Here is a 922746-nt window from a genome sequence, read left to right on the forward strand (position 1 = left end):
GGCGTCGTCTCGGTGCCGCACCAGTAAATCGGTCGGCCGCCCGGCCTCGTTCCGGGTAGCGTCGTCGCCGTGCCGAACCAGTTCTACCTCTGAGCTTCCCCGAGCCGGCCCGCTGAGCGCATCGCGCCGCGGGTGGCTCGCCGCTGTCCATCCGCAGCCCTCAGCTCAGGGGAAGAATCGGCATGCCTGTCACCATCACTCTGCCCGCGCGCGCCCGCGCCCAACTCGTCGCCACCGGAATCCGCGCCGACCGCGCCGGTCTGTCCAATCTGGCTCTCACCGTCTCGCCCGGCTCCCGCTGGGGGATCGTCGGCGAGAACGGCCGCGGCAAGACCACCCTGCTACGGGTGCTCAGCGGCACCCTGCCCCCGGACGCCGGCGAGGTCCGGCTCACCGGCACCCTCGGTGTCGCCGACCAGGAACTCTCCTTCGCCCCGGGCGAAACGGTCGGCACCCTGATCGAGGCCGCGCTCGCTGACGCCCGTGCTGCGCTGTTCGCCCTCGACGAGGCAGCTCAGGCGCTCGCCGGCGCCTATTCCGACCCGGGCCACGATCACGTCGGGTCGTTCACCCGCGATCGGTCCGGCGCGGGCGACGGTGATGCCGGGTCGTTCACCCGCGATCGATCCGGCGCGGACGGTGGTTATGCCGGGTCGCTGGCCGGTGATCGGTCCAGTGCAACCGATGGTTATGCCGGGCCGTTCGCCGGCGGTCTCTCCGGTGCGGGTGACGATTACGCCCGGGCGCTTGACGCGGTCGAGCTGCTCGACGCCTGGGATGCCGATCGCCGGATCGACCTCGCGCTGGAGCAGCTCGGCGCGGTCACCGACCGGGACCGGCTGTTGGCCACGCTCTCGGTCGGTCAGCGCTACCGGGTCCGGCTGGCCTGCCTGCTCGGCGCCACCCACGACTTCCTGCTGCTCGACGAGCCGACCAACCACCTGGATGCCGACGGCCTCGACTTCCTCACCGCCCGGCTGCGGTCACATCCCGGCGGGGTGGTCCTGGTCAGCCACGACCGAGCGCTGCTGCGTGACGTGACCACCACGATCCTGGACCTGGACCCCACAGTGGACGGGCGCCCGGCTGTCTACGGTGGCGGCTATCCCGGCTACCAGGCCGGCCGGGCCGCCGCATTGGCCCGCTGGGAGCAAACCTACGAGCAGCAGACCGCGACGGCGAAACGTCTCGCCGAGGAGCTGACCGGCGCGCAGGACCGCCTGGTCACCGGCTGGCGCCCGGACAAGGGGACCGGCCGGCACAAGCGGGCCACCCGCGCACCGGGCCTGGTCCGCTCGGTGCACCGCCGCCAGGACGAACTGCTCCGCCACGCGGTCACCGCCCCGCAGCCCCCGGGCCGCTTCCGGATGCCTTCGCTGCCGGCGATCCCCGGCCGCGCTTTGCTGACCGCCGACCGTCTCCAGCTGACCGGCCGCCTCCGAACCCCGGTGACCCTGACCCTCAATTCCGGCTCCCGCCTGCTGATAACGGGCCCGAACGGCACCGGCAAGTCAACCCTGCTATCCCTCCTGGCAGGCCTACTGACCCCAACCGCCGGCGCCGCAACCCACCCCACCGATATCCGAATCGCCCTCCTCACCCAGGAATCTCCGTCAGACACGCCGTCCGAAAAGTCCCGATCAGCCATGCTGTCCGAGGACTCCCGGCTGGCCACGTCGGCCACGGACTCCCGGCTGGTCACGTCGGCCGAGGGCTCCTGGTTGGCCGCGTCGGCCACGGACTCCCGGCTGGTCACGTCGGCCGAGGGCTCCTGGCTGGCCGCGTCGGCCGAGGACTCCCGGCTGGTCACGTCGGCCGAGGGCTCCTGGTTGGCCGCGTCGGCCGAGGGCTCCCGGTTGGCCGCGTCGTCCGAGGACTCCCGGGTGGTCACATCGGCCGAGGACTCCCGGCTGGTCATGTCGTCCGAGAAGTCTCAGTCAGTCTCGTCGTCCGAGGCCTCTGGGCCGATCACTTCGTCCGAGGTGAACGCCACCGGGCATCGATCCGCAGGCAATTCCCACCGGGCGTCGGCGAACCGCTCCGGCGATCCGACCTCCCTGGCACCGATCGAACTCGGACTGCTGACCGCAAGTGATCTCGACCGCCCGGCCCACCGGCTGTCGATGGGCCAGCGGCGGCGGCTGGACCTGGCGTCGCTGCTCGCCGCCGAGCCCCACGTGCTGCTGCTCGACGAACCCACCAATCACTTGTCGATCACCCTGGTCGACGAACTGACCGAAGCCCTCCTGCACACCCCCGCGGCAGTCGTCGTCGCCACCCACGACCGCCAGCTGCTCAAGGACCTGAGCTCCTGGCCCCAACTGAACCTGGCCTGACCCCCGCAGCAACCAACGGCGGCCCCGCTCCGCGCCCGCCGATTCGACCGACATGTCCGCTGGCCGAGCCGAACACCGCTATGCGCCCGTCGGCCCGGCCAACGGAATGTTGGTCTGTCAGCGGGATGTCGGTCCGGTCAACGGGATGCTGGTCCGTCAGCGGGATGTTGGTCTGTCAGCGGGATGTCGGTCCGGTCAACGGGATGCTGGTCCGTCAGCGGGATGTTGGTCTGTCAGCGGGATGTCGGTCCGGTCAACGGGATGCTGGTCTGCCAGCGGGATGCTGGTCCGTCAGCGGGACATCGGTCCGGCCAACAGGATGTCGATGCAACGCCTCGACCCCAAGCAGCGCCCGCGCCACCCAATGCGGCCCGCGCCAGTCACGATGCCGAGCCAATCTCCGCGGTGCCGGGTGATCGACCGCGCCGAGCCGCGCGCTGGCTGATCACCCGGGCGGGGCCTACTTGCAGTGCCAGACGACCGGCTGGATCACCCCGTCCTTGTCGTTCGACTGGCCGCCGATGGTTCTGCCGTCGGTGCTCACGGTGTTGGCGATGTCGGCCAAGCCGTCCACGCCGCGCGGGGCCAGGCCGGGCAGTTTGACGGTGCTGGCGCCGGCGAGCAGCACGGCACCGGCCTGCTGGTCCACCCCGGTGAACCAGCCCTGCGCGTTCACCGCGTCCGGTGTGCCGCCGAAGCCCTCGAACAGCTGGGCCTCGCCGGTGCGGAGGTTCCAGCGGGCGGTCACCATTTTGGCCCGCGCCCGCACCTTCCCGGCGTCCTTGCCGGTGCCGGCCTCGTTCACCACCCCGATCACCCAGCCGCCGCTGATGTGGAAGGCCCGGCCCTCGGCCGGCTTGCCCTGGAGATCCGGCACCTTGAGAGCGTGGTGCGAGCCGTCCGGCAGCCAGACGTAGGGGGTCTTGTAGTCGATCGTGCCGATGACGGTGCCGTCCTCGTCGATGTCGCTCGCTCCGGCCGAGGTCGCGCCGGCCGGCACCGGCAGCCGTTGCGGCTGTGCGGTCGCCGAGGACCAGAGCAGCGGGTGACCGCTGCCGTCGTCCCCGACGATCGTGCCGCGGTCGTTGATCGCGTCGGCCGAGCCCTCGGCGACGCCGGCCAGCCGCGACACCTGGCCGTCGTGGTAGACGAACGGAACCTGCTTCTGCTGGACGTAGGACCAGCCGACCGCGGTGCCGCTCGCGTTGACGTCGATGAGCGACTCCTCCTCGTCGCCGGGCAGCGGCACCTCGGTCCCGGCGCCGTCGTGCCAGATGACGGCCTGATAGCCGCCCGACTTGGGGTAGGACCGGCCGACGAAGTAGCTGCCCGAGGAGTCGGCGCCGCCGATCAGGGCCATCGGCGCCTTTTTCGGCGCGGTCAATCGCTGCACGGTGCAACTCGCCGGCACCGGCACGGCGGGGGCGGCCGGAGCGGATGTCGTCGCGCCCCGGGAGGCGGCGACGCCGGTCCCGGGAGCCGGCGGGTGGGACGCGTCGTGGCGGAGCGCTCCGGCGGCGATCGTGACGCCGGTGACCGCGACGAAGGTCAACGCGGCGCCCGCATAGCCGGCGCCGCGGCGCGTCCTCTGCCGGCGGCCGTCAGCGATCGCCCGCTCGATGTCCACGGTGGACGCGGTGCGGGGCTCGGTGTCGAGGGGGCGCAGAAGATCGAAATCGGATGTCATGTCGGCTCCTCAGTTCGCGGTCAATTCGCGGCGGCGAGCTCCGGCTCGCCGAGCAGTCGTCGCAGCGTGGCCAGCCCGCGGGAGGTGTGGCTCTTGACCGTGCCGGTGGAGCAGCCGAGCGTCGTCGCGACGTCGTCGACCGGCAGGTCGTAGAAGAAGCGGAGCACCAGCACGGCCTGCTGCCGGCGGGGCAACCGGCCCAGCGCGGCCCGGACCACCTGGCGATCCTCGACGCCACCACCGCCGGACTCGACCGGTGGTGGCTCCGGTGCCTGCCGGAACAGCCGGACCCGGGCCCACGCCAGTCGTCTCTCGTCCACATAGGTGCGGACCAGCATGGTGCGCACGTAGGCGTCGAGGTTGGCGGCGGCGCTGGCCCGCCGCCACTTCAGATAGAGCGTGGTGATGGTCTGCTGGACCAGGTCGTCGGCGCGGTGCTCGTCACCGGCGAGCAGGAACGCCAGCCGTCGCAGCGCCGGGATCCGGGCAGCGACGTACTCGGTGTACTCCTCTTCGGCACCATCCCGCATGGCGTCACCCCTCCGTCGGGTCATCACCCCTCAGACGGGCGCGGCCGGACATCCGGTTGTCATCGTTCTCCACCCTCTTCGCCCACCGCGGTCCCGGTGCGTCGGCGCGTCGGCCATCCTGATCGGGTGGCCGGCGAAAAAAGCAGGAACCGGTGGGAACCCCGGCGCGGCCTGTCGCGTGTACGGGGCATGGCGGTTTCAGTGGCTGCGGTCGACGACCGTCCGCTCCCCGGCGACATGTCGCACGAGGGGGACGGATTCGAGGCGTTCTACCGTGCCAACGTCGACCGGGTCTACCGCGCGCTGGCGGTGACCCTGCGCCGCGACGAGTTGGCCGGCGAGGCCACCGCCGAGGCCATGGCGCGAGCATATACGCGCTGGTCAGTCGTGAGTCGCCTGGAGAATCCGGCCGGTTGGGTCTTCCGGGTCGGGTTGAACTACGCCACCTCCTGGTGGCGCAAGGTGCGCCGGGAGCGCCCGCCGGCCGACGACGTGGCCCATCCGGGCCCGGAGCTGAACGAGAGCGCGGTCTTCGTCCGCGAGGCCCTGGCCCAGCTGCCGACTCCGCAGCGTGCGGTGATCACCTGCCGCATCCTGCTGGATCTGACGACTGCCGAGACGGCCGCGGCACTGAGCATCAGCGAGGGCACGGTGAAGAGCCGGCTCTCCCGGGGCCTCAGCGCACTGCGGTCGGCCGTGGACGGCAAGGAGTGAGCATGGACGAGATTCCTCGCGACGTGGCCGACGCGGTCCGGGCCAGCGCGCAGACAGCCAAGGGTTACGCCGGTGACCTCGACGACGTGCGGGAGCGGGCCCGGCGCCAGCGCAAACGGCAGACGGCCGGCGCGTTCGCCGGTGTCGTCGCCGTGCTGGCCGCGGTCGGTGCCGGCGTCACCGTCTGGCGGGCGCCCGCGCCCCCGGCCACCTCGACGGCCGCGACCGGCCAGGTCGTCGCTCCCCGGTCCCAGCCGGCCCAGCGCCTGCTGCTGGACGGCGCCGCCGGCAGCTACCGGGCGGGTGGATCAGCGGTGACGCTGGGCGGCCGCGAGCGAGTCGGCGAGCTCGCCCCGGATGGGCGGCTGATCACCCACGACGTGGTCGGCGCCGATGGCTGGGACCGCGTCGTCGGCCTCCCGGGCGGGGGACTGGTCGCGCTCGGCGCACACGACACGATGCCCGGCACCGACCGTGAGGACGGCGTCGACGTGGCCGGGTTGGAGATCAACCTGGTGGTGGTCGGCGCCGACGGCAAGGTCGGGCTGAAACGGGACGTCCGGCGCACCGGCGAGGCGGTCAGCCTGCTCACCGCGACCGGTACGACCGCCTTCCTGTGGCGCCCGGCGGGCCTGGTGGCGCACGATCTCGGCTCCGGGCGTGAGCGGGTGCTGCTGTCGCCCTCGGCGCTCGGCGTCGGGAACCTGTTCGACGGTGCGGTTCAGGCGGCTGACCTGGCCGGCGACCGGCTCGTGCTGGCCCGCGAGCGCGACTCCTGCAAGCCACGCGTCTTCGACACCGCCGCGCGGGCCGCGGTCGTCAGCCTTCCGCTGCCCGGCAGCACCTGCCGCCGGGTCACCGCTCTGCGGCTGTCCCCGGACGGCACGGTTCTCGCTGCCGCCTACGAGTCGTCCGCGGCGGAGCGCGGCATCCGGATCGCCCTGATCCGGGTCGCCGACGGCACCGTGATGAGCGATCGCGCCGTCGCCGGCACGGAGCGGGCGGCACAGGCCAAGACCGGTCCGCAGGTGATCATCGCTTGGCTGGACGACCGGACCCTGCGCGCCGTGCCGGTCCCGTCCGGCGCCGGGACCCACGACGTGCGGGCACTCGCCCTCACCGTGGACTGATCCACCGAGATGACCGGATCCCGGGCGTTGCCCGTACCAAAAGCATTGATGTCTATCGATTTTAGGGGGAAGATCGTGACCTTCGACAACCCGGGTGTGCGCCGGATCCTTCCGGTCCGGCGGTGGGCCGCCGTGGCCGGTGTCGCGGTCCTCCTCTCGCTGTCGGGCTGTGGCGGCGACAAGGCGGACGCGCAGCCGGTGCCCGACTCCAACCTGCCCTCCTTCATGGCGCAGCAGACCGAGAAGGAGCCCAAGCAGGACGACGTCGACAACTACTACGTCAAGTACAACGACATCATGAAGACCTGCATGAAGGAGCAGGGCTTCGACTACCGGGACTACATCCCGACCACCGACAAGAAGATGTCCCTGGGCCTGAGCGACGAGCAGTTCGCCCAGCAGTACGGCTATGGCATCAGCACCCTGATCGACTATCTGGCGCCCGGCTCGCAGCGGGTCGACCCGAACATCACAGCGGTGCAGAAGCTCGACAAGGCGGCCCAGGCGTCCTACGGCAAGCAGTTCAACGAGTGCCAGCAGCGGGCGCAGGACAAGATCGGGCCGCCGCCGTCCGGTGGGGCGATCAAGATGAGCACCAAGGACCAGCAGGCCATGGACGGTGTGGTCGCCCGGACCAACACCGACCAGCGGGTGAAGGCGGCGCAGGCGGCACGGTCGCAGTGCCTGGAGGGCAAGGGCTTCACCGCCGGCGAGGACCTGACCCAGCCGATCTCCACGGCCGCCGACAAGTACGTCGTCAAGTTCGAGAACAAGGCGAGCGAGATGGAGGCGGCCGGGCGCAACAGCGACAAGCTGAAGATCGAGGACGTGCTCACCGCCGACGAGATGGCCGACCTCAAGAAGATTCAGAAACGGGAGATCGCGATGGCGATCGAGACGTCACCGTGCCAGTCGGCCTACGACAAGGCGTACAAAAAGGTCTTCAACGAGTATCTGCAGAAACTGCTCCGGGGTGAGAAGTAGGTGGCCGTCCGCTCCCGTCTCGGCTCCCGGCGCCGCCGGCTGGCCATCCTGCTCGCCGTGGCGGCCGGAGCGGCCGGGTCCGGCGTGTGGGCCGGGCACCGGATCGAGTCGCCGGCCGACGCCGCGCGGCGCGCCTCGGCGCCGGCCGCCAGCCCGATCACCGTGCCGGTGGAGCGCCGGGTGATCGCCACCTCGATCGTGGTCCGCGGTGACGTGCAGTATTCCGAGGAGTACGCGGTCACACCCGACCCCGACGTGGGCCAGGGCGCCGGCGTGACCGCGCCGGTGGTCACCGGGCATCTGCCGCGCGGTGGCAGCACCCTCAAGGAGGGCACGGTCGCCCTGGAGGTCTCCGGCCGGCCGATCATCGCGTTGCAGGGCGCCCTGCCGATGTACCGGGCACTACGGCCGGGTGCCAAGGGCGCCGACGTCACGCAGCTGCAGGCCGCGCTGCGCCGGCTCGGGCACCTCGCCGGCCGGCCCAGCGGGACGTTCGACGCGGCCACCACCACCGCGGTCGATCGGCTCTACGACGCGGTCGGCTACGACCCGGTGGCGCCGACCGCCGAGGAGGCGCAGCAGGTCGAGGCGGCCGAGCAGCGGGTGACCGACGCGCATCAGCAGACCGTCGCGGCGCAGCAGGCCCTGGCCTCGGCCCGGTCCGGTCCACCCCGGTCCGAGGTGCTCGCCGCCGAGGGCGCGGTCGACTCCGCCCGCCGCGCCCGCGACCTGGCCAGGACCGAGCGGGACACGGCCGAGCGCAACGGCGCCGACACCGCCACGCTGACCCGGCTGACCAACGCGCTCGCCGACGCGGAGAACGCGCTGGCCGTCGCGAGAGCGCAGCTCGCCGAGCTGACCGCGACCACGGACACCAAGGCGCTGCGCCGGGCGGTGACCACCGCGCAGGCCACCGAGCGCACTGCCCGCACCGCGCTCACCCAGGTGCGCGCCGCATCCGGTGCCCGGCTGCCGCGTGGCGAGATCGTCTTCGTGCCCACCCTGCCGCGCCGGGTGCAGAAAGTGGAGGCCAAGCTCGGCCAGCCGGTCGAGGGCGCGGCCCTGAGCCTGACCGCGACCACCTCGCGGATCGACACGTCGATCAGTGAGGAGGAGCGCAAGGTGCTCAAGGTGGGCGCCGAGGTGCGGGTCGACGACACCTCGTCGGACGTCGCGTTCACCGGCCGGGTCGCCGAGATCGCCGACACCGCGGGGACGAACGGGGCGCTGGCCGGCACGTACTACGTCCGGATCGACCCGCGCGGCGTCGACCCGAAACGGATCGAGGGGCTGAACCTGCGGGTCACCATGCCGATCGAGTCGACCGACGGGGAGGTGCTCGCGGTGCCGGTCGCCGCGCTGGTCACCGACGCGGCCGGCACCACCACGGTACGGGTCCGGCGCGGCGGGTCCGATGAGGACGTACCGGTCACCGCGGGTCTGTCGGCGGACGGGTTCGCCGAGGTCACCCCGGCCGGCGGCGCCCAGCTCGCCGAGGGTGACCTGGTCGTGGTGGGTCAGCAGTGGTGACCGTCGCGCCCGAGGCGCCGGTGATCGCGTTGGCCGGGGCGTCCCGGGTGTACCCCGGGGTCAGCCCGATCGTGGCGTTGCGCCCCACCGACCTGGCGGTGCCGCGCGGGGACGCGGTGGCCATCACCGGACGGTCCGGCTCCGGCAAGTCCACCCTGCTGCAACTGCTCGGGCTGCTCGACCGGCCGACCGAGGGGCAGTACTGGCTGAACGGGGTGGACACGGCCGCGATGACCGACCGGCAGCGCACCCGGCTGCGCGGTTCCCAGATCGGCTTCGTCTTCCAGTCGTTCCACCTGATCGCCCACCGCACCGTCGAGGAGAACGTCCGGCTCGGCCTGATGTACCGCGGGGTGCCCCGGTCGCGGCGGCGGTCGCGGGCGCTCGACGCGCTGTCCCGGGTCGGGCTCGCCGACCGCGCCGACGCCCTGCCCGGCGAGCTCTCCGGCGGTCAACGCCAGCGGGTCGCGATCGCCCGGGCACTGGCCATCGAGCCGGCCGTGCTGCTGGCGGACGAGCCGACCGGAAACCTCGACACGCACACCGCGGAGGACGTGTTGCAGCTGTTCGACGCCATCCACCGGGACGGCCAGACGCTGGTGGTGGTCACCCACGACCAGGACGTCGCGGCGCGGATGCCCCGGCGCCTGACGATCACCGACGGGCTGGTCGTCGAGGAGCTGCCGCGCGAGGCCGGTCATGTGGCGTGACCTCTGGGACGAGGCGCTGGCCGGGGTGCTGGCCCGGCCCGGCCGGACCGCGCTCACCGCGCTCGGCACGGTGCTCGGGACCGCCACCCTGGTGATCACGACCGGTCTGGCGGACACCGCCGGTGCGCAGATCGTCAGCCGGTTCGACGAGCTCGCCGCCACCACCGTCACGGTCGTCCCGACCCCGGAGGACGGGCCGCAGGCGAAGGAGAGCCCGATTCCGTGGGACGCCCCAGCCCGGCTGATCCGGCTCAACGGCGTCGAGTCGGCGGCGACCATGACCACCCTGCGGCTGCCGGATGTGAAGATCACCGCGACCACCGTGGTCGACCCGCTCGCCGCGAAAGGGACCGCGGCCGCCGTGGTCGCCGGCTCGCCCGAGCTGGCGGCGGCCGTCGAGGGCCGGGTCATCGGCCGCTTCTTCGACACCGGTCACAACGGTCGCGGGGACCGCGTCGCGGTGGTCGGCCGGAACCTGGCGAACTCGCTGCATCTCGCCGACCTGCGGCAACGGCCGGCCATCTTCGTCGGCAGCCAGTCCTTCACGGTGATCGGGGTGCTGGTCGACGCCCGCCGGTCGGCCGGCCTGCTCGACGCGATGATCCTGCCCGAGGGGACTGCCCGGAAGGTGTTCGGCTTGAAAGCGCCGGAGTCGGTGGTCATCGACACCGCGGTCGGCGCCGCGGCCCTGATCGCGTCCCAGGCGCCGATCGCGCTGGCCCCGCAGAAACCGGAACTGCTGACCGCCGAGCGGCCCGCCGAGCCGACCACCACGAAAGCGAAAGTCGCCGAGGACGTACGTGCGCTATTCGTGTTGCTCGGTGTCATCTCACTGGTCGTCGGCGGGGTCGGGATCGCTAATACGACACTTGTCTCCGTACTGGAGCGGATCGGTGAGATCGGGCTGCGCCGAAGTCTCGGCGGGACCCGTTTCTCGGTCGCCTCCCTCTTCATTCTGGAATCGAGCATGATCGGCTTGATCGGCGGGATTCTAGGATCCTCGGCGGGCATTCTCGCGGTGGTTCTGGTCGGCGCCGTCAAACAATGGACACCGGTGCTGAACATCTGGATCACGCCGGCCGCGGTGCTGGTCGGGGCGGTGGTCGGGTTGTTGGCCGGGCTGTATCCGTCGCTGCGGGCGGCGAAGATCGAACCGATCGCGGCGCTCCGTGTGCAGGCCTGAGCTCATGGAACGGGCCGCTCCCGGTGTCCGGGAGCGGCCCGTCAGTGCTCAGCGAGTGTTGCGGCCTCGCTGTGCGGGATCGGCACCGGGGCTAGAAGCCCCAGTTGTGGATCCGGCTGGTGCAGGTCGACCCGGCACAGCCGGCCCAGTAGGCGTCGGAGTTGCCCTGCTGGTCCCAGAACTGGAAGTTCACCCAGCCACCGCCGCTGCAGCCCTGCGTGGTGGTGCCCGGGTCGTAGTACTTGATGCAGTTCTGGTAGCCGTCGGTGTAGGTGTCGTTCACCTTGCCCCGGTAGTTGCTGTCCCCGTCGCAGGTGGAGGCGTACTGCACGGCCTCCTGACCACGCAGGATGCCGCCGATCCACAGGTTGAACGGCGAGAACGGGTTCCCGACGCCGCTGCAGTCGGCCATGGCCGGCGACGCCGAGACGCCGACCAGGACGGTGGCGGTGGCAGCAGCGACGCCGAAGCCGGCGGCGATGCGCTTGAGAGTGGTGGACATTGCGGTGATACCCCCGAATCTTGAATAGGGTCCGCCCCGGACGCGGGAATGGCTCAGCGAAATGTGGATGCGCGAGCCGGCGCGCCGTGATGCCACCGGCATCGCGAACGGCCGGACAGGCGTGTCGACATTTCCAGGCGCCCCCCGCTCCCGGATCGACGGAATCCAATGTGGATCCCGATGGCCTGAAGTTAGCAGCGGGAAACTATCCGTGTATGTCCGCTGTCCATAGACGTGTATGAATGTGTATATTGTCCGTATGGGCATGATGGGCAATGGCATTCCGCGATTTGGGAACGCGCAGGTGGGCGCGCTTTCCGGCGATATTTAATAAAGCTACGCCGAGATGAACCGGCATTGCGGGCGGGAGTTTCCGGACGGGGGTGGGCCCGGTTGGGTGCCGGCTTGCCGACGGCGTCATGCGGCAGCGCGGGACGAACTGGGCGAGGCCAGTCGGTTGCTGGATCACTCCGAGCAGTTCGTGTCGCGAGTCACCAATTGGGAGGGAGATGCCATGACCGACGTACGAGAGCAGTCCCTCGAAGAAGTCGAAGGCGACGCCTGGGGTGATGCGCCGGCCGACGCCACCAAGCTGATCGCCACGGTTCATGAGCTGCGCCGCAAGCCGATCGGACTGCTTGAGGTGGAAGACCTTCGAGTGCTGCTCGGTCAGCGCGAAGGCGTTCCGGTGCTGGTGCCACGAGCGCTCGACATCCTCGAGCGTGACCCGTTGGCTGAGGGTGACTATTACCCGGGCGACTTGCTGGACGTTGTGCTGAACGGCGTCCCGGCGGATTACTGGGCTGCCTGTCCTGGCGAGTCGGCCCGTCTGCGTGCCTTGGTCGACACCATCGACCTGAAGGAAGTCGACGATGACGAGCTGCGGGCCGGCATCGCCGCGTTCCGCGAAGGAGACGCCTCGCGACCTCCGGCGAAGGCACCCGGTCCGCTCTGAGACTGCCCGGAGAGTCGTACGGGATCGTGCTGCTCCGTGCGACGCCGACCGCGGCGTCGACTTCGCCGGCTTCGCGATCCCCGCCATCATCGGCGAGGTCAAGAGGCACTTCCGGGACTGCACCTGGTCCATCCGGGTGCCGCGGCGTCTGCAAGAACTGCGGCTGGCGATCACCGCGGCCAACACTGATCTGGCGCACAGCCTGGGCCGGGCCCCGACCGTCGCCGACATCGCCGAACGGCTCGAGATCAGCGAGGAAGACGTCCTCGAAGGCCTCGAAGGGGCCCTCGCGTACAACGCCACCAGACCTGTCGACCCCGGTGAGCGCCGAGGGTGACACCACGCTCGGCAGCACGACACCGGCTTCGCTCTCGCCGAGACGCGCGCCGCCCTCGGCCCGGCGCCGGGTCGGACTCCGCCACCGGATGGTGCGGGCGGGCGCAACTGCCGGTCCTGGCAGCGTCAAGGCGCGGAGGGCGGCCCACGATGGGACCGGTGCCACGGACAGGACCTCACGGACGGCGCCGCGGGCCGGCCATCGTGCGGGACGGGCCAGTGGATCGACGTCCGTCTTGCGGTGTGGGTCTTACTCGAGCAGGATGTCGACGTTATGCCAATGATCGGCTACCTGTCGTAGTCGTCCTGATAGCCGGCCAACGCCGGGAAAGGGCGGTTCATGCCCCGCCATTCCATCTCCCGTCGCGTGCTTACCAGTGTGCGGCGGGTTGTTATCGCCGCCTCAGCCGTGGTCGTGCTGCTCGCCACTGCCTGGGTCACCCCCGCGCAGGCCGTGGTCGGCGTCTACAGCCGGGCCTTCGTCAACAAGAGGTACTCGAGCTGCCTGTGGGTGTCCGACCACCGGGGTGAGTACCCGTTCCTGAGGAGCTGCGCGTCGGCCCCGAACGATCTCGCCAAGTATTGGCTACACGAGAAGGAGGCCAACTGGAACGGCACCGGCCATCCGATGTGGGTCATCCAGAGCCAGGCGATGTCGACGACCTCCTGCATCGAGGCCAAGTACAACAATCCGAACCCGGCCACGACCCTGGTCACCGGCACGTGCAACTGGGCCGCTCCGCTGTGGGTGAGCAAGCAGTTCGAGGCGTTCTGGGTCAAGGACTCGGACGGCGTCGGGTGGTGGGTCATGAAGAGCATCGACGCTTGGGTCAACGCGGGGCAGCACCTCTGCATCGGCGCCTGGAACAGCACCGTGGTCAGTCTGGTGCCATGTAATACCGGATCTGACCTGCAGCGCTGGAAGGCGAGTGCCGCCGCCCCGGTGTCGTAACGTCGGCGGGGCTGCACCTTTACCGGGCAACGCGCCGACGGCGTGTGACCGGTAGAGGTGCGCACCAACAATCGGCGGAGGGATGGCACCGCCCCAGGTCGGCGCGTGCGGCCGGCGCGACGCCCGCGCAGCAGGTCGTGGCTGCTGGGGTGGTCGTCGAAGACGCTGGCGCGCTCGTCGCCGGGCCAGCAGGACGGGTCGGTGAACGCGACGCCGAGGTAGGCCAGGCCGGCGCCGGATTGCCAGGTCGGGTCGATTGCGTGGCCGTCGGCGGTGACGCACCAGGCGTGCGGCAGGTGCCAGAGGCCGCCGTCGGCGCGGGTGGTGGCGATGCTCTCGGCGTAGAGCAGGCCGTGCGCCCGGGCGGTCGCGGCCGCGTTGCGGTAGCAGTGCTGGTCCGGCAGCTTGCAGCAGCCGCATGGTCGCGAGCGCGAACCGGCGCTACCTGCGGTGCCAGGTTCGGACGCTCGTGTACCGGACGTTGCCGAGCTTGTCGTAGACCCGGACCTGGACCTTCATGGTCTTTTTCTGCTTCTTGGTGTTGAGCTTGAGCAGGTATCCAGCGGTGGTGTCGCGGGTGACGAGCTTGCCGTTGACGAGCAGCTCGACGCGGGCCACGCCACTGGCGTCGTACGCGCTGACGTAGATCTTGACCGTGCCGCTGACCTTGGCGTTGTTCTTCGGCGCCTTGGTGATCTTGACGGTGGGCGCGGTGTTGTCGGCGACGAGGGTACGCGCCGGCAGGGTGCGCTCCTGCCCCAGCCGGTCGGTGACGCGCCAGGTCAGCTGGAAGGTGCCGGTGTAGCTGCCGGTCGGCACGGGGAGGGCGTAGGGGAGGGTGGTGTCGGCGCCGAGGTAGCGGCCGTCCGCCCACAGTTCGGCCTTGGCGATGCCGCTGGCGTCGGTCACTCCGGTGAGCGTGCTGACGAAGGTCCCGCGGACCTTGGCCCAGGAGGCCGGTGCGATGGTGCCGCCGGCGGGCGGGTCGTTGTCCACCGCGAAGGCATGGCTGAAGGTGGTGTAGTTGCCAGCCTTGTCCCAGATGTCCAGCCCGAACTGCCCCTCGGGCGACAGCGATGCCTTGCCCGTCCACCGGTCGGTGCCCGGAATGGGGTTGAGGCTGTAGGCCGGGTTGCTGCCCTGCCATTGCGCGACGATCGACTTGGTGTCGCTGGAGGCCTCGACGGTGATGTCGACGGTGGTGCCGTGCACCGTATCGGTCTGTGCGGGAGAGACCAGGGTGACAGTGGGCTGGACGGAGTCGACTTGGACGGTGGTCGTGGCTGAGGCTGTGTTGCCGGCGTAGTCGTAGGCGACGACAGTCACCGGAAGTGGACCGTTGTAACCGGTCGGCGGCTCCCAGGGAATCGAACGGCCGAGCTCGGTCCTAGTGGCGGCGACCTGGCCGCCGACGATCAGGTCGACGTGCTCGACGCCGTGATCGTCGGTGACCTGAGTGGGGACGTAGGTCCCGGCTGCACCAATGAGCTGACCGTCGGTCAGGCCTGTTTCGGTGATGGTGGGCGGAGCGGTGTCGGTGCCGCCGAGGTCGTAGACGACCTGCGCCGCATCGACCTGCGGCGGGTGGTAGTCGACATAGTTCGCTTGCCGGTCCGCGTCGCGCCGGATCAGAGCGTTCACCTCAGCGGCAGTAGCGTCAGGCCGCATCGAGAAGGCGAGCGCGGCGACGCCCGAGGCCACGGCGGTCGCTCCCGACGACCCCTTGGCGTAGCCGATCTCGCCGTCTTTGCCCAGCGCCGCGCTTCCGCCGTAGGCAGTCACGTCCACCCACTGGTCGTCCTCGGTGTTCTTCTCCGGGTAGTCGAAGTACCGGTCGTGCTCGGTGACGGCCAGGGCCGGCTCGTACGCCGCGGGGTAGCGGTGCGCGGCGGAGTACACGTTGCCTGCCGAGGCGACGACCAGCGCGCCCTTGGCGTTCGCATGTTCCACCGCGTCCAGCAACAGCCGACTGGGTGACGCGGTGCTGAAAGAGGCGTTGATGACCCGAGCGCCGTGGTCGGCCGCCCAGGCGATGCCGGCCGCGGCGTCGGCGGTGGTGCCCCGCCCGCTGCTCAGGACACGGACCGGCATGATCGAGCAGGCACTGCAGACGCCGATCGTGCCGACCCCGCCGCCACGTTGCGCAGCGATCACGTTGGCCATCATCGTGCCGTGGCCGTCGCTGTCGGCCGGGGCAGCGTCACCGTCGACGAAGTCATAGCCCGCCGCCAGGCGCGTGGCGGGCATATCGAGGTTGACGTTGACACCCGAGTCGACCACGGCGACCGTGATACCAGGCTTACCGGCGGTCCACGTCCAGGCCTGCGGCACCTCGGATACGACCAGCGCGTAGGGCAGCACCTCGCTGTCCGCCCCGACGACGGCCCCACGATCGGCGTAACGCACGCCCTCGGTCGCGGCCAGAACAGTCAGGGCCGCGTCGATGCGGTCGGCGGGCACGTCGATCGTGATCGCGTCCAGGCCTGGGACCGGCCGGGTGGTCACCACGGCATCACCGAGTGCGTCGACCACGACGGCCGGGTCGGTACCTGCGGACAGGCCGACATCTAGGCGAACCGGATCGGCTTCGGCCGCGCTGGCCGGAGCGACCAGGCCCGCAGCCAGTAGAAGGCCCAACGTGACGAAAGAGGTGACGCGCACGGTTGCCCCCGCAGCCAAGATCATGAATGCCTCGGATCGTACGGCATCCATCTCAAGATGATCTATGGGAGACGGCACATCGCGGTCTGCTAAGCGCGGGCGACGGGCCGACTACCCCGCCAAGGCTTGCGCGGCGTCGAACGGGACTTCCCGTGTCAAGCGCGGCGTCCAGCCGAACGTCTCGCACGCGGCGACCGGCCGGGCCACGCCGACGTTGGCCGCAGGGCCGTGGGACCCAGGGGTCAAACAGCGCGAGCAGACGCATCACCGCTGGATTCATGTTTGGCGGGTGCCGCTGTGACCGCCTTCCTCGAGTCGAAGACGCGTGGTCACTAATGGAGATCCGTGGTCAGCGTTGGGTACCCATGGTCACCGCCCTCGGAAACGGGATTCGTGTGCTCCTGATGTGTCCGTCGGTCGGATCGTCCCGCTCGGGGCACCGGTGGTCAGCGGTGGGTGTTATCGGGTGCGGGTGGTCACCGATGGTCGGGTAACATCACGACTTGCGCCCTCGTAGCTCAGGGGATAGAGCGACGGTTTCCTAAACCGCAGGTCGTAGGTTCGATTCCTACCGGGGGCACCATCAACTACCAGCGCAAACTCCACGGGGTGCGCAGGGAGCGGCGGGGCGGGTGAAGGCGGCTCGCAGGAATGACTCGATCGCCTCGTATGTGGGGTGCGGGGCGTCCGGGGTCAAGGGTGCGCCGACGTGGCGGACCGTGGCTCGGGCATGCGACGGGGCGACGATGTCCCGGTTGTGGCCGACGCCCGGGACTGTGTAATAGGTCGTCGGCACGGCTGCCGCGGCCAAGGCGTCGAAGAGCAGGTCACTCTGGTGCAGGGGGACCAGGCCGTCCTCGGTGCCGTGGATGATCAGGACCGGTGGGGCGGCCGGGGTGAGCCGGCCGATCGGGTTGGCCGCCGCGACCCGGGTCGGGCAGGTCAGAATCGGACAGCCGAGCAGCGATGACTCCGGGGACAGCGCCGAGGCGTGGCAGGCGTCCAGGTGGAACACCTGGTTGAGGGACGGGCACGCGCCGGGCAGCATGTGCGCGTCCATCTGACCGAAGTCGATCGGGGCGTAGAGGTCCACGACGGCGCGCACGCCGGTGCCGGTGAAACCGGCCATCAGTGCCGTCCAGCCGCCCGAGGAGTCGCCGAGCACGGCGATCCGATCCGGGTCGAACTCGTAGCGGCCGGCGTTCGCGCGCAGCCAGCGGACCGCCGCCTGCACGTCGTCCACCTGGGCCGGGAACGTCGCCTGGAGGCTGGAGCGGGTGGACACGCCGGCCACCACGAAGCCGTGCGAGGTGAAGTAGGGGACCAGCGCGGGGGCGTAGCCCTTGCCGTCGTCGGCCAGCCAGCCGCTGCCGCCCATCACGATCAGGAGGGGGCGCGGGCTGGTGACCGATTCTGCCGGTAGGTAGAGGTCGAGCAGATGGCCCCGTCCGCCGGGCGGCTGGGCGGGGGCGTAGGCGAGGTCGCGGAACACCCGTGGCGGACGGGTGGCCGCGGCGGTCGGTGGCGGTCCGGCGGCGACCAGCACCGCCAGCGTGGCGACCAGGGCCGCGGTCAGCGCAAGGAGTCGGGAAAGCGGTCGATTGATCATGAGGGCTCCCCGGCACGGATCACGGTGTCGAGCCGATGGTCACCTACGGTGACAACCCCACGATCCGCGATGCGGCCCGCGCACGGAATCCCCCGGGCCGGTTACCCATTCCGACGTACGAATGAGCACCGCCTCGTTCCACACCGAGATGTCGGCGAGCGGCTCGACCAGCGTCGACGCCGAGTCGCCGAGGGGTGGCCGGAAGGCGGATGGCAGCCCGGCGGCGATGCGCAGCGACCGCGCGACGGCGAGGTGAAGGGGGTGACGGCGATGCGGAGCTACCGAGCGGCGGCGAGGTGAAGGGGTGACAGCAATGCGCAGCGACCGCAGGACGGGGAGGTCAAGGGGTGACGGCGATGCGCAGCGACCGCGGGACGGCGAGGTGCGAAGAGGATGGGTGACGGCGGCGGGGAAGGCCGCACGCCGCATTACTGTGTGCGACATGCCAGCGAAACGCCGTGACGCCGAGGCGAACCGGGACCGGATCCTGCGGGCCGCCCAGGACCTGCTCTCCCGCAATCCGGCGGCCAGCATGGACGACCTGGCCCAGGCCGCCGGCGTGGTCCGGCGGACCGTCTACGCCCACTTCCCGACCCGGGACGCGCTGCTCGACGGCCTCTCCGACAAGGTCTCCACGCACCTGCTCGGCGCGCTCGGCGGCACCGACCGGTCCGGCCTGGAGCCGGAGGTGGCCCTGGCCGACTTCGCGCTCACCGTGTGGACGGTGGGCGCCGAGTACCGCCTGCTGATGACCCTGGCCGACGCCGACCTGGGCGCGTCCCGGCTGCACGAGTTGCTCGCCCCGATCCGGGCGCAGGGCCTGGAGCTACTGGTCCGCGGCCGGGCGAGCGGCCGGTTCGCCACCCATCTGCCGCCCGAGCTGCTCACCCTGGCGCTGCAGGGGATGACCCTGTCGATGATCCAGGCGGTGAACGAGGGCGTCTGGTCGGACGACGGGACGGCCGCCGCGACCGGGGTGCTGATCGCCGCCGGTCTGCCGGTCACCGCCGCCGAGGAGGCCGTCGCGCGGGCGAGAAACCTGAAAGTTGCACACGACTGAGCAGTAACGCTAACCTGCACGCACCTGTGCAGGTTAGGGGCTCCCCGTGTCTTCCGCACTTCACCGTCTCGCGCTCTCCGTCGTCCGGCACCGCGGCCGCACCCTGGTCATCTGGCTGCTCGCGCTGCTCGTGCTGGCCGGCGGCGGCCTGCTGATCGCCCGCGGCACCGATGACGCCTTCACCATTCCGGGTTCCGAGTCGCAGCAGGCCCTGGACACCCTCAAGCGGGTCTTTCCCGAGGTCAGCGGCTCCTCCGCGCAGATCGTGATCACCGGGGTGGATCCGGCCGGCGAGAGGGCGGCGATCACCGACGCGGTCCGGGCAGCCGAGCGGGTCGACCAGGTGATCACCGTGATCTCGCCGTTCGACGAACGGTTCAAGGGCAATCGCACCGGCCGCGCGGCGATCATCACGGTCCAGTTCGACGTCGCCTTCATGGACGTCAAGCCGGCCACCAAGGCCACCATCGACAAGATCGGCACGGACCTCCAGGGCCACATCCCGGGCGCGACGACCACAGTGGGCGGGGACGCCTATGCCGACCGGGTGCCGAAGCCCAGCCCGATCGAGGGGCTCGGCCTGGTGGTCGCGCTGATCGTTCTGCTGATCACCTTCGGCTCGCTGGTCGCCGCCGGGCTCCCGCTGCTCACCGCGATCCTCGGTGTCGGCCTCTCGGTCGGCCTGCTCTACGGGGTCACCCGGGTGGTCACCGTCCCGTCCACCGCGGTCACCCTGGCGATGATGCTCGGGCTGGCGGTCGGCATCGACTACGCGCTGTTCCTCCTCTCCCGCCACCGTGACCAGTTGCGGGACGGGCTGGCGGTGACCGACTCGATCGCCCGGGCGACCGCCACGGCCGGCTCGGCGGTGGTCTTCGCCGGCCTGACCGTGGTGATCGCCCTGGTCGGGCTGGTGGTGGCGGGCATCCCGTTCCTCACCACGATGGGACTCTGCGCCGCGGTGGCGGTGGCGATCGCCGTACTGATAGCCGTCACTTTGATGCCGGCGCTCCTCGCGCTGGCCGGCGAACGTCTGCGACCGCGCGTCCGGAAAGAGAAGAAGCCGGGCAAGCGGCGGATCGACGTCTACGCGCGCTGGGTCGCGGCGGTGACCCGGCGGCCGGTGCTCACCATCGTGGTCCTGCTGCTCGGGCTCGGCGCGCTGGCGCTGCCGGCGACCGAGCTGCGGCTGGCGCTGCCGGACGGGGCCAGCGAGGCGCCGGGCAGCGCGGCGCGGCGGACCTACGACGTGATCACCGCGGAGTTCGGTCCGGGCTACAACGGCCCGCTGCTGGTCACCGCGGACATCATCGCCTCGCATGATCCGGTCGGCCTGATGAACCGGCTCGGCGCGGAGATCGCGAAGGTGCCCGGCGTGGCGCTGGTGCCGATCGCCACGCCGAATCCGCGGGCCGAGATCGGCATCGTGCAGGTGGTCCCGGCCAGCGCGCCGGACTCGCCGGACACCGCCGACCTGGTCGCCCGGCTGCGCGCGCTGGCGCCGCACTTCCGCGCCGAGTACGGCGTGCCCACCGCGGTCACCGGGATCACCGCGGTCGGCGTGGACGTGTCGGCCCGGCTCGGCGGCGCTCTGGTGCCGTTCGGGATCCTGGTGGTCGGGCTGTCCCTGGTGCTGCTCACCATGGTGTTCCGGTCGATCGCGGTGCCGATCAAGGCGACCGTCGGCTACCTGCTCTCGGTCGGCGCCGCGTTCGGGGTGACCGCGCTGGTCTTCCAGCGCGGCTGGCTCGCCGCGGAGCTGAACGTCGCGCACACCGGCAGCGTGATCAGCTTCCTGCCGATCATCCTGATGGGTGTCCTGTTCGGACTCGCGATGGACTACGAGGTCTTCCTGGTCGCCCGGATCCGCGAGGAGTACGTGCACACCGGCGAGGCCCGGCACGCGATCGACACCGGGTTCCGGGCCTCGGCGCCGGTCGTGGTGGCCGCCGCCGCGATCATGTTCGCGGTCTTCGCCGCGTTCGTCCCGGAGAGCGCCGCGACGGTCAAACCGATCGCGTTGAGCCTGGCCGTCGGCGTCTTCGTGGACGCGTTCCTGGTCCGGATGACGCTGGTCCCGGCAGTGCTGGCGCTGCTCGGCGCGCGGGCCTGGTGGCTGCCGGCCGGGCTGGACCGGCGGCTGCCGTCCTTCGACGTGGAGGGCGAGGGCGTCACCCGGGAGCTGGCCCTGGCCGACTGGCCGGAGCCGGGCGCCACCGACGTGGTCGCCACCGACCGGCTGCGGGTCGGACCCGGCGAGATCGTCAACGTGGTCGGCGACCCCCGGTCGGCAAGCGCGTTCCTGCTCGCCGTCGGCGGCCGGGTCGCCCGGGTGCCCGGCCGGATGAAGACGCTCGGCCGGGTCCTGCCGCAGCGCGCCGCCGAGGTGCGCGACGAGGTCGTGCTGATCCGCCGCCCGGACCCGGACGCGATCCTGGCGGCCGCCGCCGGGACGCCGCCGCTGCTGCTGATCGACGGCTTCGACCGGGTGCCCGACCGGGCTGCGGTGCTGGCCGGGCTGCGGTCCGCGGCCGAGCGGGGCAGCACGGTCCTGATCACCGGTCGTGCTCATGATCCCGAAATCCCGACGAGCATCGAGGTGCCCGCATGACCAGGAAGTGGCTCGGCGCGCTGCTGGTGCCGCTGCTCGCGGCGACCGCGCTGCTGGCGGCCTTCCACGATCCGGCGGCCCGGCTGGACACGGTGACCGCCGCGATCGTCAACGACGACCAGCCGGTGCAGCGGGACGGGCAGACCATCCCGCTCGGCCGGGAGCTGGCCGCCAAGCTGGTCGCGCACACCGGCGACAACTACACCTGGGTGCTCACCGGCGCCGACGACGCCGCGGCCGGGCTGGACTCGGGGCGTTACCGGGTCGCGGTCACCATCCCGGCGAACTTCTCCCGGGCGGCGATCTCCACCGGCAACGCCGAGCCGGCCACGGCGGAGCGGGCCTGGGTGGCGGTGACCGCGTCGCGTACCTCGAACGGGGTCGACCCGGTGGTCAGCCGGACCCTGACCGACGCCGCGGTCGCCACCCTCAACCAGACCGTGGTCGAGACCTACCTGGACAACGTCTACCTGGGCTTCAACCGGATGCACGACCAGCTCGGCGAGGCCGCGGACGGCGCCGGTCAGGTGTCCGGCGGCGCCGGCCGGGTGGCCGACGGCAGCAACCGGCTGGTGATCGGGCTGGGGCAGCTCGCCACCGGCAGCGGCGCGCTGGCCGACGGCACCGACCGGCTCAGCTCCGGCGCGTCCACTCTGGCCGAAGGTGCCGGGCAGCTCCGCGACGGGGCCGGCACGCTGGCCACCGGCACCGGGCAGCTCGCCACCGGCGCGACCCGGCTGAGCAGCGGCGCCGGGCAGCTCGCGGCCGGCACGCAGGAGCTGGCCGGCGGCCTGGCCACGCTGCGCACCCGGACCGCCGCCCTGCCCGCGCAGACCCGGGAGCTGGCCGACGGCGCGCAGCGGGTCGCCGACGGCAACCAGCGGCTCGCGGACACCGTGGTGCCGATCGCCAACCAGGTGGTGACCGGCATTGATCGGCTGCCCGACCTCACCTCGGCGACCCGGCGGGCCCGGGAGCTGGCTGATCAGTGTCAGACACCGGCCGACGTGTGCGCGCAGCTGCGCGATGCCGCCGACCGGCTCGTCGAGGCCAGCGGCGACGCGGAGACCGCCAAGTCCGGCGTGCGGGCCAAGGTGATCGAGGTCCGGGACGGGATCACCGACCTGGCCGACGGCGCCCAGCAGGTCGCCGACGGCGCGGACCGGCTCGCCGATCAGACTCCGCAGCTGGTCGGCGGCATCCGGCAGGCCGCGACCGGTGCGTCCACCGTGGACAAGGCGGCCGGGCGGCTCGCCGACGGCGCCGCCGAGTTGCGGACCGGTGCCGGGAAGGCGGCGACCGGCGCGGCCGCGCTGCGCGACGGCGCGCAGCGGCTGGCCGGGGGAGCGGACCAGCTCGCCGACGGCGCCGCGGACGCCGCCTCCGGCGCCGATCAACTGACTTCTGGGGTACGCCAGGCCGGCGCCGCCGGTCGGCAACTCGCTGACGGGTCCACCCGGCTCGCCGGTGGCGCCGCCGACCTGGCCGGCGCCCTGGACGACGGCCGGGCCCAGGTGCCCAGCTACTCGGCGGCGGAACGGGAGCATCTGCGGGCCGTCGCCGCCACCCCGATCGCCGCGACCGGGCACGGCTTCAGCGACCTGGGCGCGCTGGCCGCCGGCCCGATCCTGGTGCTGGTGCTCTGGCTGGGCGTGCTGCTGCTGCCCTACCGCGGCCGGGACCCGCTCACCTGGCGCGGCCCGACCTGGCGGCTCGCGGTGACCAACCTCCGGCGCCCACTCGGGTACGCCCTCGCCCAGGCCCTGCTGGTGACCGCCGCCGCCGAGGTGTTCCTCCGGCTCGGGCCGTGGCGGGCGCTCGCGCTGCTCGCCGTGGACGGGCTGGTCGCCGTGGTGTTCGTGCTGGTGGTGCAGGCGCTGGTGGTCGGTTTCGGCGCGGCCGGGCGGCTGCTCGGGGTGCTGGTGCCGGTGATCGCGCTGGCCACCGCGGTGGTCTCCGGGGTGCCCGGTGCGCTCGCCACGGTCGCGAGCTACCTGCCGACGTACGGGCCGGTCTTCGCGGTGCGGGCGCTGACCGCGCACGGCGGGGCGGGCGGCACCGGGGTCGCGCTGACCCTGGGCTGGCTGCTGCTCGGGGTGCTCGGAGTGCTCTGCGCGTACGCCTACCGGCGGACCGTCCGGATCGGCGGACTGCTGGTGACGGCGGCGTGACGGTCCGCGGGACGGGCTGGCACGAAGCCGGGATGGAGCGCTCCCACGATCATCCATAGTGTTCTCGGTGTCCGGCGGCGCGGCCGGCGAGCTTGCTGATTCTTTTCAGACACGAGGTATCACCGATGAACTGGCGTCCCGTTCTTGCCGTCCCGGCGATGTGCGCCGCCGCGCTGCTCGCGCTGACCGCTTGCCAGCAGGACACCGCCGCGGCGCCGGCGGCCCCGGCCACGACCGTCCCGGCCACGACCGCCGCGGCCTCCGCGCCCGGGTCGGCACCGTCCTCTGCGGACGCGCCGGCCACGGTCACGACCAAGGCTCCGACCAGCGACCCCGGCGACCCGGACGCGCCGGCCTGCGCCACCGCCAACCTGAAGGTCACCATCGACGAGGCGGAGGGTGCGGGCGGCCACAGCATCGCGCCGGTGCACTTCCGCAACACCGGCCCGGCCTGCTGGATCGAGGGCTACCCGACGGTCGTCACCGGGGCCGGCGCCACCGCCGGGAAGACCCCGGCCGGTTACGGGGGCGGGCTCAGCGACGGCTCGGCTCCGTCGCCCTACCTGCTGGAGAAGGGCGACACCGCGTCCGCGGTGATCGAGGCGCTGAACGCCAACCCGGACGGCACCGCCTGCCAGTCGGTCACCACCATCCGGGTCAGCCCGCCGAAAGAGCGCGCCTCGGTGAAACTCGCCTGGTCCGGCGGCTGCGCCGGGTTCGAGGTGCACCCGGTCATCCGCGGCACGACCGGCCGGGAGGACTGAGGCGGCGGCCGGGAGGACTGAGGCGGCGGCCGGGGAGCTGGACGCTGGCCGGTGGCCTGGACGCCGGCTGGGGAACTGGACCCTGGCCGGAGGCCTGGGGAGCTGGGCCGCGGGTCAGGCGGTGACCGCGGGAAGGATCTTGCCGGTGATCGCGCGGAGCTGCTCCACCTCGGCCTCCGACAGGTTGTCGAAGATCAGGCGGCGGACCTCGGCCACGTGCCCGGGCGCGGCCGCCGCCAGCACCGCCATGCCCGCGTCGGTGAGCGAGGCGATCTGGCCGCGCCGGTCGAACGAGCAGGCCTGCCGGATCACCCAGCCGCGCTGCTCCAGGCTGGCCACCGCGTGCGACAGCCGGCTGGTGGTGGTGCCGACCATCCGGGCCAGATCGGTCATCCGCATCGAGCGGGACGGATCGTTGCTGAGCATCGCGAGAATCTGGTAGTACGCATGCGGGATGCCGGCGTCGTCCCGCAGCTGCCGGTCGAGCGCGCTCGGCAGCAGCATGAGCAGCTGCGTCAGGTTCAGCCAAGCTGCCATCTCCGGGCTGCTGAGCCACCGCGGCTCCGAGTCCGCGGTCACGACGGAGCCCGTGGAAGCGACGGAGCTGCCGGTAGCGACGGGGCCGCCGGAAGGGGCGGGGCCGCCGGAAGCGCTGGAGCATGCGGGAGCGACGGGGCGCGCGGGAACAAGGAGGTCAGCGGTCACCACGGCTTCCTGAGTCATGTCGTCTGCATCCCCATGACGTGCGCGTTGATGTCCCGGACCGCCTCACCCAGATCAGAGATCTCGATCACTTCGAGGCCGTGCGCCTGGAGTGTCTCCACCCCGGTGCAGTCGGCGAAGTGCAGCGGCTCGCGTAGCGCCAGCACCACCCGGCGGATGCCGGCGGCGAGGATCAGCTCGGTGCACGAGACCGGCCGGGACTTGCGGGTGGTGCACGGCTCCAGCGAGGTGTAGAGCGTCGCCTCGGCCAGGTCGAGGCCGCGCCCGGCCAGCTTGGCCAGCGCCTCCTCCTCGGCGTGGAAGTGCGGGTCGGTCTCCCCGGTGTATCCGGTGGCCATCGGGTTGCCGGCCGGGCCGACCACCAGAGCGCCGACCGCGTAGTGCGTCGGCGACGGCGGGGACAGCCGGGAGAGGTCGATGGCCGATCGTGTCCAGAAACGGTCAGCCTCGGTGTATGACGTCATGCGGCACCGGTCAGGTCGAGGGTGTGCGCGGTGTGGTCGCGCTTGGCAGCAAGGTACCGGGCGTTCGCTTCGGACAGATGAACGCCCGTGCGGATCTGCTCGGTCACCTCCACGCCGAGGTCGGCGAGCTGCCCGGCCTTGTCCGGGTTGTTGCTGAGCAGCCGGATCCGGTCGACGTCCAGCGCGTGCAGCATCTGCGCCGCGGCGGTGTAGTCCCGCTCGTCCTCGCCGTGGCCGAGCGCGAGGTTCGCCTGGTAGGTGTCCAGCCCGGTGTCCTGCAAAGCGTACGCGTCCAGCTTCGCGTAGAGGCCGATCCCACGGCCCTCCTGGCGCAGGTAGAGCAGGACGCCGCCGTGCTCGGTGATCCGCTCGGCGGCCTCGCGCAGCTGGGGGCCGCAGTCGCAGCGCTGGCTGCCGAAGACGTCTCCGGTGAGGCACTCACTGTGCGGGCGGACCAGGGGGTTCGTGGCGTTGCGCCAGTCACCGAGGCCGAGCGCCAGGTGCTCGCGCCCGTCGGCCAGGCCGATGAAGGTGAACACCTCGGCGGTGGTGCGGTAGCCGTCCGGGAACTCGAGCGGCACCGTGACCCGGGTGCGAACTCGTGCCGCCGGAGGCCTCACCTGCGCCGTCGCCTGACCGATCGTCACCGTCATCGCAACCCCCATGGTTGTTGAAGTTTCACCAACACTATTCGCCGGTTGCTCTTGAAACTTCAACAACGAGGGGAGTGGGTTACATCACGATCGAATCACTCAACTCACTCCGGCCGCCGAAATCCGGTACACCCAGCATCCACCGGATCGCCCGCCCGGCCACCGCCGGACACCCCGCCTCCCCGTCCACTTCCGGACCAAACCCCCTTTCCGGTACGCCCACCGCCCCCGTGGCGGCGAGGTGCTCCGCGAGCGATGGGCGGGACGGAGGCGTACGCAAAGCGTCGTGAACCGTGACCGAGCGCGGCCGTGCCCTCCGCGGCCACCTCTGTGGCATCTTGTTGTCACCCGTTCGGGTGACATGGACTCGTCTGATCGGCGTCGCCGAGCGGCCCGTTCCGTCAGTCGATCGAGGGCGGGTCCTGCACTGATGCCGTCCCGTGGCGTCGAAACCAGCCACAATAGACAGCCCTGGATGCAAGTTGCAACGCTATGCGTTCGGACGGTCACTCTCTGAAACTCTTCGGCAACGGGGAGTCGGTATCCGGGCGGCAGAGGGGCCATCATGAACGACGGTGAACGACAGCTGCAGGACCAACTCGGCACCCGGGAGCGGGCCGACGCGTTCGCCGCGCGGCAGACGCTGCACCACCTCAACGACCGGATGCGCCGCTTCATCGGCCGTCAGGAAATGATGTTCCTGGCCACCGCGGACCCGTCCGGTGGCTGCGACAGCACCTTCCGGGCCGGGCCGCCCGGGTTCGTCCGGGTGCTCGACGAGGAACACCTCAGCTGGCCGGAGTACCGCGGCAACGGGGTGATGGCGAGCCTCGGCAACATCACCGGCAACGGCCAGGTGGGCCTGCTCTTCATCGACTTCCAGGAGGTCATCGGCCTGCACGTGAACGGCACCGCGGAGATCGTCGAGGACCCGGAGGGGCCGGCCGGCACGCCACCCGGGCTGCGGGCCCGGCTGTGGGTGGTCGCCCGGGTGCAGGAGGCCTACATCCACTGCGCCAAGCACATCCCGCGGATGGTGAAGATCCCGCGGCAGCGGGGCCGGCTCCCGGAGACCGAGCAGCGGATCAAGAAGAGCGACTACTTCATCCCCGACCCGGCGAGCCGGCCGTGCGCGCCGCTGCCCACCACGGGCGGGTAGCGCGGCTCAGCGCTCGCAGCCGCGCAGGGTGTCGCGCCTCGTCGCCACGCACTGGTCGCCGGCATCGCCGTTGACGCCGCCGTCGAGCCAGTCGGCCGCCTCGGCGCCGTCGTCGTCGGAGCCGAGCAGGACGTCGTCGCCGGCGTCGCCGTAGAGCCCGTCGCGTCCGACCCCACCGCTCAGCTGATCGTCGCCGGCGCCGCCGTGGATGGTGTCGTTGCCGCCACGGCCGCCGTGGATGTAGTTGGCGGCGCCGTTGCCGGTCAGCCGATCGTTCTTCGTGCCGCCGCCGAGGTTCTCCACGTCGGCGCCGACGGTGTCGTGCTCGCCGGACCGGCCGTCGTCGCCTCGGGCGCCGTCCAGGTCGACAACCAGCGGAGCGTCGCTGTCGCTGTAGCTGACGGTGTCGACGTCGGGGCCGCCGAGCAGGACGTCCGCCGCAACGCAGGGGCCGAAGCCCGCGCCCCGCGAGCAGTCGTCGCCCTGCAGGGTGTCCGGGCCGTAACCACCCTCGAGGCGGTCCAACCCCGGACCGCCGAAGATCAGGTCGGATCCGTCGTCGCCGTAGAGCTTGTCGTTGCCGGTCTCACCGTCGATGTAGTCGTCGCCGCGGTCACCGTGGAGCACGTCGCTGCCGGAGCGCTTGCTGCTCGACTCCTCGATCGAGTCGTTGCCGTCGCCGCCGTGGACCAGGTCGTTGCCGTCCCAGCCGTTCAGATTGTCGTTGCCGCCCCGGCCGTAGAGCTTGTCGGCACCGTCGTCGCCGGCGATCCGGTCACCCCGCGACCCGCCGTAGACCCGGTCGTTCCCGGTGCCGGCCGACGCGGTCATCCGCACGTCGGTGTCGTTGACGATCGAGTCGCCGCGGTCGTAGGTGTAGACCTGGAGCCGGGTCGGCGCCTTCCTGGTGGTGCACCGGACCTTGGTCCGGTCGACCTTCTTGCAGCCCTTGCCCGGCTTGATCGCCACCACGTCGTCGATCGTGATGGTGTTGCCCGAGCGGGTCAGCACCACCTTGCTGCGAGCGCCCTTGGCGGCCGCGTAGCGCACCTTGGTGGTCGCGGTCACGGACGCCGTGCCGGCCGAGGCGGCCTGCGCGGGTGACCCGACCGCGGCGACGGAGGCGGTGGTGACCAGGGCCAGCCCGAGCGCGGCGAGCCGGGTGTGGTGTCGCAAGGGGATCTCCTGAGGGATCCGGCGGCACCGATCGCCGCGCGGCGCGACGATCATAGAACGCTACCGTTCCGACGCGCTGCCCCGGCCGCGCCGGCGAGGCGGTGCTCCGGCGTACCGGAGCCGTTTTCCGGCGTCGCGACGGGAACGTATCGTCACGCGCTGTATAGACAGCCGACAGGTAACAATCCGTAGTGGACAGACGAGGGTCTCGCCGGAGTGCTCTTGAGTGGTCGTTTAGGGGTGATTCGGGGCTGTCCTTCAAGGGCCAACCCCCTTTCTGTTACCTAATCGAGAAAGGAACGTCATCGTACGTACCTACGCTCCGGCCCACTCACTTCCATCGGAGGACCAATTTCGATGCGTCCATACATACGCAGCGTGAGCCCGCAGGCTCTCCGAACCTGGGGAGCGGCGGCCCTCGTAACCGCGCTGGGTCTCGGCTTCTCCGGTCCGGCCTTCGCGGCCGAGGCCCAGATCCCGTTCATCAGCGAGATCCACTATGACAACGCCGGCGCGGACAGCGGCGAGGCGATCGAGGTCCAGGCTCCGGCCGGCACCGATCTGTCCGGCTGGCAGATCGTCCTCTACAACGGCACCGGCGGCGCCACCTACGGCACCCCGGCCACCCTGAGCGGCGCCGTTCCGGCGGCCGGCGTGGTCGTGCAGACCTACCCCACCGACGGCCTCCAGAACGGCGCCCCGGACGGCGTGGCCCTGGTCAAGCCGGACGGCACGGTCGCCGAATTCCTCAGCTACGAGGGCAGCTTCGCCGCCACCAGCGGCCCGGCGGCCGGCCGGACCAGCACCGACATCGGCGTCGCCGAGACCACCAGCACCCCGGTCGGGTCGTCGCTGCAGAAGGTCGACGGCGTCTGGCAGGCCCCGGCCACCAGCTCGTTCGGCGCGGTGAACGGCGCCGGCACCACCGACCCGGAGCCGCCGGCGACCGGCTGCACCACCCCGGTCACCAACACGATCGCCGAGGTGCAGGGCCCGGGCGCGGCGTCGCCGCTGGCCGGCAGCAAGGTGACCGTCGAGGGCGTGGTCACCGCGGTGCACACCACCGGCGGGTTCAACGGCTACTACCTGCAGACCGAGGGCACCGGCGGCACCCACTCCGGGACCGCCTCGGACGCCGTCTTCGTCTACGGTGTGGCGGCGAACCTGCCCACCGTCAGCATCGGTGACAAGGCCCGGGCGACCGGCACGGTGACCGAGTTCAACGGGCTCACCGAGATCACCCTGGGCGCCAAGGCCGACACCCAGGTCTGCGCCACCGGGGTGACCGTGCCGACCGCCGTCCCCCTGAGCCTGCCGGCCGGCGACGACGTGCGGGAGACGCTCGAGGGCATGCTGGTCGCGCCGACCGGCAAGTACACCGTCTCGGACACGTACTCGGTGAACAACTACGGCCAGCTGGTGCTGGCCGCCGGTGACGCGGTCGCCAAGGTGCCGACCGACGTGGCCAGGCCGGGCAGCGCCGAGGCGAAGGCCCTGAAGAGCGCCAACCGGGCCGGCCGCATCCTGCTGGACGACGGCCGGACCACCAACCTGTCGACGGCCAACGTCGCGCCGCCGTACCTCACCAAGGATCAGCCGGTCCGGACCGGTGACACGGTCGCCTCCTTCGGCCCGGTGGTGCTCGACTACGCGTACGGTGACTGGCTGCTCGAGCCGACCACCCCGATCGACGCGACCACCCCGGCCGCGAACCGGACCACCTTCACCGCCACCAACCCGCGCACCGCGGCCCCGGCGGCCGTCGGCGGCGACGTCAAGGTGGCCAGCTTCAACGTGCTGAACTACTTCGTCCACTTCGGTGGCGACGCGCGCGGCGCGACCGACGCGGCGGCGGCGGCGAAGCAGCAGGCGAAGATCGTCTCGGCGATCTCCGCGCTGGGCGCCGACGTGGTCGCCCTCATGGAGATCGAGAACTCGGTCCGGTTCGAGGCGAACGACCCGCAGCTGGCGCTGAAGACCCTGGTCGGCGCGCTGAACGAGCGGGACGGCGCGGGTACCTGGGACTACGTGCGCACCCCGGCCGAGCTGCCGAGCCCGGCCGAGCAGGACCTGATCACCACGGCGATCATCTTCAAGCCGGCCAAGGTCACGCCGAAGGGCGCGTCCCGGTCGCTGAGCGACGAGACGGTGTGGTCGAACGCCCGCGAGCCGATCGCGCAGACCTTCACCGCCGGCAGCATCGACTTCACCGTGGTGGCCAACCACCTCAAGTCGAAGAGCGCGTCGACCACCCCGACCGGCGACAACGTGGACGCCGGCGACGGGCAGGGCCCGTACAACGGCGACCGGAAGCGCCAGGCGGCGTCGCTGGTCGAGTTCGTCAAGGGCGTCGAGAAGGACAGCGGCACCGACAAGGTGATCCTGCTGGGTGACTTCAACGCGTACACCCAGGAGGACCCGATGCAGGTCCTCTACGACGCCGGCTACACCGACGTGCACACCACCAAGGCGCCGGGCAAGTCGTCGTACGTGTTCGGTGGCGAGTCCGGCTCGCTGGACCACGCGCTGACCACCCCGGCACTGACCGAGCGGGTCACCGGCGTCGACATCTGGAACATCAACTCGGTCGAGTCGTACGCCTACCAGTACAACGGGTTCGCGCCGTTCTACAGCGCCACCCCGTACCGGGCCAGCGACCACGACCCGGTGGTGATCGGCCTGGACACCGGCGCGGCCAAGCCGGTCGACCTGCAGCTGCTCAACATCAACGACTTCCACGGCCGGCTCGAGGCCCCGTCCGCCGGCACCGGCGGCGCGGCCCAGCTGGTCGGGCTGGTCGACAAGCTGCGCGCGGAGAACCCGAACACGGTGTGGAGCTCGGCCGGTGACAACATCGGCGCCTCCACCTTCATCTCGGCGATCGACGGCGACAACCCGACGATCGACGCGCTGAACGCCGGTGGCCTGGCCGTCTCCGCGGTCGGCAACCACGAGTTCGACAAGGGCATCGCCGACCTGACCGGTCGCGTCGAGGACCGGGCCAAGTTCTCGTACCTGGGCGCCAACGTCTACCTGGACGGCAAGCGGGCGCTGCCGGCGTACTCGGTGCAGACCGTGAACGGCGTCAAGGTCGGCTACGTCGGTGTGGTCACCGAGCAGACCTCCACGCTGGTCGCGCCGGACGGCATCAAGAACGTCGAGTTCCACGACCCGGTGGCCGAGGCGAACAAGGTGGCCGCCGAGCTCTCCGACGGCGACGCCGCCAACGGCGAGGCCGACGTGATCGTGCTGCTCGCCCACGAGGGTGCCGCGACCGAGAACATCGCCACCCCCGAGGCGCTGCAGGCCGACAAGGTGTTCGGTGGCTTCACCCGGGTCAGCGCGGACATCGACGCGATCTTCAGCGGGCACACGCACCAGCCGTACGCCTTCCAGATCCCGGTCCCCGGCACGGACAAGACCCGTCCGGTGATCCAGGCCGAGGACTACGGCCTCAAGCTGGGCCGCGCGGTGCTCACCTACGACCCGGCCACCAAGTCGGTGACCAAGTCGACCGCCGAGCTGATCGACGTCAAGGGCTACCCGGAGAACAGCACCGTCGCCGGCATCGTGGCCACCGCCAAGACGACCGCGGCCGAGCTGGGCAAGCAGAAGCTCGGCTCGATCACCGCGGACATCAAGCGGGCGTACACCGCCGCCGGCGCCGAGGACCGCGGATCCGAGTCGGTGATGGGCAACTTCATCGCCGACGTGCAGCTCGACCAGACCAGCGACGCCGGTCGTGGTGGGGCGCAGATCGCCTTCATGAACAGCGGCGGGCTGCGGAACGACCTGCTCTACGGCGCCGACGGGACGATCACCTACTCGCAGGCGTTCGCGGTGCAGCCGTTCGCCAACGACGTGGTCACCAAGACGCTGTCCGGCGCCGAGATCAAGAAGGTGCTGGAGGAGCAGTGGCAGCCGACCGGCGCGTCCCGGCCGGTGCTGCACCTGGGCTCGTCCAAGGGCTTCACCTACTCGTACGACGTGAAGCAGCCGCAGGGCTCGCGGATCATCGCGTCGTCGATGAAGCTGAACGGGGTCACCATCGACCCGAACGGCAAGTACCGGGTGACGATGAACTCGTTCCTGGCCGGCGGCGGCGACAACTTCGCCACCCTGGGCCTGCACAACGAGACCAAGACCACCACCGGTGACAACGACCTGACCATGCTGGTCAACTACTTCGCCGAGCACAGCCCGATCACCGCGGACACCACGCCGCGCAGCACCGCGGGTGTCCTCGACACCACGGCGCCGACCGGGACGTACGCGGTGAACGCGGCCGCGATCTGGCCGGGCCAGACGGTGACCCTCACGCAGTCGGCGCTGACCGACGACGTGACCGCCGCCGCGCAGGTCAAGCAGGTGGTGAACTGGGGCGACGGCAGCGCGGCGGAGACGCTGGCGGCCGGCGCGACCAAGGCGACGCACACCTACGCGGCGGCCGGCAGCTACCCGGTCACCGTGACGCTGACCGACGAGGCCGGCAACGCCGCGACCGTCTCCGGCGGCACCGTGGTGGCGGCCGCGCAGGCCGGCAAGTACACCCTGGACAAGTGCCTGGTGTGGTCCGGCGAGACGGTCACCGTGCAGCCCAGCGGGGTCACCGGCGCCGACAGCTACCAGGTCAACTGGGGTGACGGCACGGTCGGCGGCCTGACCCACGTCTACCGCAAGGGTGGCAGCTTCACGGTCACCGCGACCCCGGTGAACGCGGCCGGCGCCGGCAAGGCCGTCAAGGTCGGCTCGGTGCTGGTGGTCCAGGACATCCTCGCCCCGGTGGCCGGCCTCAGCCTGCCCCGGGACGCGGACCGGGCGGCCTCCTGGACGACGGTCAACGGCACGGTCATCGACCTGGGCGCGGGCGTGGACAGCGTCTCGGTGAAGCTGATCGAGCAGCGGTCCGGCAAGTGGTTCGCCTACGCGGCCGGCACGTGGACCGTCGCGGCCTCGGAGAAGGACGCGTCGGCCCGGGCCGAGGCGGTGACGGCGCAGCTCGACCCGTTCTTCGGGTGGCACGCGGCGGTCTCCGGCGTCGACAAGGGCACGCTGAAGGTCTCCTACTGGGCGACTGACAAGGCGGGCAACCGGTCGTTCGTGTCGACTCACACGCAGCGCATCAGCAAGTAGTCCGGTTCCTGGAAGCCCCCGTCGCGGTCGCGGCGGGGGCTTCCGCTGTTTTCCGCGCTGGGTGCTGCTCTGACTCCGCTTGGCTTGTGCTCAGCTCTCGCCCTGGCTCGTGCTCGGCTTCCGCGCTGGCTTGTGGTCAGCTTCCGCTTGGCTTGTGGTCAGCTTCCGCGCTGGCTTGTGGTCAGCTTCCGCGCTGGCTTGTGGTCAGCCGAAGGCGGCGTCGCAGTGGCGGATGAAGGCGGACAGAGCCGGACTTGTCCGGTCCTGCCAGACCAGCGCCAGCAGGGCCGGGATGTCGATCCCGTCGATCGGGATGCTGACCAGGTCCGGGTGCGCGGCGGCCATCGACTCGCTGAGCACCGCGACGCCCAGACCGCGCCGGGCCAGGCCGGCCACGGTGTCCGGCGAGGTGGCGACGAGCGCGACCTCCGGTCGCAGTCCGGTCCGCCCGGCGAAGGCCTTGTCGAGCACGTCACGGATGCCGGTCCCGACGGGCAGACAGATTGTTTCGTACGCCGTGAGCGCGGTGACCGTGACGCTGCCTCGCATCGCCAGCTCGCTGCCCGGCGCGGTCAGCGCCACCAGGCGCTCGCTCACGATGACCCGGGATTTCAGCTGGTCCGGTGGCTCGCCGGCCAGCCCGGCCAGGGCGACGTCGAGGCTGCCGGTGCGCACCCCGGCGACCAGGTGATCCGAGTTCGCCTCGGCCAGCTCCAGCTCGATCCCCGGATGCTCGTGATGGAACGCGGCGAGCGCGTCGAACAGCGGCGCCACCTCGCACCCGGTCACCATCCCGATGGTGAGCCGGCCCCGGACCAGCCCTTTGACGTCGTCGATCGCGTCGCGCAGGTCGAGGGTGGAGTCGAGCGCGGCCCGGGCGTGCCGCAGCGCCGCGGCGCCCGCCTCGGTGAGCCGGGCGACCCGGCCGCTGCGGTCGAAGAGCTCCGCGCCCAGCTCGTGCTCCAGCGCCTTGATCTGGGCGCTCACCCCGGACTGGGTGATGTGCACCCGGGCCGCGGCGCGGGTGAAGCTGCCGGTCTCGGCGACCGCGACGAAGTACTCCAACTGCCGCAGATCCATGAGTGGCGATTGTAGCTGGTATGAAAACCATTCGTTGGACTTGTAGGCGGCGCCGGGGCAGGGTGGAGTCATGAGCGAACGAGAGAAAGCAATGCACCCGGAGGACTTGACCCGTTTGTTCGTCGAGCGCGCCAATGCGAAAGACGCCGAGGGCCTGGCCCTGCTGTATGAGGAGGATGCCGTGATGGCCTATCCGCCCGGCAGCGAAACGGTCGGCCGCGCCGCGATCCAGAAACTCTGGGCCGAGCTGCTGCCGACAATGCCGGCCTTCGAGCCCGAGACGCCGCTGCCCACGCTGATCAGCGGCGACCTGGCCCTCACCTCGACCCCGCCGAGAGACGGGGCCGGGGCTCGGGCACAGGTCGTCCGCCGACAGCCTGATGGTTCGTGGTTGCGGGTGCTCGACCACCCGGAGCTGGGCCGGGCCTGACCTCAGATGGCCAGGCGCTGACCGACCCGGAGACGGTTCGGGCTGCTCAGCCGGCTCGCGTTGGCGCGGTAAAGCGCCTTCCAGCCGCCCTTGACGTGGTAACGCGTGGCGATGCCGGAAAGGGTGTCGCCGCGCTTCACCACGTAGGTCCGGGTCGCCTTCAGCGGCGTGGTGTAAGACGCCAGTCGGTACGGGCTCGCCGAGGTGCTCTTCCGCGCCTTGGTGAGACCGCGCCGGCCGCAGGTGGGCCAGGCGCCGATGCCCTGGTTGCGGAGCACCCGCTCGGCGACCACGATCTGCTCGCTCTTGGAGGCGAGGTTGGCCGTGGAGCCGTATTTCCCGCCGCCGTGCGCCCGCCAGGTGCTGCGGCTGAACTGCAGACCGCCGTAATAGCCGTTCCCGGTGTTGATCCTCCAGTTCCCACCGGATTCGCACTTGGCCACGGCGTCCCAGTTCACGTTGGGGGCGGCGCTGGCCGGCGAGGCTTCGACGGCGAGGAGGCCGACGGCGCCGGCCAGCCCCGCCACGGCGAGGCCGAGAGTGCGCTGGAGCTTGCTGCGGGTGGTCTGCGCGGGCCGATTGTGGGCGCGCGGGGACTGGGCTCGCCGGGACAGGACACGACGAACCCGCTGGTTCAGGTGAAGCATGAAGTTTTCCTCCACGCCTGCGAGGTGAGCTGTCGGGTTCGGGCCGAGGAGCCCGGCCGCGTCAAGCGCGGCTTCACCCCGAGGCGCACTCCGGAGAGCGCGCCGAGGAACTGTGGGTCCCCCGCTCCATGCCTGTGGGTTGTTGACCGTGACCAGCAGGCAGGACTCGGCGTTCCGGCCACGGTGTCCGCGTTGTGCGGACTGCCGACGGTAGCCACCGCTTCACGGAACCGACCAGGTCCGGAAGCGGGGCCGGTGACTTTGTTCTCACAAATTAGCCGCTTTGATCTTCCTTTGTGTGAATAACACCGCGAGTTCTCGAGTCCCGCCAGGACTTGCCACCACCGTGGTCCGCCAGGCGAGGGAAAGCCGGTGAGAGGACGATTGGCAACGTCCGGAGTGGGTAAAGGAAGACTGCTTTTTGGAGTTTCGCCTTGCTGTTTTGCCTGCATGCCGCGATCTTTGTTACCGATGGGTTGCGTACGAGCCCGGCATAGGGTGCACAATCTCCGACCATGAGCGATCTCACCCGCGACTTCGACGTCGTCCTCTACGGCGCGTCCGGCTTCGTCGGCGCCCTGGTGGCGAAACACCTCGCCGGATACGCGCCGGCCGGCACCCGCATCGCCCTGGCCGGACGCTCCGCGGCGAAACTCGCCGACGTCAAGTCCCGGCTGAAGGTCGACTGGCCGGTTCTGATCGCCGACGCCGGCGACGCGGAGGCGCTGGCCGCGGTGGCCGGCCGGACCCGCGTGGTGATCACCACGGTGGGGCCGTACGCGAAGTACGGTCGTCCGCTCGCGCACGCCTGCGCCGCGGCCGGCACCGACTATGTCGATCTGACCGGTGAGGTGCTGTTCGCCCGGGACAGCATCGACGAGAACCATGAGCTCGCTCGCAGCACCGGTGCGCGGATCATCCACTCGTGCGGCTTCGACTCCATTCCGTCCGACCTCGGCGTGCACGTGCTGCACCAGCAGGTCGAGCGGGACGGCGCGGGGGAACTCACCGACACGACGCTGGTGGTGACCAGCATGTCCGGCGGCATCAGCGGCGGGACGATCGACTCGATGCGCAACCAGGTGGACGTGCTCAAACAGAAGCCGGAGCTGCGCAAGGTGGCGGGCAGTCCGTATTCGCTCAGCCCGGATCGGCACGCCGAGCCGAAACTGGGTCGGCAGAGTGACATGGACACGCTGGTCGCCTCCGAAGTGGACCCGTCGTTGCGGGGGCGGCTCGCGCCGTTCGTCATGGCGTCCTACAACACCCGGGTGGTGCGGCGGAGCAACGCGCTGCGGGGCTGGGCGTACGGTCGCGAATTCAAGTACCGCGAGGCGATGAGCGTCGGGGCGTCACCGATCGCGCCGCTCGTGGCGATCGGCACGAAACTCGGCCTCGGGGCGCTGGTCGTCGGGCTGGCGTTGCCGCCGACGCGCTACCTGCTGGACCGGGTCCTGCCGAAACCGGGGGAGGGGCCGAGCGAGAAGGTCCAGCAGAACGGGCATTTCACCATGGACATCTTCACGACCACCTCGACCGGGGCGCGGTACACGGCTCGCTTCCGGGCCAAAGGTGACCCGGGGTATGCGGCCACCGCGGTCATGCTGGGGGAGTCGGCGCTGGCGCTCGTGCTGGACCGGGATGCGCTCCCGGAGTCCGATGGTGGTGTGCTGACGCCGGCCACCGGCCTTGGCGACGCGCTGGTCACCCGGCTGCGCGCGGCCGGCTTCGAGATCTCGGCGCGGAAGGCGTAGCTTTCCTCGACCGTTCGACCGTTCGACCGTTCGGCCGTTCGGCCGTTCGACCGTTCGGCCGTTCGCCCGGTGGACGGTCCGGGCGGGGAGGGCCATGCGAAGGCCGTCAGGCTTGATACCTCCGCATGGCCCTCCCCGCCCGGACCTTGCCTGGTCACCGGGGGTGCCGCGGCTTTTGGAGATCGGCCGCTTCACTTTCCGTTGTCCCGGGCGGCACGATCAACCCATGACATCCCTTTTCGGTACGCCCTCCGCTCGCTCCGAGCGGCCGCTATGACCCCGGCTGAGGAGTTCGCGGCGTCGTCTCGCTCGGACGGCGGCGGTATCGGCTCGGGTGAGGCGGACGCGCAGTCGTCTCGCTCGGACGGCGGCGGTATCGGCTCGGGTGAGGCGGGCGCGCAGTCGTCTCACGAGGGTGGAGTGCCGGCGGATCATCCCTTGCACGGGGAGGGGCATTGGGCTGACTACAACGCTGGGCAGGGGGACCGGGAGGTTCGCGAGACGTTCCGGCTGGCGGTGGAGTTGGCGGGGGCGGGCAGCGGGCGTACCGCTGTTGACCTTGGCTGTGGGGCTGGGCGGGAGACCCGGGCGCTGCTCGAAGGTGGCTGGGAAGTGCATGCCTATGACAGCGATGCCAGCATGCTCGCGGCTGTTGATCGGGGGAACCCCCGGCTGAACGCTCACCTGCTCTCCTTCGAGCAGATCACCGAACTGCCTCGGGCTGACCTGATCTATGCCGGGTACTCGCTGCCGTACCAGAATCGCGCATCGTTCGATCGATTGTGGACGCTGGTCCGGGCGGCGCTGGCGCCGGGTGGTCTGCTGGCGGTGGATCTGTTCGGTGTGCGCGATGCCTGGGCGGGGAACTCGGACTGGACCTTTTTGACCGCTGCAGAGGCCTCCGGGCTGGCGGCCGGGCTGAAGGTTGAGCACTGGCGTGAAGAGGACGAGGTGGGGCCGGCATTCAGCGGGCCCAAGCACTGGCACGTCTTCGAGCTGATCGCTCGTCGGGTTTGAGCCGCTTGGTCGGTCGGGCGTCGGTTGCTTGCTCGTGTGGGGCTGGGCCGCTCGGTCGTTCGGGCGTGGGCTGCTTGCTCGTGGGGGCCTGGGCCGCTTGGTCGTGCCGGCGTCGCTTGCTTGCTCGCGTGGGGCTGGGCCGCTTGTTCGTTCGGGGCGCGGCTGTGGGGAGTGCGATCGGTAATCCGACGGATGGGCGGTCGAGAATTTGCGGGCCGAGGTGTCGATCGCCACTAGCCGCATACGGGTCCTTATGGGCAGGATTCGAAAGGTGACCGTCAGCCCGCTGCCGTATCCGCTGAGCTTGGCGGGCAATGGGATTGTGCTGCGCGAATGGCGGCCGGACGATCTGGAAGATCTGGTGGCATTGCTGGATGAGCCAGACATCGCTCGGTGGACGCCGATGCCGTCGCCGTTCGATGTGGAGGCGGGGCTGGCCTATCTGAAGCGGGCCCGGCAGGGGCGGCTGACCGGGCGGCGGATCCAGCTGGCGATCACCACGGACGGGGCGGCGCCGCTCGGTGAGGTGCTGCTCTTCGGGGTCAACCCGACGCTGCGCGAGGCGGAGCTGGGCTATCTGGTCGGTGCGCACTATCGGCGGCGGGGCCTGGCCGCGGCCGCCTTGTCGCTGCTGACCGACTATGCCTGCGGGACGTTGCGGCTGAGCCGGCTGCTGCTGCGGATCGACCCGGGAAACTCGGCGAGCACCGCGGTGGCGCGGCGGTGCGGATACCGGCTGACCGGTGAGCCGCCGATCCCGCAGGAGGGGCCCTATGGCCCGACCAGCCTGGACACCTGGGAGTACGTGGAGGGCCTGCCGGGCGCCCGCCGCGAACGCCTGAGAAATGTCGCATCCCGGCGGTACGGTCGTCGCACCTGACCGACGGGTGGGCGATCATCGCACCTGATCAAAGGCGGAGTGGTCGTCGCATCCGCACCCATGACGGAGGTGGGACGAGTGATCGAGGTGGATCGGGCGCAGGCGCTGGCCTTCCGGCTCGGCGCGCTGGGGCTCACCGAGCGGGTCGATGCCCGGCCGGCCGACCTGCCGGTGCTGGACCTGGGCGTGCAGGAGTACACGGCGGGTTCCACGCACGTCGCCTTGGCCGCCCGCACCAGCGCCGAGCTGGAGGACGACCGGCTGGTCGCCGTCTGGGCGGCCCGGGGCGCGCCGCACCTGCACCGGCGGACCAATGTGCTCGCACTGACCGCCCAGTTGTGGCCGTTCAGCGACGCGGACGCGGCAGCGCGGATCAAGAGCGGGCAGATTCCGGACGGGTCCCGGCTCGGCATCGAGGCGCTGCGGGTCACCGCGGAGGCGTTCCGTGCGGTGGTGCGCGAGCCGATGCCGCGTGGCGAGGCGAGCACCGAGGTGAGCAAGCGGGTGCCCGCCGAGCTGACCTTCGACTGCAAGGGCTGCCAGGCGCGACACATCGCCGGGAATATCTGGCAGCAGGCCGGGCTGGCCGGCGGGGTGCAGGTGCTGTCCCGGGGCCGGGATGCGATGCTCGGGCCGCTCGATCCGCCGGTGCCGCCGCTGCCCGAGGCGAACCAGGGCATCGCCGACCTGATCACCACCTATCTGCGGTTCCTCGGTCCGGCCGGTCCGGCCGAGGTGGCGAAATATCTGATGAGCACGACCGCCGAGATCCGGTCGCGATGGCCGGCCGACCTGGTGGAGGTTCGCGTCGACGGGCGGAAGGCATGGGTGCCGGCCGACCGGGTGTCCGCGCTGGAGTCGGCGGCGACGCCACGCGGGGTGCGGCTGCTGCCGGCGATGGACCCGCTGCTGCAGAGCCGTGACCGGGATCTGCTGGTGCCCGAGCGGGAGCGGCAGAAAGAGGTGTGGCGGACGCTCGGCAACCCGGGCGTGGTGCTGCTCGACGGGGAGATCGCCGGGGTGTGGCGGCCGCGGATGGCCGGGAAGAAGCGGGTGGAGCTGACGGTGACCGGCTTCGTGCCGTTCGGGGCGGCGCAGCGCGAGCAGATCGAGACGGAGGCCACCGTGGTCGCGCGGGCCCGGGGCGTCCCGGCGGCGACTACGGTGTTCGAGTGAGCACGATCGGTTTCCTGCACACCGCCGAGGTGCACGTCGGGACGTTCGGTGACCTGGTCGCCGAGGTGGCGCCCGGGTGGTCGGATCGGCACCTGGTCGACCCGAGCCTGCTCGCCGACGCGCGCGCCGGGCTCCCGGTTGAGGAGCGGGTGCGGGCCCGGCTGGCCGAGCTGGCCGGCACCGGGGTCGACGTGATCGTCTGCACCTGCTCGACGATCGGCCCGGAGGCGGAGCGGGCCGGCGTGGTCCGCGGCGACCGGCCGATGGCGCGGGCCGCGGTCGAGGCCGCGGGCGGCGGGCGGATCGCCGTGGCGTTCTCGGTGGCGTCCACCATGGAGCCGACGACCGCGCTGCTCCGCGACGAGGACCCGGCGGCTGAGCTGGTGCTGGTCCCGTGCCTGGAGGCGTGGCCGTTCTTCGAGGCCGGCGACCTGGACCGCTATCACGAGGTGGTCGCCGACCGGCTGCGCGAGGTCGACGCCGAGGTCATCGTGCTGGCCCAGCCCAGCCTCGCCCCGGTCGCCGAGCTGCTGCCCGGCCGGTTGGTGCTCTCCAGCCCCCGAGCCGCGGTCCTGGCCGCGACCACCTCCGGCGTCCGCTGACAGCTGCGCTGCGCCGGCGGTGCGCTGCGGTGACGGCGCGCTGCGGCGGTGCGCGTGGTGACGGTGCGCTGCGGCGGTGCGCCGTGGTGGCGGTGCGCTGCGGTGACGGTGCGCTGCGGCGGTGCGCCGTGGCGGCGGTGCGCTGCGGCGGTGGTGGTCGTGGTGGTGTGTGTTGCGCTGCGCTGGTGGTGCGCTGCGGCGACGGCGCGCAGCGGTCGTGGGACGCGGCGATGGTGGGACGCGGCGATGGTGCGGGCGCGTGGGAATTGGCGGGGGTGGACGAGATCGAGCCCGCGCCGTGCCGGGCGCGGGCTCGATGGGTGGAGTGGCTTGAGGGGCGCGGTGACCTGGGGTCAGGGACGCGCGGTGGGGCAGTGGGCGCCGGCTTTCAGTGGGGTGGGCTGTCAGCGGGTGCAGGATTTCAGCAGGGTGGGCTCTTTGCGGTCGCGGGTTTTCAGCGAGCGTGGGCTTCCAACGGTCGCGGGCTGGCAGCGGGGCGGCTTTCAGCGGGCTTGGGCTGGCAGCGGGTGGGCGGTCAGCGGGTGCGGAATTTGTGGAGGCGGTAGCTGGCGGCGATGGCGGTGACGACGCCCCAGACGGCGACGATCAGGGCGGCGATCCACCAGCCGACGGCGCCGAGGACGATCGCGGCGACGGCGATCACGGCGGCGACGATGAAGAGGGCTAACGGCGGCCTGGGGGTCGGCACGCTGAAGTTGCCGCCGCCCATCCGGGCACAGAAGTCCGGGTCGTCGCGCCGGAGCTGCCGCTCCAGCTGTGCCAGCCGTCGGCTGTCCTCTTTGCTGAGCATGTTTGCTACCTTCCGGTCCGCCGCGCCGGTGAAGCAAGGATCGAGAGTCGGCTATCCCGATCAAAGCCCATTGTTACCTCTGAGTTGCCTCGGTGATACGTCTGCGTGTGCCGAATTTTCCGGCCGAACTACCCGTGCGCGGGGGCGACCCGCCCACTGGGTGAGATGACTGGAAAGGTGGTGGTGACCGGTACAACGGCTTTGCCGCCTTTCGATGACGGCGCGAACAGTCCGAAAGCCGTCCCGCATTTCGGACCCTTCGGGTCAGATGACGATAGAAACGGCACCGATGTGGGCGGACTGAAGTGCGTGGCGCCCGTGCTTACGGAAGCCACGATCCGGTGGATGGCCGCTATCGCCCGGCACCGCGGCGGCGGCGAGCCCATCGCCCGGCACCGCGGCGGCGGCGAGCAGGGCGTGGATGCAGGCGGCGGTGATCGGCGAGGAAAGGCGGCTCGTCGGCCTACCTATTGACCGGATTTCCCAATTTTGTGGACATTCAACGGCGAGAGCCGCGGAACACCCAGATCCGCAACATCAGGAAGCGGACCGCGGTAGCCACCAGATTGGCCAGCACCAGCACGGCCAGCTCGACGAAGCGGGACGGCTGGGTGGCCGCCGCGTCGAGCACGGCCAGCGAGCCGCTGGTCAGCGCCAGCCCGATGCCGAAGACCACCAGGCCCTGCGCCTGATGCCGGAGCGCGCCGTCGCCGCCGCGTACCCCGAAGGTGAGCCGGCGGTTGGCCGCGGTGTTCGCCACCGCCGTGACCAGCAACGCCACCAGGTTGGCCGATTGCGGTCCGAGGCCGACCCGGAGCAGCGCGTAGAGCGCCAGGTAGGCGAGCGTGCTGGCGACACCGACCCCGGCGAACCGGATCAGCTGTCCGGTCAGCCCGGCCGGCACCCCGTCGACCGGCAGCGGGTTGCGCCCGAGCTGCTCGCGCAGGGCGGCCAGCGGCAGCCGGCCGGTGCTCAGCGCGCGGGTGATCCGGACGATGCCCCTCAGGTCGGCGACCGCGGTGGCCACGATGTCCACCCGGCTGTCCGGATCGTCCACCCAGTCCACCGGGACCTCGTGGATGCGCAGCCCGGCCCGCTCGGCCAGGACCAGCATCTCGGTGTCGAAGAACCAGCCGGTGTCCTCCACCATCGGCAGCAGCCGGCGCGCCACCTCGGCACGGATCGCCTTGAAGCCACACTGCGCGTCGGAGAACCGGGCGGCCATGGTCGTACGCAGAATGAGGTTGTAGCCGCGCGAGATGAACTCGCGCTTCGCGCCCCGGACCACCCGCGAACCGCGCGCCAGCCGGGATCCGATCGCCAGATCGGAGTGTCCCGAGATCAGCGGCGCGACCAGCGGCAGCAGCGCGCCGAGGTCGGTCGACAGGTCGACGTCCATGTAGGCCAGCACGGCGGCGTCGGAGTGCGTCCAGACGTGGTTCAGCGCCCGGCCGCGGCCCTTCTGGGTCAGGTGCACCGCCTCGACCTCGGGGTACGTCGCGGCGAGGTGCCGGGCCACCGCGGCGGTCCCGTCGACGCTCGCGTTGTCGGCGATGGTGATCCGGAACGGGTACGGGACATCCGCCGTGAGATGGGCGTGCAGCCGCCGGATGCAGGGCTCGAGATCAGCCTCTTCGTTGTGGACCGGTACGACCACGTCGAGCACCGGGGCGGTGACCCGGGCCGCCCCGGCGTCCGGCGAAGGCAGCGTCGAAAGGCTCATGGAGGCCAAGTTCCGCCGCCCGGCTTTGCGTGTTGTGTGGTGAAACTGTGCACGGTCTGTGAGTCCGTGTTCCGGTGACGACTGACGGCGTGACCTTGCGAGTTGCTAGGGTGATCACGTGGAGGCTCGGTTGGTCGACGTGACCGCCATTCCGTTGGACCGGCTGATCGCTGACGACGATTCCGTGCTGGGCAACGCGTTGCGCCGATTGCTCACCGATGTCGACGGAGCCGGTGACATCCTCGCCGCCTTCGACAACTTCGCGGGAGAGCCCAGCGAGCAGCCAGGGCCCGGCGTGCAGCGAGAGCCGGGCGTGCAGCCAGAGCCGGGCGTGCGGGGATAGCCTGGCGTGCCAGCTGAGCCGGAAATGCCGCCGGTCCGGAGTGGTAACACCGCTCGTTGACGGAGCTGTCCGGCGCGACCCGGCGCCAGCCGCCCGCGGTCGCCGCGAGACCGGCGATCGCCTGCAGCGTCGACTCGCCGGTGAGCCGGTCCGTCATAATCAGAATGAAGATCGTGACCAGAACCGCGATGAACGCGAACTCGTTAGCGGTGCGATCGATCAGGGCCCATTGGTGATCACGCATTGCCGTCCTCCGATGATCCGTTTCCTGATCCCATCGTCCGGCTGCCGGAATGTCGGAGAACGCAGTCTGGCAGTCATCGCCATAACTTGACGGTTGGCGTACGCGCCACCTCGTGGAATTCTGTCTGACACAACTTGACGAATTTTGTCGGCGTCAGGAGCGTGACTCGTGGCGGTACAGATGCCCGGACCCGATCAATTGTCGCCCGGCCCATTACGTGATCTGGTCTCCGCCCTGCACGAGCTCTACCGGGACGCCGGCAAACCGGGGGTGCGGGTGATCAGCACCGACATCAAGAACCGTCAGGATCTCCGGGACACGGTCAGCCACGAGACGGTCAGCGCCATGCTCCGCGGCGAGGGGCTGCCCAAGTGGATGAAGCTGGAATGCGTGGTGCGGGTGCTCGCCGCCCGGTCGGTCGAGCGGCCGGAGCCGGACGAGGTGGTCCGCCGGTTCCTGCGGCACTGGCTGACCGCCTCGGACGACCCGGACTCGGCGAACCGGGTCCGGGCGGCCGCGCCCAGCGAGGACTTCGTGGCGCCGCCCGTCCAGGAACCGTCCGAAACCGTCAAGTCGGCCGCCCAGGCGCCGAACCTGCCCGCCCGCAACACCGACTTCACCGGCCGGGACCTGCTGCTCGACGAGGTCCGCCGGCGGCTCGCGGCGGAGACCTCGTTCCCGGTGATCCTCTACGGCCTGGGCGGCACCGGGAAGACCCAGCTGGCCGCCGAGTACGTGCACCGCTGGGGCGCCGCCGAGCGGGAGGTGGTCTGGTGGGTGGGCGCCGAGGACCCGACCGTGGCCCGGATCGCGCTGGCCGCCCTGGGTGAGCGGCTCGGCCTGCCGGCCAACCGGGACCTGCGGCAGACCGTGCAGTCGGTGATCGGCGAGCTGGAGCGCGGCCGGGTCTCCTGGCTGCTGGTCTTCGACAACGCCGAGATGTCCGAGGACCTGCTCGGCCTGCTGCCCTCGCCGGCCCGGGGCCAGGTGCTGCTCACCTCCCGGGACCCGAACTGGGCGAGCATCGGCGCGGCGATCGAGGTGCCGCCGTTCGACCGGGCGGAGAGCATCCAGTTCCTGCGCCGGCGCGGCCGGGACATCGTCGGGGCGGACGCCGACCGGCTCGCCGACCGCCTCGGCGACCTGCCGCTGGCCCTGGAGCAGGTCGCCGCGGTGCAGGCCGCGACCGGGATGGCGCCGGCCGAGCTGATGCAGCTCTTCGACGAGCACATGCAGGAGCTGCTGGCCACCGGGCGGCCGCAGCACTACACCAACACGGTGGTGGCGTTCGTCCGGATCGCGGTGGACCGGCTGCGGGTACGGGCGCCGGCCGCGGCGTACCTCTTCGAGCTCTTCGCGCACCTGGGCGCCGAGCCGGTCTCCGTGTCGCTGCTGCAGAGCGGGGCCGGCGTGCAGGTGTCCGCGCCGCTGGCCCGGGCGCTCAACGACCCGATCCAGATGGGCCGCAGCGTCCAGACGCTGCGCCGGTTCGGGCTGGCGCGGCTGGAGCAGGGCACCCAGCGGATCGCGGTGCACCGGCTGGTGCAGGTGGCGCTGCGGGTGGCGCTGGACGAGGCGGCGCTGGAGCGCGGGCGGGCGAACCTGGCGTACCTGCTGGCCCAGGCGAACCCGGGTTCGCCGGACGACGTACGGACCTGGGACCTGCACGCCGAGATCGCCCCGCACGTGGTGCCGGCCGGCCTGATCGAGGCCGGCCACCCACCAGCCCGGGACCTGGTCGTCGACCAGGTCCGTTACCTCTACCGGGTCGGTGACTACGCCGGCAGCCTGCGGCTGGGTGACCTGGCGCTGGCCGCGTGGCGCGAGACGGACCGCCCGGACGTGTCCCAGGCGCTGGAGGAGCTGGCCATGCGGGTCACCTTCCAGCGCACCGAGACGCTGCGCGCGCTGGGCCGCTACGACGAGTCCCGGGCGCTGAGCGTCGAGTCGTGGAACCGGCTGCGGGACAGCCCCGACTACGGGCCGGGACACGAGTTCACCGTGCGCGCCGCCCGGACCGTCGCCGCCCACGACCGGATCTACGGCGCCTACGCCGACGCGCTGCGGGTCGACCAGGAGACGCTGGAGCACTGCCGGGCCACCACGCTGCCGGCCGGCGAGAAGGACGAGCTGATCCTGCACCAGATGAACAACGTCGCGGTGAACCTGCGGCTGCTCGGCGACTTCCGGCAGGCCTTCGCGATCGACGAGGAGGTGCTGCGCCGGCGGCGGGACCGGTTCGGCGACCGGGACAGCCGGACCCTGCTGTCGGTCAGCAACCTGGCCCGCGACCATCTCGGGCTGGGCCACTTCCAGCAGGCGCTGGAGCTGCAGCAGGAGTGGCTGCCGGCGTACCGGGCGCGGGTCGGGGCGCGGCACCACCACGTGCTGATGAGCGCCCGGACGGTCGCGGTCGCGCTGCGCAAGCTGGGGCGCTATCCGGAGGCGCTGGCCGCGGCCCGGGAGGGGTACGAGGCCAGCCAGGCCCACTTCGGGCCGGACCACGAGCACACCCTGGCCGCCATGATGACCCTGGCGAACGCCAGTTACGCCGCCGCGCTGGCCGACAACCAGCGGCCGGACGAGGCCAAGGAACTGGCCCGGCTGGCCGTCGCGCGGTACCGGCGGATCTTCGGGGCGGAGAACCCGGCGACCCTGGCGGCCGAGGTGAACCACGCGATCATCCTGCGGGCGCTGGGAGACCCGCGGGCACTCGACATGGATCGGATTACCCTGTCCGAGTTACAGGAGCGGCTCGGCGACGAGCATCCCTACACGCTGTGCGCGGCGGCCAACTACGCCCTCGACTTGTCGCTCGGCCAGGCAGACGACGCCCGTGACCTGCTGGAACGTACGCTGGAAGCGTCCCGCCGGGTGCGCGGTGAGCAGCATCCGGACACCCTCGCGTGCGCGATCAACTTGGCACACGAGTTGCGAAATACCGGGTCGTCCGGCAGCGCGCAGGAGCTTTTGGACTCTACACTTGGCACGCTCCGGAGGGTCCTCGGCAGAGACCATCCGAGCACCATCAACGCTGCTCGCGGTGCGACGGCCGAGTGTGACATCGAACCGCCCCCGACCTGAGCGGGGCGCCTGAGGAGGCGAGGATGGCCGCAGCGCCCGGGGCCGCCCACGATGACGGCATGCCGCTCCCGGCGCTGGTGGACGTCACCGACCTGTCGCTACGCACCCTCTGCCTCTCCACCGACTCGGTGCTGGCGCGCTCGCTGTCCGCGCTGGTCGCCGAGATGAGCGGGCGTGGCGAGGTGCTCGCCGCCTTCGGGAACTTCGCGCCCGATGATCCCGGTCCGATCTGACCCGCCGCTCCTGGCCGGCGCCGCCGAGCCGGCGTGGCCGCACCGCTTGCTCGACGTCCGGGCGCTGACCGCCGGTGGCTGGACCCCGCGGCCGTTCCGCGACTTCGTGATCAAGGTGCATCAGCGCTGCAATCTGGCCTGCGACTACTGCTACATGTACACGATGGCGGACCAGTCGTGGAAAGCCCGGCCGGCCACCATGCCGGCCGAGGTGGCCCGGGCCGCCGCCGACCGGATCGGCGCCCACGTGCGCACCCACGACCTGCGCCGGATCCGGTTCATCCTGCACGGCGGGGAGCCGCTGATGGCCGGCCGGGAGGGACTGCGGTCGATCGTCGGCACGCTGCGCTCCGCGCTGCCGGAGACCTGCGTCGCCGACGTCGGGCTGCAGACCAACGGGGTGCTGCTCGACGAGCCGATGCTGGACGAGTTGCAGGCGCTCGGGGCCACCGTCGGGGTGAGCCTGGACGGGCCGGCGGTGGCCAACGACCGGCACCGCCGGACGGTCAACGGGCGGGGCAGCTTCGCCGCGGTGGACCGGGCGCTCACCCTGCTCGGCCGGCCGGAGCGGCGCAGCGCGTACGCCGGCCTGCTCTGCACCGTCGACCCGCGCACCGATCCGGTGGCCTGCTACGAGACCCTGCTCGGCTACGCGCCGCCCGCCATCGACCTGCTCTTCCCGCACGCCAACTGGGCCGAGCCGCCGTGGCGACCGGCGCCGGACGCCACGCCGTACGCGGACTGGCTGATCGCCGTCTTCGACCGGTGGTACGGCGCCGAGCGGCAGGAGACCCGGATCCGCCTCTTCGAATCGATCATCAGCCTGCTGCTCGGCGGGGGCAGCCGCAGCGAACAGGTCGGGCTCAGCCCGGTCGCGGTCGCAGTGATCGAGACCGACGGCGCGGTGGAGCAGGAGGACTCGCTCAAGTCGGCGTACGAGGGAGCCTGCGCCACCGGCGTCAGCGTGCTCACCGACGACCTGGACGCGGCGCTGACCCACCCCGGCGTGGCGGCCCGCCAGATCGGCCGGGACGCGCTCGCCGACGACTGCCGGGCCTGCCCGCTGCACCCGGTCTGCGGGGCCGGCCACTACGCGCACCGGTTCCGCCCGGCCGACGGCTTCCGGAACCCGTCGGTCTACTGCGCCGACCTGACCCGGCTGATCACCCACATCCATCGCCGGGTCGGCGCCGACCTGGCCCGGCTGAACGGGGCCGCACCGCGATGATCCGGCCGCTCGACCTCGGCGCCACCCAGTTCACCGGGCTGGCCGGCGGTTACGGCGGCGCCGCCGCGGTGCGCGCCCTCGCCCACGCCCAGCTCAGCAAACACCTGCTGCTGATCAAGTTCGTGGTGGCCACCTGGACCGGCGACCCGGAGCCGCGGGACCGGGCGGTGGACGTGCTCACCCGGGCCCAGTCCGCCGCCCCCGAGGTGGTCGCCGACCTGCTCACCGATCCGCTGGTCGGCGCCTGGCTGGCCCGGACCACCCGGCGGCTGCGCGGGGCGGCCCGCTCGGCCACGCCGCTCGACGCCGAGTGCAACCACCTGAGCACGGTCGCCGCCGCGGCGGCCGCGCTCGCCGGCATCGACGCCGACCTGATCGGGCAGCCGATCGACGGCGGGCTGGCGCTGCCCCGGCTCGGCCGGGTGACGGTGGACCGGCCGGGACACCCGCCGGTCGCGGTGACCGTCCGGGCCGGGCGGGTCGACGTCGCGGGGGCGAGCGGGTGGGCGCCGGTGCGCCGGTTGACCGCCACCACGGCCGGGCAGCGGCTCGACGTGGTGCTGGACGACCTCGATCCGTACCGGGGCGGGCACCACGCTCCGCCGGCCGACCGGCTCGGCGAGGCCGACGTGCGGCGCTGGCAGGAGGTGTTCGCGGCCGGCTGGGCGCTGATCGCGGCGCACGACCCGGACCGCGCCGGTGAGCTGGCCGCCGGGCTGCGCACGCTGGTGCCGCTGGCCCGGCTGGACGCGCACTCGGCGCGCAGCGCGACGATCCGGGACGCGTTCGGCGCGTTCGGGCTGACCCGGCCGGCGACCGCGGCCGAGTTCGCGGTGATGCTGGTGCACGAGTTCCAGCACTCCAAGCTCTCCGGCGTGCTGGATCTGCGCCGGCTCACCGACCCGGGCGCGGCCGAGCTGCACTTCGCGCCGTGGCGGACCGACCCGCGCCCGGTCGGCGGGTTGTTCCAGGGCGTCTACGCGTTCCTCGGGATCGCCCAGCTCTGGGCGCGGCTCGCCGGTGTGCCGGGGCTGCCGGCGCAGCCGGAGTTCGCGCTGGCCCGGGAGCAGGTCCGCTGGGGGCTGGACAGCCTGGCCGGGTCGGCCGCGCTGACCGCCGACGGGCGACGGTTCGCCGCGGGGATGCGGGCCGCGCTCGACGAGCTGGCCGCGGTGCCGGTGCCGGCCGAGACGGCCCGCGAGGCGGAGGAGAAGGTCCGCGAGGTGCACGCCGGCTGGCAGGAGCGGCTGCGCTCCTAGCCGCGGTCCGTGACGCGCCCACGGTCCGGGCTGGGCCTCAGGGGTGTTTCACAGCGGTGGAGACACCCGTGAGAGCCAGCCGGGGCCGGGGGCGCGCTGCGGACCGTTACCGGCTTCGGTCTCGCGATGCGCGGGCGGGCCCGCACGACACGCGTCGCGGTCGTGCGCGGGCTGGGCATCGCGGGCCGACTGCCACGGGGCTGCCGGTCGTACCAGAAAAGGATCCGCGCGAGGGAAGCGGCATCGCGGCAGCGAGGAAGGGTCAGGTCGGGGACGGTTCCAGGTCGCACTCGGCTCGGCGGCCCCGGGCGCGGTCGACGGTGTCCGGATGCTCCGGGCCGAGCACCCGGGCCATCAGCGTCAGCGTGCGCTCCAGCAGCCGGCGGCCGGACTCGGCGTCGCCGGTGGCCATCCGGTCGAAGGCCACGTTGCCGGCGCAGGCCAGGGTGTGCGGGTGGTCCTCGCCGCGGCGGCGGTCCAGCTCGGCCAGGGTGCGCTCGGACAGCTCGCGGGCACCGGCCGAGTCGCCCTGCGCGGCCAGGTCGTTGGAGAGGTTGCTGGTGGCCCGCAGGGTGTAGGTGTGGTTGGGCCCGAACACCGCGCGGAACGTGGCGGTGGCGCGGTCGTCCAGCTCCCGCGCCCGGGTGTAGTCGCCGAGGCCGCGCATCAGCAGCGCCAGGTTGACCTCGGCGGCGACCGTGAACGGATGGTCCGGGCCGAAGTCGCGGCGGTAGAAGCCGAGCGCGGTGGTGGCCAGCTCCCGGGCCTCGCCGAACTCGCCGACCGTGCGCAACGCGTTGGCCAGGGTCATCGCCGCGGCCAGCGAGTATTCGTGGTGCGGGCCGAGCCGGGCCAGGGTGCCGTCGTAGGTCTCCTGGGCGTGCGTCACCGCCTCGGCGAACCGGCCCAGCCGGAGCAGCGCGATCGCCTGGGTGCGGGCGGCCAGCAGCGCGTAGAGGTGGTGCGGCCCGAAGCCTTTGCGCAGGTCCGGGACCACCTCGTCGACCAGGTCGAGAGCCTCCTGGTGGCGGCCCATGGCGAGCAGGTCGCGGGCGACGTTGGCCCGGCACTGCAGCGTCTGGTAGCGGTCCGGCCCGGTGCGGCTCCACTGCCGGACCAGGCCGCTGTCGATCTCGTACGCTTTCTCGACGTCCCCCAGCATCCGCAGGTTGACCGCGATGTTCTGCAGCACCCGCAGGGTGTAGAGGTCGTCGCTGCCGAACACCCGCCGGTGCCGTTCCAGGTTCTCCTGGTCGACCGTCAGCGCGCCCTGGTAGTCGCCGAGGATCCGCAGGTCGACCGCGATGCTGTTGGCGGTGACCAGGGTGTACTCGTGGTCCTCGCCGAAGTCCGGGCTGGTCCGCAACCCCTCGTAGGCCTCCCTGGCCAGCTCCCGGGCCCGGCGGCTCTCGCCGAGCGACCGCAACGCGTTCGCCAGGTGCCGGGTGGCCAGCAGGGTGAGCGCGCCGCGCGGGCCGATGTCCGGGGCGTCGCCCTCCCGCCAGACCGGCAGCGCCGCCTCGGCCAGCCGGCGGCTGCCCTCGAAGTCGCCGATCAGGTAGAGGTAGCGCATCTGGTCGAGCACCACCGAGCGGCCCTCGAAGAAGTCCGCGGCGATCAGCTGGGCCGGCAGGATGTGCGGGCCGATCTCGCCGTGCAGCGTCCACACCTCCTGCCCGTCCGGGTCGCCCGGGTTGGCGTGCGCCAGGATCCGCTGCACGTTGGCCCGGCTGCGGGCGCGCTGGTCCTCGTCGAGCCCCTCGCGCAGCACCAGCTGCATCAGCCGGTGCACCTGGATCTTGTTGTCCAGGTCGACCCGGGCCAGGCCGAGGCTGCGCAGGTCGCGGAAGGCGCGGCCCATCGCGATCGGCTGCCGCAGGGTGGTCCGCAGCGGCTCGGAGAGCGGCGCCTCCCGGGCGTTGCGCAGCAGGTTCGGGGAGAGCGGCTCGGCGCCCAGGAAGGCGAACAGCTCGAACAGCTGGGCGGTGCCCGGGCTGGACTCGCGCAGCCGCTCCACGGCCAGCGACAGGAAGGCCGCCACCGTGGTCGGGTAGTACGTCGGCTTGCCCTCGGAGAGCAACTCGCGCACGTGGTCGTCGAACAGCTGCAGGTACTGCGCGATCGGCATGCCGGTGCCGACGTGCCAGGTGGCCGCCTGCTCCAGGGCCAGCGGCAGGTCGCCGAGCTTCTCGGCGAGCCGTTGCGCGTCCGCCTCGGAGACGTCCGACGCGCGCTTGCGGATCAGCTCGATGCTCTCCCGGCGCTGGAAGACGTCCACCTCGACGGCGTCGCCCAGCCGGCCCCACTCCTGGTTCCGCGATGTGATGATCACGTGGCCGCCGGTCACCGGCACGAACCGGGCCAGCTCGTCCGGCTGGTCGGCGTTGTCGTAGACCAGCAGCCAGCGCAGCGGGGTGGAGGCCAGGGTGTCCAGCACGTTGCTGGCCATCTGCTGCAGGTTCGGGCTCTCCGGCAGGCCGAGCCGGGTGCTCAGCTCCCGCAGCGAGCCGAGCACCATGGTCGAGTGCTCGGCCGGGATCCACCAGATCAGGTCGTAGTTGCCCATGTAGCGGTAGGCGAACTCGACCGCCAGCTGCGTTTTCCCGACGCCGCCGAGGCCGTGCAGGGTCTGCGGGAGCACCGAGATCTTCGACTTGGTGAGCAGCGCCTCGTTGAGGTCGCGGAGCATCAGCTGGCGCCCGGTGAAGTCCGGGTTGCGGGCCGGGACACTTCCCCAGTACGCCGGGCGGCGCTCCTGCGGCTCGCCGTCGTCGCCGGCCGGGGGCGGCAGGATCGGAATCTTCACCGGCTCCGGCGGCCGCGGCGCCCGGGGCGGCTCGGCGGCCTCCTGCCGGTCGTGCAGGCTGAGGATGCACAGGCCGCGGGCGGTGGCCTGGCTCAGCCCCAGCCCACCGGCCACCAGGTCGATCCAGCGGTGCAGCTCGAGGGCCTGGCCGGCGTCCAGCTGGTGGGCCAGCCGGTCGACGAAGGCGAGCAGCACCGGCGCGCCGCCGACCGTGACCGGGACCGCCTCCAGCCGGTGCACCAGGGCGGCCGGCTTGCCGGCCAGCGTGGTCAGCTCCCGGGACCAGCGGCCGGCCACCGGGGCGGCGGCCACCAGCTCGGCCCGGTCCACCGCGGTGAGCAGGGTGAGCAGGGCGGCCCGGTCGTCCGGGGCGAGCAGCGACTCCCGCTCGAACGTCTCGACCAGGCGCTCCAGCTCGCGCACCGCCGGGTCGTCGCCGCTCAGGTCGTAGACCACCCGGACGAACGAGCGCAGGCCGCCGGTGCGGGCCAGCATCGCGCCGAGCAGGGACCAGGCGTCGTGCCGGGCGTCCGCGTGCCGCGGGGCGCGCAGCGGGCGGCCGAGCCGGGACTCCAGCTCGCTGACATAGCGATGGCGCTGGTCGGAATCGTGCATGCCGCGAATGCCGAGCATCGCGTCGAGCAGCCGCTGCCGGTCGTCCAGGGAGATTTGCCGATCAAGCACGTCTCGACCCTCATTCGCAGTCGACGAAACCTCATCGTACGGGAATCGGCGGCCCGCCCGAGTGCCGTCATATCGACACTGGCATTGACGGGTGTGATTCATTAATTGAATCTTGAAATGGTGCCGGGCGGCTCCGCCGTTCGCTCCGGTGGGTCAGGCGGTCAGGTCGTAGACGGTGGCGTTGCCGACGGTCTGTGCGGTGTAGTTGTCGGCCACCCAGGAGGCGATCTGGCTGCTGTCGCTGCCGCCGCCGCTCCCGGCCCCACCTCCGCCGCCGAAGCCGCCTCCGCCGATGAAGTAGTGGATCTTTCCGGCGGCCACGTACTCCTTGAACTGGGCCAGGGTGGGGGACGGGTCGGTGCCGTTGAAGCCGCCGACCGGCATCACCGGCTCCTCGGTGGCCAGCTGGTAGCCGGAGGCGTTCTGGGAGCCGACCGCGGCGGCGACCCAGGTGTACTTGTCGGCGTCCTTCTCCAGCAGGGCCTTCATCTCGGCGCTGACCGAGGCGGCGTTGAGCAGGCCGCCCATGCCGCCGCGCCCCTGACCCCCTGGGTTCCGGCCGCCGTCAGGGAAGCCGCCCTGGTTCTGGGGGCCGCCACCCGGTGCCTGGCCACCGGGGAAACCGCCGCGATTGCCACCAGGGAAGCCGCCTCGGTTGCCGCCACCGGGGAAACCGCCCCGGCCGCCGCCTGGGCCGCCGAAGCCGCCGGCCACCGCCGGCCCGGCCGACGGGATCGACCCGGTGTGCGGTTCGGAGGCGGTCTGCACCGCGTACGCCGCCGGCCCGGCCAGCGCCGTGACCAGCGCGACCACCCCGGCCACCAGGGCGATCCGGCGGGACAGCCGGAACGCGGCGACCACCGCGACCGCCGCCACCATCCCGCCCACCAGCACCGGCGTGCGCAGCCAGGGCAGGAAGTCGGAGCTGCGACCCAGCAACACGGACGACCACCACGCGGTCACCCCGATCGCCGCGCCCAGGGTCAGCGCGGCGACTGGGTTGCGCCGCCGCCCCCAGAGCAAGGTCACGCCCATGCCGATGACCGCGCCGACCGCCGGGGCCAGCGCCACCGTGTAGTACGCGTGGAAGATGCCCTGCATGAAGCTGAAGACCAGCCCGGTGACCAGCAGCCACGAGCCCCACAGCAGCAGTCCGGCGCGCCGCGGGTCGGTGCGCGGCCGGCGGGCGGTGATCACCAGGCCGGCGGCCAGCACGATCAGCGCGGCCGGCAGCAGCCAGGAGATCTGACCGCCCTGCGCGCTCTCGAAGAGCCGGCCCCAGCCGGTCGAGCCCCACATGCCACCGCCGTTGCCGCCCCGGCCGCCGCCGCCGACGCTGCCGGTCTCCTCGCCGTTGAGCCGGCCCAGGCCGTTGTAGCCCAGGGTGAGTTCCAGCAGGCTGTTGTTCTGCGAGCCGCCGATGTACGGCCGGGCCGAGGCGGGCACCAGCTCGACGATCGCGATGTACCACCCGGCCGAGACGATCAGCGCGCCCAGCGAGAGCAGCAACTGCCCGATCCGTTTGCCGAGCTTCGGCGGGCCGGCGATCAGGTAGGCCAGGCCGTAGGCCGGGACCACCAGCAGCGCCTGGAGCATCTTGGTGAGGAAGCCGAAGCCGACGAAGACCCCGGCCAGCACGATCCACTTCGTCGCGCCGTTCTCCACCGCGCGCAGGGTGGCGTAGGCGCCGGCCACCATCAGCAGCACGAGCAGGGCGTCCGGGTTGTTGAACCGGAACATCAGCACGGCGACCGGGGTCAGTGCCGAGACCGCGCCGGCGAGCAGGCCGGCGACCGGGCCGAAGCCGCGGCGCACGGTGGCGTAGAGCAGGCCGGTGGTGGCGACGCCGAGCAGCGCCTGCGGGACTAGGAGGCTCCACGAGCTGAGGCCGAACAGGCGTACCGAAATCGCCATGATCCATAGCGATGCCGGCGTCTTGTCCACGGTGATCGCGTTGGCGGCGTCGGACGAGCCGTAGAAGAACGCCTTCCAGCTGGCCGAGCCGGCCTGGGCCGCGGCCGAGTAGAACGCGTTGGCCCAGCCGGAGGCGCCGAGCCCCCAGAGGTAGAGGACCGCGGTGCCGATCAACAGGGCGAGCAGGGCCGGACGGACCCATCGGGGGTCTTTGCTGACCACCGGGGGCGTTTCACCGTCGATGACGGACAGTGAGGCGGGGGGTGCGACGGCTGTCATCGAGGTACTCCCAGAGCTGGCTGATGCGTACTCGATGAACTATTGACAGGGGCGCTGTCGCGTCCTTGTGCCGTCACTGTGCGCTCCCTGTGAGTCCCGCCGGGTGCCGGCGGGACTCACCACAGGAGGTTCAGAGCGACCGGCGCTTGGCGGACGCCGCGGCCAGCCGCTCCAGCGTCGCGACCGTGCTGTCCCAGCCCATGCACGCGTCGGTGACCGACTGGCCGTAGGTCATGTTCTCGCCCAGCTCCTGGCGGCCCGGCTCGAGGAAGCTCTCCAGCATCACGCCGCTGATCGCCCGCTGCCCGGCCTCCATCTGCCCGGCGATGTCCTCGGCCACGATCGGCTGCCGGTGGTGGTCCTTGTTGCTGTTGCCGTGCGAGCAGTCGATCACCAGGCGCTCCGGCAGACCGGCCTTGCGCAGCAGCTGCAGCGACGCCTCGACGTCCGCGGCGCTGTAGTTCGGCTTGCCGCCACCGCCGCGCAGCACCAGGTGGCAGTCCGGGTTGCCGGTGGTGTGCAGGATCGCCGGGGTGCCGGAGTAGTCGATGCCGGGGAAGACGTGCTGCGCCGCGGCGGCGTGGATCGCGTCGACCGCGGTGGCGACGCTGCCGTCCGGGCGGTTCTTCATCCCGATCGGCATCGACAGGCCGGACGAGAGCTGGCGGTGCACCTGCGACTCGACGGTCCGGGCGCCGATCGCGCCCCAGGCCACGGTGTCCGCGATGTACTGCGGGGTGATCGGGTCGAGGAACTCGACAGCCACCGGCAGACCCCGGCTGACCACCTCGAGCAGCAGCTTGCGGGCGATCCGCAGGCCGGTGCCGACGTCGCCGGAACCGTCCAGGGCCGGGTCCATGATCAGACCCTTCCAGCCGACCGTGGAGCGCGGCTTCTCGAAGTACACCCGCATCACGATCAGCAGGTCCTCGCTGAGCCGCTCGGCCTCCACCTTCAGGCGGTCGGCGTACTCGCCGGCGGCGACCGGGTCGTGCACCGAACACGGCCCGACCACGACCAGCAGGCGCTGATCTCGGCCGTTCAGCACGTCCTCGACCTGCTTGCGGCCGGCCAGCACGGTGTCGTGCAACTCGGCGGTCAGCGGCAGCTCGTGGTGCAGCAGCGCCGGGCTCATCAACGGGACGATCTTCTCGATCCGCTGGTCGCGGACGCGCTGCACCTCAGGGGCGGTCATGTCGATCTCTCTTTCTCGACCGGCCCTGTCGCGAGAGCCGGTTTGCTCGGGGGCAAACAAAAAGGCAGCGACGTCGTCGCTGCCTCAGCCGGCTCTGGCGGGTGTCTCAGGTCATGCGGTCATGGCCGAGGCACCGGCGTGAGCCGGCCTCGTAAACCAATAGAACGACCATCCCTGAGACATGCCCGCCAGCATAGCCGCGCTCAGCCCACCCGGGGCAGATATGGCGTGTGATGTTCAGCAGTTGGGACGGCCGGCGCGGCGGCGGCCGGCAGCATCACGGTGAAGACGGTCTGCCCGGGCCGGCTCTGCACGCCCACCTTGCCGCCGTGCGAGGTGACCACGGCGTGCACGATCGACAGGCCGAGGCCGGTGCTCCCGGCCGCCCGGGACCGCGAGCTGTCGCCGCGGGCGAACCGCTCGAAGATGTGCGGGACCAGCTCGGCCTGGATGCCCGGACCGTTGTCGATCACCTGGAGCACGGCGGCGTTCGGCACGGTGCCGACCTTGACCGTGACGGTGGACCCCTCCGGGGTGTGCGTGCGGGCGTTGGCCAGCAGGTTCGCCAGCACCTGGTGCAGCCGGGCGCCGTCGCCGATCACGGTGACCGGCTCGTCCGGCAGGTCCAGCTGCCAGAAGTGCGCCGGGCCGGCCGCGTGCGCGTCACTGGTCGCGTCGACGGCCAGCATGGTCAGGTCGACCGGGTCCTGGGCGAGCGGGCGGCCGGCGTCCAGCCGGGCCAGCAGCAGCAGGTCCTCGACCAGCGTGGTCATCCGCTTCGCCTCGGACTCGACCCGGCCCAGCACGTGGGCCAGCTCGTCCGGGATCGGCTGGCGGCTGCGCCGGCTCAGCTCGGCGTAACCGCGGATCGCGGCCAGCGGGGTGCGCAGCTCGTGGCTGGCGTCCGCGACGAACTGGCGGACCTGCATCTCGCTGTTGTGCCGGGCCTCGAGCGCGTTGCCGACGTGGTCGAGCATCCGGTTCAGCGCCGCGCCGACCTGGCCGACCTCGGTGCGCGGGTCGGTGTCGGCCTCGGGCACTCGCTGCGCGAGTTGCACCTCGCCGCGGTCCAGGCGCAATTCCGCGACCCGGCTCGCGGTGGCCGCGACCCGATCCAGAGGCTTGAGGGTACGGCGGACGATGAGCGCCCCACCCCAGCCGGCGATGAGCAGCGACCCGAGCACGACGCATCCGGTGAAGCCGGCGACCCGGATCAGCGTGGCGTTGGCGTCCTTGAGGGGCAGCCCGACCACTACGAGATAACTGCCGGCCAGCTCGCCGCTCGGGATGGTGACCTCGGTGGCCTCGGCGCGGAACGAGCCCTCGTCACCGAGATCGACGCTGACCGCGCCATCGTCGGGAGTGACCGAGGTGAGCGCGGCGAGTGCGGTCGCGCTCAGGTCGCCGTACTCGTTGCCGCCGGGTCCGGTGGAGTCCGGCTGGAACTGGACCAGGCCACCGCCGACCTGCTGCCTCGAGGTGTCCAGGAAGAGGACGACCGAACCCTTGGTGACGTTCGGCGGAGGCTTGTTGAGAGCGAGGTAGGAGCCCCGGAACGGGTCGCCCGGTTGCCGTTTGCCGCCTCCGCCGCTCAGGGCGAATCGGGCGTCGTGCAGCTTGCTGTCAACCTGCTTGTACAGCGACTGCTTGACGTAGAACGTGGCGGTGCCGCCGACGACCAGGCCCAGGACTGCGAGCAGCGCGATCATGGTGGCGGCCAGCCGGGTGCGCAGCGGCCAGCCCGCCGGGCTCCGCCAGCGGGCGGGGCGCGGGGTCTTGTCGGCGAGGCGCATCGTCAGTCGGCCGGCTTGAGCACGTAGCCGGCGCCGCGCATGGTGTGGATCATCGGGGCGCGACCGGCGTCGATCTTCTTCCGCAAGTACGAGATGTACAGCTCCACGACGTTGGCTTGCCCGCCGAAGTCGTAGTTCCACACCCGGTCCAGGATCTGCGGCTTGCTCAGCACCCGGCGCGGGTTGCGCATCAGGTAGCGGAGCAGCTCGAACTCGGTGGCGGTCAGGGTGATCAGGTCACCGGCGCGGCGCACCTCGTGCGAGTCCTCGTCGAGCGAGAGGTCACCGACGACGAGTTGCGAGTCGGTGCGCATCGGGGCGTGCCCCATCCGGCGCATCAGCCCGCGCAGCCGGGCCACCACCTCCTCCAGGCTGAACGGCTTGGTGACGTAGTCGTCGCCGCCGGCGGTGAGCCCGGTGATCCGGTCCTCCACCGAGTCCTTGGCGGTCAGGAACAACACCGGCACCTCGGGCGACTCGCCGCGCAGCCGGCGCAGCACCTCCAGCCCGTCGATGTCGGGCAGCATCATGTCCAGGATGACGGCGTCCGGGCGGAAGTCGCGCGCGGTGCGGACCGCGGAGAGCCCGTCGCCCGCGCTCCTGACCTCCCAGCCCTCGTAGCGCAGCGCCATCGAGAGGAGCTCGGCGAGCGTCGGCTCGTCGTCCACCACGAGCACCCGCACCGGGGTGCCGTCCGGCCGCCGGAGTTCGGTGCTGGAGTCTGCGTTCGCCATCGTCATGCCCCTACTGTGCTGGGCGACGCTCTGCGCCGGCTTTCCGTTTCCTGTGTAGCAACTGTGAGACGCGTACGGTGCCGTCTTCGTCGCCGGCAGGGCAGCCGGGGCCGTCTTTTTCTTCGGCACGGCAGCCGCTTTGTCTTCGGCACGGCAGCCGCTTTGTCTTCGGCACGGCAGTCGCGCGGGATGAGCCGGGGCGGTGACTTCAGCCGCTGGAACACTCGCCGTCCGCCCGATGTTGTGCAAGCGTTGGTCAGGGCACGAGCGTGGGGAGTGCACGTGGATCTTCTCGAGGAGTACCGCAGGGCCACTTTCTTCTTCGAGTCCGGTGACCCGCTCGGCGCCGCCCGGCTGCTCGAGCCGATCGTCGAGGCCGAGCCGCAGAACACCGCGGTCCGTCAGCTGCTCGCCCGGGCCTATTTCAACTCGGCCCAGCTGAACGGGGCGGAGACGCAGCTCAGGGCACTGATCGAGCATGATCCTTCGGATCACTACGCGCACCACGTGCTCGGCCGGACCCTGGAGCGGGCCGGCCGTTTCCGTGAGGCGCTGCCGCACCTGCGGCTGGCCGCCGCGATGAAGCAGCAGCCCGATTACCAGGACGCGCTGCGCCGGGTCGAGACCTGGCTCGGCAAGAACGAGTCGGCATAAGGTCATCGCCATGAAGCTGAAGCTCGACCTGCACGACATCTTCAACAAGGGCCACGAGATCGACAAGGCCCTGCGCGGGATCATCGACGAGGCCGTCCAGAAGAAGGCGGCCCTCGTCGAGATCATCCCGGGGAAGGGCAGCGGCGCGCTGAAGAAGAAGGTGATCCGCTTCCTCGACCAGAAGGAGATCAAGCAGCTGTATCACCGGGTCGAGAAGGACGGCGACAACTGGGGCCGGCTCTTCGTGCACTTCCGCCACGAGGCCCCGGCCGGGCGGCGCGGCCGGGGTCGGTGAGCGGCTAGAAGTCGTAGGTCTTGGCGACGGCGACCATCTCGCTGCTGTGCGAGCCGAGGACGCCGACGCCGGCCGGCCGGGCGTGGAAACCGGGCATCGCGGTGACGTCGTCGCTGGCGTCCATCGCCCGCAGCTTCACCGGGCCGGTGCCGCGCAGGGTCAGCGCGACCCGCACGCCCTCCGGCGGCGGGGCGTGGAAGATGAAGCCGAAGCCCCACCCGCCGCCGGCTGCCTTGTCGACCGGGACCACCTTGCCGCCGACCGTGGCGGTGAGCACCTGGCTCGCCGCGGACACGTGCAGGGTGACGAAACGGGCCGTCCGCTGCGGTTTCACCAGCAGGGTCAGGACCCGGTCGGAGGTCTTCAGGTCGGTGGTCACGGTGACCAGCGGAGCGGGCAGGTCGGCGGGCTGCGCCGGACCGGTCCGCAACTCCTCGTCGCCGAAGGCCGGCAGGATCTCGGCGACCGCTTTCGGGTCACCGGCGACGTACTGCGAGGTCCACTCCTGGGTGCTGGCCTCGGTGCTCAGCCACTGCGCGGTGCGGGTGTCGGCATCCAGCGCGTACATCAACTGGGTGAGTGCCGGGTGCTCGGCGTCGAACCGGTCGACCACCAGGCCGGCGGCGGCGCAGACCAGGACGGTGAGCGAGGCGGCCAGCGTGGGCAGCGCGCCGCGGCGGCGGGCCCGGGCGGCGGGCAGCCCCTGCACCGGCTCGGCGGACGGGTGGATCAGGTCGATCACCGGCAGCAGCGCGAGCAGGAGCAGCACGGTCAGGAACGCGCCGGCCGCGCCCATCCCCATGCCGAGTGCCGGGAACAGCATGATCACGGTGGGCAGCAGGATCACCACGGCCACCGCGGCTCCTACCGTGATCGCGGCGGTCGCGGCCCAGCCCCGTACGAAAAGAGCCACCAGTGCGCCGAGCGCACCGGCCAGGGCCGGCAGGGTCGCCAGGTAGGCGCCGCCGGGGGTGAGCGCGGCGAGCAGCACGCCGAGCCCGGCCAGCCAGCCCCGACCGGCGACTGCCAGGGCGGCCGCGCCGAGCCGGCGGCGCAGCAGCGCGAACCAGGCGAACACCACGGCCGCGGCCAGCGCGATCACCCCGGCGCGGTAGAGACCCGGACGGTACGGATCGATCGGCAGCGCGCCGTATTCCGGCCGGATCAGGGTGAGCGCCGCCCAGAAGAGCTGGGCCAGCACCACCGAGACCACGATCGGGACCACGGTGAGCGCGCCGGCCAGGGCCAGCCGCCGCCCGGTCAGCCGGCCCCGGCGCCGGGCCAGCCAGGCCAGCGCGCCGACCGCGAGCACGGCCAGCACGGCCAGCGGCCAGACCAGCGCGCCCGGGTAACGGACCAGCAGGCCGGGCACCGGGAAGTAGGTGGCGTCGCCGAGGTCGCGCAGCTCCGACGTCAGGTCCTCGCCGCCCAGCTCACGGGCGACGGCCAGCGCGTTCGCCCCGTGGTGCTGCAGGCTGTCCCGGTCCATCGCGGAGGGCAGGTCGGTGGGCGCGTGGTAGACCGCGGCCCCGTCGATGTAGGCCGAGTTCAGCCCGGTGAACTTGGCGTCCCGGAACGCGGTGAAATCGGTGTCGTTCGGCAACCGGCGGTAGATCTCCACGGCGAACGAGGTGCCCACCGGGTAGGGCGCGTGCGCGTAGGCCTCGACCAGCTTGGCGTTGCCCGCCGAGGTCTCGAACATGATCGCCGGGCCGGAGCTGCCGCGCGCCTCCAGGTTCAGCACGACGCCGCTGTCCCGGGCCAGCGGGTGCTGCCGGACGAACGCCTCGGCGCCGCACAGGCAGGCCTCCTCGGCGTCGGTGAGCACCAGCACCACGTCGTTGCGCAGCTTGCCGCCGCTGGTCAGGGCGCGGGCGGTCTCCAGGATGGTGGCGGTGCCGGCCGCGTCGTCGTTGCCACCCGGACCGGTCTGCGCCGAGTCGTAGTGCGCGACCAGGAAGATCCGCCCGGTCGAGGCGGTGCCCGGGATCACCGTCACCACGTTGCGCACCCGGGCCAGGCCGGTGCCGCCGGCGCTGGCCGACAGCTCGCCGCCCTGCGGCGAGACGGTGTCCTGCACCTCCGGGGTCAGCCCCAGGCCGCGCAGGGTCTGCACCAGGTAGTCGCGGACCTGGTCGTTGGCCGCACTGCCGGCCGGGTGCGGCCGGGTGGCGATGCTCCGCACGTGCTGGAACGCGCGCTCCGCACTGAACTCGCCGGCCGGGGCGGAGACCGGGGCCGCCGCCGGAGGCAGGATCGAGCGGACCGCGGCGAAGCCCGCCAGGGCCAGCACGGCGAGGACGGCCAGCGCGGCGAGGCCACGCCGTGCCGGCCGGAGGAGAGCGGCGTCACGCATGGGTGACATCTAACAGCCGGGGTACGACATCCGGGTACCCGGTAGATCAATTGCAACGTGCAATAGCGTTGTCCGGGTGACTGCCTCGCTCGACCCGGCCGCCGTCATCGCGGAGTTCATCGACGCGGTGGCTCCCTACGACCCGCATCCGGGCACCCCGCCGGTGGCCCTGCTCGGGGTCCGCACCGCGCACGGTGACCAGGTGTTCCCGATGAGTGATCACCTGATCCGGGCGATGTGCCGCGCCCTGGCGTCCTATCGCGACCCGGAGGACCGCGGCGAGTGCGTCGATTGTGGCGGTCGCCACCTAGACGAGAACCTGCACTGCCGGGACTGCGGACGGTTGCACGGCATCCTGGGACAGGTGATCGCTGATCATGCCCGCCGGGTGGCCCGGTCCGACGGTGGCAACGCTCCCAGCGAGTCGGCGTGAGGGCAGGTCACGAGGTGGTGACCGGTGTTGTGCCGCCGGGCCCGGTGGTACACGATTTCCGGGTCACTGATGCGTCGAGTGGGGATTCTTAGATGATGGAGCGTTCGCTCGCGCCCCGCACGTACGCGCTCAACCAGTTGGAGCGACTGCGGATCCTGCTGGTCGAGGACGACGAGGGCGACGCCTTCCTGGTCCGTGAGCTGCTGGCCGAGGCCGAGGCGCCGTTCGAGCTGACCGTCGCCAGCAGCCTGCGCGAGGCCACCTCGCTGGTCGGCGAGGCCGAGTGCGTGCTGCTCGACCTGGGCCTGCCGGACGCCGAGGGGATCGACGGGCTGCGCAAGTTGCTGGCGGTCGCCGGCAGCGCCGCGGTGTGCGTGCTCACCGGCCGCTCCGACGAGCACCTGGGTGTCCAGGCGGTCGCCGAGGGTGCCCAGGACTACCTGGTCAAAGGCCAGGTCGACGGCGTCTGGCTGGTCCGGGCGCTGCGCTACGCGGTGGAGCGCAAACGCGCCGACGAGAACGCGCGCCGGCTGCGCGAGGTGGAGCTGCGCCAGGAGGAGTCGGCCCGCCTGGAGCGCGGCCTGCTGCCCAAGCCGCTGATGCAGACCAGCGAGGTGCTGGTCGAGACGTTCTACCGGTCCGGGCGGGCGGCCGGCCTGCTCGGCGGCGACTTCTTCGACGTGGTGCAGATCGGCGAGGACCGGCTGCACGTGATCGTCGGCGACGTCTGCGGGCACGGGGTCGACGAGGCCGCGCTCGGCGTCGAGCTCCGGGTCGCCTGGCGGGCGCTGGTCCTCGCCGGGGTCCCCGAGGAGCAGGTGCTGGCGTCACTCGAACAGGTGCTGATCACCGAGCGGCGGGCCCGGGAGGTGTTCGCCACGGTCGCCTCGGCGGTGATCGACCTGCCGGGCAACCGGGCCACGGTGCGGCTGGCCGGCCATCCGCCGCCGGTGGTGCTGAGCGCGGGCCGGGCGGCGCCGGTGCGCGCGCGTACCGGGATCGTGCTCGGGGTACGTCCTACTCCCACACCCGCTACCGAGCTGGAGTTCGACGGCGATGACTGGTCCCTGCTGATGTACACCGACGGTCTGATCGAGGGACGCACCGGCGGTGGCGACGAGCGTCTGGACGTCGACGGCCTGTGCAAGCTGCTGGACGAGCCGGACTCGCGCCAGGTCCCGCTGACCGCGCTGCCGGCCTGGCTGGTCGGCCGCGCCGACCAGGACAACGGTGGCCCGCTGACCGACGACGTGGCGATGCTGCTGATCTCCCGGGGGCGCGGGCGGTGAGCTACCTCAACGTACGATCATGGACTCTGCGTGGCCGGATCGTCGCGCTCTGCGTGGTGGTCGGCCTGATCCTGACCCTCCTCGGTGCGTTCGCCGCGGTCACCGCGGCCGCGCACAACCAGCAGCTCGACGACGTGCTGGACCGGGTCAGCCCGATGCGGGCCGCCGGCGAGGGGCTGAGCACCGCGATGGTCGACCAGGAGACCGGCATCCGGGGCTTCGCGATCACCGGGCAGGACTCCAACCTGGAGCCGTACCGTCAAGGGCTGAAGGACCAGGGTGATCAGATCGCCCGGATCGAGCGGCTGCTGCGCCCCGGCGACCGGGACATCCGGGCCACGCTGGACGAGGTCAAGACCCGGATCGACGACTGGCACCGGTCGGTGTCCGAGCCGGTCATCGAGACCGTGCGGACCGACGGCGTGAAGGCCGCGCAGGCCCGGATCGAGGCCGGCAACACCACCCAGTTCGACGAGCTGCGCGCCGCGATCAGCCGGATGCAGGAGCACATCCAGGTGCTGCGGGCGAGCACCGCGAACGCCGCGAAGAGCTCCAGCCAGACCATGGTGGCCATCGAGATCGCCGCCGCCCTGATCGTCGTGCTGGCCGGGGTGTTCCTGCTGATCCTGCTGGACCGGCTGGTCAGCCGCCCGATCATCGAGCTGGCCGGGCAGGTGCGCCAGGTGGCGGCCGGCGACTACCAGCGGCACATCGAGAGCGTGCACGGCTCGCCCGACCTGGTCGCGCTGGCCGCCGACATCGACGTGATGCGCCAGCAGATCGCCTCCGAGCTGTCCGAGGTGCGCGACGCCCGGCAGCAGGTCGAGTGGGTCAACCAGCAGCTGCAGAGCCAGGCCGAGGAGCTCACCCGGTCCAACCGGGACCTGGAGCAGTTCGCCTACGTCGCCTCGCACGACCTGCAGGAGCCGCTGCGCAAGGTGGCCAGCTTCTGCCAGCTGCTGCAGCGCCGCTACGCCGGGCAGATGGACGAGCGGGCCGACCAGTACATCGGGTTCGCGGTGGACGGCGCGCAGCGGATGCAGCGGCTGATCAACGACCTGCTGGCGTTCTCCCGGATCGGCCGGCTCACCAGCGGCTTCACCGACGTCGACCTGAACCGGGTGCTGGGCGAGGTGAAATCGCAGCTGGAGGCGCGGGCCGGCGGCGAGGCGGAGATCACCTGGGGCGCGCTGCCCACTGTGGAGGGCGAGGAGCCGCTGCTCACCACCCTCTTCGTGAACCTGATCGGCAACTCGCTGAAGTTCCGCCGGCCGGACGTGCCGCCCGAGGTGCGGATCACCGCCGAGCGGGACGGCAAGGAGTGGCGGATCAACGTGCGGGACAACGGCATCGGGATCGAGGCCGAGTTCGCCGACAAGGTTTTCGTGATCTTCCAGCGGCTGCACGCGCGCGACGCCTACGAGGGGACCGGCATCGGACTGGCCATCGTCAAGAAGATCGTCGAATACCATGGCGGACGGATCTGGCTGGACGTCGACGTCTCCCCGGGGGCGTCCATCTGGTTCACGCTCCCGGTTCTGATCGGGGCCGACGATCCGGACGAGGAGCGGGAGAGCCGAGAGGTGGTGGACGCATGAGTCTTGAACGTGACAGCGGGACTCCGATCGAGGTGTTGCTGGTCGAGGACGATCCGGGCGACGTCCTGATGACCCAGGAGGCGTTCGAGGAGCACAAGGTCCGCAACCGGCTGAACGTGGTCTCCGACGGTTCCGAGGCGTTGTCCTACCTGCGCCGCGAGGGGCAGTATGCGAACGCGGTCCGCCCCGACCTGATCCTGCTGGACCTCAACCTGCCCAAGCGGGACGGCCGCGAGGTGCTCGCCGAGATCAAGAAGGACGACGAGCTGGGCCGGATCCCGGTGGTCGTGCTCACCACCTCGTCCGCCGACGAGGACATCCTGCGCAGCTACCAGCTGCACGCCAACGCCTACGTGACCAAGCCGGTCGACTTCGAGCGGTTCATCGCGGTGATCCGCCAGATCGACGAGTTCTTCGTCAGCGTCGTGAAGTTGCCGCCGCGTGCTTGATCGAGTTTCCGACCTGATCCGTGAGGTCGCGCAGACCGTCGTGCTGCCCCGCTTCCAGCGGCTGGCCGCCGACGAGGTGCACCAGAAGAGCCCAGGTGACATGGTCACCATCGCCGACCAGGAGTCCGAGCGGGCGCTGACCCGCGGCCTGACCGCGCTGCTGCCCGGCTCGGTGGTGGTCGGCGAGGAGGCGGTCGCGGCCGATCCGTCCGTGCGGGACCGGATCGGCGCCGGCGGCGCGGTCTGGATCGTCGACCCGGTCGACGGCACCAACAACTTCGCCGCCGGGCTGACCCCGTTCTGCGTGATGGTGGCCCTGGTCCGGGACGGCGTCACGACCGCGTCCTGGATCCTCGACGTGGTCGAGGACCGGCTCACCCTGGCCGAGGCGGGCTCCGGCGCGTTCCGCGACGGGGTGCGGCTGAAGACCCGCGCCGACGCGCCGGTCGCCGGCGACCTGCACGGGGTGATCTCCCGGAAGTACTTCCCGGACGACTTCCGCGACCAGGTCGACGCGCACGCGGACCAGCTCGGCGGTTACACCAACGGCCGGCACTGCGCCGGTTACGAGTACCCGGCGATCGCCACCGACCGGCAGCAGTTCGCCATGTTCTGGCGGATCCTGCCGTGGGACCACGCGCCCGGCACGCTGATCGTGCGCGAGTCCGGCGGCGTGGCCCGGCACCTGGACGGCGCCGAGTACCTGCCGACCAACCAGCGTCGCGGGCTGCTGGTGGCGGCGAACGAGGAGATCTGGCAGACCGTGCACGGCACCCTCTTCCCGGACGGATCGCCCACGATCGAGGACTGACCGGTGGGGCCGTGTCGGATCTCACAGTGCGATCCGATCCGGTCATCCGGCGTTTTACCGTGCGGGTATGACGTCGTACCTCGATGAGCTCTTCGGGTTGACCGGCCGGACCGCGGTGGTGACCGGCGGCAGTTCCGGGATCGGCCGCGAGATCGCCCTCGGCCTGGGCCGCGCCGGAGCCCGCGTGGTGCTGGTCGCCCGGCGGCCGGAGCCGCTCGCCGAGGTGGTCGCCGAGCTGGAGAAAATCGGCGCCGAGGCGGGCGCGGTCACCGCTGATCTGGCGGACCGCGGCGCGGTCCGGGAGGCCATCGCCGAGATCACTTCCCGGTACGGCGAACCGGACGTCCTGGTCAACTCGGCCGGAGTGAACCTGCGCCCGCCGCTCGGCGAGCTCACCGACGACGTCTGGGATCTCACCCTGGCCGCGAACCTCACCGCCCCGTTCCTGCTCGGGCAGGCCTTCGGGCCGGCGATGACCCGGCGCGGCTGGGGCCGGATCATCAACCTGGTCTCCCAGCAGGCGTTCCGTGCCTACGGCAACAGCGGCGCCTACGGAGCGGCCAAGGCCGGCCTGGTCGGGCTGACCCGGTCGCAGGCCGAGGCCTGGTCGCCGCACGGGGTCTGCTGCAACGCGATCGCCCCCGGGGTGGTGCACACCCCGCTCACCGAGGCGGTCTTCGCCGATCCCACGAAAGTGGCGGCGCACGCCGCTCGTACCATGATCGGCCGGAACGGGCTGCCCGAGGATTTCGTCGGTTGTGCCGTTTTTCTGGCGAGCGGCGCGAGTCAAGCGGTGACCGGACAGACACTCTTCGTCGACGGTGGATATTCGGCGACCTGATCGATCTCCCTTCCGCCAGGTCCGGCACGGTAAAGTACCCGCGCTCCCGACTTGGAGGTTTTCGTGGCGGCCATCTCCCCGCGCCGGTGCACCGCCCTGCTCGCTCTTCTCGCTGCCGCGATCATGGCGATCGTCGTCGTGCCCGGCAGGCCGGCTCTCGCCGACCCGGAGGGCGGGTCGAAGAAGCTGCGGGCCAACCTGGAGGCCGCCGCCAAGGGTTACGACCAGGCGAAGACGAAGCTGGCCGCGTCCAAGAAACGGCAGATCCAGCTGGCCGCCACGCTGAAGACCGCCCAGGCGCGCTCCGAGGCGCTGACCAAGCGGATGTCCGCGGTGGCCAGCCGGTCCTACCAGATGGGCCGGATCAGCACCGTGATGCTGCTGCTGAACAGCAACTCGCCGGACAAGTTCGTGGAGCGGGTGCAGGGCCTGGACATGCTGGCCCAGGTGGACAGCAGCGTCCTCGCCGACTACCGGGACGACATCGCCACCATCACGAAGGCCCAGGCCGCGCTGAACGCCGAGATCATCGAGCAGAAGCGTCAGGTCACCGTGATGGAGCGGAAGAAGAAGCAGGCCGAGATCGCGCTGGCCGAGGTCGGTGGCGGCTCGGCCGGTGGCTTCATCGACGCGAACTCGCCGGCCGCCGCCCCGGCGCCGCGGAACTCGGACGGCTCGTGGCCCAAGGAGTCCTGCACGATCAAGGACCCGACGTCGTCCGGCTGCCTCACGCCGCGGACGCTGCACGCCTACAACGAGGCCCGCGCCGACGGCTTCAAGCACTACACGGTCTGCTGGAGCCAGCGGTCCTCCGGCGAGCACCCCAAGGGCCGGGCCTGCGACTTCTCGTCCAACGCGAGCACCTTCAAGACCTCGGCCGCGACCGGCAGCGACAAGGCGTACGGCGACAGCCTGGCCGCCTACTTCGTGAAGAACGCCGACAAGCTGGGCGTGATGTACGTGATCTGGTATCGCCAGATCTGGATGCCGAGCACCGGCTGGCGGGCCTACAGCGCGACCGGTGACGCGGCCGCGGTGCACACCAACCACGTGCACCTCTCCATGCTCTGACGCCGCGCCACCATACTGTCGCGCCGCGCCTCCGTGCTCTGGCGCCGCGCCTCCCTGCTGTCGCGCCGCGCCTCCGTGCACTCGCGCCGCGCCGGGTAACATCCGGCGGTGGAGACCGCGCCGCCTCGCGCCCTGCCCTCGGCCCTCGCCGCCGCCCTGGCCTTCGGCGCCAGCGGCGCCGTCCTGGTCCTGGAGATCGTCGCGCTGCGCCTGGTCGGGCCGTACGTCGGCGTCACCCTCCAGGTCAGCAGCTCGGTGATCGGCATCTCGCTGGCCGCCATCGCCTACGGCGCCTGGCTGGGCGGCCGCCTCGCCGACCAGTACGACCCGCGGATGCTGCTCGCCCCGGCCCTGATTCTCGGCGCCATCGGCACCGCGGTGACCCTGCCGCTGGTCCGCTGGGGTGGCGAACTGCTGCGCGGCGGCGCCGCCCCGGCCGTGCTGCTGCTCGCCGCGCTGGCCGTCTTCCTGCCCGCCTTCGTCCTCTCCGCGATCCCGCCGATGGTGGTGAAACTCCAGCTCAGCAGCCTGCGCGAGGCCGGCACCGTGGTCGGCCGGCTGTCCAGTATCGGCACCCTGGGCGCGATCACCGCGACGCTGGGCACCGGCTTCGTCTTCGTCGCCGCGATGCCGAGCAGCGCGATCATCCTGAGCCTGGCCGCGCTGCTGGCGCTCGCCGGGCTGGTCCTGGGCTGGTGGCTGCGCCGCGACGAGACCCACCCGGACCTGCCCGGCTCGCCCCGGTTCCGGGCCATGCTGGCCACCGTCGGGCTGCTCGGCGCCGGGATGGGCGCGATCTCGCCGACCCCGTGCGACCTGGAGACGGCCTACCACTGCGCCCGGGTGGAGCCGGATCCGGACCGTCCCGGCGGCCGCACCCTGATGCTGAACTCGGCCCCGCACTCGTACGTCGACCTGGACGACCCCCGCCACCTGGAGTTCGAGTACGTCCAGTGGATCGGCGCGGTCGCCGACGTGGTCCGGCCGGCCGGCGCCCCGATCGACGCCCTGCACATCGGCGGCGGCGGCTTCACCGTGCCGAACTACCTGCGCGCCACCCGCCCGGGCAGCGACCAGCTGGTCCTGGAGCTCGACGGCGAGCTGGTCGAGCTGGACCGGCGCAAGCTCGGCCTGGTCACCGGCCCGGATCTGCGGGTCCGGGTGGGCGACGCCCGGGTCGGCGTGACCGAGCGCCCGGCGGCCGCCTACGACCTGGTGGTCGGCGACGCCTTCGGCCACCAGGTGGTGCCGTGGCACCTGGCCACCCGGGAGATGGCCGGCGAGATCTCGCGCACCCTGCGGGCGGACGGCATCTACGCGCAGAACGTGATCGACTACCCGCCGGACCGCTTCATCCGGGCCGAGATGGCGACCGTCACCGCCGCTTTCCCGCACGTCGCCCTGATCGCGCCGGCCGACGCGCTGGCCGGCGAGGTCGGCTCGAACTTCGTCATCGTGGCGTCGCGCAGCCCGCTGCCGCTGGCCGCGATCGGCGCCGGGCTGGCCCGGATCGAGGAGCCGGTCCGGCTGCTCTCCGGCGCCGAGCTGACCGAGTACGTGGCCGGCGCCCGGGTGCTGACCGACGATTACGCGCCGACGGACCAGCTGCTCCCGTCCTGAGCCCGGCTCCGCGGAGTTATCGGCCGGTTTGGGCGGTCCGGCCGGGGAATCCGCGCGGGTTTTGGTGTGCGGCAACGGTGGGTGAGCCGCTCGGGCGAGAATCGGCGCATGGGGCGTACGGAGCGAAACGGTCACTCGGGATCGCTTCGTGTCGCCGGGCGGTACCGCCTGGTCGAGAAGCTCGGCACCGGCGGGATGTCGGTGGTCTGGCGTGGTTACGACGAGACCCTGGGCCGCGAGGTGGCGGTCAAGGTGCTCTCCCCACAGCTGGCCGAGGACCGCACGTTCCGGGACCGGCTCCGGCAGGAGGCGCTGGCCGCAGCCCGGCTCTGCCATCCGCACATCACCGGGGTCTACGACTTCGGTGAGGCGCTGCTCGCCGACCAGCAGCTGACCGTCCCGTACGTGGTGATGGAGCTGAACGACGGCGAGTCGGTCGGCGCCCGGATCGGCCGGCAGGGCTCGCTGGACTGGCGTGAGGCGGTGATGGTCTGCGCCGAGGTGGCCTCCGCGCTGGCCACCGCGCACGCCCGCGGCGTCGTGCACCGCGACGTGACCCCGGCCAACGTGATGCTCACCGGAGCCGGCGCGAAAGTGGTCGACTTCGGCATCTCCGCGGTGGTCGGCCAGCGCGACGCCGGCCCGGACGGCAGCCTGCTCGGCACCCCCGCCTACCTGGCCCCGGAACGGCTGGCCGGCGCCCAGGTCTCCGCGGCCACCGACGTCTACGCGCTCGGCCTGCTCCTCTATCGCGCCCTGACCGGCCGGATGCCCTGGCCGGCGGAGAGCACCGCGGAAGCCCTGCGCGCCCACCTTTACGCCGACCCGGACCCGGTCCCGGAACTGCCCGGCATGCCCGCCGCGGTCGCCGACCTGTGCCTGCGCTGCCTGGCCAAGGACCCGGCGGACCGGCCGCCCTCGGCGGAGCTGGCCCGGGCGCTGGCGGCCACCGTCGGGGTCCGCCCGATCATCCCGCCGCTGCGCCCGGGGGAGCTGTCCTCGGTCCCGCTCGGTCCGGCCGCGGTCCCGTCCGGTGCGGCGACGGCCCCGGTCCCGCCCGGTGCGGCGGAGCGCTCGCCCGCCCCGGCCGCCCGCGGGGTGGTGCCCGCCCCGCCCGCTCCCGAGGGCAAGAGCCGGCTGGCCAGCACCCAGGTGCTCAAGTTGCGGCTCCGGGCCGGCCTCCGGATCGGCGCCGCGCTCCGGCTGGGCCGGGTGCGCGCGCTGGGCGGTGGCGTCTTCGTCGGCAACCGGCTGCGCCGCTGCCGCCCGGCGGCGGCGAGCAACCGGCTGTCGGCGGTCGCCGCGCTGGCCAGCGTGCTGCTGCTGGCCGGCAGCGCGCTCAGCTGGTCGGCCCGGCGGGAAGCCGCCGACGCCGGTCGGTCCAGCGCCTCCGCGGCCGGCCCGGCACCCGGCGGTGGCACCGTGCAACGGGTCCGGTGCGCGGTCCGTTACCAGGTGAAACGCGACTCCGGCGACACCTTCGAAGCGCGACTGACTGTGCAGACCACCGGCGGACCGGACGGCTGGCGGGTGGACTTCAGCTTCCCCGGCGGCCAGCGGCTGGCCGGGACGCCGAAAGCGGTCACCCAGCACGGCCGGCACGTCATGATCCACGGACAGGGCCGCAGCCGGGTGCTCACCCTGCGCGGCGGTTACCGGCAGCGCAATCCGCTGCCGCTCAGCTTCGCCATGAACGGGCACCCGTGCCGTGTCGAGGTGCTGGGCAGCGTCAGCGAGCCGGCGCCGGTCGAGGATGACTCGGTGAGCGCGGCCTCGGCCGAGGACCGTCCCGGGCCGGAGCAGACGATCCGCAAGCGCAAGCGCCCACCGGCCCGGCACGGCGGCAGCCCGCGCAAGCAGACCCCGCCACCGCCGCCGGCCGCGCGCACCCCGGCGCCGCCGGCCAAGCGCAGCGGCGGTTTCTCCCTCGCGCTCTGACCGAACCCGCCGGCCGGGCGCGGCCGCTACCTCGCGCTCTGACCGAACCCGCCGGCCGGGCGCGGCCGCTGCCTCGCGCTCTGAGCGCACTGCCCGGCCGGGCTCGGTTTCTCCCTCGCGCTCTGACCGAACCGCCCGCCCGGGGTCGATAGGGTCGAGTCCATGACAAGACTGGCAGTGGTCACTGGTGGCGGCACCGGAATCGGCCGGGCGACGGCCGGCATGCTCGCGGGCGAGGGCTATGACGTGATCATCGTGGGCCGGCGCCCCGAGGTGCTCGCCGACGCGGTGAAGTGGATCGGACCGCAGGCGTCGGCGGTCACCGCGGACGCCGCCGACCCGGCGCAGATCCCCGCGGTGGTCGACGCGGTGGCCGGCCGCACGGTGGACGTGCTGGTCAACAACGCCGGCGCCTTCGTGTCCGGCGACGAGAGCACCCTGGACGGGGTGGCCGCGCGCTGGCGGGCGAACCTGGACTCCAACGTGCTCACCGCCGTCCTGATGACCACCGCGCTGCTGCCGCTGCTCCGCCGCCCGGGCGGGAAGATCATCCTGACCAGCTCGATCGCGGCGCAGCGGGGCGGTGGCGGGCCCTACTCCGCAGCCAAGGCCGCCCTGCACGGATACGTGCTGGACCTGGCCACCAAGCTCGGCGCGGAGGGGATCACGGCGAACGTGATCTCGCCCGGCTACATCACCGACAGCGAGTTCTTCGACGGCCGGATGACGCCGGAGGGGCATGCCTCCCGGGTGAACGCGTCGCTGGTCAAGCGGGCCGGCGAGCCGTCCGAGATCGCCGAGGCGGTGCGCTGGCTGACTGGTCCGGGCGGTGGCTTCGTCACCGGCCAGATCATCAACGTCAACGGCGGGACCGTGCTGGGTCGCTGACCCTTCTCCGGTACGCCCCGGTGGCCGGCTCGACCGGCCGCCGGGGCGGGGCACGGGAGTCATCGGCTGGTCCCGCCGCGGGCCGGCCCGGTCATTGGCTGCCGCCGGTGAAACGGCCCTCGTCCGGACGGTTCGGCCGGAACCGCAGGCCGGACCAGCGGTCGTCGATCGCGACCTGGCCGCACGGGCGCATGTCGAAATCGGCCACGATGGGCCAGAGTGTGTCCCGGTTGATGTCCGCCTCGTTCCCCTTGGGATAGGCGATCCAGAAGGCGCCCGGCTTGTCCAGGTCACCACGGTGCTCGGTGAGCTGCTCGCGCACGCTGGCGGCGTCCTCGGCGAAGAGCACGGCGGTGCCGGCGGTGGCCAGCGTCCCGGTCTCCCGCACGCCCTCCGGCATCGGGGTGAGCAGCGGCAGACGGGCCGGCTGGTTGAGCCAGACGGTGGAGTTCGGCTTGATCAACAGCTTCTCGGCGATCGTTTTGCTCATGTGCTGAGACTTCCATTCGGGAGTGGGTCCGGGTCGGGTTTGCGGTGAAGCCAGCCGCCCGGCGGCTGGCTTCACCCCGTCGCCCGGCGCTGGTGGGGGCCGGGCTCCGTCGCCCCGATCGCCGGGTCGGAGCCGTCGTCTCGGCCGGTCTGCTGTCCGCATGACGTCCTCCTGCCGCTGGCTTCGGATGCCCCCGCAGCTTGGCTCGGATCGCCCGGGATTTCTGGCGGCCTGTGGACAACGGCGGAATGTGGATAACTCCGGTTCTGTCGGTGGTGGCTGATAGACATGCCGGGTGACCGAGACGACGCGAATGACGGCCGGAGCGGCCGAGCGGGCGAGTGTGCGGGAGCGCGCCGAGGAGGTGCTGCGCCGGCTCGCCGGCGAGCACGCGAGACTGCGTGAGGACCAGTGGCGTGCCATCGAGGCGCTCACCGTCGACCGCCGGCGGGTGCTCTGCGTGCAGCGCACCGGGTGGGGCAAGTCGGCGGTCTACTTCGTGGCCACCGCCCTGCTGCGGGCGGGCGGTTCGACCGGCCCCACGGTGATCGTGTCCCCGCTGCTCGCCCTGATGCGCAATCAGGTGGACGCGGCGGCCCGGGCCGGCATCCGGGCCCGCACCATCAACTCGGCGAACCTCGACGAGTGGTCCGAGATCGAGCAGGAGATCCGGGCCGGGTCCGTCGACGTGCTGCTGATCAGCCCGGAGCGGCTGAACAACCCCGACTTCCGGGACAACGTGCTGCCCGGCCTGGCGCACAGCACCGGCCTGCTGGTGGTCGACGAGGCGCACTGCGTCTCCGACTGGGGCCACGACTTCCGGCCGGACTATCGGCGTCTGCGCACCTTCCTGGGTGGACTGCCGGCCAGCACCCCGGTGCTCGCCACCACCGCGACGGCGAACGCGCGGGTCACCGCCGACGTCGCCGATCAGCTCGGCGACGCGCTGGTGCTGCGCGGTCCGCTCGATCGGGACTCGCTGCGTCTCGCGGTGCTCCGGCTGCCCGACCCGGCACACCGGCTGGCCTGGCTGGCCGATCACCTGGAGCGGCTGCCCGGGTCCGGCATCATCTACACGCTGACCGTGGCCGGGGCCACCGAGACCGCTGACTTCCTGCGCTCGCGCGGGTTCCCGGTCGCGTCGTACACCGGTCAGGTGGAGGACGCCGAGCGCCGCGTCGCCGAGCAGGACCTGCTGGACAACAAGATCAAGGCGCTGGTGGCGACGTCCGCGCTCGGCATGGGCTTCGACAAGCCGGACCTGGGGTTCGTCGTGCACCTGGGCGCGCCGAATTCACCGATCGCCTACTACCAGCAGGTCGGCCGGGCCGGCCGGGCCGTCGAGCACGCCGAGGTGGTGCTCCTGCCCGGCCCGGAGGATGCGGCGATCTGGCGCTATTTCGCCTCCCTGGCCTTCCCGCCGGAGGACCAGGTGCGGGCGGTGCTGGCTCAGCTCTCCGCCGACCGGCCGCTCTCCACCCAGGCCCTGGAGCCGCTGGTCGACCTGCGGCGCAACCGTCTGGAGCTGATGCTCAAGGTGCTCGACGTGGACGGCGCGGTGCGCCGCACCCGCGGTGGCTGGCTCGCCACCGGCGAGCCGTGGACCTATGACACCGCCCGGTTGCGGCGGGTCGCCGAGGCTCGCGAGACCGAGCAGCAAACCATGCTGGAGTACGCGACGACCCCCGCCTGCCGGATGGAGTTCCTCCGCCGGTGCCTCGACGACCCGGAGGCGGCACCGTGCGGCCGGTGTGACAACTGTGCCGGTCCGCTCTTCGACGCCGACGTGTCGTCCGGTTCGCTGGCCGCCGCCGAGGCGTTCCTCGGGCGGCCCGGGGTGGAGATCGCGCCGAAGAAGATGTGGCCCACCGGGATGTCCGCGGTCGGCATCTCGCTGAAAGGCCGGATCGCCCCGGCCGAGCAGATCGAGCCCGGCCGGGCCGTCGGGCGCCTCTCCGACCTGGGCTGGGGCGCGCGGCTGCGCGGCGTGGTCGGGCCGGATGCACCGGACGCGCCGATCCCCGCCGACCTGGGCGCCGCGGTGGTCGAGGTGCTCAAGGCGTGGGCGCGTGGCGAGGACGCCTGGGCCCAGCGCCCGGTCGCCGTCGTGGCCGTGCCCTCACAGCGTCATCCACAGCTTGTCCACAGCCTCGCCGAGCACATCGCGACGGTCGGCCGGCTGCCGCTGCTCGGCGCGCTGACCGCTTCCCGATCCGGCGCGGACACCTTCCGTGGGAACAGCGCGCAGCGGGTCCGAGCCCTGCACGACGCCTTCACCGTCTCCGCTGACGTGGCCGCGGGCCTGGCCGCCCGCCCCGGCCCGCTGCTCCTGGTCGACGACCTGGTCGACTCCGGCTGGACGATGGCCCTGGCCGGCCGCGCCCTCCGCCGGGCCGGCGCCGAAGCCATCCTGCCCTTGTCCCTCGCCGTGGCCGGCTGACCCGCGCGCCCGCGCGCGGATCAGGCGCGCTCCCGCGGATCAGGCGCGGCTCCGGGTGCGAGGCGTGCCTGCGGGATCAGGCCCGGCTAAGGGGGGCCAGGCGTCCCGCATGGGTCAGGCGCGCCCGCGCAGATCAGGCGCGGCTGCGGGGGTCAGGCGCGCCCGCGCGGATCAGGCCCTGCTGCGGGTGCGAGGCGTGCCCACGGGATCAGGCCCGGCTACGGGGGCCAGGCGTTCCGCGGGGAGCAGACGTGGCCGCGAGGGTCAGGCAGACTCGCGGGGCGGGCGCGGCCGCAAAGGTCAGGCGGACCTGCGGGATTAGGCGCGGCCGCGAGGGTCAGGCGCGGCCGAGAATGGCGTTTCGGGTCGGGCGGCGGTCGCGTTCCATGTAGCGGTCCGGGCCTTCGAGCGGGGTGAAGCCGGAGCGGCGGTAGACCTCGTGGGCGTCGCGGGTGGCCAGCAGCAGGCGGAGGACGCCGCGGGCGGTCATGTCCTCGACGATGGTGTCGACGAGCCAGCCGCCCAGGCCGCGGCCGCGGTGGGCCTCGTCGACGAAGACGTCACAGATCCAGGCGAAGGTGGCGCCGTCGGTGACGGCCCGGGCGAAGGCGACCTGCTCGTCGCCGGCGAAGACCGAGTACGGCACGGAGCCGGTGATCGAGCGGCTGACCAGTTCGTGCGATCGGCCGGTGGCCCAATAGGACTCGTCGGCCAGCCAGCGGTGCACGCGATCGACGTCGATCCGGGTCGCGTCGTCGGTCAGGGTGTAGCCGTTGCGCTCGCGGTCTGTCACGGGTGACTCCTTCGCCGTTCCGGGTGGCGACGGCATCGTGCCACGGGTGCTGCTCCGGCCCGCCAACCTTTTCCCACCGCTTGGCGAGGAGGACCACGCCGAAACGACCGGCCCAGTGGTGCCGGCGAAGTGACGCCGATGGTTTCCAGGTACTGGTGAAAGGCGGTGAGGGAGGAGCTGTGAGGGGAGGCGGCGTAAAGGGTGGACCTGCTCCGGCGAAGTGACGCCGCATGGTTGCCAGCCACTGGTGAGAGGCGGCGGGGGAGGAGCTGTCAGGCGAGGGAGGAGCTGTCAGGGGAGGCGGCGTAAAGGGGCGGACCTGCTCTAGGGGGAGAGGTGGGGCAGGGCGGTGGCCAGGCGGTCGAGCCAGGGCGCTGGGCCGCCGGGCAGCGAGCCGTCGATCTTCCAGGCTCGGACGGCGGCGGGAGTCAGGACGGCTCGGGGCGGAGCCGGAGTGGGCCCGGATCCGAGGTCAGCTGGACGGAATGCGGGGCCCGAGGGAACCGGAGGAGGTGCGGGTACGGGGCCAGCGGCCGGGACAGTGGTGGCCAGACGGTGTAGGCGGGGTGGGAGGCGCAGGGCGGGGAGCTCGGCGAGCAGGACGGCGTCGTAAAGGTCCTTGGCGGCGGAGACACCCTGGTCGACCTGGTCAGCGGTGAGCCAGTGCAGTTTCCAGGCCAGGGACAGCTCGGGGCCGGGGGTGAACACGGCGACCGGAGCGCGGCCCTCGGCCCGGGGAACCACGGTCAGGCGCGGCCGGGCCGGGACCGGCTCGTCCCAGGCGACGTCGAGCTGCACCTTGCCGATCTCGAAGTCCGGTGCGCTCCAGGGGATCCGCAGGCGGGTGCGGCGACCACGGATCGGGCCCATGTCCGCATACTCGTCGTCGTCGGAATAGTCCGTATAGTCGGTCTCCTCCTCGTCGTCGATCTCGGCCACGTGCAGCACGACGCCCTCCGGGGTCCACGGATCGGCCCGGATCAGGTCCAGCACGAACTCATGCGACGGACTGGTGGCGTTCAGATCGGCCACGGTCATCCAGTGCAGGCCCTCGGGTGGCAGCCGCGGACACTGGCCGCCGGTCTCGAACTCCTCGAAGGTCCAGATCTCGTTGCGCGCGCCGCCGTGCACCGCCTCCGGCCAGTGCTGCGCCGGGTCGATGCGCTCCACGAAGGGCCACGGCGCGAGATCGTCCGGCGCGGCCAAGGGCGGGTGCAGCATCACGAGATCCAGGTCGCCGGGTGGCCGGGCCCGGTCACCGACCCAGGCCGGCATCGCCATGCTGCCGCGCAGCATCAGGGAGTCGGCCCACGGCGACTCGGCGATCAGCCGCAGGACGTGGTCGAGCGCCGACCGGTGCGGGTCCATCCCCATGGTGGCGGACCCTAACGCCCGGGTACGACAGTTCGTGCATACCGGCGGGGGGTATGCTGGAGGGCATGTCCGAGGACTCGACTTCGCCGCACGGGCCGCACGGCTACTCCGGGGACAAGGCGGCCCTGCTCAGCCGCCTGCGCCGGATCGAGGGGCAGGTTCGTGGCCTGCAGCGGATGGTCGACGAGGATACGTATTGCATCGACGTCCTGACCCAGATCTCGGCGGCGAAAAGCGCGCTGCAGGCGGTCGCGGTCGGCCTGCTGGAGGACCACCTGGCCCACTGCGTGGTGGACGCGGCCCGGGCCGGCGACCCCTCGGCCAAGGTCAAAGAGGCTTCCGACGCGATCGCCCGCTTGATCAAGTCCTGAGGGGAAGCGGTCCGGCGGAGCCGGAGGGCTGCGGTCCGGAGAAGCCGAAGGACTGCGGTCCGGAGAAGCCGAAGGACTGCGGTCCGGAGGAGCCGGAGGGCTGCGGTCCGGAGGAGCCGGAGGGCTGGAAAGAAACGGGAACCGGAACGCTCCGGGAAGCGACATAACTGTCAGAGCAACAGAGCGAAAGGCTTCATCATGGCTGTGACCAGCACCTACACCGTCAAGGGCATGACCTGCTCGCACTGTGTCAACGCGGTGACCGAGGAACTCTCGGCTCTCCCGGGCGTCGCCGGCGTGCAGGTCGATCTCGGCTCCGGCGGGGTGACGGTGACCAGTGAGGCGCCGCTCAGCCAGGACGCGGTCCGCGCCGCTGTCGACGAGGCCGGCTACGAGCTCGCGGATGCCTGACCAACCCCGCAAAGCCGAGGCCGCCCCGGACGAGCGACCGGAGAAGAACGAGCAGCTCGAAGAGAACGAGCGACCGGAGAAGAACCGGCAGCTCGAAGAGAACGAGCGACCGGAGAAGAACGAGCAGCCCGAAGAGAACGAGCAGCCCGAAAAGGCAAAAGCCAAGACCAAACCCAAGTGGGTCCTGGACGTCACCGCCGAACCCGAGGACCAGGACGACACACCAGCGCCCAAGGGCAACGAGGGCTTCCGCTTCGCCGCCTTCGGCGCCCTGCTGGTCGTGGTCCTCTTCGCCGGCTACGGCCTGGGCCGCCTCAACAACGGCACCTCGGCAAGCCCCCCGGCCACCCCGGCAGCCACCGGCAGCGCCGCCCCCGCCGCGGTCAACGAGAACATGCCGCACACCCACGGCGCCGCCGGAAGCGGCCTGACCAGCACCGCCGGCGCCGCGGTCGGCGGCCTCTCGCTCAGCTCCGACGGCCTCACCCTGCACCCGGACGCCACCTCGTTCCGGGCCGGGACGAAGCAGCGGCTCAGCTTCACCGTCGACGCCCCCGGCGGCGCCCCGGTCACCTCGTACGCGATCGTCCACGACAAGCCCCTGCACCTGATCGTGCTCCGCCGCGACCTCACCGGTTTCCAGCACCTGCACCCGGCGATGGCGGCCGACGGCACCTGGAGCCTCGACCTGACCCTGGCCGAGCCGGGCGTCTACCGGATGATCGCCGACTTCACCGCCCTGGTCGGCGGCCGGCAGATCGCCACCACGCTGGGCGCCGATCTCACCGTGGCCGGTGATTACCGCCCGGTGCCGCTGCCCGCCGCGGATCGGACCGTCACCACCGACGGGCTCACCGTCAGCTACGCCGGCACCCCCGGCACCCAGGCCGTCCAGCCGCTGCTGATGACCGTGACCGGCGGCGCCGTCGAGCCCTACCTCGGCGCCTACGGCCACCTCGTGGTGGTCCGCCAGGGCGATCTCGCCTACGTGCACGTCCACCCGGAGCAGCAGCTGGTGGACGGCAAGGTGAAGTTCTGGATCACCGCGCCCAGCCCGGGCGACTACCGGATGTTCTTCGACTTCCAGGTCGCCGGGCGAGTGCACACCGCGGCGTGGACCTTGCGGGTCGGCTGAGCCGCGCGGGTGCAGACCGCGGCGTGGACCCCTGCGGGCCGGCTGAGCCGCGCGGGTGCAGACCGCGGCGTGGACCCCTGCGGGCCGGCTGAGCCGCGCGGGTGCAGACCGCGGCGTGGACCCCTGCGGGCCGGCTGAGCCGCGCGGGTGCAGACCGCGGCGTGGACCCCTGCGGGCCGGCTGAGCCGCGCGGGTGCAGACCGCGGCGTGGACCCCTGCGGGCCGGCTGAGCCGCGCGGGTGCACACCGCGCCGTGCACCCGCGGATCAGCTGAGCATCACCGCGAGTGCCGGTTTCACCTGCCACTGCTCGATCAGCGCGGAGTACTCGGCGCGCTGGTCGGCGGTGGCCGGGGCGCCGGTCCGCCGGGCGCGGAGCAGCAGGTTGCGCGGGGTGTGCGCGGAGTCGATGAACTCGACCACGTCGACCCGGTACCCGTGCTGGCGCAGCAGGCCGGCCCGCAGCGAGTCGGTGAGCACGTCGGCGAAGCGCTCGCGGAGGATCGCGTGCCGGGTGAACTCCCCGTACGGCGTCGGCGACGCACCACCCTTGAGCTGGGCGGCGATGTCGTGGTGGCAGCACGGCGCGGCCAGCACCCAGCGCGCCTCCCACCGCACCGCGCGGGCCAGCGCCTGGTCGGTCGCGGTGTCGCAGGCGTGCAGGGCGAGCACCAGGTCCGGCGTGAACGGCACCTCGGCCGCCTCGATGGTGCCGGCCACGAAGGTGACGTCGGCGGCGCAGCCCAGCCGCTCGGCGACGGCGCTGTTGCGTACCCTCTGGTCCTCGCGGACATCGACCCCGACGACCTGGACCGACACGCCGCGCCCGGCCAGATAGCGGTAGGCGGCGAAGGTCAGATAAGCGTTTCCGCAGCCCAGGTCGACGACGCGGAGCGGCGTCGGCAGCTCCTCGGGCAGCGTCGCGGCGAGCGCGCGCAGGAACGCGTCGATCTGCCGGCGCTTGGCGGCGGTACCCCCGATCACGTCGAAGAGCGGGTCGCCCGGATCGAGCAGCCACTGCTTGGCCCGGTCGTGCTGTTGCGCGGCGGGCGGCGCGGTGGTCACCGGCGCGGACCGGTGCAACTGCGCGTCACCCTTCTTGGTGATCCGCACCTGGACGGTGGCCGCGGTGGTCTCCACGTGCCAGTTCCCGAACGGCTCGGCGAGCAGCTCGTCGACCGCGGCGGCGGCCTCGTCGCCGGGCGACACGTTCCGGGTGAAGGGCCGGGCGCCGTCGTCGGTGACGATCTGCAGTCTCGGACCGCTCTTGAGAGTGACCGGGCGGATCTGGGCCCGGGTCACCGAGGGGGTCTGGCCGCGGCGCCGCCCGGCGGCGACGGCCCGGGTCAGCCCGGGAGCGAGGAGGAGTTCGCGCACCTCGGCGAGCGCTTGATCGAGCGGTTGTGGCATAACACCATTCTGCCCGCAGGCCGGGATGCCCCTGAGGGGCTGTGGACAACCCTGTGCACCGCTAGGTTGATCCGGGGACGGAGGGAGGGAAGGTCCGATGTGGCACGCGTCGGAGACCAGAGCGCCGGCCACCGGCACGCTCGCGGCCCGGGTGCAGCAGATCCTCGGCGACATGTACACGGTCGCCCGGCACAGCCGGTTCGTCCGCGACCTGACCCACGGCCGGCTGCCGGTGGCCGCCTACGCCGAGCTCACCGCCCAGCACTGGTTCGTCTACGAGTCGCTGGAGCTGGCCACCACCGCGATGGCCGACGACCCGGTGGCCGGCCGGTTCTGCTTCCCGGAGCTGTTCCGGATCCCGGCGCTCGAGTCCGACCTGCGGTTCCTGCACGGCCCGCGCTGGCAGAGCCGGATGGCCGCGCTGCCCGCGACGACCACCTACTGCACCCGGATCCGATCCGCGGCGTTCGACCGGGCGACCGGTTACGTGGCCCACCACTGCACGCGTTACCTGCACGACCTCGACGGCGGGCAGTGGCTGGGCGCGGCGGTGCTGGAGGCGTACCGATTCCGCCGTCAGGGTTATCGCTTCTTCGTCTTCGAGGGCGTCGACCCGGAGCTGTTCCGCGCGCGGTACCGCAACCGGCTCGACGTGATCCCGTGGAACCGCGCCGAGCGGGAGACCTTCCTCGCCGAGGTGGCCGCCGCCGCGCAGCTCAACCTCGACCTGCTGACCGACCTCGAGAACCGCTGGACCTGAGCAGACCCCAAGGTCAAGACCGGTTTCCGGTACGGCGTGGGACCGCGCGAACGGCCCCACGCGCACGTGCGGATCAGGCCTCGGCGGTGCCCACGCCGGCCTCGGAACCACCGGTCATCGCCTCGGTGGGCGCGTCGGTGTCAGCGGCCCGGTCGGTGGTCCGGCGACGGCGGCGACGCGGCTTGGCGTCGGCGTCCGCGTCGGAGCCGGAGGCCGCGTCGGAGGTCGAGGCAGCGGCCGAGGCGGCGGCCGAGGCGGCAGCCGGAGCGGACGCGTCGGACGCCGAGTCGGTGGCCGCGGCGGAGGAGACGGGCTCGACGGAGAGCGCCGGCGCGGCGCCCGCCTCGGAGTCCGAGAAGGCGACAGCCGTGGCCGGGCTGCGCCGACGCCGGGTCCGAGCCCGCGGCGCCGCTTCCTCTACCGGAGCGGACGAGGAGGCGGGAGCCGACGAGGAATCCGTCGGGGCGGGCGCTTCCGGCGTACCGGAAATGGTGGAATCCGCATCCTCGACGACCCGCCGCCGGCGCCGCTGCCGCTTGGGCCGCTCCCCGTCCTCGGACGAGGAGGAGGACGACGGCGAAGCCGAGTCACCCGGCGAAGCCGGCCCGGACCCGCCACGCGTGCGCCCACCGCGACCCGGGCGCTGCCGGCGACCCCGGCCACCGCCCCCGAGATCCTCCTCGACCTCGGCGGAGAGCCCGGCGCGGTTCCGCTCGGCGGTCGGCAGGGTGCCCGAGATCTCGGTCGGGATGTCCAGGTCGGCGTAGAGCGCCGGGCTGGTGTGGTAGGTCTCCGGGGGCTGCGGCATGGTGAGGCCGAGCGACTTGTCGATCAGCACCCAGCGCGGCATGTCCTCCCAGTCCACGAAGGTGACCGCGACGCCGGTGGCGCCCGCCCGGCCGGTCCGGCCGATGCGGTGCGTGTAGGTCTCCGGGTCCTCCGGGCAGTCGTAGTTGATCACGTGGGTGACGCCCGAGACGTCCAGGCCACGGGCCGCCACGTCGGTCGCGACCAGCACGTCGATCTTCCCGCTGCGGAACGCGCGCAGCGCCCGCTCCCGGGCGCCCTGGCCCAGGTCACCGTGCACCGCGGCGACCGCGAAGCCGCGGAAGTCGAGGTCCTCGGCGACCCGGTCGGCGGCCCGCTTGGTCCGCGTGAAGATCATCGTGAGGCTGCGGTCCTTGGCCTGCAGGATCCGGGCCACCATCTCGATCTTGTTGAGCGGGTGGGTGCGGTAGACCACCTGCTTGGTCAGCGGGTTCGGCCCGCTGTCGGTGGTGTGGCCGGCGTGGATCGTCATCGGGTTGCGCAGGAACCGGCGGGACAGCGCCACGATCGGGTCCGGCATGGTGGCCGAGAACAGCATGGTCTGCCGCTGCTCCGGGAGCATCGCCAGGATCTTCTCGACGTCGTCGAGGAAGCCCAGGTCGAGCATCCGGTCGGCCTCGTCGAGGACCAGCGCGCGGACCGCGTTCAGCTTGAGCTGCTTCTGCTTGGCCAGGTCGAGCAGCCGGCCGGGGGTGCCGACCAGGATCTCGACGCCCTTCTTCAGGGTGTCGACCTGCGGCTCGTAGGCCACGCCGCCGTAGATCGGCAGCACCCGGACGCCGCGCGTGCTGCCGGCGGCGGCCAGGTCACGGGCCACCTGCAGACCCAGCTCACGGGTGGGGACGACGATCAGGGCCTGGGGGAGGCCGTCGGCGCCCTCGGAGGGCGCGAGAACCCGCTCCAGCAGCGGCAGGCCGAAGCCGAGGGTCTTGCCGGTGCCGGTCGGGGCCTGGCCGATCAGGTCGGAGCCGCGCAGCGCGATCGGCAGCGCGTACTCCTGGATCGCGAAGGCGTGCGTGATGCCCGCTGCCGCCAGCGCCTCCACGGTCTCGGCGCGGACACCCAGCTCAGCGAAGGTGGGGCTGTCCGGGCGGACCGGGGCGCGGTTCGTCACGGGGACTAGGGCTTGCTCATTGTCGGTCATGAAGTTTTACGGGTGCCCTCTCGTGGTGCGCCCGTCGGAAGTCTGGGGGCGCGGTCTGGATGTGGCGCGGGCCGCACGCTCGAAAGCGGGCCACACGCGGGGCCACCGACGAATCGACGTCAGCGGCGCACCTGCCACTCTACCCGACCGTATAGCAGACGCACGCGAGAGCAGTGACGGGAGGGAACGCCGTGACCGGCGCGCCCTCCCGTTACCGCATCAACGGGTGGTGAAGCCGAACGGCCGGTGCGAGGCCTCGGCGATCTCCACGTAGGCCAGCTTGGCGACCGGGATGATCACCTTGCGGCCCTTCTCATCCGTGAGCGAAAGGACGCCGTCCTTGGCCAGAGCCTCGGACACGGCCTGCTCGACCTCCGCCGGGGTCTGAGCGCTTTCCAGCACGAGCTCCCGCGGCGAGTGTTGCACGCCGATCTTGACCTCCACGGAGTCCTCCTCTGTCAACCCGTGTACCGCTTGGAAAGGCTATCCGATTTCCGGTGCCGTTCCGGCCGTTGAACCGCCCTGCAGGGGGAAGCTGGCGATCCCGCGCCAGATCAGAGCGGCGACGAGGCTCTCGGCTTCAGCTTTGGGCGTAGGACGACCGTTCGCCAGCCAGTACTGGGCGGCCGCGCCGGAGGCGCCGGCCAGGCCGGAGGCGAGCAGCTTCGCCTGGTCCGGCCGGAGCCCGGTGTCCGAGATGATGGTCTCGGTCAGCGCCTCGATGCAGCCCTGCTCGACCCGCTCCACCCGCTGCCGGACCTGGGGGTCGTTGCGCAGGTCGGACTCGAAGACCAGGCGGAAGGCCTCGCTCTCGTGGTCCATGAAGTCGAAGTACGCCCGGACCGCGCCCTTGACGCGCTCCTTGTTGTCCGGGGTCGCCTCCAACGCGCCCCGGACCTTGGCGATTATCGCGTCGCAGTGCGTGTCCAGCAGAGCCAGGTACAGCTCCAGCTTGCCGGGGAAGTGCTGGTAGAGCACGGGCTTGGAAACGCCCGCGCGTTCCGCGATGTCGTCCATCGCGGCGGCGTGGTAGCCGTGCGCGACGAAGATCTGCTGGGCGGCGGCCAGCAGTTGCTTGCGGCGTGCCGAACGAGGCAGCCGGGTGGGGCGAGTGGTCTGAGCCCCGCCGGACGCGGCGGTCATATCTGGTGAACCTCCAGGGGGTCGGTCCCCGCGGTTTGTCGACGCGGATTGCCCGGATCGGCGCTTGTCGCGGTCGTGCGGGCAATTGTCGCGACGCTGCAACTTATCGCCACTGCAACCACACGGTAGCCTCAGCGGGGGCGAGCGAGGAGCACGCGGTGGATGAAACAGGGCATTCCGGAGACACCGGAGCCGCGGGTGGCGGCAACGGTGCCGACGCGTATGACCGCAATCGGATGAACGGCTGGGCGAGCGGGGAAACCCCGTGGTCGAACACGGGTGCGGCGCTGGAACAGGACGGTGACGTGCCGCCGTGGCGGCGTGGCCCGGCCGGGCGCCAGCCGTTCCCGGAGCGCCCCTTCGGACCCGCCCCGAGCTCGGCCGTGCCGGCCCAGGTGCCGCCTCCCCCGGGGTTCGGGGACCTGTCGCAGCCCACCGAGATTCCCCCTTCCGGGAACACCGACATTCCGCCGTCCTGGCCCGGCGATCGCAGCCGGCTCGCTGACATTCTCGGTCACCGGCCGCGCCAGGTCGATCCGGCGTCGCCCGCGCCGTCCAGCGCGCCGCCCTTCCCCTATGAGGGGGACCTCGACGATTCGTACCGTGGCGCCGTGCCACCGCCGGCGCAGCGCGCCGCCGTGCCGATGACCCGGCAAGGTCCGCCGGGTCCGACCCAGGGAGATCCACTGAGCCGTACCGACGCGCCGTCCGAACCGATCCGCTCCCGGCACGCGCTGCTCAACGACACGTTGGCGCAGGGCCTGCCCCGGGTGGAGCCCACCGCACCGGCGGGGGACCAGCGATCGGTGGACAACGAGCCCCGCCCGGGCCTGCCGACGTACGATGCCAGCAGTTTCACCCGCCGGCCCTACGAGCCGGCGCCCTCCTATCCGCCCGAGAGCCCGAGCTCCGCGCTGGACGAGCCGAGCGGGGCGCTGCCCCAGCGCGTGCCGGCCCAGCCGGACGTGCCCCGAGTCCCGGAGCCGCCGTCCGTGGAGCCATCGGCTGAGGCGCCCGCCCTGGCGCGGATCGCCACCCACCTGCGCCGTGGCGACGTGGTGCCCGCGCAGGAGCGCCAGGAGGGCTTCGACGTGCAGGCCATCCTGGCCGCGGTGCGCGAGGTGGCCGGCGTGCGCGACGCGTCGCTGAAAGCCACCCCGGCCGGCGCGCACAGCCTCCGGCTGGACCTCGCGGACGGCGCCGACGCCGCCGAGGTGAGCCGGCACGTCGCCCGCCTGCTCCAGGAGCGGATGGGCCTGGACGCGGCGATGCCCGGCGCGCTGTCCGCCCCGCCGGTGCCGCAACAGCTTCCCCGGCCGGCCCGGGCCACGGTCAAGCCGGTCTCCCCGGCCGCCGCTCCCGCTCCCGCCCCGGCCCCGGTGTCCGCGGCGCCGGTCTCGGTGCCGCCGGTCGCGCCGGTGGCCCCGGTCGCCCCGGTGACTCCCGCCGCGCCGGTCTCGCCGCCCCCGGCGCCGGCCCCGCAGGCCGTGGTCCGCCCGCGCGACCTCAACCAGCCCCGCCCGCTCGACCCGGGCGACCGCCCCGGCCCCCGCGTCCTGATCGAGAACGTGCACGTCAACACGTTCGGCGCGGACGCCACCGTCGAGGTGCGGCTGCGCGCCGGCGAGCGGACCGCCTCCGGCGTCGCCACCGGCCCGGCCGTCGACGGCTACCTGCTGCGGCTCTGCGCCACCGCCACCGCCGGCGCGGTCGACGAGCTGCTCTCCGCCTCCACCCACGCGGACGGGCCGGCCCGGTGCTTCGTCGAGCACGCGTCCGCCGTCTCGTTCGGCTCCACCCAGGTCGCCGTCGTGGTGCTGCTGCTCTCCTGCGGGGGCGGCTGGGTCGAGCAGCTGGCCGGCTCCGCCGTGGTCACCGGTGACGATCGGCACGCCATGGTCCGCGCCACACTGGCCGCGGTCAACCGGCGCGTCGAGGCACTCTTGGCTTGATGAGAGGCGCGGTTCTGGCCGGCGACACCGCGGTGCTGCCGGAGGGCGAGGTCCCGCCGCCCTGGCCCGCCCGACGGGTCCGGGTGGGCGGCGCGATGCTGCACGTCCGGGACACCCCGGCGCTGCGGCCCGACGCCGAGCCCGCGGTCTACGTGCACGGTCTCGGCGGCTCGTCGCAGAACTTCACCGACCTGGCCGGCCTGCTCGCCGACCGGTTCGACGGCCAGGCCGTCGACCTGCCCGGTTTCGGTTACAGCGACCCGAGCCCGCGCTATTCGATCCCGGCCTTCGCGGCCACCCTGATCGACTACCTGGAGGAGTCCGGCCGCGGCCCGGTCCACCTGATCGGCAACTCGCTGGGCGGCTCGATCTCGGTGCGGGTCGCCGCGCTCCGCCCCGACCTGGTGCGCACGCTCACGCTGGTCTCCCCGGCGATGCCGTTCCTCGACCCGCGCCGCACCGCGCAGGGCCCGGTGCTGCCGCTGCTCGCGCTGCCCGGCGCGGAGCGGCTGATGGCCTGGGCGCTGACCCGGATCACCGCCGAGCAGATGGCCGAGCAGGTGCTGGCCGCCTGCTTCGGCGACACCACCAAGGTCCATCCGCAGCGCCGGGCCGAGGCGATGGAGGAGATTCAGCTCCGCTACACGGTGGCCCACTATCCGCGGGCCTACCTCGGCACCCTGCGCGGCCTGGTCGGCAGCTTCCTCCGGGCGTACCTGCCGGGGGTCAACTCGCAGTGGCGGCTGGCCGCCCGGGTGCAGGCGCCCACGCTGGTGATCGGCGGGCTCAACGACAAGCTGGTCGATCCCCGGGTGCCGGTCCAGGTGGCCAAGGCGATCCCGGACAGCCGGCTGCTGATCCTGCCGGGCGTCGGGCACGTCGCGCAGATGGAGGTGCCCCGGCTGGTCGCCCGGGCCATCGCCGGGATGCTCGACGAGGCGGCATAATCCGCGTCTCACAAGATCGATTCGGGTCGGTGCGGGTCGCCCTGATGTGCGAGGCTCGACCGCAAGATGATCGCTCCTGTCGCGTCCGTGCTCGAACCGGAGACGCCGCCACCCGCGGATGACCGGTGGCGGCAGTGGTGGCTCGCCCTGTTCGCCGTCACGATGGTCCTGCTCACCGTCGTCACGATGGTGGTCCGTGCCGCCGCCTCGCCGGATCCGGCCCCGGTGGCCGCGACGCCGCCCGCCCCGTCGTCCTCCCCGTCGGTTTCGCCTTCCGCGTCCTCCCCGATCTTGGAAGCCACCTCGGCCCCGGCCTCGCCGACGCCCACGTCACCGCTGGTGGACCCCAAGATCCTGCAGATCTCCGGGGCGGTCCCGGCGCACGGTTCCGGCACTTTCCAGTACGCGGTGAAGCGCGGCCCGATCCTCGGCGGCAAGGGACCGGTCCGCCGTTTCCGGGTGGCCGTGGAGAAGGGCAGTGGCGAGGACCCGGAGGCGTTCGCCGCCCAGGTGGTGAGCACGCTCGGTGACCCGCGCAGCTGGGTCGGGAACGGCACCCTGCGCCTGCAGATGGCCGGCGCGGGCGAGAAGGCCGACTTCACCGTCTACCTGGCGACCCGGGACACGGCCGGCCGGATGTGCCAGCGGGGCGGCACCAACATCCGGATCGGCGGCGTGCCCTACACCTCCTGCCGCGCCACCGGCCAGGCCATCATCAACCTGGACCGCTACCGCAAGTCGTCCAAGCCCTACCTGAACGCCAAGGTCCCGCTCGCCACCTACCGCAACTACGTGATCAACCACGAGGTGGGTCACGAACTCGGCCACCACCACGAAGGCTGCCCCAAGCCGGGCGGCCCGGCCCCGGTGATGGTCCAGCAGACGCTGACCACGCGCGGGTGCGCCCCCTACGCCTGGCCCCGCCTCAACAACAAACCGCTGGCCGGCCCCGCCCTCTGACCCAGCCCCATTCTCAGCCCGGCCTATCTCGCTCAGCTCGGCCCCGTCTTTCTCCGAGGTCCGTTGTCGCGCGCGAGGCCGCTTCGGCGTCGAGCACGGATTCGGGTCCGCGGTCGCGCGCGAGGCCTCCTCGGCTTCGAGCACGGTGTCAGGTCCGCGGTCGAGCGCGAGGCCGCTTTCGCCTGCGGTCGCCGCTTTGTGGTACGCCCGGAGCCGTCCCGCCCCGGGCTGACGTGCCCGACCCGCTCCGCGTCGCGGCAGGCTCGCCGGGGCCGGGTCGCGCGGGGTGCCTCAGTCCCGGGCGGCCCGGCGGGCGACGTGGGTGGCGACTGGCGTGAGTGGGCGGGGCGGTGGGGTGCGGTTCTTCCGCTGGGGAATCCGATTCTCCTGTGACGGGCGGCGAGTCGTGGCAGGCTGGCCCTTGTTATGGCAAACGCGACAAATGCCTCCCCTGATCCGGCGACCGGCGCGAACCCGCCCGCCACCGGCCGGCGTGCCCGCAACGAGCCAACCCGATCGAAGACGACGTCCGCGGCGACCGCGACGTCGGCGAAGGCCGTCATCACGGCCCCGACCGACACCGCGAAGTCCACCCGGACCCGGAAGGCGGCCACCGAGCCGGCCCCATCGCCGAACGGCCGGTCGTCGACGACCCGGTCAGCGACCGGCCGATCGACCACCGCGACCAGCGCGGCCGGCTCCCGCTCGACGGTGACCGGCGCCGCCACCCGCAGTTCCGCCGCCAAATCCGCAGCCGCCGCCCGGAAGACCGCTGCCGCCACCGGCAGGTCCACGGCCGCTGCCGCCACCGGCAGGTCCACGTCGGCGGCCGTCAACGGCAGGTCCGCGGCGGCGGCTGCCGCCGGCAAGTCCGCGGCCGTGGATGGTGCCCGTAAGACAGCGGCGGCGGACACCGCCGGCCGTAAGACTGCCGCGGATGCCGCCGGCCGGAAGTCCGCGGCCACCGATGCGTCCGCCCGCCGGAGTGCCGCCGACTCCGCGGCGCGCGGAAGCGCGGCCGCCGACTCCGCCGGCCGGAAGGCGGCGGGTGCCGCGTCCAACGGCCGCAAGGTGGTCGGGGGAGCGGTCGCCGGGACGACTGGCGGCAAGACCGGAGCGGGCCGGGCCGCGAAGCGCATCGGTTCCGGGGAGTCGGCGAGCAACGGCAGGTCGGCCGCGCGGCGGCAGGCTGCCGGAGAGAGCGCGCCGGCCCGGAGCCGTGCCGTGCCGGCCGAGACCGGGACAGCCGCGCGCCCTCGCAAGACCCTCTCCACCGACGTTCCGGCCAGCACGCCGGCGACGCCGCGCAAGACCGTCATCCGGCCGGAGCGCCCGGCGCTGCACGCCGCCCCGGACCCGGACGATTCGAGCACCAGCGGAGGCCGGCACCGGCGGAGCTCCGAACCGCTCGGCCCGGTGGGCGGCCGGCACCGATCGGCCGGGGAGGAATCCTCGGCCCGGCACCGAGCCGACCAGCCACCGGCCGCCTCACCGATGTCGCCCGCCGGCCCGTCGCCCGCCGCCTCGCCGCTGTCCCCGGTCATTTCTCCGGGCGCGCTACCGGTGGAGTCCGCTGATCCGTCGGTGCTGCCGCAGCCGCCGGTGGAGGCACCGGCTCGGCACTCGGCCGCGCGGCACGCCCAGCCGCAGCCCGAGGCGATCCCGGTGGACCCGGAGACCGGCCTGCCACCCGGCATGACCCGCGGAATCCTGGAACTCGCCGCGGAACGCCTGGCCGCCGCTCGCGCCACCCCGCCCGAGGAGGAGCCGGAGCCCGAGCCGGAAGAGCCGGAACCGGTCGACGAGACGCCCCGCCCGGCCACGCGCCGGCGTTCGCTGGGCGGCTCCGCGCCGCGCGGCACCGGAATGCCGGCCGCGGGCACCCGCCCCGGTTCGGGTTCCCGGCCGCCCCTGGCGTCACGTCCGCCGGCCGGCCCACCCGAGGCGGTCCGTCCGCCGACGCCCCCGCCGCCGGCCGACCTGCACCACCCACCGGCCGCGCCCGAGGCGTACGCGTACCGACCGGCGCCCGCGCCCGAGGGGCACCGCGGCTCGGCGGTCCCCTCGGACGCTGCCGACCTGCACCGCTCGCCGCACGCGAACTCGCCGGCGGACCCGCGCCATCAGGCCACCGGTGCCGAGTCCGGCGCCGGTTGGCCGGCGTCCTCGCGGCGGACCCGGACGAATCGTCTGACCTCGGCCGATGCGTCGATGCCGGAGGTGCACGAGGCGCCTGCCGAGCCGGAGGAGACGGCGGACCGTCCGCCGGCGCGGTCCAGCCGCCGCCGTCCGGTCGTGCGCCCGTTGAAGGCCAGCCTGGTCCAGCCCGAGCAGTCCAGCCGGCCGGACCCGTCGGGGTTCTTCGCGCCTGCCCGCGCCGACCGATCGGCGGGCCGGGCGTCGAGCGCGATGCCGGACGCCGCAACCGCGGATGCCCAGGCGCGCGCGGCCCACCGGGAATCGACCGCGGACGCCGGCCTCGCGACGGATGCGGCGCACTCCGCGCCTCACCCGGCTGCGGAGTCGCCCACCGCTGCTTCGATGCCGGGCGCGGCGACCGCGTACCCCATCGTGGAAGCGGCCCGGCAGGCGGAAGCGGCCCGGCAGGCAGAAATGGCCCGGCACGGAGAAGCGGCCCGGCACGGAGAAGCGGCCCTGCAGGGCGAAGCGGCCCTGCAGGGCGAAGCGGCCCTGCAGGGCGAAGCGGCCCTGCAGGGCGAAGCGGCCCTGCAGGGCGAAGCGGCCCTGCAGGGCGAAGCGGCCCTGCAGGGCGAAGCGGCCCGGCACGGTGAGGTGGGCATGACTTCGCGGGCGGTGCTGCCGGCCGGGGGCGAGGACACCGCGCCGGACACCGCCGAGATTCCGCGGGTGACCGCCACCGGCCAGCCGTGGACTGAGCCGGAGGCCGAGGAGGCGCACGACGCCGCCTGGTTCTGGTCGACCGGCGAGCATCCGCGGCCCGGCCTGCCGGAGAGCCTCCGCCTGCCCGCGGAGATCCCGGACGGGCTCTGGCATCCGGCCGACCACCGGGCCGAGCCGCCGGTTCCTGAGCAGGCGATCCCGCACCGGGCCGACGACGCGGAGGCCGCCTACCCGGAGATCATCGACCAGGAGACCGGACTGGCAGTCCCGCGCGGCGTCGAGCACGTCGCCGGTCACGAGGGCACGTCCGCCATCGGGTCGCCCGCCGTCGCGCCGGCCGTGGGTGAGGCGCAGGAGATGCCGGCCGTGGGTGAGTCGCACGGGCCGTCGGCCGTGAGTGAGTCGCACGGGATGCCGGCCGTGGGTGAGTCGTCCGGGTCACCGGTTGTCGAGATCGACCGGAGCAGCCCGCCGCCGGATGTCGACGGCCAGCCGGAAGGCCGCGCGGAGCTGACGCCGTCCGCCCGCAAGCTGCGGCGTCGCCGCCGCCTGATCACCTCCCTGGCGTACGCGATGGTGGTGGCCCTGGTGGTGATCGTCGGCCATGAGTTGCGGGACCGGCAGCGACCCGCCGCGGTCGACCGGGAGACCGCGCAGCGCGCGGCCGAGCCGATCGGCGGCGCGCAACCGGGCAGCGTGGAGGCGGAGAAGGGAACGGATCAGATCGGTTCGGCGCAGGGTGCACCGCCGGCTGCCGGTCAGCCCGGCGATTTCCGGTACGCCAAGGGGCGCGGCCCGATCCTCGGTGACGCCGGCAAGCTGCACCGTTTCCGGGTGGCCGTGGAGGAGACGGTGACCGGGGTGGAGCCGGCCGACTTCGCCGAGTCGATCGACCGGACCCTGGGCGACGGCCGGAGCTGGATCGGGAGCGGCAAGCTCCGCCTGCGCCGGGTGCCGAAGTCGGACCGGGACGCCGAGTTCACCGTCTTCCTGGCCACGCCGAAGACGTCGGAGCAGATGTGCGCGGAAGGCGGCCTGCACACCGAGGGGTTCACCTCGTGCCGGCTGCCCGGCGAGGTGGTGATCAACGCGGAGCGCTGGGCCACCGCGATCCCGGACTACCGGGGTGAGCTGGACCAGTACCGGGAGTACGTGATCAATCACGAGGTCGGCCACCAGCTCGGGCACGGTCACGAGGGCTGCCCCGGCGAGGGCCGGCCGGCGCCGGTGATGCTGCCGCAGACGTACGGTCTGGAGGGTTGCACCCGCAACGCCTGGCCGTTCCGCGGCGGCAAGCGGTACACCGGGGAGCCGCGCCCCTGATCCGCGTGGGGCCCGGAATATTCCGGATCCCGCATGTCGGGCCCGTGTCCGACGTCATGGGCAAGTCGGCGCCGGACGAGCGAGAATGGGCGACGATCCTTACCACCGAACCCGGGGAGTGAACTGTGGCTCTGCCCCCGCTCGTCGAGCCGGCCGCCGAGCTGAGCGTCGACGAGATCCGCCGCTATTCGCGTCACCTGATCATCCCCGATGTCGGGATGGACGGGCAGAAGCGGCTGAAGAACGCCAAGGTCCTCGCCGTCGGCGCGGGCGGCCTCGGCTCGCCGGCGCTGCTCTACCTGGCCGCGGCCGGCGTGGGCACGCTCGGCATCATCGACTTCGACACGGTCGACGAGTCCAACCTGCAGCGCCAGGTGATCCACGGCGTCTCCGACGTCGGCACGCCCAAGGCGGAGTCGGCGGCGCGCAGCATCGCCGAGATCAACCCGCTGGTCAACGTGGTCATTCACAACACCGCGCTGGACCGCGACAACGTCAAAGAGATCTTCAGCCAGTACGACCTGATCGTCGACGGCACCGACAACTTCGCGACGCGGTACATGGTGAACGACGCCGCCGTGCTGCTCGGCAAGCCGTATGTGTGGGGTTCGATCTACCGCTTCGACGGCCAGGCCTCGGTCTTCTGGGAGGAGCACGGTCCCTGCTACCGCTGCCTCTACCCGGAGCCCCCGCCGCCCGGCATGGTGCCGAGCTGCGCCGAGGGCGGCGTGCTCGGCGTGCTCTGCGCGTCGATCGGTTCGATCCAGGTCAACGAGGCGATCAAGCTGATCACCGGCATCGGTGAGCCGCTGGTCGGCCGTCTGATGGTCTACGACGCCCTGGAGATGGAGTACCGCAAGATCAAGGTTCGCAAGGACCCGAACTGCGCGCTCTGCGGGGAGAACCCGACCGTCACCGACCTGCTCGAGGACTACGAGGACTTCTGCGGCGCGGTCTCGGCCGAGGCGCAGGAGGCGGTGACCGGCTCCACCATCACCGCTCGTGAGCTCAAGGACTGGCAGGACACCGGCAAGGACGTGTTCCTGGTCGACGTCCGCGAGCCCGCCGAGTGGGAGATCAACCGGATCCCGGGCGCGGTGCTGATCCCCAAGGGCGAGATCCTCTCCGGCGAGGCGCTGGCCAAGTTCCCGCAGGACCGGCAGATCGTGCTGCACTGCAAGTCGGGCGTGCGCTCGGCGGAGGCGCTGGCCGCGCTCAAGGCGGCCGGCTTCAAGGACGCGGTGCACGTCCAGGGCGGCATCGTCTCCTGGGTCAACACGGTCGACCCGTCGCTCCCGTCCTACTGATGCTCTCGGAGGCCGGCGCCCACGGCGTCGGCCTCCGAAAGTGTGACAGTCCGCCGCTGGAATCGGACCATTGCGACAGATGTCCGAACGTGACGGCGAAACACAGAATCGGCGGGTAGCGTCTCCACCGTGGTCGATATCGATGCCGCGATCGGTTACGTCGTGGCCCATGGTGACCCGGTCGAGCGTGCGCGCCTTTCCTACCTGCGGACCGGTCAGCCAGCCTCCCCGGAGATCATCGACCGGATCGCCGCCGGCCAGATGCCGGAGGGCGGGTGGCCCGCCTCCGCCGACGGCCAGGTTCCCTCGGTGGACGCGACCTGTTTCCGGCTGGGCGAGCTCGACGATCTCGGTGGCCTGCGGGCCGGCCCGGTCGCCGAGCGCGCGCTGCACTGGCTGGCCGGTGCCCAGCGCCCGGACGGCACCTGGCAGGAGCACGAGCTGCTGGCCGGCGAGGCGCCCGCGTGGGCGCTGCCCGGCGACCCGGAGGCCACCCTCTATCTGACCTCGGTGGCCGGTTTCTGGCTGACCGCGGCCACCGTCGAGGTCGATCCCTACCAGACCCGCGGGCGCTATGGCGACGTGCTCGGCTCGGCCGCCACCTTCGTCGCCGGCCAGCTGCGGCCGGACGGGACCTGGCCGTCCTTCCTGGCCGCCGGGTGGCACGCCGCCGGCCTGCTCTATCAGCAGCAGTATTTCTACGAGTCGTCCCGGGTCCAGCAGGTTCTCGGCGAGCGCCTGCCGGACATGTCGCCGGCCGACGTGGCCGCGATGGCCGCCGCGCTGCGCCGGGTCAACCTGGGTGACGACTGGCTGCTGCGGAACGCGTGGAAGAGGCTGGCCGAGACCCAGCGCACCGACGGCGGCTGGGACAGCAACGAGGGCCCGGTCTTCGACGTCAACATCACGCTGACCGCGCTCCGCGCCTGCCGCTGACTCCTCGCGAGCCCGCTGCCCGGCGGGGAGGACGCAGTGTCAAGATCGGCAACCGAACTGCACCCGGCGCCACCGGACTGCACCCGAACGGCTACCCGGTTGCCCCCGCCCGTCGTCACTCCCGGCAATAAGGGGCTATAGGGCAAAATCGGGCATTGCCCCATAGTTGGTGCAGGCCCGCAACGGGGCCTGGGCGAGACGAGGATCCGCTGGGCGATAACGATGGTCGCTCCAGTTCAGCGGGGAGTCAGTAGCGAAACCGGCGCCTGCGAAGACCCGATCTTTCTTCGAGGAGCCACTCCATGCGCAAGTCCGTGAAGACCGCTGTCGTCGCCGGTACCGCTGTCGCCGTGACCGCCGTCGCCGGCGCCGCCTACGCCGCCTGGGTCGCCTCCGGCACCGGCACCGCCGCCGCCAAGGCAACCACCGCGCAGGCGCTCACCACGGAGAACGTGACGGTCGTCGGCGACCTCTACCCGGGCGCCGACGGCGACGCCACGCTGACCATCCACAACCCGAACAACTACCCGGTCAAGGTGACCACGGTGACCGGCACCGGGATCACCGTCACCACCACCGGCGGCTCGTGCGCGCCGGCCAACGTCAGCTTCGCCAACCAGGCCGGCCTGCAGCTGAACGTCCCGAAGGGCGAGAGCAAGACCTTCACGCTGTCCAAGGTGGTCCACATGGTCGCCGACGCCGAGGACGGCTGCCAGGGCGCCACCTTCACCGTCGCGGTCACGCTGGCCGGCGTCAGCGCCGCTGCCTGATCGTCCGTCTCCGGCCGGTGGGAAGCACGTCCCACCGGCCGGTCGTCGTAGCCCGGGAGAGGGGGAGGCATGCGGTTCACGCCACTGGCCGCGGTCGCGGCCGCGGTGCTGGTGATCGGCGCCGGCGCGGCGGCCCGGCGGGACGACCCGGCGGTCTCCGTCGAGGCCACCCTGGCCGGGCAGGCCGGACCGGCCGGGCTCGGCGTCGGCGGCCTCGCGGTCGCCGGCCTCTACCCGGGCGCCGAGCGACGGATGACGGTCGTGGTGCGCAACCCGTACCGGGTCCCGATCAAGCTGATCGCGGTCTCCGGCCGGGCCACCGCGACCAGCCGCAAGGGCTGCGCGGTGGCGCCGGCCAACCTCACGATCGGCCGCTACGCCGGCACACCGGCGCTGCCGGCCCGGATCGGCGCCGGCCGGCAGGCGAGCATCGGCTACCTCCCGGTGAGCATGCCGCGCACCGTCGCCGACGCCTGCCAGGGCGCCACCTTCACCCTCCGGCTCAGCGTCACCGCGTGGAAGGACGGCCGATGAGACTGCCGCGTGCCGCCTCCGCGATCCCGGCCGCCGGCCTGGCCGCGGTCACCCTGCTCGCCGACCCCGGCGTCGCGTTCGCCGCCTGGGCCGCCCACGGCACCGGGCAGGCCCTGGCCCGGGCCACCGGACTCACCTCGGTCACCGGGGTGACCGCCACCGCGACCGGCTCGTCGGTCCGGGTGGACTGGTTGCCGGCCGGCCTGACCTCCGGTACGGCCGCCGCCGGTTACCGGGTCGTCCGGTACGCGCCCGGCAGCTCCACTCCGGAGACGATCGGCGCCGGATGCTCCGGGCTGCGCGAGTCCACCGGCTGCACCGAGACCTCCGTCCCGGACGGCACCTGGCAGTACGCCGTCCGCGCCGTCCAGGGCGGGTGGTCCGGCCGGGCCGGCGTCGCCGCCCCGGTGACCGTCGCGACCGTGGTGACCCCCGGCGCCGCCGCCGTCACCTTCCCGGCCGCCGGGAGCAAGCACGGCCCGGCGACCTGGGCGAAGAACTGCACCGGCTTCTGCGGCACGGCCACCCCGTCGAACGGCAGCTCGCTCTCCACCGTGCAGGTCAGCATCCAGCGCAGTGGCGGCGGATACTGGACCGGCAGCGCCTTCACCGGCGCCGCCGAGCAGTTCCTCAGCGCCACCGGCAGCCTGGCGACCTGGCAGATCCCGTTCCCGTTCGGGAACTTCGCGGACGGCGACTACGTGCTGCACGTGGTCACCACCGACACCGCGGGCCGGACCGCGAGCACCACCAGCACGTTCCGGGTCGACGCCACCCCACCGGCCATGGTGGACGTGCAGGCGGTCAACCGGTCCGGCGGCACGGCCGGCCGGATCGAGGCCGGCGACACGCTGGAGCTGACCTACTCCGAGCCGATCGACCCGGCTTCCGTGGTGACCGGCTGGACCGGCGTCCCGAGCCAGCCGATCGTGGCCCGGATCAGCCGCGGCACCCCGGACCGGATCACCTTCTGGACGTCCGGCGGCGCCGCGATCCCGCTCGGCACGGTCACCCTCTCCGGCGCCAACGGCTACTTCAACAAGACGCCGGTCGACCTGGCGGCGACGCTCACGGTCAGCGGCAACGGTGTCGTGGTGACCCTGGGCAACCCGATCACCAGCGGCGCCCAGACGAACCAGCCGCTGAACGCGGCCGGGACGATGTCCTGGGTCTCCGGGCCGGTCCGGGACCTGCTCGGCAACAGCCTGGCCGGCTCGACGCCGGTCAGCGAGCAGGGCCCGGCGGACGTGGAGTTCTAGCGGCTCAGCGGGTGTGCCCGTTGCCGGTCACGATGTATTTCGTCGAGGTCAGCTCGGGCAGCCCCATCGGCCCGCGGGCGTGCAGCTTCTGCGTCGAGATGCCGATCTCGGCGCCGAAGCCGAACTCGCCGCCGTCGGTGAACCGGGTCGACGCGTTCACCACCACGGCGGCCGCGTCCACGCCGGCCACGAAGCGCCGGGTCGCGCCGAGCGACTCACTGACGATCGCCTCGGTGTGCCCGGTGCCCCACTGCCGGATGTGGTCCAGCGCGTCGTCCAGCGAGTCGACCACCGCGACCGCGATGTCGGCCGACAGATATTCCCGGCCCCAGTCCTGCTCGGTCGCCGGGACCACGTCGTCGCTGTACCCGGCCACCCGCGGGTCGCCGTGCACGGTGACGCCCCGGGCGCCCAGCTCCTCCAGCACCAGCGGCAGGAACGAGTCGGCGATCTCCACGTGCACCAGCAGCGACTCGGCGGCGTTGCACACCGAGTTCCGCTGGGTCTTCGAGTTGATCGTGATGGCCAGCGCTTTCTCCAGGTCGGCGTCGGCGTCCACGTAGACGTGGCAGTTGCCCACGCCGGTCTCGATCACCGGCACCGTGGACTGCTCGACCACCGTCTTGATCAGGTCGGCGCCGCCGCGCGGGATCAGCACGTCGACCAGGCCGCGGGCGCGCATCAGCTCCTTGACCGAGTCGCGGGTGGTGGCGTCCAGCAGCTGGATGGTGTTGGTCGGCAGGCCGGCGTCGGCGACCGCCTTGCGCAGCACCGCGACGATCGCCGCGTTCGACGAGAAGGCCGAGCGGGAGCCGCGCAGCAGCGCCGCGTTGCCCGACTTGAGGCAGATGCCGGCGGCGTCGGCGGTCACGTTCGGCCGGCCCTCGTAGATCATGCCGACCACCCCGAACGGCACCCGGACCTGCCGCAGCTCCAAGCCGTTGGCCAGGGTGGAGCCGCGCACCACGTCACCGATCGGGTCCGGCAGGGCGGCGAGCTGACGCAGGCCGTCGGCCATCGCGGCGACCCGCTCCGGGCTGAGCGCGAGCCGGTCGATGATCGCCTCGGAGGTGCCGTTCTCCCGGGCGTTCGCCACGTCCACCGCGTTCGCGTGGACGATGTCGTCGGTGCGCTCGACCAGGCGGTCGGCCATCAGCAGCAGCGCCGCGTCCTTCTCCGCGCGGGTGGCCCCGGCCAGGTCGATGGCGGCGATCCGGGCCGCGGCCGCCTGCTCCAGCACGCTCATGGCAAAACCTTCCTGACAGTCAGAGGAGGACGAGGTCGTCACGGTGGACCACCTCTCGTTCATAGCCCGGACCGAGCGCCGCGGCCAGTTCCGGAGTGGACCGGCCGAGCAGCGCCGGCAGCTCCACCGCGTCGTAGTTGACCAGGCCACGGGCGACCGGGGTGCCGGAACCGGCGTCCACCAGGTCGACCGGGTCGCCGGCCGCGAACGAGCCGTCCACCGCGGTGATCCCGGCCGGCAGCAGCGACTTGCGCCGGGCCACCACGGCGGCGACCGCGCCCTCGTCCAGGTGCAGCCGGCCGCGCGGCGCGGTGGCGTGGGCCAGCCAGAACAGCCGGGCGGTGGGCCGGCTGGCGGACGCCTCGAAGAGCGTGCCGACCTCGTCACCGGCCAGTGCCGGCGCGGCCAGCGGGGCGGCGGTCAGCACCACCGGGATGCCGAAACCGGTGGCGATCCGGGCCGCCTCCACCTTGGTGACCATGCCGCCGGTGCCGACCCCGGACCTGCCGGCCGAGCCGATCGTCACCCCGGCCAGGTCGGCGTCGTCGCGGACCAGCGGGATCCGCCGGGCGGCCGGGTCGGACGGGCTGCCGGTGTAGAGGGCGTCCACATCGGAGAGCAGCACCAGCAAGTCGGCCTGAACCAGGGCGGCGACCAGGGCGGCCAGCCGGTCGTTGTCGCCGAACCGGATCTCCTCGGTGGCCACCGTGTCGTTCTCGTTGACGATCGGCAGGGCGCCCAGGTCCAGCAGCTTGCGCAGCGTCCGGTACGCGTTCCGGTAGTGCGCCCGCCGGGTCACGTCGTCCACGGTGAGCAGCACCTGCGCCACGGTCAGGCCGTGCCGGGCGAAGCCCGCGGTGTACCGCCCGATCAGCAGGCCCTGGCCGACCGCGGCGGCGGCCTGCTGGGTGGCCAGGTCCCGGGGCCGGCGGCGCAGCTGCAACGGGGCCAGCCCGGCGGCGATCGCGCCGCTGGAGACCAGGACCACCTCACGACCCTCGCCGGCCAGCCCGCCCAGGACGTCGACCAGGCTGTCCAACCGCTGCTCATCGATGCCGCCCGCCGCCGTGGTCAGCGAGGACGACCCCACCTTGACCACGATCCGGCGCGCACCGGTCACCACTTCCCGCACTCGGCCCATTCTGCTCGGCCGCCCGGTGCCGGACCGCCGCGGATCCCATATCGTGGCCGGTGATGACACCCGAGGAGTACGTCGAAGCGGTCCTCACCCTGGTCGAGAGCATCCCGGAGGGCCGGGTGATGTCGTACGGCGCGATCGCCGACGCGCTGGCCGAGCGCTCCGGCCGCAACTCGCCCCGGCAGATCGGCGGCATCATGGCCCGGCACGGTGGCGGGGTGCCCTGGCACCGGGTGGTGACCAGCGCCGGGCGGCTGCCGCCCGGCCACGAACGGGAGGCGCGGGCGCGGCTGCTGGCCGAGGGCGTACCGTTGCGCGGCGACCGGGTAAGGATCGACGAGGCCGGGTGGGCACCTGATGGAGACCGGACAGGCGAGTAGGACCGCGTACAGCGCGGCGCGGTACCGCGCCGCACACCAGGTGCTGGAGCACGGGTCGATCTTCCGCGACCCGCTCGCCCTGCGGGTGCTCGGCGCCGACGCGGAGGATCTGGCCCGGGACGCGCCGCGCCGCGGGATGCGCCTGTTCATCGCGGCCCGGCACCGCTTCGCCGAGGACCACCTGGCGGCTGCGGTGTCCCGGGGCGTCGGCCGGCTCGTGGTGCTGGGCGCCGGGCTCGACACCTTCGCCTATCGCAACCCGCACCCGGGCCTGCAGGTGACCGAGATCGATCACCCGGACACCCAGGCCTGGAAACGCGAGCGGCTGGCCCGGGCCGGCATCGCGATGCCGGCCGGCTTGCGATATGTCGGGATCGACTTCGAGAAGGAGAGCCTCGCCGACCGCCTGGACCTGGACGAGCCGGCGTTCTTCCTCTGGCTGGGCGTGGCGCCGTACCTGACGGCGGAGGCGTTTGCCGAGACGCTGGGCTGCATCGGGGGGCGAGTGGGCAACGAGGTCGCCTTCGACTACGCCCAGTCGCCGGAGCGGATGCCGGCCGAGCGGCGTGCCGCCCTGGAGGCCCGCGCCGCCCGGGTCGCCAAGCTCGGCGAACCGTGGCTGAGCTTCGCCGAGCCCGAGGAGATCGCCGCCGACCTCGACAAACTCGGCTTCGCCGAGATCGAGGACCTGGGCCCGGCCCAGCTCGCGGCCCGCTACTTCAACCGCCCGGACGTCCCCGCGGAAACCCCCGGCGGCCACGTCCTGCACGCCCGCCGCCGCTGACCCGCGCCCGCCGCCCCCGGCCCGAGCCCGAGCCCGCCGACCGAGACCCCGCTATCGTCCGGCTTCGCTCCGCGCCCGGCGGTTTTGATCTCCGGAACCACCCGCGGGCAGTAAAGGGTGCGGCGATCGCTCTGGACGCGCCAGCGGCCAGATCGCCACGCCCGGCCCGCGCTACTTAAAGAGAATTTGGTGTACGACCGCGGCCCGGCCAGGCTTGGTCGAGGTGATCGGTAGGGTGCTCAGGCCCGCGCTGCCCACTCATATGGCGGGGTGTGGCTCTCTCCCGGCTTGGACCCTGCCGGTCACCGTGGCGCGGAGTGGCTGAAGAGGGGTTTGCCCAGCTGTAAGTAGCGTTGCCCTCCCGCTGGTGTGGTTCTGCCGCGACGACGGGAAGGTCAACGGGTACATGGGTCAGCTGATCATTGGAGTCGATCCGCACAAGCGGTCCGCGACGATCGAGATCATCAACGAGCGTGAACAGGTGCTGGCCCGTGGCAGGTACGGCACCGACACCGGTGGCTACCAGCAGATGCTCGCCGCCGGCCGCCGTCACGCCGGCCGGGTGTGGGCGGTCGAGGGCTGTAACGGCATCGGCCGGCACCTGGCCCAGCGGCTGGTCGCCGACGGCGAAACCGTGCTGGACGTCCCGGCGAAACTCGCCGCGAAAGCCCGCAACTTTGACACCGGGCACGGCCGTAAAACCGACGGTCACGACGCGCACCACATCGCGGTGACCGCCCTGCGCACCCCGGGCCTGCGCCGCGTTCACGCCGACGGCGCCACCGTCGCGCTGCGGCTGCTGGCCGACCGCCGCGACCAGCTCGGCGCCACCCGCACCGAGACCATCAACCGGCTGCACCAGCTACTGCTCGAACTGATCCCCGGCGGCGCGAAGAAGAACCTGACCACCGACCAGGCCCGCACCCTGCTCGAACGCGTCAGCGTCCCGGCCGGCGACATCGTCACCGCCACCCGCTATCAGCTGGCCGGCGACCTGGCCGACGAGCTCACCACCCTGGACACCAAGATCAAAGCAGCCAACCGGCAGCTGAAGACCGTGCTGGCCGCCACCGGCACCCAGCTGACCAGCCTCAACGGCATCGGCCCCTCCGGCGCCGCCCGCCTGCTCGGCGACATCGGCGACATCAGCCGCTTCCCGACCCGCGGGCACTTCGCCACCTGGAACGGCACCGCCCCCATCGACGTGTCCTCCGGCGACAACCATCATCACCGGCTCAACCGGGCCGGGAACCGGCGCATCAACCGGGTCCTGCACATCATGGCCATCACCCAGCTCCGCTTCGACACCCCCGGCCGCGCCTACTACCAGCGCAAACGCGCCGAAGGCAAAACCGCGATGGAAGCCATGCGAGCGTTGAAACGACGCCTGTCCGACACCGTCTACCGCCAAATGATCAAAGACGACCACACGGCACAACAGACAGCGACGGGTCCGGGAGGACACACGGGGGCGACTCTGAACTCCAGCGCGGCCGACCCAAACCCCAAGATCGACACTTCGGAAAAGTCACAACCCGGACCCGCCAACCACCACCCTAAAACACCCCTCACACCAACCCCTTGACAGAGGGGTGCCGGGAGCATGCGATCCGCACCCGAGCGGACCGGCGTACCGGAAGAATGTGATCTTCAGCTGGAAAGGCCCGCGAACTTCGCCGTCGCGTGCATCTGCCACTCGAAGAAGCCGCGGCGATCGTCTTCGATCGTGTTGTTCAGCTGCCCGAAGAGCTCCGCGCTGATCGCCCCGCAGAGGTGCAGGAAGCCATACATCGTCGCCCCCACCAGGTGCGCCGGCACGTCCGGGCCGAAATGCTGGGCGACCGCGGCCATCTCCGCCCCGAACCGCCCCTTAGGCTGCTCCGGGACCCCGGTGAGCCGCCCGGCCTGCAGGGCGTCCCGCAGCGTCTCGGCGAGCAGCATGATCACCCGGATGGCCGGCTCGATGGTGTCCTGCGGCGCCTGGTAACCCGGCACCGGGCTGCCGTAGATGAGCGCCCACTGGTGCGGGTTGGCCAGCGCCCAGTCCCGCACCGCGTGTCCGATCGTGATCCAGCGCGCCCCCGGGTCGGCGACCGGCGTGGCGGCGTGCGCGGCGGCCTCGCCGACCGCCTCGTAGGCGTCGATGATCAGCGCGGTGAGCAGCTCGTCCCGGCTGGCGAAGTAGCGGTACACCGCGGACGAGGCCATCCCCAGGTCGCGCGCGACGGCCCGTAACGAGAGGTTGGCCCCGTCGGTTGCCAGGTGGCGCCGGGCCACCTGCTTGATCTCTTCGGTCATCTCGGCCCGGACCCGGGCGCGCAGGTTGGCGGCACTCATGGGGGTCAGTGTGCCACAACGAGAGCACTGCTCTTGCGAAGCCGCGGGAAAACTGGCATCGTTGTTCTCGACAGAGAGCACTGCTCGCAAAGGAGAACAGTTATGTCGCACGTGATCATCGGTTCCGGTCCGATCGGCTCCGGCGTCGCCCGGATCCTGGCCGAGCAGGGCGAGCGGGTCCGCGTGGTGACCCGCAGCGGCAGCGGCCCGGAGCACCCGCTGATCGAGCGGGTCGCCGCCGACGCCGCCGACGCCGGCCGGCTGACCGAGCTGTCCCGCGACGCCGAGGTGATCTACAACTGTGCGAACCCGAAGTACACCGAGTGGGCCGACAAGTGGTTCCCGATGAACGACGCGATGATCGCCGCGGCCAAGGCGTCCGGCGCGGTCTACGCGATCACCGGGAACCTGTACGGCTACGGCCCGCAGCCGGGCGGCCGGATGACCGAGCGCACCCCGCTCGCCGCGACCGGCCGCAAGGGCCGGATCCGGATCAAGATGTGGGAGGACGCGCTGGCCAGCGGCGTCCGTACGGTCGAGGTCCGCGCCTCGGACTACGTCGGCGCCGGCGCGGTCAGCACGCTGTCCGCGGTGCTGCTGCCGGCGATCACCAAGGGCCGCACGGCCTGGGCGCCGGGCGACGTCGACGCGCCGCACACCTTCACCTACACCGGTGACATGGCCCGCGCGCTGGTCACTCTGGCCCGCGACGAGCGGGCGTTCGGCCAGGCGTGGCACGTGCCGTCCGGCCCGGCGATCACGATGCGCGAGCTGGCCCAGCGGTACTGCGCGGTGGCCGGCGTGCCGCAGGTGACGGTGCGCAGCCTGCCGCGGTTCGTGATGCGCACGGCCGGCCTGGTGGTGCCGATCGCCCGCGAGCTGGCCGAGATGGACTACCAGTTCTACGCGCCGTTCCACATGGACAGCTCGCTCACCGAGCGGACCTTCGGCCTGGCCCCGACCGACCTGGAGGTGGCGCTGCGGGAGACCGCCGCCGCGTCCGAGGCGACCGCCGCCCGCCGGATGTGACCGGCGCCGAAGCAGGCGTTAGAGGAGCAGCCCGACGCCGCCGCGGCGTGGGTCGCCCGCGGCGCCGGCCGGGCCGACCGCGGTCACCCCGCCGAAGTAGTGGTTGAGGTCCGGCCACTCGACCACCTGCCACCCGGCCTCGCGCAGCACGGTCAGCTCGTCCACCGAGCACCCGTGCTCGGCGTGGATGGTGTCCTCCACCGCGTGGAACCGGGGCCGGGCGATCGCGTCCGCCACGTCCAGGCCGTCCACCAGCACCCCGAGCAGCGTGTCCACCAGCGCGGTACGGATCCGCGAGGCGCCCGCCGAGCCGGCCGCCACGGCGAGCGAGTCGTCCGGGCCGATCACCACCAGCGGGCACATGTAGGACGACATCCGCCGCCCGGGCACCAGCTCCTCGGTGAGCAGCTCGCCCTCGCCGAGCATCGAGTTCAGGTTGATCCCCAGCCCGGGCAGCCACACCCCGGCGCCCAGCCCGAGCGTCGTGGTGATCACGCAGGCGTTGCCCTCCGGGTCGACCACCGAGACGTTCGTGGTGTCGCCCAGCCGCTGCGCCCCGAGGTTGCGCAGCGCGGCGGCGACCCCGGCGGCGCGGCCCGGGCGGGACAGGTCGGCCGGCAGCGCGCCGATCGTGTCCACCGTCCGGTTCAGGTCGTGCCGGGCGCAGACCCGGTAATCGCCCAGCCGAGCGTTGTCCACCGGCGCCTCGGCCACCCGGTAACTGGCCAGGTCGGCCGGGCCGAGCGTGCCGCCGGCCTCGCGGACCGTGGCGACCAGCAGATCCGCGTACTCCCCGGTGTAGAACACCTCCGGCCCGTCCGCCGCGAGCGCGTCCATCGCGGTGGCCAGGCCGTGGTGGAAGAGCAGCTCGTCGCTCTCCAGCAGGCGGCCGCCCGGCTGGTAGGGCGCGGCGCCGTCGCCGTAGGCCAGCGCCGGCGCGCACGACTTCAGCGTGCGGGCGTGCGCGGCCGGCAGCAGCACGCCGGTCCGGGCCAGGCCGGCCGCCGGGGCGACCACCTCCGACCAGGGCAGCCGGCCCCAGCGCCGGTGCACCTCACCCAGCCCGGCGGGTACCCCCGGCACGGCCACGCTGGCCCCGCCGATCGAGTAGATCTGTGGCAGCCCGCCGAAGAACACGTCCACCGCGACCATCGGCTCCGGCTTCCGGTCCCCGTCCAGACCCGGCACCGCGACGAAGAAGTCCAGACAGGTGACCTCGCCGGTGCGCGCGTCGAAGTAGGTGGCGAACCCGCCACCACCGATCCCGGTATAGATCGTCTCGGCGACGCAGCAGGCCAGAACGGCGGCGACCGCCGCGTCGGCGGCGGTGCCGCCCGCTTCGAGAATCCGCACTCCGGTGCGGGCGGTCGCCGGATGGCTCGCGGCGACGCCGGCCGCAACGCTTCCCATGCGGCGAGCGTAGGCGGCAACGCCCGATCATGGTTACGATGCGCGTCGATGACGCCCACCGGTCCCTCTCCCGTGGTAATCCGGGCGAGTGTCCTGCCCAGGCCTGTTTTGGCTGGGTATGCGCTCGGTTCCCTGGTCACCGGCGCCTTCGGGACGGTGCCCGGATTGTTGCTTCTGCCGTATCTGACCGACACGCTGGGTGTTGCAGCCGGTGTATCCGGGCTCCTCGTGCTGCTGCCGAAGGCGTGGGACGTCCTGGTCAACCCGCTGGCCGGCCGGATCTCCGACCGGACCGGCTCCCGGCGGCCGTTTCTGCTGGTCGCGGGCCTGCTGCTGAGCGTGCTGTTCGCGGCGATCTTCGCGGCGCCGTTCGCCGGCGTGGCTGCCTCCGCCACCTACGTCGCGGTCGCCTTCCTCGCCGCGGCCACCGCCTACGCCTTCTTCCAGGTGCCCTACGTCGCGATGCCGGCCGAGCTGACCGACGGCTACGGCGAGCGGACCCGGCTGATGACCTGGCGGGTCGCCGTCCTGGCGCTGGCCATCCTGATCTCCGGCGCGCTGGCGCCGCTGATCGTCGAGACGACCGGCGGGGGCCGGATCGGCCACCGGTGGGCCGGGTTGTTCGTCGCCGCGCTGATCGCGGTGGGCACGGTCGGCACCTTCTTCGGTACGCGCCGAGCCGAGTCCCGCACCGCCCGGGAGGCCGAGCCGAGCCTCGTCGCCCAGCTGCGCGTCGCCTCCGGGAACGCCCCGTTCCGCGCGTTGCTGCTGTGCTGGATCGTGCAGGCGGCCGGGATCGGCACCATGCTGGCCGGGGTGCAGTACTTCGCCGACCACGTGCTGCGCCAGGAGACCGGCGGGACGTTCCTGTTCGCCGCGTTCGTCGGCCCGGCGCTGCTGGTCATGCCGCTCTGGACGGCGATCGGCAAGCGGTGGGGCAAGCTCCGCTCGCTGATCGCCGCCTCGCTGCTCTTCGCGGCCGGCGCTCTGCTGCTGCTCAGCGCCGAGGTGCTGCCCGCGGTGCCGGTCTACCTGATCGTCGCGCTGGTCGGCGCCGGATACGCCGGCCAGCAGGTGTTCGCGATGGCCATGCTGCCGGACTGCATCGCCTTCGACACCGCGCGCACCGGCCGCCGGCAGGCCGGCGTGTTCACCGGCCTGTGGACCGCGGGGGAGACCCTCGGCCTGGCCCTGGGTCCCGGCATCTACGCCCTGATGCTGCAGGTCTTCGGCTACGTCTCGTCGGCGACCGGGGAGGCGGCCGTGCAGGACGGCACCGCGCGGCTCGGCGTGCTGCTCGGCTTCACCGTGCTTCCGGCGCTGCTGGTCGGCGCCGGGGTCGTGCTGCTCCGCGGCTACCAGGAGAGGATCAACCCATGATCGACGCGCTTCCGGAGAAGGGCGTGCCGGCCGACCAGATCCTCTCGGAGCTGCGCGGGTTGCGGTCCGCCGATCTGCCCACGCACGGCGGGCGGCTTTTCGCGTACGTCTACGACCCGGCCGTGGCCGGCCTGGATGAGCTGGCGCGGCAGGCGTACGCGCTCTCCGCCTCGGTCAACGGCCTCGACCCGACCGCCTTCCCGTCCCTGCTGGCCATGGAGAACGCGCTGGTCGGCGCGGCCGCCCGGCTGCTCGGCGGGGACGACGCCACGGTCGGCAGCGTGACCAGCGGCGGCACCGAGTCGCTGATCCTGGCGGTGAAGGCGGCCCGGGACGCGCACCCGTCGATCCGCGATCCGCGCCTGGTCGTGCCGTCCACGGCGCACGCGGCGTTCGCCAAAGCGGCGCACTACCTGCGGGTCGGGCTCGACGTCGTGCCGGTGAAGGACCTCCGGGCGGACCCTTCGCTGATCTCCGCGGCGATCGGGCCGGACACCGTGCTGGTCGCCGCCTCCGCCCCGTCGTACGCACACGGCGTGGTCGACCCGATCCCCGCCATCGCCGCCGTCGCCGCCGCACATGGCGTGCGCTTCCACGTCGACGCCTGCTTCGGCGGCTGGATCCTGCCCTACCTGCGGCGGCTCGGCGCCGACCTGCCGCCGTTCGACCTGTCCGTGCCCGGCGTCACCAGCATCTCGGTCGACCTGCACAAGTACGCGTACGCGCCGAAGGGCGTCTCGATCCTGCTGCACGCCAGCGAGGAGCTGCGCCGCCCGCAGTACTTCGCCTACGCCGACTGGCCCGGCTACACCATGATCAACCCGGTCATCTCGTCCACCCGCTCCGGCGGGCCGATCGCCGCGGCCCTGGCCACCCTGCGCTCCCTCGGCGACGCCGGCTACCTGGAGCTGGCCGCCGCGACCCGGGAGGCGGTCGGCATCCTCGCCGACGCGGTCACCGCCGTCGACGGAGTCCGCCTGTACGCGCCGCCGGAGACCAGCGTGGTCTGCCTGGCCTCGGCCGGCGTCGACCTGTTCGTGCTGGCCGACGAGCTGGCCGCGCGCGGCTGGCACACCCAGCCGCAGATGGCGTACCGCGAGCTGCCCCCGACCATCCACCTCACGGTGACCGCGTCGGTCCGCGACACGGCGGCGTCGTTCGCGTCGGACCTCTCCGACGCGGTCGCGGCCGCGGAGGCGCGCGGGCCCGTCCAGGTCCCGGACCTGCCGCCGCTCTCGCCCGAGATGATCACCCCGGACTTCATCGCCGGCCTAGCCGCCGGCCTGGGCCTGGGCGGCGGCGACTTCAGCCGGATGGCCGAGGTGAACACGCTGCTGAACGCCGCCCCACCGGCGTTGCGGGAGGCTTTGCTGACCGGCTTCCTGAGCCTGCTCCAACGCCCGGCGCAAGGTGCTTGACGCTATTGATGCGTCACCGCCCCGGGACACCGGACCCGCTCCATCGCCTACACCGCGCCCAAATGCCCAGGAAGTTCCCGGGCTGATCAGCGAATTCGTCGACTGGCTGAACGCCGAGGACGGGCCTGGATCAGATTCCACCTCACCGCCTATCACCACCAGCAGGCGCAACTGGTGCAGGGCCAGGCTGAACGCGACTTGCGCGACTTGGCCGCCGCCGGGCTGCTGGAACCGGTGGGCCGCACTCGAGCCCGCTTCTACACCGAGGGGCCGAACTTTCCGGAGCGGGTCCTGGAGGTGGCGCGTCGCCCGATGACGCTGACCGAGCCGTACGCGAATGCAGTAGGTTGAGCCGATGGCCCTTCCTGGCGTGCTCGGTGAACCCATCCGGTTCGTGCTGAACTGGGGGCGCCGCTATTCGCTGTGGGTGTTCAACTTCGGGCTGGCCTGCTGCGCGATCGAGTTCATCGCGTCCAGCATGAGCCGGCACGACTTCATGCGGCTCGGGGTGATCCCGTTCGCGCACGGGCCGCGGCAGGCCGACCTGATGGTGGTCTCCGGCACGGTCACCGACAAGATGGCCCCGGCGATCAAGCGGCTCTACGACCAGATGCCGGAGCCGAAATACGTCATCTCGTTCGGCTCCTGCTCGAACTGCGGCGGACCGTACTGGGACTCCTACTCGGTCACCAAGGGCGTCGACCAGATCATCCCGGTGGACGTCTACGTCCCGGGCTGCCCGCCCCGCCCGGAGGCCCTGCTGCACGGCATCCTCCGCCTGCAGGAGAAGATCGCCGCCGAGCAGTCCGGCCCGGGTGGCGTGTCCCGCCCGGACCCGTTGCTGAAGGACGCGGCCGCGTTAACCGCTCCGGTGGTGGCTCCGCCGGTCTAGCGTGATCGGCATGAGCGACGCGTCTCGTGCTGACTTCATCGTCGACGTCCTGGCTCGTGAGTTCGGCGAGCTGATGGCGATCGACCCGGCGGCGTTCCGCCGCAAGTTCCGGAAGATGGCGGCCTCCCCGTTCGCGTTCTACCGGGGCAGCGCGTCGCTGTTCTACGCCGACCAGGTCGGTGACCACCGGGACGACAGTTTTCTCGACGAGCGGACCAGCCGGGTGTGGATCCACGGTGACCTGCACGCGGAGAACTTCGGGACGTACATGAATTCGTCCGGCCGGCTGGTCTTCAACGTCAACGACTTCGACGAGGCGTACGTCGGGCCGTTCTCCTGGGATCTGAAACGCTTCGCGGCCAGCGTGGCGCTGATCGGTTACTCCAAGGCGCTCTCCGACGACAACATCTCCGCGCTGGTCACCGCGTTCGCCGAGTCCTACCTGACCGAGCTGCGGGCGATCGCGCACGGCGGCGACGACGCGATCGGCTCGATCACCTTGGAGAACGCGACCGGGGCGCTGCGCCGGGTGCTCCAGGAGGCCCGGCTGAACACCCGGGTCGACCTGCTCAGCGCGCAGACCACGATCGACGAGTACGAGCGCCGGTTCTCCGTCGGCGAGGGCGTCTACGAGGTCGACGAGGCCACCGCCGCCCAGGTCACCGACGCCTTCCAGCAGTACCTGGGCACCCTGCCGGACGCCGGCCGGAGCATCTCGACGCACATCAAGGACATCAAGCTGCGCAAGGGCGTCGGCATCGGCTCGGCCGGCCTGCCCTCCTACAACCTGCTGCTCGAGGGTCACACCGAGGCCCTGGAGAACGACGTGGTCATCTACATGAAGCAGGCGCAGGTCCCGGCCGTCGCCCGGTGGATCGACGACGACCGGGTGCGGTCCTACTTCAAGCACCAGGGCCACCGGACCGCCGAGTCGCAGCGGGCGCTGCAGGCGCACGCCGACCCGTGGCTGGGCTTCACCGAGCTGGACGGCGTCGGCCAGCTGGTCGCCGAGGTGTCGCCCTATGCCGCCGACCTGGACTGGTCGGATGTCAACGAGCCGGAGGAGCTGTCCGGGGTGGTCACCGACCTGGGCCGCGCGGTGGCCCGGATGCACTCGGTCGCCGACGACGAGTCCAGCCACGACCTGGTGGACTTCTCCACCGAGGAGGCGATCGTCGCGGTGGTCGACCGGGACCCGGCGGGTTTCGTCGCGCACCTGGTCGATTTCGCCCACCGGTACGGCGACCAGGCCCGCGAGGACCACCAGGACTTCGTCGACGTGTTCCGCAACGGCCGCATCCCCGGCCTGTGAGCCCGCTCAGCGCGTCGTGACCCGGTAGGCCAGAGCGGCCTGCCCGAGCGCCGCGGTGGACGGCGTCATCACGATGATCATCCGTTTGGTGCCGGCCGGCACGGTGACGTCGAAGTGCCCCGCCGTCCCGTCGCACTTCCCGTCGTAGGCGGCGACCGAGGTGCTCCGCGGGTCCATCGCCGCCTCGTCGCCGATGTCCATCCGGAACGTGCCGGTGCCGGCGCAGGCCACGGTGATCCGGATGTCACCGGACGGCAGGGCGCCGTCGCCCGGGCTGGAGAGGCTGTCGAGGAAGAACGCCCGGCGCCCGGCCGGGTTCTCGCCGAGGGCCTTCTCGGCGGTCTCGGCCAGCCGCCTCATCGACACCGGGGTCATGCTGAGCGTCCACGCGACACCGACCCGGTCCAGCGCCGCCGGGTCCGGGCGGGCGTCGACGACGACCCGCTCGGTCGCTCCGGAGACGGTGAAGGTGAGCGACCTCTGGAGCGGTTCCCGGCCGCACGCCAGCGTCAGCGTCCGGCCGGCGACGTGCAGGTCGACGCTGCCCCGGTCACCCGCGCAGGCGGCGGAGAGCTGGTAGTCGCCGCGCAGCAGTCGCTTGGCGAGCAGCGGGCCGGCTGAGGCGCTCGTCCCGCCGTTCTGCAGCGCGGCGTCGTGCAGACCGATCGAGCGGGCGGCCTCCAGGGCCAGCGAGTTGCGCTGCTCCGCGGAGAGGGTGGGGGAGGGCTGGGCCGGCAGCTCCGGCGGGGACGGCAACGAGACGGCGTATCCGGCGCCCACCGCGGCCATCGCGGCCAGGCCGGCGGCCAGCGCGGTCCGCCGCACCCGCCGGCGCCGGACCGTGGCCCGGACCGCGGCCACGCCCGGCGGCGTGATCCGGGGCAGCGTCTCGGCCCGCAGGTCGGCGAAGAGGTGTTCGAGTTGGTCGGTCATCGCTCGCCTCCGGCGGTGTCGCTCATCTTCAGGCGGGCGGCCATCGCGGCCCGGCCGCGGTGCAGCCAGGACTTCACCGTGCCCTCGGCGACCCCTTCCCGGCGGGCCACCTCGCCGACCGGCATGTCCGCCAGGTAGTGCAGGACCAACGCCCGGCGCTGCGTGTCGGGCAGCTCGGCGAGCGCCGCGAGCAGCGCCACCCGGTCCGGTTCCGGCCCGTCGGCGCGCGGTTCGACGCTCGGTTGCCGGCGCAGGAAGCCGAGCGCGGTGCGGGCCCGCCGCCACCGGCTGACCGCCAGGTTCCAGGCGACCCGGCGGACCCAGGCGACCGGATCGTCGTACCGGGAAACGGTCCGCCAGCGGGCCAGGGCCCGGCAGAAAGCTTCCTGTACGACATCCTGCGCCTCCTGCCGATCGCCGAAGTAGGCGTACAACTGGACGGTCAGATCGGCGTAGTGGGCGGCGTACACCTCGTCGAACGAAGGCGGGTCGTGCGGCACGATGCTCGACGCCTCCGATCGGTGTCCGGCGATGGCTGTCACGGCGACTACACGTTCGCGCCCGGCGGCGGGTTGCAGTGCCGCCCCGGACCATAGGATGACCGCTATGACGCCCGAAGAGGTCGGAGAGCGACTGGTAGCGCTGCTGGCGACGGACGACCCGGCCCCGGGCGAGGTCACCGCGAGCGTCTCCGGCGGCGGTCCGGGCCATGCCCGCGCGGTCGTCGACGTGCCGGTCGCCCGCTGGTGGCACGCCGCCACGATCGCTCAGGACCCGGGCGCGCTGGGCTGCGACTTCTTCGACTGGCTGTCCGCGGTGGACGAGCTGGCCGACGGGTTCGACGTGGTCGCCCACCTGTGGTCGACCCGGCGCCGGCACGGCGTGCTGCTGCGGACCCGGGTGCCGCGGGCCGATCCGGAGGTGGAGTCCCTGGTGGACCTCTACCCGGGTGCGGCCTGGCACGAGCGGGAGACGCACGAGATGTTCGGCATCGTCTTCGCCCGGCACCCCGATCTGCGGCCGCTGCTGCTGCCGCCGGAGTTCGAGGGGCACCCGTTGCGCAAGGAGTTCGTGCTGGCCTCCCGGGTGGCGAAACCGTGGCCGGGCGCCAAGGAGCCGGGGGAGTCCGAGGCCGGCACGGCCAAGCGCGCCCCGATGCGCCCGCCCGGCGTCCCGGACCCGAACGAGTGGGGCCCGATGAAGGGCAAGATCCCACCGCCGGAGACCCCGGCGCGCCCGGCCCGGGGCGAGCGTCCGGCCCGAGGGGAGCGCCCGGCGCGCCCACCGAGTACCGGAAATCCGGCGGCAGCCGCGAAGCCCGCCGCGACCGACGAGGCGGCCGCAATGCCCGCCGACAAGCCCGCCGAGCAGCCGAAGACGACCGGGGAAGAGGCGAACTGATGCCGCTCTGGCTGGACCTCCTCATCCGCGTCGCCGGTGTCATGGTCGGCTTCCTGGTCCTCCCGCTGCTGGTCGGCCAGGCCGAGCACAAGGTGATGGCGCACATGCAGGGCCGGGTCGGCCCGATGTACGCCGGCGCCTTCCACGGCTGGGCCCAGCTGGTCGCCGACGGCGTCAAGTTCGTCCAGAAGGAGGACGTCCACCCGCACGGCGCCGACCGTCAGGTCTTCCGGCTGGCCCCGATCGTCGCGCTCTTCCCCTACCTGGTGGTCATCCTGACCATCCCGCTCGGCCCGCACGGCCTGGTCGCCCAGCGCCTGGACATCGGCCTCTTCCTGGTCCTGGCCGTCCTCGGGTTCGGCGTGGTCGCGGTGCTGATGTCCGCCTGGGCCTCGGCCAACAAGTACAGCCTGCTCGGCGGCCTGCGCGGCGCCGCCCAGCTGCTCGGTTACGAGCTGCCGTTGGTGCTGGCCGCGGCGAGCGTGGCGATGGCGGCCGGCACGCTGAGCCTGCCCGGCATCGTCGAGGTCTGGCGTCCGTGGTGGCTGATCTGGCAGGCCCCGGCCGCGGTGGTGTTCTTCGTGGCCGGCCTGGCCGAGATCCGCCGCCCTCCGTTCGACATGCCGATCGCCGACTCCGAGCTGGTCTTCGGCTACATGACCGAGTACACCGGCCTGCGCTTCGCGTTCTTCCTGCTCGCCGAATATGTGGGCATCATCGTGATCGCCGGCCTCACCACGGTCCTGTTCCTCGGTGGCTGGCACGGCCCGTTCAGCGATCAGCTCGGCTGGCTGTGGACCCTGCTCAAGATCGGCGCCCTGTCCTTCGTGATCATCTGGTTCCGGGTCACCTACCCGCGCCTGCGCGAGGACCAGCTGCAACGCCTCTGCTGGCTGGTCCTGGTTCCGCTGGCCCTGGCCCAGCTGGTGCTCACCGTCGCGGTGAAGTCCCTCCTTTGACAGAAGGTCGCCGGGGCGAGGTCGCGTGAGCGGGCCGGACCGGGCAGGATATGCCCTTGTGACTGATGACGGCGATCGCCCCACGCCCGGCAAGGGCCTGATCAATGGTCTTGCCGTCACGCTCAAGACGCTGACCAAGAAGACCACCACCCAGCAGTACCCGGATGTCGAGCCGGAGCTGCCGCCACGCTCCCGCGGCGTGATCGCGCTGCTCGAGGAGAACTGCACGGTCTGCATGCTGTGCGCCCGCGAGTGCCCGGACTGGTGCATCTACATCGACTCGCACAAGGAGGAGGTGGTCGTCCCCGGCGCCGCGCGCGCCCGCCAGCGCAACGTGCTGGACAAGTTCGACATCGACTTCTCCCTGTGCATGTACTGCGGGATCTGTATCGAGGTCTGCCCGTTCGACGCGCTGCACTGGACCCCCGAGTTCGAGTACGCGGAGACCGACGTGCTCTCCCTGCTGCACGACAAGACCCGGCTCGGCGAGTGGATGCGGACCGTGCCGCCGCCCCCGGCGCACGACGTGCTGGGCGAGCCCGCGAAGGAGGAGGCGACCGCGGCGCGCAAGGCCGCGGGTCCGGGTGCGGCCACCGCCGCCAAGACCGCAAGACCCGCTGGCGTACGCCCGGAGCGCCCGGAGCCCGCCTCGTGACCGTCGCCGATCTGCTCCTGCTCGCGCTCGGCGCCGTCGCGGTCGGCTCCGGCGCGCTCGTGGTGACCAGCACCCACCTGGTCCGTTCCGGCCTCTATCTGGTGATCTCGCTCGGCGCGCTGGCCGGCCTGTACCTGGTGCTCGGCGCCGAGCTGGTGGCCTGGGTGCAGATCCTGGTCTACGTCGGCGCGGTGGTGGTGCTGCTGCTGTTCGCGGTGATGCTGACCCGCGCCCCGATCGGCCCGTCCGCCGACCTGGACCGCCCGGCCGGGCCGTCCGCGCTGATCGGCGGCGGGGTCGGGCTGGGCCTGGCCGCGCTGTTCGCCGACGCGTTCCGCTGGATCGAGTACCCGGCGCCGCCGCCGGGCACCGCCGAGGTGGTCGGCAAGCAGGTCTTCGGCACCTGGGTGCTGCCCTTCGAGGTGCTGTCGATCCTGCTGCTGGCCGCGCTGGTCGGCGCGATCGTGCTGTCCCGCCCGGACATCGGGGCCCGTCCGGCGCCTCCCGCCGAGCCGGCCGAGACCGAGGAGGCCCCGGCCTAGATGCACGTGACCATTCCGTACGTGGTGGGCGCCGCCCTGTTCGGCCTCGGGGTCTACGGCGTCGTCCGGCGCCGTAACGCGATCCTGGTGCTGATGGCGGTCGAGCTGATGCTGAACGCGGTCAACCTGATCCTGGTCACCGCGGACGTCTCGCTGCGCTCGGCGCTGCGCGGCGTCCCGGGCGAGGCCTGGTCGATGCCGAACTCGCAGGCCGGCTCGGGCGGCGTGTTCGCGCTCTTCGTGATCGTGCTGGCCGCCGCCGAGGTCGGCGTCGGCCTGGCGATCATCCTGCAGTACTACCGGATGCGGAAGGCCGTCGCCCTCGACGAGGTGCGGCTGGACGCCGACGAGGAACGGGTGGACGGGTGAGCGTCGACACCGCTGCTTCGTTGCTGCCGGTCGTACCCTTGCTGGCCGGCCTGCTCGGGCTGCTCCTGCCGCCGGGCGACGGCCTCGGCCCGCGCCGGCGGATCGCCGCCGGTCTCGGCGTGGCCGGTGCCGCGCTGGCCCTGCTGACCGCGCTGCGCCTGCTGGCCAGCGACAGCGAGCCGTTCCAGACCGGCGTCGAGCTGGTCCGGTTCGGCGATCTCCCGGTCACCTTCGGCGCGGCGATCAGCCCGCCGGTGGTCTACGTGGCGATCGCGGTCAGCCTGGTCGCGCTGATGGTGCAGATCTACTCGGTCACCTACCTGCACGACGATCCGCGTTACGCGCCCTACGCCGCCCAGGTCAGCCTGTTCACCGGAGCGATGCTGCTGGTGGTGACCGCGAACGATCTGATCGTCATGCTGATCGGCTGGGAGGTGATGGGCGCCTGCTCCTACCTGCTGATCGGCCACGACCGCCGGCTGCCCGAGGCGCCGGCCGCCGCGGTGAAGGCGTTCCTGGTCACCCGGGTGGGTGACGTCGGCTTCCTGCTCGGCGTCGCGGTGCTGATCACCGGCGCCGGCACTTCGAACCTCGATCAGGTGCTGCACACCGATTACGACCCGGGCACCCTGACCGCCGCGCTGCTGCTGCTCCTGGCCGGGGTGGCGGGCAAGAGCGCGCAGTTCCCGCTGCACACCTGGCTGCCGGACGCGATGGCCGGTCCGACCCCGATCTCCGCGCTGATCCACGCCGCGACGATGGTCGCGGCCGGCGTCTACGTGGTGTTCCGCACCTACCCGCTGTTCCAGCAGTCGCCGGCGGTCCTCGCGGTGCTGGCGGTGATGGCGTCGATCACCATCCTGCTCGGCGCGCTCTCCGCGACCGCCCAGGACGACCTGAAGCGCGTGCTGGCCTGGTCCACCGTCTCGCAGATCGGTTACATGACCGGCGCGCTGGCCGTCGGCTCGCCCGCCGCGGCCCTGTTCCACCTGCTCACCCACGCCGCGTTCAAGGCGCTGCTGTTCCTCGCGGCGGGCGCGGTGATCCACGCGGTGGGCAGCAACTACCTGTCCCGGATGGGCGGCCTGCGCACCCCCATGCCGGTCACCTTCTGGTCGTTCGTGATCGGCTTGGGCGCGCTCGCCGGGCTGCCCCCGCTGTCCGGTTTCTGGTCCAAGGAGACCGTGCTGACCGCGGCCGCGCACGCCACCGACGGCGGCGAGCCGGTGCCGGTCTGGGCCGCCTGGCTGGTCTGGCTGGCCGCGCTCCTCGCGGTCGGCATCACCGCCTGGTATTCGATGCGGCTGCTGCTCCGCGCGTTCTTCGGCCCGTCCCGGGCGTACGGGCCGGCCGGTCCGGACTGGGAGATCGGCTTCGACGACGCCCGCTACCGCACCCCGGCCGTCCCGCACGACCCGCCGGCCCTGATGCGCTGGCCGATCCTGGTGCTCACGGTCCCGGCCGCGCTCCTCGGCCTGGTCGCCTTCGCGCCCGGCTTCCGGCACGCGCTGGAGCTGGAGGATCCGCACCTCGGGGTGGCCGTCGCGCTGCCGATGCTGCTGCTGGCGACCGGCGCGGGGACGGCCTGGTGGCTGTGGTGGGCGGTGCCCGGCGCCGACCCGGTGCTGGCGCTCGGCCGGGCCCGGCCGCTGTTCGCCTCCGGGTTCCATCTGGACCACCTTCAAGGCCGGATTGTCGTACGCCCGGTGAAAGCGCTCGCCAAGCTGGCCACCGCCGCCGACGAGCGGGTGGTCGACGCGGCCGTGGAGGGCACCGGGACGGCGACGCGCGGGCTCGGCGGGGTGTTCGCCGAGGCGCACCGGACCGCGCTGCCCGGCGCCGCGGTCCTGGTGCTGTTCGGCGCCCTGATTCTCGGCATCGTCGCGTGGCTGGGGGCGGTCTGATGGTTCTCACCGGAGACTCGCTGACCGGGCAGGCGCTGCTGATCGCGCTGCTCGCGGTGCCCGCGCTCGGTGCGGCGCTGGTCGCGCTCTGGCCGGGCGGCCGGGACCGGCAGGCGCGGATCGTCGCCACCGTCGTCGCCGCGGTCACCTTCGTGCTGTCGGTCGCCCCGGTCTTCGCCGGCCGGAACGACGGCTGGGTGGCGACCGGTGACCGGTACGCCGCGCCGCTGCTGCCCTGGATCGACGTGGACCTGCCGTGGGTGCCGGCGCTCGGGTTGCGCTTCCACCTCGGCGTGGACGGCGTCTCCTACCCGCTGATCGTCCTGACCGGGCTGTTGACGCTGCTGTGCTGCGTGTACACGGTGTACAAGGTGCCGCCGGGCGGGGGCTCCGGTCGTACGCTGGCCGTCCTGTTGTTGATCTTGGAAGTGGGTGTCCTGGGCACCTTCCTGGCCCTGGACCTGATCCTCTTCTTCATCTTCTTTGAGGTCGTCCTGCTGCCGATGTACGCGGTGATCGCCGGCTGGGGCGGCGAGAAGCGCCGGGCGGCGGCCCGCAAGTTCGTCCTCTACACGCTGTTCGGCTCGGTCCTGCTGCTGCTCGGCGTGGTCCTGGTGGTGGCCCGGGCGGGCACCGGCGACCTGGTCGTGCTGGCCGGCGCCAACGAGCTCACCCGGACCACCCAGTGCGTGGTGTTCGCCCTGCTCGCGGTGGCCTTCGCGGTGAAGGCGCCGCTCTGGCCGCTGCACACCTGGCTGCCCGACGCGCACACCGAGGCGCCCACGGTCGGCTCGGTGATCCTGGCCGGGGTGCTGCTCAAGATGGGCACCTACGGCCTGATCCGGGTCGGCGTCGGGGTCGCCCCGGACGGCGCGGCCTGGGCCGCCACGGTGCTCGGCGTGCTCGCGGTGGTGGCCATCCTGGCCGGTTCGCTGATCTGCCTGCGCCAGCGGGAGCTGAAACGGCTGATCGCCTACTCCAGCGTCGGGCACATGGGGTTCGTGCTGCTCGGCATCGCCACCCTGACGGTCACCGGCCTGCAGGCCGCGCTGCTCGGCAACGTGGCCCACGGGCTGATCACCGGCCTGCTGTTCTTCCTGGCCGGCACGATCAAGGACCGGGCCGGGACCGGCTCGCTGAGCCAGCTCAGCGGCCTGCGGGAGACCGCGCCGCGGCTGGCCGGGCTGTTCGGGTTCGCCGCCATCGCCTCACTCGGCCTGCCCGGGCTGGCCGGCTTCTGGGGCGAGGCGTTCGCGGTGGTCGCGGCGGTCCAGCGGGGCGGACCGGTGTGGCTGACCCTGGCCTGTGCCGCGGCCGTCGGCGGCGCGCTGACCGCGGCCTACTTCATGCGGTTGCTGCGCGGGCTCACCCACGGCCCGGCCACCCCGTCGGTCCACTCGCTGCGCCCGTCGATCGCCGGCGCGGAGTGGTTCGCCTGGGCGCCGCTGGTCGCCCTCACCCTGGCCGTCGGGATCCTTCCCGGGCTGGTCCTGGCCGAGACCGAACTGCCGCTGGCCGCCATCCTGGGACTGCCGTCGCTGGACGAGATGCACACACTGTTCGGAGGCGGCCGCTGATGAGCCAGTCGGTCAACCACGTCGCGCTGCTGCCGCTCTACGCCGCGGCCGGCACCGCGATCCTCGCCTTCCTGGCCGACCTGTTCGTCGCCAAGCGCGCCGTCACGCTGGCCGCGACCGCGCTCGGCGGCCTGGCCACCGCGGTCGCCGCCCTGGTCGTCGGCCCGGCGGCGGGCACCTTCTGCACCACCGGCGGCTGCTCCTGGGTGCCGGCCTGGCCGGCCGCGGTCACCGCAGCCCTGTTCGCCGCCCTGACCGTCGGGGTCCTCGGCCTGTCCGCCCCGGCCTTGCGCCTGTCCCTGGCCCCGGCCGGCGAGTTCTGTTTCCTGCTGGCCTGCGCGATGACCGGTGGCGTGGTGGTCGCCTACGCCGGCGACCTGATCACCCTGATCGTCGGCCTGGAGACGCTGACCCTGCCGCTCTACATCCTGGTCGGCCTGCGCCGGTTCGCCCCGGGCGAGCGGGCGACCACCGAGGGCGCCTCCGCCTCGGTCACGTTCTTCCTGATCAGCGTGGTCTCCACGGCGGTCACGCTGCTCGGCGCGGCGCTCAACTACGCCGCCACCGGCGCCCTGCACCTGGCCCTGCTGACCCCGGCCGGCGGTGTCTTCGGCCCGCTGGCCGGCGTCGGCGTGGCCCTGCTGGTGATCGGCCTGGCCTTCAAGGTGGCCGCCGTCCCGCTGCACGCCTGGGCCCCGGCCACCTACGACGGCGCGCCGATCCCGGTGGCCGCCTACCTCTCCACCGCCTCCAAGCTGGGCGGCGTCCTGGCCCTGGCGGCGGTGGTCAGCCGGCTGGACGCCCGCGCGGTGACCGCGGTCCTGGCGGTGCTCACGATGACCGTCGGCAACCTGGTCGCGCTCCGCCAGACCCGGACCGTCCGGCTGCTGGCCTGGTCCTCGGTCGCCCAGGCCGGCTACATCCTGGCCGCCCTGGCCCTGGGCGCTCCCGGCGTCCCGGCCGCCCTCGCCTACGCGGCCTTCTTCGTCACCCTGGAGCTCGTCGCCTTCGCCGTGGTCGTCGCCCTCCGCCTGCCCGGGGCCGACGGCGGCACCCTGCTCGACCTCCGCGGCGCCGGCCGCCGCCACCCGTGGCTGGGCGCGGCCCTGGTGCTGGCGCTGGCCGGGCTGGCCGGCCTGCCCCCGGGCCTGGCCGGCCTCTTCGCCAAGCTCTCCGTGGTCAACGTCCTGGTCCAGCAGAACTGGGCCTGGCTCGCCGCCGTCGTGGTGCTCAACGCGGTCATCGCACTGGCCTACTACGTCCGGGTGGCCGCGTCGCTCTACACCCTGCCGCCCCGCATCGGCCTGAGCGTCGCCGACCCGGTCCGGCTCGACGCGGCTCTGCACCCCCGCCTCCCGATCGCCCGCCCGGTCGCCGCCACCCTGGCCGTCTCGGTGCTGGTCGTGGTGGTGCTGGGCGTCGCCCCGCAGCTCCTCTTCGCGGCGCTCCGCTGACGATCGACCGGCGGCGATATGATCGTCGCGTGACGGGCGTCGACGAGTTGCACCGCTTGTTCTCGGAGCAGCAGATAACGGCCCTGGTCGACGCGCTCCGCGACCAGGCCGAGTTCCCCAAGGAGCTGGGTTACATCGCCGGCGCGGACCGCTGGCGACAGGCGGACGAGGCGCCCTCGGCCGCCTCGGCGCAGCCCGTCCGGGACTTCCACACCCTGCTCGGCGACCACCTCGACGAGGTGCTCGCCGGCCTTCCCGCCGGGCAGCCGGTGGAGGTGGTCGACCTCGGCCCCGGCACCGGGCTCCCGGTGCTCGGCCTGCTGCGGCGCCTGCTCGACGACGACCGGCTGGCCGGTTATCGCGGGATGGACGTCAGCCGGGACATGCTGGCCTTCGCGGACAGCCGGCTGCGTGGCGAGTTCCCCGCCCACGCCGGCCGATTCGAGTTCCTGGTCGGCGACTTCACCGGCCCGGAGCTGGACCGCGCGCTGCCCCGGGAGACCGCTGGCGGCCCGGCCCGGCTCGTCATCCTGGCCGGCGGCACCCTGGGCAACCTCACCGATCCGGAGCACCTGCTGCGCCGGCTCGGCGCCGCCCTGACGCCGCGCGACGTGCTGCTCGTGACCCTCCGCTTCGACACCGGGGCGCACCGTCCGCCGTTCATGGAGCGGCCGGAGGTCGGTTGCGCGATCCCGCCCCATCACCAGGCCGGCGTCGACCTGCTCGGCATCGACCCCGTCTGTTACCAGGCGGAACGTGGTTTCGACGCGGACCGCGGCGAGATCTTCATCCGGCTCCGGTTCGTCCGGCCGGTCACGCTGGAGTTCGGCGGCCGGGGCGCCGTCGGGTTCGGCCCCGGCGACACCGTGCTCCTGTACCGCTACCGCTACCTCGACCGCTCCGGGTGGGTCGAGCTCATCGGCCGTGCCGGGCTGGCCATCCGCCTGTTCCAGGTCGGCGCCAGCGGTGAGGTGGCCCTGATCGCCGCGGGCCGCCCGCTCACTTGACCCGGCGGGTGTTCCGGGCGACCAGCGACTCGTATGCCGGGTGCTTGTCCAGCCACTCCGCGACGAACGGGCACATCGGGACCACCGTGCGGGATTTCGCCCGGGCGTCGTCCATCGCCGCCGCGGCCAGCGCCGATCCGGCGCCCTGCCCCTCGAAGGCCGGGTCGACCTCGGTGTGCGTATACACGACGATCGGGCCGGTCATCTGGTAGGTCAGCACCCCGGCGAGCGCGCCGGACTCGTCCCGGGCCTCGAAACGGCCCTTCTCCGGCACGTCGGTCACCGCGAATTCCATGCCACCATCCAACCACGCGCGCTCTCCCGCTCCGACGGGGAAGGTGGCGGCTCCGGTCAGCCGAGCCGCTCCCGGACCTCGGCGAGCAGGGCCGGCGACAGCTCCGGCGCGTCCAGCAGCCGGGCCAGCCGGGACTGGTCGAACATGTAGATCCGGAACGCCTCGGTCAGGGTCAGCCCGTGCGCCGGCCGCTCGGCCACCGTGATCCGGTCACCCGGCACCAGCGAACCGGGGGTGAGCACCCGCAGGTAGGCGCCGGTCCGGTTGGCCGCCGCGAAGCGTTTCACCCAGCGCGGCTCGCCCATCCGGTTCTGGAACGTGATGCACGGGATCCGGCCGAAGGTGACCTGCAGGACCAGCCCGGAGCCGAACTCCCACTTCTCGCCGATCACCCCGCCGAGCAGGTCCAGGCCCGCGGTGGTCAGGTTCTCGCCGAACAACCCGGGCGGCAGCTCCCGCCCCAGCTCGGCCGCCCACCACGCGTAGTCCTCCACGGCGTACGCGTAAACCGCCTGGTCGTCCCCGCCGTGATTCTTGGTGTCGCCGATGTGGTCGCCGACCACCCCGCTGTGCAGCCCGGTCCGTTTCGGCCCGGGCGCGCGCACCTGCACCGGCGCCGACACCGGTTTCTTGAGGATGCCGGTGGACCGGACATCCTTGCCCATGGCGGGCTCGGCGGCGCCCACGTTGACCGACACCGCTGTACCGACACTCATCTGAACCTCACCACTGCTCGATCCTCCACCGGCCGGTAGCCCAGCCGCTGGTACAGCGCGTTGCTGGTCGGGTTGGCCAGGTCGGTGTAGAGCACCACCTGGCCGGCCCCCGCGTCCAGCGCGGCCCGGGTGGCCGCGGTGGTCGCCCCGCCGGCGTAACCCCGGCGGCGCAGCTCGGGCGGCGTCCAGACCCGCAGGATCCGGACCATGCCGGCCTGCGGACGGGACCGGACCGCCATCGCGACCGGCTCGTCGCCGTCGACCCACAGGGTCACCCCGGCGTAGGACAGGTGGTCGTCGACCACCTCGGCGACGTCCTCCGGCGGCTCCCCGATGAACCGCTCGAAGTCGCCGACCCACCTGATCAGCAGCTCCCGATCGGCCACCGTGGCCGGCCGGGCGTAGCCGCTCGGCGGCGGGTCCGGCGGGGTCAGGTCACCGAGGCGGAACAGCCGGGTGCGCATCCCGGCCCGGAACGGCCGGGATCCCGCATAGTCGGCGATGTCGCCCGCTGCCATGTTGACCGCGGTGATCGACCGGTCGGCGAGCACCGTGGCGGCCGCCGACGCCGCGCCCGCGGGCAGCGAACTGAACAGCACCGGATGCGGCGGAGTCTGCAGCAGCACCCCGCCGACCGCCCCGGACGGCGTGGTCCACCAGCCGAAGAACGGATCACCGGGCCCGTACGCGTGCCGCCCGCGCACCCGCAGATTGTCGATCAGCGTGAGGAAGACCGTGTGCCGCACCGGCGACGACCGCAGGAAGTCCCCCGCGGTCTCGGCGAACGTCTCCACATCGGACGTGAGCTCCCAAGCCATCCGGCCATGAAACCAGACTCACATCCCCCACGCCTTCGCAATCCGGGCCAGGCTGTCCCGTCGCGTCGCCGGGTCGTAGACCGTCCCGGCCAGCATCAGCTCGTTCGCCCCGGTGCGCGTGACCAGCGCGTCCAGCGCGGCCACCACCTCGTCCGCGGTGCCCGCGTACTGCGTGCCGGGCAACGCCTCCAGCATCTGGCGGTCCAGATCGGACAGCTCCCGGGCAGCCGCCTCCTCGGGCGAGACGATCGGGCCGAGCCGGCCGGTACGCAGGCTCAACGCCATGATCCGGCTGGGTCCGGCCAGGTGGTGCGCCTCCTCGGTGGTCTCCGCCGCGATCACCGAGGCGCTGACCATCACGTGCGGCTCGGGGAATCGCGGCGACGGCTGGAAGCCGGACCGGTACAGCTGGATGGCGCGGTCCACATCGGAGGAGATCGCGAAGTGATACGCGTAACAGAACGGCAGGCCCAGCGCCGCCGCCATCTGCGCGCCGTAGGTCGACGAGCCGAGGATCCACACCTCCGGATAGGTCTCCGGGGCCGGCGTGGCATGCAGCCGCGCGGTCCGCCCGGCCGCCCGCTCGTCACCGAGCAGCCCGAGCACGGTCTGCAAGTGCTCCGGGAACTGCTCCACGGTCAGCTGCGGCGAGAGCCCGCGCAGCGCCGTCGCGGTCGCCTGGTCGGTGCCCGGCGCCCGCCCGATGCCCAGGTCGATGCGCTCCGGGTAGAGCGCCTCCAGCAGCGCGAACTGCTCGGCCACCACGAACGGCATGTGGTTCGGCAGCATCACGCCGCCGGACCCCACCCGGATCCGCCGGGTCTGCGCGGCGACCGCCCCGATCAGCACCGGCGGGGTGGTGGACGCCACCGCCGGCATGTTGTGGTGCTCGGCCACCCAGAACCGGGCGTACCCCAGCTCGTCGGCCGCCTGGGCGGTCTCGACGGTGCCGCGCAGCGCGTCGGCGCTGGTGTGCCCCTCGCGGACGGTGGCCAGGTCGAGCACGGACAGCGGTACACGGGTCATCCGTGAAAGTTACCCCCGGCGCTGCTGGTGGCGGATCACCTGCACGCCGACGGTGACCGCGGCCAGGGCCGCGCCGGGCACCAGCATCCAGGCCGGCCACGGGTAGACCCAGTCGTCCACGGTCTCCCGGACCAGGGCGTAGACCACCAGGTTGACCGCGGCGAGCGAGGCCCAGACGGTCCACAGGACGAGCAGCGCGACCGGCATCCGGCGGGCCGCCCGGCGGGCGTCGGAGGCGCGCCGGGCGTGCACCTCGGCGGCGCTCACCCCGGGCCGCGGCAGGTCCTGGACCAGGACCAGCAACTCCGCGTACGTCCGGGCGCCCCACGCCGAGGCGACCCGCTCGTCGTACTCGTGCAGGGTGAGCCGGCCCTCGTCGAGCGCACCCTTGAGCTGGTCCGCGATCTGCTGACGGTCGGTGTCCGCGGCGCGCAGCGTCTCGATCTGCTCGCCGCGCCGGCCGGGGCCGGAGACCTCTCTCGCCATGGGCGGGCTCCTTCGCATGCGCCGGTCCTCGGCCGTCAGGCTATCCAAAATTCGCCACTCAGTGGTGGTGGTGATGCGCGTGCACCGCGGCGTGCCCCCGCCCGCGGGCGATCATCCAGCGGTTCACCGGGACGGTCAGCACGAAGGCCACCGCCAGCGAACCGGCCATGCTCACCCAGAACAGCCAGTCGCCGAGCCCGGCGTCCATCGCGCCGGGGATGGCCAGCAGGCCGGCGTTGTCGATCAGCTCCATCGAGGCGATCGAGACGGTGTCGGCGGCCAGCGCCACCCCGATCGCCTGGCGCAGCGGCACGCCGCCGGCCAGCACCGGGCGGATGGTCAGGGCGTAGCCGAACAGGAAGGCGAGGGCCACCGAGAGCGCGATGGTGGCGGCGTTGTGCCAGCCCAGCGCGGTGGCGATGACCATGCCGAGGACCTCGCCGATGGCGCAGCCGGTGAGGCAGTGCAGCGTCGCGGAGATGGCGGTGCGAGTCAGCTTGTCCATGCCGTCAACATACCCCTAGGGGGTATAGGCATCGACTGTTTTCATGGTGACGCCCGCCACAGTGCGTGGCGGGCGTACCGAAAAAGGGGTCTGCCGGAAGCGGTCAGGCGGCCTCGGCGGCCATCGCGCTGCTCAGGCGCTCCGCGGCGTGCCGGTCGGCGCGGGTCATCGACCCCTCCGGAACCGCGGCGACCGCCGCGGCCAGCAGCAACACCGCGGCCGCGAAGACGAACGACCACGGCAGCCCGCCCGGCTGGTCGACGATCACGCCGGCCAGTGCGCCGCCCGCGGCGCTGCCGGAGACCGAGACGGTCACCATCCAGGTGTACGCCTCGTTCAGCATCCCGGCCGGCGCGAGCCGCCCGACCAGGCTGTTCTCCACGGTCAGCGCGGGCGCGATGGTGGCGCCGCCGAGCACCAGGGCGATGCCCAGGTGCAGCGGGCCGGGCATGAACGCCAGCACCAGGAAGCTCAGCCCAACCGCGCCGAGCAGCCAGGCGAACTGCCGGGGCAGGGCCATGGCCGGCCGCCGGGTGCCGAACCAGATGCCGCCGATCGCCGAACCGACACCCCAGACGCCGAGCAGCACCCCGCCGAGCGCCTCGCCGCCGCCGTGCTGCTCGGCGTAGGCCGGCACGATCACCCCGGCCGCGCCGAACGCGACGCCGAGCGCGCCGACACAGAGCAGCAGCGCCGGGAAGCCGCCGGCCCGCAGCGGGCCGAGACCCTTCGCGGCGTGCTCGGCGTGCTGCGCCCCGCGGTGCCGCATCACCGGCAGCCGGGCGATCCAGGTGGTCCCGACCAGGGTGGCCAGCGCCGCGGTGACCAGTGCGGTGGCCGGCTCGGTGGTGAGCACCAGCAGCGCCGAGACCAGCATCGGGCCGAGCACGAAGACCAGCTCGAACAGCGACGTCTCGGCGGCCAGCGCGGCGCCCCGCAGGCCCTGCCGGCCACTGCCCGGCGCGGTCATGTCGTTCCAGGCACGGCGGATCGCCGCGGTCAGCGGCGGATAGGTCGCGCCGGCCGCGGCCGAGGCCACGAAGATCCAGGTGAGCGCGTCCTCGCCGCCCCGGCTGGCGAGCAGCAGGCCGCCCAGCGCCAGCGGGTGCAGGACCGCGGTGGCGTGCAGGATCCGGGCCGGGCCGATCCGGTCGGCGAGCCGTCCGGCGATCGGGCTCAGGGCCGCGCCGGCCAGCGCGTAGACGCCGCCGGCCAGACCGGCCGACGCGTACCGCCCGGTGGCCTGCTCGACCAGCAGGAGCAGGCCGAGCGGGGTCATCCCGATGCCGAGCCGGGCCAGGATGCCGACGACCAGCAGGGTCCGCCCGCCCGGCAGCTGCCACACGCCAAGGTACTGACGCAACGCGGTCACAGGCGGAACCTCCGGGAATTGGTGTAACGGCCAACAAGGCTTCCGACGCTAACCTCGGCCACCCCGGAACACACCTGAAACAGGCCCGCTTGTCATGCGGCTCACCATCACAGTGACGGCCGCGCCAGGGGCGCGGCCGTCGTTCGGTGCGGTGCTCGCTTTTGGTTACGGTGCTCGCTTTTCGGTGCGGAGCTAGTGCCCTGACCAAGAACGTTTACGGTGTTGGATGACACGCCGTCGGGTTCACGGGCGGGCGGCATAATGGCGTTCAGGCTGTGCTGGTGGCAGATCCAGTACGCGTGCGGCGGCTCAGTGACCAGGAAGGTCAAACGCTGCTGCGCATCACTCGCCGGGGCACCGGCTCACCGATCCGATTACGCCGGGCCATGGTCGTGCTCGCATCCGCGGGCGGGAACACAGTGCCGGCCATCGCCCGGCTCGTGCAGGCCGACGAGGACACGATCCGGCAGGTCATCCACCGGTTCAACGAGACAGGGATGGCCAGCCTGGACCCTCGGTGGGCGGGTGGCCGTCCCCGCCAGATCAGTCCTGACGATGAGCAGTTCATCGTCACGACGGCCAAGGCGCGCCCCGAGAGTCTGGGGCGGCCGTTCACCCGGTGGAGCATCCGCAAACTCGCCGACTATCTGACCTTGCAGCCCGCCCGGTCCATCGAGATCGGGCGGGAACGGCTGCGGCAGATCCTGCACCACAACGGCATCACCTTCCAGCGGACCAAGACCTGGAAGGAATCCACCGACCCCGACCGCGACGCCAAACTCGCCCGCATCGAGTACGTGAGCAGCCACATGCCGCAGCGGGTGTTCGCGTTCGACGAGTTCGGGCCCCTCGCAGTCCGCCCCCATGGCGGTGCCGGCTGGACACCTGCCGGGCATCCCGACCGGCTCCCGGCGAACTATCACAAGCTGCATGGGGTGCGGCAGTTCCACGGCTGCTACAGCGTCGGCGACGACCAGCTCTGGGGCGTCGTCCGGCGCCGCAAAGGCGCCGCGCAAACCCTCGCCGCGCTGAAATCCATTCGCCGGGCCCGGCCGGACGGGGCACCGATCTACATCATCTTGGACAATCTGTCCGCGCATAAGGGCAAACGAATCCGTGCCTGGGCGGCCCGCAACAAGGTCGAACTCTGCTTCACACCGACGTATGCGTCCTGGGCCAACCCGATCGAGGCGCAGTTCGGGCCGCTACGCACGTTCGTGATCGCCGGCTCGAACCATCCGAACCACACCGTCCTGGCCAGGAAACTGCACGCCTACCTACGCTGGCGCAACGCCCACGCCCGTCACCCCGACGTCCTGGACGCTCAACGCCGCGAACGAGCCCGCGTCCGCAGCGAACGACAACGACGCTGGGGCCAACCCGCCACCCGAGCGGCCTGACCCCAACACCCCAAACGTTCTTGGTCAGGGCACTAGCTCTCGGTACGGTCAGCGCACGTACGGCCGGGCTGCTCCGCCGGTCAGCGACGCCTGCTCGTGCAGCCGCCGGACCCGCTCCTCCATCGGCGGGTGGGTGGAGAACAGCGCCGAGATGCCACCGCCCCGGAACGGGTTGGCGATCATCAGGTGCGCGGTGCTGGTGAGCTGCCCGTCGGCCGGGAGCGGGACGCGCTGCGTACCGTAATGGATCTTCTCGAGCGCACTGGCCAGGGCCAGCGGGTCACCGGTCAGGGTGGCGCCCGAGGCGTCCGCCTGGAACTCCCGGTTCCGGCTGATCGCCAGCTGGATCACCGACGCGGCGAGCGGGCCGAGGATCAGCATCAGCAGCAGCGACGCCGGGTTCGGCGCGTCCTCGTCGTCCGAGCCGCCGAACGGCAGGAAGATCGCCAGCTGGGCGACCATCGTGATGATCCCGGCGAGCGCGCCGGCCACGCTGGAGATCAGGATGTCCCGGTTGTAGACGTGGGACAGCTCGTGACCGATCACGCCGCGCAGCTCCCGCAGATCCAGGATCCGGGTGATGCCGACCGTCACGGCGACCGCCGCGTGCTCCGGGTCCCGCCCGGTCGCGAACGCGTTCGGCTGCATCGACGGCGACACGTAGAGCCGGGGCATCGGCTGCCCGGCCTGCTGCGCCAACTCCCGCACGATCTGGTGGAGCTGCGGGAACTCGGCCTCGCTGACCGGCTGCGCGCCCATCGAGCGTAGCGCGATCCGGTCCGAGAAGAAGTAGCTGACCGCGTTGGTGACCAGCGAGAAGATCACCGCGATGACCAGGCCGGTGCTGCCGCCGAGCCAGTAACCCACGGCCAGGATCAGGCCGGTGAGCAGCCCGAGGAGGGCGGCCGTCTTGAGTCCGTTGTGATGGCTGTGCACGTTCGACTCCTTCAGCATGCGGGCTCGTGACCCGCACCTAAGAGAACGCGAGTTTCCTGCACGTTCATCCGAGAAGTCGCTGTGAGTTAGCTGGATCGGGTGGATCAGTAACGAGAACGGCCCCGGAGCCGAAGCTCCGGGGCCGTCAACCTTGCCTGTGGCGGGTAGAGGATTCGAACCTCTGTAGCTTTCGCGACGGATTTACAGTCCGCTCCCATTGGCCGCTCGGGCAACCCGCCTGGGCAGCCACCACGCTTTCGCGCGGCAGCGGAGATGAGCATAGCCGTACCGCGAGGCCGGTCCGCAACCGGGTACGGTCGGCATGTCGCGGGGCCGGGACCGGTCCGCCGGCGACATCGACACGCATCCAGCCGCAGGAGTCTGATCATGGCAGCCAACCCGTCGTTCGACATCGTCAGCAAGGTCGACCGGCAGGAGGTCGACAACGCTTTCAACCAGGCGGAGAAGGAGCTGAGCACCCGGTTCGACTTCCGGGGCACGGGCACCGAGATCGCCAAGTCGGGCGAGGCCTTCACCATCACCTCGGAGACCGAGGAGCGGGCCACCGCCGCGCTCGACGTGTTCAAGGAGAAACTGGTCAAGCGGAGCATCTCGCTGAAGTCGGTGGACGCCGGCGAGCCGCGCCAGTCCGGCAAGACCTTCAAGATCGACGTCAAGGTGATCGAGGGCATCGAGTCCGACAAGGCCAAGGCGATCAGCAAGAAGATCCGCGACGAGGGCCCGAAGGGCGTGCAGGCCCAGATCCAGGGCGACCAGCTGCGCGTCACCGGCAAGAAGCGCGACGACCTGCAGGCCGTGATCGCCCTGCTCAAGGCCGACGACTTCGGTGTCGCCCTGCAGTTCACCAATTACCGCTAACCACCTGACCGCCGCCCGGCCCGGTCGCACACTGGGGCGATGAGTACCGGAGTGCTGGGCGGCGTGCTGGGCCTGGCGCTGTTCGTCTTCGGCATGCGGATGCTCGTCCGGGACGAGGCGCCCGGGATGATCGCCCGCTCGTTCCGGTCGGTTCGCGACGCGGGCTACTACCACCTGCTGTTCGGCCTGGCCCTGCTGATCTACGTGGGCGGCCTGCACCTGCGCGCCGTCGTGGCCGGGCAGGCCGCCGCACTGATCGCCCTGCTCCTGGTCGCCGTGGCCCTGGTCCGATTCCGCCCCCGGGGCCGCGGCCCGACGCGCAAGGCCTGACCCGGGGCCGGGGCCCGACGCGCAAGGCCTGACCCGGGGCCGGGGTCCGGCGCGCAAGGCCTGACCCGGGCGCCGGGGCCCGGCGCGCAAGGCATGAACCGAGGCGGGGTCCGGCGCGCAAGGCATGACCCGGGGCGGGGCCGGACTAGTAAGGCATGAGCCGGGCAGGGCCGACTGGCCAGGCGTACCCGGACCCGGCTAGGAATGACCCCATGGACCTGACCCACGCCGTCCTCTCCTTCGCCCTGCTCGGCGCCCTACTCACGATCACCCCGGGCCTGGACACCGCGCTGGTGCTGCGCTCCGCGGTGACGATGGGCAGGGGTCCGGCCTTCGCCACCGCCCTGGGGGTCGGCGCCGGCGCGCTGATCTGGGGCGCGGCCGCCGCGGTCGGGGTGTCCGCGCTGCTCACCGCGTCCACCGTGGCCTACACCGTGCTGCGGGTGGCCGGCGCGGCGTACATGATCTTCCTGGGCGTCCGGATGATCCGGGCCGCCGTGCGCCCCGGCCCGGTCGAGGCCGCGGACACCGCTCCCGCCGCGCCCACCTGGTGGAGCACGTTCGGCCGGGGCCTGCTCACCAACCTGCTCAACCCCAAGGTGGGCGCCTTCTACGTGGCGGTCCTCCCGCAGTTCCTCCCGCCGGACAGTTCGCCGCTCGGCGTCGGTCTGCTGCTCGCCCTGGTGCACGACCTGGAGGGCCTGGTCTGGTTCGCATTGATCATTTTCGGCGCGCAGGCCGCGCGCGGTGTCCTCGCCCGGCGCGCGGTCCGGCGTAGCGTCGACGCCGGAACCGGCGCGGTCCTGCTCGGCTTCGGCCTGCGCCTGGGACTGGCCAGCCGTTGAAAAGCAGCCGTAGAAAAGCAGCCGTTGGAGAAGCAGCCGGGAAGAAGGTGGCGAGTTAGATGATCGACCCCGTGGTGGACCTGGACCGGCTGCGTGCCCTCGGTGACGACGTGGTCCTCGCCGACGTGCGGTGGTATCTGGACGGGCGGTCGGGACGGGAGGCGTACCGGAAAGGTCATCTGCCCGGCGCCGTCTTCATCGATCTGGACACCGCGCTGGCCGCTCCGGCGTCCCCGGCCGAGGGCCGGCATCCGCTGCCGGATCCGGAGGTCTTCGCCGCGGCGATGTCCGCCGCGGGTGTCGGGGACGCGTCGACCGTTGTCGCTTACGACGACGCCGGCGGCGTCATCGCCGCTCGTCTGGTCTGGTTGCTGCGCGCTCTCGGGCGCGAGGCCGCGCTGCTCGACGGAGGCCTGCTCGCGTACGACGGTGAGCTCACCACCGACGTCCCGGCCCCGCCCGAGGCCGTCTTCACCCCGGTGCCCTGGCCCCGCGAGCGGCTGGCCGGCCTGGCCGAGACGGTCGACGGCGGCCACCTGGTGCTGGACGCCCGGGACGCCGCCCGGTTCCGTGGCGACACCGAGCCGGTCGACCCGCGCCCCGGTCACATCCCGGGTGCCCGCAACCTGCCCTGCCGGGACAACGTGGCGGCGGACGGCCGTTTCCTCCCGGTCGCCCAGCTGCGGGAGCGGTTCGCCGCGGTCGGCGTGGACGGCTCGGCGGATGTCATCTCGTACTGCGGTTCCGGCGTGACGGCCTGCCACAACCTGATCGCCGTGGAGCACGCGGGCCTGGGGGCCGGCCGTCTCTACCCGGGCTCCTGGTCGCAGTACAGCCACACCGACCGCCCGGCGGCCACCGGCGACTGACCTGCTCAGCCGGCCTGCTCGTGCTGCCGGGCCTGGTCCTCGACCCAGCGCTGGTGCGCTTCCCAGGCGGCCTGCTTGCTGCTGCCGAGCGCGGCGCCGATCCGGGTCCAGGAGGCGCCGGCGGCGCGGGCGGACCGGACCATGGCCTGCCGCCCGTATCCGGCCTTGCGGATCACCACCTCGCTCAGGGCCAGCATCTCCAGCGTCTCGGCGGGGGAGAGGGCGGCGCCGCGGTCGTCCGGGTTCATCACCGCCAGGGCGTCCCGCATCCGCAGGTCGTCGTAACGCCGAGTAGCGGTGATCAGCGTGTGCTGTCGTTCCAGCTCGTCCGGAGTCGTCATGATACGCACTCTCTCGTCAAGCTTCCTTGACGTCAAGGTGCCCTGACGGACCGAGGTGAATTTGCCTCACTTCTCCTGCTAAATCGGCTATAAAGCCGCCAATTCTTCAGGGTGGACAGTCATGGTCGACTCAACCGTTCGGCCAGGTTTTGGCGCGGCGGTGCCGCGACCCGCCGATGAACACTCCCTGTCGCACAACCGGTGTGGCACCATCAGGTAACCCGTCAACCGCAACCCTCCAACGCGGGAGCCAACATGTCTTCAAGAAGGAAGCTGGGCCGCCTTGCCGGCTTGGTTTTCGTTCTCGTTGCCGCCTTTGGCGGCGTCGGTGCGGTCAGTGTTGCTGAGCATGCTTCTTCAGATACGACCGCGGTCGTCTTCTCGACCCTCGACGCTGTCTGGACGTAACGCCGGGTCTGCTGGCTAACCGGAGTCACCGTTAGGAGCGTCATGAGTGGGCCTAGGGCATCCTCACGGCGCTCCTCCGTTTATGCCTGGTTGGTCACCGCGCCCTTGGGCCTGTTCGGCACCATCTGCCTGGCCGTCTTCCTGGCCACCGAGCCCGGTTGGTACAAACCCTGGGTCGGCGGCCTGGTGATCACCGCCGGCGCGGTCGCCGCCGGTGTGGCGGTGACGCACCTGGTCATCGGCAGACAGACCTACACCGTTGTGGTGACGGAGACCCCGCTGATCCTGGGGCTCTATTTCCTCCCCCCGGCGATGGTGATCGTCGCGATGACGTGTGCGGCGTTCATCACCTACATCCGGCTCGAGCCGGCCAAGCTCGGCTTCAACGTCGCGAAACAGGCGGCGTCCACCTCGGCCGCGCTGATCGTCATCGCCCTGCTGCCGACCATCCGGGACGCCGGCCCGGGGACCTGGGCCATCCTGTTCGCCGCCGGCGCGGCCAGCGCGATCACCTCGCACGTCTCGGTCGCGGGCGTCATCGCCGTGGTGCAGAGCGCGGCGGCCGGCCGGCAGGCGCTGATCGCCGGGCTGCCGACCCTGATCACCTCCGGGATCAGCATCCTGATCGGCCTGGTCTTCGTCGTCATGCTCGACGTGACGTGGTGGACCGTGATCCTGCTGGCCGGGCTGATCGTGGCGCTGGTCGTGGTGCTCCGCTCGTTCGCCGGCGTCTTCCGCCAGCACCGGACGCTCGCCGAGGTCTACGAGCTCACCCTGGCGCTCCGCGACGAGGCCGACGCGGGCGGCCTGCCGGACGTGCTGCTGGGCCGGGTCCGCACCCTCATGCAGTCGGAGTACGCGACGTTGTGGCTGGCCGCGCAGGGCCGCCATCCCGAGGTCCTGCTGACCTCCCGGGTCGATGACAGCGTCGGGCTGTTCGACATCTCGCCGACTCCGGCCGCGGTCCGGGACCGGGTGGTGGAGACCGGCCGGGTCATCTCGGTCGGACCGCAGTTCGACGACTCCACCGATCTCCGCAGTCTGTTGCGCCGCGACGACCTGCGCGATCTCATCGCGGTGCCGCTGCGATCCGGCCAGATCACCATCGGCACGCTGGAGGTGGTCAACCGGGTCGGTTCCACCTCGACGTTCCGGGACGCGGACGTGCAGGTGCTGGAGACCATCGCCGCCCACGTGGCCGGCGCCGTGGAGAATTCCCGGCTGGTCGACCGGCTGCGCTACGACGCCTATCACGACCGGCTCACCGCGCTGCCGAACCGCCGCCGGATCATCGACGCGCTGGCCGAGTCGGTGACCGTGCGCGCCGAGGACGAGGTCGTCGCGATCCTGCTCTTCGACGTCGACGGCCAGCGCAACGTGAACGAGTCGATGGGCCACGCGGCCGGCGACAAACTGCTGGTCGAGGTCGCCGAGCGGATCCGCGGCATCGCCGACTCGGGCGCCCTGGTCGGCCGGATCGGCGGTGACGAGTTCGTGGTCACCCTGCGGGCGGCCGGCATCGAGGCGACCATCGAGCTGGCCACCCAGATGCGGGAGCGGCTGCGCGGCCCGATGGCGGTGGGCTCGCTCACCCTGGACGTGGACACCGCGGTCGGCGTCTCGGTCTACCCGGACCACGGCAGCGACCCGGAGACCCTGCTGCAGCGGGCCGAGCTGGCCGCCAACGCCGCCAAGGTCCTGCCGTACGGCGTGCAGCCCTTCCACCCGGCCCTGGAGTCCCGGGCGGTGCGCCGGCTGGGCATCGCCGCCGACCTGCGCCGGGCGATCGACAACGACCAGCTGGAGGTCTACTTCCAGCCCAAGGTGACGCTGACCGACCGGCACGTGCTCGGCGTGGAGTGCCTGGCCCGCTGGGTGCACCCGACGCACGGCGAGGTCGCCCCGGAGGACTTCGTGGCGGTGGCCGAGCACACCGGCCAGCTGGCCCGGCTCACCGAGGTGGTGCTCACCGCCGGCCTGCGGCACTGCAAGGCCTGGGCGGACGCGGACCGGCCGCTCTCCATCGCGGTCAACCTCTCGGCCCGCACCCTGCTCGACTCCCGCTTCCCGGACCTGGTCCGCGAGCTGCTGGAGGAGCACCGGATGGAGCCCGGCCAGGTGACCTTCGAGATCTCCGAGCCGGGCATGCTCAACGACATCGAGCGGGTGCTGCCCACCCTCTACCGGCTCCGCGACCTCGGCGTCCGGCTGAGCGTGGACGACTTCGGCACCGGCGCCTCGTCACTGGGCTATCTGCGCCAGTGGCCGGTCCACGAGGTGAAGATCGACGACACCTTCGTCCAGGGCATGGCGACCGATTCGGGGGATCTCGCGATCGTCCGGGCGATCGTCAGCCTGGCCCGGGAGTTCGGTCTCACCGTGGTGGCCGAGGGGGTGGAGAGCGAGCTCACCCTGGAGCTGCTGGAGGAGATGGGCTGCGAGATCGGTCAGGGCTACCTGTTCAGCCGGCCGTTGCCGTTCGAGCGGCTGGAGGCCTGGCTGAGTGCCCAGACCGAGCCGGAGTCCACTCCGACCGGTGAGGTCCGCAGGCTCCGGGCAGTCATCTGACCTGCGGTTTCGTGTTGTCGGGGGGTCGATTTCACCCCGGCGGCAAGGCCGTGTAGTCTTACTCCTGCAGCGAGCGAGAGATCGCAAGCAGCAAGCCCCCTTAGCTCAGTCGGCAGAGCGTCTCCATGGTAAGGAGAAGGTCTACGGTTCGATTCCGTAAGGGGGCTCTACCGGGTTCGTTCCCGCCCCGCCCGGCGATGGACGTGAGCCTGGCTCGGCGGTGTAGCTCAGATGGCAGAGCAAGCGGCTCATAATCGCTGTGTCGCCGGTTCAAGTCCGGCCACCGCTACTCTCTTCAGTGGGGCCTCAAAATGAGGCCCACTTTGCAGAGCGACCGACTGAGCGTCTACGCTGATTGGTCGTCAAGTTAGATCCCGTTAGCAGGAAGGCACCCCGCCGTGGCCAAGGCGACCGACGTACGTCCGAAGATCACCCTGGCGTGCACGGAGTGCAAGGACCGGAACTACATCACCAAGAAGAACCGGCGTAACGACCCCGACCGCATCGAGCTGAAGAAGTTCTGCCCGCGCGACGGGAAGCACACCCTGCACCGCGAGACCCGCTGAGCTGTCAAAAGCCAAGCAATAGCGCCGCCCGGAGTCACTCCGGGCGGCGCATTGTAGTTTGTGGGGTATGCCCCTGGATCAGACGTTTGCCGGCCGCACCTGGCCGCCCACCGAGACCTACCTCGTCGGCCGGGAGAAGATCCGCGAGTTCGCCCGCGCGATCGGCGCCACCGACGCGGAGTACCACGACCCTGAGGCGGCCCGCGCGCTCGGCTACCCGGATGTGGTGGCCCCGCCGACCTTCCCGGTCGCCATCACGATGACGGCCAGCCGTCAGGTGGTCAACGATCCCGCTCTCGGCCTGGACTACAGCCGCGTGGTGCACGGCGACCAGCGGTTCGTCTACACCCGCCCGATGGTGGCCGGTGACGCGGTGGTCTGTGTCAACACGGTCGACGAGATCACCACCCGGGGCGGCCACTGGTTCCTGACCGTCCGCACCGAGGTGCGCACCGAGGCCGGCGAGCCGGTCGTCACGGTGTGGTCGAAGTTGGTTCAGCGCGGCGAGGAGCACCCCTGATGAACGAGATCCTGGAGCCGCAGACCTTCCGGGTCACCCGGGCCGACCTGGTCCGCTACGCCGGCGCCTCGGGCGACTTCAACCCGATCCACTGGAGCGACCGGATCGCCACCGGGGTCGGCCTGCCCGGCGTCATCGCGCACGGCATGTTCACCATGGCCCTGGTCGGCCGCGCGGTGACCGGCTGGGCCGGCGCCGCCGACGCGGTCAAGGAGTTCAGCGTGCGGTTCGCCCGGCCGGTCCCGGTCCCGGACACGGACGAGGGGACCGAGGTCGTCGTCACGGCCACGGTGAAGGAAGTCACCGAGGATGGGGACACCCGGCTCGCCCTGACTGCCACGTGCAACGGAGACAAGGTACTGTCTCTGGCACAGGCGCTTGTCAGGAAGCGGTAGCCCGGGTTGGGATAACCAAGGGCGTACCCGTACACTGGTGCGCCGTGGGGCTGTGAGTCGCAAGATGACGGTCCCGCAAAGGGGTGTAGCTCAATTGGCAGAGCAGCGGTCTCCAAAACCGCAGGCTGCAGGTTCAAGTCCTGTCACCCCTGCGCAATCCTCCTCGACGTGCCCGCCCGGTGCGCGGTTTGCACAGTCCGCGTCCGGTCGAGTGCTGACGGGAACTCACCACCACCGACGACGGAAGTAGGGCGAAGTGGCCGATAAGGACCGGCCCGGTGACGACGTCCCGGGCGACGACGAGCTGCTCGCCGACTCCGCCGGCGGTGACGATGCCGATGAGGCCGACGACGCGCCGGTGACCCGCGGTGGCGGTACGGCGGTCGCCGAGCGTACGAAGGACGACGACACCCCGAAGACGAAGAAGGAGCGCAAGCGCACCGGAGTCTTCGGCCGGATCGGCGGCTTCTTCCGTGAGGTCATCAGCGAGCTCCGCAAGGTCATCTGGCCGACGCGCAAGGAGCTGCTGACCTACACCGGCGTCGTGATCGTGTTCGTCACCGTGATGACGACGATCGTGACGGTCCTGGACTACGCGTTCGGTAAGGGGATCCTCTGGGCGCTCGGCGGCTAGCCGAGTCCCGCAGATCCCGTACCGAGTGACTTATCTGGAAGTGAGCGAGCGTGCCTGAGTACGACGACGAGACCGCGCAGTTTGCTGACGAGCAGTCGTCGCCGGTCACCGAGGAGTCGGCCGAGGAGCTGGCCGACGAGACCCCGGTGGCGGTCCAGGCGCCCGAGGCCGACGAGGACTACGACCCGGTCAAGGAGCTGCGGCAGAAGCTGCGGTACGCGCCCGGCGACTGGTACGTCGTGCACTCCTACGCCGGTTACGAGAACAAGGTCAAGACCAACCTCGAGACCCGGATCACGAGCCTCGACATGGAGGAGTTCATCTTCCAGGTCGAGGTCCCGACCCGTGAAGAGGTCGAGGTCAAGAACGGCAAGCGCAACCAGGTGCAGGCCAAGGTCTTCCCCGGTTACATCCTGGTCCGGATGGACCTGACCCCGGAGTCCTACTCCTGCGTGCGCAACACGCCCGGCGTGACCGGCTTCGTGGGCGCCACCGACCGGGTCGACCGGCCGGCCCCGCTCTCCCTCGACGAGGTGCTGAAGTGGCTGGCCCCGGCCGTCCAGGCCGAGGAGAAGAAGGCCAAGCCCGAGGTCAAGGTGCTGGACTTCGAGGTGGGCGACTCGGTCACGGTCACCGACGGCGCGTTCGCCTCGCTGCCGGCGTCGATCAGCGAGATCAACGCCGACCAGCAGAAGCTCAAGGTGCTGGTGTCGATCTTCGGCCGGGAGACCCCGGTCGAGCTGAACTTCAACCAGGTCACCAAGATCTGATCGTCGGATCCCCGGCGAGATCAGTGGGAGGGGCCGCCGTCGAGCGGCCCCGCCAACAACCACAGGAGTACTGAGAAATGGCACAGCGCAGCAAGGTCTACCGCGCCGCGGCAGAGAAGATCGACTCCGGCAAGCTCTACGAGCCGAAGGACGCGGTCGCCCTCGCCAAGGAGACCAGCTCCCAGAAGTTCGACGCCACCGTCGAGGTCGCGATGCGCCTCGGTGTCGACCCGCGTAAGGCCGACCAGATGGTCCGCGGCACCGTCAACCTGCCGCACGGCACCGGTAAGACCGCCCGCGTCATCGTCTTCGCCCAGGGCGCGAAGGCGGAGGAGGCCGTCGCGGCCGGCGCCGACGAGGTCGGCACCGACGAGCTCGTCGCCCGGATCCAGGGTGGCTGGCTGGAGTTCGACGCCGCGATCGCGACGCCGGACCAGATGGCCAAGATCGGCCGGATCGCCCGGATCCTCGGCCCGCGTGGCCTGATGCCGAACCCGAAGACCGGCACCGTCACCATGGACGTGACCAAGGCGGTCAACGAGATCAAGGGCGGCAAGATCACCTTCCGGGTGGACAAGCACTCGAACCTGCACCTGATCATCGGCAAGGCGTCCTTCAGCGCCGAGCAGCTGGTGGACAACTACGCCGCCGTGCTCGACGAGGTGCTGCGGGCCAAGCCGTCCGCCGCCAAGGGCAAGTACCTGAAGAAGGTCACCGTCAGCACCACCACCGGCCCGGGCGTCCCGGTCGACCCGAACGTGCAGAAGAACCTGCGCGGCGAGGCCGGCCAGGCCTGATCGCCGACCAGTCAGACGACGAAGCCCCCGGGGACATCCCCGGGGGCTTTTTCGTGGCCTCCCGCTGCCCCCACGAGAACCACCCTCGCTGCCGCGATGCCGCCGGCACGCTTCCGGTCCTTTTCCGGTACGACCGCAAGCCCCGTGGCAGCCGGCCCGCGAGGCCCGGCCCCCGCACGGCCGCCACGCGGCTCGTGCGGGTCCGCCGGCCCGCACGGGTCCACCCACGGACCGTTGGACGGCCAGTGACCAGCAGCGGGCCCGCACGAGCCGCGCTGCGACCCGCAGTGCTCGCGGACCTCGCGCACGGATGCGGACGGGACCGGCGTCGTACCGGAAATGGGCTGGGAGAGCGGCGTTGCGGGCGGCGCGTGCCGGACCGGAACCAGGATCGGACCGGGCGATTTGGTTTTTGCGGGGTGGCCGCGTACCGTAGCTTCTCGAAGTTCCACCCATAGACCGCTGGTCGCCGCAGTGGCCGTCGTGAGACGGACGCCGCGGCCGAAGGTCCCGTCAAGAGCGGGCGACCTGCGCAGGGAGAACGGTTCGTGATGTTGCGGCGTGCGTTCGCGCGTGCCGGAGGTCCGCCCCGTGCCCTGCGCCGGGGCGTTTTGCTTTTCCGGACCCTCTCGACCAGTGGCAACGAGCACTGAGGAGAGGAGGGACATGGCGGACAAGCCGGTCCGGGCCGACAAGGCCACGGCCGTCGCCGAGCTGACGGAGAACTTCCGTGGTTCGACGGCCACCGTGTTGACCGAATACCGCGGCCTCACCGTCAAGCAGCTCACCGAGCTGCGGCGGGCGCTGGGTCAGCAGGCCAAGTACACCGTCGCCAAGAACACGCTGGCGAAGCGTGCGGCGGGTGACGCGGGCATCGAGGGCCTCGACGCGCTGTTCACCGGTCCTACCGCGCTCGCCTTCGTGAGCGGTGACGTGGTCGAGGCGGCCAAGGGCATCCGTGCCTTCGCCAAGGCCAACCCCGCTCTGGTCATCAAGGGCGGCGTCTTCGAGGGCAAGGCTCTCTCGGCGGCCGAGGTCAACAAGCTTGCTGACCTCGAGTCCCGTGAGGTTCTGCTGGCCAAGCTGGCCGGCGCCATGAAGGGCAACCTGAGCAAGGCCGCGGCCACGTTCCAGGCTCCGCTCTCCCAGGCTGTGCGCCTGGTGGACGCCCTGCGTGACAAGCGCGAGAAGGACGGTTCCGCTGAGGCTGCCTGACCGGGCCCCGCGGAACCCAAGCACGTTCTACATCAGAAGCTAGGAAAGGTTGCCATCATGGCGAAGCTCAGCACCGAGGACCTGCTCGACGCGTTCAAGGAGATGACGCTGATCGAGCTCTCCGAGTTCGTGAAGCAGTTCGAAGAGGTCTTCGACGTCAAGGCCGCCGCGCCGGTCGCCGTCGCCGCTGCCGGTGGCGCTGCTGCTCCGGCCGAGGCCGAGGCCGAGAAGGACTCGTTCGACGTTGTTCTGGAGAGCGACGGCGGCAAGAAGATCCAGGTCATCAAGGTCGTGCGTGAGCTGACCGGCCTGGGCCTGAAGGAGGCCAAGGACACCGTCGAGGGCGCGCCGAAGGCGATCCTCGAGGGCGTCAACAAGGAGAAGGCCGAGGCCGCCAAGGCCAAGCTCGAGGGCGAGGGCGCCAAGGTCACCCTCAAGTGACCTGACGCTTCCCAGCGTTTTCCTTCGATGGCGGAGATCCGACACGGGTCTCCGCCATCGGCGTTTTCTGCGGGATCGGCGCTGGTCAGGGAGCGTCGGAGAGGCTGGTCAGGGCTTGGGTGACAAAGCGTCACAAAGCTCGCCATCCATGCAGTAAGGTCCCTCTGGTGCGCTGGCCGGACGAGCGGGTGGGTCCGACCCGCGGCACAGCCCTTGACTGTGTGTCCCCTGACAGGCACGCTGATGGCAGCAAGTTTCCGCGCTTGCGACAGCCGCCCCGTGGGTATTCGGTTGACCCGATGACCACGGACCGGCACCCGAGGAAGATGCGCCGCGTTTCTTGAGCGGCCCCGGCCACGGTGTTGACCACGATCGTGCAGGTCAACGACGTCGGGGACACGTTCCGCAGGCCACTTCGTGGTGTGGGCTGGACAGCGGTTAGCCAAGCGGCTACACTGCTAGTTTGCGCTGCCTTCTGTCTTGACGCCTGTCGTTGTATCCATGTCTTTGTATCTCCGTGAGCATGGATGTCGACGGGTGTCTTTTGGAGTGCACGCAGACCAGTTGCATCAGCAACTCAGCCGCATAGCAGCACCGGTCCTCGGAAGGACGCATCTTGGCAGCTTCCCGCCCTGCGAAGACCAGCCGTACGTCGAGCGCTTACGCACCCCGCCGTGTCTCTTTCGGCCGGATCACCGAGCAGCTAGAGGTCCCCAACCTCCTCGCCCTCCAGACGGACTCCTTCGACTGGCTGGTCGGCAACGAGGCTTGGCAGGCACGGACGACGGACGACCCGCACGCCCACTCGGGCCTCGCAGAGATCCTCGAAGAGATCAGTCCCATTGAGGACTTCTCCGGCACTATGTCGCTGTCCTTCTCGTCTCCCCGATTCGACGAGGTCAAGGCCTCGATCGAGGAGTGCAAGGAGAAGGACCTGACCTACTGCGCGCCGCTGTTCGTGACCGCGGAGTTCACCAACAACACGACTGGCGAGATCAAGAGCCAGACCGTGTTCATGGGTGACTTCCCGATGATGACCCCCAAGGGGACGTTCGTCATCAACGGCACCGAGCGCGTCGTGGTGAGCCAGCTCGTCCGCTCGCCGGGCGTGTACTTCACCAAGGAGCCGGACAAGACCTCCGACCGCGACCTCACCAGCGTCAAGGTCATCCCGAGCCGGGGTGCCTGGCTGGAGTTCGACATCGACAAGCGCGACACCGTCGGTGTCCGCATCGACCGTAAGCGTCGCCAGGCCGTCACCGTCCTCCTCAAGGCGATCGGCTGGTCCGCCGACCAGATCCGTGAGCGCTTCGGCTGGTCCGAGCTGCTCATGACGACGCTGGAGAAGGACCACATCGCCGGGCAGGACGAGGCCCTGCTCGACATCTACCGCAAGCTGCGTCCGGGCGAGCCCCCCACGCGGGAGAACGCGCAGACCCTGCTCGACAACCTCTTCTTCAACCCGAAGCGGTATGACGTCGCCAAGGTCGGCCGGTACAAGTTCAACAAGAAGCTCGAGATCGACGTCCCGATCGTCCGGGGCACGCTCTCCGAGGAAGACATCGTCAAGACCGTGGAGTACCTCTGCCGGCTGCACGCCGGTGAGGAGGGCTACGAGGCCGACGACATCGACCACTTCGGTAACCGTCGTCTGCGCACCGTCGGCGAGCTCATCCAGAACCAGGTCCGCGTCGGCCTGTCCCGGATGGAGCGCGTCGTCCGCGAGCGGATGACGACCCAGGACGTCGAGGCGATCACGCCGCAGACCCTGATCAACATCCGCCCGGTGGTGGCGGCGATCAAGGAGTTCTTCGGTACGTCGCAGCTGTCCCAGTTCATGGACCAGACCAACCCGCTCGCGGGTCTGACCCACCGTCGCCGTCTGTCGGCGCTCGGCCCGGGTGGTCTGTCGCGTGAGCGGGCCGGCTTCGAGGTCCGTGACGTGCACCCGTCGCACTACGGCCGGATGTGCCCGATCGAGACCCCCGAGGGCCCGAACATCGGCCTGATCGGCGCGCTCTCCACGTTCGCGCGGGTCAACCCGTTCGGTTTCATCGAGACGCCGTACCGCAAGGTGGAGAACGGTGTCGTCACCGACGAGGTGCACTACCTCACCGCTGACGAGGAAGACCGCTTCATCAAGGCCCAGGCGAACGCGGTGCTGTCCAGCGACGGCACCTTCGCCGAGGACCGCGTCCTGGTCCGCCGGAAGGGCGGTGAGGTCGACTACGTTCCCGGTGAGCAGGTCGACTACATGGACGTGTCGCCGCGGCAGATGACCTCGGTCGCCACCGCGATGATCCCGTTCCTCGAGCACGACGACGCCAACCGTGCCCTCATGGGCGCGAACATGCAGCGTCAGGCCGTGCCGCTGGTCAAGGCCGAGGCGCCGCTGGTCGGCACCGGCATGGAGTACCGCGCCGCGGTCGACGCCGGTGACGTGGTCGTCGCCGAGGTCGCCGGTGTGGTCGAGGACCTGTGCGCCGACTACGTGACGGTGCACCAGGACGACGGCCACCGCCGGACCTACCTGCTGCACAAGTTCCGCCGCTCGAACGCCGGCTCCTGCGTCAACCAGAAGCCGGTGGTCTTCGAGGGTGACCGGGTCGAGGCCGGCCAGGTCATCGCCGACGGCCCGTGCACCGACGAGGGGGAGATGGCCCTGGGCCGCAACCTCCTGGTCGCGTTCATGTGCTGGGAGGGCCACAACTACGAGGACGCGATCATCCTGTCGCAGCGCCTCGTGCAGCAGGACGTGCTCACCTCGATCCACATCGAGGAGCACGAGGTCGACGCCCGCGACACCAAGCTGGGTCCGGAGGAGATCACCCGCGACATCCCGAACGTCAGCGAGGAGATGCTGGCGGACCTGGACGAGCGCGGCATCATCCGGATCGGCGCCGAGGTCGTGCCCGGCGACATCCTGGTCGGCAAGGTCACCCCGAAGGGCGAGACCGAGCTGACCCCGGAGGAGCGGCTGCTGCGCGCGATCTTCGGTGAGAAGGCCCGGGAGGTCCGGGACACCTCGCTGAAGGTTCCGCACGGCGAGACCGGCACCGTCATCGGTGTCCGGACGTTCTCCCGCGAGGACGGCGACGAGCTGCCCCCGGGCGTGAACGAGCTGGTCCGGGTCTACGTGGCGCAGAAGCGGAAGATCCAGGACGGTGACAAGCTCGCCGGCCGGCACGGCAACAAGGGCGTCATCTCCAAGATCCTGCCGGTCGAGGACATGCCGTTCCTCGAGGACGGCACCCCGGTCGACATCGTGCTCAACCCGCTCGGTGTCCCGTCGCGTATGAACATCGGCCAGGTTCTGGAGACCCACCTCGGGTGGATCGCCAAGACCGGTTGGTCGGTCGAGGGCGACGACGAGGACTGGAAGCGCCAGCTCCGGTCGATCGAGGCGCACGAGTCCCCCGCCGACAGCAACGTCGCGACCCCGGTCTTCGACGGTGCCCAGGAGGAGGAGATCAAGGGCCTGCTGGAGTCGACCCTGGTGAACCGGGACGGCAAGCGGCTGGTCAACGGTGACGGCAAGGCGCAGCTGTTCGACGGCCGCTCCGGTGAGCCGCTGCCGGACCCGATCTCGGTCGGCTACGTCTACATCCTGAAGCTGAACCACCTGGTCGACGACAAGATCCACGCGCGGTCGACCGGTCCGTACTCGATGATCACGCAGCAGCCGCTCGGTGGTAAGGCCCAGTTCGGTGGCCAGCGGTTCGGCGAGATGGAGTGCTGGGCGATGCAGGCCTACGGCGCTGCTTACGCGCTGCAGGAGCTGCTCACCATTAAGTCCGACGACGTTCTCGGCCGCGTGAAGGTGTACGAGGCCATCGTCAAGGGCGAGAACATCCCGGAGCCGGGAATCCCGGAGTCGTTCAAGGTGCTTCTTAAGGAGCTCCAGTCGCTGTGCCTGAACGTTGAGGTGCTCTCCAGCGACGGTGTGGCCCTGGAGATGCGTGAGACCGACGACGAGGTCTTCCGGGCCGCGGAGGAACTCGGCATCGACCTGTCGCGGCGCCCGAACGAGGGCGTCAGCAGCGTCGAAGAGATCTGACGGAGAGCGGGCCCCGGTTCTTCTGGGGCCCGCCCCCGCCGGCCTTGAATTCACCCGAGCAACGAAACACGAGGGATAGTCCAAGTGCTCGACGTCAACTTCTTCGACGAGTTGCGCATCGGCCTGGCTACCGCTGACGACATCCGGCAGTGGTCGCACGGCGAGGTCAAGAAGCCCGAGACGATCAACTACCGCACCCTCAAGCCCGAGAAGGACGGACTCTTCTGCGAGAAGATCTTCGGTCCGCAGCGGGACTGGGAGTGCTACTGCGGCAAGTACAAGCGGGTCCGGTTCAAGGGCATCATCTGTGAGCGCTGCGGCGTCGAGGTGACCCGCTCCAAGGTCCGGCGTGAGCGCATGGGCCACATCGAGCTGGCCGCCTCGGTCACCCACATCTGGTACTTCAAGGGTGTGCCGAGCCGCCTGGGTTACCTGCTCGACCTGGCGCCCAAGGACCTCGAGAAGATCATCTACTTCGCCTCGTACGTGGTCACCAGCGTGGACGCCGAGGCGCGTCACCGCGACATGTCCACCATCGAGAACGAGATCTTCGCGGAGAAGCGGCAGTCCGAGAACGGCCGCGACTCGGAGATCGAGAAGCGGGCCGCCAAGCTGGAGCAGGACCTGGCCGAGCTCGAGGCCGAGGGTGCCAAGGCCGACGTGCGCCGCAAGGTCAAGGAAGCCGGCGAGCGCGAGATGCGCCAGATCCGGGACAAGGCGCAGCGCGAGATCGACCGCCTGGACGAGGTGCTCGACACCTTCCGCAAGCTCGACTCGAAGCAGCTGGTCACCGACGAGCTGCTCTACCGCGAGCTGCGGGACCGCTTCGGTGAGTACTTCACCGGCGGGATGGGCGCCGAGGCGATCAAGGCGCTGCTCGAGAACATGGACCTGGACGCCGAGGCGGAGAACCTTCGGGAGATCATCCGCACCGGTAAGGGCCAGCGGAAGATCCGGGCGCTCAAGCGGCTCAAGGTCGTCGCGGCGTTCCTGAACACCCGCAACTCCCCGCTCGGCATGGTGCTCGACTGCGTGCCGGTCATCCCGCCGGACCTGCGCCCGATGGTGCAGCTCGACGGTGGCCGCTTCGCCACCTCCGACCTGAACGACCTGTACCGCCGGGTCATCAACCGGAACAACCGCCTCAAGCGACTGATCGACCTCGGCGCGCCCGAGATCATCGTCAACAACGAGAAGCGGATGCTGCAGGAGGCCGTCGACGCGCTGTTCGACAACGGCCGCCGCGGCCGGCCGGTCACCGGCCCGGGTAACCGCCCGCTGAAGTCGCTCTCCGACATGCTCAAGGGCAAGCAGGGCCGGTTCCGGCAGAACCTGCTCGGCAAGCGCGTCGACTACTCCGGCCGTTCGGTCATCGTGGTCGGCCCGCGGCTGAAGCTGCACCAGTGCGGTCTGCCCAAGCAGATGGCGCTGGAGCTGTTCAAGCCGTTCGTGATGAAGCGCCTGGTCGACCTGAACCACGCGCAGAACATCAAGTCCGCCAAGCGGATGGTCGAGCGGCAGCGGCCGGTCGTGTGGGACGTGCTGGAGGAGGTCATCAGCGAGCACCCGGTGCTGCTGAACCGTGCTCCGACCCTGCACCGTCTGGGCATCCAGGCCTTCGAGCCGCAGCTGGTCGAGGGCAAGGCGATCCAGATCCACCCGCTCGTCTGCACCGCGTTCAACGCGGACTTCGACGGTGACCAGATGGCGGTGCACGTGCCGCTGTCGGCCGAGGCGCAGGCCGAGGCCCGGATCCTGATGCTGTCGTCGAACAACATCCTCAAGCCGGCCGACGGCAAGCCGGTGACCATGCCCACCCAGGACATGATCATCGGGCTGTACCACCTGACCCACCTGACGCCGGGCGCGAAGGGTGAGGGCCGGGTATTCAGCTCGGACGCCGAGGCGCGGATGGCGTACGACAACGGTGAGCTGCACCTGCAGGCGCCGGTGAAGATCCGCCTGCGCGACGTCATCGGCGTCGACAACGGTGGCAAGCAGGCCGCGTGGGAGGCGCCGGAGGAGTGGGTCGAGGGCGAGCCGCTGCTCGTCGAGACCACGCTCGGCCGGGTCATCTTCAACGAGACGCTGCCCCCGGGGTACCGGTACGTCAACTACGAGATCCGCAAGGGTCAGCTGTCGGCGATCGTCAACGACCTCGCCGAGCGCTTCCCCAAGGTCGCCCTGGCGGCGACCCTGGACGCGCTCAAGGAGGCCGGCTTCCACTGGGCCACCTGGTCCGGTGTGACGATCGGCATGGGCGACGTCATCGGCCCCCCGCGCAAGCCGGAGATCCTGCAGCGCTACCAGGTCGAGGCGGACCGGATCGACAAGCAGTACCAGCGTGGTCTGATGACCGCCGAGGAGCGCCGCGGCGAGCTGATCGAGATCTGGACCAAGGCGACCAACGAGATCTCCAAGGAGATGGAGACCTCGCTGCCGCAGGAGAACCCGCTCTGGGTCATGATCAACTCGGGTGCTCGCGGTAACCTGCTGCAGCTCCGGCAGATCGCCGCGATCCGTGGCCTGGTGGCCAACCCGAAGGGTGAGATCATCCCGCGGCCGATCACCTCGTCGTACCGCGAGGGTCTGACCGTGCTGGAGTACTTCATCTCCACGCACGGTGCCCGGAAGGGTCTGGCCGACACCGCGCTGCGGACTGCCGACTCGGGTTACCTGACCCGGCGTCTGGTGGACGTCTCGCAGGACGTCATCATCCGCGAGGAGGACTGCGGCACCGACCGCGCCATCCCGATGGCGGTCGGCGAGCGGGAGGCCGACGGCACCCTGGTCGTGCACACCCACGCCGAGACCGGCGTGCACGCGCGGACCATCGCCGACGACATCACCGACGAGGCCGGCAACCTGGTCGTCGCCCGGGGCACCGACCTCAACTCGATCCTGGTCGACAAGCTGGTCGCGGCGGGCGTCGAGAACGTCCGGGTGCGCAGCGTGCTGACCTGCGAGTCGAAGCTCGGCGTGTGCGCGGCCTGCTACGGCCGTTCGCTGCCGACCGGCAAGTCGGTCGACATCGGTGAGGCGGTCGGCATCATCGCGGCCCAGTCCATCGGTGAGCCGGGTACCCAGCTGACGATGCGTACCTTCCACACCGGTGGTGTCGCGGGTGAGGACATCACCCAGGGTCTGCCGCGTGTCCAGGAGATCTTCGAGGCCCGGGTGCCGAAGGGTAAGGCGCCGATCGCCGACACCCCCGGCCGCATCCGGATCGAGGACGGCGAGCGGTCGCGCAAGATCATCGTGATCCCGGACGACGGCAGCGACGAGATCGTGTACGACAAGATCTCCAAGCGGGTCAAGCTGCGGGCGCACGACGGCGACCACGTCAACGTCGGCGAGAAGCTCACCGAGGGCACCATCGACCCGCACGAGCTGCTGCGCATCATGGGTCCGCGCGCGGTCCAGGTCCACCTGACCAGTGAGGTCCAGGAGGTCTACCGCTCGCAGGGTGTGCTCATCCACGACAAGCACATCGAGATCATCATCCGCCAGATGCTGAAGCGGGTGACGGTCATCGACTCCGGCGCGACCGAGTTCCTGCCGGGCGTGCTGGTCGACCGGGCGCTCTTCGAGTCGGAGAACCGCCGGCTCGTGGGCGAGGGTGGCGAGCCCGCCGCCGGTCGTCCGGTGCTGATGGGTATCACCAAGGCCTCGCTGGCGACCGACTCCTGGCTCTCGGCGGCCTCCTTCCAGGAGACCACCCGGGTGCTCACCGACGCTGCGATCAACTCGCGCAGCGACTCGCTGGTGGGCCTCAAGGAGAACGTCATCATCGGTAAGCTCATCCCGGCCGGTACCGGTATCTCCAAGTACCGGAACATCCGGGTCGAGCCGACCGAGGAGGCCAAGGCCAAGGTGTACTCGATGACCGGGTACCCGGAGACCGACTACGGCTTCGGGCCGGCCAGTGGCCAGGCTGTTCCGCTGGACGACTTCGACTTCGGGTCGTACCGCTGACGCCGTACCGGGAAGGCCGACGCCGCACCAGGGGCTGAGGCCGTACCGGAAGAGCTGTATCCGCCTGGGGCGGTCGCGCATCGCGCGGCCGCCCCAGCGGCGCTTCTAGGATGGACGGGTGAGCGCTGAAGCCCTGCATGCCCGCCACCCGCTGGATCCGGAGCCGGCGCCCTCGACGAAGGCGCGGGCGGTCTTCGCGCTGGGCCTGGTCGCCCTGCTGACCGGCCCGCTGGTCGGCGGGGTGATCCCGGGCACCGTCGCCCTGCTGCTGGCCCGGCAGACGACCCGGGAGGCGTTCGCCGCCGGCGGCTACCTGACCGGTGGCCGCTGGATCCGCCGGGGCCGCACACTGGCCTGGGCCGGGCTGGTGCTGGCCCTGGTCACCCTGGTGGTGGCCGGGATCGCCGGCCTGCTGCACCTGGCCGCCGCGCCGGGCCCGGATTTCGCGCCGGGTACCGACTGATCCGGCCCCGGCCCGGGCTGCGCCACGGCGCGTCCGGGTGACATGCTTCTGAACATGATGCAACCCCCGCCCCCGCCCTACGGACCGCCGCCATACGGCCCACCGCTGCCGCCCCAGTCGGCCAGCGGCTGGGAGGCGGAACGGGTGGATGTGGTGAGCGGGACGGACTTCGGCCTGCTCCAGCTCCGGGTGGTGCCGATCACCTCGGGGCTGGCGATCGGCGGCCTGGCCGCCGGGATCGGCTCGATCCTGGTCTCGATCCTGGTGATCTGTTTCGGCTTCGGCGGCGCGGGTAGTTGGGTGGCCGGTGCCTTCACCCTGCTCAGCGTGCTGGCCGGCGGGGGAGCGGTGGCCGCCTCGCTGATCGCGATGCGGCAGATCCGGCGCTCCGGCATGCCGGGCCGGGTCCGGTTCACCGGGCGCGGGCTGGCGATCGCCGGGATCTCGTGCGGCGGGGCGGGCGCGGGAATATCGCTCCTCGCGTTGGTGCTGGGATTGGTGTTACAAGGTTCATGACGGCGCCGGCGCCGGGATCCGGCACCGCGGCATGGCCGCGCCAGGCCACCCGGTACACTGGTATACGGAGATGTCCATCGTGGGAGCCCAGGTCTGATCTGACTGGTTCATTTTGACCTGGGTGCTTGGGGTGGGTACTCTTTCCCCTCGTGCCCGGGCTCGCCCGGGCAACTCGTGCGTGCACCCGAATCGGAACGTACGACGGGTAAAGCCGCACGACGGGCTGGGTTCGGCATGAACCCATGTCCTGACAAAGACTAGATCCGGGACGCGTGAATCAATCACGCGCGACGGGACCGTGAGCCGGACGACACGCCCGACCGCGGGTGCGGGACACTCCCTCCGGGAGGGCCCTACACACAAGGCAGAAAACTCGGTGCGGCCGTAAACAGGAAGCGGCCGAAGGGAGCGGAGAAACCCGGTGCCCACGATCCAGCAGCTGGTCCGCAAGGGCCGCCAGGCGAAGACGACCAAGACGAAGACGCCGGCACTGAAGGGAAGCCCTCAGCGGCGCGGCGTGTGTACCCGCGTGTACACCACCACCCCCAAGAAGCCGAACTCTGCGCTGCGCAAGGTCGCTCGCGTGAAGCTGAGCAGCCAGATCGAGGTCACGGCGTACATCCCGGGCGTCGGCCACAACTTGCAGGAGCACTCGATCGTGCTCGTGCGTGGCGGCCGCGTGAAGGACCTGCCCGGCGTCCGCTACAAGATCGTTCGCGGTTCGCTCGACACCCAGGGTGTCCGGAACCGCAAGCAGGCCCGCAGCCGTTACGGCGCGAAGAAGGAGAAGAGCTGACATGCCGCGTAAGGGCCCCGCTCCGCGTCACCCGGTGGTCGCTGACCCGGTGTACAACTCCCCGCTGGTCACCCAGCTGGTGAACAAGATCCTGATCGGCGGCAAGCGTCAGCTCGCCGAGCGCATCGTGTACGGCGCCCTCGAGGGCGCCCGCGAGAAGAGCGGCACCGACCCGGTGGTCATCCTCAAGCGCGCGATGGACAACGTGAAGCCGACCCTCGAGGTCCGCAGCCGCCGCGTCGGTGGCGCGACCTACCAGGTGCCGGTCGAGGTGCGTACCCCGCGCCAGACCACCCTCGGTCTGCGCTGGCTGGTCCAGTACTCCAAGGCTCGCCGCGAGAAGACCATGATCGAGCGGCTGCAGAACGAGCTGCTGGACGCCAGCAACGGCCTCGGTGCCGCGGTGAAGCGTCGCGAGGACACCCACAAGATGGCGGAGTCCAACAAGGCCTTCGCGCACTACCGCTGGTAAGACCCTGCTGCGGGCCCGGCATTCCGCCGGGCCACGGCAGTCGTACCGGTCCACGAGACGACGACGAAGAAAAGTAGGGATGGAAGTGGCCGCCGCAGACGCGCTCGCCAAGGTACGCAACATCGGCATCATGGCGCACATCGATGCTGGTAAGACCACGACGACCGAGCGAATCCTGTTCTACACCGGTATCACGTACAAGATCGGTGAGGTCCACGAGGGCGCTGCCGTCATGGACTGGATGGAGCAGGAGCAGGAGCGCGGTATCACCATCACTTCCGCCGCCACCAAGTGCGAGTGGAAGGGTCACACGATCCAGATCATCGACACGCCCGGCCACGTCGACTTCACGGTCGAGGTCGAGCGGTCGCTGCGGGTGCTCGACGGCGCGGTGGCGGTCTACGACGGCGTTGCCGGCGTGGAGCCGCAGACCGAGAACGTCTGGCGCCAGGCGGACAAGTACCACGTCCCCCGGATGTGCTTCGTCAACAAGCTCGACCGGACCGGCGCGGACTTCTTCCGTTGCGTGCAGATGATGATCGACCGGCTGAACGCGACGCCGCTGGTCCTGCAGATCCCGATCGGGCTCGAGGGCGACCACATCGGTGTCGTCGACCTGATCGAGATGCGCGCGCTCACCTGGCGTGGGGAGACCCAGAAGGGTGAGGACTACGCGATCGAGGAGATCCCGGCGGATCTGGCCGACTCCGCGGCCGAGTGGCGCGAGAAGCTGCTCGAGACCCTGGCGGACGTCGACGACGCCGTGATGGAGAAGTACCTCGAGGGCGAAGAGGTTTCGGTCGAGGAGATCAAGGCCGCCATCCGGCGCGCCACGATCGCCAGCAAGGCCAACCCGGTGCTCTGCGGCTCGGCGTTCAAGAACAAGGGTGTGCAGCCGATGCTGGACGCCGTCATTGAGTTCCTGCCGTCGCCGCTGGACATCCCGGCGATCGAGGGCACCGCGACCGACGGCGAGACGCCGATGGTCCGGAAGCCGTCGAACGACGAGCCCTTCTCGGCGCTGGCCTTCAAGATCCAGACCGACAAGCACCTCGGCAAGCTGACCTACGTCCGGGTCTACTCCGGCACGCTCGAGACCGGTACCCAGGTGATCAACTCCACCAAGGACCGCAAGGAGCGCATCGGCAAGATCTACCAGATGCACGCGAACAAGCGTGAGGAGCGCACCACCGCGCAGGCCGGCGACATCATCGCCGTCCAGGGTCTGAAGCAGACCACCACCGGTGACACGCTCTGCGACCCGGCCAAGCCGGTCATCCTGGAGTCGATGACCTTCCCGGAGCCGGTCATCCAGGTCGCCATCGAGCCGAAGACGAAGTCGGACCAGGAGAAGCTGGGCACCGCGATCCAGCGCCTCGCCGAGGAGGACCCGACCTTCCGGGTCTTCAACGACGAGGAGACCGGTCAGACCATCATCGCCGGCATGGGCGAGCTGCACCTCGACATCCTCGTCGACCGCATGCGGCGCGAGTTCAACGTCGAGGCGAACATCGGTAAGCCGCAGGTGGCGTACCGCGAGACGATCCGCGGCACCGTGGAGAAGCTCGACTACGTGCACAAGAAGCAGACCGGTGGCTCGGGTCAGTACGCGAAGGTCATCGTCAAGGTCGAGCCGCTGTCGCTCGAGGCTGACGGCCCGACCTACGAGTTCGTCAACGCGGTGACCGGTGGCCGTATCCCCAAGGAGTTCATCCCCTCGGTGGACGCGGGTGCGCAGGACTCCCTCCAGTACGGCGTGCTCGCCGGCTACCCGCTGGTGGGCGTCAAGTTCACGCTGCTGGACGGTCAGTACCACGAGGTCGACTCGTCCGAGATGGCGTTCAAGATCGCCGGCTCCATGGCGATGAAGGAGGCGGCCCGCAAGGCCGACCCCGCACTGCTGGAGCCGATGATGTCCGTCGAGGTCACCACCCCTGAGGACAACATGGGTGACGTGATCGGCGACCTCAACTCCCGTCGTGGCATGATCCAGTCGATGGAGGAGCGTCACGGCGCCCGCGTCGTCAAGGCTCTGGTGCCGCTCTCGGAGATGTTCGGCTACGTCGGCGACCTGCGGTCGAAGACTGCGGGCCGGGCTAGCTACAGCATGCAGTTCGACTCCTACGCCGAGGTTCCGCAGAACGTGGCGAAGGAGATCATCGCTAAGGCCACCGGCGCCTGACGCGTTGAGGCACGTGCGGCCCGTCGAGGGCCGCACGTGCACGAGCAGTCGACAGAGTCCTGAGCGCCTTATCGGCGTGCCGGGCGAAAAGTAATGATCAGTCCACAGGAGGACACCAGTGGCGAAGGCGAAGTTCGAGCGGACTAAGCCGCACGTCAACATCGGCACCATTGGTCACATCGACCACGGTAAGACGACGCTGACTGCGGCCATCACCAAGGTCCTGCACGACGAGTTCCCCGAGCTGAACCCGTACACCCCGTTCGACGAGATCGACAAGGCGCCGGAGGAGAAGGCTCGTGGTATCACGATCTCCATCGCGCACGTCGAGTACCAGACCGCGGCGCGCCACTACGCGCACGTGGACTGCCCCGGCCACGCCGACTACATCAAGAACATGATCACCGGTGCCGCCCAGATGGACGGCGCGATCCTGGTCGTGGCCGCCACCGACGGCCCGATGCCGCAGACCAAGGAGCACGTCCTCCTGGCCCGCCAGGTCGGCGTTCCGTACATCGTCGTCGCCCTGAACAAGAGCGACATGGTCGAGGACGAGGAGCTCCTGGAGCTCGTCGAGCTCGAGGTCCGCGAGCTGCTCAGCACCTACGAGTTCCCGGGCGACGACCTGCCGGTCGTGCGCGTCTCGGCGCTCAAGGCGCTCGAGGGCGACCCGGAGTGGACCGGCCGCCTCATGGAGCTGATGAACGCGGTCGACACCGCGATCCCGCAGCCCGAGCGTGAGACCGAGAAGCCGTTCCTCATGCCGATCGAGGACGTCTTCACGATCACCGGTCGTGGCACCGTGGTGACCGGTCGCGCCGAGCGCGGCATCCTCAAGCCGAACGAGGAGGTCGAGATCGTCGGTATCCGCGAGAAGTCGACCAAGACCGTCTGCACCGGCATCGAGATGTTCCGCAAGCTGCTCGACGAGGCCCGCGCGGGTGAGAACGTCGGTCTGCTGCTCCGCGGCATCAAGCGCGAGGACGTCGAGCGCGGCATGGTCGTCGTGAAGCCGGGCACCACGACTCCGCACACGGAGTTCGAGGGCCAGGTCTACATCCTCTCGAAGGAGGAGGGTGGCCGGCACACCCCGTTCTTCCAGAACTACCGGCCGCAGTTCTACTTCCGCACCACGGACGTCACCGGCGTCGTCACGCTGCCCGAGGGCACCGAGATGGTCATGCCCGGCGACTCCACCTCGATGGCCGTGAAGCTGATCCAGCCGATCGCCATGGAGCAGGGTCTGAAGTTCGCGATCCGTGAGGGTGGCCGCACCGTCGGCGCCGGCACGGTCACGAAGATCATCAAGTGATTTTGAGGGGTGTTCACTTCGGTGAACACCCCTCGTTGGTGACCCCGATTAGCAATGCCGGAGTTAATCCGGCATACTAGTCAGGTTGCGTCCGCGCGGGGTGGGTAGTCGAGCCAGGTCAACTTTGACTTTGATCAACTACCCACCCTCGCCGGGTGTCCGGGTGTGTTTCTTTGCCGCCCGGCGCCCCAGATCCCCGCGATCGCGTCCGCCCCGAGACGGGGTGGAGGCCGGAAGCTGAGTGCCCAGCACTCTGTGACGAGGCGCGACACGCCCGACCGCGGGGGTCGGACAACGCAGGATCAACGGTCCTGCGGGCATGTGGAGGCCACCGCTTCCGCACGTAGCGGCATCGAGAGAAGGAAACAGAAGCCACCATGGCGGGACAGAAGATCCGCATCCGGCTCAAGGCCTATGACCACGAGGTCGTCGACTCCTCGGCGCGGAAGATCGTCGAGACGGTGACGCGTACCGGGGCGCAGGTCGCAGGCCCGGTGCCGCTGCCCACGGAGATCAACCGTTTCTGCGTGATCCGTTCGCCGCACAAGTACAAGGACTCGCGCGAGCACTTCGAGATGCGCACGCACAAGCGTCTGATCGACATCATCGACCCGACCCCGAAGACGGTCGACTCGCTCATGCGCCTCGACCTGCCGGCTGGCGTCGACATCGAGATCAAGCTGTAGGGATCCGGACAAATGGACAGGCAAGTGAAGGGGATCCTGGGCGCCAAGCTCGGCATGACCCAGGTCTGGGACAACAACAAGGTCGTCCCGGTAACCGTGGTGCAGGCCGGCCCGTGCGTCGTGACCCAGGTCCGCACCTCTGAGAAGGACGGCTACTCGGCTGTCCAGCTGGCGTACGGCGCGATTGACCCCCGCAAGGTCAACAAGCCGGAGAGCGGCCACTACGCGAAGGCCGGTGTGTCGCCGCGGCGTCACCTCGTCGAGCTTCGCACCGTCGACGCGAGCGAGTACGAGCTCGGCCAGGAAGTCACCGTCGACGCGTTCGCCGCGGGCCAGCCGATCGACGTGACCGGCAAGACCAAGGGCAAGGGCTACGCCGGTGTCATGAAGCGGCACGGCTTCCACGGTCTGCGCGCGAGCCACGGTGTCGAGCGCAAGCACCGCTCGCCCGGCTCGATCGGCGCCTGCGCCACCCCCGGCCGCGTCTTCAAGGGCGTCCGGATGGCCGGCCGGATGGGTAGCAAGCGCTACACCGTCCAGAACCTGACGATTCAGGCGGTCGACACCGAGCGCAACCTGATCCTGGTCAAGGGCGCGGTGCCCGGCCCCAAGGGTGCGCTGATCCTGGTCCGTAGCGCGGCCAAGAAGGGCGGTGCCAAGTGAGCTCGGTCGACATCATCAACGCCGAGGGCGCCAAGGCCGGCTCGGTCGACCTGCCCGCCAGCGTCTTCGACGCCCAGGCGAACATCCCGCTGATGCACCAGGTCGTCGTGGCCCAGCTGGCCGCGGCCCGGCAGGGTACGCACAAGGCGAAGACCCGCGGCGAGGTCGCCGGCGGCGGCAAGAAGCCGTACAAGCAGAAGGGCACCGGTCGCGCCCGCCAGGGCTCGATCCGCGCGCCGCAGTTCACCGGTGGTGGCGTCGTGCACGGCCCGGTGCCGCGCGACTACAGCCAGCGGACCCCGAAGAAGATGAAGGCCGCCGCGCTCCGTGGCGCCCTCTCGGACCGGGCCCGGGACGGCCGCGTGTTCGTCGTCGAGTCCTTCGTCACCGGCGAGACGCCGTCGACCAAGGCCGCCGTCGCCACGCTGCGGAAGGTCGCGCAGACCAAGAAGATCCTCGTCGTGCTGGACAGCCAGGACGAGCTGAACTGGATCTCGCTCCGCAACGAGCCGACCGTGCACCTCATCGAGGCCGGCCAGCTGAACACGTACGACGTGCTGGTCGCCGACGAGGTCGTCTTCACCAAGGTCGCGCTCGACGAGTTCCTGGGCGGGACCGAGAAGTCCGAGGAGGGCGACAAGTGAGCACGATCGCCGACCCGCGCGACATCATCGTCGCCCCGGTGGTCTCCGAGAAGAGCTACAGCGTTCTCGACCAGAACTGGTACACGTTCCTCGTCCACCCGGACGCGAACAAGACCCAGATCAAGATCGCGATCCAGCAGATCTTCAACGTCCGCGTGCTGACGGTGAACACCGCGAACCGCGAGGGCAAGCGCAAGCGCACCCGGACCGGCTTCGGTCAGCGCAAGGCGACCAAGCGCGCGATGGTGAAGCTGGCTGACGGTGACCGTATCGAGGCCTTCGGCGGCCCGGTCAGCTAAGGGGTTTGTGAATCATGGGAATCCGTAAGTACAAGCCGACCACGCCGGGCCGCCGCGGCTCGAGCGTCGCCGACTTCGCCGAGATCACCCGGTCGACGCCGGAGAAGTCTCTGCTGGTTCCGCTGCCCAAGAAGGGTGGTCGCAACGTCCACGGCCGCATCACCACGCGGCACCAGGGCGGTGGCCACAAGCGGCAGTACCGGCTGATCGACTTCAAGCGGAACGACAAGGACGGCGTGCCGGCCAAGGTCGCTCACATCGAGTACGACCCCAACCGCACCTCGCGCATCGCGCTGCTGCACTACGCGGACGGTGAGAAGCGCTACATCCTGGCGCCGAAGGACCTGAAGCAGGGCGACCGCGTCGAGTCGGGTGTGGGCGCGGACATCAAGCCGGGCAACAACCTGCCGCTGCGCAACATCCCGGTCGGTACGACGATCCACGGTGTGGAGCTTCGTCCCGGCGGTGGCGCCAAGCTGGCCCGTTCGGCCGGCGTGGGCATCCAGCTGCTCGGCCGTGAGGGTGTGTACGCCACGCTGCGTATGCCCTCCGGTGAGATCCGTCGCGTCGACGTGCGCTGCCGCGCCACCGTCGGCGAGATCGGCAACGCCGAGCAGTCGAACATCAACTGGGGTAAGGCCGGCCGTATGCGGTGGAAGGGCAAGCGCCCGACCGTCCGTGGTGTCGCCATGAACCCCGTCGACCACCCGCACGGTGGTGGTGAGGGTAAGACCTCCGGTGGTCGTCACCCGGTCAACCCGGCTGGTAAGCCGGAGGGCCGTACCCGCCGCAAGGGCCAGGAGAGCGACAAGCTGATCGTTCGCCGCCGCTACGCCACCCGCAAGCGCGGGTAACGGGAGTTAAAAGATGCCTCGCAGCCTGAAGAAGGGCCCGTTCGTCGACGACCACCTGCTCAAGAAGGTGGAAGTCCAGAACGAGAAGAACTCGAAGAACGTCATCAAGACCTGGTCGCGGCGTTCGACCATCATCCCGGACATGCTCGGGCACACGATCGCCGTGCACGACGGGCGCAAGCACGTCCCGGTGTTCGTCACCGAGGCGATGGTCGGGCACAAGCTCGGCGAGTTCGCTCTGACCCGCACGTTCAAGGGTCACGAGAAGGACGACCGCAAGAGCCGTCGTCGCTAAGCAGATACACGGATTAGAGGATTTAGGAGCTACAGCGATGCCAGCAAAGGGCGACGCTCCGGTGCTTCCGGGCGCGCGGGCGATTGCGCGACACGTGCGCCTCTCGCCGACCAAGGCGCGCCGGGTGGTCAACCTCGTCCGCGGTCTGCCCGCGAAGGAGGCGCTGACCGTCCTGCAGTTCGCGCCGCAGGCCGCCAGCGAGCAGGTCTACAAGGTGCTTGCCAGTGCCGTGGCGAACGCGGAGAACAACGAGCGGCTCGACCCCGACGCCCTCCTCGTGAGCGAGGCGTTCGTCGACGAGGGTCCGACGCTCAAGCGGTTCCGTCCGCGGGCGCAGGGCCGGGCGTACCGGATCCGCAAGCGCACGTGTCACATCACGATCGCGGTCGAGGCGGTCCAGTCGGACCGCCCGGCGAAGAAGGCAGCGGCGAAGAAGGCTGACAAGGCCGCCGAGCCTGCTGCCGCCGAGTCCCAGAGCACGGAGGGTGCCGAGTAATGGGTCAGAAGGTTCACCCCACCGGGTTCCGCCTCGGCATCTCCACCGACTGGAAGAGCCGCTGGTTCGCGGACAAGCTCTACAAGGACTACATCGGCGAGGACGTCAAGATCCGCCGGATGATGTCCAAGGGCCTCGAGCGCGCCGGCATCTCCAAGGTGGACATCGAGCGGACCCGCGACCGGGTCCGGGTCGACATCCACACCGCCCGGCCGGGCATCGTCATCGGCCGTAAGGGCGCGGAGGCCGACCGGATCCGCGGCGAGCTCGAGAAGCTCACCGGCAAGCAGGTCCAGCTGAACATCCTCGAGGTGAAGAGCCCCGAGTCGGACGCGCAGCTGGTGGCCCAGGGCGTCGCCGAGCAGCTGTCCTCCCGGGTCAGCTTCCGCCGGGCGATGCGCAAGGCCATGCAGTCGGCCATGAAGAACCCGATCTGCAAGGGCATCCGGGTGCAGGTCTCCGGCCGCCTCGGCGGCGCGGAGATGAGCCGCACGGAGTTCTACCGTGAGGGTCGCGTTCCGCTGCACACGCTGCGGGCGAACATCGAGTACGGCTTCTTCGAGGCCCGTACCACGTTCGGCCGGATCGGCGTGAAGGTCTGGATCTACAAGGGCGACGCCGTTCCGGGCCGCGAGGCTGTGGCCGAGGCGCCGGCGCGTCCGCGCCGCGACCGTGCCGACCGTCCCGAGCGTCCGCGCCGTGGCCGTTCCGGTTCGTCCGGCACGACCGCGGGTGGCACCGAGGCCGGCCGGGCTGCGGCCCAGTCCCGGTCCACCGCCGACGGCGACAATGCGAACGACGCCGCGGTTGCCGCGGCTCCGGCTCCGGCCGAGACGCAGCAGGAGGGCTGACACATGCTGATGCCGCGTAAGCCCCCAAAGGGCTTCCGTAAGCCGCACCACCCGGACCGCCACGGCGCGTCCAAGGGCGGCAACCGGGTCGTCTTCGGCGAGTTCGGTATCCAGGCGCTGGAGCCCGCGTACGTGACGAACCGGCAGATCGAGTCGGCGCGTATCGCGATGACCCGTCACATCAAGCGTGGCGGTAAGGTCTGGATCTCGATCTTCCCGGACCAGGCTCTGACCAAGAAGCCGGCCGAGACCCGGATGGGTTCCGGTAAGGGTTCTCCCGAGTGGTGGGTGGCGAACGTCAAGCCGGGTCGCATCCTCTTCGAGATGTCGTTCCCGAACGAGACGGTCGCGCGTGAGGCGATGCGCCGCGCGATCCACAAGCTCCCGATGAAGTGCCGCATCGTGACGCGCGAAGTGGGTGAAAGCTGATGGCAGCGGGCGTTAAGGCAGCCGAGCTCCGCGAACTCTCCGAGGAGGAGCTGGTCGCGAAGCTGCGGGAGGCCAAGGCGGAGCTGTTCAACCTTCGCGTGCAGCGCGCGACCGGCCAGCTCGACAATCACCGTCGGCTGCAGGTCGTCCGCAAGGACGTCGCGAAGATCTACACGATCATGCGTGAGCGGGAGCTGGGTCTCTCGGTCGCGCCGGATGAGGTGACGGCATGAGTGAGAACACCACCGCCGCTCCGCGCGCTCAGCGCAAGGTGCGTGAGGGTCTCGTGGTCAGCGACAAGATGGACAAGACCGTCGTCGTCGAGGTCGAGGACCGGGTCAAGCACGCGCTGTACGGCAAGGTCATCCGCCGTACCCGCAAGCTGAAGGTGCACGACGAGCAGAACTCGGCGGGCATCGGCGACCGTGTCTCGATCATGGAGACTCGTCCGCTCTCCGCCACCAAGCGGTGGCGGATCGTGGAGATCCTCGAAAAGGCCAAGTGAGTACGCTGGGCCGGCTACGGCCGGCCCAGCGGACCATCGTTCCGCCAAGCTTCGGTGCGTTTCCGGAGAACTGGCAGACATAGGAGACAGACGTGATCCAGCAGGAGTCGCGACTGCGCGTCGCCGACAACACGGGTGCCCGGGAGATCCTGTGCATCCGCGTACTCGGTGGCTCCGGTCGCCGTTACGCGAGCATCGGCGACGTCATCGTGGCCACGGTCAAGGACGCCATCCCCGGCGCCGGTGTGAAGAAGGGTGACGTCGTCAAGGCGGTCATCGTCCGCACCAGCAAGGAACGGCGTCGTCCGGACGGCTCGTACATCCGCTTCGACGAGAACGCCGCCGTCATCATCAAGGACGGCGGGGACCCCCGCGGTACCCGCATCTTCGGCCCGGTCGGCCGCGAGCTGCGCGACAAGCGGTTCATGAAGATCATCAGCCTGGCGCCGGAGGTGCTCTGACCGTGAAGATCAAGAAGGGCGACACGGTCGTCGTCATCGCCGGCAAGGACAAGGGTGCCAAGGGTAAGGTCATCGCGGCCTTCCCGCGGCAGGACAAGGTCCTGGTCGAGGGCGTCAATCGGGTCAAGAAGCACGAACGCATCCGCACCACCCAGCGTGGTTCGAAGACCGGTGGCATCGTCACGCAGGAAGCCGCGATCCACATCTCCAACGTGCAGATCCTGGACGACCAGGGTAAGCCGACCCGGATCGGTTACCGGATCGACGAGAACGGCACCAAGGTCCGTATCGCGCGTACGACCGGTAAGGAACTGTGATGACTGCCGCCACTGAGACGAAGACGCAGCCGCGTCTGAAGAGCAAGTACCGGGCCGAGGTCCTCCCGGCGCTGCAGGAGCAGTACAAGTACGGCAACCCCATGCAGATCCCCGGCCTGGTCAAGGTCGTCGTGAACATGGGTGTCGGCGAGGCTGCCCGGGACGCCAAGCTGATCGACGGCGCGGTGCGTGACCTGACCACGATCACCGGCCAGAAGCCGCTGGTGCGGCGGGCGACCAAGTCGATCGCGCAGTTCAAGCTCCGTGAGGGCATGCCGATCGGCGCCAAGGTCACCCTCCGCGGCGACCGGATGTGGGAGTTCCTGGACCGGCTGCTGTCCATCTCGCTGCCGCGTATCCGTGACTTCCGTGGTCTCGACGGTCGCAAGCTGGACGGCCACGGCAACTACACCTTCGGCCTGACCGAGCAGTCGGTGTTCCACGAGATCGATCAGGACAAGATCGACCGGCCGCGGGGCATGGACATCACGATCGTCACGACGGCCACGACCGACGACGAGGGCCGGGCGCTGCTGAAGCTCCTGGGCTTCCCGTTCAAGGAGAACTGAGCATGGCTAAGAAGGCGCTGATCCTCAAGGCGGCCGCGAAGCCGAAGTTCGCCGTGCGCGCTTACACCCGCTGCCAGAAGTGCGGTCGCCCGCACTCGGTCTACCGCAAGTTCGGCCTGTGCCGGGTTTGCGTGCGGGACATGGCTCACCGTGGTGAGCTGCCCGGCGTGTCCAAGGCCTCCTGGTAACCCGACTTAGAAATACCGCTTCGCCGTAGGCCTGGCTTCAACACCGGGAACCCCGGCGAGAAAGGTTGACGAATACCCATGACGATGACGGACCCGATCGCAGACATGCTGACGCGTCTGCGCAACGCCAACCAGGCGTACCACGACAAGGTGACCATGCCGTACTCGAAGATCAAGGCGAACATCGCCGAGGTCCTCAAGGCGGAGGGCTACATCGCGTCCTGGACGTCTGAGGAGCCCGAGGAGGGCGCGGTCGGCAAGCGTCTGGTCGTTGAGCTCAAGTACGGCCAGAACCGCGAGCGCAGCCTCGCCGGCATCAAGCGCGTCTCGAAGCCGGGCCTGCGGGTTTACGCCAAGTCCGACGAGCTGCCCCGCGTGCTCGGTGGCCTCGGTGTCGCGATCATTTCGACGTCCCAGGGACTGCTGACCGACAAGCAGGCCCGCAAGCGGAGCGTTGGCGGGGAAGTCCTCGCCTTCGTCTGGTAACTGGAGACTTAGACATGTCGCGAATCGGACGTAAGTCGATCCCGGTCCCGGCCGGCGTCGACGTCACCATCACGGGCCAGACCGTCAAGGTCAAGGGCCCCAAGGGCGAGCTCTCGCACACCGTGGCCGAGCCGATCACGGTGTCCCAGGAGGGCGCCGAGCTGGTCGTCAACCGCCCGAACGACGAGCGCAAGGCCAAGGAGCTGCACGGTCTCTCGCGCACCCTGGTCGCCAACATGATCGTCGGTGTGACCGAGGGCTACAAGAAGACCCTCGAGATCAACGGCACCGGTTACCGTGTCACCGCCAAGGGCAAGGACCTGGAGTTCGCTCTCGGGTTCTCGCACCCGGTGAACATCGTGCCGCCGGCCGGCATCACCTTCTCGGTGGAGAAGCCCACCCAGTTCACCGTGGCGGGCATCGACAAGCAGCTGGTCGGCGAGGTCGCCGCCAACATCCGGAAGATCCGCCCGCCGGAGCCCTACAAGGGCAAGGGCGTCAAGTACCAGGGCGAGGTCATCCGCCGCAAGGCTGGAAAGGCAGGTAAGAAGTGACCGCCACGCTGCTCAAGCGCCGCAATGGCGGCGGTGTCGCCGCTCGGCGCGCCGTTGGCAAGGCGCGTCGGCACTTCCGGGTCCGCAAGAACGTGCGCGGCACCGCCGAGCGTCCCCGTCTGGTCGTCACCCGGTCTACGCGGAACATCACCGCGCAGATCATCGACGACCTCAAGGGCCACACGCTCGCTTCGGCCTCGACCCTCGACACCACGATCCGGGGCACCGAGGGCGACAAGAGCGCGCAGGCCGGCAAGGTCGGCACGCTCCTCGCCGAGCGGGCCAAGGCCGCGGGTATTTCCAAGGTCGTCTTCGACCGCGGTGGCAACAAGTACGCGGGGCGTATCGCCGCGCTTGCCGATGCCGCTCGCGAAGCCGGACTCGAGTTCTAGGAGGAATTGACCAATGCCTGGTCAGCAGCGCCGTGGCGGCGGGTCCGGCGGTAACAACGAGGGTGGCGGCCGCCGCGACAACCGTCGTGAGGGCGGTCGCGGCAACGCGCCCGTCGAGAAGACCCCGCACCTCGAGCGGGTCGTCGCGATCAACCGTGTCGCCAAGGTCGTCAAGGGTGGTCGGCGCTTCAGCTTCACCGCCCTGGTGATCGTCGGCGACGGTGACGGCACCGTCGGTGTCGGTTACGGAAAGGCCAAGGAGGTGCCCGCGGCGATCGCCAAGGGCGTCGAGGAGGCCAAGAAGCACTTCTTCAAGGTCCCGCGGATCGGTGCGACCATTCCGCACCCGATCACGGGTGAGGCTGCCGCGGGTGTCGTCCTGCTCAAGCCGGCGTCCGCTGGTACCGGTGTCATCGCCGGTGGCCCGGTGCGCGCCGTGCTGGAGTGCGCGGGCATCCACGACATCCTGTCGAAGAGCCTCGGCTCCTCGAACCCGATCAACATCGTCCACGCCACTGTGGCGGCGCTGAAGGGCCTCGAGTCCCCGGAGCAGGTCGCGGCTCGCCGCAGCCTCCCGGTCGAGGACGTGGCGCCGGCGGCCATGCTGGCGGCGCGTGCGGAAGCGGCGGTGCACTGATGGCTCGCTTGAAGGTCACCCAGATCCGGTCCGAGATCGGCCGTAAGCAGAACCAGCGGGACTCCCTGCGGTCGCTCGGCCTCAAGCGGATCAACGATGTGGTGGTCAAGGAGGACCGTCCCGAGATCCGGGGCATGATCTTCGCCGTGAACCACCTCGTCACTGTCGAGGAGGTCGAGTAATGGCGATCAAGATTCATGACCTGAAGCCGGCTCCCGGGGCCAAGACCAAGAAGACCCGCGTGGGTCGTGGTGAGGGCTCCAAGGGCAAGACGGCCGGTCGCGGTACCAAGGGCACCGGCGCCCGGAAGAACACTCCGGCGTCGTTCGAGGGTGGGCAGATGCCTATCCACATGCGCCTGCCGAAGCTCAAGGGCCTGAAGAACCGGCCGCGCAACAAGGTCGTCTTCCAGGTCGTCAACCTGGACCGCCTCGCCGAGCTGTTCCCGAACGGCGGCGAGGTCGGCCCGGCCGAGCTGGTCGAGGCCGGCGCGGTGCGCAAGGGCCAGCCGGTCAAGGTGCTGGGCTCCGGCGAGCTGGGTGGTGTGTCGCTGACCCTGTCGGCGCACGCGTTCAGCGAGTCGGCCAAGGAGAAGATCGCAGCCGCGGGTGGGTCCACCACCGAGCTGTGAGGCTTGCGGGGATGCTCGTCCGGACTGATGTTCGGCGAGCATCCCCTTGTGGCGTTTGACCAGCACTTATGTGATTGGTCGTGACGCAGCGCCGCGTGGACGGCTACCGTGGCTGACCACGGCTGGCCAAGACTGTTAGAGTCCGTTTCCAGCTAGGGACATCGGTCATCCGGACCGTTGCCCTCCCCCCGTACCGCCGACCGGCGGTCACCTCGCGCAGGAGGAAGAAGTTGCTCTCCGCTTTTACGAGTGCGTTGCGGACGCCTGACCTGCGCAAGAAATTGTTGTTCACGGTCGCGATGATCGCCATTTACCGGCTCGGCGCCACCTTGCCCAGCCCCGGCGTGTCGTACACCAATGTGCGGGCCTGTCTGAAGCTGACCGAGGCGTCGGGCAACCAGGTTCTGAACCTGCTGAACCTGTTCTCCGGCGGCGCTCTGCTCCAGCTCTCGGTCTTCGCGCTCGGCATCATGCCGTACATCACCGCGTCGATTATCCTGCAGCTGCTGACCGTGGTGATTCCGCGGCTCGAGCAGCTCCGCAAGGAGGGTCAGTCCGGTCAGGCGAAGATCACCCAGTACACCCGGTACCTCACCCTGGGCCTGGCGATCCTGCAGTCCTCGGCGTTCGTCGCCCTGGCCCGCACCGGCCAGCTGTTCGGCGGTCTGTGCGACCAGGACAACCCGCAGTACCAGATCATCCCCGAGGGCACCGGCATCCCGATGTGGCTGACCCTGACGGTCCTGGTGATGACGATGACCGCCGGCACCGGTGTGGTCATGTGGCTCGGCGAGCTGGTCACCGACCGTGGCGTCGGCAACGGCATGTCCGTCCTGATCTTCACCTCGATCGCGGCCCGCCTCCCCGGTGAGGGCTGGACCATCAAGCAGTCCGCCGGCACCGCCAAGTTCCTCCTGGTGATCGCGCTGGTCCTGGTGATCATCGGCCTGGTGGTCTTCATCGAGCAGGCCCAGCGGCGCATCCCGGTGCAGTACGCCAAGCGCATGATCGGCCGGCGGATGTACGGCGGCACCTCGACCTACATCCCGCTGAAGGTGAACCAGGCGGGTGTCGTCCCGGTCATCTTCGCGTCGTCGCTGCTCTACCTGCCGCAGCTGTACTTGCAGTTCTTCGACCAGAACAACCTGAAGCCCTACCAGGTGTGGATCCAGAACTGGCTGGCGTCGCCGACCAGCTGGCTGTACATCACGGTCTACTTCCTGCTGATCATCTTCTTCACGTACTTCTACGTGTCGATCACGTTCAACCCGACCGAGGTCGCGGAGAACATGAAGAAGTACGGTGGGTTCGTCCCGGGTATCCGCCCGGGCAAGCCGACCGCCGACTACCTGGACTTCATCCTCAGCCGGATCACCCTGCCGGGCGCTCTCTACCTCGGCCTGATCTCCGTCCTGCCGAACTTCTTCTTCATCTGGCTGGACCAGAAGCAGTACCAGAACTTCCCGTTCGGTGGCACCGCCGTGCTGATCATGGTGGGCGTCGGCCTGGAGACGGTGAAGCAGATCGAGAGCCAGCTCATGCAGCGGAACTACGAAGGGTTCCTCCGGTAGTGGGTACGCGGGGCCGGGGGGCTCTGGCGGCGGTTGGCGTGGCTTCTTGCGGACGAAGCGAGGCGATGTAGGTGCGGCTGGTACTGGTGGGCCCTCCGGGGGCCGGCAAGGGGACCCAGGCTGAGTTCATCGCCGCCCATCTCGCCGTACCGAAGATCTCGACCGGGGACATCTTCCGGGCCAACGTGTCGCAGGGGACCCCGCTCGGGGTCGAGGCCAAGCGGTACATGGACGCCGGGCAGCTGGTGCCGGACGAGGTGACGATCAACATGGTCCGCGACCGGCTGGCCGAGCCGGACGCCGGCGACGGCTTCCTGCTCGACGGGTTCCCGCGCACCGTGCCGCAGGCCGCCGCGCTGGACAAGCTGCTCGCCGACCTGGGCACCGCGCTGGACCTGGTGATGGAGCTCGTGGTCGACGACGACGAGGTGATCCGGCGGCTCTCCGGCCGCCGGACCTGCCGGGGCTGCGGCAAGATCTGGCACGTCGAGTTCGACCCGACCAGCAAGGAGAACATCTGCGACCGCTGCGGGTCGGAGCTGTTCCAGCGGGACGACGACAAGGCCGAGACGATCGCCAACCGCCTGGTGGAGTACGCGGACAAGACCGCGCCCCTGGTCGACTACTACGGCGCCCAGGGCAAGCTGGTGGGCATCGACGCGACCGGCCCGGTGGAGGACGTCACGGTGCGCGCGATCGACGCCCTGCGGTCGTACGGAGGCTGACGTGTCTCGTCAGGATTCCGGGATCCAGCTGAAGTCGGCGGAGCAGATCGAGAAGATGCGGGCGGCCGGTCTGGTCGTCCACGCGGCGCTGGAGGCGATGCGCGAGGCTGTCGCCCCCGGCGTTTCGACCGCCGACCTCGACGCCATCGCGGAGAAGGTGATCCGCGACCACGGGGCGATCCCGTCGTTCAAGGGCTACCACGGCTTCCCGGCCTCGATCTGCGCGTCGAACAACGAGCAGGTCGTGCACGGCATCCCGAGCCACGAGCAGATCCTCGTCGAGGGCGACCTGATCTCGCTGGACTGCGGCGCGATCCTCAACGACTGGCACGGCGACTCGGCGATCACGGTGGGCGTCGGCGAGACCGACCCGGCGCTGCTGCGGATGGCCGAGGTGGCCGAGGACGCGATGTGGGCCGGGATCGCCGCCGCCGCCCGCGGGGTGGCGAACGGGCGGGGCCGGCTCACCGACATCTCGTTCAACATCGAGAAGGTGATCCGCAAGGCCGGGCGGTACGGCATCGTCGACGGCTACGGCGGGCACGGCATCGGCACCGAGATGCACCAGGAGCCGCACGTGCTCAACCACGGCAAGCCGGGGCGGGGCCCGCGGCTGGTCGCGGGGATGGCGCTGGCCATCGAGCCGATGATCACGATGGGTTCGCCGCGGACGCTGGAGCTCTCCGACGGCTGGACCGTGGTGACCCGGGACGGGTCCCGCGCGGCGCACGTGGAGCACACCATGGCGCTGCTGGACGACGGGGTGTGGGTGACCACCGCCCTGGACGGCGGCCGGGCCCGTCTCGGCGATCTGGTGACCGCTCGGCAGCCCTAGGATCACGAGCGCGCGCCTGGCATGCTGTGACGCATGGGACGCGAGGGGATGCGCGCTGGCGACAGTGATCGGCAGCGCGTAGCGGATCAGTTGAAGACCGCGCTCGACGAGGGCCGGCTCGATCTGAACGAGTACGACGAGCGGGTCCAGCGGGCCTACAGCGCCCGGACCTACGCCGATCTGGACGGTCTCCTCGACGACCTGCCGGGCACCGTCCCGCCGCGGCAGTCGCAGGTGCAGCCGCACGCGCCGGCGGCGCACCCGGCCGCTGCGCCGGTCGGCAGGGACGCGCGGGGCCACGGCGGCCGGCACACCTTCCAGTCGGCCCTGACCGCCTTCCTGATCTGCACGGTGATCTGGGCGGTCACCTCGTTCACCGCGGGGCACGCCTACTATTTCTGGCCCGCCTGGGTGCTGATCCCGGTGATCATCACCGGCGTCGGCGCCCTGACCGAGCGCGGCCGTCGGGACCGCTGAGCGGGTTTCCGAGGGTCCTCCGGCGAGGCCGGAGAGGCCGCTGGGACCCGCGTGACACGCCCGACTCCGGGTAACGGTGACCTCGGTTTGGCGTCCCCGAAACGTGCGCGTAGACTGGCTTGCTGGCGCGCAGCGTCCACTCTTTCATGTCCTCAGCGCTTCGAGGACCGAGGGAGCCGCGGCTGGTCCGGACCCCGAGCGGTTCGGGTACGACGTTGCACAGCCTGCCCCAGAACCCGATGTCAGGTAGCGGAGGACATGCCTAAGAAAGACGGAGCCATCGAGATCGAAGGCCGAGTGATCGAGCCCCTGCCGAACGCCATGTTCCGCGTTGAGCTCGCCAATGGTCACAAGGTCCTGGCACACATCTCCGGGAAGATGCGCCAGCACTACATCCGCATCCTTCCCGAGGACAGGGTCGTCGTCGAACTCTCGCCGTACGACCTGACCCGCGGGCGAATCGTCTACCGCTACAAGTAACGGGTCACGGGGTCTCCACATCCCGTCTGACTGAGAGTTAAGGCAAACCGTGAAGGTCAAGCCGAGCGTCAAGCGGATCTGCAACAACTGCCGGATCATCCGGCGGCACGGCCGGGTCATGGTCATCTGCTCCACCGACCCGCGTCACAAGCAGCGCCAGGGCTGAGTAGACCCGCGCAGGATCCGCACCACTGAATAAGCCCGTCCCAGCCGCCATCCGGCGGCTGTACCCCCGGTCGGAGGCCGGGGCCCGCCCGGGCAGGCGGGGAGGGACGGGCACAGACCTCCGCGACAACAACGAGGAGTACGCCCACTAATGGCACGTCTCGTCGGCGTCGATCTTCCCCGCGAGAAGCGGATGGAGATCGCGCTCACCTACATCTTCGGGATCGGGCGCACCCGGTCTGTCGAAGCACTGAACGCTACGGCGATCGACCTGAACAAGCGCGCCAAGGACCTCACTGAAGAGGAGCTGCTGAAGCTCCGCGAATACATTGAGGCCAACTTCAAGGTTGAGGGCGACCTGCGCCGCGAGGTCGCCGCGGACATCCGCCGCAAGGTTGAGATCGGCTGCTACGCCGGCATCCGCCACCGCAAGGGCCTGCCCGTTCGGGGTCAGCGGACCCGGACCAACGCTCGTACCCGTAAGGGCCCGAAGCGCACGGTCGCCGGTAAGAAGAAGCCCGGTCGGAAGTAATAGGAGCGCACTGACTTATGCCACCGAAGGCACGCGCAGGGGCCGCAGTCAAGAAGGTCCGGCGCAAGGAACGCAAGAACGTCGCCCACGGGCAGGCGCACATCAAGAGCACCTTCAACAACACCATCGTGTCGATCACCGACCCGACCGGTGCGGTCATCTCCTGGGCCTCGTCCGGCCAGGTGGGCTTCAAGGGCTCCCGCAAGTCGACTCCGTTCGCCGCGCAGCTGGCCGCCGAGGCCGCCGCCCGCCGGGCCATGGAGCACGGCATGCGCAAGGTCGACGTGTTCGTCAAGGGCCCCGGCTCCGGCCGGGAGACCGCCATCCGTTCGCTGCAGGCCGCCGGTCTCGAGGTCGGTCAGATCTCCGACGTGACCCCGCAGCCGCACAACGGGTGCCGTCCGCCGAAGCGTCGCCGGGTCTAAGGGAGATATCGAAGCAATGGCTCGTTACGTTGGTGCGGACTGCAAGCGCTGCCGCCGCGAGAAGATGAAGCTGTTCCTCAAGGGCAGCAAGTGCGACGGGCCGAAGTGCCCGTTCGAGTCGCGTCCCTTCCCGCCCGGCCAGCACGGCCGTGGCCGGACCAAGGAGACCGAGTACCTGCTCCAGCACCGCGAGAAGCAGAAGGCCCGCCGCGTCTACGGCGTGCTGGAGAAGCAGTTCCGCGGGTACTACGAGGAGGCTGTCACCAAGCCCGGCAAGACCGGTGAGGTGCTGCTGCAGATCCTCGAGTCGCGTCTGGACAACGTCGTCTACCGGGCCGGCTACGCCGCGTCCCGCGACGCCGCCCGCCAGCTGGTCAAGCACGGCCACTTCCTGGTGAACGGCGTCAAGGTCGACATCCCGTCGTACCGGGTGAAGGAGCACGACATCGTCACGCTCCGGGAGAAGTCCAAGGAGATGACTCCCTTCGTCGTCGCGCAGGCCCAGGCCGGTTCCCGGCCGGTGCCGGCCTGGCTCGAGCCCATCCCGAGCGAGATGAAGATCCTGATCCACACGCTCCCGGCCCGCGCTGTCATCGACACGCAGGTCCAGGAGCAGCTGATCGTCGAGCTCTACTCCAAGTAGCAGCTCTTTCGAGGTGCCGGCCGCGAGGCCGGCACCTCGAAAACGCATCGGACGGCCATCAAATAGCGGGTGGCCCGACAGAAAGAAGAACAGCGTGCTCATCAGCCAGCGGCCGACCCTCTCGGAGGAGTCGCTCAGCGAGACCCGCTCCCGGTTCACCATCGAGCCTCTGGAGCCGGGCTTCGGCTACACCCTCGGTAACTCGCTGCGGCGGACCCTGCTCTCGTCCATCCCGGGCGCGGCGGTCACCAGCATCAAGATCGACGGCGTGCTGCACGAGTTCACCACGATCCCCGGTGTCAAGGAGGACGTGGTCGAGCTGGTCATGAACGTCAAGGAACTGACCGTCAGCTCCGAGCACGACGAGCCGGTCAGCATGTACCTGCGCAAGCAGGGCCCGGGCGACGTGACCGCCGGCGACATCCAGCCGCCGGCCGGTGTCTCGGTGCACAACCCCGATCTGAAGCTGGCGACCCTGAACAGCAAGGGCCGGCTCGACATGGAGCTGACCGTGGAGCGTGGCCGTGGCTACGTCACCGCGGCGCAGAACAAGAGCGCGGGCGCGGAGATCGGCCGGATCCCGGTCGACTCGATCTACTCGCCGGTGCTCAAGGTCACCTACCGTGTCGAGGCGACCCGTGTCGAGCAGCGCACCGACTTCGACCGTCTGATCATCGACGTCGAGTCGAAGGCGTCCATCTCGCCGCGGACCGCGCTGGCCTCGGCCGGCTCGACCCTGGTCGAGCTCTTCGGCCTGTGCCGGGAGCTGGACGAGACCGCCGAGGGCATCGACATCGGCCCGTCGCCGCAGGACGCGCAGCTCGCTGCCGACCTGGCGCTGCCGATCGAGGAGCTGGACCTCACCGTTCGTTCGTACAACTGCCTCAAGCGCGAGGGCATCAACAGCGTGGGCGAGTTGATAGGGCGTACGGAGGCCGACCTTCTGGACATCCGGAACTTCGGCCAGAAGTCCATCGACGAGGTCAAGATGAAGCTCGCCGGAATGGGCCTGGGCCTGAAGGACAGCGCGCCTTCCTTTGACCCGGCGCACGTCGTGGACTCGTTCGGCGACGTGGATTACGACACCGACGACTACCGCGAGACCGAGCAGCTCTAAGCTCTCGGGCCTGCGCCATCTTTTCAAGGAGCATCTGAAATGCCCACGCCCACCAAGGGTGCCCGCCTCGGCGGCAGCCCGGCACACGAGAAGCTCATCATGGCCAACCTGGCCACCGAGCTCTTCCGGCACGGGAAGATCAAGACCACCGAGACCAAGGCGAAGCGGCTGCGCCCGCTGGCTGAGCAGCTCATCACGAAGGCCAAGCGGGGCGACCTGCACGCCCGTCGCCGGGTGCTGACCGTCGTGAAGGACAAGGACGTCGTGTACGCCCTGTTCGAGCAGATCGCTCCGCGGTACACCGGCCGCCCCGGTGGTTACACCCGGATCACCAAGACCGGTCCCCGCAAGGGCGACGCCGCTCCGATGGCGATCATCGAGCTGGTCGAGGAGGCTCCGGTCGCGGCCACCACCGCGCCGGCCGCCAAGGCTGCCGCTCGCAAGGCCACCGCGCAGCAGGACAAGGTCGAGGCCCTGGCCCCGGAGGAGACGACCCCCGCGGCCGTCGCCGACGACCAGGACTCCGAGCCGCCGGTCAACGCCTCCGGTGACAAGGGTGCCGAGGGCCCCGGTGACCAGGCCGAGGGCGACGACACCGCCAAGGCCTGACCTCGCGTCGACGGAAACCCGGCATCCTCTTGGGGTGCCGGGTTTTCCTTTGGCCGGGTCCGTCAAGATAAAGATCATTTTCGGTACGACCGGAGCCCCGTGACAGCGGTCGCGCGAGGCGGGTCGTGGCCACGGCCGAGGAGCGCGCTGCGGAATGACCGACACCGTCCGCCTACGACTCGACGTCTCCTACGACGGCGCGGACTTCTCCGGCTGGGCGGCCCAGCCGGGACGTCGTACCGTAGCCGGGGTTCTGACCGAAGCCCTTCAGCGCATCCTGGGCGCCGGAGGCGCCGACTGGCCGCTGGGTCTGACCGTGGCCGGCCGGACCGACGCCGGGGTGCACGCCACCGGCCAGGTGTGCCACATCGAGCTGCCCGCCGAGCGCTACGCGGAGCTGTCCGGCTCGCTGCTGCGCCGGCTGAGCGCGCTGATGCCGCCGGACGCCCGGGTCAAGGGCGTGCTGCCGGTGCCGGACTCCTTCGACGCCCGGTTCTCGGCCACCTTCCGCCGCTACGAGTACCGGGTCTGTGACGACGGCTGGGGGCCGGAGCCGCTGCGCCGCTACGACACCCTCGGCTGGCTGCGCCCGCTCGACCTGGACCGGCTGAACGCCGCCGCGGCCGGGCTGCTCGGCGAGCACGACTTCGCCGCCTTCTGCAAGCGCAAGGAGCACGCCACCACGATCCGCGCGATCAACCGGCTGGACTGGCGCCGCGAGCCGGACCGCACGCTGGTCGCCACCGTGCAGGCCGACGCGTTCTGCCAGGCCATGGTGCGCAGCCTGGTCGGCGCGATGCTCGCGGTCGGCGAGGGCCGCCGGGAGCCGGACTGGCCGGCCAAGCTGCTCACCCTGCGGGAGCGGTCAAGCGAGGTGACGGTCGCCCCGGCGCACGGGCTGACCCTGGTCGCGGTCGGGTACCCGGGTGAGGCGGAGTACGGGTCGCGTGCGGATGCCACGCGTCGTCTGCGCGCCTGATTTCCACAATCACGGGTTGTCCACAGGCGGACCGCGGGATCTTGGGATCTCTCGCGATACTGGCGGGGTGGTGGCCCCCCTGGGTGGGCGGGCTGGATCAGTTGGGCCGCGAACCGGCCGGAGAGCGCCACTCACGCACGGCGGGCCAGGACCTGGTCGCTCAGGTACGTGTCGAGCAGGTGCGCGGTGATCTGCGGGAGCCGGGGGTCCTCGCCGAGCGCCGGCTCGCCGCCCGGGCCGGCGATCGCGCAGTAGATCAGGTAGTGGCCCCGGGCCCGCCAGCCGATCGGGGTGCCCGCGGCGGTCGGTGCGCCGGCCATCGAGGTGAACCCGCCGTCGCCGGTCTCGACCAGCCGGCGGACCCGGTCGGCGACCGCGGCGGCGCTCTGCGCGTCGGCCAGGTTCAGGATGCCGGCGGTGACCCGGTAGCCCCCGTCCGGCACGGTGAGGTCGGCTCGCACGGCCTGGCTGCAGCCGTACCCGGACAGCGCGGACCGCAGGTCGCCGGTGACCGCGAGCCGGCAGTCGGCCTCGGCCACCGCTCGTTCCACCCGGTAGCCGGCGGCGCCGGCCGGAAAGGTCTCCGGGACGGTGAGCGGCGCCCGGTCGGCGGCGGACGGGCCGGCCGGGTCCTGCGGATCGTCGGCGACGATCAGGAAGCCGGACGTCAGGAAGATGCCCAGCACGATCAGGGCGGCCAGGCCGCGGGTGAGCAACTGGGCGGGATACGGCTCACGCCAGGCGTGCCGTCGCGGGCGGGCCTGAGTCCGGGTGTGCTGGCGGTGCTGGCCGGCGCTGGGCCGGGGAAGGCTCCGGACCAGGAACATCAGGTCGAGTGCCGGGGTGGCGCGGTGGGCGGAGCGGTTCGGGGTGGCGTACCGCATGGGTGACAACGTAGGAGCGCACGTCGATCGATGAACGCACAGCGTGTCCGCCACCCGGTCACCGCGGCGCCGTTGTGACGCGGGAGACTGAGCGGGTGACCGCCGAGCATTACTTCAGCACCGACCCGGACGCCCCGATGCGCCGGGGTGAGATCGAGTTCAGTGTGGCCGGCCGGGACTACCGGCTCGCGGTGGCCTCCGGGGTGTTCTCGGCCGGCCGGCTCGACCCGGGGACCGCGGTGCTGCTGCGCAAGGCCGAGCTGCCCGGCGCCGGCACCGAGGGTGCGCTGCTCGACCTCGGCTGCGGCTACGGCCCGATCACCTGCGTGCTGGCCACCGAGGCGCCCGGCGCGACCGTCCACGCGATCGATGTGAACTCCCGGGCCCGTGACCTCACCACCGAGAACGCGGCCGCTCTGGGGCTGGCCGCCCGGGTCCGGGTGAGCCCGCCGGACGAGGTGCCGGCCGACGTCACGTTCACCGAGATCTGGAGCAACCCGCCCACCCACGTCGGCAAGGCCGAGCTGCACGCGCTGATGGACCGCTGGCTGCCCCGGCTGGCCCCGGGCGGCGTCGCCTGGCTGGTGATCAACCGGAACCTCGGTGGTGACTCGCTGCACACCTGGCTGACCGGCAAGGGCTGGCAGGTGGAGCGGATCGCCAGCCAGAAGGGCTTCCGGGTGCTCCGGGTGACCGGAAAACCGGCTGCTGTCTGAGACCTTCACCAGGCAGGATGCCGGGCATGGGTTACGTGGATGTGGCCGGCGCCGGGTTCGTCCTGCCGGACGGCCGGGAGTTGTTCGCCGACGTGTCGTTCCGGGTCGGTGAGGGCGCCAAGGTCGCGCTGGTCGGGCCGAACGGGGCGGGCAAGACCACCCTGCTGCGGATGGTGGCCGGCGACATCCCGATGCAGTCCGGGACCGTCGCCCGGGTCGGCGGGCTGGGCGTGATGCGCCAGTTCATCGGCATGATCGGGGACGACCGGACGCTGGAGGACCTGGCGCTGTCGCTGGTCGGGCCGCCGCTGCGGGAGGCGGGCGAGCGGCTGGCCCGGGCGACGGCGGGGCTGGACGAGACCGAGAAGAGCCAGATCGCGTACGCGAACGCGCTGGCCGCCTGGGGCGAAGCCGGCGGATACGACGCCGAGGTGGTCTTCGACACGGTGGCGGTCGCGATCCTCGGCAAGCCGTGGGAGGAGGCCAAGCACCGCGTGGTGCGCACCCTCTCCGGCGGCGAGCAGAAACGGTTCGCCCTCGACCTGCTGCTGCGCGGCACCGACGAGGTGCTGCTGCTCGACGAGCCGGACAACTTCCTCGACGTGCCCGCCAAGCGCTGGCTGGAGCAACGGATCCGGGAGTCGGCCAAGACGATCATGTACGTCTCGCACGACCGGGAGCTGCTGGCGCAGACCGCCGACCGGGTGGTCGCGGTCGAGGGCGGCAGCGCGTGGGTGCATCCGGGCGGGTTCGCCTCCTGGCACGAGGCCCGGTCGAACCGGCACGAGCGGATGGAGGAGCTGCGCCGGCGCTGGGACGAGGAGCACGAGAAGCTGCGCGAGCTGGTCTTCACGCTGAAGAACAAGGCGGCCTACAACGACGGGCTGGCCTCGCGGTACCAGGCGGCCCAGACCCGGCTGCGCAAGTTCGAGGAGGCCGGCCCGCCGCCGCTGCCGCCCAAGGAGCAGTCGGTCCGGATGAACCTGCGCGGCGGCCGGACCGGCAAGCGCGCGGTCATCTGCGAGCAGCTCGAGCTGGAGGATCTGACCTTCCCGTTCGACCTGGAGATCTGGTACGGCGACCGGGTCGCCGTGCTCGGCGCGAACGGCAGCGGCAAGTCGCACTTCCTGCGGCTGCTCGCGGCCGGCGGCAGCGAGCCCGACCTGGAGCACCGGCCGGTCGACGGCGCGCCGCTCGCGCACGTCAAGCACAACGGCGTGGCGCGGCTCGGCGCGCGGGTCCGGCCCGGCCACTTCTCGCAGACCCACGACCGGCCCGAGCTGATGGAGAAGACGCTCGTCGAGATCCTCTGGCGCGGCGACGAGCACCGGTCCGGGATGGACCGGGCCGGCGCGATGAAGCACCTCAGCCGCTACGAGCTGTCCGCGCAGGGCGACCAGCGTTTCGGCACCCTCTCCGGCGGCCAGCAGGCGCGGTTCCTGGTGCTGTTGCTGGAGCTGTCCGGGGCGACGTTGCTGCTGCTCGACGAGCCGACCGACAACCTGGACCTGGCCTCCGCGGAGGCGCTCGAGGAGGGGCTGAAGGCCTTCGACGGGACGGTGATTGCGGTCACCCACGACCGCTGGTTCACCCGGTCCTTCGATCGCTTCGTGCTGTTCAGGAGCGACAACGAGGTGACCGAGGTGCCCGAGCCAGTTTGGGACGTGCGCTAGCCAGACTCATCAACGACCGGTTAGGGTCCGGTTACAACAACACCCACGGGAGTCCGGGCACCGGGCTGAGAGGGGGGCTGATGCGGCCCCCGACCGTCGAACCTGATCCGGGTCATGCCGGCGCAGGGAGGAGCGTGTCATGGACGCCTTGTCGTTCCCCAGGCTGCACGTCATCACCGACGACCTCGACGTCGTCCGCGGGGTGGCGCAGCCCGGCGTGGCGGTGCAGATCAGGATCAAGAGCAACGACCGTTTCGCGTACGAGGTGAGCACCGCCGCCGTCGGCATCTGCCGAGCCGCCGGAGCGATGGTCCTGGTCAACGACCGGATCGGAGTCGCGCTGGCGGCCGGCGCGGACGGGGTGCACCTCGGCGCCGACGACCTGCCGGTGGACGCCGCCCGGCGGGTGCTCGGCCCGGCCGCCGTCATCGGCGCGACCTGCCGGACCCCGGAGTCGGCGCGGGCCGCCGTCGCCCAGGGCGCGACGTACCTGGGCGTCGGACCCGCCTTCGCCACGTCCACCAAGGACGGACTGCCGCCGCCGCTCGGCCCGGACCGGGTCGCCGAGGTGGCCGCCGCCGTCCCGGAGACCCCGGTGCTGGCGATCGGCGGGATCACCCTGGACCGGGTCCCGCTGCTGAAGACGCACGGCATCGCCGCGGTGGCCGCGTTCACCGCGGACCCGCACGGGTCGGCCGGGGCGTTCCTGCGGGCCCTGGCATGAGGGCCGGCATCGTCGGCGGCGGCATCATCGGGCTCAGCGTCGCCGCCGAGCTGCTGCGGCGCGGGGCGGACGTCACGGTCTACGACCCGGCGCCCGACGGGACCGGCGGCGCCTGGCACGTGGCCGCCGGGATGCTCGCCCCGGGAGGCGAGTCGGTCTTCGAGTTCCCGCAGCTGGAACGGCTGCTGGCGGCGTCCGCCGAGCTGTGGCCGGCGTTCGCCGCGGACCTCGGGGAGGTCGGCTACGACACCGCCGGGACCCTCGGCCTGGCGCTGACCGCGGACGACGTCGCGGAGATGAGCCGGGAGTGGCGGCACCAGAAGCTGGCCCCGCTCACCGGCTCGCAGGTGCGGGAGTACGAACCGGCGCTCTCCCCGCGGATCCGGGCCGGCGTCCACGCCCCGACCGAGCTGCAGGTCGACCCGCGGCGGGTGATCCGGGCGTTGCGGGCGACGCTGGACGGACGCGTACGCGAAGCGGCTGTTCTCGATCTCTCCGAAGTGGACGCGGACGTCGTCGTGGTGGCGGCCGGATGTGGCACGGCGGCGCTCACCGGGCTGCCGATCCGGCCGGTGAAAGGCCAGGTCCTCCGGCTGCGCGGCGAGCCCGGGCTGCTCCGGCACGTGATCGACGGCGCCGCCGACGGCCGGCACGTCTACCTGGTGCCGCGCGCCGACGGCGAGATCGTGGTCGGCGCCACCCAGGAGGAACGCACCGACCGGCAGCCCACCGCCGGCGGCGTCCACGACCTGCTGCGCGCCGCCCTCGACCTGGTCCCCGGCCTGGCCGACCACGAACTCGCCGAGGTCACCGTCGGGCACCGCCCCGGCACCCCGGACAACGCCCCGATCCTCGGCACGCTCCGCGACAACGTCGTCGTCGCCGCCGGGCACCACCGCAACGGCATCCTGCTCGCGCCGATCACCGCACGCCTGATCGCCGACCTGGTGCTCACCGGAGAAACCGACCCGCTCATCGACGACTTCACCCCCGGGAGGTTCGGATGCGCCTGACCGTCAACGGCCGGCCACAGACCAGGAGCGAGTCCTGCTCGGTCGCCACGCTGGTCGCCGAGATCACCGACGCGCACCGCGGCGTCGCGGTCGCCGTCAACGGCTCGGTCGTGCCGCGCTCCACCTGGGAGCGGGTCGACCTGTCCGACGGCGACGCGGTCGAGGTGCTGACCGCCGCGCAGGGCGGCTGACATGGACCTGTTGCCGGAGAACGGACTCATCCTCGGCACCGGCGGCGCGAACAGCCTCGCCGCGCTGGAGGAGGCGATCGTCGCCTCGCGGACCGACCTGGTCACCGTGGCGCTGCGGCGGGTCGAGGCGGCCGGTCCCGGGCTGCTGCCGATGCTGGACCGGCTCAAGGTGCGGATCCTGCCGAACACCGCCGGCTGCTACACCGCCGGCGACGCGATCAAGACGGCCCGGATGGCCCGCGAGGCGTTCGAGACCGACCTGATCAAGCTGGAGGTGATCGGCGACGAACGGACCCTGCTGCCCGACGGCGTGGAGCTGCTGAAAGCAGCCGAGGCGCTGGTCGTGGAGGGGTTCACCGTCCTGCCGTACACCACTGACGACCCGATCCTGGCCCGCCGCCTCGCCGACGCCGGGTGCGCCGCGGTGATGCCGGCCGGCTCGCCGATCGGCTCCGGCCTGGGCATCTCCAACCCGCACCACATCGAGCTGATCCGGCAGAGCGTCGACGTCCCGGTGGTCCTCGACGCCGGGATCGGGACCGCCTCGGACGCCACGCTGGCGATGGAGCTCGGCTGCGACGCGGTGCTGGTGGCCAGCGCGATCACCCGGGCCGACGACCCGGCCACGATGGCCGAGGCGATGCGGCACGCGGTCGCGGCCGGCCGGCTGGCCCGGCAGGCCGGGCGGATCCCGCGCCGCTTCCACGCGGTCGCGTCCACACCGGACGACGGGATCCCGGTGTGGTGACGCCGGGCGGGCTGGTGGTGCTCACCGATCGGCGGTCCGCCGCCGGGCCGCTGGTGGAGACGATCGCCGCGGCGGTACGCGGGGGAGCGTCCTGGGTCGTGCTGCGCGAACGTGACCTTCCCCGGGACGAGCGGGCGGAGCTGGCGGCGAAACTGCGGGCGGTGGTGCCGGCCGGGCGACTGATCGTCGCGGGGCCGGATCCGCTCGGCGGGAACGCGGTGCATCTGGCGGCGGCGGATCTGGTGCCGGCCGGGGTGCCGCTGGTGGGGCGGTCCTGGCATGGGACGGAGCCGCTGTCCGACGTGGACTACGTGACGCTGTCGCCGATCTACCTGACGTCCACGAAGCCGGGGTACGGGCCGGCTCTGGGGGTGGTCAGGGCGGCGGAGCTGGCCGGGGAGATGCCGTGGCTGGCGCTGGGCGGGGTGGACTCGGCGGCTCGGGCGGCGGAGTGCGCGGGGGCCGGGGCGGCGGGGATCGCGGTGTTGGGGGCGATCATGCGGGCGGCCAATCCGGAGCGGGTGGCTCGGACGTTGGCGGGATCGTTCGCCGCGGCCCAGGGACAGCCCCCGCCCTCCCTGGGGGGCGACCCCAAGTCCCAGTCTGACCCCGGCCCCATCGGCCCCGCCGACCCCCTGTGGACAGCCGAACAATGTGGACAACGCCGGGAGGTCCGGGCATGACCCCACCGGTGGTCCTCACCATCGCCGGCTCCGACTCCGGCGGCGGCGCCGGCATCCAGGCCGACCTCAAGACCTTCGCCGCTCTCGGCGCCTACGGGACGTCGGCCCTCACCGCGATCACCGCGCAGAACACCCTCGGCGTGACCGCGATCCACCCCATCCCGGCGGACATCGTGGCGGCGCAGCTGGACGCGGTGCTCAGCGACCTCCCGGTGGCCGCCGTCAAGGTCGGGATGATCGCCGATCCCGCGGTCGCCAAGGTGCTCGCCGAGCGCGCCGCCGACCTGCCCAACCTGGTCGTCGACCCGGTGCTGGTGGCCACCTCGGGGAGCAGGCTCGGGGAGGCATCGATCGTCTCGGTGCTTCTTCCGTACGCGACAGTGGTCACCCCGAACCGAGCCGAAGCCGGCGCCCTGGTCGGACAGCGAGTCGAGACCGCCTCGGAGATGGCCGCGGCGGCGGCCGCGCTGGCCGGCCTCGGACCGCGCGCGGTCGTGGTGACCGGCAGCGAACTGGCCGTTGACGTGCTCTGGCACGACGGGGCGGCGTCCGAGTTGCGCGGCGAGCCGGTGCCGACGGTGAACAACCACGGGTCGGGGTGCACCTTCTCCTCGGCGGTCGCGGTGCGGCTGGCGGCCGGTGACTCGGTGCCGGACGCGGTCGCGGCGGCGAAGCGATATGTGACCGGGGCGCTGCGCGGCGGCGCCTCCTGGCGGCTGGGCGCCGGGCCCGGACCGCTGGACCACTTCTGGGCCTAGCGCCCTGATCATCAGGCTCCGGCGGGGTGGCGTGCTGCCATCCGCCGCCGGTTTTGTACCTATCTGGGAGGAAACATGAGGCGCAAGGTCTACGTGGAGGGCTCCCGTCCGGAGATCCGGGTGCCGTTCAACGAGGTGGTGCTGACCGACGGCAGCCCGTCGGTCCGGCTCTACGACACGTCCGGTCCGGGCAGCGATCCCGAGGTCGGGCTGCCGCCGCTGCGGAAGCCGTGGTGGGACGGGCGGACCCAGCTCGCGGCCGCGCGGGCCGGTGACATCACGCCGGAGATGGAGTTCGTCGCGATCCGCGAAGGGGTCGACCCCGAGGTGGTGCGGGACGAGATCGCGGCCGGGCGGGCGGTGCTGCCGGCCAACCGGAACCACCCCGAGTCCGAGCCGATGATCATCGGGTCGAAGTTCCTGGTGAAGGTCAACGCGAACATCGGCACCTCGGCGGTCACCTCGTCGGTCGCCGAGGAGGTGGAGAAACTCACCTGGGCCACCCGGTGGGGCGCGGACACCGTGATGGACCTGTCCACCGGCCCGCGGATCCACGAGACCCGGGAGGCGATCGTCCGCAACTCGCCGGTGCCGATCGGGACCGTGCCGATCTACCAGGCACTGGAGAAGGTCAACGGCGATCCGCTCAAGCTGACCTGGGAGCTGTTCCGGGAGACCGTGATCGAGCAGGCCGAGCAGGGCGTCGACTACATGACGATCCACGCCGGCGTGCTGCTCGAATACGTGCCGCTGGCCGCCGAGAGGGTCACCGGCATCGTCTCCCGCGGCGGGTCGATCATGGCGGCCTGGTGTCTCGCCGAGCACCGGCAGAACTTCCTCTACACGCACTTCCGCGAGCTGTGCGAGATCTTCCGGGAGTACGACATCACCTTCTCGCTCGGTGACGGCCTGCGCCCCGGGTCGATCGCCGACGCCAACGACGAGGCCCAGTTCGCCGAGCTGCGCACGCTCGGCGAACTCACCCACATCGCCTGGGAGTACGACGTCCAGGTGATGGTCGAAGGCCCCGGCCACGTGCCGATGCACAAGATCAAGGAGAACGTGGACCTGCAGCAGGAGCTGTGCTCGGGAGCGCCGTTCTACACGCTCGGCCCGCTCGCCACCGACATCGCGCCGGCCTACGACCACATCACGTCCGCGATCGGCGCCGCGATGATCGGCATGTTCGGTACCGCGATGCTCTGCTACGTCACCCCGAAGGAGCACCTCGGCCTGCCGAACAAGGAGGACGTCAAGGCCGGGATGATCGCCTACAAGATCGCGGCGCACTCGGCGGACCTGGCCAAGGGCCACCCGGGCGCGCAGGCCTGGGACGACGCGCTGTCGCACGCCCGGTTCGAGTTCCGCTGGGAGGACCAGTTCGAGCTGGCCCTCGACCCGGAGACGGCGCGCGCCTACCACGACGAGACGCTGCCGGCCGCCCCGGCGAAGACCGCGCACTTCTGCTCGATGTGCGGCCCGAAGTTCTGCTCCATGAAGATCAGCCACGAGCTGCGGGCCGCCGGGATGAAGGCCAAGTCGTCCGAGTTCGTGGACGCCGGCGGCCGGGTCTACCTGCCGGTCAGCTCGGCCTAGTCGGCGGGTTTCTGATTGCGCGGCAGGAAATCGTAGGCCGGGTCCCGAGGCGCGCTGCGCGCCAGCCGCTCCTTGCGGGCCCGGTCCGCGGCCGCCTGATCCCTTTCGGCCTTGCGGGTGATGGCTTGCTCCAGGGCCTTGTTGCGCTCGGCCAGCTCTTCGGCGGCCTGTCGCTCGGCGGCGAGGTCGGCGGCGCTCTTCCCGGCTCCGGCGATACCGGTCTCTGCGGGCGGGGCGCCTGAGGCCCCGGTTTCCGCAGGCGCGGCATTGTCGGTCTGGCCCGCCGCGGTGTTGCCTTCCGGTTCGGGGTCGGCCTTCGGGGTAGCGGCCTTGCGGGCGCGGGGCTTGCGGCTCGCCGCCCGCTTCCGGGGAGCGGCCTTCTCCGGTCCGGCTTCGCCGCCCGCCGCCGGGTCCGCTGTCGGCTCGGTCAGATCCTCTTTCGGTACGTCCGGAGCCGCCGCCCGCAGCCCCTCCGTCCGGATCTCGGTTCCCGCGTTCACCGGCTGGTCGGCCGGCGGCGCCACCTTCCGGCCGCGCCGCGGCGAACGCTTCACCGGCTGCCCGGTCGCCATGGTGGCCCGGGCGGCGGCAGCGGTCGCTGTGGCATCCTCCGCGGGCGCTGCCCGCTCACGCGGTTCGGAAGCGGCGACAACCGCGGGCGGGGCTTCGGCCGCCGTGGGGGTGGCCGCTTTCCGCGCGGTCTTGGCTCGCGTGGAGGCGGTCTTCCGCGGCGCCTTGGCCGCTGTCTTCCGCGGTGCCTTGGTCTGCGGCGGAGCCGCCGCCTCCGATACAACTTGGCCCTCGGCTTCCCGTGCGGCGTCCTCGGCGATGGCCGGCTTCTCGGGGCCTTCTTGAGCGGGGCCTTCTTGAGCGGTCGCGGCTTGAGGGACCGCGACCTCATCAGCAGCCAGCGCCTCCGATTCCTCCGGAGCGACGGATCTCTCGACGTCTGCCAGCCTCACCAACTCGGTCGAGACCTTCGACTCAGCAGTTCCAGAAGCATCAGTCGCCTCTGCGACCTCATCCTTGCCGGCAGCCTCGTCCTCCACTTTGTACTCGCCGTGCTCAGCCGTCGTCTCTTCGAGCGGGGATTGCTTCTCGTCGCCCGCTGGCTCTTCAGTGAGAGCTGACTCCTCAGCCGCTTCTTTCCGAACAGCGTCAGCTTCGGGAGCGTGTTCCTCCCGCCCGGGCGCCTCCGGAGTCTGGGCCTCTGTGATCGCCGCTCTTTGGGCCGCCGCCTCGCCGATCTGGGGCTCCGCTTTTTCGTCCTTCGAATCTTCCGGTTCGACGGCTTCTGGCTCGGGGGCTTTCGGGTCGGCGATCTCTGCGCCAGGGACGTCGGGGTCGGTGGCTGCCGAGGTATCCGGTTCGGTGGCTGCCGCGATCGGCGCTTCCGGCTCGCCGGGTTCCGGCTTGTCAGGTTCGGTGGCTGCCTCGGTCGGGGCTTCCGGCTCGCCGGGTTCCGGCTTGTCAGGTTCGGTGGCTGCCGCGGTCGGGGCTTCCGGCTTGTCGGGTTCCGGCTTGTCAGGCTCCGGGGCTGCGGCGGGGGCTGCCGCAGGGGCCGGTTGCCGGGCTTCCGCCTTGTCTGCTGCGGGTTCCGTCGCGGGTTCCGGCGTTGGGGGTTCGGTCGCGGGCGCCGGCGACGGGGCGGGAGCGTTGATGACCGAGGCGATGTCGAGAGCGGCTGACTTCTGGGCGCGGCGGGCCGGGTGCGGCATGCCGGAGAGCGGCGGCTTCGCGGTAGCCGGCCGCGTCGGAGCGATCCGAAACCGATAGACGACCCCGTCGTCCCGGACCACGAAGTCATCCGCACCGTCCGGCCGGGTCCAGGTCAGGATCATCTGCCCGTACTTCTCCGCCAACTTCACCAGCGCCGGAAAGCTGGCCACGGTCACCACCGGCTCGCTCTGCTTCCCGACCGGCTCGATCGGCACGAGCAGATGCCCGTACCGCCGCTGGATCTGCGCCCGGGTAGCCAGCGGCACACTCCGCAAGGCCGCGAACCCGATGCCGATGATCCCGACGAGGGCGATGAGCAACAGCCGGATCGCATACGAGCGGGCGACCGCCGCGGTCATCAGGTCGCGCCCCAGCACACTGATCTGCCGCGGATAGATGCCGCCGCCCGTGGTCGGGCCGGATCCGCTGACCAGCAGACTGCCCGGCCCGTTGGTCAGGGACAGTTGGGCCGGGCTGAGGGTGAGGGAGAGTTCCGGCTCGAAGGCGACACCGCCGGCGTGCTGGACGTGCGCGGTGACCACGATGGTGATCTGGCCCAGGTCCACGCCGATCGCCTTGGACGCCGCCTTGACCCGCTCGTCGATGCCGGCGAGGTCGAGAAGAACCGTTCCGGTGTAGCGCTCGGCGGTGAACTGCCGGGGCTGGGAGAGCTGCATCGTCGTGTGCCAGCCGGCCGGTGACGACAACCGCGCGTCGACGCTGATCCGACCGGGATCTCCCAGGTACTGCAGTTGCAGGTTGACGAAGTCGGCCAGCTTCCGATAGATCGGGTCGGGGGAGTAGGCGACGTCTCCGTCATATGCCGCCGAGGCCTCGACCTCCGCCGAATAGGAGAACGTCAGCGATTCCCCGGCCCGGGGATCGTTCGGCGCTGACTGGGTGGCCGGCTTCATCCATCCGAGCACGCCGAGAATCAGCCCGGCGGCTGTGCAGAGAGCAGTCAGCGCCGCGAAGACTCGCAGGATCGGGTGGAGGCGAGCGACAGCCTTGATGATGGCCGTCGCCGCTGCCCAAGAGCCGCCTTTGCCAGACATGCCCTTCGCTCTCTTCTTGCGTCGCCCACGCGCCAGGTCACGACGGGTCTTCGCAGCGCCTGCCCCGCCGACGAACAGGAAGCCCAGCATCCCCAGGCCGGTCGGACTGAGCATCGGCTTGAGCCAGGTGCCGCCCTTGGGGACGTGAAGGACGGCATGGCCGATCAGCTGGTCCGCCGTGGGGTTGTCGCCGTCGACAGATTCTTTGTTGTCTCCTTTGAAGACAAACCCGGTCTCAGCGTTACCACCGATGATGCGGTGCAGTATTTGTACCTGCCCGCCGGCTCCATAATATGCGGCGATGTCGCCGACTTCGTAGGTCTTCGACTTAGCGACGATCACCAGGTCGCCGGCATGGTAGACGGGCTCCATGCTGACACCGTGGGTGATGACGTAGGAAATGCGGTGCGTACCGATTGCCCATACGCCGATGGCCGCCATCAACGAGATGGCGGCCATCGCTAAACGTCTGATCCTCGGAATGGCGGTTCCTGTCAGGCGCAGGTTTGCATCGAGTTACCTCGACGGTACTCGCTGCGGGAACGCCGTGCCGGAGATCAGGTCAGGATCACGGCTCCACGTACTTGGCCGAGATCGCGGTGATCCCGGTCCAGTCGGCGGCCGGGTCGCACACGAACGGGTTGCCCGGGGTGCACGCGAACGCGGTGGTCGTCCCGCCGGTCGCCGTCACCGTGACGGTCAGCGTCCCGGTGGTGATGGCCGTGGTTCCGTCGTCCTTGACGAGGGCCATGTTCATCGCGGTGATCGTGCCCGAGTTGGGGCTGGCGGCGTGGGTGAACGTCAGAGTGTTGATGGTTGCCCCGCTCACCGTGATCGGGGCGGCGAGCTCACCACCGACGACGACAGCAGTCGGGGTCGAAGCGAGGCCGTTGCCGGCGGTGAAGGCGGTGCTACCGGCGGCGACGGCACCGGCGACGGCGACGCCGCCAACAAGCTGCAGCATGTTACGCATATGTGATCGTTTCCCTGTTCGTTCGGTGGTAGCCCAGCCGACCTCGTGGGTCCTGTGGCTTTGCGTCCCCGGCTCGCGCCGGGTTTGCCCTTCTCGCCGAGCGGACGTCGTTATCCCCTGGCGACTGGATGATTCGGTCGGTGCCGGGGGGCGGGTGAGGGTTAGCGCGACATTTACTGGACTGACTTTTCCCATTCGGGCACCTGAGCGCCGACGCGGTGCTATCGGGTGCGCGGCGGTTGCGAAAGGCGTCCGGAAAACGGGCAGCGAGGGCGATCCGGGCGACAAAACGGCGCGGCAGCCGTCCGGAGACGATTGCCGCGCGGGTGCTCAGGGCGTACGAAAAATGGGGTCAGAGCTTGTAGAAGGTCACGTAGTGATCCGGGGTGAAGTAGGCGACCTTGGTGCTCCGGTTCACCACGATCCGGTAAGCGTCGCGCGAAGCGCCCTTCGCCCGGGAATACACGTCATATTCGTTGTAGGTGGCGGACGGCAGGTATCCCTCGCGGTTCTGGAACGTGCCGCCGGTGTAGTTGTAGTTGCCGTAGGGCCAGGAGTACCAGCCGGCGCTGAGCGGCCAGCCGAGCGACTTCCAGCCGGTGTACGCGGTGCGCGCCGCCGAGCAGCGGCTGATCGTGCAACTCGAGTAGACGGCGGCCTGGGCGGCGGCGGTGTGCGTCGGGGCGACCACGGCCGGGGCGATCAGCGCGGTGCCGGCCAGGCCGATCACCGCGGCCAGGCTGAGCAGCAGCCGGCGGACGCGGGGCAGGGGGCGGTTCATGTTCGAACTCCGATGCGGGGAGAGGGGATGAAGCCCGGACATCGGTCATCGTTTCGGCCCGAGCCGCCCGGCGGTACCTCCCGGTCCCATCATTTCATCGGAGTTTACGAATGTTTTACTGGCCGCCGAGCCCGCTCACCCAATCGACATAGTCCGTTTCCGATCCTGGCCGGCGGGCCGGTCCGCTGATCGAGGTGGGCTCGACGACCGGGCCGCGGGCGGCGCTGACCGGCTGACCGGCCGCGAACCCGTCGAACCGGTCGCCGGCCGGCGGCGGGGCCGGGGCCGGCGCTGGGGCGGCCGAGCGCCGCGACCGCCAGCCGCCCCGCCCGCCGGACGACGGCGTCGGTTGCTGGCCGGAGAAGCGCGGCGGGTTGCCCGGAGCCGGTGCCTGCGGCGGGGCCTGGGCCGGCGCGGGCGCCTGGGGCCGGGCCTGGGTCGGGGTGGGCTCGGCCGGGAACGGCGCGCCGGACCGGAACGGGCTGCCGGTGCCGGCCGAGAACGGGTTGTTCGGCGTGCCCGGCACGGCCGGCAGCACCCCGGTGTCGGACGGCCGCAGCTGCTCCTCGGGGCGCTGCGCGGCGGCCGCCGCGGCCAGCGCGATGGCCGACAGCTCCGGGGCGTCCCGCTTGGGCAGCGGCGCGGCGGCCGGCTCGGCTGCCGCCGGAGCGTCCACCGGCGCGGCGGCCGGGGCGCTGCGGACGATCGCCGACAGCACCGAGCCGAGCACGCCGGCGCCGCACGCGGTCATCGCCGCCCAGTACGGGTCGGACTGGAAGCCGGCCGAGCCGGTCTCCGGGCCGGCGATCAGGTACGCCATGGTGAGCAGCGCCGGACCGGCCAGCCCGGCCAGCCCCACGGCCAGGGTGGAGAGCTTGCGCCCGCGTGCCACCCAGCCGACCACCAGGCCGGCCAGCAGGGCGAACGTCGGCATGGTGAGGAAGGCGGTGTGCCCGGCGACGGCGGACGGGATCAGGCTGCCGTCGAGCACGCCCAGCCGGATCGCGATCGGGGTGCGGCCGGGCAGCAGCGACGGGCCGATCGAGATCAGCGCGACCAGCCAGGCCAGCACGCTCAGCGTGGCGATGCTCCAGCGGGCCACCGGCTTGGCGGCGGCGGCCCAGGCGGCGAAGATGCCGGCCGCCGCGCCGAGCCCGACGGCCGCGCCGATCACGAAGACCGGCTGCACCCCGGCGACCTGCGCGGCCCGGGCCGGCTGCGTGGTCAGCGGGAGGATGGCCAGCGAGCCGAGGCCGGCTGCGATGCCCATGGCGAGGGCGCCGCCGGGGCCGACCGGGCGGGGGCGCCAGCGCGGGCGCATGCCGGTGGCGACCAGCGCGCCGAGCGCGGCGGCGGTCATCGTGATCCAGGCGACCCAGGCGAGCTGCGCGGTCCAGTTGTTACGCGCAGTGATGTCGAGGACGCGGTCCAGTCGGACGATGCCGAGACCGTAGGCGATGCCGAGTTGGCCGGCTCCGATCACCGCTGCTGCCGTGGCGGTGGTGGCCAGCAACTTCACCCAGCTCCGAAATGCCATGCCGGGCACGTTACGGAATGCGGTGGCCGGTCCGCCAGTGGGGAGTCGGCTTCTTAAGACAGCCTAAAGTCTGACCAAGATCAGTCACTCTCGGTTAGTTCGGAGCGACCGATCGGTGAGTTGCGCCACGTACCCTCCAGAGTGGACACTGTCCGGCACGGACAACGAGTCCGTCGCGTCGTGCTGATTATTGCGAATGTGAGACCCCTGCTCAGAAGCCATGATTCGGTCAGCGAGCGGGACGGGGCTCTCACATAGTGGTTGGAATCGTGATCGTGTCCGGTGGCCGGAGGCGTTCCGGCGGTCGCCGATGAGACATTCGCGCACGTCAACGCGTTGGTGGTGGCCGGGACCGGGTTCCGCCCCGGGGTGGCACTCGGACAGCCGGGTGGTTTCCGGGAGGATCCAGGCTTCCCAAACCGGCCGGGGTTCTGATGAAATCGCCGCCGTGCCGAAATCGGCACGGAATTTTCTGCGGGCTACGGACGGGGCCGGGCCGCAGCCCTCGAACGGCATCGCGCCGGCGTCCGCGAAGGAGATGTCGTGAGCACGGGATCCTCGACCCTGGCTGTGCGACGTGGTCCTTTCTCCCGTCTGCGGGACACCGGCATCCGCACCAAGCTCGCCGCCCTGCTGATCATCCCGATCGCCGCGGTGCTGGTGCTGGCCTCGGTGCGGCTGGTGGACGTACGCGGCCGGGCCGCCGACTCCGGCCGGGTCGCCGACCTCACCGTGCTCGGCAACGACGTCGCCGAGCTGGCCCGGCTGGTGCACCGGGAACGGATGGCCGCGGCCGGTTACCTGGCCGCGCCGGACGCGTCGCCGGACGGGTACCGGCAGGCCACCGCCGCGGTCGACGCGCAGATCACCACCTTCCGCGGGCACCGCGGCGAGGCCGGCCGGATGCCGGCCCGGGTGCGCGACCGGCTGCAGCTGATCCAGGACCGGCTCGGCACGCTCGCCGGCACCCGGGACGAGGTGTCCGCCCGGGAGAAGCTGACGGTGGCCTCCGCGGTCCAGCGGTACAACATGATCCTCGACGGCCTGTCCGATTATGACGAGTCGCTCAGCCAGGTCGCCGAGCCCGGCACGGTGGCCGACGGGCTGCGTACGCTCGCCGCGTTCAACCGGATCGAGGCGGCCGCCGCCGACCAGGAGGCCGCCGCCTACACCGTCAAGATCACCGGGCTGCTCAGCGGGACCTGGCAGCAGGAGCTGATCGGCGCGCAGGCGGCCCGGCAGGAGGCGCTCGACGACCTCCGGCAGATCGCCACCGCCGACCAGGCCGGGCTGGTCGAGGCCGCCCTGGCGAACGCCGTGGTGGCCCGGGCGGACGGCCTGGTCACCCGGCTGACCGGGCCGGCGGCGGTCTCGGCGGCCGAGCTGACCACGGCGTACCGGGAGGTCCTGAGCCTGCTCCGGGCCACCGGAACCCAGCTGGAGACGGACGCGGTCCGGCTCACCCAGGACGACAGCGACCGCACCACCCGGCAGGCCACCGTCGAGTTCGTCGTGGTGCTGCTGGTCCTGCTCGCCGCGATCGCGTTCGGTGTCTACCTGGCCCGGACCCTGCACCTGTCGGTCCGCCGGCTGCGCGAGGGCGCGCTCGCCGTGGCCAACCGGGACCTGCCGGACGCGGTGCACCGGCTGCAGGACGTGGACAGCCTGGACGCCGGCGTCGTCGACCAGATCATCGCGCAGACCCGGGACCCGATCCGGCTCGCCGACCGGGACGAGTTCGGCCAGGTCGCCGAGGCGTTCAACATGGTGCACCGGGAGGCCATCCGGGTCGCCGCCGAGCAGGCCGCGCTGCGCACCAGCGTCTCCGCGATGTTCCTCAGCCTGGCCCGGCGCAGCCAGGCGCTGGTCGACCGGATGATCGGCGAGCTGGACGGGATCGAGCGCACCGAGGAGGACCCGAAGCGGCTGGCCAAGCTCTTCGACCTGGACCACCTGGCCACCCGGATGCGCCGCAACGACGAGAACCTGCTGGTGCTGGCCGGCGCCGACGTGGGCGCCCCGCGCCGCGAGGACGCGCTGCTGATCGACGCGCTGCGGGCCGCCCAGTCCGAAGTGGAGCTGTACCACCGGATCGAGTTCGGCGCGATCGACACCGACGTCTCGGTCACCGCGGCCGCGGTCAACGACGTGGTCCGGCTGGTCGCCGAGCTGCTCGACAACGCCACCCGGTTCTCCCCGCCGACCACCGTGGTGATGGCGCACGGCCGCCGCTCCGGCGACCACGCGGTGCTCCAGATCGAGGACCGCGGCCTGGGCATCACCCCGGAGCAACTGGAGCTGATCAACCGGCGGCTGGCCGAGCCGGCCGAGGTCGACGCCAGCGCCTTCCGGCTGATGGGGTTCGCGGTGATCGCCCGGCTGGCGGCCCGGCACGGCATCGGCGTACGGCTGCTGCCCAGCCGGGACGGCGGGACGGTCGCCGAGGTCACCCTGCCGGCCGACATCGTGGTGCTGCCCGGGGCGCCGTCACCGACGGCCGGGCGGGCAGCGAGCTGGACCCGGCCCGGTCCGGCGCCGCAGCCGGTCGACGGCCGCGCCCCGGAGGTCCGCGCCCCGGTGCGGTCCGCGCCGATGCCGGCGCAGACCACCCCGCGGTGGGCGCCGGCCGCCGCCGAACAGCCGGCCGAGCTGGACCTGCGGCCGACCCCGGACCGCCCGCCGCTGCCCACCCGCGTGCCGAAGCCCACAGTGGATCCCGGCTCCACTCCGCTGTTCAAGCAGCCGGTCCCGGCCCAGCCGGTCTCCGCCCAGCCGGTTTCCGCGCAGCCGGTCCCCGCGCATCCCCTGGGTGCCGCGATCCAGCTGGAGATGCAGCACACCTGGTTCACCGCCGAGACGGAGCTGCCGGAGATGCTGGGCATGCCGACCGCCGGTTACGCCCCGGAGCCGGTCCCGGCGGTGCCGGCCGGGCCGCCGCCGGAAGCGCCGCAGCAGGTCCCCAAGCCGCGGCCCGCCCTCGACGACGACGACCGCTGGCGGACCGCCGCCGACGAGGGATGGCAGCGCGCGATGGCCGCCGCCGCCCCGCGGGACGCCGGGACCACCCGTTCCGGCCTGCCGAAACGGATCCCCCAGGCGCAACTCGTCCCGGGCGGGGTGCACGACCTGCCCCGGGCACAGAATCGTCGCAGCCCCGACGACGTACGCGGGCTTCTCTCCGCATACACCCGTGGGGTGCAGCGAGGGCGGACCGACGGCTCCGCCGACCAGGTTCCTAAGGAGAACGATCAGTGATCAGGCCCACCATGCAGGACATGGGCTGGCTGCTCAACAACTTCGCCGACAGCATCGCGGGCATCGCGCACGTGGTGGCGGTCTCCGCCGACGGGTTGTTGCTGGCATGCTCGCGCGATCTGCCAGCGGACCGGGCGGACCAGCTGGCCGCCATCACCTCCGGCGTGGTCAGCCTGACCGACGGCGCGTCCCGGATGTTCACCGCCGGGAAGGTGCAACAGACCATCATCGAAATGGACAGCGGTTATCTTTTCCTGATGTCCATCAGCGACGGTTCGTCGATGGCCGTGCTGGCGGCGCGCAGCTGCGACGTCGGCCAGGTCGGCTACGAGATGGCTCTGCTGGTGGAGCGTGTCGGCGCCGCGTTGTCGCCGGCGGCACGCGAGGCCGTCAGCCACTAGGCGCCAGGGTTGCCGTACCCCGGCGGAGATGAGGTGACCGCGACATGACAGAGCCGCACGATCCCCGGGGCAACCTGGTGCGGCCATACGCGGTGACCCGCGGCCGGACCGAGCCGATCCGGGACATCCCGATCGAAGCGATCCTGGTCGCCAGCGCGGCGGCCGTTCAGGAAGCGCGTTTCGCCGGACATGACAAGTACCGCATCGCCGTGCTGTGCGAGCCGAAGGCCTTGTCGCTGGCCGAGCTGGCGGCGCTCACCCGGTTGCCCCTCGGGGTGGCCCGGGTGCTCGTCGCCGACATGGTCACCGAGGGCCTGCTCGCGTTGCACAGCGCCGCTCCCAAGAAGGGTTTCACGGAGCGGATGGACCTGCTGGGAAGGGTTTTGAGTGGACTTCGCAAGCTCTGAGCAGGCGGGGGCGCCTCCTTCGGAGATCGTCTCGGCGAAGATCGTCGTCGCCGGTGGGTTCGGCGTCGGCAAGACGACGCTGGTCGGCGCGGTCTCCGAGATCGAGCCGCTGACCACCGAGGCCGTGATGACCGCGGCCGGCGCCGGCATCGACGACGCCTCCAAGGTGCCGGAGAAGGGCACCACCACGGTGGCGATGGACTTCGGCCGGATCACCATGGCCGAGGACCTGATCCTCTACCTGTTCGGCACGCCGGGTCAGACCCGCTTCTGGTTCATGTGGGACGAGCTGATCCGGGGCGCGGTCGGCGCCGCGGTGATGGTCGACACGCGCCGGCTCACCGACGCGTTCGCGCCGCTCGACTACTTCGAGAACCGGCACCTGCCCTACCTGGTCGCGGTGAACTGCTTCGACGGCGCGCCCCGCTACGAGCCGGAGGAGGTCCGCGAGGCCCTCGCCATCCCGGAGCGCGTCCCGCTGGTGATGTGTGACGCCCGCCACCGCGAATCGGTCAAGTCGGTCCTGATCGGCGTGGTCGAACACGCCATGGCGACCCTGGTGGCCGAGCACGAACGCGGCGTCGCCGTCGGCTGATCCCCCGGCACGCCCACATCCTGAAGATCAACTTCAAGAACGGCATATATACGCAGGTCCGCCCGGGTGCGGACCGCATGCTCCCGGCACCCCTCTGTCAAGGGGTTGGTGTGAGGGGTGTTTTAGGGTGGTGGTTGGCGGGTCCGGGTTGTGACTTTTCCGAAGTGTCGATCTTGGGGTTTGGGTCGGCCGCGCTGGAGTTCAGAGTCGCCCCCGTGTGTCCTCCCGGACCCGTCGCTGTCTGTTGTGCCGTGTGGTCGTCTTTGATCATTTGGCGGTAGACGGTGTCGGACAGGCGTCGTTTCAACGCTCGCATGGCTTCCATCGCGGTTTTGCCTTCGGCGCGTTTGCGCTGGTAGTAGGCGCGGCCGGGGGTGTCGAAGCGGAGCTGGGTGATGGCCATGATGTGCAGGACCCGGTTGATGCGCCGGTTCCCGGCCCGGTTGAGCCGGTGATGATGGTTGTCGCCGGAGGACACGTCGATGGGGGCGGTGCCGTTCCAGGTGGCGAAGTGCCCGCGGGTCGGGAAGCGGCTGATGTCGCCGATGTCGCCGAGCAGGCGGGCGGCGCCGGAGGGGCCGATGCCGTTGAGGCTGGTCAGCTGGGTGCCGGTGGCGGCCAGCACGGTCTTCAGCTGCCGGTTGGCTGCTTTGATCTTGGTGTCCAGGGTGGTGAGCTCGTCGGCCAGGTCGCCGGCCAGCTGATAGCGGGTGGCGGTGACGATGTCGCCGGCCGGGACGCTGACGCGTTCGAGCAGGGTGCGGGCCTGGTCGGTGGTCAGGTTCTTCTTCGCGCCGCCGGGGATCAGTTCGAGCAGTAGCTGGTGCAGCCGGTTGATGGTCTCGGTGCGGGCGACACCGAGCTGGTCGCGGCGGTCGGCCAGCAGCCGCAGCGCGACGGTGGCGCCGTCGGCGTGAACGCGGCGCAGGCCCGGGGTGCGCAGGGCGGTCACCGCGATGTGGTGCGCGTCGTGACCGTCGGTTTTACGGCCGTGCCCGGTGTCAAAGTTGCGGGCTTTCGCGGCGAGTTTCGCCGGGACGTCCAGCACGGTTTCGCCGTCGGCGACCAGCCGCTGGGCCAGGTGCCGGCCGATGCCGTTACAGCCCTCGACCGCCCACACCCGGCCGGCGTGACGGCGGCCGGCGGCGAGCATCTGCTGGTAGCCACCGGTGTCGGTGCCGTACCTGCCACGGGCCAGCACCTGTTCACGCTCGTTGATGATCTCGATCGTCGCGGACCGCTTGTGCGGATCGACTCCAATGATCAGCTGACCCATGTACCCGTTGACCTTCCCGTCGTCGCGGCAGAACCACACCGGCGGGAGGGCAACGCTACTTACAGCTGGGCAAACCCCTCTTCAGCCACTCCGCGCCACGGTGACCGGCAGGGTCCAAGCCGGGAGAGAGCCACACCCCGCCATCTGAGTGGGCAGCGCGGGCCTGAGCACCCTACCGATCACCTCGACCAAGCCTGGCCGGGCCGCGGTCGTACACCAAATTCTCTTTAAGTAGCGCGGGCCGAGGGCGGCGATCTGGCCGCTGGCGCGTCCAGGGCGATCGCCGCCCTCTTCGCTGTCCGCTGCACTTCCGGAGATCAAGAGCACCGCCCGGTTCCAAGCGGGCCGAGTGCGTGAGTCGCGACCGGGCCTTGAGCGGCTTCGGTCTCCGGGGTTGGCGATCGGAGCCACCCTCGGGCGTCGCCCTTGCGGGCTGAGCGTTCTGGACGCGCCAGCGGCCAGCTCAGACCGGAAGGGTCCCTGGCGGGAGCGACGATCAGTGATCAGCGCGGACCCGAGTCAGCAATCTTCTGATCTTTGACCCGGGACGGGATGGACTTCTGCCGGGCGGCCGCGGGTGGATGCCGGTGTGAGGCGGCGTCTCAGGTGGGGATGCGGTAGCCGCGTTTGACGACGGTCTGGATGACGCCGGGGAGGGCCAGGCCGGCTCGGAGGCGGGCGACGGCCATCTCGACGGCGTGTTCGTCGGCGTGGCGGGGGAGGGCCTGCAGCAGGGCGGCGCGGGAGAGGACCCGGCCCGGTGAGGTGGCCAGGGCGCGCAGGACGGCCATCGGGCCGGGGGCGAGCTGGCGGAGTTCGCCGTCGACCACCGCGGCGTGCCCGCGCAGGGTGATCGAGTGGCCGTTGACCTGGATGGTGACCGCGCGCTTGGGCAGTTCGTCGACGAGGGTGCGGACCAGGGCGCTGAGCCGGGCGCGGTTCGGGGTGGAGACCGGGACGTCGTGCCGGCGCAGCGGGGCGGCGGTGACCGGGCCCACGCAGGCGGCCAGCACGTCGGTGCGGAACGCCGCCAGCAGCGGATCGGTGGCCGGGCCGGCGGCGCGCAGCAGGGCCTGGACCGCGGCGGCCGAGGTGAACGTCACGGCATCGACGAGCTTGCCGGCGATGAGATCGACCAGGCGGTGCAGCGGGGCCGGGTCGGTGGGCGGCGCCCAGCGGTGCACCGGCACCTCGACCACCCGGGCGCCGGCCGCGGTCAGCGCCTCGGTGAACTCCGGCTGACTCTCGCCGTGCAATTGGAGTGCGACGGTGAGCCCGGCGACACCCCGGCCGGTCAGATGCTCGACCACCTCCGTCGAGCCCTCGCCGTCCGGGGTCCACTGCTCGCGCAGGCCGGCGGCGCGCACCGCAGCCCGCGCCTTGGGGCCGCGAGCCACCAGGTAGGCGCGGCCGAGCACGGCGCGCAGCGGCTCGGCCAGGCCCCAGCCCTCCGCCGCCTCCAGCCAGCCGCGCATCCCGATCCCGGTGTTGACCAGCACGATGTCCGGGGGAGCGTCGAGGCAGGCGCGGGTCGCGGCGCGCAGCTCGGCGTCGTCGGCGATCGGCACGATGCGCAGCGCGGGGGCCAGCACGACGCGGGCGCCGCGGCTCTCCAGCAGGCCGGCCAGCTCGTCGCGGCGGCGGTCGGCGGTCACGCCGATGGTGTAACCGGAGAGGCTCGCGGCCGGGTCGTCCAGCGCGGGCGCGGACAGCGTGGGCCGCCGGGAACCCGGGATCCGGCCGGTCATCCGGCGGCGATCCCGGCGCGGGGAGCGGCGGAGACGAGGTCGATCGCGCCGCGGAGAGAGGCTGAGGTCTGGTCGGGAGCGCCGCGGGACGCGGTACGAGTGAGGTCGAGAAGTCGCGGCGTGGCCGGGCGGTCCACCGAAGGGCACGCTCGAGAACCGTCGTCCTCAGCGTAGACCCGCTCCCATGTCACGCTTACGGTCCTCGCCATGCCTCCGTCCGGGGCACGCCGCGACTTCTCCTCGCCACGCCGGCGAACCGGTGTGGCGAACACCGTCAGGTCCGTCCTCAACCCTGACGGTGGTCTTCCCATGGTGCGCCCTGACACGCCGGGTCGGCCAATGCCGAGCCGCGTCGTCCGGGGTTCCGCACCGTTGGGCATGTCTGGAAGCGTGCCGGTGGGGAATTTCGGCCGGGCGTCCCTTTTGTTTCGAGCCTGCTAAGAGCCGTCCTGGCGCTGTTGACGAACCCGCGGCCGGGCGAGTCCAGACACCGAGTATGCTGGATACCGTTTGAGGTCCCGCCTCGGGCCATTCACCCAGGGGCAGCCTGTTTTGACCACGCGCCGCGCGGCCGGGTATTGTTGCCTGCTGTTGTGCGATAGCTGCGAGCGCTCCCCCTGGGGTGTGCTTGAAGTTCGTGTCGACTCCCTGTTCGACATGATCAGCGCGCGCCCCCAGACCGACGACGAGACAAGGTAATTCTGTGCGTACGTACAGCCCGAAGCCGGGTGAGATCGAGCGTCAGTGGCACATTATCGACGCTTCTGACGTCGTTCTGGGCCGCCTGGCTACCCACACCGCGACCCTTCTGCGCGGCAAGCACAAGCCGACGTTCGCCCCGCACGTCGACACCGGCGACTTCGTGGTGATCATCAACGCGGGCAAGGTCGCGCTGACCGGCAACAAGCGGCAGACCAAGGTCGCCTACCGGCACTCCGGCTACCCGGGTGGTCTGAAGCAGGTCGGTTACGAGGAGCTGCTGACCAAGCGCCCCGAGAAGGCGATCGAGCTGGCCGTCAAGGGCATGCTCCCGCACAACAAGCTCGCGCGGCAGATCATCAAGAAGCTGAAGGTCTACCCGGGCGCTGAGCACCCGCACGCCGCTCAGCAGCCGCAGCCGTTCGAAATCAAGCAGATCGCGCAGTGAGCGCGGGAGAAGGCAGCAGCATGACCGACATCATCGAGCCCGAGGCCGTCGAGACCGAGGCTGTCGTCGAGACCGTCGAGGAGCCCGCTGAGACGGTCGTTGTCGTCGAGACGCCCGCTCCGGCCCCGGTCCGCGCCCCGCGCCCCGGCGACCGCCCCGTCCAGACCGTCGGCCGCCGCAAGGAGGCCATCGTCCGGGTGCGCCTCGTGCCCGGCTCCGGCAAGATCACCTGCAACGGCCGTGACCTCGAGGAGTACTTCCCGAGCAAGGTCCACCAGCAGCTGATCCGCGAGCCGCTGGGCACCGTCGAGCGTGCCGAGCAGTTCGACGTCTTCGCGAACCTGCGGGGCGGCGGCATCACCGGCCAGGCCGGTGCGCTGCGTCTCGCGATCGCCCGGGCGCTGATCTCCAGCGAGCCCGACGACCGCCCGGCCCTGAAGAAGGCCGGCTTCCTGACCCGTGACGCCCGGGTCAAGGAGAGCAAGAAGTACGGTCTCAAGAAGGCCCGCAAGGCGCCGCAGTACTCGAAGCGCTGATTTTTCACCGACGGCCGAGTGCGCCCCCGGTTTTCCGGGTGTGTGCTCGGCCGTCGTGGTTTTTCCCGGCTCCATCCCCTCCCCCCAACTAGCCGTTTCGGTACTCCTGCCCTGGCCGCCTGCTGTTGCACGCTTGAGGGCACGTGTCACCGGCGAAAGGAAGCCGCCATGGGGCGACTCTTCGGCACCGACGGCGTTCGCGGTCTCGCGAACGGCGACCTGCTCACCCCGGAACTGGCCCTCTCGGTCGCCGTCGCGGCCGCCCGGGTCCTGGTCGAGACCGACAGCAGCCACCAGCCACTCGCCATCGTGGGCCGTGACCCGCGGGCCAGCGGCGAGATGCTGGAAGCGGCGGTCGTGGCCGGCCTGACCAGCGCGGGGGCCAACGTGGTCCGGGTCGGCGTGCTGCCGACCCCGGCGGTCGCGTACCTGGTGGGGCAGACCGGCGCCGACCTGGGTGTGATGCTCTCCGCGTCGCACAACCCCATGCCGGACAACGGCATCAAGCTCTTCGCGGCCGGCGGCACCAAGCTGCCGGACGAGCTGGAGGAGCGGATCGAGAAGGCGATCGAGGACGGGCACGGCCTGGTCGGGCGGCCCACCGGCGCCAGCATCGGGCGAGTCCACGATCTGCTGGACGGCGCTGAGCACTACGTCAAGCACCTCGTCGAGTCGATCCCGCACCGGCTCGAGGGCATCAAGGTCGTGGTGGACTGCGCGAACGGCGCGGCCAGCGAGGTCGGCCCGGTGGCGTACCGGGAGGCCGGCGCCGAGGTGATCGCGATCCACGCCGAGCCGGACGGGCTGAACATCAACGAGGAGTGCGGTTCGACGCACCTCGACAAGGTTCGCGCCGCGGTCCTGGAGCACGGCGCCGACCTGGGCCTGGCGCACGACGGCGACGCCGACCGCTGCCTGGCCGTGACCGCGTCCGGCGAGGAGGTGGACGGCGACCAGATCATGGCGATCCTGGCGCTGGCCATGCGGGACGCCGGCACGCTGACCGACGACACCCTGGTCGCGACCGTGATGAGCAACCTGGGTCTGCGGATCGCGATGAAGCAGTCCGGCGTCAAGCTGGTCGAGACCAAGGTCGGCGACCGGTACGTGCTGGAGCACCTGCAGAGCAACGGGCTGGCCCTGGGCGGCGAGCAGAGCGGGCACATCGTGATGCCGGCCTTCGCCACCACCGGCGACGGCGTGCTGACCGGCCTGCACCTGATGGCGCAGCTCGCGGCGAGCGGCAAGTCGCTCGCCGACCTGGCCGCCGTGGTGCACAAGCTGCCCCAGCAGCTGATCAACGTGAAGGTCGGCGACCGGGAGGCCGGGGCGGCCGCGCCGACCGTGCAGGCCGCGGTGGCGCTGGCCGAGGCGGAGCTGGGCGAGACCGGCCGGGTGCTGCTGCGCCCGTCCGGGACCGAGCCGCTGGTCCGGGTGATGGTCGAGGCCGCCACCGAGGAGCAGGCGCGGGCCGTGGCCTCGCGCATCGCGGACGAGGTGCGGGCCGCCAGCCCGGTCTGAGCTAGGTGAGCGCCTTGAGGCGGTCGACGGCTTCGTCGATCACCTCGGGGCGCTTGCAGAACGCGAAGCGGATCAGGTGCCGGCCCGCGTCCTGGTGGTCGTAGAAGACCTGGGTCGGCACCGCGACCACGCCGCCCCGGCCGGGCAGCTCGCGGCAGAACGCGACGCCGTCGGTCCCGCCCAGCGGCCGGATGTCGGCGGTGACGAAGTACGTCCCCTCGGCGTGCAGGACGTCGAATCCGGCCGCGGTCAGGCCGGTCACCAGGCGGTCCCGGTTGGCCCTGAGGGCGGCGGCGAAGCCGGTGAAGTACTCGTCCGGGAGGCCCAGGGCGACCGCCACGGCGGGCTGCAGCGGCGACGCGTTCACGAAGGTCAGGAACTGCTTGACCCGGAGCAGCGCGGACACCAGCCGGGCCGGTCCGGTGGCCCAGCCGACCTTCCACCCGGTGCAGGAGAAGGTCTTGCCGGCCGACGAGATCCGCAGCGTGCGCTCCCGCATGCCGGGCAGGCCGGCCAGCGGGGTGTGCGTGCCCTCGAAGACCAGGTGCTCGTAGACCTCGTCGGTGACCGCGTAGGTGTCGTGCTCCTGGCACAGCTCGGCGATCAGCGCCAGCTCGGCCGGGGTGAACACCTTGCCGGTCGGGTTGTGCGGGGTGTTCAGCAGCACCAGCCGGGTCCGCGGCCCGAACGCGGCGCGCAGCTCCGCCTCGTCGAACCCGTACCGCCCGTCCGGGCCCGGCCGCAGCGTGACCGGCCGCCGGACCGCGCCGGCCAGGGTGATCGAGGCCGCGTAGGAGTCGTAGTACGGCTCGAAGCAGACCACCTCGTCGTCCCGCTCGCAGAGCGCCAGGATGGCCGCCGCGATCGCCTCGGTGGCGCCGGCGGTGACCGCCACCTCGGTGTCCGGGTCCCGGGCCAGGCCCCAGAACCGCTGCTCGTGCGCGACGATCGCGTGCCGCAGCGCCGGGATGCCGGCCAGCGGCGGGTACTGGTTGGCCCCGCCGCGCAGCGCCTCGGCGGCGGCGGCCAGCATCGCGGCCGGGCCGTCGGTGTCCGGGAAGCCCTGTCCGAGATTGACCGCGCCGGTGCGGAGCGCGAGCGCGGACATCTCGGTGAAGATCGTGGTACCGAACGGGCGCATCCGTGCGACCAGCGGGTCCGTGCTCACCTGGCTCCTCGGTCAGTCTCGGGTCGGTCTCCGGGCCGGTTCTCCGGCCGGTCCCGGCCTCAGTTGAAGATCAGCTTGTTGCAGGTGGCGGTGGCGGCCGGGCCGCTCTTGGTCTGCTCGGCGACGGTCGCGCCGTCGACGGTGACCTTGCAGCTGATGCTGCCGTCCTCCAGCGACTCGCGGATCCCGGTCACCGAGGCGAACGCCGCACCCTCCATGGAGAGCGTCATCTTCCACGGCAGTTTCGTCTGTTTGATCGTCTTGGGCAGGTCGCCCAGCTTCTCGGCGTAGAGAATCGTGGCCGGACCGCTACCGGTCACCTCGTACTTCACGGTGACCGGCTTGCCGTCGGTGAGGCCGGGCACCGCCGGGACGTCACTCGGCAGGGTGGTGGGGACCACGGTCGGCAGTGCGTCCGGGATCTTCGCGGCCGCCTCTTTCGCCTTGTCGGCGGCGCGCTGGACGAGCAGCACGCTGGTGGTCACCACGCCGCCGCAGAGCAGCAGGCCGACCGCCAGGATCAGGGCGATCAGCGGGGTGTTGCTGCGGCGCGGCGCCGGCGCGGGCGGATAGGCGCCCGGATAGCCGGGCGGCGGCGCCTGCGGGAACGGCGACTGCGGCGGGTAGCCGGGCGGTGGCCCCTGCTGATAGGCGTCCCGCGGCGGGTAGCCGGGCGGGGGCGCCTGCTGGTAGGGGTCCTGCGGCGGGTAGCCGACCGGCGGGAACGCCGAGGTGGGCGGGTACTCCGGGGGTGGCTCGTGGGGCGGCAGCGGGGCGTAGCCCGGGCTGAACTCCGGCGGCCGTGGTGGCTCGCGGTGATCGCTCATCTTTCCCTCCCGGTGACCGATTGCCGACGGTACGCCAACCCCGCACCCGAGCGGGAGCGGCCCACTAGCGGGTCTATGTTTCCGATCACGTACGATGCTCGTAACGGTGCTTCTCGCGCATGACGTTTGAGCGAAAGTCGGCTACGCTGCCCGGCATGTGTGGGATCGTGGGTTACGTAGGCAATCGTCCGGCCCTGAGCATCGTCCTCGATGGTCTTCGCCGGCTGGAGTACCGCGGGTACGACTCCGCGGGCGTCGCCGTCATCGACAATGACGTCGTTCGCACCGAGAAGCGGGCCGGCAAGCTGGCCAACCTGGAGAAGGCCCTGGCCGAGCGCACCGCCGACGGGATCGCCGCGGGCAGCACCGGCATCGGGCACACCCGGTGGGCCACGCACGGCGGGCCGACCGACCGCAACGCGCACCCGCATCTCTCCGCCGACGGCCGGGTCGCCGTCATCCACAACGGCATCATCGAGAACTTCGCCCGGCTGCGCGCCGAGCTGGAGGCCGACGGCGTCGAGTTCCGCAGCGACACCGACACCGAGTGCGCGGCGCACCTGCTCGCCGCCGAGATGCGGGCGCTGCGCGAGGCCGGCGCGGAGAGCGGCCCGGCGCTGCTCGCCGAGGGCATGCGGCGCGTGGTGCGCCGGCTGGAGGGCGCCTTCACGCTGCTCGCCGTGGACGTCGAGGTGCCCGACGCGGTGGTCGCCGCCCGGCGCAACTCGCCGCTCGTGGTGGGCCGCGGCAACGGGGAGAACTTCCTGGCCAGCGACGTCTCCGCGTTCATCGAGCACACCCGGGAAGCGGTCGAGCTGGGCCAGGACCAGGTCGTCCTGATCACCCCGGCGGGGATCGAGATCACCGACTTCGACGGCGCCCCGGCGGCCGGCCAGGAGTTCCACGTCGACTGGGACCTGTCCGCCGCCGAGAAGGGTGGCTACGAGTACTTCATGCTCAAGGAGATCGCCGAGCAGCCGCAGGCGATCGCGGACACCCTGCTCGGCCGGCTGAGCGACCGCGGCGAGATCATCCTCGACGAGGTCCGGCTCACCGACCAGGACCTGCGGGACGTGGACAAGGTGTTCATCGTGGCCTGCGGCACGTCGTACCACGCCGGGATGGTCGCCAAGTACGCCATCGAGCACTGGGTGCGGATCCCCTGCGAGGTCGAGCTGGCCAGCGAGTTCCGCTACCGCGACCCGATCCTGGACCGGTCCACCCTGGTGATCGTGATCAGCCAGTCCGGCGAGACCATGGACACCCTGATGGCGCTCCGCCACGCCAAGGAGCAGAAGGCCCGGGTGCTGGCCATCTGCAACACCAACGGCTCCACCATCCCGCGCGAGTCGGACGCGGTCCTTTACACCCACGGCGGCCCGGAGATCGCGGTCGCCTCCACCAAGGCCTTCCTCACCCAGCTGGTCGCCTGCTACCTGATCGGCCTGCACCTGGCCCAGATCCGCGGCGTGATGTACGCCGACGAGGTGGCCGCCGTGGTGGAGAAGCTGCAGGCCACCCCGGACAGCCTGCGCACCCTGCTGGACGGGATGGAGGAGGTCCGGGCGCTGGCCCGGGACCTGCGGACCGCGTCCACGCTGCTGTTCATCGGCCGGCACGTCGGGTTCCCGGTGGCCCTGGAGGGCGCGCTCAAGCTCAAGGAGCTCGCCTACATGCACGCCGAGGGCTTCGCGGCCGGCGAGCTCAAGCACGGCCCGATCTCGCTGATCGACCAGGGCACCCCGGTGGTCTGCATCGTGCCGTCGCCGGCCGGCCGCGGCGTGATGCGCGACAAGGTGGTCTCCAACATCCAGGAGGTCCGCGCCCGGGGCGCCCGGACCATCGTGATCGCCGAGGAGGGTGACGAGGGCGTCGCCGCCTTCGCCGACCACCTGATCACCGTGCCGCCGACGCCGACCCTGCTGGCCCCGCTGATGACCACGGTGCCGCTGCAGATCCTGGCCTGCGAGATCGCCGCCGCCCGCGGCAACGACGTGGACCAGCCGCGGAACCTGGCCAAGTCGGTCACCGTCGAGTAGGACGAACCACCGGGAGCCGGCCCTCATGGCGTCCCGCCCAGCGTGATCCGGGCGAGGGCGTCCAGGGCCGGCCGGCCCGGCTCCCAGTAACCCAGGTGGCCGCCGTCCCACTGGGAGCCGAAGACCCGCGCGCCGAACGCCGGATCGCTCGGGTCGTGCCCGAACCACAGCTTCTCGGTCGGCATGAGCGGCGGCCGCGGCACCCGGACCGGGTTGACCGCGAGGTGCTGGATCGGATCGCTGAGCGACGTCGAGGCGAACACCCGGTCGGCCGGGACGCCGAGCTGCCGCACCGAGTCCACGCCGACGCCGGGCGAGCCGACGAAGACCACCCGATCCGCGTCCAGCGCCCCGGTTGCTGCCTTGCCCACCACCAGCGACCCGTAGCTGTGCCCGAGCACGGTCTGCCGCGCCGCCGGGCCCTCGTGGGTGGCCCGCAGCCCCTCCTGGAAGCGCCGCAGCCCGCTCGCGCCGGCCTCGGCCTGCCGCGCCGACCACGCCTCGTGCAGGAAGTCCGGCGCGTCGTAGTCCAGCCACAGCACCGAGCTGGTCGCCGCCTCCGGCCCCAGCTCGCCGGCCCGCGCCGCGACCCGCTCGGCCCGGGTCAGCTCACCGCCCAGCCCGGCCAGGTCCGCGGTCATCCCGGGCACGTGGGTCAGCACGTTCGCCGCCCGGTCCGGGTCGCCGAGGGCGACCACCGCCCGGCCGTCGCCGGAGACGTCCAACCCGATCAGGTACGCCCGGGGACCGCGCTCGTCGGCCAGCCGGTCGGCGAGCCGGTCCAGCCCGCGCAGCGTGCCCGCGTCCGGGGCGGCGGCCGCGTGCCGCAGGCGGTCCCGCCGGTCGGCCAGCAGCAGCCGGTTGGCCAGGTCGCGGTCGGCCACCGGAACCCCGTCCAGCCCGGCCACCGCGCCTGGCTCGGTGGCCAGCAGCCACATCCGTTGGGCCGGGGACAGCCCGGCCCACCACTGCCGCACCCGCGCGGGCGTCGCGGTGCAGTCCGGCCGGTCCGGGCCGTCCGGCGCGGCCGGGGTGACGGCCAGCTCGGCCAGCCGGGCCGCGGCGCCCTGGTCGGCGGTGCCGGCCACGTGCAGCGCGGTGGCCAGCTCGGCGGCCGCCGGACCGGGCGCGACCCGGCCGGCGTCGTCGATGGTCAGGCCGGTCGCCCGCGCGGTGGCCCGGGCCCGGTCGAGCAGGGCCCGGGCCCGGGTCAGCGCCGCGGCGAACTCGCTGAGGATCTGGTCGGCCCGCCAGCAGAGCAGCCGGACCAGCACCAGCCGGCGGCGGACCGTGCCGAGCCGGGCGGCCGCGGCCTCGGCGGCGGCGCCCGACCAGGCGGCCCGCACCTTCGCCGCCAGCGGGCCGAACTCACCGGCGAGCACGCCGAGCAGCGCGGCCCAGCGCCGCCAGGCGAGGGCGGCGGCGGACCAGCGGGCCGGGTCGGTGGCCCGGAGCCGGGTGTAGGTGACCCGGGCGGGGAGGACGGTCATCGCACGGCCCGCAGGCGGGTGGCGGCGCGGTGGTCGGCGGCGGCGTACGCCGAGAGGGTCGTCTCGATCTGATCCGCCGCGGCCGTGAGATCCGCGCCGGCCGCGAGCAGGCCCTGCCCGGCCGCGTCCGCGGCGGAGGCCGCGGCGTCGCACGACGCCCAGCGTGGACCGGGCACGGGCGGTGGCGCCGAGGCCACCGACGCCCGCACCCGGGATGCCGTCCCGAGCAGGGCCGAGGCGGCGCGTCGCAACTCCACGGCATCGACGTCGAGATCGGGATTCATGGCGGCAGCCTCCTGCGCTCCGGGGGACGGGAGCGCCACGGTAGGCCGGATCGGAGCGGCCCGTGACCGCCCTGTGGACAACGCTCGCGGCCCGTCCACAGGCTCTCCGGCTCGGGCTAGGGTGTCCGTTGTGATCGTGTCTGTCGGCATCGACGTCGTCCTGGTGGACCGCTTCGCCCGCGCGCTGGACCGGACCCCGCTGCTCGGGGACCGGCTGTTCACCGAGGCCGAGCGCCTGACCGGCTCGGGCAACCCGCGGTCGCCCGAGTCGCTGGCCGCCCGGTTCGCCGCGAAGGAGGCGGTGGCCAAGGCGCTCGGCGCGCCGGTCGGGCTGCGCTGGCACGACTGCGAGATCGTCACCGACCCGGACGGCCGCCCCTGGTTGACCGTCTCCGGTACGGTCGCCGCCGCCGCGTCCGAGCGCGGGATCAATCGATGGCACCTGTCGCTGTCCCACGACGGCGGGATCGCGTCCGCGATGGTGGTCGCCGAGCAGTAACGCCGAAGGGGGAGAGATGCGGCAGGCATGGCGGGTGGCCGACGTACGGGCGGCGGAGAAGACGCTGATGGCCACGCTGCCCGAGGGCGCGCTGATGCAGCGGGCCGCGGCCGGCCTGGCCCGGCGCTGCGCGCTGCTGCTCGGCGACACCGGCGGGGTCTACGGGGCCCGGGTGCTGCTGCTGGTCGGCAGCGGCGACAACGGCGGGGACACGCTCTACGCCGGCGCCGCGCTGGCCACCCGCGGCGCGCAGGTGCGGGCGCTGCTGCTCACCCCGGAGCGGGTGCACCTGGCCGGGCTCGCCGCGCTGCGCCGGGCCGGCGGGTTCACCACCACCGACCTGCCCACCCGGGCCGACCTGGTGCTGGACGGGATCGTCGGGATCGGCGCGTCCGGCGGCCTGCGCCCGCCCGCCGCGGCGATCGTGCGGTCCCTGGGCGAGCTGCGCGGCCGGACCGGCGAGCGGGCCGTCGTGGTCGCCGTCGACGTGCCCAGCGGGGTGCGGGTGGACACCGGCGACGTGCCCGGCGAGGCGGTCACCGCGGACGTCACGGTGACCTTCGGCTGCCTGAAACCGGCGCACCTGGTCGGCCCGGCGGCGCCCCGGTGCGGGCAGGTCGAGCTGGTCGACATCGGGCTCGGCCCGGCGCTGGTCGCCGACCCGGCGGTCCGGGTGGCCGAGGCCGCCGACATCGCGGCCTGGTGGCCGGTCCCGGGCGCGACCTCGGACAAGTACTCCCGCGGCGTGGTCGGGCTGGCCACCGGCTCGGCGACCTACCCGGGCGCGGCCCTGCTCTCCACCGCCGGCGCGCTGGCCGGCCCGACCGGGATGGTGCGCTACGCGGGCAGCGCCCACCGGGAGGTGGTGCACGCCCACCCGTCGGTGGTGACCGCGCCCCGGGTGGCCGACGCCGGCCGGGTGCAGGCCTGGGTCTGCGGCTCCGGGCTGGGCACCGGCGACCAGGCCCGGACCGAGTTGCGCAGCGTGCTGGCCACCGCGCTGCCGGTGCTGCTGGACGCGGACGCGATCACCATGCTGGTCGGCGGCGAGCACGCCGAGGATCTGCGCCGGGACGCGCCGCTGGTGCTGACCCCGCACGACGGCGAGTTCAAGCGGCTGGCCGGCGAGGCGCCGGGCGCCGACCGGATGGCCGCGGCCGCCAAGCTGGCCGCCTGGACCAACGCGGTGGTGCTGCTCAAGGGCGACCGGACGATCGTGGCGACACCCGGCGGCGACTTCTGGGCGAACCCCACCGGCTCCCCGGCGCTGGCCACCGCGGGCAGCGGCGACGTGCTGGCCGGGCTGCTCGGGTCGCTGCTCGCGGCCGGGCTGCCGCCGGTCCGGGCGGCGGTGGCGGCGGCCTACGTGCACGGGCTGGCCGGGCGGCGGGCGGCGCTGGACGGGCCGGTCACCGCGCCGGACGTGGCCGCCGCGGTGCGCCCGGCGCTGGCCGATCTGCTGGGCTGAACCGGGGAATTGTCATACCCCTCAGTAGGGTGGATGGCATGTGGCAGGCCGAAGTCCGCGTCGATCTGGACGCCATCCGGGACAACGTCGCGACCCTGCGCGCCGGCACCTCCGCCGAGGTGCTGGTCGCGGTCAAGGCGGACGGTTATGGGCACGGCATGGTCCGGTCCGCGCGGGCCGCGGTGGCCGGCGGCGCGACCTGGCTCGGCGTGGCCACCTTGGACGAGGCGCTGGAGCTGCGCCGGGCCGGGATCGAGGCGCGGGTGCTGGCCTGGCTGATCGCGCCCGGCCTGCCGCTGCACGAGGCGATCGCGGCCGGCGTCGATCTCAGCGCCGCCACCCCGGCCCTGCTCGACGAGCTGGTCACCGCCGCGCGGCGGGCCGGGCAGCCGGCCCGGGTGCACCTCAAGCTGGACACCGGGCTGTCCCGGGGCGGCGCGGTGCCGGCCGAGTGGCCGGCCCTGTTCGAGGCGGCGGCCAAGGCGCAGGCCGGTGGCGACGCCGAGATCGTCGGGGTGTGGAGCCACTTCGCCTGCGCCGACGAGCCCGGCCACGAGTCGATCGACCGGCAGCTCGCCGCCTTCACCGACGGCCTGGCCCTCGCCGGGCAGTTCGGCCTGGCCCCGAGATATCGGCACATCGCCAACTCGGCGGCCACCCTGACCCGGCCGGACGCGCACTTCGACCTGGTCCGGGTCGGCATCGCGGCCTACGGGCTGTCGCCGATCGCCGGGCGGACCTTCGGCCTGCGGCCGGCGATGACCGCCCGGGCCCGGGTCACCATGACCAAGCGGGTGCCCGCGGGGCAGGGCGTTTCGTACGGGTTGACCTATCACACCGCCGCCGAGACCACCCTGGCCGTGGTGCCGCTGGGCTACGGCGACGGGGTGCCCCGGCACGCGTCCAGCGCCGGCCCGGTGCGGATCGGCGACGTCACCGCCCGGATCGCCGGCCGGGTCTGCATGGACCAGGTGGTGGTCGACGTGGGCGACGCCCCGGTGCTGCCCGGCGACGTGGCCACCCTGTTCGGCCCGGGCGACGACGGCGGGCCGACCGCCGACGACTGGGCGGCCGCCACCGGCACGATCAACTACGAGATCGTCACCCGGTTCGGCAGCAGCCGGGTGCCGCGGGTCTACACCGGGGAGGGTGCGTGAGCGGGCTGGTGCGCCGGCGGCCGGCGGGAGCGCGGGCATGAGCCGGTCCAGGGCGGCCAAGCGGGCCGGGATCGCCGGCGCCGTGGTCGGTGTGGCGGCGGCCGGGCTGGCCACCGCGTTCGCCGTCGAGCGGGTGCTGGTCCGCCGCTCGGTCAACAAGCCCGGCGATCCCTATGTGGACGAGCCGTTCGGCGACCAGCCGTTCGACGAGGAGCTGACGGTCACCGCGGCGGACGGCACCGACCTGCACGTCGAGATCGTCAACCCGCGGGTGCGGCCACCCTCTCCCGCGTCGCCGCCGGCGTCGGCATCGCCGGGGTCGTCAGCGGCCCGGAGATGGCTCGGCCGGAAAAAGGCCGGGAAATCGGATGCGGCGGCCGCCGGCCGGTCCGGCGAGGTCGCGGGCGGCAAGCCGACGATCGTCTTCGTGCACGGTTTCGCGCTCGACATGGGCACCTTCTACTTCCAGCGCAAGGCGCTCGCCGAGCTGGGCGAGCACCGCCTGGTCTTCTACGACCAGCCGGGTCACGGCCGCTCGTCGAAGCTGCAGTCCGGGACCTACGACATCGCCGCGCTCGGCCGGTCGCTGGCCGCGGTGCTCGACGCGACCGTGCCGGAGGGGCACATCATCCTGGTCGGGCACTCGATGGGTGGCATGACCATCATGGCGTTCGCCGAGCAGTTCCGGGAGTGGTTCGGCAACCGGGTGACCGGCGTGGTGCTGATGTCCACCTCGGCCGGCCTGTTCGACAAGGCCACCCTCGGCGTGACGAACGTGGTGGCCCGGGTCAGCGCGCCGTTCTTCCCGCTCTGGGACAAAGCGGCCAAGCTCGGCGGCGGCACCATCGACCGGGCCCGGGTGGCCTCCTCCGACCTGGCCTGGCTGCTCACCCGGCGGTACGGCTTCGGCGAGGCGAAACCCAGCCCGTCGCTGGTCACCTTCGTGGAGAGCATGAACTCGAAGACCTCGGTGGAGACCCTCACCAAATACCTGAACACGCTCTACCGGCACAGCCGGCTGCCCGCGCTCAGCGCGCTGCGCGGGGTGCCGGTGCTGGTGGTCGTCGGCGACCGGGACTATCTGACCCCGGTGACCCACTCCGAGGAGATCATCCAGCAGCTGCCCCAGGCCGAGCTGCTCAAGGTGGCGAACAGTGGTCACGTGGTGATGCTGGAGAAAGCCGACGAGGTCAACGCGGCCCTGATCCCGTTCCTGGAGAAGATCTCGTGAAGCTGACCACCGTCGAGCAGACCCAGGCCTTCGGCCGCCGGCTCGCCGCCGTGCTGCGCCCCGGCGACCTGGTGCTGCTCACCGGCCCGCTGGGGGCTGGCAAGACCGCGCTGGTGCAGGGCATCGGCGCCGGGCTGGGCGTGCAGGGGCCGATCACCTCGCCGACCTTCGTGATCGCCCGGGTGCACCGCGGGCCGGTGCCGCTGGTGCACGCCGACGCGTACCGGCTGGGCGACCGCCCCGACCCGCGCGCCGAGATCGACGACCTGGACCTGGACGCCGCCGCCGAGGAGGCGGTCACCGTGGTGGAGTGGGGCGCCGGTCTGGTCGAGCAGCTGAACGACGAGTATCTGCTGGTCCGCATCGACCGGCTGGACGACGACACCCGAGTGATCGAACTGGTGCCGCACGGCGGCGACTGGGCCCGACGACTGGAGACAATGTGAACCTGACCGAGCTGCTTCCCGCGCCGTGGCGCGCCGAGCTGGCCCCCTTCCTGGACGCGAAGGCGACGGCCGAGCTGGGTGAGTTCGTCGCCGCGGAGTACGCCGAGCACACCGTCTACCCGCCGGTGGAGGACCTGTTCTCGGCGTACCGGCTGTGCTCGCCGGAGCAGACCCGGGTGCTGATCCTCGGCCAGGACCCCTATCACGGGGCCGGTCAGGCGCACGGCCTGAGCTTCAGCGTGCGGGACGGCGTCCGGGTGCCGCCGTCGCTGCGCAACGTGTTCAAGGAGCTCTCCGAGGACGTCAACATCGCGCCGCCCAAGAGCGGGAACCTGACCGGCTGGGCGGAGCAGGGTGTGCTGCTGCTCAACGCGGTGCTCACGGTCCGGGCCGGCAAGGCCGCCTCGCACGCCAACAAGGGCTGGGAGACGTTCACCGACGCCACCATCCGCGCGCTGAACGAGCGGGACGAGCGGGTCGTCTTCCTGCTCTGGGGCAACTACGCGAAGAAGAAGGCGGTCCTGGTCACCAACCCGGTGCACGCGGTGATCGAGGCCGGTCACCCGAGCCCGATGAACCCGGCCGGTTTCCTCGGGTCGCGGCCGTTCAGCGCGGCCAACAAGGCGCTCGCGGACGGCGGCCGCCCGGTGATCAACTGGGATCCCCGCCCGGCGGCCTGAGGCGGCGGGGCCGCGGGGGACGCGGCCGCGGCGAGCCGGATCCGCGCAGGCGGGCGGATCCGGCCCCGGTGTGGCGGCGTCCGGCGAACGGACGCGGCTGCGGTGTGGCGGCGTCCGGGGAGCGGGCGAACGCGGCCCGGGTGTGGCGGCGCCGGGGGAGCGGGCGAGAGGTTCGGCTGGTCGGCGCCGGGCGGACGCTAAGGTTTCAGGCGTGCTCGTTCTAGCTCTGGACACCGCCACGCCGGCCTCGACCGCGGCGCTCGTCGAGGTCACCGCCGACGGCCTGTTCGGGGTGGCGGAAAGCCGCACCGTCGACCCCCGCGCGCACGGCGAGAAACTGGCGCCGGAGATCGCGGCGGTGCTCGCCGAGGCCGGCGTCCGGCCCCGCGACCTGACCGCGATCGTGGCCGGCCTGGGCCCGGGGCCGTTCACCGGCCTGCGGGTGGGACTGGCCACGGCGGCCGGCATGGGTCAGGCGCTGGGCATCCCGGCCTACGGGGTGTGCTCGCTGGACGCGCTGGGGCGGGCGGCCGGTCCGGGACGGGTGCTGATCGCCACGGACGCGCGGCGGCGCGAGGTGTATCACGCGACGTATGCGGACGGCGTACGGCAAACCGGTCCTGATGTTGCGAAGCCGGCCGATGTAGTGGTGAATGCAGACAAGGCGGCCGGTGAGGGTGCGCTGAAATACGGTGACGTCTTCGGTGTGCCGGTCGAGGAGCACCTGCTCTACCCGCCCGGCGCCGCGCTGGTGGCGATCGCCGCCGACCGGATCCGGGCCGGGGCCCCGGGCGAGATCCTCACGCCGCTCTATCTGCGTCGTCCGGACGCCGTCGAGCCGGCCGGCCGCAAGCCGGTACTGACGTGAGGATCGAGCGGTTCCGCTGGTGGCACATCGCCGAGGTGCTCCCGCTGGAGGAGGATCTGTTCGGCGCCGAGAAGTGGTCGGCGGCGATGTTCTGGAACGAGCTGGCCCAGCGCAACCACTACGTGGTCGCCCTCGAAGGTGACGCGGTGGTGGGTTATGCCGGGCTCTCCATCGTGGACCGCGAGGAGTCCTGGGTGCAGAACATCGCGGTCCGGCGGGACGCCCAGCGGCTCGGCATCGGCCGCGCCCTGCTGGAAAATCTGCTGGCCGAGGCGGAGCGGAACCGGGTCGGCCGGATGCTGCTCGAGGTGGCGGTCGACAACCATCCGGCGCAGAAGCTGTACGCCACCTACGATTTCGAGCCGGTCGGCATCCGGCGCGGCTACTACCAACCGAGCAACACGGACGCCCTGGTGATGATGCGAGATGCGTGACGACTCCCCGAAACGCGGCACGAAGGACGAGCCGCTGGTCCTCGGGATCGAGACCTCCTGCGACGAGACCGGCATCGGGATCGTGCGCGGGCACACCCTGCTCGCCGACGCGCTGGCGTCCAGTGTGGAGCAGCATGCCCGGTTCGGCGGGGTGGTGCCCGAGGTGGCCAGCCGGGCGCACCTGGAGGCGCTGGTCCCGACCATGCAGCGGGCTCTCGACCAGGCCGGCGTCACCCTGGCCGACGTCGACGCGATCGCGGTGACCAGCGGTCCCGGCCTGGCCGGCGCGCTGCTGGTCGGGGTGGCCGCGGCCAAGGGTTACGCGCTCGCCGCGGAGAAGCCGATCTACGGGGTGAACCATCTGGCCGCGCACGTCGCGGTGGACACTCTGGAGCACGGGCCGCTGCCCGAGCCGGCGATCGCCATGCTGGTCTCCGGCGGGCACTCGTCGCTGCTGCTGGTCGACGACCTGACCGCGGGGGTGACCCCGCTCGGCGCGACCATCGACGACGCGGCCGGCGAGGCCTTCGACAAGGTGGCCCGGCTGCTCGGGCTGGGCTTCCCGGGCGGCCCGATCATCGACCGGTCGGCCCGCGACGGTGACCCGGCCTCGATCGCCTTCCCGCGCGGCCTGACCGCGCCCAAGGACCAGGCCGCGCACCGCTTCGACTTCTCCTTCTCCGGGCTGAAGACCGCGGTGGCCCGCTGGGTGGAGGCGCGCGAGCGGGCCGGTGAGCCGGTGCCGGTGGCCGACGTCTCGGCCAGCTTCCAGGAGGCGGTCTGCGATGTGCTCACCGCCAAGGCGATCGACGCCTGCCGGAGCAACGGCGTGTCCACACTGGTCATCGGCGGTGGGGTGGCGGCCAACTCGCGGTTGCGGGTGCTCGCCGAGGAGCGTGCCGCAAAACACGGCATTTCGGTACGGGTGCCCCGCCCCCAGCTGTGCACCGACAACGGGGCGATGGTGGCCGCGCTCGGCTCGCATCTGGTCGCGGCCGGCGTCGCGCCGAGCCGGCTGGATCTGCCGGCCGATTCCTCGATGAGTTTGACCGCGGTCAGCGTGCCGGGGTAGGAAGCCTGCATGATCGCGCGGATGTGGGAGGTGCGGGCCTCGCGCAGCGGCTTCGACGAGCTGCTGAGCTGGGTCTGCGACACGGCGGTGCCCTCGCTGGAGGTGCTGCCACAACATGTGTCGAGTGACGTCTATTCGTCCACGGATCATCGCATCGTCGTCATCACCAAATGGCGAAACACCCCGGAGAGCCTGCCGGTGCCACCGGAGAAGCTGGTAGCACGCGCTCCGCACGTCTGGGATTTCACTCCCGTCGATCGCTGAGCGGTCGCAGCATCGCCATCCCGGCCTTACCGTCGGGATCCTGATGCGCAGACTGCCCGTGGCCGATCCCGGCCTGCCCGACGCCCGGTCCGCCACCCGATACCTCAGCTGGCTGGTCCGGCGCTCCCGTATGACGATCATCACGGCGATCGCGCTCTCCGCCGCCTGGATGGGCTGCCAGTCGCTGGTGCCCGCGATGGTCGGCCGGGCCATCGACGCGGCCGCCACGGAGAACGGGCGGGCGCTGGCCGGCTGGGGACTGGCCCTGCTGGTGATCGGCGTGCTGCAGGCGCTCATCGGGATCACCCGGCACCGCTACTCGGTGGCGAACTGGCTCGGGGCGGGATTCCGTACCGTGCAGGTCACCGTGCGCCGGGCGAACCGGCTCGGATCGGCGCTCCCCGGCCGGCTGGAGGCCGGTGAGGTGGTGGCGATCGGCACGTCCGACATCAACCACATCGGTGGCGCCGTCGACGTCGCCGCCCGCGGCACCGGCGCGCTGCTCGCCGTCACCACGGTCACCGTGCTGCTGCTGCACACCTCGGTCCCGCTCGGGCTGGTGGTGCTGGTCGGCGTGCCGGTGCTGATGGTGGTCGTGGGTGGACTGATCCGGCCGCTGCACCGGCGCCAGCAGGCCTACCGTGAACAGCAGGGTCGGCTCACCGGCCGGGCCGCCGACCTGGTCACCGGGCTGCGCGTGCTGCGCGGCGTGGGCGGCGAGGAGGTCATGGTGGCGCGCTACCGAGAACAGTCGCAGGCGCTGCGCGCGGCCGGGGTGCGCACCGCCGCGGTGGAGTCCCTTCTGGAGTCCGCGCAGGTGCTGCTGCCCGGCGCCTTCCTGGTCCTGATCACCTGGCTGGGCGCCCGGTTCGCGGCCGGCAACCGGATCACCGTGGGGCAGCTGGTCTCGTTCTACGCCTACGCGGCCTTCCTGGTGGCGCCGTTGCGGCAGCTCACCGACTCGATCGACAAACTGACCCGGGGGCACGTCTCGGCCCGCCGGGTGATCGGCATGCTGCGGCTGCCGCAGGGGCTGGCCGACCCGCCCGACCCGCTGCCGATGCCGGACGGCGACCTGGCCGACCCGGAGTCCGGGGTGCGCGTCGCGGCCGGCCGGCTGACCGCGATCGTCGCCGAGGACCCGGCCGACGCGGCCCGGATCGCCGACCGGCTCGGCCGCTACGCCGACGGCGCCACCCTGGGCGGGGTGCCGCTCGCCGAGCTGCCGCTGGCGGCGGTGCGCCGGCGGATCCTGGTGGCCGAGAACGAGGCGCGGCTCTTCTCCGGCCGGCTGCGGTCCGATCTGGACCCGCACCGCAGCGGCCTGCTCCCGGCCGCCCTGGAGGCGGCCGCCGCGCAGGACATCGTGGACGGTCTGCCGGGCGGGCTGGACAGCGTGGTCGCCGAGCGGGGCCGGTCGTTCTCCGGCGGCCAGCAGCAACGCCTGCGGCTGGCCCGGGCGCTGGTCGCCGACCCGGAGATCCTGATCCTGGTGGAGCCGACCAACGCGGTCGACGCGCACACCGAGGCCCGGATCGCCGAGCGGATCAGCGTGCTCCGGGCCGGGCGCACCACCGTCGTCTGCACGTCCAGCCCGCTCGTGCTGGGCCACGCCGACCGGGTGCTCTACCTGGAGCAGGGCCGGGTGGTGGCCGCCGGCACCCATCACGAGCTGCTGGAGACCGAGCCGCGGTACGCCCGTGTGGTGCTCCGTGAGGAGCAGTCGTGACCCAAGCGCTACCGGTCGCCAGCCGCTCCCAGGCCTGGCGGTACGCCCGATCGTTGTTCCGCGCCCACCCCGGCATGTTCCGCGCCACCGTCGGCCTGCACCTGCTCGCCGCGCTGGCCGGGCTGGCCGGCCCCCGGCTGCTCGGCGAGCTGGTCCAGGAGGTGCAGCGCGGGACGCCGACCGGCCAGCTGGACCGGCTGGCCGCCACGCTGGCCGGGTTCGTGCTGCTGCAGTCGGTGCTGATCCGCTATGCCTATCTCGCCTCGGCCCGGCTCGGTGAGCAGGTGCTGGCCCGGCTGCGCGAGGAGTTCATCGCCCGGGTGCTGAGCCTGCCGCTGGGCACCGTCGAGTCGGCCGGCACCGGGGACCTGCTGACCCGCACCACCCGGGACGTGGACGCGCTCTCCAAGTGCGTCCGGCTGGCCGTCCCGGAGACCACGATCGCGCTGCTCACCGGCGGGCTGGTGGTGGTCGCGCTGATCGCGGTGGACCCGGTGCTGGCCGCCCCGCTGCTGGTCGGCGTGCCGATCACGGTGGCCGGCACCCGGTGGTACGTGCGTCGTGCCCCGTCCGGCTACCTGCGGCAGAACGCGGCGTACTCGGAGGTGACCGACGGGCTCACCGAGACGGTCGAGGGGGCCCGGACGGTGGAGGCGCTGGGGCGGCAGGGGCAGCGGGTGGCGCGTACCGACCGGGACCTCTACCGGTCCTGGCGGGCCGAGCGGTACACGCTGTTCCTGCGCACCGTCTGGTGGCCGGTGATCGAGGTCAGCTACGTGATCCCGATGGTCCTCACGCTGCTCACCGGCGGCTGGATGTACCTGCGCGGCACGGTCACGCTGGGCGCGCTGACCGCCGCCGTGGTCTACGTCCAGCAGCTGATCCACCCGCTCGACCGGCTGCTCTCCTGGCTGGACGAGCTGCAGGTGGGCGCGGCGTCGCTGGCCCGGCTGCTCGGCGTGGCCGAGGCGCCGCAGCCGCCGCGGCGGGACGCGCCGGCGCCGGACGGCAGCCCGCTCGAGGTACGCGGTGTGCGGTTCGGCTACGTCGAAGGGCGCGAGGTGCTGCACGGCGTCGACCTGACCCTGCGGCCCGGCGAGCGGCTCGCCGTGGTCGGCCCGTCCGGCGCCGGGAAGTCCACGCTGGGCCGGCTGCTGGCCGGCCTGCACCAGCCCACCGAGGGCAGCGTCACGGTCGGCGGGGTGCCGCTGAGCGAGCTCGCCCCGGACCGGCTGCGGGCCGAGGTGGCGCTGGTCAGCCAGGAACACCACGTCTTCGTCGGGACGCTGCGGGACAACGTGGCGATGGCCCGGCCGCGGGCCCCGGAGCCGGACGTCCGGACCGCGCTGGCCGCCGTGCACGCCCTGGAGTGGGCGGACGGGCTGCCGGACGGGCTGGACACGGTGATCGGCGACGGCGGGCTGCCGCTGACCGCCGCGCAGGCGCAGCAGGTGGCGCTGGCCCGGCTGATCCTGGCCGACCCGCACACGCTGGTGCTGGACGAGGCGACCGCGCTGCTCGACCCGCGGGCGGCGCGGGACCTGGAACGCTCGCTCGCCGCGGTGGTGCACGGGCGGACCGTGGTGGCGATCGCGCACCGGCTCTTCTCGGCGCACGACGCGGACCGGGTCGCGGTGGTCGAGGACGGCCGGATCACCGAGCTCGGGTCGCACGACGAGTTGGTCGCGGCGAACGGGTCCTACGCGGCGCTGTGGCGGGAGTGGCAGGGCGAGGCCCCGGAGAAACCCCCGGACACGGCAAGGGCGCGCCCCCGGGAGGACGCGCCCTTGTGAGACAACCGGTCAGAAGCCCGGACCGTGCTGGTGGCCGTGCCCGTGGCCGCCGTGGCTGTGCCCGTGACCGCCGCCCGCCGCGGGGGCCGGCTCGGCCGGCTTCTCCACCACGAGGCTCTCGGTGGTCAGCAGCAGGCCGGCGATCGAGACGGCGTTGGAGACCGCGTTGCGGGTCACCTTCACCGGGTCGATGATGCCGGCCGCGGCCAGGTCCACGTACTCGTCGGTGGCCGCGTTGAGGCCGTGGCCCCAGCCCAGCTCGCCGACCTTGCCCACCACGACGTAACCGTCGTGGCCGGCGTTCTGAGCGATCCAGCGCAGCGGCTCGACCAGCGCCTTGCGGACGATCGAGACGCCGATCGCCTCCTCGCCGGACAGGCCCAGGCCGCCGTCGAGCTCCGTGGCGACCTGCGCGAGGGCGGCGCCGCCGCCGGGGACGGTGCCCTCCTCCACGGCCGCCTTGGTCGCCGCGATGGCGTCCTCGATGCGGTGCTTGCGCTCCTTCATCTCGACCTCGGTCGCAGCACCGACCTTGATCACCGCGATGCCGCCGGAGAGCTTCGCGAGCCGCTCGGACAGCTTCTCCCGGTCCCAGTCGGAGTCCGACGCCTCGATCTCCTTGCGGATCTGCGCGACCCGGTCGGCGACCTCGGCGGCGTTCCCGCCACCGTCGACGATGGTGGTGTTCTCCTTGTCGACCACGATGCGCCGGGCGCTGCCCAGCTGCTCCAGGCCGACCTGGTCGAGCTTGTAGCCGAGCTCGGGGGCGATCAGCTCGCCGCCGGTGGCGATCGCCAGGTCCTGCAGGATCGCCTTGCGCCGGTCACCGAAACCCGGGGCCTTCACCGCGGCGACCTTGAGGGTCTTGCGCAGCGAGTTGACCACCAGGGTGGAGAGCGCCTGGCCCTCCACGTCCTCGGCCACGATCAGCAGCGGCTTGCCGGTCTGCAGCACCTTCTCCAGCAGCGGGAGCAGCTCCTCGATGCTGGAGATCTTCTGCGTGGTGAGGAGGATGTGCGCGTCCTCCAGCACCGCCTCCTGCGACTCGGCGTCGGTCACGAAGTTCGGCGAGATGAAGCCCTTGTCGAACTGCAGACCCTCGGTGACGTCGAGCTCGGTGTGCAGCGCCGAGCCCTCCTCGACGGTGATCACGCCGTCCCGGCCGACCCGGTCCATCGCCTCGGCGATCAGCTCACCGATGGTGGCGTCCTGGGCCGAGATGGTGGCCACGTTGGCGATCGCCTTGTGGTCGGCGACCTCGACGGCCTTGCCCAGCAGCGCCTTGGAGACGGCCTCGGCGGCCTGGTCCATGCCCCGCTTGAGGCCGATCGGGTTGGCGCCCGCGGTGACGTTGCGCAGGCCCTCGCGGACCAGCGCCTGCGCCAGCACGGTGGCGGTGGTGGTCCCGTCGCCGGCGACGTCGTTGGTCTTCGTCGCCACCTCCTTGACCAGCTGCGCGCCAAGGTTCTCGTACGGGTCGGTGAGCTCGATCTCCTTGGCGATGGTGACGCCGTCGTTGGTGATCGTCGGAGCGCCGAACTTCTTGTCCAGGACGACGTTGCGGCCGCGCGGGCCGAGAGTGACCTTGACCGTGTCGGCGAGCGTGTTGACGCCGTGCTCCAGCAGGTGCCGGGCGTCGTCAGAGAAACTGAGGATCTTCGCCATGTATAGGTCCCTTCACGCGCCGACGCCCTGCCCCGATCCAGGGCTTGCCCTGCCGATCACCCGGGGCTGCGGCGTGCCCCAGGCGGCGCCTGGCGGCGTCCGCGGAAAGGCCACATACAACACCGGTATGCGACCTTTCCGCAGCCGACGCCAGCCACCACCTGAGCCGCGCCTCGCACTCGGGTGATCGGCAGGACAAGCCCTGGCGGAACAGGGCGTCTGCACAGTCGGTTTAGGTCTTACTTCTCGATGACCGCGAGGACGTCGCGGGCGGAGAGCACCAGGTACTCCTCACCGGCGTACTTGACCTCGGTGCCGCCGTACTTCGAGTAGAGGACCACGTCGCCGACCTTGACGTCGAGCGGGACGCGGTTGCCCTTGTCGTCGATCCGGCCGGGGCCGACGGCGAGGACGGTGCCCTCCTGCGGCTTCTCCTTGGCGGTGTCGGGGATCACGATGCCCGACGCCGTGGTGGTCTCGGCCTCGTTCGCCTGAACCACGATGCGGTCCTCGAGCGGCTTGATCGCAACCTTGGTCGCGGTAGTCACGGGCATACCCTCCTGGGTACAGGTTTCGCCGGCCTTGAACCAGGCCAGTCAATGCCTCATGCCACCGGGCGGGGCCGTCGTCGCGGGTGCCGGTCCGCCTGGTGCCTAACCGCCACGAGCAAGCCCGGGCGGCTGGCACCCTCATGTTGAGAGTGCTAATCGGAGATTATGCCGGAACTAGCACTCCGTCAACCAGAGTGCCAACCTGTCACGCCGGGGAGAATGCCTGGTGTGACCCCTGAACTCCTTGCTCTCCTGCAGACCCCGGAAGGGGCTCGTGCGCTGGCCGTGGCGGCCGAGGTCGGCGACGGTGAGCCGCTCGCCGCGGCCTCGGCCTTACGGGCCCGGGGCTTCGGCGCGGAGCTGGCCGCCGCCGCTCTCACCCAGGCTAGTTTGCGCCGCCGGGCAGCGATGAAGTTCGGCCCGGACGCCGCCGGAATGTTCTTCACCCGGAACGGTCTGGAGCAGGCGACCCGCGCGGTGGTCGCGGAGCGCCGGGCTGCCCGGCTGGCCGCCTCCGGCGTCGCGACCCTGGCCGATCTGGGCTGCGGGCTGGGATCCGACGCGCTGGCCGCGGCCCGGCAGGGGATCGCGGTGTACGCGGTGGACGCCGACCCGGGCACCGCCGCGCTGGCCGCCGCGAACGCCGCGGCCGCCGGCCTGGCCGAGCTGATCACCGTGACCTGCGCCGACGCCACCACGGTCGAGGTGGAGAAGTTCGACGCGGTGTTCGCCGACCCGGCCCGCCGGCAGACCGGCCGGGGCCGGGTGTTCGACCCGAAGGCGTACTCGCCGCCCTGGGACTTCGTCGCCGGGCTGGCCGGGCGGGTGCCGCGGACGGTGCTCAAACTGGCCCCCGGCATCGACCACGCGCTGCTGCCGCCGGGCGCCGAGGGGGAGTGGGTGAGCGTCGGCGGGGACCTGGTGGAGGCCGCCTTCTGGTGCGGCCCGCTGGCGTCCGCGCCGCGCCGGGCCACCCTGGTCGGCCTCGGTGAGCTGACCGGCTCGGGTGTCGAGCGGGCCCCGGTCGGGCCGGTCGGCGCCTGGTTCTACGACCCGGACCCGGCGGTGGTCCGCTCGCACCTGGTGGCCGAGTTCGCCGCCGGGATCGGCGGGCGGCTGGCCGACCCGGAGATCGCCTACGTCTACACCGACGACCCGGTGGACACGCCGTTCGCCCGGCGGCTGGCGGTGACCGACGTGCTGCCGTTCTCGCTGAAGCGGCTGCGCGCGCTGTTCCGGGAGCGCGGCGTCGGCACCCTGGAGATCCGCAAGCGCGGCTCTGCGCTGGTCCCGGACCAGCTCCGCAAGGATCTGAAGCTGTCCGGGCCGCACGCGGCCGGGCTGGTGCTGACCCGGGTGGACGGCGCGCCGACGGCGTTGGTGACCGCGCACTCCTGAGGACGGAACGGAAACGTCGTAACGGGTCCGAATCGGGCGTTCGGGAAGATCGCCCCGGGAGTACCGTGCGACCCATGCCGAAGAAGGCGGCCGGCACCCCGGCCACTGCGCTGCTGGCCGCGGAGCGGGTTCCGCACACCCTGCATCCGTACGAGGTGTCGCCGGACGCCCCGAACTACGGCGCCCTGGTCGCGGGGGCTCTGGGAGTGGCGCCGGAGCGGCTGTTCAAGACTCTGGTGGCCGAGGTGGACGGCCGGCTGGTGGTCGGCGTCGTGCCGGTCACCGGCGATCTCGACCTGAAGGCGCTCGCCCAGGCGGCCGGCGGCAAGCGGGCGGCGCTGGCCGACCGTGCCGCCGCCGAGCGCAGCAGTGGGTACGTGCGCGGCGGGATCAGCCCGCTCGGGCAGCGCAAGCGGCTGCCCACGGTGATCGACGAGTCGGCCACCGGTCTCGATTTGATGTACGTCTCGGCCGGCCGCCGCGGCCTCCAGGTCGCCTTGGCGCCCGCCGACCTGGTGCGCCTGACCAGCGCGACCGTCGCCCCGATCAGATCCTGACGAGGAGTTTCCGGGAATCTTGTGGGTTCCTGAGACCTTCGGAGTTGATCTTACTTAGCGTTACCTTGTGCCGTGGGTTTCGCGACTTTCAGGGCCGCCTCGTCCGGGTTGGGTGGCGGCCGTGTTGCGCGATTGTTATCCCTCGTTACGAGATAGATCACTGAGGTGACTTGTGTTCCAGGCCACCGCCGGAATACGTTGCCGGGCACAACAAACCGGTTCCTGATCCATCGGCGCCCAGGGGAGCGACACTCCCAGGCACGCACCAACCCCTGACAAATCCGAACGAAGGCTCCGGATTTACCCCCCGAAAGGACATACGGAATGCGTAAGGGACTGTTCGCCCTTGCCGCCGTCGGCCTCCTGGCCACCGGCAGCATGGCCGCCTGCGGCGACGACAAGAGCGACGACACCGCGACTGGCAGCGGCACCGGCGCGAAGGCCGGCAAGGTCGGCGTGATCCTGCCCGACACCAAGAGCTCGGCTCGCTGGGAGACGGCGGACACCAAGTACCTGACCGAGGCGTTCAAGGCCGCGGGCGTCGAGGCCGAGATCAAGAACGCTCAGGGCGACAAGAACTCGTTCCAGACCATCGCCGACGGCATGATCCAGAGCGGCGTCAAGGTTCTGATGATCGTCAACCTGGACTCCGGCACCGGTAAGAACGTCCTGGAGAACGCCAAGAAGGCCGGCATCGCGACGATCGACTACGACCGTCTGACGCTGAACGGTGGCGCGAACTACTACGTCTCGTTCGACAACAACGAGGTCGGCAAGCTGCAGGGCCAGGGCCTGGTGGACTGCCTCACCGCGGCCAAGGCGGTCAAGCCGGTCGTGTCGTACCTGAACGGCTCGCCGACCGACAACAACGCCACCCTGTTCAAGGAGGGCTACGACTCGGTCCTCAAGCCGAAGTTCGACTCGGGCGAGTTCGTCAAGGGCCCGGACGACGCGGTTCCGGACTGGGACAACGCCAAGGGCGGCACCATCTTCGAGCAGCAGCTCACCAAGAACCCGAAGATCGCCGGCGTGCTCGCCGCGAACGACGGTCTCGGTAACGCGGCCATCGAGGTGCTGAAGAAGAACAAGCTGAACGGCAAGGTCCCGGTGACCGGCCAGGACGCCACCGTGCAGGGTCTGCAGAACATCCTCGCGGGCGACCAGTGCATGACCGTCTACAAGGCGATCAAGAAGGAGGCCGACGCGGCCGCCGAGCTGGCCATCGCGCTGGCCAAGGGCGAGAAGCCGACCACGGCCACCGGCACCGTCACCGACCCGGAGTCCAAGGCGACCGTTCCGTCCGTGCTGCTGAAGCCGGAGGCGATCACCAAGGAGAACGTCAAGAAGGTCGTCGACGACGGCTTCGTGACCAAGGCGGAGCTCTGCACCGCTGCGTTCGCCGACGCCTGCACCAAGGCGGGCATCAGCTGATCTGCCAGCACTCCTGCTGACACCGGCGACGGCGCCGTCCACGCTCTTCGCGTGGGCGGCGCCTGAGTCGGTTCGGCAGACCCCCTGAACGGCCGGTCACCGAACGAAGGAGAAACATCCGTGGCCGCGACACCCCTCTTGGAACTGCGCGGGATCGACAAGAGTTTCGGTCCTGTCCAGGTCCTCCACGATGTCGAGCTCAGCGTGTACCCCGGCGAGGTCACCGCCCTGGTGGGCGACAACGGCGCCGGTAAGTCGACGCTGGTCAAGTGCATCAGTGGCATCTACCCGATCGACGCGGGCACGGTGACCTTCGACGGCAAGCAGGTCGCCATCCACAGCCCCCGGGACGCCTCGGAGCTGGGCATCGAGGTCGTCTACCAGGACCTCGCGCTCTGCGACAACCTGGACATCGTCCAGAACATGTTCCTCGGCCGGGAGAAGAAGCGCGGCATCGTGCTCGACGAGCCGACCATGGAGCAGATGGCCGGCGAGACGCTGGCCAGCCTCTCGGTGCGCACCGTCAAGTCGCTGCGCCAGCTCGTCGCCAGCCTCTCCGGTGGCCAGCGGCAGACCGTGGCGATCGCCAAGGCCGTGCTGTGGAACAGCAAGGTCGTGATCCTGGACGAGCCGACCGCCGCGCTGGGTGTGGCACAGACCGCCCAGGTGCTGGAGCTGGTTCGCCGGCTGGCCGACAACGGCCTCGGCGTGGTGCTCATCTCGCACAACATGAACGACGTCTTCGCGGTCTCGGACCGGATCGCCGCGCTCTACCTCGGCCGGATGGCCGCCCAGGTCAAGGCGAGCGACGTCACCCACTCGCAGGTCGTCGAGCTGATCACCGGCGGGCGCAGTGGCAACCTGGGCCTCCCGCCGGAGAAGCCCACCGACTTCGTCGAAATCATGCCGGGAGCCGAGCAGTGAGCACCTCAACCCTCGAGACCGCCGGCGGCGTCAAGGTCGTCAAGCCGACGGTGGCCAGCCACTTCCGGGACTACTGGGGCCGGGTCCGGGGCGGTGACCTCGGCGCGCTGCCCGCCGTACTGGGTCTGGTCATCCTGATCCTGATCTTCGGCACCGCGCGGACCGACACGTTCTTCAGCGCCGGCAACTTCGCCAACCTGTTCAACCAGGCGGCCGGCGTCATCATGATCGCGATGGGCCTGATCTTCGTCCTGCTGCTCGGCGAGATCGACCTGTCCGCCGGTTTCGCCGCCGGTGTGTGCGGCGCCGTGATGGCGATCCTGCTCACCGAGCACGGCGTCAACCAGGGCCTCTCGCTGCTCGCCGCGCTGGCCACCGGTGTGGTGATCGGCCTGCTGCTCGGCTACCTGGTCGCCAAGGTCGGCATCCCGTCCTTCGTCGTCACCCTGGCCGCCTTCCTGGCCTTCCAGGGCGTGCTGCTGAACCTGCTCGGCGAGGGCAAGAACATCTCGATCCCGGACGGCTTCATCAAGTCGCTGAACAAGGACAGCCTCCCGGTCACCTGGAGCTGGATCCTGGCGATCGGCGCGGTCGCGGTCTTCGCGCTGGTCCAGTTCCTGCGGTACCGGGGCCGGGCCAAGCGCGGCCTGGTCACCGAGCCGATCGGCATCATGGCGCTGCGCATCGCCGGTCTCGGCGCGCTGCTCCTGATCACCACCGCGATCCTGACCCAGGAGCGGGCGATCAACCCGGCCATCGCCTCCCTCAAGGGCGTGCCGATCGCGGCGCCGGTGATCGGCGGCTTCCTGGTGCTCTGGACGTTCGTCCTGGGCCGGACCACCTACGGCCGGCACGTCTACGCCGTCGGTGGCAACGCCGAGGCCGCCCGCCGGGCCGGTATCCCGGTCGACCTGATCCGCATCTCGGTGTTCGTGATCGGCTCGTTCATGGCCGCGGTCGGCGGCGTCATGCTGGTCAGCCGGGCCGGCTCGGTCGACCCGAACACCGGCGGCAGCACCACCCTGCTGTACGCGGTCGGCGCGGCGGTGATCGGTGGCACCAGCCTCTTCGGCGGCAAGGGCAAGGTCATCCACGCGGTGATCGGTGGCGCGGTGATCGCGGTCATCGACAACGGCATGTTCCTGATGGACGTCTCGTCCGGCAGCCGGTACATGGCCACCGGTGTCATCCTGCTGATCGCGGCGGGCGTGGACGCGCTGGCCCGGCGCCGGGCCGCCGCCACGGGCAACCGGTAACGATGCGCGCGGGCCCCAGCCAGGAAGAGGTTCGCCGGCACAATCTCGGGACACTGCTCCGGTACGTCCACGTACACGGCGCGACCTCCCGGGCGGAACTCACCAACCGGCTCGGCCTCAACCGCAGCACCATCGGGGCCCTCACCGCCGAGCTGATCAGCGCTGGGCTGGTCAGCGAGGCGGTGCCCAAGGAGACCGGCCGGGCCGGACGACCGTCACTGGTCGTCCGGCCCGAGTCGGACCGGGTCTTCGCCTACGCGCTCAGCATCGAGGTGGACCGGCTGCGCGCCGCCCGGGTCGGGCTCGGCGGGCAGATCCTGGAGCAGTACGAGACCGAACGCCCGCCCGGGATGAGCGCCGACGAGGCGGTCGAGCCGCTCGCCCGGTTCGTCCGGGCGATGCACGACCAGCTGCCGGACGACACCCGATGCGTGGGCAGCGGCCTCGCGGTGGCCGGCATGGTGCGCCGCGAGGACGGCATGGTCCGGCTCGCCCCGACGATCGGCTGGGTCGAGGAGCCGGTCGGCGCCGCGCTGCGCGCCGAGCTGGGCGACCCGGGCACACTGAGCATCGGCAACCACGCCGACGTCTGCGCGCTCGCCGAGCACGCCCGGGGCGCGGCGGTCGGCTGCGACAACGTCATCTACCTGTACGGCGACGTCGGCGTGGGAGCCGGCATCGTGGCCGGCGGCCGCCGGGTGACCGGTCACGGCGGCTACGGCGGCGAGGTCGGCCACATGGTGGTCAACCCGTACGGCCGGCCGTGCGAGTGCGGCTCGCGCGGCTGCTGGGAGACCGAGATCGGCGAGCACGCGCTGCTCCGCCTCTCCGGCCGCGCCGACAAGACCGGCCGGGACGCGGTGCTCGAGGTGGTGGACGCCGCGGTCCGCGGGGACAGCCAGGCGCAGCACGCGCTGCGGCACGTCGGCGACTGGATCGGCTTCGGCGTCGGCAACCTGGTCAACATCTTCAACCCCGAAGTGGTCATCTTCGGCGGCACTTTGCGCGACGTCTACCTGGTCTCGGCCGCCCAGATCCGCAGCCGGCTCAACTCGGTCGGGCTGCCGGCCTGCCGCGAGCACGTCCGGCTGCGCACCCCGGAGCTGGGCGCGGACGCCGCGCTGATCGGCGCCGCCGAGCTCGCCTTCGAGCACCTGCTCGACGATCCCCTGGTGAGCTGAGCCCGGCAGGCGCGGACCATTGCGGAAGATCTATGCTGCCGCGCATGTCCCCCCGCCATCCTGATTCACCGCTCGAGGTGGACGGCGTACCCGCGTTGCTCGCGCCGGTCACCGGCCCGCCGCACGCGGGCCTGGTCTTCCGGGTCGGCCTGGTGGACGAGCCACTCGCCCGGCGCGGCATCACCCACCTGCTGGAACATCTCGTGGCGCCGGGTCCGGCGCGGGCCGGGACGCACCGCGACAGCTCGACCGGGGTCGAGCACACCTACTTCCACGTGCAGGGCACCGACGAGGAGATCGCCGAGTTCCTGAGCGGGATCTGCGAGCGGCTGCGCGATCTGCCGGTCGGGCGGATCGCGCAGGAGCGGGAGACGCTGCGCGCCGAGGCGGCCACCCGGCGGGCCGACTGGATGCCGATGTGGCGGCACGGCGCCCGTGACTTCGGCATGCCCAGCTATCCCGAGCTCGGCCTCGACCAGCTCACCGCCGACCACCTGAACGACTGGGTGGCCCGCTACTTCACCAGGGAGAACGCCGCCCTCTGGGTGGGTGGCGAGGCGATCCCGGCCGGGCTCAAGCTGGACCTGCCCGCCGGGGTGCGGCGCCCGGCCCCGGCGCCGTCGTCGACGCTGCCCGCCACCCCGGCCTACTTCGTGGCCGGCGAGACCGACCTGGGCTGGGACACCGTGGTGCCCCGGGGGCCCGGCGCGGCGGTCTTCGCCAGTCTGCTGGAGCGCCGGATGACCCGGGAGCTGCCGGACGGGCCCGGCGACGCCGAGCGGATCCGGACCCGGTACGAGCCGCGCGCCGACGGCACCGCCCGGATCGTCGCCACCACCGAGGTCGAGCCGGACACCGCCGAGGCGGCGCTCGGCGCGCTGGTCGGCCTGCTCGGCGAGATGGGCGACGGGCGGATCGACGCGGACGACGTGGCGGCGGTGACCGAGCTGACCGCCGACGGCCTGCGAGCCGCCCGGCAGCGCGGCGCCCGGCTGCCCGGTCAGGCGTTCAACCTGCTCACCGGCCACCCGGTGCAGAGCCTCGGCGAGGCGGTGGCGGCGGTGCGCGAGGTGACCCGGGACGACGTGGCCGAGGTGGCGGCGGTGGCGTACCGGGCCGGGCTGCTGATGACGCCGGCCGGCACCGTGACCGAGCTGCCCGGCTACACCGCGGCGCCGGCCAGTTCCGCCGAGACGGTGCCCGGCCGGGTGCATCGCGGCCGGGGCGACCGGGAGATCCGGCTGATCGCCGGGTCCGACGGGGTGAGCGCGGACGACGGCGAGACCGTCGCGACGGTCCGGTACGACGCCTGCGCCACCCTGCTCGCCTGGCCGGACGGCGGCCGTCAGCTGATCGGCGAGGACGCCATCGTGGTGCGCGCCGAACCGACGCTCTACCGGCGGGCCGGCCGGGTGACCGCGGAGATCGACGCCCGGGTGCCGGCCGACCGGCGGATCGATCTGGCGGCCCGCGAGCCCGCCCTGATCCCGCAGCCGCCGCGCCGTCGCTGGTTCCGGTTCGGGGACTGAGGACCCGGCAGACCTTACGGAGCGAGGAAGCCCACCACCCGTGACCGCCGTCCGCGCCATCCGCGCGGCAGGATGGCAGGGTGAGAACTTCGATCCGGGCCGGGCTGGCCGGCATCGCCGCGGCCGCGGCCGCGCTCGGGATCGCCGAGCTGCTGGCGGTCTTCGCCGGGCCGCGCTCGGCGCCGCTGGTCGCGGTCGGCGGCGTGGTGGTCGACCACGTGCCGGCCCCGGTCAAGGACTTCGGCATCGCGGTGTTCGGGGTGCACGACAAGACCGCGCTGCTCACCGGGACGGCGATCCTTCTCGGCCTCTACGCGTTCGGGGTGGGCGTGCTGGCCCGGCGCCGGTGGCCGCCGGCGGTGGCCGGGATCGCGCTGTTCGGGGCGGTCGGCGTGGCCGCCGCGGTGACCCGCCCGGGCGCCGGCGTCGGAGCCGCGCTCCCGCCGCTGCTCGGCGCCGCCCTGGCCGTGCCGGTGCTCCAGCACCTGCTGCGGCTCGCGGTCCCCGGCTGGTCCCCAGGGGTGTCTCAAGGTGCCGGAGGCACCCTTGAGACCCAGCCGGCGACCGTGAGCGCGCAGCGGACCGGAGACACCGGTGAGGCCCAGCCGGCCACGGTGAGCGCGCGGCGGGCCGGGAGCGCCACCGAGGCCCAGCCGATGACCGGAGAGGACCGCAGACGGTTCCTCAAACACCTGGGCATCGTGGCCGGCGTCGCCGCCGGCGGCGGCCTGGCCGGCCGCTGGCTGACCTCGCGCGGCGCGGTGACCGACGCCCGGGCCGCGGTCGCGCTGCCACCCGCCGCCGGCCCGGCCCCGGTGGTCCCGGCCGGTGCGCAGGCCGACGGCGCGGTGCCGTACGTGACCCCGAACCGGGACTTCTACCGGATCGACACCGCGCTGATCACCCCGCAGGTGGATCCGGCCACCTGGACGCTGCGGATCCACGGGATGGTCCGCAACCCGATCACGATCACCTGGGCCGAGCTGCTGCGCCGGCCGATGGTCGAGCGGTACGTGACGCTCGCCTGCGTCTCCAACGAGGTCGGCGGCGACCTGATCGGCAACGCGCTCTGGCTGGGCACCCCGATCCAGGCGCTGCTCGACGAGGCCGATCCGCTGCCCGGCGCGGACCAGGCGGTGCAGCGCTCGGCGGACGGCTGGACCTGCGGCACGCCGACCGCGGCGCTGCGCGACGGACGGGACGCGCTGCTCGCGGTCGGGATGAACGGCGAGCCGCTGCCGGTGAAGCACGGCTTCCCGGTCCGGATGATCGTTCCCGGACTGTACGGCTACGTCTCCGCCTGCAAATGGATCACCGAGATCGAGCTGACCCGATTCGCTGACTTCGATGCCTACTGGGTGCCGCGGGGCTGGGCGGCGCAGGCCCCGATCAAGACCCAGTCACGGATCGACACGCCCCGCGACGGCGCCGCCCGGGAGGTCGGCCCGGTCGTGGTGGCCGGTGTGGCCTGGGCCCAGCACCGCGGGATCGCCAAGGTCGAGGTGCAGGTCGACGACGGTCCGTGGGAGGCGGCGTCGCTGGCGCCGGCGGTCTCCGCGGACACCTGGCGGCAGTGGTCACATGTCTGGCAGGCGTCGCCGGGCAGGCACGTGCTGCGGGTCCGGGCGACCGATCTCGACGGGTACACCCAGACCTCGGAAACCGCTGATCCGGCCCCGGACGGGGCGACCGGATGGCATCAGGTGACCGTCGCCGTCGGCTAGCCGAAAGCCGCACTTTCGGTCCGACTCGAAAACGCAAGTCGCTCATACGGTGGGTTGCATGTCCACCAATGCGGTTGAAGAACCGCTGAACCACTCGACACGGCCCCCCGGGGAGGACCGTGTCGCCAGTCGTGTGGTGATGCCGCGCGCCGGGCGGCCTCAGGCCGCCGGTGCCTGCCGCTGTGCGGGCACTGCCGATTTGTGGGGCCGGCCGAGGCGCGCCTCGAGCCGGACCAGGTCGACCCGTCCGTGACGATCGGCCAGATCCTCCCAGCCGACCGCGAGCAGCCGCAGCCGCTCCGATTCGCTGAACCCTCCCCACACCCCGTACGGCTCGCGCACCGCGAGGGCGTGGGCGGCGCACTCGGCCCGCACCGGGCACGCGCCGCACATGGTCTTGGCCTTGGCCTCGCGGCGATTGCGGGACGAACCGCGCTCGCCGTCCGGGTGGAAGAACTGCGCACTGTCCCGGCCCCGGCAGAGTCCGAGCCGCTGCCAGTCCCACAGGTCGGCAATGGGGCCGGGCAGCCTGCGAACGTTCGACATCAACACCCTCCTCACCGCGCGGCACCGCGGAGTGGTCGACATGGGGGCCTGGCGACAGGCCTCACGGCGGTGTACCCCGGCGATCGCCGGCTCACACGCAACATGTCGATGTCTCTGCGGGTGGTGTGGCAAAGAGGTGGCAAGTCATACCTTTCTTTCCCGTTTTTTCCATCTAAAGCGCGTAATGCTGCGGCCCTCGCGTGATCTCCTCTGAGAGAGAAGGAGGATCACTGTGCGTACCGTCCTCGTGTGCGTCCGAACCCCGCTGGCGGCCCAGACCGTCGCGTCGACCGCGGCCCGGCTCGGCATGACCGGCGTCGTCCGGACCGCGGTCAGCGAGACCGAGGCCATGATCCGACTGGCGGAACGGCCGGCCGAAGTGGTCCTGGCCGACACCGCCGTGACCCGACCCGACAGCGTCGGCTTCACCCGACGCGTGCTTGCCCGCTCGCCACAGGCCCAGGTGGTGCTCTTCGGCGCTGAAGATCCGCGGGTGGCGGCGGCGACCGTCGCCGCCGGGGCCCGCGGCGTGATCCGCGGTGTGGAACACGACCTGGTCAGCGTCGTCGCCAAGGCGCTGCTCCTGCTGCTGTTGCCGGTCCGCCCGCAGGGCATGCCGATCAACGGCAACGCGCAGCCGGCCGGGGTGGCCGGCGGGATGCGCAACAACAACTCGCCCGCCGCCCGCGGGCAGTACCGCGACGGGATGGGCATGGGCGTGCCGAACGCCGCGGCGGTGCCGGCCATGCTCGGGCCGAACGCGCCGATGGTGCCGGCGCAGCGCGGCGACGCCCCGATCGATCCGGCCACCGGGCGGCCGATGGTGGCCTGGCCGGGCAACGAGGCCGGTCCCGGAATGACCGACGCGCAGCCGGCCGGCCGTCGGCTCACCCTCACCGAGCGCGAGTTGCAGGTGCTCCGCGGCATGGCGGACGGCAAGAGCAACGCTGAGATCGGCCGCGAGCTGTTCGTCTCGGAGGACACCGTCAAGACCCACGCCCGCCGCCTGTTCCGCAAACTGGGCGCCCGCGACCGCGCCCACGCGGTGGCCGCCGGCTTCCGCGCCGGCCTGGTCGCCTAAACGGCAGATGCGGGGGCAGTCTCTGCCCCCGCATTCCGGTCAGCCGCGGCTTCGATCAAACCCGCTTCGGGTACGCGGTGAGCACTGCCGCTGCGGGTTGTGATCTGGCACGTCGCCACCACCCGCGGACGCCGCCCTTGCGGGTTTCGCGTTCTGGGCGCGCCCGCGCCCTGCGAAGCCCGGAAGGGTCCCCGCGGGAGCGACGATCGGTGATCAGCGCGGACCGGGGCAATACAGAATTTGATCTTCGTGAAGTTGATCTCGCGAACGCCGGCCGCGCTCAGCTCTCCTCGTCGTTGCCCTCGGTCAGGGTGTCGTGGACGCCGTCGGCGTAGCCGCGGGCATACTCCCACGTGACGTAGTGGTCCGGGTCCGGGTCGTAGGCCGGCTCGTGCACGCGGGGGCGGCCGCTGCTCAACAGGTGGCGCAGGTTGCCGCGGAGCAGGTCCCAGTCGAAGTAGTGCGGCTCGTGGCAGTCCTCGCACTCGATGACCAGACCACGGATGCCGGTCGGGCTCAGCAGGGCCTGGTAGATCTCCAGGTCGGAGAGATCCTCCAGCACGTCCTGCCGCTCGTCCTCGGACAGCGGTTCGGTCTCGGCGTCCTCGTTGAGGTCGTCGAGTTCCGCGGCCGGGTCGGCGGGGTCGCCGTTGAACGGGTCGATCGGCTCTTCTTGCACCCCCATACCGTACTCACCTCTCCCGGGGGTGTGCTGGCCCGCACGTTCTGTCCGCCGCCCGGGTGCCGCCTGTGGGATGGGTAGGATGATGAACTCCGCCTCTTCTCTAGGGATGATCTGTGGAAACTGACAGCGCTCGCACTGTTCCCCTCGGTCTGACTTTCGACGACGTGCTGTTGCAGCCCGGCGAGTCGGACGTGGTGCCCAGCCGGGTCAACACGGTGACGCGGCTGACCCGCAACGTCGAGTTGTCCATCCCGCTGCTGTCGGCCGGCATGGACACCGTCACCGAGGCGCGGATGGCGATCGCGATGGCCCGTCAGGGCGGCATCGGCGTGCTGCACCGCAACCTCTCGGTGGAGGACCAGGCCACCCAGGTCGACCTGGTGAAGCGGTCCGAGTCCGGCATGATCACCAACCCGATCACCTGCGGCCCGGACGACACCCTGCGCCAGGTCGACGCGCTCTGCGGGCGGTACCGGATCTCCGGCGCCCCGGTGGTCGACGGCCAGGGCGTGCTGGTCGGCATCGTGACCAATCGGGACATGCGCTTCGTCAGCGACCTGGACGCTCACGTGCGCGACGTGATGACCAAGGCGCCGCTGATCACCGCCCCGGTCGGGGTGACCAAGGACCAGGCGCTCGAGCTGCTGGCCAAGCACAAGGTGGAGAAACTGCCGCTGGTCGACGAGGCCGGCCACCTGCGCGGCCTGATCACGGTGAAGGACTTCACCAAGTCCGAGCAGTTCCCGAACGCGGCGAAGGACTCCCAGGGCCGCCTGCGGGTGGCCGCCGCGGTCGGCGTCGGCGACGACTCCTACAAGCGGGCCCGCGCCCTGGTCGACGCCGGCGTGGACGTGGTGATCGTGGACACCGCGCACGGCCACCAGCGCGCCGTGCTGGAGATGGTCGCCCGGCTGAAGAAGGACGTGGCGATCGACATCGTCGGTGGCAACGTGGCGACCTACGCGGGCGCCAAGGCGCTGGTCGAGGCGGGCGCCGACGCGGTCAAGGTGGGCGTCGGCCCGGGGGCGATCTGCACCACCCGGATCGTCGCGGGCGTGGGTGTGCCGCAGATAACGGCGATCATGGAGGCGGCCCGGGCCTGCGCCCCGGCCGGCGTCCCGGTGATCGGCGACGGCGGCATCCAGTACAGCGGCGACATCGCCAAGGCGATCGTGGCCGGCGCCAGCACGGTGATGCTGGGCAGCCTGCTGGCCGGCTCGGAGGAGAGCCCCGGCGAGCTGATCTTCATGAACGGCAAGCAGTTCAAGTCGTACCGGGGGATGGGGTCGCTCGGCGCGATGCAGTCGCGCGGTCAGGCCAAGTCGTACTCCAAGGACCGCTATTTCCAGCAGGATGTGAACGAGGACAAGCTGGTACCCGAGGGCGTCGAGGGTCAGGTGCCCTATCGTGGTCCTCTGTCCAGGGTGGCGCACCAGCTCATCGGCGGGTTGCGCGCGGCCATGGGCTACGTGGGCGCGGAGACCATCCCCGATCTTCAGCAGCGGGGACAGCTCATCCGGATCACCGCGGCGGGCTTGAAGGAGAGCCACCCGCACGACATCCAGATGACGGTCGAGGCCCCCAACTACCACTCCCGTTAAAAGAGGATCTGAAACCCCGATGCGTGACGTAGTGGAGATCGGCCTCGGTAAGACCGCCCAGCGCGGCTACCACCTGGATGACATCGCGATCGTGCCGAGCCGGCGGACCCGGGACGTCGACGACGTCTCGACCGAGTGGAAGCTCGACGCGTACCCGTTCAAGATCCCCTGCGTCGCGCACCCGTCGGACGCCACCCAGAGCCCGGACTCGGTGATCGCCCTGGGCCGCCTCGGCGGCCTGGGCGTGCTCAACGCCGAGGGCCTGTGGACCCGCTACGAGGACCCCACCAAGATCCTTGAGGAACTCGCCTCGCTGGACGAGGAGGCGGACGCCACCAAGCGGCTGCAGGAGGTCTACGCCGAGCCGATCAAGCCGGAGCTGATCGGGGAGCGGGTCCGCCAGATCCGCGAGGGCGGCGTGACCGTGGCGGTCCGGGTGTCCCCGCAGCACACCCTGGCGCTCGCCCCGGTGATCCTGGACGCCGGCGTCGACCTGCTGGTCATCCAGGGCACGCTGGTCTCCGCCGAGCACGTCTCGACCACCGACCAGCCGCTGAACCTCAAGGAGTTCATCGCCGACCTGGACCTGCCGGTCATCGTCGGCGGCTGCACCGACTACAAGACCGCCCTGCACCTGATGCGGACCGGCGCGGCCGGCGTGATCGTCGGGGTCGGCGCGGACGAGTGGTCGACCACCGACACCGTGCTCGGCATCCGGGTGCCGATGGCCACCGCGATCGCCGACGCGGCCGCGGCCCGCCGCGACTACCTGGACGAGACCGGCGGCCGCTACGTCCACCTGATCGCCGACGGCGGCATCGCCACCTCCGGCGACATCGCCAAGGCGATCGGCTGCGGCGCCGACGCGGTGATGCTGGGCGAGCCGCTGTCGCTGGCCGAGGGCGCGCCGGCCGGTGGCGCCTGGTGGCACTCGGCGGCCAGCCACCCGGCCCTGCCGCGCGGCGGGTTCTGCATCGCCGGCGAGCCGGACGGGTCGCTGGAGCAGCTGCTCTACGGCCCGGCGGACCGCCCGGACGGTCAGCTGAACCTGTTCGGCGGCCTGCGGCGCGCGATGGCGAAGTGCGGATACCGCGACGTGAAGGAATTCCAGAAGGTCGCTCTGGTTCTCGACCGAGCCTGACCGGGTTCGCTTCGTTCGGCGGCACAACGCCTGGTGACCGGTGACGAGGCAGGCCTCGTCACCGGCGGCGTTTCGCGGCGCGGGGCGACCGTCAGGGGACCGGCGGCATGGTGGTTCCGTAAAGCCAACTCTGGAAGAAGGCGTCGAGGTCCTTTCCGGACAGCTTCTCGGCCAGGGCGATCATGGCGGCGGTGTCGGCGTTGCCGTCGTGATGCTCGCTGGTCCAGGTCTTCAGCAGCCGGAAGAAGGCGTCGTCGCCGATCGTCCGGCGCAGCGCGTGCACGGTCAGCGCTCCGCGCTCGTAGACGGCCGCGCCGAAGATCCGTTCCGGTCCAGGGTCGCCGGCCGGCTGCCGCCAGTCGAACGAGGCGTAGGACCGTTCGAACTGCCGCTGCGCGGTCTCCCCGCCGGCGTGCTCGGTCCACAGCCACTCGGCGTAGGTGGCGAACCCCTCGTTGAGCCAGATGTCCGCCCACCGGCGCAGCGCCACGCTGTCGCCGAACCACTGGTGCGCCAGCTCGTGCGCGACCACCCCGGAATTCGTCTCGTCCCGGGCGAAGAAGGTGTGCCCGTAGACCGGCCGGGACTGGGTCTCCAGCGCGTACCCGATCCGGCTGTCGCTGACCACCACCCCGCCGTTCGCGTCGAACGGGTACGGCCCGAAGACGCTCGCCAGATAGTCGGTGATCTCCCCGGTCATCGCCAGCGACCGGGCCGCCGCGCTGGTCGCCGGCATCGACTCGGGCACCGCGATGATCATCGGCTGGCCGCCGTGGGTGCCGGTGGTGATCCGGTACTGCCCGATCACCACGGTGGACAGATAGCTGGCCATCGGCGCGTCCTCGGCCCACCGCCAGGTGGTCCAGCCGTCCTTGCTGTCCCGTTTCCCGGGCACCCCGTTGCTGATCACTTCCAGTCCGTCCGGGACGGTCATCGCCAGCTTCAGGGTGGCCTTGTCGGACGGGTGGTCGTTGACCGGGTACCAGGTGCTGGCCGACTCGGGCTGGCCGAGCGCGATGCCGCCGCCGTCGCTGGTCCGGATCCAGCCGCCGTTGCCGAGCGCCTTGTTCTCCAGCTGGTCCGGGACGCCCGCGTAGTCGACCACGACGGTGAACTCCCGGCCCGCCGGGATGCCGGCCGCCGGGGTGACCACCAGCTCGTTGCCGTCGGCCCGGCTGGTCGCCGCCGCGCCGTCCACGGTGATCCGCGACGCGGTCAGGTGGGCCAGGTCGAAGTTCAGCCGGGACAGGTCCTGCGTGGCCGTCGCGGTGATCGTGGCCCGGCCGCCGAGCTGCCCGGACCGCGGGTCGTACCGGAGATCCAGGTCGTAGCCGGCGACGTCGTAGCCGCCGTTGCCGTACCGGGGGAAGTAAGGGTCACCGGCCCCGTCCGCGCCGGGCTGGAAGCCCGGCGCGGACCCGGAGGTGCAGGCCCCGACGGTGACCAGGAGAGCGAGCGCGGCCGGCAGAACCCGTCGTGTCATACCGCCGAGATTAGGACGGCCGCGCCCTTCAGCCCTTGTTGACCAGTTTCGGGTGTGCCTTCAGGTATGGCGCGATCTTGCCCTTGGCGACCGCGGTGAGGAAGCCGCGGGCCTCCGCGTTGAGCTGCTCGCCGAGGTAGCCGCCGCCGCTGCCGACCCCGCTGCCGTCCAGCTGGACCATGGTGACGCCGGCCGGCTGCAGGTTCCGCAGGGCGTACGCGTACTCGACCGGTCGCCGCCCCCCCACCGTGATCAGCGTCTTGCCGAGCGCGGTGATCAGCGCCTCCAGCTTGGCCGGGTCGCTGAGGTCGGCGGAGAGCGCCTTGCCGAGGATCGCCTTGACCAGCTGCCGCTGGTGCCGCTGGCGGTCGTAGTCCCCGTTCGGCAGGCCGTAGCGCTGCCGGGCGTAGTCGATCGCCTGCCACCCGGTCAGGTGCCGCTTGCCGGGCAGGTAGACCGCCTGCGGTCCGATGTAGTCGCCGCCGGACAGCTTGCGCATGGTGCCGTCCGGCTTGCGGTGCTTCGACTTCACCTTCTGGTCGATGGTGAGGTCGATCCCGCCCAGCTTGTCGACCAGCTTGTCCAGGCCGCCGAAGTTGAGGATGGCGCCGGCCTGGATGGTCTTCACCCCGGTGTAGTTGCCGATCGCCTTGGCCAGCAGCTCGTACCCGTTCTGGATGTTCTTGGTCTTCTTGCCCGGCACCCGGGAGCCGTAGGCCATCGCCTCGGTGATCTTGTACTTGCCGCCGGCGAACCCGGACTTCTTGTCCGCCGGGATCTGCACCCGCAGGTCGCGGGGGAGCGAGTAGAGGTAGCCGGACTTCAAGCCCGGTTCCACGTGCAACAGCATGATCGCGTCGGCGTGCGTCTGCCAGTCCGGGATGCTGACCCGGGTGTCCACCCCGACCAGCAGCAGGTCGAGCGGGCCGGTGAGGTCCGCGCCGGGCGACGGCGCCGCTGACGCCGACGGGCTGGGCGTGGTCTCCAGCACCGGCGCCGAGGCGCTCGGCGCGGCCGGGGCCGGCGTGGCCGCCGGGCTGGTGGAGCCGCGATTGACGGCGATCGCGACGCCGACGCCGGTGAGCACGGCGATCACCACGCCGACGATCACCGCCCATGTGATCTTGCTGTTCCGCATAGCGGAACCCTAAATCACCCCCGTGACGTGCTCAATGCCTTCGCATCTCGCCAACTGGAAGAGGTATTGCCAAATCCAAGATCACCAGTACGCTGGCCGGGCGATTCGCCGGTTCGCGGTGATCGCCCACGGGGAGGCATCACTCATGAACCGTAAAGCCCGGCGGTGGGCCGTCGGACTTCTCTCCGCTGCTCTGATCACGGCCGTCGGCGGCGTCGCCGGCACGGCTGACGCGGCGGATTCCCTTCCGGTCCGGATCCTGGTCGGGCTCAAGCCCGGTTACGACGCGACCGCCCGGATGTCCACGCTCGCCGGCCTCGGCCTGCAGGGCGCCGAGGCGCAGGGCCACGCGCGCGGCAAGCTGCTGGCCCAGCTGGGGGCGAAATCCCTCAACGTGCCGAGCACCCGGGTGCAGACCACGCTGGCCGCGCTGCGCCGGGACCCGGCGGTGGCCTACGCGCAGGTCGACATCCAGCGCAAGATCACCGCGGTGACCCCGGACGACGAGCTGTACGTGCAGGGTCACCAGCCGGAGCTCGGCCAGATCAAGGTGCCGGACGCGTGGCAGACCACCACCGGCTCGAACGCGGTCACCGTCGCGGTTCTGGACAGCGGTGTGAATCCGGTCGACGAGCTGCGCGACAAGCTCCTGCCCGGGTTCGACTTCGTCACCTTCGACGACGACACCCGCGATCCGGGAGAGTATCCGCACGGCACGGTGGTGTCCTCGCTGATCGGCAGCGCGAGTAACAACGGCACCGGGATGGCCGGGGTCTGCTGGCAGTGCCAGATTCTGCCGGTTCGAGTGATCGGCGAGGACGGCACCGGGTACGACTCGGACATCGTGGCCGGCATCATCTACGCGGTAAACAACGGCGCGCAGATCATCAACATGTCGCTCGGCGGCTACCAGTACGACCAGGCCTTGGCCGACGCGGTCGCCTACGCCAACGGTCGCGGGGTGCTGGTGGTGGCCTCGGCAGGTAACGAGAACACCTCGCAGAAGTCGTACCCGGCGGCGTTCCCGGACGTGCTCTCGGTCGGTGGCACCGACACCCGAGCCGGCGGCAACGAGCGGGTGTACTTCTCGAACTACTCGACCGACTGGGTGGACGTGGCGGCTCCGGCCATCACGGCCGCCATCTGGGGAGACGGCAAGCGCTGCTACGACGGTGACGACCCGCAGGGCCCGTGCCGGTACAACGACAAGAACGGCGTCAGCAAGTACCTGGTGCAGGGCACCTCGTTCTCCTCGCCGCTGGTCGCCGGCGTGGCCGGGCTGATCAAGTCGGCGCACCCGGAGTACTCCGGCTGGTCCGTGCAGCAGGCGATCACCAGCTCGGCGGTGCAGTCCGGCACCAAGTGGACCCGGTACGGCCTGGTCGACGCGGCCGCCGCGCTGACCAAGGGCACCGACGCCGGCCAGCCCACCATCACCGGGGTCGGCCCGGCGCAGTGGACGTGGGTGCGCGGCAACGTCGCGATCACGCCGTACGGCCTCAAGGACGACTGGTCCGGCATCCGCGCGGTGCAGCTCTACGTCGACGGCAAGTACCACAACTGGTCGTACAAGGCGCCGTTCGCGCCGACGCTGAACACCGGCGGCCGGAACGGCGCGATCGCCGTCCAGCTGCGGGTCTGGGACAAGGCCGGCAACACCTCCTGGTCCGGCGTCCGCACGGTGTGGGCGGACAACACCAAGCCGAAGGTCTCGGTCACCTCGTGGCCGAAGAACAAGGCGAAGGTCAGCGGCACCGTCACGGTCAAGGCCAAGGCCAGCGACGCGGCCGGGGTCGGCAAGGTCCAGCTGCTGGTCAACGGCAAGGTGGTGGCGACCGACACGAAGGCCGGCTACAAGCTGACCTTCAAGGTCAGCAAGCAGAAGAAGACCATGAAGGTCCAGGTCCGCGCGTACGACCGGCTCGGCAACTACACGGTCACCAGCTCGCGTACGTACTACCGGCGCTGACCCAGCGCGACGACGAGGGGCCGTTCCGTACGGGGCGGCCCCTCACCGCGTTCCGGGCCGGATGGCGTCGGTAAACTCGCCGGGTGAGTACCCCGCGTCCCGTCCTCGTCGTCGACTTCGGCGCCCAGTACGCCCAGTTGATCGCCCGCCGGGTCCGTGAGGCCCGCGTCTACTCCGAGATCGTCCCGCACTCGATGCCGGTGGCCGAGATGCTGGCGAAAAATCCCGCCGCGATCATCCTGTCCGGCGGCCCGTCCAGCGTCTACGAGCCGGGTGCGCCCACGCTCGACGCCGGCCTGTTCGACAGCGACGTGCCGGTCTTCGGCATCTGCTACGGCTTCCAGGCGATGGCCCAGGCGCTCGGCGGCACCGTCGCGCACACCGGCTCCCGGGAGTACGGGCGGACCGTGCTGACCGCCCAGGGCGGCTCGCTGCTCCGCGACCTGCCGGCCGACCTGCCGGTCTGGATGAGCCACGGGGACAGCGTCTCGGTCGCCCCGGCCGGCTTCATGGTCACCGCGTCCACCCCCGGCGCCCCGGTCGCCGCCTTCGAGGACGTCACCACCAAGCGCGCCGGCGTGCAGTTCCACCCCGAGGTGGCGCACACCGAGCAGGGCCAGGAGATGCTCAAGCGCTTCCTGTACGACATCGCCGGCATCGAGCCCACCTGGACGCCCGGCAACATCATCGACGACCAGGTCGCGCTGATCCGCGAGCAGGTCGGCGACAAGCAGGTGATCTGCGGCCTCTCCGGCGGCGTCGACTCGGCGGTCGCCGCGGCCCTGGTCCACAAGGCCATCGGTGACCAGCTGACCTGCGTCTTCGTCGACCACGGCCTGCTCCGCGCGGGCGAGCGCGAGCAGGTGGAGAAGGACTACGTCGCGGCCACCGGCATCCGCCTGGTCGTCGTCGACGCCGAGGAGCAGTTCCTCGGTCACCTGGCCGGCGTCACCGACCCGGAGCAGAAGCGGAAGATCATCGGCCGGGAGTTCATCCGGACGTTCGAGGCCGCGGCCCGCGACCTGGACGCCGAGCGGCACATCGAGTTCCTGGTGCAGGGCACGCTCTACCCGGACGTGGTGGAGTCCGGCGGCGGCACCGGCACCGCCAACATCAAGTCCCACCACAACGTCGGCGGCCTCCCGGACGACCTGCAGTTCGCCCTGATCGAGCCGCTGCGCACGCTGTTCAAGGACGAGGTGCGCGCGCTCGGCGCCGCGCTCGGGCTGCCCGAGGCGATGGTCCAGCGGCACCCGTTCCCGGGTCCCGGCCTGGCCATCCGGATCATCGGCGCGGTCGACCGGGAGCGGCTGGACATCCTGCGTCAGGCCGACCTGATCGCCCGCGACGAGCTCACCGCGGCCGGCCTGGACCGGGACGTCTGGCAGTTCCCGGTGGTGCTGCTGGCCGACGTGCGCAGCGTCGGCGTGCAGGGCGACGGCCGCACCTACGGCCACCCGGTGGTGCTGCGGCCGGTCTCCTCCGAGGACGCGATGACCGCCGACTGGTCCCGCCTGCCCTACGACCTGATCGCCCGGATCTCGAACCGGATCACCAACGAGGTTCGCGAGGTCAACCGGGTGGTGCTGGACGTCACGAGCAAGCCGCCGGGCACCATCGAGTGGGAGTGACGCCCAGTAGTGGATCAATCGCCCAGGGCGGTTAAATCCGCCCTGAGCTGCGGTTACTCAGCGCGATTCAACTGTCAGGAACCCGACACTCGGTCTGGATTAGTAACATAATCCGGGCAGAATGCCGCTTCGTGACCCCCGCACTGGAACCGCTCCGCAGGATCGCCGCCTACGCCGTCGCGACCGACGACGAGGGCCGCGTCCTCCTGGTCCGGGCGTCGGCCAAATCCGGGACCCCCGGAGTCTGGTCGCTGCCCGGCGGCGCCGTCGACCACGGCGAAGACCCGAACCACACCGTCGTCCGCGAGACCGCGGCGGAGACCGGCCTCTCCGTCGCGGTGACCGGGCTGCGTGACGTCCTGGCCGACATGCGCTCGCTGCCGCACCGAGGCGTCACCATCCACACCGACCGGCTGATCTATTCCGTGTCGGTCCGCGGCGGCACCCTGATCGACCGGGTCGGCCACCCCACCGACCTGGCGCGCTGGCACACCCTGGAAGAGGCCGAGCGGCTGAAACTCCGCCCGTTCGCGGCGGCCGCGCTCGGGCTCAGCGCCGCCTCCGCCGACCTGCGCCCGGACGTGCCGCCCACCTTCCCGTCCTTCTATGCCTACGAGGGACCGGACGGGCTGCACCGGGCGCAGCGCTTCGCGGCGTACGCGATCGCCACCGACCCGCACGACAACCTGCTGCTCACCAAGATCGCCCCGGGCTATCCCGGCGGCGGCCGCTGGCACCTGCCCGGCGGTGGCACCGACTACGGCGAGCAGCCCGGCCCGGCGCTGCTGCGCGAGCTGGTCGAGGAGACCGGCCAGCGGGGCCGGATCGTCGAGCTGCTCGGGGTGGCCAGCCACCGCGACGCCGCCTCGCTCGGCCCGGAGGGCTACCCGATCGACTGGCACGGCGTCCGGGCGTTCTACCGGGTCGTCGTCGACCACCCGACCGAGGTGACCATCCACGACGTGGGCGGCTCGACCGACGACGCCCGCTGGATGCCGCTCAAGGACGTGGCGGCGCTCGCCGCCGACCAGCTCACCGAGGTGACCGCCGATGCGCTCCGGGCGGCCGGGCTAATCTAGGGCCGGTGAAGATCAGAAGGGTGGCGGCGTACGGCGTGTGCCGCGCCGCCGACGGCAGCGTCCTGCTCACCCGCGGATCCGAGCTCAGCGCCTTCCCGGGCGTCTGGTCGCTGCCCGGCGGTGGTGTGGACCACGGCGAGCACCCGGCCGACGCGGTGGTCCGGGAGTTCACCGAGGAGACCGGCCTGTCCGTCGCCGTCGGCGGCGTGCGGGCCGTGCTCGCCGACGTCGTCGCCCTGCCGGACGGGCCGCTGGAGCACACCGACCGGATCGTCTACGACGTCACGGTCACCGGCGGTGAGCTGCGCCCGGAGGCGGACGGCACCACCGACCTGGCCGAGTGGGTGTCCCCGGCCGCGGTGGCCGACCGGCCGCTGCTGCCGTTCACCGCCCGGGCCCTGGGCGTCCCGTTCGCCGCGCCGGCCGACACCCCGATCAGCGACGAGCCGGTGCACCGCGCCGGCCCGGTCCAGCGCTTCGGGGCGTACGGGCTGGTCACCGACCCGGCCGGGCGGATCCTGCTGGCCCGGATCAGCGAGGGCTACCCGGGCGGCGGCCGCTGGCACCTGCCCGGCGGCGGCACCGACTACGGCGAGACCCCGGAGCAGGCCCTGCTCCGCGAGCTGGTCGAGGAGACCTCGCAGCGCGGCCGGCTGACCGGCCTGATCGCCGTCGGGCACCGCTACGACCCGGCCGCTCTCGGCCCGGAGGGCGTCCCGATGGACTGGCACGTGATCCGGGTGGTGTACCGCGTGCGGGTGGACGATCCGGTCCCCGCGGTGGTCACCGAGGCGGCCGGCGGATCCACCGACCGGGCGTCCTGGTTCACCCCCGCTGAGGTGGCCGGACTGCCGCTGACCGAGTTGGCCCAGGAGGCGCTCGCCAACGCGGGCTAAAATCGTCACGAGGAATAACGCGGCGGCGACGTCGTTACAGGTAAGGACGCGAAGCGGCCGGTTGCACAGCGCAACCGAACGAACTCTCGCCAAGGCCGTTCCGCTGTGCGATGGTGTAACCCGCAATTTCGCCGGGCTCAGGGAAGACGCCGGTGACCACGAACTCCATGGAGGAAGCACGTGCCGAGTTCCCCTTGGCGCCGGCGTCGATCGACGGATAGCCCCCGTCCCGGCGGCCGGCGCTGGACTGGCCGCTTGCGTCGCGGCGGGACTCTCGCCCGGCAAGCCCTGCTGGTTCGGGTGGGTCGCCGCTCCGCCGAGACGAGCCGGGCCGCCACCGCGACCCGAGCCGAGGTGCTGTACACCGGGCTGGAGCCGGGGCTGACTCGTTCCATCCCCGCCCCCGGAGTTCCGCTGGACACCTCTACCACCCTCGACGACTCGGCCGTCCCGGCCACCATCCCGCTGCTCCCCGGCGAGCCGACGATGGCCCGCCGGATGCGGTTCGCCCTGGTCAACGCGTGCACCCTGAGCAGCCTCGGGCTCGGCCTGCTGGCGATCTTCCTGGCCATGGACGGCCACGCCAAGATCGCCGCCGCCTGCCTGGTGGCCTGCGTGATCTTCGACGGCCTGGACGGCGCGCTGGCCCGCAAGCTCGGCGTCGCCAGCCCGTTCGGCGCGCAGATGGACTCGCTCGCCGACATGTGCTCGTTCGGCCTGGCCGCGCCGGTCGTGGTCTACGCCTCGCTGGTCGACAAGGCGCCGCAGTCGGCCGCCGCGCTGGCCTGTGCCCTGGTGGCCGGGTGTGCCGCGATCCGGCTGGCCCGGTTCAACGTCTCGCCGAAAGACGGCCGGTTCTTCTGCGGCGTGCCGACCACGATGGCCGCCGCGGTGCTCGCCCTGGCCGTGCTGATCGGCCTGCCGCTGCCCGGCCTGGCGGTGCTGGCCGGTGTCGCGCTGATCGCCTTCGCCATGGTCTCCAGCTTCCCGTACGCGAAGCTGGCCCGGATCGTGAAGCTGCCGCCGTGGCTCTGGCTGCTCCCGGTGGTCGGCGCCCTGCTCCAGCCGAAGATGACGTTCGTCCTGGTCGTCGCGACGTACCTGGTCAGCGGCCCGATCCTGTGGGTCCGCGCCAAGCGCGCCTGATCTCCGCAGCACCGGAAAAGGCCGCCTCCCGTGGGAGGCGGCCTTTTCCGTGCGTCGTTCCTACTTCCAGCGGGCGATGACCGTGGCGCCGCCGACCACCCGCTCGTCGACGGTGACCAGCGCCTCCGCCTTGTCGGCCGGGAGGTAGACGTCGGTGCGCGAGCCGAAACGGATCAGGCCGAAGCGCTCACCCTTGGCGACCAGCGTGCCGACCGGGGTGCGCTGCACGATCCGGCGCGCGATCAGGCCGGTGCGCTGGGCCACCACGACCGTGCCGTGGTCGGTGTCCAGGACGGTGTAGGCCGCGACGTTGTGCTCGGCGGCGGCGGTCGCCGCGTTCGCGTAGCCGCCCTCCTCGACGAAGTAGTCGGCGACCCGGCCGGCCACCGGCGAGCGGTTGACGTGCACGTCGAAGACGGACAGGAAGACCGCGATCCGGAGGAACTCGCCCGGGCCGAACCGGTCGTCGTGCATCCGCTCGACCGAGAGCACCTTGCCGTCGGCGGCGGCGACCACGGCCGACGGGTCGGACGGCACGTCCCGCTCCGGGTCCCGGAAGAACGCCGCGACCGGCGCCGCGGCCAGCGCCGGGATCAGCCACAGCTTGGACTGGGGCCGTGCGCGGCGGGCCAGCGCGGCCAGGCCGAGCGCGATGCCGGCGGCGGCCACACCGTTCGAGTCGATGTGCATGCCGCGGGTCACCGGCACGCTGGACGGCCGGTACGCCGGGGCCAGGCCGGCGGCGGTGGACACGTCGGCCGGGGTGAAGCGCAGCTTGTGCACCCGCAGCGGCGGCTGGTTGCGGACCACCAGGTCGGACCCGACGCCGAAGAGCGCGCCCTGGCGGAACAGCTCGGCCGCGGCGCCCTGGGTGCGGCCCGGGCCGGCCGGGGTGGCGACGCTGAGCACGGCGCCGTCGCCCAGGTGTTTGGCCAACTTGTCGATCAGGCCGCGGGTGTCCTCGGCGGTGCCGGTCAGCGGCTCGCCGACGATCACCACGTCGGCGGACGGCGCCTCGTCCAGCGACTCGACGATCCGCACCCGGTCGGCCACCCAGCTGCCCAGGCCGGTGATGTGGCCGCGGAGCAGGTCGGCGCTGCTGTGCTCGCCGGCCACCAGGACCAGGGTGTCACCGGGGAGCAGCGCCTCGACGGCGGCGGCCACCACGGCGGAGGCGTGGTCGGCCCCGATCAGCAGGGCGGTGGTGGCCGCGTTCTGCCGGGCGAACTCGGCGGTCAGGGCACGAGCGGCCCGGGCTCCCACGGCCGGAACGGGCGTGGCGGACACGACGGGAAACTGGCTCATTCCGCGAGCATATTGCCCCGCCCGCGGGCGCTGACCCGTGGGCGGGGCTTCGGTCACTTCTCCGACTGCCGATCGGCGTCCGGATGTTCCTTCTCGAAGCGCGCTCCGGGGTTCTCCAGGAGCTCCTGAACGATCGAGGCGTGTACCTCCGGGGGGAGGTCACCGGGGGTGCTGGGCACCTTGACCGGCTCCGCGGCCGGGATCGGCGGCTGGTCGCGGCGTCCGGAATTGATCGCGCCGAGCAGGCCCACCACGCCGAACAGGATCAGGCCGCCGGCCACCGTCCAGCCCAGCGCCGGCAGGTGCAGGGTGACCACCTGGGAGACCGCCCACCAGATCGCGATCAGCAGGAAGAGCAGGCCGAAGGTCAGCGAGACGCCGTCCAGGCGGTGCGGTTTCATCGGAGGACCTCCAGGTTCCCGGTGTCGAGGCGCAGGTCGAGGTGGAGCTGGCCGCCGCCGGCGCCGTCCCGGCCGAGGTCGGTGATCGACTGCGACTGGGCCTCGTTGCCGCTGTACTCCTGCCCGAAGACCTCGGCCCGGCCGCCGACCCGGACCTGGGTGGTGGTGTCCACCTCGTCCGGCAGCAGGACCCGCAGCTGGCCGACCTTCATGGTGACCGCGGTGACCTGCTCGGCGCCGGTGAAGTCCACCCCGCGCAGGTCGAGGGTGACGTTGCCGAGGGTGAACTCGTAGGAGTCGGCGACCTCGGCCAGGTTGGCCGGCCGGTAGACGCTGTCCCGGAACTCGCTGCCCCAGCGCTCGGTACCGGTGGAGACCACCAGACCGATAGTGGTCAGGAAGGCCAGGAAGATCAACCCGCGGGCCCGGCCGAACCAGGCACCGACCAGCAGGCCGAGCGCGATGGTGACCAGGGCGGCCGCGAAGTACGCCGAGACCGCCACGCTCAGCCCGGCCATGTCCAGCGCGGCCAGCACCCCGACCACCATGATCAGCGCGAAGAAGGTGAGCCGGCCCAGGATCGAGCGCTCCTTCGGCGGCTTGGGCGGTTTCGGCGGCTTGGGCGCGGCCGGCGGGTGCGGCGGGTACGCCCCACTGCCGGCGAACGGGCCGTGCGGCGCGAACGGCGGCCGGTAGCCCGACTCGCTCGGCGGGGTCCAGCGCGGCGGCTCGTAGGGCGGCGGGGCCGGCGGGGTCACCGGTTCGCCGGCCGGTGCGGCCGGGGCCGGCGCCGTGAACGCCATCGTGGGCTCCTCGGACGCCGGGGCGGGCGGCGGACCGGCAGGTGCCGGGCCCGGCGGGGGCGGCGGAAAGGCGCCGGCCGGGGCACCTCGCTTGATCAGCAGGAACGCGCCGACCAGCACCGCGGCCGCCAGCATGCTGGCCCGGGCGCCGTCGCTGACGACGAAGGAGAAGGTGAGCAGCGCGGCGCTGCCGAGCAGCACCACGGAGAGCGGCGACATCCCGGAGTGGCCCTTGCCGAGCAGCGACTCCACCGGCGAGGCGGAGTCCCCCTCGGACGGGATGATCAGCCAGCCGATCAGGTAGAACAGCACGCCCGCGCCGCCCAGCACGCCGAGCACCGCGAGCAGCACCCGCCAGAGCACCGGGTCGGTGTTGGTGCGCCGGGCCAGCGCGCCGCAGACGCCGGCGATGTACCGGCCCTCCCGCGGGCGGATCAGCTGCTGCCGGGCGAAGGCGGCGCCGGCCGCGGAGAGCCACGGCGGCACGTTCGCCCCGGGCGGCGGCGGGGGCGGCGGGGCGGAGGCGGAAGGTGCCGGCCCGCCCTCGGGACCGGTACCCGGGGTACGGGGTTCGGCAGCTTCGTCGGTCATGCCTTCGATCCTGCGGCCCGGGCGGCCCGAGGCGCCTCAGGAGCCGACCCTGAGGCCACCCTGAGATCCGGGCACCTGGTTACCGGGGAAGTTCCCCGTGGCCCGGGCTTGCCGGACGTGTGACGATTCGAGGGTGACTACCGCCGCCGTACCGCCGCAACCGCGCCGGTTGTATCGCCCCCGCGAGCACCGGATCGTGGCCGGTGTCGCCGCCGGGCTGGCCCGCCATCTCGGCGTGCCGGTGCTGGCCGTGCGCATCAGCCTGGTGGTGCTGCTCGGCTTCAACGCGCTCGGCCTGCTGCTCTACGCCGCCTACTGGGCGGTGCTCCCGCAGGAGGCGCGCAACGACGAGCACACCGCCCGCCGCGACTTCGCCGCGCTGGTCCCGTTCGCGGCCATCGGACTGGGCGTGGTGCTGCTGCAGGCGCTGGTCTTCGGCGACCAGGTGGCCACCACGGTGGGCTGGATGATCGCGGTGGTCGCGGTCGGCGCCGGGGTGATCTGGCACCAGTCCGACCCGAGCCGCCGGGAGCAGTGGACCGACGCCAACGCGCCGTCCGGCTGGATGGCCGCGATCGTCGGGGAGACCGACCGCCGCTCGTTCATGCTCCGCTTCGTCGGCGGCGGCGTGCTGGTCGCGATCGGCGTGATCGGCGTGGTGGCGATCTACTCGCCGGCCGGCTCGCTCTCCTCGGTGCTGAACGGCATGATCTTCGCGCTGGTCGGCCTGCTCGGCGTCGGCGTGGTGGTGGCGCCGCTGGTCTGGCGTACCTTCGGCCAGCTGCGCGCCGAGCGCGAGGGCCGGATCCGGGAGCAGGAGCGGGCCGAGGTGGCCGCGATGATCCACGACCAGGTGCTGCACACGCTGGCCCTGATCCAGCGCAACTCGGCGGACATCAAGGAGGTGCAGCGGCTGGCCCGCGGCCAGGAGCGCAGCCTGCGCAACTGGCTCTACAAGCCGACCGCCTCGCCGACCGAGCGGTTCTCCGCCGCGCTCGAGCAGGCCGCCGCCGAGGTCGAGGACACCTACGCGATCAGCGTGGAGGCGGTGGTGGTCGGTGACACCCAGTGCGACGAGCGGGTGGCCGCGCTGGTCGCCGCGGCGCGCGAGGCGCTGGTCAACGCGGCCCGGCACGCCGGGGTGCAGACCGTGTCGCTCTACGCCGAGGTGGAGCCGGACGAGCTGAGCGTCTTCGTCCGGGACCGCGGCGCCGGGTTCGACCTGAGCGGCGTGGCCGAGACACGGCACGGGGTCCGTGGTTCGATCATCGGGCGCATGCAGCGCCACGGCGGGCGCGCGGAGATCCGCAGCGCCGCCGGCAACGGTACGGAAGTGCGGCTCACCCTCCCGGTGACCCGGGAGAGCGTGACCGCCGGTAAGGAGTCAGCACGATGACCGAGCCCGTGACCCAGTCGGCCGGCCGGCTGACCGTCTTCCTGGTCGACGACCACGCGATGTTCCGCGCCGGGGTGCGCGCCGAGCTGGGCCAGCACGTCGAGGTGGTCGGCGAGGCCAGCACGGTGGCCGAGGCGATCAGCCGGATCGGCACCATCCAGCCGGACGTGGTGCTGCTCGACGTGCACATGCCGGACGGCGGGGGCCGCGCGGTGCTGGAGAGCATCCGGCGCTCCCATCCGCAGGTCAAGTTCCTGGCGCTGTCCGTCTCGGACGCGGCCGAGGACGTGATCGGCCTGATCCGGGCCGGCGCCCGGGGCTACGTCACCAAGACCATCTCGCCGGACGAGCTGGCCGCCGCGGTGCGCCGGGTGGCCGACGGGGACGCGGTGTTCAGCCCCCGGCTGGCCGGGTTCGTGCTGGACGCCTTCGCCTCCCGGCCGGACGTGCCGGTCGCCGACCCGGAGCTGGACCAGCTGACCAACCGGGAGCGGGAGGTGCTGCGGCTGCTCGCCCGGGGGTACGCGTACAAGGAGATCGCCAAGGAGCTCTACATCTCGATCAAGACGGTCGAGACCCACGTCTCCAACGTGCTGCGCAAACTGCAGATGAGCAACCGCTACGAGTTGTCACGCTGGGCAGCCGACCGACGGCTCGTTTGAGCCCGCCTCCACCGAGCGTCACCGAAGTCCACACGAACGGCTGCGCTCGGTGTACGTTTGGCCACTACGTGGAGTACTCGCAGCTCAGACCCGCCGAATCAGCCGAAAGAACGATCTTTGGGAGTGCGTACGGACGTAAACGGCTAATATCGGCTTGATAACGGCGCTCTTTGGTTTCAGTGCCCCTGTGTCACAGTGGCAGCTACTCACACAACCCCTCGTGAGCGCCCCTGAAGGAGGCACTCCCATGCCTGGGAAAAGCCCATGGAAGATGGCGGTCGGTGCGACCGCCATCGCCTTGTTGGCCGCCGGTTGCGGTGGTGGCGGGTCGGAAGACTCGGACGCCACTTCGAATACGGTCGTTATCGGTATCGGTGAACCGCAGCACCTGATTCCCTCCAACGCCACCGAGTCCAACGGTGCCGAGGTGCTGAGCTCGCTGTTCTACCCGCTGGTGGACTTCGACGCGCAGAACCAGCCGGTGCCGGTCGCCGCCGAGTCGATCACCCCCGACGCGAAGAACACCGTCTGGACGATCAAGCTCAAGCCGGGCTTCACGTTCAGTAACGGTGAGCCGGTCACCTCGGACAACTACATCAACGCCTGGAACTACGGCGCCTACGGCCCGAACGGCCAGGGCGGCTCGTACTTCTTCGAGCGCATCAAGGGCTACGCGGACCTGCAGTCCAAGGACCCGGATGGCGAGGAGGGCCCGCAGAAGGCCCCCGAGCCCAAGGCGAAGAAGCTGACCGGTCTGGAGAAGGTGGATGACACCACCTTCAAGGTGACCCTGTCGGCGCCGTTCGCCGGGTGGGAGTCCGTCATGGGCTACACCTCCTTCTACCCGCTGCCGAAGGCCGCCTTCTCGTCGGACGGCGTCATCGCCGACGGCTTCGAGGACGCCATCATCGGCAACGGCCCCTTCAAGCTGAAGGGCAAGTGGGAGCACGACTCGCAGATCGTCGTGGAGAAGGTCGCCGACTTCAAGGGCACCGTCCCGAAGATCGACGGCATCACCTGGAAGATCTACCAGGACCAGCAGGCGGAGTACGCCGACCTGATCTCGGGCACCGTCGACGTGCAGACCACCATCCCGATCGAGAGCCTGTCCAAGGCTTCCGCCGACCTGGGTGACCGGTTCAAGAAGAGCCCGAACTCCGTCTTCCAGTTCGTCGGCTTCCCGACGTTCCAGAAGGAGTTCCAGAACGTCGACGTCCGCCGGGCGATCTCGATGGCGATCAACCGCCAGGAGATCACCGACCAGATCTTCCTGGGTTCGCAGTCGCCGGCCACCTCGTTCGTCTCCCCGGTCGTCGCGGGCTACCGCCCGAACACCTGTGGCGAGAACTGCGAGTACAACCCGACCAAGGCCAAGGACCTCTACACCAAGGCCAACGGTCCCAAGGAAATCAAGATCACGTACAACGTCGACGGCAACCACAAGGCGTGGGTGGACGCGACGTGCAACCAGATCAAGGCTTCCCTGGGCGTCAACTGCGTCGGTGGCGAGGAGCCCAAGTTCGCCGACCTGCTGACCAAGGTTGAGAAGAAGCAGCCGGTCGGCCTGATCCGCCTCGGCTGGATCATGGACTACCCGCTGATGGAGAACTACCTCGGCCCGCTGTACAGCACCGACGGTTCCTCCAACTACTACGGGTACAGCAACGCGACCTTCGACAACCTGGTGAAGGAGGGTTCCGCGGCGGCGACGCCGGAGGAGGCCATCGCCAAGTGGCAGGCCGCCGAGGACATCCTGGCCAAGGAGATGCCGGTCATCCCGCTGCGCGTCGGCCAGAACGTGTTCGGTTACTCCACCAAGGTCAGCAACGTGAATGTCGACCTGTTCCAGAAGGTCGACATCTACAAGATCGAAGTTGTCGGCTGATCTGACCGCACGACCAGTGGTGGCGTCACGGAGAATGTGAAACCGTGGCGCCACCGTTGCGTTACCCCAACCTCCTCGTCGCCGAGCTCACGAGGCCGGCGCTCTTCCGCGGAAGAGGCAAACCCGTATGTTCCGCTATATCGTGCGGCGCTTACTACAGATGGTCCTCACCTTCTTCGGGGCCACCTTCCTGGTATTCGCGCTGACGTTCGCCAACCAGACCGACCCGATCCAGGCGTTGGTCGGTGAACGGCCCATCTCCGAGAGTCAGCGCATCGCGCTGACCGAGCGGTACCACCTGGATGAAGGCTTCTTCATGCAGTACTGGTACTACATCAAAGGCGTCATGACCGGGGACTTCGGCACCTCGATGACCGGTCAGAAGATCGCGGACATGATGGCCAACGCCTGGCCGGTGACCGTCAAGGTCGCCCTCCTCGCCATGGTCATCGCCGTCGTCTTCTCCATCACCGTCGGCGTCTACTCCGCGCTCAAGCGGGGCGGCCTGTTCGACAACGCCTCGCTGATCCTCACCCTGGTCCTGCTGGCCATGCCGGTCGTCGTCATCGCTCCGCTGGCTCAGCTGATCTTCGGACTCCAGCTCGGCTGGTTCTCGCCCACCGCAACACGGGACGCGACTCTCTGGCAACTGCTTTTGCCGGCGATCGTGCTCGCCTGCATCGTGATCGCGCCCGAGATGCGGGTGACCCGGACCTCGGTCGTGGAGAACCTGCGCGCCGACTACGTGCGCACCGCGCGGGCCAAGGGCCTGGCCCGGATGCGCGTCATCTGGGTGCACGTCATGCGCAACTCGCTGATCCCGGTGGTCACCCTGATCGGTGTCGACCTGGGAACCCTGCTGTCCGGCGCCATCGTGACCGAGCACGTCTTCAACATCCCCGGGGTCGGCTTCAACCTCGCCCGTGCGATTCGTACCGAGGACGGCCCGCTCGTGGTCGGTTTCGTGAGCATCCTGGTGATCCTCGTTCTGGTCATCAACCTGCTCGTCGACCTGCTGTACGCCGCCCTCGACCCCAGGATCCGCTATGAGTGACTTGAACACCGTGACCGAGGCCGAGCTGCCGGGCGGTCAGCCGAACAATCTCCCGCGCGGCCCGGTCAAGAAGGACAAGCCGCGCAGCCTCGCCGGCGACGCCTGGGCCGACCTGCGCAAGCGGAAGGTCTTCTGGACGGCCGTCGTCCTGGTGATCTTCGTTCTGACGATGGCGCTCTTCCCGAAGCTGTTCACCTCGGCCGACCCGGGCGCCTGCTCGCTGTCCAACCAGTTCAAGGGTCCGGCCGGCAGCGCGCTGTTCGGCTATGACTTCCAGGGTTGTGACATCTACGCCAAGATCGTCAACGGTGCCTGGAACTCGATCAAGATCGGCGTGCTGTCCACCCTGATCTCCGGCCTGATCGGCCTGATCTTCGGGCTGGCGGCCGGTTACTTCGGCGGCGCGACCGACGCGATCCTGTCCCGGATCATCGACATCATGCTGGGCGTGCCGTTCCTGCTGGCCGGCATCGTGCTGTCCCGCCGGCTGAGCTCCGACCCGAAGTCCGACGGCGTCCTCGCGGTCACCCTCACACTGGGCCTGCTGACCTGGACCTCCGGGGCCCGCGTCATGCGGTCCGCGGTCATCTCGGCGAAGCAGCAGGACTACGTGGCGGCCGCCCGGATGCTGGGCGCCAAGCCGAGTCGCCTCATGCTGCGGCACATCCTGCCGAACTCCATCGCGTCCTACATCGTCATGCTGACCCTGCTCCTCGGCATCAACATCTCCAGCGAGGCGACCCTGTCGTTCCTCGGCGTCGGTCTCAAGAACGGCGCGATCAGCTGGGGCATCATGATCTCCGAGGGCACCCAGTTCGCCCGTACCCAACCGTGGCCGCTGGTCTGGCCGGCGATCTTCCTCGCCGTGACGGTGCTCGCGTTCATCATGCTCGGCGACGCCATCCGCGACGCCTTCGACCCGAAGTTGCGGTGACCCTGTGACTGATATCAAGGCGCAACTGGACGTCCTACCGGGCGTCGACCCGCGCGCACCTCTGCTCGAAGTGACCGACCTGCACGTCGAGTTCCGCACCCAGTACGGCGTCGCCAAGGCCGTCAACGGCGCGAACTTCCGGCTGGCCCCGGGCGAGTCCCTCGCCATCCTGGGCGAGTCCGGCTGCGGCAAGTCGGTGACCGCGCAGGCGATCATGGGCATCCTCGACACCCCGCCCGGCTACGTCACCCAGGGCGAGATCAACTACCGCGGCGTCGACCTGCTGAAGCTGAAGGAAGAGGACCGCCGCAAGGTCCGGGCCAACAAGATCGCGATGATCTTCCAGGACGCGCTCTCCGCGCTGAACCCGGTCTACACGGTCGGTTTCCAGCTCAGCGAGCTGTTCCGGAAGCACCGCGGGATGTCCCGGGCCGACGCCAAGAAGCGGTCCATCGACCTGCTGGAGCAGGTGAAGATCCCGGCGGCGCGGACCCGCGTCGACGACTACCCGCACCAGTTCTCGGGTGGTATGCGGCAGCGCGTCATGATCGCCATGGCGCTGGCGCTCGACCCCGAGGTGCTGATCGCCGACGAGCCCACCACGGCGCTCGACGTCACCGTGCAGGCGCAGATCATGGGCCTGCTCGCCGACCTGCAGCGGCAGCGCAACATGGGCCTGATCCTGATCACGCACGACATGGGCGTGGTCGCCGACGTGGCCGACCGGATCTCGGTGATGTACGCGGGCAAGGTGGTCGAGGAGGCGGGTGTCTACGACATCTACTCGCGGCCGGCGCACCCGTACACCAAGGCGCTCCTCGAGTCGATTCCCCGGCTCGACATGAAGGGTCAGCAGCTCAGCGTCATCCGGGGCCTGCCCCCGGCGCTGACCGACATCCCGCGTGGTTGCGCGTTCAACCCGCGGTGCGCGTACGCCCGGGACGCCTGCCGGCAGGATCCGCCGCCGCCGGCGTACGCCGTGGCCCCGCACCGCACGGCCCGCTGCCACTTCTTCCGGGAGGTCATCGGTGAGTGACGTCGTCCTCGAGACCAAGGGTCTGGTCAAGCACTTCCCGATCACCCAGGGCATCGTCTTCAAGAGCAAGGTCGGCGCGGTCCGGGCGGTCGACGGGGTCGACATCCACCTGCGCCGGGGCGAGACCCTGGGCGTCGTCGGCGAGTCCGGCTGTGGCAAGTCGACCCTGGCCAAGCTGCTGGTCGGCCTGGAGAAGCCGACCGCCGGCTCGATCAACGTCCGCGGTCAGGACATGGTGAAGCTGAAGGGGTCGGCGCTGCGCCGGGCCCGGCGGAACATCCAGATGGTGCTGCAGGACCCGTACACGTCGCTGAACCCGCGCATGACGGTCGGCGACATCATCGGGGAGCCGTTCACGATCCACCCCGAGGCGGTGCCGAAGAACGGCCGGCAGCGCGCGGTGCAGGACCTGCTGGACACGGTCGGTCTCAACCCCGACCACATCAACCGGTACCCGCACCAGTTCTCCGGCGGTCAGCGCCAGCGCATCGGCATCGCCCGGGCGCTCGCGCTCAAGCCCGAGATCATCGTCTGTGACGAGCCGGTGTCGGCGCTCGACGTGTCCATCCAGGCCCAGGTGATCAACCTGCTGGAGCGGCTGCAGAACGAGTTCGGCCTGTCGTACATCTTCATCGCGCACGACCTGTCGGTGGTCCGGCACATCTCCGACCGGGTCGCCGTGATGTACCTCGGCAAGGTCATCGAGACGGGCCACGACCAGGCGATCTACGAGCAGCCGACGCACCCGTACACGCAGGCGCTGCTCTCCGCGGTCCCGGTCCCGGACCCGCGCCTGCGCGGCCAGCGCGACCAGATCGTGCTGGAGGGCGACGTCCCGTCCCCGGCCAACCCGCCGTCGGGTTGCCGGTTCCGCACCCGGTGCTGGAAGGCCCAGGAGATCTGCGCCCAGCAGGAGCCCCTGCTGCAGATCCGCGACCGCTCCCCGCACCCCAGCGCGTGCCACTTCGCGGAGATCCGCGACGTGGTCCACGGCCGCTGACGTTCGCCGTAGGAAGGCCGGACCGTTCGCGGTCCGGCCTTTTTGCTGCCCCAGGCAGGTAACGAGGGTTTCAGCTACCTGCCGCTGCCGCGGACTTCGAAGATCAAATTCGTCATTCAAGATCTTCATTTACGCGCGTCCGCCGGGGTACGGACCGCATGCTCCCGGCACCCCTCTGTCAAGGGGTTGGTGTGAGGGGTGTTTTAGGGTGGTGGTTGGCGGGTCCGGGTTGTGACTTTTCCGAAGTGTCGATCTTGGGGTTTGGGTCGGCCGCGCTGGAGTTCAGAGTCGCCCCCGTGTGTCCTCCCGGACCCGTCGCTGTCTGTTGTGCCGTGTGGTCGTCTTTGATCATTTGGCGGTAGACGGTGTCGGACAGGCGTCGTTTCAACGCTCGCATGGCTTCCATCGCGGTTTTGCCTTCGGCGCGTTTGCGCTGGTAGTAGGCGCGGCCGGGGGTGTCGAAGCGGAGCTGGGTGATGGCCATGATGTGCAGGACCCGGTTGATGCGCCGGTTCCCGGCCCGGTTGAGCCGGTGATGATGGTTGTCGCCGGAGGACACGTCGATGGGGGCGGTGCCGTTCCAGGTGGCGAAGTGCCCGCGGGTCGGGAAGCGGCTGATGTCGCCGATGTCGCCGAGCAGGCGGGCGGCGCCGGAGGGGCCGATGCCGTTGAGGCTGGTCAGCTGGGTGCCGGTGGCGGCCAGCACGGTCTTCAGCTGCCGGTTGGCTGCTTTGATCTTGGTGTCCAGGGTGGTGAGCTCGTCGGCCAGGTCGCCGGCCAGCTGATAGCGGGTGGCGGTGACGATGTCGCCGGCCGGGACGCTGACGCGTTCGAGCAGGGTGCGGGCCTGGTCGGTGGTCAGGTTCTTCTTCGCGCCGCCGGGGATCAGTTCGAGCAGTAGCTGGTGCAGCCGGTTGATGGTCTCGGTGCGGGCGACACCGAGCTGGTCGCGGCGGTCGGCCAGCAGCCGCAGCGCGACGGTGGCGCCGTCGGCGTGAACGCGGCGCAGGCCCGGGGTGCGCAGGGCGGTCACCGCGATGTGGTGCGCGTCGTGACCGTCGGTTTTACGGCCGTGCCCGGTGTCAAAGTTGCGGGCTTTCGCGGCGAGTTTCGCCGGGACGTCCAGCACGGTTTCGCCGTCGGCGACCAGCCGCTGGGCCAGGTGCCGGCCGATGCCGTTACAGCCCTCGACCGCCCACACCCGGCCGGCGTGACGGCGGCCGGCGGCGAGCATCTGCTGGTAGCCACCGGTGTCGGTGCCGTACCTGCCACGGGCCAGCACCTGTTCACGCTCGTTGATGATCTCGATCGTCGCGGACCGCTTGTGCGGATCGACTCCAATGATCAGCTGACCCATGTACCCGTTGACCTTCCCGTCGTCGCGGCAGAACCACACCAGCGGGAGGGCAACGCTACTTACAGCTGGGCAAACCCCTCTTCAGCCACTCCGCGCCACGGTGACCGGCAGGGTCCAAGCCGGGAGAGAGCCACACCCCGCCATATGAGTGGGCAGCGCGGGCCTGAGCACCCTACCGATCACCTCGACCAAGCCTGGCCGGGCCGCGGTCGTACACCAAATTCTCTTTAAGTAGCGCGGGCCGGGCACGGCGATCTGGCCGCTGGCGCGTCCAGAGCGATCGCCGCACCCTTCATTCTCCGTGGGTGGTCGCTGTTCGGGGCGCTGCGTGGGCGGTCGCTGTCCGGGGCGCTGTGTGGGGGTTGCTGTTCGGGGCGCTGCGTGGGCGGTCGCTGTCCGGGCGCTGCGTGGGCGGTCGCTGTCCGGGCGCTGTGGGTGGTTGTTGTCCGGGGCGTTCCGTGGGTGGTCGCTGTCCGAGGCGTTCCGTCGTTGGTCGCTGTCCGGGCGCTCTGTGCGTGGTCGCTGTCCGAGGCGACATCGAAGCGTGGTCGCTGTCCGAGGCGACATCGAAGTCGCCCCTCGCCCGCCCACTCGTCCAGCCCGCCCACCCAAGGGGGAGCCCCCGCTGGCCAGTGTGGCGAAATTTTGGGTGGGCGAAAGGGCGGGCTGTGGATCGGCCGCCAGTGTGGACAACGCTTGCCGGCGCCGGGGGACGGTTTGGCCTGGTGGCGTGCGCAGCACGGGGTGCACGCCACTCGGCGTCGGTCCGAGGTGCCTACAGGGGGCCGCGGCCGGAGCGGAGCAGGAGGAGGGCGACCTGGGTGCCGTCCGGGCCGAGGGCGGTGCGGAAGCGCTCGACGATCTCGCGCTCGCGGGCCAGGACCAGGCGGGTGCCGCCGGAGGCCATCCGGGTCTTGCCGACCTCCTGGGAGAGGCGGGAGCGCTCCTGCCAGAGGTCGATGATGGCCTGGTCGATCTCGTCGATCCGCTCCCGCATGCCGCGGATCTCGTCGGCGGCCAGCGGCTTGGCGGCGCCGGTGGACTGGTCAAGCGCGGCGCCCGGGGAGGCAGCAGCGCCCGGGGAAGTAGCGGCGCCCGGGGAGGCAGCAGCGCCCAGGGAGGCACCAGCGCCCGGAGAAGTAGCGGCTCCCGGCGAGGCGGCGGCACCCGGGGAAGTAGCGGCGGCCGGGGAAGGCGCGGCGCCCAGGGGAATTGTGGCGGTGGGGGACTTCTCGGCGATGGCGGAGTGGTCAGCGCTGAGGGACTTCTCGGCGTTGGTGGACTGGTCCATCACGTCGGCGGTCATGTCGTGCTCCTCGGGTGCTCATCGCCCCGGACAGCCCGGCCCGGGAAGCAACAAGCCCCGGGCCTGTGGGAGCCCGGGGCTTGAAGTAGGTCTGTCGATCAGGGGCGACCTACGGCTGCCGGACTTCCGGTGCCGTAGTAAAAAAATCGCGCCTGCTGGATCACGAGCCGAGTATGCCCCCCGGCCGGACCGCCCCGCAAGGAAACCGCCCGAACGATGGGACACCGGCCGCGGCGGTGGCGGTGGAAGCGGCCGGGGCGGTGCCTGCGGCGTACCGCGAAGGGAAGAGCGGCGTACCGGAAGGGAAGAGAAACGGCCCGGCGCGAAGGCCGGGCCGCGGGGGAGAGCGGTCGAATCAGGGGATCGTGGTGATCCGGTTGGCCGGGCCCGGCGGGATGGTGCCGGTGCCGAGGTACGCGGTGAGCGCGTCCACGTCGAAGCCGGGCGCGGTCACCACCAGCGACGGGTCGACGACCAGCTTGCTGAAGCCGTCACCGCCGTTGGCCAGGAAGTTGTTCATGGTGACCTGGTAGGTGGCGGCCGGGTCGATCGGGGTGCCGTTCAGCGCCAGGTTGCTGACCTTGGCGCCGAGCGGGGCCGAGGCGCTCCAGGTGTAGGTGAAGCCCGCCGAGACCTGCAGGATCTTCGTGGTGGTCTGCCCCTGGTAGCCGGCGAACTGCTGCTCCAGGGCCTCCTTGAGCTGGGCGCCGGTGAGCGGCTCGGTGGTGACCAGGTTGTTGAACGGCTGGACGGTGAACGCCTCGCCGTAGGTGACCTGGCCGTAGGCCTCGCCGCCGGACGACTGGTCGGCGTCCAGGTCGGCGCGGATGCCGCCCGGGTTCATCAGCGCGAGCTGGGCCCCGGCGCCGGTCGTGTACCGCAGCTGGGCGTCGGCGATCACGTCGCCGAGCGGGCTCTCGCCGGCCGCGTTGTTCGTCCGCACGATGTCGCCGGTGATCGCGCCGACCAGCTTGTTGGCGATCGGGGCGACCGCGGTGCGGTACTTGTCGGCGACCTGCTTCGCGGCCGGGTCGACGGTGTCCGGGTTCTTCAGGTAGGCGCCGGACGCGTCCTTCTTCCAGCCGCCGTTGCCGTCCGGCACGCCGTTCTCCACGATCACGTTCTTCGCGGTGATCTCGGCGAACCGGCCGGTGCGCCGGTCCAGCGCGTAGTCGATGTCGGTGATCAGCTGGCCGTTGGTGCCGGCGCTGGTCACCACGGTGTCCTTGCCGGCCGAGTTCGGCAGCTTGCAGGAGTAGAACCGGTGGGTGTGCCCGGACACCACGATGCTGATCTCCGGGTTCAGCCCGGCCACGATCGGCACCACCGCGCCGGAGAAGTTCACGCAGTCGGAGACGCCCGGGGTGGGCGTGGCCGTGCCCTGCGAGCCGCCCTCGTGCAGCAGCAGCACCTGGGCCTTGACCCCGAACAGCTTGAGCACCCGGCTCCACTTGTTCGCGGTCGCCACCTCGTCGGTGAAGTGCACGTTCTTGATCCCGGCCGGGTTCACGATGCCGGCCGTGCCCTCCAGGGTCATGCCGATGAAGCCGACCGGCACGCCGCCGACGAACCGGATGTCGACCGGCGGCAGGATCGGCTTGCCGGTCTTGTTGTCGATGGTGTTCGCGGCCAGATAGCTGAACTCGGCGCCGCCGAAGCCGTCGCCGTCCTGGCAGCCGTCGACCGGGTGGCAGCCGCCGCGCTGCATCCGGATCAGCTCGTCCACGCCCTCGTCGAACTCGTGGTTGCCCACCGAGCTGACCTGCAGGCCGACCGTGTTCATCAGCTCGATCGTCGGCTCGTCGTGGAACGCCGCGCTGACCAGCGGGGTGGCCCCGATCAGGTCGCCGGCGCCGACCGTGGTGGTTACCCGGCCCTCCTGCTTCGCCTCGGCGCGCAACCTCTTCAGGTACGTCGCGAGGTATTCCACACCGCCGGCCGGGGTGCTGGTGCCGCTGGCGTTGACCACCGCGCCGCTGCCGGTCGGCGGGTCGATCGCGCCGTGGAAGTCGTTGTAGCTGAGGAACTGGCCCTTCACCAGCGAGCCGCCGGTGGTCGCGCCGTACGCGGCGGTCACCGGGGCGAACTCGGCGGGCGGCGCGGCGGCCGCGGGCCGGGCGGTGGGCAGGGCGGTGAGCGTGCCGGCGACAGCCAGCGCGACCGCTGGTACGGCGACGCGCCGCCGCAGTGCGGATGGCATGAGCTTCGATCCTCCCGATCGATGTGGACGATCAGTCAACTCGCTCAGCCTGGTGGATCCGGGAAGACGGCGCTACCACTTCGGGGTGACAAGTCGATTGCTGATCACCGATGTCGAGGCGTTCCAGGGCGATTCCGTGTCAGGGGGTCGGCATACACTGGCTCCCGCGATGCGACCTTCCTCAGATTCTCCCGATGACGCCCTGTTCCCGCTGCCCACGGCGGCCCCGCCGGCCCCGGCGCCGCCGCCGGTCCGGCTGGCCCCGCGGGCTCCGCAGGCACGCCGGTCGGTCGACCCGGAGTCGCTGCTGGAGGGGCTGAACGGCCCGCAGCGGGACGCGGTCACCCACGCCGGCGGCCCGCTGCTGATCGTGGCCGGCGCGGGCTCCGGCAAGACCCGGGTGCTCACCCACCGGATCGCCTACCTGCTGGCCAAGCGGGACGTGCACCCCGGCGAGATCATCGCGATCACGTTCACCAACAAGGCGGCCGGCGAGATGAAGGAGCGGGTGGCCCACCTGGTCGGCCCGCGCGCCCGGTTGATGTGGGTGTCGACCTTCCACTCGGCCTGTGTCCGGATCCTGCGCGCCGAGCACGAGCACGCCGGGCTGAAAAGCACCTTCTCGATCTACGACGCGGACGACTCCCGCCGGCTGATGCAGATGGTGGCCCGCGAGCTCGACCTGGACCCGAAGCGCTACACCGCCCGGGGCCTGGCCGCCCAGGTGTCGAACCTGAAGAACGAGCTGGTCGACCCGGAGGAGTTCAAGCAGCGGGCGAAAGGGCCGAACGAGCGGGCCGTCGCCGAGGCCTACGAGCTCTACCAGCGCCGGCTGAAAGAGGCGCACGCGCTGGACTTCGACGACATCATCATGGCCGTGGTGCACCTGTTCCAGTCGCACCCGCTGGTCGCCGAGGCCTACCGCCGGCGGTTCCGGCACGTCCTGGTCGACGAGTACCAGGACACCAACCACGCGCAGTACACGCTGATCCGTGAGCTGGTCGGCACCGAGGACCCGTCGGAGCTGTGCGTGGTCGGTGACGCCGACCAGTCGATCTACGCGTTCCGCGGCGCGACGATCCGCAACATCCTGGAGTTCGAGCGCGACTACCCGGACGCCCGGACCATCCTGCTGGAGCAGAACTACCGGTCCACCCAGACCATCCTCTCCGCGGCCAACGCGGTGATCGACCGGAACACCTCGCGCAAGCCCAAGCGGCTCTGGAGCGACCAGGGCGCCGGCGAGCAGATCGTCGGCTACGTGGCGGACACCGAGCACGCCGAGGCGGACTGGGTGGCCCGGGAGATCGACCGGCTCGCCGACCGGCACGAGGTGCGCCCCGGCGACGTGGCGGTCTTCTACCGCACCAACAACCAGTCCCGGGTGTTCGAGGAGGTGTTCATCCGGGTCGGCCTGCCCTACAAGGTGGTCGGCGGGGTGCGCTTCTACGAGCGCAAGGAGGTCCGCGACGCGCTGGCCTACCTGCGCGCGATCGTGAACGAGGACGACACGGTCAGCGTCCGCCGGGTGCTGAACACGCCGAAACGCGGGATCGGCGACCGGGCCGAGGCGTGCGTGGAGGCGCTGTCGACCCGGGACCGGATCTCGTTCGGCCAGGCGCTGCGGCACGCCCGGTCCGCGCCCGGCATCTCCACCCGGGCGGCCAACAGCATCGCCGACTTCGTGCAGCTGCTCGACGACCTGCGGGAGCTGTCGCTGACCGCCCCGCCGGAGGAGGTGCTGGAGTCGGTGCTGCAGCGTTCCGGCCTGCTCAGCGAGCTGGAGGAGAGCCTCGACCCGCAGGACCAGGGCCGGGTGGAGAACCTGCAGGAGCTGGTCAGCGTCGCCCGGGAGTACACCGAGCGGGTGGAGTCGCAGCAGGACGAGGAGGACCCGGAGGCCCCGTCCGCCACGCTGGCCGGCTTCCTGGAGCAGGTGGCCCTGGTCGCCGACGCCGACCAGATCCCCACCGACGACCCCGACCACCAGGGTGTGGTCACCCTGATGACCCTGCACACCGCGAAAGGCCTGGAGTTCCCGGTGGTCTTCCTGACCGGCCTGGAGGACGGCGTCTTCCCGCACATGCGGGCGATGTCGGACAACTCGGAGCTGGAGGAGGAGCGCCGGCTGGCCTATGTCGGGATCACCCGGGCCCGGCAGCGGCTCTACCTGTCCCGGGCGGTGACCCGGTCGGCGTGGGGCCAGCCGCAGTACAACCCGCCGTCCCGGTTCACCGACGAGCTGCCGGCCGAGCTGGTCCGCTGGGAGCGCACCGGCGGGTCGTACACGTCCTGGTCGGGCACCGGTGGCGGGGTGGGCGGCCGCGGCGGCGGGGACCGGCAGCGCGGCGGCGGCTTCGCCGGGGGCACGCCCAAGGCGCAGCGCATCGCCGAGCGGCTCGGCATCGACGGCAGCAAGCTGGCCACCGCCAGCGAGCTCAAGCAGACGCCGAAGGTGGCGCCCGGCGACCGGGTCAACCACCAGCGCTACGGGCTCGGCCGGGTGGTCGTGGTGGAGGGCCAGGGCCCGGGCGCTCGCGCCCAGATCGACTTCGGCGACCAGGTGATGTGGCTGATCCTGCGGCACGCCCCGATCGAGAAGATCTAGACCCTTTTCGGGTACGGGGTCAGTACCCGCCGCACCCCGGGATGTCCACGCCGTGCTCGTGCATCCACGCGGTCGGCTCGACCGGGTTCTTGTAGTGCCCCCGGTGCACCTCGAAGTGCAGGTGCGGGCCGGTGGAGTGCCCGGTCGAGCCCTCGTCGCCGATCTGCTGCCCGGCCCGCACCGTCTGGCCGACGGCCACCGCGATCCGGGACAGGTGGCCGTAATGGGTGAGCCAGCCGTCGCCGTGGTCGATCAGGATGGCGTTGCCGTATCCCTGGGCCATGCCGGCCGCGACCACCACGCCGGCGCCGGCCGCGACGATCGGGGTGCCGTCCGGGCCGGCCAGGTCGACGCCGGCGTGCAGCCGGCCCCAGCGCGGGCCGAAGCAGGAGGTGACCCGGGCGGCCGGGTTCGGGTTGACCCAGGCGGCGCCAGTCGTCGCCACCGTCTTCTCCTTCCGCTGGACCGCGGCGGGCACGATGGCGGCGCCGGTCCGGGCCGGCTGCCGGGGGTGGGTCTTGGCCGGGGCCTGGTCACCGGACGGCGGGACGATCGGCAGGGCGGCCGGGGCGTGCGCGGCGGTGTGCTGCTCGGTGGAGACCTGCCCGACTGGCGCGGCCGAGGCCGCGGCGCCGGCCACGCCGACACCGGTGGCCAGGGTGGCGGTCAGCGCGGTCACCGAGAGCGCGGAGCGGCTGCGGGTGGCGAAGAGGGCCGGGAAAGCCGGGGCGCGGTGCCGGCGGAGGCGCTCCTGCCGGTGCCGTCCGGTGCTCTCCGATGCCGAGGTCTGCGCCACGCGAGATTCCCCTTCCGACGTCCGTGATCAGTGCTGTCACGGTTCTGTCGGCCCGGGGCGGAGGGCGCTGAGGGGTGTGGCGGCCGGTTCAACCGACTCGCAACCGGGTAGAACCCGGGCAGATCAGGAAGCGGCCTCGGCGGCGGCCATGCCGGCGTAGACCGACTCCATCTGGAGCTGGATGTCGACGCCGTGCGGCTTGAGGAAGGTGATCGGGTCGACCGGCTTGCCGCCGACGTGGATCTCCAGGTGCAGGTGCGTGCCGTACGAATAACCGGTGTTGCCGACCTCGCCGATCACCTGGCCGGCCTTGACCGCGTCGCCCTTTTTCACCAGCAGGCGCCGGGAGTGGGCGTAGATGACCTCGGTGCCGTCGTCCTGCTGGACGGTGATCGAGTAGCCGTAACCGCCGTTGTACCCGGCCGCGGTGACCGTGCCGGCGTGGATCGACTTGTACGGCGTGCCGTCCGGGGCGGCCAGGTCGATGCCGGCGTGCAGCTTGCCGAACCGGACCCCGAACGCCGAGGTGAACTGGTAGTCGTCCAGCGGGAGCAGGTAGACCTCGGCGGCCGCCTGCTCGTCGGTCAGCTTGTCGTTCGCCTTGGCGGCGGTGTCCCGGCTCTCCGAGCGGGAGGCGCGGGTCTGGTCACCGGCGCGGCTCTGCAGCGCGTCCGTGGCGACCTGGGACTGGTCCAGGCTGGACAGGATGTCCGGGCTGACCGTCTTGGCGTCCGGCAGGTTCGAGGCCGCGCCGAGGGCGACCACACCGGCGCCGACGAAGGCGGAGGTGACGACTGCGGCGTAGCGGCTGCGGGGAGGGGTCGGCACACGGCGTCGGCCGCGATAGCGATCGGGCTCAGACGACAAGCGCTGGCGCACGAAGGACCCTCCGTCGGTGGCATTGCGGCGGCACGCTCATGGCCCCGCGCAAGCGGTTAACGAGTGTTGGCCGGGCGGTCGCTGGGGGGTGAACCTGTGCGACAGCCGTGGCCACGGTAACGAAACGACTGCCGGGTCACAAGTCGCAGCGCCATTTTCGTGACAGTTCCACGCCGGTATTGATCAGCTATTGTCCGAATTGGTTACCTTTCCTTAGGGGGAGATTAGCGACGGTGTGTGATCACCTATAAAACGGAAAGTAATGTGACCGGGCTAACCATTACCTGGCCGTGTCGTGGCCGGAGGCGCTGTCCGGGGCCCGGGGGCTCGGGTTACCGTTCGTTCAGGTGGGACGTCGAGGTCCCCGGTGTGGAGGGGTCAGCATGCAAGCACGGATCAGGGTCGTCGTCGCCAAGCCCGGGCTGGACGGGCACGACCGGGGAGCCAAGGTGGTCGCCCGGGCGCTCCGCGACGCCGGCATGGAAGTCGTCTACACCGGGCTGCACCAGACGCCCGAGCAGATCGTCGAGACCGCGATCCAGGAGGACGCGGACGCGGTCGGCCTGTCGATCCTCTCCGGGGCGCACATGACGTTGTTCCGCCGCGTGATGGAACTGTTGGCGGAGCGTGATGCCGCGGACATCGTGGTATTCGGCGGCGGCATCATTCCGGAGGACGACATCACGGAATTGGAATCACTCGGCGTAGCCAAGGTATTCACGCCGGGTGCGACCACGGCATCCATCATCGAATGGGTCCGCGCCAATGTGGGGACCCAGGTCGGCTGAGCCGGAGCCGGCAAACAGAAAAAGGGAGAGGCCGGACGCACCCCTCACACGTCCGGCCCCTCTATGCGCGATGCCCCGCCGCCACCCCTCGACCGACAGGGCATCGGCCGTTCTCATCCGCGGGCCCGTGTAGCACCTCGCTGACATCACACTCAACGACGCCCTTCTCGGCGGGGTTACGCGTGCATCCATGACTTTTTCCGACCAGTTGCCGGGCAGTCACTCCGGTCACTCGGCGCACGGCCGTGCCAACCGTCCCGGAGCTGCGATTTCGTCCCTCTGGTGTGTGGTCTTGCACACCGTGTACCCGCGCGGGCACAGAGCCCGTTTAGGTCGCTAGTCTGCGGATGACGGCCATTTGGGTGGCCGGACGATCCTCACGCTGGCGGCGCCGCTGCGACGCGCCGCGCACACAACAGGTCGGGACGCAATGGTGCGGCTTGCCGGCGCTTGGCGTCGCGAGCGAAAGGAGACACGTGGACCTGTTCGAGTATCAGGGGCGCGACCTGTTCGAACGGCACGGGCTGCCCGTGCTGGGCGGCGGTGTCGCCGAGACCCCGCAGGAGGCCCGGGCGATCGCCGAGCGGCTGGGCGGCAAGGTCGTCGTCAAGGCGCAGGTCAAGGTCGGCGGCCGGGGCAAGGCCGGCGGCGTCAAGCTGGCCGACGGCGCGGACGAGGCCGAGGCGCGCGCCACCGACATCCTGGGCATGGACATCAAGGGCCACACGGTCCACAAGGTGATGCTGGCCGAGACGGCCGACATCAAGGAGGAGTACTACTTCTCCTACCTGCTCGACCGCGCGAACCGGACCTTCCTCTGCATCGCCAGCGTGGCCGGCGGTATGGAGATCGAGACGGTCGCCGAGGAGGACCCGGAGCGGGTCGCCAAGATCGCGATCGACGCGAGCAAGGGCGTGGACGAGGCGACGGCGCGGGAGATCGTCACCGCCGCCAAGTTCCCGGCCGACGTCGCCGACCAGGTCGTCGACATCGCGGTGAAGCTGTGGCAGGCGTTCGTCGCCGAGGACGCCCTGCTGGTCGAGGTCAACCCGCTGGCCAAGGTGGGCGACGGCCGGGTGCTGGCGCTGGACGCCAAGGTCACGCTGGACGAGAACGCCGGCTTCCGGCACCCCGACCACGAGGCGCTCGAGGACAAGTCCGCGGTCGACCCGATCGAGCAGGCGGCCAAGGCCAAGAACCTCAACTACGTCAAGCTCGACGGCGAGGTCGGCATCATCGGCAACGGCGCGGGCCTGGTCATGTCGACCCTGGACGTGGTGGCGTACGCGGGTGAGCGGCACGGCGGCGTCAAGCCGGCCAACTTCCTCGACATCGGCGGTGGCGCGAGCGCCCAGGTGATGGCGAACGGCCTGGAGATCGTCCTCGGCGACCCGTCGGTGAAGTCGGTCTTCGTGAACGTCTTCGGCGGCATCACCGCCTGTGACGCGGTGGCCAACGGCATCATCCAGGCGCTGGCCCTGCTCGCCGAGCGCGGCGAGACGGTGACCAAGCCGCTGGTCGTGCGGCTGGACGGCAACAACGCCGAGGCCGGTCGGGCCATCCTCGACGGCGCCAACAACCCGCTCGTCACGCGGGTCGACACGATGGACGGAGCGGCAGAGAAGGCCGCCGAGCTCGCGGCTGCGGGGAAGTGAACTAATGGCTATCTGGCTCACCAAGGACTCCAAGGTCATCGTCCAGGGCATCACCGGTGGTGAGGGCTCCAAGCACACCAAGCGGATGCTCGCCGCGGGCACCCAGGTGGTCGGCGGCGTGAACCCGCGCAAGGCCGGCACCAAGGTGGACTTCGACGGCACCGAGCTGCCGGTGTTCGCCACGGTCGCCGAGGCGATCAAGGAGACCGGCGCGGACGTATCGGTGATCTTCGTGCCGCCGGCGTTCACCAAGGCCGCGGTGGTCGAGGCGATCGACGCCGAGATCCCGCTCGCCGTGGTGATCACCGAGGGCGTCCCGGTGCAGGACTCGGCGTCCTTCTGGGCGTACAACGTGGCCAAGGGGCAGAAGACCCGGATCATCGGCCCGAACTGCCCGGGCATCGCCTCGCCGGGCGCGTCGAACGCCGGCATCATCCCGGCCGACATCACCCCGCAGGGCCGGATCGGCCTGGTCAGCAAGAGCGGCACGCTGACCTACCAGCTGATGTACGAGCTCCGCGAGTTCGGCTTCTCCACGGCGGTGGGCATCGGTGGTGACCCGATCATCGGCACCACGCACATCGACGCGCTGAAGGCCTTCCAGGAGGACCCGGAGACCGACGCGATCGTCATGATCGGTGAGATCGGTGGCGACGCCGAGGAGCGGGCCGCCGAGTTCATCAAGGCGAACGTGACCAAGCCGGTGGTCGGCTACATCGCCGGCTTCACCGCCCCGCCCGGCAAGACCATGGGTCACGCCGGCGCGATCATCTCCGGCTCGGCCGGCACCGCCGACGCGAAGAAGGCGGCGCTCGAGGCGGCCGGCGTCAAGGTCGGCAAGACGCCGAGCGAGACCGCGCAGCTCATGCGCGAGGTCATGAGCTGAGCACAGCACGGACGGCGCGCCGTCGATCAGGTCGATGCGACCCGATCGGCGGCGCGCCGCTGTTTCTGCATCGCCGTGAGCGTCGCGGCGTGACAAGGTAGTCGCGATGTCCAGCACAACCGACCGTCCCGGCGGCTCGGAAGACCCGTTCGCGGTCGCCGAGGCGCTGCAATCCGTGGTGCGGGACACCGAGCCACTGGACGTCGCGCCGGACCGGGACGAGGAGAACCGGGACACCGTCGTCGTCGACGAGGCGATGCTCGGCCGCCGGGAGACCGTCCGGGTCCCCGCCCCGCGCCGTCCCGAGCCGCGCCGCGGTGCGCCGCTGCCGGTGGCGGTGCTCTTCGCCACGCTCTGGGCCGCGCTGCTCACCTACGTGCCGGTCGCCGCGGTGCTCGGGCTGGCCCGCACGCTGGAGGGCGCCGGCGGGCTGCTCGGCGCGGCCCGGGCCGGGGCGGCCGCCTGGTTGCTCGGGCACGGCGTGCCGATCGGCACCTCGCTCGGCCCGCTCGGGCTGGCCCCGCTGCTGCTCACCGGGCTGGTGGTGTGGCGGCTGAACCGGGCCGGGCTGCACGTCACCCGGGCGATCGGGGCGCGGGGTTCCGGCTCGATCGGGTCGGCGCTGCTGGTGGCCACGGGCGTCGCGGTGGCGTACGCGGGAATCGGCGCCCTGACCGCCCAGCTGACCGACGGCCGCGGCACCCAGGTCTCCACCGCGAACGCCGCGGTGCACTTCCTGCTCGTCGGCCTGTGCGGGGCGCTGATCGGCGCGCTGCGCGGCAGCGACGCGGTGACCACGCTGGCCCGCCGGGTCCCGCCGGTGCTCCGGCACGGGGTGCGCACCGGCCTGGTCGGGGCCTTCTTGATGGTCGGCGCCGGCGCCGCGGTCGGCGGCCTGTCGGTGGCGCTCGGCGGTGGCGACGCCGCGAAGATCCTCTCCGCCTATCACACCGGGGTGGCCGGCCAGGCCGGGATCACCCTGATCAGCGTGGCCTACGCGGCGAACGCGGCGATCTGGGCCACCGCCTACCTGCTGGGACCGGGTTTCGCGCTGGGCGTCGGCTCGGTGATCCGGCTGACCGAGTTCACCGTCGGTGACCTGCCCGCCGTGCCGCTGCTGGCCGGGCTGCCGGCCGGTCCGATCGGCGCGGCCGGCACGCTGCTGCTGATGCTCCCGGTGATCGCCGGCGGGGTGGCCGGCTGGGGCCTCACCCAGCGTCTGCGGTACGGCCGGGCGCACGCCTGGGGCCCGGGCCGCGGGTCCGGCGCGGACGGGCCGGAGCCGGCCTGGTCGCTGCTGGTCGGCGCGAGCCTGCTGGCCGGGCCGGTGGCCGGGCTGACCCTGGCCGCGCTGGCCTGGGCCTCCGGTGGACCGGTCGGCGGCGGCCGGCTGGCCGAGATCGGGCCGTCCGCCTCGCAGGTGGGGCTGGTGACCTCGATCGTCGCCGCGATCGCGGTGCTGGCGGGCGCTTCCGCGGCCCGCGCCTTCCACCCGCCGCGCCGCCCGAAAGGCCGCAAGTAACCGCCTCCCGCGCCGCCCCGAAGGCCGGAGATAACCGCTGCCCGGATAGGGTGCACGGGTGACTGAGCCCGCGCCCGCCCGCCTGGTCGTCCTGATCTCCGGGTCCGGCAGCAACCTGCAAGCCCTGCTCGAAGCCACCCGCGACCCGGCGTACGGCGCCGAGGTGGTCGCGGTCGGCGCGGACCGGGACGGCATCGCCGGTCTGGACATCGCCGCCGCCGCCGGGATCCCCACCTTCGTGGACTCGGTGAAGGCCTACCCGACCCGGGACGACTGGGATGCCGCGCTCACCGGGCACGTCGCCGCCCACCGCCCGGACCTGGTGATCTCGGCCGGCTTCCTGAAACTGGTCGGCAAGCAGTTCCTGGACGCGTTCGGCGACCGCTACATCAACACGCACAACGCGCTGCTGCCCGCCTTCCCCGGCATCCACGGCCCGCGCGACGCGCTCGCCTACGGCGTGAAGCTGGCCGGCGCGACCCTCTTCTTCGTCGACGCCGGTGTCGACACCGGACCGATCATCGCCCAGGTCAGCGTCCCCGTGCTCGACGACGACACGGAGGAGACGCTGACCGAGCGGATCAAGGTGGCCGAGCGGGCCCAGCTGGTCGAGTTCGTCGGCCGCCTGGTCCGGGACGGCTGGACCATTCAAGACAGGAAGGTACGGATTCCGTGAGTTCCGAAGGTCTGCGGCCGATCAAGCGGGCGCTGCTGAGCGTGTGGGACAAGGCGGGGATCGTCGAACTCGCCCAGGCCCTGCACGCCGCCGGGGTGGAGATCGTCTCGACCGGCTCCACCGCGTCGACCGTGGAGAAATCCGGTGTGCCGGTGACCCGGGTGGAGGATCTGACCGGCTTCCCGGAGATCCTCAGCGACCGGGTCAAGACCCTGCACCCGAAGGTGCACGGTGGTCTGCTCGCCGACCTGCGGCTGGAGAGCCACGTGGCGGAGCTGGCCGAGCACGGCATCGAGCCGTTCGACCTGCTGGTCAGCAGCCTCTACCCGTTCTCCGAGACGGTCGCCTCGGGGGCCGGCGAGGAGGAGTGCATCGCCAAGATCGACATTGGCGGCCCGGCCATGGTCCGCGCGGCGGCGAAGAACCACGCGTCGGTCGCGGTCGTCGTCTCCACCGAGGGTTACCCGCTGATCCGCGAGGCGATCGAGAACGGCGGCTTCACCCTGGCCCAGCGCAAGGTCCTGGCCGCCCGCGCCTTCGCCGAGATCGCTGAGTACGACGTCGCGGTCGCCGAGTGGACCGCGCAGGAGCTGGCCCCGGACGAGCAGTGGTGGCCGCGGTTCGCCGGCCTCGCCCTGCGCCGCTCGGCGGTGCTCCGCTACGGCGAGAACCCGCACCAGAAAGCGGCCCTTTACACCGACCCGTCGGCCGCGCCCGGGCTCGCCCAGGCGGAACAGTTGCACGGCAAGGAGATGTCGTACAACAACTACGTCGACGCCGACGCGGCCTGGCGCAGCGCCAACGACTTCACCGACCCGTGCGTGGCGATCATCAAGCACGCCAACCCGTGTGGCATCGCGATCGGCGCGGACGTGGCCGAGGCACACCGCAAGGCGCACGAGTGCGACCCGGTCTCCGCGTTCGGCGGCGTGATCGCGGTCAACCGCGAGGTCACCGTCGAGCTGGCGCGCCAGGTCGCGGAAATCTTCACCGAGGTGATCGTGGCGCCGTCCTACGCGCCCGAGGCACTGGAGATCCTCCGGGAGAAGAAGAACCTGCGGCTGCTGGCCGCCCCGGCCTGGAACCCGCCGCCAGTCGAGTTCAAGCAGGTCGGGGGTGGCCTGCTGGTGCAGACCCCGGACCGGATCGACGCCGACGGCGACGACCCGGCGAACTGGACCCTGGCCACCGGCCCGGCCGCCTCCGCCGAGGTGCTGAACGACCTGGTCTTCGCCTGGCGGGCGATCCGCAGCGTGAAGAGCAACGCGATCCTGCTGGCCAGCGACGGCGCCACGGTCGGCGTCGGGATGGGCCAGGTCAACCGGGTCGACTCGGCGAAGCTGGCGGTCGACCGGGCCGGCGCCGAGCGGGCGGCCGGCAGCGTGGCCGCCTCGGACGCGTTCTTCCCGTTCCCCGACGGCCTCGAGGTGCTGATCGCGGCCGGCGTCAAGGCGGTCGTCCAGCCGGGCGGCTCGATCCGCGACAACCTGGTGATCGAGGCCGCCGAAAAAGCCGGCCTGACCGTCTACCTCACCGGCACCCGGCACTTCTACCATTGAGGTTCGCTTTCCGGCGCCGGACCGCTCGCGGTCCGGCGCCGCTTGCTTTTTCGGTACGCCCTCAGCGCGCGTGGCGGCCCGGCGTCGCTTGTCTTTTCCCGGTACGCCTCAGCTCGCGTGGCGGCCGGTGACGAGCGGCGCTCGCGGCGTACCGAAAGTGTCTGATCGTGAATCAACCGGCGACCGTGACCGCCGTGACCAGCGCGCCCACGCTGAACGCCGCGCCGACCAGCACGCAGGCGAGCACCCGCCGCCGCTCGGCGGGATCGGCCGTCACCACCGGCTCGCCTCGGCGGAAGCTCGGGCCGTCCAGCGAGGCGGAGATCACTCCGATGATCGGGATGGCGATCAGCGCGAACCCGGCCCAGCGCAGCCCGTCCGCGAAGCCGGCCGCGCCCAGACCGGACAGCCCGGCCTCGATCCGCTCGCCGCGGCCGGGCAGGAACGGCGCCATCGGCACGAGCAGCAGCAACGGGGGGATGCCGAGCCAGATGCGGCGCAGGCCGAGGGCGAGGGCGGCCGCGAGCCAGATCGGCAGGTGCGTGAAAGCCCAGGCGGCGGCCGCCATGGCCGGATCCGGGCCGCCGGTCAGGTCGCGGGCCAGGCCGAGCACCATGGCCTTGAGGTGCTCGCCGGTCACCACGTAGAAGGCGACGACGGCCAGCGCCGCTGCGAACACGGCGACGAAGCGCAACACTGGGAAGAGCGTCGCGAAGCGGTCACCACCGTGTCGGGGCCGGTATCGCTGATCGGCACGCGGGCTCTTCATGGCCTGGGATGGTAGAGGCAGATCACCAGTTCGGGGCCGCCCGGCGATCTTCAGTGGGCGGGCAGTACGCTCGTACTGCTAAGCATGTGTTTCGGGAGAGGAGCGCCGGCCGATGGCGAAAATCAAGGTCAAGAACCCGGTCGTGGAGATCGACGGCGACGAGATGACCCGGATCATCTGGAAGCAGATCCGTGAGCAGCTGATCCTGCCCTACCTCGACGTCAACCTCGAGTACTACGACCTCGGGATCCAGTACCGGGACGAGACCGACGACCAGGTGACGATCGACTCGGCCAACGCCATCAAGCGGCACGGCGTCGGCGTCAAGTGCGCCACGATCACCCCGGATGAGGCGCGGGTCCAGGAGTTCGGCCTGAAGAAGATGTGGCGGTCGCCGAACGGCACCATCCGCAACATCCTCGGCGGTGTCGTCTTCCGCGAGCCGATCATTCTGAAGAACGTACCCCGGCTGGTGCCGAGCTGGACCAAGCCGATCATCATCGGCCGTCACGCGCACGGTGACCAGTACAAGGCCTCCGACTTCGTCGCGCCCAGCAAGGGCAAGATGACCGTCACCTTCACCCCGGAGGACGGGTCGGAGCCGATCGAGATGCACGTGGCCGACTTCCCGGCCGGCGGCGTCGGCATGGCGATGTACAACTTCGACGAGTCGATCCGCGACTTCGCGCGCGCCTCGTTCCGGTACGGCCTGGCCCGCAACTACCCGGTCTACCTGTCCACCAAGAACACCATCCTGAAGGCCTACGACGGCCGCTTCAAGGACCTGTTCGCGGAGATCTTCGAGACCGAGTTCGCCTCTGACTTCGCCGCCGCGGGGATCACCTACGAGCACCGGCTGATCGACGACATGGTCGCGGCCGCGCTCAAGTGGGAGGGTGGCTACGTCTGGGCCTGCAAGAACTACGACGGTGACGTGCAGTCCGACACCGTCGCGCAGGGCTTCGGCTCGCTCGGCCTGATGACGTCGGTGCTGATGACCCCGGACGGCCAGACCGTCGAGGCGGAGGCCGCGCACGGCACGGTCACCCGGCACTACCGGCAGTGGCAGAAGGGCGAGAAGACCTCGACCAACCCGATCGCGTCGATCTTCGCGTGGACGGGCGGGCTCAAGCACCGCGGCAAGCTGGATGGGACGCCGGAGGTCACCCAGTTCGCCGAGACGCTGGAGCGGGTCTGCATCGAGACCGTCGAGGGCGGTCAGATGACCAAGGACCTGGCCCTGCTGATCAGCAAGGACGCGCCGTGGCTCACCACGGACGAGTTCATGAACGCGCTCGACGAGAACCTGGCGCGCAAGCTCGCCTGATCTCGCATCGCGGAGAACGCCCGTCGGCCTGCTGGCCGGCGGGCGTTTCCCGTGCGGTCCACCGGTCCCTTCGCGATGCGCTCGCTCGGTCCGTCCCGGGTGTGCTCGCTTGGTGCCGTCCCGTGCGCTCGCTTGGTTCCTTCCGGGTGCGCTCGCTTGGTCCCTTCGGGGTGCGCTCGCTTGGTCCCGTTTCCTGCGCTTGCTTGGTCCCTTCCCGGGCGCCGACCGGTTTCCTGACGCCCGCCCGACCGTTCCGGTGTGCGCGCTGGTCCTGCGGAGTGGGGCGAGCCGATAAGCGAACGGGTGACTTCGCAAAACGGATGTTTTACCTCGTAACCGCTGGGTACAAGGGTTCGTTTGTCTCAGTGGTGCGGGTGGTGGGCTTGGGTACGCCGCTCGCCGTCCCCTTCAGCGGGGGCCTTGTCCCGGGCCCCCGCTGGTCCCTTTTCCGCCGCCCGCACCCCCCAGCGGATCCGGGTCCGCCCGTCGCTCCCGGTCCCGGGCCGGCCCTCAGGGTTTTCGAGACGGTCGAGACACCCCGAAAAGCCAGCCGACGACCATCCCCGCTGCCGCGATCTCCGCTCGCCCGTTCGCGGATCTTTTCGGGGTACGACCGGCAGCGCTGTGGCGGCCGGCCCGCGAGGTCCGCCCTGGGCACGGCCGTGGCGCGTGTCGTGCGGGTCCGCTCCGCCTGGGGTCGCTTCGCCTGGATCCGCTTTGCCCTGGGTTGCTTTGCCCGGGGTCGCTTCGGCCCCACCGCCGCAACTCTCCCAGCCCACCCACCCAGGGGGCCGCCCTGAGGACAGTCTGGCGGAAGAGCGCGGGCTTCGGCGGGCGGCCTGTGGACAGCCGCCCGCTGTGGATGAGCGGTATCGGTGGGCCGGCTCCGTGCTAGATGGCGTCGCGGAGCATCTGGGCGGCTTTTTCCGGAACCACGTCGCTGACGAAGGCGCCCATCGCGGACTCCGAGCCGGCCAGGAACTTCAGCTTGTCGGCGGCGCGGCGGATGCTGAACACCTGCAGGTGCAGGTAGCCCAGCTCGCGGCCCTCGCCGACGACCGCCTGGTGCCAGGCGGAGATGTACGGCATCGGCTTGCCGAACAGGCCGTCGAAGCGGCGCAGCACCTCCAGGTAGAGCGGGCCGAACGCGTCGCGCTCCTCGTCGGTCAGCGCGGGCAGGTCGGCGACCTGCCGGTGCGGGGCCAGCTGCACCTCGAACGGCCAGCGGGCGGCGGCCGGCACGTACGCCGTCCAGTGCTCGTTGGCGGTGATCACCCGCACCTTCGCCTCCTGCTCGGCGGCGAGCACGTCGGCGTAGAGGTTGCGGCCGCCGGTCTTCTCGGCGTGCTTGCGGGCGGCCCGCAGCATGGCCGCGGTGCGCGGCGGCACCGTCGGGTACGCGTAGATCTGCCCGTGCGGGTGGTGCAGCGTCACGCCGATCTCGACGCCCCGGTTCTCGAACGGGAAGACCTGGGCGACGCCCGGCAGCCCGGACATCTCGGCGGTCCGGTCGGCGAGCGCGTCGATCACGGTGCGCACCCGGGCCGGCGACAGCGCGCCGAACGAGCTGTTGTGGTCGCTGGTGAAGCAGACCACCTCGCAGCGGCCCAGCCCGGGGCGGACCGGCACCATGTCGGTCAGCTCGGTGATCTCCCCGCCGGGCACCTCGCGGTAGCTGAACGAGGGGAACTGGTTCTCGAAGACCACCACGTCGTAGTCCGGCGCCGGGATCTCGCTGGCGAACGACGCGGTCGTCGGGCAGAGCGGGCAGGCGTCGGACGGCGGCAGGAAGGTGCGGGTCTGCCGGTGCGCGGCGACCGCGACCCACTCGTCGACCAGCGGGTCGTAGCGCAGCTGCGAGGCCGGCGGTGGCGGCGGCAGCTCCCGGGTGTCCTGGTACTCCGCCCGGCCGGAGTCCGGTTTCTCGTCGAAGTAGATGAGTTCGCGGCCGTCGGAGAGGTTGACGGCGGAGCGGACGAGGGTCACTGCGGGTTCACCACCACGAGCTCGGGGACGGTTTCGGAGAGCAGGGAACGCGTGGCGGCGTCCACGCCGTCGTCGGTGATCAGCACGTCGGCGCGCTGCAACGGCACGATCGAGGAGATGCCGACGGTGCCCCACTTGGTGCTGTCGGCGAGCACGACCAGCCGCTCCGCCGCCTCCACCAGGGCCCGGTTGACGTCCGCCTCCATCAGGTTGGGCGTGGTGTAGCCGGCCCGCTCGCTCATCCCGTGCACGCCGAGGAAGAGCACGTCCAGGTGCAGGGTGCCGATCGCGGCCACCGCCACCGGGCCGACCAAAGCGTCGGACGGGGTGCGGGTGCCGCCGGTGAGCACCACGGTCTGGTCGGGCCGGCCGGCCCGGTAGAACACGTCGGCGACCGGGATCGAGTTGGTCACCACGGTCAGCGAGGGCACGTCGACCAGCAGCTGGGCGAGCCCGGCCGTGGTGGTGCCGGCGGACAGCGCGATGGCGTCGCCCGGGGAGACCAGGGCGGCCGCGCGGGCCGCGATCGCGGCTTTCTCGTCGCGCTGGCGCACCGACTTGGCGGCGAACCCCGGCTCGTGTGCGGATCCGGGGCTGACCGTGGTCGCGCCGCCGTGTACTTTCGCCAGCAAACCTCGGTCGGCGAGCGCCTCCAGGTCGCGGCGGATGGTCATGTCGGAGACGCCGTACTCGGCGGCCAGCTCGCTGACCCGGACGCCTCCGGTGGCGCGGACCCGGTCGAGGATCGCGGCTTGGCGTTGCTGTGCCAGCATCAGCAAACCACCATCATCAGCCGTAGATTCCGCACGAATTCAAACACACTTGAACAGTACCGCGTGATCGGGTGTGCGCGAAAGAGTGACTTCAGATACCTCGGCCACGCTTGTGCAGCGCTGAAAGGACGTTCTCCACTTTGACCGCCCCGGTCATCGCCGCGAGGGCGATCGCGGTCCGCGGCTCCTTCCAGTTCGCCCGCACCGCCTCCTTGCTGAACTGCCACGCCTGACTGCGGTTGCCGGTCGCCGCCGACCAGCAGGCGAGCTGCCCGTACACCCGGGCGGCGCCGGGCCGGCAGCCACTGATCTCCGGGTGCCGCTGCATCATCCAGCGCAGCGAGGAGATCTTGGTGGCGTACTCGTAGGCGTAGTGCGAACTGCGCCCCCAGAGCACCTGCACCAGCGGCTCGTCCAGATGCACGATCGGCGTCCGGCGGGCGGCCCTGAGCAGAAGGTCCCAATCCTCGTTCTGGCTGCCCGGGGCGTCCTCGGCGACCAGGCCCATGGCGTCCTCGGCGAGCGCCTCCCGGCGGATCAGGAACGACGACGAGTGCAGCATCGCCATCCGGGACCGGGCCAGGTCGTCGACCGTCACCCGGCTGCGCCCGGCCAGCCGGGGCGTGGTGTGCCCCTCGAACTCCACCTCGATCGCGCAGGTGGCGAACTCGGCGTCCGGCTCGGCCAGCAGTGCGGCCACCTGGCGGCGCAGCTTGTCCGGCAGCCAGCGGTCGTCGTCGTCGCAGAACGCCACCAGCTCGGTGTCCAGGGCCAGGACCCCGGTGTTCCGGGCCCCGGCCAGGCCGGCGGGCCGCCAGTTGGTCAGGACCAGCACCGGTACGTCCTCGGTGCAGGCCAGCGAGAAGTCCGGCTCGGTCTGGTCGTAGACCACGATCACCTTGAGCTCGCCCGGGTACCGCTGCTCGCGGACCGCGGCGATCGACCGGCGGACCAGTTCCGGGCGGTTCCGGGTGGGGATGACGACCCCGACCGACGGCCAGTTCATCGCGCCTCCTGTGGGTTCAGCGGGTAGCCGTACGCGCGCAGCATCGGCCCGCACACCGCGCCGACCAGGCGGCGCTGACCGGCCGGCAGCGAGCGCATCCAGGCGTCGTCGTGGCGCAGCGGCAGGCGGCCGACGGTGAAGCGCATCGGGTTGCCCGCCGCGCTGTGCCCGACCCGCAGGTCGGCGTGGCCGGGCCGGAGGAAGTCCAGGTCGGTGGGGTGCAGGGTGAGCCCGGCGAAGTCGGCCAGCCGGATCAGCGCGGCCCGCGGATCGGCCAGGAACTCCTCGTAACGGATCCGGCGGACCGGCACGCCGCGGCGGGCGAGCAGGCCGAACGCGGCGTTGTGCGCGTTCCACAGCAGCGCCGAGCGGCCGGGGGAGTAGCGGGTCATCTCCTGCGCGCCGTCGGTCTCCGGGCGGGCCACCCGCTTGGTCCACGAGTACGCCACCCCGCGCGCGTCCCGGACCACGTGCACCACCTTGAGGTCGATGTCGCCGGCCGCGCGCAGCACGTGGGCCAGGGCGGAGTGTTTCGACGAGTCGACCACCAGCCGGGCGCCGGAGATCTCGGCCGCCGCGGTGTAGATCCGCGAGTAGTAGCCGGCGTATTCCCGGACGTCGGCGGCGGGCGTGCCGGAGGCGGCCAGCCGGGGGATGTGCCGGGTCCGCTCGACCGCGTCGCGCAGCGCGTGCACCCGGTCGACATCCACGTTCGCCCAGCCGTCGAAGGCGTGCTTGCCGACCTGCTGCCAGAACGCGCAGGCCGAGAAGCGCTCGCCGCAGCCACAGCGCTCGTCGTCGCGCAGGTCGCGCTGCCAGAGGTGGACGACCTCGCCGAGCGCGCAGACGCCGGGCAGTTCGCCGAGCAGACGTTCGACGAGTGTGGTGCCGCTTCGCCCCAATCCGCCCAGAAATAGCACTTGTGCCACTTTGGCCCGCCTTCGATCGTTTCGCTCTGGTAACGAGTGAAGCAGGCAAAAGGAGGCGTCAGGTGGTTATCGAGGCTTTCGACCGCGTGCAGCTGGACGGCACGGGGATCGACCGGATCACCGAGGACGAGGTGGTCGCGGTGGTCCGGGACGCGCTGTCCCGGGGCCGTGGCGGCCGGATCATCACCCCCAACGTCGACATCCTGCGGCGCGCGTCGACCGATCCGGAGGCGCGCCGGCACTTGAACGACGCCGACCTGATCGTGGCCGACGGGATGCCGCTGATCTGGGCCAGCCGGCTGGGCGGGGCGCCGCTGCCCGAACGGGTGGCCGGCAGCAGCCTGATCTGGACCCTCTCCGAGGGGCTGGGCCGGGACGAGCGCTCGGTCTTCGTGATCGGCGGCACGCCGGCGCCCCGGGCCTGGAACGCCGAGCCGGAGCGCGCGGTGCTGAACGGGCCCACCGTCGAGGTGCCGATCGTCGGGCGGCGGCGGGGCACGGCCGGCACCGCGGTCGCCGGCGCGGTCACCGTGCGCGAGGTGCGGGCCTCCGGCGCGGTGCGCGCGGCCGTGCGGCTCGCCGCGGCCAGCCCGGGGCTGCGGATCGCCGGGGCGGTCAGCCCGCCCTTCGGTTTCGAGCGGGACGAGGCGTCTTACGCCGAGGTGTGCGAGCAGGTCGCGGATGCCCGGCCGGACCTGGTCTTCGTCGGCCTCGGATTCCCCAAGCAGGAGCTGGTCATCGAGCGGCTGCGCGGGCTGCTGCCGGCGACCTGGTTCGTCGGGTGCGGGGCGGCGGTCAATTTCGTCGCCGGCGACGTGCACCGGGCGCCGCGCTGGATGCAGCGCACCGGCCTGGAGTGGGCGCACCGGCTGGGCACCGAGCCGCGCCGGCTGGCCGGCCGCTATCTGCGGCACGACGCCCCTTATGCCCTGCGGCTGCTGGCTCGCGCACCCCGCCGCCGCACCCGGCGCGGCTGAGCCGCGGGCGGTCACCGGCTGGTCCGGCCACGCCGCCGCACCCGGCGCGGCTGAGGTGCGGGCGGTCATCGGCTGGTCCGGCCGCGCCGGCCGAGCGGGCCGGCCAGGCTGCGCGGCGCGTGGCAGCGCGGCACGGTGACCGGCGGGGCGTCGATCAGCGGCTGCCGGTACTCCTCCGCCGGGTAGGCCGGCTGCCAGGGGAAGTGGTCCGCCGGGTCGGGCCAGACCAGCTGCTGCAGGCGGACCCGGCGCTGCCCGTACCGCGCCAGGGCGGCGCCCGGCCACAGCTCGGCGGTGGGCGAGCCGGCCAGGATCACCACGTCCTGGTCGACGATCAGGTCGGCCACCCGGCGGCCGTGCCGGAACCGGGCGCCCTCCTCGTGCACCCGGCCGGCCACCTCGTTGAGCAGCTGGTGGCCGAGGTCCGGTGGCAGCCCCGCGATGATCAGCTCGGGATGGCCGTCGGCGGTCAGGCCGACCGTGTAGGCGAACGGGACGGCGTCCGGCGGGTCCTCCTCGGAGGGCAGCACGTGCACCACGGCCCAGCCGAACTGCTGGATGATCTCGGTCTGCTCGCTGAAGAAGTCGGACATGGGACCCCCCTCGAAAGACGACTGAGGCCCACTATGGAACACGTGTACGACACTTTTCGCGCGATGCAAACCGTACGTACGTACTGTTAGAATGCCGCCATGCGCATCGTCGGTCTGCATCATGTCCAACTGCTCACCCCGCCCGGCGGCGAAGCCGTCGCGCGGGCCTTCTACAGCGGCGTCCTCGGCATGGCCGAGGTGGTGAAACCGCCGGTGCTGGCGGCCCGCGGCGGCTGCTGGTTCCGGGGCGGCGGCTGGGAGGTGCACCTCAGCCCGGTGGACGGCTTCGTCCCGGCCACCAAGGCCCACCCGGGCGTACTGATCGAGGACCTGGACGACCTCGCCGAGACGCTGCGAGCCGCCGGCCACCCGGTCGAGTGGGATCCCCACTTCCCGGGTCACCGGCGGCTCTACTCGGCGGACGGCCACGGCAACCGCCTGGAGTTCCTGGAGCGGCTCAGGGGTTGAAGTAGGGATCCTTGACCAGCGAGTGGAACGCGCCGAAGGCCGCCTCGTCGCCGGTGAGCTGGAACTGCTGGTTGGGACCGTTGCCCTCGGGGTCGGACTCGAAGTAGGCGACCGCCTTGATCTGCCGGTTCGCCTTGAAGGTGCGTTCCGCGTCGCGCAGCCAGGCGGCCCGGTTCGCCGAGCCCCACGCCTTGGCCACCCCGAACTCGCCGATGATGATCGGTTTCGGGCGCTGGGCGGCCCACTGCAGGAACGGTCCCATCAGCTCGCCGATCGGCTGGAAGTCCGCTCCGGCGTAGACGTCGACGCAGGTCCAGTCGACCTGGTCGTCGCCCGGGTAGAAGTCGGGGGCCTCGCCGCGCTGGAACCCCTCGGCGGTCGGGCACCACACCCAGGAGACGTTGTCCGCGCGCTCCTTGCGGAAGATCGCCCGGACGTACTTCCAGGCCGCGATGTAGTCGGCGCCGGACCACATGGTGGCCCGCAGGTTCGGCCGGTCCATCTCCCAGCGCATCCGCAGCAGCACCGGGCGCTTGATCTTCCGGATCCGCCGGGCCTGCTGCGCGATCAGCCGGTCGTGCTCGCCGTCCAGGATGGACCGGTTGTCGCCGGTCGCCCAGCTGATCATCAGGGATTGTCCCTGTGCCAGGAACTCCTGGTCCGAGGCGGTACCGACCAGCTGGTCGAAACGCCGGTAGGTGTTCAGGATGTCCAGCCGCCGGCCCAGTGAGCTCTCCAGCGAGTCGACCGCGGCCAGCCGGCCCACGTGGGTCAGCTCGTCCGGTTTGATCCAGGCGCCGACGTACGCTCCCTTCGCCGGCGGCGCGAACGGCCCGGCGGCGAACGGGCCGTCCTGCACCGCGACCGCCGGCGGCCGCGCGGAGAGGTCCGGCGCGGGTGGTGGCGCGGGTTTCTCCCGCTCGCCGGTGCAGGCCGCGGAGAGCAGCAGCACGGCGAGGAACGTCCCGAGCAGTCCCTTACGCATGGACCCGCCGGGCGGTGTAGAGCACGTTCACCGCGTACCCGTCGGTGCCGGGCAGGCGCCGCGCCGCGGCGTCGGCGAGCCGGGCCAGCCGGTGGTCGTGCAGCGACGGGGTGAGCATCGAGAAGCCCCGCCGTTCCACGATCTCGAAGCCGTGCCGGTCGAGCAGCGCGGCCACCTCCTCGTGGGACAGCTCGGCGAACCAGCGCTCCCCGTGGTGCCGCCGGGCCCGCAGGTGCCGCACCGATCCGGCGTTGCCGTGGTTCTCCACCACCAGCACCCCGGAGCCGCGGTGCGGGAGCGCCTTCGCGGCGAACGCCAGCGCCCGGTCGCGGACCGTCTCGTCCACGTTGAGCAGCAGCCGGAACACCGTCACGATCGCCGGGAAACCGGCCGCCACCGGGGCCGGGACCGGGCCGTCGACGGCCACCCGGTGCCAGTACGCCCGGGAGCCGACCTCGGCCGCCTTCGCCATCATCTCGGCCGACGTGTCGTAGCCGTGCGCCTCGCGGACCAGCCCGTGCAGGGTCCGGATGGCCCGCCCGGTGCCGCAGGCGAAGTCGTGGTGGACCGGCGGGTGGTGGCCCTCGAACTCGCGGCGGACCAGCTCGCGCAGGTAGTCACGCTGCCGGTCGTTGATCTTCGACGCGTAACTGTCCGGCGCGTAGGTCACCGACTCGTATTTCTCCACCGCCTCGGTGTCCCGGAACACCTGCGTGTAGTCGCTGGTCAACTCGCCTCCTGAGGGTTTCGTCGGGTGAACGCGCCGAGTTCGAGCCGGTCGCGCAGCAGCCAGGCGCCGGCCGCGAAGGCCGGAGTGGCGACCGCGACGGCCAGCGCCAGGCCGGCCGGGCCGTCCCCGGCGAGGGCGGTCACCGCCCGCGGCAGCAGGCCGAAGCAGCCGATCGCGAGCAGCGCCGCGGCCCGGGTGCCCGGGCCGAACGGGTGCAGACGGGCGCCGCGGTACACCTGGACCAGCGGCAGCAGATTGTTGGCGAGCATCGCGCCGGCCAGCCCCGCGGCCGCGCCCAGCGCGCCCCACCGGGGAATCAACAGCACGTCCAGGCCGATCGTGACGGCCAGCGCGACCAGCACGTTGCCGAGGTTGACCGAGGTGCGCCCGGCCATCGCCAGCACCATGTCGACCATGCCGCAGCCGGTGGCGACCAGCATCGCGACGGCCAGCAGCCGGACCACCGGCGTGCCGGCGGTGTAGGCGTCGCCGAACAGCCGCAGGTAGGCCGGCGCGAACAGGATCACCAGCAGGCAGATCGGCCAGGTGACCAGCACCAGCCAGCCGGTGGCCACCTGGTAGAGCCGGTTCGCGGTGACCCGGTCGCCGGTGCTCAGCGCCTCGGCCAGCCGGGGCTGCACGGACTGCGAGATGCCCTGGTTGGCGAACTGGATCAGGATCACGAACCGGCCGGCGACGGCGTAGACCGCGGCCGCGCCGAGCCCGCCGAGCGCGGCGACCAGCAGCACGTCCACCCGTTGCAGGGCCAGCTGGGCCACCGCGGCCACCGCGCGCGGGCCGGTGAACAGCCAGAAGTCGCGGCGCAGGGCGCGGCGTTCGGCCCGGCGGCTGGTCGCGCCCGGGGGACGTCCGGCCAGGTAGATCCGGCGCAGGGCGAGCCCGGCGAGCACCGCGGCCGGCAGGTAGGGCAGGGCCCAGGCCAGCGCGAAACCGGGCAGCGAGGCGAACCACAGCGCCGCGGCGCCGACCGCGAGCAGCTGCAGGACGTTGCGCAGCACCCGGTCCACCAGCACGGTCGGGCGCATCGAGCGATACCCGCGGGTGGCGGTGAGCAGGGTGTCGGTGAGCACCTGCAGCGGAAGGAGGAACGCCAGCGTCCGCAGCGTGTCGTTCGGCGCGGCGAACCCCAGCACCGCCGCCAGGACCAGCGACAACCCGACCACCGGGACGAGTCCGGTGCGCAGGCAGGCGCCGAGCAGGTGGCTGCCGCCGGTGGTCCGCAGCCGGGCCGGCCAGTAGACCAGGCCGGTGCCGGTGCCCAGCTTGGCCAGGCCGCCGGCCAGCACGAACGCGGCGGTGGCGGAGAAGAACGCGCCCGCCTCGGCCTGACCGAGGCGGCGCGCGACGATCCAGGTGACCACCACGCCGACACCGCCGGCCAGCGCCGATCCGGCCATGTTGGCCAGTCCGCCGCGGGCCGCGCCGCGCGTCCCCTTGGCGGAGTCCGGCGCGAGCACCCCTCCCAGCGTCACTCGCGCCGCCAGATCGGCGCGTGTCCCAGCCACCCGGCCAGGGCCTCGTCGTGCGGCTGGTAGTAGGCGCGCAGCTCACGCCGCAGCGCCGGGTCCATGTCGGCCTGCCGGGGCCGGGCGTTGTGCCGCTCGAAGGCCGGGCGTTCCAGCTGCGGCGGCAGTCCGAGGAAGCGGCAGACCTCGTCGTAGACCGGCTCGGGGTCGGTGAAGAACCGCTCCGATTCGACCACGTGGATGCGTTCCCGGCCGACGTGCTGGGCCATCACGCTCAGGTAGCGGGCGTACTCGCCGCGTCCCCGATAGGCGTGGTGCTGGTGGGCGAAGCTGTAGTACTCCGGATCGGCGGCCAGCCGCTCCTCCTGCCGGTGCAGCCGGGCCGGCTCCAGGGCCAGCGCCGCGCCGAAGTCCCGCTCGGTGTCGAAACCCCGGGCCACCTCGTGGTGGTGCTGTGAGTAGGCCCGTTCCACCGGGTCGCGGACCAGGACCACGATCTTCGCGTACGGCAGGTCGCGCGCGATCCGGGCCACCGCCTGGGGGTGGTACATGTAGTACGGGCTGGACTCGAAGGTCTGCGCCGGGACGCCGTACCGTTCGGCCACCTTCTCCGCCGCCCGCCGGGCCGGGAAGTGCGCCCGGTACCAGTCGATCCCGCGGTGGTACGACGTGTCGAAGTAGTGCACGCCCTTGTGCAGCACCGCCTTGAGCACCACCGGGTGCGCGGCCATCGCCCGGTAGAGCGAGGTGGTGCCGCAGCGTTGGCCGCCGCAGATCAAGAAGGACGGCAGCATCCGCTGGTCGGAGGTGAGCCGGCCGTACGAGCGGGAGCCCAGGTGCACCACCGCCTTCATCGGGGCGGGCAGGTTGCGCACGTTCATCTAGAGCTCCTCCACGCGCCGGATGAGCACCGGCAGCAGCCAGGTGCCGAGCACCCCGAGGCGGGCGCCGGCCTCGGCCTGGCGATCGGTCAGGTACCGCACGGCGAGATCGACCAGGTAGAGCAACGCGGTGGTCTCGCGGGCCACCGGGGCGACGCCGAACGGGGCGAGCAGCTCGTCGGCCCGGCGTACCGTGGCCTCCACCGCCCCCCGCGCGTCGCCGCTGGTCTGGATGCGTTTCTGCAGCTCGTGGTGGACCGCGTCGAACCCGAGCGGAACCCCGGTGGCGAACCGTTCCCAGTCCCAGACGAGCAGCGCGTCGGCCAGGTTGGCCATGTTCCAGGGCGCCCAGTCGCCGTGCCACGCGCCGTAGCGCAGCGTGGTCTCGCCGCTGTGCGCGGCGAGCAGGTCGACCGCGGCGGCCAGCCCGGCGCCCTCCGGCCGCTCGGCGACCGCGGCCAGCCGGGCCCGCAGCTCGTGCCAGTACGCGCTCTGCACCAGCGGCCCGGTGGTGTACCCGCAGCACCCGGCGATGTCGACCATCGCCGCGGTGAGCCGGCGCGGGGTCAGCGGCGCGCGCGGCAGCCAGACCGGCAGCGCGGTCTGGACCAGCACCTGCAGGCCGCGCCACTGCCCGGCGTGCAGCACCCGGGGCACGGTCAGCTTGGTCAGCCCGCTGCTGCCGAGCGCGTGCAGCGCCGCGGTCTCGGCGCGGACCAGGCGCTGGGTGAGCGGCCCGGTGCCGATCTTGCCGAAGGCGAACGTCTCGCCCTCCGGGGTGAGCAGCTGGAGCACCGGCTTGCGGTTGGCCCGAGCCGGACCAATGTGGACACTTACTGACAAATCGCGCCTGAGCGCGTCGCTCAGGTAGCCGTCGATGCTGGCCGAGACCGGGCCGGTGATCCGGATCCGGTCGCGGAAGACCAGCCGGTCGGCCCGGCTGTGCACGGCGGCCACCACCGCGTTGCGTTTGAGCCGGGCCATCCGGGACTGCGGCTCGGCGTAGCGGCGGACCGCGGCGGCGGCCACCGGCCGGGACGCGTTCGGGACCAGCAGCCGGGGGCGGTGCGCGTTCGGCACCACCAGGTACTCGGCGATCAGGTTGCCCTCGCCGGCCTCGGTGCTGGCCTGGCAGGGCCGCGGGTAGAGCAGGCTCAGCACCTCGGTGAGGTATTGGGTGCGCAGCGCCGCGTCGCCGGCGGTGAGCTCCGCCGGCGCGGTTCGTACCGGACTCAAATCGTCTTCCCCTCGATCCAGTTGCGCCAGAGCAGCGCGTACGCGAGAACCATGAAGGCCAGAGGGGTGACCAGCGAGTTGTACCAGAGCATCGCGGAGAACGAGCTGACCAGCGCGGCGCTGCCGGCCACCCCGACGGCGGTGCGGTCGCGGCGGAATCGCCACAGGCCGTACCCGAAGAAGCCGAGATATCCGGCGGCGCCGACCGCGCCGTGCGCGTAGAGCAGCTGCCAGAGCTGGCCGTTGCCGCCGACGGTGAAGTTGCCGCAGCGCTCGCACTCGGAGCTCTCGCCGACCGTGATCGAGTTGCGCCCGCCGAGGGTGTTGCGGGTGCCGCCGTAACCGATCACCGGGGAGTCGGCGAACCCGTCCAGGGCCCGCTCGATCAGGAACGACCGGACCCCGTTCGACTTGCCGTTGTCCAGCCGGGCCTGCACGGTGTCGCCGAGCGGGGTGGCGGTCAGCGCGATCGCGATCGCGGCCGAGGCCAGCGCCAGCGCGCCCAGCACCCAGAGCTTGCCGGCCAGGATGTAGCGGGCCGAGACGTAGAGGACCAGCACGCCCAGGCCGATCCACAGGCCCCGGTTCAGCGAGACCACGGCCGGCGCGACCGCCACCAGCAGGCAGACCCAGGCGAGGACCTTGCGGCTGCGCCGGGCGCTGGCCGCGGCCGCCACCAGCAGCCACGGGACCAGCAGGCAGAAGTTGTTGCCCCAGGTGTTGGTGTAACCCCAGGGCGCCGCCGGGCGCGGCTTCTCGCCGCCGACGATGTCCATGATCTGCGCGGCGTAGGGGTGCACCAGCGACCGGACGAAACCCTTGCTCCGGATCCCGTGCGGCAGCAGCCACTCCACCGGCGAGGTGAACTCGAACGTCCCGGCCACCATGCCGAGCAGCCCGCCCAGCACGGTGAGCACGAACATCCCGGCGAGCAGCCGGACCAGCCGGCGCCGGGGCAGCTCCCGCTCGGTCAGGTTGCCGGTGTAGAGCAGCAGCACGGTCAGTGAGAGGTACATGGACAGCTTGTAGAGCACCGCCGGGAGCCGGCCGGCGGCCCGCTCGACCACGGTCTGCGCCGGATCCGCGCCGAGCGCCGCGATGCTCACCACCACGGCGATCAGGAAGATCGCCCACCAGGCGAAACCCGGCGGCAGGCGGAGCGGGCGGCCCGCGGCCCGCCGGCGGATCAGCAGGACCAGCATCGGTACGGCCAGCAGCGGGAAGATCAGCACGCCGAGCCCGAGCGCCCACCAGAGCGGGTACAGCAGCAGGATCCCGGTCACCGGCCAGGCCGGCAGACTCAGGTCCCGTCCGGCGCGGTGCTGGGCCGGTCCGGCGGAGGGTGCCGCCGGGACGACCGTGGTCATTTCTCGTCGCCGTCCGCGGCGCCCGTGCCGGCCAGGTCGATGATCGAGGTCTGGTCGGCGGACTCGCCGTCGGCCGGGCGCGGCCGGACCGTGGCGGACACCGGCTCGCCGCGCTCGGCGCGCGGGCCTTGCTCGCCGCGCTCCGGCAGGGCGGAGAGCTGCTGGGTGGCCTCGTCGACGAGCGGTTCGGCGCCGGGCAGCGGCAGGGTCACCGCCGGTCCGGATCCGGCATCGGTACGCCGGGCGGCCAGCCGTGGCAGCACCACCGCGCCCAGCAGCCGGGTGCCCACCCGCTGCAGCTGCTCGGCCGCGTCCACCAGCGCCGGGCGCCGGGTGCGGCGCAGCTCGACCGCGAGGATCGCCGCGTCGGCCAGGCTGGCCAGGCTCTGCGCGTCGGCGCTGCTGCTGGTCGACGGCGCCTCGACGACCACGTAGCCGCCCTGCCGGCGCAGCGTCTGCAGGGTGTCCCGGAGCCGCTGCGACTGCATCAGGCCGGCCGCGGTCGCGGTGCCCCCGGTGGTGATCACCCGCAGCGACGGGATGCGCGGGGTGCGCTGCAGCACCCGGCCCAGCGGGACCCGGCCGGCCAGCAGATCGGAGAGGCCGGGCGTGGCGGCCACGCCGAGCATCCGGGCCAGCGGCGCGGCGTCCACCACGCTGTCCGGCAGGTGCGCGCCGATCAGCACCACGTCACCGCCGGTGCGGGCCAGGGCGGCGGCCAGGTTCGCGGCCACCAGGGTGCTCGCCGAGCCCCGGCTGGTCCCGGTCACCACGATCACCCGGTCCTCCGGGCGCAGGCTGGCCAGCACCTCGTTGCGCAGCCGGTTGAACACCCGGCCGCCCGGGCCGTACGGCTGCAGCACGTCGTCGAAGTGCGGGGTGGTCCGCTCGTCCAGGGCGGCCAGCACGGTGACCCGGCCCCGGTCCCGGACGTCCACCGCGGTGACCAGCCGCCGGTCGAACCGCTCCCGCAGGTAGGCCAGCGCCAGCCCGAGCAGCAGCCCGATCATCCCGCCGGTGGCGATGTCCAGCAGCGTGTTCGGGCTGGACGGGCGGTCCGGCACCCGGGCGTCGCTGATGATGCTGCCGCCGCCGACCGTGGTGGTGGTCAGCTCGTTCAGCCGGCCGGTCAGGTTGTTCAGCTGATTCTGCGAGTTGCTCCGCAGGCTCAGCAGGTTGCTCTCGGTCGAGCTGCCGCTGCGGGCGGTGGCCAGCCGGGCGTTGATCCCGGTGAGCGCGGTGGTGAGCTGCTTGACCTTCAGGTTCAGCGAGGCGATCTGCTTGTCCAGCGCCGACCGGGCGGTCTCCTCCCGGTTGCGCAGGTACGCCTCGGCGAACGCGTGCGATCCGGCTTGCGCCTTCATTGCGGTGTCCGCCTGGAAGGTGATCACCAGAACGGTGGTGTTCGCCGGCACCTGCACCGACACCGAGTGGGCCAGCTCCAGCGGCGACACCGTGGTGCGCAGCAGCGCGGCGGCCTTCGCGGCGACCGCGCCGGAGCCGACCAGCTGGGCCTCGGTGTCCAGGTTGACCGCGCCCTTGGTCCGGCCGCCCTGGGCGTTCACGTCCTGGTCCACCGCCTGCACCAGGACCGCGGAGGAGGACTCGTAGACCCGCGGCAGCGCGTGCGTCACCAGGGTGCCCACGCCCAGGCCGGCGGCCGTCGCGACCAGGGCGATCCACCAGTGCCGGCGGACCGCGCCCAGGTAGTGCGCGACATCGGAGGACGGTGGGCGAGACGCTTCCATCGGTTTCCGCGGCCTTTCGAGGAGGAGTGTCAGCTTTGGGCGTTTCGCCCCAAGGGGCTAACGTCCCACTCCAGCCGCGAGTGATGGGTGCGGGTACCGCCTAGCTCAACTTGGGCTCCACCCAGCCGTTCTCCACCAGGTAACCGAGGACCTGCTCGACCGCCTCGGCCACCGACATCGTCGTGGTGTCCAGGGTGAGCTCGGCGTTGCCCGGCTCCTCGTACGGGTCGTCGATGCCGGTCATGCCGCGCAGCTGGCCGGCCCGGGCGCGGGCGTACAGCCCCTTGCGGTCGCGGCGCTCGCAGACCTCCAGCGGGGTGGCCACGTGCACCAGGATGAAGCCGGCGCCGGCCTCCACCGCCATCCGGCGGACCGCGGCCCGGGCCGCCTCGTACGGCGCGATCGGGCAGGCCACCGCCATCCCGCGGTGCCGGCCCACCTCGGCCGCCACCCAGCCGATCCGGCGGACGTTGCGGTCCCGGTCGGCCTTGCTGAAGCCCAGCCCGGCGGTCAGCTCCCGGCGCACCACGTCGCCGTCGAGCAGGGTGACCGTACGGTCGCCGGACTCCCGCAGCGCGTCCGCCAGGTTGCGCGCGATGGTCGACTTGCCGGAGCCGGACAGGCCGGTGAAGAAGACCACCAGGCCGCGGTGCCGCCGCGGCGGCCGGACCCGGGACAGCTCCTTGGCCACCGCCGGCGGGGTGTGCCACTCGGGCAGCGGGAAACCGCGGTCCAGCAGGTCGTCGATCTCCGCCGGGGTCATCGCCAGCCGGCGGTTGCGCGGCGGGATGTCGTCCCGCCAGCGCCACTGCCCGTCCCGGTTGTCGTAGGCCAGCTCGCGCGGGACCAGCACCCGCAGGCCGGCGCCGGGCAGCGCCTCGACGGTGGAGAGCACGTGGGTCACGCCGTAGGCGGCGGCCACCCGGGAGCGCAGCAGCGCGTCGCGCATCTCGTCGCCGCGCGGCATCAGCGGCACCGCGACCACGGTGGCCGGGGGCATCCGGTCGCGGGCCGCGAAGATCGCCCGGACCAGCGCCTCGGGCGGCAGGCCGTCCGGCCCGTGCCCGCTGATCGGGATCAGGATGAGCAGGTGCGCGGCGAGCGTCCGGGCGGCGTGCGCGATCTGCGCGAGCTGCGGCCGGTGCAGCGGCCGGTCGGCGATCACGCCGAGCACCCGGCCGGGCGGGAGCAGCGACCGGACCTCCTCCGGCGGGCGGCGCAGGCGCTGGAACGGGCCGTGCCCGCCGTCGCCCATCCGGCGGACCGGGCCGCCCAGCCCGTACCGGTTGTCGGCGATCCGCCAGACGTCGGCCGCCTCGATCGCGGCGATCGGCGCGCCCTCCAGGTCGGTGAGCACCACGGTGCGCCGGGCCGGGTCGGCCGGGTCCAGCCGCTCGGCCAGCTCGGCCGGGATCTCGCAGGTCACCGGGACCGGCCAGGGCGTCCCGTCGGCCAGCCGGCCGGTACGGGCCAGCGCGACCAGGTCGGCGCGGACCAGGAACCCGGTCAGCGGCGCGTACGCCCCGGAGAGCAGCAGTTCGAGATCTGCCAGCTCAAAGGGGCGCGGGGCGAACGACGGTGCGTCCCGCAGGACGTCTTCGGGCAGTACCGAGCCACTCACCTTGCGATCCCCTTGCCGCGGCTGACTTGGGTGACAGTTTCGCAGCCCGGCCAGATCCGGTCGAGGCGGGATCGCGATCTCGTGTTCGCGGCGACAAAATCGTCCGTTTACCCGATACCAGTTTGCGGCCGGAGCTTCCTGGACAATTACGGATGATCCTCTAATACTGGGCGATTGTGAGACAGATCCTGCACGTCACCGCGCTGGGCACCGCCTTCGCGATGGCCGTGGCGGCCACCCTGGCCTGGGCCTGGACCGGCGGTGTCGAACAGCTCGGGCTGACGCCGTACGGGGACCCGGTGGTCACCGCGGCGCCCGGCGCCAGCACGTCGTACCGGGAAATCCCGCCCGCCGGAACCACCGCGCCCACCGTGACCCGCACCGCGGACCTGGAGCGACCCGCCCGGATCCGGCCGACCGTGCTCAGCGGCGCGCAGCGGCCGCTGCGCGCCGGCCTGCCGGACGGGGCCGCCTCCGCGCGCAGGCCCTGCCGCACCGGGCACAAACTGGTACCCACCTGCGGCATCCTCTGGGGCGTCGCGCCCGGCGCGCGGACCGAGGAGCGGGGCTCCAGCGCGCTCGCCGACTTCGAGCGCAAGACCGGCCGGCACCAGGCGATCTACCACGGCTACCACCACGGGATCCGGCAGGTGTTCCCGACCGAGCAGGAGATCGCCATCGCCCGGCAGCCCGGGCGCAAGCGGATCCTGCTGCTCAACTGGAAGCCGGAGAGCACCACCTGGGCCGGCATCGCCCGCGGCGACCGGCGCACCGACGCCTTCCTCGACCGGATGGCCGAGCACCTGCGCCGCAACTTCCACGAGCCGTTCTTCTTCGCGATCCACCACGAGGCCGAGGACCAGGTGCGCGAACGGCGCGGGTCGGGGTACACGGCGCGCGACTACTCGGCGATGTTCCGGCACGTGGTGCACCGGCTGCGGGCGCGCGGGGCGAGCAACATGGTGACCGTGCTGGTGCACATGGCGTACGTCCCGCACACCACGAAGAGCTGGTTCACCGACATGTACCCGGGGGACGACGTGGTCGACTGGATCGGGTTCGACACGTACTCGTACAGCGACCCCGGATACGGCCACGGCGACTTCGCCGAACTGCTCAACCGGCGGTCCGCGCTCAAGCCGCGGTGGCCCGGCTTCTACAACTGGGTGCGCGCCCGGCACCCCGGGAAACCGCTGATGGTGGCCGAGTGGGGGGTGTGGTTCAGCAAGCGCAACCCCGGACACATGGCGGAGTTCTACCGCGAAGTGGGGCAGCAGATCGGCCGGTTCCCGGCGATCAAGGCGATGGTGCACTTCGAGACGCCGGCCAACCAGAAGGGGCAGGACTCGTCGGTGGACTGCACGCCGGCCGCCCTGCGCGAGTACCGCAGGCTGGGCCGGCTCCCAGTCTTCCAGGTGTCGCTGGGCTGATCCACCCGGTTCCCGATCCGGTCGAACCTGTGAGAACGCTGAGGGACCCTGAGGACGCCTCAGGGTCCTTCCGGATTCAGTGGCGTGCGGCGGCTTCCTAGGCTGAGGCCGTGAACATCATCGCTACTCAAGCGCTCACCAAGACGTACGGGGGCGGGGTGACCGCCCTGGCCGACCTCACCGTCGAGGTCGAGGCCGGCGTCATCGGCCTTGTCGGCGCCAACGGCGCCGGCAAGAGCACGTTCATCAAAATCATGCTCGGCCTGATCGCGCCCACCGCCGGCACCGTCCGCGTCTTCGACCTCGACCCGGTCACCGAGACCGACAAGGTGCGGGCCCGGGTCGGATACATGCCGGAGAACGACTGCCTGCCGCCCGACGTGTCGGCCGCCGAATTCGTCACCCACCTGGCCCGGATGAGTGGCCTGCCGCGCACCACCGCCCGGGAGCGGGCCTCCGAGGCGCTCCGCCACGTCGGCCTCTACGAGGAGCGGTACCGGCAGATCGGCGGCTACTCCACCGGCATGAAGCAGCGGGTCAAGCTCGCCCAGGCGCTGGTGCACGACCCGGACCTGCTGCTGCTGGACGAGCCGACCAACGGCCTCGACCCGGCCGGCCGGGACGCCATGCTGGCCCTGATCCACCGGATCGGCAACGAGTTCGGCATCTCCGTGGTGGTCTGCTCGCACCTGCTCGGCGAGGTCGAGCGGATCTGCGACTCGCTGATCGCCATCCAGGGCGGCCGCCTGCTGCGCGCCGACCGGATCTCCTCGATGACCGCCGCCTCCGACGTGCTCGCGGTCGAGGTCAGCGAGGGCACCGACGAGCTGGCCGCACACCTGACGCAGATGGGCCTGCCGGTGTCCCGGGACGGCCGGATGCTGCTCGTGCCGCTCGACTCGGACGCGGCGTACGACCGGATCCTGCGCGCGGTCACCGACCTCGACCTCAACCTGCACCGTCTGGACCAGCGCCGGCACCGGGTCGCCGAGCTCTTCACCACGAAGGAGACCGCCGATGTCTGAGACCGGCGTCATCCATGACATCGGCTATCAGCGGTACACCGGCCCCCGGCTGGGCCGCGCCGCCGCGATCAACGCGCTCTACGTGCACGGCCTGCGCGCCGCGTACGGGCTGGGCCGCTCCGCCAAGGCCAAGATCTTCCCGTGGCTGGTCGCCGGGATCACCGTGCTGGTCGCGGTGATCATCGCGGCGGTGAAGTCGCAGATCCCGGACTTCGAGTTCGGGTACGCCGAGTTCGACGACTCGCTCAGCTGGCTGATCATCTTCTTCGCCGCGATCTTGGCCCCGGCGCTGGTCTCCCGGGACATCCGCTCCGGGACGCTGCCGCTCTACTTCAGCCGCCCGCTGCGCGCCGCCGACTACGTGATCGCCAAGTTCCTGGCGATGACCACGGCGATCTTCCTGCTCCTCGGCGTCCCGCAGCTGATCATGTTCCTGGGCGCCGCGTTCACCACCAAGAAGGGCTTCTCCGGGGTCTGGGACGAGGTGCAGGACCTGGTGCCCGGGCTGGGGTACAGCGTGGTCTGGGCACTGCTGTTCACCAGCATCGGCCTGCTGATCGCGTCGCTGACCGGCAAGCAGGCGTTCGCCGCCGGTGGCATCGTCGCGGTCTTCCTGATGACCACCCCGGTGGTCGGCGTGATGAGCGTGCTGCCCTCCACCACCGCCAACCACCTGGCCGGCCTGGTCAGCCCGATGACGCTGATCAGCGGATTCGGCTCGTGGGCGTTCGGCACCGACATCGGCATCGACCTCGGGCGGTACGGCCCGATCTACGGCATCGAGGCGTTCTGCCTGATCGCCGCCTGCTTCCTGCTCCTGCTCGCCCGCTACCGGAAGGTGGCCGCGCTGTGACGACCTCCGTGGAATCCTCGGCCCCCGCCGTGCCCGACGACATCGCGCCCGGGGTGGTCGACCTGCGCAACGTCTCCCGCTGGTACGGCAACGTGGTCGCGGTCAACGACATCACCATGGCGCTCGGCACCGGGGTGACCGGCCTGCTCGGCCCGAACGGCGCCGGCAAGACCACGATCCTGCACATGATGGCCGGCTTCCTGGCCCCGTCCCGTGGCTCGGTCACCATCGAGGGCAAGCCGACCTGGCGCAACCCGGCCGTCTACCGCGACCTGGGCCTGGTCACCGAGCGCGAGGCGGTGCACGCCTTCCTCACCGCCGAGCAGTTCGTGCTGGCCTGCGCCCGGATGCAGAAACTGCACGACCCGGCCGGGGCCACCCGCCGGGCCCTCGAACTGGTCGAGATGACCGACGCGGCGAACCGGCGGATCGGCACCTTCTCCAAGGGCATGCGGCAGCGCACCCGGGTGGCCGCCGCGCTGGTCCACGAGCCGCGGGTGCTGCTGCTCGACGAGCCGTTCAACGGCATGGACCCGCGGCAGCGGATGCACATGATGGAGCTGCTGCACCGGCTCGGCGACAACGGGCACACCATCCTGTTCAGCTCGCACATCCTGGAGGAGGTCGAGCAGGTCGCCGGGCTGGTCCAGGTGATCGTCGCGGGCCGGCTCGCCGCCTCCGGCGACTACCGCAAGATCCGCCGGCTGATGACCAACCGGCCGCACGTGTTCGCCGTCCGCAGCTCCGACGACCGCCGGCTGGCGGTGGCGCTGATCGGCGAGAAATCGGTGGCCGGCATCGAGATCGAGAACGGCGGGATGACCGTCCGCGCCTCGGACTACGGCGACTTCACCCGTGCCCTGCCCCGTATCGCCCTCGACCAGGGGATCCGGCTGCACCAGCTGGTGCCGTCCGACGAGTCCCTGGAGAGCGTCTTCTCCTACCTGCTGGAGGCCTGATGTCGACCGTCGCGATGATCACGGCGCGCGGCCTCTTCGGCCGGCGCCGGGCGCTGCTGCTCCTGCCGCTGCCCCTGCTGCTGATCGGCCTGGCAGCCATCTGCAAGGCCTACGACCTGGAACCCACCCAGTGGGGCGAGGCGGTTCTGGTCGGCCTCGGTTTCGCCGTGGTGCTGCCGGTGGTGGCCCTGATCGTCGGCACCGGAGTCCTCGGCTCCGAGGTCGACGACGGCACCCTGGTGCACATCCTGACCAAGCCGCTCCCGCGCCGGGACATCATCCTGGCGAAATTCGGGGTCGCCGTGCTGGCCACCGCGGTCACCACCACGATCCCGCTCTTCGTGGCCGGCGCGCTGGCCGGCTCGGCCAAACTCGGCCTGGCCCTGGCGGTCGCCGCGCTGGTCGGCTCGTTCGCCTACACCGCCCTGTTCCTGCTGCTCAGCCTCCTCACCCGGCGGCCGGTGCTGCTCGGCCTGGTCTACATCCTGATCTGGGAAGGCCTGCTGGGCCGCTGGGTGAGCGGCACCCGGGTCCTCTCCATCGAGCAGTACGTGATCACCATCGCCCACAAGCTCCAGCCCACCACCCTGCTCGACGCCGAGGTCGGCCTGACCACGGCGGTGGTGATGAGCGCGGTCTTCGTGGTGCTCTGCACGGTCGTCGCGATCAACCGCCTGGGCTCCTTCAGCCTGGCCGGCGAGACCAGCTGACCGCAGCCGGCACCTTCACCCCGCGCGGACGGTCGTGGCCGTCCGCGCGGGGTTCTTCACGCCGCGCCGCACTCCGCTTTTCCGCGCCGCACCCCTTTCCCGCGCCGCCCGCGCTGGACCGCGCTTTCCCGCGCTTCCCGCGCTGGACCGCGCTTCCCCGCGCCGCCCGCGCCGCTCGCGCTTTCCCGCGCCGCCCGCGCCGCTCGCGCTTTCCCGCGCCGCCCGCGCCGCCCGCGCCGCCCGCGCCGCTCGCGCTTTCCCGCGCCGCCCGCGCCGCTCGCGCTTTCCCGCGCCGCCCGCGCCGCTCGCGCTTTCCCGCGCCGCCCGCGCCGCCCGCGCCGCTCGCGCTTCCCGCGTTGGACCGCGCTTTCCCGTGCCGCCGGCGCTTCCCGCGCCGGGACCGCGCTTCCCGCCCCTGGACCACGCTTTCCGCGCCTGGACCACGCCCTTCTGCCCCGGACCGCGTTTCATGCGCCCGTACCACGCCTTTCCGCGTCCGGCCGGGTACATCTCCTGCGCCCGGCCGGGCTTGTCTTGTTGGCGGTTCTTACGCGCGGCCGGCGAGGCGGGTGCCGGCGGTGGCCGTCATCGCGCCGGACGGCCGGGTGGCGGCCTGCTCCGAGCTCCACACGGACGCGCAGAGCCAGATCAGGCATCCGCCCGCGAGGACGTGGACGACACTGGTCCAGGGCGTGTCGGGCAGCGGCGCGAGCAGCGCCAGCAGCGTGAACATGACGCCGTAACCGGCGGCGGGGAGCCACGGGAACACCCGGGCCCGGAGCATCGAGACGCTGAACATGACGGTGCCGATGACGAAGACGGCGGCGCTGCCCAGCACCGCGGCGTTGGTGGGCCCGTCCAGCAGCCGCTCGACCACCGCGTCGTCGAGATAGAACAGCACTAGGTTGAGGGCGAACGCCACCCCGGCGAACAGGCCCAGGCCGATCACGTTCACCGCGAAGGCCACCGCGCCGAACCGGCCCGCGGCGGCGGCCTGCCGCAGGTGGAGAGCGGTCAGGGCGGGCGTCCCGAAGGCGGCGCCGACGCCGATGACGAAGCTCGTGGCGGTGGTCTCGCCGGTGAACGCCTCGAACAGGGCCGGCACTCCGGTGGACAGACCCAGTACCACCCCGCAGACGGCGCCGAAACGTAGCAGCCAGGACACAGACATCGGAGAACTCCTTGGTCGAACGGACCGGAATCGGAATGAGGCGACCCTAGGAGCGCGGGATCGAGCGGGATAAGTGCCGGACAGCCGGATGTCGGCGGGACGGCATGTGCCGGTCACGCCGCCGTTGGCCAACCGGCACGTGCCGGTTGGCCAGTTCTGTCATTCCGGCTGTGACGCCCGGGCCGCGACGGGCCCGAGGGTCGTAGCCTGTGGGCGGGAAACGGCGGAGGAGGGCGCAGATGGGCGGTATTCCCCAGCCTGGCCGGTGGGTGCCGTTGGTGATCTACGGCGCCGTGCTCGCCGGCGGTGTGTACTGGGAACTGACCGGGGACAGCAGCGGACAGCCGATCCGGCTGATCGGCTTCGTCGCCGTCATCGCCCTGCTCTTCGCCCTGGAGACGGTGCTGTGGCGCCGCCCACCGGCCTCGACGACGGCCGCCGCCGGGCTGCTGGTCGTCCGCGTCCTGCTCTTCGTCGCGGCGTCGGCGCTCGACGGATCGGGCACGGCCCGGGCGCTGATCGTGCTGGTGCCCTTCCTCGGCTACTTCGCCTTCGGCCGGCCGGTGGCGATCGCTCTCGCGGGCGGGTGCGTCGCGCTGGTCGTCACCGGCTACACCGTCAGGACGCCGGGGTGGTACCGCGACGCGGCGTACGTCTCCGATCTCTTGATGATCTCCATCGGCCTGGTGCTCGCGGTCGCCATGGCCGCCGTGGCCGTCGCCGAGCGGGGCGCCCGTGCCCGGCTGGAGCGGATGCTCGAGCGGGTCGCCGAGCTCTCCACGACGACCGAGCGCAACCGGCTGGCCCGGGACATCCACGACAGCCTCGGCCACCACCTCACCGCGATCAGCATCCAGCTGGAGAAGGCGTCGGCCTTCATCCATCGCGATCCGGCCCTGGCCGAGCAGGCGCTGCTCGACGCCCGGTCGTCGGCGAAACACGCGCTCAGCGAGGTCCGGCGGTCGGTCGGCGCGCTGCGCGACGAGCCGTCCGGCTTCTCGCTGCGGGCCGCTCTCACCGAGCTGTCCGACAGCGTGGACGACGGCCTGACGGTCACCGTCGACATCACCGGTGAGCCGGACCGGCACGACGCCGCGTCGCTGACCGCGCTGTACCGTGCCGCTCAGGAGGCCCTGACCAACGCCCGGCGGCACGCGCGAGCCGGCCGGGTGTCCGTCGCCGTGACGTTCGACGAGGCCGGCGCCCGGCTCGTGGTGGCCGACGACGGCTGCGGCCTGGCCGCTGCCGGGGAGCGGCAGCGGGCCGGCGGCGACCCACCCGGCTTCGGCCTGCTCGGGATGCGCGAGCGGGTGCAGCTCCTCGGGGGAGAGGTCAGCATCGACAGCCCGCGCGACGCCGGCACCGTGCTCACCGTGACGATCCCTCGACCGGCGGCCGTCGTCGGGGAGGCGAGATGAGCGACGGCGATCCGGTGCGCGTCCTCGTCGTCGACGACCAGCAGCTCATCCGGGACGGCATCGCGTCCCTGCTCGACATCCAGCCGGGCGTCACCGTGGTGGGCACCGCCCCGGACGGGAAAGCCGCGATCAGCGCGGCCGTCCAGCTCCAGCCGGACGTCGTCCTGATGGACATCCGGATGCCCCGGATGGACGGCGTGGAGGCCGCCGCGGTCCTGCGCCGGCAGGCCCCGCTGGTCAAGGTGATCATGCTGACCACCTTCGACGACGAGGACTACGTGGTGCAGGCGCTGCGCGCGGGCGCCGCCGGCTACCTCCTCAAGGACCTGCCCGCGGCCGAGCTCGCCGACGCCGTCCGGCTGGCACACGCGGGCGTCACCCCACTCGACTCCTCAGTCGCCGCCCGCCTGGCCGCCAGCCTGTCCCGGCCCGGCGACCACCCCGCCCTGTCCCGGCCCGGCGATCATTTCGACCCGTCCCGGCCCACCGATCGCGGCGACCCGTCCCGGCCCAGCGATCGCGGCGACCCGTCCCGGCCCGGCGATCGTGGCGACCCGTCCCGGCCCAGCGATCGCGGCGGCCCTTCTCGGCCCGGCGATCGCGGCGGCCTTCCCCGGCCGGGCGATCGCGGCGGCGCGGCTCGGCCGGGCGATCACGGCGGTCTGTCCCGGCCCGGCGATCGCGGCACCCCGTCCGGGCTCGGCGGTCCCGGCGGTCTGTCCCGACCCGGCGATCACCACGTGGAGCCGGCCCGGCAGCAGGCCGGCGACACGCTGACCGCCCGCGAGATCGAGGTGCTCCGGCTGGTCGCCACCGGTTCGACCAACCGTGAGATAGCCGGCCACATGTTCCTCAGCGAGGGCACCGTCAAGAACCACATCTCTCGCATCCTCACCCGCCTGGGCCTGCGCGACCGCACCCAGGCGGCGGTCTACGCCCGCGACCACGGCCTGCTCCCACGCCCCTGACCACCCGCCACCCCCGCCCGCGCCCCACTCACGGTCAGATCATTTCCGGTACGCCCGCCGCTCACCTGCCTGCCGGCCGTTCCGTCTTCCTCCGGCTCGTCCACGCCCGGACGGGATTCGCACCCTGGGGTCGGGGCGGCGGTGGGAATCCTGAGGTGTGCGAGGTGGTGGGGAGGGGCTTTTGATCTCCGGAACCACCCGCGGGCAATGAAGGGCGCGGCGATCGTTCTGGACGCGCCAGCGGCCAGATCGCCGGGCCCGGCCCGCGCGGGAGCATGCGATCCGAACCCTGGCGGACCTGCGTGAATAGCAATTTTGATCTTGGAGGAATGGCTGGGCAGGAAAGCGCCGCCCGAACAGGAAGCGGCCCGAACAGGCAGCGGCCCGCGCAAGAAAGCGGTCCGCACAAGGAAGCGGTCCGCAGCACAGGGAAGCGGTCCGGGCAAGGGAGCAGTCCGCACAGGGAGCGACCCCGGCAAGGGAGCGGTCCGCGCATGGGAGCGGGCCGGGAAAGCAAACGGCCCGGAAGCTGATCGCTTCCGGGCCGCTCGGAGAAAACCGTCAGCCGGTGTTGCGCATGCCGGCAGCGATGCCGTTGACCGTGGTGAGCAGGGCGCGCTCCAGGGCCGTCGAATCCGACGGCCCGCGGCGGACGCCCGGCGCGGTCGGCAGCTGGCGGCCGGCCTCGCCCAGGTCGCGGTACTGGCGGAGCAGCGCCACCTGCAGGTGGTGCAGCGGCTCCAGGTAGGTGTCGCGGACTCCCAGCGTGCGGGACAGCTCCGGCTGGGCCGCCAGGATCTGCGGCTCGCCGGTGATCGCCAGGACCTCGTCGACGGTCCGCTGGTACTCCGCCTCGATGGTGGCGAAGATCGGGTGCAGCTCGGCCGGGACCAGCGTCTCGACATAGCGGCGGGCGATCGACAGGTCGGTCTTGGCCAGCATCATCGCCACGTTCGACAGGAACGTGCGGAAGAACTGCCAGTTCTCGTGCATCTCGTCGAGCACGTCACCGAGGCCGGCGGCGCGGGCCGCGGCCAGGCCGGAGCCGACGCCGAACCAGCCGGGCACGATCTGCCGGGTCTGGGTCCAGCCGAACACCCACGGGATGGCCCGCAGACCGCCCAGGCCGGCGTCCGCGTTCGGCCGCTTGGCCGGGCGGGAGCCGATGTTCAGCGCGCCGAGCAGCTCGGTCGGGGTGGCCGCCCAGAAGTAGGCCGGCAGATCCGGATTTTCCACCAGCGCGCGGTACGCCCGGAACGCCGCGTCCGAGGCGGTGTCCATGGTGGCGTCCCACACCTCGAGCCGGCTCGGGTCGACCGAGAGCGTGGTGTGCAGCAGCGTGGCCTGCAGCACCGCCGCCGTGGTGAGCTCCAGGTTCTCCCGGGCCAGGGCGGGCACGGTGTACTTGTCGGAGATCACCTCGCCCTGCTCGGTCACCTTGATCGCGCCGTCCAGCGTGCCGTAGGGCTGCGCCAGGATCGCCTCGTGGGTCGGGCCGCCACCGCGGCCGACGGTGCCGCCGCGGCCGTGGAAGAGCCGCAGCCGGACCCCGTGCCGGGCGGCCACGTCCCGCAGCGAGCGCTGCGCCTTGTGGATCCGCCACTGGCTGGTGGTGATCCCGGCCTCCTTGTTGGAGTCCGAGTAGCCGAGCATGACCTCCTGCAGGTCGCCGCGCGCGCGGACGATCTCCCGGTAGGCCGGCAGGGACAGCATCTCGTCCAGCAGGTCGCCGCCCGCGTCCAGCTCGGCCGGGGTCTCCAGGAGCGGCACGATGTTGACCCGGGCCCGCCCGGTCTGGATGTCGATCAGGCCGGCCTCGCGGGCCAGCACCGCCGCGGCGAGCACGTCGTCGACGCCCAGGGTCATCGAGATGATGTAGGTCTCGATGACGTCCATGCCGAACCGGTCCTGCGCGTCCCGGATCGTGTGGAAGACGTCGAAGGTCTTCCGCGCCGAGTCGGTCAGCGGGGTGTCCGCGCTGGACAGCGGCCGGCGCCCGGTCAACTCGGTGGCGAGCAGCTTGGTCCGCTCGGTGCGGTCCAGGGTGGCGTAGTCCTCGACCTCGCCGACCTGGGTGTACATCTGCTGCAGCACCTCGTGGTGCTTCTCCGCGTGCTCGCGCACGTCGAGCGTGGCCAGCTGCAGGCCGAAGGCGGACACCTGGCGGATCGCGGTGGCCACCACGCCGACCGCGGAGAGCTGGCCGGAGTTGCGGGCCAGCGACGCGCGCATCAGCTCCAGGTCGGCGATCAGCTCGTCGCTGCCCAGGTAGTCCCGGCCGGCCACGTGCGGGGTGCCGTGCTGCAGCCGGGCCCGGGTGTTGGCCAGCTTCGCCTTGATCGCGCGGACCTTCAGCCGGTACGGCTCCTCGGCGTTGACCCGGCGGAACCGCGGCGCCACCTCGGGCAGGTTGTCCAGGTCCTGGGCCAGGCTGGCGGAGAGGTCGAGGGACACCCCGCGCAGCCGGCGGGAGACGGACAGCTCCTCGATCAGCTTGTCCATCACCTTCTCGGCGGCCTGGATGCCGTGCTCGTGCTGGATGAGCAGCACGTCCCGGGTGACCGCCGGGGTGACGAACGGGTTGCCGTCCCGGTCGCCGCCGATCCACGAGCCGAAGGTCAGCGGGCGGGACGTCGGCGCGGTCTCCACGCCCAGCCGGCGCAGCGTCTCGGCCAGGTCGTCGAGCACCTGCGGGGCGGCCTCGGCGTAGAGGTCCTTGAGGTAGTAGACCGCGTTGCGCGCCTCGTCCAGCGGGTCCGGCCGGTCCAGCCGCAGCTCGTCGGTCTGCCAGAGCAGGTCGATCAGCTCGGCGAACCGCTTGGTGGAGACCGTGGTGTCGGTGTCGCCGTAGAGCACCGCGGCGGCCGACTCGGCGTCCAGCGAGTCGGCGACCTGGCGCAGCTTGCTCAGGATCGAACGGCGGGCGGCCTCGGTCGGGTGCGCGGTGAAGACCGGGCGGACCGCGAGCCGGCGGGCGGCCGCGGCGATCTCGTCGGCCGGGACGCCCTGCTCGGCGATCCGCTTGGCCGCCTGGTCCAGCCAGCCGCCCTCCTTGGCGCGGCGGCGCCGCAGGTCCCGGGCGCGGTGCACCTGCTCGGTGATGTTGGCCAGGTGGAAGTAGGTGGAGAAGGCACGGGCCAGTTTGGTGCCGGTGGTGATGTCCATCGCGGCGAGCCGCTCGGCGGCCGCCGGCGCGTCCTGCCGGACCAGGGCGCGGATCTCCTCGACCAGGTCGAGCAGGGGACGGCCCTCCTGGCGGGCCAGGGTCTGCCCGAGCAACGTGCCGATCCGGCGGATGTCGGCACGTAGCTCCGCGTCGGGCCCCTCTCGCTCGTCGAGATGGGCAGGCTGCTCTGTCATCGGGGCGCTCCTTCACTCGGATGGCTCCAGGACGGCGCTGTCCCGACTTCGCCGATCGTATCGGCGTCCCCCGTCGCAGGGGTGAATTGAGTCAAGAGTCTCACGGTCGTTCAGGCGGTCCACGTGCTGGTCCGGCCAAGATCAGGATCAAGACCGGTTTCCGGTACGCCGGGTCAGGCGGTCACCGGCACGGCGGGCCGCACCGTCACCGGGGCACGCCGGTCGCCCGGCCCGGCGTTGCCGGTGCGGGGCCGCGTGCCGATCGCCGGTCCCAGGTTCCCGGCCAGCAGCAGCCTCCGCGGCGTGCCACCGGTCCCGGCCTTGGTCACGAACGCCCGCCGGGCCGCCGCGAAACCGGACCGGTCGGCGTAGATGTCCCGGCTCATCTCGGCCAGCTCGCGGGTCTCGTAGACGTCCAGCGGCACCCGCTCCGCGGCCAGCCGCCGGGCCTTCGCGGCCCGCCGCTTGCGGACCGTGCGCGGGTCCGCGTGCCGCTCGGCGAGCAGGCCGAGCCACTGCGCGTAGGCCTCCGGATGCCGCGGCCCGACCTCGTCGACCAGGCCGATCCGGACCGCCTGGGCGGTGCTCACCGGCAGCTTGTCGTCGATCAGCCGCTGCGCCCGGTCCGCGCCGACCCGGCGCGGCAGGGCGAAGGTGTGCAGCTCGGAGCCGAACAGCCCGATGTCGTAGTACGGGTTCAGCACGATCCCGTCCCGGGCCGCGACCACGTCCGCGCCCAGCCCGAGCATCGCCCCGCCGGCCCCGGCGCTGCCGGCGTAGGCGGCCACCACCACCTGCCGGGTGCAGCTGACGATCTCCCGGCACACCTGGTTGATCGCCCGGATGTTCGCCCACGCGGTCCCGGCCGGGTCCGGCGCCGCCTCGATCACGTTGAGGTGGATGCCGTTGCTGAACGCCTCGGTCCCGCCGCGCAGCACCAGCACCCGGGTGTCCTGGGCGGCCGCGTGCCGCAGTCCGGCCAGCAGCCGCCGGCAGTGCCCGGGCGCCATCGCGCCGTTGTAGAAGTCGAAGAAGAGCCAGCCGACCGGGCCGCTGCGCCGGTAGCGGATCTGCCGGTACGTGTGCGCCGCCTCCGGCTCCTGATCCGCCCCGAGCGGCGTGTGCGGCACCCCGCGCAGCCGCGCGCCGAGCACCATGGTGGCCGGCAGCTTGATCCCGCCCTCCGCGGTGCGCAGGTGCCCGAGCCACAGGCTCCCGTCGCCGGTGGCCACCAGCACCGCGCCCTGCCGGCGGCTGAGCAGCGTGCCGGGCCGGGCGCCGCGGGCCACCCCGGGGTGCGCGTCGTAGACGTACGCCGACCGGCCGCCCACCTCGGTGAGCACCCCGGGCGCCCCGTCCGCGGCCCGGATCCGGCGCAGGATCGCCTCGGTCGACTCGCCCCAGTCGAACGCCCGGTCGGCCTGCCGCATCGGCGGGCGGGGCCGGGCGCCGGGCGTCTGGGTCGGCGTGTTCTCCGCCGGCACCGGGCGGAACGCCGGGTCGGCGGCCTTGGCCACCACCTCCAGCGCGCACTCCAGCGCGGCGTCCGAGACCGGCCCGGCGTAGAGCGCCGACTTGCGCGGCGGGACGGCCGGCAGCGAGAAGGTCCGGGTGGCCCAGATCGGTCCGGCGTCGAACTCCTGGACCGCCTGCAGGGCGGTGACCCCCCAGGTCCGCGCGCCCTCGGTGATCGCCCAGTCCAGGGCGGACGGGCCGCGGTCGCCGACCGGGCCGGGGTGCAGGATCACCGTGCGCCGGCGCTGCCAGACCCCGGCCGGCACCCGGTGCTTGAGGTACGGGCAGAGGATCAGCTCCGGGTCGGCGGCGCGCACCCCGTCGGCGATCTGCTCCTCGTTCTCCGCGATCAGCACGCCGACCTGGTGCCCGGCGTCGCGCAGCGCGCACCAGACCCGCTGGCTCAAGCCGTTGAAAGCGCTGACCAGCAGCAGGACCCGCACGTCGCCTCCCCAAGGTTCGCCAGGAAGCTTCGGCGGCGGAGCCGCCCGCATGTCGGACATGCGGTGCGATGAGGCGCACGCCGCGGGAAGTGTCGGTGGGGCGGACTAAGCTGGTCACACAGACCCCCGCCCCACTGGGCGACCGGGGTTGTTCGTCGTGCCCTCGGGGGGTTCTTCGCCATGCAGCTCGCCGGTCTGATCCCAGCCGCCCTGCGCGACCGTGGCCTGGCCCGGGCGCGCGACCTGGCCCGCAAGGGCTTCGTCGACTCCGATGCGATGGACCTCACCGCGCCGGTCTCGCTGCGCCCGTTCGTGGTGGCCACGGTGGCCGGTCCGGCCGACGCCGGCGGCGCCCAGCGCCCGGTGCTCGCGATCACCGCGACCTCCCGGGAGGCCGACGACCTGGCCGACGCGCTGGGCTGCCTGATCACGCCGGACCGGGTGGCCGTCTACCCGTCCTGGGAGACGCTGCCGCACGAGCGGCTGTCCCCGCGCTCGGACACGGTCGGCAAGCGGCTGGCCGTGCTGCGCCGCCTGGCCCACCCGGGCGAGGAGCCGCTGCAGGTCGTCGTGGCGCCGGTCCGGTCGCTGCTCCAGCCGCAGCTCAAGGGCCTCGGCGACCTGGAGCCGGTGGAGCTGGTCACCGGCCGCGGGGCGGAGCTGGAGGAGGTCGCCCGGCGGCTGTCCGACATGGCCTACGCCCGGGTCGACCTGGTCACCAAGCGCGGCGAGTTCGCGGTCCGCGGCGGCATCCTGGACGTCTTCCCGCCCACCGACGAGCACCCGTCCCGGGTGGAGTTCTGGGGCGACGAGGTGGAGGAGATCCGCACCTTCGCGGTCGCCGACCAGCGGACCATCGACCCGGTCGAGCGGCTCTGGGCGCCGCCCTGCCGGGAGCTGCTGCTCACCCCGGCGGTCCGGGAGCGGGCCGCTCAGCTCGCCGCCCAGCACCCGGAGCTGGCCGAGATCCTGGACAAGCTCTCCGCCGGCATCCCGGTCGAGGGGATGGAGTCGCTGGCGCCGGCGCTGCTGGACGGCACCGACAGCATGGAGCTGCTGATCGACTGCATGCCGGCCGGGACGCACGTGCTGCTCTGCGACCCGGAGCGGATCCGGACCCGGGCGCACGACCTGACCCGCACCTCGGACGAGTTCCTGGAGGCGTCCTGGGCCGCGGCCGCGGTGGGCGGCCAGGCGCCGATCGACGTCGGCGCGGTCGCCTTCCGCAGCCTGGCCGATGTCCGGGCGCACGCGGCCGTCCTCAAGCAGCCGTGGTGGACGATCTCGCCGTTCGGGCTGGCCGTCGCCGACGAGCCGGCCGCTCTGCCGTGGGAGGACGCCGCGCCGGTCGAGGTCACCCCGGACACCGGTGATGCGATCGCCCTGGCGGCTCAGCCGGTCCCGCTCTATCACGGCGACACCGCGAAACTGGCGGGCGACCTGTCCGAGTGGGCGTCTGCCGGTTGGGCGATCGCCCTGGTCTTCGAGGGCAAGGGGACCGCGCAGCGGGCCACCGAGCTGCTCCGCGACGCCGGCCTCGGGGTCACCCCGGTCGAAGCGATCAGCAACCCGATCGCCGACGGCCAGCTGCTGGTCACCTGCGGGGGGCTGAACCACGGGTTCGTCGACGCCGCGTCCCGGCTCGCGGTGATCACCGGCAACGACATCTCCGGCGGCCGTGGCGCGTCCACCAAGGACATGCGCAAGATGCCGGCCCGCCGGCGCAACACGATCGACCCGCTCGAACTGAAGACCGGCGACTTCGTGGTGCACGAGCAGCACGGCATCGGGCGCTACATCGAGCTGGTCCAGCGCACCGTCAACGGCGCCGACCGGGAATACCTGGTGATCGAGTACGCCGCCGCCAAGCGCGGTCAGCCCGGCGACCGGCTCTACGTGCCCACCGACCAGCTCGACCAGCTTTCCCGCTACGTCGGCGGCGAGCAGCCCACGCTGCACAAGATGGGCGGTGCCGACTGGCAGAAGAGCAAGGCCCGAGCGAAGAAGGCGGTCAAGGAGATCGCCGCTCAGCTGATCCAGCTCTACGCCGCCCGGCAGGCCTCGAAAGGCCACGCGTTCGGACCGGACACGCCGTGGCAGCGGGAGCTGGAGGACGCGTTCCCGTACACCGAGACGCCGGACCAGCTGGCCGCCATCCACGAGGTCAAGCACGACATGGAGCTGCAGACCCCGATGGACCGGCTGATCTGCGGCGACGTCGGTTACGGCAAGACCGAGATCGCGGTGCGCGCCGCGTTCAAGGCGGTGCAGGACGGCAAGCAGGTGGCCGTGCTGGTGCCCACCACGCTGCTGGCCCAGCAGCACTTCAACACGTTCACCGAGCGGATGAGCCAGTTCCCGGTGCAGATCAAGCAGCTGTCCCGGTTCCAGACGCCGAAAGAGGCGGCGCTCACCCTGGAGCAGGCCGCCGAGGGCACCGCGGACATCGTGATCGGCACCCACCGGCTGCTGGCCAAGTCGACCCGGTTCAAGAACCTCGGCCTGATCATCGTGGACGAGGAGCAGCGGTTCGGCGTCGAGCACAAGGAGCAGCTCAAGGCGCTGCGCGCGTCGGTGGACGTGCTCACCATGTCGGCCACCCCGATCCCGCGGACCCTGGAGATGGCGATCACCGGCATCCGGGAGATGTCCACCATCGCCACCCCGCCGGAGGAGCGGCACCCGGTGCTGACCTACGTCGGGGCCTACGACGACAAGCAGGTCGCCGCCGCCATCCACCGCGAGCTGCTCCGCGACGGCCAGGTGTTCTACCTGCACAACCGGGTCGAGTCGATCGACCGGGCGGCCCGCAAGCTGCGCGAGCTGGTGCCCGAGGCCCGGGTCGCGGTGGCGCACGGCCAGATGAGCGAGGAGCAGTTGGAGAAGGTGATGGTCGGCTTCTGGGAGAAGGAGTTCGACGTCCTGGTCTGCACCACGATCGTCGAGTCCGGCATCGACATCCCGAACGCCAACACGCTGATCCTGGAGCGCGCCGACCTGCTCGGCCTGGCCCAGCTGCACCAGATCCGCGGCCGGGTCGGGCGGGGCCGGGAGCGGGCGTACGCGTACTTCCTCTACCCGCGGGACAAGCCGCTCACCGAGCACGCGCACGAGCGGCTGGCCACCATCGCCCAGCACACCGAGCTGGGCGCCGGCATGTATGTGGCGATGAAGGACCTGGAGATCCGCGGCGCCGGCAACCTGCTCGGCGGCGAGCAGTCCGGGCACATCGAGGGCGTCGGCTTCGATCTCTACGTGCGGATGGTCGGCGAGGCGGTCAGCGCGTTCAAGGGCGAGCGCCCCGAGGAGGAGCCCGAGGTCAAGATCGACCTGCCGGTCGACGCGCACCTGCCCACCGAGTACATCGCCGTCGAGCGGCTGCGCCTGGAGATGTACCGCAAGCTCGCCGAGGCCCGCGACGACGCCCGCCTGGAGGAGGTGATCGCCGAGATGACCGACCGGTACGGCGAGCCGCCCGCCCCGGTGGTCAACCTGATCGCGGTCGCCCGGTTCCGCCAGCTGGCCCGCGCCTACGGCCTGACCGACGTCTCGATGCAGGGCAAGCACCTGCGGTTCGCCCCGCTCGCCCTGCCCGACTCCAAGCAGCTGCGGCTCAAGCGCTACCACCCGGACTCCGTCTACAAGCCGGCGAACGACCAGGTCAGCGTGCCGCGCCCGAGCACCCGGCGGGTCGGCGGCGAGCCGCTGCGCGATCAGGAGCTGTTGCAGTGGTGCGCCCAGCTGCTCAAGGACGTGCTCGGCGAGGCGCCCGCCCCGGCCCGGGTGTGACGGATCACACTGAGCGTGAGACAGTGTTGACCATGCAGCGTACCCGCCGACTCGCATCCATGGCCGTCGTCGCGTCCCTGGCGATCGCCGGCCTCTCCGCGTGCCGTTCCGCCCCGGCTGTCGCCGCCTACGTGGGCGACAGCCAGATCCCGGAGAGCCGGGTCCAGGACATCTGGGACGACGCGCGGCAGGCCTTCGACGCCGAGGCCGTCGGCAAGCGCGCCGAGGCGCAGAAAGCGGTCGACGCGGCGAAGCAGCAGCTGGCGGCGGGCCAGGCGACCGAGGTGGACGTCAAGACCGCCGAGGACGCGCTGGCCCAGGTCGGCAAGCAGATGCCGATCCAGCGGGCCGATGTGGTCAGCGTGCTGGTCAGCCGGAAACTGTACGACCAGCTGGCCCAGCGGCACAGCGTGACGCTGCCGGCCGAGCTGGCCTACGACCGGGCCGGCGCCGCCGTCGGCCTGCCGGCCACCACCGAGTACGTCCGGCTCTACACCCAGAACGCGGTCCTGCAATACCTGGTGTCGCAGTCGCTCACCGGCGCCCCGGCGCTCACCGAGGCCGACCTGAAGGAGGTCTTCCGGCGCGCCGAGGAGAAGGACGCGATCCAGCCGGGCACCACCTTCGAGAAATTCCGGAGCGGGCTGAACGCGCAGTTCACCGAGGAGCTGAAGAGCGGCGTCGCGCTGCGCAACGAGCTCACCTCGGTGGCCGGGCCGCTGCACATCACGATCAACCCGCGCTACCAGCCGATGGAGATCGTCACGTACTCCTACCCGCTGCAGAACGGGACCGGCCTCGACCTGGTCGGGGCGCGCCTGGACGAGCAGTCCGGCCTGCCGGTCAAAGACGTCTCTTGAGCACTCGGATCGTTCTGCTGGTCACCTCGCCGCGGCTGCCGGCCGGGCTGCTCACCGCGGAGGCGTGGGACACCGTGCGCTCCGGCCCGGTCTTCGCCGCGGCCGAGTCCGAGCAGGCGGTGGCGCTGCGGGCAGCCGGCGTCCCGGTCACCGTGCTGGACACCGACGCGCAGGGGCTGCTCGACGCGATCGGCACCGCGCCGCTCGCGGTCTGGCTGGCCGGTCCGCACGGCGACCAGCCGTTCGCCCGGCAGCTCGGCCTGCGGCTGGCCCGTGAGCCCGGCCTGGCCGAGCTGGAGCTGATGTACGGCTCCTGGGACCCGCCCGGCGCCCGCCTGCTGGACGCGGTGGCGGTGATGGACCGGCTGCTCTCGCCCGGCGGCGACCCGTGGAAACGGGCGCAGAGCCACCGCACCCTCGCGCCCTACCTGCTGGAGGAGAGCTACGAGGCGTACGACGCGATCGAGCGCGACGACTTGGACGAGCTCCGCGAGGAACTGGGCGACGTGCTGCTGCAGATCGTGCTGCACGCCCGGCTCGCCCAGGAGCTGCCGGACGGCCGGGCCTGGACCGTCGACGACGTGGCCGCGACCCTGGTGGAGAAGATGGTCCGGCGCAACCCGCACGTCTTCGCCGGTGAGCCGGTCGAGGACATCGAGGAGATCACCGCCAACTGGGAGCGGATCAAGCGCGAGGAGAAGGCGCGGGACTCGGTCCTGGACGGGGTGGCGCTGAGCCAGCCGGCGCTGGCGCTGGCCGCGAAGATCCTGCAGCGGGTCGAGCGGGGCGCGGTGGACGTGCCGCTGCCGGCCGGTGACGACCTCGGTCCGGCGCTGTTGCGGCTGGTCGCGGAGGCCCGCGCGGCGGGCCGCGACCCGGAGGCCGAGCTGCGGCAGGCCACCTTGGAGTACGCCGAAGCCGTGCGTGCGGCGGAAATTGTCGGACCCGCCGAGTAGTTTTCTCGGCATGCCGGAGTTTGTGCCGCTCGCCGACCGCATCGCCGACGCTCTGCTGGAGAGCGACCCCGTGACGGCCCTCTACGCGGGGGACCATCGCTTCGACGACCGCCTGCCCGACCTCTCGGCCGGCGCGGTCCAGGCCCGGGTGGCCATGCTGCGCGACGCGGCCGACGCGCTCAGCGGGATCGACGCCGACGGGCTCGACGCACAGGAGCAGGTCGACCACGCCATCCTCACCGCCCAGGTGGAGCGCGGGCTGTTCGAGCTCACCGACGTGCGCGAGCACGAGTGGAACCCGTTGGAGCACAACCCCGGCCCGCTGCTGCACGGCCTGCTGTCCCGGCCGTTCGCGCCGGCCGCCGAGCGGCTGGAGAGCCTGCGCGGCCGGCTCGCCGCGCTGCCCGACGCGCTGGCCACCGCCCGGTCGGTGCTGCGCGACGTGCCCCGGATCCACGCCGAGACCGCGGCCGGCCAGTTCGCCGGCACGGCCGGGCTGATCCGCGACGAGCTGCCCGTCCTGCTGGCGCAGGAGCCCGGGCTGCGTGACTCGGTCGAGCCGGTCGCCGCGGCCGCGCTCCAGGCGCTCGGCGAGTTCGACCGCTGGCTGCACGGCCGGCTGGAGAGCGGCGAGCCCGGCCGCGACCCGCGGCTCGGCCGCCGCCTGTGGGAGGCCCGGCTGTGGCACACCCTGGACACCGAGCTGTCCGCGGCCGAGGTCCTCGCGCGGGCCCGGGAGAATGTCGAGCGGGTCGGCGCCGAGCTGCGCACGCTCGCCACCGAGCTGGTCGGCGGCCCGGCCGAGGACGCGACCGTGCGCCGGGCGCTGGACACCATCGCCGAGCGGCATCCGGACAACGCCACGATCGTCGGCCTGGCCAAGCTGACGATGGACGAGGCGACCGCGTTCGTCCGGGAGCACGACGTGGTGTCGCTGGTCGACGACCCGTGCGTGATCGAGGAGATGCCGGAGTTCGCCCGCGGCGTCGCGGTGGCCTATTGCGACCCGCCGGGCCCGCTGGAGACCGCCGACGTGCCGACGTTCTACTGCATCGCCCCGGCCCCGGCGGGCTGGCCGGCCGAGCGCGTCCGCAGCTTCTACCGGGAGTACAACAACGAGATGATCCGCAACCTCACCGTGCACGAGGCGATGCCCGGGCACTTCCTCCAGCTGGCGCACGCGCGCCGGTTCCGGGGGAGCAGCAAGGTGCGGGCGCTCGGCTGGTCCGGTCCGTTCGTCGAGGGCTGGGCGGTCTACGCCGAGGAGCTGATGACCGGCCTCGGGTTCGGCGGCCCGGCGGTTAAGTTGCAGCAGCTCAAGATGCAGCTGCGGATGAGTCTGAACGCGATCATCGATCAGCTGGTGCACTGCGAGGGGCTGGCCGAGTCCGAGGCGATGGCGCTGATGACCGGGCCCGGCTTCCAGGAGGAGGGCGAGGCGGCCGGCAAGTGGCGGCGGGCGCTGCTCACCTCGGCCCAGCTCTCCACCTATTTCGTCGGCTACACCGAGGTGTCCGCGCTGGCCGCGGCCCGGCCGTTCGGGGCGACGCCCAAGGCGTGGCACGACGCGATGCTGGCGCACGGCTCGCCGCCGCCGCGGCACCTGCGCACGCTGCTGGGCGTCTGACCCCGCCGGTCGCCCGGGCCGCGAAGTCAGCGGGCGCGCGGGGCCGGGATTCGGCGGCGCGCGGGGACCGCGAAGTCAGCGGGCGTGCGGGGCCGGAATTTGGCGGCGCATGGGGGCCGCGAAGTGAGCGGGCGTGCGGGGCCGGAATTTGGCGGCGCGCGGGGGCCGCGAAGTGAGCGGGCGTGCGGGGCCGGGATTCAGCGGACGCGCTTGGGCCGGGGCCAGCGGACGTGCTGGGGTCAGCGGGTGCGCTGGTCGAGCACCTCGACGCCCGCCGGCAGCTGGAAACCGGCCGGGTCGGCGGTCGGGGTGAGCTCGGTGAGCGTCACCTCCAGGCGGGTCCCGGCCAGCGTCCCGGTGAAGGCGGCCAGGGTCCCGTCGCCGGTCACGCACGTCTCGAAGGCGGACGGCCCGCCCCACCGGATGCAGGCGGCGTGCCGCTCGGCGATCGTGGTGTCCCGCTGGCTGATGGTCAGCGCCGGGTCGGCCTCGGCCCGGCGGAGCATCGCGGCGACCGCCTCCGGGGTGATCAGGCCGGACGCGGCCGGCAGCTCCGGGTCGGCCTTGGCGGTGATCACGCAGGTCCGGGCGGCGCAGCGGGTGGTGTCCGCCGGGGTGACGATGAGCCGGCCGGCCGGCCAGCGGTAGGCGGTGCGGGCCGGGTCCTGCGCCCGGGCCACGGTGGCGGTGCCGCCGTCGCCGAGGCGGTAGGTCGCGGTGTATGTCGCTCCGGCCGACTCGGCGAGCTGGCCGGCGATCACGGCCACCGCGTCCGCCGGGCCGACCCCGGCGGCGTCGGCCTGGTCGATGCCGGTGCAGGCCGTTCCGGCGAGCAGCGCGCCGGCGGCCAGTAATCCCTGCGTGAAACGACGGCGGGCCACGATCACCACCCTGCCCCGGGGCGGCGGGGGCGCGCAAACGATATCCGCCGATCCATCGGACCGGCGGATCTCCGGCACCCGTTTCCTCAGGCCGACTCGGCGGTCCGGGTGCGCATCTGGAGTTGATAACGCATGACATAACGGCGAAGGATCTTCGCCTGCCACTCCTCCGGGTCGTAGAGCGCCACCATCTCGACCGAGAGCGGCCCGCGTACCGGCACCTGCTGGCGCATCGCGCTGGCCTTGGTCACCGTGCCGGTCAGCTCCACCTCGTCCGCGCCGAGCTGGACCCGCAGCGTCACCTCGTGGCCGGGCCGCACCTCGACGTCGGTGAAGTGGGCGCGCACCGAGCGCTCGCTGATGTCGTGCACCCAGCCGATCGCCTCGGGCAGCTCCGGCCGGGTCATCACGATCGGTTCACCGCCGCCGCCGCGCACGTAGAGCCGGCTCTGGCTGATCTGCGGCTCGCCGATCAGCCGCAGCTCGACCCGGTTCTCGTCGACCGCGGCGACCGCGGCGGAGACGACGTACCGGCCGCGGGGCGCGGCCGACCAGCGCAGGGTCACCACGGTGCCGAGGAGCGGCACGTCGGCACGGGCGAGCGAGACGGTCACGGCCGCGGCGGAGGCGGCCACGACACGGACGCCGGTGTGGCATTCGCCCCCGGCCTCCATCTCGATGCGTGAGCCGTCCTCGGGAAACAGGCTGCTGCTCATAGTGCCCCCTGTTTCGGCAGGCGGGCCCCGGTTTTGAGGCATACCGGCGAGTGAAGTTCGCCGGGCGGGTGGCGGCGCCGGAAGACATACCAGCTAGTCAAGTTCTCCGGTTCGGCGGCGGCGCCGGAAGACATCCCGGCGAGTGGAGCCCACCGGGCGGGCGGCGGCGGCGGAAGACATACCGGCCGGTGAAGTTGACCGGCCGGGCGAACGCGCGGCGGGTGGGCTCGATACGCTCAGGAGCGTGGTCGGCCCGCAGGGTCGCGGACCGAAACGGTATTCGTACAACGCTTAGGGAGCGACACCACAAATGGCCACCATTGAAGCGATCGTCGCCCGCGAGATCCTGGACTCCCGGGGCAACCCGACCGTCGAGGTCGAGGTCGGCCTGGACGACGGCACGGTCGGCCGCGCGGCGGTCCCGTCCGGCGCCTCCACCGGCGCGTTCGAGGCGCTCGAGCTGCGCGACGGCGACAAGGGCCGCTACCTCGGGAAGGGCGTCGAGAAGGCGGTCGCCAACATCGAGGACAAGATCGCTGACGAGCTGATCGGGTACGAGGCGAGCGAGCAGCGCCTGATCGACCAGAAGATGCTCGACCTGGACGGCACCGACACCAAGTCGGAGCTGGGCGCCAACGCGATCCTGGGCGTCTCCCTCGCGGTCGCCAAGGCCGCCGCGCTCTCCGCCGAGCTGCCGCTGTTCCGCTACGTCGGCGGGCCGAACGCCGCCGTCCTGCCGGTCCCGATGATGAACATCGTCAACGGTGGCGCGCACGCCGACTCCAACGTCGACGTGCAGGAGTTCATGATCGCCCCGATCGGCGCCCCGACCTTCCGCGAGGCGCTGCGCACCGGCGCCGAGGTCTACCACGCGCTGAAGTCGGTGCTGAAGAAGAAGGGCCTCTCCACCGGCCTGGGCGACGAGGGCGGCTTCGCGCCGAACCTGCCGGCCAACGCCGCCGCCCTGGACCTGATCGCCGAGGCCGTGCAGGCCGCCGGCTTCTCCCTGGGCAGCGACATCGTGCTGGCCATGGACGTCGCCGCGACCGAGTTCTACAAGGATGGGCAGTACCACTTCGAGGGCGCCCCGAAGTCGACCGACGAGATGATCGCCTACTACGCGAAGCTCGCCGCCGACTACCCGATCGTCTCCATCGAGGACCCGCTGTCCGAGGACGACTGGGCCGGCTGGAGCGCGATGACCGAGCAGCTCGGCAACAAGATCCAGATCGTCGGCGACGACCTGTTCGTCACCAACCCGCAGCGGATCGCCCGCGGCATCGCCGAGGCGGCCGGCAACGCGGTGCTGGTCAAGGTGAACCAGATCGGCTCGCTGACCGAGACCCTGGACGCCGTGGACCTGGCCCACCGGGCCGGCTTCAAGACGATGATGTCGCACCGCTCCGGTGAGACCGAGGACACCACCATCGCCGACCTGGCGGTGGCGGTCGGCTCCGGCCAGATCAAGACCGGCGCCCCGGCCCGCTCGGACCGCGTCGCGAAGTACAACCAGCTGCTGCGCATCGAGGAGCAGCTGGAGAGCGCCGCGCGGTACGCCGGTGCGGGCGCGTTCCCGCGTTACCGGGTCGCGTAACACCGGACCGGCAGATCATGGAGGTGGCACCCACCCGTCGGTGGGTGCCACAATCCGTGACGGTCGCATCGATCGGGGGAGGGGCGGAGATGACACAGCGTCGCATGCCGAGCGGTCAGGGTCCGTCCCGCCGCACGGGTGGCGCGAGTGGTCGTCCCGGCACGTCCCGCGCCCGGGTGACCGCCCCGGTGCGGACCGAGGCCCGCCCGACGGTCCGGGTTCCCACCTCGCGCACCGCCCGCCCGGCCGGCTCCCGGCGGACGTCCCAGTCCGGCGGCCCGGCCGCCAAGCGCACCGCCGCCCCGCGCCCCCGCTCGCTGACCAGCCGGGCCACCGTGCTGCTCGCGATCTTCGTGGTGCTGGCTCTGGCCTACACCTACCCGCTGCGGGTCTACCTGCAGCAGGAGGCGCAGATCGCGGAGATGGAGCGGGCCCAGGCCGCGCAGCAGGCCAAGATCGACGCCACCCGCAAGGAGCTGGCGAAATGGAACGACGACGACTACATCCGGATTCAGGCCCGGGAGCAGAACTTCTTCGTGCGCCCCGGTGAGACGCCGTTGCGGGTCTACTCCGACCCGGACGCCGCCGCCCGTGAGTCCGACCAGAAATCGCCGGCGGCCGCACCCGACCGCTGGTACGACACGCTGTGGCACAGCGTCCAAGCCGCGAACGCGGAGCCCTCGAACTGATGGACGAACCGACCCCCGCCGACCTCGACATCGTGGCGGCCCAGCTCGGCCGCCGCCCCCGCGGCACCCGGGCGATCGCACACCGCTGCCCGTGCGGCAACCCGGACGTGGTGGAGACCTCGCCGCGGCTGGACGACGGCACGCCGTTCCCGACGATGTACTACCTCACCTGTCCACATGCCACCGCCGCGTGCTCCCGGCTGGAGTCGGCCGGCGTGATGCGGGACATGCAGGAGCGGCTGAGCACCGATCCGGAGCTGGCCGCCCACTACGCCCGGGCGCACCGGGACTACTTGGACCGTCGCCAGGCGATCGAGGACGTGCCGGAGATCCACGACGTCTCCGCCGGTGGCATGCCGGACCGGGTGAAATGCCTGCACGTCCACCTCGGGCACGCGCTGGCCGCCGGCCGCGGGGTGAACCCGTTCGGGGACGAGGTGCGCGACGCCGTCGAGCCGTGGTGGGCCGAGGGCCCCTGCGTCAAGCGCGACGAATGCTGATCCGCCGGGCCCGCACCGGGGACGTCAAGGCGATCCGCGCCCTGGTCGACACGTACACCACCGACCGGCGGCTGCTCAGCAAGGCGACGGTCACCCTCTACGAGTCCGTCCAGGAGTTCTGGGTGGCGGTCGACGAGGCGGACGACACGGTGGCCGGCTGCGGCGCCCTGCACGTGATGTGGGAGGACCTGGCCGAGATCCGCACCGTCGCGGTGCACCCGGACAAGCGTGGCCGGAAGATCGGCCACAAGATCGTCGAGGTGCTCCTCGACCAGGCGCGCGAGCTGGGCGTACGCCGAGTCTTCTGCCTCACGTTCGAGACCCGGTTCTTCGGCTCGTTCGGGTTCGCCGAGATCGACGGCGCGCCGGTCCCGCACGCCGTCTACGAGCAGCTGCTGCGCTCCTACGACGAGGGTGTCGCCGAGTTCCTGGACCTGGAACGGGTCAAGCCGAACACGTTGGGGAACAAGCGAATGCTGCTGCACCTATGAGGGTCGCCGCCATCGACTGCGGGACGAACGCGATCCGGCTGCTGATCGCCGACGTCCAGGGTGATCAGCTGACCGACGTCGTGCGCAGGATGGAGGTCGTCCGGCTCGGTGAGGGCGTGGACCGCACCGGCATGCTGTCGCCGGCCGCGATCGAGCGCACCCGGGTCGCGCTCGCCGACTACGCCGCGGAGATCGCCGCGGCCGGCGCGAAGGAGATCCGGATGTGCGCCACCTCCGCCTCCCGGGACGCCTCCAACGCGCAGGACTTCCGGGACATGGTGCGCGGCGTGCTGGGTGTCGACCCCGAGGTGATCACCGGCGAGGAGGAGGCCACGCTCTCCTTCCTGGGCGCCGTCAAGGGCCTCGACGCCGAGGGCCCCTATCTGGTCTTCGACCTGGGTGGCGGCTCCACCGAGTTCGTCACCGGCACCGACGCGGTGCACCGCGCGATCTCGGTGGACATCGGCTGCGTCCGGATGACCGAGCGGCACCTGCACGACGACCCGCCGACCGCGGCGCAGCTGGCCGCGGCGGAGCGGGACGTGACGGCCGCGGTGGACACCGCGCTGGCGGCCGTCGGCGGCCGGGCGGCGCGCACCCTGGTCGGGCTGGCCGGCACGGTCACCACCGTGGCGGCGCTGGCGCACGACCTGCCGGAGTACGACTCGGCCCGGATCCACCACAGCCGGGTCGGCCGGGACGCGGTCACCCGGGTCACCGCGGACCTGCTGCGGATGACGGTCGAGCAGCGGCGGGCGCTGCCGGTGATGCATCCTGGCCGGGCCGACGTGATCGGTGCCGGGGCCTTGATCATGCGGATCATCATGGAGCGTTCCGGCCACTCGACGGTGATCGCCTCAGAGCACGACATTCTGGACGGGATCGCCTTCGGCCTCGCCGGGAACTGATCCCGGACGCTCCGCCGACCGGCCACTTGGGGCTGTCGGTTCGGCCATATTTCGCCACCCCCGTGTCGCTGCGGCGGTACCCTGCGTCATTTTCCCAGCAAAGTCTCAGGGCGCTCCCTGTGATCGTCGATAACCGCAGGTGAAGTGGGGTCGCGCGATCCAATGGCGGGTCGTTATCCTCGCCTGCCAAGCGATCGGGCATCGATCGTGCGTGAAAGGAAACGTCAATGTCGAACCCGGTCGAGCCGAACCCGTACGGCGCGAACGTCCCGCCCGCCCCCGGCGGTCAGGCCTTCCCGCCGCCGAACGCCGGCGCTCCCGGTGCTCCCGGCTTCCCGCCGCCGAACGCCGGCGCCCCGGGCTACCCGCCGGCCGGCGGCGCCCCCGGTTACCCGCCCGCGCCCGGCGCTGCGGGCTTCCCGCCGGCGCCCGGCGCCCTGCCGCCCGCGCCGAAGAAGTCCAAGCTCAAGTCGATCCTCGGCGTGGTCGCCGTCATCGTCGTGGGTATCGCGATCAAGCTGGGCCTGGGCACCGTGCTCTCCTCGGACCCGACCGAGAAGGCCAAGGTCGGCGACTGCATCTCGGTGAACACCGCGCTGAAGGACGAGGCGTCGGACACCGACGCCAAGATCGTCGACTGCTCCTCGTCGGACGCCAAGTTCACCGTGATCGGCCGCGTCGAGGGCGTCAGCGACGTGAACAGCACCGCCTGCGACAAGTTCTTCAAGGAGGGCGACGAGGGCGCCGTGCTCTCCAGCGACAAGGGCAAGGGCTACCTGCTCTGCGTGAAGACCAAGTAACACAGCACTGAGCGGGACCCGGGGGTGGTGCGTCGTCACGGCGTACCACCCCCGGTGGCATTCTGGTCCGGTGCAACCGTCCGAGGGCTCACCGCGTACCCCAGAAGGGGTTGCCGCACAGGCGGCCGCGGCTGCCTCGCTGACCGTGCTGGACGCCCGCGTCGCGGATTGTTTCGCCTGCCCCCGGCTGGTCGCGTGGCGCACCGAAGTGGCCACGGTCAAGCGCGCGTCCTTCCGTGACCAGGACTACTGGGGGCGTCCGGTGCCCGGGATGGGCCCGGCCGACGCCTCGATCGCCATCCTCGGCCTGGCGCCGGCCGCGCACGGCGGCAACCGGACCGGCCGGATCTTCACCGGCGACCGCTCCGGCGACGTGCTCTTCGCCGCCCTGCACCGCGCCGGGCTGGCCAACCAGCCGACCAGCGTGGCCGCCGACGACGGCCTGGAGCTGCGGCACACCCGGATCTTCGCGGCGGTCCGCTGCGCCCCGCCGGACAACAAGCCGACGCCGGGCGAGCGGGACACCTGCGCCCCCTGGTTCCATCGTGAGCTGACGCTCATCAGACCCACCCTGAAGGCGGTGGTCACGCTGGGCGCGTTCGCCTGGACCGCCTGGTGGCCGGCGATGCAATCCGCGTACGGCGTACGCCCGCCCGTCCCCCGGCCGAAGTTCGGGCACGGCGCCGAGGTGCACCTGCCCGGCGTGCCCCCGCTGCTCGGCTGCTTCCACGTCAGCCAGCAGAACACCTTCACCGGCCGGCTCACCCCCGCCATGCTCGACGACGTGTTCACCCGTGCGAAGGTTCTGGCGGGCCTGGCATGATGCGAGTCCTGTCCGGTTCCCTCCTCGAGTCACGGATCTGAAACCGCCCGCATGGAACTGACGATCGTGCGCCGCTGGTGGCCGCTGGCCGCCGTCATCGGGCTGCTCTTCGTGACCTCGCTGGCCGCCACCCGGTCGGCGCCGCAGCTGGACCGGATCACCCCGCGGGCCACCGCGACACCCACCCAGGCGCCGTTGCTGCCGCCGAAACCGCAGCCGACCCTGTCGCCGACCCCGGACACCCCGGTCGAGGCGGCGCGTGGCCTGCCCGACTGGATCGGCACCGCGACCACGGTCCTGCTGGTGATCGTCGTGGTGGTGATGGTCGTGGTGCTGTCCTGGGCGCTGATCCGGGACGCCGGCCGCCGGCGGAAGGGCCGGACCGGCCGCCGGGCCCCGCGCCGCGCCGGGCAGACCGCCGAGGACCTGGTCGCCGCGCTCGACGCCGGCCTGGAGGAGCTCTCCGACACCGACCGTGACCCGCGCCGCGCGGTGATCGCCTGCTGGGTGCGCCTGGAGCAGGCGGCCGCCGAGGCGGGCACGCCGCGGCACCCCGGGGACAGCCCGACCGACCTGGTCGGCCGGCTGCTCGCCGAGCAGCGGGTGGACGCCGCCGTGCTGGCCGCGCTGATGGAGGTGTACCGGGAGGCGCGGTACGCCACGCACGCCGTCGACGACCGGATGCGCCAGCAGGCCCGTTACGCGCTGGAGCGGCTGCGCGCCGATCTGGGAGCGCTCGCATGAGCGACGGGGGGCTCGGCGGGCTCTTCGAGGGTGGTGGCGCGCCGGCCGCGGCCGAGCGCGGGCCGCGGCTGCGCCGGCGACGCTCGCCGGCCGCCCGGATCAGCGGCAACGTGGTGCTGGTCGCCGCGGCCACCGTGGTCGTGGTGGCCGCGCTGCGGGCCGGCTCGGTGCGTGCCCCGCTGCTCCTGGTGGTCGCGCTGATCACCGGGCTGCGGCTGGTCACCATCGCGGCCGCGGCGGTCCGCCCGCCGGCACGCGCGCGGGGCGGGGCCGGGGGCGGCGGCGACGCGGCCCGGGCCGCCGACTCGCTGCGGGCCAGCGTGCGCCGCTGGGAGCAGACACTCGACAAGGCGCACTCCGATCCGGACACCTATGCGCGTAACGTTCTGCCGGTGCTCGGCGAACTCGCCGACGAGCGGTTGCGGCTGCGCCACGGCCTGACCCGGTCCAGCGACCCGCGTCGCGCCCGGGAGCTGCTCGGCGACGAGGCCTGGGCGGTGCTCTCCGACCCCGGCCGGCGCGGGCTGAGGACGCGGGACCTGGAGACGTACGTACAAGCGATGGAACGACTGTGAGAAAGGTGCGCCGGTGACGCAGCAAGGCGGACAGGCTCTTCCTCCGTACGAGGTCGGGCGGCTGGCCGGCGCGGTCCTCGACGCCGTGAACAGTGTCGTGGTCGGCAAGCGGGAGGCGCTCGAGCTGGTGCTGGCCGGGATCCTGGCCGGCGGTCACGTGCTGCTCGAGGACCTGCCCGGGCTGGGCAAGACGCTGACCGCGCGCTCCTTCGCCCAGGCGCTCGGCCTCGACTTCCGGCGCCTGCAGTTCACCCCCGACCTGCTGCCCGCCGACGTCACCGGCTCGTTCCTCTACGACCAGCGCAAGGGTGACTTCGCGTTCCGGGCCGGCCCGGTCTTCACCAACATGCTGCTGGCCGATGAGATCAACCGGACGCCGCCGAAGACCCAGTCCGCCCTGCTCGAGGCGATGCAGGAGAAGCAGGTCTCGGTGGAGGGCGTGACGTACCGGCTGGACCCGCCGTTCCATGTGCTGGCCACCGCCAACCCGATCGAGTACGAGGGCACGTACCCGCTGCCCGAGGCCCAGCTCGACCGGTTCCTGCTCCGGGTGTCGTTCGGCTACCCGACCGCCGAGGAGGAGTGGGAGGTGATGCGCCGCCGGATGTCCCGCCGTCAGGAGGAGGCGCAGCTCACCCCGGTGGTCGACGCGCGGACCCTGCAGGTCATGCAGGCGGCGCTGGAGTCGGTGACGGTCGAGGACTCGATCGGGCGGTACATCGTGTCGCTGGCCGCGGCCACCCGCGAGCACAGCGCCGTGCTGGTCGGCTCGTCGCCGCGCGGCTCGCTCGCCCTGTTGCTGCTGGCCCGGGCCCGGGCGGCGATGTCCGGCCGGGACTACGTGGTGCCGGAGGACGTGAAGGACGTCGCGGTGCCGGCGCTGGCCCACCGGATCACGCTGCGCCCGGAGATGTGGCTGCGCCAGGTGAACCCGGCGTTCGTGGTGCAGGAGGTGCTCAGCGCGGTGCCGGCCCCGGCCAGCGGGGCGCTCCCCACGTACGCGCGGCATGACTGAACCGGTCGTTCCGAGCTGGGCGCCGACCCGGGCGCTCGGCCGCTCGGTGCTGCTCACCGGGCTGTTCCTGCTGCTCGGGGTGGCGCTCGGCCGGGTCGACCTGGTGCTGCTGGCCGCCCCGTTCGCGATCGGCGCGGCGCTGAACCTGCGACGCGTCCCGCAGTCGGTGCCCGAGGTGACCATCACCGCCGACGAGGGGCACCTGGTCGAGGGCGGCGCGGTGCAGGCCGGCCTGACCGTGGCGAACCCGGACGCGCTCGGCTACGACCTGGTCGTGGTCCGCACCCGGACCTCCCCGTGGCTGCGCCTGGAGCACGCCGACCGGCCGTTCGCGATCACCGTCCCGTCCGACGGCTGGGCCGCGATCGACCTGCCCGGCGAGGCGCTGCGCTGGGGCCGGCAGGACGTCGGCCCGGCGGCCGCCGCCGCGGCGGCCTGCGGCGGGCTGCTCTCCTGCCGCCCGGTGGTCACCCCGGCGCACGGCGTCCGGGTCTACCCGGTCACCGAGCCGTTCAAGGCCACCGAGGCGATGCCGGCCGCGGCCGGCCTGGTCGGCGCGCACCGCTCGCGACGGCTCGGCGAGGGCGGCGAGCTGGCCGGGGTCCGGCAGTTCGCGCCCGGGGACCGGCTGCGCCGGATCGACTGGCGGGTGTCGCTGCGCACCCGCGACCTGCACGTGGCGTCCACCCTCTCCGACCGGGACGCCGAGGTGCTGCTGCTGCTCGACCTGCTCGGCGAGGTCGGCCGGTCCGGGGGCGTGGGCGGCACCTCGTCGGTGCTGGACACCACGGTCCGGGCGGCCGCCGCGATCAGCGAGCACTACCTGCACCGCGGCGACCGGGTGTCGCTGCTGGAGTACGGCGCCACCGCCCGCCGGCTGCGCGCCGCGTCCGGCCGCCGGCAGTATTTGACCGTCCTGGAGTGGCTGCTCGACGTGCACGCCGACCCGGTCGACGAGGAGTACGAGCCGGCCCTCGGCTCGCACCAGATCTCCACCTCCGCGCTGGTCGTGGTGCTCACCCCGCTGATCGACCCGCGGGCCGCGGACATGCTGGCCCAGCTCACCCAGGCCGGCCGGTTCGTGGTCGCGGTGGACACGCTGCCCGCCGACGCCGCCCCGCCGGTCCGCAACCAGTGGAGCCCGCTGGGCACCCGGCTGTGGCGGATCGAGCGGGAGAACGTGCTGGGCCGGCTCCGCGAGCACGGCGTACCGGTGGTCTCCTGGGCCGGCGCCGGCAGTCTCGACCTGGTGCTGCGCGACGTGGCCCGGATGGCCGCCGCGCCGAGGGGGCGATGACGTGCTGACCACGCTGGTCCGGCGGCTCAGCCGGATACCCACCATGGTCCGCCGGGCCACCGTGCTGCCGTTCCTGGTCCGCTGCGGCATCGCGCTCTGCGGCCTGCTGGCGGCCGCGGTGGCCTGGCCGGCCGAGTTGCTGGCCAGCCAGTTCGTGCTGCCGCTGCTGGTGGTGGCGGTCTGGCCGGCGGTCGCGCCGCGCGGCCGGGGGGCCACCTTCGCCGCGCTGGTCACCGTGGGCGGCTGGATCGTCGACACGGCCGGCTACGACTCCCGGATCGCGCTGTGGCGGGTGCTGTCCCTGGCCACCCTGCTCTACCTCGGTCACACGCTGACCGCGCTGGCCGCGGTCCTGCCCTACGACGCGGTGGTGAACCTGGACGTGCCCGGTCTCTGGCTGGGCCGCGCCCTGATCGTCCTGCTGATCTCGGCCGTGTTGACGGTGCTCGCTCTCGGGCTCACCGAGGACCTTGGGGGAGACGCGTTCCAATTGGCCACATTGGTGGGATTGGCTGCTGCGACGGGTGTGACGATTCTTTTGGTTCGCCTTACCAGGCGGAGCTGAATTCTGGGCAGTTTATGTGGCCTTCGACACTTGACTTTCAAGGTTGCGATGGTCACAGAACGACGCATGAACTGCCTGTCGCGCGCGAGAATAGGGGCGTGAATCCGCCGCGCATAGTCGTCGTAGGTGCAGGTCATGTCGGGCTGTACACGGCCCTACGCCTGTCCAAGAAGCTGAACCGGAACCACGCCGAGGTCGTTGTCATCGACCCCGTGCCGCACATGACCTATCAGCCGTTCCTGCCCGAGGCAGCGGCCGGTAGCATCTCGCCGCGCCACGCCGTTGTGCCGCTGCGCCGTGAGCTGAAGAAGTGCCGCATCGTCTCCGGTGAGGTCACCAAGGTCGAGCACGCTCGCAAGACGGTGACCATCCAGCCGATCGACGGCCCCTCCTACGAGATGGCGTACGACCACATCATCGTGGCGCCCGGCTCGGTCTCGCGGACTCTCCCGATCCCCGGCCTCAGCGAGATCGGTATCGGTCTCAAGACCATCGGTGAGGCCATCTACCTGCGCAACCACATCCTCGACCGGCTCGACGTCGCCGCCGTGACGCCGGACCCGGAGGTGCGCAAGGCCTCGCTGAACTTCGTCTTCGTCGGTGGTGGCTTCGCCGGCATCGAGGCGCTCGCCGAGATGCAGGACGTGGTCGCCGACGCGCTGAAGTACTACCCGGAGCTGGACCCGAAGGAGGTCCACTTCATCCTGGTCGAGGCGACCAACCGGATCCTGCCGGAGGTCGGCCCGGAGATGGGCGCCTACGCCGCCCGGCAGCTCGCCGCCCGCGGCATCGACCTGCGCCTGGACACCTTCCTCAACTCGTGCGTCGACGGCCAGATCGAGCTCTCCGACGGTGACTCGTTCCGCGCCGAGACCCTGGTCTGGACGGCCGGTGTCAAGCCGTCGCCGATGCTGCAGCAGACCGACCTGCCGCTCGGCCCGCGCGGGCACGTCAACTGCCTGCCCACCCTGCAGGTCGCCACGCTGGACGGCGAGGTGCTCGAGGGCGCCTGGGCGGCCGGCGACTGCGCGCAGGTCCCCGACCTGACCAACCCGGGTGGCTGGTGCTCGCCGAGCGCCCAGCACGCGGTCCGGCAGGCCAAGGTGCTCGCCGACAACATCCGGCAGGTCGTCCTCGGCGGCGCCCCGAAGGAGTACCGGCACAAGCACGTCGGCGGCGTCGCCGGCCTGGGCATCAACAAGGGTGTCGCGCACGTCTACGGGATCAAGGTCAAGGGTTACCCGGCCTGGCTGATGCACCGCTTCTACCACGTCAGCCGGATCCCGTCGTTCAACCGCAAGGTGCGGGTGCTGGCCGACTGGGTGCTGGCCTTCGTGCTCAAGCGGGAGACCGTGGCGCTCGGCCAGCTGCACGCGCCGCGGGAGGAGTTCCTCGAGGTGACCCCGCCGGTGGCGCCGAAGCCGAAGGCCGAGGAGAAGTCCGCGGACAAGGTCGGCTCCAGCCGCTGACCGACGGCTCATCCGGGGGCCAGCAGTAAGGCCGTTCCCATCGCCCGGGCGGCACCAGCTACGGTGTTCGCAGGCCCGCCCGGGTGGTGGAATGGCAGACACGGCCGCCTTAAAAGCGGCTGCCCTAACAGGCGTGCGGGTTCGAGACCCGCCCCGGGCACAGATAACGAAGCGGTCGCGACGGTTCGTCGCGGCCGCTCCCGTTTTTGGGGGCGTTTGTGCTCGCCCGGTTACCACTGGGCGGCCCGGGGTACCCATGACACCTGTCATTTTCAGCCTGCTCACAGCTCCCGGGAGCGGCGGTCCGGCCGCACAGCGCTTACCCTGGAGCGACAGGCATTGTTGTGCCGAACCCTCAAGGGAGGCTGGACACAGTGAAGACTTCTAACCCGGTGCTCTCGCGCCTCGGCCAGGCGGCCGAGCGGGAGCGGACGGCCGGGTACGGGCCACACGGGCCGGCCGGGCACGCGGGTTACGGTCAGCCGGGTTACGGCGCGCCGGGCTACGGCCAGCCCGCCTACGGTCAGCCGGCGTACGGGCAGCCGTACCCGACCGCTGATGGCTACGCCGCCGCCCCGCCCTCCGTGCAGCCGATGACCATCGACGACGTGGTCGTCAAGACGGTCACGCTGCTCGGCATCACCGGCATCTCCGCGGTCGCCGCGTGGAACCTGATCCCGACCTCGCTGACCGGCGTCGCCTGGATCGGCGCCGCGATGGTCGGCATCGTGCTCGGCATGGTCATCTCGTTCATGCGGATGGCCAACCCGGCGCTCGTCATCACCTACGCGGTGGTCGAGGGCGTCTTCGTCGGCATGGTCAGCAAGGCGTTCGAGAGCATCCTCGGCTACGACGGCATCATCCTGCAGGCGGTGGTCGCCACCTTCGGGGTCTTCTTCCTGATGGCGGCGCTCTACCGGGCCCGGGTCATCCGCGCCACGCCGAAGTTCCAGCGCATCATGATCTCGGTGATGGCCGGCCTCTTCGGGGTCATGCTGATCAACTTCGTGCTGTACCTGTTCGGCGTCAACACCGGCCTGCGCGACAACGGCCCGCTCGGCTACATCTTCAGCCTGGTCTGCATCGTGGTCGCCTCGCTGAGCTTCATCCTCAACTTCAACGAGATCGAGGAGGGCGTCCGCGCCGGCCTCCCGCGGCGCTACTCGTGGACCGCGGCCTTCGGCATCCTGGTCGGCCTGGTCTGGCTCTACATCGAGATCCTGCGCCTGCTCAGTTACCTCCAGGGCGACGACTGACGGTTCGTCACCAGTCGCCAATCCGCAACGCCCGGCCCGACTCCCCGCGGACCGGGCGTTGCCCCGATCCACTCGACGCCCGGCCCGCCTCGCGGTCCGGGCGTCGCCCCGATCCACCTGACGCCCGGCCCGCCTCGCGGTCCGGGCGTCGCCCTTTCCCGGCGTCCGCCCGTCATCTTCTGGGCCGGTTGCCGCCCGTCGTCCGGGCCCGGCTCTGCCCTACGCGTCAGCCCCCGGCCCTCGCCCTTGTGCGTCGCCGCGGCTGCCGCATTTCTCATCGCCCCTCTTTTCTCATTCGCTGTCGATTGCTGTTCTGCGCCGATGAGGCTTTGTTCTCCGATTAGGCACCGGATATCCGTTCCCCTTTCGTTTCGCGCGGATCGCCTTTACTGCTGGTTGTCCCTTTGGTCACCCGCTGCGACATTCGGTTCGCTGACGGTTCCGCATTCCGCTTCGGTCACGGTGCGCTTTCCGACACCACTTTCCGGTACGACCGGAGCCGGGCTCCCTCCCTCGACTGTCTGGCGGGCTGGCCGTGAGGGGGTGTGTCCCGGCGGCCGAAACACCCCTGGAAGCCAGCCGGGGCCGTGACCGCGCCGCGTGCCGGAGTTCCCAGCGGACTTCGCGTCGTGGGGCGGGCTCCCGGCCGGTGGGGAGGGCGGATCGTGCGGGCTGGTAGTGAGTGGGCGGGCCGCCGACCCCACTACCGGCGCCACCGCCCGTGGGGTGCGGGGCTGCTCAGGGGCGAAGCGGCGGAGTGATCGGCGGCGACGGGTGGCGGGTAGGCTCGCCGGATGTCCGAGTTCGCGACTTCTGTCGAGCGGCTGCTGGCCCAGGTGCGGCACTGGGAGGAGACGCGCTGGGCGGCCGGCGCCGGTGCCGGGACCCGGGGGGATCTGGTCTTCGCGCTGGTGCAGCGGTTGGCCGACCTGAGCGCCGAGGCGGAAGGGCGGGCGTCCCGGCCCGTCCCGCGGGCCCACGACCTGGTGCTGCCCGACCAGCTGCGCGTCATCGCCGACGACATCATCGCCGCCGACCCCACCGTCGACCTGCTGACCAGGGCCACAGCCGCAGTCGACGAGGTCCGCCAAACCCTCTGACGCCCCGCCGGCCGCGCTCACGTGTGGCCGCCCCGCCGCTGATCACCATGAAGCCGTGCCCGAGCGCGCCAGGCGGCCCGGTGCGCCTGCGGCCCCTGCGGGGTTCAAGTGGCCGAGCGGGCCAGCGGGTCCGGTGTGCCTGCGGCCTCTGCTGGGTTCAAGTGGCCGAGCATGCCAGCGGGTTCGGTGCGCCTTTGGCCTCTGCTGGGTTCAAGTGGCGGAGCGTGCTAGGGGGTTCGGTGTGCCTGCGGCCTCTGCTGGGTTCAAGTGGCCGCGCGGGCCTGTGGGGCCGGTGTGCCTGTGGTCTGCGCTGGGTTCAGGTGGCCGAGCGTGCCAGAGGGTCCCGTGTGCCTGTGGTCTCTGCTGGGTTCAGGTGGCCGGGCGGACCAGTGGGGCCGGTGTGCCTCCGGACCGGCCGCTGGCTGGTCAGGTGGTGTGTGGGGGAGTGGGGAGAGGCAGGCTGAGGTTGGTCAGGCCGTCGACCGGGTGGAAGCCGGCTGACTTGTAGAGGGACAGGGCCGGGGTGTTGTCCGGTTCGGTCTGCAAGGAGACGCGGAGGGCGCCGGCGGCTCGGGCCTCGGTGACCACGTGGTCCAGGAGAGCCCGGGCGGTGCCGCCGCGTCGCTGGCCGGGACTCACGAAGAGGTCGCGGATCATCCAGAAGGTGGCCAGCCGCAAGGAGGCCGGCAACACGGCGGTGGTGACGAAACCGCAGGCCGCTGAGGGAGTGGGAGCGGCCGGGAAGGCCAGGAAGGCGCGCAACTCGCCGGAGCGCAACCGCTCGGACAGCCAGCCGGCGGTCCGGGCCGGTTCGGGCGTCTCGCCGTAGTGCGCCCGGTAGTCGTCGAAGAGCCGCACCAACTGGACGAAGTCCGGATCGCCGGGATGCGCCGGTTCGATGGTCACGCTCATCCGCTCAGCCTTGTCGATGCGCCCGGTCTCGTCGACCCCGGTACCCGGAATCACGGGCTGTTGACCGAGGTGCCGGAAGATAGCCGGCCGGGGGACGTCCCGGAAGGCCGCTGGCCGCGGGCTTGCCGGAAAGTGGGGCTGCGGGCGTATCGGACGGCGGCGGGCGCCGGGCGTACCGGAGAGTGGTCAGTTGCGGCGCGCCGAAAAGGTGGGCTGCGGGCGTACCGGAAAGTGGTCAGTTGCGGCGCGCCGAAAGGGGCGGGCGGCGGGCGTACCGGAAATTGTCTTGGGAATGGGGCGGGCCCGGCGCGGAGACGCCGGGCCCGGTGTGGAGCGGTCGGATCGGATCGGAAGGCGGCCGGAGGCCGGATCCGGGACCGGTCAGCTGAGGCGTTCGATGATCAGGGCCATGCCCTGGCCGCCGCCGACGCACATGGTCTCCAGGCCGATCGACTTGTCGTGCCAGTCGAGAGAGTTGATCAGGGTGCCGGTGATCCGGGCGCCGGTCATGCCGAACGGGTGGCCGACCGCGATCGCGCCGCCGTTGACGTTCAGTTTCTCCAGCGGGATGCCCAGATCCTGGTAGGACGGGATGACCTGGGCCGCGAACGCCTCGTTGATCTCGACCAGGTCGACGTCGTCGATGGTCATGCCGGCCCGCTTCAGCGCCTGCTTGGAGGCCTCCACCGGGCCGAGACCCATGATCTCCGGGGAGAGCGCGGTGACGCCGGTGGAGACGATCCGGGCGAGCGGCGTGATGCCCAGCTCCCGGGCCTTGGTGTCGCTCATGATGACCAGCGCGGCGGCGCCGTCGTTGAGCGGGCAGCAGTTGCCGGCGGTGACCCGGCCGTCCTCCCGGAAGACCGGCTTGAGCTGGGAGACCGCGTCCAGGGTGACGCCCGCGCGGGGGCCGTCGTCCTTCGACACGACGGTGCCGTCGGGCAGCGTCACCGGGGTGATCTCGCGGGCCCAGAAGCCGTTCGCGATGGCCTTCTCGGCCAGGTTCTGCGAGCGGACGCCGAACTCGTCCATCTCCTCGCGGGAGACGTTCTTCAGCTGGGCGAGGTTTTCCGCGGTGTAGCCCATCCCGATGTAGATGTCCGGGAGCTGGCCGTCCTCGCGCGGGTCGTGCCAGACCCCGCCGTTCTTCGCGGTGGCCGCGGTGCGTGCCTGGGCCTCCTCGAAGGCCGGGTTCTCCCAGCCGCCGCCGACCAGGGCCTGGGCGGCCGAGGGCAGGCCGTCGGAGCTGCCCCGGGCGAACCGGGACACGGTCTCCACACCGGCCGAGATGAAGATGTCGCCCTCACCGGCCTTGATGGCGTGGAACGCCATCCGGGTGGTCTGCAGCGACGACGAGCAGTAACGGGTGATGGTGGCGGCGGGCAGGCCGTCCAGGCCCAGCTTGGTGGCGACCACGCGGCCCATGTTGAAGCCCTGCTCACCGCCGGGCAGGCCGCAGCCGAGGTAGAGGTCCTCGATCAGGGCGCGGTCAAGCTGGGGCACCTTGTTGAGCGCGGCGTCGACGATGGTGGCGGTGAGGTCGTCGGGGCGCAGATCCTTGAGCGAGCCCTTGTGGGCGCGGCCGATCGGTGAGCGGGCAGTGGCGACGATGACAGCTTCCGGCATGGTCCCAGTTTACTTACGGGTAACATGGTCGGAAGTGTGGATTTGTCACACCCGCTTCACACACCGCTCATCGTGGCCTTGGCTACCGCCGGATAGAGCGCGTGCGCCCACACCCGATAGCCGTCCGCGGACGGGTGGAACCCGTCGTAGCAGAGCGTCCCCGCGTCGGCCCGGAACACCGTGCCGGTCTCCGCGCCCAGATCGACCACCGAGCCGCCGGCCTCGGTCACCGCCTTGGCCTGGGCCCGCGCCATCCGGCGCCCGAGCAGCCCGGCGATCTGCCGCAGCGGCGGCGCCATCGAGCGCATCGCGCCCAGGTCGGGGCAGGTGCCGACGACCACCTGCACGCCGGCCGAGCGCAGCCGCCGGACCGCCTGGGCCAGGTGGCCGGCCGCCTCCTCCGGAGCGCGCAGCGAGGTGGCGTCGTGCGAGCCGATCAGGATCACCGCCACGTCCGGCCGGGTGCCGAGCAGGGCCCGGGCCACCTGGGTGGCCAGGTCCATCGACCGCGAGCCGGCCACACCCACGCTGGACAGCAGCACGTGCCGCGGGCCGGTCTCCGGGGTGCCGTCGGCGACCAGCCGGGCCAGCTGCCCGCCGACCGTGTCGGCCAGCCACTCCACGCCGACCCCGACCGCGGCCGAGTCGCCGAGCAGCACCAGCCGCAGCGGCGGGGCGCCGGCCGGGCCCATCGACGTGCGCAGGGCCAGCCCCATGGTGGGTTTGGCGTAGCGGCGGGCCTTGGCGGCCAGCATCTCCCCGGCGAGCAGGGCGGCGCCGCCCAGCGCGCCGGCGAGCAGGCTCGTGGCCGCGGCCTTGGTCAATCGTTCCGGCAGCCCAGCCATGTCCCGCCTCCCTGCGTCCGGTCGACTTCGATGATCCTTCTTCTCTACCCTACGGCGCTGGCCGCACCCGGCTTCGATCCCGAGCCGAACCAGTGCCGCGACTCCCCGAACCACGGGTGCCGGCGCAACTGTGCCCAGCGCCCGCCGGCCCGGACCGGGCTGACCTCGGTGCCCGGCGCGCGGACCGCCTCGTCGGCCGCCTCCGGCAGGGTGCGCACCGTCTCGGCGAGCGGCACGGCGGGCCGGTCGTCCTCGCCCAGGGCAGCCATCACCGTCGGCATCATGACGGCCGCAGCTCGTGCGTACCCCTCGGCGGACGGGTGAAAACGATCCGAGCCGAACATCCGTGCGGGGTCGGCCTCGAACATCGGGCCGAGCAGGTTGCCGATCGACACGGTCCGGCCACCGGCGCGGACCACGGCGACCGTCTGCGCGGCCGCCAGCTGCCGGCTCCAGCGCCGGGCCAGCCAGCGCAGCGGCGGCTTGATCGGCTGGATGGCGCCGATGTCCGGGCAGGTGCCGACGACCACCCGGCACCCCGCCTCGCGCAGCCGGCGCACCGCGTCGCCGAGGTGGGTGACCGCGGACGCCCGCGCCGAGAAGTGCGTGACGTCATTGCCGCCGATCAGGATGATCGCCAGGTCCGGCTGGTAGTCCAGGGCGGCGTCCACCTGCCAGGGCAGGCCGGCCGAGACCGAACCGACCACGGCCAGCCGGTGCAGCCGCACCGGGCGGTGCAGGCGGCGGGAGATGCCGGTGGCGAAGAGCGCGCCGGGTGTCTCCCGCGGGCGGTGCACGCCGTAACCGGCCGCCGACGAGTCACCGAGGATCACCAGGTTGAGTGGCCGGCCGGGAAATTTCGCGCCGTAGACGCCGTCGCCCCGGGGCGGTGGCGCCTCGGCCAGCGGGATGATCCGGCGCGCGTCGGCGGCCTGGCGCATCAGGAGGCCGGCGGAGAGGGCGGTGAGGCCGGCGAGCACCCCGGCGATCTGCCCGGCTGCCTTGATCCGCTGCCGGGTGCCCGTGCTGATGACAATGGTGTTCACAGTCTCCCTCGCTGTCGTCCGAAGGGAACCATCCGGCCCGGCGTTCGCTCCCCGGGTGTGGGAGCCGTCCGGCACGGCCTAGATCGGCACCTGGCGTCGGGATTCGAGGCTAACTCGCGATGGCGAGAGGCAATCATGGCGTACCCAAGTCATGCTGGAGTTGCGGAAAGGGGAACAGACATGGCCAAAACTCTGAAACGTACGGCGGCCTTCACCGCACTCGGCCGGGCCCTGATGGCCGGCGCCCGCGGCGGACCGTCGCTGAGCAGGCGGCTCGCCGCGATCCCGCGGATGCTCAAGGCCACCGCCAAGGGTGAGTACGACGGCGGCATGCGGCTCGCCCTGATGGCCGCCGCCACCGCCTATGTGATCTCGCCCATCGACGCCGTGCCGGAGGCCGTCCTGTTCGTCTTCGGGCTGGTCGACGACGCGGTGGCGATCACCTGGCTGGCCGGCACGGTGCTCAGCGAGACCGAGCGGTTCCTGGAGTGGGAGCGGGTGACCAAGCCCGTCGTCGTACGCTGAAGCGTGCGCTATTACGACAACGTGGTCGAGATCATCGGCAACACCCCGCTGGTCCGGCTCAAAAGCGTGACCGAGGGCATCAGTGCCACCGTGCTGGCCAAGGTCGAGTACATGAATCCCGGCGGTTCGGTGAAAGACCGGATCGCCCTGCGGATGGTCGAGGACGCCGAGGCCGCGGGGCTGCTCAAGCCCGGCGGCACGATCGTCGAGCCGACCAGCGGCAACACCGGGGTGGGCCTGGCCCTGGTGGCGCAGCAGCGAGGCTACAAGTGCGTCTTCGTCTGCCCGGACAAGGTCAGCGAGGACAAGCAGAACGTGTTGCGGGCCTACGGCGCCGAGGTCGTGGTCTGCCCGACCGCGGTGGCCCCGGAGGACCCGCGTTCCTACTACAACGTCTCCGACCAGCTGACCCGGGACATCCCGGGCGCCTGGAAACCCGACCAGTACAGCAACCCGGCCAACCCGCGGTCGCACTACGAGCAGACCGGCCCGGAGCTCTGGGAGCAGACCGACGGCAAGATCACCCACTTTGTGACCGGGGTGGGCACCGGCGGGACGATCAGCGGCGTCGGGCGCTACCTCAAGGAGCAGGGCGACGTCCGGGTGATCGGCGCCGACCCGGAGGGCTCGGTGTACTCCGGCGGTACCGGCCGGCCGTACCTGGTGGAGGGCGTCGGCGAGGACTTCTGGCCGACCGCCTACGACCAGTCGGTCACCGACGAGGTGATCAAGGTGAGCGACTCGGACTCGTTCGAGATGACCCGCCGCCTGGCCCGCGAGGAGGGCCTGCTGGTCGGTGGCTCGTGCGGGATGGCCGTGGTCGCGGCGCTCGAGGTGGCCCGCAAGGCCGGCCCGGACGACGTGGTCGTGGTGCTCCTGCCGGACGGCGGCCGCGGTTACCTCTCCAAGATCTTCAACGACAAGTGGATGGCCCGGTACGGCTTCCTGCGCACCCCCGGCGACGCCCCGACGGTGGCCGACGCGCTGGCCGCCAAGGGCGCCGAGATCCCGCCGCTGGTGCACGTGCACCCGACCGAGACGGTGCGCGACGCGATCGACTACATGCGGGAGTACGGCGTCAGTCAGCTCCCCGTCCTCAAGGCCGAGCCGCCGGTGGTGACCGGAGAGGTGGCCGGGTCGATCTCGGAGAAGGCGCTGATGGACGCGCTGTTCACCGGTCAGGCGCACCTGCACGACACGATCGAGCGGCACATGGGCGAGTCGCTGCCGATGATCGGTGGCGGGGAGCCGGTGAGCGAGGCGGTGGCCCTGCTGGAGAAGGCGGACGCCGCGATGGTTTTGGTCGACGGCAAGCCGGCCGGCGTCCTGACCCGGCAGGACCTGCTGACGCATCTGAGCTGAGCTGAGCTGGCTGGCTTCGCTTCGCTCCGCGGCAATGCTGAGCTGGCTGGCTTCGCTTCGCTTCGCGGCAATGCTGAGCTGGCTGGCTTCGCTTCGCTCCGCGGCAATTCGCCTTGTAACCGGTGAGAGGGGCGCGGTTTTTCCGCCACCGCACACCCCGCGGCGTCGGAAAAACCGTGCCCCTCTCACCGGCGGCGAATTGCGGCCTGTCAGGGCAACTCCGTGGGGACGGTCAGGACGTCGGCAAGGCGTTGCGTCGCAGCAGCGTGATCGGCAGGTGGACGCCGATCGCTGGGCCCGCCGGCGGCGAATTGCGGCCTGTCAGGGCAACTCCGTGGGGACGGTGAGGACGTCCACCAAGGCGTTGCGTCGTAGCAGCGTGATCGGCAGGTCGACGCCGATCGCCGGGCCCAGCATCAGCCGCTGCAGGGCCTGCACCGACGTGGTGGGGCGGCCGCCCGCCGTGATCAGCACGTCACCCAGGTAGATCCCGGCCAGCCCGGCCGGGCTGCCCGGCACCACCTCCACCACGCGCAGGCCCTGTTTCTGGCCCAGCCGCTCGGCGAGTGGTGGCGGCAGCGGAGCGGGCACCCCGGCCACGCCCAGCCAGGCGCGCCGGACCCGGCCGGTGGCGACCAGCTCGCCGATGATCGAGCGGGTGGTGTCGTTGATCGGGACGGCCAGGCCCAGCCCGTACCCGGCAACCGCGGTGTTCACCCCGACCACCGTGCCGGTCGAATCGGCCAGCGCGCCGCCGGAATTGCCGGGGTTCAGCGCGGCGTCGGTCTGGATGACGTTGTCGATGATCCGGACCCGGCGGCCGTCCCGGGCCGGCAGCGAACGGCCCAGCCCGGAGACCACCCCGGCGGTGACCGAGCCGGCCAAACCCATCGGGTTGCCGACTGCCACCACCAGCTGACCGATCCGCAGCCGGTCCGCGTCGCCGAGCGGCGCGGCCGGCGCGCCCGGATGGTGCACCCGGACCACCGCCAGGTCGGAGAGCGGATCCGCGCCGACCACGTCGAAGGCCGTGTCGGTGCCGTCCGCGAAGGCCGCCGAACCAGTGGTGGCGCCGGCCACCACGTGCGCGTTCGTCAGCAGGAAGCCGTCGTCGGTGAAGGTGACCGCGGAGCCGGCGCCGCCGCGCGGGGAACTGATCGTGAGTGCCGCCACCGAGGGCAGGAGGCGGCTGGCCACACCGGTGACGATGCGGCTGTAGGCATCGAGCGCCTCGGATTCTTCGGTGTCCATGTCCGGGTCAACGCCGAGTCCGCCCACGTCGATGCCGATGGATCGTCCGCCGTCGGCGAACACGGCACCGCGGACACTGTGGACATCAGCGGTTACAGATAGTCGCCACAATCGCACAGACAGTCCGACCAGCGGAGGACCCCATGCGGTTGTATGTGTCGTGACGGAGCTATGAGCCACTCCCGGACGAAGGGGTAGGGGATGGTCGACGTCGACGAGGCGGCGCCTGCCGACATCGTGGATCGGCTGCTGTGGCAGGACGCGCAGCAGATGCTCGGCCGGCATCTGACAGCCGGACCGGACGGCAACTGTGTCTGGTGTGGATGGCGCTGGCCGTGCTCGGCCCGCCGGCTGGCGGAGCGCGCCGACGCGGTGTCCCGCCGCCCCTGGCGCGAGGCCTGGACCCTGCGCCACGACCGCAACAGCCTGCCGGCCTCGATGACCGATCGCGGCCGCCTGGAACACAACCACCACCATCGGAGGTACCTGGACTGAGACTTCGACGTCGTCGACGAGCTTGACCGTCCCCCGGCAAGCCTTGGCTTCCCGGCCCGGCGAACGTCTCCCGGCGGTGACGCCGGTGCGCCCCGCCAGCGCTCCGGTATTCCCGCGCCCAAGCCCGCTCCGAACCGGGCAGGGATCAGCACGCCTCCGCTGATCCCGCGCCTCCGGCCAGGCGCACCGGTTCGAGCGGGGCGGTTGGCGGGAGCGCGTGACTACAGGTTCCCCCGCATTCACTCGGTCGCGCGTTCCCGCCCAACCAGCAGCCCGCCGCCCCAAAGCGGCGGGCGCTTCCATTCGTCCCAAGCCGCGTCCGCGTCCCCGCGCCGCGTCCGCGTCCCCGCGCCGCTTTCGCTTCTGCGTGACCTCGCGCCGTGTCCGCTTCTTCGTGACCCGCGCCGCTTCCGCGTACCTCTTGGCCGCTTCTCTCCTCCGGTCCAGCTTCCCGGACCGAACCGCATGCCTCCTGGCCGCTTGCCTCCTCCGGTCCAGCTACCCACCGCCGTCCGCCCGTCGTCCGGGCCGGACCGTCTGCCTTTCCTCTGCCATCGGGCCGGCGACCGGGCGGGATGGAGAGCGAGCCATCCACCACGCCGTGAGTTTCCGCGTTGACGACCGGCCGTTGGATCGGTCTCCCGGGGCACTGGACTGCTACGGCGGGCCTACAGCGGGTGTGAGTAGCGGAGCTGGGGGACTGGGACGCCGTTGATGGGCTCGGTGCGGGTGGCGCCGTCGGGGTGCCAGCCGCCGTTCTCGTAGAAGCGGCGGGCCTGATGGTTTTCGCTCAGCACCCAGAGGACCGCACGGTCGCCGCCGAGGCTGGGCAGCTCCTTCAACGCGTGGATCATCAGCGCGCGGCCGACGCCGGTGCCGATGTGGTCCGGATCGACGTGGATGGCGTAGAGCTCGACGGCGCCCGGAGTCTCACTCGGGCCGATGTAGCTGAAGCCGGCCAGCTCGCCATCCACCTCGGCGAGCGTCATCCGGTGTGTCTCCTGCTCCCAGCGCCAGCGCTCCGCCCACCACTCGCCGAACGACTCAGCGGTGCGTGCCTCGAGGACCTCCCGGCTGATGAAGCCGGAGTAGGCAGCCACCCGGGAACGCTGATGCAGAAAACCGACCCGGATCGGATCGGTCTCGGCAGCGGGACGCAGCAGAACGCTCATGCGAACGACACTAGTGCCGCGAACCGAGCGAAAGCCGGTTGTCCACAATGCTGCTTCGTCCACAGGTCGCCCCGCACGCCCGCCCTTTCCCCGTGACACTGTCGAGCGGGGGCAACCCCCTGGGAGGGCGGGTTCTGTGGTGGTGGCGTGGCCGTGATCATGACGGGTGGAACCGGCCGATACATGCAGCCCGCAGCGCAGGGTCTGCTCGTCCTCGGCGTGCGCGGGCGGCCGGGCGCCGTCGGTCGATGATGCGTGTAGAAGCGGCGCGTGATTGGTCAGGGCGCCGTGAGTCAACGGCGTGTGGGAGCGGCGCGTGATTGGTCAGGGCGCCGTGAGTCAACGGCGTGTGGGAGCGGCGCGTGATTGGTCAGGGCGCCGTGAGTCAACGGCGTGTGGGAGCGGCGCGTGATTGGTCAGGGCGCCGTGAGTCAACGGCGTGTGGGAGCGGCGCGTGATTGGTCAGGGCGCCGTGAGTCAACGGCGTGTGGGAGCGGCGTGTGACTGGTCAGGGCGCCGTGAGCCGACTGCGTGTGGAAGCCGCGCGTGACTGGTCAGCGGCGTGTGACGAGGGTGGACGAGCGTCCCCGGTCAGTGCGAACCCCCAACACCCGATCAACGACGCCCCGGGAAGGGGACGCGCAGCAGATCCTCGGCGATGGTGATCGGGCCGTCGAATTCCTTGCGGGCTTCCTCCAGGAAACGGGACGGGTCCTGGTAGCGCTGCGAGAAGTGGGTCAGCACGACGTGCCGCACCCCGCACTCCCGGGCCACCGCCGCCGCCTGCCCGGCGGTCAGGTGACCCACCTGGGCTGCCATCCCGGCGTCCTCGGCCAGGAACGTCGACTCGATGACCAGCAGGTCCACCCCTTGGGCCAGGGCGTAGACGTTGTCGCACAGGCCGGTGTCCATCACGAAGGCCATGCTCTGGCCGGGCCGGACGGTGCTCACCTGCTCCAGGGTGACCGGGCCGGCGCGGCCGGTGCGCTGCAGCTCGCCGACGGCGGGGCCGCTGATCCCGTGGGCGCTGAGCAGGTCGGGGAGCATGCGGCGGGAGTCCGGCTCGGTGAGGCGGTAGCCGTACGTCTCGATCGAATGATGCAGCGGCAGGGCGGTGAGGCGCCCCGCGGACGTCTCCGCGACGAAGGCCGCGCCCACCGGCGACGGCACGATGTCGGCGTTGTCCCAGTAGCTCGTGGCGTGCCGGAGCCGGTCGTAGAACTCCTGGCCACCGGCCGGGTAGTGGACCGACACCGGGTGCGGCACCCGGTCCAGTGAGATCCGCTGCAGGATGCCGGGCAGGCCGAGGCTGTGGTCGCCGTGGAAGTGGGTGACGCAGATCCGTGTGATCGGGGTCACCGGGAGGCCGGCCAGCAGCAGCTGGCGCTGGGTGCCCTCGCCCGGGTCGAAGAGGATCACCTCGTCGTCGAAGCGGAGCAGGTAGCCGTTGTGGTTGCGGTGCCGGGTCGGCACCTGGCTGGCGGTGCCCAGAACGACCAGCTCACGCATCAGAGACCCCCGGCTGCGCCGATCCAGGAACAGAAATGAAGCGACCCCCGGGGACTTCCACACTCGCGAGCGAGTGAGGTCCGGTCGGACAAGGCCGGATCCCCGGGGGTCGGGTGGCTGTCTGGTACTCGCCGGGCCGCTGCCACACGGTCTCGACGCATTCAAAACGAAGCTGTCAAGGACAGCGGCTAGCGGACAGCCACCTCACGAGTCCCGTTGCTATACAACTTCGGACCACCTCCCTTCACGTGTACGGCCACGTTAACCACCCGCCGCCGTCCCCGCCAACGGTTTTGAATCACTAGAGCCGCGGGAATACGCGAGGGCCGTCCTCGGTCGTCTCGACCACCAGGGAAGCGGGGCCGACGATCAACGGGTCCGGCTTGCCGACGACCTCCTCGTCCTTGCCGTCGTAGTCGAACCGGCACAGCACGTGCCGCATGGCCTCCAGGCGGGCGCGTTTCTTGTCGTTGCTCTTCACCACGGTCCACGGCGCGTCGGCGGTGTCGGTGTAGAAGAACATCGCCTCCTTCGCCTCGGTGTAGTCGTCCCACTTGTCCAGCGACTCGAGGTCCATCGGCGAGAGCTTCCACTGCCGGACCGGGTCGACCTGGCGGATCGCGAACCGGGTGTGCTGCTCCTTCTGGGTCACCGAGAACCAGAACTTGACCAGCTTGATGCCGGAGAGGACCAGCATCCTCTCCAGCTCCGGGGTCTGCCGGAGGAACTCCAGGTACTCCTTGCGGTCGCAGAAACCCATCACCCGCTCGACGCCGGCCCGGTTGTACCAGGACCGGTCGAAGAGCACGATCTCACCGGCGGACGGCAGGTGCTTGATGTAGCGCTGGTAGTACCACTGGGTGCTCTCCCGCTGGTTAGGTTTCTCCAGCGCGACCACCGAGGCGCCCCGCGGGTTGAGGTGCTCCATGAAGCGCTTGATGGTGCCGCCCTTGCCGGCCGCGTCCCGGCCCTCGAAGAGGATGACCAGGCGCTCCCCGGTGTCCTTGCACCAGTTCTGCAGCTTCAGCAGCTCGATCTGCAGCAGCCGCTTGTGGTGGTCGTACTCGGCGCGGGACAGCCGTTCGTCGTACGGATAGTCCTCCCGCCAGGTGTCCACCGGGCTGCCGTCGGCTTTCAGCAGCCGGGGGTCGTCGTCCTCGTCGTCGACCACCCGGTAGCCGGTCAGCTCGGCGATCGGCCCCGCGTAGGGGTGGGTGATCGCCTCTTCGTATTCACGGTCGACTTCAGTGCTCATGTCTCACGCCTTCACCAGCCAACGACGGACCTTTTTACGCCGTGACGCCCGCACCAGCGCGGGGACAGCGATGAGAGTCTCCTTACCCACGGCCTCCTGCCGGCCGTAGAGAACGCCGAAATAGAAACTGTCCGGCCCGATTTCATGCAGTGTTTCCCGGGCGATCGTGGAGTCCTGGTGCGCGCCCAGGCCGTCCTGCAGGGCGGTCAGCGACTTGACCAGCCGCTTGGCCGGCTTGCCGGACTCGGGGGTGATCAGCTCGACGGCGTACCGCGCCTGCTTGTACTTCTTGCGGGCCGCGTGCAGCTCCTCGTCGACGCCGTCGGCCAGCGCGGTGTCCAGCCGCTCGTCCGCCTTGGCGAGCACCTTGCGGGCCCGCTCGGCCGGGTTGCGGGTGTCCGGCAGCGGGGTGTCGGCGAGCGCGTCGATCCGGTCCAGCAGCTCCAGGTAGCGGTCCGAGTCGAGGGCGGCGACCAGCTCCTCGCGGCCCTTGGCCACCCGGTGCTCCAGCGCCGCCCGGATCCGGTTGCCGGCGGACTGGAACTCCGGGCCGGCGTCACCCAGCCCGGCCAGCAGCTTGCCCTCCAGCACCTGCGGGTCGCGGACCGCGCCCAGCGTCCCGGCCAGCCAGCGCAGCTCGTCGCCGAGCCCGTCGGTGGCCGGCTCCGGGAACCAGCGGCGGAAACTCTTCAGCGTGCTGCGCAGCCGCCGGGTGGCGACCCGCATCTTGTGCACGGCCTCCTCGTCACCCCGCCGGGCCGCCGGATCGTGCTCGATGATCGCGTCACGTTGCTCGCGGACGTACCGGGAAACGGGGTTGATCTTGTCGTGCCGGTCCGGCTGGGACGCGGCGAGCCGGCCGGCCAGCGCGCGGGACAGCTTGGACGGGCCGGCAGCGGGCGTGGCACCGGCCTTGAGCAGCACCTTCTCCACCGCGGCGAGCAGTTTCTCGTCGCCGTCGACCAGCTCGACCTCGACCTCCTGCCAGGCGCTGTGGTCGTCGCCGGCGTCGGCCCGGACCTGGTCCTGGGCGATCAGTGCGAGGGTGCGGCCGGAGTCGTCGCGCAGCGGGGTCTCCACCCGGTGGGTCCGCAGCCGGCACACCGGCTCCAGCGGGTGGCGCCGGACATAGGTGCGGACCAGGGCGCGCAGCTCGTCCGGGACCTGCTCGCTCGCGCCGGGCATCCGGTGCTCCTTGCGGCCGCTGCCGTCGGCCGGCGTCTTCAGGTGCCAGCCCGCGTCGTGCCCCCCGGAGCGGCGGCGAAGAGTCCGACGGTTTTTCGTCAACCGGAGGTCGTGCGTGTCGAAGTAGGTGGCGTCGAGGTCGTGGGTCTCGGCGCCGTCGGACCGCGTGATGCCGGCGACACCGGTCAGGTCCGGAAGTTCGAAGGACTCGGGGACGTCGTACTTGCGTTCGGTCTCGGTCGCGGTCTCCACCCGATCAATGGTGCCCGCCCGGACCGTTTCGACACAGCGATGTCTCAGGTTGCCCTGGCATCGTGAAATTCTGCCTCGGTTGTTGGGAGTCGCTGTATGGAGAAGTCGGATCGTCGCCAGGTCCCGCTCGCGGGGTTGCGGTTGATCGGAGCCGGTGCGGTGCTCGGGCTGGCGCTCGCGGCGCCGGCGGGCCCGGCGCAGGCCGCGCCGCCGCGTCCGGACGCCGCCCCGACGGCCGAGCACGACGCCCCCAACCCGGACCGCTGACCGGTTCCCGCTCCGCTGCGGGCTGTTTCCCGGTACGCGGGTAGGCGCTTCCGGACTCCCGCTCTCAGAGGCGGGCCGAGCGGCTGGTGTGCAGGTAGAGCGCGCGGGAATAGTTGGCCGACGCCGCCCCGTAATACATGCTCGCCAAGGACACGTAGAAGTTGTTGTTGGTGATCGCGTTCTTCGCGGCCGTCGACGCCGACCAGCGGATCTCCGCGTCCGTGGTCCCGATGCCCCGGCGCTCGCAGCGCAGCCGGTTCATCTCCTTGCCGGTCTTCCACATGTTCAGCGCGTTCTCGGCCTCGCGCATCATCGCCCGAGCCTGCTCCAGCATCGCCTCGGCCTGTGCCCAGGCGTCCCGCTCGTCAGAGTCGCGGAACCGCTCGTCGTGGTGAAAAAGGCTCGCTGACATCGATCCACCTCCCGCCCGTCTCACTTCCGAGTGTGCGGCGGGAGGTCGGGACCTGTCGATTTTTGTACCTCGACGGCGTGAACACTTCCGGTCAAACGCGCCGCGCCGGAAGATCCGGCGCGGCGCCGTGCGGTCAGCCCTCGGTCTTGGCGACGCCGATCGGGCAGGACAGGCCGTTGGGGCCGTGGTTGCAGTAGCCGTTCGGGTTCTTGGTGGGGGCCAGGTACTGCTGGTGGTAGTCCTCGGCGAAGTAGTAGTCGCCGAGCGGGCGGATCTCGGTGGTGATCTCGCCGAGGCCGGCCTTGGTGACCACCGGCTGGAAGGCGGCCAGCGACGCGCGGGCGGTCTCGGCCTGCGCCTCGGTGGTGGTGTAGATCGCCGAGCGGTACTGGGTGCCGACGTCGTTGCCCTGGCGCATGCCCTGGGTGGGGTCGTGGTTCTCCCAGAACGCCTTGAGCAGCTGCTCGTAGCTGATCTTGCTGGGGTCGTAGACCACCTGGACCACCTCGGTGTGGCCGGTGGTGCCCGAGCACACCTCCTCGTAGGTCGGGTTGGCGGTGAACCCGCCGGCGTACCCGGCCGAGGTGGAGTGGACGCCCGGCAGCTGCCAGAAGATCCGCTCGGCGCCCCAGAAACAGCCCATCCCGAAGACGGCGACCTCGTAGCCGACCGGCCACGGGCCCTCCAGCGGGGTGCCCAGGACCTCGTGCTTGTCGGCGACCGGCATCGAGATCAGCCGGCCTGGCAGGGCGGTCTCGGCGGTGGGCAGGTCAAGCTTCTTGTGCCGCAGGAACACGGTCACTCCCTTCGTCCGCTGTCTGTAACGCCGAGGCGGCGGTATTCCTTACCGATGTTCTCGGCGAACTCCGCGGCCTCCTCGTCGCCGGCGTACTTGTGCCGGGGCCAGAAGAACCCGCGCAGGCCGTCGCCCTTGGTCCGGGGCACGACGTGGGTGTGCAGGTGCGGCACCGACTGGGAGACGAGGTTGTTCATCGCGACGAAGGTCCCGGTGGTGCCGAGGGCCGCGGGCACCGCCGCGCTGAGGCGCTGCACCAGCCCGAAATACCCGCCGATCAGGTCGGCGGGGAGCTCGGTGAGCTGGACGATGTGGGGGCGGGGCACCACCAGGACGTGCCCTTTGAACACCGGCCGGGTGTCGAGGAAGGCCAGCCCGGACGGCTCGTCGGCGACCTTGAACGCCGGGACATCGCCCGCCACGATTCCACAGAACACGCAGTCCGCCACGGAGTGAGACTAGCCTTGCGCTACATGACAACCGATCAGTACGGGTTCGACACCCTCGCCATCCACGCGGGCCAGGACCCGGACCCCCGCACCGGCGCGGTGGTTCCGCCGATCTACCAGACGAGCACGTACGCACAGGACGCGGTGGGCGCCCCGCGGCTCGGCTACGAGTACAGCCGGTCCGGCAACCCGACCAGGGACGCGCTGCAGGAGTGCCTCGCGGCGATCGAGGGCGGCCGGCGCGGGCTGGCCTTCGCCAGTGGCCTCGCGGCCGAGGACACCCTGCTGCGGACGATCTGCCGGCCCGGCGACCACGTGGTCATCCCGAACGACGCGTACGGCGGCACCTACCGGCTCTTCGCGAAGGTCGCCGAGCGCTGGGGCCTGGACTGGACCGCCGCCCCGCTGGACGACCCGGACGCGGTGCGCGCCGCGTTCCGCCCCGGCCACACCCGGCTGATCTGGGCCGAGACGCCGACCAACCCGCTGCTGAACATCGCCGACATCCCGGCGCTGGCCGCGCTCGCCCACGAGTACGACGCGCTGCTCGCGGTGGACAACACGTTCGCCTCGCCGTACCTGCAGCAGCCGCTCGCGCTGGGCGCCGACGTGGTGATCCACTCCACCACGAAGTACCTGGGTGGACATTCCGACGTGGTCGGCGGCGCGCTGGTGGTGGCGGACCCCGGCCTCGGCGACGAGCTGGGCTTCCACCAGAACGCGATGGGCGCGGTGAACGGTCCGTTCGACGCGTGGCTGACCCTGCGCGGGATCAAGACCCTCGGCGTACGGATGGATCGGCACTGTGACAACGCCGAGCGGATCGTCGGCTTCCTGAGCGAGCACAAGAAGGTGTCCAGCGTGCTCTACCCGGGGCTGGACACCCACCCGGGTCACGAGACCGCGGCCAAGCAGATGCGCCGGTTCGGCGGCATGGTGTCGTTCCGCGCGGCGGGTGGCGCCGAGCAGGCGATCGAGATCTGCAACCGGGCGAAGCTCTTCGTGCTCGCCGAGTCGCTGGGCGGCGTCGAGTCGCTGATCGAGCACCCGGGGCAGATGACACATCTGTCGGCTGCGGGCTCAGCGCTTGAAGTTCCCGCCGATCTCGTGCGACTGTCTGTCGGCATCGAAACCGTTGACGATCTGCTCGCCGATCTGGAGCAGGCGCTCGGCTAGGGACTTCGGGACGCGGGAGAGTTCGCGCATGGACAGCACGACCTGGGTGGGCGCCACCGCGAAGCAGATCGCCCGGGCGGTGCGGCGCGGGGATACCAACGCCACCCAGGTCGTGGCCGACCACCTGGAACAGATCGCCATCTCGGACCCGGCGCTCGGCGCGTTCCGGGTGGTCCGCGGCGGTGAGGCGATCGCCGAGGCGGAGAAGGTCGACGAGCAGGAGGACCTGGCGAACCTGCCGCTGGCCGGGGTGCCGGTGGCGGTCAAGGAGAACACCGGCGTGGCCGGCCTGCCGACCTGGCACGGCTCGGCCGCGGCCCGCACCCGCGAGGTGGCCGAGGAGGACCACGAGGTGGTCCGCCGGCTCCGCGGGGCGGGCGCGGTGGTGGTCGGCGTCACCAAGATGCCGGAGATGGGCCTCTGGGCGGTCACCGACGACGAGGACGGGGCCACCCGCAACCCCTGGGACCTGGAGCGCACCCCCGGCGGCTCGTCCGGTGGCTCGGCCGCCGCGGTGGCCGCCGGGCTGGTCCCGATGGCCCAGGGCAACGACGGGCTCGGCTCGATCCGGATCCCGGCGGCCTGCTGCGGCCTGGTCGGGCTCAAGCCGGGCCGCGGCGTGGTGCCGGTCGACTTCGGCGACATGGACTGGTTCGGCCTGGTGGAGAACGGCGTGCTGACCACCACGGTGGCGGACGCCGCGCTCGGCTTCAGCGTGCTCTCCGGGCAGGCCCCGGTGAAACTGGTCGAGCCGGCGAAACTGCGGGTCGGCGTGTCGCTGCGCTCGCCGATCTCCGGGGTGAAACCGGACGAGGCGAACGTCTCGGCGGTCGCCACCGCGTCGAAACTGCTGGTCGAGGCGGGGCACGACACGATCAAGGCGGATCCGCGCTACCCCACCGGGGTGCAGCTCGGCGTGCTGGCCACCTGGTTCGCGGGGGCGTACCGGAACTCGGAAGGTCTTGATCTGCGCAGTCTGCAGCCGCGCACCCAGCGGCACATCCGGCTGGGCAAGGCGGCGATGCGGGCCGGCCTGGTCCGGCAGTCGCAGCGCGACGGGTGGCGGGAGCGGTCCATCCGGTTCTTCGCCGACCGCAACGTGGACCTGCTGCTCACCCCGGCGCTGGCCACCGCGCCGCCGCCGGCCCTGCAGTACTCGTCGATCCCGTGGTACCGCAACATGCGGGCGAACGCGGAGTACGCGCCGTACGCCGCGCCGTGGAACTTCGCCGGGCTGCCGGCCATCGTGGTGCCGGTCGGCTTCCGGCCGGACGGGCTGCCGCTGGCCGTGCAGCTGGTCGGCCCGCCCGACTCGGAGCTGCTGCTGCTCTCCGTGGCCGGGCAGTTCGAGGTGCAGAACCCCTGGCAGCGTCACGCCCTCGTGTGACGCCGCCGGCCCGGGTGGCAGGATGGGCAGCCATGACCGACCTGCTCGCCCTGGCCGACGTCGAAGCCGCCCGGGATCTGCTCGGCGGGGTCGTGAAGACCACGCCGCTGGTGACCTCCCGCCCGCTCACTGAGATCACCGGGGTGCCGGTCTGGCTCAAGTGCGAGAACCAGCAGCGGGCCGGGTCGTACAAGGTGCGCGGGGCCTACACCCGGATCGCCCGCCTCTCCGACGCGGAGCGGGCCCGGGGCGTGGTCGCGGCCAGCGCCGGCAACCACGCGCAGGGCGTGGCGCTCGCCGCCGGGCTGCTCGGCATCAAGGCGACCGTCTTCATGCCGGAGGGCGCGCCGCTGCCCAAGGTGACCGCGACCAAGGGGTACGGCGCCTCCGTCGAGTACGCCGGGACCAGCGTCGACGACGCGCTCGCCGCGGCCGCCGACTTCGCCCGGCAGACCGGCGCGGTGCTGATCCACCCGTTCGACCACCCGGACGTGATCGCCGGCCAGGGCACGGTGGCGCTGGAGATCCTGGAGCAGTGCCCGGAGGCGGCCACCATCATCACCGCGGTCGGCGGCGGCGGGCTGATCTCCGGTCTCGCGGTCGCGGCCAAGGCGCTCCGGCCCGACCTGCGGATCGTCGGGGTGCAGGCGAGCGGGGCGGCGGCCTTCCCGCCCTCGCTGGCCGCCGGCGCGCCGCAGAAGCTGGACTCGTGCCTGACCATCGCCGACGGCATCGCGGTGATGCGGCCCGGCGAGCTGACCTTCGCGCACGTCGCGAAGCTGGTCGACGAGGTGGTCACGGTCACCGACGAGGACCTGTCGGCGGCCCTGCTGGTGCTGCTGGAGCGGCACAAGATGGTGGTCGAGCCGGCCGGCGCGGCCGCGGTGGCCGCCCTGCTCACCGGGGCGTACGTGCCGGCTCGCGACGGCGGCCCGGTGGTGGCGATCCTGTCCGGCGGCAACATCGACCCGATGCTGCTGCTCAAGGTGATCGAGCACGGGCTCGCCTCGGCCGGGCGCTACCTGCGCCTCGCGGTCCGCTGCACCGACCGGCCCGGCCAGCTGGTCGGGATGCTCCGGGAGATCGCCGACCAGCGGGCCAACATCGTCGACGTGGTGCACTCCCGGCAGAGCCCGCGGCTCGGTTTCGGCGAGGTGGAGGTGGCGCTGTCCGTCGAGACCCGCGGCCCGGCCCACTCGTCGGCGCTGATCAGCGCCCTCCGCGACGCCGGTTACCGGGTCTCCCTGCTGGCCGACGCCACCCCCTGACCCCGGGGTTGCGGGTCGCCGCCCCGCCCTGGATGATCTTGACCCGTGTCGATGGTGTCGGTGGGGGAGAGCTGCCCGAAGTGCGCGGCGGCGACGATCAGCAAGCGGTCCGCCGAGCCCTGGTGCCCGGCCTGTGAGTGGAACCTGGACCGGTTCGAGGCGGACCGGGCGCCGGAGATCGGCTGGCGCTGGGTGGACCGGCGCCTGTTCGGCACCGCGTACTGGCTGACCGAGCGGCAGTTCGCCGAGCTCAAGGGCGCGCCGCTGGCCGGCCGCCGGGCATCGGCGGCCCGGATCGCCACGATCGTCCTGTCCGTGGTGCTGCTCGCCGCGGTCGGCGCGCTGCTGGTGACCGGGGTCTGGCTGCTCACCTACGACTTCTTCACGCCGGTCAACCTGATCGGGCTGGTGCTGGTGCTGATCGCGGTGGTGCTCCGGCCGCGGCTGGGCCGATTGTCCCGGCTCGCTGCGGGCGCGCAGCAGCTGGACCGGGCCACCGCGCCAGCGCTTTTCGACGTGATCGAGCGGGTGGCGGGGGCGATCGGCGCGCCGATACCGGACGTGGTGCTGCTCTCCGCCGACCGGAACGCGTTCACCGCGACGATCGGGGTGCGCCGCCAGCGGGTGCTCTGCCTGGGCGCCCCGCTCTGGGCGGTGCTGGACCCGCAGGAACGGGTCGCGCTGCTCGGGCACGAGCTGGGTCACTTCGTGAACGGGGACGTGCGGCGCGGGGTGGTGACCCAGGCTGCGGTGACCACTCTCGGACAGGTCGCGTACCTGCTGGCGCCCCGGGGACGTCGCAGCGGCTTCGTCGAGATGGTGGTCGACTTCCTGGCCCGGACGGCGGCCAGGTTCTTCTTGTCGGTGCACCTGGTGCTGGTGTGGATCAGCATGCGTGACTCGCAGCGCGCCGAGTACCTGGCCGACGAGATGGCGGCGCGGGCGGCCGGCAGCGAGGCCGCGATCCGGCTGTGCGACCAGTTCCTGTTCGACGAGGCGATCGACACCGTGGTGCGGCGGGAGGCGCGGGCCGGGAACGGGGCGGCGGCCTGGCGGACTGCGGCGGGACAGGCGCGGACCGGGCTGTCCGCGGACGTTCCGGCGTATCGACAGCTCAGTCGGCGTACCGAAGCGTCGCTTTTCGCCTCTCATCCGCCTTTCGGCCTGCGGGCCGGGCTGATCGCCGGGCGGGAGGCGCAGCCGGCCGCGGTGGTGCTGACCGAGGCGGAGCGGGCCCGGATGGACGACGAGCTCGCGGCGCACTACGAGCGAGTGCGCCGCGAGCTCGTTGCCGCGAACTGGTGAGGGTCAGCCCTCGAAGGCGCCGAACTTGACCACGGTGACCTTGATGTCGGCGCCGCTGGGGGCCGTGTAGGTCACGGTCTGGCCGGGGCGGGCGCCGAGGATCGCCTTGCCGAGCGCCGACTCCGGGCTGTAGACGGTCAGGTCGGTGGTCGACGAGATCTCCCGCGAGCCGAGCAGGAACGTCTCGGTGTCGGCCTGGTCGTCGTCGAAGTAGATCGTCACGACCGAGCCGGGCACCACCGAGTCGGCGGCCTGGACCTCGCCGACCTCGGAGTTGCGCAGGAACTCCTTCAAGTACAGGATCCGGCCCTCCTGGCGGCTCTGCTCCTCGCGGGCCGCGTGGTAGCCGCCGTTCTCCCGGAGGTCGCCCTCCTCGCGCCGGGCGTTGATCTCCGCCGCTATCGCCGGCCGGCCTGCGATCAACTCGTCGAGCTCGGCCTGCAGCCGGTCGTATGCGTCCTGGGAGAGCCAGGTCTTCGGGGCCTGGGAACTGGACACGGTCGATCTCCTTGCTGGACAGGAAGTGCGAAAAGCTGGGACGGGCAGTGCACAACTGAGTGCGTCGGAAACGCAGCGAATCACCAACCTTACCAGCGGTACGCCGTACGCCGGCTCGGTCGATCTCCGGACCGGGTCAGCCGGCCGGGCGGCAGCTCATCACGTCGCCCACCGAGGCGCGCGCGGTGGTCGGCACGGTCTCCGCGACCACCACCTCGCCGCCGCCGTCCGGGGCGGGCACCGTCACGGTCCGGGTGCCCAGCTCGTAGCCCTGGTAGTCACGGGCGCGCAGCACGCACGAGGCGGTCTCGCCGGCCGGCACCCGGACCCGGAACTTGATCACCATGGCGGTGTCGGCCGGCTCGTTCCAGCCGATGATCTCCGGGCTGTAGTTGGTCTGCCCGAATTTCTGGTAATAGGCCCAGGTCAGCCCGAGGGCGCCGACGCCGAAGACGACAGCGGCCACGATCAGGGCCAGCGGGCGGCGCCGGCGGCCGTCCCGGCGCCGGCCATACCGCCCGGGCGGGAAAACCGGGGTTGTGGCGCGCGTCTCGCTCACCTGGCAGCCCTCTCGTGCGTTTGTCGTCGGGGGATCGGCAAGAATGGCAGTGTTTCATCATCGCAGCCGAGCTCGGCCTGCTGGCTGGCAGGCCAGGTCGAGAGGGTCTTAACAACTGTGGCTGAGCAACTGCGTCTCATGACTGTGCACGCCCACCCGGACGACGAGTCCAGCAAGGGCGCCGCCACGATGGCGAAATACGTCGCCGAGGGGGCCAAGGTGCTCGTGGCCACCTGCACCGGTGGCGAGCGCGGCAGCGTGCTGAACCCGAAGATGGACCGCCCCGAGGTGCTGGCGGACATCACCAACATCCGGCGCAAGGAGATGGACCGGGCCCGCGAGATCCTCGGGGTGGACCAGGCCTGGCTGGGCTTCGTCGACTCCGGGCTGCCCGAGGGTGACCCGCTGCCGCCGCTGCCGGAGGGTTGTTTCGGCCTGCAGGACCCGCAGGAGGCGGCGAAACCGCTGATCAAGCTGATCCGCGAGTTCCGGCCGCACGTGATGACCACCTACGACGAGAACGGCGGATATCCGCACCCCGACCACATCATGTGCCACAAGGTGGCGGTGGTCGCCTTCGAGCAGGCCGGCGACCCGGAGCTCTACCCGGAGCTGGGCGAGCCGTGGCAGCCGCTGAAGCTGTACTACAACTCCGGCTGGACCCGGGCCCGGATGCTGGCGCTGCACGAGGGCATGCTCGCGGCCGGCCTGGAGTCGCCGTACGCGGAGTGGCTGGAGAAGTGGTCGGACCGGCAGGACCGGGGCGACAAGATCACCACTCGGGTCGAGTGCGGGGAGTACTTCGCGATCCGCGACGACGCGCTGCGGGCGCACGCCACCCAGGTCGACCCGGACGGGTTCTGGTTCCACATCCCGCTGGAGATGCAGCAGAAGGTGTGGCCGACCGAGGACTTCGAGCTGGCCCGCTCGCTGGTGGACAGCCCGGTTCCGGAGTCCGACCTGTTCGCGGGCATCCGGGAGAAGGTCGAAGCGGCCTGAGCAGTACTCTTGGGGACGTGGACATTTTCGCGGCCAACAACTTCGGGGACACCCGGGACGGCGGGCTCGCCGGCCCGATGGGCCTGTTCCTGATCGTCCTGATGTGCATAGCGACGGTCGCGTTGATCCGCAACATGAACAAGCGCATTCGTCGGCTTCCCGACAGTTTCGACGACGAGGCCGAGCGCGGACGTGTGGCGGAAATCGCGCGGCTCAATGAAGATCTCGAGCGCTCCGGCGGCGACGCCGCCGGAGATGTCGAAGCGCATCGATCGGCCAAGGCCGGCGACGGTGCGGAGTCCGAGGTGGCGACGGTCGATGAGGACAAAAGCGAGTCCGCATCGGACACCGGCCGGACCACTCGATGATCGTGATGTCGCCCATCGCACCGGCCGTCCGGTTCGCGGTGGGCGACGAGTGGCGGTGGTCCGCCGCCGTCAAGCCCTGTTGCGTTCATCGGGATTGATTTAGCCTTCCGCCGGGGGCCATACGGCTCCCGGGACCCTGCGCGGAAGGGGGCGCCGAGATGAGTGCACTCCGGCGCCGAGTCTCCCCGGGCCATCTGCACGTGCATTTTCCCGTGCCGTCCCGCCGGGCCCGATCATGAGCGGTCCCTCCGCACCGTACCGTCGCGCGTGGACCGCCCTGGCCGGGCGCTCCCAGCCGGTCCGCGTCCTGACCGTCACCCTGGTCGTCGCCGCCGTCGCGGCGGTCTTCCTGGGCGCCCTGCAGACCCCGCACCTGCCGCCCGGCAGTCCGCTGTCGCCGGTCGACGGCGTGTGCGTGGCCGCCGTGCTGGCCGCCATCGCGCAGCTGGCCGGCCTGCGCTTCCGGCTCGGTCCGGACGCGGTCTCGGTGAGCTGGGCCGAGGCGGCCGTGGTGGTCGGCCTGGTGATCTGCCCGGCCGGCTGGCTGCCGACCGCCACGCTGGCCGGGGTCGGCGCCGCCTGGCTGCTGCTGGCCTGGCTGATCGGGGTGCGCAACCCGGCCGAGGTGGTCCATCTGGTCGCCTCGATGACGCTCGGGGTCTCGGCGGCCGCCCTGGTCACCTCGCTGCTGGCCGGTGACGCCGGGGTGCGCAGCGGCCGGTTGGCGCTGGCCCTGGTCGCCGGCGCGGGCACCTACCTGCTGATCACCTTCGGTCTGGTGGTGCTCACCCTCACCCTGCAGCGGGACGTCCCGCCGGCCCAGGTCGCCGCCAAGGTGCTCTACGCCAAGGCGCCGATGTCGGCGGGGAACGTGATCGTCGGCCTGGCCGCGGTCTACGCGCTGGTCCGTGAGCCGCTCTGGCTGCTCGCCTTCGGCCCGGTGCTCTGGCTGCTGCACCGCACCTACCGCTTCCACCTGCGGGCCGCCGAGGAGCGCCGGATGTGGGAGGCGTTCGCCGCGGCCACCGCGCGGCTGCCCGGGGTCAGCGAGGCCGAGGTGGCCCGGGCCGGGCTGCGCGGCGCGCTGGACGTCTTCGGCGCCCGCCGGGTGCAGCTGGAGCTGCTCTCCGAGCACGGCAACCGGAAATACACCCAGGACGGGCCGGGGGAGAGCCCGGACGCGGCGCGTTCCGGCCCGGCGGTGACCCGGAGCATGGCGGTGGCCGGGCGGCCGGTCGGCGAGCTGACCGTCTGGCTCGGCGAGCCGGCCCTGCCGGTGCGGCATGACGAGGCCGCCCTCACCGCCTACGGGGAGGCGCTGGCCGGGGCGCTCCGCGACGCGGCCGCCCACCAGCGGATCGCCGAGCTGGACGCCCGGGTCGCGCACGACCGGGTGCACGACCCGCTGACCGGTCTGATCAACCGGTCCGCGCTGGTCAGCGACGGGGACGCGGCACTGCGCGGCGGCGAGCGCGGCCGGCCGGCCGCCCTGCTGCTGCTCGACGTGGTCGACTTCCGCGAGGTGAACAGCACGCTCGGGCACCGCGGCGGCGACGAGGTGCTCCGGCTGATCGCCGAGCGGCTGGTCGAGCAGGCCCGGCCCGGCGAGCTGGTGGCGCGCACCGGCGACGACGAGTTCGCGCTGCTGCTGCCCGGGCTGACCGCGCTGGCCGGCGCGTCCGCGGCGCCGCACTCGCTGTCCCAGGCCCTGCGCCGGGCCCGGGAGCTGGTCGAGCAGCTGCGGCTGCCGATGCGGGTGGCCGGGGTGCGGCTGGCCGTCGAGGTCACGGTCGGCGCGGTGGTCGCCCCGGCCGGCCAGGTCGAGGTCGGTGAGCTGCTGCGGCGCGCCGAGCTGGCCGCCCGCCGGGCCAAGGAGCAGGGCCTGACCGTCGGCACCTACGACGCCGGGCAGGACGCCAGCAGCACCGACCGGCTGGCGCTGCTCGCCGAGCTGCAGGACGCGTTCGCCGCCGACGACCAGATCATGCTGCACCTGCAGCCCGCGGTCGACCTGATCACCGCCGAGCCGACCGGCTGTGAGGCGCTGGTCCGCTGGCGGCACCCGCGGCGCGGCCAGCTCTCGCCGGCCGAGTTCCTGCCCGCGGTGGAGCGCAGCGAGCTGCTCATCCCGTTCACCCGCCGGGTGCTCGACCTGGCCCTGGCCGCCGCCGCGGACTGGACCGCGCACGGCATCGACGTGCCGGTCTCGGTCAACGTGTCGGCTCGCAGCCTGACCGACCCGACCTTCCCGGCCCAAGTCACCGAGGCGCTGCGGCGGCACCGGACGCCGGCGTCCCGGCTGGTCCTGGAGATCACCGAGTCGGTGGCGGTCAGCGAGCAGGAGATCGTCGACGAGGTGCTGGCCCGGCTGCGGGCCGGCGGGGTGCAGGTCTCGCTGGACGACTTCGGCACCGGGTTCTCCTCGCTGGCCTCGGTCACCCGGATGCCGGTCGACGAGATCAAGATCGACCGGTCGTTCGTGGACGAGATGATCGACTCCCCGGCTGCCGGCGCGGTGGTGCGCGGCGCGGTCGAGCTGGGCGCCCGGCTCGGGGTCCGGGTGGTGGCCGAGGGGATCGAGACGATCGAGCAGCGGGCCGCGCTGATCGCGCTCGGCTGCCCGTCCGCCCAGGGCTACCACTTCTGCAAGCCGATGCCCGCCGACAAGATCGTGCAGGCGCTGTCCCAGCTGCGCGGATCCTCCTCCGCCACGATCACCCCGCTGCGCGCCGACGGCGCTTCGTGATCGTCGCCGTCCACCCGGCGTGAGAGGGTGGGGACATGGCCAACCGTCTCGCCGACGCCACTTCGCCCTACCTGCTGCAGCACCGGGACAACCCGGTCGACTGGTGGCCGTGGTGTGACGAGGCGTTCGAGGAGGCCCGCCGGCGCGACGTGCCGGTGCTGATCTCGGTGGGTTATGCCGCCTGCCACTGGTGTCACGTGATGGCGCACGAGTCCTTCGCGGACGAGGCGGTCGCTGCGCAGCTCAACGAGGGTTTCGTGGCGATCAAGGTGGATCGCGAGGAGCGGCCCGACGTGGACGCCGTCTACATGACCGCCACCCAGGCGATGACCGGGCAGGGCGGCTGGCCGATGACGGTGTTCGCCACGCCCGGCGGGGACCCGTTCTTCTGCGGCACCTACTTCCCGAAACAGCACTTCACCCGGCTGCTCACCTCGGTCAGCACGGCCTGGCGGGAGCAGCGCGACGACGTGGTCAAGCAGGGCGCCGCGGTGGTCGAGGCGGTCGGCGGCGCCCAGCTGGTCGGCGGCCCGACCGCGCCGATCTCGGCGGAGCTGCTGGCCGCGGCCGCCGAGGGACTGGCCAAGGAGCACGACCAGGCCTACGGCGGGTTCGGCGGCGCGCCCAAGTTCCCGCCGCACATGAACCTGCTCTTCCTGCTGCGCCACCATGAGCGGACCGGCTCGGCCGAGGCCCTGGAGCTGGCCCGGCACGCCGGCGAGCAGATGGCCCGCGGCGGCATCTACGACCAGCTGGCCGGTGGTTTCGCGCGCTACGCGGTGGACGCGCACTGGACCGTGCCGCACTTCGAGAAGATGCTCTACGACAACGCGCTGCTGCTGCGGGTCTACACCCAGCTCTGGCGGCTGACCGGGGACGTGCTGGCCCGGCGGGTGGCCGACGAGACCGCCGCGTTCCTGCTGCGCGACCTGGGCACGCCGGCCGGTGGGCTGGCGTCGGCGCTGGACGCGGACACCGACGGGGTGGAGGGCCTGACCTACGCGTGGACCCCGGCCCAGCTGGCCGAGGTGCTCGGCGACGACGACGGGGCCTGGGCCGCCGACCTCTTCCGGGTCACCCCGGACGGCACCTTCGAGCACGGCAGGAGCGTGCTGGTGCTGGCCCGCGACATCGACGCGGCCGATCCGGCGATCGTCAGCCGCTGGCAGGACGTCCGGGCCCGGTTGCTCGCGGCCCGCGCGCAGCGCCCGCAACCGGCCCGCGACGACAAGGTGGTCGCCTCCTGGAACGGGCTGGCGATCACCGCGCTGGCCGAGCACGCGGTGCTGACCGGCTCGGCGGACTCGCACGCCGCGGCGGTCGCGCTCGCCGAGGTGCTGGCCGACCGGCACCTGGTGGACGGCCGGCTGCGGCGGGTGTCCCGGGACGGCCGGGTCGGCGAGCCGGTCGGGGTGCTGGACGACTACGGGTGCGTCGCCGAGGGGTTCCTGGCCGTGCATCAGATCACGGCGGATCCGCGCTGGTTGCGGTTGGCGGGCGGGTTGCTAGATGTCGCTCTGGCCCATTTCGGTACGCCGTCCGGCGGCTTCTACGACACCGCGGACGACGCCGAGAAGCTGCTCACCCGCCCGGCCGACCCGACCGACAACGCCACGCCGTCCGGGCTGGCCTCGGTCTGCGCGGCGCTGGTCGGCTACGCGGCGCTGACCGGCGAGACGGCGTACCGGGAGGCGGCGGACGCGGCGCTGGCCACGGTCGGCCCGCTGATCGGCGGGCACCCGCGGTTCGCCGGCTACTCGGCGATGGTGGCCGAGGCGGCGCTGGCCGGGCCGTACGAGATCGCGATCGCCACCGCCGATCTGACGGATCCGCTGGTCACCGAGGCCTATCGGGAGGCGCCCGCCGGCACGGTGATCGTGGCCGGCGCCCCGGACCTGCCGGGGGTTCCGCTGCTGGCCGACCGTCCGATGATCGACGGCAAACCGACGGCGTATGTCTGCCGCGGTTTCGTCTGCGACCGCCCGGTCACCTCGGCCGCGGACCTGATCGCCGGCTTCCAGCGCTGACGAGGGTCAGTTCGCCGACGGCAGGTGGTCTCCCGGGGAGGACTGCAACAGCCAGGCGAGGGGCAGCTTGGCCGCCGTCTCGTAGTCGTCGCTCCCGTTGCTGCGATAAAGGGTCACCGTGTTCGCCGGGTCGCGGTCGACCACCCAGTAGTGGGGGATGCCGGCGCGAGCATATTCCTTGACCTTGTGCTCCCGATCGGTGGTCCGGGAACTGGGCGAGACGATCTCGATGGCTAGTACCAGGCGGGTTGTCTCCGGCCAGACTCCCTGCGGAGGCTCTGTCCAGAGAGTCAGATCCGGTATGCGACCACCGTCGCCCTCCGGCAGTGAAATGCGGATGCCCACGGCTTGCAGGATCTGCCGCGGCGGCCAACCGGCGGCGAGGAGCCATGCGAACAGGTCGCTGGCGATTCCGGCGTGCTCCGCGTCGGGCGGCGGCGTGATGGTGACCGCTCCCTCGGTACTCAGTTCGAACCGATGACCGAATTCATCACCCTCGATCAGCGCGGTGAGGTTTTCGAGCGTGATGACAGGTGGCAAGGACTTCGCGAATGCCTCTGCGCTCATACCGCCATGCTAGTGACCGCATCTGCCGATGTCCTGCATCGAACGGGGTCGTCCGGTGCCTGGCGGGCGGCGCTCCGGTCGTACTGGAAAAGGTTTTGATCTTGGGGTGGTGGCCGGAAGTGGGACGGGCGCCGGGTTGATTTCCGGAGGTCGGGATCGCGTCGCTAGGCTGGGCGGGCGATGGATACCCGAACCGGTCTGCCTGTGGTCGGCATGGTGGGGGGCGGGCAGCTCGCCCGGATGACCCACCAGGCCGCGATTTCTCTCGGTCAGTCACTGCGTGTGCTCAGTGAGAAGCCTGACGACTCCGCCGCGCTGGTCGCCGCGGACGTGCCGATCGGCACGCATACCGATCTTGCGGCGCTGCGTGAGTTCGCCAAGGGGTGCGACGCGGTCACGTTCGATCATGAGCATGTGCCGACGGAGCACATCCAGGCGCTCGAGGCCGAGGGTGTGAAGATCTTCCCCGGCTCGGCCGCGCTGGTCTTCGCCCAGGACAAGGGCATGATGCGGGAACGGCTGGCCGCGCTCGGCGCGCCGGTGCCGCGATGGGCCCGGGTCAGCACCGCCGAGGAGATCGAGGCGTTCGCCGGCGGCTCCTGGCCGGTGGTGGCCAAGGCCACCCGCGGCGGCTACGACGGCCGCGGTGTCTGGATGGTCGGCTCCCGGGAGGCCGCCGAGGACCTGGTGTCGACCGGCATCCCGCTGATCGTCGAGGAGCGGGTGCCGCTCCGCCGGGAGCTCGCGGCGCTCGTCGCGCGGTCGCCGTTCGGGCAGGTCGCGGCCTACCCGGTGGTGGAGACCGTGCAGCGGGACGGGATCTGCGTCGAGGTGATCGCCCCGGCGCCGGACCTGCCCGAGGAGCTCGCGCTGGAGGCCCAGCAGCTCGCCATCGACCTGGCCACCGAGCTGGGGGTGGTCGGCCTGCTGGCCGTCGAGCTGTTCGAGACCGACGCCGGCATCGTGGTGAACGAGCTGGCCATGCGCCCGCACAACTCCGGGCACTGGACCATCGAGGGGGCCCGGACCTCGCAGTTCGAGCAGCACCTGCGGGCCGTCCTGGACTACCCGATGGGCGCCACCGCGCTGACCGCCCCGGTCGTCGTGATGGCGAACGTGCTGGGTGGCGAGCCGGGCGGCATCTCGATCGACGAGCGGCTGCACCACCTGTTCGCCGAGGTCCCGGACGCCCGGGTGCACCTTTACGGCAAGCAGGTCCGCCCGGGCCGCAAGATCGGGCACGTCACGGTGCTCGGCGACGACTTGGCATCGGTGCGCGCGCGGGCCGCGCGGGCCGCCCAGTGGCTTCAGGAAGGCAAGTGATGGCTCCCTCCGTCGGCATCATCATGGGCAGCGACTCGGACTGGCCGACCATGGAGGCGGCCGCGCTGGCGCTGGCCGAGTTCGAGGTGCCGTTCGAGGTCGGTGTGGTCTCCGCACACCGGACGGTGCGCAAGATGGTGGACTACGCCGAGTCGGCGGCCGGGCGCGGGATCAAGGCGATCATCGCCGGGGCCGGCGGCGCGGCGCACCTGCCCGGCATGGTCGCGGCGCTCACCCCGCTGCCGGTGATCGGCGTCCCGGTGCCGCTGAAGCACCTGGACGGGATGGACTCGCTGCTGTCGATCGTGCAGATGCCGGCCGGGGTGCCGGTGGCCACCGTGTCGATCGGCGGCGCGCGGAACGCCGGGCTGCTCGCGGTCCGGATCCTCGGGGCGTCCGACGCGGGGCTGCGGCAGAAGATGGTCGACTTCCAGGCCGGGCTGGAGAAACTGGTCGCCGAGAAGGACGCCGCGCTCCGCGACAAACTGCTCGGTTAGGCCGCCGATCCGGCAGCATGGTGGCGGTGAGACGTCGCTGGCTGTTCGCCGATCAGCTCGGGCCGCACTTCCTGGACGCGCCCGATCAGCCGGTGCTGCTGATCGAGTCCAAGGCGGTGTTCCGGCGCCGGGCCTTCCACCGGCAGAAGGCCCACCTGGTGCTCTCCGCGCTGCGGCACCGGGCCCGGGACGGCGACGTGCGGCTGGTGCGTGCGGAGACGTACGCCGAAGCGGTGACCGAACCGCTCACCGTGTGCCATCCCACCTCCCGGGCCGCCCGCGGTCTGGTCCGGCGGTTGCCGGACGTCGAGATGCTGCCGCCGCGCGGCTTCGTCACCGCCCCGCCGGACTTCGTGCGCTGGGCGGGTGAGCGGGACCATCTGCGGCTGGAGGACTTCTACCGGTTCGCCCGGCGGCACCACGAGGTGCTGATGGACGGCGGCGAGCCGGCCGGCGGCCGGTGGAACCTGGACGAGGAGAACCGGGAGCCGCCGCCGCGCGGTGCCGGGCGGCTGGGCGTCCCGGCGCCGCCGGCGATCGTCGAGGACGAGATCGACGAGCAGGTCCGGGCGGATCTGGACCGGTGGGCGCGGGACGACGGGATCACCTTCGTCGGCCGGGACGGTCCGCGGCTGTTCCCGGCGACCCGGGCGGAGGCGCTGGCCCGGCTGCGGCACTTCGTCGAGCACCGGCTGCCGGCGTTCGGGCCGTACGAGGACGCGATGCTGGCCGGTGACCCCCGGATGGCGCACAGCATGCTCAGCCCGGCGATCAACCTGGGCCTGCTCGACCCGGTCGAGGTGATCGACGCCGCCGAGGGCGCCTACCGGGCCGGCGACGTGCCGCTGGCCAGCGCCGAAGGGTTCATCCGGCAGATTCTCGGCTGGCGCGACTTCGTCTGGCACCTCTACTGGTATTTCGAGCCGGAGTACCGGGCGGCGAACGAGCTGAACGCCCGCGGGCAGCTGCCGACAGGGTTCGCCGAGCTGAACGCCGACGCGGTGCGGGCGCGCTGCCTGGCCGACGTGCTGGCCGGGGTCCGGGACCGCGGCTGGGTCCACCACATCCCGCGGCTGATGGTGCTCGGCAACTACGCGATGCAGCGCGGCTGGCGGCCCGGGGCGGTCGCCGACTGGTTCCACCGCAGCTTCGTCGACGGGTACGAGTGGGTGATGACGGCGAACGTGGTCGGGATGAGCCAGTACGCCGACGGCGGCCGGATGAGCACGAAGCCGTACGCCGCCGGTGGCGCCTACCTGCACCGGATGAGCGACTACTGCGGCGGGTGCCGGTACGACCCGAAGGTCCGGGTGGGCGCGGACGCCTGCCCGTACACCGCCGGGTACTGGAACTTCCTGGCCCGGCACGAGCCGGAGCTGGCCGGCAACCATCGGCTGCGCCGGCCGCTGCAGGGCCTGCGCCGCCTCGCCGACCTGGAGGCGGTGCTGGAGCAGGAGCGGGCCCGCGGATCGCGGGCACCCTGAGCCGGCGCCGGGCCGGTCAGCGCATCGCTCGCCGGCTTCGGCCCCGGACCCGGCCGGTCAGCGCATCGCTCGCCAGCGCCGGGCCGGGCCGGGCCGGGCCGGTCAGCGCATCTGTGAGACGCGGGTGCGGAGCTCCTGGGTGCGGCGGCGGCTCTCGCTCGTCGCGCCCAGGAAGATCAGGATCACGCCGACCGGGACCAGGGTGACCCAGGGGCCGCCCAGGCTGAAGACGAACTTCAGCGCGGCGACCACGGTGGCGAGCGTGCCGATCACCACCGGGGCCTGCTGCCGGGTGCGCGAGCCGATGATCAGCGTGGCCACGCCGCCGAGCAGCAGCATCAGGGCACGGCCGTCCTGGTCGCCGCCGGCCAGCACGATGCCGATGGTCGGGACGAACGCGGCGAGCAGGGCCGGGCCGTACGCCGCCCAGCTGCTCAGCTCCGGGCGGTGGTGCGCCTCGACGACGCCGACCGCCAGGGCCAGCGCCGCGAACGGCAGCGTGTAGGCCTCCGGCAGGGCCACCTCGGCCAGCGCGATGAACAGCCACCAGCCGACGATCTCGAAGCCGACTGCCAGCCAGAACATCAGGCGGCGCTGGCTGGGCGTGCGGTCCGGGCGGGACGCGGTCAGGCCGAGCACCGCGCCCCAGGCGGCCAGCAGCGCGGCCAGGTGGGCCGGCGAGTCGAAGGCCAGCGCGCCGGCGATGGCCGCCGAGGCGTAACCGCTCCACTCCACGGTGACCGCCTCGGCGCGGTACTGCGCCAGGCCGAGCCGGGGGAGCAGCGACTCCAGGGCAAGCAGCCCGGCGCCCACGGCGAGCACCCCGAACGCCGCCCAGTGCCGGTCCAGGCCCAGCGACATCGCCGTGGCCAGCACGAACATCTGGCCCATCAGCGCGGCGAACAGCCAGCCCAGCAGGCGGGCGGTCGAGGTGCGCCCGGCGACCGCGGCGACCAGGCCGACGCCGACCGCGCTGCCCAGGGTGAACAGCGTCAGGTCCTCCCGGGCCAGGCTGCCGGCCAGCCCGGCGCCGCCGGCCAGCAGGCCGATCGCGAAGACCACGGTGCGGGTGCCGCGTAGCAGCGACGCGCGGCTGGCGCCCGGTGGCAGGGTGAGCGCCAGGCCGAGCATCGAGATGGTGAAGACGACCAGCGCCGCGCCGGTCGCCGCCGGGAACCCGGCGTGCAGCGCGATCGGGGTGATCAGCAGGGTGAGCGCCACGCCGGGCAGGATCACCGGGACGGTCTCCGCCGGGCGGCCGCCGAAGCCGAGCGCGGCCAGCGCGGCCGCCCCGGTGAGCAGCACCGCGGCCAGCGCGCTGGTCCCGTCGACGTTGCCGGCGGCCGGGCTGACCAGCTCCGGGACCGGGCCCTGCCAGATCGCGCCGAGCTGCCTCATCGGGTCGAGCAGCGCCGCGCGCAGGGCCGGGGCCAGTGAGAAGAGCGCCAGCACGGTGGGCAGCAGGGCGAGCATCACCGCGCCGGTCGCCGGGTCCTGCCGCCAGCGCTGGAACAGGCCGCCGCCACGGAGCCGGCGGGCCCGGTGGTAGCGGATGTCGCCGGCCGGGAACTCGTCGACCACGGCCGGCCGGACCGGCAGCGGGACCGCGCCGCGCAGCATTTCGGCGAGCACGCCGAGCAGGGCGGCGGCGGCGGCGTAGAGCGCGGTCGGGAACTCCGTCCCGACCGAGACCAGCGCGGTCACCGTCGCGCCGAGGACCAGCCCGATGGTGGACCAAGGCAGGTACTGCGGGATGTCCCGGCCGAACATGGCGAGCAGCGCCAGGCCGAGGCTCGACCCGGCCAGCGCGGCGGTCAGCACCACCTGGGCGTCGTGGCCCTGCTCGGCGGCGAAGGCGGCGAACACCCCGGGCAGGGCGAGCAGCACGGCCCCGGTGGCGGCGCCGCCGATCTGCGCCCGGTGGGCGGGCAGCAGGCCGTGCTCCGCGTCGGACGCCTGCGGCAGCCGGGCGGTCACCGCGACCAGCGCGCCGAGCAGCACCACGGTGAGCAGCGCCATCCCGGTCGACCAGGGGCGGGCCAGGCCGACCGTGGCGGCGTGCAGCAGGACCACCCCGGCCACCGTGGCCCGGGCCCGGGCGGCGCGCGGGTCGGTGGTGGCCAGGGCGGCCATCGCGTACGCCGTGGCGACCGCGGCGCCGATCAGCAACGGGGACCACCAGGGCAGCCCGAGGGCCCAGGGCGCGCCCATCGCGGCCAGCGCGGCGCACACCCCGGAGGCGTAGTGCGACCACGGCTTGGGCAGCCCGATGGCGGCCGTGATGGCGACCATGACCAGCGCGAACGGGGCCTGCCAGGCGCCCGCCGGCGGATCGGTGACGAAGCTGTCGACGTCGAACTGCCACAGCGGGCCGGGCGCGGAGAGGATCCGCAGGCTGCCGCCGATCGCCTGCCAGCCGGCCAGCCCGGCGACCACCAGGGCGGCGATCGCCAGGCCGCGGGACGGCCCGCGTTTCCAGTCGTCCATCAGCACGGTCACGCCCATGCCGACCAGCAGCACCACCACGCCGGCCACGGCCAGCGGCGCGGTCGGGAAGGCGAGCGCGGCCACCCGGGCCAGCGCGCCGCAGATCGCCACGGTGGCGGCCGCGGCGGCCAGGTCCGGGCCGTCCAGGTCCCGGTCGGTCCGGCCGCGGTTGTCGATCGTCTTGGCCAGGAACAGCAGCAGCGCCGCGCCGAGCAGCAGCGCGCCCACGCACACGTCGGGGATGGTGCGGCCGGGCGCGAACAGGGCGGCCACCGCCATCGCGACCGCGCCCACCCCGGTGCCGACGGTCAGCGGGAAGCTGATCTCCCGGCGGGCCACCTGGAACACCGCGGCGTAGCTGAGCGTGCCGGCCACCGCGAGGAAGCCGGCGGCCAGCGCCGGGACGGTGGCCGCGGCGGTGGGCGGCGGACCCTGTCCGGTGTCCGAGATGGCCAGCGCCGCGGTCACCGCGGCGCCCGGGATGGCCAGCGCGGCCGCGCCGGACGCCCAGTCGCCGACCACCCAGGCGAACAACCGGACCGGGATCGCCCGGGCCGCGATGGTCACCATCACGCCGGCGCCGGCCAGGGCGGTCAGCACCGCGGCGGTCAGCCAGGTGGCGGAGAGCGCGGCACCGGCCCCGAACAGGCCGACCACGCCGGCCGCGGCGACGTGCGTGATCGCGATCCGGTGGGTGCCCGCCCAGAGACCGGCCCCGCCCAGCCCGATCGCCGCCAGCACCAGCGGCCAGGGCGCCTCGGACCAGGCCAGGCCGAGCGAGACGGGCAGCGCCAGGGCGGTCATCGCGATGCCGATCACGGCGCCCTCGTGCCGGATGCCGGTCGGCAGCGCCAGTGCCGCCGCGATCGTCACCAGCAGTGCGCTGAACGCCAGCAGCCAGCCGGCCGGGCCGACCGCCTCGGCCATCGTCCGCGCGTAGTCGGCGGTGTCGGCGTGCCAGATCGGGCGGGCCGCGGCCACCGGGGCGATCGCGGCGCGCAGCGTGTCGATCGCCACCAGCAGGCCGATCACGGCCAGCGCGGCGGTGGAGGCGTACTGCGGGCCGGTGCGCACGGTGACCGGCAGCAGGCCGACCACGGCGCCGGTGAGCGCCACCGCGGCGGCCGCGACCACCAGCGTCCAGCGCGGGTCGATCACCGCGGCGACCCGGGCCGCGGCGCCGATCACCGCGAGGGTGAGCACGCCACCGGCGATGTTCCGGGCCAGCGGGTGGTCGAGCAGTTGGGCGGCGGCCACCACGGTGCTCGCCGCGGCGATCAGGATCAGGCCGGAGCGCAGCGCGTCCGGCACCGCCTGGGCGCTCAGCAGGGCCACCGAGGAGTAGAGCAGGGCGCCCGCCGAGGCGAAGCAGAGCAGGGCGAAGGTCAGCTCGCGCAGCCAGTCCGCGGAGGGCGGCTCGGCCGGCGGGGCGAGCGGCACCGACCCGGCCGGCTCGGCGCCCTCCGGCCGCGGGCCGGGGAAGATCCGGGTCGGCGTCCAGCGGCGGCGTTTCGGCTGCAGACCCGGGATGACCAGGTCCGGCTCCTCCGGCATCGACTCCGGCCGGGAGGTGCTCTCGACGCGGGCCTCGGCCTCCGCCTCGGCGACCCGGTCGGCGGCGGTCGGCCGGCCCAGCGGCCAGCGCGGCACCAGCCGGCCACGCCGGATCACCCGGGTGAGCAGCAGCAGATCGAGGACGGCCACCACGGTCAGCGCCATGCCCCAGCCGGCCGGGCTCTCGATCAGCGGATAGGCCAGCAGCGGGGCGACCGGCTGGGTGGCGATCACCGTGGCGTACCGCGGGATGGCCAGGCGGGTGGCGCCGGCGTAGACGAAGCTGGCGATCGCCGTGACCGCGAAGGTGATCCCCAGATAGAGCGGGGTGGCCACGTCCGGGCCGCCGGCCAGCGCGCTGCCGTGCAGCGTGTACAGCGTCATCGGCAGCAGGATCAGGCCGATCGCGGCGATCGTCTCGGCGGTCGAGGTCAGCGTGCGGCGGGCCACCCCGGGCGCCACGGTCAGCGCGATCGCGGTGAACAGGGCCAGGATCACCGCCCGGGCGACCGGGTTGGAGAAGGCCACCCCGGCGAACACCACGGCGGCCACGCCGATCAGCAGCGCGCCCAGGCCGAGCAGGAGGTTCTGCACCGACTGGCTGGACGCCTCGGGCGGGTGCTCCATCGGGGCCAGCGGCTCCCGGGGCGGGCGGCGCTCACCCCCGGTGCGGCGCGGGCCGTCGGCGGCCGGCCGGCGGGCCCGGGTCGCGGCGGCCGGGGGCGGCGGGGGCGCCTCCTCCGGGCCGACCGGCCGGGCGCCCGGCGGGGGCGGCGGCGGGAAGTCCCCGGTCGCCGGGCGACGGGTCCGGCCGGCTTTCTGCTTCTGCGCGTGCGCCAGGATGTCGCGCTGGAACTGGGCGGCCTGGATCTTGCTGGCGATCTTGGTGCGGGTGGCGGCGGCATCCATGTCCTGCACCTTGAGGGCCGCTATCGAGGCGTCGATCCGAGCCAACTCGTCCTGATAGTCGGGCTCGTCAGCCTTGGCCACGGGACCTCCTCGCCAGCGCTTCGCTCCGTAGTTAGAGCATGCCGGGTTGCGACACCATTAGAACAGTCTCAAGCGGGTGGAGATCTGTTGAAACGACCCCGAACCCGGCAGCGATATTCCGCACAGCACCAGTTCCCCTGCCCGGCCTGCGCTACGCGCCAGTAACATGACGGTCGGGTCCGTTGCTGAGGGAAGGTTAAGGCGAGCATGACTGATTTCGATGTCTACCGGCTGCCGGAGGATCACGAGACGATCCGCGCCGCCGTGCGCGAGGTCTGTGACGCCCGGGTGGCTCCGAACGCCGCCGAGGCCGACGAGACCGGGGAGTTCCCCAAGGCGTCGTACGACGCCCTGCGGTCCTCCGACTTCCACGCCCCGCACATCCCGGTCGAGTACGGCGGCGCCGGCGCGGACGCCCTGGCCACCGCGATCGTGATCGAGGAGGTGGCCCGCGCCTGCGCCTCGTCCTCGCTGATCCCGGCGGTCAACAAGCTCGGCTCGCTGCCGCTGATCCTGTCCGCCTCCGAGGAGCTCAAGCAGAAGTACCTGTCGAAGGTGGCGGCCGGCGAGGGGATGTTCTCCTACTGCCTGTCCGAGCCGGAGGCCGGTTCGGACGCCGCGTCGATGACCACCCGCGCGGTGCGCGACGGCGACTTCTGGGTGCTCAACGGCGTGAAGCGGTGGATCACCAACGCCGGGGTGTCGGAGTTCTACACGGTCTTCGCGGTCACCGACCCGGCCGCCCGGTCCCGGGGCATCTCGGCGTTCGTGGTGGAGAAGTCCGACCCGGGTGTCAGCTTCGGCGCGCCGGAGAAGAAGCTGGGCATCAAGGGCTCGCCGACCCGCGAGGTGTACTTCGACAACGTGCGGATCCCGGCGGACCGGATGATCGGCGCCGAGGGCACCGGTTTCGCGACCGCGATGAAGACCCTGGACCACACCCGGGTCACGATCGCGGCGCAGGCGATCGGCATCGCGCAGGGCGCGCTGGACTTCGCTCTGTCGTACGCCAAGGAGCGCAAGCAGTTCGGCAAGTCGATCGCCGAGTTCCAGGGTCTGCAGTTCATGCTCGCCGACATGGGCATGAAGCTGGAGGCGGCCCGGCAGCTGACCTACGCCGCGGCCGGCAAGAGCGAGCGCGGCGACGCCGACCTGACCTACTTCGGCGCGGCGGCCAAGTGCTTCGCCTCGGACGTGGCCATGGAGATCACCACCGACGCGGTGCAGATCCTCGGCGGCTACGGCTACACCCGCGACTACCCGGTCGAGCGGATGATGCGGGACGCCAAGATCACCCAGATCTACGAAGGGACCAATCAGGTCCAGCGCATCGTGATGGCACGGCAGCTCCTCAAGTAAGCCTGTGGCCTGTACTTCCGCAGGCCAGCGTCATGATAGACCCAGGTCTTGGGTGCTGTCGCCGTCCGCTGGGAGTTGGTCCGCCAGCACCCGGCGGCACGGCGCGGCACAGCCTGTGTGACGGGCTGTGTGACAGGTGATGTGACGCGGCGCGGTGTGCCGCGTGGCTGCCGTTAGGCGCTCCGGTGGCAGCGGGCGACTCACGCCATAGTCGGTCGCAAGGGCAGCGCAGGCAAGGTTGATCTGGGATACCTCTGCGCTAGTACCGCCTTGCCCTCGCGCCGGAGTGGGTGGTGCCATTCCAGGGCATCCCACGCGTTCGCGATGCGCATCACCTCGTACACGGGAATCAGCCTGGGCGGGATGTGGTCACCGCAGGTGCACGTGGATTCGATGATGTGGGCCAGGAGATCGAAGGCCGTGGCGGTCCTCAGGTTGCATGAGAAGTCGAAGTGCAAACCGTCGAGCATGTAGCCGACGATCTCCCCGATCGAAGCCTCCGACTGATCCCAATCCCGCCATGCGATGGAGGAGTGCTCGCCGCTCGACTCGATCTCTGCCGCATCACATCTCCGTTCGGGTTGAAGGTTGAGATCGGCTGCGAGGACCTCCTCGGCCAAGATCTCGACCTCTGCGGCGTTCAGGCTGACGGGCTTACCCGCGGCCCAGCGTAGGTAGATGCGTGCGACAACATGCCGGATGTCCAACTTCGCAGGGGCAGTGCTCGCGGTTTGGCAGGGAATGCAGAGCCAACCGGGATCGCCATAGCGGGCACACGTCCGGTCGATGCGTCCGATCGTCTCCCCGATCATGATCGCGCTCCGGCAAACCGGACACATGGAGTTGTAGCGCGCGACTATGCGCCGGCCCGGCTTGTTCGAAGTGGTCGCGCGGACCGTCTTGTTAACGTTCGGTGGCTTTCCGCCACTTGGAGGTAGCTCTCCTCCAGCAAGATCTGTCCGGCCGGGTGACGGCAGGATTTCAACGATCTCCACGCACATGGCATCTCCCATCGCGACGCGGCGACGCGCCGTAGCGCCCTCGCCGTAAGCCAAGAGGTGGGCGGCGTCGGCCTTGAGCATTGCCGCAACGTTCGCCGGGATGCACCTTAAACCGCATAGTGCGCTATTGTGCACTATGTGCTCGCGTGTCGTGGTTCTCTTCATCGAGAGGACGAATACGGCGGCCACAAAATGGCCGCCGGTGCTGCTGTCGGTTGCTTCAGTTGGTCTGCTTGGTGGGAAGATGCCGCCCGATGTATCCCACATAGATCAGGCCGCCGCCAGCGGTGTCATCATGGCAGTGCACTCGAGGGCTGGTCATCCCCGATTGCGTGATCTTGAAGTGCGCTCCCATGAAAACCCGCCCAGACGGATGAACCGACTCAGGCACCGTCAGTGTCCGGGCCTTTCGGAACGCGGTGTTGTTCTTGACGTCTTCGCTTTCGTCGTAGGCGTACCGGTTGACCGACCAGACGTGGCAGCCATCCGGGGTGTGCTGAAGGAACCCATGCAGGTCGCGCCCCCAGCGGCCGTCAGCCTTGGCCATCCCGTAGTCGTTCAGCGCAAGTAGGGCATCCCACGTCTTCGACGCCCACGAGCCGAGCGTGTCGATGTCATCCAAATCGATGGCGCAGTCCGGATCGCCGGTGAAGACCACGTACTTCAATCTGGGCAGCCAACGCAGCAGCTCGCCGAAGCTGCCAGGCCGGGATACGTGCTCTTCAGCCGGCTGCTCCGTCCATGCGATGTCGCCATGCCCGGTCTCTGCGAGCCGGCGTCGCAATGCGCGGACGGTCTCCTCGGAGCGGGTAAGGCCGTCGAGCGCGTCGCGGTTCTCTAACTGCTCGTCCTCCAGCCTGCGGACGAGAGCTGCGTTGACTGCTGTGACCTCGTCCAAGTCCGTCTGCAGCTGCGAGAGCCGCGAAGCGACATCAGCCTTGGCCTCCAGAGATTCCTTGCCGATACCAATCCAGTCGGCCATCTCGTCGATCGCGTCGACGTTGATCTCCGGCAACTCGAGCTTGAGTCGCAGATACTCCAGCAACAGGGCGGAGCGATCGTCAGGAGCGGCCTGCTCGGTCTGCTGAGCCTCAACCCGTGTCTGGATCGTTGCAGGTGCCTCAAGCGAGGCGATTCGGCGCGTGCCGTCACCCAATCGATGAACGAGTAGTTCGTCGGCAAGCCGCTCCAGCATCCGGTGAACCCGAGTCGCTGGCGTGGGTAAGGGCTGTTCAAGGGCCTGCGCGTGAGCACTCGATGCGAGAATGCGAGCTAAGGAGTTGTGCTCCCGGTCATCGATGATCCGTTCTGTGCTCAGTACCCGGTGCCGCAGTGCGTCGACCATGTCATGTGGCTTGACGTCAGGCCGGAAGGACCGCAGCGTGCCAGCAGGCACGGCATGCACCGGTCCGAGTCGTTCGTTGATCAGCCGAGTCGCTTCGCCGTCGAGTACATAGCAGGCGGCCACGCCGTGGGTGAACCGAGTGAGCTTGGCGATCAGGTCGGTCCAAGGAACGAGCGGAAGCGTGTCGTCGTTGCCCGCGACGAATACGAAGCCGCGTCGGTCCCGGTCGAGTAGCGCCTGGTATACCTCGTTGACCTCGCTGCCGCGGATGATGACTGGCCGAGTCGTCAGCCGGACCGAACCATCCCATGCATCAACGACGTCCAGCAGCGGCGCGATGAACCGAGGCGTTCCGGCTCGTGTACGGCGGGCGTGGCCAGTCGCAGCGTCCTGGTCCGGCGCCTCCACGTCGATCCACGCCCACGCTGTCCTGTCGCGGCTGCTCGGCGTGTGCATGGTCACCTGAGTGACCCACTGCTCCTCGGACTTACTCTCTACGATCCTGACGCGTTCCGACTCAGAACCGTCTTGGCCGGCGTGGTGAAGGAGTAAGCCACGAACACCGTCGCCGATGGTTACCCAGCGGTCAGCACGCAATGCCGCCGGATCCCAACCCTTCCAGTCGGTCATCCACCGATCGAGTTGTTCACGAGTCAGCGTGTGGAGATTGTCGCGATGATCGTGGGCAGCGAAGTACGACCGGAAACCGAGCATCGTGCCTTCCGAACGAGGAGGGGGTGCGGACCATCCAGAGGGAGTCCGTGCACCCTACGCCTGCAGGTGCCTCCGGATCGTCACCGATTCGGTGCTTCTGGGTTGCCAATCGGCTACATAAGACATCTGCCGTTGCCTTTACGAGGCCTCGGCTGCCACGGCAGTCTCGCGGATCCGGTCGAGTACGGCGACCAACGAGAACACGTCAGCATCGGGGAAGATGTCACCGGGACCACCTGGAGCGATGGCAGTGAACGGAGCCTCGTAGAGATCCGCCGCATTGACAATGCCGCGCTTGACGATGACTTCGGTCAACAGGTTTAAGAAGTGCAGCTGACTGGCGGTGAAGTTGCTGCTGGCCTGGAAGGCATCGAGCGCGGCGCTCGCCGCTTCACGTTCGAGCCCGGTCAGAGATCTCAGGAAGAGCCCGAGACCCTCGTGGGCTTCGGCGGCGGCGGCCACATCCTCCTCGGTGCCGAACCCGGAGGAGACGAACACCTCCTTGAGAGCTTCCAGATCAAGTGTCGTGATCTGCTTGTTCCGCCGCAGCTTTTGCACGGCCAGATTGTCCTCGTGGCCCCGCAGGTAGATCCGTACCTTGGCCTGGAAGCGGCTCTGGTCGGTTCCAACGACACTGCCGGGAAGGTCAACCTCGCCGAGCTCCCCGAGTTGATCCTCGAAGTCGGTGTAGACCACCGCCCGCCGAGTTCGTTCGATCAGCCTTACAAGGCCGCGGATTCTGCGACGCATCGTCTCCAGCATTGGCAGCGTGACGTCGACCCACCACTCTTCGCCAGCCAGTTCCTCGAGAAGCTGCTGCTGTGCGGCAACGGCCGGAATGGTCGTCTGATTCAGCAGCGCATTGGCGATGTCCTGCACCTGGGCGTGCAACGCATCGAAGCCCGGTTCACCGAGTACGGCCAGCTGGAGGCGAAGAGTTAGCAGGTCGAACCGCTTGGCCTCCTCACCGTTGTCGTCGTCGCCGTGGAACCCGGACGGCAACGGGGCAAGGTGCTCTACGACCTCCTGATGCCTCTCCGGCGTGACCCGGCCCCAGTGAGACCACTCGCCGTAGTACTCAACTTGGCGCCGGTGCGGCCTAACAAGAACGTTTTCAGGGTCCATGCTGCGTACTTCGACGTTCAGGTGCCGGGCGTTGAGCCATCGGATGTCAAGGTTGGAGACCGGTCCGCCAGTCTGCTCCTCGGAGGGCTGCCCGATGTCCTCAAGGATTTTGTCGAGAGCCAGTACGAGGTCGGCCCGGCGGCTGAAGATTCGTTGCTTGAGCGACGGTGTCACCTTGCCCTCGGCCGTGGCCATGCCAGCCTTGAAGAACTCGACGTTCTGGCACAGGTCGAAGACGAGGAAGCCCTGCTTGTCCCGCCCTGGCCCGAAGAGATCCGGTCGAAGGCGTGTGCCGCGGCCGATCATCTGCCAGAACTTGGTTTTGGACCGAATGAGCTTGAAGAAGACCAGGTTGACAACCTCGGGCACGTCAATGCCGGTATCCAGCATGTCGACCGAGATCGCGATGTGCGGATCCTTCTCGGGCTGCGTGAAGTTGTCGATCACGCTCTGCGCGAAGGCCGTCGAGTGCGTAATGACCTGCGCGAAGTTTCCGGCATGTTCCGGGAAGGCAGCGTCGAATCGCTGTCGAATGAACTCGGCGTGCGCCTGGTTCTTGGCGAAGACGATCGTCTTGCCGAGCCGGTCACCGCCAGCCACCTTGGCGCCGTGTGTCATCAGGGTCGCCAGCGCCTTATCAACCGTGTCGGCGTTGAAGAGGAACTTGTTCAGTTCCTCCGAGCTGATCTCGGTGGGAACGGTTCCGTCTTCATCCCACTCGAGAGCGTCCCACTCCTCCTTCTCCTCCTCCGAGAGATCGTCGTACCGGATGCCCTGTCGCTGGAACTTCAGCGGTACGTCGACCGTGCGCGGCGCGACGAGGTAGCCCTCGGAGACCGCCTCCTCCAGGCTGTAGGAGTCGGTCGGCACCCCGCTCTCGAGATGGAAGAGGCGGTACGTGTTTCGGTCGATCTCATCCTTCGGCGTCGCGGTCAGGCCAACCAACAGCGCGTCGAAGTAGTCGAAGATTGCCTTGTACTTCTGGTAGATCGACCGGTGAGCCTCATCCACGATGATCAGGTCGAAATAGCCGGGTCCGAAACGGCGCCGGTCCCCGTCCATCTCGTTGAGCAAGCCCATCATCGTCGGGTAGGTGCTGACCACGACCCGGGCGTCCGGGTTCTTCTCCGTGAGCAGGTTGACCGCCGGCATACCGGGCAGGTGGGCCTTGAACGCGTTCACCGCCTGGGTGACTAGTGCCTTGCGGTCGGCCAGGAACAGTACGCGCTTGACCCAGTTCGCCCGAGCCAGCTGATCGACCAGCGCGATCACTGTGCGGGTCTTGCCTGAGCCGGTCGCCATCACGAGCAGGGCGTGCCGCTGTTTCCTGGCGAACGTGTCGCCGACCTGGCGGATCGCGCGGGATTGATAGTGCCGGTTAACGATGTCGTCGTTGATCGTCACCCCGGCCAGAGCGTGCTTGCTGGCTCGGCGCTGGATCAGCAAGCGCAGCTCATCCTTGGTGTAGAAGCCCTGTACCGGCCGCGGCGGATAGGCCAGGTCGTCCCAGATGAAGGTCTCGTAGCCGTTGGTGTAGAAGATGACCGGCCGCTGCCCGAACATCTGCTCTAGCGCGTCCGCGTAGCACTTGGCCTGCTGCTGCCCTCGCTGCGCGTCGTAGGTGGCACGCTTGGCCTCGACCACGGCTAGGGGTTTGCCGTCGTCGTCCCACAGCACGTAGTCGACCTTGCCCTTGCCGGTCTTGCTTGCCGACGCGGGCAACCCTTCAACCGGATACTCCCGGTCCTGTGGGTTCTGGAGCGTCCAGCCAGCTTCGCGCAGCAGCAAATCGATGATGAATGTGCGAGTGTCCGCCTCGTTGTAGTCATGCTCATCAGGGCGCGACTCATTGGCCTGTTTCGCAGCCTTGATCTGCTCGCGCAATCTCGCGAGTTCGGCGTCGAGGTCCTGGCTGCGGCGACGCTCCTCGGCCAACTCCGCCTGTTGTTTGGCGAACTCTTCGGCCTGCTTCTGAAGCTCAGCGAGTTGCTGCTGACGACGCTGCGCCGGCCGCGGGATAAGGCTCGTGTCGAACTGCAGGCCGGCGTCCGGCACGTTGTCCGGGTTGCGGGCGTAGCGCCGAGCGATCCAATACGTCACCTGGAACAGTTCGCCGACCACCCGGACGGAGTCGATCTCCGGAACCTTGGTAGTGCGGTGAACCGCTCGGTTCCCGACCCGGCGGATCAGGTCCATCTTCGCGCGAATCGCCGGGCCGACGAGCGTGAGTAGCGTCGGCTCGGCGATCATCGCTGAAAGGTCATCACGGTAGGGTGTACGCAGCTTCTCATCGGCCTGGTAGAGCCAGATGAGCCCGAGTTCCAAGCAGCGTCGAGCGTAGAAGCAGGAAGCGCGTGGGTCGGCCACAGCGATGTGCTCCGCTCTTGCGGCTTCATCGAACAGCTCTGGCCACTCCGACTCAAGAAACCCGAAGTTTCCCACCCGCGCCACGCTCCCCGGTTCAAGCCGTCAATCCAGTCTTATCACTCTACAACTCACCACGAAAGGCTCGGTCACGCAATGCTTCGAAGAGAGCCTCAAGCTCAGAGAGTTGTTCCTGCTGGACTTGCCGAACCTCGCTAAGGTGAACGGCGTATCGGCTGAATGCCTCTTGCCGCTCCAACGGCGGGATTACGATCTCAATCTTCTCGAGAGCTCCCTGGTTCACCTTAAACGTTCCGTTGGTCGTCCGCGCAGACACTTCGATCTGGCGACGAACCAGTCGGGAATGCCATATCCTCTGCATAAAACTTGGGAGCAGTTTGTCTGGCCTGACGCGAGCGGCAATCGCGGTGTCGGGGAAAGTTGTATCGGGCATGCTTTCCGAAGGGAAGGCTCCCCGTCCTACTAGATCAAGATTCCCATTTCCGCGGCAGATTAGGAAATCTCGAGCATCCACGAGATGATTCTTCGATGGGGTTTCGTTAAACTTTGCCGCCTTGGTAGATCCTTGATTGAAAGCGCGACCTGTGATGGCAGAAAGTGTGAGAACCCTACCTTCGATCATTCCTGTGCTCGAAGGCGAAAGTCCGTTCCGCAGCGGTATCTGCAGAACTGTTGCTAGATTCTCCAGTGGCCACTCGCCCGGATTTCGCTCCGGGTTGCCAAAATATTCTACAAATGCGGACTCCTCCAAAGAATCAAGGGTTTGAATCGTCGACCGGCGAGCGGCGCGTAGCGCATCGGCCTCGTCTAGTATCTCGGCGATTCGCTGCTGTTCCTTCAATGCTGGTAGTGGGATTTTGAGGTGCTTCAACTTGTCGACCGGGAAGTTGTCGGCAGTGGTCGCTCGAACCCACCCGAGAATCTCGGGCGATTTATATTTTATGTAGTGAGCAAGGTAGTCGGAGTTGATGTCTGGAGAGCAGATCAAAGCCTTCATATCTTGATTTATCGCCACCGGAACTTTAGCGATCCCTACCGGTAGCGTGTGCTTTAGAACCCCAGAGCGAACCACGACGAGCACGGCGCCTTCAGGAGCCATGCGGGCAGCGCTATTTTGCAGGCCTTGCTCTGTGATCCGGACCTGGGCATCGGTGATGTCCCAGCGTTTCATATCCTTCGGGGTTACCCAAGGAATGGAGCCGCCGTAGTAATCGGCATTTTGGCGGCTCGGTGTGCCTCCGCCGATGAAGTTGACCAGTTGACCGATGGGAACCTTCGAGGAGGCGTTCACGAGAGCATTCCCTTGAGGTTGTTAAGGCGATGTTGGATGCTCGCCTCAAGGCGTTCTAGTTCGTCAAATACTTCTGAGGTTGGGCGATGCTCGATCTCCTGCTCAACCGTCTCCTTGTAGCGATTGAAGCTGAGGTCGTAGCCTTGTGTGGCAATCTCCTCACGGGAAACGCAAAAACTGTAATCTGTGCGGGAGCGATCCCGTTCCGTGCCGTTGCGGCGCGCCCACCGTGCTAGAACGTCGGGTAGGTTATTTTTCGTTTTTTCTCCGTCTAGAAGGGGTTCGGTTGGCCTGCACCCGAGCTTCGCCTCGGCTAGAAGCGGGGTGCGCTTGTCATCGAGGCTAAATCCGTCGGCAGTTACTTCGTAGAACCAGACTTCATCAGTCCCGCCGCTGTCGGTGCGAACAAAGGAGAGGATAGCAGTGGATACCCCAGCGTAAGGCTTAAATACGCCGCTAGGGAGCTTTACTACCGATTCAAGTTTGTGCTCTTCGACCAGCATGCGGCGCACGTCTCTGTGTGCCTTTGTTGACCCGAAAAGTACCCCATCGGGCACGATTACGGCGGCACGACCCCCAGGTTTGAGCAGGCGCAAAAAAAGTGCTAAGAAGAGTAGTTCAGTCTTTTTTGTCTTAACGATCTGTTGAAGGTCCTTGGCGGTAGCTTCGTAGTCAAGACTGCCAGCGAAGGGTGGATTCGCTAGGATCATGGTGTACTTGCCGGCGTCGCTAGACGCACTCTCTGCGAGGGAATCGCGATAGCGGATGTCTGGTTGCTCAACCTCGTGCAACAGCATATTCATGCTTGCGATCCGCAACATGGTGCGATCGAAGTCGAAACCATGGAACATGCTGCTGTTGAAGTGACTTCGTTGTTCAACGTCGAGTAGGGCGTCCCGATGGGTGCGACTAACATACTGCGCGCTGGCAACGAGAAAACCAGCAGTACCGCAGGCGGGGTCGCAGATCTCGTCACCTGGTCCGGGCGCCATCATCTCTACAATCAGCTCGATGATGTGCCGTGGCGTCCGAAACTGACCGTTCTGGCCCGCTGTGGCGATCTTGCCGAGCATGTACTCATAGAGGTCGCCTTTGGTATCACGCTCGCTTAACGGGAGCCCGCCGATCATGTCGACGACCTTTGCAAGCAGTGTCGAGGTCGGGATGGTGAACCGGGCGTCGCGCATGTGGAGCGAGTAGGTTGACTCGTCGCCGCCGAGCTGGCGCAGCCACGGAAAAACCTGATCTTGAACAACTTTCAGCATGTCGTCGGGATGGCCAAGCGCGGTGAACTGTGTCCAGCGCAGGTGGTTGTCCGCTTCGGTATAGATCGGATCTTTAATCGGCTGTTTGGTATGAGTGGCGATGCCCTCTTTGCGTCGCTGTAGGTCGTCCAGGCGCTTGATGAACATCAAGTAAGTGATCTGCTCGATCACTTCCAGCGGGTTGGAGATGCCGCCCGACCAGAAGGCGTCCCATACCCGGTCAATCTTGCTCTTGAGTTCGCCAGTGATCACCCGCCGCAGCCTACTCACGAAGACTCCCAGCTCAAGGACTTGGGGTCCGACATCAAGAGAAGTCGAGCTGTCGTGGGACTGGAGGCTTCGTCCGCTGACACATCGACTCGTAACGGCGACCGTGTGCTGCTCGGCCGCCGGGTCAAAGGCATGCTGACAAGCGGAGGTGCCCCCGGACGGTCCCGTGGGTGTCCTCCCCACTCACGTACGACAGTACTCACGCAGCCGCCGACTTCGCCTACCTGACGGCGGCGAGACGAGATCGCTTTCGCGTCGCCCGTACCTACGGCGGTCGGACCGCCCACGGGTACGCCGATCGGCCTTGGGCCAGTGCAACGCCTCCGACCGTTCCGTACGCCGTTTACCTAGCGGACGGCGAGTCGTTTCGTACCCTAGCCTTCGATCTTGATGCGAAGCCGGGAGCGGACCCAGAAGCTGATGCAGCACGGCTGCGCGGCTTGCTCGATGAGGCCGGGATCAAACATGTGGAAGCGATCTCGGGGCCGTCCGGTGGCCGGCACTTGATCGCAACGTTCCGTGATCCGTTGCCCGCTGACACGGTCCGGGCGCTGGCCCTTGCCTTGCGCTCTACTCTTGTTCCGTCGCTGGACCCGACGCCGCTGTGCAACCCTGGGACTGGTGCGATCCGCCCACCAGGATCGCCACACCGGTCAGGGGGTTTCTCGACCTTGATCACACCGGTTGCGGAAGCCCGCACGCTTCTCTGTGACGGTAACGCGCGATCTGCCTTTGATCATCTTCTTGGGCTTGTCGCTCACCCTTCGACGACGTTAGTCATCAGGGAAGCGGTGGAGCCTCGGCACGTACGCCCGCTTCCCGCCCATATCGTCCGCATGGAGCAGTTCGGCGATGAGGACGGCCGGTACGGCGATCGGTCATCTCTCGCCGCCGCCATCTGCCTCAGCTACGTCAATGCTGGCCGGGATTATAAGGAGTTCGAGGAAGCCGCTGTCGATCCGTCACGTCTCGGTCTCGACCATCTGCGCCGTGAACAGCTCGGTCATGGGCATGTTCGTGACCGTTCAGAGGCCCAGATCCGCATGGCCGCTGCTCGGATGTGGCAGCGCCGCATGGTCTACGCCGCGGAGCATCCGCCAGAGCGCTCCGGCGCCTTCGATGAAGATGTCGAGCGCGAACTCGATGCGCTCTGCGCTGCTATGCGAGCTGTCCCCAGGCGTTGGGGCGGGCTGGGCGGTCCCAGCGATCAAGCCGTCCTCTCGGCGATCCTCGAGACGGCGAGGCGGTGCAACAAGATGGTCATAGGCTGTGCCAACCGTACGCTTGCTGAACGGACCGGGAAGTCTCGGACCGCTGTATGGCGGTCGATCAAGTCGCTGCTGGAGGACGGCTGGCTCGTCATCGATACGCCCAGCGCGGGACCGAACGCTACGACATACCGCCTGGCGATTCCGGACGCCGTACTGTCGGGCTTGGCAGAGGCGCCGAAGGGCCAGCGCTCTGATGGTGACGTACGCGTGTCACTAGACCCGGCGCCCTGCACAGATCACACGCTGCAGACCGGCCTCGCCATCCAGGCGCACGATGCCATGTCGAACAGTAAAGGGCTGGGCCGCCATGCAGCTGTCGTCTTCGCTGCCCTCACCAAAGCAGCCGGAACAGCTGTCGACGTGGTCCGCCGTACCGGCCTCGTTCTCCGCACCGTCAACCGTCATTTGAGGCGGCTCGAGAGCTGGGGTCTGGTACGTCTCGTAGATGGGACCTGGAGTGCTCGCGACATTCGCCAACTGGACCGTGCCGCACGCGAGCATGGCGCGGTAGGTGCCGCAACGGAGCGGGCTACCGCGCATCGCCATGAGCGGGAGGCCTATCACTGGTACCTCGCCGACCACGCCGCGCGCCGGGGATGGACGCCAGAGAAGGGCTTATGGCAACCCGGGCACCATGCCCTGGTCCATGGCGACCGCCGGCCCGTACCCTCTCTCCCCTTTCCTCGGCGTGATGGTCGTGCTGTCTTTCGGGATGCACTTGACCTTGTCGTCGCTGGGCAGGGTCCAACACTGGAAAGTGTCGAAGCTGTGCTCAAGGCCTCATCCGCCGGACAGACGGCCGCGCTGCCGTCACCAGCAGCGCGGCGCGCATCGATTACTACGTCGAGCCGGTCGAAGAGTGCCCGTCGTCTCGCTGCACCAGCCAGCGACTCCTCGTCGGCGGGCTCACTTGAACCACCGGTTGTGCTGATAGGCGAAAGCGTCGGGCCCATCGAGCTCCTGCGTGGTGTTGTTGAGCCGGGCGAGGAAGACCGAGCCCTTGGTTCCAGTCTTGGTGCGGAGTGTGTACACCGGCTCCGAGGCGGGCGCGACGTCTATGCGAGCGACCGTGCGGCTGTCGATGCTGCTGAACCTGACGGTGACGTTAGCCATGGCGCCCTTGCCGAAGTCCAGGATCAGCAGCTGGGTGAGCCACTGCTCCCAGGCGTCGGTGTTCTTCTTGGTGAAGACCGTCAGGTCCTCCTCCAGGCCGAGCACGTTCCCGTCGTCCTCGACGCCGACGAGCAGCGTCCCTCCGTGGCCGTTCATGAAGCCGGCGACCGTCTTGGTCACCGCCCACTCGATCGCACGGTCCTTCTGACCGGTAGAAAGGTTCTTCCGGCCGGTCGACTTGAACTCGACGATCTTGCTCTCGCCCGCCATGATCAGCGCCTGGATGCTACGAGCCAGCGCGGCCCCGCCTTGGTACTCGGCGAACGGGCTACCGTGGTTGTCTCCGCGGTTCACGGGCCGGCCAGTCGCATCCTCAATCTGCCGGATCAGTCGTTCGTAGCGAGCATCGAAGACGGCCCGGAAGTCGTCCTGCCGCAGAGCGACCGGGTCGATGTCGTGACTGGCGATGATCGCGTCCAAGTCCTGGGAGTCCACTGGCAGGTCGGCTTCGACTGCGGCCAGGTACTTGCTCGGAGCGTTCGTGCCGATGTATCCCCAGGTCTGTCCGTCGATGGCGGTCTTGTTGACGATGCAGTTGGCGTAGCCGCTGTCGATGCCGTTCGCCGCGCACCACTTCTGCGGGAAGATGTGGCGGATGTCGATCGAGTCGGCGGCATAGGCCTTGGCGTCGATCGTGTCGCCGGTCCGGAAGTCACGACCGCCGCGTTTCATGGCGAGCGCGTAGAGACCTTTGTAGGCGGCACTGTTCCGGGTCCGAAGGCCCAGGAGCCGTTCGGCCTGGAACTGGGACTCGCGGACCGTCCGCGGTTCTTCACCGTCGTCCTGGATCCAGCTGAGAACGTCTTGCAGGTCGTTGGCGAATCGGGTGTCGGTGGTACCCCCGTACAGCTCTCCGAATACTCCGCACCAGTACCACTGGCGCAACTTCGCTCGGGGTGCAGGCTTGAAGGCGTCTTCGCCCAAGAGCGTGAGGATTGCGGTCAACGGCACCAACTGCGTGCTGTACGGAAGGTCGCGGGCACGGAAGATGCGCTCACCATGCAGAAAGCGCACGACGCGCTGAAGCGTGTCGGTGACGGCGTCGGCCCAGCCCTTGTACCCGCTCAGCGGCAACGACAACATCTCGCGACGCTTGGCGGATACTCCTGGAACGCGGTCACCACGAACCCGCTCCTGCATACGTTCTTCCCAGCGACTTCGGGTCCAGAGCAGGGTCACGATCTGGAGAAAGGTCGTGGCGTCCAGATCGGCGAGTAGCGGCTCATCGGCCCAGGTCGCCTGCCGCCGCTCCCAGTCGTCCCGCAACCTGAAGTCCTCCGCGGCGAACGTCGCCGTGAGCAGCTCGAACACCGTCAGTTCAACACCCCCGGTGTTGACCTTCTCGAAGACCTGGCAGACAGCTTCCTTGGAGGTCTTCTGGTCGAGCGCAATCCGGGGGACGCTGTAGTGCAAGAAGGGCGAGATCAGCGCCTCCTGAAATCGCTTCCAGATCTGGAGTTGCTGGTCCATCGACGGTCCTGCCTGCAGGTAGGCGTACTGCCAGTCGAGGGTGGCGTTCTGATCCAGGACGATGTCAAGGGGGAAGAGGCCGGCCTTGCCGGCTCGTACTTGGGCGTCGGTCGTAGAAGCATCGAGGAGGAGTTCGCCGCGAGAGCTCAGCCGCCGTTTGTCGGCCGGGAGCGACAGAATGGCCTCGTTCCGATCAGCGTCCGGGTCGATGCAAGCGTCGATGTCGGCGAAGTACCAGCGCTCGACCTCCTTCTTCCGGGTGTCCCGAGTCCGGACTGGTGCCCCAGAGCGAAGGGCCAGGTAAAGAGACGTAGTCCGTTGCTGGCCATCGAGCAGTAGGTACTTAGGGTTGGTGGTCGCCGTGGCGCTCGGAGCTCCCTCCAACGGCCGGGGCCGGAACCGAACCTCGGCGTTGCCAGTTTCGAGCGTCATCACGGCGCCGATTGGGAACGAGCGAGAGACCGACGCGAGCAGGCTTACGATGTGGTCGTCGTCCCAGACCCATCCCCGCTGGAAGTCGGGAAGCTGCAGCACACCTTGGCGCGCTTGGTTCAACAGGTCTGCCAGCGGAACATCGCCGCTCTCGAACGTCTTAGCCACTCCAGCCCTCCCGAGGCTCGCTCCCGAGCCACAGTAGACGTCAACTCGTCCGCATGTCCCGCCTCCGGAACTGGATCTTGCGCAAGGGGCCGGTACTCCGACAGCATCTCGAAGCGCGACGACGTTTCGATGATTGGATCGGGGAGCCGTTCATGGCGGACGGCGCTGTGGCGGCCTGATCGGTGGAGTCCGATGATTCATGTCCGGTTCGCCAGCCGGTTCGAGCGTCCGGTCTGGATCATCCAGACGATGGTGGAAGGTGCCGCGACGCTGGATAGTGGTGGGCAACCGAACAGAGGTGGGTGACCTGGTGGCTGGGGAAGTCATGGACGTGCTGGCGCTTGAGTACGCCGAACGACAGTTGATCGTCGTTCAGCGTGACGAGCAGATTCTCGCGCACCGTCGCCGGTCCGACGCCGACTCTGAATCAGGGCAGTCCATCGCCGCGGCCTTTAGCAGAGGCTTGACGAGCAGCGCCATCCTTTCCCCTCTTTTTCTGCTTCCCCGGGTAGCGCTGCGCGGTCTCCCGCGGCCTGGGCTTGGCGGCCGTGGGCCAGTAGTGGCCCTGGCTGTCGCTGGTGTGGCAGTCGCGGCTGGCGCTGCCGCTGGCGTAGCAGCCGATATGAAGCAGTCGTCGTCGGCCGAGCCTTCTGTGCGCGGAATCCTTCCTCTCCGTACAGCCGAGATTGCCAGCCTGCAACTGCCGCTCGGGCATCCGCTGTTCGACACGGTTTACGTCGGGCACCCTGCTCGGCCAGCTTCCTACTATCCACTTGCCGACTTTCATCGGCGGGCCTTCGAGCACAAGTTCAGTGAGGCCCTGCGGCTGGTGACCAGCCTTGGCGCGACGACCATCAAGGTATCCGCGGTTCAGGGGTGGGGCCGCGAGTTCTCAGCCGGCCTGCAAGTGGGGCTGCCGACCGCGAAGAGCGCGGGCGCCAAGGTGAAGTCGCGTGAGTCCCGCAGGCGGGAGTTTCTGTACTCTGCCGAACTCGCTGGGTCGACTGATCCGGTCATCCCGTCAAACCTCGTTTGGTACCCGCACGAGGATGCATGGCAGGAGATTGCCCGGCAGCGGGTGGAGCACGGACTGCGGTCGTTCGAACTGCGGGTCACCTACCAGGACGACTTTTCAGTGACCAGCGAACTGGCTGCGGAGGTAGCGCAGGCGAACTTCAAGCTCGGCGGCGAGTTCGAGCGGCAGCAGTCAACCATCTGGGCAATCACCGGGACATTCGCGTGCTGAGTCGACCGCTCGCCTTGCGGCAGCCCGGCTGCCCCATGCACTCCACCGCCAAGTAACGTTGCGCGCTCCTGTGCGTTCGGGAGGAAGCCGTCGGCATGTCGTACCCCATCGTTGCCTCTCTTCCAGACCCGACCTCGGCCGCAGACGATTTGCGGCTCGGCGACTCGCTTGTCGCCGCGCTCGGCGAGCGAGGTTGGCGAGTAGGTGACGACCCCTTGCGAGCACGCTGGTTGCGGCTTGCGGCCTGCCATTCCACGTTCTTGTACGAGTTCGGCTCTCTGCCGATTTCCACCGCAGTGTTGGCGGTGCTCGGGAAGGTGGGTGCCACTCACGTAACGCTTGCGGTGGCCGACCTCGTCGTGGAACGCACCCGTCCGGCCGAGGTTGGAAAGCAGAATCACATCGTTGCCCACGTGCCTGGAAGGATTGCCCCACTTCTAGCCAAAGCTTTGACTGTCGCCGAGGCGATGAACCTGGGCAAGGGCGAGGAGCCCAACCGGCACGGCGCGTCTCGTCTGGCTGAGGATGTCATGCACCAGATCTTGGGTGTGGTGGTGCTCCTCGGAGGCTACGAAGCTGTCAAGCGGTTGGTCGCAGACTTCTACGAAGAAGCACTCGCGCAGGTGCTTACGGACGGTGTCGACTGGTGGGGTGAGCTGACGCGCCTCGTACCGGCTCACGAGCTGACGGTCAACAACCACAAAGAAGGTCCAGAGCATCAGCCGAGGTTCGTTACGGAGATCATCGACGTCCAGGGGCGGGGAGGACGTGCTGAGTCTCCAAAGCGAATCGGCTCGAAGAAGCTGGCAATACAGGACTACCTGCGTAAGACCGGTCGTTATGGCGTAGTCATGGCGCGCTCAGGCGCGCAGTCCCTCCAACGGCTCGACGGTGAGCCTCGCCCCTACGCGCCGAGGCGAGGCCCGCGGGAGGAAATAGTCGCGGACCTGGCGGCGACGCTCCAGATCAAACGGGAGCATCAGGCCTACCTGCAGCAGGCGCTTACTCATAAATCGTGGGCTTATGAGAATCAGCCCGTAGTGCGGCAGGCCCGGCAGAATCACTACGAGCTCTTGGCCAACCACGGCTCTTACGTCGTCGGAGCGGTGTCCGCTGCAGAGTTCACGGTGGACCTGCTGCGCCGGACCCTCAAGCCCAGCGCCGAAGACAGCGCGATTCACTCTTGGCCTGAGCGCTGTTACGTCGCCATGTTCGAACGATTTGTACAGGAATCAGCCGTGCTCCGCGGCCGAGGCGAAGCACAGTGCAAGCCGCGCATGAAGGCGGACGTCTTTCAGGCGCTCGCTTCGGTCGCCTGGCGCTTCGGCGAGAACGGCGTGCCGAAAGCGGTGCGCGGCTGGATCCTGCGAGAGACTCTTGCTCAGAGTTTAGACGAGTTCAGCCGATTGCAGCGGCTGTGCGCGGTCTTCGGCGGTGAGGTCACTTCCGACCACACCGCAGAAGGGCCCCATCACGATTCGCGTTTCACCGCGACAGTTAATCTCCGTATCGACGATCTTGAGGTCGTTCGTACCGGCCCGCCCACTCCGGGAAAGAAGGAGGCCACGCGGCTGGCCGCCGAGCGGTTCTCTCAAGTCTTCGCGCTAGGGCCGGATTTACGGGTGGCTGACCTGAAAGCCGAAGACCGGGCGGACGGCATGCGGCTCTTGCCCCATCTCGCTAAGCGATTGCCGCTGACGCGCGGCCGCAATCTCCGGCGCTGTATTGAGGAAGGAGTTCTGGGGCTAGGCCTGCTCGCTACGTCCGACCACGACATAGAGAGCTTTCTGGCCTGGGCGGAGGAGGCCGACTCGCTAACCGGCCCGCTCGACGGTGAGGCGTTCGGCAGTCTGGTGATCGCCTACGGCAACACCGTGAGAGCACGGCCACGGCCACGGCTGGAGCACGCGTTGCGAGAGCTGGCGGCCTGGGTACGCAGTCTCGATCCCGAAGGTGAGGTCGTAGTCCGCGAAGCACCACAGTGGGATCTCCTACTCGCTGTGGCGGGCGCGTTACGGGCCGGCGCCGCTCACCAGGGAAAAACGGTCGACGAGGTTGCCGGAGCCCGGCTGGTGTCTGGGCCACAATCGGCGGCTCTTCTCACCGCAGCCGACGCAGCTGCCATGGATGAACTACTCCGAGAGCTACCGGAAGCCTTCGCCGAAACAGTTCGGTTCCGGCGGTTGCCCGACGGGGTCCGCGTAGAGTTCGCCACCGCGGCTCAGGTTGAGAGTAGCCGGGTCCGTACTCTGATCGGATTGCTTGCCGAGACGGCACCCGGCCTCGGCCTCTTCGCAGGGCCCGACAAGCAGACGCTGAGCGCCACTTATGCACCCGACCCTGCCGAGCAGTCATTCGCGGCGGCAGGCCGGCTCGCGGCTCACGGCCCGCAAGACCGGGACGGCACCGCCATCCTGGCGAACGTTTTACACAGGCTCAAGAACGAGTTGATCGGCATGGAGGATGTAGCGCGAAAGGCTGCGCTGGCTGGCGACCGGGTGACCCGCTACCGCCGGCTCGCCGACGTCGCTCGGCATCACGAAGCTGCGGTTCTTCTGGCCGATCACCTGGATCGAACTAACCAGGCGCTTGCGGATGCCGACGAGGAGTTGACCGAGTTTGGTCCTTGGATCGACGAATACTGCGCCGCCAAGACCCTTCAGATCGCAGACCGGACGAACATTCGCCTGGTCCCGCCGCCAGAGTCACGGTCTTGCGAAATCTCCCTATCGCCGTCGCTGCTACGCGAAGTGCTGGATAACCTCATCAAGAACGCCGTCGAGGCGATGCCGGGCGGCGGCCAGATCACCGTCGACTGGCATACCGAGCCGGGCCATGTATTCGTTGTCGTACACGACGACGGCCCGGGGCTGCCCGACGAGGTCCGTACGGCCTTTCTGCAGGGCGAGACAGTGACCACCACCAAGGAGCACGGCTCTGGAATGGGGTTGTGGCTCGTCCGCAACGACCTTCGTCGGTTGGGTGGCACGATCTCTGATGATCCCGCGGCGGAAGGCCAGCGTTGGGTCATTGACCTGCCGCGCGAGGAAGTGACCGCAGACACGTCGGGTCGAGCAGCGGCACGGGCTGCAGAGACACAGACGCATTCGCGTCGGACAGTCCGGATATTGGTAGTGGATGATCAGGAAAACGTCGCGCGAACGATGGCTGGGCACCTCGAGCCGATCGCTGCTCAGGTAGTGATTGCGCATGACGGAAATAGCGCCCTGACCAGGCTGGCAACCGAACACTACGACGTGGTGGTCACCGATTTGCAGATGCCGCCTGAGCCGTGGGGCGGCCTGTGGTTGCTGAGGCGTATGAAGGACGACGGGCATCGAGTGCCGGTGGTGGTGCTTTCCGGCGAGGGGAACATCGACCAGGTGATCGAGGCGCTCAACGCCGGGGCAGCCGGTTATGTGACCAAGATCGATGCAGCCGCCAAGCTCGCCCCTGCCGTAGAGGAAATCCTGGCTGCTCTCCGGAGGCGCAGCCGGGACGAACTGCAGCATCTGCCGTTGCCGCTGGCGCTCGGCCTGCAGCGTTACGAGTCGGAAACGGTCCCGAATCTGCGGGTGCGGGCTGGGCATATGGCGCTAGAAGATGCTCTTCGATTTATTGGCGCGGTAGGGCTGGGTGAACTCCTTAACGCTGACCCTGACGCCCGCGTTCCTGCTTCGGCGCTCGCAAGCCAGATGATGCTGGGCAAGTGGGTTGAGCTGCTGAAGGAACTCGGCCCGCGGCTGGCTCAGGACTCGTACGCCGGCCAGGTCATCCGAAGTCTCGACCTGGACAATCTCAAAGTGGCGAAGTCTGGTCGCAACGTTGTCGGTCACAGCTCGGAGCGCCCGAACGACGAGGTGAGCCGCATGCTGGGCGAGGTCGACCCGCTTCTGGAGCAGTTCGCTGCGGCCCTGCGGCATATTCCGAACCGCACCGTGATGATCGCTGAAACTATGCGGTTGAGAGCGAAGCGGTACGCGGTCTCCGCTTTTCGAGTGACTGGCACTGGGCCTGTGCTGCCAAGTGCCGAGTTGACCAGCGATGTCGGACTCGAGGAAAACTCTGTGGGTCTGTACCGGGAACGAACCGGCTCATGGATTCCGGTAGGCCCCTGGATGACAGCCAAGCCCGGCGGAACGCGAGGCGAGTGGCAGATTTTCGTCATCGACGGTGTTCGACGCGGGACTCGCAGTCGGCCGTCAGAGCTCGTCTATCACCCGTTCGGCCGCGGGGAGAAGTACAGGACAGCGGCCGACGAGGACGTTGAGAACCTAATCCGGCGATCGACGGCGCGATAATGCAGTAGCCGTTCCGGCGTGAGACGATACCCAAGCCGTAGGTAGCGTGCGCGTACTGCGGTACCGGGGACGGTCGGTGCAATGACAGACCCGACGCCCGAGTGTCTCCCGCCCGCCGCTCCCAGTGATCTTTCCGCGCCCACGTCTGGGCGAGTCCTCTTCCTCCGCCTTTACAACGAGGCCGTTGATGCTGTCCGAGGCGCTCTGGAGGCGCCGGCACCCTTAGCGACGGATACAGGCTTCCCTCCTGAGGGGTCTGGCGATCACAGCCGAGTGCGGCAAGAAGACTCCGCCGCCGCAGCCTTCAAGTCAGCCGTCGACGGCCTCTTCGCGAGTGACCAACCGGTGGAGTGGGCCGAGGTTGACGTGGTGGGTTGATCAAGACATGGAAACGGCTGAGGTCAGTCGCAGGTCATTTGGTCAGCAGTGAGCTTCAAGGTTCTCCCAGTTCAACCGGGATGCGCAGTTGATTGCGCCGCCGAAATCGGCGCGCACAGTGCCTTGTATCCGGGCCACCTCGGGAAACCTCTTGGAGAAACGCAGTCATGACTACCGCCACCCCTCGCGTCGGCATCACAGAGCTCCTGGCGAACAAGCTGACCGGTTCGGTCGCGCTTCTTTGTCTCCGGGTCAGCGCCCAGAGCCCGGCGGAGCTCGCCGACAACATTCGCGCCGCGATTACGACGTTGAGCCACCTGCCTGCCGTCAACGTCCTGCGGGATGTCGACCCCCAAACCTTGCTCGACAAGTCCGCCGCAGGCGATCGGATCCGTTCGCAGAGGGACTTGATCCCTCTGCGACGGCATCATGCGCACCGATACGCGGTCGAACCCAACCGACTTATGGGATATGCCCTACCCGTCCCCGATCAGGGTGCGGTCATCCTGATGCTCTTCGACAGCGCGGCTGATCCGACCGTTCGGACTCCCGATGAGCAGCTTCCCGGAAATGCCGTTTGCGCGTTGCTGTCCGAAGCGTGCCTGATCCCCCAGGTCCACGAGCTGCACGTCGCGGAATGGAGCCGATGGGTTCGCGATCCCCGATACGGCGCTACAGTCCGTGCCGCGGCCCAGCGAGGCGGTGTCGACGTCTACGAGGGGTCCACCCACATCGACATCACCACCTCGAGTGGCGCGCTTCTGGCCGGCGTCAAGGACACCCAGGCCGCCGGTGAACGTAACAACATTCGAACCAGAACCACCCGCGGTACTCTGGCCAAGCTCACCGCGGCCCGCGTCATCTGGCCATACGCGCGAACCCTGCTGCCGCCGGCATACGAGCTGGAGTTGGACCGCGTCAGCGATGGCACCGGCCGCTCTCACCGGACCGCGTACGTGCGTGGTGCGTCCGGTGACCAGATCCCAGGCTGGCAGAAGTGGGCCGAGACCATCGCCAACGGCGGCACTTTCGCCGCCGCGGGACAGCATCTGGCCGCGCACAAGATCCCAGTCCGGGGCCAGCGGCACATCAATCTCGACGGCACCAGCAAGACTTACGACGAGCTCGACGGCCGACAGGTCGAACGGGCCTCACGTAGCCTGGCCGAGCACGTTCGCGTGTTGCGCAGGCTTGCGTACGTGGTCCAGAAGGATGTGCCCGTCCCGGTCCGCCGGGGTGACTCATTCGAAGGCTATCCGGTCGATCACGATATCCCGGGTCGCTACGGGTACGGCGTCATCAACATCGAGGTGAAGTTGCCGGCCCACTGCATCACGCTGTCCGAGAAACAGTGGGACACCTGGGAACACCGCATCTTCGGGCGCACGCCGCGAGACACTCTTACCGATGGTCTCCGGGCGCCGCTGGGCGACATCCGCCAGCAATGGTTCGTCGACGTTGCCGGTCGTCCGTGCCGTGAAGGCGATGCGAACTGGGTCCAGAACCTGCGGCTCGTGGTCAACGTCGACTCCTACGAGCTGTGGCGGCGTGGCCGCGACCAGGCGTTCAACGAACAGGGCGAACTCCGGGGCTGGGAGAATCGGGAGGGCGAACACCTCTACACGGTTCGTCGCGTTGACCTCGATCGGGCCTATGCGCGGGCCGGTATCGCCACGGCTCTGCGCCACCTTGACGATCTCGAACCCGTCTTGGTGGAGTCCCGTCCGCTTGCTGACCCGATTGACCGCGAACGTCGCCGGCAGGAGCGGCTTGCAGAGCTTGATGACCTGCTCATCACTGCCAGCGACGGCGTCGAAGACGCCGACATGATCTACCAGCAGGCGGTACGCCGTTCCCGCGGCGTCGGAGAGGCCAAGGCCAGTCTGGAGGTCGCCCGGAACGAGCTGCAGGCGCTCAGCGATGAACAGAAGTCTCTTCGTGACGCCGCAGTACCGGAGACGGCGTCGGCTTCGAGCCGGGTCGTCGAGGTCGACATTGCTACGCCGGCACGCCTTTTCGGGGTGATGGAGGGCGGCGCAGGGATGTCACTGCCCCGAGTCGTCGGGGACCTGATCTGTCGTTTGTCGGGGGGACGCATGACCGTTGAGCCCGACGCCGACCTGCCGCGAATGTTGCGGATAACCGACACGCTCGACTGGCCGACAGCGGACGGCAGCGTCATCCCGCTAAGAATCTCTGCAGCAGTCGAGAACCGGAAACGCGACATCGATCAAGCCAGTCGCCTGAAGGCGCGAAGGCTGACCATCGCCACCCTTGTTCTTCGCGACGGCCTTACCGCCGACGAGGCCGCGGACAAGCTCGGACGCAGCCGTGATGACGTGGTGACCGACGTCCGATCGTGGCTCAAAGATCACCAGCCAGTGAACGTGCCCACAAGGGGAGGGCGCAGCGCGTTGGTCGACTGTCCGATCCCCGAACCCAAGCGCGTCATCTGGGCAGCGTTGACCGGTACTGCCGACGCCGGCGTAGCCGACGAGTATCGGCAGCTCATCACGGCTCGCTATCTCGCCGACGACATCATCCACGCCAACAGTTGGGTGCGCCGAAATCTGTCTTTCGATCGTCAGGCCCTGGCGGTCATCGCCACCCTCACCGGCCAGGGTATCGATGCCGAGCAGGGTATTCGGGCCGATGACATCGCCAACCGCCTTGGCTGCACGTCGCAGGACATCCTGTACCTGTGCACCGGTCCTAACGAGAGATATCGAGGCGTCCTCGAGCGAACCTCGACCTCCAGCCGTCGCGTAAGGCCGCGTCGCTGCGAGCGAGGACACTGGCTGCTGCACATCCTGCCCACGATCGAGACCGAGCAGTCCAATGGCCTGCTGTGCGGCGCCTGCCGTGCAACGCCGGATGGCATCGCTCTGCCGGCTCCCTACTTCGACCTGTGGGATGGCCCGGAGGCTCGCCAGCACGACCTTCGGGTCGCTCCTGGCACGGTCCTTGCCCAGGCGCCTGTCGCCGTTGCTCCCGGTGCTCGACCTCGCATCATGCTGAACATCGGGGAAGCCGCCGCGTACCTCGGGGTCAGCACCTCAGCTCTTCGTACGTGGAGCAACAACGGTCAGGTGGCCTGCGAGCAGCGGCCCCGGCGGTATGACCAGAGGGTCCTCGACAATCCCGAAACTCAGGCGCTGGCAGCCCGGTTCCACTCGACTTACGGTCAGCGCAGCACTGCCGATGGCCGGATGACCCTACGGCAGGTGAGCGAACGTCTCGAGGTGCCGGAGCACTACATCCGAGACTTCTTGATCACGCCCGGGAAACTGGCGTACGTGCGAGGTGGTTCGAAGGGCAACCAGTTGCTCTTCGAACCGGTCGACGTCGATGCTGTCCCGCAGGAATGGCGTGAGCGGCACGCTGCAGGCCTTCTCGGCATCGGCGAGGTGGCCGAGCGGTTGCGGCTCTCTACCGGACAGGTGCGCTCAGCAGCAGCCGATGGACGCATTCCGTCCGTAGTGACAGACGGCAACACGCGGAGGTTCCGACCCGGAGACATCGAAGCGTGCAACCCGAGCGCCGCATGAACTGCGCCGCCCCGGAAGGGTCAGTGACCTTCCGGGGCGGTGGTGGACGGGGCCGGCTTGAGCTCGTGCCCGCAGGCGGAGTCGGCCAAGGTGCCCAACGGCACCGACACCGCGTGGGCGATGGCGTGCAGAGTCTTGACCGTGCACGACTTCCGGCCCTGCTCGATATCGACGATCATCCGCCGCGATACTCCGGAACGCTGCGCCAGCCCATCGAGAGTCAAACCAGCTGCCTGCCTCGCGGCGGCGACCGCTTGCCCGAGGGCGGTCGCGTTGTAGGGGAACGACTCACTCACCGGCGTTTCGTCCAGCTCATGCAAGGCACAGCTCCATACGACCGGGTGCACGGTGAAGTCTGCCCGCCATCGTACGGGGTTCTTGAACGATGTCGCCTAACCTGCGGTTGGCCCGCTCTCGCCGTTGTCTTTCTGCGCGCTATCGCGCTGCGCAGCGGCCCGGCGACGTTCGAGGTTGACCGATCTTTCGAAGGTGTAGCCGATCCAAGTCTCGGTGGACACGAACTCGGATTCCGCCCTCCGGCGTGCGAGGTCGTAGGTCTCGTCGCTCAGATCCAGGGTGACGATCACTCTGCTCACTTCTTCGCTCCTCGGCCTCAGGCTCTCCAATGTGCCAGCGATGCATCTGGCGCCAATGATGCACTTTAGTGCACTATGAGTTCGTGCCGCTGTCAGACGAAAAAGTCGAGCCTGCGGGCGAACCGGCGCCGTTCGACCTCACCCTGCTCGGGCGGGCCGTCGCCTCGGCGCGTGAAGCCGCTCGCCTGACAATCCGAGACCTGGCCGCACGAAGCGGTGTGGAGCCCTCCGTTCTCCGCGATATCGAGCAGGCCCGCGTGGATTGCGACCTCGAGGACCTCCACGCCATCGCTCATGCTCTAGGAATCCGGTTCAGCCGGCTCATCGCCTCGGGGGAAGCCGGTTCGGCAGGTGGCTCGGGCAGGATGTGAACCTGACCCGAGCCACCTTGGCTCACTTGCCCGTGCGGCGACCGGGAAGCCTGCGCATCGTCGCTCTCAGGTGCTCGTCATCGTCGCTGGACTTGTGTACGTAGGTGTCGAGCGTGGTGCTCAGCTGTCCGTGTCCGAGCCACTTCTGTACTCGTGCCGGTGCGATCTCGTAACCGCCCTCCGCCACCGGCGCGAGACTCCAGGACGCGTACCCATGTCGCAACCAGTGGAAGGTCCAGATCCAATCGCACTCCTTCCGTGCGGCGCCGGCGAGCTTGCCGGCTTGATCCGCCCACTTCGTGCGAGAGCGATGCCGCGGAAAGAGCCATCCGCGCTCCGGCCCCTTGCGGCTTCTGGCATCCTCAATGAGGCTTTCGGCGATCTCGGTATAGCAGGACCACAATCGGGTGGTGCGGGTCTTGCCGCCCTTCGGTAAGGCGAGGTCTGGCCATGACCCGTAGCGGTCGAGCTGCCAGTCCACCTGGACGTCCAGCGTCTTGAGATCGATCGAGTCGTCTCGCAGGGCAAGCGCCTCGCAGATCCTCAGACCCGATCCGAAGGTGAGCCAGGCCAGACGATCCCCGTAGTGCGGGTACTGGAGTTCCAGCGATGCCGCGTACTCGTCGACATCCGTCACCTCCGGGCACAGGTCCACCGTTATCTTGTCGGCGTGGCCCTCGACGGCCGCACGGCTGCGGTACATCTTGACTACGCCGCGGCGCTGCTCATAAGTTCCGAAGGGGTTCCCTTTGAAGTAGCTGTTGTTGACCCCGAACTGGATGAAGTGCCCGACCGTGCGTGCGACGTTCTTGACGACCTGCTCGGATGCCTTCGCCGCCACCAATCCGCTGAAGATCGATGTGAAGTGGTACATCTCGGTGTCACGGCATCGCACAGCACCTACCTCTGCCGGAACGTGGACATTCCAGTCAGACTTGTACTGCCGGATCGTTCCCTCAGGAGCCCTTTCCTTCCGCAGTGTGTCGAGGGCGGCCTGCGCCAGTTCGTCCAGCGTCACCTCAGTCCGCGGGGCGACTCCCTTGAGCCCTTCCCGGAGGCGTGCGCGTAGCTCCTCGGCGCGTTCTTCAGCGTTCTCCCGGGTGCCGCAGCGCTCCTGCTTGCGATCTCCGTCGCCGGGCTTGCCGCCGGTCCAGTAGCTAACGCGCCCGTCGGCGTAGACCCGGACCGGATCGTTGTCCCGACGGCGGGTCACCTTTCGCTTAGCGGACACGTTCCACCGCCCGCTTCCGCGGCTTCGGCTCCGGCTTCGCCGGCGTTGCGGGCTCAGCGGCCGCCAGCCAATCTTCGACCGTCCTGGGATGCCAGCGGGGAAGACTCCCCAGCATGCGGGGTGCCGGGAAAGTTGGATCTTCGGTGCGGATGTCACCCAGGTGACGCGTGCTGATCTTGAGGTACGCGGCGACGTCTTCGATGTCCCACGCCGTGCCGATGGAAGAGCGCTGCTCCTCGGTTGCTGATGTCATGACTCGGTCCGTCCGGCCCGAGCCAAGTCGCGCACTGACCTCCCGCGCAAAGTTGCGCAGCGACGCGTACTCCAGCACCCCTTGTGTGACACCTGTGTGACGCCATCTGGCAAAGTCCCTGGTCAGAGGCTTGATGATCTCTCTTCTCGAAGACCACCCAGATCTACGAGGGCACCAACCAGGTGCAGCGCATCGTCATGGCGCGGCAGCTGCTGAAGGACTGAGCGGGGCTGGTTCTCGCTGGTGGCCGGGCGGCATCCGCCCGGCCACCGCTGTTTGCGCCGGGATCGGCGATGATGCCGGCATGGATGTTCGCCCGGCACGTCGTCTCCGGCTGACCCGTCCCGACGCGCGGCTGCGCGACGCCTGGCTCGCCGCCTACGCGGAGTGGCCGGCCGGGGCGCACCTGGACGCCTCCGGGCTGCGCGACGGCGACGACGTGACCAGCCCCGAGGGCTTCGCGGCGTGGGTCGCCAAGCTGCTGGTCTGCGCCGACCCGCTGGCCCCGCTCCCGCCCGGCCAGGTCACCCACTCCACCTACTGGTGGATCACCGAGGACGGATCCGTGCTGGGTTCGGCCGAGCTGCGGCACGACCTCGGCCATCCGCTGCTGCTCGACGCCGGCGGGCACATCGGCTACAGCGTGCGTCCCGGCTGCCGCGGGCGCGGCATCGCGACGTGGGCGCTGGCGGCGGCCCTGGACCGGGCGCGGGACCGGGGCCTGGACCGGGTGCTGCTGACCTGCTCGCCGGAGAACGCGGCGTCCGCCCGCGTCATCGAGAAGGCCGGCGGCGTGCTCGAGGATGTCCGGGAGACGGTGGTCGGGCCCAAGCGGCGGTACTGGATCACCCTCTAATCGCATCGAGGCCGGTCAAAGCGAATTAGCACATCGGGCGGAATCTGCGCAACAGCGACCGGGTATTCGTGAACCCCTAGGTGTATTGCCGTTGACCCCGATGTTGACGCGCGTCTCTGGACCTCGCTTCATCGAGCGTGCTTTCATTGTTTCATCAAGAACGGCGCAGGAAAAAATGTCCGGCGCCGGACCGGTGAGATCCACTGAAAGGGGACTCGCATGAAGAAGTACGCCAAGCCGAGCGTCAAGAAGGTCGCGCAGACCACCGTTCTCAAGTCCCGCACCTGATCGACCGGTTGTCCACGGATATCTAGGACAATTTTGCGGCGTTCCGCAATGTGGGTGCGCGCCCTCCTCCGGGAGGGCGCGCACCACCGTCCGTAGCGGTCGAGTCGAAGGAACCCCTCATGTGTGGCATTGGCGGCACCGTCCGGATCGACGGGCAGGACCTCGGTCCGGATGCAGACGTACTCCTCACCATGCTGGCCGAGACACTTCACCACCGTGGACCGGACGAGCGGGAATGCTTGCGCCAGGGACCCGTCGGTCTCGCTTTCACCCGGCTCTCCCTGGTCGATCCGGAAGACGGCAGCCAGCCCCTGATCAGTGACGACCAGAATCTCGTTCTGATCGCCAACGGCGAGATCTACAATCACCGCGAACTGGCGCAGCGGCTTCCTTCGGGAGTGCGCCTGAAAACCGGCTCGGACTGCGAGGTGCTGCTTTATCTTTATCGGCAGCACGGGCTGGATTTCCTCAAGGACGTGCGCGGCATGTTCGCGCTCATCCTGTGGGACCGGGCGCGCGGGCAGCTGATTCTCGCGCGCGACAGATTCGGTATCAAGCCGCTCTATTATCACCGCGACGACCGGCGTATCACGCTGTCCTCGGAAATCAAGGGACTGTTCGTCGACCCGGCCACGCCGCGGGCCTTCGACTGGGCGCGGTCGCTCGACCTGCCCCTGCTGGCCGCGTCGCCGACGATCGAGAGCTCGGCGACGATCAGCTGGTTCGAGGGGATCGAGAGCGTCCCGGCGGCCACCATCCTGCGCATCGACCTGCGGGACGGCCGCACCCACCGCCACCGCTACTGGGAGATGCCGGCCGAGGCGGAGGAGGGCACCAGCGCGGAGCAGTTCATCCGGCGCTACGCCGACGTCCTCGAGGAGTCGGTGCTGGAGTGCGCCACCGCCGACACCGAGCTCGGCCTCTTCCTGTCCGGCGGGATCGACTCGTCGGCCGTGCTGGCCCTGGCCGCGTCCCGGCTGGACGGGCTGCACACGTTCACCGCCATGTCCGGCGGCACCCAGGTCAACGGCGACGCGGAGCACGCGCGCTGGCTGGCCGGGACGATGGGCGTACACAATCATCAGGTCGTCTTCGGTCCCGATCACGTGCCCACGCCGGAGGCGTGGCGGCGCCTGGTCTGGCTCACCGAGACCCCGATGGCCGGGCCGGAGATCTACTACAAGCACGAGCTGCACCGGTTCGCCCGGGCCGAACGCCCGGAGCTGCGCGGCATGCTGCTCGGCGCGGCCAGCGACGAGTTCAACGGCGGCTACTCCCGCGACCTGCTCGGCGGGGACGACTGGGACTCGTTCCTGGAGAGCCTGCGCTACATGGACCGGGCCACGCAGATGGACCGGCACCCGGGGCTGCGCCGCTGGTGGGCGGAGGGGAACGACTTCTTCGCCGGCCGCACCACGGACGACCTGTACCGCGCGTACGTGGACTCCGAGTACGCCAAGATCCAGCAGTACAACGTCTGGCACGAGGACCGCACCGCGGCCGGCAGCGGCACCGAGGCCCGGGTGCCGTTCCTCGACCACCGGCTCGTGGAGATCACCGCGGTGATCCCGGAGCGGCTACGCCCCCGCCTGCTGTGGGACAAGCAGATCCTGCGCGAGGCGGTGTCCGGCCGGCTGCCCGACCGCATCGTCAACCGGGCCAAGGGTCCGTTCTTCTACGGATCGGGCACCTGGCACGCCTACCGCATGCTGGTCCGGCTGATGCGGGCGAACGACTTCGAGCTGGTCGAGCGGGCGCTGGCGGCGCCCGGCGCCGACCGCTACCTGGACGGGACCGCGATCCGGACCCGGCTCGCCGAGTTCGGCACCGGCGAGACCGACGCGCCCGGTGTCGAGATGCTCATGCGGGTCGTGAACATGGGCCTGCTCGCCGAGATGGCGACGGCCCCGCCCCGGCTGGGCGAGCTGTCCGCCGGCGCGGTCCGGATCTCCGCGGCGTCGGCCGGCCTCCCGGCCGAGGCGGAGCCGGCCTCGCGGCACGCCGCGCACCAGGTGCCCGCGCTGGCCGACGGCGTCCAGCTGCTCACCGACACCCGGGGCGCCTGGTTCCTGCTCCACGAGGGCCAGATCGAGTACGTGTTCGAGGAGGGCAACCCGACGCTCGGCGTCCTGACCCACGTCGACGGCGAGACGTCGTTCGGCGAGGTGCTGGAGAAGTCCGGAGTGGACGAGGCGGAGGTCCGTACCGACCTCGACCTGCTCCGCGTCCAGCAGCGCCTGGTGTTCAGCGAGGGAGCCGACTGATCATGTATCAGCTGATGGCCCGGCAGACGCTGCTGCGCGGTGACGCCTCGATCCGGCAGCGGACGACCGCCTACTCCAGCCGCTACGAGCGCTGGGAGGATCTCTCCAGCGTGCGCCGCCGGCCGCGGCGCGACTTCCGGCCGGCCTCCGACCTCTTCTTCCCGCCCGAGCTCCACCCGGTGGTGCTGCACCCGCTGGTGGCGGCCAAGGGGGAGGCGGTGGTGAAGGCGCTGCTGCTGTGCCGGCTCTACGACTACCTCGACTTCACCGTGGACCTCGAGACCTACGCGGTGATCCCGGTCGCCGCGCAGATCAGCCGCGGGCGGTCCGGCCTCATCCTGCCGGAGCAGATGATGGCCGACGCCTACAAGATCGTCACTGACGAGGCGTGGCACGCGCAGTTCTCCTACGACTTCGCCCGGCAGATCGCGGACAGCACCCGCATCCCGCGGGCCGCCGCCGGGGACGCCGGGATGCCCGCCTTCATCAAGCGGCTGGACGAGATGCGGGAGGACCTGCCGCCGGAGGTCCGGGGACTGGAAGCGCTGCTGTTCGCCATCGTCAGCGAGACGCTGATCTCCGGGATCCTGTCCGACATCCCGCGCGACGACCGGCTGCCGGGCAGCGTGCGCGAGCTGGTCCGGGACCACGCCGCCGACGAGGGCCGGCACCACGTCTACTTCCGGTCGCTGCTGGAGCACCTGTGGCCCGCGCTCACCCCGCACGAGCGGCGGGCGATCGGACCCCAGGTCCCGGCCGCCGTCTACGCGTTCCTCGAGCCGGACTACGCGCAGACCTTCCGGCACCTGCGCGGCATCGGCCTGACCGAGGCGGAGGCCGACCAGGTGATCGCCGAGTCCTGGCCGGAACAGACGGTACGCCGCACCATCGCCGAGGCCGCCGCGCCCGTCGTGCGGTACTTCGCGGGCGCGGGCGCGCTCGACGACGCCCGGACGCTGGATTCGTTCGAGCGGGCCGGCCTGGTGGCACGACAGCCGGTCGGCGGAGAGGTGGCATGGTGAGCCAGATCCTGCAGACCGGGGAACCGACCCGTACCCCGGCCGCCCCGGCCGGGTTGAGCCCGGCCGCGAAGTTCCGCCGCTTCTGGTTCGCCACCACGGTCAGCGGCGCCGGCTCCGCGGTGACGCTGATCGCCCTGCCGCTGGCCGCGCTGACCATCCTCGGCAGCTCGGCCTGGCAGGTCACCCTGCTCAGCGCGGCGGAACAGGCCGGATGGCTGGTGCTCGGCCTGCCGGCCGGCGTCATCGTGCGGCGCTGCTCGCTGCGCGGCCTGCAGATCGCCATGGACCTGATCCGTCTGGTCGCCATCGGCTCGGTGCCGGTGGCCTGGGCGCTGGGCGTGCTCAGCTACGCCCAGCTGCTGGTGGCGGCGCTGGCCGTCGGGCTGGCCAGCGTGCTGTTCGACATCGGCAGCTCGGTCTTCCTCCCGGCGATCGTCGACGAGGAGCAGCTGAACTCGCGCAACAGCCTGATGTCCGGCACCCACGCGGTCACCCAGACCGCCGGCCCGTCGGCGGGCGCGCTGATCATCCAGGCGATCGGGCCGGTCGGCGCGCTGCTCGTCGACGCCGGCAGCTACCTGGTGTCCGCCCTGACCCTGCGCACCCTGCCGGAGCACCGCAGCGATCCGGGCCCGGCCGCCGGCGCGCTGCGGCAGATCAAGCAGGGCTGGCACTTCGTCGTCCGGCACCCGGTGATGGGGCCCTGCCTGCTCTGGGCGACCGTGACGAACTTCTTCTGCGCGGCGATCATCGCGCTCACGCCGGTGTACCTGGTGCGGGCCATCGGCGCGCCGCCGGCGACGGTCGGCCTGGTCCTCGCCATGGACGGGGCCGGCGGCGTGCTCGGCGCGCTGCTGGCGACCCGCCTCGCGAAACGCCTGGGCACGGCCCGCGCGCTGATCGTCGCGACGCTGGCGGCCGCCGCGGCCGCGCTGGTCATCCCGTTCACGCACAGCTCGGGCACGGTGCACTACTTCATGATCGGCAACCTGGGGCTGGAGGCCGGCGTCGTGATCGGCAGCATCCTGACCCGCACCTACCGGATGACGGCGAGCCCGCCGGACCTGCTCGCCCAGGTGATGGCGACCACCCGGTTCGTGTCCTGGGGCGCCCTGCCGCTGGGCGCCGCGGCGGCCGGCTTCCTGGTCACCGTGGCCGGGCTGCAGGCGGCCCTGTGGGTGGTCTGCGCGGGCATGCTGCTCGGCCCGCTGGTCCTGCTGACGAGTCCGCTGCGCGGGCGGCGCGACTTCGCCTGACCGGGCCGGTGGACGAGGGAGGGGAAGATCATGACGGCGATTCTCGCGACGATCGGCCGCGCCACCCGGGCGCCCGAGACGATGGCCGCGCTGCTCCGGCTCGGCGTCAGCGGATTCCGCTTCTCCGCCTCCAAGTTCGGGGTGGCCGAGCTGGCCGCTCAGGCGGCGGACGCACGGGCCGCGAGCCGGGCCGTCGGCCGGCCGGTCGACCTCCTGCTCGACCTGCCCGGTTCGAAGATCCGGTTCACCAACCCGGACATCATCGACCTGGATGCCACCCCGGTGCTGCGGATCCACTTCGGCCGGTCACCGGGAGCCGGTGATCCGGCGGTGCCCGACGTCGGCCTGCCCTGCCCGGAGTTGGGCCGGGAGATCGCGGCCGGCGACGTCCTGCTGGTCGGGGACGGCGAGATCGCCCTGACCGTGGTGGCGGTGTCGGACGGCTGGTGCACGGCCGAGGCGCTCACCGGTGAGCTGCTGGCGCCGCGGAAGGGTGTCCAGCTGGCCGGCCGGGAACCGGGTCGCCGCCCACCGGCCTCCCGGGCCGACCTCGCCCTGCTCGACCAGCTGGCCGAGTCGGCCTTCACCGGGGCGATCGTCTCGTTCGCCGAGGACGCGGCCGCGCTGGCGCCGGTCCGCGCCCGGTGGGGGCGGCGCAGTGCCAACGCCGTGGTGGCGAAGGTGGAGACCAGGGCGGGCGTGGCCGGGATCGCGGAGATCGCCGGGAGCGCGGACAGCGTCCTGATCGGCCGCGGCGACCTGCTGCTGGACGGCGGCGCGCTGGACTTCCACCGGCTGTGCACGACCGCCGTCCGGGAGTGCCGCCGCCGGTCGGTGCCGGTGGTGGTGGCCACCGAGCTGCTCACCGGCCTGGACCGCTCGTGGCTGCCGCTGCGTTCCGAGCTCGCCTACCTGGGCGGCCTGCTGGAGTCGGGGGTGGACGGCCTGCTGCTGGCCGCCGAGACCACCGGTGGCAGCGATCCGTTGCGTACCACCCGGCTGCTCGCCGACCTGATCCACCGTTACGCGGCCGTACCCGCGGCCTCGCCACTCGCCTAGAAGGAGGCCACCGGATGTCCGCGGACGACCGGCTCACCGGCACACTCGAATCCCTCGGCCTCGGCCCGGAGACCGGCGTCACGCCCTTCCCGGACACCCCGACGCCGTGGGCGACCACCTACGCGATCACCGCCGGCGCGGTCGAGCTGGTGGCTCGCCTGGTCACCCTGCGGCTCAGCGACGCGGCGGACATCCGGGCCGAGTTCGAGGTGGCCCGCCTGCTCGGCGAGCACGGCCTGGCCCCCGAGGTGCGCCACGCCGACCCGGCCGCCGGCGTGCTGGTCATGGACCGGGTCGCCGACGCGGCCAACGTCCGGGCGCCCGCGCTCTGGCAGGTGGTCACGCTGGCCCGGACGCTGCGCCGGCTGCACGCCGTGCCGCTGGACTCGCTCACCGAGACCTCCCGGCTGCACACCCGCAAACGGATCACCGCGAGCACCACGGTGACCGCGCTGACCGACGGGCTCCCGCGGCTGGCGATCTACCCCGAGGCGATCGAGCGGTTCGAGTTCCTCCGCGAGGCGCTCCAGCGGCTGGGCGTACCGGAGCGGCTCTGCCACCACGACCTGAACCCGGGCAACGTGCTGTTCGACGGCTCGCGTGCCTGGCTGATCGACTTCGACCACGCCGAGGCCGGTGACCCGCTGTTCGACGTGGCCACCGCGCTGCTCTCGTTCGGCCTGGACGAGACCCTGCGGGCGGCGTTCCTGGAGACCTACTTCGGCCGGCCGGCGACCGGGCCGGAGTCCGCCCGCCTCGAGCTGCTGACCTGCCTGATGCTGCTGCGCTACGGCATCTTCGCGCTGTCGCTGCTGCCGGCCGGGATGCGGGACCAGCTGAGCGGCTGGACCCCGGAGATGGTCGGCGACCAGCCGTTCGACTTCGCCCCGCTGGACGGCGAGAGCCGGGACTGGCTGGTCTTCCGGCTCAGCCTCTCGTTCGTGCACGCGGGTCTGGCCCGGTTCGCCGCGGAGCCCGCGGTCCGGGCCCTGGAGACGCTCGGGCTGCGCGAGCCGAGCCTGGCCGGCGCGCGATGACCCGCATCGTCGCCACCGTCGGCCCGGCCTGCTCGGCCAAGGAGACCCTCACCGAGCTGCTGACGGCCGGGGTGGACCTGTTCCGGTTCACCGCGTCGAAGACCCCGGTCGCGGAGCTGGTCTCGCTGGCCGACACCGTCCGGGTGCTCGCCGCCGATCTCGGGCGGGACGTCGAGCTGCTGCTCGACCTGCCCGGCGCCAAGACCCGGCTGACCAACGACACGTACCTCGACCTGGCCGGGGTCACCGAACTCGAGCTGCGCTTCGACGGCGGGCCGACCCGGCCGGCCGGGCCGCTGCCGGTCCTCGGCGTCGACGGACGTGACCCCCGGGACCCGCTCCCGGAGGTCGGCGACGTCGTCGTGCTCGGGGACGGCGAGGACGCGCTGCGGGTCGTCGCGGTGGCCGCCGGCTCGTGCACGGCGGTGCCGCTGACCAGCGGCGTCCTCGGCATCCGGCGCGGAGTCCGATTCCCCGGCGCGCGCGGCGCGGCCCGGGCGGAGACCCTCACCGGGTACGACGAGGCCGGCCTGCGCGCCGTCGCCGGCGGGCCCTTCGACGCGGTGGTGATCTCCTTCGCCGAGTCGGCCGGCCTGGTCGAGCGGGCCCGCGCGGTGCTGCGGGACAGCGCCGCCGACGGGCCGCCGCCCGCGGTCGTCGCCAAGATCGAGACCGCGGCCGGGGCGTCGGCCGCCGCGGAGATCGCCGGCGCCGCCGACGGCATCCTGCTCGGCCGCGGCGATCTGCTGCTCGACACCGGGCCGATCGAGTTCTTCGCGGCCTGCCGCCGGGTGCTGGACGCGGCGCACGCGGCCGGCCGTCCGGTGCTGGTCGGCACCCAGCTGCTGACCAGCCTGGCGACCGGCTGGCTGCCGCACCGGTCCGAGCTCGCGTACGCCAGCGCGCTGATCGAGGAGGGCGTGGCCGGCCTGATGCTCGCCGAGGAGACGGCCGGCGCCGCCGATCCGCTCCGCGCGGTCGTCCTGCTCGACCAGCTCCGCGGCGTCTACGCGCCGGCCTCGGCCCGCGCCGCGCTGTTCCCCCGTCGCCGCTGACCTGCGAGGAGTCACCGTGATGGAACCGCCCGTCCTGCCCGGCATCCTTTTCGAGGGGCACGAGTGCAGCGGCAAGACCACCGTGGCCCGGCTGGTCGCCGCCGACCTGGAAGCCGCCGGCTGGAAGGTCGCCCGATCACACGCCACGGTGTCTTCGAGCGGGCTGCTGGACGCGATGCTCCGGGAAGCGGTGGCGACCTTCGACGACTCGGCGGGCCGGCCGTTCCGCGACCCGCGGCTGTGGCGCCGCTTCAACAGCGTGCGGTCGGCGCAGCTGATGGTCGACGCGGAGCTGGTCGCGCAGCGCGAGCCGGCCGGCCCGGTCGACGTCTTCGTGCAGGACCGGTACTGGCTCACCCAGCACGCGTTCAACACCTTCCTCACCCCGGACGCGCGGTACCTGACGCCGGAGTGGCTGCGCGCCCACGCTCCCCGGTTCGCCGTGCAGGTCTACCTGACCTGTGACCCGGCGACCCGGCGGGAGCGGGCTGCGGCCCGCCGGCAGCGTCCCGCCAAACACGCGGTCAACACCTTCCTGCAGCGACACATGGACGAGATCGCGCTGCTCGACGAGCTGACCGTCGGCCGGCTGGTGGACGCCGAGTGGACCGTGCTGTCGTCGACCGCCCACCCCGCCCGCGTCCTGGCCGACCAGGTCCTGGACCTCTTCTCCGCCCACTGTGGAAAGGCATCCCGCGATGAAGGAAAGCACCCTGCTCATGCCGTCCGAGCTGCGTGAGTACATGCTCGCGCACAGCTCGCCGCTCGACGCCGTCCAGCGCCGGGTGGTGGAGCGGACCAGCACCTTCCCGACCATGGCGCACTGGCAGACCGCGCCGGAGCAAAGCGCCTTCCTGACCCTGCTGGTCCGGACCCTCGGGGCCGGCCAGGCGGCCGAGGTCGGCACCTTCACCGGTCTCTCCGCGCTCGCCATCGCCCGCGGCCTCCAGCCCGGTGGCCGGCTGGTCACCTGCGAGATCTCCGACGACTTCACCGGGATCGCGCGCGAGGCGTGGCGGGCGGCCGGCGTCGAGGACCGGATCGACCTGCGCATCGCGCCGGCGCTGGACACCCTGCGCGCGCTGCCGGCCGAGCCGTACCTGGACTTCTCCTTCGTCGACGCCGACAAGATCGGCTACCCGGACTACTTCGAGGAGCTTCTGGTACGCACCCGTCCCGGCGGCATCCTCGCCTTCGACAACGTCTTCCGCAGTGGCCGGGTGCTGCGCCCGGAGAGCGAGGTCGACGAGGCGGTCATCGACTTCAACGCCCGGCTGGTCAAGGACGACCGGGTCGACGTGGTGATGGTGCCGATCGCCGACGGCATGACCCTGGCGTGGCGGAAATGACCGCCCGGGACTGGCTGGCGCCGCTGTACGAACGGAACCTGATCCCGGACCGGACCGTCGCCGCGTTCGTGGTCGGCTCGGCCGCCCGCGGCTGGGACAACGCCCGCAGCGACTTCGACATCTACGTCGTCACCACCGAGCCGTGGCAGACCGAGTCGAGCGGCTCGATCCTGATGCCGCTCGACCCGCCGCGGGTGTGCAGCGAGCTGTTCTATCTGGACGATCGCCGCTGGGAGGTCACCTACTGGCTGGAGAGCCAGATCGACCAGATGCTCGCCAAGGTGAGCTGGGTGGTGTACGACAGCGGCGTCATCGCCGGCGAGGTCCTCTCGCCGCGCGAGGAGACGTCGCTCGCCCGGATCGGTCACTGCCACCCGCTGCTCGGCGAGGCGTGGATCGCCGCCAAGGACGAGGAGCTCAAGCGGTCCGCCTTCCGATCCTTCGTGACGGCCCGCTCGTTCGGTCTCGCCGACGACGCCACCGAGGACGCGCTGGGGCAGCTGGAGTCCGGGCATCTGGAGAGCGCGGTGCTGTCCGGGCACCGGGCGCTCGGCCACGCCGTCGACGGCCTGCTGGAGAGCGCCGGCGAGTTCGGCAGCCACATGCCCAAGTGGCGGCCGGTGCGGTTCCGGGCGGCCGCCCCGGAGATCCTCTCGTTCGAGGACTACTGGGCGCTGGAGACGATGCGCGACTACGACCCGGCCGACCCGCGGGCCTGGGTCCATCAGGTGCTCACCGTCTGTCAGGACATCGCGGTACAGGTGGAGATCTCATGACCTCGGTTCTCGACGTGCCGCGCCGTACCCTCGGCGTGCCGATCCGCCGGGTGGCGGGCCGGCTGGTGGTGGGTGTCGAGGCGGACGCCCTGGAGTTCAGCGAGGTGGGGTCGCTGATCTTCACCTCGGCCAACGGGCGCAACCGGGTGGTCGACATCGTGCACATCGTCGCGGCCGCCTACGAGTGCGAGACCGCCGAGGTGTACCCGGACGTCGTCGAGTTCCTCGGCGAGCTGACCGCCGGCGGCATCGTCGAATGGTCGTCGGCCCCGGCCGCGGCGCGCTGATGCCCGCCTTCGTCTTCCCGGGCCAGGGGACCCAGCTGCCCGGCATGGGCCGGGAGCTGTTCGAGCTGTTCCCGGACCATGTGCGTACGGCCGACGAGGTGCTCGGGTACTCGCTGCGGGAACTCTGCCACGGGTCGCGGACCGACCGGCTCGGGCAGACCCGGTACGCCCAGCCGGCCCTCTACGTCGTCACCGTGCTCAGCTACCTGCACTTCCAGCAGCGCTGCCCGAGCCGGCCGTCGTACCTGCTGGGGCACAGCCTCGGCGAGTACTGCGCGCTGCACCTGGCCGGCGTCTTCGACTTCGGCACCGGGCTGGCCCTGGTGGCCCGGCGCGGCGAGGTGATGGCCCGGGCGGCCGGCGGCGCGATGGCGGCGGTGATCGGCCTCGATCCGGACCGGGCCGCCGCGATCACGGCGGCCTGGCCGGGCGGCGGCGTCTGGGTGGCCAACTACAACGCCCCCGACCAGATCGTCGTCTCCGGCCGGGCCGACCAGGTGCACGCGGCGGAGGAACACTTCCTCGCCGCCGGGGCCACCGCGTTCGTGCCGCTCCGGGTCAGCGGCGCGTTCCACTCGCCGCTCATGCGGGCCGCCGAGGAGGAGTTCGAGGAGGTGCTCGCCGGGACCCGGGTCGGCGAACCACGGATCCCGGTGATCAGCAACGTGACCGCGCGGCCGTACCGGGCGGCCTCGCTCCGGGCGACGCTGAGCGGTCAGATGTCCGGATCGGTGCGCTGGACCGACAGCATCCGGTTCCTGCTCGACCGGGGCGAGACCCGGATCGTCGAGCTGGGCCCCCGGCGCATGCTCACGCCGCTGATCGAGCGGATCGCCGCGATGAACTGACCGTTCCGAGCGGCGTCGACCGGAACACCCGCAGGTAGCTGTCGAGCGCCTCCCGGCTCTCCGGCGTGGCCACCGCCGCGACGTGGCCGTCCGGGCGGACCAGCACGGTGCTCCCCGGCTGCAGGCCGACCCGTCGGCGCCACCGTCCGGCGACGTCGACCAGCGCCCGCTGGTCCGCGGGACGGCGGTGCCGCTGATGCGGTGTGGTGCGCTCGTGCACGACGAAGGCGGCGATCCCGCCGGGCAGCGTGACCGCCGGCTCGGCCCGGTCCGCGAACAGCAGCGCGACGTGCCGCCGGGCGCCGGCCTCGCGCAGCAGGTCGAAGCGCTCGCCGTCCAGGGTGACGAGGTCGCAGTCCGGCATCCGCAGGCCGGCCCGGAGCGGGGAGCCGGGCGTCTGCGCGGCCGGGTAGCCGACCCGGAACTGGCTGACCTTGTCCAGCTCGCGCGCGTGCCACCGGGGCAGCCGCAGCAGGTAGTTCTGGTAGCGCAGCAGCCGGCGCTTGAGCCGGTTGCGGCCGAACACCCGCTCGGCGATCAGGTTGTTGTACGCGAACAGCTGCCGGGCCACCGGGTACCGCTCGGCGTGATAGCTGTCCAGCGACGCGGCGTCGCTCTCGCCGCGGACCACCTGACCCAGCTTCCAGGCCAGGTTGATCGCGTCCTGGATGCCGGTGTTCAGCCCCTGCGCCCCGATCGGGCTCTGCACGTGCGCCGCGTCCCCGGCCAGGAACACCCCGTCGCGGCGGAAGTCGTCGGCGAGGAACTGCCGCGGGTTGAACCGGGTGACCCAGAACGGGTCGCCGAGCGTGATCCGGTCCAGTCCGACCGTGCGCAGCAGCGTGCGGAACCGGCGCAGCACGAAGTCCTCGTCCGCCTCGGTGGCCGGGGTCCGGCAGGTGGAGACCAGCCGGAAGGAGCGGCCGTCGATCGGCAGGATGAAGAGGGTGGTGCCCTCGTCCAGGTAGTACGCGTGCCGGTCCTCCGGATCGGGGAGGTGACCGGTCATCTCGATGTCGGCCATGATGAACGTCTCGTCCTGCTCGGCCCCGTCGAACCGGAGACCGAGGGTCTCCCGCACCCGGCTGTGGCTGCCGTCGGTGCCGACCACGAACCTCGCCGCGACGGTGCCGGCGCCGCCCCCGGCCTCCGCGACCGTCCCCACGTAGTGGTCGTCGACGGCGTGCAGGTCCCGCAGTTCCACGCCGCGCTCCACGGTGACGCCCCGCTCGGCCAGGGCGTCCACCAGGATCGTGATGGTCTGGTGCTGGCTCAGGTGCAGCAGGCCGGGATAGGCGCCGTCCAGCTCGGCCAGGTCGGTGACGGCGATCGTCCGGCCCCGCTCGGTGTGGTGGTGCATGCGCTGCGACAGGATGCCGTCCGCCAGGCAGCGCCGGGCCACGCCGAGCATGTGGAAGCACTCCAGGGTGCGCGGGGTGAGCGTCATCGCCTTGCTCAGCCGGGACCACTCGTCGCGCTTGTCGACGATCCGTACCGAAACGCCGTTGTCGGCCAGCGCGCAGGCGAGCGTCAGCCCCACCGGGCCGGCGCCCACGACCAGCACATCGACCATCTGACCGTCCATTTCGGAGCCTCCCGGGCGCGTCGCTGCCGTTGACTCTCCGTATCCTGCGTCCGGCGCCGGGTGCCGGTTAACCCCTAGCGCCGGCGTCGTCCCCCTGGAGGCGGCCGCGGAGGATCTCGATGGTCCGGTCCCGGCGCTGATCCGGGTGCAGGAAGAAGTGGTCCCCGTCGAGCAGCTGGAAGTCGAAGCCGGCTGAGGTCCAGCGCGCCCAGTCGCGCATCTCCGGCTCGGTGACCCGGTCGTCGCCGCGGCCGTGCAGCGCGGTGACCGGCACGTCCAGGACGGCCGCGTCGTCCGGCTCGAAGCTGCCCACCAGCCGGATGTCGGCGGCCAGGATCGGCAGGGTCAACCGGGTGAACTCCAGCCCCGGGTCGTCGACCGGCGGGAACCGGAAGATCCCGGCCAGGGCGGCGAGCTCGGTGGCGCCGAGCGCCCGGATCTCCTCGGTGCGCGGGACCTCGGGGTACCCCGCGGCGTTCAGTGCCCGCAGACAGGCCCGGTGGAACGGGTTGTCGCCACCGCCCGGGCTGCTGAAGGCGCCGACGGTGAGGTGCCGCAGCGCGGTGTTGCCCCGGTCCCGGAGCCGCTGCGCCAGCACGTACGCGATCAGCCCACCCGCGCTGTGCCCGTAGAGGTGGAACGGCACGTCGGAGACCGCCTCGACCTCCTTGACCAGCTCGTCGACCACCTGGTGGACGTCCGGGACCAGCGGGTCAGCGAGGCGGTGGCCGCGGCCGGGCAGGGCGACCGGGCACACCTCGACGTCGTCCGGGAAATGTCGCTGCCAGCCCTGGAACAGCAGCGTGCTGCCGCCGCCGTAGGGCAGGCAGAGCAGGCGCAGCCGGGGCTTGCCGGGCCGCGGGGAGAGGTAGCCGTGACCGCTCCCGGACGGGCGCGCACGCTCGCCGGCGCCGGTCAGCGCGGCCGCCAGCCGGTCGATCGAGATGCCCTGCACGATGTCCTTGAGCTCGACCCGCTGGTGCCGGTTGACCGGTCCGATGGCGTGGTGCAGGCGGGCCGCCAGCAGCGAGTCCACCCCGAGGTCCGTGGTGGTGTCGCCGGGCCGGATCTCCTCGGCGGGGGTGCCGGTCAGCGCCGACACCACGTCCCGCAACGCGTCGGTCAGCCGGTCGGCGCCGGTGATCGCGGCCGGGTCGAGCAGGGGATCCTCGGCCGGCGGCGCGGCGGCGGCCAGCACCGAGGCGATGCCGCCGCTGATCCGGCGCACCACGCAGGAGAACTCGACGAGGACCCGGGCCCGGTCGTCCAGCACCGCCAGCCGGCCGGCGGCGCCCGTACCGTCCGGGTGCGGCCGGACCTGGTCCAGGCGGATCCGGGCCGGCGTCGCCGGCTCGCCCGGGTGGACCACCAGCGAACTCAGCGTCTCCACCATGAACGCCCCGTCCGGCATGACGGTGTGGAAGAGCTGCGCCGCGCCGTCGAAGAGGCCGGGCGTCACCCGATCCGCGGCCGGGAAGGCCGGGTCGATCTCGGCCAGCACGCCGTCCTCGTCCCGGTGGACCGCCCCGACGGCGCGCACGCTCGGGCCGAGCCGCATGCCCCGGTCGTCCATCCCGGCGTAGAAGTCCGCATGGGACAGCAGCGGGGTGGTGGCCGCCGACACGGTTCGCGGCCCAGGCGGGGTCCGCCGCTCGGCCAGCCGCCCGGAAACGTGCAGCTGCCAGCGGTTGTGCGCGGCGTCCAGCAGTGAGTGGAAGGCGAACTCCGGTTCGGCGCCGGGCAGGTCGGTGAAGGTCAGCCGGACCGCGACCGGCGCGCCGGCCACCACCAGCGCGCTGCTGAACCGCATCGCGCCGATGTCGAACTCGGCGTCCGGCCGGGCCAGCGCGGCCGCCCGGGACAGCATCTCGACGAAGTAGCCGACGTGCACGATCTGGTGGGTGTCGGCCAGCGGCAGGGAGGTCGCGTCCAGCACGAAGTCGAACTCGCCGCCGGCGCCCGGCGACAGGTGGACGGCCGGGTCCAGCGCGTCCGCGCGGGCCGGCGGGAGGGGCTGGTCGTCGGGGTGCTCGAAGGCGTACGGCGCCTCGTCCATCGGTGTCGTCGGCACCAGCACCCGCCGGGCGGACGAACCGGCGTAGAGCGCCCGCCAGTCGAGGTCCGCGCCGAGCTCGTAGAGGCGCAACAGCACCGGCAGCAGGGCCTCGTGGCCGTCCTCGCCGGGACCGAAGCCGATCACCTCGATCGGCAGGCCGGCCGCCGCGTCCGTCGCCGGGCCGGTCGCGAGCGCGATCCGGACGCCGTGCCCGGCGCAGAGCGCGGTGGCGGCGTCCAGGTCGAGCCGGGCGCTCACCGCCTGCCGCCAGTAGTCCGGGTCGGCCAGCTGGCGTGCGCCGACGAACCCGCCGTCGCGCGGACAGACGATCGCCGCGCCCACCCGCCCGGATCCGCCGCGGCGCGGCTCGCCGGCCGGCGCCGGGCGGTCGTGCAGCAGGGACAGCTCGGTGAGCGCCGCGTCGGGGGTGAGCACGCCGGTCTCGACCGCCACGGCGAGCACGCCGACCCCCTCGGCGCACCAGATCTCCGGCCGGATGCCGAGGTCGCGCAGCATCCCGGTGAGGCCGCCGAGCGTGGCGACCCGGAGCACCGCCGACACGACCGGGTCGGCCGGCCGCGCACCGGCCGTGAGCAGCTGCTCCAGCGGCTCGCCGCCGCGGGCCGACCAGGCCCGCGCCAGCCGGGCGAAGCCCTCGCGGAAGCCGGGGAAGTCCCGGTGCCACGACGCCGCCCGGGCGTCCGGCCCGAGGGGCGCCGAGCCGTCCAGCACGACGGCGAGCTTCGGCGGCCCGGCGGCGGCCGGCCCGGGCGACGTGACGAACTGAGCGGTCTGCCGGTACGCCTGCAGCGCCGTGACGAGGTCGTCCCGGTCGGCGCCGGTGACGTAGCCGCGGAAGGCGCCGTGCTCGCGGCCGGTGGCCCGGGTGAAGCTGACGTCCTCAGCCCGGGCGGTGTCGGTGGCGACCAGATGCTCGGTGAGGTCGGTGACGCACGCGTCGAGGGCCGCCGCTGACCGCCCGGACAGCAGCAGGGCGTGCGTCCGGGGCGCCGGGGAGGCCGGCGCGGCCGGTTCCGCGGCGGGCCGGCTCAGGATCGCGTGCGCGTTGGTGCCGCTGAAGCCGAACGAGCTGACCGCCCCGGTCAGCCGCTGCCCGGGCAGCGGGACGTCGCTGGTCGGCACGTGCAGGCGCAGCGCCGCGAAGTCGATGGCCGGGTTGATCGGCCCGGGCAGCACCTGGGCCGGCGCCCGGCGGTGCTGCAGCACCAGCATCAACTTGATCAGCGAGACGATGCCGGCCGCCGCCTCCAGGTGCCCGATCTGCGATTTCGCCGAGCCGACCAGCAGCGGCCGCCGGGCCGGGCGGTCCGCGCAGAACGCCTCGCTCGCCGCGGCCAGCTCGATCGGGTCGCCGAGCGGGGTCCCGGTGCCGTGCGCCTCCAGGTAGTCGACGTCCGCCCCGGACAGGCCGGCCCGGCGCAGGGTGCTCTCGATCAACGCGCGCTGGGCGCGCCCGTTCGGCACGGTCAGCCCGCTGCAGGCGCCGTCGTGGTTGACCCCGGTGGCCTCGACGACCGCGAGCACCTGGTCCCGGTCGCGCCGGGCCGCGGAGAGCCGCTTGAGCACCACCACGCCACCGCCCTCGCCCCGCCCGTAGCCGTCGCCGCCACCGCAGAACGAGTGACAGCGACCGTCGGCGGCGAGCGCGCCGACCCCGGCCAGGACGGTGAACACCGACGGGTCGAGCAGCAGGTTGACGCCGCCGACCACCGCGACGTCGCAGTCGCCGCCCCGGATCGCCTCGGCGGCGAGATGCAACGCCACCAGCGACGACGAGCAGGCGGTGTCGATCGACATGGTCGGCCCGCCGAACCCGAAGGTGTGGCTGATCCGCCCGGAGACCACGCTGGTCAGCATGCCGGTGGCCAGGTGCCGGCCGGGCGTGCCGGAGACCCGGCCGAGCGCGCCGTACTCGCCGCCGATCACGCCGAACCAGACACCGACCCGGCCGTCGACCCGGTGCGGGTCGTAGCCGGCCCGCTCCAGCGCCTGCGCGGTCAGCTTGAGGGCCAGCCGCTGGGCCGGATCCATGTCCCGCGCCTCGGTGGGCGAGATGCCGAACCGCCGCGGATCGAAGAGCGTCACGTCGCCGTCGAGGTAGCCGGCCCGGGTGTGCGTCCGGGCGGCCGGATGCCGCCGGAAGTACCGGCGGTAGACCTCCCGCAGCCAGGGGCTGCCCGGTTCGTCGCGCCGGCACTCCTCGCCGGACTGCAGCAGCGCCCAGTACTCTTCCGGCGTGCCGACGCCGCCGGGCAGCTCGCAGGCCGCGCCGATGATGGCGACCGGGTCGGCGGCGCCGGTCTCCGCGGCGTCCCGGGCCGCCGCCTCCCGGTTCAGCTCCCGGATGGTGGCCAGCGACTTCCGGAGCAGGGCTCTGAGCTTGTCGGTCTCGGTCATTCAGACCACCTCGCCGAGCAGACGTTCCAGGTCGGTCGCCGACAGGCTGTCGATCTCGTGCTCGTCCAGGCCGGCCAGCACCGATCCGGTCGGGTCGCCGGTCGTCGCCGGCTCGATCCGGTCCGCCAGGTAGCGGACGAACTCGGTGATCGTCGGGTGGTCGAAGGCCGCCGACGGCTCCGGGTCGACGGCGAGGTCCCGCACGATGGCGGAGCGGACCGTCTCCAGGTGGATGGAGGTCATGCCGAGGTCGAAGAATCCCTGGTCGGTACGCGGCAGCTCGCCGTCCGGATAGCCGAGCACCAGCCCGATCTGGCGCTGCAGGTAGTCACCGAGCCGTTGCCGGCGCAGCACGTCCGGCAGGTCGCCGAGGTCGCCGAGCAGGTCGGAGCCGGTGGCCGCCGGCGGCGCGGGCTCCACCGCCGGCGGCGCGGGCTCCCCCGCCGGGGGTGTCGCCGGGTCCGGCCAGAAGCGCCGCCGGGACAACCGGGTCGGCGGCAGGTAGACCGGGCGTTCCCCGGCCAGGTCCGGGTAGATCCGCGCCCAGTCGACCGGGTAGCCGACCGCCCACAGCCGGGCCAGTTGCCGGTGCCGCCCCTCGGCCGCCAGCCGCGCCGCGTAGGCCCGGTCCCCGGCGTCGTCCGGCTCGTCGAAGACGCTGCGGTCCACGGTGGTCCGGTAGATCCCGTGCTGGGCCAGGGCCCGCGGGTCGCCGGCCAGCGAGACGTACGTCCGCAGCCGGTCGGCGGCCTCCTCGACCGAGCCCGCGGTGCAGGCCAGCCGGTGCGGATGGGTCTCCCGCAGGCAGAGCAGGGTCTTCACCACCGCGGGCAGGGTGACCGCGTGCGAGAACGCGACCCTGGCCGGCTCCCGGCGGGCGTCGCCCAGGTATCGGGCCAGGTCCCGGGCCTGCGTGGTCAGGGAGTCATCGTCGCGGCCGGAGACGGCGACGACGAACTGACGGGTGTCGGCGGTCATGGTCAGGCCTCCTCCAGCACGAGGTGGACGTTGGTGCCGCCGGCGCCGATGGACGTCACGCCGGCGCGGCGCGGGACGTCGCCGAAGCCCATCGCCACCGGGTCCCAGGGGGCGAAGGCGCGCTGCACGGACACCGGGGCGGCGGCGAAGTCGATCTCGGGGTTGGTCCGTTCGGCGTGCAGCGACGGCACCAGGGCGCGGTGCTGCAGCTGGAGCAGCACCTTGGCCACCTGGGCCACGCCGGCCGCTGCCTCGCCGTGGCCGATGTTGGACTTCACCGAGCCGATCGCGCGGCGCGGCCCACCCGGCCCGGGCGGCGCGAAGGCGGCGCGCAGCCCGGCGATCTCGATCGGGTCGCCCAGCCGGGTGCCGGTGCCGTGCGCCTCGATGTAGCTGACCGTCGCCGGGTCGACCTCGGCCTGCCGCAGCGCCCGGTCGATCGCCGCGGTCTGCGCGGCCGGGCTGGGGACGGTGAACCCGGTGGTCCGCCCGCCGTGGGTGAGCGCGCTGCCGCGGATCACCCCGTACACCCGGTCGCCGTCCCGCCGCGCCTGGGCCAGCGGCTTGAGCAGGAACGCGCCCACCGTCTCGGCCGGCACATAGCCGTCACCGCCGGCACCGAACGCCCGGCAGCGGCCGTCCGAGGAGAGGAACTGGTACCGCGCGAGCATCTGGTACTTCGACGGGTGCAGCGACAGGTTGACCCCACCGGCGACGGCCAGCGAGCACTCGCCGCGGCGCAGGCTCTCGGCGGCCAGGTGCAGCGCGTGCAGGGCGGACGAGCAGGCGCTGTCCAGCGTCACGCTCGGCCCGCGCAGATCCCAGGTGTAGGACACCCGGTTGGCGATCGCGTAGGTCTGCGAGTTGATCGGGGCGCCGGATCCGGACTCGTGCTGGACCAGCTGGTAGTTGTTGACCGTGGCGCCGGCGAAGACGCCGACCTCGTTGCGGTGCGCCGTGCGCAGCCGGTCCCGGGTGTACCCGCCGACCTCCAGGCACCCGCGGACCGCCTCCAGGAACAGCCGTTCCTGCGGGTCCATGAACAGCGCGTCGGCCGGCGCCACCCCGAAGTAGCCGGCGTCGAACCGGTCCACGTCGGACAGGAAGCCACCCCACTTCGCGTAGACCTTCTCCGGTACGCCGCGGCGCGGGTCGAAGTACCGGTCGTGATCCCAGCGGGACGGCGGGATCTCGGTGATCGCGTCGTGGCCGTCGCACAGGTTCGCCCAGAACTCCTCGACGCTGTCCGCACCGGGGAAGCGCCCGTCGAAGCCGATGATCGCGATGCTCGACGACGGCGGCGGGTCGACCGGCCGGCTCCGCCCGGGTCGCGCGGTGGCCGCCGGCGGAGCGTCCGGCGCGGGCATCCCGACGTCGTAGTCCCGCGCGAGCCGGGCTGCCACCGCCGCCACGTCCGGGCACTCGTAGAACAGGGTGGCCGAGAGGTCCCCGAACCGGGAGCGCAGCTCGGCGTTGAGGGTCTGGATGATCAGCGAGTCGATGCCCAGGTCGGCGAACGGGGTGTCCGGCCGGATCAGGGCCGGCGCCGACTTGGTCGCCGTGGCCACCAGCCGGCACAGCAGCGACTCCAGCTCGGCCGGCGCGCTGTCCGGCCGGTCCGGGCGCGGCGGCGCGGCGGCGGGACCCCGCGGCGTGGCCGGGTCGTCGTGCCGGTGCGGATGGCGGTCGAAGGCGTATCCCGGCAGGCCGGGCAGGCCGGGCGACCTCGGCGCCGACCAGTCCGGGTCGCCGCCGCGCCGCCAGATCTCCAGCAGCAGGGCGCCCGGCTCGCCGGCCCGGACCGGGTCCAGGCCCGCGGGCAGGCCGGCCGGCGGGTCACCGAGCAGCACCACGAGCGCGCCACGGCGACCGGCTGACCCGAGCGCGGCGGCCGGGCCGGCCGCCGCGCCGTCGCCGAGGCGTACCGGCCGCCCGGCGGCCCGGGCCGCGGTGGCCGACCGCAGCGCGGGGAGCCCGGCGAGCGGCGCCGAGCGGATCGCCGGACGCTCGGCGAGGGCGGCGGCCAGCGCGGCCGGATCGGCCTCGCCGAAGAATGCGGCGACCGCGTCGGACGGATCGATGAGCCCCCGGCTGACCAGAACGGCGAATTCGTGGGTGGCCGGCGTCAGCCACGGCGCGGGAGTCAGTTCCCAGGCCTCGTAGACGCGGACCAGGGCGACATTCACCACGAGCGCGATCGTCGCCCATTCGTCAGCCGAGAATGTCATTTCCGGATCGTCGAACCGGCGGATCGCGGTATCGATGGCGATGGCCCGGGTGGCGAGCAGTTTCTCCCATTCCCGGACAGCCCGCCGGAACGTGTGCTGATGGTCCAGCAGGATCGCGGCGTGCCGGAGGTAGGGGGCGACGCTGTCCACCGTGGCGGCACGCTCGTCCAGCAGCCGCCGCAGGTACTCCGCCGTCGGCTCGTTCGGCGCCAGGCGCTCGGCGCCGGCCCGCACCCCGCACCCGGGCGGCTGCCGGGTGGTCAGCCGGCCGTCGCCGAGCAGGGCCTCGATCGCCTCCGGCAGCGGGACCGCGCCGCTGTGCACCAGCGCGGCAGCGCCGCCGGCCGGGCCGGGCGCGATGATCTCGGTGGGCCGGACCCCGCGCCGGGCCAGGGTGTCCAGCCAGCCCAGGGCGTCGGTGAACCGGTCGAGCAGCCGGCGCCGGGCGGGGTCCGGGTCACGCCCGGCCACCGCGGCGGCGACCTCGGGGGTGACGTCGCGGCCGGCGTGACCGGGCGGCACCGTGTCGGTGAGCAGCACGACCAGGTCCGGAGCCGAGGTCACGACGCTGATCGGACCGGGAGACTCGCCGGCGCGTACCCGGGCCAGGACGCCGGGCAGCTCCGCGGCCGGCACCCCGAAGCGGTGGGGGAGCCGCAACGACCGCTGATTGCTGGCCGCGCACAGCTCCTCGGCGGGGTGCGGCTGCCCGGCCCACCCGGCGAGGATGGCCAGCAGCGCCTCCCGGGTCCTCGCGGCGACCGTGAACACCGGGGCGGCGGGTGGCGTGGCGGCCGGGCCGGGATCGGTCCGCCGGTACTCCTCGACCACCGCGTGGCAGTTGGCGCCGCCGAACCCGAAGGCGCTGACCGCCGCGACCCGCGGGCCGTCGGCCGGCCAGTCGAGCGCGCTGTCCGGGAACTCGACGTGCTCGGCCGCGCCCTGCATCACCGGGTTGGTGACCTCGCGGTTCAGGGTCGGCGGGATGGTCCGGTGGCGCAGCATGAGCAGCACCTTGATCAGCCCGGCCAGGCCGGAGCCGGCTTCCACGTGCCCGATGTTGGTCTTCACCGAGCCGACCCGCAGCGGCGTCCCCGGCCCCGGCCGGTACGCCTGGTGCAGCGCCTCCACCTCGATCGGGTCGCCGAGGCTGGTGCCGGTGCCGTGCGCCTCCACGTAGCCGACCCGGGCCGGGTCGACGCCGGCGGTCCGCAGCGCCCGGCGGATCAGGGCGGTCTGTGCGGCCACACTCGGCGCGGTGACGCTGCGGTTGTGTCCGTTGTGGTTGGTGGCGACCGCCTTGAGCACGCCGTAGACGTGGCAGCCGAGCCGTTCCGCGGTGGCCACGCTGGTCAGCAGCACCACGCCGACGCCCTCACCGGGCACGTAGCCGTTGGCGCGGTGGTCGAAGGTGAAGCAGCGGCCGTCCGGGCTGAGCATCCGGGACTGGGTGAAGGCCAGGTAGCGCCACGGCGAGTTGATCAGGTTCACGCCGCCGACCAGGGCGAACTCGCAATCGTCGTGCAGGATGTCGGCGCGTGCCTGGCCGAGCGCGGTCAGCGAGGAGGAGCAGGCGGTGTCCACGGTCCGGCTCGGCCCGTCCAGATCCAGCAGGTGGGAGATCCGGTTCGCCGCCATGTTCGCGTAGTTGCCGACCCCGTCGAAGACGTCCACCGGCTTGTCGTTCGCCACCGAGCGGAGCAGGTGGTCGTGAGTGGACAGCCCGATGCTGACCGAGGTGCGGGCGGACTGGAGCAGCCGCAGCGGCAGACCGGAATCCTCGACGCAGTGCCAGGCCTCCTCCAGCAGCAGGCGGTGCTGCGGGTCGATGGCGACGGCCTCGCGCGGCGAGACGCTGAAGAACGCGTGGTCGAAGCAGTCGGCGTCGGCCAGCGAACCGGCCCACCTGCTGTTGACCGTGCCGGGCGCGGAGTCCGGCGCGAAATACCGGCCGGCCTCCCACTGGTGGTCGCCGATCGGGCCGATGGCGGTCCGGCCGGCCCGTAAGTTCTCCCAGAATTCCGTCGCATTCCGTGCCTGCGGATAACGGCATGCGACGCCCACCACAGCGATGTCCTCGCGCATCCCAACCGTCCCGTCGTCGTCGGAGGGAAATAATTCCGAGCCGCACGGAAAACGCTAGGCATGGCAGGGTTGCCGGTCAATGATCGCCGACCGCTAATGGTGTTCAGGAATCCCTGGGCCCCGACGATGCGGACCCCTATTCTGTTTATTTCTCATGGCACGGAATGGCCGGCCGGGGTACCGTGCTGCCCGGCGCGCACCGGAAACCTCAGAGCACGGTGAGGATGCGGGCGGCGACGTGCTCGGCGCCCGGGCCGAGCAGGATCGTGTAGTGGTTGACGTCCGGGACGAGTTCGGCGTCGACGCCGGTGAGCTGGTCGGCGCGGTAGAGGCCGGTGTCCTCGTCCATCAGCCCGCGGGGGGCCCAGAGCAGCGGGAACGGGGCCGGGGGCGGGTTGCGGAGCATGTCGGCGGCGTCGCCGCGAATCGCCTCCAGGTGGCAGGAGGAGCCGCTGCCGGTGAAGTCGCGCAGGATGTAGGCCTCCAGGTCCGGGCCCCAGTAGCGGCCGAGCGCCGGGTTCTGCCGGAAGTAGTCGAGGTACTCGCCGGCCGACGCGAAGGTCATCGACAGCCGGCGCATGGCCGGGCCGATCACCGCCTCCAGGGCCACGTCCACGTCGATGCCGGCCGGCACGCCCAGCGAGATGCCGCCGTCCACCATCAGCACCGGCCCGACCCGGTCCGGGTGCTTCGCCGCGGTCGCGGCCACCACGAACCCGCCCATCGAGTGCCCGACCAGCGGGGCCCGCCGGACGCCGAAGTGCTCGGCGACAGCGATCAGGTCGTCGGCGTGTGTGCTCATCCCATAGGGTCCCGGCAAATCCGCTGAAAACGCCCGGCCGCGCAGGTCCGGCGCGACCAGGTGCACCTTGCCGTCCAGGGCGCGCGCCACCGCGGCCCAGGAGAGAGCGTTCGCGGTGATGCCGTGCGCGGCGATCACCACCGGCCCGTCGGCCGGCCAGCTCAGCACCCGCAGCGTGCCGCCGGCCACCGGTACGTCGATCTCCTCCACTGCGACCACCTCCCAGCTCAGTGCGCGGTCCACCCGCCGTCGATCATGATCGACGAGCCGGTGATGAACGAGGCCGGGGGGCTGCACAGGTAGGCGACGAACTCGGCCACCTGCTCCGGCTCGATCAGCTTCTTGATCGCCGCCCGCTTCAACATGATCTTCTCGACCACCTCGGTCTCGGCGATGCCGTTCACCGCGGCCTGGTCGGCGATCTGCTTGTCGACCAGCGGGGTCCGGACGAATGCCGGGTTCACGCAGTTCGCGGTCACCCCGTGCTCGGCGCCCTCCAGCGCGGTCACCTTGGACAGGCCCTCCAGGCCGTGCTTGGCGGTGACGTAGGCGGCCTTGTACGGCGAGGCGACCACCCCGTGCACCGAGGAGATGTTGACGATCCGGCCCCAGCCACGGTCGTACATGTGCGGCAGCACCAGCCGGGTCAGCCGGAACGGCGCCTCCACCATCACCCGCTGGATCAGCGCGAACTTGTCCGGCGGGAACTCCGTCAGCGGCGCCACCACCTGCAGGCCGGCGTTGTTGACCAGCACGTCGACCGCGGCCGGGAGCGCGTCGACCGCGTCCAGGTCGGCGAGGTCGGCGCCGATCGCCCGGCCGCCGATCGCCGCGGCCACCTCCTTCGCCGCCCGTTCGTCGATGTCCACTGCCAGCACTTCGGCGCCCGCCGCGGCCAGTCGTTCGGCGCAGGCGCGCCCGATGCCACTGCCGGCGCCGGTCACCAGCGCGGTGCGTCCCGTGAGGTCGAGGTCGACCACGTGTGCCGTCGTCATGGCGGTGACCGTACGGACCAGCGACGGTGGCGAATATGTGTGCCGGCCACACAAGGCGGGGCGGATCGATGTGATCGACGAAGGTGGCCTGGGTCACCACCCGCCTCCTACCGTGTGGCCACACCGAAAGACTTATCAACGGAAGGCGTCCGATGAGGGGCTTGACGACAACCCGGCGCACACTCTTGGGCGCCGCGCTGACAGCCGTGGTGGTAACCGCGAGCGGCTGTGGCAGTCCGCAGGGGTCGGCCGGCGACGACGCGGCGATCGAGGTCGGCGTGGTCTACTCCCAGTCCGGGCCGCTGGCCAGCTACGGCGCGCAGTACGCCGAGGGCTTCAAGGCCGGCCTGGCCTACGCGACCGACGGCACCGGCAAGATCGGTGACCGGACGATCAACGTGACCTGGACCGACGACGCCGGCGACCCGGTCAAGGCGGTGTCCGCCGCCAAGGACCTGATCGGCAAGGGCGTCAAGGTGCTCGCCGGCTCGACCAGCTCCGGCGTCGCGCTGCAGGTGGCGCCGCTGGCCGCGGAGAACAAGGTGCTGTTCGTCTCCGGCCCGGCGGCGACCGACGGGATCACCGGGGTGAACAAGTACACGTTCCGGTCCGGCCGGCAGTCGTACCAGGACGTGCTGACCGCCAAGGCGTTCCTCGGCGACGGCAAGAAGGTCACCGTGTTCGCCCCCGACTCGGCGTTCGGCAAGTCGAACGTGGACGCGGTCACCAAGGTGCTCGGCGGCGCCGGCGCGACGGTGACCAGCATCGCGGTGCCGGCCAGCGCCACCGACTTCACCCCGTTCGCCACCCAGATCAAGGCCGCCAAGCCGGACCTGGTCTTCGTCGCCTGGGCCGGCACCACGGCCGGCGCCATGTGGCAGGCGCTCGACCAGCAGGGCGTGCTGGCCGGCACCAAGGTCGTCACCGGCCTGGACATCCGGGCCTCGTGGGCCGGGTTCGGGGCCGGCGCGGCCAAGCTGAACCTGCTCGCCCACTACTTCGACGGCGCCGTGGACAACCCGGCCTACCAGGCGCTCAAGGGCGCCGTGCCGGGCGGCAAGACCGACCTGTTCCACCCGGACGGCTTCGCCGCCGCGCAGATGATCGTGCACGCGCTGACCGCGAGCCCGGACGACGCGGACAAGATGGTCGGCGCGCTGGAGGGCTACAGCTTCGACTCGGTCAAGGGCAAGCTGACCGTCAGGCCCGCGGACCACGCGCTGCTGCAGCCGATGTTCCAGGCCAAGCTGACCGGTGCCGGGGACGCGGCGACCGCCACCCCGACCGGCACGATCGACGCCGAGGCCGCCGCTCCGCCGGCCGCCGCGATGAAGGGCTGAGCCACATGACGGCCCTCGCCGTCGAGGGGGTGTCGTGGCGGATCGGCGCGGTGCCGATCGTCGACGACGTGACGCTGGAGCTGGCACCGGACGAGTTCGTCGCGCTGATCGGACCGAACGGCGCCGGCAAGACGTCGCTGTTCAACCTGATCAGCGGGCTGCGCCGGCCCAGCGCCGGCCGGATCCGGCTCACCGGGGACGACGTGACCGCGCTGGCGCCGTACCGCCGAGCCCGGCGCGGCCTGGGTCGTACCTTTCAGACCTCCGCGGTCTTCGGGTCGCTGACCGTCGCCGAGAACGTCGCGCTCGCCGTGCAGGCGCGCCGGGGCGGCGCGATGCGCGCCTGGCGCCGCCGCGCGGACCGGGAGATCGCCACCCGGGCCGCGGAGATCCTCGCCGAGGTGCACCTCGAGCACCGGGCCGGCCGGGACGCCGGCTCGCTCGCCCACGGCGAGAAACGCAAGCTGGAGATCGCGCTGCTGCTGGCCGGCGAGCCGCGGGTGCTGCTGCTGGACGAGCCGATGGCCGGGGTGAGCACCGAGGACGTGCCCACCCTGGTCGAGGTGATCCGCGGGCTGACCGCCGGCACCGGCCGCAGCGTGCTGATGGTCGAGCACCACATGGACGTGGTGCTCGACCTGGCCGACCGGGTCGCCGTGCTGCACCACGGCGCGCTGCTCGCGTGCGACAGCCCGGACGCCGTGATGGCGGATCCGTTCGTGCAGGAGGCATATCTGGGGGAGGGCCTGTGAGCACGCCGATCCTGCGGGTCGCCGACCTCTCGGTACGCCTCGGCGGCTCGCACATCCTGCAGGGCGTCACCTTCGAGGTGGCCCCGACCGGCGTCACCGCCCTGCTCGGGCGCAACGGCGTCGGCAAGACCACCACGCTGCGCGCGATCGTCGGCGAGGTCCCGGCCGACGGCGTCATCGAGTTCGGCGGCGTGGCGACGAAGGGCCGGCCCACCCACAAGCTGGTCCGGGAAGGCCTGGCCTACGTGCCCGAGGACCGCTGCGTCTTCGCCGGCCTGACCGTGGCGGAGAACCTGCGGCTGGCCGAACGGGTCCCGGATCCGGACTACGCCCTGGTGCACGACCTCTTCCCGGAGCTGGAGCAGCGCGCCCAGCAACGGGCCGGCACGCTCTCCGGCGGGCAGCAGCAGATGGTGGCGATCGCCCGGGTGCTGCTCAACCCGAACCGGCTGCTGCTGGTCGACGAGCCCACCAAGGGCCTGGCGCCGGCCGTGGTCACCTCGGTGGCCACCGTGCTCGGCCGGGTCGCCGAGCGGGTGCCGGTGCTGCTGGTCGAACAGAACCTCGCGGTGGTGCGCAAGCTGGCCACCGACGCCGTGGTGATCGAGACCGGCCGGGTCGCCTGGCGCGGCCCGGCCACCGACCTGCTCGCGGACGGCGACGCGACGCGATCCCTGCTCGGCGTCGGGAGGCACTGAGTTGTCCACTGTGGTTCTGCTGACCCTGACCGGGCTCGGCCTGGCGGCGCTCTACTTCCTGATCGCCTCCGGCCTGTCCCTGGTCTTCGGCCTGGCCGGGGTGCTCAACTTCGCGCACGGCCTGTTCCTCTCGGTCGGCGCCTACGTCACCTGGTGGGCCGAGCCGCACCTGGGCCTGCCCCTGGCGGTGCTGGCCGGCGTCGTCGCGGCCGCCGCCACCGGCGCGCTGGTCGAGCTGGCGATGATCCGCCCGCTGTACACCCGGCACACCGAACAGGTGCTGGTCACCGTCGGGCTGTCGCTGGCCGGGGTGGCGCTGCTCCAGTCGATCTGGGGCGCCGACGCCCGAGTGTTCCCCAGCTTCGCGTTCACCAGGAACGTCACGACGGTCCTCGGCGCCCAGGTGCCGGACGACCGGTTCCTGCTGATCGGCGCCGCCGTCCTGGTGCTGGCCGGCCTGCTCGCCTTCCTCCGGTTCACCCGGTACGGCCTGGTGATCCGGGCCGGCGTGGAGAACCGGAACATGGTCAAGGCGCTCGGCATCGACGTCCGCAACGCGTTCACCCTGGTCTTCGCGATCGGCGGGGCCCTCGCGGGCCTGGCCGGGATCCTCGGCGGGATGTACTTCACCTCGATCTCCCCGGGCCAGGGCGGCTCGCTGCTGATCTTCGCGTTCATCGTGGTGGTGATCGGCGGCCTCGGCTCGGTCACCGGTTCCGCCGTCGCCGCCGTGGTGGTCGGCGTCCTCCAGCAGTTCGTGAACTACTACGGCGTGTCCGGCGCCGGCGACGTCAGCGTGGTGGCCCTGCTCGCCATCGTGCTGCTGCTGCGCCCGGCCGGGATCGCCGGGAAGGCGGCGACCGCGTGAAAAGGTTCGTGCCCCTCGCGTTGCTGATGGTGGCGGTGGTGCTGCCGTGGTCGACGCTGAACCTGCCGGGCCTGTTCGACGGCCCGCTCAACTCGCCCGGCACGCTCCAGCTGCTCGCCGTCTGCCTGGTCTTCGGCGGCCTGGCGCTCGGCTACGACCTGCTGTTCGGCCGGGCCGGGCTGCTCTCCTTCGGTCACGCGCTCTCCATCGCCTCCGGCGCCTACGGGGTGGACATCCTGGTCAGCCACTACGGCTGGGCGCTGTGGAGCGCCGTCGCGGTGACCGTGCTGGCCGCCGCGACGCTGGCCGCGCTGCTCGGCTCGGTGGCGCTGAAGACCTCCGGGATCGCGTTCTCCATGGTCACCCTGGCCTTCGCGCAGGTCGGCTACATCCTGGTGAACCGGGACCCGGGCGGGCTGACCGGCGGTGAGGAGGGGCTGCCGCTGAAGACCGCGGGACTGCCCGGCGGCCTGGTCGGCGTGGTGAACACGGTCAACCTGTACTGGCTGGCACTGGCGTTCCTGGTGGTCACCGTGCTGGTGGTGCACGCCATCGACCGGGCGCCGCTGGGCCGGACCCTGATCGGGCTGCGCGACGACGAGCGGCGGATCGCGGTGGTCGGGCTGTCGCCGTACCGGTTGAAGCTGCTCGCCTTCGTCGTGGCCGGCGCGCTGGCCGCGCTCGGCGGCGCGGTCTACGTCCTGGTGGTCGGTGGCGCCTCGCCGCACGTGGCGTCCTCCGAGTTCACCCTGGCGCTGATCGTGATGGCGGTGCTCGGCGGCGCCGGCACTCGGTGGGGCGCGGTGGCCGGCGGCATCCTCTACGCGTTCCTGGACCAGCGGCTGGCCCGGCTCGGCGGGCAGCTGCCCGGCCCGTTCGGGCAGCCGCTCTTCGTCCTCGGCACGCTGTTCATCCTGGCCGTCTACTTCGTCCCGGGCGGGCTGGCCGGGCTGCGCGGCCGGTTCGCCCCGGTCCGCCGGGCGCTGCGCCGACCGGCCGAGGTGAGCGCCTCGTAGTCCCCGGTTCGTGCCAGCTGGGATTCGACACCGGTCACTGTCCGGGGGCCCGGAGAAAGCTTCGCCGGGTGAGGACGAGACTGATCTCCGCACTGCTCGCGGCGGCGACGCTGACCGTCGTCGCCGCGTGCGCCACCGAGAAGCCGCCGGCGGTGGAGCCTCCGATCGACCCCGGGTTCCGGGCCGGGGACATCCGGGCGTTCCGGCTGCCGCTGGACGCGTACCGGCTCACTCCCGAGCAGAGCCGGGATTTCCAGCGGGCCCGGCTGACCCTGGTGCGGCGGTGCATGAACCGGTTCGGCTTCGACTACCCGCTGCCGCCGATCCTCCCGGAGTTCCTCGCCCCCAACGAGAAGCGCTACACGCTGGCCGATCCGCGGCGCGCGGCCACCGTCGGCTACCACGATCCGGAGGCCGACGAGCGGTCCCGCACGATCGGCGCGGACCAGGCGATGAGCAGTGCCGAAGAGGCCGTCCTGAACGGGTTGACCGGCACCGCCGCCGGCCGGCCGGTGCCCAAGGGCGGCTGCAACGCGACCGCGTTCGCCCAGCTCGGGGCGGAGGCCGAGGAGAACCTGGTGGAGACGCTCAGCCACGCGGCCTATGCGAAGGGGATGGCGGACAGCCGGACCGTCCGGGCACACGCCAGGTGGAGCGCCTGCATGCGGGCCCGCGGCTACGACTACGCCGACCCGTTCGCGAGCAACGACGACCCGCGGTTCGCCACCCCGGCGCCGACCCGGGTGGAGATCGCCGTGGCCACCGCGGACGTGGCCTGCAAGACCGGGATCGGGTACTACGACCTGCGGGCCGCCCTGGAGACCGCCTACCAGCGGCGGGAGATCGAGGCGAACCGGGCCGCCCTGGAGACGATCAAGACCCGCAACGCCGCGCTGCTCCGCCGGGTCGCGGAGGTCAACGCCGCGTGAGAACCCGATTTACGGTACGCGGTGAGCGCGCGCCCACCGCGTACCGAAAGCGGGTCTGACCTACTTCTTGGTGACGACGACCTTCTTGCCGGATGCCTTGATCGTGTAGGCCACCTTGACGCCGGTCCACGGGTTGCGGGCGCTGATCCGGACGCCACCGGTGATGTTCGCGACCGTCACGACCTTGACCTGGGCGGCCTTGTTGAACTTGGCGACGTCCCGCTTGACCACCTTGCGCAGCACCGACACCCGGACGGTGTGCTTGTTCGCCGCGACGCGCACGTCCGCCGCGCTCTTGCGGGCGAGCTTCCGCACGTCGGCGCCGAGGTTCAGGTACGCCAGGCCCTTGGCCATGGTGGCGCTGCTGACCGTTTGCGCGGCGGTCGGCAGGGTCACGCTCTGCGATCCGTACCGCCAGGTGTAGGTGGCGGTCAGCGCGTTCGCGTAGTCGATCTTCGCGCTGGTCAGCACGGCCGCCGGGGAGACCTCGAAGGTGAAGTCGCCCTCGTCGCCGTCGCCGTACCGGTAGGTGACCGAGCTGTCGGCGTGCTCGACCTTGGTGCCGGCGTGCTCCGGGTCGTCGATCAGCACGGTCGCCGGGTCGGCGCTGTTGTACTTCGCCCACGAGGTGATGTTCAGCGTCGCCTGCGGGGTGAAGACGAACTTCACCGAAGGCTTGCGCATCATCGTGACGGCGGCCTTCTCCTCGGCCGTGGCCAGCGAGGCGTAGACGCCCTTCGTGGCCACCGCGTAGCTGGTCTCGTGCTGGAACGGCACGTCGACCCGGGTGTAGGCGCGGCCCCCCACCGGGTCGGTGACGAACGTGCCGGTGCCCGAGCCCTGCTCGCCGGTCAGCGTGAACGAGCCGGCCCAGCCCTTGGCCGCCGTCGTGCCGGTGACGCCGGCCACGGCCTTGAGCGCCGCGGTCATCTGGGCGGCGGTCAGCTGCGTGGTGGTGTCGGCGGCGAACGCGGCACCGGGGACGGCGAGCAGGCCGGCCGTCACCGTGGCGGTGGCCAGCAGTGTGCGAAGCACCAGGGAATGTCCTTTCGGGCGGTGCGTGGATCTTGCGGAACGCTGGACGATACGTCATCGTTCCGGCGTTCCGGCAGGGCCGTTCCGGCCGTTTCTGATCACCGGGCGGCGGATCGCGGCACCCGGGGCGGGGCGATCGTGGCCGGACTGCTTTCATGGTGGGAATGTCCAGGACACTGCGCATCAGCACCCGGAACGCGACCTTCCAGCAGTGGCAGGCGCTGCTCACCAACCGCACCAAGCGGCACCGGGCGGGCGAGTTCCTGGTCCAGGGGGTCCGCCCGATCACGCTCGCCGTGCAGCACGGCTGGCCGGTGCACGCCGTGCTGCTCGACGACACCCGGCGGCTCTCCCAGTGGAGCCGGGACGTGCTGGAGCAGACCTCCGGGGTGGCCCGGTACGCGCTCGCCGCCGAGCTGATGCACGAGCTGGGCGGCAAGGACGAGGAGTCGCCCGAGCTGCTCGCCGTGGTCGGCATGCCGGCCGACGACCTGTCCCGGATCCGGTCCGGGCCGCGGATGCTCACCCTGGTCTTCGACCGGCCGGCCACCCCGGCCAACGTCGGCGCGCTGATCCGGTCCGCGGACGCGTTCGGCGCCACCGGCCTGGTGGTCACCGGGCACGCCGCCGACCCGTACGACCCGAAGGCGGTCCGGGCCAGCACCGGCTCGCTGTTCGCCCTGCCGGTGGTGCAGGTCGCCAGCCACCGGGAGGTGGTCGACGAGGTCGTCGCGCTGCGCCGCGGGGGTCTCCCGGTGGAGATCCTCGGCAGCGACGAGGGCGGGGACGTGGAGCTGGCCGAGCACGATCTGACCGGGCCGAAGGTGATCGCGATCGGCAACGAGACCCGGGGCCTGAGCGGCGCCTGGCGGGCCGCCTGCGACCACATCCTGCGGATCCCGATGACCGGCGCGGCCAGCTCGCTGAACGCCGCGGCGGCCGGCTCGGTGGTCCTCTACGAAGCCGCCCGCCAGCGCCGCGCGGCTAAGCCCTGAGCAGCTCGCGGAAGCGTTCCAGAAGGAACGTCGCCTTCAGCTCGCTGGTCTGCTCGGCGCCGAGCAGACCCCACTCCGGGGCGTAGGTGACCCCGCCGGCCGGGCCCAGGGTCAGCGCGATGCCGTCCGGGAACGGCTGGTACCCGGTCAGCTCGCCCCCCTCGATGAGCGCCCGGATGTTGGCCGCCACCACCTCGCCGTGCCGGCCGGCCGCCCGGGCCATCTTCATCTCCGGCACCGCGGTCAGGTCGCCCACCGCGAACACCCGCTCCTGCCCGGCCACCCGCAGGTGCTCGTCGACCGCGACCCGCCCGTCCGGCTGCCGGGCCGCGGCCAGCGGCCCGCCCAGGTAGTCGCTCTCCGCCCCGCCGCCGTAGCACGGAAACCACAGGTCGGCGGCGAGCACGTCGCCCGCCACCGTGGTGACCGTGAACGGCCGCACCGTGCCGGGCGGGACATCGGGCGGCGCGGTCAGCTTCGTGTCGAGCAGCACCCGCACCCCGAGCGCGTCCAGCTGGCGCCTGGCCTCCGCCTCGAACTCCGCCGGGAACCGGCCGCCGGCCAGGGCGGACGCCGGGTCGACCACGGTGACCGCGGTCGACGGCAGGGCGGTCGCGATCTCGCCGGCGAACTCCAGGCCGATCGCACCGGCGCCGAGCAGCAGCACCTGGGAGGACCGGCCGAGCGCGTCGCGCACCTCGTGCAGCCGCTGCACCGCCGCGGCCCGGTCGCCGGTGTCCATCCGGGACGGGAACGGGCTGGTCGCGCCGGTGGCCAGCACGATGTAGTCGGCGTCCAGCCGGTCGCCGGACTCCAGGACCACCTGACCGGGGGTGATCAGCGAGGCGCGGGACCGGACGACCCGGCCGCGGGAGAGCAGGCCGTCGTACCGGAGGAAGATCTTCTCGGCCCAGTCCGGGTCGACCGCCGCGCGCAGCGCGGCGACGTTGTGCACGAACGTCTCCCGGGGCTCCACCAGCGTCACGTCGGCGACATCGTCCAGGTCGCGGGCCGCCGCGATGCCGCCGTAACCGCCGCCCACCACTACCACTCTCGTCTTCATGCCTCGACCCTCGGCCGATTCCCGGACGGCAGGGAGGCCGCGCTCAGGGTGGTAGTGGCGGGGACACCCTCGGCGGACCGGGCCGGGTTACCGTCGATCGGTGAGCGACAACGAGCTGGGCAACTTCCTGCGCGCCCGCCGGGACCAGGTGACGCCGGCCGAGGTCGGTCTGCCGCCGGGCAACCGGCGCCGGGCGCCCGGCCTGCGCCGGGCCGAGGTGGCGATGCTCGCCGGGGTCAGCGTGGAGTACCTGATCCGGCTGGAGCAGGGCCGCGACCGGCATCCGTCACCGCAGGTGATCGCCGCGCTCTCCGGCCCGTTGCGGCTGACCGCCGCCGAGCGTGCCCATCTCTACCGGCTGACCAAGGTGGCCAGCGGGTTCACCTGCGGGGCGATCGCCGGCGACCCGATGCGGACCGTGCGGCCCGGCCTGCGTGCTGTGCTCGACCAGCTGGAGCCGGCCGCGGCGGCCCTGGTCAACCAGGTCGGCGACATCCTGGCGCACACCGCCGGATTCCGCCGGCTGACCGGCCCGATCGGGCTGCTCGACGACGACGAACCGAACCTCAACCGGTACGTCTTCACCGATCCGCGGGCCCGGCGGGCATACCCGGACTGGGCGCACGTCGCCGACGAACAGGTCGCCGCGCTGAAGGACGGGCCGCCCCGGCCGGACTTCACCGATGAGCTGACCGCGCTGGCCGGGACGGAGTTCACCGAGCGGGCCGGGCGGGTGCCCGGGCTGCCCCGGGCGCACGGCTTGCTGCGCCTGGAGCATCCGGAGGCCGGGTCACTGCGGCTGGCCTACGAGATCATGCAGCTGCCCGGAGACACCGGGCTGCGGCTGGTGGTCCAGTTGCCGGCCGACGAGGCGACCGCCGAGGCGTTGCGGGCGATCTCGCCGCTCCGGCTGGTGGCCAGCTGAGCCAGCGCCCGCAGGGCCGAGGTGCCGGTCGCGAAGTAGCCGTCGTGGCCGGTCAGGTCGCCGGCCGGGAACGGCAGCGCGCCGAAGGCCGGGTCGATCGGCAGCCGCCCGTGGCCGAGGCCGAAGATCCGCAGACCGGGTAGCTTGCGGGTCCAGTCGTCCGGCGCGGCGCCGGCCCAGAAGCGGGCGGTCCCGCCCAGCTCGGCCCGGTTCGCCACGCCCATCCCCGGGCTGCCCAGCGCCACGATGTCGGTGACCTGGGCCGGCAGGTGCGCGGCGGCACGACCGGCCACGATGGACCCGTAACTGTGGCCGACCAGCATGATCGTCTGGTCCGGCCGCCGGGCGACCAGGCCGGCGACGAAACGTTCCAGGGCGAGTGCTCCGGACGCGGCCCGGTCCTCGCGGAGCGCGGCGCGGCGGATGCCCTCCGGCGGGTCGTAGCCCAGCCAGGCGATCACCGCGGTGTCCCCGGCGACCTGCCGGTGGAGCTGCCTCGCCTGCCAGGCCGGGGCGCGCCGCTCGACGCCGCCGAGGCCGGTGTCGAAGTTCGCCAGGGTGGTGTCGACGCCGGGGATCAGGATCACCACCCGGCCGGCGCTGGTCAGGTCGCCGAGCACCTCGGCGATCCGGCCGTCGCCGCGCCGGTCCAGCGCGAGGATCTGCCGGCCGGGGGAGGAGCGGTTCGCCGCGTAGCGCAGAGCGAGGGGCGCACCGTCCAAGTTGCCCACCAGGTCCGGATGTCTCCGAGCGAGCTCGGTCGCTTCATGGGGCGTGAGCGCGGCGAAGAACGCTGCGATGGCGGCCGGCGGAGTGGCGGGATCGGGCAGTCCGCCGGCCCGCCACTCGGCCACGCCCGGCAACCGCGTGGTGACCGCCTCGGTCGGCCCGAACAGCCACAGCGCCGGTGCGATCAGCATCGCCAGGGCCACCAGCCACATCCGATTCACGACTTCCCCCTGCGTCGATGTCCGTTGTGTGACGAAAGGTAGGAAGACGGCGGGGTGCCGGGCGTCAGTCCGTGGCGGGAAACAACCCCTAGTACTCGGGGGCTACGCCGGTCGTACCGTGGTATCGCGGGTAACGAGCCTGGTCTATGCTTCGCTCGTGAAACAAGGCGATGAAACACGAGTCACCGTGCGCGACCTCGCGGCCGTCACCGGCCTCTCCATCGCCACCGTCTCCCGGGTGCTGAACGACCGGGCCAACGTCGCCCCCGGCACCCGCGACCGGGTGCTGCGCGCGATGGGCAACCTGGGCGAGCGAGCCCCGCGCCGGCGCGGCGCCCGGACCCAGGCGGCCGGCGTCTTCGTCCGCTGCCCGTACGTGCTGACCGACTACTTCGGGCTGATCGTCTCGGCGGTCGCCGAGGCCTTGGAGCCGCACGGCCTGCACGTGATCCTGAACGCCGGCACCGTGGCCCAGCAGGCCCGGGTGCTGCCCACCCTGCCGGAGCGGCGGGACGTGGCCGGCGCGGTGCTGATCCTGCCCCCGGAGCCGGGCGCCGAGCTGGTCCGGCTGCGCGACCGCGGCTTCCCGTTCGTCCTGGTCGACCCGCGGATCTCGCCGCCGCGTGACGTGGCCGCGGTGTCCGCCGCGCACTTCGCCGGGGCCCGCGCGCTGACCGCCCACCTGATCGAGCTGGGACACCGCCGGATCGGCATCATCGGCGGGCCGCGCGACTGGCTGGCCAGCGACAACCGGTTCCACGGCTACCTCGCGCCGCTGGCCGACGCGGGCGTGCTGCCGGATCCGGAGCTGCACCGGTTCGTCGCGGAGCCGACCACCGAGCTGGGCCACCGGGCCGCCGCCGAGTTGCTCGACCTGCCGGAGCGGCCGACCGCGCTGCTGGCCTTCAACGACAAGATGGCGGTGGGGGCGCTGCGGGCGGCCGCCGAGCGGGGCCTGAGCGTGCCGGGTGACCTGTCGGTGGCCGGGTTCGACGACATCGACCTGGGCTCGGCGTGCGAGCCGATGCTGACCACGGTCCGCCAGCCGCTCGGCGAGATGGGCCGGATGGCGGTGCACCTGCTGCTCCGGATGCTCGGCGGGCACCGGCTGGACGCGCTGCACCTGGAGCTGGCCACCGAGCTGGTGGTGCGGGACTCGACCGGGCCGCTGCCGATCGGCTGACGTGTTTCACGGTTCCGGAACCGAAACGACGCATCCGGAACCCCCCGCGCATTGACTGACGTATTTGCCGAAGGTTTCCTTCGTGTTACGTCATCCCCGTCCCCCGAGGGAGCCCGTCATGCGCAAGTCCTTGCTTGTCGCCGCGGTGCTGGCCGGCAGCGTGCTCTACGCCCCGGCCGCCGCGATCGCCGCCGGCGAGACCGTCAACGTCTACCTGACCACCACATCGGACAGCGGCGGCCGTACCGTCACCCGCGGCCTGCAGCAGCAGGCGGCGATCGCGTTCGGCCCGGCCGGCGGCAGCGCCGGAACCACGATCACCGTCAACGAGGGCAGCACCTACCAGACCTTCGAGGGCGGCGGCGCGTCGATCACCGACACCACGGCCTACCTGCTGCGCGGTGGCCCGGTCACGGCGGCGACCCGGGACGCCGTGATGACCAAGCTGTTCAGTCCGGCGAACGGGATCGGGCTGTCCTTCGTACGCAATCCGATCGGTGCCTCTGATCTGTCCCGCCCCGGGAACGTCTCGCTCGACGACACCTGCTGCGACCTGAACGACTTCGGCGCCAACGGCTACGACACCACCGTGCGGCTGCTCACCCAGCAGGCCAAACAGCTGAACCCGGCGCTGCGGGTGATGGGCGTGCCGTGGAGTTCGCCCGGCTGGATGAAGGACAACGGCCGGATGGACCAGATGGGCTGGCTGAAGTGGGAGTACTACCCCATGTACGCGCAGTACCTGGTCAAGTACCTGCAGAGCTACCAGGCGGCCGGGGTCCCGGTCGACTACCTGTCGGTGCAGAACGAGCCGAACTGCTGTCAGGCCTCGAACCCCACCGCGATGGACTACCCCGGGATGAGCTGGAACCCGTCCGGCCTGGTGGAGTTCACCAAGAACCACGTCTATCCGGCGCTGCACGCGGCGAACCTGAACACCAAGGTCCTGGTGCACGACTGGAACTACGGCGACTACGCCAGCTTCGGCTCCGGGATCCTGAACGACGCCGGGATCCGGAGTGACTCGGCGTTCGGCGGGATCGCCTGGCATGGCTACGCCGGCAGCCCGAGCATCGGCACCGACGTGCACAACCAGTACCCCTCGGTGAAGCAGTTCGAGACCGAGCACTCCGGCGGCACCTGGATCGGCAATCAGCACAACGAGGACATGGCCAACATCATCGACTACACCCGGAACTGGGGCAGCTCGGTGGTCAAGTGGAGCCTCGGCGTGGACCAGAACATGGGCCCGCACAACGGCGGCTGCGGCACCTGCACCGGCCTGATCACCGTGCAGAACGGCGGCTCGCGGGCCGGCCAGGTGGACTACACCGTCGAGTACTACACGATGGGCCACCTGACCAAGTTCGTGAAGCCGGGCGCGGTCCGGATCGACACCAACGCGACCAGCGCGGTGCCGAACGTGGCGTGGCGCAACCCGGACGGGTCGAAGGCGCTGATCGCGCACAACGGCGGCTCGTCCAGCCAGTCGGTCCGGGTGAACTGGGGCGGCCAGTCGTTCACCTACACCCTGCCGGCCCGCACCACGGCCACCTTCACCTGGTCCGGTGCGGTGGTCTCGAATCCGGGCGGCACCATCACCGGGCTGGCCGGCAAGTGCGTGGACGTGGCCGGGGCGGCCAGCGCGAACGGGACCGCGGTGCAGCTCTACGGCTGCAACGGCTCGACCGCGCAGCAGTGGACCCGGGCCTCGGACGGGACGCTGCGGTCGCTCGGCAAGTGCCTGGACATCGTCGGGCCGAGCACGGCCGACGGGACGCTGGCGCATCTCTGGGACTGCCACACCGGGACGTCGCAGAAGTGGACGTACGACAGCGCCAGCCAGCACCTGGTGAACGGATATTCCGGGAAATGTCTTGATGTGAAGGACAACAGTTCGGCGGACGGGGCGCGCCTGCAGGTGTGGTCCTGCACCACCGGCGCCAACCAGAAGTGGGTGCTCAACTGATGTTGCTCAAACCGTTGGTCGTGGCGGCGCTGGCTGCCACGGCCCTCGGCGCGCCGTCTCATCACGATGCGCCGATCGTCACCGGGACCTACTCGGCCGGGACCGCGCAGTGGCAAGCACTGCCGCCGACTCATCTCGATGAATCGGACAAGTCTGCGGCGGCCACTGTCGTGGTCGATCCGAGCCGGACCGAACAGAACTACGCGGGCATCGGCTTCTCGATCGACGAGACCAGCGTCTCCAACCTGTGGAAGCTGACCCCGGCCGAGCGGGAGCGCGCCATCCGGCTCCTGGTCGATCCGCGGACCGGAGCCGGGCTGGACCGCTTCCGGCTCACCATCGGCAGCCCCGACCTGATCGAGCACCTGCCGTTCTGGTCCTACGACGAGCTGCCGCCCGGCGTCACCGCCGACTGGGACCTCGAGCACTTCTCCATCCAGCGCGACATCGACCTGCACATCGTCGACACGATCAAGCTGATCCAGAAGTACAACCCGCGGGCCACCTTCTTCGCCTCCGCGTGGAGCGCCCCGGCCTGGATGAAGACCAACAACCGGTTCCTCGGCGAGGTCGCCCTCAAGCCGGGCAGCACCACCGACTACTACCAGGCCGGCAAGCTGCGCGACGACTGCATCGACGTCTTCGCCCGGTACTACGTGAAGTACCTGCGGGCCTATGCCCGGCACGGGATCCGGGTGGACGCGATCACGCTGCTCAACGAGCCGGGCATGGACGTGGTCTACCCGGCCATGGACATCAGCGTCGAGCAGCAGCAGAAGCTCTCCGTCGCGATCAAGCGGGAGTTCCGCAAGGCCGGGCTGCGCACCGACCTCTACGTGCACGACTTCAACTTCTGGGACTGGCGCGACCCGAACAGCACCGCCACCAAGAACTACCACCGGATCCTGAACGACCCGCGAGCCGCGGCGGCCGCCGACGCGATCGCCTTCCACCCGTACTGGGGTGACCCGGCCGTCATGCGCGACGCGTACCAGCAGACCGGCAAGCCGGTGCACATGACCGAGACCAGCGACCTGTCGCCGGCCACCGTGCTCTCCTACTTCCGGCTGGACGCCAGCAGTTACGTGCTCTGGGCGCAGACCACCGACCAGGACGGCGGCACCCTGCACTGGACCGGCGCGCGGGACAACAACGTGGACTGGGACGAGGTCGCGCGGACCAGCAAGTGGCCCGACCGACTCGTCAAGGTCAACACCGGGACACACACGTTTTCGGTACGAAGTGAGCTCTACCAGCTCGGCCAGTTCGCCAGGTACCTCACGCCGGGGCATGTCCGGGTCGAGTCGAGCGCGGCCGACCACGGGGTGAGCAGCGTGGTGTTCCGCGACGGCGACGACTACGTGGCGGTGCTGGGCAACGCGAACGCCACGGCGACCAGCACCCGGGTGCTGATCGGGGACCGGTCGTTCGTCACCACGGTGCCGGCCGGGGCGTACGCAAGCTACCGCTGGACCAGCCGCTCGCCGGGCGGGCGGCACAACCACGCCCCGCGGCTGGCCGCCGTCCCGGAGGTCACCGCCGACCAGTACGGCACCGTACGGATCCCGCTGCGCGCGACCGACTCCGATCACGACCGGCTGGCCTTCTACGCCACCGATCTGCCGGCCGGCGCGAGCGTCGACGCGGACACCGGCGTGGTCACCCTGAGCCCGGCGGTGGCCGGCGCCCAGCAGTTCACCGTCGCGGTCACCGACGGCCGGGCGCACGCCGAGACGACCGTGCGCGTCACCACCCGGCCGCACGGCGCGCCGGTCGGGGCGATCGTCGAGGCCGAGGCGTACACCGCGCAGCACGGCTGGACCGAGGGCGGGGCGAACTTCGTCGAGAGCAACGGCGCGGCCAGCGGCGGCAAGAACATCGGCTGGACCGCGCCGGGCAACTGGCTGTCCTACCGGTTCGACGTCCCGGCCGGGACGTACCGGCTGCAGCTGCGGGTGGCCAACGGCACCGGGTCGGCGGCGGACGCGATCACCGTGCGGGACGCGGCCGGGACCGTGCTGTCACCCGTCCGGGTTCCGGACACCGGGGGATGGTCCTCCTACCAAACGGTCGAGGCCCAGGTCTCGCTGGCCGATGGTGATCAGGCGATCACGGTTTACTGTGAGACCGGTGGGTTCAACCTGGACTACCTACGGCTGACCGAGTAGGGGCGGTCCGCCGCCGGCCTGCCGAAGGCGTGCCACAAGCTCGCCTTCGGCAGCGTCGGACACCGGGTCGGCCCAGAAATCCAGCGGCACGGCCCGCAGGTTGCGGCCCAGCGGATCCAGCAGGTGGCCGCCGAGCTTCATCACCCAGAGCGCGACCGAGCGGTCGATGATCCGCAGCTCCGGGACCTGCGCGCCGAGCCGGGCCTCGAACCCGGCGATCTCCTGCACCGAGCGCAGCCAGACCACCAGCAGCAGGTTCGCGGCGCCGGACAGGGTCGCGCAGAAGCGGGTCTCGCGCATCCCGCTCAGCCTGCCGACCACCCGGCCGGTGTCGCCGGGCGGCAGCGTCCCCCAGAGCGACACCGAGATCGGATAGCCGGAGACGTACCGGGCCACCTCGGCCCGGTAGGCGACCGACCGGTCCGCGTCCAGCCGGTCCAGCCGGCGGCGCACCGTGGTCGGGCTGAGCCGCAGCCGCTCGGCGATCCGCGCCGCCGGCTGCCGCGGGTCGTCGCTGAGCATCCGGATGATGTCCAGGTCCTCGGCCCCGAACACCCGCCCGCCCGGGCTCTTCGCGGCCCGGCCCTCGGTCAGGATCTCCCGGGCCTGCTCGCTGAGCCGGTCCAGCCGCCAGCGGCTGCCCTCGAGGTGCACGGTCACCGCGATCTGGGTGCGCGACGCGGCCACCCCGGGCAGCATCCCGAGCCGGAAACTCAGATAGCGGGCGAGCTGCGCGTGATCCGCGAACGCGGCCTGGATCAGCAGGTCCCGGGCCCCGGTCACGTGCTCCAGGGTGACGATGTTGACGTCCTCGGCCAGCCCGGCGGCCACCTCCGGCAGCCGCCCGGCGACGCAGTCCACCTCGATCACCGCGAGCACCACGCCGGGGATCGCCAGCTGCGCCGGCAGGCAGCTGATCCAGGCGTGCCCGGTGCGGTACAGCCGGTTCCACCGCCGGGCCGCGGTCGAGCCGTCCACCCCGAGCGCCGCGCCGACCCGCTGCCAGTCGGCCCGCGGCGCCAGCTGCAACGCGGTGACCAACTGGTAGTCCAGCTCGTCGAGGGTGACCGTTTCCGGCGTGTCACCCCCGGCCATCGGCGGATCTCTGCAATCCGGGCGCGGTAGCGGTCATTTTGCCGACCATACCGGCCATGTTCACCGCATCCGACGTCCTTCCGTACGCCGACCGCCTGATCAGCCTGCGGCACGCGTTGCACCGCGAGCCGGAACTCGGACTGGACCTGCCACGGAGCCAGGCCAAGGTGCTCGAGGCGCTGGCCGGCCTGCCCCTGGAGATCACCACCGGCCGGGACCTGACCTCGGTCACCGCGGTGCTGCGCGGCGGCCGGCCCGGACCGGCGGTGCTGCTGCGCGGCGACATGGACGCGCTGCCGGTGCCGGAGGAGAGCGGCGTCGCGTACGCCTCGACGATCCCCGGCGTGATGCACGCCTGCGGGCACGACATCCACACCAGCGCCGTGGTCGGTGCCGCGCACCTGCTCGCGTCCCGGCGCGCGGAGCTGGCCGGGGACGTGGTCTTCATGTTCCAGCCCGGCGAGGAGGGGCAGCGCGGGGCCAAGGTGATGATCGACGAGGGGGTGCTGGACGCGGCCGGCTCGCGGGTGATCGCCGCCTACGCCATCCACGTGGCCAGCACCGTGCTGCCGCTCGGCGTGGTCGCCACCCGGCCCGGCACCATCCTGGCCGCCTCCGACTCGGTCACCGTGACCGTGCACGGCAAGGGTGGGCACGGCTCGTCGCCGCACCTGGCGGTGGACCCGGTGCCGGCGCTCTGCGAGATGGTCACCGCGCTGCAGACCATGGTCACCCGGACCGTGGACGCGTTCGACCCGGCGGTGCTGACCGTCGGCTCGATCCACGCCGGGTCGGCGTTCAACGTGATCCCGGCGAGCGGGACGTTCCAGGCGACGGTACGGACCTTCTCGCCCGGCACGCACCGGACGATCCAGGCGGCGGTGCGGCGGGTGGTGCGCGGCATCGCGGACGCGCACGGGGTCCGGGTGGAGATCGACTACCAGGCGAACTACCCGGTGACCGTGAACGATCCGGCCGAGGCGGCGTTCGCCCTGGCCACCGTGCAGCGGCTGGTCGGGCCGCAGCGGGCGGTCCAGGCGCCGCAGCCGGTGGCCGGGGCCGAGGACTTCTCGTTCGTGCTGGAGCAGGTGCCGGGGGCGTACCTGATGATCGGCGCGGTGCCGCCGGGCACCGACCCGGCCACCGCGCCGATGAACCACGCGCCGCAGGCGATCTTCGACGACCGCAGCGTCCCGGAGGCGGCCCTCGTGCTCGCCACCCTGGCGGCGGCCCGCCTCGCCGCCGCCTCTCCCGACCCTTCCTCCCCGGACTCTTCTTCCCCAGCCTCTTCCTCTTGGGACTCGTCCGCCGCGCCGGGTTCCGCCGCTCCCGGGACGCCCGAGTGACCGCCGTCGCCGAGAGGACGCCGAAGGTCACCGCGGTCGTCGGGCTGCTCGTCCTCTTCGAGCTGACCAGCGGGTTCATCCAGGGCAGCATCAGCCCGCTGCTTCCCGACCTGGGCGCCGAGCTGGGGATCTCGGACGCCCAGCTGAACTGGGTGACCGCCGTGCAGCTGCTCGCCTCGGCGGTCTCCGTGCCCGCCTTCGGGCGCCTCGGCGACCTGCACGGCCACCGCCGGATGCTGCGGATCGCGCTGGCCAGCGTCGCGGCCGGCAGCCTGCTGGTCGCGCTGGCCCCGAACCTGCCGCTGCTGCTCGCCGGCCGGCTGCTGCAGGGCCCGCTCGCCGCGCTGCTGCCGCTGGAGATCGCGCTGGTCCGCGACCGGCTGCCGACCGGCCCGGCCCGCCAGGCGATCGCCCGGCTGGTCGGCGCGCTCACCCTGGGCGCGCTGCTCGGCGGGGTGCTGGTGGCCGGCCTGCACGAGGTGATCGGCAGCGCTCAGGCGACCCTGCTGGTACCGGCCGTGCTCGCCACCGTCTGCGTGCCGGTCAGTTTCGTCGCCGTCCCGGAGAGCCGGAACCTGGCCGCCGGGAAGCTCGACCTGCCCGGGGTGGCGTTGCTCAGCGTCGCGATGGTCGCGCTGCTCGGCGGCATCTCGCTGCTCAGCACCTCGGCCGGGACCGGCGCGGCGCTGGCGGTGGCCGGGCTGGCGCTCTTCGCCGGCTGGGCGGTGCTGGAGCTGCGCACCGCGGAACCGCTCGTCGACCTGCGGGCGCTGACCGGCCGGCACGTGGCGCCGTTCTTCGGCTGCTCGTTCGTCTTCGGCATCGTCTACTTCGGCAGCCAGGCGCCGGACGCGACGTTCCTGGCCGCGTCCCCGGCCGAGGCGGGCTACGGCTTCGGCCTCACCGCGCTGCAGATCTCCCTGGTCGGGCTGCCGGCTGTGGTCCTCGCGGTGGTCGGCTCGTCGTGCACCGCGCTGATCGCCGGCCGCTTCGGCTACCGCCGCACCCTGGTCGCGGCGTTCCTGGTGATCGCCGCCGGTTTCGTCGGCACCGCGGCCTTCCACGCCGAGGTGGGGCAGCTGCTCGCCGTCAAGGTCCCGATCGGCTTGGCCGTCGGGGTAGCCCTCGGCGCCATGCCCACCGTGATCGCCGAGACCGCCGACCCGTCCCGCACCGGCATCACGACGGCCCTCTACAACAACGTCAAAACCCTGGGCGGCGCGGTAGCCGGCGGCGTGGTGGCCGCCATCCTGGCCGGGGTCGTCCTCGACGGCGCCGGCACTCCGGCCGAATCCGCCTATGTCATCGTCTGGCTGCTGTGCGCCGCGCTCTGCGCCCTCGCCGCCCTGGCCGCCGGATTCGCCCGCCGCACGGAGTGACGACCGCACCCGCCCGCGCGCTCAAATCCCGCCCGTGGGCTCAAATCCCGTCGGCGGACTCAAATCCCGCCTTTGCGCTCGAATCCCGCCGCGCTCAAATCCCGCCCTCCCAGGGGGACCACCCTCGGACAGTGTGGCGAATTTCGCGCGTCTCGGCGGGCGCCCCTGTGGACAGAGCGCTGATGTGGACGGCGAGGGGTTCCGGAACCACCCGCGGACCGTGAAGGGCACGGCGATCGTTCTGGACGCTGAGCTGACCTGCTCCGCTTCGCTCCGCGGCAAAACGCCTGGTAACCGTGGCGAGGCAGCTGATCCCCCGCCACCGGCAAACCCCACCGGCGTCGGGGTGTCAGTTGCTTCGTCACCGGCGGCGTTTTGCGGCGGCCAGATCGCCGTGCCCGGCCGGGAGCATGGCCATCTGCACCCCGGCGGACCTGCGTACCGTAAAGGATGAAGTTGATCTTTGTGGGGGTGAAAAAGGCGCCGCTCGGCATCGAGCGGCGCCTTTCGACGAACTAGTTGTGCGCGACCGGGCAGCCGCCGGTCAGCTTGCCGAGGAAGGCGTTCGGGTCGTAGTAGTGCTCGACCTCGAGGAGCTTCAGGTCGTCGTTGACCTTGGCGACGCTCATGCCGAACATCTCGATGGTCTTCCCGTTCGGCTGGAAGCCGTGGTACTCGCCGTCGAACGAGCCCCAGTGGCGCCACTTGAAGGTGACCACCGGCGGCGGGCTGAGGACCTCGAGCACCTCCCAGTAGAAACCGTTCGGGAAGGCGCCGTGGAAGACGTCGTGCTGCCCGTCGAACGACTCCGGCTTGTAGAAGACGCTGTCCCCGACGAGGACGTTGTAGCTGCCCTGGTCGGCGATGTCCTGCGCGGAGGCCCAGCCGCCGCCGTTGACGTTGGTGCGGAAGTGCTCGGACACCATCGAGACCCAGGTGGCCGGGTCCTTCTTGTGCGACACCTCCATCTCGAAGACCTGCACGATCGACTCGACGATCGCCTCCAGTGAGCCCGGCGCGTGCTGCGTGGTGCGCTGCCCGGGCATCACGACGGCCGACAGGTGGTAGTCCGGAGTGCCGTGCCGGAACTCGGACGGGTCGGCGGCCTCAATCACTGCATCGCGGCCCTGCAGCCACAACGGCGTCTCAGTCAAGGGGTGTTCCTTCCAACGAGGGGGAGGGGGCCCTTTAGGTGTCGCGCTTCGGTTACCCCCCGTAGTCCAAAGGCGATGATCACCCTATCCACGTTGGACTCGCGAAAAAAGATCTCATCGGTTAATAGCTATTTACCGATCGACTCATGTATTAACGAGCCGCGAAGTCCAGCGCCTGCTCCAGATCGGCGATCAGGTCGTCCGGGTGCTCGATGCCGACGGCGATCCGGACCGTTCCCGGGCTGATCCGCGCCTCCGCGAGCTCGGCCGGCGACAGCTGCCGGTGCGAGGTGCTCGCCGGGTGCAGCATCAGGCTCTGCGTGCCGCCGAGCGACGGGGCGGCCCGGATCAGCCGGACCCGGCTCAGCAGCCGCACCCCGGCGTCGTAGCCGCCGGCCAGGTCGAAGCAGAACGCCCCCGGATACCCGGAGACGTGCGCGGCCGGCGCCGGGCCGGTCCAGCTGACCGAGCGGACCGCCGGATGCCCGGACAGCCAGCCGGCGACCCGGGTCACGTTGGCCGCGTGCCGCTCCATCCGCAGCCCCAGGGTCTGCAGGCCGCGCAGGGTCAGCCAGGCCGCGAACGGGTCGGCGGTGGCCCCGAACTCGACGGCGTACTCCCAGGTCCGCCGGTGCAGCTCGGCGTCGGCGAAGACGGCCAGCCCGCCGGTGACGTCGGAGTGGCCGTTCAGGAACTTGGTGGCCGAGTGCACCACGACGTCGGCGCCGTGCTCGATCGGGCGGCAGAAGACCGGGGTGGCGAAGGTGTTGTCGACCACGGTGAGCACCCCGGCCTCCCGGGCCACCGGGGCCAGCGCCGGCAGGTCGCTGACGTGGCCGGTCGGGTTGGCGATGGTCTCCAGGTAGAGCACCCGGGTCTGCGGGGTCAGCGCGGACCGCAGCTCGCCCGGGTCGCGGCCGTCGATCCGGGTGACCGTCACGCCGCGGCGGGTGGCCAGGTCGTGCAGCAGCGCGTGGGTGCCGCCGTAGAGGCTGTGCTGAGCGATCACGTGGTCGCCGGCGCCGAGCAGACTGTGCAGCAGCATGGTGATCGCGCCCATGCCGGACGAGGCGGCGATCGCGGCGGCCCCGCCCTCCAGGTCGGCGACCGCGGTCTCCAGGGCGCGGACCGTCGGGTTGGCGAACCGGGAGTAGACGTAGGCGCCGTCCGGCCGGTGCAGGCCGCCGGCCATCAGCTCCGGATCGGCGAAGGCGAACGACGAGGTCTGGTAGATCGGCACCGCGAGGGGCGTGCTGTGCTCCGGGACCGGTGCGGTGACGTGGACCATGCGGGTGTCGGGATGCATACCCCGATGTTGCGCACGGTCATCGGATCGGTACAGGGCCAATGCCGGTATATTGGTTCGCCGATGAGTCCAATCTCGCCCGCCGACCTCGCCGCCCGGCTCGGCCGCTGGTCCGCCGGCCGCGGCCCGCTCTACCTGCTGCTGGCCGGCCGGCTCCGGGCCCTGATCGACGACGGCGAGCTGCCGCCGGGCACCGGGCTGCCCACCGACCGGGCGCTGGCCGCCGGGCTCTCCGCCGGGCGGACCACCGTGGTCGCCGCCTACGACCTGCTGCGCCAGGAGGGCCGGCTGGTCCGGCGGCAGGGGAGCGGCACCTGGGTGGCCGGGTCCGCGCCCGGCCCGCTGAACGCCACCGAGCCGACCGTCAACCCGGTCTTCCTGCACCTGCTCGACCCGCCCGACCACGTGGCGCAGTTCGCCTGCGCCGGGCCGACCGGGGCGCCGCCCGCGGTGCCGGCCGCCTACCGGGCCGCGCTCGCCGGGCTGGGCGGGCCGGACCTCGGCTACCACCCGGCCGGGCATCCGCGGTTGCGGGCCGCGCTGGCCGAGCGCTACACGACCCGCGGGGTGCCGACCACGCCCGAGCAGATCCTGGTCACCACCGGCGGCCAGCAGGGGCTGGCGCTGCTGGCCCGGGCGCTGATCGCGCCCGGCGCCGAGGTGGTGCTGCAGGCGCCGACCTATCCGGGCGCGCTGGAGATCTTCCGCGAGTCGGCGGCGGCATTGCTGCCGGTCACGACCGACGATTTCCGGTACGCCGCCGCGCTGTCCCGGCGGCCGGCGATGGCGTACCTGATCGCCCGGTGTCACAACCCCTCCGGGCGCCACCTCCCGGCCGCCGACCGGGAGCGGATCGTGGCGGCGGCGCTGGACACCGGGGTGCCGCTGGTGGTCGACGACGTGCTCGCCGAGCTGGCGTTCCCGCCGGGTCCCGGCCCCGCCTTCCCGGACGCGCCTCCACCCCGGAGCGCGTCCCTTCCTGCCACGCCCAGTTCTTCCGGCGCGCCCGCTGCCCGGGACGCGTCTCCGCTCCGAGGGGCGTCTCTTCCTGTCACGCCCGCTGTCCAGGGCGCGTCTGCTCTCACCCCGCCGCTGGCGGCGCTCGCTCCGGACGCTGACCAGCTGATCACCGTGGGGTCGCTGAGCAAGCTGGTCTGGGGCGGCCTGCGGATCGGCTGGGTGCGGGCGCAGCCGGCGCTGATCGGCCGGCTCGCCCGGCTCAAGGCGGTGATCGACCTGGGCAGCGGAGTTCTCGACCAGCTCGCCGCGGTGGAGCTGATCGAAGGGCTGGACACGCTGGTCGCCGAGCGCTCCGAGCTGCTCCGGGCCCGGCACGACCACCTCTGCGCCGAGGTGCGGCGGCAGCTGCCGGAGTGGGAGTTCGAGCCGGCCGAGGGCGGGCAGACGCTGTGGGTGCGGTTGCCCGGCGCGGACGCGGCGTCCTACGCGCAGGCGGCGCTGCGGGAGGGGGTCGCGGTGCTGCCCGGCGGCTCACTCGACCCGTCCGGCGGCAGCCTGGACCGCCTGCGCATCCCGTTCGTGGCGGAACCGGCGGCGCTCAGCGCGGGCGTCCGGGCGATGGCCACGGCCTGGCGAGCGTTCGCCGGCCGGGCGGCGGCCACCCCGCCACCCCTGCCGGCGATCGCGGTCTGAACTAGCTCTCGGCGGCCGCGGCCGGGAGCTTGGCGACCTCGGGCTCCTCGGCGGGCGGGGTGACCAGTGCGGCCGCGGACAGCACCTCGGTCTCCTCGTCGTCCGCGGGCTTCCGCGCCTCTTCACCCGCGCCGTTCGGCTGGGCCGGGAGAACGGTCGTCTTGTCGCCGTCGGCCGGCGTCGCCTGCGCCGGGAGAGCCGTCGTCTTGTCGCCGTCGGCCGGCGTCACCTGCGCCGGGAGAGCCGTCGCCTTGTCGCCGTCGGCCGGGGCCGGCTCGGCCTTCGCCGTGGGCGGGGTCGCTGCCGCCTTCGCGGCGGCCGATGCCGGCTGAGTGGCTGCCGCTGCCGCCTTCGCGGCGGCCGGTGCGGGTCGCGCCGGGAGGGCGGTCGTCTTCTCCTCCTGCGCCGGGAGGGCGGTCGTCTTCTCCTCGTCCGCCGGCACCTGGGCTGAGGCCGCCGCGGCGGTCACCGGCGTGCTTGCCGGGGTGGGCTTCGCCGGGACCGGTGCGGTTGCCGGGAGGACCATCGCGACGGTCTGGTCGCCGTCGGGCGGGGTGGTGGCGAGCGGCTGGGAGGCGGTTTTTCCGGTGCTCGGGGCAATAGTTGAATTAGTGGTAATGCCGGAGTTATTAGAATTCGGGGCGGGATTGGCGACATTTGCTGCCACGGCGGGCCTTGCCGGGGTAGTGGCTGCTGCCGACGGGATGGCCACCGTCGGGTCGGCTCCGACCGTACCGAAAATCTGGGTCTTGTCGTCCTGAGCCGCAACCGGCGCAGCGGTCTGAGCCGCGACCGGCGCAGCGGTCTGAGCGGCGAGCGGCGCAGCGGTCTGAGCGGCGAGCGGTGCGGGGCGCTGGGTCGGGATGGCGACCGTCGGGTCGGCCGGGCGACGGGACGGCATCGGCTGCGCGGTGCGCAGGACCGTGGTCTCGGCCGCCGCGACGGTCTCGCCGGCCACCTTGGCGGAGCCGCGGAACCGGCCGATCTCACCGATGATCGGCAGCACCGGCGGCTCGTAGCGGGCCCAGCGGCGAGCGCTCAGCGCGGTGCACAGCAGTGGCACGGCGAGCAGCGCGGCCAGGCCGTAGCCCGGGCGGCTCAGGTCGAAGTCGGTTTTCACCACGTCCGGCGGCCAGACGCCGGCGTACGACTCCGGCGCGCTCCACGCCCAGTACGTCACCCCGAGGAACGTCGCGCCGGCGAGCGTCGGACCGGCCGGCGAGATCGGCGAGAACGCCATGATCGCGTAGAGGATCCCGGCGAAGATCAGCAGCAGCAGGCCGCTCACCGACTCGGCCGTGAACATGTCCCGACCGCGGCTGACCAGGTCGTGGGTGAAGCCGACGCCGGCCAGGACCCAGATGGCGGGGGCGAGCACGAGCGCGTACAGGATCGACCGGAGGTGACGCATGATCCGGCACGCTACCTCGGCTCGGCAACGACCGCTAAGTCCGCCGTATGGTGCCGGGATGGACGAGCAACACCAAGGTCGACCGATCGCTGACAGCCGGGTCACCCTCAGTAAGATCATGACGGCGGTCGACGTCAATCTCTACGGCACCGTGCACGGCGGGGTGCTGATGAAGTTCGTCGACGACGTGGCCGGCGCGGCCGCCGCCCGGCACAGCGGGGGCACCGCGGTCACCGCCGCGATCGACGAGATCGTCTTCCTGGAGCCGGTCCGGGTGGGCGACCTGGTGCACGCGTACGCGCAGGTCAACTGGACCGGCAAGAGTTCGATGGAGGTCGGCGTCAAGCTGACCGGCGAGCGCTGGGACGAGGTCGGCGGCACCCCGGTCCCGGTGGCCACCGCCTACCTGGTCTTCGTGGCGGTCGATGTGGCCGGCAAGCCCCGCACGGTCCCGCCGGTGTTGCTCGCCGACCCGGACGACAAGCGCCGGTTCAAGGAAGCGCTGATCCGCCGTGACCATCGTCTCGCCCGCCGCCGGGCGATCCAGCGGGCCCGGGCCGAGCAGCAAGAGGGTCCGCAGCCGGGTTGGTGAACGTAGGGTGGGCGCATGACGGTGACGATGGGCACAGTCCTCTGGGAGCCGCCGGCCGACGTCCGGCAGACCTCCCGGATCGGCGACTATCTGACCTGGCTGGAGCGGGAGCGCGGGCTGAGCTTCGCCGACTATCCGGCACTGTGGGAGTGGTCGGTCACCGACCTCGCCGGGTTCTGGAGCTCCATCTGGGACTACTTCGCCGTGCTGGCCCACGATCCGCCGACCGCCGTCCTGGGCGACACCCTGATGCCGGGGGCCCGGTGGTTCCCCGGCGCCACGCTGAACTACGCGGAGAACGTGCTGCGGATGCCCGGCATCGGCGACGACGAGCCGGTCGTGCTGGCGTACTCGCACAGTCGCGAACCGCTCACCCTGACCGCGCGGCAGCTCCGTGAGCAGGTGCGGCGCGTGCGTGCCGGGCTGGCGGCCCGGGGGGTCGGCAAGGGCGACCGGGTCGCCGCCTACGCGCCGAACATCCCGGAGACCTACGTGCTGATGCTGGCCACCGCCAGCCTCGGGGCGATCTTCTCGTCCTGCGCGCCGGAGTTCGGGTCGCGCAGTGTGATCGACCGGTGGAGCCAGATCGCGCCGAAGGTGCTGGTGGCGGTCGACGGCTACAAATACGGCGACAAGTCGGTCGATCGTCGCGCTGAGGTCGAGGCGATTGTCGCGGCCTTGCCGTCGCTGGAGCACGTTGTCACGATCGGTTACCTGGGTACCTCAGGCGATTTCTCCGATCTGGACGGGCCGGACGAGCTGACCTTCGAGCCGGTCCCGTTCGACCACCCGCTCTACGTGCTCTACAGCTCCGGCACCACCGGCCTGCCCAAGCCGATCGTGCACGGCCACGGCGGCATCCTGCTGGAGCACCTCAAGATCCTGGCCCTGCACCACGACCTGGGCCCGTCCGACCGGTTCTTCTGGTTCACCACCACCGGCTGGATGATGTGGAACTACCTGGCCAGCGGCCCGGCCGTGGGCGCGGCGATCGTGCTGTTCGACGGCAACCCGGGCTGGCCGTCGCTGGACACCCTCTGGGATCTGATCGACACCGCCGGGATCACCTATTTCGGTACGTCGGCGCCGTTCCTGATGGCGTGCCGCAAGGCCGGCCTCACTCCGCGGAAGAGGCTGAAGGGTCTCGGCTCGACCGGCGCGCCGCTGCCCGCCGAGGGCTTCGCCTGGGTCTATCAGGCGGTCGGCCGGGACCTGCAGCTGCTCTCGCTCTCCGGCGGCACCGACGTGTGCACCGGCTTCGTCGGCGGCGCGCCGCTGCTCCCGGTCCGCGCCGGGGTGATCTCCGGGCGGAGCCTGGGCGCCCGGGTGGAGGCCTACGACCCGAGCGGCGAACCGGTCGTCGGCGAGCTGGGCGAGCTGGTGATCAGCGCGCCGATGCCGAGCATGCCGGTCGGTTTCTGGAACGACCCGGACGGCTCGCGCTACCGGGAGGCCTACTTCGACGTCTTCCCCGGCGTCTGGCGGCACGGCGACTGGATCACCATCGGGGAGGACGGCAGCTGCGTGATCACCGGCCGGTCCGACGCCACCCTGAACCGGGGCGGGGTCCGGCTCGGCACGTCGGAGTTCTACTCGGTGGTGGAGAGCCTGCCGGAGATCGCCGACTCGCTGGTGGTGCACCTGGACGCGGCCGACGACCCGAACGGCGAGCTGCTGCTCTTCGTGGTGCCGGCCGAGGGCGTCGAGGTGGACGACGCGCTGCGCGCGAAGATCGCCCGGGAGCTGCGCGGGTCGCTGTCCCCGCGGCACATCCCGGACACCATCCACGCGGTACGCGCGGTGCCGCGCACCCTGTCCGCGAAGAAGCTGGAGGTGCCGGTGAAACGGATCCTCACCGGCACCCCGATCGAGTCGGCGGCGGCCAAGGGCGCCCTGGCCAACCCGGAGTCGCTGACCGCCTTCGCCGAGCTGGCCCGGGAGCGGTCCAGGCGCTAGCTAGGCGCTCAGCACCAGGCTGACCTTCTCCGCGGTGACCCGGGCGTCCAGCTTGGTCTCGTCCAGGTGGGCGCAGAGCACCGCGGACGCCCCGGCGACCAGCGGCGCCAGCAGCCAGTCGACCGGGTCCGGGTGGATCGTGACGTCGAACAGGACCCGGTCGCCGGCGCCGAAGCCGAGCTGGGCGGCCCGCTCGTGCGCCGCCTCCAGGACGTCCTGGTGGCTCAGCTCGATCGGCCCGGCGAAGGCCCGGTCGGCCGGACCGACCGGCTCGCCGCGGAAGTGGTCGCCGTGGTTGCGCACCTCGGTGACGAAGTCGGCGTACCCGGCGGGCACCTCGCGCAGCGGCATGGCGAGCGGGAGCAGGCCGGTCGCGTACCGGTCCAGGGTGGGCCAGGCGGCCGCCCGGTCCACCCGGTCCGGGGTGGTGAACAGCGCCTCCACCGGCTGCGGGTCGCCGCCCAGGTCGGCCAGGTCGGCGGCCAGCCCGGCGGCCGACACGCCGAGCAGCACGGCGGCGGTCTGCCAGTGCGGCGGCAGGAGCAGCGCGACGCTGTCGCCGTGCCCCAGGCCGATGCCGTCGACCAGCAGGTTCGCCGTCTTGGACACCCAGTTGTCGAGGGTCGCGCCGGACAGCTCGGCACGGTCGCCGGTGGCGTCGTCATACCAGGTGAGCAGCGGTGCGGCCGGGTCGTGCCGGACGGCTTCCGCGAGCGCCTGCGGGATCGTGGTCATCATCGTCACTCACCTTAGGCTGATTACTCACAGTGATCGCGCCGGTGCGTCTTTCCGGCATCGATTACGGCAACGTACGGCAACCACCGGCGTCGCGGACACGTCCCGGAAGCCTTCCGGGCGTACGCTCGGAGTGGATGCCGGAGACCCGTGGCATCCGCGTTCCACCGCAGCATCGGTACGTCAGAGACGCCAAGGAGATGCCTCGTGACCCCCGGTCGCCCCCCGCGAGTGCTGGTCGACGCCACTAGTGTCCCCGCGGACAGAGGTGGTGTCGGCAGATATGTCGACGGATTGCTCGGCGCCCTCGGGCTGCTGGGCCCGGATCGTGTGGACCTGGCCGTTGTCGCCCAGCGTTCGGATGCGGAGCGTTACCGCCGGATGCTGCCGGATGCCGAGGTCATCCCCGGTCCGGCCGCCATCGTGCACCGCCCGGCCCGGCTCGCCTGGGAGCAGACCGGCCTGCCGCTGCTGGTCCAGCAGGTCGGCGCCGAGGTGCTGCACTCGCCGTTCTACACCTGCCCGCTCCGGTCCAGCGTGCCGGTCACGGTGACCGTGCACGACGCCACCTTCTTCACCGAGCCGGAGCACTACGACAACACCAAGCGGACCTTCTTCCGCAGCGCGATCAAGACGTCGCTGCGCCGGGCCGCCCGGGTGATCGTGCCCAGCAAGGCCACCCGGGACGAGCTGATCCGGCTGCTCGACGCCGACCCCACCAAGATCGACGTGGCCTATCACGGCGTCGACCAGTCGGCGTTCCACCTGCCGACCGAGGAGGAGAAGGCCCGGGTGCGGGCCCGGCTCGGCCTCGGCGACGCCGGCTACATCGCGTTCGTCGGCGCCAAGGAGCCACGGAAGAACGTGCCGAACCTGATCCGTGGCTGGGCCCGCGCGGTGGCCGACTGGCCGCACCCGCCGGCCCTGGTGATCGCCGGCGGCCAGGGGCACGACGACGACATCGACCGGGCGGTCGCCGAGGTGCCGTCGCACCTGCGGCTGCTGCGCCCGGGCTACCTGCGCTACACCGACCTGCCCGGCTTCCTGGGCGGCTCGCTGGTGGCCTGCTATCCGTCCTTCGGCGAGGGTTTCGGCCTGCCGATCCTGGAGGCGATGGCGTGCGGCACCCCGGTGCTCACCACGCCCCGGCTCTCGCTGCCCGAGGTGGGCGGTGACGCGGTGGCGTACACCACCGAGGCGCCGGAGCGGATCGCCGAGGACCTGGCCGATCTGCTGCACGACGAGCCACGCCGGCAGGCGCTCGCCAAGGCGGGCTTCGACCGGGCGAAGGAGTTCACCTGGGCGTCCAGCGCGGAGGTACACGTGGCCACGTGGAACCGGGTCGCGGCTTGATCGTCAACTAAACTCGACGCGCATGAGCGACGAACAGGATGTGCTGTACGGAGTGGTTCTGGCCGGCGGTACCGGAACCCGTCTGTGGCCACTGTCCCGCGCCGGTCATCCCAAGTTTCTGCACCCCCTGACCGGTACCGAGGCCTCCTTGTTGCAGGCCACCGTGGACCGGTTGGACACGCTGACCTCACCCGATCGGGTCTTTGTGGTGACCGGCGTGGCACACGCCGCGGCGGTCTCCCGGCAACTCACCGCGATGCCCGACGAGAACGTTCTGGTCGAGCCGTCGCCGCGTGACTCGTGCGCGGCGATCGCGCTGGCTGCCGCGGTGATCGCCCGCCGCGACCCGGAGGCGATCATGGGCTCGTTCGCCTCCGATCACCTGATCGCGGACAAGGACGAGTTCGCCGCGGTGATCCGCCGGGCCATGGCGGGCGCCAAGGAGGGTCTGCTGATGACCCTCGGCATCACCCCGACCCGCCCGGAGACCGGGTACGGCTACCTCCAGTGCGGCGGCACCGTCGGCGACGGCCCGGCGCTGCGGGTCGAGGAGTTCAAGGAGAAGCCGTCCTACGAGGTCGCCGAGGCCTACGTGAAATCCGGCAACTACCTGTGGAACGCCGGCATGTTCGTCTGGCGGGTCGACGCCTTCCTGGCCGAGCTGGCCCGGCAGCAGCCGCAGCTGGCCGCCGGGGTGCGCCGGATCGCCGCGGCCTGGGGCACCGCCGAGCAGGAGGAGGTGCTCGGCGAGGTCTGGCCGACCCTGCCGCGGATCTCGGTGGACTACGCGGTGATGGAGGGCGCGGCCGCGGTCGGCCGGGTCGGCACCGTCCCGGGCGACTTCGGCTGGAACGACGTCGGCGACTTCCACACGCTCGGTGAGGTGCTCACCGCGGACCCGGCGGGCAACGTGGTGGTCGGCCACGACACCGGCGCCGAGCAGCCCACCGTGCTGCTGCGCGAGACGGAGAATCTGGTCGTGGTGCCCGGCTCGGGCCGCCTGGTGGCCGCGATGGGCGTCCGCGATCTGGTCATCGTGGACACCCCGGACGCCGTGCTGATCTGCCCGCGGGAGCGCGCGCAGGAGGTCAAGAGCCTGGTCGACCAGCTCAAGGAGCTCGGCCAGCACGGTTACATCTGATCCGCCGGCCACCGGGGTGAGGGTGGCACGGCTGCCTGTGATCGGGCCGGCTACCAGGCCACCACGCCTTGGCGGCTGGGCTGCAGGGTGCCGATCCGCAGGGTCTTCCAGGCGATCCCGTTGCGCTCGGCGGCCGGGAACTCCTCCAGCTCGGCCACCGGGCCGTCGGTGGACGCCTCCAGGTTGTAGCGCAGCGTGTTGCCCACGCCGCAGGCGGCGTCGGCCTTGTCGCAGTTGACCCACCTGATCCCGGCGAACGCCGAGGTGCCCGGCGGGACGGTGAAGGTGCTGGCCGGGCCCGGCTGCTCCACCCGGGAGGTGGGCACGTCGACGACCTCGTCGGCGGCGTTCACCAGGGAGATCGCCACCCAGCCGTGCAGCGTGCAGGCGGCCTTGCCGGTGTTGGTGAGGGTGACCAGCGCGGTGTCGACCGCGTCCTTCTCGTCCGGCTGGGCGGTGACCGTGGTCTTCATGTCCGCGCTCGTGCAGGCCTTCGCCGTCGCCTTGGCCGTGGTCGCGGCCTTGGCCGTGGTCGCCGCCCTGGGCGTCGTCGTCGCGGGGGCGTCGGCCGGCGTCGCCGGGGCCGCCCCGGTGGCCGGCCCGGTGCTGGAGCAGCCAGCCAGGATCAGGGCCGGGACGGCGATCGCGAGGGCGCGGAAGCGGATGTCAGTTCTCACGAGACTGATGATCAACGGCGGGGTGGGCGGCGGCGTGGATCCCCGCCGCCCTTGGCACGAAGAGGGGAACTCGGCCCGGTCTCAGGCCAGCCGGGCCCGCGCCGGGCCGATCTGCTGGACCACACCGGCCGCCAGCGGGCTGGGCAGCTCGTCCGGCGCGAACCAGGCCAGGTCGGCCGACTCGTCGCTGATCCGCTCCACCGAGCCGGCCGGCGCGCGGAGCAGGAACCGCACGTCGTAGTGCACCGACGGCTCGGCCGGCGCCCCGTCGGCGGCGCCGCAGCGCACCTCGTGGATGTCGATGTCGATCGGCTCCGGGTCGAGGACCAGCCCGTCGATGCCGGACTCCTCGGTCGCCTCGCGCAGCGCCGCGGCCGCCAGCGTCGGGTCGCCCGCCTCGCAGTGCCCGCCGACCTGCATCCACAGCCCGAGCCGCCCGTGCAGGCAGAGCAGCACCCGGCCGGCGTCGTCGACGATCAGCGCGCTCGCCGTGACGTGCCCGGCCCGGTGCGCCCGGGTCATCGCCACCGGACCGTCGGCGAGCAGGCCGAGGGTGCGCTTGCGGTTCGCCTCGGCGGTGTCCGACGTGGCGGTCCAGCTGGTCAGGACCCGGACGGCGTCCTCGTACAGGCTCATCACGATGCTCCGAAGATCAGGGTCACGCCCGCGTCGTCGACGGCGGTGCTGCTGGTCACACCCTCGGCGGCGAGCGCCACCCGTACCCGATAGGCGTCCGCGCCCAGCCGCACCAGGTCGGCGGACCCGGACCCGGCCGGGGTGAGGCGCACCGCGCCGTCCTCCGCGACGATCCCCGTGCCGGGCGTGGCGAGCAGGGCGGCCAGGGCCGCGGCACGCCGGACCGCTTCCGGATCGGCGGGCGACGCGGCCTCCGGCAGGTGCGCGGCATCGAGCAGGCCTTGGGTACGCGCTTCCGCCGTCCCCAGGCTGAACATGTCGCTGGCGGTGTCCCGGACCAGCGCGGCCGCCCCGGCGTCGCCCTCGTCGGCGTGCCGCGGATAGCCACGGACCACCGCCACCGGCACCCGGTCGCACTTGCCCTTGACCAACTCGGCCGCCGCGGACAGCTCGTCGACCACGGCCATCTGGGTGAGGCTCAGCTCGTTCCCGTACGGATCGACCTCGCCCCGGTGGTCGCGCAGCGCCCCGATCCCGGCCGCGCCCAGCGCCACGTCGGTCAGCCCGTTCCGCCAGGCCCGGCCCATCGTGTCGGAGACGATCACCGCGACGTCCAGCCCGCGCGCGGCGAAGTCGGCGCGCAGCGCCCGGGCCGACGCGTCCGGGTCGGCGGGCAGCAGCACCAGGTGGGTCTTGTCCACGTTCGACGCGTCGATGCCGGCCGCGGCCATCACGAAACCGTGGTGGGTCTGCACGATCGTGGTCGGCCCGCGGCGGGCCACCACCCGGGCGGTCTCCGACTCCAGCATCCGGCGGCGGGCGTCGTCCCGCTCCGGGCCGTCGGCCGGGACCTCGACCAGCCGGCCCTCCGCCTTCGACACGATCTTGCTGGTCACCACCAGCACGTCGCCGTCGGTCAGCCAGGGCGCGGCCGACATGATCAGCGCGGCCAGGTCGTCGCCGGCGGTGATGTCGCCGATCCCCTCGACCGGCAGGATCTCCAGCCTCATCGGGCCAGCTCCAGCGCGTCGGCGACCATCCGCGCGGTGAGCGTCTCGTCCTTCATCCACAGCGGCACCGCGCGGGTGCGCACCCCGGGCACCTCGGCGCCGGCGTCCGACGTGTCGACCAGCCAGCCGTCGAGCAGGCCGCCCTCGGCGCGCGGGCCGTACATCCGCCCGACCGCGCCGGCGCTGACCTCGACATCCAGCGTGGCCAGGCACTTGTCGGCCATTCCCCGGACGGGTGAACCGCCGATGATCGGCGAGACCCCGACGACCGGGGCCGGGCCGGTGGCCACCGCGTCCCGGATCGCCGGCACGGCCAGGATCGGCGCGATGCTGACCACCGGGTTGCTCGGGGCGATCAGCACCACGTCGGCCGCGCCGATCGCGTCGAGCACCCCGGCGGCCGGTTTGGCGCTCTCCGCGCCGCGGAAGACGAACCGGTGCGTCGGCACCTGGCCGCGGTGGCGCACCCACCACTCCTGGAAGTGGATCGCCTTGCGCTCGCCGTCGACGTCGACGACCACGTGCGTCTCCAGCCGGTCGTCGGTGGCCGGCAGCAGGGTGATCCCGGGCTGCCAGCGCTCGCACAGCGCGGCGGTGACCTGGGAGAGCGGGAAACCGGCGGTGAGCATGGTGGTGCGCACCAGGTGGGTGGCGGTGTCCTTGTCGCCGAGCCCGAACCAGGACGGCTCGACGCCGTATCTCGCCAGCTCCTCCTTGACGACCCAGCTCTCCCCGACCCGGCCCCAGCCGCGCTCCGGGTCGGCCGCGCCGCCCAGCGTGTACATCACGCTGTCCAGATCCGGGCAGATCTGCAGCCCGTGCATCCGGACGTCGTCGCCGACATTGACCACCGCTGTGACCTCGGCGCCGATGGCACGGGCGTGCGCACGCACGCCGACGAGGAACCGGGCGCCGCCGATACCCCCGGTGAGGACCACGATCCGCATCCGCCCATCCTCTCCCACCGGCGTGGCCGGGCCGGTTGCCGGGTCGAGGTTTACTCTGGGCGCACCTCGATCACCGTACGTCCGGGAGTAACCGTGACCACACCGCAGCCCACGCCGGCTGAGGGCAAGCCGATCGGCCAGTACCTGACGCCGCTGCGCGACCTCGCCGCGTACGCCCTGGTCGGCGCGCCGGCCGTGTTCCTGTTCACGGCTGTGATCAGCCTCTTCAAGGACGGCGTCGTCGGCAGTTTCGGCGGTTTCGTCAATCTGGCGACGCTGTTCATGCCGCTGGCCGCCGTGCTGCTGGCGCACGCCCTGAAGCCGGTCCACCCGAAAGCCCGGCTGATCGCGCTGGCCGCCGTCATCGAGTACGCGGTGATGGGCTTCTTCGCCGTCGTCTTCGGCCTGCTGTTCGCCGTGATCAAGCAGGCCACCTACGACGCCGGCGGGGCCTTCCTGTCGCTGCTCGACCGGGTCGCCTGGCTGGCGCTCTACGGCCTGGTGGGGTACGCCATGTTCCAGATCTGGCGCGGCCTCTACACGGCGCCGAAACCGGCCGCGGGGCCCGGCGTCTACGGGCGGCCGCAGTACGGGACGCCGTACGGGCAGCCCGCGGCGTACGGGGCGCCGCAGCCGCCGTTCCCGGCCCAGCCGGGTCCGCCGCCGGCCACCTACGGTCAGCCGGGCCCGCCGCCGGCGGCCACCTACGGCCAGCCCGGGGCAGCGCCCGCGCCGGTGTTCCCGCCCGGCACCTACGGTCAGCCGGCGCCGCCGCCGGCCTGGAACCAGCCGCCGGTCACCACGCCGCCGGTCTCGACGGTCCCGCCTGCCTCGGCTGCGCCGGCCTCCGCCCCGCCTGCCTCGGCTCCGCCGGCGTCGACCCCGCCGGCGTCGGCTCCGCCGGCCTCCGCGCCGCCTGCTCCCGCCCCGCCCGCGGCGGACCCGGCGGACCGCACCACCAAGCTGCCGGACGACCGTCCGGGCTTCGGTCCGGCCGACGCCGACCCGCCCCGCCAGTGACCCTCGTCGTCCACAGGTTCGTGCCGCGTGTCACACGACACTCGACGGGCCTGTGGACGGCGGCGGCAACCGGCCGGAATCCGGCCTAGTCTGCTCTTCGTGGCAGAGGTCAACCAGATCCCGACCGAGGCGAGCATCCGACGCGCGTTGCGGCGCGCCGCCGACGGTAAAGCGATCGACGCAGACGAGGCGACCGCGCTGCTCGCGGCCACCGGTGACCATTTCGACGAGTTGCTCGCCATCGCCGGCGGGATCCGGGACGCCGGCCTGCGCGAGGCCGGCCGGCCCGGCGTGGTGACGTATTCGCGGAAGGTCTTCATCCCGCTCACCCGGCTCTGCCGGGACCGGTGTCACTACTGCACCTTCGCCACCGTCCCGCACCGGCTGCCGGCCGCGTTCCTGGAGCGTGACGAGGTCCTGGAGATCGCCCGGCAGGGCGCCGCGCAGGGCTGCAAGGAGGCGCTCTTCACGCTCGGCGACCGGCCCGAGGAGCGCTGGCCGGCCGCCCGGCAGTGGCTCGACGAGCGGGGCTACGACTCCACCCTGGATTACGTGCGGGCCTGCGCGATCGCGGTGCTGGAGGAGACCGGCCTGCTGCCGCACCTCAACCCGGGCGTGCTGAGCTGGGCCGAGTTGCAGCGGCTCAAGCCGGTCGCGCCGAGCATGGGGATGATGCTGGAGACCACCGCCACCCGGCTCTGGTTCGAGCCCGGCGGCCCGCACTACGGCTCACCGGACAAGGAGCCCGCGGTCCGGCTCCGGGTGCTCGACGACGCCGGCCGGGTCGGTGTGCCGTTCACCACCGGCATCCTGATCGGCATCGGCGAGACCCCGGCCGAGCGGATCGACGCGCTGTTCGCGATGCGCCGCACCGCCCGCGAGTTCGGGCACGTGCAGGAGATCATCATTCAGAACTTCCGGGCCAAGCCGGACACGGCGATGCGCGGCATGCCCGACGCCGAGCTGCGCGAGTTGGCCGCCACGGTGGCCGTCGGCCGGATCATCATGGGCCCCCGGGCCCGGATCCAGGCCCCGCCCAACCTGATCGACGACGAGTTCCCGCTGCTGCTGCGGGCCGGCATCGACGACTGGGGCGGGGTGTCCCCGGTGACGCCCGACCACGTCAACCCGGAGCGTCCGTGGCCGCAGATCGAGGAGCTGCGGGCGAGGTCGGCGGCGTCCGGCTTCGTCCTCCGCGAGCGCCTCACGATCTATCCGGAATATGTCCGGCGCGGCGGCGAGGGCTGGCTCGACCCGCGCCTCGCCGCGCACGTCGCCGCGCTCGCCGACCCGGAGGACGGCCTGGCCCTGGAGGACGTGCTGCCGGTCGGCCTGCCCTGGCAGGAGCCGGAGGAGGCGTTCGGCACCGGGCGCACCGACCTGCACGCGGCGATCGACACCGACGGGCGCACCGGCGACCGGCGGTCCGACTTTGACTTCGTCTACGGCGACTGGGACGAGGTGGCCGCGCACGTCAAGGCCGCGCCGCGGACCGTGCCGACCGACGTGCTGGCCGGGCTCAAGCTGGCCTCGACCGACCCGGCCGCGCTGCTGCTGCCGGAGCACGAGGACAAGGCGATGGCCCTGTTCACCGCGGACGGCAGCGCGCTCGACGAGCTCGCCCGGATCGCCGACGACCTGCGCCGCGAGGTCAACGGCGACGACATCACCTACGTGGTGAACCGGAACATCAACTTCTCCAACGTCTGCTACGTGGGCTGCCGGTTCTGCGCCTTCGCCCAGCGGGAGAAGGACGCCGACGCCTACCGGCTCTCCGTCGAGCAGGTCGCCGACCGGGCCGAGGAGGCGTGGCGGGACGGCGCCTCCGAGGTGTGCATGCAGGGCGGCATCGACCCGAAGATGCCGGTCACGGCGTACGCGGACCTGGTCCGTGCGGTCAAGCAGCGGGTGCCCGGCATGCACGTGCACGCCTACTCGCCGATGGAGATCGTCACCGCCGCGTCGAAGGCCGGGGTGTCGATCCGGGAGTGGCTCACCGAGCTGCGCGAGGCCGGGCTGGGCACCATCCCGGGCACCGCCGCCGAGATCCTCGACGACGACGTGCGCTGGGTGCTGACCAAGGGCAAGCTGCCCACCGCCACCTGGGTCGACGTGGTCACCACCGCGCACCAGGTGGGCATCCGCTCCAGCTCGACGATGATGTACGGGCACGTCGACCATCCGCGCCAGTGGCTCGGCCACTTCCGGGTGCTGGCCGGCATCCAGGACGTGACCGGCGGCTTCACCGAGTTCGTGGCGCTCCCGTTCATCCACACGAACGCGCCGATCTACCTGGCCGGCATCGCCCGCCCCGGCCCGACCTGGCGGGAGAACCGGGTCGTCCACGCGATGGCCCGGGTCCTGCTGCACGGCCGGATCGACAACATCCAGTGCTCCTGGGTCAAACTCGGCGACGAGGGCACCCGGGTCATGCTCAACAGCGGGTGCAACGACCTCGGCGGCACCCTGATGGAGGAGACCATCTCCCGGATGGCCGGCTCGGAGCACGGTTCCGCCCGCACCGTCGCCGAGCTGAAGGAGCTGGCCGCCGCCGCCGGCCGCCCCGCCGTCGAACGCACCACGGTCTACACCCGCCGCTGACCACCCGCCGGTCTGGCCCGCCCTTCCGGCGGGCCAGACCGACCCCGCGTTCCGACCGACCCCGCGTTCCGACCGACCCCGCGTTCCGAGCGGCCTCGCGTTCCGGGCGGTCACGCGTTCCGGGCGGTCACGCGTTCCGAGCGGTCACGCGTTCCGAGCGGCCATGCCTTCCGAGCCACCTGGCCTTCCGAGCCGCCTCGCTTTCCGAGCGGCCTCGCCTTGCACGCCGTCTCGCGTTCCACGCCGCCTCGCCTTCTGGGCGGTCACGCCATTTCGTGCCGCTGTGCCTTCCGCGCGGCCACCGCGCCTCGGCCTGCCGCGGGGTTAGTCGTCCGCGGCGGGTGGTCGAGCGCGGCGACCCGGTCGGTGGGGAACGACACGAAGGTGGCGAGTTTCGATGTGGGAAGAGTGGGGCATCTCGCGCCGCTAGCGGGGTTGGGTGTAGACCGTCCTAGCGGGCCGTCGGCTGTGGCGGGTGGGCCGGCGATGTCGCGGGTGGTGCCCGGGACCTCCGGTGCCGGGCTGCGGCGAGCGTGCGTCGGCATTGGCCGGTGTGGGCGTCGTGATTGGTGACCGATGGGCTTCGTGCCTGGTCAGGGGCGCGCCGGAGGTTCCGGCGGGACGGAGCGAGGGCCGGCGCGGGGAGCGCCGGGAGGGAGGTGTGGCACGGTGGCGGGACCCCCCTTCACGGGAGGTAACAAATCGGGTTAAATTGGACGTCGAGGCCGGCCTTCGCGTTACCTTCCGGTGGCTCCGGGAGATAGGGCAGGAACGGGACTTCGGCGCGCCCTGGCGCCTCGGGGAAACGGGCCCATTTATCAGGTTCGGCTTGACGACGCACGTCTTACACGCGTGTAATTTTGGTGGGGTTGTGGGGTCGATGTGCAACTTTTGCGGCGAACCCACAGAAACACGCCGCGTGCGTGGGGGGTCAGTGTCGGCATCGCTGCCGGCGCAGAATTTGGAGGCACGCCGATGGAAGCGCAGGTTGAAGGGGTAGACCTGCTCGGGGACGCGCCCGAGTGGCAGGAGCGGGCGCTGTGTTCACAGACCGATCCGGAGGCCTTCTTCCCGGAGAAGGGCGGATCGACGCGCGAGGCGAAGCGCATCTGCGGGCGCTGCGAGGTCAAGGCCGAGTGTCTGGAGTATGCGCTCGGGCACGACGAGCGGTTCGGCATCTGGGGTGGACTGTCCGAACGTGAACGTCGCAAGCTGAAGCGCCGCGTGGCCTGACGCCGGCGCCGAGCGGCAAGGCGGGGCAGCACAGGAGGAAGCACGTGCGGTGATCCGCACGAGGGGCACGGCGATCCGCGCGGGGGGCGTGGCCGAGCCGGGCAGCGTGCGAAGCGGGCCGGAGCCGGCCGAGGGACCGCAGGCCATCGGGGGAGTGGCGGGCGTCCCGGCCGGCAGGCCAGCCCGGCGTGCGGGAAACAGTCGAGGGACCGCGCCCGGCGCCGTGTCAGGCCGGGCGGTGGGTGTCAGGCCAGCTCGTCCGGGTCGACGCCGAGCAGGTTGGCCACCTGCTCGATGATGACGTCGTGGACCAGGTCGGCCAGGTCTTCCCGGTCCATCGCGCGGAACTCCAGCGGCCGCCGGTACAGCACGATCCGTGGTGGCAGCTCGTGCCGCCCCGGGCGCCCGGGCAGCAGCCGGGCCAGGGGGACCTCGCCGTCCTCCAGGACGTCGGAGTCGTAGACGTTCAGCTCCGGTGGCACGTCCTCGACGGCGAACTCGACGCCGGCGAGCTCTTTGGCATAGCGCCGCTCGAGGCTCTCGACGGTGTCCAGCACCAGGTCGTCGAAGATCTCCGCCTTGGTGCGGGCCAGCGGCACGGTCGCCGGCACCAACCGGCCGCGCAGGCCGCGGCCGTGCCGATCACGCCGCGCCGGATGCCCCGGGCCGGTGGTACGCGCCGCCTTCGGGTCGGTACGGCGGCGTTCAGGGCTGGTGGTCACCTGCTGAGCGTATCCCCACCCGGGCGACATCCGTGGTCAGGCCGTTCCTCGTCGTGTGTCTCACCCGTTAATTCGTCCCATCGGGGCGGCGTGTCTGCCGACCATGGCCGAATCGTGATGCATCGCGATGCGGCGTGTCGCGGGGTATCGGTCCCCAGAACGCCCGGCGGGGCGATAGGTTGCCGCCGTGAGGTCACCACGGCGCTGCTCCCGGAACGGCTGTCCCCGACAGGCGGTCGCCACCCTGACCTACGTCTACAGCGATTCGACCGCTGTCGTCGGCCCGCTCGCGGCGTTCGCCGAACCCCACACGTACGACCTCTGCGAGCCGCACGCCCGCAGCCTCACCGCCCCCCGAGGCTGGGACCTGGTCCGGCACGACGGCGATTTCGCGCCTCCGCCGCCCACCACCGACGATCTGGTCGCCCTGGCCGAGGCGGTCCGGGAGGCGGCCCGCCCGGCGCCCTCACGCCCGGACGAGTCCGACCACACCCCGCAGACCGGCCGCCGAGGCCACCTCCGTGTGATCCCGCCCCACCACTGACCCCGAACCGCTCACGGTCCTCGGCTGGGTCTCAGGGGTGTCTCAGCCCTGTTGAGACACCCCTGAGACCCAGCCGGGCAGCGCGAGCCGCGGCCGCGACGGCGACCAACGTCGGGCCTCGCGGCTCACCTCCGAGCCGCGGGCGCGCTGGCGAGGCGCGGACACGCTGTGACCTTGGGCCGGGACACACCCGTGCGTCGCCGAGGCGGTCCTGAGCGGTCCCACCTCGCGGGTTGGCCACGGGACCCGGCTGGTGCGGTTGGGGCAGCGCGAGGCCGTACCGAAAAGAAAACGAGGCTTCCGGAAGCTTGGCGGCGACCGGAAGCCTCGGCGAGCCCGAAGGTCAGGGCAGGGCGATCAGGTGGAAGCGCTTGCGCAGGTAGGGGATCAGCACCCGGTACGCCCGGATGGTGTCCGGCTGGGCGTAGTCGTGGGACAGGATGATCGCGCCCGGCCGGGTGTGCTTCTTCACCGAATTGATCACTCGGCTGGTGTGCGCGCCGTCGGACTCGGTCTTGCCGTGCTCCCAGTCGCGGGGGTCGACCTTCCAGTAGATCGACGACATCCCGAGCTCCTTGGCGATCTTCACGACCTGCGGGGTGAAGTTGCCGCCCGGCGACCGGAAGTAGCTGATCTTGGCGCCCGGGACCGCTTTCCGGATGGCGTCGTTGGTGCGCTTCATGTCGGCGCGGATCTGGGCGGCCTTCTTCTTGCCCAGCTTCAGGTCGTGGTTCCAGGTGTGGTTGCACAGGGCGTGCCCGCCGGCCGCGATCTTGCGGACCAGGTCGGGGTGCGCCTTCACGTTCTCGCCGACCAGGCAGAAGGTGGCCTTCACCTTCTCCTTGGCGAGGATCTTGAGCAGGGCCGGGGTGTTCGCCGGGTCCGGGCCGTCGTCGAAGGTGAGCGCGACGTCCTTGGTGCCGGTGGTGAGCCGGCTGCCGGCCGGGCCGGTGCGGGCTTTCGGCCGGTGCGGGATCGCGGTGCTCTCGGTGCGCGGCTTGGTCTTGACCGGGGCCGGCTTGGTGCTGGGTTTCGCGGCCGGGGTGCCGGCCGGTGCGGTGCTCGCCGGCGCGGAGGCGGCCGGCGTGGAGGTGACCGCGGGCGGGGCCGCCTCGGTGCGGGACGACTCGGCGGCAGCCGCCTGGCCGAGAAGTCCCACCAGGATCAGCGACAGACTGATCAGGAGAGCCTTCCGGGTGTGGGACAGCCGCATCGATTTACCTCCCCAGTTCATCGGCGGACTGACGAGGATGCCTCGTGACCCGACCGGTCGCCAAGTCCCGAAAGCATCTTTCGCACTGATTCGGGAACGGATTCGCGTTCGCTGTCGTATCCTTGCGCACCGCGTCCAGTCCCCATGCACGCCCGCAAATGGGCGGATTTGTCCCCTGAGCCAGGGCAGTCGATCGATCAGACTGTTCCTATGAGTATCGATCCGGAAACGTCGCGTGACACCGCCGCTCACCCGTCCGGGGCACTGCGGCTACGCCCGGTCGGGGCGGACGACCTCGACCTGCTCCGCCGCCTGGCCACCGACCCGGTGCTGGTCGGCCTGGACTGGAACGGCTTCCGGGACGCCGGCGAGGTGACCCGCCGGTTCGAGCGGGACGGCTTCCTCTCCGACGAGGTCAGCAACCTGATGGTCGACGTCGGCGGCAGCACGGTCGGCATGGTCCAGCACCGGCAGCAGACGTTCGCCGGGCGCGGGCCGTACCAGGAGATCGGGATCGTGCTGCTGCCGGAGTTCCGCGGCCGCGGCTACGGCTGGCGGGCGCAGGCGCTGCTCTGCGACTACCTGTTCCAGCACTGGCCGATCCAGCGGGTCCAGGCGGGCACTCACCCGGAGAACCGGGCTGAGCAGAAGGCCCTGGTCAAGGCGGGATTCCAGCTGGAGGGAACGATCCGGGCGGCCGAGTTCCGGGCCGGTCAGTGGCGCGACGGGCTGCTCTTCAGCCGCCTGCGCGACGATCCCACCCCCAAGATCTAGACCCGATTCGGGTACGCACGGAGCGGTCCCGCCGCGGATGACCTCGGCGGGACCGCTCTCGTCGTACGCGAAATCTGGGTTTATCGGGTCAATTACGCCAGCTCCTGCTCGGTCAGCAGGCGGGAGCGGATCAGGAAGCGAACGCCCTCGGGCGCCTCCAGCGAGAAGCCGGCGCCACGCCCGGGGACCACGTCCACCGTGAGATGCGTGTGTTTCCAGAGCTCGAACTGCGCGGCCGACATCCAGAACGTGATCGGCTCCGGCACCCCCTCGATCGCCAGAGACTCCAGGAGCACGTCCGAGCCGCCGGTGCGGAACTCGCCGTCCAGGTAACACATCGGCGAGCTGCCGTCGCAGCAGCCACCGGACTGGTGGAACATCAGTGGGCCGTGCTGCTCCCGCAGCCGCCGCATCATCGCGGCGGCCGCGGGGGTCACGTCTACTCGACTCGCCATTCCCGGCTCCCGGCCTAGAAGAAGCCCATGGCCTTGGGGGAGTAGCTGACCAGCAGGTTCTTGGTCTGCTGGTAGTGGTCGAGCATCATCAGGTGGTTCTCCCGGCCGATGCCGGACTGCTTGTACCCGCCGAACGCGGCGTGCGCCGGGTAGAGGTGGTAGCAGTTCGTCCACACCCGGCCGGCCTTGATCGCCCGCCCGGCCCGGTAGGCCCGGTTCCCGTCCCGCGTCCACACCCCGGCGCCGAGCCCGTAGAGCGTGTCGTTGGCGATCTTGATGGCGTCGTCGAAGTCGGCGAACGAGGTGACCGACACCACCGGCCCGAAGATCTCCTCCTGGAAGATCCGCATGCTGTTGCGGCCCTCGAAGATCGTCGGCTGCACGTAGTACCCGCCGGACAGGTCGCCGCCCAGCTCGGCCGGCCCGCCGCCGGTCAGCGCCTTGGCGCCCTCCTGCCGGCCGATGTCCAGGTACGACAGGATCTTCTCGTACTGGTCGTTGGACGCCTGCGCGCCGACCTGGGTGTCGGTGTCCAGCGGGTTGCCCTGCTTGAGGTTCTCCACCCGCTTCACCGCGGCGGCCAGGAAGTCCGAGTAGTGCCCCTGCTGGATCAGCGCCCGGGACGGGCAGGTGCACACCTCGCCCTGGTTCAGCGCGAACATCGCGAAGCCCTCTTGCGCCTTGTCGAAGAAGTCGTCGTCGGCGCTGCTCACGTCGTCGAAGAAGATGTTCGGGCTCTTGCCGCCGAGCTCCAGGGTGACCGGGATCAGGTTCTCCGAGGCGTACTGCATGATCAGCCGGCCGGTGGTGGTCTCCCCGGTGAAGGCCACCTTGGCCACCCGGTTCGAGCTGGCCAGCGGCTTGCCGGCCTCCACCCCGAAGCCGTTCACGATGTTCAGCACGCCGGGCGGCAGCAGGTCGCCGATCAGCGACATCAGGTAGTGGATCGAGGCCGGGGTCTGCTCGGCCGGCTTGAGCACCACCGCGTTGCCGGCGGCCAGGGCCGGGGCGAGCTTCCAGGTGGCCATCAGGATCGGGAAGTTCCACGGGATGATCTGGGCGACCACGCCGAGCGGCTCGCGGAAGTGGTACGCCACGGTGTCCGCGTCGATCTCGCCGGCGGTGCCCTCCTGGGCCCGGATCGCGCCGGCGAAGTAGCGGAAGTGGTCGACCGCCAGCGGCAGGTCGGCGGCCAGGGTCTCGCGGACCGGCTTGCCGTTCTCCCAGGACTCGGCGACGGCGAGCTTCTCCAGGTTCTGCTCGATCCGGTCGGCGATCTTGTTGAGGATGGTGGCCCGCTCCGCGGGCGAGGTGCGGCCCCAGGCGTCGGCCGCGCCGTGCGCCGCGTCGAGCGCCCGCTCCACGTCATCCGCGGTGCCCCGGGCGATCTCGGTGAACGCCTGGCCGGTGACCGGGGTGGGATTCTCGAAGTACTGGCCCTTGGCCGGCGGGACGTACTCACCGCCGATGTAGTGGTCGTAGCGGGACTGGTAGCTGACGATCGAACCGTCGGAACCGGGCGGGGTGTAGGTGGTCACGGTCTCGCCTCCCTCATCGAGGCGGACGTTAGCTAGGCGTACGTTGCAGGAACGTTGCACGCGTACTCGCGGGCCAGCTCGGCGACCCGGCGGCCGGCCACCGGGTCGTGCGGGGCGAGGGCGGCGTAGGCCTCCCAGAGTTCCAGGTCGTCGGCGCCGTGCGGGGTGGTCAGCCAGGTCTGCAGGATCCGGCGGTCGGCGCTGGTCAGGATCGCGGCGCGGAGCCGGTCGTCGAGCAGGCGGCGGAGGCGGACGATGCCGGGGGCGTCGGAGCCGGGCAGCAGCGGGCCGGGGTAGTGGGCGAGCGCCTCGTGGGTCCGGCCTTGATCAAGAAGATCCGACATGGTAGTTATGTCGGTTTTTATCGGCCTCTTGAGCCGGTAGGGCCGCGACTCCAGGAGTTCCGGGCCCAGGATGCGCCGGAGCCGGGACATCTCGGCGCGGACCGTCACCGGGTTGAGGTCGTCGCCGTAGAGGTCGAAGCCGAGCTGGTCGGCGGTGCGGCCCTCGGGGTGGGTGGTCAGCAGGATCAGGAGTTCGGAGTGCCGCCGGCCGAGGCGAGTCCGGATGTTTCCGGAGGTGACGAGTGCGTCGTCGCGGCCGAGCGCCGTCACCATCGGGCCCTCGGCCGCGCGGGGCGGCTCGCGCAGACATGCCTCGGCCGCCAGCGCGGTGGCCCGCACCAGCGCCAAGCTGTGCGGGTTCGCCAGGTGATCGCCGCCGGTCACGTCGATCGCGCCGAGCAGCCGCCCGGTGCCCGGGTCGTGGATCGGCGCCGCGGTGCAGGTCCACCGCTGCACCGGCCGGCTGAAGTGCTCGGTCGCGAAGATCTGCAGCGCGTGGTCGACGGCGAGCGCGGTGCCCGGCGCGTTGGTGCCGGCGTGCGCCTCGTCCCAGCGGGCGCCCGGTACGAAGTTCATCGAGGCGGCCCCGCGCAACGTCCCGGCGTTCCCCTCCACCCAGAGCAGCCGGCCGTGCGCGTCGCAGACCGCCAGGATGTGGTCGCCGTCCTCGGCCAGCCCGCCGAGCAGGTCCCGGAAGAGCGGCATCACCCGGGCCAGCGGGTGCGCCGCCCGGTAGGCCTCCAGCTCGTCGTCGCAGAGGTCGATCGGCGCGGTGCTGTCCGCCCCGATCCAGGCCGCCGACCGGGCCCACGACTCGGCCACCACGCTGCGCATCCGGTCGGCCGGGGCGCCGTTGATGAAGCGCTCATGGGCGCGACCCACCTGCCGGATCCGTTCGGCAGGGTCGTCGCCGGGGGTCAGGGCAAGCCAGGGATTCACCGGCAGCACCTCCAGACCCACCCATCGTGACGCGCGTCACCAGAAGAGACAACACTGTGCTGACCGGCGTCCCCTCCGGCTCGCCGGGATCGCGCCCCTCGGAGCCGGTGGCGAGGCAGCGGGAGCGCTGGGGTCTCTATGCTGCGGCCGTGCAGGACTGGCCTCGTACCGAAGAAGAAGCTCTTGCCGTGCAGGACCTCCTGCGCGCCAAGGTCGTCGCCGAGCCGGGCCCGGCGTCGCCGGCGACGGTGGCCGGGCTGGACGTGGCCTACTCGGCGGACGACGACCGGCTGGCCGCGGCCGTGGTGGTGCTGGACGCGGCGGACCTCACGGTCCGCGACACCGCGGTGGTCCGGGGCAAGCCCGCTTTCCGGTACGTGCCGGGGCTGTTCGCCTTCCGCGAGGTGCCGGCCCTGCTGGACGCGCTGGACCGGCTCACCGTGCGGCCGGAGGTGCTGGTCTGCGACGGGCACGGGCTGGCCCACCCGCGGCGCTTCGGGCTGGCCGCGCACCTGGGCGTGCTCACCGACCTGCCGTCCTTCGGGGTCGGCAAGACCCGGCTGGTCGGCTCCTGGGACCCGGTCGGCGAGCCGCGGGGCAGCCGGTCGGCGCTGGTCGACGACGGCGAACCGGTCGGCGCGGTGCTGCGCACCCAGGACCGGGTGAAACCGGTTTTCGTCTCGGTCGGGCACCGGATCGACCTGGACACCGCGTGCGCGCTGACGCTGCGGCTGAGCCCGCGGTACCGGCTGCCGGAGACCACCCGTGCGGCGGACCGGGTTTGTCGCGATCTTCTCAGTTAACGTCCTGGTTGCGCGGTTGCGACCTGAACGCGGCCGGTGCTCCGCTACCCTCGCCCCAAACAGGGCTTTTCGGTGAGGAGTCAGCGGGTGCTGGATCTGTCCCAGATCATCAAGGCGTACGACGTCCGGGGAATCGTCCCTGATCAGTTCAGCGAGCCGGTGGCGCGGGCGATCGGCACGGCGTTCGTCGAGATGCTGCGCGAGTCCGGCGACGAGCCCGACCAGATCGTGATCGCGCACGACATGCGCGAGTCCGGGCCGGGCCTGGCCGCCGCCTTCGCCCGGGGGGTCAACGCGGCCGGCGCCGGCGTGATCAACGTCGGGCTGGCCTCGACCGACCAGCTCTACTACGCCTCCGGGTCGCTGAACCTGCCGGGCGCGATGTTCACCGCCAGCCACAACCCGGCGCAGTACAACGGGATCAAGCTGTGCCGGGCCGGCGCCCGGCCGGTCGGTCAGGACAGCGGCCTGGTGGTGGTCCGGCAGCGGGCCCAGCAGCTGCTCAGCGACCTGAACGCGGAGGCCGACGGCCCGTCCCGGGTGGAGCAGCGGGACCTGCTCGGCGATTACGCCGCGCACCTGCGCTCGCTGGTCGACCTCAGCGGCATCCGCCCGCTCAAGGTGATCGTGGACGCCGGCAACGGGATGGGCGGTTACACCGTCCCGGCCGTGCTCGGCGACCAGGTGCTGCCCGCGCTGCCGCTGACCATCGTGCCGCTCTTCTTCGAGCTGGACGGCTCGTTCCCGAACCACGAGGCCAACCCGCTGGACCCGAAGAACCTGGTGGACCTGCAGAACGCGGTGCGCGAGCAGGGCGCCGACATCGGGCTGGCGTTCGACGGCGACGCGGACCGCTGCTTCGTGGTGGACGAGAACGGCGACCCGGTCTCGCCCTCCGCGATCACCGCCCTGGTCGCCGCGCGCGAGCTGGCCAAGTTCCCGGGCAGCGTGATCATCCACAACCTGATCACCTCGTCCGCGGTCCCGGAGATCATCCTGGAGAACGGCGGCAAGCCGATCCGCAGCCGGGTCGGCCACTCGTTCATCAAGGCCGAGATGGCCGATTCGAACGCGGTCTTCGGCGGCGAGCACTCGGCGCACTACTACTTCCGGGACTTCTGGTTCGCCGACACCGGGATGCTCGCCGCGATGCACGTGCTGGCCGCGCTCGGCGGGCAGGACCTGCCGCTCTCCGAGTTCGCCGCGGAGTACGAGCGGTACACCGCGTCCGGTGAGATCAACTCCACGGTGGCCAACGCCGCGGCCAAGAGTGCCGAGGTCCGGGCCGCCTTCCCGGACGCCCGGGTGGACGATCTGGACGGTCTGACCTTCTCGTTCGAGGACGGGTCGTGGTTCAACCTGCGGGCGTCCAACACGGAGCCGCTGCTGCGCCTGAACGTGGAGGCGGCCGACCCCGCCCGGATGGCGTCGCTCAGGGACCGGGTGCTCGCCATCGTTCGCGGTTAGGATCGCGGGGACACGCTTCCCCCGTGAGAAGGAGTAGTTAGGTGGCGCTCGATCCGCAGTTGCTGGACATCCTGGCCTGCCCGGACACCCATCACGCGCCCCTCGACTACGACGCCGGCGGACAGACCCTGACCTGCACCGAGTGCGGCCGGATCTTCGAGGTCAAGGACGACATCCCGATCCTCCTCCTCGACGAGGCCCGCCTGGCGACCGACTCGTCGTCGTCGGCGGCTGGCTCGTCGTCCTCGGCGGCTGGCTCGTCGTCGCCGGCGGCCGGCTCGTCGTCGGCGGCGGGCTCGGAGGGGGACAACTGATGGTCAACCCACTGGAGGGCGCCTCCGGCGTGCACGGCCACCGGGTCGCCGACGAGTCGCTGCTGAACGACGAGAAGTCGATGCTGGCCAACGACCCGGGCGGCATGCTCCGGGCCACCGCCTCGGCCGGCGCCCAGGTCCGGGAGACCGCGGCGCTGGCCGCCGAGGTCGACCTGAGCATGCTCGCCGACGAGGGCCGGCCGCGCGCCGTGGTGGTGGCCGGCATCGGCACCGCCGGCCTCACCGGCAACATCCTGTCCACCGTCGCCGGCCCGCGCTGCCCGGTGCCGATCATCGGGCACCGCAGCGCCGGCATCCCCGGCTGGGTCGGCGCGGCCGACGTGGTGATCGCGGTGTCCGCGTCCGGCCGCAGCCCGGAGGCCCTGGCCGCCGCCGAGGCCGCGGCCCGTCGCGGCGCCCGGCTGGTCGCGATCGGCAACCCGGACTCCGAGCTGGAGGCGATGGCCGAGCGGGCCCGCGCCCCGTTCATCGGCGTGCCGCGCCGCGCCCCGGCCCGGGCCACCCTGTGGGGCCTGGCCATCCCGGTGCTGCTGGCCGGCCGCGCGCTGGGCCTGGTCAAGGTCACCGAGGCGGACATCGCGGAGACCGCGACCCGGTTGGACGCCGACGCCGAGCGTTGCCGCCCGGCCGCCGACTCGTTCGTCAACCCGGCCAAGGCGCTCGCCCTCGGCCTGGCCGGCTCGGTGCCGATCGTCTGGGGCTCCTCGCCGCTGGCCACCGTCGCGGCCCGGCGGTTCGCCGACACGCTCGCGGCGAACGCTCGCTACCCGGTGATGGCCGGCGCGCTCGGCGAGGCCGGCCGCGGCCGGGTGGGCCTGCTCGACGGCGTCTTCGGCGGTCTCGCCGAGGGGTCGCGGGACATCTTCGCCGACCCGGACGACGAGGACGAGGCGGTCACCCGGTTGCGCCTGGTGGTGCTCCGGGACGGCGGGCTGAACCCGGAGGACGACGCCGACGAGCCGGTCGCCGTCGAGGAGCGCCGGGCGGACGCCATCCAGACACTCGCCGATCGACGTGGCGTACGCTGCGACGTGCTTACCGCCGAAGGCGGTTCGACGCTGGAGCGGCTCGCGTCTCTCGTGGCGGTGCCCGACTTCGCGTCGCTGTACCTGGCCCTGGCCCATGGCCTGGACCCGATGGCGGTCCCGGCGATCAGCGAGATGAAGGAGCTGTCCAACCTGATGCCCGAGGGACTGCAATGAGCGCCGAAGGCGGCACCAAGGCGATCATCGCGGCGCTGAGCGCCAACCTGGGAATTGCGGCCACCAAGTTCGGCGCCTGGTTCCTGACCGGCTCGTCGTCCATGCTCGCCGAGGCGATCCACTCGGTGGCCGACTCCGGCAACCAGCTGTTGCTGCTGGTCGGCGGCAAACAGGCGAAGAAGAAGGCGACACCCGAACACCCCTTCGGGTACGGGCGGGAGCGCTACATCTACGCGTTCATCGTCTCCATCGTGCTGTTCAGCGTCGGTGGCCTGTTCGCGCTCTACGAGGCGTGGCACAAGATCCAGCACCCGGCGCCGATCACCGAGTGGAAGTGGGTGCCGGTCGCCGTCCTGGTCGTGGCGATCGCCCTGGAGTCGTACTCGTTCTACACCGCGATCACCGAGTCCAACCACACCCGCGGCAAGACCTCGTGGGTGGACTTCGTGCGCCGGGCCAAGGCGCCGGAGCTGCCGGTGGTCCTCCTGGAGGACGCCGGGGCGCTGGTCGGCCTGGTGCTCGCGCTCTTCGGCGTGGGGCTGACCCTGATCACCGGTGACGGTGTCTGGGACGGCGTCGGTACGGCGGCGATCGGGATCCTGCTGGTGGCGATCGCGGCCATCCTCGCCGTGGAGACCAAGAGCCTGCTGATCGGCGAGGGCGCCAACCCGGACGCGATCGCCAAGATCGAGAAGGCGGTGCTGTCCGGCGACGGCATCGAGCGGATCATCCACATGAAGACGCTGCACCTCGGCCCCGAGGAGCTGCTCGTCGCCATGAAGATCGCGGTGCCGCGGACCGAGCGGGCCGAGGAGGTGGCCCGGCACATCGACGAGACCGAGGTGCGGATCCGCGAGGCGGTCCCGATCGCCCGGGTGATCTACATCGAGCCGGACATCTACCGGGTCCGGGAGACCACCGACAGCGGGGTCACGTCGGCGCCACCCGCCACCGCCTGACAACTGCTAATTTGCCGGGTATGACGGTTTACCCGCTGACCGGAGTGATCCGGCCGTATGCCTGGGGATCCCGGACCGCGATCGCCGAGCTGCAGGGCCGCCCGACCCCCACCGAGGGGCCGGAGGCGGAACTGTGGCTCGGCGCGCACCCGGGCGACCCGTCCACCGTGCCCGGCCCGGACGGGCCGGTCACCCTTCTCCACCTGATCGACGGCGATCCAGCCGGGCAGCTCGGGGCGCACGTCGCGGAACGGTTCGGGGCGCGGTTGCCGTACCTGATGAAGGTGCTGGCGGCCGGCGCCCCGTTGTCGTTGCAGGCACACCCGGACCTGAAGTACGCCGCCGAGGCGTTCGCCCGGCAGCAGGCCGACCCGGCGCTGCCGCGGAACTACACGGACGCCAACCACAAGCCGGAGATGCTGGTCGCGCTGACCCCGTTCGACGCGCTCTGCGGGTTCCGGCCGGCCGCGGTCTCCGCCCAGGTGCTCGCCGAGCTGGGGATCGCCCGCCTGGAGCCGGTGGTGGCGGCGCTGCACACCGGCGACCTGTCCGAGGCGGTCCGGCTGCTGCTCAGCTGGCCGGCCGAGGACCGCCCGGCACTGATCGACGAGGTGGTCGCGGCAGCGACCGGGGCGGCCCCCGGGCATCCGCACGAGGAGTCGTTCCGGCTGGCCGCCGACCTGGCCGGGCACTACCCGGGCGACCCCGGGGTGCTGGTCGCGCTGCTGCTCAACCTGGTGCACCTGGCCCCCGGCGAGGCGATCTGGATGCCCGCCGGGAACCTGCACGCCTACCTGCACGGCCTGGGTGTCGAACTGATGGCGGCCAGCGACAACGTGCTCCGCGGCGGTCTGACCCCGAAACGGGTGGACGTGGCGGAACTGCTCAAGGTGCTCCGCTTCGAGACCCTGGACGACCCGCTGCTGCACGGCGCCGAGGTGGCGCCCGGGGTGACGTCGTGGCGGGTGCCGGTCCGCGACTTCGAGATGTACCGGATCGACCTGACCGCCAACCGCCCACCGGCGAAACTGCCCGGCCGCGGCCCGCGGATCATCCTCGGAGTGGCCGGGGACGTGCATGTGGGGGAGGAGCACGGCGTTCCGGTGACGTTGCGGGCGGGGGCGGCGGCCTACGCCCCGGACGCGGCGGGTCCGCTGACGGCTGCGGGCCTGGGCACGCTATTCGTGGCCGCGGTCCCGGACTGAGGCCGTTCCTGCTCCTGTCCGCGAGGCGCGGCGTCTGTGCGCGGACTCCGCGCCTCGGCTGGTTTCGCTCCTGGGGGCGGCTGTCTGGGCTGCGTCCGTGCGCTGTGGCTGCGTTCTTGCTCGGGTGCACGCCTCTTGCCGGGTTCGTCTCTTGCTCGGGTGCCCGTCTCTTGCTGGGTTCGTCCCCCGCTGGGTTCGTCTCTTGCTGGGTTCGTCCCCCGGCGGGTTCGTCCCTTGCCGAGTTGGTCCCTCGCCAGGTCCCGCCCTCCCTGGGGGAAGCCCCCGCAAGACAGTGTGCTGGAGAGGGCCGGCGCCCTCTGGCGGGCTGTGGACGGGCCGCTGGTGTGGAAAACCGGCGGCAGTAGCGCCCGGTCGTGTAACGGAGGCGAACGCGTGCGGCGAGACCGGGCGCGGCGCGCCCGAAATTTCGGCAAATAACTTGACATGGCATGTGCGGAGTGTGAATCTATAAACACGCAGCGTCATTGGTGATCGGGGGGTCCCACGGACGCGCGCGGTACCAAACCGGGGGGATGAACGGGGCGGCGGGTTTCGACTCGTCGCCCCGTTCGCTATCTCGTCCAGGTTCGCCGTCGGGTCCGGATCTGGGCCGGCCGCCGCGGATTCGCTGCGTTCTTCCTGCGTGCCCTGTCCACGGAAGTCGGATAGCTGACGCTTCGCGCCCGATGTTCGTTGTCACCGGCTGCGCTCATGCGGGTGATGCCGACTTCTGCGCCGGTTTCGGATGGGCGGTGAGCCGGGCGCGCCGGTGTGGTCCCGATGTCGTGACCGGAGTCGCCGGGGCGGTGGCGTCCGGAGGCGGCAAGAAGGCGTGCAGGGGCGGCAAGAAGGCGGTGGGCCGAGATTCCCAAGGACTGCACGAGCCTCCTGGCCGTCGTTTCCGAGTCGCGGCAAGGGCGCTTGGATTGTGCTTCGAGGGCGGCGGGAGGGATGCCCTGACGGTGGTTCCCCGGACCGGCGAGGGTGGCCGGTGTTTCGGGGTGGCGGCATCGGTGCGCGAGCAGTGGTTTCAGGCGATGGCGAGGCGCTGGACGGCGGCTTTTTGCGCGGCGGCGGAGGTGCGCGGAAGGCGGTTCCGGGATGGGCCGGAGACGCGGGAACGGCGGTTCCGGGATGGGCCGGAGACGCGGGAACGGCCGTTCCCGGGTGGAGGCGGAGACGTGGGGACGGCCGTTCCCGGGTGGGGGCGGAGACGTGGGGACGGGCCGTTCCGTGGGTGGTGCCGGGAGCGGGTGGAATGGGTGCTGGGCGGGCGCTTGCCGGGTGGGCGGAATGCGGCATCCGACGGTGCGCCGGGGAGCGCGCTAATCGGCGTACGAAAAGCGCCTGATGTCTTTGCCGGGGAGCGCGGGCGGTGAGCCGCCGGGCGGCGCGATCGGGCCGCGGCCCCGCGTGGGATCGCCGCAAGCCGGGACAATCCCCGAAAAGCCGCCCCGGGGCCGTGGCCGAAACGCCCGACCCCGTGGTTCACCTGTACGGATGACTAGTCGTGCCGGTGATCGATGGGCCGGCTGCCCGGAATCACACCGGTGGAATTCGGTCAGGAACGCCGCTCGCGGTCACCTGACAAGCCCGCTACCAGCGCATCGTTTGCAGAAAGGTGACTGTGGTCACCGCGGAACGACGGCCGTCATCGTCGCGGAAAGTCGCTGTGGAACGGAAGAGCCCGAACGGACAAGTCGCGCGGTTTCCTTACCGATCGGCCATGCAACTTGCAATCTGCCATTGATGCGCCGATATGGTGACTCCGTGGCCAGGCCGACATCGACAGCGCGCCGGGAACTCGGCGGTGAATTGCGCCGGCTCCGTGGCGAGCGCCGGGCGGTGGACGTGGCGACCGCGCTGGGCTGGTCGGAGTCGAAGCTGAGCCGGATCGAGACGGCGCACACCGGCATCACCGAGTCGGACCTGGACCGCCTGCTCACCCTCTACGGCGTCCGGGTGGAGGAGCGCGGCCGGCTGCGTGACCTGGCCCGGCGCGGCCGGGTCCGGGCCTGGTGGACGCCCTACCGCTCGTCGGTGCCGGACCCCTACGACGAGTACCTGGCGCTGGAGGCGGACGCCACGCTGATCTCCGAGTGGGAGGCCCAGGTGATGCCGGGCCTGCTGCAGACCGATGAGTACGCGCGGGCGGTGATCGAGACCGGCGCCGACGTGGACGACGTGGACGTCATCCAGCGCCGGCTCGACGTGCGGATGGGTCGCGCCGAGCGGTTCTTCCGCAAGGATCCGGAGCCGCGCCTGGACGTGGTCCTCGACCAGGGCGTCCTGCTCCGCGAGGTGGGCGGCCGGCAGGTGCTGGTCCGGCAGCTGGAGCGGCTGCTGGAGGCCACCGAGCAGCCCGGCGTCGCGGTGCAGATCCTGCCGTTCGAGGCCGGCGCGCACGCCGGGCTGACCGAGTCGTTCCTGGTGCTGGAGTTCGGCGAGGGTACCCGTAACCCGGTGGTGCACTCCGAAGGGCTGACCGGCGGTCACTTCCGGGTGAAGCCCGAGGAGATCGACGTGTACCAGGAAGCCTTTGATGACCTGCGCGAACGCGCTTTGTCGAAAGAAGAGAGCCGAACGGTCATCGCTGAGTCGAGGGATCGTTTGGCTCGCTGAGCGCCTGCGGTGGGTTCCAATGGAGAGGCATTTCCAGGGAAGGAGAAACCATGCAGGACGCCACGATCACTTGGCGTAAGAGCAGCCGGAGTGGCGCTGCTGGGCATTGTGTCGAGGTCGCCAACACGCCGGTATCGGTTCTGGTGCGCGACTCCAAGGACGCCACCGGACCGGTGCTCAGCTTCGACACCCGGGACTGGACCGGTTTCCTCGCCGGAGTCCGAGCGGGAGAGTTCGACCGGCCCGGCGCGTAACCTCCGGTTCGACGAATGGCGCGCCACGGGCGGTCCCGGACCGGGACCGCCCGTTTTCATGTCCTCACTCAGGGTTTCCGCGCCCTTACGGCCTTCTGGGAGAGGTGCCTTTTCGCGTAGGCTCCCGGGCAAGATCGCCCCCAGGTAGCGCGGGGGACGGGAGGACAGTGCAATATTGGACCGCATGAGAGCCCGGGTACTGGTCGTCGACGACGATCCCGCGTTGGCCGAGATGCTCGGCATCGTCCTGCGCAGTGAGGGATTCCTGCCCTCGTTCGTGGCGGACGGCGAACGCGCGCTCGCCGCTTTCCGGGAGAACCGCCCGGACATCGTTCTGCTGGACCTGATGCTTCCCGGGATGAGCGGCATCGACGTCGCGCGTGCCATTCGCGCCGAGTCGGGCATTCCGATCGTCATGCTCACCGCGAAGAGCGACACCGTGGACGTGGTGCTCGGCCTGGAGTCCGGCGCCGACGACTACGTGGTGAAGCCGTTCAAGCCCAAGGAGCTGGTCGCCCGGATGCGGGCCCGGCTGCGCCGGGGCGAGGACGCCGCGCCGGAGATGCTGACCATCGGGCCGCCCGGCAACCAGATCAACATCGACGTGCCGGCGCACACCGTGTCCCGGGACGGCGAAGAGGTCAAGCTCACGCCGCTGGAGTTCGACCTGCTGGTGGCCCTGGCCCGCAAGCCGCGCCAGGTGTTCACCCGCGAGGTGCTGCTGGAGCAGGTCTGGGGTTACCGGCACGCGGCGGACACCCGCCTGGTCAACGTGCACGTGCAGCGGCTGCGCGCCAAGATCGAGCCGGATCCGGAACGACCGGAGATCATCCTGACGGTTCGTGGTGTCGGCTACAAGGCGGGCACCGGCTAGGCCGATCCGGGGGCTAACCTTGCCCGCGAGATGCGTGCTCCGGCCTGGCTACCCCAACCCGTGCGCCGCCCCCTGCGAGTGGTGCGGCGCTACTGGCGTGTGATCTCTCTCCGCCTGGAGAGGTACACCGCTCCGTTGCGCCGCGCCTGGCGGCGCTCGCTGCAGGTCCGCGTGGTGACCCTGACCCTGGTGGCGTCCAGCCTGCTGGTCGGCACCTTCGGCTGGTTCATCGCGGACCGCAGCGCCGACATCCTGCTGAACCGCGCGCAGGACGAGGTCGCCACCTCGCTGGAGCGCAAGGTGAAATGGGCGGCCGAGCAGCTCAGCGTGCACCCGCAGGCGTATGACGCGGGCCTGCCCGCCACGATCATCGACACCGCCAACACGCTCTACGACGGTGAGCAGGCCGGCGAGACCGGCACCCTGGTGTCGCTGCGCGCCGAGCACTTCCGGGACCTGCGCCCGCAGACCGTGCCGTCCTCGGTCGACACCAGCCGGTTGATCTCCCCGGAGCTGACCCACGCGGTCGCCGACGAGGTGCGGGTCGCCTGGCAGATCCGGACCGCCGAAGTGAACGGCCACCTGACGAAATACCTGGTCATCGGCTCCCCGGTGCCGGCCCAGTTCGGGCACCTCGAGCTCTACTACATGGTCCCGCTGACCACCGAGAACGCCGCGGCCAACCAGATCCGGACGATGGTCCTGGTCACCGGCCTGGCCCTGGTGATCCTGCTGGGCCTGGTGGCCGGCCTGGTCACCCGGCTGGTGGTGACCCCGGTCCGGGTGGCCGCGCGCACCGCGCAGCGGCTCTCGGCCGGCCTGCTCGACCAGCGGATGAAGGTGGACGGCGAGGACGACCTGGCCATGCTCGCCGCCGCGTTCAACCAGATGGCGGCGAACCTGCAGCGGCAGATCGTCCGGCTCGAGGAGATGTCCCGGCTGCAGCGGCGGTTCACCTCGGACGTGTCGCACGAGCTGCGCACCCCGCTCACCACGGTGCGGATGGCCGCCGACCTGATCTTCTCGGAGCGGGAGGACTTCGACCCGGCCGTGGCGCGCAGCGCCGAGCTGCTGCAGGCCGAGCTGGACCGGTTCGAGGGCCTGCTCACCGACCTGCTGGAGATCAGCCGGTTCGACGCCGGGTTCGCCGCGCTGGACGCCGAGCACACCGACCTGGTGCCGATCGTGGAGCGGGTGGCCGAGCGGCTCACCGGGCTGGCCGAGCGGGTCGGCGTCGAGCTGGAGCTGCGCCTGCCGGACACCCCGGTGATCGCCGAGGTGGATCCGCGCCGGGTCGAGCGGGTGCTGCGCAACCTGGTGGGCAACGCGGTCGAGCACGGCGAGGCACGACCGGTGCAGATCACCATGGCCACCGACGACGCCGCGGTGGCGATCACCGTGCGCGACCACGGCATCGGTCTCAAACCGGGCGAGGAGCGCCTGGTCTTCAACCGGTTCTGGCGGGCCGACCCGTCCCGGGCCCGGCAGACCGGCGGCACCGGCCTCGGCCTGTCGATCAGCGCGGAGGACGCCCGGCTGCACGGCGGCTGGCTGGAGGCCTGGGGGGCACCCGGCGAGGGCGCCCAGTTCCGGCTGACCCTGCCGGTCCGGGCCGGCGACCGGCTGGTCGCCGCCCCGCTCCCGCTGATCCCCCGGGACCGGACAGCGGAGGTGAGCTGACATGGACGCCAGGCACCGCGGCGCGATCGCCCTGCCGGTCGTGGTGGCGCTGGTCGCGCTGCTGACCGGCGGGTGCGGCATCCCGGACGACAGCGGGGTGAAGGACGTCGGCCCCGGCCCGTCGAACAACATCAGTTCGCCCGGCGACGTCGACGCCGGCCAGGTCTCCCGGCAGGACGCCGGCGAGGCGCGCCAGTTCGCGGCGAACTATCTGCGGGCGGCAGCCGGTGACATGGCCACCGCCACCGACCGGCTGAAGAGCTTCATGACCCCGGCGGCCGCCGGGCGGTTCAAGCCCACCGGCAGCGGTCTGCAGGTGGTCCGGCTGATCGGCGACCCGCTGCTCACCCCGGGCGACAACGTGGTCTACGTGACCTACGAGCCGGTCGGCACGCTGGACGAGTTCGGCCGGCTGGAGCCGGCCCGGGAGACCCGCCGGGACACCTTCCAGATCAAGGTGGGGCAGCTCACCGACCAGAGCGGGCTGTTCGTCACCGACGCGCCGCCGGTCCTGCCGCTCGACGTCAAGGCGCTGCAGAGCTCGTACGTGCAGCACGCCCTCTACTACTGGAACACCGAGTACACCGGCCTGGTGCCGGACGTCCGCTACCTGCCCAAGGCGCTGCCCGTCGAGCAGCGCCCGACCACCGTGCTGACCTGGCTGTTCAACGGCCCGTCCAGCTGGCTGTCGGTGGCCAACCTGGCCAAGGGCACCGCGCTCAAGGGCAACGTCCCGATCAGCGACAACAAGCTGCAGATCGCGCTGAGCACCCAGGCGGTCACCGCCGACAACGCGGAGCAGGCGGTGGATCGGCTGCGCCGGCAGCTGCAGTGGACGCTGCGGCCGCTGCTGCCGACCGGCACCGAGCTGGACCTGAAGATCGAGCACCAGGACGTCCGGGCGTTCACCGGCGACGACTACCTGACCAGCAACCCGGCCGCCCAGCTGGGCGACGACCCGGAGCGCTTCGTGGTGTACGGCGGCAAGATCCGCCGGGTCTCCGGGCAGCAGTGGTCGGTCAACCCGGTGCCGGTGCTCAAGCCGGAGGAGAACAAGGACATCCGGGCCGCCGCGATCAGCACCGTGGCGAGACGCTCGTTCGCCGCGGTGGTGGTCAAGGACGGCAAGGGCGAGGGGTTGCGGGTGGCCACCGCCGGGCCCGGCGACCAGGCCGCGCTGCAGCCGATCAGCGGGCTGTCCGGCACGCTCCGCGAGCCGGTCTGGGCGGCCACCGCGGACGGGTCGCCGGACGGCGCGATCGGTCTGATCATCGCGAACGACAAGCTGTACGCGTTCCCGGCTGGCAAGGGCGCCGCCCGGCAGATCCCGTGGACCGGCCCGGGCAGCCGGATCACCTCGGTCGCGGTGGCCCCGGACGGTCACCGGCTGGCCGTGGTGGTGGACGGCAAGCTGTTCCGGGTGTCGCTCAGCCCCGGCGGGGACGCCCCGTCGCTGGGCACGCCCCAGCAGCTCCGGCCGGCCTCGCTGGCGACGGTGAGCGCGGTCGACGTGGCCAGCGAGGGCTGGCTGACCGTGGCCGGCGTGCGGGACAACCAGCGGGTCACCATCGAGGACGTGTCGATGGACGGCGCGCTGGAGGGCGCCCGGCTGCCCGACCTGGGCAGCAAGCCGGTCGACTCGCTGAGCGTCTACCCGGCCGGGCCGCTGGACTCGGACCTGTTCTCCGGCCGGGCCATCGCCCGGTCGGTCTCCTACACCTCGGACAACAAGGCGTGGGAGGCGCTCTCCCAGCCGGAGCAGATCAAGGCCGACAAGGTGGCTGGGCCGCCGGCGAACCAGCCGCCCGGGACCGTCCCGCTGGCCCCGTTCTACCTGGAATGATCGGGCTGCTCGGCGAGCTGGCCGACCTGGTCCTGCCGGGGGCCTGCGCGGGCTGCGGCGCGGAGCGGGTGCGGCTGCGGCACGGCGCCTGCCCGGCCTGCGTGGCCGAGCTGGAGGCGCTGCGGCCGTTCTGGTCGGCGCCCCGGCCCCGGCCGGCCGGGTTCCCGCCCTGCGCGGCGGTGGGGCCGTATTCCGGGGCGTTGCGCGGGGCGCTGCTGGCGTACAAGGAACGGGGCCGGCACCGGCTCGCCGGGCCGCTCGGCGCGCTGCTGGCCGGCGCCGTCGCGGCCGTCGCGCCGCGCGACCGCCCGGTTCTGATCGTCCCGGTCCCGTCCACCCGGGCGGCCCGCCGGGAGCGGTACGGCGACCACATGGCCCGGCTCACGACGCACGCCGTCCGGCGGCTGCGGGCGGCCGGCTGGGCGGCCCGGACCGGTCAGCCGCTGCGTGCCCTGCCCAAGCCTGACTCCACGTCACTGGACGCTGCCGGGCGGTCCATCCAGGCTGTCAATTCGCTGCGAATCATTCCCGCCCGAATCGGCGTTCTGCGGCGCGGCGACGCGATGCGAGGCACGCTGGTGGTAGCCGACGACATCGTCACCACTGGGGCCACGCTGGCCGCCGCGGTACGTCGTCTAGAGGAGGCGGACATGCAGGTCACCGGCGCCGCAGTACTGGCAGCGACACAACTCCGCCGAAGCTGTCCGGGAATTTGACTGCTGTCACGCTTTCGGCTGCCGATAGAGGCGAATGTCAGCCGTTGGTTATCCCAAACGAGGGGTGACGAGCGAGGATCGGCAGGTTAGCGTCTAGGTGACGAGGGTAGGGCACATCAACTTACCCGCCACCGGGAGCGTTCTTTCTCGCACCGGAAAGGAGTCGTCTCACTCACGTCTGCCGTGTCGCCTCTTCTTCCAGGCGAGCGGCGCCCTTCTCAAGCACCACGATGCGCCGGCTGCCGGCGCCCCATGCAGAACACGTTGGGGGAGGTCACGAGTGGACATTGTCGTCAAGGGCCGCAACGTAGAGGTTCCCGACCACTATCGAGAGCATGTAGCGGACAAGCTGAGCAAGGTCGAGCGTTACGACCAGAAGCTGATGCGGGTCGACGTGGAGCTGTTCCACGAACGCAACCCGCGCCAGTCCGACACCTGCCAGCGGGTCGAGATCACCGTCCTGACCAAGGGACCGGTGGTTCGCGCCGAAGCTCAGGCACAGGATTTCTACGCAGCTCTGGACTGCGCCATCAACAAACTGGACGCCCGGTTGCGTCGTTCCGCCGACCGGCGCCGCGTCCACCGCGGACGGCACGCACCGGTTTCGGTCGCCGCCGCCACCGCGAACCTTCCCACCGACCTGACCAGGGGTGGCGCCGCTACGCTGACCGCCGAGCCAGAGGTCGAGGAGCTGGCCGAGCACGACGAGAGCCAGCCGTGGCGGATCGTTCGCGAGAAAGAGCACTCCGGCGAGCCGATGACCGTCGATGACGCGCTCTTCCAGATGGAACTCGTCGGGCACGACTTCTATCTGTTCCAGGACAAGGAGAGCGGCCGGCCCAGCGTCGTGTACCGCCGTCGAGGCTACGACTACGGGATCCTCAGCCTGGCTGTGTGAGTTCCCCGCCGGAGACCTGCCGCAGCAGGTCTTCGGCGAACAGCACGAACTGGACGTCGTCGTGACGGGTGCCGGCCATACCGGGCAGCCGGGAGCGCAGGTACGCCTCCCGCCGGAACCCGGCTTTCTCCAGCACCCGTTGCGAACCCACGTTGTCCGGCAGCGTGCCCGCGATCAGCCGGGCGATCCCGGTCTCCGCGAACGCCCACAGCGCCACCAGCTTGGCTGCCCGGGTCACCAGTCCGCGCCCGCGGAACTCGGGCAGCATGCTGTAGCCGATCATCGCCTGCGCGGTGCGCGGCTCCTGGTAGTACAACGAGATCTGGCCGGCCGCGGCGCCGCTCGCGGCGTCCACCACGACCAGGTCGGCCCGGTGGCCGGCCAGCCAGTGCGAGGCCGCCCAGAAACACCGCCGATGCACCTCCGCCGGGTCCGGCGGCACCGGCGGCACGCTGGTCGCCACCACGTCCGGCTCGCTGTGCAGGGTGGCGTAGAAGCCCACGTCGCCCTCGCCGAGCGGGCGCAGCGTCACCACGCCGTCGGACAGCTCGCCGCCGGGCAGGTCGGGCAGCAGCCGCTCGACCGGCTCGCCGGAGTCGCCGGCCAGCCGGGAGTAGACCAGCACGTCGTCGTGCCCGCCGGCCGGGTTCGGCCACGCGCCGCGCCGCTCGCCCTCGCGCACGTAACCGGCGGCCAGCGCGACCCGCTGGGCCACCGGGTTGTCCTGGTGGATCAGCAGCTCCAGCCGGTGCAGCCGGGGGATCCCGGGCGCGCCGGCGAAGATCTCCTCGCTCAGCGCCCGCAGCGCGGCGGTCGCGATGCCCCGCCGCCGGGCCTGCGGCCCCACCCAGAACCGGACCTGCCCCGAGCCGAGATCGGGTTGCAGGTGGTCCAGCTCCACGGCGCCGACCGGGCCGCCTCCGCCTCCGGCGATTATCGCGTACGAATAAGCGCTGCTCGCGGTCGTGCCGGAGGGCAGGAACCGGCGCCCGAGCTGATCGTCGCGCGCCGCGGCGAGGGCTGCCTCGTCGGACGTGCCGGCGGCCCGCAGCCGTACCCCGTTGTCCTGATCCACCGGACCATCTTTCCGCAGACGCGCCCGGGCGCGAAACACGTTTCAACGCTTCGGCGACTGCGCTGTCAGCGAACTTCCTGCCCCGTTCAGTCCCTTTTGTGAGTTTGGCGGGAGGCTCGGGTCACAGCCTTCGGGAGAAGGTGCCTACGATGGTTCGGCAGACTGTCTAGGGGAGCGTTGACCCGTGTCGATATTGGAAAAGATCCTCCGTGCCGGCGAAGGCCGCATGGTGCGCCGGCTCAAGTCGATCGCGGACGCGGTCAACTCGATCGAGGATGACTACGTCGACCTCACCGACGACGAGTTGCGCGAGTGCACCGAGCAGTTCAAGGAGCGCTATGCCGAGGGCGAGTCGCTCGACTCGCTGCTGCCCGAGGCGTTCGCGGTGGCCCGGGAGGGCGCCAAGCGGGTGCTCGGCCAGCGGGCCTACGACGTCCAGCTGATGGGTGGCGCCGCGCTGCACTTCGGCAACATCCCGGAGATGAAGACCGGTGAGGGCAAGACCCTGACCGGTGTGTTCCCCGCCTATCTCAACGCGTTGAGCGGCGACGGCGTGCACATCATCACGGTCAACGACTACCTGGCCCAGCGCGACGCCGAGTGGGTCGGCCGGGTGCACGTCTTCCTCGGCCTCACCGTCGGCGTGATCCTGCCGAACCGGCCGGCCGCCGAGCACCGCGCGGCCTACCAGTGCGACATCACCTACGGGACGAACAACGAGTTCGGCTTCGACTACCTGCGCGACAACATGGCGTGGTCGAAGGACGAGCTGGTGCAGCGCGGTCACAACTTCGCGATCGTCGACGAGGTGGACTCGATCCTGATCGACGAGGCCCGGACCCCGCTGATCATCTCCGGCCCGGCCGAGCACTCCCAGCGGTGGTACGGCGAGTTCGCCGCCATCGTGAAGCGGCTGGAGAAGGGCAAGGACGGCTCCGGCGACTACGAGGTCGACGAGGCCAAGCGCACGGTGGCGATCACCGAGCGCGGCGTCGCCAAGGTCGAGGACCGGATCGGCATCGACAACCTGTACGAGTCGGTGAACACGCCGCTGGTCGGTTACCTGAACAACGCGATCAAGGCCAAGGAGCTCTACAAGCGCGACAAGGACTACATCGTCAGCCCGGAGGGCGAGGTCCTGATCGTCGACGAGTTCACCGGCCGCATCCTGCACGGCCGCCGCTACAACGAGGGCATGCACCAGGCCATCGAGGCGAAGGAGGGGGTGGAGGTCAAGCAGGAGAACCAGACCCTGGCGACCGTCACCCTGCAGAACTACTTCCGCCTTTACAAGAAGCTCGGCGGCATGACCGGTACGGCGCAGACCGAGGCCGGCGAGTTCAACAGCGTCTACAAGGTCGGCGTCGTGTCCATCCCGACGCACCGCCCGATGATCCGGATCGACCACCCGGACGTCATCTACAAGACCGAGAAGGCCAAGTTCAACGCGGTCATCGAGGACATCGCCGAGCGGCACGCGACCGGCCAGCCGGTCCTGGTCGGCACGGTCTCGGTGGAGAACTCGGAGATCCTCTCCACCCTGCTGCGCCGCCGCGGCATCCCGCACAGCGTGCTGAACGCGAAGTTCCACGCGCAGGAGGCCACGATCATCGCCCAGGCCGGCCGCAAGGGCGCGGTCACGGTCGCCACCAACATGGCCGGCCGTGGCACCGACATCCTGCTCGGCGGGAACCCGGAGTTCCTCGCCGCCCAGGAGCTGGCCCAGCGCGGCCTCGACCCGGTGGAGAACCCGGAGGAGTACGCGAAGGCCCTCGAGGAGGTCCTGCCGATCGTCAAGGAGGCCTGCGACGCCGAGCAGGCCGAGGTGCAGGCGGCCGGCGGCCTCTACGTGCTGGGCACCGAGCGGCACGACTCCCGCCGGATCGACAACCAGCTCCGCGGCCGGTCCGGCCGGCAGGGCGACCCGGGCGAGTCCCGGTTCTACCTGTCGCTGCAGGACGACCTGATGAAGCGGTTCCGGGCCGGCGCGGTCGAGGCCGTCATGGAGCGGTTCAACATCCCCGAGGACGTGCCGATCGAGTCGAAGATGGTGACCCGGCAGATCCGCAGCGCGCAGACCCAGATCGAGGCGCAGAACGCCGAGATCCGGAAGAACGTGCTGAAGTACGACGAGGTGATGAACAAGCAGCGGCAGGTCATCTACGCCGAGCGCAAGCGGGTGCTCGACGGCGAGGACATGCACGAGCAGATCGTCAGCATGATCGACGACGTGATCACCGACGTGGTCACCGTGGCCACCGCCGACGGGTACGCCGAGGACTGGGACCTGGAGCAGCTCTGGACCAACCTGAAGCGGCTGTTCCCGGTCACCCTCACCATCGAGGACCTGATCGAGGAGTCCGGCGGCGAGCGCAACTCGCTCGACCAGGAGTTCCTGATCGAGCAGCTCAAGCAGGACGCGCAGGCCGCCTACCAGGCCCGGGAGGACGAGCTGGGCGCCGAGGCGGTCCGTGAGCTGGAGCGGCAGGTGCTGCTCGCGGTGATCGACCGCAAGTGGCGTGAGCACCTCTACGAGATGGACTACCTGCAGGAGGGCATCAGCCTGCGGGCCTACGCGCAGCGCGACCCGGTCGTGGAGTACCAGCGCGAGGGCTTCGACATGTTCAACCAGATGATGGAGGGCATCAAGGAGGAGGCCGTCGGCTTCGTCTTCAACCTGGAGGTCCAGGTCGAGGAGCAGCCCACCATCACGGTCGACCCGAGCCAGGCCTACGAGCTGCCCGCCGTCGGCGAGGTGCCGGACGACGCGCCGGTCGAGGAGCCGCACGACCACGTCGAGGTGCGGGCCAAGGGGCTGGGTGGCGGCAACCGCCCGCAGAACCTGCAGTACACCGCGCCGGCCATCGACGGCGAGGCGGGCGGCGGCCGCCCGGTGATCCAGCAGCAGCCGGAGCAGCCGGTCGCCTTCGGTCCCGGCGGCTCGCCGGTCCCGGCCAGCCCCGCGCACACCGGCGCCGGCCGGCACGCGGCGCCCGGCTCGGCCACCGAGTCGAACGGCCCGTCGCGCAACGCGCCGTGCTACTGCGGCTCGGGCAAGAAGTACAAGCGGTGCCACGGCGCCCCGGGCGGAGCCGCCTGACAGAGATGATGTTGGTGAGCACCTCCCGCCGGGGTCTGACCCTCCGCCTGACTGACTTCGGGTCCTTAACGGGATTTGTCGACCCTGGCCGGGAGGTGCTCATGCACTCATCAGGCGTGGCGTTGTGACTTCATAGGAGCCTGGCTAGAGGCCCCATCTCTGTCTTGTCCGCGTTGCCCGGCTGGTGCGTGCCGCCCTGCACCCAGTCACGAACGACAGGACGACGATGCCTTCCATTACACCTGATGACACTGTGATCGAGGTCTTCGGTGGCGTCGACACTCACCAGGACACCCACACCGCCGCCGTGATCGACCAGGTCGGCCGGGTTCTCGGCACGCATGAGTTCCCCGCCACCGCGGCCGGCTACGCCGATCTGCTGGCCTGGATACGCGGGCACGGCCGGCTCAGCCGGGTCGGGGTCGAGGGCACCGGCGCCTACGGCGCGGGCCTGGCTCGCCTGCTCCGCGACGAGCACGCCGACGTGATCGAGGTCGACCGGCCAGACCGTAAGACCCGCCGCTTCCAGGGAAAATCCGACCCGATCGACGCGATCCAAGCCGCCCGGGCCGCGCTGGCTGGTGAACGCACCGGCACCCCCAAACAGCGCGACGGGCGCGTCGAAGCGTTACGTAACCTGCGCGTGGCCCGGCGCAGCGCGGTCGAACAGCGCGCCGACACCCAGCGCCAGATGAAGACCCTGATCGTCACCGCTCCCGACGAGCTGCGTGCCCGGCTACGCGGCCTGAGCGTCAAACAGCTGGTCGTCACCTGCGCGAACCTGCGCCCCGAGCGGGCTGACGCCGCGACCCCGCTCACCGCCGTCAAGCTCGCCCTGCGCAGTCTGGCCCGCCGCCATCAGCAGCTGTCCGCCGAGATCACCGACCTCGACGAGCTGCTCGAGCCGGTCGTCGCCGCGATCAACCCCGGCCTGCTGGCCGCCAACGGTGTCGGCGCCGAGATCGCCGGGCAGTTGCTGGTCAGTGCCGGGGAGAACCACGACCGGCTCGCCTCCGAGGCGGCGTTCGCCATGCTCTGCGGCGTTGCACCGATCCCGGCCTCGTCCGGCAAGACGACCCGGCACCGGCTCAACCGTGGCGGCGACCGACAGGCCAACGCCGCCCTCTACCGCGTCGTGCTCTGCCGCCTGCGCTGGGATCCCCGCACCCGCGACTACATGCAACGACGCACCAAGGAAGGCATGTCGAAGAAAGAAATCATTCGATGCCTTAAGCGATATGTCGCCCGCGAGCTCTACCAACTCATCAGAATGAACGATCTTGAACTCGCCGCTTGACATCCATAGGAGCATCCACCCGCACCATCCCGACGCCGCCCGGCCCGGACCACCTCGGTCCGCGCCGGGCGGCGCTCGTTTCCACCCCGGGCGAGGCCCGTTTCCGCCCCGCGCGGGGCTCGTTTCCCCCGGGCGCGAACCAAATCGACGTCGCCCGGCCCGGACCACCTCGGTGCACGCCGGGCCGCGCTTGTTTCCGCCCAGGGAGCGCGCCAACTCGCCCCGCTCTGCCGTCGCCGCGTCGGGCCTGACCGCGCCGGGCCTGACCGGGCCGCGCCGCGAACCGGTCGTGGCGTCGGCGCGTGGTGGAACCCAGGACGGCCACCGCCTCCACTGCTCAGTGGACGCCCCGGGGTATGCCCTGCTGCCCTTCTCCGTGCCGCGCGGCGTGGACGAGCCGTGCGGCGTGGCACGGATGAGTGGCGCCGCGTGGCGTGATGAGTGGTGCCGCGTGGCGTGATGAGCCGTGCCGCGCGGCCTGGATGAGCCGTGCCGCGCGGCGTGGATGAGTCGCGCGGCGGGGCTCAGATGAGACGGAGGGTGGTGGCGCACCACTCGTCGTCGTGCAGCTCCAAGCGGAGCGCCATGGCCCAGGTCCGCTCCCCGGTGACCAGGGCGACCGCGGCCTCGACCGCCCCGCGCCGCGGCTCGCAGAGGTTGACCCGGAGCACCCCGACCGGGGACGGCCGCTGGGCTCGCCGGTCACCGGGCCGCCGGGCCCGCCGCAACTGGGCGACCCGCCGGGCGCCGGCCAGACCCTGCGCCACCACCCCGGCCGCCTCGGCCGGCAACGACAGCCCGCGCAGGTGGGTCGCCGGCCGGTAGCCGTTCAGCACCTCGACACAGAGGTGCACGAACCGCTTCACCGCCAGCTTCGCGTCCCCGGAAGGCCCGGCCACCACCGGCGCCGCCGCACCCCGGACCGCTGGACCGATCGATACCTCCGCACCCCCGGCCACCTGGCCGTTCGGCGTCGCGCCGGCCCGGACCACCTGACCGCTCGGCGTCGCGCCGACCCGGACCGCCTGACCGCTCGGCGTCGCGCCGACCCGGACCGCCTGACCGCTCGGCGCCGCGCCAGGCCGGACCACCTGACCGTTCGGCGCCGCGCCCGCTCGGACCGCTGGATCGCTCGGCGCCGCGTCGGCCCGGACCGCGGGAGCGCCCGGAACCGCCGCGGTCGGGACCACCTGACCGCTCGGTGCCGCGTCGGCCGGGGCCGACGGATCGGCTGGTGGGAACGCTGGGCTGGGCGGTGGGCCGGAAGGGGCCCGCTGGATCGGGCGCGGCCACTCCAGGGCCGGCTGCCGCGCGGACGACCACGCCGGCGACGTCATCTCGTCGTCGAACGGAGGGTCGTACCGAAGCACCGGGCGCAGGCGAACCGCCGGCCGCGACCCGGCGGACGCAACCTGGACCACCGATCGCATCTCCACCGCCAATCCTTGCGTTTGGCTTCGTTTGCTTTCGACTGCCTCAGTCTTCTCCCGGCCGCGACGGTGGGTCAACATGGCGGAGGGCATCCGGAAAAACCCGCAAAAGGCGCGATCCACTCACTCCGGCTCGCGCTCGGTGAGCGGGTTCTCCCGCACCCAGGCGGCCGTCTCCGCGTACTTGCCCTGGATGTATTCCTCCAGCTTGACGCGCTCGACCCGCCACTGGCCGCGGCCGCCCACCTTGATCGCCGGCAGCTCGCCGCTGCGCACCATGTGATAGACCTGCGAGTCGGTGACGTTCAGCTCGGCCGCGACGTCGGACAGCAACAGGAACCGGCCCTCCACATGGCCTCCCAGCCTCGTTCGTTTCGTCAGCCTGAGTTTGCCACCGTTTGCCACCGAACGGCTGTCCTGGGCTCCCGGCTGTCCCCGATCCGGAGACGCCTGGTGGAATGAGCCTCGCCCGGACCGCGGCGGCGGTGTACTGACCGGGATGGCGAAGCAGGAGGAAGACGTGCCGATCACCGAGCTGGTCCGGGTCTACGTGCCGGCCACCCTGCCGTTGCTGGCGTTCCTGCGGACGGAGGGCCGGCTCGGCAACGGGGCGATCGAGGCGCACGCCGTGACGCCCGCGCTGCGCGAGTGGTACGCCGAGGGCGACGAGGAGGAGCTGGAGTACGTCGCCTTCACCCGCGCCGCGCAGGGCGCCCTGCAGTTGCTGCGGTACGACGTCGCCGCGCCCCGCCGCCGGGTGGTGGTCTCCGCCGACGTGCCGGCGGCCACCCTGGTCCGGGAGGACGTCGAGCTCGGGTCGAGCACCGTGCGGCTGCCCGAGCCGGTGCTGATGTCCCAGGTGGCGAGCATCCACGTGGACGGCGCCGAGGCGATGGAGGCGGTCGCGGCGGCCGCCGAGGTGGTCGAGGAGGCGCTGGCCGGCGACCCGGACGCGCAGTTCACCGTCGACGGCGCCGAGGACCACGAGCTGGAGTGGTACGCGGTCTCCGAGCTGGACGAGCTGATCTAGGAGGTGACCGGGAGGTCCTCGTCCTCGTCCTCGTCGGGGGCCGGGGAGAGGGTCCGCCCGACCGCCACCATCGCGGTGAACGCGCCGAGGAAGAGCACGATCAGCGCGCTGTTGAGCCGGTTGGTGCTGAGGATCTGCTGCACCGACCGCTCCAGCTCGCTGACCTTGCCGGCCAGGGTGACCACCTGGGCCCCGGCGGTCCGGGTGAGCACCTCGGCGATGACCGAGAGCAGGCCGGCTCCGGCGCCGGCGATCAGGTAGAACGGCCAGCGCAGGTCGGCGCCGGCCCGGCGGCGGGCGCGGCGCAGGACGGCGAACGCGATCAGGCCGGCGGCCACGCCGCTCAGCGCGGACTGCCCGTACGAAAAGTATTGATTGGCATGTGCCGCGGCCTCGGTCGAATCGTTCCCGAGGAGGTCGAGCAGCGGGTCCTGGATCTGCTTGGTGTTGAGCAGCGAGCCGATCAGGAAGACGCCGAGCGTCGCCCAGCCGGCGGCCGCGATCACCGGGGGGATCCGGAAGGCGGCGAGCGCGCCGCCGATGGTGGCGGCCGCGGCCAGCGTCCCGCCGACCGCCGCGTAGATCGTGCCCTCCGTGTTGATCGTGAAGATCGGCAGCGCGCAGAGCACGCCGGTGAGCAGGCCGCTGCCGGTGCCGACGGCGAACCGGGCGGTGGCGCCGAGAGTGCGCCGGCCGTTGACCAGGGTGAGCACCAGCAGGGCGACGGCGGCGCCGGCCACGATTGCCGCCGAGACGGTGCCGGGCAGCGCGTACGCCGTCGAGGTGACCTCCATCTCGGCGTCTGCCCACCCGGTGATCTTGATGCGGGCGGAGAGCAGCATGCCGGCCGTCCAGACGAGCGCGGCAGCCGCCAGCAGGATCGCGGTGAGCCGCGGGACCTCGCGGGTCTCCGGTGCGGACGGGTGCTCGGGCTCGGTCATGGGGGTCAGGGTAACCGGCGAAGCTGCGGGGACCGGACCGCCGCCTGGCCGTTGTGCGCAGGGACCGGGACCGTCGCGGCTCCCGTAGCGTGGGAGTACCCCCACATGAGCCGATTGTCCGAATGTGCGTGGCGACTCGCGCAGATATGGGCGTTTCCTGCCTCGACCTGCCTGTCTGACCGAATAGCTGCTCCATTTTAGCTGGTCAAGTGGCTAGCGGCGCGCGAAACGCCCGGTCTGCGCGCTCGTTGTCGGACTGTCTGTGCGGGACAGTCGTTTGTGGAGGCGCAAACTGGACGGATCGTGCGAAATCCTGGACGTGGCTGCGACAAAGTGGCAGCTTAGAAGGCATGCCCGACTTCCAGATCAATCCCACGGCTGCCGCCTTGCTCGGCCTGCTTCACGAGGGGCCGATGACCGGCGGACAGCTCATGGCGGCTGCCGAACGCCGCCTCGGGCCCTACTGGTCGATGACGCGGAGCCAGGTCTACCGCGAATTGCCCGTACTGGCCGAAATGGGGTATGTACGCCTCGGCAAGCCGGGCCCTCGTTCCAGTCAGCCCTACGCGATCACCGCCTCCGGGAAGCGCGCCTTCAGCCGCTGGCTCACCGAGACCCCCGGCCGTGACGCGCTGCGCAACCCGGTCGCGCTGCGGGTCGCCTTCGGCCAGCAGCACAGTGAGGACCAGCTGAAGACGCTCTACACCAACGCCAACCAGTACCACGCGGAGGCGCTGGCGATGGCGAAGGACCAGGCCAAGGAAGTGAAGAAGAACGGTGATCCGTACGGCGCGGCCGCCCTGGAGTTCGCCGTCGCCTACCACAAGGCGGCGCTGAGCTGGCTGAAGACCGTTCCGTCCGAATGAGTTGCCGACGCCCCGGCCAGTGAGCTGGCCGGGAAGCGTATTCTTGAGTGTCGTGACCGCTGCCGACTTCCCTGAGCAACTCAAAGCGCTCGACGCCACCCTCCGCAACATCGAGAACGTCTTGGACGTCGACAAGCTGCGGCGCGACAAGACGGAGCTCGAGGAGCAGGCCTCCGCCCCGGACCTGTGGGACGACCAGGCCTACGCGCAGGAGGTCAACAGCCGTCTGTCGTACGTCGCGGGGGAGATCTCCAAGCTGGAGCGGCTGCGCTCCCGGCTCGACGACGCCGGCCTGCTGCTGGAGATGGCCGAGGCGGAGGGTGACACCGCCTCGGTCGCCGAGGTGGGCGACGAGATCGCCACGCTGACCAAGGCGATCGAGGAGATGGAGGTCCGCACCCTCCTCTCCGGGGAGTACGACTCCCGCGAGGCCCTGGTCGCGATCCGGGCCGGCGCCGGCGGGGTCGACGCCGCCGACTTCGCCGAGATGCTGATGCGGATGTACCTGCGCTGGGCCGAGCGGCACGGTTACCCGACCGAGGTCTACGACACGTCGTACGCGGAGGAGGCCGGCCTCAAGTCGGCCACCTTCACGGTCAAGGTCCCGTATGCGTACGGGACGCTGAGCGTCGAGTCGGGCACCCACCGGCTGGTCCGGATCAGCCCGTTCGACAACCAGGGCCGCCGGCAGACCAGCTTCGCCGGGGTCGAGGTGATGCCGGTGGTGGAGCAGACCGACCACATCGACATCCCGGAGAACGAGATCCGCGTCGACGTGTACCGGTCGTCCGGCCCCGGTGGGCAGAGCGTCAACACCACCGACTCGGCGGTCCGGCTGACCCACATCCCGACCGGCATCGTGGCGTCCTGTCAGAACGAGAAGTCGCAGCTGCAGAACAAAGCGGCCGCCATGCGGGTCCTCCAGGCCCGCCTCCTGGAGCGCAAGCGCCAGGAGGAGCAGGCGAAGATGGCCGATCTGAAGCAGGACACCACCGGATCGTGGGGCGACCAGATGCGTTCGTACGTCCTGCACCCGTACCAAATGGTGAAGGATTTGCGCACTGAGTACGAAGTCGGCAACCCCTCGTCGGTCTTCGACGGCGATGTGGACGGCTTCATCGAGGCGGGCATCCGTTGGCGCAAGCAGAATCAGGTTGCCAGCTAGCGAGATCCATCACGGTGAGCGACCCCACCTGAGCGCTCGGTCAGGTGGGGGCCGTTCGGTTTTGCTGTTGCCGCAGGTGGCGAAGATTCCCGACCCCAGCGGACTTGGCGATTTCGTTACACCGCGTAGACTCCAGTCCCGTGATTCAGCTCGAGAACGTGACGAAGACGTATCCGAAGGCGTCTCGGCCGTCGTTGGACAATGTCAGCGTCGGGATCGAGAAGGGTGAGTTCGTCTTCTTCATCGGCCCCTCCGGTTCTGGCAAGTCCACGATCATCAAGCTGCTGCTGAAGGAGGTCCAGGCGACCCGCGGCAAGGTGGTGGTGAACGCCAAGGACGTCACTACGCTGCGCTCCTGGAAGATCCCGCAGTTCCGCCGCTCGATCGGCTGTGTGTTCCAGGACTTCCGGCTGCTCCCCAACCGCACCGCGTACGAAAATGTCGCGTTTGCCCTTGAGGTCATCGGCAAGACCAAGGCCGTCGCCCGGCGCGTCGTCCCCGAGGTGCTCGAGCTGGTCGGCCTGGGCGGCAAGGAGCACCGCTACCCGCACGAGCTCTCCGGTGGTGAGCAGCAGCGTGTCGCGGTGGCCCGGGCCTTCGTGAACCGCCCGTTGATCCTCCTGGCCGACGAGCCCACCGGTAACCTCGACCCGGACACCTCGATCGAGATCATGCGGTTGCTGGACCGGATCAACCGGACCGGCACGACCGTCGTGATGGTCACGCACGACTCCAACATCGTCAACCAGATGCGCCGCCGGGTCATCGAGATCGAGAGCGGGCGGATCGTCCGTGACCAGGCACGCGGTGTTTACGGCTGAGACCGGCTCCGCCCTATCTATCAACGCTGAACCAGTGACACGCGGAGTCCCGGAAGGATCCCCCCGATGCGCGTGAAGTATGTCCTCAACGAGGTCCTGGTGGGCCTGTGGCGAAACGTCACCATGTCGGTCGCCATGATCATCACCATGTCGGTCTCGCTGACCATGCTGGGCGCCAGCGTGCTGATGTACCTGCAGGTCGACCGCATGAAGGACTTCTACTACGGCGAGATCGAGGTCTCGATCTTCCTGGTCGACAACGTGACCGACGGTCAGCGGCAGGCGATCAAGCAGAAGATCGACGAGAACCCGCTGGTCAAGGAGAGCTCCTACGAGACCAAGGAGCAGGCGCTCGAGCGCTTCAAGGTGCTCTACGCCGACTCGCCCGACTTCGTGGCCGCGGTCAACGTCAACAGCCTGCCCGAGTCGTACCGGGTGAAGCTGAAGAACCCCGAGGCCTACGACCAGTTCGCCAAGACCCTGGAGGGCGAGCCGGGCATCCAGCGGATCATCGACCAGCGCGAGCTGTTGCAGAAGGTGTTCAACATCTTCAACTCGGTTCAGCTGATGTCACTCGTGGTCGCCGCGGTGATGGCGTTCGCCGCCCTGTTGCTGGTCGGTAACACCATCCAGGTGGCCGCCTACAGCAAGCGCCGCGAGGTCGCGGTGATGAAGCTGGTCGGCGCGTCGAACTGGTTCATCCAGGCCCCGTTCGTCCTGGAGGCGGTGGTCGCCGGCCTGATCGGCGCGATCCTCGGGTTCGTCGCCCTGTTCATCGGCAAGATCGTGCTGTTGGACAACAAGCTCCAGGCCCTGACCGCGATCCTGACACCCGTGCCGAGCGGGAACGTCTGGCTGATGCTGCCCCTGCTGGCCGGCGTCGGAGCGCTGGTCAGCGCGGTGACCGCGTGGGTCACGCTGCGCTTCTACCTCAAGGTCTGACCACCGAGTTTTCGGTACGAAAGCCGCGCTCCCGCCCGGGCGCGGCTTTCGTGGCTTTTGCGGCCTAGCGGGCGTTTGGTCAGAGTACGGTGACTTTTCGTGAGGTATCGTCGCCTGAAGTCCCTGCTGGCCGCCGTCCTCTGCCTGCTCACCGTCGTCGGCCTGGGGCCCGCCCCGGCCGTGGCGGCCGCCCGGACCGACCGGGACGACGCCGCCCGGGCCGCCGAGGCGGTCCGCCGGGCCGAGGCGCTGCTGGAGAACGCCGGCGCCACCGCCCGGGCCGCCGCCCGCCGTCTCGCCCTCGCCTCGTCCGCGCTGCCGGGCGCCCAGCACCGGGTGGCCGTCGCCCGCGGCGTGGTGATCGCCACCCGGGTGGAGGCGGACACCGCGCGGGACCGGGCCGCCGCCGCCCGGCAGAGCTACCAGCGGATCGCCGCGGACTGGGCGGCCGCCCAGGACCGGGTGGCCGCGGCCCGCGAGCGGGTCGCCGGGATCGCCCGGTCCAGCTACATGGGCGGCTCGGTCAGCCGGCTCAACCTGCTGGTCTCGGCCACCGCCCCGGTCGACCTGATGGACCGGATGACCCTGGTCGACCAGCTGGTCCACCAGGAGAACGCGGACATGCGGCAGCTGATCGGGGCCCGCCGCGCGGCCCGCGCCGCCCAGGACCGGGCCGGCGCGGCGAAACGGCAGGCCGAGGCGGCCGAGTCGGAGGCCGCCGCCAAGCTGCGCGCCGCGCAGAGCGCCCAGGTGGACGCGGTCCGCGCCCGGCGCGACGTCTACCAGCTGGTGCTGTCCCGCCGGGCGGCGCTCAGCGCGGCCAACGCGCAGCGGGCCGGCGTGCTGGCCCAGTACCGGGCCGCGCTCGCCGCCGAGCGCAGGGTGCGCTCCAGCATGCGCGGCTGGGAGCACCGGTCCGGCTACACCGGGCGCTACCACGGGCGGCTGCTGATGCCGGTGCACGGCTGGAAGAGCAGTGACTACGGCAACCGCTACGACCCGTACTACCGGGTCTGGCAGCTACACGCCGGGACCGACTTCGCCGCCGGGTCGGGCACCCCGATCCGGGCCGCCGCGGCCGGCCGGGTGATCCAGGCCGGGTGGAACGGCGGATACGGCAACTACACCTGCATCAGCCACGGCCGGGTGATGGGTACCGGCTTCTCCACCTGTTACGGCCACCAGTCCCGGATCTACGTGCACGTCGGCCAGTACGTCCGGCAGGGCGAGGTGATCGGGAAGGTCGGCTCGACCGGCGCCTCCACCGGCGCGCACCTGCACTTCGAGACCCGGTTCGGCGGAGCGCCGCGGAATCCGCTGAACTATCTGCCGTCCTGCCTTTGTTAGACTTCCTGGTCGATCGATCGGGGGGACTGCTGGTATGCCACGGGAACAGGGGCGCAAGCTCGTCGCCTCCAACCGCAAGGCGTACCACGACTACGCCATCCTCGACACCTACGAGGCCGGCATGGTGCTGACCGGCACCGAGGTGAAATCGCTGCGCGCCGGGCGCTCCTCGCTGGTCGACGCGTTCGGCCACGAGAACCACGGCGAGATCTTCCTGCACGGCATGCACATCCCGGAGTACACGCAGGGCACCTGGACCAACCACGAGCCCCGCCGGGTGCGCAAGCTGCTGCTCAAGCGCGACGAGATCCACAAGATCATGGGCAAGCTGCGGGACGACGGCGTCACCCTGGTCCCGCTCTCGGTCTACTTCCAGAACGGGTACGCGAAGGTCGAGCTCGGCGTCGCCAAGGGCAAGAAGAGCTACGACAAGCGCCAGGACATGGCCGAGCGGGACGCGAAACGCGAGATCAACCGGGCCATGGGCCGCCGTGCCAAAGGCATGGGCTGAGGGGTATCCTGCCCCGCCAGGCTTGTTGATCACTTCGCGCTCGCCCGAGCTCGACTCGTCTGCGGGGAGACCTGCCGTTGTCCAAGCACAGAGACCGCCAGTTCTTCATCGCCCGCTCGGTGCTCGGCCTGGCCGCCGCCGTCCTGGTCGGCCTGGTGGGGTTCATCGCGGTGCGGGCCGGCGGCCCGGCCGAGGCCGATGACACCCCGGTGATCGTGCAGCCCTCGGCCAACCTGCGAGCCGCCGAGTCGACCACCGCTCCGCGGCTCTCCGGGTCGCCGGTGGCCACCGCCACGCCGTCGCGCCCCGTGTCGCCGTCCGCCTCGGCGTCCTCGTCGGCCTCGCCCTCGAAGAGCTCCGCGTCGCCGGCCCCGTCGAAGACCAGCAAGAGCCCGAAGCCGTCGCCGAGCCGGACCACCGTGCCGCCGCCCGCCCCGCAGGACCTGAGCGTGACCTACTCCACGGTCAGCTCCTGGGACCGTGCCTTCGTCGCCTCGCTGCAGATCACCAACAAGGGCACCCAGGCGCACGAGGCGACGATCACCCTGACCTACCCGTCCCCGGTCAGCATCGGCGGCACCTGGAACGCCCGGGGCACCAGCAGCGGAAACACGATCACGCTCAGCGGCATCCAGGTCGGTCCCGGCCGCTCGATCACGGTCGGCTTCCAGAGCGGCAAGGGCACCGCCGACCGGATCAAGCCGACCGGGTGCACGGTTGTCGGCGGCAGCTGTTCGGTGAGCTAAGATTGTCGAGCTGTGGCACTGATCCAGGGGGTGACTGGTTTCGACTTCGTACGTGGAGACAGGGGAAGCGAGCCGAGGAAGCCGACGTCGTCTCGAGAATCGGTCGTCGGAAACTTATAAGCGCCAACGAAAAGTTTGACGCTGACCAGTACGCTCTCGCCGCCTGAGGCAAGTAGCGTGGTCTGTCGGTCTGGGAGCGCCTCCGTCCCAGCTGCCGGCATCAGCTAGGAGGCTGGCCAATCGGTCCCGGTCGCGGGGACCGTGCGGCGAGATCAATCAGCGACTGGGCCCGTCGTCCGAACTTGCTCACGTGAGTCGGAGGGCCGAGTAGGGACATAGTGAGCTGCGCTCGGAGAAGCCCTGACAAAACAACGAAGGACCCGGGTTCGATTCCCGGCACCTCCACGGCATTGCGGCCCCCTGCTCGCGGACAGCGCGAGCCGGGGGCCGTTTCGGTTTGTCTGCTCCGGGGGCCGAGCCCCCGGAAACCCCGCGTTACGGGGTTGGGATGGCGGCGCTTGCTTGCGGTTCGCTGTGGGCCGCATGAGCGCTGCGCGCGCTCGTCAAGAGCGAACCGGGCTTTCCCGGACCTGATGGATCCACGCGGGCGGGATGTGGATGTCGTATTTCGGCAGCCCGGCGTCGCGAGCCCTGCCTGAGCCGGAGGCCGGGATCGACTTATGTGTGGGCACCTGCAATGGACCAGGCATTTGAGGGCTTCACCGTAGGAGCTTGAGGAATTCGGCTGTGGTCAGGCCGGCCTGGCGGAGGATCGAGGCGAGGGTTCCGCGTTTGACCGTAGGGTGCTGGGGAACCACCGCGACCCGGCCGTTCGGATGTTGGTAGACGGCGTGGCTGCCTTTGGTGCGAACGTGGACGAAACCCGCCCTGTTAAGGGCGTCCACCACTTCGGAGAGGGAGATCGGCTAGAGCTGGACTCATGCGGCCGAGGCGATCTGGAATGCGGTCACGAACGGCGTCGCCTCGATCTGAGGCTGAGAGACCTGCTCCAGGTACAACTCCACCGCTTCGCGAAGATTCGCCAGAGCCTCGTCCAGGGTCTCGCCTTGGCTAGCCACGTCGAGTTCCAGGCAGCGGGCGACGAACCAGTCGTCTTCCTGGTGAACTGCGGCGGTCAGCGTTCGGGTCATGGGTGTCTCCCGCAGGGTGCGCTCAGGGTCCTCATTCTAGGCGGCCGCCGACGATGTCCGGTTGCCCGAGCGTGTCTCTGCGTTCCTGGTTCGGTGTGGGCTTCGTCGGGCGCTGCGAGCGCTCGCCAGGAGCGGACCGGCCATGCTGTGCTCCGGTGGTCCTACGCGGGCAGGACGTCGATGTCGTATTTTGGTATCTCGGCGTCGCGGGTCACCAGCGTCATGCGTTCGACCTGGGCCTGGGCGATGAGCATGCGGTCGAACGGGTCTCGGTGAATGAGCGGGAGGCGTCCTGCGGCGATGGCGTGTTCGGCGGAGACGTCCAGATGCCGGAAGCCGCTGTCGCGGATGCGCTCGGGGAGGTCGGCCGGCTTCTCCAGCTTGCCGATCGACTGCTTGATGGCTACCTCCCAGATTGTTGCTGGGCTGATGTAGACGTCCGGCTCGTGGTCGAGTCGTTCCTTGATCTCGGCGGCGAGCGTCGGGTCGTCGGTGAGCCACCAGAGCACGATGTGGGTGTCCAGCAGCAGGCTCATGCGAGACCGAAATCCCGGGCGATGGATTCGTTCGTCGCGGGGGAGTCCCAGTCGTCGGCCATGACGAGCTGGCCGGCAAGAGAGCCTCGGCCGGACCTGTCGACCCGGCGGTTGAGCGGGATCACCTTGGCGACGGGCGTGCCGGCCCGGCTGATGATGATCTCTTCGCCGTGCTCGACGCGGTCGATGATCCGCGAAAGGTTCGTCTTCGCGTCGTGGATGTTGAACTGCGCGGCTGCTTCCGGCATCGGCGGCCTCCTTAGCTAAGAGGTTAGCCCGGCGGCCGAGCGCTGCGCGAGATACGGACGCTGAGCGGCGCGAACCTCCTTGGCCGGGCAGGGAGACTTCTTCAAGCTAGCTCTTTTGGGTACGAAGTCCGCCTTTCGGGACTCCGATGGCAGCTTTTTTGGGGGTTCTTGTCCGGATCGGGTGGGGGTGGGGATCTGGAGTGGGTGGAACTGATCTCGGAACCCGGGAGGGCCGGACGATGAAGACCGAGGATCCGCCGCGATCTGGTGTGGCGGGGCGGCCCGCCGCTTCCGGTGAGCCTGCCGTTTCCGCTGGGCAATCCGTGTCCGGTGGGGCGCCGCGTTCGGATGGGCAGGCCGTGTCCGGTGGGGCGCCGCTTTCGGCGGGGCCCGCGGGGCCCGCCGTGTCGGCTGGGCGGCAGCGGCTGATTGTGGTGGCGGTGTGCCTTGGCATGGCTATGAGCTTTGTCGAGGTTACGGCGGCTATCGCTACGCTGCAGCCGATCCAGCGGGAGTATGCGGTGGCGCCCGGGGACCTGAGCTGGGTGTCGAGTCTGTACGCGCTGGTGGTGGCGGCGCTCGTGCTGTCCGGTGGGGCGCTGGGCGACCGGCTGGGGCGGCGGGCCGTCTTTCTCGCCGGGGTCGGCGCGATGGTGGCCGGCGACCTGGTGGTGGCTACCGCCGGCGGGTTCGGGCAGGTGCTGGTGGGGCGGGCGATCAGTGGGCTCGGCGGGGCGCTGATCCTGCCCACGTCGCTGGCGATCCTGGTGGTGACCTTCGCGAACCCGGCGGTCCGGGCCCGGATGATCGCCGTCTGGGTGTCCGCCTCCGGGCTGGGGCTGGCGCTGGGGCCGCTGCTCGGCGCGCTGGTGGTGCGCGGGGCCGGCTGGCACGCCGCGTACCTGATCAACCTGCCGGTGGCGGTGGCGACCGTCGCGGTCACCTGGTTCGCCGTGACCGAGTCGCGGATGCCCGGGCGGCGGCTGGACGTACCGGGACAGCTTCTTGCGGTTGCCGGGCTGGGCTCGCTGGTCTACGGGATCGCGGTCGGTGGGCGGGAGAGCTACACCGAGCCGATGGTGGCCGGGGCGCTGCTGCTGGCGGTGCTCTGCCTGGCCGGCTTCGTGCTGGTGGAGCGCCGGCGCGCGGCGCCGATGTTCGACCTGGCGCTGCTGCGGGAGGCCCGGCCCGCGGTCGCGCTGCTGGTCGCCGGGATCGGCCTGTTCGGTTTCGTCGGGGTCAGCTACCTGCAGATCCTCTACCTGCAGCGAGTCGACGGGTTCGACCCGCTGGGCGCCGCCGTGCGCCTGCTGGCGCTGACCTTGTCGTTCCTGGTCGCGACGGTGGCGGTCGGCGCGCTCGCCGGACGGATCCCGGCCGCCCGGCTGCTGCTGACCGGGCTGCTGGCGGCCGGCGCCGGCGCGCTCGCGCTGCTGGCCGAGGACCCGGGCTCGCCCTACTGGCGGGCGGCGCTGGCGCTCGGGCTGACCGGGCTGGGCTGCGGTCTCGTGGTGGCGCCCTCGACGGCGGCCGCGCTGGCCGTGGTGCCGCCGCCCCGGGCGCCGGGCGCGTCCGCGGCGGTCACCGTGTTCCGCCAGCTGGGTTCGGTGTTCGGTACCGCGGTGCTCGGCGCGGTGCTGGCCCGCCGGTTCGCCGGGGAGCTGCCGGACGCGCTGCGGGACGCCGGGGTGCCCGCCCCGGCCGCGGATGCGGTCACCTCGGCGGTGGCGTCCGGGCGTACCGGGTCGAGCGGCAACGCCGCGATCGGCGACGCCATCGACGCCGCCTTCACCAGCGGGGTGCACACCGCGCTCGCCGTCGCGGCCGGCACCTTCCTGCTCGGCGCGGCGCTGGTGGCGGCGGTACTGCTGCGCCCGGCGCGCCCGGCGCAGTCACCGGCGCCGCCGATTTCCCGTTAGGGTTCTGGATCATAGGTGGGCGTCGCTGGACCAGGCGGCGCCCCGGTCCGCGTATGTGTTCCGGCCTGAAGAAAGGCAACCAGGAGAGACATGAGCGACCCGTACCTGAGCGATGCCAGTCGAATCATCGCCGGAGTTGTCCTGCTGACCATCGTCACCATTGAGATCGGTGGTTGGTTCATGACCAAGATCGCGCGCGGCGCGGTGGAGATGACGCCATTTCAGAAATCGTTCGCCCGAGCCGGTCACGGGCACGCCGGGGTGCTGGTCATTCTGAGCCTGATCACTCTGGTCCTGGCCGATCTGGGCGGCCTGGACGGGGCCGCCGGATGGGTCGCCCGGATCTGTGTCCCAGCGGCCGCGGCGGTGATGTCCGGTGGTTTCTTCGCCGCCTCGGCCGGGCGTGACAGGACCGAGCCGAACGGCGCGATCGCCATGGTCTACCTGGGTGCGCTGCTGCTCGCGGTGGGGGTGGCCACGCTCGGGATCGGTCTGCTGACCGCCTGACCGACAGCACCGGCGCCGGCCTCCCCGTACGGGGAGGCCGGCGCTTTTTCGTCGGCGTCCCCGCCGTGTCCTAAAGCGGCAATGCCGCCAGCGGACACCCGCAATCCATTGCCCGGCGCTCGCCGGGCATTTACGTTTCTCTTCAGAACCGTACGGCGCAGGTTGCCGCCGGCGAGGTTCCCCGCATTGAGAGGTATCAGCCCTCTGTCCCGTCATTCACGCGTTTTCCGCAGGATCCACAAGACCGTGACAGGGGACTGTAATGAGCACTTCGGTTGCCGTGGTCGGCGCGGGTGTCGCCGGTCTTTCAACCGCCTATCACCTGCCCGAGGACATCGACGTCACCGTCTACGAGAAGAACGATTACGCCGGTGGTCACGCGAACACGATCGAGGTCGACGAGAACGGGAAGCGTCTGGGCATCGACACGGCCTTCGTCGTGTTCAACGCACGCACCTATCCGCAGCTGAGCCAGTTCTTCGCGGACCTCGGCGTGGCCACGCTCGACCACCAGGGCGGCTTCAACTTCTTCGACGTGGACAGCGGCCTGAACTACGGCACCGGCGAGCTGGCGCTGGACGAGGACGTGGTCCGGGCGAAGTACCCGCAGGCGTTCCAGACCATCTGGCGCGAGGCGAAGCGGTTCCACACCGAGGCGCCGCGCGACTTCCTGCGCGGGCGCTCGAACGTGCCGCTCGGCGAGTACCTGGACCGCAACGGCTACAGCGACGAGTTCAAGTACAGCTACGTGGTGCTGCTGGCCACCGCGGTCTGGTCGGTGCCGGCCGAGCTGATCTGGGAGATGCCGGCCACCACGGTGATCGCCTTCTACATGTCGCACGACGAGGGCGGCCTCGGCGGGAAGTCGGTGAACTGGAAGACCGTCGACGGCGGCAGCATCAACTACGTCCGGCGCATCGTCGAGTCGATCCGCGGCCGGGTCCGGCTCTCCGAACCGGTGATCGGCATCCGCGACGACGGCGACCGGGTGGTGGTCACCAGCACCGGCGGCGCCCGTGAGTACGACTACGTGGTCCTGGCCACCCACGCCGACGAGGCCCTCAAACTGCTCGAGCGCCCGACCGGCGAGCAGCAGCGAGTGCTGGAGACGGTCCGGTACAGCGCCACCAAGGCGGTCCTGCACACCGACCCGGCGGTGCTGCCGGCCGACCGCAGCCGGTGGCAGAGCTGGAACTACGGCAAGAAGACGGTGGACGACCGGGTCCGCACCTGGGTCGCCTACTACATGAACCCGCTGCAGGACCTGGACGCCGAGCGGGACTACTTCGTCACGCTGGACTGCCCGGTGCAGCCGCGCGACGAGACCGTGCTCAAGGAGATCGACTACACCCACCCGGTGATCGACCTCGGCGTGCGGGCGATGCAGAAGACCATCTACGACGTGAACCGGACCGGCCGGATCAAGCTGGCCGGTTCCTACTTCCACTCCCCGAAGATCGGCCCCGACCTGGTCGGTTCGCACGAGGCCGCGTTCGTCTCCGGGCTGCACGCGGCGCGCCGCGTCGAGGTGGCCCGCCAGCAGGACACCACCGGCGACGCCCGGTGACCGGCACCGAAACCGTCGCAGAAGCAGAAGCAGAAGGAGGAGTTCCGATGTCCCAGAGCACCGTGCTCACCGCCGGCCAGATCCAGCAGTGGCTGGTCGAGAAGCTGGCGGTCCGCCTGAACGTCGCGGCCGACAGCATCGACGTCAACCAGTACTTCGACGAGTTCGACCTGGACTCCACCGAGGCGCTGATCCTGGCCGGCGAGCTGGAGAGCTGGCTCGGCTTCGAGATGGAGGCCACCGCGCTCTGGTACCACCCGACGATCGCGGCCCTCGCCGAGCACATCGCCGAGGAGCACGCCCGCCATGTCGCCGGTGCCTGACCGGCCGCCGCGCCGGCCGGCCCCGGCGCTGGTCACCACCCTGGCCGACGGTGGCCCGGCGCCCCGGTTGCAGGTGCACGCGGTGCATCCGGGGGCGATGCCGGTCACCGGATGGCACGGGCTGGCCGCGGAATTGCCCGGCGACGTCGCGCTGGACGTCGCCGTCCTGGACGCGATCCCCGAATACCTGCACGCCGCCGACCCGGCCGGTCGAGTCGACCTCGACCTGCCGGGCCTGGCGGCGCGGGTGGCCGCCGCCCTGCCGGACCGGCCCGGTGTGCCGACCGTGCTGGCCGGCTGGTCGTTCGGCGGGGTGCTCGCCTACCAGCTGGCGGTCACCGCCGAGCGGCGGCGGGCGGCGCTGGTGCTGCTGGACAGCATCGCGCCGGTGCCCCGGTTCGGCGACGCGGAACGCGACCTGGTCGACGGGGACATGCTGATCCGCTGGTTCGGCATGTACCTGTGCGCCAAGCGGGACGCCGTCCTGCCGGCCGGCGTGGACCTGCGCGCCGGCTCCGAACCGGAACGGCTCCGGCGGCTGCTGCGGTGGTGTGTCGGGGCCGGCGTGCTGGCCCCGGAGACGCCCGAGGCCGGTCTGCTCAAGCTTTACCGCACGTTCCTCGGCGGGCTGTCCCGCAACAACCGGATCGTGGCCGGATACCGGCCGCCGCCGGCCGAACTGCCGGTCACGCTGCTCAAACCGGCCGGCTCCCTGCTGCCCGACCACGACGCCCTGGGCTGGCCGGACCTGGCCGGCGGCCGGTTCGCGATGCACGGCTGTACCGGAGATCACTACACGATGCTGCGTGAACCGTCCGTCTGGCGGTCGGTCGCGGATCTGGTTATGCAACACCACTTCTCCCGCAGCGAGGGCACCCCACTGCGCCGGCAGGCTCCGGCACCGACCTCCTGACCGTTGAAAGTTTCACGAAGCGAGGTACTCGTGAGTGACGCTGCCGAGCGCGAGATGCTTCGCCGTCTGGCGGACACCCCTGTGGCCGTCGTCGGCCTCAGCGCGCTTTACCCGAAATCCCGCAACCTCCGTGAGTTCTGGAACAACGTGGTCGAGGCCGCGGACTGCATCGAGGACGTACCGGAAACGCACTGGAAGATCGACGACCACTACGACCCGGACCCGGCGGCCGAGGACCGGACCTACTGCCGCCGCGGTGGCTTCCTCCCGGCGGTGCCGTTCCACCCGATGGAGTTCGGCATCCCGCCGAAGACCCTCGAGGTCACCGACGTGCTCCAGCTGCTCAGCCTGGTGGTCACCCGGGATCTGCTGCGCGACGCCGGCGCCGAGGGCTCGGACTGGTACGACGCCGCCCGCACCGGCGTGGTGCTCGGGGTCACCGGCGCGAACTCGCTGACCCAGCCGCTCTCCGCCCGCCTGCAGAGCCCGGTGCTGCGCGCCGCGGCCCGCAGCATGGGCATGTCCGAGCAGGACACCGACGAGATCGTCGAGCGGTTCAAGGCCGCCTTCGTCCCATGGGAGGAGAATTCCTTCCCCGGCATGCTCGGCAACGTGGTGGCCGGCCGGATCGCCAACCGGTTCAACCTCGGCGCGATGAACTGCACGGTCGACGCCGCCTGTGCCAGCTCGCTGAGCGCGGTCAAGGTGGCGATCAGCGAGCTCCTGGAGGGCCGCGCCGACCTGATGATCACCGGCGGGTGCGACGCCGAGAACACCATCCTGATGTACCTCTGCTTCTCCAAGACCCCGGCGTTCTCCGGGTCCGGGCAGATCCGGCCGTTCGACGAGCAGGCCGACGGCACGCTGATCGGCGAGGGCATGGGCATGGTCGCGCTGAAGCGGCTGGCCGACGCGGAGCGCGACGGCGACCGCATCTACTCGGTGATCCGCGGCATCGGCTCGTCCAGCGACGGCCGGTTCAAGAGCATCTACGCCCCGCGCAAGGAGGGGCAGATGGTCGCGCTGCGCCGGGCGTACGCCGACGCCGGCGTCTCCCCGGAGTCGATCGAGCTGTTCGAGGCGCACGGCACCGGCACCGCGGTCGGTGACCACACCGAGCTGTCCGCGCTCACCGAGGTGCTCGGCGCGGCCAGCGACGAGCGGCAGTTCGCCGCGGTCGGCAGCGTGAAGAGCCAGATCGGGCACACCAAGGCCGCGGCCGGCGCCGCCGGTCTGATCAAGCTGTCGCTGGCGCTGCACCAGAAGGTGCTCCCGCCGACCATCAACGTGCAGCGGCCCAACCCGGCCGCCAAGTTCGACGAGACCGGCCTCTACGTCAACAGCCGGACCCGGCCGTGGATCCGTCACCCGCGCCGCCCGGCCCGCCGCGCCGCGGTCTCGTCGTTCGGGTTCGGCGGCACCAACTTCCACGTGGTGCTGGAGGAGTACCACGGCGCGGAGCGCCCGGTGGTGCTCGGCCCGACCGCCCGGGTGGCGTTCTGGCACGCCGCCGACCGGGACGCGCTGGCCGCCGCGGTGGCCGGGACCGACGCCGGGCAGCCGGGTGGCGACGTGCCGGCCGGTGACGCCCGGATCGGTTTCGTCTACCGCACCGCCGACGAGTACGCGCAGTTGCGCGACCTGGCCGGCGCCCAGCTCCGGTCCCGGACCGAGGACGCCTGGTCGCACCCGCGCGGCGTGGTCTACCGCCGGGCCGCGCTGCCGGCCGGTGCCAAGGTCGGCGCGCTCTTCGCCGGCCAGGGCAGCCAGTACGTCGAGATGGGCGCCGCCGCGGCGCTCGCCGTGCCGCCGGTGCGGGCCGCCTTCGACCAGGCCAACGCGCACTTCGCCGACCAGGACGAGGTGCTCTCCCGGGTGGTGTTCCCGCCGCCGGTCTTCGGCGACGACGCCCGGGCCGGGCAGGAGAGCGCGCTGCGGCGTACCGAATACGCGCAGCCCGCGATCGGCGCGCTCGCGGCCGGCCAGTACCGCTGGCTGACCGAGCTGGGCCTGCGTCCGGACGCGGTGGCCGGGCACAGCTTCGGCGAGCTGACCGCGCTGTGGGCGGCCGGAGCGCTCGACGACGACGCGTTCTTCACGCTGGCCCGGGCACGTGGCCGGGCGATGGCCGCGCCGGCCGGGGGTGACGCCGGCGCGATGGCCGCGCTGACCGCTCCGGAGGCGACCGTGCGCAGCCTGCTCGCCGACCATCCCGGCGTCAGCGTGTGCAACCTGAACGCTCCCGACCAGATCGTCGTGGGTGGCGCCACCGACCAGGTGGACCGGCTCGTCGCCGACGCCGGGACGCGGGGCATCCGGGCCGCCCGGCTGCCGGTCGCGGCCGCCTTCCACACCAGCTTCGTCGGGCACGCGGTGGACGCCTTCCGGTCCGCGGTGCAGTCGGTCGAGATGTCCGCGCCGCGGCTTCCGGTCGAGGCCAACACACCCGGATTCGCGTACGGGGCGGACGTCGCGGCCAACCGCCAGATCCTGGTCGAGCAGCTGCGCCAGCCGGTCGCCTTCGCGGCGGCGGTGGAGCGGATGTACGCGGCCGGCGTCCGGGTGTTCTGCGAGTTCGGGCCGAAGTCGGTGCTCACCGGCCTGGTCCGCCGGATCCTCGGCGACCGTGACGCGGTGTGCGTGGCGACCGACGCCGGGCCCGGCAAGGACAGCGAGGTCGCGCTCAAGCGGGCGGCGCTGGAACTGGCCGTGCTCGGCCTGCCGATCAGCGGGATCGACCGGTACGACGCGCCGGCCTGGGTGGAGCCGGCCGGCAAGGGGATGGCGATCCCGCTGACCGGGATCAACTTCGTCTCGCCGGAGCGGCGGGCGGCGTACCGGGAACTGCTGGCCACACCCTACGAGCTGACCGGAACCGTTCCGGCGGCCCCGGCCGAGCCGGTGGTCGCGGCGGACCCGATCGTCGCGGCGGACCCGATCGTGGCGGCGGACCCGATCGTCGCCGCGGACCCGGTGGTCGCGGTGCAGCCGGTGGTCGCGGACCTCTCGGTGGCCGCGGTGGTCACGGCGCCGGACGCCGGTGCGGACCTTGAGGCGTACGCCGAGATCAGGCGGTTCGCCGATGAGCAGCTCGCCCTGCACGGCGAATACCTGGAAGGCCAGGTGCGGGTCGCCGAGGCGGCGGCTGCCGCCCTGGCCGGGCGCACCGATGACGCGTCGGAGGACCTGGTCCAGGCGCTGTCGCTGGTCCGTGGGTTCGGGGACGCGGTGGCTGACGCGCACGTGCGGGCCAGCCGGGTGCTGGTCGACTTCCTGGCCACCTATCAGCCGGGTACGGGTGCGCCGGTGCCGGCCCAGCGGGCGGTGCCGGAGCGGGAGCAGCTGCCGGTGGCCCCGGTGGCCGAGGTCCCCGTCCCGGTGGCGGAGACCGTCGTGGTGCCCGAAGTGATTCCGGTGCCGCCGCAGGTGACCGTCCCGGAGACGATCGTCGTTCCCGAGCCGGTGGCTGTCGTCGAACCCGTGGCTGTCGTCGAGCCGGTCGCTGTCCCCGCGCCGGTCGTTAGTGAGCCGGTCGCTGTCGTCCCGCCCGTTGCTGTTCCGGCGGGGCCGGTGTCACCGGTCGTGGACGAGGCGGCGGCGGGGCCGATCCGTGCCGCTCTGCTGGAGATCGTGGCGGAGAAGACCGGTTATCCGGCGGAGATGCTGGAGCCGGGGATGGATCTTGAGGCTGATCTGGGGATCGACTCGATCAAGCGGGTCGAGATCATGGGTGAGCTGCAGGAGCGCTTCCCGGGCACGGTGTCGGTCGAGCCGGATCAGATCGGTGAGCTGCCGACCCTGGATGCGATCGTCGCCTTCCTGGCGGGCAGTGGATCGGCGGGGGCTGTTGCACCCACGGTCGCTGCGCCGACGGCTGCTGTACCGGCGGTTCCTGCGCCGACGGCTGCTGCGCCCGCGGTTTCGGGGCCGGGTGCGGTCGTGCCGGTGACCGAGATTGCTCAGCCTTCGCCGGTTGCTCCGGTGGCTGAGGTTGCCGTCTCGGTGCCTGTCGCGTCTGCTCCGTCGGTTGTGGATGGTGGGGCGGTCGAGGAGATTCGGGGCGCTCTGCTGGAGATCGTGGCGGAGAAGACCGGTTATCCGGCGGAGATGCTGGAACCGGGGATGGACCTGGAAGCCGACCTGGGAATCGACTCGATCAAGCGGGTCGAGATCATGGGTGAGCTGCAGGAACGGTTCCCGGGGACGGTGTCGGTCGAGCCGGATCAGATCGGTGAGCTGCCGACGCTGGACGCGATCGTCACTTTCCTGGCGGGCAGCGGATCCACGGCTTCTGCGCCGACGGCTTCTGCACCTGTGATTCCCGCGGCGGCTCCGGTGGCCCAGCCCAACCTGGCCGCTGCTCCGGTGGCCGAGATTGCCCGGCCCGAGCCGGCCGTTGCTCCGGCGGCCCAGATTGCCCAGCCCGAGCCGGCCGTTGCCGCGGTGGCCGAGGTTGCCGTCTCGGTGCCGGTCGCGGCTGCGCCGTCGGTTGTGGATGGTGGGGTGGCCGAGGGGATTCGGGGCGCTCTGCTGGAGATCGTGGCGGAGAAGACCGGTTATCCGGCGGAGATGCTGGAACCCGGGATGGACTTGGAAGCCGACCTGGGGATCGACTCGATCAAGCGGGTCGAGATCATGGGTGAGCTGCAGGAACGGTTCCCGGGGACGGTGTCGGTTGAGCCGGATCAGATCGGTGAGTTGCCGACGCTGGACGCGATCGTCGCCTTCCTGGCGGGCAGTGGGTCGGCGGGGGCTGTTGCACCCGCGGTCGCTGCGCCGACGGCTGCTGTACCGGCGGTTCCTGCGCCGGCGGCTGCTGCGCCCGCGGGTTCGGGGCCGGCTGCGGTCGTGCCGGTGACCGAGATTGCTCAGCCTTCGCCGGTTGCTCCGGTGGCTGAGGTTGCCGTCTCGGTGCCTGTCGCGTCTGCTCCGTCGGTTGTGGACGGCGCGGCGGTCGAGGAGATTCGGGGCGCTCTGCTGGAGATCGTGGCGGAGAAGACCGGTTATCCGGCGGAGATGCTGGAACCCGGGATGGACCTGGAAGCCGACCTGGGAATCGACTCGATCAAGCGGGTCGAGATCATGGGTGAGCTGCAGGAACGCTTCCCGGGCACGGTGTCGGTCGAGCCCGACCAGATCGGTGAGCTGCCGACCCTGGACGCGATCGTCACCTTCCTGGCCGGAGGTGGAGCGGCCGGAGGCGGTGCCGCTGGTGGTGGAGCGGCTGGCGGTGTGACGGCTGCTGGTCCGAGTGTGGTGGCGGCTCCGCCGGCTCAGACGGTGAGTTATCCGGCGGAAGCCGGGATCGCTCGGACCCGCTACGTGCGGGTTGCGGTCGCGGCTCCGGACGTGCTGGTGAACGCCTACGCGCCGGGCTCGGTCGCGGTCGTCGTCGACGACGGTGCGCCGATCACCGCGGCGGTGGTCGCCGCGCTGCGTGCCGACGGGGTGGACGTCCGGGTGATCGCTCTGCCCGGCGTGCGCAGCACCGCCACCGGCGCGCAGCAGCTCGACGACTGGTCCGCGCCGACCCTGCAGTCCCTCGTGGACGGTCTGGTCGCCGCTACCGGCCGGCTGGATGTCGTGGTCCAGGTGGCCGCCGCGCCGGTGGCCGACGCCACCGCCGCGGTCCGCCGGCTGACCCACGCGCTGCTGGTGGCCAAGGTGACCCAGCGGTCGCTGCAGGCCACCGCGGGCACCGGGCGTAGCACCTACGCCGTGGTCAGCAGCCTGGACGGGGCCGGTGGCCTGGGTGGCGGACAGGGTCCGACCACGCTGCTCGGCGCTCTCGGCGGCCTGGTGAAGACGCTGGCCATCGAGGCTCCGGAGCTGTTCTGCCGGGCTGTCGACCTGGCGCCGGGCATCCGGGCCGCCCGGGCGGCCGAGCTGCTGCGCGCCGAGCTGTCCGACGTGGACCGCGCGGTGCGGGAGGCCGGCCTGGACGGCGCCACCCGGACCGTCCCGGGCCTCGCCCCGGCCGACTCCGCGGCCGCCGGCGGCGTGCCGAGCGGGCTCGCCACCGGCGCGGGGACCGGGTTCACCAGCGATGCGCCGAGCGGGCTCACCGCGGATGACCTGCTGGTGGTCACCGGCGGGGCTCGCGGGGTGACCGCGGAGTGCCTGACCGCGCTGGCCGCGAACTTCCCGTGCGGGCTGCTGCTGCTCGGCCGCACTCCGCTGGAGGACGAGCCGGACTGGGCGGTGGGGCAGACCGGCCCGGCGCTCAAGGCGGCGATCTTCGCCCGGCTGAAGGCGACCGGCGCGGCGCCGAGCCCGCGGGACGTGCAGCGGATCGGGCAGGGGATCGAGGCCGGCCGGGAGATCCGGGCGACCCTGCAGAAGGTGACCCGGTCCGGCGCCCGAGCCGAATACCTGGCGGTGGACGTGCTCGATCCGGCGGCCACCACGGCGGCGCTCAGCCCGTACCGGAATCGGGTGAGCGGTCTGGTGCACGGGGCCGGAGTCCTGGCCGACCGCCTGGTCGTGGAGAAGGATCCGGCGGCGGTCGAGCGGGTCCTGGCCACCAAGCTGCTCGGGCTGGACACCGTGCTCGGCGCGCTGGACGGCGACCGGCTGCGGCACGTGGTGCTGTTCTCCTCGGTGGCCGGCTTCTTCGGCAACCGCGGGCAGGCCGACTACGCGATCGCGAACGAGGGCCTGAACCGGATCGCCACCGGCCTGCGGGCGGCCCGCCCGGGCACCCGGGTCACCTCGATCAACTGGGGGGCCTGGGACGGCGGGATGGTCACCGACCAGCTGCGGCAGATGTTCGCGCAGCGAGGCGTGACGCTGGTACCGGCGGCCACCGGGGCCGGGATGTTCGCCGAGCAGTTCACCGCCGGCCGGGCGGCCGACACGGTGATCGTGATCGGGCCGGACACGCCGCTGTCGCAGCCGGCCACCGCGCCGGTCACCGGCGGCCTGGAGGTGGTCCGGTCGCTGGCGCCGATCGCCGGCGAGACCGCGCTCGCCGATCACACGGTGGGCACCGAGCGGCTGCTGCCGGCCACCTTCGCGGTGGGCGCGATCAGCCGGCTGGTCGAGCGGCACTGGGGCGCCGAGGTGACCCAGCTGCGGGCGGTGCAGGTGTTCAAGGGGGTCACGGTGAACCCGGCGGCCCCGGGCACGCTGCGGCTGCAGGCGGCCGCGGCCGGGGACGGCCGGGTGCGGGCCACCCTGTTCGCCCGGGCCGACCAGGGGCCGGAACGGCCGAGCTACGGCGCCGAGCTGGTGCTCGGCCCGGCGCCGGCCCGGCCCGCGCCGGATCCGGAGATCGCCCGGCTGGCGGCCGGCGGAGGCAGCGACGCCACCCGGCTCTACCGGGACGGCACGCTCTTCCACGGGCCGACGCTGAGCGGGATCCGGACCGTGCTGGCCAGCGCGCCGGAACGGCTGGTGCTCCGCGGCCGGCTGGCCGACGCCACGGTGGCGGGCGGCTCGTACGCGACGGACCGGCACAGCCCGGTGCTGACCGACCTGCTGTTGCAGGCGGCCCTGGTCTGGGTCCGGCAGTTCCGGGCGGCGGCCAGCCTGCCGATGGCGATCGACGAGATCACCTCCTGGGAGGCGCTGCCGGACGACGGGGACTTCCTGATCGCCGTCGACGACGTGCAGCCCGGCCGGACCGCGGTCACCTGCACGGTCACCGCCTACGCGCCGGACGGGCGGGTGCTGCAGCGCTTCGCCGGGGTGCGGGTGGTGCTCAGCGACGAGTTGGACGAGCGGTTCGCCCAGTCCCGCGCCCTGGACACGGTCGCGGTCTGAGCCGGCGGAGTCCGGTCAGGGCCGTCACGGCGGCCCTGACCGGACCGGAGAGAGAGGCGTAGGCATGGACAAGTTCGCCATCGTCGGCATGTCGTGTCTGTTCCCGGGCGCGTCGTCGCTCGGCGAGTTCTGGACCAACCTGGTGGGCGGCGTGGACAGCCGCACCGACGGCACTCCGGAGATCTTCGGGGCCGGCCGCGAGCCGGCCCCGGAGCCGGCCGGGGAGCACCGCGTCTACTGCACCCGCGGTGGCTTCGTCCGGGGCTTCACCTTCGACCCGGCGGGCTACCGCCTGCCCGCCGGCTACCTGTCCGGCCTGGACAAGGTCTTCCACTGGTCGCTGCACGTGGCCCGGGAGGCGCTGGCCGACGTGACGGCCGGCGCCGGCCGGGTCGGGGTGGTGCTGGGCAACTACCCGTTCCCCACGGTCGGCTCGACCCGGTCGGCCGGCCGCCCGTGGTGGAGCGCGGTGGGCGAGGGGCTGGACCGGGCCGGGTTCGCCGGGTTCGGCGGGCCGGAGCCGGCCGGCCCGGGGGACGCCGCCGAGGCGCACGACAACTGGCCGGGCGGCATGCCGGCCCGGGTGGTCGGCGCCGCGCTCGGCCTGGACGGCCCGGCCCTGGCGCTGGACGCGGCCTGCTCGTCGGCGCTCTACGCGGTCAAGCTGGCCTGCGACCAGCTGGCCGCCGGCCGGGCCGACGTGATGCTCGCCGGTGGGGTCTGCGCCCCCGACCCGACGCTGATCCACCTCTCCTTCGCCGACCTGCACGCCTACCCGGAGGACGGGTTCAGCCAGCCGTTCCACGCCCGGTCCGGTGGCATCCTGACCGGCCAGGGCGCCGGGATGGTGGCGGTCAAGCGGCTCGCCGACGCGGAGCGGGACGGCGACCGGATCTACGCGGTGATCGACGCGATCGCGCTGACCAACGACGGCGCCGGCCGGCATCTGCTGGCCCCGAACGTGCGCGGGCAGCTGGACGCGTACACCCGGGCGTACGCGGAGGCCGGCATCGCCCCGTCCGACGTGCAGTACCTGGAGTGCCACGCCACCGGCACGCCGCTGGGCGACAGCACCGAGCTGGCCGGCATCCGGCAGTTCTTCGGCGAGCGGGGCGGGCTGCCGTACTTCGGCTCGGTGAAGGCCAACATCGGCCACCTGCTCACCGTGGCCGGGCTGTCCAGCATGATCAAGGTGATCCTGGCGCTGCGGCACGGGACCATCCCGCCGACCATCGGCGTGGACGAGCCGCTGGACGGCGCGGACACGGCCGACCGGCTGGTCCGGGCCGCGCGACCGTGGCCGGCGGTGGACGGGCCGCGACGGGCGGCGGTGTCGGCGTTCGGCTTCGGCGGCACCAACGCGCACATCGTGCTGTCCCAGCCGGTGACCTCCGGCGCGGCGACCCCGGCACCGGCGCCGAGCGCGCCGGCCCGCCTGGCGATCACCGGCCTGGGCGGGCATCTCGGCCCGTTCGCCGGCCGGGACGCGATCGAGCGGGCGGTGCACGACGGGCGGGACGGGTTCGGCCCGCTGCCGCCGCACCGCTGGCGCGGGTTCACCGCCGGGGACACCGGGGTGCCGCCGGTCGACGGCGGCTACCTGGACGGCTTCGACTTCGACGCGCTGCGCTACCGGATCCCGCCGCGCGACCTGGATCACTTCAACCAGCAGCAGCTGCTGATGCTGGGGGCCGCCGACGACGCGCTGCGCGACGCCGGGTACCGGCCGCCGGCCACCGCCGACCGGTCCGGTCCGGGCCGCCGGGTGGCGGTCGTGGTGGCGATGGAGATGGAGCCGTCCGCGCACGGCCACCGGGTCCGCTACGCGGTCGGCGAACGGGTCCGCGCCGCCTGCGCGGACCGGGACCTGGCCGGCGACGCCGAGGCGGTGGCCGGCCTGGTCCGCGCCGCCCGGGACGGCATCCACGACGGCATCGAGCCGACCGAGGTGCTCAGCTACATCGGCAACATCGTGGCCAGCCGGATCTCCTCCACCTGGCACCTGACCGGGCCGTCGTTCGCGCTCTGCGGGGACAGCGCCGGCGGGGTCGCCGCGCTGGACGTCGCCGCGCTGCTGCTGCGCGACGCGAGCGTGGAGGCGGTGCTGGTCGGCGCGGTCGACCTGGCCGGCGGCCCGGAGAACCAGGCGGCCCGGGCCCGGCTGGCGGCCGCCGCCGGCACCCGCGGGCTGTCCCTCGCGGACGGTCCCGGCGAGGACGGCTGGCGGGTCGGCGAGGGCGCGATCGCGCTGCTGGTCACCCGGGCCCCGGCCACCGGCCGGGTGTACGCGACCGTCGACGCCCTGGCGATCCGCGGGTCCGGCACGGTCGAGCCGGCCGCCGACCCGGCGACGATCGCCGCGGTGGCCCGGCAGGCGCTGGACGCCGCCGGGGTCACCCCGGACCAGGTGGAGCTGGTCGAGCTGCACGCCGGGGGGATCGCCGGGCAGGACCGGGCCGAGCTCGCGGCGCTGGCCGGGATCTGGTCGGCGGAGCGGACCGGCCCGGCGTCGGCCGCCCTCGGGTCGATCACCGCCGGTGTCGGGGACGCGCAGATCGCCGGGTCGCTGGCCGGCGTGGCCAAGGCCGCGCTCTGCCTCTACCACGGCTACCTGCCGGCCGTGCCGGGCTGGACCGGGCCGGCCGCCGGGTACGCGGAGCTGCTCGACGCGTCCGGCTTCTACCTGCCCGCGAAGAGCCGGCCGTGGCTGCGCCGGCGCCGGGACGAGCCGCGCCGGGCCGCGGTCAGCGTGCTCGGCACCGGCGGCACGTACGCCCACCTGGTGCTGGCCGGCGCCGAGCCGCACGGCGCGCACGTCGCGACCGACTGGGACCGGGCGGCCGGCCCGCTGCTGCTGCCGGTGCAGGCGCCCGGCCCGGAGGCGCTGCGGGTGGCCGTCGAGGCGGTCCGCCAGGCCGTCGCGGACGGCGCCGACCTGGCCGCGCTGTGCCGCGAGGGGGCGGCCGGCCGCCGTCCGGACGGGTTGCGGGTGGTCTTCTGCGCCACCGACCGCGCCGCCCTGCTCCGCGAGTGCGACAGCGCGCTGGCCCAGCTGGACGCCGCGATCGCCGAGGGCCGGGAGTGGGCCACCCCGGCGGGCAGCTACTTCACGCCCCGCCCGATCGGCGCCGAGGGCAAGGTGGCGCTGGTCTACCCGGGCGCCTTCAACACCTACCTGGGCATGGGCGACGAGTTCTTCCGCTGCTTCCCGGGCCTGCTGCCGTGGTTCGAGGAGCAGGCCGAGCGGCCGGCCGACGTGCTGCGCAGCCGGATGCTCTACCCGCGTTCGGTCACCGCGCCGCAGCGGCGCGACCTGATGCGGGCCGAGGGGCGGCTGCTCGAGGACGTGCCGTTCATGCTGGCCACCGGGACCAGCTTCGCGCTGCTGCACACCGAGGCGCTGCGCCGCTCGCTGGGCGTCCGGGTGCACGGCGGGCTGGGCTACAGCCTGGGCGAGAGCAGCATGATGTTCGCCTTGGGCGGTTGGCGGCAGGGCGCCCGCAACGACGCCAAGATCGCCGCGACCCCGCTGTTCCGGGACCGGCTGTGCGGGCCGAAGCGGACCGTGCGCGAGCTCTGGGGCATCCCGGACGACGTGCCGGACGCCCAGGTCTGGACCACCCTGGTGCTGCTGGCCGACGCCGAGGCGGTGCGCGCCGCGCTGCCCCGCTTCGACCGGGTCTTCCTCACCCACGTGAACACGCCCCGCGAGGTGGTCGTGGCCGGCGCTCCGGAGCAGTGCGCGGAGCTGGTCCGGGAGCTGGGGTGCCGCAGCGCGCGGGCCCCGGCCAACCACGTCATGCACTGCCCGGTGGTGGACGGCGACGTGGCCGAGCTGGCCGACCTCAACCGGTACCCGACCCAGGCGGTCACCGACCTGGACCTGTTCAGCGCCGCGCACTACGACCGGATCGCCCGGTTCGACCAGGACGGGATCGCCGCGGACATCGCGCAGACGCTGCGCTCCACGGTGGACTTCCCGCGGCTGGTGCGGGCCGCGTACGACCGCGGCTACCGCTACTTCGTCGAGGTCGGCCCGGGCGGCACGTGCAGCCGGTGGATCCGCGAGACGCTCGGCGCCGCGGCGAGCGTGTGCGAGCCGGTGGCCCGGCGCGGGGCTCCGGACGCGGCCGGGTTCGCCCGGGTCGTCGCGCGGCTCGTCAGCCACGGCGTACCGGTGAATCTGGAAGCCCTGGCGCCGGCGGCCGTGACCGCCGCGCCCAGCCGGCGGGTGATGGTCGGCGGCGAATCCGTCGCCGACCTGGTCGCCGCGGCCGCCACCCCGATCGTGAGCCGGCTCCGGCCGGCGCCCGAACCCGAACCCGTTACCCACCGCTCGGAGACGGACCTGCCCATGAACAGCGATCCCGTGCCCGCGATCACCTTCGACGGCGAACCGGCCGGGCTGGTGCCCTACCCGGCCGCCGTCCCCGCCACCTCCTCAGTCCCCGTCGCTTCCGGGTCCGTCCCGGTGAACCTGCTGCCGCCGCCGGTGTCGGTCACCGTCCCGGCCGGCGGCTCGCTGCCCGAGCTGGTGCGCGCCCTGCGCCAGCAGACGGTGGACGTGCACCGATCCGTCCTGACCGCCCAGCGTGAGCTGCAGGAACAGGTGGTCGGACTGTTGCGCGGACCGAGGCAGCCGAAGACCAAGCCGCCGGGTGTCATCTTCGACGCCGACGACCTGCTGGAGTTCGCCACCGGCAAGGTCGCCAACGTCTTCGGCGACCGGTACGCCCCGATCGACGAGGCCGGCCGCCGGGTCCGCCTGCCGGCGCCGCCCTACCACTTCGTCAGCCGGGTCACCGCGCTGGAGGCCGAGCCGCTCAGGTTCGAGCCGGCCTTCATCCGGACCGAGTACGACGTCCCGCGCGGCGCCTGGTACCTGGTCGACGGCCAGGTCCCGCCGGCCGTCGCGATCGAGGCCGGCCAGTGCGACATGCTGCTCGCCGCCTACCTGGGGATCGACTTCGAGAACCGGGGCGAGCGGATCTACCGGCTGCTCGACTCGGCCCTGGAGTGGCACGGCAAGCTGCCGCGCGAGGGTCAGCGGCTGCGCTACGACATCTGGATCGACCGCTGGGTCAAGACGCCCGGACCGACGCTGTTCTTCTTCCGTTACCAGTGCTTCGCCGACGACGAGCTGATCCTGGAGCTGAAGAACGCCTGCGCCGGCTTCTTCACCGACGCCGAGCTGGCCGACTCGCAGGGCGTCAACCTGGCCGAGCTGTCCCGCAAGCAGCGCGACTACCCGCGGGACGGGCAGTTCAAGCCGCTGGCCCGGACCGCGCGGACCAGCCTGTCCGCCGCGGACATCGCCCGGCTGGGCCGGGGCGAGATCGCGGCGGTCTTCGGGCCGGCGTTCGACCAGGGCGGGCTGAACCCGTCGCTGCGGCTGCCCACCGGGGACCTGCTGATGGTCGACGAGGTCACCCGGCTGGACCGGACCGGTGGCCGGGCCGGGCTGGGCGCGGTCTCCGCGGTCAAGCGCCTGGTGCCGGACGGCTGGTACTTCACCAGCCACTTCCCGGACGACCCGGTGCTGGCCGGTTCGCTGGTCGCCGAGGGCGCGGTGCAGCTGCTGCAGACCTACGCGCTCGCCGTGGGGCTGCACCTGTGCCTGCCGGACAGCCGGTTCCAGCCGGTGCCCGGCCTGGAGACCGAGGTCAAGGTGCGCGGGCAGATCACCCCGCGGCACCGGGAGATCCGGTACGAGGTGGAGATCGTCGACATCGGACTGCTGGAGCGGCCGTACCTGGTCGCCGACGTGCTCGTCTACCTGGGTGACAAGCCGGTCATCAGCATCACCGGGCTGGGCATCCGGGTCGAGGAGAAGCCGGGCAGCCCGTACCGGCCCGGGGACGGCGGGGTGGTGGCCGAGGACCTGGGCCGGCGCAACGCCGCCGGGGAGCGAGCCATGCTCAGCGAGTTCCACATGGCGCACGCGGCCAAGGGTGACCTGGCCACCGCGATGGGGACCGAGTTCGAGATCTACCGGACGGTGCGGGCGCCGTACATCCCGAACGGCGACTTCCTCTACGTCGACCGGGTGATGGGCCTGTCCGGCGAGCGCGGCCGGCTCAAGCCGGGCGCGGTGATGGTCACCGAGTACGACTCGCCGCCGGAGGCCTGGTACTACGCCGAGAACGGCGACCCGTTCATGCCGAACTTCGTCTACATGGAGTCCAGCCTGCAGGCGGCCATCCTGCTCGGCTACTACCTGGGCGCCACGCTCGGCCACCCGGACCGCGAGTACGCGATCCGCAACCTGGACGGCCACGCCACCCTGACCCGCCCGGTCGACCTGCGCGGCAAGACCATCCGGCAGACCTCGACGCTGCTCTCCAGCCAGGCGGTGCCGGGCGCGATCCTGCAGCGCTTCCGGTACGAGCTGGCCACCGACGGCGAGGTGTTCTACACCGGCGAGTCGCTGTTCGGCTACTTCACCGACCAGGCGCTGGCCACCCAGGTCGGCCTGGACGCCGGCAAGTTCGTGGCGCCCTGGCTGGACCAGCAGCAGCCGGCGCCGGCCGCGCTGCGCAGCGTCGACCTGGCCGCGGTGCGCGCCGAGACCACCGGCCCGCGGATGCCCGGTCAGCGGCTGGCGCTGCTGGACCGGCTGGACGTGGTGCCCGGCGGCGGCGTGCACGGCAAGGGCTACCTGCGGGCGCATCGGGCGATCTCGCCGGAGGACTGGTACTTCGAGCGGCACTTCTACCGGGACCCGGTGATGCCCGGCTCGCTCGGGGTCGAGGCGATCATCGAGGCGGTACGGGCGTACGTCAAGGAACTGGGTCTTGCCGAAGGCATCGCCGACCCGGTCTTCGCGCTGGCCCCGGGGGTCGAGCTGGCTTGGAAGTACCGCGGGCAGATCCTGCGCGGCGACCGGGAGATGGACGTCGAGCTGCACGTCAAGGAGGTGCGCACGGACGACGGCCGGCTGGTGCTGATCGGCGACGCCAGCCTGTGGAAGCCCGGCCTGCGCATCTACGAACTGGAGAACCTCGCCGTCGAGGTGCGGCCTGGAGGGGGCGCGGCATGAGCGGGACGCTGTACTGGCACGGCTCGGACGTGCCCCGATTCGACTCCGCCGGCGCCCGGGAGGCGCTGGCCCGGCTGGACACCGCCTGCCACATCGTCCGCGACGCCCGCGGGACCGGTGTGGTGACCGGCGGATCGGCCGCCACCAGCGGCGACCTCGAACTGCTCGCGTCGGCGCCGCCGCTGCCGCCGGACCGGCTCGGCTCGCCGCAGTTCCGGGCCGCGCACGGGCTGCGCTACGCCTACATGGGCGGCGCGATGGCCGGCGGGATCGCCTCCGAGGAGATGGTCGTGGCGCTGGCCCGGGCCGGCATGCTCGGCTCGTTCGGGGCGGCCGGCCTGCTGCCCGAGCGGATCGAGAAGGCGCTGCAGTTCTTCGTCCGGGAGATCCCCGGCCTGCCGTACGCCTGCAACCTGATCCACAGCCCGAGCGAGGAGGCGCTGGAACGCAACGCGGTCTCGCTGTTCCTGCGCTACGGCGTGCCGTGCGTGGAGGCCTCGGCGTACCTCGACCTGAGCCCGCACATCGTGCGGTACCGGGCGGCCGGGCTGCGGCCCGGCCCGGACGGGCGGGTGCTGATCGGCAACCGGGTGATCGCCAAGGTGTCCCGGCCCGAGCTGGGCGAGCGGTTCCTGCGCCCGGCGCCGGAGCCGATCCTGGCCAAGCTGGTCGAGGACGGCTCGATCACCGCCGAGCAGGCCGAGCTGGCCCGCCGGGTGCCGGTCGCCGACGACCTGACCGCCGAGGGCGACTCCGGCGGGCACACCGACCGGCGTCCGCTGGCCGCGCTGCTCTCCACCCTGCTGCGGGTGCGCGAGCAGGTCAGCCGCGACTACGGCTACCCGGACGCGCCGCGGATCGGGGCGGCCGGCGGGATCGGCACCCCGGAGGCCGCGGCGGCCGCGTTCGCGATGGGCGCGGCGTACATCGTCACCGGGTCGGTCAACCAGGCCTGCGTCGAGTCCGGCACCTCGCCGGCGGTGCGCGGCCTGCTGGCCCGGGCGGACATCGCCGACTGCCAGATGGCGCCCGCCGCCGACATGTTCGAGATGGGCGTGGAGCTGCAGGTCCTCAAGCGCGGCACGATGTTCGGGATGCGCGCCAAGCGCCTGTACGAGCTGTACCGCACCTACGACGGCCTGCACGCGCTGCCCGACGCCGAGCGGGAGAAGCTGGAACGGCAGGTCTTCCGCCGCCCGCTGGCCGACGTCTGGGCGGAGACCCGGGACTACTTCAACCGGCGGGACCCGGCCCAGGTGGAGCGGGCCGAGCAGAACCCGAAACGGCAGATGGCCCTGGTGTTCCGCTGGTACCTGGGGATGTCCTCGCGGTGGGCCAAGGTGGGCGAGGCCGACCGGCTGGCCGACTACCAGATCTGGTGCGGCCCGGCGATCGGCGCGTTCAACGACTGGACCCGGGGCAGCTACCTGGCCGCGCCGGAGAACCGCGGTGTCGTCGACGTGGCCGGCCAGTTGCTCACCGGGGCGGCGTTCCACCTGCGGGTGGCGCAGCTGCGCGCGGCCGGCGCCGACTTCGTGGCCGGCGCCACCGATTACCGTCCGGCCCTGGCGCAGGGTGAACAGGCGCCCGACCTGGCGCTGTTGCGATGAGCGGCTACCCGGAGGTCACCGAGCTCGACGAGGCGCTCGGTGACCCGTGGCGGGACGACAATCCGTACGGGTTCGCCGCGGCGGTCGCCGCCGACACCGCGGCGCGGCCGAACACCGCGCTGGTCGAGCGGCTGCGCGAGCGCGACTTCCACCTGTGCTACGTGCCGGCCGCGCTCGGTGGCCGGCTGCGCGGGCTGGACGTCACGCACCTGCTGGTCCGGGCGGCCGCCCGGCGCGACCTGGCGGTCATGCCGGCCACCATGTTCAGCATCGCCGCGCTGACCGCCTGTCCCGAGGCGGCGGTCGCCGACCTGGTGGTGTCCGGCGGCACCGTCGCGTTCGCACTGTCCGAGGAGAACTCCGGCAGCGACGTGCTGGCCGGCGAGTGCCGGCTGGACCGCTCCTCCGACGAGGGCGGCGGCTACCGGCTCCATGGCCGCAAGTGGCTGGTCGGCCGGGGCGCCACCGCGGACGCGGTCTACCTGGTCGCCCGGACCGGCGGCCGGGGTCCGGCGGCGTTCACCGCGGTGCTGCTGGACTCCGCGGCGCTGGACCACCCGGACACCGTCCGGCACGCGCCCACCCCGACCCTGGGGATGCGGGGCGTGGACTTCGCCGACCTGGAGTTCCGGGGCACGCCGGTGCCGGCGAGCGCGGTGCTCGGCGGGGTCGGGCGCGGGCTGGAGGCGGCGTTGCGGGCCCAGCAGGTGGTCCGGCTGATGAGCACGGCGGCCAGCGTGGCCGCCGCGGACACCGGGTTGCGGGTGGCGTTCCGGGCCGGCCGGATGCCCGCGCCGGCCGCCACCGAACTGTTGATCATCGACGCGATGACGATCACCGCGAGCCGCGGGGTGCACGTCGCCCCGGCCCGGTTCGCGCTCTGGTCGCACACCGTCAAACGGGTCGCCCCGCTGCTCGCCGAGGACGCGCTGCGGCGCTGCGGCGACGCGCTGGGCGCCCGGGCGGTGCTCGCCGGGGGCCTGGGCGCGGTGCTGGACAAGGCCCGCCGGGACGCGTCCATCGTGCCGGTGATCGACACCAGCGTGCCGGGCAACCTGCGGTCCGCGGCGATGCACGTGGCCCGCTACGCGGCTCCGGCGCCGCCGCTCGACCAGGACCGCCGGGATCGCCTGACGGCGACGTTCCGGCTGGGCACGGCCCTGCCGCCGCTCCGGGTGGCGGCCTTGGATCTGGGGGTACGCCCGGTGGACGACGTCACGCTCGGTTATGCCGGCCTGTTGCCCGAGCTGGTGGCGGCGGCCGGTCCGGACGCCGGCAAGCTGCTCACCGAGCTGGCCGAGCGGCTGCCCGAACTGGCCGCCGCCACCGCCGAGGCCCAGCGGGCCCTGTCCGCGGCGGCGACCGGGCACGCCGACCGGTGGTGCCTGCTGCACGCCGCGGCCGCCTGCGCGCTGCTCTGGTGGCACAACCGGGACGTGTCGCTCTACGGCACGCCGCCCGGCGACACCGGCTGGCTGGTCGCCTGCCTGTCGTACCTGCTGCTGCGCGCCGACGGCCGGGACCCGGCCGGTGCCGACAGCGAGGCGGCGCTGGACGCGGTGCGGTCGCTGATCGGTGGCGGCGGGATGGTGACGGCCGCCGCTGTCCGGTCGGCCGGTGCTCGGGGGTCTTCAGTGGAGAGAGGCGGTGAGACGGATGACCACACTGGCCGACGCGATGCGCAGCCTGGAGGAGTACCTCGGTGACCCGGCCGACCCGGGCAGCCGGATGCCCGCCGTCCGGGCGCTCCAGCTCGACGAGCGGGAGGAGTACCCGCACGAGTTCCTCGCCGCGCTGCGGACCTGGGGGCTGCAGGACTGGATCATCCCGGTCGCGCACGGCGGCAAGGCGGTGCACGTCGAGGACGGGCTCCACCTGATCCGCGCGGTGGCCCGCCGGGACGCCACGGCGGCGACCGCGATGTCGATCGCCTGCCTGAGCTTCATGCCGATCTGGATCGCCGGCACTCATCAGCAGGGGCAGTACCACAGCGACCTGCTGCGGGCCGGCGGGAAGATCGCCTGGGGCCTCTCCGAACGCGGGCACGGCAGCGACGTGCTGGCCAACGAGACCCGGGCCCGCAAGGTCGACGGCGGCTGGGTGCTGGACGGCGAGAAGTGGCTGATCGGCAACTGCTCGCTGGCCGACGTGGTGTGCGTGCAGGCGCGGACCGACGACCGGCCCGGCCCCGGCGCGTACTCGATCTTCGCGGTGGAGAAGCGGCGGATCACCGGCGGCTCCTGGACCGACCTGCCGAACGAGCCGCTGCACGGGCTGCGCGGGCTGGACATGAGCGGCATCCGGATGGACGGCTGCCGGGTCGGCGACGACGCGCTGATCGGCCGGGTCGGCCAGGGGCTGGAGATCACCCTCAAGGCCAGCCAGCTGGTCCGGATCAACATCAACGGGCTGGCCATGGGCTGCGCCGACACCGCGCTGCGGACCACCCTCGACTTCGCGGTCGAGCGGGAGATCTTCGGCGAGCGGGTGGCCGACATCCCGTACTCCCGGGGGCAGCTGGTCGAGTGCTTCGCCGAGCTGCTGATCGCCGATGCGATGGCGGCCGGCGCGGTCCGGGCCCTGCAGGTGGCCCCCAAGCAGGTCAGCGTCTGGTCGTCGGCGGCCAAGTACCTGCTGCCCACGATGCTGGACCGCGCGGTCGGCCAGCTCGCCGTGGTGCTCGGCGCCCGGCACTACCTGCGGACCGGGCCGCACGCGCTGTTCCAGAAGATGGCCCGGGACCTGCCGGTGGCGAACTTCGCCGACGGCAACACCGTGGTCAACCTGAAGAACATCGTGGCCCAGCTCGGGCAGCTGCTGGACACCGCGGCCACGGCCGGCGACGAGCGGCGGGCGGCGGCCGCGGTGACCGCCCGGGAGCTGTTCGACCTGCGGCCGCCGGCCGCGGCGTACGAGCCGTGGACGCAGGAGCTGAACAACCGCGGGATCGACGACGCGGTGCTGGCCCTGCCCGAGTCGGTGGCCGGGCTCCGGGACCGGGGCTGGACCGGGCCGGCCAAGCTCGGCGAGCAGTTCCTCGGCGAGCTGGACCGGATGCGGGCCGAGCTGACCGCGCTGCGGGCCGCCTGGGGCCGGGCCGCGCCGCGCCGGCCGGAGGCGTACGAGCTGGCGAAACGCTACTGCGTGGTGCTGGCCGCCGCCTCCTGCGTGCACCTGTTCCGCTTCGGCCGGGAGGTGATCGACCCGCGGCTGGCCGACCCGGCGGTGCTGCACGTCTGCCTGGCCCGGCTGTGGCAGGTGCTGCACCCGACCGCGCCGCTGGCCGAACCGGAGGCGGTGGAGCACACCGCGCGGGCGCTGCTGACCCTGCACCAGGAGGGCCGGTCGTTCGGGTTCCGGGCCTGGCCGTCGCGTTTCTGGCTCTCGGAGGGAGGACGGACGTCATGACCACGATGTGGCCGGTCGGCGTGAGCGCCGAGACCGAGGTCGCCGGCCTGCACGGCGCGGCCGACATCTGGCTGCTGGCCGAGTCCGCGGTGGCCGGGCTCGCCACCGTGCTCGACGCCGAGCTGCTGCTGACCGAGGAGGAACGACGGCGCCGGGACCGGCTGGTGCGGCCGGACAGCCGGTTGCGGTTCCTCGGCGCCCGGATGCTGACCCGGTACGCCCTGTCCCGGTACGCCGGCCTGCCGCCGGACCGGTGGCGGTTCGGGGCCGGGCCGTACGGGCGGCCGGAGATCGTCGGCGGCAACCGGTGGGCGCTGGACTTCAACGTCAGCCACACCGACGGGCTGATCGCCTGCGTGGTGTCGCGCTACCGGCGGACCGGGGTGGACACCGAGCGGTGGCCGGCCCGGCCGGAGGCGGTCCGGCTGGCCGGCAAGGTGCTCACCGCCCGCGAGCAGGCCCATTTGGGCGGGCTCGACGAGGGCGCGCGGCGGCGGACGTTCAGCGGGTACTGGGTGCTCAAGGAGGCCTACACCAAGGCGCTCGGGCTCGGCCTGCAACGGCGCTTCGACAGTTTCGAGGTGTACGACTCGCCGGCCGGCGTGCCGGTGCTCAGCGACCCGACGCTGGGCCCGGGCGGCGGGCTCTGGCAGCTCGGCCTGCTCGACGTGCCGCCGGCGCACCTGCTCGGGGTGGCCGTCCGGCGCGGCGAGGCGGAGCCGCCGATCCGGCTGCGGATCCGCGACGCCGGCCGGGAGCTGATGCTTCCCGGCGACCCGCGGATCACCGGGCCGGCGATCCGCGCCGAGCGGCTGTCCGGGCTGACCGGCCTCGGGATCGTCTGAGTCTCGCGTCGAGCCGGAGCCGGACGGGCACCCGTCCGGTTCCGGCCAGGCCGCCGGCGGCCAGCGGCACCCCGACCGGCGGCGGCGTCCGGCGGATCTTCTCTGGTGACTACATTCCACGTCACCAGGGGAGTCGCTGTGACGACCGTGCTGCCGCCCTCGAATTTCCTGCACGACCGGCCGGACCTCTACGACCGGGTGATCCCGGAAGCCGGCGATGCCGCGCTGTCCCGCTTCGCCCGGGACATGGTGCTCGCGCACGCGCCCGGCAGAACCGTTCTCGACGTCGGCTGCGGCCTGGGGCGGGAGCTGGCCGCGCTGCGCGCCGGCGGGCTGGCCGCCGACGGCCTGGACGCCTCCCCGGCCATGGTCGCGGCGGCCCGCGCGGCCAGCCCGGGCAGCCGGGTCTGGACCGGCTCGATGACCGGCTTCGAGCTCGGGCAGACCTTCGCCGCGGTGCTCTGCCTGGGCAGCACCTTCCTCTACAACCACACCGTCGCGGACATCCGCGCCACGCTGGCCGCGTTCCACCGGCACCTGCAGCCGGACGGCCTGCTGGTGCTGGAGATGCGCAACGCCGCCCACTTCCTGACCCCGGAGGGGCAGCGGTTGCTGCGCCACGAGCGGGCCGACGACGTGCCGCTGGACCGCGGGCACCTGCGCTACACCACCCGCCTGGAGATCGACCCGGCGACGCAGCTGCTGGACCGCTACTACACCTGGCAGCCGCCGACCGGCCCGCCGGTGGTCGAGCACCTGCGGCACCGGCTGCTCTTCCCCCAGGAGCTCGCCGCCCACCTGGACCGGGCCGGCTTCACCGTGCTGGACATGTTCGACGACCCGGCGCCCGCGCTCGGCCGCTACGCCGGTCCCGGCCCGGTCAGCCGCACGCTGACCGGCCGGCGGCTGCACGTGCTGGCCCGGCGGACCGGGGCGGCGTCGTGATCCGCGCCGCGGAGGCCACCGTCCTGGACGCGATCGGCGCCACCCCGCTCTTCGGGGTCCGCCGGATCACCGGGCCGGGCGACGCCGAGCTGCTGCTCAAATGGGAGCGGACCAACCCCGGCGGGAGCGTCAAGGACCGCCCGGCCCGGCACATCGTGGACGTGGCCGAGCGGCTCGGCCGGCTGCGCCCGGGCGGCACCATCATCGAGTCGTCCAGCGGCAACTTCGGCATCTCGCTGGCGATGATCGGCGCGGCCCGCGGCTACCGGGTGATCATCCTGATCGACCCGAAGACCACGCCGGCCAACCGCCGGGTCCTCGAGGCGTTCGGCGCGGACATCATCACGGTGACCGAGCAGGACGACACCGGCAGCTACCACAAGACCCGGATCGCGCTCGCCAACGACCTGGCCCGGCGGATCCCCGGGTCGTTCCGCCCGGACCAGTGCTTCAGCCTGCTCAACAGCCACGCGCACTACCTGCGTACCGGCGCGGAGCTGCTGGCCGGGTGCGAGGGACGGCTGGATGCGCTGGTCGGCGCGGTGAGCACCGGCGGGCAGCTCGGCGGCCTGTCCCGCTACCTGCGCCGGCACTCCCCGGTCACCCGGATCGTCGGCGCGGACGCGACCGGCTCCACGGTGTTCGGCGGGACGTCGCGGGCCTACCTGGTGCCCGGCGTCGGGCTGGGCTGGACCCCGGCCAACCTGGACCTGGACCTGATCGACGCGGCCTACCAGGTGTCGTCGGCCGACACGTTCTACGCCTGCCGGGCACTGGCCCGCAGCGAGGGGGTGCTGGCCGGGGCGTCCAGCGGCGCGGTGCTGCTGGCCGGGCTGCGCGAGGCGGAACGGCTGGGGCCGGGCGCCCGGGTGGTGTGCCTGCTGGCCGACGGCGGCGACCGCTACCTGGACACCGTCTACGACGACGGCTGGCTGGCCGCCCACGACATCGTCCTCGACGAGGTGAACGTCGCCGGGCTGCGCCGGCGGGCCGGGCGGCTGCACCCGATCGGCGAGGAGCGGCCGCTCACCCCGACCGTGGTGGCCGGGCTGGAGCAGCGGCTGCGGGTGCCGTCCAGCACCCACCAGCTGAACGACCTGGTCCAGCGGGACTGGGCCGCCGAGACGCTGGCGGAGACGTCATGACCGGCTTCGACGGCGCCCTGCTCATCCTCGTCGAGAGCAACGGGACGTACGGCCGGATGCTCGCCCAGCGCGCGCTGCGCGGCGGCGCCCAGGTCCGGCTGCTCACCCGCGACCCGCGGTGGTACGGCTACCTGGCCGAGGACGGCTACCCGGCGCTGCCGGTGAACACCCTCGACCCGGCGGCCGTGCTGGACGTGGTGGCCGGGCTGCGGGCGGCCCACCCGGGACCGGTCGCGGTCACCGCCGGGTACGAGCCCAGCCTGGCCACCGCCGCCACCGTGGCCCGGCGGCTCGGCCTGCCCGGCCCGGACCCGGACGCGGTGGCCCGGGCGGCCGGCAAGGACCGGATGCGGGTGGCGCTGGCCGCCGCCGGGGTACGCACGCCGCGGTTCCGGATCGCCACCGACGCCGCGCAGGTGCGTGCCGCGGTGGCCGACCTGGGCGCCCCGGTGGTGGTCAAGCCGGTCAGCAGCGGCGGCAGCGTCGGCGTCCGCTGGTGCCCGGACGCCGCGACCGCGGCGGCCCACGCCGGCACGCTGCTCGGCGCCCTGGACGAGCGGGGCGCGGTGATGCCGCACCGGGTGCTGGTGGAGGAATACCTCACCGGGCGGGAGTACTCGGTGGAGCTGTTCGACGGGGTGGCGTACGGCGTCACCGGCAAGCACGTCACCGCGCCGCCGGTGTTCATCGAGACCGGCCACGACTTCCCGGTACGCCAGCCGGCCGCCGCGGCGCTGGCCGAACGGGCCGCCCGGGCGCTCGGCGTGACCTGGGGCCCGGCGCACCTCGAGGTCAAGGTCGACGACACCGGCCCGGCGATCATCGAGACGAACCCGCGGCTGGCCGGCGGCGGGCTCACCGAGCTGGTCGAGTGGTGCACCGACCACGACCTGTACGGCGCCACCCTGGCCCGGCTGCTCGGCCGGGACGGGCCCGGCGCGCCGCCGGCCCGCCGGGCCGGCGCGATCCGCTCGGCGGTCGCCCCGCATCCGCAGCGGGTGACGCGGATCGACGCGGCGACCGCCCGCCACCTGCCCCGGGTCCGGCAGGTCACCGTGCACGCCCGGCCCGGCGACCGGTGCGGCGGGTTCGGCGACGCCCGGGACCGGCTGGTCACCGTGGCCGCCGTCGCGCCGGGCGCGGCCGCGGCCGCGGTGGCCGCCCAGCGTGGGCTGGTCGCGGTCCGCGTCACCACCACCTCTCCCGAAGCCCTTCTCCCCACCTGAGGACGTGCCATGGCCAAGATTCTCCTGCTCGGAAGCGGGCGCGACGTCTACCGCGAGTACCTGCTGGCCTCGGTGGCCGCCGACCACGACGTGGTGCTGGTCCAGGACGGCCCGGTGACCTGGCAGCGCCGCCACCTGACCGCGGCGCACCACGTCGCCCCCGACGACCCGCAGGCGATCCTGCGGGTGGCCCGGGACGAGTCCGTCGACGGGGTGCTGACCTGGATGGAGTCGTGGGTGGAGAGCGCCGCGGCGGTGAGCACCGCGCTGCGCCTGCCCGGGCATCCGGTGCTCTCCGCCCGGGCCAGCCGGGACAAGCACCGGATGCGCCAGGTGTGGGCGGCGGCCGGGGTGCCGTCGGCCCGATCGATCCTGGTCACCGACGAGGCACAGGCCGGGCGGGCGGCCGCCGAGATCGGTTACCCGGTGGTGGTCAAGCCGCGGGCGCTGGCCGCCAGCGTCGGCGTGACGCTGGCCCGGTCACCGGCCGAGCTGCGGCGGGCGTACGCGGTCGCGGCCGGCGCCGGCCTGGACCGGTTCGAGAACGCGGTGCCCGGCGTGCTGGTCGAGGAGTACCTGGACGGCCCGGAGATCAGCGTGGAGTCGGTGGTGGTCCGGGGCGGCCGGGTACGCCCGGTCGCGGTGACCGAGAAGCGCACCGGACTACCGCCCGGCTTCGAGGAGCTGGGCCATCTGGTGTCCGGGGCACGGCGGGCCGAGCAGCTGGCCTCGGTGCGGCGGGTGGTCGAGGCGGCGCACGACGCGCTCGGGCTGTGCGAGGGCACCACCCACGCCGAGCTGCGGCTCACCGACCGGGGCCCGCGGCTGGTCGAGCTGGCCGCCCGGCTCGGCGGCGACCTGATCCCCCGGCTGGTCGGGCTGGCCACCGGCATCGACCTGGGCGCGGCCGCGGCGGCCGCGGCGCTGGGCGAGGACCCGCTGCTGACCGCCACCCGGCGGGACAGCGCCGGGATCGTCTTCCGCTACCCGGACCGGGCCGGCGAGGTGGCCCGGCTGGACCCGGTGCCGGTGCTGCCCGGCGTGGTGGAGGCGGCCTGGACCGCGCCGGTCGGCACCCGGGTGGCGCTGCCGCCGGACGGGTTCATCGGCCGGCTCGGGTACGCGATCGCGGTGGCCGGCGACGACGCCACCTGCCGCGAGCGGCTGGACCGGGCGCACGCCGCGCTGGTCCCGGTGCTCGCCGGGCAGCCGGAACTGGCCGGGGCGGGCTCCCGGTGAGCCGCCCGCTGGTGGTCGTGGTCGGCTTGAACCGGCGGCTGCTGGCCGCCCTGGACCGGGCCGGGCGGTACGACGTCGTGCTGATCGAGGAGCCGGCGGTCAGCCGGGCGAAGCAGGCCCCGGCCGCGGTCGCCGGGCATCCCGCGGTGCTCCGCCTGATCACCGCCGGTTACCAGCAGTCGGACGAGTTCCTGCGCGACCCGGCGGTGCGGGCGCTGCGGCCGGTCGCGGTGGTGCCCGGGCAGGAGTACGCGGTCGAGGCGGCCGCCGCGCTGGCCGAGACGTGCCGGCTGCCCGGCGCCGGGGTCGCCGCGGCCGGGGTGCTGCGGGACAAGCTGCGGCTCCGGTCGGTCACCACGGCGGCCGGCCTGCGCGCCCCGGCCTGGCAGGAGATCCACGCCGCGGCGGACGTCGCCGGGTTCGCCGCCCGGCACCCCCGGCTGGTGCTGAAGCCGGCCAACCGGCAGGCCAGCGTCGGTGTGCAGCTGCTGGAGCCGGGTGCCGACCTGGACCGGGCGTGGCGGCGCTGCCGGGCGGCGGACGAGCCGGACCAGCTCGCCGACCGGCCGATGCGCTGGCGCTACCTGGCCGAGGAGCGGCTGGCCGGCGCCGAGTACAGCGTGGAGAGCCTGGTCGCGGCGGGCCGGGTGCGGTTCGCCAACGTGACCGCCAAGCACCTGGTGCCCGGGGCGTACCCGGTGGAGATCGGGCACGACGTGCCGGCCGCGGTGCCCGCGGCGGTGCGGGCCGAGCTGCTGGCCCAGGCCGAGCGGCTGATCGGGGCGGTCGGCTTCGGCACCGGGATCCTGCACTCGGAGTGGAAGCTCACCGAGGCCGGTGGCGAGCCGCGGGCGACGCTGGTGGAGTGCGCCGGGCGGACCCCGGGGGACAGCATCGTGCCGCTGATCGGGCACGCGTACGGCTTCGATCCGTACCTCGCCCTGGTCGACCTGCTCGCCGGCGTCGACCCGGAGCCGCCGCGGCAGCCGGTGCGCGGCGCGGCGATCCGCTTCCTCGCCGCCCGCCCCGGGCGCCTGCTGGCGGTCTCCGGGGTGCCGGCGGCGGCCCGGGTACCCGGGGTCACCGACGTCGCCGTGCTGGCCGAGGCGGGCGCCCGGTTCACCGGCGTGACCAGCTCGTGGGACCGGGTGGCCCAGGTGATCGCGGTGGCCGACGACACGGCCGCGGCGGCCCGGGCGGCCGACCGGGCGATCGCCGAGCTGCAGATGATCGTCGACGACACCGCCGGGGTGCCGGCCGGCGCGGAGGCGCGCCATGGCTGAGCGGGGTCGCGGCGCGATCGCCACGTTCGTCCTGGCGTCGCTGGTCGACGCGGTCGGCACCGGCTGCTTCCTGGGTGGCTCGGCGCTGTTCCTGACCCGGACGGCCGGTCTGGACGCGGCCCAGGTCGGCGCCGGGCTGTCCCTGGCGGCGGTGGCCGGCCTGCTGGTCACCGTCCCGGTGGGCCGGCTGGCCGACCGGCACGGCCCGAAACCGGTCCTGCTCACCCTGCTGCTGATCCGGGCCGGGGGCTTCGCCCTGTACGCCCTGGTCGGCTCGTTCCCGGCCTTCCTCGCCGTCGCGGTGCTGCTCGGGATGGCCGAGAAGCCGACCAGCCCGGCCCAGCAGGCGCTGATCGCCGCGGTGGTCGGCGACGGCGAGCGGCAGCGCACGCTGGCCCTGACCCGGGCGGTGCGCAACGTCGGGTTCGGCGCCGGCGCCGGCCTGGCCGCGCTGCTCGTGCTGCCCGGCTCGCCGGTCGGCCTGCCCGGGGTGGTGCTGTGCAACGCCGTCTCGTTCCTGCTCTCCGGCCTGTTGCTGGCCCGGGTGCCGGCCGCCCGCCCGGCGCGTCCGGCCGGTCGGCCGCCGGCCCGGCCGCGGCTGCTGGCCGACCGTGGCTACCTGCGGCTCACCGCGCTCAACGGCCTGCTCACCCTGCACATGGCGCTGCTCTCGACCGGGATCCCGCTGTGGCTGCTGACCGCCACCGACCTGCCCGCCTTCTGGCTGCCGGTGCTGGTGGTGCTCAACACCGTGGTGGCCGCCCTGGCCCAGGTGCCGGTGGCGCAGCGGGTCCGGGACGCGGCCGGCGCGGTGTCGATGCTGCGGGTGGCCGGGCTGTCGCTGGGCGGCTGCTGCCTGCTGCTCGCCCTGCTGCCGGGGATGACCGGCGCGGCGGTGGCCGCCGGGATCGCGGTCACCGCGGTGCTGGCGCTGACCGTGGCGGAGCTGACCCAGGCCGCGGGCGGGTGGGACCTGTCGTTCCGGCGGGCCGACCCGGAGCGACAGGGCGCCTACCTGTCGGTGTTCAGCCTCGGCGTGACCACCCAGACGATCGCCGGGCCGGTGCTGCTGACCGCGCTGGTGCTGCCGGCCGGCGCGGCCGGGTGGGCGGTGCTCGCCGCACTGCTCGCGGTGGCCGGGCTGGCCGCCCCGATGCTGGTCCGGGAATCCTTTCGCGAAGCCATTTCTCCTGGTCGCGGCGATCATTCCGAAAAAGCTCCGGAATCGCTGTCCGGATGCCCGGCCGCCGCGCCTCTTAATGGTGTCTCCGGTTGACACGGAGGGCGTAGCGAAAGGAGGTGGTTCGCATGTCGTTCGAGATCGTGATCGTCGAGGAGCAGTCCGAGCTGCTGCATCACCCGACCCTCTGATCGGGTCTGCCCGCAGGACCCGTCACTGTTCGGTGAGGAGGTGATCCGCATGTCGTTCGAGATCGTCATCGTCGAGGAGCAGTCCGAGCTGCTGCACCACCCGACCCTCTGACCGGGTCTGGCACCTGGATGCCGGGATTCGTTCAGTGAGGAGGTGATTCGCATGTCGTTCGAGATCGTGATCGTCGAGGAGCAGTCCGAGCTGCTGCACCACCCGACCCTCTGATCGCCGCTGACGTCGTCGGCGACACCCCGGAGCGCACTTTCCGTCGCGGCCGAGTTCCCAGCAATGGCAGACCCGGCCTCGCCCCTAGATGTCCCGGTCGGCACTTCGGTGCCGCGAACCGGTCCGTGCGTAGGGGTGTCGTCAACGCATCACGGCCGGACCCCAGCGGATCAGCGATGAGCACACCGGTCTGACCGTTGGAATCCCCGGAGAACGGGGGTGGCTCGTGAAAACGAGCCACCCCCGTTCTTTTTTGTGTTTTTCGTACGCCGAAGTTCCGAGCGGAGGATCTGATGAAAGTACGTCGCCACCGCCATCTCGTCTGCCGGTGGGAGGAGGACGGACTGCTGGTCGGGGTGCCCGATCAGCGGCGCTGGGTCAAGGCGACCCCCGGCCTGCGCGCCCTGCTCGACGCCGCGGACCAGTGGATCGACGTGGACGACCTGGTCGAGGGCCTCGGCGAGTCGCCCGGGGTCCGCGACGCGGTGGACGCGCTGCGGAAGATGAACCTGCTGACCGACGACGACACCGACACCGGCGACGGGTCCGACGAGCTGCGGGCGCCGTGGGGCTGGTGGGGGATGACCGCGCAGCGGTTCCACACCGACGCGCGGGACGCCAACTACCTGGTCAACTCGCCGCACCGGGACGAGACCGCGGCCGCGATCGCCGCCGACGGCAACGGGCCGCCGGCCTTCAAGGACTATCCGGACCGCCCGGTGGTGATGCTGCCGCGCCGGCCGCTGCCGCTGCACGCCCCGGTGGACGAGGTGTTCGCCGCCCGGCGCACGCACCGCTGCTTCACCGCCGAGCCGGTCACCCTGGACCAGCTCTCGACGGTGCTGTTCTACACGTTCGCGCCGCAGCGGTTCCTGGACGGCGGCCTGTTCGGCGTGCTGCAGGGCCGGGTGTCGGCCTCGGCGGGCGCCCGGCACGAGGCCGAGTGCTACGTCGTGGTCTTCAACGTCGTCGGCGTCACGCCTGGGCTCTACCACTACTCGACCCGGCAGCACGCGCTGGAGCTGCTCCGGGCCGACGTCACCCGGGACGAGCTGGCCGAGCTGACCTACCACCAGGGCCCGTCGTACGAGGGCGCCTTCACCTGCCTGACCACCGCGGTGGCCAACCGGCTGGCCTGGAAGTACCGGCATCCCCGGGCGTACCGGCTGTGGATGTACGACGCCGGCCACTACGCGCAGACCTTCGCACTGACCTGCACCGCGCTCGGCCTCGGCCCGTTCCAGACGGTGGCCTTCGCCGACACCGAGCTGGAGACCTTCCTGGGCGTCGACGGCGACCAGGAGTTCGCCGTCTACCTGCTGGCCGCCGGCGTGCCGGACGGCGCCCCGGCGAGCCCCAGCGGCACGCCCAGCCTGCCCGTCGACTTCCGTTATCCCGCGCCCACCGTGCTCTGGTGAGCGACCACCCCCGGAGGGTTGCCATGACCACGACCGACTTCTCCACCCTCGTCGAGGACGTGCCGCGGTTCCTCGACGACTCCTGGACCCGCGAGCCGCTGCTGCGCCGGGCCGCCTCGCCGAACGGCTTCGCCGACGTGCTGACCGTGGCCGAGGTGGGCCGGCTGCTGAGCTCGCCGACCCTGCGGCTGCCGTTCGTCCGGCTGGTCAAGGGCGGCGAGTCGGTGCCGGAGAGTGCCTACACCACCACCCGGCGGTTCGGCCACGGCACGGTCACCGACGCGGTCGACCGGGACCGGGTGCTGACCTACTTCCGGTCCGGCGCGACGATCGTGCTGGACGCGGTCGAGGCGTACGCCCCCGGGGTGGCCCGGATGTGCGCCGAGGCGGCCGCGACCCTGGGCTGCCCGGCCGACGCGGTGGCCTTCCTGACCCCGCCGGCGCGCAAGGGCCTGTCCCCGCACATCGACGACGAGGACGTCTTCGTCCTGCAGATCTCCGGCACCAAGCGCTGGCTGGTCCATCCGCAGCTGCGCCCGGTGCCGCTGACCCCGCGCACCCTGCTCGGCCAGGACCTCGGCGCGCCGCTGCTGGACGTGGTGCTCGGCCCCGGTGACGCGCTCTACGTCCCGCGCGGCACGCCGCACGAGGCCGCCTCGGTCGGCGGGCACTCGCTGCACGTGTCGCTGGCCGCGCGCCGGCCCACCCTGGACACGCTGGTCCAGGACGTGGTGCGGGAGGCGCTGGCGGCGGTGCCCGGGGACGCCGACGTCGACGCCGGCGTGCACCCGGAGTCGGTCGCCGTGCCGCTGGGCCGGCGGTTGGAGGCGGTGCGGGCACGCCTCGGGCAGCTCGGTGTCGCGGCGGTCCGGGCGCCCGGCGGCGCGTCCGCGGCACCGTCCGCCTCGATCGAGTCGATCCTGTCCGGCATGGACGGCCTGGCCGACGAGAACAGCCGGATCCGGGTGCCCGGCACGCTCCGGGTGGAACCGGCCGGCGACCAGGTGGCCGCCGACTTCGGCGGGTTCCGGGCGATGTTCCCGGCCCCGCTGGCGGCCGGCCTGATCCGGCTGGCCGGCGGCGAGTCGGTGACCCTGCGGGAGCTGGCCGCCGGTGGGGACGTGGCGAGTGTCCGGGCCGCGGCCAGCCAGCTGGTGCTGCGCGGCGCGTTCGTGCTGGCCGCCTGATGGGCGGGATCGGCGCGATGGCGCCGGAGCGAACGGACCGGACCGGCGGGATCTGGCGGCGCCGGTCGTTCGTCCAGCTGTGGGCGGGGCAGTCGGCCGGGTCGGTCAGCGACCAGCTGCTGCCGATCGCGCTGAGCCTCTACGTGGTCCAGCGCGGCGGCGGGGTGGCCGACGTCAGCCTGCTGCTCGGCGGTCGCGCGGTGGCCCTGGTGCTGTGCCTGCTGATCGGCGGGGTGCTGGCCGACCGGGTGCCGCGGATCCGGCTGCTGATCACCGCGGACGTGTTCCGGGCCGCGGTGCTGCTCGCCGCCGTGGCGGCGCTGCCGCACCTGGCGCTGGGCGCGCTGGCCGTGGTGACCGTGCTGGTCACCGCCACCGGGCCGCGGGCCGCGCTGCTGGTGGCCGCGGCGCTGTTCCTGATCGGGGCGGCGGTGACCGCCGGGGTCCCCGGCGGCGAGCCGGTCGCCCGGCGCGGCGCCTCGGTGCTCACCGACGTCGCCGACGGGTTCCGGGCGATCCGCGACCGGCCCTGGATCTACGCCGTGATGGGCACCGTCTGCCTGCACCTGATGGCCGGCACGGCGGTCGCGCTGACCCTGCTGCCCGTGGTGGCGGCCCGCGACCTGGGCGGCGCCGGCGTCTACGGGGCGGCGGTAGCCGCGATGGCGGCCGGGGCGCTGCCCGCGGTGGTGGTGGCCGCCCGGTACCGCCCGGCCCGGCCCGGCCGGGCGGCGATGCTGGCCCTGGTCGGCTATGCCCTGCCGGTGCTGAGCCTGGCGCTGCCGGTGGGCGCGGCCGGGGTGATCGCGGCCTTCGCGGCCGGCGGCTTCGTCGTGGAGTTCTTCTTCGTGTACTGGGTGGCGGCGCTGCAGCGCAACGTGCCGCGGGAGCTGCTCGGCAAGGTGTTCGCGCTGGACCAGCTCGGCGCGTACGCCCTGCTGCCGGTCGGCTACGCGCTGGTCGGGCCGGTGGTGGCCGGGATCGGCGAGCGACCGGCGCTGATCGGCGGGGCGGTGCTGGTGGCGGTCTCCAGCGTGCTGGTGCTGGCCGTGCCGCGGGTCGCCGGGTTCGGTGACGCCCCGGCGGCCTGAGCGGCGCGGGGTCAGGCCGCCAGCGCCTCGCGCAGCCGGCGCAGGCAGCGGGTCCGGATCGGGCCGATCGAGCTGGCCGACAACGCGAGGCGTTCGGCCGCCTCCTCGTAGCTGGCCGGCGGGTCGGTCAGCATCAGTTCGAGCAGCGCCTGGCACTGCGGCGACAGGCAGTGCAGGGCGGCCCGCAGCCGGGCGTGCAGCTCGGCCCGCAGCACCTCGTCCTCGGGCTGGGCGACCTGCGGGTCGGCCCGCTCGAAGAGTTCGATCTTGTCGCTGACCACCGTCCGCGAGCTCCGGTTGAGCTGCTTGAGCGACTCGTTGCGGGCCACCGTGGCCAGCCAGTCGCCGAGGCGCTCCGGGTCGCGGATGGTGTCGACCTTCTGCACCAGCTTGCTCCAGGTCGCCTGGCAGACGTCCTCGCACTCGGTGTGGCTGAGCCGGTGCCGGAAGGCCACCGACCAGATCAGGCCGGCGAACCGGTCCACCACTTGTTGCCAGGCGCCCTGGTCGCCGCCGCGGCAGGCGGTCAGGAGTTCGGCGTTCGACGGGCCCCGGTGCTGGTAGGTACGGACGGCGGGAGGTGCCACAGCAATCACCTACATCGAAGTTGGTCGATCTTTGAGGGCCGAAGCGGCCGGTGCGGCCGGGACGGGTGGAGGGGACACGGCGCGCTCGGAGCGCGGCCGGGTGAGTTCGGGGCCCCGGAACTCACCCGGTTTCGCCGTGCGTCGCGCTCGGTCGAAACCTGCGCTACTTCGGTTGTAATCGCTGCTCAGGCCGCTCTCAAGGGAGCTGCCGTGGCCGCATCCTGCCGTGTCCGGACCTGGACGGCTCGGGCTGCGCCGCCCGGGGGTGTCCGGTCGCGGCCAGTTCCGGGATCTGAAGGGGGAAGCGGTCGAGAAGAAGGAGGGCCGTCATGGAGCCGAACGTCATCCAGGTGATCCGCGAAGCCGTCGCCGAGACGCTGGACTGCGAGACCGATGCCGTGCCGCTGCACGCCGCCGTGGTGGCCGATCTGGGCGCCGAGTCGATCGAGCTGGTGGACGTGTTGTTCCGGGTGGAGTGCGCGCTCGGCGTCCAGCTGGCCATCGACGACATCGGCACGCTGCTGCAGGGCGGCCTCGCCGACCACCAGTTCGTCGACGCCCGCGGCACGCTGACCGGCGCCGGCCGGGCCCAGCTCGCCTCGATCCTGACCGTGCCCACCGGCGTCCGGCTGGCCACCGGCCTGCGCCCGGACCAGGTCTCCGCGCTGCTCACCGTGGAGGATCTGGCGGCGCTGCTGAGCCCGCTGCTGACCACCACGGACGGATCCCGGCCGTGTCTGGTCCGCTAGGAGCCGGCGTGATCGGCGCCTGGTCGCTGGAGTCGTCCCGGGCGCTGGCCGTGCTGGGCCGCAGCCCCCGGGTGACGGCCGCGGTGTTCACCGGCGCCGAGCTGGAGAGCCTGCTGCGCGAGCCGTTCAACCCGCTGGCCTGCGCGGTGCACTGGACCGTCAAGGAGGCCACGCTGCGGGCGCTGGCCCTGCCGCCCCGGCTGTGGAGCCGGTGGCGGGACGTCCGGGTGGAGGGCTCCGGCAGCCGGCCGCGGGTCCGGCTGCACGGCGAGGTGGCGGCCTACGCCGCGGCCCGCGGCGTCCGCCGGGTCGACGTCACCGTCCGCCACCAGGACAGCCGGCTGATCGCCACGGTGGTGGCCGGCGGCGGCGCCGCGCGCGCCGTGCGGATGATGCCCAGTTTTCCCGGAGCAGTGCGAGGAGAGTCCCGATGACCGACATCCTGACCGCCGCCGAAGTGGTCAGCCGCGAGCCGGCCACCGGCGAGATCCTGGGCCGCTATCCGGTCGCGGACGCCGCCGCGGTGGCCGACGCCACCGGCCGGGCGGCGGCCGCCCAGCCCGGGTGGGCGGCGCTGCCCGGCGCGGCCCGCGCCGGCATTCTGCGCCGGGCCGCCGAGGTGCTCACCCGGCGCGCCGGCGAGCTGGCGCCGCTGCTGATCCGGGAGTCCGGCTCGATCCCCGGCAAGGCCGAGGCCGAGCTGGGCGGCGGGGCCGGCGAGCTGCTGTCCGCCGCCGCGCTGGCCGAGCAGGACCTGGGCCGCGAGCTGGCGACCCGGGAACCGGACCGGACGGCGCGCTCGGTCCGGGTGCCGGTCGGCGTGGTCGCGGTGATCACCCCGTGGAACTTCCCGGTGGTGCTCGCCCTGCGCTCGGTCGCGCCCGCGCTGGCCCTGGGCAACACCGTGGTGCTCAAGCCGGACCCGAACACCCCCGGGATCGGCGGCGCGGCGCTGGCCGCGGTGCTGGCCGAGGCGGGCCTGCCGGACGGTGTGCTGCAGGTGGTGCACGGCGACTCGGAGACCGGCCGGGCGCTGGTCACCGACGAGCGGGTGGACCTGGTCAGCTTCACCGGCTCGGTGGCGGCCGGCCGGTCGGTCGGCGCGGCCGCGGCGATCCGGCTCAAGCGCGCGGTCCTCGAACTCGGCGGCAACAACCCGTTCCTGGTGCTCGACGACGCCGACGTGGCCGCGGCCGCCTCGGCCGGGGCCTGGGGCGGGTTCCTGCACCAGGGGCAGATCTGCATGGCGGCGCGGCGGCACCTGGTGCACCGGTCGGTCCTCGGGGCCTACACCGAGGCGCTGGTGGCGAAGGCCCGGCGGCTGCGGGCCGGCGACCCGTACCGGGACCCGGGCGTGCAGCTCGGGCCGCTGATCAGCGAGGCGCAGCGGGACCGGGTGGTGGCCGCGCTGGACGACGCGGTCGGCGAGGGCGCGGTGGTGGCGGCCGGCGGCACCGTGGACGGGCTGTACGTGGCGCCGACCGTGCTCACCGGGGTGCGCCCGGACATGCGGATCTTCCAGGCCGAGACGTTCGGGCCGGTGGTCACGATCACCGCCTTCGACGACGACGACGAGGCGGTGGCGCTCGCCAACGGCACCCCGTACGGCCTGGCCGCCGCGGTCTACACGCCGGACGCCGAGCGGGGCGCCGCGCTGGCCGGCCGGCTGCGGGCCGGTGCCGTGCACATCGGCGACCAGACCGTCCAGCACGACCCGCGGTGGCCGTTCGCCGGGCTGGGCATCTCCGGCAACGGCGACGGCTTCGGCGGCGCCGCGAGTGTCACCACGTTCACCCAGGAGCGGTGCGTGACGGTGTCCCGGCCGGCGCGTACCTACCCGTTCTGACCGAACTCTGCGAACAGGAGACAGACCATGGTGGACATCCTGCGCGGCCGGCACACCGCCGAGCCTCCGGAGGGCACGGTGACCCTGCTCATCGGCACCCGGATCAACACCCTCTGGAAGGTGCACCGCTGGCTGCCGTTCTTCACCAGCATGGTGCGGATGCTCAAGGAGCTGCTCACCGACAAGGAGCGGCACGGCTTCCTCGGCTACCACGTCTGGTTCGGGCGGACCACGCTGGTGGTCCAGTACTGGCGCAGCATGGACGACCTGCTCGCCTACTCCCGGGCGCAGCCGATGGAGCACGTGCCGACCTGGCGCCTGTTCAACCGGACCAGCGAGGGCGAGCTGGGTGTCTTCCACGAGGCGTACACGGTGACCCGCCGCGGGCACCACGTGATCTACCGGGACATGCCGGCCGCGTTCGGGCTGGGCGGGGCGACCAGCATGGTGCCGGCCCGCAGCCACCCGGGCACCAGCCCGGCCGAGTGGAGCGACAAGGACCGGGCGGACGCCGAGCACTGGGGTGAGGTGCGCGCCTCGGCCTCCTGACCAGGCAGGAAGTCCCCCTGAGACGACGCGGCCCGATCCGCCACCTTCCCCCGGTGGCCGGATCGGGCCGCGTTGTCACCCCGTGTCCAGGACCGGTCAGGCCCGGAGCGGACATATCCAAACCCTGTTCTGATCATCGTCGATGTTCTTTTATCTAAATAACACCGGAGCCGGCACCGGGAAATCACTCGACAGGCAGAATTCAATTCAGGGGGAATGAAGAAATGCGCAAGCTCTTCGTCGCGAGTGTTCTCGGTCTGATCATGGCATTCAGCGGAGCCGCTGCCCAGCAGCTCGGCGAGCCCGGCTCGACCGCTATTAACGCCGACCCCGGTTCGGTCTGCGCCTCCTGCTGGTAATTCCGGCGATCCGGCTGGTCCACGGCCTCCCGGACCGAGCTGACAAGGACTTTCGAGCGGGCCGCCGGCCAGATGATCGCAATGTCGATCATCCGGCCGGCGGCCCGCCTCGCGTGCTCGCTTTGCATGTGTGGACCCCCGGTTTTAGGCTGGCCCATGACAACGTCGCCCGGCCGGGGGGATCGGATAGGTGCCTTTTCAAGATCTGACAGCGGAATCCGAGAAATCAGCGTCCGACGAGGACGACACACGACTGTCCGATGACGACATAAAAATTTACGAGTTCTTCACACGGCCGACCTGCTCGCTGGACGACTACTGTCGCGAGCACGGGGCCGCGGCCCGGCCGGACCGGGTCGCCCGGCTGATCCGGCTGGGGTTGCTCCGCGGTGATCTGCGCGACCCGGCGATCCTGCACGCGGCCAGTCCCGGCCTCGCGGCAGCCGATCTGGCCATGCCGATGGAGGAGCAGGCCCGGGGTCTCGCCGAGCAGTCCGAGCGGATCCGCCGGGAGTTCGTCTCGCTCACCCCGCTCTACGAGAAGGCGGCCGCCGCCGGCGCGGCGCTCTCCAGCACCGAGGTGCTCACCGACGTCCGGGAGATCCGGATCCGCCTCGCGCAGCTGACCAACCGGGTCCGGCACACCACGATCGCCGCCCATCCCAACCTGCCCGACCCGGAGGGCATGCGGGCCGGCCTGGAGCTCGACGAGCAGTTGCTGCGCCGCGGGGTGGAGGTGCGCGGCCTGTTCACCCACACGGTCCGCCGCTACCACGTGGCGGTCGAGCACCTGCGCGCCTTCGCCGCGCTGGGGGCCCAGGTGCGCACCACGTCGATGGTGCCGGCCCGGATGGTGGTCTTCGACAACGAGGTGGCGGTCATCCCGCGCAGCCACGAGGGCCAGGTCGGCGCGGCCATCCTGCACGAGCCGCCGGTGATCTCGTTCCTGGTCCGGTTGTTCGAGCACATGTGGGGCCGCTCGACCGAGCTGGTCGAGGACGAGGCGCAGACCGTGGTGGAGCAGATCGAGCTGGAGATCCTGCGCGAGCTGACCCAGGGGCGGACCGACGAGAGCGTGGCCCGGCGCCTCGGCATCTCGACCCGGACGCTGCGCCGTTACACCACGTCACTGTGCGACCGGCTGGGCGCCGGTTCCCGCTTCCAGCTCGCCGTGCAGGCGATGCGCGCCGGGCTGATCAGCGGCGCGCCGGAGCCGGTCGACGACTGATCCGCCGCGAGGAGCTAGTCCTCGACCGGCACGTCGTCCGGAGCGACCCAGTACGGCACCGCGGTCCCGTCCTCCCAGCGCGTCCGGATGTCACCGGTGGCCGGGTCGCCGGGCTCGGCGGGACGCGACGGATCGCCGTCGCGCTCCGGGGGCACGGCCTCGTCGCCGGGCTCCCGGTTGTTCGTCGCTCGCATGTGTTTCTCCTGATGCCAGCCCGTGTCGAGGAAGGACGGCCGGACCAGCCCGGCCGTGGTGGAAGCGGACCGCAGCCCGTCCACCTTCTCCTTCAGATCCGCGAACCGTTCTGTTCGGACACTTTCTCGGACACTTTCGCCGGACAGTAGTCTCTCCTCGGCCATGCCGGATAGATACCCGGCACGCTGTCCGATCACGCCGCCCGGCGGATCCAGAAGGACATGACGAGCGGCGTACCCGCGGCGGACGAGCGGGGCTGGGCGGATCTCGCCGATCTGGTGCTGGCGCTCGGCCAGCGGGTCGGCGCCCGTGGGCATCCCGGGCTGACCGGCCCGGAGCGGGCGATCCTGCGCCACCTGGCGCACCGGGCCCCGGCCACCCCCAGCCGGATCGCCGCGGCCACCGGCCTGCAGCGCGCCAACGTCTCCGCGGCCCTGGGCCGCCTGCAGGCCCGCGGGTTCATCCGGCGGCAGGCCGACCCGGCCGACGGTCGCGGCGTGACGGTCCGCCTCACCGGGCCCGGCCGGGCCGCCCACCAGCTGGTCCGCCGGGAGTGTGCCGGGCTGCTGGCCGCGGCCGCCGCCGACGACGCCACCGGGCTGGACGCCGCGCTCGGCCTGCTCGGCCGGCTCCGGGACGGCCTCTGACCCGGCCACCGCCGAGCAGCCGCGCCGGCCGGTGACCAGCACCGGCGACCGCGCTGTCCGGTTGGCCGGCCCGCCGGGATCTGCATCGATGTGCCGTCGTGGCGCAAGCACCGGCAGGAGAACCGGAAGGGAACGCAGATGACGACTCGTCAGGAATCCCGCAAGATCTCGGCCACCGCGCACCCGGACCCGCAGGACCCGCGCCGGGTGGCGTACTGGCTGGTCACCGACGACGTGCGGATCGGCGCCGCGCGCAACGGCATCCAGGTCGCCGAGGAACTGCACGACCGGGGCACGCTGTGAGCCGGGTGTCGGTGCTCAAGTTCGCGGCCGGCACGTTCGCCCGGCCGGAGGCGTACCGGGAGATCGCCGGGGTGCTGACCCGGCGGGTCGACGCCGGGGACAAGGTGGCCGTGGTGGTCGGCGCCCGGCCGGGGGAGACCGAACGGCTGCGCGACGACGCCTACGCGGTGGACCCGGCGCCGGGCGCCGCCGCGCTGGACGGGCTGGTGCAGCACGCCGGCACGGTCAGCGCCGCCCTGCTGCGCGTCGCCTGCGAACGACGTGGCCTGTTCGCCACCGTGCTGGCCGGGCGGGGCACCGGGTTCGTCAGCGACTCCACCTTCGGCAACGCCCGGCTGCTCGGTTACGGCGGCCGGGAGATGAGCGCGGCGCTGGCCCGCTACGACGTGATCGTGGTGGCCGGCGGCCAGGCCACCGACGTCACCGGGCGGCCCACCTACCTGGGCGAGCACACCGCCGACCTGTCCGCGGTGGCGGTGGCCGTCGGGCTCGGCGCGGACCGGGTGGAGATCTGCTCGGACGTGCCGGGTGTCTACGACGCCGACCCGAACCTGCTGGCCGGGGCCCGGCCGCTGGCGGCGCTGGACTACGACAGCGCCCTGCGGCTCGCCTCGCTGGGCGCCCGGGTGCTGCATCCGCGGGCGGTCCGGCTGGCCCGTGCCCGCGGCGTGACCATCGAGTGCCGGCTGAACCGGGAGCCGTACCCGGTGGGCACCACGATCGGCGCGGGCGGGTCGCTGCCCTACGCGGTCGTGGTGGCCGGCGACGCGGTGGTGGTGCGCTGCCCCGACCCGGACGCGCTGACCCGGGCCGCCGACGCGCTCACCGCCCGCGGCGTCGAGCCGCTGCTGCTGCCGCACGACCTGGTCGTGGCCGTGCCGGGCGGCGCGACCGGCGTCGCCCCGATCCTCGCCGCGGCCGGGGCGCCCGGCCGGGTGACCGGCGAGAAGCTGCTCTCGGTGATCCGCGACGGCCAGGTGGTCACCACCGTCGAGCCGGCTCTGGAAGCCGCGGTCCGCCGCGGTCAGCAGCTGCTCGACGCGCGCCCGGCCACCCTCGCGGAGCCGCTGCTGGTCGCCGCCTGACGGTCCGGCCGGCACGCGTCTCCCTGAAGAACCGGTTTCCGGTACGCCCTCAGCACCACCCCGCCCGTCGCGGCGGAGCGGAGGGCGTACCGGAAACCGGTTTTTGGTCTGGGGTGTTGTCGGGGTTACCGATCGTGAACGAGCCCGCGATTCTGGTGAGGGTCCCGGAACGCATGATGAGCTTGCGGTCACCGTGAGTGATGTGATGACTTGTACTGTGACAGCGGTCATGCGGGACGTTAAGCTACTCGCGAGTAACAAGCTCATTCCTTGAACGCGTTCATGGTCGGCATACGTGGAGACACTCACCTTCACGTTTTCCGCCGTAGGTCCGGCAACGTCGCTAGAACTGCACGGGAGTCGATTGATGATCATTGGTGTTCTCGGGGAGTCCCGCCCCGGTGAGACTCGGGTGGCGGCGACACCCGCGACCGTGGGCCAGTTGCTCAAGCTCGGATATGAGGTCGTGGTGGAGCCCGGGGCGGGGCGGCGGTCGTCGTTCGCCGACGAGGCCTACGCCGAGGCCGGCGCGACGCTCGGCGATCCCTACCAGGCCGACATCCTCTTCACGATCAACGCGCCGGAGCCGGCCCGGCTGGACCGGCTGCGGCCAGGGGCGACGCTGATCGGCGTCTTCAACCCGCGGCTCGACGAGGACCTGGTCCGCGAGTTCGCCCGGCGGCCGATCACCGTGCTGTCGATGGACGCGGTGCCGCGGATCTCCCGGGCGCAGTCGCTGGACGTGCTCTCCTCGATGGCGAACATCGCCGGTTACCGCGCGGTGATCGAGGCGGCGCACGCGTTCGGGCGGTTCTTCACCGGCCAGGTGACCGCGGCCGGCAAGGTTCCGCCGGCGAAGGTGCTGGTGGCCGGCGTCGGCGTGGCCGGGCTCGCGGCGATCGGCGCGGCCGGCAGCCTGGGCGCGATCGTCCGGGCCACCGACCCCCGGCCCGAGGTGGCCGACCAGGTCAAGTCGCTCGGCGGGGAGTACCTCGCGGTGCAGGCGGCGGACGTCGAGGTCTCCTCGACCGGGTACGCCAAGGAGATGTCCGACGACTACAACGAGCGGGCCGCCCGGCTCTACGCCGAGCAGTGCACCGACGTGGACATCGTGATCACCACCGCGCTGATCCCCGGCCGGCCGGCTCCCCGGCTGATCACCGAGCGGATGGTGGCCAGCATGAAACCGGGCAGCGTGATCGTCGACATGGCCGCCGCCAACGGCGGGAACGTCGAAGGCACCGTCCCCGGCGAGGCGGTCACCACCGCGAACGGCGTGACCATCATCGGGTACACCGACCTGGCCGGCCGGCTGCCCGCGCAGGCGTCCCAGCTCTACGGCACCAACCTGGTGAACCTGATGAAGCTGATGACGCCGGAACGCGACGGCACCCTGGTGCTCGACTTCGAGGACACCGTGCAGCGCTCGATCACCGTCGTCCGCGACGGCGAACTGACCTGGCCGCCGCCTCCCGTGGCGGTCTCGGCGGCCCCGGCTCCGGCCCCGGCGGCTCCCGCGGCGGTGGCCGCGCCGAAGGCTTCGTCGTCCGCGGCGCCGCGCCGGGACCTGGTGTTCGTCGGCGCCGGCGCGGCCGTGCTGTTCGTGCTGGCGGCGCTCGCGCCGCCGACGCTGCGCGGCCACCTCACGGTCTTCGCGCTGGCCATCGTGATCGGTTACTACGTCATCGGGCACGTGCACCACGCGCTGCACACGCCGCTGATGTCGGTGACCAACGCGATCTCCGGGATCATCGTGGTCGGCGCGCTGCTCCAGCTCGGGCACGGCGGCCCGGTGGTGACCGCGCTGTCGTTCATCGCCATCCTGCTGGCCAGCATCAACGTCTTCGGTGGCTTCGCGGTGACCCGCCGCATGCTCGCCATGTTCACCAGGAGCTGACCGGATGACCATCGAAACCGCGGCCCAGGCGGCGTATCTCGTCGCGGCCCTGCTCTTCATCCTGGCGCTGGCCGGCCTGTCCCGGCACGAGAGCGCCCGGTTCGGCAACCTCTTCGGCATCCTCGGCATGGCGCTGGCGCTGGTCGCGACCGTGGCGCTGGCCGTGGTCGGCGACCTGAGCGGCACCGGCCTGGCCCTGCTGCTGGTGGCCACCGGCATCGGCGCCACGATCGGCCTGTACCGGGCCGGCAAGGTCGAGATGACCGGGATGCCGGAACTCATCGCGCTGCTGCACAGCTTCGTCGGCCTGGCCGCGGTGCTGGTCGGCTGGAACGGATACCTGCACGTCGAGGCCGACCCGGACGGCGCCGAGGCGACCGCGCTGGCCGCCGGAAAACTGCTCGGGATCCACAGCGCCGAGGTGTTCATCGGGGTGTTCATCGGCGCGGTCACCTTCACCGGGTCGATCGTCGCCTTCCTCAAACTGTCCGCCCGGATGAAGTCGCGGCCGCTGATGCTGCCCGGCAAGAACCTGCTCAACGTGGGCGCGCTGGTCGCCTTCGGGGCGCTGACCGTCTGGTTCGTGATCGACCCGTCGCTGTGGCTGCTGATCGCGGTGACCGGGATCGCGCTGCTGCTCGGCTGGCACCTGGTCGCCTCGATCGGCGGCGGCGACATGCCGGTCGTGGTGTCCATGCTGAACAGTTACTCCGGGTGGGCGGCGGCGGCCTCCGGCTTCCTGCTCTCCAACGACCTGCTGATCGTGACCGGGGCGCTGGTCGGGTCGTCCGGCGCCTACCTGTCGTACATCATGTGCAAGGCGATGAACCGGTCGTTCCTGTCGGTGATCGCCGGCGGTTTCGGCATCGAGGCCGGCCCGTCCGACGACACCGACTACGGCGAACACCGGGAGGTGCAGGCGGACGAGGTCGCCAAGATGCTCGCCACCGCCGAATCGGTGATCATCACGCCGGGCTACGGGATGGCTGTCGCCCAGGCGCAGTACGGCGTCGCCGAGCTCACCCGCAAGCTCCGGGACAAGGGCGTCGACGTCCGGTTCGGCATCCACCCGGTCGCCGGCCGGCTGCCCGGGCACATGAACGTGCTGCTCGCCGAGGCGAAGGTGCCGTACGACGTGGTCCTGGAGATGGACGAGATCAACGACGACTTCGCCCGGACCGCGGTGGTGCTGGTGATCGGCGCCAACGACACGGTCAACCCGGCGGCCACCGAGGACCCGGCCAGCCCGATCGCCGGCATGCCGGTGCTGAAGGTCTGGGAGGCCGGCGAGGTGATCATCTTCAAGCGGTCGATGGCGTCCGGCTACGCCGGCGTGCAGAACCCGCTCTTCTTCCGGGAGAACAGCGCGATGCTCTTCGGCGACGCCAAGGAGCGGGTGAACGACATCCTGCGCTCCTTCTGACCACCATCCCCACGGATCATTCTTCGGTACGACTCCGGCTCCCGTGGTGGTCGGCTCGCGAGGCCCGGCCCCCACCGGGCCGCCACGCGGCTCGTGCGGGCTCGCTGTCCCTTCCGGGTGCACCCGGGCCGCGTTCCGGAATCCGCTGACACCCGGCCGGATTCCGGAACGCGCAGCGGACCCGCACGAGCCGCGCAGCGGTCGTGCGGGAGGCGGGCCTCGCGAGCCGGCTGCCACGGGAGCCGGAGTCGTACCGGAAAAGGAACCGGAAACGGGCGAGTGACGCCGCGGCAGCGAGGATGGTTCGCGGCCGCGCGGACCGGTAGCGTGCCGGGCATGCAGCCCGTGACCAAGCTGGAGCGCCGGGTGGTGAAGGCTGCCGAGGAGGCCCTGGCGCGGCAGCGTTACGTGAGCCCGCTGGATGTGCTGACCGGGATGGGGTGGGTGCCGGGCGGGCGGGTGACGGACTGGCGGCAGGGACGGGCGGCATGCCTGGAGGCGGTCGCGGCGGTGTCACCCGATCGGCTGGCCGACGCGCTGGAGGTCTTCCATCGGTGGGTGGCGAGCCAGGGCCTGGTGTCCAGCGAGGTGGATCACCTGGCGGCCACCCGGGACCGGCGGGTGTTGCGGTTCACCGAGGCCGGTGATCCGGCGGTGGAGTCGGCGTACCGGACGCACTGGACGGCGGCCGACCTGCCGGAGCGGCAGCGGGAGCGGATCACCACCCGGCAGAGCAAGCCGCCGGACCTGGTGGTGGTGCTGCCCCTGAAGGACTTCGTCTGCGCCGGCTGCGGCACCACCGGCGGCGACATGCTGATCATGGAAGACGCCGGGCCGATCTGTCTCGTCTGCGCGGACTTCGATCACCTGCTGTTCCTGCCGGCCGGCGACGCGACGCTGACCCGGCGGGCGAAAAAGGCCAGCCGGCTCTCCGCGGTGGTGGTGCGGTTCAGTCGTACCCGTAAGCGGTATGAACGGCAGGGGCTGCTGGTCGAGCAGGCCGCGGTGGAGCAGGCCGAGCAGCAGTGCCTGTCCGACGAGGAGGCCCGGGCCCGGCGCCGGGAGCGGGACCGGGAGCGGCGTGAGGCGGCCGACGAGGTGTTCCAGCAGAAGCTGGCCGAGGAGATCGGCCGGCTGTTCCCGGGCTGTCCGCCGGCCCGGGCGGCGGCGATCGGCCGGCACGCCGGCGCCCGGAGCAGTGGCCGGGTCGGCCGCAGCGCCGCCGGCCAGGCGCTCGATCCGGACGCGGTGACCCGGGCCGTGGTGGCCTCGGTGCGGCACGAGGACACGCCGTACGACGAGCTGCTGATGGCCGGGGTGCCCCGCGAGGAGGCCCGGGCCCGGATCCGCCACGACATCGACGTGGTCCTCGACCGCTGGCGAGCGGGATAGATAACGATCTCTCAGTTCGGACAGAATCGCGGCCATGAGCGATCACGCCGCGACAGTGCGCGACTACGACCTGTTCACCCCCGAGGCGATGACCGACCCGGACGGCTTCCTGCACCGGGTGCGTGCCGAGAGCCCGCTCGCCTGGCTGCCCCAGCTCGACGCCTACCTGCTCACCCGGTACGCCGACGTCAACGCCGCGCTCCGGGACAAGCGGATGGACAGCGCCAACATGGCCCGCGTCCTGCAGCGCCTGACCCCCGCCGAGCAGGAGGAGCTGGCCCCGGTCCGGCGCTCCATCGAGATGTGGATGGGGCACACCGTCCCGGCCGACCACGTCCGCTTCCAGCAGCTGCTCAAGCGGTACTTCACCCCGGCCATGGTGGACCGGCTGCGCCCCCGGGTCCGCGAGTTCACCCACGAGCTGCTCGACGCGGTCGCCCCGAAGGGCCGGATGGACGTGGTCCGCGACCTGGCCTACCCCCTCCCGGCGAACGTGATCGCCGAGCTGCTCGGCATGCCGGTCAGTGACCGCGAGCAGCTGCAGGCGTGGTCCCGCGACATCGTCCCGGTCTTCGGCAACGGTGACGTGCAGCAGCTCCGGGCGGCCCAGCGCAGCATGCTGGAGATGCACGACTACCTGCGGGTCATCGCGGCGGACCGGCGCCGGGAGCCGCGCGAGGACGTGCTCAGCATGTTCGTCGCCGCCGAGGCCGAGGGCATCGTCACCGAGGACGAGGCGGTCGCCAACTGCGTGCTGCTGCTCTTCGCCGGCCACGAGACCACCGCGAACCTGATCGCGAACGGGCTGGTGCTGCTCTTCGACCACCCGGACCAGCTGGCCGAGCTGCGGGCCGACCCGGACCTGACCCCGCGCGCCGTCGAGGAGATGCTGCGCTGCGACGGCCCGGCCGGGGTGATCGGCCGGGTCGCCACCGAGCCGGTCCAGCTGGCCGGGCACACCGTGCCGGCCGGGAAACACATCTACCTGGCGCTGATGGCGGCGAACCGGGACCCGGCCGTCTTCCCCGACCCGGACGTCTTCGACATCACCCGGGAACGCAACCGGCACCTCAGCTTCGGGATGGGCACCTACTACTGCCTGGGCGCGGCGCTGGCCCGGATGGAGACCGACGAGTGCCTGCGGATCCTGCTCGACCGGTGCCCCGGCCTGCGGCCCGACTACGAGGTGCCGGACTGGCAGCCGAGCATGCCGATCGGCCACCGGCTGGCCTCCCTCCCGGTCACCTTCTAGCCCGGCCGGTCGCCTTCCGGCCGGGCCGGTTGCCGTGGGTCGGCATCATGGGCGGATGTCTGTCGGCGGAGGGTGGCTCGCGTCCGGGCGGGGCCAGGGTGCGGTGCTCGCGGCGCTGCTGGTGGTGACGCTGGCCGGGGTGCTGATCGTGCGGCACGACCCGGCGGACGACGACTTCCCGCGGCCGGTCGATCCCTGGGGTTCCGCCGGGATCACCGACCCGGTGATCACGGTGTGGGCCGAGCACGGCCGGACCCGTGTCGACGTCGACGTGAGCACCCGCCTCCCGCTCGGCGGCCCGGGTGACCGGAGCGGGTTCGGCCGCCGGGTCGCGAAAATCGCCTGGCGGGTCCACCGCGGACCGATGGATCTGCTGGTGGTGGGCGGCGCGAAGTGGGAGCGGGCGCAGCTGGAGCACGCCTTCGGCGCCCGGCCGGCCGGGCTGGACCAGGGGCAGGCGCCGCCCGGCCCGCCGGTCGCCGCCCGCGACGGCGCGTTCCACGACTTCCCGGCCCGGGACGTGGCCGCCGCCGAGGAATGGCAGCGGCGGCTGCTCACCGAGATCGGCCGGGACCACCTCGGGGTGCCGGCCACGGTGGCCCGCGCCGAGGACCCGGCCGGCTGCTACGACGGGCTGTTCGGCGGCATCTTCGGCGAGAGCGCGACCGGTCAGTTCCAGGTGCGCGTCGAGTTGGACCTGACCCTGCCCGGCGACGACGGCCCCGAGGCCCGGCTGCCGCGGCTCGCCGACCACCTGGCCGGGCTGGGCCTGCGGGTCCGCACCGACTCGCTGGACACCGGCCTGCCGGACGTGTGGGCCCGGTTCGGCGAGGAGGGCCGGATGAGCGTGACGGTCACCGACGCGGCCCCGGGCATGCCGCCGCACCTCCTGATCGGAACGAGCAGCGACTGCGTCGACCGGTGAGCGGCGCGGGCTGCTCGGGCCGGTCGCGACGGTGCTCACCGCGTACCCCAACGGGGTTGTGATCGGGGTCTCAGGGCAGGTCGAACGGGAGCTTGATGCCCTGCAAGGCGTCCTTGCACGGACAGGCGCGCTCGGCCGGCAGCCTGGTGACCGCGTCCAGCAGCACGTCGCGGAGGCGGGCGGTGTTCTCCGCGAAGACTCCGAAGACCTCCTCCTGGGTGACGCCGTGGTCGCCCTCGACGCCCGCGTCCAGGTCGGTCACCAGGGCGATGGTGGTGTAGCAGAGGGCCAGCTCGCGGGCCAGGACCGCTTCCGGGTGACCGGTCATGTTCACGATCGTGCCGCCGATCGAGGTGAACCAGCGGGACTCGGCGCGGGTGGAGAAGCGCGGGCCCTCGACGACGACCATGGTGCCGCCGTCGACCGCGTTCACCCGGGCGGCGGAATTCAGCACCGCGGCGCGGCCGTCCGGACAGTACGGATCGGCGAACGACACGTGCACCGCGCCGGTGTCGTAGAACGTCTGCTCCCGGCCGCTGGTCCGGTCGATCAGCTGGTCCGGCACCACGAACGTGCCCGGCCCCAGCTCGGGCCGCAGGCCGCCGACCGCGCACGGCGCGATGATCTGCCGCACCCCGAGGGAGCGCAGCGCCCACAGGTTCGCCCGATAGGGGATCTTGTGCGGCGGAAAGCGGTGATCACGCCCGTGCCGGGGCAGGAAGGCGACCCGGCGCCCGGAAACCGACGCCACCGTGATCTTGTCGGATGGCGGACCGTACGGCGTCGCCACCTCGTGTTCAATGGCGCCGTCCAGGAGTGCGTACAGCCCGGATCCGCCGATGACGCCGATCTCTGCTGCCGGGGGTGACGGGTTCATGTGCAGACCTTATCGGTGGCCGGAAAGTCGGGCTAATGTGCTGAGCATGGCGTTGACGTCGAACGGACGGCAGGTGTCTCGTGTTCGGTGAGGGACAGCGGATCGGAGGCCGGTCGGTGGAGTCGATGACCGGTCAGCTGCTGGTTGCCACGCCGACCCTCAAAGACCCCAACTTCGACCGGACCGTCGTGCTGCTCGTCGCCCACGAGCAGGGCGGCGCGCTGGGTGTGGTGCTGAACCGGGCCACCGAGGTCCCGGTCGCCGAGGTGCTGGGCAACTGGGGTGAGCTGGCCGGCGACCCGGCGGTGCTCTTCGAGGGCGGCCCGGTGCAGCCCGAGTCGGCCATCTGCCTGGCCCGCACCCGCCCCGAGGTGAAAAGGCGGGTGACCGGTTTTCATCCGGTCGCCGGCTCGCTCGGCACCCTCGACCTGTCCGCCGACCCGGAGCGCCTGCGCGACAACGTGGCCGGCATCCGCGTCTTCGCGGGCTACTCCGGCTGGTCGGCGGGCCAGCTGGAGGAGGAGATCGCGGCCGGCTCCTGGTTCGTCTTCGACGCCCTGCCCGGCGACCCGTTCGTCGAGCGCCCGGACGACCTGTGGGCCATGGTCCTGCGCCGCCAGGGCGACATCCTGGCCGCCGTCGCCCACTTCCCCCCGGACGTCTCGCTGAACTGAGGGGGTGCTGCGAGGGCCCCCGGAGGGGTGTGTAGTATTTCCAGCGTGCCCGGGGGAAACGCCGGGGACACCGGAAAGATGCAGTGCAAGGGGCTGTGGCGCAGCTGGTAGCGCACCACACTGGCAGTGTGGGGGTCAGGGGTTCGAGTCCCCTCAGCTCCACCCTTGATAAACGCCCGGACTTCGGTCCGGGCGTTCTTGTTTGTGCCAGATCACTTCCGTCCTGCTCCCGAGCGTGTCGAGGGCGGCGGCGATGGCCTTGGCCTCGATCCCGGCCGGCGTGTTGATGGATCATGGCAGCCCGGGTGCTGCAGTGGCCGATCCGGGCCATCAGCTCGCGCGAGCGGCGTCGCCCGGGCGTGGCCGCCCGTCGACCCGGACCGGTGCGGGCTGGTCCGCCCGCCGTCGCCGCAGACGCCCGCCCGGGTTCCGAAAGTTTCGGAACTTCCGGTATTCACGCTGCTACTGGCTGGCCATCAGGCAACAATCCCGTATCACGATGGGACCGGATAGTGGCCACGAGCTGCCGATACATTCGCGTCCGTTGCGGAAGATCAACTCGATATTTCCGAACTATTTCCGGAAGTTGTTGACAAGCCGAGGCTGAGGGGTCAGGATCGCGCAATGACAGGCTTCGATAGCTGTCATCCCCGCCGCGGGTGCCATGTCGATGCACGGTGATGGCCGTCGTCATCGCCGGCACATCCCCGATCCGGGGTGGTCGTGCCCGTGGAGCCGCTCCCTGCCCCCATCAGGAGGACGCACTCAGATGACCGCAGATCTCGCTTCCCCCAACCGCCGCAGGCGCGGCCGCCTCCGCCTGCTGGCCGGCGCCGCCTGTGCCGTGGCGATGACCGTCTCCGGGGTTCTGACCGCCGGTGCCGCGCACGCCGAGGCTGACCGGACCGTCAGCTCGAACACCACCGGAACCCACAACGGTTACTACTTCTCGTTCTGGAAGGACAGTGGCAACGCGAGCATGACGCTGCGCGCCGACGGCCGGTATACCAGCAGCTGGGACCGCAGCACCAACAACTGGGTCGGCGGCAAGGGCTGGGCCACCGGCAGCCGCCGGACCGTCACCTACTCGGGCAGCTACAACCCGGGCAACAACAACACCTACCTCGCCCTGTACGGCTGGACGCGCAGCCCGCTCATCGAGTACTACATCGTCGAGAACTACGGCAGCTACAACCCGAGCACCGGCGCCCAGCGGCTGGGTACGGTCACCACCGACGGCGGCACGTACGACATCCTGCGCACCCAGCGGGTCAACCAGCCGTCGATCGACGGCACCGCGACGTTCTACCAGTACTGGAGCGTCCGCCAGCAGAAGCGCAGCAGCGGCACCATCACCACCGCCAACCACTTCGACGCCTGGGCGCGTGCCGGCCTGAACCTCGGCACGAGCTGGGCCTACCAGATCATGGCCACCGAGGGCTACCAGAGCCAGGGCAGCTCCGACATCACCGTTCGGGAAGGCAGCGGCGGCAACCCGACCACGCCCTCCAGCGGGCCGACGCAGAACCCCGGCGGCAACTGCACCGCCGTCCTCTCCGCCGGCCAGCAGTTCGGCGACCGGTTCAACCTCAACGTCGCGGTGCAGAACGCCAGCAACTGGACCGTCACGCTGAACCTCAACGGCGGCCAGAGCCTGCAGAACAGCTGGAACGCCTCGGTCAGCGGCACGACGGGCACCGTTACCGCCCGGCCGAACGGTAGCGGCAACAACTTCGGCGTGACGATCATGGCCAACGGCAACTGGACCTGGCCGACGGTCACCTGCCGGACGAGCTGACCGGCTTCTGGATCGAGTTCTCACCAGCAGCCGGCCTGAGTGGCCACCGGCCACCATGCCGCGGGAACGCCCGGACTCCGGTCCGGGCGTTCCTGTTCGTCCGGGATCGCCTGGGCCGCTCGCCGGCTCACCCGGCGGGTGAGCGGTCGGCGACGAACCAGGCCCCTCGGGTCGGCGACGCGGGGGAAGGCGGTCCGGACCGCCGTCAGGCGGCCGGGTGGCGGCGGCTGATCAGCTCCTGCAGCTCGGTGACCAGCTGCCGCGGGGAGAGCGGCTTGGACAGGTAGCCGTCCGCGCCGGAGATCAGGCCGGCGTCCACGTCGTAGGCGTGGTTGTTGCCGGAGACCATCAGGATCGCCATGTCCTTGATCGCCGGGTTGCTGCGGGCCAGCTGGCACAGCTCCATGCCGTTCATGGCCGGCATCCGGACGTCGGTGATCATGCCGATCGGCTTGGCGACGGTGAGGATCCGGGCGGCGGTGTGCCCGTCCTTGGCGCCGAGCGCCCGGAAACCGGCCGCCTCCAGGCTGACGGTGAGCATGTCGCGCACGTCGGCGTCATCGTCGGCGATCAGGATCAGGTTCTCGTTCATGGCACTCCTCCTCCGCGTGGACCTTCCTGATCGGCAGCCCGGCGCGCGACGGCAGAACTCTCCGGTTGCGGTCCCGGAGCGGCCTCTGCCCTGCGCAGAAGAATGCGGCAGTCATCGCCGTCACTGGGCAGAATCCGGCAATGGTCACCTTTTCCCTGCAGGCGAAGCCCGACGACGCGGCCGGCTGGCTCGACCTGGCCCGCCGTGCCGAGGCCGCCGGATTCCACACCCTCTACACCCCCGACCACCCGGGCAGCTGCACCTCGCCGTTCGTGGCCCTGGCCGCGGCCGCCGCGGTGACCAGCACCCTGCGCCTCGGGTCGTACGTGGTGAACGCCGGCGTCCGCGAGCCGATCCTGATCGCCGCCGACGTGGCCACCCTGGACGTGGTCTCCGGGGGCCGGGCGGTCTTCGGGGTCGGGGCCGGGCACACCCCGGCCGAGTGGGCCGCCGTCGGGCGGGAACGCCCGGGCGTCAAGGAGCGGGTGGACCACTGCATCGCGGTGGCCGAGGCGACCATGCGGCTGCTGGCCGGCGACGGCATGACGTCGCCGCGCCCGGTGCAGGAGCGGGTGCCGCTGCTCTTCGGCGGCGGCAACACCCGGCTGCTGCGCTGGGCCGCCGGACAGGCCGACCTGATCGGGCTCTCCGGGCTGGGCCGCACCCTCGCCGACGGGCACGAGCACACCGCGCGGTTCCACCCGGAGCAGGTGGACCGGCAGGTGGAGCTGGCCGGCGGGACACCGGTCGAGGTGCTGGCCCATTACGTCGAGGTGACCGCGGACGCCGGGGCGACGTACGCGAAATGGGCCGTGGACGCCGAGATCTCCGAGGCGGAGATGGCGGTGACGCCGTATGCGCTGGCCGGCACCGAGAGTGAGATCCGGGCGAAGCTTGCGGAGAGCGAACGCCGGTGGGGGATCACCCGGTACGCGGTGCGCCGCCCGGCCTTCGACATCGCGGCCACGCTGATGGCGGCATGAGTCCGGCCGGGCCGCCGGACGGGCGGCCCGGCCGGTGCCGGTTCACTGGGTGGTGGTGACCACCGTGCTGGTCGTGGTGGTCTTGCGGAAGGCGACCAGGGTGAGCGACAGCTCCGCGGTGCCGTCGTCGGCGTAGTTCAGGCCGGCCGACTGGATCAGCACCGCCCGCGGCTGGGTGTTCTGCAGCTGCTGCACGAACGTGCTGATCCGCTCGACCTTGCCGGTGGCGCTGAGCGTGATCGGCAGCTCCTCGACCGTGCCGACGGTGTCCGACTTGGAGCGGCCGGAGGCGGTGTACGCGCTGACGTCCACCTCCAGGTTCGAGCCGAGGCTCTGCAACTGGCGCAGGAAGGCCGGGATGCCGTCCTCGGTGGGCAGCGCCGCCTCGAACCGCGCCTTGTCGGCCTGGTACTCGGCCAGGTTCTCGTTGTCCACCTTCAGGTCGGCCAGCCGCTTGCGCAGCTGGGCGAGCTGGGCGGTGGTGTCCTCGACCTGGCCGCGCATGTCGGAGGCCTCGGCGTACTTGGGCTTGATCATGAGGAACCAGCCGGCCACGATCAGCACGACGATCAGGGCCAGACCGCCGAAGAGCCAGATGCGGTCGGAGCGGAGCCCGCTCATCAGTTACCTCCGGACGTGCAGTCGGTCTCGCCCCACTGGCCGCAGAACGCCTTGTCGGTGATCGAGAGGTTCAGGCTGAAGGTGACACCCTTGTCGGTGCTGGTGCCCTTCTCGTCGTCGGAGCCGGAGACGCTCGAGACGAACGGGTCGGCGAGACCCTTCTTCTCCAGCTTGAGCAGGCCCTCGATGTACTTGGCGACCGCCTTCTTGTCCTTCGCGGTGCCGCTGACCGAGAGCTGACCGACGGCGCCGTCGCTGGTCGCCGCGCCGGTCTGCCCACTGGCCCCGGCCAGCATGCCGCTGATCTCGGTGACCTCCGCGCCGGCGTCCTCGCCGGTGGTCCGCACCAGGTCGAGCACGCCCTGCCAGGACAGGTCGCTGGCCATCAGCTTGGCCAGCTCGCCGGAGAACACCGTGTTGGCGTTCTTGGTCTGGTTCAGCTCGGTGTACTTGGTCTGCTGCTTCTGCACCGTGGCGACCTGCCGGGTGACGTCCTCGAAGTCCGCCTCGGCGGTCTTCTTCAACGAGGCCGCCTGCCAGTACCAGCCGCTGAGCGCGCCGACCACCAGCAGCGCGGTGATGATCACGGCGGTCCGGGTGCGCCGGGCCCGCCGGCCGTCGGTGATCTCCTGCGGCAGCAGGTTGGCGCGGATGCCGAGCACCCGGGTGGCCTGCTGCGGGGAGACCGACGGGTCCAGCGGCATCAGGGCGGTGGTGCTCATCGCGCCACCTCCGCTGCGCTCCGGCGGCGCGATGAGCTCGAAACTGTACTCATCGATTCGCTCGCAAGCTCGCTCATCGGCCCGCTCCCAGGGTGAGGCCGATCGACACGGCAGCCGACGGCACGAAACTGTCGAACCCGCGCTCCCGGGCCCGGCGGGTGTCGCGCAGGCGGGAAGTGCTGTCCGCGTACATCACCGCGATGCCGAGCTGCTCCTGCAGGTGCTCGGCGAGGCCGGGCATCAGCGCGCCGCCGCCGGACAGCGACAGGCGGGTGACCTGCTTCTGCCGTTCGCCGGAGGCCAGGTAGGTGAACGAGCTGCGCAGTTCGCTGGCGAGCGGGCGGACCGCGTCGGTGAGCGCGGCCACGCTGTCCGGGGTGCCGTCGCCGTGCAGGCCGTACCGGCACTTGAGCTCCTCGGCCTGGGCGGCCGGGATGCCGAGCCGGGTGGCGATGCTGTCGGTGATCTCCGAGCCGCCGCGCGGCAGGGTCCGGACGAACAGCGGCTCACCGTCGGCGTGCACCACCACGCTGGTGATGTCGGCGCCGATGTCGACGATCGCCTCGACCTGGGCGTCCAGCCGGGAGGCGGCGCGCAGCAGGGCGAACGAGGCCAGGTCGACGCCGGTCACGTGCAGGCCGGCCTTCTCCACCGCCTGCACCAGGTCGACCACCGCGTCCCTGGGCATGGCGATCAGCAGGCCGCGGACGGTCGGGTTGTTGCCCGGCTGCTCCAGCGGGTAGAAGTCGAGCAGCGCCCGCTCGACGGCCAGCGGCAGCTGGTCCTTGACCTGGAAGGGCAGCGCCTGACGCATCTGCGCGGCCGGCAGGTTGGCGATCGACATCTCGCGGACCACCAGCTGCGGGTTGGTCACCCCGAGGTGCACCCGCTTGGTGCCGAACCGGGACGCCGCCCAGAGCTGCTTGAGCGAGCTGGTCACGGTCAGCGGGTCCTGCACCACGCCGCCGTGCACGGTGCCCGGGGCGAGCGGGATCTGCCCGAAGTTGGTCAGCGTGTAGTCATCCTTGGTGCGGCGGACCTCCACGGCCCGGATCGAGGACGAGCCGATGTCCAGCCCGATCGGTGTTGCGCCAGCCATCGGTCTTTCCTTTCTGTCCGGGGACGTCTCTACGGCTATCGGTCAGTACGGGGCGGAGGTGAGCAGGTTGGCGTACCAGTCGCCGATCGGCGCCGCGGCGAACACCGCGAGGAACGCGCCGGCCAGCATGTACGGCCCGAACGGGACCCGGCTCTTGCGTCCGGCGGCCCGGGTCAGCAGCAGCGCGGCGCCGGCCAGGCCGCCGAGCAGGAAACCGCCGAACGCGCCGATCGCCACCGCGCTCCAGCCCAGCCAGCCGAGGTAGAAGCCGAGCAGTGGGGCGAGCTTGACGTCGCCGCCGCCCATTCCCCAGAGCGCCAGCAGGCGGTAGAGCAGGTAGAGCAGGGCCGCGGCGAGCGCGCCGCGGAGCAGGGCGGCCGGGTCGCCGGCCAGCAGGGCGGCCGGGACCAGCAGGGCGGCGGCCACCGCGTACGAGGGAAGGACGATCTTGTCGGGGAGCCGCATCACGTCCAGGTCGATCAGCGCCAGGGCGATCGCGACGGCGGCCAGGTAGAGGTATCCGGGCAGCGCCCAGGACCAGCCGAACCGGGCGGCCACCGCGACGAACAGGGCGGCGGTGCCGGCCTCGACGAGCGGGTAGCGGGCGCTGATCGGGGTGGCGCAGTCGGCGCACCGGCCGCGCAACATCAGCCAGCCGAGGACCGGGACGTTGTGCCGGCTGCGGACCGCGTGCCCGCAGTTCGGGCAGTGCGAGCCGGGGTGGACCAGCGACTCGTCGCGGGGCACCCGGTGGATCACCACGTTCAGGAACGAGCCGATGGCGAGCCCGAGCACGCCGACGACGACCAGCAGCGGGAGAAGTGGCATGTCGGGCTCCTTTCCTCACGTGGAGCGGGTGGCGCCACCGAGGTGGCGCCACCCGTCATGGTGTTGCGGTGACCGTTATCCGGTTCAGCAGCCGGTCGAGGTGGGGTTGACGCCGCTGGTCGCGGTCTGCACCGAGCCGCCGTCCTTGCTGCGGTAGACGTAGATCTTGCCGCTGCCGCCGGTGTTCTTGGCGCAGATGGTGTAGTCGCTGGCCGAGTTCAGGACGTAGGTCAGCTGGGTCTTGTCGGAGACGGTGATCGAGCCGACCTTGTTGTTGCCGCTGTCCTTCAGGTCGATCGACGAGACGGTGGTGGCCGCCGAGCCGGTGCCGCTGATGCTGCTGAGCGCGCCGGACGGGTAGGTGTTGCCGTTGCTCGTGTAGAACTGCTCGATCGCGCTGATCGCGCCACGGACGTCGGACTGCGCCGACTTGTCGGCCGCGCCCTGACGGTAGTTCAGGTAGACCGGCACGGCGATCGCGACCAGGACGCCGATGATGACCACCACGACCAGGAGCTCGATCAGGGTGAAGCCCTTGTCGTCGTCCTTCTTGGCGAGGATGTCGTCGCGCTTGACGGTCAGGCGGTCGATGACGTTCTGCATGGGGATTGCCTCCATAGGCATACAGGGGTGGAGCGGGGAAGGGAGAGCCGGCAGTCGGGAGCGGCCGGGTGGTGCGGTGCGTGCCGCGTCGCACGCCAGGGAGGAGCAGATTCGGTCAGCTCGACTGGATGTTCTGGTAGACCGTGAACATCGGCAGGTAGAGGCAGACGACCATGCCACCGACGACCGCGCCCATGATGAGCACCATGATCGGTTCGATCGAGGCGGCCAGGGACTCGGCGGCGGAGTCGACTTCCCTGTCGTAGAAGTCGGCAACCTTGTCGAGCATCTGACTGATCTGACCGCTCTCTTCCCCGACCTCGATCATCTGGTTGACCATCTCGGGGAAAATCTTGTGGTGCCGCATCGCCGTGGACATCGGCTGGCCGTCCCGGACGGTGGCCTGGATGTCCTGCATGGCGATGTTGATCACCTCGTTGCCGGTGGTCTCGCCGACCACCGCGAGGGCCTGCATGACCGGCACGCCGACGTTCAGCAGCAGGCCGAGGTTCCGGGAGAACCGGCTCATCGCCAGCTTCTGGAACAGCGAACCGAAGACCGGCATCCGCAGCTTGACCTTGTCCACCTTGAGGCGGAAGTCGGCGCTGCTGCGGAGCTGCCGCTTGTAGCCGAACGCCGTGCCGAAGCCGGCGACCAGCGCCAGCGGCCCGATCCACCACATGTTGTGGCTGGTGGTGACCAGGAACTGGGTGATCCCGGGCAGCTCGCCGCCGAGGCTCTTGAACATCCCCTCAAAGATCGGGACGATGAAGATCAACATCGCCGCGATCAGGACGAAGGTGAAGCCCAGAACGATCGCCGGGTAGGTCAGCGCACTCTTGATCTTGCCGCGGAGCGCGGTGTCCTTCTCCAAGCTGTCGGCGATCTGCTCGAGAGCCCGGTCGATCATGCCGCCGGTCTCGCCGGCCCGGATCATCGCGACCATCAGCCGCGGGAAGACCCGGTCGTGCTTGGCCATCGACGCCGACAACCCGCCGCCGGCCGCCACGTCGGTGCGTACCTCGCCGATCGCCTTCTTCAGCGGCGGCGACGAGGTCTGCTCCTCCATGATCGAGAGCGAGCGCAGCAGCGACATGCCGGACGAGGTCATGGTGGCGAACTGGCGGGCGAAGACCGCCAGGTCCTTGAGCTTGACCCGGTTGCCCAGGCCGGGGATCTTCAGCTCGCGCTGCAGACCCTGACCGGCCTCGACCAGGCCGAGCGGCACCTCGCCACGCTGCTTGAGCATGTGCGTGGCGGCTGCCTCGTTCGGGGCCTCGATGGTCCCCTTCGACTTCTTGCCCGAGGCGTCGATGGTGTTGTAGGTGAAAGTCTTGTTCGCGCTCACGGTCAGCTCCGTCCGACGAGCCGTTTGAGCTCCTCCGGAGAGTGGCTGATCTCCAGAGCGGTCTGCATGGTGATCACGCCTTCGCGCACTTTCTCGGCCAGGTGCTGGTCGAAGGCGAGCATGCCCTCGTTGCTGCCGGCCTGCATGAAGGACGGGATCTGGTGCGACTTGCCCTCCCGGATGAGGCTCCGGATGGCCGGTGTCGCGCTGAGGATCTCGCAGATCACCGCTCGGCCCTTGCCGTCCGCGCGGGGCGCCAGCGCCTGGGTGACCACACCCTGGAGACTGGCCGCCAGCTGCGCGCGGATCTGCAACTGCTGGTGCGGCGGGAAGATGTCGATGATCCGGTCGATGGTCTGGGTGGCGCTCTGCGTGTGCAGCGTCGCCATCACCAGGTGGCCGGTCTCGGCGGCGGTCAGCGCCGTCGCCGTGGTGGTCAGGTCACGCAGCTCGCCGACCAGGATGATGTCCGGGTCCTGGCGCAGCGCGTGCTTGAGCGCGCTGGCGAAGGTCTCGGTGTCGGCGCCCACCTCCCGCTGGTTCACGATGCTGCGCTTGTGCGGGTGGAGGAACTCGATCGGGTCCTCGATGGTGATGATGTGGTCGGCGCGGCTGCGGTTGGCCAGGTCGAGCAGCGAGGCCAGGGTGGTGGTCTTGCCGGACCCGGTCGGGCCGGTGACCAGCACCAGGCCGCGCGGCAGGTGGGCGAACCGGCCCACCGACTCCGGCATGCCCAGCTCGTCCAGCGGCTTGATCTTGTGCGGGATGGCCCGGAAGACCGCGCCGCACGAGGTGCGCTGCCGGTAGAGGTTGCCGCGGAACCGGGAGACCCCGACGATGCTGTGCGCGAAGTCCATCTCCTGCTCGCGCTCGAACGCCTCCCACTGCAGCGGGGTGACCGCCGCGCGGGCGAGCAGCTCGGTGTCCGAGGCGTTCAGCTTGCCGTACCCGGGGACCGGCCGCAGCGACCCGTCGACCCGCATCATCGGCGGGGAGCCCACCGTCAGGTGCAGGTCCGAGCCGCGCGATTCGACCAGCGTGATCAGCAACTGGTCGAGCACGGCGAGGTCATCCGCGGTGGCGGCCGTCGCCGGCTGCCGCACCTCGTGCTCGATCGTGTTCACTGTTCCGGCCCTCTCGTTCGCGTTCCGACGCTTGTTGATTCGGCACCGCGGGGACCGGGTTTAGTAGCGATACGGGTGCCGTCAGACTGCTACTCGGGACACCTCGCGCACCGAGGTCAGCCCGCCCGCCGCCTTGGCCAGGCCGTCGGCCCGCAGCTCGTACATCCCCTGGGCGAGCGCGACCTCGCGGATCTCGCCGGCCGCGGCCCGCTGGATGCACAGCGACTCGATCTCCGGGCTGATCGGCATCACCTCGTGCAGCGCGATCCGGCCCTTGTACCCGGTGTTCGCGCAGTTGCGGCAGCCCACCGGCCGGTACAGCACCTGTGGGAAGGCGAGGTCCTGCAGCGGCCAGCGGGCGCCCAGCACCTCCTCCTCGGTCGGCTGGTACGCCTCCTTGCACCAGTCGCAGAGCCGCCGCGCCAGCCGCTGGGCCAGCACGCAGTCCAGCGACGAGCCGACCAGGAACGGCTCGATGCCCATCTCGGTGAGCCGGGTGACCGCGCCCGGCGCGTCGTTGGTGTGCAGCGTGGAGAGCAGCAGGTGACCGGTGAGCGCCGCCTCGACGGCGATCTGCGCGGTGGTGCCGTCCCGGATCTCGCCGATCAGCACCACGTCCGGGTCGGACCGCAGGATGGCCGGCAGCACCGCGGCGAAGGTCAGCCCGGCCTTGGCGTTCACCTGCACCTGGTTGATCCCGCGCAGCCGGTACTCGACCGGGTCCTCGATGGTGATCACGTTGACTTCCGGCTTGCTGATCCGGCCGAGCGTGGCGTAGAGCGTGGTCGACTTGCCGGACCCGGTCGGGCCGGTGACCAGCACCATCCCGTGCGGCTTGCTGAACGACTCCTCGAACCGGCGCAGGTTGTGCTCGGTGAACCCGAGTTTGCGCAGGTCCAGGTCGATGCCGCCGGTGTCGAGCACGCGCAGCACGATCTTCTCGCCCCACACCGTGGGCAGCGTGGCGGTACGCAGGTCCACCGTCCGGTCCCGGATCAGCGCGGTGATCCGGCCGTTCTGCGGTACCCGCTTCTCGGTGATGTCGACGCCCGACATGATCTTGATGCGGGAGGTGAGCGCGGCCATCACGCCGCGCGGGACGATGTCCACCTCGTGCAGCACGCCGTCGATCCGGTACCGCACCCGCATGTCCTCCTCGGTCGGCTCCAGGTGCAGGTCCGAGGCGCGGTTCATCACCGCCTGCTCGATCAGGCTGTTCACGTACCGGACGATCGGGGCGTCGTCGGTGCTGGTCTGCTGCGCGGCCATGCCGGCCGAGTCGCCGGTCGCGGCGTCCGCCAGGTCGCCGAGGTCGCTGTCCTCACGCTGCAGCTTCTCGATGATCCGGCGGACCTCGCTGCGGGCCACCACCACCGGGCGTACCGTCATCCCGGTCGCCGCCCGGACGTCGTCCAGCGCCACCACGTCGGCCGGGTCGGTCACGCCGACCACCAGCTCGCCGTCGGTGATCGCCAGGCCGAGCACCCGGTGCCGGAGCACCACCGGCAGCGGGATCCGCTTCAGCGCGGTCGGGTCCGGGGTGAAGCCGACCAGGTCCAGGGTGTTGATCCCGAACGCCGCCGCGGCCGCCTGGGTCAGCTGCTCCTCGGTGACCACCTGATCGTTGATCAGCACCGCGCGCACCGGCCGGCCGCTGCGCTGTGCCTCCTCGGCCGCGGCATCGACCGCGTGCGGGTCGATCCCGATCTGCTTCAGGGCATCGAGCAGAGGCCGGAAGGTCTGGTCCATGAAGTCCTCAAGTGCGGCGGCACAGGGTATACACCCCTCCATCGGACATCCCGGCCCAAAACTTAGTGGCGAAAGGTCCGGCGATACGCCGACGGCGCCACCCCGATGGTGGCGTGCAGGTGCTGCCGCAGCGCGGTGGCGCTGCCCAGCCCGGCCCGCCGGGCCACCACGTCCACGCCCAGGTCGGTCGACTCGAGCAGCAGCCGGGCGTGCTCCACCCGCTGCCGCAGCAGCCACTGGCGCGGGCTCGACCCGGTCTCGTCGCGGAACCGGCGGGTGAAGGTGCGCACGCTCATCCGGGCGTGCCCGGCCATCTCCTCCAGGGTGACCGGCTCGCTCAGCCGGTCCAGGACCCAGGCCCGGGTCGGCTCGGTGCCGGTCCCGGCGGCGGCCGGGACCGGGCGCTCGATGTACTGCGCCTGACCGCCGTCCCGCCACGGCGGCACCACGCACCGGCGGGCCGCCCGGTTGGCCACCTCGGCGCCGTGATCGGAGCGGACCAGGTGCAGGCAGAGGTCCACCCCGGCGCCGACCCCGGCCGAGGTGAGCACGTCGCCGTCGTCGACGAAGAGCACGTCGAAATCCCAGTCGACCCGGGGATAGAGCCCACCGATCCGCTTCGCCCAGGCCCAGTGGGTGGCGGCCGGGCGGCCGTCGAGCAGGCCGGCCGCGGCGAGCACCGAGGCGCCGGTGCAGATCGACACGATCCGGGCGCCGCGCGCGGCCGCGGCGAGCAGCACCTCGCGGACCGGCTCGGGCAGCGTGCCGTCGGTGACCGGGCCGCCGGTGTGGATGCCGGGCACCAGCACGGTGTCCGCCCGGGCCACCGCGGCGAGGTCGTGGTCCGGCGTCACCGTGAAGCCGGCCTCGGTGCGCACCGGGCCCTCGCCGCAGAACAGCAGCTCGTAGAGCCGGTTCCGGTCGGGGTCGCGGGAGGCGCCGAACACCTGGGCGGGGACGCCCAGATCGAACGGGACGACACCGTCGAGGACGAGGACCGCGATGACATGCATGGCTCGATTCTTGCGCATGATGGCCTCCCGGCCACTCGCCCGGACGGCCCGGACTGCCGAGAATCGATCACGTGAAGATGCGCATCCACCCCGCCTGGTCGGTCGCCGCGGTCGCGTTCATCGCGCTGATCGGCGCGGCCGGCTTCCGCTCCACGCCGTCGGTCATGCTCCAGCCGCTGCACGCCGAGTTCGGCTGGTCGCTCGGCACCATCTCCGCCGCCGTCTCGGTGAACCTGCTGCTCTACGGCCTGACCGCGCCGTTCGCCGCGGCCCTGATGGCGAAGTTCGGGATCCGCCGGGTGGCCGCCGCCGCGCTGCTGCTGGTCGCGCTCGGCTCCGGGCTGACCGTGTTCATGCACCAGAGCTGGCAGCTGATGCTCTGCTGGGGTGTGCTGGTCGGGCTGGGCACCGGCTCGCTCGCGCTGGGCTTCGTGGCCACCATCACCGGCCGCTGGTTCGTCAAGCACCGCGGCCTGGTCACCGGGGTGCTCACGGCCGGCGGCGCGACCGGCAACCTGATCTTCCTGCCGGTGCTGTCCAGGATCACCGAGTCGCACGGCTGGCGGACCGCGGCACTCACCGTCTCGGTGGTGGCGCTGCTCGTCGTACCGCTAATTCTCTGGCGCCTCCGCGACCACCCGCAGGACCTCGGGGTGACCGCTCTCGGTGGGGTCACCGAGCCACCGGCGAAGCCGGTCGGCAATGCCGCCAAGGCCGCGCTGACCGCCCTCCGCGACGCCGCGCGGACCCGGGCCTTCTGGCTGCTCGCCGGCGGGTTCGCGATCTGCGGGGCGACCACCAACGGGCTGGTCGGCACACACTTCATCCCGGCCGCGCACGACCACGGCATGCCGAACACCACCGCGGCGAGCCTGCTCGCGCTGGTCGGCCTCTTCGACATCGTCGGCACGATCGCCTCCGGCTGGCTCACCGACCGGGTCGACAGCCGCGTCCTGCTCGGCGCCTACTACGCGCTGCGCGGCCTGTCCCTGCTGGTCCTGCCGTCGATCCTGGCCGCCACCGCGCACCCGAGCATGCTGGTCTTCATCCTCTTCTACGGCCTCGACTGGGTCGCCACCGTGCCACCCACGGTCACCCTGTGCCGCGAATACTTCGGCGCCGCCGGCCCGGTCGTCTTCGGCTGGGTCTTCGCCTCCCACCAGTTCGGCGCCGCCATCGCCGCCACCGCGGCCGGCCTGGTCCGCGACCAGCTGGGCGCCTACACCTGGGCCTGGTACGGCGCCGGCGCCCTGGCCCTGCTGGCCTCGATCCTGAGCCTGATGCTCTTCGCCGGCAAACACCTCAAACCGGTCGCGCCCGGCCTCGGCCTCGCGGTCCCGGCCGCCAAGGCCTGACCGGCACGGTCCGCCGGGCTCCCGCTCACCCCATTTTCCGGTACGACCGGGAGCACCGTGGCGGCCCCGCCGCGACACCCACACCATCCCCGGACCGCTCAGCGGCCTACGGTCCGCTTCGCTTGCGGCGGCTGCGGTCCCTGGCGTTGTCGTGGTCGGTGGTTCGTGTCGGTCGTGGCGGCCGTGGTCCGTGGCGTTGTCGTGGTCGGTGGTTCGTGTCGGTCGTGGCGGCCGTGGTCCGTGGCGTTGTCGTGGTCGGTGGTCCGTGCCGGTCGTGGCGGCCGTGGTCCGTGGCGTTGTCGTGGTCCGTGGTCCGTGCCGGTCGAGGCGGCCGTGGTCCGTCGTGGCGTCGTGGTCCGCGGTTCCTGCCAGTCGTGGCGGCCGCGGTCCGTCGTGGCGTCGTGGTCCGCGGTCCGTGCCGCTCGTCGCGGCCGCTGCAACCGCGAACCCGTTCGCCCAGCGCGAGGTGCCGCCGCGCACTCCGGTCGTCGTCCACAATTTCGCGTTGTCCACAGACTGCCCGCCCGGCCCCGCCGCTTCCTGCCACACTGACCGGCGGGGGAGCCCCCTTGGGAGGGCGGGCTGTGGGAGCGGGCTGTGGGAGCGGGCTGTGGGAGCGGGCTGTGGGAGCGGGCTGTGGGAGCGGGTTATGCGAGCGGGCGAACGTGCACCCACCCCGTACCGAAAACGGGTATGACTTAAGGGGTGACCTGGACCACCTCAAGCAGGCCGCTGAGCACCAGGATCTGCCGCACGTTGTCGCTGGGCCGCGAGAGTGAGAAGGGGATCGCCTGGTCACGGGCCCGCTGGAAGCCGGAGATCAGCGCGCCCAGCCCGGTCGAGTCGATGAACGCCACGTCCGCCATGTCCACCACGATCCGGCCGGGCCGGCCGGCGACCGCCTCGCCGAGGGCCACCCGGACCTGCTCGACGGTCAGCACGTCGATCTCGCCGCGCAGCGAGACGGTGGTGGTGCCGCCGGCGGTATCCAGCGTTGTCACTTCTTCGATCACCGGGGGCCTTCCGTCTCACCGGGCGTGTGCCCGCTTTGCTGTGGCGGGGGTTCCACGTACGGTAATCGGCATCACCAAGACGTGAGGAGCACGGTGTGCCGATCCGTGGCGGTCTGCCGCCGCGCAACCCCCGTTTCGTGGGCCGTGAAGACTTACTGTCCCGCGTGCGGGTCCTGCTCGGCAACGGTCCGGTGGTGTTGCTGCCGAGTCCGGACCATCAACTCGGCGGAACTGGACGTACCCAGTTGGCGGTGGAATATGCCTATCGGCACGCCGACGCCTACGACCTGGTCTGGTGGATCCCGGCGGAGCAGAACGCCGGGATGCGCGCCGCCCTGGCCGGCCTGGCGCAGCGGCTCGGCCTGCCGGAGGCGCGCGATCTGAACCGCACACTCGGCGCGGTCCGCGACGCGCTGAGCCGGGGCGAGCCCTATCGGCACTGGCTGGTCGTCTTCGAGGGGGCGAACCGGCCTGAGGACATCATGCCGTACCTGCCGTCCGGCGCCGGGCACGTGCTGGTGACCAGCCGCAATCCGCGCTGGACCGCCGAGGTGGCGCAGGTGCTGCCGGTGCCGGTGTTCGACCGGACGGACGCCGTCGACCTGCTCCGGGCCCGCGCTCCGGAGCTGTCCGCGGCCGACGCCGACCGGCTGGCCGCCCGCCTCGGTGACGTGCCGATCGCGCTCGACCTGGCCGCCGCGGTCCGGTCCGCGACCGGCTGGCCGGTGCCGGAGTACCTGGACCGCTACGACCGCCGGGCCGCCGAGCTGGCCTTTCCCACCCCGCTGCGGGTCACCTGGGGTCTGGCCGCCGAGGCGCTCGGCGCCGCCGCCCCGGCCGACCGGGTGCTGCTCGAGCTGTGCACCTTCCTGGCCAGCGCGCCGATCTCCTGGCAGCTGCTCTGGGCGGCGCGCACCCTGCCGCTGGACCCGGAGATGGCCCGCACGGTGCGGGTGGAGCGCCGGCTGCGGGCCGCGATGCGCCGGATCGCGCGGTACGGCCTGGCCGGCCTGGACCCGTCCGGCGAGCGACTCACCGTGCATCCGCTGATCCGTGGCATGTTCGGCCAGGAGCTGAGCTCGGAGCGGCACGCCGAGCTGCTGCGCACGGTGCGCGGCATGCTGTCCGCGGCCGACCCGGGCGATCCGGACAACCCGGCCGGCTGGTACCGGTACGCCGAGCTGGCCCCGCACCTGATCCACTCCGACCTGCTCGGTGGCGAGGCCGAGGAGGTCCGCCAGCTGGTGATCAACTGCATCCGGTTCCACTTCGCCCGGGGTGACTACGACTCCAGCCGGGAGCTGGCCGGCGCCGCGGTGGCCCGCTGGCGCGACGCCCTGGGCGAGTCCGCCGAGCAGACCCTGCTCGCCTCGTTCCACCTGGCCAACGCGCTGCGGGCGGTGGGCCGGACCACCGACGCCCGGACCCTGAACCTGCAGACGCTGCGCACCCAGCGGGAGGTGTTCGGCGCCGACGACGAGGCCACCCTGGCCACCGCGAACAGCGTCGGCGGCGATCTGCGCATGCAGGGGCACTTCGGGCAGGCCCGGCAGCTGGACGCGGACAACCTGGTGCGCTACCGCCGGCTGTTCGGGGAGAGCTTCCCGACCGCGCTGCGCTGCGCCAACAACCTCGGCATCGACCTGCGGCTGATCGGCGACTTCCGGGGTGCCCGGTCGCTGGACGAGCAGACCCTGCGGCACCGGCAGGCAATCTTTGTGGACGGCCACCCGGAGACCCTGGCGTCCCGGGCCGCGCTGGCCTACGACCTGTTCGGCCTGGGCGACTACGCCGGGGTGGCGACCGTGCTGGGCGGGCACGCCGAGCAGGTGGCCGAGGATCACCCGTTCGCGCTCTGGGCCGGCCGGCTGACCGCGATGGCCGCGCACCGGCGGGGCCGGCCGGAGGCCCGGGAACTGGCCACCGCCAACTTCGCCGCGTGCCGGCAGCGGTTCGGCGATCTGAACGTGGACACCCTGGCCACCGCGGTCTCGCTGGCCAACTGTGTGCGCGCCGCCGGCGACCTGACCGGCGCGCACGAGCTGCTGGAGCGCGCGGTGATCCGGTTCCACGCGGTGCTCGGCGACGAGCACCCGTTCACCCTGGCCGCGTCGGCCGGGCTGGCCGGGGTGGTGCGGGCGGCCGGCCGGCACGCCGAGGCCCGGACCATCGACGAGGAGGTGCTCGGCGGCCTGCGGCGCAGCGTGGGCGCCGACCACCCGTTCACGCTGAGCTGTGCGAACGGGCTGGCCGCCGACCTGTTCGCGGCCGGTGAGGCGCAGCCGGGCCGGGAGCTGGCCGCGGACACGCTGCGCCGGTCAAGGGTGGTGCGCGGCGCCGACCATCCGGACACGGTGGCCTGCGCGTGGAACCTGGCGCTCGCCGATCAGGACGAGGCCGCCCAGCAGCAGGCCCTCGCGGCGCTGACCAAGGCGTACGGCGACGGCCACCCGATCTTCCAGGTGACCGCCGCCGGCAAGCGCTTGGAGACCGACATCGATCTGCCGCCGTTGTAGGCGGGTCAGGAGGCCAGCGGGACGTCCTTGTCGGCGTCGGCGTCGGCCTGCTTGTCGAGCAGCTCGGTGACGCCCAGGGCGGGCATCGGCTTGGCGAAGTGGTAGCCCTGCGCCCGGCTGCACGCCAGGTCCCGCAGCCACTCGGCCTGCGCCGCGTCCTCGACGCCCTCGGCCACCGGCGCCAGGTTGAAGGTCCGGGCGATGTGCAGCACCGCCTCGGCCACCGACGCCCCGCCGCTCTCCGGCATCGCCTGCACGAACGACCGGTCGATCTTGACGACGTCCACCGGGAGGGCGCTCAGGTGGCTGAGCGAGGAGAAGCCGGTGCCGAAGTCGTCCAGCGCGATCCGTACCCCGAGGTCCTTCAGCTCGCTGAGGATCCGGGCGGACTCCTCCAGGTCGACCAGCGCGACCGACTCGGTCAGCTCCAGCACCAGGTGCTCCGGCTCCAGGCCGGTGCGCTCCAGCACCGCGCGGACCTCGGCGACCAGGTTCGGGTTGCTCAGCTGCGAGGCGGACAGGTTGACGTTCATCTCGAAGCCGGGGAACTGGCGCTGCCAGTTGACCGCCTGCCGGCAGGCCTCCTCGAGCACCCAGCCGCCGAGCCGGGGGAGCAGGCCCAGCTGCTCGGCCAGCTCCAGGAAGAGACCGGGCGGGACCAGGCCCTTCTCCGGGTGCTGCCAGCGGATCAGCGCCTCGACGCCGACGGTGTGCTCGCCGTCCAGGTCGACGATCGGCTGGTAGTGCACCTCGAACTCGCCCAGGTCCAGGGCCCGGATGATGTCGCCCTCGGCCTTGCGGCGCTGCTCCTCCAGGGCGAACAGCTCCGGGTCGAACCGCCGGACCGCGCCGCCGCCGTCCAGCTTGGCCCGGTGCAGCGCCTGGTCGGCCTCGCGCAGCACGTGGTCGATGCCGACGCCGCCGGCGGTCAGCGCGACACCCGCGCTGGCCCGGACGATCATCGTGATCCCGTCCACCTCGAGCGGCCGGTGCAGTTCGGTGAGCACTCGCTCGGCCACCGCGATCGCCGCCTGCTCGTCCTCCAGGCCGGGCAGCAGCACCACGAACTCGTCGCCGTCGAGGCGGGCCACCACGTCGTTGGCCCGGACGTTGGCGGCCAGCCGGTCCGCCGCGGCGCGCAGCAGGCCGTCGCCGATCTCGTGGCCGTGCGTGTCGTTCAGGTCGCGGAAGCCGTCCAGGTCGACCACGATCACCGCGGTCATCGTCCGGCTCGCCTCGGCCAGCTCGTGCTCGGCCCGCTCCAGGAACATCTTGCGGTTGCCGACCCCGGTCAGCGGGTCGCGGTAGGCCTGCCGGGCCAGCAGCGCCCGCTGCGTGGTCATCTCCCGGATCAGCGCGCTGTCCGTGCCGGCCCCGATCCAGCGGCGGACCAGCACCGCCACGGCCATCGCCAGCAGCAGCCAGACCGCGCCCCGGGCGAGTTCGCCCTGCAGGTGCCGGATGCCGCTGACGGCGAGCGCCGCCGCGATCGGCGCGAACCGCAGGATCGGCCGTTCCGGCGCGACCAGCAGCATCGCCAGCCCGAGACAGAGGGCCGCGGCGACCGGCACCAGCCGGGCCACCCAGGTCTGGCCGGCCGCGTCCGCCGCCGGCCACACGAGCAGTACCAGCGAAGCCAGAACCACGCCGTCGTCGACGACGCGCCGCATCCGGTCCAACAGTGCTTTCCGAGCCACGATCCACCTCCGGACGCTCACATCGGTCCGCCGGTGGCCGGGTTAAGTGATCCAGCTCGCCTTTCCGCATCCGTACCGAGGACAAAACCGCAGGTCAACCGACTTGCAACCGGCGATCCGCGGAGCACCTTCGGCTGCACGTGCAGACGCCGATGCGCTCAGCGGGAGAGCCAGGCGGCCAGGTCCGCGAGGTCCGCTCCGGGCACGGCGAGCGCCGCGGCGCGGACCAGCTCCGGCCGTTCGCGCAGGGCGCGATGCGGGGAGACGAGGGCGAGCCCGTTCCAGGCCGCCAGGTCGGCACGGTCCGCCACGAGCCGTTTCTCGTACGCCCGCAGCGCCACCCGCCATGCCCCCCGCAGGCACGCGTCATCGCCGTCCGGCGCCGCCCGTTCCGGGCTGTCCCGCAGCAGCGCCCGGATCAGCCGCAGCCGCGGGCTCGACTCGGCCACCCGTTCCGTCCCGGCCACGGTCACCGGGACCGGTGGCGCCGGCTGCCCGGCCCGCCACGCGGCGCCCAGCGCGGCGGCCGCCTCCGGTGACACGGTCAGGTTCCGCAGCCGCCAGCGGGCCCGGTGGTCGTCCCGGGCCAGCCCGGCCAGCCGGTCCACCTCGGGGTCCACCGGCTCGGCCAGCCACGGCGCCACCTCGTCGCGCAGCGCGGCCACCAGCCGGGCGCCGGCCGGGGTCAGCGCCCCACCGCCGAGCAGTCGCCCGGCCGTCTCGTGCACCGCGCCCCGCCAGCGGGCGAACTCGAACTCGGCCTCGCTCGCGCCCCGTGCCACCGGGCCGGCCCGCAGCTCGGCCCGCCAGAACCGGGTCACCGCCAGGAACGCGTAGATCCCGTGCAGGATGCCGAAGACCGGCCGCGGATCCTCCCGCCACGGCGAATAGTCCCGCCCGGCCCCCGGTTCGACCAGCGGGAAGAGCCCGTGCGCCGCGTTCAGCACGCTGTGCTGGGTCTCGTGCAGCAGGGCTGCCGTCAGCCCGGTCCCGGAGGCCGGCGGGGACATCGCGACCGCCCCGAACGCCTCCGCCGAGGTGGCGCTGACGCCCTCGGCGAGCGGGTCCGGCCGGGCCGGCACGATCACCCGCAGCACGCCGGCCAGCGTCCCGGCGGCGTCCGGATGGCGGCTGACCAGGATCCGCCAGGCCGCGTCCAGGCATCGCTGCCAGTGCGCCACCCGTTCCGGGGTGAGCGGCTCGGTGGGCGGCAGGCCGAGCAGGTGCCGCAGCGGGCTCCGGTCGTCCAGCCGGATCCGCAGCGTCCGGCCGGCGTGCGTGGTGACCAGAGGATGCCCGGCCGGGTCGGGCAGATCACCGACAGTGGGCGGCGTGCCGGCCCGATGCGCGGCCAGCAGCTGGGCGGCCCACAGTCCGGTCATCGGGTCGGCGGACCACGCACGGGACTCCTCGGCGGGCAGGGCGCGCAGCCGTACGTACCAGAAGGGGTCGTCCGGAACCGCGCGCCGGGCCTCCCGCAAGAGGAGCAGATGGCGGCTGAGCCGAGCCCGGCGCAGCAGGGCGAGGGTGTCGGCCGAGGGCCGGCCGGCGCCCAGGGCGGCGAGGTCCGCGTCGGCGAGCCGGAACTGGCGCACGAGGCGATCCTGCCCGGTCAGAGCGCCGAATTGAAGCCGGCGATCTGCTCGCTGGACCCGGCCAGGTCGTCGGCGAGCCGGCGCAGGCAGTGATCCAGAGCGGAGTCCTCGCGGGCGACCAGTTCGTCCAGGGTGGACTCGGAGACGTCGATCATCGCGGACCGCCAGTCCGGCGCGTGTGCGTCGTGCGGCTGACCCGTCTCCACGGCACCCCCTTGATCGTGGCGGTCGATGCGTTGTCTGAAGGTTACGGCGGTCGCCGGGTCGGGTGAGCGCCGGGAGTCGCTACGGTGGGTGCTCGCGGGGATGGCGCGGTCGTGATCTCATGGGACATCACCGCCGCGAATCGGTTACGGAGGGCGAAACGTGCTGGGTGGAGATCTGGGCGCCGCGGGCGGCGCGCCCCGGCCACGGGGTGCGGCTGCCGCGCTGGCCGATCGGGTGGCGGCGCTGCAGGCGTCGGCTGCCGGTGCTGACGGGGCGATCCTGGTCACCGTCGCCAGTTCCGGCAACGTGACCGGGCTGGAGCTGGACGAGCGGTCGCTGGGCCTGGGCGCGCCCGGGCTGGCGACCGAGATCCTGCGGACCATCCGCCGGGCCCAGTCGGCGCTGGCCGAGCGGGTGGCCGACGCGGTCGAGGCGACGGTGGGCACGGAGACCGAGACCGGCAAGGCGGTGCTGGACAGTTTCACCCAGCGCTTCCCGTCGCAGCCGGACGAGCCGGCCGCCCCGGTGATGCCGGCCCGGGCGCCGTTCCCCAGCTTCTCGACCACGCCGTCGCTGCCGCACCAGGCGCCGGGCGGCGGTCACGAGGGTGGGCGGGACAGCCGTGCACGCTGAACCGAGCCCGCGGCTGCCCCGGCGCGGCCCGGCCCCGGCGGTCGACCAGATGGACAACGCCGAGCTGGCCCGGATGATCGAGGCCGAGCACCCCTACCGGGGGAAGGCGTTGTTCGAGCTCTGCGACCGGGTGCCGCACGACGACGACGCGGTGACCAAGGTGGCGATGCTGACCCGGCTCACCTCGCTGCGCCGGGCCCGGCTCTTCGACCGGGTGTCGCTGGCCTGGTCGGCGATCATCGCGCTGCTGGCCGCGGAGACGACGAACGCCCGGGACGAGGCGTATGCCGCCTTCCGGGCGCTGGATCCCGCCGAGCAGCGGGACATGCTGGACTATCTGGAGGTCACCGCGATCGAGGAGGCCCACCCGCGCATCGCGTGAGCGGGCCCCCGGTGTGCTGGGTCAGATCTCCACCTTCACGTCCTTGCGGAAGGCCACCCGGTCCCGGACCGCCGAGGCATCCGGTTTCGGGTCCGGGTAATACCAGGCGGCGTCCGCGGCGGTCTGCCCGTCAGCTCGTAGGGAGTAGTAGGAGGCCTTGCCCTTCCACGGGCAGACGGTGTGCGTGTCGGAGGGGATGAGGACGTCCTCACGGACCGAGGCGAGCGGGAAGTAATAGTTCCCCTCGAGCACCACGGTGTCGTCGCTCTCCGCGATCACTTCGTCGTTCCAGATGGCCTTCGGCATGCCTCGAACCTAGCGCGCCGCCGGTTTTGTGACTGATATGTGCGTTTTATTCACCTCTCGCGGGTGAAAGGCGGCGCGAATTCCGCCGTACCGTAGACTTCCCCTGATTTGTCGATCAAGAAGGGCTCTGATGACCCGGCTTGACGAGCTGCGCGGCTCCGGCAAGGCCAAACGGCACAACGCGCGCACGATCGCCGCGCTGACCGGCAACCCGGGCTGCAACCGGCGCGCCGTCCTCGACGCGGCCGGCGTCGACAAGCTGAAACTCGCCGAGACGGTGGGTTTCCCGGGCAGTTTCGGCCAGTCCCGGTTCGCGTTGTCCCGGGGCAACGCGTTCGAGGCGATGCTCAAGGCGGACGACTGCGCGCTGCTCCGCTCGGTGCTCGACGCCTCCGCCGACTCGCCGTACCAGGATCTCGGCGCCGACTCCGACGACACGCTCGGGGACCGGCACGCGCGTACCGCCGCCCTGCTCGCCTCCGCGTCCGCGGCGCTGATCGACCACCCGCTGCTCACCCTCGAGGTCGCCGGGCAGACCGTCTACCTGGAGCCCGACCTGGTCGCCTACGCGCACGCCGGCCGGCTCCAGGTGGTCGAGATCAAGTCGTTCGCGATCGTGGACGGGCAGGCGGAGAGCGCCAAGGTGTCGGCGGCCGCCACCCAGGCCGCGCTCTACGTGCTGGCCCTGCGCGAGCTGCTCGCCCGGCTCGGGTCGGACCCGCGGCTGGTCGACCACGAGGTGGTGCTGGTCTGCCCGGAGAACTTCGCGATGCGCCCGGTCGCGGTCCGGCTCGACGTCCGCAAACAGCTCGCCACCCTGCGCCGGCAGCTGTCCCGGCTGGCCTCGGTCGGCGAGATCATCGACGCGCTCCCGCCGTCGGTCACCTTCGACCTGGCCCGGCCGGCCGAGGAGCTGACCGTGGCGCTCGGCCAGATCACCCCGCGGTACGCCCCGGAGTGCCTGTCCACCTGCGAGCTCTCGGTGTTCTGCCGGCACGAGGCGGCCGGGACGACCGGGGCGCTGGGGCGGCCGGTCCGGGAGGCGCTCGGCGGCATCGAGTCGGTGGACGAGGTGCTGGCGCTGGCCACCGGCGCGCAGGCGCCGACGCCGGACCAGGAGGAGGCCGCGGCGATGTTGCGGGCCGCTCTCCGGTTGCGGACCGAGGCGCTCTCCTCGGGGTACGCGGATCCGCTCGCGCCGTCGCCGGCACCCGGGGCTGCTCCTTGAGCGCGCTCACCGCTCTCGCCCGGGCGCAGGCCGTCGCCGCCGGGCGGGCACAGCCGATCGCCACCGTCCGCCACCTGCACGTGCACGACCACCCGCTGGTGCTGATCCCGCTCGCCATGGCCGGCGAGGCGAACGCGCCGCTGGCCGCCCTGGCCGGCACCGACCCGGCGAGACCCGAGCTGCTGGTGGTCACCCAGCCACGGGACCGGGACGAGCGGTTCCGGTTCGCCGACCGGCTCGGGCAGATCCTGGTCGGGTACGTCGACTCGTTCACCGACCGGACCGAGGAGGTGCCGGTCGACCGGGGCAAGGACGTCCGGACCCGGTACACCGACGCCCCGCAGCTCTGGGTGCCGAACCCGGCCGGCGTCGACTTCCTGCGCCTGTTCGGCCGCTCCACCCGGTTCCGCACGGTCGACGGCGACCACCCGGTCCCGGTCACCGTGCCGCTGCTCGGCCGGTGGCTCACCTTCTTCGCCAACAGCGCCGAGGTGCCCGGCTCGTCCCTGCTGCTCACCGCGGTGCAGGCGCTCGGACTGCACTGGACCACCGGGCAGAGCGGGGCCGAGGACGCCCAACTCGGCGTGCTGCTGGCCTGGATCGAGGAGGGCGCCGCCGCGGCCCGGGCGGTGGAGAACGGCCCGGTCGCCGGCCCGGCCACCGACCCGGACTTCGACAACAAGGTGCTCGCCCCGCTGATCGAACGCGCCGCCCCGGAACTCCCCGAGGTGCTCCGCGAACTGCTCCTGCCCACCTGGGACCGGATGTGGCGGACCCTGGACCTGCTGCGCCGGCTGCCGGCGGGGGAGCGGGTCGGCCTGCGCTGGGACGGCGACAAGGACGCGTACACGGCCTTCGCCCAGCACGTCGCCGAGGGCGGCGCCCCGCAGCCCCGCCGCGACGGCGCGGTCGCGGCCGCCGCCCGGCTGCAGCGGCTGGAGAGCGCGGCCTCCCGGTACGCGGTCCAGCGCGCCTTCGACGACCCGCTGGTGATGGCCGAGTACCGGCTCGCCGGGGCGGCCTTCGCCGGGACGGTCACCCTCGCGGCCCCGGACCGGATCGACGACAGCGGCAAACGGCCGGTCCTGCGTCCCCGGATCATGGTCCGCACCAGCGAACCGGTCCGCGTCGAGCCGGGCACCGCGCTGACCTCCCCGGCCCGCCCCGGCCAGAAGGCCCGAGTCATCTCGGTGGCCCGGGTCCAGTCCGCCGCGTCCGACATCGTCGAGTCCGACGTGCTGCTGGAGCTGTCCGGCGGGATGGGCCGCAAGCTCGTCGCCGAACCCGGCAGCGTCCCCGCCGTGGGCGAACGCCTGATCCTGACCACGCTGAGCGAGGAGTTCCGCCGCGGCGGCGCCCTCCCCGACCCGTCCGAGACGCCGTGGACCCACGGCGGCCCGCCGACCCACGACGAGCCGCCCGCCTGACCTGCGGCTCAGCCGGCCGCACCTTTTTCGCCAGCCGGACCTTTTCTCAGCCGGTCAGCCGGACCAGGAGCAGGGCGATGTCGTCGCTCCGGCGCGGGGCGACCTCCAGCAGCCGGGCGCACAACTCGTCCCCGGGATAGACCGCGCAGTGCCGGAGGACCTCGGCGAGCCGGGCCACCCCGTCGTCCAGCAGCTGGTCGCGGTCCTCGACCAAGCCGTCGGTGTAGAGCACCAGGGTCGAGCCGGGCGGGACGTAGCGCGTCGTGGTGGTGCGCGGGTCCTGCTGCGGGAGGCCGAGCAACGGCTCCGGCGGGACCCACCAGACCTGGACCCGGCCGTCCGGCAGGAGCAGCAGCGGCGGCGGATGGCCGGCGTTCGCGAAGCTGATCTGGTAGCCGGACCAGGACTGGCGGACCCGGGCCAGCACCGCGGTGGCGGCGGCCGGGACGCGCAGGCCGTGCAGGGCGTGGTCGAGATGGGTGAGCAGGACGCCTGGGTCGTCGGTGCGGCCGTAGGCGTCGCCGCGCACCAGGTTGCGCAGCTGGCCCATGGTGGCCGCGGCCTCGATGTCGTGGCCGGCCACGTCGCCGACCGCGACCAGCGCGCTGCCGTCCGGCTGGGCGAAGGCGTCGTACCAGTCGCCGCCGACCGCGGCGCCGTCCTGGGCCGGCAGGTAGCGGGCGTGCAGCTCGACGCCGGGCAGCGCGGGCAGCTCGGTGAGCAGGCTGCGCTGCAGCACCTCGGCGACGTGCCGCTGCTCGCGGTAGAGCCGGCTGTTCTCCACGGCGAGCCCGGCGCGCCGGCCGATCTCGGCGGCGACGCGCTCCTCGGCGGCGCTGAACGACGGCCGGTCCGGCCCGTTGACCAGCAGCACCGCGCCCATCACCCGGCGCCGGACCGGGGAGATGATCGGGGCCACCATCGACGACCCGAGACCGGCCGAGGTGGCGATCGCGGCGATCTCCGCGTCGCTGAGCCGGCCGCGCAACCGGGCCGGGCCGTCGGCGCGGCGGACCGGGCGGCCGTGCCGGCGGGCGGCCAGCACGATCGCCTGCAGGTCGGTGCGGGACCGGGCGGCCAGGTCGGCCAGCCGGGCCATGTCGGCGGCCCGCGCCGGGTCCCGGTGGGCCGCGCTGACGTGCGGCTCGGTGCCGGGCTCGTCGGCGTAGGTGACCACGCACCAGTCGGCCAGCCGGGTGGTGACGATCCGGCCGAGCCGGCGCATCGCCTCGGTGATGTCCATCGTCGCGGCCAGCGACTCGGTCAGGTCGGTGAGCAGCTCCAGCTGCTGGTGGGCGGACTCGGCGGCCCGCTGCGCCTCCTCGGCGGAGGCCCGGGCGATCCGCAGGCACACCTCCGACGAGCAGACCGCGGCCAGCTCGGTGAGCAGCGTGATCTCGCTCGGCGTCCAGTCCCGTGGCTCGTGGTCGACGGCGCACAGCACGCCCACCACCAGCCCGTCCGGGTCGGTGATCGGGGCGCCGGCGTACGCGATCGCGGTGAGCTGCTCGATCGACGGGTTGCCGCGCATCCGCGGGTCGTCGCGCACGTCCGGGATCACCAGCATCTCGCCGGCGACCACCACGTGCCGGCTGAACGAGTGGGTCAGCGGCATGGCGCGCTCGCTGGCGAACGGCTCCGGCATGCCGACCTGCCCGGCCAGGAACTGCTCCTCGGCGTCGACCAGGCAGACCACCCCGAGCGGCGCGTCGACCAGCTTGCGGACCAGCATCGCCACCCGGTCGAACGCCTCATCCGGCCCGGGACGCCCCAGCTGCCGGACCGAACGCAGGCGCACGGGATCGGCGAGCACACTCTGCTCGGTGTCGCCGATGACGTCCCACTGCAGCACCATCGCCCCCCGGCCGGTTGCCTGCCAGGTTACCGGCGCGGCGGGCCGGTCGGCGGGCGCGCGGCGGACCCGATCATCCGTTTCCGGAGGTCCCATCGGTCATCCCTGGCCCCCTCATCCGTGCCATCTCCCCAGGCCAGCGCGCCGTCCCGAGACCGGGGCGACGGAGTGACGCAGCACACACGGAGGAGAGGTTTCAGGCCGCGTGGTCGAACGGCTGCCGGCGCCCGGCGTCCAGGCCGGACCGGATCGTGCCACGGATCTCCTGCCGGCCCAGCCCGGCCGACCGGGCCGCCACCTCCAGCTGCCGGCGGACCGTGCCGGCGTCGAGCAGACCGGCCCCGACGAACCGGCCCAGCGCGAAGGCCTCCCGGTTCAGCGTGTCGTTGCGGCAGCCGACGGCGGCCTGCGACACCCGGCCGACGGCGGACTCCAGGGCCGCCTCGGCGTACCGGTCCGGGTGCGCCACCGCGGGCAGCGGAGCCGGTGGCGGCCCGGCGATCAGCTCGCGCAGCGCCGGCGGGCTGACCGGCAGCTCCGGCCCGGGCCGGTGGATCCAGGTGTAGCCGGCGCCACCGGCGTGCCGGGACGGCGGGGCCAGCACATAGCCGCCGGCGCCGCGCCAGTCCAGGCCGGGGAGCAGGCGCACCCGGTTGCCGTAACCGGTCGGGTGGAACCACAGGTGACGGCCGCCACCGCCGGTGCGCACCTGCGGGCCCGGCGGGATCTCGTCGCCGAGCAGGTGGCGCAGCCCGTGCCAGCCGGCCGCCGAGTCGATGTCGGCGACGTCCATCACCACGCCGGTGCGCAGGCCCACGTTGGCCCGCGGCCAGTGCGCCCACCAGAGCTCGATCCGGCGGGGATCGGTGCTGGCCTCGGTCACGCCGTGCCGCAGCAGCGGATGCTTGCCGGGACTGTCGCAGCGCGCTCCCCGGTGGCAGGAACAGACACCATCCCGGCCAGGCGTGTGCACCGGCAGGACGGGGATGCCGTGCCGGGCGTACGCCAAAGCGGCCGTGAGCGACATTAGAACAAGCGTACGACAGTTTCACTGGGCCGGCAGGGTCCGCAGCACATGCGAGATGTGGTGCGAGGTGCTCCACGCGATCCAGCTCGCCGAGCTGCCCGCGCCCCGGGCGGTCCGGGCCCGCCGGGCGATCTCGGCATCACCCCAGGAGAACTTCGCGCCGGCCGCCGGCCACTGCGCCGAGGTGACCAGGGTCCGGCACAGGTCGTGGCACCGGTCGTCGCTGCGCCCGCCACGCCGCGCCCAGCGGTAGATCCACCACTCCCGCTCGGTCGTGTACCGCAACGTCGGCAGCTGCCGGTGATGCTGCACGCCGAGCCGCCGGACCGGCGAGGTGACGCCGTAGTCCGCGTATCCGATCCCGGGCTCGCCCAGCCGCGCCCACACCCGGGCGTCCAGCCGGCCCACCGCCACCGGGCGGTCGGTCGGCAGGTCGTCCAGGTTGGGCGGCATCGCGCCGGAGGCCACGCTCACCGAGCGCCACGGCATGGTCCGGGCCCAGCGCAGCACCCGGCGGGCTCGCTCCTCGACCGCGTCGGCGTGCGACTGGCAGGCGGTCCCGGCCAGGTCGATGAGCAGGTCGACCTCCTCCGGATCGAGTGCCGTGGTGGCCAGCACCCGATCGGTGACCGCGTCCGCCTGGGCCGGGTTGCCGGCGTCGACGTGCGGCTGGAGCCGCAGGATCGCCCGGCGACGGTGCATCCGCGCGGCCAGACCGTGGGCCACCAGGCGACGACCGCTTTCGTACGGCCGGAGCACCGGCACCATCGTCACGCCGAGCCGGGCCAGCCGCTCCGCCAGGGTGAGCGGCTGCTCCACGGTGATCGGCACCTCGCCGAAGTCGAGCGCCAGCGTCCCGGTGCGCGGCGGCAGCTCCCGGACCAGCGGCAGGATGCTGATCGCCGGGTCCAGCTCGACGATCGGCTGCACCCGGGCGGCCTCGTCCGGGGAGAGGTGCGCCAGCGCCGTGAACTCGCCGCGACGTGGCCGAAGAATCGGTCGATAAGCCCCGTCGGGTGTCATAGTCCCACGGTAGCCGGATTGACGGTTGCCAGTGGGTTACGGCCGGTATAAATGCGCCAGCATCGATTGGTTCGCCTCCCAGCCGTCCGGGAACTTGACCGGGACGTTCAGGTGCACCGGCTCGGTCGACGGGTGCGCGTCGAGCAGCTCCGGGATGCCGGCTCGGGCCACCACCACGCAGGCGTGCCGGTGCCGCGAGGTGAGCACGCAGAGCCGCCCGGACTCCAGGTGGAAGGCGGTCGCGTCGCGCCGGCCGGAGAGCGGGTGCAGGACCACGGTCAGGTCGTACTCCCGGCCCTGGAGGCGGTTGGCGGTGTCCACGGTGATGCCGGCCGCCTCCGGCGGCAGCAGCGCGCGGATCGCGGCGGCCTGGTCCCGGTGCGCGGCGCCGACCGCGATCCGGGCCGGGGTCAGCGCGCCGGTGCCGGCCTCCGACTCGGCCACCCCGCCGCGGGCCAGCGCCCGGGCGGCGAGCTGGGCGCAGGCCGCGGCCGCCTCGGCGTCGGTCCGCACGGTGAACCGGGCGGGCAACTCGTGCAGCCCCCAGCCGGTCGCCGCCGCGGTGTCCAGCACCTGGTCCAGTGACGTCTCGGCGGCCCGCTCGAAGCGCAGCGTGCGGTCGCCCGGGCCGGTGCCGGAGCGGAAACCGGTGAACGGGTAGAACGCCTCGGCCACCACCGGCGCCGCCGACGCCGGCAGCCGCCAGGACACCGGCAGCCGGTGCACCGGCAGCTCCGGGTTGTGCCGGAGCAGCACCGCGACGGCGCTCTGCATCGGGTCCCAGGACAGGCCGGTCCAGCGCTCCACCTCGACCGTGGAGAACGGGTCGAGCTGGCCGGGGTCGCCCACGAACAGCGCCCGCTCGAACCGGGGCGCGACCCGCAGCAGCGCGTCCGACCGCATCTGATAGGCCTCGTCGACGATCGCCCACGGCCAGCTGCCCTCGGCGACGGTGGCCCACTTGGCCGCGGTGCCGATGGTGATCGCCGGGGCGGCCAGATCGGGCACCTTGGCGGCGACCCGGCAGTTCGGATGGTCCTTCACCCGGTCGGTGCGCTCGTAGTCCACCGCGGAGAGCCGGCCGACGGTCACCTCCGGGGACCGCGTGCCGAGCCGCTCGATCAGGTCGTCCACCTGCTCGTTGGTCTGCGCCACGATCATCAGGGGCGCGCCGGTCGCGGCCAGCTCGCCGGCCGCGCGGACCACCAGGGTCGACTTGCCGGCGCCGGGCGGCGAGTCGACGACGACGCCCCGGTGCCGGCCGGAACGCAGGTCGCCGAGCACCGCGGCGATCACGGTGGCGGCCTCCTCGGCCGGGCTGATCGCAGTCACCCGGGCACGGTAGCGCGGCCCGCCGACAAAACGTCCGACCCGCCGGGCGGCCCGGCTCGGTAGGCTGCCTCCTGTCATGGATCTTCGCGAATGGAGCTGGCCGGCCGGCAAACTGGCGGCGTTGCGGCTCGGCCGGCGGCTGGCGATGCGCGTCCCGGCCTCGCAGCCGCACCGCTGGTCGTTCGTGCACATCGTGCCCAGCGGCGCCCCGGCCGACGAGGCCGCGATCCGCGACGGCGCGGCGCGCAGCGACGCCGGCCGCAGCTTCCTGATCACCCACTGGGAGTACGAAGCGGACCGCCTGGAGGGCTACGACCAGGACCTCGGCGGGGTCCGGCTGCGCCGCGCGGTGGCCGCCGACGAGTCCGAGCTGCTCACGGTGCTGCGCGAATGGCAGCTCCCGCCGGACGGATTCGACTATTCCTGGGACACCGTCGACCCCGGCTGACCGGCGCGGGAAGGGCATTCCGGAGTCCGTGGGCCGGTCGGTTCGTTTGCGCGGGCGCAACGGTTGTCCGGGACCGCCCCGGAGTGCCCCCGCGCTGTCTGATCGACCGAGCTCACGGGGCCGGAACGGGCGGTACGAGCCGTTCCCGCCACCGGATCTTCACGCCCTTTGCGGCTCCGCCGGCCGGCGGAGCCGCTCAGCGTATCGAGCTGGGGCAATCCGTCCCTGCTTCGGTGTCGGCGCAGGTTGCGTGCCTCCCGGCGGCCGGACGACCGGGACGGCGGCGCTCCGCTTATCCGGTTCAGGGCCTACTTTCGTCCTCGGCCGGCCCCGCATTCGCCAGTGATCCGTCACGGTCCGTTTCCGTTCTCCCTTTCCGGTCGGTCGCCGGCTTTCTTATTTCTCGTGGCTTCCGCATTCCGCTCGCGGCTTCGCTGGGGCCCGTCCGTCCGTTTCCCGCTGAGGTTTCCGTGGACGGTCGCCGGGCGATTTTCTCTTGCCTTTCGGCGGCCGCCTTGAGGCCGCTTTCTGGTAGCCGCCTTTGAGGCCGCCTTTTGGCGGGCGGCGCGGCGGTCCCACGGGAGTGCCGGTGTTGCCGCCGCCGGACGCCGGACAAGGTCGAAGTGGGCCTCGGGGCAGCGCTCGCCGGGCGTTGTTGATCTATCAGCGGGCGATCTGACGGGTATCCGACACTTGGCTGCCTCGAGTTGCGCAGAGCCCGGGGGTTTGCCCGGTTGCGGGCGTCCGGGCCGGGGTGTGTGGATCTCGCTGGAAGGCGGATCCAGCGCCTGGAACGAGTTTCGCCCCGGCCGGTCCACTTCGGAGCGGCCGGGCAGATGACCATCGGTGCGGCGGTCGTGCAGGTCGCGCAGCCTTTGATCATGGAAAGTGAAGAAATGTTTGCTTCTTCGTCACCGATCGGAAATAAGTCTTCGGTTCACTAACGGGTACGGAGGAATAGTGAAACCGTCTTGCAACTTGCGCGTGCGGTTCGCCGCGCAAGTTGCAGGTTTCGATACCTCTCGGCTCGATGCCCCGGCGTGGTGGCTAACCTTCGATCGACCCGTGCGATTTCATTCATGTTGATTTTATTGATCTCGTTGCGGCCCCTTCCAGTCGATCATCGGAAGTGCAACTCTTCTAGCCAGCAGTGACGTCGACATCACGGACGGTGGTGGTGGGGAATGCGTCCAGACGTTCTCGTCGGTCCGAGCGATTGGCTGGTCGACCAGTTCGGCGACAAGATCGCCGACGAGCTGTGGACTCGGGTTCCAGAGGCCCTGAGCACGGCAATCGACCGCGAGGTGCATGCCCGCCCGGCCATGACCCAGACCGTGGAGCGCGTGCTGGGTAATCCGCGGTGGCCGCTCCCTTATGAGGAGCTCGTGCTGTTCCTCGGCACCTTGCCGGGTGCCGAGATCATCAGCGTGCCGAAATCGGTCTACCAGCTGGTCCTGATCAACGGCCGGGTGGTGGTCCCGTGGTGCTACGGCCAGTCCGCGCGGATCTCGATGGCCGATGCCGAGGTGGGCCGCTCGTTCGGCCGGCTCGCGCGGGAGCTGCTCGGCCGGTTCGGCCCGCCGTGGCGCCGGTCGCCGGTCGAGGCCCCGCTCCCGCTGGACGCGGTCGACGAGCGCGAGGTCGCCAAGATCTGCGCCGCCATCTCCCGGATCGAGCCGAAACCCGAGGTGGTCATCGCCGGCTACGCGGGCGCCCCCAACCTGGGCCTGCTCCGGGCCTGCCTGGGCGAGGTCAAGTCCACCGACAACGGCACCCTCAACTGGAGCCACCTCGACGACCTGCCCTTGCCCCCGCCGGTCATCCCACGCCCCCGGCGCATGCAGTTCCCCTGACCCTCCGCCCGCGGCGGGCCGGAGCCGCCCGGTGGACGCCGCCCGCCCGCCCTGGGCGGCGTCCACCGGCTCCGCCGCACCCCGGCCCTCCACGACCTGGTCGCCTTCTAGCTGTGTCCTTCGTGCCGCGGCGTCTTGCGGCCGTCCACCACCTGGTCGCCTTCTAGCTGTGTCGTTCGTGCCGCGGTCTCTTGCGGCCGTCCACCACCTGGTCGCCTTCTAGCTGTGTCGTTCGTGCCGCGGTCTCTTGCGGCCGTCCACCACCTGGTCGCCTTCTAGCTGTGTCGTTCGTGCCGCGGTCTCTTGCGGCCGTCCACCACCTGGTCGCCTTCTAGCTGTGTCGTTCGTGCCGCGGTCTCTTGCGGCCGTCCACCACTCGGTCGCCTTCTAGCTGCGTCCTTCGTGCTGCGGCGTCTTGCAGCCCTCGACAACCCGGTCGCCCTCAAGCTGCGGCTCTCGTGCCGCGGCCTCTTGCGGCTCTCCACCACCCGGTCGCCCGCTAGCTGCGGCCCTCGTGCCGCTGCCCCTTGCGGCCCTCGATCAGCCGGCCCTTGAGCTGCGGCTCGCCTTTCACCTCATCACCGTTCCGCGTTGCTTCTCCGCGCCGCGCGCGTCCTCGCCCCTCCCGCGCCGATTCAGGGCGGGCTACGCGAAGCGCTGCTACCTCTGCCGGTCGGCGAGTCATCCACATCAGCGCATTGTCCACAGCCCGGCCCGGGCGAATCCTTCTTCTGCGCCACACTGTCTTCGGGGCGGCCCCCCTGAGGGCGGGCGGGGACTGGATAGTGGCGGGCCGGGGCGAGACGGCACCGGATCGACCAGCAGCCTGGAAGCGGATCGGTGGGTTCCGGTCTAGGTTGGAGGAATCGGGCGACCGGCACGGGGGCGATGATCGATGGCGGAGACCTCTTCGTTCGTGGTGACCGGGGGTGGCCGCGGGATCGGGCGGGCGATTGCCGAGCGGCTGGTCGGTGAGCGGGACACCGTCGTCGTCCTGGATGCCGATCCGGCGGCGCTGGGCTGGATCGACCAGCATCCGGGAGGGGCGCGGATCATTCCGGTGCTCGGTGACGCCACCGATCAGGCGACCGCTGAGCGCGCCGCCCGGACTGCGGCCTCCGCCGCCCCGCTGCGCGGCTGGGTCAACAACGCCGCGATCTTCCCTACGGCCTGGCTGCACGAGACACCGGCCGCCGAGGTGAGCGCCTTGATCCGGCGCAACCTCGACCTGACGCTGACCGGCTGCGCCGCCGCCCTCAGCGTCTTCCTCGCGGATCCGGCCGGCTCCGGACAGCCCGCCGCGCCGGCTGGATCGGCTGATGCTGGAGATCGGGGACCTGGCACCGAGCCGGTTGGATCGGCTGGTGCTTCAGGTCGGGGACTTGGCGTCGCGCCGGTTGGATCGGCTGGTGGCGCAGATCGGGGGCTTTCCGCCGCACTGGATGAGTCGGCGGCGGGAGTGGACCCGCGGGGTGGGGCGATTGTGAACGTCTCGTCGCATCAGGCGCAGCGGGCGGTGCGGGGTGCGTTGCCCTACGCCACGGCGAAGGCGGCGATTGAAGGCTTGACCAGGGCGTTGGCTGTTGACTACGGGCCGTTCGGGGTGCGGGTGAACGCGGTTGCGCTGGGGTCGTTTGCCACGGAGCGCTCGGCGGCGTACCTCAAGAATCTGCCGGAGGCGGACCGCCTTGCCTTTCACCGGGAGATCGGGCTTCTGCAACCGCTCGGGCGGATGGGGCGGCCCAGCGAGGTCGCCGAGGTGGTGGCGTTCCTGCTGTCCGACGCGGCTGCCTTCCTGAACGGCGCGATCATCCCGCTGGACGGCGGCCGCTCCGCTGTCGGCCGCGACCCCGAAGAAGCCTGACCGTGAGACGCGATCCCGCAGCAGCCTGACCGTGAGACGCGATCCCGCAGCAGCCTGACCGTGAGACGCGATCCCGCAGCAGCCTGACCGCGAGGCGCGATCCCGCAGCAGCCTGACCGCGAGACGCGACCGGGACGACGCTCGACCGGGAGAGGGCCGGCGGAAGGCTGACCGTGGGGAATGGGCGGCGAACCACACTCACCGGTGGACCGGGTCGCCTCTAGACTTCCTGGGATGGAGTCGCCCACGACGATCCGGGACCGGGCTGTCGCGGTCGCCGACTACCTGCTTGCGGTGCGCGCGCAGATGGACCGCCCGGCCCGCACCGTGCCCTCCGACGCGCACTGGCTGGACGCTCTGCCGGCGCATCCGGACTGTCAGCTGGGCCCGGGGGCGGACGGTGCTTCCTGGCTGCGGGTCGGCCGCCCCGAGCTGCCGCCGCCGGTGACCGTCCCGGCCGCTCTTCGCCGCCGTCTGCGCGGTGAGATCACCGCCACCACCGAGCCGGCGACCGACGGCGCCCCACCGGCCGCAAGCAATCTCGCCGGAAGGGCAGCGGCAGGAGCGAGCGAGAAAAATGGCGCAGGCGACAAGACCGCGGCAGGCGAACAGTCCGACGCGGTGACCAGGGCCGGAGCGGGCGAAAAGCCCGACCCGGGCGAGAACGGCAAGGCCGGGGAGCAGCCCGGCGCCAGGGGGAACGCGCAGGCAGGGCAGCAGCCCGGCGCTGGGGAGAAAGCCGGAGCCAACGACCGCGCGGGCGATCAGGCCGCGCCGGGCGCCGCGGACGGACCGGACGACTTCGCCGTCTGGCGCGATCGGACCTGGCGCCCCTGGTCGCTGCTCACCACCGCCGCCGAACAGACCCGTGACCTGCACCGCAAGCTCTTCGACCGGATGCACCAGCTGGACATGGCCGCCGCCACCACCGAGCTGGTCTGGGGCCACGGCATCCTGGAGACCACGGTCGACGGCACCCGGATCCGGTATCCGCTGGTCGCCACCCCGGTGCTGATCGAGTACGACCCGGACCGCGCCCTGGCCTCGGTGTCCCCGGCCGGCCCGTCCCGGCTGCAGACCGATGCCCTGCACGGCTTGGACGAGCGGCACCTGGCCCAGTTGCAGGGGCTGGCCGGCCCGGGCGGCGTGGTCGAGGTCGACCTGTGGAACGAGTTCGAGCGCCGCGAGTTCTTCGAGCGTGCGCTGACCCGTCTCGGTCATGACCGGGTCGTGGTCGGGCCCGGTGACGACCGGCCGCAGTCCGCTTTCGTCCGGGACACCGCGGTGCTCTTCGCCCGGCCCCGCCAGCGCCAGCTCCGCGGCTTCCTGGAGAACCTGCGCAACCGCCTGACCGCCGGCCGGGCCACCGAGGGGGTTGGCGCGCTCGCCGCGGTCCTGGCCCACGAGCCGTCCCGGCTGGCCATGCCGGACGATCGCCCGGAGGCCTGGTACCGGGTCGGCGAGCGGTTGCTCATGCCGTTGCCGACCAACGAGGCGCAGGAGTCGATCGCCCGCCGGCTGGCCCAGCACCGCAACGTGGCCGTGCAGGGCCCGCCCGGCACCGGCAAGACGCACACCATCCGCAACCTGATCTGTCACCTGATGGCGAACGGCAAGCGGGTCCTGGTGGTGGCCCAGAAGGAGGAGCCGCTCCGGGTGCTGCGCGACGGCCTGCCGGAGGAGGTGCGGGCGCTCTGCCTGGCGGTGCTCGGCCGGACCACCGACCAGCTGGTGCAGCTGCAGCTGGCCGCGCGGGAGCTGTCCGACCGGGCGGCCACCTTGGACAAGGACGCCGAGGCGCGCCGGGTGGACCGGCTGACCCGTGACCTGGAGGAGGCCGAGCGGGAGCTGGCTGCCGCGATGGCCGGGCTGCGGCTGATCGCCGAGAGCGAGGCGGCGAGCTATCAGATCGGCGGGGTGAGCCTGCTGCCGGCCGAGGTGGGCGCCTGGTTGCGGGAGCGGGCGGCCGCGCACGGCGGCATCCCGGATCCGGTCGCCGGTCCGCCGCCGCTGACCATCGAGGAGTTCGGCACGCTGCTGAAGCTGGCCGCCCGGCTGACGCCGGACGATCGCGCGGCGGCGATGCGCCCGCTGCCGGAGATCATGGATCTGCCGGACGCCGCCACGGTGGCGGCCCACCGGGCCGAGATCGCCGCGGCGCGGGAGCGTCTGTCCCGGTTGGCTGACCAGGGCGTGGACCTTTCTTCGGTACGCCGTGAGCAGCGCCCCGCGCACGTCGAGCTGATGACCGACCTGCGCGAGGCGGTCACCTGGCTGCGCCGCCGGGAGGGCACCTGGACCGACCGGCTGGGCCGGCTGATGGACGACCAGCACTGGCGCACCATGTGGGCGGATCACGTGGCCACCGTGACCGGGCTGCTCGACGAGCTGGCGGCCGGCGCGAAGGAGCAGGCCGGGCACCGCGTGGTGATCGCCGAGGCGCTGCTGGCCGAGCCGAAGCTGCTGCTCACCCGGCTGGCCGAGATCCGGCTGCGGTTCGCCGCCGGCAAGGGGCTGAGCCGGCTGTTGCAGGCCGGGCTGTTCCGGGTGGCCGAGGAGATCCGGGTGGACGGCGAGCCGATGCGCACCGCCGAGGACGTGGATCTGGTCATCGCCCGGGTGCGCCGGGCGCAGGCGCACCGGCGGCTCGGCGACGTGTGGGCGGACTGGGTGGACCGGCTGCGGATCGGCGAGCCGGCCGGCGGCTGGACCGATCCGGAGGTGTGGGCCGGCGCGCTGCTCGCCGAGGCGGCCCAGTCGCTGGAGTTCGATCTGCGGCGCTGGCCTTCGCTGGTGGAGCGGGTGGCTGCTCGCGTACCCCAGATCGATCTGGAGTTGGACGGCGCGCGACTGGCGGCCGTGGCCGAGATGATCGACGGCGCCGCCGAGGTGTTCGTGGTGGATCAGGGGCTCGCCGAGGAGCGGACGGTCGCCGAGCGGCTGGCCCGGTGGCCGGAGCTGGCGCAGGCGTGGCAGGGCCTGGACGGCTGGGACGAGGCGGTCGCCGAGGTCCGCCGGGTGGCCCTGCTGCAGCCGGATGTGCTGCGCTTCCACGCCATGCACGACCGGCTGGCCGCGGTCGCGCCGGAGTGGGCCGCCAAGATCGCCACCGGCGAGCATCCGGTGGTCTCCGGGCAGGCCTGCCTGGACGCGTGGGAGTGGCGGCGGGCGCAGACCTGGTTCGACCAGATGGTCGGCGACGTGGATCCGGCGCTGCTCGGCCGCCGGGTGGAGCGCGCCCGGTCGCGGATTCGCCGGCTGACCGGTGAGCTGGTGGTCGCCTCGGCCTGGCTGGAGGTGGCCCGGGCGCTGGACGACCGGCGGCGGGCCGCGCTCGCCGACTGGACCACCGCGCTCCGCAAGATCGGCAAGGGCACCGGGCGCAGCGCCGCGCTCTGGCAGGCGCACGCCCAGCGGGCGATGGAGTCCGCGGTGTCCGCCGTGCCGGTCTGGGTGATGTCGGTGGACCGGGCGATCGAGCAGTTCGCCGGGGGAGCCACGTTCGACGTGGTGATCGTCGACGAGGCGTCGCAGGCGGACCTGTTCGCGTTGCCGGTGCTGTCGCTGGCCGAGCGGGCCGTGGTGGTCGGCGACGACCAGCAGATCGGTCCGCAGCTGAGCTTCGTCGGCTCGGTGCAGGGGCTGATCCAGCGGCACCTGACCGAGGTGCCGTCGGCCGAGCACTTCGATCCGGAGTCGTCGCTTTACGATCACGCGGTGCGCCGCTCGCCGGAGCGCATCCTGCTCACCGAGCACTTCCGGTGCGTGCCGCAGATCATCGAGTTCTCCTCGCGGCACTACTACGACGGCAAGATCATGCCGTTGCGGGCGGACCGGCCGGCGCTGCTGCCGATCCGCAACGTGTTCTGCGCCGAGGGGGTCCGGCAGAGCCTGCCCGGCTTCGGCGAGGTCAACCTGGCGGAGGCGGATGCCCTGGTCGACCGGGTCACCAAGATCGTCGCTGATCCCCGGTACGACGGCCGGACGCTCGGCGTGATCAGCCTGCTCAGCCGCAGCGGCCAGGCGAACTACCTGCTCACCAGGATCCGTGAGGCGATCGGCGAGGACGAGATCCAGGCGCGGCGGCTGCGGGTCGGTGACGCTTACACGTTCCAGGGCGATGAACGGGACGTCGTGCTGGTGTCCATGGTGGTGTCCGAGAACGATCAGCGGGTGGCGGCGTTCACCAAGCGCGACTACCACCGCCGGATCAACGTGGCCGCGTCCCGGGCCCGCGATCAGCTGTGGATCTACCACTCGGTGCGGCCGCAGGCGCTGCTCGCCGACGACGCCCGGGCGCTGCTGCTGGCGTACGCGATCGATCTGCCCACCGAGGCGGCGGCGGCCGACCCGGCCGCGCGCTGCGAGAGCGACTTCGAGCGGGCCGTGCTGCGGCTGCTGGCGGTCCGCGGCTACCGGCCGATCCCGCAGTTCCGGATCGGTGGGTACCGGATCGACTTCGTGCTGAACGCCCCGGACGGCCGGCGCCTGGCGATCGAGTGCGACGGCGACGCCTACCACGGCCCGGACCGGTGGGAGAGCGACATGCGCCGGCAGGCGGTGCTGGAGCGGGTCGGCAACTGCGTCTTCGTCCGGATCCGGGGCAGCGTCTTCGCCCGCGAGCCGGAGGCGGCGATGCGCCCGGTCTGGCAGCGGATCGCCGAGCTGGAGATCAGCCCGATCGGTGACTGACCGCGAGGTTGCCGGGACGTGGAGTGCATGTGGACGGTCGCGCCAGGGTAAGAAATCGCACAAGGTTTTAATACGGATACTGGCAGTGACTGTCCGTCATGGAGGTGCCGACGCTATTTCGGTGGAATTGGGTGGTAAAGCGGTCCGCCGTTCGGTTGTTTCGTTACTCTGGATGGGCGATAATTCCCTGCTCCTGGCCTTGCCTGCGGATACGTCAAAACTTTGACCGCGGCGTCCACTGTTACTACGGCCCGGTGACAGGTCGTAATAGGTGAGGGGTCCTGGTTGGCAGGGGGAGCAGCCGTGTGCAAGGGGGGAGGTGCCGTCGGATGACCGTGCCCGAAGAACGGGAGCGCTGGTCGCCACCGGCGACCCCGTTGCCCGAGCCGCGCCCGCCGGCCGAGGACCGTGCCGCCTGGTTCTCCTACACCACCGCCAACGACCAGATCGTCTGGTCCACCGCGCTCTCCACGATGCTCGGCCGCCCGCCCGCCGAGCACGAGAAGACCCGCCAGGTGCTGTCCCGCTACGTGCACCGCGACGACATGGCCGGCGCGCTGGGCGCCATCACCGAGGCCTGGACCAGCCGGACCACGGTGCGGGTCACCGTCCGGCTGATGCGCGCCGACGGCGGCTGGATCGACGTGGACTGCCGGCTGGAGCCGATGATGAGCCCGGACGGCACGGTCCGCGGCATCCGCGGCACGCTGCGCGACGTCACCGCCCGGGAGCGGGCCCGCCGGGAGGACGCCCGGCTCACCCGGCGCGGCGAGACCGTGCAGTCCTCGCTGGTCGAACCGGACCCGGCGACCGGCCTGCTGACCCGGGCCCGGTTCGCCGACGAGATCGACCGCGCGCTGCGCCGGGCGGCCGGCGCGCTGCTGGTGCTGCGGGTGCAGGCCGACGAGGCCGGGGACGGGCTGCTGCACCGCACCGCCCGGATGCTGGAGGCCACGGTCGGCCCGGACCGGCTGCTCGGCCGGGTCGGTACCAACGAGATCGCGGTGCTGCTCGACGCCACCGCCTGGCCGGCCGCCCGCAAGCAGGCGGCTGAGCTGGTCGAGGCGGTCCGGGCGGCGGCCGGGGCACGGGTCTGGTGCGGCCTGGTCCGGTTCCGGCCGGACGCCGAGGCGGGCAGCCACGACCTGCTGATCGACGCCGAGCAGGCCTGGCGGCAGTCCCGGGAGGCGGACCGGCCGCTGACCCTGGTGGCGCATCCGGTGCCGGCCCGGGACCGGCAGGGGTCGTACCGCAACCGGGTCGCCGACGCGCTCGGCACCGACCGGTTCACCCTCTACTCGCAGCCGATCCTGGAGCTGCAGACCAACCAGGTGACCCGGCACGAGCTGCTGCTGCGGGTGCTCGACGAGGGGGACGGCCCGCAGTCGCCGATCCAGGTGCTGGACGCCGCGGAGCGTCTCGACGCGGTCTTCGACATCGACCTGTGGGTGGTGGAGCGGGCCATGCGGCTCGCCGTCGAGCAGCCCGGGATGGGCCTGCAGATCAACCTGTCCGGCCGCTCGGTCGGCGATCCGCGGCTGACCGCCGAGGTGGAGCGCCTGCTCACCGAGTACCGGGTGAACCCGACGCAGCTCACCTTCGAGATCACCGAGACCGCGCTGATCGGGAACCTGAGCGAGGCCCGCCGGTTCGCCGACCGGATCCGGGACCTGGGCTGCTCACTGGCCCTGGACGACTTCGGCTCCGGCTACGCGTCGTTCCGCTACCTCCGGCTGTTCCCGATCGACCTCGTGAAGATCGACGGGGAGTACGTCGTCGACCTGGTCGACAACCCGCAGGACCAGGTGCTGGTCCGGGCGCTGGTCCAGGTCTGCCAGGCGTACGGGATCCACACCGTCGCCGAGTTCGTCCAGGACGAGCCGACCCTGCGCATGCTGCGCGAACTCGGTGTGGATTACGTCCAGGGATACCTGATCGGCCGCCCGTCGCCGGTCGTCCCGGGCCGGCTGCGCAACGCCTGATCCGGTCGTCGGCGGCCTGGACGACCCGCCCGCTTCTTGAGCGAGTGCGCAGGCACACGACGCCGGAACCGGCCGAGGCCCCCCAGCCAGCCGGTTCCGGCGCCGTGGCGGGGTAGAAAGTCCTCGGACAGCCTACTCGCTGAGGTTCACGTAAGTCGATCGATTCGGTGACGCCGCGTGGAATGCTGTCCGCCCGGCCTATATCGGACTGTCCGAACGCCACTAACCTTCCAGCATGGACGAGCCCCGCTGGTTGACCGATGAGCAGCAGGCGATCTGGCGACGGCTGGTCGAGGTGCTGGTCAAGGTGCCGGCGGCGATGGAGGCACAGCTCCAGCGGGACGCCGGGCTCACCCACATGGGCTACCTGGTGATGATGACCCTCTCCGAGCACCCGGACCGCCGGCTGCCGATGAGCCACCTGGCCAAACGCGCCTGCGCCTCGCTCTCCCGGCTCTCCCACGTGGTGGCCCGGCTGGAGGAGAAGGGCTGGCTGCTCCGCGAGCGCGACCAGCTGGACGGCCGGGTGCAGATCGCGGTGCTCACCGACGCCGGCTACGCCAAGGTGGTGGCGAGCGCGCCGGGTCACGCCGAGGCGGTCCAGCAGCTGGTCTTCGACCGGCTCACCACGGCCCAGGCCCGGCAGCTCGGCAAGCTAGCCGAGGCGTTGCTGAAAAGCCCGTAAGGTCAGTGTCAATTGCGGAAGGGGCGTGCGGCGGATGAGTCAGCGGGTGCGAGGGGTGATCGCCCGGGAGAAGGGCAAGCCGGTCGAGGTGGCCACGATCGTGGTGCCCGACCCGGGTCCGGGCGAGGCCGTGGTGCGGGTCCAGGCGTGCGGGGTGTGCCACACCGACCTGCACTACCGGGAGGGCGGCATCAACGACGACTTCCCGTTCCTGCTCGGGCACGAGGCGGCCGGCGTGGTCGAGGCGGTCGGCGACGGCGTGACCGACGTGGCGCCCGGCGACTTCGTGGTGCTCAACTGGCGGGCCGTCTGCGGCAACTGCCGGGCCTGTGCCAAAGGCAAGCCGCAGTACTGCTTCAACACGCACAACGCGAAGCAGCGGATGACCCTGGAGGACGGCACCGAGCTGTCCCCGGCACTGGGCATCGGCGCCTTCGTGGAGAAGACGCTGGTGCACGCCGGGCAGTGCACCAAGGTCGACCCGCAGGCCCGCCCGGCCGCGGTCGGCCTGCTCGGCTGCGGCGTGATGGCCGGCCTGGGCGCGGCGATCAACACCGGCGGGGTGACCCGCGGCGACTCGGTCGCGGTGATCGGCTGCGGCGGGGTCGGTGACGGCGCGGTGGCCGGCGCGGCGCTGGCCGGGGCCACCACGATCATCGCGATCGACACCGACGACCGGAAACTGGAGTGGGCCCGCGGGTTCGGCGCCACCCACACGGTCAACGCCCGCGAGCACGACGTGGTGGAGCGGGTGCGCGAGCTGACCGGCGGGTTCGGCGCCGACGTGGTGATCGAGGCGGTCGGCCGCCCGGAGACCTACCGGCAGGCGTTCTACGCCCGCGACCTGGCCGGCACCGTGGTCCTGGTCGGGGTGCCGACCCCGGAGATGACGATCGAGCTGCCGCTGCTCGACGTCTTCGGCCGCGGCGGCGCGCTGAAGTCCAGCTGGTACGGCGACTGCCTGCCGAGCCGCGACTTCCCGATGCTGACCGAGCTCTACCGGCAGGGCCGCCTCGACCTGGACGCGTTCGTCACCGAGGAGATCCCGCTGGACGGGGTCGAGCAGGCCTTCGCCAAGATGCACACCGGCGACGTGCTCCGCTCAGTCGTCGTCTTCTGACTCTCCCCGCGGCGCGTTCCCTCCCCGGGAGCGCGCCGCCGGCGTCGTCCCTCCGGGCATCACCACCATCCCCGCTGCCGCGACACCGCTTCCACCTTGCGGATTCCTTGTCCGTACGACTGGTAGTCCCGTGCCGGCCGGCCCGCGAGGCTCCGGCCCGCCACGACCGCAGCGCGTGTCGTGCGGGTCCGCTGGACGCAACGCGACGCCCGCTGTGCCCACGGCCGCGGTGCGCGCACGGCCCCGGCTGGCTCTCACGGGTGTCTCCGACCCCGCGAGACACCCGTGAGGCCCAGCCGGCACCGGGAGGCGCGCTGCGGTCGGTGAGCACCGCGGACATCGCGGACCGGCGGCGGACCCGCACGACACGCGCTGCGGTCGTGGCCGGGCTGGGCCTCGCGGGCCGACTGGCACGGGACCACCAGTCGTACCGGATAAGAAATCCGCAAGGCTGGAAGCGGCGTCGCGGCAGCGGGGATGGTTCGGGTTCAGGCGGCTCGGGCGTAGGCGGGGGCTGACCGGTCCGCCAGCAGGTCGAGGCAGAGCGCGGCGGTCCAGCTGAAGGCGGGCGCGCCCGATCCGGCCCCGGTGTCCGGGTGGAAGAACTCGTAGTGGCCGTGCTCGTGCACCAGCCGCAGCATCGCCCGGCGCAGCGTCTCCGCCTCGCCGTGGTGTCCGTGCACCTGCATGCCGCGGCGCAGCAGCCAGTTCACGTTGATCCAGATCGGTCCGCGCCAGTAGCGGCCGGCGTCGAAGTCGGGGCCGGTCCGGTCGGCGCTCGGCGCGGGCAGCCCGAACCGCTCCGACCGGGCCTCCGTCATGATCGCCTCGGCCCGGTCGGCCGGCAGGTCCGGCAGCATCAGCGGGAGCAGGCCGCTCACGCAGCGCGCCGGGCTGAGCCGGCCGGTGCGGGCGTCGCGGGCCCGGAAGGTCCGGGTGGCCGGGTCCCACAGCCGCCGGGCGAGAGCGGCGGTGATCTCCCGCGCCCGGTCCCGGTGCCGGCTCGCGGCACCGGGCCGGCCGAGCACCCCGGCGATCTGCGCGAGGGACAGCTCGGCGCCGGCCAGGATGCTGTTGAACGCCGGGCACTCCACCACGAACGGGTGCCGCTGGACGAGGTCGGTGTCCGAGTACCCGCCGTCCCGGTAGTTCAGCACCAGCCCGAGGTAGCGGGCGAAGTCCCGGTCGGTGGGCAGGTGGGTGGCGTCGGCCACGGCCAGGTCCCGGCGCGGGTGCCGGTCCAGCAGGGTGCGGTCGGCCGGCACCGCGTCCAGCACGGTGTCCCAGGCCGGGCTGTCGTCCAGCCCGGACTCCCACGGGTGCACGATCGCGGCCAGCCCGGTGCCGCCCGCGTCCCGGCGCTCGGTCAGGTAGTCCTGCTGGGCGACCAGCCGGGGGTAGAGCCAGGCCAGCTCGGTGCGGGCCTCGCCGGCGCAGGCCGCGCCGTGCGCCGACGCGTGCCGGTAGACCTCCCAGGCGGCGAGCGCGTGCAGCGGCGGCTGGACCAGCCCGGTGCTGCTGCGCGGCCGGCGCCCGGCGTAGGCCGGCACGTTCCACACGCCCGGCCCGGGGAAGTAGTCGTCCTCGGCGGTGTCCGGGTCGAAGACGATGTGCGGCACCCGGCCGTCCGGCCACTGCGCCTCGAACAGGCTGCGCAGGTCCCGCCAGGCCCGGCTGGGGTTGACGTAGGCCAGCCCGATCGCGGTGAACGCGGCGTCCCAGCTCCACTGATGCGGGTAGAGGCGGCGGGACGGCACGGTGTGGTCACCGGACCAGTTGGTGTCCAGCACCCGGGCGGCGGACTGCCAGAGCTCGGCGGACAGGTCGGAGACAGCCGGTGCGTACATCAAAGACGTGAGGCCCTTTCGACTGCGGTCGCCGGTTGACCCCCCGCCATCGGGCGCGCCGCGGTGCATCTGAAGGAACTGCCGGTTGCATCTTCGGTACCACTGCGGCGAGCGGCGATAGCGGGGTTACCTCAGTTCACGTCGATCTCCCGCCACCAGCGGCTGGTCTCGCCGGGCAGGTAGGGCGAATCCAGCCGCTTCGCCACCACGCCGGACAAACCCTGCGAGCGTGCCGCGTCCCGGGCGAAGGCGCCACCGCCCGGGAAGAACGGCGGGGTCTGCCAGTGCTCGCCGGCCAGCGCCAGGCCGTCCAGCAGCTCGCGGCGCTCGGCGTAGCGGAGCCGCTCGGTGGTCCGGTGCCCGTCCAGCCAGAGCAGGTCGTAGATCAGGAAGTGCGCCGGATCGCGGTCGGCCGCCCGTTTCGGGTTCTTCGCCCGGACCCGCCGGGCCAGCCGGTCCGGGTCCGGCCGGGCGCCGTCGAACACCACCAGCTCGCCGTCGACGATCACCTCGACCGGCGCGAGGTCCGGCCCGATCGCCCGGACCTCGGGAAAGACCGAGGTCAGCGATTCGCCGCCGGGTCCGCTCAGGTGCAGGCGGCCACCATGGACGTACGCCAGGGCGCGCTGCCCGGCCCAGCGCATCTCGTAGCCCCACGCGGCGTCGTCGGCGGGCAGCGTGGCCGCCCGGGTGGCCAGCATCGGCCGCAGCTCGGCCGGCATCGGCTCCCAGCCCGGCTCCGGCGGGTCCATCCGGCGGACCATCCAGTCCGCGCCGTCGGTCTGGAAGAAGACGTATCGACCCCTCGTGCGATCACCGTGAAAGGTGACGCTGATCTCGTCGGGACGCCACTTGCCGGTCTCGTAGGTGCCCGAGTCGAAGATCGTCATCCGGCCGCCGCCGTACTCGCCGGCCGGGATCTCGCCGGCGAAGTCCAGGTACTCCAGCGGGTGGTCCTCGGTGTGCTTGGCCAGGTTGTTGCGGGCCTGGTCGCGGGGGAGGCCGCGCGGGACGGCGAACGAGACGAGCACGCCGTCGCGTTCCAGCCGGACGTCCCAGTGCAGGCTGCGGGCGTGGTGCTGCTGGATCACGAAGCGGTGCCGTTCGTCCGCCGTGCCCGGTCCGGGCGCGGCGGGGACCGGTTCGGGGGTACGGGCGGGGTCGCGCTTGCGGCGGTACTCGTCCAGACGGTCCGGCATGTACTGATTCTGCCGTCCGATCGAGCGGCCGGGAATTGTCGTACCCCGATGGTTGGGTGTGGACATGACGGGGACCACACTTTCGCCGCTGGTGCCGCGCCGCCTGATCCGGGCGCGCCGGGCGGTCGCGCTCGCCCGGGCCGGTCGCGCGTTCGCCGCCGTGGAGCCACCCGCGGGGGTGACGCCAAAGCGGTCGGATACGCCGAGTGCAGGGCGAATCGGATTCGATGTTGATCGTGGGTTTCCCGCGACGGTGGCGCGCGGTAGTGTTCTGGCTCCGACGCGTATCCATCGACAGGAAGGCGTTGGCCGATGACCTTGCGCATCCTCGTGGTGGGCGCCGGCATCGCCGGTCTGGCAGCGGCCCGGGGGCTGCGAGTCGCGGGCTTCCGCCCGGACGTGGTGGAGGCTCTGCCGGCCACCATGAGCCCCAGCGCCGGGATCTATCTGCCCGGCAACGCCTCCCGCGCGCTGCGCCTGCTCGGTCTCGACGTCCCGCTGCGCCCGCTCGGCGACCTGATCTTCCGGCAGGTCTTCCTGGACGCGCGCGGCCGCGAGCTGTTCGAGATGGATGTGGCCGGGCTCTGGGCCGGGGTCGGCGAGTCCCGCGCGCTGTCCCGCGCCGACCTGCAGCAGGTGCTGCTCACCGGGGTCGGCGGCGAGGTGCGTTACGACACCGAGGTGCGTGACCTGCAGATCGTCGAGGGCGGCGCCAAGGTGGAGTTCACCACCGGCGCCATCGCGGAGTACGACCTGGTGGTCGGCGCCGACGGCCGCCGCTCGACGATCCGCGAGAAGATCGGGCTGGGCGGCCCGGCCACGCCGACCGGGCAGATCGTCTACCGCGCGGTGGTCTCCGGCGGCCCGCCGCTCACCGACTGGACCGCGGTGCTCGGCCGGCGGGCGCAGTTCGTCGCGATGCCGATGGGCGGTCGCAAGATCTACTGCTACGCCGACGAGACCGCGCCCGACGCGCCCGACCCGGCCGACCCGCGCGCCCGGGTCCAGGAGGTGTTCGGCTCGTTCGGCGGCCCGGTGCCGGCCATCCTCGACCGGATCGAGAAGGTGTCGGTCGCCCGGACCGACGAGGTGGTCCTGCCGTCCTGGTCGAGCGGGCCGGTGGTGCTGGTCGGCGACGCCGCGCACGCCACCGCGCCGACCCTGGCCCAGGGCGCCGCGATGTCCTTCGAGGACGGCTTCGTGCTCGGTCAGGAGCTGCGCCGGGCCGAGGGCGGCATCGCCGGCGCGCTGCGCGCCTATGAGCAGCGGCGCCGCCCGCGCTGCGCCGACGTGCGCGACCGGACCCGCGAGCGGGACCGGACCCGGGACGTGCCGCCGTCGCTGCGCGACCCGATGCTGCGCCGCCGTGGCCTCCGCATCTTCACCGATCAGTACAAGGGTCTGCTGGCCCCGGTCTAGCCCTCGCGTTACCACGCCGCGTTCGTCCTAGGTGGCCCTTTGGTCACCCCGCGACGGCCGAAGGTCGTCGGGGGACTATTCTGCCAGCGAGGTACGCCCGATCTTCGTGGCGTGCCGAGTGGGACGAACGAGACAACGGAGGCAATTCGTGACGACCGTTGCGCCGTCGCCGATCGCGACCCGTCCATATCCGGTCAGGCGGCAGGTCAAGGGTTCGGCATTCGCCCGGATCCTGCGCACGACGGACGCGAAGCAGATCGGGATCATGTACATGATCACCGCCTTCGTGTTCTTCCTGCTCGGCGGCCTCATGGCGCTGCTGATGCGGGCCGAGCTGGCCCGGCCGGGGATGCAGATCCTCTCGCCGGAGCAGTTCAACCAGCTGTTCACCATGCACGGCACGATCATGCTGCTGTTCTTCGCGACACCGATCGTGTTCGCGTTCGGCAACTACGTGGTGCCGATCCAGATCGGCGCGCCCGACGTGTCGTTCCCGCGGCTGAACGCGTTCGCGTACTGGCTGTACCTCTTCGGTGGTCTGATCACCATCGGCGGCTTCCTCACCCCGGGTGGCGCGGCCGACTTCGGCTGGTTCGCCTACACGCCGCTGAGCGACTCGCTGCACTCGCCGGGCGTCGGCGGCAACATGTGGGTGGTCGGCCTGGCGATCTCGGGTCTGGGCACGATCCTCGGCTCGGTGAACCTGATCACCACGATCCTGACCCTGCGGGCCCCGGGCATGACCATGTTCCGGATGCCGATCATGACCTGGAACATGCTGGTCACGGCGCTGCTCGCGGTGATGGTCTTCCCGTTCCTGGCGGCGGCGCTGTTCGCCCTCGCCGCGGACCGGGTGCTCGGCGCGCACGTCTTCGACGTGGAGACCGGCGGCCCGATGCTCTGGCAGCACCTCTTCTGGTTCTTCGGCCACCCCGAGGTCTACATCATCGCCCTGCCGTTCTTCGGCATCATCACCGAGGTCATCCCGGTCTTCAGCCGCAAGCCGGTCTTCGGCTACAAGGGCCTGGTCGCCGCGACCCTGCTGATCGGCGCGCTGTCGATGTCGGTGTGGGCGCACCACATGTTCGTCACCGGCCAGGTGCTGCTGCCGTTCTTCAGCTTCCTGAGCTTCCTGATCGCGGTCCCGACCGGCATGAAGTTCTTCGTCTGGATCGGCACCATGTGGCGCGGCCAGATCAGCTTCGAGGCGCCGATGCTCTTCGCGATCGGCTTCATGGTGACGTTCCTCTTCGGTGGTCTGTCCGGCGTGCTGCTGGCCGCCCCGCCGATCGACTTCCACGTGTCGGACTCGTACTTCGTGATCGCGCACTTCCACTACGTGCTGTTCGGCACGATCGTGTTCGCGGTCTTCTCCGGCATCTACTTCTGGTTCCCGAAGATGTTCGGCCGCTACCTGGACGAGCGCCTCGCCAAGGTGCACTTCTGGCTGACCTTCATCGGTTTCCACACCACCTTCCTGGTGCAGCACTGGCTGGGCACCAAGGGCATGCCCCGGCGCTACGCCGACTACCTGCCCACCGACGGCTTCACCACGCTGAACACGGTCTCCACGATCGGCTCGTTCGTGCTGGGTCTGGCCACGCTGCCGTTCCTCTACAACATCTGGAAGTCCTACAAGGTGGGCAAGGTCGCCACCGCGGACGACCCGTGGGGCCACGGCAACTCGCTGGAGTGGGCGACCACCACCCCGCCGCCGCTGCGCAACTTCGACCGGATGCCGCGGATCCGCTCCGAGCGGCCCGCCTTCGACCTGAAGTTCCCCGAGCTGGCCGCGGGTGACCAGGGCTCGGTCGCCGGCCCGCCGGAGGGCGGGGCCCGGATGCTGAGCCACGAGTCCGACGGTGGGGCGACCTACCAGGAGGACACCGCGAGCAACAAGGACAACTGAGTCCGCGCGAAGCGGCCCGCACTCTCCGGAGTGCGGGCCGCTTCGTTTTCCGGTTCTCTCCGGCTGATCGGCTTGCGTTTCGCGGGTGTCCCGTCGCCCCCGCCCAGGTCGCGGCCTTCCGGCGCCGGTGGGCTGCCCGCCTGGCCCGAGGTGAGCTGCGCCAAAGCCGTTGGTTTCTGTCGTACCCCTGCGAGAGGATCGGCGGCGGAGGTCAGGATCGTCATGTTGCTCAAGCCTTACCGGGAAACCCTCGCGCTGCCCAAGATTCCGTCGTTGCTGGTGGTCGCGACGCTGGCCCGCATCCCGATCGCGGCCGCCGCCGTCGTGCTCACCCTGCACGTCGTCACCGACCTCGACCGGGGTTACGGCGCGGCCGGCCTGGTCGGCGCGGCCGCGACGATCGGCGGTTCGTTCGGCGCCCCGGTGATGGGCCGGCTGGTCGACCGGCGCGGGCTGCGCCCGGTGCTGGTGCTGACCACCGTGGCCGAGGTGATCTATTGGCTGGTCGCCCAGGCGTTGCCCTATTGGGCGCTGCTGCCGGTCGCGGTGGTCGGTGGCTTCCTGGCCCTGCCGGCCTTCTCGGTGGCCCGCCAGTCGATCGCCGCGCTGACCCCGGAGTCGCATCGGCTGCCCGCGTTCGCCCTCGACTCGATGACCACCGAGCTGTCGTTCATGGCCGGCCCGGCCCTCGGCGTGCTGATCGCGACCAGCGCGGCCGGCCCGCGCGTCGCCATGCTCACCCTGGCCGGCGGCATCCTGCTGGCCGGCCTCGGCCTGTGGCTGCTCAACCCGCCGACCCGGGCCGACCACGAGGCCCCGGTCTCGGCCGGCGAGCGGGTCGCCCGGCGCGAGTGGCTCAAGCCGCGGTTCGTCGCCGTCCTGGCCGTCACGATGGCCGCCACGCTGGTCCTCTCCGGCACCGACGTGTCGGTGGTCGCGGTGCTGCGCGAGTCCGGCGAGCTGAGCTGGAGCGGCCTGGTGATGTCGCTGTGGGCGCTGTTCTCCCTGATCGGCGGCTTCGCCTACGGCACGGTGCGGCGCGGCCTGCCGGTGCTCGCCCTGTTCATCCCGATGGCCGTGCTGACCGTCCCGGTCGGCCTGGGCGGCTCCCACTGGTGGCTGCTGGCCCTGCTGCTGATCCCGGCCGGTGCCCTCTGCGCCCCGACCATCACCGCCAGCTCGTCCGCGATCAGCCAGATGATCCCGGCCGCCGCCCGCGGCGAGGCGATGGGCCTGCACAATTCCGCCCTCACCGTCGGCGTCGCCCTCGGCGGCCCGCTGGCCGGCCTGGCCATCGACTCCTTCGGCCCGACGTGGGGCTTCGCCGCCGTCGGCGCCGTCGGCGTCCTGGTCGCCTTGCTGGTCCTCCCCGCCGAACTACGCCGCCGCCACACCCCACCCACCCCAGACCCCACCGAGGCCGCCACCGGCCCGGTCGCGCCTTCCGCGGGCGCGGTCGTGCTCTCCGCGGACCCGGTCGTGCCTTCCGCGGACCCGGCCGCGTCGACCGCGGATCCGGCGGATGCGATCGTGCCCGGTCCTGACCCGGCCGCTGGCGTCGAGCCGGCCGGGGATGTCGAGCTGGCTTCGGTCCGGCCGGCTTCGGTCCGGCCGGCTTCGGGGTCCGCTTCCGGCGGCCGCTGACCGGAGCCCGGACTGGCCAGGTCGAGCGCTTCCAGCTCGCCTGGCCCACGCCGGCGCGCCCGCCGGTGGCCGGGCCGCTGGAGGGCCGGACCGGATGGGCCCGTGCCCTCGCCTGCGGCCCCATCCGGTCCGGCGGTGCCCATCCGGCGGTCGCGCGGCTTGGAGCGCGCTTGGCCGCGCTGCACGGGAACGTCTGCCCGCGCGGCTTGGAGCGCGCTGCACGGGAACGTCTGCCCGCGCCGCTTGGAACGCGCTCGGCCGCGCTGCACGGGAACGTCTGCCCGCGCCGCTTGGAACGCGCCTGCCCGCGCCGGACGGGAACGCCCGTCCGCGCCGCTTGGAATGCGTTCGGCCGCGCTGCACGGGAACGCCCGTCCGCGCCGCTTGGAATGCGTTCGGCCGCGCTGCACGGGAACGCCTGTCCGCGCCGCTTGGAAGGGAGTGCCGTTGGAGGCGCCGTTCGCGCGGCTTGAGACGTGCCGCTCGTGCTGCTCGGAGCGCGTTCGGTCTCGCTGTGCAAGGCGGCTTACTGCGTCGTTCGGCGGGCGCCGAGCGTGGTGGGGACGTGCCGAGCGCGGTACGGGAAGGTCTGTCCGCGCCGCTTGGAAGGGAGTGCCGTTGGAGGCGCCGTTCGCGCGGCTTGAGACGTGCCGCTCGTGCTGCTCGGAGCGCGTTCGGTCTCGCTGTGCAAGGCGGCTTACTGCGTCGTTCGGCGGGCGCCGAGCGTGGTGGGGACGTGCCGAGCGCGGTACGGGAACGTCTGTCCGCGCCGCTTGGAAGGGAGTGCCGTTGGAGGCGCCGTTCGCGCGGCTTGAGACGTGCCGCTCGTGCTGCTCGGAACGCGTTCGGTTTCGCTGCGCAAGGCGGCTGACTGCGTCGTTCGGCGGGCGCCGAGCGTGGTTGGCGAGCGCGGTGGGGACGTGCCGAGCGCGATGGGCGGGACGGACCGGCCGGAAGGAGGTTCGCTTTTCCGCCGGGGTCAGGCGGGGGCGACGATGGGGGAGCCGGTGGTCTGGACCGCGGCGGACTGGAACTGGGCCAGGGCGGCTTCGGTGGTGGCGTGGGCGACGCCGGCGGTGAGCTCCAGCAGGACCGTGGTGGAGAAGCCGGCGGCCGCGGCGTCCAGGGCGGTGGCGCGTACGCAATGGTCGGTCGCGATGCCCACCACCTCGACGTCGGTGACCTCCCTGGCCCGCAGCCACCCGGCGAGATCCTCGCCGGCCTCGGTGTGACCCTCGAAGCCGGAGTAGGCCGCCTGGTGCGCCCCCTTGTGGAAGACCGCCTCGATCCGGTCGGTGACCAGCTCGGGGTGGAAGTCGGCGCCGGACGAGCCGACCACGCAGTGCGCCGGCCACGAGTCGACGAAGTCCGGGTGCGCGCTGAAGTGCGCGCCCGGGTCGATGTGGTAGTCCTTGGTGGCGACCACGTGGTCCCAGCGCTCGCCGGCCTTGTCGAGGACCAGCGAGATCCCCTTGGCGACCGCGGCGCCACCGGCGACCGGCAGCGAGCCGCCCTCGCAGAAATCGTTCTGCACGTCCACGATGATCAGCGCGCGTGACATGGCGACTCCCTAGGCGGTGGGGATGATGACGACCGGGATGGCCGGGTCGCCCGCGGAGAGCTTGAGGCCCTCCCACGGGATGGAGATGAGGCACTGGCGGAGGTGGTCCCGGGACTCCTGGAGGGTGGGCCGGGCCTGCGGCTCCCCGCCGGCGATGTAGGTGCGCTGCAGCAGCCGGTCGTTGGTCTGGTGGTCGGGCACCCCCTGGGAGACGATGATCTCCTCGGTGGCGGTGCCGGTGGGCTTGTGCCGGCGCACCGCGGTCTTCCGGCCGCCGACCGTCGCCTTGTTCTCCGAGCGCTTGACGACCGGGCGGCCGGCCACCTCGACCAGCTTGTAGACCAGGCCGGCGGTGGGCGCGCCGGAGCCGGTGACCACCGCGGTGCCGGCGCCGTACATGTCGACCGGCTCGGCGGCCAGGGTGGCGATCGAGTACTCGTCCATGTCGCCGGAGACAATGATCTTGGTCTCGGTGGCGCCGAGCGAGTCGAGCAGCTCCCGGGACTGCTGGGCGAGCACCGACAGGTCGCCGGAGTCGATCCGGACGGCGCGCAGGTCGGGGCCGGCCACCGCGATCGCGTTCCGGATGCCCTGGGTGATGTCGTAGGTGTCGACGAGCAGCGTGGTGTTCTTGCCGAGCGCCGCCACCTGGGAGCCGAACGCGGCCGGCTCGTCGTCGTGCAGCAGGGTGAACGCGTGCGCCGAGGTGCCGGTGGTCGGGATGCCGTAGGCGCGGCCGGCCGCCAGGTTGGACGTGGAGGCGAAACCGGCCAGGTAGGCGGCCCGGGCGGCGGCGACCGCTGCGTGCTCGTGGGTGCGCCGGGAGCCCATCTCGATGATCGGCCGGCCGCGGGCGGCGGTGACCATCCGGGCGGCGGCGGCCGCGATCGCGCAGTCGTGGTTGAGCACCGAGAGGATCAGCGTCTCCAGCACCACGCACTCGGCGAACTTGCCGGAGACGGTGAGGATCGGCGAGCCGGGGAAGAACAGCTCGCCCTCGGCGTACCCCTCGATCTCGCCGGTGAAGCGGTAGCCGGCCAGCCAGGTCGCGGTCGGCTCGTCGATCACGCCGGCCGACCGCAGGAAGTCGATCTCGGCGGGGTCGAAGCGGAAGCCGGCGATCAGGTCGATCAGCCGGTCGGTGCCGGCCACCACGCCGTAGCGCCGGCCGGTGGGCAGCCGGCGGGCGAAGACCTCGAAGACACACTGCCGATCCGCGGTGCCGTCCTTGAGCGCGGCACTGATCATGGTCAGCTCGTAGTGGTCGGTCAGCAGCGCCGACCCCGTCGTATTCACGGGACCTACCCTAATGCGTGCTCCGGGGATGCGCCGCGACCTGCCGTTCGGTGCTCCGGTTCACAGGTACGGCCGAACCGGTGGCACCATGGGGGGCATGGCGTTGCCTCAGGTTGCTCCCGTCGAGACGCCGGAGATCGAGGAAGTACCGGCCGAGGACCGGCCTTGGGTGACCATCGTCTGGGACGATCCGGTCAACCTGATGTCGTACGTGACCTGGGTCTTCCAGAAGCTCTTCGGGTTCAGCAAGGAAAAGGCCGAAAGGCTGATGATGGACGTGCACACCAAGGGCAAGGCGGTGGTCTCCACCGGTGCCCGGGAGCGCATGGAGATGGACGCCAACCAACTGCACGGATACGGTCTCTGGGCAACTGTGGACCGAGCCTGACAAAGCGGGTGGGGAAGAGCATGTTCCGACGCAGCGGCGGTCAGTGTGTGGCCACGTTCGCCCATGACGAGGTGCGTGTCCTGCGGAAGGTGGCCGCCGAGGTGGTGGGCCTGCTGACCGACGGGATGGATCACACCGACCCGGTGGTCGGCCGACTCTTTCCGGACATCTATCCGGACCGGCCGGACGACTCGAGCGAGTTCCGGCTCTACACCGAGGGCGACCTGAAGACCGCCAAGATCGACCAGGCCGGGGCGATCCTGGCCGCGCTCCCGGACGAGGGGGAGGGCGAGGTTCGCCTGGACGGCGAGGCGGCCGAGGCCTGGCTGCGGGCGATCAACGACGCCCGGCTGGCGATGGGCACCCGCCTGGACATCCAGGCGGACACCGATCTGGCCGAGGAGCTGGACGAGGCGGTGCTGGCCGATCCCGGGTCCAGCCGGGTGTTCCAGCTCTCCGTCTACGCCTATCTGGGATACCTCCAGGAGTCGCTGCTCAACGCGCTGCCGGAGATCAAGTAGCGACCGGGAGTGTGTGCCTCGCCACGCGCGGAGCGGCGAAATACTTCGGTAATGTGAACGCCGTGCTGACCATCGACAGTTCGATCGTGCGTGCGATCGTCGCCCACGCCCGCCGGGACCACCCGGACGAGGCGTGCGGTGTGGTTGCCGGCCCGATCGGCAGCGACGTGCCGACCCGGCACATCCCGATGGACAACGCCGCGCGGTCGATGACGTTCTACGAGTTCGACTCGATGGAGCACCTGCGGGTGTGGCGCGAGATGGACGACAACGACGAGGAGCCGGTGGTCATCTACCACTCGCACACCGCGACCGAGGCGTACCCGTCCCGGACGGACATCTCCTTCGCCGGTGAGCCGGGCGCGCACTACCTGCTCGTCTCGACCCGTGAGCCCGATTCCGAGGAGATCCGCTCGTTCCGTATCGTGGACGGTGTGGTGACCGAGGAAGAGGTCAACATCGTGGATGCGACGGTGAAGTCGTGAAGGTGAGTGCCGTGCAGTCGTACATGTTCGGGCAGAGCCCGGTGTCGGTCGTCTACGAGTGTCGCTGTCGCTAGTTCCCGCGACCCGACGACCAACCCTGCCCGCACATTCCTGAGGAGCATGACAATCATGGCTATCGAAGTCCGCGTCCCCACCATCCTGCGCACCTACACCGGCGGCTCCAAGGTCGTCGAGGGTGCCGGTGACAACCTCTCCGCGCTGATCGACGACCTGGACGCCAAGCACAGCGGCATCAAGGGCCGGCTGATCACCCCCGAGGGTGGCCTGCACCGCTTCGTCAACATCTACGTCAACGACGAGGACGTCCGGTTCCTCGGCGCGCTCGACGCGAAGCTGAACGACGGCGACTCGATCACCATCCTCCCGGCCGTGGCCGGTGGCGCCCTCGGCTTCGCCGCGGCCGCCGCCTTCTTCGGGCGCTAAAAAGGATGGCTCGCTACGAGAGCCTGCTGGACGCGTGCGGGGGCACGCCGCTCGTCGGCCTGCCCCGCCTCTCCCCGGTGGTGCCCGAGGGGGCGCCACCGGTGCGGCTCTGGGCCAAGCTGGAGGACCGCAACCCGACCGGCAGCATCAAGGACCGTGCCGCGCTCTTCATGGTGCGCGAGGCCGAGGAGTCCGGGCATCTCCGCCCGGGCGACACCATCCTCGAGCCGACCAGCGGCAACACCGGCATCGCCCTGGCCATGGTGGCCAAGCTGCGGGGTTACCGGCTGGTCTGCGTGATGCCGGAGAATGTGTCGGCCGAGCGCGTCCAGCTCCTCCGGATGTACGGCGCTGAGATCATCTTCTCGCCGGCCGCCGGTGGGTCGAACCAGGCGGTGGCCACCGCCAAGCAGATCGCCGCCGAGCACCCCGACTGGAAGATGCTCTTTCAGTACGGCAACCCGGCGAACGCCCGCGCGCACTTCGAGACCACCGGCCCGGAGCTGCTGCACGACCTGCCCACGATCACGCACTTCGTGGCCGGCCTGGGCACCACCGGCACCCTGATGGGCACCGGCCGGTTCCTCAAGGAGAAGGTCGAGGGCATCCAGATCATCGCCGCCGAGCCGCGGTACGGCGAGCTGGTCTACGGCCTGCGCAACATCGACGAGGGCTACGTCCCGGAGCTGTACGACGCCAGCGTGCTGACCCGCCGGTTCTCGGTCGGCACCCGGGACGCGGTGCTGCGGACCCGTCAGCTGGTCGAGGTCGAGGGCATCTTCGCCGGCTTCTCCAGCGGCGCGATCCTGCACGCCGCGCTGGCCGTGGCGCACGAGGCGGTCAAGGCCGGCAAGCGCGCCGACGTGGCCTTCGTGATCGCCGACGGCGGCTGGAAATACCTGTCGACCGGCGCTTACGGCGGCACTCTGAACGACGCGGAAGAGGCCCTCGAGGGTCAGCTCTGGGCGTGACGGGGCGCGCGCCGCGGGGCGCGCGCTTCCGGCGTACCGGAAAAGGGATCCTAAAAGGCCACCGCGAGCAGCAGCGCTCCCAGCATCGGGGGCGCGGCTGCCAGCAGCAGGATCCACGGCAGCGTGCGCTGGTGGACGGAGAGGAACGCGCCGACCGCCAGCCCCACACTGAACATGGTCAGCATCGCCAGTGCCGGCAGGTACCAGCCGGGCGCCCCGCGCAGGACGGCCAGCAGCGCGTAGAGGCCGACCCCGACCCCGGTCAGGCCGAGCATCGCGGAATACCCCGCCATCGCCAGCACCCGCGTCGACGCGGGCGCTTCGTCGTCCTCGGCGGGGAATCGGAAAATCGGCGGTTCCGGATCCCAGGACGGTTCGAACGGCACGATTTCGGGTAACGCGGTGCGGGAGATGCGGGCCGGCTCGACCGCGGTCACGTCGCCTCCATCAGATCGTTTTCACGTGCTCACTGAGAGCAACGCAAAGGGCTTACCGGACGTGACGGTGGAAATGGTGACGACCGAGGTCACAGGGGCTGTGATGTGCGTTGTCGATTTAGCGACAAATCGATCAGTTGTTTACGTCAGGCAGTGGTCACGGCGTACGCTTCGCTCCGTGATTGACTGGTCTGACAAGTCCAGCGCGGACCGGTCGGGCGGGGCGTGGACGACCCAGATGTGGTCGACTCGGAAGTGGCCGACCCAGTGTGAGTCAGAGGGACCCGCATGCGACTAACCGTTCTCGGTTGTGCCGGCAGTTTCCCCGGCCCCGAGTCGGCTTGTTCGGCCTATCTCGTGGAAGCCGAGGGATTCCGGCTGCTGATCGACTTCGGGTCGGGAGCGCTCTCCGCGCTGCAGCGCTACTCGGACATGCGGGCGGTCGACGCCATGCTGCTCACCCACCTGCACTGCGACCACATGCTGGACGCGTGCACCTACGTCGTGGTCCGGCGCTACGACCCGGCCGGCCCGCTGCCGCCGCTGCCGGTCTACGCGCCGCTGGGCGCCGCCGAGCGGATCGCCGCGGCCTACAGCGCCGAGGGCGAGCCGGTCGACGACGTGTACACGTTCTACGGTCTGCAGCCGGGCACCTTCCCGATCGGCCCGTTCACGGTCACCGTCGACCGGGTCAACCACCCGGTGGAGACCTACGGCGTGCGGATCGAGCACAACGGCAAGGCGATCGCCTACTCCTCGGACACCGCGCCCTGCGAGGCGCTGCTGCGGCTGGCCGCCGGCGCCGACCTGTTCCTCTGCGAGGCGAGTTACATGGACGGCGTGCCGAACCCGCCTGACCTGCACCTGACCGGCGGCGAGGCGGGCGAGGCGGCCACCAAGGCGGACGTGGCGAAGCTGCTGCTGACCCATCTCGTCCCGGCGTGGGCGAGCGAGGCCTCTATCGTGGAGGCGGCCGGCGCCGCGTACGCGGGACCGGTCGAAGTGGTCCGCCCAGGGGCCAGATACGATCTCTGAGCCGGTACGGGGTGGGATCGGCTTACACCGGTGCGCCACGTGTCGTGATCTTGGAGTTGTTGCATGCGCATAGTCCGCCTGGCCAACTTCGTCACGGTTCACACCGGGGGCCTGCGGACCACCCTGCGTGAGCTCGGCAAGGGTTACCAGCGGGCCGGTCACGAGGCCGTGCTGATCGTCCCCGGCCGGCAGTTCAAGGACCGGCAGCTGCGCCAGGGCCGGGTGATCACCCTGCCCAGCGCGCCCATCCCGCGGACCGGCGGGCACCGCGTGCTGGCCGGCCGGCGTGAGCTGACCAAGCTGCTGGACAGCCTGAAGCCGGACCGGATCGAGGTCTCCGACCGCACCACGCTGCGCTGGACCGGCACCTGGGCCCGGCAGCGCGGGGTCCGGTCGATGATGGTCTCCCACGAGAGCCTGGCCGGCCTGCTCGGCGTCTGGGGCATGCCGAAACGGGACGCCCTCGCCGACCGGCTGAACCGGCGTACCGCCGAGGCCTTCGACACGATCGTCTGCACCACCGCGTTCGCCGCCGCCGAGTTCCGCCGGCTGGGCGTGCCGAACCTGGTCGAGGTGCCGCTCGGCGTCGACCTGGACATGTTCCACCCGAGCCGGCTCGACATCGCGGTCCGCTCCCGCTACGCCCGGCCGGAGGAACTGCTGATCGTCTACGCTAGCCGGCTCTCCGCGGCGAAACGGCCGGAGCTGGCCGTGGACACGGTGGCCGCGCTGCGCAACGGCAAGGTGCCGGCCGTGCTGGTGGTGGCCGGCGACGGCACCCGGCGGGCCGCGCTGGCGTACCGGGCCGCCCGGCTGCCGGTCCGGTTCGCCGGGCACATCGCCGACCGCAAGGCGGTCGCCGCGCTGCTCGCCTCGGCCGACGTGGTGGTCGCGCCCGGCCCGGTGGAGACCTTCGGGCTCTCCGCGCTGGAGGCGCTGGCCTGCGGCACCCCGGTGGTGGTCGACGAGCAGAGCGCGCTGCCCGAGGTGATCGGCGAGGCCGGGGTCGCGGTGGCCGGCACCGCGGACGCGTTCGCCGACGGCGTCTCTCAGCTGATGGCCCGGCCCCGCGACGAGCGCCGGGCCACCGCCCGCGCCCGCGCCGAGCAGTTCGGCTGGTCCCGGTCGGTGGCCGGGTTCCTGCAGGCGCACGACGTGGAGCCGGCCGAGGAGCCGGTGGCCGCGCCCACGCTGATCCGGCCGGCGGTCCCGCGGCCCCGCCTGGTGCGCGAGCCCGGGGCGGACGAAGCCGGCGCACCCCGCTACGCATAGGGTTGTGGTCATGGCGCGTCCCGACGGCCGTTCGGCCGACCAGTTGCGACCGGTGACCCTGACCCGGCGTTGGAGCATCCATCCCGAAGGTTCGGTGCTGGTGGAGTTCGGCAACACCCGAGTGCTCTGCACCGCCAGTGTCACCGAGGGGGTGCCCCGCTGGCGCAAGGGCTCCGGCCTGGGCTGGCTCACCGCGGAGTACGCGATGCTGCCCCGCGCCACCAACACCCGCGGTGACCGGGAGAGCGTGAAGGGCAAGGTCGGCGGGCGGACCCAGGAGATCTCCCGGCTGATCGGCCGCAGCCTGCGCGCCTGCATCGACCTCAAGGCGCTCGGGGAGAACTCGATCGTCCTCGACTGCGACGTGCTGCAGGCCGACGGCGGCACCCGGACCGCCGCGATCACCGGCGCCTACGTCGCGCTGCACGACGCGGTCAGCTGGCTGGCCGGCCGCAAGGCGCTGGCCGGCAAGATCGACAAGGTGCTGCACACCTCGATCCAGGCGGTCAGCGTCGGGATCATCGACGGCGAGGCACGGCTCGACCTGCCGTACGAGGAGGATGTCGCCGCCGAAGTCGACATGAACGTGGTGTGCACCGGCGCCGGCGACTTCGTCGAGGTGCAGGGCACCGGGGAGAACGGCGTGTTCAAGCGCGCCCAGCTGGACGCCATGCTCGACCTGGGCCTGCGCGGGTGCGCCGAGCTGGCGGTCGCGCAGCAGAAGGCGCTGGCCCAGTGAGCGCCCGCCTGCTGCTCGCCACGGCGAACCAGAAGAAGCTCGTCGAGCTGCAGCGCATCCTGGACGCCGCGCTCGGCATGCACCAGATCGAGCTGGCCGGCCTGGGCGACTTCCCGGGCTACCCGGACGTCCCGGAGACCGGTCTCACCTTCGGGGAGAACGCGCTGATCAAGGCCCGGGAGGGCGCCAAGCGCACCGGCCTGCCGACCGTCGCCGACGACTCCGGGCTGGCGGTCACCGCGCTCAACGGCATGCCCGGCGTGTTCAGCGCCCGCTGGTCCGGCGCGCACGGCGACGACGCGGCCAACCTGGACCTGGTGCTGGCCCAGATCGGCGACGTCGGCGACGAGCACCGCGGCGCCGCGTTCGTCTGCGCCGCCGCCCTGGTCCTGCCGAACGGGCGGGAGCACCTGGTCGAGGGCCGCCAGACCGGCCGGCTGCTGCGCGCCCGGCGCGGCGACGGCGGCTTCGGCTACGACCCGATCTTCGTCGGCGACGGCCAGGACCGCACCAACGCCGAGCTGAGCCCGGCCGAGAAGGACGCGATCAGCCACCGCGGCAAGGCGTTCCGCGAGCTGGCCAAGGTGATCGCCAAGGAGTTGCCCCGCTGAGGCGGGCGCTGACCGACCTGCGGCCGCTGGCCGTCCCGGCCTATCGCCGGATGTGGGCCGCCTCGCTGGTGGCCGCGGTCGGCGGCTCGTTCAGCGTGGTCGCGGTCCCGGTGCAGCTCTACGCGAGCACTGGGTCCTCGGCCGCGGTCGGCGCGGCCGCCGTGGTGTCGTTCGTGGCCCTGGCCGGCTCGGCGCTGGCCGCCGGGGCGCTGGCCGACTCCCGGGACCGCCGCCGGGTGCTGCTGGCCGCCCAGTCCGGGCTGGCCGTGGTCTACCTGGCGCTGTGGGCGCAGGCCGCCCTCGGGGACGCTCCGCTGGGGCTGCTTCTGCTGCTGGTGGCCGGGCAGGGGCTGAGCCTCGGGGCGATCGGCGCCACCTCCGGCGCGGTCCTGCCCCGGCTGGTCCCGGAGCATTTGTTGGCCGCCGCAAACAGCCTGAACTCGCTGGTCCGCTACACCGGCTCGATCCTCGGTCCGGCCCTGGCCGGTCTGCTGATCTCGGTGGCCGGGCTGCCGACGCTCTATCTCTGCGACGCGCTGGCCTTGCTGGTCGTGCTGCGCGCCGTGCACCGCCTGCCGGCCCTCCCGCCCACCGGGGCCCCGCCGGCCGGCTCGATCGGCCGGCAGCTGGTCGCCGGCTTCCGCTACCTAACCGGTAGCCGGATGCTGGTCGCGGTGCTCGGCGTCGACCTGGCCGCGATGGTCTTCGGGATGCCGTCGGCGCTCTACCCGGAGTTGGCCGCGCGGGTGTTCGGCGAGTCGTCGGTGGGTCTGCTCTACGCCGCCTACCCGGCCGGCGTGATCCTGGCCGGTCTCGGCTCCGGCCTGTTCACCCGGGCCCGTCGGCACGGCCTGATGATGGCCGGCGCCGCCCTCGCCTGGGGCGCCACCGTGGTGCTGTTCAGCCTCACCATCCGACTGTGGGCGGCGCTGCCGGTGCTGGCCCTCGGCGGCGCGGTCAACTTCGTGCTGAGCACCTTCCGCAATGCCGTCTCGCAGGCGCACACCGACGACGCGATGCGCGGCCGGATCCAGGGTGCCCTCACCGTCGTGCTGTTCGGCGGCCCGCAACTGGCGAACCTGCTGCACGGCTCGATCGGCGCGCTGGCCGGCCCGCGCCTGACGATCGGCGCCGGTGGCCTGCTCACCGTCGTGACTGTCGTGGTGATCCTCCGGACTGCGCCGGAGCTGCGCCGCTACCGGGTGGCGTCAGGCCACGAACAGCCCGCGCCGTGAGGCCGCTGCCTCGAACTCCTCCAGCCGCCGGTGCACCGGCTCCGGTGCGGTGTCGCACATCGCCTCGAGCAGCACCATGGCCATCGCCATCGGGCCGGTGTGCAGGTCGAAGACCAGGTGGGTGCCGACCGCCGCGGGCAGCACCACCTCGGCCAGCTCGGTGATCGGGCTGACCGCCGAGTCGGTGATCGCCACCACCGCGAACCCGGCCGCCCGCGCCTCCCGGATCGCCGCGACCGCTTCCCGTGGGTAGCGCGGCAGCACCATCGCCAGCAGCGCCGTGGCTCCGGCCGCGCGTGCCTGGTCCAGCCGGTCCAGCAGGCCGGTCCCACCGCAGTCGAGCACCCGCACGTCCGGGAAGACCTTCGCCGCGAAGTACCCGAAATACCCGGCGAGCGGCCCGGCCGCGCGCAGACCGAGGACCGGTAACGGGCGGCTGCCGGCCAGGATCGCCGCCGCTTTCCGTACGTCCTCCAGCCGCCCCAGATCGTCCGCCACCCGCCGCAGATGGTCCGCCTCGGCGAGCACCGCGCGCTGCATCCCGTTCCGCCCGGCCGGCTCGCTCGGCGCCCCGGACGTGACCGCCCGCAGCTCCCGCCGCAACGCCGGATAGCCCCGGTAGCCCAGCGCCATCGCGAACCGGGTCACCGACGGCTGGCTCACCCCGGCCAGCCCGGCCACCTCGGCCGCCGACAGGTACGCCGCCTTGCCGGAGTGCTCCACCAGAATCTGCGCGATCCGCCGCTGTGTCGGCGTCAGGCGCGCCCCCTGAAACAGGTCGAGCACCCGCTCCCCAGTCACCGGCTCAGCGTATGCATGGCGAATTTCACACCGCTAGACGCGTGCATCGGTTCTACCGGAAAGAGCGTGCCGGATGCCGGCCGCCACGTCCGCCGCGATGTGCGTCGGCCGGTACGCCGGCTCCGCCCACTCTCGCCCCGCCGAGATCCACACCGTCGGCAGTCCGAGGGCGTGCGCCCCGCCCACGTCGGCCGGCGCCGAGTCCCCGATCATCCAGGCGGCCGACAGCTGCCGCCCGGCCACCGCCGCGGCGGCGTGGAAGATCTCCGGGGCCGGCTTCTTGTGCCCGACCGCCTCGGAGATCACCCATCCGTCGACCAGCCGGTCCAGCCCACAGGTGTGGATCTTCTTGGTCTGCTGGCCGACCCGGCCGTTGGTGACGATCACCCGGGTCCAGCCGGCCGCGCCGGCCTCGTCCAGGGCGAGCCGGGTGTCCTCGGTGAGCCGCACCCGGTCCGCGGCCCCGTTGTCCAGAAAGGACCAGACGTCCTCCGGGGACACCACGCCCGGGTACCGCCCGGCCAGCGCGGCGGCCACCTTCGCCCGGGGCCGGTAGCCGCTGGCGTCGGTGGCCATCAGCCAGCCGAGGTCGGCGGCCGGTAGCCGGTGAGCGGTGAGAAACCCCCGCGCCGCGTCGCGGAACGCGGCGTCCCGGTCGATCAGCGTGTTGTCGAGGTCCAGCAGGAGCAGCATGACATCGATCGTTTCAGGCATGACATCGTGGGACGCATGCGGATCGCTGAGCTGCACACCCACCCGGTCAAGGGCTGCCATCGCCTCGATCACGACGCTGTCGTGGTCGAGCCCTGGGGCCTGGCCGGCGACCGCCGCTGGATGATGATCGACCCGGACGGCGTCGGCATCACCCAGCGGGACACCGCGGTGCTCACCCAGCTCACCGTCCACCCGCGCCCCGGCGGTCTCCGGCTCACCGCGGCCGGCCGGCCCGACCTGGACGTGGACGAGCCGGCCCACGGGCCGAAGGTGGGTGTGCACGTCTTCCGCAACAAACCCGAGGTCCCGGCCCGGCTCAGCGAGGCCGGCAGCGCGTGGTGCCGGGAGTTCCTCGGCCGGGACGCCCGGCTGGTCTGGCAGGCCGACCCGACCGGCCGGACGATCGAGGAACTGGCGCTGCCCGGCGACCGGGTCAGCCTGGCCGACGGCTACCCGGTGCTGCTGGCCAACGCCGCCTCCCTGGACGCGGTCAACGACTGGCTGGCGGAGACCGGCGACGAGCCCGTCCCGATCCACCGCTTCCGGCCGAACCTGGTGGTCGAGGGCGCGCCGGCCTGGGCCGAGGACGGCTGGCTGGGCCGGCGGCTGCGGATCGGCGAGATGGTCTTCCGGGTGGCGAAGCACTGCGCGCGCTGCCGGGTCACCACGATCGACCAGGAGACCGGGGAGGCCGGGCGGCAGCCGCTGCACGTGCTCGGCCGGCACCGGCGGATCGACGGCGGGCTGATGTTCGCGGTGAACCTGATCCCGGACCTGGCGGCCGGGGACACCGGAGTGTTGCGGCTCGGCGACACGGTGACACCGCTGGAGTGACGAGGCACTCATTAGCGGTACACCTGCCTTAGGAGTGTCTTAGAAGATTTGCCCGCGGCGTCCGGCCGAAGCAGTATCGCTGAGCGTGAGTGCTCATCGACGCCCGTTCCCGACCCGATGGCTCGCCGCCGGCGGCGCCGCGGCTCTCGCCGGTCTCATCGGCGTGGCGCTGCTGCTGCAGACCGGCGGGTCGGCCTGCGCCGCGCCGCCGAGCACCAGCGTCAAGACCGGCAAGGCCACCTTCTACGACCTGGGCGGCACGTCCGGCAACTGCTCGTTCGAGGTGCCGGCCGACGACCTCTACGTGGCGCTCGGCCCGGAGCAGTACGCCGAGGGCGCGTCCTGCGGCGCCTACCTGGACGTGACCGGCCCCAAGGGCAAGGTCCGGGTCAAGGTCTTCGACTCCTGCCCGGAGTGCCCGGCCGGCCACCTGGACCTGAGCCGCACCGCGTTCAAGAAGATCGGCGCCGAGGTCGACGGGATCATCCCGATCAAGTACAAGCTGGTCACCAACCCGTCGACGCCCGGGCCGATCACCGTCCGGATCAAGGAAGGCGCCTCCCGCTTCTGGTTCGCCGCCCGGATCGACAACCACGGCAACCTGCTCTCCTCGGTCCAGGTGGCCGGCCCCGGCGGCAGTTTCCAGCGGGCCGACCGCACCGACTACAACTACTGGCTGATCGACGGGGGCGCCGGCGCCGGCCCGTACAAAATCAAGATCACTGACGTCTACGGCAACAGCACCACGGTCGCCGGCATCGACATGGACCCGGGCGCGGTCCAGAAGACGTCGCAGACGTTCGCCGGCGGCTCCACCAAGGTCGTCGAGAAGGCCACCCCCACCAAGACGTCGCCCACCCCCGCCGCGAAGAAGTCGTCCCCCGCCACCCCGTCCACGTCCGCCTCCGCGCCCCCGTCCCCGGCGTCCTCGGTGGCCCCGCTGCCCGCGTCGGCCGCCCCGGCCCCGAGCACCACCGAGGACGCCCTGGTAGCCCTGGCCGCCGGCGAAACCACCTGCGACTGACCCCGTCCCCTACCCGTCCCCGTCCCGCCCTCGTCCCCGTCCTGATCTCGACCGGCCGCACCCATCCCCGGACCGCGCGGCTTTCCCCGGTCCCCCAGAAGGCAGCCCCGCCACCGCACCGGCGGGGCTGCCTTCTGCCCTCGCGCGCCGCCCGGATCGCCCACGTCGAGCGATCCACCCGAAGACCAAAGATCAAGAGCTTGCTGACTCGGGTCCGCGCTGATCACTGATCGTCGCTCCCGCCAGGGACCCTTCCGGGCCGGGCTGGCCGCTACGCGTCCAGAACGCCCGGCCCTCCAGGGCGACGCCCGCGGGTGGCCAGGACCGCCAACCCCGGAACCCCGGCCCTCCATGACGACGCCCGCGGGTGGCCAGGACCGCCGACCCCGGAACCCCGGCCCTCCCGGGCGACGCCCGCGGGTGGCCACGACCGCCAACCCCGGAACCCCGGCCCTCCATGACGACGCCCGCGGGTGGCCAGGACCGCCGGCCCCAGAACCCCAGCCCTCCCGGGCGACGCGCGGTTGGCGGCCACGCGTCAGAACCCGAGATCGAACCCGGGCACCGTTGCCAGCCTTGTGCACAACCTGTGGAAAACCCGCCCGAGCCAGCCGGTCATCAGCACATTGTTCCGTGTGAATGCTCGGTGGGATGCGCTGCGCCGCAGGACTGCGCGGATCCGCTGCCGTCGCCGGCTCGCGGCGATCGGGCCAGTGTCCGGCCGGTCGCCGGCGAGATCCGCCGGAGTACGCGGGCGAGATCCGCCGGAATACGCGGACGAGATCCGCCGGAACAGTTGTGCGGGAGAAGGGACTCGAACCCTCACGCCCTCTCGGGCACGGGCACCTAAAACCCGCGCGGCTGCCAATTTCGCCACTCCCGCCCGTTTCGCCCATCAAGAGCACAAGCGTTGGGTGGAGTCTAAACGGTCGCCGCTGTTCATGGCTCCTCGGTTCCACCTGTCAGGTAGCCACCATGAGCCGGGGGACTGGGAGGTGCGTCGCGGTCCGGGGCTGCGGTCGGCGTCGCGTGAGTGGCCGGTGGCGGGACGACGACGGGGTTGGGGTTGGCGATCGTGGCCACCCGCGGGCGTCGCCCTGGAGGGGCGGGCGTTCTGGCCGCGCCAGCGGCCTGCCCGGCCCGGAAGGGTCCCTGGCGGGAGCGACGATCAGTGATCAGCGCGGATCCGAGTCAGCAAGCTCTTGATCTTGAGATCGGCCGGGGAAGCGCGCGGCACGGGTGGGCCGGAGGGCGTGCACGGCGGCCGCCTTGCGGGTTGGTACCGCATGACGGCCGCCGTGAGTCCGGGCACCCCGCGCCGGGTGGGTTGTCCCTCTGATCGGCGGGCGAAGGCCGGACTTGCGGACTTTCCCGGATTTCGGACGCTTCCCGGCGGGAACGATCAGTCCAGGCCGAGGTCGCGGCGCAGCTTGGCGACGTGGCCGGTGGCCTTGACGTTGTAGAGGGCGCGCTCGATCGCCCCGGTCTCGTCGATGACGAAGGTGGAGCGGATCACGCCGGTGACCGTCTTGCCGTAGAGCTGCTTCTCGCCGAACGCGCCGTAGGCGGTCAGCACACTCTTGTCCGGGTCGCTGACCAGCGGGAAGGTGATCGCGTCGCGCTCCCGGAACGTGGCCAGTTTCGCCGGTTTGTCGGGCGAGATGCCGACCACCTCGTAGCCCGCCGCCTGCAGCGAGGCGAGCGAGTCGCGGAAGTCACAGGCCTGCTTGGTGCAGCCGGGCGTCATCGCGGCCGGGTACGCGTAGAGCACGACCTTGCGCCCGCGCAGGTCCTTGAGCGAGAGGCTCTCGCCGGTGTCGGTGGTGAGGGTGAAGTCGGGCGCGGCGTCGCCGGCGCTGAGACGCACGTTGTCAGTCATGGGACCGACGATAGTGCCGGGTCAGGCGGACGCCCGGCGGCCGCTCCAGAGTCGCTCGGCGGCGGTCAGGTCGCGCGGCCACTCCTCGCCCCGCCGGCGCAGGGTGTGCTCGGTGATCTCGTAGTCGCCGACCAGCCGGCGGAACTCGGCGAGCACGTCGGCCTCGCGGAACGGCTTGCAGGAGAAGACGTTCACGAAGATCTCGCGCAGGTGCGGGTAGGTGTGGATGGCGGCGTGCGACTCGGCCAGGATCACCACGGCGGACTTGCCGGCTTTCTCCGGCGGGCCGCCCTCGGTGGCCACCATCGGGCCGGCGATCACGGTCATCCCGATCCGGGCGACCAGGTCCCGCATGAAGGTGGTCAGCGCGTGGTCGTCGTCGAGCGCGGTGGTGTCGGCGATGCCGGACAACCGGAGGGTCAGCTCATCGCCGTAGTGGTCATTCTCCATGACGCCTCCCGAAGCTGTGAAAATTACGTTACCGGCCTTTGCCGAAGCCCGATGTGCCAACGTTTTAGCTGGTAGAGGTCATGTGGCGAATCCGTTTCGGCGGATCGCGGAAACGCGGTTTTCCGCATTCGGGACACCGTGGACGGTGCGTTATCCGGTGTTCCACTGCGGACAATTCACGGGGGTCTGGCGGGCCGCGGCGGATCTTCAGTACGCTCCCCGGGCAGACGCGTCGAGAGCGGAGATCAGGGTCATGACCGAGCCCACGGGCGGTACCACGGCGAACGGCAGCACCACCGTCTCCAGCGAGGTGGTGGAGAAGATCGCCGCCGCGGCGGCGCGCGCCGTCCCCGGTGTCGCGGATCTGGGTGGCGACGTCGCCCGGTTCTTCAACAGCGTGCTCGACAAGGTCGGCCTGGACACCGTCGGCGACGCCACCCGCGGCGTGTCGGCCCAGGTCAAGGACGGCACGGTGACCGTCAACATCGTGGTCGTGCTGGCCGCCGGCACGGTGGTCGCCGAGGTGACCGGCGCGGTGCAGACCACGGTGACCGAGGCGGTGCAGAGCTACGGCCTGCGGGTCATCGCGGTCAACGTCAACGTGGACGACATCGCGATCGGCTAGACCAGCCGCCGCTCGTGGGCGTAAACGACGATCTGCACCCGGTCGCGCAGCTCCAGCTTGCCGAGCAGTCGCCCGACGTGCGCCTTCACGGTCGCCTCGGAGACGTGCAGGCCGGCGGCGATCTCCCCGTTCGACCGGCCCCGGCCGACCAGGACGAGGACCTCGCGTTCCCGCTCGGTGAGCCGGTCCAGCCGGTCGTCCGGCCGCTGCCCGGGGGCCGGCAGGTGCGGCAGGAACCGGTCCAGCAGCCGCCGGGTGACCGCGGGCGCGACCACCGCGTGCCCGCCGGCCACCGCGTGGATCGCGCTGACCAGGTCGGCCGGTGGCACGTCCTTGAGCAGGAAGCCGCTGGCTCCGGCACGGAGCGCGGCATAGACGTACTCGTCCAGGTCGAAGGTGGTCAACACCAGGATGCGCGCCGGGCTTCCGGCCGCGACGATGGTCCGGGTCGCCTCGATCCCATCGAGGACCGGCATCCGTACGTCCATCAGCACCACGTCCGGCGTGAGCGCCCGGGTCATCCGGACCGCCTGCGCCCCGTCGCCCGCCTCGCCGACCACGGTGATGTCCGGCTGCGCCTCCAGCACCAGCCGCAGGCCCAGGGAGAGCAGCGGCTGGTCGTCGGCGAGCAGCACTCTCATCCGGTCACCGCCGGGAACCGCAGCGACGCGTGCACCCGCCAGCCGGCGCCCGGCCGGGGTCCGGACTCGACCCGGCCGTCGTAGGGCAGGGCCCGTTCCCGCATCCCGGCCAGCCCGTGACCCTCGTCCGCGCTGGCCCGCCCGGCGCCGTCGTCCAGCACCGTGATCTCGGCGCCCGCCGGGTGGTAGCGCACCACCACCTCGGCGCTGGCCGTGGGCCCGGCGTGCTTGAGCGTGTTGGTCAGGGCCTCCTGCAGGATCCGGTAGACGGCCAGGCCGGCGCCGGCTCCCCAGTCCCCGGGCGTGCCGTCCCGGGTGAGCCGGACCCGGACGCCGGCGGCCCGGACCCGCTCGACGAGCTCGTCGATGTCGGTCAGGCCGGGCTGCGGGGCCCGGTCCGGCGTCAGCAGGCCGACCATCCCGCGCATCTCGGCCAGCGCCTGCCGGCCGGTGGCCGAGGCCCGGCCCATCACCTCGGCCGGGCGGCCCGCCGAGATCGCCGCGGCCCCGTCGGACAACGCGATCATCACGGCGATGTGGTGGGCGACCACGTCGTGCATCTCGCGGGCGATCCGGGCGCGTTCCTCGGCGACCGCGAGCCGGGCCCGCTGGTCCCGTTCCACCTCCAGGCGGCGGGCGCGGTCCTCGAGCCCGGCCAGGTAGGCCGCCCGGGTCCGCTGGCTGTCCCCGAGCACCACGGTCGCCACCACCAGCGCGCCCACCACGGCCACCGCGGTCCAGTTCACCGGCCCGCCGAGCACCGGGACGGCGGTGACGGCCACGGCCGGCAGGGCCACCCGGTAGGACCGGTACCGGGCCAGCGCGTGCAGCGCGATCAGCTGGTACAGCAGCGCGGCCGGGGACTGGGCGCCGACCGCTTGCGAGACCCAGAGCAGCACGGTGACGGCGGCGAACACGACGAGCGGGGACCGGCGCCGCCAGATCAGCGGGATCGCCTGCGCCCCCACCATGATCCAGTCGACGGGCCCGGTCGGGCCGACGGTGGCGCCGGTCCGGCCGGTCAGGATGACGCCGCAGGCCAGGGCGGCCAGCGCGGCGATCCCGGCGTCCCCCTTACGCGGGCTCATCGGCCCATGTGGACCGGTCACGGGTCCCGGCTCCACACCGCTCACGGGTCCCGGCTCCACACCACTCACGGGTCCCGCCTCGACACCACGAGGCCGCCGGCCGCCAGGACCAGGGCGATCCATCCCGCGGTGACCAGGGCGGCCGGGCCGGGGTCCAGCATGGTGAACGGGTTGCCGTCGGAGCGGACCGCGTACAGCGCCTGGGCCGCCGCGACCGGGACGTACTTGACGACGTGGTCCCGCACCGACTCCGGCAGCGCCCCGCTGAGCAGGGCCGGCACGACCAGCACGACCAGCACGTAGGTGGTGATCGCGGTGGCCGTGTGCCGCAGCAGGGCGCCCAGCCCGAGCCCGATCAGCGCCAGCGCCACCGGTGCGGCCGCCGCGCCGGCGATCGCCCGCAGCACCTCCGGATCGCCGGGGCCGAGCCGGGCCGCCGCCGGCGCGAACGACTGGCTCACCACCAGCGAGGCCACACAGGTCACGAGCATGACCGGGATCGACAGGGCGGCCAGCGCGACCGCCTTCGCCCAGAGCACCGGATGGCGGCGCGGCACCGCGGCGAAGGTCGCCCGGATCAGCCCGCTGCCGTACTCGCCGGTCACCGCCAGGATCCCGAACGCGCCCAGGACCAGCGAGAACACGTCGATCCCGAGAAATGCCCGGCCGATGATCTCGGCGGGGGTGTTGGACGCGCCGGGCAGCCGGTTCGCGTTCCAGCCGATCACTCCGGCCAGCCCCACGGTGAGCACCGCGACCAGCGCGAACATCGCCCAGGTCGAGCGGAGCGCGCGGAACTTGCCGCACTCGGCGTGCAGTACCCGGGGGAACGTCACGCGGATCATGACCGCACCAGCGCCATGTAGGCCTCCTCCAGCGACGCCTTGACCGGCGCGAGCTCGTGGATCACGAGCCGGTGCTCGGCGGCGGCGGCGCCGATCGCCTCGGCCCCGAGACCGGCCACCTCGAGCAGCCCGGCCGCGCCGGCGGTCACCGTCGCCCCGCGCGCCACGAGCACCTCGCGCAGCTCCGCGGCGTCCGGCGAGCGCACCAGGCAGCGGTCCTGTCCGAGCAACTCGTCCAGGCCGGTGTCGGCGAGCAGACGTCCGTTCCCGATCACCAGCAGGTGGTCGGCGGTCACCGCCATCTCGCTCATCAGGTGACTGGAGACCAGCACGGTGCGGCCCTCGGCCGCCAGCCGTCGGAGCAGCGTCCGGATCCACAGCACCCCGTCCGGGTCCAGCCCGTTGACCGGTTCGTCCAGGATGACCACCGCTGGATCGCCGAGCAGCGCGGCGGCGATCCCGAGCCGCTGGCCCATGCCGAGCGAGAAGCCACCGGCCCGCCGCCCGGCCACCGCGGTGAGCCCGGCCTGATCGAGCACCTCGTCGACCCGGTGCCGGCCGATCCCGTGTGTGCGGGCCAGCCCGAGCAGATGCTCCCGAGCCGACCGCCCCCGGTGCAGGGCCCGGCCCTCCAGCAGCGCTCCGGCCACCGTGAGCGGCGCCCGATGCCGCCGGTAGGCAGTCCCGCCGACGGTGGCCCGCCCCGAGGTGGGCCGATCCAGCCCGAGGATCATCCGCATCGTCGTCGACTTCCCGGCCCCGTTCGGCCCGAGAAACCCGGTCACCCGCCCGGCCCGCACCACGAACGACAGCCCGTCGACAGCTGTCGTCGTCCCGAATCTCTTCACCAGCTCGTCAACCTCAATCATGAGATCGACGCTAGGAACACTCCGGCCCGCGCGGACCCACCCACGGTCTACATCCGCCGCCGCGACATGCGACCCAGGTCGAGTCGCGCTCGCCTAAAGGCGACATGCGGGAAAGGCGCCGCTGATCACCGGCAGGTTCTTTTTCGCGTACGAGGTAAGCACCGGCCGGACACCCTTGAGTCCGAGCCGCCCGGCCGCCACGTCATGTGCGAAGTGGTGGAAGGCGTCCACCACCGGCAGGAAGCGCAGATCTTCCAGATCGTCGGTGGTCAGCGCGTCCCCGGACCGGGCAGCCTGCTCGAACACCCGGATCACGCCTCGCCAGGAGACCAGCCGCGCCTGAATGAGCTCCGGCCGCCGGTTGAGGCCGAGCACGGCGATAGTCTCCGCGCCCCGGGGCGTCAGCTCGATGAACACGCCGGTCGACGCCAAGGTCATATGGTCGGCCGAGTCGTCTCCGGCCGGATCCAGCAGCAGCGGCGTCCCGGCCGGATCCAGGGGGAACGCTTCGCGTTTCGCTTGTTGATTGCAGTAGGCGCAGGCGAGCAGGTGGTTGTCCCAGTCGAAGGTCCGCAACGGGCTCTGTTTGATCGGCTCGTAGTGGTCGACGTCCGTGCCCCGGCTCTCGTGGCAGTACATGCAGAACGCGGGCCGGGCGCACATCGCGCACAGGTAGGTCTTCAAACTGCGGCGGGTCGTCCCGGCTGTCTTCCACGCGCTGCGGGCGTCGTCGTAAGGCGCGTTGCTGAGCCTGAGCGCGGCTGTCTTGGCGGCCAGCGTGGCGGACAGGTCAGCCGGGAGCGGCCGGCGAACGAACGGGATCACGCGTCCTCGCCGAGGACGTCACGGGCCCGGCTGCTGGGGGAGGGCGACAACTCCTCGGTGAGGTCGGTGAGTCTTTCCAGGTCGCCGGGCTCGGCGGTGCCGCGGATGGCGAGGCGTTCGAGGCGGGTGAGTTCGGCACGGAGCTCGTCGACCCGTTGCGAGTAGGGCGACTCGAGGCCGAACAGTTCGGTGAGGACGGCGTCGTCGGCGCTGCCGTTCACGACTCGCCGGTAGAGGTCGTCGGGAACGACACGAGGTGCGAAGTCGTCGTTCGGCCCGGGGAGCTGGATCAGGCCGCCGGGGGAGGCGCTCTGGCAGACGTACGGACTGTGCGTGGTGACGATGAACTGGATGTTCGGGAAGTGCTCACGCAGCCACGGGCCGATCCGCTTCTGCCAGGAGACGTGCAGGTGCGCGTCGATCTCGTCGATCAGCACGACTCCGGAGCAGCGGATCCGTGGCTCGTCGGAGGCCAGCCAGGGGACGTTGCCCCGGAAGCATGCGTTGATCTGCCGGACGATGTCCGTCACCAGCGCCGCGATGCTCCGGTAACCGTCACTCATCTCCTCGATCAGCACCGGCCGTCCGGCGTCCCGGACGATCCAGAGGCCGTCCGGATCCACTCGGTCGACGATGTGCCCGTCGGGGAACAGCCCGTCATTGAGGAGCCTGAGGAAGCGGCGTTCGAGGTCGGCGTATTGCTGCTGTCCGGACTGTGCCCGGTAGTTGACCTGCTGCAGCCAATGCACGGTCTCGGCGAGCGAGGCCTCCTCGCGGAAGAGCGTGGCGAACCGGGCGATGGTCCAATCACCAGCCATCAGCCGAGCGACCTCACCGCTGGTGCCCGCCAGGCGCCGGAACGGCCCGTAACCGGCGGCGAACCACCTGGTGGGACGGGGGGACCAGAGGGATGCCGCGGCCAAGCTGACGTCCGCCGCGCCGGGCTGCGGCCGAGCCCGCACACCGTCAGCCTGTTGCCACCTCAGCGGAGCGCTGAAGGGCACAGTGAAGACCTTCTCGTCCTCCCCGGGCTGGATGTCGGCGTGAACAGCAGCTTCCGAGGCGTGGTGAGTCACCCAGTCCCGAATGCCCTCGGTCAGGTTGTTGGCCACTTCCGGACCGGCGAGCGCGGCCGCCGCAGCTTGAAGGACAGTCGTCTTGCCCGATCCGTTGCGGCCGGCGATGACGACGAATCCCGGATAGCGTTCGTCCGGATCTCCCCGGTGGGCGAGCTCGAAAGAAAGATCGACCTCGTGGGAGCCGTGGAATCCGCGCACGTTGCTGACGCGCAGACGGTGGAGATACACCGATGTCCTCCCTGACCTACCCGGATCGTCGCCTCAGATCACCCTAGTCGCTTGCCACCGGCTTGGCGGGGGACGGGACGGCGGCGCGCATCCCGAGCAGGCCGGTCAGGGCCAGGGCGGCGCCGGTGGCGAGGGTGGCGGCGACGCAGGCGCGGGCCAGCCAGCCCGGGCCGGTGGCCGGGACGACGGCCGCCAGGAACGCGTCGGAGCTGCCGAAACCGGCGAAGGCGGCCAGCACGAAACCGGACAGCGCCAGGTAGAACGGTGGGTGCCGCCACGCCGCGCCGAGGGCCAGGGCGCCGGTCAGCAGGAGGACCCCGGACCAGCCGGCGCCGTCCAGGCCGCGCATCACGGCGTACGCGAGAACCGACAGACCCGCGATCACCGCGAGCGGCGCGACCAACCGCGGGTGGAAGCGGACCAGGGCCGTCAAGGCCAGGCCCAGCAGGGCCGTGCCGACCCACCACGCCCAGGTCAACGGCGGCGGCTCGTAGTCCAGCGTGCCGCGGATCTCGAAGACCCGGGTCTGGTCACGCAGCGGCACCGCCCACTCCCGCAGGCGATGGGTGTGATCGGGATCGGCCACCGCCTGCGGCGGGCGGGCCGTGCCGAGCCAGTGCGCGCGCTGGTCGTGCCAGCGGATCGTGGTGCCGCCGGAGAGCCGCTGCCAGGTCGGCGCGGCGGTCACGTCCGCGGTCGCCGGGACCGGGGTGTCGCCGGCCAGCGTCTGGTTGATCCAGGTCGCGGGGGAGGAGACGTTCTGGTGGACGCCGTCCGGGCGGACCTCCAGGTACGGCTCGCCGGAGTAACCGAGGATCTCGATCGGGCGGCCGGTGTCGTTGGTCAGCTCCAGCCGGGCGCCGCCCTCGACGGTGCGGACCGTGAGCCCGTCCATCGGGGCGCTGACGCCGGTGACGACCGTCCGGTACGACGTCACGTTCGCCCCCTCGCCGCCGTGCGCGAACGCGGGCGTGGCCGGCGCGACGATCGCACCGGCCACGGCCAAGCTCACCAGGAGCCGCCTCACCCGGCCGCCTTGTCGATGGCCTGCGTGATGTTCTCCAGGGACGGCGAGGTGATCTGCGTGCCGTTGACCACGACCGTCGGCGTGCCGGTGAAGTCGCGCTCGGAGAAGACCTCGGTCACGTGCGTCGCCCATGGCTCGTAGGTACCACTGTTGACCGCGTCGGCGAACTTGTCGCTCGTCACCCCGACGGATTTCGCCAGCTCGATGATCTTCGCGTTGGAGAGGCCGTCGCTGCCCTCCGCCGGCTGGTTGGCGTAGAGCACGTCGTGCAGCTCGGTGAACTTGCCCTCGTCGGCGGCGGCCGCGGCGGCGCCGGCCGACCGGGTCGAGTACTTCGTGCCGTTCGACGCGCGGTCCAGGATCGACACCACGTGGTACCGCAGGGTGATCTTGTTGGCGCTCGCCAGCTCGCGCAGCTTGGCGCCGCTGGCGGTCTCGAAGTTCTTGCAGTTCGGGCAGAGGAAGTCCTCGTACAGATCGACGGTGACCGGGCCGGTGCCGACCGCGAACGCGGTGCCGTCGTCGACCGCCGCGCTCGGCGTGACCAGCTTGCCCTTGTCCTGCCCGGCGAGCGCGGCGTACCCGATGAACCCGGCGATGACCAGCACCACAGCCACCGCCACCGAGGTCCAGATGGTCACCTGCCGGCGCTTCTCGGCGGCCCGCTGCTGCACGACGATCCGGCGGGCCTTCTCCGCCCGGTCCCGGTTTCCCTTGCTCACGACGTCTCCCCCATCAGTGCGCCATCGATCGAGAACCGGGTCCGCGGCCGCCACAGCAGAATTCCGGCGAGCGCCAGGAAACCGAGATCACGCAGGATGTCCAGGCCGTACGCGGTGTCCTGCCCGGCGCCCAGCTCGCCGCCGGTGCTGAAGCAACCGCAGTCGATGCGCAGCCCCTGGGACCAGGCCCAGACGATCCCGCCGATGAAGACCACCAGGAGCACCGCGGAGATCGCCGCGGTGAGCCGGGTGGCCAGGCCGACCAGCAGCAGCAGGCCCAGTGCGATCTCCAGGAACGGCTGCACCGCGCCGACCACCTCGGCCGCGTCGTAGGACATCAACTGGTACGCGTTCACCGCGCGCGCCGACGCCGCCAGGTCACTGACCTTGGTGGCGCCCGCGACCAGCCAGACGGCGGCCAGCCCGAGCCGGGCCAGCGTGGAGATCCACGGCCAGACCGCAGGCCGCGTGATGGTTTCCATGGTCACGCCCTGTTAGACGGAGTTGATCGGGTTCCGGTTCCCGGCCATCTTGTCCTCGGTGTCACGTCACACCGCAGGGCCCAAGGTCCTAACTCGCCTGGGCCTTCGCCACCGCGGTGACCAGCTCGTCGCGGGCCCGGGCCACCCGGGACCGGATCGTCCCGACCGGCACCGACTCCACCTCGGCGGCCTCGGCGTAGGACAACCCGAGCACCTGGGTCAGCACGAACGCCGTCCGCCGCTCCTCGCTCAGCCGGCTCAGCAGATCGGCGCCGCTCAGCCGGTGCGCCGGGTCCGGCGCCGGGACCTCGGTGGCGGCCTGCGCGGCCAGCCGCACGTCCAGCCGGCGTCGCCGGACCACCGCCCGCAGGTGGTCCGCGCAGGTCCGCCGGGCGATGCCGAGCAGCCAGGTCCGCACCGTCGACCGGCCCTCGAACGAGCCGAGCGCCCGGAACGCCCGCAGATAGGTCTCCTGGGTGAGATCGTCCGCGGCGCCCGGATCGACCAGCGCGGCGGTGAACCGCCACACCTCGGCCTGGGTGGCCCGCACGAACCCGGCCTGCGCGACCGGGTCGCCGTCGCGGGCGGCGAGCGCCAGCGCGGTGGTCTCGTCGGTCTCCTGCTCACCAGCCGTCACGAGCGGCATCGTACGCGAACCGGCGCGGCCGGGAACCAGCCGAAGGCCACCGGCGACCACCCGCGTGTGGTCGAACGCAACGTGATCAGAGAGCATGGCCGTCATGACCGTTGACCGACGCCGGGGCGCGACAGTTCTGCTCGGGCTGCTGATCGGCATGATCGGGGTGCTGCTCTCGGCCGGCCCGGCCAGCGCCCACGCCGTGCTGGCGAGCAGTGACCCGAGCAACGGCACGATCGTGCCGGACGCCCCCAACAAGGTGACCCTGACCTTCAGCGAGTCGGTCCAGCTGATCGACGACAAGATCAGGGTGCTCGCCCCGGACGGCTCGCGCGCCGACCAGGGCGATCCGACGGTGGACGGCGGGCGGGTGACGGTCCCGCTGCGGTCCGGCGGCGCCCGCGGGACGTACCTGGTCACCTTCCGGGTGATCTCGGCGGACAGCCACCCGGTGAGCGGCACGATCTCGTACTCGGTGGGCGCCGCCTCGACGCCGCCCTCGGCGGACGAGACCGAGGACGTCAAGGTCGACCCGGTGGTCCGGGCGCTCATCCCGGTGGGCAAATACCTGGGGTACGCCGGCCTGGTGCTCCTGGTCGGCCCGGTGCTCGTGCTGGCGCTGCTCTGGCCGCAGCGGCTGTCCCGGCAGGGGCCCGGCCGGGTGGTCTGGACCGGCATCGGCCTGGTCGCCGGCAGCACCCTGCTCGGGATCTGGCTGCAGGCGCCGTACACGCTCGGCACCGGCCTCTTCGACGTCCGGGTCGGTGACCTGCGGGACGTGCTGGGCAGCACGTTCGGCGCGGTGATGCTGGTCCGGCTGGCCGTGGTGATCGCCGCCGCGTTCCTGCTCCGGCCGCTGCTGGTCGGCACCGGCGGCGAGTCGAAACTCGACCTGGCACTGCTCGGCGTGCTCGGCGTGGCCGCGCTGGCCACCTGGCCGCTGACCGGCCACCCGACCGCCTCCCCGGTGCCCGGCGTCTCGGTGGTGCTGGATGCCCTGCACCTGGCCGCCATGTCGGTCTGGCTGGGCGGTCTGGTGATGCTCTTCGCGTTCCTGCTGCCCCGGGCCAACGGCCGCGAGCTGGGCGCGATCCTGCCGATCTGGTCGCGCTGGGCGGCCACCGCGGTCGGCGCGCTGATCTTCGCGGGCGTGGTCCAGGCGCTGATCGAGGTGTCGACCCTGGACGGCTTGTTCAACAGCACCTACGGCCGGCTGATCCTGGTCAAGGTGGCGCTGGCGGCGATCGTGATCGGGGTCGCGGCGTACTCCCGGAAACTGGTCAAGGACCGGGCCGCCGAGGAGTCGCCGCGCGGGCTGCGCCGGGTGGTGCTGGCCGAGCTGGCGATCACCGCGGTGGTGCTCGGGGTGACCGCGGCACTGGTGCAGATCGCCCCGCCGCGGACCGCCGAGGCCGCGGAGACCACCGAGACCTCCCAGACGGTCACCCGGACGCTGACCGACAAGACCATGTCGCTGCAGGTGGACATCTACCCGGCGACGGTCGGCAACAACTCGATGCACCTGTACGCGTACACCCCGGACAACAAGCCGCTGCCGGTGGTCGAGTGGAAGGCGACCGCGGCACTGCCCGACAAGGGCATCGAGCCGATCGAGATCCCGCTGCTGCGGATCACCGACTTCCACGCGATCGGCGACATCGCGCTGCCGCAGGCCGGGGAGTGGACGTTCAAGTTCACCGCGCGGACCACCGACATCGATCAGACGACGTTCACGATGACCGCCAAGATCTCCTGACGCCGGAAAAGCGATGGCCCGTTCCGTATCGGATCGGGCCATTGCCGTATCTGTCGAGGGCTGCCTGCTCGTTTGACCATTTTGGGGCTATTTGCCTCGGTATGGTGCGCGCAGTGGGCCCGAGAAGGGGGAATGAACGATGCGGCTGTTCCGGCCGGTCCTCGGCATGCTGCTTTTGACGATCGGACTGCCCGCGCTGCTGGCCGGCGGGTGCCTGTGGGCCGCGCTCGGGCACCGCGACGCCGGCGGGGCGTTCAGCGCCGAGCTGCAGCGGCTCAGCGTGCCCGGGTACGCGATCGTCGTCCCCGACGTCGACCGCCTGCTGCGCGACGACGCGTCCTTCGCCCGGATCGGCGACACCGAGCTGCGGATCACCGCGCTCACCGACGAGGGCCCGGCCTTCGTCGGCCTGGCGCCGGCCGGCGCGGTCGACGGCTACCTGCGGGACGTGCCGCACACCCGGGTCCGCGGCGTCCAGGTCGGCACCGGCGAGCTTCCGATCACCGCGGCCCGGGTCGACGGTGACCAGGGTCTTCCGTCCGCCCCCGGCCGCCAGGACTTCTGGACCCGGACCGGCGGCGGCGCGCTGCGCTGGACCCCGGGCGAGCTGACCGGCGGCTACAGCCTGGTGATCATGAACGCCGCCGGGGGCGACGGCCTGCGCCTCAACGGCACCGTCGAGGTCCGCCCCGGCTGGCTCGACCCGGCCGCCTGGGGCCTGCTCTCGCTCGGCGTCATCCTGGCCATGGCCGGCGTGATCGTGCTGGCCGCCCCGGCCCGCCGTCGCGAGATCGTCTACGTCGTCGAGCCGAGCCAGGTCCCCGACCTGATGCGGGCCATCGGCGCCCCGATCCCGCGCCTCGGCCTGGAGGGTGGGCCGCGCGCACTCCCCGGTCTCGCCCCGGCGGGCCTCGACGAGGACGCCATCCGGGCGCTGGGCCGCCGCGGCGGTGGGCTGTTCGGTTTCGGTCACGGCGGGGCGCACCGCCCGCGGACCCTGGCCGACGCGCAGCCGGCCCGCCCGCCGGCCCTGCCCCAGTTCGCCTGGCCGCCGACAAACCCCGGTGGCCCGGAGGGCGGTTCGCTTCCGCTCTCTTCCGGTACGTCCGCGGCTCCCGGTACGTCTACCAGTTCCGGTTCATCCACAGTTCCCGTCTCGTCCACGGCTTTCGGTTCGTCCACGGTTCCCGGTTCGCCCGCGATTCCCGGTTCGTCCATGGTTCCCGGTACGTCCACGGTTCCCGGTGTGTCCACCGCTGGCGAGCCGGCGCCCGTGCCCGGCGCGGTCCTGGCCGGCGGTGCACCCACCGCCGAACCCGCCGCCGTGGCCGGCCACCCGTGCACCGGAATCCTCCCCGGCGGCATCACCCCGGTGGTCCCTGGCGCTCTCCCGATCCCGACCCCGTCGGCCGCTCCCGCCCCGTCCCACGGCCTGCTGACCGGTTCCGGTCAACTCGCCGAGCAGTCGCCCACCGAGTTCGGTCCGGCCGCGGCCGGTCCGGCCGCGGCCGGGGTCGGTCCGGTTGGCAGGCCCGGGGCGGAGACGCCCGCGCCCGGCCGGCCGCTGAGCCTGCTCGGCGCCACCCCGGCCATGGCCGACCTGCCCAGCCCGCCGCCGGCCGCGCGCCCGGACCGACCCGGCCGTCGCCGTCTCTCGGCCCCGACCGATTTGCCGGAGTTCCACGCCACCGCGGTCGGCGCCTGGGTGGCCCAGACCGCCCCGGAACGAGCCCGCCAGACCGAGGCTCAGGCCGCAGCCGCCCTGGCCGAGGCCGCCCGCAACCGAGCCACCAAGCCCGTCGACGATCCCGCAGCGTCCGTCGACCAACCCACCGCGTCTGTCGACCAGCCCACCGCGCCTGTCGACCATCCCGCCGCACCTGGCGGCAAGCTCACCGGCCAGCCCACCGCGCCCGTCGACCAGCCCGCAGCACCCGCCGACCAGCCCGCGGCACCTGGCGGCAAGCTCACCGAGCAGCTCACCGCGGCTGGCGCCAGGCACATCGACCAGCGCGTCATGCCCGGCGGCAAGCTCACCGGCCAGCCCACCACGGCTGGCGCGAAGGACGTCGAGGAGGGCGTTCAGCAGCAGCAACACGCCGCGGCGGCGTTGTCCGAGGCGGCCGTGGGCGAGCACGAGCGTCGGGATCGGAAGAAGCGGGACCGGGAGCGCCGAGGCGGCGTGTGGCCGGCTCCGGCACCGCGCCGGGTCGCGCTGCTCACCGGACCCGCCGCGACCGACTGGGCTGCGACCGGCCTGACCCGGATGGGCGGCAGCCGCCCGTCCCCGAAGCGCACCACGCCGAACGAGCCCACCACTTCGGCCGCGCCCGTCACGCCGGACATGGTCGCCGCATCGGACGAGCCCACCGCTTCGGCCGCGCCCGTCGCGCCGAACGAGCCCACCGCTTCGGCCATGCCCGCCGCTGCGAACGAGACCACCGCGGCGAACGGAACCACCGCGGCGAACGCGACCACCTCGCTCGCCTCGACTGCGGCTGACAATTCGTCTGTTTCCGACAATTCTTCGGTGTCCGCCACGTCAAGCACGCTTGCGCCGAAGCAGGCGGGTTCGGCGGCTTCGCCGATCTCGGCCGCGCAGGGTGCCGCCCGGGTGGCCGCTGCCGCCGCTGCCGCGGCTGCCGGGGCCGCCAAGGTCGCCGCCGCGCAGGGGATCGCCAAGACCGCGCTCGCGGAGGCCGGCCAGCCGGGCTCGCAGTCCCCGGTCCGGCAGCGGACCGGCGAACCGGAAGCCTCCACGACGACCATCACCGAGGCGCCCGAGCCCACGGTCGAAACCCGGCCGATTCCGGCGCAGGACGAGCAGGTCAAGGCGAGTTCGGACGGCCAGGTCAAGGCGGGTCCGGGCGGGCAGGTCAAGGCGGGTCCGGGCGGGCAGGTCAAGGCGGGTCCGGGCGGGCAGGCCGAGGCGGGTCCGGGCGGGCAGGCCGAGGCGGGTCCGGGCGGGCAGGTCAAGGCGGGTCCGGATGTCGAGGCGGCGACGGAGCCGGTCGAGACGGACGTGGATCCGAACGCGCCCACCGAGCCGATCGAGAACCGGCCGGAATCGGATGTCCCCACCCAGCCGATCGAGAACCGGCCGGCCGCCGACCCCGACGATGTCTCCACGGCGGACGCGGCCTCCGAGGCCATGCGGTCCGCGGTGGCTGAGATGGCGGGAGACAAACCGACCTGGCCGCCGGTCGGCGAGCCGGCCCGCCCGGCCGCCGAAGCAACCACAGCCGCGCTGACCCCCACCGGCCCGGCCACGGACCAGCGGAACGCGGTCAAGGGAGACGAGCCCGCAGCCGCGCTGACCCCCGCCGTCCCGGCCACGGGCCAGCCGAATGCGGTCAAGGGAGACGAGCCCGCGGCCGCGCTGACCCCCGCCGTCCCGGCCACGGACCAGCGGAACGCGGTCAAGGGAGACGAGCCCGCGGCCGCGCTGACCTCCGCCGTCCCGGCCACGGACCAGCCGAATGCGGCCAAGGGAGACGAGCCTGCAGCCGGCCAGGCAGGTGTGGACGAGGCTGGGGCGAGCGACTCCAAGCCGGGGACGGACACGCGGGAAGAGTCCAAGCCGCCGATCGTGCCGTTGCCCGGGCGGCAGGTGGAGGTTCCGGGCAAGCCGGTGCCGGCGGCTCGGGTGGCTGCGGCCGACGAGGTGGGTCGGGTGTCGATCCACGAGGCCGAGGCCGGGCAGCCCGCGGGGGCGACCGATGAGGTGGCGGATGGCGGGGCGGAGGGGCGTACCGGAAATGGTGCCTCGACCGACGCCCTGCCCGGCGGCGAGAAGATCGCGGTGACGCCGAAGGCGGCCGCGCTTGCCGGACCGGCTCGGACGCTCATGCCCAAGCAGCCCGGCGATCGGGCCGCCGAGGAGCGTTCCTCGATGCACGCGATCGAGGCCGGCGCAGCCGAGCAGGTCATCGAGCAGTCCAAGACTGAGCCCGCCGCAGCGGACCAGGCCGAGGCGGAGCAGGTCGCCACGGAGCAGGTTGTGGCGGACGGGATTCCGGAACAGGGCGCCAAGTCGGCGGGTAAGGCGGCCGGGAAGCGGGCCGCCGAGCCGAACCGGCCGCTCTCCCGGGCTCAGGACCGCCTCGCCGGGACCGGTCGGCAGGGTGGCGCGGCTGCCGGGCGCAAGGTGCCGGCCGCTTGGATCAAGGCCGCCGAAACGGTCGCCGCCCGAGCCGCCACCAAGCCCGAGCCGATCTCGGTCGAGGCGCAGTCCGCGACGGCAACGCCGGCCGGGACCGCGTCAGCGAAGGCCGCGCCGACGGAGACAACGGAGGCGACAGCCACGGTGACTGAGGCGACAGCCACGGTGACCGAGGCGGCGGCCGGGGTGACCGCGGCGGACAAAGCGGCGGGGTCGGCCGCGGCGGACAAGGCGGGGGCCGCCACGGTGACGGAGGCGGCTGGGGAAGGGGCAGCGGCGCGCAAGCCGCGGCCGCGGACCCGGACCACCCGCAGCGCCGCGGAGAAGGCGGAGAAACCGGAGAAATCGGAGAAGCCCGCGAAGGTGGACCAGGCCGAGGCCGACAAGCGGATCCCGAACTACCGCGAGGAGGCGGCGGAGCTGCTGGCCGCCGCCACCGCCCCGAAGCGCCGCCGCCCCACCAGCCGGACCGCGCCGCGCACCGCGCCGAAGGACACCACCGAGAAGTAGCCGCGCCGGACGTACACCGGCGAGGGCCATCCGATCATCGGGTGGCCCTCGCCGCTTTTCCGGACAGAAAGTGGCCGCAATCGCCGTTAGCGTCGCGTCATGACCACCCTCTCCACCCGCGTGCTGAACCGGACCTACCTCCGCCGCCAGTTCCTCGACGCCCGATCCGGCGCGAGCGCCCTGGACGTCCTCCAGCACCTGGTCGCCCTGCAAGGCCAGGAGAGCGACGCCCCCTACCTCGGCCTCCGGGCCCGGATCGCCGGCTTCCGGCGGGAGCACCTCACCGAGCTGCTGGAGAACCGCCAGGTGGTCCGCGGCGCGCTGCTGCGCGGGACTCAGCACCTGTGCGCCGGCGCCGACTACCCGTGGCTGCGGCCGACGGTTCAGGCCGTACTGGAAAGGATCGCCGGTCGTTTCCACGGTCCGGACCGGACCGCCCTCCTCGCGTCGATCGGCCGGATCCTGGCGGCGGAGCCGCTGTCCCGCGCCGAGCTGGGCCGCCGGCTGGCCGCGGACTTCCCCGGGCACGCGCCGGCCGACCTGGCGGTGACCGCGCACTGGCACGCGCCGCTGCTGCACCCGCCGCCGTCCGGGCTGTGGGGACATCGCGGCCGGATCACCTGTGTCGCCGCGGAGGCCTGGCTGGGCCGGCCGATGGCCGAGGCCAGCCCGGAGACGCTGATCCTGCGGTATCTGGCGGCCTACGGGCCGGCGAGCGTCAAGGACGTGCAGGTCTGGTCGGGTCGCACCCGGATGGGGTCCGAGCTGGGCGCGCTCCGCGACCGGCTGCGGGTCTTCCGCGACGACAAGGGCATGGACCTGTACGACCTGCCGCACGCCCCGCTGGCCGACCCGGACGAGCCGGCGCCCGTCGTGTTCCTGCCGGAGTTCGACAACGCGGTGCTCGGTCACGCCGACCGGGACCGGATCATCCACCCGGGGGATCGGGCGCTGGTCACCCCGGGCGGGTCGGTGGTCCGGCCGACCGTGCTGGTGGACGGTTTCGTGGCGGCGGTCTGGGAGCGGCGGGGCGGGGAGCTGCGGATCAGCCCGTTCCGTGGGTGGAGCGCGGCGGTCCGCGACGAGGTGGTCGCCGAGGGGGAGCGGGTGATCCGGTTCGCCGCGGGGGAGTCGCCGTCCCGGGTGGTGATCGTCGACGAGATCCCGAAGGGGCCCTCCGCGCTGCCGACACGGAGGGCCCCTTTACCGGGGGAAACGGAGTAACCGAAGGGGGGCTTCGTCCGTTAAGTTCACTTTACCCCCTCAATCGGCCAACCGGGAAGTCACCCCCCTAAAGCGGACAATCAACGCGAATGTTCGCTGTGGTGACACTCGCGTCGAACACCCGCGCCGGTCCCGGCGTAGGCTGTCCGGGTGGCGGATCTTCTGGTGTGGATCGACTGTGAGATGACCGGTCTCGACCTGGGCAAGGACAAGCTCATCGAGGTCGCGGCGCTGGTCACCGATCCCGATCTCAACGTGCTGGGCGAGGGTGTCGACCTGGTCATCCACGCCGACGACGCGGCGCTCGACGCGATGCCCCCGGTGGTCCGGGACATGCACGCGAAATCCGGGCTCACCGAGGAGGTGCGCCGCTCGGTGCTGACCATGGCCGAGGCCGAGGAGCAGATCCTGGCGTACGTGAAGGAGCACGTCCCCAACCCGCGGACCGCCCCGCTCTGTGGCAACAGCATCGCCACCGACCGTGGCTTCCTGGCCCGGGACATGCCGGCGCTCGACGCCCACCTGCACTACCGCATGATCGACGTCTCGTCGATCAAGGAGCTGTGCCGCCGGTGGTACCCGCGGGTGTATTTCGGGCAGCCGGCCAAGGGCCTGTCGCACCGCGCGCTCGCCGACATCCGGGAGAGCATCCGCGAGCTGGAGTACTACCGGCGCACCGTCTTCGTCCCGCAGCCCGGCCCGGACGTGGAGGCGGCCAAGGCGATCGCCGCCCAGCTCTGACACGCCGTCGGTAACCCGCTCGACGGGCCGGGCAGGCGTGTGGCTATGATTGACCGGCACGACGGGGGCGAGTCCTCCGCGCGGGCGTGGTGGTCGTAGCTCAGTTGGTAGAGCACCTGGTTGTGGTCCAGGGGGTCGCGGGTTCGAGTCCCGTCGATCACCCCACGTAAGAAAGGCTCGGTCTTCGGACCGGGCCTTTTTCGCGTCCCGGGTCCCGGCCGGCCGCGACGCGATCGCTGACGGCGGGCCGGGCCGCCGTTGCGGTCGCTGACGGCGGTCGCGAAAAAGTTCTCGGGAGCGCGCAACCTTTCCGGCCCCCGGGGCCACTGGGTGGGTGATCAACCCTCATCCCTGCCCCCGGGAGTCCCCCTGATGCTCGTCAAGCGTTTCGTCGTGCCGCTCGCGGTGGTGACGGCCGCCACCGCGTCACCGACCGTGACCGGGCTGGCCACCGCGTCACCCAGCACCACCAAGACGGCGACTCCGGCCCCCGCCAAGGGCGCCGAGGACTACGCCGACACCGACGACCTGGCAGGGCGGGGATGGCTCGACAAGACCAAGTATCTGTCCAGCGTGCAGGCCGGGACCGAGGTCTTCACCGGCTCGGGACAGCTCGACACCAGCGCGTACTCGGTGAAGATCAGCTAACCCGGTCCGCCTGCGGGCCCGCCACGGTCAGGAAGAGCCGCGTGCCGGAGCACGACGACGCCGAACGCGCCTTCCGGCGCTTCTTCGACGAACACCACACCGCCCTGTCCCGCCTCGCGTACCTCGTCACCGGCGAGCCGCAGGTCGCCGACGATCTGGCGTCGGACGCGTTCGTCGAGGTGTGGCGGCACTGGGAGCGGGTGCAGGCGGCGGACAGCCCGATCGCCTACGCCCGCGGCATCGTGACCAACCTGGCCCGCCAGTGGATCAGGAGGCAGACCCGGGAACGGGCCGGCCTGCTCCGCCTCGGCCTGCTGCGCCGGGAGCGGGGCGGGGAGACCGACACCCCGGCGGTCCTGGACGTGCGGGCGGCGCTGCGGCGTCTCCCGCTGCGCCGCCGGGAGTGCGTGATCCTGCGCTACTGCTTCGACGTGCCGGAGAAGGAGGTCGCCGCGATCCTCGGCATCTCGGTGGGCGCGGTCAAGAGCCACACGTCGCGCGGCGCCGCGCAGCTGAGCGAGTTCCTGCGGGAGATGCCGCTGCCGGCGGGAGGAGGTCACCATGGGTGAGGACCTGGGCGCGGTGCTGCGCCGGGAGGCCGAGCGGCACGTGCCGGACAGCGACGCGATGATCGACCGGATCAACCGGGCGCGGTTCGCCGCCACGCCGGTCCGGGCGTCGCGCCCTTTCCTCCGGTTCACCGGGCTGCGTCCGGTCGCCGCGGCCGCCGCGGTGGTGGCCACCCTGGTCGCCGGCTTCACCGGGATCCGGATCCTGACCGCTGACCGGCCGGACCGATCGCCGACCGCGACGACCAGCACCACCTCGGTGGCCCCGAGTTCCCGGCCGCCGCTGCCGCAGCCCAGCCGGTCGTCACCCGCCGGGAAGCCGGGACACACCAGCGACGGCGGCGGAGGCAAGCCGCACACCACCCGGACCAGCGCCGCGCCGCCCCCGCCGAGCTTCCGGCCGGTGTCCGGTTTCGTCAGCTCCGCCGGGGCGGTCAACGCGTACTCCACCGCCACCTGGGCGCAGAGCGACGTGACGCTCACCACGTCCGAGCCGACCACCGCGCTGGACCTGGCGATCAGCGTGGCCCGCACCGACGGCGTGCGCACCACCGGCAGCTGGAGCACCATCCCGGCCGAGATGATCACGATCGCGGTCACCGAGGAGAAGGACGCGCTGATCTACCGGTTCACCCTCCGGCCGGGCGGCACGCTGGCTCCCGGCCGGTATGTCTTCGCCGCCCAGTACGAGCACGCCGCCGGCCGACGCGACCCCGGCGCCGACCGCTACGGCGCGATCGCCTCGGCGACCGACCGGAGAGTGGAGGTCACCGGGGCCTTCACCACGAGCTGAGCCCGCTGGTCACTTCCGGTCCGCTGGTTCCCGCGACCGCCGCTTTCCGGTACGGCCGCGGCGCCCGCGTGGTCAGCTCGTCGGTCCGAAGCCGCTGTCCGCGCAGACCTGCGCCATGTCGGCGGCGGCCGCGCTGACCGCCGCGACCGCGTCCGGCTCTCCCGGCGTGCCCTGTGCGGCCACCGCCTTCTGGTACGCCTGAGCCAGCCGTGCCGCCGCGTCCGCGACCGGAGCGTCCGCCGTCCCGCTGACGCCCACGATCCCGTGGACCACCCCCGCCTGCATCAGCGACGCGTCCCCGATCGCCACGGCCAACGCCCGGCAGGTGAGCAGCCCGGGCGGCTCGTCGACCGGCGCCGACCCGCCGGCCGCACCCGGCCCGGCGAAGGCCGAGGTGGCGGCGGCGCCCGGTCCGGCCGGCGCCGAGCCGGTCCAGCCCGGTCCGGCCGGTGCCGAGTCACCGCCCGTGCTCGGCGCGATCGGAGCCGCGAGCTCCGGCGTCGACGAGCCGCAGCCGGATCCGCCGCCGGCCAGCCCAGCAGCCACGGCAAAGGCGATGAAGCGGGTGAATCGTGCCATTCGTCCACGTTACGGCCTCGGGTGCGATCCGGGGTCGTGGGGGAGCGGAACGCCGGTGAGGGTGTGGACGAAGCGACGCGCCTGCTCGTGGGTGTCGGCGTAACCCAGGCTCTCGTAGAACTGATGCGCGGTGTGCCGCTCCCGGCTGCTGGTCACCTCGATGAACAGGCAGCCCGCCGCCCGGGCCCGCTCCTCGGCCGCCGCCATCAGCGCCCGGCCCGCCCCGCGCCGGCGGCTCTCGGCGTCCACCACGAGCGCCACCAGCCGGGCGAACTTCCCGGTCACCTCGATGATCGGAGTCACGTGCAGGGCGGCCACCCCGGCCAGCACCCCGTCGTCGTCCGCGCCGAGCAGGAAGCTGGCCGGGTCGTCCAGCCAGTAGCTCAGCCGGTGCCGGACGTCCCGCAGGCTGGACGGGAACCCGAGCTGCTCGAGCAGAATCGCCAGCCGCGGCGCGTCCCCCTGATGGATCGGCCGGATGTGCACGCCGAGAACGTTACGACCGCCACCGCACTCCGTCCCCGGAACGAGGTCACCACGCGCGCGTGACGGAGGCGTACGCCAAGGGAAATGACGCGGGCCCGGTCCGAGGACCGGGCCCGTGCCGAAGCGGGGCGAAGGTCAGCTCAGAGGTAGCTGCCCTTCTTGTACTCCTCGTAGCTCAGGCTCCAGTCGGTCCAGCCGTTCCCGTTCTTCAGCTTCTCCTCGGTGCCGGAGACGGTGATCGGGTCGCCCATCATGGTGCGCTGGAACAGCCAGGCGCCCATCGCCTCGGAGACGTTGACGCAGCCGTGCGACACGTTGACCCGGCCCTGCTTGCCCTCGGACCACGGGGCGGCGTGGATGAACTGGCCGCTGTAGGTGATCCGCTGGGCGTAGTCGATCGGGGTCTTGTAACCGCCGGTCGGGTCGGTGTCGGTGGTGTCGAAGACGGTGTGCTCCTTCTTCTCCATCACCACCATGGTGCCGCTGGACGACGGGGTGCTCGGTTTGCCCAGGCTGACCGGGATCGTGTTGATCGTCTTGCCGTCCTGCTTGACCGTCATCTTCTTGGTCTTGTTGGAGACCGTCATGACGAACGAGCGGCCGATCTTCAGGTCGACGGTGAGGTCGGAGCGGCCGTACCACCCGTCGCCCATCTTCACGCCCTTGAGCTGGACCTTGTAGAAAACCTTCGAGTGCGCCTTCCAGAACACCTTGGGCCGGAAGTGCACCTCGGTGGGGCTGATCCAGCGCCAGGTGCCCTCCTGCGCGGGCGTGGCGGTGACCACCATCCGGCGCTCGACCTCACCCCGGTACTTCTCCGGGATGGCGCGGCCGAACTTGATGATCAGCGGCATGCCGACGCCGACCGTGTTGCCGTCGCCGAGGAAGCTGGTGATGCGGACCAGGTTGGCCGGCTTCTTCATGGTGGTGAAGGTGCTGGTGACCGTGTTGTTCTTCCCCTCGGTCTCCGGGGTGGTGACGGTCACCGTGTACTTGCTGCCCCAGTCCATCGACTCGGTCGGGTGCCAGACGCTCTTGTCCTTGTCGACGGTGCCCTTGACCTCGTCGCCTTTGGCGTCGGTCACCTTGACCGTGGTGTTCTCCGGGTCGTCGCTGGTGAAGCTGACGTCGGACCAGGCCTCGACGCCGGTGGCCGCGGCTTTCGGCGAGGTGACCTCGGCGGTGTCGGGCAGCGGGGCGGCGGATGGGGACTCGGACGCGGCGCCGGCGGCGTTGTCGCTGCCGCCCTGCCAGGACGGCGACTTGCTGCTGCTGCACGCGGCGGTGACGAGCAGACTGCCCGCCAGCAGCGCGACCAGCGCCGCCCGCATCCGGCGGCGACCGCGACCGGCCGGCTGGCTCAGCTCGGTCGGCTGGACTCCTTCGATCTGCATGGTCCCCTCACGGCGTCGTTTCTCCCCGGCGCCCAATACTGCTCCACAAATGCCAGTTGACCAATCCCGGATTCGTGCCGGGACTCACTGGATGCCCTATCGGTGTGATCCCGAAAACACTGAATTCCCGGGCCCGCCGGAGCCGGGTCAGCCGAGCCCGGCCGGCACCGGCAGGGCACTGCCCTCGGCGAACTTCTCCCAGCTCACGTTCCAGGGCGTCCAGCCGTTGCCGTAGTCCAGCTTGTCCTCGGTGCCCTGCACCGTGACCGGGTCGCCGACCAGGGTCTTGTCGAACAGCCAGCGGGCGTTCGACGGCGAGACATTGACACATCCGTGCGACACGTTCCGGCGACCTTGAGCACCGGTGGACCACGGGGCGGAGTGAATGTACTGACCGCTCCAGGTCAGCCGCTGCGCGTAGTCGATCGGGGTCTTGTAGCCGTTCTCCGGGTCGGTGTCGGTGGTGTCGAACACGGTGTGCGACATCTTCTCGATGATCACCATGGTGCCGCTGGACGACGGGGTGCTGGTCTTGCCCAGGCTGACCGGCATGGTTTTGACCGTCTCGCCGTCCCGCAGCACGGTCATCTTCTTGGTCTTGTTGTCGACCTTCATCTCGAACCTGCGGCCGATCTTGGCGGTCGCCGACCGGTCCTTGTCGCCGTAGAGGTTCTTGCCGGTGGGCAGGCCACCGACCGCGATCCGCACGCTGATCGTGGTGCCGGTCTGCCAGAACTCCGGGGCGCGGTAGTACGCCTGGGTGCCGCTGGAGGTCCAGGACCAGGTGCCCGGCTGGGCCGGTGTGGTGGTCACGAACATCCGCTTCTGCACCGCGGCCCGGTCGGCCTTCTTGATCCCCGGGCTGAACTCCACCACCACCGGCATCGCCACGCCGTACGTGTGGTCGTCGAAGAGGTAGAGGCCGGTGCCGGTGCGGTGGGCCGGCGCGCCCATCGTGGTGAAGCTGGTCCTCGCCGTGGTGGTGGAGCCGTCGGTGGCGGTGGCGGTGACCTCGGCCGCGTACTTCTCGCTGATCTTGAGGGTCTTGCCGGGCACCCACGCCGACTTGTCCTCGCGGAGCTGGCCGGCCACCGCCTTGCCCTTGCTGTCGGTGAGCTTGACCGAGGTGACCTCGCCGTTGCCGACCTTGAGGCCGATCTCGGCGCTGGTCGGCACGTTCTTCTTGCCGGCGGCCGGGGTGATGCTCAGCGTCGCCGGGCCGGTGGGCTGGGTGGTGGTGCTCTCCGGGACGGCGGACGTGGCCGGGCCGGCGCTGGCCGCCAGGGCCGGCTCGCCGAGCGCCGGTTCGTCGTCACCACACGCCGCGAGCGATCCGGTCACGGCCAGCGCCAGCAGCGCGGCCGCACAGCGGCGGAAGTCAACCATCGTCAGCCCCGTTCTGAAGTTCTATGCGCAGACATACTGACGCACGGGAGCAAATCACGGGTCCCCCTCGAGAGCGTGATCCAGGCGATTTCGAGGATCTTCCGAGGCCGTGCTACCGTTTTCGTCGTTGCCAGGCGTCGCTAGCTCAACTGGCAGAGCAGCGGACTCTTAATCCGCGGGTTGTAGGTTCGAGTCCTACGCGACGCACCAGACGATCAAGGCCGCGACACCATCCGGTGGGCGCGGCCTTTGTCGTGAGCAGCGGGTTAGGGTTGCCCGTGCCTTCCGATACCAAGATCACACACGCGGATCTGGACGCCATCGCCGAGCGGGCCGACCGGCTCGACGACCCGTCGCCGCTGCTCGCCGAGCTGGTCGAGGCGGTCGAGCAGGACCGGCTCGCCGACCCGGCGGACGCCGCGCACGCGCTGCTGCTGGCCGCCGAGCTGGCCGAGGCCACCGGCGACCTGCCGGCCGCGCTGGGTTTCGCCGAGCGCGCCGCGGCGGTCCCCGCGGCGGACGGGTTCGCCCGGGCCTGTCTCGCCGAGCTGCTGGTCAAGTCCGGCCGGGAGGCCGACGGGCGGGCCGCGTTCGAGGCGGTCCGGCCGGAGCTGCTGCACGACCCGGTGGCCCCGTCGTACCTGGCGGACACGCTCGTCGCCTGCGGCCTGGGCGCCGTCGCGGAGGAGTGGCTGACCGACGCGGTCCGGTCGCTGACCGAGGGCGGCGGGACCGGCGCCGACCGGGTCGAGCAGCTCTACGAGCTGGTCAAGGAGCGGCACCGGGTGCGCGAGGAGCTGGAGCTCGGGCACGACGACCTGGACGACCTCTACCACGAGCTGGAGTCGGCGGTCGAGGCTCCGGGCCCGGACGACGCCCGCTCGGTGCTGTTCTGGCCGGAGCCGGAGCTGGCCGCGCTGCTGGCCCGCTGGCCGGAGCGCGCCGACATGTACGGGGCGGACTGGGACGAGCACCGGGCCGTCCTGGAGCGGGCGCTGGCCGGCTGGTCCGCGACCGGCGTGATCGACCTCGGCCTGCTCGTCGGCTCGATGGACGGCCTGCTCGCCTTCGCCGCCGCCGAGGACCTCGATCCGGCGGCCCAGGAGACCCACGCCGGCTACGCGGACGAGGTCGCCGACACCACCGGCGCGGTGGGATGGCCCCCGCCGCGCAACGCCCCGTGCTGGTGCGGCTCCGGTGCGAAGTACAAGAAGTGCTGCCTCCCCCGCTCGCGGGGCTGATTCCCCGGGTGTGCTAACGTTTCTCCTCGTTGGCAGGCGCTGCTAGCTCAACTGGCAGAGCAGCGGACTCTTAATCCGCGGGTTGTAGGTTCGAGTCCTACGCGGCGCACAACATCCGAAAGGGCCCCTTGACCGGGGCCCTTTCGCCTTTCTCCGGCGGCCAGCACTCAGCCGGTCACCAGGACCCGGTCCAGCGGGTTCAGGCAGACCACCGCCACCCGGCTGCAGAAGTCCTCGCACCCGGCGTCGTGCCGGTCCAGCCAGACCGCGCCGGCCAGGGTCTCGCCGCACATCGCCGCGGTGTAATCGACCATCCGGGCCGGCTCGGCCGGCTCGTCGAGGTCGACGCTGAGGTCGGTTGGCGCCATCGCGGATCACACTCCCGATCGTTCGTCCCGGTCGAGCCGCATCGGGCCGGGGCGGTCCGGCCGCCACCGTCCCGGCATCCCCGCCCGACGCGACTCATCCCGGAATACGCCTACGGTCGGTAATCAGTTCACCGGTCCGGCCACAGTGGCATGTGGTTGGCACAGACGGACCGTCACCATGAGTGATTCAGCGGACGAGCGCGAAGGCCAGCATGCCGGTCGCCGTGAAATCGATCGACGGCTCGTTGGTCGCGGACACCCGCATGTCGTCCACGTACTGCGCGTCCGGCCGGTCGAAGTCCGCATAGGACCCGGCCGAGCAGAGTGTGTCCGGGGTCGCCTGTTCCAGCGACTCCACCCGGTCGGCGGCGTTCGGCCCGTTCACCACGCCGCCGGTCATCGGCACCCCGGTCAGCGTGCCGATCTGGTCGTGCGGGCAGCGCGGGAACGTCGCACCCGCCCCGATCACCAGGGACACGCCCCAGCCGTTGCGGCCCAGGGCCACGCTGCGCTGGGCGGTGGCGAAGTCCGCGTACCGGTCGTCGCCGGTCATCCGCCGGTAGAGCCCGGCGGTCGCCGCCCAGCCCAGCTGCCGGGCGGTGTAGTCGGGCCCGCCGCTGCCGGCCGCCGCGCCCATCGGGTCGGCGCCGGCCGCTGCGGCCGCCCGGTCCAGCCGGTCGCGCAGGTCGGCGGCGAGCGAGGGCTCCGGGGTGAGCCGGTACAGCTCGGCGGCGGCCAGCGCGTCCACGTCGTAGACGGTCAGCCCGTCGTCACCGCCGCCGGTGTCCTCCGCCCAGCGCGCCGCCTGCCCGGTCCAGTCCCCGGTCCGCCCGTCGCCGAGCGCGGTCCCGGCCAGCGCCAGCTCGGCGGCGCCCAGTGTCAGGTCGTCGGTCCAGCTCTCCTCCGGGTAGAACGAGCGCGGCACGGTGGTGACCGGGTCGCCGTCGAACCCGGTGTCCGCCTGGCCGAGGATCGCGGCCGCGGTGTCCAGGTGGGACCGGGCCCGGTCCGGGTCGGCGGCCGCCTCGCGCTGGGCGGCCAGGGCGAACGCGGCGGCCACCCGCCCGGCCAGGTTCGGGCTGATCGGCTGTCCCGGCTCGGCGGCCCGGAACACCGGCCGGTACCGCTGGTAGTAACGCCGGTCGCCGGGCTGCACCGCCAGCTCGTCGTCCGCCTCCGGCAGCCGCCACGCGTCATGGTCGCCGAGGAAGTGACCGTTCCCGGCCACCCCGACCTGGGTGTAGAGCACCCCGTCGCGGTACATCCGGCCCAGCCAGGCCAGCCCGTGCTCGATCTCGGCGGCCAGCGCCGGCGACGCCGGGCCGTCCCGCTGGACGATTTGCATGATCACCAGGGCATAGGCGGTGGTGTGGGTGAACTTGAGATAGTCGCCGGCGTCGAACCAGCCGCCGGACACGTCGGCCGTGTCCCCGGTGGACTCCAGTCCGGCGTCGTCGTCGGCCGGGGTGCGGTAGACCGTCGCGGCCTCGTCCGCCCGGTGCGCCGGCGACCGCTGCCAGGGGCCGTCGACCTGGTCCGGACCGTCCCGGTGGGCCTGGAAGTAATGCACCGCGCCGGTCACCAGGGGCGGGTAGAGCTGTGCGGCCGGGCCGATCCGGAACGGGGGAGAGGAGGCGTGGACGCGGTCGTTCAGGCGTACCCGGAAGGTGCCGGACCCGCGCAGAGCGGTGAGATCCAGCGGGTTGATCGCGCGATAGCGCGGATTCCAGGCGCCCCGGCTGGGACCGGCGGTGACCCGCAGCACGGTGTCGCCGTCCTCGTCGACCACGGTGGCGGTCGCCCCGGCGGCGTCCTGCGGCGCCAGCAGCAACGCGATCTTGGTTTCGCCGGTGGTCCAGCCGACCTGGTCGACGCGGACCTGCGCGGTGGGCAGATCCGGTCGGGGCGCGTCGCACGCGGTGGTCAGCAGGACGAGCAGGAGCAGGGGCGGGCACCAGCGGCGGAGACTCACGAGGCGCAAGCCTCACCGAACGGGCGATCACCCGGACGTACCCGGTGTGCGGCAAAGATCTGACAGTTGGCTGTGAGCGGGTCGCCGCCGGCGAGGACGTATCGTCGGCGCCATGACCCGCGTCCTGCTGATCTCGGGGAGCACACGCGACGGCTCGCTGCACACCGCGGCGCTGCGCACCGCCGCCCGATTGGCGCCGCCCGAGCTCGACGTCACGCTCTACGCCGGTCTGGCCGGCCTGCCGGCGTTCGTGCCGGGACAGACCCCGGCGCCGGACCCGGTCGCCGAGCTGCGCCGCCGGGTGGTCGCCGCGGACGCCCTGCTGTTCAGCACCCCGGAGTACGCCGGCGCCCTCCCCGGCAGCCTGAAGAACCTGCTCGACTGGCTGGTCGACGGCGGCGAGCTGACCGGCCGGGCCGCCGCCTGGCTGTCGGTGGTGGCGCCCGGCCGGGACGACGGCGCCCGGGCCGGCCTGGAGTCGGTGCTCGGGCACGGCGGCGCGCGCCTGCTGCGGCCGGCCTGCGTGCGGCTCCCGCTGGACATCCGCGACGTCGACGAGCACGGCCTGGTCGGCGACCCGCGGCTGCACACCGCGCTGCACGACATGCTGCAGGCGCTGCTCCGGGCGCTCGCCGGGCCGCGGCCGGCGCCCTCCTGGCAGGTGCAGTCCAGTCTCTACCCGGTGGTCAGCCCGGCCGGGATGCCGAAGTTCGGCAGCACGCCCTTCTGACCCCGCACCGGCTCAGCTCAGCGACCGGCCGGCCGTCCGGCACGCCACCTGGCCCGCGCAGGTGGTCATCGCGACCACGGCCGCGTGCAGCTCGGCCAGCCGCTGCGGGGTGAGCGTGCCGACGACGTTGGTCAGCATCTCCGGGTCCCGGTCCCGCTGGTAGTACTCCTTCGAGCCGTCCACGTACTCGACGTAGGTGAACGTCTTGGTCCGCAGCGCGTTGTACGCCGGCGGGATGTTCGCGCTGTCGAACTCGAAGTCCGGGTCGCTCGGGTCGGTGGCCGGATCCCGGTGCTCGACCAGCGCGGTGGTCCGCCAGCTCCGGTCCCCGGCGCCGGTGAGCAGCGGCACGAAGCTGTGCCCGTCCACCCCGTCCGCCCCGTCGGCCGGCGTCGCCGCCCCGGCCAGCTCGCCGAAGGTGGGCCGCAGATCGACGTTCTCCACCACCTCGTCGACGATCTGACCGGCCTTGACCCGGGGGCCGGCGACGATCAGCGGCACGTTCACGTCGGTGTCGAAAGCGGTCTGCTTGCCGGAGGTCAGCCGGTACTCACCCATGTGGTAGCCGTTGTCCGAGTTGAACACCACGATGGTGTTGTCCGCGACGCCGGCCTTGGTGAGCGTGGCGCGCAGCGCGGCGAGCATCCGGTCGACCGACTGCACGGCCTGCACCCGCTTGCGGAACTCCAGGTCGATGGTCTGCCGCTGCTTCTTGGTCAGCGGGGCGTGCCGGGACAGCCAGTGCGGGGCGTTGGCCGGGAGGCGGTCGTACGCCGGGGTGCGCGGCGCCTGCACGGTCAGGAACTTGCCGGTGTCCGGCGCGGCCGGCGTGTACGGCGAGTGCGGCGTGTAGGTGGCCAGCTCCACCATGAACGGCTTGCCGGCGGCCGCCGAGGCGGTGATGAAGGTGGACGCCTTCGCCGAGATCACGTCGGTCAGGTAGTCCCGCGGGGTGTGCCCGTACTTCTTGACCACGCCGTTCTCGTTCAGCGCGTAGTCGTAGTTCTGGTACGCGTTGCCGCCGACGTACCACTCGTCCCAGCCCGGCGGCACGTACGGCTTGCCGGTGTACTTCAGCTCCCGGGGCTGGTACTCGTTGAGGTACTTGCCGAGGAAGGCGGTCCGGTACCCGGCCTGCCGCAGGTCGGTGGCGAAGGTGGAGGTTTCCTCGCCGCGACTGTGGAAGAGCTGGAAGCCGCCGTCCGAGCCGTGGTTCTTGAAGATCCCGGTGTTGTGCGGGTACTGCCCCTTGAGGATCGACGCCCGGGACGGGCAGCACAGCGAGTCGGTCACCGTGTAGTTGGTGAACGTGGTGCCGGCCCGCTGCAGGGCCAGCACGTTCGGCATGTACGGCACCAGGTTCTTCGCCAGGTCGTCGGTGAGCACGAAGACGATGTTCGGCCGGGTGGCCGGGCCGGCCTCGGTGGCCGGGGCCGGGGCCAGCGCGTCGGCGAGGCCACCGGGCCGGGAGCTCGTGCACCCGGCCGCCGTCACGAGCAGGGCGACGGCGAGGACACCGCGGAGGGCACGACGTAGGCGAGGAATCATGGTGCTGCGGCTGCTCCGTCCGGCGAGGTGGTGAGGGTCAGGTTAGCCTCCACTGAGATGATCTTTAAAAGAACCTCAAGTGGCCGGTGAAATCGACGCCGGTGACTCATAGTGGATGCCCGAGTCCTTCCCGGAAGGGGAACGTCACCGTGGCCAGCGCAGATCCGCTGCACCCCCGTATCGTTGCGGTCACCAATTGTAATTGCAGCCGGCCGGAGCGCCCGGTTCGCGCCCTGCCCCGCCGGCGTCGCCTGCCGGTGCGCCCACCCCGGTCGCCCCGCCGGCCCTGAGCGGGCCGGTCGGCGAGGCTGTGCTGGTAGGGGTACCGCACGGCCTGGGCACGGTCGCGCACCCCGGCCTTGGCGAACAACCGGTTGATGTGCGATTCCACCGTCGCCTCGGTGACGAACAGCCGCTCCGCGATCTCCCGGTTGACCCGGACAGTCCGGCCGCGCAGCGCCCCGCCGCCGGCCGCGGTCAGCCCGCCGAGTGCCAGTGCGACGATGTTCGCGGCGGTGTGGGCGAACCCGTTCTGGGCGACCACGACCCGGGTGGAACGCCGCCACCACGGGTGGAGACCCGGATGGAGATTCCCCGTCCGCCGGGGTCTTGTCGTGCGTCAATACCATGTGCGTCATGGAGGGCGTCGCGGAAGGTGCGAAAGTGTGGCTGGCGGGCGGCACGACAGCTCCGATCGAGGAAGTGGCTCGCAGTGACCTTGCTGTCCTGTCGTATGACCGGCCATGGGACATCCGGCCGGTTCGGTATGGTCCCCACCAGCCGGTGCGGGACCGGCGTGTGGGAACGGTGGTGCCGACTGTCCTCTCAGCGTGCCGAGACCTCGGACCTCGATCGGTCGTCGCGGTCAGGTTCGCATCCGGACGGACGATGGAGACTACGGCCGGTCATCGATGGGTTCGCCAGCGCCGGTCGGGTCTCCAGGTGTGGGAGTGGGTCTCCACCCCAGAACTGAAGCCGGGCGACCGGGTTCCGATACCCTTGACAGTTGGCTTCCCTGGCACTGATGGCGATGCGGACGACGGTTACTTCGTCGGAGCGATGCTCGGCGACGGCGGGATGACATCGGTCACGCCGGAGTTTCATGGAGACCCTCACGACGGTGCGGTGGCTTTCCTGCGGGAATACGCGGACAGGCATGGTTGCGGTGTCCGCGAATACCCGAACGGGAAGATCGTCAGGGTTCGGTTTCCCTATCAGCGGTGGAAGCGCAATCCGCTTACTGAGGTGCTTCGTCGCTACGGCGTGTGGGGCCTGCGTTGTGAGTCGAAGGCGTTGCCGGACGTACCCTTCAGCCAAGCCTTCTGGGTCGGGGTTCTCGCAGGTCTTGTCGACACGGATGGTTCGGTGCGCCGGCGGGTCAACGCCAAGGGGACCGTGCACGGGTCGATAGAGTACGCATCGGTGTCGAGTCGCCTTGCCTGGCAGGCATCGGATGCTCTGCTCCGGCTCGGAGTAACGAGCATCGTTCGTGAAAAGGCAGCGCGTCACCAGCCGCAGAGCTCGATCCGAAGTCGGCTTCCGATCTTTGTGGTGGAGGTCAACAGAGCGACCGCGTTGGCGCGTCTCGCGAGCAGGCTTGATTTGCGGATCGAGTACAAGGCAGCGCGGCTTGCCCAGCTTGCCGCCGACCTGGGGCACGTCCGTCCCGCGAGCAGTCAACTTCACGGATATGACGAAGCAGTTGCGTTGGACCGGGTTGTCTCCGTCTCGCAGGTTGGTGACCGGCGGAGTTACGGCATGGTCGCCGAGCCGTCCAGGCTGATTGTCGTCAATGGCATCGTCACGGGCTGCTGAACACTCCGCCTGCCTGGCCCCGGCGCGGCGACGATCAGTTCGGCGGGCTGACCGACGCCACGTTCCGGACGGTTCCGCTGCTGGAGAGTGGACAGTGCGCCGGATGGCCGTTCTGAGCGTTTCGTTCGCCGATTCACCGGTATCGTCGGCAGTCGATACCGGTGAATCGGGGGAGGAAAGTGATGACGCAGGAGATCGTCGATCTGGGTGATCCGGCGTTCCAGGCCGACCCGCATCCGGCGTACGCGGACTGGCGCCGGACCGGCCCGGTGCGCCGCGCCGTGCTGCCGTCCGGGCTGCACGCCTGGCTGATCACCCGCTACGAGGACGCGCGGCGGGCGCTGACCGACCCGCGGCTGTCGAAACGGGCGTTCCCGATGGGCTCCGGCGAGTCCGGGGGCGGTTCCCGGACGGCCGGCGCGGCCCCGGCCGCCGACATGGCGCCGGGCATCGGCGCCGCGATCTCCAAGCACATGCTGGCCGTCGACCCGCCGGACCACACCCGGCTGCGCCGCCTGGTCTCGGCCGCCTTCACCGGCCGCCGGATCGAGGCGCTGCGCCCGCGGATCGAGCAGATCGCCACCGGGCTGCTGGACGACCTGGACGGCCGGGACCGGGCCGATCTGATCGACGCGTTCGCCTTCCCGCTGCCCATCCAGGTGATCTGTGAGCTGCTCGGCGTCCCGGCCGAGGACCGCGACGACTTCCGCGAGTGGTCGAACGCGGTGGTGGCCGGCTCGCAGGCCGGTCCGCGGCTGGCCCCGGCCATCGAGGCGATGGTCAAGTACATTCACCAGCTGCTCGCCGAGCGCCGCGCCCGGCCCGGCGACGACCTGCTCTCCGGGCTGATCCAGGTGCGCGACGCGGAGGACCGGCTGACCGAGGAGGAGCTCTCCTCGATGGTCTTCCTGCTGCTGGTGGCCGGGCACGAGACCACCGTCAACCTGATCGGCAACGGCACCTACCTGCTGCTGCGGGGAGACCGCGCGGCCTGGGACCGGCTGCGTGCGGACCGCGGGCTGCTGCCGGGCGCGATCGAGGAGTTCCTCCGGTACGAAGGACCGGTCGAGACCGCCACCTTCCGGATCGCCACCGAGGACGTGGCGATCGGCGGCGTCACCATCCCGGCCGGCGACCCGGTGGTCGTCTCGCTGCTCTCCGCGAACCGGGACACCGACCAGTACCCGGACGCCGACGTGCTGCGCCTGGACCGGCCGAACCCGCACCATCTGGCCTTCGGCCACGGCATCCACTACTGCCTGGGCGCCCCGCTGGCCCGGCTGGAGGCGCAGATCGCCTTCACCGCGCTGCTCGACCGCTTCCCGGAGCTGCGGCTCGACGTCCCGGCCGCGGACCTGCGCTGGCGGCCCGGCCTGCTGCTGCGCGGCCTGGACGGTCTGCCGGTGCGCTGGTAAGGGTTCGGTAAGGAAAGGTTGCGGCGGCCGGGCGACCTGGCAAGATGTCGGCCGTGTCCGACATGCATGATCCTCGCCCGTCCGCGCCGCACTGGCCGACCGCCGTGCTGCCGACCGTGCCGGAGCCGGACCGGTACGCGGCGGGCCGCCGCCGGCGCTGGATCGTGCTCGGCGCGTCCGGCGCCTTCCTGGCCCTCGCCATCGGGTACTGGGCGGTCTCCGGCCCGGGCGACGACGACATCCCGGCGGCCGCCACGGTGACCTCGGCGCCGGTGCTGCAGCAGACCACCGTGCCGCCGACGGTCGAGGCGCTCGTCCCGACCACCGCGCCCAGCTCGACGCCGCCGACCAGCAAGCCGACCACCAAGCCGGTGGCCCAGGCCCGGCCCGGGGTGCTGCTGCAGCAGATGCAGCGCGAGCTGGGCCTGCTGGTCCGGCGCAAGCAGCTGGAGCGGGGTGACGCCGGGGCGCTGTCCAAGCGGCTGCGCAAGGTCGGCGAGTCGCTGCGCCGGCGTGACCAGGAGGAGGCCGCGGACCGGCTGCGGGACTTCGCCGAGAAACTGGTCGACCTGCGCGACGACGGCGACATCAGCCAGGACGGGTTCAACGCCCTGGCCAATGCCGCCGCTCAGCTCGGCGCCCAGCTCCCGCAGGAGGACTGAGTCAGCGGCCCAGCCGGCCGATCGCCGCCTCCACCGCGGCGACCCGGTCGGCGACCAGGGCCACCGCGCCGGCCGCCCGGGACATCGGGTCGGCCTCGCTCCCGCCGAGCGCCTGCTCGCGCAGGTACCCGGCCTTGACCTCGGCCCACCGCCCGGCGCGGGCCGGGTCCAGCCGGCCGCGGATCTCGGCCAGCTTCAGCAGGTTGGCCTCGGCGCCGCCGGTGAGGGTCTGCGCCTCGCCCAGGTAGTGGTCGTCGAGCACCTGCTCCAGCTCGTCGTCGTTCATCGCCGGCACGATCCGCTCGGCCAGCTTGTTCATGTTGCGGTAGGAGCCCTGCAGCTTGAACGGCGGCTCGGTGCGGCTCGCGTCGGCCTGCGCGGCCGAGGCGATGTACGCCTGGTTGACCCGCAGCACCACCCGCTGCACCCGCTTCATCTTGCGCAGCACGGCCAGGATCTGCTCCAGCTCGGCCGCCGAGTACGGGTACGACAACCGGTCCGCCCGCGCCGCCTCGTCGCCCTCGGCCAGCCGCAGCAGCAGCGGCAGGTCGGCGGTGTCCCGCCCGGCCAGCGGCGCCAGCACGGTGTTCGCGGTCAGCGCGTTCTCCAGATAGGACAGCTCGAACAGGTCCTCCCGGCCGGCCAGCACGTCACCGAGGTTCCACACGTCGGCCCGGTTGGCCAGCATGTCCGGGATCCGGAACCGCTTGCCCGACTCGGTGTACGGGTTGCCCGCCATGCACACCGCGAACCGCTTGCCGCGCAGGTCGTACGTCCGGGTCCGGCCGTCCCAGACGCCCTCCATCCGGCGCTGCGCGTCGCACAGCGAGATGAACTTCTGCAACAGCTCCGGGTTGGTGTGCTGGATGTCGTCCAGGTAGAGCAGCACGTTGTTGCCCATCTCCAGGGCGAGGGAGATCTTCTCCACCTCCTGCCGGGCGGTGGCGTCCGGCGCGTCGGCCGGGTCCAGCGAGGTGACGCCGTGCCCCAGCGCCGGTCCGTTGACCTTGACGAAGATCAGCCCGAGGCGGTCGGCCACGTATTCCATCAGGGTGGTCTTGCCGTAGCCGGGCGGCGAGATGAGCAGCAGCAGGCCGGACCGGTCGGTGCGTTTGTCGTCGCCGGCCGCGCCGAGCTGGCGGGCCAGGTTGTCGCCGATCAGCGGCAGGTAGACCTCGTCGAGCAGCCGGTTGCGGACGAAGGTGGTCATCACCCGGGGCTTGAACTCGTCGAGCCGGAGCCGGTCGCGCTCGGCGGCGGCCAGCGCGGCCCGCTGCTTCTGGTAGGCCCGGTAGGCGGGCATCCGGACCTCGCGGAACTCCCGGGTCCGGTCGAGCAGCGCGTCCAGGCGGACCGTCAGGTGCCCGTCGGTGATCCGCGGGTGCACGCCGAGCAGGCCGGACACGGTCTCGCTCGTCGCGGCCGACACGTCGTACCGCGACAGGGCGGTGCCGGTCAGCTCGACGGCCACCGCCTCGGCCAGGTCGGACCGGTCGCCCGCATCCGGCTTGGCGTGCAGGAAGGCGTCGAGCCAGGCGTGCGCCAGCTGCCGGCGGGCGGCGAGATCGGATTCCAGCGCGCGCAGGTCGTCCGCGAACCGGGCCCCGCCCAGCTCGCGGTGGAACCGGTCGAGGAGGGTGCGGGCTCCGGCGCTGGTGGCGAAGCCATGACCGGCGGCCAGCTCCTCCACCAGGTACGCACCGACCGGCACGCCGGCCGCGGTGTCCAGTTCGGACCGCAGCTCGTCCAGCGCGGCGCCGGCCGAGCCGAACAGCTCCCGCGCCCGGACCAGCGACGACGCCCGCAGCGTCCAGAGCTTGCGCTGCTCCTCGGTGGTGTGGAAGGCCCAGAACAGCTGCGCCTCGGCCCGGGTGTGCGGGTCGTAGCGGAGCAGCCCGGCTCCGGCGTGCAGGCGCAGCAGCGCGTCCAGGATCACCGTGGCGTCGGCGTCGTGGACACCCCGCTCGTACCCCTCGTCGTACCGTGCCTCGGCGGCCCGGCGGACCAGCTCCCGCAAGGTGCCCTCGGTCAGCGCCGCGGTCGCGGCCGCCGGGTCGTCGGCGAGGATCGCCGCGGCCAGGTGCTCGGCGCGGTACAGCTCCCGGTACTCGGAGACCAGCGGCTGGTCCCAGAACTCCCGGGTCTGCCGGAACCCCGGGTCGGTGACCGGCGCGCGGTAGTCGGTGCCGGTGATCGCGTAGGCCAGCCCGCCGTCGTGCGGGACCAGGGTGAGGTCGATCGCCTGCTCGTTGACCGCGAAGGTGTGCCGGCCCAGCCGGATGCCACCCTCGCCGAACAGGTCCTGCCGGTCCCGCAGCGCCCGCCCGGCCTCCTGCCGGGCCGCCTTGAGCTGCCCGTCCAGCTCCTCGGCGCGGACCGTGTCGCCGGCCGCGCGCAGCTCCTCGGCGACCGACCGGACCTTGGCCACCATCGGATCGGTGGCGAAGTAGGTGTTGACCTCGTCCGGGTCGCCCAGGGTGAGGATCCGGCGGTGCACCGCGTCCAGGATCCGGCGGGCCGAGTCGGCCAGCTTGTCGGCCCGGCGGGCCCGCTCGTCGAGCAGCGACTGACGGCGGCCGGCGATCGCCTCGTAGACCTCGGTGCGCTTGGCGGCCAGCCGCTCGCCGAAGTCGTCGACGTCACCGAACCGGGTCTCCAGGGTCTCCACCTGGGCCATCAGCCGGGCCAGGTGCTCGTCGCAGCGTTCCGGGGTGTCCGCGGCGGCCAGCGCGGCGGACACCGACTGGCCGAAGAGCGCGAACTCGGCGGCGAACGCGGCCCGGCCCTCGACCGCGGCCAGCTCCCGGCGGCGACCGTCCAGTGTGGCCCGGGCCCGGTTGAGCCCGCCCAGCACCGTGCCGATCTGCTCCAGGATGGACACCCGCACGGTGGCGTCGGCGATCTCCAGGCCGCCGACCACCTCGGTGACCACCTGCAGCCCGTCGGACTGCTCGGTGATCCGCTCGGCGACCGGCTCGGCCTCGGCGACCGTGCCGATCGCGGCGGCCTGCCCGGCCAGCTCCTCGACCCCGGACTGGTAGTCGGCGAACGCGTCCGGGCGGCGCAGGAACTCGACCGCGCGGCGGGCGGTGTCGTCGGTGGCGGTGATCAGCGAGGCGTCGATCTCGTCCAGCCGGGTCAGGTCGGCGTAGCGCATCTCGCGCAGCCCGGCCAGCCGGCCGCGCTCCCGGCGCAACTCGGCGAGCCGGCTGATCCAGCCGCCGGTGCTGGTCGGCGCCTCCGACTCGGCCCGCCGGACCAGCGAGCCGGCCGCCGCGGACGCCTCGGCCAGGGCCTGCTCGGCCTGCTGGGTGAGCGCCTGCACCGAGGCGAACTCGTCGAGCACCTGGGTGGCCGCGGCGCGCACCTCGGTGAGCGGCTCGGCCAGGTTTTCCAGCTCCGGGTCGCCGAGCCAGTGGTAGGTGTCGAAGGCCCGGGTGCAGGCCGCGATGATCGCCTCGAAGACCGGCCCGGCCGCGGACATCTCGTCCACCATCCGGGTCACCGACAGCGCGTCGGCGATGCCCCGGACCAGGTCGGCGTTGCCGATCCGGTCGAGCGGTCCGGTCCCGGCCGGCTGGGCGGCGGCGTGCGCGTCCGAGACGTACGGCGTCTGCCACACCTGCACCGGATGGACCCGGGACGGCTCGTCCCCGGGGCTGCGCAGCACCACCAGCGTGCCGTCGTCGAAGATCGCGTAGCCGTGCCCGGTGATCGGCGTGGCCACCTCTTTGCGGATCACGTTGTACGGCAGCAGCAGGTAGCGCCCGGTGCCGGCGTCGTGGAAGACGTGCAGCACGTCCTCGCCGTTCACCGACCGGACCACCCGCTCGAAGGCCAGCCCGCTGGTGTCCTGGTCGAACGTCTTGGACACCCCGGTGGCCAGGTAGTAGCCGCCGGGGAAGATCACGCCCTGGTCCTCCGGCAGCCGCCGGCAGGCCTGCCCGATCCCGTCCAGGCGCTGCACGTCCCGGGTGCGGGTGTTGAAGATCAGGTACCGGTACGCGGTCTCCTGGTAGGGCAGCACCCGCAGCAGGATCATCGGCCCGACCCGGGCGTACGAGATCTCCGCGTCGGCGAGGCTCTGCAGCGGCTCGTCGACCGGCTCGGAGAAGATGCCCTCGCCGTCCTCGGTGTTGTTCTCCACCTTGACGGTCAGCGTCCCGCCGACCGCCTCGACGAACACCTCGTCCTCGATCGAGACGTGCGGGTGCCGGCCCAGCACGTGCTGCTCGCGGGTGGTGACCGTCCAGGTGAAGTCGTGCGTGGGCGGGAGCACGTGGTCGCGTTCCCCGCGGGCGTCCTGGTAGGCCACCGACCCGTCCGGGCCGACCCGCCAGCGCAGCACCTTGAGGTCGTCGGCCCGCGCCCCGGTCTGGAAGACCGCGAGCAGCAGCCCCTCGACCCGGCGCAGCTGCCGCAGCCGGGTCTCCTTGTAGTAGCGGTACAGCTCGGCGAAGTCCCGCCGGAAGCCCGGGTCGTCCAGCAACCCGGGCGCCTGGACCGGCTGGAACTGCCGGTCCACCACGGTGAACACGTCGTCGACCGACGTCTCGGCCTTCATCCCGAGGAACGCGTTGGCGCCGAACAGCAGCGCCTCGCCGGCCGGCGCGACGTCGGCCGGCACGCAGTTGTTGCCGGTCCGGATCCGCTCCGCGCCGAGCAACTGGGTCTGCTGGGCGCCGAAGACCTCGACCCGGCGCGTGTTCAGCGCCTCGGCCCGCGCGCCCAGCTCGCGGGCCTTCGCCGCGAGCCGGGCCCGGAGCACCTCGTAGGTGCCCGCGTCGATGGTCGACTCGGTCACTCAGACCGGTCCTTCTTGTCGGCCTTGATCTGGTTCGCCACCGCCGCCGCCACGCTCAGGTTCGCCACGTCCGCGGTCGACACCGCGCCGGCCACCTTGCGCAGGTCGTCGGCCAGGTCGCCCTCGCCGTTGAGGTAGCGCGCGCCGACCGTCTGGGCGACCGTGCTGTGCTCGACGAAGCCGTCGAGGCTCTTGCCGAGCGAGATCGAGCCGACCAGCTTGTCGAAGAAGACCGAGTCGCCGCCGACGATGTCGATGTCGGCTTTCTCCAGGCCGGCCGCGACCACCATGGCCTGCGCCTCGGCGATCTCCTTGTGCACGGTGATGCCGGCCAGCCGGATCTCCTTCTCCATCTCCAGCCGCAGGCGGTACTCCTCGTGCGCGCGGGTGACGTCGTCGAGGGTGGCCATCGCGCCGGCCTTCTGCTCCAGGCCCTCCGCCTCGCCCTTCAGCTTCTCCTTGATCGCCTCGGCGGCGACCAGCGCCTTCTGCCGCTCCACCGCGGCCTCGGCCAGACCGGTCTTCTCGATCACCTCGGCCTCGGCGCGGCCGGTCTTCTCGATCACCTCGGCGTTGCGCTCGCGGACCTGGACGTCGGCCAGGCCGGCCGCGGCGGTCTCCGCCTGGATGCCCTCGGCCAGCCGGATCTTGGCGCGCGCGTCCAGCTCGGCGGACTGCTGCCGGGCCTCGGCGAGCAGCAGCTGCTCGCGGGCCTTGAACTTGGCCGCGGCCTCCGCCGCCTCGGCCGCCTTGATGTCCTTGACCAGTGCCTCCTGCGCCTCCGCCTCGGCGTTGATGATGACCGCCTGGCGGGTCCGCTCGGCCTCCTCGACGGTGCGCAGGCGCTTGATGTTCTCCTCCTGCTCGGCGACCGTCTTCTCCACCGCGATCCGCTCCCGGATCACCTCGGCCATCGACCGCTTCTCGGTCTCGACCTCCTTGTCCTTGGCGATGGTGGACAGCTCGGTCTCCCGCTGCCGGCCGATCACCTCGAGCATCCGGTCCTTCTCGATCCGCTCGGTCTCGATCGCGATGACCCGCTCGCGGTTCTTCTCGGCGACCGCGATCTCCCGGTTCTTGTTCTCCGCCTGCACGCCGAGCTGCTGCTCGGTCTTGATCCGGGCGGCCTCCGAGCGCAGCGTCTCCTCGGCCCGGGCCAGCGCGATCTCGGCCTCCTCGCGGGCCCGGATGGTCTCGATCTCGCGGCGCTGCTTGATCTCCGCGTCCGCCTTGCGGCGCTCCAGCTCGAGGATCGCCTCGCGGGCGTCCACGTCCTGGCGGGTGATCTCCTTCTCCTCGTTGCGCCGGAAGTCGTTGGTGCGCACCGCCTCGATCGCGGTCAGCTCAGTGATCTTGCGGATGCCCTGGGCGTCCAGGATGTTCTTCGGGTCCAGCGAGCCGAGCGGGGTCTGCTCGAGGAAGTCGATGGCCGCGTCCTCCAGGCTGTACCCGTTCAGATCGGTGCCGATCACCTCGATGATCTGGTCCCGGAAGTCGTTGCGCTTGGTGTAGAGGTCGACGAAGTCGAGCTGCTTGCCGACGGTCTTGAGCGCCTCGGAGAACTTCGCGTTGAACAGCTCCTGCAGCGTCGCCTCGTTGCTGGCCCGGCTGGTGCCGATCGCCTGGGCCACCTTGATCACGTCCTCGGTGGTCTTGTTGACCCGGACGAAGAAGGTGATCCGGATGTCGGCCCGGATGTTGTCCCGGCAGATCAGGCCCTCCCGGCCGGTGCGGGAGATCTCGATCGTCTTCACCGAGATGTCCATGATCTCGGCCTTGTGCAGGACGGGCAGCACCACCGCGCCGGTGAAGGTCACGTCCACCCGGCGCACCTTGGAGACGATCAGAGCCTTGCCCTGTTCCACCTTCCGGAACATCCGGCTGAGGAAGAACAGCACGCCGAGCGTGATCAGTACGACGACGGCGACAAGCACACCGAAACCGGTGGAGACAACGTCCATCAAAGGCCTTTCTTGGCGATATCAGCAGGGACGACCCAGAAGAACTCGCCCTCCGGGTCGACGTCGTAGATGAGGGCGACGGTGCCGGCGGGCAACTGGTCCGCGCCGGTCTGGCGGACCTGGATGATCGCCGACGAGCCGTCCGGGGCGTGCACCTCGGCCTGGCCGAACGTGCCGGTCACCCGGCCGGTGCGGATGACGCAGGTCAGGCCGACGAAGTCGGCGCGGGAGGCGTCCGGGCCGGTGGGCAGCAGCCGGCGCAGCGGGATGGCCACCAGCCGGGTCAGGATCGCGGCGACCACCAGGGCGGCCAGCGGGACCAGCCAGAGCGGCGCCGGCCCGTGCCACTGCGCGCCGGCCAGGGTCCCGAACCAGGCGAGCGCCACCAGCAGCGAGACGAAGACCGGGATCGGCACACCGAGCAGCGCGCCGTGGCCGTGCCCGGCCTCCGGGTCGGCGCCGCCCACGATCACCACGAGCCAGTAACCGATCACCAGGATCAGCAACGGGGTCAGGAGAACGGTGGGGAAGCTCAGGGCGGCCTCGACGAATCCGTTCCCCATGAAGACTCGGTCCTGTTCTCTCGCAGCGGGCTCACAGGGTGACAGCCGCCGTCAATCCGCGCTGTCCAGGGACAGACAGTCCGGGGATAACCATGGCCTTCATCGGTCGATCACGGAAGGGGAGACTTGGGTCATGGATCGGGAACAACTGGCCCATTTTCTTCGGACCCGCCGCGAGGCCCTGCAACCGGAGGATGTCGGACTGCCGCGCGGGCCGCGCCGGCGGACCGGTGGCCTGCGGCGGGAGGAGGTGGCGGCGCTGGCCGGCATGTCGGCCGACTACTACGGGCGAATCGAGCAGCAGCGCGGCCCGGCGCCGTCCGACCAGATGCTGGCCGCGCTGGCCCGGGCCATGCACCTGAGCCTGGCCGAGCGGGACCACCTGTTCCGGCTGGGCGGGCACCCGGCGCCGCGCCGGTCGCTGCGCGACGACCACATCAGCCCCGGCATGATGCGGATCGTCGACCGGCTGATGGACACCCCGGCCATGGTGCTGTCCCGGTGCGGCGAGACGCTGCGCCAGACGCCGATGGCGCAGGCCCTGTTCGGTGACGAGACCCGGTTCACCGGGCTGGCCCGGGCGACCGTCTACCGCTGGTTCACCGACCCGGCGAGCCGGCGCGTCTACCCGGAGCGGGACCACCCGAAGCACGCGCGGTACTTCACCGCGAGCCTGCGCCGGGCCTACACGGCCGACCCGGACGGCCGGGCCGGGGAGATCGTCGCGGCGCTGCTCGCGGCCAGCCCCGAGTTCGCCGCGCTCTGGGACGAGCACCAGGTCGGCCTGACCCACGTCGACCGCAAGACGCTGGTCCACCCGGACCTCGGCGAGCTCGAACTGTGGTGCCAGAACCTGCACGACCCGGAGCAGGAACACACCCTGCTGGTGTTCACCGCGGCGCCCGGTTCGCCCAGTTACGAGAAGCTGCAACTGCTCGCCGCCGTCGCCTGACGACCACACCGCTTTTTCGTACGAAAAAGGCTCTTTCGCTCCGCAACTCCTGGAAAGGCTGTGCCATGCCCAGAATCGCCCTGATCACCGGTGGCAACCGCGGACTCGGCCGGGCCACCGCCCTGGCCCTGATCGAGGCCGGCATCGAGGTGATCTACACGCACCGCGGCGACCCCGGCGAGAAGATCGACGCGATCCCGCTGGAGCTCACCGTCGGCGCCCTCGAGACCTACGACGACTTCGCCACCGAGCTGCGGCGGGTGCTGCGCGACCGGTTCGGCCGGGAGGACTTCGACTTCCTGGTCAACAACGCCGGCGTCGGGGTGCACGCGTCGATCGCCGACACCACCGTCGAGGCCTTCGACGAGCTGCTGAACGTGCACTTCCGCGGCGTCTTCTTCCTGACCCAGAAGCTGCTCCCGCTGATCGCCGACGGGGGCCGGATCGTCAACCTGTCGACCGGTCTGGCCCGGTTCACCGGGGACGGCTACGCCGCCTACGCCTCGATGAAGGGCGCCATCGAGGTCTTCACCCGCTACCTGGCCAAGGAGGCGGCCGCCCGTGGCATCACCGCCAACACGGTCGCCCCCGGCCCGGCCGCCACCGAGTTCGCCGGCGGCATGCTGCGGGACAACGAGCAGGTCCGCGAGGGTCTGGCCCGGGTGATCGCGCTCGGCCGGGTCGGTGAGCCGGAGGAGATCGCCGGCGTCATCACCGCGATGCTCGGCACCGACACCCGCTGGATCACCGGCCAGCGGATCGAGGCCTCCGGCGGCATGCACCTCTAGGCGCTAAGGCCTAGGCGACGTCCAGGTCGTTGAGGCGGTTGATCTCGCTGCCCTGCTCGACCGCCGTCTCATTGGCCATTTCGGACAGTCGCTGATCCATCCCGCCGCGCAGCAGATCACCGGCCATCTGCTGCGCGCCGCGGTGGTGCTCGATCATCATGGTCACGAACCGGCGGTCGAAGTCGGCGCCACGCGCCCCGGCCAGCGTGCTCATCGCGGCCGCGGTCTGCATCCCGGGCATCCCGGCGTGGTCGTGGCCGGGCTCGTTCTCCGGCTTGCCGCGGTCCCGCAGCCAGGACCGGAGCACCTCGATCTCGGGTTGCTGGGCGGCGCTGATCCGGCCGGCCAGGGCACGCACCCCGGCGTTCCCGGCCCGGCCGGTGGCCAGCCCGGCCATCTCGACGGCCTGCGCGTGGTGCGCGATCATCATCTGCGCGTAGGTCACGTCGATCGCGTTGTAGAGCGATCCGTCCGGCGCCTCAAGATGATCGGAGTCGGTCACAACGGCGGACTCCCCGGGGCGTCCCGGCACCACCACGCGGACCGGGGGAGCGGCAGCCGGCGGCTCCTCCCGGCGCTGCGACAGCACCACGGTCGCCGCCACGGCGACCAGAACGACGGGCACAACGATCCACATCCGGCGATTCATCGATCCCCCTCCGGCGGCTATCGTAGCCAAAGTCATCGATGTCGCTGGTGGTGCGCACACGTTCACATGTGGTGCCCGCCGGTGACTCGCAGCCGGAAGGAGCTCCATGAAGCACCTGGCCTCACGAGGGCTGGCCGCGATCGCGATCATGCTCAGCCTGACGGTCGCCGCACCGGCCCGGGCCGGCACGACCGCCGTGCCCGGGGTGGACGAGATCGTCAGCAGCCCGAACATCACCCAGGTCGGCCACCTGGACAACAAGACCGGCGGCCCGTTCGCCGCGGAGAACTCGTACAACACCGACTGGGCGTTCCGCGGACACTACGCGTTCAGCGGCAACTACAACGGCTTCACCGTCTACGACATCAGCAACCCGCGCGACCCGAAGATCGCCACCCAGGTGCTCTGCCCGGGCTCGCAGAACGACCTGTCGATCCACGGCGACCTGCTCTTCCTGGCCACCGACTCGCAGCGCTCCGACGACTCGTGCGCCAGCGTCGCGGTGCCCGGCACCGCGCCGGCCGAGACGCCGCGCTGGGAGGGGATCAAGGTCTTCGACGTCAAGGACCCGCTGAACCCGCGCTACGTGGCCGCGGTCAAGACCGACTGCGGCTCGCACACCGAGACGCTGGTCCCGGGCAAGGGCCGCGACAAATCGGTTTATCTGTACGTGTCGTCGTACAACCTGTCGGGCGCGAGCGTGCCGAACTGCGCGCTGCCGCACGACAAGATCTCGATCGTCAAGGTGCCGCTGCGGAACCCGGCCGCGGCCGCCGTGGTGGCCACCCCGGTGCTGTTCCCGGACGGCGGCTACGAGGGTGACGAGGACAGCTCGCCGACCACCGGATGCCACGACATCACCGCGTACCCGCAGCGGGACATCGCGGCCGGCGCCTGCATGGGCGACGGCGCGCTGTTCGACATCTCGAACCCGGTGGCGCCCAAGGTGATCACCACGGTCCGGGACACGACGAACTTCGCGTTCTGGCACTCGGCGACGTTCAACAACGCCGGCACCAAGGTGGTCTTCACCGACGAGCTGGGCGGCGGTGGCGGCGCGACCTGCAACCCGACCGTCGGCCCGGACCGCGGCGCCGACGCGATCTACGACATCACCGGCAAGGGCAAGCGGCTCACCCTGCAGTTCCGCAGCTACTTCAAGATCCCGCGGGAGAACGCCGCGACCGAGAACTGCGTGGCCCACAACGGCTCGCTGATCCCGGTGCCCGGCCGCGACGTCATGGTGCAGGCCTGGTACCAGGGCGGCATCTCGATCTGGGACTTCACCGACTCGCGCAAGCCGGTGGAGATCGCCTACTGGGAGCGCGGGCCGCTGAGCACCGAGCGGCTGATCCTGGGCGGCTCCTGGTCGGCGTACTGGTACAACGGCTACGTCTACTCCAGCGACATCCAGAAGGGCCTGGACGTGCTGAAGGTCGACGACCGCCGGCTGCGCGGCGCCGACTGGTTCCGGACCCGGCAGTTCAACGCGCAGACCCAGGAGAACTTCTTCACCTGGTGACGCGGACGCGCCCGGCCGGTGTCAGCGCACCGGCTGGGCGCCCGCCCGGCGATCGTGCTTGCGCCGGTACATCGCGGCGTCCGCCTCACGCAGCAGCCGGTCCCCGTCGCCGGGCCGGCCGGAGGCCACCCCGACGCTGGCGCCCACGGTCAGCCAGTGCCCGCCGATCAGCATCGGCTCGGCGACCACCGCGGCGATCCGCTCGGCCAGCCGCGCCGCCGCGTCCGGCCCGGCGCCGCGGAGCAGCACGGCGAACTCGTCGCCGCCCAGCCGGGCGGCCACCTCGCCGGACCCGAGCAGCCCGCTCAGCCGCTCGGCGACCTGCATCAGCACCTGGTCGCCGGCGTGGTGCCCGTGCCGGTCGTTGATCGCCTTGAACCCGTCCAGGTCGATCAGCAGCATGCTGATCGCGGCCTGGCCGGTGGCGCCGGCCGCCTCGTCGATCCGGCGCTGCAGCAGCACCCGGTTGGCCAGTCCGGTCAGCGCGTCGTGGGTGGCCTGCCGCTGCAACTCGTCGTGCAGCGCGCGGGTCTCGCTGGCGTCCCGGGCGTTGATCACCACGCCCCGGACGTTCGGGTTCTGATACAGGTCGGTGCTGATCAGATCCAGCCATCGGTACGTGCCGTCCGCGTGCTGCCAGCGCACCTGGGCGGCCACGCTGCGGCCCGGCTCGGCGAGCCTTCGGGCCACGTGCTCGTCCACCGTCAGCAGGTCGTCCGGGTGCGTGCAGTCGTACAGCGAGGTGCCGAGCAGCTCCGCCGGGTCCCGGCCGAGTACCCGCTCGGCGGCCGGGCTGGCGTACCGCACCACGCCGTCGCGGCGCACCACGACGGTCAGGTCGGAGGTGTTCTGGACCAGCGCCCGGAACCACTCCCGCTGCTGGTCGAGCTCGGTCAGCAGCCGCTCGTTGTCACGGACCGCGGAGAGCTGGCGGCCGAGCACCAGCGTGGTGATCGCCACCGCGCCCAGCGCCACGCCCCAGGTCCGCAGGCCGGGCTCGCCGCCGTGCAGCGCACTGACCAGCAGCACCTGGGTGGCGATCACGGCGAGGTAGGGCAGCCGGCTGGGCCGGTGCCCGGGCGCCCGGTCGCCGGCCGGGCCGGCCGGCCGGGTGTGCAGCAGCTGGAGTCGCAGCGTGCTCAGGATGACCACGCAGGGCAGGAGCTGGACCAGCGGCAGCACGCCGGGCGGCAGGGCGTCGCCGAACAGCACGCCGGCCACCGAGGCGCCCAGCGCGGTCCCGGCCACCCCGAAGCAGCCGAGCAGCCCGGCCGCCCGGGTGAACGGCGCGGTGCCACTGAAGATCAGTTTGAGCAGCCCGAACGTGATCAGCATCATCACCACGGCGGTGGCCGCGGCGCCCCACCGGCTGGCGTCGTCCGCGCCGCCCAGCTCGTCGGCGAGCAGGAAGTACCAGAGGAAGACGGCGACGCCGGTGAGCACGGTGGCCGCGTCCAGCCAGAGCCGCAGCCGCTGCCGGCCCTCGCCGCCGAGCGGATGCCGCAGCATCGCGCCGACCACGATCGCCATGCCGGTCACCACGAACGCGGTCTGCACGACGCTGATCCGCCCGCCGGCTCCGGCGTACACCAGAACGGTCTGGAATCCGTCGCCGAGCGCGCACGCCCCGCAGGCCACGGCCACCGCCCGCCAGAACCGGCGAGCCGTCGCCGGGACGTCCGGGTGGGTGGCCAGCCGCGCGGCGAAACACACGTCCAGCAGGTCGATCGCCGTCTGCACGGTCCACGACGCGCCGTTGCCGCCCAGGCCGGTGAGGAAGAGCGGGAATAGCAGCAGGGTGCCGAGCAGCAGGGCGAGCAGCACCGGGTCGGCGGCGCCGGCTGGTCTGCGCATGATCGCTCCCGTCGTGGACGCACTGTTCGGTCCGGACGGTCTGATCGGCCCCGGCGGCCGCCAGATGAGGAACTTTAAATCCGAGTTAATCCGGACACCGATACCGCGGAAGTCGCCCATACTGGCTCGAACCGTGCCGTTGGCGGCACCGACGGCCCGGGCCGGTTCCCACGCGGGCGAAGGGGCCGGCCCGGGTCCCGCCCCCGCCGCCACCTGCGGGTGAACCCGCCCGCGCGGCGCGCCGCGTCCCCCGGCCGGCCAGCGCGGACGGATACCTTGACAGCCATGACGACGACCGCGCGCCGCACCTCGGCGCTCCGGTCGTTGCCCGCGCTCCTGGCACTGCTGCTGGCCTTCCTCGCGGCTCCCGCGACCCCGGCCACCATCGCACCGGTCGTCCAGGGCGCCTCCGTTTCCGCCGCGGCCACGGTCTCCAGCACCGCCGCGACCACCTCCGCCGCACCGGCTCCGGCCGCTCCGGCCGAGGTCACCGCTCCGCCCGCCGAGCCGGTCTCCGGCTGCCCGGTCACCGACCGCACGCGCGTCCTGCCCGCGCAGCGCTCGGCCGGGTCCGCGGGTTCGCGAGCGCCGCCCCGCACCGTCGCCTGAACCCCGGGAACGGCCGTCCATCGGCTGTTCCCGCGGTCGTGTGCACGTGCCCGGCCAGCGGAAACCGACGAGCGGAAACGGACGAAACGCATGAACATGGTCGCCGAAATGCTGATGAACGAGCCGGCCCCGGTGGCGATCTGGGGTGCCCTCTGGCTGGCCACCGTGCCGGCCATGGTGGTCCTGGCCAGTCCGGCCAAAGTTCGCAATCCGGGCCGGGCGCTGGCCGAGGCGTGGGCGTTTCTGATCGGCCGCCCGGCCCGGCCGCGGGCGGCGGCCGAGGCCGCCGCGCCGCTCGACTTCTTCGCGACCGACGCGGTCTCCGCCGAGTTCGCGGTGGAGGCGGCGGTCTCCTACCGCACGGTCGCCGCGGAGGAGGGAGCCGCTTTCCGGTACGCCGTTCCGGCCGCCCCCGCCGCACCCCTTTCCGCCGCCGCCGAATCCGTTTCCGTCGCCGTTCCGCTCTCGTCCGCCGCGGCTCTCTCATCGGTCTCATTCGATTCGGAGGAGACCGTTCCCACGAATCGGGTCATGGGCGGCGCGCCAGTTCTGAATGCGGCCATTTCCGCGGGCGTGGCGGCATCCGGCTCGCCTGTTCCGGGTGAGGCGTCACCCGGTTTCCGGTCAGCCGTCCCGGACGGCGTGGCGGGCTTCTCCGACGGCGTGGTGGGCCTCTCCGACGGCGTGGTGGGCCTCTCGGACGGCGTGGCGGGCTTCTCCGACGGCCTGGCGGACCTCTCCGACGGCTTGCTGGGCTCCTCGGACGGACTTCCGGGTGTCGCTGCGCTTTCGAGCCGTCTGCCGGGCGGCTGGGCTGCTCCGGGCGCCGAGTGCACCTCGGGAGGCTGGGCTCCGGCCGGCAAGCGCTCGCCGGGGCGCATGGAGCTGCTCCGCCGGATCTTCCGAGGCTCCGCTGCGCGGCGTGCGGACCGGCTCCGGGCCGAGGCCGGGGCGGTCCGGACGGTCCGCTACGCCGAGGAGGTCCGGGTCGCGGCCGAGCGCGCCGGATACGCCACCGACCGCTGGCAGGAGCACTGGGAGGCGGCCGCCGAACGGGTCGACGCGGCGTTCCGGGCCTGGCAGGCAGCCGACTCCCGGGCCCGGCGCAGCCGGCGGGCGGCGGCCTTCGGCACCCCGTACACCGCGCAGAGCCCCGCCGAGTACGCCGACCGCGAGCGCCACCTGCACCTGGCCGTCCGGGCCGCCGCCGAGCGTGGCGAACTGCCGACCAGCGCGGTCGCCGACGCCCTGACCGGCCGGGGCGGCTGGGACGCCCGGCTGCACCCGGTCGAGCAGGAACTGGTCATCCAGCGGGCCAGCGCGGACCACCTGGAGGCGGTCTGGCAGCGCGCCGTCGAAGCCGAGGCGCTGGCCTGGCGCGACTCGCAGGCCGCCCGGCGCAACTGGCACAGCCTCTGCCAGGAGGCGATCCTGGCGGCCGCGCACGCCACCGCGGTCCGGCACCTGCTGCCCGCGGAGCCGGTCGCGGTCCTGGTCACCGGGCACCACGCTCCGGTTGCCCGGGTTGCTTGACCGTCCGGTGGCGCCTGACCTTCTGGTGGCGCTTGACCGTGGCGCTTGACCTTCTGGTGGCGCTTGACCGTGGCGCTTGACCTTCTGGTGGCGCTTGACCGTGGGTCTTGACCGTCTCGTAGCGCTTTGACCGTCCGGCGGCGCTTGACCGTCCGGTGGCCCCTCGCTAGCTGTGCTTCGCTGCGTGTGCTCAGCTGCCTGTGCTGAGCTACCTGCGATGTGCTCCCTGCGGTCCGCTCGCTGTGGCTTGCTGCAGGTGCTGAGCTTCCTGCGGTCTGCTGCCTGCGCTTCACCAGCTGTGCTTAGCTGCCGGTGCTGAGCTTCCTGCGCTTTGTTGCCTGCGCTTCGCCAGCTGTACTCAGCTGCCTGTGCTCAGCTATCTGCGCTTTGCGGCCTGTGCTTCGCTGCGTGTGCTCAGCTTTCTGCCGTTCGCTGGCTGCGCTTCGCTAGCCGTGCTCCGCTCCCTGCGCCTTGCTGCTTGCGCTTCGCTGCGTGTGCTCTCCTGCCTGCGGTTCGCTGCCCGTGCTCAGCTGTCGGTGCCTCGCCAGCTGTGCTCAGCTGCCTGCGGTTCGCTGTCTGCGTTCCGCATCTCAGCGCGGTGCTGCCCCAGCGCGTCGCAATCTCCGCGCGTTGTCCACATCAGCGCATTGTCCACAGCCCGGCCTCGTCAGATCCCGCTCCCGCGCCACACTGTCTTCGGGGCGGCCCCCTGGGCGGGCGGGGAGTGGGAAGTGGCGGGCGCGGACAGGTGCGCACACTGCATCGACGGGCTGGTCTTCAGGATCGCCTCGGCATCGACGGGCTGATCCTCAACCGCGGCTCGGCATCGACGGGCTGGTCCTCAACCGCGCCGCGGCATCGACGGGCTGGTCCTCAACCGCGCCGCGGCATCGACGGGCTGGTCCCCAACCCCACCTCGGCATCGACCGGCGGTCCCCGCGACGGCTTCGGTATCGACCGGCTGGTCTCCATGGGTGTCTCGGGCTTGCCGAGACACCCATGGAGACCAGCCGGACCCCGAGGCGCGGCTGGGCGGTGACCCGCGGCGGTGCTGGCGGCGTACCGGAAGAGGCTCTTGATCGGAGGGGTCCGCGCCCGGCCGGGGGACCGCCGGCCGGGCGCGGGCCGGCTACGGCTTGGTCAGCAGGCAGCCGGACTTGGTCAGGTCGATGGTGCGCGAGCTGGTCAGGCAGGTGGTGAACCAGTACGTCTGCTCGCCGTAGCTCTGGCCCTGGTAGGCGTGCGTGGTGCCGTTCGCGTCGACTTCGCACGGGTTGTTCAGGGTGCACATCTCGCCGTCGTCGTTGCCGGTGTTGTTGATGCCGACGACCTGGCCGGTGCTGGCGCTGACGATCGGGGAGCCGGAGGTGCCGTGGATGGTGTCGCAGTCCGGGTTGTAGCGGATCGAGTCGCGCCAGGTCCACTCGTCCTCGCGCAGCGTGCTGACGAAGCTGTCGATCCGGCAGTTCCAGATCCGCTTCCAGTAGCTGGACGGGATGGCGATGCTCAGGCCGGCGGCCGGGCGGCTGGCCGCGATGGTCAGCGGGGTCGCGCCGTAGCGGCTGCTGAGCGTGGCGTAGGTGGTGGTGAGCCGGTAGAGCGTGACGTCGGTGCCGGTCATCGTGGCGTACAGGATCCGGTCCGCGCGGACCGTGCCGAGCGCGCTGCCGCTGCTGTTCAGCAGGGTGCCGGAGCGGCTGCTGCTGCGGTTCTGCAGGACGGTGCCGGCCGGGATCAGGCCACCCTCGTAGCAGTGTCCGTTGGTGAGCATCATGGCCCGGTCGGTGCTGACCGAGGTGGGGTAGCGGACCAGTGACGCGGAGCAGTTGCTCAGCGTGATGGTGGAGGCGAGGGTGGTGGCGGCCAGGGTGGCCGGCGGCGCCGCCTGGGCGGGGGCCGGGCCGGCCAGGATCGCGGTGGCGGCCGCGACGGCGGCGAGTGCGCTGCGTAGGCGCATGCGGGGGACGTCCCTTCAGCGGGGTGACCGAGCGTCCCGCCGGGTGGGCGGGGACCGTCACCGAGCGGTCAACGGTGCACGTACCCTGACATTGGTCAAAGTCGATGTCAATGGTCATGAATCTTGACCGGGAACGACCATGAAGAAAGCCGTAGCACCCGGTCGGGTGCTACGGCTTCCCTCACATCATGCACCTAAGAAGTTCGGTACAACCCTTCCGTCGGTGCGAGCCGATCGGTAGGCTCACGAAGCGATATCGAACTCGCCGTCCTTGGCAGAGTCCACGAAGGCGGTCCACTCCGCCGTCGTGAACAAGAGAGCTGGTCCCGTCCGGTTCTTGCTGTCACGGACGGCGATTCCCTCGTCGAGGAACGCTACCTCGACGCAGTTGTTGCCGCCGTTGCCGTTGCTGCGACTGCCTTTCCGCCAGACGGCACCGTTGAGTTGGTGCGCGAGCAACTCGGCACCTCCCTCCCATAGATAGCTTCGGGAGTCGCTAAGCGGTGAGCAGACCCTCGATCATCTTGATGGTGGTGCGATGGTCGAGCGCCCTCGTGCTCAATCGCTCGAACTCCTGCCGGTATCGGGCAACCTCAGGGGGCTGCTCCTCGTAATAGTCTCCCGCGAGACCTTCCAGGTAGACAACATCCGAAAGAGTGGTATCCCGGAATTCCAAAAGTGTGGCAGCCCCACCCAGGAACGGATGTTCGCCGGCGTCGAACGGCATGATTTGCAGCGATACATTCGACAATTTAGCTATTTCTATCAGGTGTTCGAGCTGCGCCTTCATCACGTCCGGGCCGCCGACCATGCGGCGCACCGCCGCCTCGTCGACGATCGCGGCCAGCTCCAGCGGGCGGTCCCCGGTGAGCCGGCCCTGCCGGGTCAGCCGCAGCGAGATGCGCCGGTCGATGTGCTGCGGCGGATCGTTCGATCGACCGGTACTGATCAGTGCCCGCATGTACGCCTCGGTCTGCAGCAGGCCGGGCAGGATGATCGGCTCCCAGGACCGCATCGAGGTGGCGGCCGCCTCGAGCCCGACGAAGTTGCCCGGACGCATGATGTCGCGGTAGTCGGTCCACCAGGTGCGCTCCCGCGACATCCGGGCCAGCTCGACCAGCGCCTCGCGGTACGCCGGGTCCTCGACGTTGTAGAGGGTCAGTAGATCTCGGACATCGCGCGGCGTCACCGCGACCCGTGCGGTCTCGATCCGGGTGACCTTGGCGGAGTGCCATTCGAAATGCCGGGACACCTCTTGCTGGGTCAAACGCGCTGCCTCGCGGCACCGTTTGAGCTCGGCGCCGAGGCGGCGGCGACGCAGTGTCGGACCCTCAATATCGGACACCTGTGACTCCCTAATGGTCCCTAGGAAGCTGATGTTACGAGCGTTCCTCACCATCCAGGTACCCCCATTCATGATCGACTATTGGTGATCGTTGAACAGGTGGTGAGCAGCAGGTACTGAATAAGAAGTCTAGTACTTCTTGCATTGACCTTGCTGTCGGGGACATGATGCTGCGGACATCGAGTTCTGTCTTCTTTGCTACACAGGCAAAATGATCATTGGAACTGGCGTCTAAGGGGCGTGGCGCAAGTGTTGGCTGACCAGTACTACCTGATCGCACACGAGGACCGCACCGGGCGGTCCAGGCTACATCCCCGCGCGACCGGCTTGGGATTGGCCGCCGCATTGCTCTCCGAACTCGTGCTGGAGGGTCGCATCGGCATCAGCGAGGGAGACCTTTTCATCATTGATCAAAGGCCGCCCCGCGACGCGCTCTCGCACGACATTCTCGATCTTCTCTGCGCCCAGTCGCACCACCGGGACGTACGGACCTGGCTGGCATTCCTGGCGCAGGACTCGGCCCTGCGGGTCGCCGAGCGCCTGATGCGGGTCGGCGCCGTCGAGGCGGTCACCCGGCGCCGGATGCTCGGCAGCACCCAGACCCTCTACATGCCGAACACCGCCCGGCAGCGCAACGCCGCCGCCTGGGCCTCCACCCGGATCGCCAACATGCTGGTCCGCGGCATGGAGCTGAACGCGAGCGACCGGATGCTGGTCGGCATCGTGGTGGCCACCGGCCTGACCCGGCACGTCATGTACGGCTTCGAGAACTACCCGCACATCTACCACGGGTTGCCGAGCATGATCGCCTCACTCCCGAACGACCTCCGCGAGCTTGTCGAGTGCACGGAGTCGTCGGTCGGGTCGGCGCTGACGGTGGGCCGCCGGTGAGCCGAGGACGCCACCAGCGCCGCCGGGACAACGTCGACCGCTGGGCCGGGACGATGCTGACCGAGCTGCACTCGCGCTCGGCCGGCCCGTCCGACATCGTCAGCCAGACCCTGGCCAGCAACCGGCTCGGGGTGCCGTCGGTGGTCTTCTTCGGGGTGGCCGGCGCCGCGCCGCTCACCGTGATCATCGGAGCCATCTCGACGATCTACGCGGTTGTCGGCAACACCGCGCTGCCGCTGGTCTACCTGGTGGTGGCGGCGATCCTGTCGCTGTTCACGGTCGGCTTCGTGGCGATGAGCCGGCACATCGTCAACTCCGGCGCGTTCTACTCCTACATCAGCCACGGGCTGGGCCGGGAGCTCGGCATCTCGGCGGCGCTGGTCGCCCTCGCGGCGTACTCGATGATGCAGGCCGGGCTCTTCGGCCTGTTCGGCGTGGTCTCGTCGAGCGTGCTCGGCGCGGTCGGGGTCAACGCCTCCTGGGTGGCCTGCGCCCTGGTGGCCTGGGCACTGGTCGCGGTCCTCGGGATGCTCTGGGTGGACCTGAGCGGCAAGGTGCTCGGCGTGCTGCTGATCGCCGAGATCGCGGTGGTGCTGATCTACGACCTGGTGATGGTGGCCAACCCGGCCGACGGCGGGGTCAGTTTCGCCACGCTCAACCCGGAGCAGCTGATGACGCCCGAGGTGGTGGCCATGATGGTGCTCGCCATCAGCGGCTTCACCGGCTTCGAGGCGACCGTGGTGCTCTCCGAGGAGGCGAAGGACCCGAAACGCACGATCACCCGGGCCACCCACATCGCGGTGCTGATCACCGGCCTGATGTGCGCGCTCTCCGCCTGGGCCATGTCGGTCGGCGCCGGTACCGACCAGATCGCCGGCCTGGCCCGGCAGGAGACCACCAACCTGGTCTTCAGCCTGGTCGGCCCGCACGTGCCGGACATCATGATCACCCTCGGCTACGTGCTCTTCATGACCAGTATCTTCGCCGCCCTGCTGGCGTTCCACGCGGCGGTCTCGCGCTACCAGTTCGCCCTCGGCCGGGAGCGGATCCTGCCCAGCCGGTGGGGCTACACCCACCCGCGGACCGGCGCGCCGGTGGTCGGCTCGATCACCCAGAGCGTGCTGTCCCTCGCGGTGATCGTGGGGTACTGGCTGGCCGGTGCCGACCCGCTGGTCCAGCTCTTCGGGTACCTCACCTCGGTCGGCGGCCTCGGCGTGCTGATCCTGATGTGGGGCACCTCGGCCGCGGTGATCGCGTTCTTCCTGCGGCATCCGCACCGGGAGAACGCGTGGCGCGGCAAGGTCACGCCGATCATCTCGTTCTTCCTGCTCAGCGTGATCTTGTTCGCCACCGTGGTGGGCCTCGGCGACATCCTGGGGCTGGCCGACGACTCGATCTTCAACTGGGCGTTCTCGGCGGGCTACGGGGTGCTGGCCGTGCTCGGCGCGCTCTGGGCGGTCATGGTGCGCTACTCCCGGCCGGAGGCGTACGCCTCGATCGGGCGCGGCGTGGACAACCGCCCGGTGGTGGACTTCTTCGAGCCACCGCCGCCGCATTCGCACTCGCTGGCGTTCCAGCACCACCCGCCGTTCGAGCCGGCTCGCTACGAGCAGGCGCCCTACGAGCAGGAGTTCGGTCCCTTCCCCCCGTTCGACCAAGTTGGGAAGCCTCAATGAGCTACGCCATCCAGGAACTCGTGATCCGGCACGTGTCGCCGTTCGACACCGAGGAGATCACCGACCTCGTCGCCGAGGCGATGGGCGACGGCCCGGTGGCCCGCTGGCTGCAGCCCGACCCGGCGCTGCGCCGGCGCACCGCCCCCGGATACTTCGAGATCTTCGTGGATTACGCCCTGCAGTACGGCGAGGTCTACAGCACCGCCGACGCCGAGGACGGCCGGATGTGCGGGGTGGCGCTGTGGTTCCCGCTCACCTCGCTGATCCCGCCGCCGGCCGACTACGACCGGCGGATCAAGGAGGCCACCGGGACCGCGTCCGACCGGGTGCACGTCCTGGACGCGGCGGTCGAGGAGCACCACCCGCTGGAGCCCCACCACTACCTGGCGTTCCTGGCCGTCCGGCCGACCAGGCAGAACGAGGGCATCGGCAGCGCGCTGCTCGATCGCCATCACGCCCGGCTGGACCGGGCCGGTCTCCCGGCCTATCTGGAGGCGAACGATCCGCGTAACCGGGATCTCTACCTCCGGCACGGGTACCGGGTCCGGTCCGTGATCCAGCTGCCCGACGGACCGCCCCTGTGGGGCATGTGGAGGGCGCCTATGGCATGAGCCGACAATCAGGCAGCCGTCGGGAATTCGTAGATCCAGAAAGACTGCTGGTCCATGCATTCGGCTCGTAGCGCGCCCGAGGACAGGCGGCGCAACATGAGCCGGACGACGCGACCGAAGTTGCGTTGGTCGTCGTTGTAACGGCAGTAGTCGATCGCGATCATTCCGTCCATGTCGGACGCCGTGCGATGCATGGCCTCGACGAGTTCGGCGAATGCCCGGGTGTCACGAGCGTCCTTGCCGACTGCGGTGAAGCCGACGTACCAGATCTTGTTCTGCCGATAGAGATCCGGCCAGCGTCGCTCGAAGTATTCGGGGGCGATCAGTGGCATTGCCTTCAGGTCGTTGGTGAAGGTGGACAGGCCGCACAGCCGGCCACCGTCATCGAGGCAGAGGTACTTGTCCACCCGCTGGTCACGCATCACCTCGTCGAACTCCGACCGGTACATCAGATGCCGTTGTACGGCCAGCGCCCGCAAGTCCTTGAAAGCGCCTTCGTACAGTTCCCAAGCGGCCTTGTGCATCTCATCGCTGGGGATCTGATCGACGATCTTCACAAGCATGGCTGCTCCCCCACGGGCCCCGTGTGGCCTGCCCGTTTCATCGTACTCAAGTTGATCGATGATGGTTGACCAACAGAGTACGTACAGCAATCGCTCCGGGACAATGCGTACCGGCGATTCGAGTGTGCCACTTTCCAGAAAGGAGGGTCGTTAGCGGAAAAGCGTGCAAGTTGCGAACTGGCAGGTGACAAGCCCTGTCGGACCCGCTCGAACCCCCGCTGGAATTGGTTACGGGAAAGGTCAGCATTCCGCGAGTCGGCCTTTTTGCGGAATACACCGAGTACTGGACTCCGAGTACTGGACGTGGAGTCCTTGCCGAATTGCCACCTGGCGGGATCCCTTCGACGACGGAGCGGGACCGGCGCGGCCGGACACCGCGGGCCATCCCATCGAGCGATCAGTCCCCCCGCTCGCCGGATGGCCCGTATCCATGTCCGACGGTCGGCATCAGTTCAGAGACCGAACTTAGTCGCTGGTGCTGAAAGGCAGGTTGCTACTCCTCGTCGCCATCTTTCTTATCGCCGCGGGGCTGCTCGTACCGCCCGGCGCGCGGGCTGGGCGCGGACACACTCGTAGGGCCGGGACTCGCGGCGGGGTCTTCACCGGCGGAGGGCGCGCGTGACGCCGAGTCAGCTGGTGGTGGCCAGGCGCAGGCCGAGGGCTACCAGGACGGCGCCGGTCAGGGCGTCCAGGGTGCGGCGGACGCGAGGGCGGGACAGGACGCGGCGCAGGGCGGCGACCAGGGTGGCGACGATGGTGAACCAGGTGACGGTCACCGCCACCGCCACCGAGGAGAGCAGCAGGACGTCGGCGGGGCGGCCGTCCATCGGGACGAACTGGGGGAGGACGGCCATGAAGAAGACGCCGCACTTCGGGTTGAAGATGTTGCAGAGCACGCCGTCGCGGTAGGAGACCCACGGCCGGGCCGCGGCGCGGGGCGCGTCCCCGATCCGCGGGGAGTCGCCGCCGCGGCGGGCGGCGAGCAGGGCGGTGACGCCGAGCCAGAGCAGATAGGCCGCGCCGGCCAGCTTGACCGCGGTGAAGGCGACCGCGGACGCTTCCAGCAGGGCGGCCACGCCCATCGCGGCGGCCACCGACCAGACGAAGACGCCGGTGGCGATCCCGATCCCGGCGACCACACCGTGCCACCGCCCGGCCACCATCGACCGCCGCACCACCACCGCGAAGTCCGGCCCCGGCGACACCGCCGCCAGCGCGATCACCCCGGCGAACGCCGCCACCTGCCCCGCACCCGTCATGTCCGCCTCCCGCTCCGGCTCGTCACCAACCGACTCTGCCAGGACCGGCCGCCGCCCGCCGCCCGCCGCCCCGGCCGCCGCCCGCCGCCCCGGCCGCCGCCCGCCGCCCCGGCCGCCGCCCGCCGCCCCGGCCGCCGCGGTGCGGCCTCGGCGGGGCTGGTCCGGGGTGGCGATCTTCGTGCGACTTCGGCGACGCCGATGGGTCAGGAGAAGTCGACGGTGGCGACGGTGAGGTCAAGGGCGTCGAAGAGGACATAAAGGTCGTGGATGCCGCTCACCGGACCAATCGCGGCCTGCACCGGAGTGAGGCCGGCGTGAGCGATGGGCGGAGAAGCCGCGGAGAGGCCGGCGTGGCCGGTGGGCGGAGAAGCCGCGGAGAGGCCGGCGTGGCCGGTGGGCGGAGAAGCCGCGGAGAGGCCGGCGTGGCCGGTGGGCGGAGAAGCCGCGGTGAGGCCGCTGTGGCCGGTGGGCTGAGGAGCCGCGGTGAGGCCGACGTGGCCGGTGGGTGAAGAAGCTGCGGTGAAGTCGGCGTGGCCGGTGGGCGCGGAGACCGAGGTGGAGCCCGGACCGCTGCTGGGTGGGGGGACCGGGAGGGTGGCCAGGACGGGGCCGGTGAAGGGGTCGTCCAGGCGCAGGACGACCGTGCCGGGCACGCCGGCGGTGGTGACGGTGACCTGGTGGAGGCCGCCGTTCAGGTCGACGTCGTGGAAGAGGGCCCACGCGTCCGGGGTGACGCTGCGCAGGGCCTCGCCCGGAGTGCCGGTGACCGCGACCGGGACGGTGCCGGCGTACCCGTCGTTGTCGATCAAGCGCAGGCCGGCGCGGGCCGCGCGCGGTGGGATCTCCTCGCCGTCGACGCGCAGCGTCGTGGTCAGCCGCAGGTCGGTGCTGGAGCTGCCGACCGCGATCGTGTGGGTGGCCGTCTCGACCACCCAGCGGGACCGGGTGACGTCCCAGAAGGCCAGGTCGGCGACGTCCAGGTGGAAGGTGACCCGGGTCCGCTCGCCGGGTGCCAGCCGGACCCGGCGGTAGCCGCGGAGCCGGCGCAGCGGCTGCTTGACCCGGGACCGTTGCTGCCGGGTGTAGAGCTGCACCACCTCCTCGCCGGGGCGGTCGCCGGTGTTCACCACGTCGACGCTGACCGTCACCGTGCCGGCGGCGTCCGCGCTGGTCGTACTCGAAGCCAGGTCTTCGAAGCGGAAACTCGTGTAGCTGAGGCCGTGGCCGAACGGGAACAGCGGCGTCCCGCGGTGGTAGAGGTAGGTCGCGTCGGTGGCGATGATGTCGTAGTCGAGCAGGTCGGGCAGTTCGCTGTCGTCGGCGTACCAGGTCTGGGTGAGCCGGCCGGACGGCTCGGCGCCGAACAGCACGTCGGCGAGCGCCGCGCCGTGCTCCTGACCGCCGTGCGCGGACCAGACGACAGCCGGCAGGTGCTCCCTGGCCCAGCCGATCGCATAGGGATAACTGCTGGTCAACACCATGACGGTACGAGGATTCGCGGCCCGGACAGCGCGCAGCAGCTGGTCCTGGGTGCCGGGCAGGTCCAGGTCCCGGCGGTCGACCGTCTCCCGCCCGCAGACCATCGGGTGGTTGCCCAGCGCCAGCACCACCACGTCCGCCGTGGCGGCCAGCTCGGCGGCCGCCGTCACCCCGTCCACCAGCACGTCGACGGTGAGGACGGTGGCCTGCGCGGCGTCCGCGGCGGTGGGCCGGACCAGCCCGTCCGGGCCGGCCCGCAAGAATCGCGCGGTTTGCTCGTGGCGCAGCGCCACCCCGCCGTCCACCGGCACGAAGGTGAAGGTCTCCTTGACCTCCCAGCCGTTCGGGCCGGGCTGGTCGCAGGTCATCCGGTCGCCGTCGAAGCCGACGAACAGCCCCGTCTCCACGGCACGCAAGGAGATCGTCTCCTGGCCCCAGTCGAGGATGTCGAACGCGGAGCCCGGCCCGTCGGTGATCCGGAGCGCCTGGTCCGCGACGACCAGACCGCGCAGCACCACCCGGTCCACCCCCTCGTGGAACAGCACGTCACCGAGGGACTCGCGGAGGGTTCTCCGGTACGGCGGAGTCCCGCTGTACCAGTCCTCGAACACCGCGTCGCCGAGCGGCCCGATCACCGCGATCCGCCCGCTCCGGGCCGGGTCGAGCGGCAGGATCCCGTCGTTGCTGAGCAGCACGATCGAGGCGCGCGCCGCCTCCCGGGCCAGCTCCCGGTGCGCCGGGCAGTCGATCGCCTCGGGGCCGGTCCCGCGGTACGGGTCCTCGTCCGGGTTGAACTCGCCGAGCCGGATCCGCACCGACAGGATGTGCCGGACCGCGGCGTCCACGTCGGACTCGGTGATCAGCCCGCGGTCCAGGGCCGAGGTGAACCGGGCGACGGTCGGCGCGGCGTCCGGCCCCTCCTCGGTGACGCAGTCGACGCCGGCGCGCAGCGCGGCCGCGAATCCGGCCACGTGGTCGTCCGCCCAGTGCTGGTCGCCGCCGAGGTTGTGGACCGCGTAGGCGTCGCCGACCACCATCACGTCGTCTTCCGCCCAGTCGCGCAGCACCTCGTTGATCAGCGGGCTGACGTGCGCCGGCCGTCCGTTGATCAGGTTGTAGGAGGCCATCACGGCGACCGCGGCGCCGGACTCGATCGCCGGGCGGAAGGCGGGCAGCTCGTACTCGTGCAGCACCCGCGGCGGCAGGTTGCTGGAGGTGAGGTGGCGCTCGGTCTCGTTGTTGTAGGCCAGGAAGTGCTTCAGTGTGGGCGCGGTGCGCAGCCACTGTGGATGGTCGCCGCGCAGCCCGCCGGCGTACGCGGTGCTGAGCACCCCGGTCAGCCAGGGGTCCTCGGCGTACCCCTCCTCGTTGCGTCCCCACCGCGGGTCGCGCAGCAGGTTCACCACCGGGGCCCAGACGTTCAGGCTGACCGCGGGGTCGGCGTGGTGCATGGCGCGCACCTCGGTGCCGACCGCGGTGCCGACCCGGCGGAGCAGGTCCGGGTCCCAGCTGCTGGCCAGCCCGATCACCTGGGGGAAGGCGGTCGCGACGCCCAGCCAGGCGACGCCGTGCAGGCCTTCGGTGCCGGTGCGGAACGCGGCCAGGCCGAGTTCCGGGACCGGCGCCTGGTACTGGTGGAGCAGGGCGACCTTCTGCGGCAGGCTGAGCCGGGCGAGCAGGTCGGCGACGCGGGTGGCGAGTTTCTGCTGGGGGTCGCGAAAGACGACGCGAGCGGGGGATTCGGTCATCACACCGTGTTCCTTCGGGGCCGTGCCCGATCGTCGAAGCGCTTCGACAAACGGGCGAAGAGATCCACGCGAGTGGTTTCGCGAATGTTTCGGACGGAGTTCCATGAGGCTCGCACCCCTGTCCTGACTAGGTCAAGGTGCGAGCGGCATCTTCGGTCATCGATCGTTATCGGGAAGGCGCCCGGTGTCGACCTGATCAAGATGGGACACCGCGCCGCCGAGTGCGGCCGCGTACAGGCCCAGCGCGGACGCCACGACGGGGGTGTCGCCGGCCGGGGTGAGCCGGGCCAGCTCGTCGGCCGCGACCGGGATCAGCCACTCGGCGAGCGTCGCGTAGTGGTCGCCGAGCACGATCACTTCCGGCTCGACCAGGTTCACCAGCGCCGCCAGGCCCTGGCCCAGGTAACCGCCGGTGTGCCGCAGCGCGGCGAGGGTGGTGCGGTCGCCGGTCCGGGCGCGGATCGCCACCTGCTCGACGGCGGGCGCCAGATCCGCCTGCGCCGCGGGGTCGACATCGGACAGTGCGCGGCGGATCAGCGGCGTGATCCCGGCCTGCTCCCCCAGCGCCGGGGTGCCCGCCGGGCCGAGCGCCAGGTGCCCGAGCCGGCCGCCGCGCACCGGGTGCCCGTCGATGATCAGCCCGGCCGACAGGCCGGCCGTGCCGGAGACCAGGGCCAGGCTGGACCGGCCGGCCCGGCGCTGCTCGGCGACCGCGGCCAGCGTGGCGTGCCCGGCGACCGTGACGACCAGATCCTTCTGCCGCAGCGAGCCGGCCACCCGGTCGCGCAGCTCGTCGCCGGACGGGCCGCCGGGAAGGTCGCCGGGCACCGCCAGGGTCAGCCCGAGGACGTGCCGGCCCTGCTGGCGGACCCGGGAGGCGGCGCGCTGGGCAAGGGCGACGATCTCGGCCGGGGCCGGGCCGGCCGGAACCGTCGCCCGGTGCCAGAGCAGCAGCTGCTCGCCGGAGTAGTCGACGGCGAGCGCGGTGAGCCGGTCCGGGGCGACCTGCAGGCCGATCGACGCGTACGCCGAGCCGTCCAGGGCCAGCACGGTGGCCGGCCGCCCGATCCGGTTGCCGCTCAGCCCGGTCTCGCGCAGCAGCCGGTGCCCGATCAGGTCGCCGGTCAGGCTGGAGACGGTGGCCTTGGTCAGCCCGGTGGAGGCCGCGATGGCGGCCCGCGAGCTCGGGCCGTTGGCCCGCAGATGACGCAGCACCACCGCGAGGTTGGTGGTGCGCACGTCGGCGAAGTCGGCCGGTTGAGGTTCCGCCCGTGTGGTGGTCACGTCAAGCTCCCGATCTCGGCCGGCCGTCTCTGTGCACAATCTTGCCGCATCCCGCCGTGGGTGCGCTCCCACCGTGTCTTGTCGGGTTTCGCGACGTCAGTTAGCTTGTCTTCGATGCACTTAGTTTAGAGCCTAGACAAACTAAAGTCACATAGGAAGGCAGGTGCGCGGTGAGCGCGTCTACGAGCAGGCGGACATTCCTCGGCCTGGCCGGCCTCGGCGCGGCCTCTCTGGCGATCGGGTGCAGCAAGAAGCCGAGCGCCGCCGGCGGGGCCACCAACGCCGAGGAGGCGGCCGGCGTGGTGCCGACGTTCAAGGACTCCGGCCTGATCAAGCCGGACGTGGCGGGCATCCGGCCGATGGCCGACGGCTACACGAAGTACCCGACCGGCCTGGTCGACGCGATCACCGACAAGGCGATCACCTCCGGCAAGCCGGTCACCGCGGTCACCCCCTGGTGGGGCCCCGCGCCGCCGTCGTCGAACAAGTACGTCGAGGCGGTCGGCGCCGACCTGGGCGGCACGATCACCTTCAGCGTGCAGGACGGCAACACCTACGGCGACAAGCTGAACACCATGCTCGGCGCCCGGGACGTGCCCGAGCTGACCTGCATCCCGGGCTGGGAGATCAACAAGCTGGCCCGGTTCTCGGACGGCGTGCACGTGCTCTTCGAGGACCTGACGCCGTACCTGGCCGGGGACAAGGTGAGCGGCTACCCGCTGCTGGCCGGTCTGGACACCGCGGCCTGGAAGGACTCGGTGTGGGGCGGCAAGCTGATGGGCGTCCCGTTCCCGACCGACTCGCCGTACCCGACCGCGCTCTTCATCCGCAAGGACGTCGCGGACCAGCGGGGCATCGCCGCCCCGACCGACCTGGACTCGCTCCATGAGTTCGGCAAGAAGTTCACCGACCCGGACAAGGGGGAGTGGGCGTTCGGCGACATCTTCCAGGAGGTGCTGCAGATCTGCGGCAATCCGGGCTCGCAGAACGGCTGGTTCAAGACCGCCGACGGCAAGGTGATGCACCGCTACGAGACGCCGGAGTACCAGCGCGCGGTCGAGTGGATGGCCCGGATCTACTCCGAGAAGCTGATCCACCCCGACCTGGCCAGCAGCAAGGGCGGCGACGTGACCACGCTCTTCAAGGCCGGGAAGATCTTCTCGTACGCCACCGGCCTGGGCTCCTGGAAGGAGACCCAGCGGGAGAAGACCCGGGAGGGCAAGGGCTTCACCATGCAGGCCGTGAAGGTCTTCGGCGCGGACGCCGGCACGCCGCCGGTGCGCTGGCAGGGCACCCCGTCGATCATGTGGACCTTCGTGCGGAAGGGGCTCGGCCAGGACCGGACACGGGAGCTGCTGCGGGTCCTCAACTACACCGCGGCGCCGTTCGGCACCAAGGAGTGGGAGCTGCAGAACTACGGCGTCGAGGGCACCCACTTCACCCGGCAGCCGGACGGCGCCCCGAAGACCAACGAGACCTTCACCAAGGAGTTCGCCAACCAGTTCATCTTCCTCGGCGGCCGTCCCGCCGTGGTGGTCAGCGACCCGGACCTGCCGACCTACGCGCAGGACCTGGTCGGCTGGGGCAACGACGCCACCAAGTACCTGGAGAAGAACCCGTGGGAGGGGATCAAGGTCGAGGTGCCCAGCGCGCAGGCGGCGATCCAGCAACCCACCGACGACAAGATCACCGACATCCTGCGCGGCCGGCGCCCGCTCGCCGACTTCGACAAGGTGGTCCAGGAGTGGAAGGCCGGCGGCGGCGACCAGGCGCGTGACTTCTACGCCAAGGTCCTGGCAGACAACGGGCGATGAGCAGCTCACCGATCGTCGAAGGGGCCGTCAAGCCGGCGGCCCCGGCCACGAGTGCCACCACGACCCTGACGTTCGGCGCGCGGCTGCGGCGGGACTGGCCGCTGATCCTGATGTGCGTGCCGGCCATGCTGCTGCTGGCGGTCTTCCACTACCTGCCGGCGCTCGGCACCATCATCGCGTTCCAGGACTACAACCCGTTCGCCGGCGACACCCCGCTGGACGCGTTCCTGTCCAGCGAGTGGATCGGGTTCGGCAACTTCCAGTACCTTTTCGAGACCCCGGCGTTCTGGGAGTCGGTCCGCAACACCCTGGCCATCACGGCCTTCCAGCTGGTGTTCTACTTCCCGATCCCGATCCTGCTGGCGATCCTGCTGAACAGCATCATGTCGCCGCGGCTGCGGTCGTTCGTGCAGAGCGTGGTCTACCTGCCGCACTTCTTCAGCTGGGTGCTGGTCATCTCGCTGTTCCAGATGATGCTCGGCGGGGCCGGCCTGATCGCGCAGACCGCGCGCGACCACGGGATGACCGCCCCCGACTTCATGACCAACCCGGACACCTTCTACTTCCTGATCACCTCGCAGGCGATCTGGAAGGACGCCGGCTGGGGCATGATCGTCTTCCTGGCCGCGCTGGCCGCCATCGACCCCTCGCTCTACGAGGCGTCCGCGGCCGACGGCGCCGGACGGATGCGCCGGTTCTGGCACATCACGCTGCCCGGCCTGCGCCCGGTCATCGTGTTGCTGCTGATCCTGCGCCTGGGCGACGCGCTCAACGTCGGTTTCGAGCAGTTCTTCCTGCAGCGGGAGGCGGTCGGCCGGGACGCCGCCGAGGTGCTCGACACCTACGTCTACTTCCAGGGCATCGGCGTCCAGCAGTGGGGCGTCGGGGCCGCGGCCGGCCTGGTCAAGGCGCTGGTCGGACTGCTGCTCATCCTGGGCGCCAACAAGGTCGCCCACAAGCTCGGCGAGCAAGGGATCTACGCCAAGTCATGACCACCGCCGCTGAATTCCGGAAGCCCCGCACACCGAGCGGCCGCCCGGTGTGGGAGGAGAAGCCCACCCTGGTCGGTCAGTTCGGCAAGGGGGTGGTGATCACCGCGGTGGTGCTGTCCGTCCTCGTGCCGCTCTGGGTCGTGGTGGTCACCAGCCTCTCCTCGACCGACACGATCAACGCGGCCGGCGGCTACGTCTTCCTCCCGCGCGAGTTCAACCCGTCCGCCTACGTGGTGATCTTCTCCGGCGGCCAGGTCACCGACGCGGTGCTGGTCAGCACGATCGTCACGGTGATCGGCACCGCGATCAGCCTGACCGTCACGGTGCTCGCCGCCTACGGCCTGTCCCGGGCCGGCACGCTCCTCCACCGGCCGATCCTGTTCTACTTCCTGCTCACCTTCCTGATCTACCCGGGCATGATCCCGAGCTACCTGGTGGTCACCGGGCTGGGCCTCAAGGACAACCTGCTGGCCCTGGTGGTGCCGGCCGCGGTGAGCGCGTTCAACCTGGTGGTGCTCCGGGCGTTCTTCATGGGCATCCCACAGGAGCTGTTCGACAGCGCGCGGATCGACGGCGCCGGCGAGGTCCGGATCCTGCTGCGGATCGTGCTGCCGCTGTCCAAGGCGGTCACCGCGGTGGTCGGCCTCTTCTACGCGGTCGGTTACTGGAACACCTTCTTCAACGCCGTCCTCTACCTCGACCGCAACGACCTGCAGCCGGTCCAGCGCGTCCTGCAGCAGTTCATCCTGGCCGGCCAGTCGCCGAGCAACGCCGGCACCGGCGTGGTGCTGCCCGGCATCGGTTACTCCGCCCCGCCGAACCTGGCGATCAAGATGGCCGTCGTGGTGGTCACCCTGGTCCCGGCCCTGATCGTCTACCCCTTCGTGCAGCGCCACTTCACCAAGGGCGTGATCGTCGGCGCGGTCAAGGGCTGACCCGGGCTCGGCCTGCGGCCATCGCCCGAATCGCCGCCGGGTGGGTCCGGATCCCAGCTCCGGTCCCGCCCGGCGGTTCGCACTGTCTTCTTCCGGTACGCCGTCAGCCCGGCCTTTTCCGGTACGCCGTCAGCCCCGCCGCCGTGGCAGCCGCAGCTCGTGCGGCACCCCGGCGGCCAGCGAGACCTCGACCGTGCCGCCCGGCCAGGTGACCACGGCGTCGCGGGCGACCGGCGAGGTCAGCGTCGCGTCCAGCACCCCCGGCTGCCAGCTCAGCTCGACCCTCACCGGGCCGCGCGCGACCAGCCCCCGGACGCTGCCGGTCGGCCACTGCCCGGGCAGCGCCGGGAGCAGACTCAGCCGGGCCGGCCCGCCCGGGGTCACGTCCCGGCTGGCCAGCAGCATCGCGGCGACCAGCGCCGGGAAGCCGCCGGCCAGGTCCACGTTGAACATGTGGTCGCGGTTGTGAGTCGGCACCAGGGTCGGCCGCCAGTAGGCCTCGGCGAGCCGGGTCAGCGCGGCATACGCCTCGGCGGCCAGCCCGAGCCGGGCCGCGGCCACGCCGAGCAGCGCCAGCCCGTACCCCATCTCGTCGGACGCCTCGCTCAACCACCACCGCAACCGTCGCCGGACCGTCGCGACCACCGCGGCGCGCAGCGCCGGATCCGCCTCGATCACCGGGTCCCCGGCGTAGAAGAACGGATAGAGGTGGCTGCAGTGCCGGTGCTCGTGGTTGTCGTCGAAGCGCGGATCCAGCCACTCGGCCAGCTCGCCGTCCCGGGTGACCCGGTGCGGCGGCAGCGCGTCGAGCAGCTCGCGCCAGCGCGGCGCCCGCGGATCCCCGGCGTCGTGCGTCAGCAGCGCCCGCAGCACGTCGCCGACCGCCTGCACGTCCAGCGCGGCGTCCACAGTGGCCTGCGAGCCGGTGTTCGCCGGATGGTTCTCCGGCGAGTAGGACGGGCTGAACCGCGCCCGCCCCGCGTCGATCTCGGCGAACGCCAGGTGGAAGTCGGCCACCTCGCGCAGGTAGGGCAGGGCCCGCCCGGCCAGGAACGACGCGTCGCCGGTGTGCTGCCAGTGCTCCAGGTAGAGCCGGCCCAGCCAGGCCGCGCCGGCGGTCCAGAAGGTCAGGCACCAGACCGGCCCGAAGTGGTTCTGCTTGCCGTGCGTGCCCAGGTGGGCGGGCGCGTAGAGGCCGGGCACGCCGTACAGCCGCCGGGCGTTCTCCCGCAGGTCGTCGCGCAGCTCGTCGAGCAGGTCGAAGAGCGGCGGCATCAGCTCCGGCGTGCCGGTGGTGTGCACCGCCAGCAGAGCCGCCTGCAGGTTGCCGTCGATGGTCCAGCCGCTGCGCCACGGCGGCGACCAGGTGCCGCTCCAGACGCCCTGCAGGGTGGGCGGCCGGGTGCCGGTGCTGCTGACGATCGCGTACCGCCCGGCGTCGAAGAGCAGCTGCGCGCGCCGGTCGCCGGGCAGGTCCAGCCGGGTGCGGCCGACCAGCTCGCCGTGCTCCGCGACATGCGCCGCGAGCAGCGCGTCGAAGTCCGGCAGCGCGGCGAAGCCGGCCGGTTCCAGGCCCGGCGTGGTGCGGGCCGCGATGACAAGCCCGTCCGGGGTACGCCAGGAGCGCGCCGTGACGGTGTATCCGTCGAGCGCCCCCGGCCAGTCCGCGCCGGGGAACCGTGCGGTGAGCGTCGAGTCGCCGGCCGTGACGTCGACCGGGCGCTCCGGGGTCCCGTCGACCGGGGCCAGCGACAGCGTCCCGGCGCAGCCGGTGAGCCGGACCAGCAGGGCGTCGGCCGGGCGGGAGAGGAACGCCTCGCAGGTGACGCCGTCCCACTGGTGGCGCACGACGCCCGTACCGAAATCGGTCTGTCGTGACCACCCGCGGCCCGGACGGTCCGGGATCACCGTGAGGGTCGCCGTGCCGATCAGCGGATCGATCCAGCGGGTCTCGGCGAAGCCGGGATGCTCCGCGCTCGCCAGCTCGACAACTTCGGTGGCGGCCTCGGCGAACCGCCCGTCCCGCAGCATCTCCCGCAGGCGGGGCAGCACCGGAGCGGTCAGCGGGGCCGGCAGCGGCTCGGTGACCGGCTGGAAGACCCGCTCGTGGGCCAGCGTGAACCGCAGCGCGGCGGGGGAGCCGTGGCACAGCGCCCCCTGCCGCCCGTTGCCGGTGATCAGCGCGTGCTCCCAGTCCTCGGTCCACTCGGTGTTCACGGTGTTACTTTGTTCAGAGTCAAAACTAAAGTCAAGGTGGTGCGATGCTGTTCTTCGGCGGCGACTACAACCCCGAGCAGTGGCCCGAGGAGGTCTGGGCGCAGGACGTCGCGCTGATGCGGCAGGCCGGCGTCACGATGGTCTCGCTCGGGGTCTTCGCGTGGTCGCATGTGGAGCCGGAGGAGGGCCGCTTCACGTTCGGCTGGCTGGACCGGATCATGGACCGGCTGCACGACGGCGGGATCAAGGTCGCGCTGGCCACCCCGACCGCGTCGCCGCCGCCGTGGTTCACCAGCGCGCATCCGGAGGGCCTGCCGGTCACCGCCGACGGGGTGCGGCTCAGCCACGGCAGCCGGGACACCTACTGCGTCTCCGCCCCGGCCTACCGCGCCGCCGCCCGCACCGTTGCCGGCAAGCTGGCCGAGCGCTACGCCCGGCACCCGGCGCTGGCGCTGTGGCACGTCCACAACGAGTACGGCACCGACTGCCGCTGCGACCTCACCGCGGCCGCCTTCCGCGGCTGGCTGCGGACGAAGCACGGTGACCTGGACGCGCTCAACGAGGCGTGGACCACCGCGTTCTGGAGCCAGCGGTATTCCGACTGGGCGCAGATCCTGCCGCCGCGCGCCACCCAGTACCTGCCGAACCCGGCGCAGGTGCTGGACTTCCGCCGGTTCCTCTCCGACGAGTTGCTCGGCGCCTTCGTCGAGCAGCGCGACCTGCTCCGGGCGGCCAACCCGGACATCCCGATCACCACGAACTTCGTCCAGGGCGGCTGGGTCAGCGTCGACCACGCGCGCTGGGCGGCCGAGCTGGACCTGGTCGCGGTCGACCACTACCCGGCCGACGCCGGCGACGGCGCCGAGGCGGAGACCGCGTTCGGCGGCGACCTGGCCCGCGGCTGGGCCGCCGGGCAGGGCGGCGCGTGGCTGCTCATGGAGACCGCGCCGAATCTGATCTACACGCCCGGCCGGATGCACGCCAAGGAGCCCGGCCGGCTCACCCGGCACAGCCTGGGCTACCTGGCCCGGGGCTCGCGCGGGGCGATGTACTTCCAGTGGCGGCAGCCGCGCGGCGGCGCCGAGCTGTTCCACTCGGCGCTGGTGCCGCACGCCGGGCCGGACAGCCCGGTGTTCCGCGAGGCGGTCGGGCTGGGGCGGCGGCTGGCCGCGCTGCGCGACCGGGTCGGCGGGACGGTCGAGGCGCGGGTCGCGATCGGCTGGGACGCGCCGTCCTGGTGGGCGTTGCAGGGCGCCGGGCTGCCGGCCGCCGACCTCGACTACCTGGCCGCGGTGCAGCAGGCGCACCGGGCGTTCTACCGATCCGGGATCGCCACCGACTTCGTCTTCCCGGGGCTGGACGACCTGGCGGCGCGGCTCCCGGCGTACCGGGTGGTGGTCCTGCCGCACCTCTATCTGGTGTCCGACGAGGCGGCGGACGTGCTGCGCGAGTTCGTCGCGGGCGGTGGCCACCTGGTGGTCGGGCCGCTCAGCGGGATCGCCGACCCGGCCGGCCGGATCCGGCTCGGCGGCTATCCCGGCGCCTTCCGGGACGTGCTCGGGGTCCGGGTGGTCGAGTGGCGGCCGCTGGCGCTCGGCACGGAGATCCCGCTGGACAGCGGTGACCGGGCGATCCGCTGGAGCGAGCGGGTCGAGACGGCCGGCGCGCAGACCCTGGTCCGCTATGCCGGGGACGTGCTGGCCGGCGCCCCGGCGATCACCCGGAACCGGTTCGGGGCGGGCTCCGCCTGGTATCTCTCGCCCGGGCTGGGCGACGACGCGCTGCGCCGGGTGCTGGACCAGGTGGCCGCCGAGGCCGGCGTGCGGCCGGTGCTGGCCGGGCTGCCGCCGCGGGTCGAGGCGGTCCGGCGGGGCGAGCTGCTCTTCCTGTTCAACCACGGCGCCGAGGCGGTGACGATCCCGCTGCCCGGGGCGGATCCGGTGACCGTGCCACCCGGCGGCGTCAGGACGAGCGGGCTTGCCCGACACTGGGCTGGTGACTGACACCAGCCCGGAAGCCACCACCCCCGCCCCGGCCCCGCGCCGGCGCCGCCCGATCGTCATCGCGCTCGGCGTGCTGGTGCTCGTCCTGCTGGCCCTGGCCGCCTGGGTCGCGACCCGGCCGCCGTCGCCGACCGGGGACCGGGATCTGGCGCTGAGCGGCGTGCTCTCCTACGGCGGGCCGGAAGGCTGGCCGGTGGCCAAGGAGCCGGCCGCGCAGCCCAGCATCGAGGGGACCGAGCCGGGCGCGCAGTGGACCGAGCGGGACGGCAAGCCGGTGCTGCTCGGCGACAACGGATTCACCGTGCTCTGGGCCACCACGCCGGCCACCGCGCAGGCCTGCGCGGACCTGGCCGAGTGGGCCGGCAAGCGGATGGATCCGGCGGCCGCGCCGGACGTGACCGCGTCCTGCCCGTCGGCGATCGCCAGCCCGCCCGGCGACGCGCGGATCATCAGCAGTTACGGCACCCCGCCGGGGGAGCACGGGCGCTATCTGTTCTCCGCGTGGGTCGGGCCGCTGGACGGGCAGACCGCGCTGTGGGCCGGCCTGACCTACGAGGGCCCCTCGGACACGGCGAACGCCCTGCGATAGGCGGACGGGGAGGTCCGCATCGCGCGGGTGAAGTGATGGCGGAAGGTGACCGGCGAGTCGAAGCCGACCGTCGCGGCCACCTCCTCGACCGACGAGCCGGTCGTCTCCAGCAGCGCCAGGCTGGCGTGCACCCGCTGGCCGATCAGCCAGCGGATCGGCGTGGTCCCGGTGGCCCGGGCGAAATGCCGCAGGTAGGTCCGGGCCGACATGTGCGCCCGCCGGGCCAGCACCTCGACCGTGATCGGCTCGGCCAGGTTCCCGAGCGCCCACTCCATGCTCCGGGCCAGCCGGTCGTCGGCCGGGTCGTCGGCCACCGGCGCCTCGATGAACTGGGCCTGCCCGCCGTCCCGGTGCGGTTGCACGACCAGGCGGCGGGCCACCGCGTTGGCGATCGCCGGGCCGTGGTCACGGCGGATCACGTGCAGGCACAGGTCCAGGCCGGCCGCGCTGCCCGCGCTGGTCAGCACGTCGCCGTCGTCCAGGTAGAGGACGTCCGCGTCGACCCGGACCCGGGGATGGCGGGTCCGCAGCAGCTCCGCGTAGCGCCAGTGGGTGGTGGCCCGGCGCCCGTCCAGCAGCCCGGCGCCGGCCAGCGCGAACGCGCCCGAGCAGATCGACATGATCCGGGCGCCCCGGGCGTGCGCCGACCGCAGCGTGGCGACCAGGGCGGGTGACGGGTCGGCGCGGACGTCCGGCACGCCGGGGACGATCAGCGTCCCGGCGTCCGCGAAGACGTCCAGGCCGTGCTCGGTGTGCAGGGTGGCGCCGCCGACCACCCGGACCGGGCCGGGCGTCTCGGCGCAGATGGTCAGGTCGTACCAGGGGCGGTCGAACTCCGGGCGGGGCAGGCCGAACACCTCGGAGACGATGCCCAGCTCGAACACCGACATCCCGTCGAAGGCCAGCACGGTGACCCGTGGGCCTCTGCCGCGTATCGGATGCATGGCGGGATCTTAGCGGTGGATGACATCCGCGCCACTGGGCCGGACCTCGCGGGAACGGCACGATCGGTGCCATGACCAGCGCGATCGAATACTTCAGCAACCGGCTCCGCTTCGAGACCGACGTCAGCGACGTGCACCACGACATCGAGGCCGGCACGCCCGGCATCGTGGTGATCGACAGCCGCAGCGACGAGGCCTGGCGGCAGGGGCACCTGCCGGCCGCGGTGCATCTGCCGACCGGGCAGATCGCCGCGCGGGCCGCCGAGCTGATCCCGGCGGGCAGCGCCGTCGTCACCTACTGCTGGGGGCCGGGCTGCAACGGCGCCACCCGGGCGGCCCTGGAGTTCGCCAAGCTCGGCTACCCGGTCAAGGAGATGCTGGGTGGTTACGAGTACTGGGTCCGGGAGGGCTTCCCGGTCCGCGACGAGAAAGGCGAGTGGTCCCGCCCGGCGGACGAGCTGACCGCCCCGGCCGGCGCCGCCTGCGGCTGCTGACGCCGGCCCCCGGGGGCGGTCATCCGAGCAGCCGGGCCAGGAACTCGTTGCGGAACTTCCCGGCCGGGTCGAAGCGCCGCACCAGCGCGGCGAAGTCGGCCACCCGGGGCAGCGCCGGCGCGCTGGTGAAGATCTTGCCGAGGTGCGGGCGGGCGCCCAGCGGTGCGAGCACCCGCTCCACGTCGGCGACCACCGGCAGCACCGCCTCGGTGTCGGCGATCCAGGTGAAGTGCAGGGCCAGGCTGTCCCGCTGGTGGTTGGGCGACAGCCACAGGTCGTCGGCGGCGATCGTCCGCAGCTCGGAGACTTGCAGGACGTCCGCGACCCGCTCGCGGATCCCGGCCACCGCGTCGATCGCGTCGTTCGCCCGGTCCAGCGGGACGTGCCACTCGGACTGCAGCTCCTCGCCGCTGCTCGGGGTGAACTCCATCCGGAAGTGCGGCAGCCGCTCGTGCCAGGGACCGGGCACGCCGCCCTGCTCGGTGCAGTTCTCGGCGGGCATGCCGGGCACCGGGTGACGCGGGCCGTCGGCCAGCGTGGCGCCGTGGAACACCGGGGCGGTCAGCGGGTCGCGCCGCTTCAGCCAGACCTGGTCGACGTCGGTGCTCGTCCAGCGGGTGAACAGGCTGACGCTGTACCCGTCGGCGAGGATCTCGGGCAGCTCCGACCGGACCGCGGCGGCCGGCAGGTTGTCGTAGACGTACTGCCGCAGCTCGAAGGCCGGCTGCACGTCCAGGGTCAGCGCGACGACCGCGCCGAGGGCGCCGAGCGCGGCCACCGAGCCGGGGAAGTCGTCGTCGCCCCGGAACAGGGTGACCAGCTCGCCGTCGGCGCGGACGATCTCCACGCCGGCGACCGCGGTGGCCAGGTTGCCGTTGCCGACACCGGAGCCGTGCGTGGCGGTGGCGACCGCGCCGGCCACCGAGATGTGCGGCAGCGAGGCCATGTTGTGCAGGGCGAGGCCCTCGGCGTGCAGGCGGGCGGCGAGCTCGCCGTAGCGGATGCCGCCGTCGACCCGGACGACCCGCCGGTCCGGGGCGATCTCGACGGTGCGCGGCAGGCCGGCCAGCGACACCAGGTCGCCGCCGGTGTCGGCGAGCCGGTTGAACGAGTGCCCGCTGCCCAGCACGCGCAGCTCGGTGGCGGCCGCGACCAGATCGCGGACCTCGTCGACGGAGCGCGGGCGGTGCACCTGCCGCGCGCCGAAGGTGATGTTGCCGGCCCAGTTCGTCAGTGGTTCCACCCTCGCCACCCTACGACGTGCCACATGATGGGACATCGGGGTGCGATCGGGCGTTACCCGGAGATCAAGGTCAATATTGGGTTGTCTCTAGGTGTATACGCCCATAACGTTGGTCCATGCCGTTGGATGCCTCACGGAACAGTCTGGTGCTGCCGATCCTCGGACTCCTCGGGGAGCGGCCGGCGCACGCCTACGACCTGGCCACCCGTCTCCAGGAGCGGTACGCGTACCTCACCGCGACCCGCAGCACGGTGACCACGCTGCTCAAGTCCCTGCACCGGGCCGGCCTGGTGGCGGCGCGCGAGCCGGGGCAGGTCGGCAACCGACCACCCCGTATCGAATATGAACTGACCGAGGACGGCGTGGCCGGCTTCCGCGCCAAGGTCGAGTCCGGATTGCGGGACACCCCGGTCGCCTCGGTCGATTTCGCGCTGGCCGTGGCGCACCTCGGTTCGCTGCCGGCGGAGCGGGCCGCCGCGCTGCTCGCCGCGCGGGCCGAGCGGCTGGACGGGGAGCGCGCCGCGCTGCCGGCCGGGGCCGGCGAGATGGCCGAGGTGCACACCCTGGAGCACGGTTACTGGTTCGGGCTGGTCACCGCCGAGCTGGCCTGGATCGCCGCGCTGGTGGAGCGGATCCGGACGGCCGAGCTGGCCTGGGCGGCCGAAGCGCCGCCGGTGGCCGTGGTGGCGGCCGCGGCCTGACTTCGGTTTTCAGGGATATCTCCGTCCTGCCCGGTTTAGAGTCGGTGCGTCTGTGCGGCCGACCGAGGAGGGCAGGTCATGGCTTCCATCGTGATCGCGGAGGACGACCGGGACATCGCCGAGTTGCTCACCACGGTGATGACCAGTGCCGGGCACACTGTGCGGATCGCCGCGGACGGGGCATCGGCGTTGGAGGCGATCGGCAGCACCGCCCCCGACCTGGTCATCCTCGACCATCACATGCCCGGGATGAGCGGTCTCGAGGTGGCCGACCGGCTGCGCGCCGACCAGGCCACCGCGTCCATCCCGATGATCATGATGTCCGCCGCCACCCCGGCCGGGGCCCGGCAGCTGTGCGACGTGACCATCTCCAAGCCGGTCCGCCCGAAACACCTGATCGAGGCGGTGAACGAGCTGCTGGCGGCGTACCCGGCCGGCCAGCACCCGCCGGTCGCGCACCCGGACGCCGCCGCTCACCTGGCCGACGTGCCCCGGCTGCTGGCCGTCTCCGACTTCCTGACCCGCCCGGCGCGAGCCGCCGGGCTGGACGCGTTCGCCGAGCGGCTGGCCCGGCTCACCGGCACGCCGACCGCCGCGGTCACCCTGGTGCTCAACGACACCGTGGTGGTGGCCGGGTCGTACGGGCTGCCGACGTGGGTCCGGGAGGCGGGCGGGGTGCCGGCCGAGTGGTCGCCGGACTCGATCGTGGTGGCCGAGGACGTGCCGGTGCTGATCGGCGACAGCGAGGAGAGCGAGGAGTACGCGAGCAGCCCGCTCTTCGCGGTCAGCGGGATCCGCTCCTACGCCAGCGTCCCGCTGCACTCGCCGGAGGGGCACATCGTCGGCACCCTGTGCGTCATGGACAAGAATCCGGGCACCTGCACCGAGGACACCGTGCAGACCCTGCACTCGCAGCGCGCGCCGGCGTTGGAGCTACTCTCCTGATCTTGCGGAAGTCACTGACCGTCACGGTTTCTCGCTATCGCCGCAGATCGGTCGTTTTGTAGTCGCATCGTGACAGATCTCGCATAGGGCCATCTGATTAGGCAAAACGGCTGCGTTCCCGGGTCTTTTTGAATCATGACCCAAATCGAGATCAACTGCTCGTGCGCTCGTAACGAAACGTGGATCACAATCGGTGACGGCTGCATCTCGGCTGGGGCAGGATGCAGCGCGGCAAAACTCTTCAGTAGCGAGGGAGCGCGCCATCATGGCGGAGATCCACCACTTCAATCACGGATGGGTGACTCCCGCGGTCAGCTATCTGCTGTCCGTCCTCGGGTCCCTGCTCGGGCTGACCAGCGCGGTCCGCCTCCGCTCGGCCCGGTCCAACGGCGAGCGCGGCTGGTGGCTGGTGCTCGCGGCGCTGGCGATCGGCGCCACCGGCATCTGGAGCATGCACTTCGTCGCCATGCTCGGCTTCGACGTGGTCGGCTCGGCGATCCGCTACGACGTCGGCCTCACCAGCGCCAGCGTGGTCATCGCCTTCGTGGCGGTCGGCGTCGGCCTGGCCATCGCGCTGCTCGGCTCCGGCGCCCGGCAGATCCGGATCGTGATCGGCGGCGTCCTGGCCGGTCTCGGCGTGGCCGCGATGCACTACACCGGCATGGCCGCGATGCGCCTGGACGGCGAGATCCACTACTCCGGCTCCCGGGTCGTCCTCTCGATCGCGATCGCCGTGGTCGCCGCCACCGTCGCGCTCTGGCTCACCCTGGTGGTCAGCAAGCCGGTCGTCATCTTCATCTCGGCGCTGGTGATGGGCGTCGCGGTGAACGGCATGCACTTCACCGGCATGTCCGCGATGTCGGTGGTGGAGGAGGACCACTTCGGCACGATCGAGGGCGCCACCGCCGGGTCGCTGCTGGTGCCGATCGGGGTCGCCGTGGTGTTCGGCATCATCGGCATGGCGTACGCGCTGGCCGCCGCCCCCAACGAGGAGGACCGGGCGGCCGCCGAGTACCTCAACGCGCGGATCGACGCCCGGCTCGCCCAGCAGGCGCAGCAGGCGAAGAACGCGACCGGGCGCGGCACTCTCGGTAACGGATCGTGGACCTACCGGGACCGCGGCCGACAGTCCTGACGATCCGTCCGAGGTTTGCCGACCGAACCGCCAGCTGGACGATCCGTACGGCCCCACCCCTGGTAGATAGGGTTTTCCCTGGCTACGGACGGGACGTTTTGCGGGAGTGGGTGGGCGCGCGTGGCGGTCGGGATTCTGGGAACCGGATCATATCTTCCGTCACAGATCGTCACCAATGTGGACCTGGTCCGGCGGGTGCCGGACGCCGACCCGGAGTGGGTGTCCCAGAAGACGCTGATCGAGGCCCGCCGGTTCGCCGCCCCCGCCGAGGCGGCCTCCGACCTGGCCGGGCACGCCGCCCGGGCGGCGCTGGAGGACGCCGGCGTGGCGGCCGCCGAGATCGACTACATCGTGGTCTCCACCTCGACCGGCGACTCGCCGCAGCCGCCCACCTCGAACCTGGTGCAGAACCTGATCGGCGCGGACCGGGCCGCCTGCTTCGACGTGAACGCGGTCTGCGCCGGCTGGGTCTTCGCGCTCGGCGTGGCCAACGGCCTGGTGGCCACCCACCCGGGCGCGCTGGTCCTGGTGATCGCGGCCGACATCTACTCGCGGATCCTGGACTTCGGCGACCGGCGGACCGCGGTGCTCTTCGGCGACGGGGCCGGCGCCGCGGTGGTCGGCGCGGTACCGGACGGGCACGGGATCCTCGACCTGGACCTGGCCTCCCGGGGCGAGGCGAACGGCCTGATCTACGTGCGGGGTGGCGGCAGCCGCCGGCCCGCCTCGCCGGAGACGGTCGCGGCCGGCGACCACTACTTCCGGATGAACGGCCGGGGCGTCCGCGACTTCGTGGCCGACGCGGTGCCGCCGGCCCTGGAACGACTGCTCGCCCGCAACCAGATGAAGGCCGGCGACGTCGACCACTTCGTCCCGCACCAGGCCAATGGCATCATGCTGCGCGAGTTGGTGACCGCGGCCGGCTTCGAGAACGCCCGGACCCACCTGACCCTGGAGCGCTACGGCAACGTCGGCAGCGCGTCGCTGCCGGTCACCCTCGACGACGCGAACCGCGCGGGCGCCCTCCGCCCCGGCGACCTGGTGCTGCTGGCCGGGTTCGGCGGCGGCATGTCGATGGGCGCCTGCCTGCTCCGCTGGGGCCGCTGACCCTCCGGCCCGCCGACCGCTCACGGCCCGCATCCGGGTCGCAATCCGATTTCCGGTACGCCTCCGTCACGCCGCGATCCAGGGTGCGGTTTGCTCTGCCGTCATGCTGCGGTCTGCTCTGCGCTCACGCTGCGGTCCCGGATGCGGTCTGCTCTGCCGTCATGCTGCGGTCTGCTCTGCGGTCATGCCGCGGTCCCGGATGCGGTCTGCTCTGCCGTCATGCTGCGGTCTGCTCTGCGGTCATGCCGCGGTCCCGGATGCGGTCTGGCCTGCCGTTTCGCCGCGGTCCGGATGACCTGCTCTTTGCCGTCACGCTGCGGTGCGGGTGTGGGCTGCTCTGCCGTCACGCCGTGGTCCGGGGTGCGGTCTGCTCAGCCGGGAGAAGCGCAGCGCCCAGTCGAAGATCGGATGGTGCGTGGCGATCACCACGTGCCGCGCGGTCGATACCGACGGGGTGGTGATCGGCGGCGGCATCGCCGGGCTGTGGACGGCCTGGGACTCACCGAGGCCGGGCACCGCCGATTTGTCGAGGACGAAAGTGTCGGCCATCCAGTTCTGCTCGGCTTTACCGGCCGCTGGCCCGGTGGTCTCCGATGTCCACATCAGAGTGTTGTCCACAGGGTGTCTGCTGAGCCTCCCCGCTTTCCGCCACACTGCCTGAGGGGGATCCCCCGGGAGGGTGGGCCTGTGGGCGTGCGGAGGCCTGCAGGCATGCGGAGACCTGCAGGCGTGCGGAGACCTGCGGGCGTGCGGAGGCCTGTCAGCGTGGCCAGCTTCCGCGGCACTGAACCGCGCCGCCAAGACCCGCGAAACCGCGCGATCAGTGCGGCTGGACCAGCCAGTCCCAGGCGCGTTTCAAGCCGCTGTCGTGCCGCTCCTCCGGGAGGTCGGCGCTGGGCCGGGCCAGTTTCTCGGCCGGCTCGGTGACGATCGCCCCGTTCTCGTAGAGGCCGGCCACCTGGTCGCCGGACGCGAAGCGGTGCCCGTCGGAGGTCTTGATCAGCAGGCCGTGGAAGACGTCCTCGGGTTCGTCGGCGAGGACGTGTGCGACGGTGCCGATCGTGTCGCCGCTCGGCGCGTAGACCGGCACGCCTTCGCGCAGGACCAGGTAGGCGACCGGTTCGCCGAGGTCTTCCGCCTTCTCTGTCATGTCGTTGGCATACCCAGCCGGATGTGCCGAAAACCCGGGATCAGCTTTTCGGCTGACCAGATTATGGCGATTTGTCCAAATCGGGTTTCGCCCCCGAAAACGCGGTCAAATACGGACAGGCAAGCACCCAATTCCCATATCGTCCCTTTTGTCGGGCCGCGCTACTGCCGGCCCGGAGAACGAGGGGCATCGGAGGATTCGTAATGCACATGAGTCGGCGAATCGCAGCAATGGTGGCGCTGGCCACGGCGACGACCGGGCTGGCCGGCGCGGCCACCGCCGGACCGGCCGCCGCGGCGCCGTCCCGGGGCCCGCAGCCGATCACCACCTGGCTCCGCCCGGTGCCGGCGAACGTGCCCAGCTGGATCGACATCGCCTGGCGCACCGACCGGACCATCTGCGACGCGCAGGTGCGGGTCCGCGGCGAGCGGGTCCGGGTGGAGTACTTCGGCAACCGGCGCGGGGCGGTCTTCTCGCGGGGCAGCACGCTGACCCCGCGGCGCACCGACGTCACCCGGGTCCGGGTCACCCCGTTCACGGCGTTCGGCGGGGTGGCGAAGCTCTGGGCGACCATCTCCTACGACGAGTGCGGGTGGCGGTCCCGCACGCAGACGCGCACCACGGTGCTCTCGCTACCGGTGATGCGCACCAACTCGCCGGGGGGTCAGGGCGGTCCGGGCGGCCCCGGAACCGGACTCCCCGGCGGCCCCACCGGCCAGCACGGTCCCGGCCAGGGCCACTCGGACAACCCCCAGCAGGGCGGCGCCCACCCCGGCGGCTCCCACCCTGGCGGGGGCGGTCAGGGCGGTCACCAGCAGGACTGGCCCGGCCACGGTGGGCCGGGGCAGGGCGGCGGTCAGGGTGGTCAGCAGCAGGACTGGCCGGGCCACGGTGGGCCGGGGCAGGGCGGCGGCGGTCACCACTGACCCTGTCACCCGGGTGAGAAAGGGGCGCACGGCCGGCTTCCCCCCGGTCGTGCGCCCTCTCGTCGTACCGGGAACCGGTGTTGATCGGGGAAAGCGAACCGGCCGCCGGACGGGGGGTGTCCGGCGGCCGGTGAGGCGCCCGGCGGGCCAGGGGGGCGGGCCGTGCCGGGCGCGGGCCCGAGGGTCAGCGGCGGGCCATGATCAGGCCGGCCGGGTCGCTGCAGACCAGGTCGAGAGCCCGCTGGACGAGCTGCGGGTCGTAGGTGGAGGCGTGGAACGTGGCCTCCAGGTGCAGCACCCCGTTCATCTCGCTGGTGGTCAGCGTGACGCCCTCCGGGCCGTTCAGCGTCGGCACGCTCTGGTTCACCCGGCCGGCCGCGCCGACCGCCCACGGCAGGTCGCCGAGCACGTCGTGCCGGCCCTGGTTGCTGAAGGTCAGCCGGGGCCGCGGCGCCACCGCGATCTCGGCCGGGAACGGGTCCGGCATGCCGGGCGCGCCGGTCAGCAGCAGCTTGGCCTCGCGCAACGCGATCATGGTGAGGATCCGGCCGGTGGCCAGCTCCGCCTTCAGCGTGGTGTGGATCGACAGCGGGTCGGTGAGGTTCTCCGGGGTCAGGTACGGACCCATGCAGAAGTTGCTGTCGACGCTCACCCCCTTGTCCAGGTAGCGGCGGGCGTCGGCGAGGAAGGTGCCGCCGGACAGGTCCGGGTCCAGGCCCAGCTCGGCGAGCGCCGAGGCGAACGCCGCGAAGGTGATCGCCGAGGTGGTGACGCCCGGGGCGTACTGGTCGCGCCAGGTGCGCATCTCGCCGAGGACCAGTGACGAGCGGGCGGTCCGCACGGTCAGGTCGGCCCGCCACGGGCGGCACGGCCCGGACTCGGCGTGCGGCGGCTTCGGGAAGCTCAGGCCGGCCTTCCACCGGTCCGGGTGCATGCCGAACTGTTTCCACCAGGCCTTCGGCAGCGCCCAGCGATGCCGTGCGGACGGCGCGATGCGGGCCGCCCGGCCCTCCGCGGCGGCCAGGATCAGCTCGCGCAGCAGGGTGTTCACCGGGCCGGCGTCGCCGTACGCGTGGGAGACCTTCAGCGCCACATAGCCGCCGCCGACCAGGATCCGCACCGGGTGGTGCCCGCGCGGCTCGGCCTGCAACTGCCGGGTCATCGCGTCGAAGTCCGCCGGGCCCGGGCCGAGGTCGGTCACCGCGTCCAGCACGTACGTCGCGAAGCTGGCCGCGTCCATGTGCTGCCACTTCGCGCCGGCCCGGTCCAGCCGGGAGACCGCCCGGTGCGTCGGGTCGGTCAGGTGCAGCCCGGCCAGCGCGTTGCGCAGCCGGTCCGCGGTGACCCCGGTGAGCGGGCCGACTGTCCGGATGTACTCCAGCGGCAGCCAGGCCTTCTCGTGCAGGGTCAGGCTGGTGGTGGACATGACATTCACTCCCTCTGCCGGCGCCGTCTCGTCGACGACGGGCGCGAATACAACCTTGAGCACGGTCGGCGCGACCAGCACGGTCTCGATCGCCATCACCACGGCGACCGCGGCGACCAGGTCGTTCAGGTCCCCGTGCCGGCCACCCCACCAGGCCGCCAGCAGCTCGGCCGCGCCGGCGAAGACCGAGAAGATCCCGGCGCCGCGGACCCGGCCCCGCACCCGGGAGACCGCCAGGAAGAAGTGGTGGAAGACGAACGGGACGTAGGTCAGCGTCAGGATGGCCAGCGCGCCGCCGGCGGTCTCCGCGTACTGGCTGCCGAAGACCGACATGATCGGGTCGGCCAGCAGCATCACCAGCAGCGCGGCCGGGATGCCGCCGCCCAGGCAGATGAGCAGGCCCATCCGGACCTTGCCGCGCAGCGCGGCCCGGTCGCCGGCGGCTACCGCGAACAGCGTCAGCGCCACGTTGCCGGGCACCATGGCCAGGAACGAGAGGACCATGAACGCGGTGTAGAAGGCGGCGTTCGCCTCGGCCGACAGCACCGCGGTGACCACCAGTGGCAGGGCGGCCCGGGGCAGGTAGGTGGCCAGGTTCAGCAGGTTGTGGTCGAAGGTGGCCCGGCCCCGGCCGTGCAGCAGCCCGAGCCGCGGGCGCAGCGAGTCGATCATCCCGCGCCGGCGCAGCGCCCGGTGCAGGATCGCGGTCGAGCCGACGATCCCGGCCACCCAGGTGAGCAGCAGCTCGCCGCCGGTCAGCGTGATCGGCAGCAACGCCACCACGCCGAGCAGGACCAGCTTGATCGCCGCGAACCAGGCGTTGCGCATCAGCTGCAGCGGGCCCTGGAGCAGGCCGACCATCGCCTCGTCGAGGACCAGCGTCATGGCGTTCAGCGCGATGCCGGCGACCAGCAGCGCGGTGGCCGGGGCGCCGCCCATCGCGTGCTGCAGGCTGGGGATCCAGAGGTGCGCGGCGGCCACGTAGAGCAGGCCGCCGGCGGTCGCCGCGGCGCCGGCCACCAGCAGGCAGGTGGAGATCAGGTCCCACTTGCCGCGGCCGATCCCGGGCAGGTCGGAGATCAGCATGGTGCCCATGCCGAACATGCCGATGGTGCCGATCAGGGTCATCGCGGACACCGCGGCGGAGGCCTGCCCGACCGCGGCGGGGGAGGCCACGTGCGCGGCCACCCACCAGTACGCGAACCCGAACGCCGAGGTGATCAGTGTGGTCGCCATCAGCGAACCGGCGTTCAGGAAGAGGTCGACGTGACCGCGCAGAGCGGACAGGATGCCCCGGCGTGCGGTCACTTTCCCACTACCCCCAAGATCGGCATAGTGAGGAAACTAGTAACTCGCCGTGTTCATCGGGTAGGGCGAATCTGACCGGCCTGGCAAGCTGTCTGGACTGGAAAAACGACCGAAAGTCGGACCTGTGTGATCTGGCTTTCAGTTACCCGGCGTCACAGCCAGCCGGTCTTCTTCAGGCGCCAGTAGAGGCCCCCGCAGAGCAGCGCCATGGTGGCCATCGCGCCCGGGAAACCGTACGGCGAGTCCAGCCCCGGGATCACCGTGAAGTTCATCCCGTAGATCCCGGCGATCACCGTCGGCACCGCGGCGATCGCGGCCCACGCGGCGATCTTGCGCATGTCGTCGTTCTGGTCGATCGAGATCTGCGCCAGCCGGGCCTGCAGGATCGAGTTGAGCAGGTCGTCGAAGCCGGCCACCCGGTCCACCGCCCGGCCCAGCCGCCCGCGCACGTCCACCAGGTAGGGCCGCAGCCCGGCCGGCAGGTCCCGCACGGTGAGCACCTGGGTGAACGGGTCGGCCAGCGGCAGCACCGCCCGCTTGAACTCCACCATCTCCCGTTTCAGCTGGTAGATGTGGGCGATCCCGGCACTCCGCCCGGTGCTGAAGATCTCCTCCTCGAGGATCTCCAGGTCCCGCTCGACGTGCGCGGCCACCTCCAGATAACTGTCGACCAGGCGGCTGCCCACCGCGTACGCCACCGCCCACGGCCCGTGCCGCAGCACGTCCGGGCGCCGCTCCAGCTCCTCGCGGACCGCCGCGAGCGGGCCGACCGGGCCGTACCGCACGGTGATCACGAACCACCGGCCGACCAGCACCGTGATGTCGCCGGTCTCGACCACCTCGGAGGTGTCGGTGAGCCGGTCGTGCTCGACGTACCGGGCGGCCCGCAGCACCAGCCGGGTCACCTCGCCGACGGTCTCCAGGCCGGGCCGGTGCCCGCCGCCGGTGGCCTGCTCGGCGACCAGCTCGTGCAGGCCGAACACCTCGGCGATCAGGCTCATCGTGGCCCGGTCCGGCTCGTGCAGGCCGAGCCAGACGAACGCGTTGCGGCGGCGCCGGGCGAGCCGGGCCGCCTCCGGGAACGGCATCTGGCGGGGCTGTCCCGGCTCGGCGCGGCGCTGGCCGGCGGCGTAGACCGCGCAGTCGACGACGGCGTCCGGGTTGCCCAGCCGCGGGGCGGGCGCCGCGCGCCGGGGCCGGCGCAGGGCGTCCAGGAACTGACGGAACGGACGGAAGCGTGGTTCCCGCATGCGTGCTCCCGTCCCCGTGGTGTGTCGGTCCGAGGATGGAAGGTAGCGGGTCAGTCCGAGCGCTGCATCGCCCGCACGCCGACGAGCAGCCCGAACAACCCCATCCCGGCGGCGGCCAGCAACCCGTACGCGGTGGTCCGGGACCAGACGTCACCGTCGAACAACGCGCGCTCGGCGTCCACCACGTACGTCATGGGGTTGATCTTGGAAAGCGACCGCAACCAGGCCGGGCCGTTCTCGATCGGCAGCAGCACCCCGGCGAGCAGCAGCAACGGGAAGAGCAGGGTCTGCTGCACGGTCCAGAACAGCCACTCCTGGTTCTTCGAGGCCAGTGCCAGGGTGTACGACAGCGCGCCCAGCCCGACGCAGAACCCGGCCAGGATCAGCAGGCCGAGCAGCGCCCCGGCCAGGTGCAGCCGGAAGCCGAACGGGATGCAGACCGCGACGATCAGCGCGGCCTGGGCCAGCATCGGGACGATCTCCTTGAGCGCCCGCCCGAGCAGCAGCGCCGGCCGGCGCAGCGGGGTGACCAGCATCCGCTCGTGCGAGCCGGTCTGGATCTCGTAAAGCAGGTTGGAGCCGGTCATCGACGAGCCGAACAGGCAGGACATCACGATGATCCCGGGCACGAACCACTGCAGCGACTGGTCGTCGGGCAGCAGCGGCGCGAACAGCGCCAGGAAGAACAGCGGCTGCACCATCGAGAAGATGATGCTGAACGGGCTGCGCAGCACCGGGCGCAGCTCGCGGCTGAAGACGACCGCGGTGTCGGTGGCGAGGTTGCTCATGGTCAGGCCTCCTGGGTCTCGTCGCGCAGGCTGCGGCCGGTCAGGGTGAGGAAGACGTCGTCGAGGGTCGGGCGGATCACCTCGACGGTGCGCGGCCGGAGGTCCAGCAGGGTCGGGACCAGCCGGGGCCCGTCGTCGGTGGAGATCACCACCCGGGTGCCCTCGCGGGTGCCCTCCGGGACGCGGGCCGCCTCCGCCTCCGAGTCGAAGCCGAGGATCACCCGGTCGCCGACGTGCTTGGCCTTGAGGCGCTCCGGGCTGTCGTCCGCGATGATCCGGCCGTGGTCGATCACGATCACCCGCTCCGCCATCGAGTCGGCCTCCTCCAGGTAGTGCGTGGTCAGCACGATCGTGGTGCCGTGCTCGCGGCGCAGCCGGACGATGTGCTCCTGCAGGTTGGCCCGGTTCTGCGGGTCCAGCCCGGTCGACGGCTCGTCGAGGAAGAGCAGTTCCGGGGCGTGGATCAGACCCATCGCGATGTCCAGGCGGCGGCGCTGGCCGCCGGAGAGGGTGGAAACGGTCCGGTCGGCGACCTCGCCCAGGCCCAGCGACTCGATCAGCTCGGCGGCCCGGGCGCGCGCCTGACGGACCGGCAGGCCGTAGGCCCGGCCCTGGCTGATCAGCTCGTCCCGGCCGCGCTGGCTGTGCCCGGCGCCGTTGCCCTGTCCGATGTAGCCGATCCGGCGGCGCACCTCGCGCTGCCCGGTGACCACGTCGAAGCCGGCCACCGCGGCGCTGCCCGAGGTCGGCGGGATCAGCGTGGTGAGCATCCGCAGCGTGGTCGACTTGCCGGCGCCGTTCGGGCCGAGCAGGGCGACCAGCTCGCCCTCGGCGACCTCGAGGGTGACCCCGTCGACGGCGAGCACGCTCTTGAACCGCTTCGTCAGTTCTCGCGTCGCAATCATCATGGCTTCGACGCTAGGGTTGTTTGCGGCCATATTCTGGCCTCAATACGAGAGATTCTTGGACCCATGGCGAACACGAGTGCCCGGATGCTGCGGCTGCTGTCCCTGCTGCAGACCCATCGCTACTGGCCCGGCTCGGAGCTGGCCGACCGGCTCGAGGTCAGCCCGCGCACCCTGCGCCGGGATGTCGACCGGCTGCGTGAGCTGGGCTATCCGGTGGACGCCAGCCGCGGCGTGGCCGGTGGCTACCAGTTGCAGGCCGGCGCCGCGGTGCCGCCGCTGCTGCTCGACGACGAGGAGGCGGTGGCGATCGCGGTCGGGCTGCGCAGCGCCGCGGCCGGCGCGGTCGCCGGCTTCGAGGAGACCTCGGTGCGCGCCCTGGCCAAGGTGATCCAGCTGCTCCCGCCCCGGCTGCGCCGCCGGATCGACGCGTTGCAGGCGGTGACCAGCCCGGGCGTTCTCGGCGGCGGCCCGACCCTGGACGCCGGGGTGCTCACCACGATCGCGATGGCCACCCGGGGCGAAGAGCGGCTGCGCTTCGACTACGCCCCGCGGGAGGGCACGGCCGGCGGCCGCTACGTCGAGCCGCACCGGCTGGTCCCGCTCGGCCGGAAGTGGTACCTGCTGGCCTGGGACCTGGACCGGGGTGACTGGCGCAGCTTCCGGGTGGACCGGATCACCGGGCCGGCGCTGACCGGGGCCCGGTTCCGGCCGCGGGAGATCCCGGGCGGCGATCCGGTGGTCTGGCTGCGGTCGCGGATCCGGGCCATCCCCAACCGGTACGACGTCGCCGTCCTCCTGGAGACCGCCCCGGATCAGGTGCAGGCGGTCGTCGGCCACTGGGGCACGGTGGAGCCGGTCCGCGAGGGTGTCTGCCGGCTCCGGATGAACGTCGACGATCTCGGCTGGCCGACCATGGTGCTCGGCCTGCTGGGCGTCCCCTTCACCGTCGAGTCGCCGGCCGAGCTGCGGGAGAACGTGCAGGCCGTGGGCCGGAACCTGCTGCGCGGCACGACTCTCTGAAATGGACGGACCGACGCCCCCGTGGCGCCGGTCCGCATTCATGAAGGTATCTGTCGGGTGCGACACTTCGCCGTCAATTTTCGCCCGACACTTATATAAGAATTGACTTAATCGAGGCGCCGGACCGAGCGAGCCAGCCGGAGCACCTGATCCGCGGTGAACGAGCGCGGCGCCATCAGCCGGAACGCCGAACCGTCCGGCAGCCGGCCGCCCGTCCGGCGTGTTCACCCGGTAGACCGCGATGATCGGGCCGCCCGGGTCGGCGGTGAAGGTCGGCGCGTCCAGGCCGGGCAGCGTGTAGCCGAACTCCGGCCCGCGGACCGGTTCACGCCGTCCTCCTCAGGGCAGTGGGCGGCTGCGGATGTGGTCGTCGTGCCACTGGGCGCCGACCAGGAAACGCTTCACACCGATGACGGTGAAGCCGTGCTTGGTGTAGAACTTCGCGGCCCGGACATTGCGCTGGTTCACCCCGAGCCAGCAGGAGACGGCGCCGGTTTCGGCGGCGGCGGCCAGGGTCGCGGTCATCAGCGTGTGCGCCACGCCGGAGCCGTGCCGGTCCGGCAGCACGTAGAACTTGCTCAGCTCGACGCTGGTGCCCGGGTCCACCACGGCGGCCACGTCCGGATCCACGATCGGGCCGCGGACCAGCATCGCGTAGCCCACCGGACGGTCGCCGTCGACGGCCAGCAGCAGGGTGCGGCCCGGGTCGGCGAGGTAGCCGGCGAACCGCTCGGCGGACAGGTGGGTGGCGATGAACATGTCGATGTCGGCCGGTGCGGTGCCCGGTGGGCAGGCTTCCCCGAAGGTCAGTGTCGCCAGCGCGTGCAAAGGTTGCTCATCGCCCCGGGTGGCGTGACGCACAGTTATCGGCATAGCGAAACAGTTTAGAGTCTTCAGAGTGCGCCCTCAGACGAAGCGGCTGGCCGATGTGATTCCGGCGCCCGCACTGGTTGTCCCGGAACCGGCCGTGACCTTCACCGTCGCCCCGGAGGCGGTGACCGCGCTGGCCCCCGAGCCACGCGACGACGGGCCGGTCCGGCTCGAGCTCGGTGCCGACGAGCTCGGCCCGGAGGGCTATCGGCTGGAGATCACCGCGGCCGGCGTGACCCTGCGTGCCGCCGCGCCGGCCGGGCTGTTCTGGGGCCTGCAGACGCTGCGCCAGCTGGCCGCCGACGACGGCGTGCTGCCCGGCGGGGTGATCGAGGACCGGCCCCGGTTCGCCTACCGCGGGGCGATGCTCGACCTGGCCCGGCACTTCTTCACCGCCGACGAGATCCGGGCGCACGTCGACCTGCTGGCCCAGTTCAAGATCAATCATCTGCACCTGCACCTCACCGACGACCAGGGCTGGCGGCTGGAGATCCCCGGCTGGCCGCGGCTCACCGAGGTCGGCGGCGGCCCGGGCACCGGCTGCGACGGCGCCGGGCCGGGCTATCTCACCCTGGCCGAGTACGCCGAGGTGGTGGCCTACGCGGCCGAGCGGTTCGTCACCGTGGTCCCGGAGATCGACATGCCCGGCCACGTGAACGCGGCCCTGGTGGCGTACCCGGAACTGACCGCCGACGGGCAGCCGGTCGCGCCGCGCACCGACGCCGAGGTCGGCTACAGCTCGCTGGTGGCCGGCAAGGAGGAGACGTACGCCTTCGTCGAGGCCGTGCTCAAGGCGGTGGCCGACGCCACCCCGGGCCCGTTCCTGCACATCGGCGGCGACGAGTGCCTGTCCACCTCGGCCGAGGACTACCGGGCGTTCTTGACCCGGGTGCTGCCGCTGCCGGCGAAGTACGGCAAGCGGCCGGTCGGCTGGCACGAGATCGCCGCGGTCGACCTGCCCGAGGGCGCCGTCGTGCAGTACTGGCGGCCGCAGGACGAGGGGACCGAGGTGGCCGCCGCGGTCGCCGCCGGCCACCAGGTGATCATGTCGCCGGCCGACCGGACGTACCTGGACATGAAGTACGACGAGACGACCCCGATCGGGTTGGACTGGGCCGGGCTGGTCCCGGTGCGGCGGGCGTACGACTGGGACCCGGCCGACCGGCTGCCCGGGGTGCCGGAGACCGCCCTGCTCGGGGTGGCCGCGCCGCTCTGGTCGGAGACCCTGCGCAGCGTCGCCGACCTGCAGTACCTGACGTTTCCGCGGCTCCCGGCGGTGGCCGAGGTGGCCTGGACGCCGCAGGCCGGCCGGGACTGGGCGTCCTTCCGGGAGCGGCTGGCCGGTTTCGGCCCGCGCTGGGACGCGGCCGGGGTGACCTGGTTCCGCGCTCCGGAAATCGACTGGCCGGCGGGCTGATCGGCACAGGCCTCCCCGCCCGTATCCCTGGCCGGACCCTAAGCTGGGCGTTTCTCGGTGGGAGGAGAGCGGCTTGAGCAACGACGCGCGAGCGGCGGCGAGGTCGGCCGCCGGGCTGGCCGGCTTCCTGGTGGTCGCCGGAGTGCAGCTGGCCGTGGTGCTCGGTGTGCTGTGGACGGTGCTGAAACTGCTGCCCACCGACTTCGCCCTGCGGGCCGGGGTGCCGCTGAGCATCGCCACCTTCGGCGCGCTCGGCTACGCCACCTGGCGGGCGCTGCGCCTGCGTTCCCGGGTGCCGGCCGGGGTGGCGGTGCCCCGGGCCGACGCGCCGGAGCTGTGGGCGCTGGTGGACGCGGCGGCGGCCGCGGCCGGGGTGACCCCGCCGGCCGGGCTGACCGTGGTCGCCGACGCCACCGTGGTGGTCGGCGAGCGGACCCGGGCGCTCGGGCTCGGCGGCGGGCGGCGCGACCTCTACCTCGGGCTGCCGCTGCTGCAGGCGTGGGACCGCGGGCGGCTGCGCGCGGCGGTGGCGCACGAGCTGGCCCACGGGTCGGCGGCGCTGGGCCGGTGGGCGCCGGCGGCGTACCGGGGACGGGTCGCGGTGGGCCGGCTGGCGCCGCGCTGGGAGCGCGGCCGCAACCCGGCCGCAGCCGTCCTCCGGGCCTATGCCCGGGCCTACCGGCGGTGGGACGCGCCGTTCAGCCGGGCGCAGGAGCTGGCCGCCGACCGGGTCGCGGCCGGGCACGCCGGGGTCGCGGCGACCACCGGCGCGCTGCGTGACCTGCCGGTGCTGGCCGGCATGCAGCGGTTGTTCCACGCCGAGTACGTCGGTCCCGGCTGGCAGGCCGGGCAGGTGCCGGAGGACGTGTTCGGCGGTTTCCTGCGGGTGCTCGCGGCCCGGGCCGAGGACGTGGCGATCCTCCGGGCGCGCGGGCCGGAGCCGGCCGGCGCGTGGGACACCCATCCGCCGCTGGCCGAGCGGCTGGCCGAGCTGACGCCCGAATCCCCGCAGACCGCGGAAAGCGAAGAACCGGCTGCGGATCCGGCCGCGGGACCAGCCGGGGAAGCGGCCAAGGATCCGGCCGAGGAGCCGGCCGGTGACCTGATCCCCGATCTGCCCGGCCTCGGCCGCGCGCTGCAGGCCGTCGCCTTCCCGCCGCAGGGCCGGGAGCGGGTGAGCTGGGACGACTTCCTCAGCCAGGCCCGCACCGCGGAGATGGAACGGGAGGCCGAGGCGGCCCTGGCCACCGTGGCCCGGGCGGTCGGCGTCCCGGTGCCGGACGCCGCCGGGGTGCTGCAGCTGGCCGCCGACGGCCGGCTCGCCACCGCGGCCGCGACCATCTTCCCCGGCCTCGCCGCGGAGGAGACCGCCGACCGGATCGTCGACCTGCTCTCGCTGATGCTCGCTCTGGCCGCGCTGCGCAGCGGGGTGGCCCGCTGGCGGCACAGCTGGACCGGCACCGCCGAGCTGGTCGCCGCGGACGGCGCCCACCTCAACCTCACCGACGTGGCCGCGGCCGCCGCCGACCCGGAGCAGGCCGAGGCGGTCCGGGCCTATCTGGACCGGATCGGGGTGGACCTGGCCGCGTCCGGCGGCGACCGGCCGGCCGCCCGGGCCCAGGTTTTGGGCGGCCTGATCAACCTGTCCGCGGACGGCGAGCGGACCGACCTGCTCGTCACCGATCTCGGCTTCCTGCTGGTCCCCGGCCTGTCCCGGGGCCGGGGCGGGGAGGCCAAGCGGCGGCTGCACCAGATCGCCTCCGGTGGCGTCCCGGTCTCCGGCGAGGCGGCGGGGACGACCGCGGTGGCCACCATGGACCCGCCCGGCGACGGCCGGCGGTTCGTGCCGTTCGCCGACGTGGCCGCGGTGACCAGCCTGCCCGGCCGGCGGCGCGGCTGGGTGCTCGGCCTGCACGACGGCGGCAGCCTGACCCTGCGGTCGTCGCTGGACACCGACGAGCTGCCCGGCGGCTGGGCGGCGTGGGACGAGGCGGTCACCTTCCTCACCGGCACGCGCCAGACACGACCACAGTCTCCTCCGTGACGAATGAGTCACTTCAGCGTCACTTCGGGTCACAATGACCGGAGCGATTGGTGGCTTTCCCGACGCCTGAAATGGGTAGCACAGGGCGGGGGCTGAGCGGGACGATCGCCGGGACAGGGGGAGGCGCTATGGAGCGGGGGCCGATGGCGCTGTTCGGGGCCATCGTCGCGGTCGGGCTGGGCCCGGCACTGTGGCTGGGCGTGCAGCTCGCCGCGGTCAAGACCCCGGCGGGCGGCACGCCGCCGGCCACGGTTCGCCAGCAGCTGCCGGCCGCCGTCGAGACCGACTCCGGTGGATCCGGCGCCGGGGAGACGGAGACCGCCGAGCCGATCATCGACTGGACCCGGCCACCGGCCGCCGAGCCGCCGGCCAAGCGCGCGGCGCCGCGCCCACCGAGCCCGTCGGCCTCGCCGTCGCCGTCGACCAGCCGGTCCACCGCACCGTCCGCTGTGGTCACCTCCGCGCCGACGCCGCCCAGCAGCCCGCCGACCGAGTCGGCCACCTCGCCGGCCGCCGAGCCCGAGGAGACCGAGCCGGAGCCCACCGGCACACCGTCCGAGGAGGAGCCCACCGACCCCGGTCCGGACGAGACGTCATAGCGAGAAGGGGAGCCTGGACGGGCTCCCCTTCGTACTGGAAAGTGTTCTCACAGGCCGAGCAGGCGATCCAGGATGTCCCGGTACGCCCGCAGCTCCACCCGTAGCGCCTCGGTGTCGTCGGCGCCCGAGGCGAGCGAGCCCCGGTGCTGGCGCAGCGACGCGGTCAGCTTCTCGATGGTCTCGTCGACCAGCGCGGCGGCCTCGCCGGTGGTCGCCTTCGGGTCGTCGACGAAGCGGAGCTGGATGTCGCGCCAGCGGTCGCGCAGCGGCTGGGTCTCCGCCTCCGGGAAGAACGGGGCCGGGCCGGACGTGCCGGACGCGGCCGTGTCCGCGGCCGGGACCGCGGCGACGGCGACGACCGGCTCCGGCTCCTGCTTCTCGACGACCGTCGGGTCGTCGAAGGTGCCCCGGTCCTCGATCCCGTCGTCCACAGTGGCCCGGTCGTCGCGCTCCTCGGCGGCGGCCACCACGTCATCGTGGTTGTCCGCGGCGGTCACCGCGTCCTCGTGCCGCTCTGCGGCGGTCGGACCGTCCTCAGTCGACCGCAGGTCGTTGATCGGCTGGGTGGCGTCGATCTCGTCGTCCCGGCGCACGTCGTTGATCCTCGTGGTGTCGTCGTCGCTCAGGTCGCGGTCGGCGGTGCTGTCGTGGTCGTCCCGGTGGTGGTGGGCGGCCGTGTCGTGCTCGTCCGGGTCGCGGTGGGCGTCCGGGTCGTCGGACCGGTCGCTGTCGTGGTCGGGCCGGTGCTCGGCCGGGCGGTCGTCGTCCGGCCGGTCGCCGGCCGGGGTGTCGTGCCAGGGCGACCCGGCGCGCTGCGGCGGCACGGCCTCGGTCCGGTCGCCCTGGTCGGTGGTGTTGTCCTGGGCCTCGTTGGAGAAGAAGCGCATCGTGGGAGCTCCTCAGCGGCTGGTGGCGTCGGTCTCGGGGGCGGATCGGCCGGTCTTCCCGTCGGTGGCCGGGTCGCTCACCGAGCGGTCCGCGGTGGTCCGCGGCGCGGGCACGTCGGTGGTGCTGCCCGGCACCGGGTCCTCACCGAGCAGGTCGGCGAAGAGGGCCCGGTAGTGGACCAGCGCCTGGCGCAGGTCCTCGGTGCCGGCCTCGTCATTCTTACTGCGCTGGCTGATCTCGTGGGCCGCCCGGTAGTGCTCCAGCGTGGCGGCGTGCTCGACGGAGAGGTTGGCGAGCCGCTCGTCGTAGTCGGCGGTCGGGTAACCGCGCTCGGTGATCAGGCTGGTGACCAGCTCGTCGGCGGTCGCCACCGCCTCTTTCGGACTGTCCACGAAGCGGATCTGGACCTCTTCCCAGGCGGCGGCGTATTTCGCCCGGGACTCCGCGGAGAGCGGGGTGAGCTCCAGCTGCGCGTGCCGCTTGGTGCGCTCCAGCAGCTCGCGCTCCGCCTCGGTGCGGTTGCCGGTGTCGGCGACCACCCGGTCGTACTCCGGGCCGAAGGTCTGCTGCAGCTTGCGGCGCCGGCCGGCCCGGACCGCGAACGCGATCGCGGCCAGCACCAGCACGATGACGACGATCAGGACGATGGTGGCGGTGGCGGACATCAGGTTCCTCCTTCTTCCGTAGCCGATATGCCCACTCACACCTGTTCATCAATCGCGTTGAGCCCGCTGAAGTGGAGATCCGCAACGACGGCCGGGGGACAAAGGGAATGGAAGGGAAGTTTCCGATGGCTCGAGAGCTAGCTGTGACGGACGTCTTTACGTATTCTTCCGGGGCGCATCTCGCCCGGACCGGCCGTCCACTTCTGATCGGCCGGTTCCCGGGCCGCCGGTGCGCCGCCGTTTCCTGCCGGACCCCTCGGGCGGAGCTTGATGAGAAGCCGCAACTGGTCGATCAGATCGAAGATCATCGCGATGGTCGCGGTGCCGCTGGCGGCACTCCTCGCGCTCTGGGTCTTCGCGACGGCCGCGACCGCCGGGCCGGCGCTGGATCTGCTCGCCTCCCGCGACGTGGTGCTGCGGATGGGCGACCCCGGTCTGCAACTGATCGCGCAGCTGCAGCGGGAGCGGCACTTCTCCGCCGTCTACCTGGCCGCCCCGCGGACGCCGGGCACCGAGCTGAAGACCCAGCGGGCGGCCACCGACGCGGCGATCGCCGACTTCCGGGCCGCGACCGACGGGCTGGACATGTCCGACGACCTGCGGGACCGGGTCGCGACGCTGTTCCACGACATCGACGCGCTGCCCGGCATCCGGGCCCGGATCGACGCGCGCGAGATCCGGCTGCTCGAGATGGTGAACACGTACAACGACGTGGTGGACGCCGGGTTCGACGTCTCCACCACCGCCGCGGTCTTCTTCCACGAGAAGGTCGACCGCGAGGTGCGTGGCCTGATCACCGGGTACCGCGGCCTGGAGTTCCTGTCCCGGGTGGACGCCACGCTGGCCGGCGCGAACGCGTCCGGCAAGGTGGACGCGCCGACCCGGGGCAAGCTGATCGAGGACGTGGCCACCTCGCGGTACCTGCTCAGGGCGGGTGTGGCGGACATGCCGGAGAAGGCCCGCGGCGACTACGCCCAGCTGATCACCCGGGGTTCCACCTTCGTCACGCTGGACGTGCTGCAGAGCGAGCTGATCACCAAGAACTACACCGGTCAGGCGCCGCCGGTGAAGGGCACCGAGTGGCAGCCGGTCTTCGACCAGGTCTCCGCCGAGCTGCGCGCGTTCGAGCTGCGTACGGTCGACGAGGTGGTCGCCGACGCCACCCCGCTGGCGGTCCGGGTCTTCCTCTGGCTGGGCCTGGCCGCGCTGCTCGGCCTGGTCGCCTTCCTGCTGGCGATCTGGGTGTCGGTGCGGGTCGGCCGGTCGATCGTCGGCCGGCTGATCAAGCTGCGCCGGGAGGCCCTGGAGATGGCCTCCGAGCGGCTGCCCACCGTGGTCGGCCGGCTGCAGCGCGGCGAGGCGGTCGACGTGGACGTCGAGACGCCCCCGCTGGACTACGGCATGGACGAGATCGGCCAGCTCGGCCAGGCCTTCAACGACGTGCAGCGCACCGCCGTGCAGTCCGCGGTCGACGAGGCCAACGTCCGGCGCGGCATCAACGAGGTCTTCCTCAACATCGCCCGGCGCAGCCAGACGCTGCTGCACCGGCAGCTCTCGCTGCTGGACAAGATGGAGCGCCGGGAGACCGAGCCGCAGGAGCTGGAGGACCTCTACCGGGTCGACCACCTGGCCACCCGGATGCGGCGGCACGCCGAGGACCTGGTCATCCTGGCCGGCGCGGCGCCCGGCCGGGGCTGGCGCAACCCGGTTCCGGTGATCGACGTGGTCCGCGGCGCGATCAGCGAGGTGGAGGACTACAAGCGGGTGGACATCCGCGCGGTGGCCGCCTCGGCGCTCTACGGCCGCGCGGTCGGTGACGTCATCCACCTGCTCGCCGAGCTGATCGAGAACGCCGCCTCGTTCTCCCCGCCGCACACCCGGGTGCAGGTCTCCGGGCAGGTGCTGCCGAGCGGCTACGCGATCGAGGTCGAGGACCGCGGGCTGGGGATGACCCCGGAGGCGCTGGAGCAGGCGAACCGGCGGCTGGCCGAGCCCCCCGAGTTCGACCCGGCGGACAGCGCCCGGCTCGGCCTGTTCGTGGTGGCCCAGCTGGCCACTCGGCACCACATCCGGGTGTCGCTGCAGGCCTCGCCGTACGGCGGGGTCACCGCCGTGGTGCTGCTCCCCGGTGACCTGGTCACCGAGGCGCCCAGTCCGGCCGGCACGGGCAGCCGCGCCAACCTCAAGCCGCTGGTCGGCTCCGGTCAGGACGAGCCGGCCAAGCCGTCGCTGGCCGCCCTGCAGTGGTCCGGTGAGGGCGAGCTGCAGCAGGTGCCGGCCGTCCCCCGGCAGCGGACCAGCAACGAGAACCTGCCGGCGCTGAACGGAAGCGCCGGCGAGCCCGGCGGCCCGACGCCCAGCGCGATCGCGTCCGAGCTCAGCCCGGACGGCCTGGTGCAGCGCAAGCGGGTCCGGCGCACCCCGCAGGTCCCACCGGCCGAGCTGCCACCGGCGGCGACCGCCGGTCAGCTCGACGACGTGGCCGGCGCGCTCGGCGGGTCGCGGGCGGTGCCGCGCAATTCGGCGCCGCTGGCCTCGATGCCGCCGGCGGTCCCGCCACCGGCGTCCCCACCACCGGCGATCCCATCGGTGCCGATCGGCGACGAGCCGACCGTGCAGCTCGAGCCGGACGGTCTGCCCAAGCGGGTCCGGCAGGCCAGCCTGGCCCCGCAGCTGCGCCATCCGGTGGTGGAGCCGGAGTCCACCGCGCCGCAGCGTTCCCCGGAGCAGGTCCGTACGCTGATGAGCGCCTTGCAGCTGGGCACCACCCGGGGCCGTATCCAAGCCTCCAAAGAGGCTGCAGTGACCGGGGCCGGCGGCGACGCGGCCGGCGACCGCGCCGCGAGCCCCGGCGGTAATGAAAGCAACAGGCCGGAGAAGGACGCATAGTGGCACAGACGACGAAGCAGAGCGCGAATCTCACCTGGCTCCTCGACGACCTCGTCGAGCGGGTGCCGACCGCACAGCAGGCCGTGGTGCTCTCCGCGGACGGCCTGATGCTGGGCGCCTCGGCCGCGATGACCCGGGAGGACGCGGAGCACCTCTCGGCGATGGCGGCCGGATTCCAGAGCCTGGCCAAGGGCGCGAGCCGGCATTTCGGGGCCGGGCAGGTGCGCCAGACGGTGGTCGAGATGGAGGAGGCCTTCCTCTTCGTCACCGCCGCCGGGCAGGGCGCCTGTCTGGCCGTGCTGGCCTCGGCGGACGCCGACCTCGGCCTGATCGCCTACGAGATGGCGATGCTGGTCACCCGGGTCGGCCAGACGATGAGCGCCCCGGAGCGCACGTTGGCGCCCGATGCCCTCTGAACCTGCCGACCTGGCACACGACTGGATGGATCACGACGCCGGTCCGGTGGTCCGGCCGTACGCGATGACCCAGGGCCGCGTCGCACCCTCCGGTGGCGACTTCGACCTGGTCGCGTTCGTCGTCGCCACCGTCCCGGACCTGGTGCCCGGCATCGCGTTGCAGCCCGAGCACCACGCCATCGTGGCCGCCGCCTGGGAGCCGATCTCGGTGGTCGAGCTGGCCTCCCAGCTGGACCTGTCGATCGGCGTGGTCCGGGTCCTGCTCGGTGATCTACGCTCGGCGGGTCTCATCTCGCTGTACGAACCTCCGGCGGCCACCCAGCCGCACGACGTCGACGTTCTCAAGGCGGTTGTCAATGGACTCCGTGCGCTCTGACCGCGCCAGCGGTTCGCGCATCCCGGTCGCCCTCAAGATCCTGATCGCGGGCGGTTTCGGCGTGGGCAAGACCACCATGGTCGGGTCGGTCAGCGAGATCCGTCCGCTGCAGACCGAGGAGATCCTCACCGGGGCCGAGGGCGCCGACGACGTGTCCGGGGTGGAGGGCAAGACCACCACCACGGTGACCATGGACTTCGGCCGGATCACCATCACCGAGGACCTCCAGCTCTACCTGTTCGGCACGCCCGGCCAGGACCGGTTCTGGTTCCTCTGGGACGAGCTGTCGCAGGGCGCGCTCGGCGCCGTGGTGCTGGCCGACACCCGCCGGCTGGCCGACTGCTTCCCGTCGATCGACTACTTCGAGCAGCGCGGCACGCCGTTCGTGGTCGCGGTGAACGACTTCGACACCCAGCAGCGGTTCGGGCCGGAGGCGGTGGCCCGCGCCCTGGACCTGGACCCGGGGGTGCCGGTGGTGCTCTTCGACGCCCGCGACCAGGTGGCCGCCCGCAGCGTGCTGATCGAGCTGGTGGAGTATGTGGCCCGCCGCCAGTTCGCCGCCGCCGGCACCCGCTGACCTGGCGCCTAGAGCCCCAGGCAGATCAGCCAGGACTCGGCGCGGCGCAGCTGACGGGGGGTCAGCACGCCGCGCTGCACCAGGTCGGCCGGCTGCCGGTACGGCCCGTGGTGGTGCCGGTCCAGCGCGATCCGGTGCGCCTCGGCCGCGCCGATCCCGGGCACCCGGGTCAGCTCCTGCGGCGGCGCGTGGTTCAGGTCGATCAGCCCGCCGTCGTCGAGGTACCGCAGCAGGTCGGGGCGGCCGATGCCGGCTTGCAGCGCGGCCACCGGGTCGATCGCGGCGAACCGCCGGGCCAGGTCCCGCCGGGCCCGGGCGGCCCGGTTGTCGCCGCCGTGCACGGCCAGCAGCACGCCGTGCACGGTGGAGCCCAGCCAGAGCGCCAGCCAGGAGAAGACGGCGACGCCCTCGGCGGCGGTGGTGGCCTCCGAGTCGATCGGCGACGGGTCGATCTCGAACCACAGCACGATCCACGGCAGCGCCACGAAGTAGAGCGCCGCGACGGCGTAGTGGTACCAGCGGCCGCGCTGGATCGCCGCGTAGAGGAAGTAGACCCAGGACGCCACCCCGCAGGTGAGGAACGGCGCCGCGCCGGCGGCCGCGATCTCCAGCCAGCGGGCGTGGCCGCGCCGCGGCTGCAGCGACGCCGGGGAGAACGCCGGGGCCGGGGAGAACGCCGGGGCGGGGGAGAGCGGCGGCGCCGGGGAGAGCGGCGTGTAGGAGGGCGGCGACACCGGATCGGCCGGCGGTGGCGGCTCCAGCTCACCGCGCAGGATCCGCCGGTGCACCTCCTGCATCCGCTCGCCCGGCTCGGCCCCGAGCTCGTCCAGGAAGTACTCCCGGGTGTCCCGGAACACCGCGAGCGCCTCGGCCTGCCGCCCGGCCCGGTGCAGCGCCAGCATCAGCTGCGCCCGCAGCCCCTCGCGCAGCGGGAACTCGTGGGTCAGCCGGGTCAGCTCGCCGATCAGCCCGGCGTCGTCGCCGTGCGCCAGCCGGATCTCCGCCCAGAGCTCCCAGGCGCTGGCCCGGTCGTCGGCCAGCCGGGCGCGGGCGGTCTCGAAGACCGGCCCGGTCAGCCCGTCCAGCGCGTCGCCGTGCCAGAGCTCCAGCGCGGCCCGGACGATCTCGGCGGCCCGGTCGGCGCGCCCGGCCCGCTGCTCGGTCCCGGCCCGGGCCAGCTCGGCGCGGAACACCTCGGCGTCCAGTGCGCCGTCGCCGATCGCCAGCTGGTAACCGCCGGCGGTCAGGGTGAGCCGCTCCCGGCCGAGGGCCCGGCGCAGCCCGGCCACGTATTTCTGGACGACGTTGGCGCCGTTCTCCGGTGGCTCCTCGCCCCAGACCGCGTCGACGATCCGCTGGGTCGGCACGGCCTTGCCCGGACTCAGCAGCAGCACCGCGAGGACGGCCCGTTGCTTGGCCGGGCCGAGGTCGACCGGATCGGCCCCGCGGAACGCGCGCACCGCACCGAGGATCTCGAACCGTGCTTCCGGCTCCACCCCCGGTTACCCCCTATGACCAGCGCTTTCAGCGAGACGGCAGCGGAACGGCAGCCGGCAGCAGCATAGCCGCAGCGCGACGGCAGACCCACCGGGGAGCCTTTGATCCGTCGATGCACGACGCCGTCGATGACGCAGACGTAGAGGGACGGAACGATGACTGTGCTGACCAAGCGACTTGCCGCGGTGGCGGCACTCCTGATCCTGGCCGGCTGCGGGCAGACCGGCGAGGCGGAGAAGCCGGCGCCGCCCACGCCCGCGGAGATCCTGAAGAAGGCGGTGCCGACCACCGCGGCCGACGTCTTCCACTACGCGATCTCCGGTGGCGAGCAGTCGGCCTCCGGCGTCGTCGACAGCGCGAAGAAGACGATGACCACCGACTTCAGCGAGAAGATCCCGGACGCCGGGTTCACCTTGACGATGAAGTTCCTGGTGGTCGACGCGGACTCGTGGGCGAAGATCTCGTTCGGGTCGGCCCCGGCCGAGCTGGGCCTGCCCAAGCTGCCGAAGAAGTGGATGAAGCTGGACACCAAGAAGCTCGGCGCGGACGCCGAGAAGGACCTGATCTACGCCGGCCAGACCGACCCCGGTTTCGTCAGCACCCTGGTCGAGGCGTCCACCGGGCTGACCGAGAAGTCGCCCGGCCACTTCGCCGGCACCGTCGACCTGACCGAGGCGACCGAGGCGGAGATCGTCGAGGCCGAGACGCTCACCGCGCTCGGCGAGAAGGCGAAGGCGGTCCCGTTCGAGGCGACCGTGGACGCCAAGGGCCGGATCAGCACCGCGACCGTACGGGTGCCGGCGGCCGGCAAGGCCAAGGCGATCACCTACCGGGTCACCTACGACCAGTACGGCACCGCCGAGACGCCGGCGGCGCCGACCGGCTCCGCCCAGGTGGACGCCCCGAAGGCGGCGTACGACCTGCTGAACAGCTGAGGATCGCGGGTCTACGGGGGTCCGCGAACCTCAGGACGGTGCGGGGCCGGTACTGCCCCGCACCACCAGATCTGCCGGCAACAGCAGATGTGGTGTCTCACCGGAATGCCGCAGCGCCGCGTTCAGCAGCGCTGCGGCTTTCCGCCCTTTCTCCTCCACGTCCTGGCGGATCGTGGTGAGGGCCGGCTGCACCTGGGTGGCGAGCGGGCTGTCGTCGAAGCCGACCAGCGACAGGTCCTCCGGGACGCGCAGCCCCAGATCGCCGGCCGCCTGCCGGACCCCGAGGGCGGTGACGTCGGAGAAGCACAGCACGGCGGTCGGCCGGTCCGGCCGGGACAGCAGCTCCCGGGCGTCGGCGCGGATCAGGTCGACCCGCTCGAACGGCTGCCGGATCACGGTCGGGGTGATCCCGGCCGGCCGGAGCTCGTCGTTCCAGCCGAGGCGGCGCTGGATCGAGGCGTACCCCTCGGTCGGCACGTCGTGGTCGGCGATCAGCCCGTACGGCCCGTGCGCGCCGACGGTGGCGTACGCGATCCGGGTGTGCCCCAGGTCGAGCAGGAGCCGGGCTGCCTCCCGCGCCCCGCGGCGGTCCGCGACGTTCACACAGGCGTATCCGTCGACCGGCGCCTGGTCGACGAAGACCAGCGGCAGCCGGCGGCGCTGCAGCCAGCCGACCGCCGGCGAGGTGGGGTCGCAGGAGTAGACCAGCGCGCCGTCCATCGCCACGTCCCGGGCCGGGATCAGCTCGCCGGCCGACGCCGAGCTGAGCAGGGTGATGGCCAGTCCGGTGGGGGCCAGCTCCTCGGCGATCGCGCCGAGGAAGCCGCCGGCCACCAGGTCGGTGAAGGCGTAGCGCAGCGAGTCGGTGAGCAGGACGCCGATGGTGCCGGTGGTGCCCTTGGCCAGCGCCCGGGCGGTCGGGTCGGGTCCGGCGTAACCGAGGTCCTGCGCCGTGTCCAGGATGCGCCGGCGCAGCTCGGGGGAGAGCTGGTCGGGGCGGGAGAACGCGTTGGAGACCGTCATCCGGCTCACCCCGACGCGGTCGGCGATGGTCTGCAGCGTCACCCTGGGCACCTCTACACCGTAAGGCGCGCCTCCGGCCGGACGGTGGCCGGAGGCGCGCCCCCTCTCATCGGAACAGTGCCTCGGGCGGCCGGCCGGCCGGCGCGACGGCGGCGGACACCCGGTAGAGCGCGCGGGCCAGGAGCGACCTGGTCCGCGCCGCGCGGCGCGCCCTGGCCGGTACGACCGGCGCGTCCGGCCGGGCGCTGTGCAGCTCGCGGGTGACGGCGTGCAGTCCGTGGACGTAGGCGGCGGGCAGTTGCATGACTCCTCCTGCTGTCTCGGAGCTGTCGAGTGGTCTCTGTACCGGTACAGTACCGCCGGTCTTCTGTACCGGTCAAGAGGGCGGGCCTGCCGAGCCGCCGGGCTCCGCTGTGATGGGATCGGGGCATGGGCGCGAACGCTGAGTACGTCTTCGTCGGGTGCTACACCGCGGACAAGGGAGGGGAGGGTGACGGCATCACGCTGCAGCGGCGGGATCCGGCGACCGGCGAGCTGACCCGGCTCGGCCTGGCCGCCCGCACCCCGTCCCCGTCCTTCCTGGCCCGGCACCCCACCCTTCCGGTCCTCTACGCGGTCAACGAGCTCGACGAGGGCACGGTCTCCGCCTTCACCGTCGCGCCGGACTGCTCGCTGATCCCGCTCGCGGTCCGGCCCACCGGCGGCGCCGACCCGTGCCACCTGGCGGTCACCGCGGACGGCCGGCACCTGGTGGTGGCCAACTACTCGGGCGGCTCGGTCGCGGTGTTCCCGCTGGACGACGAGGGCGCCCCGGGGGAGCGCAGCGACCTGCTCACCCTGACCGGCTCCGGCCCGGACCGGGAGCGGCAGGAGGGCCCGCACGCGCACATGGTGGTGCCCGACCGGAACGGGCCGGACGTGCTCATCTCCGATCTGGGCTCGGACCGGGTGTGGCGGTCCCGGCTGGACCCGGTCTCCGGCCGGCTCGGCGCGCCGGAGCCGGCGGTCGAGGCGAAGCCGGGCACCGGCCCGCGGCACCTGACCCACTCGGCGGACGGCGCGCTGCTGCTGGCCGGCGAGCTGGCCGGCACGCTCAGCTGGTACCGCCCGGCCGGCGGCCCGGTCCTGGCGCCGCGCGGCGAGGCGGCGGCCAGCGCGGTGACCGGTCCGGTGCATCCGTCCGAGGTGACCACGGGGCGCGACGGCCGGTTCGTCTATCTGGCGAACCGCGGCCCGGACACCGTGTCGACCTTCGCGTGGGACGGGGAGAGCGCGGTCCTGATCGCCGAGACATCGACCGGCGGCAGTTGGCCGCGGCACATGATCTTGATTGGCGATCACCTCTACGTAGCCAATCAGCGTTCACACAACGTAACGGTTTTCCGGATCGATCCGGAGACCGGAATTCCCGCTCCGGAAGGGGAACCGGCCACTGAGCCGAGCCCCACCTGCCTGCTTCGGTGGACCCCGGCGATGATCAGGCCATAGGCCACATCGGGCACCTGGGGAGGTCCGTGATCTTTCCCGTCAAACCCGACACCCGGGTGCCCGATCGGGATACTGATCGAGACGGCGTCATCACGCTCGGTGGTTACTAGATCGGAGAACGCCAATCTGAGTAATTTTCGACCGAACGTATATGGCATTCAGCTCTCGACATGCGCACTATGGAGCGCGTGTCTGGCCGCCATCGTAGGAACTTCAACTTAAAAGGAGCCGGCGTCGTTGGTGGAGCGATGGCGATCGTCGTCGTTATCGCGGGAACCTGGTTCGGATACAGCCAGCTGGCTGATTCCGGTTGCACCGGTTCCATCAAGCTGAACGTCGCCGCAGCCCCTGAGATATCACCCGCCGTCACCAATGCTGCGAACAAGTGGGCGCAGGACGGGGGCAACGTCAACGGCACCTGTGTGTCCGTGAGCGTGGAGTCCCTCGCCTCGGCCGATGTCGCCAGCGCGATCGCGGGTCAGCATGGGGTGAACCTGTCCGGTCTGGGGCAGCCGTCCGGTGCCATCCAGGTGCCCGACGTGTGGCTCCCGGACTCGTCGACCTGGCTGCTGCGCCTGCAGAACGAGGCCTCCGGCTTCACGCCGTCCAAGGTCACCTCGGTCGCGCAGAGCCCGCTGGTCATCGCCATGCCCGAGCCGATCTCCAAGCAGCTCGGCCTGCAGGGCAAGAAGGTCTCCTGGACCTCCCTGCTGGGGCAGATCAAGGGGTCCGACGGCGGTCCGCGGTTCGGCATCGTGAACCCGGCCCGGGACGCCTCCGGCCTGGCCGCGCTGATGTCCATCGGCTCGGCGATCGGCGCCGGTCAGGGCAGCGTGTCGAAACTGGTGGACGCGCTGACCTACCTCGCCAAGAGCCGTTCCGAGCTGCGCGACGAGCTGCTCGAGTCGTTCCCGAAGGCGACCGACGAGGGCACGCTGCTGGAGAGCCTCGGCGCCGCGCCGCTCTCCGAGGAAGACGTCATCTCGTACAACGCGAAGCGGCCGCCGGTCGCGCTGAGCGCGCTCTACCTGGAGCCGAACTCGGTGCCGATGGACTATCCGTATTCGGTGTTGCCGCAGGTGGTCGACGGGCAGAAGATCAGCGCCGCGCAGGGTCTGCTCAAGCAGCTGACCTCGACCACGTTCAAGAACGAGATCTCGGCGCAGGGCCTGCGCGCCCCGGACGGCACGTACGGTTCCAGCTTCCTGGCCCCGGCCGGCGCCCCCGCGGCGTCCCCGGCGATCACCGCTCCCGCCGGGGGCAGTGGTGAGCAGGGCGGGTCGGCCGCGGCCGGCCTGGACGCCACCGCGGTCAGCAAGGTGGTCGGCTCGTGGAACGCGACCACCCAGGCCGGCCGGGTGCTGGCGGTGTTCGACGTCTCCGGCTCGATGAACCGTCCGGTGCCCACCGCGAACAACGCCTCCCGGGCGGATGTCACCAAGGCGGCCGCCACCACGGGTCTGAGCCTGTTCAGCGACGAGTGGGCGGTCGGCGTCTGGCGCTTCTCCACCGACATGGGGCCGAACCACCGGCCCTGGGAGGAGCTCATCAAGATCACGTCGCTGCGCAGCAACCGGAAAGCGGTCCAGGACACCATCCCGAGGCTCACGCCGAAGGAGAAGGGTGACACCGGGCTCTACAACACGGTGCTCGACGCCTACAACTACGCCAAGGCGAACTGGAAGGAAGGCAAGGTCAACTCGGTCATCCTGTTCACCGACGGCGAGAACGACAACGTCAACGGCATCACCCAGGAGCAGTTGCTCGCGCAGCTGAAGAAGGTCCAGGACCCGAAGCACTTCGTGCGCCTGGTGCTGATCGGCATCGGCAACGAGGTCAACAAGGACGAGCTCGGCGCGATCCAGAAGTCGGTGCGCGGCAGCGGCCTCTACTTCGCCCCGGACCCGACCAAGATCACGGACATCTTCCTGCAGGCGATCGGTTCGCGGACCGGCGTCGAGTAAGACCTCCGGAAGACCACGCGGCCGCCGTCCCTCCCGGGGCGGCGGCCGCGCTCACGTCCCAGCGCTTTTCGCACCCTTCTCGCGTACGACCTCAGCCCGCCCGCCGCAGCCAGCCGGCCGGGTCGTCGCGCACCCCGCGGATCACCGCGTCCGCCGCCCCGCGCACCGCCGCGTCCGCCCCGAGCCGGGCGGCCCGCAGCGTGACCGGCGCCAGCCCGGCGGTCAGCACCCGGCGCCGCAGCTCCGCCTCGATCCCGTCGCGCAGCCGCTCGAAGTACGGCGCGTAGGCCCCGCCCAGCACGATCACCGGCACGTCGAGCAGGTTGACCACGGTGCTCAGCGCGATGCCGAGCGCGGCCGCGGCTCCCGGCTCGTCGGCGGCCAGCGCCTCCTGGCCGGCGTACTGCTCCAGGCAGCCGCTCGCCCCGCACCGGCAGGGCTTGCCGTCCGGGTCGACGGTCAGGTGCCCGATCTCGCCGCTCCAGCCGCGCGCGCCCCGGTACAGCTCGCCGTCGATCACCAGCCCGGCGCCGATGCCGATCTCGCCGGACACGTACAGGAAGGTCTGCTCGCCGCCGGCCACCCGCAGCTCGCCGAGGGCGGCGAGATTGGCCTCGTTGTCCACGGTGACCGGCAGGCCGGCCAGCTCCGGGACGGCCCGCAGCAGGCCGGGGGCGTCCACGTCCTGCCAGCCCAGGTTGGGGGCGACCCGGACCAGGCCGGCCGAGACCAGGCCGGGCACGGCGACCGCGGCGCCGGCCACCACCAGGCCGTCCGCCTCGGCGGCGAGGCGGGCCCGGGCGGCCAGCACGCCGAGCGCGGCGAGCGCGTCGGCGGCCGGGGCCGGGCGCTGGTCGGCGTGCTCGATGAAGCGCTGCCGGACCGCGCCGGTCAGGTCGACCACGCAGGCGGCCAGGTAGTCGACGTTGATCTCCAGGCCCAGCCCGGCCGGGCCGGCCGCGGTGAGCGCCAGGCCGGCCGCCGGTCGCCCGGCGCCGGTCCGTGGCGGCGGGTCGCGCTCGACCAGCAGCCCGCCCGCGATCAGGTCGTCGACCAGCGCCGAGACGGTGGCCCGGGTGAGCCCGGTGGCGCCCGCGACGGCCGCCCGGGACGGCGGATCCGCGCTGTTCGCCACGGTGTTCAGGACCAGCGCGAGATTATGGGCTCGCACGCTCGACTGCCGGACGGGGGCGGTGGTACTCGAGCTCATCCGGGCCGTCACGCCCTTGACAATGCCATACCTCCGCCAAATAATTCAACCAATAAACAAATCGATCACGTTTCCCGGAGGTAACCGTGTCGGTGCAGGCCACACGTGATGACAAGTTCTCGTTCGGTCTCTGGACCGTCGGCTGGCAGGCGCGCGACCCGTTCGGTGACGCCACTCGCCCGGCCATCGACCCGGTCGAGACCGTGCACAAGCTCGCCGAGATCGGGGCGTACGGCGTCACCTTCCACGACGACGACCTGGTCCCGTTCGGCGCCGACGCGCAGACCCGCGACGGCATCATCGCCGGGTTCAAGAAGGCGCTGGACGAGACCGGCCTGATCGTCCCGATGGTGACCACCAATCTGTTCACCCACCCGGTGTTCAAGGACGGCGGCTTCACCAGCAACGACCGCAACGTGCGGCGCTACGCGCTGCGCAAGGTGCTGCGCCAGATGGACCTCGGCGCCGAGCTGGGCGCCAAGACCCTGGTGCTGTGGGGCGGCCGGGAGGGCGCGGAGTACGACTCGGCCAAGGACGTGCAGGCCGCGCTGGACCGCTACCGCGAGGCGCTGAACCTGCTCGCGCAGTACTCGGAGGACCGCGGCTACGGCTTCCGCTTCGCCATCGAGCCGAAGCCGAACGAGCCCCGCGGCGACATCCTGCTCCCGACCGCCGGTCACGCCATCGCGTTCACCCAGGAGCTGGAGCGCCCGGAGCTGTTCGGGATCAACCCGGAGGTCGGCCACGAGCAGATGTCGAACCTCAACTTCACCCAGGGCATCGCCCAGGCCCTGTGGCACAAGAAGCTGTTCCACATCGACCTGAACGGCCAGCACGGCCCGAAGTACGACCAGGACCTGGTCTTCGGCCACGGCGACCTGCTCAACGCGTTCTCCCTGGTGGACCTGCTGGAGAACGGGCCGGACGGCGGCCGGGCCTACGACGGCCCGCGGCACTTCGACTACAAGCCGTCGCGCACCGAGGACCTGGACGGCGTCTGGGAGTCGGCCAAGGCCAACATCAAGATGTACCTGCTGCTCAAGGAGCGGGCCAAGGCGTTCCGGGCCGACCCCGAGGTGCAGGCCGCGCTGGCCGCGTCCAAGGTCGCCGAGCTGTCCACGCCGACCCTGAACGCCGGCGAGAGCTACGCCGACCTGCTGGCCGACCGCAGCGCCTTCGAGGACTTCGACGCGGACGCCGCCGGCGCCCAGGGCTACGGCTTCGTCAAGCTGAACCAGCTCGCCATCGAGCACCTGCTCGGGGCCCGGTAATCATGGCGCTCGTCGCCGGGATCGACAGTTCGACCCAGTCCTGCAAGGTCGTCATCCGGGACGCCGAGACCGGGAAACTGGTCCGGCAGGGCCGGGCCACCCATCCGGACGGCACCGAGGTGCACCCGGACGCCTGGTGGGCGGCCCTGCGGGAGGCGATCGCCGAGGCCGGTGGCCTGGACGACGTGGCCGCCGTCTCGGTGGCCGGCCAGCAGCACGGCATGGTCGTGCTGGACGAGAACGGTGACGTGGTCCGCCCGGCGCTGCTGTGGAACGACACCCGCAGCGCCGGCGCGGCCGCCGACCTGATCGACGAGCTCGGCGGGGCGGACAAGTGGGCGGACGCGGTCGGCATCGTGCCGGTCGCCAGCTTCACCCTGACCAAGCTGCGCTGGCTGGCCCGCACCGAGCCGGCGAACGCCGCCCGGGTGGCGGCGGTCTGCCTGCCGCACGACTGGCTGACCTGGAAGCTCTCCGGGTCCACCAGCCTCGCCGACCTGCGGACCGACCGCAGCGACGCCAGCGGCACCCTCTACTGGTCGGCCAAGACCGGCGAGTACCGGCACGACCTGCTGGAGCTCGGGTTCGGCCGGGACCTGATCGTGCCGGAGGTGCTGGGCCCGACCGGGATCGCCGGGCACCTGCCGAACGGCGCGCCGATCGGTCCCGGGGCCGGGGACAACGCGGCGGCCGCGCTCGGCGCCGGCGCGCTGCCCGGCGACGTGATCGTCTCGATCGGCACGTCCGGCACGGTCTTCGTGTCGTCCGACGCCGCGCCGGTCGACCCGAGCGGCACGGTGGCCGGCTTCGCCGACACCACCGGGCGGTTCCTGCCGATCGTGGTCACCCTGAACGCCGCCCGGGTCCTGGACGCGGCCGCCAAGCTGCTCGGCGTCTCGCACGACGAGCTGTCCCGGCTCGCGCTCAGCGCGCCGGCCGGGGCCGACGGCCTGGTCCTGGTGCCCTATCTGGAGGGTGAGCGGACCCCGAACCGGCCGGACGCCACCGGCGCGATCCACGGGCTCACCCTGACGACGTCCGATCCGGCGCATCTGGCCCGGGCCGCGGTCGAGGGGATGCTCTGCGCCCTGGCCGACGGCCTGGACGCGCTGGTCGGGCAGGGCGCCCGGGCCAACCGGATCGTGCTGGTCGGCGGCGGCGCGCGGAGCGAGGCGGTGCGCCGGATCGCCCCCGCCTTGTTCGGCAAGCCGGTGCTGGTCCCGCCGCCCGGCGAGTACGTCGCCGACGGCGCGGCCCGGCAGGCCGCCTGGGTGCTGGCCGGCGGCGACACCCCACCGGCCTGGTCCGCGGAGACCCCCGAGGTCTACGAGGACGACCCGGTCCCGCTGATCCGCGAGCAGTACGCGGCCGCCCAGCACGCGGTGCTGGACCGGACCCGCTGATCGGTCCCGCTTCCGGCTGGGTCTCATGGGTGTCTCCGGCCGCCCGAGACACCCATGAGCACCAGTCGGAGCCTTCGCGAAGTCGGCCCCGGGACCGGGCGAGCAGTCCCGGGGCTAACCTCTACCCGTGATGGGCAGGGGCGGCACCGCGCACCGCGGCTACAGCGTCGTGGTCTTCGTGATCCTGGCGTCCCTGGACAACGTGGCGATCGGCATCGTGCCGCCGCTCTACGGCAGCATCGCCGCCGACTTCGGGGTGAGCGAGGGGCACATCGCGCTGGCCACCACGATCATGTTCCTGATCAGCGCGGTGGCCGCGATCGGCTGGGCCTACGCCGGCGACCGCACCGACCGCAAACCGGTGCTGATCATCGGCACGCTGATCTGGGTGGCCGGCACCGCCTGGTCCGGGCTGGCCGGCGGCTACCCGTCGTTCCTGCTCGCCCAGGCGATCGCCGCGGTCGGGCTGGGCGCGGTCGCCTCGGTCAGCTTCTCGGTGGTCAGTGACCTGATCTCGCCGCGCCGCCGGGGCCTGGTGATGAGCTTCTGGGGGCTGTCCCAGGGCGTCGGCACGCTGGCCGGCACGCTGGTCGGCGGCATCCTCGGGCACACCGGCTGGCGGCAGCCGTTCCTGGTCACCGCGGCGGCCGGGCTGGTCGCCACGGTGCTCTACCTGTTCACCTACAACGTGCCGCGCGGCGAGAGCCAGCCGGAGCTGGCCGGGGTCGAGTACGACGAGCGGATCCACCACGACCACCTGCCGATCATCCTGGGCCGGCGCACCAACGTCTGGCTGATCCTGCAGGGCGGCACCGCGCAGATCGCGTTCGGCTCGCTGGTCTGGCTGCCGGTGCTGTTCCGCGCCCGCGCCGAGGACCAGGGCTACTCGACCGGGACCGCGGTGCTGGTCGGCAGCGCGTTCGCGACGATCTTCCAGCTCGGGGCGGCGCTGTCGATCCTCGGCGGGCTGGCCGGGGACCGTCTGCAACGGCGTACGCCAAGGGGCCGGGCCTTGGTCGCAGCGGTCGGGGTGCTGGCCGCGGTCCCGTTCTACGTGGTGTTGTTCTTCGTCCCGATGACGATCACCGTGCCGGACGGCGCGAGCACCGGGGCGGTGATCCGCGGCGTGCTGGAGAACGTGGTGACCGAGCCGACCGTCGCCGCCTGCCTGGCCATCGCGGTCTTCGCGCTGATGCTCACCTCGGCGAACTCGCCGAACTGGTTCGCCATGATCGCCGACGTGAACCCGCCCGAGCACCGCGGCACCGTCTACAGCCTGGGCAACCTGGTCAACGGGGTGGGCCGGGCCGGTGGCAACGCGCTGGTCGGCGTCGCCTTCCAGCGGCTCTCCGGCGCCTTCCCGCCGCCGCTGAACTACGCGGTCGGGCTGGCCGCCTTCCAGGTCTTCTTCCTCCCCACCGGGATCATGTACTGGCTGGCCAGCAGGACGGTGGCCGGCGACATGGCCGCCACGCACGCCGCCCTGCTGACCAAGGCCTCAGGGCACGGCCCAGACCGTGACGTCGGTGGGCACCCGGCCGTCGTCGAGGGGCTCGCTGCTCAGCAGGACCCGGACGCCGTCCGGTAGGGCCACCGGCTCCGGACCGAAGTTGGTCAGCACCAGCAGGTCGCCGTTGCGGAACGCCAGCACGCTCTCCGCCGAGCCGGTCCAGGCCAGCGAACCGGCGCCGAGCCCGCGCTCCCGGCGCAGGCGCAGCGCCGACCGGTACAGCTCGTACGTCGAGCCGGGCACGTCCACCTGCCGGTCCAGCGCGTACTCCGCCCAGACCGCCGGCTGCGGCAGCCAGCTGTGGTCGCCCGGCCCGAACCCGTAGGACGGCGCGTCGGCCTCCCACGGGATCGGCACCCGGCAGCCGTCCCGGCCGCGCTCAGCGTGCCCGGACCGCTCCCAGGCCGGATCCTGGCGGACCTCGTCGGCCAGCGTGGTGTGCTCCGGCAGCCCCAGCTCCTCACCCTGGTAGAGGTAGGCCGAGCCGGGCAGCCCGAGCATCAGCAGGCTGGCCGCCCGGGCCCGGCGCAGGCCCAGCCCGGTGTCCGGCTGCGGGTCGCCGATCCCGATCCCCGGTTTGCGTTTCTCGGTGACCGGGAAGCCGAGCCGGGACGCGTGCCGCACCACGTCGTGGTTGGACAGCACCCAGGTGGTGGTCGCGCCGACCGCACCGGTGGCGGCCAGCGAGGAGTCGATCACCTCGCGCAGCTCGGCCGGCGTCCAGGGTGCCTCCAGGTAGGGGAAGTTGAACGCCTGGTGCATCTCGTCCGGCCGGACGTAGCGGGCCAGCCGTTCCTCCGGCTGCACCCAGGCCTCGGCGACCAGGATCCGCGGCGGCGAGTAGCCGTCCAGCACGGAGCGCCACTGCCGGTAGATCTCGTGCACCCCCTCCTGGTCCCACATCGGCGGCGGGGTGCCGGCCGGCTCCAGCCCGCCGAGCACCACCGACGGCTGCGTCCAGTCGGTCAGCTCGGCGTCCTTGACCAGGCCGTGCGCCACGTCGACGCGGAAGCCGTCGACCCCGCGGTCCAGCCAGAACCGCAGGATGTCGAGGAACTCGGCGCGCACCTCCGGGTGGTCCCAGTTCAGGTCCGGCTGCGAGACGTCGAACAGGTGCAGGTACCACTGGCCGTCCTCGACCTGCTGCCAGGCCGGCCCGCCGAACACGCTCTGCCAGGAGTTCGGCGGCTCGTCGCGGAAGATGTAGCGGTCCCGCTCCGGGCTGCCGGGCGGCGCGGCGAGCGCGGCCCGGAACCAGGCGTGCTCGCTGGAGGTGTGGTTCGGCACCAGGTCGACGATGACCTTCAGGCCCAGGTCGTGCGCCTCGGTGATCAGCTTGTCGGCGTCGCCGAGGGTGCCGAACCGCGGATCCACGTCCCGGTAGTCGGCGACGTCGTACCCGGCGTCGTGCTGCGGGCTGACATAGAACGGGGAGAGCCAGACGGCGTCGATGCCGAGCTCGCGGAGACGGGGCAGGCGGGCGGTGATGCCGGGCAGGTCGCCCATGCCGTCGCCGTTCCCGTCGGCGAACGAGCGTGGGTAGATCTGGTAGATGACAGCGTCGCGCCACCAGGCGTCAGTGGAGGGCATGCCGCCAGCGTAGGTGCCTTTCCCGGTCAGTCGTCGAGGATGGCCGCGAAACGCTCCTCGGCCAGGTCCAGCTGGTCGAGGATGTGCTCCTTGGCCTGGGTGGAGAGCGGCGTGTCCGGCCGGCCGATCAGCTCCCGCAGCTTCGGCACCAGCGGGCGGTACTTGGTCGCCGACCGGTGCGCCTTGTCCAGCGTGGTGTGAATCACGCCGACGCCGTTGTCGGTGAAGTCGGAGATCTTGATGACCCGGGCCCACGGATCCCGGTCCAGGCTCTCCGCGACGTGCTCCCGGTACTGCTCGTGCCGGTCCCGGTGCGGGTCGTAGGCCGGATTGGTCACCGACCGGACCAGATCGGCGACCCGCGGGTTGAACCGGTGGGCGAGCACGGCCAGGGCCGCTTCGGTGGCCTTTTCGTACGAGGTGTCCGGCGCGACCCCGGCCAGCTCGGCCGGATGGTCCTCCACCGCGTCGTGCAGCAGCGCCGCGACCAGCACGTCCACGTCCCGGACCTGGTAGTAGCGGATGATCCGGATGGCCACCCGGAGCAGATGGTTCAGGTACGGCTCGCGGACCCGCCGGTCGGCCGCGTGCAGGGCGGCTGCCAGGTCCAGCGCCTCGATCAGCCGGGCCCGCTCCGCCTCGGGGAACGACTCCAGCTCCAGCGTGAAGCGTTGCCGCAGGCCGGCCTCGCCGTACACCTCGGTGATCGCGTGCAGCGGCATCGACAGCAGCATCCGTGGCGCCATGCGGATCAGATATACCCGATCATCGGCGGCGGCGGGGATCGATCACGTGCCGGATGTGGCCGGACCCGCCACCGGACCACCGGGTTCGGCGACCGGAGCGACCGGTGCGGCCGGGGGTGTCGGCGCCATCCGCTGCGGCACCGGAGCGCCCGCCACGGTCGGGTCGAAGGTCGGCGGGCGGGGCGCCGGGCGCGGCGACGGTGACGGCGACGGTCGGGCCGCGCCGGCCGCCCGGCCGGCCGCCACCGCGCGGGCCGCGGGGGACAGCCGGAGCCCGCCGATCGACGGCTGGCGCAGCGTCCACGGCTGCGGCGCCTCGGCGTGCACGCCGCGTTTCGGGACGCCGGCGCCGTCGGTGAACTCCTCCTCGGTCATCGCCTGCAGGGCGCTCAGCGCCACCCCGACGATGATGATCGCGGTCAGCACGGTGATCGGCACGATCATGGTGAGCGGCCGGATCCCGGTGGCGCTCGGCACGATCGACGGGTCCATCTCCACCGACATCGCGGCCATCCCGGTGTAGTGCATGCCGCAGACCGCGACCGCCATCACCGCGGCGGCGCCGGCCACCCGGCGCACCCCGCGCACCGAGACGGTGAACCACAGCGCGATCGTGCAGGCGGCCAGCGCGATCACCGCGGACGCGGCGACCAGCAGCGGGTCGTAGTGCACCCGGGCGGACAGCCGCATGCCCTCCATCCCGGTGTAGTGCATGGCCAGCACCCCGCCGCCGGTCAGCATCCCGGCCGCGACCGTCTTGACCTGGCTGCGCTCGCCGTGCCCGACGACCAGCAGCCCGATCCCCACGGTGGCCACCGAGAAGGCCAGGCTGAGCAGGGTGACCGGCAGGTCGTAGCGGACCGGGCTGTCCGGCACGTCGAAGCCGAGCATCGCGGAGAAGTGCATCAGCCAGATGCCGCCGCCGCCGATCGCGAACGCCGCGATCACCAGCCACCGGTTGCGCCGGCTGCGGTTGTGCGCGTCCCGGGCGCGTTCCGTGCAGAGCAACCCGAGGAACGAGCCGAGGTACGCCATCAGCGTCGCGGCTATCGGGTTGAAGGCGCCGTAGGTGAAGTGGTGAACATGTGCAGCCACTGATTTACCTCGCGAAACTCGGCGATCGTCCGCGGGGATTGAGTCAGATTTCAGCTGTTGTTCATCGCACTTCGTGTGCGTCGGCGCACCAAAGAGAACGGCCGCCGAAACGTAGGCGGGACCGCTCGCCACAGGCGAGCGGTCCCGGAGCCGGTACCGATGGGAGGATGCGGGGATACCGATCAGGTGAAGATGCTGACGCCGCCCGGCCCGACCAGCAGGCCCACGATGATCAGCACAACGCCCCAGAGGATCTGCCGCCGGAACAGCGCGAGGATGCCGGCGACCACGAGGATTACGGCGAGAATCCAGAGCAGTAGGTCCATGCCGCTCCGATACCCGATGTCCGGAATTCGAAAACCTGCCCCCGGATCAGCTGGTCACAAGTTCCTCGTGCCGGGCGTCCACAGTGTCGCTGAGCAGCTGATACACGTTGTACGCCTGCTTGATCACCGGGTGCGCGACGTTGCGGACCGGCACCCCGCCCGGGGTCCGGCCGCGCTCCGCGCCGTGGTGCGCGTGCCCGTGCAGGGCCAGCGCGGTGGGCGCGTCGTCGATCGCCTGGCCGAGCTGGTAGCAGCCGAGGAAGGCGTAGATCTCCAGCGGCTCGCCGGCCAGCGTCTCCGGCACCGGGGCGTAGTGGGTCAGCGCGACCAGGGCGTCGCACTCGACCGAGCGCAGCGCCTCGCGCAGGGCGTCGGCGTACCGCTCGGCGGTGCCGACGAAGTCCTTCATCTCCCGCTCGCCGAAGTTGCTCGCGCAGGCGCCCTTGAAACCGCCGCCGAACCCCTTGGTGCCGGCCACCCCGAGCCGCTGCCCGCGGATCTCCAGCACGGTGGCGTCGCCCTCCAGCACGGTGATCCCGGCGTCGGTCAGCACCCGGGTGACATCGTCCTGCCGGTCGCTCTGATGGTCGTGGTTGCCGAGCACCACCACGACCGGCACGGCCAGCCCGCCGAACTCGGAGACGAAGCACTTGGCCTCGTCCACCGTGCCGTGCCGGGTCAGGTCCCCGGCGACCAGCAGCGCGTCGGCCCGGTCCGGCAGTTCCTCCAGAGCCGGTCGGTACCGGCCCACCACATCCTTGTCCACATGGACGTCGCCCACGGCGGCGATCCGGATCATGAAATCTCCTCCACCTCGGCCGGTGCCTGGGTCCGGGTGATGCCGATGTCGCAGGCGATCTCCAGGTCCGGATAGCGCGCGGTGATCTGCCGGCAGATCTCCTCCCGCCGCTGCGCGCTCTCCACCTCACCGCCCAGCACCAGCACGTTCTCCCGCTGGTGCACGGTCACACCCTGCTCGGCGATCCGGTCGTGCTCGGTCAGCAGCCGCTGGATCTCGGCCTCCAGGTCGATCTGTTTGGTCATCTCAGCCCTTCCCCTTGTCGGACTCCAATGCCACGACGTCGAGCCGATCCAGCAGGACGAGGAACGCCTCGGCGTACGGGGATTTCGCGGTCTCGCGCCGGACCCGGGCCCAGTCGATCTGCTCCCGCAGCGACCGGGCGACCGGCAGCCCCTGGGCGAAATCGCAGTGGTGCTGGCTGTAGCTGAGCAGCTTGTGGATCATCAGCTGGGTCGCCGACAGCACCGGCATGTAGATCGCCTCGACCGAGATCCGCTCGGTGTCGGCCAGGGTCTCGTCGGTGACCGGGGTCTCCACCGGGCGGTAGATGAGATCCACCATCCGGTTGTCCTCGTACACCTTGACCAGCCAGTCCTCCGGCGGCTCCTCGGTCTGGAACCCGACCTTGGCCAGCTCCTGGAGGGCCTTCTCCTTGTCCTGCTCGCGGATCAGGAAGTCCACGTCGTGATCGCTGGAATGACCGCCGTGGGCGTAGACGGCGAAACTGCCGCCGAGCGCGAACGGTATCTCCGCCGTCTTCAACGAGGCAGCGACCCGCTTCATGGTGCCGGCCAGCCCTTCGTCGACGCGGTGCGGCATGGTGACCTCCTGTTCCGTGTCCAGTTGATGACGACTACCCAGGGTGGCCACACCTTGAACCACTGACGATCATTCTGGTCCGCTTCGCCCGGCTGGCGAGGAGGAACGGGGTGTGCGGCCCCCAGCTACCGTCGGTTGGTATGTCCGCCCCCGTGCACCTCCCCGTCCGGACCGTCGCGCTGGTCGGGATCGACGGCTCCGGCAAGACCACGCAGGCCCGCCTGCTCGCCGCCGCGCTGGCCGGCGCCGGCCGCCCGGCGGTCTACCGGCAGAACGCCGGTGGCCGGGCCTGGTTCGGCCGGCTGGCCGCGCGCTGGGGCCGGGGTGACGCCGAGGGGCTGTTCGGCCGCCGCGGCATGCTGCTGGTCGAGTCGCTGCTGCGCTGGCTGGCGATCGCCCGGACCCTGCTGCGCCGCGCGGTCCGGCGCGAGATCGCGGTGATGGATCGGTACGCGGCCTGCCAGTTCGCCAGCCTGCGCGCACACGGGGCGGGGCCGGCGGCGGAGCGGCGGGCCCGGTGGGCGTACCGGCCGTTCCCCCGGCCGGACGTGACGTTCCTGCTGGCGGTGGACCCGGCGGTGGCCCGCGAACGGATCGACCGGCGGGGGACCGACCGGGAGTCGATCGAGTACCTGACCGCGGCCGACCGGGCCTACCGGTCGCTGCCGGAGTTCGCCGGGTTCGTGGTGATCGACGCGAACGGGTCGGCGGAGGAGGTGCACGCGGCGATCGTGGCGGGGCTGGCGGCGGCGGGGGTGCCGGGTCAGCGGCGGCGGGTCGGGGTGGGGGCGTGGGTGCTGGCCGGGGTGCCGGTGGTGGCGGGTGCGGCGGTCCTCGGCTGGCAGCTGGCGGAAAGCCTGTAGCCGGCGCCGTTCCGTGTGCCGGCCCCCGCTGGCCCCGCTTCCTTCCGCCGGGCCTGCTCTGTCCCGCCCGCGCCCGCTTCGTGTGATGGGCCTGGTTCCGTCCTGCCGGGCCCGCTTCCCTCCGCCGGACCTGGTTCCGTCCTGCCGAGGCCCGCTTCGTGTGCCGGGCCTGCTCTGTCCTGCCCGGGCCGCTCCGTGTGCTGGGCCCCGCTCCGCCCAGCCGGGCCTGTTCTGTTCTGCCGATGCCCGCTTCGTGTGCTCGGCCCCGCTCCGCCCAGCCGGGGCTGTTCTGTCCTGCCGATGGCCGCGTCGTGTGCCGGGCCACGCTGCCTCATGCCCGGCCCATACCGTTCTGCCGGGGTGTCGGGCCCCCACTTCCTCCGTCGGGGCCGGGGGGCCTCGTGCGATTGGTCGTCGGGGTGCCCGGGCGGTCGCGGTCTGGTTCCGCTGGTCACGCCCGGGTCCGGCTCATCCCGGTCAGGCTCGTCCCGGTCCGGCTCGTCCCCGTGGCCAGCCGGCCCGCCCTGTCCGGGCTCCGCCGCGTCGCCGCCGGGGCCCCGCCGCGCTCGAAAGCCCACCCTCCCAGGGGGATCCCCCGCCGATCAGTGTGGCGGACGATCGCTGGATCGCGGGGGTGCCCTGTGGACAACCCGCCGCTGTGGAGAACGCGAGCGATCGACAGGACGGGGACTATGCCTGGCCCACGGGGACTAAGCCTGGCCGTAGACGGGGATCTGCGCGCCGCTGATCGGCGCGGAGGCGTCCGAGGCGAGGAACAGGATGGTGTGTGCGATCACCGCCGGGTCGACCCAGCGGGCCGGGTCGGCGTCCGGCATCGCGTCCCGGTTGGCCGGGGTGTCGATCACGCTGGGCAGCACCGTGTTGCAGCGGATCCGCTGCTTCTTGTACTCGACCGCGACGGTCGCGGCGAAGGCCAGCACCGCCGCTTTCGAGGTGACGTAACCGGCGGCGCCGGGGAACGGCGCCACCGCGGCCCGGGACGAGACGCAGACCACCGCGCCGCCGCCGGCCGCGACCAGGTGTGGCAGGGCGGCCGCGGTGGTCAGGTAGGTGGGTCGCAGGTTGGCGGTGAACATCGCCTCGAACTCGGCGACCGGGGTGTCGGCGATCAGGCCGCTGCCGGCGTACCCGCCGACCAGGTTGACCACCGCCGTCAGCGGGGCGTCCGGATCGCCGGCGGCGGCCTCGGCGGCGGCGGCCGCGCCGGCCGGGTCGGTGAGGTCGGCCGGGACGGCGACGACGCCGGCCGGCAGCCGGTCCACGGAGCCGGGCCGGGCCGGGGCCACCACGCGCCACCCGGCGTCCAGGAACGCCGCGATGGTGGCCGCGCCGAGCCCGCCGGTGCCGCCCGTCACAAGAGCAGTGTTGGTCATGGGAGCAGGTTGTCACACGTACGTGGATGTGCTTTTGCTCACTCCCGGGTCGCTGCCAGGCGGGCCGGGGGAATGTCACCGGATCGGGGAACGTCACCCTGGTGGGCGAGTGAACTGTGGCGCGGCGTGGCGCATTGTGGCCGATGGTCCCGTTCGACTGGCTGGTCACGCTGGGTGAGATCTAATTGACGGTCACGTTTGATTCAGGCTTGTCGTCGGCCGGTCGATGCTGCACGTGAACCCAAGCGGCGGAAAACCCGTAGAACCAGGGTGACGAGCATCGCGGCGCTCAGGTGATGCCCGTCGCTGTGGACGATGAGAGGCCGATGGTGTTATGAGGCGCGCTACGGGTACCCGTCTATCCACAAGACGGCCGCAGAGAGATCGCACTCAGCTAGCGCGCACTGGGCTCTCAGGTAAGACCCAGGCATTCGTGACACTTTCGGATCGCCAGCCGGAATCAGCGCAGGCAGCCATTTGTTGTGTAGATGTCAGCAACCGCAATGCACGAGCTGCGGACGTTACGGGAGAGGGCTGATGGACGCAGGTAATGCCCGTAACAGGGTTAGTGACGGCAATGAGGGGACCGTGGGCAACGTGGAGAAGAACACCGTGATGCGTACCGACCAGGTTGCCGAGGAGCGCGACCTCGTCGGAGTCTACCTGCACGAAATCTCCCGGACGCCGCTGCTGGATGCTGCGCGGGAGGTCGAGCTCTCCAAGTCGATCGAGGCGGGCCTCTACGCCGAGCACCTGCTCGAGCAGGGCGAGGAGCGTCGCGGCGTCAGCCGGGAGGAGCTGGAGCGCCTGGTCACCGAGGGCCAGCGCGCCAAGGACCTGTTCATTCGAGCCAACCTGCGGCTGGTCGTCTCGATCGCCCGGCGCTACGTGCGCTCGGGCATGCCGATGCTCGACCTGATCCAGGAGGGCAACACCGGCCTGGTCCGCGCGGTCGAGAAGTTCGACTACGAGCGCGGCTACAAGTTCTCGACGTACGCGACGTGGTGGGTTCGCCAGGCGATCAGCCGGGCGATCGCCCAGCAGGAGCGCACCGTCCGCCTCCCGGTGCACCTGGTCGAGGACGTCAACCGGATGCGTAACGTGACCCGCCAGCTCGTCCGTGAGCTGGGCGGCGACCCGGAGCCGGAGCAGGTCGCCGCGGCCCTCGGCGTGACCGTGGAGCGGGTCAACGAGCTGACCCGGTGGGCCCAGGACACCGTGTCCCTGGACACCCCGGTCGGCGACGACGGCGACACCAACCTGGGTGACCTGGTGGCCGACAGCGATGCCCCCTCGCCCGAGGAGATCGTGCTGAGCGCACTGGAGCGCCAGCGCATCGAGGGCCTGCTCAACCACCTGGACGACCGCTCGGCCGGCATCATGCGGGCCCGCTACGGCCTGGAGGACGGCCGCGAGCACTCGCTGACCGAGGTGGCCTCGCGCTTCTCGCTCAGCCGCGAGCGGATCCGCCAGCTGGAGATCCAGGCGCTCGGCCGGCTGCGTGAGCTGGCCCGGGCCGAGGGCCTGCAGGCCGCCTGACCCACCACAGCAGCGAAGGCCGGCACCCCGAGGGGTGCCGGCCTTCGGCGTTCCTGCGGCGGGTTACGACACCCGGCCGTACCCGGGGCTGTCCGGGGTCATGATGTTGATCGTCCGGTAGAGCACGTCCCGGCCGGCCGACGGCGCGTCGATGATCTTGCCGTCGCCGACGTAGAGCGCGACGTGCCCGCCACCTCGGTAGAACACCAGGTCGCCGGGCTGGAGCTGGCTCTTGTCGCTGAACATCCGCACGGCACCCTTCTGGGCGGCCGCGTTGTGTGGCAGCGACTTGCCGGCCGCGGCCCAGGCCGCCATGGTCAGACCCGAGCAGTCGTACGAGTCGGGACCGGCGTCGCCGAACCCGTACGGCTTGCCGACCTGCTTGAACGCGAAGGCGACCGCCTTGCCGGCCGAGCCCGCGATCTGCGGGATCTTGCCGGTGTACGAGCCGGTGTCCTCGGTGGCGCTGCCGTAGAGGTCCTCGCGCATGTCGTACAGCTTCTGAAGATCCTTCTTGATCTTCGTCTTCTGCGCGTCCAGCTCCTTGACCTGGAGCTGCTGCTTCTGCTCGGTGGTCTTGAGGGCCGCCTGCTTCTGCGCGAAGGTCTCGGTGGTCTCGGTGTAGGCGTCGATGTCCGCCTGGTTGGCCCGGGTGATCTGCTCCAGGTAGCCCATCCGGTCCAGCAGCTCGCCCTGCTTGCCGCTGAGCAGCACGGTCATCGGGCCGACCCGGCCGGTGATGTACTGCGAGGTGGCGATCGTCGACATCTTGGCGCTGGCCTTGGTCAGCGCCTCCTGGGCCGGTTTCAGCGAGGCGGTCAGCTTCACCGCGTCGGCCTTGGTCTTCTTCAGGTCGAGCCGGGTCTTGTTGTACGTCTCGGTGACGTCCTCGAGTTTCTCCGAAGCCTGGTCGATCTGCTTCTTGAGCTCACTCTCCGACGGGGCCGCGTGAGCGGCCACAGCTCCCGACGTGGTGATCGCGAGTGCGGTCAGCGCGACCACCAGCGCCCGGAGTTTGGTACGGGGGTGTGGCACTGGTCAGGGGCCTTTCTTCCGCTTGTGGCCGCCTACCGGGTTAGCTGACGGGTTCGGGCCCGGAAGATCGCCCTACCGCGCCTCGGCGCGGATTCACCCCGGAAGGTGGGTCCCCGGTTCCCACGGCGACGGGTTCGTCGCCGGTCAAGATTCGGCGGCGTTGGCCGGCGCCACCGGAGGGTTTGTGGCTGCGGACCGGACCAACCGCATCAACTTATCGGGGAAGAAAACAAAATCAAGACCTCGCCGCGTGTTTTCTTCCAATAGTCGGTCTTGCGAACTAAATCCCGATAACCGGCTGTTATTCGATCCGCGCGCAGCGTTATTTCGACCGCCGGAAGCAGACTAATCGTTCAGGGCCGGCTCGAGCGCGGCATTCGGAACCCAATGCCGGGTGACCCGGCGCTCGGCCCAGAACGAGAAGAACGGGATGGTGCCGGCCAGCATAACGATGATCATTCGGCCGAACGGCCAGCGGGCCCGCCGGGACAGGTCGAAGGTGCAGAGCAGATAGACCATGTACAGGAAGCCGTGCAGCGGGCCGATCAGCGCGACCAGCGCCGGGTTGTCACCCAGGTACTTCAGCGGCATGCCGACCAGCACGAGCACGATCAGGAGCACGCCGACGATCCAGGCGATGGTGCGGTAACGGGTGAGGGCGCCCTGCACGGCGGTCTCCTTCTGCTTCTGCTACTTGCTGATGGGGCGGCCGGGGTAGTCGGCGGGCCGGGCGCCGGGGTGCTCGGCCAGCCAGGCCAGGTAGTCGTTGTACGCGTCCAGCTCCGGGTCGGCGGCGTCCGCCGCGGCCGGCTGCACGGCCACCCGGACCGGGCGGCCCAGGGTGACCGGGGCGTCCGGGTCGCGCGCCGGGGCGGGCTCCTCGGCGGTCTCCTCTGGCGGCGCCAGCTTGCGGCGGTGCAGCTGGATCTCGCGGATCCAGATGAACACCACGAAGCCGGCGAAGACCGGCCACTCGAACATGTAGCCCCAGCTGAGCGAGTTGCCCCCGGTCGCCCGGCTGAACTGCCACCAGCCGAGCCCCAGGCAGGCCCCGGTCAGCACCAGCGCCAGGAGGTGCCGGGCGAGCCACGCCGGAGTCCACAGCCCTTTCATGCACCCGAGACTACCGGCGGGTTTGGTGGTCGCCCGCACGGGCAAGCCCCTGGACGAACAGCGGCTATCGAGACAGCGGAGGTGCACGATGACGGACCCGCGAACCGAGGGCGGCGCGGCGGTGGACTTCGAGATCGGGGTCGACCCGGTGAGCCTGCCCGACGACGACCTGTTCCGCGAGCTCGGCAGCCTGTACCGGACCCGGCTGGAGACTCTGCGGCACGGCCCGGACGCCGCGCTGGAGAACCACTTCCGGCGGACCGCCGAGCTGGAGACCGAGTACAAGGCGCGCTATCCGGGACGCGAGATCGACCCCGGCCGGCTCACCCAGGACTTCTGACCCGCCCGGTGCGGAAAGGACCCCCCATATGACCAGCCTGCAGGCCCGTGCCGCGGAGACGGCCCGGGCGTACGCGCCGCACGAGCACCGGCCGCTGGCCGGCTACCTGGTGGCGATGGGCGCCTACGGCGCGCTCGCCGCCGGCCTGGCCGCGGCCGCCAAGCTGACCGGCCGTACGCCTCCGGAACGCCCCGCTCTGGGCGACGTGGTGCTGATCTCGATCGCCACCCACAAGCTGAGCCGGCTGCTCGCCAAGGACGCGGTCACCAGCCCGCTGCGGGCGCCGTTCACCCGGTACACCGAACCGGCCGGGGCCGCGGAGCTCAACGAGGAGGTCCGGGACGAGGGCAGCAGCGTCAAGCACGGCATCGGCGAGCTGCTCACCTGCCCGTTCTGCCTGGCCGCCTGGGTGTCCACCGGACTGACCGGCGGGCTGGTGCTGGCGCCCCGGCTGACCCGGCTGGCGGCGACCGCGCTGACCGCGACCGCCGTCTCGGACTTCCTGCAGATGGCCTACTCGATGGCCAAGGAGAAGGCGGAGGGCTGAGCGGGACGGCTCAGAGGGTGCGCAGCGCCTCGTCGGCCTCGTCCTGCAGGTACTCGCCCTCGGGCAGCGCGTCGATCCGGGTGAGCAGGGCGGCCGGCAGGTCCTCGGCGATCGCCCGGCGCTGCAGGTCGCCGCTGCTCATCCGTTCCTCGGCGCGGTACGCGTCGTCGAGGAAGGCGGTCAGGCGGGCGTTGTCGCCGGTGGTTTCGTCGGTCACGGCGCCAGGGTTACCCGGGACCGCGCGCGGCAAACGGCCAGCCGCTACCGGGCTGTAAGCCAGGTCACAACGGCTATCGGAATCATGGGCCGGTGCCGAAGGTTGTGAACGGATGCCGGTGTGCCCAGTGTCCCCGGGCCTCACCCATCGCCTGCACGGAATACCGTTCGGCTGGAGCCGTGTTGAGCCACTCGCCGCGAGGCGACCTGCACACCGGCATCTCTTCGGCTCGGCCCCCGGTTCGCCGGGGGCCGAGTCGTTTTTCCCGCTCCGGCTTTTTTGAGCGTTCCCGGCACAGAGGGTTTAAACGGGCAACACCCCCCGATCGGGGCACCGAACCGCGCCTCCGGCGGATCGACATGGCAGTATCCGTCGAGTGTCTGTACCGCAACGTCGCGTACCGGCCGCGCAGCGCGGCACCCGGTCCCACCGGCGCGCCACCCCCTCCGGGGTGACCGTGTCCGGCCGGCCGCGCCGCCTCGTCGCCGCTGGCCGGCCCCGGCACGGCAGCGCCGATCTGCTCGGCGCCGGCGGCCCGCACCCGGTCGAGCTGGCCGGGCTGTTGCACGAGGTCACCATGCGGTTGTTGACCGCCGACACGCTGCAGCAGGCGCTCGACCGGCTGGCCGCGCTGATCGCCGGCGCGCTGCCCGGCGCGACCCGCTGCGCGGTCGCGCTGATCAGTGAGGGTGGTCCGGTCACGGTGGCGGCCGCCGGGTCCGCCGGGGAGACGTCAGACCGTCTTCAGTACGGCGGAGGCACCGGCCCCGGCCTGGAAGCCGCCCGGACCCGCGCGCTGGTCACCTCGGACGACCTGGGGGCCGACGAGCGGTGGCCGGAGCTGACCCGGGCGGCCCGCGCGGACGGCATCGGGGCGGTCGCCGCGATCCCGCTGGACGTCCGGCGGACCGCGGTCGGCGCGCTCAGCGTCTGCCTGGGCCGGCCCGGCGAGATCGGCCCGGACCTGCTGCTCACCGCGATGGCCGTGGCCGGGCAGGCCGAGCTGCTGCTCGGCGAGTTGCACCGGCGGGAGGCGCGCACCGAGGGCGCCGCGGTGGACCGCGCGATCGGCGTGATCATCGCGCAGCGCGGATGCGGCGTGCAGGAGGCCCACCGGATCCTGCGCGACAGCGCCCAGCGCCTCGGCCTGGACCAGCTGGTGGTCGCCGAGCGCCTGGTCTCCGCCGCCGCCCGCAAACGGGAGAACGCTTAGCCGACCCGGCCGGACGCGACGCGCCCTTGACGGCATCTACTCTCTCCGGCAGAGTCCTCTCTGGTGGAGAGAGGCGGGTCGGCAGGGTGCTGGAGGAACGGCAGAGATTCGACGAGCTACGGGAGCGGGTGCGGGCATCCCGGCGGGCAACCTCCGCGCCACTGCTGGTCTTCGGCGTGACGGTGGTGATTTTCGCCGGTTATGACGGGTTGAGTGACTACAGCTTCGTGCCCTTGCCGCTGTTCTACGTGCTGTGCAGCGTGGTCGCGCTGCTCGCGCTCGCCTGCATCGACCGGTTCCGGCGTCGCCGCACCGGCGTCGGAGCCGGCCGCCTGTCGTACGGCAGGACCGCCGCCATCCTGCTCGGCGTGATCGTCGTCGGCAACCTGCTCTGGTTCTATCCGTTCGCGCGGCAGTTGTTGTGGCCCGCGTCCGTGTTGACGTTCATGGCCCTGTGGCAGCGCAACAAGTCGTTGGCTCTGCGGTCGGGCATCATCGGTACCGTGATGATCCTCGGCTGGCTGGCGAGCCAACCGCTCCCGTTCGACTGGTTGTTGCCCGCGGTCATGGCCGGTGGCGGCCTGGCGCTGGTGGTGACCGGACTCGTCGAGCGCGCGCGTGAGCGGACCATCGAGTGACTGACCCTGTGCCACATCCCGCTCTCGAACTCGACGAGTGGGTGCACCAGAAGACCAGGCTCGCGCTGCTCACCGTGCTCGACGAGGCGGGTCGGGCCGACTTCCCCTACCTCAAGCGGTTGCTCGGCCTGTCCGACGGCAACCTCGGCCGGCACCTCGGAGCGCTGGCGGCGCAATCGTTCGTCGAGATCGCGAAGGGGCACGAGGGGCGGCGCCCGCGGACCTGGGCGGCGATCACCCCGGCGGGGCGGGCGGCGCTGGGAGCCGAGATGGCGATCCTCGCGGAGTTGCTGGAACGGTTCAACAGCAGCCGAGACGGCAAGAAGTAGGACCGTTCCTACCCACCCGCCGACCTCGGCTGCCTGCCGCCGCGTCGATCCGGTTCCGGCGATCGGCCGGGACGGTCCGAACCCCGTCCGGCGGAGCGTGCGCTAGTCGGTCGGTTTCGCGACCTGCTGGACGACCTCGAACTCCAGCAGGCTGGCGCCGGTGGCGACCGGCTTGGCGCGTTCGCCGGCGTGGGCGGCCTTGGCGCTGCCCTGCGACCAGTTCTGGAACGCCTCCTCCGACTCCCACTTCGTGTAGACGAAGTAGCGGTTGTCGCCGGCGACCGGGCGGAGCAGTTCGAAGGCGAGGAAGCCGGGCTCGTTCTCCACGGCGCCGTGCCGGGCGGCGAAACGCTTCTCCAGCTCGGGGCCGGCACCCTCGGGGACGTCAATCGCGTTGATCTTCACAACAGCCATGAGGACCACGCTAACCCCCGGCTACGGTACGGACGGCCGCGCGCGCCGTCCGTACCGTAAGCATCGGGTCAGCGGCCTGGGCCGTCGCTGCCCGCGGTGACCCCCGCGGGGTTGTCGCCGCCGCCGGCGACCGGGCCGGAGCCCGGACCGGGAACGCCCGCGCTCTGCTCGGCCTGCTGGGCGTCCTCGGCCCGCTGCTGCTGGGCGGAGCGCATGGAGAGCGGGATCTCCGGCAGGAACAGCACCACCACCAGGCCGACCAGCATGATGAAGAAGGCCATCAGGTAGACCACGTGGACGCTGTCCGAGAAGCCGACCTTGAACGGGTGGGTGAGCGGGTCGACGAACTTGTTGATCACCGACGTGTCGCTGAGCGCCGACTTCATCGCGGTCTGCAGCTGCTGCACCTGGTCCGGGTGCTGCTGGGCGGCCGCCTGGAAGGCCGCGTCGTTCTTGCCGGCGTCGGCGTAGGCATCGTTGATGTTGCCGGGCAGCACGTTGAACAGCACCGACAGGAACACCGCGGTGCCCAGCGTGCCGCCCATCGAGCGGAAGAAGGTGACCGCGCCGGTGGCGACGCCGATCTCCCGCGGCGAGACGGCGTTCTGCACCGCGGTGATCATCGGCTGCATGTTGCCGCCCAGGCCGAGGCCCATCAGCACCATGACCAGCATCGTCCGCCACAGCGGGGTGTCCGCGCCGACCAGCGAGAACAGGAACAGCGCGATGACCATGAAGATGCTGCCGACGATCGGGAAGATCCGGTAGCGGCCGGTCTTGGCGATCAGCTGGCCGGAGATGATCGAGCCGGACATGATGCCGAAGACGAACGGGATCATCTGCAGGCCGGCCATGGTGGCCGACGAGCCCTTGACGATCTGCAGGTACAGCGGGACGGTCATCAGGCCGCCGAACATCGCGACGCCGAGGATCGTGCTGGCGCCGGTGCCGACCGCGATCGTCCGGTTACCGAACAGGCGCAGCGGGAGCAGCGCCTCGTCCTTGTAGGCCCGCTCGGCGAGCACGAACCCGACCAGGCCGAGCGCGCCGATCACGTAGCAGGCGATCGAGCGGCCGGAGTCCCAGCCCCAGGAGCGGCCCTGCTCGGCGACGGTCAGCAGCGGCACCAGGCCGACGATCAGGGCGACCGCGCCCGGCCAGTCGATCCGGTGGTTGACCCGGGTGTGCGGCAGGTGCAGCACCTTGGCCACCACGGCCATCGCGGCGAGGCCGATCGGCACGTTCAGGTAGAAGACCCAGCGCCAGCCGTCCACCCAGAGGATCTGGTCGGCGCCGGCGAAGAAGCCGCCCAGGATCGGGCCGAGCACGCTCGCGGTGCCGAAGACGGCCAGGAAGAAGCCCTGGTACTTGGCGCGCTCGCGGGGCGGCACGATGTCGCCGATGATGGCCAGCGCCAGCGACATCAGGCCGCCGGCGCCGATGCCCTGGATCGCCCGGAACGCGGCGAGCTGGTACATGTCGGTCGAGAGGCCGCAGAGGAACGAGCCGACGATGAAGATCCCGATGGCGAACAGGAAGAACGGGCGCCGGCCGTAGATGTCGGACAGCTTGCCGTAGAGCGGTGTGGAGATGGTCGACGTGATCAGGAACGCCGTGGTGGCCCAGGCCTGGAGGTCGAAGCCCTTCAGGTCGTCGGCGATGGTCCGGGTCGCCGTGGCCATGATCGTCTGATCCAGGGCAGCGAGGAACATGCCCATCATCAGGCCGACGAGGATCGTGAGGATCTGTCGGTGGGTGAATTCCCCGGTCGATTTCTCGGCCGCGGGGCTGGGGTGGCTCACGCGTTCTCCCGTGGTGGTGCGCCGAGGTCGGTGCGCAGCAGCGCCTCGACGGAGCTGTTGAATTCTTCGAAGAGCTGGGCGAAGGCGTCGACCCGCTCGGCCGGCCAGTCGCTCAGCGCCCGCTGCAGCAGGGCGGTCCGGGCGGCCCGCAGACGGTCGCAGGCGGCCTCGCCGGCCTCGGTGACCGCCAGCCGGGAGGCCCGGCCGTCCGCCGGGTCGGCCTCCCGCCGGGCCAGGCCGGCCTTGACCAGCTGGGCGACCTGCCGGCTGACCGTCGAGGGGTCGGCCTGTTTCAGGTCGGCGAGGTCGGTCACCCGCATCGGGCCCATCGCACGCAACGGCAGCAGCAACATCAGCGCGGAGAACTCGGCGCCGAGGTCTCCGGTCTTGAGCATGCCTCGGAATCGCGGCCCCATCCGGATCAACCGGATGATTTCCTCGGACAACCGGGAAACGCCCACCGTGGCGTTCTGCTCGTCGTGCACGTGATTGCCGTCCTCGAGCGTCTGGGGACAATACGTGTAGCGTACAAGTTGTTGCGTGCTGAACACATCCGAGGTACGGAACGCCTCCGGGGTGCTCAGCGCATCCGCCACACCCCGGTCCGCAGCTCGCCGGTCTCCTCCAGGCTCTCCGGGACCGGCACCACGTACTCGGTGATCAGCTCGAAGAGCCGTTCCGGGAAATACCCACGGCCGGGATCGCCAACCAGCACCGACGCCCCGTTTCGCCGGAAGGCGCGCAACTGCCCGGCGATCCGCGGGGCGACCGAGGGGCTGTAGAAGACGTCGCCGGCCAGCACCAGCTCCGGCCGGTCCGGCTCGGCGGTGAGGGTGACGCCGTTGGCGGCCGCGTTGCGGTGCGCGGCGGCGACCGCGTCCGGATCGATGTCGGTGGCGGCGACCTCGGCGGCGCCGCAGTGGGCGGCGGCGATCGCGGCCACCCCGGAGCCGGTGGCCAGGTCGAGGACCCGGCGGCCGGCCGCCTCGGCCGGGTGGTCCAGCAGGTAACGGGCCAGGGCCTGGCCGCCGGCCCAGACGAACGCCCAGAACGGCGGCGGGACGTCGCTGCGGAACTCGCCGCCGGTCAGGTCGAAGAGGCCGACCGGGGCGTCGACCAGGTAGAGCGAGATCTCCGGGGCCAGCGGGACCGGGAGCAGAGCGGTCGGGGCGTCGAGCACCCGGTGATTGTCCCCCCTCGGGGACCCTCGGCTCAGCGGCCCGCGGTAACCGGGGGCTGGGCCATCAGCAGCTTGGCGCGGTACTCCGCGCGCAGCTCGGCGGCCCACGGGGTGTCCTCGTCCTCGAGCAGCGGGCGGGCGGCCAGGAAGGCGGCCGCGGTCAGCGGCCGGGCGGCGCGCTCCGGCGAGCGGCCCTCGGCGGCCCGGATCAGCTGATCGAAGGTGTGCACGTCGACCCGGGCACGCTCGGTGTCCAGGTGGTAACGCCCGAACCGGCCGACCAGCACCGAGTCGCGGCCGCGCCCGCCCGGCTCCAGGGCCTCCCGCAACACCTTGAGGTCGGACTTCACCGTGGCCGGCGGGGCGCCCACCAGCTCGGCCAGCTCCACAAGCGACAGCTCACCGTGCAGCGCCAGCAGGGCGAGCAACTGGCGCGGGCGGTCACCGCCGAAGTCGTCGCCCGTGAGGCGGATGCCACGGGTACGGACCTCGATGCGGCCGAAGAGCTGAATCTCGTACATGATGCAAAATCGTGTCGGCGGCCGCGGGTGGCGGCAAGCCCCAATGCGGGGGGTGCCCTCGGCCGAAAGACTGGTCATCGCGCGCCGCTCGGCTGGCAACCTGGCGTCCTCGTGGCGCAACGGCCGCCTGTTGGTAGGGCGGGCGTGGTGGTGGGTAGTCCTTAGACTGCGCGGGGCCCATCGGGCTGAACCGCTGGACAGAGGATGGTGTACGCATGGGAAACGGCGAGGCGATCCGAGTGCTCGTCGTCGACGGTCACCAGACCTTTGCTGAGCTGCTCGGACATGCCCTGGCGGGGCAGCCCGACCTGCAGTGGGTGGGGCACGCGCGGACCGGCGCCGAGGCGTTGCACCTCGCGTCCGAGCTGTCACCGCACGTCATCCTGCTCGATCCGGAACTGTCCGATGCGGACGGCATCGCCATCGCGCAACTGATCCGGGTACGCCAGCCGGACGTCCGTGTGGTGATCCTCACTGCTCGCGAGGACCCGGGGCTGATCAGCCGGGCCACCTCGTTCGGCGCGGCCGGCTTCATCTCCAAGAACGGCGCGCTGGCCGAGGTGCTGAACGCGCTGCGGACCGCGCACGGCGGCGGGATGACGGTCTCCACCGACATCATGGCCCGGCTGCTGCGCAGCACCAGCCCGGCCACCGTCACCCGGGCGAGCAGCGGGCTCACCGCCCGCGAGGACGAGGTGCTGCAGCTGATGGCGGCCGGTCTGGACGCCCGCGCGGTGGCCCGCCGGCTGGGCATCAGCGTGCACACCTGCCGGGGGTACCAGAAGGCGGTGCTCGCCAAGCTCGGGGCGCACAGCCAGCTCGAGGCGGTGGCGATCGCCACCCGGCGCGGGCTGGTCCGGCCTGACCTCCGGTAATTTCGCCGATCACTCTTCGATTCGGTTCATCTGCGGAGGGCTGCGATCCGTATTGCCTCGTGGGCGTCGAGTGACGACGTCGCAGGGGAGAGGACATCCGCCGTGGACCGTACCGTCGCCGACGGCACAACGCCGGAGTCGGCAGGTCAGCCGTCGGGAGAGCTGCCACAGCGCCGGCGCGCGGACCGGGACCGGCTGCACCGCAACCCGGCCGGGCAGAACGCCGGGCCGGCCGCGACGGAGTCCACCGACGGCACCAGCTGGTTCGGGGACGCCGCCGCGCCGGCCACGCCGGCCGCCACCCCCGCACCGGCGCCGGTCAGCCCGCCCGAGTACGGCCCGGCCTCGCCGAGCGGGCCCGGCCGGGCGTCGTTCGGCTTCACCGCCGGTCCGATCAGCGGCAACCGCCCGCTGGGCGGATCGCCCGGCGACCCCGACCCCGAGCCGGAGTCCGGGGGCCTGCCGGTCGTCCGCCACACCCCCGAGACGACGGCCCCCGCACCGGCGGCACCGGCCGCGCCGGCCGCCGGGCCGTGGGCGAACCTGCCGTCCTGGGAGGAGCCGAGCTGGGCCGACACGCTGATCCCGCCGCCGTCGCTGCCCCCCGACCCGGCCGGCCCGCCACGCTCGGTCCCGGTGCCGCCACCCCCGCGGCCGCGCGGATCCCGCCTGGTCACCGCGGGCATGGCGGTGCTCGGGCTGGTCGCCGTGCTGGTCCTCGCGCTGACCGGGGTGGTCTTCTACTCGGGGCCGGACTCCAAGGTCAACCAGATGCTGAACCTCGGCGGCGGCGACGCCGGCACCGGCGGCTCCCGGCTGGTGACCGCGCCGCTCGGCGGCCGGAGCACGGCGTCCTTCGAGATGCTCGCGGCCAGCGACCGGGTGCGGGTGACGGTCGCCGACATCGGCGGCGACCTGTTCCGGATCAGCACCCCGGACGGCTCGTCGCTGCGGCCCAGCCCGCAGCTCACCGACGACGCGGTACGCCTGCAGGTGACCCGGCAGGGCGACGAGGCGGACGGCGAGGTGGACGTGGTGCTGGCCCGGTCGGTGCGCTGGACGCTGCGGTTCTCCGGCTACGCCGCGGAACGCGACGTGGACCTGGGCCAGGGCCAGGTGGCCGGGATCGAGCTGGTCGGCGGGACCCGGCGGGCGGTGATGGCGCTGTCCGCGGCGTCCGGGACGGTGCCGGTGAAGATCACCGGCGGGGTGGAGGAGCTGACCCTCAAGGCGCCGGCCGGCAGCCCGATCCGGGTCAAGGTCGGCGGCGGGGCGAGCACCGTCACGGCCGGCAGCCGGACGCTGCGCGACGTCGCGCCCGGGTCGACGCTCACCCCGAAGAACTGGGACGCCGCCGGCCGCTACGACGTCGAGGCCGCCTCGAAGATCACCTTGCTGAACGTGGAAGCCGGGTGACCCCCGAGGCGGGCGCCCGGATCAGGACAGGACGCGGAGGCGGACCGTCTGGTCCATCGCGCGCAGCTGCTCCAGGACCTCGTCGCTGTAGCCCTTGCCGATGTCGGTGATCAGGTAGCCGTACTCCCCGCGGGTGCTCAGCAGCTGACCCTCGACGTTCACGTTGTGCTCGGCCAGGATCCGGTTGACCTGGGCCAGCACGCCCGGGGTGTTGATGTGCACGTGCACGATCCGGTGCAGGCCGGGCTGCTCGGGCAGGACCACGCCGGGCAGGTTCACGCTGAGCGTGGTGTTGCCCTCGGTGAGGAACTTGGCCAGCTTGTTCGCCACGAAGCCGCCGATGTCGGACTGGGCCTCCTCGGTCGAACCGCCGATGTGCGGGGTGAGAATCACGTTCGGCAGGCCGCGCAGCTCGGAGAGGAACTCGTCGCCCCGGCCCTTCGGCTCCTGCGGGAAGACGTCGACGGCGGCGCCGGCCAGGTGGCCGCTCTTCAGCGCGTCGCGCAGCGCCAGGTGGTCGACGACGATGCCGCGGGACAGGTTGAGGAACAGGCTGCCCGGGCGCATCTTGGCGAACTGCTCGGCGCCGAAGAAGCCGGCGTTGCCCGGCCGGCCGTCGACGTGCAGGGTGACGATGTCGCTGCTCTCCAGCAGCTCGTCCAGGCTGGCGCAGCGGTGCGCGTTGCTCAGCGCCAGCTTGTCGGCGGTGTCGTAGAAGGAGACCGACATGCCCAGGTTCTCCGCCAGGACGGAGAGCTGGGTGCCGATGTTGCCGTACCCGATGATGCCGAGCCGGCGGCCGCGGATCTCGTGCGCGCCGTCCGCCGACTTGTCCCAGACGCCCTGGTGCATCAGCGCGTTCTTCTCGGTGAGCCGGCGGGTCATCGCGATGATCTCGGCGATCGCCAGCTCCACCACCGAGCGGGTGTTCGAGAACGGGGCGTTGAACACCGCGATCCCGGACGTCGAGGCGGTGGTCAGGTCGATCTGGTCGGTGCCGATGCAGAACGCGCCGATCGCCACCAGGCTGTCGGCGGCGGCCAGCACCTTCGCGGTGACCTTGGTCTTCGAGCGGATGCCGAGCAGGTGCACGCCGGAGATGCGCTCGATCAGCTCGGCCTCGTCCAGCGCGCTCGCCACGGACTCGACCTGGAAGCCGTCCTCCTCGAGCCGGGACACCGCATCGGGATGGATGCTCTCCAAAAGCAGGACTCGCACCTTGGGCTGGTCGATCATCATCTTCCGTTCCATGTTTCGGTAGACCGCCCGGGCCGCCACGCCGAAGCCCAGTTCACAGGGCGTCAAGCCTAGTCCCCTCGGCGCTGCGGGCCGGTGCGGTGTGGGTGAGGTCCCAACAACCGGGCGGTTGCCGGGGTTCTCCGGTGTGCTGTCGCGGTGGGTACGGCCGGTGTGGCTCGGCCGGTTCAGAGCCTCTCTGCCGATGTGCAACGCGCGATCCGGATCGTGGCAGCGCGTTCCGTACCGGGAAACGGATTTTCCCGCCGTGTGGGTCGGTCCGGTTCGTGCCACTGTGACGGGTCCCATGCGGTCCGGGCGGTATTTTCGGAGGGTGGCACCAGTGGGGTGGGCGGCCGGGCTGTCCGTGCTGTCCGCCGCGGCCTACGCGGCGGCCGCCGTGGCCCAGGAGCGCCTCGCCGGGCACCGGCACCGCGGGTGGTCACGCTGGGCCGCGGCGCTGCTGCTCACCGGCGCCGGCGTGGCGCTGCACGTGCTGGCGCTGAATTTCGGGACGGTCGCCGTGGTGCAGGCGCTGGGCACCCTGACCCTGCTGTTCGCGCTGCCCATCCAGGTGGTCCGCTACCACCGCCGGGTCAGCGCGGCGGCCTGGCGGGACGCCGCGCTCACGGTGGCCGGGCTGGCCCTGATCCTGTCCCTGTCGACCCAGCCGGACGGACCGGCGCTGCTCACCGGGCGGTCCGTGCGCGTGCTGTCGTCGATCACCACCGGAGTGGTGCTGCTGTGCGCGCTCGCGGCCTGGCGCGCCGGGGCGCGGATCCGGGCGGTGCTGCTGGCCGTGGCGTCCGGGGTGGCCTTCGGGATCGCGTCGGTGCTGTCGAAAGCGGTCCTCGCGGCGATCACCAGCGGCCGTCCGGGACGGGAGTCCATCATGGCCGGCGCCATGGTCGTGGCGTTCGCGGCCGCCGGATACCTGTTCGGCCAGCTTTCCTATCGTGGCGCCGGCCTGGCCGCGCCGCTCGCCACGGTCAGCGTGACGAATCCGCTGGTAGCAGCGGTGGCCGGGGTGGTCGTCTTCGGGGAAGGGGTGCGGTTCGGGACCGGGGGACTGGTCGCCGCCGCGGTCGCCGTGCTGGTGATGGGCGCCGGGGTGGTGGGCCTGGCCCGGCGCAGCGAGACCCGGACTAGGGAGCCCGCGGCAGCAGCACGGTGACCTCGAGCCCGCCGTCGTCGCGGGCGTCGGCGCGGACGTCGCCGCCGTGCGCCCGGGCCACCGCCCGGACGATCGACAGGCCCAGGCCGGCGCCCGGCGAGACCAGCCGCTCGCTGCGGTACCGGTGGAACGGCTCGAACAGGCCGGGCACCTCGTAGCGGGGGATGACCGGGCCGGAGTTGGCCACCCGCAGCTCCACCCAGCCGTCCGGGCGGGTCAGGGTGACCACCCGGACCCAGCCGTTCTGCGGGACGTTGTGCCGGACGCCGTTCTCCACCAGGTTCTGCACCAGGCGTTCCAGCAGCACCGGGTCGCCCAGCACGGCGGCCTCCCGCGGCTCGGCGACCACCTTGACGGTGTCCGCGACGGCCACGTGGTCGACGATGTCGGCGAGATCCACGTACGACCGCTCGGTCACCTCCCGGTCCGAACGGGCCAGCAGCAGCAGCCCGTCGATCAACCGGCTGTGCCGGTCGTTGATCGCCAGCAGGGTGGCGCCGAGCTGGCGTACCTCCGGCGACGCGCTCTCCGGCTCCAGCGCCACCTCGAGCAGCGTGCGGTTGAGCGTCAGCGGGGTGCGCAGCTCGTGCGAGGCGCTGGCGATGAACCGGCGCTGCCCGTCGAACGAGTGGTCCAGCCGGGCCAGCATCACGTCGAACGTGTCGGCCAGCCGTTTCACCTCGTCGTCGGCCCCCCGCAGGGCGATCCGCTCGTGCAGGCCGCGGTCGGCGGCCGGCGACTCGGCGATCCGCCGGGCGGTCGCGGTGATCTGGTGCAGCGGCTGCAGCATCCGGCCGGCGATCAGCCAGCCCAGCGCGATCGTCGCCGCGCTCACCAGGACCAGCGCGATCGCGCCCTGGGTGAGCAGCGCGTGCAGGGCGTCCGCCCGGACGTCCTTGACGATGGTGTTGAGGGCGGCCGGCTGCCCGTCCGGGCCGATCACCATCTCGGCCCGCCGCTCGCCGGCCACCATGGCGTCCCGGCCGACCAGCACGTAGGTGACGCCCAGCAGGACCAGCCCGGCCAGCACGAACAGGCCGCCGTAGACCAGGGTGAGCCGGGCCCGCACGGTGAGACTCATCGGATCCGGTACCCCACTCCCGGCTCGGTCAGCACCACCGGCGGGTCACCCAGCTTGCGGCGGAGCTTGAGGATGGTCATCCGGACGGCGTGGGTGAACGGGTCGGCGTTCTCGTCCCAGGCCTTCTCCAGCAGGGTCTCCGCGGAGACCGCGGTGCCGTCCGCCCGGAGCAGCTCGGCGAGCACGGCGAACTCCTTGCGGGACAACGGCACGTAGCGCCCGTCCCGGTGCACCTCGCGCCGGTACGGATCCAGGCTGATCCCGGCCCGGCGCAGCACCGGCGGCGCGGCCGGCCGGGCGCGCCGGCCGAGCGCCGCGACCCGGGCCGACAGCTCCCGGAAGGCGAACGGTTTCGGCAGGTAGTCATCGGCGCCCAGGGAGAGCCCGGTGACCCGGTCGTCGACGCCGGCCGCGGCGGTCAGCATCAGCACCCGGATGTCGGCGTTGCGCTCGGCCAGCACCTGGCACACCTTGTCGCCGTGCACCACCGGCACGTCCCGGTCCAGCACCACCACGTCGTAGTCGTTCACCTCGATGCGCTCCAGGGCGGACCCGCCGTCGTAGACGACGTCGACCGCGTGCGCCTCGCGCCGCAGGCCCTGCGCCACCGCGTCGGCCAGCAGCGGTTCGTCCTCGACCACCAGGATCCGCATGCGTCCATCTTGACCCGGGCCGCTGTCACCTCGGCGTCACCGTTTTCCGTGACGCCGGGGAAACCTCCGGATCGCTCTACTTCGGTGCGTGGCGGCCGCCCGGCCGCCGGTGAAGGAGACGACCGATGAGAAGGGCGACGATCCTGGTGGCGGGGCTGCTCCTCGCCGTGGCGCCGGCCGGCTGCGGGAAGGCCGCCGGAGGCGACCCGACGGTGGCCACCGCGCAGAGCGCCGGGACCGGGAGACCGGCCGCGTCCGCGACCCCCAGCGACGATCCGGACGCCCCGGTCAAGTTCGCGAGGTGCATGCGCGAGCACGGGATGACCTGGTTCCCCGACCCGGTCGAGGGCAGGCAGACCCTCAAGATGCCGCAGAACGTCAAACCGGAGGACTTCCAGGCCGCTCAGCAGGCCTGCAAGCAGTGGGCGCCGGACCGCGTGGCCGGCCGGAAGCCGAGCGCCGAGGACATGGAGAAGCTCCGGCAGATGTCCAAGTGCATGCGCGAGAACGGGGTGCCCAACTTCCCGGATCCGAGCGCGGAAGGGGGCATCGGCCTGGACAGCCGGATGGGCATCGATCCCGAGTCGCCCACCTTCAAGGCCGCCGAGAAGAAGTGCGAACAGTACGGGCCGAAGCCCGACGACAAGCACACCGAGAACGACGAGGCGGGGTCGGGGGGCAACGCGTGAACCGGAAATGGACCACCGCGACCGCGGCCGGGGTGCTGGTGGCCGGTGGGGCTGCGGCGTTCGTCCTGGTCGGCGACCTGCCGGACGGCAGCGAGCCGGCACAGGCCGGCAGCAGCCCGCCGGCCGCGACCGCCGACGTGACGAAGCAGACCCTGGTCGACAAGGAGAGCCACGACGGGACCCTGGGCTACGGCGACACCACCGGGCTCGCCTCCAGCCGCAGCGGCACGGTCACCTGGCTGCCCGCCGTCGGCGCCACCGTCAGACGCGGCAAACCGCTGTACAAGATGGACAACAAGCCGGTGCTGCTGATGTACGGCACGCTGCCCGCCTACCGCTCGCTCTCCTCCGGTGCCGAGGGCGCCGACGTCAAGCAGCTGGAGAAGAACCTCTGGGCGCTCGGCTACCGGGGCTTCACGGTGGACGACGAGTACACCTCGGCCACCGCCGACGCGGTCGAGCAGTGGCAGGACGACCTCGGCCTGGACGAGACCGGCACGGTGGAGCTCGGCCGGGTGGTGTTCAAGCCCCGGGCGCTGCGGATCGACTCGCACACCGTCGAACCTGGCGCGGCCGCCCAGCCGGGCACCGAGCTGCTGCAGGTCAGCGACACCGGCCGGGTCGCCACCGTGGAACTCGACGTGGCCGACCAGCGGCTGGCCAAGAAGGGCGCGAAGGTCGACGTCACGCTGCCCGACGCAACCGTGGTCCCGGCCCGGATCAGCGAGGTCGAGACCACCGTCGAACAGGCCGAGAACCCGGGGGAGGAGGACACCACCAAGGTCGGCGTGACGCTGACCTTCGACAAGGCGCCGGCCGGGCTGAACCAGGCGGCGGTCACCGTGCTCTTCGTCGCCTCGAAGGCCGAGAACGTGCTGACCGTGCCGATCAACGCGCTGCTGGCGCTCGCCGAGGGCGGTTACGGCCTGCAGGTGGTGGACGGCGGCACCACCAGGATCGTGGCGGTGCGGACCGGCCTGTTCGCCGACGGCCGGGTCGAGGTCTCCGGCGACGGCCTCGCCGAGGGCATGAAGGTCGGGGTCCCGGCATGAGCCCGGTGATCGAACTGAGCGAGGTCACCAAGACCTATCCGGGCGGGGTCACCGCGCTCCGCTCGGTCGACCTCACCGTGGCGGCCGGCGAGCTGATCGCCATCGTCGGCCCGTCCGGCTCCGGCAAGTCCACCATGCTGCACATGATCGGCACCCTGGACCGGCCGACCAGCGGCGCCATCCGGATCGCCGGGCACGACGTGGCGGCCCTGTCCGACCGGCAACTGTCGGCGCTGCGGGCCCGCTCCATCGGCTTCGTGTTCCAGCAGTTCCACCTGGCGCCGGGGCGGAACGCGGTGGCCAACGTCGCGGACGGACTGCTCTACTCCGGCGTACCGAAAAAGGAACGGGAGCGGCGCGCCGAAGCCGCCCTGATCCGGGTCGGCCTCGGCGATCGTCTCGGGCATCGCCCGCATCAGCTCTCCGGAGGAGAGCGGCAGCGAGTCGCGGTGGCCCGCGCGGTGGCCGGCGACCCGGCGGTGCTGCTGGCCGACGAGCCCACCGGCAACCTGGACTCGGTCGCCGGGGCCGGCGTGGTCGACCTGCTCCGCGAGCTGAACGCGGCCGGCACCACGGTCCTGGTGATCACGCACGACCACGAGATCGCCGGCTCGCTGCCCCGCCAGGTCCCGATGCGCGACGGGGAGGTGGTCTGAATGGTGGTCGTGGAGGAGTCGGCGCGGCCGTCGCTGCGCCCGGCCCGGCTCGGCGCCGCCGACCTGTTCCGGCTCGGCGGGTCCGGCCTGCGGGCCCGGCCGCTGCGGGCGGTGCTCTCCGCGCTGGGCATCGCGATCGGCATCGCCGCGATGGTCGCCGTGGTCGGCATCTCCGCGTCCAGCCGGGCCAACCTGGACCGGGCGCTGGCCCAGCTGGGCACCAACATGCTGACCGTGTCGCCGGGCAACACCATGTTCGGCGAGGACGCGACGCTGCCCGACGAGGCGCTGCCGATGATCGAACGGATCGGGCCGGTGACCGCCGCGACCGCGGTCGGCAAGGTGCCGGACACGTCGATCTACCGCACCGACCGGATCCCGTCCGGGGAGACCGGCGGACTGGCCCTGCTGGCCGCCCAGCTCGACCTGCTCAAGACGGTCGGCGCGACGCTGGCCGAGGGCGCCTGGCTGAACGCGGCCACCGCGAAGTATCCGGCGGTGGTGCTCGGCTCGGCGGCCGCGCGCCGGCTCGGCGACGTGCCGTCGGTCTACATCGACGGGCGCTGGTACCGGGTGCTCGGGGTGCTGAACAGCGTGCCGCTCGCCTCCGAGCTGGACAACGCGGTGCTCATCGGGTGGGACGCCGCGAAGTCGTATCTGCGGTTCGACGGGCACGCCACCACCGTCTACACCCGCTCGGTCGAGTCGCAGGTGGAGGCGGTGCGGGCGGTGCTCGCGGCGACCGCCAACCCGGAGAACCCGGACGAGGTACAGGTGTCCAACCCGTCCGACGCCCTGCTGCCGAAGCGGGCCGCCAACCAGACGTTCAACGCCCTGCTGCTCGGCCTCGGCGCGGTCGCGCTGCTGGTCGGCGGGATCGGGGTGGCCAACACCATGGTCATCTCGGTGCTGGAGCGGCGGGCCGAGATCGGGCTGCGCCGGTCGCTGGGCGCCACCCGGGGCCAGATCCGCACCCAGTTCGTCGCCGAGTCGCTGCTGCTGTCGCTGCTCGGCGGGCTGGGCGGGGTGCTCGGCGGGATCGTGGTGACCGCCGGTTACGCCACCAGCCAGGACTGGCCGGTCGCGGTCCCGCTCTGGGTGACCGCGGGCGGGATCGGCGCCACCCTGGTGATCGGCGCGATCGCCGGACTTTACCCGGCCATCCGGGCGGCCCGGCTGGCGCCGACCGAGGCGCTGGCCGCGGCCTGAACCACCGTCACCGTGCCCCACCGGCCGCCGGCTCGTCGAGCAGCAGCCGGTGGGCACGCTCGTAGAGGTCGGTGGCGTCCGGGGTGTGCACCAGGGCGGTCACGATGGCGACCGCCTCGTCGTGCCGGGCGGCCTGGCAACGGGACCGGGCCAGGCGGAAACCGAGCAGCACGCCGGCCACGAGGGCGACCGCGGCGACGGCGAACAGCAGGCTGGCGAGCATCCGCTGAGAATACTTCCCGGCCGGCGTTGATCCATTCTGGGAGCGATCCCGTACCGATGGACGAAGGATTCTTCGCCAGGGGAAGGCGCCGGCCAATGTATCGCTCCAGAATCAGCAGCAAGTCGCGTCGCTGGCAGGTGGCCGCGGTCGTGGGAGTCGCGGTGACCATCGCCGGCATCGGCCTTGGCGTCGCCTCGGCCGCCGAAGCCACGCCCACCGTCAACTGCCCGGAGGTCAAGGTCAATGTGGCCGTCCCGGCCCAGGCGCGCAACGAGGTGAACCGGAACCTCGAGCTGCTCAAGACGCAGATCGCCGAGGCCAACAAGCGGATCGCCGACACCAAGGGGCAGGGCGGGGCGAACTTCATCCAGAACGCGATCCTCGGCCCGCTCAAGGACAAGCGGTTCGCTGCGATCAGCCGGATCGAGACGGCGATCGGCCGGAACGCGGCCAAGCCGAACCTGAACGCCGCCGGCCTGGCCGCCTGCACGCTCACCAAGGACGGCGGCGGCGCTGCCCCGGCGAACCCGGTGGCCACCGGGACCGCCGCGGTGCCCGGCGGCAACCTCGGCATCCTGACCAACAGCTGCGACAGCAGCCGGCTGCCCCGGCACGACGGCTTCCAGAAGGGCGACCGGTGCGTCTCCACCGAGTTCGGTGAGGTCGGCTCGGCCGCCAACAACCCGTCGCTGCTGATCACCTCGGCGCCCCGCCAGGTGAACCGGAACCAGGCCTTCACGCTGCGGGTGAGCACCCGGAACCTGATCCGTGACCGGTTCCTGGCGGCCGGTCAGGGCGGCTACTACGTGGAGTCCAGCGTGCTGCGGAACGGGCTGGTCCGCGGCCACTTCCACACCGCTTGCCGGATGCTGGCGAGCACCAACACGGCGCCCGCCCCGGACCCGGTCCCGGCCTTCTTCGTGGCGACCGAGGACAGCAAGGGCGGCCGCACCCCGGACAGCGTGACCATTCAGGTGCCGGGCCTGCCGCAGTCCGGGCTCGCGCAGTGCGCCTCGTGGGCCGGCGACGGCTCGCACCGGATTCCGATGATGGAGCGCGCCAACCAGACCCCGGCCTTCGACACGGTCCGCATCCGCGTCCGCTGACCTACCGCGAACGGGCCCGCCGGCTCCGAGCGAGCCGGCGGGCCCCGTCGCAGGTCAGAAAGAGAACAAGCGCGCCCGGTAGGATTCGAACCTACGACCGACGGATTAGAAGTCCGTTGCTCTATCCGCTGAGCTACGAGCGCTGGCCAGCACATACTAGGCGGTCGTGCCGGACTTGTCGTCTGCCTCGTCGGCGGCCTGCTCGACGGCGGCCTCGGCGGCCTCCAGGGCCACCGCCCGGCCGCCCTGGTCCTCCGGGGCCGGCGGGATCTCGATCTCCGGCGTGCCGGGCGCCGGGACGAACGCGTCGACCCAGCGGCCCAGCTCCCGGAAGACCTCGGCGCGGACCTCCTTGCCGGACAGCGTCAGGTCGTGTTTGCCGCCGTTGAACTGGGCGATCGTCACCCGCGGGCCGAGGCCCGGCGCCCACCGGACGATGTGCTCGACGTCCAGGACGGAATCGGTCACGTGCACGTCCTCGTGCCAGGCGCGGCCGCGGAACGTCCGGTCCGAGCAGGCGACCAGCACCGGCGCGTCGATCGACAGGCCGGCCTGCAGCCGGCGCTGACCGCGGCGGATCGCGGCCAGCCAGCCCATCCGGACCGGGAAGCCGAGGATCGGCTTCCACGCCAGGTCGTAGGTCCACTCGCCGTGGTAGTCCTGGTGCAGGCTCTGGCCGTAGAGGCCGAGTGAGGGCGTCGGCAGCTGACGGTACGGCGTCCGGCCGGTCGCCGCGATCAGCATCGCCATCGCCGGCCGCCGCATGAACCAGGGCAGGTTGAAGTCGAAGAACGGACTGTTCAGGAACAGCCCGTCGACGATCCCCTGCTCGCGGCGCGCGTGCGCCCACAGCGAGGTGATCAGCCCGCCGGTCGAGTGCCCGGTCACCAGCAGCTGGTCGTGGCCGTCCTCGGCGCGGATGATCCGGGCCGCCTCGTCCAGCTCCGGGTAGTACTCGGTCAGGCTGCGGGCGAAGTTCGGAGTCTGGTGCGGCAGCAGGCTGCGCCCGTACTTCCGCAGGTCGAGGGCGTAGAAATCCCAGCCACGGGCGACGAAGAAGTCGGCCAGATGGGTCTGGAAGAAATAGTCCACGAACCCGTGGACGTGCAGCACCGCCCGGCGGGACGGCTGCTCGGCGCGCCGCCGGACCAGCGTGGCCACGACCGGGCCCTCGTCGTCGGTGCCCAGCTCGATGGTGTGCCGTTCGTACGGCCAGCCCAGGACGTCGGTCTCCACCCGGACAGGTTACCCATGGGTACGCGGTACCGCGCCATAACAGATCGTCCGCGATCCGAACCGGTCGTCCACATTCCCGCGCCGTCCACAGGGCGAGCCACCCGGCGCCGGCCGGCGGGCCAGGCTGAGCCACGTCCGCAGCACCCGACACAAGGAGAGACCAGTGTTCGACACGCACATCGTCGTCGTCGGCAACGTGCTGACCAAGCCCGAGTGGCGCCGCACCACCCATTCCAACCAGCTGGTGGCCAACTTCCGGCTCGCCTCCACCGCCCGCCGGTACGACCGGGAGAACCGCTGCTGGGTCGACGGCAACACGCTCCGCGTCCGGGTCTCCGCCTGGCGCAAGCTCGCCGAGAACGTCGGCTCCTCGATCAACGTCGGCGATCCGGTGATCGTCTTCGGCCGGCTGTACACCCGGGACTGGCAGGACGAGGAGGCCAACCACCGCGTCTCGTACGAGATGGAGGCCCTCGCCGTCGGCCACGACCTGGCCCGCGGCCGATCCCGGTTCTACCGCTCCCGCCCGGCCGGGACCAGCACCGTGGAGGACACCGAGACGGACACCGTGGTCGGCGGCGAGCCGGCCGAGCCGGTGGCCGACGGCGACACCCCGGTGCGGTACGGCGACGGCCTGCCCGAGCTGATCCCCGGCGACGCCGAGCCGGCCTTCCTGGAGGTGATGGCCGAGCTGGCCGAGGAGACCGCGGCCCAGGAGAGCACGCCCGAGGAGGACACGCCCGAGGAGAGCCCGGCCGAGCAGAGCGCCACCGAGGAGACGCCGGCCGAGCCGGTCACCGCCGAGATCCGGCGCCCCCGCCGTACGAAGAAGCAGCCGGTAGCGGCCTGAGACCTTCCCGCACAGCCGCCACCCCGGGGTCTCCCCCTGCGGATCCCGAGGTGAGTGGCGCCCGGCGGCCCGGCCGCGTGGGGTCCGGGGCCGGCCGCCGGTGCGGGGCGGACAGACGTGCCAGCTTTGTCGATCATGACCGATTCCCTCGATCGGGATGGGCCGATCGGGCCGCTTCTCCGAGCCGCCAGGCGGAGCGGCCCGATTGGTCGAGAGACAACCCCAACCGGCAGACTGAAGCGGTGATGCTGAAGGACATCCGCGCCCTCGCCGACGAGACGATGGTGCTAACGCCCGAGGATCAAGACGCCGAGCAGGCCAACACCACCTGGTTCGGCGCGCCGCCGCACGAGCGCCTGGGCACGTCGCCCGACGAGGTGGTGGCCGCCTTCGAGGAGGCCGCGGCCGCGCTGCGCGAGCAGGTGACCAGCTCCGGGCACCGGGGCACCGCGACCTTCTACGTGTGGCACGACGCGGAGGCCGGACAGCTGCGCTGCTCGGCCGGCACCCGCAAACCCAGCGACCTGGTCTTTCCGGTCGCCTACCAGGTGACCGAGGATCTGCGCGCCATCGTCGTGGAGTTCCTGGAGGACCGCGCGCCCGGCTCCATCCAGTGGGGCGCGCTGGAGCCGGTGCCGTACCCGGAGTCCGAGCCGGCGGCGCTGGCGGTCTGGGCGTTCGACCTGACGCCGTTCGGCCGCTGACGTTCGTTCGCCGCTCAAAGATCGGAAGAGACACGTGCCGTACCGGTGGACCGCTGACGCGGCCGGACTGATCGCCGGATATCTGGTGGACGCCGCGATCGGCGACCCGCGCCGCTACCACCCGGTCGCCGGTTTCGGCACCGCGGCCGCCGCCCTGGAACGCCGGGTCTACCAGCCCCGGCGCCGGACCGGCGCGGTGTTCACCGCGGTCGCGGTGGGCGTCCCGGCGCTCGCCGGGCTGGCCGCCGGCCGGGCCACCCGGCGCGTGCCGGTCGCCCGGTTCGCGCTCACCGCCGCCGCCACCTGGACCGTGCTGGGCGGCCGGACCCTCCGCAAGGAGTCCCGGGTGATGGCCGGCCACCTGGCCGCCGGGGACCTGGCCGCGGCCCGCGGCCGGCTCAACCACCTGTGCGGGCGGGACCCATCCGCGCTGGACGAGGCGGAGCTGGCCCGGGCCACGGTCGAGTCGGTCGCCGAGAACACCTCGGACGCGGTGGTGGCGCCGCTGTTCTGGGGCGCGCTGCTCGGGCCGGCCGGGCTGCTCGGCTACCGCGCGGCGAACACGCTGGACGCGATGGTCGGGCACCGGTCGGCACGGTACGCGCGGTTCGGCACGGCGGCGGCCCGGCTGGACGATCTGCTGAACCTGGCTCCGGCGCGGCTGACCGGGCTGCTGACGGTCGCGGTGGCGCCGATCGGGCGGGGGTCGCCGCGGGAGACGCTGCGGGTGTGGCGGCGGGACCGGGGGGATCATCCGTCGCCGAACGCGGGGCAGTGCGAGGCGGCGATGGCCGGGGCGCTCGGGGTGCGGCTCGGGGGACGGAATGTCTATTTCGGACGTAGTGAGACGCGGCCGTTCCTCGGGGACGGGCCTCGGCCGGGGGCGGTGCATCTGACCCGGGCGGCTCGGATCTCCGGGGCGGTCGGGGTGGCGGCGGTGGTGCTGGCTGCCGGGGGAGCGCTGGTGCGGGGCGGTTGCGAAGCGGTGCGGAGGCGGCGGGGGTGGGGGTGGGGCCCCAACGGGGCCACCAGCATCGTCGCCGGCGTCGCCGCCCGGACCGCCACCCGGAGCGCCGCCCGATGACCGCCGGCCTCCTGATCGCCGGCACCACATCGGACGCCGGCAAGAGCGTCCTCACCGCCGGCATCTGCCGCTGGCTGCACCGCAACGGCGTCCGGGTCGCCCCGTTCAAGGCGCAGAACATGTCCAACAACTCGGTCGTCGTGGTCGCCCCCGACGGCCGGGGCGGCGAGATCGGCCGGGCCCAGGCCATGCAGGCCGAGGCCTGCGGCCTCGCACCGGACCTGCGGTTCAACCCGGTGCTGCTGAAGCCCGGCAGCGACCGGTCCAGCCAGGTGATCCTGCTCGGCGAGGCGATCGACACGGTGACCGCCGGGAACTACCGGTCGCTGCGCCCCAAGCTGGCCGAGACCGCGTACGCCACGCTCACCGACCTGCGCGCCGACTACGACGCGGTGATCTGTGAGGGCGCCGGCAGCCCCGCCGAGATCAACCTGCGCGAGGGCGACTTCGTCAACATGGGCCTGGCCCGCCGGTTCCGGCTGCCCACGCTGGTGGTCGGCGACATCGACCGGGGCGGGGTCTTCGCGGCCTTCTTCGGCACCCTGGCGCTGCTCTCCGCCGAGGACCAGGCGCTGGTCGCCGGGTTCGTGATCAACAAGTTCCGGGGCGACCTGGGGCTGCTCCAGCCGGGCAACGACATGATCACCGCGGTGACCGGGCGTCCGGTGCACGGCGTGCTGCCGTTCCACCGGGACGTGTGGCTGGACGCCGAGGACTCGCTGGCGTACGGGACGACGCTGGGCCGGCCCGGCCCGCCGCACGGCCGGGAGTGGCTGCGGGTCGCGGTGATCCGGTTGCCCCGGATCTCCAACGCCACCGACGCCGAGGCGCTGGCCGCCGAGCCGGGCGTCCGGGTGCACCTGACCGTCGAGCCGGGCGACGTCGCCGACGCCGACCTGGTCGTGCTGCCCGGCTCCAAGGCCACCGTCAGCGACCTGGCCTGGCTGCGGGAGACCGGGCTGGCCGGCGCGGTGCTGGCGCACGCGGCGGCCGGCAAGCCGCTGCTCGGCGTCTGCGGCGGGTTCCAGATGCTGGCCGAGTCGATCGACGACGAGGTGGAGAGCGGGCACGGGGTCGTACCCGGACTGGGTCTGTTGCCGGTCGGGATCACCTTCGCGGCCGGCAAGACGCTGGCCCGCAGCACCGGGTCCGGCCTGGGCATGCCGGTGGCCGGCTACGAGATCCACCACGGGCGGGTCACCGCGGGGGAACCGGAGCCGCTGCTGCGCTACGCCGACGGCCGGCCGGAGGGCGCGGTGTCCGGAAACGTCTACGGCACCCACTGGCACGGCGCCTTCGAGTCCGACGAGTTCCGCCGGCGGTTCCTGACCGCGGTCGCGGCGCAGGCCGGCCGGCACGGGTTCACGGTCGCCCCGGACACCCGGTACGCCACGATCCGGGCCCGTGCCCTGGACGTGCTCGGCGATCTGGTGGCCGAGCACCTGGACACCGACGCGCTCTGGCGGCTGCTGGAGGACGGGGCGCCGGCCGGGCTGCCGTTCGTCGCACCAGGTGCCCCGTAAGGGTTCGACCCTGACGACATCGTTGCGTCCCGGGCGTACGTTGGGTCCGGCGCGGCGGTCGCCGCGCGGCCCGATGTGCCACGAGGACGGGGTGTGATCGATGACCACCGACGAGGAGAACCGACCGGTACGGCGCCGGGTGACGCTGACCGGAATCAGCTCGCGGGCCTGGGAGCACCCGGCCGACCGCGGCGCCCTGACCGCGTTGCGCGAGCTGCGCGGCTTCGACGACGTGGTGAAGACGTTCTTCGGGATGTGGAACGAGCGCGGGTTCCGGCTGGCCTACCTGGCCGGTGCGATCCGGGTCGACCACCGGCAGTACCCGCGGGTCTACCAGCGTTTCACCGAGGCGGCCAGCACGCTGGACATCGCCGAGCTGCCCGAGCTCTACGTGAGCCAGTCCCCGATCATCAACGGTCAGGCCATCGGCCTGGACAAACCGTTCATCGTGATCACCACCGGCGCGGTGGAGAAGCTCGACGACGACGAGCTGCGCGCGGTCCTCGGCCACGAGCTGGGCCACGTGCGCAGCGGCCACGCCGTCTACAAGACCATCATGATGATCCTGACCAGCTGGGCGGCGAACATCAGCTGGATCCCGGTGGGCGTGATCGCACTCCGGGCGATCATCGCCGCGATGCTGGAGTGGTGGCGCAAGGCGGAGCTCTCCGCCGACCGGGCCGGCCTGCTCGCCGGGCAGGACCCGGCCGCGTCGCTGCGGCTGCTGATGAAACTGGCCGGTGGCGGCGACCTGTCGCAGATCGACACCACCGCGTTCCTGGAGCAGGCCGCGGAGTACGAGGGCGGCGGCGACCTGCGGGACAGCATCCACAAGATCGGCATGACCGCGTGGAGCACCCACCCGTTCCCGGTGGCCCGGGCCGCCGAGCTGCGCAAATGGATCGACTCGGGGGCCTACGCGCAGATTCTGGGCGGCGACTACCCGCGTCGTGACTCGGACGGCGACGCCTCGGTCACCGAGGACGTCAAGGCGGCCGCCAAGTCGTACCGGGAGGACTTCGCCAACTCGCAGGACCCGCTGGTCGGCCTGGTCCGCCGATTCGGCGACGGGGCCACCGACATGGCCGGCGCCGCCGCCGGCCGCGCGATGAACTGGGCCAGCGAGGCCCGCCGGCGGGCCCGCGGCGACGGCAACAACGACGGTGAGGCCAACTGATCCACGAAACTGTCGGGGGACAGTTCTACGATCGGGCCCATGAGCCTTACTGAATCCGAGCTGCGCGCCACAATCGCGCAGGAGATGCCCGGTGTCCGCGCCGACCTGGAACGGTTGGTGCGGATCCCGGGCATCGCTTTCGAGGGTTTCGACCATTCACACGTGGAGCGCTCCGCCGAGGCGGTCGCCGAACTGCTGCGGGGCTGCGGCCTCGACACGCAGATCGTGCGGCACGGCGGCCAGCCCGCGGTGATCGGCCGGAAACCCGCCCCGCCCGGCGCCCCCACGGTGCTGCTCTACGCCCATCACGACGTCCAGCCGGCCGGCGATCCCGCGCTCTGGGCCAGTGACCCGTTCGAGCCGGTCGAGCGGGACGGCCGGCTCTACGGCCGGGGCGCCGCCGACGACAAGGCGGGCGTGATGGCGCACGTGGCCGCGCTGCGCGCCTTCGGCGACCAGCTGCCGGTCGGCGTGGTCGTCTTCGTCGAGGGCGAGGAGGAGTACGGCTCGGACTCGCTGGACGCGATCATCCAGGCCCACCTGGACGAGCTGCGCTCCGACGTGATCGTGATCGCCGACTCGGGCAACTGGGAGGTGGGCACGCCCGCGCTGACCACCTCGCTGCGCGGCCTGGTCAACCTGTTCGTCGAGGTCAAGGTGCTCAAGAGTGCCGTGCACAGCGGCATGTTCGGCGGCGCCGTGCCGGACGCGCTGATGGCCCTGTCCCGGCTGCTCAGCACGCTGCACGACGACGACGGCGAGGTGGCGGTCGGCGGCCTGGTCGGCCGCGAGGGCGCCAGCGTCGACTACCCGGAGGACCGGTTCCGCCACGAGGCCGGGCTGCTCGACGGCGTCGGCCTGATCGGCCGCGGCACGATCACCGACCGGATCTGGACCAAGCCGGCGATCTCGGTGCTCGGCATCGACGCGCCGCGCACCCTGGAGGCGGCCAACGCCCTGCAGGCGACGGCCAAGGCCAAGATCGGCGTGCGGGTCGCGCCCGGCGACGACCCCAAGTCGGTGTACGCCGCCGTCAAGAGCCACCTGGAGAAACACGTCCCGTGGGGCGCGCACGTCGAGGTGACCCTGGAGAGCGACGGCGACCCGTGCGTGATCGACGCGACCGGCGCCGGCTTCGAGGCGGCCCGGGCCGCGTTCCGGTCGGCGTGGGACGGCGTCGAGCCGGTCGACATGGGCATCGGCGGCTCGATCCCGTTCATCGCCACCTTCCAGGAGTTGTTCCCCGGTGCGACGATCCTGGTCACCGGGGTCGAGGACCCGCACTCCGCCGCGCACGGGCCGAACGAGAGCCTGCACCTGGGCGAGTTCGAGCGGGTCTGCGTGGCCGAGGTGCTGCTGCTGAAGAACATCGCGGAGACCCTGACGAAATGATCTAGGACGGAGTCGCTGATGGCCGAGCTGTCGTGCGAGGTCCTCGTGGTGGGCGCCGGACCCACCGGGCTGATGCTGGCCAACTGGCTGACCAGGCTCGGGGTCCGGGTGCTCGTGGTGGACGGCAAGGACGGTCCCACCCGGGAGTCCCGCGCCCTCGTGGTGCAGGCGCGCAGCCTGGAGATCTACGACCAGCTCGGCATCGGCGACCAGGTCCTCGACGCGGCCCGCCGGGCGGAGGCGCTCTCGCCCGGCACCGGGGCCCGGGTGTTCGGCCGGATCCCGGTCGGGCCGCTCGGCCGCGGCGTCACGCCGTACCCGTTCCTCGAGGTGCTGGAGCAGAGCCGCAACGAGGAGATCCTCTACGACAATCTGCGCAAACTCGGCGGCGACGTGGGGTGGGAGACGCCGATCACCGCGATGGTCCAGGTCGAGGAGGGCATCGAGGCGAAGGTCGGCAACGACACCGTCCGGGCCCGGTTCTGCGTCGGCTGCGACGGGGCGAACTCGGCGGTGCGCAAGGCCCGGCGGATCGCCTTCGAGGGCAGCACCAACTCGCACCGGTTCTACGTGCTCGACGCGGCCGCGGCGGCCGGCCTGGTGACCGACGCGATCAACGTGCGGCCCGGCCGCCGCGAGTTCATGCTCGCCTTCCCGATGCCGGGCCGGGACAACTGGCGGCTGATCGGCCTGGTCCGGGACGAGGACGGGGACGGCGCGCTGGACGCGGACGACGTGCGGGACCGGCTGCGCGCCACGTTCGCGGTCACCTTCGACCGGGCCCGCTGGTTCGCCACCTACCGGGTGCACCATCGGGTCGCCGCGGCGTTCCGGGACGGGCCGTTCTTCCTGGCCGGCGACGCCGCGCACGTGCACTCGCCGGTCGGTGCGCAGGGCATGAACACCGGTCTGCAGGACGCCCACAACCTGGCCTTCAAGCTCGCCGACGTGCTCCGCGGCCGGCGCCGGGACACCTGGCTGGACCGGTACGAGGCGGAGCGCCGCCCGGTCGCCCGCACCTTGGTGGCCACCACCGACCGGCTCTTCCAGGCGATCACCTCGGAGCGACCGGTCGTCCGCGCGCTGCGGAGTGCCCTGATCCCGCTCGCGGCGCCGATCGCGGTGCGGGCGCTGCCCCGCACGGCCGGCGGGTCCCGGCTGTTCCAGTACATCTCGCAGATCCGCATCCACTATCCGATCGGCCCGGAGGCACGCACCCCGGACGGCAAGCGCGACCCGGTGGTCGGCCGCCGCCTGCCCTGGACCGGCGGCAACTTCGCGGTGCTGCGCTCCGCCGACTGGCAGATCCACGGCTACGGCGGCGTCGAGGGCACCGAGGCCCCCGACCTGGGCCTGCCCGTGCACATCTTCCCAGCCGCCCCGACCACCCCGCTCAAACCGGGATGTTTCTACCTGATCCGTCCCGACGGTTTCGTCGCTTCCCGAGCCGAGCCGGCCGAGGCGGAGGTGCGCTTCCGCCACGCCATGGCCACCTGACCAGCAGGAGTATCCCGCCACGCCATGGCCGGCCTGACGACCAGTTGTGCCCGCCGCGCCATGGCTGCCTACCCGCCGCTCGCGTCTTCCGCGCCTTGGTCGCCCAGCCACCGCTCGCTTCCGCCACGCCATGGCCGCTCGACCACCAGCGGTTCCCGGCACGCCGAGGCTGCGTGCCCGGCAGGTCGCTTCCGGTAGTGCAGGTGCTCTCCTGACGTGTCATCGCTGTCTGCCTGGTGATCGTTTCGGGCGGGAGAGCGGCCTGATCCGGCGCGTCTGCGGGGCGATCGTTCTGACGCTAGGAAGGTGAGAATCCGACACGCGAGGGCCGTGTGATCGGCGATCGCTCCTGTTAGGATTCGAACATGCGTTCGATAACTGCTGTTCCGAGGAGCAGTGCCGGCCGGGCGAAAGCCGCAGGTCCGCGCGCCACTCTGGATCGGCTTCGGACTCGCGATCGGATCGAGTCGATCGCACGGCTGCGCGCCGCGGTCCGGGCCCTGGGGGACGTCGACGTCTCCGGGTGGGACGACACCACCCTCACCGAGCATCTCGACGATCTCTCCGAGGCGTTGTGCGGCCTCGACACGGAGCTGACCCGGCTCGCCGAGGCGGTCCGCGCCCGCGGCTTCCGCATCGACGAGCCACAAGCCGCTTGATCGCGCCCATGAGCTGGTGCCGGCGGGACCTCGGCCATGCATGATCGGTCGCTGGTCGCTGGTCGCTGGTCGCTGGTCGCTGGTCACCGGCCCCGGGTCGCTGGTTGCCGGTCGCCGGCCCCGGGTCGCTGGTCGCTGGTCGCTGGTCACCGGCCCCGGGTCGCTGGTTGCCGGTCGCCGGCCCCGGGTCGCTGGTCGCTGGTTGCCGGTCGCCGGCCCCGGGTCGCCGGCCTCCGGTCGCTGGTCTCGGTTTCCGGCGCCTGCGCATTGCGAGATCAACGATCAAGACCTTCATATGCGCAGGTCCGCCGGGGTTCGGATCGCATGCTCCCGGCACCCCTCTGTCAAGGGGTTGGTGTGAGGGGTGTTTTAGGGTGGTGGTTGGCGGGTCCGGGTTGTGACTTTTCCGAAGTGTCGATCTTGGGGTTTGGGTCGGCCGCGCTGGAGTTCAGAGTCGCCCCCGTGTGTCCTCCCGGACCCGTCGCTGTCTGTTGTGCCGTGTGGTCGTCTTTGATCATTTGGCGGTAGACGGTGTCGGACAGGCGTCGTTTCAACGCTCGCATGGCTTCCATCGCGGTTTTGCCTTCGGCGCGTTTGCGCTGGTAGTAGGCGCGGCCGGGGGTGTCGAAGCGGAGCTGGGTGATGGCCATGATGTGCAGGACCCGGTTGATGCGCCGGTTCCCGGCCCGGTTGAGCCGGTGATGATGGTTGTCGCCGGAGGACACGTCGATGGGGGCGGTGCCGTTCCAGGTGGCGAAGTGCCCGCGGGTCGGGAAGCGGCTGATGTCGCCGATGTCGCCGAGCAGGCGGGCGGCGCCGGAGGGGCCGATGCCGTTGAGGCTGGTCAGCTGGGTGCCGGTGGCGGCCAGCACGGTCTTCAGCTGCCGGTTGGCTGCTTTGATCTTGGTGTCCAGGGTGGTGAGCTCGTCGGCCAGGTCGCCGGCCAGCTGATAGCGGGTGGCGGTGACGATGTCGCCGGCCGGGACGCTGACGCGTTCGAGCAGGGTGCGGGCCTGGTCGGTGGTCAGGTTCTTCTTCGCGCCGCCGGGGATCAGTTCGAGCAGTAGCTGGTGCAGCCGGTTGATGGTCTCGGTGCGGGTGGCGCCGAGCTGGTCGCGGCGGTCGGCCAGCAGCCGCAGCGCGACGGTGGCGCCGTCGGCGTGAACGCGGCGCAGGCCCGGGGTGCGCAGGGCGGTCACCGCGATGTGGTGCGCGTCGTGACCGTCGGTTTTACGGCCGTGCCCGGTGTCAAAGTTGCGGGCTTTCGCGGCGAGTTTCGCCGGGACGTCCAGCACGGTTTCGCCGTCGGCGACCAGCCGCTGGGCCAGGTGCCGGCCGATGCCGTTACAGCCCTCGACCGCCCACACCCGGCCGGCGTGACGGCGGCCGGCGGCGAGCATCTGCTGGTAGCCACCGGTGTCGGTGCCGTACCTGCCACGGGCCAGCACCTGTTCACGCTCGTTGATGATCTCGATCGTCGCGGACCGCTTGTGCGGATCGACTCCAATGATCAGCTGACCCATGTACCCGTTGACCTTCCCGTCGTCGCGGCAGAACCACACCAGCGGGAGGGCAACGCTACTTACAGCTGGGCAAACCCCTCTTCAGCCACTCCGCGCCACGGTGACCGGCAGGGTCCAAGCCGGGAGAGAGCCACACCCCGCCATATGAGTGGGCAGCGCGGGCCTGAGCACCCTACCGATCACCTCGACCAAGCCTGGCCGGGCCGCGGTCGTACACCAAATTCTCTTTAAGTAGCGCGGGCCGCGGTCGGCGATCTGGCCGCTGCGCGTCCATGACGATCGCCGCCCGCTTCACTGTCCGCGGGTGGTTCCGGAAAACCAGCGAGGGTAAACAAAGATCTTGATGTTGATTCTGATCTGTGGGTCGGCGGCGCTGCGAGGATGGGATCCATGCGGTTCGTAGACATTGCGGCGACCTCGGCCGCGGTCGCCGCGACGGGCGGGCGGAAGGCGAAGATCGAGCTGCTGGCCGACGCGCTGCGGCGGCTGGAGCCGGACGAGATCGCGGCCGGTTCCGCCTATCTCGCCGGTGAGCTGCGGCAGCGGCAGACCGGGGTGGGCTATGCCGGCTTGCGGACCCGGCCGGCCCCGGCCCTGGAGCCGACGCTGACCGTCGCCGCGGTGGACGCCGCGATCGCCGAGATCGCCTCGGTGGCCGGGGCCGGGTCGCAGGCGCGCCGGCGGGAGCTGCTCGGCGCGCTGTTCGGCGCGGCGACCGCTGACGAGCAGCGGCTGCTGGTCGGCCTGTTCGGCGGGGAGCTGCGGCAGGGCGCGCAGGCCGGGCTGCTGGCCGAGGCGGTCGCGCTGGCCGCCCAGGTGCCGGTCGCGGCCGTACGCCGAGCCCTGCTCCTCTCCGGCGACCTCAAGCAGGTCGCGGTCGCGGCGCTCAGCGGCGGCGCGGCCGCCCTCGCCGCGATCAGCCTGCGAGTCGGCACCCCGCTCACCCCGATGCTCGCGCAGAGCGCCCCGGACGTCGGCGCGGCGCTGCTGGCCACCGGCGCCCCCGCGGTGGTCGACACCAAGCTGGACGGCATCCGGATCCAGGTGCACCGCTCCGGCGACGAGGTGGCCGTCTTCACCCGCAGCCTGGACGACATCACCGCGCGGCTGCCCGAGGTGGTGGCCGCGGTCCGGGCGCTGCCGCTGCGCGAGGTGGTGCTCGACGGCGAGGCGATGGCGCTCGACGAGCGGGGCCGGCCGAGGCCGTTCCAGGAGACCTCCAGCCGCGCCGCGACCAAGGGGAAGAGCAATCCGCTCGCGCTGGTGCCGTATTTCTTCGACCTGCTGCACCTGGACGGCGCGGACCTGCTGGACGAGCCGGGCCGGGTGCGCTGGGCGGCGCTGGCCGAGGCGCTGCCGGGCGAGCTGATCGTCGGGCGGGAGACGGTGGAGACCGAGGAGCAGGCCGCCGCCGTCTTCGCCGCCGCCCTGGCCGCCGGGCAGGAGGGTGTCGTGGTCAAGGCGCCCGAGGCGCCCTACGACGTGGGCCGCCGCGGCGCCGCCTGGGTGAAGGTGAAACCCCGGCACACCCTGGACCTGGTGGTGCTGGCCGTCGAGTGGGGGCACGGCCGGCGCAAGGGCTGGCTGTCGAACCTGCACCTGGGCGCCCGGGACCCGGAGACCGGCGGGTTCGTGATGCTCGGCAAGACCTTCAAGGGCCTCACCGACGAGCTGCTGCGCTGGCAGACCGAGCGGTTCAAGGAGCTGGCCGTCGAGGACGACGGCTGGGTGGTGCGGGTTCGGCCGGAGCAGGTGGTCGAGATCGCGTTCGACGGGGTGCAGACGTCGCCGCGGTACCCGGGCGGGGTCGCCCTGCGGTTCGCCCGGGTGCTGCGTTACCGGGACGACAAGTCGGCGGCGGAGGCGGACACCATCGACGCGGTGCGGGCCGTCGGGCTCACAGGGCAGCCAGACTCCGGACGTAATTTACCTGCTGGTTGACGGTGATCACGTCCCGCTCGTCGGTCGCCGGGATGCGGGCGACGTACTGCCGGGGGCCGCTGGTCACGGTGACCTGCATGGTGCCCTGCGGCACCGACTCCTTGACCAGGAAGAGCAGCAGGCTGAGCCCGCCGGTGAAGCAGACCCCGGCGACGCCGGCCACCTTCGCCCAGGTCGGGGTGCGCCGCTGGGTCACCCAGAAGTCGTTGACCTGCCACTGCGTGCCGGCCAGCGGGAAGTCGCCGGCCGGGGTGCGGACCACCGTCGAGGTGACCTCGATCTCGGCGATCTGCACGATCACCGGCCCGACGTAGATGGTGGGATCGGCCGGGATCCGCGGCGGGGGCGCGGGCGGGCCGGCGGCCGGTGACGGCCCGACCGGGATCAGCGGGGGCAGGGGATCGGCGGGGCTCGGCGGGCCGGTCGGGGCCGGCGCGGGGGCGCCCCAGGGATCGTCCGGCGGGAAGGTCATGCCCGGGACATTAATCCGAGCCGTTCCGCGCCGCGAGCCGCTGGTCGGCCTCGTCGACCCGATCCACCGGCTGTTTCGCCGCGCGGCGCTGGTCGGCGGCCTCCACCCGGTCCATGCTCTTCGCCGCGCGGCGCTGGTCGGCGGCCTCGACGCGGTCGCGGGAGCGCTCGGCCGGGCGCTCCGGGGTCTGCTCACCCGGCGGGGTGTTCCCGCCGCGCGCCTCGCGGCGGGCCTGGTAGCCGTAGAGCAGCAGGGCCATCACCGCGAACAGCCACCACTGGACCGCGTACCCCCCGTTCTGCCAGGCGTCCTCGTGCCCGATCGGGATCCGGACGAAAGCCGCGTCGTTGGCCGGGGTCTGCGAGGTGAGGAGCACGTACGCCCCGTACACCGGGAAGGGCAGCTCGCCGGCGAGCCGGGGCAGGTTGACCCGGCGGGTGTCCAGCCGGCCGTCCCGTCGCTCGACCGGGGCCGGTCGACTTTCCGACAGGTGAACCTGGCCGACCACGGTCACCTCACCGGCCGGAGCGGCCGGGGCCCGCGGGCCGGCGAGCGCCCCGTCGGCGGCCGGCGGCACCCAGCCGCGGTCGACCAGCACCGCCGTGCCGTCGGAGAGCAGCAGCGGCGTGAGGATCTCGAAGCCCACCTCGCCGTTCACCGTGCGGCCCCGGGCCTGGATCTCGTGCGCCGGGTCGTAGCGCCCGGTGACCGTGACCTTTGTCCAGGCCAGCGACTTGCCGGGGGAGGCGCCGGGGGTGCCCGGGGCGGTCGGCGCGCTGAGCACCGAGGTCAGCGGGACGGCCTGGGCGGAGTCCGCGGCATCGATCCTCATATTGATCTCGTGCCGCTCGTGGTACCGATGGAGCTGCCAGTTGCCGAGCATCACCATGATCACTGAAGCGACGACGGCCAGCACGGCGGCGCCTATCCAGCGCGGGGTCAGCAGGAACCGGTACACCCCCTGAGGCTACCCGGCGAGGCGGTAGCCTCCGCCGCAGCCGGGTACTGTGCGAACTTCCGGCGGCCAATACCACGTGCCCGCCGGTCCGCGTAACCCTCGGGGGAGACATTGATCACCGCCCAGCCTCGTCTGGTCGTGAGTGCGCCGGCGTCCGGCCACGGCAAGACCGCGATAGCCGTCGGGCTGCTCGCCGCGATGGCGGCTCGTGGCGTCCCCACGGCGGGGTTCAAGGTCGGCCCGGATCACACCGACGCGGCGTACCTCGGATTGGCGGCCGGACGCCCGGGCCGCAATCTGGACCCCCGCCTGGTCGGCGCGCAGCGCATCGCGCCGCTGTTCGGGCACGGCGCGTCCGGCGCGCAGCTCTCCGTGATCGAGGGCGCGATGGGCCTGTTCGACAGCCTCACCGGTCAGCCGGAGATCGACGGCACCGCCGCGGTCGCGGCCACGCTGCGCGCCCCGGTGGCGCTGGTGGTGGACGTGGCGGCGATGGGGCACTCGCTGGCCGCGCTGGTCCACGGGTTCCGGATGTTCGACGAGATGGTGCACCTGGGCGGCGTGATCCTGAACCGGGTCGCCTCGCCGCGGCACGAGCAGATGCTGCGCAGCGCCCTGGACGACATCGGCATGCCGGTGCTCGGCGCGCTGCGCCGCGGTGACCTGCCCAACGTGCTGCCGTCCCGGGCGCACGGCCTGGTGCCGGTGGCGCACCGCACGGTCGAGGCCGGCCGCGCGGTCCGCCGGCTGGGCGAGGCGGTCGCCGGATCCCTCGACCTGGACCGGCTGATGGCGCTGGCGAACTCGGCGCCGCCGCTGCCCGGCCCGCTCTGGACGCCGGCCGAGGCCGGCGAGCCCGCCGAGGTCCGCCCGGTGGTCGCGCTCGCCGGTGGTCCGGGAGCGCCTTACACGTACGTGGAGACCGCCGAGCTGCTCACCGCGGCCGGCGCCGACGTGGTCGTGGTCGATCCGCTGCGGGACGAGTCGCTGCCGCCCGGCACCCGCGCCCTGATCGTCGGTTCCGGCCTGCCCGAGGGCTACGCCGAGGAGCTCTCCGCGAACCGGCGGCTCTGCGCCGACGTGGCGACGTTCGCCCGGGAGGGCTGGCCGGTGGTGGCCGAAGGGGTGGCGCTGCCCTGGCTGGGCCGTGACCTGGACGGCCGGCCGATGTGCGGGGTGCTGGACATCACCGGGATCACCGGGGAGCAGACGGTGGCCGGCTACCGGGAGGCGACCGCGCCGGGCACCTCGGTGCTGGCGCCGGCCGGCGCCCGGATCACCGGGTACAAGCAGCACCGCGCCCTGGTCACGCCGCGGGCCGGCGCCGCGCCGGCCTGGACCTGGTCCGGCGGCAATCCGGAGGGCTTCGTCTGGCGGCAGGTGCACGCGTCCCAGCTCGGCTTGCACTGGGCGGCCGCCCCGGAGATCGCGAAACGCCTGGTCGCGGCGGCGATCGCCGGGCCGTCCGGGCAGGGACCGCAGATGTCCGGCCCGCCGCAGGCGCCGTCGATGCCCGGGCCGGCGCCGCGGGTCAGCGAGGGCCTGGCGCAGCCGGTGCCGATGCCGATGAGCGCGTCGCTGTCCGGTTCGGGGCAGGGCGGGTCCGGGCAGGGTGGTTCCGGCCAAGGCCCGTCCGGGCAGGGCGGGTCCGGCCAGGGACCCGGAATCGCGGGTCCGGGTCCGATTCCGCCGGCCGAGTTCGGTCCGGTCCCGGTCCACGCGGGCGACTACGGGCCGAGCGCGGCGCCGGCCGGTGACTTCGGTCCCGGTCCGGTTCCCACCGCGGAGTACGGGCCGCGTCCGGTTCCCGCGGGGGAGTACCGGTCGGGCTCGGCCGGTGAGTTCGTTCCCGGCCCGCCTCCTGCCAGGGAGGTTCCCGGCCCGCCGTCCGTCAGGGAGCACGAGGCGGGGGAGTACCGGCCCGGTGAGTACGGGGCGGGCACGAGTGCGGCCGGCGAGTTCCATTCCGGTCCGGTTCCGGGCGGCGACTTCGGCCCCGACCCGCGGCCGGGCGGCGACTTCGGCCCCGACCCGCGGCCGGGCGGCGAGTTCGGTTCCGACCCGCGGCCGGGCGGCGAGTTCGGTTCCGGCCCGCTTCCGGCTGGGGAGTACGGGCCGGGGCAGGGCGGGCACCGTCAAGGAACCGGCCCGGCTGGTGGTCACGGCTCCGGTCCGCTGCCGGCCGGTCCGTCCAACGGGCCGGTGCCCGGCATGGCGCCCGCGCCCGGGATGGGTCCCGCGAACGGGCCGGTTCCGCCGCGGCCCGGCTCCGGCATGCCCAACGGCGGCCCGGTGCACGGCAACCCCGGCCCCGGCCCGTCCCACGGCCCGGACGGCACGCCGGACAACCGGCCCACCTCGGACATTCCGATCCCGTCCTGACCGGCCGCCCCGGGACTTCGACCGGGCCTTTCCTCCGGCCCGTCGGTGACCGATTCCGGCAGGTGTGAGGAACCGCGCGGCCGGGCGCGGCGGAACCGTCCGTCGTGATCCCGCCCACGCACGGTGAGGTGGCGCGGGGCGGGTGCCGGGCCGTCTGCCGGGAAAGCCCGCCGGAAGCGGCCCAGCGTGCCAAAACGGCGTTCGGCGGACCGGAAATTGTCGTACCCGGCTCGTACCGTGAGGGGCACGACAACCGAAGGAGGACGACCGTGGCTGCCCGTCTGCCGCTGGATCTGGACCCGCCGGTTCGTCAGCTCAGAGCGCTGCTGCTGGGGGTCGACGACCGTGACCTGACCGCTCCCACGCCGTGCCCGGGCTGGTCGGTCGCGACCCTCCTCGATCATCTGATGCGGCTGTCCGAGGCGTTCGCCGAGGCGGCTCGCAAGGGCGCCGACGCGTCCGGTGACGGCCCACCCCCGGCGCCGTCCGCGGCGCACCTCTCGCCGCACTGGCGCAGCCGCCTCCCGGTCCTGCTGGAGGAGCTCGCCACCGCGTGGAAGGAGCCGGCCGCCTGGCTCGGCGAGGCCCGCGCCGGCGGCGTCACCATGCCGGCCCGCGCGATGGGCACGGTCGCGGCCAACGAGCTGGTCATGCACGGCTGGGACCTGGCCCGCGCCACCGGGCAGGACTTCGCCGCCGACCCGCGCGTGCTGACCACCCTGATCGACTTCCTGGCCGCCGGCCCACCCGGCGGCACCCCGGGTTTCCTCGGCCCGCACGTCCCGATCGACCCCGACGAGGACGCCCTGCCCCGGGCCCTCGCCCTGGCCGGCCGCGACCCCCATTGGCGCCCTCCACGAGTCCGCGACGTCCCGTCCGCCCACCTCCACCGCGAGCACCCGCCCGCCGCCCGCTCCGCCTGACGCCGCCCGCTCCGCCTGACGCCGCCCGCCGGCCGCTCCGCCTGACGCCGCCTGCCGCCCGCTCCGCCTGACCCCGCCGGCCACCCGCGCGTTGTCGGGCCACCGGGACCTGCCCGCCGCCGGTCCGTCGGGTCCCGCCCACCCGTCGCCATGCCGGGCTGAGGGCACCATCGACGGCCGGTCGAAGGCGGCTGGGGTGGCTGAGGGCACTCCTGGTGACCAGCCGAAGGGAGTTGGGGTGACTGAGGGCATCTCTGGTGACCAGCCGAAGGGAGCTGGGGTGACTGAGGAAAAGGCAGGGCCGCCGCGCCGGAGGCGGGCGGCCCTGCGGGAGCGGGCGGGCTGGTGGACGAGCTTGTCTGGCGGTGGGCTGGTGGACGAGCTCCTTCGACGGTGGGCTGGTGGACGCGCTCGTCTGGCGGCGGGCGAGTGGACGAGCTTGTCCGGCGGCGGGCCAGTGGACGAGCTCGTCTGGCGGCGGGCTAGTAGACGAGCTTGTCCGACGGCGGGGTGAAGTCGAGTTTGGGCTGGCCCTTCAGGGCGTCCCGGAGCGTCTCCGCCACCGTGAACTTGGAGATCGTCGACCGCCCGGTCCCCACGTAGTGCTCCGGATTGTCCGGGTCGGCGACGAAGGCGGACGCCGCCAGCTGCGGGGTGAAGCCGCTGAACCACGCCGTCTTGTTGTTGTCCGTGGTGCCGCTCTTCCCGGCCACCGGCCGGTTCAGCGTGGCGTGAACCATCGGCGACGTCCCCCAGCCGCCGCAGCCGCCCCGGGCGGCGCCGTAACCGGTGACGCAGCGGGCCGCGTCGGTCGCGGCGCGGGCCACGTTCTCGCTGAAGACCCGGTGGCAGCGCGGCGCGGCGATCATCTTCCCCTGGTACATCGCGTCGGTGCCGTCGCTCTTGCGGATCGCCGTGACCGGCAGCGGCTCGCAGTAGCGGCCCTCCGCGGCGACCGTGGCGAACGCGTTGGCGATCTCCACCGGGGTGGCGTCGCTGACCCCGAGGGTGAACGCGCCCCACCCGGACGCGTGCTCCGGCGTGGCCAGCTTCTTGTCCACCTCGGTCCGCCACTTCAGCCCGAGTTTCTCCGCCATCGCCACCGCCTTCTCCGCGCCGACCCGCTGTTCGAGCTGCACGAAGTAGGTGTTCACGGATTTGCCGAAGCCGCTCCACATGGTCTGTGTCCCGGTCATCGACTTGCTGGAGTTCTTCGGGCACCAGTGTGTCCCGCAGGTGGCCGGCCCGGGCGCGGTGATGTATTTCGAGACGAACCGGTCCGGCGAGTAGAACGACGTGGAGAGCGGCATCCCGGCCTCCAGCGCGGCCAGCATCGTGAAGATCTTGAAGGTGGACCCGGCCTGGTAGCCGGCCATGTCGCCGCCGCCGAGCAGCGGGTTGACCGTGTTCGGATAGTTGCCCCGGACGTCCTTGTCCTGGGCCCGGTCGCTGTGCCGGCCGTTGTCGTCCTGGTGCAGCGAGTACCGCCGGTTCACCGCCATGCTGACGATCCGGCCGGTCCCGGGCTGGATCACCACCTCACCGTGCGCGAACGGGCTGTCCCGCTTCTCCTTGGCCAGCACGTGCTTCATCGCCGCCGACTGGATCCTCGGGTCGATCGAGGTGATCACCCGGTAGCCGCCGCGGCGCAGGTTCTCCTCCCGGTCCAGCACGGTCTTGCCGAACGCCGGCTGCTCCCGCCACCAGCTCTTGAAGTAGTCGCAGAAGAAGCCCCAGTCGTTGTGCTTGTCCGGGACCGAGACGCAGTCGTTCGGCGGGGCGCTCAGCCTCAGATTGATCTTGGCTTTCTTCGCGGTGGCCGCCTGCGCCGCGGTGATCGACCCCATCTTCTGCATCTGGTCGATCACGTAGTTGCGCCGCTGCCGGGCCGGCTCCTGGTCCTTGGTCGCCGGGTCGTACGCCGACGGCGCCTTGACCAGCCCGGCCAGCAGCGCCGCCTCGTTCAGGGTGAGGTCCTTCGCCGGTTTCGAGAAGAACACCTCGGAGGCGGCGTAGATCCCGTACGCCCGGTGGCCGAAGTAGGCGGCGTTCAGGTAGCGGGCCAGGATCTCCTGCTTGCTGAGCCGCTGCTCGACCTCGATGGCCAGCCGCATCTCGCGCAGTTTCCGGGCGGCGGTCTGCTCGGTCGCCTCGAGAGCCTCCTTCGGGGTCCGCGCGCTGTCCCGCAGCGCCATCCGGACGTACTGCATGGTCAGCGTCGAGGCGCCCTGGGACACCCCGCCGGCCTGCTGGTTGGCGACGAAGGCGCGGGCCACGCCCTTCGCGTCGACGCCGTGGTGCTCGTAGAACCGGGTGTCCTCGGAGGCCACGATGGCCTGGGTGATGTAGGGCGACATGTCCTTGAGCGGCACCTGGCGCCGGTACTCCTCGTAGAACATGGTCAGCAGGGTCTTGCCGTCCCGGGCGTAGACATAGCTGGTCTGCGCGGCGGGCACCTCGGTGAGCTGCTCGGGCAGGTTCTCCAGGGCGTCGGTGCCGGCCTTGACACCCATCCCGGCCAGCGCCGTGAACGGATAGGAGAGGCCGGCGATGACCAGGCCCGCGATCAGCCCGGCACGGATCAGGAGGGCGACTCTTCCGGCTACGGTGGGGCGTCGGTCAGTCACCCTACGAAGGTATGACAAACCACCTCATGTTCCCCACGAATCCGCCAAGGAACGCGGGTGCGGCATGCTGGGCCCATGACGTTCGACCTTGATCACCACGGCGACGCCGAGGTCGGGGCGGGCCTGGTCGATCTCGCGGTCAACGTCCGGCACCAGCCGATGCCGGCCTGGCTCGCGGATCCGATCGCGGCGTCGCTGAGCCGGCTCGCCGCCTATCCGGACGCCACCGGGGCCACCGCCGCGGTCGCCGCCCGGCACCGCCGGGACCCGGCCGAGGTGCTGCTCACGGCCGGCGCCGCGCAGGCGTTCGTGCTGCTCGCCCAGGCGCTGCGCGGGGCCCGCCGGCCGACCGTGGTGCATCCGCAGTTCACCGAGCCGGAGGCGGCGCTGCGCAACGCCGGGCACCGGGTCGAGCGGGTGCTGCTGCGTGAGGCGGATGGCTTCCGGCTCGACCCGGCGCTGGTCCCGGACGACGCCGACCTGGTCTTCGTGGGCAACCCGACGAACCCCACGTCGGTCCTGCACCCCGCCGAGGACCTGGCGAAACTGGCCCGTCCCGGCCGGGTGCTGGTGATCGACGAGGCGTTCGCGGACACCACGTACCGAAAAGGTCTCCCCGGCGAACCGGAATCCCTGGCCGCCCGCCGCGACCTGCCGGGCCTGGTGGTGCTGCGCAGCCTGACCAAGACCTGGGGGCTGGCCGGCCTGCGGATCGGCTACCTGCTCGGCCCGGCCGAGCTGGTGCTGCGGCTGGCCGCGGCGCTGCCGCTGTGGGCGGTCTCCACGCCGGCGCTGGCCGCGGCGACCGCGTGCGCGTCGCCGGTCGCGGTCGCCGCCGAGCGGGAGATCGCGGCGGCGCTCGCCGCCGAGCGCGCCCATCTGCTGGAACGGCTGCGGGAGGTGCCGAAGGTCACGGTTGCCGGCGACCCGGCGTCCGCTTTTGTTTCGGTACGCACGCCCGGTGCCGATCAGGTCCGCGCCGAGCTGCGCAGACGTGGCTACGCGGTGCGCCGCGGCGACACCTTTCCGGGTCTGGGCCCCGACTGGCTCCGGATTGCGGTGCGCGACACTGCCACCACGGATCGATTCGTGCAGACTCTGCGAGACGTGCTCGACCGGCGGTGACCGAGCCAGCAGCCAACCGCGAACCGAGCCGAGAGCGAAGCGAGACGTGACCGAGGAGCGCCCGTGACCCTGGAGACCACCCTGGCGGCCATCCGCCCGGCCGACGAGCCGGCCATGGCGGCCGCTCGCGAGCTGCAGGCCCGGCTGACCAAACCGGCCGGCTCGCTCGGCGCCCTGGAGGAGTTGTCGGTGCGCCTGGCCGGGCTGGCCGGGGTCTGCCCGCCGCCGGCGCCGGAGCCGGCCACCGTCGCGATCTTCGCCGGTGACCACGGCGTGCACGCCCAGGGCGTCACCCCGTGGCCGCAGGAGGTCACCGCCCAGATGGTGGCGAACTTCGTGGCCGGCGGCGCGGTGGTCAACGCGTTCGCCCGGCAGGCCGGCGCGGACGTGATGGTGATCGACGCCGGGGTGGCGATCCCGCTGCACGGCGGCCCGACCCTGCTGGACGCGAACGTGCGGCGCGGCACCCGGGACATGACCGCCGAGCCGGCGCTGACCCGCGAGGAGGCGCTGGCCGCCGTCGAGCTGGGCGTCGCGGTCGCCGATCAGCTCGTCGCCGCCGGCGCGAAATGCCTGCTCACCGGTGACATGGGGATCGCCAACACGACCCCGGCCGCGGCCCTGATCGCGGTCTTCACCGGCAGCGACCCGGCCACCGTGACCGGGCGCGGCACCGGCATCGACGACGCCATGCTGGCCCACAAGACCGAGGTGATCGGCGCGGCGCTGGCCCGGCACACCCCGGTCCCGGCCGATCCGCTGGGCGTGCTGGCCACCGTCGGCGGCCTGGAGCACGCCGCGCTGACCGGTTTCCTCCTGGGCGCGGCCGCGCACCGGGTGCCGGTGATCGTGGACGGCGTGATCGCCGCCTCGGCCGCGCTGGCCGCCGCCGCGTTCGCCCCGGACGCGGTCGCCGCGATGGTCGCCGGGCACCGCTCGGCCGAGCCCGGCGCCACCGTCGCGCTCGCCCACCTGGGCCTGGAGCCACTGCTCGACCTCGGGATGCGCCTCGGCGAGGGCAGCGGCGCGGTGCTCGCGCTGCCGATCGTCGCGGCCGCGGTCCGGGTCCTGCACGAGGTGGCGACGTTCGATTCGGCGGGAGTGTCGGAGAAATGAGTTTGTACCCCCTCGCCCTGCGCCTGGAGGGCCGCCGCGTGCTGGTCGTCGGCGGCGGCTCGGTGGCCACCCGGCGGGTCCCGGCGCTGATCGCGGCCGGCGCCCGGGTGGACATCGTCTCGCCCGAGCTGACCCCGGCGCTGCAGGCGCACGTCGACGCGAGCCGCGCGACCTGGACGCCCCGGCGTTTCGAGCCGGCCGACGTCCGGGGCGCCTGGCTGGTGCACGTGGCCGTCGACGACCCGGAGGCAGCGGCCCAGGTCAGCGCGGCCGCCGAGGATCAACACATCTTCTGCGTACGGGCGGACGACCGGGACGCCGCCACCGCGTGGACGCCGGCGGTCACCCGGCACGGGCAGGTGACCGTCGCGGTGACCGACGGCGGTGACCGCCGCCGGGCCATGGCGGTCCGTGACCTGGTCGCGCACGCGCTCGAGGCGACCCCGCCGGCCGCACCCGAGCTCAAGGGCGTGGCGCTGGTCGGCGCCGGCCCGGGCGACCCGGAGCTGATCACCGTGAAGGGCCGCCGGCTGCTGGCCGCCGCCGACGTGGTGGTCGCCGACCGGCTGGTGCCCGGCATGCTCCTCGGCGAGCTGCGGCCGGAGGTCGAGCTGATCGACGCCGCGAAGATCCCCTACGGCCCGTCCGCCGCCCAGGGGGAGATCAACCGGATCCTGGTGGACCGGGCGCTGCAGGGCAAGTTCGTGGTCCGGCTCAAGGGCGGCGACAACTTCGTCTTCGGCCGCGGCGGCGAGGAGGCCCTGGCCTGCGCCGAGGCCGGCGTCCCGGTGCTGGTGGTGCCCGGGGTGACCAGCTCGATCGCGGCGCCCGCGCTGGCCGGCATCCCGGTCACCCACCGCGGGGTGGCGCACGAGTTCACCGTGGTCTCCGGGCACATCCCGCCGGACCACGCGGACTCGCTGATCGACTGGCCGGCGCTGGCCCGGCTGCGCGGCACCCTGGTGGTGCTGATGGGCCTGAAGAACCTGCCGAAGATCGCGGACCGGCTGATCGCCGAGGGCCGGGACCCGGGGACCCCGGTCGCGGTGATCCAGGAGGGCTCGACGGCGCACCAGCGGTCGTTGCGCAGCACGCTGGGCGCGGTCGCCGGCGAGGTGGCGGAGGCCGGGATCCGGCCGCCGGCGGTGGTGGTGATCGGCGAGGTGGTCGCCGCGACCAGCGCGTTCACGCCGGCCGGCTGACCCCGGCGTACGCCAGCAGACGGCGCCGGGCCGACAGCGGCCCGGCGCCGACAAGCGTGGTGTGTCAGTCGTCCTGGGGTTTCTCGGTGTCGTCGACGCCCAGCTCGTCGAGGAACGTGCGGGCCCAGCGGGCGACGTCGTGGGTGCGCAGGTGCCGCTGCATCACCCGCATCCGGCGCTTGAGCTCGGCCGGCTCCGCGCTGATCGCGCGCAGCAGGGCGTCCTTGACCCCGTCCGGGTCGTGCGGGTTGCACAGGAAGGACTGGCGCAGCTCCGTGGCGGCGCCGGCGAACTCGCTGAGGATCAGCGCGCCCCCGGTGTCGCCGCGGCAGGCGATGTACTCCTTCGCGACCAGGTTCATCCCGTCCCGCAGCGGCGTCACCATCATCACGTCGGCGGCCGCGTACATCGCGGCGAGCTCCTGCTTGCTGACCGACTGATGCAGGTAGTGCACGGCCGGGGTGCCGACCTTGCCGAACTCGCCGTTGATCCGGCCGACCTCGCGCTCGACCTTCACCCGCAGCGTCTGGTAGTGCTCGACGCGCTCCCGGCTGGGCGTCGCGACCTGCACCATCACCGCGTCCCCGACGTTCAGCTTGCCGTCGGCCAGCAGCTCGCGGAACGCCTTGAGGCGCAGCTCGATGCCCTTGGTGTAGTCCAGCCGGTCGACGCCGAGGATGACCGTTTTCGGGTCGCCCAGCTCGGCCCGGATCTGCTTGGCCCGGGCCTGCACCGACGGGTCGGCGGCCAGCCGCTCCATCTCCTTGGTGTCGATGCTGATCGGGAACGCGCCGGCTTTCACCTTGCGCCCGTCGACCTGGATCGACTGGCCCTCGTAGCGCAGGCCGAGCAGGTGCCGGGCCAGCCGGACGAAGTTCTGCGCGGCCAGCCGCTGCTGGAAGCCGACCAGGTCGGCGCCGAGCAGGCCGCGCAGGATCTCGGCTCGGAACGGCATCTGCATGAACAGCTCGATCGGCGGGAACGGGATGTGCAGGAAGAAGCCGATCCGCAGGTCCGGGCGCATCTCCCGGAGCATCGCGGGCACCAGCTGGAGCTGGTAGTCCTGCACCCAGACGGTGGCGCCCTCGGCCGCCACGTCCGCCGCGGCCTCGGCGAACCGCTGGTTGACCGCGCGATAGGAGTCCCGCCAGCGGCGTTTGTAGACGGGGGTCTCCACGGCGTCGTGGTACAGCGGCCAGATCGTCGCGTTCGACTGGCCCTCGTAGTAGCGCTCGAGTTCGTCGGCGCTCAACGGCACCGGGTGGATGTTGATGCCTTCGAGTTCGAACGGCTCATGAGCCGGGCCATCGCCGCCGGCCCAGCCGATCCAGGTGCCGCGGTGCTCGGTGAGCACCGGGTGCAGCGCCGTGACCAGGCCGCCGGGGCTGGGGCGCCACTGGCGCTCCCCGCTCGGCAGAGTGACCTCGTCCACGGGTAGACGGTTGGCGACGACGACGAAGGAACTTCGTTGGGCCACGCTGAGTACACCTCCGGGTGGTTTCTGTTCCCCAGCCGAGCCTACTGTGCGTAGCCGTCCGGGGCCGTACCCACTCTCGTCATGCGATTTTGAACCGGGGTGTCATCCTGTGCCGGTGACCCCCCTCGATGATCATTCCCAGTGGCGGCGCCCGATCTTCTATCCTGTGGTGCTCGCCACGGTGCTGCTCACGATCATCGGGATGATCGGTGGGTATCTGCTCAGCGAGCGGAAGGACCGCACCCCGGTGGTCGCGACGTCCACCGACCCCTCCTCGTATACCCCGTCGGCGCCGCCTACTCTCCTGGCCACCGACGGTCTCTGCCCCCAGCAGACCCAGGACATCGGGCCCACCCAGGGCGCCCAGGGGGAGCTGTCCCAGGTGCTCCGGCGCAGCACCACCCGGGGCACGGTGATCTGGATCTGCCAGGACACCGCCGGCCGGCTCTTCTACCACGCGAACAAGGGCGGCGAGTCGGCTCCGTGGGTGGAGGGCGAGACGGCGCTCTTCCTGCGCGACGTGACCCGTCAGCCGGACGGCAGTTTCGAGGGGACCGCGGCGGACGGGAGTATCTTCAATCTGAACGACGAACGTCTGCTGATCACCAGGCTCGGCGGCAAGCAGCAGGTCCAGGAGTTGGCCCCGGAGTGACCGCCAGGGGTTGACGTTCGCGGTGCCCGTGGGACCTGGAAAGATTGCCCTTTGATTCCGGCACCGAAAACTCACGATCTCGGAGGTAGGGCACACCGTGGCCCAGTTCATCTACGTCCTGGAAAAGGCGCGCAAGGCGCACGGCGACAAGGTCGTGCTGGACAACGTGACGCTGAACTTCCTGCCGGGCGCCAAGATCGGTGTGGTCGGCCCGAACGGCGCCGGTAAGTCCACGCTGCTCAAGGTGATGGCGGGGCTCGAGACGCTGAGCAACGGCGACGCCAAGCTGATGCCGGGCTACACCGTCGGCATGCTCGCGCAGGAGCCGCCGCTCAACGACGCCAAGACCGTCCTCGGCAACATCGAGGAGGCGGTCGCGGAGACCAAGGCCAAGCTGGAGCGGTTCAACAAGATCGCCGAGCAGATGGCCACCGACTACACCGACGAGCTGATGGAGGAGATGGGCAAGCTCCAGGAGGAGCTGGACCACGCCGACGCGTGGGACATCGACTCGCAGCTGGAGCTGGCGATGGACGCGCTGCGCTGCCCGCCGCCGGACGCCGACGTCACCCAGCTCTCCGGTGGTGAGCGCCGCCGCGTCGCGCTCTGCAAGCTGCTGCTCGAGGCGCCCGACCTGCTGCTGCTCGACGAGCCCACCAACCACCTGGACGCGGAGAGCGTCCACTGGCTGGAGCAGCACCTGGCGAAGTACGCCGGCACCGTCATCGCGATCACCCACGACCGGTACTTCCTGGACAACGTGGCCGGCTGGATCCTCGAGCTGGACCGCGGCCGGGCGTACCCGTACGAGGGCAACTACTCGACCTACCTGGACAAGAAGGCGCAGCGCCTGGCGGTCGAGGGCCGCAAGGACGCCAAGCTCAAGAAGCGCCTCACCGAGGAGCTCGAGTGGGTCCGGTCGAACGCCAAGGCGCGGCAGACCAAGTCGAAGTCCCGCCTGGACCGCTACGAGGAGATGGCCGCCGAGGCGGAGAAGACCCGGAAGCTGGACTTCGAGGAGATCCAGATCCCGCCGGGCCCGCGTCTGGGCAACACCGTGATCGAGGTCAGCGACCTGGTCAAGGGCTTCGACGGGCGGACGCTGATCGACCACCTGTCGTTCTCGCTGCCGCGCAACGGCATCGTCGGCATCATCGGCCCGAACGGCGTCGGCAAGACCACGCTGTTCAAGACCATCGTCGGGCTGGAGCAGCCGGACGAGGGCTCGGTGCGGATCGGCGACACGGTCAAGCTGTCCTACGTCGACCAGAGCCGGGCCGGCCTGGACCCGTCGAAAACCGTGTGGGAGGTCGTCTCCGACGGGCTCGACCACATGATGGTCGGCAAGGTCGAGATGCCGTCCCGGGCCTACGTCGCGGCCTTCGGCTTCAAGGGTCCGGACCAGCAGAAGCCGACCAAGGTCCTCTCCGGCGGTGAGCGCAACCGGCTCAACCTGGCGATGACGCTGAAGATCGGCGGCAACGTGATCCTGCTCGACGAGCCGACCAACGACCTGGACGTCGAGACGCTCTCCAGCCTGGAGAACGCTCTGCTGGAGTTCCCCGGCTGCGCCGTGGTGATCTCCCACGACCGGATGTTCCTGGACCGGGTCGCCACCCACATGCTCGCGTGGGAGGGCACCGACGAGGACCCGGACAAGTGGTTCTGGTTCGAGGGCAACTTCGAGGCGTACGAGAAGAACAAGATCGACCGCCTCGGCGCCGAGGCGGCGCGTCCGCACCGGGTGACCTACCGCAAGCTGACGCGTGACTGATCCGGTCCGCGGCGGAAAACCGAAGCGAAATCGATGAACGGTCGTTTCGTCTACGACGTGCCCGTGCGCTGGTCCGACATGGACGCGTACGGGCACGTCAACAACGCGCGCTTCCTCACCCTGTACGAGGAGGCGCGCGTCGCGATGTTCTTCGTCGGGGCCCGCAAGCACGGGCTCGGCTCGTTCGAGGAGGGCATCGTGATCGCCCGCCACGAGATCGACTATCTGCGGCCGGTGGACTTCGGCGAGCCGGTGCGGATCGAGATGTGGGTCTCCGAGCTGCGGGCGGCGACGTTCACCGTGGCGTACGAGCTGTTCGACGACGGGGTGCTGGCCAGCCGGGCGAAATCGGTGTGCGTGCCGTACAACCTGGCGAACGGGCACCCGCGGCGGTTGTCGGCGGAGGAGCGGGACTTCCTGAAGCCGTACTCCGGGATTCCCGGTGCTTCCGGCGACGGGGCACTCGCTCCCGGTGACGGGGCACTCGCTTCCGGCGGCGGGGCACTCGGTCCCGGGGGCGGGGCACTCGGTCCCGGGGGCGGGGCACTCGGTCCCGGGGGCGGGTCATGAGTGGGCACGGCCTGCTCGGGGTTCCCGACGCAGGCGCGTTCCTGGCCCGGCTGACCCGGCTGGACCCGGCGGCGCCGGTCCGGCTGCGGTCGTCCGGCGGCCGGACCGCGCTCTGGGCGCACCTGCCCTGGGACGTGCTGGTCACCCGCGAGGTGGCCGGCCCCGGGCCGGGCGACGCCACGGTCTCCGCGGCCGCGCTGCTCGCCGTCCTCGCCGCCGGCGGCCAGGAGCTGCCGGACCGCCGGGACACCCAGTGGCGCTGGCCGCTGCCGCCGCCGGCCAGCCAGGCGATCGAGTCGGTCGCCGGCGCCGAGCTGACCCGGCTCGCGGTCGCCGCCGCCGGCACGCTGCGCGAGGTGACCACGGGCGGGGTCGCCGGCCGGGCGGTCGGTCAGCGGCAGGTCCGCGACGCGCTCCTCGATCACGTGGCGCTGGTCGTCACGCCGGAGCGCGGCGACCCGGTCGAGGTCTCCCAGCGACTCGTGCAAGCGGTTGCCCGGATGGGTTTCCTCGGTCCGCGGGACGCCGAGCCGGCCGAGGCGCGCGTGCGGCGGGCCGGCAGCTGGGTGGGAATTTCGGCACCATATGGAGTCGCTTGGCGACAGAGCGCCCACAAATTGACCGTAATGACGATGACGACTCACCCGAAAGGGTGAGGTCGCCTAGTCCTTCCGGTCCCGCCCTCCCGTTGGGGGGATGACCTTCAGGAACGCTCCGGGTACCGTCGGCCCTCGGATCTACTGCTACGTCCGGCAGTCGGTCTGTTGGGGAGTGAGGTGCACACGATGCCGTGGTGGTCATGGCGTCCGGGATCGGCCGCGGGTAACGAGCCGGATACCGGTGGCGAAGTGGCGGTGCAGAGCACCGTCCGCGTCGGTGTCCCGGCCCAGCGCGAGCCGAGTCGGACCGCCGCTCCGTCCGAACTGCCTGCCGCCGGATCGTCCGATCTGGTGGAGCCGGTGTCGCTGACGCGCATCGGCAAAGCGCTCGACCTGCTCGACATCCGGTTCCTCGCCGACGGCGGCGGGAGCCTGCTCGCCATGTGGGAGCGGCACGCGGTGCTGTTCACCCTGGAGGGGCCGGACGACGAGATCCTGGTGATGCGCGCCCGCCCGCACGCGACGGTGCCGCCGGACTGGGCGGACCGGGCGTACCGGGTGGTCAACGAGTGGAACCACACCCGGCGCTTCTGCAAGGCCTATGTGGGTGACCCGACCGAGCGCGGCCAGCTGCCGATCTACGCGGAGCTGCAGGTCCCGCTCGCCGCCGGCACCCACGACACCCTCCTGGTCGAGCTGCTGGACTGCGGCGCCGCCGTCGCCACCTCGTTCGTGGACTGGCTCCACGACGAGGGCGCCCTGCTCTGATCCGGCCGGCGCGAGCAGGCCCGGCTGGGGCCCGCGGCGGACAGGACCGACAGGGGACCCACCCACCACTGGGGGGCCACCTCCTCGGCCGACATTGTGGCGCGAAATCTCATGATCGCGCGCGGCGCCTGTGGACAACCGGCTGGTGTGGATGAGTGCACGCGGGACCGGGTTCTGGGGTAAACCGTGGCCGGCCGCGGGCGTCGCCCTGGAGGGCTGAGCGTTCTGGACGCGCCAGCGGCCAGCTCGGCCCGGAAGGGTCCCTGGCGGGAGCGACGATCAGTGATCAGCGCGGTCCGAGTCAGTCTCGTGAAGGTGCTCGTCACCACGAGACCGCCGGGCTCGCGGGTAGATCCCGTGAGCCCGGCGGTCCGGAGCGATCGAAGCCTCACCGCGGCCGCGATCCGGAGCCGGCGGGCTGAGGTGCCGTGTCAGTCGAGGGGGAACATGCCCAGGCGGCCGTGATACTCCTTGCCCAGTTGGTCCGTGTCCGAGCCGACCAGCAGCCCGCGCGGGACGGTCAGGAAGGCGCGGACGCCGACGCCGCGGGAGCGGGTCGGGTTCCAGGACAGGGCCTTGCCGGTGATCGGGTTGACCGCGCCGATGCCCGGGCGGGAGACCGCGCCCGGCCCCGGGCCGTTGCCGTCGGTGCCATAGGGGTTGTCGAACCAGCGCTGGTGCCCGCCCAGATAGACGGCCGGCCCGGTGATCGCCACCGCGTAGAGCGAGTCGCCGCCGGTCCGCTGCACCCAGGTGGGCCGCTGCTCGCCGGTCCGGTTCGTCTCGAAGCGCGCGGCGGAGTCGCAGAGTTTCTGCGCCGAGGAGGCCCGGCCGGTCGCCGCGACCACGAAATAGGTGCCGTCCGGGGAGAATTTCACCTGGCGCAGGTAGGTGTCGAAGCCCTTCATGCACTGCGGCTCGTAGGCCCGCGTGTACCACCCGGTGAGCTGCGCCGACGAGCCACCGACATCGAAGAGCGCGATTTGCGTACGGTCGGAGCTCCCCGCCTTGAGGAACGCGCCCACCGCGACCAGTTTGCGCCCGTCCGCCGTGACGTCGAAGTGCTCGACCCGGGTCCGGCTCAGTCCCGGCCCGGCCAGGTGCGCGTCGAAGCCCTGGTCGACGGCGCCGGTCTCGGCGTCCATCCGGGCCAGCGCGACCCGCCCGGTCCCGTTGATCGCGGTGAACGTGCCGGCCGCGTAGAGGTCGTCGCCCCGGGTGGCCAGCGCGCGCACGTCACCCCAGTTGACCCGGGCCTTGAACGAGGTGTCCCGGTTGCCGCTGCCCAGCCAGAGCCGGGTCAGCCCGCGCGACGAGGCGCCGTTCACGGTCTTGAACGCGCCCCCGGCGTAGACCGTCCCGTCGGCGCCCGGCGCCAGCGAGTAGATCGCGCCGTCCACCTCCGGGGCGAACGACCGGATCGAGCCGTCGTGCAGGTCGAACGCGAAGATGTTCTTCCGGGCCAGGGTGGTCCGCCGGCTGCTGTCCGCCACCTTGGTGAACGCGCCACCCACGATCACCGTGTCGCCGACCACGGCGAGCGCCCACACCGTGCCGTCCAGCACGTGCGGGGTCCAGTCCACCGGATTGCTGGAGACGATCTCGGACTGCGTGATGTCGGCCATCGCCGGTGGCGGGGAACCGGCCAGGGCGGCGAGGAAAACGGTGGCGACGGCCAGATGGCGACGACGCATGGGGCGGCTCCCGGATCGTGGATGGACAACCCGATCAACGAGCCACCCGGGAGTGGCGTGACTATCCGTGCGCCGGATCCATGGTGTTCACCATGAAATAGGCCGCGCGCTCCAGGTAGTCCCAGAGCATGGTGTGCAACTGCGGCTCGAGGCCGAGCGAGTCGACCGCCACCCGCATGTGCGCCAGCCAGGCGTCCCGCTCGGCCGGGCCGACCCGGAACGGCGCGTGCCGCATCCGCAGCCGGGGATGGCCGCGGCTGGCCGAATACGTGTTCGGACCGCCCCAGTACTGCATCAGGAACAGCGTGAGCCGCTCGGCGGCCGGACCGAGATCCTCCTCCGGATACATCGGCCGCAGCAGCGGGTCCTGCGCGACGCCCTCGTAGAACACGTCGACGAGGCGGCGGAACGTCTCCTCGCCGCCGACGGCGGCGAAGAAGCTGACCTCTTCCGGTACGGGTGCGCTCACCGTTCCATCCTGCCAGCCGTCCGCGGCAACGCCCTCGGCCCTACCCTGTGGGTTCGGCCACCGGGGCGGCGGTCCGCTCGGCGGCCAGGAACTTGTCCCGGCTGGGCCAGGACGCCGCGACCACCAGCAGCGCGATCGTGCCGGCCACGCTCCAGCCACCGACCACGGTCGGCACCTTGACGTGGTCGGCGAGCAGCCCGGTGATCCCGACCGCGAGGAACTGGCTGGTCTGGATGCCGCTGTTCATCACCCCGAACGCCCGGGCGCGGTGGCTGGCCGGCAGGGCCAGCACGAACGACCCGTTGAGCGCCGGCATCTGCGCGCCCTGGGTCATCCCGGACACCAGGATCAGCGCGGCGGCCACCACGGTCGGCGGGTTGAGCAGGGTCGGGATCAGCACCAGCGGGGTGGCGACGGCCAGCATCGGGAGCAGCCGCCAGCGCCGCTCGGCCGGGACCAGCCGGGTGAAGATCAGGCCGCCGACCACGTAGCCGAGCGGGCCGGCCGCCATGATCAGGCCCTGGGCCAGGCCCTGCGAGGTGCCGTCCGGGGCGGCCTCGGCGGCCCAGGAGGCGGCGAGGCTCTCCGGCACCACCACGAAGGCGATCACGGTGAACACCACGATCGCGATCGAGCGCAGCACCTCGTTGCCGAAGACCACCTGGAAGCCCTCGGCCGTCTCGCGCAGCAGGTGCCGGCGCTGCGACGGGGCCACCGCGGCCGGGCGGGCCTGGACCCGGAGGGCGATCAGCAGCGCCGACAGGGCGAAGCTGCAGACGTCCAGGGCGAGCGCCGCGCGCGGGTCCAGGCCCACCGCCACGGTCGCGCCGATCAGGTAACCGACCACCTGGGCGGCCTGGCCGGTGGTGGTGTTGGTGGCGATCGCCAGGGTGAGCCGCTCCCGGCCGACCACCAGCGGCATCACCGCCGAACGGGCCGCCTGGGCGGGTGGGGTGGCCAGGCTGGCGACCAGGATCACCAGCAGGACCAGCGGGGTGGGCAGGCCGGGGATCAGCAGCACCGCGGTCAGGCTCATCCGGAACACGTCGCAGACGACCATCACCCGGCGGTGCGGGTAGCGGTCGCCGAGGGCGGAGAGCACCGGGCCGAGCAGGATCCACGGCAGGTAGCCGATCGCGAACGAGATCGCGGAGAGCAGCACCGAGCGGGTCTGCTGGTAGACCAGGACGGTCACGGCGGCCCGGGACAGGTAGTCGCCGACCCAGCTGATCACCATGGAGGAGTAGATCGCCCGGTACTCCCGCAACCCAAAAAGGCTACGGAAGGTGGCTTGGTCGCCACCCTCCGTAGCCGATGTGGCTGGCTTGGGCTCCTCCGGTGGGTTGGCCACGTGTCCTCCATCGCTCTCGACAATCGCCGAGAGCCCGGCGAAGGCCGTGCACGCGCTCGGGGTGACCGGCGCGAACGTGCCTATGCATGTGCAGAAGCTGTACCGGATTCTGCCCGATCGTCCGAGTCGATGCTAGGGCGGTTAGCCCGATTTTCGGCCGTTCGGCGGAGGTTGTAACCGATGTTGCTAGCGTAAGCGCAGGTCAGGACGCCCCGCCCGGCCGCTGTTCACTTATCGAAGGCGAGGAATTTTCGCCCCCCGGGTACCAGGAAGGCGGCACCGCGGAGCGCGGGACCAGCCGGGACGCGGCGATCCGCTCGGACAGGCCGGTGTTCTCCAGCGCCTCGGTCAGCGCCCGGCGCAGCTCGCGCTGCACGATGGCCTGGCTGTCCGCGGTGGTCTTGGCGATGGTCCGGATGGTCGCGCCGTCCACGGTCAGCGTCTCCACGCCGACCACGTCCGGCGGCTCGATGAACTCCTTCTGGTGCTCCGGGTGATCGGCGACCGCGACGGCGGCCTCCTTCAGCACCGCGACCGCCTCCTCCGAGTTGACGAAGCCGATCGGGATGTCGATCACCACCATGGCCCAGCCCTGGCTCTTGTTGCCGACCCGGACGATCTCGCCGTTGCGGATGTACCAGAGCACGCCGCGGGTGTCGCGGACCGTGGTGATCCGCAGGCCGACGCTCTCCACCACGCCGGTGGCCTCGCCCAGGTCGACCGTGTCACCCACCCCGTACTGGTCCTCCAGGAGCATGAACAGGCCGGCGATCAGGTCCTTGACCAGGCTCTGCGCGCCGAAACCGAGGGCGACGCCGACGATCCCGGCGCTGGCCAGCAGGGGGGCCAGGTCGAACCCGAACTCACCGAGCACCAGCAGGGTGGCCATGGTGAAGACCACCGCGCTGACGAAGCTGCGCAGCACCGAGCCGATCGCCTCGGCCCGCTGGCGGCGGCGCTCCGGGATGAACTGTGCCTCCTCGGCCGTGACGTCCGGCCGCTCCTTCAGCGGTTTGAGCAGAGCCGGCATGGCGGCCCGGGAGGTGCTGGCGGTGAGTCGGCTGATCGCGCGGTGCAACAGCCACCGGATCAGCATCGCGATCAAGACGATGACGAGCACCCGCAGCGGTTTGACCACGAACACGAAGCCGCTTTTCGCCAGCCAGGGGCTCACGTCGTGCTCGAGCAGCCACTTGCACACCGAGTCCGCGTCGCAGGACTTGGTCAGGTCGACGGTGGGGACCGTGACGGTCGGGTCGGGGGTTGGAGCGAGGAGCAGCACGGGTAGTGAAGGTACCGGGTCCGGCTGAGTGCATGACGTCAGACGTTTACCGTCCAGCCACAGATTGTGCTCGCAATTTGGTCATCCATCAGGGACTATTGGCGCACAGGCTTCGTCAGCGAGGCCCAGATCACACTCGGCTGAGCTACAGGAGCGCGCACCAGCAACTGACACCGGAAGGGTGATCGCGATGCCTGACATACGACCCACAGTGGGCTCTTCCGCGTTAGTGCTGAACGCTACCTACGAGCCGCTGTGCGTCGTATCGGTGCGTCGAGCGACCATCCTCGTGCTCACCGACAAGGCCGAGTGCGTGTCCGACGGTGACGGCATCCTGCACAGCGCGCACGAGCAACTCCCGGTCCCCTCGGTGGTCCGCCTCACCCGGTATGTGAAGGTGCCCTACCGCACCCACGTCGGCCTCTCCCGCCGCGCCATCTTCGCCCGCGACGGCGGCCGCTGCGCCTACTGCCGGGGTTCCGCCGAGACCATCGACCACGTCTTCCCGCGCAGCCGCGGCGGCCTGCACGCCTGGGAGAACGTGGTGGCCGCCTGCGCCAAGTGCAACCACAGCAAGGGCGACAAGACCCCCGCCGAGCTGGGCTGGCGGCTTCATTCCATACCGCAGGCGCCACGCGGGGTGGCCTGGCGGGTGCTCGGGCACCGCACGCCCGATCCCCGCTGGATGGACTGGCTGGATCTGCCCGACCACCACGCCGCCTTGGCTGACGCCGAGGCGGCGTGATCTTTTATCGGGAGTCGACCAGGGACGCGTAGACGACCACGTTGTCCGAGTAGCCCTGGTCGCCCCCGAGCCATTTCCCGCCGCAGGTCATCAGCCGCAGCGAGGGCCGGCTGTAGTCGCCGTAGACGCGGTGCACGGGTAGCCGGTCCTTGTCGTAGTGCTCCACCGAGTTGACCTCGAAGACGGCGACCGTGCCGTCCGCCCGGCGCACCTCGATCGGCTGGCCCGGCTTGAGCCGCCCCAGGTCGTGGAAGACCGACGGCCCGGTACGGGTGTCCGCGTGCCCGACGAACAGCGCCGGCCCGAACTGCCCGGGCGTCGGCCCGCCGTCGAACCAGCCGACCTCGTTGTGCCGTTTCAGCGGCGGCACCTCCACCGACCCGTCCCCGGCCCGTCCGACCTCCAGCACCGGCGCGTCCACCCGCAGGTCCGGAATGGCCAGCCGCTGCGGCCGGCTCGGGTCGAGCACCGGGAACTCGCGCGGCGGCGGCTGGTCCGGGTCGCGGAACATCCCCAGGTCGAAGCCGGTGGCCACGCCGAGTCCCATGCCGACCGCGAACAGTCCGATGAAGAACATGACCAGCGCGATCCAGCCGATGCCGAGCGTCCGGCGCCGGCGGCGGCGGCGCGGCCGGCCCGGATGCACCGGTTTCCGCCGGCTCCGGCCGGCCTGGGACGGCGGCGTGGGCAGCGGGCCGGTCACCACGCCGGGCAGCGGGGCGGCGACCACCTGGGCGGGTTGTTTGCCGACGACGGACTCGGGCACGCGCGGCGGGCGCTTCTCTTCCTCCGCCACCGCGGCCTCAGCCCAGCCGCCGGCGTCGCGTCGACAGCACGGCCAGGCCCAGCCCGGCCACCAGGATCGTCAGGCCGCCGCCGACCAGCAGCGCGGCCGTCCGCTCCGGGGCGGTCCCGCCGCCGCCGGTGGCCGGCCCGCGGCTCGGCGCGAACGCGACGACCACGTGCATCGTGGCGGTCGCGGTCTTCCCGTCCGGGCACTGCAGGGTGGCCGTGTAGTCGCCGGCCTCGGTGTCGCCCGGGACCTTCGCGGTCGCGGTCAGGAAGCCGAACTCGGGTTTCACCCGGACCGGCCCGACCCCCTCCACGGTGACCGTCGCGGGCTGCAGGTTGTCGGTGCACGAGGCGCGCAGCGAGACGTGGTCGCCGGCCGGCACCGTGCTGGGGTTGAGCTCGACGAAGACCGCCGCGGCCCGCGCGGCAGTCCCGGGCAGCAGGGCCATCACCATGATCATTACCGTGGCGGCGGCGGAACCGATCCATCGCATGGAAACCCCCTCTCGCCGTTCGCGGGCGGAAAGTACGCGGACGGCGCGTGAAGGTGATTTTCGCACCGGGAAGCACGATCCGCGTAGATCCCGACGGCGTGAGACCCCGGTTCGAGACCCGACGGTCCGGCACGACTGGTGCTCCGCTACCGTGATTGATGTTCGACTCAAAATGGATCACCGGCGCCTGGGGGCGTTCAGTTGTCTGTCATCACCACCATTCTGGTCTATGTGATCATCCCGGCCGCGGTCATCGGCACGGTGGCGGTCATCGTGTTCGCCGGTTCCGACAAGGGCAAGCCGTCCAAGCGGTACCGTCCCGGCCGGCCCTACGAGTTCGCCCCGATGTGGTTCATGGCCTCGCCCGCCAAGGCCGTCGCGGCCGGTCACGGCCATGAGACTCCGGCGATCGAGCGTGGACTCGTCATCGAGGACAGTTCCGGCGCTCCGGTCCGGCCCGGCCCGACAGGAGGCGCAAGTGACAAGTGGTGAGCTGGTCGAGACCGGCCGCGAGGGCCCGTTCACGACCCGCCAGCTGCTGCGTCTCGACGAGGCGCTGCGGATCGCCGACCAGGCGACCGGCCTGACCTTCAGCATCTACCTCGGTGAGCTGGAGGAGCCGCTGCGCGAGTCCGCGGAGAAACTGCACAGCCAGATCGCGAACCCGCACAAGGCGGTGCTGATCGCGGTCTCGCCGGGCCAGCGCCGGCTGGAGATCGTCACCGGCGACGAGGCCCGTAAGCGGATCACCGACCGGGACGCGAAACTGGCCGCCTTCGGCATGGCCGGCTCGTTCTCCGGCGGCGACCTGGTCGGCGGCCTGATGATCGGGCTGGATCAGCTGGCCTCACACGCCGGCAAGGCCTGAGCCGCTCAGAAACAATTCACCCGGATCGGGTACGGGGCGTCGAGTTTCACCAACTCGGCGCCCTCGATCCGTTGCACCTGCCGATAGGCCGAGCCGTCCAGCGCGTAGACCGTCAGCGCCACGCCCGGCTCCACCCGCCAGTAACCGGGGATGCCGGCCGACGCGTACACCGCGGGTTTGAGCAGCCGGTCGTACCGCTGCGTCTCGGGTGACTCCACCTCGACCGCCAGGGCCACGTCGGCCGGGTCGACCCAGATCCCGCCGGACGAGCGCGGGCGCAGCACGGTCACGTCCGGCACCAGGCTGCTGGTGTCGATCTCCACGCCGAGCCGGGCGCAGACCCACCAGTCCGGCGGGGCGGCCGCGCGCAGGGCGAGCACCACCGCGTCGACCGCGGCGTCGTGCGCCGTGTCCAGCGGGGGCGGGGTGACGTGCAGGCTGCCGTCGACGATCTCGTACCGATGCCCGTCCTGCGGGAACAGGTGCAGGTCGGGCTCGGTCCACCGGCCGTCCGGTGCGGTCCATCGCACCGGTGAGCCCTGGCTCAGCATCGTCACGCGCCACCTCCAACGCCGCGGAGTGCCAGCCTACTCACGCAGCGTCGATGCAACTTGCAGTACGCAGGAAAAACGGCCCCATCCGGCGAACCGGACGGGGCCGTTCACTCGCTGCGGATGAGTCAGCCGGCGGCCTGGTCCTTCGCGCGGGCCTTGAGCGCCCGCAGGATCCCGTCCCGGCCCTCGGCGACCAGCCGGCGCAGCGACGCCGGGTGCCCCTCCTGGGCCAGCCAGGCGTCGGTCAGCGCGACCGTCTCCTCGCTGATCTGGAACGTCGGGTAGGCCAGGGTGGCGAACTCCTGCGCCGGCTCGCTGTCCGAGCGGGCCCACACCTCACCCACCACGGCGAAGAACTTCTCCGCGTACGGCGCCGTCAGGGCCACCTGGCGGGTGCTCTGGAAGCCCTGCAGCAGCGACCGGTTCAGCCAGTTCGGCGGGGTCTGCGGCCCGGTCAGCTCGGCCCACACCCGGGCCTTGTTCTCCGGGGTGGGCAGCAGCGCGCGGGCGATCGCCGCCTCCCGCTCGCCGCTCGCGGTCTTGTCCCCGGCCAGCTCGTCGTCGATCTCCGACTCGGCCGCCGCGCCGATCGCGGACAGCGCCTGCAGCAGCGACCAGCGCAGCTCGGTGTCGACCACCAGGCCGGCCGGTTTCTCCCCGCCGCTGAGCCAGCCGCGCAGCACGGCCGCCTGCTCCGGCGTGCGGGCCGCGGTGATGTAGGCCCGCGCCCAGGTCAGCTGCCAGCCGCTGCCCGGCTCGGCGGCGGCCAGCTGGGTGGCGGCCAGCTCGGCCAGCATCGCCCAGCCGGTCGGCGCCCAGGCCGGGTCGGCGAAGCTGACCAGCGCGCTGGCCGCCTGCCGCAGGGTGGCGGTGGTCAGGTTGATGTCGGTCTCGGCCGGCAGGCCGGAGCAGACCAGCTCCACGTAGTCGCGGGCGGCCAGCTCGGCGTCGCGCAGCATGTCCCAGGCCGCGGCCCAGCACAGCGCCCGCGGCAGCGACGACTCGAACCCGGCGATGTGCTTGACCAGCGCGCCCATCGAGCGCTCGTCCAGGCGCAGTTTCGCGTAGGTCAGGTCGTCGTCGTTGAGCAGCAGCACGTCCGGCGCCTTCACCCCGGCCAGCGCGGTGATCTCGGTCCGGTCGCCGGTCACGTCGACCTCGATCCGGTCCCGCCGCACCAGGCGGTCCCCGTCCAGGTCGTAGAGGCCGATCCCGATCCGGTGGGTACGCAGCGTCGGGTAGCCGGCCGGCGCCTCCTGCAGCACCGCCACGCTGGTGTAGCGCTCCTGGTCGTCCAGCTCGACGACCGGGCGCAGCGTGTTGACCTGCGCGGTCTCCAGCCACTGCGCGGCGAACTTGCGCAGCTCCCGGCCGGACGCCGCCTCCAGCTCGGTGAGCAGGTCGTCGAAGGTGGCGTTGCCCCAGGCGTGCTTGGTGAAGTACGCCCGCAGGCCGGTCAGGAACGGGTCCAGGCCGACGTACGCGACCAGCTGCTTGATCACGCTGGCGCCCTTGGCGTAGGTGATCCCGTCGAAGTTGACCTCGACCGCCTCCAGGTCCGGCATCTCGCAGTACACCGGGTGGGTGGAGGAGAGCTGGTCCTGCCGGTAACCCCAGGCCTTGCGGATGGACAGGAAGGTCGACCAGGCGTCGGTGAACCGGGTGGCGTGCGTGTTGCACCAGTGGCTCGCCCACTCGGCGAACGACTCGTTCAGCCACAGGTCGTTCCACCAGCGCATGGTCACCAGGTCGCCGAACCACATGTGGGCGAGCTCGTGCAGGATGGTGTTGGCGCGCTGCTCGTACTCGTAGTCGGTGACCTGCGAGCGGAAGATGTAGTGCGCCTCGGCGTGGGTCACGCAGCCGAAGTTCTCCATCGCGCCGGCGTTGAAGTCCGGCACCCACAGCTGGTCGTACTTGGGCAGCGGGTACCGCACCCCGAACTGCTCGTGGAAGAAGTCGAAGCCCTGCTTGGTGATCAGGAACAGGTCGTCGGCGTCCAGGTAGCGGGCCATCGAGGCGCGGCAGAAGACGCCCAGCTCGATGCCGTCGTGCGAGTCGCGGACCTCGTGGTACGGCCCGGCGCAGATCGCCGTGATGTAGGTGCTCATCCGCGCCGACTCGGTGAAGTGGACGGTCCGCGCGCCCGGCCCGACCGGCTCCTCCCGGTCGACCGGCATGTTCGAGACCACTTTCCAGTGGTTCGGCGCGGTCACGTGCCAGGTGAACACGCTCTTCAGGTCGGGCTGGTCGAACGCCGCGTACACCCGCTGGGCGTCCGCGGTCTCGAACTGGCTGTAGAGGTAGATCTCCTTGTCCACCGGGTCGACGCTGCGCTGCAGGCCCTGCCCGCTCGCCGAGTAGGCGAAGTCGCCGTCGACGACGAGGACGTTGGTCTCCGCCAGGCCGGGCAGCGGCAGGCCGCGCTCGGCCGACCAGGTGCTCAGGTCGAGCGGCGTGCCGTTCAGCGTGGCGCCGTGCAGTTTCGCCGCGGCGGCCTCGATGAACGTCTCGGCGCCCGGCTCGCTGCACCGGAAGGTAACGGTGGTGGTGGAGCGGAAGGTGTCGGACCCGGGGTTGCCGCTTCCGTCGGTCAGATCGAGGGTGATGTCGTAACCGGTCACCTCGAGCAATCGACTCCGCTCGGCGGCCTCGACCTGGGTCAGGTTGTGAACACCGGCCACGTGCACTCTCCTTCGAGCTGACTGCTTTTCCTCGCAGCCTATGCGCCACGCCTCCGTCACACCGCACCCGCACCACCATCAGTTGGTGGCAGGATCGATCTATGACTGAACGCGCCACCGTCGACATGTGGTTCGACCCCATCTGCCCGTGGGCCTGGATGACCTCCCGTTGGCTGCTCGAGGTGGAGAAGGTCCGTGACCTCGACGTCCGTTTCCACGTGATGAGCCTGTCGGTGCTCAACGAGGGCCGCGACCTCCCTGAGCAGTACCGCGACCTGATGTCCAAGGGCTGGGGCCCGGTCCGGGTCTGCATCGCCGCCGCCGAGACGGCCGGCCCGGAGGCGCTGCGTGACCTCTACACCGCCTTCGGCACCCGGATCCACCTGCAGAAGTACGAGCTGGACGAGAAGCTCTACCGGGAGGCGCTGACCGAGGTCGGGCTGGACCCGGAGCTGGCCGCGGCGGCCGACACCGACCGGTACGACGAGGCCCTGCGGACCAGCCACAACGCCGGGATGAAGCCGGTCGGCACGGACGTGGGTACCCCGGTGATCCACGCGCCGGGGCCGAACCCGGACGAGAAGATCGCCTTCTTCGGGCCGGTGGTCACCCCGGCGCCCAAGGGCGAGGCGGCCGGCAAGCTGTGGGACGGCGTGCTGCTGGTGGCCGGCACCCCGGGCTTCTACGAGATCAAGCGGAGCCGGGAGATCGGTCCGATTTTCGATTAGTTCGCCACTTGTCGCCGCCGGCGGTCGTTGGATGAGGTGATGTACACCTCATCCAATGACGTCGCCGGCGTGACCATCGGCGTCCAGCGCGAAGTATGGCCGGATCTGTCCCCGGAATGGGCGGGTCTGGTCGCCCCGCCGGTGGTGGTCACCGCCCGCCCGGTGGAACGGCCGGTGAACGCCCGCCGACGGGCGCAGTTGAGCAGGTCACGCGGGAACATGCCGGTGCGTGGGTACCGCCGGGCCGCCGGGTAAGTTGCCAGGCATGACGGTCGTGCACCCGATCAGCCGGGCCTGGATCACCACTGGCGGTACCGGAGCCCAGAACTACGACGAGTTCGCCGACGACGCCGAAATCACCGACATCATCACGGCTGCCCCGCACAGCGCGCTGGCCGTGGAAATGCCGCATCTCGCGCCCGAGTCCCTCGGCAAGACCTTCGCGGAATCCCTCCCGGACGCTGTCGTCCGGCTGGAGCGCGACAAGTCCGAGGGCCACTACCGGCAGGCTGAGCACGTCGTGGTGCTCTACCGGATCACCGCGAAGGACGAGGCGCCCGCCTACGGCCTGTGGAGCATGGTCGACACCGACCAGATCTCCACCAGCGCCGACGAGCCGGGCCTGGTCATCCGCAACGAGGACGTCTTCATCGCCAAGGTCCGCGAGCGGGTGGCGCTCGCCGACGCGCTGCAGACCCTGCTCTCCCCGGTGCTGCTGCTGCAGACCGGCAAGGGCGAGGAGCTGCACGCGGCGCTGGCCGAGGCCTGCGACGCCGCGGGCGAGCCGGCCGCCACCGACACCGACCAGAGCGGCCGGACGCACGCCATCTGGGTGCTCGGCCCGGGCGCCGAGCAGGACCGGCTCACCGAGCTGGCCGGCGGAGGCGAGCTGGTGGTCGCCGACGGCAACCACCGCAGCCTGGCCGCCCAGACCGGTGGCCTGCCGCGCTTCCTCGCGGTGATCACCACGCCCGCCTCGGTCGCCATCCAGCCGTACAACCGCCTGATCAGCGAGCTCCCGGCCACTCCGGACGAGCTGCTGGAGCGGCTGCGCGCGGCCGGCGCGACGGTCACCGAGCTGCCGCGCGCCGCGGAGCTGCCCGCCAAGGGCACGATCGAGATGTACGCCGGGGGCCGCTCCTACGCGGTCGGCCTCCCGTCCGACCCGGCCGGTACGGCGGTGGAGAACCTGGACCACGCGCTGGTCGAGCGGGTGCTGCTGCGCGACGTGCTGGGCCTGGACCCGGGCGACAAGCGGATCTCCTACATCGGTGGCGACTACCCGGTCGAGTGGCTGCGCGACGAGGTCGACAACGGCCGCGCCGAGCTGGCGGTGCTGATCGCCCCGGTGACCGTGGAGGACTTCGTCGAGGTCAACCTGGCCCGGCTGAAGCTGCCGCGGAAGAGCACCTGGTTCACCCCGAAGGCGCGGGGCGGACTCGTCCTGGCGCAGCTCGGCTGACGTACCGACGAAGATGCTCCATCCGCAGGTGACGGCGGCGGCGAAACTTCGCCGCCGCCCCTCCGCCGAGCAGCTCTCGGCGAGCCCCTACGACCAGCTCCAGTTCGCCCGTGCGGCGATGGAGGAGTCCAACGAGGCGGAGACCGGCCCGGCCCTGCCGCTGCCGGTCGTCGTCGACCTGGACGCCGGCGGCGTGCCCTGCCGGCTCTACGCCACCCGGCCGGACGCCCCGGTCTTCGTCTACCTGCACGGCGGCGGCTGGTGTTACGGCAGCATCGAGACGGTGGACCGGTTCTGCCGCCGGGTCGCCGACCGGTCTGGTCTCGCGGTGCTCTCGGTGGGCTACCGGCTCGCCCCGGAGCACGTCCACCCGGCCGCGCTGGACGACGCCGCCACGGTGCTCGACCACGTCCGCAAGAACGGCGCCGAGCTGGGTGTCGACCCGTCCCGGTTGGCGATCGGCGGGGACAGCGCGGGCGGCCACCTGGCCACCGTCACCGCTCGCCGGCAGCGGGACGCCGGCACCCCGGTCGACTTCCAGGCGCTGATCTACCCGGCCCTCGACCCGCTCACCTCCGCCGAGTCCTACGACGAGGTGGGGGAGTACGGCCTGGACCGCGCCTCGATGAAGCTGGCCTGGGAGACCTTCGTCCCGGACCCGGCGCGGCGGCTCACCCCGGACGTGGCCCCGCTCGCCGTCGCCGACCTGTCCGGGATGCCGGCCACCCTGATCATCACGGCCGAGTACGACGCGCTCCGCGACGAGGGCGCCGATTACGCGGACGCGCTGGTCGCCGCCGGGGTGCCGGTGGTGCACACCCGCTACATGGGGATGAACCACGGCTTCGCCCGCAAGATCGCCACGATCGACGCGGCCCGGGCGGCGGCCGATCAGGTGGCCTCCGCCCTGCGGGCCGCGTTGACCTTCTAGCCGGCTGTCAACCGGCCAGGATCAGTTCGAAGTCGTACCCGAAGAAGAGGCCGGTCTCGACGACGCCGGACATCTGCTTGAGGCGGGTGTGGGCGTCGTCGGCGATCTCGCTGAACCGCAGGTCGAGGGTGAGGTTGCCGCGCTCGGTGATGACCGGGCCGTCCTTGCCCCCGGCCGGGCGCAGGGTGACCTCCTCCAGGCCGGGGAAGTCCTGCAGCTGCTCGAAGATGAGGCTGAGCGCGGCCGGGTCGATCTCCACCGGGGCCGCGAAATTCTGCCCCAGCCGGTCCACGATCTTGGACTGGTCGACCACGATGAACGCCTTCGGTGCCGCGGCCATCATCAGTTTCTCCTGGTAGAGCGCGCCGCCCCGGCCCTTGATCAGCCGCTTCTTCGCGTCCACCTCGTCGGCGCCGTCGAAGCACCAGTCCGGCCGGACCTCGTTCAGCGTCGCGGTGCGCAGGCCCAGCGCGGCACACGCGTTCGCCACCTCGATCGAGGTGGGGATCGCGGTGAAGGACAGGCCCTCCCGCTCGGCGCGCGCGGCCAGCGCCTGCAGGGTCAGGAAGCTGGTCGAGCCGGAGCCGATGCCGACCGTCTGCCCGTCCTGCAACTCGGCGGCCAGCCGGGCCGCCGCCTCCCGCTTGGCTTCCTCGTTCTTGATGACACCTGACCAGGTCAGGCCGTTGGGGCGGTTCTTCCACTGCATGTGTTGGTCAACCGTTTCCAGGAGCGGACGGTGGTCGTCCCCATCGTAGTCAGCGGCGCGGGAGGTCCTCCCGGGGCAGCCAGTTCCGCCGGACGATCACCAGGTCCCGGTCGGCGGCGGCCAGATCCTCGTCGGTGGGCCGGGCCGCGTCCCGGGCGCGCAGCGCCGCGCCCACGCTGACCTGTGACGACCCGGAGCCGACCAGGCCGCGCAGGCCACGCTCGGCCTCCCGGTCCTCGGGGTTGCCGCCCGGCGGGCCGGGCCGCTTCCCCGGCCGGGCGCCGGCCGGCGGCGCCGGCACCGGAGCGGCCGGGATCGGGGCGGCCGGGATCGGGGCGGCCGGGGCCGGGGCGGCCGGGGCCGGCACCGGGGCGGACGGTGGCGGGGCGGGCACCGGCGCCGCGGGCTCGGCCGGGGCGGGGCTCGTCCCGGACGGGGGACGGACCCGCCGGCGGCGGCGTTCGGGCTCAGCCATGATCCCGACGGTACCGCCGCGGGTCGCCTCAGAACACTTCAGTCGCGCTGGGCGCCCGATGCCAGCCGAACGCCGCACTCGGATCGTTCCCGGTCAGTTGCCGGACCCGGCCGGCCGCGGCCAGGGCGGCGAGCGAGGTGCCACCGAGATAGGCCGCGCCGAGATCGGTCACCGAGCAGGCCAGGTCGGCCGGGTCAGCGGTCCGGGCGCAGGTCGCCCCGTCCGGCCCGCCGGTCAGCCGCCAGCGCCCGGCGTTGGCCGCCAGGATCGGGTCGGTGACCTCCAGCACCACGTCGACCGGCGCGAGGTAGCGCCGGCCGGCCAGCGCGGCGGGCAGGTCGACCAGCCGGACGAAGAGCCCGTCTCCCACCGTGCCGCCCAGCCGGCGCGGCTCGTCGACCAGGTGCAGCAGCGGCTCGTCGACGGCGGCCAGCCGCCAGCTCACCCGGCGGCTCAGGTCGATGCTCAGCAGGAACCGCCAGAGCGCCTGGTAGGTCGGCGGGTCGCCGGCCACCACCTCGTCGACCTGCACCTCGGCGTCCGGTCCGTGGTCGCTCCAGCCGTGCCGCACCCGCCAGAGCGCGTAGCCGGTGGGGCCGGCCGGGCCGTCGTGCACCACCGCGTAGCGCCGGCCGGCGCCGCGGCGGCGGTCCTCCGGGTCGATCAGCACGTACCGCCACCACCGGTCGTCGCGGTCGGACCAGCCGGGCCGGTCGGTGCGCACCTGGTCGTAGAGCTTGCTGAGCTCGGAGAGCAGGGCGACCGGGTCACCCATCCGGAGCCGCCCGGCCGGCTCGGCGGGCGCGGCGGTCAGCCGCACCTCCCGGTTCATGATCGAGAGCTTGAGGCGGTACGTGGCCAGGCCGTAGCCGAAACGCGGGTAGATGGCCGTCTCGCTGGCCCAGAGCACCGCGATCGGCTCCCGCCCGGCGGCCGCGATGTCGTTCAGCTGGCGGGTCATCAGCGTGGTGAGCAGGCCGCGCCGCCGGTGCGTGGGCCGCACCCCGACGCTGGAGATGTGCGCGGCGGGCAGCACCGCGCCGGGCACGGTCAGCTCCCGGCCGAACGCCAGGGCGTGCCCGGCCAGCACCCCGTCGTCCTCGGCGAGCAGCGACCGCTCCGGCTCGTAGACCTCCGCCTCGGCCGCCTTCGCCTCGCCCTCGAACGCCTCGTGGAACACCAGTCCGAGCAACTCGCAGATCGCCGCGATGTCCTCGGGCCTGCCTCGTCGCAGCCCTGCCGCCTCGTCCATGGAGCTTGTGTAACGGACTCCGGCGTGTGCGAGCCACCTATTTGCGGGCTGGTTACTCTCGGAACCAGGCGACCGCCCGGTCGCGCGTCGGGAGAGGGGAACCATGCCGGAGCAACCGCAGTGGTCGGAGCGGACGCTCGACATGCCGCCGCAGGATCCGTGGGCGGAGCAGCCGACGGCGGTCGGGCCCGGCGCCCCGCACGGTGGCTCGCACGGCGAGCCCACCCGGGTGCAGTCCGACCCCACCAGGGTGCAGTCCGGCCCGGCCCGGGCCCAGTCCGACCCGACCCGGGTGCAGTCCGATCCGACCCGGGTGCAGTCCGATCCGACCCGGGTGCGGGGGGCGCACGGGCCGGGCGTTCCGCAGGCCGCGCCGCCGTCCCCGTTCAGCCGGGGCCGGGCCGTGGTCACCCCGCGGGAGCAGAGCCGCGACGAGTTCACCGCGGTCCACGAGCCGACCGGCACCGGCTGGCCCGGCGCCGGGATGCCGCGCGAGCAGCACAGCCTCGGCTGGCACCTGCGCCAGCTGCGCCGCGGCGGCGAGTGGAGCACAGCCGCGGTGCTGTTCGCTTTCGTCTGCTGGGGCATCTGGGCGCTCTCCGAGGGCGGCTCGCTGGCCACCCCGGTGGTCGTCCTGATCATCACACTGCTGGTCGGCGTGGGCGTCTTCTTCCTGGCCAGGCTGGTCGGCCGGGTGGTCCTGGAGCGCTATCTGCACCGCCCCCGGCACACCGCCCGCGGCGCCCACATGGTCACCGGGCTCTATCTGCTCGGCGTCGCCTTCACCTTCCTGCGCCAGACCCCGTGGGTGATGGACGCGTTCAACTGGGTCAAAGACCTGTTTTAGGGGTATCCGGCGCCCCCGTGAGAGATCCACGGATTGGCGTCGTCGTGATCACCTGGCAGCGGCGCGAGGAGGCCCTGGCCTGTGTCGAACGGCTGCTCGCCCTGCCCGAGCAGCCGCACGTGGTGCTGGTGGACAACGGGTCCACCGACGGGACCGCGGGCGCGGTCCGGGCCGCTTTCCCCCAGGTCGAGGTGGTGGCTCTGGGCCGCAACCACGGCGCGGTGGGCCGCAATGTCGGGGTACGACGTCTGCGTACGCCCTACGTCGCGTTCTGCGACGACGACACGTGGTGGAGCCCCGGCTCGCTGTCCCGAGCGGCTGACGCGCTCGACGCCCATCCGCGCCTGGCCCTGGTCAACGCCCGGATCGTGGTCGAGCCGGCCGGGACGGAGGACCCGATCGTCGCCGAGCTGCGGCAGTCCCCGGTGCCCGGGCCGGCCTGGCTGCCCGGGCCGGCGCTGGGCAGTTTCCTGGCCGGCGCCACCGTGCTGCGCCGGGACGCGTTCGAGCGGGCCGGCGGCTTCAGCCCGCGGCTCTGGCTGGGCGGCGAGGAGGAGCTGCTCGCCACCGACCTGGTCAGCGCCGGCTGGGAGCTGTGCTACCTGGAGGAGCTGACCGTGCACCACCGCGCCTCGAAGCTGCGCGACGCCACCCACCGGCGGCGGGTCGGGCTGCGCAACACGCTCTGGTTCACCTGGCTGCGCCGGCCGCTGGCTCCGGCCGTACGCCGAACGCTCTTCCTGGCGCGGACCGTGCCGCGCGATCGGACCTCGCTGCTCGCGGCCTTCGACGCGGCCCGCGGAGTGGGCTGGCTGCTGGCCGAGCGCCGGGCCCGGCCGCACCCGGTGGAGGCCCGCCTCGCCCTGCTGGACGAGGCGCAGCGCCGCTCCACCGCCCGCCGTTACGTGGGCTGAGGGTCAGGACCCGTCCGGCTCGCGGTGCCGGCCCGGCTGCTCGGGGAGGTCACGCCGGGACAGCTCCCGGCGCCGGTCCCGGAGGGTGAGGCCGACCGCCGCGCCGCTCATCACCAAGCCCAGCCCGAGCAGGGCGATCCAGAGCACGACCATGGCCCGGAGGCTAGCGCACTCCGGGCCATGGTCGCGGATCGCTCAGCCGGCGGCCAGGACCTTCCCGGTCTCCAGCAGCGACTTGAGGTCGCTGAGCACCCAGGCCCAGCCGCCGCCACCGTCGGCGGTGGCGTCCTGGTTGCCCTGCACCATCGCGGCGGTCGCCGGGGCGCCGGTCAGCTCGTGGGTGATGGTGACCCGGCAGACGCCCGGCGACGAGTCCTCGATGTCGTAGGTGAGCGTGGTGAACGGCTCGGCGGCGGTGGTCGGATCCATCAGCATCCGCCAGGTCTGCACCAGCCGGCGCGGCGGCTCGGCCTCCAGCACCTCACCGTCCACGATCACCTCGGGCAGCTCGAAGCCCTGGGCGGTGGCGTACTGCTTCATCTCGTCGGTGGCGGTCGCGTAGTACCTCCCGCCCTTCTTGAGCTCGTAGAACTGCGGGGCGGCGTAGCCGTACCGCGCGGAGAACTCCGGGTCGGTGATCGCCTCCCAGATCCGCTCCGGGGTCGCCTTGATCCAGATACGGAACACCTTGGTGTCGCTCATGACTCTTCCTCCAGCGTGCGCTTGAGATCGATGAGAGTGGTGATCTGGTGCTCGGTGTACTTGTCGATCCACCGGTCGTGGATCTGGCGGATCGGCACCGGATTGAGGAAGTGCAGCTTCTCCCGGCCCGACCGGCGGGTGACGACGAGTCCCGCCTCCTCGAGCACCCGGAGGTGCTTGGCGACGCCGAACCGCGTCATCGCCAGCTCGGACTCCAGCTCGGTGAGCGTGCGGCCGTCACGCGCGAAGAGCAGGTCGAGCAGGAAGCGACGGCTCGGGTCGGCCAGAGCCTTGAACACCCGATCGTCGTCCGTCATGACGCAAAGTTATGTGACCATCCGGTCACATGTCAAGGCGCGGGCGTTCCGGAGGCCGTTTCCGTTACTCGAAAAGGGGGTCTGACCGGTTGATGATGCTCACTGCGCGATTCTTCCGCTTCGCGTTGATCCGGCCCGGTCCCGCTTCCTAACCTGGGTGCCGAACAACGGGGGAGGATCGAGTGTCCGTCCAGGTCCGCCTGCTCGGCCCGGTGGAGCTGCGGGGTGACCGCGGCCCGGCCGATCCGGGCCCGGCGAAACGCCGCGCGGTGCTCGTCGCGCTCGCCCTGGAGGCCAATCGGCCGGTGCCGGTGAGCCGCCTCGTCGAGCTGCTCTGGAGCGGGCGGCCACCCGCGTCGGCGGTGGCGAACCTCCGCAACCACATCGCGGCGCTGCGGTGTGCGCTCGGCACCCGGATCGTCTCCCGGCACGGCGCCTACCGGCTGGACCTGGCCCCGCACGAGCTGGACCTGGCCGAGTTCCACCGGCTGGCCGAGCGGGGGCGCAACGCGCTGGCGCTCGGCGACCCGGCCCGGGCCGAGCCGGACCTGGCCGCCGCCCTGCGCCTGTGGCGTGGCCCCGCCGGGCACGGCCTGCCCCGGGGCGCCACCCTGGACGTGCTGCTCACCGGCCTGGAGGCGGACCGGCTCCGGGTCGTCGAGGACCTCACCGAGGCCCGGCTGGAGCTGGGCCAGGCCGGCGAGCTGGTGTCCACCCTGCACGATCATCTGGTCGCCCACCCGTTGCGGGAGCGCGCCTGGGCACAGCTGATGCTGGCCCGGTACCGGGCCGGTGACCTCGGCGCCGCGCTGGCCACCTACCGGCAGGCCGAGGCGGCGCTGCACGGTCAGCTCGGCGTCGACCCGGGCAGCGAGCTGACCGGCCTGCACCGGGCGATGCTGGAGCGGGCCGCCTGGCTGGAGCCGCGGGAGCGCCGCGGCCGGTCCGTCGAGGTGCCGCGGGAGCTGCCACCCGATCCGGTGTTCCTCACCGGGCACGCCGAGGAGCTCGCCGCCGTGCTGGCGGCGGCCCGCCCGGCGCCGGGGGAGCGGGGCCCGGCCGCGGTGGTCGTGCACGGCCCGCCGGCCAGCGGCAAGACCGCCCTGGTGACCCGGGCCGGGCACCGGCTGGCCGAGGCGTTCCCGGACGGGCAGGTGTTCGCGGCGGCCGGGCCGGACGTGGCGGCCGGCGACCTGCTGGCCCGGGTGCTGCGCGCGCTCGGCGTCCCGGCCGGTGAGGTGCCGGACCCGCCGGACGAGCGGGTCGGCCGCTACCGCTCGCTGCTCGCCGCCCGGCGGGTGCTGGTCGTGCTGGACGGCGCGGGCGACCCCGGACAGGTGCGCCCGCTGATCCCGGCCACCGGCGGCTCGGCGCTGCTGGTGACCAGCCGCCGTCCGCTGCGGATGCCGGAGGAGGTCCCGCACGTCACGCTGCGGCGGGCCGCCGGCCGGAGAGGTCCCTCCGGCCGGGGCGCGCCGCTCAGGGGTAGGGGTTGAAGCGCTGGTTCCAGTCACCGTGGCAGGGGTAGGTCTGCAGGACGACCCCGTTGCCGTACCCGTAGCCGCGCGCGTCCAGGCACCTGCCGGAGCCCATGTTGACCAGCTCGACCCAGTTGGCGTTGGTGGTGGACACACGCACCGCCCGCCACCACTGGTTGGCCGAGCCCGAACAGGTCCACTGCCGCACGGTGTTGCTGTCGTTCGGCAGCCCGAGGTCGGTCAGGCACTTGCCGGATCTGGCGTTGGTGAACTCGAACTTCCCGAACGGCGCGGACAGGTTGGTCACCCGGGTGATGCTCCAGCGCTGGTTGTAGACGTCGCCGCTGGTCCTCAGGATCCACAGCTGGGCCAGGCCGCCGTTGTCCATGGAGCCGTCTTTGATGTCGATGACGCTCGGTCCGATGTTGCCGTTCGGCGTCAGAATGCTGACGTACGCCCGGTAGGGCGCCGCGGACGCCGGTGACGCGGGCGCCAGGACAACGCCGACCAGGGCGGCGACGCCCGCCGTCAGGGCAGCGAGAACCCGTCTCATACGCATGAGGCTTCCTTTTCCGTGCATCCCGGAGGGTTGACGATGGTCACCCGCTGATCGTTGAGGGATCCGCTTGCCCGGCGCTGGACGGACAGCGCCAGTAGCAGTCCCGTACTAGCTTCTGCCGTGAGTGGACGTCCATCGATCCCGCGGAGATCAACGGTGACCGGTGCACCTGACGCCCGCGAGGCGGCGTTCGCGACCCGGTTGCGGGCACACCGCCGCGCGGCCGGGCTCACCCAGCGGGAGCTGGCGGCGATCGCCGGGATCAGCCTCGCCACCCTCCGCGACCTGGAGCAGGCCCGCAGCCGCCATCCGCAGCCGCGGTCGGTGCGGGCGCTGCAGGACGCGCTCGGCCTGGCCGGGACGGACGCGGCGGCGCTGCGGCGGGCCGCGACCCCCGATCCGGTGGCACCGGCGGCCGCCGAGGACGGCGCGCCCGCGACGATCGGGATCTTGGGCCCGCTGGTGGTCCATCCGGGCGGAGCCGCCGCGTCGCTGAGCTCGGTTCGTCAGCGGGTGTTGCTCGGGCGGCTCGCGTTGAGCGCGGGCACGGCGGTGAACGACGCCGACCTGATCGAGGCGCTGTGGGGCGACGCCGCGCCGGACTCGGCGCGAGCCCTGCTCCAGACCTACGTGAGCCGGCTGCGCCGCCGTTTCCCGGCCGGGCCGGCGATCGTGACCTCGGCGGCCGGCGGGTACCGCCTCGACGCCGCGGCCGGCCAGCTGGACGCCCTGCGGTTCCGCGAGCTGATCGAGCAGGCCCGGGACGCCGCCCCGGCCGAACCCGCGGTGGCGTTGCGAGTCGCCGGGCAGGCACTCGCGTTGTGGCGCGGCGACCCGCTGGCGGACCTGCCGGGGCTGACCGGGCACCCGCTCGCGGTGGCGCTGGCCGACGAGCGGATCGCCGGTGCCCTGTGGCACGCGGACCTGGCCGCCGGCCGAGGCCGGCACATCCTCAGCCTGCCGGGACTGCGGGCGCTCGCCCATCGGCATCCGCTGCACGAGGAGTTGCACGCACGGCTCATGCTCGCGCTCGCCGCGACCGGGCAGCAGGCCGCCGCCCTGGCCGTCTTCGACGGGGTGCGGGACCGGCTCGCGGACGAGCTCGGCATCGATCCCGGCGCCGTGCTGACCGACTACCGGCAACGGGTCCTGCGGCAGCAGTGGACCTCCGTCGCGGCCCCGCCGGCGGTGGCCGCCCGGCCGGCGCTGCTGCCACCGGACGTGCGCGGCTTCGTCGGTCGCGGCCGCGAACTCGACCGGCTCGACGCGCTCCTCGCCCCGGCCCGGCGCCACCCGGCGGCGGTCCCCATCGCGGTGCTCTCCGGCACGGCCGGGGCGGGCAAGACCACCCTGGCCGTGCACTGGGCGCACCGGGTCGCCGCCCGGTTCCCGGACGGCCAGCTCTACGCCGACCTGCGGGGATTCGACCCGGTCGGCGCACCGGTCGCGCCGGCCGAGGCGATCCGGGGATTCGTCGCGGCGCTGGGCGTGCCGGCGGCGCGGTGGCCGGGCGAACCGGCCGCCCAGATCGGGCTCTACCGCACCTCGCTGGCCGGGAAGCGGATGCTGGTCCTGCTCGACAACGCCCGCGACGCCGACCAGGTGCGTCCGCTGCTGCCCGGCGCGCCCGGCTGCGTCGTCCTGATCACCAGCCGCCACGGGCTCACCGGCCTGGTCGCCGCCGAGGCCGCCCATCCGCTCGCACTGGACCTGCTCAGCGCCGAGGAAGCCGGCGAGCTGCTCACCCAGCGCCTGGGCGCCGGCCGGACAGCCGCCGAGCCACGCGCCGTGGCGACGATCGTGGCCCGCTGCGCCCGGCTCCCGCTGGCGCTCGCCGTCGCCGCGGCCCGCGCCGCCACCCGGCCCGGCCTCCCGCTGGCCGCGCTCGCCGACGAGCTGTGCACCGCGGACCGGCTCGACGCGCTGTCCACCGATGACGCCGGGACCGACGTACGGACCGTGTTCCGCTGGTCGTATCAGGCGCTGAGTTCGCCCGCGGCCCGGCTGTTCCGTCTCCTCGGGGTGCAGCCCACCCCGGAGTTCTCGACCGCCGCGGCGGCGAGCCTGACCGGGCAACCCGTGACCCGGATCCGGCCGGTGCTGGCCGAGCTGACCCGGGCACACCTGGTCAGCGAGGCCACTCACGGCCGGTACGCGGTGCACGACCTGCTGCACGAGTACGCCGGCCGGCTGATCGAGGCGGACGAGTCCGGCGCCGCGACCGCCCGGCTGGTGGCGCACTACCTGCACAGCGCCCGCGCCGCCGACCGGCTGCTCGACCCGGCGCGTGCCCCGCTCCCGGTGGACGCGCCGGACGCCGGGGTCACCGTCGAGGCGCCCGCCGACCACGATCAGGCGATGCGCTGGTTCGAGCGCGAGCACCGCAACCTGCTCGCCCTCGCCGCCGGGCACGGCCCGTACACCGGGCTGCTGGCCGAGGCGGTGGCGACCTACCTCTACCGGCGGGGAGCGTGGCACGACCAGGTCACCGTGCAGCGATCCGCGGTGCGGGCGGCGGCGCGCGCCGGTGACGTCCCGGCGCAGGCCCGCGCGCGGTTGCACCTGGCCCGGACCCACCTGCGGCTGCGCCACGACGACCAAGCCGAGACGCACCTGCGGGAGGCGCTGGAGCTGTACCGGGAGGACGGTGACGCGAGCGGGCAGGCGCAGACGCACCACTACTTCGGCGCCCTGCGCGAGCAGCAGGGCCGGCACCGGGAGGCGGTCGGTCACGGCGAACAGGCGGTCGCGCTGTGCCGTGCGAACGGTCTGCTGTTCGGGCTGGGCCACGCGTTGAACGCGGTCGGCTGGCACCACTCCCGGTTGGGCGACCATCATCAGGCCCTCGCCCACTGCCGGGAGGCGATCCGGGTCACCCGGAGCCTCGGCGACCGCGCCGGCCAGGCCAACGCCTGGGACACCTTGGGGTACGCCCACCACCAGCTCGGCGACCACGAACCGGCCGGCTCGGGTTTCCGGCGGGCGATCGGCCTCTACCGCGAGCTGGGGGACCGCTACTACGAGTCGGTGGCCCGGATCCACCTCGCCGAGAGCCATCAGGCGGCCGGCCGGCCCGGCGCCGCGCGGGAGGAGTACCGGACGGCTCTCGTCGCGCTCGACGACCTCGGCCATCCCGATGCCGGACGGGTGCGGGCGGCGCTGCTGGGCCTCGACCGGTGACCGCCGGCCCCGCCGTGGCGCTGATCACCGGTGGGGCCGTCCCGGGAAATGGTGGCGCGGTGCCGCCGCGCCGGCCGGGCCGGGGCGCGTACCGGGAACTGGCGGTCGTGCGGAAAAGCGGCCCGCAAGCGAGCTGCGGTCGTGGTCCTTTCCGGGAATGGCGAACTGCCGGCGTGCCGGAGACTCGCAAGATCACCCGGTGGTGACAGCAAACGGCCCTGGTCGGAGGAATTCCTCTGACCAGGGCCGATGCGCTGGAGCGGGCGACGAGAATCGAACTCGCGTAATCAGTTTGGAAGACTGAGGCTCTACCATTGAGCTACGCCCGCGAGGCCCGGATCAGCTCCGGGCTTCGGGCACAGCTTACTGAATCATCTACCGTCCGCGCGAACCGGATTCCCCAGCAGGTGACTCCAGCGCACACGCGGGTAAGCAGACCGCATACACTGGCCGACGCCACGGGGTGTGGCGCAGCTTGGTAGCGCACTCGCTTTGGGAGCGAGGGGCCGTGGGTTCAAATCCCGCCACCCCGACTGATCATCAACTATCCGCAGCAACAAGGAGTACGCCTGTGAAGAGCACCGTCGAGACTCTGAGCCCGACTCGGGTGAAGCTCGCCATCGAGGTGCCGTTCGAGGAGCTCAAGCCGAGCCTGCAGAAGGCGTACCGGGAGATCGGCGCGCAGGTTCAGGTGCCGGGCTTCCGAAAGGGCAAGGTGCCGGCCGCGGTCATCGACCAGCGTGTCGGCCGTGGCGCGGTCCTCAACGAGGCCGTCCAGGAGGCGATCCCGCAGCAGATCCTCGCCGCGGTTCAGGAGCACGACGTCAAGACGCTGGGCCGGCCCGAGGTGGAGATCACCGAGTTCGCCGACAACGCGCCGCTGAAGTTCACCGCTGAGGTCGACGTCCGCCCCGAGATCACCATCCCGGACCTGAAGGGCATCACGGTCGAGGTCCCGGCCGTCGCGATCGGCGACAGCGAGATCGACGAGCAGATCAACGGCCTGCGCGAGCGCTTCGCCACGCTGAAGACCGTCGAGCGCGCCGCTGCGGAGGGTGACTACGTCCAGCTCGACCTGAACGCCACCGTCGACGGCGAGGAGGTGCCGGGCGGCTCGGCCACCAACATCTCGCACGAGGTCGGCAGCAAGCAGCTGCTCCCCGGCCTGGACGAGGTGCTGGTCGGCCTCTCCGCCGGTGACGAGACCACCTTCACCACCCAGCTGGTCGGCGGCGACTTCGCCGGCCGCGACGCCGAGGTCAAGGTCGTCGTCCGCACCGTCAAGGACAAGCAGCTCCCCGAGATCGACGACGAGTTCGCCCAGCTGGCGAGCGAGTTCGACACCCTGGAGGAGCTGAAGGGCGACCTGCGCGAGCGGCTCACCCGGGTGAAGAAGGTCGAGCAGATCTACGCGGCCCGCGACGAGGCGCTCAAGCAGCTCGTCCAGGCCGCCGAGATCCCGGCTCCGGAGGGCGTCGTCAAGGACGAGGTCGAGGGTCGCAAGCAGGCGATGACCGACCAGCTGGAGCGGATCGGCGCCACCCTGGCCGACTACCTCGCCTCCGAGGAGAAGACCGAGGAGCAGATCGACCAGGAGCTGACCGAGGCGGCCGAGGAGGGCGTCCGGATCCAGCTGCTGCTCGACACCGTCGCCGACGCCGAGGACGTCCAGGTCACCGACGACGAGTTCGGCCACGAGATCGTGCACCGGGCGCAGCGCGCCCAGATGCAGCCGCAGCAGTACTACGACCAGCTGGTCCGCTCGGGCGCCGCGGCCGCCGTCTTCGGCGACGTGCGCCGGGGCAAGGCTCTGGCCTCGGTGATGGAGCAGGTCACCATGAAGGACAGCGAGGGCAACGTGCTCTCCCTGGACGACCTGCGCGCCGCCAGCGAGGACGAGCACGCCGGTCACAACCACTGATCAGGACCGTTGGGCACGGCCGCCGCGCACCGCTTCCGGTGCGCGGTGGCCGTTGTCGTTTTTTGGCGTACGACCGGCCGATGCGCTGTCAGCGAACACCTGCCCGAGCGGGAAGCTGATGCGCAATCGACCCGTTAGGTTGGTCGTACGACGGACAACCTGCCGGCCGGCTCCCGGCCGACACAGCAAGCTGTGAAGGGCTGCCATGACCGATCTCCACATCCCTGCCGGGCCGGTGTCGCGGCGCGGCGGCGACTCCCTGAGTGGCAACCTCGACGACTCGGTCTTCAACCGCCTGCTGCGTGAGCGGATCATCTTCCTCGGCAGCGAGGTGACCGACGCGGTCGCCAACCGCATCTGCGCGCAGCTCCTGCTGCTCTCCGCCGAGGACCCGGAGCGGGACATCCATCTCTGGATCAACTCGCCCGGCGGCTCTGTCTACTCGGGTATGGCCATCTACGACACGATGCAGTTCATCGACAACGACGTGTCGACCGTCGGGATGGGCATGGCGGCCTCGATGGGGCAGTTCCTGCTCTGCGCTGGGACGCCGGGCAAGCGCTACGCCCTCCCGCACGCGCGGATCATGATGCACCAGCCGTCCGGCGGCATGGGCGGCACCGCCGCCGACATCGCCATCCAGGCGGAGCAGATGCTTTACACCAAGCGCATGTTCCAGGAGCGCATCGCGTTCCACACGGGCCAGACCCAGGAGCAGATCGCTGCCGACTTCGACCGGGACCGCTGGTTCACGGCGCAGGAGGCCAAGGACTATGGCTTCATCGACAAGGTGATCACCGGGGCCGTTCAGGTCCCGGACGGTGCCGGAACGCTGAACTGAGGAGCTGAACCATGACCGACCTTTCCCTGCCTCCCGGGTTCGCTCCGGTGCACAACCGTTACGTGCTGCCCTCGTTCACCGAGCGCACGTCGTACGGCATCAAGGAGTCGAACCCGTACAACAAGATGTTCGAGGACCGGATCATCTTCCTCGGCGTCCAGGTGGACGACGCGTCGGCGAACGACGTGATGGCCCAGCTGCTGACGCTGGAGAGCACCGACCCGGACCGCGACATCACGATGTACATCAACTCGCCCGGCGGCTCGTTCACCGCCATGACGGCGATCTACGACACCATGCAGTACGTCCGCCCGGACATCAGCACGGTCTGCCTCGGCCAGGCGGCCAGCGCCGCCGCGGTGCTGCTGGCGGCCGGCACGCCGGGCAAGCGGATGGCGCTCCCGCACTCGCGGATCATCATCCACCAGCCGGCCACCGAGGGTGGTTACGGGCAGGGCTCGGACATCGAGATCCAGGCCCGGGAGATCATGCGGATGCGGACCCAGCTCGAGGAGCTGCTGGCCCGGCACTCCGGCCAGGCCGTCGAGAAGGTCCGCAAGGACATCGACCGCGACAAGATCATGACCGCCGACGAGACCAAGGAGTACGGCCTGGTCGACACGGTTCTGGTCAGCCGGAAGAAGAGCCTGCAGTCGGTCGGCGCCGGCAGCTGAGGCACTCGATGTCAGGGACCGGACCGGTCGGACTAGACTGGCCGGTCCCTGACACGCCCGTTTTGGGGGGTCGGAGAACAGCCCCTTTGCGGGTAACGTCGAGCCAGCAGCCTCAGTTACGCGGGTCGGCAGACGATGAGATGGCAACGAGGCAATCCGTCCTCGGACATGGACCGGCCAGTGGTCAGTCGTTGAGCGCAAGGAGAACGTAGGTGGCACGGATCGGTGACGGTGGCGACCTACTCAAGTGCTCGTTCTGTGGGAAGTCGCAGAAGCAGGTCAAGAAGCTCATCGCGGGCCCAGGGGTCTACATCTGCGACGAGTGCATCGATCTCTGTAACGAGATCATCGAGGAGGAGCTGGCCGAGACCGGCGAGGTGAAGTGGGAAGAGCTTCCCAAGCCGATGGAGATCTGCCAGTTCCTCGACAACTACGTGGTCGGCCAGGAGCAGGCGAAGAAAGCACTCGCCGTCGCGGTCTACAACCACTACAAGCGGATCCAGGCCGAGTCGAACGGCGCGCCCGGCGCGGGCAGCGACGTCGAGGTGGCCAAGTCCAACATCATGCTCATCGGCCCCACCGGCTGCGGCAAGACCCACCTGGCGCAGACCCTGGCCCGGATGCTGAACGTGCCGTTCGCCATCGCGGACGCCACGGCGCTGACCGAGGCGGGCTACGTCGGTGAGGACGTCGAGAACATCCTGCTCAAGCTGATCCAGGCGGCCGACTACGACGTCAAGCGCGCCGAGCAGGGCATCATCTACATCGACGAGGTCGACAAGATCGCCCGCAAGAGCGAGAACCCGTCGATCACCCGGGACGTCTCCGGCGAGGGCGTGCAGCAGGCGCTGCTGAAAATCCTCGAGGGCACGGTCGCCAACGTGCCGCCGCAGGGTGGCCGTAAGCACCCGCACCAGGAGTTCATCCAGATCGACACGACGAACGTGCTGTTCATCGTGGGTGGCGCGTTCGCCGGCCTGGAGCGGATCATCGAGCAGCGCGTCGGCCAGAGCGGCGTCGGCTTCGGCGCCCGGCTGCGCTCGATCTCGGACCGGAACACCGACGACATCTTCAGCAAGGTGATGCCCGAGGACATGCTGAAGTTCGGCCTGATCCCCGAGTTCATCGGCCGTCTCCCGGTGATCACCACGGTGCGCAACCTGGACCGCGACGCGCTCATCAAGATCCTCACCGAGCCCCGCAACGCGTACGTGAAGCAGTACCAGCGTCTCTTCGAGCTCGACGGCGTCGAGCTGGAGTTCGACGAGGGCGCGCTGGAGGCGATCGCCGACCAGGCGATGCTGCGCGGCACCGGCGCCCGCGGCCTCCGCGCGATCATGGAAGAGGTCCTGCAGAACGTGATGTTCGAGGTCCCCAGCAACCCGGACGCGGCCCGCGTCCTGATCACCCGCGAGGTCGTCGTGGAGAACGTGATTCCCACGATCGTCCCCCGCGAGTTCGTCGGCCGCCGCCGGCACGCGCGCGAGGAGAAATCGGCCTGAGCACGTCCCGCGACCTGGCGGGCATCCTCGCCGGCATCGAACGCGGCGACCGGCACGTGCCGGATCCGTGGCTCGAAGTCGTTCCACCACCGTCGTCCGATCGGGCGGCGGTGGTGTCGTTCCCGGGCCATGTGGTGGTCGCGGCCGACGTCGAGTGGTCCTGGGCGCAGAAACTCGCCGGCGAGGACTTCGCCGCACCCACCGGCCCGCGCTTCCTGAGCGCCCTGGAGGACCGGTTCGACCTGCACGCCGGCGCCTTCGACGTGTCCCTGCTCGCCGGGCCGCTGCCCGGTGACCCGCCGATCCCGCTGACCGCTCTCGACGCGAGCGAGCATCCCCGGGCCCTGCGGGCCCACCGGTACCGCACCGACGTGCGTCTGTGGGCTTCCGAGCACGGTCTGCTGGTGGTCGGGCGCGGGCTGGGCGGGAGGTGGGAGGTCGCCTTCGAGGTGGACCCGGCGGCGCAGGGGCGGGGGCACGGGCGGCAGCTGGCGAGGGCGGCGCGGCACCTGATCCCGGGGGACCGGCCGATCTGGGGGCAGTGCGCGCCGGGCAACGCGGCCAGTCTCCGGGCGCTGCTCGCCGCTGGGTATGTGCCGGTGGGGTCGGAGGTGCTCTTGATGCCGGGGACGGCCAGCTGGTAGCGGTTCGCGGGGACCGTGGACGACGTTCCGGAGCGGGCAGACGTCGTACCCTCGAATCCATGCGTGTCGCCGTGTGCCAGCTGAACTCGCGGGAGGACCGCGCCCACAATCTCGCCGTGGCGAGGTCGTTGCTCGAGCGTGCCGCCGCAGGCGGCGCCGAGCTGGCCGTCCTTCCGGAATATGTGGACTTCCTCGGCCGGTCGGCGGACGCGCCGAAACCGGAGGCGGTCGACGGTGAGTTCGCCGCCTTCTTCGCCGCGGCCGCGCGGGAGCTCGGCATCTGGGTGCATGCCGGCTCCTTCCACGAGACCGGCCCGGATGACGGCCGGACCTTCAACACCACGCTGGTGTTCCGGCCCGACGGTTCACTCGCGGCGAGCTATCGCAAGATTCACCTGTACGACGTGGAGATCGCCGGCCGGGTCTCGTACCAGGAGTCGCGCACCGTCGCACCGGGCGACCAGACCGTGGTGACCGAGATCAACGGCGTGCCGACCGGGCTGAGCATCTGCTACGACCTGCGTTTCCCCGAGCTGTACCGGCAGCTCGCCGTCGCCGGGGCGAAGATCCTCGTGGTGCCGGCCGCCTTCATGCTGCACACCGGGCGGGACCACTGGGAGGTGCTGCTCCGCGCCCGGGCGATCGAGAACCAGTGCTATGTGCTGGCCGCCGGGCAGATCGGGGACCACGAGCCGGGCCGGACCTGCTTCGGCCGCAGCATGATCATCGACCCGTGGGGCACGGTGCTCGCCCAGGCTCCGGACACCGAGGGGATCGCGATCGCGGATCTGGACCTGGACCGGCTGGCGACGCTGCGCCAGGAACTGCCGAGCCTGGCCAACCGCCGGCTCTAGGTCTCCCGGCTCCTACGAGCGGGGGGGTACGCGGGGTCACAGGGACTGGATCAGGTAACTCACCACGGCCAGTCCCACCACCGCGGAGCCGACCAGGAGCAGGGCCCCGCCCATCCGGGACGGGCCGCGCAGCAGCAGTTTCCGCACCGAGACAGCCATGGTCACCAGCAGGAGCAGGCCGATCACGATCTGCCAGAGCGGAACCAGAAGGCCGAGGAAGGCGTCGACCGCCAGCGTCTCGGATGCGTTCATGAGGCCACTCTGTCACGGTTTCCGGGCGTCGTGGGTGACCGTGCCGCGAAGGGTGCGCACGTTCGTCGATTTGCGGTTCGGCGGGGTGGTCAAGTAATTTCTTCTCTGCCCACGGGAAACCGGCACGGACGGCCACGAAAGTGACAATCCGGATCCAGTCCCCGGGGGGGACGCTGAGGCAGGCTAACCTGAATCTCAGCGCTGGGCGGTGCAGCAAAGATCCAGCTCGCTGGACTTGCGGATGCGAAACCGGCCGGGTAGAGTGATCAGGCCAGCAGGGAGCCGGGCGGACGAATTTGTCGGCCGGTCTGCATGAGCCGAATCCACGAAATCTCCGCCTCGAGCGGATGTCAATGTGGATACCACTTGGGCGAGGCCAGCGAGATCCCCGGATCTCGGCGGCGACAACGACCAGGTAAGCTTGAACGGTTGCCTCAAGATCGGGTCTCTTGACGGAGATGCGGGACTTGATGTGCGGTTGTTCTTTGAGAACTCAACAGGGTGCTTGAAAAGCCAGTGCCAATTATGGCAATACCCCGGCCTGTCCTTCGGGATGGGTGGGAGATTCCTTTGGCAACATTTTGTTGCCGGGACGCTTTACAACAGATTTTGTTGGAGAGTTTGATCCTGGCTCAGGACGAACGCTGGCGGCGTGCTTAACACATGCAAGTCGAGCGGAAAGGCCCTTCGGGGTACTCGAGCGGCGAACGGGTGAGTAACACGTGAGTAACCTGCCCCAGACTTTGGGATAACCCTCGGAAACGGGGGCTAATACCGAATATGACCTGGCACCGCATGGTGCTAGGTGGAAAGTTTTTCGGTTTGGGATGGACTCGCGGCCTATCAGCTTGTTGGTGGGGTAATGGCCTACCAAGGCGACGACGGGTAGCCGGCCTGAGAGGGCGACCGGCCACACTGGGACTGAGACACGGCCCAGACTCCTACGGGAGGCAGCAGTGGGGAATATTGCACAATGGGCGGAAGCCTGATGCAGCGACGCCGCGTGAGGGATGACGGCCTTCGGGTTGTAAACCTCTTTCAGCAGGGACGAAGCGCAAGTGACGGTACCTGCAGAAGAAGCGCCGGCCAACTACGTGCCAGCAGCCGCGGTAAGACGTAGGGCGCGAGCGTTGTCCGGATTTATTGGGCGTAAAGAGCTCGTAGGCGGCTTGTCGCGTCGAATGTGAAAACCCGAGGCTCAACTTCGGGCTTGCATTCGATACGGGCAGGCTAGAGTTCGGTAGGGGAGACTGGAATTCCTGGTGTAGCGGTGAAATGCGCAGATATCAGGAGGAACACCGGTGGCGAAGGCGGGTCTCTGGGCCGATACTGACGCTGAGGAGCGAAAGCGTGGGGAGCGAACAGGATTAGATACCCTGGTAGTCCACGCTGTAAACGTTGGGCGCTAGGTGTGGGGGACCTCTCCGGTTCTCTGCGCCGCAGCTAACGCATTAAGCGCCCCGCCTGGGGAGTACGGCCGCAAGGCTAAAACTCAAAGGAATTGACGGGGGCCCGCACAAGCGGCGGAGCATGCGGATTAATTCGATGCAACGCGAAGAACCTTACCTGGGTTTGACATGTACGGAAATCCTGCAGAGATGTAGGGTCCTTCGGGGCCGTTCACAGGTGGTGCATGGCTGTCGTCAGCTCGTGTCGTGAGATGTTGGGTTAAGTCCCGCAACGAGCGCAACCCTCGTCCCATGTTGCCAGCATTCAGTTGGGGACTCATGGGAGACTGCCGGGGTCAACTCGGAGGAAGGTGGGGATGACGTCAAGTCATCATGCCCCTTATGTCCAGGGCTTCACGCATGCTACAATGGCCGGTACAAAGGGCTGCGAAATCGTAAGGTGGAGCGAATCCCAAAAAGCCGGTCTCAGTTCGGATCGGGGTCTGCAACTCGACCCCGTGAAGTCGGAGTCGCTAGTAATCGCAGATCAGCAACGCTGCGGTGAATACGTTCCCGGGCCTTGTACACACCGCCCGTCACGTCACGAAAGTCGGCAACACCCGAAGCCGGTGGCCTAACCCCTTGTGGGAGGGAGCCGTCGAAGGTGGGGCTGGCGATTGGGACGAAGTCGTAACAAGGTAGCCGTACCGGAAGGTGCGGCTGGATCACCTCCTTTCTAAGGAGCATTCTTCCAGCGAAAGTTGGACAGAAATCCTGCACCAGCCGAACGTGTTGGTGAGGAGCTCACAGGCGGAGACACTGGCTAATCGAATCCGGCAACGGCCGGCTTCCTAGTACAGCCTTCGGGCGTGGAACGGATGCTGGTGCGGCTGGAACTCGGTGATGAGCACCCTGTTGGGTATCTGAAAGAACAACCACGCCGGCTGAGGTCGGTGGCCGAGCTGAGGCTCGGGGTTGTTTTTCAATGCCAGGCACGGCCTGGCCCTTCATACCGACTGCGGGATCGTGGTGCTGGTGTTGGGCTGAGCAGGTTGTGGGTTGGTCGTTGGTTGAGAATTACACAGTGGACGCGAGCATCTTGTTTTCTGTGGTTAAGTTGTCAAGGGCGAACGGTGGATGCCTTGGCACCAGGAGCCGATGAAGGACGTGGGAGGCCGCGATAGGCCTGGGGGAGCTGTCAACCTAGCTGTGATCCCAGGGTGTCCGAATGGGGAAACCTGGCACGAGTCATGTCGTGTCATCCATGCCTGAATTCATAGGGCATGTGAGGGGAACGCGGGGAAGTGAAACATCTCAGTACCCGTAGGAAGAGAAAACAACCGTGATTCCGTGAGTAGTGGCGAGCGAAAGCGGATCTAGCCTAAACCGGGTATGTGTGATAGCTGTCAGGCGTTGCATATCCGGGGTCGTGGGACTCACTTGAGGTTACTGACATTTCCTCGAAGAGTTACAAAGCTTAGTGTTAGTTGAACGGTGTGGGAAAGCCGGCCGTAGAGGGTGAGAGCCCCGTAAGCGAAAATGCTAAGCCTCTTTGTGGTGTTCCCGAGTAGCAGCGGACTCCTAGAATCTGCTGTGAATTTGCCAGGACCACCTGGTAAGGCTGAATACTTCCTGGTGACCGATAGCGGACAAGTACCGTGAGGGAATGGTGAAAAGTACCCCGGGAGGGGAGTGAAATAGTACCTGAAACCGTTCGCCTACAATCCGTCAGAGCCTTTCGGGGTGATGGCGTGCCTTTTGAAGAATGAGCCTGCGAGTTAGTGGCATGTGGCGAGGTTAACCCGTGTGGGGTAGCCGTAGCGAAAGCGAGTCTGAATAGGGCGTTTTTAGTCGCATGTTCTAGACCCGAAGCGGGGTGATCTAGCCATGGGCAGGTTGAAGCGTGGGTAAGACTGCGTGGAGGACCGAACCCACCAACGTTGAAAAGTTGGGGGATGACCTGTGGTTAGGGGTGAAAGGCCAATCAAACTCCGTGATAGCTGGTTCTCCCCGAAATGCATTTAGGTGCAGCGTCGCGTGTTTCTTGCCGGAGGTAGAGCACTGGATGGTCTAGGGGGCCCACAAGCTTACTGAAATCAGCCAAACTCCGAATGCCGGTAAGTGAGAGCGCGGCAGTGAGACTGCGGGGGATAAGCTTCGTAGTCGAGAGGGAAACAGCCCAGATCGCCAGCTAAGGCCCCTAAGCGTGTGCTAAGTGGAAAAGGATGTGGGATCGCATGGACAACCAGGAGGTTGGCTTAGAAGCAGCCACCCTTTAAAGAGTGCGTAATAGCTCACTGGTCAAGTGGTTCCGCGCCGACAATGTAGCGGGGCTCAAGCACACCGCCGAAGCTGTGGCATTCACACCTAGTGTGTGGATGGGTAGGGGAGCGTCGTGCAGCGGGTGAAGCGGCGGAGTGATCCAGCCGTGGACGCTGTACGAGTGAGAATGCAGGCATGAGTAGCGAATGAAGGGTGAGAACCCCTTCCGCCGGATGACCAAGGGTTCCAGGGCCAGGCTAATCCGCCCTGGGTGAGTCGGGGCCTAAGGCGAGGCCGAGAGGCGTAGTCGATGGATAACGGGTTGATATTCCCGTACCCGCAAAGAAACGCCCAAGACGAACCTTCAGGTGCTAACTGCTTGAAGTGCCGGCGACCTTCGGGTCAAGGGCATGGAGACCAGGACCCTCTGGGGTAGTAGTTTAGTGATGGGGTGACGCAGGAAGGTAGATGATCCCGGCCGGTGGTTGTGCCGGGGTAAGCGTGTAGGCCGTACCGTAGGCAAATCCGCGGTGCATATAGGCTGAGACGTGATGCCGAGCCGTTCTGGTGAAGTCATTGATCCTATGCTGCCGAGAAAAGCCTCTAGCGATGTTTCGAGCGGCCCGTACCCTAAACCGACACAGGTGGTCAGGTAGAGAATACCGAGGCGACGGGTGAACTGTGGTTAAGGAACTCGGCAAATTGCCCCCGTAACTTAGGGAGAAGGGGGGCCGGACGCGTGAAGCCACTTGCTGGTGGAGCGTGGTATGGCCGCAGAGAGCAGGGGGAAGCGACTGTTTACTAAAAACACAGGTCCATGCCAAGTCGTAAGACGATGTATATGGACTGACGCCTGCCCGGTGCTGGAACGTTAAGGGGACCTGTTAGCTCTTCGGGGCGAAGCGGAGAACTTAAGCGCCAGTAAACGGCGGTGGTAACTATAACCATCCTAAGGTAGCGAAATTCCTTGTCGGGTAAGTTCCGACCTGCACGAATGGCGTAACGACTTCCCCACTGTCTCAACCACAGGCCCGGCGAAATTGCAGTACGAGTAAAGATGCTCGTTACGCGCGGCAGGACGGAAAGACCCCGGGACCTTTACTATAGCTTGACATTGGTATCTGAATTCGATTGTGTAGGATAGGTGGGAGCCGGTGAAGCTCGGACGCCAGTTCGGGTGGAGGCGTTGTTGAAATACCACTCTGTTGGGTTTGGGTATCTAACTTGCGGCCCTGATCGGGTCGAGGGACAGTGTCTGGTGGGTAGTTTAACTGGGGCGGTTGCCTCCTAAAGGGTAACGGAGGCGCCCAAAGGTTCCCTCAGCCTGGTTGGCAATCAGGTGTTGAGTGTAAGTGCACAAGGGAGCTTGACTGTGAGACTGACGGGTCGAGCAGGGACGAAAGTCGGGACTAGTGATCCGGCACTTGCGTGTGGAAGCGGTGTCGCTCAACGGATAAAAGGTACCCCGGGGATAACAGGCTGATCTTCCCCAAGAGTCCATATCGACGGGATGGTTTGGCACCTCGATGTCGGCTCGTCGCATCCTGGGGCTGTAGCAGGTCCCAAGGGTTGGGCTGTTCGCCCATTAAAGCGGTACGCGAGCTGGGTTTAGAACGTCGTGAGACAGTTCGGTCCCTATCCGCCGTGCGCGTTGGATACTTGAGAAGGGCTGTCCCTAGTACGAGAGGACCGGGACGGACGAACCTCTGGTGTGCCAGTTGTTCTGCCAAGGGCACGGCTGGTTGGCTACGTTCGGAAGGGATAACCGCTGAAAGCATCTAAGCGGGAAGCTCGCTTCGAGATGAGGTATCCCACCACCTTGAGTGGGTAAGGCCCCCAAGAGACTATTGGGTTGATAGGCCGGAGATGTAAGCACGGTAACGTGTTGAGTTGACCGGTACTAATAGGCCGAGGGCTTAACCACCCTAAATTTTCTGCTTGCGTCCACTGTGTGATTCACAGCAAACGAACAACCACCCTGAATTGTCGGTGACGGCATGAGGGTTGCTGGTTGGTTCTGCTGATGGCTGTTTCGGTGGTCATAGCGGAGGGGAAACGCCCGGTTACATTCCGAACCCGGTAGCTAAGCCCTCCAGCGCCGATGGTACTGCACTCGGGAGGGTGTGGGAGAGTAGGACGCCGCCGGACTTAACGTCGAGAAACGCCCACCCGGGGTTCCGGGTGGGCGTTTCTTTTTTGCTACCCAAAAACAGGCTGGCCGTGGGTGGGTGCGGTTGTTCGCGTGGGGGGCCGGTTCGGGCGGGGAGGGCCATTCGAAGGCCGTCAGGCTTGATACCTCCAAATGGCCCTCCCCGCCCGAACCTTGCCTACTCACCGGGACTGCCGCGACATCAAGGGCATCTTTGGGAGGCCGTCCGGGGTTCGGGTGGTGCGTTGGTGCGGGTGGTGCGTTGGTGCGGGTGGTGGGGGGCCGGCGCATCCACGGGAGGGCGGCTTGCGTGGTGGGGGGGCTGGGGTTCGACTAAAGGTGCGGTTTGTCGTGGTCGGGGTTGGGTTAGTTGCGGGTTTGGATTTGGGCTCTTAGTTGGCGCATCAGGGGGGCGGCTTCGGATTCGGGGCGGTTGGGGAACATGGCTAAGGCAAGGCTGCCGTGGTCGGCCCAGCCGCAGACCGGGAGGTCGCCGGATTCGGTTTTGGTGGTGCCGCATTTCATGGTTCCGGAGAGAGGGCCGGGGTCCACCTCGTGGAGGTTTGTTACGGCGCCCTGTTCGTCGGAGATGAGGCTGAACGACGTGTCTAGGTCTTTGTCCGGGGACCAGAAGAGGGTGGTGCCGCCGAAGAATAGAACGTTCTTGTCGGCGGGGGCGGTGTAGACGGCGCCCACGGTTTCGTCCAGGTCGACCTCGGCGGAGAGGGCGGTTTTCAAGTACTCGGCGGTCTGCTGGGCGTTCTCGCCGGTGTCCAGGGTCAGCTCGCCGATCTGCGGGGGCAGGGTGAGGGTGGTGTCGCGCTGGGAGTGGATCTGCCAGTAGAAGGTGCCCAGGGCGGCTGCTCCGGCCAGGCCGACGGCCAGCAGCGAGGCGAGCACGATGGTGCGGGTTCGCTTGCGGCGCGAGGTCGGCGGACTGGTATCGGGATCGGGGTCTCCGAAACCGTTCTCGGCACCGTTTCCGGAGCCGTTCTCCGAACTGTCGCCCAGGAGGCTGAACGGGGCTTCCTGGATCTCGATGTGCCGGTCGGACTCCCGTGCTCCCGATAGACCACTCGGCTCGGCCGGGGCCGGCTCCGGCGTGACCGGGGCCGGGGGGTCGGCGGCCGGTGCGGAATCGGGGGACGGGTTGTGGTGGCCGGGGTCCGACATCCCGCGAGCGTACCGTTGTCCACAGGTGGTGGTGCGCATACCGGGTGGCGCTGGGGAATCCGTAGACTTGCCGGGTGACCGATGCAACCGATACCCGCACTCCCGACAGCCGGCCCACCGGTGGCCTCTCCGCTCAGTACCAGCCGGGCGACGTAGAGCAGTCGCGGTACGAGCGGTGGGTATCGAAGGGCTATTTCACCGCGGACCCGAAGAGCGACAAGCCGCCGTTCACCATCGTCATCCCGCCGCCGAACGTGACCGGATCGCTGCACGTCGGCCACGCCCTCGACCACACCATCCAGGACACCCTGGTGCGGCTCAAGCGGATGCAGGGCTTCGAGGTGCTGTGGCTGCCCGGCATGGACCACGCCGGCATCGCCACGCAGAACGTGGTCGAGCGCAAGCTCGCCGAGCGGCAGCTGTCCCGGCACGACCTGGGCCGGGAGAAGTTCGTCGAGAAGGTCTGGGAGTGGAAGGCGGAGTCCGGCGGCGCGATCCTCGGCCAGATGCGCCGGCTGGGTGACTCCGTCGACTGGTCCCGCGAGCGTTTCACCATGGACGAGGGGCTCTCCCGGGCCGTCCAGACGATCTTCAAGCGGCTGTACGAGGACGAGCTGATCTACCGGGCCAACCGGATCATCAACTGGTGCCCGCGCTGTCTCACCGCGCTCAGCGACATCGAGGTCGAGCACACCAACGACGAGGGTGAGCTGGTCTCGATCCGCTACGGCGAGGGGGAGAGCTCGATCGTCGTCGCCACCACCCGGGCCGAGACCATGCTCGGCGACACCGCGGTGGCCGTGCACCCCGACGACGAGCGCTACCAGCACCTGATCGGCACCGAGGTGGAGCTGCCGCTGACCGGCCGGCGCATCCCGATCGTGGCCGATGAGCACGTCGACCCGGCGTTCGGGACCGGCGCGGTCAAGGTGACCCCGGCGCACGACCCGAACGACTTCGAGATCGGCCAGCGGCACAACCTGCCCAGCCTGACCGTGATGGACGAGCGTGCGGTGATCACCGTGCCCGGCCCGTTCCAGGGGCTGGACCGTTACGAGGCCCGGCCGGCGGTGGTCGCCGCGCTGCGCGAGCAGGGGCGGATCGTCGCCGAGAAGCGGCCTTATGAGCACTCGGTGGGGCACTGCTCGCGGTGCAAGACCACGGTCGAGCCGCGGCTGTCGCTGCAGTGGTTCGTGAACACCGGTCCGCTCGCGAAGGCGGCCGGCGACGCGGTCCGCGACGGCCGGGTGAAGATCGAGCCCGCCGAGCTGTCCAAGCGGTACTTCGCCTGGGTCGACAACATGCACGACTGGTGCATCTCCCGCCAGCTGTGGTGGGGCCACCGCATCCCGGTGTGGTACGGGCCGGCCGGCGAGGTCGTCTGCGTCGGGCCGGACGAGGAGCCGCCGACCGGCGAGGGCTGGCGCCAGGACGAGGACGTGCTGGACACCTGGTTCTCCTCCGGGCTGTGGCCGTTCTCCACGCTGGGCTGGCCGGAGCAGACCGCCGAGCTGGAGAAGTTCTACCCGACCAGCGTGCTGGTCACCGGCTACGACATCCTGTTCTTCTGGGTCGCCCGGATGATGATGTTCGGGCTGTACGCGATGGACGGCAAGCAGCCGTTCGACGTGGTCAACCTGCACGGCATGGTGCGCGACCAGTTCGGCAAGAAGATGTCGAAGTCGTTCGGCAACGTGGTCGACCCGCTGGACTGGATCAACCGGTACGGCGCCGACGCCACCCGCTTCACGCTGGCCCGCGGCGCCAACCCCGGCTCCGACGTGCCGATCAGCGAGGAGTGGTGCCAGGGCTCCCGCAACTTCTGCAACAAGCTGTGGAACGCCACCCGCTTCGCGCTGATGAACGGCGCGACGGTGGACGGCGACCTGCCGGCGGCGAGCGAGCTCAGCGCCATCGACAAGTGGATCCTGTCCCGGCTGCAGCACACCATCGCCGAGGTGAACGAGCAGTTCGACTCGTACGAGTACGCGAAGGTCTGCGACACCCTCTACCACTTCGCCTGGGACGACGTCTGCGACTGGTACGTCGAGCTCAGCAAGCCGGTGCTGGCCCAGGACACCGCGGAGGCGGCACGCAGCCGGCGGGTCCTCGGGCACGTGCTCGACCAGCTCCTGCGCCTGCTGCACCCGGTCATCCCGTTCGTCACCGAGGAGCTGTGGATCGCGCTCACCGGCGGCGAGACGGTGATGACCGCGGCCTGGCCGGCCGTCGACCACGCGCTGGTCGACGACGCCGCCGAGGAGGAGCTGGCCGCCCTGCAGAAAGTGGTCACCGAGGTCCGGCGGTTCCGGTCCGATCAGGGGCTCAAGCCGAGCCAGCGGGTCTCCGCCGCGCTGACCGGCCTGGGCAACGTCGGGATCGACACGCACGAGCCGCTGATCCGTTCGCTGGCCCGGCTGGACGCGCCGGCGGCCGACTTCACCGCGACCGCCACCCTGGCGGTGACCGGTGGAATCACCGTCGACCTGGACACCCGCGGGGCGATCGACGTGGCCGCCGAGCGGGCCCGGCTGGAGAAAGACCGCGCCGCCGCCGAGAAGGAGGCCGCGCAGTGCCGGGGCAAGCTGGGCAACGAGGCGTTCGTCGGCAAGGCGCCGGAGGCCGTGGTCGCCAAGATCAAGGACCGGCTGGCGGCCGCTGAGGCCGATCTGGTCCGGATCGCCGCCGCGCTCGAGGCGTTGCCGGCAGCATGAGCTCATCCGAGTACTCCGAGGTCGAGGCCGCGCTCGAGGAGCGCGGCTTCACCCGCATGGTTTTCGACATGCAGAAGATCCGGGACCTGATGGACGTGCTGGGCAGCCCGCAGCGGGCGTACCCGGCCATCCACCTGACCGGCACCAACGGCAAGACCAGCACGGCTCGCATGATCGACTCGCTGCTGCGGGCGTGCGGGCTGCACACCGGGCGGTACACGAGCCCGCACCTGGAGACCGTCCGGGAGCGGATCAGCCTGGACGGGGAGCCGGTCTCCGAGGAACGCCTGGTCGGGACGTACCGGGAGATCGCGCCGCTGGCCGAGCTGATCGACGCGCGGAACTCCGAGCCGCTGACCTACTTCGACATGACCACGGCGATGGCCTACGCCACGTTCGCGGACGCGCCGGTGGACATCGCGGTGGTCGAGGTCGGGCTCGGCGGCGAGGAGGACGCCACCAACGTCATCGAGGCCGGCGTCTGCGTGCTGACCCCGATCGGGCTGGACCACACCGAGTGGCTGGGCGACACCATCGAGGACATCGCCTGGGCCAAGGCCGGGATCATCCACAAGGACGCCACGGTGATCACCGCGGTGCAGACCGAGGAGGCCATGCGGCCGATCCTGGAACGCTGCGCGGAGATGGGCGCCACGCTGGCCCGGGAGGGCAGCGAGTTCGGCGTGGTGCAGCGGACCCAGGCGGTCGGCGGCCAGGTGCTGGTGCTGCAGGGGCTGGGCGGCGTCTACGAGGAGATCTTCCTGCCCCTGTTCGGCGCGCACCAGGCGCAGAACGCGGCCCTCGCGCTGGCCGCGGTCGAGGCGTTCCTCGGCGCCGGCCCGGGCAAGCAGATCGACATCGACCTGATCCGCGAGGGCTTCGCCCAGGTCGACTCGCCCGGGCGGCTGGAGCGGGTGCGCAGCGCGCCGGCCATCCTGCTGGACGGCGCGCACAACCCGCACGGGATGGCCGCCACGGTCACCGCGCTGGAGGAGGAGTTCAGCTTCCGGCACCTGGTCGCGGTTCTCGCGGTGCTCGGCGACAAGGACGTGACCGGGCTGCTCGACCTGCTCGAGCCGGTCGTCGCCCGGATCGTCGTGACGCAGAACAGCTCGCCGCGCTCGATGCCGGTGGCCGAGCTGGCGCAGCTGGCGGCCAACGTGTTCGGCGAGGACCGGGTGACGGTCGCGGAGAACATGCCGGACGCCATCGAGGAGGCCGTGGTGCTCGCCGAGGAGGACGCCTCCGGCGAGATGAGTGGGGTCGGCGTGCTGATCACCGGTTCGGTGGTGACCGTCGCGGACGCGCGGAAACTGCTCAAGCGATGACCGGGCCGGAAGAGGACGCGATGCCCGCTGAGGGTGAGGCGGGCGCCGCGCCGCGGCGTTCCGGTCTGAAAAACCCCGAGGCTGCCGTACGCGGCCTGGGCGCGGGCACGCTCGTCCTGGAAGCGATCGTGCTGCTCCTGGCGATCCAGCCGATCCGGATCCTCGGCGTGGACCTGAGCGGCTGGCAGATCGGGCTGGTGATCGGCCTGGCGGTGGTGGCCGCACTGCTCGCCGGGTGCATGCGGCGACGGTGGGGCTGGGGCGCGGGGACGGCGCTGCAGGTGGCGCTGCTGGCCAGCGGGCTGGTCGTGCACTGGTCGCTGACCGCGATCGGGGTGATCTTCGGGTTGGCCTGGGCCTATGCGACGTATGTGCGGCGGTCGATCCTGGGCTGAGGCGGGACGTGATGAGGGGGAGCCACCTCGGTGGCTCCCCCTCATCTGTCTCCGGCTTCGGAATTTGTCTCCGGCTTTCGGGGCCGGGCTCAGGCCGGGCCCAGGCCTTCGGGCCGGGTCGCGCTCAGGCCAGGCCAGGCCAGCCCAGGCCGGGCCGGGTTGGGCTCAGGCCAGGCCGGGCCTGGTTGGGCCTGGTTGGGCTCAGGCTTTCAGGCCGGGTCGCGTCGGGCTCGGGCTCAGGCTTCGGGGTCGGGGCGGATGGCTCGCCACTGGGTGATGGCGATGTTGTGGTTGTCCGGGTCGCGGAAGGTGGCGGACCAGAGTTCCAGCTTGTCGCCGCGGTTGACCGGGCGGGGCGAGTGGACGAACTTGACGCCCTTCGCCTTCAGCTCGTCGTGCACCGCCTCGATGTCGCCGACCTCGAGATTGAGGTAGATCTGCCGGCCGGCCTCGGTGGAGAGGTTCGGGACGGCGCGCAGCACCACCCGGGTGTCGCCGGAGGCCAGCACCGACGAGCCCTCACCCGAGTCGATCTCGAAGAAGCCGAGGGTGTCGCGGTAGAACACGATCGACCGGGCCAGCTCGGTGACCAGGATCGTGATCCCCACCCCGTGAATGGCGCCCGCCGGTCCGGGTCGAGCGCTCGGATAGGCGGTGATCACCTCGGCGGCGTGCTCGTCGGGTTCCTGGCGACCGGAGAAGTCGCCCCACGGGCTGCCGAGCGGTCTCCCCGCTGCCGGTCCGGTGGGCTTCTCCTCGACAGTGGGAGCTTCGACCGATGACCCGGTGATTGCGGCTGCTTCGGCCGAGGGCTCGGTGCTCGCGGCCGCTCCGGTCGGGCGTTCGGTGACCCCTGCTGCTTCGGCCGAGGGCTCGGTGCTCGGGGCCGCTCCGGTCAGGGACTCGGTGCTCGCGGCTGCTCCGGTCGGGGGTTCGGTGACCTCGGCTGCTACGGCCGCCGATTCGCTGACCGCGGCGCCGGCCGCCGATTCGCTGACCGCGGCGCCGGCCGCCGATTCGGTGACTGGTGCGCTGGCGGGCGCGGATTTCTCGATCTGAGGGTCGTCCGACTGCGGCGCGCTGCCCAGCGGGAAAGCGGCGGCAGTTTTGTCGGTTTGTGGCGCGCTGCTTAGGGGATAGGCGGCGGGTGTTTTGTCGGTTTGCGGTGCGCTGCCCAGCGGGAAGGCGGCGGGAGTTCCGGCGCCCGGTGACGCGTCTTCAAGCGGCACGTCGATCGGCGCATCGTCGGCGACCGGCTCGTCCACCGGCGCGTTCCTCAGCGGCGCGGCGGCCGATGTCTGGGTGGATGGTGACTCGTCACGTAGCGGCTCGGCGGCCGATGCGGGGGTGGCTTGTGACTCGCCACGTAGCGGCTCGGCGGCAGGTGCGGCGGCTGGTGCCTTGTCGCTCAGCTTCTCGGCGGCTGGGGCGTTGCGCGGCTGCGGTGTGTCGTCGAGGGGCACGTCGATCGGGGGTTCGTCGTCGAGTGGCAGGTCGACCGGCGGGTCGGTGGCCGGCGGCTCGGTGACCGGGGGTGCGACGATGCCGGCGGCGACGGCTGGGGCGGCGGCCCGGGTGGCCTCCGGCGGGGTGTCCGGGTTGTCGTCGAGCGGGATGTCGATGTCGTCCGCGGGCAGGGTGGGGCCGGTCGGGCGCGCGGTGGACGGCGGCGGCGCGGTCGGGAACGGCCGGTCCGGCGCCGGGGCGGTCGGTGGCGGTGCGACCGGGGTCGGGTTCGCGGCAGTCGGCGACGGGGTGGGTTCCGGGTGCGGCTCCGACCGGTAGGCGGCCGGGGCCGGTTCGGGCCGGGCGGCCTGCATCGGGATGGCTCCGCTCCGAGCGGAAGTGGACGAAGCGTCCGATCCGCGGGAGGCGGGGGCGTCGTCGGTGCCTTCCGGATGGTCGACGACGGAGGCGGGCGCGTTGGTGCCTTCCGGGCGGTCGACGACGGAGGCGGGCGCGTTGGTGCCTTCCGGATCGTCTGTGGCGGGGTCCGGCCGGCTGGCTGCGGCTGATGGGTATGCGCTGGCCGGGAAGGCGATCGGGGGATGGTCGCCGTCGCCCTCGTCGTCGACCCGCTGAGCCGGCACGGCTTCGCTGGTTCTGGCCCGGCCTGACTCGCTGGGTTCGGGAGGAACGCTGGGCTGGTGGAGGTCGCTGGACTCAGGCGACTCGGCGGGCTGAGCGGATTCGGCTTGGTGCCGGACGTCGATGGGGTGGTCGGGATCGCCGGGTTGAGTGACGAAGCGGGTGCGACCGGAATGGGTTGAGGCGGGCTCGGTGGGGTGGTCCTGCCGATCGGGCGTGGGTCCCTCGGGGGAGATGGCTTCCCGGTCAGACGCGGGATTCTCGCGGGAGGCGGCCTCCGAATCGAGGGTGGACTCCTGCTGGGAGGCGGTCCCCGGGACGGAGGCCGGCTTCTCGTCGGAGGTGGGCTCCTCGGCGGCGGGGCCAGCAGCGGCAGCAGCAGCGGTTGCGGTGCCAGCAGCGGGTGCGGTGTGAGCAGCGGCAGCGGTTGCGGTGCCAGCAGCGGCAGCGGGTGCGGTGTGAGCAGCGGCAGCGGGTGTGGTGTCAGCAGCGGGTGCGGTGCCGGCAGCGGTCGCAGGTTTTCCGCTGGAATCGGGGCCGGCGGCAGCGGTCTTCGGCGGGGTGGGGTCGGCCGGGTCGTCGAGGGGCAGGTCGATCAAGGGATCGGTGTCCTCGTCGGCCGGGGTGCGCTGGGTGGGCGGGCGGCCGTAGCTCGCGGTTCTGGGCGGGGAGGTGGGCTCCGGGGTGGGGGAGTTGACCTCCGGCTCGGCGGTCGCGGTGGTGGCGGTGGTGCGTCGCTTGGGGCTGGGGCGGGAGCCGGGCGGGCGCGCGGTGGTCGCGGTGCGGGAGGCTGCGGTGGCCGCTCCGGCGGCGGCGAAGGCGGCAGCGGGACCAACGCCCGGCGACGACGGGAAGTCAGCCGTCTCCGAGGCGGCGGACCGTGAGTAGTCCGAAGGATCGGTGGACTGTGCGTAGCCGGACGGGGTAGCGGACGGTGCAGGCCCCGAGCCGCTGTCAGACCGTGCGTAGCCCGATCGGGACGCGGACGGTGCGGGGTCAGGAGAGCTGGTGGACGGCGCGGAGTCCGCAGAGCTGGTGGACCGCGCGTAGCCCGGTGGGGACGCGGACGGCGCGGGGTCCGGCGAGCTGGTGGACCGTGCGTAGCCCGATGGGGACGCGGACGGCGCGGGGTCCGGCGAGCTGGTGGACCGTGCGTAGCCCGGTGAGGACGTGGACGGCTCCGGGGTGGCCGGCTGCGAGGAGGCCGACGGGGTCGCGGGCTGGGGGGTGTCCGAAGGACCGGCGGACCGTGCGGTCGACGGGGCGTCGGACGGGCCGGCGGACCGTGCATAGGCGGACTGGGTGGAGGCGCCGGAGTAGGCGGGCCTGGGTGGGGGTGGGTAGTCCGAACCGGTGGGGTTGGTGACCGTGTAACCGGTGCGGCTCGGGGCCGGCGGGGGTGGGTAGTCGTAGCCGGGCGAGTAGGCGGTGGGCGGCGGCGGTGGCGGGAAGTCGTCCGAGGCCGCGGCGGTGGCGGGTGACGGGGCGGGCGGCGGCGGGAAGTCGAAGGAGTCGGCGCCGCCGGCCGGCTCGCTGGGTGACGACGGGCCGGGCGGTGGCGGGTAGCTGGCCGAGGGCCACGCCTCGGACGAGGCGCCCGAGCCGGGGCGGTCGGAGGCGGTCCCCACGGTGGCCGGGCCTCGCTCGGCGGAACCGGCAGCAAAACCCGCACCGGCCTGGTCGGCTGTGTCGGCGGCAGCGGAGCGAGCGGCACCCGGGTCGGAAGCGGTGGCGCCCGGGGCGGCTGAGGAAGGCGCGGCTGCCGGGTCGGAGCCGGTGGTGCCCGGGGTGGCAGCGGAATCGGTGGGGGCCGGGCCGGAGGGGGCGTCCGCGGCGGGGTCTTCAGACGCGGTGGACGGCGGGGCGGCGGGGGCGTCCGGAGCGGCGGCCGAGGGGGTGCTGGCGGCGCGACGGGGGAGCGGGGTGACCCGTTCCTCGGTGCCGACCAACTGGCCCTCGACGACCGGGCCGTGCGGGGTGTCGCGGACCACCACCGGGGTGGTGGCGCGCTCCTCGGTGAAGGCCGCGGCCGGCTCCTCCGCCGCGGTGAAGTCGGTCTCCTCGCGGGTCTCCCACGGGCCGGGGGCGACGGCGCCGAGCACGTCGTCGTCGGCCTCCTCCTCCGGGTCCTCGCCGAGGTCGGGCTGGGCCGGCGGGGGCGGGTCGCCGGCCGGGCCGACGTCCGCCGCCTCCTTCCAGTTGACCCGGACGCGGCGGGTGTCGTCGACGTCGACGGTGATCGGGACGGTCGAGTTGATCAGCGGCCACTTGGCGACCGGCACCCGGCCGTCGCGGATCACCTTGTCGAACGTGCCCAGGCCGGGAGCGACCACGATGGCCTTGATCTCGGCCCGGCCGTAGGCCCCGGAGAGCGGCGGCGGGGTGATGTCGACGATCTCGGCGGTGCCGGCCACGGTGGCCCGGCCGCCGCGGCGCACGTTGCTGACCATGGCGAGCGCGATGGCGATCGCCAGCACCACGAGGCCGAAGATCGCCACTGCCCAGCTCGACAGGCCGAGGCCGAAAACGATCACAAAGACCGCGAGCGTGCCCATGACCGCCGCCACCAGCTTGCGTGCTGGGGCGATGGGCCGGCCGGTCTGGTTCGCCACTGTGGACCTCCCGTTGTTCCCGTCAGGTTATGGCCCGCCGGTCACTGAGCGAAAGTGCGGTAGTACCGACATCGTCGCTCGCCGTGTCGGAGGTACCGATAGGCTGAACCTCAGGCGTGTCGGCCTGTCGTCTTCCCGGAGGAACCACGTGTCCAGCAACACCGCTCCAGTCAGTGCCGAGCGTTCGCTCGTGCTCATCAAGCCTGACGCGGTCCGCCGCGGTCTGCTCGGCGAGATTCTGTCGCGTTTCGAGCGTAAGGGGCTGGTCGTCGAGGCGCTGGAGTTGCGCACGATGGATGCCGGTCTGGCCGACCAGCACTACGCCGAGCATGTGGACAAGGCGTTCTACCCGCCGCTGAAGCAGTTCATGACCAGCGGCCCGCTCGCCGCTCTGGTGCTCTCCGGGGACCAGGCGATCGAGGTGATCCGCACCATGATCGGCGCGACCGACGGGCGCAAGGCGGCGGCCGGCACCATCCGTGGCGACCTGGCCCTGTCCAACCGGGAGAACCTGGTGCACGCCTCCGACTCGGCGGACAGCGCGAAGCGCGAGCTGGCGCTCTGGTTCCCGAACCTCTGATCTGATCCGGCTGTCCGCCGCTGATCATCCACAGCGGCGGCTCGCCCGGCCTTCCCGGCGGCGGTCGAGCGGCCCGGACCGGCAGCGACGGGCGGCGGTCGAGCGGCCCGGACCGGCAGCGACGGGCGGCGGTCCAGCGGCCCGGACCAGCAGCGATGGGCGGCGGTCCGGAGCCGGGATTCAGCCCGGACGCCCGCCGGGCGGCCCGGACCGGCGGCGGACCTCGCGGGCCGCCACGGGACTTCGCCCAGGCGTACCAAATCCGGTTTTTGATCTCGATTTGCGGCGACCGGGAATGCGGATGAGGGAATCCATCGGTGGCCGGTATCGTTGTCGGAGCGCAGGCGACGAACCGGCCATCACCGGGGAGCCTCCGGAAGAACGGGTTGCACCCTGGTAGGAGTGGCACCCCTAGTAGAACCGGGCGGACCGGCACGCGTGAGAGCCGGCGAATGAGCGGGCGGGTCGCTGACCCGTCAAGCGAGGTGGTACCGCGGGCGTGAGCTCGTCCTCGCAGTCAGGTCATGACTGTTTGAGGAGCACCATGTATCCCAAGCACACCGACGCGTCGGGCGTTCCGGCCTCGCCGGACCTGCCGGCGGTCGAGCGCGCTGTCCTCGCGCACTGGGCGGAGGACAAGACCTTCGAGGCGTCCGTCGAGCAGCGGCCGGCCGGGGACAACGGCAGCAACGAGTACGTCTTCTACGACGGCCCGCCGTTCGCGAACGGTCTGCCGCACTACGGGCACCTGTTCACCGGGTACGTGAAGGACGTGGTCCCGCGCTACCAGACGATGCGCGGCAAGCACGTCGAGCGCCGGTTCGGCTGGGACACGCACGGCATGCCGGCCGAGATCGAGGCGGAGAAGCAGCTCGGCATCACCACCAAGGCGCAGATCGTCGAACTCGGCATCGACAAGTTCAACGAGGCCTGCCGCACGTCGGTGCTCGCCTACACCAAGGACTGGGAGGGGTACGTCACCCGCCAGGCCCGCTGGGTGGACTTCGGGAACGACTACAAGACCCTGGACCCCAGTTACATGGAGTCGGTCATGTGGGCGTTCAAGACGCTGCACGACAAGGGGCTGGTCTACGAGGGCTTCCGGGTGCTCGCCTACTGCTTCCGGTGTGAGACGCCGCTCTCCAACACCGAGACGCGGATGGACGACGTCTACCGGGACCGGACCGATCCCGCTCTGACGGTGAAATTCCGGCTGGACACCGGTGCGGACATCGCGGTCTGGACGACCACGCCGTGGACGCTGCCGTCGAACCTGGCGCTGGCCGTCGGTCCTGATATCGAATATGCCGTTCTTTCGGACAGCGACGGGCAGAAGCTGATCCTCGGTGCCGGACGTGTCGGCGCCTACGCCAAGGAACTCGAGGGCTACGAGCAGGTCGGCACGGTGCTCGGCAGCGAGCTCGTCGGCCGCCGCTACACGCCGCTCTTCGACTACCTCCGCGAGCCGGCCGGCGAGAACGCCTTCCAGGTCCTCGGCGCCGACTTCGTCACCACCGAGGACGGCACCGGCGTGGTGCACATGGCGCCGGCCTTCGGTGAGGACGACCAGAACGCCTGCACCGCGGCCGGCATCCCGACCGTGGTGACCGTGGACGAGCAGACCCGGTTCACCTCGCTGGTCCCGGACTTCCAGGGCGTGCAGGTCTTCGACGCGAACAAGCCGGTGATCGCCACGCTCAAGGAGCGCGGCGTGGTGCTGCGGCACGACGGGTACACGCACTCGTACCCGCACTGCTGGCGCTGCGACACCCCGCTGGTCTACAAGGCGGTGTCGTCCTGGTTCGTCGCGGTGACCAAGTTCCGGGACCGGATGGTCGAGCTGAACCAGGAGATCACCTGGACGCCGGCGCACATCAAGGACGGCTCGTTCGGCAAGTGGCTGGCGAACGCCCGGGACTGGTCGATCTCCCGGAACCGGTTCTGGGGCTCGCCGATCCCGGTGTGGAAGTCGGACGACCCGGCGTACCCCCGGGTGGACGTCTACGGGTCCTTCGAGGAGATCTCGCGGGACTTCGGGGTGACGGTGACCGATCTGCACCGTCCCGGCGTGGACGAGCTGACCCGGCCCAACCCGGACGACCCGACCGGGAAGTCGGTCATGCGCCGGGTCCCGGAGGTGCTGGACTGCTGGTTCGAGTCCGGGTCGATGCCGTTCGCCCAGGTGCACTACCCGTTCGAGAACAAGGACTGGTTCGAGCACCACTACCCGGGTGACTTCATCGTGGAGTACATCGGGCAGACCCGCGGCTGGTTCTACACCATGCACGTGCTGGCCACCGCGCTGTTCGACCGGCCGGCGTTCCGCAACTGCCTGAGCCACGGCATCCTGCTCGGCGAGGACGGGCGCAAGATGTCCAAGTCGCTGCGCAACTATCCGGACGTGTACCGGGTGTTCGACACCTACGGGTCGGACGCGATGCGCTGGATGCTGATGTCCTCGCCGGTGCTGCGGGGCGGGGACATGCCGGTCACCGAGACGGCGATCCGGGACTCGGTGCGGCAGGTGCTGCTGCCGCTCTGGAACGTCTGGTACTTCTTCAGCCTTTATGCGAACGCGTCGGGCTACGAGGCCAAGTTCCGGACTTCCTCGGAGCACCTGCTCGACCGCTACATCCTGGCGAAGACCGGCGAGCTGGTCGACGATGTCGCGAAAAAAATGGATGAGTACGACATCTCCAGCGCGGCCGCGAGCGTGCGCTCCTACCTGGACGCGCTGACCAACTGGTACGTCCGCCGCTCCCGGGACCGTTTCTGGGAGGGCGACGCCGACGCCTTCGACACCCTGGCCACCGTGCTGGAGACGCTCTGCCGGGTGGTGGCGCCGCTGGCCCCGCTCACCGCGGAGGAGGTCTGGCGCGGCCTGACCGGGGACCGGTCGGTGCACCTGACCGACTGGCCGTCGGCCGACGCGTTCCCGGCCGACCACGACCTGGTCGCCTCGATGGACGCGATCCGGGACGTGGCCTCGGCGGCCCTGTCGCTGCGCAAGGCGAAGGGGCTCCGGGTCCGCCTGCCGCTGGCCCGGCTGACCGTCGCCACCTCCGGCGGATCCGCCCTGGCGGATCTGAAGGACCTACTCAAGGACGAGGTCAACGTCAAGGACGTGGTCTTCACCGAGGACGTGGCGGCGTACTGCCAGCAGGTGCTCACCGTGGTGCCGCGGGCGCTCGGCCCGCGGGTCGGCAAGCAGGTCCAGCAGGTGATCAAGGCGGTCAAGTCCGGTGACTGGGAGCTGGTCGACGGCGCCCCGGCGGCAGCCGGCGTCACCCTGGCCGAGGGCGAGTACGAGCTGAAGCTGGTCGCCGCGGACGCGGAGAACTCCGCCCCGCTGCCGGCCGGTGGCGGTGTCGTCGTGCTGGACACCGTGGTCACTCCGGAACTGGCCGCCGAGGGCCTGGCCCGGGACGTGATCCGGGTGGTCCAGCAGGCCCGCCGGGACGCCGGCCTGGACGTCTCGGACCGGATCGCGCTGGCGGTGTCGGCGTCGCCGGCGGTCCGCGAGGCGGTCGAGGCGCACCGGGAGTTCGTCGCGGGGGAGACCCTGGCGACCTCGCTGAGCTTCGGCGCGGCGACCGGTTTCGGCGGCGAGGTCGGCGACGGGGAGCAGATCACCGTCACGGTCACCCCCGTGTGACATAACCGACTGGCCCGGATGTTCGCCTGGCGCGGCGAATGTCCGGGCCGGGATCAAGATCAATAGTCCATCGAGGGCTCGCGTCCGATAACCTCTCCTCACCCCTTGAACTTTCTTTGCACTGGTCTTCGGAGGACGAGTTGCCCCTGATCTACTCGATCGGCAAGCTCACGGTCGGCAATGCGCTGATGGTGGGTTGGAAGCCGCGCATCGAGGGCCTCGAGTACATACCGAAGACCGGCGGCGCGATCTTCGCTGGCAACCACCTCTCGGTCGCCGACGAGCTGTTCCTCGGCGCCGCGGTGCCGCGTCACCTGGCGTTCTGGGCCAAGTCCGACTACTTCGTGGGCAAAGGCGTGAAGGGTTTCTTCTCGCGGAAGCTGATGGAGGGTCTGGGCGCGATCCGGGTCGAGCGGGCCGGTGGGCGTGCCGCGCTCACCGCGTTCGACGCGGCGATCCCGGCGCTCAAGAGCGGCGACCTGGTCGCGGTCTACCCGGAGGGCACCCGCTCGCCGGACGGCAAGCTCTATCGCGGGCGCACCGGCGTGGCCCGGCTGGCGGTCGCGGCCGGCGTCCCGATCATCCCGGTCGGCATGCTCGGCACCGAGGTGGTGCAGCCGATCGGCCGGCTCGCCCCCAAGCTGATGCGGGGCGTGGTCACGGTCAAGTTCGGCAAGCCGATCGAGACGATCGGCCGGTCCGACGACCGGACCTCGCTGCGCGAGCTCACCGACCAGGTGATGAGCGAGATCCAGAAACTCACCGGCCAGGAGTACGTGCCGCGTTACGCCCCGAAACGCGAGGAGTGATCACGCGCCGAACTTCGGCGTGAGCACCTCCGCGCGCAGCCGGGCGACCAGCTCGGCGCTGTCCGCGATCGAGCGCCGGGTGAGCAGCACGGTGGCCATGCTGCCGTGGTCGGCCCAGGTGCAGACCACGGTCGAGGCGCCGTTCAGCCGGCCGGCGCCGCAGCGCTGGTAGGCGCCCGCCTCGTCGAGCGGGAAATCCTGGATGTCGGTGAGCTTGGCGTCGCCGGCGATCCGGTCCAGCTGCCGGGTGACGTCCGCGTCCGGGGTGAACCGCCAGCCGGTGACGCCGTAGAGGGTGACCCGCTTGCCGTTGCCGTCGCCGTAGACGCCGGCGAACGCGGCGCCGTCCGATCCGGCCGCGCTCAGCTGCTCGGCCAGCCGGTCGACGGCGCGGCGGCTGGCGTCGTCGGCGCGCAGCCTCAGGTCGCCGATCCGCTCCGGGAGCGAGGCGTCGACCGGGAACTGGGCCAGGGCGGGCCACTGCGCGTACGCGAACGGGGCGCCGAACCACAAGCCGGCCAGGACCGCGATGATCAGCAGCAGGCGGCGCAGCCGGCGCCGGCGCCGCGGTCGCGGCCGCGGGACGGCCGCCACCGGTGGGCGCGGCTGGATCGGGATGCGGCTCGGGGCCGGGGCGGGCGGCTTGGCTCGCGGCCGGCGGAACCAACCGCCCGCCTTCGGTTCCACCACCGGCTTCTTCGGTACGGCCGGAGCCGCCCTCTCCTTGGCCTTCGTCGCTATCTGGTCCAGCAGGACCTGGATCTTCCGCTCCTTCGCCGGCAGCGGCGGCGCCGGCGTGATCGGCGGCCCGTCCAGCCGGGTCGGCGGCGTCTCGACCGGCGGAGGCGGCGGGACCGGGGCGAACGGGGCGACCGGCGTGATCGGGGCGACCGGGGTGATCTGCTCGGTGGTCCAGACCGGTGTGTCCTGCCCGGCCCACGGGTCCACCGCCGGCATCGTCGCCCAGTGCTCCGGCTCCGGCTCGGCTCCGGTCACCCGCTCGATCAGCCGGTCCCACCTCGACCTGCGCGGCGCGGGCGCCGGCACCGGGGCCGCGCCACTCCACCGGTCCGGCACGTGGCTGGTCGGCGGCTCGTCGGAGGGGTCGGCCACGCGGGTCGGATCGGTCATGGTTTTCGATCTCCTTCCGCCGTCCGGCAGCGAGTCCCTTCCCCCAGGTTAGGGACGGTATGCCAGGGGGCCGGACGGGCGGAATACACCCACGAGGCGCGAATGCCGGACAACGAGGGCGATGTGCGGAACGCTCCGGAGTCGTATGGTTACCCGGATCTGACAATCGGTCACCGGGGTGATACCTCTCACCGCCGTCGAGCACTCTTGTGTACTGGGGAGGGCGCGTACCGCATGAGCACCACGCAGAGAAACGCCGTCACGATGTCCGGCAACGCCGCCGGGCAGCCGATGCTGTTCGCCCACGGGTACGGCTGCGACCAGAACATGTGGCGGCTGGTCACTCCGGCCTTCGCCGACACCCACCGGATCGTGCTCTTCGACCACGTGGGCAACGGCAAGTCCGACCTGACGGCGTACGACGACGCCAAGTACGCCAGTCTGAACGGCTACGCCACCGACGTCCTGGAGATCGTCCACGAGCACGACCTGCGCGACGTGCTGTTCGTCGGGCACTCGGTGAGCTCGATGATCGGCCTGCTGGCCGCGGTCCGCGAGCCGGAGCGGTTCGCCGGCGTGGTGATGGTCGGCCCGTCGCCGCGCTACATCAACGACGAGGCCGCCGGTTACGTGGGCGGTTTCGGCCGGGCCGACATCGAGCAGATGCTGGACTCGCTGGACAGCAACTTCCTCGGCTGGTCCAGCACGATGGCCCCGGTGATCATGGGCAATCCGGATCGTCCGGAGCTGGGCGAGGAGCTGACCAACTCGTTCTGCCGGACCGATCCGGCGATCGCCAAGAAGTTCGCCCGGGTCACCTTCCTCTCCGACAACCGGGAGGATCTGCCGCGGATGCGGGTGCCCTCGCTGATCCTGCAGTGCTCGGACGACGTGATCGCGCCCACGGTGGTCGGTGAGTACGTCCACAAGCACACTCCGCACAGCTCGTTCGCGGCGCTGAACGCGACCGGGCACTGTCCGAACCTGAGCGCTCCGGAGGAGACGGTTGACGCCATCAAGTCCTGGTTGTAGACAGCGGGCATGATCGGCGGAGCACTGGCGTGAGTGAATCCGGTAGGCCGGACGTGACACAGGAGTTGCGACTGCCCTGGGACGACGATCCCGAGGAGCTGTACGAGCACGCGCCCTGCGGTTACCTGACGACGCTTCCGGACGGCACCGTCGTCCGGGTCAACCAGACCTTCCTGGACTGGACCGGTTACGACCGTTCCGACCTGGTCGGGCATCGACGGTTCCGTGACCTGCTCACGCCCGGTTGCCAGATCTATCACGAGACCCACTACGCGCCGTTGCTGACCATGCAGAGCGAGGTGCACGAGATCGCCCTCGACGTGGTCTGCGCGGACGGCTCCCGGGTGCCCGTGCTGGTCAACTCGGTGCTCGAGCGCCACGACGGCGGCGGACCCCGGGTGATCCGCACCATGGTCTTCAACGCGACCGAGCGGCGCAGCTACGAGAACGAGCTGCTGCACGCCCGGAACGCCGCGGAGGCCGCGGAGAAACGGATCCGGGTCCTCCAGCGGATAGTGGCCGACCTGGCCGCCGCCCCCACCGAGGCGGAGGTGGCCGAGGCGGTGATCCGGGCGCCGGAGCCGGCCTTCGACGCCACCAGCTGCAGCATCTACCTGGTCGACCAGGAGCGCGACCAGCTGGTCGCGGTCGCCTCCACCGATCCGACCACCGGCAACTGGGACGACATGCCGTGCTCGTCCCCCCGCGCGGTGGCCGCGGTGGCCCGCCGCGGCGACCTGCACGTGGTGCACAACCTGGCCGAGGCGGCCGAGCACTTCCCGGACCTGGCCGAGACGATGGCCCGGTCCGGCCGGCGCACCGTGGTGCTGCTGCCGCTGACCACCGGCCCGGCCGAGGACCAGGCCGGGGTGACCGTGCTCGGCGTGCTGGCCTTCAGCTTCGCGCAGGAGCGCGAGCTGACCGGCGGCGAGCTCGGGGTGATCCGGCTGCTCGGCCAGCAGGCCGGACAGGCCCTGGACCGGGCCCGGCTCTACGACGACGCCCGCCGCCGCGAGGAGCGGGCCGAGTTCCTGGCCGGCATCACCCGGGCGCTGGACGAGGAGCACCGGCTGCTGCAGCGGGCCCGCCGGCTGGTCGAGCGGGTGGTCCCGGACATCGCCGACTGGGCCGCGGTGCGGCTGCACGTCGGCCCGGCCGGCCTGCGCGAGGAGTCCGGCGGCCCACCGCCGGACCACGACCTGCTGGCCGAGCGGATCGCCAAGGCGACCCACGCGGCCCGGCCGGTCTTCGCCACCGACGGCGACCGGCTGGACTGCACGGTGCTGCCGCTCACCGCGCGGGGCCGGGTGCTCGGCACCCTGGCGTTGCGGATGGCGGCCGACCGGCGCGGCGCCGAGGCGGAGCGGGCGTTCCTGTCCGACCTGGCCGACCGGGCCGGGCTGGCGCTCGAGAACGCCCGGCTCTACGAGCAGGAACGCGCGATCGCCCAGACCCTGCAGCGCAGCCTGCTCGCCGCGGACGTGCCGGCCGGCGACGCCCGGTTCGCGCTGGAGACCCACTACCAGGCCGGTGGCCAGGACCTGGAGGTCGGCGGCGACTGGTTCGACGCCTTCCCGATCACCCGGGACAAGCTGGCCGTGGTGGTCGGCGACGTGGTCGGCCGGGGCCTGGAGGCGGCCAGCACGATGGGCCAGCTGCGCAGTGCGATCCGGGCGCTGGCCACCCAGGAGAGCGGCCCGGCCCGGCTGCTGGAGGGGCTGGACCGGTTCTGCCAGCGGGTCGAGTCGGCCCGGATGGCGACCGTGGTCTACGCCGAGATCGACCTGGACGCGTGCACGATGGTCTACGCCTGCGCCGGGCACCTGCCGCCGCTGCTGCACCAGCCGGCCGGCTCGGCCGAGTTCCTGCTGCAGGCCCGGTCCGCGCCGATCGGCTCGCGGGCCGGTGACGTGCGGCGTACCGAACACCGGGTCCGGCTGTCCCCGGGCAGCCGCCTGCTGCTCTACACCGACGGCCTGGTGGAGCGCCGGGACCGGCCGATCGACCGCGGTTTCGAGGTGCTCAACCGGGCGTTCAGCCGGTTGCGCGGCGCCCCGCTGAAGGGGCTCGCCGCCGGCCTGGCCGACACCATGGTGGGCCGCGAGCACGCCGATGATGTCTGCCTGCTCTGCCTGACCCTGGGCGCCGAGGAGCGGCTGGAGCGCTCGCTCGGCGCTGATCCGCTGCAGATCGCGCTGCTCCGGTCCGACCTGCGGGCCTGGATGATCGGGCAGGGCGTGGACCAGGATTGCCTGAGCGCGGTCCTGCTGGGCTGCTCCGAGGCGGTGGCGAACGCCATCGAGCACGGGTACCGGAACGACCCGTTCGGCGTGGTGGACGTCGCCGCGACGATCACCGCGGACGCGGTGGAGGTCCGGGTCTCCGACCGGGGCAGCTGGCGCGGTCCCAGCCACTCCCGGGGGCGGGGCCTGAAGCTGATCGAGGAATCGATGGACGAGGTGTTGTTCGACCGCGGTGACGGGACGACGGTGACCATGCGCCGGCACCGGGGAGAGGGGCGGCCGTGACCGATCAGTGGGTGACGTTCTCGAAGGTCGGGCCGGCCGAGGCGGTCCACCTCAGGGGTGAGATCGACCTGGCCAACGCCAACGACATCGGCCGGGCGATCGTGGCCCGGACCACGCTGGCCGACGCCGTGCTGATCGACCTGACCGGGGTCTCGTTCCTGGACAGCGCCGGGGTGCGGCTGCTCGACCTGATCGTCGGCGACCTGGACGAGCGGGGCAAACCGATCCGGCTGGTGGTCGGCGAGCACGGGGCGGCCCGGATGACGCTGCAGCTGTGCGCGTTCCGCACCGATCTGTTCGCGATCGATCTGGACCATGCCGCTGAGGATCTGGGCCGTTAGCCTCTCGCGTACCCTGGACACCCATGAGCGTGAGTTCCGTCTTCCCGCAGCTCGAGCAGCTGCTGCCCCGGGTCAGCAAACCGATCCAGTACGTGGGCGGCGAGCTCGGCGCCGTTGTCAAGGACTGGGACGCCACCGTCGTCCGGTGGGCGCTGATGTACCCGGACGCGTACGAGGTGGGCCTGCCCAACCAGGGCGTCCAGATCCTCTACGAGGTGCTCAACGAGCAGCCGGACGTGCTGGCCGAGCGCACCTACTCGGTCTGGCCCGACCTCGAGGCGCTGATGCGGGAGCACGGCGTCCCGCAGTTCACCGTCGACGCGCACCGGCCGGTCAAGGCGTTCGACGTGCTCGGCCTGTCGTTCGCCACCGAGCTGGGCTATACGAACATGTTGAGCGCGCTCGACCTGGCCCAGATCCCGCTGGAGAGCAAGGACCGGACGGTCGAGCACCCGATCGTGCTGGCCGGCGGCCACGCCAGCTTCAACCCGGAGCCGATCGCCGACTTCATCGACGCCGCCGTGCTCGGCGATGGCGAGGAGGCGGTCCTGGAGATCACCGGGATCATCCGGGAGTGGAAGGCCGAGGGCTGCCCGGGCGGGCGGGACGAGATCCTGCTGCGCCTGGCGCGGACCGAGAGCATCTACGTGCCCCGCTTCTACGACGTCGACTACCTGCCGGACGGCCGCATCCAGCGGGTCGTGCCGAACCGGCCGGACGTCCCGTTCCGGGTGGCCAAGCGGACGACGATGGACCTGGACGCCTGGCCGTACCCGAAGAAGCCGCTGGTCCCGCTCGCCGAGACGGTCCACGAGCGCTACGCGGTGGAGATCTTCCGCGGCTGCACCCGGGGCTGCCGGTTCTGCCAGGCCGGCATGATCACCCGCCCGGTGCGGGAGCGGTCGATCACCACGGTCGGCCAGATGGTCAAGGAGGGGCTGGAGTTCTCCGGCTACAGCGAGGTCGGCCTGCTCTCGCTCTCCAGCGCCGACCACTCGGAGATCGGTGACATGTGCTCCGGCCTGGCCGAGCAGTACAAGGACACCAACGTCTCGCTGTCGCTGCCGTCCACCCGGGTGGACGCGTTCAACATCGATCTGGCCCAGGAGCTGTCCCGCAACGGGCGGCGCACCGGGCTCACCTTCGCGCCGGAGGGTGGCTCGGAGCGGATCCGCAAGGTCATCAACAAGATGGTGACCAAGGAGGACCTGATCCGGACGGTGGTCACGGCGTACTCGAACGGCTGGCGCCAGGTGAAGCTGTACTTCATGTGCGGCCTGCCCAGCGAGACCGACGAGGACGTGCTGGAGATCGCCGAGATGGCGCACGAGGTGATCCGGGCCGGCCGGGAGGCGGCCGGCACCAAGGACATCCGCTGCACCGTGTCGATCGGCGGGTTCGTGCCCAAGCCGCACACCCCGTTCCAGTGGGCGAAAATGGACACGCCCGAGGTGATCGACGGCCGGCTCAAGATGCTCAAGCAGGCGATCAACAGCGACCGCTCGCTGGGCCGGGCGATCGGTTTCCGCTACCACGACGGCGAGCCGTCGCTGATCGAGGGCCTGCTGTCGCGCGGCGACCGCCGGGTCGGCAAGGTCATCCGCGAGGTGTGGGAGCAGGGCGGCCGGTTCGACGGCTGGTCCGAGCACTTCTCGTTCGCCCGCTGGGTGCAGGCCTGCGAGACGGTGCTGCCAGGTTTCGGCGTCGACCTGGATTGGTATACGACCCGCGAGCGCGAGGAGGCCGAGGTCCTGCCCTGGGACCACCTGGACTCCGGCCTCGACAAGGACTGGCTCTGGCAGGACTGGCAGGACTCGATGAGCGAGTTCGAGCAGGACGACTGCCGCTGGACCCCGTGCTTCGACTGTGGCGTCTGCCCGTCGATGGACACCGAGATCCAGATCGGCCCGACCGGTAAGAAGCTTCTTCCCCTGACCCCGGTGAACGGACTGCGGGTCCCCGCTTAGGAGTACACGATTCCCCCGAAGAACCAGCCCGTGGGCGGACAGGCCCCGGTCGTGCAGCGGATCCGCCTTCGCTATGCGAAGCGCGGACCGCTGCGCTTCACCTCACACCGCGACTTCGCCCGCGCCTTCGAGCGCGGGCTGCGCCGCGCCGGTGTGCCGATCGCCTTCTCCCAGGGTTTCACCCCACACCCCAAGATTTCGTACGCCAGCGCCGCGCCCACCGGCGTCGGCAGCGAGGCGGAGTACCTGGAGATCGGCCTGCAGGCCGTGGTCGACCCGGAGCAGCTGCGGGTCGCCCTGGACGCGGCGCTCTCCCCGGGCCTGGACGTGCTCGAGGCGGTCCAGGCCGGCGAGGGCAGCCTGGCCGACCGGATCGACGCGTCCCGGTGGCGCCTGGAGCTGTTCGAGGTCGATCCGGCCGCCGCGCGCGACGCCGTGGCCGCCTTCCTCGCCGCCGACGAGGTGCTGGTCGAGCGCATGACCAAGCAGGGTCGCCGGTCGTTCGACGCGCGCGCGGCGGTGAACCGGTGCATGGTGGTAGGAGAGCCGGACCTACCTTCCGGGGCCGGTGGAGTACCGTGTGCGATAATCGACCTTGTCGTGCGGCAGGTGACACCCGCTGTACGGCCCGATGACGTCCTTTCCGGCCTGCGCGTGGTGGCTGGCCTGGAGCCGCCGGTTCCCCCTCGGGTAACCCGGCTGGCCCAGGGCACACTCACCGCGCAGGGGGAGATCGTCGATCCGTTGGAGGCGGATCGCGAGGCCGTCGGCATCGGCGGACGCTGACCGGTTTCCGGCCGGCGTTCATTGACAGACTTCGGCAGCTCGTCCGGCTCGGACGGGCCCGAAACACTTGCAGCGACCCTGCGTGGCAGCGCTTACCCGCGCCCGGGGCCGCCAGAACTGGAGAGCGCCCATGCTCGATAACGAGCCCCCAGCCAACCTGGGAGAACAGGGCGGTGAACGGGACGGGGCGGTTACGCCGCCCGCCGATGCCGCCACCGGTACCACTCCGGCCCGCCGGACGCGGACCACGCGCCGCAAGGCGGCCGCGCCCGCCGCGGAGGCCGAGCCGGCCGCCGCGGAGCCGTCCGCTGCGGAGCCCGCCGCCGCGGAGGCGGCCGCCGAGCCGGCTCCGGCTCCGGTGAAGAAGGCCACCCGCAGCCGTCGCAAGGCGGTGCCCGCGGCAGCCCCGGCCGAGCCGCCGGCCGCCGAGCCGCCGGCCGAGACCCCGGCCGCCGCGGAGGCGACTGCCGAGCCGGCTCCGGCTCCGGTGAAGAAGGCCACCCGCAGCCGTCGCAAGGCGGTGCCCGCGGCAGCCCCGGCCGAGCCCGAGCCGGTCACTCCGGTCGAGGAGCCGGTGGCGGTCGACGCGCCCGCGCCGGTCGCCGAGCCGGTCGAGCCCCCCGCTCCGGTCGAGGAGCCGGTGGCCGAGGAGGAGGAGGAGAAGCCCGCCGACGTTCCGGTGATCGGCATCCTCCCGCTGGACGACGACTTCGTCGAGGAGCAGCCGGCCGGGCGAGCCCGGGCCCGCCGTGCCGCGCTGCCCCCGGCTGTGCTGTTCATGCCGCCCGAGGCGGAGACCGCCCCGGCCCCGGCGCCGGCCGGCCGCCGGCGCCGCCCGGTGACCGACCCGCTCGCGCCGGTCGCCGCCGAGCCCGCCGAGGCCGAGGCGGTGGCCGAGGTCACCGACGAGGTCCCGGCCGAGGAGCCGGCCGAGGGCACCCGGCGCAGCCGCCGCCGTCGCCGCGGCGCCGCCGAGGAGCCGGTCGCCGAGCCGGCCGTGGCCGAGGTCGCCGAGCAGCCGGTGCTGGACCAGGTCGACGAGGACGCCGACGACGCCGAGGAGGGCGCCGACGACGACAGCGACGACGACGAGGCCGGTGGCCGCCGTCGCCGGCGCCGTGGCCGTCGCGGCCGGGGCCGTGGCAAGGGCCCGTCCGACGAGGCCGACGACGCCGACGCGGAGTCCGAGGACGAGGGCGACGCCGAGGCGTCCGCCGACGAGGACGGCGAGGACGAGGAGTCCGAGGACGGCGAGGGTGGCGTCACCCGCCGCCGCCGGCGTCGCCGCCGCAAGGGCTCCGGCGGGGACGCCGAGACCGGCGGCATCGAGGACGGCGTGCACACCGTGGTCCGGGTCCGCGAGCCGCGCCGCACCGACGAGGTGCAGGGCGTGTCCGGCTCGACCCGGCTGGAGGCCAAGCGCCAGCGCCGCCGGGACGGCCGCGAGCAGCGCCGGACCCGTCCGCCGATCCTGAGCGAGTCGGAGTTCCTGGCCCGCCGCGAGGCGGTGGACCGGGTCATGGTGGTCCGGCAGAAGGCCGACCGCACCCAGATCGCCGTGCTCGAGGACGGCATCCTGGTCGAGCACTACGTCGCCCGGGCCACCTCCGGCACCATGGTCGGCAACGTCTACCTGGGCAAGGTGCAGAACGTGCTGCCCAGCATGGAGGCCGCCTTCGTCGACGTCGGCCGGGGCCGCAACGCGGTGCTCTACGCCGGCGAGGTGAACTGGGACGCCACCGGGCTGGAGGGCCGGGCCCGCTCGATCGAGCAGGCGCTGCGCTCCGGCGACTCGGTGCTGGTGCAGGTCACCAAGGACCCGATCGGGCACAAGGGCGCCCGGCTGACCAGCCACATCGCGCTCTCCGGCCGGCACCTGGTCTACGTGCCGAACGGCAACGCGTCGGGGATCAGCCGCAAGCTGCCGGACACCGAGCGCAAGCGGCTCCGGGACATCCTGAAGAAGCTGGTGCCGGACGGCGCGGGCGTGATCGTGCGGACCGCCGCCGAGGGCGCCAGCGAGGACGAGCTGGCCCGCGACGTCAAGCGGCTGCAGGCGCAGTGGGAGGACATCCAGGCGAGGGCCGCCGAGGGCAACGCCCCGCGCGCCCTCTCCGAGGAGCCGGACCTGGTGATCCGGGTCGTCCGGGACCTCTTCAACGAGGACTTCCGGGAGCTGGTCGTGCAGGGCGAGCAGGCGTACGCCGAGGTGGAGAACTACCTCCACTCGGTCTCGCCGGACCTGGTCGAGCGGCTGCACCGGCACACCGGGATGGCCGACGTCTTCGCCGAGCACCGGATCGACGAGCAGATCCTCAAGGGCCTGGACCGCAAGGTCTTCCTGCCGTCCGGCGGTCACCTGGTGATCGACCGGACCGAGGCGATGACCGTGGTCGACGTCAACACCGGTAAGTACACCGGCGCGGGCGGCAACCTGGAGGAGACGGTCACCCGCAACAACCTGGAGGCGGCCGAGGAGATCGTGCGCCAGCTGCGGCTGCGCGACCTGGGCGGCATCGTGGTGATCGACTTCATCGACATGGTGCTGGAGAGCAACCGCGAGCTGGTGCTCCGGCGGCTGACCGAGTGCCTGGGCCGGGACCGGACCAAGCACCAGGTCACCGAGATCACCTCGCTCGGCCTGGTGCAGATGACCCGGAAGCGGATCGGCGCCGGCCTGCTCGAGGCGTTCAGCGAGACCTGCGACCACTGCAAGGGCCGTGGCGTGCTGATCCACCCGGAGCCGGTGCCGGAGAAGCGGTCCAACGGCAACGGCGGCAACAGCGGCGCCGGCGCGGCCACCCAGGTGAAGGCGGTGGCGGCGGCCGCACGGACCGAGGCGCCCGCTCAGCCGGCCACCACCGGTCGCTCGCGGCGACGCCGGGGCGGCGAGTCCGCGCCGGCGCCGGCCGAGACGCCGGTGGTCGTGACCGAGCCGGTGGTCGTGACCGAGCCGGCGATCGTGGCCGAGCCGGTGGCCGAGCCGGAGGTCGCGGTCGAGGTCGAGGAGGCCGGTCCGGCGGCCGAGGTGGCCGAGGTGCCACCCGCCCCGGAGGCGCCGGTCGCCGGTTCCGGAGTGATCCGGTCCGGTGTGATCCGGGCCACCAGGCCGGTGCTGACCACCTCGGACGACGACGAGTACGACATGAGCGGCTACGACCTGTCCCGGTACGAGACGGCCGGGCCCGCCGACGCCGACGAGGACGACGCCGAGCCGATGCGGCTGGCCGGCTCGGACGACCCGGACGCCGCCGACGAGGACGAGGACGACGACGAGTCGGTGGGCGCCGGTTCCGGCCGCCGCCGGTCCCGTCGGGGGGCACGCCGCCGCACCCGTCCCTGAGCTGTCGAAACCCGCCCCGGAAGTTAGCTGTAAAGAAGGTTAACTACCGGGGCGGGTTTTCCGTTACCCTCGGCGGGTCGATCCCCGTCCCCCGAGGAGATCCCCGTGCGACGTCACCTCGCGGCCGCTGCCGCCCTGTCCTTCGCCCTGCTCGCGGCCGGCTGCTCCGGCGGCGACGAGCAGGAGCCCACGGCCGCCGCCCCCACGCCGGCCGGCACCGCCGCCGCGGCGACCACGGCCGCCGCCGATCCCGCGGTGGCCGCCTCCGCCGACGCGGCGCTGTCCGCCGACACCAAGGCCATCTGCGCGCAGGCCGCCCGGACCGGCGAGAGCTTCGGCACCAACTTCGCCGCCGACTACCAGGTGTACCTGGGCGCCAAGGCGCAGGGCGCCGAGGCCAAGGCGCGGGCCAAGGAGAAGGTCACCCGGACCGTGGACGGGTATTCGTTCGCCCTGCTGGACATGTCGAAGCTCACGTCCGACCCGTCGCTGAAGAAGGCGCTGGCCGCGATGGGCGCTCAGGTGACCGCCCTGAAGGGTGATTTCGCCAAGATTGACGACAAGCGGCTCGCCGAGATCAGTGGCAAGCTGGCCAAGGCCTGCGGCAAGAGTTAACCCCGTTTTGGCTCTCGGCTCGCCGATGAAGTAGGCTTGCCGACGGCGCTTTTTCGGCGCCACGTCTCGTGCGCCCGGCTTGGTCATCATCTCGGCCGGCCGCGCCGGGGCCCCAGCAGTATCCGCCAGCAGCTTACTTTTCGGCTGCGTAAGTCTCAGGGAGTCCGCGTCCTATGTACGCGATCGTCAAGACCGGCGGCAAGCAGTACAAGGTTGCCGAGGGCGACGTGATCGAGGTCGAGAAGCTCGTGGGCGAGCCCGGCGACGCTCTGACGCTCGCCGCGGTCCTCCTCGTCGACGGTGACAACCTGGTGACCGACGCGGCCAAGCTTGCCAACGTTACGGTGTCCGGCGAGATCGCCGAGCACACCAAGGGTCCGAAGATCCGGATCCACAAGTTCAAGAACAAGACCGGCTACCACAAGCGCCAGGGTCACCGCCAGCCGCTGACCCGCGTCAAGGTGACCGGCATCAAGAGCGGGAAGTAGGCGTAGACATGGCTCATAAAAAGGGTGCATCCAGCTCGCGCAACGGCCGTGACTCCGCCGCCCAGCGGCTCGGTGTCAAGCGCTTCGGCGGCCAGGTCGTCAAGGCCGGCGAGATCCTGATCCGCCAGCGCGGCACCAAGTTCCACCCGGGCGACCTGGTCGGCCGGGGCAACGACGACACGCTGTTCGCGCTGGCCGCGGGCAGTGTGCAGTTCGGCACCGCGCGCGGTCGCAAGACCGTCAGCATCCTGCCGGCCGCGCAGTAATATCGCCGAAGCGGGCCGCGGACCTCTCGAGGTCCCCGGCCCGCTTTTGTTTGTACCGACCCGGCGGTCGCGCCGGTTGCACGGCAAGCTGGTGCTCAGGGGTGTGTCAAGGCCCTTGAGGCACCCCTGAGCACCAGCCGGCCAACCCGGCGCCGCCCGGCACGGCCGGGAACAGCGACGCCCGGGCGGGCGTTGGCCCCGCGGGGTATCCACCCGGGGGACCGGGATTTCCAGCTTTCGAGGAGTTGAGCGGTGACCACGTTCGTCGACCGGGTCGTGCTGCACCTGCAGGCGGGTGACGGCGGGCACGGCTGTGTCTCCGTGCACCGGGAGAAGTTCAAGCCGCTCGGCGGCCCGGACGGTGGCAACGGCGGGCACGGCGGCAGCATCACGCTGGTCGTCGACCCGCAGCAGCACACCCTGCTGGACTTTCACTTCCACCCGCACGTCAAGGCGAGCAACGGCGGCGGTGGCGCGGGCGCCAACCGGGACGGGGCGAACGGCAAGGACCTGGTCCTCAAGGTGCCGGACGGCACCGTGGTGCAGACCGCCGACGGCGAGGTGCTGGCCGACCTGGTCGGCGCCGGCACCGAGTTCGAGGTGGCCCGCGGCGGCCGCGGCGGCCGGGGCAACCGGTCCCTGGCGAACACCCGGCGCAAGGTTCCCGGCTTCGCCGAGCTGGGCGAGCCGGGCGACCAGCTGGACGTGGTGCTGGAGCTGAAGAGCGTCGCCGACGTCGGCCTGGTCGGGTTCCCGTCGGCCGGCAAGTCGTCGCTGATCTCGGTGCTCTCCGCGGCCAAGCCGAAGATCGCCGACTACCCGTTCACCACCCTGGTGCCGAACCTCGGCGTGGTGCAGGCCGGCGAGGAGACCTTCACCATCGCCGACGTGCCCGGCCTGATCCCCGGCGCGGCCACCGGCAAGGGCCTGGGCATGCAGTTCCTCCGGCACATCGAGCGCACCTCGGTGCTGGTGCACGTGCTGGACGCGGCGGCCCCGGAGATCGAGCGGGACCCGTTGGCCGACCTGGACGCGATCGAGGCCGAGCTGGCCGCCTACGGCGGGCTGGAGGACCGGCCCCGCCTGGTGGTGCTCAACAAGATCGACATCCCGGACGGCCGGGACCTGGCCGAGATGGTCCGGCCCGACCTGGAGGCCCGTGGCTACCGGGTATTCGAGGTGAGCGCGGTGACCCGGGAGGGTCTCAAGGAGTTCACCTACGCCCTGGCCGCCCTGGTGGCGGAGAACCGGGCGGCCAAGCCGGTGGCCGAGCCGACCCGGATCGTGCTGCGCCCGCGCGCGGTGGACGACACCGGCTTCACCATCGAGCAGGACGAGGACGGCGTCTACGTGATCCGCGGCGCCCAGGTGGAGCGCTGGATCAAGCAGACCAACTTCGACAACGACGAGGCGATCGGTTACCTGGCCGACCGGCTGGAGCGGCTCGGCGTCGAGGAGAAGCTCGGCAAGCTGGGCGCCCAGGCCGGCGACCCGGTGCGGATCGGCGCCCGCGAGTTCGACTGGCAGCCGAACGCGGGGGAGTACATCTCCGGCCCGCGCGGCACCGACGCCCGGCTGGAGGAGCTGGACCACCGGCCCTCGGCGGCGCAGCGGCTCGCCGCCCGCAAGGCCCGCCGGGTCCGCGCCGAGGACGAGATCGCCCACATGGCCGCCGACGGGACCGTCACCAGCGTGGCGAACTCGCAGGTGCCGGTGCTGGTGACCGACGAGGACGACACCGACGAATAGGTAACCGGCCAGTTCCCCGCAACCCGCAGGAAACGGTCATCACCTAGAGTCACCTCCGTGCTGATCGAATCGCGTCCCGCCCTGGACCCCGAACTCGCCGCCCTGGTGACTGCCCAGCAGCGCGAGACGGCCGAGGCCGGAGCCGGCGCGGACGCGATATTCGAGCCGCACGACGACGTGGCGTACCTGATCGGCGTGGTGAACGGCCGGGCGGTGGCCTGCGCCGGCTGGCGGGCCCGCGAGCGCGGGGCCGCCGAGCTGCTGCGGCTCTACGTCCGCCCGGCGCACCGCGGCCGCGGCCTGGCCCGGCAGCTGATCGTGGCGGTCGAGGAGGAGGCGCTCGCCGCGGGACGCCCGGTCATCCGCTGGGAGACCGCGTTGCCCGCGGCGATCGCCCTGTGCCAATCTTCGGGGTACCGGCAGCTGCCCGGCGCCGCCGGCCGCTTCGAGAAACGGCTGCCGGCGCTAGTCCAGTAGCCCGATCGCGACCCGGGCCCGCTGGACCGTGCCGGCCGCGGTCGGGCGGACCCGCTCGGCGCCGGCCGCGAGCACCTGCCGTACCAGAAGCGGGTCTTGGGAAAGCTCCGCGTGACGCGCCCGGATCGGCGCGAGCAGCGCCTCGATCGCGTCCGTGACCTCCCGTTTCAGCGCCGCGTAGGAGGTCGGGTCGGCCGGCGGGCGACCGGTGATCTCGGCCAGGATGTCGATCAGGTTGGTCACCCCCGGCTGGTGAGCCCGGTCGCGGCGGACCACGCCGAGGGTGTCGGTGGCGGCCCGCGCGACGGTCCTGCGGATCACCTCGGGCGGGTCCAGCAGGCCGATCCGCCCGGCGCCGCCGCTCTTGCTCATCTTGGCGGCCGGCTCGGCCAGGTCCATGATCCGGGCCGCGGCGTCCGGACGGATCCCCTCGGGCACCCGGAAGGTCGCGCCGTACTTCGCGTTGAACCTGGTGGCGAGCGTGCGGGTGAGTTCCAGGTGCTGGTTCTGATCCTCGCCGACCGGCACCTGGTCGATGTCGTAGAGCAGGATGTCCGCGGCCATCAGCACCGGGTAGGTGAGCAGGCTGAGCCGGACCGGGCCGCCGGCCGCCGACTTCTCCTTGAACTGGATCATCCGGGCCGCCTCGCCGTGGCTCGCCACGCACTCCAGCAGGTAGTGCAGCTCGGTGTGCTCGCGGACCTGGGACTGCAGCACGATCGGGGTGCGTTCCGGATCGACGCCGGCGGCCAGCATGATCGTCGCCTGCTCCAGCGCGCAGGCGCGGACCTGTGCCGGGTCGTGCTCGACGGTCATCGCGTGCAGGTCGGCGATCAGCGCGATGGAGTCCGCGGCGTCCTGCGCCGCGATCAGCGGGCGCAGCGCGCCCAGCAGGTTGCCCAGGTGCAGGTGGCCGGTCGACTGGAAGCCGGTGAGGCGGCGGGTCCGGGTCGGCGCGGCGGTCACGGTCGTGGTCATCACAGGTCTCCGATGCTTTCGGTACGGATGACCGCCCGACCCCGGAGACGATGGTGCTGACACGAAGCACGGCCGCCCGGAGTGGGCGGCCGCGGAAGAGGTCACGCGTGCAGGAGTAGCCGCCCGGTCAGGGCCGCCACCAGTTCTTTCGCAACGCGCGCATGGGTCGAAGTTAGCGTGCCGCCCGGCCGGCGGCAAGAGATCACCGACGTGCCTGCACGAGCCCGGGACGGGTACCGGCATGATTGTCGGCATGCCGACCCTGACCCGTGCCGAGGCCGCCGAGCGGGCGTCCGTCGTCGACGTCGAGACCTACCACGTCGATCTGGACCTCACCGGGGACGGCGGCACCTTCCGGTCCCGCACCGTGGTCCGCTTCCGGGCCCGGCCCGGCGCCGCCACCTTCCTGGAGTTCGAGCCGGTCGAGGTCGCCTCGATGACGCTGAACGGGCAACCGGTCCCGGCCGGCGCGGCGGACGGCGCCCGGCTCGCGCTCAGCGGCCTGGCCGAGAGCAACGAGCTCGTCGTCGACGCGACCATGCGGTACTCCAACAACGGCGAGGGCCTGCACCGCTACGTCGACCCGGCGGACGGCGCGGTCTACCTCTACCAGCACCTGTTCATCAACAACGCGGGCCGGGTGCTGCCCAGCTTCGACCAGCCCGACCTGAAGGCGTCGTTCCGGGTCAGCGTGACCGCGCCGGCCGAGTGGACGGTCGCCACCAACGGGCAGCTGGTCTCCCGGGACGGCGGCCGGTGGGAGTTCGCCGCCACCGAGCGGATCTCGACGTACCTGGCCACCCTGATCGCCGGCCCCTGGCACACCCGCGTCGACGAGCACGACGGCATCCCGCTGGCGCTGTTCACCCGGGCCGCGCTCGCCGAGCAGCTGGACGCCCAGGCCCCGGAGATCTTCGAGATCACCAAGCAGTGCCTGGACCGGTTCCACGAGATGTTCCGGATCCGTTATCCGTTCGGGCACTACCAGCAGGCCTTCGCCCCGGAGTTCAACTTCGGCGCGATGGAGTACCCGGGCCTCGTGGTGTTCCGCGACGAGCTGGTGCCCCGGTCCACGATGACCGACACCGAGCGGGAGTACCGGGCCAGCGTGATCGCCCACGAGATGGCCCACCAGTGGTTCGGTGACCTGGTCACCATGGCCTGGTGGGACGACCTGTGGCTGAACGAGTCGTTCGCCGAGTACCTGGGCTCCCGGGTGGCCGCCGAGGCGACCCGCTGGACCGGCACCTGGACCACCTTCGCCCTGCACCGCAAGGCCTGGGGGCTGCGCGCCGACCAGCGGCCGTCCACCCACCCGGTGGCGCCGGCCGAGGTGGCCGACACCGACCAGGCGCTGATGAACTTCGACGGGATCTCGTACGCCAAGGGCGCCTCGGTGCTCAAGCAGCTGGTCGCCTGGCTCGGCGACGAGGCGTTCCTGGCCGGGGTGAACGCGCACTTCGCGGCGCACGCGTTCGGCAACGCCACGCTCGCCGACCTGCTCGGCGCGCTGGCCGAGGCCGGTGGGCGGGACCTGTCCGGCTGGGCCGAGCTGTGGCTGCGCCGGGCCCAGGTGAACACGCTGCGCGCCGAGGTCCGGCGGGACGGCGAGCGGTACGCCGAGGTGGCGGTCGTGCAGACCGCGCCGGAGGGGTTCGGCACCCTGCGCCCGCACCGGATCGGCATCGGGCTCTACGACCACCTGGACGGCGCCGTCGTCCGGCGCGAGCTGATCGAGGCCGAGCTGGACGCCAGCGGCCGGACCGAGCTGCCCGCGCTGGCCGGGAAGAAGGCCGCCGACCTGCTGCTGCTCAACGACGGGGACCTGGCGTACGGGAAGATCCGTCTCGACGACGACTCGGCCGCCGCGATCCCGCTGCTGCTGCCCCTGCTCACCGACTCGCTGGCCCGAGCGGTGATCTGGGCCTCGACGCTGGACGCCGTGGTGGACGGCGAGCGCCCGGTGGCCGAGCTGGTCACCCTGGTGCTGGCCGCGCTGCCGGTGGAGACCGAGACGGTAATCGTCGAGGACGTGCTGCGCGCCACCCGCGGGCTGGTCGACCGGTACGCCACCGCGGCGGCCCGGCCGGCCGCCCTGGAGCTGGTCGCGCAGGCCGCCGACCGGCTGCTCGCCGCGTCCCCGGCCGGCGGCTCCCGCCAGCTGGCCGCGGCCCGCGGGCTGATCGGGGCCACCGTCGACACCGCCCGGCTGGACGGCTGGCTGGCCGGCGCCGGGGTGCCGGCCGGGCTGGTGGTCGACGCCGACCTGCGCTGGCTGATCCGCTACCGGCTGGCCGTGCTGGGCGTGGCCGGGCCGGCGGAGATCGACGCCGAGCTGGCCGCCGACCGCAGCGCCAACGGCGAGCAGTGGGCCGCCCGGTGCCGGGCCGCGTTGCCCGACCCGGCGGCCAAGGAGGCGGCCTGGGCGGCGATCGTCGGCGACGCCACCCTCTCCAACCGGCTGGTCGAGCTGACCGCGCTCGGCTTCTGGCAGGCCGAGCAGCGGGAGCTGCTGGAGCCGTACGTGGAGCGGTACTTCGCGGAGATGCCCGGGATGATGCGGATCCGGTCCGGGATGAGCGCCGAGAAGATCTCGGTGGCCGCGTTCCCGGCGGTGATGGTCTCCGAGCGGGCCCGGGAGCTGGCCGCCGGGCTGCTGGCCGAGCCGGAGCTGAACCCGATCCTGCGCCGGGTGGTGCAGGACAACGACGACGACATGCGGCGTGCGCTGCTGGCCCGGGGGCTCGGCGGCTGACCGGCCCGGTCCGGGCCGGCGGCGTCCGCGACGTGTCCGGCCTGGGCCCGCCGCGTCCCGGGGCGCGGCCCGGCCCGGGCCTGCGGCGTCCTTGGGGCGCGTCCGGCCCGGCTACCGCTCTGACCGAAATTCCGGTTTTATCGGCATGAAACCCGTAGCCTGAGTCTGCGGGGGTGAATGCGTGGAATGGTCCGCTGAACTGTCCGGCGGTCTGCTGCAGGCCGCGCCGGACGCGATTCTGGTCCTCGACGGCATGCGGATCGTGCTGGCCAACGACCGGGCCGGGCAGATGTACGGCTGGCCCAGCGCCGAGCTGGTCGGCCAGTCCGTCGAGGTGCTGCTCACCGACGACTCCCGGACCCTGGTGGCGGAGCGCCAGGAACTGATCATGTCCGGTGAGCCGGGTTCGATCGGCACCATCGTGACCACCGCCCGGCGGCGGGACGGCACCGAGTTCCCGGTCGAGTCGTCCACCACGGTCGTCGCGACACCGCAGGGCCGGCTCGCCGTCGCGGTGGTCCGGGACATCACCGAGCGGCTGCGCGCCGAGGAGGAGAAGGACCGGCTGCGCGCCGAGGCGCACACCCACCGCAGCCAGCGCCTGGAGAGCCTGGGCCAGCTGGCCGGCGGCATCGCGCACGACTTCAACAACATGCTCGGGGTGATCCTCAACTACGCCAACTTCGTGATCGAGGAGGCCGAGGCCCCGGAGCCGGACCTGACCGCGATCGCGGCCGACGCCCGCCAGGTGGTCCGGGCCGGCACCCGCGGCACCGACCTCACCCACCAGCTGCTCGCCTTCGCCCGCCGGGACGTGGTCCGCCCGCAGCCGCTCGACCTGAACGCGGTGATCGGCGACCTGCAGGAGACCCTGCGCGGCTCGCTCGGCGAGCAGATCACCCTGCTCTTCCGGCCCGCCCCGCAGCTGCCCTCGGTCACCTGGGATCCCGGCCAGGTCGAGCAGATGCTGACCAGCCTGGCGGCCAACGCCCGGGACGCGATGCCGAACGGCGGCAACCTGGTGATCGACACCGGCAGCCTGGGCGACCGGGTCCGGCTGCGGGTCTCCGACTCCGGCCGCGGCATGCCGGCCGACGTGCTGGACCGCGCCTTCGACCCGTTCTTCACCACCAAGCCCAAGGGCGAGGCGACCGGGCTCGGCCTGGCCACCGTCTACGGCATCGTCACCCAGGCCGGCGGCGAGGTGAGCCTGACCAGCGAGCCGGGCCTGGGCACCACGGTGACCGTGCTGCTCCCGGCCGGCGAGGCGGAGGTGCCGGCGGCGGCCGAGGAGGCGCCGGCCGCCGGTCGCGGGCACGGCGAGACGGTGCTGGTCGCCGAGGACGAGGACGCGCTGCGCGACGTGGCCGGCCGGATCCTCTCCGGCGCCGGCTACCGGGTGCTCGCCGCGGACTGCGGGGCCAAGGCGCTGGAGGTGGCCGCCCGGCACCACGGCGAGATCGACCTGCTGCTCAGCGACGTGGTGATGCCCGGGATGCTGGGCAAGGAGCTGGCCGAGCGGCTGACCGGCGTCCGGCCGACCACCCGGGTGCTCTACATGTCCGGTTATGCCCAGCCGGTGCTGGCCTCCAAGGGGAACCTGGACCCGGGCGTGGTGCTGCTGGAGAAGCCGTTCTCGGCGAACGACCTGCTGGCCGCGGTCCGGAAACGCCTGGACAGCTGACTGCTTTACCCTGCACTGATGTCACTACGGCGCATCGGGATCATGGGGGGGACCTTCGACCCCATCCACCACGGCCACCTGGTCGCGGCCAGCGAGGTGCAGGCCCGGTTCCAGCTGGACGAGGTGACCTTCGTCCCGACCGGCCAGCCGTACGAGAAGGGCCGGGTCTCGCCCGCCGAGGACCGCTACCTGATGACGGTGATCGCCACCGCCTCCAACCCGCGCTTCCACGTGAGCCGGGCGGACATGGACCGGGACGGGCCCACCTACACCGTCGACACGCTGCGCGACATGCGGGCGGTCTACGGCCAGTCCGCCGAGCTGTACTTCATCACCGGCGCCGACGCCCTGGCCCGGATCATGTCCTGGCGGGACGCGCTGACCATGCTGGAGCTGGCGCACTTCATCGGGGTGACCCGGCCCGGCTTCGAGCTGACCGCGGCGAACCTGCCCGCGGACAGCGTGACCCTGGTCGAGGTGCCGGCCATGGCGATCTCGTCGAGCGACTGCCGGCAGCGGGTCGCGGCCGGTCTCCCGGTCTGGTATCTGGTCCCGGATGGTGTCGTGCAGTACATCAACAAGCGAGGGCTGTATCGGGACTCGGGGAATGTCGGACCTGCGTGAGACACTTGACCCGTAGTTGAACCCGAGCGAGGGGACTCTTTTGCCCATCAACGAGCGCGCTTACGAACTGGCGATGACGGCCGCGCAGGCCGCCGCCGACAAGAAGGCGCAGGACATCTCCGTCATCGACGTGGGCGACCAGCTCGCCATCACCGACGCCTTCGTGATCGCCTCCGCCTCCAACGAGCGTCAGGTGGTCGCGATCGTCGACGCCATCGAGGAAGCCCTGGTCAACCTGCCGGAGAAGGCGAAACCGGTGCGGCGCGAGGGCGAGCGGCAGGGCCGCTGGGTGCTGCTGGACTACATCGACATCGTGGTCCACATCCAGCACACCGAGGAGCGCGAGTTCTACGCCCTCGACAAGCTGTGGAAGGACTGCCCGACGATTCCGTTCACCGACCGGGACATGGTCGACGCGGGCGCGGCGGGCACCGAGGCTCCGTGACCACCCGCCTGCTGGTCTGGCGGCACGGCAACACCGACTGGAACGCGGCTCGCCGTGTCCAGGGGCAGACCGACGTGCCGCTCAACGACCTCGGTCGCCGGCAGGCGGCGGAGGCGGCGGAGCTGCTGGCGGCGATGCGGCCGGCCGCGATCGTCGCCAGCGACCTGCGGCGGGCCGCCGACACCGCCGCCGCCCTGGCCGCCCGCACCGGGCTGCCGGTCAGCCACGACGAGCGGCTGCGCGAGCGTTACTTCGGCGCCTGGCAGGGCCTCACCACGGCCGAGGTGGCCCTCCAGCGGCCGCTCGAGTTCGCCCGGTGGAAAGCCGGCCAGGACGTCGGCGGCGACGTCGAGGACCTCGACGTGATGGGCAAGCGGGTCAGCGACGCGCTGCAGGACGCGGCGACCCTGGGCGGCACGGTCGTGGTCGCCACGCACGGGGCCGCCGCCCGGCAGGGCATCGCGCACCTGCTCGGCTGGTCCCGCGAGCACACCCGCACCCTGCGCGCCCTGCAGAACTGCCACTGGGTCGAGCTGTCCCACGACGAGGACCGCGGGTGGCAGCTCGGGGCGTACAACGTGGGCGTCTTCGCCGAGCGACCGGTGCCCCCGCCGGTCTGACGGAACCATTCCTCACCCCGGAGCGTCCCACTGTCATGATCCGTCGTATCGCCCTCCCCACGGTCCTGTTCTCGGTGCTCCTCGGCGGCTGCGCGCAGTCGCCGGAGGCGGCGGGCTCGGCCGGCACGGCCCCGTCCGCGGTGCCGTCGTCCGCGGTGCCGTCGTCCGGGGCGCCGTCGTCCGCGGTGGCGAGCCCCCTCCCGGAGCGCACCCCGACCAAGAAACCGGTCACCGGATCGAGCACCACCCTCACCGGCACGGTGCTGGCCGGCGTCGAGCCGGGCTGCCTGCTGCTGGAGGACGGGTCGGCCACCCACCTGCTGATCTTCGCGGACGAGTCGCTCGGCGGCGCCGCGCCGGTCGGCAGCAAGGTGCAGGTCACCGGCGTTCCGCAGCCCGGGATGATGACCACCTGTCAGCAGGGCGAGCCGTTCCTGGTGTCGTCGGTCACGCCACGCTGATCCCCGGCAGGCATCCGATCAGTAGAGTTCGTGCATGACCATCGCGGTCGTCACCGATTCCACGGCTTATCTGCCCGCCGAGCTGGACGGGCGATATGAGCTGACCATCGTGCCGCTCACCGTCGTGATCAACGGGTGGGACGGGCTGGAGGGCCGGGAGATCTTCCCGGCCGAGGTGGCCCGGGCCCTCGGCGCGCGCCGCTCGGCGGTCAGCACCTCCCGGCCGGCCCCGTCCCAGTTCGCCGAGCAGTACCGCCGGCTGCTCGACGCGGGCGCCGACGGGGTGGTCTCGGTGCACCTGTCGGCCAAGCTCTCCGGCACCTTCGAGGCCGCCCAGCTGGCCGCCGCCGAGGTCGGTCCGCGGGTGCGGGTGGTGGACAGCGGCACCGCCGCGATGGGGCTGGGCTTCCCGGCGCTGGCCGCCGCCGCGGCCGCCACGCGCGGCCAGGACCTGGCGGCGGTGGAGCGGGCGGCGATCGAGCACGCGGCCCGGGTCAGCACCTACTTCTACGTCGACACGCTGGAGTTCCTGCGCCGCGGCGGCCGGATCGGGGCGGCGTCCGCGCTGGTCGGCACGGCCCTCTCGGTCAAGCCGATCCTGCACGTGGCGGACGGCGCGGTGGTGGTCAAGGACAAGGTCCGGACCGCCGGGCGGGCGCTGAGCCGGCTCGTCGACCTGGCGGTGGAGGCGGCCGGGCCGGGCGAGGCCGACGTCGCGGTCCACCACCTGGGCACGCCGGAGCGGGCGAGCGCCCTGGTCGACGCGATCTCCATGCGGCTCGGTGACCGGCTGCGCGACTGCTATCTGACCGAGGTGGGCGCGGTGGTCGCGGCACACACCGGGCCGGGACTGGCCGGGGTCGTCGTGCACCGGCGCGCCTGACGCTCGCGGTCCGCTCCGGGACGACTTCACCCGTTTCCGGTACGGGTGGCCGTACCGGAAACCTGTCGGCAGCGAGCACGGACTGCCTCGCGCCGGCCCGCGGTCAGTCGGGCGACGTGTCGGCCAGCAGCCGCTCGGCCCGGGACACCGCCGGGTGCAGCGGATGGCCGGGCGGCGCCGGATAGGGCACCGTGCAGCCGTCCGGATCGCTGACGTAGGCCATCGGGGTCAGCGACCGCGACGACTGCACGAAGATCTCCTCGGCCTGCGCGAAGAGCGCCACCAGCAGATCACTGTCGTCCGCGGTGACCAGCAGCGTGCCGCGCTCCGGGGCGAACGCCACCGGACGGCCGCCGACCTGCCCGGCGAGCCGGTCCAGCCAGCCGGGCAGCAGCAGGTGCGAGGTCCAGTAACTGTTCCCGTCGTCGACGAACCGGACCACCACCGGCTTGTCCGCCGGGGCCCCGTGCAGCACCGCGCCGGACAGGTTGGCCAGCGCCGCCGCGAAGACCTCATCCGCGGTCACGCCCCACGTCTCCAGCTGCGCCGGCGTCACGTAGGTGATCGTCTCCGGATGGTCCACCACCACGAACTCGGACAGGTGCGGCAACGCCGGACGGCGCAACGCCGCCCCCGGCGCGCCACCGCGCAACACCGGACGCAGCCGCGGCGCGGCGTCCGCCCAGGCCGCCGGCACCTTCCCGGTACGGACCACGCCGGCCAGGTAGTCGTCCAGCTGCCGGCGCCCGCGGCCGAGCAGCGGCGCGAGCGGCAGGATGGTCGGCTCGTCGTCGCCGGGCAACGTGCACCGGACCTCGAAGGCGTCCCGGTGGTAGCGCGCGCCGGGGACACCGGCACGGCGCAACCGCCGGATGACCCGGGCGGCCAGCCGGGCGCGGACGAGCCTGCGGAGAAACCCCACGGCAAATGCCTAACGTCTCGCGGTGATCACACGGGCGTCGAGATCATCGTCGGTGCTGACGGCGGGCGTCAATCCATTCTCGTCGACGGCCGCCACCGCCGCGCCGACCTGCGCCTCGGTGATCTCGGACAGCACCAGCCCGCCCGGAGCCAGCCAGGTCCGCGCCCCGGCCAGCACCGCCCGCAAGACCGCCAGCCCGTCCTCGCCGCCGTCCAGGGCGGAGGCCGGCTCGTGGTCGCGCGCCTCGGCCGGCAGGAACGGGAGGTGCCGGGTGGCGACGTACGGCACGTTGGCCAGCAGCACGGTGATCCGGCCACGCAGCTCGCCGGGCAGCGCGTCGAACAGGTCGCCCTGGTGGACGTCGCCGCCCAGGTTGTCCCGTGCGCAGGCGACCGCGACCGGGTCCAGGTCGGCGGCGTGCAGCGGGACGCCGGGAAGCCGGTGCCGGACCGCCAGGCCGAGCGCGCCGGAGCCGCAGCAGAGGTCGACCACCAGCGGGTCCGGGCGGCTGCCCGCCTCCGCCACGGCCACCCGGACCAGCAGCTCGCTGCGCACCCGCGGGACGAAGACGCCGGGACGCAGGCGGACCCGGACGCCGCAGAAGTCGGCGTACCCGACCACCTGCTCCAGCGGCTCGCCGGCGCAGCGGCGGCCGACCAACTCGCTCAGCGCCGCCGGGCCGGCGGCGGCCCCGGCCAGCACGTCCGCCTCGTCCTCGGCGAAGACGCAGCCGGCCGCGCGGAGCTGAACGATCGCCTGTTCTCGGGTCACACGCCGTCCTCGAAGTTGTCCACAGTGCCGGGTTGTCCACAGCGGAGCCGGCCCCGCCCGGGCGGAAGGCGCAGACTTCGGCGCCGTGCGAGAGGCGAAGGATACCGACGACGTCGTGGCGGCCCGGATGCGGGCGCTGCGCGACCGGGGACCGGCGGCGCCGGCCGACCCGGACGGGCTGGCCGGGCCGGGCGAGCCGCTGCGCTGGTCGGACATCATCCCGGCCTGGTCAGCGGTCGACGATGCGGGAGGTGATCGGGGTGGTGTGCCTGCCAGACCTCGGGAGGACGGTGGGGTTCCGCTGCCTCCCCGGGTTCCCGGAGCGGCGCCGGCGCCGGACTGGGTGCGGCCTTCCGGCGGCGAATACACCTGGACGGAGGAGGAGCCGGTTCTTCCGGTTCCTGCGCTTCCCGGGACGGGGGCGTTCGAGGGGGAGCGGCGACGGTGGCTGCACGCCTTCGACCCGGGCCGGCCCGGGGTGCGGGCGCTGATCGCGGTCGCGGTGCTGGTGGTGCTGGTCGCGGGGTTCCTGGCGTGGCGGGCCCGGCCGCGGGTGGAGCCGGTCGCGCCGGAGCTGCCGGTCGTCGCCTCGGGCGGTGTGCCGTCCGGTGGCGCGAGCGCGCCGGTCGAGGTGGTGGTCGCGGTCGGCGGGAAGGTGCGGCGGCCGGGACTGGTCCGGCTGGCGCCGGGGGCCCGGGTGGCGGACGCGCTGACCGCGGCGGGCGGGGCGGAGCCGGGAGTGGACGTGGCCGGGCTGAACCTGGCCCGCAAGGTGACCGACGGTGAGCTGATCATGGTGGGGGTGGGTCCGCCGCCGGGGGTCACGGCCGGGCCGGTGGCGTCCGCGGGGCCGGGTGGTGGGCTGGTCAACCTGAACACGGCGACGCTGGCGGAGCTGGACTCGCTGCCCGGGGTGGGGCCGGTGCTGGCGCAGCGGATCCTGGACGCGCGGGCGGCTCAGGGCGGGTTCCGGGCGGTCAGCGACCTGCGGCGGGTGGACGGGATCGGGGACTCGCGGTATGAGCAGCTCAAAGATCTGGTGACGGTGTGAGCCGGCGGTCCGCGGCTTCTTCCGGGGGGCCTTCTTCCGCACGGTCTTCCTCGGGGCCGGCTTCGCCTGCGCGGTCTTCTTCCGGGGCGGCTTCCTCTGCGCGGTCTTCTTCCGGGGCGGCTTCCTCTGCGCGGTCTTCTTCCGGGGCGGCTTCCTCCGCGCGGCCTTCTTCTGTGTCGGCGGCTCGGGTGGTGCCGGATCTGCGGCTGGCGGGGTTCGCGGTGGGGGTCTGGCTCGCCGCGCTGGCCGCCCTCCATCAGCCGGCCCGTGGCTCGGCCATCGGCGGCGGGGCAGCCCTGATCGTCGCCGGGGTCGGCGCCCTGACCGGGCGGGCCGCTGGGGTGGACCGGGCGCGGCCGGCCGGGCCAGGTGGGCCGGCCGGGCCAGGTGGGCCGGCTCGGCCGCCGCGGGTGTGGGCGGCGGTGCGATGGATCGGGGTGGCGCTCGCCCTCGGCGCCGGCTGCGGGGCGGTGGCGACCGCGGCGCGGATGAGCGTGCGGGAGGCGGCACCGCTGGTCGCGCTGATCGAGGCCGGCGACCCGGTGGAGGTGACCGCGGTGGTCCGGGACGACCCGCGGGCGCTGCGCGGCGGCCGGGGACCGGCCACCTACCTGGTCGCGGTGGACCTGGAACGGGTGCGCCGGGTGGACGGCGGCGAACCGGTCCGGCTCGCCGCGCGAGCACTCGTCCTGGGCAGCGACACCGGCTGGCGCGGCCTGCTGCCCGGCCAGCGCCTGACCGCCACCGGGAAACTGCTTCGGCCCCGGCCCGGCGACCTGCGGGCCGCGGTCGTCTCGAGCCGTCAGCCGCCGCACCCGCTCGGCGAGCCGTCCTGGGCGCAGCGGGCCGCCGGATCGCTGCGATCCGGCCTGCAGCGGGCCTGCGAGCCGCTGCCGGACGACTCCGGCGGCCTGCTCCCGGGCCTGGTGGTCGGTGACACCAGCCGCCTCGACCCGGCCCTGGAAGCGGACTTCCAGGCGACCGGGATGACGCACCTGACCGCCGTCTCCGGCTCGAACGTGGCGATCATCCTGGGCGTGATCCTCTTCGTGGCCCGGCGGACCGGGGCCGGGCCGGTGCTCTGCGCGGTGGTGTGCGCGGTGGCGCTGGCCGGCTTCGTGATCCTGGCCCGCCCCTCGCCGAGCGTGATCCGGGCCGCCGCGATGGGCGCGATCGGCCTGCTCGGGCTGGCCGCCGGCCGGCCCCGGGCGGCGGTCCCGGCGCTCGCCGCGGCGGCCGCGATGCTGCTGCTGATCGACCCGGAGCTGGCCGCCGACCCCGGGTTCGCGCTGTCCGTCCTGGCCACCGCCGGCCTGCTGCTGCTCGCCCCGGCCTGGCGGGACGCGCTGCGGGCCCGGCGCTGGCCGCCCGGCGCGGCCGAGGCGCTCGCGGTGCCGGCCGCCGCGCAGGTGGCCTGCGGCCCGGTGATCGCCGGACTCTCCGGCACGGTCAGCCTGGTCGCGGTGCCGGCCAACCTGATCGTGGTCCCGGCGATCGCCCCGGCCACCCTGCTCGGGGTGGCCGCCGCGCTGCTCTCCCCGGTGTGGCCGGCCGGCGCCGAGTTCGCCGCCTGGCTGGGGCACTGGCCGGCCGCGTGGCTGGTGCAGGTCGCCCGGATCGGGGCGCGGCTGCCGGCCGGCGCGCTGCCCTGGCCGGCCGGGGTGCCCGGGGCGCTGCTGCTGGCCGGGCTGACCGTGGCGGTGCTGGTCGCGGCCCGGCGGGCGGTGATCCGGAGGCTGGCCGCGGTGGTGGCCGCCGGCGCGGTGCTGGGCGCGCTGCCGGTGCGCCTGCTCACCGCCGGCTGGCCACCGCCGGGCTGGCTGGTGGTGGCCTGCGCAGTCGGCCAGGGCGACGCGATCGTGCTGCCGGCCGGACCCGGCCGGGCGGTGGTGGTGGACGCCGGTCCGGAACCCGACCCGGTGGACCGCTGCCTGCGCCGGCTCGGCATCCGGCGGGTGGTGCTGTTCGCGGTCAGCCACTATCACGCGGATCACGTGGGTGGGGTGGCCGGGATCTTCCGGGGCCGGGCGGTGGGCGCCGTGGTGGCGCCGGACTGGCCGGAGCCGGAGACCGGCCGGGACCAGGTCGCGGCGACCGCCGCCGGGGCCGGGACACCGGTGCTGGCGGTCGGCCCGGGCTGGGCCCACCAGGTGGGTGACCTGCGGCTGGCGGCGCTCGGGCCGGTGGCGGCGCTGCACGGCACGAACTCCGACCCGAACAACAACTCGCTGGTGCTCCGGGCCACGGTCGCCGGGCGGAGCGTGCTGCTGCCCGGCGACGCCGAGACCGAGGAGCAGACCGATCTCGTCGGCCGGCTGGGCGCGGCGGCGCTGCGGGCCGACGTGCTGAAGGTGGCGCACCACGGGAGCGCGTTGCAGGCGCCGGAGCTGCTGGACGCGGTGGACCCGGCGGTGGCGCTGGTCTCGGTGGGGGAGGGCAACGACTACGGGCATCCGAACGGCCCGCTGCTGGCCCGGCTGGCCCGGGACGGCGCCCGGGTGCTGCGTACCGACCTGTCCGGCGACCTGGCGGTGCTGACAACCGCCGACGGCCTCGCGGTCACCACCCGCGGCGTCCCGCCCCACTGAGCGGTTCCCCAGCCGCCCGCCCTCCGGACCGGGACGCGCCTCCACGACGCGACCGGGCGTGCTGCCCAGTTCGGCGGCGTGCCGCGCCGGACTGCTCGGCTCGGCGGCGTGCCGCGCCGGACTGCTCGGCTCGGCGGCGTGCCGCGCCGCGCTGCTCGGCTCAGCCGCTGTGGCATGCCGGGCCGCTGCCGCCGTCTGCCTCGCGGCGCTGTTCCGCTCGGCTTCGGCCTTTGTAGCTCCGCTTTGCCCCGCTTCCCAGTCAGGCGCGCAGTTCGTGAGATTCCGGATGGCGACGGGCGGGAAGTATGGGGCGGCGAGATGGGCGACATGCCGGATTCGTGGGGCTTTTTTGCGAACGTACGAAATAGCGGGCGGTCTGCGGACAAAGCGGCCGGGAGTGAGCAACGGCGCAGGTCACGGCATGCGAAGCATGGCGGGTGGTTGATATGTCGGGTTTCGCGTTCGGTGATCAGTTGCCGTGCGCCAAAGAGTGAGCCTCGCCGGAGTGTCGGCCGGACGTGCGACGATGTCGGGCGTGAACGCCGCGCCACCACCCTCGTTGCTGCTCGTCCAAGGCGACGAGGAGCTGCTCGCCGCCCGTGCCGTCACCGCGGCGGTGGACGCGGCCCGAGCCGCCGACCCGGGCGCGGACGTCCGGGAGTATGAGGCCGGCCAGCTCACCCCCGGGGAGATCGCCGAGATGCTCAGCCCGTCGCTGTTCGGCGGGCGGCGGGTGCTGGTGCTGCGCAGCGGCCAGGACGCCCGCAAGGAGCTCGCCGCCGCCCTCCTGGCCTATGCGAAGGATCCGGATCCCGAGGTCACCCTGATCGTCACTCACCTGGGCGGGGCCAAGGGCAAGGCGTTCGCCGACGGCCTGCAGAAAGCCGGCGCCACCGTGGTGCCCGCGATGAAGCTGAAGGGCGACCGGGAGCGGATCGCCTTCGTCCGCGACGAGTTCCGCCGGGCCGGCGGCCGGTGCGACGAGTCGGCCGCCGCCGCGCTGCTCGCCTCGGTCGGCAACGACCTGCGCGAGATCGCCGCGGCCTGCTCGCAGCTGCTCGCCGACACCGACGGCAAGATCACCGAGGCGGTGGTCGCCCGCTACTACAAGGGTCGTGCCGAGGTCAGCGGTTTCACCGTGGCCGACGCGGCGATGGTCGGCGACCTGCCGGGCGCGCTGGAGGCGCTGCGCTGGGCGCTGCACGTCGGCGTCGACCCGGTGCCGATCGCCGACGCGATCGCCGACGGCGTGCGGACCGTGGCCCGGGTCGCCTCGGCCGGCAAGGGCAACCCCTACCAGTTGGCCAGCACGCTCGGCATGCCGGCCTGGAAGATCCAGCGGGCGCAGGAGCGCAGCCGGGGCTGGACCCCGGAGGGCCTGGTCGACGCGATGCGCGCGGCCGCCGACTGCAACGCCGCGGTCAAGGGCGGCGCCGAGGACCGGGGATACGCGCTGGAGCAGGCCGTCTTCGCGGTGGCCGCGGCCCGGCGGGGCGGGGGCGCCCGATGACCCGGACGGTGCGTTCCCGGCGGGCCGGCGCGGCCCACCAGCCGCTCTACGCGCGGGTGCTGCGGCTGCGCCACCTCAGCCCGGGCGGGCTGCTCTGCTTCGTCTTCCTGGAGGGCGCGATCGCGCTCGGCGTCCTGCTCGCCCTGGCCGAGCTGGTCAGCTGGTGGGGCGTGCTGGTGCTGCCGATCGCGGTGGCGGTGATGGTGAAGTTCAACGACCTGGTGGCCGGTTGGCTGGCGCCGTCCGCGCCGGTCGCCGAGCCGGTGGCGGCCCGGGCCGCGGTGCACCGGGAGCGGCACACCCACCGGCCGCGATCCGGCCGGCCGACCGGCGAGTGGCCGCCGCCGCCGCGGGTGCCGACCCCGGTGGTCACCCCGCCGGTCGAGGCGGCCCGGTCCACCGGCGTGGTCTGGTTCCCGGGGGAGAAGGACGGGTATGGCCGCCCCAGCCGCCCGGCCGAGGCAGCGCCGGAGCAGAAACCGGCCGGGCCGGTGCGCCGGCCGTGGGCGGACGAGCTGGACGTCCGCCAGCAGATGGCCCGCCAGTCGGCGACCCGTCGGTACGAATAGTCCGCGCCGCCGCGGCTCTCCGCCAGGCGATGCTTGCCCGCAGCCCGCAGCCCGCAGCCCGCAGCCCGCAGCCCGCAGCCCGCAGGTCCTAGCCTTCAGCCGGGCCCGCGGCCCAGCCCTCAGCGCGCGGCCGCGGACCCTCAGCCCGCCGCTCCTCGGCGTGGGTGATGCGCGTCAGCGGCGCTTCGCGACCGTCTCGTCGAACCAGGTCCGCAGATCCTCCGGCGTCGGCACGCGTCCCGCCGGCTCCGCCTTGATCTTGTGACGCACCGGCTCGAGCAGGGTGAGCACCGCGTCGATCGGCGCGATCGGGTCGCCGCGGCCGGCCAGCACGGGCTGCGCCCGGTGGCGGTCGTCACCACCTTGCCCGGCACCCCGCGCGACCTGCCAGCTCAGGCCGGGCAGCACGGCGTCGAGGCTCTCCGCGGTGTAGAACGCGATCGCGTCGATCAGGGCGAGCGACTCGTCCGACCAGTCGTGCGGGGCGAGGCGGGCGCTGCGGCCGTACCAGAGTGGCAGATCCGCCGCCACCGGGCGCTGGAACGCCGAGCCGTCTGCCGGCGTGACCCGCTCCAGGGGCGCGGCGGGATCGCGCAGCGCCAACCGGTCGATCGCCCATCCCCAGAGCGGGACCAGGCTGTCCCGGGAGAGATCGAGCCCGGCGACGTCGCGGCGGAGCCGGGCGATCCGGTCCCGGCCGGCGGCCAGGTACCGCAGCAGGAACTCCTCGTCGGGCAGCTCCGCCGGAACCGCTGCCGCGGTGGTGGGCGTGGCCGGCCGTACCGGAGCGGGGTCCTGGTCGATCGGGCCGAGAACCTGTTCGATCAGGTCGACCACCTGCCCGATCAGGTCGAGCGCCTGTTCGGTCGGGGCGCCGGTCACGTCGTGGTCGGCGATCAGGAACCGGCCGCCGGTCGCCGCGGCCACCTGCTGCAGGACCTCGACCACCCGGCCCAGCTCGGCCCGGAACGGGGCGGCCGGCTGCCCTGGGCGGTTGTCCCACACCGATACCACCAGCTCGCTGATCCCGGACCGCCCGGGATGGATCCGCCAGTCGGTGGTGAGCCGGTCGCCGACCAGCTCGGTCTCCAGGTACTCGCCGTCCGCGACGCCCGGGAAGTCCGGGTCGTCCCCGAGAAGCGCGCCGAGCAGGGCAACCACGGTTGCCCGGTCGAGCTCGGTTCCGTCGGCTGGCATGACGCCGATGTCGGTGCTCACTGCCTCACTCCTCGTCGGGGCCGCGAAGATCGCCGCGCCGGCGCGGAGGACGAGCCTGCGCCGCCTCGGGCCGGGCGGGGGCGACCGCAACCATGGCGGACGGGAGCGTAGTCCGGGCGCATATCTGTCTGCGCACATCGCGTATATGCGATTGGTTATGAAGCCGTGACCTGCCGATGAGGTCCGGACACAGCAAACCGGGCACCGCGTGGACCATGACGGTCCCGCGATGCCCGGGTGTGCTTCAGACTGCCCGCCCGCCGGCGGGCGGAGCCGATGGCCGCGTCCGTGCGGCCACCGATCTGATCCAGCGGATCAGGCGGACAGCGAGGCGATCTTCTTGGCGATGGCCGACTTCCGGTTGGCCGCCTGGTTCTTGTGGATGACGCCCTTGCTGACAGCCTTGTCGAGCTGACGCGAGGCGTCACGCAGCAGAGTGGTCGCCGTCTCGACGTTGCCCGCGTCGCTCGCCTCGTGGAGCTTGCGGATCACGGTCTTCAGCGAAGACTTGACCGACTTGTTGCGCAGACGGGCCTTCTCGTTCTGCCGGTTGCGCTTGATCTGGGACTTGATGTTCGCCACGCGACAGCCTTGTCCTGACTAGAGCGGAAAATGGTCTCGACGAGTGGTCACCGCGCGGCCGTCTCACCCGGCGAGGCCGGTGCAGGAAACAACAGCGTGTCACCACACGCGAGGAATCAGATTACCAGTACGCCTCCGAGCCGCCAAAACGGCTCCGGACGAGCGCCCGCCGGGGGAGGCTCCGGACCGTTGATGGAAGGACGGCGCCCCCGGTCGGGCCAGGGCTGGGGTGCGAACCTTCGGCGCTGCCGACCCGGGTCAGCGCCACCAGCGGCGCCTGGCGGTAGCCTCCCCGCCGCGGCGCTTGGCGGTGGCCTCCCAGCCGCGGCGCTCGGCGAGCCAGGCCAGCGCCTGCTCCCCGCTGAACCGCTGGTGCTGCCGGCTGTGCGGGGAGGCGCTGCTCGGCCCGCTGCCGGCCGAGACCAGCCAGTACCCGGAGAGCGCCGCCAGCGCGCCGTCCACCCCCTCGTCCGGCGCACCCCAGGCGCGCAGCACCGCGTCCGTGTCCAGGCCGCTGGCATACGCGCTGACCAGCAGCGTCACCGTGTCGAACCAGGGTGCGCCGAGACACGGCCAGGTCCAGTCGCAGAGCCAGGCCCGGCCGCCGGTGTCGATCAGCACGTTGTCCAGCCGGAGGTCGCCGTGCAGCATCGCGTCGCCGGCGGCCAGCTCGGGCAGGGCGCGTTCCAGCCGGGCCAGCTCGGCCAGGTGGTGCGGGGCCACGGTGGCCAGGGCCGGCTCCGGCATCGGCTCGCGGCGCTTGGCGATCAGCGTCCACCAGGACATCTCGCTGCGCAGGATGTCCGGCAGCGCGGGCAGGCCGATCGCCAGCAGCGGCGGCGCCGGGTAGGCCAGCGCGGTCGCCGCCGCCGACCAGCTGCGCAGCGCGGTGTCCAGGTCGGCCTGTGACCAGGGCAACTCGGGAAGGCGGCCGTCGATCGCCTCCAGGCACAGCACGAACCAGTCAGAATCGGTCATCGTCCAGCGCGGGCGGGCGGCGGTCACCTCCGCCGGGAGCGCCGCGGTGATCGCCGCCTCCCGGGCGTACCACTGCGCGGTCGGGTCGGTCAGCGCCGCCGCCTTGACGAAGGCGCTGCTCCCGGCCTCGGTTTCGAGCACGGCCGCGAAGGCGCGGGTGAAACCGCCGCCGGCGCTGCGCGCGGCGGACACCGGGGAGCCGAGGCGCGCGGTGATCGCTTGACGCACGGTTTCCGGCAGGTCACACCATTCCGGACGTACGGCGGTAGCGCTGTACGGAACGTCGGGAAGTGTGATCGGCCGCATGTGTTCCATCCTGCCCGCCCCGTCGCCGCCGAAAATGTCGGAGGGCACTGGCAGGATCCTGGCATGCGAACCGACGATTTCTGGGCGGTCATCGACCGCGCGACCGCCGAGCGGCCGGCGTCCCCCGCCGAGGTGGCCGAGCGGGCCGTCGCCGAGCTGGCCACCCGCGATCCGGAGGAGATCGTCGCCTGGGCCCGCCACCTGGACCGGGTGATGGTGGCCTCCGGCACGGAGGACCTCTGGGCCGCCGCCTACCTGATCAACAGCGGCGCCGACGAGGCCGGCTTCGACGCCTTCCGCGGCTGGCTGATCGCGCACGGGCGCAAAGCGGTCGCCGCCGCCGTGCAGAAACCCGACGTGCTGGCCAACGTGGTGGTGATCAAGCAGGCGGCGGACACCGGCGCGGTCTTCGAGGCCGAGGAGGTGCTCGGCATCGCGGCCCGGGCCTATGAGCAGGCCACCGGCGGCCAGCTGCCACCCGGCGAGCCTGCCCGGACCCGGCCCGAGGTCGGCGATCTGTGGGACTTCGACAACGAGGACGAGATGCGCCGCCGCCTGCCCAAACTCTCCGCCCTCTTCCTGGAGCCGCCGGACTGACCCGACCTGCGCACCCCACCCGTGTCCCGGTCCGATGGGGCGGACCAGGCCCGCGCCCCACTCACCCGTGCCGTGGTCCGGCGGACCGACCTGGCCGGCGCTTTCTTCCGTCCGTCGGTCTCCGCCGGACTGACCCGGCCACGCCCCTTCCGTCGGTCCGGCCGGACTGACCTGGCCCGCGCTTTCGACCCGTCCGTCGGTCTCCGCCGGACTGACCCGGCCGCGCGCCTCTCCGCCGGTCCCCTCCGCCACGACGGCCGCTGGTTGAGAAATCGGGGCGAGGAAGGAGGCGGCGGTGAGCAGACTCGCGGCATGAGCGATACGTCCGGAACAGTTGTCGCGGTCAGTCGGAACGATGCCTACACGTTCACCAAGCCGACGCGGGACGAGATCGTCCTGGTGGCGGGCCTGGGCGTGGAGGGGGACATCCACGCCGGGATCACGGTGCGGCACCGTGGCCGGGTGGCGGCGGACCCCACCCAGCCGAACCTGCGGCAGGTGCACCTGATCCAGGCGGAACTCTTCGACGAGGTGGCTGGGAAGGGCTTCGACGTCCCGGCCGGCGGCCTCGGCGAGAACGTGACGACCCGCGGCCTCGACCTGCTCGGGCTCCCGCGGGGCACGATCCTGCGCTTCGGCCCGGAGAAGCAGGCCGCAGGAAGCGCTGTCGCGGGGAGTGCCGCGCTGGAGAGCGCTGTCGCGGGAAGTGCCGTGGCGGGGGGTGCCGTGGCGGGGAGTGCCGTGGCGGGGGGTGCCGTGGCGGGGAGTGCCGCGCTGGAGAGCGCTGTCGCGGGAAGTGCCGTGGCGGGGGGTGCCGTGGCGGGGAGTGCCGTGGCGGGGGGTGCCGTGGCGGGGAGTGCCGCGCTGGAGAGCGCTGTCGCGGGAAGTGCCGTGGCGGGGGGTGCCGTGGCGGGGAGTGCCGCGCTGGAGAGCGCTGTCGCGGGAAGTGCCATGGCGGGGAGCGCGGCGGCGGGTGGCGTGACCGCGGGGAGCCCGGGCGCGGTGGCTGATCACCCGGTGCAGGGGGTGCTGGCGGCGGCTGGGATGGCGAGGCTGGACGAGGCGGCGGCTCGGGCTGTGGCGGCGGTTGCGGAGGCACTGGCCAGGGACGCCGAGGCGGACCGGGACCCGCGGCCGGCGGTGGTGGTCACCGGGCTGCGGAATCCGTGTGCCCAGATCAACCGGTACCGGGCCGGGCTGCTCAAGGAGATGGTGGCGCAGGACGCCGGCGGCGCCCTGGTGCGCAAGGCCGGGGTGATGGGCGTCGTGTTGCGTGGTGGGGCGATTCGGGCCGGGGATCCGGTTGCCGTGGAGTTTCCGCCGGGTCCGCGGGAGCCGCTCGAACGGGTGTGATCGGACCTGCCCAGCCGGGCGTGGGACGATAGGGAGCGCCGGCGTGTCAGCCGGCGTCCCACAGACCACGGCGCAGCTTGAGAAGCATGCCAGCCCGAGAAGAACGGACGACCGTGCCTGGACCGCTCGACCCCGGCGTGAACGTGATCGGATCGACCGATCCCAGCCGCATCCGCAACTTCTGCATCATCGCCCACATCGACCACGGCAAGTCGACGCTGGCCGACCGGATGTTGCAGATCACCGGGGTGGTCGACCCGCGGCAGATGCGCGCGCAGTACCTCGACCGGATGGACATCGAGCGCGAGCGCGGCATCACCATCAAATCGCAGGCGGTCCGCATGCCGTGGACCGTGCGCGAGGGCGACCTGGCCGGCCAGTCGGCCGTGCTCAACATGATCGACACCCCGGGCCACGTCGACTTCACCTACGAGGTCTCCCGCAGCCTGGCCGCCTGTGAGGGCGCGATCCTGCTGGTCGACGCCGCGCAGGGGATCGAGGCGCAGACCCTCGCCAACCTGTACCTGGCGATGGAGAACGACCTGCACATCATCCCGGTGCTCAACAAGATCGACCTGCCGGCCGCGCAGCCGGAGAAGTACGCCGAGGAGCTGGCCAAGCTGATCGGCGTCGAGCCCACCGACGTGCTGCGGGTCTCCGGCAAGACCGGCGTCGGCGTGGACCACCTGCTCGACGAGATCGTCCGGCAGTTCGTCCCGCCGGTCGGCGACCCGGACGCCCCGGCCCGCGCGATGATCTTCGACTCGGTCTACGACGTGTACCGCGGCGTGGTCACCTACGTCCGGGTGGTCGACGGCCGGATCCAGGCCCGGGACCGGATCAAGATGATGTCCACCGGCGCCGTGCACGAGCTGCTGGAGCTGGGCGTCGCCTCGCCGGAGATGGAGAAGGCCGGCGCGCTCGGCGTCGGCGAGGTGGGTTACCTGATCACCGGTGTGAAGGATGTCCGCCAGTCGAAGGTCGGCGACACCGTCACCGGCAACAACCGCCCGGCCAAGGACGCGCTCGGCGGCTACAAGGACCCGAAACCGATGGTCTACTCGGGCCTCTACCCGATCGACGGCTCGGACTACCCGGCGCTGCGCGACGCGCTCGACAAGCTCAAGCTCAACGACGCCGCGCTCACCTACGAGCCGGAGACGTCGGCGGCGCTCGGCTTCGGTTTCCGGGTCGGCTACCTGGGCCTGCTGCACCTGGAGATCATCGGCGAGCGGCTGGAGCGCGAGTTCGGCCTCGACCTGATCTCCACCGCGCCGAACGTGGTGTACCAGGTGGTCACCGAGGACGGGAAGGAGCAGACGGTCACCAACCCGAGCGAGTTCCCGGCCGGCAAGATCGCCGAGATCCACGAGCCTGTGGTGCGCGCCACAGTCCTGGTGCCGAACGAGTACGTCGGCGCCGTCATGGAGCTGTGCCAGAGCCGCCGCGGCAGCCTGCTCGGCATGGAGTACCTGTCCTCCGAACGGGTGGAGCTGCGCTACACGCTGCCCCTCGCCGAGATCATCTTCGACTTCTTCGACCAGTTGAAGAGCAAGACCAAGGGCTACGCCTCGCTGGACTACGAGCCCTCCGGCGAGCAGGTCGCCGACCTGGTCAAGGTGGACATCCTGCTGCACGGCGAGCCGGTCGACGCGTTCAGCGCCATCGTGCACAAGGACAACGCCTACTCGTACGGCACGACGATCGCCGCCAAGCTGCAGAAACTGATCCCGCGGCAGCAGTTCGAGGTGCCCATCCAGGCGGCCATCGGCTCCCGGATCATCGCCCGCGAGACGATCCGCGCGATCCGCAAGGACGTGCTGGCGAAGTGCTACGGCGGTGACATCAGCCGGAAGCGCAAGCTGCTCGAGAAGCAGAAGGAAGGCAAGAAGCGGATGAAGATGGTGGGCCGCGTGGAGGTGCCGCAGGAGGCCTTCATCGCCGCGCTCTCCACCAGTGACGCGGCCGATCCCAAAGGCGCCAAAAAATAGGGCGGTTTGAGAATTCGGGGGGTCGGGAACTCTGGGGCTCGACGGACGCAACCGAACAAGCTCCACCCCCGAGGAGGAACCACATGACCATCACCGGCATCATCACCGCCCTTGTCGTCGGTCTGATCATCGGTGCTCTGGGTCGCCTGGTCGTACCCGGCAAGCAGAACATCCCGATCTGGCTGACCATGGTGATCGGTGTTGTCGCGGCGCTCCTGGGCACGGTCCTGGCCCGGGCGTTCGGTGTCGCCGACACCAAGGGCTTCGACTGGATCGAGCTCTTCTTCCAGGTCGTGCTCGCCGCGATCGGTGTCGCCCTCACCGTTGGTGTGGCCGGTCGCCGGCACCTGACCCGGTAATGACGAAGTAAAAAGCGCCGGACCTCATGACGAGGTCCGGCGCTTTTTGCGTACGCGAAATATGGTCCCGCCCTTTCAATAGCGGAAACGCTGCTGGGCGCTGCGGCGGTTGACCCAGGCCGGCATCTCGCCGCTGTGTTCCTGCTGCGGGAGCCGCTCGGCCGGGTCGTGGTTGCGGGTGATGTCCCGCATCGTGACCACCAGTCCCTGCACGAGGCGATCCTCCCGAAGATCCCGATAGGTCAGCTCGACCAGCAACTGGCTCTCGTCGCCGCGCTGCAGCGCGCAGTGCACCGTGCCGTCGCCGTGTGAGCGCAGCGCGTTGCGCACCCGGGCCCGGTCGTCCGGATGGACCAGCTCGTCGAGCGTGGCCAGCGGCGGCAACTCGTCCAGCCCGAGCACGCCGCGCAGCGCCGGGCTCGCATACCGGATCCGCTGGTCGACGTCGATCACCACCATCAGCTCCGCTGTGTTGCGGATCACGGCACGCAGATAGAGGTCGCTGTCCCGGCGGCCGACCGCCTCGACCAGCGTGACCCGGTCCAGGGCCAGCGCGGCCTGCCCGGCCAGCATCTCCAGCGCGTCGTGCCCGGCCACCAGATCCTCCCGGCGACCGGTGATGATCAGCGCGCCGCCGCTGGGCCGGGCCACGTCGAGCGGCTCCAGGCGCAGCGGGCAGACCAGGGTGCGGTCGTCCGGATCGGCGGCGGCGAGCCACCAGCTGCGCACCGCCGGACCGGCCGGGCGGGGCGGCTGCTCGGCCGCGGACAGCTCGTCGGCCAGCGACACCCGGCGCACCGAGGCGGGCGGCAGCAGCCGGCCGACCGCGGCCCGGACCGCGGCGTCGACGGCCGGCCGGTCGGCGGCCGCGACCAGGGCCGCGGTCGCGGCGCGCAGGCCCTGCTCCCGGCCGAGGGCCTGACTGTGCTGGCGGATCGCGTCGCCGAGCCGGGTGATGGTCAGCAGCAGGGTGAGTGCGCCGGTGATCGCGATCAGCACGCCGTCCTGGACGTCGCCGCGGAGCGCCTCGATCAGCAGCACCGTGGGTGGGGTGCAGGCGGCCAGCGCGAGCAGCACCGACCACCGGAACTTCCAGGGGCTGTGCCGGGGCGGCGCGGGCTCGGTCAGCCGGACCATCGACGGGTGCAGTGCGGAGAGCCCCCAGCAGGCGTAGAGCACCACGAACGCGGACTCGGTCAGCGGGTTGGCGGCCAGCGGATAGGCCACGTCGCCGGTCAGCATGCCGAGCGCGCCGGTGAGCAGCAGCCAGGCCGCGACGCTGCGCCGGTCCGCGGCGACCAACCGGCCGGCCACCCCGACCAGCAGCAGATCCCCGATCACGTCGGTGGCCGAGACGGTGTGCAGCCGGTCCGACCCGATCACGAAGACCCAGACCACCAGCAGCGTGGTGCAGGCGGCGGCGAGCAGGTCGATCAGCCGGGCCCGGTCACCGAGCAGCGCGCCGCCGCGGGTGAACTGCAGCAGGCATAGCGCGGTGAGGCCGAACATCAGCAGGTAGCAGAGGTCGGCCAGGCCCATCACCCGGTACGAGTAGCAGACGTCGCCGGCGGCCAGCGCGGCCAGCGACCCGGCGAGCAGCCACCAGGGAGCCCGGCGCGCCGGACGATGGCGCCGCACACCGTGGATGATGGCGCCGACGCCGCCCGCTCCCAGCAGGACCCATTCCAGCGCTCCCCAGAACACGCCCTACTTAGTACCAGGGCGGTTGCGCAGTGTCCATGTCGATGTATACGCAGCGCAACGCGGGTGCGAACAGTGATAGCTACGGGAAGTCACCGAAAGTTGCGGAGAGTGCCGTCAGCTGAAGACTTCGGCGACGACGCGGCCGTCATCGCCGGCCGACGCCGTGGTTACTTGCTGCCACTTTCCGTCCGGGGCGTGCCATTCCTGGCCACCGAAACGTACCCGTTCGAGGCCGGTCGCCGAGGCGTGCGAGACCAGCCAGTGCGCGTACCGCCAGCCGCTGCTGGCGTTGCTGACCGAGACGGTGAGGCCGGCCGCCTCGGCGCTCGCGGCGTCCAGTTTCTTGCCCCAGTCCAGCTTGAGGCCCTCCAGCAGGGCGGCCGCCGCGGCCGCGCCGCGCAGCACCGGGGCGCCGGAGACGGTGCAGGCGACCGCGCCGGTGGCCCGGCCGATCAGCGCCCGGGCCAGCACCCGGGACTCGTCCGCCCACTTCTCGTACGCGTTCGGGTACGCCGAGCGCTGCACCTTCTGCGCGGCGTCGGTGACCCGCATGTCCTCCCAGCCCTTCACCTTCTTCAGGGCGGTGTAGAACTTGCCGGCCGCGTACCGCGGATTCTTGATCTGCTCGAAGGTGCCCCAGCCCTGGCTGGGTCGCTGCTGGAAGAGGCCGACCGAGTCGCGGTCGCCGTCGTCCAGGTTTTCCAGCTTGGACTCCTGCAGTGCGGTGGCCAGCGCCACCACCACGGCCTGCTCCGGCATCTCCCGGCGGATGCCGACCGCCGCGATGGTGGCCGCGTTGGCCATCTGCACCGAGTCCAGGGTGACCTCGCCGTCGGCGCGGACCGTGCACTCCGGCCCGATCCGGGGCAGCTTGATGGCGCCCGGGTTCTGATGCAGGACGACGATCACACTGACCACGGCGATGAGGACGAGCGAGGCGAGCACCCCGACCACTGGCTTGACCCGCACCCGCACCTCCTCATGTATGGCCGCCTCACGTATGGACGCCAAGCCTAATCAACGAGCGCACGGAGATCATCGTGACTGCGCCGGAACCCAATTCGGGTCACGTTTCTCACGGCGGGCGGCGACGCCCTCCCGGCCCTCGGCCGAGGTGAAGTATCCGGCGGACCGGTCACTGAGGTCGGCCAGCTCGGCGCGGATGGACTCCGACCTGGTCCGGCGCAGCAGCTGCTTGGTCCCGGCCAGCGCCAACGGGCCACCCTTGATCAGCGAAGCGCAGTAGCCGGCCACCGTCCGGTCCAGATCGTCGTCCGGAACGGCGGCGGTGACCAGGCCGATCTCCGCGGCCCGGGCGCCGTCGAAGACGTCGCCGGTCAGGTAGAGCTCGGCGGCGGCCCGCGGCGCCAGCCGGGGCAGCACGGTGGCACTGATCACCGCGGGGATCACACCGAGCCGGACCTCGGTGAACGCGAAGGTCGCCGACCGGGCGCAGACCGCGAGGTCGGCGGCGCCGATCAGGCCCAGGCCACCGGCCCGGGCCGGCCCGGCGATCCGGGCCACCACCGGTTTCGGGAACTCCCAGATCTCGGCGAGCAGGTCGGCCATCAGCTCGACCGGCAGGCGCTCACCCGGCGCGGTGGCGGCGGTCTCCTTGAGATCGGCCCCGGAGCAGAAGACCGGGCCGGTGTGCGAGAGCACCACCACCCGGGTCTCCGGGTCGGCGGCCGCGGCGTCGAGTGCGGTGCGCAACTCGGTGATCAGCGCGCGGGAGAGGGCGTTGCGGTTCGCGGGGCTGTCCAGCGTGAGAGTGGTCACCCCGGCGACGGTGACGGTACCGACCAGATCCATGTCCGGCACCTTAACGCTTCCTTGGTCGCCGGCCGCGGCCATCCACAGGCGGTCGCCCGGCCGGGACCGGGCACACTCCGCCCGGCCGGGACCGGGCACACTCCGCCCGGCCGGGACCGGGCACACTCCGCCCGGCCGGGACCGGGCACACTCCGCCCGGCCGGGACCGGGCACACTTGGCGGATGGCCGGCGCACTTCCTGATGGCGAACCCGTTCCCGCGGACGGGTCGCTCCCCGACGAAGCCACCCGCGACGTGGGCGGTGACGGTTTCGCGGTCTACGTCCACGTGCCGTTCTGCGCCAGCCGGTGCGGCTACTGCGACTTCAACACGTACACCGCGAGCGAACTGGGTGCCGGGGCGAGCCGCGACGAGTACGCGGACACCGTCCTGAGGGAGCTGGAGCTGGCCGCGAAGGTGATCCAGCCCCGGGGCGGGGTGGACACCGTCTTCGTCGGCGGCGGCACGCCGACGCTGCTCACGGCAAAAGATCTGGGAAAGATCCTGGAGGGCGTCGACCGGACCTGGGGGCTGGCCGCCGGCGCCGAGGTGACCACCGAGGCGAATCCAGAATCTGTGGATCTGTCGTATTTGAAAGACCTGCGCACCGCCGGCTTCACCCGGATCTCGCTCGGCATGCAGTCCTCCGCCGAGCACGTGCTGCGCGTCCTGGACCGCAAGCACACCGCCGGCCGCGCGCCGCAGGCCGCCGAGGAGGCCCGGCGCGCCGGCTTCGGGCACGTCAACCTGGACCTGATCTACGGCACCCCGGGTGAGGCCCCGGAGGACTTCGCCCGCTCGCTGCGCACCGTGATCGACGCCGGGGTGGACCACGTCAGCGCGTACGCCCTGATCGTCGAGGACGGCACCCGGATGGCCACCCGGATGCGCCGGGGCGAGCTGCCTTTCCCCTCCGACGACGTGGCCGCGGACCGCTACCTGGCCGCCGAGGAGGCGCTCACCGCGGCCGGCCTCGGGTGGTACGAGGTGTCCAACTGGGCGCGGCCCGGCGGCGAGTGCCGGCACAACCTGCTCTACTGGACCGGCGCCGACTGGTGGGGGCTGGGTCCCGGGGCGCACAGCCACGTCGGCGGGGTGCGCTGGTGGAACGTGAAGCACCCCTCGGCGTACGCAAATCGCTTGAATGATGGGGTTTCCCCAGGTCACGGGCGCGAGCTGCTGAGCGCCGAGGACCGGCACGTAGAGGACGTGATGTTGCGGGTCCGGCTGCGTGCCGGGATCCCGCTGGACCGGGTGGACCCGGGCGGCGCGGCCCAGGCCCTCGGCGACGGCCTGCTGGAGCCGGACGCCTACGCGGCCGGCCGGCTGGTGCTGACGCTGCGCGGCCGGCTGCTGGCCGACGCGGTGATCCGCGACCTGGTCTGAATCGGTCACCGGTGACCGGTCGCCAGGGGAGGCGACCGATCACCGCGGGAGGCGACCGGTCATCTCAGGAAGCGGCCGCTCACCGGGTAGCGGAACGACTCGTTGTTGGCCGCCTTGATCCCGGCGAGCACGCCGGCGATCGTGGCGAACAGCCAGGCGATCCCGGCGATCACCGCCCCCACGCCGAAGCAGAACGTGGCATAGCCGATCACCGCGATGATCGACCAGAGCACCTGGAAGTTCAGCGCCTTGACCGACTCGGCGCGGACCGTGGCGGACTGCTCGCCCCGGGCCAGCAGCGAGATCAGCGGCGCCACCCAGCCGGCGCAGCCGCCGCCGAGGAACGCGCCGGCCGCGCCGCCCAGGTGGGCGACCAGGACCCAGGTGCGGTCCTCGGCGCTCAGCGGCGGAAGGCCCGGGTGGTATCCGCCGGACGGCGGGCCGTAGGGCGGAGGCGGCGGATATCCCGGTCCCGGCGGGGGAGGGTAGGCGTCTCCGGAGGACGTAGGGTACCCGTCACCTGGCGGTCGAGGCGGCTCGGTCATGGCCAGCAACCTATCGGAGATCGAACAACGGCGGACTCTCGATCATCGCGTTGCCGCCTGCCACGAAGTAGACTGGCACTCTGTCCGCGCGAGTGCCAGAGGGAGGGGTCATATGAGTCTGGATGACCGCAAGCTCGAGGTTCTGCGGGCGATCGTCGAGGATTATGTGAAAACGCGCGAGCCGGTCGGCAGCAAGTCGCTGGTCGAGCGTCACCAGCTCGGCGTCTCCCCGGCCACGGTGCGCAACGACATGGCCGTGCTGGAGGAGGAGGGCTACATCCGGCAGCCGCACACCAGTGCCGGCCGGGTGCCCACCGACGCCGGTTACCGGCTCTTCGTCGACCGCCTGACCCGGATCAAGCCGCTCAGCCCGGCCGAGCGCCGCGCCATCGAGCGCTTCATGATCGGCGTGGTCGACCTCGACGACGTGGTGCACCGCACCGTCCGGTTGCTCGCCACGCTCACCCGGCAGGTCGCGGTGGTGCAGTATCCGAGCCTGTCCCGCTCGGCGGTGCGCCATCTGGAGCTGGTCCCGATCTCCACCACCCGGCTGATGCTCGTGATGATCACCGACACCGGCCGGGTCGAGCAGCGCCTGGTCGAGATGCCCGCCCCGGTTCCCGAGGGCGACGTGTGGGACCTGCGCCGGCGGGTAAACGAGAAGCTGGCCGGCCAAAAACTGGCAGACACCCCGCCCCTGGTGCAGAAACTCGTCGAGGAGTGCACCCCGGAGCGCCGGGGGACCATGGCATGTCTGGCCACCGTCCTGCTCGAGACGCTGGTCGAGCGGAGTGAGGAGCGCCTCGCGCTGGCCGGGACCGCCAACCTCACTCGCGGCGGTGTGCTGGACTTTCAGGGCACGCTGCGTCCCGTGCTCGAAGCGCTCGAGGAGGAGGTCATCCTCCTCAAGCTGATCGGTGACCTGGAGCCGAGCACCACCCGGGTCCGGATCGGCGACGAGAACGAGATCGACAACCTCCGGTCGGCGTCCGTGGTGAGCACGGGTTACGGACCGGGTGCGACGATCGTTGGTGGGCTCGGTGTGCTGGGGCCGACAAGGATGGACTACCCCGGCACCATCGCTACTGTTCGTGCAGTGGCACGCTACGTTGGCGACCTGTTGGCACAGAATTGACGGATCCGCGCAGACATTGAGGACTCCAAACCCCGTGGCCAAGGACTACTACGGAATTCTCGGCGTGAGCCGGGAAGCCACCGACGACGAGATCAAGCGCGCCTACCGCAAACTGGCTCGGCAGTACCACCCGGACGTCAACCCCGATCCGGAGGCGCACGAGAAGTTCAAGGACATCAACGCGGCGTACGAGGTCCTCTCCGACGACCAGAAGCGGCAGATCGTCGACCTCGGCGGTGACCCGCTGGCGCCCGGCGGCGGCGCGCCCGGCGGCGGTCCCGGCGGGGCCGGCCCGTTCGTCGGTTTCCAGGACATCATGGACGCGTTCTTCGGCACCGCGGCCGGCGGCGGCTCGCGGGGGCCGCGGCCGCGCACCCGGCCCGGCGCCGACGCCATCCTGCGCCTCGAGCTGGACCTGGTGGAGACCGCGTTCGGCGTCGAGGCGCCGATCACCGTGGACACCGCGGTGCTCTGCACCCAGTGCTCCGGCGCCGGCACCGCGCCCGGCACCCACCTGGCCACCTGCGAGGTCTGCGGCGGCCGCGGCGAGGTGCAGTCGGTGCAGCGCACCTTCCTCGGCCAGGTCGTCTCGTCCCGCCCCTGCGCGAACTGCCAGGGCCACGGCACGATCATCCCGAGCCCGTGCCCGACCTGCGCCGGCGACGGCCGGATCCGCACCCGCCGCTCGCTGACCGTGAAGATCCCGGCCGGCGTCGAGGACGGCATGCGGATCCGCCTGGCCCAGCAGGGCGAGGTCGGCCCGGGCGGCGGCACCGCCGGCGACCTCTACGTGGAGATCCACGAGCGCCCGCACGACGTCTACTCCCGCAAGGGCGACGACCTGCACTGCCGCGTCACGCTGCCGATGACGGCCGCCGCGCTCGGCACCCGGATGACCATCAAGACCCTCGACGGCGAGGAGAACATCGAGGTCAAACCGGGCACACAGCCGGCCAGCACGCTGCGCATCCGGGGCAAGGGGGTGCCGCACCTGCGTGGTCAGGGCCGGGGCGACCTCTTCGTCCACCTCGACGTGAAGACGCCGACCAAGCTGACCGCGGACCAGGAGCGGATGCTGCGCGACTTCGCGAAGACGCGCGGGGAGGATGTCGCCGAGCTGAGCAAGCAGGGCGGGTTCTTCAGCCGGATGCGGGACGCCTTCAACGGCCACTGATCGAGCCAGGGGGCGCTGATCAGCGCCCCCTGCAGCTTTCCGGCCCGCCTTTCCGCCGACCGCCACTCTTCCAAGATCAAGTTCTTCATTGACGCAGGTCCGCTGGGGTGCGGATCGCATGCTCCCGGCACCCCTCTGTCAAGGGGTTGGTGTGAGGGGTGTTTTAGGGTGGTGGTTGGCGGGTCCGGGTTGTGACTTTTCCGAAGTGTCGATCTTGGGGTTTGGGTCGGCCGCGCTGGAGTTCAGAGTCGCCCCCGTGTGTCCTCCCGGACCCGTCGCTGTCTGTTGTGCCGTGTGGTCGTCTTTGATCATTTGGCGGTAGACGGTGTCGGACAGGCGTCGTTTCAACGCTCGCATGGCTTCCATCGCGGTTTTGCCTTCGGCGCGTTTGCGCTGGTAGTAGGCGCGGCCGGGGGTGTCGAAGCGGAGCTGGGTGATGGCCATGATGTGCAGGACCCGGTTGATGCGCCGGTTCCCGGCCCGGTTGAGCCGGTGATGATGGTTGTCGCCGGAGGACACGTCGATGGGGGCGGTGCCGTTCCAGGTGGCGAAGTGCCCGCGGGTCGGGAAGCGGCTGATGTCGCCGATGTCGCCGAGCAGGCGGGCGGCGCCGGAGGGGCCGATGCCGTTGAGGCTGGTCAGCTGGGTGCCGGTGGCGGCCAGCACGGTCTTCAGCTGCCGGTTGGCTGCTTTGATCTTGGTGTCCAGGGTGGTGAGCTCGTCGGCCAGGTCGCCGGCCAGCTGATAGCGGGTGGCGGTGACGATGTCGCCGGCCGGGACGCTGACGCGTTCGAGCAGGGTGCGGGCCTGGTCGGTGGTCAGGTTCTTCTTCGCGCCGCCGGGGATCAGTTCGAGCAGTAGCTGGTGCAGCCGGTTGATGGTCTCGGTGCGGGTGGCGCCGAGCTGGTCGCGGCGGTCGGCCAGCAGCCGCAGCGCGACGGTGGCGCCGTCGGCGTGAACGCGGCGCAGGCCCGGGGTGCGCAGGGCGGTCACCGCGATGTGGTGCGCGTCGTGACCGTCGGTTTTACGGCCGTGCCCGGTGTCAAAGTTGCGGGCTTTCGCGGCGAGTTTCGCCGGGACGTCCAGCACGGTTTCGCCGTCGGCGACCAGCCGCTGGGCCAGGTGCCGGCCGATGCCGTTACAGCCCTCGACCGCCCACACCCGGCCGGCGTGACGGCGGCCGGCGGCGAGCATCTGCTGGTAGCCACCGGTGTCGGTGCCGTACCTGCCACGGGCCAGCACCTGTTCACGCTCGTTGATGATCTCGATCGTCGCGGACCGCTTGTGCGGATCGACTCCAATGATCAGCTGACCCATGTACCCGTTGACCTTCCCGTCGTCGCGGCAGAACCACACCAGCGGGAGGGCAACGCTACTTACAGCTGGGCAAACCCCTCTTCAGCCACTCCGCGCCACGGTGACCGGCAGGGTCCAAGCCGGGAGAGAGCCACACCCCGCCATATGAGTGGGCAGCGCGGGCCTGAGCACCCTACCGATCACCTCGACCAAGCCTGGCCGGGCCGCGGTCGTACACCAAATTCTCTTTAAGTAGCGCGGGCCGGGGACGGCGATCTGGCCGCTGGCGCGTCCAGAGCGATCGCCGTCCCCTTCATTGCCCGTGGGCGGTTCCGGAGATCGAACCCGCCGGTTCGGCTATCTCGGAAGCCAGCGCCAGTTGAGCTCGGCCGGACTGGGTGGCGGGCCGGGTAGCGGACCATCGGCGCGCAGGCCGTCGAGAAGCACGGTGAGGCAGCGGTCGCGGAGCTCGCGGGTGCGTTCCGGATCGGGGACGCGGACGGCCGCGCACATCTCCAGCAGCAGGGTCACGTCGGCCGGGCCGGCATCGGCGCGCAGGTGTGGCCGAGCCCGCTCGATCAAGCTGGTGGCCAGGTGGGAGGCCAGCGTCGCGTCGTGGTTCATCTGGTCGGTCGGGGTGAACGTGCCGGCCAGGTGGACGGTGAGCGAGTGGACGTCGGCTCGCACCACGCCGTGCAGGAAGGTGGCCAGGGCGGTCCAGCCGTCCGGCTCCTGGGCGGCGCGCTCGGCCTCGGCGATGAAGGTCCGCAGCCCCTCGTGGCAGAGCGTGCGGAGCAGCTCCTCCTTGCTCGCGTAGCGCCGGTAGAGCGCGCTGATGCCGACGCCGGCACGCTCGGCGACCGCGGAGATCGGCGCTCGCGGGTCGGACAGGAAGATCTCGCGAGCCGCGGCCAGGATCGCCTCGTTGTTGCGGACGGCCTGCTCGCCGCGTCCGGGACGCCTCATGACGATCAGTCTAGCGGAACGGAACGAAGTATTCCGCTCCGCTCCTCGAGGTGCTACATTGGAGCGGAACGAAGCATTCCGTTCCGTTCAACTCGCAGCGACGAGGAGCAGGACATGGCCACGATCAGTCCCTTCCGCATCGACGTGCCCCAGGCCGACCTGGACGACCTGCACGACCGTCTGGCCCGCGCCCGCTGGACGCCGGAGATCCCCGGTCAGGGCTGGGCCCGCGGGGTCCCGGTCGACTATCTGCGCGGCCTCGCTGACTACTGGGCCGGCGAGTTCGACTGGCGGGCCGCCGAGGCCCGGCTCAACGAGTTGCCCCAGTTCACCACCGAGGTGGACGGGCAGACCCTGCACTTCGCGCACGTCCGCTCCGCCGACCCGGCCGCCGTCCCGCTGCTGATCAGCCACGACTGGCCGGCCTCGTTCGCGCTCTACCTGCCGGTGGTCGAGGCGCTCCGGGCGCACTTCCACCTGGTCCTGGTCAGCAACCCGGGCGTCGGCTTCTCCGGCCCGCTCACCAGCCCGGGCTGGAGCACCGCCCGGAGCGCCGCCGCGCTGAACGAGATCATGGACCGGCTCGGCTATCAGCGCTACGGCGTGCAGGGCACCGGCGGCGGCGCCTGGATCGCCGTCGAGATGGGCCGCCAGGCACCGGACCGGGTGATCGGCGTGCACGTCAACGGGCACATCACCGTCCCGTCCGGCGACCCGGCCGAGTTCGACGGGCTGACCGAGGCCGAGCAGGAGCGGCTGCGTCGCCTGCAGGAGTTCCGCGACGACCGGATGGGCTTCGCCGCGATCCAGTCGACCCGCCCGCAGACGCTGGCGTTCGGGCTGCACGACTCGCCGATCGGCCAGCTCGCCTGGATCGTCGAGAAATTCCAGGAGTGGACCGACCCGGCCGCCGCGCTGCCCGAGGACGCCGTCGGCCGGGACCTGCTGCTCACCAACGTCAGTCTGTACTGGTTCACCGGCACCGCCGGCTCCTCGGCGAACACCTACTGGGAATCCGCGCACGACCCCTCGGCCTGGGCGCCGAAGGAGCGCTCCACGGTCCCGCTCGGCGTCGCCCTGGGCGTCACCGACATCACCGTCCGGCGCTTCGCCGAGCGGGAGGCCCCGGTGACCCACTGGACCGAACTGCCCGCCGGCGGCAACTTCCTGCCGGCCGAGCAGCCCAAGCTCTTCGCCGACGACGTCACCGCCTTCTTCCACCCCGCCCCCTGAGCACCCGCCGACCGGTGCCGGCTCGCCCGCCGAGCCGGCACCGGCGTGCGGCCGCCCTTCTCGGGCTGCGCTCGCTGACCGGCGCGTCGCGGGGTGCCGACCTGCCAGCCGCGGGGGTGGGTGAACGAGCTCGGCTCCGCTGTTCGTGCGGTGAGGGGCCGGTGGGGGCACGGTGGGCGCGCGATAGCGTTCGGGGGTGTCAGCGCCGCTGTTTCTGGTTAAGAGCCTGCCCGTGGGGTCGTCGTTCACGCTCGACGGGCCGGAGGGGCATCATGCCGCGACGGTGCAGCGGCTCCGGGTCGGTGAGGCGCTGATCCTCGCGGACGGTCGCGGCGGGACGGCGTCCGCCGAGGTCGTCGCGGTGGGCCGGGGCAGCGTCGACGTCGCGGTCCGGGAGCGGGCCCAGGCGCCGGCGGCCGATCCCCGGCTGGTCGTGGTGCAGGGCATCGCCAAGGGGGACCGGGGCGAGCTGGCGGTCCAGGCGATGACCGAGACCGGCGTCGACGAGATCGTGCCGTGGGCGGCCTCCCGGTCGGTGGCCCAGTGGCGTGGCGACCGCGGCGTCAAGGCCCGCGACAAGTGGGCGGCGACCGCCCGCGAGGCCGCCAAGCAGGCCCGCCGCGCCTGGCTGCCGACGGTGGCCGGCGACCCGGACTGCTCCACCAAGCAGGTCGCCGCCCGGCTCGCCGACGCGGCCGCCGCCTTCGTGCTGCACGAGGAGGCCACCGAGCGGCTGACCGCCGCGGCACTGCCCGCCGCCGGCGAGATCGTCCTGGTGGTCGGCCCGGAGGGCGGCATCAGCGACGCCGAGGTGGACACCTTCCGGGCGGCCGGCGCGATCCCGGTCCGCCTGGGCGACGCGGTCCTGCGGACCTCGACCGCGGGCGTCGCCGCGCTCGCCGTCCTCGCCACCCGCCTCGGCCGCTGGTGAGCCGAGTGGCCAGGCGCTGGACGCTGTGAGCCGGTGCGAGGCGCTGGACGCTGTGAGCCGAGCGGTGAGGCGCTGGACGCCGTGAGCCGAGTGGTGAGGCGCTGGACGCTGTGAGCCGAGCGGTGAGGCACTGGACGCTGTGAGCCGAGGGGTGGACGCGCTAGCCGCCGCCGTCTTCCGGCACTTGACCGTCGACAGCCGCCCGCCATCCGTGGTGCCGATCACCTCGATCGTTGGTGGGCTGGCCGTCGGCGGGGCTGGTGGGCTCGGTCGCCGGGGGAGCCTGGCGTCGGCGGGGCGGTGATGGGTGCCGGCGCTGCCGGGTGAGGGCTTCCGGCGTACCGGAAATTGGGTCGGAAAGACGGCGGACCCGGTGCGGTCAGGCGTCGTCGAGCAGGGATCGCAGGGTTTTCTCCAGCCAGGCTCGCTCGGCCTGTGACGTCGCGCGGGCGATCTCGAACATGCCCTGACGGAACGGATCGTCCACGTCGGTGGACCTCAGGCGCTCGCCGCCCCGGGTGAAGAACGTGGCCGGGGCCGTCAGGAAGGCCAGCCGGCGGCGCAGCACCTCGGCCTGGGCCGCCCGATCAGGCAGATGGCGCAGGAACGCCAGGACGGTGAAGTACCTGTTCCGGTCGGTGATCTCCACCTCGGACGGGGTGCGGAGCCGGCGGAGCAGCTCGGCGCGGCCCGCCTCGGTGAGCGACAGCATCTGCCGGGGCGCGGCCGACGTGCCCGGCTCGGTGCGGCGCTCCAGCAGGCCGGCCGCCTCCAGCCGGTTGATCGCCGGGTAGAGCGCGCCGTCGCTGACCGCGCGGACGTGGCCGGTCAGCGCCTTGATCCGCTCCTTCAGCTGGTAGCCGTGCAGCGGCTCGTCGTGCAGGAAACCGAGGATCGCGAGCGCCAGCATGCCTGCCCTTTCCCGGTTGTTCGGTGCCGGCCCAGCCTATATCGTTCCGTGGTACCTCGATTCGAGGTAGAGCGAAACGAGGTAGCGATGAACCATCGGACCCCGCTGCTGCGCCTGGCCGTGCCGAACTATGTGGCGCTGCTCTCCGGCGTGCTGACCGGCATCGTCGACGTCGCCTGGGTGGCCCGGCTCGGCCCGGCCCCGGTCGCCGCGGTCGCGGTCGCCACCGGCGTGGAGAACGCGCTGCTCGGCATCGTCCTGCTGATCAACGGCGGGGTGACGGTGCGGCTCGCGGCCGCCCTGGGCGCCGGCGACCAGCCCGCCGCCCGGTCCGTCATCCGTGCCGGCTGGTGGCTGTACGCGCTGATCACCCCGGTCGTGGTGGGCGCCGGGCTGGCTCTGCGGCACCCGGTCGCCGCGGCGTTCCTCGACGACCCGGCGGCGATCCGGCTCGCCGCCGGCTACCTCGCGGTGCTCTTCCCGGGCGTGGCGATCTTCTATGCCCAGCAGGTCGTCGACGCGATCTTCGCGGGCCGGGGCGACACCCGCACCCCGATGCGCCTGGCGCTGACCGCGAACGCCCTGATCCTGGTCCTCGACCCGCTGCTGATCTACGGACCCGGGCCGCTCCCCGCCCTCGGCGTCACCGGCGCCGCCCTGGCCACCGCGCTCGGACGTACCGTCGCCCTGGTCATCGGCCTGCTCCGGCAACGCCACCCCGGCGCGGGCGGCGCCGCGAACAACCATGCGGTGGGCGCGGTCCTGCGCACCGGCGCGCCGATCGCCGGAGACTTCCTGGTACGGATGAGCGGCGCCCTGGCCCTGCTGGCCTTCGTCGGCCGGTCCGGCGTCGCCGCCGTCGCCGCCTACGGCATCGGCCTGAAAGTCCTGTACTTCGCCACCATGGCGTTCTACGCCATCCGGAACGCCGCGACCATCCACACGCCGCGCACCCTGGCCACCCACCCGCGGCAGCGCCGCGCCATCGGCCGCCAGGTCCTCGCCCTGGCCCTGCTCACCGGCGCCGGTGCGAGCGCCCTCTTCGCCCTGCTCGCGGCGCTGATCATGCGAGCCTTCACGGCCGACCGGGAGGTGGCCGGGATCGGCGTGCTCTTCCTGCGCTGCGTCGGCGGCTACCTGGTGCCGATCGCCGCGGTCATCGCCCTGGCCGGCTTCCTGATGGCGGCCGGACAGGGGCCCCGGCTGTTCGCGGTCACGGTCCTCGGCACGGGCGGCCAGACGGCGCTGGCGTGGTGGCTGCCGGTTCGCTTCGGCCTGCCCGGCGTCTGGCTGGCGATGAGCTTGGCCGCGCTGCTCCAGTTGGTGCTGGTCCTGTGGCTGGCCGGGCTGCGGTTGCTGCCTCGCCGTCATCCACAGCGCGAGGTTGTCCACAGGCGCCCCGCCGCCACCCACGACTTTTCGCCACACTGATCAGCGGGGGCTCCCCCAAGGGAAGGGCGGGGTCGGCTGATCTTGCGTTTTGGCTGGTGATGGCGCTGAGGTCAGCGGAGACGCGAATGCCGCCGTCAGTTCTGGCCGGGGCCGGCGGCGGTCATTCGGGCGTGGATACGGCTGCGGGCGTCAACTGAGCAAGCGACCTTGCGGCGGTCATCGGGGCGTGCTCTCCACCCGGGTGGAGCGCTGGCGGTTGCTGCTGGGGGAGTGGCTGTCGCTTCGATGGTGTGCTGGCGGTCGCTCTTGCGTGGCTGTTGTCCGGGTGGGGTGCTGGTGCTCGCTGGCAGGGGTGGCTGCCGCCTGGGGGTGGTGTGTTGGTGGTTGCCGTCGGGCTGGCTGTCACCCAGGCGGAGCGCTCGTGGCCGATGTCCGCCTGTGAGTGCCGCTCGGGTGGAGCGGCAGGGGGTTGAGCGCCAGCTACGGGACGTCGAGGTCGGTGGTCAGGCGGGGGTCGTCGAGGGCGTGGGCGGCGGTCAGCGTGTAGCGGCCCGGAACGGTCCGCCAGCCGTCGGACCAGATCTGGAAGGCGCGCTCCGGCAGCGGGACGCGGACCGTGACCGTCTCGCCCGGGGCGGCCTCCACCGAGGCGAAGCCGGCCAGCCACTGCCGTGGGCGTTCGGCCGGGGCGGGCGCGGACGACGACAGGTAGAGCTGCACGACCTCCCGGCCGGTCCGGTCGCCGGTGTTGGTCAGGGTCACCGTGGCCGCTTCCGGAGAGGCGACCAGTTCGGCGTACGACCAGGTCGTATAGCCCAGCCCGGACCCGAACGCGTAGCGCGGCCGCTCCGTCCAGCCCCGGTAGCCGATGAAGATCCCCTCGTCGTACGAAAGGATCCCGTCCTGGGGGGTGACCGCGAGCACCGGGCAGTCCTCGGCCCGCCGCGGCCAGGTGGTCGGCAGCCGCCCGCCCGGCTCCTCGGCCCCGGACAGCACCGCGGCGAGCGCCGCACCGGCCTCCTGCCCGGGGAACCAGGTGAGCAGCACCGCCGCCACCTCGTCGGCCCACGGCAGCAGCACCGGAGCGCCGGCGTTGACCACCACGACGGTCCGCGGGTTGGCCGCCGCGACCCGGGACACCAGTTCGTCCTGCCGGCCGGGCAGCGCGAGCGAGGTGCGGTCGAAGCCCTCCGACTCGACCTGCTCGGTGGTGCCGACCACGACCACGGCCACGTCGGATCGGGCGGCCAGCGCGACCGCCTCGGCGATCAGGCCGTCCTCGTCGGGGCCGGGCGGGCGGTGGCCGAGCGTGGTGCCGACCGAGTGGCCCATGCCCGGCTCGAAGCTCTGCCGCAGGGTGACCGGGACCGGCGAGCCGGCCGGCAGGGTGACGGTGAACCGCTGTTCGCGCGGGTGCAGCAGCAGGTCGGCGCGGCCGGTGCCGGGTGGGTGCAGGGAGCCCTGGTAGAGCTTGTGGTCGCCGACGGTCAGCTCGAACGCGCCGAACCCGGAGACCGCGAAGACGTGCTCGCCGCCGGTGTCCGGGGTGTAGGTGGTGGTCAGCTCCAGGAAGCCGATGTCGGCGACGGCGAGACCGCCGGGCGGGTCGCCGAGCCAGCGGACCGCCGCGGTCGGCACCTCGAACCGGTACGCCCCGAGGTCGATCCGGAACGGCGACCAGCCCGGACCCTGGGCGGCGGGCAGGAACGGACGGGGGTCGGCGCCGATGGCGTAGCTGACGTCCGGGAACGCCTGGCGGATGCCGTCCAGCGGGGAGATGACGTGCGGCGGGGCGACTTGGGCGCTGCCGCCGCCGAGCACCCGGGCGTCCTGCGCGAGGGCACCGATCACGGCGATACTTCGCGAGATCTCAGGATCAAGCGGCAGAAGTCCGTCGTTCCGGGTCAGGACGAAGGAGCGCGTCGCCACCCGCTGGGCCACGGCGTCGCCGTCCAGCGGGGCGGGCCCGGCCGGGGTGCCAGCGGGAGCGGTGCCGTGAGGCTGAGTGCCAGCGGGAGCGGTGCCGGGAGCCAGAGTGGCCGAGGAGGCGCGGCCGGTCCTGGTGGCCGGGGACGCCGAGGAGGTGGCGGAGGCCGGGACCGGATCACCCTCCGACGTGTCGAGGACGCCGACCCGGGCTGCCAGCCGGAGCACCCGCCGTACCTTGTCGTCGATCACCTCGAGCGGCACGGACCCGGACCGGACCGCCTCCGCGAGTCGCGCCCCCCAGGGGTTGTCCATCGCCGGCATGGCGATGTCCAGCCCGCCGAGCGCCGCCCCGACCGTGTCCCGGGCGGCCCGCCAGTCCGAGACGACCACCCCGTCGAAGTCCCATTCGCGCTTCAGGATCTCGTCCTGGATCCGGCCGTTCTGCGCCATCGAGGCGCCGTTGACCCCGTTGTACGCGCTCATCACGCCCCACCCGCCGGCCTCCGCCACCCGCTCGAACGGGGCCAGGTAGAGCTCGCGCAGCGCCCGCTCCGGGATCCGCACGTCCACCGTCATCCGGTCGGTCTCGGAGTCGTTGCCGACCAGGTGCTTGACCGTGGTGCCGACCCGGTGCTCCTGCACGCCGCGCACGAACCCGGCGGCGATCTCCCCGGTGAGCAGCGGATCCTCCGAGTAGCACTCGAAGTGCCGGCCGTTCAGCGGGGTGCGGTGCAGGTTCACGGTCGGGCCGAGGAGCAGGTGCACGCCCTTGCGGCGGGCCTCCTGGCCGAGCAGCCGGCCGGCCTCGGCGGCGAGGTCCGGATCCCAGGAGGCGGCCAGCGCGGTCGGGCTGGGCAGGGCGACCGACGGGTCCTCCGGCGCCCAGCCGGTGCCGCGTACCCCGATCGGGCCGTCCGACATGACCAGCGAGCGCAGGCCGATCCGCGGGATGGCGGGGAGCGACCAGAAGTCCTGCCCGGTCAGCAGGGACACCTTCTCGTCCAGTGACAACCGGTCGAGGAGGTGATCAATGTCGGTCATGTGAGAGCGCTCCCCATCCGGAAAAAGGAATTCCGGGACCCATTCAAGCCCACTTCCGGCCCGCATAAGATCCGACAGGTGGACAACTCCTGCCTGTTCTGCCGCATCGTCGCCGGCGAGATCCCGGCGACCGTGGTGCACCGCACCGAGACCACCGTGGCCTTCCGGGACATCGATCCCAAGGCGCCGACCCACGTGCTGGTGATCCCGGTCGAGCATCACGCCGACGTGGTCGCCCTGGCCACCGCGAACCCGGCGGCCGCCGCCGACGTGCTGGCCGCCGCGGCCGCCGTGGCCGAGGCCGAGGGCCTGACCGGGGACGGCTTCCGGGTCATCTTCAACACCGGGCGGCACGGCGGCCAGGAGGTCTTCCACGTGCACGCGCACGTCGTCGGCGGCGCGCCGCTCGGCCCGATGCTCGCCGGCCGGTGACCGTGCCGCACGCCCGCTACCAGCGCGCCGTCCGCAAGGCCCAGGCCGACGGGCGGATCCCGGCGCTCAGCGTGGCCCTGGTCCGCGCCGACCGGGAGCCGTGGGTCCTCACCGTCGGCGAGTCCGGCAACCCGGCGCACCCGCTCGGGCCGGGCAGCCGGTTCCGGATCGGCTCGGTCACCAAGTCGTTCACCGCGGTGCTGGTCATGCAGGCCCGCGACGACGGGCTGCTGGACCTGGACGAGCCGGTCTCCCGCTATCTCGACGTCCCGGCGCACGGCGACGCCACGATCCGCCGGCTGCTCTCGCACACCGCGGGTTACCAGCGCGAGCCGTACGGCGACGTGTGGGACACGCTGATCACCCCGGACGCCGGCCGGATGCTCGCCGAGCTGGACCGGGCCGAGCGGGTGCTGCCGAACGCGCGGCGCTTCCACTACTCCAACCTGGGCCTGGCCGTTCTCGGTCAGCTGGTCGCCAAGCTGCGCGGCGGCACCTGGGCCGAGATCCTCACCGAGCGGATCCTCGTCCCGCTCGGGCTGCGCGACACCACGGTCGAGCGCCCGGCTGAGGCGGTGGTCGGCTACCTGGTCGACGCGTACTCCGACGCGGCCCGCCCGGAGCCGGCCTTCGACCTGGGCGGCGTCGCGCCGGCCGCGCAGCTGTGGAGCACCGCCGCGGACATGGCCCGCTGGGCCGCCTTCCTGGTCGACCCGGTCCGCAGCGTGCTGGACCCGGCCACTGCCGAGGAGATGCGCTGGCCGGTGACCACCACCGACGAGTCGCTCTGGGCGGCCGGCTTCGGGCTCGGGCTGATCCTCTGCCCGGAGGGCCGGCGGGTGATGCACGTCGGGCACGACGGCGCCATGCCCGGCTTCCTGGCCGGCGTCTACGGCCGGCGCGGCGGCGAGGGCAACCCGGGCGGGCTGGGCTGCGCGGTGCTCGGCTCGTCGGGCACCGCCGGGCAGGTCAACGAGCTGGTCCACGAGCTGCTGCGGCTCGCGGTGGAGACCGATCCGGCGGAGATCCGGCCGTGGCGGCCGGCCGCTCCGGCACCGCAGCCGTACCGGTCGGCGCTGGGCCGCTGGTGGAGCGAGGGCTCCGAGTTCGTCTTCGGCTGGTACGACGGGCAGCTGCAGGCACGCGCGGCGGAGGCGCCCGCGGACCGGCCGCCGGCGGTCTTCCGGCCGCTGCCGGACCAGGCCGACGTCCTGCGCACGACCTCCGGCCGGGAGGCCGGCGAGCTGCTCCGGCTGACCCGGGACGAGTCCGGCGCCGTGGTCCGGATGCACTGGGCGACCTACCGCTTCACCCGGGGGCAGGAGACCTTCGACGGCGGGCTGGCCTCCGACGGCCGCTGAGTCCGGGGCCCATCCGGTGAGCTGACACACCGGGTGGGCCGATAATGGCATCGGCGGGGGAGCGGGCGAGCGGATAGGATGGCACGATCCTTGAGCACGCCGCCCCGACAGGGACGACGCCTAGTTAGAGAGCAGGTGGCGGAGGCCCAGGCGGGCCACAGGGCCGCCCTATGACCGGTACGCCGAACCCTTCCAGCACGGGCTCGTCCAGCCCGGTGCGGGCGCAGACCAAGATCTCGGTGTCCGACCCGAAGATCATGGTGAACCTGCTCGGCGCCAAGGACGAGATCCTCCGCCTCGTCGAGCGCACGCTCAGCAGTGACGTGCACGTGCGCGGCAACGAGATCACCATCACCGGCGAGCCGGCTGACAACGCCACCGCCGAGCGGCTCTTCTCCGAGCTCATCGAGCTCATCGAGAAGGGCGAGACGCTCAGCGTGGACGCGGTCCGCCGGACCTTGCGGATGCTCGAGGAGAACACCTCCGAGCGTCCCGCCGAGGTGCTGACGCTCAACATCCTGTCCCGGCGGGGCCGCACCATCCGGCCCAAGACGCTGGGCCAGAAACGTTACGTCGACGCCATCGACGAGAACACCATCGTCTTCGGCATCGGCCCCGCCGGTACCGGCAAGACCTATCTGGCGATGGCCAAGGCCGTGCAGGCGCTGCAGGCCAAGCAGATCAACCGGATCATCCTCACCCGCCCCGCGGTGGAGGCCGGTGAGCGGCTGGGCTTCCTGCCCGGCACCCTCACCGAGAAGATCGATCCCTATCTGCGACCGCTTTACGACGCGCTGCACGACATGCTCGACCCGGAGTCCATCCCGCGCCTGATGGCGGCCGGCACCATCGAGGTCGCCCCGCTGGCCTACATGCGCGGCCGGACGCTGAACGACGCCTTCATCATCCTGGACGAGGCGCAGAACACCACGCCCGAGCAGATGAAGATGTTCCTGACCCGGCTCGGGTTCGGTGCCAAGATCGTGGTGACCGGTGACGTCACCCAGGTCGACCTGCCCGGTGGCACCACCAGCGGGCTCAAGGTGGTCCGGGAGATCCTGCGCGACGTCGAGGACGTGCACTTCGCCGAGCTGTCCAGCTCCGACGTGGTGCGGCACCGGCTGGTCGCGGAGATCGTGGACGCCTATGCGCGGTTCGACGCCGAGCAGGAGCAGCAGCAGGCAGCAAATTCCGTTCACGCCGTTCCCGGGCGGGCCGCCAACGGCCGGGCCGGGCGTCGGCGCTAGTCGCAAGGGGTAATCGCACCACTATGTCCATCGAGATCGCCAACGAGTCGGGAGTCGAGGTCGACACCGACGCGATCCTCGCGGTTGCCCGGCATGCCCTCGACGAGATGGGGGTCAACCCGCTCGCCGAGCTGTCCATCCTGCTCGTCGACATCGACTACATGGCCGAGCTGAACCATCGCTGGATGGGCAGCGACGGGCCGACCGACGTGCTCGCCTTCCCGATGGACGAGGGCAGCGTCGACCACGGCCCGGGCGAGTCCGGCGCCGGTGAGCCGGCCCTGCTGGGCGACATCGTGCTGGCCCCGGAGGTGGCCGCCAAGCAGGCGGCCGCCGCCGGGCACACGCCCGCCGACGAGCTGCACCTGCTCACCGTGCACGGCGCGCTGCACCTGCTCGGCTACGACCACGCCGAGCCGGAGGAGGAGAAGGAGATGTTCGCCCTCCAGGCGAAACTCCTGCAGAGCTGGCGCGCCGGACGCAAAGCCGGCTGACCGTGGATCCCGCCTCGGCCGGCCTCCCGGACCTGCAACTGATCATCTTCGCGGTCGGCCTGGTCCTGCTGGCCGGTCTCGCCTCGATGACCGACGCGGCGCTGGCCACGGTCTCCACGGCCCGGGCCGCGGAGCTGGAGCGTGAGGGCCAGCGGGGCGCCGGCGCGCTGACCGCGGTCGCCTCCGACGTGGTCCGCCACGTCAACCTGCTGCTCCTGCTCCGGCTGCTCTGCGAGCTGACCGCGACCACCCTGGTGGCGCTGGTCGCGGTGGACACCTGGGGGGTCGGCTGGTCGGCCGCGCTGATCACCGCCGGCGCGATGACGCTGATCAGCTTCGTGGTGGTCGGGGTGGCCCCGCGCACCCTGGGCCGCCAGCACGCCTACGCGGTGGGCCGGGCCGCCGCGCCGCTGGTCCGCTGGCTGGGCCGGGTGCTCAACCCGCTGGCCTCACTGCTGATCCTGATCGGCAACGCGGTCACCCCGGGCAAGGGGTTCCCGGAGGGTCCGTTCGGCAGCCAGGTGGAGCTGCGCGAGCTGGTCGACCTGGCCGAGCAGCGCGGCGTGGTCGAGCACGGCGAGCGCGAGATGATCCACTCGGTGTTCGCGCTGGGCGACACGATCGCCCGCGAGGTGATGGTGCCGCGTACCGAGATGGTCTGGATCGAGGCGCCGAAAACCCTGCAGCAGGCGCTCTACCTCTTCCTGCGCTCGGGTTTCTCGCGGATCCCGGTGATCGGCGAGAGCGTCGACGACGTGCTGGGCGTGCTCTATCTGAAAGACGTGATCCGCCGCACCCAGAACGGCGATCCGGCGGCGGCCGCCCAGGCGGTGGCCGACGCGATGCGCCCGGCGACCTTCGTGCCGGAGTCGAAACCGGTCGACGACCTGCTCTCCGAGATGCAGGCCGCGCGCAACCACCTGGTGATCGTGGTCGACGAGTACGGCGGCACCGCCGGCCTGGTGACGATCGAGGACATCCTCGAGGAGATCGTCGGCGAGATCACCGACGAGTACGACGTGGAGCGTCCCCCGATCGAGCATCTGGCCGACGGCGCGGTGCGGGTCACCGCGCGCCTGCCGATCGAGGATCTGGGCGACGTGTTCGGCGTGGAGCTGCCCACCGACGAGGTGGAGACGGTCGGCGGCCTGCTGGCGCAGACGCTGGGCCGGGTGCCGATCCCGGGCGCCGCCGCCGACGTGGAGGGCCTGCACCTGATCGCCGAGGGCACCACCGGCCGGCGGAACCGGATCGACTCGGTGCTGGTGCGCCGGGTCCAGCCGGAGCTGTCCGCCGGCGAGAACGACGAGAACGTAGCCGAGAACGAGGAAAGACTGCCCGCCGATGCCTGACCAGACGTTTGCCGCCATCGCCGTGCCCCCCGCGGCCGGCCCCGAGCTGAGCGCCGAGGACGCCAAGCTGGTCACCCTGGCCCGCTCGTCCCGCGCCCGGGTGGGTGCGGCCGAGGGCGCCGCGGTTCGTGACCAGGACGGCCGCACCTACGCGGCCGCCACGGTGCGCCTGCCGCACCTGACCGTGACCGCGCTGCAGCTGGCCGTGGCCCAGGCCGCCGCCTCCGGCGCCACCAAGATCGAGGCCGCCGCGGTGGTCACCGAGAGCGCCGGGCTGGACGGCGCCGGCCACGCCGCGGTCCGCGACCTGTCCGCCGACGCGCTGATCCACGTCGCCGGCCCGTCGGGCACGCTGGTCGGCACGGTCACCGCATGACCGACCGTCAGAACCGGGAAGGCCGGCAGAAGCCGGAAAGCCGCCAGAAGCCGGAAAATCGGCCGAAGCCGGACGAGCGGTCGAAGCCGGACGAGCGCCGGCTCACCGCGGGGGAGCGCAACGAGCTGCGGCGCCAGGAGCGCCGCGCGGCCCGCCGGGCCGAGCAGCAGGGCGCGGACCAGCGCGGACGCAAGCCGGGTGGCGCGCGGGGCGGCGCGTCCGGGGAGCGGGGCGCGGCCGGCGGGTCCGGTGCCGGGTCGCGCTCGGGTCGCGCTGGCGGCTCTTCCGGTACGCCGGGGGCACGCTCCGGCGACGATTCACGTGCCCGCCGCGGCGCTCCCGGAGCGGGGCGCACTGCCGGGCGTCCGGACCGAGCCTTGACCGGGCGTACCGAGAAGGTGTCCGCCGCTCGTCCCGAGAAGGCGCCCGCCGCCCGGACCGAAACGGGCTCCCCCGGTCGTACCGGGAAGAACGCGACGCACAGTGACCCGCGGCCGAAGCCTCGCCACAAGCACAAGGCGGCGTCGGCGGCCCGTCGGGACGACGGGGTGTATCGCGCCGGTTTCGCCTGTTTCGTCGGCCGGCCGAACGCCGGCAAGTCGACCCTGACCAACGCGATCGTCGGTCAGAAGATCGCGATCACCTCGAACAAGCCGCAGACCACCCGCCACGTGATCCGTGGCATCCTGCACCGGCCGGACTCGCAGCTGGTGCTGGTCGACACGCCGGGTCTGCACCGGCCCCGGACGCTGCTCGGCGAGCGGCTCAACGACCTGGTCCGCGAGGTGTGGAGCGAGGTCGACGTGATCGGGGTGTGCTTCCCGGCGGACGAGCCGGTGGGGCGCGGCGACCGGTTCATCTCGGCCGAGGTGGGCGAGCTCAAGGCCAAGATCATCGCGGTGGTGACCAAGGTCGACCTGGTCGATCCGGCGACCCTGGCGGAGCGGCTGCTCCAGGTGGCCGAGCTCTACGACTTCGCGGAGATCATCCCGGTCAGCGCGGTCTCCGGGCACCAGGTGGAGAACCTGACCGACGTGATGGTGCGGCTCATGCCGGAATCGCCGCAGCTCTACCCGGACGACGTGCTCACCGACGAGCCGGAGCAGGTGCTGATCGGCGAGCTGATCCGGGAGGCGGCGCTCGAGGGCGTCCGCGACGAGCTGCCGCACTCGATCGCCGTGCTGGTCGAGGAGATGATGGTCGAGGGGAACCTCACCAAGATCTACGCCGATCTCTACGTGGAGCGGGACAGCCAGAAGTCGATCGTGATCGGCACCCGCGGCGCGCGGCTCAAGGAGGTCGGCTCGCGGGCGCGGGGTGAGATCGAGCAGCTTCTGGGTAAGAAGGTGTATCTCGATCTTCACGTCCGGGTGGCCAAGGAGTGGCAGCGCGATCCGAAGCAGCTCCGGAAGCTCGGTTTCTAGATCAAAAATTGGACATTCCTCAATTATGGGATAACTCACTGGATTTGCGCTAATCGGCCAATTGCGGGTAACACCGTTGGCCATGCGCAACCGGTATCTGGATCTGCTCCGCGCGATCGCCACCGTCCGGGTGGTGATCTATCACCTGACCGGCTGGACCGCGCTGACCATCGTCTTCCCGGCGATGTCGGTGATGTTCGCGCTGGCCGGGTCGCTGATGGCGGCGTCGCTCGGCCGGTTCGGGGCGTGGGCGGTGGAGCGACGCCTGCGCCGGCTGCTGCCCTCGCTGTGGCTGCTGACCCTGTTGATCGCGGTGCCGGCGATGCTGCTCAGCGGTACCCCGTTCGACGTACACCTGCTGCTCTGGGGTTTCCCGCTGGTCGACCCGAAGGCCACCGGCTGGTGGATGGAGTCGCTCAGCCACGCCTGGTACCTGCGTGACTTCCTCTGGTTCGTGCTGCTCTCGCCGCTGGCGCTGCCGGTCTTCCGCCGGTCCCCGCTGATCGCGGTGCTGGTGCCGTACGCCGCCCTGGTGGTCCTGGAGATCACCGGGGTCAAGGTGGCCACCGTGGTGCACGACCTCGCCCTCTACGGCGGGGCGTGGCTGCTCGGCTTCGCGCACCACGACGGGCACCTGCGGCGGATGCCGCGCAAGCGGCTGCTCGGGCTGGCCGCCGGGCTGGCCGTGCCGGGGATCGTCTGGGTGGTCACCCACCCCGGCCCGCGCGGCTTCGACCTGAACGACATCCCGATCGGCAACGCGCTCTGGTCGGCGGCGTTCGTGCTGGTCGCGCTCGGCTTCGAGCCGATGGTCCGGGGTCACCGGGTGCTGACCGTGCTCAACTCCCGGGCACTGAGCATCTACCTCTGGCACATCCCGATCCTGGTCGCGGTCACCCAGCTGGGCGAGCGGCACGACCTGCCGATCGCCGGGCCGATCGGCCTGACCTGGCGGTTCCTCGCGGTGGCCGGGCTGCTCGTGGTGGTGCTGGCGCTGGTCGGCTGGATCGAGGACGTGGCCGCCGGGCGCCGGCCGGCGCTGCTGCCCGGACGGCGGCTGCCGGTGCCGGTCTCGCCGGCCCCGGCCGGCGCCCCGGCCGCCCCGCTACAGGGCGTTGACGGTCAGGTCGCCGCTGCGCGCCCGTAGGTCCAGCACGTTCGGCGACTTCGGGTCGTTGGTGATGCCGTGGATCGCCGCGTCGCCGCTGCCGTTGACGTGCTGGTTGATCCGGTAGCTGCCGGCCGGCACCAGCAGCATCAGGTCGCCGCTGGCCACCTCGGCGGTGACCGACGCCGCGGTGGCCAGCTGCAGGTCCAGCTCGCCGGAGCTGACCCGGGCGGTCACCGGGCCGGTGATCTCCCGGGCCGCGATGTTGCCCGAGGTGGCCTCGACGGTGACGCCGGGCGCGCGGACGATGTCCACGTCCCCGGAGGTGGCCTTGATCTTCACCGGGGTGGCCGAGCCGTCCACCCGGACGTCGCCGGAGGTGAGCGTGATGTCCACCGCCCCGACGTCGCTCAGGGTCACGTCGCCCGAGCTCACCTTGCCGCGCACCTTGACCCCGGTGGGCGCCTGCACCTCGTAGGAGATCCGGCAGTCGATGCCGCAGCTGGTCGGCAGCGTCAGGGTGGTCCCGGAGAGCTGGTACGTCGTGCTCGACCCGTTTCCCCCGCGGACCACTCGCTTGATCTTGGTCTCGGTGACGTTGCCCGTGGTGACCAGCACGTCGCCGCTGCCACCGTCCAGCACGATGTCGGTGACCTTCGTCTTCTCGGTGTCGTTGAACGTCATCGTGGCGCCCACCACACCGTCGCAGCCGGCCAGGGCGGCGACCGAGGCGGCGGCGAGAACAAGGGTGGCAATCCTGCGGCTCATGTCCCTGACGCTATTCAGGTGCCGGTTCGGGCACCATCGGTCCCGTCCCGGAGTCGACCCTGAGATCCGGGTCAGGGTTTGTCGTAGGCACCGGGCAGAATGACGGGGTGCCCGCAGCCGGATACCGCCGCCACCTCTACCGCGACGACGCGGTCGTGCTGCGTGTGCAGAAACTCGGCGAGAGCGACCGGATCGTCACCCTGCTGACCCGGCGGCACGGCCGGCTGCGCGCGGTCGCCCGCGGCGTGCGCCGCACCACCTCGCGCTTCGGCGCCCGGCTGGAGCCGTTCGGGCACATCGACCTGCAGCTGGCCGGCTCGCCCGAGGGGGTGGGCAGCTCACTGCACTCGGTCAGCCAGGTCGAGGCGCTGTCGCTGTTCGGCAAGAGCTTCCTCACCGACTACCCGCGCTACACCGCGGCCAGCGCGATCTGCGAGACCGCCGAGCGGCTCACCCCGGTCGAGCGGGAGCCGGCACTGCGGCTGTTCCAGCTCACCCTGGGCGCGCTCAAGGCGCTGGCGGCCGGCGAGCACTCGGCCACCCTGGTGCTCGACGCCTACCTGCTGCGCGCCATGGCCTTCGCCGGCTGGGCGCCCGCGCTCACCGAGTGCGCGGTCTGCGGTGATCCCGGGCAGCACGCGGCGTTCGCCGTCCCGGCCGGCGGCGCGGTCTGCCCCGACTGCCGGCCGCCGGGCGCCGCCCACCCCAGCCCGGCCACGCTCGGCCTGATGGCCGCGCTGACCGCGGGCGACTGGTCGATCGCCGACGCCTCCGCGCCCTCGGTGCGCCGGGAGTGCTCCGGTCTGGTCGCCGCCCACCTGCAATGGCACATGGAGCGCTCGCTGCGCTCCCTGCCGCTTGTCGATCGACGGGAGTTGAAACCGTGAGCCCGCGTCCGCCCACCCCGCACATCTCCGGCGCCCGGCCACCCGCGCTGCCGGCCGCCGCGATCCCCCGCCACGTGGCGATCGTGATGGACGGCAACGGGCGGTGGGCCAAGGAGCGCGGCCTGTCCCGCACCAAGGGCCACGAGCAGGGTGAGTATTCCCTGTTCGACGCCATCGAGGGCGCCATCGAGCTGGGCATCCCCTACCTCTCGGCGTACGCGTTCTCCACCGAGAACTGGAAGCGCTCGCCGGAGGAGGTGCGCTTCCTGATGGGCTTCAACCGGGACGTCATCCGCCGCCGCCGCGATCAGCTGGTCGACCTCGGGGTCCGGGTGGTCTGGTCCGGCCGGTCCGGCCGGCTGTGGAAAAGCGTGATCTCCGAGCTGCAGACCGCCGAGGAGATGAGCCGTGGCAACAAGACGCTCACCCTGCAGTTCTGCGTGAACTACGGCGGCCAGGCGGAGATCGCCGACGCGGCCGCCGCGATCGCCCGCGATGTCGCGGCCGGCAAGCTCAAGGCCGACAAGGTCAACGAGAAGACCATCCAGCGCTACCTCTACCACCCCGAGGTGCCGGATGTGGATCTCTTCCTGCGCCCGTCCGGCGAGCAGCGCACGTCGAACTTCCTGCTCTGGCAGTCGGCCTACGCCGAGATGGTCTACCTGGACACCCTCTGGCCCGACTTCGACCGCCGCCACCTGTGGTATGCGTGCGAGCTCTACGCCCAGCGTGACCGGCGCTTCGGCGGCGCCCTGCCGAACCCGGTCAGCCCGACCTGATGGTGACCGGGGTGCGGCACCTCTGGATCGCCCGGCACGCGTTCGCCAACGAGGACGAGTCCGGGCTGACCGGCGACGGTGAGCAGCAGGCCACGCTCCTCGGCGAGCGGCTCGCCGAGGTTCCGGTCACGGCGCTCTTCCACAGCCCGCTGCCCCGCGCGGTGCAGACCGCCGCGCTGGTCGCCAAGCACCTGCCGGACGTCCCGGCCGAGGCCGCCGACGAGCTGGACGACCGGTTCCCGACCCCGGCCAACTCGGCGGCCATGATCGAGCGGTTCACCGGCCCGGCGCCGGCCGAGACGCACCAGCTGGTGATCACGCACGCCTTCCAGGTGGCGTGGTTCGTCCGGGAGGCGCTGGAGGCGCCGGAGGACCGGTGGCGCGGCCTCAGTTCGTGCCACACCGGACTGACCCTGATCAGGTATTTCCCGGGGCAGAAACCGCGGTTGATCATGTTCAACGACGTGAGTCACCTGCCGCCGGCCCTGCAGTGGACCGGCTTCCCACCGGAGCTGCGGCCGTTCTAGCCGACCATCCTCGCTGCCGCGGCGCCGCCGGTTTCTCGCGGATCTTTTTCCGGTACGACCGGCAGCCCCGTGGCGGTCGGCTCGCGAGGCCCGGCCCACGCCCGACCGCGGCGCGTGTCGTGCGGGTCCGCCGGCCCACCGCGAGGCCCAGCCCGCACCCGACCGCGGCGCGAGCCGCGCGGGTCCGCCGGCCCACCGCGAGGCCCGGCCCGCGCCCGACCGCGGCGCGTGCCGCGCGGGTCCGTCGGCCTACCGCGAGGCCCGGCCCGCGCACGGCCGCGGCGCGTGTCGTGCGGATTTGTCGGCCTACGCGAGGCCCGGCCCGCGCACGGCCGCGGCGCGACTCACGGTCCCGGCTGGTTCTCACGGGTGTCTCAAGGCACTTGAGACACCCGTGAGAACCAGCCCGGGAGCGCCAGCGGCGGGATGGCGGGCGGTTCGCCGGCGCGCGGCTTCAGGTGGTCAGGGCTCGGACGGCGGCCTCCAGGTCGGTCAGGTCGGGGAGGACCACATGGGCGCCGGCGGCGAGCAGGTCGGCGGCCGGGGTGGCGCCGGTGGCGACCGCGATGGCGACCGCGTCGTTGGCCAGAGCGGCGGTCACGTCGTTCACCGTGTCGCCGATGACGACCGGGCGGAACGGCTCGGCATACTTCGCCTCGGCGCGCTCCCGGCAGCGGCGGACCAGGGTGGCGCGCACGCTGTCGTCGGTGCCGTAGCCACCCACCTCGGCGTCGAACGAGCCGGACAGGCCGAACGCCGCCACCTTCGCCGCGGCCACCGCCGGGACGTTGCCGGTGACCAGGGTCTGCACCACGTCCGGGCGGTCACCGAGGTGCTTGAGCACCTCGCGGACGCCGGGCATCAGCTCGCCCTGCTCGGCGAACTCGTGGCGGACCGACTCGACGATCGCCACGTACCGGGCGAAGAAGCGCTCCGGGGTGCAGTCGGTCACCCCGTGCGCGGCGAACACGCCCTGGCAGATGTCCAGGTCGGTGCGCCCGCCGAAGATCGGCGTGTCCCGCCAGGCGACCCCGGTCACCTCGGTGAACGCCGCCTTCCACGCCCGCGCCGCCACCCCGCCGCCGCGCAGCAGGGTGTAGTCGATGTCCCACATCACCAGGCGCCTCATGACTCGCCTAGCACCCGCTCGATGTGCTCGACCTTGGCGGTCAGCGCGCCGGTCACCCCGGGCCGGACGTCCGCCTTCAGCGAGAGGCTGACCCGCGGTGCGACCGCGGCGACCGCGTCCACGGCCTGCTTGACCACCGCCATCACCTCGTCCCACTCGCCCTCGACGGTGGTGAACATGGCATCGGTACGGTTCGGCAACCCGGAGGCGCGGACCACCCGGACGGCCTCGGCGACGGCGTCCCCGACCGAATCCCCGGCCCCGATCGGCGTGACAGAGAAGGCAACCAGCATGGGTCAATCTTCGCAGCGAGGCCGGCCGGCCGCGGCGCGCAGGGCGGTCCAGTCCCGCCGCATGCCGTCGATCAGCACCGGCAGGTCGGGAAAGCCGTCCGCGCCGGCCTGCACGGTGATCGCCAGCTCCCCGGCGTAGGAGAGCGCCACCACCGACAGGCCGACGTTGCCGGCCAGGTTCCCGACCGCGTACACGTGCCGGACCGGGGCGCCCAGGAGCCGGATCGGCGTGACCGGACCGGCCAGGTCACTCGCCATCATGGCGGTGCCGCGCTGCCGGCGGCTGAACCAGCCGATCAGACCGGTCCGGGCCATCGCCACCAGCAGCGCGGTGGCCGCGGTGACGGACTGCTCGCGCTTGGCCCGGGCGGTGCCCGCCGCCACGGCGCGCAGCCGGTCGGCCGGGTGCGCGGTGGCGACCGGGAGGCGGACCAGTAGGCCGCCGGTTCGGTTGCCGATCGGATGGTCGGCCGGGTGCGCGGTGGCGACTGGGAAGCGGACCGGCAGGCCGCCGGTTCGGTTGCCGATCGGATGGTCGGCCGGGTGCGCGGTGGCGACCGGGAGGCGGACCGGCAGGCCGCCGGTTCGGTTACCGGTCGGGCGGTCGGCCCGGCCGGGGCGCAACGAGACCGCGACCGAGCAGTTCAGCCAGAGCCGGTCGAGCGGTTCGTGGCGGGATCGCAGGAGGGCGCGGACACCGCCGGCGGCGAGCGCGAGGACCAGGTCGTTGATCGTGGCGTGGTGCCGGTGCGCGACGGTGCGTGCCTCGTCCAGGTCGAGGCTTAGCACGGCCAGACGGCGGCCGGGGGTCAGCGGCGCGGTGAGGGAGGTGCGCGGGGCTCGCCAGGCGGCGCGGACCATCCGCAGCCCGGCCATCGGCGAGCGGCTCCCGCCCCGCGACCACGCGGCGGTCTGCGGCGGCGCTATCCCGTGGACCGGCGATTGGTCGGCGGACGGGAGCACGGGGCGCACGCGTGTCCGGGATTGGTCAGTGAACGGGAGCAGCGGCCGCCCGGGTGTCCGGGATCGGTCAGTGAACGGGAGCAGAAGTCGCCCGCGCGTCCAGGACTGCGGGGTCGACCGGCGCAGTGCTTGCGCGGATGCCCGGAAGTGGTCGGTGATCTGGTGCGGTGGTCGCGCGGCAAGCCGGAGGCGGGCGGCGGTCTGGCGGAGTGCTCGCGCGGGAGCCAGGAAGTGGTCCGTGACCAGGTCGGACCAGCGAGGTGCCGGTTGGCGACGCTGCCGGAGGACCGGTGCGTCCGGGGTGTCGCCGAGCAGGGTGGTGAGCAGCCGGATGGTGGCCATGCCGTCCGCGATCACGTGGTGCAGCACGACCACGACGCCGACCCGCCCGCCGGGCAGGCCGGGCACCAGCCACATCCGCCACCGCGGCCGGGCCGGGTCCAGCACCGGACGGATGAGCCGCTCGGTGAGCCGGAGCAGGGACTCCTCGTCGCGGGGCTCCAGTAGTTCCGTGGCTCCCTCGTCGTGGGGCTCTGGCGGCTCCGCGACCTGCTCGTCGCGGGGCTTCGGCGGTTCCGCGACCTGCTCGTCGCGGGGCTCTGGCGGCTCCGCGACCTGCTCGTCGTGGGGCTTCGGCGGTTCCGCCACCTGATCGTCGCGGGGCTCGGGCAGCTCAGCGACATCGATGTGATCGGCGACCCGGAAGTTCGGCGCGTCCACCCAGATCGGGCGCCCGGCGAACGGGCCGGCGTCGCGGATCACCTGCCGGAGCCGGGGCACCCGGTCGAGACGCTCCCCGACCGTGGCGCGGATCTCGTCCAGCCGGAGCCGCCCCGCGGCGTCGGTCAGCGGCGCGCCGTCGACGACCGCGACGGCGGCCACGTGGATCGGGGTGTCCGGGCTCTCGGCGGCGAGGTTGATCAGATCCTCGGCGGTGAGCCGGGGAAATCGGCTCTCCATGGTCCCAGCATGCCGGTGCGGTCCGGGGCGGGGCAGAGGCGGAAGTCCCTGGTCGGGTAGATCTACAAAGTAGCAGTGACAGGGGCAAATCGGTATCGGGTGACGGGACGAGGGCGACCGGGGCGAGCGTCGCCTACCGTCGCCGGGTGACTTCGGAACTGAGGGATGCGTCGGCGGCGGGGACCTGGCGGCTCGGCGACCGGGTGGTCAACCGGATGGGATTCGGGACGATGCGGCTCACCGCCGACCCGGACACCTCGGAGGCGATCCGGGTGCTGCGCCGGGCCGTGGAGCTGGGCGTGGATCACTTCGACACGGCGGCGTTCTACTGCTCGCCGGGCGGGATCATCGACGGCGGGCCCGGTCCGGTGCGGCATGCGACCGAGTTGCTGGGGGCGGCGCTCGGGTCGTACCGGAAGCGGGTTTTGATCGCGACCAAAATCGGACCTCTGCGGATGCCGGACGGTCACTGGGGCGCGGCCGAGTCGCCGGCCTCGCTGCGCGGCCAGGTCGAGGAGAACCTGCGGCGGCTCGGGGTGGAGGCGCTGGATCTGGTCAATCTGCGGATCACCCGTAACGTGGCGGTCCCGCTGGCGGAGCGGTTCGGGGCGCTCGCCGAGATGCGCGCCGAAGGGTTGATCCGGCAGCTGGGCCTGTCCAACATCGGTCTGGCTGATCTGGACGAGGCGACCCGGATCGCGCCGGTGGCGTGCGTGCAGAACGCCTACTCGGTGGAGGTGCGCGGCGACGACGAACTGCTGCGGGTGTGCGGGGAGCGGGGGATCGCCTTCGTGCCGTTCTTCGCGATCGCGGGCGCGCGAAGAGAGTCCGGCGCGCGCACAGGGTCGGACGCGCGCGGAGAGTCGGGCGCGCGAAGAGAGTCGGGCACGCGGGCAGGGTCGGACGCGCGCGGAGAGTCGGGCGCGCGAGCAGAGTCGGGCGCGCGGGCGGGGTCGGACGCGCGCGGAGAGGCCGGCGGGGCGCGGGGGCGGGACGCGGCGGTGCGGCGGGTAGCCGAACGGCATGGGGTCACCGAGCATCAGGTGCGGCTGGCGTGGACGCTGCATCAGGGGCCGCACGTGCTGGCCATCCCCGGCACCGGCAAGGTCGGGCACCTGGAACAGAACGTCGCGGCCGCCGCCGTCCAGCTGACCGGAACCGATCTGGCCGAGCTCGCCTGAGGCCGCGGGTTCCCTCGCGGGTGTGATGGCCAGTTGAGTCGATCAATGCGCGCGACTAGTCTAGTCGTAGAGCAACCCCCAGCCGGGCGGGGTGCCTATCCTGAGGGGAGGTGCGGTGTGGGGGTGTCCATGGAAGCGAAGATCGAGAACGTGCAGCTCAACCTGGACGACGAGACTCTGATCGAGGCGGCCAAGATTCTCGGCACCAGGAATGCCGCCGACACGGTGAACGCCGCGCTGCGTGAGATCGTTGACATCCGCAAGCGGGTCGAGGCCATGGAGAAACTCGCCGAGATGGGCGCGCGCGGCGACTTCGACGAGTTCCTCGACAAAAGCACCTATCGGCGATGACCGCGCAGTTCCTGGTCGACACCAGCGCATACTTCCGGTTGGCGCGAGAGGTGGCGCTTCGGGATGCCTGGGGTGACTACCTACGGTCCGGCTTGTTCTCCATCTGCGAGCTGACCGAGTTGGAGATCTATTACACCGCTCGGTCCATGGATCATCGGCGGGAGTTGGGCTCCGTTGTCCGCGAGCGATACAAGTGGGCGCTCATGCCGGACGCGATCTACCACCGCGCGCTCGAGGTGCAGGAACTCCTCGCGCACAAGGGCGCGCATCGATCCGCAGGTGCCGTTGACCTCTTGGTTGCGGCGACGGCGGAATCTCTCGGGATGACGGTGCTGCACTACGACCGTGACTTCGAGCTGGTTGCCGGGGTGACGGGCCAGCCGACCCGATGGATTGCCAAGCCGGGCACGGTGGACTGACTTCTCGCGACCGGGGGCATGACGGGCGCCGACGGTGAGGATGGCGCCCGGCTCACGGCGTACCGGAAAGGGGTGGGCTCGCCTGGCGGGATGGGGTGGGTGTTGTGCAGGTCACGGGGGAGGGGGTTCTTAGGGTTGGGGCATGACTCGTGCCGGACTGCCGCGGCTGCTCGCCGAAACCCGTAGTGGTGTGCTGCTGTTCAGCGTGACGCCGCCGAAGCGGAGCACCGCCGAGGAGCGGATCAAGGAGATCGCCGAGGTCACGCTGGAGCGGATCGGCGGGCTCGACGTCGACGGGCTGATCCTCTACGACATCGACGACGAGTCGGACCGGAACCCGGAGGAGCGGCCGTTCCCGTTCCTGGCCACGCTCGACCCGGCGCGGTATTACGAGACGCACCTCGGGGCCTGGACCAAGCCGGTGATCATCTACCGCTGCGTCGGGAAGTACGCCGAGGACGAGCTGCGGGACTGGATGCGCGAGGCCGACCCGGAGCGGGTGCTGAGCGTCTTCGTCGGGGCGTCGTCCGGCGGCAAGGCGGTCCACACCGGTCTGCGCCGGGCTCAGGAGCTGCGCGCCGAGGTGCGCCCGGAGCTGCCGCTGGGCGCCGTGGTGATCGGCGAGCGGCGCGAGGAGCACCTGCGCATGCTGGCCAAGCAGGAGCGGGGCGCGAGCTTCTTCATCTCGCAGGTGATCTACCACGTCAACGAGACGAAGAACCTGATCTCCGACTACTACTACGAGTGCCGGGCGCGGGGGGTCCCGCCCCGGACGGTGATCTTCACGTTGTCGCTGTGCGGCTCACTCAAGACCCTGGAGTTCCTGCGCTGGCTCGGCGTCGACGTGCCCCGCTGGCTGGAGAACTCGCTGCGGCACACCGCCGACCCGCTCGCCGAGTCGTACAAGCACTGCCTCGACATCGCCCGTGACCTGCGCGATTTCTGCGAGCACCTGGGCGTGCCCTACGGCTTCAACGTGGAGAGCGTGTCGATCCGCAAGGCCGAGATCGAGGCCACCACCCGGCTCGCCGCGGACGTGGCGGCGCTGCTCGGCCGTCAGGGAGCAGCTTCGTCAGCGGAGTGAGCCCGGCCCGGCCCGGGCTGTCGGGACAGCTCCGGGCCGGGGGAGTGCGGGTCAGTGGGCGGCGCAGCAGGGGGTCGGGTCGCGGCGTTCGAAGGGGACCAGGCGGTCGCCGGCGGCCGGGGTGGTGACCAGGACCAGTTCGCCGGAGCGGAACTGGGGGCGGACGAAGTCGCCGGTGTCCACGATCGTGGCCGGGTCGGCCGGGCCGCTGCCCAGCACCTCCACCCGGGCGATCGAGCTGCGCTGCAGGATCTCGCTCACGGTCAGCGACCCGGTCAGCCGGGTACTGCCCGGGAAGAGGACGGCGCGGCCGGCCAGGCCGGTCTCCGCCGCCTCCGCCGCCACCCGCAACTCCGGGGCGGTGTCGAAGGCCGCCGGGGTGAGCAGGCTGATCGCCACGTGCGGGAACGGGACCGGCACCAGGTGGGTGCAGGCCAGCACCGGGCTCGGCGCCAGCTGCTGGATCCAGTGGTCGGCCTCGGCCAGCGTCCGGTGCCCCAGACTGACCCCGACGATGCGAGCGGTGCCGCCGCCCTGCGAGACCGAGGCGCGGCCCGCCGCCTGCGAGACCGAGACCGAGGCGGGGCCGCCGCCGGGGACGGCGGCGGCACTCAGGGACTGCGTCATCGGGGCAGGACCCAGATGGGGTTGGTGTAGAACCACAGGTCACCCCACGGGTCGGCGTCGCCGGCCACGTCCAGCTTCGGCCCGTACGGGTCGACCCCGGCCCCCATCAGCCCGGGCTGGGTCCGGTTCCCGTCGGTGCCCCGCACCCGGACGTAGAACGGCTTGTCCAGCCGGCCCAGGTCGAAGCTGACCGACACCGTCCCGCTGGTCCGGCTGATCTCGAAGGACTTGACCACCCGGGTGTCCGGGGCGGTGAAGGCGTCCTTGTTCGCCACCGGCCCGGTGACCGTGCCGACGATCACGTCCACCCGCTTGAGCCGCGGGATGAAGGTCGCCCAGTTCGGCGTGTCCTGCAGGTCGATGTCCAGGGTCAGCTCGGTGGAGGTGCCCCGCTTGACCTGGAGCACGCCACCGAGCGGGGTGCCGGTGTGCCGGCGCCGGTCGCCGGTCTGCCGGACCCGGGCGTCCAGCCCCTTGATCAGGCGGCCGTGGTCGACCCAGACCCGTCCGGCGCGCAGCCCGTCCATCACCGCGCGGTACGAGAACGAGGTCGAGCCGACGTTGGTCCGCCCGTAGTAGCCGGGCCAGAAGTCACCGGCCGTGGTCAGCGTCTTGCAGGTGTAGACCGGGTCGTCGTACTTGCCGTTCGCCTCGAAGTCGCTGCCCGGCCCGCGGTCGGACTGGTCCAGGTAGACCACGTGCGAGTCCGAGTTCACCGTGATCCACCAGGCCTTGCCCTCGGCGAGCAGGCTGTCCCACAGGCCGCCGACCGTGGCGGTCATCCAGTCGAAGCCACCCCAGGTGCGGTAGCTCTCCAGCGGGTAGCCGGGGAACGACGCGGCCGACGGGTTGTTGTCGTAGTAGCCGCGGGCGCCGCCCCGGCCGTTCGGCGCCGGGATGCCGGCCGCCTGGTGGCCGGGCGCGCCCTCGAAGCCGATCGCGACGCTCGGGTCGGCGTCCCGCCAGTTGCGGATCTCGTGCGGCGAGTCGATGCCGCGCCGGGCCGGGTGGTTGGCCAGGAACAGTGCGCCGTCCACCTTGCGCGCCTTGACCTGCTCGCCGAGGAACCGGATGCCCTCGATGGCGAGCGCCTCGTTCTGCGCGGCGGTGTTGGTGGCCGGCAGCAGCGAGCCGTCGTACGCGTTCTCGAACCGCTTGAGGACGTCCACCTCGTGCTTGCCCGGGTGCACGAACACGGTCGCGTGCTCGGCGCCCGGGATGTTCCACTCCAGACCCTGGAAGGTCAGGAGGTCCCGGATCTCGGAGCGGGTCTTGACGATGTCCGGGTTCACCTTGTCCACGCCGATCTTGGCGTGGGTGGCGCTGCCGTGGTCGGTGATGACCAGCCAGTCCAGCCCGTAGGCGTGCCCGTGCTTGGCCTGGTCGAGCACCCGGTACTGGGCGTCCGAGCTGTACTGGGTGTGGATGTGGTGGTCCCCGGCGAGCCAGGAGAACCCGCCCTTCGCCGAGCCGCCCCCGACGTGGTCGTGGGTGTGCGGGAGGCCGGCGGCGGCCGCGGCGCCGGGCCGGGCGAGCACCGACGCGGCCGCCGCGCCGGCGCCGAGCAGGCCCGCACCGCGCAGGAAGTGACGACGGGAGTTGTCGGCGGGGGAGAGTTCGCTGTCCGGGATGCTCAGATCGAGCGCTTCGGGAACGTCGTTCCCGCTCGTCGTCGCCTCAACAAAATGATCGTGGCCGTGACCCATGAGGTGCAATCTCGCGACCGCAGGACAACGTCCACTGTCGAACCGATGACGCCGCGACGAACAGGTCTCAACCGATGATCGGCCGGAACAGACCGAAAGTGATCGTGGCGGCCAGGATCGTCGCGGAGAGCAGCAGCGAGATCACCACCAGCGCGGCGTCGGCCCGGGTGAAGCGCTGCACCCGGGCGAAGGTCCGCGGCGTCGCCGAGTCGAACCCCCGGGCGTCCATCGCCACCGCCAGCCGCACCCCGCGCCGCAGCGCGCCGACCAGCAGCGCGAACCCGGTCGAGGCGAACACCGCCGGGTTGCGCCCGGCGTCGATCCCGCGCGCCCGCCGGGCCAGGTTCAACATCCGCCACTCCTGGCCGAGCAGCGGCAACAGCCGGAACGCGGCGAGCGCCCCGATCGCGAACCGGGCCGGCGCCTTGGCGTTTTGCACCAGCGCGTCGGCCAGGTCGGTCGGATCGGTGGTGGCGAACACCACGATCCCGGGCAGCGCCACCGCGAAGATCCGCAGGATCAGGCCGGCCGCGGCGGCCAGCACCCCGGTGGTGACGTCCACCGGCCCGAGCGAGAGGAGCAGCGCGCCATCCCGGTCGGCGGCGAACAGCAGCATGCTGACCAGCACCCCGAACGCCGCCACCAGCAGCGGCCAGGCCCGCCGGGCGAGCATCCCGGCGCGCACCCCGAAGAACGGCAGCGCGGCCAGCTCGACCAGCAGCGCCACCCCGGGCGTGACCGGGTCCAGCGTCACCACCAGCGGCAGGGTGAAGAGCAACGCGGCGCCCAGCTTGGCGACCGGATTGCGGCGCGCCAGCGGCGCGTTCGCATCCGCGACCGGCTCCAGGATCAGGCTCACTCCGGGCCGCCGAGGGTCACGGTCACATCGGCTACGGTACGCACGAAGTCCTCGTCATGGGTGACCGCCACGATCCCGTGCCCCTCGTCGCGCAGCTCACCGACCAGCGCGACCAGCTCCCGCCAGGTCCGCCGGTCCTGGCCGAACGTCGGCTCGTCGAGCACCAGCAAGCGCGGCGCGGTGGCCAGCGCGGTCGCCACACTCAGCCGCCGGGCCTCGCCGCCGGAGAGCGTGTACGGGTTGGCCGCCGCCAGCTTCTCCAGCCGCAGCCGGTGCAGCAGCTCGTCGACCGTCCGCCGGATCTCGTCGGCCGGCCGGCCCAGCCGGCGCGGGCCGAGGGCCAGCTCGTCGGCGACCCGGCCGGTGACGAACTGGTGTTCCGGGTTCTGGAAGACCGAGCCGATCCGCTGGGTCAGCGTGGCAGCCCGCCACCGGTGCGGCGGGCGCTTGTCGCCGAACCCGGTGATCCGCCCGCCGCCCGGCGCGAGCAGGCCGCCGAGCAGCAGCGCCAAGGTGGACTTGCCGGCGCCGTTGGGGCCGGTCACCGCCAGCACCTGGCCGGCCCGCGCGGTCAGCGACACCTCGGGGAGCCGGCCCGGGACGGTGACCCGCTCGGCACACACCAGCTCGTCGGCAGCGGAGGGGCGTACCGAAGGAGCCGGTCTGCCGACGGCCCGGCCCGGCACCCAGACGCCCTCGCCGGCGAGCTCGTCGCCGTGGGCCGCGAACACCGACTCGGGCGTGCCGTCGGCCCGCACCCCACCCCCCGGCGCCAGCACGACCACCCGGTCCACCAGCGGCAACGCCTCGGCCACCCGGTGCTCCACGATGATCAGCGTGGTGTCCGTGCCGGCGGTCCGGCCGATCGCGTCGCGGATCAGCGCGGCGCCGGCCGGGTCCAGGTTGGCGGTCGGCTCGTCGAGCAGCAGCAGACCGGGCCGCAGCGCGATCACCCCGGCGAGCGCCAGGCGCTGCGCCTCGCCGCCGGAGAGCGCATGGGTGGGGCGATCGTTCCGGTACGGGAAACCGACCCGGGTGAGAGCGTCGGCGACCCGGGGCCAGATGCCGGCCGCGGGCACTCCCCGATTCTCCAGGCCGAAGGCCACGTCGTCGCCGGAGCGGGCCATCACCAGCTGGGTCTGCGGATCCTGGAACAGGATGCCGACCCGGTCCCGGGCCTTGCGCGGCTCCAGCCCGTCGATCTCGATGCTGCCCTCGGCCTCGCCGGAGTCCTCCGGCAGCAGCCCGGCCAGCGCGGCCAGCAGGGTGCTCTTGCCGGCCCCGGAGGGACCCAGCAGGAGCACCCGCTCGCCACGCCGCACGTGCAGGTCCAGCCCGCGCACCGCCCAGGCGCGACGGCCCGCGTGCCGCCATCCGAACCCGCGCAGCAGAACCTCGGACATGAACTAGATCAGTGCCCGTTCCCGGCCGGCGGCGAACCGGTCGAGGACGCCGGTCGGGGCCAGCGCCCGGACCACCAGCCAGGCGCCGGCGCCGGCGACGACCGCGGCGCTGGCCACGGTGATCAGCGCGTACGGCACCCGGTAGCTCCACAGGGCGTAGTCGTAGGTCCAGACGAACCAGTCGAAGACCGCGGCGACCACGCCGGCCAGGGCGCCGGAGAGGACGCTGACCGGCAGGTTGAAGACCCGGTAGCGGAACATCGCGAAGGCCAGCTCGGCGCCGAGGCCCTGGACGGCGCCCTGGATGATCACCGTGGCGCCCCACTTGTTGCCGAGCAGCGCCGAGATGATCGCGGCGACGGTCTCGGTGAAGAACGCGGCGCCCGGCTTCCGGATGATCAGCCCGCTCAGCACGGCCGGCAGGAACCACATGCCGTAGAGCACCGACTGGGCCGGCGGGAAGAACAGGAACGCGTTCTCGGTGGCGGCCCAGACCGCGTCCCAGGCCCAGAAGATCACGCCGAACGCGACGGCGATGACCGAGGCGATCACGATGTCTATCGTGCGCCACTTGGTGGGGTTGTCCGTTTTCATGTACGCCTCCCAGCGTGTATGCACCGGGAGGAGACGCACGCCATGCGTGAACATGGCGCGGCTGGAGAAGACCGAACTTCCTGCGCTGGCATTACCCAGATCAGGTGCGAGGGTCTGCGGCCAGGCCGCACTCTCAGCGCTGTGCGCTCCCCTGTCGGATCGAATCCCGTCCGCGACGCGCTGTCCGCGCGATCCCGGCCGAGCTTCGTTGGATGTGCTTCGATGACGCTAACACCGGCGCATCGGTCCAGCACAGCGAGGGAGTGATCACATGCAGGTCAAGGCTCGCGGCCTGACGTTCGAGGTGACCGAAGGGGGTCCCGAGGACGGGCAGCCGGTGCTGCTGCTGCACGGTTTCCCGCAGGACCGCCGCGAGTTCGATCTCCTGCTGCCCCGGCTGCACGCGGCCGGCCTGCGCACCTACGCGATGGACCAGCGCGGCTACTCGCCCGGCGCCCGCCCGTCCGGCGCCGGCTCCTACCGGATCGGCGAGGCGGTGGCCGACGTGCTCGGCGTGCTGGACAGCCTCGGCATCGAGTCGGCGCACCTGGTCGGGCACGACTGGGGCGCCCAGGTGGCCTGGCTGGTGGCCGGCCGGCACCCGGAGCGGGTGCGGACGCTGACCGCGGTCTCGGTGCCGCACCCGCGGGCCATGATGCTGGCCCTGCGGGTCCGGCCGAGCCAGCAGGCCCGGCTGGCGTACTTCCAGCTGTTCCGCAGCCCGGTGGCGGAGAAGCTGCTGCTCGGCGGCGGCGCGCTGGTGCTGCGCCGGATGTTCGGCCCGATCGGGCCGCGCGCCGACCTCTACGTCAAGGCGATGCGCGAGCCGGGCCGGCTGACCGGCGGGCTGAACTGGTACCGCGCGTTCCGCACCGCGGACGTCGCCGACCTGGGCGAGATCACCGTGCCGACCACGTTCGTCTGGAGCGACCGGGACGGCGTGGTCGGGCTGACCGCCGTGCTGCGCACCGCCGACTGGGTGAGCGCCGACTATCAGCTGGTCGCGATCCGCGGGGTCAGTCACTGGGTGCCCGAGCAGGCGCCGGCCGAGCTGGCCGACGCGGTGCTGGCGCGGATCGGCGTTTGACCATGGCCGGGACGGGGAATGGCGGAGCACCATGGCCCCCTCGTCGAAGGAAACCGAAAAACAGCGTTGGGACCGGAACTTCGCGGACCTGTTGCAGGAGCTGCGGGTCGCTCAGACCGGCGTGCAGATCCTCTTCGCCTTCCTGCTGACCCTGCCGTTCTCCAGTGGCTTCCCCAAGGCCACCGCGTTCCAGAAGGACGTCTACATGGTGGCGCTGATCAGCGCCGCCTTCGCGACCGCGCTGATCATCTCGCCGGTGGCGTTCCACCGCGCCCTGTTCCGGCAGGGCCGCAAACCGGAGCTGGTCCGCTACTCGCACCGGATGGCCACCGGCGGGCTGGCCTGCATGCTGGTGTCGATGGTCAGCAGCGTCCTGCTGATCACCGACTACGTGCTGCACGCCCGCTGGGCGGTGATCCTGACCGTGGTGGCGGCCGGCTGGTTCCTGACCTTCTGGGCGATCCTGCCGATCACCCACCGCAACTGGGGCGAGGACGAGGACAAGGACGGTTTCGTCCTGGACGACACCCCGGCCGCGGTCAGCTCCGGGACGGGCGCAGACCGAGACGCCTGAGTTCCAGCTCGGCCAGCGCGTCCACGGCGGCCGCGTCGCCGTTGCGCCAGCTCTGCGCGATGTCCGGACCCAGCCGGGTCAGCTCGCCGAGCGGCCGGGAGGCCAGCGCCCGCAGCGCCAGCAGATCCCGGCCGGCCGGTTCGTCGCGGACCGCGGCGGCCACCGAGGCGCGCCGGATCCAGCGCAGCCGCAGCGGCAGCCAGAGGAAGAGCACCAGGGCGAGCGGCACCGCGATCGCCATCAGCGGCAGGATCAGCGCCAGCTTGTCGACCAGTTCCTGCTGCTGGTGGCCGGCCTCGGCGATCGACCGGGCGGCGTCGGCCGCCCCGGTGAACGGCTTGGTGAGCTGGTCGCCGACCACCGGCACCCGGCCCACCTTGCCGCCGGCGTCGGCCAGGTTGTCGGCGATTCCGCTGCCCGCGCTCTCCAGCTTCGCGCCGGGCACGGCCAGCTTCTCCACCAGGTCGTGGATCCCGAGGGCGACCCGGACCCACAGGTAGATCCAGAGGACGACGAGCAGGTCGGTGATCAGTTGGCGGGAGGCCAGGGGGACGCGGTCCGCATAGAGCTTCACAAGCGGAAGCCTCGCACCCGGGCCGGATCCGCGCATCCGGGCCCACTCAGGGATTACTCAGCCGTGCCGGCGTGCTCGCGGCGGGCGGCCGCGGACGATCATCCGGCCTTCGCGGCGCACTCCGGGCAGGTGCCGAAGATCTCCAGGGTGTGCGCGACGTCGACGAAGCCGTGCTCGCCGGCCACCTTGTCGGCCCACGACTCGACCGCCGGGCCGAGCACCTCGACGGTCCGCCCGCAGGACCGGCAGACCAGGTGGTGGTGATGCCCCTGGCTGCACCGCCGGTAGAGGTGCTCGCCGCCGGGCGGGCGCATCACGTCCACCTCGCCGGCGTCGGCCAGCCCCTGCAGCGTGCGGTAGACGGTGGTCAGGCCGACCCGCTCGCCCCGGCCGCGCAGCATCGCGTGCAGGTCCTGCGCGCTCTGGAAACCCTCGGCCTCGGCGAGCGCCTCACGCACCGCGCTCCGCTGCTTGGTGTTGCGCTGCGCACTACTTTCCGGGTTCACGATCGGTTCTCCCTCGCATGGCTGACGGCATCCGCCACGATGTGCGCGACGTGTTCGTCCACCAGGGAGTATGCGATCTCTCGGCCGCGCCGGACACCCCGCACCACGCCGGCCCCGCGCAACACCCGCAGGTGCTGCGAGACCAGCGGCTGCGCGGCGCCGAGCCGTTCCACCAGATCGTGCACACAGCGCTCGCCCGAACCCAGCTCGGCGACGATGGCGATCCGGATCGGCGCGGACAACGCCCGCAACAGCGCGCCCGCGGATTCGTACGCTTCGTAACCGGTGGCCGTCATGGTGCCGACCACCGTACCGTGCGGCCCCGGTCAGGCATGGATCACGACGTCCGGGGGCTCGACCTGGGCCGGCGTGGCGGCCCGGCGCCGGCGCTGCCAGAGCGCGCCGGCCGCGGTGGTGATCAGGAAGGCGGCCAGGGCCAGCAGCACCGTGGTGGCGCCGGGCGCGGTGTCGATCTGCCCGGAGAGCACCACGCCGGCGCCGGCCGCGCAGATCCCGATCAGCATGGCCACCGCCATGGTCGACCGGAACCCGCGGGTGACCTGCTGGGCGGCCGCCACCGGGACCACCATCAGCGCGGAGACCAGCAGCAGCCCGACGGTGCGCATGGCGATCGTCACGGTGACCGCGGTGGTCACCGCGAGCAGCAGGTTGAGGGTGCGCACCGGCAGGCCGCTGACCCGGGCGTACTCCTCGTCGTTGCAGAGCGCGAAGAGCGCCGGGCGGAACAGCAGCATGGCGACCAGCACGGCCACGCCCAGCCCGGCGATCACCGCGATGTCCTGCGGCGATGTGGTGATCAGCGAGCCGAACAGGTACTGCATCAGGCTGGCGTTGCTGCTGTCGTCGGAGAGCCCGACCAGCACCACGCCGCCCGCGATGCCGCCGTAGAAGAGCAGTGCCAGGGCCAGGTCGCCGGAGGTGCGGCCGCGCTCGCGGACCAGCTCGACGGCGACCGCGCCGGCCACCGACACCAGCACCGCGGTGAGCACCGGCGACTGGTGGGTGAGCAGGCCGACGCCGACGCCGGTGAGCGCCACGTGCCCGATGCCGTCGCCGATCAGCGACAGCCGCCGCTGCACCAGATAGATCCCGAGGGCCGGCGCGGCCAGCCCGATGATCAGCGCGCCGGCCAGGGCCCGGAGCATGAAGGGATAGGTCAGAAGATCCATTGTCAGTACGCCTTCGTCACGTCGGCCGGCGCCCACTCGCAGATGCCGGCCTTCTCCTCGTCGGCGTGCGGGTGCACGTGGTCGTGCCCCGGCTCGGCGTGGTGCCCGGCCGGCTCCGGCGGCGCCCCGTCGTGCACGATCCGCCCGTCGTGCACCACCACGGCCCGGCCGATCAGCGGCCGCAGCGGGCCCAGCTCGTGCAGCACCAGCACGATCGTCCCGCCGTCCGCGGCGAACTTGGTCAGCGCCCCGGCGAACGCCTCCTGACTGGCCGCGTCCACGCCGGCCGTCGGCTCGTCCAGCACCAGCAGGTCGGGCTGGCCGGCCAGGGCCCGGGCGATCAGGGTGCGCTGCTGCTGGCCGCCGGAGAGGGTGGCGACCGGGTCGCCGATCCGGTCCAGCAGCCCGACCGCGGTGAGCGCCTCCCGGACCGCGGCCCGGTCGGCGGCGCCGGGCAGCCGGAACAGGCCGCGGCGGGCCAGCCGGCCGGACGCCACCACCTCGCCGACCGTGGCCGGGACGCCGCTGCCGGCGCCGAGACGCTGCGGCACGTAGCCGATCCGCTCCCACTGCCGGAAGCGGCGCTGCGGCGTACCGAAAAGATCGATCTCGCCGCGGCGGACCGGAACCAGGCCGAGGACCGTGCGGATCAGCGTGGACTTCCCGGAGCCGTTGGCGCCGAGCACGGCGACCACGTCGCCGGCGGCGACGCGGAGCGAGACGTCCCGGAGGATCTCCCGGCCGTCGTAACCGGCCGCCATGTGCCGGACCTCGACGATGCTCATGTGCCGCACCCCAATGCTGTGGTCAGAGCGGCCAGGTTGGCCCGCATCACCGAGAAGTAGTCCGCGTCCGGGTCGGTCAGGCCCTCGAGCGGGTCGAGCACCGCGGTGGTCGCGCCGGCCTCGCGCGCGATCGTCTCGGCGACCTTCGGGCTGACCAGCGTCTCGAAGAAGATCGTGGTGGTGCCGTGCGCGCGGGCCTCGGCGGCGACCTCGGCGAGCCGGCGCGGCGAGGGCTCGGCCTCCGGATCGACGCCGGTGATCCCCACCTGGGTCAGGTGGTAGCGGTCGGCCAGGTAGTGGAAGGCGGTGTGGCTGGTGACCAGCTCGCGCCGGGCGCAGGTGGCCAGGCCGGCGGCGAACTCGGCGTCCAGCTCGGTGAGCTGGCGGTGCAGGGTGGCGGCCCGGGCCCGGTAGTCGGCCGCGTGCGCCGGGTCGGTCGTGGCCAGCCGCTCGGCCAGGCCGTCACCGATCGCGGCCAGCCGGACCGGGTCCAGCCAGACGTGCGGGTCGGTCGCCTCGTCCCCGTGGTCGTGCCCCTCGTGGCCCTCCGCCTCCTGGCCCTCCGCCTCGTCGGCGTGCAGCAGGCTGACCGCGCCGGACACGTCGTATCCCTGCCGCTCCGCGTTCTGCGCGATCGCGGCGTCCACCGCGGGCTGGAAGCCGTGCAGGTAGACCGCCACCCGGGCGTCGACGATCCGGGCCACCTGGCGCGGGCTGAGCTCCACGTCGTGCGGCTCGGCGCCCGGCTTGGTCAGGTTGACCACCTGGACCAGGTCGCCGCCGACCCGCTCACTGACGAACTGCAGCGGGTAGAACGCGGCGACGATCGGGAGGCGTCCGCCGGCCTCCGCCCGCGCGCCGCAGCCGGCCAGGCCGGCCAGCACGAGCAGCAGGGGCAGCAGGCGGCGCATCATGCCACCAACTGTGGTCGATAATGACAATGATTGTCAAAAGCGCATGGGTTCTACGCCATCGCCTTGCTGACCACCGCCACGATCAGCAGGGTCAGCAGGATCACCCGGACCAGCCGGGTGATCGGCGACTGCACCGGCCAGGTGGTGAAGGTCAGCGCGGCCAGTCCGGCGGCGAGCAGCCCGAGCAGCAGCGCGCCGATCACCCCGGGCAGGAAGAGCCCGGCCAGCAGCAAGGCCAGCGCGGTGATGAACGCGGTGGTCGGGTTCACCTTGGCGAGGCGGCGCAGGAAAGGGTCGGACGTCGTCACCGTGGCTCCTGTCAGAGTGCGTACGCTCGTCACATGCTGGTGCTCAACCGCTTCACGGTCCCGCCGGACACGCGGGACGGATTCCTGGAGCGGGCGCACGCCGCGCTCGCTGCCCTGGCCGCGTGCCCGGGTTACCGCTCCGGACGGCTCACCCGGGCGCTGGAGGACACCGCCGCCTGGACCCTGGTGACCGAGTGGGAGTCGGTCGGAGCGTACCGCCGCGCGCTGGGCGCCTTCGACGTCAAGGTGCACGCCACCCCGCTGCTCGCCCAGTCGCTGGACGAGCCGTCCGCCTTCGAGACGCTCGCCAGCGCCGGCCCGGGGGAGCCCGTCAAGATCATCGAGAGTGACCGGGCCGCCGAGTCCTGGCGCTGAACACTAGGCTGGGATCCATGGCCTACGGTCAACCGCCCTTCCCGCCCGCCCCGCCGGTCCCGCCGGCCGTGCTGGCGCCGCCGCCACCGGTCGCGCCGCCCCCGCCGCCCGGCCCGGGCGTGCATCCGCCGTTCCCGGCCCCGCCGGTCGAGGGCCGCGGCCGCCGGATCGGTCTCGGGTTCGGGATCGGCGGCGGCATCGTGGCGCTGGTCTGCGGCGGCGGCCTGGCCGCGGTGATCGGCCTGGGCATCGCGATGACCAGCGCGGTCAACGAGCAGGCGCACGTGGTGGTCAGCGACTACCTGGACGCGGTCCACGACAAGGACTACGACAAGGCGTACGACCAGCTCTGCCAGGAGGCCAAGAGCTTCGAGAGCCGCGAGCGCTACAAGGCGCGGATCGCCCGCGAGGAGCAGTTCGACAGCTACACGATCGGTGACGTCGATCTGGTCAGTGGCGAGGTGCCGGTCGACCTGACCTATCCGGACGGCGACGTCGATCACCTTTCCGCGCAGCTCGGGTCGAACACCAGCACGGGCGGATTCCAGGTGTGCAGTATCGGAGAGTAATCTCCCTATCCGTCTTGTCACCGATTGATCCCGCCGACACCCAGCCGGCGTAGGAGACTCATGCCTGCCGACCGCATCGATTCCGTTGTCAGCCTTGCCAAGCGCCGGGGCTTCGTCTTTCCCTCCAGTGAGATCTACGGAGGGACCCGCTCGGCTTGGGACTACGGTCCGCTGGGCGTCGAACTCAAGGAGAACGTCCGCCGCCAGTGGTGGCGCACCATGGTCCAGCAGCGGGACGACATCGTCGGCCTCGACTCGGCCGTGATCCTGAACCGCGACGTCTGGGCTGCCTCCGGGCACCTCGACGCGTTCGTCGACCCGCTGACCGAGTGCCAGTCCTGCCACAAGCGCTTCCGGGCCGACCACCTGGAGGAGGCCTACGAGGCCAAGCACGGCAACCCGCCGGCCTCGCTGCAGGAGCTGAACTGCCCGAACTGCGGCAACAAGGGCACCTTCACCGAGCCGAAGATGTTCAACGGCCTGATGAAGACCTACCTCGGCCCGACCGAGAGCACCGAGGGCCTGCACTACCTGCGCCCGGAGACCGCCCAGGGCATCTTCGTGAACTACCTGAACGTGGCGACCGCGGCCCGCAAGAAGCCGCCGTTCGGCATCGCCCAGGTCGGCAAGAGCTTCCGGAACGAGATCACTCCGGGCAACTTCATCTTCCGGACCCGTGAGTTCGAGCAGATGGAGATGGAGTTCTTCGTCGCGCCGGGCAGCGACGAGGAGTGGCACGAGTACTGGCTGCAGGAGCGCTGGAACTGGTACCGCGGGCTGGGCCTCTCGGAGAGCAACCTGCGGTTCTACGAGCACCCCAAGGAGAAGCTCTCGCACTACTCGAAGCGGACCGTCGACATCGAGTACCGCTTCCAGTTCGGCGGCAGCGAGTTCGCCGAGCTCGAGGGCATCGCGAACCGGACCGACTTCGACCTGGCCACGCACTCCAAGCACTCCGGCGTCGACCTGTCCTACTTCGACCAGGAGAAGCAGGAGCGCTGGACGCCGTACGTGATCGAGCCGGCCGCCGGCCTGACCCGCGCGGTGCTGGCCTTCCTGCTCGAGGCGTACGACGAGGACGAGGCGCCGAACACCAAGGGCGGCGTCGACAAGCGCACGGTCATGCGGTTCGACCCGCGGCTGGCCCCGGTCAAGGTCGCGGTGCTGCCGCTGTCCCGCAACCCGGAGCTGTCGCCGAAGGCCAAGGGGCTCGCCGCCGACCTGCGCAAGCGCTGGATCGTCGAGTTCGACGACTCGCAGGCGATCGGCCGCCGGTACCGCCGGCAGGACGAGATCGGCACCCCGTTCTGCGTCACGGTCGACTTCGACACGCTCACCGACGACGCGGTGACCGTCCGGGACCGCGACACCATGAAGCAGGAGCGGGTCTCCCTCTCCCAGATCGAGGACTACCTGATCAAGCGCCTGCCCGGCTGCGCTTGATCGCCTCCGCTTCGCTCCGGCGGCATTTGGCCCCGGTGAGTCGATGACGAGAGCACCGAAAACGACCACGCTTCGCCAGTCGTTTTCGGCACTCTCGTCGTCGACGGGGGAAAGGCGTTGTGGTCGCGGTCAGAACGCGAAGCCGCCGGGGCGGTCGTTGCGGTCGGCGATCAGGCCGGCAAGCACCGCGAGGGCGATCTCCGGTGGCGTCCGGCTGCCGATGTTCAGGCCGACCGGGCGGTGCACCCGGGCGATCTCCTCGTCCGGCACGCCCAGCTCGCGCAGCGCGGCCACGTGCGGGCCCTCGTGCCGCGGGTTGCCCAGGATGCCGATCCAGCGCGACTCGCCGGCCAGCGCCTCCCGCAGCAGGGTCCCGATCTCCGGCCGGTGATGGTCGGTGAGCAGCACGTCGGTGTGCTCGTCCGGCGCCGCCGCGGCCAGGTCGGCGACCACCCGGTCCCCGTGCGGCCGTGGCGTCCCCTGCAGCCGGGTCGGGTCTGGCTCCACCACCACGACCTGGTAACCCAGCTCGATCCCGAACCGCCCCAGCATCTCGGCCACCGGCGACGCGAAAACCGCCACCAGTCGGCGCGGACCCTGTCCCTCACTCATGCGCCCGACTCTGCCCCTCACTCATGCGCCCGACTCTGCCCCTCACTCATGCGCCCGACTCTGCCCCTCACTCATGCGCCCGACTCTGTCCTCACACATGCGCCCGACTCTGTCAGATGAGCGCGGATCACGCACTCGTTCAGGTGACGCGCGACATCTAGTCTCGCGCCTATAGTGCTTCACGGCGTGAAAGCGCGCCGCCGGTTGGCGGACCGGCTAACCTTCACCCCTGGAGGCATCGATGCCCACCCTGGAAGAACGCGTGACCAGCCTGGAGGAGCGCATGAGCGAGCAGGAGAGGCTCCGCGCCAGCCAAGATCGGGACCTGTCCGACATCGGCGAGAAGCTGCGCGTCCAGCAAGAGCTCATCCAGGCCGTGGCGCAAACGCAGTCCGAGCACACCGCGACTCTCGCGAAGCACACCGCGACCCTGGACAGGCACACCGCGATGCACCGGAGCCACTCGGGGGCGCTGGCGCGGCTCGAGTTCAACATGCTCGGCCTCAAGGACGGCATGGAGCAGATCGTCGGGATGCTGGACACATTGATCGAGCGGGACGGCGACCGCTAGCAAGCCGGGTTTGATCTCCGGAACCACCCGCGGGCAATGAAGGGTGGGCTGATCGCCCTGGACGCTGAGCTGACTGGCTCCGCTTCGCTCCGCGGCAAAACGCCTGGTAACCGGTGACGAGGCAGCTGATTCCCCGCCACCGGCAAACCCCACCGGCGTCGGGGAATCAGTTGCCTCGTCACCGGCGGCGTTTTGCGGCGGCCAGATCAGCCCGCCCGGCCCGCGCTACTTAAAGAGAATTTGGTGTACGACCGCGGCCCGGCCAGGCTTGGTCGAGGTGATCGGTAGGGTGCTCAGGCCCGCGCTGCCCACTCAGATGGCGGGGTGTGGCTCTCTCCCGGCTTGGACCCTGCCGGTCACCGTGGCGCGGAGTGGCTGAAGAGGGGTTTGCCCAGCTGTAAGTAGCGTTGCCCTCCCGCCGGTGTGGTTCTGCCGCGACGACGGGAAGGTCAACGGGTACATGGGTCAGCTGATCATTGGAGTCGATCCGCACAAGCGGTCCGCGACG

The 922746-nt window shown here is 71.8% G+C and carries 805 protein-coding genes, 14 tRNA genes, 3 rRNA genes, 1 other RNA gene, 6 pseudogenes and 5 riboswitches (1 of these 834 running past the window's edge); of the genes and pseudogenes, 528 read left to right on the top strand and 301 right to left on the bottom strand.

What is annotated here, in order from left to right; translation table 11 throughout:
• Positions 1 to 182 precede the first annotated feature (182 nt).
• A complete protein-coding gene (locus BJY16_RS10795; RefSeq protein WP_185039247.1) occupies positions 183 to 2336 on the top strand; it encodes an ATP-binding cassette domain-containing protein in 2154 nt (717 codons plus the stop codon).
• 460 nt (positions 2337 to 2796) lie between these two features.
• Here the strand turns inward: BJY16_RS10795 and BJY16_RS10800 are convergent, their stop codons facing one another.
• On the bottom strand, positions 2797 to 4023 hold the full coding sequence (locus BJY16_RS10800; protein WP_185039249.1) for a hypothetical protein: 1227 nt from the start codon (positions 4021 to 4023) through the stop codon (positions 2797 to 2799).
• A gap of 20 nt (positions 4024 to 4043) precedes the next feature.
• Entirely contained in the window at positions 4044 to 4553 is a 510-nt protein-coding gene (locus BJY16_RS10805) for a SigE family RNA polymerase sigma factor (protein WP_185039251.1), read from the bottom strand.
• 189 nt (positions 4554 to 4742) lie between these two features.
• Between BJY16_RS10805 and BJY16_RS10810 the strand changes: the two genes are divergently transcribed.
• The 6 genes from BJY16_RS10810 to BJY16_RS10835 all read left to right on the top strand — a co-directional run bounded on the left by BJY16_RS10810 (position 4743) and on the right by BJY16_RS10835 (position 10804).
• Positions 4743 to 5267, top strand: coding sequence for an RNA polymerase sigma factor (locus BJY16_RS10810; protein WP_185039253.1), 525 nt, complete (start codon positions 4743 to 4745; stop codon positions 5265 to 5267).
• 2 nt (positions 5268 to 5269) lie between these two features.
• The gene (locus BJY16_RS10815) at positions 5270 to 6397 is read left to right on the top strand and encodes a hypothetical protein (protein WP_185039255.1); all 1128 of its coding nucleotides are present in this window, start codon (positions 5270 to 5272) and stop codon (positions 6395 to 6397) included.
• A 75-nt stretch (positions 6398 to 6472) separates the two neighbouring features.
• Positions 6473 to 7381 carry a hypothetical protein gene (locus BJY16_RS10820; protein WP_185039257.1) on the top strand — a complete coding sequence of 303 codons (909 nt, stop codon included), beginning with the start codon at positions 6473 to 6475 and terminating at the stop codon, positions 7379 to 7381.
• Entirely contained in the window at positions 7382 to 8911 is a 1530-nt protein-coding gene (locus tag BJY16_RS10825) for a peptidoglycan-binding protein (protein WP_239177840.1), read from the top strand. It begins immediately after the preceding gene.
• Positions 8908 to 9621 (top strand): ABC transporter ATP-binding protein, encoded by a 714-nt coding sequence (locus BJY16_RS10830; RefSeq protein WP_203759173.1) that lies wholly within the window; start codon positions 8908 to 8910, stop codon positions 9619 to 9621. The genes BJY16_RS10825 and BJY16_RS10830 overlap by 4 nt, the downstream gene beginning before the upstream one ends.
• Positions 9611 to 10804 (top strand): ABC transporter permease, encoded by a 1194-nt coding sequence (locus BJY16_RS10835; protein WP_185039261.1) that lies wholly within the window; start codon positions 9611 to 9613, stop codon positions 10802 to 10804. Before BJY16_RS10830 ends, BJY16_RS10835 begins: the two co-directional genes overlap by 11 nt.
• 91 nt (positions 10805 to 10895) lie before the next feature.
• Here the strand turns inward: BJY16_RS10835 and BJY16_RS10840 are convergent, their stop codons facing one another.
• Complete coding sequence (locus BJY16_RS10840) at positions 10896 to 11306, bottom strand: hypothetical protein (protein WP_185039264.1); 411 nt, start codon at positions 11304 to 11306, stop codon at positions 10896 to 10898.
• Between the two features lie 514 nt (positions 11307 to 11820).
• On the opposite strand from BJY16_RS10840, the gene BJY16_RS10845 reads away from it, so the two are divergent.
• From BJY16_RS10845 to BJY16_RS10855, 3 genes and pseudogenes are all read left to right on the top strand, one after another.
• Positions 11821 to 12261, top strand: a complete 441-nt coding sequence (locus BJY16_RS10845) for a contact-dependent growth inhibition system immunity protein (protein ID WP_185039266.1) — start codon at positions 11821 to 11823, stop codon at positions 12259 to 12261.
• Between the two features lie 40 nt (positions 12262 to 12301).
• Positions 12302 to 12664 (top strand): annotated as a pseudogene (locus tag BJY16_RS48940) (sigma-70 domain-containing protein); the annotation flags it as partial.
• A 312-nt stretch (positions 12665 to 12976) separates the two neighbouring features.
• Positions 12977 to 13549, top strand: a complete 573-nt coding sequence (locus tag BJY16_RS10855) for a hypothetical protein (RefSeq protein WP_185039270.1) — start codon at positions 12977 to 12979, stop codon at positions 13547 to 13549.
• A gap of 441 nt (positions 13550 to 13990) precedes the next feature.
• On the opposite strand, the gene BJY16_RS10860 is transcribed toward BJY16_RS10855, so the two are convergent.
• Positions 13991 to 16261, bottom strand: coding sequence for a S8 family serine peptidase (locus BJY16_RS10860; protein ID WP_185039272.1), 2271 nt, complete (start codon positions 16259 to 16261; stop codon positions 13991 to 13993).
• A 456-nt stretch (positions 16262 to 16717) separates the two neighbouring features.
• On the opposite strand from BJY16_RS10860, the gene BJY16_RS10865 reads away from it, so the two are divergent.
• Positions 16718 to 16793 (top strand) — tRNA-Arg (locus BJY16_RS10865).
• Here the strand turns inward: BJY16_RS10865 and BJY16_RS10870 are convergent.
• Positions 16794 to 17819, bottom strand: coding sequence for an alpha/beta hydrolase (locus BJY16_RS10870; RefSeq protein WP_185039274.1), 1026 nt, complete (start codon positions 17817 to 17819; stop codon positions 16794 to 16796).
• A 121-nt stretch (positions 17820 to 17940) separates the two neighbouring features.
• Here BJY16_RS10870 and BJY16_RS47045 point away from each other — a divergent pair, with 121 nt between their 5' ends.
• The 5 genes from BJY16_RS47045 to BJY16_RS10890 all read left to right on the top strand — a co-directional run bounded on the left by BJY16_RS47045 (position 17941) and on the right by BJY16_RS10890 (position 24425).
• A complete protein-coding gene (locus BJY16_RS47045) occupies positions 17941 to 18075 on the top strand; it encodes a hypothetical protein (RefSeq protein ID WP_260418274.1) in 135 nt (44 codons plus the stop codon).
• 186 nt (positions 18076 to 18261) lie between these two features.
• The gene (locus BJY16_RS10875) at positions 18262 to 18879 is read left to right on the top strand and encodes a TetR/AcrR family transcriptional regulator (RefSeq protein WP_185039276.1); all 618 of its coding nucleotides are present in this window, start codon (positions 18262 to 18264) and stop codon (positions 18877 to 18879) included.
• Positions 18880 to 18925: 46 nt separating this feature from the next.
• Positions 18926 to 21490 (top strand): MMPL family transporter, encoded by a 2565-nt coding sequence (locus tag BJY16_RS10880; protein ID WP_185039278.1) that lies wholly within the window; start codon positions 18926 to 18928, stop codon positions 21488 to 21490.
• Positions 21487 to 23661, top strand: a complete 2175-nt coding sequence (locus BJY16_RS10885) for a YhgE/Pip family protein (protein WP_185039280.1) — start codon at positions 21487 to 21489, stop codon at positions 23659 to 23661. Before BJY16_RS10880 ends, BJY16_RS10885 begins: the two co-directional genes overlap by 4 nt.
• A gap of 125 nt (positions 23662 to 23786) precedes the next feature.
• Positions 23787 to 24425, top strand: a complete 639-nt coding sequence (locus BJY16_RS10890) for a DUF4232 domain-containing protein (RefSeq protein WP_185039282.1) — start codon at positions 23787 to 23789, stop codon at positions 24423 to 24425.
• A 114-nt stretch (positions 24426 to 24539) separates the two neighbouring features.
• Here the strand turns inward: BJY16_RS10890 and BJY16_RS10895 are convergent, their stop codons facing one another.
• The 3 genes from BJY16_RS10895 to BJY16_RS10905 form a co-directional block, all read right to left on the bottom strand.
• Complete coding sequence (locus BJY16_RS10895; RefSeq protein WP_373873472.1) at positions 24540 to 25004, bottom strand: MarR family winged helix-turn-helix transcriptional regulator; 465 nt, start codon at positions 25002 to 25004, stop codon at positions 24540 to 24542.
• Positions 25005 to 25144: 140 nt separating this feature from the next.
• The gene (locus BJY16_RS10900; RefSeq protein ID WP_185039284.1) at positions 25145 to 25612 is read right to left on the bottom strand and encodes a cytidine/deoxycytidylate deaminase family protein; all 468 of its coding nucleotides are present in this window, start codon (positions 25610 to 25612) and stop codon (positions 25145 to 25147) included.
• Positions 25609 to 26265: a GTP cyclohydrolase II gene (locus tag BJY16_RS10905; protein ID WP_185039286.1), complete on the bottom strand. Its 657-nt coding sequence runs from the start codon at positions 26263 to 26265 to the stop codon at positions 25609 to 25611. Before BJY16_RS10905 ends, BJY16_RS10900 begins: the two co-directional genes overlap by 4 nt.
• Positions 26266 to 26830: 565 nt before the next feature.
• Between BJY16_RS10905 and BJY16_RS10910 the strand changes: the two genes are divergently transcribed.
• On the top strand, positions 26831 to 27424 hold the full coding sequence (locus tag BJY16_RS10910) for a pyridoxamine 5'-phosphate oxidase family protein (RefSeq protein ID WP_185039288.1): 594 nt from the start codon (positions 26831 to 26833) through the stop codon (positions 27422 to 27424).
• A gap of 6 nt (positions 27425 to 27430) precedes the next feature.
• Here the strand turns inward: BJY16_RS10910 and BJY16_RS10915 are convergent, their stop codons facing one another.
• The gene (locus BJY16_RS10915) at positions 27431 to 28600 is read right to left on the bottom strand and encodes a calcium-binding protein (protein WP_185039291.1); all 1170 of its coding nucleotides are present in this window, start codon (positions 28598 to 28600) and stop codon (positions 27431 to 27433) included.
• A gap of 378 nt (positions 28601 to 28978) precedes the next feature.
• On the opposite strand from BJY16_RS10915, the gene BJY16_RS10920 reads away from it, so the two are divergent.
• Positions 28979 to 33733, top strand: coding sequence for an ExeM/NucH family extracellular endonuclease (locus BJY16_RS10920; RefSeq protein WP_239177842.1), 4755 nt, complete (start codon positions 28979 to 28981; stop codon positions 33731 to 33733).
• Between the two features lie 204 nt (positions 33734 to 33937).
• Here BJY16_RS10920 and BJY16_RS10925 read toward each other — a convergent pair whose 3' ends face one another.
• Positions 33938 to 34813, bottom strand: a complete 876-nt coding sequence (locus tag BJY16_RS10925) for a LysR family transcriptional regulator (protein WP_185039295.1) — start codon at positions 34811 to 34813, stop codon at positions 33938 to 33940.
• A gap of 91 nt (positions 34814 to 34904) precedes the next feature.
• On the opposite strand from BJY16_RS10925, the gene BJY16_RS10930 reads away from it, so the two are divergent.
• Complete coding sequence (locus tag BJY16_RS10930; protein ID WP_203759176.1) at positions 34905 to 35243, top strand: YybH family protein; 339 nt, start codon at positions 34905 to 34907, stop codon at positions 35241 to 35243.
• 2 nt (positions 35244 to 35245) lie between these two features.
• Here the strand turns inward: BJY16_RS10930 and BJY16_RS10935 are convergent, their stop codons facing one another.
• Entirely contained in the window at positions 35246 to 35890 is a 645-nt protein-coding gene (locus BJY16_RS10935) for a LysM peptidoglycan-binding domain-containing protein (RefSeq protein ID WP_185039299.1), read from the bottom strand.
• A riboswitch (cyclic di-AMP (ydaO/yuaA leader) is annotated at positions 35890 to 36064 on the bottom strand. (Overlaps the previous gene by 1 nt.)
• Before the next feature lie 341 nt (positions 36065 to 36405).
• Between BJY16_RS10935 and BJY16_RS10940 the strand changes: the two genes are divergently transcribed.
• The 5 genes from BJY16_RS10940 to BJY16_RS10960 all read left to right on the top strand — a co-directional run bounded on the left by BJY16_RS10940 (position 36406) and on the right by BJY16_RS10960 (position 41319).
• Complete coding sequence (locus tag BJY16_RS10940) at positions 36406 to 37644, top strand: saccharopine dehydrogenase family protein (protein WP_185039301.1); 1239 nt, start codon at positions 36406 to 36408, stop codon at positions 37642 to 37644.
• 273 nt (positions 37645 to 37917) lie between these two features.
• Positions 37918 to 38661, top strand: a complete 744-nt coding sequence (locus BJY16_RS10945) for a class I SAM-dependent methyltransferase (protein WP_185039302.1) — start codon at positions 37918 to 37920, stop codon at positions 38659 to 38661.
• Positions 38662 to 39022: 361 nt separating this feature from the next.
• Positions 39023 to 39541 (top strand): GNAT family N-acetyltransferase, encoded by a 519-nt coding sequence (locus BJY16_RS10950; protein ID WP_239177843.1) that lies wholly within the window; start codon positions 39023 to 39025, stop codon positions 39539 to 39541.
• Positions 39542 to 39619: 78 nt separating this feature from the next.
• The gene (locus BJY16_RS10955; protein ID WP_185039306.1) at positions 39620 to 40717 is read left to right on the top strand and encodes a DNA glycosylase AlkZ-like family protein; all 1098 of its coding nucleotides are present in this window, start codon (positions 39620 to 39622) and stop codon (positions 40715 to 40717) included.
• The gene (locus BJY16_RS10960) at positions 40714 to 41319 is read left to right on the top strand and encodes a hypothetical protein (RefSeq protein WP_185039308.1); all 606 of its coding nucleotides are present in this window, start codon (positions 40714 to 40716) and stop codon (positions 41317 to 41319) included. The genes BJY16_RS10955 and BJY16_RS10960 overlap by 4 nt, the downstream gene beginning before the upstream one ends.
• Before the next feature lie 535 nt (positions 41320 to 41854).
• Here the strand turns inward: BJY16_RS10960 and BJY16_RS10965 are convergent.
• Both BJY16_RS10965 and BJY16_RS10970 read right to left on the bottom strand, forming a co-directional pair.
• Positions 41855 to 42130: a DUF3040 domain-containing protein gene (locus BJY16_RS10965; RefSeq protein ID WP_185039310.1), complete on the bottom strand. Its 276-nt coding sequence runs from the start codon at positions 42128 to 42130 to the stop codon at positions 41855 to 41857.
• 499 nt (positions 42131 to 42629) lie between these two features.
• Positions 42630 to 43853, bottom strand: coding sequence for a bifunctional glycosyltransferase family 2/GtrA family protein (locus tag BJY16_RS10970; RefSeq protein ID WP_185039312.1), 1224 nt, complete (start codon positions 43851 to 43853; stop codon positions 42630 to 42632).
• Between the two features lie 118 nt (positions 43854 to 43971).
• Between BJY16_RS10970 and fxsA (BJY16_RS10975) the strand changes: the two genes are divergently transcribed.
• The 5 genes from fxsA (BJY16_RS10975) to BJY16_RS10995 all read left to right on the top strand — a co-directional run bounded on the left by fxsA (BJY16_RS10975) (position 43972) and on the right by BJY16_RS10995 (position 50244).
• Positions 43972 to 44196 carry an FxSxx-COOH cyclophane-containing RiPP peptide gene (fxsA, locus tag BJY16_RS10975; RefSeq protein ID WP_185039314.1) on the top strand — a complete coding sequence of 75 codons (225 nt, stop codon included), beginning with the start codon at positions 43972 to 43974 and terminating at the stop codon, positions 44194 to 44196.
• A gap of 412 nt (positions 44197 to 44608) precedes the next feature.
• Positions 44609 to 47524: an FxSxx-COOH system tetratricopeptide repeat protein gene (fxsT, locus tag BJY16_RS10980; RefSeq protein ID WP_185039316.1), complete on the top strand. Its 2916-nt coding sequence runs from the start codon at positions 44609 to 44611 to the stop codon at positions 47522 to 47524.
• A 23-nt stretch (positions 47525 to 47547) separates the two neighbouring features.
• Complete coding sequence (locus BJY16_RS10985; RefSeq protein ID WP_185039318.1) at positions 47548 to 47757, top strand: FxSxx-COOH-like cyclophane-containing RiPP peptide; 210 nt, start codon at positions 47548 to 47550, stop codon at positions 47755 to 47757.
• A complete protein-coding gene (locus tag BJY16_RS10990; RefSeq protein ID WP_185039319.1) occupies positions 47738 to 48985 on the top strand; it encodes an FxsB family cyclophane-forming radical SAM/SPASM peptide maturase in 1248 nt (415 codons plus the stop codon). The genes BJY16_RS10985 and BJY16_RS10990 overlap by 20 nt, the downstream gene beginning before the upstream one ends.
• A complete protein-coding gene (locus BJY16_RS10995; RefSeq protein ID WP_185039320.1) occupies positions 48982 to 50244 on the top strand; it encodes an HEXXH motif domain-containing protein in 1263 nt (420 codons plus the stop codon). The genes BJY16_RS10990 and BJY16_RS10995 overlap by 4 nt, the downstream gene beginning before the upstream one ends.
• A gap of 262 nt (positions 50245 to 50506) precedes the next feature.
• On the opposite strand, the gene fxsT (BJY16_RS11000) is transcribed toward BJY16_RS10995, so the two are convergent.
• From fxsT (BJY16_RS11000) to BJY16_RS11020, 5 genes are all read right to left on the bottom strand, one after another.
• A complete protein-coding gene (gene fxsT / locus BJY16_RS11000) occupies positions 50507 to 53734 on the bottom strand; it encodes an FxSxx-COOH system tetratricopeptide repeat protein (RefSeq protein WP_185039321.1) in 3228 nt (1075 codons plus the stop codon).
• Positions 53735 to 53887: 153 nt separating this feature from the next.
• Positions 53888 to 55927 (bottom strand): ArnT family glycosyltransferase, encoded by a 2040-nt coding sequence (locus BJY16_RS11005; RefSeq protein ID WP_185039322.1) that lies wholly within the window; start codon positions 55925 to 55927, stop codon positions 53888 to 53890.
• Positions 55928 to 56057: 130 nt separating this feature from the next.
• Complete coding sequence (locus tag BJY16_RS11010) at positions 56058 to 57122, bottom strand: 3-deoxy-7-phosphoheptulonate synthase (RefSeq protein WP_185039324.1); 1065 nt, start codon at positions 57120 to 57122, stop codon at positions 56058 to 56060.
• Positions 57123 to 57325: 203 nt separating this feature from the next.
• Positions 57326 to 58915, bottom strand: coding sequence for a sensor histidine kinase (locus BJY16_RS11015; RefSeq protein WP_185039326.1), 1590 nt, complete (start codon positions 58913 to 58915; stop codon positions 57326 to 57328).
• A gap of 2 nt (positions 58916 to 58917) precedes the next feature.
• Positions 58918 to 59655: a response regulator transcription factor gene (locus BJY16_RS11020; RefSeq protein WP_185039327.1), complete on the bottom strand. Its 738-nt coding sequence runs from the start codon at positions 59653 to 59655 to the stop codon at positions 58918 to 58920.
• 276 nt (positions 59656 to 59931) lie between these two features.
• Here BJY16_RS11020 and BJY16_RS11025 point away from each other — a divergent pair, with 276 nt between their 5' ends.
• Both BJY16_RS11025 and BJY16_RS11030 read left to right on the top strand, forming a co-directional pair.
• Positions 59932 to 60303, top strand: coding sequence for a tetratricopeptide repeat protein (locus BJY16_RS11025; protein WP_185039329.1), 372 nt, complete (start codon positions 59932 to 59934; stop codon positions 60301 to 60303).
• A gap of 10 nt (positions 60304 to 60313) precedes the next feature.
• Complete coding sequence (locus BJY16_RS11030; protein ID WP_185039331.1) at positions 60314 to 60598, top strand: Smr/MutS family protein; 285 nt, start codon at positions 60314 to 60316, stop codon at positions 60596 to 60598.
• Positions 60599 to 60602: 4 nt separating this feature from the next.
• On the opposite strand, the gene BJY16_RS11035 is transcribed toward BJY16_RS11030, so the two are convergent.
• Positions 60603 to 62954, bottom strand: coding sequence for a M28 family peptidase (locus BJY16_RS11035; protein ID WP_185039333.1), 2352 nt, complete (start codon positions 62952 to 62954; stop codon positions 60603 to 60605).
• A gap of 76 nt (positions 62955 to 63030) precedes the next feature.
• Between BJY16_RS11035 and BJY16_RS11040 the strand changes: the two genes are divergently transcribed.
• The 10 genes from BJY16_RS11040 (at position 63031) to BJY16_RS11085 (ending at position 73892) form a co-directional block, all read left to right on the top strand.
• Complete coding sequence (locus tag BJY16_RS11040; RefSeq protein WP_185039336.1) at positions 63031 to 63387, top strand: hypothetical protein; 357 nt, start codon at positions 63031 to 63033, stop codon at positions 63385 to 63387.
• Positions 63388 to 63479: 92 nt separating this feature from the next.
• Positions 63480 to 64676: a PP2C family protein-serine/threonine phosphatase gene (locus BJY16_RS11045; RefSeq protein ID WP_185039338.1), complete on the top strand. Its 1197-nt coding sequence runs from the start codon at positions 63480 to 63482 to the stop codon at positions 64674 to 64676.
• Positions 64673 to 66274, top strand: coding sequence for a sensor histidine kinase (locus BJY16_RS11050; RefSeq protein ID WP_185039340.1), 1602 nt, complete (start codon positions 64673 to 64675; stop codon positions 66272 to 66274). The genes BJY16_RS11045 and BJY16_RS11050 overlap by 4 nt, the downstream gene beginning before the upstream one ends.
• Complete coding sequence (locus tag BJY16_RS11055) at positions 66271 to 66723, top strand: response regulator (protein WP_185039342.1); 453 nt, start codon at positions 66271 to 66273, stop codon at positions 66721 to 66723. Before BJY16_RS11050 ends, BJY16_RS11055 begins: the two co-directional genes overlap by 4 nt.
• Positions 66716 to 67534, top strand: coding sequence for an inositol monophosphatase family protein (locus tag BJY16_RS11060; RefSeq protein WP_185039344.1), 819 nt, complete (start codon positions 66716 to 66718; stop codon positions 67532 to 67534). The genes BJY16_RS11055 and BJY16_RS11060 overlap by 8 nt, the downstream gene beginning before the upstream one ends.
• 67 nt (positions 67535 to 67601) lie before the next feature.
• The gene (locus BJY16_RS11065) at positions 67602 to 68375 is read left to right on the top strand and encodes an SDR family NAD(P)-dependent oxidoreductase (RefSeq protein WP_185039345.1); all 774 of its coding nucleotides are present in this window, start codon (positions 67602 to 67604) and stop codon (positions 68373 to 68375) included.
• 63 nt (positions 68376 to 68438) lie between these two features.
• Positions 68439 to 69446, top strand: a complete 1008-nt coding sequence (locus BJY16_RS11070; RefSeq protein ID WP_373873473.1) for a coiled-coil domain-containing protein — start codon at positions 68439 to 68441, stop codon at positions 69444 to 69446.
• A 108-nt stretch (positions 69447 to 69554) separates the two neighbouring features.
• Entirely contained in the window at positions 69555 to 71066 is a 1512-nt protein-coding gene (locus tag BJY16_RS11075; RefSeq protein WP_185039347.1) for a fused MFS/spermidine synthase, read from the top strand.
• Between the two features lie 108 nt (positions 71067 to 71174).
• On the top strand, positions 71175 to 73004 hold the full coding sequence (locus BJY16_RS11080; protein ID WP_185039348.1) for a serine/threonine-protein kinase: 1830 nt from the start codon (positions 71175 to 71177) through the stop codon (positions 73002 to 73004).
• Positions 73005 to 73166: 162 nt separating this feature from the next.
• Positions 73167 to 73892, top strand: a complete 726-nt coding sequence (locus BJY16_RS11085; RefSeq protein WP_185039349.1) for an SDR family NAD(P)-dependent oxidoreductase — start codon at positions 73167 to 73169, stop codon at positions 73890 to 73892.
• A gap of 91 nt (positions 73893 to 73983) precedes the next feature.
• On the opposite strand, the gene BJY16_RS11090 is transcribed toward BJY16_RS11085, so the two are convergent.
• On the bottom strand, positions 73984 to 74382 hold the full coding sequence (locus tag BJY16_RS11090; RefSeq protein ID WP_185039350.1) for a hypothetical protein: 399 nt from the start codon (positions 74380 to 74382) through the stop codon (positions 73984 to 73986).
• A 313-nt stretch (positions 74383 to 74695) separates the two neighbouring features.
• Here BJY16_RS11090 and BJY16_RS11095 point away from each other — a divergent pair, with 313 nt between their 5' ends.
• Complete coding sequence (locus BJY16_RS11095) at positions 74696 to 76822, top strand: RecQ family ATP-dependent DNA helicase (protein ID WP_185046391.1); 2127 nt, start codon at positions 74696 to 74698, stop codon at positions 76820 to 76822.
• Between the two features lie 337 nt (positions 76823 to 77159).
• Here the strand turns inward: BJY16_RS11095 and BJY16_RS11100 are convergent, their stop codons facing one another.
• Together BJY16_RS11100 and BJY16_RS11105 are read right to left on the bottom strand one after the other, a co-directional pair.
• On the bottom strand, positions 77160 to 77615 hold the full coding sequence (locus BJY16_RS11100) for a GNAT family N-acetyltransferase (RefSeq protein ID WP_239177845.1): 456 nt from the start codon (positions 77613 to 77615) through the stop codon (positions 77160 to 77162).
• Positions 77616 to 77939: 324 nt separating this feature from the next.
• Positions 77940 to 78989, bottom strand: a complete 1050-nt coding sequence (locus tag BJY16_RS11105; RefSeq protein ID WP_203759175.1) for a nucleotidyl transferase AbiEii/AbiGii toxin family protein — start codon at positions 78987 to 78989, stop codon at positions 77940 to 77942.
• Positions 78990 to 79054: 65 nt separating this feature from the next.
• On the opposite strand from BJY16_RS11105, the gene BJY16_RS11110 reads away from it, so the two are divergent.
• The 3 genes from BJY16_RS11110 (at position 79055) to BJY16_RS11120 (ending at position 80906) form a co-directional block, all read left to right on the top strand.
• Positions 79055 to 79360, top strand: coding sequence for a metal-sensitive transcriptional regulator (locus BJY16_RS11110; RefSeq protein ID WP_185039352.1), 306 nt, complete (start codon positions 79055 to 79057; stop codon positions 79358 to 79360).
• A 198-nt stretch (positions 79361 to 79558) separates the two neighbouring features.
• On the top strand, positions 79559 to 79771 hold the full coding sequence (locus BJY16_RS11115) for a heavy-metal-associated domain-containing protein (protein ID WP_185039353.1): 213 nt from the start codon (positions 79559 to 79561) through the stop codon (positions 79769 to 79771).
• Positions 79764 to 80906, top strand: coding sequence for a DUF8832 domain-containing protein (locus tag BJY16_RS11120; protein ID WP_260418275.1), 1143 nt, complete (start codon positions 79764 to 79766; stop codon positions 80904 to 80906). Before BJY16_RS11115 ends, BJY16_RS11120 begins: the two co-directional genes overlap by 8 nt.
• 266 nt (positions 80907 to 81172) lie before the next feature.
• Here BJY16_RS11120 and BJY16_RS11125 read toward each other — a convergent pair whose 3' ends face one another.
• The gene (locus tag BJY16_RS11125; RefSeq protein ID WP_185039354.1) at positions 81173 to 82315 is read right to left on the bottom strand and encodes a class I SAM-dependent methyltransferase; all 1143 of its coding nucleotides are present in this window, start codon (positions 82313 to 82315) and stop codon (positions 81173 to 81175) included.
• A gap of 97 nt (positions 82316 to 82412) precedes the next feature.
• Between BJY16_RS11125 and BJY16_RS11130 the strand changes: the two genes are divergently transcribed.
• Positions 82413 to 83075: a biliverdin-producing heme oxygenase gene (locus BJY16_RS11130; protein WP_185039355.1), complete on the top strand. Its 663-nt coding sequence runs from the start codon at positions 82413 to 82415 to the stop codon at positions 83073 to 83075.
• Between the two features lie 73 nt (positions 83076 to 83148).
• On the opposite strand, the gene BJY16_RS11135 is transcribed toward BJY16_RS11130, so the two are convergent.
• The 3 genes from BJY16_RS11135 to BJY16_RS11145 form a co-directional block, all read right to left on the bottom strand.
• A complete protein-coding gene (locus BJY16_RS11135; RefSeq protein WP_185039356.1) occupies positions 83149 to 85047 on the bottom strand; it encodes a DEAD/DEAH box helicase in 1899 nt (632 codons plus the stop codon).
• Between the two features lie 219 nt (positions 85048 to 85266).
• Positions 85267 to 85491, bottom strand: coding sequence for a DUF3107 domain-containing protein (locus BJY16_RS11140; RefSeq protein WP_185039358.1), 225 nt, complete (start codon positions 85489 to 85491; stop codon positions 85267 to 85269).
• Positions 85492 to 85530: 39 nt separating this feature from the next.
• Entirely contained in the window at positions 85531 to 86190 is a 660-nt protein-coding gene (locus BJY16_RS11145) for a TetR/AcrR family transcriptional regulator (RefSeq protein ID WP_185039360.1), read from the bottom strand.
• 236 nt (positions 86191 to 86426) lie between these two features.
• On the opposite strand from BJY16_RS11145, the gene BJY16_RS11150 reads away from it, so the two are divergent.
• From BJY16_RS11150 to BJY16_RS48355, 9 genes are all read left to right on the top strand, one after another.
• Entirely contained in the window at positions 86427 to 88142 is a 1716-nt protein-coding gene (locus tag BJY16_RS11150) for a Daple (RefSeq protein WP_239177848.1), read from the top strand.
• Positions 88142 to 89089 (top strand): alpha/beta hydrolase, encoded by a 948-nt coding sequence (locus BJY16_RS11155; RefSeq protein ID WP_185039364.1) that lies wholly within the window; start codon positions 88142 to 88144, stop codon positions 89087 to 89089. The genes BJY16_RS11150 and BJY16_RS11155 overlap by 1 nt, the downstream gene beginning before the upstream one ends.
• Positions 89090 to 89155: 66 nt before the next feature.
• Positions 89156 to 90049: a DUF3152 domain-containing protein gene (locus tag BJY16_RS11160; RefSeq protein ID WP_185039366.1), complete on the top strand. Its 894-nt coding sequence runs from the start codon at positions 89156 to 89158 to the stop codon at positions 90047 to 90049.
• Between the two features lie 426 nt (positions 90050 to 90475).
• Positions 90476 to 94234 (top strand): DUF3152 domain-containing protein, encoded by a 3759-nt coding sequence (locus BJY16_RS48350; RefSeq protein WP_311775312.1) that lies wholly within the window; start codon positions 90476 to 90478, stop codon positions 94232 to 94234.
• Between the two features lie 125 nt (positions 94235 to 94359).
• On the top strand, positions 94360 to 95541 hold the full coding sequence (gene moeZ, locus BJY16_RS11170) for an adenylyltransferase/sulfurtransferase MoeZ (protein ID WP_185039369.1): 1182 nt from the start codon (positions 94360 to 94362) through the stop codon (positions 95539 to 95541).
• A 129-nt stretch (positions 95542 to 95670) separates the two neighbouring features.
• Positions 95671 to 96477 (top strand): prenyltransferase/squalene oxidase repeat-containing protein, encoded by an 807-nt coding sequence (locus BJY16_RS11175; RefSeq protein ID WP_185039370.1) that lies wholly within the window; start codon positions 95671 to 95673, stop codon positions 96475 to 96477.
• 302 nt (positions 96478 to 96779) lie between these two features.
• Positions 96780 to 97247, top strand: a complete 468-nt coding sequence (locus tag BJY16_RS11180) for a hypothetical protein (protein ID WP_185039372.1) — start codon at positions 96780 to 96782, stop codon at positions 97245 to 97247.
• Positions 97248 to 97316: 69 nt separating this feature from the next.
• Positions 97317 to 97781 carry a hypothetical protein gene (locus BJY16_RS11185; RefSeq protein WP_185039374.1) on the top strand — a complete coding sequence of 155 codons (465 nt, stop codon included), beginning with the start codon at positions 97317 to 97319 and terminating at the stop codon, positions 97779 to 97781.
• Positions 97778 to 99040: a hypothetical protein gene (locus BJY16_RS48355; RefSeq protein WP_185039376.1), complete on the top strand. Its 1263-nt coding sequence runs from the start codon at positions 97778 to 97780 to the stop codon at positions 99038 to 99040. The genes BJY16_RS11185 and BJY16_RS48355 overlap by 4 nt, the downstream gene beginning before the upstream one ends.
• Before the next feature lie 4 nt (positions 99041 to 99044).
• Here the strand turns inward: BJY16_RS48355 and BJY16_RS11195 are convergent, their stop codons facing one another.
• Together BJY16_RS11195 and proB are read right to left on the bottom strand one after the other, a co-directional pair.
• Positions 99045 to 100286: a glutamate-5-semialdehyde dehydrogenase gene (locus BJY16_RS11195; protein WP_185039378.1), complete on the bottom strand. Its 1242-nt coding sequence runs from the start codon at positions 100284 to 100286 to the stop codon at positions 99045 to 99047.
• A 19-nt stretch (positions 100287 to 100305) separates the two neighbouring features.
• Positions 100306 to 101418, bottom strand: coding sequence for a glutamate 5-kinase (gene proB, locus BJY16_RS11200; RefSeq protein ID WP_185039379.1), 1113 nt, complete (start codon positions 101416 to 101418; stop codon positions 100306 to 100308).
• A 62-nt stretch (positions 101419 to 101480) separates the two neighbouring features.
• Between proB and BJY16_RS11205 the strand changes: the two genes are divergently transcribed.
• The 3 genes from BJY16_RS11205 to BJY16_RS11215 all read left to right on the top strand — a co-directional run bounded on the left by BJY16_RS11205 (position 101481) and on the right by BJY16_RS11215 (position 104173).
• Complete coding sequence (locus BJY16_RS11205) at positions 101481 to 101804, top strand: MGMT family protein (RefSeq protein ID WP_185039381.1); 324 nt, start codon at positions 101481 to 101483, stop codon at positions 101802 to 101804.
• Positions 101782 to 102588 carry a class I SAM-dependent methyltransferase gene (locus BJY16_RS11210; protein ID WP_185039382.1) on the top strand — a complete coding sequence of 269 codons (807 nt, stop codon included), beginning with the start codon at positions 101782 to 101784 and terminating at the stop codon, positions 102586 to 102588. Before BJY16_RS11205 ends, BJY16_RS11210 begins: the two co-directional genes overlap by 23 nt.
• Before the next feature lie 367 nt (positions 102589 to 102955).
• Positions 102956 to 104173, top strand: a complete 1218-nt coding sequence (locus BJY16_RS11215; RefSeq protein WP_311775284.1) for an IS110 family RNA-guided transposase — start codon at positions 102956 to 102958, stop codon at positions 104171 to 104173.
• Positions 104174 to 104238: 65 nt separating this feature from the next.
• Here the strand turns inward: BJY16_RS11215 and BJY16_RS11220 are convergent, their stop codons facing one another.
• Positions 104239 to 104925 carry a TetR/AcrR family transcriptional regulator gene (locus BJY16_RS11220; protein ID WP_185039384.1) on the bottom strand — a complete coding sequence of 229 codons (687 nt, stop codon included), beginning with the start codon at positions 104923 to 104925 and terminating at the stop codon, positions 104239 to 104241.
• Positions 104926 to 105027: 102 nt separating this feature from the next.
• Between BJY16_RS11220 and BJY16_RS11225 the strand changes: the two genes are divergently transcribed.
• Positions 105028 to 105954, top strand: coding sequence for an NAD-dependent epimerase/dehydratase family protein (locus BJY16_RS11225; RefSeq protein WP_185039386.1), 927 nt, complete (start codon positions 105028 to 105030; stop codon positions 105952 to 105954).
• Positions 105955 to 105972: 18 nt separating this feature from the next.
• On the opposite strand, the gene BJY16_RS11230 is transcribed toward BJY16_RS11225, so the two are convergent.
• Positions 105973 to 107364 (bottom strand): gamma-glutamyltransferase, encoded by a 1392-nt coding sequence (locus BJY16_RS11230; RefSeq protein WP_185039388.1) that lies wholly within the window; start codon positions 107362 to 107364, stop codon positions 105973 to 105975.
• A gap of 48 nt (positions 107365 to 107412) precedes the next feature.
• Here BJY16_RS11230 and BJY16_RS11235 point away from each other — a divergent pair, with 48 nt between their 5' ends.
• From BJY16_RS11235 to BJY16_RS11255, 5 genes are all read left to right on the top strand, one after another.
• Positions 107413 to 108744: an MFS transporter gene (locus tag BJY16_RS11235; RefSeq protein ID WP_185039390.1), complete on the top strand. Its 1332-nt coding sequence runs from the start codon at positions 107413 to 107415 to the stop codon at positions 108742 to 108744.
• Entirely contained in the window at positions 108741 to 110162 is a 1422-nt protein-coding gene (locus tag BJY16_RS11240) for a pyridoxal phosphate-dependent decarboxylase family protein (RefSeq protein WP_185039392.1), read from the top strand. The genes BJY16_RS11235 and BJY16_RS11240 overlap by 4 nt, the downstream gene beginning before the upstream one ends.
• 198 nt (positions 110163 to 110360) lie before the next feature.
• Entirely contained in the window at positions 110361 to 110513 is a 153-nt protein-coding gene (locus tag BJY16_RS11245) for a hypothetical protein (protein WP_260418276.1), read from the top strand.
• 4 nt (positions 110514 to 110517) lie between these two features.
• A complete protein-coding gene (locus BJY16_RS11250) occupies positions 110518 to 111054 on the top strand; it encodes an NADH-quinone oxidoreductase subunit B (protein WP_185039394.1) in 537 nt (178 codons plus the stop codon).
• A gap of 10 nt (positions 111055 to 111064) precedes the next feature.
• Positions 111065 to 112366: a DUF2252 domain-containing protein gene (locus BJY16_RS11255; protein WP_185039395.1), complete on the top strand. Its 1302-nt coding sequence runs from the start codon at positions 111065 to 111067 to the stop codon at positions 112364 to 112366.
• A gap of 6 nt (positions 112367 to 112372) precedes the next feature.
• Here the strand turns inward: BJY16_RS11255 and BJY16_RS11260 are convergent, their stop codons facing one another.
• Positions 112373 to 113299: a hypothetical protein gene (locus tag BJY16_RS11260; protein WP_185039397.1), complete on the bottom strand. Its 927-nt coding sequence runs from the start codon at positions 113297 to 113299 to the stop codon at positions 112373 to 112375.
• Positions 113296 to 113832, bottom strand: coding sequence for an RNA polymerase sigma factor (locus BJY16_RS11265; RefSeq protein ID WP_239178056.1), 537 nt, complete (start codon positions 113830 to 113832; stop codon positions 113296 to 113298). Before BJY16_RS11265 ends, BJY16_RS11260 begins: the two co-directional genes overlap by 4 nt.
• A 73-nt stretch (positions 113833 to 113905) precedes the next feature.
• On the opposite strand from BJY16_RS11265, the gene BJY16_RS11270 reads away from it, so the two are divergent.
• From BJY16_RS11270 to BJY16_RS11310, 9 genes are read left to right on the top strand one after another with little or no spacing between them, the layout of a single operon-like run.
• Positions 113906 to 114700, top strand: a complete 795-nt coding sequence (locus BJY16_RS11270; protein WP_239178054.1) for an NADH-quinone oxidoreductase subunit C — start codon at positions 113906 to 113908, stop codon at positions 114698 to 114700.
• Entirely contained in the window at positions 114700 to 115659 is a 960-nt protein-coding gene (locus tag BJY16_RS11275; protein WP_185039399.1) for a complex I subunit 1/NuoH family protein, read from the top strand. Before BJY16_RS11270 ends, BJY16_RS11275 begins: the two co-directional genes overlap by 1 nt.
• A gap of 58 nt (positions 115660 to 115717) precedes the next feature.
• Positions 115718 to 116314, top strand: coding sequence for a 4Fe-4S binding protein (locus BJY16_RS11280; RefSeq protein ID WP_185039401.1), 597 nt, complete (start codon positions 115718 to 115720; stop codon positions 116312 to 116314).
• Entirely contained in the window at positions 116311 to 116856 is a 546-nt protein-coding gene (locus BJY16_RS11285) for an NADH-quinone oxidoreductase subunit J family protein (RefSeq protein WP_185039404.1), read from the top strand. The genes BJY16_RS11280 and BJY16_RS11285 overlap by 4 nt, the downstream gene beginning before the upstream one ends.
• Entirely contained in the window at positions 116857 to 117225 is a 369-nt protein-coding gene (gene nuoK / locus BJY16_RS11290; RefSeq protein ID WP_185039406.1) for an NADH-quinone oxidoreductase subunit NuoK, read from the top strand.
• Complete coding sequence (locus tag BJY16_RS11295; RefSeq protein WP_185039408.1) at positions 117222 to 119129, top strand: NADH-quinone oxidoreductase subunit 5 family protein; 1908 nt, start codon at positions 117222 to 117224, stop codon at positions 119127 to 119129. The genes nuoK and BJY16_RS11295 overlap by 4 nt, the downstream gene beginning before the upstream one ends.
• Entirely contained in the window at positions 119129 to 120706 is a 1578-nt protein-coding gene (locus BJY16_RS11300) for a complex I subunit 4 family protein (protein WP_185039409.1), read from the top strand. The genes BJY16_RS11295 and BJY16_RS11300 overlap by 1 nt, the downstream gene beginning before the upstream one ends.
• Positions 120706 to 122160, top strand: coding sequence for an NADH-quinone oxidoreductase subunit N (locus tag BJY16_RS11305; RefSeq protein ID WP_185039410.1), 1455 nt, complete (start codon positions 120706 to 120708; stop codon positions 122158 to 122160). Before BJY16_RS11300 ends, BJY16_RS11305 begins: the two co-directional genes overlap by 1 nt.
• Before the next feature lie 29 nt (positions 122161 to 122189).
• Positions 122190 to 123167 (top strand): L-histidine N(alpha)-methyltransferase, encoded by a 978-nt coding sequence (locus tag BJY16_RS11310; protein WP_185039412.1) that lies wholly within the window; start codon positions 122190 to 122192, stop codon positions 123165 to 123167.
• Here the strand turns inward: BJY16_RS11310 and BJY16_RS11315 are convergent.
• The 7 genes from BJY16_RS11315 to BJY16_RS11345 form a co-directional block, all read right to left on the bottom strand.
• Positions 123160 to 123462, bottom strand: coding sequence for a GNAT family N-acetyltransferase (locus tag BJY16_RS11315; RefSeq protein ID WP_185039414.1), 303 nt, complete (start codon positions 123460 to 123462; stop codon positions 123160 to 123162). The two genes, BJY16_RS11310 and BJY16_RS11315, sit on opposite strands and share 8 nt — an antisense overlap.
• A gap of 56 nt (positions 123463 to 123518) precedes the next feature.
• The gene (locus tag BJY16_RS11320; RefSeq protein ID WP_239178055.1) at positions 123519 to 124178 is read right to left on the bottom strand and encodes an MOSC domain-containing protein; all 660 of its coding nucleotides are present in this window, start codon (positions 124176 to 124178) and stop codon (positions 123519 to 123521) included.
• Complete coding sequence (locus BJY16_RS11325) at positions 124175 to 124996, bottom strand: GNAT family N-acetyltransferase (protein WP_185039416.1); 822 nt, start codon at positions 124994 to 124996, stop codon at positions 124175 to 124177. The genes BJY16_RS11320 and BJY16_RS11325 overlap by 4 nt, the downstream gene beginning before the upstream one ends.
• 18 nt (positions 124997 to 125014) lie before the next feature.
• On the bottom strand, positions 125015 to 126022 hold the full coding sequence (locus tag BJY16_RS11330) for an LLM class flavin-dependent oxidoreductase (protein WP_185039418.1): 1008 nt from the start codon (positions 126020 to 126022) through the stop codon (positions 125015 to 125017).
• Between the two features lie 9 nt (positions 126023 to 126031).
• Entirely contained in the window at positions 126032 to 126508 is a 477-nt protein-coding gene (locus BJY16_RS11335; protein WP_185039420.1) for a DUF1707 SHOCT-like domain-containing protein, read from the bottom strand.
• A gap of 58 nt (positions 126509 to 126566) precedes the next feature.
• Positions 126567 to 127013, bottom strand: coding sequence for a DUF4396 domain-containing protein (locus tag BJY16_RS11340; RefSeq protein WP_185039422.1), 447 nt, complete (start codon positions 127011 to 127013; stop codon positions 126567 to 126569).
• A 103-nt stretch (positions 127014 to 127116) separates the two neighbouring features.
• On the bottom strand, positions 127117 to 128385 hold the full coding sequence (locus BJY16_RS11345; RefSeq protein ID WP_185039424.1) for an MFS transporter: 1269 nt from the start codon (positions 128383 to 128385) through the stop codon (positions 127117 to 127119).
• Between the two features lie 281 nt (positions 128386 to 128666).
• Here BJY16_RS11345 and BJY16_RS11350 point away from each other — a divergent pair, with 281 nt between their 5' ends.
• Positions 128667 to 129785: an IS630 family transposase gene (locus tag BJY16_RS11350; protein WP_311775313.1), complete on the top strand. Its 1119-nt coding sequence runs from the start codon at positions 128667 to 128669 to the stop codon at positions 129783 to 129785.
• Positions 129786 to 129833: 48 nt separating this feature from the next.
• Here the strand turns inward: BJY16_RS11350 and htpX are convergent, their stop codons facing one another.
• Positions 129834 to 130739, bottom strand: a complete 906-nt coding sequence (gene htpX, locus BJY16_RS11355; RefSeq protein ID WP_185039428.1) for a zinc metalloprotease HtpX — start codon at positions 130737 to 130739, stop codon at positions 129834 to 129836.
• 140 nt (positions 130740 to 130879) lie between these two features.
• Positions 130880 to 130960 (bottom strand) — tRNA-Tyr (locus BJY16_RS11360).
• A gap of 148 nt (positions 130961 to 131108) precedes the next feature.
• Here BJY16_RS11360 and BJY16_RS11365 point away from each other — a divergent pair.
• The 4 genes from BJY16_RS11365 (at position 131109) to BJY16_RS11380 (ending at position 133644) form a co-directional block, all read left to right on the top strand.
• Positions 131109 to 131600, top strand: a complete 492-nt coding sequence (locus BJY16_RS11365) for a YajQ family cyclic di-GMP-binding protein (RefSeq protein WP_185039430.1) — start codon at positions 131109 to 131111, stop codon at positions 131598 to 131600.
• A gap of 39 nt (positions 131601 to 131639) precedes the next feature.
• Positions 131640 to 131930 carry a hypothetical protein gene (locus tag BJY16_RS11370; protein WP_185039432.1) on the top strand — a complete coding sequence of 97 codons (291 nt, stop codon included), beginning with the start codon at positions 131640 to 131642 and terminating at the stop codon, positions 131928 to 131930.
• A 212-nt stretch (positions 131931 to 132142) separates the two neighbouring features.
• A complete protein-coding gene (locus tag BJY16_RS11375; RefSeq protein ID WP_185039435.1) occupies positions 132143 to 132775 on the top strand; it encodes a LysE family translocator in 633 nt (210 codons plus the stop codon).
• A gap of 59 nt (positions 132776 to 132834) precedes the next feature.
• The gene (locus BJY16_RS11380) at positions 132835 to 133644 is read left to right on the top strand and encodes a sulfurtransferase (protein ID WP_185039437.1); all 810 of its coding nucleotides are present in this window, start codon (positions 132835 to 132837) and stop codon (positions 133642 to 133644) included.
• 5 nt (positions 133645 to 133649) lie between these two features.
• Here BJY16_RS11380 and BJY16_RS11385 read toward each other — a convergent pair whose 3' ends face one another.
• Positions 133650 to 133985: a hypothetical protein gene (locus BJY16_RS11385; RefSeq protein ID WP_185039439.1), complete on the bottom strand. Its 336-nt coding sequence runs from the start codon at positions 133983 to 133985 to the stop codon at positions 133650 to 133652.
• A gap of 450 nt (positions 133986 to 134435) precedes the next feature.
• Between BJY16_RS11385 and BJY16_RS11390 the strand changes: the two genes are divergently transcribed.
• The 53 genes from BJY16_RS11390 (at position 134436) to truA (ending at position 174587) form a co-directional block, all read left to right on the top strand.
• The gene (locus BJY16_RS11390) at positions 134436 to 136961 is read left to right on the top strand and encodes a putative bifunctional diguanylate cyclase/phosphodiesterase (protein ID WP_185039440.1); all 2526 of its coding nucleotides are present in this window, start codon (positions 134436 to 134438) and stop codon (positions 136959 to 136961) included.
• A 94-nt stretch (positions 136962 to 137055) separates the two neighbouring features.
• Positions 137056 to 137128: transfer RNA gene (locus tag BJY16_RS11395), tRNA-Thr, on the top strand.
• A 49-nt stretch (positions 137129 to 137177) separates the two neighbouring features.
• A tRNA-Met gene (locus BJY16_RS11400) sits at positions 137178 to 137250 on the top strand.
• Between the two features lie 109 nt (positions 137251 to 137359).
• Complete coding sequence (gene rpmG, locus BJY16_RS11405) at positions 137360 to 137527, top strand: 50S ribosomal protein L33 (RefSeq protein WP_014440704.1); 168 nt, start codon at positions 137360 to 137362, stop codon at positions 137525 to 137527.
• A 67-nt stretch (positions 137528 to 137594) separates the two neighbouring features.
• On the top strand, positions 137595 to 138047 hold the full coding sequence (locus BJY16_RS11410) for a MaoC family dehydratase N-terminal domain-containing protein (protein WP_185039442.1): 453 nt from the start codon (positions 137595 to 137597) through the stop codon (positions 138045 to 138047).
• Entirely contained in the window at positions 138047 to 138442 is a 396-nt protein-coding gene (locus tag BJY16_RS11415; RefSeq protein ID WP_185039443.1) for a MaoC family dehydratase, read from the top strand. The genes BJY16_RS11410 and BJY16_RS11415 overlap by 1 nt, the downstream gene beginning before the upstream one ends.
• 79 nt (positions 138443 to 138521) lie before the next feature.
• Positions 138522 to 138594, top strand: a tRNA-Trp gene (locus tag BJY16_RS11420).
• Between the two features lie 104 nt (positions 138595 to 138698).
• Positions 138699 to 139076, top strand: coding sequence for a preprotein translocase subunit SecE (gene secE, locus BJY16_RS11425; RefSeq protein WP_185039445.1), 378 nt, complete (start codon positions 138699 to 138701; stop codon positions 139074 to 139076).
• 128 nt (positions 139077 to 139204) lie between these two features.
• Positions 139205 to 139846, top strand: a complete 642-nt coding sequence (gene nusG / locus BJY16_RS11430; RefSeq protein ID WP_260418565.1) for a transcription termination/antitermination protein NusG — start codon at positions 139205 to 139207, stop codon at positions 139844 to 139846.
• A gap of 77 nt (positions 139847 to 139923) precedes the next feature.
• A complete protein-coding gene (gene rplA, locus BJY16_RS11435) occupies positions 139924 to 140643 on the top strand; it encodes a 50S ribosomal protein L1 (protein WP_185039452.1) in 720 nt (239 codons plus the stop codon).
• A gap of 666 nt (positions 140644 to 141309) precedes the next feature.
• On the top strand, positions 141310 to 141858 hold the full coding sequence (gene rplJ, locus BJY16_RS11440; RefSeq protein WP_185039453.1) for a 50S ribosomal protein L10: 549 nt from the start codon (positions 141310 to 141312) through the stop codon (positions 141856 to 141858).
• 57 nt (positions 141859 to 141915) lie between these two features.
• Positions 141916 to 142299, top strand: a complete 384-nt coding sequence (gene rplL, locus BJY16_RS11445) for a 50S ribosomal protein L7/L12 (protein WP_185039454.1) — start codon at positions 141916 to 141918, stop codon at positions 142297 to 142299.
• Positions 142300 to 142915: 616 nt separating this feature from the next.
• Positions 142916 to 146356 carry a DNA-directed RNA polymerase subunit beta gene (gene rpoB, locus BJY16_RS11450; RefSeq protein WP_185039455.1) on the top strand — a complete coding sequence of 1147 codons (3441 nt, stop codon included), beginning with the start codon at positions 142916 to 142918 and terminating at the stop codon, positions 146354 to 146356.
• 84 nt (positions 146357 to 146440) lie between these two features.
• Positions 146441 to 150331 (top strand): DNA-directed RNA polymerase subunit beta', encoded by a 3891-nt coding sequence (locus BJY16_RS11455; RefSeq protein WP_185039456.1) that lies wholly within the window; start codon positions 146441 to 146443, stop codon positions 150329 to 150331.
• Between the two features lie 118 nt (positions 150332 to 150449).
• Positions 150450 to 150794, top strand: a complete 345-nt coding sequence (locus BJY16_RS11460; protein WP_239177999.1) for a hypothetical protein — start codon at positions 150450 to 150452, stop codon at positions 150792 to 150794.
• A gap of 144 nt (positions 150795 to 150938) precedes the next feature.
• Positions 150939 to 151310 (top strand): hypothetical protein, encoded by a 372-nt coding sequence (locus BJY16_RS11465; RefSeq protein WP_185046397.1) that lies wholly within the window; start codon positions 150939 to 150941, stop codon positions 151308 to 151310.
• Positions 151311 to 151731: 421 nt separating this feature from the next.
• Positions 151732 to 152106 (top strand): 30S ribosomal protein S12, encoded by a 375-nt coding sequence (gene rpsL / locus BJY16_RS11470; protein WP_007465318.1) that lies wholly within the window; start codon positions 151732 to 151734, stop codon positions 152104 to 152106.
• A gap of 1 nt (position 152107) precedes the next feature.
• Positions 152108 to 152578: a 30S ribosomal protein S7 gene (gene rpsG, locus BJY16_RS11475; RefSeq protein ID WP_043531103.1), complete on the top strand. Its 471-nt coding sequence runs from the start codon at positions 152108 to 152110 to the stop codon at positions 152576 to 152578.
• Positions 152579 to 152663: 85 nt separating this feature from the next.
• Positions 152664 to 154760: an elongation factor G gene (fusA, locus tag BJY16_RS11480; protein WP_185039457.1), complete on the top strand. Its 2097-nt coding sequence runs from the start codon at positions 152664 to 152666 to the stop codon at positions 154758 to 154760.
• A 118-nt stretch (positions 154761 to 154878) separates the two neighbouring features.
• The gene (gene tuf / locus BJY16_RS11485) at positions 154879 to 156072 is read left to right on the top strand and encodes an elongation factor Tu (protein ID WP_185039458.1); all 1194 of its coding nucleotides are present in this window, start codon (positions 154879 to 154881) and stop codon (positions 156070 to 156072) included.
• 377 nt (positions 156073 to 156449) lie between these two features.
• Positions 156450 to 156758: a 30S ribosomal protein S10 gene (gene rpsJ / locus BJY16_RS11490; RefSeq protein ID WP_007073037.1), complete on the top strand. Its 309-nt coding sequence runs from the start codon at positions 156450 to 156452 to the stop codon at positions 156756 to 156758.
• A 12-nt stretch (positions 156759 to 156770) separates the two neighbouring features.
• Complete coding sequence (gene rplC, locus BJY16_RS11495; RefSeq protein WP_185039459.1) at positions 156771 to 157421, top strand: 50S ribosomal protein L3; 651 nt, start codon at positions 156771 to 156773, stop codon at positions 157419 to 157421.
• Positions 157418 to 158065, top strand: coding sequence for a 50S ribosomal protein L4 (gene rplD / locus BJY16_RS11500; RefSeq protein ID WP_185039460.1), 648 nt, complete (start codon positions 157418 to 157420; stop codon positions 158063 to 158065). The genes rplC and rplD overlap by 4 nt, the downstream gene beginning before the upstream one ends.
• Positions 158062 to 158364 (top strand): 50S ribosomal protein L23, encoded by a 303-nt coding sequence (gene rplW, locus BJY16_RS11505; RefSeq protein ID WP_122976227.1) that lies wholly within the window; start codon positions 158062 to 158064, stop codon positions 158362 to 158364. Before rplD ends, rplW begins: the two co-directional genes overlap by 4 nt.
• Before the next feature lie 14 nt (positions 158365 to 158378).
• Positions 158379 to 159218, top strand: coding sequence for a 50S ribosomal protein L2 (rplB, locus tag BJY16_RS11510; RefSeq protein ID WP_185039461.1), 840 nt, complete (start codon positions 158379 to 158381; stop codon positions 159216 to 159218).
• 13 nt (positions 159219 to 159231) lie between these two features.
• Complete coding sequence (gene rpsS, locus BJY16_RS11515; RefSeq protein ID WP_014687760.1) at positions 159232 to 159513, top strand: 30S ribosomal protein S19; 282 nt, start codon at positions 159232 to 159234, stop codon at positions 159511 to 159513.
• A gap of 37 nt (positions 159514 to 159550) precedes the next feature.
• Positions 159551 to 160009, top strand: coding sequence for a 50S ribosomal protein L22 (gene rplV / locus BJY16_RS11520; RefSeq protein WP_185039462.1), 459 nt, complete (start codon positions 159551 to 159553; stop codon positions 160007 to 160009).
• Positions 160009 to 160860 carry a 30S ribosomal protein S3 gene (gene rpsC / locus BJY16_RS11525; protein ID WP_185039463.1) on the top strand — a complete coding sequence of 284 codons (852 nt, stop codon included), beginning with the start codon at positions 160009 to 160011 and terminating at the stop codon, positions 160858 to 160860. Before rplV ends, rpsC begins: the two co-directional genes overlap by 1 nt.
• Positions 160861 to 160863: 3 nt before the next feature.
• Positions 160864 to 161289, top strand: a complete 426-nt coding sequence (gene rplP, locus BJY16_RS11530; protein WP_014687763.1) for a 50S ribosomal protein L16 — start codon at positions 160864 to 160866, stop codon at positions 161287 to 161289.
• Positions 161289 to 161522: a 50S ribosomal protein L29 gene (rpmC, locus tag BJY16_RS11535; protein ID WP_185039464.1), complete on the top strand. Its 234-nt coding sequence runs from the start codon at positions 161289 to 161291 to the stop codon at positions 161520 to 161522. The genes rplP and rpmC overlap by 1 nt, the downstream gene beginning before the upstream one ends.
• A complete protein-coding gene (gene rpsQ, locus BJY16_RS11540; RefSeq protein ID WP_185039465.1) occupies positions 161519 to 161794 on the top strand; it encodes a 30S ribosomal protein S17 in 276 nt (91 codons plus the stop codon). Before rpmC ends, rpsQ begins: the two co-directional genes overlap by 4 nt.
• A 92-nt stretch (positions 161795 to 161886) precedes the next feature.
• On the top strand, positions 161887 to 162255 hold the full coding sequence (gene rplN, locus BJY16_RS11545; RefSeq protein WP_014687766.1) for a 50S ribosomal protein L14: 369 nt from the start codon (positions 161887 to 161889) through the stop codon (positions 162253 to 162255).
• On the top strand, positions 162252 to 162572 hold the full coding sequence (gene rplX, locus BJY16_RS11550; protein WP_185046399.1) for a 50S ribosomal protein L24: 321 nt from the start codon (positions 162252 to 162254) through the stop codon (positions 162570 to 162572). Before rplN ends, rplX begins: the two co-directional genes overlap by 4 nt.
• Positions 162572 to 163141 carry a 50S ribosomal protein L5 gene (gene rplE, locus BJY16_RS11555; RefSeq protein ID WP_185039466.1) on the top strand — a complete coding sequence of 190 codons (570 nt, stop codon included), beginning with the start codon at positions 162572 to 162574 and terminating at the stop codon, positions 163139 to 163141. The genes rplX and rplE overlap by 1 nt, the downstream gene beginning before the upstream one ends.
• Positions 163142 to 163143: 2 nt before the next feature.
• Positions 163144 to 163329 carry a type Z 30S ribosomal protein S14 gene (locus BJY16_RS11560; RefSeq protein WP_020513598.1) on the top strand — a complete coding sequence of 62 codons (186 nt, stop codon included), beginning with the start codon at positions 163144 to 163146 and terminating at the stop codon, positions 163327 to 163329.
• 78 nt (positions 163330 to 163407) lie between these two features.
• Complete coding sequence (rpsH, locus tag BJY16_RS11565; RefSeq protein ID WP_014440735.1) at positions 163408 to 163815, top strand: 30S ribosomal protein S8; 408 nt, start codon at positions 163408 to 163410, stop codon at positions 163813 to 163815.
• 14 nt (positions 163816 to 163829) lie between these two features.
• Entirely contained in the window at positions 163830 to 164369 is a 540-nt protein-coding gene (gene rplF, locus BJY16_RS11570) for a 50S ribosomal protein L6 (protein WP_185039467.1), read from the top strand.
• Positions 164366 to 164761, top strand: coding sequence for a 50S ribosomal protein L18 (gene rplR, locus BJY16_RS11575; RefSeq protein WP_425551354.1), 396 nt, complete (start codon positions 164366 to 164368; stop codon positions 164759 to 164761). The genes rplF and rplR overlap by 4 nt, the downstream gene beginning before the upstream one ends.
• A gap of 13 nt (positions 164762 to 164774) precedes the next feature.
• Positions 164775 to 165398, top strand: coding sequence for a 30S ribosomal protein S5 (gene rpsE / locus BJY16_RS11580; RefSeq protein ID WP_185039468.1), 624 nt, complete (start codon positions 164775 to 164777; stop codon positions 165396 to 165398).
• On the top strand, positions 165398 to 165580 hold the full coding sequence (rpmD, locus tag BJY16_RS11585) for a 50S ribosomal protein L30 (RefSeq protein WP_014687772.1): 183 nt from the start codon (positions 165398 to 165400) through the stop codon (positions 165578 to 165580). Before rpsE ends, rpmD begins: the two co-directional genes overlap by 1 nt.
• On the top strand, positions 165580 to 166029 hold the full coding sequence (rplO, locus tag BJY16_RS11590) for a 50S ribosomal protein L15 (RefSeq protein ID WP_185039469.1): 450 nt from the start codon (positions 165580 to 165582) through the stop codon (positions 166027 to 166029). Before rpmD ends, rplO begins: the two co-directional genes overlap by 1 nt.
• Before the next feature lie 230 nt (positions 166030 to 166259).
• Positions 166260 to 167600, top strand: a complete 1341-nt coding sequence (gene secY, locus BJY16_RS11595; protein WP_185039470.1) for a preprotein translocase subunit SecY — start codon at positions 166260 to 166262, stop codon at positions 167598 to 167600.
• Between the two features lie 71 nt (positions 167601 to 167671).
• Entirely contained in the window at positions 167672 to 168325 is a 654-nt protein-coding gene (locus BJY16_RS11600; protein ID WP_014687775.1) for an adenylate kinase, read from the top strand.
• Position 168326: 1 nt separating this feature from the next.
• Complete coding sequence (map, locus tag BJY16_RS11605) at positions 168327 to 169160, top strand: type I methionyl aminopeptidase (RefSeq protein WP_185039471.1); 834 nt, start codon at positions 168327 to 168329, stop codon at positions 169158 to 169160.
• A gap of 48 nt (positions 169161 to 169208) precedes the next feature.
• Positions 169209 to 169637 carry a DUF1707 SHOCT-like domain-containing protein gene (locus BJY16_RS11610; protein WP_185046401.1) on the top strand — a complete coding sequence of 143 codons (429 nt, stop codon included), beginning with the start codon at positions 169209 to 169211 and terminating at the stop codon, positions 169635 to 169637.
• A 258-nt stretch (positions 169638 to 169895) separates the two neighbouring features.
• The gene (infA, locus tag BJY16_RS11615; protein WP_007073013.1) at positions 169896 to 170117 is read left to right on the top strand and encodes a translation initiation factor IF-1; all 222 of its coding nucleotides are present in this window, start codon (positions 169896 to 169898) and stop codon (positions 170115 to 170117) included.
• Between the two features lie 49 nt (positions 170118 to 170166).
• Positions 170167 to 170283, top strand: coding sequence for a 50S ribosomal protein L36 (gene rpmJ, locus BJY16_RS11620; protein ID WP_014687778.1), 117 nt, complete (start codon positions 170167 to 170169; stop codon positions 170281 to 170283).
• A gap of 150 nt (positions 170284 to 170433) precedes the next feature.
• On the top strand, positions 170434 to 170814 hold the full coding sequence (rpsM, locus tag BJY16_RS11625; RefSeq protein WP_185039472.1) for a 30S ribosomal protein S13: 381 nt from the start codon (positions 170434 to 170436) through the stop codon (positions 170812 to 170814).
• Between the two features lie 17 nt (positions 170815 to 170831).
• Positions 170832 to 171239 carry a 30S ribosomal protein S11 gene (gene rpsK / locus BJY16_RS11630; protein ID WP_014440747.1) on the top strand — a complete coding sequence of 136 codons (408 nt, stop codon included), beginning with the start codon at positions 170832 to 170834 and terminating at the stop codon, positions 171237 to 171239.
• Between the two features lie 16 nt (positions 171240 to 171255).
• Positions 171256 to 171882: a 30S ribosomal protein S4 gene (rpsD, locus tag BJY16_RS11635; protein WP_014687780.1), complete on the top strand. Its 627-nt coding sequence runs from the start codon at positions 171256 to 171258 to the stop codon at positions 171880 to 171882.
• Between the two features lie 94 nt (positions 171883 to 171976).
• Entirely contained in the window at positions 171977 to 172999 is a 1023-nt protein-coding gene (locus BJY16_RS11640) for a DNA-directed RNA polymerase subunit alpha (RefSeq protein ID WP_014440749.1), read from the top strand.
• Between the two features lie 39 nt (positions 173000 to 173038).
• Positions 173039 to 173608 (top strand): 50S ribosomal protein L17, encoded by a 570-nt coding sequence (gene rplQ, locus BJY16_RS11645; RefSeq protein ID WP_185039473.1) that lies wholly within the window; start codon positions 173039 to 173041, stop codon positions 173606 to 173608.
• 154 nt (positions 173609 to 173762) lie between these two features.
• The gene (truA, locus tag BJY16_RS11650; RefSeq protein WP_185039474.1) at positions 173763 to 174587 is read left to right on the top strand and encodes a tRNA pseudouridine(38-40) synthase TruA; all 825 of its coding nucleotides are present in this window, start codon (positions 173763 to 173765) and stop codon (positions 174585 to 174587) included.
• Positions 174588 to 174718: 131 nt separating this feature from the next.
• On the opposite strand, the gene BJY16_RS11655 is transcribed toward truA, so the two are convergent.
• A complete protein-coding gene (locus BJY16_RS11655; protein ID WP_185039475.1) occupies positions 174719 to 175471 on the bottom strand; it encodes a hypothetical protein in 753 nt (250 codons plus the stop codon).
• Positions 175472 to 175566: 95 nt separating this feature from the next.
• Here BJY16_RS11655 and BJY16_RS11660 point away from each other — a divergent pair, with 95 nt between their 5' ends.
• The 9 genes from BJY16_RS11660 (at position 175567) to thiC (ending at position 183573) form a co-directional block, all read left to right on the top strand.
• Positions 175567 to 176187: a class I SAM-dependent methyltransferase gene (locus tag BJY16_RS11660; protein WP_185039476.1), complete on the top strand. Its 621-nt coding sequence runs from the start codon at positions 175567 to 175569 to the stop codon at positions 176185 to 176187.
• Between the two features lie 26 nt (positions 176188 to 176213).
• Positions 176214 to 177860: an ABC-F family ATP-binding cassette domain-containing protein gene (locus BJY16_RS11665; RefSeq protein ID WP_185039477.1), complete on the top strand. Its 1647-nt coding sequence runs from the start codon at positions 176214 to 176216 to the stop codon at positions 177858 to 177860.
• Between the two features lie 35 nt (positions 177861 to 177895).
• Positions 177896 to 178006: riboswitch (TPP riboswitch) on the top strand.
• Positions 178000 to 178584: a thiamine phosphate synthase gene (locus BJY16_RS11670; protein ID WP_185039478.1), complete on the top strand. Its 585-nt coding sequence runs from the start codon at positions 178000 to 178002 to the stop codon at positions 178582 to 178584. It overlaps the preceding riboswitch by 7 nt.
• Positions 178581 to 179597: a glycine oxidase ThiO gene (gene thiO / locus BJY16_RS11675; RefSeq protein ID WP_185039479.1), complete on the top strand. Its 1017-nt coding sequence runs from the start codon at positions 178581 to 178583 to the stop codon at positions 179595 to 179597. Before BJY16_RS11670 ends, thiO begins: the two co-directional genes overlap by 4 nt.
• Positions 179588 to 179788 carry a sulfur carrier protein ThiS gene (gene thiS / locus BJY16_RS11680; RefSeq protein WP_185039480.1) on the top strand — a complete coding sequence of 67 codons (201 nt, stop codon included), beginning with the start codon at positions 179588 to 179590 and terminating at the stop codon, positions 179786 to 179788. Before thiO ends, thiS begins: the two co-directional genes overlap by 10 nt.
• A gap of 1 nt (position 179789) precedes the next feature.
• The gene (locus tag BJY16_RS11685) at positions 179790 to 180536 is read left to right on the top strand and encodes a thiazole synthase (RefSeq protein ID WP_185039481.1); all 747 of its coding nucleotides are present in this window, start codon (positions 179790 to 179792) and stop codon (positions 180534 to 180536) included.
• Complete coding sequence (locus tag BJY16_RS11690) at positions 180530 to 181219, top strand: thiamine phosphate synthase (RefSeq protein ID WP_185039482.1); 690 nt, start codon at positions 180530 to 180532, stop codon at positions 181217 to 181219. Before BJY16_RS11685 ends, BJY16_RS11690 begins: the two co-directional genes overlap by 7 nt.
• Positions 181216 to 181977 (top strand): bifunctional hydroxymethylpyrimidine kinase/phosphomethylpyrimidine kinase, encoded by a 762-nt coding sequence (gene thiD / locus BJY16_RS11695; RefSeq protein WP_185039483.1) that lies wholly within the window; start codon positions 181216 to 181218, stop codon positions 181975 to 181977. Before BJY16_RS11690 ends, thiD begins: the two co-directional genes overlap by 4 nt.
• A 75-nt stretch (positions 181978 to 182052) precedes the next feature.
• Entirely contained in the window at positions 182053 to 183573 is a 1521-nt protein-coding gene (gene thiC / locus BJY16_RS11700) for a phosphomethylpyrimidine synthase ThiC (RefSeq protein ID WP_185039484.1), read from the top strand.
• Here the strand turns inward: thiC and BJY16_RS11705 are convergent.
• From BJY16_RS11705 to BJY16_RS11720, 4 genes are all read right to left on the bottom strand, one after another.
• Positions 183570 to 186806 (bottom strand): DUF5305 family protein, encoded by a 3237-nt coding sequence (locus tag BJY16_RS11705; RefSeq protein ID WP_185039485.1) that lies wholly within the window; start codon positions 186804 to 186806, stop codon positions 183570 to 183572. The genes thiC and BJY16_RS11705 overlap by 4 nt on opposite strands.
• 109 nt (positions 186807 to 186915) lie before the next feature.
• Positions 186916 to 187311, bottom strand: a complete 396-nt coding sequence (locus tag BJY16_RS11710) for a hypothetical protein (RefSeq protein ID WP_185039486.1) — start codon at positions 187309 to 187311, stop codon at positions 186916 to 186918.
• Between the two features lie 33 nt (positions 187312 to 187344).
• A riboswitch (cyclic di-GMP riboswitch) is annotated at positions 187345 to 187419 on the bottom strand.
• Positions 187420 to 187672: 253 nt separating this feature from the next.
• Positions 187673 to 188101, bottom strand: coding sequence for a ribonuclease domain-containing protein (locus BJY16_RS11715; protein WP_185039487.1), 429 nt, complete (start codon positions 188099 to 188101; stop codon positions 187673 to 187675).
• 115 nt (positions 188102 to 188216) lie between these two features.
• The gene (locus BJY16_RS11720; protein WP_185039488.1) at positions 188217 to 189638 is read right to left on the bottom strand and encodes a hypothetical protein; all 1422 of its coding nucleotides are present in this window, start codon (positions 189636 to 189638) and stop codon (positions 188217 to 188219) included.
• Positions 189639 to 190181: 543 nt separating this feature from the next.
• On the opposite strand from BJY16_RS11720, the gene BJY16_RS11725 reads away from it, so the two are divergent.
• From BJY16_RS11725 to BJY16_RS11740, 4 genes are read left to right on the top strand one after another with little or no spacing between them, the layout of a single operon-like run.
• Positions 190182 to 192893 carry a nitrate- and nitrite sensing domain-containing protein gene (locus BJY16_RS11725; protein WP_185039489.1) on the top strand — a complete coding sequence of 904 codons (2712 nt, stop codon included), beginning with the start codon at positions 190182 to 190184 and terminating at the stop codon, positions 192891 to 192893.
• Between the two features lie 11 nt (positions 192894 to 192904).
• Complete coding sequence (locus BJY16_RS11730; protein ID WP_185046402.1) at positions 192905 to 193294, top strand: roadblock/LC7 domain-containing protein; 390 nt, start codon at positions 192905 to 192907, stop codon at positions 193292 to 193294.
• A gap of 44 nt (positions 193295 to 193338) precedes the next feature.
• Positions 193339 to 193701, top strand: a complete 363-nt coding sequence (locus tag BJY16_RS11735) for a DUF742 domain-containing protein (RefSeq protein WP_185039490.1) — start codon at positions 193339 to 193341, stop codon at positions 193699 to 193701.
• On the top strand, positions 193682 to 194296 hold the full coding sequence (locus tag BJY16_RS11740) for a GTP-binding protein (protein ID WP_185039491.1): 615 nt from the start codon (positions 193682 to 193684) through the stop codon (positions 194294 to 194296). The genes BJY16_RS11735 and BJY16_RS11740 overlap by 20 nt, the downstream gene beginning before the upstream one ends.
• A 97-nt stretch (positions 194297 to 194393) precedes the next feature.
• On the opposite strand, the gene BJY16_RS11745 is transcribed toward BJY16_RS11740, so the two are convergent.
• Positions 194394 to 195611, bottom strand: coding sequence for an IS110 family RNA-guided transposase (locus BJY16_RS11745; protein ID WP_311775285.1), 1218 nt, complete (start codon positions 195609 to 195611; stop codon positions 194394 to 194396).
• 563 nt (positions 195612 to 196174) lie between these two features.
• Positions 196175 to 197320, bottom strand: a complete 1146-nt coding sequence (locus tag BJY16_RS11750; RefSeq protein WP_185039492.1) for a uroporphyrinogen-III synthase — start codon at positions 197318 to 197320, stop codon at positions 196175 to 196177.
• A 703-nt stretch (positions 197321 to 198023) separates the two neighbouring features.
• Here BJY16_RS11750 and rplM point away from each other — a divergent pair.
• The 3 genes from rplM to glmM all read left to right on the top strand — a co-directional run bounded on the left by rplM (position 198024) and on the right by glmM (position 200524).
• The gene (rplM, locus tag BJY16_RS11755; RefSeq protein WP_109598659.1) at positions 198024 to 198467 is read left to right on the top strand and encodes a 50S ribosomal protein L13; all 444 of its coding nucleotides are present in this window, start codon (positions 198024 to 198026) and stop codon (positions 198465 to 198467) included.
• A 20-nt stretch (positions 198468 to 198487) separates the two neighbouring features.
• On the top strand, positions 198488 to 199003 hold the full coding sequence (gene rpsI, locus BJY16_RS11760; protein WP_185039493.1) for a 30S ribosomal protein S9: 516 nt from the start codon (positions 198488 to 198490) through the stop codon (positions 199001 to 199003).
• A gap of 168 nt (positions 199004 to 199171) precedes the next feature.
• The gene (glmM, locus tag BJY16_RS11765; RefSeq protein ID WP_185039494.1) at positions 199172 to 200524 is read left to right on the top strand and encodes a phosphoglucosamine mutase; all 1353 of its coding nucleotides are present in this window, start codon (positions 199172 to 199174) and stop codon (positions 200522 to 200524) included.
• A 1-nt stretch (position 200525) separates the two neighbouring features.
• Here the strand turns inward: glmM and BJY16_RS11770 are convergent, their stop codons facing one another.
• On the bottom strand, positions 200526 to 201692 hold the full coding sequence (locus BJY16_RS11770; protein WP_185039495.1) for a pyridoxal phosphate-dependent aminotransferase: 1167 nt from the start codon (positions 201690 to 201692) through the stop codon (positions 200526 to 200528).
• A 59-nt stretch (positions 201693 to 201751) separates the two neighbouring features.
• Complete coding sequence (locus BJY16_RS11775; protein WP_185039496.1) at positions 201752 to 202519, bottom strand: MmpS family transport accessory protein; 768 nt, start codon at positions 202517 to 202519, stop codon at positions 201752 to 201754.
• Positions 202520 to 202674: 155 nt separating this feature from the next.
• Here BJY16_RS11775 and glmS point away from each other — a divergent pair, with 155 nt between their 5' ends.
• Positions 202675 to 204558: a glutamine--fructose-6-phosphate transaminase (isomerizing) gene (glmS, locus tag BJY16_RS11780; RefSeq protein ID WP_185039497.1), complete on the top strand. Its 1884-nt coding sequence runs from the start codon at positions 202675 to 202677 to the stop codon at positions 204556 to 204558.
• A gap of 23 nt (positions 204559 to 204581) precedes the next feature.
• On the opposite strand, the gene BJY16_RS11785 is transcribed toward glmS, so the two are convergent.
• Together BJY16_RS11785 and BJY16_RS11790 are read right to left on the bottom strand one after the other, a co-directional pair.
• A complete protein-coding gene (locus tag BJY16_RS11785) occupies positions 204582 to 206048 on the bottom strand; it encodes an alpha/beta hydrolase (RefSeq protein ID WP_185039498.1) in 1467 nt (488 codons plus the stop codon).
• Entirely contained in the window at positions 206045 to 206332 is a 288-nt protein-coding gene (locus tag BJY16_RS11790; RefSeq protein ID WP_185039499.1) for a hypothetical protein, read from the bottom strand. Before BJY16_RS11790 ends, BJY16_RS11785 begins: the two co-directional genes overlap by 4 nt.
• A gap of 130 nt (positions 206333 to 206462) precedes the next feature.
• On the opposite strand from BJY16_RS11790, the gene BJY16_RS11795 reads away from it, so the two are divergent.
• The 12 genes from BJY16_RS11795 (at position 206463) to BJY16_RS11850 (ending at position 217973) form a co-directional block, all read left to right on the top strand.
• Positions 206463 to 206831: a holo-ACP synthase gene (locus BJY16_RS11795; protein ID WP_014687812.1), complete on the top strand. Its 369-nt coding sequence runs from the start codon at positions 206463 to 206465 to the stop codon at positions 206829 to 206831.
• Between the two features lie 16 nt (positions 206832 to 206847).
• Entirely contained in the window at positions 206848 to 208299 is a 1452-nt protein-coding gene (locus BJY16_RS11800) for an NAD(P)H-hydrate dehydratase (RefSeq protein ID WP_185039500.1), read from the top strand.
• Between the two features lie 38 nt (positions 208300 to 208337).
• Positions 208338 to 209456, top strand: a complete 1119-nt coding sequence (gene alr / locus BJY16_RS11805; protein ID WP_185039501.1) for an alanine racemase — start codon at positions 208338 to 208340, stop codon at positions 209454 to 209456.
• Between the two features lie 37 nt (positions 209457 to 209493).
• A complete protein-coding gene (locus tag BJY16_RS11810; protein WP_185039502.1) occupies positions 209494 to 210687 on the top strand; it encodes an alpha/beta fold hydrolase in 1194 nt (397 codons plus the stop codon).
• Complete coding sequence (gene tsaE, locus BJY16_RS11815; protein ID WP_185039503.1) at positions 210684 to 211133, top strand: tRNA (adenosine(37)-N6)-threonylcarbamoyltransferase complex ATPase subunit type 1 TsaE; 450 nt, start codon at positions 210684 to 210686, stop codon at positions 211131 to 211133. Before BJY16_RS11810 ends, tsaE begins: the two co-directional genes overlap by 4 nt.
• Positions 211130 to 211813: a uracil-DNA glycosylase gene (gene ung, locus BJY16_RS11820; RefSeq protein ID WP_185039504.1), complete on the top strand. Its 684-nt coding sequence runs from the start codon at positions 211130 to 211132 to the stop codon at positions 211811 to 211813. The genes tsaE and ung overlap by 4 nt, the downstream gene beginning before the upstream one ends.
• Positions 211814 to 212024: 211 nt before the next feature.
• Positions 212025 to 212681, top strand: coding sequence for a tRNA (adenosine(37)-N6)-threonylcarbamoyltransferase complex dimerization subunit type 1 TsaB (gene tsaB / locus BJY16_RS11825; RefSeq protein WP_185039505.1), 657 nt, complete (start codon positions 212025 to 212027; stop codon positions 212679 to 212681).
• Entirely contained in the window at positions 212678 to 213115 is a 438-nt protein-coding gene (rimI, locus tag BJY16_RS11830; RefSeq protein WP_185039506.1) for a ribosomal protein S18-alanine N-acetyltransferase, read from the top strand. The genes tsaB and rimI overlap by 4 nt, the downstream gene beginning before the upstream one ends.
• Positions 213108 to 214187 carry a tRNA (adenosine(37)-N6)-threonylcarbamoyltransferase complex transferase subunit TsaD gene (gene tsaD, locus BJY16_RS11835; protein ID WP_185039507.1) on the top strand — a complete coding sequence of 360 codons (1080 nt, stop codon included), beginning with the start codon at positions 213108 to 213110 and terminating at the stop codon, positions 214185 to 214187. The genes rimI and tsaD overlap by 8 nt, the downstream gene beginning before the upstream one ends.
• 9 nt (positions 214188 to 214196) lie before the next feature.
• Complete coding sequence (locus BJY16_RS11840) at positions 214197 to 214451, top strand: hypothetical protein (protein WP_185039508.1); 255 nt, start codon at positions 214197 to 214199, stop codon at positions 214449 to 214451.
• A 43-nt stretch (positions 214452 to 214494) separates the two neighbouring features.
• Positions 214495 to 216180: an ABC transporter transmembrane domain-containing protein gene (locus BJY16_RS11845; RefSeq protein WP_185039509.1), complete on the top strand. Its 1686-nt coding sequence runs from the start codon at positions 214495 to 214497 to the stop codon at positions 216178 to 216180.
• Positions 216177 to 217973: an ABC transporter ATP-binding protein gene (locus BJY16_RS11850; protein ID WP_185039510.1), complete on the top strand. Its 1797-nt coding sequence runs from the start codon at positions 216177 to 216179 to the stop codon at positions 217971 to 217973. Before BJY16_RS11845 ends, BJY16_RS11850 begins: the two co-directional genes overlap by 4 nt.
• Positions 217974 to 217982: 9 nt before the next feature.
• Here the strand turns inward: BJY16_RS11850 and groL are convergent, their stop codons facing one another.
• Together groL and groES are read right to left on the bottom strand one after the other, a co-directional pair.
• Complete coding sequence (gene groL / locus BJY16_RS11855; RefSeq protein ID WP_185039511.1) at positions 217983 to 219638, bottom strand: chaperonin GroEL; 1656 nt, start codon at positions 219636 to 219638, stop codon at positions 217983 to 217985.
• Positions 219639 to 219877: 239 nt separating this feature from the next.
• The gene (gene groES, locus BJY16_RS11860) at positions 219878 to 220186 is read right to left on the bottom strand and encodes a co-chaperone GroES (RefSeq protein WP_014687825.1); all 309 of its coding nucleotides are present in this window, start codon (positions 220184 to 220186) and stop codon (positions 219878 to 219880) included.
• Between the two features lie 222 nt (positions 220187 to 220408).
• On the opposite strand from groES, the gene BJY16_RS11865 reads away from it, so the two are divergent.
• The 8 genes from BJY16_RS11865 (at position 220409) to BJY16_RS11900 (ending at position 230189) form a co-directional block, all read left to right on the top strand.
• Positions 220409 to 221587, top strand: coding sequence for a class I SAM-dependent methyltransferase (locus BJY16_RS11865; RefSeq protein ID WP_185039512.1), 1179 nt, complete (start codon positions 220409 to 220411; stop codon positions 221585 to 221587).
• Positions 221588 to 221661: 74 nt separating this feature from the next.
• Positions 221662 to 222144, top strand: coding sequence for a Cys-tRNA(Pro) deacylase (ybaK, locus tag BJY16_RS11870; RefSeq protein WP_185039513.1), 483 nt, complete (start codon positions 221662 to 221664; stop codon positions 222142 to 222144).
• Between the two features lie 324 nt (positions 222145 to 222468).
• Positions 222469 to 223575, top strand: coding sequence for a sugar ABC transporter substrate-binding protein (locus BJY16_RS11875; protein ID WP_185039514.1), 1107 nt, complete (start codon positions 222469 to 222471; stop codon positions 223573 to 223575).
• A 120-nt stretch (positions 223576 to 223695) separates the two neighbouring features.
• Positions 223696 to 224499, top strand: coding sequence for an ATP-binding cassette domain-containing protein (locus tag BJY16_RS11880; RefSeq protein WP_185039515.1), 804 nt, complete (start codon positions 223696 to 223698; stop codon positions 224497 to 224499).
• Positions 224496 to 225755, top strand: a complete 1260-nt coding sequence (locus BJY16_RS11885) for a sugar ABC transporter permease (RefSeq protein WP_185039516.1) — start codon at positions 224496 to 224498, stop codon at positions 225753 to 225755. Before BJY16_RS11880 ends, BJY16_RS11885 begins: the two co-directional genes overlap by 4 nt.
• A gap of 2 nt (positions 225756 to 225757) precedes the next feature.
• Complete coding sequence (locus BJY16_RS11890) at positions 225758 to 226936, top strand: ROK family transcriptional regulator (protein ID WP_185039517.1); 1179 nt, start codon at positions 225758 to 225760, stop codon at positions 226934 to 226936.
• A 44-nt stretch (positions 226937 to 226980) separates the two neighbouring features.
• Positions 226981 to 228465 carry a peptidase M16 family protein gene (locus BJY16_RS11895; protein ID WP_185039518.1) on the top strand — a complete coding sequence of 495 codons (1485 nt, stop codon included), beginning with the start codon at positions 226981 to 226983 and terminating at the stop codon, positions 228463 to 228465.
• Positions 228466 to 228545: 80 nt separating this feature from the next.
• Positions 228546 to 230189 (top strand): molybdopterin-dependent oxidoreductase, encoded by a 1644-nt coding sequence (locus BJY16_RS11900; protein WP_185039519.1) that lies wholly within the window; start codon positions 228546 to 228548, stop codon positions 230187 to 230189.
• A gap of 159 nt (positions 230190 to 230348) precedes the next feature.
• On the opposite strand, the gene BJY16_RS11905 is transcribed toward BJY16_RS11900, so the two are convergent.
• Positions 230349 to 230735: a WhiB family transcriptional regulator gene (locus BJY16_RS11905; RefSeq protein WP_185039520.1), complete on the bottom strand. Its 387-nt coding sequence runs from the start codon at positions 230733 to 230735 to the stop codon at positions 230349 to 230351.
• Positions 230736 to 230967: 232 nt separating this feature from the next.
• On the opposite strand from BJY16_RS11905, the gene BJY16_RS11910 reads away from it, so the two are divergent.
• Positions 230968 to 231816: a response regulator transcription factor gene (locus BJY16_RS11910; protein ID WP_185039521.1), complete on the top strand. Its 849-nt coding sequence runs from the start codon at positions 230968 to 230970 to the stop codon at positions 231814 to 231816.
• Positions 231817 to 232096: 280 nt separating this feature from the next.
• Here BJY16_RS11910 and BJY16_RS11915 read toward each other — a convergent pair whose 3' ends face one another.
• Positions 232097 to 232495 carry a DUF5319 domain-containing protein gene (locus BJY16_RS11915; protein WP_185046403.1) on the bottom strand — a complete coding sequence of 133 codons (399 nt, stop codon included), beginning with the start codon at positions 232493 to 232495 and terminating at the stop codon, positions 232097 to 232099.
• A 119-nt stretch (positions 232496 to 232614) separates the two neighbouring features.
• On the opposite strand from BJY16_RS11915, the gene guaB reads away from it, so the two are divergent.
• Positions 232615 to 234102 (top strand): IMP dehydrogenase, encoded by a 1488-nt coding sequence (gene guaB / locus BJY16_RS11920; RefSeq protein ID WP_185039522.1) that lies wholly within the window; start codon positions 232615 to 232617, stop codon positions 234100 to 234102.
• Positions 234103 to 234121: 19 nt separating this feature from the next.
• The gene (locus BJY16_RS11925) at positions 234122 to 235243 is read left to right on the top strand and encodes a GuaB3 family IMP dehydrogenase-related protein (RefSeq protein WP_185039523.1); all 1122 of its coding nucleotides are present in this window, start codon (positions 234122 to 234124) and stop codon (positions 235241 to 235243) included.
• Between the two features lie 91 nt (positions 235244 to 235334).
• On the opposite strand, the gene BJY16_RS11930 is transcribed toward BJY16_RS11925, so the two are convergent.
• Entirely contained in the window at positions 235335 to 236726 is a 1392-nt protein-coding gene (locus tag BJY16_RS11930; RefSeq protein ID WP_185039524.1) for a M1 family metallopeptidase, read from the bottom strand.
• A gap of 28 nt (positions 236727 to 236754) precedes the next feature.
• A complete protein-coding gene (locus BJY16_RS11935) occupies positions 236755 to 237864 on the bottom strand; it encodes an LCP family protein (protein ID WP_185039525.1) in 1110 nt (369 codons plus the stop codon).
• A 145-nt stretch (positions 237865 to 238009) separates the two neighbouring features.
• Here BJY16_RS11935 and BJY16_RS11940 point away from each other — a divergent pair, with 145 nt between their 5' ends.
• The 5 genes from BJY16_RS11940 to BJY16_RS11960 all read left to right on the top strand — a co-directional run bounded on the left by BJY16_RS11940 (position 238010) and on the right by BJY16_RS11960 (position 244585).
• Positions 238010 to 239833, top strand: coding sequence for a S8 family serine peptidase (locus tag BJY16_RS11940; RefSeq protein WP_185039526.1), 1824 nt, complete (start codon positions 238010 to 238012; stop codon positions 239831 to 239833).
• Between the two features lie 83 nt (positions 239834 to 239916).
• The gene (gene guaA, locus BJY16_RS11945) at positions 239917 to 241464 is read left to right on the top strand and encodes a glutamine-hydrolyzing GMP synthase (RefSeq protein WP_185039527.1); all 1548 of its coding nucleotides are present in this window, start codon (positions 239917 to 239919) and stop codon (positions 241462 to 241464) included.
• Between the two features lie 131 nt (positions 241465 to 241595).
• On the top strand, positions 241596 to 242543 hold the full coding sequence (locus tag BJY16_RS11950) for an NUDIX hydrolase (protein WP_185039528.1): 948 nt from the start codon (positions 241596 to 241598) through the stop codon (positions 242541 to 242543).
• A gap of 5 nt (positions 242544 to 242548) precedes the next feature.
• Positions 242549 to 243439 (top strand): NUDIX hydrolase, encoded by an 891-nt coding sequence (locus tag BJY16_RS11955; protein ID WP_185039529.1) that lies wholly within the window; start codon positions 242549 to 242551, stop codon positions 243437 to 243439.
• Positions 243440 to 243619: 180 nt separating this feature from the next.
• On the top strand, positions 243620 to 244585 hold the full coding sequence (locus tag BJY16_RS11960) for a CDP-alcohol phosphatidyltransferase family protein (protein WP_373873488.1): 966 nt from the start codon (positions 243620 to 243622) through the stop codon (positions 244583 to 244585).
• 60 nt (positions 244586 to 244645) lie between these two features.
• Here the strand turns inward: BJY16_RS11960 and BJY16_RS11965 are convergent, their stop codons facing one another.
• The 3 genes from BJY16_RS11965 to BJY16_RS11975 are packed head-to-tail and all read right to left on the bottom strand — an operon-like array spanning position 244646 to position 247685.
• Entirely contained in the window at positions 244646 to 245890 is a 1245-nt protein-coding gene (locus BJY16_RS11965; protein ID WP_185039531.1) for a phosphatidylserine decarboxylase, read from the bottom strand.
• Between the two features lie 53 nt (positions 245891 to 245943).
• Complete coding sequence (locus BJY16_RS11970; RefSeq protein WP_185039532.1) at positions 245944 to 246291, bottom strand: phage holin family protein; 348 nt, start codon at positions 246289 to 246291, stop codon at positions 245944 to 245946.
• Entirely contained in the window at positions 246288 to 247685 is a 1398-nt protein-coding gene (locus BJY16_RS11975) for a PspC domain-containing protein (RefSeq protein WP_185039533.1), read from the bottom strand. Before BJY16_RS11975 ends, BJY16_RS11970 begins: the two co-directional genes overlap by 4 nt.
• Positions 247686 to 247854: 169 nt before the next feature.
• Between BJY16_RS11975 and BJY16_RS11980 the strand changes: the two genes are divergently transcribed.
• The 7 genes from BJY16_RS11980 to BJY16_RS12010 all read left to right on the top strand — a co-directional run bounded on the left by BJY16_RS11980 (position 247855) and on the right by BJY16_RS12010 (position 255652).
• Positions 247855 to 249081 (top strand): ATP-binding protein, encoded by a 1227-nt coding sequence (locus tag BJY16_RS11980; protein WP_185046404.1) that lies wholly within the window; start codon positions 247855 to 247857, stop codon positions 249079 to 249081.
• A complete protein-coding gene (locus BJY16_RS11985; RefSeq protein ID WP_185039534.1) occupies positions 249078 to 249743 on the top strand; it encodes a response regulator in 666 nt (221 codons plus the stop codon). The genes BJY16_RS11980 and BJY16_RS11985 overlap by 4 nt, the downstream gene beginning before the upstream one ends.
• Positions 249744 to 249990: 247 nt before the next feature.
• The gene (locus tag BJY16_RS11990) at positions 249991 to 251628 is read left to right on the top strand and encodes a peptide ABC transporter substrate-binding protein (RefSeq protein WP_185039535.1); all 1638 of its coding nucleotides are present in this window, start codon (positions 249991 to 249993) and stop codon (positions 251626 to 251628) included.
• Positions 251629 to 251755: 127 nt separating this feature from the next.
• Positions 251756 to 252682, top strand: coding sequence for an ABC transporter permease (locus BJY16_RS11995; protein WP_185039536.1), 927 nt, complete (start codon positions 251756 to 251758; stop codon positions 252680 to 252682).
• Positions 252675 to 253616, top strand: coding sequence for an ABC transporter permease (locus BJY16_RS12000; protein ID WP_185039537.1), 942 nt, complete (start codon positions 252675 to 252677; stop codon positions 253614 to 253616). Before BJY16_RS11995 ends, BJY16_RS12000 begins: the two co-directional genes overlap by 8 nt.
• Before the next feature lie 4 nt (positions 253617 to 253620).
• Positions 253621 to 254652: an ABC transporter ATP-binding protein gene (locus tag BJY16_RS12005; protein ID WP_185039538.1), complete on the top strand. Its 1032-nt coding sequence runs from the start codon at positions 253621 to 253623 to the stop codon at positions 254650 to 254652.
• Entirely contained in the window at positions 254645 to 255652 is a 1008-nt protein-coding gene (locus BJY16_RS12010) for an ABC transporter ATP-binding protein (RefSeq protein ID WP_185039539.1), read from the top strand. The genes BJY16_RS12005 and BJY16_RS12010 overlap by 8 nt, the downstream gene beginning before the upstream one ends.
• A gap of 178 nt (positions 255653 to 255830) precedes the next feature.
• Here BJY16_RS12010 and BJY16_RS12015 read toward each other — a convergent pair whose 3' ends face one another.
• The 3 genes from BJY16_RS12015 to BJY16_RS12025 form a co-directional block, all read right to left on the bottom strand.
• The gene (locus BJY16_RS12015) at positions 255831 to 257048 is read right to left on the bottom strand and encodes an IS110 family RNA-guided transposase (protein WP_311775285.1); all 1218 of its coding nucleotides are present in this window, start codon (positions 257046 to 257048) and stop codon (positions 255831 to 255833) included.
• Positions 257049 to 257784: 736 nt separating this feature from the next.
• Complete coding sequence (locus BJY16_RS12020; protein ID WP_185046405.1) at positions 257785 to 258126, bottom strand: chorismate mutase; 342 nt, start codon at positions 258124 to 258126, stop codon at positions 257785 to 257787.
• A 544-nt stretch (positions 258127 to 258670) separates the two neighbouring features.
• A complete protein-coding gene (locus BJY16_RS12025) occupies positions 258671 to 260515 on the bottom strand; it encodes a bifunctional metallophosphatase/5'-nucleotidase (RefSeq protein ID WP_185039540.1) in 1845 nt (614 codons plus the stop codon).
• Between the two features lie 202 nt (positions 260516 to 260717).
• Between BJY16_RS12025 and pcrA the strand changes: the two genes are divergently transcribed.
• Positions 260718 to 263123, top strand: a complete 2406-nt coding sequence (gene pcrA / locus BJY16_RS12030) for a DNA helicase PcrA (RefSeq protein ID WP_444978783.1) — start codon at positions 260718 to 260720, stop codon at positions 263121 to 263123.
• Between the two features lie 19 nt (positions 263124 to 263142).
• Here the strand turns inward: pcrA and BJY16_RS12035 are convergent, their stop codons facing one another.
• On the bottom strand, positions 263143 to 263919 hold the full coding sequence (locus BJY16_RS12035; protein ID WP_185039542.1) for a M23 family metallopeptidase: 777 nt from the start codon (positions 263917 to 263919) through the stop codon (positions 263143 to 263145).
• 123 nt (positions 263920 to 264042) lie between these two features.
• On the bottom strand, positions 264043 to 264798 hold the full coding sequence (locus tag BJY16_RS12040; RefSeq protein WP_185039543.1) for a M23 family metallopeptidase: 756 nt from the start codon (positions 264796 to 264798) through the stop codon (positions 264043 to 264045).
• Between the two features lie 383 nt (positions 264799 to 265181).
• On the opposite strand from BJY16_RS12040, the gene icmB reads away from it, so the two are divergent.
• The 6 genes from icmB (at position 265182) to purH (ending at position 271884) form a co-directional block, all read left to right on the top strand.
• Positions 265182 to 265586: a coenzyme B12-dependent isobutyryl CoA mutase small subunit gene (gene icmB, locus BJY16_RS12045; protein WP_185039544.1), complete on the top strand. Its 405-nt coding sequence runs from the start codon at positions 265182 to 265184 to the stop codon at positions 265584 to 265586.
• A gap of 476 nt (positions 265587 to 266062) precedes the next feature.
• On the top strand, positions 266063 to 267241 hold the full coding sequence (gene sucC, locus BJY16_RS12050; protein ID WP_185039545.1) for an ADP-forming succinate--CoA ligase subunit beta: 1179 nt from the start codon (positions 266063 to 266065) through the stop codon (positions 267239 to 267241).
• A 4-nt stretch (positions 267242 to 267245) separates the two neighbouring features.
• Positions 267246 to 268127: a succinate--CoA ligase subunit alpha gene (sucD, locus tag BJY16_RS12055; RefSeq protein ID WP_185039546.1), complete on the top strand. Its 882-nt coding sequence runs from the start codon at positions 267246 to 267248 to the stop codon at positions 268125 to 268127.
• A gap of 106 nt (positions 268128 to 268233) precedes the next feature.
• The gene (locus tag BJY16_RS12060; RefSeq protein WP_239177601.1) at positions 268234 to 269649 is read left to right on the top strand and encodes a cell division protein PerM; all 1416 of its coding nucleotides are present in this window, start codon (positions 268234 to 268236) and stop codon (positions 269647 to 269649) included.
• A 58-nt stretch (positions 269650 to 269707) separates the two neighbouring features.
• The gene (purN, locus tag BJY16_RS12065; RefSeq protein ID WP_185039547.1) at positions 269708 to 270325 is read left to right on the top strand and encodes a phosphoribosylglycinamide formyltransferase; all 618 of its coding nucleotides are present in this window, start codon (positions 269708 to 269710) and stop codon (positions 270323 to 270325) included.
• On the top strand, positions 270322 to 271884 hold the full coding sequence (gene purH, locus BJY16_RS12070; RefSeq protein WP_185039548.1) for a bifunctional phosphoribosylaminoimidazolecarboxamide formyltransferase/IMP cyclohydrolase: 1563 nt from the start codon (positions 270322 to 270324) through the stop codon (positions 271882 to 271884). Before purN ends, purH begins: the two co-directional genes overlap by 4 nt.
• A gap of 172 nt (positions 271885 to 272056) precedes the next feature.
• On the opposite strand, the gene BJY16_RS12075 is transcribed toward purH, so the two are convergent.
• On the bottom strand, positions 272057 to 272653 hold the full coding sequence (locus BJY16_RS12075) for a hypothetical protein (protein WP_185039549.1): 597 nt from the start codon (positions 272651 to 272653) through the stop codon (positions 272057 to 272059).
• A 112-nt stretch (positions 272654 to 272765) separates the two neighbouring features.
• On the opposite strand from BJY16_RS12075, the gene BJY16_RS12080 reads away from it, so the two are divergent.
• The gene (locus tag BJY16_RS12080) at positions 272766 to 273980 is read left to right on the top strand and encodes an NADP-dependent isocitrate dehydrogenase (protein ID WP_185039550.1); all 1215 of its coding nucleotides are present in this window, start codon (positions 272766 to 272768) and stop codon (positions 273978 to 273980) included.
• Between the two features lie 891 nt (positions 273981 to 274871).
• Here the strand turns inward: BJY16_RS12080 and galT are convergent.
• From galT to BJY16_RS12100, 4 genes are all read right to left on the bottom strand, one after another.
• Positions 274872 to 275966: a galactose-1-phosphate uridylyltransferase gene (gene galT / locus BJY16_RS12085; protein ID WP_185039551.1), complete on the bottom strand. Its 1095-nt coding sequence runs from the start codon at positions 275964 to 275966 to the stop codon at positions 274872 to 274874.
• Positions 275963 to 276739, bottom strand: a complete 777-nt coding sequence (locus tag BJY16_RS12090; protein ID WP_185039552.1) for a DeoR/GlpR family DNA-binding transcription regulator — start codon at positions 276737 to 276739, stop codon at positions 275963 to 275965. Before BJY16_RS12090 ends, galT begins: the two co-directional genes overlap by 4 nt.
• 91 nt (positions 276740 to 276830) lie before the next feature.
• A complete protein-coding gene (locus tag BJY16_RS12095) occupies positions 276831 to 277745 on the bottom strand; it encodes a glycosyltransferase family 2 protein (protein ID WP_185039553.1) in 915 nt (304 codons plus the stop codon).
• Entirely contained in the window at positions 277742 to 278674 is a 933-nt protein-coding gene (locus BJY16_RS12100; protein ID WP_185039554.1) for a sulfotransferase family protein, read from the bottom strand. The genes BJY16_RS12095 and BJY16_RS12100 overlap by 4 nt, the downstream gene beginning before the upstream one ends.
• 62 nt (positions 278675 to 278736) lie before the next feature.
• Here BJY16_RS12100 and BJY16_RS12105 point away from each other — a divergent pair, with 62 nt between their 5' ends.
• Positions 278737 to 279651: a WecB/TagA/CpsF family glycosyltransferase gene (locus tag BJY16_RS12105; RefSeq protein WP_185039555.1), complete on the top strand. Its 915-nt coding sequence runs from the start codon at positions 278737 to 278739 to the stop codon at positions 279649 to 279651.
• A 65-nt stretch (positions 279652 to 279716) separates the two neighbouring features.
• Here BJY16_RS12105 and BJY16_RS12110 read toward each other — a convergent pair whose 3' ends face one another.
• Positions 279717 to 280244 carry a DUF4262 domain-containing protein gene (locus tag BJY16_RS12110; RefSeq protein WP_203759099.1) on the bottom strand — a complete coding sequence of 176 codons (528 nt, stop codon included), beginning with the start codon at positions 280242 to 280244 and terminating at the stop codon, positions 279717 to 279719.
• A gap of 99 nt (positions 280245 to 280343) precedes the next feature.
• On the opposite strand from BJY16_RS12110, the gene BJY16_RS12115 reads away from it, so the two are divergent.
• Entirely contained in the window at positions 280344 to 280712 is a 369-nt protein-coding gene (locus BJY16_RS12115) for a VOC family protein (RefSeq protein WP_185039556.1), read from the top strand.
• On the opposite strand, the gene BJY16_RS12120 is transcribed toward BJY16_RS12115, so the two are convergent.
• The 8 genes from BJY16_RS12120 to cysC all read right to left on the bottom strand — a co-directional run bounded on the left by BJY16_RS12120 (position 280702) and on the right by cysC (position 290767).
• The gene (locus BJY16_RS12120) at positions 280702 to 281697 is read right to left on the bottom strand and encodes a glycosyl hydrolase (RefSeq protein ID WP_185039557.1); all 996 of its coding nucleotides are present in this window, start codon (positions 281695 to 281697) and stop codon (positions 280702 to 280704) included. The two genes, BJY16_RS12115 and BJY16_RS12120, sit on opposite strands and share 11 nt — an antisense overlap.
• Positions 281690 to 282427, bottom strand: coding sequence for a class I SAM-dependent methyltransferase (locus tag BJY16_RS12125; protein WP_185039558.1), 738 nt, complete (start codon positions 282425 to 282427; stop codon positions 281690 to 281692). The genes BJY16_RS12120 and BJY16_RS12125 overlap by 8 nt, the downstream gene beginning before the upstream one ends.
• Positions 282424 to 283845, bottom strand: coding sequence for a lipopolysaccharide biosynthesis protein (locus BJY16_RS12130; protein WP_185046406.1), 1422 nt, complete (start codon positions 283843 to 283845; stop codon positions 282424 to 282426). Before BJY16_RS12130 ends, BJY16_RS12125 begins: the two co-directional genes overlap by 4 nt.
• A gap of 71 nt (positions 283846 to 283916) precedes the next feature.
• Positions 283917 to 284795 carry a sulfotransferase domain-containing protein gene (locus tag BJY16_RS12135; protein WP_185039559.1) on the bottom strand — a complete coding sequence of 293 codons (879 nt, stop codon included), beginning with the start codon at positions 284793 to 284795 and terminating at the stop codon, positions 283917 to 283919.
• Entirely contained in the window at positions 284796 to 286031 is a 1236-nt protein-coding gene (locus BJY16_RS12140) for a hypothetical protein (protein WP_185039560.1), read from the bottom strand. It abuts the gene before it with no gap.
• Positions 286028 to 287398: an O-antigen ligase family protein gene (locus BJY16_RS12145; protein WP_185039561.1), complete on the bottom strand. Its 1371-nt coding sequence runs from the start codon at positions 287396 to 287398 to the stop codon at positions 286028 to 286030. The genes BJY16_RS12140 and BJY16_RS12145 overlap by 4 nt, the downstream gene beginning before the upstream one ends.
• Positions 287395 to 289146 carry a Wzz/FepE/Etk N-terminal domain-containing protein gene (locus BJY16_RS12150; RefSeq protein ID WP_185039562.1) on the bottom strand — a complete coding sequence of 584 codons (1752 nt, stop codon included), beginning with the start codon at positions 289144 to 289146 and terminating at the stop codon, positions 287395 to 287397. Before BJY16_RS12150 ends, BJY16_RS12145 begins: the two co-directional genes overlap by 4 nt.
• Positions 289147 to 289246: 100 nt before the next feature.
• Entirely contained in the window at positions 289247 to 290767 is a 1521-nt protein-coding gene (gene cysC / locus BJY16_RS12155) for an adenylyl-sulfate kinase (RefSeq protein WP_185039563.1), read from the bottom strand.
• A 176-nt stretch (positions 290768 to 290943) separates the two neighbouring features.
• On the opposite strand from cysC, the gene BJY16_RS12160 reads away from it, so the two are divergent.
• From BJY16_RS12160 to BJY16_RS12180, 5 genes are all read left to right on the top strand, one after another.
• Positions 290944 to 292197: a glycosyl hydrolase gene (locus BJY16_RS12160; protein WP_239177603.1), complete on the top strand. Its 1254-nt coding sequence runs from the start codon at positions 290944 to 290946 to the stop codon at positions 292195 to 292197.
• A 110-nt stretch (positions 292198 to 292307) separates the two neighbouring features.
• Complete coding sequence (locus tag BJY16_RS12165; RefSeq protein ID WP_185039564.1) at positions 292308 to 293222, top strand: ABC transporter ATP-binding protein; 915 nt, start codon at positions 292308 to 292310, stop codon at positions 293220 to 293222.
• The gene (locus BJY16_RS12170; protein ID WP_185039565.1) at positions 293215 to 294075 is read left to right on the top strand and encodes an ABC transporter permease; all 861 of its coding nucleotides are present in this window, start codon (positions 293215 to 293217) and stop codon (positions 294073 to 294075) included. The genes BJY16_RS12165 and BJY16_RS12170 overlap by 8 nt, the downstream gene beginning before the upstream one ends.
• Positions 294072 to 295034 (top strand): ABC transporter ATP-binding protein, encoded by a 963-nt coding sequence (locus BJY16_RS12175; protein WP_373873462.1) that lies wholly within the window; start codon positions 294072 to 294074, stop codon positions 295032 to 295034. Before BJY16_RS12170 ends, BJY16_RS12175 begins: the two co-directional genes overlap by 4 nt.
• Complete coding sequence (locus BJY16_RS12180; RefSeq protein WP_185039566.1) at positions 295034 to 295744, top strand: ABC transporter permease; 711 nt, start codon at positions 295034 to 295036, stop codon at positions 295742 to 295744. The genes BJY16_RS12175 and BJY16_RS12180 overlap by 1 nt, the downstream gene beginning before the upstream one ends.
• Positions 295745 to 296291: 547 nt before the next feature.
• Here BJY16_RS12180 and BJY16_RS12185 read toward each other — a convergent pair.
• On the bottom strand, positions 296292 to 296915 hold the full coding sequence (locus BJY16_RS12185) for a hypothetical protein (RefSeq protein WP_185039567.1): 624 nt from the start codon (positions 296913 to 296915) through the stop codon (positions 296292 to 296294).
• A 278-nt stretch (positions 296916 to 297193) separates the two neighbouring features.
• Here BJY16_RS12185 and BJY16_RS48360 point away from each other — a divergent pair, with 278 nt between their 5' ends.
• Together BJY16_RS48360 and BJY16_RS47060 are read left to right on the top strand one after the other, a co-directional pair.
• Positions 297194 to 298333 carry a sensor histidine kinase gene (locus tag BJY16_RS48360; RefSeq protein ID WP_221501948.1) on the top strand — a complete coding sequence of 380 codons (1140 nt, stop codon included), beginning with the start codon at positions 297194 to 297196 and terminating at the stop codon, positions 298331 to 298333.
• On the top strand, positions 298330 to 299301 hold the full coding sequence (locus BJY16_RS47060) for a response regulator transcription factor (protein ID WP_239177604.1): 972 nt from the start codon (positions 298330 to 298332) through the stop codon (positions 299299 to 299301). Before BJY16_RS48360 ends, BJY16_RS47060 begins: the two co-directional genes overlap by 4 nt.
• Before the next feature lie 561 nt (positions 299302 to 299862).
• Here the strand turns inward: BJY16_RS47060 and ppc are convergent.
• Together ppc and BJY16_RS12210 are read right to left on the bottom strand one after the other, a co-directional pair.
• Positions 299863 to 302661, bottom strand: a complete 2799-nt coding sequence (gene ppc, locus BJY16_RS12205; protein WP_185039569.1) for a phosphoenolpyruvate carboxylase — start codon at positions 302659 to 302661, stop codon at positions 299863 to 299865.
• Positions 302662 to 302834: 173 nt separating this feature from the next.
• Positions 302835 to 304619 carry a hydrogenase maturation protein gene (locus tag BJY16_RS12210; RefSeq protein ID WP_185039570.1) on the bottom strand — a complete coding sequence of 595 codons (1785 nt, stop codon included), beginning with the start codon at positions 304617 to 304619 and terminating at the stop codon, positions 302835 to 302837.
• 180 nt (positions 304620 to 304799) lie between these two features.
• Between BJY16_RS12210 and mfd the strand changes: the two genes are divergently transcribed.
• From mfd to BJY16_RS12230, 4 genes are read left to right on the top strand one after another with little or no spacing between them, the layout of a single operon-like run.
• A complete protein-coding gene (mfd, locus tag BJY16_RS12215; RefSeq protein ID WP_185039571.1) occupies positions 304800 to 308408 on the top strand; it encodes a transcription-repair coupling factor in 3609 nt (1202 codons plus the stop codon).
• 59 nt (positions 308409 to 308467) lie between these two features.
• Complete coding sequence (locus BJY16_RS12220) at positions 308468 to 309268, top strand: hypothetical protein (RefSeq protein ID WP_185039572.1); 801 nt, start codon at positions 308468 to 308470, stop codon at positions 309266 to 309268.
• The gene (locus BJY16_RS12225; RefSeq protein ID WP_185039573.1) at positions 309265 to 310224 is read left to right on the top strand and encodes a nucleoside triphosphate pyrophosphohydrolase; all 960 of its coding nucleotides are present in this window, start codon (positions 309265 to 309267) and stop codon (positions 310222 to 310224) included. Before BJY16_RS12220 ends, BJY16_RS12225 begins: the two co-directional genes overlap by 4 nt.
• A gap of 10 nt (positions 310225 to 310234) precedes the next feature.
• Entirely contained in the window at positions 310235 to 311851 is a 1617-nt protein-coding gene (locus BJY16_RS12230; RefSeq protein WP_185039574.1) for a DUF885 domain-containing protein, read from the top strand.
• Between the two features lie 239 nt (positions 311852 to 312090).
• Here the strand turns inward: BJY16_RS12230 and BJY16_RS12235 are convergent, their stop codons facing one another.
• Positions 312091 to 312732, bottom strand: a complete 642-nt coding sequence (locus BJY16_RS12235; RefSeq protein WP_185039575.1) for a hypothetical protein — start codon at positions 312730 to 312732, stop codon at positions 312091 to 312093.
• An 86-nt stretch (positions 312733 to 312818) separates the two neighbouring features.
• A complete protein-coding gene (locus tag BJY16_RS12240) occupies positions 312819 to 313448 on the bottom strand; it encodes a hypothetical protein (protein WP_185039576.1) in 630 nt (209 codons plus the stop codon).
• A 310-nt stretch (positions 313449 to 313758) separates the two neighbouring features.
• Between BJY16_RS12240 and eno the strand changes: the two genes are divergently transcribed.
• The 16 genes from eno to BJY16_RS12320 all read left to right on the top strand — a co-directional run bounded on the left by eno (position 313759) and on the right by BJY16_RS12320 (position 327274).
• Complete coding sequence (gene eno, locus BJY16_RS12245; RefSeq protein WP_185039577.1) at positions 313759 to 315042, top strand: phosphopyruvate hydratase; 1284 nt, start codon at positions 313759 to 313761, stop codon at positions 315040 to 315042.
• Between the two features lie 89 nt (positions 315043 to 315131).
• Positions 315132 to 315731, top strand: a complete 600-nt coding sequence (locus BJY16_RS12250) for an FtsB family cell division protein (protein WP_185039578.1) — start codon at positions 315132 to 315134, stop codon at positions 315729 to 315731.
• Positions 315731 to 316231, top strand: a complete 501-nt coding sequence (locus tag BJY16_RS12255; protein ID WP_185039579.1) for a DUF501 domain-containing protein — start codon at positions 315731 to 315733, stop codon at positions 316229 to 316231. Before BJY16_RS12250 ends, BJY16_RS12255 begins: the two co-directional genes overlap by 1 nt.
• The gene (locus BJY16_RS12260) at positions 316225 to 316722 is read left to right on the top strand and encodes an amino-acid N-acetyltransferase (RefSeq protein ID WP_185039580.1); all 498 of its coding nucleotides are present in this window, start codon (positions 316225 to 316227) and stop codon (positions 316720 to 316722) included. Before BJY16_RS12255 ends, BJY16_RS12260 begins: the two co-directional genes overlap by 7 nt.
• The gene (locus BJY16_RS12265; protein ID WP_185039581.1) at positions 316719 to 317630 is read left to right on the top strand and encodes a Ppx/GppA phosphatase family protein; all 912 of its coding nucleotides are present in this window, start codon (positions 316719 to 316721) and stop codon (positions 317628 to 317630) included. Before BJY16_RS12260 ends, BJY16_RS12265 begins: the two co-directional genes overlap by 4 nt.
• Positions 317631 to 317857: 227 nt before the next feature.
• Positions 317858 to 318430 carry a DUF3824 domain-containing protein gene (locus BJY16_RS12270; RefSeq protein ID WP_185039582.1) on the top strand — a complete coding sequence of 191 codons (573 nt, stop codon included), beginning with the start codon at positions 317858 to 317860 and terminating at the stop codon, positions 318428 to 318430.
• A gap of 70 nt (positions 318431 to 318500) precedes the next feature.
• Complete coding sequence (locus BJY16_RS12275; RefSeq protein WP_185039583.1) at positions 318501 to 319253, top strand: uracil-DNA glycosylase; 753 nt, start codon at positions 318501 to 318503, stop codon at positions 319251 to 319253.
• A gap of 51 nt (positions 319254 to 319304) precedes the next feature.
• The gene (locus tag BJY16_RS12280) at positions 319305 to 319997 is read left to right on the top strand and encodes a DUF4129 domain-containing protein (RefSeq protein ID WP_185039584.1); all 693 of its coding nucleotides are present in this window, start codon (positions 319305 to 319307) and stop codon (positions 319995 to 319997) included.
• A complete protein-coding gene (locus BJY16_RS12285; protein ID WP_185039585.1) occupies positions 319994 to 320572 on the top strand; it encodes a hypothetical protein in 579 nt (192 codons plus the stop codon). The genes BJY16_RS12280 and BJY16_RS12285 overlap by 4 nt, the downstream gene beginning before the upstream one ends.
• A gap of 13 nt (positions 320573 to 320585) precedes the next feature.
• Positions 320586 to 321587 (top strand): AAA family ATPase, encoded by a 1002-nt coding sequence (locus tag BJY16_RS12290; RefSeq protein WP_185039586.1) that lies wholly within the window; start codon positions 320586 to 320588, stop codon positions 321585 to 321587.
• The gene (locus BJY16_RS12295) at positions 321580 to 322884 is read left to right on the top strand and encodes a DUF58 domain-containing protein (protein WP_185039587.1); all 1305 of its coding nucleotides are present in this window, start codon (positions 321580 to 321582) and stop codon (positions 322882 to 322884) included. The genes BJY16_RS12290 and BJY16_RS12295 overlap by 8 nt, the downstream gene beginning before the upstream one ends.
• Position 322885: 1 nt before the next feature.
• Entirely contained in the window at positions 322886 to 323449 is a 564-nt protein-coding gene (locus tag BJY16_RS12300) for a hypothetical protein (RefSeq protein WP_185039588.1), read from the top strand.
• 98 nt (positions 323450 to 323547) lie between these two features.
• Entirely contained in the window at positions 323548 to 324918 is a 1371-nt protein-coding gene (locus tag BJY16_RS12305; protein ID WP_185039589.1) for an NAD(P)/FAD-dependent oxidoreductase, read from the top strand.
• Between the two features lie 77 nt (positions 324919 to 324995).
• Positions 324996 to 325078: transfer RNA gene (locus tag BJY16_RS12310), tRNA-Leu, on the top strand.
• 214 nt (positions 325079 to 325292) lie between these two features.
• Positions 325293 to 326174 (top strand): Bax inhibitor-1/YccA family membrane protein, encoded by an 882-nt coding sequence (locus BJY16_RS12315; protein WP_185039590.1) that lies wholly within the window; start codon positions 325293 to 325295, stop codon positions 326172 to 326174.
• 794 nt (positions 326175 to 326968) lie between these two features.
• Positions 326969 to 327274, top strand: a complete 306-nt coding sequence (locus BJY16_RS12320; RefSeq protein ID WP_185039591.1) for a hypothetical protein — start codon at positions 326969 to 326971, stop codon at positions 327272 to 327274.
• A 426-nt stretch (positions 327275 to 327700) separates the two neighbouring features.
• Here BJY16_RS12320 and BJY16_RS12325 read toward each other — a convergent pair whose 3' ends face one another.
• The 4 genes from BJY16_RS12325 to BJY16_RS12340 all read right to left on the bottom strand — a co-directional run bounded on the left by BJY16_RS12325 (position 327701) and on the right by BJY16_RS12340 (position 331703).
• Positions 327701 to 328186 carry a GNAT family N-acetyltransferase gene (locus tag BJY16_RS12325; protein ID WP_185039592.1) on the bottom strand — a complete coding sequence of 162 codons (486 nt, stop codon included), beginning with the start codon at positions 328184 to 328186 and terminating at the stop codon, positions 327701 to 327703.
• A gap of 381 nt (positions 328187 to 328567) precedes the next feature.
• Entirely contained in the window at positions 328568 to 329812 is a 1245-nt protein-coding gene (locus BJY16_RS12330; protein WP_185039593.1) for an acetyl-CoA C-acetyltransferase, read from the bottom strand.
• A gap of 56 nt (positions 329813 to 329868) precedes the next feature.
• Positions 329869 to 330657 carry an SGNH/GDSL hydrolase family protein gene (locus tag BJY16_RS12335; RefSeq protein WP_185039594.1) on the bottom strand — a complete coding sequence of 263 codons (789 nt, stop codon included), beginning with the start codon at positions 330655 to 330657 and terminating at the stop codon, positions 329869 to 329871.
• 44 nt (positions 330658 to 330701) lie between these two features.
• The gene (locus BJY16_RS12340; RefSeq protein WP_373873463.1) at positions 330702 to 331703 is read right to left on the bottom strand and encodes an SGNH/GDSL hydrolase family protein; all 1002 of its coding nucleotides are present in this window, start codon (positions 331701 to 331703) and stop codon (positions 330702 to 330704) included.
• A gap of 180 nt (positions 331704 to 331883) precedes the next feature.
• Between BJY16_RS12340 and BJY16_RS12345 the strand changes: the two genes are divergently transcribed.
• Both BJY16_RS12345 and BJY16_RS12350 read left to right on the top strand, forming a co-directional pair.
• Complete coding sequence (locus tag BJY16_RS12345; protein ID WP_185039595.1) at positions 331884 to 332228, top strand: YkvA family protein; 345 nt, start codon at positions 331884 to 331886, stop codon at positions 332226 to 332228.
• Between the two features lie 3 nt (positions 332229 to 332231).
• Positions 332232 to 333590 (top strand): cystathionine beta-synthase, encoded by a 1359-nt coding sequence (locus tag BJY16_RS12350; protein ID WP_185039596.1) that lies wholly within the window; start codon positions 332232 to 332234, stop codon positions 333588 to 333590.
• A 321-nt stretch (positions 333591 to 333911) separates the two neighbouring features.
• Here the strand turns inward: BJY16_RS12350 and BJY16_RS12355 are convergent, their stop codons facing one another.
• Positions 333912 to 334841, bottom strand: coding sequence for a S1C family serine protease (locus BJY16_RS12355; RefSeq protein WP_185039597.1), 930 nt, complete (start codon positions 334839 to 334841; stop codon positions 333912 to 333914).
• Positions 334842 to 335042: 201 nt separating this feature from the next.
• Here BJY16_RS12355 and BJY16_RS12360 point away from each other — a divergent pair, with 201 nt between their 5' ends.
• On the top strand, positions 335043 to 335336 hold the full coding sequence (locus BJY16_RS12360) for a hypothetical protein (protein WP_185039598.1): 294 nt from the start codon (positions 335043 to 335045) through the stop codon (positions 335334 to 335336).
• A 668-nt stretch (positions 335337 to 336004) separates the two neighbouring features.
• Here BJY16_RS12360 and BJY16_RS12365 read toward each other — a convergent pair.
• The 4 genes from BJY16_RS12365 to BJY16_RS12380 all read right to left on the bottom strand — a co-directional run bounded on the left by BJY16_RS12365 (position 336005) and on the right by BJY16_RS12380 (position 340709).
• Positions 336005 to 336508: a GNAT family N-acetyltransferase gene (locus BJY16_RS12365; protein ID WP_185039599.1), complete on the bottom strand. Its 504-nt coding sequence runs from the start codon at positions 336506 to 336508 to the stop codon at positions 336005 to 336007.
• Positions 336509 to 337123: 615 nt separating this feature from the next.
• Positions 337124 to 338017 (bottom strand): ribonuclease Z, encoded by an 894-nt coding sequence (locus BJY16_RS12370; protein WP_185039600.1) that lies wholly within the window; start codon positions 338015 to 338017, stop codon positions 337124 to 337126.
• 301 nt (positions 338018 to 338318) lie between these two features.
• The gene (gene ppk2 / locus BJY16_RS12375) at positions 338319 to 339272 is read right to left on the bottom strand and encodes a polyphosphate kinase 2 (protein ID WP_185039601.1); all 954 of its coding nucleotides are present in this window, start codon (positions 339270 to 339272) and stop codon (positions 338319 to 338321) included.
• Between the two features lie 3 nt (positions 339273 to 339275).
• Complete coding sequence (locus BJY16_RS12380) at positions 339276 to 340709, bottom strand: CYTH and CHAD domain-containing protein (RefSeq protein ID WP_185039602.1); 1434 nt, start codon at positions 340707 to 340709, stop codon at positions 339276 to 339278.
• A 96-nt stretch (positions 340710 to 340805) separates the two neighbouring features.
• Between BJY16_RS12380 and BJY16_RS12385 the strand changes: the two genes are divergently transcribed.
• A complete protein-coding gene (locus tag BJY16_RS12385) occupies positions 340806 to 340976 on the top strand; it encodes a hypothetical protein (protein WP_185039603.1) in 171 nt (56 codons plus the stop codon).
• Between the two features lie 64 nt (positions 340977 to 341040).
• On the opposite strand, the gene BJY16_RS12390 is transcribed toward BJY16_RS12385, so the two are convergent.
• From BJY16_RS12390 to BJY16_RS12400, 3 genes are all read right to left on the bottom strand, one after another.
• The gene (locus BJY16_RS12390; RefSeq protein WP_185039604.1) at positions 341041 to 341388 is read right to left on the bottom strand and encodes a hypothetical protein; all 348 of its coding nucleotides are present in this window, start codon (positions 341386 to 341388) and stop codon (positions 341041 to 341043) included.
• Between the two features lie 133 nt (positions 341389 to 341521).
• A complete protein-coding gene (gene msrA / locus BJY16_RS12395; protein ID WP_185039605.1) occupies positions 341522 to 342184 on the bottom strand; it encodes a peptide-methionine (S)-S-oxide reductase MsrA in 663 nt (220 codons plus the stop codon).
• A gap of 2 nt (positions 342185 to 342186) precedes the next feature.
• Positions 342187 to 342633: an HIT family protein gene (locus tag BJY16_RS12400; RefSeq protein WP_185039606.1), complete on the bottom strand. Its 447-nt coding sequence runs from the start codon at positions 342631 to 342633 to the stop codon at positions 342187 to 342189.
• Positions 342634 to 342657: 24 nt separating this feature from the next.
• Between BJY16_RS12400 and BJY16_RS12405 the strand changes: the two genes are divergently transcribed.
• The 4 genes from BJY16_RS12405 to BJY16_RS12420 are packed head-to-tail and all read left to right on the top strand — an operon-like array spanning position 342658 to position 347769.
• The gene (locus BJY16_RS12405; RefSeq protein WP_185039607.1) at positions 342658 to 343809 is read left to right on the top strand and encodes a cystathionine gamma-synthase; all 1152 of its coding nucleotides are present in this window, start codon (positions 342658 to 342660) and stop codon (positions 343807 to 343809) included.
• A 28-nt stretch (positions 343810 to 343837) separates the two neighbouring features.
• Positions 343838 to 345196: an amidase gene (locus BJY16_RS12410; RefSeq protein WP_185039608.1), complete on the top strand. Its 1359-nt coding sequence runs from the start codon at positions 343838 to 343840 to the stop codon at positions 345194 to 345196.
• Positions 345197 to 345228: 32 nt separating this feature from the next.
• Positions 345229 to 346464, top strand: coding sequence for a threonine ammonia-lyase (ilvA, locus tag BJY16_RS12415; RefSeq protein WP_185039609.1), 1236 nt, complete (start codon positions 345229 to 345231; stop codon positions 346462 to 346464).
• Between the two features lie 51 nt (positions 346465 to 346515).
• A complete protein-coding gene (locus tag BJY16_RS12420; protein ID WP_185046410.1) occupies positions 346516 to 347769 on the top strand; it encodes a M48 family metallopeptidase in 1254 nt (417 codons plus the stop codon).
• Positions 347770 to 347772: 3 nt separating this feature from the next.
• Here the strand turns inward: BJY16_RS12420 and greA are convergent, their stop codons facing one another.
• Both greA and BJY16_RS12430 read right to left on the bottom strand, forming a co-directional pair.
• Positions 347773 to 348267, bottom strand: coding sequence for a transcription elongation factor GreA (greA, locus tag BJY16_RS12425; protein ID WP_185039610.1), 495 nt, complete (start codon positions 348265 to 348267; stop codon positions 347773 to 347775).
• Between the two features lie 136 nt (positions 348268 to 348403).
• The gene (locus tag BJY16_RS12430; protein ID WP_185039611.1) at positions 348404 to 348826 is read right to left on the bottom strand and encodes a DUF4307 domain-containing protein; all 423 of its coding nucleotides are present in this window, start codon (positions 348824 to 348826) and stop codon (positions 348404 to 348406) included.
• A 117-nt stretch (positions 348827 to 348943) separates the two neighbouring features.
• Between BJY16_RS12430 and mca the strand changes: the two genes are divergently transcribed.
• From mca to BJY16_RS12450, 4 genes are all read left to right on the top strand, one after another.
• Entirely contained in the window at positions 348944 to 349825 is an 882-nt protein-coding gene (mca, locus tag BJY16_RS12435; RefSeq protein WP_185039612.1) for a mycothiol conjugate amidase Mca, read from the top strand.
• A gap of 17 nt (positions 349826 to 349842) precedes the next feature.
• Entirely contained in the window at positions 349843 to 350193 is a 351-nt protein-coding gene (locus tag BJY16_RS12440) for a hypothetical protein (RefSeq protein ID WP_185039613.1), read from the top strand.
• A 235-nt stretch (positions 350194 to 350428) separates the two neighbouring features.
• Positions 350429 to 352939 carry a putative bifunctional diguanylate cyclase/phosphodiesterase gene (locus BJY16_RS12445; RefSeq protein WP_185039614.1) on the top strand — a complete coding sequence of 837 codons (2511 nt, stop codon included), beginning with the start codon at positions 350429 to 350431 and terminating at the stop codon, positions 352937 to 352939.
• Positions 352940 to 352974: 35 nt separating this feature from the next.
• Positions 352975 to 354966: a thioredoxin domain-containing protein gene (locus BJY16_RS12450; RefSeq protein WP_185039615.1), complete on the top strand. Its 1992-nt coding sequence runs from the start codon at positions 352975 to 352977 to the stop codon at positions 354964 to 354966.
• A 6-nt stretch (positions 354967 to 354972) separates the two neighbouring features.
• On the opposite strand, the gene BJY16_RS12455 is transcribed toward BJY16_RS12450, so the two are convergent.
• Positions 354973 to 355533 (bottom strand): Uma2 family endonuclease, encoded by a 561-nt coding sequence (locus BJY16_RS12455; RefSeq protein WP_185039616.1) that lies wholly within the window; start codon positions 355531 to 355533, stop codon positions 354973 to 354975.
• Positions 355534 to 355713: 180 nt separating this feature from the next.
• Between BJY16_RS12455 and BJY16_RS12460 the strand changes: the two genes are divergently transcribed.
• From BJY16_RS12460 to BJY16_RS12470, 3 genes are read left to right on the top strand one after another with little or no spacing between them, the layout of a single operon-like run.
• Positions 355714 to 356856, top strand: coding sequence for a 5-(carboxyamino)imidazole ribonucleotide synthase (locus BJY16_RS12460; protein WP_185039617.1), 1143 nt, complete (start codon positions 355714 to 355716; stop codon positions 356854 to 356856).
• Complete coding sequence (gene purE, locus BJY16_RS12465) at positions 356856 to 357353, top strand: 5-(carboxyamino)imidazole ribonucleotide mutase (protein ID WP_185039618.1); 498 nt, start codon at positions 356856 to 356858, stop codon at positions 357351 to 357353. The genes BJY16_RS12460 and purE overlap by 1 nt, the downstream gene beginning before the upstream one ends.
• Before the next feature lie 26 nt (positions 357354 to 357379).
• The gene (locus BJY16_RS12470) at positions 357380 to 358837 is read left to right on the top strand and encodes a cryptochrome/photolyase family protein (RefSeq protein WP_203759100.1); all 1458 of its coding nucleotides are present in this window, start codon (positions 357380 to 357382) and stop codon (positions 358835 to 358837) included.
• A 102-nt stretch (positions 358838 to 358939) separates the two neighbouring features.
• Here BJY16_RS12470 and BJY16_RS12475 read toward each other — a convergent pair whose 3' ends face one another.
• Complete coding sequence (locus tag BJY16_RS12475; RefSeq protein ID WP_185039620.1) at positions 358940 to 363868, bottom strand: SCO7613 C-terminal domain-containing membrane protein; 4929 nt, start codon at positions 363866 to 363868, stop codon at positions 358940 to 358942.
• A 207-nt stretch (positions 363869 to 364075) separates the two neighbouring features.
• On the opposite strand from BJY16_RS12475, the gene BJY16_RS12480 reads away from it, so the two are divergent.
• Positions 364076 to 365227 carry an acyl-CoA dehydrogenase family protein gene (locus BJY16_RS12480; RefSeq protein WP_185039621.1) on the top strand — a complete coding sequence of 384 codons (1152 nt, stop codon included), beginning with the start codon at positions 364076 to 364078 and terminating at the stop codon, positions 365225 to 365227.
• Between the two features lie 200 nt (positions 365228 to 365427).
• Here the strand turns inward: BJY16_RS12480 and BJY16_RS12485 are convergent, their stop codons facing one another.
• The 5 genes from BJY16_RS12485 to BJY16_RS12505 all read right to left on the bottom strand — a co-directional run bounded on the left by BJY16_RS12485 (position 365428) and on the right by BJY16_RS12505 (position 374605).
• Positions 365428 to 366309, bottom strand: a complete 882-nt coding sequence (locus BJY16_RS12485; protein ID WP_185039622.1) for a hypothetical protein — start codon at positions 366307 to 366309, stop codon at positions 365428 to 365430.
• 139 nt (positions 366310 to 366448) lie between these two features.
• Positions 366449 to 368287 carry a hypothetical protein gene (locus BJY16_RS12490; RefSeq protein WP_185039623.1) on the bottom strand — a complete coding sequence of 613 codons (1839 nt, stop codon included), beginning with the start codon at positions 368285 to 368287 and terminating at the stop codon, positions 366449 to 366451.
• Between the two features lie 138 nt (positions 368288 to 368425).
• The gene (locus tag BJY16_RS12495) at positions 368426 to 371854 is read right to left on the bottom strand and encodes a DEAD/DEAH box helicase family protein (RefSeq protein ID WP_185039624.1); all 3429 of its coding nucleotides are present in this window, start codon (positions 371852 to 371854) and stop codon (positions 368426 to 368428) included.
• Positions 371855 to 371900: 46 nt separating this feature from the next.
• Positions 371901 to 373088: a restriction endonuclease subunit S gene (locus BJY16_RS12500; RefSeq protein WP_185039625.1), complete on the bottom strand. Its 1188-nt coding sequence runs from the start codon at positions 373086 to 373088 to the stop codon at positions 371901 to 371903.
• Positions 373085 to 374605, bottom strand: a complete 1521-nt coding sequence (locus tag BJY16_RS12505) for a type I restriction-modification system subunit M (protein WP_185039626.1) — start codon at positions 374603 to 374605, stop codon at positions 373085 to 373087. Before BJY16_RS12505 ends, BJY16_RS12500 begins: the two co-directional genes overlap by 4 nt.
• A 1274-nt stretch (positions 374606 to 375879) precedes the next feature.
• On the opposite strand from BJY16_RS12505, the pseudogene BJY16_RS48945 reads away from it, so the two are divergent.
• A pseudogene (locus BJY16_RS48945) lies at positions 375880 to 375969 on the top strand (winged helix-turn-helix domain-containing protein); the annotation flags it as partial.
• 831 nt (positions 375970 to 376800) lie between these two features.
• On the opposite strand, the gene BJY16_RS12515 reads toward BJY16_RS48945, so the two are convergent.
• Complete coding sequence (locus BJY16_RS12515) at positions 376801 to 379137, bottom strand: GmrSD restriction endonuclease domain-containing protein (RefSeq protein WP_185039627.1); 2337 nt, start codon at positions 379135 to 379137, stop codon at positions 376801 to 376803.
• Between the two features lie 325 nt (positions 379138 to 379462).
• On the opposite strand from BJY16_RS12515, the gene BJY16_RS12520 reads away from it, so the two are divergent.
• From BJY16_RS12520 to BJY16_RS12530, 3 genes are all read left to right on the top strand, one after another.
• Positions 379463 to 380383: a hypothetical protein gene (locus BJY16_RS12520; protein WP_185039628.1), complete on the top strand. Its 921-nt coding sequence runs from the start codon at positions 379463 to 379465 to the stop codon at positions 380381 to 380383.
• 95 nt (positions 380384 to 380478) lie between these two features.
• The gene (locus tag BJY16_RS12525) at positions 380479 to 384684 is read left to right on the top strand and encodes a response regulator (protein WP_185039629.1); all 4206 of its coding nucleotides are present in this window, start codon (positions 380479 to 380481) and stop codon (positions 384682 to 384684) included.
• Between the two features lie 545 nt (positions 384685 to 385229).
• Positions 385230 to 388610, top strand: coding sequence for a recombinase family protein (locus BJY16_RS12530; RefSeq protein ID WP_185039630.1), 3381 nt, complete (start codon positions 385230 to 385232; stop codon positions 388608 to 388610).
• Positions 388611 to 388630: 20 nt separating this feature from the next.
• Here BJY16_RS12530 and BJY16_RS12535 read toward each other — a convergent pair whose 3' ends face one another.
• Together BJY16_RS12535 and BJY16_RS12540 are read right to left on the bottom strand one after the other, a co-directional pair.
• On the bottom strand, positions 388631 to 388930 hold the full coding sequence (locus BJY16_RS12535; RefSeq protein ID WP_203759101.1) for a helix-turn-helix domain-containing protein: 300 nt from the start codon (positions 388928 to 388930) through the stop codon (positions 388631 to 388633).
• A 72-nt stretch (positions 388931 to 389002) separates the two neighbouring features.
• On the bottom strand, positions 389003 to 389197 hold the full coding sequence (locus BJY16_RS12540) for a hypothetical protein (protein WP_185039631.1): 195 nt from the start codon (positions 389195 to 389197) through the stop codon (positions 389003 to 389005).
• Between the two features lie 77 nt (positions 389198 to 389274).
• On the opposite strand from BJY16_RS12540, the gene BJY16_RS12545 reads away from it, so the two are divergent.
• Positions 389275 to 389577: a helix-turn-helix domain-containing protein gene (locus BJY16_RS12545; protein WP_185039632.1), complete on the top strand. Its 303-nt coding sequence runs from the start codon at positions 389275 to 389277 to the stop codon at positions 389575 to 389577.
• A 22-nt stretch (positions 389578 to 389599) separates the two neighbouring features.
• Here the strand turns inward: BJY16_RS12545 and BJY16_RS48365 are convergent, their stop codons facing one another.
• Together BJY16_RS48365 and BJY16_RS12555 are read right to left on the bottom strand one after the other, a co-directional pair.
• The gene (locus BJY16_RS48365; protein WP_185039633.1) at positions 389600 to 390790 is read right to left on the bottom strand and encodes a tyrosine-type recombinase/integrase; all 1191 of its coding nucleotides are present in this window, start codon (positions 390788 to 390790) and stop codon (positions 389600 to 389602) included.
• A 7-nt stretch (positions 390791 to 390797) separates the two neighbouring features.
• Entirely contained in the window at positions 390798 to 391061 is a 264-nt protein-coding gene (locus tag BJY16_RS12555; protein WP_185039634.1) for a hypothetical protein, read from the bottom strand.
• Positions 391062 to 391365: 304 nt separating this feature from the next.
• On the opposite strand from BJY16_RS12555, the gene BJY16_RS12560 reads away from it, so the two are divergent.
• The 12 genes from BJY16_RS12560 to fabD all read left to right on the top strand — a co-directional run bounded on the left by BJY16_RS12560 (position 391366) and on the right by fabD (position 403158).
• The gene (locus BJY16_RS12560) at positions 391366 to 391917 is read left to right on the top strand and encodes a GNAT family N-acetyltransferase (RefSeq protein ID WP_185039635.1); all 552 of its coding nucleotides are present in this window, start codon (positions 391366 to 391368) and stop codon (positions 391915 to 391917) included.
• 407 nt (positions 391918 to 392324) lie between these two features.
• A complete protein-coding gene (gene asnB, locus BJY16_RS12565; RefSeq protein WP_185039636.1) occupies positions 392325 to 394469 on the top strand; it encodes an asparagine synthase (glutamine-hydrolyzing) in 2145 nt (714 codons plus the stop codon).
• A gap of 2 nt (positions 394470 to 394471) precedes the next feature.
• Complete coding sequence (locus BJY16_RS12570; RefSeq protein ID WP_185039637.1) at positions 394472 to 395491, top strand: diiron oxygenase; 1020 nt, start codon at positions 394472 to 394474, stop codon at positions 395489 to 395491.
• Positions 395485 to 396747 carry an MFS transporter gene (locus BJY16_RS12575; RefSeq protein ID WP_185039638.1) on the top strand — a complete coding sequence of 421 codons (1263 nt, stop codon included), beginning with the start codon at positions 395485 to 395487 and terminating at the stop codon, positions 396745 to 396747. The genes BJY16_RS12570 and BJY16_RS12575 overlap by 7 nt, the downstream gene beginning before the upstream one ends.
• A gap of 30 nt (positions 396748 to 396777) precedes the next feature.
• Positions 396778 to 397806, top strand: coding sequence for a pyruvate kinase (locus tag BJY16_RS12580; RefSeq protein ID WP_185039639.1), 1029 nt, complete (start codon positions 396778 to 396780; stop codon positions 397804 to 397806).
• Between the two features lie 14 nt (positions 397807 to 397820).
• Positions 397821 to 398843, top strand: a complete 1023-nt coding sequence (locus tag BJY16_RS12585; protein WP_185039640.1) for a phosphotransferase — start codon at positions 397821 to 397823, stop codon at positions 398841 to 398843.
• A complete protein-coding gene (locus tag BJY16_RS12590) occupies positions 398840 to 399898 on the top strand; it encodes a pyruvate kinase (protein WP_185039641.1) in 1059 nt (352 codons plus the stop codon). Before BJY16_RS12585 ends, BJY16_RS12590 begins: the two co-directional genes overlap by 4 nt.
• A gap of 16 nt (positions 399899 to 399914) precedes the next feature.
• On the top strand, positions 399915 to 400637 hold the full coding sequence (locus tag BJY16_RS12595) for a hypothetical protein (RefSeq protein ID WP_185039642.1): 723 nt from the start codon (positions 399915 to 399917) through the stop codon (positions 400635 to 400637).
• The gene (locus BJY16_RS12600) at positions 400597 to 401247 is read left to right on the top strand and encodes an O-methyltransferase (RefSeq protein WP_185039643.1); all 651 of its coding nucleotides are present in this window, start codon (positions 400597 to 400599) and stop codon (positions 401245 to 401247) included. Before BJY16_RS12595 ends, BJY16_RS12600 begins: the two co-directional genes overlap by 41 nt.
• Positions 401235 to 402023 (top strand): hypothetical protein, encoded by a 789-nt coding sequence (locus BJY16_RS12605; protein ID WP_185039644.1) that lies wholly within the window; start codon positions 401235 to 401237, stop codon positions 402021 to 402023. Before BJY16_RS12600 ends, BJY16_RS12605 begins: the two co-directional genes overlap by 13 nt.
• On the top strand, positions 402020 to 402310 hold the full coding sequence (locus BJY16_RS12610) for a PqqD family protein (RefSeq protein ID WP_185039645.1): 291 nt from the start codon (positions 402020 to 402022) through the stop codon (positions 402308 to 402310). Before BJY16_RS12605 ends, BJY16_RS12610 begins: the two co-directional genes overlap by 4 nt.
• Positions 402280 to 403158, top strand: a complete 879-nt coding sequence (gene fabD, locus BJY16_RS12615; RefSeq protein WP_185039646.1) for an ACP S-malonyltransferase — start codon at positions 402280 to 402282, stop codon at positions 403156 to 403158. Before BJY16_RS12610 ends, fabD begins: the two co-directional genes overlap by 31 nt.
• On the opposite strand, the gene BJY16_RS12620 is transcribed toward fabD, so the two are convergent.
• The 6 genes from BJY16_RS12620 to BJY16_RS12645 form a co-directional block, all read right to left on the bottom strand.
• On the bottom strand, positions 403121 to 404743 hold the full coding sequence (locus BJY16_RS12620) for an FAD-dependent monooxygenase (RefSeq protein ID WP_185039647.1): 1623 nt from the start codon (positions 404741 to 404743) through the stop codon (positions 403121 to 403123). The two genes, fabD and BJY16_RS12620, sit on opposite strands and share 38 nt — an antisense overlap.
• Positions 404744 to 404810: 67 nt before the next feature.
• Complete coding sequence (locus tag BJY16_RS12625) at positions 404811 to 409217, bottom strand: beta-ketoacyl synthase N-terminal-like domain-containing protein (RefSeq protein ID WP_185039648.1); 4407 nt, start codon at positions 409215 to 409217, stop codon at positions 404811 to 404813.
• On the bottom strand, positions 409218 to 410195 hold the full coding sequence (locus BJY16_RS12630) for an acyl carrier protein (RefSeq protein WP_185039649.1): 978 nt from the start codon (positions 410193 to 410195) through the stop codon (positions 409218 to 409220).
• A gap of 2 nt (positions 410196 to 410197) precedes the next feature.
• Positions 410198 to 414508: a beta-ketoacyl synthase N-terminal-like domain-containing protein gene (locus tag BJY16_RS12635; RefSeq protein WP_185039650.1), complete on the bottom strand. Its 4311-nt coding sequence runs from the start codon at positions 414506 to 414508 to the stop codon at positions 410198 to 410200.
• A gap of 208 nt (positions 414509 to 414716) precedes the next feature.
• Positions 414717 to 415553: an alpha/beta hydrolase gene (locus tag BJY16_RS12640; protein WP_239177605.1), complete on the bottom strand. Its 837-nt coding sequence runs from the start codon at positions 415551 to 415553 to the stop codon at positions 414717 to 414719.
• A complete protein-coding gene (locus BJY16_RS12645; RefSeq protein ID WP_185039651.1) occupies positions 415538 to 416305 on the bottom strand; it encodes a 3-hydroxybutyrate dehydrogenase in 768 nt (255 codons plus the stop codon). Before BJY16_RS12645 ends, BJY16_RS12640 begins: the two co-directional genes overlap by 16 nt.
• A 152-nt stretch (positions 416306 to 416457) precedes the next feature.
• On the opposite strand from BJY16_RS12645, the gene BJY16_RS12650 reads away from it, so the two are divergent.
• The 6 genes from BJY16_RS12650 (at position 416458) to BJY16_RS12675 (ending at position 421908) form a co-directional block, all read left to right on the top strand.
• Positions 416458 to 417645, top strand: a complete 1188-nt coding sequence (locus BJY16_RS12650) for a substrate-binding domain-containing protein (protein ID WP_185039652.1) — start codon at positions 416458 to 416460, stop codon at positions 417643 to 417645.
• Positions 417646 to 417650: 5 nt separating this feature from the next.
• Entirely contained in the window at positions 417651 to 418397 is a 747-nt protein-coding gene (locus tag BJY16_RS12655; protein ID WP_185039653.1) for an ABC transporter ATP-binding protein, read from the top strand.
• A complete protein-coding gene (locus BJY16_RS12660) occupies positions 418394 to 419095 on the top strand; it encodes an ABC transporter ATP-binding protein (protein WP_185039654.1) in 702 nt (233 codons plus the stop codon). Before BJY16_RS12655 ends, BJY16_RS12660 begins: the two co-directional genes overlap by 4 nt.
• A gap of 1 nt (position 419096) precedes the next feature.
• Positions 419097 to 419963, top strand: coding sequence for a branched-chain amino acid ABC transporter permease (locus tag BJY16_RS12665; protein WP_185039655.1), 867 nt, complete (start codon positions 419097 to 419099; stop codon positions 419961 to 419963).
• Positions 419960 to 420979: a branched-chain amino acid ABC transporter permease gene (locus BJY16_RS12670; protein WP_185039656.1), complete on the top strand. Its 1020-nt coding sequence runs from the start codon at positions 419960 to 419962 to the stop codon at positions 420977 to 420979. Before BJY16_RS12665 ends, BJY16_RS12670 begins: the two co-directional genes overlap by 4 nt.
• Positions 420980 to 421047: 68 nt before the next feature.
• On the top strand, positions 421048 to 421908 hold the full coding sequence (locus BJY16_RS12675) for a hypothetical protein (protein WP_185039657.1): 861 nt from the start codon (positions 421048 to 421050) through the stop codon (positions 421906 to 421908).
• A gap of 60 nt (positions 421909 to 421968) precedes the next feature.
• On the opposite strand, the gene BJY16_RS12680 is transcribed toward BJY16_RS12675, so the two are convergent.
• On the bottom strand, positions 421969 to 422943 hold the full coding sequence (locus BJY16_RS12680) for a hypothetical protein (protein ID WP_185039658.1): 975 nt from the start codon (positions 422941 to 422943) through the stop codon (positions 421969 to 421971).
• Positions 422944 to 423107: 164 nt separating this feature from the next.
• Here BJY16_RS12680 and BJY16_RS12685 point away from each other — a divergent pair, with 164 nt between their 5' ends.
• The gene (locus BJY16_RS12685) at positions 423108 to 423938 is read left to right on the top strand and encodes a TrmH family RNA methyltransferase (protein WP_185039659.1); all 831 of its coding nucleotides are present in this window, start codon (positions 423108 to 423110) and stop codon (positions 423936 to 423938) included.
• Here the strand turns inward: BJY16_RS12685 and BJY16_RS12690 are convergent.
• Complete coding sequence (locus BJY16_RS12690) at positions 423928 to 425001, bottom strand: NAD(P)/FAD-dependent oxidoreductase (RefSeq protein ID WP_185039660.1); 1074 nt, start codon at positions 424999 to 425001, stop codon at positions 423928 to 423930. The two genes, BJY16_RS12685 and BJY16_RS12690, sit on opposite strands and share 11 nt — an antisense overlap.
• A 100-nt stretch (positions 425002 to 425101) precedes the next feature.
• On the opposite strand from BJY16_RS12690, the pseudogene BJY16_RS47070 reads away from it, so the two are divergent.
• A pseudogene (locus tag BJY16_RS47070) lies at positions 425102 to 425836 on the top strand (helix-turn-helix transcriptional regulator); the annotation flags it as partial.
• Here the strand turns inward: BJY16_RS47070 and BJY16_RS12695 are convergent.
• Positions 425806 to 426867, bottom strand: a complete 1062-nt coding sequence (locus tag BJY16_RS12695) for an alpha/beta hydrolase (RefSeq protein WP_185046413.1) — start codon at positions 426865 to 426867, stop codon at positions 425806 to 425808. The pseudogene BJY16_RS47070 and the gene BJY16_RS12695 sit on opposite strands and share 31 nt — an antisense overlap.
• Before the next feature lie 166 nt (positions 426868 to 427033).
• On the opposite strand from BJY16_RS12695, the gene BJY16_RS12700 reads away from it, so the two are divergent.
• The 3 genes from BJY16_RS12700 to BJY16_RS12710 all read left to right on the top strand — a co-directional run bounded on the left by BJY16_RS12700 (position 427034) and on the right by BJY16_RS12710 (position 432196).
• Entirely contained in the window at positions 427034 to 428059 is a 1026-nt protein-coding gene (locus BJY16_RS12700; RefSeq protein ID WP_185039661.1) for a LacI family DNA-binding transcriptional regulator, read from the top strand.
• A gap of 118 nt (positions 428060 to 428177) precedes the next feature.
• The gene (locus BJY16_RS12705) at positions 428178 to 430028 is read left to right on the top strand and encodes a ricin-type beta-trefoil lectin domain protein (RefSeq protein WP_185039662.1); all 1851 of its coding nucleotides are present in this window, start codon (positions 428178 to 428180) and stop codon (positions 430026 to 430028) included.
• Positions 430028 to 432196, top strand: a complete 2169-nt coding sequence (locus BJY16_RS12710) for a carbohydrate-binding protein (protein ID WP_185039663.1) — start codon at positions 430028 to 430030, stop codon at positions 432194 to 432196. Before BJY16_RS12705 ends, BJY16_RS12710 begins: the two co-directional genes overlap by 1 nt.
• Here BJY16_RS12710 and BJY16_RS12715 read toward each other — a convergent pair.
• Positions 432179 to 433291, bottom strand: a complete 1113-nt coding sequence (locus tag BJY16_RS12715) for an Lrp/AsnC family transcriptional regulator (protein WP_185039664.1) — start codon at positions 433289 to 433291, stop codon at positions 432179 to 432181. The genes BJY16_RS12710 and BJY16_RS12715 overlap by 18 nt on opposite strands.
• A gap of 56 nt (positions 433292 to 433347) precedes the next feature.
• Here BJY16_RS12715 and BJY16_RS12720 point away from each other — a divergent pair, with 56 nt between their 5' ends.
• Both BJY16_RS12720 and BJY16_RS12725 read left to right on the top strand, forming a co-directional pair.
• The gene (locus BJY16_RS12720; RefSeq protein WP_185039665.1) at positions 433348 to 434637 is read left to right on the top strand and encodes a M20 metallopeptidase family protein; all 1290 of its coding nucleotides are present in this window, start codon (positions 433348 to 433350) and stop codon (positions 434635 to 434637) included.
• Complete coding sequence (locus BJY16_RS12725; protein ID WP_221501950.1) at positions 434586 to 436016, top strand: MFS transporter; 1431 nt, start codon at positions 434586 to 434588, stop codon at positions 436014 to 436016. The genes BJY16_RS12720 and BJY16_RS12725 overlap by 52 nt, the downstream gene beginning before the upstream one ends.
• 515 nt (positions 436017 to 436531) lie before the next feature.
• On the opposite strand, the gene BJY16_RS12730 is transcribed toward BJY16_RS12725, so the two are convergent.
• Entirely contained in the window at positions 436532 to 437170 is a 639-nt protein-coding gene (locus BJY16_RS12730; protein ID WP_185039666.1) for a nuclear transport factor 2 family protein, read from the bottom strand.
• A gap of 151 nt (positions 437171 to 437321) precedes the next feature.
• Positions 437322 to 438476, bottom strand: coding sequence for a trans-sulfuration enzyme family protein (locus BJY16_RS12735; protein WP_185039667.1), 1155 nt, complete (start codon positions 438474 to 438476; stop codon positions 437322 to 437324).
• A 63-nt stretch (positions 438477 to 438539) separates the two neighbouring features.
• On the opposite strand from BJY16_RS12735, the gene BJY16_RS12740 reads away from it, so the two are divergent.
• Positions 438540 to 440129 (top strand): aminotransferase-like domain-containing protein, encoded by a 1590-nt coding sequence (locus tag BJY16_RS12740; protein WP_185039668.1) that lies wholly within the window; start codon positions 438540 to 438542, stop codon positions 440127 to 440129.
• A 1-nt stretch (position 440130) separates the two neighbouring features.
• Here BJY16_RS12740 and BJY16_RS12745 read toward each other — a convergent pair whose 3' ends face one another.
• Complete coding sequence (locus BJY16_RS12745; RefSeq protein WP_185039669.1) at positions 440131 to 441540, bottom strand: MotB domain-containing protein; 1410 nt, start codon at positions 441538 to 441540, stop codon at positions 440131 to 440133.
• A 58-nt stretch (positions 441541 to 441598) separates the two neighbouring features.
• Here BJY16_RS12745 and BJY16_RS12750 point away from each other — a divergent pair, with 58 nt between their 5' ends.
• Both BJY16_RS12750 and BJY16_RS12755 read left to right on the top strand, forming a co-directional pair.
• Positions 441599 to 442132 (top strand): acyl-CoA thioesterase, encoded by a 534-nt coding sequence (locus tag BJY16_RS12750; RefSeq protein ID WP_185039670.1) that lies wholly within the window; start codon positions 441599 to 441601, stop codon positions 442130 to 442132.
• 27 nt (positions 442133 to 442159) lie between these two features.
• Positions 442160 to 444088: an acetoacetate--CoA ligase gene (locus BJY16_RS12755; RefSeq protein ID WP_185046415.1), complete on the top strand. Its 1929-nt coding sequence runs from the start codon at positions 442160 to 442162 to the stop codon at positions 444086 to 444088.
• Here BJY16_RS12755 and BJY16_RS12760 read toward each other — a convergent pair whose 3' ends face one another.
• The gene (locus BJY16_RS12760; RefSeq protein ID WP_185039671.1) at positions 444089 to 444826 is read right to left on the bottom strand and encodes a TIGR03089 family protein; all 738 of its coding nucleotides are present in this window, start codon (positions 444824 to 444826) and stop codon (positions 444089 to 444091) included.
• Positions 444827 to 445030: 204 nt separating this feature from the next.
• Here BJY16_RS12760 and BJY16_RS12765 point away from each other — a divergent pair, with 204 nt between their 5' ends.
• Positions 445031 to 446176: a glycosyltransferase family 4 protein gene (locus BJY16_RS12765; RefSeq protein ID WP_185039672.1), complete on the top strand. Its 1146-nt coding sequence runs from the start codon at positions 445031 to 445033 to the stop codon at positions 446174 to 446176.
• A gap of 22 nt (positions 446177 to 446198) precedes the next feature.
• Positions 446199 to 447317, top strand: coding sequence for a mannose-1-phosphate guanylyltransferase (locus BJY16_RS12770; protein ID WP_221501951.1), 1119 nt, complete (start codon positions 446199 to 446201; stop codon positions 447315 to 447317).
• A gap of 50 nt (positions 447318 to 447367) precedes the next feature.
• On the opposite strand, the gene BJY16_RS12775 is transcribed toward BJY16_RS12770, so the two are convergent.
• From BJY16_RS12775 to cofD, 4 genes are all read right to left on the bottom strand, one after another.
• A complete protein-coding gene (locus tag BJY16_RS12775; protein WP_185039673.1) occupies positions 447368 to 447994 on the bottom strand; it encodes a DUF4232 domain-containing protein in 627 nt (208 codons plus the stop codon).
• 81 nt (positions 447995 to 448075) lie between these two features.
• Entirely contained in the window at positions 448076 to 448630 is a 555-nt protein-coding gene (locus BJY16_RS12780) for an NUDIX hydrolase (RefSeq protein WP_185039674.1), read from the bottom strand.
• Entirely contained in the window at positions 448630 to 449640 is a 1011-nt protein-coding gene (locus BJY16_RS12785; RefSeq protein ID WP_185039675.1) for a coenzyme F420-0:L-glutamate ligase, read from the bottom strand. The genes BJY16_RS12780 and BJY16_RS12785 overlap by 1 nt, the downstream gene beginning before the upstream one ends.
• Positions 449637 to 450587 carry a 2-phospho-L-lactate transferase gene (gene cofD / locus BJY16_RS12790; protein ID WP_185039676.1) on the bottom strand — a complete coding sequence of 317 codons (951 nt, stop codon included), beginning with the start codon at positions 450585 to 450587 and terminating at the stop codon, positions 449637 to 449639. The genes BJY16_RS12785 and cofD overlap by 4 nt, the downstream gene beginning before the upstream one ends.
• Positions 450588 to 450680: 93 nt before the next feature.
• On the opposite strand from cofD, the gene BJY16_RS12795 reads away from it, so the two are divergent.
• From BJY16_RS12795 to BJY16_RS12805, 3 genes are all read left to right on the top strand, one after another.
• Positions 450681 to 451607 carry a hypothetical protein gene (locus BJY16_RS12795; protein ID WP_185046995.1) on the top strand — a complete coding sequence of 309 codons (927 nt, stop codon included), beginning with the start codon at positions 450681 to 450683 and terminating at the stop codon, positions 451605 to 451607.
• 99 nt (positions 451608 to 451706) lie between these two features.
• Positions 451707 to 454208 (top strand): bifunctional FO biosynthesis protein CofGH, encoded by a 2502-nt coding sequence (locus BJY16_RS12800; RefSeq protein ID WP_239177608.1) that lies wholly within the window; start codon positions 451707 to 451709, stop codon positions 454206 to 454208.
• 975 nt (positions 454209 to 455183) lie between these two features.
• A complete protein-coding gene (locus BJY16_RS12805) occupies positions 455184 to 455441 on the top strand; it encodes a WhiB family transcriptional regulator (protein WP_014688021.1) in 258 nt (85 codons plus the stop codon).
• Positions 455442 to 455686: 245 nt separating this feature from the next.
• On the opposite strand, the gene BJY16_RS12810 is transcribed toward BJY16_RS12805, so the two are convergent.
• Complete coding sequence (locus BJY16_RS12810) at positions 455687 to 456163, bottom strand: metallopeptidase family protein (protein ID WP_370644366.1); 477 nt, start codon at positions 456161 to 456163, stop codon at positions 455687 to 455689.
• Positions 456164 to 456350: 187 nt separating this feature from the next.
• Here BJY16_RS12810 and BJY16_RS12815 point away from each other — a divergent pair, with 187 nt between their 5' ends.
• Positions 456351 to 456707: a DUF3499 domain-containing protein gene (locus tag BJY16_RS12815; RefSeq protein ID WP_185039677.1), complete on the top strand. Its 357-nt coding sequence runs from the start codon at positions 456351 to 456353 to the stop codon at positions 456705 to 456707.
• 343 nt (positions 456708 to 457050) lie between these two features.
• On the opposite strand, the gene BJY16_RS12820 is transcribed toward BJY16_RS12815, so the two are convergent.
• Complete coding sequence (locus tag BJY16_RS12820; protein WP_185039678.1) at positions 457051 to 457920, bottom strand: polysaccharide deacetylase family protein; 870 nt, start codon at positions 457918 to 457920, stop codon at positions 457051 to 457053.
• Between the two features lie 210 nt (positions 457921 to 458130).
• On the opposite strand from BJY16_RS12820, the gene BJY16_RS12825 reads away from it, so the two are divergent.
• Positions 458131 to 458694, top strand: a complete 564-nt coding sequence (locus tag BJY16_RS12825) for a GNAT family N-acetyltransferase (protein ID WP_185039679.1) — start codon at positions 458131 to 458133, stop codon at positions 458692 to 458694.
• 92 nt (positions 458695 to 458786) lie between these two features.
• Here the strand turns inward: BJY16_RS12825 and BJY16_RS12830 are convergent, their stop codons facing one another.
• The 3 genes from BJY16_RS12830 to BJY16_RS12840 are packed head-to-tail and all read right to left on the bottom strand — an operon-like array spanning position 458787 to position 461970.
• Entirely contained in the window at positions 458787 to 459149 is a 363-nt protein-coding gene (locus BJY16_RS12830) for a DUF779 domain-containing protein (RefSeq protein WP_185039680.1), read from the bottom strand.
• Positions 459150 to 459163: 14 nt separating this feature from the next.
• On the bottom strand, positions 459164 to 460687 hold the full coding sequence (gene exaC / locus BJY16_RS12835; RefSeq protein WP_185039681.1) for an acetaldehyde dehydrogenase ExaC: 1524 nt from the start codon (positions 460685 to 460687) through the stop codon (positions 459164 to 459166).
• Between the two features lie 32 nt (positions 460688 to 460719).
• Positions 460720 to 461970, bottom strand: a complete 1251-nt coding sequence (locus BJY16_RS12840) for a helix-turn-helix domain-containing protein (protein ID WP_373873464.1) — start codon at positions 461968 to 461970, stop codon at positions 460720 to 460722.
• Between the two features lie 149 nt (positions 461971 to 462119).
• On the opposite strand from BJY16_RS12840, the gene nfi reads away from it, so the two are divergent.
• The 13 genes and pseudogenes from nfi to hpf all read left to right on the top strand — a co-directional run bounded on the left by nfi (position 462120) and on the right by hpf (position 476828).
• The gene (gene nfi, locus BJY16_RS12845) at positions 462120 to 462773 is read left to right on the top strand and encodes a deoxyribonuclease V (RefSeq protein ID WP_185039682.1); all 654 of its coding nucleotides are present in this window, start codon (positions 462120 to 462122) and stop codon (positions 462771 to 462773) included.
• 87 nt (positions 462774 to 462860) lie between these two features.
• A complete protein-coding gene (locus BJY16_RS12850) occupies positions 462861 to 464240 on the top strand; it encodes a phosphomannomutase/phosphoglucomutase (RefSeq protein WP_185039683.1) in 1380 nt (459 codons plus the stop codon).
• 41 nt (positions 464241 to 464281) lie between these two features.
• A pseudogene (locus tag BJY16_RS12855) lies at positions 464282 to 464443 on the top strand (Trm112 family protein); the annotation flags it as partial.
• 110 nt (positions 464444 to 464553) lie between these two features.
• Positions 464554 to 465777 (top strand): SIS domain-containing protein, encoded by a 1224-nt coding sequence (locus tag BJY16_RS12860; protein ID WP_185039684.1) that lies wholly within the window; start codon positions 464554 to 464556, stop codon positions 465775 to 465777.
• Positions 465774 to 466736 (top strand): cation diffusion facilitator family transporter, encoded by a 963-nt coding sequence (locus BJY16_RS12865; RefSeq protein ID WP_185039685.1) that lies wholly within the window; start codon positions 465774 to 465776, stop codon positions 466734 to 466736. Before BJY16_RS12860 ends, BJY16_RS12865 begins: the two co-directional genes overlap by 4 nt.
• A gap of 20 nt (positions 466737 to 466756) precedes the next feature.
• Positions 466757 to 467941 carry a mannose-6-phosphate isomerase, class I gene (gene manA, locus BJY16_RS12870; RefSeq protein ID WP_185039686.1) on the top strand — a complete coding sequence of 395 codons (1185 nt, stop codon included), beginning with the start codon at positions 466757 to 466759 and terminating at the stop codon, positions 467939 to 467941.
• A gap of 1770 nt (positions 467942 to 469711) precedes the next feature.
• A complete protein-coding gene (locus BJY16_RS12875) occupies positions 469712 to 470563 on the top strand; it encodes a helix-turn-helix domain-containing protein (protein WP_185039687.1) in 852 nt (283 codons plus the stop codon).
• 50 nt (positions 470564 to 470613) lie between these two features.
• Complete coding sequence (locus BJY16_RS12880; RefSeq protein ID WP_185039688.1) at positions 470614 to 470817, top strand: DUF397 domain-containing protein; 204 nt, start codon at positions 470614 to 470616, stop codon at positions 470815 to 470817.
• A 184-nt stretch (positions 470818 to 471001) separates the two neighbouring features.
• Positions 471002 to 471691: an MtrAB system response regulator MtrA gene (mtrA, locus tag BJY16_RS12885; protein WP_122976451.1), complete on the top strand. Its 690-nt coding sequence runs from the start codon at positions 471002 to 471004 to the stop codon at positions 471689 to 471691.
• 30 nt (positions 471692 to 471721) lie between these two features.
• Complete coding sequence (mtrB, locus tag BJY16_RS12890) at positions 471722 to 473371, top strand: MtrAB system histidine kinase MtrB (protein WP_185039689.1); 1650 nt, start codon at positions 471722 to 471724, stop codon at positions 473369 to 473371.
• Position 473372: 1 nt separating this feature from the next.
• Entirely contained in the window at positions 473373 to 475214 is a 1842-nt protein-coding gene (locus BJY16_RS12895) for an LpqB family beta-propeller domain-containing protein (protein ID WP_185039690.1), read from the top strand.
• On the top strand, positions 475211 to 475930 hold the full coding sequence (locus BJY16_RS12900; RefSeq protein ID WP_185039691.1) for a ComF family protein: 720 nt from the start codon (positions 475211 to 475213) through the stop codon (positions 475928 to 475930). Before BJY16_RS12895 ends, BJY16_RS12900 begins: the two co-directional genes overlap by 4 nt.
• A gap of 280 nt (positions 475931 to 476210) precedes the next feature.
• On the top strand, positions 476211 to 476828 hold the full coding sequence (gene hpf / locus BJY16_RS12905; protein ID WP_185039692.1) for a ribosome hibernation-promoting factor, HPF/YfiA family: 618 nt from the start codon (positions 476211 to 476213) through the stop codon (positions 476826 to 476828).
• Here hpf and BJY16_RS12910 read toward each other — a convergent pair.
• A complete protein-coding gene (locus BJY16_RS12910) occupies positions 476812 to 477903 on the bottom strand; it encodes a GNAT family N-acetyltransferase (protein ID WP_185039693.1) in 1092 nt (363 codons plus the stop codon). The genes hpf and BJY16_RS12910 overlap by 17 nt on opposite strands.
• A 184-nt stretch (positions 477904 to 478087) precedes the next feature.
• Between BJY16_RS12910 and secA the strand changes: the two genes are divergently transcribed.
• On the top strand, positions 478088 to 481003 hold the full coding sequence (secA, locus tag BJY16_RS12915; RefSeq protein WP_185039694.1) for a preprotein translocase subunit SecA: 2916 nt from the start codon (positions 478088 to 478090) through the stop codon (positions 481001 to 481003).
• 226 nt (positions 481004 to 481229) lie between these two features.
• On the top strand, positions 481230 to 482300 hold the full coding sequence (locus tag BJY16_RS12920) for an IS110 family RNA-guided transposase (protein ID WP_185046419.1): 1071 nt from the start codon (positions 481230 to 481232) through the stop codon (positions 482298 to 482300).
• Positions 482301 to 482824: 524 nt separating this feature from the next.
• Here the strand turns inward: BJY16_RS12920 and BJY16_RS46410 are convergent.
• Positions 482825 to 483730 (bottom strand): Rv3235 family protein, encoded by a 906-nt coding sequence (locus BJY16_RS46410; protein WP_239177394.1) that lies wholly within the window; start codon positions 483728 to 483730, stop codon positions 482825 to 482827.
• Between the two features lie 123 nt (positions 483731 to 483853).
• Complete coding sequence (locus BJY16_RS12930; RefSeq protein WP_185039695.1) at positions 483854 to 484081, bottom strand: helix-turn-helix domain-containing protein; 228 nt, start codon at positions 484079 to 484081, stop codon at positions 483854 to 483856.
• A 148-nt stretch (positions 484082 to 484229) separates the two neighbouring features.
• Here BJY16_RS12930 and BJY16_RS12935 point away from each other — a divergent pair, with 148 nt between their 5' ends.
• Positions 484230 to 484760 carry a DUF6912 family protein gene (locus BJY16_RS12935; protein ID WP_185039696.1) on the top strand — a complete coding sequence of 177 codons (531 nt, stop codon included), beginning with the start codon at positions 484230 to 484232 and terminating at the stop codon, positions 484758 to 484760.
• Here the strand turns inward: BJY16_RS12935 and BJY16_RS12940 are convergent.
• A complete protein-coding gene (locus tag BJY16_RS12940; protein WP_185039697.1) occupies positions 484757 to 485701 on the bottom strand; it encodes a hypothetical protein in 945 nt (314 codons plus the stop codon). The two genes, BJY16_RS12935 and BJY16_RS12940, sit on opposite strands and share 4 nt — an antisense overlap.
• A gap of 350 nt (positions 485702 to 486051) precedes the next feature.
• On the opposite strand from BJY16_RS12940, the gene BJY16_RS12945 reads away from it, so the two are divergent.
• The 8 genes from BJY16_RS12945 (at position 486052) to ssrA (ending at position 492507) form a co-directional block, all read left to right on the top strand.
• Positions 486052 to 486567: a PadR family transcriptional regulator gene (locus BJY16_RS12945; RefSeq protein ID WP_185039698.1), complete on the top strand. Its 516-nt coding sequence runs from the start codon at positions 486052 to 486054 to the stop codon at positions 486565 to 486567.
• Between the two features lie 52 nt (positions 486568 to 486619).
• Positions 486620 to 487732, top strand: coding sequence for a peptide chain release factor 2 (gene prfB, locus BJY16_RS12950; RefSeq protein WP_185039699.1), 1113 nt, complete (start codon positions 486620 to 486622; stop codon positions 487730 to 487732).
• 140 nt (positions 487733 to 487872) lie between these two features.
• Positions 487873 to 488553, top strand: a complete 681-nt coding sequence (gene ftsE, locus BJY16_RS12955; protein ID WP_185039700.1) for a cell division ATP-binding protein FtsE — start codon at positions 487873 to 487875, stop codon at positions 488551 to 488553.
• A gap of 66 nt (positions 488554 to 488619) precedes the next feature.
• Positions 488620 to 489495, top strand: coding sequence for a permease-like cell division protein FtsX (gene ftsX / locus BJY16_RS12960; RefSeq protein WP_185039701.1), 876 nt, complete (start codon positions 488620 to 488622; stop codon positions 489493 to 489495).
• Between the two features lie 99 nt (positions 489496 to 489594).
• Positions 489595 to 490842, top strand: a complete 1248-nt coding sequence (locus tag BJY16_RS12965; RefSeq protein WP_185039702.1) for a M23 family metallopeptidase — start codon at positions 489595 to 489597, stop codon at positions 490840 to 490842.
• Between the two features lie 34 nt (positions 490843 to 490876).
• Positions 490877 to 491353, top strand: coding sequence for an SsrA-binding protein SmpB (gene smpB, locus BJY16_RS12970; RefSeq protein ID WP_185039703.1), 477 nt, complete (start codon positions 490877 to 490879; stop codon positions 491351 to 491353).
• Positions 491354 to 491430: 77 nt separating this feature from the next.
• A complete protein-coding gene (locus BJY16_RS12975) occupies positions 491431 to 492099 on the top strand; it encodes a cellulose binding domain-containing protein (RefSeq protein WP_185039704.1) in 669 nt (222 codons plus the stop codon).
• Between the two features lie 26 nt (positions 492100 to 492125).
• Positions 492126 to 492507: a transfer-messenger RNA gene (ssrA, locus tag BJY16_RS12980) on the top strand.
• Between the two features lie 311 nt (positions 492508 to 492818).
• Here the strand turns inward: ssrA and BJY16_RS48950 are convergent.
• The 4 genes from BJY16_RS48950 to BJY16_RS13000 form a co-directional block, all read right to left on the bottom strand.
• Positions 492819 to 493007, bottom strand: coding sequence for a type II toxin-antitoxin system HicA family toxin (locus BJY16_RS48950; protein WP_203759041.1), 189 nt, complete (start codon positions 493005 to 493007; stop codon positions 492819 to 492821).
• Between the two features lie 30 nt (positions 493008 to 493037).
• On the bottom strand, positions 493038 to 493250 hold the full coding sequence (locus tag BJY16_RS12990) for a type II toxin-antitoxin system HicB family antitoxin (RefSeq protein WP_185039705.1): 213 nt from the start codon (positions 493248 to 493250) through the stop codon (positions 493038 to 493040).
• Positions 493251 to 493411: 161 nt separating this feature from the next.
• Positions 493412 to 493786, bottom strand: a complete 375-nt coding sequence (locus tag BJY16_RS12995) for a type II toxin-antitoxin system VapC family toxin (protein ID WP_185039706.1) — start codon at positions 493784 to 493786, stop codon at positions 493412 to 493414.
• On the bottom strand, positions 493783 to 494034 hold the full coding sequence (locus tag BJY16_RS13000; RefSeq protein ID WP_185039707.1) for a type II toxin-antitoxin system Phd/YefM family antitoxin: 252 nt from the start codon (positions 494032 to 494034) through the stop codon (positions 493783 to 493785). Before BJY16_RS13000 ends, BJY16_RS12995 begins: the two co-directional genes overlap by 4 nt.
• A 452-nt stretch (positions 494035 to 494486) precedes the next feature.
• Here BJY16_RS13000 and BJY16_RS13005 point away from each other — a divergent pair, with 452 nt between their 5' ends.
• The 20 genes from BJY16_RS13005 (at position 494487) to BJY16_RS13105 (ending at position 531060) form a co-directional block, all read left to right on the top strand.
• Complete coding sequence (locus tag BJY16_RS13005) at positions 494487 to 495953, top strand: MFS transporter (protein ID WP_185039708.1); 1467 nt, start codon at positions 494487 to 494489, stop codon at positions 495951 to 495953.
• 90 nt (positions 495954 to 496043) lie between these two features.
• Positions 496044 to 496460, top strand: coding sequence for a hypothetical protein (locus BJY16_RS13010; protein WP_185039709.1), 417 nt, complete (start codon positions 496044 to 496046; stop codon positions 496458 to 496460).
• A 262-nt stretch (positions 496461 to 496722) separates the two neighbouring features.
• On the top strand, positions 496723 to 498027 hold the full coding sequence (locus tag BJY16_RS13015; protein ID WP_185039710.1) for an NAD(P)/FAD-dependent oxidoreductase: 1305 nt from the start codon (positions 496723 to 496725) through the stop codon (positions 498025 to 498027).
• Between the two features lie 47 nt (positions 498028 to 498074).
• Positions 498075 to 498350, top strand: a complete 276-nt coding sequence (locus BJY16_RS13020) for an acyl carrier protein (RefSeq protein ID WP_185039711.1) — start codon at positions 498075 to 498077, stop codon at positions 498348 to 498350.
• On the top strand, positions 498334 to 499263 hold the full coding sequence (locus tag BJY16_RS13025; protein ID WP_185039712.1) for a thioesterase domain-containing protein: 930 nt from the start codon (positions 498334 to 498336) through the stop codon (positions 499261 to 499263). The genes BJY16_RS13020 and BJY16_RS13025 overlap by 17 nt, the downstream gene beginning before the upstream one ends.
• A gap of 30 nt (positions 499264 to 499293) precedes the next feature.
• Positions 499294 to 507027 (top strand): type I polyketide synthase, encoded by a 7734-nt coding sequence (locus tag BJY16_RS13030; protein WP_185039713.1) that lies wholly within the window; start codon positions 499294 to 499296, stop codon positions 507025 to 507027.
• Positions 507028 to 507091: 64 nt separating this feature from the next.
• Positions 507092 to 514066: a beta-ketoacyl synthase N-terminal-like domain-containing protein gene (locus BJY16_RS13035; protein WP_185039714.1), complete on the top strand. Its 6975-nt coding sequence runs from the start codon at positions 507092 to 507094 to the stop codon at positions 514064 to 514066.
• Complete coding sequence (locus BJY16_RS13040) at positions 514063 to 515676, top strand: PfaD family polyunsaturated fatty acid/polyketide biosynthesis protein (RefSeq protein ID WP_185039715.1); 1614 nt, start codon at positions 514063 to 514065, stop codon at positions 515674 to 515676. The genes BJY16_RS13035 and BJY16_RS13040 overlap by 4 nt, the downstream gene beginning before the upstream one ends.
• On the top strand, positions 515673 to 517382 hold the full coding sequence (locus BJY16_RS13045) for an acyl-CoA dehydrogenase family protein (protein WP_185039716.1): 1710 nt from the start codon (positions 515673 to 515675) through the stop codon (positions 517380 to 517382). The genes BJY16_RS13040 and BJY16_RS13045 overlap by 4 nt, the downstream gene beginning before the upstream one ends.
• Complete coding sequence (locus BJY16_RS13050; RefSeq protein WP_185039717.1) at positions 517333 to 519084, top strand: acyl-CoA dehydrogenase family protein; 1752 nt, start codon at positions 517333 to 517335, stop codon at positions 519082 to 519084. Before BJY16_RS13045 ends, BJY16_RS13050 begins: the two co-directional genes overlap by 50 nt.
• Positions 519081 to 519929, top strand: a complete 849-nt coding sequence (locus BJY16_RS13055) for a 4'-phosphopantetheinyl transferase family protein (protein WP_185039718.1) — start codon at positions 519081 to 519083, stop codon at positions 519927 to 519929. The genes BJY16_RS13050 and BJY16_RS13055 overlap by 4 nt, the downstream gene beginning before the upstream one ends.
• A gap of 138 nt (positions 519930 to 520067) precedes the next feature.
• Positions 520068 to 520874 (top strand): class I SAM-dependent methyltransferase, encoded by an 807-nt coding sequence (locus BJY16_RS13060; RefSeq protein ID WP_185039719.1) that lies wholly within the window; start codon positions 520068 to 520070, stop codon positions 520872 to 520874.
• On the top strand, positions 520871 to 522019 hold the full coding sequence (locus BJY16_RS13065) for a PLP-dependent cysteine synthase family protein (protein ID WP_203759040.1): 1149 nt from the start codon (positions 520871 to 520873) through the stop codon (positions 522017 to 522019). Before BJY16_RS13060 ends, BJY16_RS13065 begins: the two co-directional genes overlap by 4 nt.
• Positions 522016 to 523245 (top strand): ATP-grasp domain-containing protein, encoded by a 1230-nt coding sequence (locus tag BJY16_RS13070; protein ID WP_185039720.1) that lies wholly within the window; start codon positions 522016 to 522018, stop codon positions 523243 to 523245. Before BJY16_RS13065 ends, BJY16_RS13070 begins: the two co-directional genes overlap by 4 nt.
• Positions 523246 to 523254: 9 nt before the next feature.
• Positions 523255 to 524484: an ATP-grasp domain-containing protein gene (locus BJY16_RS13075; protein ID WP_185039721.1), complete on the top strand. Its 1230-nt coding sequence runs from the start codon at positions 523255 to 523257 to the stop codon at positions 524482 to 524484.
• Positions 524481 to 525767: an ATP-grasp domain-containing protein gene (locus BJY16_RS13080; RefSeq protein WP_185039722.1), complete on the top strand. Its 1287-nt coding sequence runs from the start codon at positions 524481 to 524483 to the stop codon at positions 525765 to 525767. Before BJY16_RS13075 ends, BJY16_RS13080 begins: the two co-directional genes overlap by 4 nt.
• On the top strand, positions 525760 to 527043 hold the full coding sequence (locus BJY16_RS13085) for an MFS transporter (RefSeq protein WP_185039723.1): 1284 nt from the start codon (positions 525760 to 525762) through the stop codon (positions 527041 to 527043). The genes BJY16_RS13080 and BJY16_RS13085 overlap by 8 nt, the downstream gene beginning before the upstream one ends.
• Positions 527044 to 527657: 614 nt before the next feature.
• Entirely contained in the window at positions 527658 to 528782 is a 1125-nt protein-coding gene (locus tag BJY16_RS13095) for a SagB/ThcOx family dehydrogenase (RefSeq protein WP_185039725.1), read from the top strand.
• 23 nt (positions 528783 to 528805) lie between these two features.
• The gene (locus tag BJY16_RS13100; protein ID WP_185039726.1) at positions 528806 to 529969 is read left to right on the top strand and encodes a cupin domain-containing protein; all 1164 of its coding nucleotides are present in this window, start codon (positions 528806 to 528808) and stop codon (positions 529967 to 529969) included.
• A gap of 17 nt (positions 529970 to 529986) precedes the next feature.
• Positions 529987 to 531060 carry an MFS transporter gene (locus tag BJY16_RS13105; RefSeq protein ID WP_185039727.1) on the top strand — a complete coding sequence of 358 codons (1074 nt, stop codon included), beginning with the start codon at positions 529987 to 529989 and terminating at the stop codon, positions 531058 to 531060.
• Between the two features lie 11 nt (positions 531061 to 531071).
• Here BJY16_RS13105 and BJY16_RS13110 read toward each other — a convergent pair whose 3' ends face one another.
• The gene (locus BJY16_RS13110) at positions 531072 to 531647 is read right to left on the bottom strand and encodes an RNA polymerase sigma factor (protein WP_185039728.1); all 576 of its coding nucleotides are present in this window, start codon (positions 531645 to 531647) and stop codon (positions 531072 to 531074) included.
• 329 nt (positions 531648 to 531976) lie between these two features.
• On the opposite strand from BJY16_RS13110, the gene BJY16_RS13115 reads away from it, so the two are divergent.
• Genes BJY16_RS13115 through BJY16_RS13130 form a run of 4 tightly spaced genes read left to right on the top strand, consistent with a single transcriptional unit; the run spans position 531977 to position 534791 of the window.
• Positions 531977 to 532396, top strand: a complete 420-nt coding sequence (locus BJY16_RS13115) for an acyl carrier protein (RefSeq protein WP_185039729.1) — start codon at positions 531977 to 531979, stop codon at positions 532394 to 532396.
• 8 nt (positions 532397 to 532404) lie between these two features.
• Positions 532405 to 532830, top strand: coding sequence for a 4'-phosphopantetheinyl transferase superfamily protein (locus BJY16_RS13120; RefSeq protein ID WP_185039730.1), 426 nt, complete (start codon positions 532405 to 532407; stop codon positions 532828 to 532830).
• The gene (locus BJY16_RS13125; RefSeq protein ID WP_185039731.1) at positions 532827 to 534242 is read left to right on the top strand and encodes an aldehyde dehydrogenase family protein; all 1416 of its coding nucleotides are present in this window, start codon (positions 532827 to 532829) and stop codon (positions 534240 to 534242) included. The genes BJY16_RS13120 and BJY16_RS13125 overlap by 4 nt, the downstream gene beginning before the upstream one ends.
• Before the next feature lie 27 nt (positions 534243 to 534269).
• On the top strand, positions 534270 to 534791 hold the full coding sequence (locus tag BJY16_RS13130) for a monooxygenase family protein (RefSeq protein ID WP_185039732.1): 522 nt from the start codon (positions 534270 to 534272) through the stop codon (positions 534789 to 534791).
• Positions 534792 to 534993: 202 nt separating this feature from the next.
• On the opposite strand, the gene BJY16_RS13135 is transcribed toward BJY16_RS13130, so the two are convergent.
• Positions 534994 to 535278, bottom strand: coding sequence for a hypothetical protein (locus tag BJY16_RS13135; protein WP_185039733.1), 285 nt, complete (start codon positions 535276 to 535278; stop codon positions 534994 to 534996).
• Positions 535279 to 535340: 62 nt separating this feature from the next.
• Between BJY16_RS13135 and BJY16_RS48370 the strand changes: the two genes are divergently transcribed.
• Positions 535341 to 536378, top strand: a complete 1038-nt coding sequence (locus BJY16_RS48370; protein ID WP_185039734.1) for a helix-turn-helix transcriptional regulator — start codon at positions 535341 to 535343, stop codon at positions 536376 to 536378.
• Positions 536379 to 536392: 14 nt separating this feature from the next.
• Here BJY16_RS48370 and BJY16_RS13145 read toward each other — a convergent pair whose 3' ends face one another.
• The gene (locus BJY16_RS13145) at positions 536393 to 536656 is read right to left on the bottom strand and encodes a hypothetical protein (RefSeq protein WP_185039735.1); all 264 of its coding nucleotides are present in this window, start codon (positions 536654 to 536656) and stop codon (positions 536393 to 536395) included.
• Positions 536657 to 536794: 138 nt separating this feature from the next.
• On the opposite strand from BJY16_RS13145, the gene BJY16_RS13150 reads away from it, so the two are divergent.
• The 8 genes from BJY16_RS13150 to BJY16_RS13185 all read left to right on the top strand — a co-directional run bounded on the left by BJY16_RS13150 (position 536795) and on the right by BJY16_RS13185 (position 545497).
• Entirely contained in the window at positions 536795 to 537220 is a 426-nt protein-coding gene (locus tag BJY16_RS13150; RefSeq protein WP_185039736.1) for a MarR family winged helix-turn-helix transcriptional regulator, read from the top strand.
• A 138-nt stretch (positions 537221 to 537358) separates the two neighbouring features.
• A complete protein-coding gene (locus BJY16_RS48375) occupies positions 537359 to 537523 on the top strand; it encodes a hypothetical protein (protein WP_185039737.1) in 165 nt (54 codons plus the stop codon).
• Between the two features lie 5 nt (positions 537524 to 537528).
• Positions 537529 to 538608 carry an amino acid kinase family protein gene (locus BJY16_RS13160; RefSeq protein ID WP_203759038.1) on the top strand — a complete coding sequence of 360 codons (1080 nt, stop codon included), beginning with the start codon at positions 537529 to 537531 and terminating at the stop codon, positions 538606 to 538608.
• A 367-nt stretch (positions 538609 to 538975) separates the two neighbouring features.
• Positions 538976 to 540505, top strand: coding sequence for a Re/Si-specific NAD(P)(+) transhydrogenase subunit alpha (locus tag BJY16_RS13165; RefSeq protein ID WP_185039739.1), 1530 nt, complete (start codon positions 538976 to 538978; stop codon positions 540503 to 540505).
• A 4-nt stretch (positions 540506 to 540509) separates the two neighbouring features.
• Complete coding sequence (gene pntB / locus BJY16_RS13170) at positions 540510 to 541928, top strand: Re/Si-specific NAD(P)(+) transhydrogenase subunit beta (protein WP_185039740.1); 1419 nt, start codon at positions 540510 to 540512, stop codon at positions 541926 to 541928.
• Positions 541929 to 542264: 336 nt separating this feature from the next.
• Positions 542265 to 543320, top strand: coding sequence for a DUF2293 domain-containing protein (locus tag BJY16_RS48380; RefSeq protein ID WP_185039741.1), 1056 nt, complete (start codon positions 542265 to 542267; stop codon positions 543318 to 543320).
• Positions 543321 to 543354: 34 nt separating this feature from the next.
• A complete protein-coding gene (locus BJY16_RS13180; protein WP_185039742.1) occupies positions 543355 to 544572 on the top strand; it encodes a cytochrome P450 in 1218 nt (405 codons plus the stop codon).
• 55 nt (positions 544573 to 544627) lie between these two features.
• Positions 544628 to 545497, top strand: coding sequence for a hypothetical protein (locus BJY16_RS13185; protein ID WP_185039743.1), 870 nt, complete (start codon positions 544628 to 544630; stop codon positions 545495 to 545497).
• Between the two features lie 70 nt (positions 545498 to 545567).
• Here the strand turns inward: BJY16_RS13185 and BJY16_RS13190 are convergent, their stop codons facing one another.
• Complete coding sequence (locus BJY16_RS13190; RefSeq protein WP_185039744.1) at positions 545568 to 546374, bottom strand: S-methyl-5'-thioadenosine phosphorylase; 807 nt, start codon at positions 546372 to 546374, stop codon at positions 545568 to 545570.
• Between the two features lie 125 nt (positions 546375 to 546499).
• Here BJY16_RS13190 and BJY16_RS13195 point away from each other — a divergent pair, with 125 nt between their 5' ends.
• The 3 genes from BJY16_RS13195 to BJY16_RS13205 all read left to right on the top strand — a co-directional run bounded on the left by BJY16_RS13195 (position 546500) and on the right by BJY16_RS13205 (position 548846).
• Positions 546500 to 547048 carry a YqgE/AlgH family protein gene (locus tag BJY16_RS13195; protein WP_185039745.1) on the top strand — a complete coding sequence of 183 codons (549 nt, stop codon included), beginning with the start codon at positions 546500 to 546502 and terminating at the stop codon, positions 547046 to 547048.
• An 89-nt stretch (positions 547049 to 547137) separates the two neighbouring features.
• Positions 547138 to 547210: transfer RNA gene (locus BJY16_RS13200), tRNA-Ala, on the top strand.
• 607 nt (positions 547211 to 547817) lie between these two features.
• Positions 547818 to 548846, top strand: coding sequence for a glycoside hydrolase family 11 protein (locus tag BJY16_RS13205; protein ID WP_185039746.1), 1029 nt, complete (start codon positions 547818 to 547820; stop codon positions 548844 to 548846).
• 205 nt (positions 548847 to 549051) lie between these two features.
• On the opposite strand, the gene BJY16_RS13210 is transcribed toward BJY16_RS13205, so the two are convergent.
• Positions 549052 to 549438, bottom strand: a complete 387-nt coding sequence (locus tag BJY16_RS13210; RefSeq protein ID WP_185039747.1) for a response regulator transcription factor — start codon at positions 549436 to 549438, stop codon at positions 549052 to 549054.
• A 140-nt stretch (positions 549439 to 549578) separates the two neighbouring features.
• Between BJY16_RS13210 and BJY16_RS13215 the strand changes: the two genes are divergently transcribed.
• Positions 549579 to 550421 (top strand): LLM class flavin-dependent oxidoreductase, encoded by an 843-nt coding sequence (locus tag BJY16_RS13215; protein ID WP_185039748.1) that lies wholly within the window; start codon positions 549579 to 549581, stop codon positions 550419 to 550421.
• A gap of 42 nt (positions 550422 to 550463) precedes the next feature.
• Here the strand turns inward: BJY16_RS13215 and BJY16_RS13220 are convergent, their stop codons facing one another.
• The 9 genes from BJY16_RS13220 to BJY16_RS13260 all read right to left on the bottom strand — a co-directional run bounded on the left by BJY16_RS13220 (position 550464) and on the right by BJY16_RS13260 (position 559546).
• Positions 550464 to 551042 carry a type IV pilus inner membrane component PilO gene (locus BJY16_RS13220; RefSeq protein WP_185039749.1) on the bottom strand — a complete coding sequence of 193 codons (579 nt, stop codon included), beginning with the start codon at positions 551040 to 551042 and terminating at the stop codon, positions 550464 to 550466.
• On the bottom strand, positions 551042 to 551764 hold the full coding sequence (locus BJY16_RS13225) for a PilN domain-containing protein (RefSeq protein ID WP_185039750.1): 723 nt from the start codon (positions 551762 to 551764) through the stop codon (positions 551042 to 551044). Before BJY16_RS13225 ends, BJY16_RS13220 begins: the two co-directional genes overlap by 1 nt.
• A 73-nt stretch (positions 551765 to 551837) precedes the next feature.
• Positions 551838 to 552863: a type IV pilus assembly protein PilM gene (gene pilM / locus BJY16_RS13230; RefSeq protein WP_185039751.1), complete on the bottom strand. Its 1026-nt coding sequence runs from the start codon at positions 552861 to 552863 to the stop codon at positions 551838 to 551840.
• A gap of 42 nt (positions 552864 to 552905) precedes the next feature.
• Complete coding sequence (locus tag BJY16_RS13235; RefSeq protein WP_185039752.1) at positions 552906 to 553691, bottom strand: prepilin peptidase; 786 nt, start codon at positions 553689 to 553691, stop codon at positions 552906 to 552908.
• 84 nt (positions 553692 to 553775) lie between these two features.
• A complete protein-coding gene (locus BJY16_RS13240; protein WP_185039753.1) occupies positions 553776 to 554294 on the bottom strand; it encodes a type II secretion system protein in 519 nt (172 codons plus the stop codon).
• A 115-nt stretch (positions 554295 to 554409) separates the two neighbouring features.
• Entirely contained in the window at positions 554410 to 555642 is a 1233-nt protein-coding gene (locus BJY16_RS13245) for a type II secretion system F family protein (RefSeq protein WP_185039754.1), read from the bottom strand.
• 2 nt (positions 555643 to 555644) lie between these two features.
• Positions 555645 to 556766, bottom strand: a complete 1122-nt coding sequence (locus BJY16_RS13250; protein ID WP_185039755.1) for a type IV pilus twitching motility protein PilT — start codon at positions 556764 to 556766, stop codon at positions 555645 to 555647.
• Between the two features lie 81 nt (positions 556767 to 556847).
• Positions 556848 to 558515 (bottom strand): GspE/PulE family protein, encoded by a 1668-nt coding sequence (locus BJY16_RS13255; protein ID WP_185039756.1) that lies wholly within the window; start codon positions 558513 to 558515, stop codon positions 556848 to 556850.
• Between the two features lie 62 nt (positions 558516 to 558577).
• Entirely contained in the window at positions 558578 to 559546 is a 969-nt protein-coding gene (locus tag BJY16_RS13260; protein WP_185039757.1) for a GlxA family transcriptional regulator, read from the bottom strand.
• Between the two features lie 59 nt (positions 559547 to 559605).
• On the opposite strand from BJY16_RS13260, the gene BJY16_RS13265 reads away from it, so the two are divergent.
• Positions 559606 to 560883, top strand: coding sequence for an MFS transporter (locus BJY16_RS13265; RefSeq protein ID WP_185046422.1), 1278 nt, complete (start codon positions 559606 to 559608; stop codon positions 560881 to 560883).
• A gap of 698 nt (positions 560884 to 561581) precedes the next feature.
• Here the strand turns inward: BJY16_RS13265 and BJY16_RS13270 are convergent.
• Complete coding sequence (locus BJY16_RS13270) at positions 561582 to 561884, bottom strand: STAS domain-containing protein (RefSeq protein WP_239177386.1); 303 nt, start codon at positions 561882 to 561884, stop codon at positions 561582 to 561584.
• Positions 561885 to 561991: 107 nt separating this feature from the next.
• Between BJY16_RS13270 and fxsT (BJY16_RS13275) the strand changes: the two genes are divergently transcribed.
• Positions 561992 to 564412: an FxSxx-COOH system tetratricopeptide repeat protein gene (gene fxsT / locus BJY16_RS13275; protein WP_185039759.1), complete on the top strand. Its 2421-nt coding sequence runs from the start codon at positions 561992 to 561994 to the stop codon at positions 564410 to 564412.
• A gap of 5 nt (positions 564413 to 564417) precedes the next feature.
• On the opposite strand, the gene BJY16_RS13280 is transcribed toward fxsT (BJY16_RS13275), so the two are convergent.
• From BJY16_RS13280 to fxsA (BJY16_RS13290), 3 genes are all read right to left on the bottom strand, one after another.
• Entirely contained in the window at positions 564418 to 566109 is a 1692-nt protein-coding gene (locus BJY16_RS13280; RefSeq protein ID WP_185039760.1) for a putative bifunctional diguanylate cyclase/phosphodiesterase, read from the bottom strand.
• A 158-nt stretch (positions 566110 to 566267) separates the two neighbouring features.
• Positions 566268 to 567704: an aKG-HExxH-type peptide beta-hydroxylase gene (locus BJY16_RS13285; protein WP_185039761.1), complete on the bottom strand. Its 1437-nt coding sequence runs from the start codon at positions 567702 to 567704 to the stop codon at positions 566268 to 566270.
• Positions 567705 to 567721: 17 nt separating this feature from the next.
• Complete coding sequence (gene fxsA / locus BJY16_RS13290; protein WP_239177384.1) at positions 567722 to 567910, bottom strand: FxSxx-COOH cyclophane-containing RiPP peptide; 189 nt, start codon at positions 567908 to 567910, stop codon at positions 567722 to 567724.
• Positions 567911 to 568070: 160 nt separating this feature from the next.
• Between fxsA (BJY16_RS13290) and BJY16_RS13295 the strand changes: the two genes are divergently transcribed.
• Positions 568071 to 568544: a hypothetical protein gene (locus tag BJY16_RS13295; protein ID WP_185039762.1), complete on the top strand. Its 474-nt coding sequence runs from the start codon at positions 568071 to 568073 to the stop codon at positions 568542 to 568544.
• Positions 568534 to 568926, top strand: coding sequence for a hypothetical protein (locus BJY16_RS13300; RefSeq protein ID WP_239177382.1), 393 nt, complete (start codon positions 568534 to 568536; stop codon positions 568924 to 568926). The genes BJY16_RS13295 and BJY16_RS13300 overlap by 11 nt, the downstream gene beginning before the upstream one ends.
• Positions 568927 to 568947: 21 nt before the next feature.
• Here BJY16_RS13300 and BJY16_RS13305 read toward each other — a convergent pair whose 3' ends face one another.
• Complete coding sequence (locus BJY16_RS13305) at positions 568948 to 569232, bottom strand: DUF427 domain-containing protein (RefSeq protein WP_185039763.1); 285 nt, start codon at positions 569230 to 569232, stop codon at positions 568948 to 568950.
• A gap of 130 nt (positions 569233 to 569362) precedes the next feature.
• Here BJY16_RS13305 and BJY16_RS13310 point away from each other — a divergent pair, with 130 nt between their 5' ends.
• Both BJY16_RS13310 and BJY16_RS13315 read left to right on the top strand, forming a co-directional pair.
• A complete protein-coding gene (locus BJY16_RS13310) occupies positions 569363 to 570460 on the top strand; it encodes a hypothetical protein (RefSeq protein WP_185039764.1) in 1098 nt (365 codons plus the stop codon).
• Complete coding sequence (locus BJY16_RS13315) at positions 570457 to 571887, top strand: hypothetical protein (protein WP_185039765.1); 1431 nt, start codon at positions 570457 to 570459, stop codon at positions 571885 to 571887. Before BJY16_RS13310 ends, BJY16_RS13315 begins: the two co-directional genes overlap by 4 nt.
• Before the next feature lie 46 nt (positions 571888 to 571933).
• On the opposite strand, the gene BJY16_RS13320 is transcribed toward BJY16_RS13315, so the two are convergent.
• The 4 genes from BJY16_RS13320 to BJY16_RS13335 form a co-directional block, all read right to left on the bottom strand.
• Positions 571934 to 573835, bottom strand: coding sequence for a GAF domain-containing SpoIIE family protein phosphatase (locus BJY16_RS13320; protein ID WP_307835724.1), 1902 nt, complete (start codon positions 573833 to 573835; stop codon positions 571934 to 571936).
• A gap of 100 nt (positions 573836 to 573935) precedes the next feature.
• Entirely contained in the window at positions 573936 to 574766 is an 831-nt protein-coding gene (locus tag BJY16_RS13325; RefSeq protein ID WP_185039766.1) for a bifunctional DNA primase/polymerase, read from the bottom strand.
• 21 nt (positions 574767 to 574787) lie between these two features.
• Entirely contained in the window at positions 574788 to 575789 is a 1002-nt protein-coding gene (locus BJY16_RS13330) for a beta family protein (RefSeq protein WP_185039767.1), read from the bottom strand.
• Between the two features lie 36 nt (positions 575790 to 575825).
• Positions 575826 to 577121 (bottom strand): AAA family ATPase, encoded by a 1296-nt coding sequence (locus tag BJY16_RS13335; protein ID WP_185039768.1) that lies wholly within the window; start codon positions 577119 to 577121, stop codon positions 575826 to 575828.
• Between the two features lie 76 nt (positions 577122 to 577197).
• Here BJY16_RS13335 and BJY16_RS13340 point away from each other — a divergent pair, with 76 nt between their 5' ends.
• The 7 genes from BJY16_RS13340 (at position 577198) to BJY16_RS13370 (ending at position 589765) form a co-directional block, all read left to right on the top strand.
• Positions 577198 to 577569, top strand: a complete 372-nt coding sequence (locus tag BJY16_RS13340; protein ID WP_185039769.1) for a hypothetical protein — start codon at positions 577198 to 577200, stop codon at positions 577567 to 577569.
• A 1184-nt stretch (positions 577570 to 578753) separates the two neighbouring features.
• Positions 578754 to 579422: a hypothetical protein gene (locus BJY16_RS13345; RefSeq protein WP_185039770.1), complete on the top strand. Its 669-nt coding sequence runs from the start codon at positions 578754 to 578756 to the stop codon at positions 579420 to 579422.
• 895 nt (positions 579423 to 580317) lie between these two features.
• Complete coding sequence (locus BJY16_RS13350; RefSeq protein ID WP_185039771.1) at positions 580318 to 581286, top strand: SDR family oxidoreductase; 969 nt, start codon at positions 580318 to 580320, stop codon at positions 581284 to 581286.
• Between the two features lie 234 nt (positions 581287 to 581520).
• Positions 581521 to 585978 carry a PDDEXK-like endonuclease domain-containing protein gene (locus BJY16_RS48385; protein ID WP_275408066.1) on the top strand — a complete coding sequence of 1486 codons (4458 nt, stop codon included), beginning with the start codon at positions 581521 to 581523 and terminating at the stop codon, positions 585976 to 585978.
• Positions 585979 to 586307: 329 nt separating this feature from the next.
• The gene (locus BJY16_RS13360) at positions 586308 to 587960 is read left to right on the top strand and encodes an EAL domain-containing protein (protein WP_185039772.1); all 1653 of its coding nucleotides are present in this window, start codon (positions 586308 to 586310) and stop codon (positions 587958 to 587960) included.
• A gap of 235 nt (positions 587961 to 588195) precedes the next feature.
• Positions 588196 to 588645, top strand: a complete 450-nt coding sequence (locus BJY16_RS13365; protein ID WP_185039773.1) for a MarR family winged helix-turn-helix transcriptional regulator — start codon at positions 588196 to 588198, stop codon at positions 588643 to 588645.
• Positions 588646 to 588679: 34 nt separating this feature from the next.
• Positions 588680 to 589765, top strand: a complete 1086-nt coding sequence (locus BJY16_RS13370; RefSeq protein ID WP_185039774.1) for an S-(hydroxymethyl)mycothiol dehydrogenase — start codon at positions 588680 to 588682, stop codon at positions 589763 to 589765.
• A 488-nt stretch (positions 589766 to 590253) separates the two neighbouring features.
• Here the strand turns inward: BJY16_RS13370 and BJY16_RS13375 are convergent, their stop codons facing one another.
• Positions 590254 to 591612 carry an MGH1-like glycoside hydrolase domain-containing protein gene (locus tag BJY16_RS13375; RefSeq protein ID WP_185039775.1) on the bottom strand — a complete coding sequence of 453 codons (1359 nt, stop codon included), beginning with the start codon at positions 591610 to 591612 and terminating at the stop codon, positions 590254 to 590256.
• Positions 591613 to 591743: 131 nt separating this feature from the next.
• A complete protein-coding gene (locus tag BJY16_RS13380) occupies positions 591744 to 592811 on the bottom strand; it encodes a DNA polymerase ligase N-terminal domain-containing protein (protein WP_185039776.1) in 1068 nt (355 codons plus the stop codon).
• Positions 592812 to 593123: 312 nt separating this feature from the next.
• Between BJY16_RS13380 and BJY16_RS13385 the strand changes: the two genes are divergently transcribed.
• The 3 genes from BJY16_RS13385 to BJY16_RS13395 all read left to right on the top strand — a co-directional run bounded on the left by BJY16_RS13385 (position 593124) and on the right by BJY16_RS13395 (position 597783).
• Complete coding sequence (locus tag BJY16_RS13385) at positions 593124 to 594230, top strand: FAD-dependent monooxygenase (protein WP_185039777.1); 1107 nt, start codon at positions 593124 to 593126, stop codon at positions 594228 to 594230.
• A 148-nt stretch (positions 594231 to 594378) separates the two neighbouring features.
• On the top strand, positions 594379 to 596139 hold the full coding sequence (ctaD, locus tag BJY16_RS13390) for an aa3-type cytochrome oxidase subunit I (protein WP_185039778.1): 1761 nt from the start codon (positions 594379 to 594381) through the stop codon (positions 596137 to 596139).
• A gap of 222 nt (positions 596140 to 596361) precedes the next feature.
• Complete coding sequence (locus tag BJY16_RS13395) at positions 596362 to 597783, top strand: MFS transporter (RefSeq protein ID WP_239177368.1); 1422 nt, start codon at positions 596362 to 596364, stop codon at positions 597781 to 597783.
• Between the two features lie 979 nt (positions 597784 to 598762).
• Here BJY16_RS13395 and BJY16_RS13400 read toward each other — a convergent pair.
• The gene (locus BJY16_RS13400; protein ID WP_185039779.1) at positions 598763 to 599344 is read right to left on the bottom strand and encodes an isochorismatase family protein; all 582 of its coding nucleotides are present in this window, start codon (positions 599342 to 599344) and stop codon (positions 598763 to 598765) included.
• 9 nt (positions 599345 to 599353) lie between these two features.
• Positions 599354 to 600640, bottom strand: coding sequence for a nicotinate phosphoribosyltransferase (locus tag BJY16_RS13405; RefSeq protein ID WP_185039780.1), 1287 nt, complete (start codon positions 600638 to 600640; stop codon positions 599354 to 599356).
• Between the two features lie 97 nt (positions 600641 to 600737).
• Between BJY16_RS13405 and clpS the strand changes: the two genes are divergently transcribed.
• The 5 genes and pseudogenes from clpS (at position 600738) to BJY16_RS13430 (ending at position 603449) form a co-directional block, all read left to right on the top strand.
• The gene (gene clpS, locus BJY16_RS13410; RefSeq protein WP_185039781.1) at positions 600738 to 601028 is read left to right on the top strand and encodes an ATP-dependent Clp protease adapter ClpS; all 291 of its coding nucleotides are present in this window, start codon (positions 600738 to 600740) and stop codon (positions 601026 to 601028) included.
• A 20-nt stretch (positions 601029 to 601048) separates the two neighbouring features.
• On the top strand, positions 601049 to 601549 hold the full coding sequence (locus BJY16_RS13415; protein WP_185039782.1) for a DUF2017 domain-containing protein: 501 nt from the start codon (positions 601049 to 601051) through the stop codon (positions 601547 to 601549).
• A 62-nt stretch (positions 601550 to 601611) separates the two neighbouring features.
• Positions 601612 to 602108 (top strand): annotated as a pseudogene (locus BJY16_RS13420) (M67 family metallopeptidase).
• Between the two features lie 55 nt (positions 602109 to 602163).
• Positions 602164 to 602478: a MoaD/ThiS family protein gene (locus BJY16_RS13425; protein ID WP_185039784.1), complete on the top strand. Its 315-nt coding sequence runs from the start codon at positions 602164 to 602166 to the stop codon at positions 602476 to 602478.
• Positions 602479 to 602483: 5 nt separating this feature from the next.
• Complete coding sequence (locus tag BJY16_RS13430) at positions 602484 to 603449, top strand: PLP-dependent cysteine synthase family protein (RefSeq protein WP_185039785.1); 966 nt, start codon at positions 602484 to 602486, stop codon at positions 603447 to 603449.
• 50 nt (positions 603450 to 603499) lie between these two features.
• Here BJY16_RS13430 and BJY16_RS13435 read toward each other — a convergent pair whose 3' ends face one another.
• Positions 603500 to 603886, bottom strand: a complete 387-nt coding sequence (locus BJY16_RS13435) for a hypothetical protein (RefSeq protein WP_185039786.1) — start codon at positions 603884 to 603886, stop codon at positions 603500 to 603502.
• Positions 603887 to 604174: 288 nt separating this feature from the next.
• Between BJY16_RS13435 and BJY16_RS13440 the strand changes: the two genes are divergently transcribed.
• The 5 genes from BJY16_RS13440 to BJY16_RS13460 all read left to right on the top strand — a co-directional run bounded on the left by BJY16_RS13440 (position 604175) and on the right by BJY16_RS13460 (position 608778).
• Positions 604175 to 604921 carry an MBL fold metallo-hydrolase gene (locus BJY16_RS13440; protein ID WP_185039787.1) on the top strand — a complete coding sequence of 249 codons (747 nt, stop codon included), beginning with the start codon at positions 604175 to 604177 and terminating at the stop codon, positions 604919 to 604921.
• A gap of 63 nt (positions 604922 to 604984) precedes the next feature.
• Complete coding sequence (locus BJY16_RS13445; protein ID WP_185039788.1) at positions 604985 to 606193, top strand: glycosyltransferase; 1209 nt, start codon at positions 604985 to 604987, stop codon at positions 606191 to 606193.
• Between the two features lie 10 nt (positions 606194 to 606203).
• Positions 606204 to 606932: a ribonuclease PH gene (gene rph, locus BJY16_RS13450; RefSeq protein WP_185039789.1), complete on the top strand. Its 729-nt coding sequence runs from the start codon at positions 606204 to 606206 to the stop codon at positions 606930 to 606932.
• Complete coding sequence (gene rdgB / locus BJY16_RS13455; RefSeq protein WP_185039790.1) at positions 606929 to 607543, top strand: RdgB/HAM1 family non-canonical purine NTP pyrophosphatase; 615 nt, start codon at positions 606929 to 606931, stop codon at positions 607541 to 607543. Before rph ends, rdgB begins: the two co-directional genes overlap by 4 nt.
• Before the next feature lie 26 nt (positions 607544 to 607569).
• Positions 607570 to 608778, top strand: coding sequence for an MFS transporter (locus tag BJY16_RS13460; RefSeq protein ID WP_311775361.1), 1209 nt, complete (start codon positions 607570 to 607572; stop codon positions 608776 to 608778).
• Here the strand turns inward: BJY16_RS13460 and BJY16_RS13465 are convergent.
• Positions 608752 to 609579, bottom strand: coding sequence for a MurR/RpiR family transcriptional regulator (locus tag BJY16_RS13465; protein WP_185039792.1), 828 nt, complete (start codon positions 609577 to 609579; stop codon positions 608752 to 608754). The two genes, BJY16_RS13460 and BJY16_RS13465, sit on opposite strands and share 27 nt — an antisense overlap.
• Before the next feature lie 33 nt (positions 609580 to 609612).
• Positions 609613 to 610272, bottom strand: a complete 660-nt coding sequence (locus tag BJY16_RS13470; protein WP_203759037.1) for an HAD family hydrolase — start codon at positions 610270 to 610272, stop codon at positions 609613 to 609615.
• Between the two features lie 36 nt (positions 610273 to 610308).
• Here BJY16_RS13470 and BJY16_RS13475 point away from each other — a divergent pair, with 36 nt between their 5' ends.
• Entirely contained in the window at positions 610309 to 611127 is an 819-nt protein-coding gene (locus BJY16_RS13475) for an MOSC domain-containing protein (protein ID WP_185039794.1), read from the top strand.
• An 85-nt stretch (positions 611128 to 611212) separates the two neighbouring features.
• Positions 611213 to 612151 (top strand): expansin EXLX1 family cellulose-binding protein, encoded by a 939-nt coding sequence (locus BJY16_RS13480; protein WP_185039795.1) that lies wholly within the window; start codon positions 611213 to 611215, stop codon positions 612149 to 612151.
• A gap of 799 nt (positions 612152 to 612950) precedes the next feature.
• On the opposite strand, the gene BJY16_RS13485 is transcribed toward BJY16_RS13480, so the two are convergent.
• The 3 genes from BJY16_RS13485 to BJY16_RS13495 all read right to left on the bottom strand — a co-directional run bounded on the left by BJY16_RS13485 (position 612951) and on the right by BJY16_RS13495 (position 614480).
• Positions 612951 to 613034: transfer RNA gene (locus BJY16_RS13485), tRNA-Leu, on the bottom strand.
• Between the two features lie 519 nt (positions 613035 to 613553).
• Positions 613554 to 614030 carry a thioredoxin-dependent thiol peroxidase gene (bcp, locus tag BJY16_RS13490; RefSeq protein ID WP_185039796.1) on the bottom strand — a complete coding sequence of 159 codons (477 nt, stop codon included), beginning with the start codon at positions 614028 to 614030 and terminating at the stop codon, positions 613554 to 613556.
• A 21-nt stretch (positions 614031 to 614051) separates the two neighbouring features.
• On the bottom strand, positions 614052 to 614480 hold the full coding sequence (locus BJY16_RS13495) for an S-adenosylmethionine decarboxylase family protein (protein ID WP_185039797.1): 429 nt from the start codon (positions 614478 to 614480) through the stop codon (positions 614052 to 614054).
• Between the two features lie 253 nt (positions 614481 to 614733).
• On the opposite strand from BJY16_RS13495, the gene BJY16_RS13500 reads away from it, so the two are divergent.
• Positions 614734 to 615105: an Asp23/Gls24 family envelope stress response protein gene (locus BJY16_RS13500; protein WP_185039798.1), complete on the top strand. Its 372-nt coding sequence runs from the start codon at positions 614734 to 614736 to the stop codon at positions 615103 to 615105.
• On the opposite strand, the gene BJY16_RS13505 is transcribed toward BJY16_RS13500, so the two are convergent.
• From BJY16_RS13505 to BJY16_RS13550, 10 genes are all read right to left on the bottom strand, one after another.
• Positions 615102 to 615746, bottom strand: a complete 645-nt coding sequence (locus BJY16_RS13505) for a response regulator (RefSeq protein WP_185039799.1) — start codon at positions 615744 to 615746, stop codon at positions 615102 to 615104. The two genes, BJY16_RS13500 and BJY16_RS13505, sit on opposite strands and share 4 nt — an antisense overlap.
• Positions 615743 to 616834: a sensor histidine kinase gene (locus BJY16_RS13510; RefSeq protein WP_185039800.1), complete on the bottom strand. Its 1092-nt coding sequence runs from the start codon at positions 616832 to 616834 to the stop codon at positions 615743 to 615745. The genes BJY16_RS13505 and BJY16_RS13510 overlap by 4 nt, the downstream gene beginning before the upstream one ends.
• A gap of 65 nt (positions 616835 to 616899) precedes the next feature.
• Entirely contained in the window at positions 616900 to 617679 is a 780-nt protein-coding gene (locus BJY16_RS13515; protein ID WP_185039801.1) for an ABC transporter permease subunit, read from the bottom strand.
• Positions 617676 to 618548, bottom strand: coding sequence for an ATP-binding cassette domain-containing protein (locus tag BJY16_RS13520; protein WP_185039802.1), 873 nt, complete (start codon positions 618546 to 618548; stop codon positions 617676 to 617678). Before BJY16_RS13520 ends, BJY16_RS13515 begins: the two co-directional genes overlap by 4 nt.
• Before the next feature lie 93 nt (positions 618549 to 618641).
• The gene (locus BJY16_RS13525; RefSeq protein ID WP_185039803.1) at positions 618642 to 619373 is read right to left on the bottom strand and encodes an HNH endonuclease; all 732 of its coding nucleotides are present in this window, start codon (positions 619371 to 619373) and stop codon (positions 618642 to 618644) included.
• Positions 619370 to 620680, bottom strand: coding sequence for an AAA family ATPase (locus BJY16_RS13530; RefSeq protein WP_185039804.1), 1311 nt, complete (start codon positions 620678 to 620680; stop codon positions 619370 to 619372). The genes BJY16_RS13525 and BJY16_RS13530 overlap by 4 nt, the downstream gene beginning before the upstream one ends.
• 43 nt (positions 620681 to 620723) lie before the next feature.
• Positions 620724 to 621692: a hypothetical protein gene (locus tag BJY16_RS13535; RefSeq protein ID WP_239177366.1), complete on the bottom strand. Its 969-nt coding sequence runs from the start codon at positions 621690 to 621692 to the stop codon at positions 620724 to 620726.
• A gap of 11 nt (positions 621693 to 621703) precedes the next feature.
• Positions 621704 to 622429 carry a DsbA family protein gene (locus BJY16_RS13540; protein ID WP_185039806.1) on the bottom strand — a complete coding sequence of 242 codons (726 nt, stop codon included), beginning with the start codon at positions 622427 to 622429 and terminating at the stop codon, positions 621704 to 621706.
• A complete protein-coding gene (locus BJY16_RS13545; RefSeq protein WP_185039807.1) occupies positions 622426 to 622911 on the bottom strand; it encodes a MauE/DoxX family redox-associated membrane protein in 486 nt (161 codons plus the stop codon). The genes BJY16_RS13540 and BJY16_RS13545 overlap by 4 nt, the downstream gene beginning before the upstream one ends.
• 88 nt (positions 622912 to 622999) lie before the next feature.
• Entirely contained in the window at positions 623000 to 623557 is a 558-nt protein-coding gene (locus BJY16_RS13550) for a sigma-70 family RNA polymerase sigma factor (RefSeq protein WP_185039808.1), read from the bottom strand.
• 85 nt (positions 623558 to 623642) lie between these two features.
• Here BJY16_RS13550 and BJY16_RS13555 point away from each other — a divergent pair, with 85 nt between their 5' ends.
• From BJY16_RS13555 to BJY16_RS13590, 8 genes are all read left to right on the top strand, one after another.
• Positions 623643 to 625304, top strand: a complete 1662-nt coding sequence (locus BJY16_RS13555) for a copper resistance CopC/CopD family protein (RefSeq protein WP_185039809.1) — start codon at positions 623643 to 623645, stop codon at positions 625302 to 625304.
• 139 nt (positions 625305 to 625443) lie between these two features.
• Complete coding sequence (locus tag BJY16_RS13560; protein WP_185039810.1) at positions 625444 to 629976, top strand: hypothetical protein; 4533 nt, start codon at positions 625444 to 625446, stop codon at positions 629974 to 629976.
• Between the two features lie 99 nt (positions 629977 to 630075).
• Positions 630076 to 631200, top strand: a complete 1125-nt coding sequence (locus BJY16_RS13565) for a winged helix DNA-binding domain-containing protein (protein WP_185039811.1) — start codon at positions 630076 to 630078, stop codon at positions 631198 to 631200.
• 150 nt (positions 631201 to 631350) lie between these two features.
• Positions 631351 to 631941, top strand: a complete 591-nt coding sequence (gene orn, locus BJY16_RS13570) for an oligoribonuclease (RefSeq protein WP_185039812.1) — start codon at positions 631351 to 631353, stop codon at positions 631939 to 631941.
• An 89-nt stretch (positions 631942 to 632030) separates the two neighbouring features.
• Positions 632031 to 632106 (top strand) — tRNA-His (locus tag BJY16_RS13575).
• A 207-nt stretch (positions 632107 to 632313) separates the two neighbouring features.
• Positions 632314 to 632589 (top strand): hypothetical protein, encoded by a 276-nt coding sequence (locus BJY16_RS47100; protein ID WP_239177364.1) that lies wholly within the window; start codon positions 632314 to 632316, stop codon positions 632587 to 632589.
• A 41-nt stretch (positions 632590 to 632630) separates the two neighbouring features.
• Positions 632631 to 633158 carry a SigE family RNA polymerase sigma factor gene (locus BJY16_RS13585; RefSeq protein WP_185039813.1) on the top strand — a complete coding sequence of 176 codons (528 nt, stop codon included), beginning with the start codon at positions 632631 to 632633 and terminating at the stop codon, positions 633156 to 633158.
• Entirely contained in the window at positions 633151 to 633951 is an 801-nt protein-coding gene (locus BJY16_RS13590; RefSeq protein WP_185039814.1) for a hypothetical protein, read from the top strand. Before BJY16_RS13585 ends, BJY16_RS13590 begins: the two co-directional genes overlap by 8 nt.
• A 72-nt stretch (positions 633952 to 634023) precedes the next feature.
• Here BJY16_RS13590 and BJY16_RS13595 read toward each other — a convergent pair whose 3' ends face one another.
• The 4 genes from BJY16_RS13595 to BJY16_RS13610 all read right to left on the bottom strand — a co-directional run bounded on the left by BJY16_RS13595 (position 634024) and on the right by BJY16_RS13610 (position 637796).
• A complete protein-coding gene (locus BJY16_RS13595) occupies positions 634024 to 634530 on the bottom strand; it encodes a hypothetical protein (protein ID WP_185039815.1) in 507 nt (168 codons plus the stop codon).
• A gap of 9 nt (positions 634531 to 634539) precedes the next feature.
• Positions 634540 to 635016, bottom strand: coding sequence for a GNAT family N-acetyltransferase (locus BJY16_RS13600; RefSeq protein WP_239177362.1), 477 nt, complete (start codon positions 635014 to 635016; stop codon positions 634540 to 634542).
• A gap of 140 nt (positions 635017 to 635156) precedes the next feature.
• On the bottom strand, positions 635157 to 636410 hold the full coding sequence (locus tag BJY16_RS13605) for a L,D-transpeptidase (protein WP_239177360.1): 1254 nt from the start codon (positions 636408 to 636410) through the stop codon (positions 635157 to 635159).
• A gap of 147 nt (positions 636411 to 636557) precedes the next feature.
• The gene (locus BJY16_RS13610) at positions 636558 to 637796 is read right to left on the bottom strand and encodes a L,D-transpeptidase (protein ID WP_185039816.1); all 1239 of its coding nucleotides are present in this window, start codon (positions 637794 to 637796) and stop codon (positions 636558 to 636560) included.
• A 134-nt stretch (positions 637797 to 637930) separates the two neighbouring features.
• Here BJY16_RS13610 and BJY16_RS13615 point away from each other — a divergent pair.
• The 3 genes from BJY16_RS13615 to BJY16_RS13625 all read left to right on the top strand — a co-directional run bounded on the left by BJY16_RS13615 (position 637931) and on the right by BJY16_RS13625 (position 639146).
• Positions 637931 to 638006, top strand: a tRNA-Lys gene (locus BJY16_RS13615).
• A gap of 68 nt (positions 638007 to 638074) precedes the next feature.
• Positions 638075 to 639037, top strand: coding sequence for an SEC-C domain-containing protein (locus BJY16_RS48390; protein ID WP_185039817.1), 963 nt, complete (start codon positions 638075 to 638077; stop codon positions 639035 to 639037).
• A 36-nt stretch (positions 639038 to 639073) separates the two neighbouring features.
• Positions 639074 to 639146, top strand: a tRNA-Lys gene (locus BJY16_RS13625).
• Positions 639147 to 639204: 58 nt separating this feature from the next.
• On the opposite strand, the gene BJY16_RS13630 is transcribed toward BJY16_RS13625, so the two are convergent.
• A complete protein-coding gene (locus tag BJY16_RS13630; protein WP_185039818.1) occupies positions 639205 to 639405 on the bottom strand; it encodes a hypothetical protein in 201 nt (66 codons plus the stop codon).
• A gap of 187 nt (positions 639406 to 639592) precedes the next feature.
• Positions 639593 to 641377: a glycoside hydrolase family 9 protein gene (locus tag BJY16_RS13635; RefSeq protein WP_185039819.1), complete on the bottom strand. Its 1785-nt coding sequence runs from the start codon at positions 641375 to 641377 to the stop codon at positions 639593 to 639595.
• 112 nt (positions 641378 to 641489) lie between these two features.
• Here BJY16_RS13635 and BJY16_RS13640 point away from each other — a divergent pair, with 112 nt between their 5' ends.
• Positions 641490 to 642107 (top strand): NADPH-dependent FMN reductase, encoded by a 618-nt coding sequence (locus BJY16_RS13640; RefSeq protein ID WP_185039820.1) that lies wholly within the window; start codon positions 641490 to 641492, stop codon positions 642105 to 642107.
• A gap of 12 nt (positions 642108 to 642119) precedes the next feature.
• On the opposite strand, the gene BJY16_RS13645 is transcribed toward BJY16_RS13640, so the two are convergent.
• Positions 642120 to 643655 carry a sulfatase family protein gene (locus BJY16_RS13645; protein WP_185039821.1) on the bottom strand — a complete coding sequence of 512 codons (1536 nt, stop codon included), beginning with the start codon at positions 643653 to 643655 and terminating at the stop codon, positions 642120 to 642122.
• A 106-nt stretch (positions 643656 to 643761) separates the two neighbouring features.
• A complete protein-coding gene (locus BJY16_RS48395; protein ID WP_185039822.1) occupies positions 643762 to 644199 on the bottom strand; it encodes a response regulator transcription factor in 438 nt (145 codons plus the stop codon).
• Between the two features lie 92 nt (positions 644200 to 644291).
• Here BJY16_RS48395 and BJY16_RS13655 point away from each other — a divergent pair, with 92 nt between their 5' ends.
• The 3 genes from BJY16_RS13655 (at position 644292) to BJY16_RS13665 (ending at position 647547) form a co-directional block, all read left to right on the top strand.
• Positions 644292 to 645470, top strand: a complete 1179-nt coding sequence (locus tag BJY16_RS13655; RefSeq protein ID WP_185039823.1) for an LAGLIDADG family homing endonuclease — start codon at positions 644292 to 644294, stop codon at positions 645468 to 645470.
• Between the two features lie 182 nt (positions 645471 to 645652).
• Complete coding sequence (locus BJY16_RS13660) at positions 645653 to 646885, top strand: cytochrome P450 family protein (protein ID WP_185039824.1); 1233 nt, start codon at positions 645653 to 645655, stop codon at positions 646883 to 646885.
• Between the two features lie 62 nt (positions 646886 to 646947).
• Positions 646948 to 647547: an FIMAH domain-containing protein gene (locus tag BJY16_RS13665; RefSeq protein ID WP_373873445.1), complete on the top strand. Its 600-nt coding sequence runs from the start codon at positions 646948 to 646950 to the stop codon at positions 647545 to 647547.
• Position 647548: 1 nt separating this feature from the next.
• Here the strand turns inward: BJY16_RS13665 and BJY16_RS13670 are convergent, their stop codons facing one another.
• From BJY16_RS13670 to BJY16_RS13680, 3 genes are read right to left on the bottom strand one after another with little or no spacing between them, the layout of a single operon-like run.
• On the bottom strand, positions 647549 to 652351 hold the full coding sequence (locus tag BJY16_RS13670) for a DNA repair ATPase (protein WP_185039826.1): 4803 nt from the start codon (positions 652349 to 652351) through the stop codon (positions 647549 to 647551).
• Positions 652348 to 654312: an SPFH domain-containing protein gene (locus BJY16_RS13675; RefSeq protein WP_185039827.1), complete on the bottom strand. Its 1965-nt coding sequence runs from the start codon at positions 654310 to 654312 to the stop codon at positions 652348 to 652350. Before BJY16_RS13675 ends, BJY16_RS13670 begins: the two co-directional genes overlap by 4 nt.
• Complete coding sequence (locus tag BJY16_RS13680) at positions 654312 to 654875, bottom strand: hypothetical protein (RefSeq protein WP_185039828.1); 564 nt, start codon at positions 654873 to 654875, stop codon at positions 654312 to 654314. The genes BJY16_RS13675 and BJY16_RS13680 overlap by 1 nt, the downstream gene beginning before the upstream one ends.
• 133 nt (positions 654876 to 655008) lie before the next feature.
• On the opposite strand from BJY16_RS13680, the gene BJY16_RS13685 reads away from it, so the two are divergent.
• Complete coding sequence (locus BJY16_RS13685) at positions 655009 to 655827, top strand: helix-turn-helix transcriptional regulator (RefSeq protein ID WP_185039829.1); 819 nt, start codon at positions 655009 to 655011, stop codon at positions 655825 to 655827.
• Positions 655828 to 655892: 65 nt separating this feature from the next.
• Positions 655893 to 656615: an SDR family NAD(P)-dependent oxidoreductase gene (locus BJY16_RS13690; protein ID WP_185039830.1), complete on the top strand. Its 723-nt coding sequence runs from the start codon at positions 655893 to 655895 to the stop codon at positions 656613 to 656615.
• 10 nt (positions 656616 to 656625) lie between these two features.
• On the opposite strand, the gene BJY16_RS13695 is transcribed toward BJY16_RS13690, so the two are convergent.
• Positions 656626 to 657252 (bottom strand): DUF305 domain-containing protein, encoded by a 627-nt coding sequence (locus tag BJY16_RS13695; RefSeq protein ID WP_239177359.1) that lies wholly within the window; start codon positions 657250 to 657252, stop codon positions 656626 to 656628.
• A gap of 118 nt (positions 657253 to 657370) precedes the next feature.
• Between BJY16_RS13695 and BJY16_RS13700 the strand changes: the two genes are divergently transcribed.
• Positions 657371 to 658786, top strand: a complete 1416-nt coding sequence (locus BJY16_RS13700) for an LVIVD repeat-containing protein (RefSeq protein ID WP_239177358.1) — start codon at positions 657371 to 657373, stop codon at positions 658784 to 658786.
• A gap of 21 nt (positions 658787 to 658807) precedes the next feature.
• On the opposite strand, the gene BJY16_RS13705 is transcribed toward BJY16_RS13700, so the two are convergent.
• Positions 658808 to 660640 (bottom strand): diguanylate cyclase domain-containing protein, encoded by a 1833-nt coding sequence (locus tag BJY16_RS13705; protein WP_185039832.1) that lies wholly within the window; start codon positions 660638 to 660640, stop codon positions 658808 to 658810.
• Positions 660641 to 660925: 285 nt separating this feature from the next.
• Here BJY16_RS13705 and BJY16_RS13710 point away from each other — a divergent pair, with 285 nt between their 5' ends.
• Positions 660926 to 661249, top strand: coding sequence for a hypothetical protein (locus tag BJY16_RS13710; protein ID WP_185039833.1), 324 nt, complete (start codon positions 660926 to 660928; stop codon positions 661247 to 661249).
• A 108-nt stretch (positions 661250 to 661357) separates the two neighbouring features.
• Positions 661358 to 662782, top strand: coding sequence for a hypothetical protein (locus tag BJY16_RS13715; protein WP_185039834.1), 1425 nt, complete (start codon positions 661358 to 661360; stop codon positions 662780 to 662782).
• 1129 nt (positions 662783 to 663911) lie between these two features.
• On the opposite strand, the gene BJY16_RS13720 is transcribed toward BJY16_RS13715, so the two are convergent.
• The 3 genes from BJY16_RS13720 to BJY16_RS13730 all read right to left on the bottom strand — a co-directional run bounded on the left by BJY16_RS13720 (position 663912) and on the right by BJY16_RS13730 (position 666084).
• On the bottom strand, positions 663912 to 664739 hold the full coding sequence (locus tag BJY16_RS13720) for a S1 family peptidase (RefSeq protein ID WP_185039835.1): 828 nt from the start codon (positions 664737 to 664739) through the stop codon (positions 663912 to 663914).
• 243 nt (positions 664740 to 664982) lie between these two features.
• A complete protein-coding gene (locus BJY16_RS13725; protein ID WP_185039836.1) occupies positions 664983 to 665198 on the bottom strand; it encodes a DUF397 domain-containing protein in 216 nt (71 codons plus the stop codon).
• Positions 665199 to 665235: 37 nt separating this feature from the next.
• Positions 665236 to 666084 carry a helix-turn-helix domain-containing protein gene (locus tag BJY16_RS13730; RefSeq protein WP_185039837.1) on the bottom strand — a complete coding sequence of 283 codons (849 nt, stop codon included), beginning with the start codon at positions 666082 to 666084 and terminating at the stop codon, positions 665236 to 665238.
• Positions 666085 to 666333: 249 nt separating this feature from the next.
• Here BJY16_RS13730 and BJY16_RS13735 point away from each other — a divergent pair, with 249 nt between their 5' ends.
• From BJY16_RS13735 to BJY16_RS13745, 3 genes are read left to right on the top strand one after another with little or no spacing between them, the layout of a single operon-like run.
• A complete protein-coding gene (locus tag BJY16_RS13735; RefSeq protein WP_185046429.1) occupies positions 666334 to 666975 on the top strand; it encodes a GOLPH3/VPS74 family protein in 642 nt (213 codons plus the stop codon).
• Positions 666972 to 668651 (top strand): APC family permease, encoded by a 1680-nt coding sequence (locus BJY16_RS13740; RefSeq protein WP_239177355.1) that lies wholly within the window; start codon positions 666972 to 666974, stop codon positions 668649 to 668651. The genes BJY16_RS13735 and BJY16_RS13740 overlap by 4 nt, the downstream gene beginning before the upstream one ends.
• Complete coding sequence (locus BJY16_RS13745) at positions 668648 to 669262, top strand: GNAT family N-acetyltransferase (RefSeq protein ID WP_185039838.1); 615 nt, start codon at positions 668648 to 668650, stop codon at positions 669260 to 669262. The genes BJY16_RS13740 and BJY16_RS13745 overlap by 4 nt, the downstream gene beginning before the upstream one ends.
• A gap of 8 nt (positions 669263 to 669270) precedes the next feature.
• Here BJY16_RS13745 and BJY16_RS13750 read toward each other — a convergent pair whose 3' ends face one another.
• The 4 genes from BJY16_RS13750 to BJY16_RS13765 all read right to left on the bottom strand — a co-directional run bounded on the left by BJY16_RS13750 (position 669271) and on the right by BJY16_RS13765 (position 675595).
• A complete protein-coding gene (locus tag BJY16_RS13750) occupies positions 669271 to 669825 on the bottom strand; it encodes a hypothetical protein (protein WP_185039839.1) in 555 nt (184 codons plus the stop codon).
• Between the two features lie 629 nt (positions 669826 to 670454).
• Positions 670455 to 671084 carry a LysE family translocator gene (locus BJY16_RS13755; RefSeq protein ID WP_185039840.1) on the bottom strand — a complete coding sequence of 210 codons (630 nt, stop codon included), beginning with the start codon at positions 671082 to 671084 and terminating at the stop codon, positions 670455 to 670457.
• 203 nt (positions 671085 to 671287) lie between these two features.
• Positions 671288 to 674311 carry a glycoside hydrolase family 3 protein gene (locus BJY16_RS13760; protein WP_260418281.1) on the bottom strand — a complete coding sequence of 1008 codons (3024 nt, stop codon included), beginning with the start codon at positions 674309 to 674311 and terminating at the stop codon, positions 671288 to 671290.
• Between the two features lie 156 nt (positions 674312 to 674467).
• Positions 674468 to 675595, bottom strand: a complete 1128-nt coding sequence (locus BJY16_RS13765; RefSeq protein ID WP_185039841.1) for an ROK family protein — start codon at positions 675593 to 675595, stop codon at positions 674468 to 674470.
• A gap of 170 nt (positions 675596 to 675765) precedes the next feature.
• On the opposite strand from BJY16_RS13765, the gene BJY16_RS13770 reads away from it, so the two are divergent.
• The 3 genes from BJY16_RS13770 to BJY16_RS13780 are packed head-to-tail and all read left to right on the top strand — an operon-like array spanning position 675766 to position 679336.
• A complete protein-coding gene (locus BJY16_RS13770; RefSeq protein WP_185039842.1) occupies positions 675766 to 677409 on the top strand; it encodes an extracellular solute-binding protein in 1644 nt (547 codons plus the stop codon).
• A complete protein-coding gene (locus tag BJY16_RS13775; protein WP_185039843.1) occupies positions 677406 to 678401 on the top strand; it encodes an ABC transporter permease in 996 nt (331 codons plus the stop codon). The genes BJY16_RS13770 and BJY16_RS13775 overlap by 4 nt, the downstream gene beginning before the upstream one ends.
• The gene (locus BJY16_RS13780) at positions 678398 to 679336 is read left to right on the top strand and encodes a carbohydrate ABC transporter permease (RefSeq protein WP_185039844.1); all 939 of its coding nucleotides are present in this window, start codon (positions 678398 to 678400) and stop codon (positions 679334 to 679336) included. Before BJY16_RS13775 ends, BJY16_RS13780 begins: the two co-directional genes overlap by 4 nt.
• A gap of 129 nt (positions 679337 to 679465) precedes the next feature.
• On the opposite strand, the gene BJY16_RS13785 is transcribed toward BJY16_RS13780, so the two are convergent.
• The gene (locus BJY16_RS13785) at positions 679466 to 681553 is read right to left on the bottom strand and encodes a glycosyl hydrolase family 95 catalytic domain-containing protein (RefSeq protein WP_185039845.1); all 2088 of its coding nucleotides are present in this window, start codon (positions 681551 to 681553) and stop codon (positions 679466 to 679468) included.
• A 44-nt stretch (positions 681554 to 681597) separates the two neighbouring features.
• Here BJY16_RS13785 and BJY16_RS13790 point away from each other — a divergent pair, with 44 nt between their 5' ends.
• Together BJY16_RS13790 and BJY16_RS13795 are read left to right on the top strand one after the other, a co-directional pair.
• Positions 681598 to 683556 (top strand): beta-galactosidase, encoded by a 1959-nt coding sequence (locus BJY16_RS13790; protein ID WP_185039846.1) that lies wholly within the window; start codon positions 681598 to 681600, stop codon positions 683554 to 683556.
• Positions 683549 to 684145, top strand: coding sequence for a hypothetical protein (locus BJY16_RS13795; RefSeq protein WP_185039847.1), 597 nt, complete (start codon positions 683549 to 683551; stop codon positions 684143 to 684145). Before BJY16_RS13790 ends, BJY16_RS13795 begins: the two co-directional genes overlap by 8 nt.
• On the opposite strand, the gene ftrA is transcribed toward BJY16_RS13795, so the two are convergent.
• Positions 684106 to 685089, bottom strand: a complete 984-nt coding sequence (ftrA, locus tag BJY16_RS13800; RefSeq protein WP_185039848.1) for a transcriptional regulator FtrA — start codon at positions 685087 to 685089, stop codon at positions 684106 to 684108. The two genes, BJY16_RS13795 and ftrA, sit on opposite strands and share 40 nt — an antisense overlap.
• A 71-nt stretch (positions 685090 to 685160) precedes the next feature.
• Here ftrA and BJY16_RS13805 point away from each other — a divergent pair, with 71 nt between their 5' ends.
• Positions 685161 to 685583, top strand: a complete 423-nt coding sequence (locus BJY16_RS13805) for a rhodanese-like domain-containing protein (RefSeq protein WP_185039849.1) — start codon at positions 685161 to 685163, stop codon at positions 685581 to 685583.
• Positions 685584 to 685602: 19 nt separating this feature from the next.
• On the opposite strand, the gene BJY16_RS13810 is transcribed toward BJY16_RS13805, so the two are convergent.
• The gene (locus BJY16_RS13810) at positions 685603 to 686826 is read right to left on the bottom strand and encodes an FAD-binding protein (protein ID WP_239177351.1); all 1224 of its coding nucleotides are present in this window, start codon (positions 686824 to 686826) and stop codon (positions 685603 to 685605) included.
• A gap of 116 nt (positions 686827 to 686942) precedes the next feature.
• Here BJY16_RS13810 and BJY16_RS13815 point away from each other — a divergent pair, with 116 nt between their 5' ends.
• The 4 genes from BJY16_RS13815 to BJY16_RS13830 all read left to right on the top strand — a co-directional run bounded on the left by BJY16_RS13815 (position 686943) and on the right by BJY16_RS13830 (position 690714).
• Positions 686943 to 687527, top strand: a complete 585-nt coding sequence (locus tag BJY16_RS13815; RefSeq protein WP_185039851.1) for a PadR family transcriptional regulator — start codon at positions 686943 to 686945, stop codon at positions 687525 to 687527.
• A 78-nt stretch (positions 687528 to 687605) separates the two neighbouring features.
• On the top strand, positions 687606 to 688472 hold the full coding sequence (locus BJY16_RS13820; protein WP_185039852.1) for a response regulator: 867 nt from the start codon (positions 687606 to 687608) through the stop codon (positions 688470 to 688472).
• Between the two features lie 265 nt (positions 688473 to 688737).
• On the top strand, positions 688738 to 689607 hold the full coding sequence (locus tag BJY16_RS13825; RefSeq protein WP_185039853.1) for an MHYT domain-containing protein: 870 nt from the start codon (positions 688738 to 688740) through the stop codon (positions 689605 to 689607).
• A 120-nt stretch (positions 689608 to 689727) separates the two neighbouring features.
• A complete protein-coding gene (locus BJY16_RS13830) occupies positions 689728 to 690714 on the top strand; it encodes a 3-oxoacyl-ACP synthase III family protein (protein ID WP_185039854.1) in 987 nt (328 codons plus the stop codon).
• A gap of 309 nt (positions 690715 to 691023) precedes the next feature.
• On the opposite strand, the gene BJY16_RS13835 is transcribed toward BJY16_RS13830, so the two are convergent.
• Both BJY16_RS13835 and BJY16_RS13840 read right to left on the bottom strand, forming a co-directional pair.
• Positions 691024 to 691263 carry a hypothetical protein gene (locus BJY16_RS13835; RefSeq protein ID WP_185039855.1) on the bottom strand — a complete coding sequence of 80 codons (240 nt, stop codon included), beginning with the start codon at positions 691261 to 691263 and terminating at the stop codon, positions 691024 to 691026.
• A 271-nt stretch (positions 691264 to 691534) separates the two neighbouring features.
• Positions 691535 to 691864 (bottom strand): hypothetical protein, encoded by a 330-nt coding sequence (locus tag BJY16_RS13840; RefSeq protein ID WP_185039856.1) that lies wholly within the window; start codon positions 691862 to 691864, stop codon positions 691535 to 691537.
• A 209-nt stretch (positions 691865 to 692073) separates the two neighbouring features.
• Between BJY16_RS13840 and BJY16_RS13845 the strand changes: the two genes are divergently transcribed.
• Positions 692074 to 692790 (top strand): hypothetical protein, encoded by a 717-nt coding sequence (locus tag BJY16_RS13845; protein WP_185039857.1) that lies wholly within the window; start codon positions 692074 to 692076, stop codon positions 692788 to 692790.
• A 184-nt stretch (positions 692791 to 692974) separates the two neighbouring features.
• Here the strand turns inward: BJY16_RS13845 and BJY16_RS13850 are convergent, their stop codons facing one another.
• The 4 genes from BJY16_RS13850 to BJY16_RS13865 all read right to left on the bottom strand — a co-directional run bounded on the left by BJY16_RS13850 (position 692975) and on the right by BJY16_RS13865 (position 698470).
• A complete protein-coding gene (locus BJY16_RS13850; protein WP_185039858.1) occupies positions 692975 to 695524 on the bottom strand; it encodes a lipopolysaccharide biosynthesis protein in 2550 nt (849 codons plus the stop codon).
• A gap of 152 nt (positions 695525 to 695676) precedes the next feature.
• On the bottom strand, positions 695677 to 696774 hold the full coding sequence (locus tag BJY16_RS13855) for a magnesium and cobalt transport protein CorA (protein WP_185039859.1): 1098 nt from the start codon (positions 696772 to 696774) through the stop codon (positions 695677 to 695679).
• Positions 696775 to 696824: 50 nt separating this feature from the next.
• The gene (locus tag BJY16_RS13860) at positions 696825 to 697562 is read right to left on the bottom strand and encodes an ABC transporter permease (RefSeq protein ID WP_185039860.1); all 738 of its coding nucleotides are present in this window, start codon (positions 697560 to 697562) and stop codon (positions 696825 to 696827) included.
• A 2-nt stretch (positions 697563 to 697564) separates the two neighbouring features.
• Positions 697565 to 698470: an ABC transporter ATP-binding protein gene (locus BJY16_RS13865; RefSeq protein WP_425551355.1), complete on the bottom strand. Its 906-nt coding sequence runs from the start codon at positions 698468 to 698470 to the stop codon at positions 697565 to 697567.
• Between the two features lie 63 nt (positions 698471 to 698533).
• Between BJY16_RS13865 and BJY16_RS13870 the strand changes: the two genes are divergently transcribed.
• Positions 698534 to 699490, top strand: a complete 957-nt coding sequence (locus tag BJY16_RS13870; protein ID WP_239177347.1) for a helix-turn-helix transcriptional regulator — start codon at positions 698534 to 698536, stop codon at positions 699488 to 699490.
• Between the two features lie 339 nt (positions 699491 to 699829).
• Here the strand turns inward: BJY16_RS13870 and BJY16_RS13875 are convergent, their stop codons facing one another.
• Positions 699830 to 700363 (bottom strand): GNAT family N-acetyltransferase, encoded by a 534-nt coding sequence (locus BJY16_RS13875; RefSeq protein WP_185039861.1) that lies wholly within the window; start codon positions 700361 to 700363, stop codon positions 699830 to 699832.
• Positions 700364 to 700388: 25 nt separating this feature from the next.
• On the opposite strand from BJY16_RS13875, the gene BJY16_RS13880 reads away from it, so the two are divergent.
• The 3 genes from BJY16_RS13880 (at position 700389) to BJY16_RS13890 (ending at position 704420) form a co-directional block, all read left to right on the top strand.
• The gene (locus BJY16_RS13880; protein ID WP_185039862.1) at positions 700389 to 701777 is read left to right on the top strand and encodes a beta-N-acetylhexosaminidase; all 1389 of its coding nucleotides are present in this window, start codon (positions 700389 to 700391) and stop codon (positions 701775 to 701777) included.
• 73 nt (positions 701778 to 701850) lie between these two features.
• Positions 701851 to 703821 (top strand): M48 family metalloprotease, encoded by a 1971-nt coding sequence (locus BJY16_RS13885; RefSeq protein WP_185039863.1) that lies wholly within the window; start codon positions 701851 to 701853, stop codon positions 703819 to 703821.
• Positions 703822 to 703949: 128 nt separating this feature from the next.
• On the top strand, positions 703950 to 704420 hold the full coding sequence (locus BJY16_RS13890) for a hypothetical protein (protein WP_185039864.1): 471 nt from the start codon (positions 703950 to 703952) through the stop codon (positions 704418 to 704420).
• Between the two features lie 47 nt (positions 704421 to 704467).
• Here BJY16_RS13890 and BJY16_RS13895 read toward each other — a convergent pair whose 3' ends face one another.
• Positions 704468 to 705307, bottom strand: a complete 840-nt coding sequence (locus tag BJY16_RS13895) for a hypothetical protein (protein WP_185039865.1) — start codon at positions 705305 to 705307, stop codon at positions 704468 to 704470.
• Between the two features lie 12 nt (positions 705308 to 705319).
• Positions 705320 to 705973, bottom strand: coding sequence for a hypothetical protein (locus BJY16_RS13900; RefSeq protein WP_185039866.1), 654 nt, complete (start codon positions 705971 to 705973; stop codon positions 705320 to 705322).
• A gap of 270 nt (positions 705974 to 706243) precedes the next feature.
• On the opposite strand from BJY16_RS13900, the gene BJY16_RS13905 reads away from it, so the two are divergent.
• Genes BJY16_RS13905 through BJY16_RS13920 form a run of 4 tightly spaced genes read left to right on the top strand, consistent with a single transcriptional unit; the run spans position 706244 to position 710231 of the window.
• The gene (locus BJY16_RS13905) at positions 706244 to 708862 is read left to right on the top strand and encodes a nitrate- and nitrite sensing domain-containing protein (protein WP_185039867.1); all 2619 of its coding nucleotides are present in this window, start codon (positions 706244 to 706246) and stop codon (positions 708860 to 708862) included.
• Positions 708862 to 709278 carry a roadblock/LC7 domain-containing protein gene (locus BJY16_RS13910; protein WP_185039868.1) on the top strand — a complete coding sequence of 139 codons (417 nt, stop codon included), beginning with the start codon at positions 708862 to 708864 and terminating at the stop codon, positions 709276 to 709278. The genes BJY16_RS13905 and BJY16_RS13910 overlap by 1 nt, the downstream gene beginning before the upstream one ends.
• Positions 709268 to 709654, top strand: coding sequence for a DUF742 domain-containing protein (locus BJY16_RS13915; RefSeq protein WP_185039869.1), 387 nt, complete (start codon positions 709268 to 709270; stop codon positions 709652 to 709654). The genes BJY16_RS13910 and BJY16_RS13915 overlap by 11 nt, the downstream gene beginning before the upstream one ends.
• The gene (locus BJY16_RS13920) at positions 709635 to 710231 is read left to right on the top strand and encodes a GTP-binding protein (protein WP_185039870.1); all 597 of its coding nucleotides are present in this window, start codon (positions 709635 to 709637) and stop codon (positions 710229 to 710231) included. Before BJY16_RS13915 ends, BJY16_RS13920 begins: the two co-directional genes overlap by 20 nt.
• An 8-nt stretch (positions 710232 to 710239) precedes the next feature.
• On the opposite strand, the gene BJY16_RS48400 is transcribed toward BJY16_RS13920, so the two are convergent.
• Positions 710240 to 711727 (bottom strand): AfsR/SARP family transcriptional regulator, encoded by a 1488-nt coding sequence (locus BJY16_RS48400; RefSeq protein WP_185039871.1) that lies wholly within the window; start codon positions 711725 to 711727, stop codon positions 710240 to 710242.
• A gap of 156 nt (positions 711728 to 711883) precedes the next feature.
• On the opposite strand from BJY16_RS48400, the gene BJY16_RS13930 reads away from it, so the two are divergent.
• Complete coding sequence (locus BJY16_RS13930; RefSeq protein ID WP_185039872.1) at positions 711884 to 712663, top strand: hypothetical protein; 780 nt, start codon at positions 711884 to 711886, stop codon at positions 712661 to 712663.
• Positions 712664 to 712693: 30 nt separating this feature from the next.
• On the opposite strand, the gene BJY16_RS13935 is transcribed toward BJY16_RS13930, so the two are convergent.
• Positions 712694 to 713728 carry a LacI family DNA-binding transcriptional regulator gene (locus BJY16_RS13935; RefSeq protein WP_239177345.1) on the bottom strand — a complete coding sequence of 345 codons (1035 nt, stop codon included), beginning with the start codon at positions 713726 to 713728 and terminating at the stop codon, positions 712694 to 712696.
• Between the two features lie 64 nt (positions 713729 to 713792).
• Positions 713793 to 713990 carry a hypothetical protein gene (locus BJY16_RS13940; RefSeq protein WP_185039874.1) on the bottom strand — a complete coding sequence of 66 codons (198 nt, stop codon included), beginning with the start codon at positions 713988 to 713990 and terminating at the stop codon, positions 713793 to 713795.
• A gap of 125 nt (positions 713991 to 714115) precedes the next feature.
• Here BJY16_RS13940 and BJY16_RS13945 point away from each other — a divergent pair, with 125 nt between their 5' ends.
• Together BJY16_RS13945 and BJY16_RS13950 are read left to right on the top strand one after the other, a co-directional pair.
• Positions 714116 to 715174 carry a lactonase family protein gene (locus BJY16_RS13945; RefSeq protein WP_185039875.1) on the top strand — a complete coding sequence of 353 codons (1059 nt, stop codon included), beginning with the start codon at positions 714116 to 714118 and terminating at the stop codon, positions 715172 to 715174.
• Positions 715175 to 715422: 248 nt separating this feature from the next.
• Positions 715423 to 717138, top strand: a complete 1716-nt coding sequence (locus BJY16_RS13950; RefSeq protein ID WP_185039876.1) for a substrate-binding and VWA domain-containing protein — start codon at positions 715423 to 715425, stop codon at positions 717136 to 717138.
• 91 nt (positions 717139 to 717229) lie between these two features.
• On the opposite strand, the gene BJY16_RS13955 is transcribed toward BJY16_RS13950, so the two are convergent.
• Positions 717230 to 718348 carry an ROK family protein gene (locus BJY16_RS13955; protein WP_185039877.1) on the bottom strand — a complete coding sequence of 373 codons (1119 nt, stop codon included), beginning with the start codon at positions 718346 to 718348 and terminating at the stop codon, positions 717230 to 717232.
• 86 nt (positions 718349 to 718434) lie between these two features.
• Here BJY16_RS13955 and xylA point away from each other — a divergent pair, with 86 nt between their 5' ends.
• The 3 genes from xylA (at position 718435) to BJY16_RS13970 (ending at position 722610) form a co-directional block, all read left to right on the top strand.
• Positions 718435 to 719619: a xylose isomerase gene (gene xylA / locus BJY16_RS13960; RefSeq protein ID WP_185039878.1), complete on the top strand. Its 1185-nt coding sequence runs from the start codon at positions 718435 to 718437 to the stop codon at positions 719617 to 719619.
• Between the two features lie 2 nt (positions 719620 to 719621).
• Positions 719622 to 721022 (top strand): xylulokinase, encoded by a 1401-nt coding sequence (gene xylB, locus BJY16_RS13965; protein ID WP_185039879.1) that lies wholly within the window; start codon positions 719622 to 719624, stop codon positions 721020 to 721022.
• A gap of 130 nt (positions 721023 to 721152) precedes the next feature.
• Positions 721153 to 722610, top strand: coding sequence for an MFS transporter (locus BJY16_RS13970; RefSeq protein WP_185046433.1), 1458 nt, complete (start codon positions 721153 to 721155; stop codon positions 722608 to 722610).
• Here BJY16_RS13970 and BJY16_RS13975 read toward each other — a convergent pair.
• The 7 genes from BJY16_RS13975 to BJY16_RS14005 form a co-directional block, all read right to left on the bottom strand.
• The gene (locus BJY16_RS13975) at positions 722521 to 724122 is read right to left on the bottom strand and encodes a glycoside hydrolase family 13 protein (protein WP_185039880.1); all 1602 of its coding nucleotides are present in this window, start codon (positions 724120 to 724122) and stop codon (positions 722521 to 722523) included. The two genes, BJY16_RS13970 and BJY16_RS13975, sit on opposite strands and share 90 nt — an antisense overlap.
• A 26-nt stretch (positions 724123 to 724148) precedes the next feature.
• On the bottom strand, positions 724149 to 724868 hold the full coding sequence (locus BJY16_RS13980) for an HD domain-containing protein (RefSeq protein WP_185039881.1): 720 nt from the start codon (positions 724866 to 724868) through the stop codon (positions 724149 to 724151).
• 42 nt (positions 724869 to 724910) lie between these two features.
• The gene (locus BJY16_RS13985) at positions 724911 to 725963 is read right to left on the bottom strand and encodes an MHYT domain-containing protein (RefSeq protein WP_239177344.1); all 1053 of its coding nucleotides are present in this window, start codon (positions 725961 to 725963) and stop codon (positions 724911 to 724913) included.
• Positions 725964 to 726145: 182 nt separating this feature from the next.
• Complete coding sequence (locus BJY16_RS13990; protein ID WP_014688232.1) at positions 726146 to 726289, bottom strand: GPGG-motif small membrane protein; 144 nt, start codon at positions 726287 to 726289, stop codon at positions 726146 to 726148.
• Between the two features lie 46 nt (positions 726290 to 726335).
• Positions 726336 to 727088, bottom strand: coding sequence for a metallophosphoesterase family protein (locus BJY16_RS13995; RefSeq protein ID WP_185039882.1), 753 nt, complete (start codon positions 727086 to 727088; stop codon positions 726336 to 726338).
• On the bottom strand, positions 727085 to 727333 hold the full coding sequence (locus BJY16_RS14000; protein ID WP_185039883.1) for a hypothetical protein: 249 nt from the start codon (positions 727331 to 727333) through the stop codon (positions 727085 to 727087). Before BJY16_RS14000 ends, BJY16_RS13995 begins: the two co-directional genes overlap by 4 nt.
• Position 727334: 1 nt before the next feature.
• Positions 727335 to 727910 carry a nucleotidyltransferase gene (locus BJY16_RS14005; RefSeq protein WP_185046435.1) on the bottom strand — a complete coding sequence of 192 codons (576 nt, stop codon included), beginning with the start codon at positions 727908 to 727910 and terminating at the stop codon, positions 727335 to 727337.
• A gap of 140 nt (positions 727911 to 728050) precedes the next feature.
• Between BJY16_RS14005 and BJY16_RS14010 the strand changes: the two genes are divergently transcribed.
• The gene (locus tag BJY16_RS14010) at positions 728051 to 728773 is read left to right on the top strand and encodes a dTMP kinase (RefSeq protein ID WP_185039884.1); all 723 of its coding nucleotides are present in this window, start codon (positions 728051 to 728053) and stop codon (positions 728771 to 728773) included.
• A gap of 710 nt (positions 728774 to 729483) precedes the next feature.
• On the opposite strand, the gene BJY16_RS14015 is transcribed toward BJY16_RS14010, so the two are convergent.
• Entirely contained in the window at positions 729484 to 730167 is a 684-nt protein-coding gene (locus BJY16_RS14015; RefSeq protein ID WP_185039885.1) for an SDR family NAD(P)-dependent oxidoreductase, read from the bottom strand.
• Between the two features lie 537 nt (positions 730168 to 730704).
• Between BJY16_RS14015 and BJY16_RS14020 the strand changes: the two genes are divergently transcribed.
• Positions 730705 to 731706, top strand: coding sequence for a sigma-70 family RNA polymerase sigma factor (locus BJY16_RS14020; protein WP_185039886.1), 1002 nt, complete (start codon positions 730705 to 730707; stop codon positions 731704 to 731706).
• Between the two features lie 63 nt (positions 731707 to 731769).
• Here the strand turns inward: BJY16_RS14020 and BJY16_RS14025 are convergent, their stop codons facing one another.
• The 3 genes from BJY16_RS14025 to BJY16_RS14035 all read right to left on the bottom strand — a co-directional run bounded on the left by BJY16_RS14025 (position 731770) and on the right by BJY16_RS14035 (position 733854).
• Entirely contained in the window at positions 731770 to 732741 is a 972-nt protein-coding gene (locus BJY16_RS14025) for a C40 family peptidase (protein WP_239177342.1), read from the bottom strand.
• 14 nt (positions 732742 to 732755) lie between these two features.
• Positions 732756 to 732891: riboswitch (cyclic di-AMP (ydaO/yuaA leader) on the bottom strand.
• Between the two features lie 195 nt (positions 732892 to 733086).
• Entirely contained in the window at positions 733087 to 733410 is a 324-nt protein-coding gene (locus tag BJY16_RS14030) for a DUF3817 domain-containing protein (protein ID WP_185039887.1), read from the bottom strand.
• Between the two features lie 21 nt (positions 733411 to 733431).
• Positions 733432 to 733854, bottom strand: a complete 423-nt coding sequence (locus BJY16_RS14035) for a hypothetical protein (RefSeq protein WP_185039888.1) — start codon at positions 733852 to 733854, stop codon at positions 733432 to 733434.
• Positions 733855 to 733942: 88 nt separating this feature from the next.
• Between BJY16_RS14035 and BJY16_RS14040 the strand changes: the two genes are divergently transcribed.
• Positions 733943 to 734194, top strand: a complete 252-nt coding sequence (locus BJY16_RS14040) for a DUF6158 family protein (protein ID WP_185039889.1) — start codon at positions 733943 to 733945, stop codon at positions 734192 to 734194.
• 28 nt (positions 734195 to 734222) lie between these two features.
• On the top strand, positions 734223 to 734741 hold the full coding sequence (locus BJY16_RS14045) for a DUF1360 domain-containing protein (protein ID WP_185039890.1): 519 nt from the start codon (positions 734223 to 734225) through the stop codon (positions 734739 to 734741).
• Positions 734742 to 734751: 10 nt separating this feature from the next.
• On the opposite strand, the gene BJY16_RS14050 is transcribed toward BJY16_RS14045, so the two are convergent.
• Positions 734752 to 734958 carry a hypothetical protein gene (locus tag BJY16_RS14050; RefSeq protein ID WP_185039891.1) on the bottom strand — a complete coding sequence of 69 codons (207 nt, stop codon included), beginning with the start codon at positions 734956 to 734958 and terminating at the stop codon, positions 734752 to 734754.
• A gap of 376 nt (positions 734959 to 735334) precedes the next feature.
• Between BJY16_RS14050 and BJY16_RS14055 the strand changes: the two genes are divergently transcribed.
• The 3 genes from BJY16_RS14055 to BJY16_RS14065 all read left to right on the top strand — a co-directional run bounded on the left by BJY16_RS14055 (position 735335) and on the right by BJY16_RS14065 (position 737138).
• The gene (locus tag BJY16_RS14055; RefSeq protein WP_239177340.1) at positions 735335 to 736171 is read left to right on the top strand and encodes a GAF and ANTAR domain-containing protein; all 837 of its coding nucleotides are present in this window, start codon (positions 735335 to 735337) and stop codon (positions 736169 to 736171) included.
• 86 nt (positions 736172 to 736257) lie between these two features.
• Positions 736258 to 736809: a hypothetical protein gene (locus tag BJY16_RS14060; RefSeq protein WP_185039892.1), complete on the top strand. Its 552-nt coding sequence runs from the start codon at positions 736258 to 736260 to the stop codon at positions 736807 to 736809.
• A complete protein-coding gene (locus BJY16_RS14065; protein WP_185039893.1) occupies positions 736806 to 737138 on the top strand; it encodes a transcriptional regulator in 333 nt (110 codons plus the stop codon). The genes BJY16_RS14060 and BJY16_RS14065 overlap by 4 nt, the downstream gene beginning before the upstream one ends.
• Positions 737139 to 737240: 102 nt before the next feature.
• Here BJY16_RS14065 and BJY16_RS14070 read toward each other — a convergent pair whose 3' ends face one another.
• The 5 genes from BJY16_RS14070 to BJY16_RS14090 form a co-directional block, all read right to left on the bottom strand.
• A complete protein-coding gene (locus BJY16_RS14070) occupies positions 737241 to 737552 on the bottom strand; it encodes an antibiotic biosynthesis monooxygenase family protein (RefSeq protein ID WP_185039894.1) in 312 nt (103 codons plus the stop codon).
• 68 nt (positions 737553 to 737620) lie between these two features.
• Positions 737621 to 739354 (bottom strand): MDR family MFS transporter, encoded by a 1734-nt coding sequence (locus BJY16_RS14075; protein WP_185039895.1) that lies wholly within the window; start codon positions 739352 to 739354, stop codon positions 737621 to 737623.
• Positions 739351 to 739749, bottom strand: a complete 399-nt coding sequence (locus BJY16_RS14080; RefSeq protein ID WP_239177338.1) for a MarR family winged helix-turn-helix transcriptional regulator — start codon at positions 739747 to 739749, stop codon at positions 739351 to 739353. Before BJY16_RS14080 ends, BJY16_RS14075 begins: the two co-directional genes overlap by 4 nt.
• A 185-nt stretch (positions 739750 to 739934) precedes the next feature.
• Positions 739935 to 740534 carry a class I SAM-dependent methyltransferase gene (locus tag BJY16_RS14085; protein WP_185039896.1) on the bottom strand — a complete coding sequence of 200 codons (600 nt, stop codon included), beginning with the start codon at positions 740532 to 740534 and terminating at the stop codon, positions 739935 to 739937.
• Between the two features lie 32 nt (positions 740535 to 740566).
• Positions 740567 to 741055 carry an AfsR/SARP family transcriptional regulator gene (locus BJY16_RS14090; protein WP_185039897.1) on the bottom strand — a complete coding sequence of 163 codons (489 nt, stop codon included), beginning with the start codon at positions 741053 to 741055 and terminating at the stop codon, positions 740567 to 740569.
• A 215-nt stretch (positions 741056 to 741270) separates the two neighbouring features.
• Between BJY16_RS14090 and BJY16_RS14095 the strand changes: the two genes are divergently transcribed.
• Together BJY16_RS14095 and BJY16_RS14100 are read left to right on the top strand one after the other, a co-directional pair.
• Entirely contained in the window at positions 741271 to 741930 is a 660-nt protein-coding gene (locus BJY16_RS14095) for a response regulator (protein WP_185039898.1), read from the top strand.
• A 102-nt stretch (positions 741931 to 742032) separates the two neighbouring features.
• Positions 742033 to 743346 (top strand): hypothetical protein, encoded by a 1314-nt coding sequence (locus BJY16_RS14100; protein WP_185039899.1) that lies wholly within the window; start codon positions 742033 to 742035, stop codon positions 743344 to 743346.
• A gap of 21 nt (positions 743347 to 743367) precedes the next feature.
• On the opposite strand, the gene serA is transcribed toward BJY16_RS14100, so the two are convergent.
• Complete coding sequence (gene serA, locus BJY16_RS14105; protein ID WP_311775316.1) at positions 743368 to 744651, bottom strand: phosphoglycerate dehydrogenase; 1284 nt, start codon at positions 744649 to 744651, stop codon at positions 743368 to 743370.
• A gap of 265 nt (positions 744652 to 744916) precedes the next feature.
• Here serA and BJY16_RS14110 point away from each other — a divergent pair, with 265 nt between their 5' ends.
• Complete coding sequence (locus BJY16_RS14110; RefSeq protein WP_185039900.1) at positions 744917 to 745756, top strand: DMT family transporter; 840 nt, start codon at positions 744917 to 744919, stop codon at positions 745754 to 745756.
• On the opposite strand, the gene BJY16_RS14115 is transcribed toward BJY16_RS14110, so the two are convergent.
• Complete coding sequence (locus BJY16_RS14115; protein WP_185039901.1) at positions 745728 to 746837, bottom strand: sensor histidine kinase; 1110 nt, start codon at positions 746835 to 746837, stop codon at positions 745728 to 745730. The genes BJY16_RS14110 and BJY16_RS14115 overlap by 29 nt on opposite strands.
• Complete coding sequence (locus BJY16_RS14120) at positions 746834 to 747490, bottom strand: response regulator transcription factor (protein ID WP_185039902.1); 657 nt, start codon at positions 747488 to 747490, stop codon at positions 746834 to 746836. Before BJY16_RS14120 ends, BJY16_RS14115 begins: the two co-directional genes overlap by 4 nt.
• A gap of 125 nt (positions 747491 to 747615) precedes the next feature.
• On the opposite strand from BJY16_RS14120, the gene BJY16_RS14125 reads away from it, so the two are divergent.
• From BJY16_RS14125 to BJY16_RS14140, 4 genes are read left to right on the top strand one after another with little or no spacing between them, the layout of a single operon-like run.
• Positions 747616 to 748179, top strand: a complete 564-nt coding sequence (locus BJY16_RS14125) for a hypothetical protein (RefSeq protein WP_185039903.1) — start codon at positions 747616 to 747618, stop codon at positions 748177 to 748179.
• Positions 748176 to 749231, top strand: coding sequence for an efflux RND transporter periplasmic adaptor subunit (locus tag BJY16_RS14130; protein WP_185039904.1), 1056 nt, complete (start codon positions 748176 to 748178; stop codon positions 749229 to 749231). Before BJY16_RS14125 ends, BJY16_RS14130 begins: the two co-directional genes overlap by 4 nt.
• Positions 749232 to 749236: 5 nt before the next feature.
• Positions 749237 to 749887 (top strand): ABC transporter ATP-binding protein, encoded by a 651-nt coding sequence (locus tag BJY16_RS14135; protein ID WP_185046440.1) that lies wholly within the window; start codon positions 749237 to 749239, stop codon positions 749885 to 749887.
• On the top strand, positions 749888 to 751096 hold the full coding sequence (locus BJY16_RS14140; protein WP_185039905.1) for an ABC transporter permease: 1209 nt from the start codon (positions 749888 to 749890) through the stop codon (positions 751094 to 751096).
• A gap of 7 nt (positions 751097 to 751103) precedes the next feature.
• On the opposite strand, the gene BJY16_RS14145 is transcribed toward BJY16_RS14140, so the two are convergent.
• Positions 751104 to 751319, bottom strand: a complete 216-nt coding sequence (locus tag BJY16_RS14145; protein WP_185039906.1) for a hypothetical protein — start codon at positions 751317 to 751319, stop codon at positions 751104 to 751106.
• A gap of 95 nt (positions 751320 to 751414) precedes the next feature.
• Here BJY16_RS14145 and BJY16_RS14150 point away from each other — a divergent pair, with 95 nt between their 5' ends.
• Positions 751415 to 752425 (top strand): hypothetical protein, encoded by a 1011-nt coding sequence (locus BJY16_RS14150; protein ID WP_185039907.1) that lies wholly within the window; start codon positions 751415 to 751417, stop codon positions 752423 to 752425.
• A 70-nt stretch (positions 752426 to 752495) separates the two neighbouring features.
• Here BJY16_RS14150 and BJY16_RS14155 read toward each other — a convergent pair.
• Positions 752496 to 752568: transfer RNA gene (locus tag BJY16_RS14155), tRNA-Arg, on the bottom strand.
• Positions 752569 to 752581: 13 nt separating this feature from the next.
• Complete coding sequence (locus tag BJY16_RS14160; RefSeq protein ID WP_185039908.1) at positions 752582 to 753661, bottom strand: alpha/beta hydrolase; 1080 nt, start codon at positions 753659 to 753661, stop codon at positions 752582 to 752584.
• A gap of 163 nt (positions 753662 to 753824) precedes the next feature.
• On the opposite strand from BJY16_RS14160, the gene BJY16_RS14165 reads away from it, so the two are divergent.
• From BJY16_RS14165 to BJY16_RS14200, 8 genes are all read left to right on the top strand, one after another.
• Positions 753825 to 754511, top strand: coding sequence for a single-stranded DNA-binding protein (locus tag BJY16_RS14165; protein WP_185039909.1), 687 nt, complete (start codon positions 753825 to 753827; stop codon positions 754509 to 754511).
• 245 nt (positions 754512 to 754756) lie between these two features.
• The gene (locus BJY16_RS14170) at positions 754757 to 755215 is read left to right on the top strand and encodes a hypothetical protein (RefSeq protein ID WP_185046441.1); all 459 of its coding nucleotides are present in this window, start codon (positions 754757 to 754759) and stop codon (positions 755213 to 755215) included.
• Positions 755216 to 755249: 34 nt separating this feature from the next.
• Complete coding sequence (locus BJY16_RS14175; RefSeq protein WP_185039910.1) at positions 755250 to 756299, top strand: cobalamin biosynthesis protein; 1050 nt, start codon at positions 755250 to 755252, stop codon at positions 756297 to 756299.
• On the top strand, positions 756296 to 757822 hold the full coding sequence (locus BJY16_RS14180) for a cobyric acid synthase (RefSeq protein WP_185039911.1): 1527 nt from the start codon (positions 756296 to 756298) through the stop codon (positions 757820 to 757822). Before BJY16_RS14175 ends, BJY16_RS14180 begins: the two co-directional genes overlap by 4 nt.
• A gap of 100 nt (positions 757823 to 757922) precedes the next feature.
• Entirely contained in the window at positions 757923 to 758999 is a 1077-nt protein-coding gene (locus BJY16_RS14185; protein WP_185039912.1) for a M48 family metallopeptidase, read from the top strand.
• Positions 759000 to 759038: 39 nt separating this feature from the next.
• Entirely contained in the window at positions 759039 to 760391 is a 1353-nt protein-coding gene (locus BJY16_RS14190) for a dipeptidase (RefSeq protein WP_185039913.1), read from the top strand.
• An 18-nt stretch (positions 760392 to 760409) separates the two neighbouring features.
• Positions 760410 to 761888: an FAD-dependent monooxygenase gene (locus BJY16_RS14195; protein ID WP_185039914.1), complete on the top strand. Its 1479-nt coding sequence runs from the start codon at positions 760410 to 760412 to the stop codon at positions 761886 to 761888.
• 365 nt (positions 761889 to 762253) lie between these two features.
• Positions 762254 to 762547, top strand: coding sequence for a hypothetical protein (locus BJY16_RS14200; protein WP_239177337.1), 294 nt, complete (start codon positions 762254 to 762256; stop codon positions 762545 to 762547).
• Between the two features lie 344 nt (positions 762548 to 762891).
• Here the strand turns inward: BJY16_RS14200 and BJY16_RS14205 are convergent, their stop codons facing one another.
• The gene (locus BJY16_RS14205; protein ID WP_311775284.1) at positions 762892 to 764109 is read right to left on the bottom strand and encodes an IS110 family RNA-guided transposase; all 1218 of its coding nucleotides are present in this window, start codon (positions 764107 to 764109) and stop codon (positions 762892 to 762894) included.
• A gap of 351 nt (positions 764110 to 764460) precedes the next feature.
• On the opposite strand from BJY16_RS14205, the gene BJY16_RS14210 reads away from it, so the two are divergent.
• Positions 764461 to 766011, top strand: a complete 1551-nt coding sequence (locus tag BJY16_RS14210; protein ID WP_185039915.1) for an ATP-dependent DNA ligase — start codon at positions 764461 to 764463, stop codon at positions 766009 to 766011.
• On the opposite strand, the gene BJY16_RS14215 is transcribed toward BJY16_RS14210, so the two are convergent.
• Both BJY16_RS14215 and BJY16_RS14220 read right to left on the bottom strand, forming a co-directional pair.
• Positions 765968 to 766483: a hypothetical protein gene (locus BJY16_RS14215; protein ID WP_185039916.1), complete on the bottom strand. Its 516-nt coding sequence runs from the start codon at positions 766481 to 766483 to the stop codon at positions 765968 to 765970. The genes BJY16_RS14210 and BJY16_RS14215 overlap by 44 nt on opposite strands.
• 10 nt (positions 766484 to 766493) lie before the next feature.
• Complete coding sequence (locus BJY16_RS14220; protein ID WP_185039917.1) at positions 766494 to 767441, bottom strand: SURF1 family cytochrome oxidase biogenesis protein; 948 nt, start codon at positions 767439 to 767441, stop codon at positions 766494 to 766496.
• A gap of 138 nt (positions 767442 to 767579) precedes the next feature.
• Between BJY16_RS14220 and BJY16_RS14225 the strand changes: the two genes are divergently transcribed.
• Together BJY16_RS14225 and BJY16_RS14230 are read left to right on the top strand one after the other, a co-directional pair.
• A complete protein-coding gene (locus tag BJY16_RS14225; RefSeq protein ID WP_239178023.1) occupies positions 767580 to 769823 on the top strand; it encodes a cobyrinic acid a,c-diamide synthase CobB in 2244 nt (747 codons plus the stop codon).
• Between the two features lie 269 nt (positions 769824 to 770092).
• Positions 770093 to 770746 (top strand): TIGR03086 family metal-binding protein, encoded by a 654-nt coding sequence (locus tag BJY16_RS14230; RefSeq protein WP_185039919.1) that lies wholly within the window; start codon positions 770093 to 770095, stop codon positions 770744 to 770746.
• A 482-nt stretch (positions 770747 to 771228) separates the two neighbouring features.
• Here BJY16_RS14230 and BJY16_RS14235 read toward each other — a convergent pair whose 3' ends face one another.
• On the bottom strand, positions 771229 to 773373 hold the full coding sequence (locus BJY16_RS14235; RefSeq protein WP_185039920.1) for a transglycosylase domain-containing protein: 2145 nt from the start codon (positions 773371 to 773373) through the stop codon (positions 771229 to 771231).
• Between the two features lie 75 nt (positions 773374 to 773448).
• Between BJY16_RS14235 and cobC the strand changes: the two genes are divergently transcribed.
• The 3 genes from cobC to cobA all read left to right on the top strand — a co-directional run bounded on the left by cobC (position 773449) and on the right by cobA (position 776816).
• Positions 773449 to 774498 (top strand): Rv2231c family histidinol phosphate aminotransferase CobC, encoded by a 1050-nt coding sequence (gene cobC, locus BJY16_RS14240; RefSeq protein ID WP_221501958.1) that lies wholly within the window; start codon positions 773449 to 773451, stop codon positions 774496 to 774498.
• Between the two features lie 63 nt (positions 774499 to 774561).
• On the top strand, positions 774562 to 775614 hold the full coding sequence (gene cobT / locus BJY16_RS14245; protein WP_185039922.1) for a nicotinate-nucleotide--dimethylbenzimidazole phosphoribosyltransferase: 1053 nt from the start codon (positions 774562 to 774564) through the stop codon (positions 775612 to 775614).
• On the top strand, positions 775611 to 776816 hold the full coding sequence (cobA, locus tag BJY16_RS14250; RefSeq protein WP_185039923.1) for a uroporphyrinogen-III C-methyltransferase: 1206 nt from the start codon (positions 775611 to 775613) through the stop codon (positions 776814 to 776816). The genes cobT and cobA overlap by 4 nt, the downstream gene beginning before the upstream one ends.
• Positions 776817 to 776880: 64 nt before the next feature.
• On the opposite strand, the gene BJY16_RS14255 is transcribed toward cobA, so the two are convergent.
• Complete coding sequence (locus BJY16_RS14255; protein WP_185039924.1) at positions 776881 to 778293, bottom strand: alpha,alpha-trehalose-phosphate synthase (UDP-forming); 1413 nt, start codon at positions 778291 to 778293, stop codon at positions 776881 to 776883.
• 115 nt (positions 778294 to 778408) lie between these two features.
• Between BJY16_RS14255 and BJY16_RS14260 the strand changes: the two genes are divergently transcribed.
• From BJY16_RS14260 to BJY16_RS14280, 5 genes and pseudogenes are all read left to right on the top strand, one after another.
• Positions 778409 to 778945: a hypothetical protein gene (locus tag BJY16_RS14260; RefSeq protein WP_239178022.1), complete on the top strand. Its 537-nt coding sequence runs from the start codon at positions 778409 to 778411 to the stop codon at positions 778943 to 778945.
• A gap of 97 nt (positions 778946 to 779042) precedes the next feature.
• Positions 779043 to 780719 (top strand): energy-dependent translational throttle protein EttA, encoded by a 1677-nt coding sequence (ettA, locus tag BJY16_RS14265; protein ID WP_185039925.1) that lies wholly within the window; start codon positions 779043 to 779045, stop codon positions 780717 to 780719.
• Positions 780720 to 780752: 33 nt separating this feature from the next.
• Positions 780753 to 781151 (top strand): annotated as a pseudogene (locus BJY16_RS14270) (acyl-CoA thioesterase); the annotation flags it as partial.
• A 134-nt stretch (positions 781152 to 781285) separates the two neighbouring features.
• Positions 781286 to 781945 (top strand): DUF8185 domain-containing protein, encoded by a 660-nt coding sequence (locus BJY16_RS14275; protein ID WP_185039926.1) that lies wholly within the window; start codon positions 781286 to 781288, stop codon positions 781943 to 781945.
• A 129-nt stretch (positions 781946 to 782074) separates the two neighbouring features.
• Positions 782075 to 782656: a type III secretion system chaperone family protein gene (locus BJY16_RS14280; protein WP_185039927.1), complete on the top strand. Its 582-nt coding sequence runs from the start codon at positions 782075 to 782077 to the stop codon at positions 782654 to 782656.
• 431 nt (positions 782657 to 783087) lie between these two features.
• On the opposite strand, the gene BJY16_RS14285 is transcribed toward BJY16_RS14280, so the two are convergent.
• The 4 genes from BJY16_RS14285 to BJY16_RS14300 all read right to left on the bottom strand — a co-directional run bounded on the left by BJY16_RS14285 (position 783088) and on the right by BJY16_RS14300 (position 787452).
• Positions 783088 to 784350, bottom strand: coding sequence for a PKD domain containing protein (locus tag BJY16_RS14285; protein WP_185039928.1), 1263 nt, complete (start codon positions 784348 to 784350; stop codon positions 783088 to 783090).
• A 61-nt stretch (positions 784351 to 784411) separates the two neighbouring features.
• A complete protein-coding gene (locus tag BJY16_RS14290; protein WP_185039929.1) occupies positions 784412 to 784819 on the bottom strand; it encodes a globin in 408 nt (135 codons plus the stop codon).
• Positions 784820 to 784859: 40 nt separating this feature from the next.
• Positions 784860 to 786086 carry an MFS transporter gene (locus BJY16_RS14295; RefSeq protein WP_221501959.1) on the bottom strand — a complete coding sequence of 409 codons (1227 nt, stop codon included), beginning with the start codon at positions 786084 to 786086 and terminating at the stop codon, positions 784860 to 784862.
• Between the two features lie 286 nt (positions 786087 to 786372).
• Positions 786373 to 787452 carry a mechanosensitive ion channel family protein gene (locus BJY16_RS14300; RefSeq protein ID WP_373873490.1) on the bottom strand — a complete coding sequence of 360 codons (1080 nt, stop codon included), beginning with the start codon at positions 787450 to 787452 and terminating at the stop codon, positions 786373 to 786375.
• A 190-nt stretch (positions 787453 to 787642) separates the two neighbouring features.
• On the opposite strand from BJY16_RS14300, the gene BJY16_RS14305 reads away from it, so the two are divergent.
• Positions 787643 to 788197, top strand: a complete 555-nt coding sequence (locus tag BJY16_RS14305) for an HNH endonuclease (protein ID WP_185039931.1) — start codon at positions 787643 to 787645, stop codon at positions 788195 to 788197.
• A gap of 4 nt (positions 788198 to 788201) precedes the next feature.
• Here the strand turns inward: BJY16_RS14305 and BJY16_RS14310 are convergent, their stop codons facing one another.
• A complete protein-coding gene (locus BJY16_RS14310; protein WP_185039932.1) occupies positions 788202 to 788993 on the bottom strand; it encodes a class F sortase in 792 nt (263 codons plus the stop codon).
• A gap of 7 nt (positions 788994 to 789000) precedes the next feature.
• Positions 789001 to 789483 (bottom strand): hypothetical protein, encoded by a 483-nt coding sequence (locus BJY16_RS14315; RefSeq protein WP_239178020.1) that lies wholly within the window; start codon positions 789481 to 789483, stop codon positions 789001 to 789003.
• A gap of 201 nt (positions 789484 to 789684) precedes the next feature.
• Here BJY16_RS14315 and ctaJ point away from each other — a divergent pair, with 201 nt between their 5' ends.
• Both ctaJ and BJY16_RS14325 read left to right on the top strand, forming a co-directional pair.
• Positions 789685 to 789975: an aa3-type cytochrome oxidase subunit CtaJ gene (gene ctaJ, locus BJY16_RS14320; RefSeq protein WP_185039933.1), complete on the top strand. Its 291-nt coding sequence runs from the start codon at positions 789685 to 789687 to the stop codon at positions 789973 to 789975.
• On the top strand, positions 789962 to 790351 hold the full coding sequence (locus BJY16_RS14325) for a DUF5130 family protein (RefSeq protein ID WP_239178019.1): 390 nt from the start codon (positions 789962 to 789964) through the stop codon (positions 790349 to 790351). Before ctaJ ends, BJY16_RS14325 begins: the two co-directional genes overlap by 14 nt.
• Positions 790352 to 790356: 5 nt before the next feature.
• Here the strand turns inward: BJY16_RS14325 and BJY16_RS14330 are convergent, their stop codons facing one another.
• The gene (locus BJY16_RS14330; protein WP_185046446.1) at positions 790357 to 790902 is read right to left on the bottom strand and encodes a Uma2 family endonuclease; all 546 of its coding nucleotides are present in this window, start codon (positions 790900 to 790902) and stop codon (positions 790357 to 790359) included.
• Positions 790903 to 791030: 128 nt separating this feature from the next.
• The gene (gene pepN / locus BJY16_RS14335) at positions 791031 to 793589 is read right to left on the bottom strand and encodes an aminopeptidase N (protein WP_185039935.1); all 2559 of its coding nucleotides are present in this window, start codon (positions 793587 to 793589) and stop codon (positions 791031 to 791033) included.
• A 101-nt stretch (positions 793590 to 793690) separates the two neighbouring features.
• On the opposite strand from pepN (BJY16_RS14335), the gene BJY16_RS14340 reads away from it, so the two are divergent.
• The 3 genes from BJY16_RS14340 (at position 793691) to BJY16_RS14350 (ending at position 796710) form a co-directional block, all read left to right on the top strand.
• Entirely contained in the window at positions 793691 to 794317 is a 627-nt protein-coding gene (locus BJY16_RS14340) for a mycothiol-dependent nitroreductase Rv2466c family protein (RefSeq protein ID WP_185039936.1), read from the top strand.
• A gap of 265 nt (positions 794318 to 794582) precedes the next feature.
• Complete coding sequence (locus tag BJY16_RS14345) at positions 794583 to 795779, top strand: DUF1015 family protein (protein ID WP_185039937.1); 1197 nt, start codon at positions 794583 to 794585, stop codon at positions 795777 to 795779.
• Positions 795780 to 795792: 13 nt separating this feature from the next.
• Positions 795793 to 796710: an alpha/beta hydrolase gene (locus tag BJY16_RS14350; RefSeq protein ID WP_185039938.1), complete on the top strand. Its 918-nt coding sequence runs from the start codon at positions 795793 to 795795 to the stop codon at positions 796708 to 796710.
• Between the two features lie 7 nt (positions 796711 to 796717).
• Here the strand turns inward: BJY16_RS14350 and rpiA are convergent, their stop codons facing one another.
• The 3 genes from rpiA to BJY16_RS14365 are packed head-to-tail and all read right to left on the bottom strand — an operon-like array spanning position 796718 to position 799146.
• Entirely contained in the window at positions 796718 to 797419 is a 702-nt protein-coding gene (gene rpiA / locus BJY16_RS14355; RefSeq protein WP_185039939.1) for a ribose 5-phosphate isomerase A, read from the bottom strand.
• 49 nt (positions 797420 to 797468) lie between these two features.
• Positions 797469 to 797894 (bottom strand): hypothetical protein, encoded by a 426-nt coding sequence (locus BJY16_RS46415; protein WP_221501960.1) that lies wholly within the window; start codon positions 797892 to 797894, stop codon positions 797469 to 797471.
• Positions 797895 to 797922: 28 nt separating this feature from the next.
• A complete protein-coding gene (locus BJY16_RS14365) occupies positions 797923 to 799146 on the bottom strand; it encodes a GNAT family N-acetyltransferase (protein WP_185039940.1) in 1224 nt (407 codons plus the stop codon).
• Positions 799147 to 799249: 103 nt separating this feature from the next.
• Here BJY16_RS14365 and BJY16_RS14370 point away from each other — a divergent pair, with 103 nt between their 5' ends.
• Both BJY16_RS14370 and BJY16_RS14375 read left to right on the top strand, forming a co-directional pair.
• Positions 799250 to 799993, top strand: a complete 744-nt coding sequence (locus BJY16_RS14370) for a DNA-directed RNA polymerase II (protein ID WP_185039941.1) — start codon at positions 799250 to 799252, stop codon at positions 799991 to 799993.
• Positions 799994 to 800010: 17 nt separating this feature from the next.
• Positions 800011 to 800907, top strand: a complete 897-nt coding sequence (locus BJY16_RS14375; RefSeq protein ID WP_185039942.1) for a glycosyltransferase family 2 protein — start codon at positions 800011 to 800013, stop codon at positions 800905 to 800907.
• A 3-nt stretch (positions 800908 to 800910) separates the two neighbouring features.
• Here the strand turns inward: BJY16_RS14375 and BJY16_RS14380 are convergent, their stop codons facing one another.
• The 3 genes from BJY16_RS14380 to BJY16_RS14390 are packed head-to-tail and all read right to left on the bottom strand — an operon-like array spanning position 800911 to position 801926.
• Complete coding sequence (locus tag BJY16_RS14380; RefSeq protein WP_185039943.1) at positions 800911 to 801060, bottom strand: hypothetical protein; 150 nt, start codon at positions 801058 to 801060, stop codon at positions 800911 to 800913.
• Positions 801061 to 801102: 42 nt separating this feature from the next.
• Positions 801103 to 801609, bottom strand: coding sequence for an SRPBCC domain-containing protein (locus BJY16_RS14385; RefSeq protein WP_185039944.1), 507 nt, complete (start codon positions 801607 to 801609; stop codon positions 801103 to 801105).
• Positions 801606 to 801926: an ArsR/SmtB family transcription factor gene (locus tag BJY16_RS14390; protein ID WP_185039945.1), complete on the bottom strand. Its 321-nt coding sequence runs from the start codon at positions 801924 to 801926 to the stop codon at positions 801606 to 801608. The genes BJY16_RS14385 and BJY16_RS14390 overlap by 4 nt, the downstream gene beginning before the upstream one ends.
• Positions 801927 to 802108: 182 nt before the next feature.
• On the opposite strand from BJY16_RS14390, the gene BJY16_RS14395 reads away from it, so the two are divergent.
• Positions 802109 to 803422: an AfsR/SARP family transcriptional regulator gene (locus BJY16_RS14395; protein WP_185039946.1), complete on the top strand. Its 1314-nt coding sequence runs from the start codon at positions 802109 to 802111 to the stop codon at positions 803420 to 803422.
• On the opposite strand, the gene BJY16_RS14400 is transcribed toward BJY16_RS14395, so the two are convergent.
• Entirely contained in the window at positions 803406 to 803963 is a 558-nt protein-coding gene (locus BJY16_RS14400; protein ID WP_185039947.1) for an RICIN domain-containing protein, read from the bottom strand. The two genes, BJY16_RS14395 and BJY16_RS14400, sit on opposite strands and share 17 nt — an antisense overlap.
• A gap of 156 nt (positions 803964 to 804119) precedes the next feature.
• Here BJY16_RS14400 and BJY16_RS14405 point away from each other — a divergent pair, with 156 nt between their 5' ends.
• Positions 804120 to 807143 (top strand): BTAD domain-containing putative transcriptional regulator, encoded by a 3024-nt coding sequence (locus tag BJY16_RS14405; protein WP_185039948.1) that lies wholly within the window; start codon positions 804120 to 804122, stop codon positions 807141 to 807143.
• A gap of 255 nt (positions 807144 to 807398) precedes the next feature.
• Here BJY16_RS14405 and BJY16_RS14410 read toward each other — a convergent pair.
• Positions 807399 to 807472, bottom strand: a tRNA-Gly gene (locus BJY16_RS14410).
• A 130-nt stretch (positions 807473 to 807602) separates the two neighbouring features.
• On the opposite strand from BJY16_RS14410, the gene BJY16_RS14415 reads away from it, so the two are divergent.
• From BJY16_RS14415 to BJY16_RS14445, 7 genes are all read left to right on the top strand, one after another.
• Positions 807603 to 807676, top strand: a tRNA-Pro gene (locus BJY16_RS14415).
• A gap of 38 nt (positions 807677 to 807714) precedes the next feature.
• Positions 807715 to 809064 (top strand): trigger factor, encoded by a 1350-nt coding sequence (gene tig / locus BJY16_RS14420; RefSeq protein ID WP_185039949.1) that lies wholly within the window; start codon positions 807715 to 807717, stop codon positions 809062 to 809064.
• A gap of 205 nt (positions 809065 to 809269) precedes the next feature.
• Entirely contained in the window at positions 809270 to 809905 is a 636-nt protein-coding gene (locus tag BJY16_RS14425) for an ATP-dependent Clp protease proteolytic subunit (RefSeq protein WP_185039950.1), read from the top strand.
• Positions 809906 to 809916: 11 nt separating this feature from the next.
• Positions 809917 to 810579, top strand: coding sequence for an ATP-dependent Clp protease proteolytic subunit (locus BJY16_RS14430; RefSeq protein ID WP_185039951.1), 663 nt, complete (start codon positions 809917 to 809919; stop codon positions 810577 to 810579).
• Between the two features lie 212 nt (positions 810580 to 810791).
• Positions 810792 to 812081, top strand: a complete 1290-nt coding sequence (clpX, locus tag BJY16_RS14435; RefSeq protein ID WP_185039952.1) for an ATP-dependent Clp protease ATP-binding subunit ClpX — start codon at positions 810792 to 810794, stop codon at positions 812079 to 812081.
• Positions 812082 to 812137: 56 nt separating this feature from the next.
• The gene (locus BJY16_RS14440; RefSeq protein WP_185039953.1) at positions 812138 to 812725 is read left to right on the top strand and encodes a GNAT family N-acetyltransferase; all 588 of its coding nucleotides are present in this window, start codon (positions 812138 to 812140) and stop codon (positions 812723 to 812725) included.
• 59 nt (positions 812726 to 812784) lie between these two features.
• Complete coding sequence (locus BJY16_RS14445) at positions 812785 to 813579, top strand: carbon-nitrogen hydrolase family protein (RefSeq protein ID WP_185039954.1); 795 nt, start codon at positions 812785 to 812787, stop codon at positions 813577 to 813579.
• Between the two features lie 36 nt (positions 813580 to 813615).
• Here the strand turns inward: BJY16_RS14445 and BJY16_RS14450 are convergent, their stop codons facing one another.
• Positions 813616 to 813831, bottom strand: coding sequence for a hypothetical protein (locus tag BJY16_RS14450; RefSeq protein WP_185039955.1), 216 nt, complete (start codon positions 813829 to 813831; stop codon positions 813616 to 813618).
• A 609-nt stretch (positions 813832 to 814440) separates the two neighbouring features.
• On the opposite strand from BJY16_RS14450, the gene BJY16_RS14455 reads away from it, so the two are divergent.
• From BJY16_RS14455 to rrf, 3 genes are all read left to right on the top strand, one after another.
• Positions 814441 to 815955: ribosomal RNA gene (locus BJY16_RS14455) — 16S ribosomal RNA — on the top strand.
• Positions 815956 to 816329: 374 nt separating this feature from the next.
• A 23S ribosomal RNA gene (locus tag BJY16_RS14460) occupies positions 816330 to 819405 on the top strand.
• Positions 819406 to 819512: 107 nt separating this feature from the next.
• Positions 819513 to 819629 (top strand): 5S ribosomal RNA (rrf, locus tag BJY16_RS14465).
• Together the 16S, 23S and 5S rRNA genes form the textbook arrangement of a ribosomal RNA operon.
• A 367-nt stretch (positions 819630 to 819996) precedes the next feature.
• Here rrf and BJY16_RS14470 read toward each other — a convergent pair.
• Positions 819997 to 820803, bottom strand: a complete 807-nt coding sequence (locus BJY16_RS14470) for a hypothetical protein (protein ID WP_185039956.1) — start codon at positions 820801 to 820803, stop codon at positions 819997 to 819999.
• Between the two features lie 74 nt (positions 820804 to 820877).
• On the opposite strand from BJY16_RS14470, the gene BJY16_RS14475 reads away from it, so the two are divergent.
• The 3 genes from BJY16_RS14475 to BJY16_RS14485 are packed head-to-tail and all read left to right on the top strand — an operon-like array spanning position 820878 to position 825240.
• Positions 820878 to 823517 carry a valine--tRNA ligase gene (locus BJY16_RS14475; protein ID WP_185039957.1) on the top strand — a complete coding sequence of 880 codons (2640 nt, stop codon included), beginning with the start codon at positions 820878 to 820880 and terminating at the stop codon, positions 823515 to 823517.
• Positions 823514 to 824845 (top strand): bifunctional folylpolyglutamate synthase/dihydrofolate synthase, encoded by a 1332-nt coding sequence (locus BJY16_RS14480; protein ID WP_185039958.1) that lies wholly within the window; start codon positions 823514 to 823516, stop codon positions 824843 to 824845. Before BJY16_RS14475 ends, BJY16_RS14480 begins: the two co-directional genes overlap by 4 nt.
• Positions 824842 to 825240 carry a DUF4233 domain-containing protein gene (locus BJY16_RS14485; RefSeq protein WP_185039959.1) on the top strand — a complete coding sequence of 133 codons (399 nt, stop codon included), beginning with the start codon at positions 824842 to 824844 and terminating at the stop codon, positions 825238 to 825240. Before BJY16_RS14480 ends, BJY16_RS14485 begins: the two co-directional genes overlap by 4 nt.
• 236 nt (positions 825241 to 825476) lie before the next feature.
• Here BJY16_RS14485 and BJY16_RS48405 read toward each other — a convergent pair whose 3' ends face one another.
• A complete protein-coding gene (locus BJY16_RS48405; protein WP_185039960.1) occupies positions 825477 to 829940 on the bottom strand; it encodes a VOC family protein in 4464 nt (1487 codons plus the stop codon).
• A 148-nt stretch (positions 829941 to 830088) separates the two neighbouring features.
• Here BJY16_RS48405 and ndk point away from each other — a divergent pair, with 148 nt between their 5' ends.
• The 3 genes from ndk to BJY16_RS14505 all read left to right on the top strand — a co-directional run bounded on the left by ndk (position 830089) and on the right by BJY16_RS14505 (position 834984).
• On the top strand, positions 830089 to 830520 hold the full coding sequence (gene ndk, locus BJY16_RS14495) for a nucleoside-diphosphate kinase (protein WP_185039961.1): 432 nt from the start codon (positions 830089 to 830091) through the stop codon (positions 830518 to 830520).
• Positions 830521 to 831064: 544 nt separating this feature from the next.
• Positions 831065 to 834175, top strand: a complete 3111-nt coding sequence (gene ileS, locus BJY16_RS14500; protein WP_185039962.1) for an isoleucine--tRNA ligase — start codon at positions 831065 to 831067, stop codon at positions 834173 to 834175.
• A gap of 140 nt (positions 834176 to 834315) precedes the next feature.
• Positions 834316 to 834984 carry a lysophospholipid acyltransferase family protein gene (locus BJY16_RS14505; RefSeq protein ID WP_185046448.1) on the top strand — a complete coding sequence of 223 codons (669 nt, stop codon included), beginning with the start codon at positions 834316 to 834318 and terminating at the stop codon, positions 834982 to 834984.
• On the opposite strand, the gene BJY16_RS14510 is transcribed toward BJY16_RS14505, so the two are convergent.
• The gene (locus BJY16_RS14510) at positions 834985 to 836115 is read right to left on the bottom strand and encodes a hypothetical protein (RefSeq protein WP_185039963.1); all 1131 of its coding nucleotides are present in this window, start codon (positions 836113 to 836115) and stop codon (positions 834985 to 834987) included.
• A 234-nt stretch (positions 836116 to 836349) separates the two neighbouring features.
• Between BJY16_RS14510 and BJY16_RS14515 the strand changes: the two genes are divergently transcribed.
• The 11 genes from BJY16_RS14515 to BJY16_RS14565 all read left to right on the top strand — a co-directional run bounded on the left by BJY16_RS14515 (position 836350) and on the right by BJY16_RS14565 (position 849707).
• Positions 836350 to 837147, top strand: a complete 798-nt coding sequence (locus BJY16_RS14515; RefSeq protein WP_185039964.1) for an alpha/beta fold hydrolase — start codon at positions 836350 to 836352, stop codon at positions 837145 to 837147.
• A gap of 29 nt (positions 837148 to 837176) precedes the next feature.
• Entirely contained in the window at positions 837177 to 839675 is a 2499-nt protein-coding gene (locus BJY16_RS48410; protein ID WP_275408028.1) for a SpoIIE family protein phosphatase, read from the top strand.
• Positions 839672 to 840016 carry an STAS domain-containing protein gene (locus tag BJY16_RS14525; protein ID WP_185039965.1) on the top strand — a complete coding sequence of 115 codons (345 nt, stop codon included), beginning with the start codon at positions 839672 to 839674 and terminating at the stop codon, positions 840014 to 840016. Before BJY16_RS48410 ends, BJY16_RS14525 begins: the two co-directional genes overlap by 4 nt.
• A gap of 23 nt (positions 840017 to 840039) precedes the next feature.
• Positions 840040 to 841983, top strand: a complete 1944-nt coding sequence (locus tag BJY16_RS14530) for a TIGR03960 family B12-binding radical SAM protein (RefSeq protein WP_185039966.1) — start codon at positions 840040 to 840042, stop codon at positions 841981 to 841983.
• A 51-nt stretch (positions 841984 to 842034) separates the two neighbouring features.
• Entirely contained in the window at positions 842035 to 842769 is a 735-nt protein-coding gene (locus BJY16_RS14535; RefSeq protein WP_185046450.1) for a TIGR03936 family radical SAM-associated protein, read from the top strand.
• A gap of 130 nt (positions 842770 to 842899) precedes the next feature.
• Entirely contained in the window at positions 842900 to 846112 is a 3213-nt protein-coding gene (locus BJY16_RS14540; protein WP_185039967.1) for an Rne/Rng family ribonuclease, read from the top strand.
• 105 nt (positions 846113 to 846217) lie between these two features.
• Positions 846218 to 846727, top strand: a complete 510-nt coding sequence (locus BJY16_RS14545) for a hypothetical protein (RefSeq protein ID WP_185039968.1) — start codon at positions 846218 to 846220, stop codon at positions 846725 to 846727.
• A gap of 173 nt (positions 846728 to 846900) precedes the next feature.
• Entirely contained in the window at positions 846901 to 847215 is a 315-nt protein-coding gene (gene rplU, locus BJY16_RS14550) for a 50S ribosomal protein L21 (RefSeq protein WP_014688346.1), read from the top strand.
• Positions 847216 to 847223: 8 nt separating this feature from the next.
• A complete protein-coding gene (gene rpmA / locus BJY16_RS14555) occupies positions 847224 to 847481 on the top strand; it encodes a 50S ribosomal protein L27 (RefSeq protein WP_185039969.1) in 258 nt (85 codons plus the stop codon).
• 252 nt (positions 847482 to 847733) lie between these two features.
• Positions 847734 to 849230 (top strand): GTPase ObgE, encoded by a 1497-nt coding sequence (gene obgE / locus BJY16_RS14560; RefSeq protein WP_185039970.1) that lies wholly within the window; start codon positions 847734 to 847736, stop codon positions 849228 to 849230.
• A gap of 57 nt (positions 849231 to 849287) precedes the next feature.
• The gene (locus tag BJY16_RS14565; protein WP_185039971.1) at positions 849288 to 849707 is read left to right on the top strand and encodes a GNAT family N-acetyltransferase; all 420 of its coding nucleotides are present in this window, start codon (positions 849288 to 849290) and stop codon (positions 849705 to 849707) included.
• On the opposite strand, the gene trpS is transcribed toward BJY16_RS14565, so the two are convergent.
• The gene (gene trpS / locus BJY16_RS14570) at positions 849696 to 850685 is read right to left on the bottom strand and encodes a tryptophan--tRNA ligase (protein WP_185039972.1); all 990 of its coding nucleotides are present in this window, start codon (positions 850683 to 850685) and stop codon (positions 849696 to 849698) included. The two genes, BJY16_RS14565 and trpS, sit on opposite strands and share 12 nt — an antisense overlap.
• Positions 850686 to 850938: 253 nt before the next feature.
• Between trpS and pepN (BJY16_RS14575) the strand changes: the two genes are divergently transcribed.
• The 7 genes from pepN (BJY16_RS14575) (at position 850939) to BJY16_RS14605 (ending at position 858157) form a co-directional block, all read left to right on the top strand.
• Positions 850939 to 853440, top strand: a complete 2502-nt coding sequence (pepN, locus tag BJY16_RS14575; RefSeq protein ID WP_185039973.1) for an aminopeptidase N — start codon at positions 850939 to 850941, stop codon at positions 853438 to 853440.
• Positions 853441 to 853621: 181 nt separating this feature from the next.
• On the top strand, positions 853622 to 855124 hold the full coding sequence (locus BJY16_RS14580) for a hybrid sensor histidine kinase/response regulator (protein ID WP_185039974.1): 1503 nt from the start codon (positions 853622 to 853624) through the stop codon (positions 855122 to 855124).
• Positions 855125 to 855142: 18 nt separating this feature from the next.
• Positions 855143 to 855748 carry a nicotinate-nucleotide adenylyltransferase gene (gene nadD, locus BJY16_RS14585; RefSeq protein WP_185039975.1) on the top strand — a complete coding sequence of 202 codons (606 nt, stop codon included), beginning with the start codon at positions 855143 to 855145 and terminating at the stop codon, positions 855746 to 855748.
• Between the two features lie 40 nt (positions 855749 to 855788).
• Positions 855789 to 856193 (top strand): ribosome silencing factor, encoded by a 405-nt coding sequence (gene rsfS, locus BJY16_RS14590; protein WP_185039976.1) that lies wholly within the window; start codon positions 855789 to 855791, stop codon positions 856191 to 856193.
• Positions 856190 to 856813, top strand: coding sequence for a histidine phosphatase family protein (locus BJY16_RS14595; RefSeq protein ID WP_185039977.1), 624 nt, complete (start codon positions 856190 to 856192; stop codon positions 856811 to 856813). Before rsfS ends, BJY16_RS14595 begins: the two co-directional genes overlap by 4 nt.
• 35 nt (positions 856814 to 856848) lie before the next feature.
• Entirely contained in the window at positions 856849 to 857274 is a 426-nt protein-coding gene (locus tag BJY16_RS14600) for a hypothetical protein (RefSeq protein WP_239176474.1), read from the top strand.
• Positions 857275 to 857308: 34 nt separating this feature from the next.
• Complete coding sequence (locus tag BJY16_RS14605; protein ID WP_185039978.1) at positions 857309 to 858157, top strand: DegV family protein; 849 nt, start codon at positions 857309 to 857311, stop codon at positions 858155 to 858157.
• Between the two features lie 103 nt (positions 858158 to 858260).
• Here the strand turns inward: BJY16_RS14605 and BJY16_RS14610 are convergent, their stop codons facing one another.
• On the bottom strand, positions 858261 to 859079 hold the full coding sequence (locus tag BJY16_RS14610; protein ID WP_185039979.1) for a DUF1444 domain-containing protein: 819 nt from the start codon (positions 859077 to 859079) through the stop codon (positions 858261 to 858263).
• A gap of 9 nt (positions 859080 to 859088) precedes the next feature.
• Positions 859089 to 859850 carry a putative protein N(5)-glutamine methyltransferase gene (locus BJY16_RS14615; RefSeq protein WP_239176476.1) on the bottom strand — a complete coding sequence of 254 codons (762 nt, stop codon included), beginning with the start codon at positions 859848 to 859850 and terminating at the stop codon, positions 859089 to 859091.
• Between the two features lie 85 nt (positions 859851 to 859935).
• Between BJY16_RS14615 and BJY16_RS48955 the strand changes: the two genes are divergently transcribed.
• From BJY16_RS48955 to BJY16_RS48415, 4 genes are all read left to right on the top strand, one after another.
• On the top strand, positions 859936 to 860901 hold the full coding sequence (locus BJY16_RS48955) for a ComEA family DNA-binding protein (RefSeq protein WP_373873400.1): 966 nt from the start codon (positions 859936 to 859938) through the stop codon (positions 860899 to 860901).
• Positions 860902 to 861074: 173 nt separating this feature from the next.
• Positions 861075 to 863489, top strand: coding sequence for a ComEC/Rec2 family competence protein (locus BJY16_RS14625; protein ID WP_307835683.1), 2415 nt, complete (start codon positions 861075 to 861077; stop codon positions 863487 to 863489).
• A gap of 526 nt (positions 863490 to 864015) precedes the next feature.
• The gene (gene holA, locus BJY16_RS14630; protein WP_185039982.1) at positions 864016 to 864999 is read left to right on the top strand and encodes a DNA polymerase III subunit delta; all 984 of its coding nucleotides are present in this window, start codon (positions 864016 to 864018) and stop codon (positions 864997 to 864999) included.
• Positions 864996 to 865568 (top strand): hypothetical protein, encoded by a 573-nt coding sequence (locus BJY16_RS48415; protein ID WP_307835682.1) that lies wholly within the window; start codon positions 864996 to 864998, stop codon positions 865566 to 865568. Before holA ends, BJY16_RS48415 begins: the two co-directional genes overlap by 4 nt.
• A 174-nt stretch (positions 865569 to 865742) precedes the next feature.
• On the opposite strand, the gene BJY16_RS14640 is transcribed toward BJY16_RS48415, so the two are convergent.
• The 3 genes from BJY16_RS14640 to BJY16_RS14650 all read right to left on the bottom strand — a co-directional run bounded on the left by BJY16_RS14640 (position 865743) and on the right by BJY16_RS14650 (position 868652).
• Positions 865743 to 866786: a hypothetical protein gene (locus BJY16_RS14640; RefSeq protein ID WP_185039983.1), complete on the bottom strand. Its 1044-nt coding sequence runs from the start codon at positions 866784 to 866786 to the stop codon at positions 865743 to 865745.
• A gap of 315 nt (positions 866787 to 867101) precedes the next feature.
• On the bottom strand, positions 867102 to 867368 hold the full coding sequence (gene rpsT / locus BJY16_RS14645) for a 30S ribosomal protein S20 (protein WP_014688364.1): 267 nt from the start codon (positions 867366 to 867368) through the stop codon (positions 867102 to 867104).
• A gap of 258 nt (positions 867369 to 867626) precedes the next feature.
• A complete protein-coding gene (locus BJY16_RS14650; protein WP_185039984.1) occupies positions 867627 to 868652 on the bottom strand; it encodes a phosphotransferase in 1026 nt (341 codons plus the stop codon).
• Positions 868653 to 868715: 63 nt separating this feature from the next.
• On the opposite strand from BJY16_RS14650, the gene BJY16_RS14655 reads away from it, so the two are divergent.
• The 4 genes from BJY16_RS14655 (at position 868716) to BJY16_RS14670 (ending at position 872952) form a co-directional block, all read left to right on the top strand.
• A complete protein-coding gene (locus BJY16_RS14655) occupies positions 868716 to 869249 on the top strand; it encodes a DUF4240 domain-containing protein (RefSeq protein ID WP_185039985.1) in 534 nt (177 codons plus the stop codon).
• 312 nt (positions 869250 to 869561) lie between these two features.
• On the top strand, positions 869562 to 870602 hold the full coding sequence (locus BJY16_RS14660; protein WP_185039986.1) for an MOSC domain-containing protein: 1041 nt from the start codon (positions 869562 to 869564) through the stop codon (positions 870600 to 870602).
• A gap of 86 nt (positions 870603 to 870688) precedes the next feature.
• Complete coding sequence (gene lepA, locus BJY16_RS14665; RefSeq protein ID WP_221501962.1) at positions 870689 to 872593, top strand: translation elongation factor 4; 1905 nt, start codon at positions 870689 to 870691, stop codon at positions 872591 to 872593.
• A gap of 83 nt (positions 872594 to 872676) precedes the next feature.
• On the top strand, positions 872677 to 872952 hold the full coding sequence (locus BJY16_RS14670; protein WP_185039988.1) for a GlsB/YeaQ/YmgE family stress response membrane protein: 276 nt from the start codon (positions 872677 to 872679) through the stop codon (positions 872950 to 872952).
• 75 nt (positions 872953 to 873027) lie between these two features.
• On the opposite strand, the gene BJY16_RS14675 is transcribed toward BJY16_RS14670, so the two are convergent.
• From BJY16_RS14675 to BJY16_RS14685, 3 genes are all read right to left on the bottom strand, one after another.
• A complete protein-coding gene (locus BJY16_RS14675; protein WP_239176486.1) occupies positions 873028 to 874590 on the bottom strand; it encodes a PAS domain-containing protein in 1563 nt (520 codons plus the stop codon).
• 180 nt (positions 874591 to 874770) lie between these two features.
• Complete coding sequence (locus tag BJY16_RS14680; protein WP_185046453.1) at positions 874771 to 875631, bottom strand: hypothetical protein; 861 nt, start codon at positions 875629 to 875631, stop codon at positions 874771 to 874773.
• Between the two features lie 60 nt (positions 875632 to 875691).
• Positions 875692 to 876468, bottom strand: a complete 777-nt coding sequence (locus BJY16_RS14685) for an enoyl-CoA hydratase-related protein (protein ID WP_185039990.1) — start codon at positions 876466 to 876468, stop codon at positions 875692 to 875694.
• Positions 876469 to 876651: 183 nt separating this feature from the next.
• Between BJY16_RS14685 and hemW the strand changes: the two genes are divergently transcribed.
• On the top strand, positions 876652 to 877854 hold the full coding sequence (gene hemW / locus BJY16_RS14690; RefSeq protein ID WP_185039991.1) for a radical SAM family heme chaperone HemW: 1203 nt from the start codon (positions 876652 to 876654) through the stop codon (positions 877852 to 877854).
• 59 nt (positions 877855 to 877913) lie between these two features.
• Here hemW and BJY16_RS14695 read toward each other — a convergent pair whose 3' ends face one another.
• On the bottom strand, positions 877914 to 878399 hold the full coding sequence (locus BJY16_RS14695; protein ID WP_185039992.1) for a DUF4870 domain-containing protein: 486 nt from the start codon (positions 878397 to 878399) through the stop codon (positions 877914 to 877916).
• 112 nt (positions 878400 to 878511) lie between these two features.
• Between BJY16_RS14695 and hrcA the strand changes: the two genes are divergently transcribed.
• Together hrcA and dnaJ are read left to right on the top strand one after the other, a co-directional pair.
• Positions 878512 to 879534 (top strand): heat-inducible transcriptional repressor HrcA, encoded by a 1023-nt coding sequence (gene hrcA, locus BJY16_RS14700; protein WP_185039993.1) that lies wholly within the window; start codon positions 878512 to 878514, stop codon positions 879532 to 879534.
• A 34-nt stretch (positions 879535 to 879568) separates the two neighbouring features.
• Positions 879569 to 880708 carry a molecular chaperone DnaJ gene (dnaJ, locus tag BJY16_RS14705; protein ID WP_185039994.1) on the top strand — a complete coding sequence of 380 codons (1140 nt, stop codon included), beginning with the start codon at positions 879569 to 879571 and terminating at the stop codon, positions 880706 to 880708.
• A gap of 138 nt (positions 880709 to 880846) precedes the next feature.
• Here the strand turns inward: dnaJ and BJY16_RS14710 are convergent, their stop codons facing one another.
• On the bottom strand, positions 880847 to 882064 hold the full coding sequence (locus tag BJY16_RS14710) for an IS110 family RNA-guided transposase (protein ID WP_311775284.1): 1218 nt from the start codon (positions 882062 to 882064) through the stop codon (positions 880847 to 880849).
• Positions 882065 to 882361: 297 nt separating this feature from the next.
• Entirely contained in the window at positions 882362 to 882970 is a 609-nt protein-coding gene (locus BJY16_RS14715) for a TetR/AcrR family transcriptional regulator (protein WP_185039995.1), read from the bottom strand.
• A gap of 114 nt (positions 882971 to 883084) precedes the next feature.
• On the opposite strand from BJY16_RS14715, the gene BJY16_RS14720 reads away from it, so the two are divergent.
• Positions 883085 to 884203, top strand: coding sequence for an epoxide hydrolase family protein (locus BJY16_RS14720; protein ID WP_185039996.1), 1119 nt, complete (start codon positions 883085 to 883087; stop codon positions 884201 to 884203).
• 196 nt (positions 884204 to 884399) lie between these two features.
• A complete protein-coding gene (locus tag BJY16_RS14725; RefSeq protein WP_185039997.1) occupies positions 884400 to 885134 on the top strand; it encodes a 16S rRNA (uracil(1498)-N(3))-methyltransferase in 735 nt (244 codons plus the stop codon).
• Positions 885135 to 885513: 379 nt separating this feature from the next.
• Here the strand turns inward: BJY16_RS14725 and BJY16_RS14730 are convergent, their stop codons facing one another.
• A complete protein-coding gene (locus tag BJY16_RS14730) occupies positions 885514 to 886044 on the bottom strand; it encodes a PadR family transcriptional regulator (protein ID WP_185039998.1) in 531 nt (176 codons plus the stop codon).
• An 87-nt stretch (positions 886045 to 886131) separates the two neighbouring features.
• On the opposite strand from BJY16_RS14730, the gene BJY16_RS14735 reads away from it, so the two are divergent.
• The gene (locus BJY16_RS14735; RefSeq protein ID WP_185039999.1) at positions 886132 to 887475 is read left to right on the top strand and encodes an MATE family efflux transporter; all 1344 of its coding nucleotides are present in this window, start codon (positions 886132 to 886134) and stop codon (positions 887473 to 887475) included.
• A gap of 441 nt (positions 887476 to 887916) precedes the next feature.
• On the opposite strand, the gene BJY16_RS14740 is transcribed toward BJY16_RS14735, so the two are convergent.
• Entirely contained in the window at positions 887917 to 890406 is a 2490-nt protein-coding gene (locus tag BJY16_RS14740) for a beta-glucosidase family protein (protein WP_185040000.1), read from the bottom strand.
• A gap of 78 nt (positions 890407 to 890484) precedes the next feature.
• Here BJY16_RS14740 and BJY16_RS14745 point away from each other — a divergent pair, with 78 nt between their 5' ends.
• From BJY16_RS14745 to BJY16_RS14780, 8 genes are all read left to right on the top strand, one after another.
• Positions 890485 to 890838 (top strand): HIT domain-containing protein, encoded by a 354-nt coding sequence (locus tag BJY16_RS14745; RefSeq protein WP_185040001.1) that lies wholly within the window; start codon positions 890485 to 890487, stop codon positions 890836 to 890838.
• The gene (locus BJY16_RS14750; RefSeq protein ID WP_185040002.1) at positions 890835 to 892199 is read left to right on the top strand and encodes a serine hydrolase domain-containing protein; all 1365 of its coding nucleotides are present in this window, start codon (positions 890835 to 890837) and stop codon (positions 892197 to 892199) included. The genes BJY16_RS14745 and BJY16_RS14750 overlap by 4 nt, the downstream gene beginning before the upstream one ends.
• 170 nt (positions 892200 to 892369) lie before the next feature.
• Positions 892370 to 893446: a PhoH family protein gene (locus tag BJY16_RS14755; protein WP_185040003.1), complete on the top strand. Its 1077-nt coding sequence runs from the start codon at positions 892370 to 892372 to the stop codon at positions 893444 to 893446.
• A gap of 23 nt (positions 893447 to 893469) precedes the next feature.
• Complete coding sequence (gene ybeY / locus BJY16_RS14760) at positions 893470 to 893940, top strand: rRNA maturation RNase YbeY (RefSeq protein WP_185040004.1); 471 nt, start codon at positions 893470 to 893472, stop codon at positions 893938 to 893940.
• A complete protein-coding gene (locus BJY16_RS14765; protein ID WP_221502659.1) occupies positions 893937 to 895292 on the top strand; it encodes a hemolysin family protein in 1356 nt (451 codons plus the stop codon). Before ybeY ends, BJY16_RS14765 begins: the two co-directional genes overlap by 4 nt.
• Positions 895285 to 895668, top strand: a complete 384-nt coding sequence (locus BJY16_RS14770; RefSeq protein WP_185040006.1) for a cytidine deaminase-like protein — start codon at positions 895285 to 895287, stop codon at positions 895666 to 895668. Before BJY16_RS14765 ends, BJY16_RS14770 begins: the two co-directional genes overlap by 8 nt.
• Positions 895669 to 896216: 548 nt before the next feature.
• Positions 896217 to 897092, top strand: coding sequence for a GTPase Era (era, locus tag BJY16_RS14775; protein ID WP_185046454.1), 876 nt, complete (start codon positions 896217 to 896219; stop codon positions 897090 to 897092).
• An 82-nt stretch (positions 897093 to 897174) separates the two neighbouring features.
• Positions 897175 to 898239 (top strand): acyltransferase family protein, encoded by a 1065-nt coding sequence (locus BJY16_RS14780; RefSeq protein ID WP_185040007.1) that lies wholly within the window; start codon positions 897175 to 897177, stop codon positions 898237 to 898239.
• Here the strand turns inward: BJY16_RS14780 and BJY16_RS14785 are convergent.
• Positions 898198 to 898968, bottom strand: a complete 771-nt coding sequence (locus BJY16_RS14785; RefSeq protein WP_185040008.1) for a DUF4097 family beta strand repeat-containing protein — start codon at positions 898966 to 898968, stop codon at positions 898198 to 898200. The genes BJY16_RS14780 and BJY16_RS14785 overlap by 42 nt on opposite strands.
• Positions 898969 to 899075: 107 nt before the next feature.
• Here BJY16_RS14785 and recO point away from each other — a divergent pair, with 107 nt between their 5' ends.
• The 3 genes from recO to BJY16_RS14800 are packed head-to-tail and all read left to right on the top strand — an operon-like array spanning position 899076 to position 901161.
• The gene (gene recO, locus BJY16_RS14790) at positions 899076 to 899855 is read left to right on the top strand and encodes a DNA repair protein RecO (protein ID WP_185040009.1); all 780 of its coding nucleotides are present in this window, start codon (positions 899076 to 899078) and stop codon (positions 899853 to 899855) included.
• Entirely contained in the window at positions 899852 to 900634 is a 783-nt protein-coding gene (locus BJY16_RS14795; protein WP_185040010.1) for an isoprenyl transferase, read from the top strand. Before recO ends, BJY16_RS14795 begins: the two co-directional genes overlap by 4 nt.
• 11 nt (positions 900635 to 900645) lie before the next feature.
• The gene (locus tag BJY16_RS14800; protein ID WP_239176488.1) at positions 900646 to 901161 is read left to right on the top strand and encodes a histidine phosphatase family protein; all 516 of its coding nucleotides are present in this window, start codon (positions 900646 to 900648) and stop codon (positions 901159 to 901161) included.
• Between the two features lie 454 nt (positions 901162 to 901615).
• Here the strand turns inward: BJY16_RS14800 and BJY16_RS14805 are convergent, their stop codons facing one another.
• Genes BJY16_RS14805 through BJY16_RS14815 form a run of 3 tightly spaced genes read right to left on the bottom strand, consistent with a single transcriptional unit; the run spans position 901616 to position 904506 of the window.
• Positions 901616 to 902290, bottom strand: a complete 675-nt coding sequence (locus BJY16_RS14805) for an HAD family hydrolase (protein WP_239176490.1) — start codon at positions 902288 to 902290, stop codon at positions 901616 to 901618.
• Entirely contained in the window at positions 902287 to 902583 is a 297-nt protein-coding gene (locus tag BJY16_RS14810) for an MTH1187 family thiamine-binding protein (RefSeq protein ID WP_185040012.1), read from the bottom strand. The genes BJY16_RS14805 and BJY16_RS14810 overlap by 4 nt, the downstream gene beginning before the upstream one ends.
• Positions 902584 to 902586: 3 nt before the next feature.
• Complete coding sequence (locus BJY16_RS14815) at positions 902587 to 904506, bottom strand: wax ester/triacylglycerol synthase domain-containing protein (RefSeq protein WP_185040013.1); 1920 nt, start codon at positions 904504 to 904506, stop codon at positions 902587 to 902589.
• Positions 904507 to 904721: 215 nt separating this feature from the next.
• Here BJY16_RS14815 and BJY16_RS14820 point away from each other — a divergent pair, with 215 nt between their 5' ends.
• The 4 genes from BJY16_RS14820 (at position 904722) to BJY16_RS14835 (ending at position 907541) form a co-directional block, all read left to right on the top strand.
• Entirely contained in the window at positions 904722 to 905687 is a 966-nt protein-coding gene (locus BJY16_RS14820; protein ID WP_260418629.1) for an aldo/keto reductase, read from the top strand.
• A gap of 129 nt (positions 905688 to 905816) precedes the next feature.
• Positions 905817 to 906038, top strand: coding sequence for a type II toxin-antitoxin system VapB family antitoxin (locus BJY16_RS14825; protein WP_203758779.1), 222 nt, complete (start codon positions 905817 to 905819; stop codon positions 906036 to 906038).
• Positions 906035 to 906457: a PIN domain nuclease gene (locus BJY16_RS14830; protein ID WP_185040015.1), complete on the top strand. Its 423-nt coding sequence runs from the start codon at positions 906035 to 906037 to the stop codon at positions 906455 to 906457. The genes BJY16_RS14825 and BJY16_RS14830 overlap by 4 nt, the downstream gene beginning before the upstream one ends.
• A 142-nt stretch (positions 906458 to 906599) precedes the next feature.
• Positions 906600 to 907541, top strand: a complete 942-nt coding sequence (locus BJY16_RS14835; RefSeq protein ID WP_185040016.1) for a methylenetetrahydrofolate reductase — start codon at positions 906600 to 906602, stop codon at positions 907539 to 907541.
• A gap of 51 nt (positions 907542 to 907592) precedes the next feature.
• Here the strand turns inward: BJY16_RS14835 and BJY16_RS14840 are convergent, their stop codons facing one another.
• The 5 genes from BJY16_RS14840 to BJY16_RS14860 all read right to left on the bottom strand — a co-directional run bounded on the left by BJY16_RS14840 (position 907593) and on the right by BJY16_RS14860 (position 912730).
• A complete protein-coding gene (locus BJY16_RS14840; RefSeq protein ID WP_239176492.1) occupies positions 907593 to 908168 on the bottom strand; it encodes a hypothetical protein in 576 nt (191 codons plus the stop codon).
• Complete coding sequence (locus BJY16_RS14845; RefSeq protein ID WP_185040017.1) at positions 908165 to 909874, bottom strand: CehA/McbA family metallohydrolase domain-containing protein; 1710 nt, start codon at positions 909872 to 909874, stop codon at positions 908165 to 908167. The genes BJY16_RS14840 and BJY16_RS14845 overlap by 4 nt, the downstream gene beginning before the upstream one ends.
• A 67-nt stretch (positions 909875 to 909941) precedes the next feature.
• On the bottom strand, positions 909942 to 910733 hold the full coding sequence (locus tag BJY16_RS14850; RefSeq protein WP_185040018.1) for an energy-coupling factor transporter transmembrane component T family protein: 792 nt from the start codon (positions 910731 to 910733) through the stop codon (positions 909942 to 909944).
• On the bottom strand, positions 910730 to 912136 hold the full coding sequence (locus BJY16_RS14855; protein WP_185040019.1) for an ABC transporter ATP-binding protein: 1407 nt from the start codon (positions 912134 to 912136) through the stop codon (positions 910730 to 910732). Before BJY16_RS14855 ends, BJY16_RS14850 begins: the two co-directional genes overlap by 4 nt.
• Before the next feature lie 3 nt (positions 912137 to 912139).
• Positions 912140 to 912730, bottom strand: coding sequence for an ECF transporter S component (locus BJY16_RS14860; protein ID WP_185040020.1), 591 nt, complete (start codon positions 912728 to 912730; stop codon positions 912140 to 912142).
• A gap of 59 nt (positions 912731 to 912789) precedes the next feature.
• Positions 912790 to 912893: riboswitch (TPP riboswitch) on the bottom strand.
• A 108-nt stretch (positions 912894 to 913001) separates the two neighbouring features.
• On the opposite strand from BJY16_RS14860, the gene BJY16_RS14865 reads away from it, so the two are divergent.
• Together BJY16_RS14865 and BJY16_RS14870 are read left to right on the top strand one after the other, a co-directional pair.
• The gene (locus BJY16_RS14865; protein WP_185040021.1) at positions 913002 to 913817 is read left to right on the top strand and encodes an alpha/beta fold hydrolase; all 816 of its coding nucleotides are present in this window, start codon (positions 913002 to 913004) and stop codon (positions 913815 to 913817) included.
• Positions 913818 to 913848: 31 nt separating this feature from the next.
• Positions 913849 to 914391 carry a DUF6328 family protein gene (locus tag BJY16_RS14870; protein WP_185040022.1) on the top strand — a complete coding sequence of 181 codons (543 nt, stop codon included), beginning with the start codon at positions 913849 to 913851 and terminating at the stop codon, positions 914389 to 914391.
• Here the strand turns inward: BJY16_RS14870 and BJY16_RS14875 are convergent.
• From BJY16_RS14875 to BJY16_RS14905, 7 genes are all read right to left on the bottom strand, one after another.
• Positions 914357 to 914965, bottom strand: coding sequence for a hypothetical protein (locus BJY16_RS14875; protein WP_185040023.1), 609 nt, complete (start codon positions 914963 to 914965; stop codon positions 914357 to 914359). The two genes, BJY16_RS14870 and BJY16_RS14875, sit on opposite strands and share 35 nt — an antisense overlap.
• 98 nt (positions 914966 to 915063) lie before the next feature.
• On the bottom strand, positions 915064 to 915471 hold the full coding sequence (locus BJY16_RS14880) for a Fur family transcriptional regulator (RefSeq protein ID WP_185040024.1): 408 nt from the start codon (positions 915469 to 915471) through the stop codon (positions 915064 to 915066).
• On the bottom strand, positions 915468 to 915767 hold the full coding sequence (locus BJY16_RS14885) for an ArsR/SmtB family transcription factor (protein ID WP_185040025.1): 300 nt from the start codon (positions 915765 to 915767) through the stop codon (positions 915468 to 915470). The genes BJY16_RS14880 and BJY16_RS14885 overlap by 4 nt, the downstream gene beginning before the upstream one ends.
• 30 nt (positions 915768 to 915797) lie before the next feature.
• Positions 915798 to 916661, bottom strand: coding sequence for a metal ABC transporter permease (locus BJY16_RS14890; protein WP_185040026.1), 864 nt, complete (start codon positions 916659 to 916661; stop codon positions 915798 to 915800).
• A gap of 2 nt (positions 916662 to 916663) precedes the next feature.
• On the bottom strand, positions 916664 to 917446 hold the full coding sequence (locus BJY16_RS14895) for a metal ABC transporter ATP-binding protein (RefSeq protein WP_185040027.1): 783 nt from the start codon (positions 917444 to 917446) through the stop codon (positions 916664 to 916666).
• Positions 917443 to 918360, bottom strand: coding sequence for a metal ABC transporter substrate-binding protein (locus BJY16_RS14900; RefSeq protein ID WP_185040028.1), 918 nt, complete (start codon positions 918358 to 918360; stop codon positions 917443 to 917445). Before BJY16_RS14900 ends, BJY16_RS14895 begins: the two co-directional genes overlap by 4 nt.
• A gap of 50 nt (positions 918361 to 918410) precedes the next feature.
• Positions 918411 to 918668 (bottom strand): DUF6703 family protein, encoded by a 258-nt coding sequence (locus BJY16_RS14905; protein WP_185040029.1) that lies wholly within the window; start codon positions 918666 to 918668, stop codon positions 918411 to 918413.
• Positions 918669 to 918701: 33 nt separating this feature from the next.
• On the opposite strand from BJY16_RS14905, the gene BJY16_RS14910 reads away from it, so the two are divergent.
• Genes BJY16_RS14910 through BJY16_RS14920 form a run of 3 tightly spaced genes read left to right on the top strand, consistent with a single transcriptional unit; the run spans position 918702 to position 921055 of the window.
• Entirely contained in the window at positions 918702 to 919043 is a 342-nt protein-coding gene (locus BJY16_RS14910; RefSeq protein WP_185040030.1) for an antibiotic biosynthesis monooxygenase family protein, read from the top strand.
• Between the two features lie 17 nt (positions 919044 to 919060).
• A complete protein-coding gene (locus BJY16_RS14915; RefSeq protein WP_239176494.1) occupies positions 919061 to 919612 on the top strand; it encodes a hypothetical protein in 552 nt (183 codons plus the stop codon).
• A gap of 60 nt (positions 919613 to 919672) precedes the next feature.
• Positions 919673 to 921055 carry a glycine--tRNA ligase gene (locus BJY16_RS14920; protein ID WP_185040031.1) on the top strand — a complete coding sequence of 461 codons (1383 nt, stop codon included), beginning with the start codon at positions 919673 to 919675 and terminating at the stop codon, positions 921053 to 921055.
• A gap of 129 nt (positions 921056 to 921184) precedes the next feature.
• Here the strand turns inward: BJY16_RS14920 and BJY16_RS14925 are convergent, their stop codons facing one another.
• Positions 921185 to 921667: an XdhC family protein gene (locus BJY16_RS14925; protein WP_185040032.1), complete on the bottom strand. Its 483-nt coding sequence runs from the start codon at positions 921665 to 921667 to the stop codon at positions 921185 to 921187.
• 241 nt (positions 921668 to 921908) lie between these two features.
• On the opposite strand from BJY16_RS14925, the gene BJY16_RS14930 reads away from it, so the two are divergent.
• On the top strand, positions 921909 to 922238 hold the full coding sequence (locus tag BJY16_RS14930; protein ID WP_185040033.1) for a hypothetical protein: 330 nt from the start codon (positions 921909 to 921911) through the stop codon (positions 922236 to 922238).
• A gap of 421 nt (positions 922239 to 922659) precedes the next feature.
• A protein-coding gene (locus BJY16_RS14935) for an IS110 family RNA-guided transposase (RefSeq protein WP_311775285.1) crosses the window boundary here: on the top strand, positions 922660 to 922746 show its beginning. The gene runs 1131 nt beyond the window's last position; 87 of the gene's 1218 nt are visible here — the first part of the coding sequence; it begins with the start codon at positions 922660 to 922662; its stop codon lies off the right edge, out of view.

Origin of the sequence: Actinoplanes octamycinicus (genome assembly GCF_014205225.1) — a bacterium.
GTDB lineage: Bacteria > Actinomycetota > Actinomycetes > Mycobacteriales > Micromonosporaceae > Actinoplanes > Actinoplanes octamycinicus.

Bases quoted from the DNA above. Each gene is read 5' to 3' on its own strand.
- BJY16_RS14915 (WP_239176494.1), top strand. From the start codon at position 919,061: ATGGCCTACGGTCAACCGCCCTTCCCGCCCGCCCCGCCGGTCCCGCCG.
- BJY16_RS14180 (WP_185039911.1), top strand. From the start codon at position 756,296: ATGACCGCCGGCCTCCTGATCGCCGGCACCACATCGGACGCCGGCAAG.
- BJY16_RS13595 (WP_185039815.1), bottom strand. From the start codon at position 634,530: ATGGCACGATTCACCCGCTTCATCGCCTTTGCCGTGGCTGCTGGGCTG.
- BJY16_RS13555 (WP_185039809.1), top strand. From the start codon at position 623,643: ATGGCCGTCATGACCGTTGACCGACGCCGGGGCGCGACAGTTCTGCTC.
- BJY16_RS12995 (WP_185039706.1), bottom strand. From the start codon at position 493,786: ATGAGCCTGCTGCTGGACACCCACATCGTGCTCTGGTGGCTCACCGAC.
- BJY16_RS12760 (WP_185039671.1), bottom strand. From the start codon at position 444,826: ATGATGACCACGATCCCGCAGGCGCTCGCGGAAGCCGTCCGGCACGAC.
- BJY16_RS12865 (WP_185039685.1), top strand. From the start codon at position 465,774: ATGAGCGCCGAAGGCGGCACCAAGGCGATCATCGCGGCGCTGAGCGCC.
- BJY16_RS14200 (WP_239177337.1), top strand. From the start codon at position 762,254: ATGCGTTCGATAACTGCTGTTCCGAGGAGCAGTGCCGGCCGGGCGAAA.
- BJY16_RS14365 (WP_185039940.1), bottom strand. From the start codon at position 799,146: ATGGACGAGGCGGCAGGGCTGCGACGAGGCAGGCCCGAGGACATCGCG.
- BJY16_RS12090 (WP_185039552.1), bottom strand. From the start codon at position 276,739: ATGCTGGCACAGCAACGCCAAGCCGCGATCCTCGACCGGGTCCGCGCC.
- BJY16_RS11330 (WP_185039418.1), bottom strand. From the start codon at position 126,022: ATGACCCGTGTACCGCTGTCCGTGCTCGACCTGGCCACCGTCCGCGAG.
- BJY16_RS10860 (WP_185039272.1), bottom strand. From the start codon at position 16,261: ATGGATGCCGTACGATCCGAGGCATTCATGATCTTGGCTGCGGGGGCA.
- BJY16_RS13640 (WP_185039820.1), top strand. From the start codon at position 641,490: ATGACCCGCGTCCTGCTGATCTCGGGGAGCACACGCGACGGCTCGCTG.
- BJY16_RS12145 (WP_185039561.1), bottom strand. From the start codon at position 287,398: ATGACCACGGTCGTCCCGGCGGCACCCTCCGCCGGACCGGCCCAGCAC.
- BJY16_RS13665 (WP_373873445.1), top strand. From the start codon at position 646,948: ATGCATGATCCTCGCCCGTCCGCGCCGCACTGGCCGACCGCCGTGCTG.
- BJY16_RS11685 (WP_185039481.1), top strand. From the start codon at position 179,790: ATGGACCTGTTGCCGGAGAACGGACTCATCCTCGGCACCGGCGGCGCG.
- BJY16_RS12690 (WP_185039660.1), bottom strand. From the start codon at position 425,001: ATGAAGACGAGAGTGGTAGTGGTGGGCGGCGGTTACGGCGGCATCGCG.
- BJY16_RS13865 (WP_425551355.1), bottom strand. From the start codon at position 698,470: ATGATGATTGCGACGCGAGAACTGACGAAGCGGTTCAAGAGCGTGCTC.
- BJY16_RS14090 (WP_185039897.1), bottom strand. From the start codon at position 741,055: ATGTACGAGATTCAGCTCTTCGGCCGCATCGAGGTCCGTACCCGTGGC.
- BJY16_RS11180 (WP_185039372.1), top strand. From the start codon at position 96,780: ATGCGCAAGTCCGTGAAGACCGCTGTCGTCGCCGGTACCGCTGTCGCC.
- BJY16_RS12405 (WP_185039607.1), top strand. From the start codon at position 342,658: ATGACAACCGATCAGTACGGGTTCGACACCCTCGCCATCCACGCGGGC.
- BJY16_RS12770 (WP_221501951.1), top strand. From the start codon at position 446,199: ATGAGCGACGAACAGGATGTGCTGTACGGAGTGGTTCTGGCCGGCGGT.
- ileS (WP_185039962.1), top strand. From the start codon at position 831,065: ATGTATCCCAAGCACACCGACGCGTCGGGCGTTCCGGCCTCGCCGGAC.
- BJY16_RS14780 (WP_185040007.1), top strand. From the start codon at position 897,175: ATGCGCAACCGGTATCTGGATCTGCTCCGCGCGATCGCCACCGTCCGG.
- BJY16_RS14830 (WP_185040015.1), top strand. From the start codon at position 906,035: ATGACCGCGCAGTTCCTGGTCGACACCAGCGCATACTTCCGGTTGGCG.
- BJY16_RS13015 (WP_185039710.1), top strand. From the start codon at position 496,723: ATGAGCACTTCGGTTGCCGTGGTCGGCGCGGGTGTCGCCGGTCTTTCA.
- BJY16_RS11150 (WP_239177848.1), top strand. From the start codon at position 86,427: ATGAACGGCTGGGCGAGCGGGGAAACCCCGTGGTCGAACACGGGTGCG.
- rpsE (WP_185039468.1), top strand. From the start codon at position 164,775: ATGCCTGGTCAGCAGCGCCGTGGCGGCGGGTCCGGCGGTAACAACGAG.
- BJY16_RS11275 (WP_185039399.1), top strand. From the start codon at position 114,700: ATGCCGCTCTGGCTGGACCTCCTCATCCGCGTCGCCGGTGTCATGGTC.
- BJY16_RS12900 (WP_185039691.1), top strand. From the start codon at position 475,211: ATGATCGGGCTGCTCGGCGAGCTGGCCGACCTGGTCCTGCCGGGGGCC.
- BJY16_RS13645 (WP_185039821.1), bottom strand. From the start codon at position 643,655: ATGATTCCTCGCCTACGTCGTGCCCTCCGCGGTGTCCTCGCCGTCGCC.
- rpsI (WP_185039493.1), top strand. From the start codon at position 198,488: ATGACCGACATCATCGAGCCCGAGGCCGTCGAGACCGAGGCTGTCGTC.
- BJY16_RS13990 (WP_014688232.1), bottom strand. From the start codon at position 726,289: ATGGACCTACTGCTCTGGATTCTCGCCGTAATCCTCGTGGTCGCCGGC.
- BJY16_RS12590 (WP_185039641.1), top strand. From the start codon at position 398,840: ATGACCCGCATCGTCGCCACCGTCGGCCCGGCCTGCTCGGCCAAGGAG.
- BJY16_RS11095 (WP_185046391.1), top strand. From the start codon at position 74,696: ATGACGGCCGGAGCGGCCGAGCGGGCGAGTGTGCGGGAGCGCGCCGAG.
- BJY16_RS13025 (WP_185039712.1), top strand. From the start codon at position 498,334: ATGTCGCCGGTGCCTGACCGGCCGCCGCGCCGGCCGGCCCCGGCGCTG.
- BJY16_RS11965 (WP_185039531.1), bottom strand. From the start codon at position 245,890: ATGAGCCAGTTTCCCGTCGTGTCCGCCACGCCCGTTCCGGCCGTGGGA.
- BJY16_RS10840 (WP_185039264.1), bottom strand. From the start codon at position 11,306: ATGTCCACCACTCTCAAGCGCATCGCCGCCGGCTTCGGCGTCGCTGCT.
- BJY16_RS12820 (WP_185039678.1), bottom strand. From the start codon at position 457,920: ATGCGGCTGTCCCACACCCGGAAGGCTCTCCTGATCAGTCTGTCGCTG.
- BJY16_RS13835 (WP_185039855.1), bottom strand. From the start codon at position 691,263: ATGGCCGACACTTTCGTCCTCGACAAATCGGCGGTGCCCGGCCTCGGT.
- BJY16_RS11160 (WP_185039366.1), top strand. From the start codon at position 89,156: ATGATCGCTCCTGTCGCGTCCGTGCTCGAACCGGAGACGCCGCCACCC.
- BJY16_RS48380 (WP_185039741.1), top strand. From the start codon at position 542,265: ATGCAGCCCGTGACCAAGCTGGAGCGCCGGGTGGTGAAGGCTGCCGAG.
- BJY16_RS14835 (WP_185040016.1), top strand. From the start codon at position 906,600: ATGACTCGTGCCGGACTGCCGCGGCTGCTCGCCGAAACCCGTAGTGGT.
- BJY16_RS13815 (WP_185039851.1), top strand. From the start codon at position 686,943: ATGCCGTTGGATGCCTCACGGAACAGTCTGGTGCTGCCGATCCTCGGA.
- BJY16_RS13115 (WP_185039729.1), top strand. From the start codon at position 531,977: ATGGAGCCGAACGTCATCCAGGTGATCCGCGAAGCCGTCGCCGAGACG.
- BJY16_RS12940 (WP_185039697.1), bottom strand. From the start codon at position 485,701: ATGACCGAGCCCGAGCACCCGTCCGCACCGGAGACCCGCGAGGTCCCG.
- BJY16_RS12320 (WP_185039591.1), top strand. From the start codon at position 326,969: ATGTCCGAGTTCGCGACTTCTGTCGAGCGGCTGCTGGCCCAGGTGCGG.
- BJY16_RS12255 (WP_185039579.1), top strand. From the start codon at position 315,731: ATGGACGAACCGACCCCCGCCGACCTCGACATCGTGGCGGCCCAGCTC.
- BJY16_RS11225 (WP_185039386.1), top strand. From the start codon at position 105,028: ATGTCGCACGTGATCATCGGTTCCGGTCCGATCGGCTCCGGCGTCGCC.
- rplP (WP_014687763.1), top strand. From the start codon at position 160,864: ATGCTGATGCCGCGTAAGCCCCCAAAGGGCTTCCGTAAGCCGCACCAC.
- BJY16_RS12830 (WP_185039680.1), bottom strand. From the start codon at position 459,149: ATGGCGAGTCGAGTAGACGTGACCCCCGCGGCCGCCGCGATGATGCGG.
- BJY16_RS10990 (WP_185039319.1), top strand. From the start codon at position 47,738: ATGATCCCGGTCCGATCTGACCCGCCGCTCCTGGCCGGCGCCGCCGAG.
- BJY16_RS12025 (WP_185039540.1), bottom strand. From the start codon at position 260,515: ATGCCATCCGCACTGCGGCGGCGCGTCGCCGTACCAGCGGTCGCGCTG.
- truA (WP_185039474.1), top strand. From the start codon at position 173,763: ATGACCGACACCGTCCGCCTACGACTCGACGTCTCCTACGACGGCGCG.
- BJY16_RS13710 (WP_185039833.1), top strand. From the start codon at position 660,926: ATGACGACGACCGCGCGCCGCACCTCGGCGCTCCGGTCGTTGCCCGCG.
- cofD (WP_185039676.1), bottom strand. From the start codon at position 450,587: ATGCGGATCGTGGTCCTCACCGGGGGTATCGGCGGCGCCCGGTTCCTC.
- BJY16_RS11995 (WP_185039536.1), top strand. From the start codon at position 251,756: ATGTTCCGCTATATCGTGCGGCGCTTACTACAGATGGTCCTCACCTTC.
- BJY16_RS14380 (WP_185039943.1), bottom strand. From the start codon at position 801,060: ATGGTCGTGCTCTGGATCGCCCTGCTCGGGCTGGGCTTGGTGATGAGC.
- BJY16_RS10945 (WP_185039302.1), top strand. From the start codon at position 37,918: ATGACCCCGGCTGAGGAGTTCGCGGCGTCGTCTCGCTCGGACGGCGGC.
- BJY16_RS48415 (WP_307835682.1), top strand. From the start codon at position 864,996: ATGACCCGGACGGTGCGTTCCCGGCGGGCCGGCGCGGCCCACCAGCCG.
- BJY16_RS13560 (WP_185039810.1), top strand. From the start codon at position 625,444: ATGCGGCTGTTCCGGCCGGTCCTCGGCATGCTGCTTTTGACGATCGGA.
- clpS (WP_185039781.1), top strand. From the start codon at position 600,738: ATGGCGTTGCCTCAGGTTGCTCCCGTCGAGACGCCGGAGATCGAGGAA.
- BJY16_RS14890 (WP_185040026.1), bottom strand. From the start codon at position 916,661: ATGGATCTTCTGACCTATCCCTTCATGCTCCGGGCCCTGGCCGGCGCG.
- xylB (WP_185039879.1), top strand. From the start codon at position 719,622: ATGGCGCTCGTCGCCGGGATCGACAGTTCGACCCAGTCCTGCAAGGTC.
- BJY16_RS14095 (WP_185039898.1), top strand. From the start codon at position 741,271: ATGGGAAACGGCGAGGCGATCCGAGTGCTCGTCGTCGACGGTCACCAG.
- ybaK (WP_185039513.1), top strand. From the start codon at position 221,662: ATGCCGAAGAAGGCGGCCGGCACCCCGGCCACTGCGCTGCTGGCCGCG.
- BJY16_RS13685 (WP_185039829.1), top strand. From the start codon at position 655,009: ATGGATCGGGAACAACTGGCCCATTTTCTTCGGACCCGCCGCGAGGCC.
- BJY16_RS14390 (WP_185039945.1), bottom strand. From the start codon at position 801,926: ATGACGGACGACGATCGGGTGTTCAAGGCTCTGGCCGACCCGAGCCGT.
- BJY16_RS12445 (WP_185039614.1), top strand. From the start codon at position 350,429: ATGAGCGGTCCCTCCGCACCGTACCGTCGCGCGTGGACCGCCCTGGCC.
- BJY16_RS13500 (WP_185039798.1), top strand. From the start codon at position 614,734: ATGACCGAGCCCACGGGCGGTACCACGGCGAACGGCAGCACCACCGTC.
- BJY16_RS14385 (WP_185039944.1), bottom strand. From the start codon at position 801,609: ATGAGCGACACCAAGGTGTTCCGTATCTGGATCAAGGCGACCCCGGAG.
- BJY16_RS13970 (WP_185046433.1), top strand. From the start codon at position 721,153: ATGGGCAGGGGCGGCACCGCGCACCGCGGCTACAGCGTCGTGGTCTTC.
- BJY16_RS13035 (WP_185039714.1), top strand. From the start codon at position 507,092: ATGGACAAGTTCGCCATCGTCGGCATGTCGTGTCTGTTCCCGGGCGCG.
- BJY16_RS11195 (WP_185039378.1), bottom strand. From the start codon at position 100,286: ATGAGCGTGCTGGAGCAGGCGGCCGCGGCCCGGATCGCCGCCATCGAC.
- BJY16_RS13745 (WP_185039838.1), top strand. From the start codon at position 668,648: ATGAGCTACGCCATCCAGGAACTCGTGATCCGGCACGTGTCGCCGTTC.
- BJY16_RS11385 (WP_185039439.1), bottom strand. From the start codon at position 133,985: ATGACGACTCCGGACGAGCTGGAACGACAGCACACGCTGATCACCGCT.
- BJY16_RS11410 (WP_185039442.1), top strand. From the start codon at position 137,595: ATGCCCCTGGATCAGACGTTTGCCGGCCGCACCTGGCCGCCCACCGAG.
- hrcA (WP_185039993.1), top strand. From the start codon at position 878,512: ATGAGTCTGGATGACCGCAAGCTCGAGGTTCTGCGGGCGATCGTCGAG.
- BJY16_RS10965 (WP_185039310.1), bottom strand. From the start codon at position 42,130: ATGCTCAGCAAAGAGGACAGCCGACGGCTGGCACAGCTGGAGCGGCAG.
- BJY16_RS14840 (WP_239176492.1), bottom strand. From the start codon at position 908,168: ATGACGCAGTCCCTGAGTGCCGCCGCCGTCCCCGGCGGCGGCCCCGCC.
- BJY16_RS12695 (WP_185046413.1), bottom strand. From the start codon at position 426,867: ATGTGGCTGGTGGCCCTGGCGATGCTGATCGCACCGGCGCTGTGGCTG.
- BJY16_RS12720 (WP_185039665.1), top strand. From the start codon at position 433,348: ATGTTCACCGCATCCGACGTCCTTCCGTACGCCGACCGCCTGATCAGC.
- BJY16_RS13045 (WP_185039716.1), top strand. From the start codon at position 515,673: ATGAGCGGCTACCCGGAGGTCACCGAGCTCGACGAGGCGCTCGGTGAC.
- BJY16_RS14350 (WP_185039938.1), top strand. From the start codon at position 795,793: ATGCTCCATCCGCAGGTGACGGCGGCGGCGAAACTTCGCCGCCGCCCC.
- BJY16_RS12630 (WP_185039649.1), bottom strand. From the start codon at position 410,195: ATGACCGCCGACACCCGTCAGTTCGTCGTCGCCGTCTCCGGCCGCGAC.
- BJY16_RS11715 (WP_185039487.1), bottom strand. From the start codon at position 188,101: ATGAACCGCCCCCTGCCCCGCGTCCGCCGGCTGCTGCTCAGCCTGGCC.
- BJY16_RS13700 (WP_239177358.1), top strand. From the start codon at position 657,371: ATGAAGCACCTGGCCTCACGAGGGCTGGCCGCGATCGCGATCATGCTC.
- BJY16_RS14280 (WP_185039927.1), top strand. From the start codon at position 782,075: ATGCCGTGGTGGTCATGGCGTCCGGGATCGGCCGCGGGTAACGAGCCG.
- rplF (WP_185039467.1), top strand. From the start codon at position 163,830: ATGTCGCGAATCGGACGTAAGTCGATCCCGGTCCCGGCCGGCGTCGAC.
- BJY16_RS13425 (WP_185039784.1), top strand. From the start codon at position 602,164: ATGGCTATCGAAGTCCGCGTCCCCACCATCCTGCGCACCTACACCGGC.
- rplL (WP_185039454.1), top strand. From the start codon at position 141,916: ATGGCGAAGCTCAGCACCGAGGACCTGCTCGACGCGTTCAAGGAGATG.
- BJY16_RS11610 (WP_185046401.1), top strand. From the start codon at position 169,209: ATGCGCGCTGGCGACAGTGATCGGCAGCGCGTAGCGGATCAGTTGAAG.
- BJY16_RS14185 (WP_185039912.1), top strand. From the start codon at position 757,923: ATGACCACCGACGAGGAGAACCGACCGGTACGGCGCCGGGTGACGCTG.
- BJY16_RS13325 (WP_185039766.1), bottom strand. From the start codon at position 574,766: ATGTCGCTCACGGCCGCTTTGGCGTACGCCCGGCACGGCATCCCCGTC.
- BJY16_RS11055 (WP_185039342.1), top strand. From the start codon at position 66,271: ATGAGTCTTGAACGTGACAGCGGGACTCCGATCGAGGTGTTGCTGGTC.
- BJY16_RS14370 (WP_185039941.1), top strand. From the start codon at position 799,250: ATGCCGGAGCAACCGCAGTGGTCGGAGCGGACGCTCGACATGCCGCCG.
- BJY16_RS13365 (WP_185039773.1), top strand. From the start codon at position 588,196: ATGGACGAGCCCCGCTGGTTGACCGATGAGCAGCAGGCGATCTGGCGA.
- BJY16_RS11220 (WP_185039384.1), bottom strand. From the start codon at position 104,925: ATGAGTGCCGCCAACCTGCGCGCCCGGGTCCGGGCCGAGATGACCGAA.
- BJY16_RS12710 (WP_185039663.1), top strand. From the start codon at position 430,028: ATGTTGCTCAAACCGTTGGTCGTGGCGGCGCTGGCTGCCACGGCCCTC.
- BJY16_RS14515 (WP_185039964.1), top strand. From the start codon at position 836,350: ATGAGCACCACGCAGAGAAACGCCGTCACGATGTCCGGCAACGCCGCC.
- BJY16_RS10805 (WP_185039251.1), bottom strand. From the start codon at position 4,553: ATGCGGGATGGTGCCGAAGAGGAGTACACCGAGTACGTCGCTGCCCGG.
- BJY16_RS14045 (WP_185039890.1), top strand. From the start codon at position 734,223: ATGACCAGCCTGCAGGCCCGTGCCGCGGAGACGGCCCGGGCGTACGCG.
- BJY16_RS12600 (WP_185039643.1), top strand. From the start codon at position 400,597: ATGAAGGAAAGCACCCTGCTCATGCCGTCCGAGCTGCGTGAGTACATG.
- rpsJ (WP_007073037.1), top strand. From the start codon at position 156,450: ATGGCGGGACAGAAGATCCGCATCCGGCTCAAGGCCTATGACCACGAG.
- BJY16_RS13100 (WP_185039726.1), top strand. From the start codon at position 528,806: ATGACCACGACCGACTTCTCCACCCTCGTCGAGGACGTGCCGCGGTTC.
- ppk2 (WP_185039601.1), bottom strand. From the start codon at position 339,272: ATGAGCACTGAAGTCGACCGTGAATACGAAGAGGCGATCACCCACCCC.
- BJY16_RS14815 (WP_185040013.1), bottom strand. From the start codon at position 904,506: ATGGAGAGCCGATTTCCCCGGCTCACCGCCGAGGATCTGATCAACCTC.
- BJY16_RS10995 (WP_185039320.1), top strand. From the start codon at position 48,982: ATGATCCGGCCGCTCGACCTCGGCGCCACCCAGTTCACCGGGCTGGCC.
- BJY16_RS13130 (WP_185039732.1), top strand. From the start codon at position 534,270: ATGGTGGACATCCTGCGCGGCCGGCACACCGCCGAGCCTCCGGAGGGC.
- BJY16_RS13855 (WP_185039859.1), bottom strand. From the start codon at position 696,774: ATGCGGGAACCACGCTTCCGTCCGTTCCGTCAGTTCCTGGACGCCCTG.
- BJY16_RS12330 (WP_185039593.1), bottom strand. From the start codon at position 329,812: ATGCCGGAAGCTGTCATCGTCGCCACTGCCCGCTCACCGATCGGCCGC.
- BJY16_RS11375 (WP_185039435.1), top strand. From the start codon at position 132,143: ATGGACCTGACCCACGCCGTCCTCTCCTTCGCCCTGCTCGGCGCCCTA.
- BJY16_RS14210 (WP_185039915.1), top strand. From the start codon at position 764,461: ATGCGGTTCGTAGACATTGCGGCGACCTCGGCCGCGGTCGCCGCGACG.
- BJY16_RS13805 (WP_185039849.1), top strand. From the start codon at position 685,161: ATGACCAGCGCGATCGAATACTTCAGCAACCGGCTCCGCTTCGAGACC.
- BJY16_RS11895 (WP_185039518.1), top strand. From the start codon at position 226,981: ATGTCCCCCCGCCATCCTGATTCACCGCTCGAGGTGGACGGCGTACCC.
- BJY16_RS11105 (WP_203759175.1), bottom strand. From the start codon at position 78,989: ATGGGGATGGACCCGCACCGGTCGGCGCTCGACCACGTCCTGCGGCTG.
- rpmD (WP_014687772.1), top strand. From the start codon at position 165,398: ATGGCTCGCTTGAAGGTCACCCAGATCCGGTCCGAGATCGGCCGTAAG.
- BJY16_RS11015 (WP_185039326.1), bottom strand. From the start codon at position 58,915: ATGCGCCTCGCCGACAAGACCCCGCGCCCCGCCCGCTGGCGGAGCCCG.
- glmS (WP_185039497.1), top strand. From the start codon at position 202,675: ATGTGTGGGATCGTGGGTTACGTAGGCAATCGTCCGGCCCTGAGCATC.
- BJY16_RS46415 (WP_221501960.1), bottom strand. From the start codon at position 797,894: ATGGCTGAGCCCGAACGCCGCCGCCGGCGGGTCCGTCCCCCGTCCGGG.
- BJY16_RS13360 (WP_185039772.1), top strand. From the start codon at position 586,308: ATGACCGTGCCCGAAGAACGGGAGCGCTGGTCGCCACCGGCGACCCCG.
- fabD (WP_185039646.1), top strand. From the start codon at position 402,280: ATGGTCGTCGGCCCCGGCCGCGGCGCGCTGATGCCCGCCTTCGTCTTC.
- BJY16_RS14445 (WP_185039954.1), top strand. From the start codon at position 812,785: ATGCGTGTCGCCGTGTGCCAGCTGAACTCGCGGGAGGACCGCGCCCAC.
- BJY16_RS11155 (WP_185039364.1), top strand. From the start codon at position 88,142: ATGAGAGGCGCGGTTCTGGCCGGCGACACCGCGGTGCTGCCGGAGGGC.
- BJY16_RS10810 (WP_185039253.1), top strand. From the start codon at position 4,743: ATGGCGGTTTCAGTGGCTGCGGTCGACGACCGTCCGCTCCCCGGCGAC.
- BJY16_RS11020 (WP_185039327.1), bottom strand. From the start codon at position 59,655: ATGACGATGGCGAACGCAGACTCCAGCACCGAACTCCGGCGGCCGGAC.
- BJY16_RS13720 (WP_185039835.1), bottom strand. From the start codon at position 664,739: ATGCGCCTACGCAGCGCACTCGCCGCCGTCGCGGCCGCCACCGCGATC.
- BJY16_RS11730 (WP_185046402.1), top strand. From the start codon at position 192,905: ATGCAGGACATGGGCTGGCTGCTCAACAACTTCGCCGACAGCATCGCG.
- BJY16_RS13380 (WP_185039776.1), bottom strand. From the start codon at position 592,811: ATGCCGGACCGTCTGGACGAGTACCGCCGCAAGCGCGACCCCGCCCGT.
- BJY16_RS11775 (WP_185039496.1), bottom strand. From the start codon at position 202,519: ATGAGCGATCACCGCGAGCCACCACGGCCGCCGGAGTTCAGCCCGGGC.
- BJY16_RS11320 (WP_239178055.1), bottom strand. From the start codon at position 124,178: ATGAGTGTCGGTACAGCGGTGTCGGTCAACGTGGGCGCCGCCGAGCCC.
- BJY16_RS13105 (WP_185039727.1), top strand. From the start codon at position 529,987: ATGGCGCCGGAGCGAACGGACCGGACCGGCGGGATCTGGCGGCGCCGG.
- BJY16_RS13505 (WP_185039799.1), bottom strand. From the start codon at position 615,746: ATGAGAGTGCTGCTCGCCGACGACCAGCCGCTGCTCTCCCTGGGCCTG.
- BJY16_RS13470 (WP_203759037.1), bottom strand. From the start codon at position 610,272: ATGCTGCTCCTGCTGGACCTCGACAACACGCTGATCGACCGGGACGCC.
- pepN (WP_185039973.1), top strand. From the start codon at position 850,939: ATGCCGACCCTGACCCGTGCCGAGGCCGCCGAGCGGGCGTCCGTCGTC.
- BJY16_RS13050 (WP_185039717.1), top strand. From the start codon at position 517,333: ATGACCACACTGGCCGACGCGATGCGCAGCCTGGAGGAGTACCTCGGT.
- BJY16_RS13185 (WP_185039743.1), top strand. From the start codon at position 544,628: ATGTCTGTCGGCGGAGGGTGGCTCGCGTCCGGGCGGGGCCAGGGTGCG.
- BJY16_RS13520 (WP_185039802.1), bottom strand. From the start codon at position 618,548: ATGATTGAGGTTGACGAGCTGGTGAAGAGATTCGGGACGACGACAGCT.
- BJY16_RS13945 (WP_185039875.1), top strand. From the start codon at position 714,116: ATGGGCGCGAACGCTGAGTACGTCTTCGTCGGGTGCTACACCGCGGAC.
- BJY16_RS14215 (WP_185039916.1), bottom strand. From the start codon at position 766,483: ATGACCTTCCCGCCGGACGATCCCTGGGGCGCCCCCGCGCCGGCCCCG.
- BJY16_RS12250 (WP_185039578.1), top strand. From the start codon at position 315,132: ATGACACAGCGTCGCATGCCGAGCGGTCAGGGTCCGTCCCGCCGCACG.
- BJY16_RS13780 (WP_185039844.1), top strand. From the start codon at position 678,398: ATGACCACCGCCGCTGAATTCCGGAAGCCCCGCACACCGAGCGGCCGC.
- rplU (WP_014688346.1), top strand. From the start codon at position 846,901: ATGTACGCGATCGTCAAGACCGGCGGCAAGCAGTACAAGGTTGCCGAG.
- mfd (WP_185039571.1), top strand. From the start codon at position 304,800: ATGCAGCTCGCCGGTCTGATCCCAGCCGCCCTGCGCGACCGTGGCCTG.
- glmM (WP_185039494.1), top strand. From the start codon at position 199,172: ATGGGGCGACTCTTCGGCACCGACGGCGTTCGCGGTCTCGCGAACGGC.
- BJY16_RS10970 (WP_185039312.1), bottom strand. From the start codon at position 43,853: ATGAGCCTTTCGACGCTGCCTTCGCCGGACGCCGGGGCGGCCCGGGTC.
- BJY16_RS14810 (WP_185040012.1), bottom strand. From the start codon at position 902,583: ATGCTGGTTGCCTTCTCTGTCACGCCGATCGGGGCCGGGGATTCGGTC.
- BJY16_RS11380 (WP_185039437.1), top strand. From the start codon at position 132,835: ATGATCGACCCCGTGGTGGACCTGGACCGGCTGCGTGCCCTCGGTGAC.
- BJY16_RS14450 (WP_185039955.1), bottom strand. From the start codon at position 813,831: ATGAACGCATCCGAGACGCTGGCGGTCGACGCCTTCCTCGGCCTTCTG.
- BJY16_RS12860 (WP_185039684.1), top strand. From the start codon at position 464,554: ATGGTCAACCCACTGGAGGGCGCCTCCGGCGTGCACGGCCACCGGGTC.
- BJY16_RS12520 (WP_185039628.1), top strand. From the start codon at position 379,463: ATGGACGTGCTGGCGCTTGAGTACGCCGAACGACAGTTGATCGTCGTT.
- BJY16_RS14695 (WP_185039992.1), bottom strand. From the start codon at position 878,399: ATGACCGAGCCGCCTCGACCGCCAGGTGACGGGTACCCTACGTCCTCC.
- BJY16_RS14785 (WP_185040008.1), bottom strand. From the start codon at position 898,968: ATGAGCCGCAGGATTGCCACCCTTGTTCTCGCCGCCGCCTCGGTCGCC.
- BJY16_RS12705 (WP_185039662.1), top strand. From the start codon at position 428,178: ATGCGCAAGTCCTTGCTTGTCGCCGCGGTGCTGGCCGGCAGCGTGCTC.
- BJY16_RS12750 (WP_185039670.1), top strand. From the start codon at position 441,599: ATGGACGAGCAACACCAAGGTCGACCGATCGCTGACAGCCGGGTCACC.
- BJY16_RS14885 (WP_185040025.1), bottom strand. From the start codon at position 915,767: ATGACGGCCACCGGTTACGAAGCGTACGAATCCGCGGGCGCGCTGTTG.
- BJY16_RS10875 (WP_185039276.1), top strand. From the start codon at position 18,262: ATGCCAGCGAAACGCCGTGACGCCGAGGCGAACCGGGACCGGATCCTG.
- BJY16_RS14855 (WP_185040019.1), bottom strand. From the start codon at position 912,136: ATGTCCGAGGTTCTGCTGCGCGGGTTCGGATGGCGGCACGCGGGCCGT.
- hemW (WP_185039991.1), top strand. From the start codon at position 876,652: ATGGCCGGCGCACTTCCTGATGGCGAACCCGTTCCCGCGGACGGGTCG.
- BJY16_RS10800 (WP_185039249.1), bottom strand. From the start codon at position 4,023: ATGACATCCGATTTCGATCTTCTGCGCCCCCTCGACACCGAGCCCCGC.
- BJY16_RS11210 (WP_185039382.1), top strand. From the start codon at position 101,782: ATGGAGACCGGACAGGCGAGTAGGACCGCGTACAGCGCGGCGCGGTAC.
- BJY16_RS11560 (WP_020513598.1), top strand. From the start codon at position 163,144: ATGGCTAAGAAGGCGCTGATCCTCAAGGCGGCCGCGAAGCCGAAGTTC.
- BJY16_RS10870 (WP_185039274.1), bottom strand. From the start codon at position 17,819: ATGATCAATCGACCGCTTTCCCGACTCCTTGCGCTGACCGCGGCCCTG.
- BJY16_RS14480 (WP_185039958.1), top strand. From the start codon at position 823,514: ATGAGCTCATCCGAGTACTCCGAGGTCGAGGCCGCGCTCGAGGAGCGC.
- BJY16_RS11720 (WP_185039488.1), bottom strand. From the start codon at position 189,638: ATGGCATTTCGGAGCTGGGTGAAGTTGCTGGCCACCACCGCCACGGCA.
- BJY16_RS13845 (WP_185039857.1), top strand. From the start codon at position 692,074: ATGAGTCGGCGAATCGCAGCAATGGTGGCGCTGGCCACGGCGACGACC.
- BJY16_RS14340 (WP_185039936.1), top strand. From the start codon at position 793,691: ATGACTGAACGCGCCACCGTCGACATGTGGTTCGACCCCATCTGCCCG.
- BJY16_RS12270 (WP_185039582.1), top strand. From the start codon at position 317,858: ATGTCGAACCCGGTCGAGCCGAACCCGTACGGCGCGAACGTCCCGCCC.
- BJY16_RS13305 (WP_185039763.1), bottom strand. From the start codon at position 569,232: ATGCCGAAGGCCATCTGGAACGACGAAGTGATCGCGGAGAGCGACGAC.
- BJY16_RS11710 (WP_185039486.1), bottom strand. From the start codon at position 187,311: ATGCTGCAGCTTGTTGGCGGCGTCGCCGTCGCCGGTGCCGTCGCCGCC.
- BJY16_RS11655 (WP_185039475.1), bottom strand. From the start codon at position 175,471: ATGCGGTACGCCACCCCGAACCGCTCCGCCCACCGCGCCACCCCGGCA.
- BJY16_RS13395 (WP_239177368.1), top strand. From the start codon at position 596,362: ATGTTGCTCAAGCCTTACCGGGAAACCCTCGCGCTGCCCAAGATTCCG.
- BJY16_RS10885 (WP_185039280.1), top strand. From the start codon at position 21,487: ATGACCAGGAAGTGGCTCGGCGCGCTGCTGGTGCCGCTGCTCGCGGCG.
- asnB (WP_185039636.1), top strand. From the start codon at position 392,325: ATGTGTGGCATTGGCGGCACCGTCCGGATCGACGGGCAGGACCTCGGT.
- BJY16_RS14040 (WP_185039889.1), top strand. From the start codon at position 733,943: ATGACGGACCCGCGAACCGAGGGCGGCGCGGCGGTGGACTTCGAGATC.
- BJY16_RS11930 (WP_185039524.1), bottom strand. From the start codon at position 236,726: ATGACACGACGGGTTCTGCCGGCCGCGCTCGCTCTCCTGGTCACCGTC.
- BJY16_RS13055 (WP_185039718.1), top strand. From the start codon at position 519,081: ATGACCACGATGTGGCCGGTCGGCGTGAGCGCCGAGACCGAGGTCGCC.
- BJY16_RS12580 (WP_185039639.1), top strand. From the start codon at position 396,778: ATGACGGCGATTCTCGCGACGATCGGCCGCGCCACCCGGGCGCCCGAG.
- BJY16_RS11145 (WP_185039360.1), bottom strand. From the start codon at position 86,190: ATGACCGCCGCGTCCGGCGGGGCTCAGACCACTCGCCCCACCCGGCTG.
- BJY16_RS11665 (WP_185039477.1), top strand. From the start codon at position 176,214: ATGGGTTACGTGGATGTGGCCGGCGCCGGGTTCGTCCTGCCGGACGGC.
- BJY16_RS12265 (WP_185039581.1), top strand. From the start codon at position 316,719: ATGAGGGTCGCCGCCATCGACTGCGGGACGAACGCGATCCGGCTGCTG.
- BJY16_RS13790 (WP_185039846.1), top strand. From the start codon at position 681,598: ATGCTGTTCTTCGGCGGCGACTACAACCCCGAGCAGTGGCCCGAGGAG.
- BJY16_RS12230 (WP_185039574.1), top strand. From the start codon at position 310,235: ATGCCGGAGTTTGTGCCGCTCGCCGACCGCATCGCCGACGCTCTGCTG.
- BJY16_RS10815 (WP_185039255.1), top strand. From the start codon at position 5,270: ATGGACGAGATTCCTCGCGACGTGGCCGACGCGGTCCGGGCCAGCGCG.
- BJY16_RS13605 (WP_239177360.1), bottom strand. From the start codon at position 636,410: ATGCAGATCGAAGGAGTCCAGCCGACCGAGCTGAGCCAGCCGGCCGGT.
- BJY16_RS12755 (WP_185046415.1), top strand. From the start codon at position 442,160: ATGGGCACAGTCCTCTGGGAGCCGCCGGCCGACGTCCGGCAGACCTCC.
- BJY16_RS13350 (WP_185039771.1), top strand. From the start codon at position 580,318: ATGGCGGAGACCTCTTCGTTCGTGGTGACCGGGGGTGGCCGCGGGATC.
- BJY16_RS14485 (WP_185039959.1), top strand. From the start codon at position 824,842: ATGACCGGGCCGGAAGAGGACGCGATGCCCGCTGAGGGTGAGGCGGGC.
- BJY16_RS12655 (WP_185039653.1), top strand. From the start codon at position 417,651: ATGACGGCCCTCGCCGTCGAGGGGGTGTCGTGGCGGATCGGCGCGGTG.
- BJY16_RS13915 (WP_185039869.1), top strand. From the start codon at position 709,268: ATGCCCTCTGAACCTGCCGACCTGGCACACGACTGGATGGATCACGAC.
- BJY16_RS14650 (WP_185039984.1), bottom strand. From the start codon at position 868,652: ATGCGGCCGATCACACTTCCCGACGTTCCGTACAGCGCTACCGCCGTA.
- BJY16_RS12410 (WP_185039608.1), top strand. From the start codon at position 343,838: ATGGACAGCACGACCTGGGTGGGCGCCACCGCGAAGCAGATCGCCCGG.
- BJY16_RS12685 (WP_185039659.1), top strand. From the start codon at position 423,108: ATGTCCAGGACACTGCGCATCAGCACCCGGAACGCGACCTTCCAGCAG.
- BJY16_RS12880 (WP_185039688.1), top strand. From the start codon at position 470,614: ATGCAGGACGCCACGATCACTTGGCGTAAGAGCAGCCGGAGTGGCGCT.
- BJY16_RS14865 (WP_185040021.1), top strand. From the start codon at position 913,002: ATGCAGGTCAAGGCTCGCGGCCTGACGTTCGAGGTGACCGAAGGGGGT.
- BJY16_RS13510 (WP_185039800.1), bottom strand. From the start codon at position 616,834: ATGAGCCCGCGTAAGGGGGACGCCGGGATCGCCGCGCTGGCCGCCCTG.
- BJY16_RS11935 (WP_185039525.1), bottom strand. From the start codon at position 237,864: ATGCGGAACAGCAAGATCACATGGGCGGTGATCGTCGGCGTGGTGATC.
- BJY16_RS14120 (WP_185039902.1), bottom strand. From the start codon at position 747,490: ATGCGGATCCTGGTGGTCGAGGACGAACCGCTGCTGGCCGACGCGGTG.
- BJY16_RS13210 (WP_185039747.1), bottom strand. From the start codon at position 549,438: ATGAACGAGAACCTGATCCTGATCGCCGACGATGACGCCGACGTGCGC.
- BJY16_RS12180 (WP_185039566.1), top strand. From the start codon at position 295,034: ATGTCGACCGTCGCGATGATCACGGCGCGCGGCCTCTTCGGCCGGCGC.
- icmB (WP_185039544.1), top strand. From the start codon at position 265,182: ATGCAAGCACGGATCAGGGTCGTCGTCGCCAAGCCCGGGCTGGACGGG.
- BJY16_RS13755 (WP_185039840.1), bottom strand. From the start codon at position 671,084: ATGACGGGTGCGGGGCAGGTGGCGGCGTTCGCCGGGGTGATCGCGCTG.
- rplB (WP_185039461.1), top strand. From the start codon at position 158,379: ATGGGAATCCGTAAGTACAAGCCGACCACGCCGGGCCGCCGCGGCTCG.
- rpsS (WP_014687760.1), top strand. From the start codon at position 159,232: ATGCCTCGCAGCCTGAAGAAGGGCCCGTTCGTCGACGACCACCTGCTC.
- BJY16_RS12240 (WP_185039576.1), bottom strand. From the start codon at position 313,448: ATGAGCAGCAGCCTGTTTCCCGAGGACGGCTCACGCATCGAGATGGAG.
- BJY16_RS11250 (WP_185039394.1), top strand. From the start codon at position 110,518: ATGGCCCTTCCTGGCGTGCTCGGTGAACCCATCCGGTTCGTGCTGAAC.
- BJY16_RS13895 (WP_185039865.1), bottom strand. From the start codon at position 705,307: ATGCGCTTCTTCTCCAACGAGGCCCAGGACAACACCACCGACCAGGGC.
- BJY16_RS11130 (WP_185039355.1), top strand. From the start codon at position 82,413: ATGTGGCACGCGTCGGAGACCAGAGCGCCGGCCACCGGCACGCTCGCG.
- BJY16_RS14070 (WP_185039894.1), bottom strand. From the start codon at position 737,552: ATGGCTGTTGTGAAGATCAACGCGATTGACGTCCCCGAGGGTGCCGGC.
- rpsQ (WP_185039465.1), top strand. From the start codon at position 161,519: ATGAGTGAGAACACCACCGCCGCTCCGCGCGCTCAGCGCAAGGTGCGT.
- BJY16_RS12620 (WP_185039647.1), bottom strand. From the start codon at position 404,743: ATGGACGGTCAGATGGTCGATGTGCTGGTCGTGGGCGCCGGCCCGGTG.
- BJY16_RS11865 (WP_185039512.1), top strand. From the start codon at position 220,409: ATGCCTGGTGTGACCCCTGAACTCCTTGCTCTCCTGCAGACCCCGGAA.
- BJY16_RS13445 (WP_185039788.1), top strand. From the start codon at position 604,985: ATGCGCATAGTCCGCCTGGCCAACTTCGTCACGGTTCACACCGGGGGC.
- BJY16_RS48375 (WP_185039737.1), top strand. From the start codon at position 537,359: ATGACGACTCGTCAGGAATCCCGCAAGATCTCGGCCACCGCGCACCCG.
- BJY16_RS14770 (WP_185040006.1), top strand. From the start codon at position 895,285: ATGCCTGACCAGACGTTTGCCGCCATCGCCGTGCCCCCCGCGGCCGGC.
- rplO (WP_185039469.1), top strand. From the start codon at position 165,580: ATGGCGATCAAGATTCATGACCTGAAGCCGGCTCCCGGGGCCAAGACC.
- rpsC (WP_185039463.1), top strand. From the start codon at position 160,009: ATGGGTCAGAAGGTTCACCCCACCGGGTTCCGCCTCGGCATCTCCACC.
- BJY16_RS11035 (WP_185039333.1), bottom strand. From the start codon at position 62,954: ATGCGTGACGCCGCTCTCCTCCGGCCGGCACGGCGTGGCCTCGCCGCG.
- BJY16_RS12480 (WP_185039621.1), top strand. From the start codon at position 364,076: ATGACTGATTTCGATGTCTACCGGCTGCCGGAGGATCACGAGACGATC.
- BJY16_RS14400 (WP_185039947.1), bottom strand. From the start codon at position 803,963: ATGCGTATGAGACGGGTTCTCGCTGCCCTGACGGCGGGCGTCGCCGCC.
- BJY16_RS11890 (WP_185039517.1), top strand. From the start codon at position 225,758: ATGCGCGCGGGCCCCAGCCAGGAAGAGGTTCGCCGGCACAATCTCGGG.
- BJY16_RS12325 (WP_185039592.1), bottom strand. From the start codon at position 328,186: ATGAGCGTGACCATCGAACCGGCGCATCCCGGCGATCCGGACTTCGTC.
- BJY16_RS11905 (WP_185039520.1), bottom strand. From the start codon at position 230,735: ATGTCGAACGTTCGCAGGCTGCCCGGCCCCATTGCCGACCTGTGGGAC.
- BJY16_RS14470 (WP_185039956.1), bottom strand. From the start codon at position 820,803: ATGTCGGACCCCGGCCACCACAACCCGTCCCCCGATTCCGCACCGGCC.
- BJY16_RS13905 (WP_185039867.1), top strand. From the start codon at position 706,244: ATGAGAAGCCGCAACTGGTCGATCAGATCGAAGATCATCGCGATGGTC.
- BJY16_RS13515 (WP_185039801.1), bottom strand. From the start codon at position 617,679: ATGATCCGCGTGACGTTCCCCCGGGTACTGCACGCCGAGTGCGGCAAG.
- BJY16_RS13135 (WP_185039733.1), bottom strand. From the start codon at position 535,278: ATGCAAAGCGAGCACGCGAGGCGGGCCGCCGGCCGGATGATCGACATT.
- cobC (WP_221501958.1), top strand. From the start codon at position 773,449: ATGACGTTCGACCTTGATCACCACGGCGACGCCGAGGTCGGGGCGGGC.
- thiD (WP_185039483.1), top strand. From the start codon at position 181,216: ATGACCCCACCGGTGGTCCTCACCATCGCCGGCTCCGACTCCGGCGGC.
- BJY16_RS10930 (WP_203759176.1), top strand. From the start codon at position 34,905: ATGCACCCGGAGGACTTGACCCGTTTGTTCGTCGAGCGCGCCAATGCG.
- BJY16_RS12385 (WP_185039603.1), top strand. From the start codon at position 340,806: ATGGAGAAGTCGGATCGTCGCCAGGTCCCGCTCGCGGGGTTGCGGTTG.
- BJY16_RS13215 (WP_185039748.1), top strand. From the start codon at position 549,579: ATGGTCACCTTTTCCCTGCAGGCGAAGCCCGACGACGCGGCCGGCTGG.
- BJY16_RS14140 (WP_185039905.1), top strand. From the start codon at position 749,888: ATGGTGGTCGTGGAGGAGTCGGCGCGGCCGTCGCTGCGCCCGGCCCGG.
- rpmA (WP_185039969.1), top strand. From the start codon at position 847,224: ATGGCTCATAAAAAGGGTGCATCCAGCTCGCGCAACGGCCGTGACTCC.
- BJY16_RS12355 (WP_185039597.1), bottom strand. From the start codon at position 334,841: ATGGACACCGAAGAATCCGAGGCGCTCGATGCCTACAGCCGCATCGTC.
- BJY16_RS12610 (WP_185039645.1), top strand. From the start codon at position 402,020: ATGACCTCGGTTCTCGACGTGCCGCGCCGTACCCTCGGCGTGCCGATC.
- BJY16_RS14080 (WP_239177338.1), bottom strand. From the start codon at position 739,749: ATGCTCAAGACCGGAGACCTCGGCGCCGAGTTCTCCGCGCTGATGTTG.
- holA (WP_185039982.1), top strand. From the start codon at position 864,016: ATGTCGGGCGTGAACGCCGCGCCACCACCCTCGTTGCTGCTCGTCCAA.
- rpsH (WP_014440735.1), top strand. From the start codon at position 163,408: ATGACGATGACGGACCCGATCGCAGACATGCTGACGCGTCTGCGCAAC.
- BJY16_RS14825 (WP_203758779.1), top strand. From the start codon at position 905,817: ATGGAAGCGAAGATCGAGAACGTGCAGCTCAACCTGGACGACGAGACT.
- BJY16_RS14895 (WP_185040027.1), bottom strand. From the start codon at position 917,446: ATGAGCATCGTCGAGGTCCGGCACATGGCGGCCGGTTACGACGGCCGG.
- BJY16_RS13255 (WP_185039756.1), bottom strand. From the start codon at position 558,515: ATGGACCAGACCTTCCGGCCTCTGCTCGATGCCCTGAAGCAGATCGGG.
- BJY16_RS13950 (WP_185039876.1), top strand. From the start codon at position 715,423: ATGGCGATCGTCGTCGTTATCGCGGGAACCTGGTTCGGATACAGCCAG.
- BJY16_RS48385 (WP_275408066.1), top strand. From the start codon at position 581,521: ATGGAGTCGCCCACGACGATCCGGGACCGGGCTGTCGCGGTCGCCGAC.
- BJY16_RS13005 (WP_185039708.1), top strand. From the start codon at position 494,487: ATGGCTATGAGCTTTGTCGAGGTTACGGCGGCTATCGCTACGCTGCAG.
- BJY16_RS14315 (WP_239178020.1), bottom strand. From the start codon at position 789,483: ATGCGATGGATCGGTTCCGCCGCCGCCACGGTAATGATCATGGTGATG.
- BJY16_RS13590 (WP_185039814.1), top strand. From the start codon at position 633,151: ATGGGTGAGGACCTGGGCGCGGTGCTGCGCCGGGAGGCCGAGCGGCAC.
- BJY16_RS12115 (WP_185039556.1), top strand. From the start codon at position 280,344: ATGCGCATCGTCGGTCTGCATCATGTCCAACTGCTCACCCCGCCCGGC.
- BJY16_RS11300 (WP_185039409.1), top strand. From the start codon at position 119,129: ATGGTTCTCACCGGAGACTCGCTGACCGGGCAGGCGCTGCTGATCGCG.
- BJY16_RS12365 (WP_185039599.1), bottom strand. From the start codon at position 336,508: ATGAGCGTTCTGCTGCGTCCCGCTGCCGAGACCGATCCGATCCGGGTC.
- nuoK (WP_185039406.1), top strand. From the start codon at position 116,857: ATGCACGTGACCATTCCGTACGTGGTGGGCGCCGCCCTGTTCGGCCTC.
- BJY16_RS11090 (WP_185039350.1), bottom strand. From the start codon at position 74,382: ATGAGCAAAACGATCGCCGAGAAGCTGTTGATCAAGCCGAACTCCACC.
- BJY16_RS13385 (WP_185039777.1), top strand. From the start codon at position 593,124: ATGACCTTGCGCATCCTCGTGGTGGGCGCCGGCATCGCCGGTCTGGCA.
- BJY16_RS14600 (WP_239176474.1), top strand. From the start codon at position 856,849: ATGATCCGTCGTATCGCCCTCCCCACGGTCCTGTTCTCGGTGCTCCTC.
- mtrB (WP_185039689.1), top strand. From the start codon at position 471,722: ATGCGTGCTCCGGCCTGGCTACCCCAACCCGTGCGCCGCCCCCTGCGA.
- BJY16_RS13655 (WP_185039823.1), top strand. From the start codon at position 644,292: ATGGAGGGCGTCGCGGAAGGTGCGAAAGTGTGGCTGGCGGGCGGCACG.
- BJY16_RS12785 (WP_185039675.1), bottom strand. From the start codon at position 449,640: ATGAGGCTGGAGATCCTGCCGGTCGAGGGGATCGGCGACATCACCGCC.
- BJY16_RS11065 (WP_185039345.1), top strand. From the start codon at position 67,602: ATGACGTCGTACCTCGATGAGCTCTTCGGGTTGACCGGCCGGACCGCG.
- BJY16_RS11085 (WP_185039349.1), top strand. From the start codon at position 73,167: ATGACAAGACTGGCAGTGGTCACTGGTGGCGGCACCGGAATCGGCCGG.
- BJY16_RS14720 (WP_185039996.1), top strand. From the start codon at position 883,085: ATGGCCACGATCAGTCCCTTCCGCATCGACGTGCCCCAGGCCGACCTG.
- BJY16_RS14275 (WP_185039926.1), top strand. From the start codon at position 781,286: ATGAGTGGGCACGGCCTGCTCGGGGTTCCCGACGCAGGCGCGTTCCTG.
- BJY16_RS11970 (WP_185039532.1), bottom strand. From the start codon at position 246,291: ATGAAACCGCACCGCCTGGACGGCGTCTCGCTGACCTTCGGCCTGCTC.
- BJY16_RS13690 (WP_185039830.1), top strand. From the start codon at position 655,893: ATGCCCAGAATCGCCCTGATCACCGGTGGCAACCGCGGACTCGGCCGG.
- BJY16_RS14115 (WP_185039901.1), bottom strand. From the start codon at position 746,837: ATGAGTCTCACCGTGCGGGCCCGGCTCACCCTGGTCTACGGCGGCCTG.
- BJY16_RS14425 (WP_185039950.1), top strand. From the start codon at position 809,270: ATGACCGATCTCCACATCCCTGCCGGGCCGGTGTCGCGGCGCGGCGGC.
- thiS (WP_185039480.1), top strand. From the start codon at position 179,588: ATGCGCCTGACCGTCAACGGCCGGCCACAGACCAGGAGCGAGTCCTGC.
- BJY16_RS11030 (WP_185039331.1), top strand. From the start codon at position 60,314: ATGAAGCTGAAGCTCGACCTGCACGACATCTTCAACAAGGGCCACGAG.
- BJY16_RS12585 (WP_185039640.1), top strand. From the start codon at position 397,821: ATGTCCGCGGACGACCGGCTCACCGGCACACTCGAATCCCTCGGCCTC.
- ppc (WP_185039569.1), bottom strand. From the start codon at position 302,661: ATGACAGAGCAGCCTGCCCATCTCGACGAGCGAGAGGGGCCCGACGCG.
- BJY16_RS14755 (WP_185040003.1), top strand. From the start codon at position 892,370: ATGACCGGTACGCCGAACCCTTCCAGCACGGGCTCGTCCAGCCCGGTG.
- BJY16_RS13900 (WP_185039866.1), bottom strand. From the start codon at position 705,973: ATGTCCGCCACCGCCACCATCGTCCTGATCGTCGTCATCGTGCTGGTG.
- BJY16_RS13995 (WP_185039882.1), bottom strand. From the start codon at position 727,088: ATGATCCGGATCGCCGCCGTGGGCGACGTCCATGTGGACAAGGATGTG.
- BJY16_RS11370 (WP_185039432.1), top strand. From the start codon at position 131,640: ATGAGTACCGGAGTGCTGGGCGGCGTGCTGGGCCTGGCGCTGTTCGTC.
- BJY16_RS13840 (WP_185039856.1), bottom strand. From the start codon at position 691,864: ATGACAGAGAAGGCGGAAGACCTCGGCGAACCGGTCGCCTACCTGGTC.
- BJY16_RS14010 (WP_185039884.1), top strand. From the start codon at position 728,051: ATGTCCGCCCCCGTGCACCTCCCCGTCCGGACCGTCGCGCTGGTCGGG.
- BJY16_RS13330 (WP_185039767.1), bottom strand. From the start codon at position 575,789: ATGACACCCGACGGGGCTTATCGACCGATTCTTCGGCCACGTCGCGGC.
- BJY16_RS13680 (WP_185039828.1), bottom strand. From the start codon at position 654,875: ATGGGGAACGGATTCGTCGAGGCCGCCCTGAGCTTCCCCACCGTTCTC.
- BJY16_RS13085 (WP_185039723.1), top strand. From the start codon at position 525,760: ATGGCTGAGCGGGGTCGCGGCGCGATCGCCACGTTCGTCCTGGCGTCG.
- BJY16_RS13040 (WP_185039715.1), top strand. From the start codon at position 514,063: ATGAGCGGGACGCTGTACTGGCACGGCTCGGACGTGCCCCGATTCGAC.
- BJY16_RS13205 (WP_185039746.1), top strand. From the start codon at position 547,818: ATGACCGCAGATCTCGCTTCCCCCAACCGCCGCAGGCGCGGCCGCCTC.
- BJY16_RS12295 (WP_185039587.1), top strand. From the start codon at position 321,580: ATGACTGAACCGGTCGTTCCGAGCTGGGCGCCGACCCGGGCGCTCGGC.
- BJY16_RS12280 (WP_185039584.1), top strand. From the start codon at position 319,305: ATGGAACTGACGATCGTGCGCCGCTGGTGGCCGCTGGCCGCCGTCATC.
- groL (WP_185039511.1), bottom strand. From the start codon at position 219,638: ATGGCGAAGATCCTCAGTTTCTCTGACGACGCCCGGCACCTGCTGGAG.
- BJY16_RS13150 (WP_185039736.1), top strand. From the start codon at position 536,795: ATGACGAGCGGCGTACCCGCGGCGGACGAGCGGGGCTGGGCGGATCTC.
- BJY16_RS14530 (WP_185039966.1), top strand. From the start codon at position 840,040: ATGAGCGTGAGTTCCGTCTTCCCGCAGCTCGAGCAGCTGCTGCCCCGG.
- BJY16_RS11810 (WP_185039502.1), top strand. From the start codon at position 209,494: ATGAGCCGGTCCAGGGCGGCCAAGCGGGCCGGGATCGCCGGCGCCGTG.
- BJY16_RS12450 (WP_185039615.1), top strand. From the start codon at position 352,975: ATGGCCAACCGTCTCGCCGACGCCACTTCGCCCTACCTGCTGCAGCAC.
- BJY16_RS13875 (WP_185039861.1), bottom strand. From the start codon at position 700,363: ATGCCGATAACTGTGCGTCACGCCACCCGGGGCGATGAGCAACCTTTG.
- BJY16_RS14510 (WP_185039963.1), bottom strand. From the start codon at position 836,115: ATGACCGATCCGACCCGCGTGGCCGACCCCTCCGACGAGCCGCCGACC.
- BJY16_RS11325 (WP_185039416.1), bottom strand. From the start codon at position 124,996: ATGGCTTGGGAGCTCACGTCCGATGTGGAGACGTTCGCCGAGACCGCG.
- BJY16_RS11005 (WP_185039322.1), bottom strand. From the start codon at position 55,927: ATGACAGCCGTCGCACCCCCCGCCTCACTGTCCGTCATCGACGGTGAA.
- BJY16_RS13070 (WP_185039720.1), top strand. From the start codon at position 522,016: ATGACCGGCTTCGACGGCGCCCTGCTCATCCTCGTCGAGAGCAACGGG.
- BJY16_RS12635 (WP_185039650.1), bottom strand. From the start codon at position 414,508: ATGCGCGAGGACATCGCTGTGGTGGGCGTCGCATGCCGTTATCCGCAG.
- BJY16_RS11120 (WP_260418275.1), top strand. From the start codon at position 79,764: ATGCCTGACCAACCCCGCAAAGCCGAGGCCGCCCCGGACGAGCGACCG.
- BJY16_RS13940 (WP_185039874.1), bottom strand. From the start codon at position 713,990: ATGCAACTGCCCGCCGCCTACGTCCACGGACTGCACGCCGTCACCCGC.
- BJY16_RS12650 (WP_185039652.1), top strand. From the start codon at position 416,458: ATGAGGGGCTTGACGACAACCCGGCGCACACTCTTGGGCGCCGCGCTG.
- BJY16_RS47060 (WP_239177604.1), top strand. From the start codon at position 298,330: ATGAGCGACGGCGATCCGGTGCGCGTCCTCGTCGTCGACGACCAGCAG.
- BJY16_RS12095 (WP_185039553.1), bottom strand. From the start codon at position 277,745: ATGAACTGGCCGTCGGTCGGGGTCGTCATCCCCACCCGGAACCGCCCG.
- BJY16_RS14845 (WP_185040017.1), bottom strand. From the start codon at position 909,874: ATGGGTCACGGCCACGATCATTTTGTTGAGGCGACGACGAGCGGGAAC.
- BJY16_RS11010 (WP_185039324.1), bottom strand. From the start codon at position 57,122: ATGACCGCCCCTGAGGTGCAGCGCGTCCGCGACCAGCGGATCGAGAAG.
- BJY16_RS47100 (WP_239177364.1), top strand. From the start codon at position 632,314: ATGCTCGTCAAGCGTTTCGTCGTGCCGCTCGCGGTGGTGACGGCCGCC.
- BJY16_RS13265 (WP_185046422.1), top strand. From the start codon at position 559,606: ATGCGCATCCACCCCGCCTGGTCGGTCGCCGCGGTCGCGTTCATCGCG.
- BJY16_RS12805 (WP_014688021.1), top strand. From the start codon at position 455,184: ATGGAAGCGCAGGTTGAAGGGGTAGACCTGCTCGGGGACGCGCCCGAG.
- BJY16_RS11235 (WP_185039390.1), top strand. From the start codon at position 107,413: ATGACGCCCACCGGTCCCTCTCCCGTGGTAATCCGGGCGAGTGTCCTG.
- BJY16_RS12555 (WP_185039634.1), bottom strand. From the start codon at position 391,061: ATGACATCAGCAACCGAGGAGCAGCGCTCTTCCATCGGCACGGCGTGG.
- BJY16_RS10845 (WP_185039266.1), top strand. From the start codon at position 11,821: ATGACCGACGTACGAGAGCAGTCCCTCGAAGAAGTCGAAGGCGACGCC.
- BJY16_RS12360 (WP_185039598.1), top strand. From the start codon at position 335,043: ATGGTCGACGTCGACGAGGCGGCGCCTGCCGACATCGTGGATCGGCTG.
- BJY16_RS14035 (WP_185039888.1), bottom strand. From the start codon at position 733,854: ATGAAAGGGCTGTGGACTCCGGCGTGGCTCGCCCGGCACCTCCTGGCG.
- rplV (WP_185039462.1), top strand. From the start codon at position 159,551: ATGCCAGCAAAGGGCGACGCTCCGGTGCTTCCGGGCGCGCGGGCGATT.
- BJY16_RS13565 (WP_185039811.1), top strand. From the start codon at position 630,076: ATGACCACCCTCTCCACCCGCGTGCTGAACCGGACCTACCTCCGCCGC.
- BJY16_RS14660 (WP_185039986.1), top strand. From the start codon at position 869,562: ATGAGCGATACGTCCGGAACAGTTGTCGCGGTCAGTCGGAACGATGCC.
- BJY16_RS14330 (WP_185046446.1), bottom strand. From the start codon at position 790,902: ATGCTGAGCCAGGGCTCACCGGTGCGATGGACCGCACCGGACGGCCGG.
- rpsG (WP_043531103.1), top strand. From the start codon at position 152,108: ATGCCGCGTAAGGGCCCCGCTCCGCGTCACCCGGTGGTCGCTGACCCG.
- BJY16_RS13000 (WP_185039707.1), bottom strand. From the start codon at position 494,034: ATGCCGGAAGCAGCCGCGCAGTTCAACATCCACGACGCGAAGACGAAC.
- rpmC (WP_185039464.1), top strand. From the start codon at position 161,289: ATGGCAGCGGGCGTTAAGGCAGCCGAGCTCCGCGAACTCTCCGAGGAG.
- BJY16_RS13955 (WP_185039877.1), bottom strand. From the start codon at position 718,348: ATGAGCTCGAGTACCACCGCCCCCGTCCGGCAGTCGAGCGTGCGAGCC.
- BJY16_RS11125 (WP_185039354.1), bottom strand. From the start codon at position 82,315: ATGCCACAACCGCTCGATCAAGCGCTCGCCGAGGTGCGCGAACTCCTC.
- BJY16_RS11045 (WP_185039338.1), top strand. From the start codon at position 63,480: ATGATGGAGCGTTCGCTCGCGCCCCGCACGTACGCGCTCAACCAGTTG.
- BJY16_RS10900 (WP_185039284.1), bottom strand. From the start codon at position 25,612: ATGACGTCATACACCGAGGCTGACCGTTTCTGGACACGATCGGCCATC.
- ftrA (WP_185039848.1), bottom strand. From the start codon at position 685,089: ATGCATCCGATACGCGGCAGAGGCCCACGGGTCACCGTGCTGGCCTTC.
- BJY16_RS13495 (WP_185039797.1), bottom strand. From the start codon at position 614,480: ATGGAGAATGACCACTACGGCGATGAGCTGACCCTCCGGTTGTCCGGC.
- BJY16_RS13165 (WP_185039739.1), top strand. From the start codon at position 538,976: ATGATCATTGGTGTTCTCGGGGAGTCCCGCCCCGGTGAGACTCGGGTG.
- BJY16_RS11230 (WP_185039388.1), bottom strand. From the start codon at position 107,364: ATGGGAAGCGTTGCGGCCGGCGTCGCCGCGAGCCATCCGGCGACCGCC.
- BJY16_RS11670 (WP_185039478.1), top strand. From the start codon at position 178,000: ATGGACGCCTTGTCGTTCCCCAGGCTGCACGTCATCACCGACGACCTC.
- BJY16_RS12120 (WP_185039557.1), bottom strand. From the start codon at position 281,697: ATGCGTAAGGGACTGCTCGGGACGTTCCTCGCCGTGCTGCTGCTCTCC.
- BJY16_RS12935 (WP_185039696.1), top strand. From the start codon at position 484,230: ATGGCGAAGCAGGAGGAAGACGTGCCGATCACCGAGCTGGTCCGGGTC.
- BJY16_RS12485 (WP_185039622.1), bottom strand. From the start codon at position 366,309: ATGCTCAAGGCCGACGCCGCCCACCTCTTGGCTTACGGCGAGGGCGCT.
- BJY16_RS13195 (WP_185039745.1), top strand. From the start codon at position 546,500: ATGACCGGTCAGCTGCTGGTTGCCACGCCGACCCTCAAAGACCCCAAC.
- sucD (WP_185039546.1), top strand. From the start codon at position 267,246: ATGGCTATCTGGCTCACCAAGGACTCCAAGGTCATCGTCCAGGGCATC.
- BJY16_RS11990 (WP_185039535.1), top strand. From the start codon at position 249,991: ATGCCTGGGAAAAGCCCATGGAAGATGGCGGTCGGTGCGACCGCCATC.
- BJY16_RS12490 (WP_185039623.1), bottom strand. From the start codon at position 368,287: ATGCTCGGTTTCCGGTCGTACTTCGCTGCCCACGATCATCGCGACAAT.
- BJY16_RS13860 (WP_185039860.1), bottom strand. From the start codon at position 697,562: ATGAGCAACCTCGCCACCGACACCGCGGTCGTCTTCAGCCGCGAGCTG.
- BJY16_RS13630 (WP_185039818.1), bottom strand. From the start codon at position 639,405: ATGGCGCCAACCGACCTCAGCGTCGACCTCGACGAGCCGGCCGAGCCG.
- BJY16_RS48350 (WP_311775312.1), top strand. From the start codon at position 90,476: ATGGCAAACGCGACAAATGCCTCCCCTGATCCGGCGACCGGCGCGAAC.
- BJY16_RS14730 (WP_185039998.1), bottom strand. From the start codon at position 886,044: ATGCTGGCGCTCGCGATCCTCGGTTTCCTGCACGACGAGCCGCTGCAC.
- BJY16_RS12000 (WP_185039537.1), top strand. From the start codon at position 252,675: ATGAGTGACTTGAACACCGTGACCGAGGCCGAGCTGCCGGGCGGTCAG.
- BJY16_RS11365 (WP_185039430.1), top strand. From the start codon at position 131,109: ATGGCAGCCAACCCGTCGTTCGACATCGTCAGCAAGGTCGACCGGCAG.
- BJY16_RS14150 (WP_185039907.1), top strand. From the start codon at position 751,415: ATGTATCGCTCCAGAATCAGCAGCAAGTCGCGTCGCTGGCAGGTGGCC.
- BJY16_RS14820 (WP_260418629.1), top strand. From the start codon at position 904,722: ATGGGATTCGGGACGATGCGGCTCACCGCCGACCCGGACACCTCGGAG.
- BJY16_RS13870 (WP_239177347.1), top strand. From the start codon at position 698,534: ATGGCGAACACGAGTGCCCGGATGCTGCGGCTGCTGTCCCTGCTGCAG.
- BJY16_RS13190 (WP_185039744.1), bottom strand. From the start codon at position 546,374: ATGAACCCGTCACCCCCGGCAGCAGAGATCGGCGTCATCGGCGGATCC.
- BJY16_RS11845 (WP_185039509.1), top strand. From the start codon at position 214,495: ATGCGCAGACTGCCCGTGGCCGATCCCGGCCTGCCCGACGCCCGGTCC.
- BJY16_RS13920 (WP_185039870.1), top strand. From the start codon at position 709,635: ATGGACTCCGTGCGCTCTGACCGCGCCAGCGGTTCGCGCATCCCGGTC.
- BJY16_RS13430 (WP_185039785.1), top strand. From the start codon at position 602,484: ATGGCTCGCTACGAGAGCCTGCTGGACGCGTGCGGGGGCACGCCGCTC.
- BJY16_RS13440 (WP_185039787.1), top strand. From the start codon at position 604,175: ATGCGACTAACCGTTCTCGGTTGTGCCGGCAGTTTCCCCGGCCCCGAG.
- BJY16_RS12455 (WP_185039616.1), bottom strand. From the start codon at position 355,533: ATGAGCGCAGAGGCATTCGCGAAGTCCTTGCCACCTGTCATCACGCTC.
- BJY16_RS13095 (WP_185039725.1), top strand. From the start codon at position 527,658: ATGAAAGTACGTCGCCACCGCCATCTCGTCTGCCGGTGGGAGGAGGAC.
- BJY16_RS11335 (WP_185039420.1), bottom strand. From the start codon at position 126,508: ATGGCGAGAGAGGTCTCCGGCCCCGGCCGGCGCGGCGAGCAGATCGAG.
- BJY16_RS13760 (WP_260418281.1), bottom strand. From the start codon at position 674,311: ATGACCGAATCCCCCGCTCGCGTCGTCTTTCGCGACCCCCAGCAGAAA.
- rplE (WP_185039466.1), top strand. From the start codon at position 162,572: ATGACTGCCGCCACTGAGACGAAGACGCAGCCGCGTCTGAAGAGCAAG.
- BJY16_RS10935 (WP_185039299.1), bottom strand. From the start codon at position 35,890: ATGCTTCACCTGAACCAGCGGGTTCGTCGTGTCCTGTCCCGGCGAGCC.
- BJY16_RS13320 (WP_307835724.1), bottom strand. From the start codon at position 573,835: ATGGGACCTCCGGAAACGGATGATCGGGTCCGCCGCGCGCCCGCCGAC.
- BJY16_RS11260 (WP_185039397.1), bottom strand. From the start codon at position 113,299: ATGACCGACCAACTCGAACACCTCTTCGCCGACCTGCGGGCCGAGACG.
- BJY16_RS12220 (WP_185039572.1), top strand. From the start codon at position 308,468: ATGGCCGTCGTCGCGTCCCTGGCGATCGCCGGCCTCTCCGCGTGCCGT.
- BJY16_RS13775 (WP_185039843.1), top strand. From the start codon at position 677,406: ATGAGCAGCTCACCGATCGTCGAAGGGGCCGTCAAGCCGGCGGCCCCG.
- BJY16_RS13545 (WP_185039807.1), bottom strand. From the start codon at position 622,911: ATGGAAACCATCACGCGGCCTGCGGTCTGGCCGTGGATCTCCACGCTG.
- rplQ (WP_185039473.1), top strand. From the start codon at position 173,039: ATGCCCACGCCCACCAAGGGTGCCCGCCTCGGCGGCAGCCCGGCACAC.
- BJY16_RS14740 (WP_185040000.1), bottom strand. From the start codon at position 890,406: ATGACCGACATTGATCACCTCCTCGACCGGTTGTCACTGGACGAGAAG.
- BJY16_RS12170 (WP_185039565.1), top strand. From the start codon at position 293,215: ATGTCTGAGACCGGCGTCATCCATGACATCGGCTATCAGCGGTACACC.
- BJY16_RS13675 (WP_185039827.1), bottom strand. From the start codon at position 654,312: ATGGACGTTGTCTCCACCGGTTTCGGTGTGCTTGTCGCCGTCGTCGTA.
- BJY16_RS11875 (WP_185039514.1), top strand. From the start codon at position 222,469: ATGCGTAAGGGACTGTTCGCCCTTGCCGCCGTCGGCCTCCTGGCCACC.
- BJY16_RS13010 (WP_185039709.1), top strand. From the start codon at position 496,044: ATGAGCGACCCGTACCTGAGCGATGCCAGTCGAATCATCGCCGGAGTT.
- BJY16_RS12370 (WP_185039600.1), bottom strand. From the start codon at position 338,017: ATGCGTGAGCTGGTCGTTCTGGGCACCGCCAGCCAGGTGCCGACCCGG.
- BJY16_RS13400 (WP_185039779.1), bottom strand. From the start codon at position 599,344: ATGTCACGCGCGCTGATCATCGTGGACGTGCAGAACGATTTCTGCGAG.
- BJY16_RS12625 (WP_185039648.1), bottom strand. From the start codon at position 409,217: ATGACCGAGACCGACAAGCTCAGAGCCCTGCTCCGGAAGTCGCTGGCC.
- BJY16_RS12530 (WP_185039630.1), top strand. From the start codon at position 385,230: ATGACTACCGCCACCCCTCGCGTCGGCATCACAGAGCTCCTGGCGAAC.
- infA (WP_007073013.1), top strand. From the start codon at position 169,896: ATGCCTAAGAAAGACGGAGCCATCGAGATCGAAGGCCGAGTGATCGAG.
- BJY16_RS14005 (WP_185046435.1), bottom strand. From the start codon at position 727,910: ATGCCGCACCGCGTCGACGAAGGGCTGGCCGGCACCATGAAGCGGGTC.
- BJY16_RS13415 (WP_185039782.1), top strand. From the start codon at position 601,049: ATGTTCCGACGCAGCGGCGGTCAGTGTGTGGCCACGTTCGCCCATGAC.
- BJY16_RS11240 (WP_185039392.1), top strand. From the start codon at position 108,741: ATGATCGACGCGCTTCCGGAGAAGGGCGTGCCGGCCGACCAGATCCTC.
- BJY16_RS14925 (WP_185040032.1), bottom strand. From the start codon at position 921,667: ATGAGTGAGGGACAGGGTCCGCGCCGACTGGTGGCGGTTTTCGCGTCG.
- BJY16_RS14195 (WP_185039914.1), top strand. From the start codon at position 760,410: ATGGCCGAGCTGTCGTGCGAGGTCCTCGTGGTGGGCGCCGGACCCACC.
- ftsX (WP_185039701.1), top strand. From the start codon at position 488,620: ATGCGCGTGAAGTATGTCCTCAACGAGGTCCTGGTGGGCCTGTGGCGA.
- rpsD (WP_014687780.1), top strand. From the start codon at position 171,256: ATGGCTCGTTACGTTGGTGCGGACTGCAAGCGCTGCCGCCGCGAGAAG.
- BJY16_RS12335 (WP_185039594.1), bottom strand. From the start codon at position 330,657: ATGGCTGGGCTGCCGGAACGATTGACCAAGGCCGCGGCCACGAGCCTG.
- rpiA (WP_185039939.1), bottom strand. From the start codon at position 797,419: ATGCAGTGGAAGAACCGCCCCAACGGCCTGACCTGGTCAGGTGTCATC.
- BJY16_RS14000 (WP_185039883.1), bottom strand. From the start codon at position 727,333: ATGACCAAACAGATCGACCTGGAGGCCGAGATCCAGCGGCTGCTGACC.
- thiC (WP_185039484.1), top strand. From the start codon at position 182,053: ATGAGGCGCAAGGTCTACGTGGAGGGCTCCCGTCCGGAGATCCGGGTG.
- BJY16_RS11185 (WP_185039374.1), top strand. From the start codon at position 97,317: ATGCGGTTCACGCCACTGGCCGCGGTCGCGGCCGCGGTGCTGGTGATC.
- rplJ (WP_185039453.1), top strand. From the start codon at position 141,310: ATGGCGGACAAGCCGGTCCGGGCCGACAAGGCCACGGCCGTCGCCGAG.
- BJY16_RS14670 (WP_185039988.1), top strand. From the start codon at position 872,677: ATGACCATCACCGGCATCATCACCGCCCTTGTCGTCGGTCTGATCATC.
- BJY16_RS13375 (WP_185039775.1), bottom strand. From the start codon at position 591,612: ATGTACGCACCGGCTGTCTCCGACCTGTCCGCCGAGCTCTGGCAGTCC.
- BJY16_RS14020 (WP_185039886.1), top strand. From the start codon at position 730,705: ATGGACGCAGGTAATGCCCGTAACAGGGTTAGTGACGGCAATGAGGGG.
- BJY16_RS12560 (WP_185039635.1), top strand. From the start codon at position 391,366: ATGGATGTTCGCCCGGCACGTCGTCTCCGGCTGACCCGTCCCGACGCG.
- BJY16_RS14910 (WP_185040030.1), top strand. From the start codon at position 918,702: ATGCTGGTGCTCAACCGCTTCACGGTCCCGCCGGACACGCGGGACGGA.
- BJY16_RS13225 (WP_185039750.1), bottom strand. From the start codon at position 551,764: ATGAGCACCACCGCCCTGATGCCGCTGGACCCGTCGGTCTCCCCGCAG.
- BJY16_RS13220 (WP_185039749.1), bottom strand. From the start codon at position 551,042: ATGAGCGGGCTCCGCTCCGACCGCATCTGGCTCTTCGGCGGTCTGGCC.
- BJY16_RS12825 (WP_185039679.1), top strand. From the start codon at position 458,131: ATGAGTATCGATCCGGAAACGTCGCGTGACACCGCCGCTCACCCGTCC.
- BJY16_RS13660 (WP_185039824.1), top strand. From the start codon at position 645,653: ATGACGCAGGAGATCGTCGATCTGGGTGATCCGGCGTTCCAGGCCGAC.
- rpsK (WP_014440747.1), top strand. From the start codon at position 170,832: ATGCCACCGAAGGCACGCGCAGGGGCCGCAGTCAAGAAGGTCCGGCGC.
- rph (WP_185039789.1), top strand. From the start codon at position 606,204: ATGGCGCGTCCCGACGGCCGTTCGGCCGACCAGTTGCGACCGGTGACC.
- BJY16_RS13610 (WP_185039816.1), bottom strand. From the start codon at position 637,796: ATGGTTGACTTCCGCCGCTGTGCGGCCGCGCTGCTGGCGCTGGCCGTG.
- smpB (WP_185039703.1), top strand. From the start codon at position 490,877: ATGCCACGGGAACAGGGGCGCAAGCTCGTCGCCTCCAACCGCAAGGCG.
- lepA (WP_221501962.1), top strand. From the start codon at position 870,689: ATGCCAGCCCGAGAAGAACGGACGACCGTGCCTGGACCGCTCGACCCC.
- BJY16_RS10925 (WP_185039295.1), bottom strand. From the start codon at position 34,813: ATGGATCTGCGGCAGTTGGAGTACTTCGTCGCGGTCGCCGAGACCGGC.
- BJY16_RS11270 (WP_239178054.1), top strand. From the start codon at position 113,906: ATGACGCCCGAAGAGGTCGGAGAGCGACTGGTAGCGCTGCTGGCGACG.
- BJY16_RS13125 (WP_185039731.1), top strand. From the start codon at position 532,827: ATGACCGACATCCTGACCGCCGCCGAAGTGGTCAGCCGCGAGCCGGCC.
- BJY16_RS11315 (WP_185039414.1), bottom strand. From the start codon at position 123,462: ATGGAATTCGCGGTGACCGACGTGCCGGAGAAGGGCCGTTTCGAGGCC.
- BJY16_RS11790 (WP_185039499.1), bottom strand. From the start codon at position 206,332: ATGAATCCCGATCTCGACGTCGATGCCGTGGAGTTGCGACGCGCCGCC.
- BJY16_RS11080 (WP_185039348.1), top strand. From the start codon at position 71,175: ATGGGGCGTACGGAGCGAAACGGTCACTCGGGATCGCTTCGTGTCGCC.
- BJY16_RS11750 (WP_185039492.1), bottom strand. From the start codon at position 197,320: ATGACCGGCCGGATCCCGGGTTCCCGGCGGCCCACGCTGTCCGCGCCC.
- BJY16_RS10890 (WP_185039282.1), top strand. From the start codon at position 23,787: ATGAACTGGCGTCCCGTTCTTGCCGTCCCGGCGATGTGCGCCGCCGCG.
- BJY16_RS14715 (WP_185039995.1), bottom strand. From the start codon at position 882,970: ATGAGGCGTCCCGGACGCGGCGAGCAGGCCGTCCGCAACAACGAGGCG.
- BJY16_RS13180 (WP_185039742.1), top strand. From the start codon at position 543,355: ATGAGCGATCACGCCGCGACAGTGCGCGACTACGACCTGTTCACCCCC.
- BJY16_RS13705 (WP_185039832.1), bottom strand. From the start codon at position 660,640: ATGCGCAGACCAGCCGGCGCCGCCGACCCGGTGCTGCTCGCCCTGCTG.
- BJY16_RS12150 (WP_185039562.1), bottom strand. From the start codon at position 289,146: ATGGAAGCGTCTCGCCCACCGTCCTCCGATGTCGCGCACTACCTGGGC.
- BJY16_RS12715 (WP_185039664.1), bottom strand. From the start codon at position 433,291: ATGGCCGGGGGTGACACGCCGGAAACGGTCACCCTCGACGAGCTGGAC.
- BJY16_RS11940 (WP_185039526.1), top strand. From the start codon at position 238,010: ATGAACCGTAAAGCCCGGCGGTGGGCCGTCGGACTTCTCTCCGCTGCT.
- BJY16_RS12740 (WP_185039668.1), top strand. From the start codon at position 438,540: ATGAGTCCAATCTCGCCCGCCGACCTCGCCGCCCGGCTCGGCCGCTGG.
- eno (WP_185039577.1), top strand. From the start codon at position 313,759: ATGGCCACCATTGAAGCGATCGTCGCCCGCGAGATCCTGGACTCCCGG.
- BJY16_RS14860 (WP_185040020.1), bottom strand. From the start codon at position 912,730: ATGAAAACGGACAACCCCACCAAGTGGCGCACGATAGACATCGTGATC.
- BJY16_RS11415 (WP_185039443.1), top strand. From the start codon at position 138,047: ATGAACGAGATCCTGGAGCCGCAGACCTTCCGGGTCACCCGGGCCGAC.
- tsaD (WP_185039507.1), top strand. From the start codon at position 213,108: ATGCGTGACGACTCCCCGAAACGCGGCACGAAGGACGAGCCGCTGGTC.
- BJY16_RS12135 (WP_185039559.1), bottom strand. From the start codon at position 284,795: ATGAACGTGCGCAACCTGCCCGCCCCGATGAAGGCGGTGGTGCACCTG.
- BJY16_RS10940 (WP_185039301.1), top strand. From the start codon at position 36,406: ATGAGCGATCTCACCCGCGACTTCGACGTCGTCCTCTACGGCGCGTCC.
- BJY16_RS12080 (WP_185039550.1), top strand. From the start codon at position 272,766: ATGGCGAAAATCAAGGTCAAGAACCCGGTCGTGGAGATCGACGGCGAC.
- BJY16_RS13240 (WP_185039753.1), bottom strand. From the start codon at position 554,294: ATGCAGAACGTCATCGACCGCCTGACCGTCAAGCGCGACGACATCCTC.
- BJY16_RS14930 (WP_185040033.1), top strand. From the start codon at position 921,909: ATGCCCACCCTGGAAGAACGCGTGACCAGCCTGGAGGAGCGCATGAGC.
- BJY16_RS14685 (WP_185039990.1), bottom strand. From the start codon at position 876,468: ATGGATCTGGTCGGTACCGTCACCGTCGCCGGGGTGACCACTCTCACG.
- BJY16_RS12645 (WP_185039651.1), bottom strand. From the start codon at position 416,305: ATGACGACGGCACACGTGGTCGACCTCGACCTCACGGGACGCACCGCG.
- BJY16_RS12260 (WP_185039580.1), top strand. From the start codon at position 316,225: ATGCTGATCCGCCGGGCCCGCACCGGGGACGTCAAGGCGATCCGCGCC.
- BJY16_RS14655 (WP_185039985.1), top strand. From the start codon at position 868,716: ATGCGAACCGACGATTTCTGGGCGGTCATCGACCGCGCGACCGCCGAG.
- rplA (WP_185039452.1), top strand. From the start codon at position 139,924: ATGGCACAGCGCAGCAAGGTCTACCGCGCCGCGGCAGAGAAGATCGAC.
- BJY16_RS13820 (WP_185039852.1), top strand. From the start codon at position 687,606: ATGGCTTCCATCGTGATCGCGGAGGACGACCGGGACATCGCCGAGTTG.
- BJY16_RS11735 (WP_185039490.1), top strand. From the start codon at position 193,339: ATGACAGAGCCGCACGATCCCCGGGGCAACCTGGTGCGGCCATACGCG.
- BJY16_RS12130 (WP_185046406.1), bottom strand. From the start codon at position 283,845: ATGGCCGGATCGGCGCTGGCCGGCGGTGTCGGCGTGGTGGTCACCTGG.
- BJY16_RS13975 (WP_185039880.1), bottom strand. From the start codon at position 724,122: ATGCCCTCCACTGACGCCTGGTGGCGCGACGCTGTCATCTACCAGATC.
- BJY16_RS13825 (WP_185039853.1), top strand. From the start codon at position 688,738: ATGGCGGAGATCCACCACTTCAATCACGGATGGGTGACTCCCGCGGTC.
- BJY16_RS10795 (WP_185039247.1), top strand. From the start codon at position 183: ATGCCTGTCACCATCACTCTGCCCGCGCGCGCCCGCGCCCAACTCGTC.
- BJY16_RS13695 (WP_239177359.1), bottom strand. From the start codon at position 657,252: ATGTGGATCGTTGTGCCCGTCGTTCTGGTCGCCGTGGCGGCGACCGTG.
- BJY16_RS47045 (WP_260418274.1), top strand. From the start codon at position 17,941: ATGAGCACCGCCTCGTTCCACACCGAGATGTCGGCGAGCGGCTCGACC.
- BJY16_RS11705 (WP_185039485.1), bottom strand. From the start codon at position 186,806: ATGGCCGCCATCTCGTTGATGGCGGCCATCGGCGTATGGGCAATCGGT.
- BJY16_RS46410 (WP_239177394.1), bottom strand. From the start codon at position 483,730: ATGCGATCGGTGGTCCAGGTTGCGTCCGCCGGGTCGCGGCCGGCGGTT.
- BJY16_RS12575 (WP_185039638.1), top strand. From the start codon at position 395,485: ATGGTGAGCCAGATCCTGCAGACCGGGGAACCGACCCGTACCCCGGCC.
- htpX (WP_185039428.1), bottom strand. From the start codon at position 130,739: ATGCTGAAGGAGTCGAACGTGCACAGCCATCACAACGGACTCAAGACG.
- rplC (WP_185039459.1), top strand. From the start codon at position 156,771: ATGGACAGGCAAGTGAAGGGGATCCTGGGCGCCAAGCTCGGCATGACC.
- rpsM (WP_185039472.1), top strand. From the start codon at position 170,434: ATGGCACGTCTCGTCGGCGTCGATCTTCCCCGCGAGAAGCGGATGGAG.
- BJY16_RS48355 (WP_185039376.1), top strand. From the start codon at position 97,778: ATGAGACTGCCGCGTGCCGCCTCCGCGATCCCGGCCGCCGGCCTGGCC.
- BJY16_RS12990 (WP_185039705.1), bottom strand. From the start codon at position 493,250: ATGACCCGAACGCTGACCGCCGCAGTTCACCAGGAAGACGACTGGTTC.
- BJY16_RS11110 (WP_185039352.1), top strand. From the start codon at position 79,055: ATGTCCGAGGACTCGACTTCGCCGCACGGGCCGCACGGCTACTCCGGG.
- BJY16_RS12345 (WP_185039595.1), top strand. From the start codon at position 331,884: ATGGCCAAAACTCTGAAACGTACGGCGGCCTTCACCGCACTCGGCCGG.
- BJY16_RS12745 (WP_185039669.1), bottom strand. From the start codon at position 441,540: ATGCGTCACCTCCGGTCGATCCTGTACGCGCTCGTGCTCGCCCCCGCC.
- BJY16_RS10985 (WP_185039318.1), top strand. From the start codon at position 47,548: ATGGCCGCAGCGCCCGGGGCCGCCCACGATGACGGCATGCCGCTCCCG.
- BJY16_RS12460 (WP_185039617.1), top strand. From the start codon at position 355,714: ATGGATACCCGAACCGGTCTGCCTGTGGTCGGCATGGTGGGGGGCGGG.
- BJY16_RS11785 (WP_185039498.1), bottom strand. From the start codon at position 206,048: ATGACCGTCCTCCCCGCCCGGGTCACCTACACCCGGCTCCGGGCCACC.
- BJY16_RS11985 (WP_185039534.1), top strand. From the start codon at position 249,078: ATGACCGAGCCCGTGACCCAGTCGGCCGGCCGGCTGACCGTCTTCCTG.
- BJY16_RS14305 (WP_185039931.1), top strand. From the start codon at position 787,643: ATGCCTGACATACGACCCACAGTGGGCTCTTCCGCGTTAGTGCTGAAC.
- BJY16_RS12420 (WP_185046410.1), top strand. From the start codon at position 346,516: ATGGTGTCGGTGGGGGAGAGCTGCCCGAAGTGCGCGGCGGCGACGATC.
- BJY16_RS14145 (WP_185039906.1), bottom strand. From the start codon at position 751,319: ATGCTCGCCAGCCTGCTGTTCGCCGTCGCCGCGGTCGCCCTCGTGGCC.
- BJY16_RS11115 (WP_185039353.1), top strand. From the start codon at position 79,559: ATGGCTGTGACCAGCACCTACACCGTCAAGGGCATGACCTGCTCGCAC.
- BJY16_RS12075 (WP_185039549.1), bottom strand. From the start codon at position 272,653: ATGAAGAGCCCGCGTGCCGATCAGCGATACCGGCCCCGACACGGTGGT.
- BJY16_RS13310 (WP_185039764.1), top strand. From the start codon at position 569,363: ATGACCCGGCTTGACGAGCTGCGCGGCTCCGGCAAGGCCAAACGGCAC.
- BJY16_RS14605 (WP_185039978.1), top strand. From the start codon at position 857,309: ATGACCATCGCGGTCGTCACCGATTCCACGGCTTATCTGCCCGCCGAG.
- thiO (WP_185039479.1), top strand. From the start codon at position 178,581: ATGAGGGCCGGCATCGTCGGCGGCGGCATCATCGGGCTCAGCGTCGCC.
- BJY16_RS13890 (WP_185039864.1), top strand. From the start codon at position 703,950: ATGGAGCGGGGGCCGATGGCGCTGTTCGGGGCCATCGTCGCGGTCGGG.
- BJY16_RS10910 (WP_185039288.1), top strand. From the start codon at position 26,831: ATGAACGACGGTGAACGACAGCTGCAGGACCAACTCGGCACCCGGGAG.
- manA (WP_185039686.1), top strand. From the start codon at position 466,757: ATGACGGTTTACCCGCTGACCGGAGTGATCCGGCCGTATGCCTGGGGA.
- BJY16_RS13550 (WP_185039808.1), bottom strand. From the start codon at position 623,557: ATGCCGCTCGTGACGGCTGGTGAGCAGGAGACCGACGAGACCACCGCG.
- BJY16_RS11925 (WP_185039523.1), top strand. From the start codon at position 234,122: ATGCGTGACGTAGTGGAGATCGGCCTCGGTAAGACCGCCCAGCGCGGC.
- alr (WP_185039501.1), top strand. From the start codon at position 208,338: ATGTGGCAGGCCGAAGTCCGCGTCGATCTGGACGCCATCCGGGACAAC.
- BJY16_RS14735 (WP_185039999.1), top strand. From the start codon at position 886,132: ATGAACCATCGGACCCCGCTGCTGCGCCTGGCCGTGCCGAACTATGTG.
- BJY16_RS14805 (WP_239176490.1), bottom strand. From the start codon at position 902,290: ATGAGGCGCCTGGTGATGTGGGACATCGACTACACCCTGCTGCGCGGC.
- BJY16_RS14920 (WP_185040031.1), top strand. From the start codon at position 919,673: ATGCCTGCCGACCGCATCGATTCCGTTGTCAGCCTTGCCAAGCGCCGG.
- BJY16_RS13475 (WP_185039794.1), top strand. From the start codon at position 610,309: ATGCGGATCGCTGAGCTGCACACCCACCCGGTCAAGGGCTGCCATCGC.
- BJY16_RS12185 (WP_185039567.1), bottom strand. From the start codon at position 296,915: ATGTCTGTGTCCTGGCTGCTACGTTTCGGCGCCGTCTGCGGGGTGGTA.
- BJY16_RS12110 (WP_203759099.1), bottom strand. From the start codon at position 280,244: ATGTCCGACTTCTTCAGCGAGCAGACCGAGATCATCCAGCAGTTCGGC.
- BJY16_RS13020 (WP_185039711.1), top strand. From the start codon at position 498,075: ATGTCCCAGAGCACCGTGCTCACCGCCGGCCAGATCCAGCAGTGGCTG.
- BJY16_RS13930 (WP_185039872.1), top strand. From the start codon at position 711,884: ATGACTGTGCTGACCAAGCGACTTGCCGCGGTGGCGGCACTCCTGATC.
- purE (WP_185039618.1), top strand. From the start codon at position 356,856: ATGGCTCCCTCCGTCGGCATCATCATGGGCAGCGACTCGGACTGGCCG.
- BJY16_RS14870 (WP_185040022.1), top strand. From the start codon at position 913,849: ATGGCCCCCTCGTCGAAGGAAACCGAAAAACAGCGTTGGGACCGGAAC.
- BJY16_RS14125 (WP_185039903.1), top strand. From the start codon at position 747,616: ATGAGAAGGGCGACGATCCTGGTGGCGGGGCTGCTCCTCGCCGTGGCG.
- BJY16_RS13260 (WP_185039757.1), bottom strand. From the start codon at position 559,546: ATGCGCAAGAATCGAGCCATGCATGTCATCGCGGTCCTCGTCCTCGAC.
- BJY16_RS13340 (WP_185039769.1), top strand. From the start codon at position 577,198: ATGGATCTTCGCGAATGGAGCTGGCCGGCCGGCAAACTGGCGGCGTTG.
- nadD (WP_185039975.1), top strand. From the start codon at position 855,143: ATGTCACTACGGCGCATCGGGATCATGGGGGGGACCTTCGACCCCATC.
- BJY16_RS12285 (WP_185039585.1), top strand. From the start codon at position 319,994: ATGAGCGACGGGGGGCTCGGCGGGCTCTTCGAGGGTGGTGGCGCGCCG.
- BJY16_RS14345 (WP_185039937.1), top strand. From the start codon at position 794,583: ATGACGGTCGTGCACCCGATCAGCCGGGCCTGGATCACCACTGGCGGT.
- BJY16_RS13980 (WP_185039881.1), bottom strand. From the start codon at position 724,868: ATGGCGCCACGGATGCTGCTGTCGATGCCGCTGCACGCGATCACCGAG.
- BJY16_RS12570 (WP_185039637.1), top strand. From the start codon at position 394,472: ATGTATCAGCTGATGGCCCGGCAGACGCTGCTGCGCGGTGACGCCTCG.
- trpS (WP_185039972.1), bottom strand. From the start codon at position 850,685: ATGACCACGACCGTGACCGCCGCGCCGACCCGGACCCGCCGCCTCACC.
- BJY16_RS11800 (WP_185039500.1), top strand. From the start codon at position 206,848: ATGCGGCAGGCATGGCGGGTGGCCGACGTACGGGCGGCGGAGAAGACG.
- BJY16_RS11390 (WP_185039440.1), top strand. From the start codon at position 134,436: ATGAGTGGGCCTAGGGCATCCTCACGGCGCTCCTCCGTTTATGCCTGG.
- BJY16_RS11255 (WP_185039395.1), top strand. From the start codon at position 111,065: ATGAGCGACGCGTCTCGTGCTGACTTCATCGTCGACGTCCTGGCTCGT.
- BJY16_RS14430 (WP_185039951.1), top strand. From the start codon at position 809,917: ATGACCGACCTTTCCCTGCCTCCCGGGTTCGCTCCGGTGCACAACCGT.
- BJY16_RS12895 (WP_185039690.1), top strand. From the start codon at position 473,373: ATGGACGCCAGGCACCGCGGCGCGATCGCCCTGCCGGTCGTGGTGGCG.
- BJY16_RS14170 (WP_185046441.1), top strand. From the start codon at position 754,757: ATGCTGAAGGACATCCGCGCCCTCGCCGACGAGACGATGGTGCTAACG.
- BJY16_RS10835 (WP_185039261.1), top strand. From the start codon at position 9,611: ATGTGGCGTGACCTCTGGGACGAGGCGCTGGCCGGGGTGCTGGCCCGG.
- BJY16_RS11305 (WP_185039410.1), top strand. From the start codon at position 120,706: ATGAGCCAGTCGGTCAACCACGTCGCGCTGCTGCCGCTCTACGCCGCG.
- bcp (WP_185039796.1), bottom strand. From the start codon at position 614,030: ATGACTGACAACGTGCGTCTCAGCGCCGGCGACGCCGCGCCCGACTTC.
- BJY16_RS10905 (WP_185039286.1), bottom strand. From the start codon at position 26,265: ATGACGGTGACGATCGGTCAGGCGACGGCGCAGGTGAGGCCTCCGGCG.
- BJY16_RS12780 (WP_185039674.1), bottom strand. From the start codon at position 448,630: ATGAGCCTGTACGAGGACGCCGTCCGGGTCCTGACCAGCTGGACCGCC.
- BJY16_RS13750 (WP_185039839.1), bottom strand. From the start codon at position 669,825: ATGCTTGTGAAGATCGTCGATCAGATCCCCAGCGATGAGATGCACAAG.
- BJY16_RS11840 (WP_185039508.1), top strand. From the start codon at position 214,197: ATGATCGCGCGGATGTGGGAGGTGCGGGCCTCGCGCAGCGGCTTCGAC.
- BJY16_RS14190 (WP_185039913.1), top strand. From the start codon at position 759,039: ATGAGCCTTACTGAATCCGAGCTGCGCGCCACAATCGCGCAGGAGATG.
- BJY16_RS12920 (WP_185046419.1), top strand. From the start codon at position 481,230: ATGCCTTCCATTACACCTGATGACACTGTGATCGAGGTCTTCGGTGGC.
- BJY16_RS12525 (WP_185039629.1), top strand. From the start codon at position 380,479: ATGTCGTACCCCATCGTTGCCTCTCTTCCAGACCCGACCTCGGCCGCA.
- BJY16_RS12735 (WP_185039667.1), bottom strand. From the start codon at position 438,476: ATGCATCCCGACACCCGCATGGTCCACGTCACCGCACCGGTCCCGGAG.
- BJY16_RS13370 (WP_185039774.1), top strand. From the start codon at position 588,680: ATGAGTCAGCGGGTGCGAGGGGTGATCGCCCGGGAGAAGGGCAAGCCG.
- BJY16_RS13235 (WP_185039752.1), bottom strand. From the start codon at position 553,691: ATGCCACTTCTCCCGCTGCTGGTCGTCGTCGGCGTGCTCGGGCTCGCC.
- BJY16_RS11135 (WP_185039356.1), bottom strand. From the start codon at position 85,047: ATGACCGACAATGAGCAAGCCCTAGTCCCCGTGACGAACCGCGCCCCG.
- pntB (WP_185039740.1), top strand. From the start codon at position 540,510: ATGACCATCGAAACCGCGGCCCAGGCGGCGTATCTCGTCGCGGCCCTG.
- BJY16_RS14285 (WP_185039928.1), bottom strand. From the start codon at position 784,350: ATGCGTCGTCGCCATCTGGCCGTCGCCACCGTTTTCCTCGCCGCCCTG.
- BJY16_RS12060 (WP_239177601.1), top strand. From the start codon at position 268,234: ATGTCCAGCACAACCGACCGTCCCGGCGGCTCGGAAGACCCGTTCGCG.
- BJY16_RS12390 (WP_185039604.1), bottom strand. From the start codon at position 341,388: ATGTCAGCGAGCCTTTTTCACCACGACGAGCGGTTCCGCGACTCTGAC.
- BJY16_RS14900 (WP_185040028.1), bottom strand. From the start codon at position 918,360: ATGATGCGCCGCCTGCTGCCCCTGCTGCTCGTGCTGGCCGGCCTGGCC.
- pilM (WP_185039751.1), bottom strand. From the start codon at position 552,863: ATGGCTGGCGCAACACCGATCGGGCTGGACATCGGCTCGTCCTCGATC.
- BJY16_RS13715 (WP_185039834.1), top strand. From the start codon at position 661,358: ATGCTGATGAACGAGCCGGCCCCGGTGGCGATCTGGGGTGCCCTCTGG.
- BJY16_RS11205 (WP_185039381.1), top strand. From the start codon at position 101,481: ATGACACCCGAGGAGTACGTCGAAGCGGTCCTCACCCTGGTCGAGAGC.
- ilvA (WP_185039609.1), top strand. From the start codon at position 345,229: ATGACCGACCTGCTCGCCCTGGCCGACGTCGAAGCCGCCCGGGATCTG.
- BJY16_RS13075 (WP_185039721.1), top strand. From the start codon at position 523,255: ATGGCCAAGATTCTCCTGCTCGGAAGCGGGCGCGACGTCTACCGCGAG.
- BJY16_RS11340 (WP_185039422.1), bottom strand. From the start codon at position 127,013: ATGGACAAGCTGACTCGCACCGCCATCTCCGCGACGCTGCACTGCCTC.
- ybeY (WP_185040004.1), top strand. From the start codon at position 893,470: ATGTCCATCGAGATCGCCAACGAGTCGGGAGTCGAGGTCGACACCGAC.
- BJY16_RS11975 (WP_185039533.1), bottom strand. From the start codon at position 247,685: ATGACCGACGAAGCTGCCGAACCCCGTACCCCGGGTACCGGTCCCGAG.
- BJY16_RS12945 (WP_185039698.1), top strand. From the start codon at position 486,052: ATGCCCGACTTCCAGATCAATCCCACGGCTGCCGCCTTGCTCGGCCTG.
- BJY16_RS14015 (WP_185039885.1), bottom strand. From the start codon at position 730,167: ATGACCAACACTGCTCTTGTGACGGGCGGCACCGGCGGGCTCGGCGCG.
- BJY16_RS14540 (WP_185039967.1), top strand. From the start codon at position 842,900: ATGCTCGATAACGAGCCCCCAGCCAACCTGGGAGAACAGGGCGGTGAA.
- mtrA (WP_122976451.1), top strand. From the start codon at position 471,002: ATGAGAGCCCGGGTACTGGTCGTCGACGACGATCCCGCGTTGGCCGAG.
- cobA (WP_185039923.1), top strand. From the start codon at position 775,611: ATGAGTTTGTACCCCCTCGCCCTGCGCCTGGAGGGCCGCCGCGTGCTG.
- BJY16_RS13345 (WP_185039770.1), top strand. From the start codon at position 578,754: ATGCGTCCAGACGTTCTCGTCGGTCCGAGCGATTGGCTGGTCGACCAG.